755 protein-coding genes, 11 tRNA genes, 1 rRNA gene and 2 riboswitches are annotated in these 836,601 nt (G+C 62.4%); of the genes, 330 read left to right on the top strand and 437 right to left on the bottom strand.

The window, feature by feature from the left end:
• Window positions 1-259: 259 nt before the first annotated feature.
• The 6 genes from DFO48_RS08505 to cysS all read right to left on the bottom strand — a co-directional run bounded on the left by DFO48_RS08505 (window position 260) and on the right by cysS (window position 6,214).
• Window positions 260-352: transfer RNA gene (locus DFO48_RS08505), tRNA-Ser, on the bottom strand.
• A 54-nt stretch (window positions 353-406) separates the two neighbouring features.
• Window positions 407-1,672: an aspartate kinase gene (locus tag DFO48_RS08500; RefSeq protein WP_003057587.1), complete on the bottom strand. Its 1,266-nt coding sequence runs from the start codon at window positions 1,670-1,672 to the stop codon at window positions 407-409.
• Window positions 1,673-1,765: 93 nt separating this feature from the next.
• The gene (gene tilS / locus DFO48_RS08495; protein ID WP_199406964.1) at window positions 1,766-2,770 is read right to left on the bottom strand and encodes a tRNA lysidine(34) synthetase TilS; all 1,005 of its coding nucleotides are present in this window, start codon (window positions 2,768-2,770) and stop codon (window positions 1,766-1,768) included.
• Window positions 2,771-2,915: 145 nt separating this feature from the next.
• Entirely contained in the window at window positions 2,916-3,893 is a 978-nt protein-coding gene (locus DFO48_RS08490; protein ID WP_003076249.1) for an acetyl-CoA carboxylase carboxyltransferase subunit alpha, read from the bottom strand.
• Window positions 3,894-3,953: 60 nt separating this feature from the next.
• Entirely contained in the window at window positions 3,954-4,778 is an 825-nt protein-coding gene (locus DFO48_RS08485; protein WP_003076255.1) for a DNA-3-methyladenine glycosylase, read from the bottom strand.
• Window positions 4,779-4,828: 50 nt separating this feature from the next.
• Complete coding sequence (gene cysS, locus DFO48_RS08480) at window positions 4,829-6,214, bottom strand: cysteine--tRNA ligase (RefSeq protein ID WP_003076258.1); 1,386 nt, start codon at window positions 6,212-6,214, stop codon at window positions 4,829-4,831.
• A gap of 222 nt (window positions 6,215-6,436) precedes the next feature.
• Between cysS and DFO48_RS08475 the strand changes: the two genes are divergently transcribed.
• The 4 genes from DFO48_RS08475 (at window position 6,437) to DFO48_RS08460 (ending at window position 9,487) form a co-directional block, all read left to right on the top strand.
• Complete coding sequence (locus tag DFO48_RS08475; RefSeq protein WP_114863095.1) at window positions 6,437-7,000, top strand: tetratricopeptide repeat protein; 564 nt, start codon at window positions 6,437-6,439, stop codon at window positions 6,998-7,000.
• Window positions 7,001-7,131: 131 nt separating this feature from the next.
• Complete coding sequence (locus DFO48_RS08470; RefSeq protein ID WP_003076263.1) at window positions 7,132-7,716, top strand: peptidylprolyl isomerase; 585 nt, start codon at window positions 7,132-7,134, stop codon at window positions 7,714-7,716.
• A 69-nt stretch (window positions 7,717-7,785) separates the two neighbouring features.
• The gene (locus DFO48_RS08465) at window positions 7,786-8,313 is read left to right on the top strand and encodes a peptidylprolyl isomerase (RefSeq protein ID WP_003076264.1); all 528 of its coding nucleotides are present in this window, start codon (window positions 7,786-7,788) and stop codon (window positions 8,311-8,313) included.
• A 376-nt stretch (window positions 8,314-8,689) separates the two neighbouring features.
• Window positions 8,690-9,487 carry a UDP-2,3-diacylglucosamine diphosphatase gene (locus tag DFO48_RS08460; protein ID WP_114863094.1) on the top strand — a complete coding sequence of 266 codons (798 nt, stop codon included), beginning with the start codon at window positions 8,690-8,692 and terminating at the stop codon, window positions 9,485-9,487.
• Between the two features lie 191 nt (window positions 9,488-9,678).
• Here DFO48_RS08460 and DFO48_RS08455 read toward each other — a convergent pair whose 3' ends face one another.
• Window positions 9,679-11,325, bottom strand: coding sequence for an acyl-CoA synthetase (locus DFO48_RS08455; RefSeq protein ID WP_114863093.1), 1,647 nt, complete (start codon window positions 11,323-11,325; stop codon window positions 9,679-9,681).
• 592 nt (window positions 11,326-11,917) lie between these two features.
• Here DFO48_RS08455 and dnaG point away from each other — a divergent pair.
• From dnaG to DFO48_RS08425, 6 genes are all read left to right on the top strand, one after another.
• Window positions 11,918-13,903 (top strand): DNA primase, encoded by a 1,986-nt coding sequence (gene dnaG / locus DFO48_RS08450; RefSeq protein ID WP_114863092.1) that lies wholly within the window; start codon window positions 11,918-11,920, stop codon window positions 13,901-13,903.
• A gap of 275 nt (window positions 13,904-14,178) precedes the next feature.
• Window positions 14,179-16,626: an RNA polymerase sigma factor RpoD gene (rpoD, locus tag DFO48_RS08445; protein ID WP_003076272.1), complete on the top strand. Its 2,448-nt coding sequence runs from the start codon at window positions 14,179-14,181 to the stop codon at window positions 16,624-16,626.
• Between the two features lie 147 nt (window positions 16,627-16,773).
• Entirely contained in the window at window positions 16,774-17,766 is a 993-nt protein-coding gene (locus DFO48_RS08440; RefSeq protein ID WP_114863091.1) for a tripartite tricarboxylate transporter substrate binding protein, read from the top strand.
• Between the two features lie 21 nt (window positions 17,767-17,787).
• Window positions 17,788-18,732 (top strand): ketopantoate reductase family protein, encoded by a 945-nt coding sequence (locus tag DFO48_RS08435; RefSeq protein ID WP_114863090.1) that lies wholly within the window; start codon window positions 17,788-17,790, stop codon window positions 18,730-18,732.
• Between the two features lie 356 nt (window positions 18,733-19,088).
• Entirely contained in the window at window positions 19,089-19,394 is a 306-nt protein-coding gene (locus DFO48_RS08430; protein WP_003057624.1) for a helix-turn-helix domain-containing protein, read from the top strand.
• 129 nt (window positions 19,395-19,523) lie between these two features.
• The gene (locus tag DFO48_RS08425) at window positions 19,524-19,877 is read left to right on the top strand and encodes an FKBP-type peptidyl-prolyl cis-trans isomerase (protein ID WP_003076278.1); all 354 of its coding nucleotides are present in this window, start codon (window positions 19,524-19,526) and stop codon (window positions 19,875-19,877) included.
• Between the two features lie 77 nt (window positions 19,878-19,954).
• On the opposite strand, the gene DFO48_RS08420 is transcribed toward DFO48_RS08425, so the two are convergent.
• The 4 genes from DFO48_RS08420 to ppsA all read right to left on the bottom strand — a co-directional run bounded on the left by DFO48_RS08420 (window position 19,955) and on the right by ppsA (window position 25,531).
• A complete protein-coding gene (locus tag DFO48_RS08420; protein WP_003076280.1) occupies window positions 19,955-20,461 on the bottom strand; it encodes a hypothetical protein in 507 nt (168 codons plus the stop codon).
• 197 nt (window positions 20,462-20,658) lie between these two features.
• A complete protein-coding gene (locus DFO48_RS08415) occupies window positions 20,659-22,743 on the bottom strand; it encodes a VC_2705 family sodium/solute symporter (protein WP_003076283.1) in 2,085 nt (694 codons plus the stop codon).
• Window positions 22,736-23,125, bottom strand: coding sequence for a DUF4212 domain-containing protein (locus DFO48_RS08410; RefSeq protein ID WP_034349047.1), 390 nt, complete (start codon window positions 23,123-23,125; stop codon window positions 22,736-22,738). Before DFO48_RS08410 ends, DFO48_RS08415 begins: the two co-directional genes overlap by 8 nt.
• A 15-nt stretch (window positions 23,126-23,140) precedes the next feature.
• A complete protein-coding gene (gene ppsA, locus DFO48_RS08405) occupies window positions 23,141-25,531 on the bottom strand; it encodes a phosphoenolpyruvate synthase (protein ID WP_003076285.1) in 2,391 nt (796 codons plus the stop codon).
• Window positions 25,532-25,783: 252 nt separating this feature from the next.
• Here ppsA and DFO48_RS08400 point away from each other — a divergent pair, with 252 nt between their 5' ends.
• On the top strand, window positions 25,784-26,605 hold the full coding sequence (locus tag DFO48_RS08400; protein WP_003057637.1) for a pyruvate, water dikinase regulatory protein: 822 nt from the start codon (window positions 25,784-25,786) through the stop codon (window positions 26,603-26,605).
• 69 nt (window positions 26,606-26,674) lie between these two features.
• Here DFO48_RS08400 and DFO48_RS08395 read toward each other — a convergent pair whose 3' ends face one another.
• Together DFO48_RS08395 and DFO48_RS08390 are read right to left on the bottom strand one after the other, a co-directional pair.
• Window positions 26,675-26,875 carry a DUF2892 domain-containing protein gene (locus DFO48_RS08395; protein ID WP_114863133.1) on the bottom strand — a complete coding sequence of 67 codons (201 nt, stop codon included), beginning with the start codon at window positions 26,873-26,875 and terminating at the stop codon, window positions 26,675-26,677.
• A gap of 189 nt (window positions 26,876-27,064) precedes the next feature.
• Window positions 27,065-28,009 carry a LysR family transcriptional regulator gene (locus DFO48_RS08390; protein ID WP_114863089.1) on the bottom strand — a complete coding sequence of 315 codons (945 nt, stop codon included), beginning with the start codon at window positions 28,007-28,009 and terminating at the stop codon, window positions 27,065-27,067.
• 189 nt (window positions 28,010-28,198) lie between these two features.
• On the opposite strand from DFO48_RS08390, the gene DFO48_RS08385 reads away from it, so the two are divergent.
• On the top strand, window positions 28,199-28,471 hold the full coding sequence (locus DFO48_RS08385) for a DUF2798 domain-containing protein (RefSeq protein ID WP_003076290.1): 273 nt from the start codon (window positions 28,199-28,201) through the stop codon (window positions 28,469-28,471).
• An 88-nt stretch (window positions 28,472-28,559) separates the two neighbouring features.
• Here the strand turns inward: DFO48_RS08385 and DFO48_RS08380 are convergent, their stop codons facing one another.
• The 8 genes from DFO48_RS08380 to ahpC all read right to left on the bottom strand — a co-directional run bounded on the left by DFO48_RS08380 (window position 28,560) and on the right by ahpC (window position 37,873).
• A complete protein-coding gene (locus DFO48_RS08380; protein ID WP_114863088.1) occupies window positions 28,560-29,384 on the bottom strand; it encodes a heme ABC transporter ATP-binding protein in 825 nt (274 codons plus the stop codon).
• Complete coding sequence (locus tag DFO48_RS08375; protein WP_003076295.1) at window positions 29,381-30,490, bottom strand: iron ABC transporter permease; 1,110 nt, start codon at window positions 30,488-30,490, stop codon at window positions 29,381-29,383. Before DFO48_RS08375 ends, DFO48_RS08380 begins: the two co-directional genes overlap by 4 nt.
• A gap of 14 nt (window positions 30,491-30,504) precedes the next feature.
• Window positions 30,505-31,395 carry a hemin ABC transporter substrate-binding protein gene (locus DFO48_RS08370; RefSeq protein ID WP_114863087.1) on the bottom strand — a complete coding sequence of 297 codons (891 nt, stop codon included), beginning with the start codon at window positions 31,393-31,395 and terminating at the stop codon, window positions 30,505-30,507.
• Window positions 31,392-32,504, bottom strand: a complete 1,113-nt coding sequence (locus tag DFO48_RS08365) for a hemin-degrading factor (RefSeq protein ID WP_114863086.1) — start codon at window positions 32,502-32,504, stop codon at window positions 31,392-31,394. The genes DFO48_RS08370 and DFO48_RS08365 overlap by 4 nt, the downstream gene beginning before the upstream one ends.
• A complete protein-coding gene (locus DFO48_RS08360; RefSeq protein ID WP_114863085.1) occupies window positions 32,501-32,890 on the bottom strand; it encodes a hypothetical protein in 390 nt (129 codons plus the stop codon). Before DFO48_RS08360 ends, DFO48_RS08365 begins: the two co-directional genes overlap by 4 nt.
• 71 nt (window positions 32,891-32,961) lie before the next feature.
• The gene (locus tag DFO48_RS08355) at window positions 32,962-35,226 is read right to left on the bottom strand and encodes a TonB-dependent hemoglobin/transferrin/lactoferrin family receptor (RefSeq protein ID WP_114863084.1); all 2,265 of its coding nucleotides are present in this window, start codon (window positions 35,224-35,226) and stop codon (window positions 32,962-32,964) included.
• A 339-nt stretch (window positions 35,227-35,565) separates the two neighbouring features.
• Window positions 35,566-37,122: an alkyl hydroperoxide reductase subunit F gene (gene ahpF / locus DFO48_RS08350; protein ID WP_114863083.1), complete on the bottom strand. Its 1,557-nt coding sequence runs from the start codon at window positions 37,120-37,122 to the stop codon at window positions 35,566-35,568.
• A 175-nt stretch (window positions 37,123-37,297) separates the two neighbouring features.
• On the bottom strand, window positions 37,298-37,873 hold the full coding sequence (gene ahpC / locus DFO48_RS08345) for an alkyl hydroperoxide reductase subunit C (RefSeq protein WP_003057651.1): 576 nt from the start codon (window positions 37,871-37,873) through the stop codon (window positions 37,298-37,300).
• Window positions 37,874-38,266: 393 nt separating this feature from the next.
• On the opposite strand from ahpC, the gene bfr reads away from it, so the two are divergent.
• Window positions 38,267-38,743, top strand: a complete 477-nt coding sequence (gene bfr, locus DFO48_RS08340) for a bacterioferritin (protein WP_003057652.1) — start codon at window positions 38,267-38,269, stop codon at window positions 38,741-38,743.
• A gap of 65 nt (window positions 38,744-38,808) precedes the next feature.
• Here bfr and DFO48_RS08335 read toward each other — a convergent pair whose 3' ends face one another.
• From DFO48_RS08335 to DFO48_RS25270, 14 genes are all read right to left on the bottom strand, one after another.
• Window positions 38,809-39,765: an alpha-E domain-containing protein gene (locus DFO48_RS08335; RefSeq protein WP_003057653.1), complete on the bottom strand. Its 957-nt coding sequence runs from the start codon at window positions 39,763-39,765 to the stop codon at window positions 38,809-38,811.
• Window positions 39,759-39,905, bottom strand: coding sequence for an alpha-E domain-containing protein (locus DFO48_RS08330; protein WP_114863082.1), 147 nt, complete (start codon window positions 39,903-39,905; stop codon window positions 39,759-39,761). Before DFO48_RS08330 ends, DFO48_RS08335 begins: the two co-directional genes overlap by 7 nt.
• Window positions 39,899-40,045 carry an alpha-E domain-containing protein gene (locus DFO48_RS08325; protein ID WP_114863081.1) on the bottom strand — a complete coding sequence of 49 codons (147 nt, stop codon included), beginning with the start codon at window positions 40,043-40,045 and terminating at the stop codon, window positions 39,899-39,901. The genes DFO48_RS08330 and DFO48_RS08325 overlap by 7 nt, the downstream gene beginning before the upstream one ends.
• Entirely contained in the window at window positions 40,045-41,505 is a 1,461-nt protein-coding gene (locus DFO48_RS08320; RefSeq protein ID WP_114863080.1) for a circularly permuted type 2 ATP-grasp protein, read from the bottom strand. The genes DFO48_RS08325 and DFO48_RS08320 overlap by 1 nt, the downstream gene beginning before the upstream one ends.
• 160 nt (window positions 41,506-41,665) lie before the next feature.
• Entirely contained in the window at window positions 41,666-43,273 is a 1,608-nt protein-coding gene (locus tag DFO48_RS08315; RefSeq protein ID WP_233506352.1) for a DNA internalization-related competence protein ComEC/Rec2, read from the bottom strand.
• Window positions 43,270-43,881, bottom strand: coding sequence for a recombinase family protein (locus tag DFO48_RS08310; RefSeq protein WP_114863079.1), 612 nt, complete (start codon window positions 43,879-43,881; stop codon window positions 43,270-43,272). Before DFO48_RS08310 ends, DFO48_RS08315 begins: the two co-directional genes overlap by 4 nt.
• A gap of 510 nt (window positions 43,882-44,391) precedes the next feature.
• Entirely contained in the window at window positions 44,392-45,522 is a 1,131-nt protein-coding gene (locus DFO48_RS08305; protein WP_114863078.1) for a zonular occludens toxin domain-containing protein, read from the bottom strand.
• 2 nt (window positions 45,523-45,524) lie between these two features.
• The gene (locus tag DFO48_RS08300) at window positions 45,525-45,794 is read right to left on the bottom strand and encodes a DUF2523 domain-containing protein (protein ID WP_114863077.1); all 270 of its coding nucleotides are present in this window, start codon (window positions 45,792-45,794) and stop codon (window positions 45,525-45,527) included.
• The gene (locus tag DFO48_RS08295) at window positions 45,791-47,116 is read right to left on the bottom strand and encodes a virulence factor TspB C-terminal domain-related protein (RefSeq protein ID WP_158545661.1); all 1,326 of its coding nucleotides are present in this window, start codon (window positions 47,114-47,116) and stop codon (window positions 45,791-45,793) included. Before DFO48_RS08295 ends, DFO48_RS08300 begins: the two co-directional genes overlap by 4 nt.
• A 43-nt stretch (window positions 47,117-47,159) precedes the next feature.
• Window positions 47,160-47,480 carry a hypothetical protein gene (locus DFO48_RS08290; protein ID WP_114863075.1) on the bottom strand — a complete coding sequence of 107 codons (321 nt, stop codon included), beginning with the start codon at window positions 47,478-47,480 and terminating at the stop codon, window positions 47,160-47,162.
• Between the two features lie 9 nt (window positions 47,481-47,489).
• On the bottom strand, window positions 47,490-47,714 hold the full coding sequence (locus tag DFO48_RS08285; RefSeq protein WP_114863074.1) for a hypothetical protein: 225 nt from the start codon (window positions 47,712-47,714) through the stop codon (window positions 47,490-47,492).
• Window positions 47,715-48,018: 304 nt separating this feature from the next.
• Window positions 48,019-48,348, bottom strand: a complete 330-nt coding sequence (locus tag DFO48_RS08275; RefSeq protein WP_114863072.1) for a hypothetical protein — start codon at window positions 48,346-48,348, stop codon at window positions 48,019-48,021.
• 13 nt (window positions 48,349-48,361) lie between these two features.
• Window positions 48,362-49,357 (bottom strand): replication initiation factor domain-containing protein, encoded by a 996-nt coding sequence (locus tag DFO48_RS08270; protein ID WP_233506351.1) that lies wholly within the window; start codon window positions 49,355-49,357, stop codon window positions 48,362-48,364.
• Between the two features lie 728 nt (window positions 49,358-50,085).
• Entirely contained in the window at window positions 50,086-50,238 is a 153-nt protein-coding gene (locus DFO48_RS25270; protein ID WP_158545660.1) for a hypothetical protein, read from the bottom strand.
• A gap of 388 nt (window positions 50,239-50,626) precedes the next feature.
• On the opposite strand from DFO48_RS25270, the gene DFO48_RS25860 reads away from it, so the two are divergent.
• Complete coding sequence (locus DFO48_RS25860; RefSeq protein ID WP_080747123.1) at window positions 50,627-50,923, top strand: YdaS family helix-turn-helix protein; 297 nt, start codon at window positions 50,627-50,629, stop codon at window positions 50,921-50,923.
• Here the strand turns inward: DFO48_RS25860 and DFO48_RS08250 are convergent.
• Window positions 50,865-51,806 (bottom strand): ComEC/Rec2 family competence protein, encoded by a 942-nt coding sequence (locus DFO48_RS08250; protein ID WP_233506350.1) that lies wholly within the window; start codon window positions 51,804-51,806, stop codon window positions 50,865-50,867. The genes DFO48_RS25860 and DFO48_RS08250 overlap by 59 nt on opposite strands.
• A gap of 211 nt (window positions 51,807-52,017) precedes the next feature.
• Between DFO48_RS08250 and DFO48_RS08245 the strand changes: the two genes are divergently transcribed.
• Window positions 52,018-52,476, top strand: coding sequence for a RidA family protein (locus tag DFO48_RS08245; protein WP_034365267.1), 459 nt, complete (start codon window positions 52,018-52,020; stop codon window positions 52,474-52,476).
• 162 nt (window positions 52,477-52,638) lie between these two features.
• A complete protein-coding gene (pdxY, locus tag DFO48_RS08240; protein WP_114863132.1) occupies window positions 52,639-53,532 on the top strand; it encodes a pyridoxal kinase PdxY in 894 nt (297 codons plus the stop codon).
• A 16-nt stretch (window positions 53,533-53,548) separates the two neighbouring features.
• On the opposite strand, the gene DFO48_RS08235 is transcribed toward pdxY, so the two are convergent.
• The 4 genes from DFO48_RS08235 to DFO48_RS08220 all read right to left on the bottom strand — a co-directional run bounded on the left by DFO48_RS08235 (window position 53,549) and on the right by DFO48_RS08220 (window position 60,738).
• Window positions 53,549-55,210, bottom strand: a complete 1,662-nt coding sequence (locus DFO48_RS08235) for a methyl-accepting chemotaxis protein (RefSeq protein WP_114863068.1) — start codon at window positions 55,208-55,210, stop codon at window positions 53,549-53,551.
• 205 nt (window positions 55,211-55,415) lie between these two features.
• Window positions 55,416-57,806 (bottom strand): DNA topoisomerase IV subunit A, encoded by a 2,391-nt coding sequence (gene parC, locus DFO48_RS08230; RefSeq protein ID WP_003076318.1) that lies wholly within the window; start codon window positions 57,804-57,806, stop codon window positions 55,416-55,418.
• A 40-nt stretch (window positions 57,807-57,846) separates the two neighbouring features.
• The gene (locus DFO48_RS08225; RefSeq protein ID WP_034349049.1) at window positions 57,847-58,713 is read right to left on the bottom strand and encodes a lytic transglycosylase domain-containing protein; all 867 of its coding nucleotides are present in this window, start codon (window positions 58,711-58,713) and stop codon (window positions 57,847-57,849) included.
• 54 nt (window positions 58,714-58,767) lie between these two features.
• Window positions 58,768-60,738: a DNA topoisomerase IV subunit B gene (locus DFO48_RS08220; RefSeq protein ID WP_003064589.1), complete on the bottom strand. Its 1,971-nt coding sequence runs from the start codon at window positions 60,736-60,738 to the stop codon at window positions 58,768-58,770.
• 416 nt (window positions 60,739-61,154) lie between these two features.
• Between DFO48_RS08220 and DFO48_RS08215 the strand changes: the two genes are divergently transcribed.
• The 7 genes from DFO48_RS08215 to bamC all read left to right on the top strand — a co-directional run bounded on the left by DFO48_RS08215 (window position 61,155) and on the right by bamC (window position 68,590).
• On the top strand, window positions 61,155-62,351 hold the full coding sequence (locus DFO48_RS08215) for an MFS transporter (protein ID WP_114863067.1): 1,197 nt from the start codon (window positions 61,155-61,157) through the stop codon (window positions 62,349-62,351).
• Window positions 62,352-62,367: 16 nt separating this feature from the next.
• Window positions 62,368-62,499: a hypothetical protein gene (locus DFO48_RS25795; RefSeq protein ID WP_003057673.1), complete on the top strand. Its 132-nt coding sequence runs from the start codon at window positions 62,368-62,370 to the stop codon at window positions 62,497-62,499.
• Window positions 62,500-62,541: 42 nt separating this feature from the next.
• Window positions 62,542-63,354 (top strand): SDR family oxidoreductase, encoded by an 813-nt coding sequence (locus DFO48_RS08210; protein ID WP_114863066.1) that lies wholly within the window; start codon window positions 62,542-62,544, stop codon window positions 63,352-63,354.
• An 81-nt stretch (window positions 63,355-63,435) separates the two neighbouring features.
• Entirely contained in the window at window positions 63,436-64,038 is a 603-nt protein-coding gene (locus DFO48_RS08205; RefSeq protein WP_370449564.1) for a class I SAM-dependent methyltransferase, read from the top strand.
• Window positions 64,039-64,074: 36 nt separating this feature from the next.
• The gene (locus DFO48_RS08200) at window positions 64,075-66,225 is read left to right on the top strand and encodes a hypothetical protein (RefSeq protein ID WP_114863064.1); all 2,151 of its coding nucleotides are present in this window, start codon (window positions 64,075-64,077) and stop codon (window positions 66,223-66,225) included.
• Window positions 66,226-66,517: 292 nt separating this feature from the next.
• Window positions 66,518-67,414: a 4-hydroxy-tetrahydrodipicolinate synthase gene (gene dapA / locus DFO48_RS08195; RefSeq protein WP_003064577.1), complete on the top strand. Its 897-nt coding sequence runs from the start codon at window positions 66,518-66,520 to the stop codon at window positions 67,412-67,414.
• Window positions 67,415-67,477: 63 nt separating this feature from the next.
• Window positions 67,478-68,590, top strand: a complete 1,113-nt coding sequence (gene bamC / locus DFO48_RS08190; RefSeq protein ID WP_114863063.1) for an outer membrane protein assembly factor BamC — start codon at window positions 67,478-67,480, stop codon at window positions 68,588-68,590.
• 316 nt (window positions 68,591-68,906) lie between these two features.
• On the opposite strand, the gene DFO48_RS08185 is transcribed toward bamC, so the two are convergent.
• The 3 genes from DFO48_RS08185 to DFO48_RS08175 form a co-directional block, all read right to left on the bottom strand.
• The gene (locus tag DFO48_RS08185) at window positions 68,907-69,173 is read right to left on the bottom strand and encodes a hypothetical protein (RefSeq protein WP_034359978.1); all 267 of its coding nucleotides are present in this window, start codon (window positions 69,171-69,173) and stop codon (window positions 68,907-68,909) included.
• A gap of 377 nt (window positions 69,174-69,550) precedes the next feature.
• A complete protein-coding gene (locus tag DFO48_RS08180; RefSeq protein ID WP_114863062.1) occupies window positions 69,551-70,675 on the bottom strand; it encodes a JmjC domain-containing protein in 1,125 nt (374 codons plus the stop codon).
• Window positions 70,676-70,746: 71 nt separating this feature from the next.
• Window positions 70,747-71,697: a helix-turn-helix domain-containing protein gene (locus DFO48_RS08175; protein WP_003076335.1), complete on the bottom strand. Its 951-nt coding sequence runs from the start codon at window positions 71,695-71,697 to the stop codon at window positions 70,747-70,749.
• Window positions 71,698-72,052: 355 nt separating this feature from the next.
• On the opposite strand from DFO48_RS08175, the gene DFO48_RS08170 reads away from it, so the two are divergent.
• The 4 genes from DFO48_RS08170 (at window position 72,053) to DFO48_RS08155 (ending at window position 76,100) form a co-directional block, all read left to right on the top strand.
• Window positions 72,053-73,504, top strand: a complete 1,452-nt coding sequence (locus tag DFO48_RS08170; RefSeq protein ID WP_114863131.1) for an aldehyde dehydrogenase — start codon at window positions 72,053-72,055, stop codon at window positions 73,502-73,504.
• Between the two features lie 176 nt (window positions 73,505-73,680).
• The gene (locus DFO48_RS08165) at window positions 73,681-74,001 is read left to right on the top strand and encodes a cytochrome c (RefSeq protein ID WP_114863061.1); all 321 of its coding nucleotides are present in this window, start codon (window positions 73,681-73,683) and stop codon (window positions 73,999-74,001) included.
• A 13-nt stretch (window positions 74,002-74,014) separates the two neighbouring features.
• On the top strand, window positions 74,015-74,530 hold the full coding sequence (locus DFO48_RS08160; protein ID WP_114863060.1) for a hypothetical protein: 516 nt from the start codon (window positions 74,015-74,017) through the stop codon (window positions 74,528-74,530).
• Window positions 74,531-74,549: 19 nt separating this feature from the next.
• Window positions 74,550-76,100 carry an FAD-binding oxidoreductase gene (locus DFO48_RS08155; RefSeq protein ID WP_114863059.1) on the top strand — a complete coding sequence of 517 codons (1,551 nt, stop codon included), beginning with the start codon at window positions 74,550-74,552 and terminating at the stop codon, window positions 76,098-76,100.
• A 253-nt stretch (window positions 76,101-76,353) separates the two neighbouring features.
• Here DFO48_RS08155 and DFO48_RS08145 read toward each other — a convergent pair whose 3' ends face one another.
• Window positions 76,354-77,334: an AraC family transcriptional regulator gene (locus DFO48_RS08145; protein ID WP_003076342.1), complete on the bottom strand. Its 981-nt coding sequence runs from the start codon at window positions 77,332-77,334 to the stop codon at window positions 76,354-76,356.
• A gap of 216 nt (window positions 77,335-77,550) precedes the next feature.
• Here DFO48_RS08145 and DFO48_RS08140 point away from each other — a divergent pair, with 216 nt between their 5' ends.
• The 6 genes from DFO48_RS08140 (at window position 77,551) to DFO48_RS08115 (ending at window position 83,932) form a co-directional block, all read left to right on the top strand.
• Complete coding sequence (locus DFO48_RS08140) at window positions 77,551-78,774, top strand: amino acid ABC transporter substrate-binding protein (RefSeq protein ID WP_114863058.1); 1,224 nt, start codon at window positions 77,551-77,553, stop codon at window positions 78,772-78,774.
• A gap of 227 nt (window positions 78,775-79,001) precedes the next feature.
• Window positions 79,002-79,877 (top strand): branched-chain amino acid ABC transporter permease, encoded by an 876-nt coding sequence (locus DFO48_RS08135; protein WP_034348923.1) that lies wholly within the window; start codon window positions 79,002-79,004, stop codon window positions 79,875-79,877.
• On the top strand, window positions 79,874-80,812 hold the full coding sequence (locus DFO48_RS08130) for a branched-chain amino acid ABC transporter permease (RefSeq protein ID WP_114863057.1): 939 nt from the start codon (window positions 79,874-79,876) through the stop codon (window positions 80,810-80,812). The genes DFO48_RS08135 and DFO48_RS08130 overlap by 4 nt, the downstream gene beginning before the upstream one ends.
• On the top strand, window positions 80,809-81,579 hold the full coding sequence (locus DFO48_RS08125) for an ABC transporter ATP-binding protein (protein ID WP_114863056.1): 771 nt from the start codon (window positions 80,809-80,811) through the stop codon (window positions 81,577-81,579). The genes DFO48_RS08130 and DFO48_RS08125 overlap by 4 nt, the downstream gene beginning before the upstream one ends.
• Entirely contained in the window at window positions 81,572-82,285 is a 714-nt protein-coding gene (locus DFO48_RS08120; RefSeq protein WP_114863055.1) for an ABC transporter ATP-binding protein, read from the top strand. Before DFO48_RS08125 ends, DFO48_RS08120 begins: the two co-directional genes overlap by 8 nt.
• Window positions 82,286-82,480: 195 nt before the next feature.
• On the top strand, window positions 82,481-83,932 hold the full coding sequence (locus tag DFO48_RS08115; protein WP_003076354.1) for an aldehyde dehydrogenase: 1,452 nt from the start codon (window positions 82,481-82,483) through the stop codon (window positions 83,930-83,932).
• A 276-nt stretch (window positions 83,933-84,208) separates the two neighbouring features.
• Here DFO48_RS08115 and DFO48_RS08110 read toward each other — a convergent pair whose 3' ends face one another.
• On the bottom strand, window positions 84,209-85,000 hold the full coding sequence (locus DFO48_RS08110; RefSeq protein WP_114863054.1) for a DUF2076 domain-containing protein: 792 nt from the start codon (window positions 84,998-85,000) through the stop codon (window positions 84,209-84,211).
• A gap of 235 nt (window positions 85,001-85,235) precedes the next feature.
• Here DFO48_RS08110 and DFO48_RS08105 point away from each other — a divergent pair, with 235 nt between their 5' ends.
• Complete coding sequence (locus DFO48_RS08105; protein WP_003076357.1) at window positions 85,236-85,757, top strand: peptidylprolyl isomerase; 522 nt, start codon at window positions 85,236-85,238, stop codon at window positions 85,755-85,757.
• Window positions 85,758-85,950: 193 nt separating this feature from the next.
• Here the strand turns inward: DFO48_RS08105 and DFO48_RS08100 are convergent, their stop codons facing one another.
• Together DFO48_RS08100 and DFO48_RS08095 are read right to left on the bottom strand one after the other, a co-directional pair.
• Window positions 85,951-86,556 (bottom strand): glycine zipper 2TM domain-containing protein, encoded by a 606-nt coding sequence (locus DFO48_RS08100; RefSeq protein ID WP_034349051.1) that lies wholly within the window; start codon window positions 86,554-86,556, stop codon window positions 85,951-85,953.
• 276 nt (window positions 86,557-86,832) lie between these two features.
• Entirely contained in the window at window positions 86,833-87,213 is a 381-nt protein-coding gene (locus DFO48_RS08095) for a PepSY domain-containing protein (protein WP_114863053.1), read from the bottom strand.
• A gap of 281 nt (window positions 87,214-87,494) precedes the next feature.
• On the opposite strand from DFO48_RS08095, the gene DFO48_RS08090 reads away from it, so the two are divergent.
• Genes DFO48_RS08090 through DFO48_RS08080 form a run of 3 tightly spaced genes read left to right on the top strand, consistent with a single transcriptional unit; the run spans window position 87,495 to window position 89,996 of the window.
• Window positions 87,495-87,803 carry a PepSY domain-containing protein gene (locus DFO48_RS08090; protein WP_003057703.1) on the top strand — a complete coding sequence of 103 codons (309 nt, stop codon included), beginning with the start codon at window positions 87,495-87,497 and terminating at the stop codon, window positions 87,801-87,803.
• A 28-nt stretch (window positions 87,804-87,831) separates the two neighbouring features.
• Window positions 87,832-88,503, top strand: a complete 672-nt coding sequence (locus tag DFO48_RS08085) for a response regulator transcription factor (RefSeq protein ID WP_114863052.1) — start codon at window positions 87,832-87,834, stop codon at window positions 88,501-88,503.
• A 5-nt stretch (window positions 88,504-88,508) separates the two neighbouring features.
• The gene (locus DFO48_RS08080; RefSeq protein WP_003076366.1) at window positions 88,509-89,996 is read left to right on the top strand and encodes a sensor histidine kinase; all 1,488 of its coding nucleotides are present in this window, start codon (window positions 88,509-88,511) and stop codon (window positions 89,994-89,996) included.
• A gap of 6 nt (window positions 89,997-90,002) precedes the next feature.
• On the opposite strand, the gene DFO48_RS08075 is transcribed toward DFO48_RS08080, so the two are convergent.
• The 4 genes from DFO48_RS08075 to coaBC all read right to left on the bottom strand — a co-directional run bounded on the left by DFO48_RS08075 (window position 90,003) and on the right by coaBC (window position 93,290).
• Window positions 90,003-90,893, bottom strand: coding sequence for a hypothetical protein (locus DFO48_RS08075; RefSeq protein WP_233506349.1), 891 nt, complete (start codon window positions 90,891-90,893; stop codon window positions 90,003-90,005).
• Between the two features lie 30 nt (window positions 90,894-90,923).
• Complete coding sequence (dut, locus tag DFO48_RS08070) at window positions 90,924-91,373, bottom strand: dUTP diphosphatase (protein ID WP_012837362.1); 450 nt, start codon at window positions 91,371-91,373, stop codon at window positions 90,924-90,926.
• A 148-nt stretch (window positions 91,374-91,521) separates the two neighbouring features.
• Complete coding sequence (locus DFO48_RS08065) at window positions 91,522-92,040, bottom strand: hypothetical protein (protein WP_114863051.1); 519 nt, start codon at window positions 92,038-92,040, stop codon at window positions 91,522-91,524.
• Window positions 92,041-92,063: 23 nt separating this feature from the next.
• Complete coding sequence (gene coaBC / locus DFO48_RS08060) at window positions 92,064-93,290, bottom strand: bifunctional phosphopantothenoylcysteine decarboxylase/phosphopantothenate--cysteine ligase CoaBC (RefSeq protein WP_114863050.1); 1,227 nt, start codon at window positions 93,288-93,290, stop codon at window positions 92,064-92,066.
• Window positions 93,291-93,403: 113 nt separating this feature from the next.
• Between coaBC and DFO48_RS08055 the strand changes: the two genes are divergently transcribed.
• The 5 genes from DFO48_RS08055 to DFO48_RS08035 all read left to right on the top strand — a co-directional run bounded on the left by DFO48_RS08055 (window position 93,404) and on the right by DFO48_RS08035 (window position 98,704).
• Window positions 93,404-95,065, top strand: a complete 1,662-nt coding sequence (locus DFO48_RS08055; protein WP_114863049.1) for a CTP synthase — start codon at window positions 93,404-93,406, stop codon at window positions 95,063-95,065.
• Window positions 95,066-95,215: 150 nt separating this feature from the next.
• On the top strand, window positions 95,216-96,073 hold the full coding sequence (gene kdsA, locus DFO48_RS08050; RefSeq protein WP_003076380.1) for a 3-deoxy-8-phosphooctulonate synthase: 858 nt from the start codon (window positions 95,216-95,218) through the stop codon (window positions 96,071-96,073).
• A 435-nt stretch (window positions 96,074-96,508) separates the two neighbouring features.
• The gene (eno, locus tag DFO48_RS08045) at window positions 96,509-97,795 is read left to right on the top strand and encodes a phosphopyruvate hydratase (RefSeq protein ID WP_003057720.1); all 1,287 of its coding nucleotides are present in this window, start codon (window positions 96,509-96,511) and stop codon (window positions 97,793-97,795) included.
• Between the two features lie 119 nt (window positions 97,796-97,914).
• Window positions 97,915-98,193, top strand: a complete 279-nt coding sequence (locus DFO48_RS08040; RefSeq protein ID WP_003076383.1) for a septum formation initiator family protein — start codon at window positions 97,915-97,917, stop codon at window positions 98,191-98,193.
• 64 nt (window positions 98,194-98,257) lie between these two features.
• Entirely contained in the window at window positions 98,258-98,704 is a 447-nt protein-coding gene (locus DFO48_RS08035; protein ID WP_233506348.1) for a hypothetical protein, read from the top strand.
• Window positions 98,705-98,827: 123 nt separating this feature from the next.
• Here the strand turns inward: DFO48_RS08035 and DFO48_RS08030 are convergent, their stop codons facing one another.
• A complete protein-coding gene (locus DFO48_RS08030; RefSeq protein WP_003076386.1) occupies window positions 98,828-99,835 on the bottom strand; it encodes an Hsp33 family molecular chaperone HslO in 1,008 nt (335 codons plus the stop codon).
• A 30-nt stretch (window positions 99,836-99,865) separates the two neighbouring features.
• The gene (locus DFO48_RS08025) at window positions 99,866-100,390 is read right to left on the bottom strand and encodes a gamma carbonic anhydrase family protein (RefSeq protein WP_114863048.1); all 525 of its coding nucleotides are present in this window, start codon (window positions 100,388-100,390) and stop codon (window positions 99,866-99,868) included.
• 50 nt (window positions 100,391-100,440) lie between these two features.
• Here DFO48_RS08025 and DFO48_RS08020 point away from each other — a divergent pair, with 50 nt between their 5' ends.
• From DFO48_RS08020 to DFO48_RS08010, 3 genes are all read left to right on the top strand, one after another.
• On the top strand, window positions 100,441-101,247 hold the full coding sequence (locus tag DFO48_RS08020) for a ferritin-like domain-containing protein (RefSeq protein WP_114863047.1): 807 nt from the start codon (window positions 100,441-100,443) through the stop codon (window positions 101,245-101,247).
• Between the two features lie 161 nt (window positions 101,248-101,408).
• Window positions 101,409-102,668, top strand: a complete 1,260-nt coding sequence (locus DFO48_RS08015; RefSeq protein WP_114863046.1) for an EAL and HDOD domain-containing protein — start codon at window positions 101,409-101,411, stop codon at window positions 102,666-102,668.
• A 34-nt stretch (window positions 102,669-102,702) separates the two neighbouring features.
• Window positions 102,703-103,986, top strand: a complete 1,284-nt coding sequence (locus tag DFO48_RS08010) for an EAL and HDOD domain-containing protein (protein ID WP_003076394.1) — start codon at window positions 102,703-102,705, stop codon at window positions 103,984-103,986.
• A 108-nt stretch (window positions 103,987-104,094) separates the two neighbouring features.
• Here DFO48_RS08010 and DFO48_RS08005 read toward each other — a convergent pair whose 3' ends face one another.
• Window positions 104,095-105,099, bottom strand: coding sequence for a tripartite tricarboxylate transporter substrate binding protein (locus DFO48_RS08005; protein ID WP_003076395.1), 1,005 nt, complete (start codon window positions 105,097-105,099; stop codon window positions 104,095-104,097).
• Window positions 105,100-105,323: 224 nt separating this feature from the next.
• Between DFO48_RS08005 and DFO48_RS08000 the strand changes: the two genes are divergently transcribed.
• Entirely contained in the window at window positions 105,324-105,974 is a 651-nt protein-coding gene (locus DFO48_RS08000) for a molybdopterin-dependent oxidoreductase (RefSeq protein WP_114863045.1), read from the top strand.
• 6 nt (window positions 105,975-105,980) lie between these two features.
• Here DFO48_RS08000 and xerD read toward each other — a convergent pair whose 3' ends face one another.
• The gene (xerD, locus tag DFO48_RS07995) at window positions 105,981-106,937 is read right to left on the bottom strand and encodes a site-specific tyrosine recombinase XerD (RefSeq protein ID WP_003076399.1); all 957 of its coding nucleotides are present in this window, start codon (window positions 106,935-106,937) and stop codon (window positions 105,981-105,983) included.
• A 163-nt stretch (window positions 106,938-107,100) separates the two neighbouring features.
• Between xerD and DFO48_RS07990 the strand changes: the two genes are divergently transcribed.
• Window positions 107,101-107,346 carry a hypothetical protein gene (locus DFO48_RS07990; protein WP_003076402.1) on the top strand — a complete coding sequence of 82 codons (246 nt, stop codon included), beginning with the start codon at window positions 107,101-107,103 and terminating at the stop codon, window positions 107,344-107,346.
• 69 nt (window positions 107,347-107,415) lie between these two features.
• Here the strand turns inward: DFO48_RS07990 and DFO48_RS07985 are convergent, their stop codons facing one another.
• The 3 genes from DFO48_RS07985 to DFO48_RS07975 form a co-directional block, all read right to left on the bottom strand.
• Window positions 107,416-107,847 (bottom strand): hypothetical protein, encoded by a 432-nt coding sequence (locus tag DFO48_RS07985; RefSeq protein ID WP_114863044.1) that lies wholly within the window; start codon window positions 107,845-107,847, stop codon window positions 107,416-107,418.
• A 193-nt stretch (window positions 107,848-108,040) separates the two neighbouring features.
• Window positions 108,041-108,259, bottom strand: coding sequence for a DUF4287 domain-containing protein (locus DFO48_RS07980; RefSeq protein WP_080569867.1), 219 nt, complete (start codon window positions 108,257-108,259; stop codon window positions 108,041-108,043).
• A 267-nt stretch (window positions 108,260-108,526) separates the two neighbouring features.
• Window positions 108,527-109,507 carry a tripartite tricarboxylate transporter substrate binding protein BugE gene (locus DFO48_RS07975; protein WP_034348933.1) on the bottom strand — a complete coding sequence of 327 codons (981 nt, stop codon included), beginning with the start codon at window positions 109,505-109,507 and terminating at the stop codon, window positions 108,527-108,529.
• Between the two features lie 236 nt (window positions 109,508-109,743).
• Here DFO48_RS07975 and DFO48_RS07970 point away from each other — a divergent pair, with 236 nt between their 5' ends.
• A complete protein-coding gene (locus tag DFO48_RS07970; RefSeq protein WP_114863043.1) occupies window positions 109,744-110,652 on the top strand; it encodes an AEC family transporter in 909 nt (302 codons plus the stop codon).
• Window positions 110,653-110,708: 56 nt separating this feature from the next.
• Here the strand turns inward: DFO48_RS07970 and queG are convergent, their stop codons facing one another.
• The gene (queG, locus tag DFO48_RS07965) at window positions 110,709-111,749 is read right to left on the bottom strand and encodes a tRNA epoxyqueuosine(34) reductase QueG (RefSeq protein ID WP_114863042.1); all 1,041 of its coding nucleotides are present in this window, start codon (window positions 111,747-111,749) and stop codon (window positions 110,709-110,711) included.
• A gap of 12 nt (window positions 111,750-111,761) precedes the next feature.
• Between queG and tsaE the strand changes: the two genes are divergently transcribed.
• The 6 genes from tsaE to DFO48_RS07935 all read left to right on the top strand — a co-directional run bounded on the left by tsaE (window position 111,762) and on the right by DFO48_RS07935 (window position 118,840).
• On the top strand, window positions 111,762-112,283 hold the full coding sequence (gene tsaE / locus DFO48_RS07960) for a tRNA (adenosine(37)-N6)-threonylcarbamoyltransferase complex ATPase subunit type 1 TsaE (RefSeq protein WP_003076413.1): 522 nt from the start codon (window positions 111,762-111,764) through the stop codon (window positions 112,281-112,283).
• Window positions 112,280-113,806: an N-acetylmuramoyl-L-alanine amidase gene (locus tag DFO48_RS07955; protein WP_199406962.1), complete on the top strand. Its 1,527-nt coding sequence runs from the start codon at window positions 112,280-112,282 to the stop codon at window positions 113,804-113,806. Before tsaE ends, DFO48_RS07955 begins: the two co-directional genes overlap by 4 nt.
• A gap of 184 nt (window positions 113,807-113,990) precedes the next feature.
• Window positions 113,991-114,206, top strand: a complete 216-nt coding sequence (locus tag DFO48_RS07950) for a glycine zipper 2TM domain-containing protein (RefSeq protein ID WP_003064466.1) — start codon at window positions 113,991-113,993, stop codon at window positions 114,204-114,206.
• Between the two features lie 799 nt (window positions 114,207-115,005).
• Window positions 115,006-116,007, top strand: coding sequence for a cytochrome-c peroxidase (locus tag DFO48_RS07945; RefSeq protein ID WP_114863041.1), 1,002 nt, complete (start codon window positions 115,006-115,008; stop codon window positions 116,005-116,007).
• A gap of 7 nt (window positions 116,008-116,014) precedes the next feature.
• Entirely contained in the window at window positions 116,015-117,859 is a 1,845-nt protein-coding gene (locus DFO48_RS07940) for a DAHL domain-containing protein (RefSeq protein ID WP_114863040.1), read from the top strand.
• Between the two features lie 39 nt (window positions 117,860-117,898).
• Window positions 117,899-118,840, top strand: a complete 942-nt coding sequence (locus DFO48_RS07935) for a response regulator (protein ID WP_114863039.1) — start codon at window positions 117,899-117,901, stop codon at window positions 118,838-118,840.
• A 76-nt stretch (window positions 118,841-118,916) separates the two neighbouring features.
• Here the strand turns inward: DFO48_RS07935 and DFO48_RS07930 are convergent, their stop codons facing one another.
• Complete coding sequence (locus DFO48_RS07930) at window positions 118,917-119,573, bottom strand: DedA family protein (protein ID WP_114863127.1); 657 nt, start codon at window positions 119,571-119,573, stop codon at window positions 118,917-118,919.
• A 381-nt stretch (window positions 119,574-119,954) separates the two neighbouring features.
• Between DFO48_RS07930 and DFO48_RS07925 the strand changes: the two genes are divergently transcribed.
• The 3 genes from DFO48_RS07925 (at window position 119,955) to DFO48_RS07915 (ending at window position 123,567) form a co-directional block, all read left to right on the top strand.
• Window positions 119,955-120,200 carry a hypothetical protein gene (locus DFO48_RS07925; RefSeq protein ID WP_003057754.1) on the top strand — a complete coding sequence of 82 codons (246 nt, stop codon included), beginning with the start codon at window positions 119,955-119,957 and terminating at the stop codon, window positions 120,198-120,200.
• Between the two features lie 113 nt (window positions 120,201-120,313).
• Window positions 120,314-122,593: a DNA mismatch repair endonuclease MutL gene (gene mutL, locus DFO48_RS07920; RefSeq protein WP_199406961.1), complete on the top strand. Its 2,280-nt coding sequence runs from the start codon at window positions 120,314-120,316 to the stop codon at window positions 122,591-122,593.
• A gap of 98 nt (window positions 122,594-122,691) precedes the next feature.
• Complete coding sequence (locus tag DFO48_RS07915; protein ID WP_114863038.1) at window positions 122,692-123,567, top strand: MurR/RpiR family transcriptional regulator; 876 nt, start codon at window positions 122,692-122,694, stop codon at window positions 123,565-123,567.
• 157 nt (window positions 123,568-123,724) lie between these two features.
• Here DFO48_RS07915 and DFO48_RS07910 read toward each other — a convergent pair whose 3' ends face one another.
• Genes DFO48_RS07910 through DFO48_RS25265 form a run of 3 tightly spaced genes read right to left on the bottom strand, consistent with a single transcriptional unit; the run spans window position 123,725 to window position 126,177 of the window.
• Window positions 123,725-124,429 (bottom strand): aspartate/glutamate racemase family protein, encoded by a 705-nt coding sequence (locus DFO48_RS07910; protein WP_114863037.1) that lies wholly within the window; start codon window positions 124,427-124,429, stop codon window positions 123,725-123,727.
• On the bottom strand, window positions 124,426-125,922 hold the full coding sequence (locus DFO48_RS07905) for an MFS transporter (RefSeq protein WP_003076432.1): 1,497 nt from the start codon (window positions 125,920-125,922) through the stop codon (window positions 124,426-124,428). The genes DFO48_RS07910 and DFO48_RS07905 overlap by 4 nt, the downstream gene beginning before the upstream one ends.
• A 60-nt stretch (window positions 125,923-125,982) precedes the next feature.
• On the bottom strand, window positions 125,983-126,177 hold the full coding sequence (locus DFO48_RS25265; protein ID WP_158545659.1) for a hypothetical protein: 195 nt from the start codon (window positions 126,175-126,177) through the stop codon (window positions 125,983-125,985).
• Between the two features lie 268 nt (window positions 126,178-126,445).
• On the opposite strand from DFO48_RS25265, the gene gdhA reads away from it, so the two are divergent.
• Entirely contained in the window at window positions 126,446-127,792 is a 1,347-nt protein-coding gene (gene gdhA / locus DFO48_RS07895) for an NADP-specific glutamate dehydrogenase (protein WP_003076433.1), read from the top strand.
• A gap of 104 nt (window positions 127,793-127,896) precedes the next feature.
• Here gdhA and DFO48_RS07890 read toward each other — a convergent pair whose 3' ends face one another.
• Window positions 127,897-130,602 carry an HAD-IC family P-type ATPase gene (locus DFO48_RS07890; RefSeq protein ID WP_114863035.1) on the bottom strand — a complete coding sequence of 902 codons (2,706 nt, stop codon included), beginning with the start codon at window positions 130,600-130,602 and terminating at the stop codon, window positions 127,897-127,899.
• A gap of 354 nt (window positions 130,603-130,956) precedes the next feature.
• On the opposite strand from DFO48_RS07890, the gene DFO48_RS07885 reads away from it, so the two are divergent.
• From DFO48_RS07885 to DFO48_RS07875, 3 genes are all read left to right on the top strand, one after another.
• Complete coding sequence (locus DFO48_RS07885) at window positions 130,957-131,949, top strand: tripartite tricarboxylate transporter substrate binding protein (protein WP_034348942.1); 993 nt, start codon at window positions 130,957-130,959, stop codon at window positions 131,947-131,949.
• Window positions 131,950-132,109: 160 nt separating this feature from the next.
• Window positions 132,110-132,562, top strand: a complete 453-nt coding sequence (locus DFO48_RS07880) for a cupin domain-containing protein (RefSeq protein ID WP_114863034.1) — start codon at window positions 132,110-132,112, stop codon at window positions 132,560-132,562.
• 94 nt (window positions 132,563-132,656) lie between these two features.
• The gene (locus DFO48_RS07875) at window positions 132,657-133,022 is read left to right on the top strand and encodes a DUF5329 domain-containing protein (protein WP_114863033.1); all 366 of its coding nucleotides are present in this window, start codon (window positions 132,657-132,659) and stop codon (window positions 133,020-133,022) included.
• A 16-nt stretch (window positions 133,023-133,038) separates the two neighbouring features.
• On the opposite strand, the gene DFO48_RS07870 is transcribed toward DFO48_RS07875, so the two are convergent.
• Complete coding sequence (locus DFO48_RS07870) at window positions 133,039-133,914, bottom strand: methylglyoxal synthase (protein WP_114863032.1); 876 nt, start codon at window positions 133,912-133,914, stop codon at window positions 133,039-133,041.
• A gap of 183 nt (window positions 133,915-134,097) precedes the next feature.
• On the opposite strand from DFO48_RS07870, the gene DFO48_RS07865 reads away from it, so the two are divergent.
• From DFO48_RS07865 to DFO48_RS07825, 9 genes are all read left to right on the top strand, one after another.
• Window positions 134,098-134,961 carry an alpha/beta hydrolase gene (locus DFO48_RS07865; RefSeq protein ID WP_114863031.1) on the top strand — a complete coding sequence of 288 codons (864 nt, stop codon included), beginning with the start codon at window positions 134,098-134,100 and terminating at the stop codon, window positions 134,959-134,961.
• Window positions 134,962-135,119: 158 nt separating this feature from the next.
• The gene (locus tag DFO48_RS07860; protein WP_114863030.1) at window positions 135,120-136,295 is read left to right on the top strand and encodes a multidrug effflux MFS transporter; all 1,176 of its coding nucleotides are present in this window, start codon (window positions 135,120-135,122) and stop codon (window positions 136,293-136,295) included.
• A gap of 117 nt (window positions 136,296-136,412) precedes the next feature.
• Window positions 136,413-137,411: a tripartite tricarboxylate transporter substrate-binding protein gene (locus DFO48_RS07855; RefSeq protein ID WP_003076450.1), complete on the top strand. Its 999-nt coding sequence runs from the start codon at window positions 136,413-136,415 to the stop codon at window positions 137,409-137,411.
• A 16-nt stretch (window positions 137,412-137,427) separates the two neighbouring features.
• A complete protein-coding gene (locus DFO48_RS07850) occupies window positions 137,428-138,750 on the top strand; it encodes a sulfatase (protein WP_114863029.1) in 1,323 nt (440 codons plus the stop codon).
• A 126-nt stretch (window positions 138,751-138,876) separates the two neighbouring features.
• Window positions 138,877-139,884 carry a tRNA (adenosine(37)-N6)-dimethylallyltransferase MiaA gene (gene miaA / locus DFO48_RS07845; RefSeq protein ID WP_034348945.1) on the top strand — a complete coding sequence of 336 codons (1,008 nt, stop codon included), beginning with the start codon at window positions 138,877-138,879 and terminating at the stop codon, window positions 139,882-139,884.
• 38 nt (window positions 139,885-139,922) lie between these two features.
• Window positions 139,923-140,657 carry an ABC transporter ATP-binding protein gene (locus DFO48_RS07840; RefSeq protein ID WP_114863028.1) on the top strand — a complete coding sequence of 245 codons (735 nt, stop codon included), beginning with the start codon at window positions 139,923-139,925 and terminating at the stop codon, window positions 140,655-140,657.
• On the top strand, window positions 140,654-143,302 hold the full coding sequence (locus DFO48_RS07835; protein ID WP_114863027.1) for an FtsX-like permease family protein: 2,649 nt from the start codon (window positions 140,654-140,656) through the stop codon (window positions 143,300-143,302). Before DFO48_RS07840 ends, DFO48_RS07835 begins: the two co-directional genes overlap by 4 nt.
• Window positions 143,303-143,389: 87 nt before the next feature.
• Window positions 143,390-143,830: a VOC family protein gene (locus DFO48_RS07830; protein ID WP_012837327.1), complete on the top strand. Its 441-nt coding sequence runs from the start codon at window positions 143,390-143,392 to the stop codon at window positions 143,828-143,830.
• A gap of 63 nt (window positions 143,831-143,893) precedes the next feature.
• The gene (locus DFO48_RS07825) at window positions 143,894-145,066 is read left to right on the top strand and encodes a lipocalin-like domain-containing protein (RefSeq protein WP_114863026.1); all 1,173 of its coding nucleotides are present in this window, start codon (window positions 143,894-143,896) and stop codon (window positions 145,064-145,066) included.
• A 1-nt stretch (window position 145,067) separates the two neighbouring features.
• Here the strand turns inward: DFO48_RS07825 and DFO48_RS07820 are convergent, their stop codons facing one another.
• The 7 genes from DFO48_RS07820 to DFO48_RS07790 form a co-directional block, all read right to left on the bottom strand.
• Window positions 145,068-145,739: a TetR family transcriptional regulator gene (locus tag DFO48_RS07820; RefSeq protein ID WP_003076464.1), complete on the bottom strand. Its 672-nt coding sequence runs from the start codon at window positions 145,737-145,739 to the stop codon at window positions 145,068-145,070.
• A gap of 176 nt (window positions 145,740-145,915) precedes the next feature.
• Window positions 145,916-148,360 (bottom strand): membrane-bound PQQ-dependent dehydrogenase, glucose/quinate/shikimate family, encoded by a 2,445-nt coding sequence (locus DFO48_RS07815; RefSeq protein WP_114863125.1) that lies wholly within the window; start codon window positions 148,358-148,360, stop codon window positions 145,916-145,918.
• Window positions 148,361-148,581: 221 nt separating this feature from the next.
• Window positions 148,582-149,574, bottom strand: coding sequence for a branched-chain amino acid ABC transporter permease (locus DFO48_RS07810; protein WP_114863025.1), 993 nt, complete (start codon window positions 149,572-149,574; stop codon window positions 148,582-148,584).
• Window positions 149,575-149,586: 12 nt separating this feature from the next.
• Window positions 149,587-150,471 carry a branched-chain amino acid ABC transporter permease gene (locus DFO48_RS07805; RefSeq protein ID WP_003057801.1) on the bottom strand — a complete coding sequence of 295 codons (885 nt, stop codon included), beginning with the start codon at window positions 150,469-150,471 and terminating at the stop codon, window positions 149,587-149,589.
• 48 nt (window positions 150,472-150,519) lie between these two features.
• Window positions 150,520-151,716, bottom strand: a complete 1,197-nt coding sequence (locus tag DFO48_RS07800; protein ID WP_003076472.1) for an ABC transporter substrate-binding protein — start codon at window positions 151,714-151,716, stop codon at window positions 150,520-150,522.
• A gap of 55 nt (window positions 151,717-151,771) precedes the next feature.
• On the bottom strand, window positions 151,772-152,491 hold the full coding sequence (locus tag DFO48_RS07795; RefSeq protein ID WP_003064410.1) for an ABC transporter ATP-binding protein: 720 nt from the start codon (window positions 152,489-152,491) through the stop codon (window positions 151,772-151,774).
• Window positions 152,492-152,610: 119 nt separating this feature from the next.
• The gene (locus DFO48_RS07790) at window positions 152,611-153,381 is read right to left on the bottom strand and encodes an ABC transporter ATP-binding protein (protein WP_114863024.1); all 771 of its coding nucleotides are present in this window, start codon (window positions 153,379-153,381) and stop codon (window positions 152,611-152,613) included.
• Between the two features lie 717 nt (window positions 153,382-154,098).
• On the opposite strand from DFO48_RS07790, the gene DFO48_RS07785 reads away from it, so the two are divergent.
• From DFO48_RS07785 to DFO48_RS07775, 3 genes are read left to right on the top strand one after another with little or no spacing between them, the layout of a single operon-like run.
• Window positions 154,099-154,488 (top strand): hypothetical protein, encoded by a 390-nt coding sequence (locus DFO48_RS07785; RefSeq protein ID WP_003076477.1) that lies wholly within the window; start codon window positions 154,099-154,101, stop codon window positions 154,486-154,488.
• Complete coding sequence (locus tag DFO48_RS07780; RefSeq protein WP_114863023.1) at window positions 154,489-155,016, top strand: RNA polymerase sigma factor; 528 nt, start codon at window positions 154,489-154,491, stop codon at window positions 155,014-155,016.
• A gap of 11 nt (window positions 155,017-155,027) precedes the next feature.
• Window positions 155,028-155,816 (top strand): anti-sigma factor, encoded by a 789-nt coding sequence (locus DFO48_RS07775; protein ID WP_114863124.1) that lies wholly within the window; start codon window positions 155,028-155,030, stop codon window positions 155,814-155,816.
• 45 nt (window positions 155,817-155,861) lie between these two features.
• Here the strand turns inward: DFO48_RS07775 and DFO48_RS07770 are convergent, their stop codons facing one another.
• From DFO48_RS07770 to rpsO, 22 genes are all read right to left on the bottom strand, one after another.
• Entirely contained in the window at window positions 155,862-156,374 is a 513-nt protein-coding gene (locus DFO48_RS07770) for a DUF1178 family protein (RefSeq protein ID WP_003076484.1), read from the bottom strand.
• 8 nt (window positions 156,375-156,382) lie between these two features.
• Window positions 156,383-156,688 (bottom strand): DUF2818 family protein, encoded by a 306-nt coding sequence (locus tag DFO48_RS07765; protein WP_114863022.1) that lies wholly within the window; start codon window positions 156,686-156,688, stop codon window positions 156,383-156,385.
• 56 nt (window positions 156,689-156,744) lie between these two features.
• Window positions 156,745-158,238 carry an NADH-quinone oxidoreductase subunit NuoN gene (nuoN, locus tag DFO48_RS07760; protein WP_003076488.1) on the bottom strand — a complete coding sequence of 498 codons (1,494 nt, stop codon included), beginning with the start codon at window positions 158,236-158,238 and terminating at the stop codon, window positions 156,745-156,747.
• Window positions 158,239-158,262: 24 nt separating this feature from the next.
• Window positions 158,263-159,738, bottom strand: a complete 1,476-nt coding sequence (locus DFO48_RS07755) for an NADH-quinone oxidoreductase subunit M (RefSeq protein WP_114863021.1) — start codon at window positions 159,736-159,738, stop codon at window positions 158,263-158,265.
• A gap of 16 nt (window positions 159,739-159,754) precedes the next feature.
• Complete coding sequence (nuoL, locus tag DFO48_RS07750) at window positions 159,755-161,791, bottom strand: NADH-quinone oxidoreductase subunit L (protein ID WP_199406960.1); 2,037 nt, start codon at window positions 161,789-161,791, stop codon at window positions 159,755-159,757.
• Between the two features lie 30 nt (window positions 161,792-161,821).
• A complete protein-coding gene (gene nuoK / locus DFO48_RS07745; RefSeq protein WP_003057821.1) occupies window positions 161,822-162,130 on the bottom strand; it encodes an NADH-quinone oxidoreductase subunit NuoK in 309 nt (102 codons plus the stop codon).
• A complete protein-coding gene (locus DFO48_RS07740) occupies window positions 162,127-162,807 on the bottom strand; it encodes an NADH-quinone oxidoreductase subunit J (protein WP_003076492.1) in 681 nt (226 codons plus the stop codon). Before DFO48_RS07740 ends, nuoK begins: the two co-directional genes overlap by 4 nt.
• A gap of 34 nt (window positions 162,808-162,841) precedes the next feature.
• Window positions 162,842-163,351: an NADH-quinone oxidoreductase subunit NuoI gene (gene nuoI / locus DFO48_RS07735; protein WP_003057824.1), complete on the bottom strand. Its 510-nt coding sequence runs from the start codon at window positions 163,349-163,351 to the stop codon at window positions 162,842-162,844.
• Window positions 163,352-163,362: 11 nt separating this feature from the next.
• Window positions 163,363-164,439 carry an NADH-quinone oxidoreductase subunit NuoH gene (gene nuoH, locus DFO48_RS07730; protein WP_003057825.1) on the bottom strand — a complete coding sequence of 359 codons (1,077 nt, stop codon included), beginning with the start codon at window positions 164,437-164,439 and terminating at the stop codon, window positions 163,363-163,365.
• A complete protein-coding gene (gene nuoG / locus DFO48_RS07725; RefSeq protein WP_114863019.1) occupies window positions 164,436-166,553 on the bottom strand; it encodes an NADH-quinone oxidoreductase subunit NuoG in 2,118 nt (705 codons plus the stop codon). The genes nuoH and nuoG overlap by 4 nt, the downstream gene beginning before the upstream one ends.
• 23 nt (window positions 166,554-166,576) lie before the next feature.
• Entirely contained in the window at window positions 166,577-167,941 is a 1,365-nt protein-coding gene (nuoF, locus tag DFO48_RS07720; protein WP_114863018.1) for an NADH-quinone oxidoreductase subunit NuoF, read from the bottom strand.
• On the bottom strand, window positions 167,938-168,429 hold the full coding sequence (gene nuoE / locus DFO48_RS07715; RefSeq protein ID WP_003057829.1) for an NADH-quinone oxidoreductase subunit NuoE: 492 nt from the start codon (window positions 168,427-168,429) through the stop codon (window positions 167,938-167,940). Before nuoE ends, nuoF begins: the two co-directional genes overlap by 4 nt.
• Window positions 168,426-169,679 carry an NADH-quinone oxidoreductase subunit D gene (locus tag DFO48_RS07710; RefSeq protein WP_003076498.1) on the bottom strand — a complete coding sequence of 418 codons (1,254 nt, stop codon included), beginning with the start codon at window positions 169,677-169,679 and terminating at the stop codon, window positions 168,426-168,428. Before DFO48_RS07710 ends, nuoE begins: the two co-directional genes overlap by 4 nt.
• A 29-nt stretch (window positions 169,680-169,708) precedes the next feature.
• Window positions 169,709-170,320 carry an NADH-quinone oxidoreductase subunit C gene (locus tag DFO48_RS07705; protein WP_114863017.1) on the bottom strand — a complete coding sequence of 204 codons (612 nt, stop codon included), beginning with the start codon at window positions 170,318-170,320 and terminating at the stop codon, window positions 169,709-169,711.
• A 9-nt stretch (window positions 170,321-170,329) separates the two neighbouring features.
• Window positions 170,330-170,809, bottom strand: a complete 480-nt coding sequence (locus DFO48_RS07700; protein ID WP_003057832.1) for an NADH-quinone oxidoreductase subunit B family protein — start codon at window positions 170,807-170,809, stop codon at window positions 170,330-170,332.
• Window positions 170,810-170,831: 22 nt separating this feature from the next.
• Window positions 170,832-171,191 (bottom strand): NADH-quinone oxidoreductase subunit A, encoded by a 360-nt coding sequence (locus tag DFO48_RS07695; protein WP_003064381.1) that lies wholly within the window; start codon window positions 171,189-171,191, stop codon window positions 170,832-170,834.
• A 74-nt stretch (window positions 171,192-171,265) separates the two neighbouring features.
• Window positions 171,266-171,350: transfer RNA gene (locus DFO48_RS07690), tRNA-Leu, on the bottom strand.
• A 119-nt stretch (window positions 171,351-171,469) separates the two neighbouring features.
• Window positions 171,470-171,853 carry a preprotein translocase subunit SecG gene (secG, locus tag DFO48_RS07685; protein ID WP_114863016.1) on the bottom strand — a complete coding sequence of 128 codons (384 nt, stop codon included), beginning with the start codon at window positions 171,851-171,853 and terminating at the stop codon, window positions 171,470-171,472.
• A gap of 57 nt (window positions 171,854-171,910) precedes the next feature.
• Window positions 171,911-172,657 carry a triose-phosphate isomerase gene (gene tpiA / locus DFO48_RS07680; protein ID WP_114863015.1) on the bottom strand — a complete coding sequence of 249 codons (747 nt, stop codon included), beginning with the start codon at window positions 172,655-172,657 and terminating at the stop codon, window positions 171,911-171,913.
• Window positions 172,654-173,661, bottom strand: a complete 1,008-nt coding sequence (locus DFO48_RS07675; RefSeq protein WP_034349079.1) for an NAD(P)H-quinone oxidoreductase — start codon at window positions 173,659-173,661, stop codon at window positions 172,654-172,656. Before DFO48_RS07675 ends, tpiA begins: the two co-directional genes overlap by 4 nt.
• A gap of 132 nt (window positions 173,662-173,793) precedes the next feature.
• Window positions 173,794-176,046 (bottom strand): polyribonucleotide nucleotidyltransferase, encoded by a 2,253-nt coding sequence (gene pnp / locus DFO48_RS07670; RefSeq protein WP_114863014.1) that lies wholly within the window; start codon window positions 176,044-176,046, stop codon window positions 173,794-173,796.
• Window positions 176,047-176,251: 205 nt separating this feature from the next.
• Window positions 176,252-176,518, bottom strand: a complete 267-nt coding sequence (rpsO, locus tag DFO48_RS07665) for a 30S ribosomal protein S15 (RefSeq protein ID WP_003057844.1) — start codon at window positions 176,516-176,518, stop codon at window positions 176,252-176,254.
• A gap of 597 nt (window positions 176,519-177,115) precedes the next feature.
• Between rpsO and DFO48_RS07655 the strand changes: the two genes are divergently transcribed.
• The 9 genes from DFO48_RS07655 (at window position 177,116) to DFO48_RS07615 (ending at window position 187,701) form a co-directional block, all read left to right on the top strand.
• Window positions 177,116-177,700 (top strand): GspH/FimT family pseudopilin, encoded by a 585-nt coding sequence (locus DFO48_RS07655; RefSeq protein WP_003076513.1) that lies wholly within the window; start codon window positions 177,116-177,118, stop codon window positions 177,698-177,700.
• A 137-nt stretch (window positions 177,701-177,837) separates the two neighbouring features.
• Window positions 177,838-178,341 carry a GspH/FimT family protein gene (locus DFO48_RS07650; protein ID WP_003076514.1) on the top strand — a complete coding sequence of 168 codons (504 nt, stop codon included), beginning with the start codon at window positions 177,838-177,840 and terminating at the stop codon, window positions 178,339-178,341.
• Window positions 178,329-179,021, top strand: a complete 693-nt coding sequence (gene pilV / locus DFO48_RS07645; protein WP_003076516.1) for a type IV pilus modification protein PilV — start codon at window positions 178,329-178,331, stop codon at window positions 179,019-179,021. The genes DFO48_RS07650 and pilV overlap by 13 nt, the downstream gene beginning before the upstream one ends.
• A 9-nt stretch (window positions 179,022-179,030) precedes the next feature.
• Entirely contained in the window at window positions 179,031-179,891 is an 861-nt protein-coding gene (locus DFO48_RS07640; RefSeq protein WP_003076518.1) for a PilW family protein, read from the top strand.
• A gap of 5 nt (window positions 179,892-179,896) precedes the next feature.
• A complete protein-coding gene (locus DFO48_RS07635; protein ID WP_034348957.1) occupies window positions 179,897-180,724 on the top strand; it encodes a PilX N-terminal domain-containing pilus assembly protein in 828 nt (275 codons plus the stop codon).
• A 306-nt stretch (window positions 180,725-181,030) separates the two neighbouring features.
• Entirely contained in the window at window positions 181,031-184,333 is a 3,303-nt protein-coding gene (locus DFO48_RS07630; protein ID WP_233506347.1) for a pilus assembly protein, read from the top strand.
• A 31-nt stretch (window positions 184,334-184,364) separates the two neighbouring features.
• Window positions 184,365-184,805, top strand: a complete 441-nt coding sequence (locus tag DFO48_RS07625) for a type IV pilin protein (RefSeq protein ID WP_114863013.1) — start codon at window positions 184,365-184,367, stop codon at window positions 184,803-184,805.
• 30 nt (window positions 184,806-184,835) lie between these two features.
• A complete protein-coding gene (gene ribD / locus DFO48_RS07620; RefSeq protein ID WP_114863012.1) occupies window positions 184,836-185,945 on the top strand; it encodes a bifunctional diaminohydroxyphosphoribosylaminopyrimidine deaminase/5-amino-6-(5-phosphoribosylamino)uracil reductase RibD in 1,110 nt (369 codons plus the stop codon).
• A gap of 52 nt (window positions 185,946-185,997) precedes the next feature.
• Complete coding sequence (locus DFO48_RS07615; protein ID WP_233506346.1) at window positions 185,998-187,701, top strand: phosphatidylserine/phosphatidylglycerophosphate/cardiolipin synthase family protein; 1,704 nt, start codon at window positions 185,998-186,000, stop codon at window positions 187,699-187,701.
• Here the strand turns inward: DFO48_RS07615 and DFO48_RS07610 are convergent.
• Complete coding sequence (locus tag DFO48_RS07610) at window positions 187,655-188,698, bottom strand: tRNA-dihydrouridine synthase (protein WP_114863011.1); 1,044 nt, start codon at window positions 188,696-188,698, stop codon at window positions 187,655-187,657. The genes DFO48_RS07615 and DFO48_RS07610 overlap by 47 nt on opposite strands.
• Before the next feature lie 172 nt (window positions 188,699-188,870).
• Between DFO48_RS07610 and DFO48_RS07605 the strand changes: the two genes are divergently transcribed.
• A complete protein-coding gene (locus tag DFO48_RS07605) occupies window positions 188,871-189,485 on the top strand; it encodes a hypothetical protein (RefSeq protein WP_114863010.1) in 615 nt (204 codons plus the stop codon).
• Window positions 189,486-189,519: 34 nt separating this feature from the next.
• Here DFO48_RS07605 and DFO48_RS07600 read toward each other — a convergent pair whose 3' ends face one another.
• The 7 genes from DFO48_RS07600 to DFO48_RS07570 form a co-directional block, all read right to left on the bottom strand.
• Window positions 189,520-190,734, bottom strand: coding sequence for a class I SAM-dependent methyltransferase (locus tag DFO48_RS07600; protein ID WP_114863009.1), 1,215 nt, complete (start codon window positions 190,732-190,734; stop codon window positions 189,520-189,522).
• A gap of 33 nt (window positions 190,735-190,767) precedes the next feature.
• Complete coding sequence (locus DFO48_RS07595) at window positions 190,768-191,292, bottom strand: GNAT family N-acetyltransferase (protein WP_034348967.1); 525 nt, start codon at window positions 191,290-191,292, stop codon at window positions 190,768-190,770.
• A 267-nt stretch (window positions 191,293-191,559) separates the two neighbouring features.
• Window positions 191,560-192,999: a coniferyl aldehyde dehydrogenase gene (locus tag DFO48_RS07590; protein ID WP_114863008.1), complete on the bottom strand. Its 1,440-nt coding sequence runs from the start codon at window positions 192,997-192,999 to the stop codon at window positions 191,560-191,562.
• A 75-nt stretch (window positions 193,000-193,074) separates the two neighbouring features.
• Entirely contained in the window at window positions 193,075-193,437 is a 363-nt protein-coding gene (locus tag DFO48_RS07585; RefSeq protein ID WP_003076538.1) for a hypothetical protein, read from the bottom strand.
• Between the two features lie 121 nt (window positions 193,438-193,558).
• Complete coding sequence (locus DFO48_RS07580) at window positions 193,559-193,915, bottom strand: hypothetical protein (protein WP_003057863.1); 357 nt, start codon at window positions 193,913-193,915, stop codon at window positions 193,559-193,561.
• Between the two features lie 29 nt (window positions 193,916-193,944).
• Window positions 193,945-196,557, bottom strand: coding sequence for an ATP-dependent chaperone ClpB (gene clpB / locus DFO48_RS07575; RefSeq protein WP_003064338.1), 2,613 nt, complete (start codon window positions 196,555-196,557; stop codon window positions 193,945-193,947).
• A gap of 130 nt (window positions 196,558-196,687) precedes the next feature.
• Window positions 196,688-197,608 (bottom strand): helix-turn-helix domain-containing protein, encoded by a 921-nt coding sequence (locus DFO48_RS07570; RefSeq protein ID WP_233506345.1) that lies wholly within the window; start codon window positions 197,606-197,608, stop codon window positions 196,688-196,690.
• Window positions 197,609-197,732: 124 nt separating this feature from the next.
• Between DFO48_RS07570 and DFO48_RS07565 the strand changes: the two genes are divergently transcribed.
• Window positions 197,733-198,626 carry a DMT family transporter gene (locus tag DFO48_RS07565; RefSeq protein ID WP_114863006.1) on the top strand — a complete coding sequence of 298 codons (894 nt, stop codon included), beginning with the start codon at window positions 197,733-197,735 and terminating at the stop codon, window positions 198,624-198,626.
• Between the two features lie 88 nt (window positions 198,627-198,714).
• Here DFO48_RS07565 and DFO48_RS07560 read toward each other — a convergent pair whose 3' ends face one another.
• Window positions 198,715-199,173, bottom strand: coding sequence for a molybdenum cofactor biosynthesis protein MoaE (locus tag DFO48_RS07560; RefSeq protein WP_114863120.1), 459 nt, complete (start codon window positions 199,171-199,173; stop codon window positions 198,715-198,717).
• Between the two features lie 53 nt (window positions 199,174-199,226).
• On the opposite strand from DFO48_RS07560, the gene DFO48_RS07555 reads away from it, so the two are divergent.
• Complete coding sequence (locus DFO48_RS07555) at window positions 199,227-199,481, top strand: hypothetical protein (protein ID WP_003057869.1); 255 nt, start codon at window positions 199,227-199,229, stop codon at window positions 199,479-199,481.
• 13 nt (window positions 199,482-199,494) lie between these two features.
• A complete protein-coding gene (locus DFO48_RS07550; protein WP_003064330.1) occupies window positions 199,495-199,821 on the top strand; it encodes a hypothetical protein in 327 nt (108 codons plus the stop codon).
• 85 nt (window positions 199,822-199,906) lie between these two features.
• Here DFO48_RS07550 and DFO48_RS07545 read toward each other — a convergent pair whose 3' ends face one another.
• The 3 genes from DFO48_RS07545 to DFO48_RS07535 all read right to left on the bottom strand — a co-directional run bounded on the left by DFO48_RS07545 (window position 199,907) and on the right by DFO48_RS07535 (window position 201,593).
• A complete protein-coding gene (locus DFO48_RS07545) occupies window positions 199,907-200,494 on the bottom strand; it encodes a hypothetical protein (RefSeq protein WP_114863005.1) in 588 nt (195 codons plus the stop codon).
• A complete protein-coding gene (locus DFO48_RS07540) occupies window positions 200,491-200,850 on the bottom strand; it encodes a GIY-YIG nuclease family protein (protein WP_114863004.1) in 360 nt (119 codons plus the stop codon). Before DFO48_RS07540 ends, DFO48_RS07545 begins: the two co-directional genes overlap by 4 nt.
• 170 nt (window positions 200,851-201,020) lie before the next feature.
• Entirely contained in the window at window positions 201,021-201,593 is a 573-nt protein-coding gene (locus tag DFO48_RS07535) for a TetR/AcrR family transcriptional regulator (protein WP_003076554.1), read from the bottom strand.
• 89 nt (window positions 201,594-201,682) lie between these two features.
• On the opposite strand from DFO48_RS07535, the gene DFO48_RS07530 reads away from it, so the two are divergent.
• Window positions 201,683-202,882 carry an MFS transporter gene (locus tag DFO48_RS07530; RefSeq protein ID WP_233506344.1) on the top strand — a complete coding sequence of 400 codons (1,200 nt, stop codon included), beginning with the start codon at window positions 201,683-201,685 and terminating at the stop codon, window positions 202,880-202,882.
• 136 nt (window positions 202,883-203,018) lie between these two features.
• Here the strand turns inward: DFO48_RS07530 and DFO48_RS07525 are convergent, their stop codons facing one another.
• The 9 genes from DFO48_RS07525 to DFO48_RS07485 all read right to left on the bottom strand — a co-directional run bounded on the left by DFO48_RS07525 (window position 203,019) and on the right by DFO48_RS07485 (window position 212,785).
• Window positions 203,019-203,357: a recombinase family protein gene (locus DFO48_RS07525; RefSeq protein ID WP_114863002.1), complete on the bottom strand. Its 339-nt coding sequence runs from the start codon at window positions 203,355-203,357 to the stop codon at window positions 203,019-203,021.
• The gene (locus DFO48_RS07520) at window positions 203,354-204,781 is read right to left on the bottom strand and encodes a short-chain fatty acid transporter (RefSeq protein WP_114863001.1); all 1,428 of its coding nucleotides are present in this window, start codon (window positions 204,779-204,781) and stop codon (window positions 203,354-203,356) included. Before DFO48_RS07520 ends, DFO48_RS07525 begins: the two co-directional genes overlap by 4 nt.
• A gap of 234 nt (window positions 204,782-205,015) precedes the next feature.
• A complete protein-coding gene (gene moaD / locus DFO48_RS07515; RefSeq protein WP_003076560.1) occupies window positions 205,016-205,270 on the bottom strand; it encodes a molybdopterin converting factor subunit 1 in 255 nt (84 codons plus the stop codon).
• 11 nt (window positions 205,271-205,281) lie between these two features.
• The gene (gene glp / locus DFO48_RS07510) at window positions 205,282-206,538 is read right to left on the bottom strand and encodes a gephyrin-like molybdotransferase Glp (RefSeq protein ID WP_114863000.1); all 1,257 of its coding nucleotides are present in this window, start codon (window positions 206,536-206,538) and stop codon (window positions 205,282-205,284) included.
• A 14-nt stretch (window positions 206,539-206,552) separates the two neighbouring features.
• Window positions 206,553-207,095: a molybdopterin-guanine dinucleotide biosynthesis protein B gene (gene mobB / locus DFO48_RS07505; protein WP_114862999.1), complete on the bottom strand. Its 543-nt coding sequence runs from the start codon at window positions 207,093-207,095 to the stop codon at window positions 206,553-206,555.
• Between the two features lie 129 nt (window positions 207,096-207,224).
• Complete coding sequence (gene thrC, locus DFO48_RS07500) at window positions 207,225-208,649, bottom strand: threonine synthase (protein ID WP_114862998.1); 1,425 nt, start codon at window positions 208,647-208,649, stop codon at window positions 207,225-207,227.
• Window positions 208,650-208,804: 155 nt separating this feature from the next.
• A complete protein-coding gene (locus DFO48_RS07495) occupies window positions 208,805-210,001 on the bottom strand; it encodes a hypothetical protein (RefSeq protein WP_114862997.1) in 1,197 nt (398 codons plus the stop codon).
• A gap of 91 nt (window positions 210,002-210,092) precedes the next feature.
• Window positions 210,093-211,427 carry a homoserine dehydrogenase gene (locus tag DFO48_RS07490; RefSeq protein ID WP_114862996.1) on the bottom strand — a complete coding sequence of 445 codons (1,335 nt, stop codon included), beginning with the start codon at window positions 211,425-211,427 and terminating at the stop codon, window positions 210,093-210,095.
• Window positions 211,428-211,495: 68 nt separating this feature from the next.
• Window positions 211,496-212,785, bottom strand: coding sequence for a pyridoxal phosphate-dependent aminotransferase (locus DFO48_RS07485; RefSeq protein ID WP_003057902.1), 1,290 nt, complete (start codon window positions 212,783-212,785; stop codon window positions 211,496-211,498).
• 166 nt (window positions 212,786-212,951) lie between these two features.
• On the opposite strand from DFO48_RS07485, the gene DFO48_RS07480 reads away from it, so the two are divergent.
• The 4 genes from DFO48_RS07480 (at window position 212,952) to DFO48_RS07465 (ending at window position 216,323) form a co-directional block, all read left to right on the top strand.
• Complete coding sequence (locus DFO48_RS07480) at window positions 212,952-213,320, top strand: Mth938-like domain-containing protein (protein WP_003076571.1); 369 nt, start codon at window positions 212,952-212,954, stop codon at window positions 213,318-213,320.
• 139 nt (window positions 213,321-213,459) lie between these two features.
• Window positions 213,460-213,948, top strand: coding sequence for a peroxiredoxin (locus DFO48_RS07475; protein ID WP_003057908.1), 489 nt, complete (start codon window positions 213,460-213,462; stop codon window positions 213,946-213,948).
• A 221-nt stretch (window positions 213,949-214,169) separates the two neighbouring features.
• A complete protein-coding gene (locus DFO48_RS07470) occupies window positions 214,170-215,918 on the top strand; it encodes a PhoH family protein (RefSeq protein ID WP_114862995.1) in 1,749 nt (582 codons plus the stop codon).
• The gene (locus tag DFO48_RS07465; protein ID WP_003076576.1) at window positions 215,919-216,323 is read left to right on the top strand and encodes a hypothetical protein; all 405 of its coding nucleotides are present in this window, start codon (window positions 215,919-215,921) and stop codon (window positions 216,321-216,323) included.
• A 159-nt stretch (window positions 216,324-216,482) separates the two neighbouring features.
• On the opposite strand, the gene dnaB is transcribed toward DFO48_RS07465, so the two are convergent.
• From dnaB to rpsF, 5 genes are all read right to left on the bottom strand, one after another.
• Entirely contained in the window at window positions 216,483-217,916 is a 1,434-nt protein-coding gene (gene dnaB, locus DFO48_RS07460; protein WP_034348979.1) for a replicative DNA helicase, read from the bottom strand.
• Between the two features lie 150 nt (window positions 217,917-218,066).
• Window positions 218,067-218,519, bottom strand: coding sequence for a 50S ribosomal protein L9 (gene rplI / locus DFO48_RS07455; RefSeq protein WP_003057918.1), 453 nt, complete (start codon window positions 218,517-218,519; stop codon window positions 218,067-218,069).
• An 11-nt stretch (window positions 218,520-218,530) separates the two neighbouring features.
• A complete protein-coding gene (gene rpsR / locus DFO48_RS07450; RefSeq protein ID WP_003057920.1) occupies window positions 218,531-218,812 on the bottom strand; it encodes a 30S ribosomal protein S18 in 282 nt (93 codons plus the stop codon).
• Window positions 218,813-218,830: 18 nt separating this feature from the next.
• Window positions 218,831-219,121, bottom strand: coding sequence for a primosomal replication protein N (gene priB / locus DFO48_RS07445; protein ID WP_003076580.1), 291 nt, complete (start codon window positions 219,119-219,121; stop codon window positions 218,831-218,833).
• Window positions 219,122-219,141: 20 nt separating this feature from the next.
• A complete protein-coding gene (rpsF, locus tag DFO48_RS07440; protein ID WP_003057922.1) occupies window positions 219,142-219,504 on the bottom strand; it encodes a 30S ribosomal protein S6 in 363 nt (120 codons plus the stop codon).
• A gap of 313 nt (window positions 219,505-219,817) precedes the next feature.
• On the opposite strand from rpsF, the gene grpE reads away from it, so the two are divergent.
• The 3 genes from grpE (at window position 219,818) to dnaJ (ending at window position 223,657) form a co-directional block, all read left to right on the top strand.
• Complete coding sequence (gene grpE, locus DFO48_RS07435; protein WP_114862994.1) at window positions 219,818-220,363, top strand: nucleotide exchange factor GrpE; 546 nt, start codon at window positions 219,818-219,820, stop codon at window positions 220,361-220,363.
• A 122-nt stretch (window positions 220,364-220,485) separates the two neighbouring features.
• Window positions 220,486-222,423 (top strand): molecular chaperone DnaK, encoded by a 1,938-nt coding sequence (gene dnaK / locus DFO48_RS07430; RefSeq protein ID WP_114862993.1) that lies wholly within the window; start codon window positions 220,486-220,488, stop codon window positions 222,421-222,423.
• Window positions 222,424-222,523: 100 nt separating this feature from the next.
• The gene (gene dnaJ / locus DFO48_RS07425) at window positions 222,524-223,657 is read left to right on the top strand and encodes a molecular chaperone DnaJ (RefSeq protein ID WP_003076586.1); all 1,134 of its coding nucleotides are present in this window, start codon (window positions 222,524-222,526) and stop codon (window positions 223,655-223,657) included.
• A 65-nt stretch (window positions 223,658-223,722) separates the two neighbouring features.
• Here the strand turns inward: dnaJ and DFO48_RS07420 are convergent, their stop codons facing one another.
• The gene (locus tag DFO48_RS07420; RefSeq protein ID WP_233506343.1) at window positions 223,723-225,027 is read right to left on the bottom strand and encodes a tetratricopeptide repeat protein; all 1,305 of its coding nucleotides are present in this window, start codon (window positions 225,025-225,027) and stop codon (window positions 223,723-223,725) included.
• Window positions 225,028-225,377: 350 nt separating this feature from the next.
• Between DFO48_RS07420 and DFO48_RS07415 the strand changes: the two genes are divergently transcribed.
• The 12 genes from DFO48_RS07415 to accD all read left to right on the top strand — a co-directional run bounded on the left by DFO48_RS07415 (window position 225,378) and on the right by accD (window position 239,529).
• The gene (locus tag DFO48_RS07415) at window positions 225,378-226,346 is read left to right on the top strand and encodes a LysR family transcriptional regulator (protein WP_114862992.1); all 969 of its coding nucleotides are present in this window, start codon (window positions 225,378-225,380) and stop codon (window positions 226,344-226,346) included.
• A 64-nt stretch (window positions 226,347-226,410) separates the two neighbouring features.
• Window positions 226,411-227,832, top strand: coding sequence for a 3-isopropylmalate dehydratase large subunit (gene leuC / locus DFO48_RS07410; protein ID WP_114862991.1), 1,422 nt, complete (start codon window positions 226,411-226,413; stop codon window positions 227,830-227,832).
• Between the two features lie 24 nt (window positions 227,833-227,856).
• Window positions 227,857-227,982, top strand: a complete 126-nt coding sequence (locus tag DFO48_RS07405; protein WP_043007199.1) for an entericidin A/B family lipoprotein — start codon at window positions 227,857-227,859, stop codon at window positions 227,980-227,982.
• A 25-nt stretch (window positions 227,983-228,007) separates the two neighbouring features.
• Window positions 228,008-228,664: a 3-isopropylmalate dehydratase small subunit gene (gene leuD / locus DFO48_RS07400; RefSeq protein WP_114862990.1), complete on the top strand. Its 657-nt coding sequence runs from the start codon at window positions 228,008-228,010 to the stop codon at window positions 228,662-228,664.
• A gap of 218 nt (window positions 228,665-228,882) precedes the next feature.
• On the top strand, window positions 228,883-229,959 hold the full coding sequence (gene leuB / locus DFO48_RS07395) for a 3-isopropylmalate dehydrogenase (protein ID WP_114862989.1): 1,077 nt from the start codon (window positions 228,883-228,885) through the stop codon (window positions 229,957-229,959).
• 373 nt (window positions 229,960-230,332) lie between these two features.
• Window positions 230,333-231,445 (top strand): aspartate-semialdehyde dehydrogenase, encoded by a 1,113-nt coding sequence (asd, locus tag DFO48_RS07390; RefSeq protein ID WP_003076601.1) that lies wholly within the window; start codon window positions 230,333-230,335, stop codon window positions 231,443-231,445.
• Window positions 231,446-231,816: 371 nt separating this feature from the next.
• Window positions 231,817-234,744: a FimV/HubP family polar landmark protein gene (locus tag DFO48_RS07385; protein WP_114862988.1), complete on the top strand. Its 2,928-nt coding sequence runs from the start codon at window positions 231,817-231,819 to the stop codon at window positions 234,742-234,744.
• A gap of 40 nt (window positions 234,745-234,784) precedes the next feature.
• The gene (truA, locus tag DFO48_RS07380) at window positions 234,785-235,615 is read left to right on the top strand and encodes a tRNA pseudouridine(38-40) synthase TruA (protein WP_003076605.1); all 831 of its coding nucleotides are present in this window, start codon (window positions 234,785-234,787) and stop codon (window positions 235,613-235,615) included.
• Between the two features lie 42 nt (window positions 235,616-235,657).
• A complete protein-coding gene (locus tag DFO48_RS07375) occupies window positions 235,658-236,443 on the top strand; it encodes a phosphoribosylanthranilate isomerase (RefSeq protein WP_003076607.1) in 786 nt (261 codons plus the stop codon).
• Window positions 236,368-237,660 (top strand): tryptophan synthase subunit beta, encoded by a 1,293-nt coding sequence (gene trpB / locus DFO48_RS07370; protein WP_114862987.1) that lies wholly within the window; start codon window positions 236,368-236,370, stop codon window positions 237,658-237,660. The genes DFO48_RS07375 and trpB overlap by 76 nt, the downstream gene beginning before the upstream one ends.
• On the top strand, window positions 237,657-238,466 hold the full coding sequence (trpA, locus tag DFO48_RS07365) for a tryptophan synthase subunit alpha (protein WP_003076612.1): 810 nt from the start codon (window positions 237,657-237,659) through the stop codon (window positions 238,464-238,466). The genes trpB and trpA overlap by 4 nt, the downstream gene beginning before the upstream one ends.
• A gap of 187 nt (window positions 238,467-238,653) precedes the next feature.
• Window positions 238,654-239,529, top strand: a complete 876-nt coding sequence (gene accD, locus DFO48_RS07360) for an acetyl-CoA carboxylase, carboxyltransferase subunit beta (RefSeq protein ID WP_003076614.1) — start codon at window positions 238,654-238,656, stop codon at window positions 239,527-239,529.
• Window positions 239,530-239,703: 174 nt separating this feature from the next.
• Here accD and DFO48_RS07355 read toward each other — a convergent pair whose 3' ends face one another.
• Window positions 239,704-240,270, bottom strand: a complete 567-nt coding sequence (locus DFO48_RS07355; protein WP_003076615.1) for a YggT family protein — start codon at window positions 240,268-240,270, stop codon at window positions 239,704-239,706.
• A gap of 60 nt (window positions 240,271-240,330) precedes the next feature.
• On the opposite strand from DFO48_RS07355, the gene DFO48_RS07350 reads away from it, so the two are divergent.
• From DFO48_RS07350 to DFO48_RS07325, 6 genes are all read left to right on the top strand, one after another.
• Window positions 240,331-240,981 (top strand): LON peptidase substrate-binding domain-containing protein, encoded by a 651-nt coding sequence (locus DFO48_RS07350; protein WP_114862986.1) that lies wholly within the window; start codon window positions 240,331-240,333, stop codon window positions 240,979-240,981.
• Between the two features lie 243 nt (window positions 240,982-241,224).
• Entirely contained in the window at window positions 241,225-242,769 is a 1,545-nt protein-coding gene (gene lysS / locus DFO48_RS07345) for a lysine--tRNA ligase (RefSeq protein WP_114862985.1), read from the top strand.
• Window positions 242,770-242,948: 179 nt separating this feature from the next.
• Entirely contained in the window at window positions 242,949-243,785 is an 837-nt protein-coding gene (locus DFO48_RS07340; RefSeq protein ID WP_114862984.1) for a class II glutamine amidotransferase, read from the top strand.
• Window positions 243,786-243,874: 89 nt separating this feature from the next.
• Window positions 243,875-244,903: a hypothetical protein gene (locus DFO48_RS07335; RefSeq protein WP_114862983.1), complete on the top strand. Its 1,029-nt coding sequence runs from the start codon at window positions 243,875-243,877 to the stop codon at window positions 244,901-244,903.
• Between the two features lie 113 nt (window positions 244,904-245,016).
• Window positions 245,017-246,075 carry a diguanylate cyclase domain-containing protein gene (locus DFO48_RS07330; RefSeq protein WP_034348988.1) on the top strand — a complete coding sequence of 353 codons (1,059 nt, stop codon included), beginning with the start codon at window positions 245,017-245,019 and terminating at the stop codon, window positions 246,073-246,075.
• A gap of 145 nt (window positions 246,076-246,220) precedes the next feature.
• The gene (locus DFO48_RS07325; protein ID WP_114862982.1) at window positions 246,221-246,877 is read left to right on the top strand and encodes a mechanosensitive ion channel family protein; all 657 of its coding nucleotides are present in this window, start codon (window positions 246,221-246,223) and stop codon (window positions 246,875-246,877) included.
• Between the two features lie 73 nt (window positions 246,878-246,950).
• Here the strand turns inward: DFO48_RS07325 and purT are convergent, their stop codons facing one another.
• From purT to DFO48_RS07195, 26 genes are all read right to left on the bottom strand, one after another.
• Window positions 246,951-248,168 (bottom strand): formate-dependent phosphoribosylglycinamide formyltransferase, encoded by a 1,218-nt coding sequence (purT, locus tag DFO48_RS07320; RefSeq protein ID WP_114863118.1) that lies wholly within the window; start codon window positions 248,166-248,168, stop codon window positions 246,951-246,953.
• 133 nt (window positions 248,169-248,301) lie between these two features.
• The gene (locus tag DFO48_RS07315; RefSeq protein ID WP_114862981.1) at window positions 248,302-248,655 is read right to left on the bottom strand and encodes a hypothetical protein; all 354 of its coding nucleotides are present in this window, start codon (window positions 248,653-248,655) and stop codon (window positions 248,302-248,304) included.
• Between the two features lie 114 nt (window positions 248,656-248,769).
• The gene (locus DFO48_RS07310; RefSeq protein WP_003076632.1) at window positions 248,770-249,240 is read right to left on the bottom strand and encodes a hypothetical protein; all 471 of its coding nucleotides are present in this window, start codon (window positions 249,238-249,240) and stop codon (window positions 248,770-248,772) included.
• Window positions 249,241-249,294: 54 nt separating this feature from the next.
• Window positions 249,295-250,350, bottom strand: a complete 1,056-nt coding sequence (locus tag DFO48_RS07305; RefSeq protein ID WP_114862980.1) for a 6-phosphofructokinase — start codon at window positions 250,348-250,350, stop codon at window positions 249,295-249,297.
• A gap of 112 nt (window positions 250,351-250,462) precedes the next feature.
• Complete coding sequence (locus DFO48_RS07300; RefSeq protein ID WP_114862979.1) at window positions 250,463-252,244, bottom strand: ABC transporter ATP-binding protein/permease; 1,782 nt, start codon at window positions 252,242-252,244, stop codon at window positions 250,463-250,465.
• 193 nt (window positions 252,245-252,437) lie between these two features.
• Entirely contained in the window at window positions 252,438-253,529 is a 1,092-nt protein-coding gene (gene nagZ / locus DFO48_RS07295) for a beta-N-acetylhexosaminidase (protein WP_003076637.1), read from the bottom strand.
• Between the two features lie 56 nt (window positions 253,530-253,585).
• Window positions 253,586-253,981 carry a holo-ACP synthase gene (gene acpS / locus DFO48_RS07290; RefSeq protein WP_003076639.1) on the bottom strand — a complete coding sequence of 132 codons (396 nt, stop codon included), beginning with the start codon at window positions 253,979-253,981 and terminating at the stop codon, window positions 253,586-253,588.
• 65 nt (window positions 253,982-254,046) lie between these two features.
• On the bottom strand, window positions 254,047-254,820 hold the full coding sequence (locus DFO48_RS07285) for a pyridoxine 5'-phosphate synthase (RefSeq protein WP_114862978.1): 774 nt from the start codon (window positions 254,818-254,820) through the stop codon (window positions 254,047-254,049).
• Complete coding sequence (gene recO, locus DFO48_RS07280; protein WP_114862977.1) at window positions 254,817-255,596, bottom strand: DNA repair protein RecO; 780 nt, start codon at window positions 255,594-255,596, stop codon at window positions 254,817-254,819. The genes DFO48_RS07285 and recO overlap by 4 nt, the downstream gene beginning before the upstream one ends.
• Before the next feature lie 145 nt (window positions 255,597-255,741).
• Window positions 255,742-256,845, bottom strand: a complete 1,104-nt coding sequence (gene era, locus DFO48_RS07275; protein WP_003057966.1) for a GTPase Era — start codon at window positions 256,843-256,845, stop codon at window positions 255,742-255,744.
• On the bottom strand, window positions 256,842-257,525 hold the full coding sequence (gene rnc, locus DFO48_RS07270) for a ribonuclease III (RefSeq protein ID WP_003057967.1): 684 nt from the start codon (window positions 257,523-257,525) through the stop codon (window positions 256,842-256,844). The genes era and rnc overlap by 4 nt, the downstream gene beginning before the upstream one ends.
• Window positions 257,526-257,534: 9 nt before the next feature.
• Window positions 257,535-257,885 carry a DUF4845 domain-containing protein gene (locus tag DFO48_RS07265; protein WP_114862976.1) on the bottom strand — a complete coding sequence of 117 codons (351 nt, stop codon included), beginning with the start codon at window positions 257,883-257,885 and terminating at the stop codon, window positions 257,535-257,537.
• 72 nt (window positions 257,886-257,957) lie between these two features.
• On the bottom strand, window positions 257,958-258,935 hold the full coding sequence (gene lepB, locus DFO48_RS07260) for a signal peptidase I (RefSeq protein ID WP_003076646.1): 978 nt from the start codon (window positions 258,933-258,935) through the stop codon (window positions 257,958-257,960).
• Complete coding sequence (gene lepA, locus DFO48_RS07255; RefSeq protein ID WP_114863117.1) at window positions 258,935-260,743, bottom strand: translation elongation factor 4; 1,809 nt, start codon at window positions 260,741-260,743, stop codon at window positions 258,935-258,937. Before lepA ends, lepB begins: the two co-directional genes overlap by 1 nt.
• 427 nt (window positions 260,744-261,170) lie before the next feature.
• Complete coding sequence (locus tag DFO48_RS07250) at window positions 261,171-262,679, bottom strand: DegQ family serine endoprotease (protein ID WP_114862975.1); 1,509 nt, start codon at window positions 262,677-262,679, stop codon at window positions 261,171-261,173.
• 260 nt (window positions 262,680-262,939) lie between these two features.
• The gene (locus tag DFO48_RS07245; protein ID WP_114862974.1) at window positions 262,940-263,728 is read right to left on the bottom strand and encodes a sigma-E factor negative regulatory protein; all 789 of its coding nucleotides are present in this window, start codon (window positions 263,726-263,728) and stop codon (window positions 262,940-262,942) included.
• Window positions 263,729-263,755: 27 nt separating this feature from the next.
• Window positions 263,756-264,385 carry an RNA polymerase sigma factor RpoE gene (gene rpoE / locus DFO48_RS07240; protein WP_003076654.1) on the bottom strand — a complete coding sequence of 210 codons (630 nt, stop codon included), beginning with the start codon at window positions 264,383-264,385 and terminating at the stop codon, window positions 263,756-263,758.
• 38 nt (window positions 264,386-264,423) lie between these two features.
• A complete protein-coding gene (locus tag DFO48_RS07235) occupies window positions 264,424-264,906 on the bottom strand; it encodes a hypothetical protein (protein ID WP_114862973.1) in 483 nt (160 codons plus the stop codon).
• 124 nt (window positions 264,907-265,030) lie between these two features.
• Window positions 265,031-266,278 carry a beta-ketoacyl-ACP synthase II gene (gene fabF, locus DFO48_RS07230; protein WP_003057981.1) on the bottom strand — a complete coding sequence of 416 codons (1,248 nt, stop codon included), beginning with the start codon at window positions 266,276-266,278 and terminating at the stop codon, window positions 265,031-265,033.
• A 36-nt stretch (window positions 266,279-266,314) separates the two neighbouring features.
• On the bottom strand, window positions 266,315-266,554 hold the full coding sequence (gene acpP / locus DFO48_RS07225; RefSeq protein WP_003058049.1) for an acyl carrier protein: 240 nt from the start codon (window positions 266,552-266,554) through the stop codon (window positions 266,315-266,317).
• Between the two features lie 159 nt (window positions 266,555-266,713).
• On the bottom strand, window positions 266,714-267,457 hold the full coding sequence (gene fabG / locus DFO48_RS07220) for a 3-oxoacyl-ACP reductase FabG (RefSeq protein ID WP_114862972.1): 744 nt from the start codon (window positions 267,455-267,457) through the stop codon (window positions 266,714-266,716).
• Window positions 267,454-268,398, bottom strand: coding sequence for an ACP S-malonyltransferase (gene fabD / locus DFO48_RS07215; protein WP_114862971.1), 945 nt, complete (start codon window positions 268,396-268,398; stop codon window positions 267,454-267,456). Before fabD ends, fabG begins: the two co-directional genes overlap by 4 nt.
• 51 nt (window positions 268,399-268,449) lie before the next feature.
• Window positions 268,450-269,430, bottom strand: a complete 981-nt coding sequence (locus DFO48_RS07210) for a beta-ketoacyl-ACP synthase III (RefSeq protein ID WP_114862970.1) — start codon at window positions 269,428-269,430, stop codon at window positions 268,450-268,452.
• An 8-nt stretch (window positions 269,431-269,438) separates the two neighbouring features.
• On the bottom strand, window positions 269,439-270,479 hold the full coding sequence (gene plsX, locus DFO48_RS07205) for a phosphate acyltransferase PlsX (protein ID WP_034348996.1): 1,041 nt from the start codon (window positions 270,477-270,479) through the stop codon (window positions 269,439-269,441).
• Between the two features lie 197 nt (window positions 270,480-270,676).
• Window positions 270,677-270,859, bottom strand: a complete 183-nt coding sequence (rpmF, locus tag DFO48_RS07200; protein WP_003058062.1) for a 50S ribosomal protein L32 — start codon at window positions 270,857-270,859, stop codon at window positions 270,677-270,679.
• A gap of 239 nt (window positions 270,860-271,098) precedes the next feature.
• On the bottom strand, window positions 271,099-271,653 hold the full coding sequence (locus tag DFO48_RS07195) for a DUF177 domain-containing protein (protein WP_114862969.1): 555 nt from the start codon (window positions 271,651-271,653) through the stop codon (window positions 271,099-271,101).
• A 25-nt stretch (window positions 271,654-271,678) separates the two neighbouring features.
• On the opposite strand from DFO48_RS07195, the gene DFO48_RS07190 reads away from it, so the two are divergent.
• Together DFO48_RS07190 and DFO48_RS07185 are read left to right on the top strand one after the other, a co-directional pair.
• Window positions 271,679-272,287: a Maf family nucleotide pyrophosphatase gene (locus tag DFO48_RS07190; RefSeq protein WP_034349000.1), complete on the top strand. Its 609-nt coding sequence runs from the start codon at window positions 271,679-271,681 to the stop codon at window positions 272,285-272,287.
• Window positions 272,284-273,072: an SAM-dependent methyltransferase gene (locus tag DFO48_RS07185; protein WP_003076667.1), complete on the top strand. Its 789-nt coding sequence runs from the start codon at window positions 272,284-272,286 to the stop codon at window positions 273,070-273,072. The genes DFO48_RS07190 and DFO48_RS07185 overlap by 4 nt, the downstream gene beginning before the upstream one ends.
• A 94-nt stretch (window positions 273,073-273,166) precedes the next feature.
• On the opposite strand, the gene DFO48_RS07180 is transcribed toward DFO48_RS07185, so the two are convergent.
• Genes DFO48_RS07180 through DFO48_RS07165 form a run of 4 tightly spaced genes read right to left on the bottom strand, consistent with a single transcriptional unit; the run spans window position 273,167 to window position 276,292 of the window.
• Window positions 273,167-274,219, bottom strand: coding sequence for a S49 family peptidase (locus tag DFO48_RS07180; protein ID WP_114862968.1), 1,053 nt, complete (start codon window positions 274,217-274,219; stop codon window positions 273,167-273,169).
• Window position 274,220: 1 nt separating this feature from the next.
• Window positions 274,221-274,586 (bottom strand): Rieske 2Fe-2S domain-containing protein, encoded by a 366-nt coding sequence (locus DFO48_RS07175; protein ID WP_003076671.1) that lies wholly within the window; start codon window positions 274,584-274,586, stop codon window positions 274,221-274,223.
• A gap of 8 nt (window positions 274,587-274,594) precedes the next feature.
• Window positions 274,595-275,278: an HAD family hydrolase gene (locus tag DFO48_RS07170; RefSeq protein WP_114862967.1), complete on the bottom strand. Its 684-nt coding sequence runs from the start codon at window positions 275,276-275,278 to the stop codon at window positions 274,595-274,597.
• A 9-nt stretch (window positions 275,279-275,287) separates the two neighbouring features.
• Entirely contained in the window at window positions 275,288-276,292 is a 1,005-nt protein-coding gene (locus DFO48_RS07165) for an RluA family pseudouridine synthase (protein ID WP_169315343.1), read from the bottom strand.
• Window positions 276,293-276,878: 586 nt separating this feature from the next.
• Here DFO48_RS07165 and DFO48_RS07160 point away from each other — a divergent pair.
• The 4 genes from DFO48_RS07160 to queF all read left to right on the top strand — a co-directional run bounded on the left by DFO48_RS07160 (window position 276,879) and on the right by queF (window position 282,627).
• Window positions 276,879-279,854, top strand: a complete 2,976-nt coding sequence (locus DFO48_RS07160; protein ID WP_114862966.1) for an Rne/Rng family ribonuclease — start codon at window positions 276,879-276,881, stop codon at window positions 279,852-279,854.
• Between the two features lie 107 nt (window positions 279,855-279,961).
• Window positions 279,962-280,762: a peroxide stress protein YaaA gene (gene yaaA / locus DFO48_RS07155; protein ID WP_114862965.1), complete on the top strand. Its 801-nt coding sequence runs from the start codon at window positions 279,962-279,964 to the stop codon at window positions 280,760-280,762.
• A gap of 45 nt (window positions 280,763-280,807) precedes the next feature.
• Window positions 280,808-281,707, top strand: coding sequence for a 2OG-Fe(II) oxygenase (locus tag DFO48_RS07150; protein ID WP_114862964.1), 900 nt, complete (start codon window positions 280,808-280,810; stop codon window positions 281,705-281,707).
• A gap of 74 nt (window positions 281,708-281,781) precedes the next feature.
• Window positions 281,782-282,627 (top strand): NADPH-dependent 7-cyano-7-deazaguanine reductase QueF, encoded by an 846-nt coding sequence (queF, locus tag DFO48_RS07145; RefSeq protein WP_003076681.1) that lies wholly within the window; start codon window positions 281,782-281,784, stop codon window positions 282,625-282,627.
• 95 nt (window positions 282,628-282,722) lie between these two features.
• Here queF and DFO48_RS07140 read toward each other — a convergent pair whose 3' ends face one another.
• The 4 genes from DFO48_RS07140 to DFO48_RS07125 all read right to left on the bottom strand — a co-directional run bounded on the left by DFO48_RS07140 (window position 282,723) and on the right by DFO48_RS07125 (window position 289,791).
• Window positions 282,723-285,083: a hypothetical protein gene (locus DFO48_RS07140; RefSeq protein WP_114862963.1), complete on the bottom strand. Its 2,361-nt coding sequence runs from the start codon at window positions 285,081-285,083 to the stop codon at window positions 282,723-282,725.
• A 74-nt stretch (window positions 285,084-285,157) separates the two neighbouring features.
• Entirely contained in the window at window positions 285,158-286,714 is a 1,557-nt protein-coding gene (locus tag DFO48_RS07135; RefSeq protein WP_114862962.1) for a PAS domain-containing methyl-accepting chemotaxis protein, read from the bottom strand.
• A 137-nt stretch (window positions 286,715-286,851) separates the two neighbouring features.
• A complete protein-coding gene (gene dinB / locus DFO48_RS07130; RefSeq protein ID WP_233506355.1) occupies window positions 286,852-288,069 on the bottom strand; it encodes a DNA polymerase IV in 1,218 nt (405 codons plus the stop codon).
• Window positions 288,070-288,270: 201 nt separating this feature from the next.
• A complete protein-coding gene (locus DFO48_RS07125; protein WP_114862961.1) occupies window positions 288,271-289,791 on the bottom strand; it encodes an amino acid permease in 1,521 nt (506 codons plus the stop codon).
• Between the two features lie 543 nt (window positions 289,792-290,334).
• Window positions 290,335-290,434: riboswitch (glycine riboswitch) on the top strand.
• Window positions 290,435-290,605: 171 nt separating this feature from the next.
• Between DFO48_RS07125 and DFO48_RS07120 the strand changes: the two genes are divergently transcribed.
• Window positions 290,606-291,874: a D-amino acid dehydrogenase gene (locus tag DFO48_RS07120; RefSeq protein WP_114862960.1), complete on the top strand. Its 1,269-nt coding sequence runs from the start codon at window positions 290,606-290,608 to the stop codon at window positions 291,872-291,874.
• A gap of 155 nt (window positions 291,875-292,029) precedes the next feature.
• On the opposite strand, the gene DFO48_RS07115 is transcribed toward DFO48_RS07120, so the two are convergent.
• The gene (locus DFO48_RS07115) at window positions 292,030-292,962 is read right to left on the bottom strand and encodes a DMT family transporter (RefSeq protein WP_114862959.1); all 933 of its coding nucleotides are present in this window, start codon (window positions 292,960-292,962) and stop codon (window positions 292,030-292,032) included.
• A 351-nt stretch (window positions 292,963-293,313) separates the two neighbouring features.
• On the opposite strand from DFO48_RS07115, the gene nhaA reads away from it, so the two are divergent.
• The 3 genes from nhaA (at window position 293,314) to DFO48_RS07100 (ending at window position 296,774) form a co-directional block, all read left to right on the top strand.
• Window positions 293,314-294,702, top strand: a complete 1,389-nt coding sequence (nhaA, locus tag DFO48_RS07110; protein WP_114862958.1) for a Na+/H+ antiporter NhaA — start codon at window positions 293,314-293,316, stop codon at window positions 294,700-294,702.
• Window positions 294,703-295,117: 415 nt separating this feature from the next.
• On the top strand, window positions 295,118-295,972 hold the full coding sequence (locus DFO48_RS07105; protein WP_233506342.1) for a tetratricopeptide repeat protein: 855 nt from the start codon (window positions 295,118-295,120) through the stop codon (window positions 295,970-295,972).
• A 43-nt stretch (window positions 295,973-296,015) separates the two neighbouring features.
• Window positions 296,016-296,774: a tetratricopeptide repeat protein gene (locus tag DFO48_RS07100; protein ID WP_114862957.1), complete on the top strand. Its 759-nt coding sequence runs from the start codon at window positions 296,016-296,018 to the stop codon at window positions 296,772-296,774.
• A gap of 55 nt (window positions 296,775-296,829) precedes the next feature.
• Here DFO48_RS07100 and DFO48_RS07095 read toward each other — a convergent pair whose 3' ends face one another.
• Window positions 296,830-298,008 carry an alpha-hydroxy acid oxidase gene (locus DFO48_RS07095; protein WP_034364828.1) on the bottom strand — a complete coding sequence of 393 codons (1,179 nt, stop codon included), beginning with the start codon at window positions 298,006-298,008 and terminating at the stop codon, window positions 296,830-296,832.
• A 198-nt stretch (window positions 298,009-298,206) separates the two neighbouring features.
• Between DFO48_RS07095 and DFO48_RS07090 the strand changes: the two genes are divergently transcribed.
• The 5 genes from DFO48_RS07090 to lldD all read left to right on the top strand — a co-directional run bounded on the left by DFO48_RS07090 (window position 298,207) and on the right by lldD (window position 303,950).
• Window positions 298,207-299,865, top strand: coding sequence for an L-lactate permease (locus tag DFO48_RS07090; protein WP_003076703.1), 1,659 nt, complete (start codon window positions 298,207-298,209; stop codon window positions 299,863-299,865).
• A 280-nt stretch (window positions 299,866-300,145) separates the two neighbouring features.
• On the top strand, window positions 300,146-300,292 hold the full coding sequence (locus DFO48_RS25260) for a hypothetical protein (protein WP_158545658.1): 147 nt from the start codon (window positions 300,146-300,148) through the stop codon (window positions 300,290-300,292).
• A gap of 72 nt (window positions 300,293-300,364) precedes the next feature.
• A complete protein-coding gene (lldP, locus tag DFO48_RS07085) occupies window positions 300,365-302,029 on the top strand; it encodes an L-lactate permease (protein ID WP_114862956.1) in 1,665 nt (554 codons plus the stop codon).
• Window positions 302,030-302,046: 17 nt separating this feature from the next.
• Window positions 302,047-302,817, top strand: coding sequence for a transcriptional regulator LldR (gene lldR, locus DFO48_RS07080; RefSeq protein ID WP_003076706.1), 771 nt, complete (start codon window positions 302,047-302,049; stop codon window positions 302,815-302,817).
• Window positions 302,814-303,950: an FMN-dependent L-lactate dehydrogenase LldD gene (gene lldD, locus DFO48_RS07075; RefSeq protein ID WP_114862955.1), complete on the top strand. Its 1,137-nt coding sequence runs from the start codon at window positions 302,814-302,816 to the stop codon at window positions 303,948-303,950. Before lldR ends, lldD begins: the two co-directional genes overlap by 4 nt.
• Before the next feature lie 39 nt (window positions 303,951-303,989).
• Here the strand turns inward: lldD and DFO48_RS07070 are convergent, their stop codons facing one another.
• Window positions 303,990-304,871 (bottom strand): EamA family transporter, encoded by an 882-nt coding sequence (locus DFO48_RS07070; protein WP_114862954.1) that lies wholly within the window; start codon window positions 304,869-304,871, stop codon window positions 303,990-303,992.
• Complete coding sequence (locus DFO48_RS07065) at window positions 304,868-305,488, bottom strand: nitroreductase family protein (RefSeq protein ID WP_114862953.1); 621 nt, start codon at window positions 305,486-305,488, stop codon at window positions 304,868-304,870. Before DFO48_RS07065 ends, DFO48_RS07070 begins: the two co-directional genes overlap by 4 nt.
• A gap of 80 nt (window positions 305,489-305,568) precedes the next feature.
• Here DFO48_RS07065 and DFO48_RS07060 point away from each other — a divergent pair, with 80 nt between their 5' ends.
• Window positions 305,569-306,462: a LysR family transcriptional regulator gene (locus DFO48_RS07060; protein ID WP_114862952.1), complete on the top strand. Its 894-nt coding sequence runs from the start codon at window positions 305,569-305,571 to the stop codon at window positions 306,460-306,462.
• A gap of 27 nt (window positions 306,463-306,489) precedes the next feature.
• Here DFO48_RS07060 and pbpC read toward each other — a convergent pair whose 3' ends face one another.
• The 11 genes from pbpC to argH form a co-directional block, all read right to left on the bottom strand.
• The gene (pbpC, locus tag DFO48_RS07055) at window positions 306,490-308,868 is read right to left on the bottom strand and encodes a penicillin-binding protein 1C (RefSeq protein ID WP_233506341.1); all 2,379 of its coding nucleotides are present in this window, start codon (window positions 308,866-308,868) and stop codon (window positions 306,490-306,492) included.
• A gap of 162 nt (window positions 308,869-309,030) precedes the next feature.
• Window positions 309,031-309,588 (bottom strand): HdeD family acid-resistance protein, encoded by a 558-nt coding sequence (locus DFO48_RS07050; protein WP_012837236.1) that lies wholly within the window; start codon window positions 309,586-309,588, stop codon window positions 309,031-309,033.
• A 106-nt stretch (window positions 309,589-309,694) separates the two neighbouring features.
• Entirely contained in the window at window positions 309,695-310,570 is an 876-nt protein-coding gene (locus DFO48_RS07045; RefSeq protein WP_114863113.1) for an endonuclease/exonuclease/phosphatase family protein, read from the bottom strand.
• A gap of 66 nt (window positions 310,571-310,636) precedes the next feature.
• On the bottom strand, window positions 310,637-311,023 hold the full coding sequence (locus tag DFO48_RS07040; protein ID WP_114862951.1) for a VOC family protein: 387 nt from the start codon (window positions 311,021-311,023) through the stop codon (window positions 310,637-310,639).
• 34 nt (window positions 311,024-311,057) lie between these two features.
• A complete protein-coding gene (locus DFO48_RS07035) occupies window positions 311,058-311,924 on the bottom strand; it encodes a carbohydrate ABC transporter permease (protein ID WP_003076722.1) in 867 nt (288 codons plus the stop codon).
• A complete protein-coding gene (locus DFO48_RS07030; RefSeq protein ID WP_233506340.1) occupies window positions 311,921-312,877 on the bottom strand; it encodes a carbohydrate ABC transporter permease in 957 nt (318 codons plus the stop codon). Before DFO48_RS07030 ends, DFO48_RS07035 begins: the two co-directional genes overlap by 4 nt.
• Complete coding sequence (locus DFO48_RS07025; RefSeq protein WP_114862950.1) at window positions 312,877-314,166, bottom strand: ABC transporter substrate-binding protein; 1,290 nt, start codon at window positions 314,164-314,166, stop codon at window positions 312,877-312,879. Before DFO48_RS07025 ends, DFO48_RS07030 begins: the two co-directional genes overlap by 1 nt.
• 46 nt (window positions 314,167-314,212) lie before the next feature.
• Window positions 314,213-315,331 (bottom strand): ABC transporter ATP-binding protein, encoded by a 1,119-nt coding sequence (locus tag DFO48_RS07020; protein WP_114862949.1) that lies wholly within the window; start codon window positions 315,329-315,331, stop codon window positions 314,213-314,215.
• Window positions 315,332-315,557: 226 nt separating this feature from the next.
• Window positions 315,558-321,569, bottom strand: coding sequence for an alpha-2-macroglobulin (locus tag DFO48_RS07015; RefSeq protein WP_114862948.1), 6,012 nt, complete (start codon window positions 321,567-321,569; stop codon window positions 315,558-315,560).
• Window positions 321,570-321,723: 154 nt separating this feature from the next.
• Complete coding sequence (locus DFO48_RS07010) at window positions 321,724-322,704, bottom strand: Bug family tripartite tricarboxylate transporter substrate binding protein (protein ID WP_003076732.1); 981 nt, start codon at window positions 322,702-322,704, stop codon at window positions 321,724-321,726.
• 99 nt (window positions 322,705-322,803) lie between these two features.
• Window positions 322,804-324,252 carry an argininosuccinate lyase gene (gene argH, locus DFO48_RS07005; RefSeq protein ID WP_114862947.1) on the bottom strand — a complete coding sequence of 483 codons (1,449 nt, stop codon included), beginning with the start codon at window positions 324,250-324,252 and terminating at the stop codon, window positions 322,804-322,806.
• 339 nt (window positions 324,253-324,591) lie between these two features.
• On the opposite strand from argH, the gene DFO48_RS07000 reads away from it, so the two are divergent.
• The 3 genes from DFO48_RS07000 (at window position 324,592) to DFO48_RS06990 (ending at window position 327,572) form a co-directional block, all read left to right on the top strand.
• Entirely contained in the window at window positions 324,592-325,557 is a 966-nt protein-coding gene (locus DFO48_RS07000; protein WP_114862946.1) for a DMT family transporter, read from the top strand.
• A gap of 190 nt (window positions 325,558-325,747) precedes the next feature.
• Window positions 325,748-326,818, top strand: a complete 1,071-nt coding sequence (locus DFO48_RS06995; protein WP_114863111.1) for a sensor histidine kinase — start codon at window positions 325,748-325,750, stop codon at window positions 326,816-326,818.
• Complete coding sequence (locus tag DFO48_RS06990) at window positions 326,799-327,572, top strand: LytTR family DNA-binding domain-containing protein (RefSeq protein ID WP_114862945.1); 774 nt, start codon at window positions 326,799-326,801, stop codon at window positions 327,570-327,572. Before DFO48_RS06995 ends, DFO48_RS06990 begins: the two co-directional genes overlap by 20 nt.
• Before the next feature lie 99 nt (window positions 327,573-327,671).
• Here the strand turns inward: DFO48_RS06990 and DFO48_RS06985 are convergent, their stop codons facing one another.
• The 5 genes from DFO48_RS06985 to polA form a co-directional block, all read right to left on the bottom strand.
• The gene (locus DFO48_RS06985) at window positions 327,672-328,619 is read right to left on the bottom strand and encodes a ZIP family metal transporter (protein WP_003076742.1); all 948 of its coding nucleotides are present in this window, start codon (window positions 328,617-328,619) and stop codon (window positions 327,672-327,674) included.
• A 200-nt stretch (window positions 328,620-328,819) separates the two neighbouring features.
• Window positions 328,820-329,725: a dienelactone hydrolase family protein gene (locus tag DFO48_RS06980; RefSeq protein ID WP_114862944.1), complete on the bottom strand. Its 906-nt coding sequence runs from the start codon at window positions 329,723-329,725 to the stop codon at window positions 328,820-328,822.
• 92 nt (window positions 329,726-329,817) lie between these two features.
• Complete coding sequence (locus DFO48_RS06975) at window positions 329,818-330,129, bottom strand: AzlD domain-containing protein (RefSeq protein WP_003076747.1); 312 nt, start codon at window positions 330,127-330,129, stop codon at window positions 329,818-329,820.
• On the bottom strand, window positions 330,126-330,788 hold the full coding sequence (locus tag DFO48_RS06970; protein WP_114862943.1) for an AzlC family ABC transporter permease: 663 nt from the start codon (window positions 330,786-330,788) through the stop codon (window positions 330,126-330,128). Before DFO48_RS06970 ends, DFO48_RS06975 begins: the two co-directional genes overlap by 4 nt.
• Window positions 330,789-330,993: 205 nt before the next feature.
• Entirely contained in the window at window positions 330,994-333,807 is a 2,814-nt protein-coding gene (gene polA, locus DFO48_RS06965; protein WP_114862942.1) for a DNA polymerase I, read from the bottom strand.
• A 100-nt stretch (window positions 333,808-333,907) separates the two neighbouring features.
• Here polA and DFO48_RS06960 point away from each other — a divergent pair, with 100 nt between their 5' ends.
• From DFO48_RS06960 to DFO48_RS06945, 4 genes are all read left to right on the top strand, one after another.
• The gene (locus DFO48_RS06960) at window positions 333,908-334,270 is read left to right on the top strand and encodes a hypothetical protein (RefSeq protein WP_003076753.1); all 363 of its coding nucleotides are present in this window, start codon (window positions 333,908-333,910) and stop codon (window positions 334,268-334,270) included.
• A gap of 111 nt (window positions 334,271-334,381) precedes the next feature.
• Window positions 334,382-335,338: a homoserine kinase gene (locus tag DFO48_RS06955; RefSeq protein WP_114862941.1), complete on the top strand. Its 957-nt coding sequence runs from the start codon at window positions 334,382-334,384 to the stop codon at window positions 335,336-335,338.
• Between the two features lie 111 nt (window positions 335,339-335,449).
• Window positions 335,450-336,280 (top strand): BPSS1780 family membrane protein, encoded by an 831-nt coding sequence (locus DFO48_RS06950; protein WP_003067798.1) that lies wholly within the window; start codon window positions 335,450-335,452, stop codon window positions 336,278-336,280.
• Window positions 336,281-336,512: 232 nt separating this feature from the next.
• On the top strand, window positions 336,513-338,468 hold the full coding sequence (locus DFO48_RS06945; protein WP_114862940.1) for a PhoX family phosphatase: 1,956 nt from the start codon (window positions 336,513-336,515) through the stop codon (window positions 338,466-338,468).
• A 69-nt stretch (window positions 338,469-338,537) separates the two neighbouring features.
• Here DFO48_RS06945 and DFO48_RS06940 read toward each other — a convergent pair whose 3' ends face one another.
• From DFO48_RS06940 to DFO48_RS06925, 4 genes are all read right to left on the bottom strand, one after another.
• The gene (locus DFO48_RS06940; protein ID WP_114862939.1) at window positions 338,538-341,021 is read right to left on the bottom strand and encodes a UvrD-helicase domain-containing protein; all 2,484 of its coding nucleotides are present in this window, start codon (window positions 341,019-341,021) and stop codon (window positions 338,538-338,540) included.
• A gap of 182 nt (window positions 341,022-341,203) precedes the next feature.
• Window positions 341,204-342,784, bottom strand: coding sequence for a DHA2 family efflux MFS transporter permease subunit (locus DFO48_RS06935; protein ID WP_003076761.1), 1,581 nt, complete (start codon window positions 342,782-342,784; stop codon window positions 341,204-341,206).
• A gap of 7 nt (window positions 342,785-342,791) precedes the next feature.
• Window positions 342,792-343,964, bottom strand: a complete 1,173-nt coding sequence (locus tag DFO48_RS06930; protein ID WP_003076763.1) for an HlyD family secretion protein — start codon at window positions 343,962-343,964, stop codon at window positions 342,792-342,794.
• 125 nt (window positions 343,965-344,089) lie between these two features.
• The gene (locus tag DFO48_RS06925) at window positions 344,090-345,586 is read right to left on the bottom strand and encodes an efflux transporter outer membrane subunit (protein ID WP_003076765.1); all 1,497 of its coding nucleotides are present in this window, start codon (window positions 345,584-345,586) and stop codon (window positions 344,090-344,092) included.
• A 106-nt stretch (window positions 345,587-345,692) separates the two neighbouring features.
• On the opposite strand from DFO48_RS06925, the gene DFO48_RS06920 reads away from it, so the two are divergent.
• The 8 genes from DFO48_RS06920 to DFO48_RS06885 all read left to right on the top strand — a co-directional run bounded on the left by DFO48_RS06920 (window position 345,693) and on the right by DFO48_RS06885 (window position 350,516).
• Window positions 345,693-346,340: a TetR/AcrR family transcriptional regulator gene (locus tag DFO48_RS06920; RefSeq protein ID WP_114862938.1), complete on the top strand. Its 648-nt coding sequence runs from the start codon at window positions 345,693-345,695 to the stop codon at window positions 346,338-346,340.
• A 199-nt stretch (window positions 346,341-346,539) separates the two neighbouring features.
• Entirely contained in the window at window positions 346,540-347,517 is a 978-nt protein-coding gene (locus DFO48_RS06915; RefSeq protein ID WP_003076768.1) for a GMP reductase, read from the top strand.
• Window positions 347,518-347,715: 198 nt separating this feature from the next.
• The gene (locus tag DFO48_RS06910) at window positions 347,716-348,594 is read left to right on the top strand and encodes an NAD(P)-dependent oxidoreductase (protein WP_114862937.1); all 879 of its coding nucleotides are present in this window, start codon (window positions 347,716-347,718) and stop codon (window positions 348,592-348,594) included.
• A gap of 79 nt (window positions 348,595-348,673) precedes the next feature.
• Window positions 348,674-348,749, top strand: a tRNA-Lys gene (locus DFO48_RS06905).
• A 49-nt stretch (window positions 348,750-348,798) separates the two neighbouring features.
• Window positions 348,799-348,874 (top strand) — tRNA-Lys (locus DFO48_RS06900).
• A gap of 49 nt (window positions 348,875-348,923) precedes the next feature.
• Window positions 348,924-348,999, top strand: a tRNA-Lys gene (locus DFO48_RS06895).
• A gap of 49 nt (window positions 349,000-349,048) precedes the next feature.
• Window positions 349,049-349,124 (top strand) — tRNA-Lys (locus DFO48_RS06890).
• A gap of 159 nt (window positions 349,125-349,283) precedes the next feature.
• The gene (locus DFO48_RS06885) at window positions 349,284-350,516 is read left to right on the top strand and encodes a multidrug effflux MFS transporter (protein ID WP_114862936.1); all 1,233 of its coding nucleotides are present in this window, start codon (window positions 349,284-349,286) and stop codon (window positions 350,514-350,516) included.
• Between the two features lie 180 nt (window positions 350,517-350,696).
• Here DFO48_RS06885 and DFO48_RS06880 read toward each other — a convergent pair whose 3' ends face one another.
• Both DFO48_RS06880 and orn read right to left on the bottom strand, forming a co-directional pair.
• Window positions 350,697-352,811 (bottom strand): DEAD/DEAH box helicase, encoded by a 2,115-nt coding sequence (locus DFO48_RS06880; RefSeq protein ID WP_114862935.1) that lies wholly within the window; start codon window positions 352,809-352,811, stop codon window positions 350,697-350,699.
• A gap of 283 nt (window positions 352,812-353,094) precedes the next feature.
• Window positions 353,095-353,703 (bottom strand): oligoribonuclease, encoded by a 609-nt coding sequence (gene orn / locus DFO48_RS06875; RefSeq protein ID WP_003067823.1) that lies wholly within the window; start codon window positions 353,701-353,703, stop codon window positions 353,095-353,097.
• Window positions 353,704-353,733: 30 nt separating this feature from the next.
• Here orn and DFO48_RS06870 point away from each other — a divergent pair, with 30 nt between their 5' ends.
• The 4 genes from DFO48_RS06870 to DFO48_RS06855 all read left to right on the top strand — a co-directional run bounded on the left by DFO48_RS06870 (window position 353,734) and on the right by DFO48_RS06855 (window position 357,392).
• Entirely contained in the window at window positions 353,734-355,035 is a 1,302-nt protein-coding gene (locus tag DFO48_RS06870) for a M48 family metallopeptidase (protein WP_114862934.1), read from the top strand.
• A gap of 19 nt (window positions 355,036-355,054) precedes the next feature.
• On the top strand, window positions 355,055-355,393 hold the full coding sequence (locus tag DFO48_RS06865; protein WP_003076782.1) for a 4a-hydroxytetrahydrobiopterin dehydratase: 339 nt from the start codon (window positions 355,055-355,057) through the stop codon (window positions 355,391-355,393).
• 5 nt (window positions 355,394-355,398) lie between these two features.
• Window positions 355,399-356,385, top strand: a complete 987-nt coding sequence (gene rsgA / locus DFO48_RS06860) for a ribosome small subunit-dependent GTPase A (RefSeq protein ID WP_003076783.1) — start codon at window positions 355,399-355,401, stop codon at window positions 356,383-356,385.
• A gap of 116 nt (window positions 356,386-356,501) precedes the next feature.
• On the top strand, window positions 356,502-357,392 hold the full coding sequence (locus DFO48_RS06855; RefSeq protein WP_114862933.1) for a lytic transglycosylase domain-containing protein: 891 nt from the start codon (window positions 356,502-356,504) through the stop codon (window positions 357,390-357,392).
• 147 nt (window positions 357,393-357,539) lie between these two features.
• Here the strand turns inward: DFO48_RS06855 and DFO48_RS06850 are convergent, their stop codons facing one another.
• From DFO48_RS06850 to rpsP, 6 genes are all read right to left on the bottom strand, one after another.
• Window positions 357,540-358,523 carry a CobD/CbiB family protein gene (locus DFO48_RS06850; RefSeq protein WP_114862932.1) on the bottom strand — a complete coding sequence of 328 codons (984 nt, stop codon included), beginning with the start codon at window positions 358,521-358,523 and terminating at the stop codon, window positions 357,540-357,542.
• 47 nt (window positions 358,524-358,570) lie between these two features.
• Window positions 358,571-359,269 (bottom strand): CoA pyrophosphatase, encoded by a 699-nt coding sequence (locus DFO48_RS06845; RefSeq protein ID WP_114862931.1) that lies wholly within the window; start codon window positions 359,267-359,269, stop codon window positions 358,571-358,573.
• Between the two features lie 112 nt (window positions 359,270-359,381).
• Window positions 359,382-359,768, bottom strand: coding sequence for a 50S ribosomal protein L19 (rplS, locus tag DFO48_RS06840; RefSeq protein ID WP_003076790.1), 387 nt, complete (start codon window positions 359,766-359,768; stop codon window positions 359,382-359,384).
• Between the two features lie 137 nt (window positions 359,769-359,905).
• Window positions 359,906-360,685 (bottom strand): tRNA (guanosine(37)-N1)-methyltransferase TrmD, encoded by a 780-nt coding sequence (trmD, locus tag DFO48_RS06835; RefSeq protein ID WP_003076791.1) that lies wholly within the window; start codon window positions 360,683-360,685, stop codon window positions 359,906-359,908.
• A gap of 52 nt (window positions 360,686-360,737) precedes the next feature.
• Window positions 360,738-361,307, bottom strand: coding sequence for a ribosome maturation factor RimM (gene rimM, locus DFO48_RS06830; RefSeq protein ID WP_034349024.1), 570 nt, complete (start codon window positions 361,305-361,307; stop codon window positions 360,738-360,740).
• Window positions 361,308-361,409: 102 nt separating this feature from the next.
• Entirely contained in the window at window positions 361,410-361,664 is a 255-nt protein-coding gene (gene rpsP / locus DFO48_RS06825; protein WP_003058210.1) for a 30S ribosomal protein S16, read from the bottom strand.
• A 282-nt stretch (window positions 361,665-361,946) separates the two neighbouring features.
• On the opposite strand from rpsP, the gene DFO48_RS06820 reads away from it, so the two are divergent.
• Both DFO48_RS06820 and DFO48_RS06815 read left to right on the top strand, forming a co-directional pair.
• Window positions 361,947-362,432, top strand: coding sequence for an NINE protein (locus DFO48_RS06820; protein WP_034349141.1), 486 nt, complete (start codon window positions 361,947-361,949; stop codon window positions 362,430-362,432).
• Between the two features lie 218 nt (window positions 362,433-362,650).
• Window positions 362,651-364,432: a bifunctional diguanylate cyclase/phosphodiesterase gene (locus tag DFO48_RS06815; RefSeq protein WP_114862930.1), complete on the top strand. Its 1,782-nt coding sequence runs from the start codon at window positions 362,651-362,653 to the stop codon at window positions 364,430-364,432.
• Between the two features lie 105 nt (window positions 364,433-364,537).
• On the opposite strand, the gene DFO48_RS06810 is transcribed toward DFO48_RS06815, so the two are convergent.
• From DFO48_RS06810 to DFO48_RS06780, 7 genes are all read right to left on the bottom strand, one after another.
• Entirely contained in the window at window positions 364,538-365,548 is a 1,011-nt protein-coding gene (locus tag DFO48_RS06810) for an inorganic phosphate transporter (protein ID WP_087084894.1), read from the bottom strand.
• A gap of 19 nt (window positions 365,549-365,567) precedes the next feature.
• A complete protein-coding gene (locus DFO48_RS06805; RefSeq protein ID WP_003058214.1) occupies window positions 365,568-366,215 on the bottom strand; it encodes a DUF47 domain-containing protein in 648 nt (215 codons plus the stop codon).
• A 501-nt stretch (window positions 366,216-366,716) separates the two neighbouring features.
• Window positions 366,717-367,475 carry an ABC transporter ATP-binding protein gene (locus tag DFO48_RS06800; protein WP_114862929.1) on the bottom strand — a complete coding sequence of 253 codons (759 nt, stop codon included), beginning with the start codon at window positions 367,473-367,475 and terminating at the stop codon, window positions 366,717-366,719.
• Between the two features lie 2 nt (window positions 367,476-367,477).
• Entirely contained in the window at window positions 367,478-368,260 is a 783-nt protein-coding gene (locus DFO48_RS06795; RefSeq protein ID WP_003076802.1) for an ABC transporter ATP-binding protein, read from the bottom strand.
• A 30-nt stretch (window positions 368,261-368,290) separates the two neighbouring features.
• Entirely contained in the window at window positions 368,291-369,370 is a 1,080-nt protein-coding gene (locus DFO48_RS06790; RefSeq protein WP_003076803.1) for an ABC transporter ATP-binding protein, read from the bottom strand.
• A 9-nt stretch (window positions 369,371-369,379) separates the two neighbouring features.
• The gene (locus tag DFO48_RS06785; RefSeq protein ID WP_003067858.1) at window positions 369,380-370,309 is read right to left on the bottom strand and encodes a branched-chain amino acid ABC transporter permease; all 930 of its coding nucleotides are present in this window, start codon (window positions 370,307-370,309) and stop codon (window positions 369,380-369,382) included.
• A gap of 350 nt (window positions 370,310-370,659) precedes the next feature.
• Window positions 370,660-372,000 (bottom strand): replication-associated recombination protein A, encoded by a 1,341-nt coding sequence (locus tag DFO48_RS06780; protein WP_114862928.1) that lies wholly within the window; start codon window positions 371,998-372,000, stop codon window positions 370,660-370,662.
• 399 nt (window positions 372,001-372,399) lie between these two features.
• Between DFO48_RS06780 and brnQ the strand changes: the two genes are divergently transcribed.
• Window positions 372,400-373,728 (top strand): branched-chain amino acid transport system II carrier protein, encoded by a 1,329-nt coding sequence (brnQ, locus tag DFO48_RS06775; RefSeq protein WP_114862927.1) that lies wholly within the window; start codon window positions 372,400-372,402, stop codon window positions 373,726-373,728.
• Between the two features lie 123 nt (window positions 373,729-373,851).
• On the opposite strand, the gene lolA is transcribed toward brnQ, so the two are convergent.
• Window positions 373,852-374,487 (bottom strand): outer membrane lipoprotein chaperone LolA, encoded by a 636-nt coding sequence (gene lolA, locus DFO48_RS06770; RefSeq protein ID WP_114862926.1) that lies wholly within the window; start codon window positions 374,485-374,487, stop codon window positions 373,852-373,854.
• Window positions 374,488-374,507: 20 nt separating this feature from the next.
• Window positions 374,508-376,868 carry a DNA translocase FtsK gene (locus DFO48_RS06765; protein WP_034349032.1) on the bottom strand — a complete coding sequence of 787 codons (2,361 nt, stop codon included), beginning with the start codon at window positions 376,866-376,868 and terminating at the stop codon, window positions 374,508-374,510.
• Window positions 376,869-377,126: 258 nt separating this feature from the next.
• On the opposite strand from DFO48_RS06765, the gene trxB reads away from it, so the two are divergent.
• From trxB to DFO48_RS06745, 4 genes are all read left to right on the top strand, one after another.
• The gene (gene trxB, locus DFO48_RS06760; RefSeq protein ID WP_003076814.1) at window positions 377,127-378,080 is read left to right on the top strand and encodes a thioredoxin-disulfide reductase; all 954 of its coding nucleotides are present in this window, start codon (window positions 377,127-377,129) and stop codon (window positions 378,078-378,080) included.
• Between the two features lie 277 nt (window positions 378,081-378,357).
• A complete protein-coding gene (gene rpmB / locus DFO48_RS06755) occupies window positions 378,358-378,591 on the top strand; it encodes a 50S ribosomal protein L28 (protein WP_003058229.1) in 234 nt (77 codons plus the stop codon).
• 20 nt (window positions 378,592-378,611) lie between these two features.
• Window positions 378,612-378,782, top strand: coding sequence for a 50S ribosomal protein L33 (gene rpmG, locus DFO48_RS06750; RefSeq protein ID WP_003058233.1), 171 nt, complete (start codon window positions 378,612-378,614; stop codon window positions 378,780-378,782).
• A 140-nt stretch (window positions 378,783-378,922) separates the two neighbouring features.
• Entirely contained in the window at window positions 378,923-379,681 is a 759-nt protein-coding gene (locus DFO48_RS06745; protein ID WP_003076816.1) for a hypothetical protein, read from the top strand.
• Between the two features lie 16 nt (window positions 379,682-379,697).
• Here the strand turns inward: DFO48_RS06745 and DFO48_RS06740 are convergent, their stop codons facing one another.
• A complete protein-coding gene (locus DFO48_RS06740; protein WP_199406967.1) occupies window positions 379,698-381,302 on the bottom strand; it encodes a PLP-dependent aminotransferase family protein in 1,605 nt (534 codons plus the stop codon).
• A 119-nt stretch (window positions 381,303-381,421) separates the two neighbouring features.
• On the opposite strand from DFO48_RS06740, the gene DFO48_RS06735 reads away from it, so the two are divergent.
• Window positions 381,422-381,817: a hypothetical protein gene (locus DFO48_RS06735; RefSeq protein ID WP_114862925.1), complete on the top strand. Its 396-nt coding sequence runs from the start codon at window positions 381,422-381,424 to the stop codon at window positions 381,815-381,817.
• Here the strand turns inward: DFO48_RS06735 and DFO48_RS06730 are convergent.
• The 3 genes from DFO48_RS06730 to DFO48_RS06720 form a co-directional block, all read right to left on the bottom strand.
• Window positions 381,792-383,012, bottom strand: a complete 1,221-nt coding sequence (locus DFO48_RS06730; protein WP_114862924.1) for a fatty acid desaturase — start codon at window positions 383,010-383,012, stop codon at window positions 381,792-381,794. The genes DFO48_RS06735 and DFO48_RS06730 overlap by 26 nt on opposite strands.
• 123 nt (window positions 383,013-383,135) lie before the next feature.
• Entirely contained in the window at window positions 383,136-384,467 is a 1,332-nt protein-coding gene (locus DFO48_RS06725; RefSeq protein ID WP_114862923.1) for an RsmB/NOP family class I SAM-dependent RNA methyltransferase, read from the bottom strand.
• 231 nt (window positions 384,468-384,698) lie between these two features.
• A complete protein-coding gene (locus tag DFO48_RS06720) occupies window positions 384,699-386,576 on the bottom strand; it encodes a M48 family metallopeptidase (RefSeq protein WP_114862922.1) in 1,878 nt (625 codons plus the stop codon).
• Window positions 386,577-386,672: 96 nt separating this feature from the next.
• Here DFO48_RS06720 and DFO48_RS06715 point away from each other — a divergent pair, with 96 nt between their 5' ends.
• Window positions 386,673-386,930 (top strand): DUF1653 domain-containing protein, encoded by a 258-nt coding sequence (locus DFO48_RS06715; RefSeq protein ID WP_034349034.1) that lies wholly within the window; start codon window positions 386,673-386,675, stop codon window positions 386,928-386,930.
• Between the two features lie 51 nt (window positions 386,931-386,981).
• Here the strand turns inward: DFO48_RS06715 and purN are convergent, their stop codons facing one another.
• The gene (gene purN, locus DFO48_RS06710; RefSeq protein ID WP_114862921.1) at window positions 386,982-387,560 is read right to left on the bottom strand and encodes a phosphoribosylglycinamide formyltransferase; all 579 of its coding nucleotides are present in this window, start codon (window positions 387,558-387,560) and stop codon (window positions 386,982-386,984) included.
• A gap of 86 nt (window positions 387,561-387,646) precedes the next feature.
• Between purN and DFO48_RS06705 the strand changes: the two genes are divergently transcribed.
• The 4 genes from DFO48_RS06705 to DFO48_RS06690 all read left to right on the top strand — a co-directional run bounded on the left by DFO48_RS06705 (window position 387,647) and on the right by DFO48_RS06690 (window position 391,652).
• A complete protein-coding gene (locus DFO48_RS06705; RefSeq protein WP_114862920.1) occupies window positions 387,647-388,333 on the top strand; it encodes a YceH family protein in 687 nt (228 codons plus the stop codon).
• Window positions 388,334-388,568: 235 nt separating this feature from the next.
• Window positions 388,569-389,750, top strand: a complete 1,182-nt coding sequence (locus DFO48_RS06700; protein ID WP_003076836.1) for an acyl-CoA dehydrogenase family protein — start codon at window positions 388,569-388,571, stop codon at window positions 389,748-389,750.
• Window positions 389,751-389,878: 128 nt separating this feature from the next.
• Window positions 389,879-390,994 (top strand): acyl-CoA dehydrogenase family protein, encoded by a 1,116-nt coding sequence (locus DFO48_RS06695; protein ID WP_114862919.1) that lies wholly within the window; start codon window positions 389,879-389,881, stop codon window positions 390,992-390,994.
• Window positions 390,995-391,157: 163 nt separating this feature from the next.
• Complete coding sequence (locus DFO48_RS06690; RefSeq protein WP_003076841.1) at window positions 391,158-391,652, top strand: nucleoside deaminase; 495 nt, start codon at window positions 391,158-391,160, stop codon at window positions 391,650-391,652.
• Window positions 391,653-391,727: 75 nt separating this feature from the next.
• Here the strand turns inward: DFO48_RS06690 and DFO48_RS06685 are convergent, their stop codons facing one another.
• From DFO48_RS06685 to DFO48_RS06675, 3 genes are all read right to left on the bottom strand, one after another.
• On the bottom strand, window positions 391,728-392,675 hold the full coding sequence (locus DFO48_RS06685; protein WP_046462580.1) for a bestrophin family protein: 948 nt from the start codon (window positions 392,673-392,675) through the stop codon (window positions 391,728-391,730).
• Window positions 392,676-392,897: 222 nt separating this feature from the next.
• A complete protein-coding gene (gene uraD, locus DFO48_RS06680) occupies window positions 392,898-393,449 on the bottom strand; it encodes a 2-oxo-4-hydroxy-4-carboxy-5-ureidoimidazoline decarboxylase (protein ID WP_114862918.1) in 552 nt (183 codons plus the stop codon).
• Window positions 393,450-393,517: 68 nt separating this feature from the next.
• Window positions 393,518-394,450 (bottom strand): LysR family transcriptional regulator, encoded by a 933-nt coding sequence (locus tag DFO48_RS06675; protein WP_114862917.1) that lies wholly within the window; start codon window positions 394,448-394,450, stop codon window positions 393,518-393,520.
• A 130-nt stretch (window positions 394,451-394,580) separates the two neighbouring features.
• On the opposite strand from DFO48_RS06675, the gene DFO48_RS06670 reads away from it, so the two are divergent.
• From DFO48_RS06670 to DFO48_RS06655, 4 genes are read left to right on the top strand one after another with little or no spacing between them, the layout of a single operon-like run.
• Complete coding sequence (locus DFO48_RS06670; RefSeq protein WP_114862916.1) at window positions 394,581-395,918, top strand: MFS transporter; 1,338 nt, start codon at window positions 394,581-394,583, stop codon at window positions 395,916-395,918.
• Between the two features lie 14 nt (window positions 395,919-395,932).
• Window positions 395,933-396,448, top strand: a complete 516-nt coding sequence (locus DFO48_RS06665; protein WP_114862915.1) for a hydroxyisourate hydrolase — start codon at window positions 395,933-395,935, stop codon at window positions 396,446-396,448.
• 43 nt (window positions 396,449-396,491) lie between these two features.
• Window positions 396,492-396,827 (top strand): hydroxyisourate hydrolase, encoded by a 336-nt coding sequence (gene uraH, locus DFO48_RS06660; protein ID WP_003076853.1) that lies wholly within the window; start codon window positions 396,492-396,494, stop codon window positions 396,825-396,827.
• Between the two features lie 24 nt (window positions 396,828-396,851).
• The gene (locus DFO48_RS06655) at window positions 396,852-397,340 is read left to right on the top strand and encodes a nucleoside deaminase (RefSeq protein ID WP_003076855.1); all 489 of its coding nucleotides are present in this window, start codon (window positions 396,852-396,854) and stop codon (window positions 397,338-397,340) included.
• Between the two features lie 58 nt (window positions 397,341-397,398).
• Here the strand turns inward: DFO48_RS06655 and DFO48_RS06650 are convergent, their stop codons facing one another.
• Entirely contained in the window at window positions 397,399-397,956 is a 558-nt protein-coding gene (locus DFO48_RS06650; RefSeq protein WP_003066139.1) for an HNH endonuclease, read from the bottom strand.
• Window positions 397,957-398,138: 182 nt separating this feature from the next.
• Here DFO48_RS06650 and DFO48_RS06645 point away from each other — a divergent pair, with 182 nt between their 5' ends.
• The 5 genes from DFO48_RS06645 to DFO48_RS06625 all read left to right on the top strand — a co-directional run bounded on the left by DFO48_RS06645 (window position 398,139) and on the right by DFO48_RS06625 (window position 405,108).
• Window positions 398,139-399,200, top strand: a complete 1,062-nt coding sequence (locus DFO48_RS06645; RefSeq protein ID WP_114862914.1) for a bifunctional riboflavin kinase/FAD synthetase — start codon at window positions 398,139-398,141, stop codon at window positions 399,198-399,200.
• 105 nt (window positions 399,201-399,305) lie between these two features.
• Window positions 399,306-402,161: an isoleucine--tRNA ligase gene (gene ileS, locus DFO48_RS06640; protein ID WP_114862913.1), complete on the top strand. Its 2,856-nt coding sequence runs from the start codon at window positions 399,306-399,308 to the stop codon at window positions 402,159-402,161.
• A 117-nt stretch (window positions 402,162-402,278) separates the two neighbouring features.
• Window positions 402,279-402,794, top strand: a complete 516-nt coding sequence (gene lspA / locus DFO48_RS06635) for a signal peptidase II (protein WP_114862912.1) — start codon at window positions 402,279-402,281, stop codon at window positions 402,792-402,794.
• Between the two features lie 296 nt (window positions 402,795-403,090).
• Entirely contained in the window at window positions 403,091-403,375 is a 285-nt protein-coding gene (locus tag DFO48_RS25120; RefSeq protein ID WP_147282728.1) for a hypothetical protein, read from the top strand.
• Window positions 403,376-403,443: 68 nt separating this feature from the next.
• Window positions 403,444-405,108: a Na/Pi cotransporter family protein gene (locus DFO48_RS06625; protein ID WP_034349038.1), complete on the top strand. Its 1,665-nt coding sequence runs from the start codon at window positions 403,444-403,446 to the stop codon at window positions 405,106-405,108.
• Window positions 405,109-405,121: 13 nt separating this feature from the next.
• On the opposite strand, the gene DFO48_RS06620 is transcribed toward DFO48_RS06625, so the two are convergent.
• On the bottom strand, window positions 405,122-405,937 hold the full coding sequence (locus DFO48_RS06620) for a DUF4743 domain-containing protein (protein WP_114862910.1): 816 nt from the start codon (window positions 405,935-405,937) through the stop codon (window positions 405,122-405,124).
• A gap of 150 nt (window positions 405,938-406,087) precedes the next feature.
• Between DFO48_RS06620 and DFO48_RS06615 the strand changes: the two genes are divergently transcribed.
• A complete protein-coding gene (locus DFO48_RS06615) occupies window positions 406,088-406,987 on the top strand; it encodes a DMT family transporter (protein ID WP_114862909.1) in 900 nt (299 codons plus the stop codon).
• A 69-nt stretch (window positions 406,988-407,056) separates the two neighbouring features.
• On the opposite strand, the gene DFO48_RS06610 is transcribed toward DFO48_RS06615, so the two are convergent.
• The 9 genes from DFO48_RS06610 to DFO48_RS06570 all read right to left on the bottom strand — a co-directional run bounded on the left by DFO48_RS06610 (window position 407,057) and on the right by DFO48_RS06570 (window position 416,285).
• Window positions 407,057-407,854 (bottom strand): SDR family oxidoreductase, encoded by a 798-nt coding sequence (locus DFO48_RS06610; RefSeq protein WP_034364634.1) that lies wholly within the window; start codon window positions 407,852-407,854, stop codon window positions 407,057-407,059.
• A 106-nt stretch (window positions 407,855-407,960) separates the two neighbouring features.
• The gene (locus DFO48_RS06605) at window positions 407,961-409,268 is read right to left on the bottom strand and encodes a DUF3422 family protein (protein ID WP_034349041.1); all 1,308 of its coding nucleotides are present in this window, start codon (window positions 409,266-409,268) and stop codon (window positions 407,961-407,963) included.
• Between the two features lie 126 nt (window positions 409,269-409,394).
• Entirely contained in the window at window positions 409,395-410,906 is a 1,512-nt protein-coding gene (locus DFO48_RS06600) for a tripartite tricarboxylate transporter permease (protein WP_114862908.1), read from the bottom strand.
• Between the two features lie 15 nt (window positions 410,907-410,921).
• Window positions 410,922-411,410, bottom strand: a complete 489-nt coding sequence (locus tag DFO48_RS06595) for a tripartite tricarboxylate transporter TctB family protein (RefSeq protein WP_114862907.1) — start codon at window positions 411,408-411,410, stop codon at window positions 410,922-410,924.
• A 191-nt stretch (window positions 411,411-411,601) separates the two neighbouring features.
• The gene (locus DFO48_RS06590) at window positions 411,602-413,404 is read right to left on the bottom strand and encodes a GspE/PulE family protein (protein ID WP_114862906.1); all 1,803 of its coding nucleotides are present in this window, start codon (window positions 413,402-413,404) and stop codon (window positions 411,602-411,604) included.
• 113 nt (window positions 413,405-413,517) lie between these two features.
• A complete protein-coding gene (locus DFO48_RS06585; protein ID WP_034349146.1) occupies window positions 413,518-413,880 on the bottom strand; it encodes a FlxA-like family protein in 363 nt (120 codons plus the stop codon).
• Between the two features lie 67 nt (window positions 413,881-413,947).
• Complete coding sequence (locus tag DFO48_RS06580; RefSeq protein WP_114862905.1) at window positions 413,948-414,811, bottom strand: spermidine synthase; 864 nt, start codon at window positions 414,809-414,811, stop codon at window positions 413,948-413,950.
• Between the two features lie 15 nt (window positions 414,812-414,826).
• Entirely contained in the window at window positions 414,827-415,363 is a 537-nt protein-coding gene (locus DFO48_RS06575; RefSeq protein ID WP_114862904.1) for a DNA-deoxyinosine glycosylase, read from the bottom strand.
• A gap of 100 nt (window positions 415,364-415,463) precedes the next feature.
• The gene (locus DFO48_RS06570) at window positions 415,464-416,285 is read right to left on the bottom strand and encodes a TatD family hydrolase (protein WP_233506339.1); all 822 of its coding nucleotides are present in this window, start codon (window positions 416,283-416,285) and stop codon (window positions 415,464-415,466) included.
• A 169-nt stretch (window positions 416,286-416,454) separates the two neighbouring features.
• On the opposite strand from DFO48_RS06570, the gene DFO48_RS06565 reads away from it, so the two are divergent.
• Window positions 416,455-417,879 carry a methyl-accepting chemotaxis protein gene (locus tag DFO48_RS06565; protein WP_114862902.1) on the top strand — a complete coding sequence of 475 codons (1,425 nt, stop codon included), beginning with the start codon at window positions 416,455-416,457 and terminating at the stop codon, window positions 417,877-417,879.
• 88 nt (window positions 417,880-417,967) lie between these two features.
• Here the strand turns inward: DFO48_RS06565 and lolD are convergent, their stop codons facing one another.
• The 3 genes from lolD to DFO48_RS06550 all read right to left on the bottom strand — a co-directional run bounded on the left by lolD (window position 417,968) and on the right by DFO48_RS06550 (window position 420,450).
• On the bottom strand, window positions 417,968-418,657 hold the full coding sequence (lolD, locus tag DFO48_RS06560; protein ID WP_114862901.1) for a lipoprotein-releasing ABC transporter ATP-binding protein LolD: 690 nt from the start codon (window positions 418,655-418,657) through the stop codon (window positions 417,968-417,970).
• Entirely contained in the window at window positions 418,650-419,903 is a 1,254-nt protein-coding gene (locus tag DFO48_RS06555) for a lipoprotein-releasing ABC transporter permease subunit (protein WP_003076911.1), read from the bottom strand. Before DFO48_RS06555 ends, lolD begins: the two co-directional genes overlap by 8 nt.
• Before the next feature lie 76 nt (window positions 419,904-419,979).
• Window positions 419,980-420,450, bottom strand: coding sequence for a MarR family winged helix-turn-helix transcriptional regulator (locus tag DFO48_RS06550; protein ID WP_034349153.1), 471 nt, complete (start codon window positions 420,448-420,450; stop codon window positions 419,980-419,982).
• A 160-nt stretch (window positions 420,451-420,610) separates the two neighbouring features.
• Here DFO48_RS06550 and DFO48_RS06545 point away from each other — a divergent pair, with 160 nt between their 5' ends.
• The 4 genes from DFO48_RS06545 to recJ are packed head-to-tail and all read left to right on the top strand — an operon-like array spanning window position 420,611 to window position 425,742.
• Entirely contained in the window at window positions 420,611-421,612 is a 1,002-nt protein-coding gene (locus DFO48_RS06545; RefSeq protein ID WP_114862900.1) for a tripartite tricarboxylate transporter substrate binding protein, read from the top strand.
• A complete protein-coding gene (locus tag DFO48_RS06540) occupies window positions 421,609-422,982 on the top strand; it encodes a sulfatase (RefSeq protein ID WP_233506338.1) in 1,374 nt (457 codons plus the stop codon). Before DFO48_RS06545 ends, DFO48_RS06540 begins: the two co-directional genes overlap by 4 nt.
• A 52-nt stretch (window positions 422,983-423,034) precedes the next feature.
• Window positions 423,035-424,006, top strand: coding sequence for a phosphoglycerate mutase (locus DFO48_RS06535; protein WP_114862899.1), 972 nt, complete (start codon window positions 423,035-423,037; stop codon window positions 424,004-424,006).
• Window positions 424,003-425,742 (top strand): single-stranded-DNA-specific exonuclease RecJ, encoded by a 1,740-nt coding sequence (recJ, locus tag DFO48_RS06530; RefSeq protein ID WP_114862898.1) that lies wholly within the window; start codon window positions 424,003-424,005, stop codon window positions 425,740-425,742. Before DFO48_RS06535 ends, recJ begins: the two co-directional genes overlap by 4 nt.
• 69 nt (window positions 425,743-425,811) lie before the next feature.
• Here recJ and DFO48_RS06525 read toward each other — a convergent pair whose 3' ends face one another.
• Window positions 425,812-427,530 (bottom strand): methyl-accepting chemotaxis protein, encoded by a 1,719-nt coding sequence (locus DFO48_RS06525; RefSeq protein WP_114862897.1) that lies wholly within the window; start codon window positions 427,528-427,530, stop codon window positions 425,812-425,814.
• Between the two features lie 312 nt (window positions 427,531-427,842).
• Entirely contained in the window at window positions 427,843-429,600 is a 1,758-nt protein-coding gene (locus tag DFO48_RS06520; protein WP_114862896.1) for a methyl-accepting chemotaxis protein, read from the bottom strand.
• Window positions 429,601-429,790: 190 nt separating this feature from the next.
• On the opposite strand from DFO48_RS06520, the gene DFO48_RS06515 reads away from it, so the two are divergent.
• Genes DFO48_RS06515 through DFO48_RS06505 form a run of 3 tightly spaced genes read left to right on the top strand, consistent with a single transcriptional unit; the run spans window position 429,791 to window position 431,653 of the window.
• Entirely contained in the window at window positions 429,791-430,654 is an 864-nt protein-coding gene (locus DFO48_RS06515) for a 3',5'-nucleoside bisphosphate phosphatase (protein WP_114863109.1), read from the top strand.
• Between the two features lie 20 nt (window positions 430,655-430,674).
• The gene (locus DFO48_RS06510) at window positions 430,675-431,319 is read left to right on the top strand and encodes an L-threonylcarbamoyladenylate synthase (RefSeq protein ID WP_114862895.1); all 645 of its coding nucleotides are present in this window, start codon (window positions 430,675-430,677) and stop codon (window positions 431,317-431,319) included.
• A 10-nt stretch (window positions 431,320-431,329) separates the two neighbouring features.
• Complete coding sequence (locus tag DFO48_RS06505; RefSeq protein ID WP_114862894.1) at window positions 431,330-431,653, top strand: hypothetical protein; 324 nt, start codon at window positions 431,330-431,332, stop codon at window positions 431,651-431,653.
• 1 nt (window position 431,654) lies between these two features.
• Here DFO48_RS06505 and DFO48_RS06500 read toward each other — a convergent pair whose 3' ends face one another.
• The gene (locus DFO48_RS06500) at window positions 431,655-432,911 is read right to left on the bottom strand and encodes a methyl-accepting chemotaxis protein (protein WP_114862893.1); all 1,257 of its coding nucleotides are present in this window, start codon (window positions 432,909-432,911) and stop codon (window positions 431,655-431,657) included.
• 227 nt (window positions 432,912-433,138) lie between these two features.
• Between DFO48_RS06500 and DFO48_RS06495 the strand changes: the two genes are divergently transcribed.
• The 5 genes from DFO48_RS06495 to DFO48_RS06475 all read left to right on the top strand — a co-directional run bounded on the left by DFO48_RS06495 (window position 433,139) and on the right by DFO48_RS06475 (window position 440,183).
• On the top strand, window positions 433,139-433,807 hold the full coding sequence (locus DFO48_RS06495) for a site-2 protease family protein (protein WP_003073892.1): 669 nt from the start codon (window positions 433,139-433,141) through the stop codon (window positions 433,805-433,807).
• Between the two features lie 42 nt (window positions 433,808-433,849).
• A complete protein-coding gene (locus DFO48_RS06490) occupies window positions 433,850-435,151 on the top strand; it encodes a tryptophan--tRNA ligase (protein WP_114862892.1) in 1,302 nt (433 codons plus the stop codon).
• Window positions 435,152-435,230: 79 nt separating this feature from the next.
• Window positions 435,231-435,941, top strand: a complete 711-nt coding sequence (locus DFO48_RS06485; RefSeq protein ID WP_003073894.1) for a response regulator transcription factor — start codon at window positions 435,231-435,233, stop codon at window positions 435,939-435,941.
• Window positions 435,942-436,014: 73 nt separating this feature from the next.
• Window positions 436,015-437,721, top strand: coding sequence for a FecR domain-containing protein (locus tag DFO48_RS06480; RefSeq protein WP_114862891.1), 1,707 nt, complete (start codon window positions 436,015-436,017; stop codon window positions 437,719-437,721).
• A gap of 116 nt (window positions 437,722-437,837) precedes the next feature.
• A complete protein-coding gene (locus DFO48_RS06475; protein WP_114862890.1) occupies window positions 437,838-440,183 on the top strand; it encodes a CHASE2 domain-containing protein in 2,346 nt (781 codons plus the stop codon).
• Window positions 440,184-440,236: 53 nt separating this feature from the next.
• Here DFO48_RS06475 and DFO48_RS06470 read toward each other — a convergent pair.
• The 3 genes from DFO48_RS06470 to hrcA all read right to left on the bottom strand — a co-directional run bounded on the left by DFO48_RS06470 (window position 440,237) and on the right by hrcA (window position 441,566).
• Window positions 440,237-440,313, bottom strand: a tRNA-Arg gene (locus DFO48_RS06470).
• A 116-nt stretch (window positions 440,314-440,429) separates the two neighbouring features.
• A tRNA-Ile gene (locus DFO48_RS06465) sits at window positions 440,430-440,506 on the bottom strand.
• A 52-nt stretch (window positions 440,507-440,558) separates the two neighbouring features.
• A complete protein-coding gene (hrcA, locus tag DFO48_RS06460) occupies window positions 440,559-441,566 on the bottom strand; it encodes a heat-inducible transcriptional repressor HrcA (protein WP_003073904.1) in 1,008 nt (335 codons plus the stop codon).
• 29 nt (window positions 441,567-441,595) lie between these two features.
• On the opposite strand from hrcA, the gene DFO48_RS06455 reads away from it, so the two are divergent.
• The 7 genes from DFO48_RS06455 (at window position 441,596) to DFO48_RS06425 (ending at window position 449,166) form a co-directional block, all read left to right on the top strand.
• Window positions 441,596-442,495, top strand: a complete 900-nt coding sequence (locus DFO48_RS06455; RefSeq protein ID WP_003066061.1) for an NAD kinase — start codon at window positions 441,596-441,598, stop codon at window positions 442,493-442,495.
• Between the two features lie 2 nt (window positions 442,496-442,497).
• The gene (recN, locus tag DFO48_RS06450) at window positions 442,498-444,255 is read left to right on the top strand and encodes a DNA repair protein RecN (RefSeq protein ID WP_003073905.1); all 1,758 of its coding nucleotides are present in this window, start codon (window positions 442,498-442,500) and stop codon (window positions 444,253-444,255) included.
• 4 nt (window positions 444,256-444,259) lie between these two features.
• A complete protein-coding gene (gene rapZ / locus DFO48_RS06445) occupies window positions 444,260-445,183 on the top strand; it encodes an RNase adapter RapZ (protein ID WP_003073906.1) in 924 nt (307 codons plus the stop codon).
• Between the two features lie 29 nt (window positions 445,184-445,212).
• Window positions 445,213-445,896: a winged helix-turn-helix domain-containing protein gene (locus DFO48_RS06440; protein WP_003073907.1), complete on the top strand. Its 684-nt coding sequence runs from the start codon at window positions 445,213-445,215 to the stop codon at window positions 445,894-445,896.
• A gap of 5 nt (window positions 445,897-445,901) precedes the next feature.
• Complete coding sequence (gene creC, locus DFO48_RS06435; RefSeq protein ID WP_114862889.1) at window positions 445,902-447,356, top strand: two-component system sensor histidine kinase CreC; 1,455 nt, start codon at window positions 445,902-445,904, stop codon at window positions 447,354-447,356.
• A gap of 107 nt (window positions 447,357-447,463) precedes the next feature.
• Window positions 447,464-448,888: a cell envelope integrity protein CreD gene (gene creD / locus DFO48_RS06430; protein ID WP_003073909.1), complete on the top strand. Its 1,425-nt coding sequence runs from the start codon at window positions 447,464-447,466 to the stop codon at window positions 448,886-448,888.
• Window positions 448,885-449,166: a hypothetical protein gene (locus DFO48_RS06425; RefSeq protein ID WP_003073910.1), complete on the top strand. Its 282-nt coding sequence runs from the start codon at window positions 448,885-448,887 to the stop codon at window positions 449,164-449,166. The genes creD and DFO48_RS06425 overlap by 4 nt, the downstream gene beginning before the upstream one ends.
• A gap of 64 nt (window positions 449,167-449,230) precedes the next feature.
• Here the strand turns inward: DFO48_RS06425 and mutY are convergent, their stop codons facing one another.
• The 3 genes from mutY to mutM all read right to left on the bottom strand — a co-directional run bounded on the left by mutY (window position 449,231) and on the right by mutM (window position 453,407).
• The gene (gene mutY, locus DFO48_RS06420; RefSeq protein WP_034348258.1) at window positions 449,231-450,298 is read right to left on the bottom strand and encodes an A/G-specific adenine glycosylase; all 1,068 of its coding nucleotides are present in this window, start codon (window positions 450,296-450,298) and stop codon (window positions 449,231-449,233) included.
• A gap of 4 nt (window positions 450,299-450,302) precedes the next feature.
• The gene (locus DFO48_RS06415; RefSeq protein ID WP_114862888.1) at window positions 450,303-452,300 is read right to left on the bottom strand and encodes a dynamin family protein; all 1,998 of its coding nucleotides are present in this window, start codon (window positions 452,298-452,300) and stop codon (window positions 450,303-450,305) included.
• Window positions 452,301-452,567: 267 nt separating this feature from the next.
• On the bottom strand, window positions 452,568-453,407 hold the full coding sequence (gene mutM, locus DFO48_RS06410) for a bifunctional DNA-formamidopyrimidine glycosylase/DNA-(apurinic or apyrimidinic site) lyase (protein ID WP_114862887.1): 840 nt from the start codon (window positions 453,405-453,407) through the stop codon (window positions 452,568-452,570).
• A 50-nt stretch (window positions 453,408-453,457) separates the two neighbouring features.
• Between mutM and DFO48_RS06405 the strand changes: the two genes are divergently transcribed.
• The 7 genes from DFO48_RS06405 to pth all read left to right on the top strand — a co-directional run bounded on the left by DFO48_RS06405 (window position 453,458) and on the right by pth (window position 459,344).
• Window positions 453,458-455,245 (top strand): tetratricopeptide repeat protein, encoded by a 1,788-nt coding sequence (locus DFO48_RS06405; RefSeq protein ID WP_003073914.1) that lies wholly within the window; start codon window positions 453,458-453,460, stop codon window positions 455,243-455,245.
• Window positions 455,242-455,763, top strand: a complete 522-nt coding sequence (locus DFO48_RS06400) for a lipoprotein insertase outer membrane protein LolB (RefSeq protein WP_003073915.1) — start codon at window positions 455,242-455,244, stop codon at window positions 455,761-455,763. The genes DFO48_RS06405 and DFO48_RS06400 overlap by 4 nt, the downstream gene beginning before the upstream one ends.
• Window positions 455,764-455,822: 59 nt before the next feature.
• The gene (gene ispE, locus DFO48_RS06395; protein WP_114862886.1) at window positions 455,823-456,686 is read left to right on the top strand and encodes a 4-(cytidine 5'-diphospho)-2-C-methyl-D-erythritol kinase; all 864 of its coding nucleotides are present in this window, start codon (window positions 455,823-455,825) and stop codon (window positions 456,684-456,686) included.
• Between the two features lie 30 nt (window positions 456,687-456,716).
• Window positions 456,717-456,793: transfer RNA gene (locus DFO48_RS06390), tRNA-Gln, on the top strand.
• A 44-nt stretch (window positions 456,794-456,837) separates the two neighbouring features.
• On the top strand, window positions 456,838-457,797 hold the full coding sequence (locus DFO48_RS06385; protein ID WP_003066035.1) for a ribose-phosphate pyrophosphokinase: 960 nt from the start codon (window positions 456,838-456,840) through the stop codon (window positions 457,795-457,797).
• A 156-nt stretch (window positions 457,798-457,953) separates the two neighbouring features.
• Window positions 457,954-458,577 (top strand): 50S ribosomal protein L25/general stress protein Ctc, encoded by a 624-nt coding sequence (locus tag DFO48_RS06380; protein WP_003073917.1) that lies wholly within the window; start codon window positions 457,954-457,956, stop codon window positions 458,575-458,577.
• A 128-nt stretch (window positions 458,578-458,705) separates the two neighbouring features.
• Entirely contained in the window at window positions 458,706-459,344 is a 639-nt protein-coding gene (gene pth / locus DFO48_RS06375; protein WP_114862885.1) for an aminoacyl-tRNA hydrolase, read from the top strand.
• 80 nt (window positions 459,345-459,424) lie between these two features.
• Here the strand turns inward: pth and DFO48_RS06370 are convergent, their stop codons facing one another.
• On the bottom strand, window positions 459,425-459,685 hold the full coding sequence (locus tag DFO48_RS06370; RefSeq protein ID WP_003073919.1) for a YfhL family 4Fe-4S dicluster ferredoxin: 261 nt from the start codon (window positions 459,683-459,685) through the stop codon (window positions 459,425-459,427).
• 175 nt (window positions 459,686-459,860) lie between these two features.
• On the opposite strand from DFO48_RS06370, the gene DFO48_RS06365 reads away from it, so the two are divergent.
• The 5 genes from DFO48_RS06365 (at window position 459,861) to DFO48_RS06345 (ending at window position 465,245) form a co-directional block, all read left to right on the top strand.
• Window positions 459,861-460,823, top strand: a complete 963-nt coding sequence (locus DFO48_RS06365; protein ID WP_114862884.1) for an ABC transporter permease — start codon at window positions 459,861-459,863, stop codon at window positions 460,821-460,823.
• Complete coding sequence (locus DFO48_RS06360) at window positions 460,820-461,725, top strand: ABC transporter permease (protein WP_114862883.1); 906 nt, start codon at window positions 460,820-460,822, stop codon at window positions 461,723-461,725. Before DFO48_RS06365 ends, DFO48_RS06360 begins: the two co-directional genes overlap by 4 nt.
• A gap of 6 nt (window positions 461,726-461,731) precedes the next feature.
• Window positions 461,732-462,760, top strand: a complete 1,029-nt coding sequence (locus tag DFO48_RS06355) for an ABC transporter ATP-binding protein (protein WP_114862882.1) — start codon at window positions 461,732-461,734, stop codon at window positions 462,758-462,760.
• Window positions 462,757-463,587: an ATP-binding cassette domain-containing protein gene (locus tag DFO48_RS06350; protein ID WP_114862881.1), complete on the top strand. Its 831-nt coding sequence runs from the start codon at window positions 462,757-462,759 to the stop codon at window positions 463,585-463,587. Before DFO48_RS06355 ends, DFO48_RS06350 begins: the two co-directional genes overlap by 4 nt.
• Before the next feature lie 170 nt (window positions 463,588-463,757).
• Window positions 463,758-465,245 carry an ABC transporter substrate-binding protein gene (locus DFO48_RS06345; RefSeq protein WP_114862880.1) on the top strand — a complete coding sequence of 496 codons (1,488 nt, stop codon included), beginning with the start codon at window positions 463,758-463,760 and terminating at the stop codon, window positions 465,243-465,245.
• Between the two features lie 182 nt (window positions 465,246-465,427).
• Here the strand turns inward: DFO48_RS06345 and DFO48_RS06340 are convergent, their stop codons facing one another.
• The 16 genes from DFO48_RS06340 to DFO48_RS06265 form a co-directional block, all read right to left on the bottom strand.
• Window positions 465,428-466,075 carry a LysE family translocator gene (locus DFO48_RS06340; RefSeq protein WP_003073928.1) on the bottom strand — a complete coding sequence of 216 codons (648 nt, stop codon included), beginning with the start codon at window positions 466,073-466,075 and terminating at the stop codon, window positions 465,428-465,430.
• Between the two features lie 78 nt (window positions 466,076-466,153).
• Window positions 466,154-467,044: a DMT family transporter gene (locus tag DFO48_RS06335; protein WP_003073930.1), complete on the bottom strand. Its 891-nt coding sequence runs from the start codon at window positions 467,042-467,044 to the stop codon at window positions 466,154-466,156.
• 195 nt (window positions 467,045-467,239) lie between these two features.
• Window positions 467,240-467,962: a GTP cyclohydrolase I gene (folE, locus tag DFO48_RS06330; RefSeq protein ID WP_003073932.1), complete on the bottom strand. Its 723-nt coding sequence runs from the start codon at window positions 467,960-467,962 to the stop codon at window positions 467,240-467,242.
• Between the two features lie 193 nt (window positions 467,963-468,155).
• Window positions 468,156-468,920, bottom strand: a complete 765-nt coding sequence (locus DFO48_RS06325) for an endonuclease/exonuclease/phosphatase family protein (RefSeq protein ID WP_003066010.1) — start codon at window positions 468,918-468,920, stop codon at window positions 468,156-468,158.
• A gap of 14 nt (window positions 468,921-468,934) precedes the next feature.
• Entirely contained in the window at window positions 468,935-469,438 is a 504-nt protein-coding gene (gene nudB, locus DFO48_RS06320; protein WP_003073937.1) for a dihydroneopterin triphosphate diphosphatase, read from the bottom strand.
• Window positions 469,439-469,681: 243 nt separating this feature from the next.
• On the bottom strand, window positions 469,682-471,487 hold the full coding sequence (gene aspS / locus DFO48_RS06315; protein WP_114862879.1) for an aspartate--tRNA ligase: 1,806 nt from the start codon (window positions 471,485-471,487) through the stop codon (window positions 469,682-469,684).
• Window positions 471,488-471,505: 18 nt separating this feature from the next.
• Window positions 471,506-472,150: a DUF502 domain-containing protein gene (locus DFO48_RS06310; protein WP_003058473.1), complete on the bottom strand. Its 645-nt coding sequence runs from the start codon at window positions 472,148-472,150 to the stop codon at window positions 471,506-471,508.
• Window positions 472,151-472,164: 14 nt separating this feature from the next.
• Window positions 472,165-472,449 carry an FmdB family zinc ribbon protein gene (locus DFO48_RS06305; RefSeq protein ID WP_003066005.1) on the bottom strand — a complete coding sequence of 95 codons (285 nt, stop codon included), beginning with the start codon at window positions 472,447-472,449 and terminating at the stop codon, window positions 472,165-472,167.
• Between the two features lie 101 nt (window positions 472,450-472,550).
• Entirely contained in the window at window positions 472,551-474,002 is a 1,452-nt protein-coding gene (locus DFO48_RS06300) for a sodium:solute symporter family protein (protein ID WP_114862878.1), read from the bottom strand.
• A 35-nt stretch (window positions 474,003-474,037) separates the two neighbouring features.
• On the bottom strand, window positions 474,038-475,606 hold the full coding sequence (gene ubiB, locus DFO48_RS06295) for a ubiquinone biosynthesis regulatory protein kinase UbiB (protein ID WP_003073945.1): 1,569 nt from the start codon (window positions 475,604-475,606) through the stop codon (window positions 474,038-474,040).
• Entirely contained in the window at window positions 475,603-476,214 is a 612-nt protein-coding gene (locus DFO48_RS06290; RefSeq protein ID WP_003073946.1) for a hypothetical protein, read from the bottom strand. Before DFO48_RS06290 ends, ubiB begins: the two co-directional genes overlap by 4 nt.
• A 132-nt stretch (window positions 476,215-476,346) precedes the next feature.
• Window positions 476,347-477,348, bottom strand: coding sequence for a Tim44 domain-containing protein (locus DFO48_RS06285; protein ID WP_003073948.1), 1,002 nt, complete (start codon window positions 477,346-477,348; stop codon window positions 476,347-476,349).
• A 51-nt stretch (window positions 477,349-477,399) separates the two neighbouring features.
• The gene (ubiE, locus tag DFO48_RS06280) at window positions 477,400-478,131 is read right to left on the bottom strand and encodes a bifunctional demethylmenaquinone methyltransferase/2-methoxy-6-polyprenyl-1,4-benzoquinol methylase UbiE (protein WP_003065997.1); all 732 of its coding nucleotides are present in this window, start codon (window positions 478,129-478,131) and stop codon (window positions 477,400-477,402) included.
• A 243-nt stretch (window positions 478,132-478,374) separates the two neighbouring features.
• Entirely contained in the window at window positions 478,375-478,794 is a 420-nt protein-coding gene (locus DFO48_RS06275; protein ID WP_003073951.1) for a gamma-butyrobetaine hydroxylase-like domain-containing protein, read from the bottom strand.
• A gap of 74 nt (window positions 478,795-478,868) precedes the next feature.
• On the bottom strand, window positions 478,869-479,306 hold the full coding sequence (locus DFO48_RS06270; protein ID WP_003073954.1) for an HIT family protein: 438 nt from the start codon (window positions 479,304-479,306) through the stop codon (window positions 478,869-478,871).
• Window positions 479,307-479,461: 155 nt separating this feature from the next.
• Complete coding sequence (locus DFO48_RS06265; protein WP_114862877.1) at window positions 479,462-483,379, bottom strand: FAD/FMN-binding oxidoreductase; 3,918 nt, start codon at window positions 483,377-483,379, stop codon at window positions 479,462-479,464.
• A gap of 102 nt (window positions 483,380-483,481) precedes the next feature.
• Here DFO48_RS06265 and DFO48_RS25115 point away from each other — a divergent pair, with 102 nt between their 5' ends.
• The 6 genes from DFO48_RS25115 to ugpQ all read left to right on the top strand — a co-directional run bounded on the left by DFO48_RS25115 (window position 483,482) and on the right by ugpQ (window position 489,080).
• On the top strand, window positions 483,482-483,700 hold the full coding sequence (locus DFO48_RS25115; protein ID WP_147282727.1) for a hypothetical protein: 219 nt from the start codon (window positions 483,482-483,484) through the stop codon (window positions 483,698-483,700).
• 182 nt (window positions 483,701-483,882) lie between these two features.
• The gene (gene ugpB, locus DFO48_RS06260; protein WP_003073957.1) at window positions 483,883-485,196 is read left to right on the top strand and encodes a sn-glycerol-3-phosphate ABC transporter substrate-binding protein UgpB; all 1,314 of its coding nucleotides are present in this window, start codon (window positions 483,883-483,885) and stop codon (window positions 485,194-485,196) included.
• 122 nt (window positions 485,197-485,318) lie between these two features.
• Window positions 485,319-486,200 (top strand): sn-glycerol-3-phosphate ABC transporter permease UgpA, encoded by an 882-nt coding sequence (gene ugpA, locus DFO48_RS06255; protein WP_003065988.1) that lies wholly within the window; start codon window positions 485,319-485,321, stop codon window positions 486,198-486,200.
• A gap of 2 nt (window positions 486,201-486,202) precedes the next feature.
• Window positions 486,203-487,051 (top strand): sn-glycerol-3-phosphate ABC transporter permease UgpE, encoded by an 849-nt coding sequence (ugpE, locus tag DFO48_RS06250; RefSeq protein ID WP_003065986.1) that lies wholly within the window; start codon window positions 486,203-486,205, stop codon window positions 487,049-487,051.
• Window positions 487,052-487,116: 65 nt separating this feature from the next.
• Entirely contained in the window at window positions 487,117-488,124 is a 1,008-nt protein-coding gene (locus DFO48_RS06245) for a sn-glycerol-3-phosphate import ATP-binding protein UgpC (RefSeq protein WP_003073959.1), read from the top strand.
• 179 nt (window positions 488,125-488,303) lie between these two features.
• Window positions 488,304-489,080 carry a glycerophosphodiester phosphodiesterase gene (gene ugpQ, locus DFO48_RS06235; protein ID WP_114862875.1) on the top strand — a complete coding sequence of 259 codons (777 nt, stop codon included), beginning with the start codon at window positions 488,304-488,306 and terminating at the stop codon, window positions 489,078-489,080.
• Between the two features lie 214 nt (window positions 489,081-489,294).
• Here ugpQ and DFO48_RS06230 read toward each other — a convergent pair whose 3' ends face one another.
• The 4 genes from DFO48_RS06230 to DFO48_RS06215 form a co-directional block, all read right to left on the bottom strand.
• Window positions 489,295-490,278, bottom strand: coding sequence for a tripartite tricarboxylate transporter substrate binding protein (locus tag DFO48_RS06230; protein WP_233506337.1), 984 nt, complete (start codon window positions 490,276-490,278; stop codon window positions 489,295-489,297).
• Window positions 490,279-490,460: 182 nt separating this feature from the next.
• Window positions 490,461-492,089: an SEL1-like repeat protein gene (locus DFO48_RS06225; protein ID WP_003073964.1), complete on the bottom strand. Its 1,629-nt coding sequence runs from the start codon at window positions 492,087-492,089 to the stop codon at window positions 490,461-490,463.
• Window positions 492,090-492,278: 189 nt separating this feature from the next.
• Entirely contained in the window at window positions 492,279-493,172 is an 894-nt protein-coding gene (locus tag DFO48_RS06220; RefSeq protein ID WP_114862873.1) for an N-formylglutamate amidohydrolase, read from the bottom strand.
• Window positions 493,173-493,183: 11 nt separating this feature from the next.
• Window positions 493,184-494,173 carry a tripartite tricarboxylate transporter substrate binding protein BugE gene (locus tag DFO48_RS06215; RefSeq protein WP_003058506.1) on the bottom strand — a complete coding sequence of 330 codons (990 nt, stop codon included), beginning with the start codon at window positions 494,171-494,173 and terminating at the stop codon, window positions 493,184-493,186.
• A 158-nt stretch (window positions 494,174-494,331) separates the two neighbouring features.
• Between DFO48_RS06215 and DFO48_RS06210 the strand changes: the two genes are divergently transcribed.
• Window positions 494,332-495,237: a LysR substrate-binding domain-containing protein gene (locus tag DFO48_RS06210; protein ID WP_114862872.1), complete on the top strand. Its 906-nt coding sequence runs from the start codon at window positions 494,332-494,334 to the stop codon at window positions 495,235-495,237.
• 89 nt (window positions 495,238-495,326) lie between these two features.
• Here the strand turns inward: DFO48_RS06210 and DFO48_RS06205 are convergent, their stop codons facing one another.
• Complete coding sequence (locus tag DFO48_RS06205; RefSeq protein WP_114862871.1) at window positions 495,327-495,602, bottom strand: hypothetical protein; 276 nt, start codon at window positions 495,600-495,602, stop codon at window positions 495,327-495,329.
• A gap of 72 nt (window positions 495,603-495,674) precedes the next feature.
• On the opposite strand from DFO48_RS06205, the gene hemA reads away from it, so the two are divergent.
• The 8 genes from hemA to DFO48_RS06165 all read left to right on the top strand — a co-directional run bounded on the left by hemA (window position 495,675) and on the right by DFO48_RS06165 (window position 504,110).
• A complete protein-coding gene (gene hemA, locus DFO48_RS06200; protein WP_003073973.1) occupies window positions 495,675-496,979 on the top strand; it encodes a glutamyl-tRNA reductase in 1,305 nt (434 codons plus the stop codon).
• Window positions 496,980-497,105: 126 nt separating this feature from the next.
• Entirely contained in the window at window positions 497,106-498,185 is a 1,080-nt protein-coding gene (gene prfA, locus DFO48_RS06195) for a peptide chain release factor 1 (RefSeq protein WP_114862870.1), read from the top strand.
• Between the two features lie 98 nt (window positions 498,186-498,283).
• Window positions 498,284-500,260 carry a PEP/pyruvate-binding domain-containing protein gene (locus tag DFO48_RS06190; protein WP_114862869.1) on the top strand — a complete coding sequence of 659 codons (1,977 nt, stop codon included), beginning with the start codon at window positions 498,284-498,286 and terminating at the stop codon, window positions 500,258-500,260.
• Between the two features lie 9 nt (window positions 500,261-500,269).
• Window positions 500,270-500,803 (top strand): SUKH-3 domain-containing protein, encoded by a 534-nt coding sequence (locus DFO48_RS06185; protein ID WP_114862868.1) that lies wholly within the window; start codon window positions 500,270-500,272, stop codon window positions 500,801-500,803.
• Between the two features lie 13 nt (window positions 500,804-500,816).
• Window positions 500,817-501,692 carry a peptide chain release factor N(5)-glutamine methyltransferase gene (gene prmC / locus DFO48_RS06180; RefSeq protein ID WP_114862867.1) on the top strand — a complete coding sequence of 292 codons (876 nt, stop codon included), beginning with the start codon at window positions 500,817-500,819 and terminating at the stop codon, window positions 501,690-501,692.
• 127 nt (window positions 501,693-501,819) lie between these two features.
• Window positions 501,820-502,140, top strand: a complete 321-nt coding sequence (grxD, locus tag DFO48_RS06175; RefSeq protein WP_003058519.1) for a Grx4 family monothiol glutaredoxin — start codon at window positions 501,820-501,822, stop codon at window positions 502,138-502,140.
• Window positions 502,141-502,171: 31 nt separating this feature from the next.
• Complete coding sequence (locus DFO48_RS06170) at window positions 502,172-502,630, top strand: ribonuclease HI family protein (RefSeq protein WP_114862866.1); 459 nt, start codon at window positions 502,172-502,174, stop codon at window positions 502,628-502,630.
• Window positions 502,631-502,727: 97 nt separating this feature from the next.
• The gene (locus tag DFO48_RS06165; RefSeq protein WP_114862865.1) at window positions 502,728-504,110 is read left to right on the top strand and encodes a hemolysin family protein; all 1,383 of its coding nucleotides are present in this window, start codon (window positions 502,728-502,730) and stop codon (window positions 504,108-504,110) included.
• 110 nt (window positions 504,111-504,220) lie between these two features.
• Here the strand turns inward: DFO48_RS06165 and DFO48_RS06160 are convergent, their stop codons facing one another.
• Both DFO48_RS06160 and DFO48_RS06155 read right to left on the bottom strand, forming a co-directional pair.
• Window positions 504,221-504,874 (bottom strand): lytic transglycosylase domain-containing protein, encoded by a 654-nt coding sequence (locus DFO48_RS06160; protein ID WP_003073986.1) that lies wholly within the window; start codon window positions 504,872-504,874, stop codon window positions 504,221-504,223.
• A 12-nt stretch (window positions 504,875-504,886) separates the two neighbouring features.
• Window positions 504,887-506,629, bottom strand: coding sequence for a proline--tRNA ligase (locus DFO48_RS06155; protein ID WP_003073988.1), 1,743 nt, complete (start codon window positions 506,627-506,629; stop codon window positions 504,887-504,889).
• 94 nt (window positions 506,630-506,723) lie between these two features.
• On the opposite strand from DFO48_RS06155, the gene DFO48_RS06150 reads away from it, so the two are divergent.
• Complete coding sequence (locus DFO48_RS06150) at window positions 506,724-507,428, top strand: RNA pyrophosphohydrolase (protein ID WP_003073989.1); 705 nt, start codon at window positions 506,724-506,726, stop codon at window positions 507,426-507,428.
• 52 nt (window positions 507,429-507,480) lie between these two features.
• Here DFO48_RS06150 and proB read toward each other — a convergent pair whose 3' ends face one another.
• The 4 genes from proB to rplU form a co-directional block, all read right to left on the bottom strand.
• Entirely contained in the window at window positions 507,481-508,620 is a 1,140-nt protein-coding gene (gene proB / locus DFO48_RS06145; protein WP_114862864.1) for a glutamate 5-kinase, read from the bottom strand.
• Window positions 508,621-508,730: 110 nt separating this feature from the next.
• Window positions 508,731-509,846 (bottom strand): Obg family GTPase CgtA, encoded by a 1,116-nt coding sequence (gene cgtA, locus DFO48_RS06140; RefSeq protein ID WP_003073993.1) that lies wholly within the window; start codon window positions 509,844-509,846, stop codon window positions 508,731-508,733.
• Window positions 509,847-510,002: 156 nt separating this feature from the next.
• Complete coding sequence (rpmA, locus tag DFO48_RS06135) at window positions 510,003-510,260, bottom strand: 50S ribosomal protein L27 (RefSeq protein ID WP_003058534.1); 258 nt, start codon at window positions 510,258-510,260, stop codon at window positions 510,003-510,005.
• A 16-nt stretch (window positions 510,261-510,276) separates the two neighbouring features.
• The gene (gene rplU, locus DFO48_RS06130; RefSeq protein WP_003058536.1) at window positions 510,277-510,588 is read right to left on the bottom strand and encodes a 50S ribosomal protein L21; all 312 of its coding nucleotides are present in this window, start codon (window positions 510,586-510,588) and stop codon (window positions 510,277-510,279) included.
• Between the two features lie 355 nt (window positions 510,589-510,943).
• On the opposite strand from rplU, the gene DFO48_RS06125 reads away from it, so the two are divergent.
• The 8 genes from DFO48_RS06125 to DFO48_RS06090 all read left to right on the top strand — a co-directional run bounded on the left by DFO48_RS06125 (window position 510,944) and on the right by DFO48_RS06090 (window position 517,771).
• Complete coding sequence (locus tag DFO48_RS06125; protein WP_114863108.1) at window positions 510,944-511,873, top strand: polyprenyl synthetase family protein; 930 nt, start codon at window positions 510,944-510,946, stop codon at window positions 511,871-511,873.
• A 39-nt stretch (window positions 511,874-511,912) separates the two neighbouring features.
• Window positions 511,913-511,989: transfer RNA gene (locus tag DFO48_RS06120), tRNA-Pro, on the top strand.
• 138 nt (window positions 511,990-512,127) lie between these two features.
• Window positions 512,128-513,870 carry a type IV-A pilus assembly ATPase PilB gene (gene pilB / locus DFO48_RS06115; protein WP_114862863.1) on the top strand — a complete coding sequence of 581 codons (1,743 nt, stop codon included), beginning with the start codon at window positions 512,128-512,130 and terminating at the stop codon, window positions 513,868-513,870.
• Between the two features lie 24 nt (window positions 513,871-513,894).
• Window positions 513,895-515,112 carry a type II secretion system F family protein gene (locus tag DFO48_RS06110; RefSeq protein WP_114862862.1) on the top strand — a complete coding sequence of 406 codons (1,218 nt, stop codon included), beginning with the start codon at window positions 513,895-513,897 and terminating at the stop codon, window positions 515,110-515,112.
• Window positions 515,112-515,981, top strand: coding sequence for an A24 family peptidase (locus DFO48_RS06105; protein WP_114862861.1), 870 nt, complete (start codon window positions 515,112-515,114; stop codon window positions 515,979-515,981). Before DFO48_RS06110 ends, DFO48_RS06105 begins: the two co-directional genes overlap by 1 nt.
• 3 nt (window positions 515,982-515,984) lie before the next feature.
• Complete coding sequence (coaE, locus tag DFO48_RS06100) at window positions 515,985-516,611, top strand: dephospho-CoA kinase (protein ID WP_114862860.1); 627 nt, start codon at window positions 515,985-515,987, stop codon at window positions 516,609-516,611.
• Window positions 516,612-516,698: 87 nt separating this feature from the next.
• The gene (gene zapD, locus DFO48_RS06095; protein WP_114862859.1) at window positions 516,699-517,454 is read left to right on the top strand and encodes a cell division protein ZapD; all 756 of its coding nucleotides are present in this window, start codon (window positions 516,699-516,701) and stop codon (window positions 517,452-517,454) included.
• 104 nt (window positions 517,455-517,558) lie between these two features.
• A complete protein-coding gene (locus tag DFO48_RS06090) occupies window positions 517,559-517,771 on the top strand; it encodes a DNA gyrase inhibitor YacG (protein WP_003058551.1) in 213 nt (70 codons plus the stop codon).
• 117 nt (window positions 517,772-517,888) lie between these two features.
• Here the strand turns inward: DFO48_RS06090 and DFO48_RS06085 are convergent, their stop codons facing one another.
• From DFO48_RS06085 to secA, 4 genes are all read right to left on the bottom strand, one after another.
• Entirely contained in the window at window positions 517,889-518,359 is a 471-nt protein-coding gene (locus tag DFO48_RS06085; RefSeq protein WP_114862858.1) for an NUDIX domain-containing protein, read from the bottom strand.
• A gap of 12 nt (window positions 518,360-518,371) precedes the next feature.
• On the bottom strand, window positions 518,372-519,307 hold the full coding sequence (locus tag DFO48_RS06080; protein ID WP_034348267.1) for an ATP-binding protein: 936 nt from the start codon (window positions 519,305-519,307) through the stop codon (window positions 518,372-518,374).
• A gap of 272 nt (window positions 519,308-519,579) precedes the next feature.
• Window positions 519,580-520,809: a bifunctional glutamate N-acetyltransferase/amino-acid acetyltransferase ArgJ gene (gene argJ, locus DFO48_RS06075; RefSeq protein WP_114862857.1), complete on the bottom strand. Its 1,230-nt coding sequence runs from the start codon at window positions 520,807-520,809 to the stop codon at window positions 519,580-519,582.
• Between the two features lie 377 nt (window positions 520,810-521,186).
• Window positions 521,187-523,946 (bottom strand): preprotein translocase subunit SecA, encoded by a 2,760-nt coding sequence (gene secA, locus DFO48_RS06065; RefSeq protein ID WP_114862855.1) that lies wholly within the window; start codon window positions 523,944-523,946, stop codon window positions 521,187-521,189.
• A gap of 315 nt (window positions 523,947-524,261) precedes the next feature.
• On the opposite strand from secA, the gene DFO48_RS06060 reads away from it, so the two are divergent.
• Complete coding sequence (locus DFO48_RS06060; protein ID WP_003074017.1) at window positions 524,262-524,570, top strand: hypothetical protein; 309 nt, start codon at window positions 524,262-524,264, stop codon at window positions 524,568-524,570.
• Window positions 524,571-524,622: 52 nt separating this feature from the next.
• On the opposite strand, the gene DFO48_RS06055 is transcribed toward DFO48_RS06060, so the two are convergent.
• From DFO48_RS06055 to petA, 6 genes are all read right to left on the bottom strand, one after another.
• Window positions 524,623-524,698, bottom strand: a tRNA-Thr gene (locus tag DFO48_RS06055).
• 84 nt (window positions 524,699-524,782) lie between these two features.
• Complete coding sequence (locus DFO48_RS06050) at window positions 524,783-525,301, bottom strand: ClpXP protease specificity-enhancing factor (RefSeq protein WP_034348268.1); 519 nt, start codon at window positions 525,299-525,301, stop codon at window positions 524,783-524,785.
• Window positions 525,302-525,400: 99 nt separating this feature from the next.
• Window positions 525,401-526,012, bottom strand: a complete 612-nt coding sequence (locus DFO48_RS06045; RefSeq protein ID WP_003058564.1) for a glutathione S-transferase N-terminal domain-containing protein — start codon at window positions 526,010-526,012, stop codon at window positions 525,401-525,403.
• A 100-nt stretch (window positions 526,013-526,112) separates the two neighbouring features.
• A complete protein-coding gene (locus tag DFO48_RS06040; protein WP_003074021.1) occupies window positions 526,113-526,868 on the bottom strand; it encodes a cytochrome c1 in 756 nt (251 codons plus the stop codon).
• Window positions 526,869-526,885: 17 nt separating this feature from the next.
• Window positions 526,886-528,301 (bottom strand): cytochrome bc complex cytochrome b subunit, encoded by a 1,416-nt coding sequence (locus tag DFO48_RS06035; protein WP_003074023.1) that lies wholly within the window; start codon window positions 528,299-528,301, stop codon window positions 526,886-526,888.
• Window positions 528,302-528,315: 14 nt separating this feature from the next.
• A complete protein-coding gene (gene petA / locus DFO48_RS06030) occupies window positions 528,316-528,918 on the bottom strand; it encodes a ubiquinol-cytochrome c reductase iron-sulfur subunit (protein WP_114862854.1) in 603 nt (200 codons plus the stop codon).
• A gap of 149 nt (window positions 528,919-529,067) precedes the next feature.
• On the opposite strand from petA, the gene mscL reads away from it, so the two are divergent.
• Window positions 529,068-529,502 (top strand): large conductance mechanosensitive channel protein MscL, encoded by a 435-nt coding sequence (gene mscL / locus DFO48_RS06025; RefSeq protein ID WP_003058572.1) that lies wholly within the window; start codon window positions 529,068-529,070, stop codon window positions 529,500-529,502.
• Between the two features lie 114 nt (window positions 529,503-529,616).
• Here mscL and pdxA read toward each other — a convergent pair whose 3' ends face one another.
• From pdxA to DFO48_RS06010, 3 genes are all read right to left on the bottom strand, one after another.
• A complete protein-coding gene (gene pdxA, locus DFO48_RS06020) occupies window positions 529,617-530,675 on the bottom strand; it encodes a 4-hydroxythreonine-4-phosphate dehydrogenase PdxA (protein ID WP_114862853.1) in 1,059 nt (352 codons plus the stop codon).
• Window positions 530,676-530,756: 81 nt separating this feature from the next.
• The gene (locus DFO48_RS06015; protein ID WP_114862852.1) at window positions 530,757-531,509 is read right to left on the bottom strand and encodes a Nif3-like dinuclear metal center hexameric protein; all 753 of its coding nucleotides are present in this window, start codon (window positions 531,507-531,509) and stop codon (window positions 530,757-530,759) included.
• A gap of 103 nt (window positions 531,510-531,612) precedes the next feature.
• Complete coding sequence (locus tag DFO48_RS06010; RefSeq protein ID WP_114862851.1) at window positions 531,613-532,938, bottom strand: MFS transporter; 1,326 nt, start codon at window positions 532,936-532,938, stop codon at window positions 531,613-531,615.
• A gap of 364 nt (window positions 532,939-533,302) precedes the next feature.
• Between DFO48_RS06010 and DFO48_RS06005 the strand changes: the two genes are divergently transcribed.
• Entirely contained in the window at window positions 533,303-534,463 is a 1,161-nt protein-coding gene (locus tag DFO48_RS06005; RefSeq protein WP_003074040.1) for a Do family serine endopeptidase, read from the top strand.
• Window positions 534,464-534,656: 193 nt separating this feature from the next.
• On the opposite strand, the gene tatC is transcribed toward DFO48_RS06005, so the two are convergent.
• From tatC to hisF, 9 genes are all read right to left on the bottom strand, one after another.
• A complete protein-coding gene (gene tatC / locus DFO48_RS06000) occupies window positions 534,657-535,469 on the bottom strand; it encodes a twin-arginine translocase subunit TatC (protein ID WP_034348270.1) in 813 nt (270 codons plus the stop codon).
• A gap of 156 nt (window positions 535,470-535,625) precedes the next feature.
• On the bottom strand, window positions 535,626-536,147 hold the full coding sequence (tatB, locus tag DFO48_RS05995) for a Sec-independent protein translocase protein TatB (RefSeq protein ID WP_003062149.1): 522 nt from the start codon (window positions 536,145-536,147) through the stop codon (window positions 535,626-535,628).
• A 22-nt stretch (window positions 536,148-536,169) separates the two neighbouring features.
• Window positions 536,170-536,406, bottom strand: a complete 237-nt coding sequence (tatA, locus tag DFO48_RS05990; RefSeq protein WP_003058595.1) for a Sec-independent protein translocase subunit TatA — start codon at window positions 536,404-536,406, stop codon at window positions 536,170-536,172.
• A gap of 120 nt (window positions 536,407-536,526) precedes the next feature.
• The gene (locus tag DFO48_RS05985) at window positions 536,527-536,907 is read right to left on the bottom strand and encodes a histidine triad nucleotide-binding protein (RefSeq protein ID WP_114862850.1); all 381 of its coding nucleotides are present in this window, start codon (window positions 536,905-536,907) and stop codon (window positions 536,527-536,529) included.
• 98 nt (window positions 536,908-537,005) lie between these two features.
• Window positions 537,006-538,049, bottom strand: a complete 1,044-nt coding sequence (locus DFO48_RS05980) for a patatin-like phospholipase family protein (protein ID WP_114862849.1) — start codon at window positions 538,047-538,049, stop codon at window positions 537,006-537,008.
• Window positions 538,050-538,293: 244 nt separating this feature from the next.
• Window positions 538,294-538,692 (bottom strand): hypothetical protein, encoded by a 399-nt coding sequence (locus tag DFO48_RS05975; RefSeq protein WP_114862848.1) that lies wholly within the window; start codon window positions 538,690-538,692, stop codon window positions 538,294-538,296.
• 11 nt (window positions 538,693-538,703) lie between these two features.
• Window positions 538,704-539,102: a phosphoribosyl-ATP diphosphatase gene (locus tag DFO48_RS05970; RefSeq protein WP_003062137.1), complete on the bottom strand. Its 399-nt coding sequence runs from the start codon at window positions 539,100-539,102 to the stop codon at window positions 538,704-538,706.
• 4 nt (window positions 539,103-539,106) lie between these two features.
• Complete coding sequence (gene hisI, locus DFO48_RS05965; RefSeq protein ID WP_255413073.1) at window positions 539,107-539,538, bottom strand: phosphoribosyl-AMP cyclohydrolase; 432 nt, start codon at window positions 539,536-539,538, stop codon at window positions 539,107-539,109.
• Between the two features lie 66 nt (window positions 539,539-539,604).
• Entirely contained in the window at window positions 539,605-540,405 is an 801-nt protein-coding gene (gene hisF, locus DFO48_RS05960) for an imidazole glycerol phosphate synthase subunit HisF (protein WP_003058607.1), read from the bottom strand.
• 786 nt (window positions 540,406-541,191) lie between these two features.
• On the opposite strand from hisF, the gene glmM reads away from it, so the two are divergent.
• The 7 genes from glmM to DFO48_RS05925 all read left to right on the top strand — a co-directional run bounded on the left by glmM (window position 541,192) and on the right by DFO48_RS05925 (window position 551,850).
• Complete coding sequence (glmM, locus tag DFO48_RS05955; protein ID WP_114863107.1) at window positions 541,192-542,526, top strand: phosphoglucosamine mutase; 1,335 nt, start codon at window positions 541,192-541,194, stop codon at window positions 542,524-542,526.
• 162 nt (window positions 542,527-542,688) lie between these two features.
• Window positions 542,689-543,870 carry a non-hydrolyzing UDP-N-acetylglucosamine 2-epimerase gene (gene wecB, locus DFO48_RS05950; protein WP_114862847.1) on the top strand — a complete coding sequence of 394 codons (1,182 nt, stop codon included), beginning with the start codon at window positions 542,689-542,691 and terminating at the stop codon, window positions 543,868-543,870.
• Window positions 543,857-546,079: a cyclic di-3',5'-guanylate-activated glycosyltransferase NrfB gene (gene nrfB, locus DFO48_RS05945; protein WP_114862846.1), complete on the top strand. Its 2,223-nt coding sequence runs from the start codon at window positions 543,857-543,859 to the stop codon at window positions 546,077-546,079. Before wecB ends, nrfB begins: the two co-directional genes overlap by 14 nt.
• A gap of 10 nt (window positions 546,080-546,089) precedes the next feature.
• Complete coding sequence (locus DFO48_RS05940) at window positions 546,090-548,840, top strand: tetratricopeptide repeat protein (protein WP_114862845.1); 2,751 nt, start codon at window positions 546,090-546,092, stop codon at window positions 548,838-548,840.
• A 102-nt stretch (window positions 548,841-548,942) separates the two neighbouring features.
• Window positions 548,943-549,260 (top strand): hypothetical protein, encoded by a 318-nt coding sequence (locus DFO48_RS05935; RefSeq protein ID WP_114862844.1) that lies wholly within the window; start codon window positions 548,943-548,945, stop codon window positions 549,258-549,260.
• A gap of 38 nt (window positions 549,261-549,298) precedes the next feature.
• Window positions 549,299-550,933: a DUF2334 domain-containing protein gene (locus DFO48_RS05930; RefSeq protein ID WP_114862843.1), complete on the top strand. Its 1,635-nt coding sequence runs from the start codon at window positions 549,299-549,301 to the stop codon at window positions 550,931-550,933.
• Window positions 550,934-550,980: 47 nt separating this feature from the next.
• Complete coding sequence (locus tag DFO48_RS05925; RefSeq protein WP_003074062.1) at window positions 550,981-551,850, top strand: hypothetical protein; 870 nt, start codon at window positions 550,981-550,983, stop codon at window positions 551,848-551,850.
• A 134-nt stretch (window positions 551,851-551,984) separates the two neighbouring features.
• Here DFO48_RS05925 and DFO48_RS05920 read toward each other — a convergent pair whose 3' ends face one another.
• The 8 genes from DFO48_RS05920 to DFO48_RS05890 form a co-directional block, all read right to left on the bottom strand.
• The gene (locus DFO48_RS05920; RefSeq protein ID WP_114862841.1) at window positions 551,985-552,851 is read right to left on the bottom strand and encodes a D-hexose-6-phosphate mutarotase; all 867 of its coding nucleotides are present in this window, start codon (window positions 552,849-552,851) and stop codon (window positions 551,985-551,987) included.
• Entirely contained in the window at window positions 552,844-553,587 is a 744-nt protein-coding gene (hisA, locus tag DFO48_RS05915; RefSeq protein WP_003058631.1) for a 1-(5-phosphoribosyl)-5-[(5-phosphoribosylamino)methylideneamino]imidazole-4-carboxamide isomerase, read from the bottom strand. The genes DFO48_RS05920 and hisA overlap by 8 nt, the downstream gene beginning before the upstream one ends.
• A 216-nt stretch (window positions 553,588-553,803) precedes the next feature.
• A complete protein-coding gene (gene hisH / locus DFO48_RS05910; RefSeq protein ID WP_114862840.1) occupies window positions 553,804-554,472 on the bottom strand; it encodes an imidazole glycerol phosphate synthase subunit HisH in 669 nt (222 codons plus the stop codon).
• A gap of 81 nt (window positions 554,473-554,553) precedes the next feature.
• Window positions 554,554-555,177, bottom strand: a complete 624-nt coding sequence (hisB, locus tag DFO48_RS05905; protein ID WP_003058637.1) for an imidazoleglycerol-phosphate dehydratase HisB — start codon at window positions 555,175-555,177, stop codon at window positions 554,554-554,556.
• A complete protein-coding gene (hisC, locus tag DFO48_RS05900; protein ID WP_114862839.1) occupies window positions 555,174-556,292 on the bottom strand; it encodes a histidinol-phosphate transaminase in 1,119 nt (372 codons plus the stop codon). Before hisC ends, hisB begins: the two co-directional genes overlap by 4 nt.
• A 69-nt stretch (window positions 556,293-556,361) precedes the next feature.
• On the bottom strand, window positions 556,362-556,802 hold the full coding sequence (locus DFO48_RS25410; RefSeq protein WP_034348273.1) for a PIN domain-containing protein: 441 nt from the start codon (window positions 556,800-556,802) through the stop codon (window positions 556,362-556,364).
• Window positions 556,799-557,071, bottom strand: a complete 273-nt coding sequence (locus tag DFO48_RS25405; protein ID WP_199406957.1) for a hypothetical protein — start codon at window positions 557,069-557,071, stop codon at window positions 556,799-556,801. The genes DFO48_RS25410 and DFO48_RS25405 overlap by 4 nt, the downstream gene beginning before the upstream one ends.
• A gap of 52 nt (window positions 557,072-557,123) precedes the next feature.
• Window positions 557,124-558,560, bottom strand: coding sequence for a PLP-dependent aminotransferase family protein (locus tag DFO48_RS05890; protein ID WP_114862838.1), 1,437 nt, complete (start codon window positions 558,558-558,560; stop codon window positions 557,124-557,126).
• Between the two features lie 152 nt (window positions 558,561-558,712).
• Between DFO48_RS05890 and DFO48_RS05885 the strand changes: the two genes are divergently transcribed.
• Entirely contained in the window at window positions 558,713-559,027 is a 315-nt protein-coding gene (locus DFO48_RS05885) for a DUF2917 domain-containing protein (RefSeq protein WP_114862837.1), read from the top strand.
• Window positions 559,028-559,084: 57 nt separating this feature from the next.
• Here DFO48_RS05885 and DFO48_RS05880 read toward each other — a convergent pair whose 3' ends face one another.
• The 17 genes from DFO48_RS05880 to DFO48_RS05800 form a co-directional block, all read right to left on the bottom strand.
• Window positions 559,085-559,924, bottom strand: a complete 840-nt coding sequence (locus DFO48_RS05880) for a hypothetical protein (RefSeq protein ID WP_199406956.1) — start codon at window positions 559,922-559,924, stop codon at window positions 559,085-559,087.
• Between the two features lie 196 nt (window positions 559,925-560,120).
• Window positions 560,121-561,437: a histidinol dehydrogenase gene (gene hisD / locus DFO48_RS05875; RefSeq protein ID WP_114862835.1), complete on the bottom strand. Its 1,317-nt coding sequence runs from the start codon at window positions 561,435-561,437 to the stop codon at window positions 560,121-560,123.
• Between the two features lie 17 nt (window positions 561,438-561,454).
• The gene (locus DFO48_RS05870; RefSeq protein ID WP_003074079.1) at window positions 561,455-562,120 is read right to left on the bottom strand and encodes a DUF6348 family protein; all 666 of its coding nucleotides are present in this window, start codon (window positions 562,118-562,120) and stop codon (window positions 561,455-561,457) included.
• Window positions 562,104-562,766: an ATP phosphoribosyltransferase gene (gene hisG / locus DFO48_RS05865; protein WP_003074081.1), complete on the bottom strand. Its 663-nt coding sequence runs from the start codon at window positions 562,764-562,766 to the stop codon at window positions 562,104-562,106. Before hisG ends, DFO48_RS05870 begins: the two co-directional genes overlap by 17 nt.
• Window positions 562,763-564,034 carry a UDP-N-acetylglucosamine 1-carboxyvinyltransferase gene (gene murA, locus DFO48_RS05860; RefSeq protein WP_003074082.1) on the bottom strand — a complete coding sequence of 424 codons (1,272 nt, stop codon included), beginning with the start codon at window positions 564,032-564,034 and terminating at the stop codon, window positions 562,763-562,765. The genes hisG and murA overlap by 4 nt, the downstream gene beginning before the upstream one ends.
• A gap of 91 nt (window positions 564,035-564,125) precedes the next feature.
• Window positions 564,126-564,368, bottom strand: coding sequence for a BolA family protein (locus tag DFO48_RS05855; RefSeq protein WP_003058653.1), 243 nt, complete (start codon window positions 564,366-564,368; stop codon window positions 564,126-564,128).
• A gap of 72 nt (window positions 564,369-564,440) precedes the next feature.
• Window positions 564,441-565,196, bottom strand: a complete 756-nt coding sequence (locus tag DFO48_RS05850) for an ABC transporter permease (RefSeq protein ID WP_003074084.1) — start codon at window positions 565,194-565,196, stop codon at window positions 564,441-564,443.
• Entirely contained in the window at window positions 565,193-566,128 is a 936-nt protein-coding gene (locus DFO48_RS05845) for an ABC transporter ATP-binding protein (protein ID WP_034348309.1), read from the bottom strand. Before DFO48_RS05845 ends, DFO48_RS05850 begins: the two co-directional genes overlap by 4 nt.
• 74 nt (window positions 566,129-566,202) lie before the next feature.
• Window positions 566,203-566,529 carry a lipid asymmetry maintenance protein MlaB gene (locus DFO48_RS05840; RefSeq protein ID WP_003074086.1) on the bottom strand — a complete coding sequence of 109 codons (327 nt, stop codon included), beginning with the start codon at window positions 566,527-566,529 and terminating at the stop codon, window positions 566,203-566,205.
• Between the two features lie 19 nt (window positions 566,530-566,548).
• Window positions 566,549-567,181 (bottom strand): phospholipid-binding protein MlaC, encoded by a 633-nt coding sequence (locus tag DFO48_RS05835; protein ID WP_034348276.1) that lies wholly within the window; start codon window positions 567,179-567,181, stop codon window positions 566,549-566,551.
• Between the two features lie 80 nt (window positions 567,182-567,261).
• The gene (locus DFO48_RS05830; RefSeq protein ID WP_114862834.1) at window positions 567,262-568,062 is read right to left on the bottom strand and encodes a VacJ family lipoprotein; all 801 of its coding nucleotides are present in this window, start codon (window positions 568,060-568,062) and stop codon (window positions 567,262-567,264) included.
• Window positions 568,059-568,568 (bottom strand): outer membrane lipid asymmetry maintenance protein MlaD, encoded by a 510-nt coding sequence (mlaD, locus tag DFO48_RS05825; protein WP_114862833.1) that lies wholly within the window; start codon window positions 568,566-568,568, stop codon window positions 568,059-568,061. Before mlaD ends, DFO48_RS05830 begins: the two co-directional genes overlap by 4 nt.
• 29 nt (window positions 568,569-568,597) lie before the next feature.
• Window positions 568,598-569,374, bottom strand: a complete 777-nt coding sequence (gene mlaE / locus DFO48_RS05820) for a lipid asymmetry maintenance ABC transporter permease subunit MlaE (RefSeq protein WP_003062071.1) — start codon at window positions 569,372-569,374, stop codon at window positions 568,598-568,600.
• The gene (locus tag DFO48_RS05815; protein ID WP_114862832.1) at window positions 569,371-570,183 is read right to left on the bottom strand and encodes an ABC transporter ATP-binding protein; all 813 of its coding nucleotides are present in this window, start codon (window positions 570,181-570,183) and stop codon (window positions 569,371-569,373) included. The genes mlaE and DFO48_RS05815 overlap by 4 nt, the downstream gene beginning before the upstream one ends.
• A 221-nt stretch (window positions 570,184-570,404) precedes the next feature.
• Window positions 570,405-571,181, bottom strand: coding sequence for an amino acid ABC transporter ATP-binding protein (locus DFO48_RS05810; RefSeq protein ID WP_003062063.1), 777 nt, complete (start codon window positions 571,179-571,181; stop codon window positions 570,405-570,407).
• A complete protein-coding gene (locus DFO48_RS05805) occupies window positions 571,162-571,815 on the bottom strand; it encodes an amino acid ABC transporter permease (RefSeq protein ID WP_003058677.1) in 654 nt (217 codons plus the stop codon). Before DFO48_RS05805 ends, DFO48_RS05810 begins: the two co-directional genes overlap by 20 nt.
• Before the next feature lie 142 nt (window positions 571,816-571,957).
• Entirely contained in the window at window positions 571,958-572,767 is an 810-nt protein-coding gene (locus DFO48_RS05800) for an amino acid ABC transporter substrate-binding protein (RefSeq protein WP_003074097.1), read from the bottom strand.
• A 269-nt stretch (window positions 572,768-573,036) separates the two neighbouring features.
• Here DFO48_RS05800 and DFO48_RS05795 point away from each other — a divergent pair, with 269 nt between their 5' ends.
• Complete coding sequence (locus DFO48_RS05795) at window positions 573,037-573,486, top strand: DUF3293 domain-containing protein (protein WP_114862831.1); 450 nt, start codon at window positions 573,037-573,039, stop codon at window positions 573,484-573,486.
• A gap of 145 nt (window positions 573,487-573,631) precedes the next feature.
• On the opposite strand, the gene DFO48_RS05790 is transcribed toward DFO48_RS05795, so the two are convergent.
• From DFO48_RS05790 to DFO48_RS05775, 4 genes are all read right to left on the bottom strand, one after another.
• Window positions 573,632-575,107, bottom strand: a complete 1,476-nt coding sequence (locus DFO48_RS05790) for a glutamate synthase subunit beta (RefSeq protein WP_012837053.1) — start codon at window positions 575,105-575,107, stop codon at window positions 573,632-573,634.
• Between the two features lie 73 nt (window positions 575,108-575,180).
• The gene (locus tag DFO48_RS05785) at window positions 575,181-579,917 is read right to left on the bottom strand and encodes a glutamate synthase-related protein (protein ID WP_114862830.1); all 4,737 of its coding nucleotides are present in this window, start codon (window positions 579,915-579,917) and stop codon (window positions 575,181-575,183) included.
• Window positions 579,918-580,100: 183 nt separating this feature from the next.
• Window positions 580,101-580,808, bottom strand: a complete 708-nt coding sequence (locus DFO48_RS05780; protein ID WP_003062049.1) for a transposase — start codon at window positions 580,806-580,808, stop codon at window positions 580,101-580,103.
• A gap of 87 nt (window positions 580,809-580,895) precedes the next feature.
• Window positions 580,896-581,732 (bottom strand): IclR family transcriptional regulator, encoded by an 837-nt coding sequence (locus DFO48_RS05775; RefSeq protein WP_114863106.1) that lies wholly within the window; start codon window positions 581,730-581,732, stop codon window positions 580,896-580,898.
• A gap of 103 nt (window positions 581,733-581,835) precedes the next feature.
• On the opposite strand from DFO48_RS05775, the gene DFO48_RS05770 reads away from it, so the two are divergent.
• From DFO48_RS05770 to catC, 10 genes are all read left to right on the top strand, one after another.
• Window positions 581,836-582,537: a 3-oxoacid CoA-transferase subunit A gene (locus DFO48_RS05770; RefSeq protein ID WP_003058692.1), complete on the top strand. Its 702-nt coding sequence runs from the start codon at window positions 581,836-581,838 to the stop codon at window positions 582,535-582,537.
• 31 nt (window positions 582,538-582,568) lie between these two features.
• Window positions 582,569-583,210, top strand: coding sequence for a 3-oxoacid CoA-transferase subunit B (locus DFO48_RS05765; RefSeq protein ID WP_003058693.1), 642 nt, complete (start codon window positions 582,569-582,571; stop codon window positions 583,208-583,210).
• Window positions 583,211-583,290: 80 nt separating this feature from the next.
• Complete coding sequence (pcaF, locus tag DFO48_RS05760) at window positions 583,291-584,502, top strand: 3-oxoadipyl-CoA thiolase (RefSeq protein WP_114862829.1); 1,212 nt, start codon at window positions 583,291-583,293, stop codon at window positions 584,500-584,502.
• 165 nt (window positions 584,503-584,667) lie between these two features.
• Window positions 584,668-585,663: a tripartite tricarboxylate transporter substrate binding protein gene (locus DFO48_RS05755; RefSeq protein ID WP_114862828.1), complete on the top strand. Its 996-nt coding sequence runs from the start codon at window positions 584,668-584,670 to the stop codon at window positions 585,661-585,663.
• 181 nt (window positions 585,664-585,844) lie between these two features.
• Window positions 585,845-586,642, top strand: coding sequence for a 3-oxoadipate enol-lactonase (gene pcaD / locus DFO48_RS05750; RefSeq protein ID WP_114862827.1), 798 nt, complete (start codon window positions 585,845-585,847; stop codon window positions 586,640-586,642).
• Between the two features lie 68 nt (window positions 586,643-586,710).
• The gene (locus DFO48_RS05745) at window positions 586,711-587,772 is read left to right on the top strand and encodes a cyclase family protein (protein ID WP_114862826.1); all 1,062 of its coding nucleotides are present in this window, start codon (window positions 586,711-586,713) and stop codon (window positions 587,770-587,772) included.
• 19 nt (window positions 587,773-587,791) lie between these two features.
• Window positions 587,792-588,100: a YciI family protein gene (locus DFO48_RS05740; protein ID WP_114862825.1), complete on the top strand. Its 309-nt coding sequence runs from the start codon at window positions 587,792-587,794 to the stop codon at window positions 588,098-588,100.
• 52 nt (window positions 588,101-588,152) lie between these two features.
• Complete coding sequence (locus DFO48_RS05735; protein ID WP_003062025.1) at window positions 588,153-588,890, top strand: SDR family oxidoreductase; 738 nt, start codon at window positions 588,153-588,155, stop codon at window positions 588,888-588,890.
• A 217-nt stretch (window positions 588,891-589,107) separates the two neighbouring features.
• On the top strand, window positions 589,108-590,445 hold the full coding sequence (locus tag DFO48_RS05730) for a short-chain fatty acid transporter (RefSeq protein WP_003074121.1): 1,338 nt from the start codon (window positions 589,108-589,110) through the stop codon (window positions 590,443-590,445).
• Between the two features lie 50 nt (window positions 590,446-590,495).
• Window positions 590,496-590,780, top strand: coding sequence for a muconolactone Delta-isomerase (gene catC, locus DFO48_RS05725; RefSeq protein ID WP_003074122.1), 285 nt, complete (start codon window positions 590,496-590,498; stop codon window positions 590,778-590,780).
• Window positions 590,781-591,002: 222 nt separating this feature from the next.
• Here catC and DFO48_RS05720 read toward each other — a convergent pair whose 3' ends face one another.
• Window positions 591,003-591,848, bottom strand: a complete 846-nt coding sequence (locus DFO48_RS05720; RefSeq protein WP_003058703.1) for an SIS domain-containing protein — start codon at window positions 591,846-591,848, stop codon at window positions 591,003-591,005.
• A gap of 244 nt (window positions 591,849-592,092) precedes the next feature.
• On the opposite strand from DFO48_RS05720, the gene tal reads away from it, so the two are divergent.
• Window positions 592,093-593,055: a transaldolase gene (gene tal / locus DFO48_RS05715; RefSeq protein ID WP_114863105.1), complete on the top strand. Its 963-nt coding sequence runs from the start codon at window positions 592,093-592,095 to the stop codon at window positions 593,053-593,055.
• Window positions 593,056-593,071: 16 nt separating this feature from the next.
• Window positions 593,072-594,676 (top strand): glucose-6-phosphate isomerase, encoded by a 1,605-nt coding sequence (gene pgi / locus DFO48_RS05710; RefSeq protein WP_114862824.1) that lies wholly within the window; start codon window positions 593,072-593,074, stop codon window positions 594,674-594,676.
• Window positions 594,677-594,719: 43 nt separating this feature from the next.
• Here pgi and DFO48_RS05705 read toward each other — a convergent pair whose 3' ends face one another.
• The 10 genes from DFO48_RS05705 to DFO48_RS05660 form a co-directional block, all read right to left on the bottom strand.
• Window positions 594,720-595,625, bottom strand: coding sequence for an SAM-dependent methyltransferase (locus DFO48_RS05705; RefSeq protein WP_114862823.1), 906 nt, complete (start codon window positions 595,623-595,625; stop codon window positions 594,720-594,722).
• Entirely contained in the window at window positions 595,625-596,242 is a 618-nt protein-coding gene (locus DFO48_RS05700) for a DUF1415 domain-containing protein (protein WP_003062011.1), read from the bottom strand. The genes DFO48_RS05705 and DFO48_RS05700 overlap by 1 nt, the downstream gene beginning before the upstream one ends.
• 155 nt (window positions 596,243-596,397) lie before the next feature.
• Window positions 596,398-597,576 carry a deoxyguanosinetriphosphate triphosphohydrolase gene (locus DFO48_RS05695; protein WP_114862822.1) on the bottom strand — a complete coding sequence of 393 codons (1,179 nt, stop codon included), beginning with the start codon at window positions 597,574-597,576 and terminating at the stop codon, window positions 596,398-596,400.
• A gap of 86 nt (window positions 597,577-597,662) precedes the next feature.
• On the bottom strand, window positions 597,663-598,760 hold the full coding sequence (aroB, locus tag DFO48_RS05690; protein WP_003074134.1) for a 3-dehydroquinate synthase: 1,098 nt from the start codon (window positions 598,758-598,760) through the stop codon (window positions 597,663-597,665).
• Between the two features lie 64 nt (window positions 598,761-598,824).
• Window positions 598,825-599,361: a shikimate kinase gene (locus tag DFO48_RS05685; protein ID WP_114862821.1), complete on the bottom strand. Its 537-nt coding sequence runs from the start codon at window positions 599,359-599,361 to the stop codon at window positions 598,825-598,827.
• A gap of 114 nt (window positions 599,362-599,475) precedes the next feature.
• Window positions 599,476-601,590 carry a type IV pilus secretin PilQ gene (gene pilQ, locus DFO48_RS05680; protein WP_114862820.1) on the bottom strand — a complete coding sequence of 705 codons (2,115 nt, stop codon included), beginning with the start codon at window positions 601,588-601,590 and terminating at the stop codon, window positions 599,476-599,478.
• Window positions 601,587-602,138 carry a pilus assembly protein PilP gene (locus DFO48_RS05675; protein WP_114862819.1) on the bottom strand — a complete coding sequence of 184 codons (552 nt, stop codon included), beginning with the start codon at window positions 602,136-602,138 and terminating at the stop codon, window positions 601,587-601,589. The genes pilQ and DFO48_RS05675 overlap by 4 nt, the downstream gene beginning before the upstream one ends.
• Window positions 602,135-602,809, bottom strand: a complete 675-nt coding sequence (locus DFO48_RS05670; RefSeq protein ID WP_114862818.1) for a type 4a pilus biogenesis protein PilO — start codon at window positions 602,807-602,809, stop codon at window positions 602,135-602,137. Before DFO48_RS05670 ends, DFO48_RS05675 begins: the two co-directional genes overlap by 4 nt.
• Window positions 602,809-603,420, bottom strand: a complete 612-nt coding sequence (locus tag DFO48_RS05665) for a PilN domain-containing protein (protein ID WP_034348279.1) — start codon at window positions 603,418-603,420, stop codon at window positions 602,809-602,811. The genes DFO48_RS05670 and DFO48_RS05665 overlap by 1 nt, the downstream gene beginning before the upstream one ends.
• Entirely contained in the window at window positions 603,417-604,499 is a 1,083-nt protein-coding gene (locus tag DFO48_RS05660) for a pilus assembly protein PilM (RefSeq protein ID WP_370449556.1), read from the bottom strand. The genes DFO48_RS05665 and DFO48_RS05660 overlap by 4 nt, the downstream gene beginning before the upstream one ends.
• A gap of 349 nt (window positions 604,500-604,848) precedes the next feature.
• Here DFO48_RS05660 and DFO48_RS05655 point away from each other — a divergent pair, with 349 nt between their 5' ends.
• Window positions 604,849-607,188: a penicillin-binding protein 1A gene (locus DFO48_RS05655; RefSeq protein WP_003074149.1), complete on the top strand. Its 2,340-nt coding sequence runs from the start codon at window positions 604,849-604,851 to the stop codon at window positions 607,186-607,188.
• A 67-nt stretch (window positions 607,189-607,255) separates the two neighbouring features.
• Here the strand turns inward: DFO48_RS05655 and cyaY are convergent, their stop codons facing one another.
• Window positions 607,256-607,597 (bottom strand): iron donor protein CyaY, encoded by a 342-nt coding sequence (gene cyaY, locus DFO48_RS05650; protein ID WP_003061987.1) that lies wholly within the window; start codon window positions 607,595-607,597, stop codon window positions 607,256-607,258.
• Between the two features lie 12 nt (window positions 607,598-607,609).
• On the opposite strand from cyaY, the gene DFO48_RS05645 reads away from it, so the two are divergent.
• Both DFO48_RS05645 and DFO48_RS05640 read left to right on the top strand, forming a co-directional pair.
• Window positions 607,610-607,864: a lipoprotein gene (locus DFO48_RS05645; RefSeq protein WP_003074151.1), complete on the top strand. Its 255-nt coding sequence runs from the start codon at window positions 607,610-607,612 to the stop codon at window positions 607,862-607,864.
• 74 nt (window positions 607,865-607,938) lie between these two features.
• A complete protein-coding gene (locus tag DFO48_RS05640) occupies window positions 607,939-608,766 on the top strand; it encodes an MBL fold metallo-hydrolase (RefSeq protein ID WP_114862817.1) in 828 nt (275 codons plus the stop codon).
• On the opposite strand, the gene DFO48_RS05635 is transcribed toward DFO48_RS05640, so the two are convergent.
• The 5 genes from DFO48_RS05635 to DFO48_RS05615 all read right to left on the bottom strand — a co-directional run bounded on the left by DFO48_RS05635 (window position 608,730) and on the right by DFO48_RS05615 (window position 614,812).
• A complete protein-coding gene (locus DFO48_RS05635) occupies window positions 608,730-609,362 on the bottom strand; it encodes a sulfite oxidase heme-binding subunit YedZ (RefSeq protein ID WP_114862816.1) in 633 nt (210 codons plus the stop codon). The two genes, DFO48_RS05640 and DFO48_RS05635, sit on opposite strands and share 37 nt — an antisense overlap.
• Entirely contained in the window at window positions 609,362-610,354 is a 993-nt protein-coding gene (msrP, locus tag DFO48_RS05630; protein WP_003074158.1) for a protein-methionine-sulfoxide reductase catalytic subunit MsrP, read from the bottom strand. The genes DFO48_RS05635 and msrP overlap by 1 nt, the downstream gene beginning before the upstream one ends.
• 195 nt (window positions 610,355-610,549) lie before the next feature.
• On the bottom strand, window positions 610,550-611,884 hold the full coding sequence (gene ccsB / locus DFO48_RS05625; protein WP_003058739.1) for a c-type cytochrome biogenesis protein CcsB: 1,335 nt from the start codon (window positions 611,882-611,884) through the stop codon (window positions 610,550-610,552).
• Entirely contained in the window at window positions 611,881-614,058 is a 2,178-nt protein-coding gene (locus DFO48_RS05620) for a cytochrome c biogenesis protein ResB (protein WP_034348280.1), read from the bottom strand. Before DFO48_RS05620 ends, ccsB begins: the two co-directional genes overlap by 4 nt.
• Before the next feature lie 130 nt (window positions 614,059-614,188).
• On the bottom strand, window positions 614,189-614,812 hold the full coding sequence (locus DFO48_RS05615) for a c-type cytochrome (RefSeq protein ID WP_114862815.1): 624 nt from the start codon (window positions 614,810-614,812) through the stop codon (window positions 614,189-614,191).
• A 77-nt stretch (window positions 614,813-614,889) separates the two neighbouring features.
• On the opposite strand from DFO48_RS05615, the gene yihA reads away from it, so the two are divergent.
• Complete coding sequence (yihA, locus tag DFO48_RS05610; RefSeq protein WP_042437473.1) at window positions 614,890-615,660, top strand: ribosome biogenesis GTP-binding protein YihA/YsxC; 771 nt, start codon at window positions 614,890-614,892, stop codon at window positions 615,658-615,660.
• A 44-nt stretch (window positions 615,661-615,704) separates the two neighbouring features.
• Window positions 615,705-616,622 carry an alpha/beta fold hydrolase gene (locus DFO48_RS05605; RefSeq protein WP_114862814.1) on the top strand — a complete coding sequence of 306 codons (918 nt, stop codon included), beginning with the start codon at window positions 615,705-615,707 and terminating at the stop codon, window positions 616,620-616,622.
• Between the two features lie 52 nt (window positions 616,623-616,674).
• Here the strand turns inward: DFO48_RS05605 and DFO48_RS05600 are convergent, their stop codons facing one another.
• Both DFO48_RS05600 and DFO48_RS05595 read right to left on the bottom strand, forming a co-directional pair.
• Window positions 616,675-617,556, bottom strand: coding sequence for a lysophospholipid acyltransferase family protein (locus DFO48_RS05600; RefSeq protein ID WP_003058749.1), 882 nt, complete (start codon window positions 617,554-617,556; stop codon window positions 616,675-616,677).
• The gene (locus tag DFO48_RS05595; RefSeq protein WP_114862813.1) at window positions 617,553-618,404 is read right to left on the bottom strand and encodes a lysophospholipid acyltransferase family protein; all 852 of its coding nucleotides are present in this window, start codon (window positions 618,402-618,404) and stop codon (window positions 617,553-617,555) included. The genes DFO48_RS05600 and DFO48_RS05595 overlap by 4 nt, the downstream gene beginning before the upstream one ends.
• Window positions 618,405-618,530: 126 nt before the next feature.
• Between DFO48_RS05595 and metK the strand changes: the two genes are divergently transcribed.
• Together metK and DFO48_RS05585 are read left to right on the top strand one after the other, a co-directional pair.
• Window positions 618,531-619,718: a methionine adenosyltransferase gene (metK, locus tag DFO48_RS05590; RefSeq protein WP_003058753.1), complete on the top strand. Its 1,188-nt coding sequence runs from the start codon at window positions 618,531-618,533 to the stop codon at window positions 619,716-619,718.
• 195 nt (window positions 619,719-619,913) lie between these two features.
• Window positions 619,914-620,087 (top strand): DUF1328 domain-containing protein, encoded by a 174-nt coding sequence (locus DFO48_RS05585; protein ID WP_003058756.1) that lies wholly within the window; start codon window positions 619,914-619,916, stop codon window positions 620,085-620,087.
• 71 nt (window positions 620,088-620,158) lie between these two features.
• On the opposite strand, the gene DFO48_RS05580 is transcribed toward DFO48_RS05585, so the two are convergent.
• A complete protein-coding gene (locus DFO48_RS05580) occupies window positions 620,159-620,842 on the bottom strand; it encodes an NUDIX domain-containing protein (RefSeq protein ID WP_114862812.1) in 684 nt (227 codons plus the stop codon).
• Window positions 620,843-620,964: 122 nt separating this feature from the next.
• On the opposite strand from DFO48_RS05580, the gene DFO48_RS05575 reads away from it, so the two are divergent.
• The 6 genes from DFO48_RS05575 (at window position 620,965) to DFO48_RS05550 (ending at window position 627,264) form a co-directional block, all read left to right on the top strand.
• A complete protein-coding gene (locus DFO48_RS05575; RefSeq protein ID WP_114862811.1) occupies window positions 620,965-621,813 on the top strand; it encodes a cysteine hydrolase in 849 nt (282 codons plus the stop codon).
• 67 nt (window positions 621,814-621,880) lie between these two features.
• Window positions 621,881-623,086 (top strand): nicotinate phosphoribosyltransferase, encoded by a 1,206-nt coding sequence (gene pncB, locus DFO48_RS05570; protein ID WP_003058765.1) that lies wholly within the window; start codon window positions 621,881-621,883, stop codon window positions 623,084-623,086.
• Window positions 623,087-623,102: 16 nt separating this feature from the next.
• The gene (locus DFO48_RS05565; RefSeq protein ID WP_114862810.1) at window positions 623,103-624,806 is read left to right on the top strand and encodes an NAD+ synthase; all 1,704 of its coding nucleotides are present in this window, start codon (window positions 623,103-623,105) and stop codon (window positions 624,804-624,806) included.
• A 209-nt stretch (window positions 624,807-625,015) separates the two neighbouring features.
• A complete protein-coding gene (locus DFO48_RS05560) occupies window positions 625,016-626,176 on the top strand; it encodes a bifunctional nicotinamide-nucleotide adenylyltransferase/Nudix hydroxylase (protein WP_114862809.1) in 1,161 nt (386 codons plus the stop codon).
• Window positions 626,177-626,242: 66 nt separating this feature from the next.
• On the top strand, window positions 626,243-626,731 hold the full coding sequence (locus DFO48_RS05555) for a GNAT family N-acetyltransferase (RefSeq protein ID WP_003058773.1): 489 nt from the start codon (window positions 626,243-626,245) through the stop codon (window positions 626,729-626,731).
• A gap of 194 nt (window positions 626,732-626,925) precedes the next feature.
• Window positions 626,926-627,264 (top strand): H-NS family nucleoid-associated regulatory protein, encoded by a 339-nt coding sequence (locus tag DFO48_RS05550; RefSeq protein WP_114862808.1) that lies wholly within the window; start codon window positions 626,926-626,928, stop codon window positions 627,262-627,264.
• A gap of 13 nt (window positions 627,265-627,277) precedes the next feature.
• Here the strand turns inward: DFO48_RS05550 and DFO48_RS05545 are convergent, their stop codons facing one another.
• Complete coding sequence (locus DFO48_RS05545; protein WP_233506336.1) at window positions 627,278-629,920, bottom strand: chemotaxis protein CheW; 2,643 nt, start codon at window positions 629,918-629,920, stop codon at window positions 627,278-627,280.
• A 246-nt stretch (window positions 629,921-630,166) separates the two neighbouring features.
• Between DFO48_RS05545 and groES the strand changes: the two genes are divergently transcribed.
• Window positions 630,167-630,457: a co-chaperone GroES gene (gene groES / locus DFO48_RS05540; RefSeq protein WP_003058782.1), complete on the top strand. Its 291-nt coding sequence runs from the start codon at window positions 630,167-630,169 to the stop codon at window positions 630,455-630,457.
• 93 nt (window positions 630,458-630,550) lie between these two features.
• Entirely contained in the window at window positions 630,551-632,194 is a 1,644-nt protein-coding gene (gene groL / locus DFO48_RS05535; protein ID WP_003074184.1) for a chaperonin GroEL, read from the top strand.
• Between the two features lie 166 nt (window positions 632,195-632,360).
• Here the strand turns inward: groL and DFO48_RS05530 are convergent, their stop codons facing one another.
• Entirely contained in the window at window positions 632,361-633,527 is a 1,167-nt protein-coding gene (locus DFO48_RS05530) for a porin (RefSeq protein ID WP_114862806.1), read from the bottom strand.
• Between the two features lie 230 nt (window positions 633,528-633,757).
• Window positions 633,758-634,852, bottom strand: a complete 1,095-nt coding sequence (locus DFO48_RS05525; RefSeq protein ID WP_114862805.1) for a porin — start codon at window positions 634,850-634,852, stop codon at window positions 633,758-633,760.
• A gap of 330 nt (window positions 634,853-635,182) precedes the next feature.
• Here DFO48_RS05525 and coq7 point away from each other — a divergent pair, with 330 nt between their 5' ends.
• Complete coding sequence (gene coq7, locus DFO48_RS05520) at window positions 635,183-635,800, top strand: 2-polyprenyl-3-methyl-6-methoxy-1,4-benzoquinone monooxygenase (protein WP_114862804.1); 618 nt, start codon at window positions 635,183-635,185, stop codon at window positions 635,798-635,800.
• 59 nt (window positions 635,801-635,859) lie between these two features.
• Here the strand turns inward: coq7 and DFO48_RS05515 are convergent, their stop codons facing one another.
• Window positions 635,860-636,312: an OsmC family protein gene (locus DFO48_RS05515; RefSeq protein ID WP_034348285.1), complete on the bottom strand. Its 453-nt coding sequence runs from the start codon at window positions 636,310-636,312 to the stop codon at window positions 635,860-635,862.
• A 383-nt stretch (window positions 636,313-636,695) separates the two neighbouring features.
• Between DFO48_RS05515 and ilvA the strand changes: the two genes are divergently transcribed.
• From ilvA to DFO48_RS05500, 3 genes are all read left to right on the top strand, one after another.
• The gene (ilvA, locus tag DFO48_RS05510; RefSeq protein WP_003074194.1) at window positions 636,696-638,249 is read left to right on the top strand and encodes a threonine ammonia-lyase, biosynthetic; all 1,554 of its coding nucleotides are present in this window, start codon (window positions 636,696-636,698) and stop codon (window positions 638,247-638,249) included.
• Window positions 638,250-638,355: 106 nt separating this feature from the next.
• The gene (locus tag DFO48_RS05505; RefSeq protein WP_114862803.1) at window positions 638,356-639,189 is read left to right on the top strand and encodes an adenosylcobinamide-GDP ribazoletransferase; all 834 of its coding nucleotides are present in this window, start codon (window positions 638,356-638,358) and stop codon (window positions 639,187-639,189) included.
• Window positions 639,186-639,749 carry a histidine phosphatase family protein gene (locus tag DFO48_RS05500; RefSeq protein WP_114862802.1) on the top strand — a complete coding sequence of 188 codons (564 nt, stop codon included), beginning with the start codon at window positions 639,186-639,188 and terminating at the stop codon, window positions 639,747-639,749. The genes DFO48_RS05505 and DFO48_RS05500 overlap by 4 nt, the downstream gene beginning before the upstream one ends.
• On the opposite strand, the gene DFO48_RS05495 is transcribed toward DFO48_RS05500, so the two are convergent.
• Window positions 639,742-640,212 carry a general secretion pathway protein C gene (locus DFO48_RS05495; protein WP_114862801.1) on the bottom strand — a complete coding sequence of 157 codons (471 nt, stop codon included), beginning with the start codon at window positions 640,210-640,212 and terminating at the stop codon, window positions 639,742-639,744. The genes DFO48_RS05500 and DFO48_RS05495 overlap by 8 nt on opposite strands.
• 46 nt (window positions 640,213-640,258) lie before the next feature.
• Between DFO48_RS05495 and gspG the strand changes: the two genes are divergently transcribed.
• From gspG to DFO48_RS05445, 10 genes are all read left to right on the top strand, one after another.
• Entirely contained in the window at window positions 640,259-640,711 is a 453-nt protein-coding gene (gene gspG / locus DFO48_RS05490) for a type II secretion system major pseudopilin GspG (protein ID WP_043003586.1), read from the top strand.
• Window positions 640,712-640,881: 170 nt separating this feature from the next.
• The gene (locus DFO48_RS05485) at window positions 640,882-641,322 is read left to right on the top strand and encodes a prepilin-type N-terminal cleavage/methylation domain-containing protein (RefSeq protein ID WP_003058808.1); all 441 of its coding nucleotides are present in this window, start codon (window positions 640,882-640,884) and stop codon (window positions 641,320-641,322) included.
• Window positions 641,319-641,684: a type II secretion system minor pseudopilin GspI gene (gene gspI / locus DFO48_RS05480; protein WP_003058812.1), complete on the top strand. Its 366-nt coding sequence runs from the start codon at window positions 641,319-641,321 to the stop codon at window positions 641,682-641,684. Before DFO48_RS05485 ends, gspI begins: the two co-directional genes overlap by 4 nt.
• Window positions 641,685-641,687: 3 nt before the next feature.
• Entirely contained in the window at window positions 641,688-642,380 is a 693-nt protein-coding gene (locus DFO48_RS05475) for a type II secretion system protein J (RefSeq protein WP_114862800.1), read from the top strand.
• Window positions 642,377-643,447 (top strand): type II secretion system minor pseudopilin GspK, encoded by a 1,071-nt coding sequence (gene gspK, locus DFO48_RS05470; RefSeq protein WP_233506335.1) that lies wholly within the window; start codon window positions 642,377-642,379, stop codon window positions 643,445-643,447. The genes DFO48_RS05475 and gspK overlap by 4 nt, the downstream gene beginning before the upstream one ends.
• A 45-nt stretch (window positions 643,448-643,492) precedes the next feature.
• Window positions 643,493-644,719: a type II secretion system protein GspL gene (gene gspL, locus DFO48_RS05465; RefSeq protein WP_114862798.1), complete on the top strand. Its 1,227-nt coding sequence runs from the start codon at window positions 643,493-643,495 to the stop codon at window positions 644,717-644,719.
• Window positions 644,716-645,258, top strand: coding sequence for a type II secretion system protein GspM (gene gspM, locus DFO48_RS05460; protein ID WP_114862797.1), 543 nt, complete (start codon window positions 644,716-644,718; stop codon window positions 645,256-645,258). The genes gspL and gspM overlap by 4 nt, the downstream gene beginning before the upstream one ends.
• A gap of 8 nt (window positions 645,259-645,266) precedes the next feature.
• Window positions 645,267-646,097, top strand: coding sequence for a type II secretion system protein N (gspN, locus tag DFO48_RS05455; protein WP_114862796.1), 831 nt, complete (start codon window positions 645,267-645,269; stop codon window positions 646,095-646,097).
• 3 nt (window positions 646,098-646,100) lie between these two features.
• Entirely contained in the window at window positions 646,101-648,482 is a 2,382-nt protein-coding gene (gene gspD / locus DFO48_RS05450; RefSeq protein WP_034348288.1) for a type II secretion system secretin GspD, read from the top strand.
• A 13-nt stretch (window positions 648,483-648,495) separates the two neighbouring features.
• The gene (locus tag DFO48_RS05445) at window positions 648,496-649,857 is read left to right on the top strand and encodes a GspE/PulE family protein (protein WP_003058821.1); all 1,362 of its coding nucleotides are present in this window, start codon (window positions 648,496-648,498) and stop codon (window positions 649,855-649,857) included.
• A 12-nt stretch (window positions 649,858-649,869) separates the two neighbouring features.
• On the opposite strand, the gene DFO48_RS05440 is transcribed toward DFO48_RS05445, so the two are convergent.
• Window positions 649,870-651,048 carry a helix-turn-helix transcriptional regulator gene (locus DFO48_RS05440; RefSeq protein ID WP_003074212.1) on the bottom strand — a complete coding sequence of 393 codons (1,179 nt, stop codon included), beginning with the start codon at window positions 651,046-651,048 and terminating at the stop codon, window positions 649,870-649,872.
• Between the two features lie 172 nt (window positions 651,049-651,220).
• Between DFO48_RS05440 and DFO48_RS05435 the strand changes: the two genes are divergently transcribed.
• From DFO48_RS05435 to DFO48_RS05415, 5 genes are all read left to right on the top strand, one after another.
• Complete coding sequence (locus DFO48_RS05435) at window positions 651,221-653,173, top strand: hypothetical protein (protein WP_114862795.1); 1,953 nt, start codon at window positions 651,221-651,223, stop codon at window positions 653,171-653,173.
• 96 nt (window positions 653,174-653,269) lie between these two features.
• Window positions 653,270-653,554 (top strand): hypothetical protein, encoded by a 285-nt coding sequence (locus DFO48_RS05430; protein ID WP_003058824.1) that lies wholly within the window; start codon window positions 653,270-653,272, stop codon window positions 653,552-653,554.
• A 45-nt stretch (window positions 653,555-653,599) separates the two neighbouring features.
• Window positions 653,600-654,607: an LLM class flavin-dependent oxidoreductase gene (locus tag DFO48_RS05425; protein WP_114862794.1), complete on the top strand. Its 1,008-nt coding sequence runs from the start codon at window positions 653,600-653,602 to the stop codon at window positions 654,605-654,607.
• Window positions 654,608-654,732: 125 nt separating this feature from the next.
• Window positions 654,733-655,422 (top strand): YafY family protein, encoded by a 690-nt coding sequence (locus DFO48_RS05420; RefSeq protein WP_003058826.1) that lies wholly within the window; start codon window positions 654,733-654,735, stop codon window positions 655,420-655,422.
• Window positions 655,423-655,515: 93 nt separating this feature from the next.
• Window positions 655,516-656,172: a glutathione S-transferase family protein gene (locus DFO48_RS05415; protein ID WP_003058827.1), complete on the top strand. Its 657-nt coding sequence runs from the start codon at window positions 655,516-655,518 to the stop codon at window positions 656,170-656,172.
• A gap of 72 nt (window positions 656,173-656,244) precedes the next feature.
• Here DFO48_RS05415 and DFO48_RS05410 read toward each other — a convergent pair whose 3' ends face one another.
• Window positions 656,245-656,994: an SDR family NAD(P)-dependent oxidoreductase gene (locus tag DFO48_RS05410; RefSeq protein WP_003074221.1), complete on the bottom strand. Its 750-nt coding sequence runs from the start codon at window positions 656,992-656,994 to the stop codon at window positions 656,245-656,247.
• A gap of 175 nt (window positions 656,995-657,169) precedes the next feature.
• On the opposite strand from DFO48_RS05410, the gene gspF reads away from it, so the two are divergent.
• The 4 genes from gspF (at window position 657,170) to DFO48_RS05390 (ending at window position 661,245) form a co-directional block, all read left to right on the top strand.
• Complete coding sequence (gene gspF / locus DFO48_RS05405) at window positions 657,170-658,393, top strand: type II secretion system inner membrane protein GspF (RefSeq protein ID WP_114862793.1); 1,224 nt, start codon at window positions 657,170-657,172, stop codon at window positions 658,391-658,393.
• A gap of 131 nt (window positions 658,394-658,524) precedes the next feature.
• Window positions 658,525-659,727, top strand: coding sequence for an ammonium transporter (locus DFO48_RS05400; protein ID WP_003058831.1), 1,203 nt, complete (start codon window positions 658,525-658,527; stop codon window positions 659,725-659,727).
• Window positions 659,728-659,788: 61 nt separating this feature from the next.
• Window positions 659,789-660,706, top strand: coding sequence for a 5'-nucleotidase (locus tag DFO48_RS05395; protein WP_003074223.1), 918 nt, complete (start codon window positions 659,789-659,791; stop codon window positions 660,704-660,706).
• Between the two features lie 71 nt (window positions 660,707-660,777).
• On the top strand, window positions 660,778-661,245 hold the full coding sequence (locus tag DFO48_RS05390; protein ID WP_114862792.1) for an EF-hand domain-containing protein: 468 nt from the start codon (window positions 660,778-660,780) through the stop codon (window positions 661,243-661,245).
• 66 nt (window positions 661,246-661,311) lie between these two features.
• Here DFO48_RS05390 and DFO48_RS05385 read toward each other — a convergent pair whose 3' ends face one another.
• The 3 genes from DFO48_RS05385 to DFO48_RS05375 all read right to left on the bottom strand — a co-directional run bounded on the left by DFO48_RS05385 (window position 661,312) and on the right by DFO48_RS05375 (window position 664,741).
• Window positions 661,312-661,749, bottom strand: a complete 438-nt coding sequence (locus tag DFO48_RS05385) for a hypothetical protein (RefSeq protein ID WP_003058834.1) — start codon at window positions 661,747-661,749, stop codon at window positions 661,312-661,314.
• Between the two features lie 206 nt (window positions 661,750-661,955).
• On the bottom strand, window positions 661,956-662,447 hold the full coding sequence (locus DFO48_RS05380; RefSeq protein ID WP_003058835.1) for a DUF1854 domain-containing protein: 492 nt from the start codon (window positions 662,445-662,447) through the stop codon (window positions 661,956-661,958).
• Complete coding sequence (locus tag DFO48_RS05375; protein WP_003058836.1) at window positions 662,444-664,741, bottom strand: ABC transporter ATP-binding protein; 2,298 nt, start codon at window positions 664,739-664,741, stop codon at window positions 662,444-662,446. The genes DFO48_RS05380 and DFO48_RS05375 overlap by 4 nt, the downstream gene beginning before the upstream one ends.
• A 224-nt stretch (window positions 664,742-664,965) precedes the next feature.
• Between DFO48_RS05375 and cphA (DFO48_RS05370) the strand changes: the two genes are divergently transcribed.
• The 4 genes from cphA (DFO48_RS05370) (at window position 664,966) to DFO48_RS05355 (ending at window position 672,901) form a co-directional block, all read left to right on the top strand.
• A complete protein-coding gene (cphA, locus tag DFO48_RS05370) occupies window positions 664,966-667,146 on the top strand; it encodes a cyanophycin synthetase (RefSeq protein WP_003074234.1) in 2,181 nt (726 codons plus the stop codon).
• Window positions 667,147-667,241: 95 nt separating this feature from the next.
• A complete protein-coding gene (gene cphA, locus DFO48_RS05365; RefSeq protein WP_003074236.1) occupies window positions 667,242-669,812 on the top strand; it encodes a cyanophycin synthetase in 2,571 nt (856 codons plus the stop codon).
• Window positions 669,813-670,126: 314 nt separating this feature from the next.
• Window positions 670,127-670,501: a hypothetical protein gene (locus tag DFO48_RS05360; protein WP_199406966.1), complete on the top strand. Its 375-nt coding sequence runs from the start codon at window positions 670,127-670,129 to the stop codon at window positions 670,499-670,501.
• Window positions 670,502-670,585: 84 nt separating this feature from the next.
• Entirely contained in the window at window positions 670,586-672,901 is a 2,316-nt protein-coding gene (locus DFO48_RS05355) for a TonB-dependent receptor (RefSeq protein ID WP_114862790.1), read from the top strand.
• Window positions 672,902-672,913: 12 nt separating this feature from the next.
• On the opposite strand, the gene DFO48_RS05350 is transcribed toward DFO48_RS05355, so the two are convergent.
• Window positions 672,914-674,113, bottom strand: coding sequence for an MFS transporter (locus DFO48_RS05350; RefSeq protein ID WP_114862789.1), 1,200 nt, complete (start codon window positions 674,111-674,113; stop codon window positions 672,914-672,916).
• Window positions 674,114-674,386: 273 nt separating this feature from the next.
• Here DFO48_RS05350 and DFO48_RS05345 point away from each other — a divergent pair, with 273 nt between their 5' ends.
• Window positions 674,387-674,887: a CreA family protein gene (locus DFO48_RS05345; RefSeq protein WP_003058846.1), complete on the top strand. Its 501-nt coding sequence runs from the start codon at window positions 674,387-674,389 to the stop codon at window positions 674,885-674,887.
• Window positions 674,888-674,956: 69 nt separating this feature from the next.
• Here the strand turns inward: DFO48_RS05345 and DFO48_RS05340 are convergent, their stop codons facing one another.
• Complete coding sequence (locus DFO48_RS05340; protein WP_003058848.1) at window positions 674,957-675,178, bottom strand: hypothetical protein; 222 nt, start codon at window positions 675,176-675,178, stop codon at window positions 674,957-674,959.
• Between the two features lie 139 nt (window positions 675,179-675,317).
• Window positions 675,318-676,262 (bottom strand): LysR family transcriptional regulator, encoded by a 945-nt coding sequence (locus DFO48_RS05335; protein WP_003074243.1) that lies wholly within the window; start codon window positions 676,260-676,262, stop codon window positions 675,318-675,320.
• 264 nt (window positions 676,263-676,526) lie between these two features.
• Between DFO48_RS05335 and DFO48_RS05330 the strand changes: the two genes are divergently transcribed.
• From DFO48_RS05330 to DFO48_RS05320, 3 genes are all read left to right on the top strand, one after another.
• Window positions 676,527-677,615, top strand: coding sequence for a YeiH family protein (locus DFO48_RS05330; protein WP_034348290.1), 1,089 nt, complete (start codon window positions 676,527-676,529; stop codon window positions 677,613-677,615).
• A gap of 180 nt (window positions 677,616-677,795) precedes the next feature.
• On the top strand, window positions 677,796-678,287 hold the full coding sequence (locus DFO48_RS05325; protein ID WP_114862788.1) for a MarR family winged helix-turn-helix transcriptional regulator: 492 nt from the start codon (window positions 677,796-677,798) through the stop codon (window positions 678,285-678,287).
• Window positions 678,284-680,278, top strand: a complete 1,995-nt coding sequence (locus tag DFO48_RS05320; RefSeq protein WP_114862787.1) for an FUSC family protein — start codon at window positions 678,284-678,286, stop codon at window positions 680,276-680,278. Before DFO48_RS05325 ends, DFO48_RS05320 begins: the two co-directional genes overlap by 4 nt.
• A gap of 5 nt (window positions 680,279-680,283) precedes the next feature.
• On the opposite strand, the gene DFO48_RS05315 is transcribed toward DFO48_RS05320, so the two are convergent.
• The 11 genes from DFO48_RS05315 to nirB all read right to left on the bottom strand — a co-directional run bounded on the left by DFO48_RS05315 (window position 680,284) and on the right by nirB (window position 695,440).
• A complete protein-coding gene (locus tag DFO48_RS05315; protein WP_114862786.1) occupies window positions 680,284-681,039 on the bottom strand; it encodes an ABC transporter ATP-binding protein in 756 nt (251 codons plus the stop codon).
• Entirely contained in the window at window positions 681,039-682,079 is a 1,041-nt protein-coding gene (locus DFO48_RS05310; protein WP_114863104.1) for an iron ABC transporter permease, read from the bottom strand. The genes DFO48_RS05315 and DFO48_RS05310 overlap by 1 nt, the downstream gene beginning before the upstream one ends.
• Window positions 682,080-682,157: 78 nt before the next feature.
• The gene (locus tag DFO48_RS05305) at window positions 682,158-683,210 is read right to left on the bottom strand and encodes an iron ABC transporter substrate-binding protein (protein WP_003074253.1); all 1,053 of its coding nucleotides are present in this window, start codon (window positions 683,208-683,210) and stop codon (window positions 682,158-682,160) included.
• Complete coding sequence (locus DFO48_RS05300; RefSeq protein ID WP_003074256.1) at window positions 683,204-683,740, bottom strand: DUF2478 domain-containing protein; 537 nt, start codon at window positions 683,738-683,740, stop codon at window positions 683,204-683,206. The genes DFO48_RS05305 and DFO48_RS05300 overlap by 7 nt, the downstream gene beginning before the upstream one ends.
• A 25-nt stretch (window positions 683,741-683,765) precedes the next feature.
• The gene (locus tag DFO48_RS05295) at window positions 683,766-684,662 is read right to left on the bottom strand and encodes a substrate-binding domain-containing protein (RefSeq protein ID WP_199406955.1); all 897 of its coding nucleotides are present in this window, start codon (window positions 684,660-684,662) and stop codon (window positions 683,766-683,768) included.
• Window positions 684,663-684,667: 5 nt separating this feature from the next.
• Window positions 684,668-686,722: a TonB-dependent receptor plug domain-containing protein gene (locus DFO48_RS05290; protein WP_370449555.1), complete on the bottom strand. Its 2,055-nt coding sequence runs from the start codon at window positions 686,720-686,722 to the stop codon at window positions 684,668-684,670.
• Window positions 686,723-686,887: 165 nt separating this feature from the next.
• Window positions 686,888-688,330 carry an NAD-dependent succinate-semialdehyde dehydrogenase gene (locus DFO48_RS05285; protein ID WP_003074262.1) on the bottom strand — a complete coding sequence of 481 codons (1,443 nt, stop codon included), beginning with the start codon at window positions 688,328-688,330 and terminating at the stop codon, window positions 686,888-686,890.
• A gap of 146 nt (window positions 688,331-688,476) precedes the next feature.
• A complete protein-coding gene (gene cobA, locus DFO48_RS05280) occupies window positions 688,477-689,301 on the bottom strand; it encodes a uroporphyrinogen-III C-methyltransferase (RefSeq protein ID WP_114862784.1) in 825 nt (274 codons plus the stop codon).
• Window positions 689,302-689,337: 36 nt separating this feature from the next.
• Entirely contained in the window at window positions 689,338-692,199 is a 2,862-nt protein-coding gene (locus DFO48_RS05275) for a nitrate reductase (protein WP_114862783.1), read from the bottom strand.
• 204 nt (window positions 692,200-692,403) lie between these two features.
• Window positions 692,404-692,802 (bottom strand): nitrite reductase small subunit NirD, encoded by a 399-nt coding sequence (gene nirD, locus DFO48_RS05270; protein WP_114862782.1) that lies wholly within the window; start codon window positions 692,800-692,802, stop codon window positions 692,404-692,406.
• A 163-nt stretch (window positions 692,803-692,965) separates the two neighbouring features.
• Window positions 692,966-695,440 (bottom strand): nitrite reductase large subunit NirB, encoded by a 2,475-nt coding sequence (gene nirB, locus DFO48_RS05265; protein WP_233506334.1) that lies wholly within the window; start codon window positions 695,438-695,440, stop codon window positions 692,966-692,968.
• A 128-nt stretch (window positions 695,441-695,568) separates the two neighbouring features.
• Here nirB and DFO48_RS05260 point away from each other — a divergent pair, with 128 nt between their 5' ends.
• Complete coding sequence (locus DFO48_RS05260; RefSeq protein ID WP_034348293.1) at window positions 695,569-695,757, top strand: hypothetical protein; 189 nt, start codon at window positions 695,569-695,571, stop codon at window positions 695,755-695,757.
• Here DFO48_RS05260 and DFO48_RS05255 read toward each other — a convergent pair.
• The 7 genes from DFO48_RS05255 to DFO48_RS05225 form a co-directional block, all read right to left on the bottom strand.
• A complete protein-coding gene (locus tag DFO48_RS05255) occupies window positions 695,730-696,542 on the bottom strand; it encodes an ABC transporter ATP-binding protein (RefSeq protein WP_003074273.1) in 813 nt (270 codons plus the stop codon). The two genes, DFO48_RS05260 and DFO48_RS05255, sit on opposite strands and share 28 nt — an antisense overlap.
• A gap of 109 nt (window positions 696,543-696,651) precedes the next feature.
• Complete coding sequence (gene ntrB / locus DFO48_RS05250; RefSeq protein ID WP_114862780.1) at window positions 696,652-697,644, bottom strand: nitrate ABC transporter permease; 993 nt, start codon at window positions 697,642-697,644, stop codon at window positions 696,652-696,654.
• A gap of 26 nt (window positions 697,645-697,670) precedes the next feature.
• The gene (locus DFO48_RS05245; protein WP_114862779.1) at window positions 697,671-698,942 is read right to left on the bottom strand and encodes a CmpA/NrtA family ABC transporter substrate-binding protein; all 1,272 of its coding nucleotides are present in this window, start codon (window positions 698,940-698,942) and stop codon (window positions 697,671-697,673) included.
• 260 nt (window positions 698,943-699,202) lie between these two features.
• On the bottom strand, window positions 699,203-700,477 hold the full coding sequence (locus tag DFO48_RS05240; protein ID WP_114862778.1) for a nitrate regulatory protein: 1,275 nt from the start codon (window positions 700,475-700,477) through the stop codon (window positions 699,203-699,205).
• 57 nt (window positions 700,478-700,534) lie between these two features.
• Entirely contained in the window at window positions 700,535-700,960 is a 426-nt protein-coding gene (locus tag DFO48_RS05235; protein ID WP_114862777.1) for a DUF2809 domain-containing protein, read from the bottom strand.
• 12 nt (window positions 700,961-700,972) lie between these two features.
• Window positions 700,973-702,001 carry a tripartite tricarboxylate transporter substrate binding protein gene (locus DFO48_RS05230; protein WP_114863102.1) on the bottom strand — a complete coding sequence of 343 codons (1,029 nt, stop codon included), beginning with the start codon at window positions 701,999-702,001 and terminating at the stop codon, window positions 700,973-700,975.
• A 194-nt stretch (window positions 702,002-702,195) separates the two neighbouring features.
• Complete coding sequence (locus tag DFO48_RS05225; RefSeq protein ID WP_114862776.1) at window positions 702,196-705,057, bottom strand: Hsp70 family protein; 2,862 nt, start codon at window positions 705,055-705,057, stop codon at window positions 702,196-702,198.
• Window positions 705,058-705,253: 196 nt separating this feature from the next.
• Here DFO48_RS05225 and DFO48_RS05220 point away from each other — a divergent pair, with 196 nt between their 5' ends.
• On the top strand, window positions 705,254-706,285 hold the full coding sequence (locus DFO48_RS05220; protein WP_034348296.1) for a porin: 1,032 nt from the start codon (window positions 705,254-705,256) through the stop codon (window positions 706,283-706,285).
• A 356-nt stretch (window positions 706,286-706,641) separates the two neighbouring features.
• Here the strand turns inward: DFO48_RS05220 and DFO48_RS05215 are convergent, their stop codons facing one another.
• Both DFO48_RS05215 and DFO48_RS05210 read right to left on the bottom strand, forming a co-directional pair.
• Window positions 706,642-708,618, bottom strand: a complete 1,977-nt coding sequence (locus tag DFO48_RS05215) for an Hsp70 family protein (RefSeq protein WP_114862775.1) — start codon at window positions 708,616-708,618, stop codon at window positions 706,642-706,644.
• Between the two features lie 3 nt (window positions 708,619-708,621).
• The gene (locus DFO48_RS05210; RefSeq protein ID WP_003074288.1) at window positions 708,622-709,311 is read right to left on the bottom strand and encodes a DUF2760 domain-containing protein; all 690 of its coding nucleotides are present in this window, start codon (window positions 709,309-709,311) and stop codon (window positions 708,622-708,624) included.
• Window positions 709,312-709,776: 465 nt separating this feature from the next.
• On the opposite strand from DFO48_RS05210, the gene DFO48_RS05205 reads away from it, so the two are divergent.
• Window positions 709,777-710,688 (top strand): transporter substrate-binding domain-containing protein, encoded by a 912-nt coding sequence (locus DFO48_RS05205; protein WP_003074290.1) that lies wholly within the window; start codon window positions 709,777-709,779, stop codon window positions 710,686-710,688.
• A gap of 123 nt (window positions 710,689-710,811) precedes the next feature.
• On the opposite strand, the gene DFO48_RS05200 is transcribed toward DFO48_RS05205, so the two are convergent.
• Window positions 710,812-711,732 (bottom strand): LysR family transcriptional regulator, encoded by a 921-nt coding sequence (locus tag DFO48_RS05200; protein ID WP_114862774.1) that lies wholly within the window; start codon window positions 711,730-711,732, stop codon window positions 710,812-710,814.
• A 170-nt stretch (window positions 711,733-711,902) separates the two neighbouring features.
• Between DFO48_RS05200 and DFO48_RS05195 the strand changes: the two genes are divergently transcribed.
• The 5 genes from DFO48_RS05195 (at window position 711,903) to DFO48_RS05175 (ending at window position 716,632) form a co-directional block, all read left to right on the top strand.
• Window positions 711,903-713,327 (top strand): VOC family protein, encoded by a 1,425-nt coding sequence (locus DFO48_RS05195; RefSeq protein WP_003074294.1) that lies wholly within the window; start codon window positions 711,903-711,905, stop codon window positions 713,325-713,327.
• Window positions 713,324-714,565: a PLP-dependent aminotransferase family protein gene (locus DFO48_RS05190; RefSeq protein WP_114862773.1), complete on the top strand. Its 1,242-nt coding sequence runs from the start codon at window positions 713,324-713,326 to the stop codon at window positions 714,563-714,565. The genes DFO48_RS05195 and DFO48_RS05190 overlap by 4 nt, the downstream gene beginning before the upstream one ends.
• A gap of 61 nt (window positions 714,566-714,626) precedes the next feature.
• Window positions 714,627-714,818 carry a hypothetical protein gene (locus tag DFO48_RS05185; RefSeq protein WP_233506332.1) on the top strand — a complete coding sequence of 64 codons (192 nt, stop codon included), beginning with the start codon at window positions 714,627-714,629 and terminating at the stop codon, window positions 714,816-714,818.
• A 137-nt stretch (window positions 714,819-714,955) separates the two neighbouring features.
• Window positions 714,956-715,831, top strand: a complete 876-nt coding sequence (locus DFO48_RS05180; RefSeq protein ID WP_114862772.1) for a hypothetical protein — start codon at window positions 714,956-714,958, stop codon at window positions 715,829-715,831.
• Between the two features lie 93 nt (window positions 715,832-715,924).
• Window positions 715,925-716,632 (top strand): riboflavin synthase, encoded by a 708-nt coding sequence (locus DFO48_RS05175; protein ID WP_003074301.1) that lies wholly within the window; start codon window positions 715,925-715,927, stop codon window positions 716,630-716,632.
• A gap of 57 nt (window positions 716,633-716,689) precedes the next feature.
• Here DFO48_RS05175 and DFO48_RS05170 read toward each other — a convergent pair whose 3' ends face one another.
• The 4 genes from DFO48_RS05170 to DFO48_RS05155 form a co-directional block, all read right to left on the bottom strand.
• Window positions 716,690-719,173, bottom strand: a complete 2,484-nt coding sequence (locus tag DFO48_RS05170; RefSeq protein ID WP_114862771.1) for a heavy metal translocating P-type ATPase — start codon at window positions 719,171-719,173, stop codon at window positions 716,690-716,692.
• Window positions 719,174-719,278: 105 nt separating this feature from the next.
• Window positions 719,279-720,229, bottom strand: coding sequence for a 2-hydroxyacid dehydrogenase (locus tag DFO48_RS05165; protein WP_114862770.1), 951 nt, complete (start codon window positions 720,227-720,229; stop codon window positions 719,279-719,281).
• A gap of 69 nt (window positions 720,230-720,298) precedes the next feature.
• Entirely contained in the window at window positions 720,299-721,069 is a 771-nt protein-coding gene (locus tag DFO48_RS05160) for a class II aldolase/adducin family protein (protein WP_003074307.1), read from the bottom strand.
• Window positions 721,051-721,932, bottom strand: coding sequence for a TauD/TfdA family dioxygenase (locus DFO48_RS05155; RefSeq protein WP_114862769.1), 882 nt, complete (start codon window positions 721,930-721,932; stop codon window positions 721,051-721,053). Before DFO48_RS05155 ends, DFO48_RS05160 begins: the two co-directional genes overlap by 19 nt.
• A gap of 244 nt (window positions 721,933-722,176) precedes the next feature.
• On the opposite strand from DFO48_RS05155, the gene DFO48_RS05150 reads away from it, so the two are divergent.
• A complete protein-coding gene (locus DFO48_RS05150) occupies window positions 722,177-722,830 on the top strand; it encodes a TetR/AcrR family transcriptional regulator (RefSeq protein WP_003074311.1) in 654 nt (217 codons plus the stop codon).
• Window positions 722,831-722,880: 50 nt separating this feature from the next.
• Here DFO48_RS05150 and DFO48_RS05145 read toward each other — a convergent pair whose 3' ends face one another.
• From DFO48_RS05145 to DFO48_RS05120, 6 genes are all read right to left on the bottom strand, one after another.
• A complete protein-coding gene (locus tag DFO48_RS05145; RefSeq protein WP_114863100.1) occupies window positions 722,881-724,605 on the bottom strand; it encodes a biotin carboxylase N-terminal domain-containing protein in 1,725 nt (574 codons plus the stop codon).
• Between the two features lie 145 nt (window positions 724,606-724,750).
• Window positions 724,751-726,376 carry an urea amidolyase family protein gene (locus tag DFO48_RS05140; protein ID WP_114863099.1) on the bottom strand — a complete coding sequence of 542 codons (1,626 nt, stop codon included), beginning with the start codon at window positions 726,374-726,376 and terminating at the stop codon, window positions 724,751-724,753.
• A gap of 5 nt (window positions 726,377-726,381) precedes the next feature.
• Window positions 726,382-727,149 carry a LamB/YcsF family protein gene (locus DFO48_RS05135; protein WP_003074316.1) on the bottom strand — a complete coding sequence of 256 codons (768 nt, stop codon included), beginning with the start codon at window positions 727,147-727,149 and terminating at the stop codon, window positions 726,382-726,384.
• A 20-nt stretch (window positions 727,150-727,169) separates the two neighbouring features.
• Entirely contained in the window at window positions 727,170-727,832 is a 663-nt protein-coding gene (gene pcp, locus DFO48_RS05130) for a pyroglutamyl-peptidase I (RefSeq protein ID WP_003074318.1), read from the bottom strand.
• A gap of 12 nt (window positions 727,833-727,844) precedes the next feature.
• The gene (locus tag DFO48_RS05125) at window positions 727,845-728,798 is read right to left on the bottom strand and encodes a DUF979 domain-containing protein (protein WP_114862768.1); all 954 of its coding nucleotides are present in this window, start codon (window positions 728,796-728,798) and stop codon (window positions 727,845-727,847) included.
• Window positions 728,795-729,514 (bottom strand): DUF969 domain-containing protein, encoded by a 720-nt coding sequence (locus DFO48_RS05120; protein ID WP_114862767.1) that lies wholly within the window; start codon window positions 729,512-729,514, stop codon window positions 728,795-728,797. Before DFO48_RS05120 ends, DFO48_RS05125 begins: the two co-directional genes overlap by 4 nt.
• A 293-nt stretch (window positions 729,515-729,807) precedes the next feature.
• On the opposite strand from DFO48_RS05120, the gene DFO48_RS05115 reads away from it, so the two are divergent.
• The 4 genes from DFO48_RS05115 (at window position 729,808) to DFO48_RS05100 (ending at window position 733,512) form a co-directional block, all read left to right on the top strand.
• Window positions 729,808-730,485 carry a GntR family transcriptional regulator gene (locus DFO48_RS05115; protein WP_003074324.1) on the top strand — a complete coding sequence of 226 codons (678 nt, stop codon included), beginning with the start codon at window positions 729,808-729,810 and terminating at the stop codon, window positions 730,483-730,485.
• 171 nt (window positions 730,486-730,656) lie between these two features.
• Window positions 730,657-731,640 (top strand): TRAP transporter substrate-binding protein, encoded by a 984-nt coding sequence (locus DFO48_RS05110; protein WP_114862766.1) that lies wholly within the window; start codon window positions 730,657-730,659, stop codon window positions 731,638-731,640.
• 77 nt (window positions 731,641-731,717) lie between these two features.
• Entirely contained in the window at window positions 731,718-732,224 is a 507-nt protein-coding gene (locus tag DFO48_RS05105) for a TRAP transporter small permease (protein ID WP_114862765.1), read from the top strand.
• Window positions 732,217-733,512: a TRAP transporter large permease gene (locus DFO48_RS05100; RefSeq protein WP_114862764.1), complete on the top strand. Its 1,296-nt coding sequence runs from the start codon at window positions 732,217-732,219 to the stop codon at window positions 733,510-733,512. Before DFO48_RS05105 ends, DFO48_RS05100 begins: the two co-directional genes overlap by 8 nt.
• 398 nt (window positions 733,513-733,910) lie before the next feature.
• On the opposite strand, the gene glmS is transcribed toward DFO48_RS05100, so the two are convergent.
• Window positions 733,911-735,827, bottom strand: coding sequence for a glutamine--fructose-6-phosphate transaminase (isomerizing) (gene glmS / locus DFO48_RS05095; RefSeq protein ID WP_003073006.1), 1,917 nt, complete (start codon window positions 735,825-735,827; stop codon window positions 733,911-733,913).
• A gap of 136 nt (window positions 735,828-735,963) precedes the next feature.
• Between glmS and DFO48_RS05090 the strand changes: the two genes are divergently transcribed.
• A complete protein-coding gene (locus DFO48_RS05090; RefSeq protein ID WP_003073008.1) occupies window positions 735,964-736,464 on the top strand; it encodes an Lrp/AsnC family transcriptional regulator in 501 nt (166 codons plus the stop codon).
• A gap of 127 nt (window positions 736,465-736,591) precedes the next feature.
• Window positions 736,592-737,725 carry a diguanylate cyclase AdrA gene (locus DFO48_RS05085; RefSeq protein ID WP_034348140.1) on the top strand — a complete coding sequence of 378 codons (1,134 nt, stop codon included), beginning with the start codon at window positions 736,592-736,594 and terminating at the stop codon, window positions 737,723-737,725.
• 4 nt (window positions 737,726-737,729) lie between these two features.
• Here the strand turns inward: DFO48_RS05085 and DFO48_RS05080 are convergent, their stop codons facing one another.
• Both DFO48_RS05080 and glmU read right to left on the bottom strand, forming a co-directional pair.
• On the bottom strand, window positions 737,730-738,527 hold the full coding sequence (locus tag DFO48_RS05080; RefSeq protein WP_114862763.1) for an ATP-binding protein: 798 nt from the start codon (window positions 738,525-738,527) through the stop codon (window positions 737,730-737,732).
• On the bottom strand, window positions 738,527-739,966 hold the full coding sequence (gene glmU / locus DFO48_RS05075) for a bifunctional UDP-N-acetylglucosamine diphosphorylase/glucosamine-1-phosphate N-acetyltransferase GlmU (RefSeq protein ID WP_114862762.1): 1,440 nt from the start codon (window positions 739,964-739,966) through the stop codon (window positions 738,527-738,529). The genes DFO48_RS05080 and glmU overlap by 1 nt, the downstream gene beginning before the upstream one ends.
• Window positions 739,967-740,070: 104 nt before the next feature.
• On the opposite strand from glmU, the gene DFO48_RS05070 reads away from it, so the two are divergent.
• Complete coding sequence (locus tag DFO48_RS05070; protein ID WP_034348161.1) at window positions 740,071-741,051, top strand: LysR substrate-binding domain-containing protein; 981 nt, start codon at window positions 740,071-740,073, stop codon at window positions 741,049-741,051.
• A gap of 187 nt (window positions 741,052-741,238) precedes the next feature.
• Here the strand turns inward: DFO48_RS05070 and tyrS are convergent, their stop codons facing one another.
• Window positions 741,239-742,471: a tyrosine--tRNA ligase gene (gene tyrS / locus DFO48_RS05065; protein ID WP_003073020.1), complete on the bottom strand. Its 1,233-nt coding sequence runs from the start codon at window positions 742,469-742,471 to the stop codon at window positions 741,239-741,241.
• A 191-nt stretch (window positions 742,472-742,662) separates the two neighbouring features.
• On the opposite strand from tyrS, the gene DFO48_RS05060 reads away from it, so the two are divergent.
• Together DFO48_RS05060 and DFO48_RS05055 are read left to right on the top strand one after the other, a co-directional pair.
• Window positions 742,663-744,021: a M23 family metallopeptidase gene (locus tag DFO48_RS05060; protein WP_114862761.1), complete on the top strand. Its 1,359-nt coding sequence runs from the start codon at window positions 742,663-742,665 to the stop codon at window positions 744,019-744,021.
• 142 nt (window positions 744,022-744,163) lie between these two features.
• The gene (locus tag DFO48_RS05055) at window positions 744,164-745,303 is read left to right on the top strand and encodes an anhydro-N-acetylmuramic acid kinase (RefSeq protein ID WP_114862760.1); all 1,140 of its coding nucleotides are present in this window, start codon (window positions 744,164-744,166) and stop codon (window positions 745,301-745,303) included.
• A gap of 27 nt (window positions 745,304-745,330) precedes the next feature.
• Here the strand turns inward: DFO48_RS05055 and DFO48_RS05050 are convergent, their stop codons facing one another.
• The 11 genes from DFO48_RS05050 to rplM all read right to left on the bottom strand — a co-directional run bounded on the left by DFO48_RS05050 (window position 745,331) and on the right by rplM (window position 758,455).
• The gene (locus DFO48_RS05050; protein WP_114862759.1) at window positions 745,331-746,683 is read right to left on the bottom strand and encodes an LLM class flavin-dependent oxidoreductase; all 1,353 of its coding nucleotides are present in this window, start codon (window positions 746,681-746,683) and stop codon (window positions 745,331-745,333) included.
• A 12-nt stretch (window positions 746,684-746,695) separates the two neighbouring features.
• Window positions 746,696-747,421, bottom strand: coding sequence for an ABC transporter ATP-binding protein (locus tag DFO48_RS05045; RefSeq protein ID WP_114862758.1), 726 nt, complete (start codon window positions 747,419-747,421; stop codon window positions 746,696-746,698).
• Window positions 747,418-748,275: an ABC transporter permease gene (locus DFO48_RS05040; protein WP_114862757.1), complete on the bottom strand. Its 858-nt coding sequence runs from the start codon at window positions 748,273-748,275 to the stop codon at window positions 747,418-747,420. Before DFO48_RS05040 ends, DFO48_RS05045 begins: the two co-directional genes overlap by 4 nt.
• Before the next feature lie 12 nt (window positions 748,276-748,287).
• Window positions 748,288-749,277, bottom strand: coding sequence for an ABC transporter substrate-binding protein (locus DFO48_RS05035; RefSeq protein WP_199406954.1), 990 nt, complete (start codon window positions 749,275-749,277; stop codon window positions 748,288-748,290).
• Between the two features lie 417 nt (window positions 749,278-749,694).
• Complete coding sequence (locus tag DFO48_RS05030; RefSeq protein WP_003058992.1) at window positions 749,695-750,996, bottom strand: NCS2 family permease; 1,302 nt, start codon at window positions 750,994-750,996, stop codon at window positions 749,695-749,697.
• 162 nt (window positions 750,997-751,158) lie between these two features.
• A complete protein-coding gene (gene xdhB, locus DFO48_RS05025) occupies window positions 751,159-753,585 on the bottom strand; it encodes a xanthine dehydrogenase molybdopterin binding subunit (RefSeq protein WP_034379261.1) in 2,427 nt (808 codons plus the stop codon).
• 1 nt (window position 753,586) lies between these two features.
• Window positions 753,587-755,191: a xanthine dehydrogenase small subunit gene (xdhA, locus tag DFO48_RS05020; protein ID WP_003073039.1), complete on the bottom strand. Its 1,605-nt coding sequence runs from the start codon at window positions 755,189-755,191 to the stop codon at window positions 753,587-753,589.
• Between the two features lie 318 nt (window positions 755,192-755,509).
• Window positions 755,510-756,982 carry a multidrug transporter subunit MdtD gene (mdtD, locus tag DFO48_RS05015; RefSeq protein WP_114862756.1) on the bottom strand — a complete coding sequence of 491 codons (1,473 nt, stop codon included), beginning with the start codon at window positions 756,980-756,982 and terminating at the stop codon, window positions 755,510-755,512.
• A 64-nt stretch (window positions 756,983-757,046) separates the two neighbouring features.
• Complete coding sequence (gene erpA, locus DFO48_RS05010; protein ID WP_003059000.1) at window positions 757,047-757,412, bottom strand: iron-sulfur cluster insertion protein ErpA; 366 nt, start codon at window positions 757,410-757,412, stop codon at window positions 757,047-757,049.
• Between the two features lie 211 nt (window positions 757,413-757,623).
• Entirely contained in the window at window positions 757,624-758,016 is a 393-nt protein-coding gene (gene rpsI, locus DFO48_RS05005) for a 30S ribosomal protein S9 (protein ID WP_003059002.1), read from the bottom strand.
• Window positions 758,017-758,026: 10 nt separating this feature from the next.
• Window positions 758,027-758,455 carry a 50S ribosomal protein L13 gene (gene rplM, locus DFO48_RS05000; RefSeq protein ID WP_003059004.1) on the bottom strand — a complete coding sequence of 143 codons (429 nt, stop codon included), beginning with the start codon at window positions 758,453-758,455 and terminating at the stop codon, window positions 758,027-758,029.
• A gap of 332 nt (window positions 758,456-758,787) precedes the next feature.
• Between rplM and DFO48_RS04995 the strand changes: the two genes are divergently transcribed.
• Entirely contained in the window at window positions 758,788-759,654 is an 867-nt protein-coding gene (locus DFO48_RS04995) for a 23S rRNA (adenine(2030)-N(6))-methyltransferase RlmJ (RefSeq protein ID WP_114862755.1), read from the top strand.
• Window positions 759,655-759,760: 106 nt separating this feature from the next.
• Here DFO48_RS04995 and DFO48_RS04990 read toward each other — a convergent pair whose 3' ends face one another.
• From DFO48_RS04990 to DFO48_RS04935, 12 genes are all read right to left on the bottom strand, one after another.
• Complete coding sequence (locus DFO48_RS04990; protein ID WP_003073047.1) at window positions 759,761-760,438, bottom strand: septal ring lytic transglycosylase RlpA family protein; 678 nt, start codon at window positions 760,436-760,438, stop codon at window positions 759,761-759,763.
• Window positions 760,439-760,577: 139 nt separating this feature from the next.
• Window positions 760,578-761,405, bottom strand: coding sequence for a methylenetetrahydrofolate reductase [NAD(P)H] (gene metF / locus DFO48_RS04985; RefSeq protein WP_003073048.1), 828 nt, complete (start codon window positions 761,403-761,405; stop codon window positions 760,578-760,580).
• A gap of 78 nt (window positions 761,406-761,483) precedes the next feature.
• The gene (locus DFO48_RS04980) at window positions 761,484-762,680 is read right to left on the bottom strand and encodes a TlyA family RNA methyltransferase (protein WP_114863098.1); all 1,197 of its coding nucleotides are present in this window, start codon (window positions 762,678-762,680) and stop codon (window positions 761,484-761,486) included.
• A gap of 305 nt (window positions 762,681-762,985) precedes the next feature.
• On the bottom strand, window positions 762,986-764,416 hold the full coding sequence (gene ahcY / locus DFO48_RS04975; RefSeq protein WP_114862754.1) for an adenosylhomocysteinase: 1,431 nt from the start codon (window positions 764,414-764,416) through the stop codon (window positions 762,986-762,988).
• 75 nt (window positions 764,417-764,491) lie between these two features.
• Window positions 764,492-764,589: riboswitch (S-adenosyl-L-homocysteine riboswitch) on the bottom strand.
• Between the two features lie 18 nt (window positions 764,590-764,607).
• The gene (locus DFO48_RS04970; RefSeq protein WP_003073053.1) at window positions 764,608-765,315 is read right to left on the bottom strand and encodes a response regulator; all 708 of its coding nucleotides are present in this window, start codon (window positions 765,313-765,315) and stop codon (window positions 764,608-764,610) included.
• Between the two features lie 35 nt (window positions 765,316-765,350).
• Window positions 765,351-768,044, bottom strand: coding sequence for a sensor histidine kinase KdpD (locus DFO48_RS04965; protein ID WP_114862753.1), 2,694 nt, complete (start codon window positions 768,042-768,044; stop codon window positions 765,351-765,353).
• A 29-nt stretch (window positions 768,045-768,073) separates the two neighbouring features.
• Window positions 768,074-768,961 (bottom strand): TorF family putative porin, encoded by an 888-nt coding sequence (locus DFO48_RS04960; RefSeq protein WP_114862752.1) that lies wholly within the window; start codon window positions 768,959-768,961, stop codon window positions 768,074-768,076.
• An 87-nt stretch (window positions 768,962-769,048) separates the two neighbouring features.
• On the bottom strand, window positions 769,049-771,139 hold the full coding sequence (gene kdpB, locus DFO48_RS04955) for a potassium-transporting ATPase subunit KdpB (protein ID WP_114862751.1): 2,091 nt from the start codon (window positions 771,137-771,139) through the stop codon (window positions 769,049-769,051).
• A gap of 3 nt (window positions 771,140-771,142) precedes the next feature.
• Complete coding sequence (kdpC, locus tag DFO48_RS04950) at window positions 771,143-771,856, bottom strand: K(+)-transporting ATPase subunit C (protein WP_114862750.1); 714 nt, start codon at window positions 771,854-771,856, stop codon at window positions 771,143-771,145.
• Window positions 771,857-771,920: 64 nt separating this feature from the next.
• Window positions 771,921-773,627 carry a potassium-transporting ATPase subunit KdpA gene (gene kdpA / locus DFO48_RS04945; RefSeq protein WP_114862749.1) on the bottom strand — a complete coding sequence of 569 codons (1,707 nt, stop codon included), beginning with the start codon at window positions 773,625-773,627 and terminating at the stop codon, window positions 771,921-771,923.
• Window positions 773,628-773,742: 115 nt separating this feature from the next.
• Entirely contained in the window at window positions 773,743-773,838 is a 96-nt protein-coding gene (gene kdpF, locus DFO48_RS04940; RefSeq protein WP_003061706.1) for a K(+)-transporting ATPase subunit F, read from the bottom strand.
• A 108-nt stretch (window positions 773,839-773,946) separates the two neighbouring features.
• On the bottom strand, window positions 773,947-775,221 hold the full coding sequence (locus DFO48_RS04935; protein ID WP_114862748.1) for an MFS transporter: 1,275 nt from the start codon (window positions 775,219-775,221) through the stop codon (window positions 773,947-773,949).
• A 265-nt stretch (window positions 775,222-775,486) separates the two neighbouring features.
• On the opposite strand from DFO48_RS04935, the gene DFO48_RS04930 reads away from it, so the two are divergent.
• The 5 genes from DFO48_RS04930 (at window position 775,487) to DFO48_RS04910 (ending at window position 781,476) form a co-directional block, all read left to right on the top strand.
• The gene (locus DFO48_RS04930) at window positions 775,487-777,115 is read left to right on the top strand and encodes a peptide chain release factor 3 (protein ID WP_003073068.1); all 1,629 of its coding nucleotides are present in this window, start codon (window positions 775,487-775,489) and stop codon (window positions 777,113-777,115) included.
• A 162-nt stretch (window positions 777,116-777,277) separates the two neighbouring features.
• Window positions 777,278-778,078, top strand: coding sequence for an HAD-IIB family hydrolase (locus DFO48_RS04925; protein WP_114862747.1), 801 nt, complete (start codon window positions 777,278-777,280; stop codon window positions 778,076-778,078).
• 251 nt (window positions 778,079-778,329) lie between these two features.
• Complete coding sequence (locus tag DFO48_RS04920) at window positions 778,330-779,316, top strand: TRAP transporter substrate-binding protein (RefSeq protein WP_003073071.1); 987 nt, start codon at window positions 778,330-778,332, stop codon at window positions 779,314-779,316.
• Window positions 779,317-779,516: 200 nt separating this feature from the next.
• A complete protein-coding gene (locus DFO48_RS04915) occupies window positions 779,517-780,032 on the top strand; it encodes a TRAP transporter small permease (protein ID WP_034348152.1) in 516 nt (171 codons plus the stop codon).
• 157 nt (window positions 780,033-780,189) lie between these two features.
• Window positions 780,190-781,476, top strand: coding sequence for a TRAP transporter large permease (locus DFO48_RS04910; RefSeq protein WP_114862746.1), 1,287 nt, complete (start codon window positions 780,190-780,192; stop codon window positions 781,474-781,476).
• Window positions 781,477-781,669: 193 nt separating this feature from the next.
• Here DFO48_RS04910 and DFO48_RS04905 read toward each other — a convergent pair whose 3' ends face one another.
• The 5 genes from DFO48_RS04905 to DFO48_RS04890 form a co-directional block, all read right to left on the bottom strand.
• The gene (locus DFO48_RS04905) at window positions 781,670-782,431 is read right to left on the bottom strand and encodes a hypothetical protein (RefSeq protein WP_114862745.1); all 762 of its coding nucleotides are present in this window, start codon (window positions 782,429-782,431) and stop codon (window positions 781,670-781,672) included.
• Between the two features lie 15 nt (window positions 782,432-782,446).
• Window positions 782,447-788,383, bottom strand: a complete 5,937-nt coding sequence (gene uvrA / locus DFO48_RS04900) for an excinuclease ABC subunit UvrA (RefSeq protein ID WP_114862744.1) — start codon at window positions 788,381-788,383, stop codon at window positions 782,447-782,449.
• Window positions 788,384-788,531: 148 nt separating this feature from the next.
• Window positions 788,532-788,669, bottom strand: coding sequence for a hypothetical protein (locus DFO48_RS25400; protein WP_003059044.1), 138 nt, complete (start codon window positions 788,667-788,669; stop codon window positions 788,532-788,534).
• Between the two features lie 220 nt (window positions 788,670-788,889).
• A complete protein-coding gene (locus DFO48_RS04895; RefSeq protein ID WP_114862743.1) occupies window positions 788,890-789,924 on the bottom strand; it encodes a porin in 1,035 nt (344 codons plus the stop codon).
• Window positions 789,925-790,183: 259 nt separating this feature from the next.
• Window positions 790,184-791,866: an MFS transporter gene (locus DFO48_RS04890; RefSeq protein ID WP_114862742.1), complete on the bottom strand. Its 1,683-nt coding sequence runs from the start codon at window positions 791,864-791,866 to the stop codon at window positions 790,184-790,186.
• 292 nt (window positions 791,867-792,158) lie between these two features.
• On the opposite strand from DFO48_RS04890, the gene DFO48_RS04885 reads away from it, so the two are divergent.
• A complete protein-coding gene (locus DFO48_RS04885) occupies window positions 792,159-792,467 on the top strand; it encodes a DUF485 domain-containing protein (protein ID WP_003061686.1) in 309 nt (102 codons plus the stop codon).
• Entirely contained in the window at window positions 792,464-794,197 is a 1,734-nt protein-coding gene (locus tag DFO48_RS04880) for a cation acetate symporter (protein WP_003073085.1), read from the top strand. The genes DFO48_RS04885 and DFO48_RS04880 overlap by 4 nt, the downstream gene beginning before the upstream one ends.
• Before the next feature lie 93 nt (window positions 794,198-794,290).
• Here DFO48_RS04880 and DFO48_RS04875 read toward each other — a convergent pair whose 3' ends face one another.
• Complete coding sequence (locus DFO48_RS04875) at window positions 794,291-795,211, bottom strand: LysR family transcriptional regulator (protein WP_003073087.1); 921 nt, start codon at window positions 795,209-795,211, stop codon at window positions 794,291-794,293.
• A 355-nt stretch (window positions 795,212-795,566) separates the two neighbouring features.
• Here DFO48_RS04875 and DFO48_RS04870 point away from each other — a divergent pair, with 355 nt between their 5' ends.
• A complete protein-coding gene (locus tag DFO48_RS04870) occupies window positions 795,567-796,685 on the top strand; it encodes an NADH:flavin oxidoreductase/NADH oxidase (protein ID WP_114862741.1) in 1,119 nt (372 codons plus the stop codon).
• 128 nt (window positions 796,686-796,813) lie between these two features.
• On the opposite strand, the gene DFO48_RS04865 is transcribed toward DFO48_RS04870, so the two are convergent.
• The 3 genes from DFO48_RS04865 to DFO48_RS04855 form a co-directional block, all read right to left on the bottom strand.
• A complete protein-coding gene (locus DFO48_RS04865) occupies window positions 796,814-797,737 on the bottom strand; it encodes an NAD(P)-dependent oxidoreductase (RefSeq protein ID WP_114862740.1) in 924 nt (307 codons plus the stop codon).
• Entirely contained in the window at window positions 797,734-798,420 is a 687-nt protein-coding gene (locus DFO48_RS04860; RefSeq protein WP_114862739.1) for an RraA family protein, read from the bottom strand. Before DFO48_RS04860 ends, DFO48_RS04865 begins: the two co-directional genes overlap by 4 nt.
• Window positions 798,421-798,613: 193 nt before the next feature.
• Window positions 798,614-799,606, bottom strand: a complete 993-nt coding sequence (locus DFO48_RS04855) for a tripartite tricarboxylate transporter substrate binding protein (RefSeq protein ID WP_114862738.1) — start codon at window positions 799,604-799,606, stop codon at window positions 798,614-798,616.
• Window positions 799,607-799,738: 132 nt separating this feature from the next.
• Between DFO48_RS04855 and DFO48_RS04850 the strand changes: the two genes are divergently transcribed.
• Window positions 799,739-800,497 (top strand): IclR family transcriptional regulator, encoded by a 759-nt coding sequence (locus DFO48_RS04850; protein ID WP_003073099.1) that lies wholly within the window; start codon window positions 799,739-799,741, stop codon window positions 800,495-800,497.
• 167 nt (window positions 800,498-800,664) lie between these two features.
• Here DFO48_RS04850 and DFO48_RS04845 read toward each other — a convergent pair whose 3' ends face one another.
• The 13 genes from DFO48_RS04845 to DFO48_RS04785 all read right to left on the bottom strand — a co-directional run bounded on the left by DFO48_RS04845 (window position 800,665) and on the right by DFO48_RS04785 (window position 813,071).
• Window positions 800,665-801,438: a glucose 1-dehydrogenase gene (locus tag DFO48_RS04845; protein WP_114862737.1), complete on the bottom strand. Its 774-nt coding sequence runs from the start codon at window positions 801,436-801,438 to the stop codon at window positions 800,665-800,667.
• A gap of 160 nt (window positions 801,439-801,598) precedes the next feature.
• Window positions 801,599-802,234: a DsbA family protein gene (locus tag DFO48_RS04840; protein WP_114862736.1), complete on the bottom strand. Its 636-nt coding sequence runs from the start codon at window positions 802,232-802,234 to the stop codon at window positions 801,599-801,601.
• A 22-nt stretch (window positions 802,235-802,256) separates the two neighbouring features.
• Complete coding sequence (locus tag DFO48_RS04835; RefSeq protein WP_114862735.1) at window positions 802,257-802,556, bottom strand: DUF1289 domain-containing protein; 300 nt, start codon at window positions 802,554-802,556, stop codon at window positions 802,257-802,259.
• Entirely contained in the window at window positions 802,553-803,050 is a 498-nt protein-coding gene (locus tag DFO48_RS04830) for a YbaK/EbsC family protein (protein ID WP_003073107.1), read from the bottom strand. The genes DFO48_RS04835 and DFO48_RS04830 overlap by 4 nt, the downstream gene beginning before the upstream one ends.
• Window positions 803,051-803,090: 40 nt before the next feature.
• Window positions 803,091-804,155 (bottom strand): hypothetical protein, encoded by a 1,065-nt coding sequence (locus DFO48_RS04825; protein WP_114862734.1) that lies wholly within the window; start codon window positions 804,153-804,155, stop codon window positions 803,091-803,093.
• Between the two features lie 12 nt (window positions 804,156-804,167).
• A complete protein-coding gene (locus DFO48_RS04820; protein ID WP_199406953.1) occupies window positions 804,168-804,722 on the bottom strand; it encodes a DUF2799 domain-containing protein in 555 nt (184 codons plus the stop codon).
• A 67-nt stretch (window positions 804,723-804,789) separates the two neighbouring features.
• Window positions 804,790-805,698 carry a hydroxymethylglutaryl-CoA lyase gene (locus tag DFO48_RS04815; protein ID WP_114862733.1) on the bottom strand — a complete coding sequence of 303 codons (909 nt, stop codon included), beginning with the start codon at window positions 805,696-805,698 and terminating at the stop codon, window positions 804,790-804,792.
• Between the two features lie 16 nt (window positions 805,699-805,714).
• Window positions 805,715-806,638 carry a glyoxylate/hydroxypyruvate reductase A gene (locus DFO48_RS04810; protein ID WP_114862732.1) on the bottom strand — a complete coding sequence of 308 codons (924 nt, stop codon included), beginning with the start codon at window positions 806,636-806,638 and terminating at the stop codon, window positions 805,715-805,717.
• 178 nt (window positions 806,639-806,816) lie between these two features.
• On the bottom strand, window positions 806,817-808,853 hold the full coding sequence (locus DFO48_RS04805; RefSeq protein WP_114862731.1) for an acetyl/propionyl/methylcrotonyl-CoA carboxylase subunit alpha: 2,037 nt from the start codon (window positions 808,851-808,853) through the stop codon (window positions 806,817-806,819).
• A gap of 58 nt (window positions 808,854-808,911) precedes the next feature.
• A complete protein-coding gene (locus DFO48_RS04800; protein WP_114862730.1) occupies window positions 808,912-809,664 on the bottom strand; it encodes a DUF4126 domain-containing protein in 753 nt (250 codons plus the stop codon).
• Between the two features lie 61 nt (window positions 809,665-809,725).
• Window positions 809,726-810,508, bottom strand: coding sequence for an enoyl-CoA hydratase/isomerase family protein (locus DFO48_RS04795; protein WP_003059063.1), 783 nt, complete (start codon window positions 810,506-810,508; stop codon window positions 809,726-809,728).
• Entirely contained in the window at window positions 810,505-811,443 is a 939-nt protein-coding gene (locus tag DFO48_RS04790; protein ID WP_003073122.1) for a S9 family peptidase, read from the bottom strand. The genes DFO48_RS04795 and DFO48_RS04790 overlap by 4 nt, the downstream gene beginning before the upstream one ends.
• A 20-nt stretch (window positions 811,444-811,463) precedes the next feature.
• The gene (locus tag DFO48_RS04785; RefSeq protein WP_114862729.1) at window positions 811,464-813,071 is read right to left on the bottom strand and encodes a carboxyl transferase domain-containing protein; all 1,608 of its coding nucleotides are present in this window, start codon (window positions 813,069-813,071) and stop codon (window positions 811,464-811,466) included.
• 221 nt (window positions 813,072-813,292) lie between these two features.
• On the opposite strand from DFO48_RS04785, the gene DFO48_RS04780 reads away from it, so the two are divergent.
• A complete protein-coding gene (locus tag DFO48_RS04780; RefSeq protein WP_114862728.1) occupies window positions 813,293-815,023 on the top strand; it encodes a Na+/H+ antiporter in 1,731 nt (576 codons plus the stop codon).
• Window positions 815,024-815,127: 104 nt separating this feature from the next.
• Here DFO48_RS04780 and DFO48_RS04775 read toward each other — a convergent pair whose 3' ends face one another.
• Complete coding sequence (locus DFO48_RS04775) at window positions 815,128-816,876, bottom strand: AMP-binding protein (RefSeq protein ID WP_114862727.1); 1,749 nt, start codon at window positions 816,874-816,876, stop codon at window positions 815,128-815,130.
• 135 nt (window positions 816,877-817,011) lie between these two features.
• On the opposite strand from DFO48_RS04775, the gene DFO48_RS04770 reads away from it, so the two are divergent.
• A complete protein-coding gene (locus DFO48_RS04770; RefSeq protein ID WP_003073133.1) occupies window positions 817,012-818,088 on the top strand; it encodes an AraC family transcriptional regulator in 1,077 nt (358 codons plus the stop codon).
• Between the two features lie 15 nt (window positions 818,089-818,103).
• Complete coding sequence (locus DFO48_RS04765; protein ID WP_114862726.1) at window positions 818,104-818,799, top strand: DUF4336 domain-containing protein; 696 nt, start codon at window positions 818,104-818,106, stop codon at window positions 818,797-818,799.
• A 3-nt stretch (window positions 818,800-818,802) separates the two neighbouring features.
• Here the strand turns inward: DFO48_RS04765 and DFO48_RS04760 are convergent, their stop codons facing one another.
• Entirely contained in the window at window positions 818,803-819,528 is a 726-nt protein-coding gene (locus tag DFO48_RS04760; protein ID WP_114862725.1) for an HAD family phosphatase, read from the bottom strand.
• Between the two features lie 101 nt (window positions 819,529-819,629).
• Window positions 819,630-820,688, bottom strand: coding sequence for a hypothetical protein (locus DFO48_RS04755; RefSeq protein ID WP_034348157.1), 1,059 nt, complete (start codon window positions 820,686-820,688; stop codon window positions 819,630-819,632).
• Between the two features lie 156 nt (window positions 820,689-820,844).
• Here DFO48_RS04755 and DFO48_RS04750 point away from each other — a divergent pair, with 156 nt between their 5' ends.
• Window positions 820,845-821,540 carry a response regulator transcription factor gene (locus DFO48_RS04750; RefSeq protein ID WP_003073141.1) on the top strand — a complete coding sequence of 232 codons (696 nt, stop codon included), beginning with the start codon at window positions 820,845-820,847 and terminating at the stop codon, window positions 821,538-821,540.
• Here the strand turns inward: DFO48_RS04750 and DFO48_RS04745 are convergent.
• A complete protein-coding gene (locus DFO48_RS04745; protein WP_114862724.1) occupies window positions 821,537-823,366 on the bottom strand; it encodes a hybrid sensor histidine kinase/response regulator in 1,830 nt (609 codons plus the stop codon). The genes DFO48_RS04750 and DFO48_RS04745 overlap by 4 nt on opposite strands.
• Window positions 823,350-823,763 carry a YchJ family protein gene (locus DFO48_RS04740; protein WP_199406952.1) on the bottom strand — a complete coding sequence of 138 codons (414 nt, stop codon included), beginning with the start codon at window positions 823,761-823,763 and terminating at the stop codon, window positions 823,350-823,352. The genes DFO48_RS04745 and DFO48_RS04740 overlap by 17 nt, the downstream gene beginning before the upstream one ends.
• Window positions 823,764-823,893: 130 nt before the next feature.
• On the opposite strand from DFO48_RS04740, the gene DFO48_RS04735 reads away from it, so the two are divergent.
• Window positions 823,894-824,385 carry a DUF421 domain-containing protein gene (locus tag DFO48_RS04735; protein WP_003073147.1) on the top strand — a complete coding sequence of 164 codons (492 nt, stop codon included), beginning with the start codon at window positions 823,894-823,896 and terminating at the stop codon, window positions 824,383-824,385.
• A gap of 24 nt (window positions 824,386-824,409) precedes the next feature.
• Here the strand turns inward: DFO48_RS04735 and DFO48_RS04730 are convergent, their stop codons facing one another.
• The 11 genes from DFO48_RS04730 to DFO48_RS04680 form a co-directional block, all read right to left on the bottom strand.
• Complete coding sequence (locus DFO48_RS04730; protein WP_003073149.1) at window positions 824,410-825,201, bottom strand: alpha/beta fold hydrolase; 792 nt, start codon at window positions 825,199-825,201, stop codon at window positions 824,410-824,412.
• A gap of 161 nt (window positions 825,202-825,362) precedes the next feature.
• Window positions 825,363-826,493 carry an acyl-CoA dehydrogenase family protein gene (locus DFO48_RS04725; protein WP_114862722.1) on the bottom strand — a complete coding sequence of 377 codons (1,131 nt, stop codon included), beginning with the start codon at window positions 826,491-826,493 and terminating at the stop codon, window positions 825,363-825,365.
• 45 nt (window positions 826,494-826,538) lie between these two features.
• Window positions 826,539-827,210 carry an SDR family oxidoreductase gene (locus DFO48_RS04720; protein ID WP_114862721.1) on the bottom strand — a complete coding sequence of 224 codons (672 nt, stop codon included), beginning with the start codon at window positions 827,208-827,210 and terminating at the stop codon, window positions 826,539-826,541.
• 77 nt (window positions 827,211-827,287) lie between these two features.
• Window positions 827,288-827,917, bottom strand: coding sequence for an MSMEG_1061 family FMN-dependent PPOX-type flavoprotein (locus DFO48_RS04715; protein ID WP_114862720.1), 630 nt, complete (start codon window positions 827,915-827,917; stop codon window positions 827,288-827,290).
• The gene (locus tag DFO48_RS04710) at window positions 827,914-829,026 is read right to left on the bottom strand and encodes a hypothetical protein (protein WP_114862719.1); all 1,113 of its coding nucleotides are present in this window, start codon (window positions 829,024-829,026) and stop codon (window positions 827,914-827,916) included. The genes DFO48_RS04715 and DFO48_RS04710 overlap by 4 nt, the downstream gene beginning before the upstream one ends.
• Window positions 829,027-829,133: 107 nt before the next feature.
• Entirely contained in the window at window positions 829,134-830,318 is a 1,185-nt protein-coding gene (locus DFO48_RS04705; protein WP_003073161.1) for an acetyl-CoA C-acyltransferase, read from the bottom strand.
• Window positions 830,319-830,359: 41 nt separating this feature from the next.
• On the bottom strand, window positions 830,360-832,207 hold the full coding sequence (gene aceK, locus DFO48_RS04700; protein WP_114862718.1) for a bifunctional isocitrate dehydrogenase kinase/phosphatase: 1,848 nt from the start codon (window positions 832,205-832,207) through the stop codon (window positions 830,360-830,362).
• 102 nt (window positions 832,208-832,309) lie between these two features.
• Window positions 832,310-832,972 (bottom strand): carbonate dehydratase, encoded by a 663-nt coding sequence (gene can, locus DFO48_RS04695; RefSeq protein WP_003059108.1) that lies wholly within the window; start codon window positions 832,970-832,972, stop codon window positions 832,310-832,312.
• A 50-nt stretch (window positions 832,973-833,022) separates the two neighbouring features.
• The gene (locus DFO48_RS04690; RefSeq protein WP_003073164.1) at window positions 833,023-834,210 is read right to left on the bottom strand and encodes an isovaleryl-CoA dehydrogenase; all 1,188 of its coding nucleotides are present in this window, start codon (window positions 834,208-834,210) and stop codon (window positions 833,023-833,025) included.
• Between the two features lie 39 nt (window positions 834,211-834,249).
• A complete protein-coding gene (locus DFO48_RS04685) occupies window positions 834,250-834,708 on the bottom strand; it encodes a PaaI family thioesterase (RefSeq protein ID WP_003073166.1) in 459 nt (152 codons plus the stop codon).
• 48 nt (window positions 834,709-834,756) lie between these two features.
• Window positions 834,757-835,158 carry a MerR family DNA-binding transcriptional regulator gene (locus DFO48_RS04680; RefSeq protein ID WP_003061601.1) on the bottom strand — a complete coding sequence of 134 codons (402 nt, stop codon included), beginning with the start codon at window positions 835,156-835,158 and terminating at the stop codon, window positions 834,757-834,759.
• A 121-nt stretch (window positions 835,159-835,279) separates the two neighbouring features.
• On the opposite strand from DFO48_RS04680, the gene DFO48_RS04675 reads away from it, so the two are divergent.
• Complete coding sequence (locus tag DFO48_RS04675) at window positions 835,280-836,365, top strand: MBL fold metallo-hydrolase (protein ID WP_114862717.1); 1,086 nt, start codon at window positions 835,280-835,282, stop codon at window positions 836,363-836,365.
• 147 nt (window positions 836,366-836,512) lie between these two features.
• Here the strand turns inward: DFO48_RS04675 and rrf are convergent.
• Window positions 836,513-836,601: ribosomal RNA gene (gene rrf, locus DFO48_RS04670) — 5S ribosomal RNA — on the bottom strand; the annotation flags it as partial.

The raw sequence follows: 836,601 nt of genomic DNA, 5'->3' as shown, positions 1-836,601 counted from the left end.
GAGCGCTTGATAACTCCGAAGAGTTTGTTCCGAAGAACTGGCTGCTTGCCCTCAAACGCCCACGCTTATCGGCTGTATTTTTTTAAGGAACCGAGTGCAAAATCAGAAGAACCGATCTTGAATCTCGTTGCTTGCTGCGATCAGCGAAGCCTTGCATTGTAGCCTGTTTTCACCAGACTCAAATCAAAGTTTGAAACTTTTTGTCAAGACCCAGAAGGTCTTGACAAAAAGAAAAAGCCTTTCGGCTTTTTCTTTGATTTGGCGGAAACGGAGGGATTCGAACCCTCGATGAGGCTCTACACCCCATACTCCCTTAGCAGGGGAGCACCTTCGGCCACTCGGTCACGTTTCCGGAATGACGCTATTGTAAACAGCTTTTTTGTTCGTTTTTGGAAAGTTGCGAAAATTATTCGCTTTTGTCCAAACCGAAGGCGGTGTGCAGGGAGCGCACAGCCAACTCCAGGTACTTCTCGTCGATCACGACCGAAGTCTTGATCTCTGAAGTCGAGATCATCTGGATGTTCACGCCTTCCTTGCTCAGAGCACGGAACATGGTGGAGGCCACGCCCACATGGCTGCGCATGCCGATGCCGACGATGCTGACCTTGGCGATATTGGGATTGCCCACCACTTCGGAAGCACCCAGTGCAGGAACAACGCTTTCACGCAGCAGCTCCATGGCGCGCTGGTAGTCGCCCTGGCTCACGGTGAAGCTGAAGTCGGTCTTACCGTCCTTGGAGATGTTCTGGATGATCACATCGACTTCGATGTTGGCATCGGCCACGGGACCGAGGATGGCAGCAGCCACACCGGGGGTATCAGGCACGCCCAGCACGGAGATCTTGGCCTCGCCACGGTTGAAAGCGATGCCGGATACGACAGCCTTTTCCATTTTTTCGTCTTCCTCAAAAGTAATCAGCGTGCCGGACTTGGCTTCTTCTTCCAGATCGATATCCCAGGGCGTGAAGCTGGACAGCACACGCATGGGCACCTTGTACTTGCCTGCAAACTCCACGGAGCGGATCTGCAGCACCTTGGAGCCCAGGCTGGCCATTTCCAGCATTTCCTCGAAGCTCACCGTACCCAGGCGCTTGGCAGCAGGCACCACACGGGGATCGGTTGTGTAGACGCCATCCACATCGGTATAGATCAGGCATTCGGCAGCCTTCAGGGCGGCAGCAACGGCCACGGCAGAAGTATCTGAACCGCCACGACCCAGCGTGGTGATATTGCCTTCAGGATCGATCCCCTGGAAGCCGGTCACGATCACGACACGACCTGCCTCGAGGTCGGCGCGCACACGCTTGTCGTCGATGGACTCGATGCGAGCCTTGGTGTAGCTGCTATCGGTGCGCACGGGCACTTGCCAGCCCGCATAGCTGACGGACTCCATGCCTTCAGCCTGCAGCGCAATGGCCAGCAGCGCCGAGGATGCCTGCTCGCCAGTGGCGGCCAGCATATCGAGCTCACGATAGTACGAACTCTTGGCGTGGCTGGGAGCCAGTTCGCTGGCCAGACCCAGCAAACGGTTGGTTTCGCCACTCATGGCGCTGGGCACAACCACCAACTGGTGACCTGCCCGAGCCCATTTGGCCACACGCTTGGCGACGTTGCGGATGCGCTCTGTCGAGCCCATCGAGGTGCCGCCGTATTTATGAACGATCAGTGCCATTGGATACTAAAGGGTGACGAAACAGCAGCCACGGCGCAGGTCACAAAGGTTTTGGCGCGCCGGCGGTTTTCGTACAGGTAAAAAAACCAAAACCTAGGAATTGTACCAACCGAGACTTGCCCCCTGGCGCTCCACAAAACCCCGCCCCACCTTGATGTGGATGCGGTGCCCTCGCGTAGTGCAAACGCCGAGCTGCGCCATGAGCTGCGCAAGCTGGGCCGCAGTCGGCGTTGTGCCATGTTCGGTGCGCAGCCAATAACGCAGAACATTGCCCAGACGTGCCTCACTCAAACTCTGCAGCGCCTTGATGGCGGGCGGCGCCCCCACCAACTGCAGATCTGCCGCAGCCTGCTGATCCAGCAGTTCGGACGCCTGGGCACAATGGGCACTGCTGCGCGCAAAGGTGCTGCGAAACTGCGGAAAGACCTGCTCCAGCACTGGCAGCAGCTGAGCCCGGATGCGGTTGCGCGTGTAGCCTGGATCGGCATTCGTCGGGTCCTCGACCCAGCTCAAATCCCTGAGCTGCAACCAGTCGCGCAGCGCCTGGCCCGGCACTGCCAGCAAGGGCCGGAACCACTCCAGCCCCGCTCTTTGCCAATGGCCGGGCATGGCTGCCAGACCGGCCACACCTGCGCCGCGCGAGAGCGCCAGCAGCAAGGTCTCGACCTGATCGTCGGCATGCTGGGCCAGCGCCATGGAGCGTACTGCATCCAGCGGCACACCATCTGCAGCCAGCCAGGGCTGGCCGGCCGCCTGAATCAAGGCCGCATAGCGCCCCTGGCGCGCCGCATCTTCGGGGCTTTGCCCCTGCACGTTGCGCGCATCGATGGCGCAGACCTTGAGGACAATGCCGTGGCTGGCGCATAGCTGCTCGCAGTGCTGCTGAAAACCATCAGCTGCAGCCTGCAAACCATGGTGCACATGAATCGCCCTCACCTGCCCCGGCCAGCGCGCATGGCAGGCCAGCAGCAGAGCCGACGAATCGGCTCCGCCACTGAAGGCCACGACCAGCGGCAGCGGCGGCTTGAATGCAGCGATGGCCGCATCCACCCGAGCCGCCGAAGCCCCCAACAGCTCAGCATCTGACTGGGCTTGCATGAACAACAAACTCCCTCTTTCCAACTCAATAGCGCCCAACGCTTACTTGGCAAAGGCTTAAGGCGTATTTCGCTCATAAACTCTCGACAAAAACAAATGGCTCCCGAAGGAGCCATTGTGCGCAAGCGGCATCAAGCCCGCTGGATCAGCGGTTGTCAGCCTTGGTGTCGGCAAACTTGCCATAGCTCTGAATGCGCTCGTAGCGACGATCCTGCAGCTCCTTGGGCTTGAGATCGGTCAGCTGGCGATAGGCGTCACCCAGTGCACGCTTGAGGAAGGCCCCCATTTGCTTGTGATCGCGGTGAGCACCGCCCACAGGCTCGTTGACGATCTTGTCCACCAGCCCCAGCGCCTTGAGGCGGTGGGCGGTGATGCCCATGGCATCCGCTGCTTCCTGGGCTTTTTCGCCGGTCTTCCAAAGAATGGAGGCGCAGCCCTCGGGGCTGATCACCGAGTACACGGAATATTGCAGCATCAGCACCTGGTCGGCCACGGCAATGGCCAGCGCACCGCCCGAGCCACCTTCACCGATGATGGTGGTGATGATGGGGGTCTGCAACTGAGCCATTTCGTAGATGTTGCGACCGATGGCCTCGGACTGACCACGCTCCTCAGCATCGATACCGGGGAAGGCGCCGGGCGTGTCCACAAACGTGAACACGGGCAGCTTGAACTTCTCGGCCGTCTTCATCAGACGCAAGGCCTTGCGATAGCCTTCGGGACGCGTCATACCGAAGTTGCGCAGTGTGCGCTCCTTGGTATCGCGGCCCTTTTGATGACCGATCACCATGCAGGGCTGACCGTTGAAGCGCGCCAGGCCACCGATGATGGACTGGTCATCGGCAAAGTGGCGGTCGCCGTGCATTTCGACAAAGTCGGTAAAGCACTCGCGCACATAGTCGAGCGTATAGGGGCGCTCGGTATGACGGGCAATCTTGGTGATCTGCCAGGGGGTCAGGTCGCTGTAGATGTCCTTGGTCAGCTGCAGGCTTTTCTTGCTGAGCTGGTCGATCTCTTCCGAGATATCTACTGCGCTTTCAGTCTGCACATAGCGCAGTTCTTCGATTTTGGATTCGAGTTCTGCAATGGGCTGCTCAAAATCCAGAAAGTTCTTTTTCGCCAACGTATTTCTCCTTGTGCCAGCCTGTTGCAATCCTTGCAATCGGCCAGTGGACAGATGTCATCAAGCCACAGGCTGCGCCTCGAGCGAGCGCCAAATATACCAAGTTGCAACCGTGCACCACGGTTTCCAAGCCTCGGCAACTTCACGGGCATCGCTGCGACTGACAGGATCGCCCGAAAAATGATTGAGAGAGATGCCCTGTATCAAACCGGCATCGTCCAGAGGCAGCACATTGGGCCGCCCCAGGCAGTAAATCAGAAAATTCTCGGCCGTCCAGCGGCTGAGACCGCGTATGGACATCAGCTCGGCAATGATGACTTCATCGCTCATCTGAGCCCATTCATCCATATGCAGGCGATGCTCGGTGAAGTGCAGGGCCAGATCGACCAGATAGTCCACCTTGCGAGCCGACAGCCCCGCGCCACGCATATCATCCACCTTGAGCCTGAGCACCTGCTCGGGCTGCATGGCAGCAGGTAGCCTGGCGAACTTGTTCCACAGGGTCTTGGCCGACTTTGCAGAGATCTGCTGCCCGATGATGGAGCGGGCCAATGTGGCAAAGGCCTGCTCCTGCCCGCAAGGCTGCAGCGCCTGGCTGCCGAGTTGCGGAATCAGGCGCTTGAGCACGCGATCGCGGCGCATGAGCTGACGGCAGGCCTCGGCCCAATAGGCAGGCACGCCATCGGGCAGATCCAGATGGATCTTGGGCGCAGCCACTTTGGGCGCGACTGCCTGCTTTGCAGTTGTACCCGCTGGCTGAGCAATGGCTGCCGCCCCCAAAGGCGCTACAGGCAAAGGCGCAGCCGGCCCCATCGGCACGGGCAGATCAGCCACCAGCGGCAGCTGCTCGAACTCCATGGTGTCCAGATGCTTGACCGCACTCATGCGCGACTCTCCGCACTGCTCACACAGTTGATGGAATATTGCATGCAGCCTCAGCCCTTTGCGGCCGCTTCCCAGCTCGTGCCCGCAGCCGAGTCCTTGAGGACGATGCCCTGCTCGAGCAGTTCCTTGCGGATGCGGTCTGCCTCGGCCCAGTTCTTGGCTGCCTTGGCGGCTGTGCGGGCGGCGATCTGCGCTTCGATGGCAGCAGCATCCACGCCTTCAGCGCCAGCTTGCAAGAACTTCTGGGGCTCGGTCTGCAGCAGACCCAGGCTTGCTCCCAGCACCTTGAGCAGGCCCGCCACTTCAGGCGACTTGCTGCGGTTGACCTCTGCGGCCAGCTCGAACAACACGGCCACGGCTTCGGGTGTGCCAAAGTCCTCATCCATCGCAGCCTTGAAGCGGGCGGCGTAGGAATTGCTCCAGTCGATCTGCACCTCGGCGGGGGCCACCAGATCCAGGGCGGTATAGAGGCGCTTGAGCGCACCACGCGCATCATCGAGATGCACGTTGGAATAGTTCAGCGGGCTGCGGTAGTGGCTGCGCACGACGAAGAACCGGATGGTCTCGGCGTCGTATTCCTTGAGCACATCGCGGATGGTGAAAAAGTTGCCCAGCGACTTGGACATCTTCTCGTTGTCCACATTGATGAAGCCGTTGTGCATCCAGGTACGGGCAAACGGCTTTCCGGTCGCGCCTTCGCTCTGGGCAATCTCGTTCTCGTGGTGAGGGAACTGCAGATCGGCACCACCTCCGTGGATATCAAAGCTCTCGCCCAGCAGCTCGCAACCCATGGCCGAGCATTCGATATGCCAGCCGGGTCGGCCCTCACCAAACGGGCTCTGCCATTTCACATCGGCCGGCTCGTCGGCCTTGGACGACTTCCACAGCACAAAGTCCAGCGGATCATGCTTGCCGTCAGCCACGGCAACACGCTCACCGGCGTTGAGTTCGTCCAGCGTCTTGCCCGAAAGCTTGCCGTAGCCAGGGAACTTGCGCACGGCGTAGTTCACATCGCCATTGCCGGCCTGATAGGCCAGACCCTTGGTCTGCAGCTGGGCGATCATGCTCAGCATCTGCGGCACGTATTCGGTGGCGCGCGGCTCCAGCGTGGGGCGCTCGATACCCAGCGCATCCGCATCCTGGTGCAGCGCATCGATCATGCGATCGGTGAGGCTGCGGATGGTCTCGCCGTTTTCCACCGCGCGCCTGATGATCTTGTCGTCGATGTCGGTGATGTTGCGCACATAGGTCACCTTGTAGCCGCTGGCACGCAGCCAGCGCTGCACCACGTCGAAAGCCACCATGGAGCGCGCGTGGCCCAGGTGGCACAGGTCATAGACCGTCATGCCACAGACGTACATACGCACATGGCCCGGCTCCAGCGGCGAAAACGATTCCAGTGCACGCGACAGCGTGTTGTAGATACGCAAACTCATGAATCTTGAAATTGGGAGAGAGGGTGGCGACCAGCAGCACTAGTCATGCCTGCGATGCATAAACCGTGCCTGCCATTCCCTGAGGCTGAAAAATGCGCACTAGCATCCAGACACATCCCGGTCCGGCCAGACGCCTAAGCGCCGCACACCCCTCAGCTACAATTCCCCCCAGTATAAGCTCCCGCCGCAGCGCAGTTCTTGCGGCGCCATGAAAGCACCTACATGCCTGTACGCAACTTGTTCAGTACCGCAGCGCGTGCGGCAGCCCTGGCTGCCTTGCTCGCTGCAGGTAGCGCCCACGCCGACGATTACACGGATGTTGCCCAGTTGCTCAAAAGCGGCAAGACGCAGCAGGCGCTGCAAAAAGCGGACACCTATTTGGCCAAAAATGCGCGCGACCCACAGATGCGCTTTCTGCGCGGCATTGCGCTGAGCAATGACGGCAAGACCGAGGACGCGATTGCGGCTTTTCGCCAGCTGACCGAGGACTATCCCGAGCTGCCCGAGCCCTATAACAACCTGGCCGTGATCTATGCACGCCAGGGAGACCTGGATCGCGCTCGCTCCGCACTTGAAGCTGCCGTGCGCAACAATCCGAACTATGCCGTGGCACATGAGAACCTGGGCGATATCTATGCCCGCCTGGCCTATCAGTCCTATGCGCAGTCCCTGGCCAAGGGCGGCCGCCCAGCAGCGCTAAACCCCAAGCTCAAGCAGCTCAAGGACCTGCTGCAGCCTGCGGCCTCCCTCACAACGCCAGCCCCTGCCCAGCCTGCTCAGCGCTGAAGCGGTTTTTTGCCATCGCCGCCCTTCTCCTTCTTGTGAAGCAGGCCGGCGCCCTCAGCTGCCTCAAGCCTGTTTTCGCAGCCGCTATCCCAGCGGCCCTGCCCAAGGCCCACTTACCCAGGAATATGACCATGCTGAATTTCCGTCGAAACAGCCTCAAAGCTCTGTCCGCCATTGCGCTGACAGCCACTGTTTTTGCAATCCCCGGCCTGGCCCAGGCGCAATCCAAGGTGCAGCTCAAGACCAGCATGGGCGATATCGTGCTGGAACTGAACGATGCCAAGGCGCCCAAGAGCGCCGCCAATTTTCTGCAATATGTGCGCGACAAGCACTATGACGGCACGGTGTTCCACCGCGTGATTGACGGCTTCATGATCCAGGGTGGCGGCATGGACGCCAATCTGAATGAAAAGCCCACACGCGCCCCGATTCCGCTGGAAGCCAGCAACGGCCTCAAGAACGACCGCGGCACGATTGCCATGGCGCGCACCGGCAACCCCAACTCTGCCACCTCGCAGTTCTTCATCAATGTGGTGAACAACGACATGCTCAACGCCCCCAAGCCCGACGGCCATGGCTATGCCGTCTTCGGCAAGGTCGTCAAGGGCATGGATGTGGTGGACAAAATCCGCGCCGTGGCTACGGGCAACCGTGGCATGCACCAGAATGTGCCCACGACGCCGGTAACAATCCTCTCTGCCACCGAAATCAAGTAAACAACCCGGCGGCGCTGCACCTGCCGGGCTGCACCCGCCTCTTTACTCCTTCCTCTAGAAAGCACAGACATGAGCAATCCCCAAGTCGAACTGCACGTGACCATCAACGTGGCTGACACCGCAACCCAGGGCGTGATCACCCTGGAACTGGACGCCGTGAACGCGCCCAAGTCCACCGAGAACTTCCTGAGCTACGTGAACCAGGGCTTCTACAACGGCACTATCTTCCACCGCGTGATCAAGAACTTCATGATCCAGGGTGGCGGCTTTGCAGCCGACATGAAGCAAAAGGAAACTGCTGCTCCCATCGAGAACGAAGCCAAGAACGGCCTGAAGAACGACAAGTACACGATTGCCATGGCTCGCACCAGCGATCCTCACAGTGCAACCGCCCAGTTCTTCATCAACACCGTGGACAACGGCTTCCTGAACCACACCGCTCCCACCGGCCAGGGCTGGGGCTATGCCGTGTTCGGCAAGGTCGTCAAGGGTGAAGAAGTCGTGGACGCCATCAAGAAGGTGCGCACCACCCGCAAGGGCTTCCACGACGACGTGCCTTTCGACGCCGTGGTGATCGACAAGGCCGTGGCCCTGTAATTTGATCCCCCTGAGCCGCTTTGCGGCTTCCCCCTGAGGGGGACGACGGCCTCGCTGCGGGGCGGCCCTTGCTTGCCGTCTCTCGCACGAGGCCGTTGTTGTTTTAGAAGCCGCTTACTTCACGACTTACGCAAAACGGGTTCTGGCAGGATGACTGCCTCTGGAAGCAGGCTGTTGTTGCATTCTTGTTTGCGCAAGTCCTCACTTGTTCAAATGACTGAATCCATCATTCATTCAGATCCCCGCACGACTGCGCCTCAGGTGACGCAGCTGCAAGGCGCCCCCGGCAGGGACGACGGCCTCGCTGCGAGGCGGCTCTTGCTTGCCGTCTCTCGCTCTGAGCCGTTATTGTTTTCAGGCTGCGTAATATCATCACATGACTGATTCTTCAGATCCCCGCACGACTGCTCCTCAGGTGGCGCAGCTGCAAGGCGCACCCGACTGGCGAGCTATCGACTTTATTTCCGATCTGCACCTGCAGCCATCCGAGCCGCAGACGGTCGAAGCCTGGCGCAGCTATCTGGCACGCAGCACGGCCGATGCCATCTTTATCCTCGGCGATCTGTTTGAAGTCTGGGTCGGTGACGATGCACTCGATGAGCCCGGCAGCTTCGAAGCCGACTGCGCAGCCGTGCTGCGCGAGGCGGCACAGCAGCGCCCGCTGTTCTTCATGGTCGGCAACCGCGACTTTCTGGCCGGTGACGAATTTCTGCGCCGAAGCGGCATGACTGGCCTTTCCGACCCCACGGTGCTGCGGTGGGCAGGCACCAGCATCCTGCTCAGCCATGGCGATGCGCTATGCCTTGACGATGTGGATTACCAGCAATTCCGGGCTGTTTCGCGCTCTGCCGCCTGGCAGCAACAACTGCTGGCCCAGCCCCTGGCCGTGCGCCGCGCGATCGGCAAATCGGCACGCAGCGAAAGCGAACAACGCAAGCAAAGCGGCGCTCCCTACGCGGATGCCGACGCGCAGATGAGCAGCTCCTGGATGCAGGCCGCGCAAGCGCCCTGGCTGATTCACGGCCATACCCATCAGCCAGCCGACCACGCACTGGGCAATGACCAATGGCGCATCGTGCTCAGCGACTGGCATATCGATGCCGATACACGTCGCGCCGAGGTGCTGCGCGTGACGCCCGAAGGCTGGCAGCGCATACCGCCCGATCTGGCCTGACGCGCTGCCCGGCTGCAGCTACCTTATTGAGAGCTTTTTGCGCAGGCCATTCATAGATTTCAGATTGAAAACTACCCAAGTTCTATGAATAGCAGGCGCTAACAGCTATCAAATTTACCGAACCGACAAACGCAAAAAAGCCCGCTGCCCGCATAGCCAAGGCACCGGGCTTCGGGGTTGGCGGCCGGATCTCAGACCGAGATGGCGGAAGCCGAGCCTGCCTGCTTGCGCAGCTCGAACTTCTGGATCTTGCCCGTGCTGGTCTTGGGCAGCTCGCCAAACACCACGGCGCGCGGCACCTTGTAGCCGGCCAGGTGCTTCTTGCAGTGGGCAATGATGTCTTGCTCCGTGGTCTCGGCTCCGGCCTTGAGCTCAATGAAGGCGCAGGGCGTCTCGCCCCATTTGGGGTCGGGCTTGGCCACCACGGCTGCAGCCAGCACAGCAGGGTGGCGATAGAGCACATCCTCCACTTCGATCGAGGAGATGTTCTCGCCTCCCGAGATGATGATGTCCTTGCTGCGGTCCTTGATCTGGATATAGCCGTCGGGATGCTGCACGGCCAGGTCGCCGCTATGGAACCAGCCGCCGCGGAAAGCCTCCTGCGTCGCCTGCGGGTTCTTGAGATAGCCCTTCATGGCGATATTGCCCTGGAACATGATCTCCCCCATGGTCTGGCCGTCGCGCGGCACGGGCTGCATGGTTTCGGGATCCAGCACGGCCGCAGAGCGCTGCAGGTGATAGCGCACGCCCTGGCGCGAGTTCAGGCGGGCGCGCTCACCGATATCGAGCGCATTCCAGCTCTCATGCTTGGCGCAGACCGTGGCCGGCCCATAGGTTTCGGTCAGACCGTAGACGTGGGTGATGTCAAAGCCCATGGCTTCCATGCCTTCGATCATCGATGCGGGCGGCGCGGCCCCTGCCACCATGGCCTTGACGCCTGCGGGCACGCCCTGCTTCATGGCGGCCGGCGCATTCACCAGCAGGCTGTGCACAATGGGCGCGCCGCAGTAATGGGTCACGCCATGGTTGAGGATGGCTTCAAACACCGCCTGCGCATCCACCCGGCGCAGGCAGACGTTGACCGCCGCGCGCGCTGCCACCGTCCAGGGAAAACACCAGCCGTTGCAGTGGAACATGGGCAGCGTCCACAGGTAGACGGCGTGCTTGGGCATGTCCCACTCCAGCACATTGCTGATGGCATTGTTGTGCGCGCCGCGATGGTGGTAGACCACGCCCTTGGGGTTGCCTGTGGTGCCGCTGGTGTAGTTCAGCGCAATCGCATCCCATTCGTCGCCGGGCCACTGCCAGTCGAAGCCGGCATCGCCCTGGGCCACAAAGCTCTCGTAGTCGATGACACCGATCTGCTCGGCCGCCTCGCCATAGACGCTGTCCTCGACCTGGATCACATGGATGGGTTCTGTGCCCTTGCGCAATTTGAGTGCCCTGGCCATCAAGGCCGCAAACTCGGGGTCCACGATCAGGGCCTTGGCTTCGCCGTGATCCAGCATGAATGCCAGGGTCTCGGCATCGAGCCGGGTGTTGAGCGTGTTGAGCACGGCACCGGCCATGGGCACGCCAAAGTGCGCCTCCACCATGGGCGGCGTATTGGGCAGCATCACGGCCACGGTGTCGTTCTTGCCAATGCCGATTTTCTGCAGGCTGCTGGCCAGCTGACGACAACGCGCATAGGTTTGTGCCCAGCTCTGGCGCAAGTCGCCATGAACAATGGCCAGGCGCTCGGGATAGACCTCGGCCGTGCGGGCAATAAAGCCCAGCGGCGTCAGCGCGGCATGGTTGGCGGTATTCGGTGCGAGGTTCAGATCGAAAGAACTTGTCATGTTTGTCTCCTGAGCGTTTTGTACCCCAGCATGGGTCACGCCAGGCTTACAACCGAGCGCCATACAGGCCTGTTGTGATCGGCATCAAGCAGTTGCTCCCGAAATGGCCGCACCGCGCCGGCAAACCGGCATGTGACATGCACAGACAAACCAGAGCAATGCAAAAGGTCATTCAGCAAGACAGTACTTTCAACAGCTTCTGAAAATCGATAAATTCATTTGAAATCAACCACATGGAACCCCATTGAAAAACGCCCTCATTCCCCAAGCAGGGCCAACTCATGCAAGTCATCTATAAGACATCATTTATCTGACAGACCAATCACCAGGACTTCGAATCGCTCTTAGAATGCGCACATGTTTTGAGGGCATGACTGCCTGTACTGGCGGTACAAGACCGGCATCTCTGCCCGCACGGAGCCGGTCGCAAGCCTCAAGACTGTGTGGCGGAGGAGACGTTTTAGAGGAGAGCCTGGCAATGATCCAGGCATCAGGAGACCTGAGCCTGCACCCATCGGTGCAGGCTTTTTTTTGCCCGCCTGCACATTCCTGCCCCGCCATCGGCGTTTGCCGAAAAAGGCAAAATACGCGGGTGGCCATTCCCCAATCATTCATCCAAGAGTTGCTCTCCCGCGTCGACGTGGTCGACATCGTGGGCCGCTATGTGCAGCTCAAAAAGGGCGGCGCCAACTTCATGGGCCTATGCCCTTTCCATAGCGAGAAGTCGCCCTCTTTCACGGTCAGCCCCAGCAAGCAGTTCTTTCACTGCTTTGGCTGCGGCAAGAACGGCAATGCCATCGGCTTTCTGATGGAGCATGCCGGCATGGGCTTTGTCGAAGCCGTGCAGGAGCTTGCCAACCAATGCGGTTTGCAAGTGCCGCAGGACGACATCAGTCCTGCCGAGCGCCAGCGCCAGGCTCAACAAAAGCAAAAAGCCGAGACCCTGAGCGACCTTCTGGAAAAAGCTGGCGAGTCCTATCGCAAACAGCTCAAGGCCGCACCCAAGGCCATCGAGTATCTGAAAAAGCGCGGCGTCTCGGGCGAAGTCTCCAAGCGCTTCGGCCTAGGCTATGCACCTGCAGGCTGGCATGGCCTTGCCAGCGTGTTCGCCGAGTACGACAACCCGCAGCTTGAAGAATGCGGGCTGGTCATCGTGGGTGAGGACGACAGCCGCCGCTACGACCGCTTTCGCGACCGGCTGATGTTCCCGATTCGCAATGTCAAAGGCGAATGCATAGGCTTTGGCGGACGGGTGTTTGGCGATGAAAAGCCCAAATACCTGAACTCCCCCGAAACCCCGGTCTTCCACAAGGGCCGCGAACTCTACGGCCTCTACGAGGCCCGGCAGGCCCTGCGCGACATGGGCTACGCGCTGGTCACCGAGGGCTACATGGACGTGGTGGCGCTCGCCCAGCTGGGCTTTGCCAATGCCGTGGCCACGCTGGGAACGGCCTGCACGCCCGAGCATGTGCAAAAGCTGTTCCGCTTTACCGATGCCGTGGTCTTCAGCTTCGACGGCGACGGCGCGGGCCGACGCGCCGCGCGCAAGGCGCTGGATGCGGCACTGCCGCTGGCGACGGACACGCGCTCCATCAAATTCCTGTTCCTGCCTTCGGAACATGACCCCGACAGCTTCATCCGCGAATTCGGCCCCGAGGCCTTCTCGCGTTATGTAGGCGACGCCACACCGCTGAGCCGTTTCCTCATCGAATCGGCCAGCGAAGGCTGCGACCTGGGCCAGACAGAAGGCCGCGCCCACATGGCCAGCAACGCCCGGCCGCTGTGGTCGCTGCTGCCCGACGGAGCCCTCAAGCGCCAGCTGCTCTCAGAAATCGCAGCCCTGGCCCAGCTGGACTCGCGCGACCTCTCCGATATCTGGGCGCAGGAAGCCGCACGCACCGCCCCCATTGCCCGCCGCGCGCCTGCGCCCTCCGGCCCTCAGGCACCGGAATGGGATGCACCCCCAGCCAACTGGGAAAGCGCCCCCGACTGGGCCGATGCTGCAGCACCGGCCCCCTCATACCCAAGCCAGGGCAGCGGTGGCAACTGGTCGAGCCGCAAGGAATTCGGCCGATCGCGCAAGCCCTGGGGCAAGAAGGGCGAGGACTGGAACCCGCCGCAGCTGGGCCCGCGCCCCACGCCGGTCAGCCGCGAAGACCAGGCCGCACGCCTGCTGATGTGTCACATGGAGTTCATGGAAGAGATGACCCATGAGGATTTCGATGCCCTGGCTCGCTGCAACCAAAGCCATGCCCCCTTGTTTCGCTGGCTGGAGGCCCAGTTCACCGAGTCCGGGCCGCGCTCCTGGGCAGTGCTGCGCGAGCAATTGCAAGGCACGCCTTGCGAGCCACTGGCCCAAAAGCTCATGAGCGGCGCCCATGCCAACCCCGAAGGCGAGGTGGACGAGTTGCGCAAGGAATTGCGCGGCACGCTCAATCTGATCCTCGTGGATCACCTCAAGCGCGAGGAGGCCCGGGCGCTCAAGGAGATCGCCACCGACCCCACCGCGGCAAGGCGTTACATAGAGTTTCAACAGCGGCGAAAAAATTTATCTGTAATTATTAGCCCCGACTCTTGACAACTTTAAAAAAGGTATAATTTAGAGGATATAGGCAAGAGCGACAGCAACACCTCCGACCCGGGCACCGTGAAGAAATCACGTGATGGCAGCAACTGCATGGCCCATTTCTCGCAAGGATTGCATACCAAATGATCGCCCCAACATCTTGCCATGGAGTCTTTGTGCTCCGCCGGACAGGCTAGGCCTGTTCTTGCGCCAGCTTTCATGGCGTTTGTTTGCATTTTCCGTTTTCCTTTGTGTGTTTGTGTGTGTTCGTACCGTGAGAGGTGTTCATGCCCGTTTCAAAGTCCGTGAAGTCCAAGCAGGCCCCAGAAGCTTCCGCGAAGCCCAAGACCTCTAAAACTTCCACTTCCGCAGCAGAGCCCGCGAAAAAGGCCAGTGCCAGCAAGCCTGCTGTGAAGAAGAGTGCTGCATCTGCAGCCGAAGCAAAGAAAGACACCACCGTGGTTACCAAGTCACAAGCCGAACTCAAAGCCATGGCCGATGCGCTGCTGGCGCAGGCAACTCCCAAGCGCGGCCGCAAAAAGGCCGAAGAAGACGACGACACAGCGGCCGCTCCTGCCGCCAAGAAGACTGTCGCCAAAAAGGCCCCAGCCGCCAAGAAGGCAGCCGCCGTCAAGGCCCCTGCTGCCAGCGCCGATGCCGACAAGGCTCCCGCCAAGCGCGGTCGCAAGCCCAAGGCCAAGGAAGCCGACGAGGACATGGATGATGCAGACCTGTCGGATATCGACAGCGATCTGGAAGGTGAAGTCGAAGAGGAGGCATCGACCGAAGCGTCTGCTGCTCCTGCCGAAAAGGCCAAGCCTCTGCGCATGAAGATCAGCAAGGCGAAGGAACGCGCCTTGATGAAGGAATTCGGCCTGGACGAGACCGTTCTGACCGAAGAGGAAATGAACACCCGCCGTCAGCGTCTGAAGATGCTGATCAAGCTGGGCAAGACCCGCGGCTACCTGACCCACGCCGAAATCAACGACCACCTGCCCGACAAGCTGGTCGATGCCGAAACGCTGGAAGTCGTGATCTCCATGTTGAACGACATGGGCGTGGCCGTGTACGAGCAGACTCCCGATGCGGAAACCCTGCTGCTGAACAACACCGGCCAGTCGGCGACCACCGAAGAGGAAGCGGAAGAAGAGGCCGAAGCGGCTCTGTCCACCGTGGACTCCGAATTCGGTCGCACCACCGACCCCGTGCGCATGTACATGCGTGAAATGGGCACCGTCGAACTGCTGACACGCGAAGGCGAAATCGAAATCGCCAAGCGCATCGAAGGCGGTCTGATGGACATGATGGAAGCCATCTCGGCCTCCCCCGCGACCATCGCCGAAATCCTCAACATGGCCGAGGAGATCCGCGAAGGCAAGGTTGTCATCTCCACCGTGGTGGACGGTTTCGTCAATGCCAACGAGAACGACGACTATGTGGCCGAGGAAGACTTCGACGAATACGACGAAGAAGACGATGACGACGGCAAGGGCGGCTCCAAGGCCCTGACCAAGAAGCTCGAAGAGCTCAAGAACGAAGCCCTGGGTCGCTTTGACTCCATGCGCGAGCTCTTCGACAAGATGCACAAGGTGTATGACAAGGAAGGCTACGGCACCGAGGCATACATGAAGGTGCAAAAGGCCATCACCGAAGAGCTGATGACCATTCGCTTCACGGCCAAGACGATCGAGAAGCTGTGCGACCTGGTGCGCGCCCAGGTGGACGACGTGCGCAAGAAGGAACGCGAGCTGCGCAAGATCATCGTGGACAAGTGCGGCATGCCGCAGGAGCAGTTCATCAAGGACTTCCCGCCCAACCTGCTGAACCTGGACTGGGTCATCAAGCAAGTGGCGGCAGGCAAGAACTACAGCGCCGTGCTGGAGCGCAACATCCCGCCCGTGCAGGAGCTGCAGCAGAACCTGATCGACCTGCAGGCCCGCGTGGTTGTGCCCCTGGAAGAGCTCAAGCACATCAACAAGCGCATGAACAGCGGCGAGCGCGCCAGCCGTGACGCCAAGAAGGAAATGATCGAGGCCAACCTGCGTCTCGTGATCTCCATCGCCAAGAAGTACACCAACCGCGGTCTGCAATTCCTGGATCTGATCCAGGAAGGCAATATCGGCCTGATGAAGGCCGTGGACAAGTTCGAATACCGTCGCGGCTACAAGTTCTCGACCTATGCGACCTGGTGGATTCGTCAGGCCATCACGCGCTCCATCGCCGACCAGGCCCGCACGATCCGCATCCCGGTGCACATGATCGAGACCATCAACAAGATGAACCGCATCTCGCGCCAGCACTTGCAAGAGTTTGGTTTCGAGCCCGATGCGTCCATCCTGGCAGCCAAGATGGAGATCCCCGAGGACAAGATCCGCAAGATCATGAAGATCGCCAAGGAGCCGATCTCGATGGAAACCCCCATCGGCGACGACGACGACTCCCACCTGGGCGATTTCATCGAAGACGGCAACAACACGGCGCCTATCGATGCCGCCATGCAGGCCGGTCTGCGCGATGTGGTCAAGGACATCCTCGACGGCCTGACGCCTCGCGAAGCCAAGGTGCTGCGCATGCGCTTCGGCATCGAAATGTCCACCGACCATACACTGGAAGAAGTCGGCAAGCAGTTTGACGTGACGCGCGAGCGCATCCGTCAGATCGAAGCCAAGGCGCTGCGCAAGCTCAAGCACCCTTCGCGCTCCGACAAGCTGCGCAGCTTCATCGACTCACTGTAAAGTCAGTCCAAGGAGCCGGCTCGCCAGCTCCCTGCTACTCAAAGCCCCGATCTGTCTCAGGTCGGGGCTTTTTCGTATGCACCCCAGGTCAGCAAGCCTTTGCTTTCGGCCAAACACACCAAAAGACACATAACAACGGAGACAGACATGAACACAATCCAAGCAAACCGCTTTCCGACACGGCGCCAGTGGCTGGGCTATTCCGCTGCCTTGCTGTCTACACCTTTTGCTGCCATCGCCAATCCGCCCCAGCGCCTTGGCACGCAACTGCGTATCGTGATCCCCGCCAACCCCGGCGGCGGCTGGGACCAGACCGGCCGCGCCCTCGGCGCAGCGCTGACCAGCAGCGGCACGGTGGACAAGATCATTTATGAAAACATTGGCGGCAAGGGCGGCACCATCGGCTTGGCCGAGTACACCAAACGCTATGGCAGCGACCCCAACAGCCTGCTGATCGGCGGCATGGTCATGGTCGGTGCCCTGGCGCTGAACAAGAAGTCGGCAGAGCTGCATCAGGTGCAGCCCCTGGCGCGCCTGACCAGCGACTATCTGGTGGTGGCCGTGCCCACCGACTCGCCGCTTGCCAACCCCAAGGCTCTGGCCAAGGCCATGCGCGAGAACCTGCCTGCACTGACCATTGCCGGAGGCTCTGCAGGCGGTGTGGACCATATGTACGCGGGCATGCTGGCCCGCCTGGCCAAGGCCAATGCGGAGCAGCTGCAATACAAACCCTTTGCCGGCGGCAACGATGTGCTCCAGGCCCTGCTGCAAAAGCAGGTGCAGGTTGGAATCTCGGGTTACAGCGAGTTCAGAGAAGCCTTGCAGGCGGGCAAACTGCGCGCCCTCGGTGTTTCGTCACGCCGTGCCATGTTCGGCATTGCCTCCATGCGCGACCAGGGTCTGGATGCTGAAATGTCCAACTGGCGTGCCGTCTTTACAGGCAAGAATCTGCCGGCAGAACGCGCCCAGCAACTGCTGGCGGCTATCGACCACGCGAGCAACCAGGACAGCTGGAAGCAAGCCCTGGTCGGCAATAATTGGAACTCTTCTTGGCAGACCGGCAAGGCACTGCATGAATTTCTGGAGGTCGAAACCTCCACTGCCCAGTTGATGACCTATCTGCTCAAGCTCAAGAGCTGAGCCTCTTTGCGAGATAGCCGCATGAACATGCTCAACCACTGCGCTGCATCCCCCTGCCTGTCCATTGCCGTCATGGGTGCGGGCTCAGTGGGCTGCTACTTTGGTGCTCTGCTGGCACGCGCCGGCCACTCGGTCACGCTGATCGGCAGAGCATCGCATATGCAGGCCATCAGCCAGCACGGGCTGCGACTGCAGACTGCGACAGAAGATCTGAACATTCCCGTCACCACCAGCACCGAAGCCAGTGCCGTAGCAGGCACCGATGTAGTGCTGTTCTGCGTGAAATCCACCGACACCGAAGCAGCGGCTGCACAGATCAAACCCCACCTGGCAGCGCACACCCAGGTACTGAGCTTGCAAAACGGCGTGGACAACGACCAGCGCCTGCGCCAGGTGCTGGGTCAGCAGCCGGTGGCAGCGGCCGTGGTCTATGTGGCCACCGCCATGGCAGGCCCAGGCCATGTGCGTCACTTTGGGCGGGGCGAGCTGGTCATCGCGCCCTGTCTGCAAGGCGACGCGATCGCGGCCCAGTTCAGCGCCGCCGGCATTCCCACGCAGGTCTCGGATGGTGTGCTGGCCGCACTCTGGCAAAAACTCATCATCAACTGCGTTTACAACGCACTCTCCGCCCTCACCCAGCAGCCCTATGGCTGGCTGGTCGCGCAGCAGGGCGTACCCGCAGTGATGCAGGATATCGCCGCCGAATGCAAGGCCGTGGCTCTGGCCGACGGCGTGCAGTTGCCGACCTCCGTGGACGAGGCTGTAGCTGCCATAGCGCGCACCATGCCCCGGCAGCTCTCTTCCACGGCCCAGGATCTGGCGCGCAGCAAGCCCACGGAAATCGACCATCTCAACGGCTATGTGGTGCAACGCGGTCAGGCGCTGGGCATTGCCACACCGAGCAACCGTCTGCTGCTGGTGCTGGTGCAACTCAAGCAAATACCGACACCAAAGCAGGAACTATGATTTCCATAGCTGCATGCTCTGACAAATCAATGGCTAGAGTCAATTTTTACACCTGGAAACACCTAAGCCAGCACTAACACTTCCGGCGTAGCTCGCCAACCCGTCCCGAGGGCTGCACCAGCCCTGCCCCTATTGCTACAAACCCTGAAGCAAGCGAGTCTTCTCCCTGATTCGTGGCTGACCCGCAACACTTGCGCGCTGTTTGTGGCCTTTATCACTTCAAGGCGTTGCAGTCGAAGATTTGAAGCTACTAAACTTGTAGCAAAATAAATTAACCGCTATAGTCCATTGGACATGGCACTGAAAGCGCCTAGTGCGCCCAGCTCGACAACATCATTGCGCAAGGAGAAGCGTCCATGAGCTCCAAGGAAAACGCCGCCATCAACCAGCTGTTCGAGAAGCTCGAATGCCGCTATGCGCTGCGCGTGCTGTGGGCTTTGCGGGATGGCCATCCCCAGACCTTCCGACTGCTGCAAGACAGCGTGGGCGGTATCACTCCCAACACCTTGAACACCCGTATCAAGGAACTGCGTGAGTGCGGCCTGCTCGAGCATGGCAGCGACGGCTACACCGTCACCCTGACCGGGCAGGATCTGCTCAAGCGCCTGTCCGATGTACAAGCCTTTGCCAATCGCTGGGTTGCAGCGCGCGCCAAGAAGTAAACCTTGGCGCTGTTGCGGCCGGGGACCTGGCGGCAAGCGCGCACAACTATCATCCAAGGGCCCCAAGCATGCTTGGCCGGCCCTTTTTTCCATCGCCTTTTTCTGCTTTGCGCTGAAAGGAAATCCATCATGGCATTCAACACTACTGCCTCCGGCCTGCAATACGAAGACACCGTCGTAGGTGAAGGCAACGAAGCCAAAGCCGGTCAGAGCGTGACCGTGCACTACACCGGCTGGCTCTACAACAACGGCGTTCAAGGCGCCAAGTTCGACTCCAGCAAGGACCGCAACGATCCTTTCGTCTTTCCCCTGGGCGCCGGCATGGTCATCAAGGGCTGGGACGAAGGCGTGCAGGGCATGAAGGTGGGCGGTCAGCGCACGCTGCTGATTCCCGCTGCCCTGGGTTATGGTGCACGCGGCGCCGGTGGCGTGATCCCTCCCAACGCCACGCTGAAGTTTGACGTGGAACTGCTGGCCGTCTGAAAAACCGGCCGGTTCATGAAAAAAGCGGCTCTTCTAGGCCGCTTTTTTCTTTGCAAGAGGCTCGGCACAGATGGTGCTTATGTCTCATCCGCCTCAAACAGCACCCTGTGCAACGACGTATAGGCCTTGTCACCCGCAGCATCACGTATGCGCGGAGCCAGCGCTGCCAGCTGCTCATAACCCATGGCCGCCTCCACCGCCAGATTCAGCCTGAAGCCCTTGAGCCCCAGAGCCCCCGTGATGGACACCGCTATCGGATAGGCTCTCTGGTAGCGCCTCTGGGTGCTGCCAGGGTCGACGTCAGCAACTGCCAACGACGCCGAACTACTCTTTGAGAGCGAAGATGCATGGGCCTGTGCTGCTGCATCAGCCACAACGGACGACTCTCTTGTGGCCAGCCAGCCCTTGCCGACCAGCGCCAGAATATCGTCCTTGTTCACCCCCAGCGCCGAAGTTGCCTCCAGCACCTGCATGAGGCTGCGACGACCGTCAAACAGCAAAAAGGCCGAGCGCAGCCGCTGGCTCAGATCGGCATGGCGCTCCTTGAAGGCCAGCTGACCCTCGGGTGTTTTGACTAGATACATCGACCCTGCCCTCTGTGCATTGAATTGCTTTCAGCCCTGCAGGGTGGCAGTTATGGCAGCAGGTGAAAAGCGGGTTTTCCTGCAAGCAAGGTTCGCGCATGCTCCAGATCAGCCATCAGCTCACGGCGGATCCTCAGCAGGAAACCGCCTCGAGCCCGATCCCAAAAAACGCCGAAGGCCATCACATCAAGAGTTATTCAAACTCTCGCCCGCCGCTGCTCCCACCAGCTCACGAGCAATGTAGTGGCCAAGCCCACCGGCACTCCAAACACTCCGGCCGAGATGGGCTGAATGCCCCACCAGAGTGCCTCGCCACGAAGGACCGACGGCAGAACCCCTTGCAGGCCAGGAACGTGAGAGACCATGTAGTAAAGCGTCACGGCCAGGCCCAGCAGCATGCCGGCCACCGCACCACGGCGCGTTGTGCCGCGCCAGAAGATGCCCAGCACCATGGCCGGCACAAAAGCCGAGCCTGCCAGAGAGAAGGAGGCCGAGACCATGGGAAGAATGTCCGAAGAGCGCCGCGCCGCCACAAACGCCGCCGACAGGGCCACCAGCAGCAATGCGAATTTGGAAAGAATCACGCGCTGTTCGGGCGACATGCGGCGCTTGCGCGTATCCAGGCGCTGGCGCTCCTGGAAATAGAGATCCCGCACCAGGGCATTGCTGATGGTCAGCAGCAGTCCGTCGGCCGTGGACAGGGCCGCCGCCAGCCCGCCAGCAGCCACCAGCCCGGAGAGCACATAAGGCATGCCGCCGAGTTCTGGAGTGGCCAGCATGATGAGGTCGGCCCCCATGCGGATTTCGGCAAACTGCAAAATGCCATCGCCGTTGATGTCCTCCACCGACAGCAGCGAGGCGTCCACCCTTGACCACTGCGCTATCCAGTTCGGCAAGGCATCGAAATGCGTGCCAACGAGATTGCTCATGACCTCGTACTTCACCAGCACAGCCAAGGCTGGCGCCCCCAGATACAGCAACCCGATGAAGAACAGCGACCAGGCCACCGAGGTACGCGCCGCAGACACCGAGGGAACCGTGAAATAGCGCGTGAGCAAGTGCGGCAGCCCGGCAGTGCCGACCATCAAGCAAAACATCAGCGCCAGAAAATTGCGCCGACTTTCCTCATAGGCCTGCTGCTCGGCCGGCGAGCCATGTGGATCCCCCGCGAAAGGCTGGCTTTGCAGCGGCATGCCGCCCAGCGGCTTGGCCCGCTCATAGGCCTCGTGCAGCTCGCGGCTCCAGAGCTCGCGTGCCGCCGCCTCGTCCTTGGGCATGGCGGCCAGTTCCCGGCTGGCGGCCATGATGGCGCCGATATTGCCGCTGCTGGTGCGCAGCTCGCGAATATGCTCGCTCAGTGCCTGACGTTCAGCCGCCAGCACATTGGGTACATCGCGCAGCTTGGCCTGCAGCACCTGAGCGCGCGTGCGGTAGGCCTCCAGCACAGACTGCTCGGCCTCTGAGGCCAGCAACTGCTGCTCCATGGCGCCAATCTTGCCCAATTGCTGACTATAGGCCAGCTGCGCCCATGGGTTGCCCAGCTGTTTGTAGGCCAGCCAGGAGACCGGCAGCATGAAGGCCAGCAAGATGACCACATATTGCGCCACCTGGGTCCAGGTGATTGCCCGCATTCCGCCGAGGAAGGAGCACAGCAGCACGCCGCCCAGCCCCAGCATGATGCCTATCTCGAACTGAACACCGGTCAGCCGCGCGGCAATCAGGCCCACACCATAGATCTGCGCCACCACATAGGTGAAGGAACAGGTGATGGCCGCCAGCGCAGCGATGATGCGCGGCCAGCGTCCGCCATAGCGCGCCTGAAAGAAATCCGGCACGGTATAGAGATTCATGGCCCGCAGATAAGGGGCAATCAGCATGCCGACCAGGCAAAACCCGCCCGTCCATCCCAGGACATAGGCCAGCCCGCCAGGCTGCGTACCGGTTCCCGAAAAGCCTTGCAGATAAAGCGCGCCGGAGAGGCTGATGAACGAGGCTGCGCTCATCCAGTCAGCAGCGGCCGCCATGCCGTTGTAGAAAGGCGGAATGCGCCGGCCGGCGACGAAATACTCCTCGGCATCGCTGGTGCGCGAATACACGCCGATGGCCGCGTACACCATCACTGTGGAGAACAGAAAGATGGGCCCTATCCAGTGCCGCGACAGCCCGCGCTCCTCGGCCCAGAGCATGGCCAGCAAAAAGCCCGCCGTTCCCAGCACATAGAGAAAAAGAATGCGATGCAGCCGCCAGTGGTAGGCACGGCTCAGAACGGGCCGCTCAGGCATGAAGATCTGAAGCGGCAGAGGAGGCGTCGTGAGCCTCAGCCGCTTTGCGCGCCTCGTCACGCGCCTGTTGGCGTTCAAAATAATCCATGGCTACACAATAGACCACGATGATGAGCAGGAACATCAGGACCGCCCCTTGGGCCGCCATCCAGTAGGCCACGGGCCAGTCGGGCACCAGCGCCTGGATATCCCGCGCAAAGTAGCAGATGCCAAATGAAAATACCACCCAGACCGTCAGCAACAAGGCCTTGAGTCTCAGGTGGTAGGTATCGTGCAGATCCGGCGGGAAGGTGACTTCCACCGGATTGCCCAAAGCATCGAATGCCTGCCGCGGAGCATCCGACACAGCATCGTCATGCACGGGCGCGTGATGCGTCTGCATGCCGATGCGCAAGGCTTACTCAGCCAGCTTCTGCCAGGTGGAGACCACGCTGTCAGGGTTCAGAGAGATGGACGAAATGCCTTCGTCGGCCAGCCACTTGGCAAAGTCAGGGTGGTCCGAAGGGCCTTGGCCGCAGATGCCCACATACTTGTTCTGGTCGCGGCAGGCCTTGATGGCACGAGCCAGCAGCTTCTTGACGGCGGGGTCGCGCTCGTCGAAGTCGGCGGCCAGCAGCTCCAGACCGGAGTCACGGTCCAGGCCCAGGGTCAGCTGGGTCAGGTCGTTGGAGCCCACGGAGAAGCCGTCGAAGTATTCGAGGAACTCTTCGGCCAGCACGGCGTTGGAGGGCACTTCGCACATCATGATCAGCTGCAGGCCATTTTCGCCGCGCTTGAGGCCGTTTTCGGCCAGCAGCTCAGTCACACGCTTGGCCTGGCCCAGGGTACGCACGAAGGGGATCATGATCTTGACGTTGGTCAAGCCCATGTCCTCGCGCACGCGGAGCAGGGCTTCGCATTCCATCTTGAAGGCTTCGCCGAACTCGGCCGAGATGTAGCGCGCAGCGCCGCGGAAGCCCAGCATGGGGTTCTCTTCCTCGGGCTCGTAACGGCTGCCGCCGATCAGCTTGCGATATTCGTTGGACTTGAAGTCGGACATGCGCACGATCACGGGCTTGGGCCAGAAGGCAGCGGCAATCGTTGCCACGCCTTCAGTCACCTTGTCCACGTAGAACGCGCGGGGAGATGCATGGCCGCGGGCCACGGACTCGACAGCCTTCTTCAGATCGGCGTCAACGGCGGGGTAGTCCAGGATGGCCTTGGGGTGCACGCCGATGTTGTTGTTGATGATGAATTCCAGGCGGGCCAGACCCACGCCCTCATTGGGCAGCTGGGCAAAGTCGAAAGCCAGCTGGGGATTGCCCACGTTCATCATGATCTTGGTGGAGATGCTGGGCATCTCGCCACGCTTGACCTCGGTCACTTCGGTTTCCAGCAGACCGTCATAGATCTTGCCGGTATCGCCTTCCGCGCAGGACACGGTGACCAGTGTTTCGGCCTTGAGCAGATCGGTCGCATTGCCGCAGCCCACGACGGCAGGGATGCCCAGCTCGCGAGCAATGATGGCTGCGTGGCAGGTACGGCCGCCGCGGTTGGTGACGATGGCCGAAGCCTTCTTCATGACGGGCTCCCAGTTGGGGTCGGTCATGTCGGTCACCAGCACGTCGCCGGCCTGCACCTGGTCCATCTGCGAGATGTCGGACACCAGGCGCACGGGGCCGGTGCCGATCTTCTGGCCGATGGCGCGGCCTTCGGCCAGCACGGTGCCCGTGCCCTTGAGCTTGTAGCGCAGCTCGGCCTGGCCCTTGGCCTGGCTCTTCACGGTTTCGGGACGTGCCTGCAGGATGTAGAGCTGGCCGTCGGTGCCGTCCTTGCCCCATTCGATATCCATGGGGCGGCCGTAATGCTGCTCGATCACCAGTGCGTAATGCGCCAGTTGCTGCACTTCCTCGTCAGTCAGCGAATAGCGGTTGCGCAGCTCATGGGCCACATCCACCGTCTTGACCAACTTGCCGTCGGCAGCCTTTTCCTCGGGCGTGGCAAAGATCATCTGGATCAGCTTGGAGCCCAGATTGCGGCGGATCAGTGCCTTGTTGCCAGCCTTGAGCATGGGCTTGTGCACATAGAACTCGTCGGGGTTCACGGCACCCTGCACCACGGTCTCGCCCAGGCCGTAGCTGGAAGTGATGAAGACCACTTCCTCGAAACCGGATTCGGTGTCGATGGTGAACATCACGCCGGCAGCGCCCTTGTCGGAGCGCACCATGCGCTGCACGCCGGCGGACAGTGCCACCACATCGTGCTCGAAGCCCTTGTGCACGCGGTAGGAGATGGCGCGGTCGTTGTAGAGCGACGCGAACACTTCCTTCATCTTGTGCAGCACGTCTTCGATGCCCACCACGTTCAGGAAGGTTTCCTGCTGGCCGGCAAACGATGCATCGGGCAGGTCTTCTGCGGTGGCGGAAGAGCGCACGGCAAACGATGCCTCGGCATTGCCGCCTTGCAGACGGACAAATTCCTCACGGATGGCCTGCTCCAGATCGGCTGGGAAAGGCTGGCTTTCCACCATGGCACGAATCTCCGCGCCGACAGCGGCCAGGGCGCGGACATCGTCCACATCCAGAGAGGCCAGCTTGGCGGAAATCTTGCCGGCCAGACCTTCAAAGGCCAGGAACTCGCGGAATGCATGAGCCGTGGTGGCAAAGCCGGTAGGCACGCGCACGCCCTGGGGCAGTTGCGAGATCATCTCGCCGAGCGAGGCGTTCTTGCCGCCGACCGACTCGACGTCGGTCATGCGCAGTTTTTCGAACGGAACGACTAAAGCGGTCGCTTCGAAGAGTTGAGACATGGGAAAGCTCCAAAGGTAAAAAACCGGCACGCTTGCGGCGACTGGGCTGAATGGCCAGGGCACGCGAACCCACGCTGCATCGATGCAGTGCTTTGCTGTTCTGGATGTTGACCGTCAACGAGCATGGGTGGAATTTGGGAATAATGGGCGCAATTGTAGGCCTAGCCATGAACCCTGGCGCGGCTCAAACCTGTTTCAGACTTCAGGGCATGGCATTGCCAGCCCCGCCTCCACCTAATCACTGCGCGCACCATGCATACCCATACGATTTTTGTCATTTCTGACGGCACAGGCATCACGGCCGAGACCTTCGGCACGGCCATCATGGCCCAGTTCGAGAGCAAGCCGAGGCTGATTCGCATCCCCTTTGTGGACTCGATGGACAAGATTCATCAGGCCGTGCGCCAGATCAACCATGTGGCCGAGGTGGAGAAGAGAAAGCCCATCATCTTCACCACCCTGGTCAATCAGGAGATGCTGGAATTCCTTGAAGCCAACTGCAAGGGCAAGCTGTTCGACATGTTCGGCACCTTTGTGCGCCCGCTGGAGGTGGAACTGGGCCAGAAGTCGCTGCACCGCGTGGGCCGCTTTGCCGACATCAGCGAGAGCAAGGAATATCTGGAGCGCATGGAGGCCATCAACTACACGCTGGCTCACGATGACGGCCAGACCCATGCCGACCTGAGCGGCGCCGACGTGATTCTGGTGGGCGTGAGCCGCTCGGGCAAGACGCCAACCAGTCTGTACCTGGCCATGCAGTTTGGCCTCAAGGTGGCCAACTATCCACTGATTCCCGAAGACTTCGAGCGCAAGCAGTTGCCGCCCGCGCTGGAGCCCTACCGCAAAAAGCTGTTTGGCCTGACGATTCAGCCCGAGCGCCTGTCCAGCATCCGCAACGAACGCCGCCCCGACTCCAAGTACGCCAGCCTGCCCAACTGCCGCTACGAGGTGGCCGAGGCCGAGGCCATGATGCGCAGAAGCGGCATCGAGTGGCTGTCCAGCACCACCAAGTCGATCGAAGAGATTGCCACCACCATCTTGCAGGAAGTGCTGCCGCAGCATCTGGGCCACTGAGGGTTGACGTCACCCGCAAAGGCCCGGCTTATTCGTCCGGGCCTTTGGGCGGGGCGAGCGAGCGGCGGCCTATTTTTTTCGCGTATCCAGCGGGCAGGTGTTCAAGCCCGCCAGCGAGTACAGCGGGCAAAAGCGCAGCAAGCCGGTGGCCAGGGGAATCACCCCAAGCCATCCCCACCAGCCAATGATGCCCATCGCCGCCAGAACGATGAGGATCAGGCCCAAAGCGATACGAAGCATGCGGTCCAGACCGCCGACATTGAATTTCATGCTGACTCCCTGCGTTGCAGGCATCCGGAGTGAACGCCTGATTCAATATATTAATAGATAGTATATTTTTTTATATATTGATATCAAGAGCCTCTGGTACTGCAGCACACAACTAACACTGCTTTCTTGCGCCAACGCAAATAGCTTGGACCGCAAGAACCGGCCGGCCCCAGGTGCACTTGCACCACATCAGTCTGGCAAGGGCCAGTTCAGTTGTGCCTGCTGCGGCAGCACCTGCAGCAGATAGTCCACCAGCGCGCGGACCTTGGCAGGCACATATTTGCGATCCTTGAAGCAGGCGAAGAAGTCCAGCGGAGCATCCTCGAACTGCAACTGGCCCTTGCGCGCCGGCTTGAGTGCCAGCGGCACCAGCCGCCCCCTGCGCAGCTCCTCATGAACGATGAAGCTGCCGGCCCAGGCAATGCCGCCACCGGCAGCGGCGAACTCCACCAGGGCATCGATATCGCTGCCTATGGCCGCAATCTTCTGCTGCGGATCGGTGCGCTGGCCATCGCGCAGAAAGGGCCAGCGCATGAGCCTGCCGTCGCGCTCGCGCCGGTACAGCAAACAGGGGTGTTCGAGCAGCTCCTGCGCCGTCTGCGGTCTGCCGTGCTGCTGCAGGTACAGGGGCGAGGCACACAGAATGCGCGGCACCGAGGCCAGCAGCCGTACCGACATGCCGGGCTCCAGCACATCGCGGTAGCGCACGCTGATGTCCACATCTTCCTTGAGCACGTCCACATGCCGGTCCGTGATCAACAGCTCCAGCTCCAGCCGCGGATGCAGCGCGGTAAACGCCGGCAGTAGCGGCGCCAGCACATGGCGGCCGAAGGCGGCCATGCAGGCAATGCGCAATCTGCCTTGCAGCTCTCCATGAATCAGCGAGAGATCGGACTGGGCTTTTTCGAGCTCATCGAGCACCGGAGCGACGCGCGCCAGATAGCGCTCGCCGGCCTCGGTCAAGGCCATGGACCGGGTGGTGCGGGTGATCAGGCGCGTGCCCAGTTCGCGCTCCAGCCGTGCGATGTTCTGACTGGCTGCGGCGGGCGAAATGCCCAGCTGGCGCGCGGCCGAGGCGATGGAGCCGCCCTCCAGCGCTTTGACAAAGGTTTCTATGGCTCGCAGATTCGGCATGACTGCGAATGTATCCTCAATTGGATTCGAAAGTTCTGCTTATGAGTGCAACAAGCCCCGGACCTCTACCGCCGACTGCCGGTGATGCTTACAGTTCAACCCTGTTTTCCATCCATGCATTCGGCCCGAACCGCTGGCAGACCCTACTCCCGCCGCGACGACGCGCAATGCATTTCCGGCATCGCTTTCATGAATTCTTCCAACAGCTCTTCCCCATCCAGACTCTCGACGCTCAAGCTTCACCGACGCTACACGCCGTTTGTCTTTGCGTTTTTCATGGCCGGCATCATGGCCTTCCTGATGTGCTGCACCATCGTGGCCGCCAATACCGGCTTTGATACCGGCTACGTCCGTCGCGTGTTCAGTGCCTATGCGCTGGCCATGCCGGTGGCGTTCTTCTGCGTGATGATGGTGCGGCCGCTGGTGCTCAAGCTGGTCGCGCTGACGGTGCATACGCATTGACAGCCAGTGACAGCTAGTGCAGTAGCTATTGAATCTGAAGCAGCCTGCGCATGACTGGCTTCAAAATTCGATGCAATCTTCTGAAATTTCAAGCAGATAAAGCGGTATCAGCTACAAAAATATATTGCAGCGCGCCGTCGCTGCTGCGCACCGGATCGCACTGCATGCCCCAGACCTGGCGCACCAGAGCAGGCTGCAGCACATCCAGCACCGCGCCGTGATGCACTCCAGCATCACCGCCCAGCACCAGCACATCGTCGGCATAGCGCAAAGCCAGATTCAGATCGTGAATCACCGCCACCACGCCCGCGCCCTGCTGCCCCGCCCACTGGCGCAGCAGGCGCATGGCATGGTGCTGATGGGCCAGATCGAGAGCGGCGGTGGGCTCGTCCAGCAGCAGCCAGCGCGCCGCGCCGTCGGTCGGTGGCAGCCAGATCTGTGCCAGTGCCCTGGCCAGATGCGTGCGGGCCCGCTCGCCGCCCGACAGCGTATTGATGCTGCGCTGCGCCAGATGATCGACCCCGGTCAACGCCATGGCCTGCTCCGGAATCTGCGCCTCCCCGGTGCCGGGCTGGTGACGATGCGGATAACGCCCCAGCTCTACCACCTCCTGGGCCGTGAAGTCAAAGGCCACGCTGCAATCCTGGGGCATGACGGAGCGCCTGCGCGCCAGGCCCTCCATCGCATGCGCGGAAAGCGCCTGCCCGTCAAGCAGGACCTTCCCCGACTGCGGCGCGCGCTCGCCCACCAGCATGGACATCAGCGTGGACTTGCCGGCGCCGTTGGGGCCGAGGATGGCGGTAAAGCGCCCGGCCGGAATCCGTACATCCACCGTCGCCAGGCGCGGCCCCTTGGCCACGCCGACGCCCAGATTGCGGCATTCGAGGCTGGACAACCCTTGGTACGCACTCATACCTTGCTCCTGAACTGGCGCAGCATGGCCAGAAAAAGCGGCACGCCGATAAACGCGGTGAGCACGCCCAGCGGCAGCTCGGCCGGCTTGACGATGGTGCGCGCCACGGCATCGGCGCTGACCACCAGCGCCGCGCCCAGCAGGGCCGAGCCCGGCAGCACCACGCGATGGTCAGGCCCTGCCATCAGCCGCACCCAGTGCGGCGCGACCAGGCCGATGAAGCCGATGATGCCCGTGGTCGCGGTCACGGCGCCCACAGCCAGCGCAGCCACCATCACGGCGCGGCGCTTGGTTTTCTCCACGGCCACGCCCAGCAGATTGGCCTGGGCCTCGCCGAGAGCGATTGCATTCAGCGGCCTGGCCAGCGCCAGCGCCGCAGCCGCGCTGACGGCCACGGCCGCCGACACCAGGGCTACCGCGCTCCAGCGGGAGGCACCCAGACTGCCCAGCAGCCACATCTGCAGATTGCGCAGTTGCTCGTCCGTGGACACAAAACTCAGAAAGCCCAGGCCGGCACCGGCCAGCGCATTGATGGCAATGCCGGCCAGCAGCATCAGGCCGATGCGGGTCGTGCCCTGAACCTGGCCCAGCACATAGACCACGGCAGTCACGGCCAGACCGCCGCCAAAAGCCATGGCCACCAGGGCCCAGCTGCCCAGATGACGCGGCAGCCAGGGCAGATACAGGCCGCCCAGCACGATGGTGATGCCCGCAGCCAGGGCCGCTCCGCTGCTCACGCCAATCAGCCCGGGATCAGCCAGCGGATTGCGAAACAGCCCCTGCATCAACGCGCCGGCCAGCCCCAGCCCCGCCCCTGCCGCCACGCCCATGAGCAGGCGCGGCAGGCGGATATTGAGAAAGACCAGATGCTCGGGCCCGGTTTGCACATCGCCACCCCAAAGGCTGCGAATGCCGTCCCAGACGATGCCGGGCAGTTGCGCAGGCGCAATCGCATAGGCACCGCTGGCCGCGCCCCAGACCATGGTCAGCAGCACCAGCGCCAGGCCCAGCAGCAGCGTGGCACTGCGGCTGAGCCGGCCGGCCGGCGTGCGCCAGCGCGATGCGACAGGCTGCTCGACTGCTGGCTTTCGCGCCACGCTTCCCATGCTTGCGCTCATGCTCAGGCCACCCACTGCAGGGCGCGCATATGCAAAGCCTGCACGGCACTGGGCAGGCGCGGGCCAAAGCCCAGCAAATGGCTGGCTTCCAGTGTCACCAGCGCCTTCTTGGCGTAGGCGGGCGTCAGTGCCAGCTCGGGCCGCTTCCAGAAGGCGGCCTCGCCACCCAGTGCTTCGATGCCCTGGGTGGTGTTGATGATGACCTCGGGCGCCGCGCTGGCCATGGCTTCAGCAGTCAAGGGCTTGTAGCCGTCGAACTGGTCGATGGCATTGACGCAGCCCGCGTACTGGATCAGCGCATTGGCTGCCGTGCCCTTGCCCGCCACTTGCGGACTGCCGCTGTGCGAGAGCACAAACAGCACGCGTGGCTTGCGCTGGGCCTTGGCCACCTGGGCCTGCACGCTGCTCCACTGCGCATCGAGCTGGGCCAGCAGCTTGTCGGCCTCGGCCAAGCGGCCGGTTTCGCGGCCCACGACCTTGACCTTTTCCTGCACCTCGGCCCAGTTGTGCCTGGCCGCAACCAGCGATACGCGCACGCCTGCCTGACGGATCTGATCGAGCACCACGGGCGGACCGGCCTCGCTGGTTGCGATCACCGCATCGGGCTTGAGCGAGAGCAGGCCTTCGGCCGAGAGCTGGCGCACATAGCCGACCTTGGCAGTTTTTTGCGCCGCCTCGGGGAACAGGCTGGTGGTGTCGGTACCCACCAGCAGGCTCTGGGCATTGAGCAGATAGACCACCTCGGTCAGTGCGCCGCTGAGCGACACCAGTCGCTTGGCTCCGGGTGCGGCAGTTGCAGAAGCGGCCTGCACCAGCCCCGGCAGGGCCGTGCCCGCCACGGCCGCACCCAGCCACAGCAGGCCCTGGCGTCGGGAAATGCTGGCCGTGCTCATGCAGCCTCCGCCACTGCCGCCTTGCGCGGCAGGCCGGCCACCAGATCGCGCCAGCCTTGCAGCTCGGGCTGGCCGGGCTTGCGCTCGCCGAAGAACATGGCCATGTTGTTGCCTTCGGCATCAAAGGCCTCGACCGAGGTCACCACTCCATCGCTGGTGGGCTTTTGCACCACCCAGACATTGGCGATCAGGTCGGTGCGCAGATGCAGGTTGAAGCCCTTGTCCAGCACATTGATCCAGCGCACGCCGTCCTTGCCGTCCATGGGCTGGATATTGCTCACGGGGCCGGTATGGATCTGAATGCAGCCGCTGCTGCCCACAAACACCATGATGGATACGCCGTCCACCGCCGCATCGCCCAACAGCTGCACGACCGCGTCGGTGTTCAGGCGCTCGCAGTACTGAGGCACCAGTCGGAAGGCCTGCTGGCGCTCGGCACCGAACCTGCGCAGCATCTCGAAGAACTCATGTGTGTCCTTCATATCGGTCCAGGCCTGGCTCAGCGCGGGCACGTCGATCTCGGCGTCGGCCTTGATCGCGGGCTTGGCCGCAGGCTCGCGGAACACATAGCCTGCGGAGGGCTCGGCAAAGCGCTCGACCAGCGCATTCCAGGCCGCCATGTCCGTGGCCTCGCGTGCAAATACCTTGTGCACGGCGCGGCCGGCGGCGTCATAGAACTGCAGGCTGCGCATGGCGGGGCGGTTGCCGTTGGCGGACTCCTCGGTCACGGCAAAGCCGGCATGCCAGTGCATGAAGAACAGGCGCAGATCGATCTCGCGGCTCAGCGCCAGGCCGACCGGGCCCTGGGCCGAAACGTTCTGGTAGATGCCGTCTTTTTCATGCACGGTGGATTCGTTGCGCGTGAGCGCCATCACGGTGCCGCAGGCTTCCAGGCCTTTAAGAATGTCCAGCCATTCGGCGCGCAGTGGCAAAGCCTTGAGCGTGCGTTCATGCTCGCCGCCATGGGCGGCGACGACCGCGCCTTCGCTCAGTTGCAGCGCCTCGGCCGCATCCTTGGCACGCAGGCCTTGCTCGCGCTTTTGCGCGAATTGCTCACGGATTTGCACCGCAGTCATGGTCTGGATTTCAGGGGATGTGATGGCGTTCATTGCAGGGTCTCCGGGCTGTGATGCCAGTGTGGTTGTGGATTGGAAAATTCGTCGTCAAAGCGGGGAGCGGAAGCCTGGGCTTCGGGCTCTTGTTCAGGCTGGGCCAGCACCTGCGCCACAGAGGCCCAGCGCTGCTCCAGCTTTTGCAGAAAGTGGCGCATGTCCTCAGAGCGCTCACAGCCGTCCAGGCCTTCGGCCATGCGTGCCAGTTGCGTCGATACCCTCTGAGCCATGGGCGCGCGGTGCGCCGCACAGCAGCCCTGGCTGAAACCGGTCATCAACGCCAGCACCGTGGCGAGCTGGGCTTCGCCCTCGGTCAGCAGATATTCCTCATCGCGGCTGCCAGAGGCACTCTGGGCATTGGCGGCGTTCTCGAAAGCAGACATGGCACACTCCCGCAGTTTTTGAGTCAAACAGATCTCAAGCGCTTATCAATAAAGCGCTTTCAGCTACAAAATCAGAAATCCTGAACCAGGGACACGCGCACATTGCGGCCCGGCTGGGTATAGGCATCGGCAATCTGCGTCGTGCGGCTCAAGCCACGCACATCCGCCCAGCGCGAATACTTTTTGTCGGTCAGGTTGTAGATACCCACGTTCAGACGCGTGCCGGGGCGGATACGCCATTGCGCACTCAAATCCAGCACCGTCGCTGATGGGCTGAGGAAGGGGCGACCCGAGGAAAGATCGGGCGCATCCTTGTCTTTTTTGCCCGCCCAGTGCGAGGCGCTGAGCTGCACGCCAACGGTGGATCTGTCATAGCGCACGCCCAGCACCAACTGCTGTGGCGAAATGGTGTCCACCGGCTTGTTGGTGCTCTTGTCCGTGCCCTTGGTATAGCCATAGGCAGCGTTGGTGCGCCAGTTGCCTCCCGCAAAGCGGCCCCAGTCGTAGTCGGCCTTGAGCTCGAAGCCGCTGATATGCACGCGATTCAGGTTGACGGACTGGAAAGTGGCCGGATTATTACGATCGCCGTATTCGCCCGCCACCTGCACCTGGTCCTGGATGAAGTCCTTGTAGCGACCCGTGAAGACTGCAGCATCGAGACGCAAGGCATTCATGCGGCCGCGCAGACCCAGCTCGAAGGTATTGCTCTTCTCAGGCTTGAGGTCGGGGTTGGGAATGCTCTTGTAGAACATGAACGGGTTCTCGAAGAAGGCATTGATCTGCCCTGCATTCGGCGCTCTGAAGCCGGCGGCATAGTTGCCGTAGACCGACCAGGCATCGTTCATCTGGAACATGGCGCCCAGCTTGGGCGAGATGGCCGAGTCGGAGTTGCTGACCGCCGTGCCGCCAAAGCCCTGCTGCTTGGGCTTGATGCTGTAGTGCTCGGCACGCACGCCGGGCGTCAGGCTGAACGCGCCATAGTGCAGCTCGGCCTGGGCAAACAGCGCCGTCGAAGTTTCCGTGGTGTCAGGGAAGCGCTTGAGTGGGAAGCTCTCGCCGGCAGGCGGCGTGATGCCGTTTTGCTCGTTGACCACCTTGCCGCGCAGATAGTCCATGCCATAGCTGAACTTGCCGCTAAGGCCATTGCTCCAGCGCAGCGTCTTGCCGGCCTGGGCATGCAGTTGCAGCGCGTCCTCGTCATAGGTCACATCACGCTCACGATAGGCCAGAGGCGGAGTACGTGTTTCGGTCACGAACTCACGCGAGTCCGAACTCTGGTAGCTGGCCATCAGCTTGATTTCATCAGCCAGTGTCGTATTCAGCTCACGCCACTCACCTTGCCAGCTGGCACGCCAGCGCTTCATGGTGGTTTGTGCCCGCGAATCCGTCACCGTGGCCGTGCGTGCGCTGAGCAAATCGTAGTCCGCGCGCTTGTCCACGTTTTCCAGCGTGAACACATGCTTTTGCACGGCAGACGGCGTATAGACCAGACGACCCAGCAGCGAATGGCTCTTGTCCTTTTCAGGATTGGGCGTGGTGCGCAACGCACCCACCACATTGTTGCTGCCCATGCTTTCCAGAGCGCTGGAGCGGCCTATGCCAGCAGACACCAGCCAGCTCCACTCGGGGCTGGCGCGCCCTGCAATCGTCGCTCCCACGCGTTTGCCATTGTCCGAGCCGTCATAGCTGGCCGAGACACGGCCGCCAATGCTCTTGCCGTCCTTGAGCAGATCATCGGGCTGTACGGTGATGAAGTTGACCAGGCCACCCATGCCGTCCGAGCCATAGAGCGCAGGCACTGCGCCGCGCAGAATCTCCACGCGTTGCACCAGACCCAGGTCCAGATAGTCGCGGCCAAAGGAGTTGGCGCTGAAGGTATAGCTGCGCGGCAGGCGCACGCCATCGACCAGCATCAGCACGCGGTTGCCTTCCATGCCACGGATATTGAAGCCGCTGTTCTGGTCACGCCCCGTGGGTGAACCGGCCAGTGTGAAACGCGCCGGACTGCGCGGCACGGTCACATTGGGCAGCTTGGCTGCAAGCTCGCGGATGTCGCCGATCTGCTCCTCCTCCATCTGCTTGGCATCAATGACGTCCACCGTCATGGGCAGGCTGTCGGCGTCCTGCTCGTCGCGCGAGGCACTGATGACCACATCGCGCAGCACGGGCGTGCTGCGGTCGGCACGGGCCGCCGCGACCTGGACGGATTCGGAGGATTGCTGCTGGGCCTGGGCCGAGATAGCGGCGCAGGCCAGTGCGCAGGCCAGCGCCAGCGGACGGAGATTGGAGCGTGGCGCCAGCGAGGCGCGGGCGTGCAAAGCGGTGGCGGAAGCCATACCAGAAACCCTCTTTATTCATAGAAATGGACAAGAGCTGGCTTCTGATAGGTACGTCAATGGCCACAGGTCGAAACGTCAGAGGCTTCGCGGCCTGTAGCTGGCACGGCATTGGCTGGCTGAATGGCGCTCAGTATATGCGAATAATTCTCAACTGCAAATAACTTCGTTACAAAACGGGAATTGCGCCCCGACGCAAGGCTGCGATGTCCCCAAATCCGGTGCATTGAACGCCAAAGCCCCTGACGACCCCGGCGGCCGTTCAAAAGCAAAAAGGACTGCCTGGGCAGTCCTTTTTTGATAGCTTTCATCGCTTACCCTGCAAGCGATGAAGGCCGTTCAGTTGCGGATCAGATGGTCGAAGGCCGACAGCGCTGCGGTAGCGCCGGCGCCGGCTGCGATCACGATCTGCTTGTAAGGCACCGTGGTGCAGTCACCTGCGGCGAACACCCCGGGAAGATTGGTCTGACCCTTGGCATCCACAATGATTTCGCCGAACTTGCTCAGCTCCAGCGTGCCCTTGAGCCATTCGGTGTTCGGCACCAGGCCGATCTGCACAAACACACCTTCGAGCTCCACATGGTGCTCGACACCGCTTGTACGATCCTTGTAGCTCAGACCGTTGACCTTGCCGTTGGCACCCGTGATCTCGGTGGTCTGGGCGTTGGTGATAACGGTCACATTGGGCAGGCTGTGCAGCTTCTTGACCAGCACGGCATCGGCCTTGAGCTGATCGGCAAACTCCACCACCGTCACATGGGCCACCAGACCCGCCAGGTCAATCGCAGCTTCGATACCTGAGTTGCCGCCGCCGATCACCGACACGCGCTTGCCCTTGAACAGCGGACCGTCGCAATGCGGGCAGTAGGCCACGCCCTTGTTCTTGTACTCGGCTTCGCCGGGCACGTTCACATTGCGCCAGCGCGCACCCGTGGACAGGATCACGGTCTTGGCCTTGAGCGAGCCACCGTTGGCCAGTTGCACTTCCACCAGGCCGCCGGGGTGCGCAGCGGGAATCAGCTTCTCGGCGCGCTGCAGGTTCATGATGTCCACGTCATAGGCACGGGTGTGGGCTTCCAGGGCTGCGGCGAACTTGGGTCCGTCGGTCTCCAGCACGGAGATGTAGTTCTCGATCGCCAGCGTGTCGTTGACCTGACCGCCAAAGCGCTCGGCTGCCACGCCGGTGCGAATGCCCTTGCGAGCAGCGTACACGGCGGCTGCCGCGCCGGCAGGACCGCCGCCGATGATCAGCACGTCAAAGGCTTCCTTGGCCGACAGCTTGGCGGCGTCACGCGAGGCTGCACCGGTGTCCAGCTTGGCCACGATTTCTTCGATGGTCATGCGGCCGGAGCCGAACACGCTGCCGTTCATGAACACCATGGGCACGGCCATGATTTCGCGCTCGGTCACTTCCTTCTGGAAAGCGCCGCCTTCGATCACCGTGGTCTTGACCTTGGGATTGAGAATGGCCATCAGCGACAGCGCCTGAACCACGTCGGGGCAGTTGTGGCAGCTCAGGCTCATGTAGACCTCGAAGTTGAAGTCGCCGTCCAGTGCCTTGATCTGCTCGATCACGTCCTGCTCCACCTTGGGTGGATGACCGCCCGTCCACAGCAGGGCCAGCACCAGCGAGGTGAATTCATGACCCAGAGGCAGACCGGCAAAACGCAGCTGGGTGGCTGCGCCCTGGCGCTGCAGCGTGAACGAGGGCTTGCGGGCATCGCTGCCGTCGGTGCGCAGGGAAATCTTGTCGCTGCGCAGGGACTGGATGGTTTTCAGCAGATCGTGCATCTGTGCACTGGTCTCGCTGCCATCCAGAGAAGCCACCAGCTCAAACGGCTGCTGCACGCGTTCCAGGTAGGCTGCGAGTTGGGCTTTGAGTTGATCGTCAAGCATGGTGGATTCCTTTGAATTTAGAGTTGTTGATGCAATGCAGCAAAGTGCTTTTGAGGCCTTTGCCCGCCCATGAAAGCAAAAACTGGGCGAAAAAAAGCCGGACGGACGGGCAGAACTCGCCTGAACGTCGTCCGGCTCTCAGAGCGCTTGCACGCTCAGCCGATAGGTATCAGGCTTAGATCTTGCCGACCAGATCCAGCGAAGGAGTGATCGTGCTGGCACCTTCCTTCCACTTGGCGGGGCACACCTGGCCGGGGTTGGCAGCGGTGAACTGGGCAGCCTTGAGCTTGCGCAGGGTTTCAGACACGTCACGAGCGATTTCGTTGGAATGCACTTCCATGGTCTTGATCACGCCTTCGGGGTTGATCACGAAGGTACCGCGCAGAGCCAGGCCTTCTTCGGGGATGTGCACGCCGAAAGCGTTGGTCAGCTGGTGTGTGGGATCGCCAACCAGGGGGAACTTGGCCTTGCCCACAGCGTCGGAAGTTTCGTGCCACACCTTGTGCGAGAAGTGGGTGTCGGTGGTCACGATGTAGACCTCGGCACCGGCCTTCTGGAACTCGGCGTAGTTGTTGGCTGCGTCTTCGATTTCGGTGGGGCAGTTGAAGGTGAAGGCGGCGGGCATGAAGATCACCACAGACCACTTGCCCTTCAGGCTCTCTTCAGTCACGGTGATGAATTCACCCTTGCCGTTGCGGTTCACATAGGCTTCGGTCTTGAAAGGTTGAACTTGAGTGTTGATCAGAGACATTTGCTGTTTCCTTGTGGTTAGTGTTTGAAGACAGGATGAAGTTTAGAGCGACCCGCTTAATAAAACCAATCGATTGATTTCATTAAATTGATTTAAAAAACCTATCAAACAAGATTCCCGGCTTCTGAAGTCAAGCCGCACCGCTGTGCAGCTCAGCTTTCTATTGTGGGCCGAAACCAGGTAGTTCAAGCCAATAGTCCTTCAATCACGCTCATAGCTTTTGTTGTCATCACTGAGTCAAACCTCGCGAGGAAGGTCCGTCCGGCAGCACGTAAGCTAAACGAGAACGCGCATCAGATGCAGCCAATTCGCGCGGGCATGGGCTTTGTTTGATTTGCCTCATAAAGCATGGACAATCGACGCGAACAACAACTGCCCGAGAAGGAGTCCCCCATGAAAGGTGATGCACAAGTCATTTCCTGGCTGCAAGCCCAGCTCAAGAACGAACTGACCGCCATCAATCAGTACTTTGTGCACTACCGCATGTACAAACACTGGGGCTTCGACAAGCTGGCCAAGAAGGAATATGAGGAATCCATCGGCGAGATGAAGCATGCCGACGCACTGATGGACCGTATCTTCATGCTCGACGGCCTGCCCAATCTGCAGGACCTGGGAAAGCTGCAGATCGGCGAGGACGTGCCGGAAGCTCTGGCCTGCGACCTGCGCCTGGAGCAAGCGGCGCAACAGACCATCAAGGACGGCATCGCTCACTGCGAATCCGTGCGTGACTATGTTTCGCGCGATCTGCTGCAGAAGATCCTGGACGACACCGAAGAGCACATCGACTTCCTCGAAACCCAGCTCGACCTGATCGACAAGGTCGGCACGCAGAACTATCTGCAGTCCCTGATGGGCGAGATCGAGTAAGTTCGGCTTCGCGTCGAAAAACAAAAGCGGCCTCAGGGCCGCTTTTGTTTTGAGCGCCGCCTGTCTCAGGTCGGCATCAGGAAGTCCCGGCTGATGCCGGAGCCCAGATCGTTGACGCGGTCGAGAAACTGCGTCAGATAGGCATGCAGGCCGGTGGTCAGGATCTCGTCGATGCGGCCGTATTGCAGGTCGGCCAGCAGGCGCCCGGCCTTGCGCGTGGTTTCCTGCGAATGGTCGTTGGCCACGCGCTCCAGGTTCTTGACCACCTCATGCATGCTGGCCAGCAGCGAGCGCGGCATGTCGGCGCGCAGCATCAGCAGCTCGGCTACGCGTTCGGGCGTGATCACATCGCGGTAGACCTTGCGGTAGACCTCGAAGGCCGAGACGCTGCGCAGCAAGGCACTCCAGTGATAGAAGTCGAAGTTCATCAGGGCGCGACCGCGCGGCATGCCGTGGTAGTCACGCTCTATGGAATGGAACTTCACATCGAGCAAGCGCGCCGTGTTGTCGGCCCGCTCGACAAAGGTGCCCAGGCGCACAAAGTGCAGCGCCTCGTCCTTGAGCATGGTGCCCAGCGACACGCCACGCCAAAGGTGCGAGCGGTATTTGACCCATTCGAAGAACTGCGCTGGGTCCTTCTTCCAGGCATCCTTGCCGAAGTGGCGCTGCAGCGCCAGCCAGGTCTGATTCTGCGTTTCCCAGGATTCCGTGGTCAGCGCTCCGCGCACGGCACGCGCGTTTTCGCGCGCAGCCTTCAGACAGGCAAAGATGGAGGACGGGTTGGCCTCGTCCGACACCATGAACTGCAGCACCGACTCGCGATCCACCACCGGAAATTGCGCCTTGAAGGCCGGTATCAGCTCGCTGATGGACAGCACGCTCTGCCAGCCACGGTGCGCATCATGAATGGCCTGCGGCAACATGGCGGTTTCATAGGCCACGCTGAGCATGCGCGCGGTGTTCTCTGCCCGCTCGGTGTAGCGTGACATCCAGTACAGATGATCGGCGGTGCGGCTCAGCATAGGCCCTCCTTGGGCAGAGAACCCCGCACGCGCTGAACGCGCGCGCCGTATTCTGGTGAAAAAATGCTTGCAGCCTTTTTTTCTGCCCGCTCGGTGTAGCGGGACATCCAGTAAAGATGATCGGCGGTACGGCTCAGCATAGGCCCTCCTTGGGCAGAGAACCCCGCACGCGCTGAACGCGCGCGCCGTATTCTGGTGAAAAAATGCTTGCAGCCTTTTTTTCCGCCCGCCCGGTGTAGCGTGACATCCGGTACAGATGATCGGCAGTACGTGACAGCATCAATGGCCTCCCTCTTGATCTTCCAGCACCCAGGTGTCCTTGGTTCCCCCGCCCTGGGATGAATTCACCACCAGCGAGCCCTGCTTGAGCGCCACACGCGTCAGTCCACCGGCCACCATATTGACTTCGGTGCCCGTGAGCACAAAGGGCCGCAGGTCGATGTGGCGCGGCGCTATGCCTTTTTCCACCATGGTCGGGCAGGTGGACAGGGAAAGCGTAGGCTGGGCGATATAGCCCGAAGGGTTGCCGACCAGCACGCGGCGGAAGGCTTCGATCTCGGCCTTGGTGGCTGCCGGGCCGATCAGCATGCCGTAGCCGCCGGCACCGTGCACCTCCTTGACGACCAGCTCATGCAGGTGATCGAGCACGTATTTGAGGTCGTCCTCCTTTCGGCACAGCCAGGTCGGCACGTTCTGCAGGATGGGCTCCTCACCCAGATAGAAGCGGATCATCTCCGGCACATAGGGGTACACCGATTTGTCATCGGCCAGGCCCGTGCCCACGGCATTGCAGATATTGACGTTGCCTGCACGGTAGGCCCGCATCAGGCCCTTGCAGCCCAGCGTCGATGTGGGCCTGAAGACTTCGGGGTCGAGGAAATCATCGTCCACGCGGCGGTAGATCACGTCCACACGCTGCAGACCCTGGGTGGTGCGCATGTAGACCACGTCTTTCTCGACCACCAGATCCTGGCCTTCGACCAGCTCCACCCCCATTTGCTGGGCCAGGAAGGCATGCTCGAAATAGGCACTGTTGTACATGCCAGGCGTCAGTACCACCACCGTGGGCTCCAGCACGCCCGAGGGCGCGCTGGCTCGCAGGGTGTCGAGCAGCATGTCGGGATAGTGGGCCACGGGCGCCACGGCGTGCTTGCCGAACAGCTCGGGAAACAGGCGCATGGTCATGCGGCGGTTTTCCAGCATGTAGGAAACGCCCGATGGCACGCGCAGATTGTCTTCGAGCACATAGTAGACGCCGTTGCCCTGCTCATCGGGGGCGCGCACGATGTCGATGCCGGCGATATTGGCGTAGACATCGTTGGGCACCTGTATCCCTTCCATCTCGGGCCGGTACTGGCTGTTGCCGCGCACCAGCTCCGTCGGAATCAGACCGGCACGCACCATGTCCTGCCCGTGGTAGGCATCGCGGATAAAGCAGTTGAGCGCCTTCACGCGCTGGGCCAGACCGGCCTGCATGCGAGCCCACTCATGGGCCGGAATGATGCGGGGAATCAGATCGAACGGAATCAGGCGCTCCGTACCGGCGCCGCTCTCGTCCTTGTCGCCATAGACGGCAAAGGTGATGCCCACGCGGCGAAAGACGATTTCCGCCTCGGCACTGCGCGCTCGCAGATATTCCTGCGATTGTTTGCCCAGCCACTGCGCATAGTCCCGATAGTGGTCTCGCACCGCACCACCTTCGGCGGGCAAGCTCAGATACATCTCATCGAATGTGCGCATCCTGTCCTCTCTATTTTTGCCGCAGCTCACGCATGCAAGCCACGGATCTCAGTTTAGCGACGCCGCACCGGACAAGCAGCCAGGCAACGAGCGTGCAACCATGCATATCTGCATCCGCCTGAAGGCGGTACAGCATCAATGCAAGCCTCATGCCAGTTTCTCAGGGCTGCGCCTTTGAAACAGCATGGACATCCCAATAATGCGCCCGAATCAAGCGCTCGCATTCCAATTTTTCCGGTTGAGCAGAGCTCCAGTAGGCTGCGCCGCAGCGATCCTGAGCCACCAGCTGGCTGCCCGCCGCCTCATAGCGCTGCACCACCGCTGTCACCGGGTGCCCAAAACGATTCCGATAACCCGCCTGCACCACCGCCCAGCGCGGGCGCAGCGTGCTGACCCAGGACTCGGTCGATGAAGTCTTGCTGCCATGGTGAGGCACCAGCAGCCAGTCCACCGGCTCGTCCAGACTGGTTTGCAGCAGTTGCCGCTCCTGCGCTGCCTCGATATCTCCGGCCAGCAGGGCCACGCGCCCGCTGGCCGAGCGCAGGCGCAGCACGCAACTGCCAAAGTTCGGCTTGGCCTTGCGACCATTGAGCCAGGCCTCTGCGGCGGGCGGGTGCAGCACTTCAAACGTCACGCCATCCCATTGCCAGTGCTGCCCCTGGATACAGCGCTGAACCGGAGCCAGGCCAGCCAGTTGCGCAGCTTGAATCACCGAGTCCGAACCCCAGACTTTCGCGCGAGGCTGAGCCGCCTTGACGGCCAAAGCCCCGCCGGTGTGATCCTTGTCGCTATGACTGAGCATCATGGCATCAATGTGCATGCCATTCGCGGCCATCAGCGGCAAGAGCACACGCTCACCGGCATCGCTCTGGCGGCTGTACTGCGGCCCCGCGTCATAAAGCAGACGGTGCCTGGCTGTGCTGATGATGACGGCATTGCCCTGGCCGATATCCGCCGCCAGCAGTTCGAACTCGCCGACACGCGGCCGTGCCTGAGGCCAGAACAAGGCAGGCAGCGCCAACAGCGCAGCCACCAGCCGCAGCCGGCCCGGCAAAGGCGCAATCACCAGCAGCCCGGCGGCTATCGCCAGCACGCTGGCCCACCAGGCAGGCTGCGGCAAGGCCCATACGGCCCCAGGCAGTGCAGCCAGCCACTGCAGCAGGCTCATCAAGGGCAGCATGGCGACGGCGGCAGCGCTTGCCGCCATGGGCAGCACCGCCGCCAGCAAGGCCAGCGGCGTGACCACCAATGTCACCCAGGGAATGGCCAGCAGATTGGCCAGCAGGCCCACGACGGACACCTGGCCAAACAGCAGCAGCCCCAGTGGCGCCAGGGCCAGGGAGATCAGCCATTGTTCACGCCACAGGGCATGCAGCTTTGCCACCCATCGGCCCGCAGCGCTTTTGCCCTTCGCGCCGACAGCGCCCGAGCCCGAAGCCAGCAATACGCCGACCGCGACGAAACTGAGCCAGAACCCCGCCTGCCACAACGCCCAGGGGTCGGCCACCACAATCACCGCCAGTGCCAGCAGCCATACACAGGCCCAGGGCCAGCGCACGCCCAGCCATTGAAGCAGCGCCATGACGGCCAGCATGCAGATCGTGCGCTGTGCGGGCAGACCCCAGCCGCTGAACAATGCATAGGCCGCCGCCAGCACCACGCCCACAGCCAGGGCCGCGCGCGGGGCAGGCACCCAGCGACAGGCGGGCGCACTAAGCCTCCATACACGGCCCACGATCAAGACTGCCAGCCAGGCAAACATGGTCACATGTGAGCCGAATCATCATCAAGGTACTGACCCAGTACGGGCATCTTCTTTCGAGCAGATCGACCAGTAATCAGACGCTTAGCAGTGGACGCATGGACGCCAAAAACCTTTGCTATAGCCGGGTAGGTATATTCCCCAGTAGCGTATAGCTCTCGCATCTTTTCCACCGTTTCAGGAGGGGTAGCATGCTTACGGCGACCAAGCGGCACCCCACGCCGATAGGCAGCCAACTGACCCGCAACAGTTCTTTCACGGATGATTGAACGCTCAAGCTGCGCCACTGCACCAAGAACTTGCACCATAAAGATGCCAACCGGCACAGAAGTATCCAAAGGCTCAGTCAGCGAGCGAATATTTGCACCAACAGCTTGCACACGCTCCAAGATAGAGAGCAAGTCCTTCAAGGAACGCGCAATGCGATCCATCTTGTAGACAACAAGACAATCCCCCTTAGAAAGTGAAGCAAGCAGCTTCTGAAGTTCAGGCCGCGACCCTACAGAGCTGGTTTTCTCCTGATAGATGACCTCTACGCCAGCCTTATTTAGCGCGTCTATCTGCAGGTAGGTTTCCTGCTCCCTTGTCGAGACACGAGCATATCCAATCAGCACTTTTTCTCTCCCTTGTTTTGATAGTTGGAATGCTATTCAGAGTGGAAAATATCTAAGCTGTGATTAGCTTTAAAGCTTCATTTTTCATAGCGTAAATGCGCTACTAAAAAGTGAGCACAATCACTTGCTGAAGTTAGAGCGCCTTCGGCGATTGTTTTTCAGGCGAGAGTGGCGACCGGTGTTTTTGAATGAGGGGTTCGCCCTCCGTCGATCTGAGTGCCATGCGAGAGCTGCGGCGCGCTCCTGGTGCAGTGCGCTGGGTTCTGCCTGATCAACGGGTGAACATCAGGGGCAAGCCCCCGATACCCCCGGATACACTCCGGCCATGCCCGCTTCAAAAACCATATTCCTAAGCCTAGTTGCCCTAGCCCTAGTTTTCTGGCTTGTGGCGCGGCGCAGGTCCCGTAAAAAGCCGAAGCCGTACCTAGAGCTACGGTCCAAAAAAGAACAGCAGGCATTCAACCCGCTGTCGACCACATACAACCCAAAGCCGTACCGACAGAAACGCCGCTAAAGCGTGCCGAGCTCGTTGAGCCGTCCAGTTCGCGCAGCCCTAGTAACTTCATTGATAGTGACCTCTCCAGGCCGCTTAGCAGGAGCAGCAGGCATAGGAACGCTTTGTGGCCCATCCTCCTGCTTGACCTGCTGTACAGGATTTGAAGGCTGCAGCGGAGGCGGTGAAGGCACCGTATAGGGATCAAATGGGCGCTTCTCCATCCAGTCTTTGCACTCCTGATGCGTCAGACCTGCATGGGTTCCCTGTTGCGTAAAGCACGTACATTCCCCACGCTTGCAGAGGCCACCCGCGACCACAGCCATCACGACCACCTTGCGGATCTCGTCATAGGCCGGGGACGTTTCAGGCCTGCTGCTCACACGAGGAATGAACTCACCAAAGTCATAGACCTTGGGAGCTGGCGAAGTTTGACCAGGCACAGCAGCAGAACCCGCCGCCCCAGAAACATTCTGCGAATGTTCCAGCGTCGGCAGCTTCTTAGCTTCGGGCGCAGGCTTGTAGAACGCAGAAAAAAGCATGTAGGCACAGATCAACGCCGCGCCAACGGCCAGGAAGAGTACCGGGGGAATTTTTCGGGGGGCCTTGGTGTGCTCATTCGCTGATTTGTAGAAATCAAAGACCCGCTTGGGCAGCTTATATCTACGCTTGTTTTCGCACTTCTTCCAGTTCAGTTCCGTATTGCATTCAGTCCACTCATACCACCAGCGCCCCATCCAGCCTTTGTCACGGATGTGTACATGACGACCAAAGAGAGCACGCAGATTCGAATCGACAAGGCGCGGGCCTTGTGTGGTCATGAAAACGTCGATACCAGCGTGCCGGTGCGTCTCAAAGGCTTGGACAGCCTTTGGCACTGCTGACCCCGATCCGCGCGGCCTGAAAGGCCCCTGAGCCTCATCAATCAGCAGTACCGCACCATCAGGGACTTCATCAAACCAGTTGCGGGCATTGCAACGGGTATGCGGAATCTTGAGCGATTCAGCCAGGAGGGTTTGTTCAGGCCTTATCCGTTCAGCCTCATCGAAGTGCACGAAGACAGGACGATTGCCCAGCTCACGCATGACCAAGTCAATCATTGAGGCCGTTTTGCCTGCGCCGGGATTACCGGTAAACAACGTCATCATGGTCAGCCTCCCAGCAGCGCTACACGCTTGATGAACTGCAGAGACATACGCGCAGTCAAAGCACCTGTGAGGATGCCCAGAACCTCAGGAACACCCGCGAGCGCCAACAGGTTGAGCACTTCAACAGGCATCGTGTTGTAGCCGGCCTTCAAATACGCAATCGCGTTATTGATGGCCGTCATCACAGCGGTATAGGAGATGATGCCGAAGCCGAGACTGATCAGAAATCTGATCAGGGCGAACTTGATGATTAAGCTGATGAGAGTGCTCATTCCTGGCGCGCTCCAAGCATGATGAATGCAGCAGACAACCAAGCCATTGCAAGCATGAAAGGCCTGATCATGTCCAATGAGTTGCAGAAGGGTTGCCAGCTAATACTGATCACGTTCCCGTGAATGTTGACAGTCGTCGGAGCTGGGCAGGACGCGGAACCTGCAAAGCCAGATTCAGGCTGAAAATTGAACTCAACTTCCTTCACTGGAAGCTTTCCGGGATCCTCAGGTTCATCCAGCTTCTGGCAGGCAAGGATGTCCGGGTACTTGTCGCACAAGCCCCGATCATCCTCACGTGGCTTGTCATCTTTTCCCGTCTCTGGAGTGTCCACAGATGGCTCAGCATTCGGCGTCGGTGAATCGACCGGACGGTTCACTGGCTCAAGATTTACTTGCCAAGGCGCATTAGCAGCTGGTGCAGGACTGACACGCACACCCGGCTGCGCATAAGGCTGGTTGTTCGGCGAGACTGGGGCAGAGGGATCGTAGTTTGGGTTCTTTACCGGGTTCCCTGTTGGAATGAAGACCGGATCAAAGAACGGCACTTCAACCGGCAGGGGCGACGGTATGTACTGCGGAACGTTATCGGGAAGCGGACTCCCTCCAAGTTGCCGCACAAAATCTTCCTCAGTAATGGGTTGCCCCGGCCTCTTCTGAACACATCCTGCGGGTGTCACATACCAACCGGAAGGACATGCCGACTGGTTTCCGGTCTTATAGGCAATTGCATTAATCGACCACGACGTCAAATCCATGCGATACGTGACGCTGTAGCTGTTCTCCCCAATCTTGGTGCAGCCACGAAAACCGCCATAACCAGGTCCGATATCCAGCATGCAAACGTCGTAGGGCGTAAGGCGGTCAGGGTAATAGCCGGGGGCCGTGGAAGCGTTCCAGAAATAGCCGTCTGAGACTTGAGGCTCATTGTTCGGATCAGCCTGCTGGAAACCAGAAGCGGGGTCATAGGTGATGTTCTTGGAAGCGATCCAAGCTGCCAGGGCAAGCGCCCCAGCACCCGCCATGATGTATGGATTGCCAAAAGCTACACGAGCCGCAATCTGAGGCGCATTCGCCGCAAGACGCATGGCAACGGGAACCTGCACAGCACGGCCTGCGACGTTCAAGGCAGCATTCGTGCGGACAGTTGACTGGGCAACATTGGCTGCATTTGCAGCAGCGGGGAAATTGAACGTGCCACCTGCACCAGACGACAGGCCCCCGCCAGCCCCCCAGGCAGGAGGAGGAGACAGCTGAGCATAGCCAGCATGTACAGAGCCACAAAGAAGGGAGGCCGCGAGTATCAGCGCTGCACGATGATCCATACGGCCCCCAAGATGGAAACGATTGATATCCAGAATCCGGGCGTCATGTGTCATCCTTTGCGCGCAGCAGCGACATGATGAGATAGATAGAGATCCAACCCGCAGCGATGGCCCAGCCGATGGCCTGACCGTCTCCCATGGTCAGGAGGTTGCAGGGCATAGGTTCCTGAGGAACCTGTGCAATGACCGGAGTACCGCCAGCCAGAGGATTCAAGGAGTACTGGACACCGTCCTCAGCAACAGCAGTGACTGTGACAACGTAGGCGGCCCCGCCCTGCTGCACAACAGCCCCGGATTGCTCCGATGCTTTTGCTTGCAGAGCTTGGGTTTTCGTGTCGTAGCACGTACCGCCTACTTGCCACATATCAGCCCCTTACTTCGAGCGCCAGAGCAGCTTGATGCACCAGATCACGAACAGGCCGGTAACGACCGCAACGGCGATCTTTTCACCGTCAGACATGCCAGCAGTAACGCTGGTGACGATGCCTGCACCAGTGGTGGACTGTGCGAAAGCACCGACCGAAGCCATCGCAGCGGCAGGAGCCGCGACCAGACGTGCGCCGTATTTACGGGCCATGGAACGAGTCTTTTGGAACATGATTTTTCCTTCAGTTGGTTGATAAATTGGCACTGAGACAGCACCCATAAGCACCGCGCGCGATGCTTACAGTTCCGATCTCAGGAGTAGTCGTTTGCAGTCCCCAGGCGGTCTAAATCGACCACTTGCGGAAAGTCATCTGGCTCGCAGTAGTCACCGACGAGCTGAGCGATGCGCTCCATGTCATCAGTGACGCCCCCACCTGCTTGCTGCAGCAGAGACACCCAAAGGGGTTCGCCCCCTTCAGGGTCTGCCGTTAGGAAACGGCCAGTTGTGGCCGACTGGATGACATAGCGCGGCATGATCAGGAGGCCGCAGCGGCCTTGGATTGGGGGGCAGGCTGGATGGCCAGGAGCGTGAGCTTCACGCCGTCGCTGGACGCAACGACATCAAACTCGCAGTTGCATGGAACTGGCTTACCTGTAGACAGGTGCGACGTCAGGTTGACCCACTTTTCAATCTCGGTGGAATCACCGAACTTGAAGGGGCGCGTCACGACGCCGATGGTCTTGCCGTTGGACTTGGTGCCCATGTCCACCGACAGGTGGAACTTGGTGGAGTCATAGGCAGTGCCTTGGAATTCACCCTTGCTGGATTCGATACCGAACAACAGGGCTTGAGATTGCATCTTCATGGGAGCCGCTCCTTTAGTGGGCTAGTCCGATAGAACGGACCTTGGGTTGAAAAACTTGGGCGTGCAGCGACGCACAGGCGGCGCTGATTTCTGAGTCGGAAAACTTGGCAAGACGGCCTGGCTTTTTGCGGCCGGTGACGATCTCCATAAAGTCGTCTTCACCGAGGAATTCAAAGGCCAGCGCTACGCTTGCACCTGCGGTGTTTGTCAGCCAACGAACGGCACGAGTGACCTCGGCCTTGACGGTCTGAATAGCCTGTTTTGAGCGCACTTTGACGCCCACGCCTTCGGCGTATTTGCCGTGCTCTGCCAGCATCTTTTGATGCCAGTCGGAGGCACCTGCAAAGAAGTCATCAGCGCGGCGCAGCATGTCCACTGGCAGGTCGCGCAACTTGTTGCCATAGCGCAGCTCGACACGCTCCCAATGCGTTGCATCCAGCTCGCCGAAGAGCTGCACGCCCTTCTCATAGACGTTGGTTTGCTTGCCCGCCTCCTTGCTACCGAAGTAGAAGGAGCGACCGCGACCGCCATCAACCCATGGGCCAACGGTGTTGGCCTTGGGCCTGCGCCCGTTCACATCCATCAGGCCGGCGTGCCAGTCATCGCGAATACGCTCAAGACCGCCCCTGATGCCGTCAAAGAAGTCCAGGGCGTAATCGATGCGGGTGATTTTTCCGTTGACCTCTTCAATGAGGTTTGCCATACGGTGACGCCAGTCACCACGGGCAAAGGTGCAGGCAGAGCCGTAGACATTGGCGTGAATGGTCTTGGCCTGGGCCTGCTGGCGCGGGCTCTCGCCCGAGGCCAGGAAGCCCACCCACGCGCATTCAGCGTCATTGCGGACGATTGACCACCGGAAACGGTAGAAGTCATGGCCCTTTTTGACTTCGGGCTCAATGCTGAAATCTGGGCCGAGGGCCTTGCACACCTTTTGCGCCAAGGCATGCGCCTGGGCACTGGCTGCGAAGTCCTGGTCTGGCATGTCGCGCAGGATGCGCAGCAGCTTCATGCGACGGTACTGCTCTATCTCAAGCTCAGCGATGCTGCGCGGGTTCAGTAGCGAGTCCTGCACCGGCGTGGGGAACAGCACTTCCAGCGTGGGGATCGGTGCGTGCTTGAGGTCTGTGGTGAAGCGCAGCCAATCGATATGCACAGCGCCGGAGGACTTCGTGCGATCAGCCTGCAAGCGCAGCTTGACCTCATTGCCATCAAGAACGAGTGAGGGACGAGTCATTGATTCACCTCGGCCGGCTTGAGTGATTCACGCGATCGCAGCGCTTCAATGATCAGCAGCCGCATTGCAGATTCGAAAGATCGGGATTCAAACCTTGCGACTGCGTTAACACGCTCAGCAAGGGAGGGAGTAAGACCGACTGATCGGCGGACAGTGAAGCGCTTTTTCACAAGCTCACTCCCTTGGCAACGATCTCCCCGTGATTACCAACGGGGAGGACTTGGGACGCGCCCTGCGCGGCGCTTGCGGCTTGCGCCGCACCCGCCACGCTGGCCGCTACAGAACGCTGACGCGCTTGCAGCACGAGGCGAATGTTTTGACGGGCCAAAAAGTCAGCAATCGACATCCATTGGGTGTGATTCCTGCTCATACGATCACCCCAGCCAGAAACCAAAGGCCCACTAGGACAAAGCCAAAAAAAAGCACAGGAAGCATTACGCGAGGCTCCAACAAGACCATCACGAACACAGTCACTAGCACCAAGAAAACAAGGATCTGCATGCTCATGAACTAGACCCCTTGCGTGCCTTAAAGCGCTGAACCGCTTCAACGACACCACCAAGAACCAGAAGCACGAACATGACCAAGCCGAAAAACAAAACGATGAGGGCTTGAGCGCGAAAGGCCCATTCAGCGAAGAAGAGGAATGTGCTCATGCGCGACGCTCCGTCATCGCCTTCAAGAAGTCGGCAGTCAGAGACAGAGCGCTCTGCACTTCCTTGAGCTGGTCTTGGAAAACAATCTGATCAAAAGCATCAGCTGCCGCAATCTGCCGACGAAGCACGAAACGTCGGTGCTGCAGGAATCGCTGAAAGTCTTGGAGAGTGGTGCCCCCAGCGCCGACACGACCGGGAGCGGCCAGGCTATCGGCAGTGCCTTTTGTGGCGCTGGGGACGTTATGCGGGGATGAGTGTTGAGACATTTGGCCGCTCCTGCTTAAAATCAGCAAAGAATGCTGTACAGCAATTTTTGCTGTTGGCCGAAATGTACAGCAGTTTGTGCTGTTAAAGCAAATTGTGTTGTATTTTGTACCGGAGAAAAAACATGTCCCTCAGATCACTTATCGATCAAGCAATCGAGAAAGCAGGAAGTCAAATCAAGCTCGCAGAGCTAATGAACGTCCAGCAGCAAGTGATCAGCGCGTGGAGAACCGGTCGACGCACATGCACAACACCCCACCGCATTGAGCTATGCAGGATCGCGGGTTACGACCTAAAAACCGCACTGCTTGAGCAGGTTGTAGAGGGTTTAAACAGCCAAGATGAGATACAGGCAGAAGCCGCTAAAACGCTGAACGCGTTACTTGCCGCATTCCCCAAAAACGGGGAGCGCATATCGTGATGTGCAGGCCCGATATGCTCATCAGATGCGCCACGCCTGTCTGGCGAAACAGCGTCCAGTCCTTGCGGTCAATCGCCTGCTGATCACCCACGGCCAGCGCTGCCACCACGCCCAGAGCGGCCTGAGCATGCTCTGCGCCACCACCTGGCCACCAGCGCTGCAAGCGCAATGCCTCGCCCTGAATACGATCGCGCAAGCCCTGTCGCCAGCGCTGCAGCGGATATTGGTTTGTCACGGCCAGGAGTTCGGGCGCGGGCTGCTGGCGCACATAGCCCGTGGCCTGAACCCCTTGCTCCCAGGCCAGCAGTTCGTAGTCAAAGCCGTGCGGATTGCGCGAGCCATGCGGGCGCTTGATGCGTACCGTGAAACGCCAGCGCTGGCCGGGGCTCAGCGCCACGCCTTTGGACCAGTCAGGCACGAGAGGCTGGCTGGCATCCCGCACCTGCCCGAACGGGCCATACCAGGACAGCTCCAGCTGCCTTGGCACGCCGGCATCCGAGCTATCGACCACAAAACGCCAGCGCTGGCCGTTGGCCTGGTTCTGCAGCATGGAAGCAATGCGGCCTTCCACCTGCAGATCCACGGCCTCCAGCGCCTGTGGCAGGGTCTGCTCCAGATAGGCATGGGCGCGCCACCCCGTCAGCCCCGCCGCACAGCAGGCTGCACCCAACAGCATCAGCCACCAGCTCTGCCAGGGTCTGCCACACCATCTGCCTGCAAACAGCATTGTCAGCAAACCCCAAGCCAGCAAGATCTGGTAGAGCGACAGATGCCACAGCCTGGCCTGAGTCACCTGCCAGGCAGCACCCAGCACACAGCCCCACAGCGGCGCCAGCCACGACAGGCGGTGACGCTGGGAGCTTGGAGTCTGATGGAGCGGCATGCTGCCATGCTAGGAGGGAGCGCCCAGCCACAGCATTGCGACTATCCCTGCCCTGTATCGAACACCAAAAACAGCATCAAACACTTGCTCTCATTGTGCGAGCAGCTATCAATTCAAAAGCTATGGCCGCTGTGCCAAGGCAATCAATGCCCGGGTCCGCTGCTGTGTCAAACTTGTCGATCCCTTAGCCTCGCACTTTTTGGAGCCCGTCATGAGCGTCTACGAAAAACTCAAAGCACTGAACATCGCCCTGCCTGAAGTGGCCATGCCCGCGGCCGCCTACCTGCCCTATATGCAGACCGGCAATCTGGTGTTCCTCAGCGGCCATATCGCCAAGCAAAACGGCCAGCCCTGGGTCGGCAAGCTGGGCGAGAACATGACGACCGAAGAAGGCAAGCAGGCAGCCCGCGCCGTGGCCGTGGATCTGATGGGCACGCTGCAGCATGCCTGCGGCGGCGATCTGAATCGCGTCAAGCGCATCGTCAAGGTCATGAGCCTGGTCAACTCCAGCACCAGCTATACCGAGCAGCATCTGGTCACCAACGGCTGCAGCGAACTGCTGGGCGAAGTCTTCGGCGAAGCCGGCAAGCACGCCCGCAGCGCCTTCGGCGTGGCCCAGATCCCCCTGGGCTGCTGCGTGGAAATCGAGCTGATGGCCGAGCTGGGCTAAGACTTCGGCTCACTCACATAAAGTGAGCTAATACCGCTTGCTATTCATAGATTTCAGATACAAAACAATCTGAACTTCTTGATAGATAAGCGCAAGCAGCTCACTTTATCTTTGCAGCGCGATGCTTGCCGCAAGCATCCCAACCACTCACGAAAGAGCCCCATGCCCGGCACGCAGGCACCCCCGCTGGTTCTCAGCATTCAATCCCATGTCGCCTACGGCCATGTGGGCAACGACGCGGCCATGCTGCCGCTGCAGCTGCTGGGCATAGAGCCCGTGGCCGTGCATACGGTGCAGTTCTCCAATCACACCGGCTACGGCGAGTTCAAGGGCCAGGTCTTCACGCCCGCCCATGTAGAGGATGTGCTGGACGGCCTGCGCGCCCGCGGCGTGCTGGCGCGCTGCACGGCAGTGCTCTCGGGCTATCTGGGCGATGCCGGCGTGGGCGAAGCCATTCTGGCCGCCGTGCAGGAGGTGCGCGCCGCCCAGCCCGGAGCCCACTATCTGTGCGACCCGGTCATGGGCGATGTGGGGCGCGGCGTGTTCGTGCGCCCCGGCATCCCGGACTTTCTGCGCAAGCGTGCGCTGTCCCAGGCCAGCGTCATCACGCCCAACCACTACGAGTTCGAGCTGCTGTGCGGCGGCCAGCCTCTGAGCACCGTGGAGGCGGCCACCCGGGCGGCCCGAGCCATGCTCACGCAGCTGCATCACAGCCCGTCGGCCCTGATCGTCATCACCAGCCTGCGCACCGACGATCTGCCATCCGACCAGCTGGCCACGCTGGCCGTGACGGCCGACCAATCCTGGCTGGTACAGACGCCCTATATCGACCTGCACCCCCTGCCCAACGGCATGGGCGATGTGTTCTCGGCCGTGCTGCTGGGCCATCTGATTCAAGGGCGCGCCGTGCCCGATGCCGTGTCCAGGGCCGTGAGCACCTTGTATGCACTGGTCTCGCGCACCGAATCGGGGCAGCGCGACCTGCCCCTGGTCGCCAGCCGCGAGCAGATCATGGCACCGGCGCACCTCTTTGACGCCGTGCCGGTCATCGGCTGAAGCGGCGCGACCCGATTCACTCCTGGTGCGCCAGCGCCGGCTGGCGCGCGGCGCCGGACGGGCGTGGCCGGACCGTCGAGGCGGGCCCTTTTGCTACCGACTCAATAGCATCCTTGGCATGTACGCGGCTGCTTCTGAGATCGTCCATGCGGAACATGCTGATCGTCTGTGTCAGCTGCTCGGCCTGCTCCCGCAGGCTTTGCGCGGCAGCGGCCGATTCTTCGACCAGGGCCGCATTCTGCTGTGTCATCTGATCGAGCTGGCTGATGGCCTGGTTGACCTGGGTCACGCCTGCACTTTGCTGGACCGAGGCTTCGCTCACCTCGGAAATCATGGTGCTGGCGTTCTGCACCGATTTGACGATATCGTCCATGGATTCGCCCACGCTCTGCACCAAACTGATGCCGTTTTGCACGCGCGCCTCCGAGGTGCCGATCAGGGTACGGATTTCCTTGGCCGCGTCGCCGCTGCGCTGGGCCAGGGAGCGCACCTCGCTGGCCACCACGGCAAAACCGCGCCCTTGCTCGCCGGCGCGCGCCGCCTCCACCGCCGCATTGAGCGCGAGGATATTGGTCTGGAAGGCAATACCGTCGATGACGCCGATGATGTCGCCAATCTTCTGGCTGCTCTGGCGAATCTCGTCCATGGTCACCACCATGGAAGCCACGACCTCGCCGCCGCGCTGGGCCAGGGCGGCCGCGCCCGATGCCGTGCTGCGCGCCTGCTCTGCGCTGCTGGCGCTGTTCTGGATGGTGCTGGTGAACTCCTCCATGGCAGCAGCGGTTTGCTGCAGATTGCTGGAAGTCTGCTCGGTGCGCGCCGACAGGTCCTGGTTGCCGCCAGCGATCTCGGCGCTGGCCGTGGCAATGCTGTCGGCACTGTGGCGCACCTGGGCCACCATATCGTTGAGCGCCCGGCACATGTCCTGCTGGGTGCGCAGCAGCGCGCCGAATTCGTCATGGCGCTGCACGGTTTCGCCCAACCGCAGATCGCCGCCGGCAATGCGCTCGGCCATGACCTGGGCGGCCAGCAGCGGCGACTGTATGCTGCGGATCAGAAAGAAGGCACCGGCGGCAATGCCCAGCACCACAAACAGCACGACCACACCGGCTATCTTCACGGTCGCCATGCGCAACTCGGCCATCTGCAGCAGGCTGTCGGCAGCGGCCTTTTTCTGCAGGTCGACAAACGCCTGCAGCGATTGCAGATAGGCTGCAATCGCGGGCTTGAAGCTTTGCTCGGCCAGCGCGAGAGCCCGGACCGCCTCCCCCTGGTCCTTGAGCTGGGCAATCTGCTGGCGCAGCGTCAGCACCTGCTGGCGCGCTGCGGACACGCGCTCCATCTGGGCCTTATCCTCGGCAGACACCGCCAGTGCCTGCAGCGCCTTTTGCACCCTGGAAATACGGTCCGAGGTCTCGGCCATCGCGGGCTTGAAGCTCGCCTCCACCGACGCCTCGCTGCTCAGCGCCAATGCCAACGTGCGCACGGCGTTGGCTTCGGTCAGGCCCATCCACTCGATCGCCAGCTCGGTGCGTGAGCGCATTTGCTGCGCCGTCTGGTCCGACGCCTGCTGCGTGACCGAGGAGCGGTAGCCCGCGAACCCGATCACCGCAATCAACACCGCCACGATGAGTAACACTGCCGCCCAGAGCTTGTGGGCCATCTTGAGTCGCTGCATAAAATATCCTGCCAACAAAGCTGCACAAGGCCTGTGCGCAGACATCGCCGCGCATTGAGACAAAATGTATCCATGCTGAACCCATGTCAGCAGCAGGAATTTCCCTTTGTAGTGCGCTGCCCCAAGCCCATGCTTGCACCGCAGAAAACAAAAAGCCGCCCGGGACCTGCCTGGTGCGGCTTTTTGACAGGCGGCACAAGCCCGCTTATTCCACGCGCGTCACCGCCTGGGGCTTGAAGCCCAGGTCGGCAGCCTTGCCCTTGCGCCCACGATTGCCGCGGGCATTGTTGAGGCTGCGGATCTCCAGCGTCTCGGTACGTGCCTTGCCGCCGCGCCCCACGCCATCCAGGCGAATGCTGCGCGTATAGGCGGCAGCGCCAGCCAGCTGGTCCTTGTCTTCCAGGCTGATCAGCATCAGTCCGCGCCCGCCCTTGGGCATGGCCTTGAGCTCGGCGATCTCGAAGGTCAAAATGCGGCCGCCCACCGAGGCGCAGATCACATGACTGGCGGGGTTGAGCAAACCGGCCCCCTGCTCGCCGCCTTCGACATATTCGGCACGCGCATTCATGGGCACGCCATGCACCACCGACGGTGCGCACAGGGTCTCACCCTCGCCCAGCGTGACAAAGGCCTTGCCGGCCTTCTGGCGCGAGACCATATCGCCCACGCTCGCCGTGAAGCCGTAGGCACCCGAGCCCGAGAGCAGCAGCTGCGTGCTTTCGCTGCCGGCAAAGTAGTACAGCAGCTGGGTGCCGGCTTCGAGCTCGATCAGCGTCGTCACGGGCTGGCCGTCGCCGCGTCCGCCCGGCAGGGCCGATACCGGCACCGAATAGACCCGGCCGTTGCTGCCAAAGGCCAGCAGCTGATCGACCGTGCGGCACTCGAACGTGCCATAGAGACTATCGCCTGCCTTGAAGCTCAGCGTGGCAGCGTCCACACCGTGGCCTTGGCGCGTGCGCACCCAGCCCTTTTCGGAAATGATCACGGTCGTGGGCTCATCCACCACCTTGACCTCGGCCACCACCTTTTTCTCCTCATGGATCAGGGTGCGACGGGCATCGCCAAAGGTCTTGGCATCGGCCTCGATTTCCTTGCAGATCAGGCGGCGCATGGTCGCCTCGCTGCCCAGGATGTCTTCGAGCTTGCCCTGCTCGCTGCGCAGCTCCTTGAGCTCCTGCTCAATCTTGATGGCCTCCAGGCGCGCCAATTGGCGCAGACGGATTTCAAGAATGTCCTCGGCCTGACGCTCGGAGAGATTGAAGGCATCGATCAGGGCCTGCTTGGGTTCATCGCTGGCGCGGATGATGGCAATGACCTTGTCGATATTGAGCAGCACGGCCTGACGGCCTTCGAGGATGTGGATGCGATCGAGCACCTTCTCCAGCCGGTGCCGGCTGCGTCGCGTCACGGTCTGGAAGCGGAAGGCGATCCACTCCTCCAGCATCTGGCGCAGCGACTTCTGCACCGGGCGGCCATCGAGGCCGATGCTGGTCAGATTGATCGAGCTCGAAGACTCCAGGCTGGTGTGGGCCAGCAGCGCCGTGATCAGCTCCGACTGGGGAATCTTGCCGGTCTTGGGTTCGAACACGATGCGCACCGGCGCATCCTTGCTCGACTCGTCGCGCACGCAGTCCAGCACAGCCAGCATGCTGGCCTTGAGCTGGGTCTGCTCCTGGCTCAGCGCCTTCTTGCCGGTCTTGACCTTGGGGTTGGTGATGTCCTCGATCTCTTCGAGCACCTTCTGTGCCGACACGCCGGGCGGCAGCTCGGTCACCACCAGCTGCCACTGGCCGCGTGCCAGCTCTTCGATCTTCCAGCGTGCGCGCACCTTGAGACTGCCGCGGCCCGTGCGGTAGGCGTCGGCAATATCGCTGCTCGATGAAATGATCTGGCCGCCGCCCGGATAGTCTGGGCCGGGAATCAGCGCCAGCAGCTCCTCCTCGGGCAGTTGCGGCTTCTTGATCAGGGCCACGCAGGCCGCCGCCACCTCGGGCAGATTGTGGCTGGGGATTTCCGTTGCCAGCCCCACGGCAATGCCGCTGGCACCATTGAGCAGCGAGAACGGCAGACGGGCCGGCAGCTGCTTGGGCTCCTGGGTGCTGCCGTCGTAGTTGGGCACAAAGTCCACCGTGCCCATATCGATTTCATCGAGCAGCAGGCCGGTGATCTTGGACAGGCGCGCCTCGGTGTAACGCATGGCAGCTGCGCCGTCTCCGTCGCGGCTGCCGAAGTTGCCCTGGCCGTCGACCAGCGGGTAGCGCTGGTTGAAATCCTGCGCCATGCGCACCAGTGCGTCATAGGCCGACTGGTCGCCATGCGGGTGAAAGCGGCCCAGCACGTCACCGACGACGCGGGCGCTCTTGACCGGCTTGGCGGCCGTATTGCCGTTCGGGCCGCTATAGCTCAGCCCCATGCGCTCCATGGCATAGAGAATGCGGCGCTGCACGGGCTTCAAGCCATCGCTGACATCCGGCAGGGCACGGCCCTTGACCACCGATAAAGCGTATTCGAGATAGGCGCGCTGTGCGTATTGACCCAGGTCCAGTGCATCGCCAGCGGCTTGTTGAGACAAATCCAGTGTGGTTTGATCGCTCATGAATTCTTTGTGATTTTCCAAATTGCGCCGATCCGGCGACTCAAGGTATTTGCGCGTCCGCAGCCGCAGAGGCTGCGCCCGGCAGAGTCATGCGTATGCGGGAGCCGCTGCGGCCAGCCGAGCCGGCCGCAGCCAGCCGGCCACTCAGGGGCCTGGCTGCCTGCAGCTGCTCGTAAATGCCCGTGACGGCCTTGACGTAATTCATTGTTTCCTTGTAGGGCGGAATCGCCTTGCCGAATTTCTGCACCGCACCTTCGCCCGCGTTATAGGCGGCCAGCACCAGATCGAGCCGGCCCGGGAACAAGTCCATCAGATAGCTCAGATAGCGCGCGCCGGCAGGCACGTTCACGGCCGGGTCGGCCAGCTGCTGCTGCATGCTGCGCTTTTTGCTGGCCGACACGCCAAAGCGCTCGGCCGTGGCCGGCATCAGCTGCATCAGACCGACAGCCCCCTTGGGCGAGACGGCCTGGGCATCGAAGCCGGACTCCACGGCGATCACGGCCTTGATCAGGTCGTAGTCCACGCCGGTTCTCTCGGCCGCCTTCTGCAGATGCGGCCTCACGCTCTTGTAGCGCGGCGAGACCTCGAAAAAGCTCTGCATACGGGTGCGGGCGTTGAGCCCCTCGGCCGCCGAGTCCTGCTTGAGCTGCAGGCCCGGCTGGCTGCTGTCGTAGAGCTCGCCCTTGAAGAACAGCTTGTAGCGCTCGTCCAGCGCCTCGGCCGCAAAGTGCGTGACGCCGAATTCGTCGACATAGGCCCAGAGATCGGCATGTGCCGCCGGCGCCATGGCCAGCCAGCCCGAGCCCGCCAGCAAGGCAGCCGCCACCGCACGTCGCAAACGCACAGACGCGAACCCGCCGCGCGCAGGCAGCTGGCTGGTTGAGACATCGAACATTGGCTTGTGCATGGCTGGCTCCATCGGCCGGTAGTGACCGCTAGTGCAGGCGTTGGCAACGCCCGCCTAGATATCGACCTCCACGGCATCGCCATGCAGCTCCATCAGCTCGCGGCGAGCGGCGGCTTCGCCCTTGCCCATGAGCTTGGTGACCACGGCTTCCGACTGTGCAAAGTCCAGATTCATGAACTGCACCGGCAGCAGACGACGCGTATCGGGGTTCAGCGTGGTTTCCCACAGCTGTTCGGCATTCATCTCGCCCAGGCCCTTGAAGCGGCTGACCTGGCATTTCTCACGCGGCACGCCGTCCTTGGCGCATTTTTCGATGATGGCATCGAGCTCGCCCGCATCCAGGGCATAGACCTTGATGGCCGGCTTCTTGCCGCGTGCAGGCACGTCCACACGGAACAGCGGCGGCAGCGCCACATGGATGTGACCGGCTTCGATGAGCTTGGGGAAATGCTTGAAGAACAGCGTCAGCAGCAGCACCTGGATGTGCGAGCCGTCCACGTCCGCATCCGAGAGAATGCAGATCTTGCCGTAGCGCAGGCCGGACAGGTCTGGCTCGTCATTGGGGCCATGCGGGTCCACGCCGATCGCCACCGAGATATCGTGGATTTCGTTGTTGGCGAACAGCCGGTCGCGGTCCACCTCCCAGGTGTTGAGCACCTTGCCGCGCAGAGGCAGGATGGCCTGGGTTTCCTTGTCGCGGCCCATCTTGGCGCTGCCGCCGGCAGAGTCGCCCTCGACCAGAAACACCTCGTTGACGGCTATGTCCTTGCTCTCGCAATCGGTCAGCTTGCCGGGCAGCACGGCCACGCCGCTGCCCTTGCGCTTTTCCACCTTCTGGCCGGCCTTCTGGCGGGTCTGGGCGGCCTTGATGGCGATCTCGGCCAGCTTCTTGCCCCAGTCCACATGCTCGTTGAGCCACAGCTCCAGCGCCGGGCGCACAAAGCCCGAGACCAGACGCACGGCATCGCGCGAGTTCAGGCGCTCCTTGATCTGGCCCTGGAACTGCGGGTCCAGCACCTTGGCATTGAGCACATAGCTGGCGCGCGCAAACACGTCGTCGGGCATGAGCTTGACGCCTTTGGGCAGCAGCGAGTGCATGTCGATGAAGGCCTTGACGGCCTGGAACAGGCCGTCGCGCAGGCCGCTGTCATGCGTGCCGCCAGCGGTGGTGGGAATCAGGTTGACATAGCTTTCGCGCAGCGGCGCACCGTCTTCGGTGAAGGCCACGCACCAGGCCGCGCCCTCGCCTTCGGCAAAGCTGTCGTTGTTCTTGTCGGCAAAGCCCTCGCCTTCGAACAGGGGGATGACGGGCTCGCCATGCAGGCTCTGCGCCAGATAGTCGCGCAGACCGCCCTTGAACTGCCAGCTCTGGGTGTCACGCGATTTTTCGTTGATCAGCGAAACGGCCACCCCGGGCATGAGCACGGCCTTGCTGCGCAGCAGATGCACCAGCTCGCCCATGGGCAGGGCCGAGGATTCGAAGTATTTGGCATCGGGCCAGGCACGTACCGTCGTGCCCTGCTTGCGCTCGCCAGCCTGCAAAGGGCGCACCTTCAGCGGCTCGATCACATCGCCGCCCGAGAACACCAGCGTGGCCACCTGGCCGTCGCGGTGCACCTGCACCTCCAGACGCGTGGCCAGCGCGTTCGTCACCGACACGCCCACGCCATGCAGACCGCCCGAGAAGCTGTAGGCGCCGCCATTGCCCTTGTCGAACTTGCCGCCCGCATGCAAACGCGTGAAGACCAGCTCCACCACGGGCGCCTTCTCCTCGGGATGCAGGCCAAAGGGAATGCCGCGCCCGTCGTCCTCCACGCTGTAGGAGCCGTCGGCATGCATGGTGAACTTGATTTTCTTGCCGTAGCCGGCAAGCGCCTCGTCGGCCGCGTTGTCGATCACCTCCTGCAGGATGTGCAGGGGGTTGTCGGTACGCGTATACATGCCGGGACGCTGTTTGACAGGCTCCAGACCCTTGAGAACGCGGATCGAGCCTTCGGAATATTCGTTGGACGGTTTGACTGCCATGGGGGCGGATTGTAGTAGCCTCTCCAGATGAGAGCTGGATAAATTCACAGTTGTTTACTCCCAATACTCTTGCACAAAGCCCGAACATCTGTCTTGGCAACGTGTTTTTACCGGATCTTTATCGTAGAGAAGACTATTAAAAAGATAGCTTGTACTGCATGCAATTCATAGATTTCATATAGTTTTTTACCTACATCATTTATTAATCCTACGTAAGACGCTCACTTTTTTATTTTTCTGATTCGCTGCGCATTCACGCAACCCAGCACTGCCATCGCATTCTGGCAGGCCGGACTGCCACGCATGTGACGAGCTGTGCAGGCGCAAAACAGCGGGTTTCGTTACAGTGGTGTGCTGACCGCCCCCAAGCCCTTTTTCGCACACACGGCATGACTACAAAGACAACTCCAGCCCCCATGTCCATGGCGCAGATTCTTCTGTGCGGTGGCGCCATCGTCACGCTCTCCATGGGCATACGCCACGGCTTCGGCCTGTGGCTGCAGCCCATCACCCAGGAGATGGGCTGGACGCGCGAGAACTTTTCCCTGGCCATTGCCGTGCAGAACCTGTCCTGGGGCATCCTGGGCATCTTCGTCGGCATGCTGGCCGACCGCATCGGCGCCTTCAAGGTGCTGATCGGCGGCTCCGTCCTCTACGCCCTGGGTCTGGTCGGGATGGCGCTGTCTCCCACTTCCACGGTGTTTTTGCTGACCGCCGGCGTGCTGATCGGCGCGGCCCAGGCCGGCACTACCTATGCCGTGATCTACGGCGTGCTGGGCCGCCAGATTCCGGTGGCGCGGCGCAGCTGGGCCATGGGTGTGGCCGCAGCGGCAGGATCGTTCGGCCAGTTCTTCATGGTGCCCGTGGAGGGCAAGCTGATCGCGCAGTTCGGCTGGTCCAATGCCTTGCTGATACTGGCGCTGTTCGCGCTGCTGATTGCCGCGCTAGCCTTCGGCCTGCGCGAGCCGGGCTTTGGCGGCAGCACGCCCATCAAGCGCGAGCAGACCGTGGGCCAGGCACTCAGGGAAGCCTGGACCTACCCCAGCTTTCTGCTGTTGATGGCGGGCTACTTTGTCTGCGGCTTCCAGGTCATGTTCATCGGCGTGCACATGCCCAGCTATCTGAAGGACTTCGGCATGGCGCCCCATGTGGCCAGCTATTCGCTGGCCCTGGTCGGCCTGTTCAATATCTTCGGCACCTATCTGGCCGGCAATCTGGGCCAGAAGCTGCCCAAGCGCTATCTGCTGTCGGGCATCTACGGTCTGCGTTCGGTGGCCACCGTGGCCTTTTTGCTGGCCCCGCTCTCGCCCTGGTCGGTCTATGCCTTCTGCGCCGCCATGGGCTTTCTGTGGCTGTCCACCGTGCCGCTGACCAATGCCACCATCGCCCAGATCTTCGGCGTGCAGCATCTGTCCATGCTGGGCGGCTTTGTCTTCTTCAGCCACCAGATCGGCAGCTTCCTGGGCGTATGGCTGGGCGGCTATCTCTACGACATCAACGGCAACTACGACATGGTCTGGTACATCTCGATTGCCCTGGGCATTTTTGCCGCCGTCGTCAACCTGCCCGTGCGCGAGACAGCCATTGTGCGACGCGCGCCCAGCGCCGCCTGATACCGGAGACACCACCATGCAGCTCAAACTCTGGCAACGCATCTCCATCTGGTGTGCCGTGCTCGTGCTGCTGCTGGCGGTGTTTGCCCTGTATCTGCAACCGGAATTCATGCTCACACTGGCAGACCAGGTCTGGGCCTGCTTCTGAGCTCTTGGGCAACCGGCCCAGGCGGCATGGCCGGGAGAGAGCATGGCCCGCATCATCATCACCGGAGCCTCGGACGGCATAGGCGCCGAAATGGCCCGCCAACTGGCACAAACTCATGGCAGCCGGCTGCAGCTGACGCTGGCCGCGCGCAATGCCGGCAATCTGCTAGCCGTGGCAGAGCAATGCCGGGCCCTGGGGACGCAGGTGCTGGAAGTTCCCACCGATGTGAGCGAAGAGGCCCAGTGCCGCGCGCTGATCGACGCCGCCGTGCAGCAGTTTGGCGGGCTGGACGCTCTGATCAACAACGCCGGAGTCTCTGCCCATGCGCTGTTCGAGCAGGTCAGCGCACAGGACCTGGGCTGGTATGAGAGGTTGATGCGCATCAACCTCTGGGGCAGCGTCTGGTGCACCCATGCGGCGCTGCCGCACCTCAAGGCCAGCCAGGGCTCCATCGTCGCAGTGTCTTCGCTGGCCGGGCTGATCGGCGTGCCGGGCCGCACGGCCTATAGCGCCAGCAAGTTCGCCATGGCAGGCTTCTTCGAAGCCCTGCGCATCGAGCTCAAACCCGCCGGCGTGAGCGTGACCACCGCCTACCCCGGCGTGGTGGATACGCGCATCCGCTACCACGGCTACAACGCCAGAGGCGAAGCCGCAGGCGTCAGCGGCCTCAGGGAAGACGGCGCGATGACGGTGGCCGAATGCGCGCGCCTCATACTCGACGGCCTGAAGCGCCGCCAGCGCGAGGTGGTGATGACAGGCAAGGGCAAGCTGGGCCGCTTCATCAAGCTGATCGCCCCGGGCATGGTGGAAGACATGGCACTGGCCGCGCTCAAGGACGATGTGAAGCCGCACTGAGCCGGCGCGAGCTGCTGCCGACGCAGCGACGCACAAGGCATGCAAGGATTTGGCTGCGGGCACTGCTATAGTTTTCGCAAGATGACCAGCCACTCCCTGCCTCCCGCACCCGCCCCCATTCCTGCTACGACCGCCAGCCACTGCGCGCCGGCGCCCTCTGCCTGGATTGCCCGCTTCGCCCATCTGGTACGCCCGCAGGGATCGGTGCTGGACCTGGCCTGCGGCATGGGCCGCCATACCCGTTTCTTCTCGGCCTTGAATCACGCGTTGACCAGCGTGGACAGGGCGCCGGAGGCGACCCGGTCCGTGGCGGATATCGCCGAGACGATTACCGCCGACATCGAAAACAACGCCTGGCCGCTGACGGGCCGCAGCTTTGATGGCGTGGTCGTCACCAACTATCTGTGGCGTCCGCTGTTGCCGCAGATTCTGGACAGCGTCAAGCCCGGCGGCGTGCTGCTCTACGAAACCTTCGCCCAGGGCAACGAGGCCTATGGCAAGCCCTCGCGCCAGGACTTCCTGCTCGCCCCCGGCGAGCTGCTGCAAGTCTGTGCCGGCTGGAGCATCGTCGCCTACGAGCACGGTCTGCTTGAGCAGCCCGCGCGCGTGGTGCAGCGCATTGCCGCCATCCGGCCCGATGGCGCGGCCGCACCTGCCGCACCAGCAGCACTTGTGCAAGCCTGACGCCCCCTCTTGCCCACCCCGATCTGCCCGACTGCCATGCCCGCCTACGCCCTGCTGCTTGCCCACAACGAACACCCCAGTGCCTCGACAGAATGGCCTGCAGAGCCCGGCGGCAGCTGCGACGGCTGGGCCGAATGGTTCAGCAGCACGCCGCTGCTGTTCAGCGTGTTGCTGGGCGATGCACGGCATCTGCCCGAACTGGTTCCCTGCAGCGCCTACCAGGACAAGCAAAGCCTCTCGGCACTGGCCGCACCCATGGAGCAGGTCCGGGCCCGCTGGCAATGGCTGAGGAGCGTGATTGAGCCACTGCCCGCAAAAAGCCCTGCGCATTGGCCCGACTCCGTCAAGAAGCAATGGCAGCAAATCGATCACACCATCAGCACCAGCACGCGCCAATGGCTGCTGCTGGACTGCGCCACGCTATGTCCGCATGACTTTGATGAAGCAGAGTTCACGACCTTTTTGCAGGCCCAGCGCGAGCTATGCCGGCAATGGAGCTGCAGCGGCGACGAGCTGCCCGAATCCCTGCAGGCCTTGAAGCGGGCGCCGCAATCCCATCTGGGATGGTGGAGCGATTCTGTCATTGCCCGCACCGAGGTCATCGAGCAGGAAAGCGAAGAAGACTGGCCCGCCTGGCTGGCCGATCACTACGAGCCGCGCCACCATGGCGCCTGGGACGAAGCGACCGAAAGCTATTACGTCATGCCCAGGCTGCACCCGCGCACGGGCCTGAAGCCACAAAGCGAGGCCGAGCGCGACCACTGGCCTGTGGGCATGGTCACGCCCTATGGCCGCTGGCTGCAGCGTCCCTTGGAAGGCGCGAGCATGACCTTTGTCTCTGGCGAGCACCTGAGCGTGCATTACCCCGAGACCACGCCGGGCGAAGGTGCGAAGTCCGGCATCAAGGATTTGAACGGCATCTGGCTGGTATCGCCCTCCGAGGGCTATCGCGACGCCTATGCCGTCACACCCCAGGTCATGGCCTGCCGATCACCGGGGCAGGAAAACATGCAGGAGCTGCGCAGCCTGCCCAGCCTCGCGCTGCTGCACGAAGGGCTCAGCAGCATCGACTACAACGAGGAACAGGACGAATTCATCCGCGCCGAAAAAGGCCCGTACGGCAACTCGTGCCAGTTGCTGCTCAAGGCCGACGGCCAGCCGCTGTTTGATGCGGGCCGCTATGAACACATCAACGACTTCAGCGCCAAGACAGAGCTGGCCGTCGCCTGCGTCCGGGAGCCCTTTGTCAACGAGCAGGGCGAACAGGAGCACCGTATCCTCGAAGGCGTGATCGACATCCGCGGCCAGGAAATCATCCCCTGTCAGTTCAAGACCATAGAGCGCGGCTTCAGCAGCTCGCCCCCCAAGGTATTTCCCGGCCGCAAGCTTCTGGCCATCACCGAAAAAGGCGAGCCCCGCATCTTCAACACCAAAGGCAAGCTGCTGGCCGCCCCTGATATCTGGTGCCCTCCGCTGAACTGCAGTCCGAAGAAAAATGAACTGCTCACCTTCATGGGCGAAGGGCCGGAGGCCCAACTGGTCATGTTCTCCATCCAGGATTTCAGCATCACCCGCACCGGAGAAACCTGGGAGGACTACCGCAATGCGCTGCGCGGCATGTTCAAGGGCCTGGGTGGCGACACCCCCGAAACCACGACCATGACCCGCGCGGAACTGATGGAGGCAGAGGATGAAGACTGGATGCGAGCTATGTCGCGCATTCTCTGCCTGAATGACGAAAGCCGGGCCGCAGACCTGCTGCAGCAATGGCGCGACTGCGTGGCGGCACCTGATCCTGACGACATGGGCTGGGATGAAGATGACGAGATCGACCCCGATGTCATGCATCTGCCCGCTGGAGAAAACGCGCTGACCCTGTACTGGGGGCATCTGCTTGCCATTGCCGATCAGTTCGCCCGCTTTGACTGGAAGGATGCCGAGGGCATTGCCGCCACGCACTGGCTTCCCGGCACCGATGACTGGCAGTGGGACACGCCCGCTGACGGTGTTGAATCGGGCCTGGAGCATATGGCCGAACATCTGGCTGGCCGCCAGCTGGCCCTGATCAAGCTGGCCACCGATGACGACAGCCTGCGCGTGACCGTGGTGCGCTCGGCAGATGCCGAGGACTTCATGGAGCGGCTGGCGCAGGCCCATATCAGCGCCTGGAACTACAGCGCGAACTGATGGCGACACCGGGCCACAGCGGTGCTCGCCGGCCTGATCCTGGGACGAAAGCAAAGCCCGCAGCAGTATCTTCAGCAACGGCAAAGCCGTGCAAAGGCCTTCATGCTGTCTAAAACAGACCCGGCTTCAACAAACAATATGACGCACAAATTTTAAATATTTCGTCATTTCGTCATTTATCAACAACACTTCGACAAAAACAGAGTTTTGCTAGACACTGTTGACAGCAAACCACTGCTTGCACCCTGTCCCTGTTTGTAGAATTCATTTTTACCGTTTTCTGATTGCGGATATGACATCACCCTCCGTTGCTCTCACTGGCAGCATTGTTGCCCTCATTACGCCCATGCTCGAAGACGGTAGCGTCGACTACCCGTCGCTGCGCAAACTCATCGACTGGCATGTGGCCGAAGGCACCAACTGCATCGGTGTGGTCGGCACCACCGGTGAATCGCCCACCGTGAATGTCGAAGAGCATTGCGAAATCATTCGTGTCGCCGTGGAGCAGGCCGCCGGCCGCGTCTCCATCATGGCCGGCTGCGGCGCCAACAGCACGCACGAAGCCATCGAGCTGGCCAAGTACGCCAAGAAGGTGGGCGCCGACAGCCAGCTGCAGGTCGTTCCCTACTACAACAAGCCCACACAGGAAGGCCAGTACCAGCACTTCAAGGCCATCGCCGAAGCCACTGGAGACCTGCCCGTGGTTCTGTACAACGTGCCCGGCCGCTCGGTTGCGGACATGCAGCATGACACCGTGCTGCGTCTGGCCCAGATCCCCGGCATCATCGGCATCAAGGAAGCCACCGGCAACATCGAGCGTGCTCAATGGCTGATCCGCGACGTGCCTGCCGGCTTCGGCGTCTACTCCGGTGACGACCCCACCGCAGTGGCACTGATGCTGTGCGGCGGCCACGGCAATATCAGCGTGACGGCCAACGTCGCTCCCCGTCTGATGAGCGAGCTGTGCAAGGCTGCCATGGCCGGCGATACCAAGCGCGCCATGGAAATCCAGTTCAAGCTCATGCCCCTGCACAAGAGCCTGTTTGTCGAAGCCAATCCCATTCCCGTGAAATGGGCAGCGGCCCGCATGGGTTTGTGCGGCCCCGCCATGCGCCTGCCCATGACGCCGCTGAGCGAGCAATGCGAAGCAGTTGTTGAGGATGCTCTGCGTAAAGTTGGCGTACTCTGATCGAGTTGCGCTAAGCTAGCGGTTTTTCGCACATAGCTTGAACGCTACCCAAGGACAATCCGCGTGAAACAACAAACAGCACGTTTGAGCCTGCTCAGCATCGCGCTGGGCCTGTCTGCCTGCACGACCACGTTCCAAGAGACCAAGATCGACTACAAGAGCGCGGGCAAGAATCAGGCCCCCTCTCTTGAAGTCCCTCCGGATCTGACGCAGCTGTCGCAAGACTCGCGCTATACCGTCCCTGGTGGCGTGGTATCCGCTGCTGCCATGCAGGCCAATGCCAAGGCAGCCAAGCCGACCGACAACAACACTGCAGCCAACAAGATTGGCGACGTCCGCATCGAGCGTGACGGTGCCGAGCATTGGCTCGTGGTTGATCGTGCAGCCGACAAGCTCTGGGAACCCACTCGCGACTTCTGGCTGGAAAACGGCTTCATCTACTCGATGGAAGACCGCCAGTTGGGCATTCTCGAGACCGACTGGGCCGAAAACCGCGCCAAGCTGCCTCAGGACATCATCCGCAGAAGCCTGGGCAAGGTGTTCGATTCGCTCTACTCCACCAGCGAGCGCGACAAATTCCGCACCCGCCTGGAGCGCGAGCCCGATGGCAAGACCCGCATCTATGTCACCCACCGTGGCATGCAGGAGGTCTACACCAGCGAGCGCAAGGACAACACCATCTGGCAGCCGCGTCCTCGCGACCCCGAACTGGAAACCGAGTTCCTGCGCCGCATCATGGTCAAGCTGGGTGTGAGCGAAGAGCAGGCCTCTGCCGTTGCCAAGGCGGACAAGTCTGCGGCCACTACCTCGACCGGCGCACGCATGGACACCATCAACGGCGTGCCCACTCTGCAGCTGGAAGAAGGCTTTGAGCGCGCATGGCGCCGCGTTGGCGTGGCGCTGGACCGCACCGGCTTTACCGTGGAAGATCGCGACCGCAGCCGCGGCCTCTACTACGTGCGCTACGTGGACCCGAACGCCAAGCCCGAGTCCAAGGGCTTCTTCAGCAAGATCTTCAGCCAGGGCAAGGAAGCTGCTGCGCCTCAGAAGTATCAGATCCAGGTCAAGGGTGACGGCAACAAGTCCCAGGTCAGCGTGCTCAATGAGCAAGGCCAGCCGGACAGCTCCACCAATGGCCAGCGTATCGTGCGCATCATCACGGATGATCTGAAGTAAAGAGCGCTGCGCCCCTTAAAAAAGCCACCGGACTGCGCTCTGGTGGCTTTTTTCATGCCCGAACGAATCGAGCCTGGGCCTGGGGCTGCAATGCTCATGGCGCGCGCTTGCCCGCCAAAATCCACCCAAGTGCAGATACAGGTGCAGATACAGGTGCAGATACAGGTGCAGATACAGGTCCAGACGCAGACCTTGCATGCCAAGCATGCATCCGCAGCTCGAAAATCCGCTGCAAAACCCAGACGCAAAAAAACCGCACCTGGGTGCGGTTTTTTCATGCTCGAGGCCTGGGCCTCAAGCTGGCTGATGCAGCGAATTACTTGGCAGCAGGAGCTTCAGCGGCGGGAGCAGCAGGAGCGTCAGCGGCAGGAGCAGCAGGAGCGTCAGCGGCGGGGGCAGCAGGAGCGTCAGCAGCAGGAGCAGCAGCGTCAGCGGCGGGAGCAGCAGGAGCTTCAGCAGCAGGAGCGGGAGCAGCAGGAGCTTCCACAGCAGGAGCGGGAGCAGCAGGAGCTTCTTCCTTCTTGCCGCAAGCAGCCAGAGCAGCAGCAGCGATCACGGTAGCCAGAATCAGAGAGTTCTTCATGACAGTTTCCTAAATGGTAGGTTCAGCAGACGGTATGCAGATTGCCATTACGGTCAGCCTTTTGCAGCTATTGATCGCTATGGCATATCAGGTCAAACGATAAATTCGACTCAGCCCGCATTATAGGTAGTTTTGCCCATTGCTGACTAACACTGACAGCAACTAAACAATTCTGCACAAATCGGTGCGTTCTCATTTACCGGGCAAGCCCACGCTTGCCTTGAGTCACACTGTGGAGCATAAATTTATTCCTGTCAAATCCCTGACAGAGCTTTGACGAAGATTTACATAACCTATACAAAGCCCGCCGAATCGACAAAAGCCACAGAGGACAAACCCGTAAGTTAGCACGATCGCTGTTACAAGTCCACCCTGTTTCAGTCGCCTGAGCGAACCCAGCCCGCATCGAACCACGACGACAGCAACTCCAGCGCATCATCGCTGGCCGTTGCCAGATCCTTGCGCGACAGGGCCCTGGTGTCAGCCAGCTTGCGCATCAAGGTGGCATCGCGGCCGCCCGCCAGATAGCTTTCGCCATTGATGAAGATGTGCTTGGCGTCATACATCATGCGCGTTCGGCGATCCAGCACCACGCTCTCGAACATGCCGTTTTCATCGCCATGCTCGAACCAGACATTGGGCTTGGGGTCGCTCAAGTATTCGCCCAGCGCGCGCTCCAGCGCCAGCGGCTCAGCCATGGCCTTCTTCAGTGCTTCGCGGGCAAAGTCATACATGCCTTCAGGAATCAGCGCCGGGTTGCTCACGGCTTCCTGCTTGGGGTCGCGATAAATGACCGGAGCCTCGGGCTCATCGGGCTCATCCGACATGCGCAGCAGCAATTCACGGCCCAGCTCGCTGCGATCGGGGGAGCGAAAGCCTATCGAATATGTCATGCATTCGCCTTCTGCCACTCCGTCATGCGCCCATTTGGGCGGCAGATACAGCATGTCGCCGGGCTCCAGAACGAACTCTTCCTCGGGCTCGAAATTGGAGAGGATTTTCAGTGGCTTGCCCTGCTGCAAAGACAGGTCTTTTTGACGACCGATGCGCCAGCGGCGCCTGCCCTGGGCCTGCAGCAGAAACACGTCATAGCTGTCGAAATGCGGGCCTACGCCGCCCTGATCGGTGGCAAAGCTGATCATCAGATCGTCAAGGCGCGCCTCGGGCACAAAACGGAATTGCTGCAGCAACTCATGCGCCTTGGCGTCATGCATGTCCACGCCCTGCACCAGCACGGTCCAGCCCGGCTTGGTCAATGCAGGCAGACTGCGACGGGACAGCGGACCATGGCTGAGCTTCCAGTTGTCACCTTCGAGCTGTTGAATCAGGCGCGACTCCACGCCATCCTCGCCCGCCATGGCCAGCAGGCGAGCACGCGGAATCGGGGCCTTGAAGCCGGGGATGGCCTGGCGCACCAGCAAGGGCTTTTTGTGCCAGTGGCGGCGCATGAATTGAGAGGCTGTGAGCCCACCCAGCAGGGTGAGCGGCGTATTGATGTCCATGAATACAGTCCTGCTTTCTAAGCAACGGACTGCATTGTCCTATAGGCCTCGAAAACGCTGGTCAGCACAGATCAATGACCAAGCGCTCTGAACTCGGACGGCGACATGCCGGCATAGGCCTTGAAGGCACGGCTGAAGTGCGCGCTGTTGCCAAAACCGCAGCCCATGGCAATTTCTGTAATGGTGCGGTGCGCGAGCGCCGGGGAATGCAGCTCCCGCATGCACAGCTCCAGCCGGCTTTGCTGGATGAAGCCGCCCAGCGACTGGTCTCGCCCCGCAAAGGCATTGTGCAGATGCCGACGGCTGCAATTGAGTGCTTCGGCCACCTGATCGACCGACAACCCGGGGTCGCGCACATGGCAGGCCACATGCTCGCAGATGCGGTCGTACAGGGCCTGCTTTTGCGTCACCGCCGTGGCCTGCCCGCCAAGTGCCTGCAGGGACAGATGCACCATGTCCACCAGCAACTCCCCGGCGCGGCGCGCCAGCGGGGCCGCCATATTGTCCAGTTCCTGGTAAGTGCTGCGCATGGTCTGCAGAGCAATGCGCGCAATGCCGGCGCTGCCTCCCACCGAGCGTCCCATGAGGTTTTCCAGACGCAGGCCTCGCTCGGCAATGCTCTGTTTGGGCACCATCATGATCAGGTGCTCCGTGTGCTGGGGATTGGCCACCACATAGGGCTGCGAGGTGTCATAGATGGCCCAGCTGCCATTGCTCACGCAGGCCTTGCTGCCGTGCTGCTCCACCTCGGCATGGCCGCTCCAGGGGGCCACGATCTTGAGATAGGCCGCTTCGCTGTCGCGCAGACGGTGGCTGTCGCGTATGACGCGGTGGCGCCCGGCATCCAGCTTGGTGAGCATCACATCGCCTGCGTATGCCACGCTCAGATGCCCGTCAAAACAGGTGTCGCCATACAGATCCGTATCCAGACCCGAGAACAGCTGCGCCATCCAGTCCTGCCAGGCTGGTGCAGTTTCCTTCTCGGGAAGACCATCGGTACTCAGTACCACGGGCGCGGTCATGGGCCTTGACTCCTCGTTGTATCTATCTCTGCCTGTGCCGACAAAGTACTGCAATTATCGGTAAGTGAGCACTTTCGCGCTCAGGCCGGCAAGAATCTCCCACGCTGTATTAAAACTAGTGCAAACCCTAGGCTGCGTGCACGATTCGTCAAACGGTTTGTGCACATTGCGCACAGCATCTTGCCAAGGCTTTTCCTACGATCACTCACACGCCAGTCTCAGGCGAAACACCACAAAAGGTGGAGACAAGCCCGGTGACGCAAGCCTTGCGCAACGACACCAGCTCCCACTTTTTCAACGTGCATCAACAAGCAGTGACCGAGGTCACGCGCCCTTGGTAGTGAAGGAAGCGAAGATGATTGAACAAAGCATGCTCATCGGCGGTCAGACCGCACAGGCCAGCAATGGTGCCACTTTCGAGCGCAGGAACCCTCTGGACGGATCGGTCGCCACGCGTGCCCCGGCCGCCACAACAGCCGATGCAGTGCGTGCTGTGGAAGCCGCTCAAGCGGCCTTCCCGGCCTGGGCAGCCCTGGGGCCCACAGAACGCAGGCTGATGCTGATGAAGGCCTCCCAGGCCCTGGAAGCAAAGGCCGAGGCCTTTGCCGCAGCCATGGCGGCAGAAACCGGTGCCTCCGGCATCTGGGCCGGCTTCAATGTGCATCTGGCGGCCAACATGTTTCTCGAAGCTGCATCGCTGACCACCCAGATCAACGGTCAGCTGATTCCTTCGGACATTCCCGGCAGCATGGCCATGGCCGTGCGCCAGCCTGCCGGCGTGGTGCTCGGCATCGCCCCCTGGAATGCCCCCATCATCTTGGCCGTGCGCGCCATTGCCACGCCCCTGGCCTGCGGCAATACCGTGATCCTCAAGGGCTCTGAGCTGTGCCCTGCCACGCACGGCCTGATCATCGAAGCGCTGCAGGAAGGCGGCTTGCCGCCAGGCGTGGTGAACTTTGTGACCAATGCGCCCGAAGATGCCGGCGCCGTGGTCGAGGCCATGGTGGCTCACCCCGCCGTGCGCCGCGTGAACTTCACGGGCTCGACGCGCGTGGGCCGCATCATCGGCCAGACCTGCGCCAAATACCTCAAGCCGGTCATTCTGGAGCTGGGCGGCAAGGCCCCGTTCCTGGTCCTGGACGATGCCGACATCGACGCCGCCGTGGCCGGCTGCACCTTTGGCGCTTTCGCCAACTCGGGCCAGATATGCATGTCCACCGAACGCATCATCGTGGACGAGGCCGTGGCTGAGGAATTCATCGGAAGACTGGTGGCCCGCGCCACAACCCTGCCTCTGGGCGACCCCCGCAAAGGCCCTGTGGTGCTGGGCTCCGTCGTGGACATGAACACCGTGCAGCGTGTCAACGAACTCATTGACGATGCCGTGAGCAAGGGCGCCAGGATTCTGTGCGGTGGCAAGGCCAGCGACACCCTGATGGCCGCCACGCTGATCGACGGTGTGACTCCCGAGATGCGAATCTTCCGTGAAGAGACCTTTGCCCCGGTAAAAGCCATCGTGCGCGTGCGTGGCGAAGAGCAGGCCATCTCCATGGCCAACGACAACGAGTTCGGCCTGTCTTCCGCCGTCTACACCAGGGACACAGCGCGCGGCTGGCGCGTGGCCGGCCGCATCGAGGCGGGCATCTGCCATGTCAACGGTCCCACCGTGCACGACGAAGCACAGATGCCTTTCGGCGGCGTGAAGAACTCGGGCTACGGTCACTTTGGCGGCCAGGCCGGTATCGATGCCTTCACAGACACCCGCTGGATCACCATGCAGACCACCGCACGTCACTACCCCTTCTAAAGCACCCAGGACAGCAGTCATAGCCGGCAGGCGTGACTGCGGTCTTCGCTTGAAACCTCCATCGCGGGCACTGGGCCATGAGGCAAAGACCTCAGGTGCAGCGCCCGCATGGGCAAGGCGCGAACCCCAACCCGCGCCTTGTGTCTGCCGACCCACAGAACCACCGGAGACCCACGTTGAAACATGCCTCCCAACTGGCCCTGGCAGCCCTGCTGTCCGGCCTCAGCCTCGCTGCCTCGGCTGCGGACTCTCACGGCACTGGCCCCGGCCAGCGCTTTTACGAAAAGACCTGCGCCAAATGCCATGAAGCCGGCATAGGCCCCGTCATCAAGGGGCGCGGCTTTCCGCCCGCGACTTACATGATCATTGCGCGCAACGGCATGAACGCCATGCCGTCCTTTCGCGTGACCGATATCGACGATGCCACGCTGGAAGACTTGGCAAACTACCTGTCCAAGACAGAGGCCCCCAAGGCTGTCGAGCCAGCCAAGAAATAAGAAGGACGATGTAATGCAATCCGATCGTCGCTCCCTTCTCAAAGCTCTGACCGCAACAGGTCTGGCTGTCTCCGGCATAGGCTGGGCACAGGCTGCCACCTCCGCCGCAGGTCGCACCGCCAGCGCAGCCACGCGCTCTGCCGAGGTGCTGGCCGTGACATCCTCCATGCACGCCAGCGCACTGGACAAGGCCTTTGTGGCCGGTGTTCAGAGCACATCCCGCAATGCGCTGCACACCGGCCTTCAAGGCCTGGACAGCGCCGCATTCAACCAACTGGGCGAGCTGCTGACCGACAGTCAGGAAACCCTGTTGGTGGGTCTGCTCGACGACGCCTCGGCCACGCTGGTGCTGGATCTGGTTCGCTCCAGCGGTGGCCGCGTGCTGACCGTGGAACACCATCGCGTGGACGGCGCCGCCGCCGACTGGGCCCAGGCGCTGGGTCGGTCGCTGGCGTCCAGTCAAGTCATGAACACCACCACGGCGGCAGCAGGCAAGGAAGCCCGCGTGTCCTTTAGCTGCGTAATCTAAGAAACAAGGAAAGCAGAGCATGACAAGCAAATACATGGCCCTGCCCAAGGGCATGAGCGAGAGCAGCTTTGATGCGGCCATCGCCCAGTTCAAGAAAGCCCTGGGTGAAGACAATGTGATGATCAAGGACGAGCTGGTTCGTCCCTACACCAAGGTGATGATGGCTGTGCCTACCGAAGAGCACACACCTTCCGCCGTGGTGACGGCCACCACCGTGGAGCAGGTGCAAGAGGTGGTCAAGATCTGCAACTCGCACAAGGTGCCCGTGTGGACCATCTCCACCGGCCGCAACTTCGGCTACGGCTCGGCCGCACCGGGCCAGCGCGGCCAGGTGGTGCTGGACCTGCGCAAGATGAACAAGATCATCCACGTGGACCCCGAACTGTGCACGGCCCTGGTCGAGCCTGGCGTGACCTACCAGATGCTGTACGACTACCTCGAAGAGAACAAGATTCCCTTGATGCTGTCGTTCTCGGCACCTTCTGCCATTGCCGGTCCTCTGGGCAACACCATGGACCGCGGCGTAGGCTACACCCCCTATGGCGAACACTTCATGATGCAGTGCGGCATGGAAGTGGTGATGGCCAACGGCGATGTGCTGCGCACCGGCATGGGAGGCGTCAAGGGCGACAAGGCCTGGCAGGTTTTCAAGTGGGGCTACGGCCCGACGCTGGACGGCATGTTCACCCAGTCCAACTATGGCATCTGCACCAAGATGGGTTTCTGGCTGATGCCCAAGCCCCCGGTCTTCAAGCCGCTGGAAATCCAGTTCGACGAAGACAGCGATATCTCCGAGATCGTGGAATTCATCCGCCCCCTGCGCATCGCCCAGGTCATCCCCAATTCGGTGGTGATTGCCGGCGTGCTGTGGGAAGCGTCCACCTGCAACACCCGTCGCTCGGACTACACCACCGAGCCCGGCCATACGCCTGACGCCATCCTCAAGCAGATCCAGAAAGACAAGCATCTGGGCGCCTGGAATGTCTACGCTGCGCTGTACGGCACCAGGGAGCAGGTCGACGTCAACTTCAAGATCGTGCAGGACGCGCTCAGGAAACTGGGCAAGGGCCGCCTGATCACCGAGGAGATGGCCGGAGACACCCAGCCCTTCAAGTACCGTGCCCAGCTCATGTCAGGCGTGCCAAACCTGCAGGAATTCGGCCTCTACAACTGGCGCGGAGGTGGCGGCTCGATGTGGTTTGCCCCTGTGTCGCAGGCACGCGGCAGCGAGTGCGACAAGCAAAAGTCGCTGGCCAAGAAGATCCTCAACAAGCATGGCCTGGACTATGTGGGCGAGTTCATCGTCGGCTGGCGCGATATGCACCATGTCATCGACGTGCTGTACGACCGCAGCAACGAAGAGGAAACCAAGCGTGCCAACGCCTGCTTTGCCGAGCTGCTGGACGAGTTCGAAAAGGAAGGCTATGCCGTGTACCGCGTGAACACCGCCTTCCAGGAGCGCGTGGCGCAGAGCTACGGTCCGGTCAAGCGCGATATCGAGCGCAAGATCAAGCGTGCTCTGGACCCCAACGGCATTCTGGCTCCGGGAAAGTGCGGGATTGATATCTGAGGCTCCCCCTGAGCGGCTTTGCCGCTTCCCCCTCTCTCGCTGCGCGGGAGGGGGACAATACCTTCGCTGCGGGGCGGCCCTTGCTCGGTATTACTGAGTCAGAGCATGCTCAATCCAACGCTCTTGGTCGCAGCCAAGCACGCAAAAAAGCCACCCGATTTGAAAACGCCGGGTGGCTTTTTTGTTTTTGGATTGCTACCTTATTGATAGCTTACAGCGTATTTAGTATCTGGACCTGAGGCTTGTTTAACTCTTAATTGAGCAATTTGGAGCCAAACATGCCTGCTCTGAACTGCGCCGGCGTCTGCCCCGTATGCTGCTTGAACAGGCGGCTCAGATGCGCGCCGCTGGCAAAGCCGCTGGCCAGCGCCAGCTCCGTCAAGGTGCAGTGGCGATTGGCAGGACTGAGCAGTTCGCGCTGGAACAGGGCCACGCGCTCGGCCCAGATATGCTGGCTGATGGACAGCCGCTCATCGGCAAAGGCGTTGTAGAGATGCCGCTTGCTGCAGTTGAGCGCTGCGGCCACGGCATCCACGCTCAGGGCCGGATCGCGCAGGTGCTGGCGCACATAGGCCTTGATGCGGCCCAGCAGCAGCTCGCTGGCGCTCAGCGAGGCCGCACGGCCGCAGGCATCGAGCAGGGACAGCTGGATCAGCTGCAGCAGCGAATCCGTCACATGCTGGGCCAGTCCCTGGCCCATGGCCCGGCATTCGGCAAAGGTGCCGCGCATCATGTCCAGCGCAATGCGGGACACGCCTTCGCCGCCGCCCACATAGCGTCCCATGAGGGCATCGATGGCGCGGCCATGGTCTTCGAAACGGCTTTTGGGCAAGGTGATGATCAGATGCTCGCACCACTCGGGGTTGAGCACCTCGTACTCCTGCGTGGTGTCGTAGATCAGCCACTGGCCGCTGCGCGCCACGGCTTCGCGCCCGTTCTGGCAGACGCGGGCCTCGCCATGCCAGGGGGCCACGATCTTGAGAAAGTCGGTGCTGCGGCGCGCCATGCTGGCCGAAGTGCGTCGCACGCGATGGCGGCTGGCCTCGATCCGGGTCATGCCCACAGGTCCCAGCTCGAAGGTGCCCAGTCGCGCCGAGAAATGCTGGTCGCCATAGACATCGCTCTCCAGTCCATAGAGCGTGGACATCCAGTGCTGCCAGGCGCCCACGGCTTGAGCGCCTTGCATCTCGGTCATCTTCTCGGTCACTTGGTAGGCAGGAATGTCTGGCCGCATCTGGGCTCCTGAAGAAGTAACAGGATGCTTCATTATCCATAGCGACCCAGACCCGGAGCCGGGCAAAACCGGCACCTCGCAGGGAAATCAGTGTTTACCCACAGACACTTGCATGCACAGACAAGACGCAGTGCACGCCCAGACAAGCCCCTTGCGCCGCGATTTCCTACGATGGCCGAAGAACCCGGACACCCGTCCATCAAAAAGGAGACAAGCATGACATTCGCCGACAAGCGTTTTGTTCTCAAGAGTCTGGTCGCAGCCACCGCCCTGGCGGGTCTGTGCGGCCAGGCCCTGGCCCAGGAAGCGCCAAAGTCCATCCGCATCGGCTGGGCCATTGCCAAGACCGGGGTCAATGCGGGCGGCACCTCCGTGACCACGGCGCCCAACTACAAGCTCTGGGTCAAGGAGATCAACGACGCCGGCGGCATCATGCTCAAGACCTACAACAAGCGCGTGCCCATCGAGGTCATCGAATACGACGACCGCTCCAGCACCGAAGAGGCCGTGCGCGCCACCGAGCGCCTGATCACCCAGGACAAGGTCGACTTCGTGCTGCCGCCCTGGGGCACGGGCTCCAACCTGGCTGTGGGGCCAACCTACGAAAAGCACAAATACCCGCTGCTGGCCGCCACCTCGGTGACCGACAAGGCCCCGGATCTGGCCAAGCGCTGGAAGCATGCCTTCTTCCTCCTGGGCACGGGCGGCGAATATGCCGAGGGCCTGGTCGCCATGCTGGAAAAGGCCAAGAAGGACGGCAAGATCAACAACAAGATCGCCATGATCAACATCGCCGACGGCTTCGGCGTGGAGCTGGCCAATGCCACGCGCAAGGCCGCCAAGCAGCATGGCTTCGAGCTGGTCTACGACAAGAGCTATCCGATCGGCACGCAGGACATGACACCCATCATCAACGAGGCCAAGGGCAAGGGTGCCGACACCTTCGTGGCCTACTCCTACCCGCCCGACACCATGCTGATCAACGAGCAGGCCAGGACGCTGGGCCTGACTTCCAAGGTGCTGTTCACCGGTGTGGGAACGCAATTCCCCATGTTCAAGGGCAAGTTCGGCGCAGCGGCTGAAGGCGTGATGGCGCCGGGCGGCATCGATGCCGGCAACCCGCAGATGCAGGCCTATCTGAAGCGCTTCAAGGAGGTGACCGGCCAGGAATCGGACCGCTTTGCCAGCCCCATCGTCTACACCTCGCTGCAGATGCTGCAGCAGGCCATCGAGCGTGTGGGCAAGATCGACCGCGCCGCCGTAACCCAGGAGCTCAAGAGCGGCAGCTTCGAGACCGTGCTCGGCCCCGTCAAACTCGAAGGCCAGATGCTGACCAAGCTCTGGCATGTGGGCCAGTGGCAGAACGGCGAGTTCAATGCGATTGCGCCGACTACGCGGGCGGGCGTCAAACCGGCGGTGATTCCTAGAAGCACCCCCTGAGCGGCTTTGCCGCCTCCCCCCTCTCTCGCTTTGCTTCGCAATGCGGGAGGGGGACGACAGCCTCGCTGCGAGACGGCTCTTGCTCGCTGTCTCTTTGCTGGGGAATGCCTGTTCAAACACTGCGCATAGCTTTTAGAACTATCAAAACAAGAGCTGGTTGCGCATGTCTTGCTTTCACTTTGCATTGATTTCATAACAAGAACAATGAATCACCAGCGGTATACGCTATGAATTTAATAGACATCCTTCTCGCTGGCGCCATGCTGGGCGGGCTCTATGGCCTGGTGGCCATGGGGCTGACGCTGCAGTATGGCGTGGCGCGCATCATGAATCTCTCGTATGGGGAGTTTCTGATTGCACCGGCCTTCCTGGCCTTTTTTGCGGTCAGCAGCTGGGGTATTTCACCGCTGCTTCTGGTGCTGCTGGTGGTGCCGCTGGGCTTTGCCATCCAGTGGCTGATCTATCAGCTGCTGCTGACGCCGCTGGTGCGCCGCGCCAAGGGCGGACCGGCGCTGGAGGTGGATTCGATTCTGGCCACCTTTGGCATGCTTTTCGTCGTCCAGGGCGTCATGCTGGTGATGTTCGGCGGCGACTATCACAGCTACAGCTATCTGTCCGAACCCGTGGAGATCCTGGGCAGCAAGGTCGCGGCCAACCGTCTGCTGGTGCTGGGCTTTGCGGTCGTGCTGGGCGGCGGCCTGTACCTGCTGCTGACGCGCACCCGCGCCGGCGCCGTAGTGCGCGCCGTGTCCGTGGCACCGCAGTTCGCACATCTGGTCGGCATCAATGTGCGCAGCACGGCGGCACTGGCCTATGGTCTGGGCGGTGCGCTGGTGGCGATCTGTGGCGTGCTGGTCAGCATGTTTCTGCCCTTCTCGGCCGGCATGGGCACCATGTTTGCCATGAAGGCGCTGATCGTCGTCATCATGGGCGGCGTGGGCAATCTCATGGGCTGCCTGGTCGCCGGCATGCTTCTGGGCTTTGCCGAAACGCTGGTCGCCTCCTTTGTCGACCCCGGCCTGACGCTGGCCGTCAATTACGCGGTGTTCCTGCTGGTGCTGCTGTTCAAGCCCACCGGTTTGTTCGGGAGGACTGCACGATGAATCCGATCCATCGCAAAGAAATTCTGATCTGGGCCATCTGCGCCATCGCCACCGCAGGTCTGGCCCTGCTGCCGCGCTGGCTGACGGACGAGTACTACCTCTCGCTCATGATCAGCATCCTGATGTACTGCGTGCTGGCCACGGCCTGGGCGCTGTTCTCTGGGCCCACACGCTATATCTCGCTGGCCACCGTCGCCTTCTTCGGCATGGGCGCCTATGTCACCGCCGTGTTCGGCGAGTCCCTGCCCTGGGCCGCCGTGCTGGGCATTGCGGCCGGCGTGGGCCTGGTCATGGCCTTGATCGTGGGGCTGTCCACGCTGCGGCTGTCGGGCGTGTACTTTGTGATCTTCAGCTTCGGCCTGGCCGAGCTGGTCAAGCAGCTCGTCACCTGGTGGGAGGTCAACATCACCAAGGATCTGGGTCGCTATGTGTTCGTGGAAATCACCCAGCTCGATATCTACTGGCAGTTGCTGGCCATGCTGGCCCTGGTGCTGGCGCTGCGCGCCCTCATCAACCGCTCGCGCCTGGGTCTGGCGCTGCGCGTGATCGGCGAGGACGAGACCGTGGCCACCCATGTGGGCATCAACACCACCACGGCCAAGCTGCTGCTGTTCGCCGTCAGCGCCGTGTTCATCACCGTCACCGGCGCCATCATGGCTCCGCGCTGGACCTATATCGACCCCAGCATTGCCTTTGCTCCCGCCGTCTCGTTCCAGACCCTGATCATGGCCCTGCTCGGCGGAGCTGGCGCGCTGTTCGGCCCGATTCTGGGGGCCGTGCCGCTGGTGCTGCTGTTCGAGTACCTGGCTGCCAACTTCCCCAACCATTTCTCGATTCTGCTGGGCCTGGTGTTCATCGTGATCGTGTACTTCATTCCCCAGGGCCTGTCTGGCGTGCTGGCCAAGTTGTTCCACAAAAAGGGAGGCCAGCCATGAAGACCGCCACCCTGCTTTCCGTGCGCGGCGCCACCAAGCGCTTCGGCGGCCTGGTGGCCGTCAACGAACTGAGCTTTGACGTCTACCCGGGCGAGGTCGTGGGTCTGCTCGGCCCCAATGGCTCGGGCAAGACCACGGCCATGAATCTGATCTCGGGCGCCCTGCCCGTCAACGGCGGCGAGATCGTATTCAACGGCAAGCCCATCCACCCACTCAAAAGCCACCAGATTGCCCGCCTGGGCGTGGCGCGCACCTTCCAGCTGGTCAAGGTGCTGGGCTCCATGAGCTGCACCGACAACGTCATTGCCGGCATGGCCTTCAAGCCCCGACCACTGTTTGGCAAACCTGCCGCTGCGCGTGCCCTGCAACTGCTGGAGCAGGTGGGTCTGGCCGAATTTGCGAATACTCCCGCAGGCGAGCTCACCTATATCAACCAGAAGCGCCTGGAGCTGGCCCGCGCGCTGGCGCTGGAGCCGCAGATCCTGCTGCTCGACGAATGGCTGGCAGGCCTGAACCCCACGGAGCTGCAGCAGGGCATTGCACTGATCCGGCAGTTGCAGGCCACGGGGCTGACGATTCTCATGGTCGAACATGTGATGGACGCCGTGCACGCGCTGTGCAGCCGCTGCGTGGTGATGAACGCGGGCACAAAAATAGCCGACGGCCCCACGGCCCAGGTGCTCAAGGAGCCCGAGGTGGTGCGTGCCTATCTGGGGGAAGAAGTGAGTGCAGATGAAGACCGGTCAGCGGAGGCCAGCCATGCTTGAAGTGCGCAATATCTCAGTGAGCTACGGCAAGCATGAGGCGCTGCACCAGGTCAGCCTCCAGGTGCAGCCCGGCGAGCTGGTCGTCATGCTGGGCGCCAACGGAGCGGGCAAGTCCAGCCTGCTCAAGGCGCTGGGCGGCATGGTCACGCCGCAGGCTGGTGCCAGCGCGCAACTGGCCGGGCAGGAGCTGATGCAGCTGCCGCCGCATGCCATCGTGCAATCGGGCCTGGCCCTGGTGCCCGAGGGGCGCGGCGTGTTCGGCGATCTCAGCGTCAAGGAAAACCTGCTGCTGGGTGCACAGCCCCGGCGCGCACGCGCCAACGAAGTCCGGAATCTGGAGCAGGTCTTCGCCCTCTTTCCCAAGCTGCGTGATCGCCTGCCGCAAGTCGTTCGCACCATGAGCGGCGGCGAGCAGCAGATGGTGGCCGTGGGCCGCGCGCTGATGAGCCAGCCCGACATCCTGCTGCTGGACGAGCCTTCGCTGGGCCTGTCGCCGCTGATGTGCAAAGAGCTGTTCGCAGCCCTGGCGCGCATCAAGACACTGGGCATGGGCGTGCTGCTGGTGGAGCAGAACGCGCGCCAAAGCCTGGCCATTGCCGACCGTGGCTACTTGCTGGAAACCGGGCGCATCGTGGGCGAAGGCTCGGCACAAGAACTTAGCAGCAGTGCTGCTGTCAGACGCGCCTACTTGGGCGGCGAACATTGAGATGACTCCCCCTGAGCGGCTTCGCCGCTTCCCCCGGAGGGGGACGGTGCCATCGCTGGGGCAGCCCATCGCTGCGGGGCGGCGGGGCCGCCTAGGCCCTTGCTCGACACCTCTGTGCCGGGCCGCGTCTAATTTCAACGATATGAACAACAGGCAGCTTTGATGACTGCTTTCACGTCAAAAAGGAGATGAAAAATGATCGAACAAAAAATGCTGATCGCCGGCCAGGAATGTGCAGCCGGCAATGGCGCAACGTTTGAGCGCAAGAATCCGCTGGATGGATCCGTCGCCACACGCGCCCCGGCAGCCACGACCGAGGATGCGATTCGCGCCTGCGACGCTGCTGCTGCCGCCTTCCCCGCCTGGTCGCAACTGGGGCCGAACGCCCGCCGCGCCATGCTGATGAAGGCCTCGCAGGCACTGGAAGCCAAGGGCGAAGCGATTGCTGCGGCCATGGCTGCCGAGACCGGCGCCTCGGGCATCTGGGCCGGCTTCAACGTGCATCTGGCCGCCAGCATGCTGCTGGAGGCGGCTTCGCTGACCACTCAGATCAATGGCGAGATCATTCCCTCCGACGTACCCGGCAGCGTAGCCATGGCCGTGCGCCAGCCCGCCGGCGTGGTGCTCGGTATCGCGCCCTGGAATGCTCCCGTGATCCTGGCCGTGCGCAGCATCTCCACGGCCCTGGCCTGCGGCAACACCGTGATTCTCAAGGGCTCGGAACTCTGCCCCGCCACCCACGGCCTGATCATCGAGGCACTGCAGGACGCAGGCCTGCCCGCCGGCGTGGTGAACTTTGTGACCAATGCGCCCGCCGATGCGGGCAGCGTGGTCGAAGCCATCGTGGCCCACCCGGCCGTGCGCCGCGTGAGCTTTACCGGCTCCACCAAGGTAGGCCGCATCATCGGCCAGACCTGCGCCAGGCACTTGAAGCCTGCGCTGCTGGAGCTTGGCGGCAAGGCCCCCTTCCTGGTGCTCGACGATGCCGATATCGATGCGGCCGTGAACGCCGCCACCTTTGGCGCGTTTGCCAACTCGGGCCAGATCTGCATGTCTACCGAGCGCTTTGTGGTGGATAACAAGGTGGCCGACGAGTTCATCGCCAAGTTTGCCGCCAAGGCCAGCAGCCTGCCGCTGGGCGACCCGCGCAAGGGCCCCGTGGTGCTGGGCTCGGTCGTCGATCTGGCTACGGTGGAGCGCTGCAATGCCATGATCGACGACGCGCTGGCCAAGGGCGCAAAAATCGTCTGCGGCGGCAAGGCCGAGAGCACGCTGATGCCCGCCACGCTGATCGACCATGTGACGCCGGCGATGCGCATATTCCACGAGGAGACCTTTGGCCCGGTCAAAGGCATCGTGCGCGTGAACGGCGAGGAAGAAGCCATTGCCACGGCCAATGACAACGAGTTCGGTCTGTCCTCCGCAGTCTTCACCCGGGACACGGCCCGCGGCTGGCGTGTGGCGGCACGCATCGAGGCCGGCATCTGCCACATCAACGGCCCCACGGTGCATGACGAAGCCCAGATGCCGTTTGGTGGCGTCAAGGCCTCGGGCTATGGCCATTTCGGGGGCCAGCAGGGCATCAATGCCTTTACCGAAACCCGCTGGGTGACCATGCAGACCGCAGAACGCCACTATCCGTTCTAAAGACCCCCTGAGCGGCTTTGCCTAGGCGGCCCCGCCGCTTCCCCCTCTCTGCTACGCAGAGGGGGACGACAGCTTTGCTGCGCGGCGGCGCTTGCTTGCTGTCCCACACTTAGGTCGCGCCCTAGTTAAAGCTCGCGCCCATCGCTACTGAAATTAAAAAAGCCACCTGATTTGAAAACGCCAGGTGGCTTTCTTTTTTCCTTCTCACTATCTAATCCATAGCTGCTAGCGTTTGATGGAAAAGGGCTTGAGCCTCAAAAATCTCAAAGCATGTAATCAGGCAAAGTCATCGTCAAAGAAGCCACCGCCATCGTCCCAACTGCCGCTGTCAAAGCTGGCTGAGTTGTCTATGCTGCCAAGGCCCGCGTCGTTGGCAAGGCTGGCGGTATTGCCGCTGTCGCCATGCAGGCCCTGGCTGCTGCTGTCCTGCGCCAGCGACTTGCTTTCGCTGCCCCCGCTCTGGCTGCCCGAGCTAGCGTGATGGCCGCCCATCAGATTCTCCAGTCCGTTGAACAGAAACATGCCGCCCGCCACGCCGGCCGCAGCCGCTGCGGCATTGCCCAGGAAGCTGCTGCCAGTCGGGGCAGCTGGCTGGCCGTAGGCCTGCGGCGCTGCAGCGCGCGGCGCCGAGCCACCGCCAAAGAAACGGTCGCGCCAGCTGGAGGGCTGAGGCGCGGCTTGCGGCTGGTTCTGCGGCTGGTATTGGGGCTGATACTGGGGCTGATAGGGAGGCTGGGCATTGGCAGCGTAGCCGCCGTCCTCGGCATAACGCTCGGGAGCGCGACCGAAGTGCGTGCCCAGGCCTCCCGAGAGAAAGCTGCCTGCGCCCTGGCTCTGGCTTTGCTGGGCCTGCTTCACCTGCTGCTGCAGCTCGCCGATCTGCTGCTGGGCCTGCTCAATGGCTTGCTCCAGCATCAAGGTGCGCTGGGCCAGCCAGTAGACCGCATCGGGCGCGGTGCTCAATCCGCGGCGCAGCTCGGCATCGGCCTGCGCGTCCTTGGGCTGGCCCTGGGTCAGCGTCAGCCTGGCGCACAGGTCTTGCAGCAGTTGTTGTTCCTGAGGGGTCATGGTGCCTTCCTTTAAGCCCGCAATTTACTTGCAGCAGAGATGGGGTCAGTATGCAGGCCTGCAAGAGCGCCAATGTGAAGGCCGTGCAAGTGCTTTTTGCAGGGTGTAACAAAAGGCCTGTGCTGCAGTTCCGGGCAGCGCGTGGGACAATGCCTGCCATTGCGCCACGGTCGTGGCGGCGTTTCAATTTCGGCTGCGGGACTGGCCCGCGGCCCACCAACTGCATACACACACCATGGAAGTTACCCAACAATGCGTGGTCGCCCTGACCTGGACACTGAAAGACACCCTGGGCGAGGAGCTGGACGTGCTGGACGAGCCCGTGGAATTTCTCGTCGGCGGCGATGACCTGTTCAAGCGTATCGAAGAGGCTCTGCAAGGCCACGGCGTAGGCACCACGCTGGACCTGCACCTGGAGCCCGAAGAGGCATTCGGCGACTATGACGAGAGCCTGATCTTCCTGGAAAAGCGCGAGCTGTTTCCCGAAGAGATCGAGGAAGGCATGAGCTTCGAGAGCAGCGCCATGCCCAAGGGCACCAACCCCGTGCCTGCCGATCTGCTCTACACGGTCACCGAAATCTATCCCGAGCATGTGGTGCTGGACGGCAACCACCCGCTGGCCGGAATCGCCATCCGCCTGCACCTCAAGATCGAAGCCGTGCGCGAGGCTACCGAGGAAGAAATCGGTCGCGGCACGGCCGGTACGGGTTTTTTCCGTATCGAGCCCATGGCCCCGGGCAATGAAACACTGCATTGACACCGCCTGAGGCGCTTTGCGCCTTCCCCCAATGAGGGACGACAGCTTCGCTGCGAGGCGGCGGGGCCGCCCGGGCTCTTGCTTGCTGTCACTGAGTGATACTGCGCCACAGGTTCAAGCATTACTCATCGCTTCAGGCAAAGAAATAAAAAGGGACTCCTCGGAGTCCCTTTTGTCATGCGCGCTTGTCTGCTCAGCGACGGAAGATCTGGTTGCCTTCCACACGCACGTATTCGCCGATGCTCAGCTGCGGAGGCTGCTGGTAGTCCAGAGCACGCACGCTGCCGTCCTGCAGCTGCACGGTGACGCGGTAGATATCGCGCACGCTGCCGCCGCCCATGTTGTTTTGCACGGCGTTGCCGGCGAAAGCGCCTGCAGCCACACCGGCGATGGTTGCCAGCGTACGGCCGGAGCCCTTGCCCACCTGGTTGCCCAGCACGCCGCCGATCACGCCACCGGCAATCGCGCCGCCCGCGCCAATGCCGCTGCCGTCCTGCACGCGCACGGTCTCGATATTCATCACACGGCCCTGCTGGGCGTATTGCTGGGGCTGCTGCGAGTAGCAGTTGGGGTTGTTGTAGCCGCAGTTATTGGCGGGATAGGTCTGGACCTGGTTGTTGCCCACGGGGTAGGCCTGTGTGCTGCCAGGGTAGCCAGAGCCCGAATAAGCACCCTGGGAGTAGCCTCCCTGGTAGCCGCCGCTCTGGTAGCCACCCTGGGGATAGGCCGCGCAGGCCGACAGAGCCGCAACGATTGCGCTCACCATGGCCAACCGGCCCCAGCGTTGATTGATTTGCATGGAAATCTCCTGATTGGCGCATGCACATTCCATGCGCCGCAGTCCCTGTTATGAGTTGCTCTGCAAACCTTGCTCGGTCTGCCTTTCCATTGCAACGCAGCACCGGCTCGCCAGGACGACAGGTTTCACATTTGCTCACAATACTTTGAGCAAAGCACAGCCGTTTACAACTCTTCAAACCATAGCGCCTTGCCCTGTCCAGCACTCATTTTCGATACAGATATCATTTGAAACCGCCATCACAAAGCGCTGGAAGCTATCAAACATATAGCAATCTCAGCCTTTGGTGCGTACGCGCAGCACTTCGCCGCTGCGGCCGTCGACATAGAGCTTCACAAAGCGCCCATCGCTGGCCGTGGCCTTGACCTTGTAGAGGCCGTCGTCCCATTCCACTTCCTGAAATTCGCGATAGCCGGCCTTCTCCAGCCGGTCGCAGACATCGCGGATGGACAGGGTAGGCCCGAGCGCCATGCCGCGCACGGCGGCCACCGAGGCCGAGGCACGGTCCGCCAGGGAGTTTTCTGCGGCCAGGCAGGTGCACGCGGACAGCAGCGCGGCGCCCCCAAGCAGGGCAATGCCGCCGCCGCGCTGCATGGACCGGTATAGCGACAGGGCGCGAGCGGACATAGCAAAGACGGGGGTTTGGAGACGAGACATGAAAACTCCTGAGGTCGGTTGGTGAACGATGGGTACAAGAAGACGGCCCGCCGGGCGAGAGGTGCTCTGTTACGGGTTGCAGCCAATTGTTCGCGTTCCCTTCTGAACCGTTTCTGAAGCCGCCATTCAGCTTTCGTTCATCGATGCAGGCCTATAACCTTGGCTGCAGCACGCAACCAGACCTCATCACCTCCCACTCCAGCCCGCTCGCCATGTCTTTTTTCAACGCTTCGAATGACCCGCAATCTGCGCACCGCCCACGCCGGCGCGCCCTTCATGCCGTGCTGGCCATGCTGCTGGCAACGGCAGGCTTTGCCGCGCTGAGCCTGTGGCCCGCCACCTCGGATGCCGGCGACAACGATCACGAACTCGCCCGCCAGGCCTTGCGCCAGGGGCAGGTGCTGCCGCTGCGCACCGTTCTGGATCAGGTCGAGCAGCAATACCAGGGCCAGGTCATCAAGGTGGAGTTCGACCGCGAGGACGGCCGCTTTGTCTACGAGATCCGGCTGCTGCAAAGCGATGGCAAGGTGGTCAAGCTGGAGATCGATGCCAGCAACGGCAGCCTCATCAGCATGAAGCGCAAGAAGTGAATCCCGGCACTCAGGAAGGCTGTAGAGCATGCGAATTCTGCTGATTGAAGACGAACCCACGCTGCGTGAGCAGTTGCATCAGGCCCTGCTGCAGGCCGGCCACACCGTGGAGACGGCCGCCGATGGCGAGACGGCGCAATACCTGGGCGAGGTGGAGAGCTTCGACGCCGCGGTGCTGGACCTGGGCCTGCCGATGCGCGACGGGCTGAGCGTGCTGCGCGCCTGGCGCGCTCAGGGCCGCTCCATGCCGGTGCTGATCCTTACCGCCAGAGTCGCCTGGCATGAAAAAGTCGCAGGCATGGATGCCGGAGCCGACGACTATCTGGCCAAACCCTTCCACATGGAAGAGTTGCTGGCGCGTCTGCGCGCCCTGCTGCGACGTCTGAGCCCGCATGCCAGCGCGCTGTGGCAATGCGGCTCCATCACCCTGGACTCGCGCCAGGCCCGTGTCACCGTCGAAGGTCAGGCGCTGACGCTGACCAGCCATGAATTCAAGGTACTGACCATGCTGATGCAGCGCATGGGCGCCGTGGTCTCGCGCACCGAGCTGTCCGAGCATATCTATCCGCAGGACAGCGACCGCGACTCCAACACCATCGAGGTCTTTGTCGGGCGGCTGCGGAAAAAACTGCCTGCAGGCTCGATCGAAACCGTGCGCGGCCTGGGCTATCGCCTGGTTGCGCCATCCAACCAAGAATAAAACCTATGTCCGAGCACACCCTGAACTCCCCCATGACCCAGCAGCCGCCACCGCTGAGCGCGGGCTCCTGGAAGAACTCGCTGCGCCTGCGACTGCTGGCGGGCGCCCTGATATGGGTGCTGGCAGCACTGCTGCTCACGGGATGGGGCCTGCGCACGCTGTTTGCCGAGCATCTGACCCAGCAACTGCGCGGCCAGCTGGTGGCCAAGCTCGACCGCCTCAGCGGCGCCGTCAACTATCAGCCGGATCAGGCCGTCCCGGTCACGGTCTCCCCCTTCTCCGGCGACCCCTTGCTGCAGCAGCCGCTGTCGGGCATGTACTGGCAGGTGGACCAGCTTGACGCTGCCGGCCAACAGACCGTGCAGGCCGGCATCCAGCGTTCGCGCTCGCTCTGGGATCAGACCCTGGACTGGCCCTTCTTCAAGGCCGACAAGGTCTGGGAGCCCACCCTGCCCCTGCATGCACCGGCAAGCTACGGCCATATGTCGGACGGCAATGGCAACACCCTGGTGATCGTGACGCGTACCGTACAGCTGCCCGAGGCCGATGCCCCGCCGCTGCGCCTGATGATTGCCGCCGACGCGGCCATGCTGGCCACGCCGCTGCAGCGCTTTACCAAGATGCTGGTGGCCGCGCTGTGCATGCTGGCAGCGGGGCTGATCGCCGCCGTGGTCGTGCAGCTGCAGCTGGCACTGGCTCCGCTGGCCGCCCTGCGCCGTCAGCTGGCCTCCGTGAGCCAGGGCGAAGCTTCTGAAATCAGGGGGGAACACCCGGCCGAAATCATGCCCCTGGTTCAGGAGTTCAACCATGTGCTGCGCATGAATGCCGAGATGGTGGAGCGGGCCCGCACCCAGGCGGGCAATCTGGCCCATGCAGTCAACACCCCGCTGAGCATCATGGGCAACGCGGCGGCGCAGCAGGACAGCCCGCTGGCGACCCTGGTGCGCGAGCAGGTCGCCAGTGCCAGCCGCCAGGTCGAATATCACCTGGCCCGTGCCCGTGCCGCCGCAGCAGCGGCGCAGCAGGGTCATGGCCTGCGCACCGCGCTGGCCGGCCCGCTGCACTCCCTGGTGCACACCATGGACAAGCTGCATGCGGCGCGCAGCATACGCTTTGAGCTGCAGGGGGATGCCACCCAATGGGACTTCAAGGGTGACTCCCAGGACCTGATGGAGATGCTGGGCAATCTGCTGGACAACGCCGGCAAATGGGCCAGATCGAAGGTTGTGCTCAAGGTTCAGCCGGCAAGCGAGGACAGCCAGCGCCTGACGCTATGCATAGACGACGATGGCCCGGGCATTGCACCCGAGTTGCGCGAGCGCATCTTTGCGCGCGGCGAGCGGCTTGACGAACAGCGACCCGGCGCCGGCCTGGGCCTGGACATCGTGCGCGATCTGGTTCAGACCTATGGCGGCAGCATCCAGGCGCTGCCGTCGCCGCTGGGCGGGCTGCGCATGCAACTGCAACTGCCTGGCGCCAGGCACCAGGACTGAAGTCGATCAAAGACTGCGCAGCACCTGCGCCAGGGTATCGGCCTGGGGAAACAGCCAATCGGCGAGCAGCCCCAGCGCCACGGCCGCGACCAGGGCGCCCAGCACGGGCTTCCAGCTGATGCGCAAGGCTGCCAGCAGCCAGCCTTCGCGCTCCACCACATAGAGGGTTCGGGTCATCAGCAGCGCAAACGCCACCTCTACCGCCACGGTCAGAAACAGATCAGCACCGAACACCAGCCACACCAGCGAGCCCATACCCGTGACCGCCACCAGCAGGACGGCAAAAACCAGCAGTACCGGCACAAGCACCACGGCGCCTTCGTCGAGTCCGTCCAGCCCCGACACATCGACATCGGGCAGCTCCAGGCCCGATGACGCAGGCGCGATATCAGGCACGGCCGCGCCATCGTCCCAGTGACCGCCCGCACCGCCGCCGCCGTAGGAGCCTCCCTGCCCGCTTTCAAGGCCCGCAGTATTCGCAGTATCGGCACCGCCTGATTTGCCACTGGAGCCGGTGACATCGGACCCTGCATCGCCCGTATCCCAGTCGCGGCGCAGCATGCAGCCGGCCCACAGGCGCACCAGCAACAGATAAAGCAGATAGCCGCAGGCCAGCGCCAGCCCATAGCGCAGCCCCATGCTGTGCACACCGGCATGCAGCAGGCACAGACTGATCAGGGACATGGCAGCCAGACTCAGGCCGCCGGTCAAAGCGGCATGGAGATGCAGCCAGTGGCGTTTTTGCAGGCGCCGCCGCATGTGCTGGTCGCGGCCCAGCTGCACCTGGGTCCAGGAGGCAGAGCGACGGCGGCTCTGACGGCTCTGACGGCTCTGACGGCTCTGACGGCTCTGACGGCTCTGACGGCTCTGACGGCTCTGGCGGCTCTGGCGACTCATGGGGCGCGAGGTACGGGCCTTTGGACAGGCTTACTGCTTGCCGGTGGAGCCGTAGCCGCCTTCGCCACGCTCGCTGGCATCGGCAAAGTCATCCACCAGATTGAACTGTGCCTGCACCACGGGCACGATGACCAACTGGGCCAGACGGTCCATGGGCTGCAGCGTGAAGGCGGTCTGCGAACGGTTCCAGGCGCTGACCATGAGCTGGCCCTGGTAGTCGGAGTCGATCAGGCCGACCAGATTGCCCAGCACGATGCCGTGCTTGTGGCCCATGCCCGAGCGCGGCAAGATGAGCGCCGCGTAATGGGGATCCTTGAGGTGCATGGCCATGCCAGTGGGGATCAGCTGCCACTGGCCGGGCTCCAGCGTCACGGGGGCATCGATGCAGGCGCGCAGGTCCAGGCCGGCGCTGCCGGCAGTGGCGTAGGCGGGCAGGTTGTCGCGCAGGCGCGCATCGAGAATCTTTACATCAACGTTCATAAGTATCTGGCCAGTCTTGTCTGTATTGAAACAAGGCCCGTGAGCCGGGCCTTGCATTCATTGCGGCAGCTGCCGTGCAGCCGCCAGCGGTTTTCCTGAAGGGCGCCATTGTGCCCTGTGCAGGGCAAGCGTCGGCGCCTGGCGCCTGTCAGCGGCCTTGCAGGCGCTTGAGCACGCCTCCCACCAGCGACATCAGGCCCATGATGGCGAGCAGCACGCCAAAGCCCTGGATGAACTGGGAGAGGATCATCCCGCCCACGATCAGCGCCAGCGATCCCGGAGACACCCAGGGCTTGCGACCGTTCTGGGCCTTCTGTCCCTCGATCTCGCGCTCCATGGCCTTGAAGCGCTGCTGCGCCTCCTGCTTGGTCACGGCCGTATTGGGGCGCCGTGCAGCGGCCGTGCGCTGGGCCGCTTGACCGGCCGCCGTGGTTCGCGCTCCCGGCCCCTGCTGCGCCTGCTCGGCCATGTCGCGCGCCTTCTGCAAGGTGCTGCGCAGTTGCGACATGGGTGAGGCGGCTTGCGAGCCGGGCGTGACGACCGCGGTCTGAATCGCTCCGTCGATGCTGCGCAGCGTGCGGCGGTACTCGGGACTGGCTCGCATCAGCTGATCCACATACGCCACATAGTCGCCATTGCGCGGGCCTTCATAGCTGGAGAGATTCATGTTCGGACTCCTGGGATCACGGGTCAGGGACGCTTGGCGCTCAGGCGCTGCGCAATTTCATCGACCAGCTGGCGCGCCAGCACGTCCTTGCTGGCATGGGGCAGCTCCTTGGAGCCCTGATCGTCGATCAGCAGCAGGGCATTGTCGTCCTTGCCGAAGGTGGCGGGGCCGATATTGCCCACCAGCAGCGGCACGCTCTTGCGCAGGCGCTTGGCACTGGCGTGCTTGAGCAGATCATGACTTTCGGCAGCAAAGCCCACGCAATACAGCTTGCCGGACCGGGCCTGGTCGGACTGGGCCACGCCGGCAAGAATGTCGGGGTTCTCGACAAAGTCCATGGCCGGTACATCGCCCGAGCCATCCTTCTTGATCTTCTGATCGGAAAACTCGGCCGGGCGCCAGTCGGCAACGGCAGCCGTGGCAATGAAGATCGAGGCCCCTGCCACCAGGGACTGCACGGCAGTCTGCATCTGGCGTGCCGACTGCACGTCGACACGGGTCACTCCGCGCGGCGTGGGCAGATGCACCGGGCCGGCCACCAGCGTGACCTGGGCACCGGCCTCGCGCGCCGCACGGGCAATCGCGAAGCCCATCTTGCCGCTCGAAAGATTGGTGATGCCGCGCACCGGATCGATCGCCTCGAAGGTCGGGCCTGCCGTCACCAGCAGATGCTGACCCTGCAGGCTCTTGGCCGTGAAGTGCGCCGCCAGCTCCTCCATGATTTCCTCGGGCTCCAGCATGCGCCCGTCGCCGGTCTCGCCGCAGGCCTGGCTGCCGTTGCCCACGCCCAGCACCTGGGCTCCGTCGGCCTGCACCTGGGCCAGATTGCGCTGGGTCGCGGGGTGGGCCCACATCTCGCGGTTCATGGCCGGGGCCAGCAGCAGGGGAACGCTGTCCATGGGGCGGGCCAGGCACATCAGGCTGAGCAGCTCGTCCGAGCGACCCTGCACCAGGCGCGCGATGAAGTCAGCGCTGCAGGGCGCGATGAGGATGGCATCGGCTTCTCGGCTCAGATTGATGTGGGGCATGTTGTTGGGTTCGCGCACATCCCACTGGGAGGTGTAGACTGCGCGCCCAGAAAGCGCCTGCATGGTGACGGCCGTCATGAACTGCTCGGCAGCCTCCGTCATGACCACTTGCACCGTGGCACCGGCCTGGACCAGCAAGCGGCACAGCATGGCGGATTTGTAACAAGCCACGCCTCCGGAGAGACCCAGCACCAGATGTTTGCCTGCGAACACGTCATTCATGCTGCGCAATTTATCAGACCTGAGCGGCTTTGCCGCCGCACAAGCATCCCTGTACGCCACGCCGAAATTCGTGGCGAACCTATAATCCTGTTTTACCACCACCAAAAAAAGACATGACCAAGTTCGTCTTCGTCACCGGCGGTGTGGTGTCTTCCCTCGGTAAGGGAATCGCCTCAGCCTCCCTTGCAGCGATCCTCGAGTCGCGCGGTCTCAAAGTCACCCTCATCAAGCTCGATCCCTACATCAACGTGGACCCGGGCACCATGTCGCCCTTCCAGCACGGTGAAGTGTTTGTGACCGATGACGGAGCCGAGACCGATCTGGACCTGGGCCACTATGAGCGTTTCATCGAAACGCGCATGCGTCAGAGCAACAACTTCACCACGGGCCGCATCTATCAGTCCGTGCTGGAAAAGGAACGCCGTGGCGACTATCTGGGCAAGACCGTGCAGGTCATCCCCCATGTCACCAACGAAATTCAGGAATACATCAAGCGCGGCGCGGGCCTGGGCACCGACCACGAAGTGGATGTGGCCATCTGCGAAGTCGGCGGCACCGTGGGCGACATCGAGTCCCTGCCCTTCCTGGAAGCTGCGCGTCAGCTGGCTCTCAAGCTCGGCCCCAACAACTCCGCCTTTGTGCACCTGACCTACCTGCCGTTCATCGAGACGGCCGGCGAGCTCAAGACCAAGCCCACCCAGCACACCGTGCAGAAGCTGCGCGAAATCGGCATCCAGCCCGATGCGCTGCTGTGCCGCGCCAAGCACCAGGTGCCTGAAGAGGAAAAGAGCAAGATCTCCCTCTTCACCAATGTGCCCGAGTGGGGTGTGATCTCCATGTGGGACGTGGACACCATCTACAAGGTGCCGCGCATGCTGCACGAGCAGGGTCTGGACGGCCTGATCTGCGACAAGCTGCGCCTGAACACGCCTCCCACCAATCTCAAGCGCTGGGACGATCTGGTCTATGAGACCGAGCATCCCCAGGGCGAAGTCAAGATTGCCATGGTGGGCAAGTACGTGGAACTGTCCGACGCCTACAAGTCGGTCAACGAAGCGCTCAAGCACGCCGGCATGCGCAACCATGTGCGCGTGAAGATCACGCATGTGGACTCGGAAACCATCCACGACGCGGATGCCACCAAGCTGCTCAAGGACTACGACGGCATTCTGGTGCCCGGCGGCTTCGGCTCGCGCGGCGTGGAAGGCAAGATCTCTACGGCCAAGTTTGCCCGCGAGAACAAGGTGCCCTACCTGGGCATCTGCCTGGGCATGCAGGTCGCCACCATCGAGTACGCCCGCCATGTGGCAGGCCTGGCTGGCGCCAACTCCACCGAGTTCGATTCGGCCACCCCCAACCCCGTGATCGCCCTGATCACCGAGTGGAAGGATGCGGACGGCACGATCAAGACCCGTGACGAGAACTCCGACCTGGGCGGCACCATGCGTCTGGGCGCACAGTCTTCCGACGTGCAAAAGGGCACGCTGGCGCACAGCATCTACGGTGACATGGTGACCGAGCGTCACCGCCACCGCTATGAAGCCAACACCCAGTATCTGGACCAGCTGCGCGAAGCCGGCCTGGTGATCTCGGCCCTGACCCAGCGCGAACAGCTGACCGAAATCGTCGAGCTGCCCGCCAAGGTCCACCCCTGGTACATCGGTGTGCAGTTCCACCCCGAGTTCAAGTCCACCCCCTGGGATGGTCACCCGCTGTTCAACGCCTTCATCAAGGCGGCCATGGACAACAAGGCCCAGTCGGGCAAGAAGGCCTGATTCCCTTCCTTCGGAATCAATCCTGAAATAGGAGCTGCCAGCGCTTGAAAATCAATGACTTCAGCATCAAATGATGTTGAAACCATTCAATGTAGAGCGCTGGCAGCTTCAGTTTTTGAAGCATGCGCGGCGTGCAAAAAGGAACCCACCATGAAACTCTGCGGCTTTGATATTGGTCTGGACAAGCGCTTCTTTCTGATCGCCGGCCCTTGTGTGGTCGAATCCGAACAGCTGCAGATGGACGTGGCCGGGCAACTCAAGGAAATTACCGCCTCTCTGGGCATCCACTTCATCTTCAAGAGCAGCTTCGACAAGGCCAACCGCTCCTCGGGCACCAGCTTTCGCGGCCCCGGCATGGAAAAAGGCCTGGAGATCCTTGCCAAGGTGAAGAAGGAATTGAACGTGCCCATCCTCACCGATGTGCACACCGAAGCCGAAGTGCCTTACGTGGCGTCTGTCGTCGACATGCTGCAAACCCCCGCCTTCCTGTGCCGCCAGACGGACTTCATCCGCGCCGTGGCCCAGTCGGGCAAGCCCGTGAACATCAAGAAGGGCCAGTTCCTGGCCCCGCATGACATGAAGAATGTCATCGACAAGGCCCGTGCTGCAGCGGTGGAAGCGGGCCTGCCCGCAGACAGCTTCACGGCCTGCGAACGCGGCGCCAGCTTTGGCTACAACAACCTGGTCAGCGACATGCGCTCGCTGGCCATCATGCGCGAGACCGGCGCCCCTGTCGTGTTCGACGCCACCCACAGCGTGCAGCTGCCCGGCGGCAACGGCACATCCAGCGGCGGCATGCGCGAGATGGTGCCCGTGCTCTCGCGTGCGGCCGTGGCCGTGGGCGTGGCAGGCCTGTTCATGGAAACCCACCCCGATCCCTGCAACGCCCTGTCGGACGGCCCCAATGCCGTGCCGCTCAAGCACATGAAGGCACTGCTCGAAACCCTGGTGGCGCTGGACGATGTGACCAAACGCAACGGCTTCCTGGAAGACCACTTCCAGGCCTGAGCATGCATACACAGCGCATCAGCAGCGACATGACGGCCTTGCAGCAGGCCTGCACGTCCATGCACCCCGGCCGCCCCAGGACGGGCACCGGCGCCTGAGCAGATGATGCACCCCGGCATGACCGACACGATAAAGCGTGGCGTCATGCCTTTTTTGTATCCGCTTTTGTGTCCGAATGCTTGCACAGAAACGTCTTGCGCAAGAAATTCGACTGCTGCAACACGTCAAGGCAAAAGCGGCCCACCAAATTTGTGCACAATAGCCGCCGCAGCCTCTTCCATACTCGTCGCGTGCACGGCGCGCGCGCAGCATGTGGAGAAGAGTCGGCTTCACAATTTTGATAGCAGCTTGCGCTTAATGCACAAGCGCTTGGGCGTGATTTCATGAAAGAAGTCAGCCTGCACGTACCGATTTCAGAAACCCAAAGGAAATGCAATGAGTGCCATTGTTGACATCGTAGGCCGCGAAGTGCTGGACAGCCGCGGCAACCCCACCGTTGAGTGCGACGTGCTGCTGGAATCCGGCGTGATGGGCCGTGCCGCCGTGCCCTCGGGCGCATCCACCGGCTCGCGCGAAGCCATTGAACTGCGTGATGGCGACAAGAGCCGTTACCTGGGCAAGGGTGTCCTGAAGGCTGTTGAGCACATCAACACCGAAATCTCCGAAGCCGTGCTGGGCCTGGACGCTTCCGAGCAGGCTTTCCTGGACAAGACCCTGATCGACCTGGACGGCACCGACAACAAGAGCCGCCTGGGCGCCAACGCCATGCTGGCTGTCTCCATGGCCGTGGCCCGCGCCGCTGCCGAAGAAGCCGGCCTGCCCCTGTACCGCTACTTCGGCGGCATGGGCGGCGTGCAGCTGCCCGTGCCCATGATGAACGTGATCAACGGCGGCGCCCACGCGAACAACTCGCTGGACCTGCAAGAGTTCATGATCATCCCCGTGGGTGCCCCCACCTTCCGTGAAGCCGTGCGCTGGGGCGCCGAAGTCTTCCACGCGCTGAAGGCCATCATCCACCACAATGGCATGTCCACCGCCGTGGGCGACGAAGGCGGTTTCGCACCCTCCGTGGAAAACCACGAAGCCGCGATCCAGCTGATCATCGAAGCCATCGAAAAGGCCGGCTACAAGCCCGGCGAGCAAATCGCCCTGGGCCTGGACTGCGCAGCATCCGAGTTCTACAAGGACGGCATGTACGTGCTGGCCGGCGAAGGCAATATGACGCTGACTTCGACCCAGTGGACCGACATGCTGGCCGGCTGGTGCGACAAGTACCCCATCATCTCCATCGAAGACGGCATGCACGAAGGCGACTGGGATGGCTGGAAGATCCTGACCGAGCGCCTGGGCGCCAAGGTTCAGCTGGTGGGTGACGACCTGTTCGTGACCAACACCAAGATCCTCAAGGAAGGCATCGAAAAGCGCATCGCCAACTCGATCCTGATCAAGATCAACCAGATCGGCACCCTGACCGAGACCTTCGCCGCCATCGAGATGGCCAAGCGCGCCGGCTACACCGCCGTGATCTCGCACCGCTCTGGCGAAACCGAAGACAGCACCATTGCCGACATCGCCGTGGGCCTGAATGCTGGTCAAATCAAGACCGGCTCCATGAGCCGTTCCGACCGTATCGCCAAGTACAACCAGCTGCTGCGCATCGAGGAAGACCTGGGCGATGTCGCCGAGTACCCCGGCCGCGCTGCCTTCTACAACCTGCGCTAAACAAGAGCCCCCCTGAGCCGCTTCGCACCTTCCCCCCTTAGGGGGGACGACACCCTTGCTGCGGGGCGGCCCTTGCCCGGTGTCTCTTGCTAACAAGCTACTTTTAAGCCACCTTTTCTATGGTCAACCGCGTCGTCTGCGTCACTTTGCTGGTCTTGCTGACCGCCATTCATGCCCAGCTCTGGCTGGGCAATGGCAGCATGGCCTATGTGCACGAGCTGCAGCAGCAGATCAATGATCAGTACGCGGCCAACGCCCTCGAAAAATCGGAAAACGACAGACTGCAGTCCGAGGTCAACGACCTCAAGGACGGCCTGTCCACCGTGGAAGAAAAGGCCCGTTACGAGCTGGGCATGGTCAAACCCAATGAAATCTATATTCAGGTTTCCAAGCGCTGAGCCGGCGCCCGCTCTGCCTCAAAGCCAGCCCCGAGCTGGCTTTGCTGTTCCTGCACCCACTCTGGTGCTGCTGGGTGCACCTCATGCCCTGGCACGCGGCATGGCGCATGGCCTGCTGCAGGCCCGCCTGGATGCGGGTCATGTCACGCCCTGGCAATGCAGTGCACCTGCAGCCGGCGACGAATGGCCGGCCCATGCCCTGGTCTATGTGCTGGGCCAGGACTGGCGCGATGCCGACCCGGACCCCGCCATCGCTGAGCAGATCAGCCGATGGCGTGCGCTGCTGCAAGCACGCTCGCAGAGCTATGTGATGCTGTACGGCAGACCTTCTGCCCAATGGCAGCAACTGGCTGCCTCTTTGAAATTCATAGAACCGGCCGCAGACTGGGACTGGATTTCAAGCCAGAACCCCTGGAGTTCCAGCCAGAAAATACGCCGCAAAGCCTGCGAGCAATGCGGCGACCCCGAGTGCGAACTGGCGCTGTTCGAGGCCTTGAAAAGCGCCCCTTGAGGCGCCTCGCGCCCTATCACCTATCTCTTCTGAGCTGGAAGACAGCTGCGCTGCCCCGGCCTGAGTCCTTGCTGGGTGTCTCCACCACAATCGCAGATCAATAGCCGCAAGCACAATGTCCAGTTACTGCACCGAGCTGGAGCTGGGCGGCTGCTTTTGCACTTCGGTGAACAGACGCGCCGCATCGATGGCGTCGAACTGGTATTGCTGACCGCAGAAGTCGCAGCCCACTTCGATCTTGCCGCGCTCGGCCACGATGGAGTCCACCTCCTCCTCGCCCAGCGACGTCAGCATGGCGGCCACTCGGTCACGGCTGCAGGTGCAGGCGAAACGCGGGGCCTGCTCGTCGGCCTGAGGAGCAAAGCGCAGCAGCTTCTCCTCCCAGAACAGGCGCCGCAAGATGGTCTCCACATCCAGCGTCAACAGCTCTTGCTGCGTCAGGCTGGAGGCCAGCGTGGCAACGCGGTTGTATTCCTCGTTCAGGCCCTGGGCATCGTGCTCGGCCTCGCCGCTTTCGGTGGCTGCAGCCAGATTCGCCTCGCCCTTCACAGGCATGCGCTGCAGCATCAGGCCGGCAGCGATCTGGTCATTGGCGGCAAGCACCATCACGGTGTCGAGCTGCTCGGACTGCATCATGTAGAACTGCAGCGCATCCGACAGGCGCTCGAAGCGGCCGCCGGCTCCATCGTTGAGCGGCACCACGCCCTGATAGGGGTTCTGGCCGGGCTGGCGGTCCTTGGGGTCCAGCGTGACGGCACAGCGGCCCGCGCCATGGGCATTGACCAGCTCCGCCAGCGGGGCCAGCTGGCCGCGCAGGGGCAGATTGGCCTCTCCCACCAGCGTTGCCGTGGCACGCAGGCTCAGATCCGACTGCACTTCTGCCACGGCCAGTTTGACCGGGCCGTCACCCATGACCTGAAACACCAGCGCGCCATTGAACTTGATGTTGGACTGCATGAGCACGCCAGCCGCCGTCATCTCGCCGAGCAAGGTGCTGACGGCCTCGGGGTAGGCGCCGGTATCCTTGTTGCCGGCACGGCGCTGCAGGATTTCCTGCCAGGAGTCAGTCAGGCGAACAATGGCACCACGCACGGGCAGGCCGTCAAAAATGAATTTATGCAGTTCAGACACGCTAATCGATTCCGGTAAAAAGCTGGGCCCTCAGCCCAGCTTGCGCAAGCCGCGCTTGAAGCGGCGAGCATTTTCAACATAGTTCCTGGCGCTCTGGCGCAGACCTTCGATCTGCTCGGGCGAGAGCTGGCGCACGACCTTGGCGGGGCTGCCGAGGATCATGGAGCCGTCGGGGAATTCCTTGCCCTCGGTCACCAGCGAGCCTGCGCCCACCAGGCAGTTCCTGCCTATCCTGGCGCCGTTGAGCACCACAGCACCGATGCCGATAAGCGAGCCATCGCCAATCGAGCAGCCATGCAGCATTACTTGGTGGCCAACCGTCACATTGCAACCCACCGTCAGCGGTTTGCCGAAATCGGCATGCAGCACGCTGGCATCCTGGATGTTGGAGCCCGCGCCGATGCTGATGTTTTCGGTGTCCCCGCGGATGACGACTCCGAACCAGACGCTGGCGTCCTTGTCCAGCTTGACGCGGCCCATGACCTCGGCGCTGTCGGCCACCCAGGCGCTCTCGTCGATCTGCGGCGCAACGCCGTCGAGTTCGTAAATTGCCATCTGCTTGTCTCCCTGTGGGTTGCCTCTTTATAGAACCTAGAATTGTAGGGATGGAGTTACGTCATCGCGCGCTAGAGGTCTTGTGCCTTGCAGACCCAGAGGAAAAAGCTGCTGCAGCCATTGATCTGCATGCACAAAAAGCTCTCTATTCGATAGCAGAAACAGCACCGACACTGCGCATCCCCGAATCCGAGCTTCCCGGCCGACCGACCCGGCCCGAGCTCAAGCACCACACGGCCGTGGCGCGCCGCTCGCCTGCCACCCTCGAAGGCCGGGCCGTGCTCATCCATGCCATTGCGCATATCGAGTTCAATGCCATCAACCTCGCACTGGACGCCGTCTGGCGCTTCGACGGCATGCCCGGGCAGTACTACCACGACTGGCTGCAGGTGGCCGCCGAGGAAGCCAAGCATTTCCGCCTGCTGCGCGACCACCTGCGCCAGCACCATGGACAGGACTATGGCGACCACCCGGCCCACCAGGGCCTTTGGACCATGTGTGAAAAAACGGCAGGCGACATCGTGGCCCGCATGGCTCTGGTTCCAAGAACGCTGGAGGCGCGCGGCTTGGACGCCACGCCACAAATCCAGAACAAGCTGCGCAACACCCATGCGCCCGATGCGCTGGCGGCCTGCGACATTCTGGACATCATCCTGCGCGAAGAAGTGGGCCATGTGGCCATAGGCAATCACTGGTATCGCTGGCTGTGCGAGAAGAACAGCCTGGAGCCCGAGTCGTTGTACCTGGAGCTGACAAAGCGCCATGAAGCGCCACGCCTGCGCCCGCCCTTCAATGAGAAGGCACGCCGAGCCGCAGGCTTCACCGCAACCGAGATCGCCTGGCTGCAACAGATCTAGGTATTTTTTCTTGACTCGAATCAAGAACCATCGGCAAGCAAGACCCGCGAGCCGAAGTTGTTGGCACAAACGATCTGAACGCACGAAGCTGACACTATGATCGGCTCGTTCTTACAATAACCGGCACAGCCAACCATTTCTCACACAGACGTCATGCAGCAATGAGTGAACAAACCATAGAGGACACGGCATTCGCCTCGCCGCGCAACCTGTCCAAAGGCATGATTGCACGCCAGCCCATCGTCAACGGGCTGCAGCAAATCATTGGTTACGAGCTGTTCAACCGCTCGCGCTCGCCTTATGGTCACACCATGGCCTCAGACGCGACGCTGATCTTTGCGGCCCTCACGCATGCAGGAGAGGAAGATCTGGTCGGCACCAAGCTCATGTTCGTGAATTGCACTCACGAAGGCCTGACCGGCGAGCACCTGGAGCTGCTGCCGGCCGACAAGGTAGTGCTGGAGATCCCCCCTCTGGGCCATGCCGCCGTGCATGAGGTGGCAACCCGCCTGCCCACGCTGCTGGCACTCAAGGACCAGGGCTTTCATCTGGCCTTCAACCACACGGTGCTGGAGTCTGTGTATTCGGCCTGGCTGCCGCTGGCCGACTACATCAAGCTCGATCTTTCCACGCTGGCACCGGACCAGCTCACGGTGCTGGTCAAGTTTGCCAACCGCCACACCCGCGCCGAGCTGATTGCCGAAAAAGTCGAAAGTGCCCACCAGCATGAGCTGGGGCAGCGCCTGGGCATCGAGCTTTTCCAGGGTTTCTGGTTTGCCCGCCCCACGGTGATGCAGACCCGCCTTCTGACCCCGACGCAGCAAAGCATCATCCAGTTGCTGACGCTGGTGCGCGAGCAGGCCAGCACCGATGCGATCGAGGAAGTTCTCAAGAAGGACGCCGCCCTGGCCTTCAACCTGCTGCGCCTCATCAATTCGGCCAGCTTTGGCGCCCATCGCAAGATCACCTCGTTCAAGCAGGCCGTGATGCTGCTCGGCCTGAACAAGCTGTTCCGCTGGGCGGCCATGCTGCTGACGGCGGCCCGTGAAGGCGGCCCGCCACCAGCCGTGGGCCAGACCGCCGTGATTCGCGGTCGTCTGATGGAGCTGCTGGCCAAGCACTCGCTGACGGAAACCGACGCCGATCTGGCCTTTATCTGCGGCATGTTCTCCATGCTGGACCGCATGCTGGGCATGCCTTTGCCTGCAGCGCTGGCGCTGATACCGGTGTCCGAATCGGTCTCTGCCGCGCTGCTGCATCATGAAGGCATTCTGGGCGAGCTGCTGATGCTCACCAAGGCCTGCGAGAGTCATGACCAGGAACAATTCGACCGCAGCGCCTGCAGCCTGGAGCTGGAGCACGGGGACATCAATCACGCTCATCTGCAGGCTCTGAGATGGACGGAGTGTCTGTCCGACTGACAGCGCTTTTGCCCCACACCCAAGCGATAACTACATGGATACCTCTGACACCAACTCTTCTTCGCCGACCGCCAGCCCCGTTGCAGACAAGGACGAGGCCAATATGGCCAGCATTGCGCGCCAGGCAATCGTCGATGAAAAACGGGATGTGTATGGCTACGAGCTGTTTGACCGCTCGGTTGCACATAACGCACACACCGCTGCATCTGACGCGGCGCTGCTGTTCAATGCCCTGTCCTATGCCGGTGCCGAAGCGCTGGTGGGCAAAAAGACGGTTTTCATCAACTGCACCCATGACAGCCTGAGCGGCGGCCACCTGGAGCTGATTCACCCCGACCGCGTGGTACTGGAGGTCCCGGCCCTGCCCGCCGATGCCACCCAGGAAAACATCGAAGCCTGCCTGCCCACATTTGCGACCCTGCGCCAGCGTGGCTTTCGTCTGGCTTTTGACCAGAACCTGCTGCGCCGCAACTATGCGTCATGGCTGCCCATGGCCTCCTTCGTCAAGCTGGACATGCAGAGCTTCGGCATCGAGCATGCCGAAAAGCTTGTGAAGTTTGCCCAGACCTACACACGCGCCCAGATAGTGGCCGAGAAGGTTGAAACGGCCGAGCAGTTCGAGCATATGCGGAGCCTTGGCGTGAAACTGTTCCAAGGCTACTGGTTCGCCCAGCCCCAGCTTGTGCAGGCGCGTACCATTCGCCCCACCCAGACCACCATCATCCAGCTCATCAACCTGGTGCGCCAGCAGGCCAGCACGGAGGAGATCGAAGAGCTGCTCAAGAAGGACCCCACGCTGTCCTTCAACCTGCTGCGCTTCATCAACAGCTCGGGCTTTGGTCTGTCCTGCGAGATCACCTCCTTCCGCCATGCAGTGATGATTCTGGGACTCAAGAAGCTGTTCCGCTGGGCGGCCCTGCTGCTGACCACCTCACGCGCCGGCGGCACACCGCCGGCTGTGGGCCAGACGGCCGTGGTGCGCGGCCGCCTGATGGAGCTGCTGACCGCCGAGCTGCTGCCGCCCGAGGAATGCGACCACGCTTTCGTCGTGGGCGTTTTCTCGCTGCTCGATGTGATGCTGGGCCTGCCCATGGCCAAGGCCCTTGAATCCGTGGCGCTGCCCCAGTCCGTGGTCGATGCACTGGTACACAACCAGGGAGTTTTTGCGCCCTTCCTGGATCTGACGCGCGCCTGCGAGTCGGGCGACGAAGCGGCTTTTGCCCGCGCTGCCAATGCGCTGCAGCTGTCCAACCACCAGGTCAACTGGGCTCACCTGCAGGCACTGAGCTGGGCAGACAACCTGGCCAGCGAAGTGTGATCTGAACCAATCCGCTTCGCGAGAAGTCAGTGCGCTTGCTGCGCACAACGAAAAAGGGCTTGCGGCCGATGTGACCGCAAGCCCTTTTTTCATGCGAGACAGTCCCGATCAGTTGGTCTGGATGCCTGCAGCCTTGATGATCTGGGCGTTGGACCTGGACTCGGCCTCGATCTGCCTGGCGAAGTCCGCAGCCTTGCCGCCGGTAGGCACATTGTCCGTGGCTTCCAGGCGCTGACGGATCTCGGGCAGCGCCAGCGCCTTGTTCACCTCGGCATTGAGGCGAGCCAGCACGGGGGCAGGCACACCGGCGGGAGCAAAGATGCCGAAGACCGATGTGGTGTTGGCGTTCTTGTAACCCAGCTCGGCCAGCGTAGGCACCTGGGGCAGCGAATCCAGACGCGCCGGAGCACCCACGGCCAGGGCCTTGAACTTGCCGGCCTTGATGTGCTGCATCACGGCGGGGCCGGCATTCGTGGACAACACCTCGAACTGTGCACTCAGGCCGTCATTGAGCTGCTGGCCGCCGCCCTTGTAGGGCACATGGGTGATCTGAACCTTGCCCTGGTCGGCAATCTGCTCGAGCATGATGTGGCCCAGCGACGCCAGACCGGCCGTGGCCCAGCGCACATCGCCGGGGTGGGCCTTGGCCTGGGTCATCAGCTCGGGAAAGCTCTTGGCAGTCAGGCGGGTCGTGCCCAGCAGCAGCACGGGCGAGTACATCACGCTGACCACGGGAACGATATCCTTGTGCGGGTCGAACAGCGGCTTGCCCAGATGGGGGCTCAGCGTCAGCGGGCTGATGGACGAAAAGCCCAGCGTATAGCCATCGGGGTTGGACTTGGCGACCTGGTCCAGGCCAATCGCGCCACCCGCGCCGGCCTTGTTGTCGATCACCACCGACTGACCCAGCGACTGCGACAGCTTTTCACCCAGCGCACGGGCCACCACATCGCTCACACCGCCGGCGGGGTAGGACACCACCAGACGAATGGGACGGCTGGGCCAGCCAGCCGCGTCGGCTTTGTCGGCCGCCTGGACATTCAGGGACAAGGTGGCAGGCAGCACGGCTGCCAGGGCACAGGTCAGCATGCTGCGACGCAGAAAGTTAGTCATCACTCGAAATCCAAAAATCAAGACCTGCATTTTTGACCAAAGTGAATTCCCAGGTTGATTTGAACGACGATTCGTCAATTCATTGGACAGAAAACATCAAAATAAAACTTCAAACACTCAAATAGACCAACACTCCAGTCGGCCAGCGCCTTCATCGACGTATCGCAATGACGCCCTCAAGGCTTGCCGCTAGACTGCAGCAATCTCCACAAAGAAAGCGCCCCATGGCAGAAAAACAATCTCTATCGCGTCGCGCCATGCTGCTGCAAGGCGGTGCTGCGGGCGCTGCACTGGGTGCCATGTCCCTGCCCGCCGCTGCCGCGCGCAAGGCCTCCCGCACCTGCGTGCTCGATGGTCTGCAACCCGCAGTGCTCACCATCAGCGGCCCCGGTGTGCAGGCCAATCGCGGTAAGCCGCAGGCCGTGGCGGACCGCATGCTGATCATCCATGGCTATCTGTTCGATGCAGCCTGGTCCTGCGGCATGGATGCGCTCAACAGCCTGGAGCAGCAGACGCTCAGGACCACGCTTGAATACGACGAAGCCGAGCACAGCCTGCAAGGCCCGCTGCTGGAGCAGGTGCTGCAGGCCGCCGGCGTGGATGTAGGCCAGGCCATGGCGCGCGGCCTGCAACTGACCTTGCAGGGCATAGACGGCTACCGCAGCCAGATACCGCTGGCCCAGGCCGTGCGCTGGCGCATGCTGATCGCCACCCAGCTGGACGGCGTGCCGTTGGCCATGGGCGGCGTGGGCCCGCTCTGGGCCATTGTTGCAGCCCATCAGATTCCGGAGCTCAGCCAGTTGCCCGTCAAGCAACGCTTTGCCGCCGCCGTCTGGGGGCTCTACCACCTGCAGTTGGGCAGCCCGGCTGCCTAGACCTCCTCAGCCTCGCGGGTGATGCTCGGCATGCAGGGCCTTGAGCCGCTCGCGCGCCACATGGGTGTAGATGGTGGTGGTGGAGATATCGGCATGCCCCAGCAGCATCTGCACCACGCGCAGATCGGCGCCATGATTGAGCAAATGGGTGGCAAACGCATGGCGCAGCGTATGTGGCGACAGCGGCGAGTTCACACCAGCAATCTGCGCGCATTTCTTGACGATGACCCAGAACATCACGCGACTCATGCCCGCGCCGCGCTGGGTCACGAACACTTCCTCGGTCTGCTGTCCTCCCAGAATCGCGGCACGCGCATGCTTCAGATAGCGCTCCAGCCAGTGCTGCGCCTCCTGGCCGAACGGTACCAGCCGCTCCTTGCGCCCCTTGCCGGTCACGCGCAGCACGCCCGAGCGCAAGTCCAGCTCATGCATGCGCACGCTCACCAGTTCGCTGACGCGCAGACCGCTGGCATACATGAGCTCCAGCATGGCGCGATCGCGCAAACCCAGTGCAGTGTCCACATCTGGCGCATCGAGCAGGGCCTCTACCTGCTCCTGGGTCAGGGTCTTGGGCATGCGCGGCGGCTGCTTGGCTGCCAGCATGCGCACCGTGGGATCGGCAGCGATGCGCTTTTCACGCAGCGCCCAGTGAAAGTAGCGACGCAATACCGTCAGCCTACGGTTAGAGGATGTGGCCTTTGTACCCTCCACACGGGCCGTGAAATAGCCCTGCAGATCGGCTTCCAGCGCAGCATCCAGCGCCTTGGGCGGCTGCAGCCGCGCCAGCCAGCGCGCAGTCGCCGTCAGGTCGCGCCGGTAAGCGGACAAGGTATTTCGCGAAAGCCCGTCCTCCAGCAGCAGGGCATCGATGAACTGATCGAGCGCATCCTGACTCTGCGGCAAAGGCTGCGGCCAGTCATCGGGAATCTGCGGTTTGCGGGAGTTTTGAGGAGTGTCGGACATGGGGCTAGCGTACACGCTGGTGAAGGGTCCGCAGGTTTGAAACCGAGCCCGTAGCGATACGGAGCTACCGGTCAGATCGCGGGTTCGAGGCAAGCCATGTTTGAAGTTCGCCGTGGAGTAAGCTCAGGCAGGACAAGCTCTGACTGAAGACGGATCGGAAGACATGGGACGAGAGTACAAAATCAAATGTGTCGTACCAGACAATTACGACCCCACTGCGCTGCTTAGAAGGTTGCCAAATCCGAGCAATCCAGAAGTGCTGGGCGAGGTCTACAACTACGCGATAGAGCCGGACGGTTTCTATTTCATCGACCACCTAGCGGATCGCACTGTCGCGGCCGTAGCGTTGCAAAGCCTTCTTGATGAGGCGCTTCGGTTCAACGATGCGGTCGAGCTCATCCAGCTTTAGCCCATCCACTCCGCCTGCCGTGGCGCAAGCGGCCATGAGCCGCCGCCTGAGCCGACCAGAACCGGGGACTCAATGTTCAAGCCGAGCCACAAGCGACAGCTTGCCGATGTGAACCTGCTTGAGAGACTGCCTGGATCCCGACCGGGTCTCTAGTTCACGCCTATATGCGCGCAGCATCTGACGTGGGTAGTGACTGCCGCTGGCGAACAGGCTCTCCTGGTACTTCTGGCGCAGATACCTCATATCGAGATCCGATTTTGCAATCCAGCCTCGGCCCGCTTTGAAGCTCGTGACCGCATCTTTGTGCAAGGCGCAGAAGAGCGCCCAGACCATCAACTGATGCGCCTCACTCCAAGCCTGGGCATGAGCTTGTGCAACCTCCAGCTGTCCGGACAGTTGCGGAAACAGACCTCCGCCACCAGCCACGAGCTTCCCATCGGAAATCGCTATCCGTGATGGCCAGAACCGCAACGCTTCACGCAGAACCTTCTTGAATTTCATTGCTCAGATGGATATGGAAATCTCATGCCATGCAGACGGCAGCGGTACTCAGTCCGCATCAGGCGCGTGCAGTCCAGATGGGCACCCAAAGTAACGGCAGACAGGGCTGGAAGCCCGGTTTTCGGTATATGCACTGCAATATGCACTGCATGGCCATACGACACGCCAATGAAGCGGCATCGGCCTGAATCATCTAACAAGCGCCGGGCTGTGCCCTATGGTATGCAACAAGCGCGTTCGCATGTCCATGACCGATGCCGTGCTCGAGCTTGAGATGTGCGACCTGCTCCATATGTTTTTTATCGTGCAGCTCATCGAGGATCTTGAGCCAGTGCGCGATCGGCTTTCCATAGGCCTTCTCGATTGAAGGGAAGTAGGACGCGGGTCCTTTGATCTTTTGTTCACTTGCCATGCACACCTCCGATGAATGGATAAAGGATCTGACGCAAAGCATCCGACAAACCTTGCTCAACGCCTTGGACAATGAGCACATTGACGCTTCTTGGGTTGACTTCCCCTCGGCCGGCCCTGTTTTTGTGTATCGATTGGCTGCTCAGGGCCGAAATCAGCCCACCTCATCGCCCTGTCCCGGACCTCGCATATAAAAAAAAGCCCGAATGGCCTCAAAGGCAATTCGGGCTTGCGGTATCCGCTACTGCATCGGCAGCAGATCAGCAGCTTAGTCCAGTGTCAGCTTCTGCTTGGCCACGACCTGCTTGTAGGTTTCGTACTCTTCCTTCAGTTCCTTGGCGAATTCCTGAGGAGAGTTGCCCACCACCAGCGAGCCGGTGTCTTCGATGCGCTTCTTGACCGCTGGGTCCTGCAGCACCTTCTTCACAGCGGCATTGATCTTGTCGACCATGGCCTTGTCCATGCCCTTGGGACCCAGAATGCCGTAGGAAGCCATGCGATTGACCTGGGGCAGACCCACTTCCTTGAAGGTGGGCACGTCAGGCAGCACGGCCAGACGCTGGGGAGCGGCCACGGCGATGGCCTTGAGGCGGTTGTCCTTGATGAAGGGCAGTGCCGAAGGCAGGTTGTCCAGAATCATGGGGATCTGGCCGGCAACCGCGTCGTTCAGCGCCGGGCCCGCGCCGCGGTAAGGCACGTGGGTCATCTGGATGCCGGTCAGCGACTTGTACAGCTCCATCAGCATGTGCTGGATGCCGCCCGTGCCGGACGAGCCATAGGAGTACTTGCCGGGATTGGCCTTGAGCTCAGCCTCGAAAGCCTTGTAGCTGGCCGCGCCGGGGAACTTGGGGTTCACGGCGATCACATTGGGCGTGGCCGCAATGTTGATGATGGGCGTGAAGTCCGTCAGCGGGTTGTAGGGAGTCTTGGGGTTGATGGCCGGATTGGTGGCCATGGTCGACAGGGTGGAAATACCCAGGTTGTAGCCATCGGGCTTCTGACGCGCGGTTTCCTGCGCACCGATGACGCCGCCACCGCCGCCCTTGTTGTCCACCACCACGGACTGACCCAGCTCCCGGCTCAGCGGCTCGGCGATCACACGCGCAATGATGTCGGTCGTGCCGCCTGCGGCAAAGGGCACCAGCAGCTTGATGGGCTTGGTGGGGTAGTTGGCCTCTGCCAACACACCAGTCGAGAAACCTACAGTTGCCAGAGCCATTGTCAGGCCCACGCACATACGACGATTCATGAAGGGGTCTCCTTATGAGTTCTGAAATTAACGGCTGATGGTACGTGCCGCAAAAAACCCGACACATTCTTGTTAGCCCTGATTTCTCAGTAATTACCCTAGATTCACACCATTTCCTTGAAGCGCATCAACGTTCAGCGCGAATGAACCGAGCGACGCCAGTAAGTACTACTACATAGAAACTTGGCGACAGCTTTCTCTCAGCAAACCGATGACCGGCCCTATGCTTACAGGCCGTGAACTATCTAGAACTGCTTTTCCCCGATTTCGCGCTCATCGTGCTGGGCTATGTACTGTGCCGTTTCACGCCCATCAACCGCAGCGTCTGGCAAGCAGTGGAGCAGCTCGTCTACTACCTGCTGTTTCCGGTGCTGCTGTTTCACTCCATCACGCGCAACCCGATCCAGTGGGGCGATGCCAGCCAGTTGCTGGCCGCCGGTGTGCTGGGAGGGCTGCTGGGCATTGCGCTGACCTACAGCCTTCCGCACCTGCCTCTTCTGGGCCGGCGCATCGATGCACGCAGCTATGCGGGGGCAGCGCAAGTGGCGTTTCGCTTCAATTCCTTTATCGCGCTGGCGCTGGTTTCGCGTCTGGCTGGGCCGGACGGGCTGCTCTATGTCTCGGTGCTGATTGGCGTGTCCGTGCCGCTATTCAATGTGGCCGCGGTCTGGCCCATGACGCGTGGCAGTGACCAGCATTTTGTCGGGCATCTGATGCGCAACCCGCTGATCATCGCCACCGTCAGCGCCCTGCTTTTCAATGCCGCCGGACTGAAGATTCCTGCCCTGCTGGAAGCTCCCGTGGCCCGTATCGGCGCTGCCTCGATCGCACTGGGCCTGATGGCCGCTGGCGCCGGCCTCAAGCTCAGTGCACTGGCCACCAACAAGCTGCTGGCCAGCGAGCTGCTGCTGATACGCCATGCCATCCAGCCGCTGATCGCCTTTGCCATGGTTCAGCTGTTCCACCTCAACCAGCCGCAGGCGATTGCGCTGATGGCGTTCTCCAGCCTGCCTACTGCCTCGTCCTGCTATGTGCTGGCTGTGCGCATGGGCTATGAGGGCTCGTTTGTGGCCAGTCTGGTGTCGCTGTCCACGATGCTTGGCGTGCTCAGCCTGCCCTTCGGGCTCTGGCTGATCGGTATTTGAATTTGATAGCTTCTTGCGCTTACTTGGTAAGCGATAGAGGCCAATTTCACTCAAAATCAGGCGCGCTGCGCCAGCGCCCAGGCCACATGCTCGGCCACCACAGGGTCGGGATGATCGGCCCGGCTCTGCAGCGCGGCCCTGAGTTCGGGCCTTCCGGTTTCGCGCCAGGCATTGCCCAGGGCCACAGCCACATTGCGCAGCCAGCGCGCATGTCCGATGCGGCGAATGGGGCTACCCTCGGTCACGCGCAAAAACGTGGCTTCGTCCCAGGCCAGGAAATGCACCAGTTGCGTGCCCGCCAGTGCGGCGCGGGCGTCGAAGTCCGGCAAGACGCTGGGCTGGGCAAACTTGTTCCAGGGGCAGGCCAGCTGGCAGTCATCGCAGCCATAGATGCGGTTGGCCATCAAGGGCCGCAGTTCCTCGGGAATGCTGCCCGCATGCTCGATGGTCAGATAGGAGATGCAGCGCCGCGCATCGACCTTGTGCGGCGCGATGATGGCGCCCGTGGGGCAGGCGTCGATGCAGGACGAGCAGCTGCCGCAGTGCGCCGTGACTGCTGCGGTGGGCTCGAGTGCAAAGTCCACATAGATTTCACCCAGAAAGAACATTGATCCGGCCTCGCGGCTCAGCACCAGGGTGTGCTTGCCGCGCCAGCCCTGGCCGCTGCGGCTGGCCAGCTCGGCCTCCAGCACCGGTGCGGAGTCGGTAAAGGCACGGTGGCCGAACGGACCTATTTCCTGTGCAATGCGCTCGGCCAGCTTCTGCAGGCGGTTGCGCAGCACCTTGTGATAGTCGCGGCCTCTGGCGTAGATGGAGACGATGCCCTCCTCCGGACGCTTGAGCCGATCCCATTCCACGGCCTGCCAGCCGTCCTCGGTCGTGCGCGGCAGATAATCCATGCGTGCGGTAATCACGCTCACCGTGCCGGGAACTAATTCTGCTGGCCGGGCTCGTTTCAAACCATGGGCCTGCATGTAATGCATCTCGCCATGGAACCCTTGCGCCAACCATTGCAGCAAACCGGGTTCTGCCGAGGACAAATCCACGCCCGCCACGCCGATTTGGGAAAATCCCAGCTCGCGAGCCCAGGCTTGCATCAAAGGAACCAATTGACTGCTGCTCAACATACACCCCGAATTGTAGGAAGCGAGCCCGCATCGGCGCTGGCGCAGCGCCAGATACTCTGGCAAAGCGAACAAGATACCGAGCGCTTTGCCCGGCAACTGGCCGCCCTGCCACAGCTGCGCAACGCCTATGTGACCCTGCATGGCGACCTGGGTGCGGGCAAGACCACGCTGGTGCGTCACTGGCTGCGCGCCCTGGGCGTGCAGGGCCGCATCAAGAGCCCTACCTATGCAGTGGTGGAGCCGCATGAGGCCGGCGATCTCTCGATCTGGCACTTTGACTTCTACCGCTTCGACGACCCGCGTGAATGGGAAGATGCAGGTTTTCGTGACATTTTTGCCAGCGCCGGACTCAAGCTGGCAGAATGGCCCGAAAAGGCTGCAGCGGTTACACCTGTTGCGGATATAGCTATCCATATCGAAGCAATTGACGATGTGCAGCGACAGGTGACGCTCAAGGCTGGCACCCCCGCAGGCTGCACCGTGCTTGAAGCATTGACGGCATGAGCAAAACAACTTCCTCCACGGCTTTTCCGGACCTGCCCCAACCGGGCCCTTCCCTGCCGGGTCTTTCCCGACTGGGTCTTTCCCGCCGCAATCTGCTGCAGGCAGGCGGCGTGGTTCTGCTGCTGGGCCGCCAGCATATTGCGCAGGGCGCGAGCATCGTGGCCGTGCGCGTCTGGCCCGCACCCGACTACTCGCGCGTCACGCTGGAATCCGATATTCCGCTGACGGCCAAGCCGGTCTTCGTGCCCAGCCCACCGCGCCTGGCCGTCGACATCGAGGGCCTGGATCTGAACCCGGCGCTCAAGGAACTGGTGGCCAAGGTCCGCTCCGACGACCCCAATATCGCCAGCATCCGCGTCGGCCAGTTTGCGCCCGGCGTGGTGCGCCTGGTGATCGACCTCAAGCAGGAAGCCAGGCCCCAGGTCTTTACGCTGGCCCCGATTGCTCCCTACAAGCACCGGCTGGTGCTGGACCTCTACCCCGCCAAGGCCGTCGATCCGCTGGAAGCCCTGATCAGCGAACGCCTGCGCGATGCCGGCAGCACGGCTGCTGCCCCGGCACCGCACAATCCCGTGATCACGACCCCGCCCCCTGCGGCGATTGCGACAGCGCCCCAGGCCGACCCTCTGGGGGACCTGATTGCCCAGCGCAACCAGCGGCCCAGCGCGCAAGCACCGGCTCCCGCGGTAATTGCCCAGGCTCCGGCACCGGCTCCCGTGCCTCCGCCACCGGCTCCCGCGCCACGCCCGGCTCCAGCACCCAGGCCTGCACCCAATATTGCCACCTCGCAAAGCACGGACCGCATCATCATCGTGGCGCTGGACCCCGGCCATGGCGGCGAGGACCCTGGTGCTACCGGTCCCAGCGGCCTGCGTGAAAAAGACGTGGTGCTCAAGGTCGCCCATCTGCTGCGCGAACGCATCAACAACTCGCGCATCGGCGGCAGCCCCATGCGGGCCTTCATGACGCGCGATGCCGACTTCTTCGTGCCCCTGGCCACACGCGTGGAAAAAGCCCGCCGCGTCCAGGCCGACCTGTTCATCAGCATCCATGCCGATGCCTTCACCACCCCGGCAGCGCGTGGTGCCAGCGTGTTTGCGCTCAGCGAACGCGGGGCATCGAGCACGGCCGCACGCTGGCTGGCCAACAAGGAAAATCAGGCCGACCTGGTGGGGGGCCTGAACGTGGGCGGACTGCAGGACCAGCATGTGCAGCGCATGCTGCTGGATATGAGCACCACAGCCCAGATCAAGGACAGCCTCAAACTGGGTACTTCGCTGCTGGGCGAGATTGGCAGCATGGCCAAGCTGCACAAGGCCCGTGTGGAGCAGGCCGGCTTTGCCGTGCTGAAGGCGCCCGACATTCCCAGCGTGCTGGTGGAAACGGCCTTCATCAGCAACCCCGAGGAGGAAGCCAAGCTGGCCTCTGCCGCCTATCGCGAGCAACTGGCCGATGCCCTGATGACGGGCATACGCAAGTACTTCGCGCACAACCCGCCCCTGGCACGCAGCCGATCGGTTTAAGTGCGCGCTTGCACAAAACCGCCGCATTGGCTGTCAGCCGGCAAGCCGGTTTGATGACAGTCGCCAAGCCTGAATGACACAGGCTTGGCCCTCTCTCCTACCTGAAAGCCAGGGCAAAAGGTTCAAGATCAAGACGTGTTCTTATGAAAGCTGGCCTCTATGGCAGCTGTACAGGAGAGACCTCATGAAACTGCGAACTCTTGCCATCACCGTGTCTGCAGCCTTCACGCTTGCCATGGCAGGCTGCTCCACCTCGCCCACCAATGCCCAGATCGGCACCGGTGTCGGCGCCGTCGCCGGCGGCGTGGTCGGTGATGCACTGTTTGGTTCCACTTTGGGCACCGTAGGCGGCGCTGCAGCAGGAGCGCTGATCGGTAACGAGGTAGGCAAGCGCAAATAAGCACCTCGATCCGATCTGAATGTCCAACGAGAAAGCCCCGGCATAGTCGAACGGATCTCACTTGCTCATGCTGCTGAGCTTAGGCAATGCCTTTGGCAGTTCACGAGATTTTTCAGACAGTTCTGATTTATCCCGGGCAATTTCTTATGGATACTCAAATTCAGCAGGCAAGTGAACCGCAGCAACGTTGATTTCTGACCTTTGCCAGAAGCGCTAGCTGCGTGTTTCTACGGTGATCCTTCGGACTTTACCGAGTCCTTGAAAACTCGCGCTTTAGGAATACAGGCGCGGGCTTGGCCGAGCTGCGACAGGAGCCCTTCGTGGGCACGGGGTGTGAGCAGAAGGCATAACCACATCTACTAAGAAATGGGTAAATGCAGATCGCTCTGCGGGCACACAGATACAACAACATGCAAAACAGTTAAGCCAAGACGAAAAAATAGCAAACAGCATCATTTTTTGCCACAAATGACCACTCATTTGATTTGGCGTGAACAAACCCCAAAGAGTGTGTGCCCACCCTCAAATGAGCGACCTTTGCCACACGCATCGGCATCGCTCAAAAGTGCGCTGACCACTACCCAACAGCGCAAGAAAAAATCAAAAGGGGGTATCCAACCCTGATGGCGCAGCAACTGTGCCGTCTGGTCACAGGCCAGTGCACCCCCACTATTTGTCCATTACCAATCCGGTACCTCCTGCTCTGCTTGTCCTCGTGCGCCAGCGCTGCCGCTGCTGCATCTGGCACTCGCATATGTCATGCATGGGAGCCGGTTGGCGCACCGGAGAGTCAGGAAAGATGGAGCACCAATCCACCACCATCAGCCTTCACCGCCAAATTCAATTCCTCGGTATGCTTGCAGCCTTGGCCACATGTGGCTGGGCTACTGCCCAGGAGCCGATTACCCCGATTCCGGCCGGTACGCAGGAAAACCCGCTCAAGGTGGATCTGGGACGCAAGCTGTTCAACGATACAAGGCTGTCATCCGACAACTCCATCTCCTGCGCTAGCTGCCACGAGGTGAAAAAGGGCGGAGCTGATCGTCAGGCGCTGTCCAGCGGCGTACAGGGACGGCAGGGCAAGGTCAACACGCCCACCGTGCTCAACAGCCGCTACAACTTTCGTCAGTTCTGGGACGGCCGCGCCGCGTCACTCGAAGAACAGGTGAAAGGCCCTCTGCATGACCCCAACGAAATGAACACCACCTGGGCGCAGGTGCTGGGCAAATTGTCCGCTGACGCTGCACTGAGCGCCGAGTTCAAGGTGCTCTACCCGAACACCGGCATCAATGCCAGCAACATCGCCGATGCGCTGGCCAGCTACCAAAGGGCACTCATCACTCCCAACGCGCGCTTTGACCGCCACCTGCGCGGCGACAAGAACGTACTCAGCCAGGACGAGTTGCGTGGCTACCAACTGTTCAAGTCCTATGGCTGCGTGGCCTGCCACCAGGGCGTCAATGTCGGCGGCAACATGTTCCAGACCTTTGGCGTCATGGGTGACTATTTCAGCCAGAGAGGCCAGCCGAGCGACGCTGACCTCGGGCGCTACAACGTCACCAAAAACCCGGATGACAAGCATGTGTTCAAGGTCCCCAGCCTGCGCAATGTGGCCTTGACGGCCCCCTACTTCCATGACGGCTCGGCCAAGACGCTTGAAGACGCAGTCGATGTGATGTTCCGCTACCAGCTCGGCCGCAGTGCCCCTGAGCTGGACAAGAAATACATCATCAAGTTTCTTCACACCTTGACTGGCGAGCTCGATGGCCAGCCGCTGGAGCATTGGGCTCAGGAACCCTGAACACGCCATGACAACAAAATCGATACCCAGGCGTGGTTCGCTGCGCTGGGCCTATGCACTGGTCGCACTCCTGCTCATTGCCGTACTGGTGTTCCTGGTGCTGCAGACCCGCGCCATCAACCTCAACGCCAGCAATGAAATCATTAGCACGCTGCGTAACCTCAAACAGGTAGACGCGGATTGGAACGTGGACGTGCTACGCGCCAAGACCGGCCTGAGCACCAACTACGATCAGGTGGCAAGCCCTTTGCCGCTGATCGCACAGCTGGAAAAGCAGTTGAGCGAAACCACCGCCGAATACTGGCTGGGCAGGCATGAGAGCGTCTCCCGCATGCGTCCGCTGCTCGATCACTTCAGCGAGCTGATGGAGCAAAAAATTGCGTCGATCGAGCACTTCAAATCGCAAAACGCGATCTTGCAGAACTCATCACGCTTTCTCCCCCAGGCTGCCACCGAGCTGGCGCAGGCGCTGCGCAATAACTCGCAGGCCCCGGGCCAGCGACAGCACGCCGAAGAGCTGCTCAACCAGATACTGGCCAGCTCCATGAGCTACGCCCAAACGCCCGATCCGGAGCTGCGCGAGTTGATCAGCGACAACGCCACCGCCCTGCAAGCCCTGGCCCAAAGCCTGGATCTGCAGACACTGGCCGACACCTTTGTCGCACATGTCCACACCATGCTGCGCCAGCAAGAACGTGGCAACCAATTGCTTCAGACGCTGGCAAACCTGCCGACCGCGAAGGCTATCGACGATCTGTCCGACACCCACACGCAAGAAAACGACCAATTGCTCACAGGCCTGCAAGGCTACCAGCGCGCGCTGGCCATTTACTCGACCTTGCTGTTGCTGCTGCTGGCTTTTGCAGGCTGGAAACTGTTTCGCAACTATCAGTTGCTCAACCAGACCAACAACACGCTGGCCCAGGCCAATACCGCGCTGGAACGCAGCCACCAGGAGCTCAAGGAATCGCAGGTCCAGCTGGTGCAATCCGAAAAGATGTCTGCCCTGGGCCAGATGGTGGCCGGCATCGCCCACGAGATCAACACGCCGCTGGCCTATGTCAAAAGCACTTTCAGCATCGTGCGCGACCAGCTGGGTCCCTTGGACGAGTTGAGCCAGCACAGCAAGGCCTTTACCCAGGCCATGCGAGCGCCGCAGCGCGACCAACGGTTGCTCAACCAGTATTTCCAGCGCATCGAGCAGTTGGCTGCCGACCTCAGCGACCAGCAGGTGATGTTTGAAATGAATAAGCTGCTCGGTGATGGCGTGCACGGCATCGAACAGATTTCCGAGATCGTGCTGAATCTCAAAAACTTCAGCCGTCTGGACCGAGAACGCATCACCAATTTCTCGGTCGAAGCCGGCCTGGAAAGCACTTTGCTGCTGGCGCGCAACCTGCTCAAGAACCGTATCGAGATCCGCAGAGACTACGGCCAGGTCCCCGAGATCTCGGGCTCGCCGTCCCAGGTCAACCAGGTCTTCCTGAACCTGATCACCAATGCAGCCCATGCCATGCCCGAGCGCGATACGCCCAACGTCATCACGCTGCGCACCAGCGTAGCGCCCGAAGAGCATATGGTGCTGATCGAGATTCAGGACAACGGCAGCGGCATTCCCGAGGAGGTGCTGCCCCGCGTCTTCGACCCGTTCTATACCACCAAGCCCATTGGCCAAGGCTCGGGCATGGGCCTGCCCATTTCCTTCAAGATCATTCAAGAGCACGGTGGTCGCATCTTGATAGACACCGTCAAGGATGTCGGCACCGTCTTCACCATCTTGCTCCCCCTGAGCAATGCCGCCACAACACCCGAAAAGGCAGCAAACAGTGCTGACGCATTGTTTTCAGACTGAGCGCGGCCCCAAGGAACCGAACCCAAGAGGAAATCCACTATGGACATGCGTCCCTGCATTCTTTTTGTGGACGACGAGGAGCGCGTAGTTAACCAGCTACGCATGATCTTTCGTCAGGACTACGAAGTCCACACAGCCACCTCAGGTGCCGCAGGTCTCCAGATCCTGCAGAGCACGCAGATCGATGTGGTCGTCAGCGATCAGCGCATGCCGGGTATGACTGGCATCGAGTTTCTGGCCCAGGTGCGAAGGCTGCAGCCGTCGGCCATGCGCTTGCTGCTTACCGGCTACTCGGACCTGGCGGCGATTGTCGGCTCGGTCAACGAGGGAGAGGTCTTTCGCTTTATCAACAAGCCCTGGGACCATGCGGAAATCCAGGCGATCATCGCCTCTGCCGTCCAGGCCGGCAGCGCGGCGCGAGTGGCTGCCGTCCCGACCGATCAGGCCGTGCAGGATTTCATGGCACAGGCTGCGCAACGCCCGCAGGTACTGATCATCGACGACCAGCGCTCGGATCTCGACGCCATAGCCCATTTGCTGCGCGAGGACCACGCCTGTCTGACGGCCGAATCGGTGAAAGAGGCCATCGACCTGCTGTCCAGCCACGATGTGGGAGTGCTCGTCACCGAGGCACGCGTCGGCAATAGCGACGTGGGCCACTTTCTGCATCTGCTCAAGCGCCACTACCCGCTGATCAATACCGTCATGCTCACCCGCGCTAGCGATGCCGATCTGGTGATCCGTCTCATCAACACGAGCCAGATCTTTCGCTTTGCCACCAAGCCACTGCGCAAGAGCGTTCTGCAACTGGCCGTGTCTGCGGCGATGAAGGAGCACGGACGCTTTCGCATATCCCCCGAACTGGCCCACCGTCACCTTGTGGCCGAGGACAAGGAGGCCAGCAGCGACAGCGTGCTCCTTGGCAGCATCGTGCAAAGCCTCAAAAGCCTGCGCAAGCGCGTCACAAGCCTGTGGAAGTGAGCGACTGAGCTGTCAGGCAAAGGAACAAAAAAAGGGGCGACTGCCGCGCCCCTTTGCTCCATGTCCGATCATTGACTCAGGCAGGCTTGCCAGTCTTTTCCTGCCTGCCGGCGCGCCAGGCACCGAAGATGGCGATCAAACCGGGCACCAGGATCAGGCCCCAGATGATTTTCTCGAGATTGTTCTTCACCCACTCCATATTGCCGAAGAAGTAGCCTGCGGCGCTGATGCCCACCACCCACAGCACGGCCCCCACGACATTGAACAGGCTGAACTTGGCACGGCTCATATGAGCCACACCGGCCACGAAAGGTGCAAAGGTGCGGATGAAAGGCATGAAGCGCGCCAAGATGATGGTCACGCCACCATAGCGCTCATAGAAGTTGTGAGCCTGGTCAAAAGCCTTGCGGTTGAACCAGCGCGAATCCTCCCACTGGAACACCTTGGGCCCCAGGTAGCGGCCTATCGTGTAATTGCTCTGGTCGCCCAGGATGGCTGCTGCCAGCAGCACCACCACTGCCAGCGGGTAACTCATGTAGCCGGCACCGCACAGCGCGCCGACGATGAACATCAGCGAGTCACCGGGCAGGAAAGGCATGACCACCACACCGGTTTCGACAAACACGATGATGAACAGCAGGGCATACACCCAGGGCCCATAGTTCACGACAAAGGCTTCCAGATGCTTGTCGATATGCAGGATGAAGTCGATCAGAAACTGAATGATTTCCAAAACACGGTCCTCAAAAATGGATTGGCATACCGGCGTATGCCGGCCAGTAATGTACTGCGCCCCCAAAGCCCGCAGACGCTCCACCCCTTGCTCGAGCGCCATGTTTTTGAGAGCAAACTCACAGCTGCTTGCAGACTGCAACAAGGCCGGCCTTTTCAAGGTAGTTTGTTACAAGTTTTGATAAAACTAAACGTCAACAATACGTCAGCTTGCCATTTCTGCTGGCACAGTAGAGATGTGTCGCCGCAAGCCGTGCATTGCAAATCACGACATCGGCCCCCCGGCCAACAAAGTCCGACGTCTCCAGCCTCCCGCATGTGCAGGAGTGGGCACAGAGACCAGACCGCTTTCCATAACTAGCACGACGAGAGGAATACGAACATGAAGACATTCACCATGCGCTATGGCAAGGCCCTGACTCTGGCAGCCGCACTGACTGGCGCCCTGGCACTGGGCGGCTGCGCCCATGGCCCCAGCCGTCAGCAAGTCGGTATCGGCGCAGGTGCCGTAGCCGGCGGTGCCGTGGGCAACGTGCTGTTTGGCGGCCCTGTGGGCACCATCGGCGGTGCAGCCGCCGGTGCGCTGATCGGTAACGAACTGACCAAGGGCGGCTACCGCCGCCGCTAAGCCCTGCGAGCGCTGCGGGCTGAACGAAGAGCTGCCAGAATTATTCCGGCAGCTCTTTGTGTTTTCGCTCCCCAAAAAACTCATTTGCCGGCCGGTTTGTACAGCCGCCTAGAATGGTTGCCGTGAACGCAACCAGCACCGAACTCTCCCCCTCCCCTACCGAAACCGCCGACCAGGCTGCCCCCGTGCGCCGGCCGATTCGCGACCTGCCCGACGAGCTGATCAGCCAGATCGCTGCCGGCGAGGTGGTCGAGCGCCCCGCCTCCGTGGTGCGCGAGCTGGTGGACAACGCTCTGGACTCGGGCGCCGGCCAGATCACCGTGCGCCTGCTGGCCGGCGGTGTGCGCCTGATCGCGGTGGAAGACGACGGCTGCGGCATTCCGCGCGACGAGCTTCCCGTAGCCCTGCGCCGCCATGCCACCAGCAAGATCAGCGATCTGCACGATCTGGAAACCGTGGCCACCATGGGCTTTCGCGGCGAGGCACTGGCCGCCATTGCCTCGGTATCGGAAACCTCCATCTTCTCGCGCCCCGCAGGTCAGGATTCGGCCTATCTGCTGGACGCCCGCAGCGGCGAGCTGCGCCCCGCCGCACGCAACCAGGGCACGACCGTGGAGGTCAAGGAGCTGTTCTTCTCCACGCCCGCGCGCCGCAAATTCCTCAAGACCGATGCCACCGAGCTCGCGCATTGCATAGAGTCCGTGCGTCGCCATGCGCTGGCCCGGCCCGATGTGAGCTTTGCCATCTGGCATGAAGGCAAGCTGGTCGAGCAATGGCGCGCTGCCGGCAACACGCCCGACGAAGCCCTGTCGCGCCGCCTGGCCGATGTGCTCAACGACAAGTTCGTCGACAACTCGGTCGCCGTCGATCACTGGGCCGGACCCGTCCACGTCACGGGCCGCGCCGGCATCCCAGACGCGGCGCGCTCGCGTCCCGACCAGCAGTTCTGCTACGTCAACGGCCGCTTTGTGCGCGACAAGGTATTGACGCATGCGGCCCGCTCTGCTTACGAGGACGTGCTGCATGGCAACAAGCAGCCGGTCTACGCGCTCTACATAGAGATCGACCCCGCGCGCGTGGATGTGAACGTGCACCCCACCAAGATCGAGGTGCGCTTTCGCGACAGCCGTGAAGTCCACCAGGCGGTGCGCCACGCGATCGAGAACGCGCTGGCCACGCCGCGCGCTGCGGCCGTGGTCGAGGCGGCGGCACAGGAAGCCGCCCGCCAGCCCGGCCTGATCGACGACGGCGCTGCCACGCCTGTGGCAGCCAAATCGGCGAACAAGCCAGCAGCAGCCCCGGCCTGGCCGCAAACCCGCATGAGCTTTGGCGAACCCGCCGTCGGCAACCCCGTGCGCGACCTGGCCAAGCTCTGGGAGCCCATGCGCGAAGCCACTGCGCAAGCAGAGCCCGCGCCCCAGATGGCGACTGCGGCAGCAGCCCCGGCGAGTGCTGCAGCTGCCACGCCTGCGTCAACGCCTGTGTCAACGCCTGCGACATCCGCCACACCTGATTTGGCCACCGGCGCGACCACGATCACCAACACCACAGCCATGCCAAGCCCCGTGCCTCAGCCCGAGGACGAAGGCATCAGGCTGCGCCCTTCTGGCCAGTCCAGCTACTTTCAGCGCAAAGCGCCTGCTCCCCTGATGCAGGAAGCGCCAGCCGCTACGCAGATCGCTGCCAAGGCTGCAGCTGCAGCCCCGCTCGAGCCGGCTGCGGCCATGCAAGCTGCCGAACATGCCGCAGCGCCGGCAACTCAGCCACCCGTAACGGCTGCGGCAGACAACACCCCGGTCTGGCCGCTGGGCCGGGCCGTGGCTCAGCTGCACGGCGTCTTTATCCTGGCCGAAAACAGCCAGGGCATGGTCATCGTGGACATGCATGCCGCCCACGAGCGCATCGTCTATGAGCAGCTCAAGAACGCCGTGAATACGGAAAATGGCGACCAGCAGATTCCCAGCCAGCCGCTGCTGATTCCCGCCACCTTTGCCGCAACGCCCGAGGAAGTCGCCACGGCCGAAGCCCATGTCGAGACCTTGCTGGCCCTGGGCATGGAGGTCTCTCCCTTCTCGCCCAAGACCCTGGCCGTGCGCGCCGTGCCGGCCACGCTGGCCCAGGGCGATGCCGTGGAGCTGGCGCGCAGCGTGCTGGCCGAACTGGCCCAGCATGACGCCAGCACCGTGGTGCAGCGCGCGCGCAACGAGATTCTGGCCACCATGGCCTGCCACGGCGCGGTGCGCGCCAACCGCAAACTCACGCTGGACGAGATGAATGCACTGCTGCGTCAGATGGAGGTGACCGAGCGCTCCGACCAGTGCAATCACGGCCGCCCCACCTGGCGCCAGCTGAGCATGAAGGAGCTGGATGCGCTGTTTCTGCGCGGGCGCTGATGGCAGGGCTGCAATAGCCGCTAAATAGCCGCTACATTGCCGTTATCGACCAAAACAGCGGGCCGGCAGATCAGCGGGCCCACCTGCCATTCGCAGTCATGAACCCCAGCTCCTGCCCCCCGGAACCCGCCGAAACCCATTCCTTCATCGCCCGTGTGCGTGCGGCCCTGCCGCAGCTGCCGCCGTCGGAGCGGCGGCTGGCAGAATTCCTGCTGGACTTTCCCGGCAATCTGTCGAGCTACGCGGCGGCCGAGATGGCCAAGCTCACAGGGGTCTCGAATGCCACGGTCACGCGCTTCATACAGCGGCTGGGCTATGAGGGCTACGAGGATGCACGCCGCCATGCCCGCGCTCAGGGCGACAACGGCTCGCCACTGTTTCTGGCTGCCGCATCGGCCCAGGGCCGGCCCACGGCGGATGTGATCGCCACACATCTGCGCCAGGCCTCGGAGAATCTGGCCGTCACCATCGGACAGATCTCGGCAGATCAGCTCGATGCCATCGCCATGGCCCTGATCGGAGCGCGCCAGCTGTTCTTTGTCGGCTATCGCCAGAACCGCAACTTTGCCGCCTATCTGCGCTGGCAGCTGATGCAGGCACTGGAGATGCCCAGCCAGGTCATCCCCGGCGCTGGCGAGACCTTGGGTGAATATGCGGCCCAGATCGGCGAAAACGATGTGGTGGTGATCTTTGCCCTGCGCCGCAGCGTGCGCGTAGTCAGCGAGTTCGCGCGCCAGGCCAGACTGCTGGGCGCCCGCCTGATCTGCATCACCGACCATGCCAGCCCGGCCCCCGAGGCGGACTGGCTGCTGCGCGTGCAGACCTCGGCACCGGGACCGCTGGACAATCACACGGCGCTTTTCATGCTCTGTCACCTGATTGCCACGGCCACCTTGCAGCAAAGCGGGCAGCCGGGGCGCAGACATATGGCGGCCATCGAGACCAGCCACGATGCGCTGGACGAGATGCTATGAAATAGGAAGCTTATTACGCTTGTTATTCATAGATTTCAGATACTTTTCTATCTGAAATCCATGAATTACTTGCGATAAAAGCTCTTTAATCAATAGCAACCAATAGCAACCAACCAATAGCAACCAAGCAATAACAATCAACAGCAACCAACAGCAATCAGTGGGCGGCGGCGAGCGCCAGGCCGGCCAGCGCCGCCTGCATCGCTGCCACCACGGGCGACAGCACCGGCACCTCAAAGCGCGGCGCCAGCCACAGCGCAGCTTCGGACAGCGGGCCGCCACCGATCACCACGGCCTGCGCGCCATCGTGCTGCACGCATTGGGCCACGGCATCGCCCAGGCGCTCGCACTGCAAGGCCGGATCGGCCGCCAGCGCCAGCGGCTCACCGACAGCAATGCGCGTGCCGCAGAACCAGGGAGTCAGGCCCAGCGCTGCGACCGAGGCGGCAATCGAAGCCTCCAGCCCTGGCGTGGTCGTCGCAATACCGAAGCGGCGCGGCAGGCCCTGCTCGTCCCGCGCGGCCTGCCGCATGGCGGCTTCGCCGATGCCAAAGGCGGCAACTCCGGCCGGCAGGGCCGCTCTCAACAACTCCAGCCCCGGATTGCCGAACGCGGCCACGATGATGGCCCGCCCAGCTTGGCTGTCATCTCCCCGGGCAAAGGCCAGGCCCAGGCGCAGCACTTCCTGCTCGGCGATCTTCAGCCCCGCCTCGTCGGTAATCATGGCCGCCCCCCGCTCGGCCGTCGCGCCGTGCAGCAGCGCGCCGGGCGGCAGACAGGCCCGCGCCTGTCTGAGCATCAGCGCCGTGGTCTGCTGCGAGGTATTGGGGTTGATCAGCAAAATATGCATGCCAGTCTTCATGCCGTGCGCTCCTGAGCGCTTGAAGGTACGCCTGCAGCAGCGGCAGACTCCTGCCCGGCATGGGATTCCTCCCCCGCGCCTTCCTCGATGGAGCGGCCGAAGGTCTCGGGGGCAAACTGCACGGCAATCGCAAAGATGAAATACATGGCCGCGATCATGCCGAACATTCCGGAGACGCCGTGCAGATCGAACATCTTGCCCGCCAGCACCTGGGACATGGCTCCGCCGATCGTGCCCAGCGCCAGCAGGAAGGAGGTGCCCAGCGCACGAATGCGCGTGGGGTACAGCTCTGGCGCAAAGATCCAGATGGAGGTGTTGAGCGTCAGCACGCAAAACTGGAACAGCGCACCGCAGACCAGGATCATGGCCACGCTATCGGTGAAGTTGCCGAACGCCAGGCCTGCCAGACAGGCAGCAATCGCCCCTACCGTCAGCACCCGCTTGCGCGGAAAGTAATAACCCATGGTCGATGCAGCGATCGCGCCGGCCAGGCTGCCCATCTGCATGACGATGGTGAAGCTGAAGCTCTTGGTGATGGAGTAGCCCTGGGCGACCAGAATCGTCGGCATCAGCGTGAGCACCGAGAGCTGCGCGCCAAACGTCATCCACGAAGCCACACCCACGGCAATCGTGCGCCGCGCATAGCCGCCCCTGAAGATGTCGGTGAAAGAGCTGCGCTGCACGGTCTGCGTGGCAGCCGTCTGCGCCTGTGCGCTGCCTGGGCTGATGAACTCGCGCAGCTCATACTGCGCATTGGCCAGCTTGCCCGCCGCCAGCATGCTCAGCACCTGGTTGGCTTCCTCGACCCGTCCCTTGGAGAGCAGAAAGCGCGGCGTCTCCGGCACAAAGCGGCGGTAGAACACGATGAAGATGGCCGGCATGACCAGACAGCCGAACAGCCAGCGCCAGGAATCATCGCCCGGGAACAGCGTGAACACGCCCAGCGCGAAGGCCGGCGCCAGCATATTGCCCAGACCGCCGCCGCCCACATTGATGAGACCGACTGCCGTGCCGCGAAAGCGCGCCGAGCAGAACTCGGCCAGCATGGTCACGGCCGTGGTGATTTCTCCGCCCAGACCAAAGCCCACGATGGCACGCGCCACGGCGAGGAAAGCGTAGTCGGGCGCCAGTGCGCAGCCGACGGCACCCAGCGTGAACAGCGCCAGGTTCACATTGAGCATGAAGCGCCGTCCCATGCGGTCGGCCAGGTAGCCCGACAGCAAGCGCCCCATGGCGGCGGCAAAGAAGGTGATGGTGTTCAGAAAGGCAATGTCCGTCGCGTCCAGCCCCCATTGCTGGCGCAGCAGGGGGCCGACCAGGCCGACTGCGTTCTGTTCGAACACATCGAAGAGCACACCGCAGACCACCAGAAAGATGATGCTTTTGTGCGAGCGCGTCACACCGATCTGGTTGAGCGCATTTTCCAGCTGCTGCATCTGCGCCGCACTGGCCTTGCCTGACGCCGAGGGCGTCACGGGGATCTCACCTGCCATATCCACCTCCTGTGTGCTGATGACCGCCCAGGCACTGGGCCGGCAAATCGAATTTGAAATTTATTTTTCATATTTGAAGTTATGAAAATATTTTTTCAAATACATGTTTACCCAGCCCCGTTGATTGGTGAAAGAGGCCATCCCCAGGCTCATGTGACGGCCTTGATGAAAAAACAATTTCACAACAGCAGATTGCGTGCCTGAAATCCCATGCACCACATCGGTGCTATCACAGAACGATGTCAGCGCAGGCATCGCGCCGTTTTTTCTGTTGGACAACGCTGTGCCAAGCGGCTTCCGGACCATTTTTGCGACAGGACAATGAAAAATCCTTTACTTCAAATGCACCATCCAAGTGCCTGAAAACTAAGAATAAATATGGGATCAGTGTTCCAAATTCGGGCATCTACGCACCAGAATTGCGCCTTCATGCACCGAATCTATGCATGACGGCATAACTTTTTGGCATAATTTTGGTTTCGCGAGTTTCAGCGCATTCCCTGTCCCTGTCAGAAAGTTCTCTATGAAGTACGAGTCCGTAGGCCAATTCCTGGAAGAAGTGGCACAACGCAACCCCGGTCAGCCCGAATTCCTGCAAGCCGTCACCGAAGTGATGGAAAGCCTGTGGCCCTTCATCGAGAAGAATCCCAAGTACGCCGAACACGCTCTGCTGGAGCGCCTGGTCGAGCCCGAGCGCATCATCCAGTTCCGCGTGAGCTGGACTGACGACAAGGGCCAGGTGCAGGTAAACCGCGGCTTCCGCATCCAGCACAGCATGGCCATCGGCCCCTTCAAGGGCGGTCTGCGCTTCCACCCCTCGGTCAACCAGTCCGTGCTGAAGTTCCTGGCTTTCGAGCAGACCTTCAAGAACGCACTGACCACGCTGCCCATGGGCGGCGGCAAGGGCGGCTCCGACTTCGACCCCAAGGGCAAGAGCCCTGCCGAAGTCATGCGCTTTTGCCAGGCTTTCGTGTCCGAGCTGTTCCGCCACGTGGGTCCCGACACCGATGTGCCCGCAGGTGACATCGGCGTGGGCGGCCGTGAAGTGGGCTACATGGCCGGCATGTACAAGAAGCTGTCGAACACTGCAGCTTCCGTGTTCACGGGCAAGGGCCTGTCCTTCGGCGGCTCGCTGATTCGCCCCGAAGCCACTGGCTACGGCACTGTGTATTTCGCCCGTGAAATGCTGGCCACTCGCGGCCAGTCCTTTGAAGGCAAGACCGTGTCCGTGTCCGGTTCCGGCAACGTGGCTCAGTACGCCGTGGAAAAGGCCATGGAGCTGGGCGCCAAGGTCGTGACCGTGTCCGACTCCTCGGGCACCGTGTATGACGCCGCTGGTTTCACCACCGAAAAGCTGGCCATCCTGATGGATGTGAAGAACCACAAGTACGGCCGCGTCAGCGACTACGCCAAGCTGGTTTCCGGCGTGGAATTCCTGGCCGGCAAGAGCCCCTGGTCCATCAAGGTGGACGTGGCCCTGCCTTGCGCCACCCAGAACGAGCTGGACGAAGCCGATGCCAAGACCCTGATCGCCAACGGCGTGCTTTGCGTGGCTGAAGGCGCCAACATGCCCTCCACCAACGAAGCCGCCCGCGCCTTCGAAGCTGCCGGCGTGCTGTACGCACCCGGCAAGGCATCCAACGCCGGTGGCGTGGCTACTTCGGGTCTGGAAATGTCGCAAAACTCGGCCCGCCTGTCCTGGCCTGCCGAAGAAGTGGATGCACGTCTGCTGCAAATCATGCAAAGCATCCACGCAGCTTGCGTGAAGCACGGCAAGCGCGAAGACGGCACCATCAGCTACATCGACGGCGCCAACATCGCCGGCTTTGTGAAGGTGGCCGACGCCATGCTGGCACAAGGCGTGATCTAAGCGCCAAGCGCTCAGCACTCGCAAGAAAGGCCCTTCGGGGCCTTTTTTCATGCCCTCGGCCAGGCGGTGAAACGACGGCTTGAATGCCTTGCGTGCACAGCGCTCTAGGCCCTCACTCCCAGTCTCATCCAGCGTATCAGGAGCTTTTCGACCTCCAGCAACAGCAGCAGGGCAACCCCCAGCCCTATCGCCAGCAGTCCGGCCGCCAGGTCGACAGGACGGCTGTCGAACAGCGCCTGCATGGGCGAGGTGTAGGTGAACAGCAGTTGCACCAGGGTGACGCCGGCCACGCCAAGCAGCACGGCCGGGGTGCCCAGGACGCCACGCAGGCTCAGCGAGGTTCCTTGCGTATAGCGCACACTGAACAGATAGAAGATCTCCATGATCACCAGCGCATTGACCACGATGGTGCGAGCCAGTTCGACCGAGTCGCCGCGGCGCAGCGACCACTCGAACATGCCGAAGCAACCCAAGGCAAACAGCACCGAGACCAGGGCGACACGCCACAGCAGGTAGGGCTGCAGCAGTTGCTCGTCCGGCGAGCGCGGCTTGCGCTGCATCAGCGTGGCCTCGGGTGGTTCGAAGGCCAGCGTCAGACCCAGGGCCACGGCAGTGACCAGATTGACCCAGAGAATCTGCACCGGAGTGACGGGCAGGGACAGGCCCAGCAGAATCGCCGCGACGATGACAATGGCCTGGCCACCGTTGGTCGGCAAGGTCCAGGCAATGACCTTGCGCAGGTTTTCGTAGACAGTGCGCCCTTCCTTGACGGCGGCGACGATGGTGGCGAAGTTGTCGTCGGCCAGCACCATGCCCGCAGCCTCCTTGGCGGCAGCCGTGCCGGTAATGCCCATGGCCACGCCGATATCGGCCCGCTTGAGCGCCGGCGCGTCGTTGACGCCGTCACCGGTCATGGCGATGACGCTGCGATCCGCCTGCAGGGCCTGCACCAGGCGCAGCTTGTGTTCCGGGCTGGTTCGGGCGAATACCGTGGAGGCACGGGCCACATCGATCAGCTGGGCATCGTTGAGTCCGTCCAGTTCATGGCCCGAAGTGACGCGGATGGTGTCGGCCAGCGCCAGCTCCCTGGCAATGGCGGCCGCCGTGGCGGCATGGTCGCCGGTGATCATCTTCACGGCAATGCCGGCGCTGCGGCATTCGCGTACGGCCTCCTTTGCCGATTCTCGCGGCGGATCTATCATGCCCAGCACGCCAAGCAGGGTCAGGTCCTTGACGTCGGCCATGTCCACGCTGCCCTTGGCATCCTCGGGCGCGAAGCTGGCCAGACCCAGCACGCGATAGCCTTTGGCCGCCAGGGCATCGACCTGCTCCAGCCAATAGGCGGCATCCAGCGCCTGCACGCCGTCGGCACCCTGCTGGTCGCGGCACATGGCAAGAATCTGCTCCGGAGCCCCTTTGACGAAAACCACGGCTGGAGCATCAACCGGGCGGTGCAGAGTGGCCATGTAGCGGTGGACGGCATCAAAGGGAACTTCGTCGAGTCGGCGCCAGTCCTGGCGCAACTGCTCCACATCGAGACCGGCGCGCGCCGCGAGCGTCACCAGAGCTCCCTCCATGGGGTCGCCCTCGACCACCCAGACCTTGCCTTCGGCATGTCTTACATGGGCGTCGTTGCAAAGTGCCGCGCCTGTGGCGAAGTGCAGCAACTGCGGATGCAGTGCAGGATCAATCTCCTCGCCCGCCAGGGTGAAACGCCCTTGGGGGGCATAACCTTCGCCCTCTATGTCGAAGCTGGCACCGGGCAGCACCACGGCGCGCACGCTCATTTCGTTGCGTGTCAATGTGCCGGTCTTGTCGGAGCAGATGACCGAGACGGCGCCCAGTGTTTCAACCGCCGGCAGACTGCGCACGATGGCATAGCGTGCGGCCATGCGCTGCACGCCGATGGCCAGCGCAATCGTCATGACCACGGGCAGGCCTTCGGGGATAGCCGATACGGCAATGCCCACCACGGCGATGAAGGCGTCGGCTGTGTCGTAATCGCGCACCCATAGCGCGAAGCAGAACATCAGCACGGACAGGCTCAGGATGGTGATGGTGAGCTGGCGCGCGAAACGATCCATCAGCCGCGTCAGCGGGGTGGCCAGTGTCTGCACCGAACCCAGCATGGTGCTGATCAGGCCCAACTCGGTACGAGGGCCTGTGGCCACCACCACGCCCAGGCCTTGCCCCGCGGCAACCAGCGTGCCGGAGTAGGCCATGGAAAAGCGGTCGCCGAGAGCGGCATCGGCGGCCACCGGATCGGCCGACTTGTCGACGGCAACCGATTCCCCGGTCAGCATGGCCTCGTCCAGCTTCAGGCTGCTGGCGCGCAGCAGGCGCAGATCGGCCGGGACGCGATCGCCAGCCTCGAGCAGCACACAGTCGCCGGCAACCAGTTCCTCAGCAGGCACCGCCATGCGCAATCCGTCGCGCAGCACATTGGCGCGGCTGGAAACCATGGCCTTCACGGCGTCCAGCGCCTTCTCGGCACGGCCTTCCTGCACGAATCCGAAGACCGCATTGATCAGCACCACCGCGAGGATCACCCCCGTATCGACCCAATGCTGCAGCAAGGCGGTGACCACCGCCGAGCCCAGCAGCACATAGATCAGCAAATTGTTGAACTGCGACAGAAAGCGGGCCGGCATGCTGCGTGAAGCGGCGGCTGGCAGAGCGTTGGGGCCCTGCTGCTGCAAGCGCTCGCGGGCCTCGCCGGAGCTCAGCCCGGCGGCAGTCGATTGCAATTGAGCGAGTACGGCATCGGTCGACAACGCGTGCCAGGCGGCAACGCGACTCTGTTCCTGCATCTGAGACTCCCTGACGATTCAACTGAAACGCTTGTGAGCCGGATCTGTGCCCGGTTGGCTGGCTACCGCGGAGAAGGCGCCGTTGCATGGTATGCGCTCGGCAGGCCTTGCCACTGACTATAAGCAGGAATATCGATCATTGATTGACCGCTGCGGGCTGATTGCCTGCGCCAGCCAACGCTACCGCTGGTTCAGCCCGCTCTAGCTGCGCGCGGCACTGCCTAAAAATCAGTTGAACTGCTGGTTTCCATGGATTCCTTCTCCCATGGAATTTCATGACAATCAATTGAGTTTTGTTGAGCAATTCAACGCCAATCACTGAATCAACCTTCACCACAAATAATTGTGGGACTTATGAATCCAGACCGCGCCACTCTTTCCCGCCGACTTTGCATCGCCTGTGCCATGACCAGCCTGTTCGCAGGCGCTGTGCAGGCACAGGATGCCTATCCCAGCAAGCCCATCCGCATCGTGATTGGCTATGCCCCGGGCGGCTCCGTCGATATGGTCGGCCGCGTGGTCGGGGACATACTGGCCAGGCAGTTGAACGCCACCGTCGTGGTCGAGAACGTGCCGGGCGCCGCAGGCGTGGTGGGAGCACAGCGCGTGGTATCGGCCAAGCCCGACGGCTACACCTTGCTGGCAGGCTCCAGCAACGAAATGGCGGGCACCAAGTTTGTGAATGCCGCGCAGAAGTACGATCCGGCTGTGGATCTGACCCCGGTGAGCCTGACCGCCCTGGCCCCCAATCTGTGGGTGGCCGGAGCGCATGTTCCTGCCAAAACCGTGGATGACTTCGTCAAACTGGCCAAGGCCAACCCTGGCAAATACAGCTACGGCAGCCCCGGCATTGGCTCGACACCGCATTTTTCGGGAGAGCTGATCAAGAAGACTGCGGGTGTCTACCTCGTGCACATCCCCTACAAGGGCTCTCCGGCCATGACCAGCGATCTGGGCGGCGGCAACCTGGACTTCGCCATCCTCTCGCCGATGGCCGCAGCGCCGCTGGCGCAGTCAGGAAAGATCAGGATTCTGGGCGCCACCACGGCCACCCGCATCGCCACGCTCAAGGAGGTTCCTGCGCTGGCGGAACATCCCGCGCTCAAGGGCTATGCCCTGAGCGGCTGGTTTGCCCTCGCGGCTCCCAAGGGCCTGCCCCCGGAAGTGCTGGCCAAGCTGCAAAAAGCGATACAGACAGGCCTTGCCGACCCGGCCATCCGCCAGAAGCTGGAAGCAGCTGGAACCCCGCCCGCCAAGGGCAATGAAAGCCTTGCCCAGGTGATGCGCACAGACATGGACAAATACGCCGAGCTGGTGAAGTTCGCCCGGATCACGGCCGACAACTAAGGCAGCGGCCTGCAGCGCCATATCTCTTCTGCCCGCAGGGCCTTGCATCACCGCGCCCGGCGGTGTTCTCCGCGCCCCTGCGACTAGGGCTGCCCCCATGGCATGCCCGCGCTCCTTCCCGGTACAAGTGACAGGTTTCACACATCCGGAGGGATATCTGATGATCTTGATTCGCCGCGCCAGCTTTTCGAGCCTGCTTTGCAGCAGCGCCTTCGTGCTGTTCAGCCAGAATGCCCTGGCTCAGGCTGCATCACCCCAGCCGGGTGCGGCCCAGCCGGGTGCGGCCCAAACCGGAGGCCTGTCCCGGACCATGGTCGGCAAGGCTGATGTTTCGGTACCGGGTCGCGAAGCCGTGGTGGCCAAGGTGGAGGTCGCCCCAGGCTCGCGCGCGGGTCGCCACACCCACCCTGGCGACGAGATCAGCTATATCAGCGAGGGTGAGGTTGATCTGCTGATCGACGGCCAGCCGCCGCGCACGCTCAAGGCCGGCGAGACCTTTGTCGTGCCCGCGGGTGTGATTCATGACGCACACAACGCCAGCAATGGCACGGTCAAGCTGATTGGTGTGTATGTCGTGGAGAAGGGCAAGCCTCTGGCCACACCGGCCCCTTGAGTACCGCACAGCTTCGACCGACCAAGACAAGGCCGCAGTCCATCGCTGCGGCCTTTGTTCCTTGCTCGGCTCTTCTTCTGTAGGATCAACCCACATGAAGCACACCGTTACCGCCTTGCTGCTGGGTGCAGCCTGCAGCTTGAGCCTTGCCGCATCGCCCGCACCTGCGGCGACTCAGGAGATCGAGTACCTGATCGGCCATCTCAAAGCCTCGGGCTGCGAGTTTGAGCGCAATGGCAGCTGGCATGACAGCGCCAAGGCCGCCGAGCATCTGCGCGGCAAATACGACTATCTGCTCAAAAAGGGCTGGGTGGAGACGGCCGAGGACTTCATTGCCCGCGCAGGCACGCAAAGCAGCATCAGCCAAAAGCCCTATCTGGTGCGCTGCAGCGGCAAGGAGGCTGAATCCAGCGCCAGCTGGCTGCAGGCAGAACTCAAGCGCTACCGCAGCCGCCAGTAGCGCTCAGCAGCTGGCTTCAGCCCGCGCGTTTGACGGCCGCATCGCACCAGCGCTGCGCCACCTGGGGCGAGGTACTGCAGACGGCATCGTGCGTCACCGTGGTCACGGCGCGCTCCAGCAGCTGGATATCGGCTTCGTGCTGGCGTGCCACATGCGGGTCTTCGAAGAAGATGGCGCGGTGGCAGCGCTTTTCCAGCACCAGATCTGCAATCTGCGCATCGCCGCCCAGCGGCCCGCTGTTGTAGCGATCCACCCAGGGCTTGTCGGCAGGCCAGCCCTTGCTCCAGGCCATCTCGTTGAGCTTCTGACCCGTGGTGCCCGTGCCCACGCGGCGGCGGTAGCGGCTGAGCAGCTCGAAGTTGCGCGCAGCAAAGTCCAGCATGGTGGGCTTCATGGCATCGTGGGCGATCAGCGCCAGCGTCTGGTTCTCATAGTCGTGAAAGCGGTCGGCATTGCGGTCACGTACCAGACCGGCGTGAATGCGCTCCATCTCGATCCAGTCGCGCGTGGAGGCGACCGTGGAAAGAAAAGGCTTGCCATGAATCACGCACTGGCGCTTCAAGGCCAGGGCTTCAGGGAAGATGGACGAGGGGTCCACCGGGTCCATCAGGTAGATGGCGCCATCGAGAGTGCGCTCGTCACCCTCCATGCCCACCACCTCGGCCACCAGCCTCATGAGACCGCCCTCGCGGCCATAGGGATAGCGAACCAGGCCTCTGTAGCCCTGGAGCATGCTGGCCGCCGTGATGGCGTCATAGGTGCGGCCCACGGTATGAAAGCCCAGCTTGAGCTCGCGAATTCCGGCCTCGCAGGCGCGCAGCAAGGCAAACAGCGCGGCGTCCTCGGTTTGGTGGTGGAGTTTGTTGGCGGCAAGACCCAGGCAGATCGACATAGTGAACTAATCCTTCAAACAGGCTTCAAACGCTCGCAAACTCTGCGCAACCAGCTATGCATTTGCGGTTTGAAACACCCGCAAGAATATCGCCAATTCATGCACTCCAGATGACTGGGGCCGGGTCAGACAGCCATACTTGCACAGCACTTGACAGTCGCCCTCTTCCGCCGCACTCCTTCCATGCCCAAGACCTCACGCTTCTGCAGCCCCCGCCGCCTCGCGGCAGCACTCGGTCTGGCCTTGCTGCTGGCGCTCGCGATCTGGGGCATGCGCGAGATCGATGCCCGGCAGCGGGTCTGGATTTTTCAGCCCAGCGACCGCAGTTGGCCTGGAGCCAACACAGCCGGCATGCAGGAGCAATGGATAGACTTTCGCAGCCGCGACGGCAGCGCCGCCAGGCTGCACGCCCTGTGGATGCCATCCGGCGATGCACGTGCCCCGCTGCTGCTGTTTCTGCATGGAGCGCGCTGGAATGTGACGGGCTCCTCACCACGCATACGGCGCCTGCAGGCCATGGGCTTTTCGGTGCTGGCCGTGGACTACCGCGGCTTTGGCAAGAGCAGCCCGGCCCTGCCCTCGCAGACCTCGGCCGCCGAGGATGCCCGCGCTGCATGGGACTGGCTGGGCCGCAAGGCCGCAGGCAGGCCGCGCTATATCTTCGGCCACTCACTGGGCGGCGCCGTCGCCATCGACCTGGCCAGCTCCGTCAAGGATGAAAGCGGGGTGCTGGTCGAGTCCACCTTCACCAGCATTCCCGACGTGTTCGACTCCATGCGCTGGGGCTGGTTGCCCGTGAACTGGTTGATCACGCAGCGTTTCAACTCGGTCGACACCGTGGCGGGCATCGGCTCGCCGCTACTGGTGGTGCACGGGACGGCCGACCCGCTGATTCCGGCCCGGCTGGGCCAGCAGCTGTTCGATGCAGCGCGCGAGCCCAAGCGCCTGATCCTGGTCGAAGGTGCCAGCCACCACAACACCCAGTCCAGGGCCCTGGTGCAATATCGCCAGGCACTGCATGAGCTGTTCGGCCTGAATCCGCGCTGAGCGACATCGCCACATACTGTCTCGTCAGCATACGGATCAATGGACAGGTTCTGATAGGCTGTCCGGCTATGTCTGCGCCGCCTGCTCTGAACTCAAAGCCGAATCCCGCTCAATCTCTTGATGAGCAAGCGAAGAGTGCTCCTGAATCTGCAGTCTTCGTGATTCTCACGCTGGGGCTGCTGCTGGGTCTTCAGCCGCTGGCAACCGACCTCTATCTGCCCGCCCTACCCCAGCTGCAGCAAGGCTTTGGCGCCCACGTCTCGCAGGCCCAGCTGACGCTGACCGGCTTTTTGCTGGCCTTTGGCTGCTCGCAGATTCTCTGGGGCCCGCTGTCTGACCGGCTGGGCCGCCGCCCGGTCTTGCTGCTGGGCATCAGCGGCTATGTGATCGCCGCTCTGGGCTGCGCCAGCGCACAGAGCATGGAAGCCTTGATTGCCTGGCGCAGCCTGCAAGGCGCAGCCCTGGGCGCCGGCGTGATGTGCGCGCGAGCGGTGGTCCGCGATCTCTATGCCCCGCATATGGGCGCGCAGGTCATGTCCAAGGCGCTGACGGGCCTGGGAGTGCTGGCTTTTCTGGCGCCCATCAGCGGCAGCTTGCTCGTGGGTTGGCTGGGCTGGCGCTCCACCATGCTGGCCCAGGCCTTCATGGGCTGTCTGGCCTGGCTGCTGGTGGTGCTGCGCTTCAGGGAGTCGATTCCCCAGCGCAACCCGCAGGCGCTGCAAGCGGGCAATCTGCTGCGCACCTGGTCGCGCATTGTGCGCAACCCCATGTTCCAGGCCTACAACCTGCTGACCTGCTTCAGCTATGCAGGCCTGTTCACCAATCTGGCGGCCTCTTCGTTCACCTACATCAACGTGCTACATATGGAGCGTACGCAATACGGACTGATGCTGGGCGGCAACGCGTTGTGCTACATCGCAGGCACCTTTGCCTGCCGCCGTCTGCTGCGCAGCATGAGTGTGCGGCGCGCCGTGGCCGTGGCGGGAGTGCTGTCGCTGACGGCCGGCTCCATCATGGGCCTGGCGGCCCTGGCCGATCTGCGCAGCATCTGGGCCTATGCCCTGCCTTTTTGCCTCTACCAGATCGCCCACGGCATTCACATGCCCTGCGGACAAAGCAATGCCATCGCGCCCTTCCCCCAGGCTGCGGGCACGGCCTCGGCCATCAACGGCCTGGTGATGATGCTCATGGCTTTTGCCATGGGGCATTGGCTGGGACTGAATCTGGATGCAGATTCCACCATGCCGCTGGCCTTCGGCATCTGGTTCTGGTCGGCCTGCACAGCGATCACGGCATGGACGCTGGTACAGCGTTTTGGCATCAGCAAATCATGATTTGAAATAAGATGATTTAGCTATTTAAAAACCAATTTTTATTATTTTTCTTTTTATAGAGATTTTTTAAGAATGCCTGGACTGGCCAACGCGCCGCACTTTTTGTGATCTCCAGCCATGCATTCCCGCCGCTCATTTCTGCAGCAATCGCTGCTCGCCGCCAGCTCTGCCGGCTTCTCATTAAGCTCCCTGGCCAAAGCCGCCGAGATCTCTGCCGTGCCTCAGGCCAGTCGCATCCTGGTGGGCTTTGGCGCAGGCGGAGGCATCGATCTGCTGGCACGCGTGCTGGCCGAAAGCATCGCAGCACAACTGGGCAAGAGCCACTATGTGGTGGTGGACAACAAGCCCGGCGCCAACGGCCAGATTGCCGCACAGACCCTGCTCAACGCCCCCAGCGACGGCAGCACCTATCTGATCGCGCCGCTGATCACCCCGGTGCTATCGCAGATCGTCTACAAAAAGCCCGGCTACGATCCTGCACGCGACTTCTCTCCGGTAGGTCTGCTCGCGCATTTCCAGTTCGGCCTGGCCGTCCCCGCCAGGCACCCGGCGCGCAATATTCAGGAATATGTGGCCTGGCTCAAGGCCAACCCCGACAAAGCCAACTTCGGCAGCCCCGCCGTGGGCAGCCTGCCGCATTTCTTCGGACTGCTGCTGGGCGAAGCTGCGGGCGTCAACATCGTGCATGTGCCCTACAAGGGCGGCCCGGCCATGATGACGGATCTGATCAGCGGCCAGCTGGCCTCTGCCATCCAGACCACCAGCGAGCTCGCTCCGCTGCACAAGGAAGGCAAGGTGCGCATTCTGGGCACCTTCGGCAGCCAGCGCGGCCGCGAGCTGCCCGATGTGCCGACCTTTGCCGAAGCCGGCTACCCCAAGGCCACAGGCAGCGGCTGGTACAGCCTGTGGGCACGCAAAGGCACTTCGCCCGAAGCCATTGCCGCGGTCAACCGCGCCGTCAACCATGCGCTGCTGGACCCCAAGCTGCAACCCAAATGGGCGGAGCTGTCCCTGCAGCCCGACCCGCGCACGCCGCAGGCGCTGGAGCAGTTGCGCGTGGCCGAAGTCGCCAAGTGGCGTCCCGTGATCACCAACTCCGGCTTTGCCATCGAATAAGCAGAACAACCTACTCATGACCGCACCGAATATCGTTTTCATTCTGGCCGACGATCTCGGCTGGGCCGACCTGGGCGTCTATGGCGCCACCGATTTCAAGACCCCGCACCTGGACCGCCTCGCCACCCAGGGCGTGCGCTTCAATCAGGCCTATGCCAACTCGGCCGTCTGCTCGGCCACCCGCATTGCGCTGATCACCGGGCGCTATCAGTACCGGCTGCAGGCCGGGCTCGAAGAGCCGCTGGCCCGCCATGGTGCGCAACTCGGCCTGCCTGCCGATCACCCCACGCTGCCATCGCTGCTCAAGCAAGCCGGCTACGACACGGCACTGATCGGCAAATGGCATCTGGGCAAGCCGCCCGCCTACGGCCCACAGATCAGCGGCTACGACTACTTCTTCGGCAACCACAGCGGTGCCATCGACTACTTCACGCACAAGCCCGGCGTGGGCGAACAGTTCAGCTCCGACCTCTGGCAAGGCAACGAGCCCGTGCAGCGCACGGGCTACTACACCTACATCCTGGGGGATGAGGCCACGCGCTATGTGCATGAGCGCAAGGGTCAGGACAAGCCTTTTTTCCTGTCACTGCATTTCACTGCGCCGCACTGGCCCTGGGAAGGGCCCGACGACGAGCATGTCGCGCACAGCATCAAGGATCTGTTCCACTACGACGGCGGCAGTCTGAAGAAATACGGCGAAATCGTCGAGGCCCTGGACAAGGCCGTAGGCCAGGTACTGCAGGCGCTCGATGACAGCGGCCAGGCTGACAACACCATTGTCATCTTCACCAGCGACAACGGCGGCGAGCGCTTTTCCAAGACCTGGCCCTTCACGGGCCAGAAGACCGAGCTGCTCGAAGGCGGCATCCGCGTGCCCACGCTGCTGCGCTGGAGCGCCCGCATCCAACCCCAGGTCCAGGAGCAGGTCACGGCCAGCTTTGACTGGCTGCCCACGCTGCTGGCTGCTGCCGGAGCCAGACAACACCCGGATTTCCCGAGTGACGGCCAGAACATCCTGCCCATACTGGAAGGCCACGCGGCCCAAACGGAGCGCAGCCTGTTCTGGCGCTACAAATCCCAGGCCCAGCGTGCCGTGCGCCAGGGTCCCTGGAAATACCTCAAGATCAACGACAACGAGTTCTTGTTCAATGTGGAGGAGGACGCCCGCGAGCGCGCCAATCTCAAGGTGCATCAGCCCGAGATCTTTGCCGAACTGCGCAGGCAATGGGAGCAGTGGAACGAGCAGTTGCTGCCCATCACGGCAGAAAACTACAGCCACGGCCTCTCGCCCGATATTCAGGCCGACCGCTATGTGCCGGAACGACTGAGCCAGGGCTAGGCCGGGCAGGTCACTAAATCCCGCCGCTGCCGCAAGGCGGCAGGCTGCGTTATCCTTCACAACCAGCAAGAACCAATGGCCGACGGTCATTGGTTCTTGTGCTTTGACCTGTACGGATTTCGCCCCATGACTGCTGCCCACGCCCTGCCCTGTATCGCCATTGCCGGCCCCACTGCCTCGGGCAAGACTGCGGCAGCGCTGGCATTGGCCGAGCGGCTGGCGCAACGCGGTCAGAAGGCCGAGATCATCAGCGTGGATTCGGCCCTGGTCTACAAAGGCATGGACATCGGCACGGCCAAGCCCACGGCGGCAGAGCTGGCCGCCGTCCCGCATCACCTCATCGACATCATCGATCCGTTGCAGGCCTACAGCGCGGCCGAGTTCGTGCGCGACACGCAGAAGCTGGTCGATGAAATCCGCGCCCGCCAGGCCATACCTCTGCTGGTGGGCGGCACCATGCTGTATTTCAAGGCGCTGATGGACGGGCTCGACGATATGCCCGCAGCCAACCCCGACGTGCGCGCCATGCTGGACGCGCAGGCCGCCGAGCTGGGCTGGCCCGCCATGCATGCAAGACTGGCCCAGGTGGACCCCGTCACCGCCGCACGCCTGGCCCCCGGCGACAGCCAGCGCATCCAGCGCGCACTCGAGGTCTGGCAGGTCTCGGGCAAACCGCTTTCGAGCTTTCACACGACCAGAAGCAAGACAGGCCCTGCAGAACAGATGGGACTTGCAATGCTTTTCTCGCTGGAGCCTGCAGAGCGAGCCTGGCTGCACCAGCGCATTGCGCTGCGCTTTGACCTGATGCTGGAGCAGGGCTTCCTCGACGAAGTGCGCAGCCTGCGCGCGCGCGGCGATCTGCATCTGAACCTGCCCTCGATGCGCTGCGTGGGCTATCGCCAGGCCTGGGAAGTGCTGGACGCGCTGGAGGCCGATCCCGGCAAACCGCTGGACATGGCAGGCCTGCGCGAGCGCGGCATCGCTTCCACGCGCCAGTTGGCCAAGCGCCAGATCACCTGGCTGCGCTCCATGCCCCAGCGCCATGCCATTGCCTGCGATGCGCCGGGCGCCCAGCAGCAACTGCTGGATGCGGCCATGGCGGCCATTGACGCAGCACAGCAGGCCGCAAGCTAAGGACCTTTCGCAGCAGCGTCCCTCGTTAAGATCGCTGCATGGCTGCCACCGACTCACCCCACGCCCATCCGCTGCTGCAGGTCAGCGACCTTGCCAAACTCTATGGCGAGGGCGAGGCCCAGACCACGGTCTTTGCGCAGGTGAGCTGCGAGATCGCCGCCGGCGAATTTGTCGCCATCGTCGGCAACTCCGGCGTGGGCAAATCCACCTTCCTCAACTGCCTGGCCGGGCTGGACAGCTGGCAGCAAGGCCGGGTTCTGCACAACGGCACGGATCTGTCCACGCTCGATGAAGCCCGGCGCGCCATCTGGCGGCGCGCGCATCTGGGCTTTGTGTTCCAGGCCTTTCATGTGCTGCCCCATCTCGATGTGGCGCAGAACATTGCCCTGCCGCTGATGCTGCTGAGCCGCATGGACGGCCAGGGTCAGCAGCGCGTGCAGCAGGTGCTGCAAGCCGTGGGACTCGCGGGTCTGGGCCAGCGCCTGCCCCAGCAGCTCAGCGGTGGCCAGTTGCAGCGCGTGGCCATTGCGCGTGCCCTGGTGCATTCACCGCCTCTGCTGCTGGCCGATGAGCCCACGGGCAATCTCGACCCGTCCACTGCCCAGCAGATCATGGATTTGCTGCTGCAGCAAACCCGCGACAACGGCACGGCGCTGGTACTGGTCACCCATTCCGCAGAAGCTGCCAGGCGCGCCGACCGCGTGCTGCGCCTGACGGCAGACGGCATGCAGGCCGAGCTCTCGACATCGCAGCAAAGCGCGCTAGGCCTGTGACTTCACACCCCCCGCTTCTTCTGCTGCTGACCAGCTTTTCCTGGCAGGAGCTGCGCCAGCACCCCTGGCGCACGGCCACGGCGCTGATTGCCATCATGCTGGGAGTGGCGCTGGGCTTTGCCGTCCATGTGATCAACCAGTCGGCGCTGGACGAATTCTCCAGGGCCGTGCGCAGCGTCAACGGCCAGCCCGATCTGCAGCTGCACGCCATGCAGGGTGGCCTGCCGCTGGCCCTCTACCCCCAGGTCGCACAGGCCCAAGGCGTCGCCAGCGCCGTGCCCTGGGTCGAAACCACGGTGTTGCTGCCCGCCAGCAGCGCAGATCCGCAGACGCGCGGCACACAAGGAGCGGCGCAAGGCGTGAGCTTGCGCGTGCTCGGCAGCGATGCCCTCAAGCTCGCCCCTGTCGCCCCGGCATTGATGCCACGCCTGTTTGAGGGCGGCAACCGGCTCGATCTGTTTGCTCCCGACGCCGTGTTTCTCAATGCTGCAGCCTTGCAGGCCCTGCGACTGAGTCCTGAGCAAGCCGTCAACGCCCCCATGCAATGGCTGCTCAACGGCCAGGCCCAGCAACTTCGCATTGCGGGCACGGTCGCCGCCAGCGGCGCACCGGTCGTAGTCATGGACATTGCCGCACTGCAGCAGAAGCTAGGCCTGTTTGAGCGCATCGACCGGCTGGACCTATTGCTCACCGACAGCGCCAGCCGCAGCCAGGTGGCCACCGCCCTGCACGCCCTGGCAGCCTGGCAAGACCAGATACTGATCCAGCAGCCCAGCGACGATCAGCAGCGCGTGGGCGAGATGTCGCGCGCCTACCGCGTCAACCTCACGGTGCTGGCACTGGTGGCCTTGTTCACGGGAGCGTTTCTGGTGTTCTCCGTGCTGGCGCTCAGCGTGGCCCAGCGCGCGCCGCAGTTTGCACTGCTGGCCGTGCTCGGAGCCACGCCACGCCAGCGCATGGCACTGGTGCTGCTGGAAGCGCTGGCGCTGGGGACTCTGGGCAGCCTGGCCGGCATCGCGCTGGGTACGGGGCTGGCCTGGCTGGCGCTGCAGGTGCTGGGCGGGGATCTGGGCGGCGGATTCTTTGCCGGCGTGCAGCCTGCCCTTCACTGGAGCCCTGTGGCGGCGCTGGTCTTCGGTCTGCTGGGCCTTGCCGCCACGCTGGCTGGGGCCTGGTGGCCGGCACGCGCTGCCATGGATCTGCCGCCAGCGGCCACGCTCAAGGGACTGGGCAGCACGCATGAGAGAGCGCCGCGCCTGTGGCCAGCTGTGGCGCTGCTTGCAGCCAGCCTGGTGCTGGCCTTTATGCCGCCGGTCGCAGGTGTCCCGCTGGCCGCCTATATGGCCGTGGGCCTGCTGTTGCTGGGCGGCATGGCAGCCCTGCCCTGGCTGCTGGGGGCTGTGCTGGCACTGGTGCCCAACGCCTTCTCGCGCCAACCGCTGGCCATGCTGGCGCTGGAGCGCGCGCGGCGCATGCGCCACGCCACTACCGTGGCCGTGGGCGGTGTGGTGGCCAGCCTGAGCCTGGCCGTGGCCCTGACGGTGATGGTCACCAGCTTTCGCGGCAGCATGATGGAGTGGCTGGACGCCGTGTTGCCCGCCCCCATGTATGTGCGCGCGGCCGGCGGCTCCAGCCGTGTCGATGCAGCCCTGCTGCCGGCCGATGCGGCGCAGCGCCTGGAGCAGCTACCCGGCATAGAACGAGCCCAGGCCATGCGCAGCAGCCAGTTGGTACTCAGCCCCGAACGCCCGGCCCTGAGTCTGCTGATTCGCCCGCTTCAAGGTGAGCAGGCCATGCAGCTTCCCTGGGTGGAGGGGCCACTGCGCCAGCCCCGCGCGGGCATTGCCGTGCACATCAGCGAAGCCGTGGCTCAGCTCTATGGCTTGAAGCCCGGCGACAGCTGGCCCCTGCTCTCCAAGGCTTTCAGTCTTCAAACTCAGGGCCATCAAGCGCCAGCAACTTCTTTTTACATAGCATCCGTATGGCGCGACTATGTGCGTCAGTTCGGTGCCGTGGCAATGGACTGGAAGGACTACCTGGCGCTGGTGGGTCATGCAGGCAATGCAGCACAGATCAGCGAGATCGCCGTCTGGCCAGAGTCCCAAAGCCAGCTGTCAGGCACCGATCTGCAAGCAGCGATAGAGCAGGCCCTCGGCACGCCGGGGCAGCCACCTCCGGCGCTGGAGTTTGTCAGCAGCCAGGCGCTGCGCGAGCGCTCCTTGCGCATTTTCGATCGCAGCTTTGCCGTCACCTACTGGCTGCAGGCTGTGGCCATAGGCATAGGCCTGTTCGGCATTGCCGCCAGCTTCAGCGCCCAGGTGCTGGCCAGGCGCAAGGAGTTCGGGCTGCTGGCCCATCTGGGCCTGACACGGCGCAATGTGCTGAGCGTGGTCGCCGCCGAGGGTCTGGCCTGGACCCTGCTGGGCACCATCGCGGGCACGCTGCTGGGGCTGGGCGTAGCCGTGATTCTGGTGCATGTGGTCAACCCGCAGAGCTTTCACTGGACCATGGAGCTGCGCCTGCCTCTGCTGCGCCTGCTGGCACTGGGCGCTGCCGTGGTGCTGGCAGGCGTCATCACCGCGTGGCTGGCCGGGCGCCGGGCCGCCAGTGCCGACGCGGTGCTGGCCGTCAAGGAGGACTGGTAGCTATACCAGCACCCCTGTCAGCGTTTTTCACATGATTGCGCCATGGCGCGGCGCACAATGAAACCTCAACCCCTGCGAGGAGTCCGTATGCAAATCCAGCCCTATCTCTTTTTCGACGGTCGCTGCGAAGAGGCCCTGGATTTCTACCAGGCCGCTCTGGGGGCCGAGATCACCATGCTGATGCGCTACAAGGATGCTCCGCCGCAACCCGAGTCATCGAGCCAGCAAGGCTGCGGCCCGGGCCAGATGGATCCCGAAAAAATCATGCACGCCAATGTCCAGATTGGCGAGACGCAGATCATGGCATCTGACGGCATGAATGGCGGCAAGCCCGACTTCAAAGGCTTTTCTCTGTCCATCACCGCGCCCAGCGAGAATGAGGCCGACCGCATCTTCGCCGCCATCGGCCAGGGCGGCAAGGTACAGATGGCGCTGGACACCACGTTTTTTGCGCGTCGTTTTGGCGTGGTGACCGACCGCTTCGGGGTCAGCTGGATGGTGATCGTTCCCCTGGTCGATATCGGCTGAGGCAGCGCAAAGCAGCACCTCGGGATCATGGCATTGCGCTGATCGGCTCGGCGACAATGGGCCATGCCTTATCAGCCCACGCCCTCCCAGCTTCGACAACCGGCACTGCAGGCCCTGTCACGCAGGCAGTCCTTGCAGACGCTGGCTGCTGCCGCTCTGGGCTGGGCGACTCTGGGCCTGCCTCTGCCAGGCATGGCTTTGCCGTCCAGAACCTTGCAGTTTCCGCGCGACTTCGGCAGCCACCCTGATCTGCAGACGGAGTGGTGGTACATCACCGGGCAGTTGCAGGCCGGCGGCAAGCCCTGGGGCTTTCAGCTGACTTTCTTTCGCTCGCGCATCGAAGCCGCGCAAGGCCTGCAATCGGCGCTCGCGGCCAAGCAGCTGATCTTTGCCCATGCTGCCCTGTGCGATGTCGAGGGCCAAAAGCTGCGCCACGACCAGCGCATGGCGCGCGCGGGGCTGGGCCTGGCCGGAGCCGGCGAAAACGATACCGATGTGCATATCGGAGACTGGTATCTGCAGCGTCGCCCCGTACCGGGACAAGCCGCCAGCCAAGCCAGCCACTACCGCGCCCTGCTCCAGGCCAAGGACTTCACTCTGGATCTAGCATTCAACAGCACGCAGCCCCTGCTGCTGCAGGGCTTGAATGGTCTTTCACGCAAAGGACCGCGTGAGGAACAGGCCAGCTACTACTACAGCCAGCCTCAGCTTGAGGTCGGCGGCTCCATCACCGTGGGCGGGCAGCAACTGCCTGTGCAAGCCAGCGCACGCAACCGCGCCTGGCTGGACCATGAATGCAGCGCGGCCATCATGGACCCGGAGGCTCAGGGCTGGGACTGGATAGGCATGAACCTCGATGACGGCAGCGCCCTCACGGCCTTTCATCTTCGCCGCCGCAATGGCTCGGCACTCTGGGCCGGCGGCTCATTCCGCGTACCGAACCAGAGCGCTCAAATCTTTGCCGCCGATCAGGTGCGGTTTGAGCCCCTGCGCCACTGGAGCAGCCCGCACAGCAAAGCAAGTTACCCTGTGGCCTGGAGCGTGCAGACACCGGCGGGCCGTTTCGAGGTTCATGCGCTGGTGGACGACCAGGAACTGGACAGCCGCGCCAGCACCGGCGCCATTTACTGGGAAGGTCTGTGCGAGCTGCGCAGCATCGGCGCCGATGGCAAAAGCGTCCGCGTAGGCAGCGGCTACCTGGAAATGACCGGCTATGCGAATGCGCTAAGGCTTTAGATCAGCCCTGCTCCTTGCAAACCAGAGCGCCGAGCTGATCGAGCAGCAGCTGCAGATGGCGCGCGCGCAGGTTCTCGCCCAAGAGATCGACCTGCAGCAGGCTGTGCCAGGTCGCAGCATGGTCCACGCGGAAGCCGGACAGGGCCGAAATCAGATAGTGGACATCGACCGCGCTCAGCTGGTCCTTGAACAGGCCCTGCGCCACGCCGCGCTGCAGGATGCGCTCGATAGGCTCCAGCGCCGCCTTGCGCAACAGCTCGGTCTTGGAGATCTGGCCCAGCATCTCGCCACCCTGGAAATTCTCCTGCAGCACCAGACGCGTGAACTCCCGGTTCTGCTCGTGATACTCGAAGCTCCTTTGCGCCAGCGCATGCAGCGCCTGCAAGGGCTCCAGCGCATCGAGATTGAGCTGCTCCTCCGACTCGCGAATATCCGAGTAGCTCTGCTCGATGACCGCGAGGTACACATCTTTCTTGTTGCCGAAGTAGTAGTAGAGCATGCGCTTGGCGCAGCCCGCCTTGGCGGCAATGCGCTCGAGCCTCGCTCCGTCATAGCCGTAATTGGCAAACTCGGTCTTGCCCGCGTCCAGCAGGGCTCGGCGCATATCGGCCGATGCCGCGTCTGCCGAAGGCTGCTGGCTCAGTGAAGTTTCAAGACCTTGCTGCTCGCTCACGACCACATCTCCATTGATTCGGGCGCGCCAGCGTACCACGCAGCGCAGGCATGAAAAATGCCCCCACGCTTGCCACTGCGTGTGGTCGGGGGCGCTTTTCATCCTGGGGCGGCCCGGCAATGAAAAAAGCCATGGCTCTGCCGAGCCATGGCTGTTCGGTTCAATGCCTGCGTCGCCTATTTCCCGCTATCGGGCAATGCGTAGGCAATCACATAGTCACCGCGGTCGGGCGACTGGCGGGCGCCGCCGGCCGAGATCACCACATACTGCTTGCCGGTTCTTGGCGACTTGTAGGTCATGGGGCCGCCCTGGCTGCCAACTGGCAGGCGGCCCTTCCAGATTTCCTTGCCGGTGGCGCTATCCCAGGCGCGCAGATAGTAATCCTGCGTGCCGGCAAAGAACACCAGACCGCCCTGGGTCGCCAGAGTGCCGCCCAGTGTGGGCAGGCCCACAGGCATGGGCATGCGCATCTTGATGCCCATGGGGCCCTGATCCTGCACCGTGCCCACGGGCACCTGCCAGACCACTTGCTGGGTCTTCATGTCGATGGCCGTGAGCGTACCGAACGGAGGCTTCTGGCAAGGAATGCCCAGAGGCGACATAAAACGATCCTTGATCACCGCATAGGGAGTGCCTCCCAGCGGCACCTGACCCATGCCGGTGTTGGGCGCTTCACCGCCGTCGGACAGCTTGTCCTTTTTCTGCTGCGGCATCATCTGCACCCACAGGCCCAGACGCATGTCGTTCACAAAGATCAGATTGTTGCCGGGATCCGCAGACAGGCCGCCCCAGTTCATGCCGCCCAGCGAACCCGGGAAGCTCAGCGACACATCGGTACCAGGCGCCGTGAACAGGCCTTCATAGCGCATGGACTTGAACTTGATGCGGCAGATCAGTTGATCCACCGGCGTCGCGCCCCACATGTCGGCTTCGGTCAAGGTCTTGGTGCCGATCTGCGGCATGCCCACGGACAAAGGCTGGGTCGGGGCGTACTTTTCGCCGGGAATATGACCAGGCTTGACGGCAATGTCTTCCACCTTGGTCAGCGGCTTGCCGCTGTGGCGGTCCAGCACAAAGATCTGACCGGCCTTGGTACCGACCACCAGCGCTGGGGTCGTCTTGCCACCCTGCTGGGGGAAATCGATCAGCGTGGGAGCCATGGGAAGGTCGAAGTCCCACAAGTCGTTGTGCACCGTCTGGTACACCCATTTCTCCTTGCCTGTGGCGGCATCCAGCGCGAGGATGGAAGCACCGTACTTCAGGTCCGCTGCAGAGCGCGTGGCGCCATACAGGTCCACCGAAGCCGATCCCATGGGCAGGTACACAGTATTGGAGCTCGGGTCGTAGGTCGTTCCCGCCCAGACATTGGCCGATGAGCGGGTGTAGGTCTGGCCGGGCTTGAGCACTTCATTGGGCGTGGCTGAGCCGGAGTCGAATGCCCAGCGCTGTGCGCCAGTCATTACATCGAAGCCGCGAATCACGCCACCGGGCATGTCCACCTGCACGTTGTCGGCCACGCGGCCGCCGACCACCACCGTGGTGCCGGCCACCGTGGGGGCCGATGTCAGGGTGTAGAAGGCGGGATTGGAGACATTGCCAATGCCCTGCTTGAGGTCGACCACGCCGTGATCGCCAAACTCGCCGCACAGCTCGCCGTTGTCTGCGTTGATCGCAAACAGACGTGCATCGATGGTGTTCATCAGAATGCGGCGTTTGCAGGTGGCGCCAGCAGGCAGGCTCACCGCCTGCACAGGAGTCGATCCCGGCACGCTGGGCTGAGCCAGTGCGGCATCCGCATCAAAGTAGGCAAGGCCTCGGCAGCGCTCCCACACACCGCCCACATGGGAGTTGGTGTCATGGCGCCACAGTTGCTTGCCGGTGTCGGCGTCCAGCGCAATCACGTTGTTGCTGGGCGTGCAGACAAACACCTTGTCGCCCACCTGCAGCGGTGTGGTCTGGTCTTCAGCGCCGGCCCCCGTGGACTTGGGTACGTCGCCAGTGTGAAAAGTCCAGGCCACCTGCAGCTGGTTGACGTTGTCCACGTTGATCTGATCCAGCGCGGCAAAGCGGTCATTATTGCTGCTGTTGCCGTAATGGCTCCAGTCCTTTTGCTCGCTGGCCGCATCCACTGGCTTGCGTGCCACGGCAGACTGGGCCTGCACCTCGGGGTGAATCTGGAACATGGACACAAATGCCGCCAGGCCAGCGACCAGCATGACCGCCGCTGCAGCAAATGGCGCCTTGCTGGACGACGCCTTGCCCGGCTCACCAGCCTTACGCAGCAGGGGCATGCTGGCCAGCACCACCACGGCAGCAAAGGTCAAGGCCAGCAGACGCGAAATCAGGCTCCAGTAATCCAGACCGACTTCGGCCAGCGCCCATAGCACGGTCGCGCCGAAAGTGCTCAGGTAAAGCCATGCACCGCTCACTCGGCGGCGAACCAGTTGCACGCCGGACAGCAGCAGCCCCAGGCCAGCGAGCAAAAAGTACCAGCTGCCGCCCAGGCTGATGAGCTTGCCGCCGCCTATCAAGAAGAACAGGCCGGCAAGCGCCAGCGCCGCCCCCAGAACCCAGAGCCAGATGCGCGCGGCCAAGGGCTGCGCCTGCTCCCGATGTGTCATATCGAACCTCGAACTGTATGCGCCTGCACGCGCACCGGCATCCGGCTGCACTCAGGCATTTTTGAAATGAGAAAAAAAGTCCATTGTTGTGAGAAATAAAGTCCATCGCTTGCAAACGTGTACCAGAAATTTCAGAAATCTCTGAAATTTCCATCTTTACGAGGGATTCAGGGCAACAAAAAAGGCCGCAGATGCGGCCTTTGGAGAGAGGACGAAACGCCTTATTTGCGACGTTGCAGCCAGGCGATCAGCTCGCCCATGATGCCCTTGCGGAACAGCAGCACACAGAGCACAAAGATCAGGCCGGTGACGATGGTGACCGACTCGCCCAGCGTGCTGAACCATTCCACGCCGGTTGCATGGGCCAGGAAGCCGCCGAACTCACCAATCTTGTTTTCCAGCGCCACGACGACCGCCGAACCCAGCAGCGGACCCGACAGCGTGCCCAGCCCCCCCATCAGCGTCATCAGAATCACATGACCGGAGGTGGTCCAGTGCACATCGGACAAGGTGGCAAAGCCCAGCACCAGGGTCTTGAGGGAACCGGCCAGACCCGTCAGGGCCGCAGAGATGACAAAGGCCAGCAGCTTGAAGCGGTTGACGTCATAACCCAGCGAGATGGCACGCGGCTCGTTCTCCTTGATGGCCTTGAGCACCTGCCCGAACGGCGAGTGGATGGTGCGCACGATGAGTAGAAAAGCCGCTGCCACAATGATCAGCGCCACGTAGTACATGACCATATCGCTGCTCAGATCGATCACGCCGAACAGCTTGCCACGCGGCACGCCCTGCAGGCCGTCTTCGCCGCCTGTGAACTTGGCCTGCAGCGCGACAAAGAACAGCATCTGTGCCAGCGCCAGCGTGATCATGGAGAAATAAATGCCCTGGCGACGGATGGCCAGCCAGCCAAAGATCAGGCCCAGCAGACCGCCGACCACCGTACCCAGCAACATGCCGACTTCGGGCGTAAAGCCCCAGGCCTTGATGGTGTAGCCCGCCACATAGGCCGCACCGCCCAGAAACGCGGCGTGGCCGAAGGACAGCAGACCCGTATAGCCCAGCAAGAGATTGAAGGCCGAAGCAAACAGTGCAAAGCACATCAGCTTCATGACAAAAACCGGATAGGCACCGAGGAAGGGCGCGACGATCAGGCCCAGCAGCAGCAGGCCATAGCCCACGGGGGCAATGCGTTGAACAAGCGTCTTGGATTTCATGTCGTGCCCCTCTTATTTTTCTTTACCGAACAAGCCAGCGGGGCGAATCAGCAAAACAATGACCATGATGAAAAACACGACGGTGGACGATGCTTCAGGCCAGAAAACCTTGGTCAGCCCTTCGATGACACCCAGCGCCAGACCGGTGAGGATGGAGCCCATGATGGAGCCCATGCCGCCGATCACCACCACGGCAAACACCACGATGATCAGGTTCTGCCCCATCAGCGGCGTGACCTGGTAGACGGGAGCGGCCAGCACGCCGGCAAAAGCCGCCAGCGCTGCACCGAAGGCATAGGTCAGCGTGATCATCACGGGCACGTTGACGCCGAAAGCCTCGACCAGGCGCGGGTTTTCGGTGCCGGCACGCAGATAGGCACCGATGCGCGTCTTCTCGATCACAAACCAGGTTGCCACGCACACCACGATGGAAGCCACAACCACCCAGGCGCGGTAATTGGGCAGGATCATGAAGCCCAGATTGGTCGCGCCTTCGAGCAGCTCGGGCGTGTCATAGCCCAGGCCCGAGACGCCATAGACGGAGCGAAACACCCCCTCGATCAGCAGCGACAGCCCCAGCGTCAGCAGCAGGCCGTAGAGATGATCGAGCTTGTAGATCCAGCGCAGCAAAAAGCGCTCGATCAACACCCCCAGAATCCCCACCAGCACCGGCGACAGGATCAGCATCACCCAGTAGTTGATGCCGAAATAGCTCATGGCCATCCAGGTGCACATGGCCCCCAGCATGAACAGGGCGCCATGCGCAAAGTTGATGACATTGAGCAGGCCGAAGATCACGGCCAGGCCCAGACTCAGAATTGCGTAGAACGAACCGTTGACCAGCCCCAGAAGGAGCTGGCTCATCAGGCCGGGCAATGAAACGCCGAAGATTTCCATGAGAGATACGCTGGTGAGGGTGAGGTGTGCATCAAACCGGTAGCGCCATTACTTCCAGAGCGCGCACTTGGTTTCGGCCTTGGTGGTCCAGACCGTATCGGCAGGCAACTTGGTCAGCACCTTGAGGTAATCCCAGGGCTTGGTGGATTCGCTGGGCTTCTTGGCCTCGACCAGATACATGTCGTGGGCGAAAGTGCCGTCGGGACGGATCACGCCCTTGCCGTAGAAGTCGTTGATGGGCGTGCTCTTGAGGTGGGCCATCACCTTGTCGGCATTGGTGGTCTTCACCGCTTCCACGGCCTTCAGATAGTTCATCACGGCCGAGTAGTCGGCGGCCTGCACATCGGTAGGCATGCGCTTGGTCTTGGCAAAGAACTTGTTGGCGAACTTGCGCGATTCGTCGTTCATGTCCCAGTACCAGCTGGTGGTGTGCAGCAGGCCTTCGGTGTTCTTCAGGCCCAGGCTGTGGATGTCGGTCAGGAAGACCAGCAGACCGGCGGTCTTCATGGTCTTGTTGATGCCGAACTCCTTGGCCGCCTTGATGGCATTGATGGTGTCGCCGCCCGCATTGGCCAGACCCAGGATATGGGCCTTGGAGCTTTGCGCCTGCAGCAGGAAAGACGAAAAGTCCGAGGCGTTGAGCGGGTGCTTGACCGAGCCCAGCACCTTGCCGCCCTTGGCGTTGATGACCTTGGTGGTGTCGGCCTCCAGCGCCTGGCCGAACGCATAGTCGGCCGTCAGGAAGAACCAGTCCTTGCCGCCGCGATCCACCACGGCACCGCCCGTACCCTTGGCCAGGGCCACGGTGTCGTAGGCGTAGTGCACGGTATAGGGGTTGCACTGCTCGTTGGTCAGCGCAGAAGAGCCCGCGCCGCTGTTGAAGTGAACGCGCTTTTTCTCGTTGGCGATCTGGGACACCGCCAGTGCCGTGCCGGAATTGGTGCCGCTGAAGACCATGGAGATGCCCTGCGTATCAATCCATTCGCGCACCTTGGAGGCAGCGATGTCGGCCTTGTTCTGATGGTCTGCGCTGACCAGCTCGATGGGCTGGCCCAGGGCCTTGCCGCCGAAGTCGTCAATCGCCATCTGCATGGCGACCGCACCGTTCTTGCCCTCCACATCGGCATACAGGCTGGACATATCGGTGACGAAACCGATCTTCACCTTTTCCTGGGCCTGGGCCAGAGGGCTGGACAGGCCGGCCACAGCCAGCATGCACGAGAGAACGCTCAGTTTTGCTTTCATCTTTATCTCCACGGGTTGGTTCTTTGTTATGAACGAATGGGAATTGCTTGCAGGCTCAGACGCCCAGCAGTTCGTTGAGTACGGACATCTTCTCGTCCAGTTCGCTGGCTCCGAAGCGCAAGGCGACATGGCCGTGCTCGACCACATAGAAGCGGTCGGCCAGCGGCGCGGCAAAGCGGAAGTTCTGCTCCACCATCACCACGGTGTAGCCCTTTTCGCGCAGCGTGGTGATCATCCGGGCCAGGGTCTGGACGATGACGGGTGCCAGGCCTTCGGAAATCTCGTCGAGCAACAACAGGCGCGCGCCCGTGCGCAGAATCCGCGCCACGGCCAGCATCTGCTGCTCGCCGCCCGACAGGCGCGTGCCCTGGCTGTTCCTGCGCTCATAGAGATTGGGGAACATCTGGTAGATCTCGTCGATGCTCATCCCCGGCTCGCCGGTCTTGAGCGGCGGCGGCAGCATCAGATTCTCTTCACAGGACAGGCTGGAGAAAATGCCGCGCTCCTCGGGGCAGTAACCCACGCCCAGGTGGGCGATCTTGTGCGTGGGCATGTGAATGGTTTCCACGCCATTGATCCTGATCGAGCCCTTGCGCGAGCCGGTCAGCCCCATGATGGCGCGCAGCGTGGAAGTGCGCCCCGCGCCATTGCGGCCGAGCAAGGTCACCACCTCGCCGGGATTGACCACCAGATCCATGCCATGCAGCACATGGGATTCGCCATACCAGGCATTGAGCCCCGAAATTTCCAGCGCCGGAGTACTTGTCTTATTCATTGTTCATCTGATCTCAAAACTGGCACGAACCCAAGTCAGAAACACCAAGCAAAGGCCGCCCTGCGGCGAAGCTGCCGTCCCCCTCAGGGGGAAGCCGCAAAGCGGCACAGGGGGAGCCATCAGTGCGCCCCCTGAAGCTGCCCGTCAGTGGTCCCCATATAGGCTTCCATCACCTGCGGATTGCGCGAAACCTCTTCGTAGCGCCCTTCGGCCAGAACGGCGCCGCGCTGCAGCACGGTGATGCGATCGGCGATGGTGGCGATCACCTTCATGTTGTGCTCCACCATGAGAATGGTGCGGCCGGCAGAGACCTTCTTAATGAGCTGCGTCACGCGGTCCACATCCTCATGGCCCATGCCCTGTGTGGGCTCGTCCAGCAGCATCAGCTCGGGCTCCATGGCCAGCGTGGTGGCGATCTCCAGGGCGCGCTTGCGACCATAGGGCAGGTTCACGGTCACCTCGTCGGCCAGATCCTGCAGACCGACTTCGGTCAGCAATTCCATGGCGCGGTCGTTGAGCTGATTGAGCGTCTTCTCGCTGGTCCAGAACTGGTAGGCCGTGCCCAGCTTGCGCTGCAGGCCTATGCGCACGTTCTCCAGCAAGGTGCAGTGCGGAAATACGGCGGAAATCTGAAACGAGCGAATCACGCCGCGCCGCGCAATCTGCGCCGGCGCCTCGCGGGTAATGTCCAGCCCGTTGAAGTGGATGCTCCCGGAAGTGGGCTCCAGAAACTTGGTCAGCAGATTGAAGCAAGTGGTCTTGCCCGCGCCATTGGGTCCGATCAGCGCGTGAATGGAGCCACGCTGCACGGCCAGATCCACCTTGCTGACGGCGGTAAAGCCTTTGAACTCTTTGGTGAGTTGCCTGGTTTCGAGAATAAGGTCGCTCATGCGCTGGCCGTCAGTCCTGAATGCTGCAAAACAAAGAGGGGAGCAACTTGCTGTGCTTCCTCTGCCTGAGCGGCATCTTGGTCTTTCATGCTGCAGTGCCGCAGCGGGAAACTCCTAGGAATGAAGAGCCGTCGGACTTATGCTTTCCCTAATCCTCCATAAAACAAATAGCAACAACAGAAGTAACTGCAAACTTCAAACTCATCGCAACTGCAAGTCACGCCAGAGCCAGCGGCATCCACAGGAATGTCAGCATCCACTTCGAACTCTCTAAAAAGCTTATGCCTTATATATATTGCGCTATCAATATTAATAAGACCGGGCGAAATACGTCCCCATGGCACAGCGCTCCCCAGATTGGCCCTGATGCCGTAAACCCTGAGTCGCTCAATTCCCACTGAAGTAACCAGGTTACTAGCCCAATGCCCGCAAATATGCTTGCTATTTGTCGCCCTGAAAAACCTGGGGCGACAAAGATCAACCGTATCGCTATTAATTTGAAAGCTTCTTACGCTTTACCTATATGAATTTCATATCCTTTTATCTTTGAAAACAATACCTATTGGTCGATAGAAGCTATCAAAATGTTTGGCCACCGGCGTAGAAAGCCATGCCCAAGATACCGGCTGCACTGCTCTTGAGTTCCTGCGTGAAAACGCATGGAATAAAACCCCGTGCAGAACTGTTTACTGCAGGTCAACCACAAGGAGAGACCTCATGTTTCGCATCGCTTCTCTGACGCTAGTTTCCGCCGCCCTGCTGGCGGCCTGCTCGACCGGCCCGGCCGCCCCGGCCAAGTCTCCTGCCACCACCCTCAACGGTGTGCTGGTAGGACCGACCCAGATGACTCTGTACGTCTTTGACAAGGATGCCGCAGGCTCCGGCAAAAGCGCCTGCAACGGCGGCTGCGCAACCAACTGGCCGCCTTTGATGGCCCCCGCGAATGCTGCGCCGATCGGCGACTGGAGCGTGGTGATGCGCGACGACGGCAGCAAGCAATGGGCTTACAAGGGCCGCCCCCTCTATCACTGGGTCAAGGATGCCAAGCCCGGCGACATGACGGGTGACGGCTTCCTCAACAATAGCTGGCATGTCGCCAAGCCTTGAGTGAAGGTCGACGCCGCCCTGGTCCATATTCCCCGCCTGCGCCGCTATGCGCGTGCGCTGGCGGGCGATGCCGCACTGGCAGACGATCTGGTGCAGGACACCCTGGAGCGCGCCTGCCAGAAGTGGGAGTTGTGGCAGCCGCCGGCCACCGCCTCGGTCGAGCAGGTGCAAAAGGCCTTGCTCAGCTGGCTGCTGACCTTGATGCACAACCTCTACGCCAATCAGTGGCAGCAGTCGTCACGGCATCGCATGGTGGTGCTTGACGAGGCGCAGGACACGCCTCACGACCCCATGCCCAGACTGACGCTGCAGCTGGATCTGGAGCGGGCCCTGTCCCATCTCACGCCGCAGGCACGCGAGGTGCTGCTGCTGATCGGCATGGAGCAGTTCAGTTATGGCGAAGCCGCGCAGATGCTGGGCGTTCCCGTGGGAACGGTGATGTCCCGCCTCTCGCGCGCCCGCGAGCAGCTCAGGCGCCTCATGGAAGGAGAAAGACCCGCGACGACCGTGTTGAGGGCTGTCAAATGAAGGAAAGTGCAATGACACCCCAGCGCCCCGATGAAACCACGCTGCATGCCTGGGTGGATGGAGAGTTGCAGCCCGATGCCGCTGCGGCCGTGGCGCAATGGCTGGCCGAACATCCCGAAGAGGCAGCGCGCATGGCCGCCATCCAGGCCCAGAACGCAGGCCTGCAGGCTCTGCATGCGCAATTGCTCGAAGAGCCGGTCCCGCCCCAGCTCATACGTACTCTGCAAAGGCCGGCGCTGCAGTGGCGCTGGCAACATGCGCTGGCCGCCGGCATCATGCTCAGCGTGGGCCTGGGACTGGGCTATGGCGCGGGCCGGCAGACCTCGGTTTCGCAGCCTGCCGCGACACTTGCGCAGCTGCCGGGATTTGTACGCGAGGCAGCGGCTGCCCATGCCGTCTATGTGCCTGAGCAGCGCCACCCCGTCGAGGTCGCGGTGCAACAGCAGGCGCATCTGGTGCAGTGGCTGTCCAAGCGGCTGGGCGTTGCGCTCAAGCCCCCGGTGCTGGAGGCCCAGGGCTTTCAACTCATGGGCGGGCGGCTGCTGCCCGGAGAGAGCGGCCAGGCCCGCGCCCAGTTCATGTACGAGGATCAGGCAGGCCAGCGCGTCACCCTGTATGTCTCGGTACTCAATCCCGAGACGGCAGCCGCTTCCGCCCCCGCCTCCTTTGAATGGAGCAGCGACGGCGCAAGCCATGGTTTCTACTGGATCGACGGCCAGCAAGGCTATGCCTTGAGCGCTTCCTTGCCGCGCGAGCGCCTGCAAACTCTGGCCAACGCGATCTATCAGCAACTGAGCTGAAGCGACAGCCCCAAGCGTCGAGCAAGGGAGAGTGAGGGTCTGGGCTTATTGCAGGCTGCCGCTGCCGCCCTCGCCGCTGGCCGACTCGGGCAAGGCCAGGGGCAGAACGCCAATGCCCTCTTCCAGCAGCTCCATGGCCTCCCGGGCACTGGTCTGGCCGCGAATGGCGCGCTCCTCGGTTTCGCCGTAGTGAATGCGGCGCGCCTCTTCGGCAAATTTCTTGCCAACATCCTCACTGCTTTGCGCGACCTTGCGCGACCACTGCATCCAGGCAGCCTGCATGGACTGCAGATGCGCGCGCGCTTCAGCACTGATTTCAGGGCTCGTGGCGGCAAGTGCCGGCGCTGCGGCAGGGGCCGACTGCAAGGTTTGGGAAGTTTTTGGCGGCTGTGCGCCCAGGTTGATGCGGGGGGCACTCAAGCGCTTGGTCACATCGCTGTCGCCACAGACAGGACACTCCACCAGCTGGCGCTGCAGCTGATTCTGAAAATCATCTTCCGAAGCAAACCAGCCTTCGAAGACATGGCCTGCTGGGCAGTGAAGATCAAGCACTTTCATGGCGCCACTCAACCCTTGCGGTGAACCAGATAGCGATAAACAAAGCCGGGAAATGCCAGCGTCAGGAACAGCGTAGCAGTGATGGCATAAAACTCCCAGCCTTGGGGAGATATCTGGCCGGCGCGGCGCTCCAGCAGCAAGCCCAGGCCACCCACCAGCAGATACAGGGCAATCATTTCCAGCAGACGCACCCACAGCGGCTTACGACCGGCCATGACGGGGCCGATGACGCCCAGACGCTGGTTGATAAAAGGCAAATTGGCTGCCACAAGGGCAGCCAAGATGATGAGCCAGATAGAGGCGGTTATAGACACAAAGCCATTCCTAGAAAAAGCGATGAGGGCATCGAGCCCTCATCACGTTCGTCTTATCAGGAAGCCAGGGCACGCACAACGGCGTCAGCGCACAAGGCCATCAGACCGCCGGGCAAGATACCCAGCAGCAGAACCAGCGCACCGTTGATCGTCAGCACAACGCGCACATCCAGAGGAGCAGACACGCTGGTAGCAGTGATTGGAGCATCAAAGTACATGACCTTGACCACGCGCAGGTAATAGAAGGCGCCGATCAGCGACATGATCACGGCATACACGGCCAGGCCGATGTACAGGCTGCTGCCCGAAGCGACCAGTGCCTGCAGCACGGACAGCTTGGCGTAGAAGCCGACCAGCGGAGGGATACCGGCCATGGAGAACAGGCAGATCGCCATCACGCCGGCGTACAGCGGGCTGCGCTGGTTCAGGCCGGCCAGATCGGCGATCTCTTCGCTTTCAAAGCCTTCACGGGCCAGCAGCAGGATCACGCCGAAGGAAGCCAGGGCGGTCAGCACATAGGTCACGATGTAGAACATCGCCGAGCTGTAGGCGTTTTCGACAGTGGCAGGATCGACCTTGCCGTCCACCACACCCGACATCAGACCCAGCAGCACAAAGCCCATCTGGGAAATCGTCGAGTAAGCCAACATGCGCTTGAGGCTGGTCTGCTGCAGACCGGCCAGGTTACCGATGAGCAGCGAGCAGACGGCCAGAACCATCAGCATCTGCTGCCAGTCGATGGCCAGCGGCAGCAGGCCGTCCACCAGCAGGCGGATGGTCATGGCAAAGGCAGCCAGCTTGGGCGCGCCGCCGATCAAGGCGGTGATGGCAGTAGGTGCACCCTGGTAAACGTCGGGCACCCACATGTGGAAGGGAACCACACCCAGCTTGAAGGCCAGACCGGCAACCACGAAGACCAGACCGAAGACCAGCACCTGGTGCTTGATTTCACCGGAATTGATGGCCTTGAAGACTTGTCCGATATCCAGCGAACCGGTGGCGCCGTAGAGCATGGACATCCCATACAGCAGGAAGCCGGAAGCCATGGCACCCAGAACGAAGTACTTCATGGCGGCTTCGACGGACACGGTGTGGTCGCGGCGCAGGGCCACCAGCGCATAGCTGGACAGGGTCAGCAACTCCAGGCCCAGATACAGGACCAGGAAGTTGTTGCCGCTGATCATGATGAACATGCCCAGCAGGGCCAGCATGGACAGCGTGAAGAACTCACCGCCACGCAGCATGTCGCGCTCGGCCGCATAAGGGCGACCGTAGACCATGGTAATCATCACGGCGATGGTGGCAAAGCACTTGAGCCAGTTGCCCATGGCGTCCGAGACAACCATGTTGCCCCAGCCGTAGAAGGTATTGCCGCTTGCGGCGTACATGCCTTGCATCACCGCCACGACAAGCAGGGTGAGCATGGTCAGAACATAGGTGCCGGTGCGACGGGCACTATTGATGCCCAGGTCCACCAAGGCAATGACGCAGGCCATGACCAGGAGTGTGATCTCCGGGTAGATCGCCAGCCAGCTGATGTTGTCAATCATCTCGTGTCTCTCGTTTCAGTCTGGTCAGTTGAGCTTGCTCACAGCCACATGCTTGATGAGCTCTGCCACAGACACATCCATCACATCGGTGAAGGGCTTGGGATACAGACCCATGACCAGCACGGCCGCGGCCAGCAGGCCCAGCACCAGGAATTCGCGGCAGTTGATGTCCTTGAGCTCAGCCACATGGTCGTTGGCCACATCACCCAGGTACACGCGCTTGTACATCCACAGGGTGTAGGCAGCGCCGAAGATCAGAGCAGTTGCAGCGCCCAGACCAATCCAGAAGTTGTATTGCACGGCACCCAGGATCACCATCCACTCGCCGACGAAACCGGCAGTTGCAGGAAGACCGCAGTTGGCCATGGCGAACAGCAGGGCAAAGGCAGCGAACTTGGGCATGGTGTTGACCACACCGCCGTAAGCGGCGATTTCGCGCGAGTGAACGCGGTCGTACAGCACGCCGATGCACAGGAACATGGCGCCGGACACGAAACCGTGGGCAATCATCTGCACCAGGCCACCGGAGATGCCCAGGTTGTTGAACATGAAGAAGCCCAGGGTCACAAAGCCCATGTGAGCCACGGACGAATAAGCCACCAGCTTCTTCATGTCCTTTTGCACCAGGGCCACGACGCCCACGTAGATCACGGCAATCAGCGACAGCGTGATCATCAGGCCCGACCACTCATGCGCCGCATCGGGGGCAATGGGCAGAGAGAAGCGCAGGAAACCATAGGCACCGAGCTTCAGCATGATGGCGGCCAGCACGGCGGAGCCGCCGGTAGGGGCTTCAACGTGAACGTCGGGCAACCAGGTGTGGACCGGGAACATGGGCACCTTCACCGCAAAAGCGGCGAAGAAGGCGAAGAAGATCAGCGTCTGTGCGGTACCGGACAGAGGCAGCTTGTGCCAGTCCAGGATCTCGAAGCTGCCGCCCGACTGGGTGTACAGATAGATCAGAGCGACCAGCGTGAGCAGCGAGCCCATCAAGGTGTACAGGAAGAACTTGAAGGCTGCGTAGATCTTGTTCGGACCACCCCAGATACCAATGATCAGATACATCGGGATCAGAGTCGCTTCGAAGAATACGTAGAACAGCATGCCGTCCAGAGACGCGAACACACCGATCATCAGACCCGACAGGATCAGGAAAGCGGCCATGTACTGGTTGACGCGCTCGGTGATGTTGGTCCAGGAGGCGATCACCACGATGACGGTGATGAAGGCCGTCAGCGGCACAAACCACATGGAGATGCCATCCACGCCCAGGTGGTAGTGGATATTGAAGCGCTCAATCCAGAGCGCGTTCTCCACAAACTGCATATTGGCAGTCGTGGTGTCGAAGCCGGTGACCAGAGGAATGGTCACCGCAAAACCGATCAGCGCACCGATCAGTGCCAGCCAGCGCACCGCGTTGGCCTGCCCTTCTTTGCTGAAGGCCAGCAGGAGGGCGCCAAAAGCAATCGGCACCCAGATAGAAAGACTCAACAAACCCATTTTTGTTCTTCCCCTACTACTTGTTGAGCCACACGAAGTACGTCATGAGGGCAACGATACCCAGCAGCATGACCAACGCGTAGTGATAGAGATAGCCTGTTTGCAGGCCGCGCACCCACTGGCCGAACTTGGCCATGAGCTTCCAGGAGCCGTTCACGATGGCGCCATCGATGATGGCCTGATCGCCGGCCTTCCAGAAGAAGGTACCGAAGGCACGGGAGCCGCGGGCGAAGATGTTCTCGTACACCCAGTCCACGCCGTACTTGCCTTCCAGAACCTGGTAGAGACCAATCTTCTTGGAGAAAGCCATGATGGCAGCAGGAATCTCGGGCTTGACCATGTAGAACACATAGGACACCACCACACCGGCCAGAGCCAGCCAGAACGGTGCGGCCGTGAAGCCGTGCAGCGCCATGGGCACCCAGCCGTGGATCTTCTCGGCCAGTTCGGCCATGGCGCCATGCTTGGAGCCATCGACGTGGATCACGCCCTTGAAGAAGTCGCCAAACAGCATGGGCATCAACGCAATCGCACCGATCACCACCGAAGGAATGGCCAGCAGCACCAGAGGACCGGTCACCACCAGAGGCGACTCGTGGGGCTTGGCATCATGGCCATGGCCGTGGTCGTCATGACCGTGGTGGTCATCATGGTGGGCATCGGGGTTCTGGTCGTAGCGCTCCTTGCCGTGGAAGACGATGAAGTACAGACGGAAGGAGTAGAAAGCCGTGATGAACACACCAGCCAGCACTGCAAAATTGGCAAAGCCGGCAGCAGGCAGGTTGGAAGCATGAACCGCCTCGATGATCGCATCCTTGGAGTAGAAGCCCGAGAAGAACGGCGTGCCGATCAGCGCGAGGTTACCCAGCAGGAAGGTGATCCAGGTGATGGGCATGTACTTGCGCACGCCGCCCATCCAGCGGATGTCCTGATTGTGGTGCATGCCCATGATGACGGAGCCGGCACCGAGGAACAGCAGCGCCTTGAAGAAGGCGTGGGTCATCAGGTGGAACACAGACACCGAGTAGGCCGACACACCCAGAGCGATGGTCATATAGCCCAGCTGGGACAGCGTGGAGTACGCGATCACGCGCTTGATGTCGTTCTGGATGATGCCCAGGATACCCATGAACAGCGCTGTGATGGAGCCGATCACCAGGATGAAGTTCAGCGCAACATCCGACAGCTCATACAGAGGAGACATGCGCGACACCATGAAGATACCGGCCGTCACCATGGTCGCCGCGTGAATCAGCGCGGAGATAGGTGTAGGGCCTTCCATGGAGTCCGGCAGCCAGGCGTGCAGCGGGAACTGGGCCGACTTGCCCATCGCGCCGATGAACAGGCAGATGGCAGTCACGGTCACCAGCAACCAGCCCGTACCGGGCAGCTGGGTGTTCTGGATCTCGGGCAGCTTGGCGAAGATTTCAGAGTAGTTCAGAGTGCCGGTGTAGGCAGCGATCAGGCCGATACCCAGAATGAAGCCGAAGTCACCCACGCGGTTGACCAGGAAGGCCTTCAGGTTCGCGAAGATGGCCGTGGGCTTCTTGTAGTAAAAGCCGATCAGCAGATAGGACACCAGACCCACGGCTTCCCAGCCGAAGAACAGCTGCAGCAGGTTGTTGCTCATCACGAGCATCAACATGGAGAAGGTGAACAGCGAGATATAGGAGAAGAAACGGTTGTAGCCGTCATCCTCTTCCATGTAGCCCATGGTGTAGATGTGAACCATCAGCGACACAAAGGTCACCACGCACATCATCATGGCCGTGATGGAGTCGATCAGGAAACCGACTTCCATCTTCAGGCCACCGACAACCATCCAGGTGTAGATGGTTTCGTTGAACTTTGCGCCGTCGAAAACGACAGCCTGGAACGTGAGGGCCGACAGAACGAAGGCCAGGAGCACGCTCAGAATCGTCAGGGAACTGCTGCCGGTGCGACCAATCTTGTTGCCGCCAAAGGCCGTGCCCCAGATACCCGCGAGTGCGGAGCCGACCAGCGGTGCCAAAGGCACCGCAAGCAGCATGGATGCAGAAAGGGTTTGACTCATTTCTTGAGAACCTTGCAAGTTACGGCGGACTCAACCCTTGAGGGCGTTGAGATCTTCCGCATCGATGCTTGTCTTGTTACGGAACAGCAGCACCAAGATCGCCAGACCGATGGCCGACTCAGCAGCAGCCACTGTCAGGATGAAAAACACGAACACCTGGCCGTGCATGTCGCCCAGATAGCTGGAAAACGCGACAAAGTTCATGTTCACAGCCAGCAGCATCAGCTCGATGGCCATGAGCAAGACGATCAGGTTCTTGCGGTTCAGAAAGATGCCAACCACGGAGAGTGCAAACAGCATGGCACCCAGCGTCAGGAAGTGGCCCAAAGTCAGCGTCATGCTTTTGTCTCCACAGCAGGCGCTGCAGCCGCGGCTTCAGCGTCAGGTTTTTGTGCAGGCTTGGTGCTGTCGACCTTGACCAGCTTGATGCGGTCAGAGGCGCGTACACGAATTTGATCTGCAGGGTTCATGGCCTTGCTGTCCTTGCGCTTGCGCAGCGTCAGGGCAATGGCGGCAATCATGGCCACCAGCAGGATCACGGCCGCGATTTCCACGGGATACAGATATTCCGTGTACAGCAGCTTGCCCAGAGCCTGTGTGTTCGAGTAAGGAACGGTCTGGCCGGCGGCATTGACCATGGTCGCACCAACAGCCTTGGCGTCTTCGACGTCGCCGAAACCGCCCATCAGCACCATGCCCATTTCAAAGGCGATCAGCACACCGATCAGGGCGGCGAACGGGAAATGCTTCCAGAAGCCGCGGCGCATGGAGTCGATACGGATATCGAGCATCATCACCACGAACAGGAACAGCACCATCACAGCGCCCAGATAGACCAGCACCAGAGCGATGCCGAGGAATTCAGCCTTGAGCAGCAGCCAGATGGCAGCTGCTTGCGAGAAGGCCAGAATCAGATTGAGCACGGCGTGCACAGGGTTGCGAGCCGTGACAACCCGGAAGGCTGCAAACAGCAGCACGACCGAGAACAGATAGAAAAAACCAGTTTTGGCGTCCATGGATCGAATCTTTTCAAGTGATCAAGGAGCCGCTTCAGCGGTACTTGGCATCTGCCGCCTTGTTGGCAGCGATCTCGGCTTCATAACGGTCACCCACTGCCAGGAGCATGTCCTTGGTGAAGTAGAGATCACCGCGCTTTTCGCCGTGGTATTCGAAGATGTGCGTCTCCACGATGGAGTCCACCGGGCAGCTTTCTTCGCAGAAGCCACAGAAGATGCACTTGGTCAGATCGATGTCGTAGCGCGTGGTACGGCGCGAGCCGTCGTCACGCACATCGGACTCGATGGTGATGGCCATGGCAGGGCACACGGCTTCGCAAAGCTTGCAGGCAATGCAGCGCTCTTCGCCGTTTTCGTAACGGCGCAGGGCGTGCAGACCACGGAAGCGTGGCGACTGAGGTGTTTTTTCCTCAGGGAACTGCACCGTGATCTTGCGACGGAAGGTGTAGCGGCCAGTCAGGGCCATGCCCTTGGCCAGTTCCCAGAGCATGAAGCTCTTGAGGAAATCCTTGAAGGAGAAAGGTGTTGCAGCTACTGCAGACATACGTACTCCGCTTATTTCCAGATGTTCCAGGGCGAGTACAGCCAAGCACCCACAACCACCAGCCACACCAGGGTGACGGGAATGAAGATCTTCCAACCCAGACGCATGATCTGGTCATAACGGAAGCGCGGGAAGGTAGCGCGAATCCAGATGAAGCACGACACCACCAGGAAGGTCTTGATCGCCAGCCAGATCCAACCGGGGATGAAACCCAGGAAGTCGAACGGAGGCAACCAGCCGCCCAGGAACATGATCACGGCCAGGATGGAGACCAGCCACATGCTCGCGTATTCGGCCAGGAAGAAGACCGCAAAGCCCATGCCCGAGTACTCGACCATGTGACCGGCCACGATTTCGGCTTCGCCTTCGACCACGTCAAACGGGTGACGGTTGGTTTCGGCAACGACCGAGATCAGGTAGACGATGAAGATGGGCAGCAGCGGCAGCCAGTTCCAGGACAGGATGCTCATGCCCATGGATGCGAACTGGCCTTGACCCTGGCTCATCACGATGGCGGAGAGGTTCATGCTGCCCGTGACCATGATGACCACCAGGAAACAGAAGCCCAACGCGATTTCGTAGCTCACCATCTGAGCGGAGGCACGCAGTGCGCCCAGGAAGGCGTACTTGGAGTTGGAAGCCCAGCCCGCAATGATCACGCCATAGACTTCGATGGAAGTGATGGCCATCAGCAGCAGCAGACCCGCGTTCACGTTGGCCAGGGCCACATCGGGGGCAAAGGGAATCACCACCCAGGCTGCCAGGGCCGGCATGATGGCCATGACGGGACCCACATAGAACAGGCCCTTGGCAGCTGCCGTGGGCTGAATCAGTTCCTTGGTCAGCAGCTTCAGGCCGTCAGCCAGAGGCTGCAGCAGACCCGAGGGGCCCACGCGGTTGGGGCCCAGACGGATTTGCATGAACCCCAGCAGCTTGCGTTCCCACAGTGTGAGGTAGGCCACGGCACCCATCAGGGGAGCCACGATGGCCACGATGCCGAGCAGAATCCAGATGACAGGCCAGGCCACATCGGTCCAGAAAGGAGCGGCGGACAGGCCCGCGCCCCAGGCTTTCAATGCGTCGATCATGCGGCGCCTCCCTCACGAACCTGACGAGCGTCAGCCGTCAATTGCAGCGACGTAGCGCGGCGCACGATGCTGTCGAGCTGGTAAATGCTGGCGACTGCAGGCGCAGTCACATTGCCGGCGGGCACTGCACTCACGGCCCGAGCCGCGTTGCTCAGCACATTGGCGGGCACTTGGGCAGCGCCGCCAGTGGCCTCAGCCAGCACGTCTTGCGACGTTTCATAGTCCACGCCCTGAACACCCATCAGATTGGCCAGCACGCGCAGCACCTTCCATGCGGGACGCGTGTCGGCCAGAGGCTTGACCACGGCATGGAAGCTCTGCAGACGGCCTTCGGCGTTGACGAAGCTGCCCGAGGTTTCCGTGAACGGAGCAATGGGCAACAGCACATCGCTGAATTCCAGGTTGGCCTTGAAGGGGCTCAGTGTCACCACCATCTCGGCCTTGTTCAGACCGGCGATGGCGGCCTTGCCGGCAGCGCTGTCGAACTCGGGCTCGTTGTTCAGCAAGATGGCAGCCTTCAGGCCACCATCAATCATCTGAGCAGCATTCAGACCGTTGCCAGCAGGCATGGCCTTGACCCATTGCGCGCCCACGGTGTTGGCGGCTTCGGTCAGATAGCCCACGGCGGCGCCAGTCTGCTCGGCAACCCAGCTGGCCAGAGCCAGCAGTGCGGAAGCCTGAGCATGGTGCGCTGCGGCATTGCCCAGCAGTACGGCCTTTTGCTCGCCGGCCAGCAGGGCAGCGGCAATCGCCTTGGCTTCGTCATGGACCTGACCTGCCACGGGGGCCGAGACACCCTTGGCTTCGGCTACGGCGGCGGCCACATCGGCCAGGGCCTGAGCCCAGTCGCCGGCAGCGACCACCGATGCGTTGACGGGCAAGGCCCAGTCATAGACGCGATCGTTGATGGCGAAGACCTTGCAGCCCTTCTTGGCGGCCTGGCGAATGCGCTGCGCGAACAGCGGATGATCCTTGCGCAGGTTGGAGCCCACGATCAGAGCCGACTGCAGATTGCTCATTGCAGCAATGGGCAGACCCAGCCACTGCACGCCTTGCGTGGCAGCGAACTCGGCATTGCGCAGACGGTAGTCAATGTTCTCGCTGCCGATGCCGCGCACCAGCTTGCCGGCCAGGAACAGCTCTTCCACCGTGCTGTGCGGGCTGACCAGAGCACCGATGGCGCTGGCGCCATGGTTGTTCTTGATCTGCTGCAGGCCGTTGGCCACATATTCCAGAGCGGTCTGCCAGTCGACTTCCTTCCACTCGCCGCCCTGCTTGAGCATGGGCTTGGTGAGGCGTTCGTCGCTGTTCAGCGCTTCGTAGGAGAAGCGGTCGCGGTCGGCAATCCAGCATTCGTTGACTTCTTCGTTCTCGAAGGGCACAACGCGCATGACCTTGTGGTTCTTGACCTGAACGATCAGGTTGGAACCTGTGGAGTCGTGCGGAGCCACCGACTTGCGGCGCGACAGCTCCCAGGTACGGGCGCTGTAGCGGAAGGGCTTGCTGGTCAACGCGCCCACGGGGCAGATGTCGATCATATTGCCCGACAGCTCGGAGTCCACGCTATCACCCACCACGGTGGTGATCTCGGAATGCTCGCCGCGATGAATCATGCCCAGTTCCATGACGCCGGCCACTTCCTGGCCAAAGCGCACGCAACGTGTGCAGTGAATGCAGCGGCTCATTTCCTCCATGGAAATCAGCGGCCCCACGTTCTTGTGGAACACCACGCGCTTTTCTTCTTCGTAGCGCGAAGAGCTGCTGCCATAACCCACTGCCAGATCCTGGAGCTGGCATTCGCCGCCCTGGTCGCAGATGGGGCAGTCCAGCGGGTGATTGATGAGCAGGAACTCCATCACCGACTGTTGTGCCTTGATGGCCTTTTCGCTCTTGGTGCGCACGATCATGCCCTGCGTCACTGGCGTGGCGCAGGCGGGCATGGGCTTGGGAGCCTTTTCCACATCCACAAGGCACATGCGGCAGTTGGCCGCAATGGATAGCTTCTTGTGGTAGCAGAAGTGAGGAATATAGGTGCCGGCCTTCTCGGCTGCATGCATGACCATGCTGCCTTCCGTCACCTCGACCTTTTTTCCGTCCAGTTCAATTTCAACCATATGCTTGTCTCGCGATCAGGCGCTTATGCTGCCTGTTTGGAAGCGTTCTGGATCTTCGCTTCGAACTCGTGGCGGAAGTGCTTGATCATGGCGCGAACCGGCATGGCTGCCGCGTCGCCGAGCGCACAGATCGTGCGGCCCATGATGTTCACGGATACCGAGTCCAACAGCTCGATATCTTCCGGACGGCCTTCGCCGTGCTGAATACGGTTCACCACGCGCCACAGCCAGCCCGTGCCTTCACGGCATGGCGTGCACTGGCCGCAGGACTCGTGCGAATAGAAGTACGACAGACGCAGCAGGCACTCGACCATGTCGCGCGAATCATCCATCACGATCACGGCACCCGAGCCCAGCATGGAGCCGGCCTTGGAGATGGAGTCATAGTCCATCGTGCAGTCCATGATGATGTCGGCAGGCAGCACGGGCGACGAAGAGCCGCCGGGGATCACAGCCTTGAGCTTGCGACCGGTGCGCACACCGCCCGCCAGTTCCAGCAGCTTGCTGAAAGGCGTGCCCATGGGAACTTCGTAGTTGCCTGGCAGGTTCACGTCGCCGCTGACTGAGAAGATCTTGGTGCCGCCGTTGTTGGGCTTGCCGCATTCCAGGTAGGCCTGACCACCGTTGCGGATGATCCAGGGAACGGCCGCAAAAGTCTCGGTGTTGTTGATGGTCGTGGGCTTGCCGTACAGACCGAAGCTGGCGGGGAATGGCGGCTTGAAGCGGGGCTGGCCCTTCTTGCCTTCCAGCGATTCCAGCAGCGCGGTTTCTTCTCCGCAGATATAGGCACCAAAGCCATGGTGGGCATGCAGCTGGAAGCTGAAGCTGCTGCCCAGGATGTTGTCACCCAGGTAGCCGGCAGCGCGGGCCTCTTCCAGGGCCGCCTCGAAGCGATCATAGACTTCGAAGATTTCACCGTGGATGTAGTTGTAGCCGATGCTGATGCCCATCGCGAAAGCGGCAATGATCATGCCTTCGATCACGATGTGCGGGTTGAACATCAGGATGTCGCGGTCCTTGCAGGTACCAGGCTCGCCCTCGTCGGAGTTGCAGACCAGGTGCTTCTGACCGGGGAACTGGCGGGGCATGAAGCTCCACTTCAGACCCGTGGGGAAGCCCGCACCACCACGGCCACGCAGGCCGGATTCCTTGAGCGTTGCGATGACCTGATCTTGCGTCAGACCTTCGCTGCCGTCCTTGCCCAGCAGCTTGCGCAGAGCCTGATAGCCGCCGCGTGCTTCGTAGTCCTTGATGGACCAGTTGCTGCCGTTCAGATCCGCATAGATCTGGGGGTTGATGTGACGGTCGTGGAAGCAGGTCTCGTTGCCGGTCGATGCGAACTTGGCCAGCACGGCATTGGCGGCAGGATTGTTCAGAATCGTGCTCATGCCTTGCCCTCCGCTGCGCGCAGGCCGTCGACCAGCTCGTCGAGCTTTTCATTGCTCATGAAGCTGCACATGCAACGGTCGTTGACCAGCATCACGGGCGAATCGGCGCAGGCGCCCAGGCACTCGGACTGCTGCAGCGTGAACAGGCCGTCCTTGGTGGTCTCGCCCATCTTGATGCCCAGCTTGTGCTCCAGGTGGTGCAAGGCCTTGTAGCCATCGCGCAGCTGGCATGGCAGATTGGTGCAGACATTGAGCTTGTACTTACCAACGGGTTGCTGGTTGTACATGTTGTAGAAAGTGGTGACTTCGTGCACCGCAATCTCGGCCATGCCCAGGACTTCGGCAATCACTGCCTCGCTTTCCTGGCTGACCCAGCCCTGCTCCTGCTGCACGATAGACAGGCAAGCCATGACGGCAGACTGCTTCTGGTCAGCCGGATACTTTGCCACCTCACGCGCAAAGCGTTCTCTGGTCGCTTCGGTAATCATCGGTCAACGTCTCCAAACACGATGTCCAGGGTACTGAGCACCATCACGGCGTCAGCCAGCATATGGCCACGGCTCAGTTCATCGAGAGCAGCCATGTGCGCAAATCCTGGTGGACGAATCTTCAGTCGATAGGGCTTGTTGGCACCATCGCTGATCAAATAAATGCCGAACTCACCCTTGGGATGCTCGACGGAAGCATAAGCCTCGCCTTCGGGAACCTTGAAGCCTTCGGTAAAGAGCTTGAAGTGGTGAATCAGCTCTTCCATGTTGGACTTCATGGCTTCACGGCTGGCGGGCGCAACCTTGTGATTGTCCGTGATCACCGGGCCGGGATTGACACGCAGCCAGTCCACGCATTGCTTGATGATCTTGTTGGACTCGCGCATCTCAGCCATGCGAACCAGATAGCGGTCGTAGCAGTCGCCCGTGGCACCCACCGGAATATCGAAGTCCAGCTTGTCGTAGACCTCGTAGGGCTGGGTCTTGCGCATGTCCCAGGGTAGGCCCGAGGCACGCAGCATGGGACCGGTCAGACCCAGATTGATGGCGCGCTCTGCAGACACCACACCGATGCCGACGTTACGCTGCTTCCAGATACGGTTGTCGGTCAGCAGGGTTTCGTACTCGTCCGCGCACTTGGGGAAGCGCTGCGTGAAAGCGTCGATGAAGTCCAGCAGCGAGCCCTTGCGGTCTTCGTTCATGGCCTCCATGGAGCGCACATTGCGCACCTTGCTGGCCTTGTACTGAGGCATGCTGTCGGGCAGATCGCGGTACACGCCACCGGGACGGAAGTAGGCCGCGTGCATGCGCGCACCCGAGACGGCTTCGTACATGTCCATCAGCGCTTCACGCTCGCGGAAGCTGTAGATCAGGATGGTCGAGCTGCCGGCATCGTTGCCCGAGGAACCCAGCCACATCAGGTGATTCATGATGCGGGTGATTTCCGAGAACATCACGCGGATGTACTGGGCGCGGATGGGCACTTCGATGCCCATCAGTTTTTCAATGGCCAGGCAGTAAGCGTGCTCGTTGCTCATCATCGAGCAGTAATCCAGGCGGTCCATATAGGGCAGCGACTGGATATAGGTCTTGCTTTCGGCCAGTTTTTCGGTCGCGCGGTGCAGCAGACCGATGTGCGGGTCGGCGCGCTGCACCACTTCGCCATCGAGCTCCAACACCAGACGCAGCACACCGTGCGCTGCCGGGTGCTGCGGACCAAAGTTCAGGGAATAGTTCTTGATTTCAGCCATGGTCTTCCGTCAAAAGGCGACGTGCGCCTTTAGTGCAGGCCTCCGCCGTAGTTTTCTTCACGAATGATGCGCGGCGTGATTTCGCGCGGCTCGATCGTGACGGGCTGGTACACCACACGTTGCTGTTCGGCGTCGTAGCGCATTTCCACGTGGCCGGACAGAGGGAAATCCTTGCGGAACGGATGGCCGATGAAGCCATAGTCGGTCAGGATGCGACGCAGGTCTTCGTGACCTTCGAACACAATGCCGAACAGATCGAAGGCTTCGCGCTCGAACCAGTTGGCCGAGTTCCAGATGGGGTTGATCGAGGCCACCACGGGGAAGTCGTCATCCGCGCAGTACACACGCACACGCAGGCGCTGGTTCAGCGTCAGGGACATCAGGTGGGATACAACGGCAAAACGCGGACCGTCCTTGCCGACTTCCGCATAAGTGGAGTAGTCCACGCCGCACAGATCCAGCAGCATCTCGAACTGGCAATCCGGACCATTGCGCAGAATCTGCATCACGTCCAGATACTTGTCAGCGGATACCTCCACCGTCACTTCGCCATAGGCCAGAGTGACAGAGCGCACCTTGTCACCCAAGGCAGCAGTAACCACATCCCGAAGCTTTTCGGGGTGAATAGCAATTGCAGTCATCTCAGCCCTTTAAACGCGAGCGATGGTGTGGGTACGACGAATCTTCTGCTGCAGCTGGATGATGCCGTAGATCAGCGCTTCCGCTGTCGGAGGGCAACCAGGCACATAGACGTCGACGGGAACAATGCGATCGCAACCGCGCACCACCGAGTAGCTGTAGTGATAATAACCACCACCATTGGCACAGGAGCCCATGGAGATGACCCAGCGCGGCTCGGACATCTGGTCATAGACCTTGCGCATCGCGGGAGCCATCTTGTTGCACAGCGTACCGGCAACAATCATCAGGTCAGAGTGGCGGGGGCTGGCACGGAACACTTCGGAGCCGAAGCGACCGATGTCATAGCGGGCAGCAGCTGCGTGCATCATCTCCACCGCACAGCAGGCCAGGCCAAACGTCATGGGCCAGATCGACCCTGTCTTGGCCCAGTTCACCACCGTGTCATAACTGGTGGTGACGAAGCCTTCCTTCATCACGCCTTCGATCATCGTGTTTCCTCAGAAAAGCTGCTTATTCCCAATCCAGGGCGCCTTTTTTCCACTCGTAGGCAAAGCCCACGACCAGAATGGCCAGGAAAATCAGGACAGCAACAAAACCCACGCCGCCGACATCTTTGAGTGCGACAGCCCAGGGCAGCAGAAATGCGATTTCCAAGTCGAACAGAATGAACAGGATGGCGACCAGGTAGTAGCGCACATCAAACTTCATTCGAGCGTCTTCAAACGCCTCGAAACCGCATTCGTAGGGGGAGTTCTTGGCAGCATCAGGGCGGTTTGGACCCAGCACGTAGCCGAGCACCAGGGGTACAACACCCACAGCCATGCCAATAAGAATGAACAGAAGAACGGGAAGGTACTGATCGATGTTCATCGAGTGGGCCTTGTTATGAAAACATGCCTCACCGATCACTGCCTGATCAGCAGGGCAGGTTTTTAGTTATGTGTTGGTGCCGTCGGCGAGACTCGAACTCGCACAGCTTTCGCCACTACCCCCTCAAGATAGCGTGTCTACCAATTCCACCACGACGGCTTCGTCTCAAAGTCCGGCAATCTCTGGAACCTTCATTGCAAAGATTCTGATCCCCAGACAATCCCTAGATTCTAGCCTGAAAAACCCCACTCTTCGGGGTTCTTCAGGATTTTCTCAAATTATTTTGTTGGGATCTGGGCTGCACCCTCTGCAGGAGCAGCAGGAGGCACGGCGGCATCACCAGTAGTTGCAGGCGGCACGGAGGCAGCAGGCGCAGGAGCCGACACAGGAGCGCCCTCAAGCACGCTGCCCGAGCTCACCGGACGGGCATTGCCCAGATAAGCCAGTGCCAATGTCGCAACAAAGAACACCGTGGCCAGAGCCGCCGTGGAACGCGACAGGAAGTTGGCACTGCCCGAGGCGCCAAACAGGCTGCCCGACGAACCACTGCCAAAGGAAGCCCCCATATCGGCACCCTTGCCGTGCTGCATGAGGATGAGGCCGATCATGCCCAGAGCGGCCAGCATCTGGACCGCGAGAATGACGCTGGAAAAGACGTTCATATCAAAACCTAAAAGTCTGAATCATTGCGCACCGCACCGAAGTGCGGCGCAGACGAATTATTGCGCTGCCGCAATAATGGTGAGGAAATCCGGAGCCTTGAGAGCCGCGCCACCGATCAGGCCGCCGTCAATATCGGCCTGAGCCAGCAGCTGCGCCGCATTGCCTGCATTCATGCTGCCGCCATAAAGCAGGGGCACGCGATCAGCCTTGTCGCTGGCCGCCGCCAGCTGCGCCCGCAGCACGGCATGCACCTGCTGGGCCTGCTCGGGAGTGGCAGTCTTGCCGGTGCCTATGGCCCAGACAGGCTCATAGGCAACGACCAGCTCGCTCACACAGTGGCCGACCTGATGAATCACGGCTGCCAGCTGACGCTTGACCACCGCCTCGGTCTGACCTGCCTCACGCTCCGCCAGGGTCTCGCCCACGCAGACTATGGGCGTGATGCCCTTGGCCAGCGCGGCCTGAGCCTTGCCAGCCACCACGGCATCGGTCTCGCCATGATACTGACGACGCTCGGAGTGACCGACCAGCGCATAGCGCACGCCGAACTCCTTGAGCATGGCGGCCGAAACCTCGCCCGTGAATGCACCCTGCTCGTGCTGGGACACATCCTGCGCGCCCACACCAATGGCGGCACCCGCAAGTTCCGCCTGGACCTGAGCCAGATAGGGCGCAGGAGCAGCCACAGCCACAGCCGCCTTGTTGTCAGCAGGCAAGCCCTGCTTGATGGCCTGCAGCAAAGCGGCATTGGCAGCCAGGCTGCCGTTCATCTTCCAGTTGCCAACAATGAGTTTTTGCTTCATGTTTCCCAAGTCAAAACGATTTTTCCGGTGTGCTGGCTGGATTCCATCAGCGCATGAGCCTGCGCCGCATCAGCAGCATCGAATTCACGATAGATGGCCGGGCGCACCTTGCCGGACTCCAGCAGAGGCCAGACATTGCGCTTGAGCGCCTCGGCGATCGCCGCCTTGAAGGCCACGGAGCGCGGGCGCAACGTGGAGCCGGTCACGGTCAGTCGCTTGCGCAGCACCAGACCGGCATCGAACTCGGCCTTGACGCCGCCCTGCACCGCGATGATGACCAGACGGCCATCAGGAGCCAGGCATTGGACTTCGCGCGCCACATAGCTGCCGGCGACCATGTCGAGGATGACGTTGACGCCCTCGCCCGCCGTGATGCGCTGCACTTCTGCCGCAAAATCCTGCGTCTTGTAGTTGATGGCGTGATCGGCACCGAGCTTGAGGCAGTCATCACACTTGGCATCACTGCCTGCCGTGACAATGACCGTCGCGCCCCAGGCCTTGGCCAGCTGAATCGCCGTCACGCCAATGCCGCTGCTGCCGCCCTGCACCAGCAAGGTTTCGCCGGGCTGCAGAGCCCCCCGGTCAAACACATTGCTCCAGACCGTGAAAAAGGTCTCGGGCAAGGCAGCCGCCTGCACGTCGCTGAAGCCCGCAGGCACCGGCAGGCACTGGTCCACGGGCGCAGCGCAGAAGCTCGCATAGCCGCCACCGGCCACCAGCGCGCAGACGCGGTCGCCAAGCTTGAAGCCCGCCTTGGCCATGGCCGCCTCGTCGCCCGCCACGATCACACCCGCCACCTCCAGCCCCGGAAGATCGGAGGCTCCGGCAGGCGGTGCGTAATGACCTTTGCGCTGCAGCACATCAGGGCGATTGATGCCGCTTGCGGCAACGCGAATCAGCACCTCCCCCTCGGCCGCCACCGGCATGGGACGTACACCCATGCGCAGCACGTCTGGCGCACCATAGCTGGTGATTTCCACCGCTCGCATTGTGTTGGCTTCCATAGTCAGGCTTTGCTTCATCTAAGAAATCAGGCTCAAGCGCTTACGAAAAAAAACGCTGGCAGCTACAAAATCAGGATCAACCAGCAAACGACAAAACAGGAGACCGCCTCACGGCGGACTCCTGCTCAGCCATTACTGCTGCTGTTGCTGCTGCTCGTCAGCGGCTGCGCGGCTTTCGCGCGGCTCGCGGTTCTCGCGGGGTTCGCGATTCTGACGGGGAGCACGTTCGCGGTACTCGCGATCGCCACGGGGTTCACGCGGCTCGCGGGGCTCGCGCTCGGGCATGCCGGCGGGACGCTCGGTCAGCGCCTTCATGGACAGCTTGACACGACCCTTGTCGTCGGTCTCCAGAACCTTGACCTTCACCACTTGACCTTCTTGCAGATAGTCGGTGACCTTTTCCACGCGCTCGTGAGCGATCTGGCTGATGTGCAGCAGACCGTCCTTGCCGGGCAGCAGATTGACCAGGGCACCGAATTCCAGGATCTTGACGATGGGACCTTCGTAGATCTTGCCGATCTCGACTTCGGCCGTGATCTGCTCGATGCGCAGCTTGGCGGCTTCGGCCTTGGCGCCGTCGGTGGCGGCGATGGTGATGGTGCCGTCTTCCTCGATGTTGATCTGGGTGCCGGTCTCTTCGGTCAGCGCACGGATGGTGGCACCGCCCTTGCCGATCACGTCACGGATCTTCTCGGGGTTGATCTTCATGGTGTAGAGCTTGGGCGCGAAGCTGGAGACTTCAGTCTTGGCTTCGCCCATGGCTTCCTGCATCTTGCCCAGGATGTGCATGCGCGCTTCCTTGGCCTGAGCCAGGGCGACTTGCATGATTTCCTTAGTGATGCCCTGGATCTTGATGTCCATCTGCAGGGCAGTGATACCGTTGGTGGTACCGGCCACCTTGAAGTCCATGTCACCCAGGTGATCTTCGTCACCCAGGATGTCGGTCAGCACGGCGAACTTGTTGTCTTCCTTGATCAGACCCATGGCGATACCGGCCACATGCGCCTTCATGGGCACGCCGGCGTCCATCATGGACAGGCAGCCGCCGCAGACCGAAGCCATGGATGAGGAACCGTTGGACTCGGTGATTTCCGACACCACGCGGATGGTGTAGGGGAACTCTTCCTTGGTCGGCAGGCAAGCGGCCAGAGCGCGCTTGGCCAGACGGCCGTGGCCGATTTCACGGCGCTTGGTCGAACCCATGCGGCCCACTTCGCCGGTGGCAAAGGGAGGCATGTTGTAGTGGAACAGGAAGCGGTCTTCGAACTCGCCAGCCAGCGCGTCGATCTTCTGAGCGTCGCGCTCGGTACCCAGAGTGGAGATCACCAGGGCCTGGGTTTCACCACGCGTGAACAGCGCGGAGCCGTGAGTGCGGGGCAGCACGGAGTTGCGGATCTCGATGGGACGCACGGTACGGGTGTCGCGGCCGTCGATACGGGGCTCTCCCGCCAGGATCTGCGAACGCACGATGCCGGCTTCGATATCGAACAGCATGCCTTCAACCTTGACGCCGTCGAACGCCACGCCTTGCTCGGTCAAGGCAGCCTTGACGTCGGCGTAGGCTGTGCGGCAAGCCAGGGTACGCACCTGCTTGTTGCGCTCCTGGTAAGCGGCGCGCAGCTTGGCTTCGCCCAGCTCGACCACCTTGGCGATCAGCGCTTCGTCCTTGGCAGGAGCAGTCCAGTCCCATGCGGGCTTGCCGCCTTCACGCACCAGGTCATGGATGGCGTCAATAGCGATCTTGCCTTGCTCGTGGCCGAACACCACGGCGCCCAGCATCACTTCTTCAGGCAGTTGCAGGGCTTCGGATTCCACCATCAGCACGGCGGATTCGGTACCGGCAACGACCAGATCCATCTGCGAATCCTTGCGCAGGGTCTGACCGGGGTTCAGCACGTATTCGCCATTGATGTAACCCACACGGGCTGCACCGATAGGGCCGTTGAAAGGCAGGCCCGACACTGCCAGGGCAGCGGAGACAGCAATCATGGCAGCGATGTCGGCGTCGACTTCGGGGTTCAGCGAAATGGTGTGGATGACCACATGCACGTCGTTGTAGAAGCCTTCGGGGAACAGGGGACGGATGGGACGGTCGATCAGACGCGAGGTCAGAGTCTCCAGCTCGGAAGGTTTGGCTTCGCGCTTGAAGAAGCTGCCGGGGATCTTGCCGGCGGCATAGGTCTTCTCGATGTAGTCAACGGTCAGAGGGAAGAAGTCCTGGCCGGCCTTGGCGATCTTGGAACCCACGACAGTGGCCAGCACCACGGTGTCGTCGATGTTGACCAGCACGGCGCCGGAGGCCTGGCGGGCGATTTCGCCGGTTTCCATGGTGACCGTATGCTGGCCCCACTGGAAAGTCTTGGTAACTTTGTTGAACATGGTCATATTGACTCCTTTATGAATAGCTGGATGCGCTCATCCAGCCTTGATTTGGAGTGCAAACAGAACACGATGCCATTCCAGTGCTGCGCTACGTGCTACAAATAGTGCAGCACTGGAATGACACAGCTTCGCTCTGTTTTGCGAACTCCGAAGTAAAAAACGCCTGAGCTAGGCAATCTAACTCAGGCGTTTCGATCTTTCACTGTGCTTACTTGCGCAGGCCCAGCTTGGCGATCAGTGCTGTGTAGCGGTCAGCGTCCTTGGACTTCAGGTAGTCCAGCAGCTTGCGGCGACGGCTCACCATGCGCAGCAGACCGCGACGACCGTGGTGGTCCTTGGCGTTAGCCTTGAAGTGGGGAGTCAGTTCGTTGATGCGAGCTGTCAGCAGAGCCACTTGCACTTCGGGGCTACCAGTGTCGTTTTCGGAACGAGCATTGGCCTTGACAACTTCAGCCTTCTTATCGGCAGCGATCATTTTGTTTTCCTTAGGATTTGGCACTCAGCGGGGAGCACCTTGGTTACTTGCGCCAAGACTGGAAAGGCCTCAGCGTGCGTCTTGCACCATGCAAAACCCGGCGATTATATCAAGAGGCGATTTATCCCCCATGCAATAGCACGACTAGGCACAAGACCAAGGCTGGCAAACCCGCTTGCCCGCTCCTGAGCAAGGCTCGGACAATGCGCCCATCACCTCCAGCCAGGGATCTGAAATGACCAGCTTTCCTCGACGCTATTCATTTGCCAGCCTCTGCACTGCGGCCCTCATGGTCTTCGCACTCGCAGATCAGCCAGCACTCGCAGCCAATGCAGGCCAACGCAAGCCCAAAGCAGCCAAGAAGCAAAGCAGCAAGGTCAAGATCCAGAACACCCGGAGCAGCTCGGAAGAAACTACAGCCGAACGCGATAGACGGCTGTATCGGGAATGCCAGGGAAGACCCAACTCCGGGGCATGCGCCGGGTATGCCTACCCACCTTCCGGCCGCCGCCGCTGAAAACAACCACCGATCTCCCCATCAAGACCACTCATCCAGTCACAAAGCATTCGGCACGCAACGAAACGTAATATGCCAGCATGCTCAACCTGCCCCTCATTCGTCGCCATTTTTCCAGAGGCTTCACCGCCATTGAACTCATGGTCACGGTTGCCATTCTGGCCGTTTTGGCCGGCATTGCCGCACCCAGCTTCAATCCAATCATTGAACGCTGGCGAGTGCGCCAGGCATCCGAGGAGTTGCAGTCCACGTTTTACTTTGCGCGCTCCGAAGCCATCAAGCGCGGCGGCAATGTGACTATTTTACGCAGCGGTGATGGCGGAGGCTGCACAGCAGTGGGCACAGACACCAGCCTCTGGAGCTGCGGCTGGATTGTGTTTGCCGACTTGAACAGTAACGGCGCGCAGGATAACAACGAAGACACATTGCAGACCGCGCCTGCCCCTAACAAGGTAAGCGTGCAGTTCACCAATACCAGCGATGCCAAGCTGACCGACCCGATCAAGGTTGACCGCTGGGGAAGATTCTCAAGCACGAATGCTGCCATCGATTTCGCTTTTCGACTGACCCCCAAGAATGGCAGTGCTGCCAACGCATCCTCAATCTGCATCAACAGCAGCGGGCGTATCAAGCGACTCGAATCTGCAACCGGCTCATGCAGTTAACCAAGCGAACAGGATCATTGGGCTGTGGCACAGGCCCGCCCTCAACGAGGAGTCTGCATGTACCCCTGCTTCAACAACGCCCCGCATCTCGCCACCCCGTCTTGAGCAGTTACGGATTCACTTCCATTGAGCTGATAGTGACCGTTGCCATAGCCGCAGTCCTCAGCGCCATTGCAGTGCCCAGCTTCAACTTTATTTTTGAGCGCTGGCGCGTCATGGAGGCCGTGGAGATCATGAAATCCAGCCTGATGTTCGCCCGCTCAGAAGCTATCAAGCGCGGCGGCAACGTATATCTGGAAAAGCTTCCCCGAACCACTGTTGGCTGCGTCACCGACGGAACCACCCAGGACTGGGATTGCGGCTGGGTCGTCTTCGTGGACAGCAATGGCAACAGGCGCTGGAACAGTGGAGAGGAAATCCAGCGCTATGAACCCCCAACCAAAGTAACCGTCACCAGAACCAAATCAGGCGCCACCATCCGTGTCGACCGCTGGGGAATGATGGATGGTGCCAATTTGATCGGCTTCACGATAGCACCTCAGCCTGCCGGAATAGCCTCTGCCGCCACCAAAGGCATTTGCATGTCTTCGGGCGGACGAATTCGAGTCATTGAACAAAAAGACGTGCCATGCACCAACTGAATCACACTCGCCAAATCGGCAAACAGCGAGGCATCACTTTGCTGGAATCGTTGATTGCCATCGTCGTTGCCGCACTGGGCATCCTCGGCATCCTCGGCGTACAAATGCGCACGCTGACCGACACCCAGACCAGCATGCGCCGCGCTCAGGCCATCCGTTTGATTGAAGACCTCAGCGAGCGCATGAAGGTAAATCCCAATGCACTGAGCGGCATCAACACCTACGTCACGGGCTGGACCGCCACACCGCCAACCACTGCGGCGACCAAAAAATGTGTTGGCAGCACTACCTGCACTCAGGCTGAGTTGGCCGAGTACGACCTCAAGGAATGGAAACGTTTGGTGGAGCGCTCGCTCCCGCTTGGCAATGCAGCCACCTTCCTGGCCCTTGCTGACGGTGACGCCAACAGCATCACCAACCGTCGGCAATTGGGCGTGCTCATACGCTGGCGGGAAAACGAGCGCGAGGACTTTGCAAGCGACGCTGCCCAAAAGGCCTACAAGGACGCCATCAACACCGGAGCCAGCATCAAGGGTGACGGCAGCATTGGCACCAAAGACCCCACCTCCTGCCCCGCCAACTTCACTTGCCATCTTCAATACATACCGGTCAGTGCACGCTGCGCACCTGACTTTCGTGCAGGCAATAGTGCACCTTTGTTTTTCTGCCCCGGAACCTGACGTATCCCTATGAAAGTCTCCAGCATCGCGAGAAGCCAGCCCCAGCGCGGCGTGACTCTGATTGAACTACTCGTCGGCATCGTCATCGGACTTCTGACGATAGCCGTCGCCATGGGTGCGCTGATGGTCTCAAGAGGCGTTACCGGCACGGTCAGCGATAGCAGCATGCTGCAGCAACAAGCGGCATACGCCTTTCGCGTCATCGGGCAACAGCTCCGCCAGGCCGGTTCCTTGAAACTGAATCTAGCCTCACAGAAGTCAGAAGGAGCCGATATCGATATGTCGGATCCGGTAGCCTTTGAGACCAAAGCCACAGATTTCGATCCCGCTGTCAATACCATCAGCGGTATGGACAGCCCCGGCACCAATGAATACAAGCTCACCTTGGGTTATCGCAACTATAAAGAGCCGGTATATACATCGACAAATCCTGCATCCATGCTGCGCGATTGTCTCGGCCAATCACCCAATGAAAATTTGATTCAAAGCCGGTTCTCGCTCAATTCCACAAATAATGAATTGCGCTGCGTGGGCGCATCAGGAAACTCACAGCCCATTATTCAGAATGTCGCTAATTTTCAAGTGCGATATTTGCTGCAGACATCGGCATCCAGTGGATCCCCGCAGATCAGCTATGTCGATGCAGCTACTGTGGCAAGCGCTTGGCCGCAAGTTGTCGGCGTGGAAATATGTCTGGTGCTTTATGGCAATGAAGCCATTGATATGCCGGACAACACCACCTACCTGGACTGCGACAACACTACATCCGTCACCATGAATACATTGGCTGCCCCGCGTACGCGGCGAGCACATATGGTTTTTCGCAACATCTACCAGCTGCGTAGCCAGGGGCTGGCTACCGTCAGCTGAATATCATGAATACATTCAAAATTCCCCGACAAAGAAAACAACGAGGTATATCACTATTCATTGTGATCATCTTTGTCATGCTCTCCATGTTGCTGGCCCTGTGGGCATCTCGCACATCGCTGTTCAATGAGTTGATCGTCGGCAATGATGCCGATTACCAGCGAGCCTTCGAGGCGGCACAGGCCATCTTGCAAGATGCCGAACTCGATATTCGTGGAGAAAATGCAGACGGCAGCTTTTGCACACCCAATGACAGCGACGGAAATATATGCCGACGCACGACTGCACAAAAGATCCCGCTAGAAGCACAAGAGGTTGGCGCTCTTCTGGCGGACCTCGCAGACCCCACCAAGATTGCCAGCACGGCGCCGAAATGCAAAAACGGGATTTGCATCAAGCGCGCCGATCGTCCTGACATCAAAGACAAGCAGGACTTCTGGAACAACACAGATTCGACCAAGGGCATTACCCTGACACAAATGACCGACGTACAGACAGGCACCACCACGCCTGTCGGCGCACGCTATGGTCAATTCACAGGCGCCGCAATCGGAGATGATGATAGTCCGGCAAGCGCCATATTGCGAGACAGAAGTGCCGCCAACCAAGGGGCCTGGTACTGGATCGAAATTCTCCCCTATGACGATAGCAGCAAGAATTCCGGCGTTCTTGTGAATAGCACAGGCACTGGCGCCATAAACCCCAACAATATTCTTGCGCTTAACTTAACACCCAATATTGTCTACAGAATTACGGCGCTTGCTTATGGCCGCAAACCTACCACCATGGTTGTATTGCAGCAAACATATGCACGCCAGAAGCTAAAAGACTAACTCATTCAAAGAACTTTCGCGATTACCTAAAAGGTGAAAGCCGTGCAAAATAATATTCCTCATCATTTTCGAAAAAAAATAGTTCCCGCAGCCATCGGATTGGTCATTGCACATCAGACAGCATTCGCTGTTGACTTGGTTCAAGCGCCACCGGGCACGCTGCAGCCTTATGTCATGCCGAATGTCATTATTTCGATTGATGACTCTGGCAGCATGAACTATCGCCTGGACCGAGAAAGCTCATCAGGAGCAACCAATGGCACAACCCCGAGTTCTGATGGTTCCTGGCCAAGCACAAGCCGCCGAATGAATGTGCTGAAGTATTCGCTTCAGTCCATTTTCGACCCCACTCACATCAAATACGACAGCACTTTGCTGCCGGACCGAAAAATACGCCTGGCATGGCAAACCATGAATGCGAACAACGGCACCCCCAGCTCGCTTCCAGGCTCGTCAAACACCGCCCCTACACTGGCAACCAACTCCATGCAGGTGCTGGCCGGCAACCACCGAACAGACTTCCTGACCTTTATCGACAGACTCTACCCCAGCAGCGGAACACCATCCCACAGGATGTTCAGCCAGGCTGATGAATACATGCGGGCGAGTCTGAACAAAAACGGGCCCTGGGCATCGGACCCTGGAGAAACGGCGGCGCCTTATCTGGGCTGTCGCCGCAACTACCATATCTTCATGACCGATGGACGCTGGAATGGAACGGCATCGGGCGGCTCGCAGGACGACAACACAAAGGACATCACACTTCCCGACGGCACGGTCTACGGAAGCAGAACTGCAAGTCTCAGACCAAAAAATCAGCTGTACGCGGACACCTATAGCAATACGCTGGCAGACTGGTCGTTCAAGAGCTGGGGCACCCGACTGCAGACAGCCACCGACCCCAATGGGGTCAATGGATTGAAAGGCACGATACAACCGACGACCGATTACGACAAAGCCACCCAGACAGAAAACTTCGGCAAAGACTCTGCGAACAAGAATGCCATTCTGGAGCGCTTCTGGAATCCACGCTACAACCCGGCCACCTGGCCACATATGGTGACCTACACCATCGGCTTCAGTGCCATGTCCTACACGTGGAATGCCGACATTCAAACCCCCACCAACATGGTCCCCTTTGGCTATGACGGTGATTTTCCGGCTTTGGTGACAGGCACCAAATCATGGCCGCAGCTGACTTCCAATACGGAAAGCAATAACGCGCTTGATTTGTGGCATTCCGCCCTGAATGGTCGCGGCCGCTTTTACGCGGTTGAAAAGGGTGAAGACCTGACAAAGGCCTTTCGCGAGATTTTCCAGCAGATCAATACCCAGACCGACCCTGATTTGACATCCACCGCCACCAGCGGGTCCAACAACACCCGCTATGACGTGGGCAAATACACCGGCAACTACGAACCCAAAAACGGCTGGAAGGGCTTCATCAAGGCCGACACCATCAGAACCGATGGAACTGCGGTCGCGAATCCGGGATGGTCTGGTCAAAATACAGCAGACAAGTTGGATGCCATGACCGTGAGCGACCGGGTCGTCCTCAGCTGGAGTGATAAATGGGAAAGCACCAACAACTACAAGGGAGGCGTGTTTTTCAAATGGGCAGGCGATGAAACCTATCTGAGTACCTCGCAAAAGCTATGGCTGCAGAAAAAATCTGACGGGAGCGGAACCGACGAGGGGGCGACAAAAGGGCAGCAACGCCTGAACTTCCTGCGCGGTGATCGCTCTCTCGAAGGCTCGGAAACCACAGGCTATACGACGGCAAGACCGTTTCGCGAACGCAGGAGCATTCAGGGCGACATCGTCAATTCCATCATCTGGTTCACCGGTATTCCCTCCAGCAACTACCCCTTGAAGGGCTATGCAGACTTCACTCGTGCCAAAGCAAACCGGACCGCGATGATTTACGCCGGAGGTAACGACGGCATGCTGCATGGCTTTACCGCAGGGACTGGCGCCGAGAAGATTGCCTATGTTCCTCAAGGCGTGATTCCCAGCCTGGGACGCCTGACCGACCCCACCTACAACCAAAAGCACCGTCACTTTGTGGACGGCTCTCCCATGACCGGCGACGTAGACCTAGGCACCAGCACCACGCCCAACTGGCGCACCTTGCTGGTCGGGGCTCTAGGCGCCGGAGGCAAGGGCTATTTCGTGCTGGACGTGACAGATCCAGCCGATTTTGCCACTACCACCGCCCCTAGCCTGGTCAAGCTGGACCGTACGCGAAGCACTGATTCCGCCATGGGCGCCAGCATACCCAACTGCGCATTGACGGGCATCAGCGCCACAGAAGCAACAGCCTGCGTGGCGGCAGTGGCCGAAGACAGAGATATCGGCAATATCACCGCCCCCCCGGTTGCTGACGAGAACAATCCCATGCGCACCACACAGATCACGCGCATGAACAACAACCGCTGGGCAGTCGTGCTTGGGAATGGCTACAACAGCAGCAATCAGCGCCCCGTGCTGCTGATTCAGTATCTGGATGGTGCCATGGAGCTCAAGCGCATCCCCGTCACCGCCGAAGCAGCTGGCACAGGCAAGGCCAACGACAACGGCTTGAGCGCTCCACGCCTCGTGGACATCAACGGAGACGGCTTGCCGGATGTCGCCTACGCAGGAGACAACCAGGGCAATATGTGGAAGTTTGATCTGACCAGCGCAGACGCCAGCAACTGGGGAGTTGCGCTTGCAGGCTTGCCACTGTTCACGGCAACTGGTCCGGCGTCCCTCAACAGCGCCCGAACTATTGCCCAGCCTATCACCGCCCCGCCTACGGTTCGCGCCAACGACAGAAAGATGACCATCGGTTCAGGCACCGACAGGAAGACCGTGGCGATTGGCGGCATGATGGTAGCCTTCGGGACCGGCCGCAATGTCACCAAGGCCGACGAAACCGATAGAACAGTGCAGACCATCTACTCCGTGCTGGACAACACCCGCTACAACCTTGTCAGCACCAGCCTCGGCCCACGCCTGCAGGTCAACAGTGGCAGCTCTACTTGCACGACGCCCAACGGCAGTTGCATTCCCGTTCCCAGAGCCCTTGGAACCGGTGTCGTGACTGCTCAGCTGGCACAGCAAACCATTACGGAGCTCGACAACGGCCAGTTTGGAACCGTGGGCGCCAGCAATGACGACAACAAACTCAGCGCCAGCACCTGGGCGAACTACAACGGCTGGTATCTGGATTTGCCTGCAGTCGGCGAGCGTCAGCTCAAGCCCATGGAGTTTTATGACGGCAGTAATATCCTGGCCATTTACTCTCAGGTTCCAGCCAAGGGCACAGACGTCGATCCCAACGTCGAAAGTTGCGACTCCAGCACCGTGGATGAAGAGCGCCAGTACCGCACCTTCATCAACATCATGGATGGGCTTCGTCCGTCGGTTCAGATCGTTGATAAAAACAACGACGGTCTCTACAACTCGCTGGATCTGAATGTGTCGCGCGTCAAGGTAAGCAAAGGCTCCCACACGCTAATCACCCAGAAAAACAAGATCGCAGACTTCGATGCCAAGACCAACAAGGAAATGCTGGCCCGCATGCCTGAGCAGTCGCTGCGCCCCAGCTGGCGTCAGCTGCGTTGATGACTGCGCGCTTCACGAGGAGAAACTGATAATGCAGAAGAACCAGCAAAAAGGCTTCACGCTGATCGAGCTGATGATTGTGGTGGCAGTCGTTGGCGTTCTCAGTGCCATTGCCTATCCCAGCTATACCGAATATGTTCGCCGCGGCCACAGAGCCGACGCACGCGCCGGCCTGCTACAAGCCCAGCTATGGATGGAGCGCGCAGCCACGGCAACCGGGGCATATCCAACCAATGCAGACCTCACCAAGGTGCTACCCGCCAACCTGTCCTGGTCCGCCGACTCCAGCAAGCGCTACCAGATCGAAATGAAAGCCAGCTCCACTGCCGCCTACACTTTGATCGCCAAACGCAAAAACCCGGGAGCTCAGGCAACGGACAAGTGCGGAGACTTCACGCTCAGCAACACAGGGGTCAAGAGTGCTGACAATGTGGCAAGCAGCACCACAGCCTCGGACTGCTGGACCAAGTAAGCCTGGCACCTCTGCATTACCATCCTGGGCATGACACCCTCTGCCCACTTCATGAACAAAGCGCTTGAGCAGGCTGCTCAGGCGCTTTTTCTTTCTTCACCCAACCCGCGCGTTGGCTGCGTGATCGTCGATGCCTCGGAGCGCATCATCGGCCAGGGCTTTACCCAGCAGGCCGGCGGCCCGCACGCCGAGGTGATGGCTTTGCGCGATGCTGCAGCCAAAGGCAACGATGTGCGTGGAGCCACGGCCTATGTGACGCTGGAGCCCTGCTCGCACCATGGCCGCACCGGCCCCTGCTGCGACGCCTTGATCTCAGCCGGCATCGGCAAGGTGGTGGGCGCGCTGACGGATCCCAATCCGCAGGTGGCCGGCCAGGGTTTCGAGCGGCTGCGCGCCGCGGGTGTCGATGTAGAGATAGGCCCCGGCGGAGCTGAATCACGCGAACTCAATATCGGCTTTTTCAGCCGCATGATTCGCAGCACGCCCTGGGTGCGCATGAAGGCTGCCAGCTCGCTGGATGGCGTCACGGCCTTGCACAACGGCCAAAGCCAATGGATCACCTCGGCGGCCGCCCGGGCCGACGGACATGTCTGGCGTGCCCGTGCCTGCACGATTCTGACCGGCATAGGCACGGTGCTTGAAGACAATCCGCGCCTGAATGTGCGGGATGTAGACACGCCACGCCAGCCACGCATTGCCGTGGTGGACAGCAAGCTGGACATCCCGCTGGATGCTCATGTTTTGAAAGCATCTAGCGGTTGCTTTATATACACCTGCAGCACAAATCAATCCAAGATCGAGCAACTGCAAGCGCTAGGCGCTACGGTTATTGCTATGCCGAATGCAGCGGGCAAGGTCGATCTGGCGGCCATGCTGCGGGATCTGGCCCAGCGCGGCACGAATGAGCTGCATGTGGAAGCGGGCTTCAAACTCAACGGCTCCCTGATTCGCGAAGGCCTGGTCGATGAGTTCCTCTTCTATCAGGCCCCAAAACTGCTGGGCACGGGAGCCATGGGTATTGCCAACTTCGGCCCGCTCGACAGCCTGGACCAAGGTCTGCCACTGGTGCTCCATGATGTCGCTCGCCTGGGACCGGACCTGCGCATTGTTGCCAGAGTCCAGGGCCGAGAGCAGTTCTAGCGCAGTCTGTGTCCGACATGTGCACTCAGTCATCATGGGTTACAAAGCAGCAATGACGGCTTCTATCTCCACATCGTCACGACTGCAGCCGTTGCGGCGGCCAAAGTGTCTGACACTGCTTGCCGGCGCTTTTATCGCGTTGCTGCTCACGGGTTGCGCAGCGTCGCTACCCAAGGATGTGGAGCGCCCCGTCAGCACCGCACTGAGCCAGCCCCAAAGCACCGAGCTGGGCCTGTTCGTCTCTCAGGCTCGCCCGGCCAGGGCAAAGCCAGATGCCTCGGCTTTTGCCTTGATCTCCGGCCCCAGGCATGCCCTCAGCAGCCGCATGGCGCTGGTGGAAAACGCACAGAAGACGCTGGATCTGCAGTACTACGCCATCCATGCAGACCAAAGCACCGGGCGACTGCTGCGCGCGGTCGTGCAGGCGGCCCGGCGCGGCGTGCGCGTACGCGTACTGCTGGACGACTTCCACAGCACGGGGCCGGACGCGCAGGTCATGCGCCTGGCTTTTGTGCCCAATGTGGAGATGCGCATGTTCAATCCGCTGGCCGGCTCGCGTGCCTCCACCATCGGCCGGGCATGGACGCTGCTGACCGACTTTCAGCGCGCCCAGCAGCGCATGCACAACAAGCTGTTCGTGGCCGACAACACCCTGGCCGTGATTGGCGGACGCAATCTGGGCGACGCCTACTTTGACGCCTCCAATGTGGGCAATTTTGTCGACCTCGATGTTCTGGCCGCCGGCCCCATCGTCAAAGACCTGTCGCTCAGCTTTGACCGCTACTGGAACAATGTGCGCGCCTACCCCGTGCAGTCGCTGATCAGTGAGCCGGACTTGCTCAAGCTCAAGACGCAGTTTGACCAGGAAGACGCCAGCGGCAAAGCCGAACCAGCCCAAGGCGCCGCTGACCCCGAGAACGGCTCCCTAAATCTGAACCAGATCCCGTGGATCTGGGCCCAGGCCATGGTGCTGGCGGACAGCCCGACCAAGATCCCCGTCGAAGGAGCAGAACGATCCGCCGCCAGCGAGCCCGCCGGGGCAGCCGTGCTCAAGGCAGACGAAGCCTCCAGTCCACCCCCCTCCGCCGCACCGGCGCTGAATGCCGACTCGGTGGTCGATGGTCTGCTGGCTCTGATCCGCTCCGCCAAGCAGGACTTGCTGGTGGTTTCGCCCTACTTCGTGCCGGGGCAGGAGATCATGGACGCCTTTCGCACCGCGCGCAGCAAAGGTGTCCGCATCCGGATACTGACCAATTCGCTGGCCTCCAACGATGCACCGCTGGCCCATGCCGGCTATGCGCGTCACCGCAAGGCTCTGCTGGAGATGGGCATAGAGCTGCATGAGATGCGCAGCGAAGCGGCCAATGTACGCTCGGCATTGCGCGCAGGCACCACAGGCTCCAGCGGGGGCAGCGCCGGGGCTTCGCGGGCCATGCTGCACACCAAGCTGCTGGTCATCGACGGGCGTCTGGTCGCCGTGGGCTCCATGAATCTGGATATGCGCTCACGCCTGCAGAACACCGAGATCGCCGTGCTCATCGCCAGCCGCCGCTTCAGCCAGCTGGCTGGCGACAGCATCGATGAAAGCCTGCCCGAAAACAGCTGGCGGGTGGACCTGGATCCCAAGGGACAACTGGTCTGGCGTGCGCCTCAGGACAGCGGGCTGGCGGACTCCTACTCGGAGCCCGATGCCAGCCTGGGTCTGCGGCTTATGCTGCAGTTGCTCGGGCCTCTGGCTCCGGACAGTCTGCTTTAGATGTGGTTTGCGGCCAGGCCCATTCCTGCTGCAGATCGCGCAGTGGCAGCGCCTGCACCCAGTCGCTGATGGCGCGCTGATCGGTCTGGGTGCGCACTTCCTGATAAGCCAGCTCGGCCTCGGGAAAGCGCCTGCGCATGAGATTGAGCCACTGCTTGAGGCGGCCCGCACGCTGGCGCGGCTCCAGATCCTCGCACACCATATGCCAAAAACGCTGCAGCTGGGGCACCAGCGCCAGCCAGTCAATGCCAGCGGCCGCCGCGCCACTGCCCTGCCCCACGGCGCGGCGCACAGCCAGTGCCAGACCCGGGTCAGCCACAATGCCGCGCCCCAGCATCAGATCCTCGCAGCCTGAAACTTCGCGGCAGCGCAAGGCCTCTTCCACAGTCCAGATCTCGCCATTGGCCACCACATTCACACCCACCGCCTCACGGATGCGCGGAATCTCTTCCCAGTAGGCAGGGGGGCGATAGCCGTCCAGCTTGGTGCGCGCATGAACAACGATCTCACAGGCACCACCCTGCTCCATGGCCTGGGCGCACTCGGTCATCAGCGCACGGTCGTTGAAACCCAGCCGCATCTTGGCCGATACCGGCAGCTGCGCCGGGACCGCCTTGCGCACGGCTTCGACCACGCGGGCAATCTGCATGGGGTCCTGCAGTAGCGATGCGCCACCGCCATGGCGGTTGACCACCTTGGCCGGGCAGCCGAAATTCAGATCGATGCCCTCGGGTCCCAGACGCGCCAGATTGGCCGCATTCTCGGCCATGCTAACGGGGTCGGAACCCAGCAGTTGCGCCCGCACCGGCACGCCGGCCAGCGTCCTGCTGCCGTTGCGCAGCTCGGGCATGGTACGCAGATAGACCTTGTCCGGCAGCAGCGAGCCGCTGATGCGAATGAATTCGGACACGCAGCGATCCGCGCCGCCCACCCGGGTCAGCACATCGCGCAGCACAAAATCCAGCAGCCCTTCCATGGGCGCGAGCAGCAGTCTCATTTCAGATTCAAATCAGATTGACCTGTAGCGCTTATTCAGAAAACGCCAGCAGCTATTAATTCAGAAGCAATTGGCAAGCTTGGGCAGTAATGACTGGCCGATCCACTGCGAATTGGCGCAGATTCACACCACTGTCATCGTCAACTCATGCAATAGCGCATCCGCACTTGTAATGCGCCAGACAGAACCAGCCATGATTTTGCAGAAAACCGCCAAGGCCCAGGAGGAACTTCAGCCCGGATCACGCCAGCTGCCGCAGCGCGCACGCTCCCTGCTGTTGCTGGCCGGCGGCAAGAGCATGGAAGAACTTTCCGCCATGCTGGGCAGCGATCATGCCGCACTGGCCCAGCAATTGGTGGAGCAGGGATATCTCCAGCTGGTGACTTCATCCAGCGCCCCCAGGGAGCGCGGCATGGCCCTTCACCCTGCGGCGGCTCTCGCCACCCTCGGCCAAAGCCCTGCCGCACCGGCCCTGGCGCCAGCCGAGCAAACCGCCAGCGCGTTGCCGGCCATCAATATGGCGGGCACGCGCATGTATCTATTCGATATGTGCGAGCGCCTGTTTGCCAACCGCCACGAGGCCCTGGCCCAGACATTGCGCACCCAGCTGCGCGAGGCCAGAGACCTGAACAGTCTGCGCAGCGCCGGCATCAGCCTGTTGGCGGCAGTACAGGAATATGCTGGCGAAGAGCGCGCCCAGTCGCTGCGCGAGAGGCTGGCTGCCCTGCTGGCGCATGGCGAAACCGCCGATCCATCCAATCAGGAACTGCAAGGCGCACCGGCCTAGCTTTCTGGTAGGCCAGCAGCCGTCGATACGGCGATCAGCCGGCAGCAGCCAGACGCCAGAGCGAGGTCACTTCGGCCGCGCGCGCAGTGTGCAAGGGGTCCTCGCGGTCCTGTACCTTGCCATGGTGCGGGCGGACATCCTCGCGCCCCAGCACCTTGAGGCCGGCCGCTTCAATCCAGCCCAGCAGCTCGTCACGCGTGCGCAGCTTCAGATGCTCGGCCAGGTCCGACAGGATGAGCCAGCCTTCGCCGCCTGGCAGCAGGTGCGCTGCCAGCCCTTGCAGAAAGCCGCGCAGCATGCGGCTGTCTTCGTCATAAATGGCCTGATCGAGCACCGATGCTGCCTTGCCCGGCAGCCACGGCGGGTTGCAGACGATCAGGCCGGCCTGCCCTTGCGCAAACAGATCGGCACGCTGCAGCTCCACTCGGGAAGCATGACCCAGACGCTGCAGATTCTCGGCGGCACAGGCCAGCGCACGCTCGCTGGTATCGGTGGCGACCACCGACTTCACGCCACGCTTGAGCAGCAATGCCGAGAGCACGCCCGTGCCGACACCAATATCCCAGGCCTGCTGAAGACCGGCAGCGGGAATGCTCGCACGCGCCACCAGATCGAGATACTCACCGCGCACGGGCGAGAAAACACCGTAGTGCGCATGAATGCGGGCGCCATCCAGGGCGGGAATCTCCACCCCCTTCTTGCGCCATTCATGGGCGCCGACCACACCCAGCAGATCGCGCAGCGGCACCAGTACGGACTGCGCATGTGCTTCGGCCGAAACGGCACCCCAGGCCTCAGAGCAGGCCAGGCTCCAGTCCGGAGCCCGGCGCAAGGCGCAATGCCATTGCATATCCAGCTCGATCAGAATGCTGCCCAGCATGCGTGCACGCTGTGCCTGGGACTGGCGATACAGATGAAAAGCGTGGGGAAAGCCTGATGCAGCAGTGCTCTTTGCCGGGCTCTTGCGACGCGACTTCTTGTCCAGCCGACGACCCAGCGCCAGCAACAGCTGACGCGCATTCTGAAAATCACCGCGCCACAGCAGCGACGCACCTTCGCTGATATGGCGAAACGCCGTATCAGCGGGCATGGTGTCATCGGCAACTTCGATGCGGCGTGGCTTGGGCAAGCTGCTTTCGCTGCGCCACAAAGCCGTATGGGCCTGGGCTTGCTCCTGCCATTGCAGCAGGTCGAAAGCAGATGCGGGAGCGCAGACTGAGGCCGCGAGCTTGCTGTTGGGAGACGTCACGGCCTGTCTTTCAGTGAGTGTTGAACGCTGTGATCAGCCGTTCAGAGGACGCTTGACGCGCACTTCTTCAATCTTGATGCTGCCGATCACAGCCGTCTTGGCCGTGGACATTTCACGCTTGAAGCCTGCCATTTCATGGAAACGCAGGGCACGCTCATTGCGCAGCGGAATCCAGGCGGTCACATTGGTGCAACCTTCTTCCAGCAGACCATCACGGGCGGCGTCCCACAGGGCGACGCCAACACCTTGATTCCAGTGGGAAGGGGCAGCATAGATGGCCCAGATCTCGCCGGTGGTCTGGCGGGATTTTTCATCGCGGGAGCGGTCAAAGCCGACAAAGCCAACGATCTTGTCGCCGTCGATGGCGACCTGGACCTGTGGCTCACAGTATTCAATAGCTTCGCGCCAGTAAGCCTGGCGCTTTTCAACCGAGGACATGGCCTTCAGTTGATCATCGGGAACCAGACCTCGATAAGCCTCCAGTGCGGAAGCAGTATGGATCTGGGCAATCGCTTTTGCATCGCGAAGAGTAGCGGGACGGACCTGGATACTAGACATGGAAAAACCGGGGCGGAAACATGTAAGAATAGAAGGGCGTAATTGTCTACAGATTCAGAGTTTTGGCACGCGGTGCAGTGGTTAGCCATTTGCTCAACTGCGGCTGTTCGCAATTTCTTGCTATGGCGCAATCTATGTGCTATGCGCTCCACTAAGCAGAGCAGCAAGCCCGCAACCATCAATGGTTTGCGTCACATTTGATGACAATCTGGCAAGCGCTCACGACAGCACCGAAGCGCTCAATCCCTGTGCGACGGCCAAGAAATTTCAGAGCCAGCGTCGCATTAGGTCCATCACCCGATCGAATTTTTCCCCGAACGGCGGGTACAGCAGGGAAGTCGCCGCCCAGCGCGACTGCACGAAAACCGCCTTCTGGTGCACAAAGCGCAAAAAGCCCTGCTCTGCGTGATAGGCACCCCAGCCGCTGTCGCCGACACCGCCGAACGGCAAGTTCTCATGTGCCACATGCAGCAAGGTGTCGTTCACGCAGACGCCTCCGCTGACGGTGCGCATCAACACCGCATTGCGCTCGGCCTCGTCGTTGCCAAACCAGTACAGCGCCAGCGGGCGCGGGCTGGCGTTGATGGCATTGATCACGTCTTCGATATGCTCGTAGGAAATCACAGGCAGGATGGGGCCGAAGATCTCTTCCTGCATCAGCTGCATCTCGCCCGTGGCGCCGAACACCAGAGCCGGAGCGAACTGCCGCTCCACGGCCTCGCCCCAGGCCGTGGTGTCGCCGTCCGCTGCGGGGGCAGCCGCTTCATGCATCCAGTGCACCTGCGCTCCCAGGCTTTGCGCCTGGCGCAGCATCTGCTTGAGCCGTGCCAGATGGCGCTTGCTGATGATGGCCGTGTAATCCGGGTTGCCCGAGATGCGCGGGTACAGTTGCTGCACCGCCGCCTGATAGGCCTCGGCAAACTCCTGCTCCTTGCCGCGCGGCAGCAGCACATAGTCGGGAGCGATGCAGGTCTGCCCGGCATTGACCAGCTTGCCATAGGCCACCTTGAGCGCAGCGGCCTGCATATCGCAGTCCTGCGCAATGATGCAGGGCGACTTGCCCCCGAGCTCCAGCGTGGTCGGCGTCAGGTGCACGGCTGCGGCTTGCGCCACACGCCGCCCCACGGCCGTGGAGCCGGTGAACAGCAGATGGTCGAATTGCAGTCCCGAGAACTGCGTGGCCACGGCCACGTCCCCCTCGATCACGCAGAACTCTTCGGGTGCAAAGAACTGGGCGACCAGCTCGCCAATTTTTGCCGAGGTATGCGGCGTCAGCTCGCTGGGCTTGAGCATCACGCGGTTGCCCGCCGCCAAAGCCGTGATGGCCGGCGCCAGCGATAGCTGCAGCGGATAGTTCCAGGGCGAGATGATGCCCACCACACCCAGAGGCTGGCGCTCCACCCAGGCCTTGCCTGGCTGCAGCATCAGCGGCGTGCGCACGCGCTGACGCTTGCACCACTTGGGCAGATGCTTGAGCGTGTGCCGGAGCATATTGCGCACCAGCATCAGATCCAGCATTTCGGTCCAGCGCTCGGAGCGCACACCAAAGTCCTGCTGCACTGCGGCACAAAGCTGCTCGCCATTCTCATCCAGCATCTTCTGCAGGCGCAGCAAACGCTCGCGGCGCACCAGCACAGGTACATCAACCTGCGCGCGGCTGGCTTGGTATTGCAAGTCAAAAATGCGATGCAAGTCCATGTAGTTCATGCCTGTCTTCAAAACCTCTGCTCACTCGTTTTCATTCTTACCCAAGCCAGCACCTGTAATCGGACCAGCTTCCCCTCATACAGACATCTCCAGCGGCATGCCATCTGCACCAAATGCAATGCCGCGCTCTTCCAGCCTGGCACGCGCGGCATGGTGCACCACGCCACGCTTGGGAAGGCTGGATTCCAGCAGGCGGCGCAGCGTGGCTTCGCCGACATTGGCGTGGCGAACGACTTCCATGCGCACGCCCCAGAACTTGTCATCTGCAAAGCGGTCAAGAATCTCTGCATCCGCATCTGGATTCATCGCGGCAGTCGCCCGGATGGCTTGATTGGGGTCCGTCAGGAAAGGCTCCAGCTCTTGCACGTTGGCAGCGCCGCAGGCTGCAATGTAGCGGCGCTCCTCGGCAGCTTTTTGCTCAGGTGTCTTTTTTGCCATTGTGCCCTCGAAGAATTTGAATTCGTCCTTACTTCAGCGCAAGCGAGGTAAGTACCGCGTAAAAAAAGAGCCTGACACATACAAGCGCAGGCTCTTTGTTGGCGATCAGCTCGCAGCTCTATCAGGACTCATGGACCTCGCGCGGCTGCACATCGGTCACATCGCCGGTACCGGGCAGAACGCCGCGGCGCCCGCGGGTTTCACGCCCATCCTTTTTGGCATCGGCATTGCCCGACGATTGCGCCATCCACTCGGCCCCCGAGCGGTACACCGTCTGCCAGCCGGCAAAAGGACTCATGGCGCCCATGCTCATGGGCACCACGGGCTGGCCCGTGAGCCTGGCCCACAGGGCGCGCACGCCCCAGGCCAGGGCGATGAGGCAGGCCACGGCCATCAGGCACAGGAAGAACACCAGGCCCACCAGCATCAGCATGATGCGGACGGCCCAACGGGTTGCAGTGGCGGCGAAATCGTTCAAAGCAATACCTCTTTCTAGGGTTCGGGGCCTCAGGCAGTGCCTGCGGACTCGAACCGGAACACCCCGGGATCATTCACCGGGTCGACTGTCACAGCTATCGTACTCTTGGGCGGGAACTTTCCCTCAAGTAACAACTTGGACAGCGGGTTTTCAATACGCTGCTGGATGGCGCGCTTGAGCGGACGGGCACCGAACACGGGATCGAAGCCCACCTTGGCCAGCTCGGCCAGGGCTTGCTCGGACACCTGCATGCTCAGCTCCATCTTCTGCAGACGGCTTTCCAGCAACTTCAGCTGAATCCTGGCAATCGCCTCGATGTTCTTGGCATCCAGGGCATGGAAAACCACGGTTTCATCGATGCGGTTCAAGAATTCGGGTCGGAAATGGTTTTTAAGTTCCCCCCAGACCGCTTCCTTCACATCATCGGCATCCTCGCCAACCATAGCCTGTATCAAATGCGAGCCGATATTGCTGGTCATCACGATCACGGTGTTCTTGAAGTCCACCGTGCGACCCTGGCCGTCGGTCAATCGACCATCGTCCAGAACCTGCAGCAACACATTGAAGACATCGGGGTGGGCTTTTTCCACCTCGTCCAGGAGCAGCACGCTATAGGGCTTGCGGCGCACGGCTTCCGTCAGGTAGCCGCCCTCTTCATAGCCCACATAGCCGGGAGGCGCACCTATCAAGCGTGCCACAGAGTGCTTTTCCATGAACTCACTCATGTCAATGCGCACCAGATGGTCCTCGCTGTCGAACAGGAATCCTGCCAGCGCCTTGCACAGCTCGGTCTTGCCCACGCCCGTGGGGCCGAGGAACAGGAAGGAGCCGGTGGGCCGGTTGGGATCGGACAGGCCCGAGCGCGAGCGGCGGATGGCATTGGCCACGGCGCTGATCGCCTCCTCCTGACCCACCACACGCTCGTGCAGCTTGCCCTCCATGTGCAGCAGCTTGTCTTTTTCACCCTGCATCATCTTGGCCACGGGGATGCCAGTGGCACGGCTGACCACCTCGGCAATCTCTTCGGCTCCGACCTGGGTGCGCAGCAGCTTGTTGGCCGTTGCGCCGTCCTGGCCCTCCTCCTTGGCCTGAGCTTCATGCAGCTGCTTTTCGAGTGCGGGCAGCTTGCCGTACTGCAGCTCGGCAACCTTGTTGAAATCGCCCTTGCGCTTGAACTCCTCGATCTGGATGCGCAACTGGTCCACTTCCTTGCGGATCTGCTCCGAGCCCAGAGCGCTGGCTTTCTCGGCCTTCCAGATTTCCTCGAGATCGGCGTACTCGCGCTCAAGGCTTTCGAGCTCTTCCTCGATCAACTGCAGGCGCTTTTGCGAAGCCTCGTCCTTTTCGCGCTTCATGGCTTCGCGCTCGATCTTGAGCTGAATCATGCGGCGCTCGAGCTTGTCCATCACCTCGGGCTTGGAGTCCATTTCGATTTTGATCTTGGCCGCAGCCTCATCGATCAGGTCGATGGCCTTGTCAGGCAGAAAACGGTCGGTGATGTAGCGATGGCTCAGCTCCGCAGCGGCAACGATGGCGGGGTCGGTGATATCGACGTTGTGATGCGCCTCGTACTTCACCTGCAAGCCGCGCAGAATGGCAATCGTGTCCTCCACCGAAGGCTCGTCCACGATGACCTTCTGGAAGCGGCGCTCCAGAGCGGCATCCTTTTCGATGTATTTGCGGTATTCATCGAGTGTGGTCGCACCCACGCAATGCAGCTCGCCACGCGCCAGTGCGGGCTTGAGCATATTGCCGGCGTCCATGGCGCCATCGGCCTTGCCGGCGCCCACCATGGTGTGGATTTCGTCGATGAAAAGAATGATGCGGCCTTCGTCCTGTGCAATTTCCTTGAGCACGGATTTGAGGCGCTCCTCGAAGTCGCCGCGGTACTTGGCACCAGCCAGCAGGCCCGCCATGTCCAGCGACAGCACGCGCTTGTTCTGCAGGCTCTCGGGCACCTCGCCGGCCACGATGCGCTGGGCCAGACCTTCAACAATGGCGGTCTTGCCCACACCAGGCTCGCCGATGAGCACGGGGTTGTTCTTGCTGCGGCGCTGCAGCACCTGGATGGCGCGGCGGATTTCATCGTCGCGGCCAATCACCGGGTCCAGCTTGCCGCTGCGGGCACGCTCGGTCAGGTCCAGTGTGTATTTTTTTAGCGCTTCGCGCTGGCCTTCGGCTTCTGCACTGTCCACGTTCTGACCTCCTCGCACGGCATTGATGGCAGCCTCCAGGCTGGACTTGCTCACGCCGCTTTGCTTGAGCAAAGCACCGGCACGCGTGGCCGAGCCTGCGGCATCGGCCAGCGCCAGCAGAAACAGCTCGCTGGCGATGAACTGGTCACCGCGCTTGAGCGCTTCCTTCTCCGAGGCCTGCAGCAGCCGAGCCAGCTCCGAGCCGACCTGCACATCGCCTTGCTGCTGCACGCGCGGCAGATCAGCCATGGCCTGTTCGGCCAGGTTCTTGAGTTGTTGCACATTGCCGCCGGCGCGCTGCAGCAGCGCGCGCGGGCCGTCGTCCTGGCGCAGCATGGCTACCAGCAGGTGCAGTGGGTCGATGGTGGATTGATCAGCACCGAGCGCCAGGGACTGCGCGTCGGCCAAGGCTTCTTGGAATTTGGTCGTCAGTTTGTCAATTCGCATGGTTTGTCGCTTTCGCTCCAATCAGATTCATTGCCATTTATCTGATAGTCAAACAGGGGGTTTCAAGACCCTAATGCGCAAAAAACAGCAAAAGGCAGATCCACAACCACCCTGCTTGCGGTATATCAAGTCAAGCATCGCGCCAGCAGCGGGCCAGTTGCGTAGGAGTAAGCCCATAGTGCTTGCGAAAGCTGCGCAGCAAATGGCTGGCATTGGCAAACCCCGTTTCGGCGGCCAGCCATGCCAGCTGCGGCGTGCGCCCCCTCGCACTGCCTGTGCAGCCCTGCAGGCGGACACAGACCTGCTGCAGACGCCGCTGCATGACCCAGTCATGCACGGTGCAACCCATGCTTTGATGGAACATACGGGCAAAGTGATATTCGGACAAGGCCACGACCTGCGCCAGCGCGGGCAAGCTCAGGGCTTTGCTGTCGGCCAGATGGGCATCCACATAGTCAAGCACCTTGCGCCGGGCCGTGGATGACAGGCCACCCAGTGGTTTCAGCAGCTTGTGCCGCTGCCAGGGCGCCGCCGATTGCAGCACCAGCCGGTCCAGCACTTGCTGGCTCAGGCAGTCCGCCTGCCATATGTCGTGAGCCCCACTCCAGTCCAGTCGCCACAGCGCCTGTGCCCATTGCGCATAGATTGGGTCTTGGGAATAAATCTGTGGTGTCAGCGTAATGCTGCGCGGCTCGGAATCCAGCAGGCGCACCACACGGTCGGCCCAGGCAATATCCGAGACATACAGGTGCAGAAACTGCACGGGCTCGCGCACCAGCCAGCGCGATTCATGCTCGGCCGGGAGAACGCAAAAGCGCCCTGCTTCGCCTCGGGCCAGTGCATCGTCCTTGAGTTGCGATCCCCGACCTCCGGCCAGATAGACAGACAACGTGTGATGCCCTTGCTGGCGGTAGTGCACCTCATCATCGTGATTGGCCCAGATTGCCAATTCCAGCGACTGGCTCAAACCCGCTCTGCGCCTGATCTGGGCACGTGACCGAGCCAGTACATGACTCAGATGCGAAGGGGCGGATACAACGCTGGCGGGCATGCCTGCATTGTGGCGCCAGCCATCTGGCCGCGCTTGCTGCAGCGCCACAAAACCGCAGGAATGTGCAATGCAGAGCCAATCCAGGCGCGCAAGATCTTGGTTCTTCCAAGCACCAAGACTTGCCATGCTTTTACCTCTTTATGCCCTGGTCGTGCTGATCTGGGGCTCCACCTGGATCGCTCTCAAGATGCAACTGGGCAGCGTACCCGTAGAGCTGTCCATCGCCTACCGCTTTGGTCTTGCCTCCCTGGTGCTTTTTGCCTGGCTGCTGCTGACCCGCCAGTGGCGTGTCCCCCGCGGCGCAGCCATTCCACGCGTGCTGGGCCAGGGACTATGCCTGTTCAGCCTGAACTTTGTCTGCTTCATGCACGCCAGCGAGACCCTGACCAGCGGTCTGGCTGCCGTGGTGTTTTCCAGTGCCAGCATCTGGAATGCATTTCTGGCGCGAGTCATCCATGGTCGCAGGCTTGCGCCCAATGTGCTCGCAGGCAGCGCTCTGGGCCTGACGGGCCTGGTGATTCTGTTCTGGCCGGAGCTGCAGCAAGGTCAGCACGCCAGCTGGCAAGGTCTGTTGTGGGCGCTGGGTGGAACGCTGTGCTTTTCCTGCGGGAACATGCTTTCTGCATCGCTGCAGAGCCTGGGCTACAGGCCGCTGCACACCAATGCCTGGGGTATGCTGGCCGGCACGCTGCTGCTGGTAGCGTATGCGCTGATTGCCGGTCTGCCCTGGCACTTTGATACCAGCCTGCAATATACAGGCGCGCTGCTGTATCTGGCCATTCCCGGCTCGGTGATTGCCTTTACCGCCTACCTCACACTGGTGGGCCGACTGGGACCCGAAAAAGCCGCCTATGCCACAGTGCTGTTTCCCATTGTGGCGCTCAATATCTCGGCTCTGTTCGAAGGCTACCAGTGGACTGCTGCCGGCATGCTGGGCCTGATCCTGGTGATGGCTGGCAATGTACTGGTCTTCAAGCCACCCCGCTGGCTGCAGCGGAACAATCTACAAAAAGCATAGCATCCACCTCTCTTTCGTATTGCGTTTCAGATGATTTTTCAATTGAAACTCAATGGGTAAATGCGTAAGCAGCTATCAATTCATAGAATCACTGCCATCGCGCCAATGCCTGCTCATCGCTGACACGCGCATCCACCCAGCGGGCGCCTTGCTCGGTCTGCTCTTTTTTCCAGAACGGCGCTTCGGACTTCAGATAGTCCATGATGTATTCGCAGGCCTCGAAGGATTTGCCGCGGTGGGCGCTGGTCACGGCCACCAACACGATCTGGTCCATGGGCTGCAGCAGGCCGATACGGTGAATCACACGCGCGCCATAGATGCCAAAGCGCGCCACGGCCTTGTCGATGATGGCTTCGATCGACTTTTCGGTCATACCGGGGTAATGCTCGAGCTCCATGCTGGAGACGGCATCGCCCTCGTTGCGGTCGCGCACCGTGCCGACAAAGCTGCAGACCGCGCCCACGCGTGCATCGCCGGTGCGCAAAGCGGCAATCTCGGCCGAGAGGTCAAAGTCCTGGGTCTGAATGGATACACGTGCAGCAGTCATAGCCGCATTGTCGCAGGCCAGCATGGGCATGTCCGGCGCATTAGCATTGCGCCATGGCCACACAAACCATCAATCTGCCGGAGTACACGCTGTACCCCTCTCCGCGCAACGAGCACCGGATGATTTTCGAGTTCCAGCTCTTTGTGCCCTATCCCTATGAGCTGATCCATCTGCCCGACTACAACTTCAAGGGCAAGGCCACGCTGTTTGCCGCCCACCGCAAGCGCGACAACAAATCGGGCCAGCTCATTACCTGCGAGCTGGCCGTGGACATCGAGCGTTTCGAGCGCCTGTTCGAACCGAGCTAAAGGTCAAGGCTCTATGGACGATACCAGCCAGATTCAGCCGCCGCCCAGCTTTGCCGAGCTGTTTCGCACGCGCAGCGGCAAGCTGTCCGCCCCGATTGCCGAGGTCGTCGCACGCTATGAGCTGTGCGAAGACCTGGCAAGCCATCTGACCGAGCAGGCGCAGACGCTCTATCACTCGGGCAACTCCTCCGAAGAGCAGGTGCTGCTGGGCATGCATGCGGGCTTGGCCGCGGAGGGCTCGGTCGTCACGGCACTTGAAGCGGGCTGGATCGTGCAACGCCTGGCCGAGCTGCTGGAATGGCGTGCACCGCAGTTTCCCACTCCTGCAGACCCGGCCTGAAAGCCCGGACGGAACCGGTTTTCAGCGCTTTCAGACCAGCATTTTTCGCTTCAGATTTCAGGAACCTCTTCCACTCGAGAGCAGATCAGAAGGCTCCGGCAGGCGCATTGAGACGCTGCCAGGCCAAGGCCCGCCAGGCAGGCGTTCCGTAGGCGGCGACCAGATCTCGCCCTATGGCGGCCCAGGCCGGGTCGGCCGGTTTCAAGCCCAAGGCCTCGATGAACGGCGCTTGCACGATGAAGCACTGGCGCCGATAAGGCAGCAAAAAACCATCCGCCTGCTGTGCAAGCACGCTGCGCGCCTGTGCATACTCGCTGAACCAGATGTGCAGAAGAATGCCGCTACGCGGCACATGCCAGAAGCTGCCCATGTCATCTCCCGGTGCCGCCAGCGCTCCCAGCACTCGACGCGCCTGCTCCCAGTCGGCAAAGCCGACCTCGCGCGCCGCCTGATGCAGGTGATCGCGCAAGCTGGTCGAGCCCGCCGCCCCATCGCGCCGTGCACGGCTCAAGCGCACGCGGGCGCGCACCTTGATCTCGTCGACCAGGGCCTGCGGCGGCAGAAATCCGGAAACAGCACTTGCCCCCATGGCCGGACCCGACGGGTCAATGGCTACAGCACCAGCGGGCAGCGCTTGGCCTGAACTCATGACATTCACGGATGCGCCGCTCATGACTGCACCTCTTGCACCTTTTGCAGCTCTTGCTGCCACAGCGACAGCAGGGCCTGAAGTTCACCGTCATAGTCGAACAAAGGGTCGTCGCGTTCCTTGACGCGGTCCAGTACTTCGAAACGGAATGCCTGTGCGCCATGGCGGGCCCAGGCCTGGGCCATTGCCAGATCGCGCCGGGAGCCATGGCTCAGCTCGAACCGCAGGCGGTTGAGTATTGCATCCACATTGCGGCTGGCACCCAGGCGCAACAAGCCGGCAGCATCGCAGCGCACCGCGTAGATACCCATGGCGGGAAACGCCTGTTTGTAGTCCCGCGTCAGCGCGCGCCGCGCCTGGGGAAGGAGAGATGAAGTCATGACAGTGCTCCAGGTTGCATAGGAGCCTCCCGCGCTGGGCCCTTAGAACAACCATGGTCTGACAGAACATCGAATCGAGCGTGAACACGCTGCCGAAAGCAAGGGTGAGAGCCTCTTGTGCGGGCAGGCGCCCCTTAGCACCTGTGAGTCGCGATTCTAGTACAAGCGCCTCAGGCCTGCTTGGGCGTCAGGTGCTCGACCAGCTTGCGCCCGAAAGCCACATCAGGCTGCAGACCATAGAGAATGCGATAGACGATGGGTGCCACCAGTTGATCCAGCATGGTGTCCACATCGGGACCCGACTCGCCACGCGCCCGGGCCCGGCTCAGCACAATGCCGAGCTGGTCGCGAATGATGTCCACGCAGGCGCAAGTCACCTGATCCTCCTGGGTCGCCACCAAGGTATCGCGCAGCAAGGTGCGCCCCAGAGGCGAGCCCATTTCCTCGATGTATTGCTCGGTCCAGGCCTGCAGATCGCCATGCAGGCTGCCCGTGTCCGCCGGCTCGGCAATGGGACGGATGCGCTCCAGCGCCACATCGGCCAGCAATTGCGGCAGATCGCCCCAGCGGCGGTACAGCGTGGAAGGCGTCACGCCGGCTTCGGTGGCGATCAGGGGAAAGGTCAGCTCCTCGCGCGGCATGCGCTCCAGCAGTTTCCTCACCGCCTGATGCACGCTGGCCTGTACACGGGAGCTGCGCCCGCCAGGTCGGGATTGGACTGGGTCTTTTGCAATCATGGTCATTAAAGCTAAATATTTGCGTTAACAAAGAATTAACGCAGAATACGCAAACGCAAAAATTTTGCTTTTATGGTAGCGGAGCCTGCTTTCCCATGCCCACATCCTCTATATCCCTGACTGCGGCGTCCAGCACCCGCAATATGGCTGCTGTCGCCCTGACCCTGGCCAGTTTTCTGGCTGCGTCCAGCGCTCCCACGCCCTTGTATCGCCTCTACCAGCAGGCCTGGGGCTTTTCGTCGGGCATGCTGACCCTGATCTTCGCGGTCTATGCCTTCAGCCTGCTCGTCGCCCTGCTCACCATGGGCGCACTGTCCGATTACCTGGGCCGGCGCCCCGTCATTCTTGCCGCCCTGGGACTGGAGGCTGTCTCCATGCTGATGTTCGCCCATGCACAGGATGCGCAAGCCCTGCTCTGGTCGCGCGTGGTGCAGGGCTTTGCCACCGGCATGGCCAGTGCAGCCCTGGGCGCTGCCCTGCTCGACATGGACCGCGAACGCGGTGCGCTGATCAATACACTGTCTCCCATGATCGGCATGGCAGCCGGCGTGTTCGGTGCCAACCAGTTGGCCAGCCACGGCCATGACGGACTGCACCAGATCTACTGGTGGCTGCTGCTGGTATTTGCGGCATCGGCCTGGGCCATTGCCGTGATGCCTGAAACCGTCAGCCGCCGCAGCGGGGCCCTGGCCTCCATGCGGCCTCGCATCCGCCTTCCCGCGCATATCCGCCCGGCCTTCCTGCGCATGGCGCCGCTGGATATCGCCGCCTGGGCGCTGGCGGGCTTTTATCTGTCGCTGGGCCCCACCCTGCTGCGCGTGATCACCGGCTCCACCCTGATGGCAGGCCTGGCCGTGTGCATCAACACCCTGAGCGCGGCTGCGGCCATCTGGCTGCTGCGCCACTGGACAGCCCAGCGCATGCTGCGCTTTGGCGGCTCGGTGCTGCCGCTGGGCATCGTGATACTGCTGCTGGGCGTGGCCAGTCACAGCCTGACGCTTATGGTGGCCGCCTCCGTCATTGCCGGTGCGGGCTTTGGCGTGGGCTTTCAGGGGGCGCTGCGCAGCGTGCTGCCGCTGGCCGAGCCGCATGAGCGCGGCGGCCTGCTGTCCACCATCTATGTGCTGAGCTATCTGGCCTTCAGCCTGCCCGCCATCGCGGCAGGCCTGCTGACCCAGAGCCTGGGGCTGGTGCCCACCACCTATGGCTATGGCCTGATGCTGATCGTGCTGGGCTTGCTGGCACTGGCAGCCACAAGGCAGAAGCCCGCGACGTGCATGGCAGACAGGCGCTGAATCACGGCCTTGCGCTGTACTGCATGGCTCATTCGCTCCAGGCCAATGCTCACCAATTACCCTGCGCCATCAAAAAAGCCGTGCGGCAGAAGCTGCACGGCTTGAGATGCGGTGGCTATCCTCGGACCTAGGCCGACTAGGCAGCCTTCCAGTCCGCATAGCGGTTCAGAATGCGCTGCACCTGACCATGGGTCCACTCACCGCCCTTGGCGGCCGCAATGCCCCGCGCATTGAGTTCGGCCGCCATGGCGCGGTGGGTCAGGCCTTGCTGCTGCAATTCGGCGAATAGCGCTTCGTGCTGCCTGGCAAAGGCATCGGCCGCCGATTTTCGTTTTTCCACCGTGGCGCGGATATTGTCCGCACCGGCCGTACCCAGCTTGACTCCGCGCTCGCGCGCTTCAGCCAGAGCCCTGCGGGTGCGGGCACTGATCTCGGGGTTGACTTCGGGAGTGGACAAATCGGCGGTTTCGATCATGGAATTACAGGAGGGATATAGCTCAGAGTCTGACCCAGGAACCATAGCAGGAACAGCACCAACGGTGTGTGAACCAGCAATTGCACAAAGCTGAAACCGATCAGGTCGCGCGCCTTGAGGCCCAGCACGCCCAACAGCGGCAGCATGTAGAAGGGGTTGATCAGATTGGGCAGTGCTTCGGCGGCGTTGTAGATCTGTACCGCCCACCCCAGGTGGTAGTGCAGTTCATTGGCCACCTGCATCACATAGGGCGCTTCGATGATCCACTTGCCACCGCCCGAGGGCAGGAAAAAGCCCAGCACGGCCGAGTATGTACCCATCAGCAGCGCATAGGTGTCATGTGTAGCGAAGTGGGTGAAAAAGGTGGAGATATGGTGGGCAATCGAGGCACCATCCGCACCCTTTACTTCCGTCATGATGGCGGCGATGGCGCCATACAGCGGGAACTGAATCAGCACACCCGTGGTGGTAGGTACGGCGCGGGCCACAGCATCCAGAAAGCTGCGCGGACGCCAGTGCAGCAATGCACCTGCCATCAGAAATATCAGGTTGTAGGTGTTCAGACCCGAGATCGCCTGAATGAAGGGTTTGCTGGAGAACTCTTCCACCATCCAGCCCACGGTCAGTGCCACCAGCATGATGATGAGAATGGGGCTGTATTCCAGCCACTCGCCGGGACGGCTGGGCCTAGCCACAGCCTTCACCGTTTCGGCCTTGATATCGACCTCGCACTGGGCCGCATCACGCGCAGCCTTGTCGCTGGGCGCCGTCACATAGGCCACGACGATGGAGACCAGCATCAGCACGGCCAGCATCACGCCAGACTGCCACATGAAGATCGTCTGTGTGAAAGGAATCACGCCCGTGATGGCCAGAATGCCCGCAGGCAGGCTGGCTGCATTGGCTTGCAGCTGTGCGGCCGACGAAGAAATGCCCAGCGCCCACACGGCCCCCAGGCCCAGATAGGCAGCGGCACCGGCGGCGCGGTAATCCATCCTGATATCGCTGCGTCGAGCCAATGCCTTGACCAGCAGGCCGCCGAACACCAGGCTCAGGCCCCAATTCAGCAACGATGCCGTCATGGACACGAATGCCACCCAGGCCACGGCCTGACGACCTGTCTTTGGCACTCGCGCCAGTGTCTCGATCAGGCGTGAAGCCGGAGCCGAGCTGGCCACCACATAACCGCCAATCACCACAAAAGCCATTTGCATGGTGAAGGGGATCAGACTCCAGAAGCCTTTGCCAAAGGCCTTGCTGGTTTCCTGCGCGGGCACGCCGATCGCAAACGCGGCCAGCACCACGATGAAGATGCCGACCACGGCAAACACCCAGGAATCCGGGAACCACTTCTCCGCCCAGCTGGCGCAGCGCATGGCAAAGCGCGCAGAGCGGGTCTCCTCCATATTGACGTGAGTTGTCATGAGTAAGTGCTTTCTGTCTTTCTTGTAGAAAGCGCGGATTCTCCAAAATGAATCTCGTCAGATTCATGAAAACAGCCCCCTGGAAAACCCTAGTAAGCAATCTCACGATCAAAGCTGGCACCTGGAAACCGGCAAACAGCAAAAAGGCCTGTGCATGCGGTTTGCACAGGCCTTCTGTGGGCTTCAGGCTTCTTCAGAGCCCTTTCGAGAGGCTCACAAGCACTCAGAGACTCATCAGCCCCCGGTCACTGGCGGAAAAAACGCCACTTCGTCGCCATTGCTGAGCACGGCATCGGCATCACAGATATCCTGGTTCAGCGCCATGCGCACGGCCTTGCTGGCTGCCAGCACCTGGGCAGCCGCATCGCTGCGGCTCATCAGTTGCTCGCGCAATGCCCCCACGGTAGTGGCCGGGGTCTGCAGGCTTTCGCTGCCCGTACCCAAGGCTTCCCGGATAGAGGCGAAATATCGAATCGTAACGGTCTTCATCTCCAACTCCATCAGGCCATGAGCTCGGCAAATGGGATAAAGCGCACGCTGTCTCCCATGGCAATCGTGGTGCCGGCAGGGTTGTCCACCACGCCGTCGCCCCAGGCCGTGGAAGTCAGCACGCCCGAGCTCTGGTTTCTGAACAGCTCCAGCCCACCGCTTTCGTTGTAGCGCACCCGCAGAAACTCTCTGCGCTTGTCGCCCTTTGGCCAGACGAAATCGGCGCGCGCCTCTATGGCTCGCGGCAGCACATGCTGCACGCCCTGCAGACGCAACAGGAACGGGCGCACCAGCACCTGGAAGGTGACAAAGCTCGAGACCGGGTTGCCCGGCAGGCCGATGAAGTGCGCAAAGCCCGTGCCGGACTCGCGATTGACGCGGCCATAGGCAAAAGGCTTGCCGGGCTTGATGTTGATCTGCCAAAGATCCAGCTGTCCCAGCTCCTGCACCGCGGGCTTGATATGGTCTTCCTCACCCACGGAGACGCCGCCGCTGGTGACGATCACGTCGTGGTCCATGGCGGCGTCGGCCAGTGCGGCAATCGTGGCCTCGCGGTCGTCGGGAACAATGCCCAGATCCGTCACCTCGCAGCCCATGCGCAACAGCAATGCACGCAGGAAGAAGCGGTTGCTGTTGTAGATGCTGCCCGCTGGCATGTCCTGCGGAGCGACGGTGCCGGGCATGACCAGTTCATCGCCGGTGGAAAAAAGGGCCACTCGCGGCTTGCGGGCCACCTGCAGGCTGGCGAAACCCATGCTGGCAGCCAAACCAAGGTGGGCTGGCGTGAGGCGGGTGCCGGCCTCGATCACGGTCGCTCCCTGCGTGATGTCCTCGCCCGCGCGGCGAATCCACTGACCGCCCCGTGGCTCGACCTTGATGCGCACGCGGCCGTCCTCGAGCAATTCGCAGTCCTCCTGCATGACGACGGCATCGGCCCCGGCCGGCACGGGTGCGCCCGTGAAGATGCGGGCGACGGAGCCTGCAGCCAGGGCCTCAGGTGAGGTGCCGGCGGGAATGCGCTGCGACACCGGCAGCACCGCCGTGCCGCCCACGCATTCGGCGGCGCGCACTGCATAGCCGTCCATGGACGAGTTGTCCTGAGGCGGCACCTGCAGCGGCGAGACGGCGGCCTGCAGCAACACGCGGCCATCGGCATCGAAGGTATCCACCAGCTGTGCGCCGGCCTGGTGCCGGGCCTGGGCCAGCAGCTCCTGCAGGGCCTCGTCCAGAGGCTTGAGCGGCTTGCGGGGCGTCTGTGATGCTTGCATTGCTGTGTCTTTCCTTAGTTCTTGTATTGCAGAGAGTCCGAATGAGCCAGCAGCCATTGCAGCACAAGCTGGGGCTGGTTCAGATCCAGTACAGGCTGGACAGGCGCTTGCGGCAGGTCATGGGCAGCGTCGGTGGCCACGGCCAGCACCCGGGAGTCCTGGGCAAACAGCGGCTCCAGGCTCTTGCCCTTGTCCAGCCTGTCCTGCTGCAACCGCCAGACCTCGATCTTGGGCAGCTCGCCATGCTTGAAGCCTTCAACCAGCACCCAGTCCACGCTGGGGTCCAGCTGCGCCAGCATGTCGTGCACGCTGGGCTGCGCAGGCTGCTCGTATTCGCGCATCAACGCCATGCGCCTGTCGGATGCGAGCAGCACCTCGTAGGCACCGGCCTTGCGGTGGCGCCAGCTGTCCTTGCCCTCGCGATCCACATCAAAGTCATGGTGGGCATGCTTGATGACCGAGACCCGCAGCCCGCGCTGCTTCATCAGCATCACCAGCGCCTCGACCAGGGCGGTCTTGCCCGCGCCCGAATATCCGGCAAAGCCTATGACCTTCATCTTGATTTCAATATGTTTTTGATAGCTACCAACGCTCTATGGAAAAGCTCAAAATACCAATTTTATCCAAAGAAAAAAAGCACCTGTCGCCAAGCCACAGGTGCTTTTCAAGCTTAGCGCCGCAGGACTTTATCTGCAGTTTGCGGCGATAAAGGCCTTGACCTTGTCCACGTCGGAAGCCATGACGACCACGCGCTTGGGCAGGTCTTCGATGCCGTTGAACTTGGCGGGACGGTCGGGCTGGCGGCCCAGCGCTTCTTCGATCGTTGCGGCAAACTTGATGGGCAGAGCGGTTTCCAGCACCAGCATGGGCTCGGCACCCAGATGCTCGCGCGCCACCTTCACGCCGTCGGCGGTATGGGTGTCGATCATCTGGTCAAAGCGCTCGAAGGTGTCCTTGATGGTGGCCAGGCGGTCGGCGTGCGTGCTCTTGCCGCTCACAAAACCGTACTTGCCGGCCGCATCCTTGAAGGCGGGATCTGTGCTCAGATCGAACTTGCCCGCCTTGGCCACGCCTTCAGCGAACAGTTGCCTGGTGCGCACGCCGTCGCGCCCCACCAGGTCGAACACAAAGCGCTCGAAATTGCTGGCCTTGGAGATGTCCATCGAGGGGCTCGATGTCTCGTAGGTATTGGCCGAGCCTCGCACCTGGTAGACGCCGGTGCGGAAGAACTCGTCGAGCACATCGTTTTCGTTGGTGGCTACCACCAGCTTGGCAATGGGCAGACCCATCTGGCGCGCCACATGACCTGCGCAGATATTGCCGAAGTTGCCGGAAGGCACTGTGAAGCTCACCTTCTGATCATTGGATCGGGTGGCTTGCAGATAACCGGCAAAGTAGTAGACCACCTGGGCCAGCAGACGTGCCCAGTTGATGGAGTTGACCGTGCCGATCTTGTACTGGGCCTTGAAGGCGTGGTCGTTGGAGACGGCCTTGACGATGTCCTGGCAGTCGTCGAACACGCCTTCGATGGCGATGTTGTGGATGTTCTCGTCCTGCAGGCTGAACATCTGCGCCTGCTGGAAGGGGCTCATGCGGCCGTGGGGGCTGGTCATGAAGACGCGCACACCCTTCTTGCCGCGCATGGCATACTCGGCCGCGCTGCCGGTATCCCCGCTGGTGGCACCCAGGATATTCAGTTCCTCGTTGCGGCGGGCCAGTTCGTACTCGAACAGATTGCCCAGCAGCTGCATGGCCATGTCCTTGAAGGCCAGCGTGGGGCCGTTGGACAGGGCTTCGATGTGCAGCACGCCGTCGAGCTGACGCACGGGCACGATGGCGTCGCTGCCAAAGACTTCCCTGGTATAGGTCTTGGCACACAGGGCGCGCAGATCCTCGGCCGGAATGTCGTCGATATAAAGCGACAGAATCTCGAAGGCCAGGGCCGCATAGCCCTTGTTGGCCAGCGTCTCGCGCAGCTGGCTCAGCTTGGCATCGTCAATCTGGGGATACTCGACGGGCAGGTACAGGCCGCCATCGGGAGCCAGGCCTTCGAGCAAAATGTCGCAAAAACGCTTGCGGTCAGCATGGCCGCGGGTGGACAGATACAGCATCTCAAACTCGCCAAAAACTAAAATTCGGAACGGACAGCCAAACGGACAGAAGTCATGCCGCCAAGCCGACCATTATCGGTCAGCAAGCCCGATTTGACTGTGCGCGAATGCAGAGACCGGCCAACGCCATTGCCTCATATCGCGCCGGATGGGGCTCAGGGCTGGAAATAGCGTTGCGCCCCCGGCTTGATATAGGGCTTCAGCTCCTTGAACGGGACACTGACGCCGCTGCCCAGGCACACTCCCATGGCGTGACCTATGCCTGAGATCACAAAACTCATCTTGTCGGGCTTATCGAACATCAGCGCCATGTACTGGGGCAGCAGCTCGGTGCACTCCTTGTCATCCTCGGAATGCCGGTTCACGGCCTTGCTCAGAAAACGCGACAACCGATCACCGTATTCCAGCTTGTACTCGCCATATTTCACGTCCTTGAGCAGGCGGGTGAAGTCCATATAGCCGCCCCGCAGCAAATCCAGCACAAAGGGGTCGTAATGATTGTTGGGGTGCGCGCCACCGCAACCGGTTGAACCGGACTCCACCACACTCATCAAGGCACTTGAGAGGTAGGTCACCTTGATCGACTCGTTATTAAAGTCCCCCAGTGAGCCTGCCGCCGGACCAGCGTTCTGGTAAATCGAGCCCACACAGGCCAGCGCCTCCAGACTCATGCCCCAGTGGCGCTGCTCCAGAACGGTATTGGTCTGCGCCAGAATTTTGCTATCCGGGTGACGCGTGAGGCGCGGATACCAGAACTGGGTACGCGCATCGCGCACCGGCCTCCAGGCCAGAGTGGGGCTGACCACCACTTCCTTGCCCTGCTCCAGCTTTTGCTCGGCCACTTTCAGATAGTCGTAGGGCGTGGCCTGTGCCGAGATGGCAACGCCCGATGCAATACCGCTGCCCGCACCTTGCACAATCGCCAACGTCACGGCCTCCACACCGAATGGCGCTATCTTTTCAGGGTCGTACTGCGCAATATGGGTAAGGGCTAGCGGCAGTTTCTTGCCGTGAATATCATCCACCCATTCACCTGCCAAAGCACTGCCTTGCTGGCGCAGTTGCCAAACGATGCGGCGCTGTTGGGAGTCGGTCAACACAGGAGGCTCGCCACCGCTTTCACGCGCCCAGTCGTTATTCAAAGGACGTGCTTCAGACAGCGCACTCAGCGCGCCCCGGAGTGGAATATCCACTCCATGGCGCAGATAGAAATAGCGCCCCTGGCGTTCGCCACCCTCACCCGGCTTGCCCAGCGCCATCACCACCGCCGAGCCGCCCAGCGTGCCACGATAGACATCGACGGGCGCCGCTTGCGCACCCGCTGCCACTAAAAACAAAAAGGCTGACGCCATAACGCGCCAGCCTTTGAAGGAGTTTGCAATACCGACACCGCACTGAACAGGGAATAAACCGGTTTGAGTGCGACGGTACATGCTCAAGTCCTTAGTTCAGCTCTTCCTTGCGGATGCGGGTGATGGGAGCCAGCACCGTGGGCAGGCCCTGGATTTCCGCCAGAGCCTTGTCCATATCCCCTTCGCGCGTGTCGTGCGTGAGGATGATCAGGTCGGTCTGGGTCGAGCCTTCGCCACCCACTTCGTCGGCTTCGCGCTGCAGCACGGCATCGATGCTGATGCCGGCATTCGCAAGCAGGCCGGTGATCTTGGCCAGCACTCCGGCTTCGTCGGCCACGCGGATGCGCAGGTAGTAGCTGGTCACGACCTCGGCCATGGGCAGCACGGGCAGCTCGCTGCCGGCGGCAGCCAGGCTGCTGCTCTGGAAGGCCAGGGCAGGTACGCGGTGGGCAGGATCAGAGCCGTCCATGCGGGCGATATCCACCAGGTCGGCCACCACGGCGGAAGCGGTGGGCTCGGACCCGGCGCCCTTGCCGTAGTACAGCGTGGTGCCCACGGCATCGCCGTTCACCACCACGGCGTTCATCGCGCCTTCCACATTGGCAATCAGACGCTTGGAAGGCACCAGCGAGGGGTGCACGCGCAGCTCGATGCCCTTGTCCGTGCGCTTGGTGATGCCCAGCAGCTTGATGCGGTAGCCCAGTTGCTCAGCGTAACGGATATCGGCACCGGCCAGCTTGGTGATGCCTTCTACATAGGCCTTGTCGAACTGCACGGGAATGCCGAAGGCAATCGCGCTCATCAGCGTAGCCTTGTGGGCCGCATCCACACCCTCGATGTCGAAGGTGGGGTCGGCTTCGGCATAACCCAGACGCTGCGCTTCCTTGAGCACCACGTCGAAGTCCAGGCCCTTGTCGCGCATTTCGGACAGGATGAAGTTGGTCGTGCCGTTGATGATGCCGGCCACCCACTGGATGGAGTTGGCAGTCAGGCCTTCGCGCAGTGCCTTGATGATGGGAATGCCACCGGCCACGGCAGCTTCATAGGCCACCATCACGCCCTTCTCGGCTGCGGCCTTGAAGATTTCCGTACCGTGCACGGCCAGCAGGGCCTTGTTGGCGGTCACGACATGCTTGCCGGCCGCGATGGCTTCCAGCACCAGGGCCTTGGCAATGCCGTAGCCGCCGATCAGCTCGACCACCACATCGATATCGGGGTTGGCGATGACTTCACGTGCGTCGCCGACCACCTTGACCTTGTCACCCACCACGCTCTTGGCGCGTTCGGTATCCAAGTCGGCGACCATGGTAATTTCAATGCCACGACCCGCACGACGGCGAATCTCGTCTTGGTTGCGTTCCAGCACATTGAAAGTACCGCTGCCTACGGTGCCAATGCCCAACAGGCCTACTTGGATGGGTTTCATAAGTTCTAAGGTCAAAAAAGCGCTGAAGCGCTTGAAAATCAAGCGCCACCAGCTATCAAAAAGATGAGTTACGCGGCTTTCTCAGCCTTGGCAGGCTTGAGTGCCTTTTCTGCCGGCACTGCCTTGGGCTTGTCCGTGCCATGGCGCTTGCGGTACTTCTCGAGGAAGGCTGCCAGCCGGTTGATGGCCTCGCGCAGATCTGCCTCATGCGGCAGGAACACGATGCGGAAGTGATCAGGCTCGGGCCAGTTGAAGCCCGTGCCCTGCACCAGCATGACCTTGGTTTCCTGCAGCACTTCAAGGAAGAATTCCTGGTCGTCCTGGATGGGGTAGACGGCGGGATCAAGGCGCGGGAACATGTACAGCGCGCCCTGGGGCTTGACGCAGCTCACGCCGGGAATGGCGTTGATCAGCTCCCAGGCGAGATCGCGCTGCACGCGCAGGCGACCGCCCTCCTGCACCAGGGCATCGATGCTCTGATGACCGCCCAGTGCCGTCTGCACCGCCCATTGGCCGGGCACATTGGCGCACAGGCGCATGTTGGAGAGCATGTTCAGGCCCTCGATGTAATCCTTGGCGGGCTTTTTGTCGCCCGAAATCACCATCCAGCCAGCACGGTAGCCGCAGGAGCGGTAGGCCTTGGAGAGGGAATTGAAGGTAATGGTCAGCACATCGATGGACAGGCTGCCCAGCGGCGTGTGCTTGGCATCCTCGTACAGCACCTTGTCGTAGACCTCGTCCGCGAAAATGACCAGGCCATGCTCGCGCGCCAGCTCCACGATCTGCAGCAGCAGCTCCCTCGAGTACAGGGCACCCGTGGGGTTGTTGGGGTTGATGACGACGATGCCCTTGGTGCGCGGCGTGATCTTGGCGCGGATGTCGTCCATGTTGGGCATCCAGCCATTGGACTCGTCGCACATGTAATGCACGGGCGTGCCGCCGGACAGGCTGGTGGCAGCCGTCCACAGCGGATAGTCGGGCGCAGGCAGCAGCATCTCGTCGCCGTTGTCCAGCAGCGCGTTGGTGGCCAGGCTGATCAGCTCCGAAGCACCGTTGCCCAGATAGATATCGTCCAGCGTCACGCCCTTGATGCCCTGGCGCTGGGTTTCGTGCATCACGGCCTTGCGCGCCGCGAAGATGCCCTTGCTGTCGGAGTAGCCTGCCGAGTTGGGCAGGTTGCGGATCATGTCCTGCTGCACTTCCTCCGGAGCATCGAAGCCGAACACGGCCAGATTGCCGATATTGAGCTTGATGATCTTCTGGCCGTCGTCCTCCATCTTCTTCGCCGCGTCCATGATCGGCCCGCGGATGTCGTAACAGACGTTTGCTAATTTGGCGGATTTTTGAACGGTTTTCATGCGAATCAATACAAAAGGATTTCAGGCACGCCAGGGCGCATTAAGTGCCATGGTGAAACCTATAATTTAAGCACAGTTCCGCGCTGCAGCAATGTCCCCACCCTCTCTGTATGGAGACAGCAGCCATCGCACCCGTCCAGCGCGCCGATTGCGCACACTCTCCATCATGAAATTTCAGGCAGACAAATCCGATGCGCAAACCATCACCGGCTATGGCCCGGGCTGGATCGCCGTTGACAAGCAAAACCACGAAACCAGTCTGCTGGTCGGAGCCCGCGGCCTGCTGACCGAGTGGAACTGCACCCGCTTCGAAGACCTGACGGCCGAGCATTTCGAGGAGCTTGCCAAGCTGGATGCGGAAGTCGTGCTCTTCGGCAGCGGCAGCAAGAACCGCTTTCCGCCTGTGGCCTGGCTCAAACCGCTGATCGCCAAACGCATTGGACTGGAGAGCATGGACACCGCATCGGCCTGCCGCACCTATAACGTTCTGGCCAGCGAAGGCCGCAATGTAGTCGCAGCCCTGCTGCTAGCATAGACTTCTGAGCTTACATTGAGAGAAATACGTATTTCAGGGTAAAATCGCAGGTTGCGGTTGGGGGCGATCGATTGATAAAAACAAAAATACCACCGACGTCCTCGGCATTTCAACGAACACACCCGAGAGATACAAGCGCATGGCGATCGTTGTCAACAAACCACTCCCAGAATTTGAAGCCAACGCCACCGGCGGCGTCAAGGTGTCCAACACCTCGCACAACGGCCAGATTCTGATCCTGTATTTCTACCCCAAGGACAACACGCCGGGTTGTACCACGGAAGCAATGCAATTCCGCGATAAGTACAAGGATTTCGTGAAGGCTGGCGCCACCGTGTTCGGCGTGTCGCGCGACAACATGAACTCGCACAACGACTTCAAGGAAAAGCTGGAACTGCCGTTCGAGCTGATTGCCGACACCGAAGAGAAGATGTGCCACATGTTTGGCGTGGTCAAGAACAAGATCATGTACGGCAAGAAGGTCAAGGGCATCGAGCGCTCCACCTTCCTGATCGGCGCTGACGGCATCCTGATGCAGGAATGGCGCGGCCTGAAGGTTCCCGGCCACGTGGACGAAGTACTCAAGGCCGTCAAAAGCCTGAAGACTCAGGACAAGAAGGTGGCCTGAACCCCGCCCGGGACCGAAAACCTTGCAATTATCTACACGCAAAGTATTTCAAAGTCTTTAAACAAGGCAAAACAGGAAATACTGCTTCAGGCCCTCGCAGCCTATGCATAATGGGGCATGCCTCAGTGCTACGCAGTATTCTCTGTTCACCCCACCAAAGCCGCCTCGGTTTCCAGGCGGCTTTGTGCTTTTTGAATCTTGTTGAGAACGGTTCGTCCACTATGCCCCTGCCCCCCGCACCCGGCCACCGCGCCGCAAAGCTCTCCGCAGAAGCCTTTTCGTCCATCCGCAAGACTGCCAGGCAGACTGCAGAACTTGACGAGGATCTGAACCCCTCCAACGGAGCCGCCCCGAATGTGACTCCAGAGACCGCCCCAGCGGTCACCAAGCCGCGCCGCAGCACCAGCAAGCCCGCCGCCTCGACCACTGCGACCGCCAGGCCGCGCAAGACCGTCACAACAACTGCTGCCGCAGCAACGGCCTCTGCAGCAAAGACAGGGTCAGCTGCCGCAGCACCTGCCAAAACCGCCGACGCAGCTGCCAAGCCTGCCCGCCGCGCCCGCAATACGCGCACCGGCCCGACCACGCTGTTCGTGCTGGACACCAATGTGCTGCTGCACGACCCCAGCAGCCTGTTCCGCTTTGAAGAGCACGACATCTTCCTGCCCATGGTGGTGCTGGAAGAGCTGGACAATCACAAGAAGGGCATGACCGAGGTGGCGCGCAACGGCCGCCAGGTCAGCCGCACGCTGGACTCCCTGGTTGCCTCCCAGCCCGCCGACGGCCTGGAAAAAGGCCTGCCGCTCAATGCCACAGGTCAGCGCAGCGCCACTGGCACGCTGTACTTCCAGACCAACCCTCTGAATGCCGCTCTGCCGGACAGCCTGCCACAGGGCAAGGCCGACAATCAGATTCTGGGCGTGGTCGCAGCCCTGCGCGAGCAGCACAAGGATCGCGAAGTCGTGCTGGTGTCCAAGGACATCAATATGCGCGTCAAGGCACGCGCCCTGGGCCTGGCTGCCGAGGACTATCAGAACGACAAGGTGCTGGAAGACGGCGATCTGCTGTACTCGGGCGCCCTGGCCCTGCCCCACGACTTCTGGGCCAAGGCAGGCAAGAATGTGGAGAGCTGGCAGGAAGGCGCGATCACCTACTACCGCGTCAGCGGCGCCATCGTCGACCAGCTGATGATCAACCAGTTCGTCTATTACGAAGCACCGGGTGAGCCCAGCCTCTACATGCGCGTGACCGAAATCCGCGACAAGACGGCCGTGCTCAAGACGCTGCGCGACTTCGGCAATCCCAAGAATGCCGTCTGGGGCGTGTCCACGCGCAATCGCGAGCAGAACTTCGCGATGAACCTGCTGGTCAACCCCGAAGTCGACTTTGTCACGCTGACAGGCACAGCAGGCACCGGCAAGACCCTGCTGGCCCTGGCCGCCGGCCTGGCGCAGGTGCTGGACGAGCGCCGCTACACCGAGATCATCATGACCCGCGCCACGGTGAGCGTGGGCGAGGATATCGGCTTCCTGCCCGGCACCGAAGAGGAAAAGATGGGCCCCTGGATGGGCGCCCTGGACGACAACCTGGAGTTCCTGGCCAAGGGCGACGGCGGCAATGCCGGCGAATGGGGGCGCGCCGCCACCAATGAGCTGATCCGCAGCCGCATCAAGATCAAGAGCATGAACTTCATGCGCGGTCGCACCTTCCTGAACAAATACGTCATCATCGACGAGGCCCAGAATCTGACGCCCAAGCAGATGAAGACCCTGATCACCCGTGCCGGCCCCGGCACCAAGATCATCTGCATGGGCAATCTGGCCCAGATCGACACGCCCTACCTGACCGAAGGCAGCTCGGGCCTGACCTATGTGGTGGACCGCTTCAAGGGCTGGCCCCATAGCGGCCACATCACCCTGGCGCGCGGCGAACGCTCGCGCCTGGCGGACTTCGCCAGCGAGGTGCTGTAAGTGGCCAGCTGGATCGCGGCGCTCAAGCTCGTGCCCTGGGGCGAGGTCATCAAGGCCACGCCCCAGGTGGTGAAGGCCGCCCAGGGCATGCTCAAGAAGAAAGAGGCTCAGGCCGAAGCGCGCGAGCAGGACGCCAGCGCGCAAAGCGCTGCGCAGCGCATTTCGCCGCCAGCCTCCGCCGGCGAGCAGGCGCTGCTGCTGATCCAGCAGCAGGAGGAGCGCATCGCCCAGCTGGAGCAGTCACAGCGCCAGTCGCTGGAGATCATCGAGAAGCTGGCCCAGCAAAATGCCCAGATCGTCGCGACCGTGGGTGCGCTGCGCATAGGCGCACAACGCCTTGCCTGGGCCTGCGGCGCGCTGGGACTGTGCGTGATCGGCCTTGGCGTCTACCTGTTCAGCCGCTAGCGCTGCAGCCACTCAAAAACAAAGCCCGCAAGGTATGCGCCTTGCGGGCTTTTCTTATGTTCACATTCAATTTGATAGCTGTCAGCGCCCGTTATTCATAGATTTCATATTTATAGAGTTCTGAAATCCATGTTCTAAAAGCGCTATCAGCTATGCTTTTTAGTATTCATCCGTGCCGTAGCCCTGCGCCAGGTTCTCAAAACGCGTCTGGTTCTTCTGGAAGAAGAGCTTCACCGTCCCCGTCGGCCCGTTACGCTGCTTGCCGATGATGACCTCGGCAATATTGGGCTCCTTGCTCTCTTTGTTGTAGTAGTCGTCGCGGTAGATGAACATGATGATGTCCGCATCCTGCTCGATGGCGCCCGATTCACGCAGGTCGGACATCATGGGGCGCTTGTCGGTCCGCTGCTCCACAGAGCGGTTGAGCTGGGACAGCGCGATCACCGGACATTGCAGCTCCTTGGCCAGCATCTTCAAGCCCCGCGAGATTTCGCCCAGTTCGGTGGCACGGTTGTCGGAGCTGGCGGCCGATCCCGAGCCACTCATCAGCTGCAGGTAGTCGACCACGATCAGACCCAGCTTGCCGCACTGACGCGCCAGACGACGCGCATTGGCACGCAGCTCGGTCGGTGACAGGCCAGGGGTTTCGTCGATATGCAGCGACACGGTGCGCAATCGCTCGATGGCCTCGGTCAGACGCGGCCACTCGTCGTCGCTGAGCTTGCCGGTACGCAGATTGCCCTGATTGACGCGGCCGATGGAGCCGACGATACGAACCGCCAGCTGGGCCGCGCCCATTTCCATGGAGAAGATGGCAACCGGCAAGCCTTCATTGAGCGCCACATGCTCGGCAATATTCACGGCAAACGAAGTCTTGCCCATGGACGGACGCGCCGCCAGCACCACCATGTCGCCGGCCTGCAGACCCGAGGTCATGCGATCCAGATCGACAAAGCCTGTGGGCACGCCGGTGACATCCATGGGGTTGTCGGCCATCTCCTGGACCTGGTCCAGCAGATCCACCACCAGCGTGTCCAGCGACTGGAAGCCCTGCTTGTTGCGAGCCCCCTCCTCGCCGATCGCCATGATCTTCTGCTCGGCCTCGTCGAGGATGCGCTCGACGGTCTTGCCCTGCGGATTGAAGGCATTGGTCGCGATGTCGTCGCTGGCCGTGACCAGCTTGCGCAAGATGGCGCGCTCACGCACGATTTCCGCATAGCGACGGATATTGCTGGCACTGGGCACATATTGCGCCAGCTGGTTCAAGTACATCAGGCCGCCGATTTCCTCGGCCTTGCCCATGCCCTGCAGATGCTCGTAGACCGTGATCACGTCGGCCGGCTTGCTGGCATTGATCAGCTTGCCGATGGCTTCGTAGATCAGCTTGTGCTCGTGCCGATAGAAGTCGCCGTCGCCAAGCAGATCGCCAACGCGCTCCCAGGCATTGTTGTCCAGCAGCAGACCGCCGAGCACCGAAGATTCCGACTCCATGGAGTGCGGCGGCACACGCAGTTGCGCCACCTGCTGATCAGCAGTGGGAACCGGGGCGAATGCATCATCTTGCAGATCAAGCGGGGGCATTACTGACGACATGAGACTCCTAGAGACAAGTCCTCCATCGTAGCGGGAGGCGGTGGCGACGTCACGGCGGGTGACGATAAAAACGCTGGCGAGACAAACAATTACCAGAAAACAAAAAACCGCCCGAAGGCGGCTTTTTGCCAATTCAGAACAGAGCCTGAATTAGGAGTGGTCGCCGTACACGGAGACAGCAACTTCTGCAGCCACGTCGGTGTGCAGAGCCACCACCACAGTGGCGTCACCAACGGTCTTGATGGGACCGTTGGGCATGCGCACTTGCGACTTGTTCACTGCGAAGCCGGCCTTGACCAGTTCTTCAGCGATGTCGGCGTTGGTGATGGAGCCGAACAGACGACCGTCAACGCCGGCCTTCTGAGTGATCTTCACGTTGGCGCCGTTGAGCTTTTCGCTCAGTTCTTGAGCGGCAGCCAGCTTCTCGGCAGCAGCCTTTTCCAGCTCAGCGCGCTTGGCTTCGAATTCAGCCTTGGCAGCAGCTGTTGCACGACGTGCAGCGCCGGAGGGGATCAGGAAGTTACGAGCGTAACCGTCCTTGACCTTGACGATATCGCCCAGGTTACCCAGGTTCACAACCTTTTCGAGCAGAATGATTTGCATTGTCGTGCTCCTTAGATCTTGTGCTGGTCAGAGTAGGGCAGCATAGCCAGGAAGCGAGCGCGCTTGATGGCTGTGTTCAGCTGACGCTGATAGATGGCGCGCGTGCCGGTCAGGCGTGCGGGCACGATCTTGCCGTTTTCGGCGATGAAGTCACGCAGGGTGTCGACATCCTTGTAGTCGATTTCTTCGACGCCGGCGACTGTGAAGCGGCAGAAACGCTTGCGCTTGAACAGCAGCGACTGGGTGTTGCGCTTAGGACGCTTGTCCTTGTTGAATTTCTTGAACGTGGCCATTGCTGGACCTCTTGAAAATTAATTTTGTTGAATATCCTGAATGTGTAAAACCAGCATCTTGCTATTGCGCGGCGTGGCCAGAAAACCTTGAAAGGTCCATTGGCTACCGGGTGCTTGGCGGGCCAGCTTTTCAGCCAGGGCGCCAAAGGCAACAGCCTTGACAGATGCATTCACGTTGCGCGCACTGCCCAGCTCTTGTTGCTGCGAACTGTGTTCAATTCGCAAATCTAGGGCCGGCAATCCGGCGGGCGTGTAGCGCAAAGCGGCTTGCTCTGCGAGAAGGCCCGTCAATACAACGCGGTTTTCCACTCCTTCAGTGTCTGATGCTATTAAGCGTGCTCAGCCTGGTTGGCCTTGCGGGCTTCTTCGCGCTCAACGCTCTTCATCATGGCGGAAGCAGCTGTATCAGCCTTCTTCTTCTGCACAGTCAGGTGACGCAGCACGGCATCGTTGAACTTGAAGGCGTGTTCCAGTTCAGCCATCACAGCCTGGTCGGCTTCGATGTTCAGGCACAGGTAGTGAGCCTTAGCGAGCTTGTTGATCATGTAAGCCAGCTGACGACGGCCCCAATCTTCTTCGCGATGCACCTTGCCGCCACCAGCAGCAATCATGCCCTTGTAGCGCTCCAGCATCGCGGGAACTTGTTCGCTTTGATCCGGATGGATCAACAAAATGATTTCGTAATGACGCATAACGACTCCTTTTGGGTAAACGCCGCCCACTGCGTCTGTAGCGGTGCGGCAAGGCAAAACGTGAGATTCTAGCCGAGTAGCAGACTATCTGTACACTCTGGGGCCTATAAACCTGCGATTAGCATCGGTCAATCAAGGCGAGAGGTCCTGAAATCACAAGCACTTACTCTCCTAGAATGCTCCGCAAATCCTGCAGGATCGCTTCAGCCGCTGCGCCCCTCGCCCTTGTCGGGCCGCACAGGTCTTGAAATAGACCTGCCGGAGCGCATCTGGAAGACAGATTGTCTTAAGTTTTGAGAAACCTTCACCAACTATGACCGAGAACCAAAACCCCAACACCATCAACGACGCCAGCCCCGAGGAACTGGAAGCGGCCCTGGCAGCCAATGCGTCGGACGAACTGGGTCGTCTGCAGGCCGAGCTGGAAGAACTCAAGGCCAAGAGCGCGGAACTGGCCGACCAATACCTGCGTGCCAAGGCCGACGCCGAGAACATGCGCCGCCGCGCCGAAGAAGAGGTCGCCAAGGCACGCAAGTTCGGCATCGAGAGCTTTGCCGAAAGCCTGCTGCCCGTGATCGACAGCCTGGACGCGGCCCTGGCCATCCAGAACGCGACACCCGAGCAACTGCGCGAAGGCTCGGACGCTACGCTGCGCCAGCTGAATTCGGCCCTGGAGCGCAACAAGGTGCTGGCCATCAATCCCGCTGCAGGCGAGAAGTTCGACCCTCACCACCACCAGGCCATCTCCATGGTTCCCGCCGACCAGCCCGCCAACACCGTGGTGGCCGTGCTGCAAAAGGGCTATGTGATCGCCGATCGCATCCTGCGCCCCGCGCTGGTGACCGTGGCCCAGGGCTGAGCCCGCAAGACATAAGAAAACCCACCGTCAGGGCAAAAATTGTGAGTGACGGCTCTTGAAGCCGGCCACTACGCCCACAAGTGACGAATCAAGCAAACATTCAACAGATTACGGAGAGAATTATGGGAAAAATCATCGGTATTGACCTGGGCACCACCAACAGCTGCGTCGCCATCATGGAGGGCAACAACACCCGCGTGATCGAGAACAGCGAAGGTGCCCGCACCACCCCCTCTATCGTTGCCTATCAAGAAGACGGCGAAATCCTGGTCGGCGCATCCGCCAAGCGCCAGGCCGTCACCAACCCCAAGAACACCATCTACGCTGCCAAGCGCCTGATCGGCCGCAAGTTTGCCGAAGCCGAGGTGCAAAAGGACATCGACCTGATGCCCTTCCAGATCGTCAAGGCCGACAACGGCGACGCCTGGGTGCAAGTGCGCGACCAGAAGCTGGCGCCTCCCCAGATCAGCGCCGAAGTGCTGCGCAAGATGAAGAAGACCGCCGAGGACTTCCTGGGCGAAGCCGTGACCGAGGCCGTCATCACCGTGCCCGCCTACTTCAACGACGCACAGCGCCAGGCCACCAAGGACGCCGGCCGCATCGCGGGTCTGGAAGTCAAGCGCATCATCAACGAACCTACCGCTGCTGCCCTGGCCTTCGGCCTGGACAAGGTGGGCAAGGGCGACCGCAAGGTGGCCGTGTATGACCTGGGTGGCGGCACTTTCGACGTCTCCATCATCGAAATCGCCGACGTGGACGGCGAAAAGCAGTTCGAAGTGCTGTCGACCAACGGCGACACCTTCCTGGGCGGCGAAGACTTCGACCAGCGCATCATCAACTACATCATCGACGAGTTCAAGAAGGAACAAGGCGTCGACCTGTCCAAGGACGTGCTGGCACTGCAGCGCCTGAAGGAAGCTGCTGAAAAGGCCAAGATCGAGCTGTCGAACTCCGCCCAGACCGACATCAACCTGCCCTACATCACCGCCGATGCCACAGGCCCCAAGCACCTGAACATCAAGCTGACCCGCGCCAAGCTGGAATCGCTGGTGGACGATCTGATCGAGCGCACGATTGCGCCTTGCCGCACCGCCATCAAGGATGCCGGCATCTCGGTCTCCGACATCCACGACGTGATCCTGGTCGGCGGTATGAGCCGCATGCCCAAGGTGCAGGAAAAGGTCAAGGAATTCTTCGGCAAGGATCCCCGCAAGGATGTGAACCCCGACGAAGCCGTGGCCGTGGGCGCTGCCGTGCAGGGCCAGGTGCTGGGTGGCGAGCGTTCCGACGTGCTGCTGCTGGACGTGACTCCCCTGTCTCTGGGTATCGAAACCCTGGGCGGCGTCATGACCAAGATGATCAGCAAGAACACGACCATCCCCACCAAGTTCGCGCAGACCTTCTCCACGGCTGAAGACAACCAGCCTGCCGTGACCATCAAGGTGTTCCAGGGCGAGCGCGAGATCGCCAGCGCCAACAAGATGCTGGGCGAGTTCAACCTGGAAGGCATCCCACCCGCATCGCGTGGCACGCCCCAGATTGAAGTGACCTTCGACATCGACGCCAACGGCATCTTGAACGTGTCGGCCAAGGACAAGGCTTCCGGCAAGGAAAACAAGATCACCATCAAGGCGAACTCTGGCCTGTCGGAAGAAGAAATCCAGAACATGGTCAAGGATGCTGAGCTGAACGCAGCCGACGACAAGAAGAAGCTGGAGCTGGTGACCGCCAAGAACCAGGGCGAAGCCGCTGTTCACAGCGTCAACAAGAGCCTGGCCGAGCATGGCGACAAGCTCGATGCCGCCGAAAAGAGCACCATCGAAACCGCCGTCAAGGAGCTGGAAGAGGCGCTCAAGGGCGAGGACAAGGACGCCATCGACGCCAAGACCACGGCCCTGATGACGGCCAGCCAGAAGCTGGGCGAGAAGATGTACTCCGATGCACAGGCCGCAGGCGGTGCCGAAGCCGCTGCTGCCGCAGCAGGTGCCTCCGCCGGCGCATCGGCTGCCGCTGACGACAACGTGGTTGACGCCGAAGTCAAGGAAGTCAAGAAGGACTAAGCGCGGGCAGGTCCTGGCCTCAAACCATTGACCGCTTGCCGCCGCGCCGGGCTCCCAGGAGCTGGCGCGGCGTTCCTGTTCTATCCGACCGAAAACTCACATGTCCAAACGTGACTACTATGAAGTTCTGGGCGTTGCCAAAAGCGCCTCGGACGATGACATCAAGAAGGCCTATCGCAAGCTGGCGATGAAGTTCCACCCTGACCGCAATCAGGGCGACAAGGCCAAGGAAGCCGAGGAAAAATTCAAGGAGGTCAAAGAGGCCTACGAGATGCTTTCCGATAGCCAGAAACGCGCGGCCTACGACCAGTACGGCCATGCCGGCGTGGATCCCAATCGCGGCATGGGCGGCGGCGAGGGCTTTGGCGGCTTTGCCGAGGCCTTTGGCGACATCTTTGGCGACATGTTCAATGGCGGCGGCGGCCGCGGCGGTCGCGGCGGCCGTCAGGTCTACCGCGGCAACGACCTCAGCTACTCCATGGAAATCACCCTGGAAGAGGCCGCCAAGGGCAAGGATGCCCAGATCCGCATTCCGAGCTGGGACAGCTGCGACACCTGCAGCGGCAGCGGCGCCAAGCCCGGCACCAGCACCAAGACCTGCACCACCTGCAACGGCATGGGCACGGTGCAGATGCGCCAGGGCTTTTTCAGCGTGCAGCAGACCTGCCCGCACTGCCGTGGCACGGGAAAGATCATCCCCGAGCCCTGCACATCCTGCGGCGGCCAGGGCAAGGTCAAGCGCCAGAAGACGCTGGAAGTGAAGATTCCAGCCGGCATCGACGACGGCATGCGCATCCGCTCGGCCGGCAATGGCGAGCCCGGCACCAATGGCGGGCCGGCAGGCGACCTCTATATCGAGATTCGCGTCAAGGACCATGACATCTTCGAGCGCGACGGCGACGATCTGCACTGCAACGTGCCCGTGAGCTTCATCACCGCCGCCCTGGGTGGCGAAATCGAAGTACCTACGCTGCAAGGCAAGGCTGCGATCGACATTCCCGAAGGCACGCAAGCCGGCAAGCAGTTCCGCCTGCGCGGCAAGGGCATCAAGGGCATTCGCTCGAGCTACCCAGGCGATCTGTACTGCCACATCGTGGTGGAGACTCCGGTCAAGCTCACCGAGTACCAGCGCAAGCTGCTCAAGGATCTGGACGAATCGCTCAAGAAAGGCGGCTCCAAGCATTCGCCCAGCGGCGAAAGCTGGACGGACCGCCTGAAGAGCTTCTTCAGCTAAGCCCCCTGTGCCCCAACAAAAAGCCCATCGGCAATGCCTGATGGGCTTTTTTCATGGCGCGTCGATCACTCCTTGCCGGGCTTCCAGTTGCGCACCTCGCGCTGCACCTTCAGCCGCTCTGCGGGGCTCAATGTCTGCTCGGCCGTCTGCATGCGGCTTTGCAGCGAGGGATCCTTGGCATGAGCGATAGCCAGCCAGAAATAGGCCTTGCCCATGTCTTTTTGCACGCCCTGACCACTGACATACATGGCTGCCAGATTCGACTGCGCCAGGGTGTAGCCCTGCTTGGCTGCACGATCGAACCAGCGCGCCGCCTGGCCTGCATCCTGCGGCACGCCCTGGCCGTTGGCATACAGGAAACCCAAAGACGACTGGGCCGCCGCATTGCCCTGACCGGCCGACTTCTCCAGCCACCGCGCCGCGCGCGTCAGATCCTGCGGCACCAGCGCACCTACGGCATAGATCATGCCGGTGTTGTACTGGGCGTCGGCATGGCCTTTCTCGGCCGCCTGTTCAAACCATTGCAGGGCAGCCCGACCGTCCTCCTTGACGCCCCGGCCGCTGGAGAGCATCACCCCCAGGCTGTACTGACCTGCAGCCTCGCCGCTTTTGGCCGAACGCTCGAACCATTGCACAGCCTGTGCATCATCGGCCGCCACGCCTCGACCCTCGGCATACATCAGACCCAGGTTGTTCTGGGCGATGCCGTCGCCCTGCTCTGCCGCCTTGCGGTACCAGTTCACAGCCTGCGCCTCGTCCAGAGTCACGCCCCTCCCATTGGCATAGAGCACTCCCAGGTCGGACTGCGCAGGCGCATAGCCCTGGTCAGCCGACTGGCGATACCAGTGCACAGCCTGTGCCAGGTCCTGATTCACACCTTTGCCAAAACGGTAGCGCGAGCCCAGCAGATACTGGGCCTTGGCGTCGCCCGCCTGTGCTGCTGCACGTATGGCTGCCAGCTCCTTGGCATCTTCGGCCTGATTGTTCCTGGCCTCCGGCGTCCAATGCTCACGGCCCAGCGGAGCGGCCGCTGCCGCACCTGCTGCCGCAGCACCAGCGACCGCTGCATTGCGGCCGGTGCGCCCTTTTTTACCGGCCTTGCCGGTGGACTTGGCCGATGAAGATTTGGCAGCACCTGCAGTCGTGCTCTTGGCGGACTTGGACGATTTGGCTGGCGCGGCCGCACTGGATTTGGCCGGGGTCTTGCCCTTGGCCACAGCTGGCAAGGCAGTGCCGCCCAGCGCCAGTGCAGCTGCCAGCAGGCAGGCATGGCTCCAGCAACGGCTGCGGTGCAAGAGGGGCGCCCCCGAAGCCATAGCTGGCAACTCGGAAGGCTCACTGTCGGACATCGGATGGTTGGGAACTCTCATGACTCACATTTTTGCAGCGAATAGCGTCGATTCCTGGCTGCTTTACTGACGATTTACTTTGTAAAAAAATGCCGGAACTCAGGCACCAGAAAGACTTCCGCACCTCAGCCCGGATCAGGCTTGAACGATTCTGGCATCTAGAGTCTTCGCTATGAAAATGCAAGTGCGCAAGACTGACAAATGCAACATCGCATTCTCAGGTCTTGCCAAGTCATCGCAAAGCAAGAATTCACCCATCTCCAAAATTTACCCATCGCCAAGCAAGACATCTCATTCAAAGATGGATACAGCTAGATTAATCGGTAAAAATGCTGAAAACTTCTCGAAACGAGAAGACTTGAGCCTACCCCATGAAGAATTCAGAGCGCAGTTTTGCGCGCCGCATCGACCTCACCTCGCTTCAGCTGTTCGTCGCCGTGTGCGAACTGGGCAGCATTGGCCGCGCCGCTGAACGCGAGTTCATTGCGGCCTCGGCCGTCAGCAAGCGCCTGTCCGACCTGGAAGCGACGGTGGATACCGCCCTGCTCTATCGCCACAGCCGCGGCGTGACCCTGACGCCGGCCGGCGAGAGCCTGCTGCACCATGCGCGCAATGTGCTCTACGGGCTGGAGCGCATGCAAGGCGAGCTCTCCGAATATGCCGACGGCGTGCGCGGCCATGTGCGCATGCACGCCAACATGTCGGCCATCGTGCAGTTTCTACCCGAAGACCTGGGAGCCTTTGCGCGCGAACACAGCCAGATCAAGATCGATCTGCAGGAGCACCTGAGCCCCGACGTGCTGAGCGCCGTGGCCGAGGGCACGGCCGATATCGGCATCTGCACGCTGGGCAATATCAGGAGCAACGAAGGCAATCAGGCCACCGTTCAGCTGACCCAGGGCAATGTGCCGCTGCAGTACCGAAGCTATCGCAACGACCGATTGGTCGTCGTCGTGCCCGAGCGCCACGCCCTGGCCGAGCGCGAAAACGTCGCCTTCACCGAAGTGCTGGAATGGGACATCGTCAGCCTGCATGCGGGCTCCTCGATCAGTCTGGCCATGCGTGCTGCCGCGGCCCAGGCCGGTCATCCGCTGCACCAGCGCATCCAGGTCACCAGCCTGGACGCCATGTGCCGCATGATCGACAACGGCCTGGGACTGGGCTTGCTGCCCGACCGCGCATTCGAGCTGATGCATGGCGTGGGCCATCTGCGCGCCGTGCAGCTCACCGACGACTGGGCACACCGCGAACTCTGCGTGGTGGCCCGCGACTTTGAAGCGCTGCCGGTGACCACCCGCCTGCTGGTCGATCACCTCTGCCCCGCCAGCGCCAAGGCTTGAAGCACTGCTCAGGCCCGCCACAGAACACAGAATCCTCCCAACAAACCAACCTCACGAGACCACCATGGGACGCACCCTCTACGACAAGATTTTTGACGAGCACGTCGTTCACACCGAGGAAGACGGCACCTCTGTCCTCTATATCGACCGCCATCTGGTGCATGAAGTCACCAGCCCCCAGGCCTTTGAAGGCCTGCGCATGGCCGGGCGCAAGCTGTGGCGCGTCAGCTCGGTCGTGGCCACTGCCGACCACAACACGCCCACCGACGGCTGGGAGCGCGGCTATGACGGCATTGCCGACCCCATCAGCAAGGAACAGATCACCACGCTGAACAGCAATATTGCCGAGTTCGGCTCGGCGGCCTTCTTTCCCTTCATGGACAAGGGCCAGGGCATTGTTCACGTCATGGGCCCCGAGCAAGGCGCGACCCTGCCCGGCATGACCGTGGTCTGCGGCGACAGCCACACCTCCACCCATGGCGCTTTCGGCGCGCTGGCCCACGGCATCGGCACCTCCGAGGTCGAGCATGTGATGGCCACCCAGACACTGCTGGCCAAGAAGGCCAAGAACATGCTGGTGCAGGTCAACGGCAAGGTCGCGCCCGGCATCACCGCCAAGGACATCGTGCTGGCCATCATCGGCAAGATCGGCACCGCCGGCGGCACGGGCTACACCATCGAGTTTGCTGGCGAAGCCATCCGCGACCTGAGCGTGGAAGGCCGCATGACGGTCTGCAACATGGCCATCGAAGGCGGCGCCCGTGCAGGTCTCGTGGCCGTGGACGACAAGACCATCAACTACATCAAGGGCCGCCCCCTGGCGCCCACGGGCGGCGAATGGGATGCCGCCGTCGGCTACTGGAAGACACTGCATTCCGACGCCGATGCGAAGTTCGACCGCGTGGTGGAGCTGAACGCCGCCGACATCGTGCCCCAGGTGACCTGGGGCACCAGCCCCGAGATGGTGCTGGGCATCGATGCCGTCGTTCCCGATCCCGACAAGGAAAAGGACTCGAACAAGCGCGGCGCCATCGAACGTGCGCTGACCTATATGGCGCTGGAGCCCGGCAAGCCCATCAACGACATCTTTATCGACAAGGTGTTCATCGGCTCCTGCACCAACAGCCGCATCGAAGACATGCGCGAAGCCGCAGCCGTGGTCAAGAACCTGGGCCAGAAGGTCGCCAAGAACATCAAGCTGGCCATGGTGGTGCCCGGCTCCGGTCTGGTCAAGGAACAGGCCGAGCGTGAAGGCCTGGACCAGATCTTCAAGGCCGCCGGCTTTGAATGGCGCGAACCCGGCTGCTCCATGTGCCTGGCCATGAACGCCGACCGCCTGGAGCCCGGCGAGCGCTGCGCGTCGACCTCGAACCGCAACTTCGAAGGCCGTCAGGGCGCCGGTGGCCGCACCCACCTCGTCAGCCCCGCCATGGCCGCTGCGGCAGCCATCCACGGCCACTTTGTCGACATCCGCAAGTTCTCCTAAACCATTTCTTCAGCGAGACAGAGCATGAAGCCTTCCGTCACGATTCTCTTGATCGGCCTGGCCTTCACCATGGCCGCCTGCAACACCGTCAAGGGCCTGGGCCAGGACGTGCAAAGTGCCGGCAGCGCCATCGAACGTGCCGCTCGCTGAACCCTTGATCCCTGGAATTCACGCCATGCAAAAATTCACCGTGCACAAGGGCCTTGTCGCCCCCATGGACCGCGAGAACGTCGACACCGACGCCATCATTCCCAAGCAGTTCCTGAAGTCCATCAAGAAGACCGGCTTCGGCCCCAACCTGTTTGACGAGTGGCGCTATCTGGACCAGCCCGGCCAGCCCGGCGTGCCCGAAGCCGACCGCAAGCCCAACCCCGAGTTCGTGCTCAACCAGCCCCGCTTCAAGGGCGCCAGCATCCTGATCGCGCGCAAGAACTTCGGCTGCGGCTCCAGCCGCGAGCACGCGCCCTGGGCCCTGGACCAGTACGGTTTCCGCGCCATCCTGGCCCCCAGCTTTGCCGACATCTTCTTCAACAACAGTTTCAAGAACGGTCTGCTGCCCATCGTGCTGCCCGAGGCCACGATCGACCAGCTGTTCAACGACGTCGCGGCCTTCCCCGGCTACGAGCTGACCATTGACCTGGAGCGCCAGGTGATCCTGAGGCCCCAGGGCGAAGAGATCGCCTTCGACGTCATCGCCTTTCGCAAGTACTGTCTGCTCAACGGCTTCGACGATATCGGCCTGACCATGCGCCATGCCGACAAGATCAAGGCCTTCGAAGCCGAGCGCCTGGCGCAAAAGCCCTGGCTGGCGCATACGTTGATTCAGAAGTAACCCCCTGAGCCGCTTTGCGGCCTCCCCCAAGGGGGACGACATCCTCGCGGCGGGGCTGCCCTTGCTCGATGTCTCTCACTTTGGGGCATGCCTGATTCAAGTTCAACTATCAATAAATGAGCTGCTTGCGCTTGCTATCAATAGATTTTGATAGATATTCAATCTGAAATCTATGAATAACAAGCGCAAGCAGCTATCAAATTAATCAAAGGAACATCATGAAGATTGCAGTTTTGCCCGGTGATGGCATCGGTCCCGAAATCGTCGCGGAAGCCGTCAAGGTGCTCGAGGCCCTGAATCTGGGCCTGGAGATGGAAACCGCTCCCGTGGGCGGCGCCGGCTACGAAGCTGCCGGCCACCCCCTGCCTCCCGCCACGCTGAAGCTGGCCCAGGAAGCCGACGCGATTCTGTTCGGTGCGGTGGGCGACTGGAAGTACGACACACTGGCCCGCCCCCTGCGCCCCGAGCAGGCCATTCTGGGCCTGCGCAAGGCCCTGGGCCTGTTCGCCAACTTCCGTCCCGCCATCTGCTACAAGGAACTGACCCACGCCTCCAGCCTCAAGCCCGAGCTGGTTGCGGGCCTCGATATCCTCATCATCCGCGAGCTGACCGGCGACATCTACTTCGGCCAGCCGCGCGGCCGCCGTGTGGCTCCCGATGGTCACTTCCCCGGTGCCGAGGAAGCCTTCGACACCATGCGCTACACGCGCCCTGAGATCGAGCGCATCGCCCATGTCGCCTTCCAGGCTGCCCAGAAGCGCGACAAGCGCGTGACCAGCGTGGACAAGGCCAATGTGCTGGAAACCTTCCAGCTGTGGAAAGACGTGGTCACCGAAGTCGCCAAGCAGTACCCCGACGTGGCGCTGGACCACATGTACGTGGACAACGCCGCCATGCAGCTGGTCAAGGAGCCCAAGCGCTTCGACGTGGTGGTGACCGGCAATATGTTCGGCGACATCCTCTCCGACGAAGCCTCCATGCTGACCGGCTCCATCGGCATGCTGCCCAGCGCCAGCCTCAACGACAAGAAGCAAGGCCTGTACGAACCCAGCCACGGCTCGGCTCCCGACATTGCCGGCAAGGGCATCGCCAACCCCCTGGCCACCATTCTGTCGGCCGCCATGATGCTGCGCTTCAGCCTGGGCCAGGAAGCAGCCGCCCTGAAGATCGAAGCCGCCGTGCAAAAGGTGCTGGCCGACGGCCTGCGCACTGCCGACATCTACAGCGAAGGCACGACCAAGGTCAGCACCCGTGAAATGGGTGATGCCGTGGTCAAGGCGCTGGCCAGCGTCTGAGGCACCGAAACCGCTGAAGCCCGGCCGCCGCCGTAAGCGGCGGCTTTGGGTTTGACGCAAATTTCGGCGCCAAATAAAACAAAACGTCAAAAATAAATCATTTATTTCGACGTTTTGACTAGAGTTTCAAGCACTTTTAGTTCTTCAAGCTTTTTCTCTAGTCGCTAGAATGACAACTCTTATGTTTGCCGCACGCACCTTCGCTCCCGAAATCGTCACACCCGCAAAGCTTGCCGGTGTGAATGCGCGCGCAATCACCATTAAGACGATTACAGGCTGACCCAGCCCGGTTCGTCGCGCGCCCCTTCCGGCCCTGACGAGCCGGCCGAAGCAGTCTCAAGCTACTGTTTTCAAAACTGAAAGGGCGTTTCAAATGAGCAAGCAATTGGTAGGTTTGGTGGGCTGGCGCGGCATGGTAGGCTCCGTGCTGATGGACCGTATGCAGGCCGAAGGCGACTTCGCGCTGATCGAGCCCGTGTTCTTCTCCACCTCCAATGCCGGCGGCAAGGCCCCGGCCATGGCCACCGTGCACACCGAGCTGAAGGACGCCAACGACATCACCGAGCTGTCCAAGTGCGACATCATCATCACCTGCCAGGGTGGCGACTACACCAAGGAAGTCTTCCCCAAGATCCGCGCCGCCGGCTGGAGTGGCCACTGGATTGACGCCGCCTCTTCGCTGCGCATGGAGGGCGACGCCGTCATCGTGCTGGACCCCGTCAACGACGATCTGATCCAGCAAAAGCTGGCCGCCGGCGGCAAGAACTGGATCGGCGGCAACTGCACCAACTCCATCCTGCTGATGGGCCTGGGCGGTCTGTTCAAGGCTGGTCTGGTGGAATGGGTCTCCTCCATGACCTACCAGGCCGCATCGGGCGGTGGCGCCAACCACATGCGCGAACTGCTCAAGGGCATGGGCGTGGTGCACGCCGCCGTCGCCGACGAGCTGGCGACCCCTGCTTCGGCGATTCTGGAAATCGACCGCAAGGTGGCCCAGACCATCCGTGACGATGTGCCCACCGAATTCTTCGGAGCACCTCTGGCCGGCGGCCTGATCCCCTGGATCGATGTGCAGTTGCCCAACGGCCAGTCCAAGGAAGAATGGAAGGGCCAGGCCGAGGTCAACAAGATCCTGGGCACCGAAGCCACGATCCCCGTGGACGGCCTGTGCGTGCGCATCGGCGCCATGCGCTGCCACTCTCTGGCCCTGACCCTGAAGCTCAAGAAGGATCTGCCCCTCGAAGAGATCGAAGCCCTGATCAAGGGCGGCAATCCCTGGGTCAAGTTCGTGGCCAACGACCGCGCCCTGACCGTCAAGGAACTGACTCCCGCAGCGACCACCGGCGGCCTGGAAGTGGCCGTGGGCCGCGTGCGCAAGCTCAATATGGGCCCTGAGTACGTTTCGGCCTTCGTGATCGGTGACCAGCTGCTGTGGGGCGCTGCCGAGCCGCTGCGCCGCATGCTGCGCATTCTGCTGGCCGCCTGATCTGCGCCGCCATCAAGCCCGCAGCGGGCTTGATCCAGCACAGCAAAGCGCCAGTCATCCTAGTGATGACTGGCGCTTTTTTCATGTCCAAGCTCTGGGCTTGGGTGACAATTGTTCGTCTATTCGGGCGAATGCAAACCGTCAGCAAACCTACATTAGGTTTCATCTCGTTGCCAATCGACAACAATTGAGAGCCTTGCCGACCCAGCTTTTGCTCACATTGCAATAGCGTCGTTGACAATGCAAACTATGTCCGCCGGGCCGAGAGACCTTTGCCGCCTGCTGGAATTTCCAATTTTTATGTGCACCGCAGCCACAAACCCGACCAAGAACAAGAGGGCTGTAGGCTGCACGAATCAAGTCTGAGCCCTATGCAACGCTGGAAACTTTCTGCGCTCGCCGCAGCCACCCTCGCACTGTCAAGCCTGCCGGCCACCGATGCATGGGCATTGGCACTGGGCCGCATCACGGTGCAGTCGGCTCTGGGCGAGCCCTTGCGTGCCGAGGTCGAGATCCCTCAGCTCAGCGCTGCCGAGGCCGACAGCCTCCAGGCCGCTATCGCATCGCCAGCGGCATTCCGCGCCCAGGGCATGGAATTCACGGGTACGGCCAACTCGGTGCGTGTGCAGGTGCAAAAACGCGCCAACGGCTCGGCCGTGCTCAAGCTCAGCAGCTTTCAGCCGGTCAACGATCCCTTTGTCGACCTGGTGATCGATGCCAACTGGGCATCGGGCAAGCTGCAGCGCAACTACACCTTGCTGCTCGACCCCCCTGCAACGCGCCGCCCGGCCCCGACGCCCACGACCGCTGCGCAGGCCACGCCTGCCGCGGCGCCTGCGCCTGTGCGTCCCGCCGTGACTGCACGCCCGGCGCCCAGCCCTGTCAACGCGGCCGGTCGGGATCTGCGCAATGACCGCGATCTAGACGAAACGGCAACCAAGCCGCAGCAAAAACGCCAGGCTGGCACTGCGGCACCTGCTGGCAGCGGTGATGAAGTTCGCGTCAGGACAGGAGACACCGCAGGTCGCATTGCTGCAGCGCACAAGCCAGCAGGCGTATCGCTCGATCAGATGCTGGTCGCCATGCTGCGCAGCAACCCGCAGGCCTTTGTCAAGGGCAACATCAACCGCATGCGCAGCGGCGCGGTAATCCAGCTGCCCGATCAGGCAGCCGCTCAGGCCACCTCGGCCAAGGAAGCCCGCCAGATCATGGCGGCCCAGTCTCAGGATTTCAACCAGTTCCGCCGTCAACTGGCTGGCGTGGCACCTGTGGCACCTGTGGAAGCAGCATCGCGCAGCGCTTCCGGCCAGGTTCAGGCCCACGTCGCAGATGCCAAGGCCGCCACCGCAGCCCCCGACAAGCTGACCCTGTCCAAGGGCTCCGTCAAGGGCGTGGCCGCCGATGAGCAAGTGGCCCAGCAAAAACAGGCCGCAGACCAATCTGCGCGCGCCGATGAGCTCAAACGCAATATGGCCGAGCTAAGCCAGATTGCGGCAGCCACCAAGCCCGCAGGTACGGCGGCAGCTCCCGCAGCAGGTACCCCGGCTGCAGCTGCGCCAGCGGCAAGCCCCACAGTCACCGTGCCCGCGGCCAGCACCGCCAATGCAGCAGCGCCCGCCCCCGCCCCCGCTCCAGCTGCTGATGCGCCTGCAACGCCTGCTACCCCTGCCCCAGCCGCACCCGAGGCTGCAGCAGCCGATGCCGGCAAGCCAGGCGACACCATGCCCGCACCAGCTCCGGCCGAAGGCGAACCGGCACAAGCCGCAGCCGAGCCTGCAGCGCCTGCACCGGCACCGGTTGCACCTCCCAAGCCTGTGGCGGCACCGGCCCCCATTCCCGAGGAGCCCAGCTTTATCGACAGTCTGATGGAAGACCCGACCATTCCGCTGGCTGGAGCAGCACTGCTGGCCCTGCTTCTGGGCTATGGCGGCTACCGTGTGTCTCAGCGTCGCAAAGCCGCTGCGGCAGGCGCGGACAGCACGCTGGGCGACAGCCAGCTGTCGGCGGACTCCTTCTTCGGCGCCAGTGGCGGCCAGCGCGTGGACACCACGACCAGCAGCAGCCAGATGTCGGGCCAGTCCATGCAGTACTCTCCCAGCCAGCTCGACGCCGGCGATGTGGACCCGCTGGCCGAAGCCGATGTGTACCTGGCCTACGGCCGCGACCTGCAGGCCGAGGAAATCCTCAAGGAAGCGCTGCGCACCGACCCCAACCGTCTGGTGCTGCACCAGAAGCTGGCTGAAATCTATGCCAAGCGCCATGACCGCATGGCCTACGCATCAGTTGCCAACAACGTCTTTGCCCTGACCCAGGGCAAGGGCCCCGAATGGCAGCGACTGGCCGATCAGGGCCGCATCCTGGATCCTGAAAACCTGACCTACCAGCTGGGCGGCGCCCCCCAGTCCCAGGCAGGCGCAGCGGCTGCGCCCAACGCCTTCAACCCCACCGCTCCATCGACCGCCTTGCAAGGCGGCGTGGCCGCCGCCGTGGGCTTCGGCTCGGCATTGGCTGCGGCACAGGCAGCCGAAGCCGCGGCCAGCCGCGAAGGCCCTCCCACAGAGCCCGCCGGCATGGACTTCGACATGGATCTGGAACTGCCAGCAGGCCTGCCCGACACTGCGGCCAGCGCAGCGCCTGTGCCCTCCGAGCCCGTTTCCTTGCCCAACGAACAGGACTTCGCAGCACTGGCACAGTGGGACACTCCTTCTGCCCCCTCCGCAGAGCCGGCAGTTGCAACCGCAGACAATGGCCTGAACCTGGATCTCGATGATCTGGCCTCGTTCAGCCTGCCCGCCACGGCATCTCAAGCTCCGGCCCCTGTCGCAGCTCCCGCGCCCGCCGAGCAAAGCTCTCTGAATGCACTCGAGTTCGACCTCGACAGTTTCACCCTGCCTTTGCAGACACAGCCCGAGCCAGACGGCGGACAGGAAACAGCTCCGCTGAACCTATCCTCCAGCCTGGAGAAACTGGACGAAGTGCAAGGTGCCGAAGCCCTGAGCTTGCAGCCGGCCGAGGAGAGCGACAGCCTCGCCGCCGCCGCTCCTGCACAACCCGAGGTGACTTTCGACCTCAGCGGCCTGTCGCTGGATCTGGGCACAGCCGATATCGCCGCGCCAGTCGACGCCGTGCCAGCGCCCTCCGAACCCGAAGACCCTCTGGCCACCAAGCTGGCCCTGGCCGAAGAGTTCAATGCCATCGGCGACAGCGACGGAGCGCGTACACTGATTGAGGAAGTGATCGCCGAGGCACATGGCGATCTCAAGGCCAAGGCTCACAGCCTTCTCTCTCAGATTGGTTGATTGATTTGATGCATTCAGACCCCGCGCCGGGAGCCATGCCATGCGCATAGCTCTTGGCGTCAGCTACAACGGTCAGGCCTATCGCGGCTGGCAAAGCCAGCCCGACGGAAACACCGTACAAGACAAACTCGAAGCGGCCCTGGGCCGCTTTGCTGCTCAAGAAGTCTCCACCATCTGCGCCGGTCGCACCGATTCCGGTGTGCACGGGCTGATGCAGGTCGTGCACTTTGACACCGAGTTGCAGCGCGCGCCCAACTCCTGGGTACGAGGCACCAACACCTTCCTGCCCAAGGACATCGCCGTGCAATGGGCGGCCGAGGTCGCCGACGGCCCGAATGGCTTCCATTCCCGGGCCTGCGCCACCGCACGCCGCTATGCCTATGTGCTGCTGCAGTCCCCCGTGCGCCCCAGCGTTGACCAGGGCCGGGTGGGCTGGGTGTTTCAGACTCTGGATGCGCAGCGCATGCGCGCAGCCGCCGATCTGTTGCTGGGCGAGCATGATTTTTCGTCCTTTCGCGCGGCAGGCTGCCAGGCCAAGAGCCCGGTCAAGACCCTGCGCCGCATCGACATCCACTACCGCCCCGCAGGCCAGGCACCCATGCGCGACGGACAGATGGAATGCGGCTACTGGCGTTTCGAATTCGAGGGCAGCGCTTTTCTGCACCACATGATCCGCAACATCATGGGCTGCCTGATCTATGTGGGCCAGGGCTCCAAGCCCGTGCAATGGATGCAGCAAGTGCTGGAGGCACGCTCGCGCGAGGTGGCCGCCCCCACCTTCTCCCCTGACGGGCTGTACTTTCTCGGCCCCATTTACGATACACGCTGGGGCCTGCCTGTAGACACTCCCCCGTTTGCCTGGCTGCCCTGAGCGGCCAAGCGCCATCGATTGCTGCAACGCCTGGGACTTGTCATGTCTTCCATTGCCCCCCGCACCCGCATCAAGATCTGCGGCCTGACCCGCGAGCAGGATGTCGACGCTGCAGTGGCCGCCGGAGCCGATGCCGTCGGCTTTGTGCTCTATGCACCAAGCCCGCGCGCCGTGACGCTGCAACGAGCGGCCGAGCTGGCCCGGCGACTGCCGCCCTTTGTCACACCTGTTTTGCTCTTTGTGAATGAAACAGCTACCAATGTGATAGCTGCCTGCGACCTAATACCCAACGCCTGCGTGCAGTTTCATGGTGATGAAACGGCCGCGGATTGCGAGGCATCCACCCGGGGCGTCCAGCCCTGGTTGCGCGCGGCGCGCATACCCCTTGGAGACGATGCGGCCCAGTTTGACCTCGTAGAATATGCCCAACGTTATTCAAAGGCCCAAGCCATCCTGCTCGACGCCCATGTCGATGGTTATGGTGGCGGCGGCAAGGCATTCAATTGGTCACTTCTGCCAACAAGCGTCGACTCTCACCTCGTTTTGTCTGGTGGACTCACGCCTGCAAACGTGACCGATGGCATCTTGCAAGTGCGCCCTCGCGGGTTGTCTCTGGCCGTTGATGTGAGCTCTGGTGTCGAGGCCGAAGGTCCCGACGGCAAGCCTCTCAAAGGCATCAAGGATGCCCACAAGATTCATCGCTTCATTGCTGCCGTACGCGCAGCTGATGCCCAAATTTTGCAGACTGACACATGTTTGAATACCAGTATCCCGACGTCCACGGCCATTTCGGCCGCTACGGCGGCAGCTTCGCCAGCGAAACCCTGACCCACGCCCTCACCGAGCTGCGTGAGGCCTACGCAAAGTATCAGAACGACCCCGAATTCATCGCCGAATTCCAGTCCGAGCTGGCCCACTATGTAGGCCGTCCCTCGCCCGTCTATCACGCCTCGCGCATGAGCCGTGAAATGGGCGGTGCGCAGATCTATCTGAAGCGCGAGGACCTCAACCACACGGGCGCGCACAAGATAAACAATGTGATCGGCCAGGCCATGCTCGCCAAGCGCATGGGCAAGCCGCGCATCATTGCCGAGACAGGTGCCGGCCAGCACGGCGTGGCCACGGCCACCATCTGCGCGCGTTACGGCCTCGAGTGCATCGTCTACATGGGTGCCGAGGACGTGAAGCGCCAAAGCCCCAATGTCTACCGCATGAAGCTGCTGGGCGCGACCGTGGTGCCTGTCGAGTCCGGCAGCAAGACCCTGAAGGACGCGCTCAACGAAGCCATGCGCGACTGGGTGGCCAATGTGGACAACACCTTCTACATCATCGGTACCGTGGCGGGTCCCCACCCCTACCCCATGATGGTGCGCGACTTCCAGAAGGTCATCGGCGACGAGTGCCTGACGCAGATGCCCGAGTTTCTGGGCGCCGACAAGCAGCCCGACGCGGTGGTTGCCTGCGTTGGAGGCGGCAGCAATGCCATGGGCATCTTCTACCCCTATATCCCCTACGAAGACACCAAGCTGTTCGGCGTGGAAGCGGCCGGCGAAGGCCTGGAATCCGGCAAGCACTCGGCCTCGCTGCAAAAGGGCAGCTCGGGCGTGCTGCATGGCAACCGCACCTTCATCCTGCAGGATGAAAACGGCCAGATCACAGAGACTCACTCGGTGAGCGCCGGCCTGGATTACCCCGGTGTGGGCCCCGAACATGCCTGGCTGCAGGAGATCGGTCGTGCCCAGTATGTGGGCATCACCGATCAGGAGGCGCTGGACGCCTTCCACTATCTGTGCCGCGCCGAAGGCATCATCCCGGCTCTGGAGTCAAGCCACGCCGTGGCCTATGCCATGAAGCTGGCCAAGACCATGCGCACCGACCAGTCGATTCTCGTGAGCCTGTCGGGCCGTGGCGACAAGGACATCGGCACCGTGGCCGACCTCTCGGGTGCCGAATACTTCGACCGCCCCTCCATGCGCGGTCTTACCGTCAAGGGCGCTCCCGGACATGATGCAGCCAAGGCTGCCGCAGGGGGCAACAAGTTATGAGCCGAATTACCGCCACCTTCAACAAGCTCAAGGAAGAAGGCCGCAAGGCCCTGATTCCCTATGTGACTGCAGGCTTCCCGTTCGCCGCCATCACCCCGCCCCTCATGCACGGCATGGTGGAAGCAGGTGCCGACGTGATCGAGCTGGGCGTGCCCTTCTCGGACCCCATGGCCGACGGCCCCACCATCCAGCGCGCAGGCGACAAGGCCATCGCCAACGGCGTGGGCCTGAGCCAGGTGCTGGCCTATGTGGCCGAGTTCCGTAAAAAGGACCACACCACACCCGTGGTGCTCATGGGCTATGCCAACCCCGTGGAGCGCTACGACCAGATCCATGGCGAAGATGCCTTCGTCAACCATGCCGCCGCTGCCGGCGTCGATGGCGTGCTGATCGTTGACTATCCGCCCGAGGAATGCGAGGAGTTTGCCGCCAAGCTCAAGGCCCGCGACATGGACCTGATCTTCCTGCTGGCGCCCACCAGCACGGACGAGCGCATGCAACAGGTGGCCCGCGTGGCCAGCGGCTATGTCTACTATGTCTCGCTCAAGGGCGTGACCGGTTCGGGCGCTCTGGACACCTCGGCCGTGGAGGCCATGCTGCCGCGCATTCGCCAGCATGTCAGCGTGCCCGTGGGCGTGGGTTTCGGCATTCGCGATGCCCAGACCGCACAGACCGTGGGCCAGGTGGCCGACGCCGTCATCATCGGCAGCCGCATCATTGACCTGCTCGACAACCAGCCCCACGAGAAGATCGTGCCTCTGGCAATAGACTTTCTGCGTGGTGTGCGAAAGGCTCTCGACGCATAATGCTGCCCTGAAATCAGCCTCCCCCTGAGCGGCTTTGCCGCTTCCCCCTTGAAGGGGGACGACAGCCTCGCAGCGGGGCGGCCCTTGCTCGCTGTCCCTGACCGGGATTGCGCCAGTGCCTGCGCCGCGCCGCTCTCATGGGTTGCGGGTGGCGCGCAGTGCAGTGGAAACTGAAAAGGAAATAACCATGTCCTGGCTTGAAAAACTTCTGCCTGCAAAAATCCAGCAGACCAATCCGACGGAACGCCACCAGCAGATTCCCGAAGGTCTGTGGATCAAGTGCCCCAGCTGCGAAACCGTTCTCTACAAGACCGATCTGGAAAAGAACCAGAACGTCTGCCCGACCTGCGGCCACCACCACCGCATCGGTGCACGCGCGCGTCTGAACCATTTCCTCGATGCGGAAGGCCGCTATGAGCTGGCCCAGGAAGTCATTCCTGTCGACCCGCTGAAATTCAAGGACAGCCGCAAGTACCCCGAGCGTCTGAAGGAAGCGCTGGAGAACACCGGCGAGACCGACGCACTGATCGTCATGGGCGGCTCCGTCAAGAGCATCAATGTGGTCGTGGCCTGCTTCGAGTTCGACTTCATGGGCGGCTCCATGGGCTCGGTGGTCGGCGAACGCTTTGTGCGCGGCGTGGAAACCGCCATCGAGCAGAAAGTGCCTTTCATCTGCTTCACCGCCACCGGTGGTGCCCGCATGCAGGAAGGTCTGCTGTCGCTGATGCAAATGGCCAAGACCAATGCTGCGCTGACACGTCTGGCCAAGAAGGGTCTGCCCTATATCTCCGTGCTGACCGACCCCACCATGGGCGGTGTGTCCGCCGGCTTCGCCTTCGTGGGCGACATCGTGATCGCCGAGCCCAAGGCCCTGATCGGCTTTGCCGGCCCCCGCGTGATCGAAACCACCGTGCGCGTGAAGCTGCCCGAAGGCTTCCAGCGCGCCGAGTTCCTGCAGGACAAGGGTGCCGTGGACATGATCGTGGATCGCCGCGAGCTGCGTGATCGCATCTCCAGCTCTCTGGCCATGCTGCAACGTCTGCCTGCGGACGCCGTGGAATAAGCACCGGACGAGCAAAAAGCAAAACGGCTGACGCAGCATTCATCTGCGTCAGCCGTTTTTTTGTCGGTTTATCGCCTCGGGACATTCACAGAGCACCTCAGAGCAGCCTTGGAACTGACGAGGTTTCATCCGCAAGCCTCAAGGCGATGCGGCGTTCTTGGCCCGGACAGCCCCCTAGCGCACCCCGGCAATCATGGACAGGCCGCCAGCCTGCACATAGTTGAGCACCATCAGCAGCACCTGCAGGCCAATCAGGGCAATCAGCGCCGAAAAGTCCACATTGCCGATCAGGGGCACCACCTTGCGGATCGGGGCCACCAGCGGATCGGCCAGACGCTGCAGCACGCCGTAGATGGGCGAATAGGGCTGCACCCAGGACAGGATGGCGTAGATCAGCAAGATGCCCATCATGCCGGACAGAATGACCTTGATCAGCCCGCACAGCGCCAGCCATGGCAGCGCCAGAACCGAGCCCTTGGCACCCAGTAGCAGCCAGATCAGCAGCACCTGCGCCAGTTGCAGCAGCAAGGCAGCAATCAGGCTGGATTTGTCCCAGCGGCCCTTGGCGGGAACGACCTTGCGCAGCGGCATGACGATCCAGTCGCTCAGCGCAAAGACCAGTTGCCCCACGGGGTTGCCAAACGGCACACGCTGTGCCTGCATATACATGCGCAGCAGACAGGCTCCGGTGATCAAGCCGACGACGACATCCAGCAGGAACAGAACGATTTCAAACAGCATGTGACCCAATTCAGAAAACAGTGAGCAACTCACCCATTCGTGGGATGATAGCCGGGCACCATGACCGATACGCAAAGTCTGCATTCCCTGCCCCTGTTCCCGCTGAACACGGTGCTGTTTCCCGAAGGCCTGCTGAGCCTGCAGGTCTTCGAAGTGCGTTATCTGGACATGATCCGCAAATGCCAGCATGCCGACGCCCCTTTCGGCGTGGTGGCGCTGCAGGCGGGACAGGAAGTGCGCAAGGCCGGCGCCCAGACCGAGCGCCTGCACTCCGAAGGCGTGCTGGCCCGTATTGCCCGGCTCGATTCACCCCAGCCCGGGCTGATGCATCTGCAATGCCGGGGCGCCCAGCGCTTTCACATCCAGCGCTGCTGGCAACTGCCACATGGCCTGTGGGTGGCCGATGTCACCATGCTGCCCGACGACCCCAAGGTCACTGTCCCCAAGCATTTGCTGAGCACCTCCCACGCGCTGGCTCAGGCCTTGCTGAACCTGCACGACCACGACCCCGATCACGCACAACTGCCTACGCCGGCGCAGATGCACGACTGTGCCTGGGTTGCCAATCGCTGGGCCGAGATGCTGCCCCTGCCGGTGCGGATCAAGCAGCAGCTGATGACGCTGGATGCCCCGCTGCTGCGACTGGAGCTGATCGCCGATGTACTGGAGCAAAGCGGCATTACCGGTTCGCCCCCGCAGGACGATGCCTGAAATCGCCTAAGCCCCTTTTCTGGCGGCTGACAAAAGCTACCTATTCGATAGCATAAAGCTGACTTCTGAGACTGCAGCCTGAGCCATGGAGGCCGCATACCGCAGCTCCCGTCAGCGCTTTGCCCGGTCGCCTACCGCTGCTTCGGCAAAAAACTTAAAATCACCGGTTTCGGGCAGCGGCTATCCTTGCCGCGCCCTCATTCCTGGCCTCCAACCGGCGCTTGTCGCTGGCGCTCTCTTTTCATGACTGAACAAAACATCTCTTCTGCGGCAGAAAACACCGCCCCTCAGGACGAAAACAAACTCATCGCCGAGCGCCGCGAAAAACTCAAAGCCCTGCGCGAGTCCTCCAAGGCCAACGGCGGCGTTGCCTTTCCCAACGACTTCAAGCCCGAGCATCGTGCAGCTGCCCTGATCGCCGAACACAGCGACAAGGATGCCGAAGCTCTGGACGCCGCAGCCATTGCCGTCAGCGTGGCGGGCCGCATGATGCTCAAGCGCGTGATGGGCAAGGCCAGCTTTGCCACCGTGCAGGACGCCACGGGCCGCATCCAGGCCTATGTCACCCGCGATGCCGTGGGTGAAGAGGTGTATGCCGACTTCAAGAAGTGGGATCTGGGCGACATCATTGCCGTCGAAGGTCAGCTGATGAAGACCAAGACCGGCGAGCTGTCGATCAAGGCCACGAAGATCCGCCTGCTCACCAAGAGCCTGCGCCCCATGCCCGACAAGTTCCACGGCATGGCCGACCTGGAGCAGAAGGTGCGCCAGCGCTATGTGGACCTGATGACCGACGAAGAAGCCCGCAAGCGCTTCGTGGCCCGCAGCAAGGCCGTGGCCGGCATCCGCGACTTCATGGTCGAGCACGGCTTCCTGGAAGTCGAGACCCCCATGCTGCACCCCATCCCCGGCGGTGCCAATGCCAAGCCCTTCATCACCCACCACAATGCGCTGGACCAGGAGATGTACCTGCGCATCGCGCCTGAGCTGTATCTCAAGCGCCTGATCGTCGGTGGCTTCGAGCGCGTGTTCGAGATCAACCGCAACTTCCGCAACGAAGGTATCTCGGTGCGCCACAACCCCGAGTTCACCATGATGGAGTTCTACGCGGCCTACTGGAACTACCAGGACCTGATGGACTACACCGAAAAGCTGATCCGCGACGCAGCCATCAAGGCCGTGGGAACGCTGGAGTTGAGCTACGGCGGCAAGCCTGTGGATCTGGCCAAGCCCTTCGAGCGCCTGACCATCCCCGAAGCCATCGTCAAATACACCGAAGCCGGCGACAACGTGGCCAACCGCGAATGGCTGACCAATGCCCTGAAGAAGCTGGGCATGAAGGAAGACAAGGACAAGCTGTCCACCCGCACCCTGGCCAGCCTGCAGGTGCTGTACTTCGAAGAGGTGGTGGAAGAGAAGCTGTGGAACCCCACCTTCATCATGGAACACCCCACCGAGATCTCGCCTCTGGCGCGTTCCAACGACGAGCGTCCCGAAGTGACCGAGCGCTTCGAGCTCTACATCACCGGCCGCGAATTCGGCAACGGCTTCTCCGAGCTCAATGACGCAGAAGATCAGGCTGCCCGCTTCAATGCCCAGGTGGAAGCCAAGGACGGCGGCGACGACGAAGCCATGTACTTCGACCACGACTTTGTGCGCGCCCTCGAGTACGGCATGCCCCCCACCGGCGGCTGCGGCATCGGTATCGACCGCTTCATGATGCTGCTGACCGACAGCGCCAGCATCCGTGACGTGATCCTGTTCCCCGCCCTGCGCCGCGAACAGTAAGTCTGAAATTGATAGCTTTTAGCGCTTGACTGTCTTGGTTTTCAGATATCTTTATTGCTGAAATCCAAGAATAGCAGGCGCTACCTGCTATTAAATATTCAGCAAAATACAGGCCCTGCCCGGCGGACACCTGGAACCGATAGGATGAATCATCGGTTCCATGTCTCAAGGAGAGCGCCATGTGTCGCTGGCTGGCCTATAAGGGCAATCCTGTTTCCCTGGAAACAATGCTGTTCCACGCGCGCCATTCGTTGATCGACCAAAGCCTGCATTCGAGATTCGGAGCGACGACGACCAATGGCGATGGCTTCGGACTGGGCTGGTACCAGCACCCGCACGATATGCCTTTTCGCTATCGCAGCATCCAGCCGGCCTGGCACGATCACAACCTGCGCGAGCTGTCGCGCGCCGTGTCGGCGCCCATGTTTCTTGCGCATGTTCGCGCGGCAACGCATACGCCGGTGCAGGAGACCAACTGCCATCCCTTCCGCCACCGGCGCTGGATGTTCATGCACAACGGCATGATCGAGGACTTTCCCCTGGTACGGCGCGATCTGCTCATGGCCATCGATCCGCAGTTCTTCAACTCGCAGGAAGGCTCGACGGACTCGGAGACCATGTTCCTTCTGGCCATGAGTTTCGGGCTGGAGCACAGCCCTGTGCCGGCCATCGCGCGCATGGCGGGCTTTGTCGAGGCCACGGCGCGCAGCCACGGGGTAGCACACCCGCTGAGCATGACCGTGTGTGCCAGCGATGGCGAGCAACTGGTGGCCGTGCGCTACGCGAGCGAGGGCCAGTCGCCGCGCTCGCTCTATCACAGCACCTCCTTCAAGCATCTTCACGCGCTCTACCCCGACGACCCGCGCATCGCGGCCGTTGGTGACGATGCGTATTTGATCGTGTCCGAACCGCTGGTTGATCTGCCGCAGGCCTGGGCACAGGTTCCCGAGTCGACGGCGATCGTCGTGCGCGACACCCAGATCGATTACCTGCCGTTCGCGCCCATTCGATCCTGAGGGTCAAAGCCCAGCGCCAGCTCATCCAATCGCTGTCGGCCATCTGGCCAGCGACTGTGGCATCGGCCCCATAGCTATACTGGCCCACCATGCATATCCCTCAATACTGGGCGCAAGCGCGGCTGCGCCATGCAACCGGCCAACGCCACGGCGCGACCGTCCAGCGTTGGGGCTGGTCAGACCACAGCCAGCAGGAAGCCCAGAACCATGCGCAGCAACGAGCCCAGCAAGCGCTGGACGCCGTGCTGGCCGCTCCCACGCAACGCCAGCTCGACGCAGGGTTCGAGCGCATGGAGTGGCGCACCGAATACGGGCTGGAAGGCGGCACGCCCATTCGCGAAGAAGTGCTGGAGCGACGTGACGAATCCGTCATGACCCGCAACAGCTATGGCGCACATTGCCTGAACACAGAGAACGTGGCCATTGCCGACATCGACTTTCCGCGGCAGAAAAAGCCTGCCCGCTTCCCTGTCATCTCGTCGCTGCTGCTGGCTCTGGCCCTGCCCTGGCTGTGGGTGACCCCGCTGACCTGGAATCTGGGTGCCGCGATATTGATGCTGCTGCTGGCCAGCATCGGCCTGGTCTTCTGGTCGGGCCTCAAGCAATGGTTGCATGCCCGCCATGCGCGGCGCGCCGAAGCCCTGCAGCCACCGCCCATCGATGCCGCGCTGGCAAAAGTTCAGGCTTTTGCGGCCGGACACCCGGATTGGGGCCTGCGCGTCTACGAAACGCCCAAAGGATTGCGCGTCATTGTCACTCACGCCGCATTCAGCCCCTCTTCCCCCGAGGTTCAGGCGCTGTTCCAGCAACTGGAGGTTGACCCGCTGTATGCCATGCTGTGCCATCAGCAGCAGTGCTTTCGCGCCCGAGTCAGCGGCAAGCCATGGCGCATGGGCTTGAATGGCCTGTCCACCCTGGAAAGACGCTGGCCCCAGCCTGAGGCCTCCCGGGCTGCACGCCAGCAATGGGTGTCGGACTATGAGGCCAGATCGGCACAGTTCGCAGCCTGTCGGTATATCGATCAGCTGGGCGCGACGACGCTGTGCTCAGCGGCACAGACTTTTGTGCTCTGGCACGATGAAAGCAGCAAGGCGCACTCCGCCCTGGCATTGGCCTGAGTATCTCCGTGACCATTCGCAAAGCCTGTTGCTTGAAACCGGCGTATAAAGTAACAATATATTTCCCGGCACATGCCTGAACTACAGATGCGTCCGACCCTGATCTTCCTCCCATGACAGCTCTGCCATCTTCTGCATCAGCTTTGTCTGCCATCGAATCAAGCGGGGCACGGTTCTCGTCGCCTGATTCCGCGACGCCGTTCTCCGTGCTGGTTGTCGAGGATCAGGCCGTCATGCGCGCTGCCCTGGTGACCGAACTGCGCCAGGCCGGTGTGACGCACGTGCTGGAAGCCGAAAACGGCCGCTCCGCGCTGGCACTGTTTCGCAGCGAAAGACCCGATCTGGTGCTGCTGGACATCCGCCTCCCCGGCGAGGACGGCTATTGGGTCGCGCGTCAGCTGCGCGAGGCCGAGCCCGGCGAGTGGACACCCATCATCTTTCTCTCCGGCCTGGACAACGATCTGGACGTCTGGCGCGGTATTGAGGCGGGGGGCGACGACTACCTGGTCAAACCCGTCAAACCCATTGTGCTGGTCGCCAAGCTGCGCGCCATGCGCCGCCTGCTGGACATGCGCCGCCGCCTGGTCACGGTCTCTGCAGAGCTGCATCTGGCGAATCAAAAGCTCAATGAAATGGTGGAGCTCGATGCGCTTACGGGTCTGGTCAATCGCCGAGGGCTGGACCGCATGCTGCATGCCGAAATTGCGGCGGCAAGACGCGAGAGCAGGCCGCTGACGCTGATGCTTTGCGACCTCGATCACTTCAAGCACTTCAACGATACCTATGGGCATGTCCAGGGGGACGAATGCCTCAAGCAGGTCGGGCGCCTGCTGCGCGAAGTCTGTGTGCGCCCGCGCGACATCGCCGCACGTTATGGCGGTGAAGAATTTGCCCTGATCCTGCCCAACACCCCGCGTTCCGGCTCGATGACATTCGCCCGTGCTCTCGGCCAGATGCTCAAGTTCCTCAAGATTCGCCCACCAGGAACCGCCGAGGATATTCCGCTGACCCTCTCCGGCGGCATCACCACCTGCATTCCCGACGAGCACACCAGCGCCGAATCCATGCTGATGCGAGCCGACGAAGCCCTGTACGCCGCCAAGACGCAAGGGCGCAACCGCTTCTTCAGCTTCGAGATGCAGATGGACACCATAGAGCAAAGGCAGATCTAGCAGTCCACCTGGCCGCATTGCGGCTCTTGGCCGGCCTGCAAGGTCGGCACTTGTCAGCTCTGCTCTCAAGAGACGCTAGGATTGACGCATTGTCCTGTCAGACCCCTCGGGTCTGACCTCTGCCGTTTTTCTCGAGTGACTGGTTATGCGTCGTCTTCAAATGCACCTGCCCGATTGGATGCAGGACTGGCTTGAAATCCTGATTCCCGGGATTCAGATCTTTCTCATCATCCTGGTGGCCTGGCTGATCAACTGGCTCATCAAGCGCATCATCTCGCGCGCAGGCAAGGCCTACGACCTGCCTCATGAGCTGCTCATGCCGCTGCGCGGCGTGTTTCGCTGGATCATCATCGCCGCCGCCGTGCTGGCGATTCTCGAGCGCATGGGCATGTCGGCCACCGTGCTCTGGACGGCCTTCACCGGCTTTGCCACCGTGGGCGCCGTTGCCTTCTTCGCAGCCTGGAGCGTTCTCTCCAACCTGTTCTGTGCGTTATTGATCGTCACCGTCGGCCCATTCAGGCTGGGCGACTATATCGAGGTGCTCGACACTGCCGAGAAGCCTGGAGCCAAGGGCCGCGTGATCGACCTCAATATGCTCTACATCACCTTGCAGGATGACAGCGCACCGGCGGGCATGCCCAATCTGCTGCAGATTCCCAACTCGCTGATCTTCCAGCGCGTCATTCGCCGCTGGAAAGGCGGCATGCCGGTGGTGACGGAAAACACTCCAGCCACCAGCCAGGAGGAAGCTTGCGCCGTGGCCATCACCACTCCTGGCGGCAGCGCCGCTGCCTCGGGCTGAGACCGGCCGATACCCGGCCTCCATGCAAAAGGGCTTCCTGAGAAGCCCTTTTTTGATTCCCTGACGGGTCACCTCAAGGCAGGCGCGGCTTGACCTTGCTGGCGGCCAGCTTGGCATTCACGCGGGCCTGCTCCACATCGCCAGCGCGCGCCAGGGCCACGCCCATGCGACGCTTGACGAAACTCTCGGGCTTGCCGAAGAGGCGCAGATCGGTACCGGGCACAGCCAGGGCTTGCTCCACGCCATCAAACACCAGACCTTCGGCATCCTGACCGCCGTAAATCACGGCACTGGCACCGGGGTTGCGCAGGCTGGCATCCACAGGCAGACCCAGAATCGCGCGGGCATGCAACTCGAACTCGCTTTGCCACTGCGTGCACAGCGTCACCAGACCCGTGTCATGAGGACGCGGCGAGACTTCGCTGAACCAGACCTGCTCACCCTTGACAAACAGTTCCACGCCGAACAGGCCCAGGCCGCCCAGGTCGTCGGTGACCGCCTTGGCAATCTGGCGCGATTTCTCGAGCGCGGCAGGATGCATGGGGTGAGGCTGCCAGCTTTCCACATAGTCGCCGGCCTGCTGGATATGGCCCACGGGGTCGCAAAAATGGGTTTCGATCCGGCCATCCGCACCCTTGGCGCGCACGGTCAGTTGGGTGATTTCGTAGTCGAAGTCGATAAAGCCTTCGACGATCACGCGGCCCTTGGCAACACGACCGCCGGCCATGGCGTAATCCCAGGCCTTGGCCACATCGGCAGGGCCGTCAATCTTGCTCTGGCCCTTGCCCGAGCTGCTCATCACGGGCTTGACCACGCAGGGGTAGCCGATGGCGGGCTGGCCGTCGCTGCCGTCGATCGCGGCTTGCAACTCGGCCAGAGAATCGCAGAAACGGTAGGGGCTGGTGGGCAAACCCAGGGTTTCAGCGGCCAGACGGCGAATACCTTCACGGTCCATGGTCAGACGTGCGGCGCGGGCCGTGGGAATGCAGGTGATGACGCCTGCGGCCTCCAGCTCTTCCAGCATGGGCGTGGCAATGGCTTCAATCTCGGGCACGACCAGATCGGGCTTGACCTCTTCGATCAGCGCCTTGAGCTGGGCTGGATCGCTCATGGTGATGGTGCGCGCATGGTGGGCCACCTGCTGGCCAGGCGCATTTTCATAGCGGTCCACGGCAATGGTTTCCACGCCCAGGCGCTGCAGGGCAATCAGCACTTCCTTGCCCAGCTCGCCGCTGCCCAGCAGCATGACTTTGGTGGCATTGGGGGAGAGAGGGGTTCCTAGGGTGGTCATGGTTGCATCCTGCATATAAGGGGGCCGAGCCCCCGATCATAGGCGAGCAGGCAAGCCTCTCTTGGCTGCTGCTTGGCAATTCGGTCGCTTTCAGCGCCGACCAATGAAGCGCATGGCGCGGCTGATCGGAGATTCAGTGCGGCATCGGCGAGTAATGCTCGATGCGGCAGGCGCCGCGATTCTTGCATTGCCCGTCCAGATAGCGGTAGCGTACCGTCACGGCAGCACCGGGACTGGGCCACTGCTTGCGCGGCAGCTCGCTTTGATAGTCCGCCGTTTCGGGCCTGAAGCTCAGCGCCGTGCCTGGCTGCGGACATTCGGCATCACCGCTGGCCTTGGCTTCGAGCACGCGGGTCTGCAGCGCGCGGCCACCGCTTTGCTTTTCTCGCACCTGCACCTTGAGATCGCAAATCTGCCAGTCAGCAGCCTGGGCAAAAGCGGCGCAGGCGGTCAAAGCCGCCGCGATCAGCATTCGGAAAAGAGTCATCTGCCTACCTGCAAGTGAGTGGTGTTCATGGGCCCGCATCTCTATCAAATCGATAGCATCTATCGCTTTAAGGCAAAGGATTGAGGCCGATTTCATGGAAATTTCCGGTGAGCATCAATGCGTCAGGCCGACAGCCTTGCCGCCACGCTGCGGAATGCTTCCCGCGTCGAATCGCATCTCGGAAGTCCAGACCGCATCGTCCCAGACCCAGGGGCTGCTGGCCTGCTCCAGGCCCAGCACATGCACGCCACTCAAGTCCTTGACGCGCTCCTTGAGCCAGTCGATCTGATCGCTGCGCACAAACACCAGGCAGGCAATCTCCCAGTCGGGCTGCGTGATGCCCAGGCCGTGCAGCTGCGACAGCAGCGGGGCATACCATTTCTCGATCCGCTCGTTGAGACGGTTGACCAGCGCCAGCGGATAGCCGGAAGCCGATACCTCGACCACATAGACCTGGCGACGAGCCGGGCGCAATGCCACGAAAGCCGGACATTGCCAGCCATCGGCCACCTCGTACTTGGGGGCCACAAAAGTCTCACCGTTGGCCGTGAGCAGCTGCATCACGGCTTCTTCATGTCGGTCCATGCTGAATTTCTCCGGCGCGCCGAAAGTGCGCGCAGGCTCACACCTTAGCGCAGCTCAGGCCTCGCCAAAGCAAATTCCGATATCGCGCGCCATGGTCAGCAGCGGGCTGTCCAGCGGCACCGTGCGCTGGGTATTGGCCACATCGGCAATCGCCACACTGCCGATGCGGCCGTTCTGCAGCGTGACCATATGGCCCAGCTGGCCGCCCAGCACCAGTTGCGCCGCGTGGTGGCCGAACTGCGTGGCCAGTACCCGGTCAAACGGCGTCGGATCGCCGCCGCGCTGCACATGCCCAAGGACCGTGGTGCGCACCTCGCTCTGGAGATGGGATTGCAGGCGCTCGCGCAGCACATGGCCGACGCCGCCAAGACGCACAGGGTCGGGACTGTGCGCAACCCGCTCGCGCACCGTCAGGCTCTGGCCGCTTTCCTTGGCCCCCTCGCCGATGCAGATGATGGTGTAGCGCTGACGCCGCTCGCGCTCCTGACAGACCTTGATGATGGACTGCAGGTCGTAATCGATCTCGGGCAACAAAATGATGTCGGCAGCACCGGCGATGCCGGACTCCAGCGCCAGCCAGCCCGCATGGCGGCCCATGGTCTCCACGATCATCACCCGGTGGTGGCTCATGGCCGTGCTCTCGATGCGGCGCAGGCTTTCGGTCACCGTGGCCACGGCCGTATCGAAGCCGAAGCTGCGCTCGCAGTTGGCAATGTCGTTATCGATGGTCTTGGGCACGCCTACGCATTGCAGTCCCACCTGCGCCAGGCCATGGGCCAGACTCATGGTGCCGTCACCGCCGATGGCGACCACCACATCCAGTGCCAGCGCCTTGACATTGCGCCCCACCTGGGCCAGCGTGGCCGCATCGCGCAATGGATTGGCGCTGTTGCTGGTGCCCAGGATGGTGCCGCCGATATGCAAAATGCCGCTGACTTCGTCCCAGCTCAGCGCTCTGACGCGCGGGCTTGCATCCATCAGCCCTTCAAAGCCGTCGGCAATGCCCAGTACCTCGCACTGGCCATGGTTGATCAGGGACTTGGTGACCGCACGGATCACCGCATTGAGGCCGGGGCAATCGCCGCCACCGGTCAGCACACCAACGCGCATGGGCTCGCTCTCCAAAGATTCTCGAATGCACATCATCCCACGAGAAAGCCGCTGCCAAAGCCTCCCTGGCCTGTACTGCGGTTGAGACTGCTTGTCCTCGAACCTGCCTGCTTCAGCAGCGCCCTAAAGGGCCGGCCTCCCGGATCCCTTGCTGCGGCGAAAGCAGCCAGCAGGCCGTGTGGAACTCCGTCACGCTGTCGCGGTGAGCGACCGAAACCAGTGCCCCGCCTCGGCCCTGAACCAGCTGCACCAGCCGGCTGTAGATCTGCGCTTCGGCGGCATTGTCCAGCGCGCTCGTGGCCTCGTCCGCAAACACCCAGGCCGGACGCTTGAGCAAGACCCGCGCCACGGACAGCCGCTGCTGCTCGCCTCCCGACAGGCTGCTGTTCCAGGCCGCCTGGCTGTCCAGCCGCTCCTGCAACTGCGGCAGCTGCGCTTCGCGCAAGACCTGTTTGAGCTCGGCATCGCTGTAGCTTGCCGCCGGCTCCGGATAGGCCAGGGCATCGCGCAGGCTGCCGTCGGGAAAATAAGGGCGCTGAGGAATGAACATTGCGTCCAGAGGCCGCTCCACCTGACCTCGCGCATAGGGCCAGATGCCGGCAAACGCCCGCAGCAAGGTGGACTTGCCACTACCCGAAGGCCCACTGATCAGCAACCTCTGGCCCGGTCGTATCTGAAGCTCGGCGTCAGCCACGATCGGGCTTCCTGCGGGCAGGGATACATCGAGATTTCGGGTCTGCAACTGGGTCGACGCTGCAAGCTGCACCCCGACCGGATGTTCCTCCTGCTCGCGCAAACTCTCGTCAAAACCGGCCAGACGCAAGGTCGTGGCCCGCCAGGCGGCGATATCGGAGTAGTTGTTGACGATCCAGCTCAGCGAGTCCTGCACCTGATTGAAGGCCGAGCCTATTTGCATGAGCTGACCCAGCTGGATGGCACCGCTGAAAAAACGCGGTGCGGCAATGATGAAGGGAAAGACCACGGCCGCCTGGCCGAAGAAATTGGTAAACCAGCCCAGGCTCTTTTGCTTCTTGATCAGGTTCAGGTAGTTGCCCAGGGCATCGCCAAAACGCAGGCCGATCTGCGCCCCCTCGACGCGCTCGCCACCGTCCAGGGCAATGGCTTCGGCATGCTCGCGCACGCGGATCAGGTGATGGCGGAAATTGGCCTCCAGCTGCTGCTGGCGGCTGTTGAGCCAGACCTGGGGTTTGCCGATCCAGAAGGTGATCGCACTGCCGACCAGGCAATACAGCACCGCCATCCAGACCATGAAGCCGGAAACCTGCAGCTGCCCGCCGCCGAACAAGGCCGGCAGAGCTATATCGACGACGGAACTCAGGCCCCACAGAATGCCGACGAAGCTCACAAAGGTGACGGCCGCATTCAGCAGCCCCATGGACAGCGACACGGTATAGGTGGTGAAGAGATTCAGGTCCTCCTGAATCCGCTGGTCCGGGTTGTCAGGCGCCTTGGCATTGCCGTCCACGCCATAGCGCCCCAACTCCAGGCGGTAGAACGCCTTGGCCGATAGCCAGCGCTGCAACATGTGATCAGTCAGCCAGCGCCGCCAGTTGAGCTGCAGCAACTGCGTCAGATAGAACTTGTAGACCGCAATGACGATATACACCAGGGCCAGCCAGAGAAAGCGCCAGAGCTGCTGCCAGAACACCTCGGCCTGCTTGTTCTGCAATGCGTCATAGAACACCCGGTTCCATTCATTGATCTGCACCAGCATGAACACTGCGGCGAGATTAAGGCCCACGATGGCGGCCAGCAGCCCCCGGGCTCGCCATTTATCTTCGGACTGGAAATAGGGCCGGGTCAGCGAAAAGGCCTGGCGCAGCACGCCCAGCCGGTGTTTGCGGAACTCAGGTCCCTGGCTCTTGGAATTCATGCAGGCTTTCAGTGATTCATGAACAACTGGCGCCGCGGCGATGCCGCTGCCAGGCTCCTGAACTCACCCTAAGCCGGTTAACTGAGGCCAGACTTAAATGCTGGCAGCCGCCCTGCCCGGCCTTCGAAAGGCATAAAAAAACCGCTGCCCTTGCGTCAAAGGCAGCGGATGGCAGGGTCGGCTCAGTGCCGCGCTAGGGCAGCAGATCCAGTGCCTGCAGATAGGCAGGCTGGCGCATCAGATCGTCCCAGGCCTGGGGTTCAGTATCGGGCAGCAGCGAGACACGGCGCGATTCGGAGTCGATATCGGGCACCCAGCGGCCATCGCGCAGCGCGGCATCCATGCCGTCCAGCAACTCATCCACATGCTCGCCCAGACCCAGGCTCTGGTTGCACAGCAACACCATGTCGCAGCCCGCATTCAGGGCCGTCAACGCGGCATCGGTGTAGCTGATGAGTGCGCCGTCGATGCGGCGCGCGCCCTCCATACTGAGGTCGTCGCTGAAAATGGCTCCGTCATAGCGCAAACGGGCGCGCAGGATGTCCTTGAGCCACTTCTCGCTGAAGCCTGCCGGGCGCTTGTCCACCTTGGGATAGATCACATGGGCGGGCATGACGGCGGTAAGCACGCTGGACAGCCAGGGATACGGTGCGGCGTCTTCGTCGAGAATGGCCGTCAGGCTGCGCTTGTCAACGGGAATGTCCACGTGCGAGTCGGCCTTCACAAAGCCGTGACCGGGGAAATGCTTGCCGCAGTTGCCCATGCCGGCCTGCAACAGGCCGTGCATCAGGCTCTTGGCCAGGGCCGCCACCACGCGCGGGTCGCGGTGAAAGCTGCGGTCACCGATGACCGAGGATTCGCCATAGTCCAGATCCAGCACGGGCGTGAAGCTGAAATCCACACCGCAGGCACGCAGCTCCGTGCCCAGCACATAACCGGCGGCGGTGGCGGCGTTCATGGCCCGCATGGCACCGCCGCCTTCGCGGTGCTTTTTGCCCTTACCGTCATCCATCCACATCTCGCCAAAGGCGCGCATCGGCGGAATATGCGTGAAGCCGTCGGTGCGAAAGCGCTGCACGCGGCCGCCCTCGTGGTCCACGCTGATCAGCAGATCGGGCTTGACGGCCTTGATATCGGCGCACAGCTGGACCAGTGCGCTGCGGTCCTCCCAGTTGCGCTTGAAGAGAATGATGCCGCCCACCAGCGGATGGGAAAGGCGCGCGCGGTCCACATCAGTCAGCGATGTGCCGGCAATATCAATGATCAAAGGTGCATGCATGCTCATGATTTAATAATTTCTATAGCTGCCAGCGCCTATATATCAAGCACCAGAGGCTAATTTCACTCTTTTCTTTCGACGACACAAAAGCTGGCTGCGTAGTCGGATTCATCGGTGACGGACAGGTGCGCCGTCAGATTGTTCTTCTCAAACCACTCCTTGAGTTCGCCATGCAGGCGAATCGCAGGCTGGCCGCTGGGCAGCTTGATGACTTCGCAATGGCGCCAGGTCATGGGCATGACCATGCCCATTCCCACGGCCTTGCTGAAGGCCTCCTTGGCCGAAAAGCGCGTGGCCACATAACGGATGCCGCGCTCGGGCCAGCGCTCGCTGCGCGCCTTCCAGGTCGCCAGTTCGCCATCGGCCAGAACCTTGCGGGCAAAGCGCTCGCCATGCTTTTCCAGGCTTGCGCGTATGCGGCGCACATCGCAGATATCGGTGCCGATGCCGTAAATCATGCGGGGCTCCTTTTGAGTCAAATCAGGCTCTGGCGCTTGCCAGTCAAGCGCCAGCAGCTATGGTTTCAGGATTTTTTGGCAGCCATACCGGCATCGATGCAAGCCTGATAGGCCTTCACGGTCTCGGCATAGCCCAGCTCCAGCGCATCGGCGATCAGCGCATGGCCGATGGAGACTTCGGCGAGACCCGGCACCCGGGCCACGAAGGCGGCCAGATTGTCGCGATTGAGGTCATGGCCGGCATTGATGCCCAGGCCCGCATCCAGCGCGGCCTGCGCGGCCCTGGCATAGGTTTGCAGTTGCTGCTCCTGCTCGGACTTGCCCCAGTTGGCGGCAAAAGGCTCGGTGTAGAGCTCCACGCGGTCGGCGCCGACCGCCTTGGCAGCCGCCATCTGCTCGGGGATAGGGTCCATGAACAGGCTCACACGCACGCCCAGCGCCTTGCATTCGGCAATCAAGGGCTTGAGGCGTTCGGCATCCTGAGGAAAGCTCCAGCCATGATCGCTGGTGAACTGGTCTTCGCTGTCGGGCACGAAAGTGGCCTGATGCGGACGCGTCTGGCGGATGAAATCCATCAGGTTCTGCGTGGGATTGCCTTCGATATTGAATTCGGCGCCAGGCCAGCTCTTGAGCAGCTCGTGCAGCTCGAACACATCCTGCGCACGGATGTGGCGCTCATCAGGACGCGGGTGAATGGTGATGCCCTGCGCTCCCGCTTCAAGGCAGATCTGCGCCGCACGCGTCACCGATGGAATGCCCAGATGGCGGGTATTGCGCAGCAGCGCCACCTTGTTGACGTTGACCGAAAGCGCGGTGCGTGGGGAGGCAGAGGTATTCATAGCGATTGCAGATCCATCATCAGCTGGCGGGTGCGCAGCATGGTTGAGCCGCAATGGTATTGCAGAAGATGGCGCAATTGCGGCTTCAGGGCCTGGGCTACTTCGGGCTCGGACAGCGCATTCAGGGTTCTCGGAAACGGCTGCTCGGCCTGCAGCGCCAGCTCTATGCTCTGCCACTGCAGGCCGCTCAGCGCCGCGCGCTCGTAGCCCGAAGCCTGGCGCAACCCCCCATCGGCCACCAGCGTGTAGCGCAAAACACTGTTGACCTGGCTGAGCGTGGCGCTTTCCTGCCTCAGATCGGGCAGATGACCGAGTTCGCGCAGCAGCACCAGCTCGAAGGCGCGCAGCACGGGCTCGATGGCCTCGGTCGTGCCGCCATGCTGGCCAGCCAGCACGCGCACCACACCGGCATAGATATCGAACAGCGCCGTATAAGGATCATCGCGCGCCAGCAGGCGCAGCAGCAGCTCGTTCAGGTACATGCCCGACCACAGCGCATCGCCCTGGGGCATGACATGGCCGCCCACCCATTCCGCCCCCTTCAGGCTATGAATCTCAGCATTGCCCTCTGCTCCCAGCGTGTAGCTGAGCTTGAGCGGCTGCAGCGGCAGCAGCACAGGGCGAAAGTTGGAGGTATGGCGCTTGACGCCCTTGGCCGCGAGCGCCACCCGCCCGCGATGGCGCGTGAACACCTCCAGGATCAGGCTGGATTCACTCCAGTCGTACTGGTGCAGGATATATGCGGGTTCGTCGCCGACGCGTTTGGCGCTAGCCATGACTTGCTCCGTACCACAACAAAAATGTGAAGGGGGCGGTTTTGCCGCCGGGCCGCCCCAAGGCAAAACCCGGCCTAAGCCGGGTCAGGACCCCCTCGGGGGGCAGCGGGCACGCGCAGTGAGCGAGCGTGGGGGTCAAAAAGTTTTACTCGTAGCCGAAGGATTTGACCCGGGCCTCGTCATCAGCCCAGCCGGACTTGACCTTGACCCAGACTTCCAGGAACACCTTGGCGTTGAGCAGCTTTTCCAGCTCCTGACGGGTTTCGGTGGAGATGCGCTTGAGGCGCTCGCCGCCCTGGCCGATCACCATGGCCTTATGGCCGTCGCGCTCGACCACGATGGTGGCTGCAACGCGCATGAAGCGACCGAACTTGGGGCTGGGCTCCTCCTCGAACTTGTCGATGACCACGGTGGAGGTATAGGGCAACTCGTCGCCCGTGAAGCGGAACAGCTTCTCGCGCAGGGTCTCGGAAGCCAGGAACTTCTCGCTGCGGTCGGTCAGTTCGTCCTCACCGTAGAACCAGGGCTGCTGCGGCAGGTATTTGGCGCAGATGCCATACATGCGCTCGATATCCTTTTTGTTCTTGGCCGACATGGGCACGAACTCGGCAAAAGGATGGCGCTCCTGCATATCGCGCAGCCAGGGTGCGATCTCGGCGCGGCGACCCACGGTGTCGAGCTTGTTGGCGATCAAGAGCGTGGGAATGCCGGGCTTGAACAGGCTCAGCACCTTGGCATCGGCCAGTGTGAAGCTGCCCGCCTCCACCACGAACAGGATCAGGTCCACATCGCCGATCGCGCCCATCACGGTCTTGTTGAGCGACTTGTTCAGGGCAGTGGAATGCTTGGTCTGGAAACCGGGGGTATCCACAAAGACGAACTGGGTCTCGTCCTTTGTGCGGATGCCGGTGATGCGGTGACGCGTGGTCTGGGCCTTGCGCGAGGTGATGGAGATCTTCTGGCCCACCAGCGCGTTCATCAGGGTGGACTTGCCCACATTTGGCTTGCCGACGATGGCGATCAGACCGCAGCGCTGCTCTTCGGGCGCGTAGACGCGAGCCGGAGCCTCTTCCTCCTGGTCGCGGATGGCGGTCGGCGTGCTACCGGGCTTGGCAGCGGCCAGCATGGCGCTGATGTAGTCCAGGCTGGGGTCGCTGATATCGGTAGTCACAGACTTGGGGCCTTTTTGGCCCTTGGCTTTTTCTGCACCTGCGGTGCCCGCTATCTTTTTCTTAGCAGCATCGGTCATGGATTTTTGGCTTTCACTTTTTCCAGCAAGGCAGCGGCGGCTGCCTGCTCGCCCATGCGACGGGATGCTCCCGAGCCCTGGGCGCTGATATTCCATTCGGCAATCGTGCACTCGACCTTGAAGGTCTGCTTGTGCGCCGCGCCACTGATTTCCACCACATGGTATTGCGGCAGCTTCATGCGCTTGCCCTGTAGCAATTCCTGCAGTGCGGTCTTGGGGTCTTTGTCGGCCGCACGCATATGGGGGTTGATGTCCACCCCCTCGAAGAGGTGGTGAACGACTTTCTCGCCTGCGGCAAAGCCGGCGTCGAGGTAGACGGCGCCGATCAGCGCCTCCACGGCATCGGCCAGGATGGACGGGCGCTGCTTGCCACCGGACTTGGCCTCGCCCTCGCCCAGACGCAGCAGGTCAGGCAGCTGCAGCTTCAACGCAATCTTGTGCAGCGTGCCTTCCTTGACGAGATTGGCCCGAACGCGCGAGAGATCGCCTTCGGGCATGGAGGCCAGCTTGGCATAGAGCAAGCTGGAGATGGCCAGACTGAGCACCGAGTCGCCCAGAAACTCCAGTCGCTCGTTGTTGTCGGCCGAAAAGCTGCGGTGCGTGATGGCACGCTGCAGCAGCGCCGGGTTGGCAAATTGATGTTGCAGCCTTTGCTGCAGAGCGACTAGAGCAGGTTCCACCTGAAAGGTCTATTTCTTGAAACGGTAAACAAGGTAGGCAGGGCCTGCCAGATGAATCTCACGGGAATACTCGAAGCCCACGACGATCTTGTCGTTGACCTTGGTCACGTTCAGATCGTTGCCAGAGATGGACTTGAAATCATCAATGGAGGCCGAACGATCGAAGCTGGCCTTGACTTCGGCAACGGTACTGCCTTCAGCGGCGGCCTTGTTGGCCGCCTTGGTGATGGCCTGGTACTCCAGGAAGACGGGCACCGATTGTGCGCCAATTGCGGCAACCGCCACGATGATGGCCACGAGAAACACCAGACCGATGAAGGACAGACCACGCTGCCTGGAGCGCAATGCCAGATTGTTCATGCTTTTCCCCTCTCAAGCCGGGCATGTTCCTGCCCGTGTATCCCAGAAAAATGACGAAACGATTGCCGGTGCTCAGTGGAAACGGCCGATACGGCTGAGATCACCGAAGTTCATCCAGACAAAAAAGGCCTTGCCCACGATGTTCTGGTCCGGCACAAAGCCCCAGTAGCGCGAGTCCAGCGAGTTGTCGCGGTTGTCGCCCATCATGAAGTAATAGCCTTCGGGTACCTTGCAGGTCACGCCTTCAACGCTGTAGCGGCAGTTTTCCTTGTACTCGAAGTTGCTCGCCCCCTGGATGAAGGCCGGCACATCGTTGTTGACGATGGCACGGTGCGGCTGCTCACCCAGGGTTTCCTCGAACTGCTTGAAGTAGCGCATCACGTCACGGTCCAGAAAGTCCGGCAGTTCGCGGGTAGGCAACTCCTTGCCGTTGATGCTCAGACGCTTGTTGATATAGGCCACTTCATCGCCGGGCACGCCCACCACACGCTTGATGTAGTCCAGCGTGGGCTGGGGCGGGTAGCGGAACACCATCACATCGCCACGCTGGGGCTTGTTGCCTTCGGTGATCTTCTTGTTGATCACGGGCAGGCGGATGCCGTAGGTGAATTTGTTGACCAGGATCAGGTCACCCACCATCAGCGTCGGAATCATGGAGCCCGAGGGAATCTTGAACGGCTCGAACAGGAAGGAGCGCAGCACGAAGACTATGGCGATCACCGGGAACAGACCGGCGGTCCAGTCCAGCCACCAGGGCTGCATGAGGATGCGGCCTTTGGCATCGTCGGAGACTTCGATGTCGGTCTTGGCAATACCCATGCGGTCCAGCTCGGCGCGGCGCTCGACCGCTGCCTGCTCCAGCGCTGCCGCAGCCGCGCGGCGTCGAGGCCAGAAGTAAAAGCGCTCGGCCAGCCAGTACACGCCGGTCACCACGGTTGCCAGAAACAGCAGCAGCGCGAAGTTGCCTTCGATGGAGCCGGTGTACCAGGCCGCGATATAGCCTACAAAGGCCGCTAGGATGGCGGCCGTGATCCACTGCATGACTTGCATCAATCCTCCACTTGCAGAATGGCCAGGAAGGCTTCCTGCGGCACTTCTACCGAACCGATCTGCTTCATACGCTTCTTGCCGGCCTTCTGCTTTTCGAGCAGCTTGCGCTTACGCGTGATGTCGCCGCCATAGCACTTGGCCAGCACGTTCTTGCGCATGGCCTTGACGGTTTCGCGCGCAATGATGTTGGCGCCGATCGCTGCCTGGATGGCCACATCGAACATCTGGCGGCTGATGATCTCGCGCATCTTGGCAACCACGGCGCGGCCGCGATACACGGACTGCGAGCGGTGCACGATGATGGACAGTGCATCGACCTTCTCGCCGTTGAGCAAGATATCGACCTTCACCACGTCGGACGCGCGATATTCCTTGAACTCATAGTCCATGGAGGCATAGCCGCGCGAGACGCTCTTGAGCTTGTCGAAGAAGTCCAGCACGATTTCGCCCAGAGGCATCTCGTAGGTCAGCATGACCTGACGGCCGTGGTATTGCATATTCATCTGCACGCCACGCTTCTGGTTGGCCAGCGTCATCACCGGGCCCACATAGTCTTGCGGCATGTAGAGGTGCACGGTCACGATGGGCTCGCGAATCTCCTGGATGCGGCCGATATCGGGCATCTTGGAGGGGTTTTCCACGTCGATCAGCTCGCCATCGCCCTTGATCACCTGGTAGACCACGCTGGGGGCCGTGGTGATCAGATCCTGGTCGAATTCGCGCTCCAGTCGCTCCTGCACGATTTCCATGTGCAGCAGGCCCAGGAAGCCGCAGCGGAAGCCAAAGCCCAGCGCCTGCGAGACTTCGGGTTCGAACTGCAGCGCCGCATCGTTGAGCTGCAGCTTTTCCAGCGCATCACGCAACTGGTCGTATTCAGAGGCTTCGGTGGGGTACAGACCCGCGAAAACCTGGGGCTTGACTTCCTTGAAGCCCGGCAGGGGCTTGTCGGCAGGACCCAGGTTGTTGGGTAGCTTTTTTTCCAGCGTGATGGTGTCACCGACCTTGGCGGCCTTCAGCTCCTTGATGCCGGCGATGATGTAACCCACCTCACCGGCCTTGAGCGCGTCGCGCGGCTGGTTGGCCGGGGTGAACACACCGATGTTGTTGGCTTCATAGGCAGCACCGCTGGCCATCATCTTGAAGCGCTCATTCTTCTTGAGCTCGCCATCCACCACGCGCACCAGCATCACGACGCCCACATAGGGGTCGAACCAGCTGTCCACGATCATGGCACGCAGCGGTCCGTCGGGATTGCCCTTGGGAGCCGGCACCTTGGCCACGATGGCTTCCAGAATCTCGTCGATGCCCATGCCGGTCTTGGCCGAACAGGGAATGGCGTCGCTGGCATCGATACCGATCACGTCCTCGATCTCGGCCTTGGCATTCTCGGGGTCGGCCTGAGGCAGGTCCATCTTGTTGAGGACGGCGAACACCTCCACGCCCAGGTCCAGCGCGGTGTAGCAATTGGCCACGGTCTGGGCTTCCACGCCCTGAGAGGCATCGACCACCAGCAGACCGCCTTCGCAGGCCGACAGCGAGCGCGAGACTTCGTAGGAGAAGTCCACGTGGCCGGGGGTGTCGATCAGATTCAGGTTGTAGACCTGGCCGTCCTTGGCCTTGTATTGCAGGGCCGCGGTCTGGGCCTTGATGGTGATGCCGCGCTCTTTCTCGATGTCCATCGAGTCCAGCACCTGGGCTTCCATATCGCGGTCGGCGAGGCCTCCGCAGCGCTGGATCAGGCGGTCCGCCAGAGTGGACTTGCCATGGTCAATGTGCGCAATGATGGAGAAATTACGGATGTGATTCATCAACGAGAAAGACAGCTTGGAATTGAAAAAAGTGGCCTGCAGCAGCAAGAAAAAAGGGCGCGTCCCTCAAGCGGCGCGCCCTTAACCAACAATCTCTGGCAACTGCGATAGTTGGGACTTTATTGTAGGCAAAACTGGCCGCAAGCCAAGACCCAGCAAGGCTTGACAAGTTTCGGTTTGTGATCTTCGAATTCATTTATCAACAAATTATCCACAAACCAGAAAACACCGTTTAGCCATCAGCAGCCGGAGATTGCAAAGGCTTTTGCACCGCTTGAAAACCGCTTGTCAGCGTGATTTTTTGCGTCCAACCACCATGCATTTGCGTGGGATTCTACCCAATGGCATAGGGGCACTGACAGGCTGAGGGCTTGTTGTCATTTCAGATCACGAAATGGCAACAAGCCCATGCTGGCTTTCAGCTCAGTTATTTGGCAGGGCGAATCAACACATACTGCGCCCAGTCACCACGGCGCACCAGCACATTGACGGGTTTGGACTTGTCAGCCTTGGCCCAGGCAGCCTCGAAGCTCTTGAGATCGGAGACTTCCGCATTCGCCAGTTGCAGGATCACATCGCCTTCACGCAGGCCGGCACGGGCTGCGGCATCCACCGCAGCCGACACGCGCACGCCGCCCTTGATGGCCAGCTCCTTCTTCTGCGCCGCCGTCAGTTCGCTCAGCGTCAGGCCCAGAGCCTTGTTCTCCAGCGTGCCGGCGGAAGGCGTCTTGCCTGCCCCACCGCTGCCGGCCTTGGTCTTGGCAGATTCGTCAGAAGGCACTTCGGCAATCACCATGCTCAACTCCTTGAGCTTGCCGCGGCGCAGCACGGTAATGGAGCTCTTGGTGCCTGGCTTGGTATTTCCTACGAGACGCGGCAGATCGGAGACCTTCTCGATGGCCTTGCCATCGAACTTGGTGATCACGTCGCCCGCCTCCACACCGGCCTTGGCCGCAGGAGAGTCCGGCTCGACGGCCGAGACCAGAGCGCCTTCTGGCTTGCCAAGGCCTATGGACTCGGCCACATCCTTGGTCACGGGGCCGATCTGCACGCCGATACGGCCGCGCGTGACCTTGCCGGTGGCACGCAGCTGATCGCTGACACGGATCGCTTCATCCACGGGAATTGCAAAGCTGATCCCCATGAAGCCGCCCGAACGCGAGTAGATCTGGCTGTTGATTCCCACCACCTCACCACGCATATTGATCAGCGGGCCACCCGAGTTGCCGGGATTGATGGCCACATCGGTCTGGATAAAGGGCAGATAGTCGCCAGTATCGCGCTGCTTGGCCGAGACAATGCCGGCAGTCACCGAGTTTTCGAGCCCGAAGGGCGAGCCTATCGCCATGACCCACTCGCCCACGCGCAGCTTGCTCACATCGCCGATCTTGACCGCAGGAAGTCCCTTGGCATCGATCTTGACCACCGCGACATCGGTACGCTTGTCTGCGCCGACTATTTTTGCCTTGAACTCTCGCTTGTCGGTCAGCGTGACAATGACTTCATCTGCGCCGTCGACCACATGGGCATTGGTCATCACATAGCCATCAGCCGTAAGGACGAAGCCAGAGCCCACGCCACGTGGCTGCTCTTCCTCTGATTGACCGCCCTTGGGCGAGCGCTGACGCGGCACATTGGGCACTGGAAGGCCGAAGCGGCGAAAGAACTCCAGCATATCTTCATCCATGCCCAGAGCTTCGGCGCTGTTGTTGGAGACTTTCTCCAGCGTTCGAATGTTGACAACCGAAGGTCCCACCTGATCGACCAGATCCGTAAAGTCCGGCAGGCCGCGTGCCGTAGCAGCACTTTGGGCATGAGCAGCAGTAACCGGCAGCATGCCTCCTGCGGCCAGAGCAGCGATCGCCATCGCACTGGCAATGGCAATGGCTGTAGCCGAAACACGGGATTTGAGCGTCATCCGGGCTGGTGTGCGCATCGTTTTTATTCCTTGTTCGAGTCGTCTGACAGAACGGGTCGTCAAATCAGACCCATGAGAGAAAACAGGTGAGAGCATTGAAGCGCATTCTGGCAAAAGCCGCCATCAACTGAAAGCACTCAGGCTCTTCAAATTGCGCGCAGATAAAACAGCATCTGCACCCAACTGATCCTAAATCAATAGCTGCGTTCGCAAGCCGGGAAAAAGCCTAGACCTGACAACCATGCATTTCAGGCCTAAGACTGCTGTGTGAAGAAGCATCAATGGCGGGTAGCCGTGGCAAAGCTTGCATTGCGCAAAAAGCTGGCAGGCATCTGCAGATTGGGCGCGCTGCTTTGCTGAGGGTGAGAAGCCAGCAACTCGTCCAGACGCGGGTCACGCAGCATCACGGTCTGGCCGTTGGGACCAGCAACTGCCACCACCGTGGAAGACTGGGCTTCCGAACCCAAGGGCATGGCCGCCTCTTCAGCACCCGAAACGGGCTGGCTCAAGCCCAGCGATGCGGCAGGCGCAGCGGCCACTACGGCATTCGGGCTGAGAGCGGCGAGCTGCGCCCCACCCTGGCGGCCGTACAGCCCCCCCGAACCTGCGAGCATGACCCCCCAGCCCACGGCGGCCACAGCAGCAACCGAAGCAAAGCCGGCCGCCATCTTCCAGCGAAAGACCGATGCATTGGCCGCCTGACGGGCAGGCAGGCTGACCACGGCTGCGCCGTTGCCCTGAGCCTGCACGCGCTCCTCGGCTGCAGTGATCTGCTCCAGACCGCCCAAACCGAGGGAACTGGCCGCATCTGCGGTCACACCGGGCAGATGAATGCCGCGAATCGGCTCGCGCTCCATATGAGCGCGCACGCCGCTCAGAATATCGTGCTGACTGTGATGGGCCAGCTCGGGAGAACGCAGCACATCGCCAATCAGGTGATACATGGCCCAGGACTGCTGGCCTTCGTCGCTTTCCGCATAGGAAAGCACGGCCTGCATCTGGACCGAGGAAGCCTCGCCATCCACCAAGGCCGACAACTGTTCCTGCTTGATCAGATCGTCATTCATGAAGTTCACCTGCTCGTCTTGCCTGTACTACCAACGCTTTCCGCCCTGGCGCTCCAGCAGGGGCTTGACCCTGGCCGAAATCGCCTCGCGTGCCCGAAAGATGCGCGAGCGCACCGTGCCTATGGGACAGTCCATCGCCTGCGCGATTTCCTCATAGCTGAGCCCCTCGATTTCGCGCAGCGTGACCGCCTGGCGCAAATCCTCGGGCAAAGCCTCCATGGCAGCATTGACGGCTTCGGCGATTTCACGCGCCGCCAACACTGTTTCCGGGGTTTCCTGAGTTGTTAGTTCCTGTCTGTGAACAGAAGTTTCATCCTCATCGTCCCCAGTGTGTAACGCGCTCTCGGTCATCACCGGCGAGCGATGCATTTCCATCAAGGCCTTCTTGGCGGTGTTGACTGCGATGCGGTACAGCCAGGTGTAGAACTGGGCCTCGCCGCGAAACTGGTGCAAGGCCTTGTAGGCGCGAATGAAGGTTTCCTGCGCGATGTCAGGCACCAGATCGACATCGCGCACCATGCGGCCCACCAGACGTTCGATGCGACGCTGGTACTTGATGACCAGAAGCTCAAAAGCCCGTGTGTCGCCAGCATTGGCTCGTTCGACCAGAGCCAGATCGCTGTCGGCAGAGGGAGTGGGAAAATCGGGTGGTGTCATGAAAGGCCAAGCAGCGTGCTGCCATAACCGGCGAAGGCCTAGCCTTGCTCTGCCAGCGGCACGATGGAGGAATATACCGCACGCCGCAAGTCTCCCCATTGCTCGGGGCTGTGTCGTTGAGACAGGAAAATCCATAGCACCCTGCGCCTGCCGCCCTTGGACCTGAACACCAGAACTTCCGAAACGCTGAGCCAAAGCCAGTGGCCACCATCAAGCCCCAGCGCCAGCCGCACAGGCAGTGACCGAGCTGTTGACAGGTTTTCGGCCTCCAGCAGCCAATGCTCGCCATTCCAGAGCAGACGTCCTTGCGGCCAGTTGCGCCACTGTCCGCAAAGCAGCACTGCGGCCAGGATCAGGGCCGGTAAAGCCAGCAGCACCTGCAACCAGCCCGATTGAACTTGCAGGCACCAGACCAGCAGAGCCATCAGCAAGACCATCCCGATCAGCACCAGCCCCCCTCCGGCCCAGCCAGGCCGGACAAAGACATAGGCAACAGCTGGAGCATGGTAGCGAGCACTCATGAGCCGACCATGTGCGAAAACCCGGCTGCAGCAAAGCTAGGGAAAGCACGATCAAGCCGCACATAGAACAAAGCCCGCAAGGCCTGGGCCTGTGCGGGCTTGTGCAGAAGCGGCTCGACGCGACTTAGACGCGCTTGAAGACCAGCGTGCCGTTGGTGCCTCCGAAACCGAAGTTGTTCTTCACGGCAACTTCCAGCTTGGCGTCACGCGCCGTATTGGCGCAATAGTCCAGATCGCACTCGGGATCCTGGTTGATCAGGTTGATGGTCGGAGGAATCTTCTGGTCGTGCAGCGCCATCACGGTGAAAACGCTCTCGATGCCACCAGCACCACCCAGCAGGTGACCCGTCATGGACTTGGTCGAGCTGACCACCAGATTCTTCTTCGCAAACTCGCCCATGGCCGCCTTGATGGCATTGGATTCGTTCGCATCGCCCAGCGGCGTGGACGTGCCGTGCGCATTCAGGTAATTGACCTGATCCTGGTTCACACCGGCATTGCGCAAAGCATTGAGCATGGCGCGGCGGGGGCCGTCCATGTTGGGAGCCGTCATGTGACCGGCATCGGCACTCATGCCAAAGCCTGCCAGCTCCGCGTAAATCTTGGCGCCACGGGCCTTGGCGTGTTCGTACTCTTCGAGCACCAGCACACCGGCACCTTCGCCGAGGACAAAGCCGTCACGGTCCTTGTCCCAGGGGCGCGAGGCAGCCTTGGGGTCGTCGTTGCGCGTGGACAGCGCACGCATGGCAGCAAAGCCGCCGACACCCAGAGGCGAGACAGTGGCTTCCGTGCCACCGGCCACGACGATGTCTGCATCGCCGTATTCGATCATGCGTCCGGCTTCGCCGATGCAGTGCAGGCCTGTGGTGCAGGCTGTCACTATCGACAGATTCGGCCCCTTGAAGCCAAATCGCATGGACACATGCCCTGCCACCATATTGATGATGGAAGCAGGCACGAAGAACGGCGTGATGCGGCGAGGACCGCGGGCAGCCAGTTCTGCGTGAGTGTTCTCGATCAGCGGCAGGCCGCCAATGCCCGAGCCGATCACGCAGGCAATGCGTGTGGCCAGGTCTTCGGACAGGGCTTCACCTGTGGGCAGGCCTGCGTCCAGAACGGCTTGCTCCGCAGCCGCGATGCCGTAATGAATGAAGGTATCCATGGAGCGCGCATCTTTGGCGCTCATGTACTTCTCCACATCAAATCCCTTGACCTCACCCGCAATCTTGCAGGAGAAGTTCGATGCATCGAACTTGGTGATGAGGTCAATACCGGACTGGCCGGCCAAAAGATTGGCCCAGGCTTCGCCCACCGTGTTACCCACGGGGGAGATGCAGCCCAGACCGGTCACGACAACGCGACGACGGCTCATGCGTTCAAACCTTTAACTGATCGCTGAAAAAAGACCTTAGGCCTTTTGGTGGGTATTGGCGTAGTCGATGGCGTTTTGCACCGTCGTGATCTTCTCTGCGTCTTCGTCAGGGATCTCGATGCCGAATTCATCTTCCAGGGCCATCACCAGTTCCACTGTGTCCAGGGAGTCAGCGCCCAGGTCAGCCACAAAGGCCTTTTCGTTGGTCACTTGGGACTCTTCAACGCCGAGTTGTTCGGCAATGATTTTTTTGACACGTGCTTCGATATCGCTCATGGTTTCCCTCAGGGGGTTGTGAATGAACCCGCGATTCTAGCCGTTTCGGGAGAAGCCCCTTGGCGGCAGGCCGTCGCGAGGACACGGCCACTGAACTTGCAAAAGTGTTCAGCTTCTGGCAGCAAGTACGGCAAACACCGCGCAAACTGCCGAAATTTCTTACATGTACATGCCGCCGTTGACGTGCAGTTCCTGCCCCGTCACATAGCCGGCACCGGCAGAGGCCAGATAGGCCACCGCATGTGCGATGTCGCTGGGTTGACCCAGATCACCCATGGCGATCTGTGCCTTGAGCGCAGCCTTTTGCGCCTCTGGCAGGTCTGCTGTCATATCCGTGGCGATGAAGCCGGGAGCCACACAGTTCACGGTGATGCCGCGACTGCCCAGCTCTTTGGCCAGGGCACGGGTCATGCCAGCCACGCCAGCCTTGGCTGCGGCGTAGTTGGCCTGACCGGCATTGCCCGAGGCACCCACCACGCTGGTGATGCTGATGATGCGGCCGAAACGCTGCTTCATCATGGGACGAATAGCCGCACGGCTGACTCGGAAAACAGCCTTCAGATTGGTGTCGGTGACGGCATCCCAGTCGTCATCCTTCATGCGCATCGCCAGGGTATCGCGGGTAATGCCGGCGTTGTTGACCAGCACATGCAGACCGCCGTCATTCTTGACGATGGAATCGATCAGGGCATCCACGGCAGCGCCGTCGGTCACGTTCAGCGTGACGCCACGGCCACCGAAGGCGGACAGCGCCTGGTTGATCTTTTCAGCACCGGCATCCGAGGTGGCCGTGCCAATCACTTGATAGCCCTTGGAGGCCAGCTCCTGCGCGATGGCGGCACCAATGCCACGGGTGGCACCGGTGACCAGGGCAACCTGGGGCTTGGTCTGGTTATCAGTCATGCGAGCAATTCTTTCACGTCAGCCAGTGTGGCTGCATCAAACAGGGGAACACCCGTCAGGTCGGCGTCAATACGCTTGACCATGCCGGCCAGCACCTTGCCGGGTCCACATTCCACGATATGGGTCACGCCGCGAGCCTTGATGGCCTGCACGCATTCCACCCAGCGCACCGGACCAAAGGCCTGACGATACAGGGCATCACGAATCGCATCAGCGTCCGTCTGGACGGTGACGTCGATATTGTTGATGACGGGAATCTGAGGCGCTGCCAGCGTCAGCTCGGCCAGTGCGGCCTTGAGCTTTTCAGCAGCAGGTTTCATCAGGCTGGAGTGAAAAGGTGCGGAGACCGGCAGAGGCAGGGCGCGCTTGGCACCGGCCGCCTTGACCGCTTCGCAGGCCTTTTCCACGGCCAGCTTGCTGCCGGCAATCACGGTCTGGCCCGGGTCGTTGAAATTCACGGCTTCCACCACTTCAACGCCACCCAACTGGGCCGTCACTTCGGCACAGACTGCCTTGACCTTTTCGGCATCCAGCGCCAGCACGGCCGCCATGCCGCCCGTGCCCACAGGCACGGCATCCTGCATGGCAGCGGCGCGCAGACGCACCAGGGGTGCGGCCTGAGCCAGCGTCAGCACGCCGGACGCAACCAGCGCGGAGTATTCACCCAGGGAGTGACCGGCCACGGCATCGGGCAGCGCACCGCCTTCGGCCTGCCATACGCGCCAGGCCGCCACGCCGGCCACCAGCATCACGGGCTGGGTATTGGTGGTCAGCGCCAGCGCTTCCTTGGGGCCTTGCTTGATCAGCAGACCCACATCCTCACCCAGAGCCTCTGAGGCTTCGGCCACGGTCTGAGCCACGACGGGATGATCACCCCAGCCATCCAGCATGCCTACGGACTGAGAGCCCTGGCCAGGAAATACAAATGCGAATTTCTTCATATTTCTTCGTATAAAAACTGCCTTAAACGCTTATCCAGATTGCGCTTACAGCTACATTTTGAGGAGCACAGCACCCCAGGTGAAGCCGCCGCCCACGCCTTCGAGCAGCACGGTCTGGCCTTTTTTGACCTGGCCGCTGCGCACGCCATGGTCTAGCGCCAGGGGAATCGAGGCCGCCGAGGTGTTGCCATGCTGATCGACGGTCACCACCACCTTGTCCATGGACAGCTTGAGCTTTCGCGCCGTGCTTTGCATGATGCGGATATTGGCCTGGTGCGGAATCAGCCAATCGATGTCGGCATCCGTCAGACCTGCCTTTTCCAGCGCGGAGCGAGCAGCCTTGTCCAGCACGCTCACAGCCAGCTTGAACACGGCCTGACCGTCCATCTTGAGCAGGGGGTCACCCAGCACATTGCCGCCGGAGACATTGCCCGGCACGCAAAGAATGCCGACATGGCTGCCATCGGCGTGCAACTCGGTGGACAGGATACCGGGCTCGTCGGACGCCTCCAGCACCACGGCACCCGCGCCATCGCCAAACAGCACGCAGGTCGTGCGGTCGTTGAAATCCAGGATGCGGCTGAAGACTTCGGAGCCCACCACCAGCACGCGCTTGGCAGCGCCGGTCTGGATCATGGAATCGGCCACCGTCAGTGCATAGACGAAACCGCTGCACACCGCCTGCACATCAAAGGCAGGGCAACCGTTGCTGATGCCCAGCTTGTGCTGAAGGATGGCGGCCGTCGAGGGAAACACCATGTCCGGAGTGGACGTAGCGACAATGATCAGATCGATATCCGAAGCCTCTATGCCTGCAGCCTCGATGGCCTTGCGACTGGCTTCCAGAGCCAGGTCGCTGCTGGTCACATCGGGCTCGGCAAAGTGGCGGGCACGAATGCCGGTGCGCTCGACGATCCACTCGTCCGAGGTTTCCAGGCCGCGCTGAGCCAGCTCGGCTGCGAGGTCGTTATTGGTCAGGCGGCGGGGCGGCAGGTAACTGCCGGTGCCAATGATGCGTGCGTAGCGTCTCATGTCTTCTATCAGGGCGCCGAAGTTCCAGATTCCGTCTGCGCTGCCAGCAGCAATGGTGCGGCAGCAGCAATACGGCTGCGGACACGGTCAAGCAGGTTGTTGCGTGCCGCATCATACGCGCGGTTCAAAGCATGCTCGAATGCCATTGCATCGGCCGAGCCATGGCTTTTGAAGACCAGCCCGCGCAGACCCAGCAATGCAGCGCCGTTGTAACGACGGTGATCAACGCGCTTCATCAGCGCAGATAGCACCGGATAGGCAATGATGGCAGCAATCTTGGTGAAGATGTTGCGCTTGAACTCTTCCTTGAGAATCCCCGAGATCATCGAAGCGACCCCCTCGGTGGTCTTGAGCGCGACGTTACCAACGAAACCATCGCACACGACAATGTCCACCACGCCCTTGAAGGTGTCGTTGCCTTCTACATTGCCGTAGAAGTTGAGGTTGCCCGCATCGCCTGCTGCGCGCAGCAGCTCTCCTGCACGCTTGATGACTTCGCTGCCCTTGATCAGCTCTTCACCGATATTGAGCAGGCCGACGCTGGGCGCCTCCGTGTTCTTGAGCGCCGACACCAGGGCCGAGCCCATGACCGCAAACTGCAGCAGATGCTCCGCCGTGCAGTCCACATTGGCCCCCAGGTCCAGCATGGTGGTGTCGCTACCCTTGGCGTTGGGCAAACCAAAGGCAATGGCAGGACGGTCAATTCCATCCAGCGTCTTGAGCAGATAACGCGAGATCGCCATCAGCGCCCCGGTATTGCCCGCCGACACTGCAGCCTGAGCCGCACCATTCTTTACCTGCTGTACGGCCACGCGCATGGACGAATCCTTTTTCTTGCGCAGAGCTATTTCCACAGGGTCATCCATGCTCACCACTTCCGTGGCGGGAACGACGGTCACGCGCTCATGCTTGAAGCCGGCCAACTCCTCGGCCTTGCCGACCAGCAGCAGATGCGCATCGGGGTGTGAATTCAAAAACTGACGGCACGCGGCCAGCGTGACGCGGGGGCCATGGTCGCCCCCCATGCAGTCAACAGCCAAATTAATCATGGGCGACTGACAGGTCCAATCGGGTTTGGGGTAATGAACTGAATGGTCCAGGGACCACCACAGGAGTTATCTGCAAAACCAGCCCTGGAATTGTGCAGCAAGGCCAGTCAAGGTTAATTTTGCAAATATCTCCCATAAAAACAAAAGCCTGCTGCTACAAAAAATGTAGCAACAGGCTTTGCGAATGCAGTCGTCGCTTAGGCTTCGGACTTGTTCTTCAGCACTTGACGGCCACGGTACACGCCGTTGGGGCTGATGTGGTGGCGCAGATGTGTTTCGCCGGTAGTGGCTTCAACAGCAATGCCAGGCACATTCAGTGCATTGTGCGAACGGTGCATGCCGCGCTTGGAGGGAGACTTCTTGTTTTGCTGAACAGCCATGATGGCTCCTGTGTATCTTGAAAGGGTTGGTAACACGACCCACACAGCAAGACCGGGCAAAAAACTCTGCCTTTCGACGCACCCACCGAGAGTAAGTGCGCCCTTGTCTGTGCAAGTCCTAAAAAAACGCGATCAGCCCATTAAAGACACGAGGGGGTTTCGCGCGAAGCTCACGATTATAGCGCAAACGCTTTTCGCGGCCTACGCAAAATCAAATCCCCACCGTGCTCCGGGCTGGATCAGTCGGCAGACTTGCCTACATTGAGAGATTGCAGCACGGCAAAAGGGTTCTCCTTTTGCTCATTGGCCTGCTCGAAGGCGTCATCGCTGACCTCCAGCTTGACGGGGACCGGGCAGACCTCATGGCGAGGCACCACCGGCACTTCCATCAGCAGCTCGTCCTCGATCAGCTCCAGCAGATTGAACTCGCTGCTCAGTGCCAGCACATCCTCATCGCTGTCGTCATCTTCCAGTTCTGCCGTCGCCTCGTCCGGAACGAAGCGAAATGACCGATCCACATAAAGGGGAATATCGGCCTCGGTCAGGCAGCGCTGGCAGGTCAGCGGCAAATCCACCTCGGCACTCAGGTGCAGCCACACATGGCCGCTGCCGCCCTTTTGCTCAACCAGCTCGCCTTCGGCCTCCCAGCGTACCAGGGGCTGCTCGCCAGTAATCGCCAGCGCATCGGCCGCCAGACGCTTGAAGTCCGACAATGGTGCCTGACCATGCAGATGACCTGCGGCCTGCGCGAAAGCACGCACGTCCAGCCGGGTCGCAGAAAAATCCTTGCTCATGCAGCCAGTGTAAGAGAATCCCGCAATGCCCGACTTATTGATTGCCGGACGACTTGAGCGTCCATTGATTCTTGGCTCCACCTCGCGCTACCGCCGCGAGCTGCTCAGCCGCCTGCAACTGCCGTTCGAGACGGTTTCTCCCGAAGTGGATGAAACCCCGCACAGCGGCGAAACACCCTACGAGCTGAGCCTGCGTCTGGCCGTGGCCAAGGCACAAGCCGTGGCCCAGCTACACCCCGGCGCCATCGTGATCGGCTCCGACCAGGTGCCCGAACTCGACGGCCAGCCCCTGTCCAAGCCTGGCACCCACGAGCGCGCCACCGAGCAGTTGCGCCAGATGAGCGGCCGCCAGATGAATTTCCACACCGGCGTCTGCGTGAGCTGTGCCGAAACCGGCTTTATAGAGTCCAGCGTGGTCACGGTGCAAGTGCGCTTTCGCGAACTGAACGACCTCGAGATCGAGCGCTATCTGCGTGCCGAGCAGCCTTATGACTGCGCAGGATCAGCCAAAAGCGAAGGCCTGGGCATCGCTCTGCTGGATGCCATCGTCAGCGACGACCCCACGGCACTGATAGGCCTGCCGCTGATTCGCACCTGCCAGTTGCTGCGTGCCGCGGGAGTGGTTCTGCCATGAGCGACACATCCAAAGGCAAGGCAGGCACTCTTTATCTGGTGCCGGCTCCACTCGACTTCGGCTGCGAAAGCCAGACCGCACTGACCGAGGTGCTGCCCGAGGGCACGCTGCGTCGCGCTGCCTCTCTGACTCACTGGATCAGCGAAAACGCCAAGACGGCCCGCGCCTACCTAAAGCGCATCGACGCCCTGTTCCCGCTGGCTGCTCCGCTGCAGGCCCAGAACATTGCCGAGCTGCCACGCGAAGCCCACAAAAAAGGCGACCATGGCAATAAGGGCGGCGCCGTCTTCGACCCCAAGCCCCTGTTGGCACCGGCGTTGGCCGGGCAGGACATGGGCTTGATCAGCGAGGCGGGCATGCCCGCCGTGGCCGACCCGGGCAGCTCCATCGTGCGCGCCGCCCATGATCTGGGCATTCGCGTCGTACCGCTGACGGGACCGGTCTCGCTGCTGCTGGGCCTGGCTGCCAGCGGCCTCAACGGCCAGAACTTCGCCTTTGTCGGCTATGTGCCTCAGGATGGCGCCGAGCGCACGGCCCGCATCAAGGAGTTGGAGAGCCTGGCCCTGCGCCAAGGCCAAACCCAGCAGTTCATCGAGACGCCTTACCGCAATGCCGCCCTCTGGCAGGCGCTGCTGCAAACCCTGCAACCCAATACCAGACTGGCCCTGGCCAGCGGATTGACACTGGAGACAGCACGCATTGAAAGCCATCTGGTGCGCGAATGGCGCCAGCGCAACGCCCCACCCGACAATCGCACGCCGGTGGTGTTTGCCATAGGCCGCTGAGAGCCAGGAAACAAAAAAGCCTGCGGCTAAACCGCAGGCTTTTTGATAGCTACCGGTGCTATCCAGAAAGGGTTGGCGCCTCTCTGACGCTCGATCAGCGAATGCTGGGCACCAGCCCGCGCATGGCTTTTACCGATCCCTCGCCGATGGCCGCGCCAAACCGCTTGGCCAGACGTTCGGCCACATTGTCGCGGCGGGTGTAGTCGATGACTTCCTCGGCCTTGACCACTTCACGCGCCACAAAGTCGAGGCTGCCCAGCTTGTCGGCCAGACCCAGCTCCACAGCCTGCTGGCCGGTCCAGAACAGTCCACTGAACATTTCAGGGGTTTCATGCAGACGGTCGCCACGGCCGGCCTTGACCACGCCGATGAACTGCTGGTGAATCTGCTCCAGCATCTGCAGCGCAAATTCCTTTTGCTGCGCAGACATGGGGCTGAACGGATCGAGAAAGCCCTTGTTCTCTCCAGCCGTCAGCAGACGGCGTTCCACACCCACCTTGTCCATCACACCTGTGAAGCCGAAGCCATCCATGAGCACGCCGATGCTGCCCACGATGCTGGCCTTGTCGACGAAGATCTCGTCGGCCGCCGCCGCGATGTAGTAGGCCGCCGAGGCGCAGGACTCTTCGACCACCGCATACAGAGGCTTGTTGTACTTGGCCTTGAGACGCGTCATCTCGTCGTTGATGATGCCCGCCTGCACGGGGCTGCCGCCGGGCGAGTTGATCAGCAGCACCACGGCGCGCGAGCCCGAATCCTCAAAGGCGCTGCGCATGGCCGCCACCACGAACTCAGCACTGGCATCCGCTCCCGAGGCGATCTCGCCCTTGATCTCCACCACCGCTGTATGGGGTGAGGTACTGGTCTTGGTGGCCGTATCCTTGAAGAACACCGCCCACAGCACCAGCAGCACCACTACGGACCACAGCAGACGGCTGAAAAAACGCCAACGCCGTGCTGCTCGCTGCTCCTTGATGGAAGCAAACACCAGCTTTTCCAGCACATCGCGCTCCCAGCCCCCATCCCCGGAGACCTTGGCTGTGGCCGGCGCCTCGGCGGATGCGGCAGAAGCCTTGGACCACAGGTCCGCGCCCGGCGTCACATGCGGCTGGGAATCATGGTTATCAGGGGTGTTTGGGGAACTCATCTCAAAACTCTGGAGGTTTCAGTTGTGGCCCAGTATGCCAGCGCACTACGCCATCGCTTTCGCTCAAGGCGATTTTTACCAGCCCGCCACGGCAAGGACCGCCTGCACAGGCACCGCTGTCAGGTTCGTAGGCAGCTCCGTGGGTAGAACACAACAGCCAGCGACCGGAATCGTCAAAAAACTGACCTTCCTGGTAGTCCATTTCCATGGGGATATGGCTGCAGCGATTCAGATAGGCATAGACCTGCCCCTGGTAGCGAATCGCAAAAGCGCGGCTGCCTTGACCGGCATACTGCACGTCAAAGCCCACAGCCCGACCGCCGTCGACCAGATCGGCACTGGCGCACAACTCCACGGTCTGCGTCATGGCAGCCTTCACGCGTTGGCCAGAAGCCAGGCCCGCAGTTGCGCTGCGGAGTCGGCCACGAACAGCGGATCGAACTGGGCAAAGCCGTCGGGGGCATGGGCACCATAGGACACCCCTACACAGGCACAGCCAGCATTCTGCGCCATCTGCAAGTCGTGCGTGGTGTCGCCGATCATCAGCGTGCGCTCGGGCTCCACACCAAATTCGGCCATCAACTCGTGCAACATCAGCGGACTGGGCTTGCCGGCGGTCTCGTCGGCCGTGCGCGAACCGTCGAACAATCCCTTGAGCTGCGCATCCTGCAGCGCATGGTTGAGCCCCATGCGGCTCTTGCCCGTGGCCACGGTCAGCCAGTGGCCGCGCTCGCGCAGCTCGGCCAGCAGCGGCAGGATGCCGTCAAACACGCAGATATCGTCCTGATGCTTGAAGAAGTGAAAGCGATAGCGATTGGCCAACTCCGGGTATTTCTCGGGCGGCACATCGGGTGCCGCGCGCGCCAGGGCCGGCATCAGCGCCATGCCGATCACATAGGCTGCCTGCTCGTCACTGGGCATGGTGCCGCCCACATCACGCACCGCCTCCTGGATGCTGCGGCTGATGATGGCCGTGGAGTCCGCCACGGTCCCATCCCAGTCAAATGCAATCAGATCGAAGCGGCGTGGTCGCCGGGGGCTATGGTTTTCAGTAGTCATGAAGCCTGGTCAGTTCACAAAGTCCGCCAGCTCCGGCGGCAGTTCGGCGCGCAGCTCGACACGCTCGCCGCTGGCGGGATGATTGAACTGTAGCCGCCAGGCGTGCAGAAACATGCGTTTGAGGCCCTGCTTTTGCACACGACGGTTGAGATCAAAATCACCATATTTGTCGTCACCGACGATGGGATGCCCCTGCGATGACAGATGCACGCGAATCTGGTGGGTACGACCCGTCTTGATGGTCACCTCAAGCAGGCTCATGGCAGGCAGTCCCTGCAGGGGGCGCGGCTCGATCAGCTTTCTGACCTTGACCAGGGTGATGGAGCGCATTCCGTCAGGGTCATCGGCCGTGGTCACGCGCACGCGGCGCTCGCCGTCTGCCTGCAGATACTTGTGCAGCGGCAGATCGATCACCTTCTTGTTGGCCGGCCAAGCCCCCTGCACCAGTGCCAGATAGGTCTTGCCGGTCTCACGTTCGCGAAACTGGTCCTGCAGATTGATGAGTGCGGAGCGCTTTTTGGCGACCAGCAAAATGCCCGAGGTCTCGCGATCCAGCCGGTGCACCAGCTCGAGGAACTTGGCATCGGGACGCGCCTGGCGCAGTTGCTCGATGACGCCGAAGCTCACGCCCGAGCCTCCATGCACGGCCACACCGGCAGGCTTTGACAAAGCGATCATGTGCTCGTCATCCAACAGTGCGGGAAAGTCCTTAGCCGGCGCCGGGCGTTCCGCTTTTTCAGCCACTTTGTCGGAGATCCGGACCGGGGGAAGACGCACCACATCGCCGGGCTGAACCCGGGTCTCTGCACTCACGCGCCCCTTGTTGATCCGTACTTCACCACTACGGATGATGCGGTAGACATGGGTCTTGGGCACCCCCTTGAGGTGGCGCATGAGAAAGTTGTCGAGTCGCTGTCCGGCGGAGTCTTCATCGACCTCGATCAGCCGTACCGAGGCCGTGGCCGTATTCTGGGACCGGTCCTGTGCCGGTTTGCCCTCTATAATGTGTTTCACCTGTGCCGAGCTTAGTTGTAAGTGATTGATTCGCATGGAGTTTAGTCCAAACAATCATTTCCCACCGCACAGGCAGGTCGATGCCCGCCAGTTTTGCACACGCAAATTGCAGTCAAGATGAGCTGCAGCAGCCTGTGAAAGCCTGGCAAAGGCTGACGAATTGAAACACTGATACGGAATCTCATACCGTGCAGTTGTCCAGGCAAAAGCAGCCTGCAACTGCCGGTTCTCTCAACGAGCATGTGGATCTTTTGGACATTGCTGATCAACCTCTGGGGCAAGGCACGGCCGGCCCCCGGGACGAGCCATGTCTCAAAGAAACCACCCACCTCCCTAGCACGCGCGTCGGCTTCTTTTGTACCTCGTCTGCATGCGCGTCCTCTCCCGCTCGTCCCCCGGCCTGTACCTCCGCTACTGACTTGAGATCAGGCCAGTAGCGCCGTCCTGTACCGCCCCCAGATTCCTCATCCGTTTCAACTCGTTCGTCTGGCATCACGGCTCCTGTTGAGCCTGTCTTTGATTACCAGTCAAAGGTGCGTTGGTCTGTGACCAGCGTGCCCCATAAAACGAATAAAGGAAGCGCATCATGAAACGGATGCTGATTAACGCGACGCAGTCTGAAGAACGCCGCCTGGCCATTGTGGACGGCCAGAAGCTGCTGGACTACGAGATCGAGATCGAAGGTCGCGAACAACGCAAGGGCAATATCTACAAGGCCGTCGTGACTCGCGTCGAGCCATCTCTTGAAGCCTGCTTTGTGGACTATGGCGAAGACCGCCATGGCTTTCTGCCCTTCAAGGAAATCTCCAAGCAATACTTTGCCGAAGGCGTTTCGCCCAGCCAGGCCCGCATCAACGACGTGATCCGCGAGGGTCAGGAGCTGATCGTCCAGGTCGAAAAGGAAGAGCGCGGCAACAAGGGCGCAGCCCTGACCACCTTCATCTCGCTGGCCGGCCGCTATGTGGTGCTGATGCCCAACAACCCCCGTGGCGGTGGTGTTTCGCGCCGCATCGAGGGCGAGGACCGCGCCGAGCTCAAGGAGGCCATGGACCAGCTCGAGTACCCCAAGGGCATGTCCATCATTGCGCGCACCGCCGGCATCGGCCGCTCGGCTCCCGAGCTGCAGTGGGACCTGAACTACCTGCTCAAGCTGTGGAGCGCCATCGACGGTGCCGCCAAGGCCTCCAAGGGCGCCTTCCTGATCTATCAGGAATCCAGCCTGGTCATCCGCGCCATCCGTGACTATTTCAACAACGACATCGGCGACATCCTGATCGACACCGATGACATCTACGAACAGGCCCAGCAGTTCATGGCACATGTGATGCCTGAGCATGCTGCCCGCGTCAAGCGCTACCGCGACGACGCGCCCCTGTTCTCTCGCTTCCAGATCGAGCACCAGATCGAGTCCGCCTATTCGCGCACCGTGACCCTGCCCTCGGGCGGTGCCATCGTGATCGACCATACCGAAGCCCTGGTCTCCGTGGACGTGAACTCGGCCCGCGCCATCAAGGGCGGCGATATCGAGGAAACCGCGACCCGCACCAACCTCGAGGCAGCCGACGAAGTGGCGCGCCAGATGCGCCTGCGCGACCTGGGCGGCCTGATCGTGATCGACTTCATCGACATGGAAGAGGCCAAGAACCGCCGCGAAGTGGAAAACCGCCTGCGCGATGCCCTGCGCCAGGACCGCGCCCGCGTGCAGTTCGGCACCATCAGCAAGTTCGGCCTGATGGAAATGAGCCGCCAGCGCCTCAAGCCCGCCTTGTCCGAGGGCGCCCACATCAACTGCCCGCGCTGCGGCGGCTCCGGCCACATCCGCGACACTGAAAGCTCGGCGCTGCAGATTCTGCGCATCATCCAGGAAGAGTCCATGAAGGACAACACGGCCGCCGTGCACTGCCAGGTGCCCGTGGAAGTGGCCTCCTTCCTGCTCAACGAGAAGCGCAGCGAAATCACCAAGATCGAGCTCAAGCAGCGCGTCAACGTGATCATGGTGCCCAACAAGTCCATGGACACGCCGCACTACAAGCTCGAGCGCCTCAAGCACGACGACTCGCGCCTGGAATCCATGGAAGCCAGCTACAAGCTGGCCGACGAGCCCGAAGAAGTGACCACCGTCACTCGCCGCTCGCAGGAGCCGACCAACAAGCAGACTCCCGTCATCAAGGGCGTGCTGCCCGATGCTCCCGCGCCGATTGCCGAGCCTCGTCCACCCCGCCAGCCTCGCACTGCAGCTGCGACGCCCGCTCCCGTAGCGGCCCGCCCCGTGGTGCGCGAGCAAGGCTTCTTTGCCTGGCTCAAGAATCTGTTCGGTTTTGGCGCACCGGCTCCCGTGGCAGCGCCCGCGCCAGTGGTCGAAGCACCCGCCCCGGCCGCCCGTGAAGGCAGCCGCGACGGGCGCCGAGGCGAAGGCCGTGGCGGTGACCGCAACCGCCGCGGCGGTGACCGCAACGAACGTGGCGACCGCAACAGCGCGGAGCGCACTGGCAGCGAACGCGCGGACCGCAACAACCGCCGCAATGCCCAGGGCCGTGATGAGCAGCAACGCAACGAGCGTCCCGAGCAGCAACAGCGCCAGGACCGCCCCGAGCGCGGCAGTCGCCGCGGTGGCGAACGCAACGAGCGCCGCGACGACCGCCAGCCCCAGGTGGCAGAAGCCGCGCTGAATGGCGAAGAGTTCAACGCAGCTCCCAAGCCCGAGCGCAACCGCCAGGAGCGCGGTGAGCGTGCGGAACGCAATGAGCGCAGCGAACGCGGTGAAGGCCGCCGCGAGCGCCAGAATCGCAACGCCGATGCCCAGCCCGCCATGCAGGCCGTGGCCGACGAAGCGGTGCTGAACACCGCCCAAGCTGAAGGCTCTGACGCTCAGGTGCAGGATGGCGCACAAGGCGGCGAGGCTCGCGAACCCCGCCAGCGCCGTTCGCGTGACCGCTATGGCCGTGACCGCCGCGACCGTGCACCGCGCGATGCCCAGGCAGAAGAGCAGTCTGCCGAGCAGACAGCCGAAGCCCAGGCTCCGGTCGAAGTGCCTGCCGCAGACGCTGGCGAGCAGCCGGCACGCCGCAGCTACTTTGATGCTGTTGCACCTCAGGCTCAGGCAGAGCAAGCGCCTGTTGCTGCACAAGTGCAGGCACCCGTGGCAGCAGAAGCCGTGGTAGCAGTTGTCGCTCCTGCGGCAGAGCCCGCCCAGCCCGTGCAGGCAGCGCCTGCGGCGGCTGCAGAGCCTCAGGCTGCCGCAGCCGAGCCTGTGGCTGAAACCGTGGCTCCTGCCCCCGCTGTCACAGCGCCCAAGGCACAGAGCTATGCGCTGCCGATTGCCGAACTGCAAGCCCTCGCAGCCGCATCGGGTCTGGAATGGATCAACTCCGATGCAGAAAAGATCGCCGCCGTCCAGGCTGCGATTGCCGCCGAGCCCAAGCCCGTGCGCATTCCTCGCGAGCGCCCGCCCGTGGTGGTACTCGACGAAGGCCCGCTAATTCTGGTCGAGACCCGCAAGGATCTGAGCCTGATGCAGCTGCCGTTCGAGAAGGAAGAACAGGCTGCAGGCGCCAACGCTTAAGCAGACTGCCTTCCGGCACCACAGGGCCAAGGGGACTGTCCACTTCGGTGGATGGGGCCTTGGCCCTTTTTCATGCGCCCTTTCTTTGATTGAGTGAACGTCAAGCCATGTTGTTTCTGATCTCTCCGGCCAAATCGCTGGACTATGAAAGCCCTATTTCCGCCGAGCTGCCGCACACGCTGCCGGTGTTCAAAAAGCAGCCCCTGGAACTGATTGAGGTGCTGCGCGAGAAGTCGCCCCAGCAGATTTCCGAGCTCATGAGCATCAGCGACAAGCTGGCCGTACTCAATGTGAGCCGCTACGAAGCGTTCAGTGCCAGGTTCACCGCAAAGAACTCGCGCCAGGCCGTGCTGGCCTTCAATGGCGATGTCTACGAAGGTCTGAATGCAGCCAGCCTCAAGCCCAGGGAGCTGGACTGGGCCCAGGAGCATGTCGTGATCTTGAGTGGCCTCTATGGCGTGCTGCGCCCGCTGGACCTGCTGCAGCCCTATCGCCTGGAGATGGGCACCCGGCTGGAAAACGCCAAGGGCAGCAACCTCTATCAGTTCTGGGGAACCCAGATTGCCGACTATCTGAACGAGCGCAGTAGTGCGCAAGCCGAGCACGGTGACGCCCATGCCGAGCGCATCGTCGTCAACCTGGCGTCTCAGGAATACTTCAAGGCCGTGGATCTCAAGGCACTCAAGGCCCCCGTAGTCGAGTGCGTTTTCGAGGACTTCAAGGGCGGCAAGTACAAGATCATCAGCTTCCATGCCAAGCGCGCGCGCGGGCTGATGGTGCGCTGGGCCGTGCAGCACAAGGCCAGGAAGGTGGCAGACCTGCGCAAGTTCGACCTGGAAGGCTATGCACTGGCCGAGCAGGCCAGCACGCCCGGCAAGCTGGTGTTCCGCCGCAAGCAGCAAGACTGACGCTGCGCATTGAAATCGGCATCAGTGCACACTAGCATTGTCGACATGAGCACCTCCACCCAAGACGAGTTCGTCACACCTCCCGGCCTGACACCCGAGCTGATGCAATGGGTGCGAACACAAAGCGCCTCTGGCGTGCCGCTGCCATCGCTGCTGCAATCCATGCGCAAGGCAGGCTGGGCCGAGCATCTGGCGCGCCGCGCGCTGGCTCTGCCCGAAGAGGGTGAACTGCCCTTGCCTTTCGCAGCAGCCCGGCCCGAAGTCGAAGTAGCAGTGCAGGTCCATGAGTCAGGCGTTCCCGAGCCTGATCTGCTGACCGATCCCTGCTGCGTCCATGCCGGCGATCGCGATGTCCATGTGCTGATGAGCGTGCGCCACCCGCGCGTGGTGGTGTTCGGCAACCTGCTCTCCAACGAGGAATGCGATGCCATCATCGCAGCTGCCCGCCCGCGCATGCAGCGCTCGCTGACCGTGGACAACCAGAGCGGCGGCGAGGCCGTCAATGACGACCGCACCAGCAATGGCATGTTCTTCCAGCGGGGCGAGAACGATCTCATCAGCCGTGTGGAGCAGCGCATCGCACGCCTGCTGAACTGGCCGCTGGAAAACGGCGAAGGCATGCAGGTGCTGCACTACCGGCCAGGCGCCGAATACAAGCCGCATTACGACTACTTTGCCCCCAACGAGCCCGGCACGCCAACCATACTCAAGCGTGGCGGCCAGCGCGTGGGAACCCTGGTCATGTATCTCAACGAGCCTGCACGCGGCGGCGCAACCACCTTTCCCGATGTAGGGCTGCAGGTCGTGCCGCGCCGTGGCAATGCCGTATTCTTCAGCTACAACCGGCCCGAGCCGGCGACCAAGACCCTGCACGGCGGCGCTCCCGTGCTGGAGGGCGAAAAATGGATTGCAACCAAGTGGCTGCGCGAGCGAGAGTTCAAGTAAAAACAGGCTCTATCCATTACCCATAAAGCGCCAGCAGCTATCTTTTTTACTGCTGGCCATTTTGTTTTTGAATCATGCACACCCCTGAACAATCGCAGCTGGGCAAAAGCTCCGCCTATGTGGACCAGTACGACGCGTCCCTGCTCTTTCCCCTGCCACGCCTCGCCAAGCGCGAGGAAATCGGCGCCGCCGTCAACCCGCCGTTCTTTGGCGCCGATCTGTGGACCGCATTCGAAGTTTCCTGGCTCAATCTGCGCGGCAAGCCTCAGGTGGCGCTGGCGCATTTCACCATTCCCTGCGAAACGCCCAACCTGATCGAAAGCAAGTCCTTCAAGCTGTATCTGAACAGCTTCAACAACACCCGCTTTGCCGACGCCAGCGAGGTGCTGGCGCGACTGCGCAGCGATCTGTCCGAAGCCACCTGGCGCGGCAGCCAAACCCAGGGCAGCGTGGGCGTGCGGCTGCTGGAAGCGGATCAGTTCGATGCCCAGCAAGTGCATGAGCTCGATGGTCTGCTGCTGGACCGCCTCGATGTGGAGTGCACCCGGTACACGCCGGCTCCCGAGCTGCTGCGTGCCAACCACGACGAAGCACCCGTCAGCGAGACCCTGGTCAGCAACCTGCTCAAGAGCAACTGCCTGGTCACCGGCCAGCCCGACTGGGGCAGCGTGCAGATTCAATACAGCGGTGCGCAGATCGAGCAGGAGGGTCTGCTGCAGTACCTGGTGAGCTTTCGCAACCACAACGAATTCCATGAGCAATGCGTGGAGCGCATCTTCATGGACATCTGGAGCCGCTGCAAACCCATCAAGCTGGCCGTCTACGCGCGCTACACGCGCCGCGGCGGTCTGGACATCAACCCCTTCCGCACCAGCCACCCGGGCGCCCTGCCCGCCAATGTGCGTACGGCACGCCAGTAGCACCGGCACGACCCCATCAAGGGCAGCAAGCAAGGGGCGGCCCGCTGCAAGGCTGCCGCCCCCTCAGGGGGAAGCCGCGAAGCGGCTCATGGGGATCAATTCTTCCATGGGCAGTCATCCTGCCCCAGCAACGCCTCTGCATAGCGCAGATCCTGAATGCGCAGCCACAGCCCGTTCATGCCCTGGCGCAGAGGCTCGACGGCAGCACGCGGCCAGGTCTGTGCCACCACCAGCTGACGCGCCGCTGCGGGCTCCGACTGGGGCTTGTGAACCGCGCTGGCCTCGCCCTGCAGCGCCGCCTCGTCAGGCAAGGGCAGATCCTGCCAATGCAGGCCCTGGGCATCCCAGCCCTGCAGCACCGGCATGCGCGCCTTGAGCGTCAGCGTGCGCACTTCCTTTTCCACCGGGTTGAGCCAGTGCAGTTGCCATTGACCCAGTTCGCCATAGCGTGTCTCCACCGGCTCCAGCAAGGCCCAGCCTTCGCCTGAAGGATGGGGACAGGCGCAGGGCCCGACACCGCAGAACGCCAGGCCGCTGCGCGTCATGATCACGCCGTCCTTGCGAGGCTCATCATGCTGCCAATAGTGGTTGACGCGCTCGTTCACACCGCCCCACCACCAGACGGTGTCGCCGCGCACATCATCGCGCCAGACATAGTCGCCGTCGGCGCAGGGATGCTGAATCTGCCTCACCTCGCGCCAGCGCGGCAGCAACTGCCAGCGCCCTTGCGCATCGGGCGCCAGTTCACGCTCGGAGTAAAGCGGGCGCCAGTCGGGTCTTGCCAGATGGCTGGCCGATACGGACTGCAAAGGCCAGCGCCAGGATGCGGTCGAGGGGTCCCAGTCCTTGTCCGCCAGACTGGCCGTCAGCGCTAGCACGCGCAGGCGAGCGGCCATGCCGCCCTTGACCGACGGCACAGCGGCCAGCCGCACCACGGGCCAGGGCAGGTCCACGCTTTGCAGGCGCTCCCCGTCCCAGACTTGCAGGCTGCCGCTACCACCGCGAATCGGTGCACGGCCGTGCGGCATGAGAATCGCCCAGCGCCCCTGCACGATCACGTGTTCCAGTGCCCAGGTGCCGGGCAGATGGCGTTCGCCCCATTGCAGGTTGTAGGCCGCCGTTTCGCCCAGCTCCTCTCTGGCGGGCTTGGACAGGGTCCAGATCAGGCGCTGCCCCTTGAGCGGCTCGCTCTGCGCGCGCCACAGTGCGGGCTGCGCCGGATCACGCAGCCAGTCGAAGCACAAGGGAAGCGAGGGTTTGAGGATGGGCAGGCCATCGCGCTGATGGGCAGCGCAGACATCCACCTCGCTCATGGCGCAGCTGATGCTGGTGCCGTCGTGCAGGCGCTCGGTCTCGGGCGTATCGAGCTGCACCCTCTGCAGCAGCAGGTCATTGAGCCAGCTCAGCGGCAAAACCGCTGGCGCTTGCGGCTCGCTCGGCGGCTCAAGATCCGGCAGGCCCAGGGCCCAGGGCTTGCGATCCTCTGGCATCAACTCCGGCCATTGTTGCCAGCCTCGCTCCATGGTCCAGACGGCCAGCCGCAGGCTGGCCTGGCTGGCATCGCCCTGGGTGGGGTAGGCATAGAGCGCAAAGGCCTGGGCATCGGCACGCCAGACCATGCTGTGGCTCTCATCCAGCCCCCAGGGCTGGGCGGACTCACCCAGCATCAGCTGCCAGTGCGGATTCTGCAGCGGAGCCATGGGGTAGCGCAGCTTGCGCAGCGAAGCCGGCCAGTGGCGCTGCAGCAGCACCGGCGGCACCGGGCTGGGCTGAGCCGGTTGCGGCAGAGTCGGCATGGGCCGGGCGACTTCGGCCGGCAGGCAGTCTGCCGGCACCCAGAGATCCACCACCTGAAGCAGGGGCTGTGGCTGCGCAGCCATATGCTCGCCCAGCCAGGCCTCGAAGCTGGCATCGGACATGATCACATGCGCATCATCGGCAATGCCGCTTTCGTTGATGCTCTCGCCGCTCCAGCGCGGCATGCGCCAGTGGATGGCATCCAGCAGCTCACCTTCGGGCTTGCTGATCACCCAGCTGCGACGTGATTTGCGGTCGACCAGATGCGCAGCCTCGCTGTCATAAAAGCCCGTGCGCAGCCAGCGCCCGTCATAGGAGGTGTGCATGTCCATCTCCCAGACATGGGGCAGGTAGACGCCGTCCGCACACAGCACATCGCCATAGATGGGGCCGCCCATGCCGCGCTCGCCCTGAGGACGAAAATTCACATCCCTGCTGGCCTCTGACGCCGTATCCGCCTGCGCCGCAAGCTCTTGATCGGAGAGTGTCTGCGCCGCAACCTCCGATGCAGCTCTGGCCTGGGCCATGGACGGCTCGGCCTCCTGCCCGGCAGTTGCAGACGACGCGGGTCTGGCGTCAGCGCGCAAACGCGATATCAGCCAGATCAGCACACACAGGGCCAGCGCCGCAATGGCGATCAGGGTCAGCACAACACTCATGCCGCAATCCTACCGAAAGCCGATGTGAAAAAGGCAGCTCCACGGCTGCCTTTTCAGAGCAAGACCACAAAAGCCTAGAGATGGAACACGTCCACCGAACGCTCCAGTGTCTTGGCACTCTGGCGCAGCGATTGCGCGGCGCTGGTCGACTGCTCCACCAGGGCCGCATTCTGCTGGGTCACAGAGTCCAACTGGGCCACGGCCTCGTTGACCTGGGAGATGCCTATCGACTGCTCGCGTGTGGCAATGCTGATCTGGTGCACCAGGGAGCCGACCTTGTCCACGGCCTGCACCATGCCGTCTATGGTCTGGCCTGCGGCACGCATGCGCGCATTGCCGTCGTTGATGCCGTCGACCGTGCGGTTGATGAGCACGCTGATCTCCTTGGCCGCTTCGGCGCTGCGCTGGGCCAGTGCCCGCACCTCGCCCGCCACCACGGCAAAGCCACGGCCCTGCTCGCCAGCCCGCGCTGCTTCCACAGCCGCGTTCAGCGCCAGCAGATTGGTCTGGAAGGCAATGCTCTCGATCACACCAATGATCTCGCTCATGCGGGTGGAAGAGCCGCGGATATGTTCCATGGCCAGTCCCACTTCACTGATGGCTGCGCCGCTGCGGCTGGCCACCTTGCTGCTCTCGTCGCTGGCACCGGCCATGAACTGTGCCGTATCGGCCGTCTGCGACACGGTGCCCGAAATTTCCTCCATCGAGGCCGCCGTCTGCTGCAGGCTGGTGGCCTGCGACTCGGTACGCCCTGCAAGATCGAAACTGCTCTGGGCAATTTCATGGGCGGTCTGGGCAAAGCCTTGCACCTCGGTACGCACATCCCCCACCACGGCGCGCAGATTGATCTGGATCTGCTGCAGTCTCAGCATCAGCGCCCCCACGGCGCCGCTGTAGCTCTGGTTGCATTCGGTGCTCAGATTGCAGGCCGCCACATCGGCCGCAAAGCGGCTGGCCTCCTCCAGTCCCGCCACGCAGCGCCGTTGAAAGCGCCACAGCACGAATGCGCCGCCGGCCACCAGACTGGCAGCACGCCAGCCCCAGGTCGCCGCGCCCTGCCAGCCCAGCATATCGGGCAGCATGGTGATCAAGGCCACGATGGCCAGCAGCCAGGCCATGCGCGCCACCAGGCCCACATCCTTGCGACCGTCCCACCAGCCCATCAGGCCCAGGCGGCGCACCGCGCCTGCGCGCAGGCGGAAGCTGGCCTGTGCCTGCTTTTCCTCGTTGCTCATGCGCGCGTACAGCGCTTCGGCTTCGGCCACCTCCCTGGCCGAAGGCTTGGTACGCACTGACAGATAGCCGCTTGGCTTGCCGCCTTCCATGATGGGCGTGACATTGGCGCGCACCCAGTAGTGGTCGCCGTTCTTTCGGCGGTTCTTGACCAGTGCCGTCCAGGGATAGCCATGAGCAATGGTGCGCCACATATCCTTGAAGGCAGCAGCCGGCATGTCGGGATGGCGAATCAGATTGTGCGGCTGGCCGATCAGCTCTTCGTAGGCGTAGCCGCTGACGCGCACGAAGGCCGGGTTGCAATGGGTGATCTCGCCCTTGGTGTTGGTGCTGGAGACCAGCAGCTCGTCACCCGGAAAGTCGTAGTTTTGTTGAGATACCGGCAGGTTCAGGCGCATGCTTTGCACTCCTCCAATAGGCCTATGTAGTTTTTGTTCGAGAGTGAGCGATCAGGCATCCCGTAGTCAGCTGGTTAACCAGATACACAAATTCACACTTGAATCATCGCACAGCGATGATTCCCGTGGCCCCAAGCTCAGAACAGAGATGCGGTATAGGGATCAGAATGCTTGACCGAGGTCAAACCATGAGGTCTGAGCAGCAGCTCTCTTGCCACCGGATCGTGGGCGCTGGCCTGCCAGAGCTGCTCGGCAATCAGGCCCGAGACCTTGACCCCCAGCAGCCTGATGCGTTTGCCAAGCGGTACGCGCTTGAGGCATTGGCCTGCGGCCAGGCGGATGGCGGCCGCATCCTGTATCGGCAGGTTCAGGGTCTGGTCCCGCGTGGCGATTCTGAAGTCGTCATAGCGCAGCTTGATGCCCACGGTGCGCCCCACATAGCCCTTGCGCCGCAGATCCTCGGCCAGCCGCTCGCACAGGTCCGTGAAGATGGCACCCAGCTCGGCCTTGTCGCGCACGGCATGCAGATCGCGCTCGAAGGTGGTCTCGCGGCTCATGGACACCGGTTCGCTCTCGATCACCACGGCGCGCTCGTCCCGCCCCCAGGCCGACTCGTGCAGCCAGTGGCCATAGCTTTTGCCAAACCAGTGCAGCAGCTGCGGCAGGCTTTGCGAGGCCAGGTCGCCGATGGTTTCTATGCCCAGGCTCTTGAGCTTGGCATCGGCCTTGGGGCCTATGCCGTTGACCTTGCGGCAGGCCAGCGGCCAGATCCGGCTTTGCAGGTCTTCGGGCTGGACGATGGAGATGCCGTTGGGCTTGTTGAACTCGCTGGCCATCTTGGCCAGCAGCTTGTTGGGCGCCACGCCGACCGAGCAGGTCAGGCCCGTGGCGTCGAAGATGGATTTCTGGATCAGTCGGGCCAGCACGCGTCCGCCTTCGCGCTGGCCGCCCGGCACGTCGGTGAAGTCGATATAGACCTCGTCCACGCCGCGGTTCTCCATGAGCGGCGCAATCGACACGATGATCTCTTTGAAGGCCCGCGAAAAGCGCCGGTACTCGGCAAAGTCCACGGGCAGAAGAATCGCCTGCGGGCACAGCCTGGCGGCCTTCATCATGCCCATGGCCGAGCCCACGCCGAACTGCCGCGCCGCATAGGTGGCCGTGGTGATCACGCCGCGCCCCGTGTAATCGCGCAGCAGCGGAAAGTCCGCCACCGGGATCTCGGACAGCGGCCGCCCCGCGTGCCGCGCCAGCAGCTCCTCGTCAAAGCTGCGCCGCCCGCCGCCGATCACCACCGGCAGCCCCTTGAGCTGCGGGTAGCGCAGCAGCTCCACGGAGGCGTAGAACGCATCCATGTCCAGATGCGCTATGCGCCTGGATCTGGGCTCGGGGCTGGTGGGAAGATCGCTCACAGTGCCGATTTTGCCTGCGCTGGCAAGAGACGGCATCCATGCATTAAACAAGCACACACGCACCTGAAAACAGCAAGCAGCAGCGTGACCTCAGCCCTGCTGCCTTCAGCCTCCCGCACAGAAAAGAGGAAGGCTCAGACGGTCTCAGGACGAAACCTTGCCCTGCTTGATGTCTTCGAGCTCGTCAAAGCGCATATCGGCATAGCTGATCCAGGTCTTGCGCTTGACCAGCCAGTAACCCAGCCAGAACAGCAGAAACAGCGGAATGCCCAGATAGGTCGAGACCACCCCGCCCCAATCGATGCGTTCTTCCAGGAATGCTTGGTAGTTCTGGCCCAGCGTCACCACCAGACACAGCACGAAGGCAAAGATGGGGCCGAAGGGGAAGGCGCCGGCCTTGTAGGGCAGCAGGCCCACATCGTGACCATGCATGACATAGCCGCGACGGAAACGGTAGTGGCTGACGGCAATGCCCAGCCAGACGATGAACTCCGTCATGCCGGCCAGATTCAGCAGCCAGATATAGACGGCCTGCGGGCTGTAGAGCGAGGAAAACAGGCACAGGCTGGCAACCAGCGTGCTGCCGATCAAGGCTACCAGCGGCACGCCGTTCTGGGTCAACCGGGAGAAGATGCGCGGCGCATTGCCCTCGGTCGCCATGTTGTAGAGCATGCGCGTGGCCGCATACATGCCCGAGTTGCCGGCCGACAGGACCGAGGTCAGGATCACCGCATTCATCACCGTGGCCGCCGACAGCAGGCCTGCGTGCTGGAACACCAGCGTGAACGGGCTCACGGCGATATCGGCCACATCGGTGCGCAGCAGTTGCGGATCGGTATAGGGAATCAGAAAGCCGATGACGACAATCGCCAGCACATAGAACAGCAGGATGCGCCAGAACACCTGGCGAATCGCACGCGGCACGTTCTCGCGCGGGTTCTCGGATTCTCCTGCCGCCACGCCCACCAGCTCTGTGCCCTGGAAGGAATAGGCCACGATCATGGCCACGCCCACAAAGGTCGCGAAATTGCCGACGAATGGCGCATCGCCCGTGGTCCAGTTCTCGAAACCGGGCACATGGCCGTTGCTGATGATGCCGAACAGAATCAGCACGCCGGTGATCAGAAAGGCCACCACGGCCAGCACCTTGATCAGCGCGAACCAATATTCGGCCTCGGCAAAGCCGCGCGCGGAAAACGCGTTCAGCCCCACCATCAGCAGCAGGAACAGGCCGCTCCATAGGATGCCTGGCACATTGGGAAACCAGTAGGCCATGACCAGTTGCGAGGCCACCAGGTCCACCGCCACCACCACAGCCCAGCTGAACCAGAAGTTCCAGCCCAGCGCAAAGCCGAAGCCGCGATCCACATAGCGCGAGGCATAGGTCGAGAAGGAACCGGCCACCGGCATGAAGGCAGCCAGCTCGCCCAGGCTGGTCATGATGTAGTACACCATGATGCCGATGAGCAGATAGGTGAGCACGGCTCCGCCCGGGCCGATCTGGGCAATGGCCGAGCCGGAGGCCACGAACAGGCCCGTGCCGATGGCGCCGCCAATGGCGATCATGCTCAGGTGGCGCTGCTTGAGCACCCGGTGCAAGCGGGGCTGCTTATCGTCACCATCGCCAGTCGGCGCGAGCTGCTGGCTTGAGTTGGGTTGGGACATAAATGTCTTGTTGTAATGGTTTGCGCCCATCCAGACAAAACACCCAACCATCCCGCAGGCGCTGCGACAGGCAACGCAAAAAGGCGACCATGACGGTCGCGGTCAACAAGGACAAAGGAACGAAGCCATGACAGCAGAACGCCATGGCGGATAGGCCAGTTGCATCCTGAATCGGCAGCCACCCCAGTCGGGCGCTTCAATGGCAAAGCGGTGATATCGCCGGGCCAATTGACAGGCAAAGACGATATTTTGCCCAAATACACCAACCTCCATAAGCCGCTGTGCCAATGCAGGGGCTGACTCTGGGGCTGCTCGGGCGTACTTGACAGAGCTTATTGCTATGAACTTAGAAGCACATTGCTATTGAATACATTCATTTTCAAAGGCAAAAAATCAATATTTCATTGAAGGATAAGCGGTAAGTGCTATCAAATATCGCAGACCCGACATGATCAGCCATGGCCGCCCCCTGACGCAGAACTCTAGTAAACCCGTATATCCAGGCGCCGCCGTTCTTCCTACATTTGCCCACAGGCTCTCAGCCCGGTGATGCCGAGAGAGACTGCAGCGCAAACTTGGCGCATGCAGCGCCGAAGGAGCAACCGCCCCGGAAACTCTCAGGCCAAAGGATCGGCATCGCTTTCACACACTCTGAAGAATGTCCGGACGTCATCGTCCGCCGGGCATACCGAAGGAGCAAGCGAGCAGCGCCGCAAGGCCCTGCCTCGTGAATCTCTCAGGTCCAGAACAGAGGGGGCGTCCGCTGCGCATGTTGCGCACGGGCTCCACCCTTGACGCATCTGGAATCTGAATCATGAAGACAATCGCCGTCATCGGCGGTGGCATCACGGGCGTGACCACCGCCTACGCCCTCGCACGCCGCGGATTTTCCGTCACCCTGTTCGAGAAGCAGCGCTATGCCGCCATGGAGACCTCGTTCGCCAATGGCGGCCAGCTCTCGGCCTCGAACGCCGAGGTCTGGACCCATTGGTCCACCATCGTCAAGGGCCTCAAGTGGATGCTCAAGAGCGATGCTCCGCTGCTGCTCAACCCCAAGCCCAGCTGGCACAAGATTTCCTGGTTCTGCCAGTTTCTCGCTGCCATCCCCCATTACGAGAAAAACACCGTGGAGACCGCCAGGCTGGCGATTGCGGCACGCGAGCACCTGTTTGACTGGGCAGCCAGCGAAGGCATTGACTTCGATCTGAAGCAAAAAGGCATCTTGCATATCTACCGCGACCGAGCAGGCTTTGAGCATGCGGGCAAGGTTTCCCAGTTGCTGGCCAAAGGCGGGCTGGAGCGCCGCGCCGTCACGCCCGATGAAATGAAGGCCATCGAGCCGACCCTGTCCGGAACCTTCTATGGCGGCTACTTCACCGAGAGCGACTCCACCGGCGACATCCACAAGTTCACCAGCGGCCTTGCCGCCGCCTGCGAGCGACTGGGCGTGCAATGCCGCTACGGTCAGGAAATCGTGTCGGTGGACAGCAATGGCAAGCAGGCCAGCGTGACCGTGCGCCAGGGTCTGGAAACCGAAACGTCGACCTTCGACGCCATGGTGGTCTGCGCAGGCACGGCCAGCCGCGCGCTGGCCGCCCAGCTCGGCGACAGCGTCAACATCTACCCGGTCAAGGGCTATTCCATCACGGTCAATCTGCCGGACGAAGCCAGCCGCGCCGCAGCTCCCTTGGTGAGCCTGCTGGACGACGAGACCAAGCTGGTCACCAGCCGCCTCGGCGAAGAGCGCTTCCGAGTTGCCGGTACGGCGGAGTTCAACGGCTACAACAAGGACATCCGCGCCGACCGCATCCGCCCGCTCATCGAATGGGTGCAGCAGTGCTTCCCGGGCGTCAGCACGCGCAGCGTCGTGCCCTGGGCGGGCCTGCGCCCCATGATGCCGGACATGCTGCCGCGCGTGGGCCCTGGCAACAAGCCCGGCGTGTTCTACAACACCGGCCACGGCCATCTGGGCTGGACCTTGTCGGCCGTCACCGCCGACATGGTCGGCGATGTCGTGCTGCAGTCCATGGGCAGCGCCAGCAGGCAGTCCCGGCCGGCCACGCTGACCACCGCCAGCGCCTGATAGCTAATTCAAGGAACTGCACCAACAAGCACGGCATCGCGCATCGTCGCTGCAGAAAGCTATTGATTCAGAAGCTTCTTGCGCTTTCTCATGTTTGATTTCAAAGACTTTTAGCTTTGAAAATGAGCACAGACAAGCGCAGGTAGCTCTTGAAATCAGAGCTGCAGACAGATCAGCACCAGGCCCAGCATCATCAGCGCCATGCCCAGCTTTTCCGTCAATGAGAGCTTCTCGCTGAACACCTTGCGCGAGACGATATAGCTGAACACCACCTCCACCATGCCCAGGGTGCGCACGGCAGCGGCCCCCTGCATGGCATAGGCGGTGAACCAGGCCAGCGATGCCGCAGCGCCCATGCTGCCGGCCAGCAGCGAGATGCGCCAGGCCTTGAAGATGGGACGCAGGCCCTGTTCATGGGTTCTGGCAATCCAGGCGCTCATGACGACAGACTGCATGGTCTGCGCGATCAGCACGCCCAAGGCCCCGGACAGCCAGGGCGAGCTCACGCCCAGTGTTGCGATCTCGACCGCGCCGCCGCGAAAGCCCACCGTGGCCAGCGCAAAACAGGCGCCGCAGATCAGCCCGTAGACCGAAGATTTGCTGGTCCAGGCCGAGAGCGTGAACAGTTGCCCGCGCGGCGGCAGCGACAGCATCAGCACGCCCACCGTGGCAAGCACCATGGCCAGCAGCGCCAGCCGGGTCGGCAACTCGTGCAGGAACATGGCGGCAAACAGTGCCACCTGCAGCACCTCGGTCTTGGACAGCGTGACCGCCACGGCAAAGTTGCGCTCCTTCATGGCCATGAGCAAGGCGACCGTGGCTGCGACCTGAAAGAGCGCACCAAGCGCAATCCAGCCCAGATAGGCGGCGCTGAACTTCGGCAGCACCAGGGAAGGATCGCCCAGCGCATACAGCGCCAGCAGATAGACGGCGGCGAACGGCAGGCCGTATAGAAAGCGCACCAGCGTGGCCGGCAGCGTACCGACCTGCGCCGTCAGCGAGCGCTGGGCTGTGTTGCGCACCGTCTGCGCCGCCGCCGCAAACAGCACCACTCCCACCCACAAATATTCCATTCCTATGCCCGACATGACACGCCTTCTCTTTCGTTAGCGCGCCAGCATAGCGCCGGCTGCCGGGCGGCGCTGACGTGATTCGTGCAGTGCACCCGCTTGAGCCAAGGCGACGCGAAGCGCGAGAGGCAACCGTCCTGATGGCGAGGCCTGCTTCCCCGCAAATAAACCACATATCCAGACCATTGCTGCATCTTTAGCTACAATTTCAGCCGGGTGCCCGCCGCACAAGGTGGCGATGGCAGGTGAATGTTCATGCGCAGGTCGGGCCGCCAGCGCGCCAGTCGTCTAGCAATGCAGACGGCACCAGCAGGCATTGCCTCAGGTGCAGCACGCCTTCAGAGCACGACTTCAGACACCTACCAACTCATGGACCCACAAACACTTGTGCAGGCCCCTGCGCCTTCTGCATCCCAGAATTCACCCCGCATCCCCGCGCTGCAATCCGCCACCGAGCGCGTGCAGGCGCAGATCTCGCACCTGCTGCATATCGAATCCTTTGCCGGCATGGTGCTCATGCTGGCCGCTGCAGCAGCCCTTGTCTGGGCCAACTCCGCTGCGGCTCCAAGCTACTTTGCACTGTGGCATGCCCCCGTCGCGCTGACGCTGGGCCCATGGAGCTTCAGCACCGATCTGCATTTCATCGTCAACGACGTGCTGATGACGGTGTTCTTTCTGGTCGTGGGCATGGAGATCCGTCGCGAGCTGCACAACGGCGCGCTGGCCAGCCTGCGCCAGGCCAGTCTGCCCCTGATCGCAGCCATCGGCGGCGTGGCCGTACCCGCACTCATCTACGTGGCCCTGGCAGGCAACGACAGGACGCTGCTCAACGGCTGGGCAATTCCGACGGCGACCGACATCGCGTTTGCCGTGGGCGTGCTGGCCTTGCTGGGCCGCAATATCCCGGGTGCACTGCGTATCTTCCTGCTGGCCCTGGCCATCATCGACGACATCGTTGCCGTGCTCATCATTGCTTTCTTCTACTCCGGCGGCCTGCAGGCCATGGGCTTTGTGGTTGCCGCAGCCGGCGTGCTGCTGGTGCTGCTGTTCAACCGCATGGGCATTGCCGCCGCGCCCCTGTATGTGCTGCCCGGCGCCATTCTCTGGTTCGGCCTGCTCAAGACCGGCGCACACCCCACCCTGGCAGGCGTGGTGCTGGGCCTGATGACGCCCGTGTTTGCCCGCCCTGCCCCCATGCCGCTGCTGATCACGGCACAGACGGCCATGCGCAAGGCTGGCGAGCAGGTGCTCAGCGGCCGGCCCGATCCTCAGCACCTGCTGCAGGAGCTGCGCACCGCCCAGCTCGCACAGCGCGACCTGTTGCCGCCCGCTCTGCGCCTGCCCATGATTCTTCATCCCTGGGTGGCTTTTTGCATCATGCCCATCTTTGCGCTGGCCAACGCCGGCGTGCAGTTCTCGGACATAGACCTGAGCGCTGCCGCACCGCAGACCACGGCCATGGCCGTGCTGCTGGCCCTGGTGCTGGGCAAGCCCCTGGGCGTCTTCATCTGCACCTGGATGGCCGTCAAGAGCGGGCTGTGCAGCCTGCCCGAGGGCCTGAACTGGCGCGGTGTGCTGCTGGTGGGTCTGCTGGCCGGCATAGGCTTTACCATGTCCATCTTTGTCGGGGGCCTGGCCTTTGCAGATGCGAAGCTGCTGGGCGCGGCCAAGCTGGGCATTCTCGCAGGCTCGGCCATGGCAGCCTTGCTGGGGCTGGGCTATGGATTTGCCATGCGCAAGCGCCTGCAGCACGCATAAGCACTTCTCGATCACAATGCCCGGCCGGGCTCGGGGCTGACAAGCGCCCCTGATCAACAAGCTGCAGCCGCCAGACGCGATGAGCGACTGGCGGCTGCAGTTCGTTAGGTGACTAGAATGCCTCCTCGCTCTGGCCCGCAATTCCGGACATCTGAATGCCTGCGCCATGAAGGGCGCCGACTGATGCTCCAGAAGTTCCAGGCCCATAACTGGCGTGAATCAACGATGGCCCGATGGTCGGCGCTCTCACCGTGCCGCTTCGCGGAACGCCCACGCTCTGCCGACTGCTGAACCGTGGGTCCGCCCGGGCATTCAGGGCAAGACATCAGGGCAGTCTCAAATCAAGGTCCGCCTTGCTGTTGCAGGCGGGGCACAGCATATCTACCGCAAAACATCAGAAGAAATGCACAAAAAAATGGCTCACCTTTACTCCGCTGCCGCATTGTTGCTCGCCAGCACCTTGGCAATGGCTCAGCCAGCGGACCTGCTGCACAAAGCGCAAGCGGGGGATGCACAGGCACAGCTGGATCTTGGCCAGATATACGTGGAAGGCCGTGGCGTGGCGCAAAGCGACGAGAGAGCCGCTCATTGGTTTGGTCTTGCGGCAGCACAAGGCAATGCATTGAGCCAGAGCAATCTCGGCCTGATGTATGACCGAGGCCGTGGCGTGAAGCAAAGCGACCAGGAGGCCGTCAAGTGGTATCGCCTCTCGGCAGCGCAGGGCGAGGCCAACGGCCAGTTCAATCTGGGCGTCATGTACGAAGACGGCCGCGGGGTGGAGCAAAGCGATCAGGAAGCCGTCAAGTGGTATCGGCTTGCAGCCGCGCAGAACCTTCTCGATGCCCAGTACAACCTGGGGCTGATGTATGTCAGCGGCCGGGGGGTGGAGCAAAGCGATCAGGAAGCCGCCAAATGGTTTGGCATAACGGCCGCCAAGGGCCACGACTCGGGCCAGGCCAACCTCGCCGTGATGTATGCCACCGGTCGCGGCGTGCCGCGCGACGAGAAGGAGGCAGCCAGACTGCTGGGCCTGGCCGCGGAACAGGGCAATGCGACGGCCCAGGTCAACCTCGGAACGATGTTTGAGGAAGGCCGGGGCGTCAAGCGCAGCCTGTCTCAGGCCTATTTCTGGTATTGCCTGGCGGCCGCCCAGGGCCTGGAGGACACGGTGTCGCTGCGCGATGCAGTCGCACGAAAGCTCAAGCCTGCAGAGCGCGCCACCCTGGACAAGAAAATCAGTGCCTGGAAACCCAAGACGACAAATCGCTGAATTTGCGCGTTCGAAACAACAACTCCCTATCGACAGGCGATCCATGAAAAAGCAATTCAGCCATCTTCTTTGCGCAGCCGCCCTGCTGCTCTCCGGCCCTCTGGCCATCGCGCAATCGGACGACCTGCTGCAAAAAGCCCAGGCGGGCGATGTCCAGGCGCAGTTCAAGCTCGCGGCGGTCTATCTCACGGGCCGCGGTGGACCCAAGAATGATGACGAAGCTGCCAAGTGGTTCATGCTGGCCGCAAAGCAGGGCCACGCCGAAAGCCAGGCCAATATGGGCCTTTTGTACGGCCGCGGACGCGGCGTGCCGCAAAGCGATGAAGAGGCCGTCAAGTGGTATCGCCTGGCGGCAGAACAAGGCGATGCCGATGGCCTGTTCAACCTCGCCGTGATGTATGACGACGGTCGCGGCGTGGCTGAGAACCCGGAAGAAGCCGTCAGGCTGTATCGCCTTGCCGTGGCACAAAACCATGTCTCTAGCCAGAGCAATCTCGGCTATATGTACGACCATGGCCGTGGCGTGGCGCAAGACAGCAAGGAGGCCTTCAAGTGGTACATGATTGCGGCAGAGCAAGGAGATGCCAATAGCCAGTTCAACGTGGGCTCCATGTATGCCTTGGGCCGCGGTGTCAGCCAAAGCTGGCCCCAGGCCTATTTCTGGGCGCTGTTGGCAGCCAAGGACGGCGAGAAGGATTCGGCCAGGCAGCAGGAAATCATTGCCAAGAAATTGAAGCCGGCGCAACGGGCCAAGATCCAGCAGCAGGTGCAGGAGTGGAAGCCCAGGGCCGGCAACTCCTGACCTCCGGCCAGTGGTCGCGGCGGCTTGCAGCGCAGCAAGCCGCTGACAACACGGATCAGATCACTGCAAACGGCTTGGGATAGGTGCCTGGCAACAGAATCTCTTTGCCGACATGGTTGATATTGGTGTGCCCGCAGAAGGCCATCGTGGTGTCGAGCTCCTTGTGGATGATCTGCAGTGCCTTGCTCACGCCGGCCTGGCCATAAGCGCCCAGACCATAGAGGAAGCTGCGACCTATCATCGTGCCTTGCGCACCCAGTGCGCGGGCCTTGAGCACGTCCTGACCACTGCGAATGCCGCCATCCATCCAGACTTCGATGTCCTTGCCCGCAGCCTCTGCAATCGACGGCAAGGCTGCAATCGAAGAAGGCGCCCCGTCAAGCTGACGGCCGCCATGGTTGCTGACCACCAGCGCGTCGGCACCACTTTGTGCCGCCAGTCGCGCATCCTCGGCATCCATCACGCCCTTGAGAATGATCTTGCCGCCCCAGAGCTTCTTGATCCATTCCACATCGCTCCAGTTCAGTGACGGATCGAACTGATCGGCCGTCCAGGACGACAGCGAGGACACATCGCCCACACCATCCACATGGCCGACGATATTGCCGAAGCTGCGGCGCTTGGTACCCAGCATTCCCAGGCACCAGTGCGGTTTGGTCGCCAGATTGATGAGGTTTGCCAGCGTGGGCTTGGGCGGGGTGGACAGGCCGTTCTTGATGTCCTTGTGGCGTTGCCCAAGGATCTGCAGGTCCAGCGTCACCACCAGCGCCGAGCAGTTGGCCGCCTTGGCACGATTGATCAGGCGCTCCATGAAGGCCTTGTCGCGCATCACATAAAGCTGAAACCAGAACGGATGACGATCGGTGTGCTCGGCTATGTCCTCCAGCGAACAGATGCTCATGGTGGACAGCGTGAACGGCACGCCAAAGGCCTTCGCGGCCTTGGCTCCAAGAATCTCGCCATCGGCATGCTGCATGCCCGTCAGGCCCGTGGGCGCAATCGCCACCGGCATGGCGACCTCCTCGCCGATCATGGTGGTGCGCGTGCTGCGCCCTTCCATGTTCACGGCCACACGCTGACGCAGCTTGATGGACTGGAACTCGTCTTCGTTGGCCCGGTACGTGCCCTGGGTGTAAGAGCCCGAATCGGCGTAGTCATAGAACATGCGCGGCACACGACGCTTGGCCACCACGCGCAGGTCTTCGATACAGGTGATTTTGGAAAGATCGCTCACGACTTCTAGCCTTGTAATTGGAATTGAACCCGATGGTAGCCCTCATCGCCGCTATCGGCGTTGCACTATGGTTTGAAGTGATTTATGCCGGTTTTGAAATTTTCTTCAGCGAGGGAAAATCAAGGGCTAATGCTAGGTATGCAAGCCTATTCGCACCGCCACCATCCTTGTCACCACCACAAACAGGAGACAACAGAGATGGTTTGGCAACAGGTCTACGACCCCCTATCGAATATGTGGCTATCCACATTGCTTGCGGCCATTCCGGTCGTGGTGATGCTGGTGGGCCTGGGCTTTCTGCACATGAAGGCCCACCTGGCCGCAGGCGCGGGCCTGATTGCAGCGCTGCTGATCGCAGTCTTTGTCTACAACATGCCCGGCGAAATGGCGGGGCGTGCCGCCTTGTTCGGCGGCTTCACCGGCCTGCTGCCCATTGGCTGGATCGTGCTGAACATCATCTTCCTGCATCAGCTGACCGAGCAGAACGGCAGCTTCAAGGTGCTGCAGGATTCGCTTTCCGGCATCACCGAAGACCGCCGCATCCAGCTGCTGCTGATTGCCTTTTCTTTCGGTGCCTTTTTCGAAGGCGCTGCCGGCTTCGGCACGCCCGTGGCCGTGACGGCCGCCATTCTGATCGGCCTGGGCTTTTCGCCGCTGGCGGCATCCGGTCTGTCGCTGATCGCCAACACCGCTCCCGTGGCCTTTGGCGCCCTGGGCACGCCCGTAATCACGCTGGCCAAGGTCCATGGCTACGATCTGATGGAAGTGACCGCCATGATCGGCCGCCAGCTGCCTTTCTTCTCAGTGCTGGTGCCGTTCTGGCTGATCTGGGCCTTTGCCGGTCGCAAGGGCATGATGGAGATCTGGCCCGCGATTCTGGTCACCGGCCTGTCGTTTGCCATTCCCCAGTACCTGGTCTCCAACTTCATCGGCCCAGAGCTGGTGGACATCATCGCGGCCATTGTTTCCATGGCCAGCCTGATCCTGTTCCTGCGCGTCTGGCAGCCCAAGAAGATCTGGACCTCGGCCTCGCTGCGCGGCAAGGATGTCAGCGCCTCCGAAGTCAAGCCGCCCCAGCCCGTAGCCAAGCACAGCAGGAGCGCGCTGATCGCCGCCTGGACACCCTGGATCATTCTCTCGGTGTTTGTGTTCATCTGGGGCCTGCCTCCGGTCAAGGCCTGGCTCAACAGCCTGTTTGCCCCCGCCTTCCCCATGACGGGCCTGCACAACCTGATCGAAAAAATGCCGCCCGTGGTGCCCCAGCCGACCAAGGAAGGCGCGGTCTACACGCTGAACCTGCTGTCGGCCACCGGAACAGCCATTTTGCTGTCTGCCATCGTCAGCGCCTTCGTCATGAAGTACAACCCAGTGACCATAGTGCGCACCTTCTTCAAGACCACCTGGCTGGTGCGCTACTCGCTGCTGACCATCGTGCTGATGCTGGCCCTGGGCACGCTGACACGCTACTCGGGCACAGACACCACCCTGGGCCTGGCCTTTGCCAACACCGGTGTGTTCTACCCCTTCTTCGGCACGCTGATGGGCTGGCTGGGCGTGGCGCTCACGGGCTCGGACACGGCATCCAACGTACTGTTCGGCGGCATGCAGAAGGTCGCCGCCGACCAGTTGGGCCTGTCCCCCAACCTCATGGGTGCCGCCAACAGCTCTGGCGGCGTGATGGGCAAGATGATCGATGCGCAATCCATTGTCGTGGCTTCGACCGCCACACGCTGGTTCAACCGCGAGGGCGACATCCTGCGCTATGTGTTCTTCCACTCGATTGCCCTGGCCTGCCTGATGGGTCTGTTCGTCACCATGCAGGCCTATGTCTGGCCGTTCAAGCTGATGGTGAATTGACGCGCCCCCTGAGCCGCTTTGCGGCTTCCCCCCAGGGGACGGCAACGTCGGCTAGGCACCCCCGCCGCGAGGCGGCGGGGCCGCCCAGGCTCTTGCTCGTTGCCCCTGGGTTACGCCGTGGCGGTTTAAAGCACCGCGCTCAAAACCCGCCCTCAAGCCGGTAATGAGCTTGTCCATAAAAGCCGCAGCGCCCAAGGCCTGCGGCTTTTTTATGTTCCAAGAATTCCATACTTCTCCTTAATTGGTATTACCAATTAATTTCAAAAATCAAGGGAAAACCATGAAATTCAAGACTTATTTCGCTCCATACAATCCACTCCACTTGAAATCGACCGATATTGGTAATACCAATTTAGCAGGCAAGACTGGAATAGCTCAAGCCAGCCTATGGCGCGGCACAGCCGGCTTTGCGCACGGTCATTTTTGAAAATTTGACGGGGAAGACTTCTGGACAGTCAGGAGGGTTGCCCTCCCCGCGCATATCCAGGAGATCAAGGCAATGCAAGAAATCTGGTCGCAGAACTACGACCCCGCAGGCAATGTGTGGGTGTCGGCGCTGGTGGCGCTGATACCCATCATCTTTTTCTTTCTCGCGCTGACCAAGCTGCGCCTGAAGGGCTATGTGGCGGGCACCATCACGGTGGCACTGTCTCTGGCCGTGGCGCTGCTCTTTTATCGCATGCCGGTCGCCAACGCGCTGGCCGCAGGCGTCTACGGCTTCTTCTACGGTCTGTGGCCGATTGCCTGGATCATTGTCGCGGCGGTCTTTCTCTACAAGATCTCGGTCAAGACCGGGCAGTTCGACATCATCCGCTCGTCGATTCTGTCGGTCACCGAAGACCAGCGCCTGCAGCTGATCCTGGTGGGCTTTTGCTTCGGTGCCTTCCTTGAGGGAGCTGCCGGTTTCGGCGCCCCCGTGGCCATCACGGCGGCGCTGCTGGTGGGCCTGGGCTTCAGGCCTCTGTATGCAGCCGGCCTGTGCCTGATCGGCAATACCGCCCCCGTGGCCTTCGGCGCCATGGGCATTCCCGTCATCGTGGCCGGTCAGGTCTCGGGCGTCGATGTCATGGCCATCAGCCAGATGGCCGGCCGCCAGTTGCCGTTCATGACCATCATCGTGCTGTTCTGGCTCATGGCCATCATGGACGGCTGGCGCGGCGTCAAGGAAACCTGGCCTGCGGTACTGGTGGGCGGCGGCAGCTTTGCACTCGGACAGTTTCTGACGGCCAACTACATCGGCCCCGAACTGCCGGACATCACTTCGGCAATCTTCGCTCTGGTGACACTGACCACTTTCCTCAAGTTCTGGCAGCCCAAGCGCATCTTCCGCTTCGACACCGAGCCGGGCGCAGCCAAGATCCAGACGACGGCCCCTGCCAAGCTGACGACCGGCATGGTGATCAAGGCCTGGTCGCCCTTCATCATCCTCACGGCCATGGTGACCATCTGGAGCCTCAAGCCCTTCAAGGCGCTGTTCGCCTCTGGCGGCGCACTGTCCGGCACGGTCTTCAGCATTCCCGTGCCCATGCTGCACAATCTGGTGCAGAAAATGGCTCCCGTCGTTGCCACCCCCACGCCCTATGGCGCGGTCTACTCCTTCAACTGGCTGTCGGCCACGGGAACCGCGATCCTGATCGCTGCCGTGCTCGCCATTCTTTTGCTGCGCCTCAAGCCTGCCGTGGCAGTCCGGACCCTGGGCGAGACCTTCAAGGAACTGGCACTGCCCATCTACTCCATCGGCATGGTGCTGGCCTTCGCCTTCATCGCCAACTACTCCGGCCTGTCCACCACGCTGGCCATGGCGCTGGCTCATACAGGCAAGGCCTTTGCGTTCTTCTCGCCCTTCCTGGGCTGGGTCGGCGTGTTCCTCACGGGATCCGACACCTCGGCCAATGCGCTGTTCGGCGCGCTGCAGGCCACGACGGCAGCGCAGCTGGGACTGCCCGAGGTTCTGGCCGTGACGGCCAACACCACCGGCGGCGTGACCGGCAAGATGATCTCGCCCCAGTCCATCGCCATTGCCTGCGCAGCCGTCGGCCTGGCCGGCAAGGAATCGGACCTGTTCCGCTTTACCGTCAAGCACAGCCTGGCCTTCCTGGTGCTGATCGGCATCATCTGCACGCTGCAGGCTTATGTGTTTCCGTGGATGATTCCCACCACCTGAAACTCCTGCCAAACCCCATGCCCGCCATCCGCCTGTCCGACCGCGTTGCCCAGCAGTTGCTGGAGCTGATCCAGAGCACCCAGCTCCAGAGCGGCGCCAAGCTGCCGACCGAACGGGCGCTGGCCGAGCAGTTGGGGGTTTCGCGCACGGCGCTGCGCGAGGCCATACAGAAACTTGCCAGCCGAGGTGTGCTCGAAAGCCGCGTGGGTGCCGGCACATTTGTCGGCTCGCGCGTGCCCCTGTGGCACGAACAAGCCGTCGCACCGCTGGAATCCTTGCTGCGCGACGACCCCCAATACCGCTACGACGTGCTGGAAGCACGCCAAGCTCTGGAGCTCAGCACTGCCTGGTACGCGGCCCAGCGTGCCACCGACAAGGACAGGGACCGCATCCGCCGCTGCTTTGACGACATGCTGCGCCACCAGCAGGCGCGCGATGCCGCCAGTGCGGCCCGCTCAGATGCGCAGTTCCATCTGGCGATTGCCGAGGCTTCGCACAACGCCGTGCTGGTTCAGCTCATGGGCAGCCTCTTCGAGCTGGTGCTGGGCACCGTGGCCCAGAACCGGCGCCTGATGTTCGTGCATGATGATCTCTCGACGCTGGAGCACCTGACTGCGCAGCACCGCAATCTCATGCAGGCCATTGTCGACGGCGAGCCGGAGCAGGCCAGAAGCGCCATCGGCCAGCACCTGGCCTATGTTCACGAAAAGCTGTCCGAGTCGGATGCCGAAGCGGCCCGACGCAAGCGGCTGGATCGTTTCTCCTCTTCCTCCGCCATTTTTTCATGATCATCTCCTCCACCACCGACTACCGCGCGGCTGCGCAAAAGCGCCTGCCGCCCTTTCTGTTCCACTACCTCGACGGCGGCGCCTATGCCGAGAAGACGCTGGCGCGCAATGTCGACGACCTGGCCGACGTAGCCCTGCGCCAGCGCGTGCTCAAGGACATGAGTCAGCTCGATACCAGCATCGAGCTGTTCGGCGAAAAGTTCTCGATTCCCGTGGCGCTGGCTCCCGTGGGGCTGACCGGCATGTTCGCCCGCCGCGGCGAAGTGCAGGCCGCCATGGCCGCCGACAAGAAGGGCATCCCCTTCACCATGTCCAGCGTCTCGGTCTGCCCCATCGAGGAAGTCGCGCCCAGGCTGGGCCGACCGATGTGGTTCCAGCTCTATGTGCTCAAGGACCGGGGCTTCATGAAGAACGCGCTGGAGCGCGCTCAGGCAGCGGGCGTCTCCACCCTGGTCTTCACCGTGGACATGCCGGTGCCCGGCGCCCGCTACCGCGACGCGCACTCGGGCATGAGCGGCCCCAACGCCGCCATGCGCCGCTATCTGCAGGCCGTGACCCATCCGCACTGGGCCCTGGACGTGGGCCTGATGGGCCGCCCGCACACGCTGGGCAATATCTCCACCTACAAGGGCCAGAACGTCTCCCTCGAAGACTATATGGGCTATCTGGGCGCGAACTTCGACCCCTCGATCTCGTGGTCGGACCTGGAGTGGATCCGCGACTTCTGGAAGGGTCCCATGCTGATCAAAGGCATCCTCGACCCCGAGGACGCCAGGGATGCCGTGCGCTTCGGCGCCGACGGCATCATCGTCTCCAACCATGGCGGGCGCCAACTCGACGGCGTGCTCTCGTCGGCACGCGCCCTGCCTGCCATCGCCGATGCCGTCAAGGGCCAGATCAAGATCCTGGCCGACTCGGGCGTGCGCAACGGCCTGGACATCGTGCGCCTGCTGGCCCTGGGCGCGGACTGCACCATGATAGGCCGCGCCTTCGTCTACGCGCTGGCCGCCGAGGGCGAGGCCGGTGTGAGCAATCTGCTGAACCTGCTCGAGAAGGAAATGCGCGTGGCCATGACGCTGACCAGCGTCAAGAAGGTCTCGGAGATCACGGGCGATCTGTTGGTAAGGGACTGATCCGTGCAGGCCCCGGCCCTCGGCCGGGCCTTGCGGCGATCATCGCGCCGCGCCCCGCTGTCCCAGCCAGATGCCGCCCAGGACCAGGGCCACGCCAGCCATCTGCACGGCCGTCAGCGTCTGATCCAGGAATGCCCAGCCCAGCAAAATCGCCGTCAGCGGACTCAGAAAACCCAGTGGCGCCGCCATGTTCGGCTCCAGCCGGGCAATGCCGCGAAACCACAGCACATAGGTCAACGCCGCGCCTACCAGACCCAGCCAGGCCAGTCCGATCAGATGGCCCGGTGTGGGCGCCGGAAAATCCGGTCCGGCCCACAGCGCCACCGGCAGCAGCAACAGCCCGCCGGCCGTGAGCTGCCAGGCGGTGAAGGTCAACAGCGGTACGGGAGCGCGCCACTTGCGCGTGAGCACCGTGCCACAGGCCATGGAAACCGCTGCTGCCAGGCCCGCCGCAATCCCCGTTGCATCCAGCCTCACACCAGGCGTGAGCACCAGCAAGGCCACACCCGCCAGACCGGCCAGGGCTCCCAGCACCGAGGCCGGCCGCAGCGCGCTGCCCAGCACCCAGGCCGCAAGAAACACCACCACCAGCGGCTGCACAGCCCCGACAGTGGCGGCCGCCCCTCCCGGCAGGCGGTAGGCCGAGACGAACAGCATGCTCCAGAACACCGAGAAATTGAGCGCTCCCAGAATGAACACCCGCAGCCACCACACGCCCTGCGGCAGGCGCCGTGCAAATGCCAGCAACAACAGGCCGGCGGGCAACGCGCGCAGCAATGCCACGGTCATCGCGGGCACCTGCGGCAGCAGCTGCGTGGTGACGATGTAGCTGCTGCCCCAGATGGCGGGTGCCAGCGCCGTCAGCAGCAGATCGCGCGCCTGGGTCCGCCTGAACGCAAGCGCAGATTGGCCGGCGCTCATGCGAACTCCAGCACCTGATCCAGCGGCCGGCGTGGCTTCTGCGGCCAGTTGCCGGGCGCAGCACGGCCCACGGTGACGAGCATGACCGGCACCTCCTCGCTCGCCAGACCGAAGCTCGCCGCCACGCCTTCGGCGTCGAAGCCGGTCATCGCACAGGACGCCAGGCCCAGCGCCTGCGCCGCGTGCATCAGCGTCATGGCGCCGAAGCTGGCCGAACGCAAGGCCTCGTCGCGCACCGCCTGCGCGCTGGCGTACTGCTGCTGCGCGGCCTGCAGCCATCCCTGCGCCATGGCGGAAGGCATGAAGCCCGCGTCCACAGAGGGCTGCAGCCGTTCGGCAAGCGCCTCGGGGTCGGCCAGCACGCCGCAGACGATGAAGCAGACGGCCGCCTCCTGGACCTTGGCCTGGTCCTGCGCCACGGCGCGCAACCTGGCCTTGGCCCCAGGCGTGCGCACGGCGATGAAGCGCCAGTTCTGAAGGTTGTAGGCCGTAGGTGCGCGCGTAGCCAGCTGCACCAGCCTTGATATGTCGGCATCCGCCAGATGGTGGGAGGTATCGAAGCGGTTGGCCGAGATGCGCTGCTCGATGAGGGTGAGCGTGGGATGAAGTGTCGTCATGGCACGACTGTAGATAATTCACCCCGAATTGATAATTAGCGATTATCAAAATAAACCATTCACTATCAGAGAAGAATCGCATGGACCGATTGACCGCCTTGCAAGTCTTTCATCGCGTCGCGCAGCGGGGCAGCTTTGCCGAAGCCGGCCGCAGCATGGGCCTGTCGCCGGCCGCGATCAGCAAGAACATCGCCGAGCTGGAGGCCCATGTGGGCACACGCCTGATCCAGCGCACCACGCGGCGCATGGCGCTGACGGAGGAAGGCCGCCTGTATCTCGAGCATGTCACGCGGGCGCTCGATGCGCTGGCCGATGCAGACTCAGCGCTATGCCCGTTCAAGGCCGCGCCCAGCGGCCTGCTCAAGGTCAGCGCGCCCATGACATTCACGCTGACGCAGATCTCTTGCGCGCTCCCCGCCTTCCTGGAGCGCTACCCCGGGCTACAACTGGACCTGCACCTGGACGACAGACGCGTCGATATCGTGCGCGAAGGCTTCGATCTGGCCATACGCGGCAGTGACCGGCTCGAGGATTCCTCGCTGATTGCGCGACCGCTGACAACCATGTCGCATGTACTGTGCGCCGCGCCCGGCTATTTCGAGAAGCGCGGCCGCCCGCACACGCCTGCCGACCTCAACGGCCTGGAGCACATACGCTTTAGCCTCTCGGGCCATGCAGATGTCTGGGAATTTGAGCAAGGCGGACGCATGGAGCGCGTGGCGGTCAATGCGCGCTACTCGGTGTCCTCAAGCCTGGCGGTGCGCGATGCATTGCGCGCGGGCTTTGGCGTCAGCCTGATCCCGCTGCCCTATGTCGAGGAAGACCTGCGCACGGGCCGGTTGCAGGCAGCCCTGGAAGACTGGAGCACGGTGAAGACCGCGCTCTATGCCATTTATCCGTCGCGCCAGCATATGACGCCCAAGCTGCGGGCGCTGCTGGACTTTCTGGTAGCGCAGTTCGATTCTGGCAACTGAGCGCCTGGCCGGTTGACCGGTCGGCATTCAGCGCCGGCGCTGGCTCTGGATCTGCTCCGGCCCGGCCACCAGAGCACCGGCGCCGCGCACTTCCAGCGCGATGCTGTCCAGCACCTTGCCGGAGGCATCGAGCAGCTCCAGCCTGTGGCGCCCCGGCCAGGGCAGCCAGCCCAGCTGACTGCCACGCCCCAGCTCGCGCTGCACTTCCCGCATCACGGGTTGCGCATTCTTGTCGCCAGCCGCAGGCGGGCCGTATTGCCGGGTCACCAGCCGCCAGCGCAGGCTGCCGTCACGCCAGTCCTGCTCGGCCGCCATGCCGGCCTGGCGCGCCACCAGTTGCACGCGCTGGCTGTCAGGCGGAATATCGGGGTCCAGCGCCAAAATGGTGCCATTGGCCGGACGCGAGATACGCACAGCGGCCGCAGCCGCAGCGCTGCCGGACTTGCTGCCTTTTTGCCTGACCAGGCTTTTCTGCTCTGCACTGCCAGCCACGTGATCCATGGCAAACAGTGATTGCTCGGTCCCCGCCACAAACCATTCCTCGCGTGCGCTTTCGATAGGCATGGCGCCGCTTGTCAAAGCACCGAACTGCACTTGCTGCTGCTGCACGCCAGCGGGTGGCCGGGGTGCATGACTGGACACATTGCGATGCAAAAAGCCCATGATATCGGCCCAGATGGGTGCTGCCCCGCTGGTGCCGCTGACCGAATGCATGGCCTCGCCACCCGCATTGCCCACCCACACGCCCACGGTGTAACGCTCGGACCAGCCTACGGCCCAGTTGTCGCGCATATCCTTGCTGGTGCCGGTTTTCACGGCCGTCCAGAAGCGCGTGGCCAGCACGCTGTCCGTGCCGAAGGTCGGAGCCCGCGCCATATTGTCGGAGAGAATGTCGCCCACGATAAAGGCTGCCCGCGCATCCAGTGCCTGCACCGCGTCGTCGCCGGTTTTGCCGCCGGCCTTGCGGCTTTCAGTCTGAGGCAAGGCCCAGCTCACGGGACGATATTGACCGCCATTGCCCAGTGCCCGATAGGCATTGGTCAGATTGAGCAGCGCGACCTCGCTGCTGCCCAGCGCCAGGCTGAAGCCGTAGTAGCCCCCGCTTTCGCGCAGCGGCAGGCCCAGTTTCTTGAGCTGCTCGAAGAAAGCGTCGGGCGTGATCATGACCAGCGTGCGCACCGCAGGCACATTGAGCGAGGACGCCAGCGCCGTGCGCGCCGACACCCAGCCCTTGAAGCGCCGGTCGTAGTTCTGCGGAATATAGAGGCCGTTCTGCGTGGGAATATGGGCCGATGAATCCTCGATCAGCGAGGCGGCCGTGATGCGCTTTTCGGCAATCGCCTGGGCATAGAGAAAAGGCTTGAGCGTGGAGCCGGGCTGACGCAGCGCAGTAACGCCATCGACCTCGGACGCCTGGCTCAGCGTTCCTGAGGAGCCCACCCAGGCCAGGATCTCGCCGCTGCGATTGTCCAGCACCACGGCCGCACCATCTTCCACATTGCGGCCCTGCAGCTCGCGCAGATGCTGCTGCAGGCTGGCCACGGCAAAGCGCTGCAAGGGTGCGTTCAAGGTTGATCGCACCTGCTCCTGCCCCCTGTTCTGGGGCAGCGCCAGCCAGCGCCGCGCGAAATGCGGGGCCACGCCCTCGCTGGACAGCCATTGGCGCCGCTGCAGCACGCTGGAGGTATAGAGCTGCATGGCCGAGCAATCCTTGGCCGCCACATCATCGGGCACCATCACCTGCAGCACACCGCAGGCACGCTGGGCCACACGCTCGACCGAGGCATTGGGCGCACGCACCAGGGCTGCGGCAATGGCGGCCTCGCGAGCATCCAGCCCATGAGCTGCCTTACCGTACAGGCTTTGCGACAGCGCAGCTATACCCACGATCTCGCCGCGAAACGGCACCAGGTTCAGATAGGCCTCGAGAATCTGGTCCTTGCGCCAGCGCCTGTCCAGCACCTGGGCCGCCACGGCCTGACCCACCTTCTGCACCACGCTGCGCCCGCCCGGTCCCTGACGCCAGTCGCCATCGAGCAGACCGGCGAGCTGCATGGTGATGGTGCTTGCGCCGCGCGTGCGCGTGTTCCAGAGATTGCCCCAGGCGGCCGCAGTGACGGCAGCCCAGTCCACACCGCTGTGCTCGTAGAAGCGCTTGTCCTCGCTGAGCACCAGGGCCGTGCGCAGTGCCGGCGAGACATCGGCCAATGCCACCCAGGGACCGCGGCGCACCGTGCTGTCGGTTCGCAGGCGCTGCAGCACCTCGCCCTCACGCGAAAGCAGCAGGGTCTCCGACGAGCGATGGTGGCTGCGCACCTCGTCATAGCTGGGCACCGCATGGCTGCTGGCGGCCAGACCCAGCCATAAAGCGGCCGTCATGCCGACGGCCCGCCAGGACTGCTTCATTCTCGGGGGCTGGAAATACCGCTGCATGCCTTGTTCCATGTCTTTGTGCGCTGTTGGAAGTCAGCAGGCATTGTCCCAAAGATGGCCCGGCAAACAGACTGCTCAGACAAGCGGCAACAACAAAGCGGCTTCTGCGAGCCGCTTTTTCGAGATCAATGCCCTTCAAGCCGTGAACTTCTTGATCTTGAACGCCAGTATCACCATCAGCACACCGAAGATGACGGCATAGGTCGCCAGCACCCACAGCATGGCCATCATGCCCGCGCCGGGTTGCATCAGCACGAAGATGCCGAACAGCACCGAGAGCAGCCCCCCGAGCACCAGCACCCATTCGCCTTGAATTTCCTTGCGCAGACGCAGCGCCGCGACGATCTGCAGCACGCCGGTCATCAGAGCCCAGACACCGATATAGATGGTCAGCACCAATGCGGTGATCGCAGGGTTGATGACCGTGAGCACCCCCACCACCACACCCGTCAGCCCCCACAGCAAAACCACCCACCAGTGGCGCGACTGCTGGCGGCTCTTGATGGCGGTGTAGATGCCCAGCAGGCCGTCGACAAACACATAGGCGCCAAACACCAGCACCAGCGCGGCGGCAGATGCTGCGGGCTGCATCCAGGTCAGCACGCCGAAGATGATGGCGGCGGCGCCGCGCAACAACAGCACCCACCAGCTACGGTGCAGCATGATGGACATGGACGGAATTTCTACAGGCATGAAGACTCCTCTCTTTTAGAACGTGTTTACGTTCTCAGGGTTTCACAACAGTGCGACTTGTGCAGCCACTCGTCTCTCGACTCCAGCTCCGACCCTAGCAAGAAGCTCAGCCCAGCGTCAACATCACCGGCTGGTGGTCGGACGCCTGTGTGGCGCTGTCCACACGCCAGGCCTGCACATGCTGGCACAGGCTGTCGCTCACCCACAGCAGATCGCAGGCCCCGGGCTCTGCTCCCCAGGTCCGGTCCACCAGTCTGAAGGTAGGGGGCTGCGGCTGGCCGGGGTGCAGCACATCCCAGCTATTGCGCCACTGCCCGGCCTGCAGACAGCCTTCCTCACCGGCAGCCCAAGGAGTGGACAGAACGGCATATTCGGGTTCGTGCGGCTCGAAGTTGAAATCCCCGCAAAGCACTGCATGGCGTGTATGCGGCTTGGTTTGATAGGGCGAGCCATCGCTGGCCGGCTGCGGCGGGGCATCGGCCAGCGCACAGGCCTGCATCTGCAGGGCACGCAGTGCGCCGGCCTGCGCCATGCGCTGACGCGACGAAAAATATTCGAGATGCGTGGTCATGATGCGTACCGGCCCCAGCGCCGCGTCGTCGACCGTGACCACAGAGCACATGCGCTGCATGCAGCGCATATCGGCCTCTGCCGGCATGGGCAGCAGATAGTGCTGAACCAGCCGCACCGGCAGCCGCGTGGCAATCAGATTGCCAAAACGCTGATGGCCACTGGACGTGAACTCATCGACCGATGCGCCAAAGAAGATCTGCCAGCCCGGCAACAGCGCCTTCAGCTCGGCCGGCTGGTCACCGGGCCGGCCCTGCAGATCGGGGTAGTTGACGGCGATTTCCTGCAGGCACAGCACATCCAGTCCGCCGGCCTGCTCGCCCATTTGCAGCGCGTGACGCACGATGCGTTCCACACTGACCAGTCCATCCATGCCGCAGCACCATTGCACATTCCAGGTCAGGATATTCATCTTGTCGCGTCTTTCCAGATTGAAAATGGCTGAAGCCCTGGCAGCCACTATTTTTTCAGCTGCTGATCAGACCAAGGTCTCGCGCAACTGGAACACATTGCCTTCCCTGTCCATGGCATTGCAGGCCGCAAAGCCAGGACCTTGCCAACGCTCGTCAAACACCTGTCCACCCAGCGCCTGCGCAGCACTTTGGGCCTCGGCAATCGCCGGCACGGTGATGAAGAACTTGAGCGCCACATCGGCACGGCGCTGCGGTGGCGTGCCGATCCTGACCCGCGCCGCAATCTCGGCAGGCAGGGCGTGAATCACCAACTGCAACGCGGCGGACTCCAGCACGATGACGTGCTCGTCCTCATGCAGCCGCTGCATGCCCAGAACCTGCTCATAGAAACTTGCCAGACTCTGGAAATCCTTGGCATAAATCAGAACACCAGCAGCAGCGGGACCAGGCATTGTCAACTCCTCAAATGGTTTGACTGTATCCCAGTCACTTGATGCCCGCGCGCATGAAGCTTTGCACGAACTGGCGCTGGAACAGCAGGAATGCAATCAGCAGCGGCCCTGAAGTCATCAGGGTGGCGGCGCAGATGGTCGACCATTCCACGCCCGACTCCACGCTGGAGAAAACCTGCAGCCCTACGGTGAGCGGACGAGCCTGCACGCTGTTGGTGATGATCAGCGGCCAGAGAAAATTATTCCAGTGAAAGCTCACCGAAACCAGCGCAAACGCGGTGTAGACCGGCCTGGCCAGCGGTACGTAGACACGCCAGAGAATCTGCAGCGTGCTGGCACCTTCCACGCGCGCGGCTTCGTCCAGCTCGCGGGGTATGCCCATAAAGGTCTGGCGCAGCAAAAAGATGGCAAAGGCCGAGGCGAAATACGGCAGACCTATGCCCACCAGAGTATCGACCGCTCCCAGCCCGGACATGGTCTGATAGTTCGCCACCAGCAGGATGTCCGGCATGATCATCAGCTGTATCAGCACCAGCGCAAACGCCACATTGCTGCCGCGAAAGCGCAAGCGTGCAAAGGCAAATGCAGCCAGCGTGGACAGCAGCAGTTGCACCGCCAAAATCATGGCCACCAGCAAGATGGTGTTGAGAAAATAGCGCGCAAACGGTGCGGCCTCCCAGGCATGGCGGAAGTTCTGCAGCGTCCAGGGCGCCGACAGATCCAGGCGCGTGGACGCATCGGAGGGGTGAAACGCCGTCCAGACCGCATAGGCCAGCGGCAGCAGCCACAGCAGCGCCAGCGTCCAGGCGGCCAGGGTGTCCAGCCATGAAGCGCCATAAAAGCTCACGCCCTGGCTTGCCCGGGCGCTCCTGCGCCCTGACAGAAATGAAGCAGCGGTCATTGATAGTGCACCTTTTTGTCCAGCACGAAGAACTGGAACAGCGCCACGGCAGCCAGCACCACGACCAGCACCACGGTGATGGCCGCTGCATAGCCGGTATCCCAGAACTTGAAGCCCACTTCGTAGAGGTGATAGAGCAGCAGCGTGGAGGCATTGTCCGGCCCGCCGCGCGTGAGAACGAACACATGGTCCACCAGCCGGAAGGCATTGATCACGGCGTTGACCAGAATGAACAATGTGGTCGGCATGAGCAGCGGCCACTGCACGCGGCGCAGGAAATACCAGCGCGATGCGCCTTCGATGACCGCCGCCTCCTTGAGGCTGGGATTGAGCGTCTGCAGCGCGGCCAGATAGAAGATCATGAAAAAGCCGGCCTCCTTCCACACTGCCACCGCCGTGATGCAGGCCAGGGCCGTGGATGGATCGCCCAGCCAGTTGTGCGCGCCCAGACCCAGTGCGCCGCGCACCTGCTCCAGCAGTCCGTACTGAGGCGTGTAGAAGAACAGCCAGATATTGGCCACTGCAATCATGGGCAGCACCGTGGGCGTGAAATACGCCATGCGCAGCAAGGCCCGCCCCGCGAGCTTCTCGTTGACCCACAGCGCCATCAGCAAGGCCAGCCCCATGGACAGTGGAATGGTGGCAGCGGCAAACCAGAGGTTATTGCGCACGGCCTGCCAGAACACGGGGTCATCGACCATGAGCGCATAGTTTTCAAGCCCCACCCATTCGCCGGACTGGCCGCCACGACCCGTGGCATGCAGGCTGTCGATCAACGTGGACAAGGCCGGCCAGTGCGTAAAGCCCAGCAGCAGCACCAGTGCTGGCATGAGCAGCAGCCAGGCATGCACGGCCTGCTTTCGCGCTGCGGCCTGCGCCAGCCTGCGGACGGCCCCGGATGACAAGGGCGCCGCCATGGTGCCCTTGCCGGTTTCAAGCGCCGGACTACTCATTACTTGTAGCGACGCAGAATGCGCTCGGATTCCTTTTGCGCGTCGTCCATGGCCTGGGCTGCGGTCTTGGTGCCGCTCAGGGCCGCCTGAATCGCATCATTGAGCACCTTGGTCACACGCTGGTTCTCATGGGTGGAATACTCGGCCACCGACACGGGCAGTTGATCGCGCGCAACCAATGCCTGGGGAAATTCCTGGCCGTACTTCTTGAGTACGGGCGTCTCGTAGGCTGCAGGCGAGACAGCCACATAGCCGCTGTCCATGCTCCACTGCGCGGCACGCTCTGGCTGGGTCACCCATTTTGCAAACTCGAACGCAGCCTGCTGCTGCTCCCTAGGCGCATTCTTGAAGATGTAGAAATTGCCCCCACCCGTGGGCGAGCCCTTGCGGACATTGCCGGCGATCTGGCCCACGCCGAAGTCGAACTTGGCATTGGCGCGGATATTGGTGAGATTGCCCGTGGTCGTCACGATGATGGCGGCCTTCTTTTCCATGAAGTCCCTGGGCGTCGTACCCCACTCCACCACACCTGCAGGGTGCACGCCTTCCTTGACCAGGCTGACCCAGAAGTTCAGCGCCTCCACCACCTTGGGGTGGTTGAGCATGACGCGGGTGCCGGACTCATTGGCCAGCAGCACATCATTGGGCGTGGTCAGGGTCTGCAGCATCCAGTAGCCAAAGCCGGTGGACGGAATCTGGATGCCGTATTGCACGACCTTGCCGCTGGCGTCCTTCCTGGTCAGCTTGTGGGCGGCCTCCCTGAGCTCCTTCCAGTTCTGGGGCGCCTTGTCGGGGTTCAGGCCGGCCTCCTTGAATGCTTCCTTGTTGTAGTACATCACCACGGTGGAGCGCTGAAAGGGCACGCCCCATGTCTTGCCTCCGGTCTGGCTGTTGGCCATGAAGGCCGGGTAAAAGCCCTTGAGCCAGGCCTTATCGGCATCGGTCTTCACGAAGTCGTCAATGGGCGCAATCGCGCCCTCGTCCATCAGCGTGAACATATCGGTGGACAGCAGCACCGAGGTCGCTGGCGCCTTGCCGGCCTTGTGCGCCGTCAGCGCCTTGACGATGGTTTCCTGATAGGTGCCCGCATAGATGGGCGTGAGCTTGTATTGCGGATGCGCCTTGTTGAAGTCCGCCGCATAACCGTCTATCACCTTGGTGATGGGGCCGCCCACGGCCACGGGGTAATAGAAAGGCACTTCCAGCGGGGACTGCGCAAGAGCAGTGCCCGCCAGGCCAAGGCCGGCGACAGCGGCGAACAGGCCGTGAACAAAGGTTTGACGACGCATGGGAATCTCTCCTCGGGATTGGCAGACAATGGAAAATGCCGGCGGCTCAGGCTGCGGCCAGCAAGGAGCGGGCGGATTCAACCGCCTGCCCGCAAACATGAATGCGCCCGCCCTGCGCATCGAACCAATGCGCAGCTTGCTGCGGCCAGTACAGGACCACGCCTTGTCCGGACCGCAGATCGGCATGGGCATGGCCGGGCACACGCGCCGTCAGCAACTCACTGCCCACCTGGCAGCGCAGCACCAGATCGGCACCCAGATATTCAAAGCCCTGTACGGTGGCCGGAATACCGTTGCCCAGCCCCTCGTTGCCGCTGGCATCACCTGCCACGGCAATCACCTCGGGCCGCACGCCCAGCGCCTGCGGATAGGCGCTGCCAGTCACCAGATCCGGTGCCACGACCACATCGCTGCCGGCAATCCGGTTGCCTTGCAGGGCAACGATGTTCATGGCGGGCGTGCCGATAAAGCGAGCGGCAAACGTGGTTGCGGGCCGGGCATAGATCTCGCGCGGCCCGGCGGCCTGCTCCACCAGGCCCTTGTTGAGCAGCACCACCTGATCGGCCATGCTCATGGCCTCGGCCTGATCGTGGGTCACATAGACCACCGTGAGACCCAGACGCTGCTGCAGCTCGCGCAGCTCGGCGCGCATTTCCTGGCGCAGCTGAGCGTCGAGATTGGACAGCGGCTCGTCCATCAGACAGACCCTGGCCTGCGCCACCAGCGCACGGCCCAGTGCCACGCGTTGCTGCTGGCCGCCCGAGAGTTGCCCGGGCCGGCGCTCCAGCAGCGCCGTCAACCCCAGCAGCTCGGCCGTCTGCTCAAGACGCTGCTCGCGCTCGGCCCTGGCAAGCTTGCGCACCTGCAGACCGAACTGGATGTTGTCGGCCACGCTCAGGTGCGGGAACAGCGCATAGTTCTGAAACACCATGGCAATGCCGCGCTGCGCGGGCGGCAGATGGGTGACGTCGCGGCCATCGATGCGCACCGACCCCGAGCTAGGCGTGTCCAGCCCGGCGATCATGCGCAAGGTGGTGGATTTGCCGCAGCCCGAAGGGCCGAGCAGGACGCAAAACGAGCCTGGTTCAATGCGCAGATTCACGGCATGCAGGGCCGTGGCGTCACCCCAGGATTTGGCGACGTTCTCCAGCTCGATCAAAGACATCGCGCCAGTCTAGAAAGACTGGATGACAGCCGCGTGTCAACCCTCGGCGGTATCAAAAACAGGAGCTACCTTCGATCGATATTCATAGATTTCAGATTGAAATACCTTTGAATCAACCTGTTCAAAGGCGTAAACAGCTTCTCTATTAATAGCGCCCATGCATGAAAAAGCCCCGGCTGCTGGCGCAGACCGGGGCTTGGCGTAGGGCCTAGAAACCGCTCGGGGCTTACTTGGGCATCACCACCTTGAGCTTGGCGTTGGGAATCTCGCCAAACATCTCGGGCGCATACAGCGCTTCGGCACGCGTGGGCGGCAGGGCGAATTCACCGGCATTGTTCAGGCGCACGGTGTATTCGACCTTGGTCGTCCCTGCGGGCAGGTACTGATAGTAGGCACGGTAGGACTCGAAGCTGCGCTCTTCATAGGCCAGCCAGCCGGCGCCCTCCTGCTTCTCGCCCTTGGACGCGATCTCCGAATCACGGCCCAGGCCGCCGCCCAGAATGGTCGCCCCTGTGGGAACGGGATCGGTGATCGCCACCCAGGTCATATCGGTCTTGGCCTGCACTTCCAGCGTCACGCGCAGCACATCGCCGCGTGTGTACTGGCCGCCACCAAACAGACCCTTGTCGGCCTGCTCCACAGGCGTGACGGTCTTCTTGATGGTGTAGCCGGCGCTGAACGGGGCCTTGAGGGCCACGGCCGCCACCGACTGCACGGTCAGCCAGGGCTTGCCCGTGCCTTGCTGCGTCACGCTGAGCTGCCCCTTGCCAGCCTTGGCCCAGGGCATGAACATGGTGTTGTTCATCAGGCCGCCGGCGCGCACGGGCTCGCCGAAGACGCTGTTGGAATGGGCCGTGCCCTGCGCATCCTCGGACGTGGCACGCCTGACATCGGCCCAGTTCACCTTGGCTTCGTTGCCGTTCATGCTGGCCACGGTGCTGCCGGCCACGGGCTCGGACTCGAACTTCTGCGAGAAGCGACGCAGCGCCAGAGCTCCCCAGAGGTTGGCCGTGGTCGTGTTCCAGGCACCGGACTGCTGACGCGCGATAAAGCCGCTGACCAGACGCGGCATGTCTTCGGCCCATGCGGGGTCGTTGATGGTCGCCAGAATCAGGCGTGCCAGATTCACGTCCGGGCCCTGCATCAGCCACCACCAGCTATCGTCCTGATCGGTCGAGAAGCCGGCACGCGTGCCGTTGTAGGTCAGGCGGGCGCGCAGGATCTGCATGGCCTGTGCCAGGCGCTCGTCGCGCTGCGGCGCATCGCTCATGCGCTGCAGCAGCATCACCCAGTCGATGACCGTGTGCGTGGGCCACTGGTTGGGCGTGGCATTGATGCTGTCAAGCATGCGCGGCGTGGCCTTGCCCGACAGTGCCAGCGCGGCAATCGCCGCCAGCTTGCGCATTTCCAGATCCTTGCGCGGACTCCAGAAGTTGCGCTGGATGCGGCCTTCCACAAACGCAATCAGGCCATCCTCCATGCGCGCGCGTTCGGCGCCGGGGATCACGAAGCGCTTGTCAACGCCCTGCGCCATGGCCGACAGGTTAAGCAGATGCGCAGTCAGCGTATCGCTGCCGCGGCTGACCGATCCGTCCTGGGGCGGGAAGTAGTTGGCCAGGCCGTCACCGTCCAGATAGTTGGGCAGCTGGGCCATGGTGCTGCCCCACAGCTCGGCGTTGTTCATGCCGACGGCCTTGCTGGTGGTCTGCTCCAGGCAGGAGTAGGGATAGCGGGCCCACCAGTCGCGCACGCCGGGCAGACCTTCGGTCAGCTTGGGCACCAGCGACATCTGCACTCCGCCACGGCCTGGCAGGGCATCTGCGGGCGGATTCACGGGCACGCTATAGCTGCCGTTGACCTGCACCAGCGTGGCCTGCTGCACCGACAGCGGCACGGCGGGCACGATGCGCTGACTGATCTTGAGCGCATCCTGCGCCGCATCGGCACCGCCAGCGGTGTCGCGCGCGGAAATCTCCCAGATCAGCGCCTCGGCACGCGTTCCGGAGAGCTGGGCCGGAGCCTTCACATCCCAGGCCACTTCACGCGCCTCGCCTGCGGGAATCTCCACGTTCTGGGCCTTGAGCTCCAGCATGGTGGCACGCGGCGTGACCTCCACCTTCATGGCCTTGGCCGAGGTGTTGCGCAGCGTGATCTGAGCGCGGAACTGATCGTCCTCGCGCACCAGCGGCGGCAGGCCGCTGATGATCTGCAGATCCTGCGTGGTACGGATCGCCGCCTGGCCAGTGCCGAACAGGCTCACGCCCGCATCGGCCACGGCCACCACCTGGAAGGTGGTCAGGGCGTCGTTGAGCGGCACCTCGATCAGCGCCATGCCGTTGCCGTCCAGCACCACATCGGGTTTCCACAGCAGCAGGGTGTCTAGCAGTTCGCGCGTGGGGCTGCGGCCACCGCCACCACCTGCAGGCACGGCCTTCTTGCCGTAGTGGCGCCGGCCGATCACCTCCATCTGGGCCGTTGCCGTCTGCACGCCCCATTCGCGGCGTGTCAGCATGGCATCGAGCAGATTCCAGCTGCTGTTGGGCATCAGCTCCAGCAAGGCCTGGTCCACGGCCGCCAGTGCCACATGGGCACCTGCAGCGGGCTTGCCATCGGGCAGCGTGGCCTTGATGGTGACCTTGGCCGTGCCGCGCACCTTGTAGCTGGACTTGTCCGAGGACACCTTGACGTCCAGCGTATTGCTCTTCAGGCCCACGCGAATTTCGGACATGCCGAAACGGAAGGCAGGCTTGGAGAGGTCCACCATGGAAGTCGGCGCGATGAATTCCTTGCCGTCATTCCAGAAGGCACGCCACCACTCCATGGGCGACTTGAAGCCCCAGGTGAAGAAGCTGTACCAGGGCACTTCCATCAGGCGGCCGCGCAGCGCCAGCACGCTGACATAGGCGTTGGGGCCCCAGTTATCCTCGATCTTGACGTCCACTGTGGGGTTGTCACCCGCCAGCTCCACCACCTGGGTGCTGACGACGCCTTCGCGCTCCACGGCTACCAGCGCCGTGGCGCGGCGGAAGGGCATGCGCACCTGAAAGCGCGCCGTCTCGCCGGGCTCATAGCTCTTGCGCTCGGACAGCACGTCCATGCGGTCGTGGTCTTCGCCACCGAACCAGAGCTCGCCCTGGCCCGTGACCCACACCGAGGTCGCAGCCTGGCTGCTGCGGCCTTCCTTGTCGGCAGCCTTGACGATCAGCTCCACCTCGCCGGGCTGGGACAGCTGGGCCTCGCATTGCACCAGGCCATGGCTGTCGCTGGTGCCCGAGCACACGGTGCCCAGATTCTTGAGCGTGGTCTGGTTGTCGTAGCTGTAGAAGCCGCCCACCAACCGCTTGCGGCTGGAGGTGGTGATGCGCGCCACGGCCTCGACCTTGACGGGCACGCCGGCCTGGGCCTTGCCGGCCGTATCCAGCGTCAGCGCCTGAAAGCGCAGCTTGCGATCCACCGAGATCCAGTTCTCGGAGCGCACGCCTGCCACCACGGCAGCCGGCCAGATGGTGCGCGTGCTGCGCAGGGTCTGCACCTCGCCGTTCGGGTCGGCATAGGTCGCTTCCATCAGCAGCTCGCGCGGCTCGCCGGACTTGGGCAGCTTGTCGATGGCGACCTTGCCCAGACCATTCTTGTCCAGTGTCACGGGCAGCTTGTCGGCCACGACCTTGGTGTCGTCAGCCGCTGTGCTTTCCTCGTCGTCGCTGCTGCCCACGTCCTGGGCGCTGCGCGGCGGGTTGAAGCTGAAGCCATCCCAGCCCGCGAAGTCCAGTGATTTGGAGCGCAGCAGAGCCGACACCTTGACCGGCAGATTGGCGGCAGCGCCGCCCGAGACATAGTTGATCTGCACTTCGGCAGGCACGCTGCTGACAGCGTAGAGCTGCTCCTTGCCGGCCGGGCCCACACGCCCCTCCATCACCGGAAGGCGGAACTCCTCGACACGGAAGATGCCGGTGCTGAAGCTGGAGCGGCGGCCGCTGCCATTGGTATAGCCCAGCTCCACCGCATATTCGCCGAGCTTGGCGGCCTTGGAGATGGGGAACTCGCTGCTCGCGCTGCCATTGGCATTCCAGCTCAGGGCCTGGGTAAAGCGCTGGCCACTGCCCAGATGGGTGATGGTCAGGCGGTCAGGCTTGTCCTGGGTCTGTTCAAAGCCCGTGGAGTTCTTGCCGGGGCCCGTCAGAGCACGCAGAAAGTGCTTCATGGACACGGTTTCGCCGGCACGGAACAGCATACGGTCAAACACCGTATGCGCCACTTCGTCGCGCTTGCTGCTGGAGCTGGTCGGCACATTGAAGCGCCAGGACTCTATGCCCTTGTTCCAGTTGCTCCAGACAAAAGCCAGCTCCTCGCCAGCCTCGGTCTTGGCCCGAGCACTCACGAAATAGGAGTTGCTGCGGTAGTAGCCGTCTTCGTTGCTGCAGGAAGGCGGATTGGGGTTGAGGCCGTTGAAGGTCACCAGACCTTGGGCATCACTGACGGCCGAAGCAATCGCCTGACCATTGCAGTCCGAAACCTGCACCGTGGCGCCCGGCACCACCTTGCCCTTGTCCAGCGTCGTCACCCAGGCCACCGAGTTTTCGCGACCAAGCTTGAAGTGCACGGCCAGATTGGTCACCAGCACCGAGGTACGCACATACATGGTGCGGCCCGCGCCATAGCCTTCGTCGAGCAGCGACTGGCCCAGCATGGGCGAGGCGATCTCCACCACCTGGAAGCCCGGATTCAGCGGAATACCGACGACCTCGAAGGGGCGCGGATCGCTCTTGGCCGCCTTGGGCAGCTCCAGCGTCTGGGTCTGGCTCTGGCCGTCCAGCAGCGACAGCATGCGGGTCTGCACCCAGTGCTTGTCGTCGTTGATGACCGGAGGCAGCACCTTCACATCGCGTGCAGCGCGCTTGCGCTCCACGCTGTAGCTGTCATAGCGCTCGACCTTCTTGAGCCAGGCGATGATGTCGGCATCCGAGCCGCCCTTCTTGGTACGCACCACGCTGGCGTCCAGCGACTTGCCCAGGAGCTGCGGCTCTACATTGCGCAGCGTCACGGGCAGCAGCGCCGGTCCCTTGGGGCCTTCGGCAAAACGCTCGACGATGCCGAAGGGCGCCGCGGCAAACTTCACCAGCGGCGGCATATTGCCCGTGGCCGTGGCCAACGGGAACAGATTGGCATTGCTCAGCGTGCGACCTGCGGCATCCTTGAACTGCGGCGGCAGCTCCACCACATACTTGGAGTTCGGCTGCATGGTGGCGGGAAAGCTCACGCTGTCCACCAGCGAATCCTCGGCCAGCTTTTCGCCGTTCTGCTCGATGATGGGTGCCACGGCCGAGGCACCGCTCTTGAGGCGTATGCCTTCGATCAGCTTGCGCGGCACCGGCGCGCTGAAGGACAGGCGCATGGGGCGGATCGGCAGGCAGGCGGCATTGGCGTTCTCGCGCTCGCAGCTGAAGTCGGCGCTGAAGGGCTGGCGCACCTGGTACTCGTAGCGCTGTTCGTCCTTGCTGACCAGGCCGTTGGCCATGGCCACGCCCTTGCCATAGACCAGGGTCATCTTGCTGCCCGAGGTCAGGCGGCGGTTACACGCCAGCACCGCGAAGTTCTGCGGGTTCTTGGCGGCATCCTTGTCCCAGTGGCGCTGCTTGAGCACGGCCTCGCGGTCCTTGCCCTCGATCAGTTGCACGGGGATGCGCTCACCCACGCCTTCGGAGGTACACCAGACGCGCTGCTTGAGGCTGTCGACAGATGCCGCGCCCGTCAGGCGCAGGGCAAAGTACTGCTGCTCGTCCACCTCTTCATAGGTGTCGGGCGCAATGCTGGCCACCTGCGGACCGCCGGTCTGAAATTGATAGCTGGCTGCGCCCGTCACAGCTGTACCCGTGACGGTCTTGAACTGAGGGTTGAGCTGTGCCGTGCAACGCACGCCAGCGGGCAGGTTCTGGGCAAAATCGAATACCCATTCCTTTTCGCTGTTCCAGCGTCCCGTTCCCTTGGCGGCCTGGGCATCGCTGCACTGCAGATTGACCGGCGCGGCGGCCTTGGGGTCGCCAAAGCGCACGGCTGCCCCATCGAACTGCACCACGACCTGGCCCACCTTGCTCACATCTCCCTGCGGGCTGAACTGGCGCACCCCCACGGCATGGGCCGCCGTGGCCGCCAGGCCCCACAACAGACCTGCATTCAGCAGCTTGCGCCAGTGCGGCGCGATCTGCTCCCTCTTCCTTCCCTCTGCATAAGGCACAGTCATACAGTCACTTTCTTTTCGGGCAGGCATGGCGCCGGCCCTGGCTGTTTGAGTCTGAAGTCTGGAATCAGCGACGCAGCAGTGCAGGACGGCAGAAGGCAAAAAGCCCCGCCTCACAAGTGAAGCAGGGCCTTGAGCAGGTGCCGCACGCGCGAAACTACTGCGGCTGGAAACCGCTGCGCTGAATGATACCGGCCCAAACCCTGGAATAGGCGGCCTCACGCTCCCCCAACTGGCGGGGATTCATGTATCCAACTGTAAGCCCCAATGCCGTCAGCTGCGCGTAAACGTCACGCTGCTTGAGCACATTGCCAACGGCTGCAGAAAAGCGCTCGACAAAGGCCTGGGGCACGCCCTTGGGCGCAAAAATGCCGTAGTAAGGCATGTCCTCGAAGCCCTTGATGCCCTGCTCCAGCAAGGTCGGCACTTCGGGCATGGAGGCCTGACGCTTGGCGCCCAGCACGCCGATCACGCGCAGCTTGCCAGCCTTCTGGTTCTCCATGAAGTCGGGCACCGAGGCAATGCCGGCAGGAATCTGATTGCCCAGCATATCGGCCAGCAAGGGAGCGCTGCCGCGATACGGTGCGGCCACCAGATCGAGCTTGTAGTGGTCGGCCAGGATCTTGACAAGAAATTCGGGCGTCGATGCCGGAGCCGGAATGCCGATGGTGCCGTTCTTGGCACTGCCCCTGGCCCAGGCCGCGTACTCGGCCAGATTCCTCACCGGCGTGTTGCTGGAGACGGCCAGCGCATTCACGAAAGTGGCGACCCCCGCCACGGGAATGAAGTCCTGCTGCGGATCGAAGCCCGGCTTTTTCACGACCTTGGGCAGGATGGAGATGGTGTGGTCATGCGTGAGAAACAGCGTATGGCCATCGGCAGGCGAGGCCTTGAGCAGTTGCGCTGCAATCTGGCCGCCGGCCCCGGGGCGATTCTCCACCAGCACCGTCACGCCGCCAAGCTCGTCCTTGAGCTTGTCAGCCAGCAGGCGCGCAATCGCATCCGAGCCACCGCCGGGTGGAAAGCCCACCAGAATGCGGATGGGCTGGCCCGACGAGGCCCAGGCCACCGAGCCCAGGGCAGACGCGGCAGCCGCTCCCACTCCGGCCTTCAGCCATTGACGACGAGTTTGCGTCATGTGTTTTCTCCTTATGCTTTTTCCAGACTAACCAAAACAAAAGCGCCCGGCAAAGGGCGCTTTCAAGGCGTGAACGTTACGCCACAGTGCTTGAGTCCATCAGGCCAGACGAGCGTGGTGCTTGGCCAGTTGCGCACGCACCTGAGCCGGGGCCGTACCGCCCAGCGTGTTGCGGGCGTTGAGCGAGCCTTCCAGGCTCAGGGCCTCGAACACATCGGCCTCGATATTGGGATTGAAGGCCTGCAGCTCGGCCAGTGGCAGCTCGGTCAGGTCCACGCCCTTCATGGTGGCCAGCTTCACGGCGTGAGCCACGGTTTCGTGGGCGTCGCGGAAGGGCAGACCCTTCTTGACCAGATAGTCGGCCAGGTCGGTGGCCGTGGCATAGCCCTTCAGGGCAGCAGCGCGCATGTTCTCGGCATTCACGGTGATGCCGCCTTCCTTGATGCCGCTGGCGGGGTTGAGCTGACCGCCGATCATCTCGGCGAAGATGCGCAGCGTGTCCTTCAGGGTGTCCACCGTGTCGAACAGCGGCTCCTTGTCTTCCTGGTTGTCCTTGTTGTAGGCCAGGGGCTGGCCCTTCATCAGCGTGATCAGGCCCATCAGGTGACCGACCACGCGGCCGGTCTTGCCGCGTGCCAGCTCGGGCACGTCGGGGTTCTTCTTCTGGGGCATGATGGACGAGCCGGTGGTGAAGCGGTCGGCGATCTTGATGAAGCCGAAGTTCTGGCTCATCCAGATGATCAGCTCTTCCGACAGGCGGCTCACGTGCACCATGCACAGCGAGGCAGCAGCGGTGAACTCGATGGCGAAGTCACGGTCGGACACGCCGTCCAGCGAGTTCTGGCTCACGCCTTCCATGCCCAGGGTCTTGGCCACGCGCTCGCGGTCCAGCGGGTAGGTGGTGCCGGCCAGGGCGGCAGAGCCCAGGGGCAGCACATTGACGCGCTTGCGCACGTCCAGCATGCGCTCGGCATCGCGCTTGAACATTTCCACATAGGCCAGCATATGGTGGCCGAAGCTCACGGGCTGGGCCACCTGCAGATGGGTGAAGCCCGGCAGGATCACATCCACGTTCTTGGCAGCCACGTCGACCAGCGAGCGCTGCAGCTCCTTGAGCAGGCCTTCGATCAGGTCGATCTCGCTGCGCAGCCACAGGCGCACGTCGGTGGCCACCTGGTCGTTGCGGCTGCGGCCGGTGTGCAGACGCTTGCCGGCATCGCCGACCAGCTGGGTCAGGCGCGCCTCGATGTTCAGGTGCACGTCTTCCAGATCCAGCTTCCACTCGAAAGTGCCGGCCTCGATCTCGGCCGTGATCTGCGCCATGCCCTTCTGGATGGAGGCGAAATCTTCGGCTGCAATGATCTTCTGGGCCGACAGCATTTCGGCATGCGCCAAAGAGCCCTGGATGTCGGCCTGCCACATGCGCTTGTCAAAGAACACGCTGGAGGTGTAGCGCTTGACCAGGTCGCTCATGGGTTCGGAGAACAGGGCAGACCAGGCTTCGGCCTTGGAATCGAGCTGGTTGTGCGAAGGAGCAGATGTAGACATGTGAGGGCAACAATCCCGTAAAACCACAGGCCGCCCAATGCAGAAGTTTGGCGTGACGGCTGTGCAAAGCAGAAACAGGGATTTTATCGGCCTGACCCGACGCCGGCGCCAGAGCGCCCCAGAGCCATTGCCGGCCACTGCGACAAAGCGGTACTCACACGCGCATCGCTCATTAATCGATAGCTTTCTATGCTTTATGGAAAAGGCTTGCAAGGCTTTCCATGCAAATCAGATAAATCCGGTTGCAACCACCCGGTTTCTGGCTTGCGCGGACAATCTCGGCGTCTTCGCTCACCTTCCTCACAGGCCGCGGCCCAAGCGGCTGACGTGCCGCCTGGCATGAATTCCCGCTCTACCCTGATTTCCGGCCTCGGTTTTGCCCTGGCCGCCTGTGCGCTCTGGGGTGCGATTTTTCTCGTGCCTGCCATGCTGCCGGAGTTCTCGCCGCTGCAGATCACCTTCGGCCGCTTCGTGCTCTATGGCGTGGTGGCCTTGTGCGTTTTTCTGCCTCGGGCCACCAGGCTGCTGCCCAGGCTGCAAGCGGCCGATATCCGGCATCTGGTCTGGCTGGCTCTGACGGGCAATGTGGTGTACTTTGCCCTGGTCGCCACGGCCGTGCAATGGATAGGAATGGCCGTGACCTCGCTGATCGTGGGCCTGGTTCCCGTCACCGTACCGCTGCTGGGCCGCAACACCCATGGTGCGCTTCCGCTGCGCCGAATGCTGGCGCCCATGGCGCTGATTCTGGCCGGCATTGTGCTCGTCAACGCCCATGCGCTGACCACAGGGCCCGCAGGCAGCCAGGGGCGCTATCTGCTGGGCGTGCTGATGGCCCTGCTGGCCATGCTCTGCTGGAGCCGCTACGCGCTGGACAACACCCGCTATCTGGCACAAAGCCGCTTCAACGGCACGGAATGGTCCACGCTCTGGGGCCTGGTCGTCGGACTGATCAGCGCCTTGCTCTGGGCGCTGCTCTGGCTGGTATCGCCGGAGGCCAGCGGCGTCGGCAGCCCCGACATTCCAGCCCAGCGCTGGCAGCTGTTCTGGCTGCTGAATCTGGCCGTGGCCATCCTCTCGTCCTGGCTGGGAAACTGGATGTGGAATGCCGCCAGCCAGCGCCTGCCCATCACCTTCGTGGGCCAGTTGCTGGTGTTCGAGACCCTGTTCGCCCTGGCCTACCACTTCCTCTATGAACAGCGCCTGCCCCAGCTCGCCGAGCTGGCACCCATGCTGCTAATTCTCGCGGGCGTGGTCTGGTCGCTCAGACGCTTTCAGGCCGCTGGCCGGGCTGCGGCCTCGGTTTGAGTCAGCACAAACGCTGATGCATCCAGCCGACAGATGCCGCAGGAATTGCAGTTGCAGCGCAGCTGCGGGCCAATAATCACAGCACCTGCGCAAATTCGGATCGGGCATGTCGATGGAGACGCTCTTTGCGCATGATTGGCTGCCCAGCTCTTGCATCCAAATCACCACCCTGCACCAGACCAGACCGCCCGTGCCTATTTCACCGCTCATCGCCGCTACCCCCAACCCGGCCCGCAAGGTCCTGGTGTTCGACGCCTGCAATGCCGGCGTGGTGCTGCGCGCCGTGCTGTTCGTACAGGTGGTGGTGAGCACGGCCGCCCTCTATGGCGCGGACTCGCTCTGGGAGTGGTTTTCCAGCGCGGCCCTGCTCACCGGGGCCTGCCTGCCCGGCACCCTGGTCTGGCTGATCGCAGCCTGCAGCCTCAAGCATCAATTGCAGCGCCTGGGCACGCGCGGCCAGTATCTGGCCGGCGTGCTGCTGGGCGCCCTCGCGGGGCTTTACGCCTGCGGCATGCTGTTCTTCATAGGCGTGCCCAAAGCCCCCTGGCTGGCCAGTGCCGTCACGGGAGGCCTGCTGGCCGCCCTGCTGGTGACAGCGCTGGTACTGCGCGCACGCGGCAACACGCCGGCGCAGACCCAGGCCCGCCTCACCGAGCTGCAGTCACGCATCAGACCACACTTTCTGTTCAACACCCTCAACAGCGCGATTGCGCTGGTGCGCGCCGAGCCTGCCAAGGCCGAGGCCTTGCTCGAGGACCTCAGCGATCTGTTTCGCTATGCGCTGGCAGAACCCCATCTGACCACCACGCTGGCCCAGGAGATAGAGCTGGCCCAGCGCTATCTGTCCATAGAGCAGGTACGCTTTGGCGAGCGTCTGCAAATGCAGTGGCAGCTCGATGAAAGCGTGCATGGCGCGCTGCTGCCGCCGCTGCTGCTGCAGCCGCTGGTGGAGAACGCCATACGCCACGGCGTGGAGCCCAATGCACGCGGCGGCAAGCTGCAGGTCCGCACCGAAAGGCGCGGCAACGCGGCGCAGATCCAGATCATCAACACCTTGCCGCCCGCCAGCGCCGAGCATCAAAGCACCGGCCATGGCATGGCGCTGGACAATGTCAAGGCCAGGCTGTCGCTGCTGCATGATCTGCAAGGCAGCTTCAGCGCCAAGGTGCGCGACGGGCTGTATGTGGTGCGCCTGAGCGTGCCTTTGCAGCAGAGCGAGTCAAAACCGGGACAATCCCGCCATGCACATTCTGATCGTTGATGACGAAGCTCTGGCCCGCGCCAGACTGCGCACTTTGCTCGGCGACTGCGCACATGGCCCGCACCATATCCAGGAAGCCGCCGATGGCGAACAAGCCCTGCAGATACTGCAGGCCGCACGGCCCACACCAGTCCAGCTGGTGCTGCTGGACATCCACATGCCGGGCCGCAACGGGCTGCAGCTGGCAGCGGAACTGGCGGAACTGACCAACCCGCCCGCCATCGTGTTCGTGACGGCGCATGCCAGCCATGCGGTACAGGCTTTCGAGCTCGACGCCGTGGACTATCTGACCAAGCCCGTGCGCCTGGAGCGCCTGCAGCAATCGCTGCAAAAGGCCGAACGCGCACTGAGCACGCGCAGCGTCGTCGACAGCAGCCCCGTGCTGCTGATCCAAGAGCGCGGCGGCACGCTGCGGCTGCCACTGTCCGAGGTGCGCTTTCTCAAGGCCGAGCAGAAATACATCACCGTGCGCACCGTGCAGCGCAACTACGTCCTCGACGGAGCGCTGGCCGATCTCGAAAGCCGCCATGGCGAACATCTGCTGCGCATACACCGCAACGCCCTGGTGCTGCGTTCGGCCTTGCGCGGCCTCGAGAGATATGACGACCCGCAGGAAGGCGAAGGCTGGGGCCTGCGCCTGCAGGGCGTGCCCGAGCTGCTGCCGGTCTCGCGCCGCCAGTTGGCAGCGGTCAAGACCGAGCTCAAAGATACAGGACTTACGCAAACAAGAGTGCTGCAACGGCCTGCCTCCTGAGTCAGTCGTCCGGCCGGAACCCGCTTTGCGTAAGTCGTGAGATATTTCCTGAATGAAAAAACCGGCTGAAAGCCGGTTTTTTATCGACTGCAGTCGCAATCAATGCTCATGCTTGTGCGCCGCTTCATGGCTGGCAGCGGGCGCGGGCTCGTGCGCATGCCCGACCTCGGCGCCATGGTCGTGATCATGCTCATGTCCATGGTTGTGCGCCGCGCCGCTCATCACCGTCACGACGACAATGCCCAGCAGCAGCCAGAAGACCTGGGCTGCGGTTTCCTTGGCGCTCAGGCGCTTTTGCAGCTGAGGAATCAGGTCGGCCAGGGCCACATAGATAAAGCTGCTCGACGCAATGACCAGGAAATATGGCAGCAGCTCGTGCAACTGTCCGATCAGGAAATAACCGGCCACCCCGCCCAGCGTGGTCACGGCTCCTGCCATGGACACCTTGATCAGCGCCACGCGGCGATTGCTGCTGGACTGGCGCAGCACCACGATATCGCCCATGTGGTGAGGCACCTCGTGCGCCAGCACCGACAGGGCAGCAATCAAGCCCAGACGGATGTCGGCCACGAAAGCCGATGCAATCAGCACGCCATCGCCAAAGCAATGCACGCTGTCGCCGGTCAGGATGGCCCAGCCGCCCTTGCCATGGCTGTGACCATGCGCGTGATCGCCATGATCATGGTGGGCGTGACCATGCTGATGATCGTGGCCATGACCGTGGTGCACAGGAACATGCTGGTGGGCATCTCCATGCGAATGCTCATGGCCGTGGTGCCAGAGCTCGGCCTTGGACAGCAGAAAGAAAAACACCAGCCCGATCAGCAGCACCACGAACAGATCATGGGATTTGCCGTGGCTCTCGAACGCTTCGGGCAGCAAATGCATGAAGGCCGTGGCGAGCAAGGCTCCCGCAGCCAGGCTCAGCAGACGCTGGGGCATCAGCCCTGGCGTGCGTCCCCCTCCCAGACTCATCAACAACGCGGCCACCCAGACACTGCCGATACCAGCAGCCAGGGTGGCCAGAATAATTGCTACCAATGTCATAGCTTTATATGGCTTAACCGCAACCTTTTACAGGCGAATCTTGAGGATTTTCGCAGAATGCGCCGCCCAACGCGGCCCGCTTGCGACTATCCCCATACCGTCAGCCCCGGATGCGCATGACATGCATGGCACGCCGGGACTTCTTTCACCTTAGCAAAGCTGTCAAGCCCCCCGAGCCGAAAATTTCAGCGCATGAGGCATCAGGCCACGCCATGCTGGTTGAACCAGGTCAGCATGCGCGTCCAGCCGTCCTGCGCGGCATGCTCGCGGTAGCTGGGGCGGTAGTCGGCATGGAAGGCATGGGGCGCCTCAGGGAAGATCACGAACTCCGAGGCCCTGGCCGCCGCAGAGCCGGTCTTGAGCGCGGCCTTCATGGCTTCGACCGACTCCAGCGGAATGCCCGTGTCCTTGCCGCCGTACAGGCCCAGCACCGGCGCCTTGAGCTGCCCCACCAGATCCAGCGGATAGCTCGGCTGCAGATCGTTCTTGTTGCCCTGCAGGCGCCCATACCAGGCCACGCCGGCCTTGAGCGGGGCATGTGCGGCATACAACCAGGTGATGCGCCCGCCCCAGCAAAAGCCGGTGATGGCGAGCTTCTTGACGTCGCCGCCCTGGGTGCCGGCCCATTGCACGGCAGCGTCCAGATCGCCCATGGCCTGGGCATCGGGCACCTTGGCGATCACCTCGCTCATGAGCTTGGCCATCTCGGCATAGGCCATGGGATCGCCCTGGCGCACGAACAGATCGGGCGCTATCGCCAGATAGCCGGCACGAGCCAGGCGGCGGCAGGTGTCGGCAATGTATTCGTGCACGCCGAAGATTTCGGAGATCACCAGCACCACGGGCAGATTCTGCCTGCCCGCGGGCATGGCCCGGTAGGCCGGAAGCTTGAAGCCTTTGACATCGATGCTGACCTCACCCGCCGTCAGGCCGTCGACCGGGGTCTTGATGGCCGTCTGTGCCATGACCGGGCCGGCGGCGCAGGCATAGCCCACACCCAGACCTGCTCCCAGGGCTGCGCGCAAGGCCGTGCGGCGGCTGGGCTGGGCATCGGCGCGACCGCCGAGCAGTCCCTGCATATCCTGAGCGATGTCTTCGTACTTCATGGATCCTCCTTGGGTTGATGGAATTTCAGAACGTGTTGACGATCTCAAGCCTGGCTAGCCATGCAGTCTAAGGCCAGTGCGTTGCAGGCACCTCAGGCCAGCCAGCGCAGCAGCGCCGCAGCCACGGCCCCCAGAATCACCACCAGCAAGAATGGTGCCCGCAGCCACAGGGCCAGCGCCGCCACCAGCAAGGCGCCCAGGCGCGCATCCAGGCTGATGCGCGTGCCGCTGGCCAGGGTGTTCATCACCGTCAGTGAAGCCAGCAGCGCCACCGTCAGACAGGCCGCGATCTGGGCCATGCGCGGGCTGCGCATCCAGCGCTCGGGCAGGCTGTAGCCGAGCAGCTTGGTCACAAAGGCCAGCGCACAGGCCAGCAAGATCCATTGCCACAGGGACAGTGTCATTGCTCGGCCTCCGAAGGGCGCACCCAGCCCCAGAAGGCGCCCAGGGCTGCGGCCAGCAGAATCGGCACACCTGCAGGCACCCAGGGTATGGCCAGAGCCGTGACCAGGCCGCAGCCCAGCGCCAGCGCCACCGGCTCGCGCGCATTCAGACGCGGCCAGAGCAGGCCGAGAAAGGCCGCCACGGCAGCCCCGTCAAGACCGAAGCGGCGCGTGTCGCCCAGCGCATTGCCCATCAGCGCGCCCAGCAAGGTGAACAGATTCCAGAGCAGGAACACGCCCGCCCCGGCGACCCAGAAGCCGCGCCGCTGCTCGGCCAGCTCCTGCTGCCCCGATGCCGTGGCCGCAGATTCGTCGATGGTCCAGTGCGCGGCCAACCAGCGCTGCAGCCCTTTGACGCCCAGCAGGCGGCTCATCTGCATGCCGTAGATGGCATTGCGCACGCCCAGCAGCGAGGCCGCGCTCACGGCCGCCATGCCGCTGCCGCCGCCCGCAACCACGCCGATGAAGGCGAACTGCGAACCGCCGGTGAACATAAGCGCGCTCAGCGCCATGGTCTGCCAGAGATTGAGGCCGGCCGCCACGGACAGCGCGCCGAAGGAGATGCCGTACAACCCCGTTGCCACAGAAATCGACAGCCCCATGCGCACGGCAGGCGTCATTGGAAAGCCTTTGAACAAGATATTTCCTGGATCAAGCTAGAACAATTCAGGAGCTGGCAGCGCTTGCAAGCAAAGCACTTCAGATCAAAAACAACCTGAAGTGCTTTTTCAGTAAGCGCAAGCAGCTCTCTTTTTTAAGGAGCCGCCATGACGAGACAAAGGCCCCTGGGACGACAGCGTATCAGCGCGCCTTTTGGTGAAAAGCTCAATGCGCTTTTTCCCAGTTGCTGCCAAAGCCGATCTCGGCCAGCAGCGGCACGGACAGATCGGCCACGCCGGCCATGATGGCCGGGATCTCGGCCTGCACCCAGTCCCTGGCGGACTCGGGCAGCTCGAACACCAGTTCGTCATGCACCTGCATGATGACCAGCACCTCGGGCTTTTCGGCGTCCAGCCTGGCCTGCACGGCCACCATGGCCTTCTTGATCAGATCGGCCGCCGTGCCCTGCATGGGGGCATTGATGGCGGCGCGCTCGGCCGCTTTCTTGCGCGGGCCGTTGCCGCCGTTGATCTCGGGCAGCACCAGGCGGCGACCGAAGACGGTCTCCACATAGCCCTGGGCGTGGGCCAGCTCCACGGTCTGGTCCATATAGCGTTTCACGCCGGGATAGCGCTGGAAGTATTTGTCGATATAGGCAGCCGCTGCCTTGGTTTCAATGCCCAGGTTCTTGGCCAGGCCGAAGCTGCTCATGCCGTAGATCAGGCCGAAGTTGATCACCTTGGCATAGCGGCGCTGCTCGCTGCTGACCTCGTCCACACTCACGCCGAAGACTTCGGCCGCCGTGGCACGGTGCACGTCCAGGCCGTTCTTGAAGGCGCTCAGCAGCGCCTCGTCCCCCGACAGATGGGCCATGATGCGCAGCTCGATCTGCGAATAGTCGGCGCTGGCAATCAGCTTGCCCTCGGGTGCCACAAAGGCTTCGCGCACGCGACGGCCTTCGGGCGTGCGCACGGGAATGTTCTGCAGATTGGGGTCGTTGCTGGACAGGCGCCCCGTCACCGCCACGGCCTGGGCGTAGTGGGTGTGCACGCGGCCGTCGCTGGGCAAGGCCATCTGGGCCAGCTTGTCGGTGTAGGTGCCCTTGAGCTTGGACAGCGAGCGGTGCTCAAGCAGCTTGGCGGGCAGCGGATAGTCCTCGGCCAGCTTTTCCAGCACTTCCTCGTCCGTGCTGCGCGCGCCGGTGGCGGTCTTCTTCACGACGGGCATGCCCAGCTTGTCGAAGAAGATCTCGCCCAGCTGTTTGGGCGAGGACAGATTGAAGGGCTGGCCCGCAATCTCGTAAGCCTCTTGCTCGAGCTTGAGGATGCGCGCGCCCAGATCGTTGCTCTGGCGTGCCAGCTCGCCCGCATCGATGCTCACGCCATTGCGCTCGATGCGAAACAGCGCTTCGCTGGTCTGCATTTCCAGCTCGTAGATATGCAGCAGACCGGCATGGGCCTGGATGCGCGGCCACAAGGTGTGGTGCACGTCCAGCGTCTGGTCGGAATCCTCGCAGCTGTATGCAGCGGCCTTGTCCACAGGCACCTGGGCAAACGGAATCTGGCTCTTGCCCTTGCCGCACAGGTCTTCGTAGCTGATGCCGCTGCGGCTCACATGGCGCAGCGCCAGGCTGGTCAGATTGTGCGGGCGGTCGGCTTCGAGCACATAGGACTGCAGCATGGTGTCGTGCGCATAGCCGCGCACGGTGATGCCGTGGTTGGCAAACACATGCTGGTCATATTTGACATGCTGGCCCAGCTTCTTCTTGCCGGCGTCTTCCAGCCAGGGCTTGAGCCTGGCCAGCACCCTGTCCATGTCCAGTTGCTCGGGCACGTCCATGCCCTCGTGGCGCAGCGGAATATAGGCGGCCTCGCCCACGGCCACGCTGAAGGAGATGCCGACGATGCGCGCCACCATCTCGTCCAGCGAATCGGTCTCGGTATCCAGCGCCGTCAGCTCGGCGGCCTCGATCTTGGCCAGCCATTCATCGAGCTGCGCCTCGCTCAGAATCGTGGTGTAGACCACATCGCGCTGCTGGGCCGCAACGGCGACTTCGGTAGTCGCTGCGTCATCGGCATCGAACAGGCCGCCCTGGGCACTGTCTGCCTTGGCAGCCTTGCCTGGCTTGGCCGCCTTGGCTTCGGGCGCTGCAGCGCCCAGCGTGCGCACCAGACCCTTGAAGCCGTATTTCTCGTAGAAGGGAGCAAGCGCTGCGCTATCGGGCTCGGCCAGCGTGATGGCATCGAGCTGCGGCAAACCGCCGATGTAGGCGGACAGATCGCAATCGGTCTTCATGGTCACCAGCTGACGGCTCAGCGCCAGCTGACCGCTGGCAATCGCATCGCGCAGGTTCTGACCGGCAACGCCCTTGATATCTGCGGCGCGGGCGATCAGATTGTCCAGCGAACCATGCTCCTCCAGCCACTTGGCGGCAGTCTTGGGGCCGACCTTGGTCACGCCTGGCACGTTGTCCACGGTGTCTCCCACCAGCGCCTGGTAGTCGATCATCAACGCCGGCGGCACGCCGAACTCGGCCGTCACCCCGGCCACGTCGCGCTTTTTGCCATTCATGGTGTCGATGATGGTCACATGCTCGTCCACCAGCTGGCTCAAGTCCTTGTCGCCGCTGGAGACGATCACGTTGATGCCCTGGGCCGCCGCGGTCTGGGCCAGCGTCGCGATCACGTCGTCGGCTTCCACGCCGGGCACGGCCACCACTTTCCAGCCCAGCAGCTGAACCACCTCGTGGATGGGCTCGATCTGGCTGCGCAGGTCGTCGGGCATGGGCGAGCGTGTGGCCTTGTACTCGGAGTACATCTCGTCGCGGAAGGTCGGGCCCGAGGCATCGAACACGCAGACGGCGTAATCGGCCTGCACATCCTTCCTCAGCGCCTGCATCATGTTCACCATGCCGCGGATGGCACCCGTGGCCGGGCTGGCCGGGTCGCCTGGAATCGCCCGCAGATCGGGCATGGCATGGTAGGCGCGGTAGAGGTAGCTGGAGCCGTCCACCAGCACCAGGGTCTTGGAATTGCTCATACCCCGGATTGTGCACGCGTGCCCGGCTCCTGCGGTCTGCAGCCCAAAGACAGGCTGCGCCTGGTGGGACAATTCGAAGTCGCCCTACAATCTATGCATCATGCGCGCTGCACCACTTTTCATCATCCTGAGCCTGGCTGCCGGATCCGTTCTGGCCCAGTCCCCCACCCCTGCTCCGGCCAATGCCGTGGTCGCTCCTGCGCCCCAGGGTCAGCAGGACAACGCGGCGGCGACCGGCAAGCACAACCAGCGGATCGAACATATCCGTGTGGAAGACGCCGGCAGCCGTGTGGATGAAACCCGCGTCGGCGGCCAGACCCAGAGCATCACCGTGCAACCCAAGGTCGGCTCCATGCCCGAGTACGAGGTGCAGTCCAACGACGGTGCCCGCGCAGCCCGCAACCGCGACAACAACAGCGGCGACACCACGGGCACCCGCGTCTGGAATTTCATCAAATTCTGAAGCGCGGCGCGCTTTCCCCATTCATGACAGGGCAGTGCTTCACTGCCCTGTTGCATATAGACACCTTCTCCCCGCTAGTTCGGTCGGTCGCCTCAGACCGGCGTATTCACCATGGCTGTTTTCACCGAAGTTTCCGATAAAGATGCGCGCGAGCTGCTGCGCCGCATGTCCCTAGGCTCGTTCAAGGAATTGCGCGGCATTCAAGGCGGCATTGAAAACACCAACTACTTTCTGACGACCGACCAGGGTGAGTGGGTACTGACACTGTTCGAGCGCCTGAGTGCCGAGCAGCTGCCTTTCTACCTCTACCTGATGAAGCATCTGGCCCGGGCCGGGATTCCCGTGCCGGACCCGCAGGGCGAGACACGCAGCGGCGACATCCTGCTCAAGGTCTGTGGCAAGCCCGCATCCATCGTCAATCGCCTGGCCGGCAAAAGCCAGCTGGCCCCGACTGCCGTGCACTGCGCTGCCGTGGGCGAGATGCTGGCGCGCATGCATCTGGCCGGTCAGGACTACGACCGCCAGCAGCCCAATCTGCGCGGCCTGCCCTGGTGGAATGAAACCGTGCCCGTGGTCCTGCCCCATCTGGGCGAGGAAACCGCCGCCATGCTGCGCGCCGAGCTGGCCTACCAGAACCATATCGCAGCCTCGGCCAGCTATGCAGCCCTGCCGCGCGGCCCCATCCATGCCGACCTGTTCCGCGACAACGTGATGTTCGAGGGCGACCGGCTGACCGGCTTTTTCGACTTCTATTTCGCTGGCGTGGACACCTGGCTGTTCGATCTTGCAGTCTGCCTCAACGATTGGTGTATCGATCACGCAACAGGTGCCCATGATGCCGAGCGCGCCAAAGCCATGCTTGCGGCCTACCAGGCCGTGCGTCCGCTGACCGGGCCTGAGCGCGAGTTGCTCAACGCCCAGCTGCGTGCCGGCGCCCTGCGCTTCTGGATCTCCCGCCTCTGGGACTTCCATCTGCCGCGTGAAGCCGCACTGCTGCAGCCCCACGACCCCACCCACTTCGAGCGTGTGCTGAACCAGCGCATCGCGCATCCGCTGACGCTGGACTGAGTACCAAGCAGCTGATTGCTCCGGGGCTTTTGATGGCCCCGCCCAGCCGTCTCGGGTACAGTGCAAGAAGCGACTTTTGCACGCTCTCGCAAAAGTATTTCAGCCTCTTCCATGAAACTTCAAATCGTTCCACCCGGCACCGGTCTGCAATGGGTGCTGCAGGGTCTGCGCACCTTCAAAAGCCAGCCCCTGGCCCTGGCCGCCCTGTTCTTTCTGGGCATGGCCAGCATGTCTCTGATCTCGGCCCTGCCGCTGATCGGTCCCGTCATTGCTCTGGCACTGCTGCCCTGCATCTCGCTGACCATGATGGTCGCGGCATCCGAAGCCGCCCACGGCCGCAAGCCCACACCGGCGCTGCTGCTGGTGGCTTTCCGCTCCGGCAGCCAGCATCTGCACTCCATGCTGATGCTGGGCGGCCTCTATGCCGCCGGCTTTCTGCTCATCATCGGTGCCTCCAGCCTTGTGGACGGCGGCACTTTTGCCAGCGTCTACCTGGGCCAGACTCCCATGACCCGCGAACTGGCCGAAGAGCCTGAGTTCCAGTCCGCCATGTGGCTGAGCATGTTTCTCTACCTGCCGCTGTCGCTGGCCTTCTGGCATGCTCCGGCGCTCATCCACTGGCATGGAATCAGCCCCGTCAAATCGCTGTTCTTCAGCTTTGTCGGCTGCATTCGCAATATCGGTGCCTATCTGGTGTTCGGTGTCTGCTGGATAGGCGTGTTCATCGTCTCCGGCATGGCCCTGGCCATCGTGACCGGCATCCTGGCCATGCTCATCGGCAGCATTGCCGGTGGCCTGATGGTGGCAACGGCACTGATGCTGGCCGCCATCTTTTTTACCTCGATTGTGTTTACCTTCCGTGACAGCTTCAGCCCGCCCGATGACGATCAGACCCTGATCGACTCCTCGTCGGGCACAGCGCCGCCATCATCGGATTCGTAAGCTCTAGCAATATCCAGCACCAGCCCCGGCCTCAGGTCGGGGCTTTTTTATGGGCCGAGCACAGGCCCGCGCCAGCAGATCATTCATCCCGGCGTCATCAAGCCGCCACGGCACTGTCATATTCGTTTCCTAGGATTCGCAGGACTGACCAAGACATGCATCTCATGTCCTGGCATTCATCCAATTCAGCGCGGCCCCAAGTCTGCGCTTCACCCCACACTGCGAAACTCTCATGGCACAAAATCTGCTCAGCCGTCGTAAGGCCCTGCAACTCTTTTCTGGCGCTCCTCTGCTCCCACTGGGTTCGGTCGTGTCCGCATCCAGCCTGCTGGCCGCATGTGGTGGTGGTGACGATAACAACACAACGCCTCCTGTCACAAAGAACTATGTTTCCGCCACCTTCACCAGCATGGCCGCGCCTACGCTGAGCACGCCTGCCAATATGGCGACAATGTATGTGGCGTCCCAGCTCAAGGTCACTTTCGACGACAAGAGCGAGCAGATCTACGACCTGGGCTATGAGCCCTATTTCGTGACCGGCGACATGGTTGCCGACGGCAAGGGTGGCAAGATTCTCGCTGGTGGCTACTACGACATCAACAACCAGCCCATCATGGACAAAAGTGTGGCTGGCAAAGAGCGTCACTTTTTCTCCGACTGCCCAGATGGCTCTTCACTGATTCATCTTGATAACGCCAAAGTTGACGGCGTCAAAGGCAAACCCGTGTTTGCAGTGGTGCAGTTTGAGTACGCCAGCAAAGACCAATCCGGCGCAAGCGCCTACGGCACCCTGCCCTCGCCCATTGCCGTGCTGACTCTGGATCAAGATCAATCCAACGGCAAGCTCAGCCTGGTCAAATACCACAATGTGGACATGTCCAAGGCTCACGGCCTCTGGATCACTTGCGGCGCCAGCCTCTCGCCCTGGAACACTCACCTGTCCAGCGAGGAATACGAGCCAGATGCTTTCAGTGCCAGCAGCTCGTCCATGTTCAAGGCCTTTAGCAAGAACGTGTTTGGCGATGAAACCAAGGCCAACCCATACCATTACGGCCACCTACCTGAAATTACCGTCAACCCCGACGGCACCGGCACGGTCAAGAAGCATTACTGCCTGGGCCGCATCTCGCACGAGTTGATCCATGTCATGCCCGACAATCGCACAGCCTTGATGGGGGACGACTACACCAACGGCGGTCTGTTTATGTTTGTGGCAGACAAGGAGAAAGATCTCTCCGCAGGCACGCTGTATGTGGCGCATTACACAGAATCGCTGACCGATATTTCCACCGCCAAGATGGAGTGGATCAACCTCGGCCACGCGACCAGCGCTGAGATCGAAACTCTGGCCAACAGCACCAAGCCCACCGACATCATGGAGTCGCTCACAGCCGACCCCAACGACACAAGCTACACCAAGGTCTTTCTGGACGGCACTGCCGCCTGGCTCAAGCTCAAGCCCGGCATGGAGAAGGCTGCAGCCTTCCTGGAAACCCACCGCTACGCCAATTTGATGGGCGGCAGCATGGCGTTCACCAAAATGGAAGGCACAACGCTCAACATCAAGGACAAGGTTGCCTACTCGGCGCTGGCTAATATTCAGGCTTCTATGATCCAGAACGACAAGTCCTGGAACAGCAAACACAATGTCAACTTCCCCAAGACAGTCAAGGCTGGCGGCATTCTTGAGCACAAGCTGGGCGGCAGCATCAAGGACACCAAGGGCGCGGCCATCAACAGCGAATGGGTCCCCACAAGTTCGCACATGCTTATGATGGGTGAAGACATTGCCGCAGACGCTCTGGGCAACACCGCCAACCCGGACAAAATTGCCAGCCCTGACAACCTCAAGTTCTCGGAAAAGATGCGTACGCTCTTTATTGGCGAGGACAGCGGCAACCACGTCAACAACTTCCTTTGGACCTACAACGTTGATACCAAGACCATGTCGCGTGTTTTGTCCACACCTGCAGGTGCCGAATCTACTGGCTTGCATGCCGTGGACGAAATCAACGGCTGGACCTATATCCAGAGCAACTTCCAGCACCCAGGCGACTGGGGTAGCCTGCACGCGAAGATCAAGAATCAGCTCGACAGCTTGATCAACGCCAACTACAAGGACAAGTTTGGCGCAGCCGTGGGTTACATGACAGCCAAGCCCACCCAGATGAAGCTCAGCGCCAAATAAGCACCAGCACCTCATAAAAAAGCCGCCTTCTACAAAGGCGGCTTTTTTACTGGGCAAAGGCGCTATGCCTCAATCCACAATCGTCAGCTTGGCAATCGCCAGCGCCAGCCACTTGGTGCCATGGCGACCGAAGCTGACCTGGGCGCGCGCATCGTCACCCGTGCCCTCCACTGCCAGCACCTTGCCCTCGCCGAACTTGTTGTGAAACACCGCGATACCGGCCTTGATGCCATGCGCAGGCTCGGCCTTTTGCTGTGGCACCGGCGGGCTGGCAAAGACCTCGGCCTGCTTGCCGCCCCAGCCCGAGCCCGAGCCGTATTGACCTCCAGCCCTTGATCCCCAGGCACCACCGGCGCCTGAAGAAGGCGCAAAACTGCCAAAGCCGCTTTGCCTGGGCGTGATCCACTTGAGCGCCTCTTCGGGCAGCTCGTCAAAGAAGCGGCTCTTGACGTTGTAGCGCGTCTGGCCGTGCAGCATGCGCGTCTGCGAATGGCTCAGATACAGACGCTTGCGCGCACGCGTGATGGCCACGTAGGCCAGGCGTCGCTCCTCCTCCAGACCGCCACGATCCATCATGGCGTTCTCGTGCGGGAACAGGCCTTCCTCGACGCCGCCAATGAACACGGCATCAAACTCCAGACCCTTGGAGGCATGCACGGTCATCAGTTGCACCGCGTCCTGGCCGGCCTGTGCCTGGTTGTCGCCTGCTTCCAGCGCCGCATGCACGAGAAAGGCCTGCAGCGGCGACAGCGTCTCGCCGGTGTCGGCATTGACCATGGAGGCTGCCGTACCGGCCGGCGCCTTGAGCGTCTCGTCCAGCAGCGGCTGATTCGGATCCAGCCCCTGGCTGACAGGTGACTGGCTCAGCTGCGGTGCATTCTGCTGCTCGTCCAGCGGCATGGCCACGGCATCGCGGCCAAAACCTTCCTGGGTCACAAAGCTCTCGGCAGCCGTGACCAGTTCCTGCAAGTTCTCGATGCGGTCCGCGCCTTCCTTCTCGTTGCGGTAATGCTCGATCAGCCCGCTTTGCTCTTCCACGGTCTCGATGATTTCACGCAGCGTGCGCCCTTGCGTCTGCTCGCGCAGCACATCGATCTGGGCCACAAAACCCTGCAGCTTGGTGCCTGCCGCGCCGCCCACGGCGGTGACAGCGTCGCTCAGCGAAGTGCCGCTGCTGCGCGCCGTGTCCTGCAGGACTTCGATCGTGCGCGCGCCGATGCCGCGTGCGGGGAAGTTCACCACGCGCAGGAAACTGGTGTCGTCGTGCGGATTCTCCAGCAGGCGCAGATAGGCCAGGGCGTGCTTGATTTCGGCACGCTCGAAAAAGCGCAGGCCGCCGTAGACGCGATAGGGAATTTTGGAATTGAACAGCGCCGACTCGATCACCCGGCTTTGCGCATTGCTGCGGTAGAGCACGGCGATTTCCTGGCGCGTGAAACCGTCGTTTCTAACCAGCTGCTTGATCTCGTCGACCATCCACGCAGCCTCGGCCAGATCGCTGGGCGCCTCGTAGATTCGCACCGGCTCGCCCGGGCCCAGGCTGGTGCGCAGGTTCTTGCCCAGACGGTTGCTGTTGTGGCTGATCAGCGCATTGGCGCAGTCGAGGATGTTGCTGAAGGAGCGGTAGTTCTGCTCCAGCTTGATCTGGTTTTTGACGTCGAACTCGCGGATGAAGTCCGCCATATTGCCCACGCGTGCGCCGCGAAAGGCATAGATGCTCTGGTCGTCGTCACCCACGGCAATCACGCTGGCGGCCGACTCGTAGCGCCCGCCCACATCGTCGCCCGCCAGTTGCTTGAGCCACTGGTACTGCAGCTTGTTGGTGTCCTGGAACTCGTCCACCAGGATGTGCTGAAAGCGGCGCTGATAGTGATGGCGCAGATGGGCATCGTCACGCAGCAGCTCGTAGCTGCGCAGCATCAGCTCGCCGAAATCGACCACGCCTTCGCGCTGGCATTGCTCTTCGTAGAGCTGGTACAGCTCCACTTTCTTGCGAGTGTCGGGGTCGGTCGCCACCACATCGCCAGGGCGCATGCCCTCTTCCTTGCAGCCCGCAATGAAGTACATCAGCTGCTTGGGCGGAAAGCGCTCGTCATCCACATTGAACTGCTTGCACAGACGCTTGATGGCCGAGAGCTGGTCTTGCGTATCCAGAATCTGAAACGCCTGCGGCAGCTTGGCCACCTGGTAATGGGCGCGCAGCAGACGGTTGCACAGGCCGTGGAACGTGCCTATCCACATGCCGCGCACGTTGTAGGGCAGCATGGCCGACAGGCGCGTGAGCATCTCCTTGGCGGCCTTGTTGGTGAAGGTCACAGCCATGATGGAGCCAGGCGTGGCCTGCCCGGTCTGCAGCAGCCAGGCGATGCGCGTGGTCAGCACGCGCGTCTTGCCCGAGCCGGCACCCGCCAGAATCAGCGCATGGCCCGCAGGCAGGGTCACCGCGGCCAGCTGCTCATCGTTGAGGCCGGTCAGCAGGGGCGAGTGAGAGGCGAGGTTGGCGCCGGAATTTGCACCGTCTGGCGCGGAGTCAAGCAGGTCGATCGGGAACATAGCCCCCCATTGTAGAAATGCTGGCGACTCCCTGCGATTTGCTGCTGCTTTCGCGGCATCATGCTCCTGAAAGAAAAGCTGCCTGCGCTTGATGCATATTGATTCCAGATACTTTCATATCTGAAATTCATGGATATCAAGCGCAAGCAGCTATCAATTCATTCAAGCCACGGTACTCACACTCAGTGGCCGCCCGCACCGGGCTCGACCACGCGGCTCGGCCTCGGTGCCAGCCAGATCGCGCAGGCCGCCAGCACAAAGCCGCCCGCAATGATGAACATGATCTGATTGGTGGCCAGCATCACGCTCTGGCTGGTGATGAGCTGATCGAGGGCCGACAGCGCCGCATCGGCACTCATGCCCGACTGCTGCAGCCCGTGCAGAACCTCGCCGCTGGCATCGCTCAAACCCACCAGATCCGCATGCTTGCGCGTCGTGCCGTTCTCCCAGGCCGTGTTGACCACGGAGACCGCGGCCGCGCCCGACAGGGTGCGCAGAAAGTTCATCAGACCGGCCGCGTTGTCCATCTCCTGCGGCTCCACACTGGCCAGCGCCAGCCCGGTGGTCGGTATGAAGAAGAACGGCAGACCCAGCCCCATGAACATCAGCGGCAGGGCGATGTCCCAATAGCCCATGTCCGTGGTCGCAAACGCGCGCCAGCAGGTGATCACCCCCATCCAGAACACGCCGCCAAAGATCAGCCGGCGCGGATCCACCCGGGCCGCCAGCCCCGCGGCGGCCGGCGCCACGAACAGCGCGAACAGCCCCGTCCATGCCGTGACCAGACCCGCCAGCGTGGCCGTGTAGCCCATGAAGCTCTGCAGCCACAGCGGCGTGAGCACATTGACGGCGAAGAAGGCCGCAAACGCCAGACTGATGGTCAGCACGGCCATGGAAAAGCCGCGGTGCCTGAAGACGCGCAGATCCACGATCGGGTGCTCGGCATGCAGCTCCCAGATCATGAAGGCCGCAAAGCCCACCACGGCCACCGCAGCCAGCGCCACGATCATGGGAGAGGCAAACCAGTCCAGATTCTTGCCTTCGTCCAGCATCAGCTGCAGCGAACCCACCCAGACGATGAGCAGAATCAGGCCCACGGTGTCTATGGGGTTCTTGAGCAGCGGCTGCTCGTAGCGCCTGACCAGATGCCAGACCGCAAACGCGCAGACCAGGGCCACCGGGATGTTGATCAGAAAGATCCAGTGCCAGGTGTACTCGTCGCAGATCCAGCCGCCCACGATGGGGCCCAGCACGGGGGCGATCAGCGTGGTCATGGACCACAGGCCGATGGCCGCAGGCGCCATGCGCGGCGGGAAGATGCGCAGCAGCAGCGACTGGGACAGCGGCATCAGCGGGCCGCCGGCCAGACCCTGCAAGATGCGCGCAAACACCAGCATGCCCAGTGAATTAGCCAGGCCGCACAGCAGCGATGCCAGACCGAACAAGCCCATGGCCGTGGCAAACACGCGCACCGCGCCAAAGCGCGCTGCCAGCCAGCCGGTCAGCGGCACGGTGATGGCCTCGGCCACCGCATAGCTGGTGATGACCCAGGTGCCCTGGCTGGTGGTCGCGCCCAGATTGCCGGCGATGCTGGGCACGGAGACATTGGCCACCGTCATGTCCAGCACGGCCATGAAATTGGCCGCGGCCAGCACCAGGGCCGCCAGCCACAGCGTGCCCCCCGTCAGCGGCACCATGCCGGCTGCCATGGGTACGGCCGGCGCATCGGCCGCTGCGGCCGCACTTGCGTTGTGATCGCTCATGAGGCACTCACTGCGCGGCCGTGGTCGCCACGCCAGCTGCGTCGGCAGGGCCGCTGCGGGTGTCCACCGTCACCTGCATGGACAGGCCCACGCGCAGCGGGTTCCTGGCCAGCTCGGCGGCATCGAGCTGAATGCGCACCGGCAGGCGCTGCACCACCTTGATCCAGTTGCCCGTGGCGTTCTGCGCGGGAATGGCCGCAAACGCCGAGCCGGAGCCGCCGCTGAAGCCCACCACAGTGCCGCTGTACTTCACATCGCTGCCGTACAGATCGGACTGCAGCTGCACGCGCTGGCCCACACGCACCTTGCCCAGCTGGCCCTCCTTGAAGTTGGCATCCACATAGATCCGCTGCACCGGCACCACCGTCATCAAGGGCGCACCAGCCTGCACGCGCTGCCCGATCTGCACGCTGCGCTTGGCCACCACTCCATCGACGGGAGCGCGCACCGTGCTGCGATCCAGATCGACCTGTGCCTGGTCGCGACGCGCCTGCGCCAGCTGCACCTCGGGATTGGTCTGGGCATCCGCACCCTCGATCAAGGTGGCGTTAACCTGCTTGGCGCCAATGGCGGCCTCGCGGTTGGCCCTGGCCTGGGCCTGCGCGGCCACGGCCGATGCCAGCTGCGCCTTGGCTGCGGCAAAAGCGTTCTGCGCCTGCGTCAGTTCCTCGCCTGAGACCGAACCGCTCTTGGCCAGGGCCTGGCGGCGCTGCAAATCGATGGTGGCACGCTCCATATCGGCCTCGGCCGCCAGCAGCTGCGCGGCCGCGCGCTTTTCATCGGCCTCGCGCGCCGTCACCTGGGCCTTGAGGCCGCCATCATTGGCCACATAGCCCTTGACGCGGCGCATGGCGCGGGCCAGCTCGGCCTCGGCCTGGGCCAGTGCCAGCCTGGCGTCCGTGGGATCGATGCGCACCAGCACATCGCCTTGCTTGACGGCCTGGGTGTCCCTGACCAGCACCTCCAGCACCGTGCCGCCTATGGACGGCGTGACCTGTGCCACCTCGGCCGCCGCATAGGCGTTGTCGGTGGAGACGAAATGGGAGGCATGCAGCCACCAATAGGCGCCGGCGGCCGCACCGGCAAGCAGCACCACGCCTGCCAGCCCGGCCAGCAGCCGGTTGCGGCGCTGTTCGCGCACAGCAGGATTGGCGCTCACGGAAGAAGCGTTTTCAGTCATACAAAAACCTCGGAAATATTCATGGGAGTCACGCAAACAAGACTGCAATCACGGCCTGCCTGCTGAGGCAGTCGTCTTGCCCGAACCTGTTTTGCGTAAGTCGTGATTCAGTTCTGGAAAGAGGCTCAGGCCTCTGGCACGGTCGCATCAGAGGCGCCGGCGGACTCGCTCCAGCCGCCGCCCAGTGCGCGGTGCAGACCGATATCGAGCGTCAGGGCGCGCGACTGCACATCGACCAGCTGGCGCACGCTGGCGAGCAGCTGGTCTTCCGCCGACAGCACATCGAGATAGCGCGCCAGACCGCCCTCATAGCGGTTGCGCGCCACACGATGCGCCTCGGTGGCGGCCGTCACGGCCTGCTGCATGGCCGTCAGCTGCTGCTGCAGTGCTCGCTGGCTGACGGCGTTGTCCGCCACCTCCTGCAAGGCCCGGTTGAGCGTGCTGCGGTACTGGGCCACGGCCTCGTCATAACGGGCACGCGCGGCACCCAGCTGCGAGCGCAAGCGGCCGCCATTGAAGATCGGCAGGCTGATGGCCGGGCCCACGCTGGCGATGCCGGAGCCGCTTCGGGTCAGCATGTCCAGGCCCAGCGACTGCACGCCGACAAAGGCGCTGAGGTTCACATCGGGATAGAACTCGGCCTGCTGCGATGCCACGCGCGACTCCTGCGCCTGTGCCTGCAGACGGGCGGCCACCACATCGGGGCGACGGCCCAGCAGATTCGCCGGCAACTGCTGCGGCAAGGCCCACTGCTGCTGCCACGGTGATTGCAGGCGCCTGGCATCGAGCACGATGGCCGCACCACGATCGGGAGCAGCTCCCATCAGCGCAGCAATGCTGTTGCGCTGCAGGGCGACCTGTTCCTGCATCTGTGCCAGCTCGGCCTGCGCGGCTGCCAGACGCGCCCTGGCGCTATGCACGCTGCCCTGGTTTTCCAGCCCGTTGGCATAGCGCTGCTCAAACAACTCGGCCGTGGTCCGGCGCACCTGCACCGATTGCTCCAGCGTCTGCGCATTGGTGGCCAGGCGCAGCAGCTGTGCATAGGCCAGGGCCACATTGCTGGACAGCACGAGACGCGCCTGGGCTGCATCGGCCTCGCGCGCTGCCAGCTCGCCGGCAGCGGCGGCCACGGCGGCGCGCTGCCTGCCCCACAGGTCCAGCGACCAGCTCAGGTCCAGCGTGGCGCGGCCATAGTCATTCATGCCGCGCGGCGCGAAAGCCTCTGGCGTCAGATGGTTGTAGCTGAGCTTGTCCTCGCTGACCGAGGCGCGGGCGGAAAGCTGCGGCGCAGAGGCCGCCTCGCTCACTCCCAGCATGGCCCTGGCCTGCTGCACGCGGGCTGCGGCGGCCGCCATATCGGGAGCGCCCTCCAGGGCCTGGGCGATCAGCTGATCGAGCTGTGCATCGCCATAGCGCTGCCACCATTGCTGGGTGGGCCAGTCCATGGGCGGAGCATGTTTTGCAGCCTGCAGAGTCTCGGGCACGGGCTGCGCCAATACGGCCTTGCCCTCCCATTCGGGAACCTGGGCGCAGGCTGCCAGTAGCGCAGGCAAGCCCAGAACCCACCAGCCATGGCGCCCACGCCGGATCCTCTGCGGCGCGGCGGCTATGCATTGAGTCATGAAATACTTTAATAATGAACTGTACGGTACAGTATATGTTTCCAGCGTTTGAGATCGCAAGCGCTACACTGAAAGACATCACAACCGCCCCAGGACATTTCGCCCCATGCGCACCAAAACGGAAGAAAAGCGACAGGCCATCATTGACGTTGCAGCGGCCACCTTTGGCGAACTGGGCTTTGAGCGCACTTCCATGTCCGAGATCTGCACCAGACTGGGCGGCTCCAAGGCCACGCTCTACAACTACTTTCCGTCCAAGGAAGCGCTGTTTCTGGAGGTGATGTTTCAGGCCTCCGAGGCCGACTTCCAGAACACCATGCTGGCGCTGCAGGCCGGCAATGACGATGCGGCGCAGACGCTGCGCAACTTCGGCCAGCGTTTCCTGGGCCTGCTGTATTCGCCGGAGGTGATGGCCGTGCGCCGCCTGCTGGTCTCCGAAGGCGGGCGCGCCAATATCGGCCAGCGCTGCTGGGACATGGGGCCGGCGCGCGGCAACGTCGCCATCAATGCCTTTTTGCAGCAGGGCATAGAGCGCCGCCTGCTGCGCGATGCCGACACCGAGGTCATGCGCCATCATCTGCTGGCGCTGCTGGAAGCCGAGTTGCTGCCGCGCTTCATGTTCCAGCACCTGCCCGCCCCTACTGCGCAGGAGATTGCCCTGTGCACCGAGCGCGCCGTGGATGCCTTCATGCGGGCCTATGGCACACCCGGTGAGACGCAGGACAAGAGCGACTCTATAAGAAAATCCTTATAACCCTCATAACGATGTCGGAACATACGATTTGCGCCGTCGCCGTATAGAATCAATCACCGGGCCCAAGTTTTTTGAGGTCCGGTTTTTTTTGCCTGCTGCATGCCGGCACTGCCAGAAACCGGGCTCCAAGCCAAGCGCCTATCCTTGAAAATTGAGGTGGGTGAGATTCCCGCCGTGACCTTTTCCGGAGCTTGGAACCATGGAAATCTTCGACTACGACAACATTCTTCTGCTTCCCCGCATGTGCCGCGTGGAAAGCCGTTCGGAATGTGACACCAGCGTCGTGCTGGGCAACCGCAGCTTCAAGCTGCCTGTAGTGCCCGCCAACATGAAGACGGTGGTGGACGAGAAGATCTGCACTTATCTGGCACAAAACGGTTTCTTCTATGTGATGCACCGTTTTGACATCGACAACGTGGCCTTCACCAAGGACATGCAGTCCAAGGGACTGTTTGCCTCCATCTCTCTGGGTGTCAAGCAGCCGGACTACGAGACGGTGGACCGCTTCGTGGCCGACGGCATCTGCCCCGAATACATCACCATCGACATTGCCCACGGCCATGCCGAGAGCGTGAAGAACATGATTGCCTACATCAAGGCCAAGATCCCTGCGGCCTTCGTGATTGCCGGCAACGTCGCCACGCCCGAGGCCGTGATCGACCTGGAAAACTGGGGTGCAGACGCCACCAAGGTCGGCGTGGGCCCCGGCAAGGTTTGCATCACCAAGCTCAAGACCGGCTTCGGCACAGGCGGCTGGCAGCTGTCGGCGCTCAAGTGGTGCGCCCGCGTGGCGACCAAGCCCATCATTGCCGACGGCGGCATCCGCAGCCACGGCGACATCGCCAAGAGCGTACGCTTTGGCGCCACCATGGTGATGATCGGCTCCCTGTTTGCGGGCCATGAAGAATCGCCCGGCAAGACCGTGGAAGTGGACGGCCAGCTGTTCAAGGAATACTACGGCTCGGCCTCCGACTTCAACAAGGGCGAGTACAAGCATGTCGAAGGCAAGCGCATTCTGGAGCCCGTCAAGGGCCCGCTGATGAACACGCTGGTCGAAATGCAGCAGGACGTGCAGTCCTCCATCAGCTACTCAGGCGGCACCAAGCTCATGGACATCCGCAAGGTCAACTACGTCATCCTCGGTGGCGACAACGCCGGCGAGCATCTGCTGATGTAGGCCGCCAGGCGCGACTCACCAGCGCGAAGGTGAACCTCCAAAAAAAGCATCAAGGGCAGCTCAGGCTGCCCTTGTTGTTTCTGGTTTTCCTTTTTCTGCATCCCGCGCGCACAACTGATCTGTGATCATGGCCGCGATTGCGGCCTTCGTCAGGGCTTAGCATGTCGTCATTCATAAAAGCTCCAGGGAAACAACGCCATGAACACTTTGAAGATCGCAGTTCTGGGCACGGGCATGATGGGCCTGCCCATGGCCCGCCGCCTGGCCCAGGCCGGCCACGAGGTCCATGTCTGGAACCGCACCCGCGCCAAGGCCGAGCCGCTGGCTGCCGATGGCGTGAGCATCCACGACAGCGCGGCAGATGCCGTGCGCGGCGTGGACTTTGCCGTGAGCCTGCTGGAGAGCGGCGCCATTGTGGGCGAAGTGCTGTTCGGGCTGGGCGTGGCCGATGCCCTGCCCAAGGGCTCGCTGTTCATCGACATGGCCTCCATCCAGCCGCGCGAGGCGCGTGAGCATGCCGGCAAGCTTGCCGCGCTGGGCGTGCGGCATCTGGATGCCCCCGTCTCGGGCGGCACGCTGGGTGCACAAGCCGGCACACTGGCCATCATGGCCGGTGGCGAAGCGGCGGATTTCGAGCATGCCCTGCCCGTCTTTGCGGCGCTGGGCCGTGCCACCCATGTGGGCCCGCATGGCGCAGGCCAGCTGGCAAAACTGGCCAACCAGATGATCGTGGGTATCACCATCGGTGCCGTGGCCGAAGCCCTGCTGCTGGCCGAACGCGGCGGCGCCGACCCGGCCAAGGTGCGTGAAGCCATCTCCGGCGGCTTTGCCGACAGCCGCATCCTGCAAGTGCATGGCGAACGCATGGTCAAGCACGACTTTGCGCCACGCGGGCGCATGACGGTGCAGCTCAAGGACATGCGCAACGCCATCGCCACGGCCGAGGAGATCGGCTTTGACGCGCCCATCACCGGCCTGCTGGAGCAGCTCTATGCCGAGGGCGTGAAAAACGGCCTGGGCGATCTGGACCAGGCGGGCCTGTTCGTGGAATTGCAACGCCGCAACGCACTGGATTAAAAAAACCTGCGGGTTTTCCTGCAAGCCCTCCAGAATTAGCGCATAATTGCGGTCTCGCTTGCAGCGCAGGCGTTGTGTGGGGCTCTTAGCTCAGCTGGTAGAGCAGCGGACTCTTAATCCGTTGGTCGAGTGTTCGAATCACTCAGGGCCCACCAAATTTCTTCAGTCTGATTCTTCAGATTGATCCTCCGGATTTACTCCGGCGGGCTCTTAGCTCAGTTGGTAGAGCAGCGGACTCTTAATCCGTTGGTCGAGTGTTCGAATCACTCAGGGCCCACCAAAAATTTCTTCAGTCTGATTCTTCAGGTTGATCCTCCGGTTTATCCGGCGGGCTCTTAGCTCAGTTGGTAGAGCAGCGGACTCTTAATCCGTTGGTCGAGTGTTCGAATCACTCAGGGCCCACCAAAATTTTCTTCGATCTGATTCTTCAGATTGATCCTCCGGTTTATCCGGCGGGCTCTTAGCTCAGTTGGTAGAGCAGCGGACTCTTAATCCGTTGGTCGAGTGTTCGAATCACTCAGGGCCCACCAAAATTCAAAAGCCAAAGTTCTCAGGAACTTTGGCTTTTTTTCTTGGCCGTGCCTGGGCGCCGCCGAATCTGCAAAAGCATGGGCGCCGACATCGAAGTCGCGCCATATCAGGCATCATGCAGATATCCCCGGGCAGTATTTGCCCACCCAAGACTCACTATGCAAAACGACCTCTCCACGTTCTGGCGCGGACCGCGTTGGACTCTGGCCATGCTGCTTGCCATCCTCGGCATGCTGGGCCCGTTCTCGGTTGACACCTATATTCCAGCCTTCTCGGGCATTGCCAAGGCATTGGGTGCAACTCCCGTAGAAATGCAGCAGACCCTGTCTGCCTACCTGCTGGGCTTTGCCTTCATGAACCTGTTTCATGGCGCCCTGGCCGACAGCTTCGGACGTCGCCCCGTCATCCTCTGGGGGCTGGTGATGTTCACCATCGCCTCGGCCGGCTGCGCGCTGTCGCAGAACATCACCCAGCTGGTGATCTTCCGCACGCTGCAGGGCCTGTCCACCGGTGCCGGCATCGTAGTCTCGCGCGCCATCGTGCGCGACATCTTTCCGCCGACTCAGGCCCAGGGCGTGATGGCACAGATCACCATCTTCTTCGGTGTGGCGCCGGCACTGGCTCCGGTGATCGGCGGCTGGCTGTTCGTGCACCTGAGCTGGCAAGCCGTGTTCTGGTTCCTGACCATCGTGGGCGTGCTGCTCTGGCTCATCAACGTCAAGTTTCTGCCCGAATCGCTGCCGCCGCAAAAACGCCAGCCCTTCCAGTTCAGACCGCTGATGCAGGGCTATGGCATCTTGCTCACCGATCCGCGCTTTCTGCTGCTGGCCCTGGCCAGCGGCATTCCGTTCAACGGCATGTTTCTCTATCTGCTGTCGGCGCCGGCTTTTCTGGGCGATATCCTGCAGCTGGAGCCCACGCAGTTCTTCTGGTTCTTCATCGCCACCATCGGCGGCATCATGGCCGGCAGCTGGACCAGCGGTCGCATGGCCGGACGCATCCCGCCCAAGCGCCAGATCCGCCACGGCTTTCTGGTGATGTGTGTGACCTCCATCATCAATCTGGTGGCCAATCTGATCTGGCCTGCCCATGTGAGCTGGGCCTTGATTCCCATCAGCCTGTTCGCCTACGGCTGGGCGCTGATGGTGCCCGTGGTGACGCTGCTGGTGCTGGACATCCACCCTGCGCGGCGCGGCCTGGCCTCTTCGCTACAGGCCGTGGTGGGCTCGGTGGCCAACGGCTTTGTGGCCGGCGTGATTGCGCCGCTGGTCATGCATTCGGCCGCACTGCTGGCCACGGGCTCGATTCTGATGATGCTGATCGGCCTGGTCGCCTGGATCTATCTGCACCACCACTGGCCGGACATCGGCCGCCATGCCTCAGAGCATTAAAAAAAGGAGCATCTACCGCACGTAATTCATAGATTTCAGATTGAAAAGCATCTGAAATCTATGAATAGCACGCGCTATCCGCTCACTTTTTAATCAAGATTCCAGCCCTGTACAGGCAACAAAAAGCCGGCTTCAAGAGCCGGCTTTTTTCATGCTTCGGGCCGCAGCCCGAATCAGCGATCAACGCTCGTCGCGACGCGGTGCACGGGGCTTGCGCTCGAAGCTGCGCTCGCCACCACGTTCGCCATGGGGCTGGTAAGGCTTGCCGGCACCCTGACCAAAGGCAGGACGACGATCGCCGCCGCCGAAGCCGCGCGATTCGCCACCACGGAAGCCGCCTTCGCGGGGAGCGCCTTCACGGCCACCACCAAAGCTCTTGCGGCCGAAATCGCCGCCTTCACGGCGCTGGCCACCGCCGAAGCCGCCACGCGATTCGCCGCCGCCAAAGCCGCGCGATTCACCGCCGCGGAAGCCGCCGCGCTGCTCGCCACGATCGCCGCCGCCGAAGCTGCCGCGGTCATCACGACGCTCGAAGCTGCGCTCCTGGCGTTGTTCGCCACCGAAGCCGGGACGACCGCCGCCGAAGCCGCGATCCGCACCACGCTCGCCACGATCGCCAAAGCGATCACCGCGAGGAGCGCCGCCAAAACCGGCGCGATCGCCACCGAAGCGGTCACCGCCACGGTCGCCACCGAAACCACCGCGATCATTGCCACGGCCGCCGCCGAAGCTGCCGAAGCCGGACTTGCGGCCATAGCCTTCGCCATCACGGCGACCACCGAAGCCACCGCGACCACCGGCGCCGCCGCCACGGCGACCGTCACGCTCGCCCGCTGCCGGGAAGCGCTGCTGGGGTTCCATGCCGGGAATGGTCTCGGCCTTGAACTGCTGACGGGTATAGCCTTCGATATCGAACACGCGGCGACGGTCGCGGAATTCCGCAAAAGTCACAGCCACGCCTTCGCGGCCGGCACGACCGGTACGGCCGATACGGTGGGTGTAGTCCTCGGCCTTCATGGGCAGGCCGTAGTTGAAGACGTGGGTGATGGTGGGCACGTCGATACCGCGAGCCGCCACATCGGTAGCCACCAGGATCTGGACCTGACCGTTGCGCAGCGCCATCAGGCGGCGATTGCGCAGACCCTGGCTCAGAGCACCGTGCAGGGCCACGGCAGAGAAGCCGTCCTGCTGCAGATCGTTGGCCAGACCGTCACATTCCACCTGGGTGGACGCAAACACGATGGCCTGATTGATGCTGCTGTCACGCAGCCAGTGGTCGAGCAGCTTGCGCTTGTGCTGCATGTTGTCAGCCCAGAACAGCGCCTGCTTGATGTTGGCGTGCTTTTCCTGAGGCGTATCAACAGTCACCTTCTTCACGCCGGAGCCGTTGTCGTGCATCACGCGCATGGCCAGCTGCTGCACGCGGGGTGCAAACGTGGCGCTGAACATCATGGTCTGCTTGCGCTGGGCAGTCATCTGATTGACTTCAGCCAGATCGTCGGAGAAGCCCAGATCCAGCATGCGGTCGGCTTCGTCGACCACCAGGAACTGCACCTTGTCCAGCTTGATCTGCATGGAACGCTGCAGGTCCAGCAGACGGCCGGGAGTGGCCACCACCAGATCGGCGTTCTGCAGCTTGGCGATCTGCAGCTGGTAAGGAATGCCGCCCACCACGTTGGCAATGCGAATGCCGCGGCAGTGCTTGACCAGTTCGATGGCGTCATGCGCCACCTGCTGGGCCAGCTCACGCGTGGGGCACAGCACCAGGGCGCCGGGTACGGCAGCCTTGAAGTTGCGGGAGTTGGTAGGGTCCTTGCGCTTGTTGCGCTTGGGCAGAGGCTCGCCCTTGGCAGTGGCTTCTGCGCACAGACGCTCGAACTCGGCCTTGGCTTCGGCATCGGCTTGAGCGCGTTGCTGAATCAGGGTGTGCAGCACGGGCAGCAGGAAGGCGGCAGTCTTGCCCGAGCCGGTCTGGCTGGACACCATCAGGTCGATGAAACCGCTGGCATCAGCGGCTTCGCCCATGGCCAGAGGGATGGCCTTTTGCTGCACTTGTGTGGGCTGGGTGTAGCCCAGGTCGGCCACAGCCTGAACCAGCTCTGGGGCCAGGCCCAGTTCAACGAAGCCATTAGGGACTTCTTCAGCAGCAGTTTCTTCTGCGGTGTTTTCTTCAGCAGCAGCGTCTTCTGCGTCCATGTCAGCCAACATGGCGTCCAGACGGGAATCGATTTCAGGCGAAGACAAAGCAATATCAGCAGCGGCCACTTGGCCCTGCTCCAGGGAGTTTTCTGTCATGAATAGCTCACGCAAAAAGCGACGCAGTCAGCGTGCTGCTCGCTTCTTTGACGGTTGGTTATCAACATCCACCGTCAGACTTTGACTGGCCCGTTCGCAAAACGGGGCAGATGGGCGTTATGGCTTGTCGTGTCGGCTGTATGCAGGCCGTTGCACGCAAGTAAGAACCCGGTGTGTGATGGAGATGCGCAAAAATTACCCATTGATCGGGTAAGCACTGCATTGTCGCATGTACCGGGTTTTCCCGCAAGTGGCAGGGCTATACCACCCCGCCACCGCGTCATCAGACACTGAGCAGCTGCTGACGGTAATGCTGCAGCTCGTCGATCGACTCATGCACATCGGCCAGGGCCGTGTGGCGCTGCGCCTTCTTGAAGGAGGTATAGGCCTCAGGCTTCCAGCGCTTGGCCAGCTCCTTGAGCGTGCTCACGTCGATATTGCGATAGTGAAAGAAATTGTTGAGCTTGGGCATGTAGCGCTCCATGAAGCGCCGGTCCTGGCCAATGCTGTTGCCGCACAGCGGCGTCTTGCCCTTGGGCACGTACTTGCCCAGAAAGGCAATCAGCGCGGCTTCCGCCTCGGCCTCGCTGATGGTCGAGGCCTTGACCTTGTCGATCAGGCCGCTTTTGCCATGCGTGCCCTTGTTCCAGGCATCCATGCCGCCCAGCAGCTCGTCGGACTGATGAATGGCGAATACCGGGCCTTCGACGCGAATCTGCAGATCGGAGCTGCTGACCACCACGGCAATCTCGATGATGCGGTCGCGGTCGGGGTTCAACCCCGTCATTTCGCAGTCCAGCCACACCATATTGAGATCGGATTTGGGCAGAACCGGTGGGGTAGCGGCCACGGGTGCGGCGCTGACGGAATTCGTACAGGAAGCTTCAGACATGGCGCAAATTGTCGCCTACACTGCCAATACATGGCTTCCCAACTAGATTTCACATTGGCACTTTCGCTGCTCTTTGCGACGGCCGTGGCCCTGCAATGGCTGCTGCGTGTGTGGCTTGTTTCACGCCAGGTGCGCCATGTGGCCACCCACCGCGGCGCCGTGCCGCCGGCATTCGCCCATCGGATCAGCCTGGCGGCCCACCAGAAGGCGGCCGACTACACGCTGGCCAAGGCCAAGGTGTCGCTGATCGACATCACGCTGTCGGCCGCCGTGCTGCTGTGCTGGACGCTGCTGGGCGGGCTGGACTGGCTCAACCGCTGGCTGCTGGAGTTCATCAGCCCCGGCCTGTGGCAGCAACTGGCGCTGCTGGCCGGCTTTGCCGTGATCTCTGCCCTGATCGAGCTGCCTTTGTCGCTCTATCAGACCTTCAGGCTGGAGCAGCGCTTCGGCTTCAACCAGATGACGCCAGGCCTGTGGCTGGGCGATCTGCTCAAGTCGACGCTGGTGGCAGCCATCATCGGCCTGCCGCTGGCGGCCCTGATTCTCTGGCTCATGGGCGGGGCCGGGCCGCTGTGGTGGCTCTGGGCCTGGGGTGCCTGGACGGCTTTCAATCTGCTGCTGATGTGGATTTTCCCCAGCTTTATTGCACCGCTGTTCAACAAGTTCGAGCCACTGGCCGATGAAAGCCTCAAGAGCCGCGTGACCCGGCTGATGGAGCGCTGCGGCTTTGCGGCCAAAGGACTGTTCGTGATGGACGGCAGCCGCCGCTCGGCGCATGCCAACGCCTATTTCACGGGTTTCGGCAATTCCAAGCGCGTGGTCTTCTTTGATACCCTGCTCAGGCAGCTCAGCCCCGGCGAAGTCGAAGCCGTGCTGGCTCACGAGCTGGGCCACTTCAAGCACAAGCACATCAGCAAGCGCATGGTCCTGATGTTTGGCGCCTCGCTGCTGGGCTTTGCGCTGCTGGGCTGGCTCAGCCAGCAGCTCTGGTTCTACACGGGACTCGGAGTCTCGGTGCTGCTGGGTCCGAACATCGACGTGGCTGCCGAAAACAATGCGCTGGCACTGCTGCTGTTCATGCTGGCCGTGCCGGTCTTCAGCTTCTTCGTCACGCCGCTGATGTCGGCCATGTCGCGCCGCGACGAGTTCGAGGCCGATGCCTATGCCATGCAGCAGGCCGACGGTGCACAGCTCGCTTCTGCACTGCTCAAGCTTTACGAGGACAATGCCTCCACACTCACGCCAGATCCATGGTATGTGAGCTTTTACTACTCACACCCTCCTGCCGTGGATCGCCTGGCGCGCATGCCGGCTCCCGCAGGCAGCTTGTAACACCACAACGGTTTCAGACATGAGCACACCCACACTGCAACACAAAGACTGGTCCCAACTCAAGCGCAGCGCCTTGAGCACAGAGCAAGTGCAAGAGCAACTGGCAGCCCTTGAGGGCTGGGAGCTGTCGGCCGGCCCTGCGGCCATCAGCAAGACCTTCCGTTTCGTGAACTTCTACGAGACCATGGCCTTTGTGAACGCGCTGGCCCTGATTGCCCATCAGCAGGACCACCACCCCGATCTGGAAGTCGGCTACAACCGCTGCAAGGTCAGCCTCAACACCCATGATGTGGGCGGCATCTCCGAGACCGACATCGACTGCGCACGCCGCATCGAAGCACTGCTGAATCCGGCCTGATCCTTATGGCAAAACAAGGACGGCGCCCAGGCGCCCAAGCAACAGGCGGTACCCAGACAGGCCTGGTGGTCGCCAGTTATGGCCGCCACTGCGTGGTCGAGACCCCGGACGGCGAGCGCCGCATCTGCCATCCGCGCGGCAAGAAAAGCCAGGCCGTGGTGGGCGACCATGTGCAGTGGCTCGCTCCCCCACCCGGCCAGGGCGATGAAGGCACGATCGAGAAAATCGTGGAGCGCCGCAACGTCTTCTACCGCCAGGACGACATCCGCACCAAGACCTTTGCTGCCAACCTGGACCAGCTCCTGATTCTGATAGCCGCCGAGCCGGTATTCAGCGAAGTGCAGCTCGCCCGTGCGCTGATCGCCGCCGAGGCCGCGCACATCAAGCCCATCATTGCGCTCAACAAGATGGACCTGGAAGAGCCCTTCCTGCGAGCCTGGCAGCGGCTGGAGCCTTACCGGACCATGCGCGATACAGCGGACACCACGCCGCACTATATGGTGCTGCCGCTGTCGCTGGAAGATGCGGACGATGAAGATCGCGACGCCATCATCGGCCTGCTGCAAGGCAAGACCACACTGGTTCTCGGTCCTTCGGGCGTAGGCAAGAGCACCTTGATCAACTTGCTGCTGCCCGATGCCAAGGTGGCGACCAACGAAATTTCGCAAGCGCTGAACACCGGCAAGCACACCACCACCAGCACCACCTTGTACTGGGTGGATGAGGCACGCACCACCGCCATCATCGACTCGCCTGGATTTCAGGAGTTCGGCCTCTATCACATTGCCGCCACGCAACTGGCCGCCTGCATGCCCGACATCGGGGCGCTGGCAGACCAGTGCAAGTTCTACAACTGCACCCATCTGCATGAGCCTGGCTGCGCCGTCATGGCCCAGGTCGAAGCGCAGGACAGCCCTCACGCCATCAGCGCCAACCGCTACCGGATCTATGGCGAGCTGTTCGAGGAACTGAGTCAGGAACCGCGCTACTGAGCGCAATGCTGCGCTCTTTGAGAGCTATTCAGTGTTTGCCACGCCGGCCATCCCAAGCCCGATGCGCGCCCGCCGCCGCCTGGCTTGGCTGCCGGCCACAACCCGGTGTTCACGTCATGAAGCCCAGAATTTTTCAGCCCTGCCTGCTCGCCGCCATCGCCTTAGTGATGTCTGCAGGCATGGGCCTGACCTGGGCCCAGGGCACGGAGTCCGCCCCCAGCTGGGAAGACGAGCCGCCCACGCTGTCTCGCTGGATCGAAGAAGGCTACAAGGCCGAGCAGAGCCGGCAGCCATGGCGCGCAGCGCAGCGCTATTGCGCGGCAGCACGCTATGGCAGCCTCGAGGCCCAATACCGGCTGGGCCGGCTGCTGTTGCTGGGCCGAGGCATGACGCCCGACCCTGCCACAGGCACGACGCTGCTGGCTCTGGCCGCCCAGCGCGGACATGAAAAAGCCCAGCTGCTGCTGGCCGGCAAGCTGCCCGGCGACCGGCTGCCCGACTGCCTGACCCAGGGGGATGCACCGCCGCAGGAGTTTACCGACTCCGGCCAGGAGGCCGTGCCCCACGAAGTGGTGGCCAGCTATGTGAGCAGTCTGCCCAGGGAGAAGCGGCGCATGGCCGAGCTGGTGCAACGCCTCGCGCCACGCTTCTCGATTGATCCGCGGCTGGCACTGGCCATCGTGCGCTCGGAGTCGAATTTCGAGGCACAGGCGCTGTCGCCGCGCAACGCTCAGGGCCTCATGCAACTCATTCCCGAGACTGCCGAGCGTTTTGGCGTGCGCGATGCCTGGAATCCCGAGCAGAATGTGCGTGGCGGCCTGGCCTACCTGCGCTGGCTGCTGGAGCGCTTCGAGGGCGATGTGGCACTGGTATCGGCCGCCTACAACGCGGGCGAGAGAACCGTGCAGCAGTATGGCGGCGTGCCTCCTTATGCGGAGACGCGTGAATATGTGCGGCGCATACTGAGCTTCTATCGCGCCAAGCGCCACGAGCGCCCTGCTCGCTGATGGCACCTTGAACAGCGCCCGGCATGCCGGTCGCACCAGAGCCACCTTCGCATATGGCACTGCCCAGCACAGGACTTCGGTGACCCGCTGCTGCTGGAGCGCTCATGCCGTCAAGCTGCTGCCACGCAGAAGGCAATGTCCGGGTGCTCAACCGAGCAGACGGGCAAATGTCAGCAAGGCCAGCAGCAGAAGCCAGACCACAACCGAACGCCAGACCAGCCCCACCACACTGCGAAGATGGGCCATTTCCGGCTCTCGCCCCGGAGTGACATCGCTGCCCGTCCACTGTGCATCGTCGCCCTCTTCACCGTCAGCCGCATCGCGGCGGCGCAAGGCCTCGCCCCCCAGGCGTACATTGATTGCACCCGCAGTGGCTGCCAGAATCACGCCATCGTTGTCATTGGGAAAGCGCTGGGCATAGACGCGCCAGTTGTCTATGGCCTCCTCAAAGCTGCCCACCATGGCAAAGGACAGTGCCGTCAGCCTCGCCGGCAGCCAATCGATCACATACCAGGCCTTGGCTGCGGCGGACTGCAAACGCTCGCTGGTCGGTGCCCGAAGGCCTTCCGCCCCCTTGCGCGACCAGGCACGCGACAGATATTCGGCCATGCGGTAGAGGATGGCCCCCAACGGCCCCAACCCCAGAGCCGAGAGAATCGAAAACCAGAACAGCACGCCAAACACATGGCGGTGTGCGGCCAGCACCGAGTACTCAATGACATGTCGCACTACTTCGCTGCGTGGCACCTCGCTGGCATCGACCTGCTGCCAGTCGGCCAGGGCCTGACGGGCGGCAAATTCATCACCGGCATCGAGCGCATCGCGAATCCGCGTGAAATGGTGGCTGAACTGGCGAAAGCCCAGCGTGACATAGAGCACGGCGACGTTCCACAGCATGGCTGCAGGCCAGCCTATGAACTCCATCAGCGCCCAGAATATGCCCAGCACGATAAGACTGGGCAGCAGCACGGCCATGGCCCAGGCCAGCCAGCCGTGATGGGGCTTGCCCGCATCGAAGTTGCTGCGTACGGTCACTGTCCAGGCGCGGTAACCGGCCTGCACCAGATTGGAGCGGGCCAGCGGGCGCGCCTGTTCCAGCAGCAGTGCGATCAGGATGGCAAAAAAGCTCATTGCTTCATCATAGCGGCGCTGTTTGTCGGCTCGTTACAACTGCTGTCTCAAGCCGCCAAAAAACGGTAAAGATTGCGCAACATGCCCGCTGTCGCCCCCCAGATATAACGTTGCTGCTCACCATCCTGATAGGGCATGGCAAACCATTCGCGATCCACCCCCTGCCACAGCATGGCGTGACGCTCATGATGTGCGGGATTGAGCAGATACGACAGGGGAACCTCAAACAGATCAGCCACCTCTCCAGGATTGGGGAAATAACTGGCCTGCGGATGAACCAGCGCCACCACAGGGGTGATGTGAAACGCCGTCCCCGTCACGTAAATTGGCAAGCGACCCAGCACCTCGACATTCCTGGGAGCCAGTCCCACTTCCTCATGCGCCTCGCGCACCGCAGTGGCCTCGGCCGAGACATCCTGCGGGTCGCGCTTGCCGCCGGGAAATGCCACCTGGCCCGAGTGCGTGGACAGCCCGGCCGAACGCACGGTCAGCAACACGGTGGGCTGCTCGCGCATGACGATGGGCACGAGCACGGCCGCGTCAGAAGGCGGCCTGGCAGTGATGCGCTTTTCCTGCATGGCCTCGGGCAGCCACAGCGGCGGCTGGGCAAAGCGCGTGCGCAAGGCCTGAGGCGTCTGTGCAGCCAGCGGCACGGCCGGCAACTGGCTATCGATGCCCAGAAGGCGAGCCTTGCGCGGATCAACAATGCCCACCACGGGGAGCGAAGAATTATCAGTTGCAGGCATGTAGGTGTTCAGCCAAAAACCAGAAGCAAGAATCACAAAGCCAAGGCCGGCATAAAAAAAGCCGCCACAGCGAACTGTAGCGGCTTTTACGGAATCGCTTCCGATACGCGTATTACACGGCTGCAGCAGCAGTCTTGTTAACGCGCTGGGGCAGCTTTTCCTTGATACGAGCAGACTTGCCGCTGCGCTCACGCAGGTAGTACAGCTTGGCACGACGCACATCACCGCGACGCTTGACTTCGATCTTGGCGATCAGGGGAGAGTAGGTCTGGAACGTACGTTCCACGCCTTCGCCGCTGGAGATCTTGCGCACTGTGAAGCCGCTGTTCAGGCCGCGATTACGCTTGGCAATCACCACGCCTTCGTAAGCCTGCACGCGCTTACGGCTACCTTCCACCACGTTCACGCTCACGATGACGGTGTCACCGGGGGCGAATTCGGGGATGGTCTTGTTCAGGCGAGCGATTTCTTCTTGCTCGAGGGTCTGGATCAGATTCATGATTTAGTCCACCTTGATCTTGTCCGCGCCAGAATTGGCAAGCACCGGGATTGGTGCTATTGCTGCATTAAGCGAGCTGCCGAAGCGGCTCCGCCATTTCCTTGCAGCGGCCGGATAGAGGATCAAAGAGCCTGCAATTATAGCTTGGACGCTGTTTTTGCCAAAAAACCCTCATCTTTGGCATTGAGCAGCCCCTGCTTGCGGGCCTGCTCTATCAGCTCTGGCCTATGCTCGGCCGTAATGCGCAGGCGCTGATCGCGACGCCAGCGCTCGATATTGGAGTGGTGACCGGAGAGCAGCGCGGCCGGCACCTCCTGCTCATTCCAGACTTCGGGGCGAGTGTAGTGGGGGCAGTCCAGCAAGCCGTCAAGCGCAGGATTGAAACTGTCCTGCTGAAAGCTGCCTTCATCGTTGAGCACACCGGGCTGCAGACGCGCCAAAGAGTCCAGCAGCACCATGGCTGCCAGCTCGCCGCCCGAAAGCACAAAGTCACCCAGACTCAGTTGATGAGTGACATTTCTATCAATAAAACGCTGGTCAATGCCCTCATAGCGGCCGCAGAGCAGCACCGCCCCCCGGCTTTCGGCCCAATCGGCCACCACAGCATGCTTGAGAGTCGTACCTATGGGTGAGAACAGCACTACAGGCGCAGGCTCGGCCTGCTCCTGGGCATCGGCCTCGGTGCGTGCCGAGCGAATCGCTTCAAGGCAGCGCTGCAGCGGCTCGGCCATCATCACCATGCCGGGGCCGCCGCCAAACGGTCGATCATCCACACGGCGGTAATTGCCTTCAGCCCAGTCACGCGGATTCCACAGATGCACTGCCACCTGGCCCGAACTGTAGGCACGACGCGTCACCCCGCTCTCAAGAAATGGAGCGAACAGTTCAGGGAACAGCGTAATAATGTCGAAGCGCATTGATATAAAAGCGATTTCAGCTACAAACTAAATAGCAAAAAAGCTTTCTAGCTCAATAATCGGGCTGCCAGTCGGCCACGATCTTCTTGCCGGCCAGATCCACCGAATCCACATAGGCATCGACAAAGGGTATCAGACGCTCCTGCTCCTTGCCGTCCTGTTCATAGCCCAGCACCAGCACGGTCTGCGGGCCGGTGGCCATCAAGTCCTTGATCACCCCCAGGGCCACACCTTCGCGGTTGACCACGTTCAGTCCCATCAGATCCACCCAGTAGAACTCACCATCCTCGGTCTTGGGAAAATGCTCGCGCGCCACAAAGACGCGGGCACCGCGCAAAGCCTCGGCAGCGTTGCGGTCAGCGACCTCAAGCGAGGTGGCCACAATGGTGTCGGCATGGAAACGGGCCTGCTTGACGGGCAGCACCACGGTGCCCGTGAAATGCTTGGCGCCTTTCTCGGCAGGCTGCAAAAACCAGTCCTTGGCGGCAAACAGGGCCTCCGGGGCGCTGCTGAAGGCATGAACCTTGAACCAGCCCTTGATTCCCCAGGCATCGGCAATGCGACCGACTTCAATGGCATCAGCAGGCAAGCTCGTGGCTTGAAGAACAGGCATGTGACTCATGGGATCAGCAGAAAAATGCAGAATTTCAATAAAAAACGGGTCCCGTCAGGCAAGCCAACGGAACCCGCTTTGGTAAAGGTGCCTAGAGAGCGACCGCCTAAATTAGGCAGCAACCTTCTTTGCAGCTTCCTTGATCAGGCGTTCAGCCGTATCGGAAGTTTGAGCACCAACGCTCTTCCAGTAGTTCACGCGGTCCAGAGCCAGACGCAGGCCTTCTTCGGCGCCACGAGCGCTAGGGTTGTAGAAACCCAGACGTTCGATGAAAGCACCGTCGCGACGCACGCGCTTGTCAGCTGCAACGATGTTGTAGAAGGGACGAGCCTTAGAGCCGCCGCGGGAGAGACGAATAACAACCATGATGTTTCCTTCGGGTGGTTACAGCCAGTGCCATCAAAAATTTGACCAGCTGCGCAGGTTTTCTTACAGCGTTTGAGACACGCGACATGACCACCCGGCCAGCGACACGCCGTAAAACCGGAAATTATATCGAGTTCTGTCAAAGCTGCCTATAGCAACGATAAATGGGCATAGCCGGCAAAGAGGACTCCCTGAAAGTGAACCGCAATTGCCCTGAGCCCCGCATTTCGCGCGAAGGCAATAATGGACGGGTTCTTTCGTTTTCTGCCTGCGCACCAGACCATGAACCAACTTGTTCCCGCCTCCACCCCGGCCCCTCGCCCCAAAAACAAGACGATGGCCGCCTGGCTGGCCTTGATCGGCGGGCCTCTGGGGCTGCATCGCTTTTACCTGCACGGCCTTGGGGACTGGCTGGGCTGGCTGCTGCCCATTCCCACGGCACTCGGCATCTACGGCATCGAGCGCGTGCAGCAACTGGGGCAGGACGACAGGCTGAGCTGGCTGCTGATCCCCCTTCTCGGCTTCACCATCGCGGGCTGTGCCCTGCGCGCCATTCTCTATGGCCTGATGGAGCAAGGAAACTGGAACCGGCTCTTCAATCCCTCTATAGAGGCCGACGCACCTGCCGGACGCACCCAATGGGCCACGATTTTTGCCGTAAGCCTGTCCCTGATGCTGGGGGCCACCGTGCTGATGGCCAGCATCGCCTACAGCTTCCAGCACTACTTCGAATATCAGGTTGAAGAGGCGCGAAAGATTTCTCAGTAGCTGCAGCACTCTGCACCAGGGGTTCTCGCCCACGCCGAAGCGGCTTCGGCCTTGCCGCTTTTGTAAGCAAAAGTCTAATTTTTCAGCTGCTGGACGCAAAGCGCAGCCTGCCGATTCCACAGAACTCACAATGCCCAACTGACGAACATCTTGCAAAGGCTGCATCCAAGCAGTTTTCGCACTACGACGGCTTTGCTGCACCAGTCCGAAGAGGTCTTATGTCTGCAACCAACGAAAAGTCTGCCAGATCCGAAGTGCATGGGCAAAACTCCTTTCCAGCTGCCACCAGTCTGGTGGGCGTGTACGGAGAACAGCTTTTCCGCATTCTCGAACAGACCAGCAGCGGCTATGTGCTGCTGGATGCCCAGAACCGGGCCCAGCGCTGGAATGATGGTTACCTGCAGCTATTTCCCTGGCTGGCCGCCACCCTCAAGGTCGGCATACCTCTGCAAGCCGCTTTGCAAGCTGCCGCAACCGCAGCTCCGGCAAGCGCTGCACCGGCTCTGAGCCATATCGCTGGGAGTCATCAAGCCCTGATTGCGCGCCAGCAGGTCAATGCCCAGTTTCAGTTGCCCGATGGACGCAAGCTCAATCTGTCAGCTCACGCCCTATCGGCCAATTACACCGTGCTGGCCTGCAAGGAACTGCTGCCTCATGGCAACGAGGCAGAAAGCCTTTCCTTCTTCGATGTGCTGACCAATCTGCCCAACCGGCGCCTGCTGCTGGACAGACTGTCCCAGGCCATGATTCAGTCCGAGCGCACGGGCTGGCGCGGGGCCTTGCTGACCATAGACATGGGGCCGGTGGCGGGCTCGTCCGCCGGCACAGGCGAGAGCCCGCCCGGCCTGGCACAGAACATCGCACAGCGCCTGCTAGCCTGCGTACGCTCTTGCGATACCGTGGCCAGACTCGATGCCAAGCATTTCGTCATCATGGTTTCGGATCTATCCCCGGATATCGAAGTGACCACGGTGCTGGTGGAGCGCTTGGGAGAGCGTCTGCAGGAAAGCCTGAACGGCAGCTACCAACTCGGCAACAAACGCGCGATGCTGGAGGCCAATATCGGCGCCACTTTGTTCGGCCCCCACTCCCGCTCCGCCACCGAGTTGCTGCAGCAGGCAGAGAGCGCCATGTACCGTCTGCGCGACGAGGAAGCCCGCGGCCTGCACTTCTTCAGCCCCGAACAGCGCATCCTGGCCGATGATCGCCACTGCATGGAGCAAGAGCTGCGCGAAGCCCTGCGCCTCGGCCAGTTCGAGCTGCATTACCAGGCGCAATATTCCGCCAGCGGCGACGTCAACGGCTTGGAGGCCCTGCTGCGCTGGCGCCATCCCAGACGCGGACTCGTACCACCGAGCATCTTCCTTTCGGTGGCAGAGGAGACCGACATCATCGTTCCGCTGGGCCGCTGGAGCATTCAAGCCGCCTGCGAGCAATTGGCCCGATGGAAAGCCGAGCAGCAATTGGGCAGGCTGCCCATCTGCGTCAACATCAGCGCCAGGCAGCTCAGGCAAGCCGATCTGGCCGAGCAGGTGCAGGGCATCATCAGCCAGACAGGGGTCGACCCAGCCTTGCTGCTGCTGGAGCTTTCCACCCAAGCCCTGAGTCCTTCGTACGCGGATATAGTGCCCACACTCACCCGCCTGCGCACCATGGGAGTACGGCTGTCACTCGACGATTTTGGTGGCGGCTCCAATATGCTGGAAGCACTGCAGCAGCTCCCCCTGAACCAGCTCAAGCTCTCGCATTCTCTGGTGCAACGCCTGGGCCCCAACAATGCCGCCGAGGCCGCCGTGCAGGCGGCCATCGCTCTGGCCGCCCGCCATCGGATGACGATAGTCGGCGCCGGGGTGGAGACCCTGGAGCAGCGTGCCCTGCTGGCGCAATATGGCTGCGAACATTTCATGGGCTATCTGCTCAGTCCCCCGGCACCGGTCGGCCAACTCAGATCGCTGCTGCAGCGGCAGGCCATATCCAGTCTGCAGGAAGCTGCAGCTTGACACCGTGTTTCAGCCATAAAAAAGGGCTTCGCTAAGCGAAGCCCTTTTTCCGTTCACCCCCTGATCGACAAGCGTCAACAGCTATCAATCAAGGAGTACGCAAGCTCAATACAGTTGCAGGCTGACCCAGTAGGCAATGGATGCCACAAAGGCGCTGGCGGGGATCGTCAGAATCCATGCCCAGACGATATTGCCTGCCACGCCCCAGCGCACGGCACTCGCGCGCTGCGTGGAACCCACGCCCACGATGGCACCGGTAATGGTGTGCGTGGTCGAGACGGGAACTCCCAGGAAGGTGGCAAAGAACAATGTCAGAGCACCACCGGATTCGGCGCAGAAACCTCCGACGGGCTTGAGCTTGGTGATCTTCTGACCCATGGTCTTGACGATGCGCCAGCCGCCAAACATGGTGCCCAGGCCGATGGCCAGATAGCAGCTCACGATGGTCCACAGGGGAGGCTCGGCATCACCGGCATTGGCATAGCCCGTGGCAATCAGCAGCAGCCAGATGATGCCGATGGTCTTTTGCGCATCGTTACCACCGTGACCCAGGCTGTAGGCACCGGCAGACACCAGTTGCAGACGGCGGAACCACTTGTCCACGCGATTGGGGCTGGCGCGGCGGAAAATCCAGGCCACCAGCACCATCATCAGCGAGCCCAGCAGAAAGCCCAGCACGGGAGAGACGAAGATGAAGGCAACGGTCTTCCAGATGCCGCTGGCGATCAGCGCGCCCGCGCCGGCCTTGGCAATCACCGCACCCACGATGCCGCCAATCAGGGCATGCGAGGAACTGCTGGGAATGCCGTAGACCCAGGTGATGACGTTCCAGGTGATGGCACCCACCAGAGCGCCGAACACGACATGCGTGTCAACGATGCCCGGCTGAACAATACCCTTGCCCACGGTTGCCGCCACACTGAGGTGGAAGACGAAAACCGCAACAACGTTGAAGAACGCGGCAAATGCCACGGCCTGAGTAGGCTTGAGAACCCCCGTGGAAACCACGGTGGCAATCGAATTGGCAGCGTCGTGAAAGCCGTTCATGAAATCGAACAGCAAGGCGAGCACCACCAGCAAAATCACAACCCAGAGGGCTGCCTGTACTGGCTCCATGATCGGGCTCCAGCGAGAATCAGGAATTCTCGAGGACGATGCCCTCGATCAGGTTCGCCACGTCTTCGCAGCGGTCCGTGATGGTTTCCAGCAGCTCATAGATCGCCTTGAGCTTGATCACTTCACGCACATCGGGCTCTTCACGGAACAGCTTGCTCATGGCCGCACGCATCACGCGGTCGGCATCGCCTTCCAGGCGGTCGATCTCGTCGCAGGTCTTGCTGGCGGCATCCACGATCGTGGGGTCCGAGAGACGGTCCAGCAGCTTGACGGCATCACGCACACGTTCGCAGCAGCGCACGCACAGATCGGTCAGACGAGTGATTTCGTCTGTCATGTGACGCACGTCATACAGGGCCATGGTCTCGGCCGAGTCCTGAATCAGGTCGGCCACGTCGTCCATGGTGTTGATCAGCGAATGGATATGTTCGCGATCCAGGGGCGTGATGAAGGTCTTGTGCAGCAGCTTGGTGACGTCATGGGTCACACGGTCGGCTGCGCGCTCGGCGTTGTCCACATCGGCGTTGTATTTTTCGCGCAGATGGGGATCGTTGTAATTTGCAACGAGTTGCGAGAAGGCATGAGCTGCTTCAACGATGCGGTCCGCATGTTGATTGAACATCTCGAAAAAATTGCCTTCGCGCGGCAATAGCTTGCCAAACAGCATGAATGCTCCTTACCGGGGAAAAGAAACCAGGCGACTCACTGCAAAAAAAAGTGCATGGTTCCCGGCTTAAACGGGGCGGAGTTTACTCTTGAGTCATTGTGCGTTTCAGCGCGTCTTCAAGACACCCCTTCTGGCACCACGAAAAATAAAATACAAGCTCTTCGCCATGCTAGGCACTGTCACAAAGCCTGTGATTCCTCCAGACAACACCGAAGAGCAGCAATCCACCCGCCCAAAGCGCCGACTCCTTGAGCATGTCACTGAGCCACGCGAAAGCGTTCCAAATACTTCTTTTTGTAATAAGCAAATTCTATTCAATGACAAAAAAGAATTAAAAGGAACTAAAAAGAAATGAATAAAACAATCAAAGAACCGTGAAAAACGTCATTTTTTTGTCATTTTCTTGAATTTAAGGGGAATTAGGGTTCACCCTTGACTGCAGGAGAGCGTCACGGCGGGATAGCGCACCACGATCGAAAGCGCCAACCGTCTCGTCGAGACTTACTCTCCCAGGTAGGCCGCACGCACGCGCGGATCACTCAGCAAGGTCTGGCCCGGCCCCGTCATGGTGATGATGCCGGACTCCATGACATAACCCCGATCGGCCAGCGCCAGCGCGCGACTGGCGTTCTGCTCCACCAGCACCATGGTCACGCCCAGCGCATAGACATCGCTGACCACCTCGAAGATCTTGTCCACCATGATGGGCGACAAACCCATGGACGGCTCGTCCAGCAGCAGCACCTTGGGCTGACTCATGAGCGCGCGGGCCATGGCCAGCATCTGCTGCTCGCCCCCGGACATGGTGCCCGCCAGCTGATCCTTGCGCTCCTTCAAACGCGGAAAGATGCCGAACATGCGCTCGATATCCGCCTGGATGCCGGCCTTGTCCTTGCGCGTGTAGGCACCCATGAGCAGATTTTCGGTAATCGTCATGCGGGCGAACACGCCGCGCCCCTCGGGCACCATGACCAGGCCTTCGGCCACCAGATCCCAGGCGCCCTTGTCCTTGATGCTCTTGCCCAGGTAGAGAATTTCGCCATCGGCAATCGGCAACCCTCGCGTGACAGCCTTCATGGTCGTGGTTTTGCCCGCGCCGTTGGAGCCGATCAGCGACACCAGCTCGCCCTGATGCACCTGAAAGTCCACGCCCTTGACAGCCTGAATGCCGCCATAGCCCACCTTCAGGCCCTTGACCTGCAGCAACACCGGGGCCGTGGACTTGGAGGCCTGCGCCTGTTCCAGCACTTGATCCTGCATCTTCAATGGCCTCCCGTGCCCAGATAGGCTTCAATCACTTTTTCATTCTTCTGCACTTCGGCAGGCGTGCCTTCGGCAATCGGCTTGCCATAGTCCAGCACCGTCACGCGGTCGCACAGACCCATGACCAGCTTCACATCGTGCTCGATGAGCAAGATGGTGCGGTGGTCGTTGCGAATGCGGTCGATCAGCTCACGCAACTGCAGCTTCTCGGTCGCGTTCATGCCGGCAGCCGGCTCATCCAGCGCAATCAGCTGCGGGTCCGTCGCCAATGCTCGAGCAATCTCCAGGCGACGCTGGTCGCCATAGGACAGGGTGCGCGCCTTGAAGTCCGCATATTTGCCGATGCCGACATAGTCGAGCAGCTCGCGCGAGCGGGCGCGGATCGCGGCTTCCTCGGCCTTGAAGCCCTTGGTGCGAAACACCGCTCCGAGCAGGCCGGAATGCGTGCGCACATGGCGCCCGACCATGACGTTTTCCAGTGCCGTCATCTCGGCAAACAGGCGGATGTTCTGGAAGGTCCGTGCAATGCCGGCCCTGGCCACCTTGTGCACCGCCGTCGGCTCATAGGGCTTTCCGGCCAGCTCGAACTTGCCGGTATCGGGCGTATAGAGGCCGGTAATCACATTGAAGAAAGTCGTCTTGCCTGCGCCATTCGGGCCGATCAGGCCATAGACCTGGCCTCTATCAATCTTCATGCTCACACCGGACAGTGCCTGCAAACCGCCAAAGCGCTTGGAGATGTCCGAGACGTGGAGGACCGTGGAAGTCGTGCTCTCTGCCATATCAATTCACATTCCTTGTCTTCGCTGTCATCAGGACGGATGGTCCAGGCTTTTGGCATGCTCTGGCGTGGGCCACAGGCCGCGCGGACGCATCAGCATGATGACGATCATGGCCAGCGCAATCAGCAACTGGCGCAGGATGGAGGCATCCAGCCGCCCCCCCGTCATCTCCTGCAGCGGGCCAGCCACATAGCGCAGCGCCTCGGGCAAAGCGGACAGCAGCACCGCCCCCAGAATCACGCCGGGAATATGACCCAGACCGCCCAGCACCACCATGGCCACGATCATGACGGACTCCATCAGGCTGAACGACTCTGGCGAGACGAAGCCCTGAAAGGCGCCGAACATGGAGCCGGCCACACCGCCAAACGATGCCCCCATGCCAAAGGCCAGCAGCTTCATATTGCGCACATTGATGCCCATGGCCTTGGCGGCGATTTCGTCTTCCCGTATCGCCATCCAGGCACGGCCTATGCGCGAGTCCTGCAGGCGGTAGCAGATCAATATCGTGAACAGCACCAGCACCAGGAACAGGTAGTAGTACAGCGTGACGGAGGATATGTCGTAGCCGAAGATTTCATGCCGCTTGGCCAGATCGAAGCCGAAGATCTTGACCGAGTCGATCTGGCCAATGCCTTTGGGGCCGTTGGTGATGTTGACGGGCTGATCCAGATTGTTCAGGAAGATGCGGATGATCTCGCCGAAGCCCAGCGTCACGATGGCCAGATAGTCCCCGCGCAGCCGCAGTACGGGAAGCCCAAGCAGCACTCCCGCACAAGCCGCTATCAGCATGCCCAGCGGAATCACCAGCCAGATCGAGGTGTGCAGTCCGTTGGGAAACATGGCCACAAAACCTTCGAAGGTCTCGGCCAGATGCGGCGATGCCATGAGCGCAAACATATACGCGCCCACGGCATAGAAGGCCACATAGCCCAGATCCAGCAGGCCGGCGTAGCCCACCACAATGTTCAGACCCAGCGCCAGCATCACATAGAGCAGTGCCAGATCGGCGATGCGCACCCAGGCGTTGCCGAAATACTGCAGGATCAGCGGGAGCACCAGCAGGCCTATGCCGCCCACAATCCAGTGGAGTGTCTTGTTGTTCTTCATGGGCACTCCTCAGGCACGGTCCGCCACACGCTCACCCAGCAGGCCCGAAGGGCGCAGAGTCAGGATGATGATGAGCACGATGAAGGCAAAGATGTCGGTGTACTGGCTGCCCAGCACGCCCCCCGTCAGGTCACCGATATAGCCCGAGCCTATGGACTCGATCAACCCCAGCAGCAGCCCCCCCACCACGGCCCCGGCCAGATTGCCGATGCCGCCGAACACGGCCGCTGTAAAGGCCTTGAGACCCGGCAGAAAGCCCATGGTGTGATGAGCCGTTCCGTAGTTGGAGGCGTACATGATGCCGGCAATCGCCGCCAGCACGGCACCGATGATGAAGGTGGCGGAAATCACCATATCGGGCTTGACGCCCATCAGAGCCGCCACACGCGGGTTCTCGGCCGTGGCCCGCATGGCGCGCCCCAGTCTGGTGTAGTTGACCAGATACATCAGCGTGGCCAGCGCAATCGCCGTGACCACCAGCACCAGAATCTGTGTCGGTGTGATCACAGCCGTGCCGATTTCATAGGGCGTGGACGACAGCAACGTGGGATAAGCCTTGTAATTGGGCTTCCAGATGATCATGGCCAGGGTCTGCAGCAGGATGGAAACGCCGATGGCCGTGATCAGCGGTGCCAGACGCGGGCTGTTGCGCAGCGGCCGGTAGGCCACCTTCTCGATCACGAAGTTCAGCGATGCGGCCACCACGCAGGCGATGATGGCGGCAATCAAAAGCATGAGCCAGCCCGGCAGATAAGGCATGGCCTCCTGCATCAGACCGATGCAGCTCCAGCTGGTCAAAGCCCCCACCATCAGCACCTCGCCATGCGCGAAGTTGATCAGCTGAATGATGCCGTACACCATGGTGTAGCCCAGGGCTATCAAGGCGTACATGCTGCCTAACACCAGACCATTGATGATCTGCTGCAGCAAGATATCCATAAGCGCGCTCCCCTTCCCTCGATCCAAGACGGAGACACTGCGAGCCTCTCATCCCGAACGACGGAGCCAGCGATGCCATGGTTCCCCTTCTGCAGTCCGCCGCTTTGTGGGCCGCTTGTCGCAAAAGAGTGAATCGATTCTAGGGAGCTGTTTTCAGGACTCAGGGCCGGGGTTTCCCGTGCGCAGGCCCAAAATGCTGCAGCGCAATAATTTCATCGACAGCGCAAGCCCAATAAATACAGGCACTTAGTCATGGGCTGATACTCAATCTAGCGAAAAACCCTGAAAACACCGCAAAAAATGCAGCATTCAACTAGTGCCAGTTGTGCAACACCTGGGCAACTCGCTCTTTACAAGCCTGCCGGCTCGTCATCTGCCGCACGAGCAGCGTCGTTGAGCGCCTTGAGCTCGGCCAGCTTCTGGCCGATCTTGATTTCCAGCCCGCGCGCCACGGGTTGGTAGAAGCCGGGGTCTTCCATTCCGTCAGGCAGATAGCGCTCGCCCGCCGCAAAGCCGCCCTCCTCGCTGTGGGCATAACGGTAGTCCCGCCCATAGTCCAGTTGCTTCATCAGCTTGGTGGGTGCATTGCGCAGATGCAGCGGCACAGGCCTTGTCGTGTCGCCCTTCACAAAGGCCTTGGCCTTGTTGTAGGCCATGTAGCCGGCATTGCTCTTGGGCGCCACGGCCAGGTAGATCACGGCCTGGGCCAGCGCCAGCTCGCCCTCGGGGCTGCCCAGGCGTTCATAGGTCGCAGCGGCATCGTTGCACATCTGCATGGCACGCGGGTCGGCAAGTCCTATGTCTTCCCAGGCCATGCGCACGATGCGACGCGCCAGATAGCGCGGATCGGCCCCGCCATCCAGCATGCGGCAAAACCAGTAAAGCGCCGCATCGGGGTCCGAGCCGCGCACGGACTTATGCAGTGCGCTGATGGTGTCGTAGAACTGCTCGCCCCCTTTGTCATAGCGGCGCATGCGCTCGCCCAGTACCTTGAGCAGCCAGCCATCGGTAATGCTTTCCACTCCGGCCTGCTCGGCCGTGATGGACAGGGTCTCCAGCGTATTCAGCAAGCGGCGCGCATCGCCGTCAGCGTAGGCAATCAAGCGATCCAGCGCTTCATCTTCAATAGCTGGAATCGCTTTGATGGCCTGTGCTCTAGCCACAATCTGCCCTAAATCGTCGGTCGTCAGGCTTTGCAGCACATAGACGGCCGCTCGCGAAAGCAGGGCCGAGTTGACCTCGAACGACGGGTTCTCCGTCGTCGCGCCTATGAAGGTGAACAACCCGCTTTCCACGTGGGGCAAAAAGGCGTCTTGCTGGCTTTTGTTGAAGCGATGCACCTCGTCCACAAACACAATGGTGCGCTGCTGCAACAGTCCGCTTCGCGCCGCTTGCGCCTGTTCCACGGCCTCGCGGATGTCCTTGACGCCGCCCAGCACGGCGCTGATGGAGATGAACTGCGCATCAAAGGCATCGGCCATCAGGCGCGCAATCGTGGTCTTTCCAACCCCCGGCGGGCCCCAGAGTATGCAGCTATGCGGGCGACCCGACTCAAAGGCCAGGCGCAGCGGCATGCCCTCTCCCAGTACATGCTGCTGGCCGATGACTTCGGCCAGAGTGTGCGGCCGCAGGCGCTCGGCCAGGGGCTGATGGGGAACGGCTGGGGAATGGGAGTTGATGTGCGTGACCATGACCCCTCAAGTATCCAATGCTCCGGGCAGTTGCGCATTCAAATGGGTTGGGGCTGCTTGCACACCGAAGGCAGGCAATACTTATCCACCTTAACCCCTGCATCTTTATCAGAATTTTTCATAAGAGAAAATAGCGTTTTAACGGATTAAATCTCTCCATTAACGAGGCCACCCCTCGCCCCATGGAGGCACTGCCCCCATCCGGCCTGCCAAAAACCAGGCCAGCCAGGCCCGGCAGCACGCTTAGATTCATTGCTGGCCGCCTCATCTGCGCCGCGCAATGCCTGTGCCTGATAGGGCTACCGCCATCAGCCAGAAATCAATCGAAAGCATCCGCAACTTTCCTTGGTTCCACATTGCTCCAAGACGTGCCAGCGCTGCACGCCTGAGCCTAAGCGTATGAAAAAACTCAAGACCTGGGACATTTTTGCCCTCGGTTTCATGACCTTCGCCCTGTTCCTCGGGGCCGGCAACATCATCTTCCCTCCCATGGTGGGCCTGGCTGCTGGTGAAAACCTGTTCGGCGCCTCAATCGGCTTTCTGCTGACGGGTGTCGGTCTGCCCCTTCTCGGCGTAGTCGCTCTCGCACGCGTGGGTGGCGGTCTGGACACTTTGACCAGCCCCATAGGCCGCATTGCCGGCCTGGTGCTGGCCGTGGCCATCTATCTGACCATCGGCCCTCTGTTTGCAACGCCGCGCACGGCCACCGTATCCTTCGAGATGGGACTGGCGCCCTTTGTCGGCAACACACCAGCGATGCTGCTGGCCTTCACCATCGCTTACTTTGTGGCGGTGGCGCTGCTGTCGCTCTTCCCCGGCAAGCTCATGGACAACGTGGGCAAGATCATCACGCCCGTGCTGATTCTGGCTCTTGCCGTGCTCGGCGGCTCCGCCGTGCTGGCTCCTGTGGATGGCTACAGTCTCAGCACCGAGGCCTATGCCTCGCAGGCGGCAGCCTTCTCCGAAGGCTTTTTGCAGGGCTATCAGACCATGGACGCCCTGGCCTCGCTGATCTTCGGCATCGTCATCGTCAACGCGATCAAGGCGGCTGGAGTGAGCGACAGCAAGCTTCACACCCGCTACTGCATCTATGCCGGCATCATTGCTGCGACCTGCCTGGGTCTGGTCTATGTCTCGCTGATGTATCTGGGCGCCACCAACAGCCAGCTGGCTGCCAACGCCTCCACCGGCGTGCAGATTCTCACAGCCTTTGTACAGCAGACCTTCGGCCCCGCAGGCCTGTGGCTGCTGGCCACCGTCATCATGCTGGCCTGCCTGACTACCGGCGTAGGCCTGATCACGGCCTGCAGCAGCTTCTTCAGCGAGCTGACCGGCATCTCCTACCGCACCATGGTCATCGGCCTGTCGGTCTTCAGTGCAGCCGTTGCCAACCAGGGCCTGGCGCAGCTGATTGCCGTCGCCGTGCCAGTGCTCGTGGGGCTGTACCCCGTGGCCATCGCCCTGATCGCCCTGAGCCTGCTGCACCGCTGGAATCAGCCGGCGCGCGTCTACATCCCCGTGATGAGCACCTCCCTGGTCTTCGGCCTGTTTGACGCCGCCAAGGCGGCCAAGCTCGACTTCCTGGTGCCCGCCTGGCTGGACATGCTGCCCGGCGCCGCCCTGGGCATGGGCTGGGTCACCCCGGTAGTCTGCGTGCTGGTGATTGCAGGCCTGCTGGACTTCGCCATCGGCAACAAGCAAAGTGCCGCAAACGCCACACGCGCCTGATCACAGCGCCTGCCAAAGCGCAACTGGCTGCGCTCTGCTCACAGGGGCTTAAACCCGACTCCTGCATAAAAAAGGCCTGCGGACACAATCCGCAGGCCTTTTTGCTGATGCATGCCGCGATCTTTACTGCTTGAGCACATCGGCCCCCTTGGGCACCTTGAAGTGGAAGGTTGATGCCGGCAGCGAAGCCTGGGTTTGCAGGCCCTTGAACTGCATCAGCGAACGCTGGCCAAAGCTGTCCTCGATATCCAGCGCCGCCAGCTTGCCCTCGGGTGTGAAGCCTATGCGCACGCTCTTGAGCTGACCGCCTTTCTGCCTGGGGCTGGCCAGCACCCATTCCAGACCGTCTGCGTCAGGCTGGTTGCCCAACTCGAAATCCGCCTTCAAGGCCTTGAGGTCTGTGGCCGATGTCAGGATGGCCGCCGGTGTGCTGCCCAGCACCTGGGCCTGGGCGCGCTCCGTCACCTGATTCAGATCGGCGTCGTACAGCCACAACGTCTTGCCGTCAGCCACGATGAGCTGCTCGAAAGGCTTGGTGTAGTTGAAGCGGAACTTGCCGGGCCGCTGGAACTCGAAGCTGCCGCTGGAGACCTTGGTGCGCGCCTCCTGCCCGGACTTGGGCGGCGAAGTCACGGACTGGGTGAAGTCGGCCTTGCCCGCCTGAGCGTTCTTCATGAAGGACTCAAGGCTTTTCAGGCCATCGGCCATTGCAGCACCTGCGCTGCCAGCTATCAAAATTGCAGTCAAAAGACGTTTCATGACTCTCCCTCTTGCGCGGCTCACTCGCTGCGAGCCGGAACTAGAACATCGCGCTGCCCACTGGATGTAAGCGAGCTGACCAGACCGGCCCTTTCCATCTGCTCGAGCAGATTGGCCGAGCGGTTGTAGCCGATGCGCAGTTTGCGCTGAACATAGGAAATGCTGGCCTTGCGGTCTTTCAGCACGATTTCGACGGCCTGATCGTAGAGTTCGTCCTTTTCGCCGCCGCCCTCGCCATCGTCATCGCCACCCTCTCCGTCGACAGAGCCGCCTTCCAGGATGCCTTCGATGTAGTCGGGATCACCCTGCTCCTTGAGATAGCTGACCACACGGTGCACCTCGTCGTCGGAGACAAAAGCGCCATGCACGCGGATCGGCAGACCGGTGCCGCTGGCCATGTACAGCATGTCGCCCATGCCCAGCAGTGTCTCGGCCCCCATCTGGTCCAGCACGGTGCGGCTGTCGATCTTGCTGGAGACCTGGAAGGCGATACGGGTAGGGATATTGGCCTTGATCAGGCCGGTGATCACGTCCACGCTGGGGCGCTGAGTCGCAAGAATCAGATGAATGCCGGCCGCGCGCGCCTTTTGTGCAAGGCGTGCGATGAGCTCTTCGATCTTCTTGCCCACCACCATCATCAGATCGGCCAGCTCGTCGATCACGATGACGATGTGCGGCAGGCGCTGCAGCGGCTCGGGCTCCTCGGGCGTCAGGCTGAAGGGGTTGGGAATCGACTCCTCGCGCGCCTTGGCCTCGTCGATCTTGCTGTTGTAGCCGGCCAGATTGCGCACACCGAGCTTGCTCATGAGCTTGTAGCGGCGCTCCATCTCGGCCACGCACCAGTTCAGGCCGTTGGCCGCCTGCTTCATGTCGGTGACCACAGGGCACAGCAGATGGGGAATGCCTTCATAGACCGACATTTCCAGCATCTTGGGGTCGATCATGAGCAGACGCACATCGCGCGCCTCTGCCTTGTAGAGCAGAGACAGAATCATGGCGTTGATGCCCACGGACTTGCCCGAGCCGGTCGTGCCGGCCACCAGCACGTGGGGCATCTTGGCCAGATCGGCGACCACGGGATTGCCCACGATATCCTTGCCCAGTCCCATGGTCAGCAGGCTCTTGGCATCGTGGTAGACCTGCGAGCCCAGCACCTCGGACAAACGGATCGACTGGCGCTTGGCGTTGGGCAGCTCCAGCGCCATGAAGTTCTTGCCGGGAATGGTCTCGATCACACGAATCGACACCAGAGACAGCGAACGCGCCAGGTCCTTGGCCAGATTGACGATCTGCGAGCCCTTGACGCCCGTGGCAGGCTCGATCTCGTAACGTGTGATCACAGGGCCTGGCATGGCCGCAACCACACGCACTTCCACGCCAAAGTCCTTGAGGCGCTTTTCAATCAGCCGGCTGGTCATCTCCAGCGTCTCGGCAGACACCAGCTCCTGGCGCTGCTGGGCCTGATCCAGCAGGTCCACCTGAGGCAGCTTGCTGTCCGGATGATCGGTGAACAGCGGCTTCTGGCGCTCCTTCACCACCCGGGCGCTGGGCTGGCTTGCCTCCTGCAGCACGGGCTCGATGATCTGCACAGGCTGATGCACCGGGGCCGCGATTGCACCTTCGGTGCGGTCAAACACCACTTCCTCGCGTTCGCGGGCCGCTCTCTTGCCGACAGAGACGTCCTTGGCAATTTCACGACGCTCACGGCCAAACTGCACCATTCCATCCAGGCGCGCGCCCAGGCCTTCAGCCAGCGTGCCCCAGGAAAAGCCGAACACCATGGCTGCGCCCAGCACGAACAGGCAGATCCCGATCAGGCCCGAGCCCGCAAAGCCCAGCCATTTGAGGGCGTTGAAGCCCATCATGTAACCAAACACGCCACCGGCAGGGCCGGGCAGCAGGTTCTCGAAACGGTACAGACGCGTCCATTCCAGCGCGCAGCTGGCAACCATCAGAATGCCCAGACCGCCCCAGAACAGAAAGCGGCGGCGCCACAGCGGCATCAGCGCCAGAGGGCTGCCGTCCTTGTTCACCCCGCCGCGCATCCAGCGCACCAGCGATGTCACCCAGGTCTGCACGGCGGCCAGCACCAGCCACCAGATGGACATGCCGAAGCCGAAGTAGCAGGCATCGGCCAGCCAGGCACCCACACGGCCCATCCAGTTATGCACAAACGGCCTCTGCCCGGCGCCTGAGGTGGACCAGGCTGCGTCTTGCGGCGAGTAGGTGAACATGGCCGTGAGCCAGAACACCAGTGCCAGCAGGCCGATCAACAGCAAAACCTCCTGGCTGAAGCGAATCACTCCATAGCGCGGAGTCGCAGCGCGGGATTTCGATTTGCTGGAAGAAGACGCGTTCGAAGCGTTCAATGTATATGTCATACGCAGGCGCAAGCTTACCTTAGGCCCTTATCCAAGCGGTACATTCGGCCAAGACGATCGCTCAGCGTAATGCAAGCACATGCAACAAAACTGCCATACGGTAGCCTGATTCGCTTCATCACTATCATTTTTAACAATTCCGGTGATTAAAAACAGCTGCACGCGCAGACCTTGATCAGGAGCGATACTCCCACATCTTTCCAATGTTTTCATGACCGCGCGCCGGCTGTCGGCCTGCTTTTTTCAGAGTTCCGCTCCATGTCCTCTACCAAACACGCACAAGTTCTCATCCTCGGCTCCGGCCCTGCCGGCTATACCGCAGCCGTATACGCGGCCCGTGCCAACCTCAAGCCCCTGCTGATTACCGGCATGGCCCAGGGTGGCCAGTTGATGACCACCACCGAAGTGGACAACTGGCCTGCCGACGTCATGGGCGTGCAGGGCCCCGAGCTGATGCAGCGGTTTCAGGAACATGCCGAGCGCTTCAAGACCGAAATCGTTTTCGACCACATCAACCAGGTTGACCTCTCCAAGCGCCCCTTCACCCTGAGCGGCGACAGCGGCGTCTATACCTGCGACTCGCTGATCATCGCCACCGGCGCATCGGCCAAGTACCTGGGCCTGCCCTCCGAGGAGGCCTTCATGGGTCGCGGCGTATCCGCTTGCGCCACCTGCGACGGCTTTTTCTATCGCGAGCAGCCCGTCTGCGTGATCGGCGGCGGCAACACGGCCGTGGAAGAAGCCCTCTACCTGTCCAACATCGCCAGCAAGGTCACCCTCGTGCACCGCCGCGACAAATTCAAGGCCGAGCCCATCCTCGTGGACAAGCTGATGGAAAAGGTCGAGGAAGGCAAGATCGAGCTCAAGACCCATTTCACGCTGGATGAAGTGCTGGGCGACCAAAGCGGCGTGACCGGCATCCGCATCAAGAGCACGCAGGACGGCCACACCGAAGAGGTCAAGCTGCAAGGCGCCTTCATCGCCATCGGCCACCACCCCAACACCGACATCTTCCAGGGTCAGCTGGAGCTGGAAAACGGCTACATCATCACCCAGGGCGGCCTCAAGGGCTTTGCCACCCAGACCAGCGTGCCAGGCGTGTTTGCCGCCGGCGACTGCCAGGATCATGTCTACCGCCAGGCCATCACCAGCGCCGGCACCGGCTGCATGGCGGCCCTGGACGCCCAGCGCTTCCTGGAACAGGAATCCTGATGACGCCAGGACGCTTCGGCGTCTGAGCGGCTGTTAGCGCATGTTCGGCGCAAAAGCCCTTGGGTTTGGCCAGTTTTGGCCGGCACCAGGGGCTTTTTTGCGAGAACGCTATAATCGCAGACTTTGCTGAATTCCAGGTTCGCGCTTTACCGTGCTTCGGGACTTCCGCAATCGGGCTACCGCCACCCATTACAAACTGGCGAGGTGAGGTTGTCGGCACCTCCTGCTCCTGCAGGATTCCAGAGCCGGCGGCCGATTCAACTATCGGAGTGTCCCAATGGCACGCGTATGTGAAGTTACGGGCAAGAAGCCCATGGTGGGCAACAATGTTTCCCACGCCAACAACAAGACCAAGCGTCGTTTCCTCCCCAACCTGCAATACCGCCGCTTCTGGGTGGAGAGCGAAAACCGTTGGGTGCGCCTGCGCGTTTCCAGCGCTGCTCTGCGCCTGATCGACAAGAACGGTATCGACTCCGTGCTCGCAGACATGCGCGCTCGTGGCCAAGCTTAATTTCCTGAAGGAGAAACACCATGGCTGCTAAAGGCGGACGCGAAAAGATCAAGCTGGCTTCCACTGCTGGTACCGGTCACTTCTACACAACGACCAAGAACAAGAAGACGATGCCTGAAAAGATGTCGATCATCAAGTTCGACCCCAAGGCTCGCAAGCACGTCGAGTACAAGGAAACCAAGCTGAAGTAATTCGGCCTGTTTCTTGAAAAACCGCCTCACGCAAGTGCAGGCGGTTTTTTTCATGCCTTCGCGATGCATGTCGCGGCGCGAGAGCTGACGCAGCGCCCCTCCCTATACTTGGCACTTTGCAACGAACAGGGATTGATCACATGAATCACCGGACGCTGAGCACATTGCTTTTTTCGCTTGCCGTGTCGCCCGCCGTCTTCGGCCAGACATTCATCTGCCCCACGGGCCCCGGCCCCGGCCAGCGCCAGGTCGGCATGACCGGCGGCTCGCCAGGTCTGGCCTCCGTGCCCGTCTGCGAGCAGTTCAGCTCCGCGCCAGCCGCCACCCAGCGTGCCGAGCCTTCTCCTGCCGACGCCCTGGGCGGCCTCGCACGCGGCCAGCTGGAGCTGCTGCGCGAAGGGCAGGAGCTGATCAAGGAAGGACAGAAAATTGCACAAGACCCGCAGTACCAGAAGCTGCGCAAGGGCTACTGGATGTTCTCGCATGACGAGAAAAACCCGCGCTCGGGTCTTGGATGCGCGGCGATTTTTGGCAGCATGTCCGGTGCCGTTCAGCTTTCGGGCCCCACGGCCAAGCACAACGGTGCCCTGCTGACCTTTCTGGGCATGGACATTCCCCAGCCCGCCAGCCCGCGCAAGATCCAAACCACGCTGACCCAGAACCAGGACCGCCCCCAGGAGGTTGGCGCCATCAACTACACCATGTCCAATGGCAAATGGGGCGCCATCGTCTACGCGCTGGGCGGAGCCGAAGCATTGATCAAGGAGCTGGGTGAAGAGGAAGAAGCCCGCTTCAAGGTCTCCGTGGAAGGCAAGGAAGTCATCAGCACCTTCTACAAGGAGGGCGGCAAGGCCCGTGACTTCCTGCGCCAGTGCATGGCCGGTCAGCCTACCAAATAAAGGACCTTGGTCAGCGCTAGCTGCGCGGATTCTGTCCCAGTTGCCGGCAAGCCATCGCCCCCAGATCCTGCATCGCCCTCTCCATGAGTTCGTCGACCGGATGGGTGCAGGCCAGCCGCATGCAGTGCTCATACCGACCGGAATTGGAGAACATGCTGCCCGGCGCAATGCGTATGCCGCCCGCCAGGGCTGCCGTGAACAAGTCCGACGTGGACAGCTGCGCTGGAAACTCCAGCCACAGACACAGGCCGCCGCTTGGCAGACTCATGCGCGTGCCCAGCGGAAAATGGCGTGCCACCAGTCTGGCCATGGCCTCGCGCTGCCGCTTGAGTTGCTGCCTGAGCTTTTCCAGGCTGCGCTGATGGGTGGGTGAGCCCAGCACCTCGGCCACGACCAGCTGCCCCAGCGTCTGGGTATTGCGGCTTTGTGCAAATTTCAGCATCTGGATACGGCCGTGCCATTGGCCGCCATTCATCCAGCCCTGACGCAGACCCGGCGCCAGACTTTTGTTGAAGGCCTGGCAATAGATCACATGCCCGGAGACACTGTCCCAGGCCTTGAGCGGCTTCACCGGCAGCCCTTCAACAAACAGGCCGTAGGAGTCATCCTCGATCAGTGCCGCCCCATGGGCTGCGCACAGGGCCACGAGTCTGGCCTTGTTCTCGTCCGGCATGCGTGCGCCCACAGGCATCTGCAGATCCGGCACCACCACCACGGCCTTCAGGCGCGGCTGGGTCTGAAAGGCCAGCTCCAGCGCCTCGATGGACATGCCGGTGCGTGGGCTGCAGGGAATCTCCAGCGTTTTCAGCTGCAGGGACTCCACCACCTGCAGCAGGCCGTAATAGGTTGGCGATTCGACGGCCACCATATCCCCGGGGGATGCCACGGCGGCAAGCGCCAGACTCACGGCTTCGGAATTGCCGGTGGTTGCCAGCACATCGGCAGGCGCCACACGGATACCGGAGGCCAGCGCCCGTCTGGCCATGGCCTGCTGAAACAGCGGGTGGTTGCCCTGATTGGCCAGCAGTGAGCGCCCCTGAGAGAGCAGCGTCGGATGCTCGCGCAGCAGCCGGGTGACGGTCTTGTTCAGATAGTGATGATCGAACAGGGACGCAGGCGGCGTGCAGCCACCGATGTCCATATAGACCTCGGCCTGACGGCCGCGCTCGAGCAGCAGAGAAATATGCTCGTTGATGCCCACGAAATGCGCATGCGCGCCGGGAGACAGCGGCTGGCTCAGGTCCGGCTCGCTGGTCAGAGGAATATCACCCGCCTTCGTCGCGCACACAAAGTAGCCCACGCGGGGCCTGGCCTCCAGACAGCCCTGCGCCTCCAGAAAGCGCAACACCTGCAAGGCAGTCGAGAGGCTGATGTCATGCCGCGCCATCAGCTCGCGCACCGACGGCATGCGCTCCCCGGGTTTCAGACTCCCCAGCTCTATGGCTGCGCTGTAGTGCGCGGCCAACCGTTGGTACAGCGGCAGCAGCACATCGTTTGCCGCATCATTGACAGGCTGTGATTCGGAGGTGGTGGAAGTCAGCATGATGACAAAAAGCAGGGCCGAGCAGGCATCATGCCAGCAAGCCCTGTTCTGCAACAGATACAGATTGTCAGCAAACAGGTCAGAACAGATGCACCGAAATCCGCGCTGCTACGCCTGAGCAGAACGCTTGCTGTGCCTGTTCTGCCAAGCCGTGTTTCCCTACGCTTGAGGGCCTGAATCACAGACCTCCAGCCACCATGTCACAGCCGGACTTCACCCCGAAAACACATAGTCTCAACAGCGGCCAGGCCGCATCGCTGCTGTTTGAACCAGGCAGCGAGCTATTTTGCCAGCAAGGGCCGCTGCGTCTGGCCATCGGGCCGCTGAGCTTTACCGACAATCACTTCGGCCAGGTCATGGTGCTGCAAACCGGGCAAAGCTGGCGTTGCCCCAGCCGCACCTGGGTGCAGCTGAGCACGCCGGCGGGCGCGGCCTGGATTCAATATCCTGCCGCCCGGATACAGCAAAGCCGCCCCCACCCAAGCAGGGCAGCGAAGCGGCTTGAAGAAGGAAAAGGCCTGAGCTTCGCGCTTGCCAGGATCTGGCAGCAGCTTGGCAAGCTCGGCCTCAGACGTGGGCAGCGCGCAGCTTGACGGAGAAATCCTTGAGTGCCGCAATGCCGCTGGCTTCGGCCCTCTGGCACCAGGCCTGCAACTGACCGGTCAGCTGCTCGCGGCTCAGGCTGGTGTTGAGCCACAGCTGACGCAGCTCTTCGCGCATGACCAGCATCTGGTCAATCACCGGATGCGCAGCGCGCGCCTGCGCCAGCTGGCCCTGGGCACGCTCGGGCACCTTGTCGGCATCGCGGTGCAGCCAGCGCTGCACACCCTTGAGCAGGGAAACATCCGACTTCTGCGCCTGTTTCTGCTTGAGCAGATCCAGCTCATGCTGAACCGCCGTGCGAACGCCGCGCGCATAACGGGCCATGACCTCGTAGCGATTGGCAATGACAGCTTCCAGCGTCAGCTCGTCAGCCACGGGCTTGACGGCGCCCATGCGCAGGCGCGGCGGGGTCTTCTTGACCTTGGCCCAGCCCAGCTTCTGCATGATGCTGATATAGACCCAGCCGATATCGAACTCGTAGGGCTTGACGGAGAACTTGGCCGAGGTGGGGAAGGTATGGTGGTTGTTGTGCAGTTCTTCGCCGCCGATGATGAGGCCCCAGGGCACCAGATTGGTGGAGGCATCCGTCGCCTCATAGTTGCGATAGCCCCAGAAATGCCCCACGCCGTTGACCACGCCCGCAGCCCAGAATGGAATCCAGACCATCTGCACGGCCCAGATCGACAGACCGATCACGCCGAACAGCGCCACATTCAGGATGAGCATCAGCGAGGGACCCATCACCGAATGGCGGTAGATGTTGCGCTCCATCCAGTCGTCGGGCGTGCCGTGACCGTATTTCCTGAGCGTTTCCTCGTTCCTGGCCTCTGCGCGGTACAGCTCGGCACCTTCGCGCATCACCTTGGCCAGGCCGCGCGTCTGCGGGCTGTGCGGGTCATCTGCGGTCTCGCATTTGGCGTGGTGCTTGCGGTGGATGGCAACCCATTCCTTGGTCACCATGCCCGTGCCCAGCCAGAGCCAGAAGCGGAAGAAATGCGAGGGAATGGGTCCCAGATCCAGCGCCCGGTGCGCCTGACTGCGGTGCAGAAAGATCGTGACGCCCGCAATCGTGAAATGAGTGGTGATCAGGGTGTAGAGCAGCAACTGCCACCACGACAGATCCCACAGGCCATTGGCCATCCAATCCACGACGGCATTCCAGATCAAGCCGATATCCAGCGACATAAATAACAAAGCCTTTGGCAAAAAACCGCGCCCACCCGATAAGCACGGTCGTGCCATTTTAGGTGAGCCGCCGACCGGTCTGCTGTCGATTCCCCGACAGCAGATACCGGATTTGCACCGAAGTTACGCCTTTTTCACCCAAACAGCCGCGAAAAACCCGTCTGTCTCGTGTTGATGCGGCCACAGACGCAGATAGCGCCGGCCCTCGTCACCACCGCTGCAAAGCTTGTCGCCGTCGGCAATCTTGAGCTGCTGCAGCACCTCGCCCGCGTCCAGCGGCACGAACTCGGGGTGAGCGGCGCTGAAGGCTTCGGCAATGGCCTCGTTTTCCTCCGGCAGGATGGAGCAGGTGGCATAGATCAGACGGCCGCCGGCCTTGACCAGACGGGCGCTGCTCTCCAGGATGGATGCCTGCTTCTGTGTCAGCTCCTGCACCGCCTTGGCGCTCTGGCGCCACTTGAGGTCGGGGTTGCGACGCAGCGTGCCCAGACCCGAGCAGGGAGCATCGACCAGCACGCGATCGATCTTGCCGGCCAGGCGCTTGACGCGCTCATCGCGCTCATGGGCGATGGCTGCGGGGTGCACATTGGACAGGCCCGAACGCGCCAGACGCGGCTTGAGCGCATCGAGACGGTGACCCGATACGTCAAAGGCATACAGACGACCGGTATTGCGCATGGCCGCACCAATGGCCAGGGTCTTGCCGCCGGCACCGGCGCAAAAGTCCACCACCATCTCGCCGCGCTTGGCATCCAGCATCAGTGCCAGCAGTTGCGAGCCTTCATCCTGCACCTCGATGGCGCCACGGTTGAAGGCATCGACCTTGGCCAGCGCGGGTTTGCCGTCCACACGCAGACCGATGGGCGAGAACGGTGTGGGCTCGGCCTTGATGCCGGCTTTTTCCAGTTCCTTGCGCAGATCGGAGCGCTTGTCGTTGAGCGTGTTGACGCGCAGATCCAGCGGAGCGGCCTTCTCCATGCTCTCGGCCAAAGCCCAGAACTCATCACCGACCTGCGCCTTGAGCGGCTCGACCAGCCATTCGGGCAGATTGTGGCGGTGCGCCTCCATCAGCTCTTCGGGCTTGATGCCGTCGCAGGCAGCCAGCCATTTGAGTTCCTGGGGCGTCAGCGCCGCCTTGATGAAGGTCTCGCTGTCCTGGCCTTCCTTGTTCTTGACTTTGCCTTCCTTCTTGGCCTGCTCGCGCAGGACGGCGGCAAAGCCGAGGATGGCCAGACGGCGCTCGCGTGCGCCGCTGCCCGAATGCGCCAGGCCTTCAAACAGCAGCTTTTTGCGCAGTACGGTGTAAGTGGTTTCAGCCAGGGTGGCGCGTTCGCGCGGGCCGAGGTAACGGTTTTCGCGGAAGAAATAGGACACCACGGAATCGGCCGGGTGTTCAAATGTCAGGGCGCGCTTGACGAGTTCAGAGCAAGCGTCGAGAAGGGCTTTGGGATGCATGGGCGCAATTGTCCCACTGCCCGCATATCCATATGACGCCCTCTGGCTGCCGACCGCTTCACTATGAAAATCATAGCTTATATCGCAAGTAATTCATTGATATTGAATTAAAAACACATTGAAAATCAATCAAGGCAAGCGGTAGAAGCTATGAATTTAGCAAAACTCAGGTCAACCAGGATGCGCCTGGGAGTGAGTCTCTTGCTTGAACCTGCTTTGCGCAAGCCATGTCTAGCCAGCAAAGGCGCGCAGATACACGGGTCTGACGCCCTGGCGTGCCATATCGTCGCGCGTAGCAGCCTGCTGCACCCGCATGACGTAGAGCTTGCCGGGCAGCTCCAGACCGTCGTGAATCTGCGCCCCCAGCGCGTCGCCTTCCTCCTCTCCCAGCCCGTCCATCTCGGCCAGCAGCAAAAAGACGGGCCGGCTGCGAATGGTGTTCAGCTGCTTGCGCACCAGCCAGGCCTGGGATACCGCTCGGAAATTGCGCAGCTCGGCCGCGACCTCTGAAATCTCGAAATCCGTCAGTCCATGTGGCAGCAGAGCATTCAGCAAAGGCGTCTGCATCAGCTCTTCGGAAAACCTGTCTTCCAGCTCGCTGGTCTGTCTGACCCGCTCGCGCCACAGCTTGAGCGCCTGGACCGACTCGCCCTCCACCCCTATCTGCTGACGGGACTCCAGCAGTTCCACCGCAAAATTGGCGGCCCACCAGCGATATTCCACATGCAGATCGAACAGGCGCTCCAGCATGTCGAGCTGCACATCGCCCATGTCCGGCGGCAACACGTCAACCATGCCTGCAAGCGCCTTGGCGTTGTCGGGTTCGCGGCGCAGCACCTTCTGATACAGCGCTCTGACTTCGGCATGGGGGTCCAGCCTCAGCATGAGCTTCACGCGCAGCAGCAGGTCGGCCACGGACTGGTGGCCCTCGCCACCGAGCTGAGCCAGCATGCGCTCGCTGCGCGCCAGGCGGGCGTGATGCTCCTTCCAGGCGCTGGCGTTTTCCAGGCACCACTGCTTGTCAAAGCTCTTGAGCCATTCGCCGAGCTTGCGCGGGTTGAGCAAGGCCAGCGCACCGCCCGCCGACCATTGCTGCGGCAGTTGCGGGCGCTCGCCTATCAGCGCATCCACGCGCTCCCTGAGCACCGGGTGGGTATCTTCCAGGCCGGACTTGAGGCGCAGGCTGGCCTTGAGCGCCTGGCGCGCAAACGCCGGCTTGACGGGCTGCGCCAGCCAGTACTTCATGGCGCTGTACGGCCCCATGGGCACTGCCTGCTTGCGAGCCGAGCGCCAGTGCAGCGGCCAGAATTTCTGCTGAAACCATTGCTGGCGCAGGTCGATCTCCACCAGCGCATCGGCCATGACGGCCTGGCCCAGCAGGCCGGCTGCGGCCTTGTCGGCCTCGTATTCGTCCTGGCGCGCCATCGCAAAGGTCCTGGCCAGAAAGCGCGGGAAATACCAGTGCAGGAACCTGCGCGTGGCAAACGAGGCCACGCCGGAGTCACCCTGCATGCCTTCGTACAGCCGGGTCCAGCTCAGCCGCGTGCGGTAGACCCATGCGCCGAACTTGCCATGCCCGCCGCGCAGATGGCCGTATTCATGGGCCAGCACGGCCAGCAAACGGTTTCTGTCCTGCGCCATCATCAGCGGCAAGCCCAGACTCAGCTCATTGCACACGCCACCCACCACACCCCAGCGCGGCACCTGGCGAATGCCGGCATTGAAGTCCCGGGTCAGATAAACGGCATCGATCCCGGGGCCTGCCATCTTGCGGCGAATGCGCTCCAGTGCCTCGAACAGGGCCGGGGCGTCCTCGGGCATCAGAACAATGCCCTCGGCCTTGTCCACCTTGAACCACAGCGCGCGCAGGCTGTTCCAGAACAGGCTCAGGCTGGCAATGGCCGTCATGATCCAGACAAAGCGCCACTGCCCGGCCAGCAGATGCGAGCCGGCCCAGAACAGCAGGCACAGCGCCAGAGCCAGACAACCCAGCACCCAGGCATAGCCCAGTGCGGCAAACAAGGCCACGCTGCGCCTATATGCATGACTGTTTTCGGCGCTGGCAAGCTCGCTGACGCGAACCAGATGCACATAATCTGCCTGTTCCATGGCGCAGCCCTGCCTCCCCGATTGAATACTTTGGCAGGATTTTCACACGCCGCCAGGCTCCAACCCCTTCACAGCCCTCACCGTTTCAGCATCTTCATGAGCAACTCCGAACTTCCCCCGTTGATCACCACCACGCCCGGTCTGTACGAGCATTACAAAGGCATGCGCTACGAGGTGGTGGGCACCGTGCGCCACAGCGAAACACTGGAGCCCATGACGCTGTACCGCGCCCTGTACGGCGAACACGGTCTGTGGGTGCGCCCTGCCGCCATGTTCAACGAGACCGTGGTGATTGATGGCGTGGAGCAGCCACGCTTTCGCCGCTTGCCCGCAGAGCAGCAGAAATCCGAATGAAAACAGGCTGCAGCGCTTATGCATCAAGCGCTGACAGCGATCAAACCAGCATCAACCCTTGAGCAGATTGAGCACCGCGCGCGGGTAAATGATGTGCTCCTGCACCAGCACCCGTGCCGCCAGCAGCTCGGCCGTATCACCAGGCAGCACGGGCACGGCAGCCTGATCGAGGATGGGGCCCACGTCGAGCTCGGCCGTCACGCGGTGCACGGTGCAGCCCGCAAACTTGCAGCCCGCATCGATCGCTCGCTGATGGGTGTGCAGGCCGGTGAAGGCCGGCAGCAGCGAGGGATGGATGTTGATCAGCCGGCCCTCATAGTGCGCAACAAATCCCGGCGTGAGAATGCGCATGAAACCGGCCAGCACCACCAGATCGGGCGCATGGCGATCGATGACCTGCGCCAGCTCGGCATCAAAGGCCCCGCGGCTGTCGAACCGCTTGTGATCCAGAACCTCGGTGGCAATGCCGTTGTCCCGCGCGAACACCAGGCCCTTGGCCTCGGCCTTGTTGCTCACCACGGCGCTCACGCGGGCGTTGTACTGCTTTGCCCAGTTCTGCTGCTGGGATGCACGCACAATGGCAGCCATGTTCGAGCCGCCGCCCGAGATGAGGATCACGATGTTTTTCATGGGCGGCGATTGTCGCATTGACGGACAAACCCTATCGGGTTTGCACCAGTTCCTGTGCGCAGCCCTAAGACTTTAGAGGAGATCCCATGCCGTTTGACCCACGCAATACCCCTTTGAGCGCCATCGAAGCCCGCGTTCTGGCCACGCTGATGGAAAAGGCCCGCACCGTGCCCGACAGCTATCCGCTCACGCTCAACAGCCTGGTCACGGGCTGCAACCAGAAGTCCAGCCGCGATCCGGTGATGGAGGTCAGCGAGGGTGAAGCCCAGGAGGCTCTGGACAGCCTGCGCCTCAAGACCCTGTCGGTGCAGATCAGCAGCGTGCGCTCCACGCGCTGGGAGCACAACTTCCCGCGCGGCATCGGCGTGCCTGACCAATCTGCAGTGCTGCTGGCCCTGCTGATGCTGCGCGGCCCTCAGACCGCTGGCGAACTGCGCATCAACTCCGAGCGCTGGCACCGCTTTGCCGATATCTCCTCGGTCGAAGCCTTTCTCGACGAACTGCGCGAACGCAGCGAGGAAAAAGGCGGCCCGCTGGTCGTGCAGCTGCCGCGCGCACCCGGTGCCCGTGAACAGCGCTGGGCCCACCTGCTTTGCGGCCCGGTGGATGTCAACGCCCTGGCAAGCACCGGCAGCGCCAGCACAGGCGGCAATGCATCGGCCCTGCAGCAGCGTGTGGATGCGCTCGAAGCCGAAGTCGCCCAACTGCGCGCCACCGTGCAGATGCTGTGCGAATCGCTGGGCGTGGAGCCGCCTGCTGCCCAGGCTGAATAAATCCCAACAGAAACTGATAGCTGCCGGCGTTTATCCAATAAGCGCTGGCGGCCTGTTTCACGACAAACGACCCGCCAGTACCCAAAACTGGCGCACACCAAGCAAGGGAAAGCAGGCAGGCGCAGCCTGCTCAGGGGATGCTCATCCCTGGGGTTTCCCACCATTTGTCGCAACCCGGACAGCCAGAAAAAGAACGTGCGTGCTACAAATCTCCAGCATTTGCAGGAGACAACGCATGGACTTGGCATTCACACCTGAAGAACAGGCTTTTCGCGAAGAGATCCGCAGCTGGGTGCGGGCAAATCTGCCTGAGGATATTGCGCACAAGGTGCGCAATGATCTGCACCTGACGCGCGACGACATGCAGCGCTGGGCCAAGATTCTGGGCAAAAAAGGCTGGCTCGGCTACGGCTGGCCCAAGGAATTCGGCGGCCCCGGCTGGAGCGCCGTACAAAAGCATCTGTTCGAGGAAGAATGCGCGCTTGCCGGCACGCCGCGCATCGTGCCCTTCGGCCCCGTGATGGTGGCGCCGGTGATCATGGCCTATGGCACGCCGGAACAGCACCGGCGCTTTCTGCCCGGCATCGCCAGCGGCGAAGTCTGGTGGAGCCAGGGCTATTCCGAACCAGGCTCGGGCTCGGACCTGGCCAGCGTCAAGACCCGCGCCGAACGCGTGGGTGACAAATACATCGTCAACGGCCAGAAGACCTGGACCACGCTAGGCCAGTACGGCGAGTGGATCTTCTGCCTGGTGCGCACCAGCAACGAGGGCAAGCCCCAGACCGGCATCAGCTTCCTGCTGGTCGACATGAAGTCGCCCGGCGTGACCGTGCGCCCCATCAAGCTGCTGGACGGCTCGCACGAGGTCAACGAGGTCTTTTTCGACAATGTGCAAGTGCCTGCCGACCAGCTGATTGGAGAGGAAAACAAGGGCTGGACCTATGCCAAGCATCTGCTCAGCCACGAGCGCACGAATATCGCCGATGTGAACCGTGCCAAACGCGAGCTGGAGCGCCTCAAGCGCATCGCCAAGACTGAAGGCGTCTGGGAAGACCAGCGCTTCCGTGATCAGATCGCCCTGCTGGAGATCGATGTGATCGCGCTGGAAATGCTGGTGCTGCGCGTGCTCTCGGCCATGAAATCGGGCAAGAACCCGCTGGACATCGCCGGCCTGCTCAAGATCAAGGGCAGCGAGATCCAGCAGCGCTACTCCGAACTGATGATGCTGGCCGCAGGCCCCTATGCCCTGCCCTATATCCAGGAAGCCATGGAAGCCGGCTACCAGGGCGACTTTCCCGGCGACGTGCTGGGCAATGCGCCGCTGGCCGCGACCTACTTCAATATGCGCAAGACCACCATCTATGGCGGCTCCAACGAGGTGCAGCGAAACATCGTCGCGCAGACGGTGCTGGGCTAAAGCCCAGCACCGTCTGCATTTTGCACGTACGGCTCCCCCGTGCCCCCTCCGGGAGGGGGTTCTTGCTAGAGCTTCGCTGAATGTGATGGTGCGCAAAGCGCACTCGCTTCGGCAGCAGGAGACTTTTTATGGATTTCGATTTTTCCGACGATCAGCAGCAACTGCGCGATGCCGTGGCCCGCTGGGTGGACAAGGGCTATACCTTCGAGCGACGCCAGAGCATTGCCAAACAAGGCGGCTTCTCGCGCGAGGTCTGGAACGAGCTGGCCGAGCTGGGCCTGACGGCCCTCACTGTGCCCGAGCAATATGGCGGCCTGGGCCAGGGCGCGGTCGATGTGATGGTGGTCATGGAGGAGCTGGGCCGCGGTCTGGTGATGGAGCCGCTGACCCAGGCCTTCGTGGCCTCCGCCCTGCTCGAACAGTTCGGCGACGAGGCCGTCAAGCAAGCCTGGCTGCCCCGTATCGCCAGCGGTGAAAAGCTGGTGGTGCTTGCATCGCAGGAGCGCAAGGCGCGCTACCAGATTGATGTTTGCGCGGCACAAGCCTCTAAATCCGGCGATGGCTATACGGTAGATGCCAGGAAAAACATTGTTCCTGCAGGCGACCAGGCCGACGCCTTCATCGTGCCGGCCCAGCTCGACGGCAAGATTGCACTCTTCCTCGTCGAGAACGGCCGCGAGGGCGTGAGCAGCAAACCCTATGCCACCCAGGACGAAGGGCGCGCGGCCGACCTGGTCTGCCATGCCGCATCGGCCACCCTGATCACCACCAATGGTGTGGCTGCTCTCACCCTGGCACAGGATGTGGCCAATGCCGCTCTTTGCGCCGAAGGCGTGGGCGTGATGGAGCAGGCGCTCAAGCTCACCACCGAGTACATGAACCAGCGCAAGCAGTTCGGCGTGGTGATCTCCAGCTTCCAGGCCCTGCGTCACCGCGTAGCCGATATGAAGATGCAGCTGGAGCTGGCACGCTCCATGAGCTACTACGGCACGCTCAAGCTGGTGGCGCCTGCCGAGGAGCGCCATGTTGCCATCGCGCGCGCCAAGGTGCAGCTGGGTCAGTCCATGCGCTATGTGGGGCAGCAGGCCGTACAGCTGCATGGCGGCATCGGCGTGACGGACGAATATGTGGGCAGCCACTATTTCAAGCGCCTGACCCAGATGGAGATGACGGGTGGCGACACCTTGCACCACCTGGGCACGGTATCGACCCATATGCAGGACAGCGCCGGCGTCTTTGCCTGAAAGCCTGCTTCAACATTCCTCACGATCACGGCAACTGCATTCAACCCAAAACTAAAAGTCAACAGCACGCTTCGGCGTGCTGTTTTGCTTCCTGCATGCACTATGGGCCCTGTCGGTCTTCCTATGATCTTTGCGCCATTCACAAGAATCAAAGGAGACATGCATGAGCAAGCAAGACAGCGAAAAGTATCTGCTGGAGTCCATCCGCCTGGCCATGGGCAATGTCAAGGGCCGCGAATCCGCGACCTGGCCCTTCGGCGCCGTGCTGGTGCGTGACGGCAAGGTCCTGGCGCGCGCCGTCAACCAGGTCGATGATCTGTGCGATCCCACGGCCCACGCCGAGATGCAGGCCCTGCGCATTGCCGCCAAGGCCCTGGGCAGCACGGATCTGTCCGGCTCGGTCATGTATGCCAGCGGCTATCCCTGCTCCATGTGCCACACCGCCATGCTGCTGGCCGGCGTGAAACAGGTGTACTTCGCCTACTCCAATGAAGACGGCGAGCCCTACGATCTGTCGGCTGCGCGCGGCTATGAAGAACTGGCCCGCCCCGCAGGCCGGCGCGAGCTGGCCGTCGTCGGCCACCGCGTGCGCGATGCCGGCGAGGACCTGTACCAGGCCTGGCAAAAGGCCGTGGACGAAGATCGCGCCACGGTCTAGCCAGCACTGGTGTCTGCCGCCATCAAGAACAAAGCCCTGAATGAGGAGTTCAGGGCTTTCGCATTGTGGAGAGCCTCAGGTCAGCAGATAGTCCACCGGCTTGAGCGGCGCTGGAACCTGGGGGTCGCCCAGCGACTGGCTGAGGCTGATCTCTATGCTGCGGCAGATGCTGTCCAGCGCCAGGTCGTTGCTTTCCATGCCGAATGGCTCTTCCAGCTCGTCACCCAGCACATCGAGGCCATAGAAGGTATAGGCCACGATGGCCACGACAAACGGCGTCATGAAGCCCGTGATGTCCACCAGGCCGAACGGCAGCAAAAAGCAGTACAGATGGGCCGTGCGGTGCAGCAGCAAGGTGTAGGAAAACGGAATCGGCGTATTGCGGATGCGCTCGCAGGAGGCAGCGGCCGTCGTGAAGCCATTGAGGGTGCGGTCCAGCTCCACGGCCAGACAGGGGTCTATGCGCTGCTCGCGCACGCACTGGCCCAGATCCTTGCCCATGGCCAGCATCAGCGCATCGGTGCGCTGATTCAGCGGCAGCAGCTGCAGGCGCTGCCACTCGGCATGGGTCAGCCATTGCTGGGCAGCCACATCGTCCTTGAGGCCGCGCAGCTGGGCCCGCAGCACATGAGAAAAAGCCACGGCCCGATGCACCATGCGCACCCGCACATCGTTGGCCCGCTGGCGCGGGTCTACGGGGTGATCGAGCTCGATCAGGCTCAGGCACTGGCGCGCCAGCGTGCGTGCATAGATCACGATCTCGCCCCAGAGCTTGCGTCCCTCCCAGTAGCGCGCATATGCGGTGTTGTTGCGAAAGCCCAGAAAAATCGCCAGCGGCAGGCCGATCAGGGTGAACGGAATCGGCGTGATGGGGATCTTGGTGTGGAACAGCGTGCCATGCGCCACGGTGACGATGATGGCCAGCACGATATTGACGGCAAGCACACCTTTGATGCGTTGCAGCACCGAGCCCCGGACAATCCACAGCAGCTTGAAGCCCGACGGGCGATCTCTGACGATCATGAAAACGAGAAATGAGGTCTAAACCCGAATTCAATCACAAGCATGCGGGGATTTCAGCCGGCGCCGAGAACTCCCACTGCGGCAGTAGGCAGCCCGTGCCGCGCCAGCACGGCACATGCGGCATCTGCTGCACATGGGCAGCGAACCCCGACAGACGGTGCCAGGCGGCCGGCCAGCATAAGAAAAGCCCCGCATTGCAAGGCTTGGACCGCGCTGGAGGGCTCAGGCTGCTTGCAGGCTGGCGGCGCTCACGCGCTGCGCCAGGCGCAGTCGGCTGATGAAACCGATCTGGCGCAGGGCTTCGGCGAACTCCTGCTCGGTGCCGCGCTCGGCGCGCGAGGCCAGCTCGGCAAACAGGCCGGCGCGCGTGTAGTGGCGCACGCAGGCGATGAAGGGAAAGCCATGGCGCTTGCGATAGGTGTCGTTGAGCAAGGCCAGGCGCTCGCCCTGAGCCTGCTCCAGATCACCCAGTCCCGCGCTTTGCTGCTCCTGCTGGGAGTCAACGGTCAGCGTGCCGGAGCGCACGGCACTGGCCGACAGCTCGGGGTGGCCACAGAGAAAGCGCAGGGTCTGCTCGCGCGGGCTGTCATGCACGGCCGCCAGCATGGCCTGGTGCAGTGCATCCAGGCTGGCGAAGGGGCGCTGCTGCGCGGCCGCCTCGGCCACCCAGGGGGCGTATTCGAAAACCTCGCCGAGTGCGGCCGCAAAGGCCGCCTGCGTCATGGTGTTGAGCTCGTCGAGCGTGGGGATGGAGGAGGTAGTGGTGCTGGTCATGCGGCCAGTGTAGGAAGCGCATTTGCCGCCTCACAGTGCTGGCTTGTTATAGCCCGTATAGCAGCCGGCTACGTCGATGTCGTCAGCACCTGCGAGGCCTGATTGAGCAGAGCCCGCAGCCAGATATGGGAGGCATCCCGGTGCCGGGACGAATGCCAGAGCTGGTAGAAGCGCATGACACGGTTGCCCATAGGCAGAGGCACCATGGCCAGCGGCAGCCGCCTGGCGTGATAGGCCGCGAAATGGCGGCTGGTGGTCAGCAGCAGGTCGGTGCCCACCAGCAGGTCCGGCGCCATCGAGAAATGCGAGCATTGCACGCGGCCGTCACGGCTCACCCGCATGGTGCCCAGACTGCTCTCCACCACGCCGCGCTGATCGGGCGAGTAAGGCGTGAACACCACATGCGCAGCCTGCAGATAGTGCTCGGCCGTCAGTCGGCCCGGCCCGGCCAAGGCATGCTTTTCATCGAGCAGGCAGACCACCTCGTCCTCTAGCAGCGTGGACATGTGCAAATGCTCGGGCGGGCTCGGCCAGTTGCCGATGACGATATCCACCTCGCCGCTTTGCAGGGCCTGCTCGTAGTCGAAGTTCTGGCCCAGCGGCAGCAGGACCAGCCTCGCGCCCGGCGCCTGAGCACGCATGAGCTGGACCACGCGCGCCATGAAGGGCGGTGCCAGGTAGTCGGGCATGGCGATGGTGAAGCGCAGCTGGGTGGTCTCGGCCACAAATTCCTTGCCGACGCTCAGCAGACCGTCGATCAGCCCCAGCGCCGCACGTGCCTGCTCCACCGCCTGAAGCGCGCGCGCCGTCGGCACCATGCGGTTCTTGTCCCGCACCAGCAGCGGGTCGTTGAAGATGGCCCGCAAACGCCTCAGCGCCGCGCTGATGGCCGGCTGTGACTGATTGAGGCGTATTGCCGCGCGCGACACGCTTTTCTCGCTGATCAAGGTGCACAGCACGCGCAGCAAATAGGTATCGAACGGTTCTTCGCTGCGAGACACGTGTTTTCCCTAGAGATATGCATTTTGCTATGCGGCTCATAGCAGGCGCTTAGTTTCGCATATCGCCACAAGTCGCGACCATGCAAGTGTCCGCAAACCCAACAACAAATTTCCGAGACAAGGACTTGCCATGAGTGCTCATCATGTGCCGATCAGCGGCACCGGTGCTTCCGTCGATCAGGTCGACGCCACCTATTCCAAGATTTCCTGGCGCCTGCTGCCCTTTCTGGGCGTGCTGTGGGTGCTGGCCTGGCTGGACCGCGTCAACATCGGCTTCGCCAAGCTGCAGATGCTCGACGACCTGAAATTCAGCGAAGCCGTCTACGGCCTGGGCGCCGGCATCTTCTTCATCGGCTACTTCCTGTTCGAAGTGCCGTCCAACATGCTGCTGCAGAAGATAGGCGCCAAGAAGACGGTGATGCGCATCACCATAGGCTGGGGGCTGATCTGCATCTTTCAGGCCTGGGTGACGACACCGACCCAGTTCTATATCCTGCGCTTTCTGATGGGCGTTTTCGAGGCCGGTTTCTACCCCGGCATCATCCTCTACCTGACCTACTGGTATCCGTCCAAGCGCCGCGCCAAGGCCTTCGGCACCTTCATGTCGGCCTCGGCCATCGCCGGCGTCATCGGCGGCCCGCTGGCCGGCGGCATCATGACCTGGGCCGCAGGCGCGCACGGCATGCACGGCTGGCAGTGGCTGTTCATCATCGAAGGCATCCCCTCGGTGCTGGCCGGCATCTTTGCCTACTTCTACATGACCGACCGTCCCGAGCAAGCCAAGTGGCTCACCGACACGGACCGCGCCGTCGTGCGCCAGCAGCTCGAGATCGACCAGAAGGCCCAGGGCGAGCGCCACAGCGACTGGCGCACCCTGTTCGGCAACCCCATGGTGTGGCTGCTGATCGCCGTGTTCTTCTGCCTGCTGTGCGCCAATTCCACGCTGACCTTCTGGATTCCCACGGTGATTCGCGAAGCGGGCTTCACCTCGCCCATGCAGGTGGGCTGGATCGCCGGTGCCGCCTATCTGCTGGGCGCGGCCGGCATGATCATCAACGGTCGCCACTCCGACCACCGTGGCGAGGTGCGCTGGCACTTCGCGGGCTCGACCCTGCTGGGCGCCGTGGGCATGCTGGCCCTGGCCGTCACCATGGGCATGGACAGCATCCCCGTGATCGTGGCGCTGACTGCCATGGTCCTGGCACTGGTGGGCACCATGAGCGCGATTCCCGTCTTCTGGCAGATGCCCAATATGCTGCTCAGCGGCGGCGCCGCTGCCGTGGGCGTGGCGCTGATCAACTCGGTGGCCAATCTGGCCGGCTTCGGCGCCCCTTATCTGATGGGCGTGATCAAGGCCACCACCGGCAAGGTCGCTCCGGGCCTGTACCTGGTAGCCATCGTGGAAGCGCTGGCAGCCGTTCTCGCCATCGCCTTCGTCGCCCGCATCCAGCGCCGCAAGAACGCCTGAAGGAGTCACCCCGCATGCATCCCACACCCACACTGACCCCGTCGCGCCGGCAGTTCGCGCTCTCGGGCCTCATGCTCGGCGCCTCGGCCCTGACGGGCACGCACGGCGCACTGGCCGCCGACACGCCCCTAGCAGCGCCGGCACAGGCCACCGGCCCCATCGTGCTGCATGGTGTCAGCCCGCGCCTGACCATGCATGCCGTGGACACCTTCCATGGTTCTGCGGCCACGGGCTTGCGCATCGACTTTTCGCGCTTCGACGGCGAAACCTATGTGCCGATACGCAGCTTTGTCGTGAACGCCAACGGCCGCGCCGACGAGCCGCTGCTGATCGACGACAGCTACCGCAGCGGCCGCTACGAACTGCTGCTGCACGTGGACGAGTACTTTGCTGCCAAGGGCGCCAGACTGCCGCGCCCGGCCTTTCTGTCCAAGGTGCCGGTGCGCTTGCAGATCGTGAACACGGCAGAGCGCATCCACTTGCCCATTCAGTTCGGCCCCTGGAGCTACACCTATTCGCGCGGCAGCTGAGCCTGCCTATCTGCGCTCTATCGCAACCCATCGAAAGACCACCATGGCAGGCATCAGCACCCATGTACTCAACCTCACCAACGGCCGCCCCATCGCCGGCATGCGGGTGGAACTCTACGACGTGGCGCAGACCCCCGCGCAGCGTCTGAACAGCACCCGCACCAATGCCGACGGCCGCACCGACGCCCCCATGCTGCCCGCCGCCGCGGCCCGCACCGGTGACTTCGAACTGCGCTTTTACACAGGCGAGCATTTCAAGGAGCCCACGGCGCTTTCGGAAGAAGTGCTGGTGCGCTTTTCCATCTTCGACGCGGCCCAGCACTACCACGTGCCCATGCTGTGCTCGCCGTGGTTCTTCAACACCTACCGCGGCAGCTGATTTTTTACCAAGGAGAACGACTCGATGAACAACGAAAACGACAGCGGAAAATACCTGCTTGAATCCATCCGCCTGGCCATGGGCAATGTCAAGGGCCGCCAGCAGCCCACCTGGCCCTTCGGCGCCGTGCTGGTCAGGGACGGTCAGGTACTGGCCCGCGCCGTCAATCAGGTCGATGAGCTCTGCGACCCTTCGGCCCACGCCGAGATGCAGGCTCTGCGCATAGGCGCCAAGGCCCAGGGCAGCACCGATCTGTCGGGGGCCGTCATGTATGCCAGCGGCTACCCCTGCTCCATGTGCTACACGGCCATGCTGCTGGCCGGCGTGAAGCAGGTGTACTTCGCCTACTCCAACGAGGACGGCGAGCCTTACGACCTATCGGCCGCGCGCGGCTATGTGGAACTGGCCAAGCCCGAAGACCAGCGCGAGATGGCCCTGATCGGTCAGCGCGTGCGCGACACGGGCGAAGACCTCTACGAGGCCTGGCAAAAGGCCGTCTCCGCCACCGTCTGAACGCGTTTCCGTCCTCTTGCTCCTGCCCCGCGGCGCCAGCCCGGGGCTTTTTTTCGTCCTAGCTGCGCCAGCGTGATCCACGCGGCACATGGGCCACGAGAAACTCCATCTGATCTGCCAGAATGCGGCGGTTTCTCAGGATGAAATCCTCCCACAGCGTAGGCGTGTAGGGCGTATAGAGCAAAGGCATGCGGGCCTGCTCCGGCGTTCTGGCCCCCTTTCGGTGGTTGCAGGCGCGGCAGGCAGTGACCAGATTCATCCAGCTGTGCTGCCCGCCAGTGCTCACGGGGACGATGTGCTCGCGCGTGAGATCGCTCTCATGGAACCGCCGCCCGCAATAGGCGCAGACGCAGCGGTCACGAGCAAAGAGCTTGCCATTGGTCAGACCTGGCAGCAGCTCATGCGGGTTGATGTTCGGCATGCCCTTGGTGCCGATGATGGAGTTGATGTGAATGACTGACTGCTTGCCGGTCACCGCATTGTGGCCACCGCGAAAGCAGGCGATTTCGACACCGGCTTCCCAGCGCACATCTTCTGCTGCGTAGTGCAGCGCCGCCTGCTCCAGCGTTACCCAGGACTGCGGCAGCCCCTGGGCTGTCAGCTTCAAGACTTTCACAACCAGCCTCCATACAGTCAAACATCGACCACGGAAAACGGACAAGCGTCTTGGCGCTTTTGAGCACAATCGTGCAGCCTGCACAGCTGCCTGATTTGAAGCAATATACTCTGAAACTATGTCAAATTGACGGCTTGTGTCGCATGCATCGGCGCCAGTTGCTACAAATAACAAAGCAGCCCATGAAGATTTTTCGCGGTATCAATCATCCCGGCCTGGCTCCGGCCTGCGCTGTGACTATTGGCAATTTTGATGGTGTACACCGGGGACATCAAGCCATGCTGGGCCTGCTCAAGGCCGAGGCGGCCCAGCGCGGCATTCCCAGCTGCGCCATGACCTTCGAGCCGCACCCGCGCGACTACTTTGCCAAGAAGCTGGGCAAGCCCGAGATGGCCCCGGCCCGCGTGGGCACGCTGCGCGACAAGCTCAGCCAGCTCGAAGTCTGCGGTGTCGATCAGGTCGTGATCCTGCCCTTCAACCAGGCTCTGGCCAGCCAGAGCCCCGAAGATTTCATTCAGGATGTGCTGATCTCGGGTCTGGGTGCCAAGTACGTGCTGGTGGGCGATGACTTCCGCTTTGGTGCCAAGCGCGCGGGCGACTACGCCATGCTGGACAACGCCGGCCAGGCGCTGGGCTTTGATGTGGCCCGCATGAATAGCTATGAAGTCCATGGCCTGCGCGTTTCCAGCACGGCCGTGCGCGAGGCGCTGGCTGCCGGCGACATGCAGCAGGCCGCCAAGCTGCTGGGCCACCCCTACCGCATCTCGGGTCATGTGGTTCATGGCCGCAAGCTGGGCCGCAAGCTGGCCGAATCCCAAAGCGGAGCCGAGGACGGCTTTCGCACGCTGAATCTGCGCTTCGACCACTGGAAGCCTGCCGCCAGCGGCATCTTTGCCGTGCTGGTGCACGGGCTGACGGACCAACCGCTGCAAGGCGTGGCCAACCTGGGCGTGCGCCCCTCGCTGGACCCCAGCGACATCAACGGCGGCCGGGTGCTGCTGGAGACCCACTGTTTCGATTGGCCCGCCCGGCTGGGTGGAGAAGGTGCCTACGGTAAAATCATCCGCGTGGAACTTCTGCACAAACTGCACGACGAGCTGAAGTATGACAGTCTCGATGCCCTGACGGTCGGCATCGCCAAGGACTGCGATGACGCGCGCGCGTTTTTCGCCTCGGCCCACATACCGTCTCACACCTCGTCGCACACAGAGACCCGTCGCCAGACCACGCGCGACCGAATTTGAAGCTCGCTGCTCGCACGTCCCAGGCGCAGCAGCGCACTGGCGCTCACCTCACCATTCACGCCCAGGCAGAACTGCCCGGGCATTGCATTGCTTTCAAGGTTTCCCATGTCTGATTCGAAGTCCAACAAGCCCGAAGCGTCCGCCTACCGCGCCACGCTGAACATGCCCGACACCCCCTTCCCCATGCGCGGCGACCTGCCCAAGCGCGAGCCCGCCTGGGCCAAGGAATGGGACGACAAGGGCATCTACAAGAAGCTGCGCGACGCCCGCAGCGGAGCGCCCAAGTTCATCTTGCACGACGGCCCTCCGTACGCCAACGGCAAGCTGCACATCGGCCATGCGGTGAACAAGATCCTCAAGGACATGATCGTCAAGAGCCGCCAGCTCGAAGGCTTCGACGCGCTCTACGCACCGGGCTGGGACTGCCACGGCCTGCCCATCGAGAACGCCATCGAGAAGCTGCATGGCCGCAATCTGCCGCGCGACGAGATGCAGGCCAAGAGCCGCGCCTTTGCCGCCGAGCAGATCGAGCAGCAGATGGTGGACTTCAAGCGCCTGGGCGTTCTCGGCGACTGGGATCACCCCTACAAGACCATGAACTACGCCAACGAGGCCGCCGAGCTGCGCGCCTTGAAGAAGGTGATGGAGCGTGGCTTTGTCTACCGCGGCCTCAAGCCCGTGTACTGGTGCTTTGACTGCGCCTCCTCGCTGGCCGAGTTCGAGATCGAATACGCCGACAAGCAAAGCCAGACGCTGGACGTGATGTTCCCCGCAGCCGAGCCGGCCAAACTGGCCGCGGCATTCGGCCTGGACAAGCTCGACAAGGAAGCCTTCATCGTCATCTGGACGACGACGGCCTGGACGATTCCCGCCAACCAGGCGCTCAACGTCAACCCCGACCTGGAATACAGCCTGGTGGAGACCGAGCGCGGCCTGCTGATCGTGGCCTCCGCCCTGGTCGAGAAATGCCTGGAGCGCTGGAAGCTGGAGGGCCGCGTGCTCGCCACTGCCAAGGGCGAAAAGCTCGACCACATGCCCTTCAAGCACCCGCTGGCCCATGTGGACAAGGGCTTTGACCGCATCTCGCCCGTGTACCTGGCCGAATACGCCACCGCCGACGACGGCACCGGCATCGTGCACTCGGCCCCTGCCTATGGCGTGGACGACTTCAACAGCTGCATGTCCAACGGCATGGACTACAAGCAGATCCTGAATCCCGTGCAGGGCAACGGCGTGTACGCGGCCGATCTGCCCATGTTCGGCGGCCAGCATATCTGGAAGGCCGTGCCTGTCATCCTCGACGCCCTGAAGGTCGCGGGCCGCCTGATGGATACCACCACCATCAGCCACAGCTATCCGCACTGCTGGCGCCACAAGACGCCCGTCATCTACCGCGCTGCCGCCCAGTGGTTCATCCGCATGGACGAAGGCGAAGGCGTGTTCACCGACCCCGCGCAAAAGCCCGAGAAGACCCTGCGCCAGATCGCGCTGGACGCCATCGAGCAGACCAACTTCTACCCGCAAAACGGGCAGGACCGCCTGCGCGCCATGATCGCCGGTCGTCCCGACTGGTGCATCTCGCGTCAGCGCAGCTGGGGCGTGCCCATCCCCTTCTTCCTGCATGTGGACACGGGCGCTCTGCACCCTCACACCATGGAGATCATCGACCAGGCAGCGGCCATGATCGAGCAAGGCGGCATCGAGGCCTGGAGCCGCGTGAGCACCGAAGAGATCCTGGGTGCCGAGGAAGCCAAGCACTACACCAAGAGCACCGACATTCTGGAAGTCTGGTTCGACTCGGGCTCGACCTTCTGGCATGTGCTGCGCGGCACCCATCCCGAGCACCACCACGACAAGGGCCCCGAGGCCGATCTGTACCTGGAAGGCCACGACCAGCACCGCGGCTGGTTCCACAGCTCGCTGCTGCTGGCATCGGCCATCTTCGGCCGCGCGCCCTACCGCGGCCTGCTGACCCACGGCTTCACCGTGGACGGCCAGGGCAAGAAGATGTCCAAGTCGCTGGGCAACACCGTGGCCCCGCAGGATGTGTCGAGCAAGATGGGCGCGGAAATCATCCGCCTGTGGGTGGCCTCGACCGACTACTCGGGCGACCTGGGCATCGACGACAAGATCCTGGCCCGCGTGGTGGACGCCTATCGCCGCATCCGCAACACGCTGCGCTTCCTGCTGGCCAACACCAGCGACTTCGATGCGAGCAAGGACGCCGTGGCCTACGGCGAGATGCTGGAGATCGACCAGTTCGCGCTGGCCCGCTCGGCCCAGCTGCAGCAGGAGATCCTGGCCCACTACAAGGTCTACGAGTTCCACCCCGTGGTCGCCAAGATCCAGCTGTTCTGCTCCGAAGACCTGGGCGGCTTCTACCTGGACGTGCTCAAGGATCGTCTCTACACCAGCGCCCCCAAGAGCCTGGCACGCCGCTCGGCCCAGACCGCGCTCTACCAGATCACCCAGGCGCTGCTGCGCTGGATGTCGCCCTTCCTGTCCTTCACGGCCGAGGAAGCCTGGAAGATCGTGGGTCACAGCGAATCTATCTTCCTGGAGAAGTTCACCGAGCTGCCCGCCGGCGACGAAGGCCTGCTGGCCAAGTGGACGCGCCTGTGCGAGATCCGCAACCTGGTCAACAAGGACATCGAAGTGGTGCGTACCACCGGCGCTGTGGGTTCCTCCCTGCAGGCCGAAGTCACGCTCACGGCAGAGCCCGAAGACCTGGCCCTGCTGCAAAGCCTCAAGGACGACCTGAAGTTCGTCTTCATCACCTCGGCAGCGACTGCCGTGGCCGGCGATGCCCTGACCACTACCGTGAAGGCCAGCGAGCACGCCAAGTGCGAGCGCTGCTGGCACTACCGTGAAGACGTGGGCGTGACCCCCGAGCACCCCTCGATCTGCGGCCGCTGCGACAGCAATCTGCACGGCACGGGCGAGGTTCGCACCAAGGCTTGATTCATCAAAAAGTGAGCTGCCAGCGCATGCTGGCAGCCATTTTCAGCATTAAATATTGCTGAAATCCTTTTGAACCAAGCGCTAACCGCTATCAAAAAACCTTAGCAAAGAGCTGCCATGAGCAACACCCAGACCTCCTCCGCAGGCCTTGGCCGTATCTGGCCCTGGCTGCTGTGGGCGCTTGTCATCATCGGCGTGGATCAGATCACCAAGCAGATGATTCTGAGCCACTACCAGTATGGGGACTGGACTCCCATCACCAGCTTCTTCAACATCGTGCGCGCGCACAACACGGGCGCTGCCTTCTCCTTTCTTGCGGGAGGCAGCGGCTGGCAGCGCTGGCTGTTCGTGGCCATCGGCGCGATTGCCACCGTGCTCATCGTCTGGCAGCTGCGCAAGCACCCCGGCGAAAAGATGTTCTGCCTGTCGCTGTCCAGCATTCTGGGCGGGGCCATCGGCAATGTGGTGGACCGCCTGCAGCACGGCTATGTGGTGGACTTTCTGGACTTCTACTGGGGCAGCAGCCATTTTCCGGCCTTCAACGTGGCCGACATGGGCATCACGCTGGGCGCCATACTGCTGATCCTGGATGAGCTCTTGCGCGCAAAACGCGCCAAGAACCAGAGCGTGTAAGCGCCAGCCGCTTTTCATCGGCAAGGCCCGCTGTCTCTCTAGCAGACAGCGGGCCTTGCTCATTGCGCCCCGCTGTGGCCGGATTCGGCCGACTCGTCGGGGGCTCGGCAGCACTTTCAGTGCATATCGCGCTGAATATGGTTGCCCGTGTAGACAAGGTGATGTGGCCCCGGACCACGGGCGAGCCAGCGTGATATGCGTCAGCGGCTCTTGCTCGGCCATCTGCTGCGCCTGCCGCTAGTCGCTAGTCGCTCCACGCAATCTGCGCCGGCCCCGGCAGCGTTGAGATGGGCGGTATGGACAGCAATACCACCACCCATTGCCAGATGCGCAGCGGCGGCCTGGGCTGGCCGCTCCGCAAATGCCACAGCCGCCAAGGCTGGCAGCAGCATCAAAAGGAAGCCCACCGCAGCGGCGCCGGGCATGGCAGGAATCATGAACCCGCCTTTTCAATAGCATCGAACGCAATACAGATATACGAAAAACTCGGTCATCTCCGAAATCTCATCCGTAGAAACGATGTTTCTAATAATTCGTTTTTGTTCTATTGTGTTCCTTATTTCGCACTTATTTGTGCGTGAAGAGTGAGTCATCCAGGCAGACCGACCTCACTCAGGGGTATATTAGGTCGCTCCTTCGCGGGCAGAACATGAAGCATTTATTGAATCTTTTAGCAGCCATTGCCCTGTTGATCTGGGGCTCTCAGATGGTTCGCACCGGCGTTCTGCAGGTCTTCGGCGCAAACCTGCGCAATATTCTTGCCCGCAGCATGAGCAACCGCTTGTCTGCGGCGCTTTCCGGCATGGGCGTCACAGCCCTGGTTCAGTCCAGCACTGCCACCTCGCTGATGACCTCGTCCTTTGTGGGACAGGGTCTGATCACCCTGCCCTCGGCCCTTGCCGTGATGCGCGGTGCCGATGTGGGAACGGCCTTGATGGCCGTGCTTTTCTCCACCGACCTCTCCTGGCTGTCGCCGCTGTTCATCTTTGTCGGGGTGGTGCTCTATATCTCGCGCAAGGATTCCAAGCCCGGCCGTATCGGCCGCGTGCTCATCGGCCTGGGCCTGATGCTGCTGGCCCTGCGCCTGGTGGTGGAAGCCACCGAGCCCCTGCTGCAGGCCCCTGCCGTGCGCACCCTGCTGGCCTCGGTCAGCAGCGATCTGTTCATGGAGCTGCTGCTGGGCGCGGTACTGGCCGTGCTGGCCTACTCCAGCCTGGCCGTGGTGCTGCTGATTGCGGCCATGGCCAGCTCCGGTGCCATTCCGCTGGATGTGGCTCTGGGCCTGACCCTGGGCGCCAACCTGGGCAGCGGCCTGGTCGCGGCGCTCACCACCGCCAAATCGGCGGTGGAGGAGCGCCAGGTCACGATAGGCAATCTGCTGTTCAAGATCATGGGCGTGGCCATCGTCGCCCCCTTTATCGGACTGTGGTCGCAGTACGCCCAGCCGTATCTGCCCAACGCCGGCCAGAACGTGGTGATGTTCCATCTGGCGTTCAATGTCTTCAACAGCCTGTGCTTTATCGGTCTGACCCAGCTCGTGGCCCGCTGGGTGACGGCAATGCTGCCCAAGCCCGAGGAAGAAAGCGCGGCCAAGCTGCTGCGCCCACGTCACCTGGATCCCTCGGCCCTGTCCACTCCTTCGCTGGCCATCACCTGTGCCGTGCGCGAGTCACTGCATCAGGCCGACGTGGTGGAGTCCATGCTGATCGGCCTGCAAAAAGTGGCCGAAACCGACGATGCCAAGCTCTCCGAGGAAGTGCGTCACCTGGAATCCACGGTGGACGACCTGTACTCAGCCATCAAGTACTACATGACCAAGATCTCGCGCGCCGAACTCGACGAGCGAGAAGGTCAGCGCTGGACGGAAATCATCAGCTTCACCATCAATATGGAGCAGATCGGCGACATCATCGAGCGCGTGCTGCTGGATCTGGAAGACAAGAAGATCAAGAAGGGCCGCCAGTTCTCGGCCGCCGGCAAGCTGGAGATTCACGAGCTGACCCAGCATCTGCTGGACAATCTGCGCCTGGCCATGAGCGTCTTTCTCAACGGCAATGTGCGCGAGGCGCAAAAGCTGCTCGAGGAAAAAGCGCGCTTTCGCGATCTGGAACTGGCCTATTCGGCCACCCACCTGGAGCGCCTGTCCCAGCACACGGTCTCCAGCATAGAGACCAGCTCTTTGCATATCGACATGATCAGCGACCTCAAGCGCATCAACTCGCTGCTGTGCTCGGTGGCCTACCCGATTCTGGAACAGGCCGGAGCCCTGGCGCCCAGCCGGCTCAAGCCCACCGCACTGGAGAGCCAGCGCTAACTGCTCTGCCGCCCTACCAGCCCATGTAGGCGGCAAGCACCAGGGAGGCCTCGGGGGTGAAACGGCCCTGCAGCATCCAGCCCTGGACCTCGGTCAGCTCCAGCCGCTCGAAGCGCTGCACCTCGCCATCCTGATTCACAGGCTGCAGTGCATCGGGCACCAGGGCCGAGAACCAGTCTATGCGCTCGACCATATAACCCTGCCCCTCTGCCTCGTCGCTGGGTCTTGCAAAAATCACATTTCCGCCGTGCCGAAGCTCGCCGAGTTCCGCCACATGCAGACCGGCCTCCTCCCAGGTTTCACGCGCCAGCGCCTCGGCCAGACCATCTGCCGCCGAGACCATGCCGCCCATCAAGGTATCCCACATGCCGGGGTTGTTGGCCTTGTCCTGCGAGCGCTGCTGCACCCAGATCGCGCCATCCGCGCAGGCACCCACCAGATGCACGGCTCTGGTAGCGATGCCCAGTGGCCGCACGGCACCACGCTCGACGGTTGCCAGTTGCTGGCCTTGTGCATTGCAGACCGCCAGCTGTTCATTGCGCCACGCCCCTGCAAGGCCGGCACTGCGCATGGCCAGGGCCAGCCGGTTCAGATTCTCGGTCGCCCCGCCCTCTCCCGTCAGAAGCCATTGCCCTGCAACCGACTGCAAGTTGACCTCATGCACCGCCAGCAGTTCCCCCCCCAGCTTGCTAGCGAAGTCTTCCTCGATACTGCCGATCTGCTGATCATCAATGCACAGCGGCTGGCGCGGGCGCAGAGGCTGCCTGCTGGCCATGGCATGCTGTGCCTGCAGCCATTGCTGCTGGAGCGACGTGGTTTGCTGCTTCATGAAAAATCTCCCATGCACTGCATTGTGCTCAGCTTCTCAAAACGGGAAGGCTTGCATCACTATTGAGGATCGCCGGTTTGTCGGCAACAGCCGCGGCCCCAGGGTGCTGCAGGCCCAGAGGCCAGTTGCCGCGCGTTACAGTGACAACCCATGAATTCCCCCCTGAAACCCGCCACGGTCGCCATGCTCAGCCTGGCTCCGGCACTTTGGGCCGGCAATGCCATCGTGGGTCGCCTCGCTCATGATCTGATCTCGCCCTTTGCACTCAACTTCCTGCGCTGGTGCATCGCCTTTGTGCTGCTGCTGCCGCTGGCGTGGCGGGTGCTGCGCAAAGACAGTCCGATCTGGCCGCTGTGGCGGCAGTACATGCTGCTGGGACTACTGGGCATAGGCTGCTACAACGCCTTGCTGTACCTGGCACTCAAGACCTCGACCCCGCTGAATGTGACGCTGGTGAGCTCCAGCATGCCCGTTTGGATGCTGGCCATAGGCCGGCTGTGCTGGGGCATTCGCGTCAGCCGCCGGCAGATGGGCGGAGCCCTGCTGTCCGTGCTGGGCGTGGCGGTAGTGATGTCGCGCGGCGACTGGCAGACGCTGCTTGCCCTGCGCTTTGTGCCCGGCGACCTTTTCATGGTGCTGGCCACCATCGCCTGGGCCTTCTACACCTGGCTGCTGTCGCGCAGCAGCGGCCCTCAGGAAGTGAAATCGCACTGGGCCAGCTTCTTGCTCGCACAGATCGTTTTCGGTCTGCTGTGGTCCGGCCTTTTCACGGGCGGAGAAGCCTTGCTGGGCGAATTCCGCCTGGTGCCGGGCTGGCCGCTGCTCGGCAGCCTGCTGTTCATCGCCGTGGGCCCGGCCATTCTGGCCTACCGCTTCTGGGGCATGGGCGTGCAGCGCGCCACGCCCGCCATTGCGGGCTTCTTCGGCAATCTGATTCCGCTGTTCACGGCCCTGCTGTCGATTCCTGTGCTCGGCGAAACCCCACACCTCTATCACGCGCTTGCGTTTGCGCTGATCGTGACCGGCATCGTCGTGTCGTCCCGCAAATAAACGGCTGCCCCCTCCCGAGAAAAAAGCCCCGCATTGCGGGGCTTTGTCGTTTCAGCACTCGATCACGGATCAGTAAGTGCCGGGATACAGGCCGCCGTCGGGCAGGATGTTCTGTCCCGTCATATAGCCGGCCTGGCGGCTGCACAGGAAGGCACAGATGGCACCGAACTCTTCGGCCGTGCCAAAGCGCTTGGCAGGGATCTGGGCGGCCTGAGCCTGGCGCACGGCATCCAGGTCCTGACCGGTCTTGTTGGCCGCCGCCTGATGGGTTGCCACCAGACGGTCGGTGTCGAACTTGCCGGGCAGGATACTGTTGATGGTGACGCCCTTGGCGGCAATTCCCGAACGCGCCAGACCGGCCACAAAGCCCGTCAGACCGCTGCGCGCGCCGTTGGACAGGCCCAGAATGTCGATGGGTGCCTTGACCGCGCTGGAGGTGATGTTGACGATGCGACCGAAGCCACGCGCAGCCATGCCATCCACCGTGGCCTTGATCAGCTCGATAGGGGTCAGCATATTGGCGTCCACTGCCTTGATCCAGGCCTCACGATCCCAGGTGCGGAAGTCGCCGGGAGGCGGGCCGCCAGCGTTGGTCACGACGATGTCGTAGTCCTTGCCCGGGCCGCCGGCGGCTTCGAACACTGCCGTGCGACCTTCTGGCGTGGTGATGTCTGCAGCGACACCGATGACCTTGATCTGAGGAGCAATGGCTTGCAGCTTCTGCACGGCCAGCTGCAATGCCTCGGCGTTTCTGGCGTTGATGACCAGATTCACCCCCTCTTCGGCCAGGGCCTTGGCGCAGCCAAAACCCAAACCCTTGCTGGCGCCGCAGACCAGAGCCCAGCGCCCGGAGATACCAAAGTCCATGTCAGTGTCCTTTCACACAGTTTCCAAGCCGGGCAAACTGCCCGACACTATCAAAATCCATAGCTGCAAGCGTTTTTTGTTCAGGCACCAGCAGTCAATTCAATGCTCAATGACTGCGACCATGAAACAGCTTGTGGTGCAGCCTGCGCAGCGACCACCAGACGCCCAGTGCCACGACAGGAATGGCCACGGCCGCCGTCGACTCGGGCGACCAGGGCCAGCCCAGCTTTTGCCCGCCCTTGGCCAGATAGCTGATCAAGCCGGTGATGTAGTAGGTGATGGCCGCCACCGACAGGCCTTCCACCGTGGACTGCAGCTTGAGCTGGGTGCCCTGCCGGTCGTTCATCGTGCCCAGCAGTTGCTGGCTGCTTTGCTGCTGCTCGATCTCGACACGCGTGCGCAACAGGCTGCTGACACGGGAGACCCGCTCGGACAGCGCATTCTGACGGCGTGTCGCCCATTCGCAGGTGGCACGCGCAGGCGTGAGTCGCCGGTCCATGAATTCACGGATGGTCTGGATACCGTCCACCCGCGTCTCCTGAATTTCCTGAATGCGCCTGTCCACCAGCTCGAAATAGGCGGAGCTGGCCGAGAAGCGCGAATGCGTGGCCGCATATTCGCTCTCCACCTGGCCGGCCAGCCGGGTCAGGCGGTCCAGCAGCGCCGGTTCGGTGTCGCGGTCGGCCGCGCGAATGGCATTGGCCAGCTCGGCCAGTTCACGCTCGGCCGTGGCCAGCACGGCTGCTGCCTTGCGTGCGGCGGGCAGGCCCAGCAGCGCCGCCATGCGATAGGTCTCGATCTCCAGCACGCGCTGCACCAGACGACCCAGGCGGCGCGGAGACAGGTCGGCGCCCGCCAGCAGCAGCATGCGCGAGAAACCATCGGGGTGAATCGCAAAGTCGGTATAGATGGCCCCCGCACCGCCGGAGACGCGCGAGCCGACCAAAGTATCGGCTTGCAGCATGTGGCGCATCAGATATTGCGGGTCCACATCCTGCTCGTTCAGCGCCCACAGATGCAGACTGCTCAGGCACTGCCCCGGCAGGGCGGCCAGCCAGTCGCGCGGCACGGCGTCGATGGCCGTCTCGGGCTCGCGCACATCAGCCACACCGGCCTGCGCCATGGGCGTGGTGAAGGTCCAGGCCACGAACTCGGTGTGCTGCTCCCAACGCAGACGAAATGCACCCAGGTCGATCAGCACATGGGTGGTTGCCGCATCGGGCAAAGGGCGATGGTGGTTGCGCAGCAGGGCGGCCACATGCTCGCGGCTGGCTTCACGCTGGGCCGCATCGGTGAGCATCACGATATGGGTGATGGCCAGAGGGGCCTGCATGATTTCCGCAGGACGGGCATGAATTTCGTTGTGCAGCAAGACCCGCTGAGGGTGCTGCGCGGGCAATAAAGACAAGGCCATGCAATCTTTCGAATAACTGCAGCTATTTTGCCGCCCTAATCCATAGTCCCCGAAACAAAGGTCCTCATATAAAAAAAGCGGCCCCATAAGGGCCGCTTTAACGATGATCAGCGATCAGGTTGACGATCAGTCTTCCACGAAAGCTTCTTCACGCTTGTTCTTCACTGCAGGCATCAGCACGATCACCAGCAGCACCACGGCGGCAGCCAACAGGCAGGCGGAGATGGGACGCGTCACGAAGACCGACCAGTCACCACGCGACAGCAGCAGAGCACGGCGCAGATTTTCTTCCATCATCGGGCCCAGAATGAAGCCCAGCAGCAAAGGAGCAGGCTCGGTACCCAGCTTGTGGAACACATAGCCGATGAAACCGAAGATACCGACCATCCACACGTCCCATGCGTTGTTGTTGGTACCGTACACGCCGATCGCGCAGAACAGCACGATGGACGGGAACAGCCAGCGGTAAGGCACGGTCAGCAGCTTGATCCAGACGCCGATCAGCGGCAGGTTCAAGATGATCAGCATCAGGTTACCAATCCACATGGAGGCGATCAGACCCCAGAACAGTTCGGGGTTGCTGGTCATCACCTGAGGACCGGGCTGGATGTTGTGGATCGTCATGGCACCCACCATCAGCGCCATCACGGCGTTGGGGGGGATGCCCAGAGTCAGCAGAGGAATGAACGATGTCTGAGAGCCGGCGTTGTTGGCAGATTCAGGAGCGCACACACCACGGATATTGCCTTGACCGAAAGGAACTTCGCCGGGCTTCAGCTTGGTCTTCTTTTCGATGGTGTAGGCAGCGAAGGCCGACAGCATGGCACCGCCACCGGGCAGGATACCCAGGGCCGAACCCAGGGCCGTGCCGCGCAGCATGGCAGGAAGCATGCGCTTGAAGTCTTCGCCAGTAGGCAGCAGACCGGTCACCTTGGCGGCGAACACTTCGCGCTCGTCTTCAGGCTTGGACAGGTTGGCAATGATTTCACCATAGCCGAACACGCCCATGGCGATCACGACGAAGTCGATGCCGTCGGTCAGCTCGGGAATATCGAAGCTGTAACGGGCCACGCCGGAGTTCACGTCGGTACCGACCATGCCCAGCAGCAGACCCAGCACGATCATCGCGATCGCCTTGAGCAGCGAGCCGGAAGCCAGCACCACGGCACCGATCAGACCCAGGGTCATCAGCGAGAAGTACTCGGCGGGGCCGAACTTGAAAGCGACTTCGGTCAGAGGAGGAGCGAAGGCAGCCAGGATGACGGTACCCACGCAACCAGCGAAGAAGGAGCCGATACCGGCCGCAGCCAACGCGGGGCCTGCTCGACCTTTTCGCGCCATCTGGTAGCCGTCGATCACGGTCACCACCGACGAGGATTCACCAGGCAGGTTCACCAAAATGGCAGTAGTGGAGCCGCCGTACTGGGCACCGTAGTAAATACCGGCCAGCATGATCAGCGCTGCCACGGGGGGCAGTGCGTAAGTGGCGGGCAGCAACATGGCGATGGTCGCCACAGGGCCGATACCTGGCAGCACACCGATCAGCGTACCGAGCAGACAGCCCACAAAGCAGTAGATCAGGTTCTGGAACGTGAAAGCCACGCCAAAACCCGTCGACAAGTTCTGAATCAGATCCATGGACGATGCTCCTGATTAGCCAGCGATGAAGCTAGGCCACACGGGGAACTGCAGATTCAGCGCCCACACGAAAGCGAAATAGCTGCCGACCGCCAAAATGGTGGACAGGATGGCTGTTTCCTTGAGATTGAAGGTCTGACCGGCCATGCTGGCAATGAAGACCAGAGCGTAGATCGCAATGATCAGGCCGAACTGGGGGATACCCAGAGCCGGCACACCCACCAACAGAATGCCGAAGGCAAAGTTGGCAGCCAGGATGAAGAACACCTGCTTCCAGGCCCACTTGCCGATCTTGTCACCACCTTCGGGGCCCTTGGTCAGGCCGCCGATGCAGATGGCTGCACCCAGGATGGCCATGAGGACACCCAGAATCAGAGGGAAGTAACCTGGACCCATGCGGGCACCGGTGCCAATGGTGTAGTTGGATGCGCCGATCGCAAATGCGAGACCGACGACCAAGAACATCAGACCGGAGAAAAAGTCTTTTTGGCTCTTGATTTTCACAAAACGTCTCCTTACGGAAATCACGACTTGGCGATTCTCGTTTCATAGATATGCCAAATTGATGTGGATTCCACCTACAAAGGGCATACCCTAATGCCGACGTTTTGTACACATTTACCGCATTCAGTCCAGACCAGTACCGCCCTTTTTCTACTACGCAAAAAAAGAAGCAAGCACTTGCACCTTTACTTTCAGATTTCGCTCATCAGCGGCGTGCAGGCCAGCACTTCAGGCAAGGTGGTCACACCTTCTGCCACCCGCAAAGCCCCTGCCAGACGCAGAGGACGCATGCCGTCCTGCACTGCCTGACGGCGCAGAACGTCCATGGATGGAGCATCGTGAATCTGCTTCTTGAGGGCCTCGGTCACCATCAGCAGCTCGTACAGACCCATGCGGCCGCGGTAGCCTGTCATGCGGCAGTCCTCACAACCCATGGGTTTGTAGGGCTGGTAACTGCCGGTCAGCTTCCAGGGCCTGACCGACTCGGCCAGATCCTCGGGCTTTGCGTCTTCATCGCGCACCTTGCAGCTGGAGCACAGCGTGCGCACCAGACGCTGGGCCAGCACGCCCAGCAAGGTGGCGTTGATCAGATAGGAGGGCACGCCCAGCTCCATCAGGCGGCTGACGGCGCTGGGTGCATCGTTGGTATGCAGCGTGGAGAAAACCAGGTGGCCGGTCAGTGCAGCCTGCACAGCCATCTCGGCAGTGGCCAGATCGCGAATCTCGCCCACCATGATGATGTCCGGGTCCTGACGCATCAGCGCACGCAGGCCTTCGGTGAAGCCGAAGTCGAGCTGGGGCTGAACCTGGGTCTGATTGAAGCTGGGTTCGATCATTTCGATGGGGTCTTCCACCGTGCTGACATTGACCTCCTCGGTCGCCACACGCTTGAGCGTGGAGTACAGCGTGGTGGTCTTGCCCGATCCCGTGGGGCCGGTGACCAGAATGATGCCGTGCGGACGCTTGACCAGATCCTCCCAGCGCTGAGCGTCATGGGCACTGAAGCCCAGCGCATCCAGGTTCTTGACCGTGTTCTCCGGATCGAAGATGCGCATCACCATCTTCTCGCCAAAGGCCGTGGGCAAGGTGGACAAACGCATTTCCACCTCCTCGCCGCGCGGGTTGCGCGTCTTGATGCGGCCGTCCAGCGGGCGGCGCTTTTCCACCACATCCATGCGCCCCAGCAGCTTGACGCGCGCCACCATGGCGTTCAGCACCCCCATAGGCATCTGGTAGACCGGATGCAGCACGCCGTCGATGCGAAAGCGGATAACGCCCTGCTCGCGCCTGGGCTCCAGATGGATATCGCTGGCCCTCTGGTCGAAAGCATACTGCCACAGCCAGTCCACCACGCGCACCACACCCTGGTCGTTGGCATCGAGCTGCTTGTTGCTCTTGCCCAGCTCCACCAACTGCTCGAAGCTCGCGCCGCCGGTCGCACCACCGGCTTTCTCTGCCGCACGCACGGACTTGGCCAGGGCAAAGAACTCTGCCGTATAGCGCTTGATATCCTGCGGATTGGCCACCACGCAGCGCACGCTGCGGCGCGCCTGCCGCTCCACCTCGCTCACCCAGTCGCTGATGAAGGGCTCGGCCGTGGCAATCACCACCTCCTTGGCGGTCACCTGCACGGGCAGTACCTTGTGACGCTCGGCATAGCTGGCGCTCATGACCTCGCCCACCCGGCCCACATCCACGCGCAACGGATCGATGCGCAGATAGGCCAGACCGCTGCGCTGTGCCAGGTACTGGGTCAGGGTCTCCAGATCCAGCGGCTGACGCGTTTGTGCGCTGACAACACCCACATTGGCGAGCCGCACCAGCGGCAGCTGCGCGCTCTCTGCGGCCGAGCAGCGCGCGACCGTGCGCTCGGCCTCCTGCGCCGTGATCACAGCGTCTTCCTGCAGCCACTGCACCAGCTTGCGCCAGTCCAGCGGACCCTGGTATTGAGCAGGCTTGATGGACTGGGGCAGAAGGAATTCAGTCAATGACATGGGCGGCAATGGCAACAAAACTGCCTTGACTGTACCGCCATCGGCCCATGCACCCGATCAGGACGGTGCATAAGAGAGCGGTGAAGGCCTTTTATCCCTTTGTCTGATGCAGCTCAGGCGTATTCGTCCAGCAGACCGCCCAGCCCGCCCTGACCCGGATTGCTGCGACTTCTGCTCTGCACCGCTTCCTCCTGCTTTGGCTGGACGGCTTCGGTCCCACGCTGAGCAGCCTGCTGGGCTTGCTGCGCCTGCTGATTCTGCAAGGCCTCGATCTGTGCCTGCAGCATCTGGATCTTGGTCTGCAGCAACTGCGCCCGCTGCTCCTTGGTCTTGGCATCAGCGTCGCTGTTGGCAACTTCTTTGAGTTCGTTGGTGGCATCCTTGATCTGCCTTTGCAGCTGCTGGATACGCGATGCCGCGCCGGCCCCCGAAGAGGCTGAGCCGGCAGAACTGGAGGAGATGGCACTGATCGTCATGACCATATCATCGGCAGAAAACCGCCGCCCTTAAGGCCGACACCATCAATTTGCTCAGGCTTTGCAATCATTCGGCTGTACCCCGGCCGATTCGGACAACCTTGGCTTTAGCCGTCTTGCTGCCGGCCTCGGCATCACGGGCCGGCACGAACACCTTGGCCCAACGCGTGGTGTTCAGGTCCCAGCGGGCCTGCACCTGGTCACAGGCCAGATCCAGCTCAGCGCCCTGCAGAACACGCGGTGTGCGCTGTGCCAGCACCACGGTATTGCCTTCGCGTGTGGGGCGGAAGGCCCAGAGCGCGTCCTCGCCAAAGGCCTGGGCCATCTGGTCCAGGCTTTTGTCAAAGCTTGAGGAGCGGCCAAAGAGGTTGACGGTCATGATGCCGTCCTCGGTCAGAAGATTGCGGCAATCGGCATAGAACTCTGCGCTGTCGAGAACGGGAGCAGCCGCCTCATGGTCATAGAGGTCGACTGCCAGTGCGTCAACCGTGCCCTGCCATTCGGTCTTTTTGATCTCCTTGGCTGCATCGGCCAGCACCACCTGCAGCGTGCTGCTGTCGGGAGGCAGCTTGAACCAGCTTCGGCACACGGCCAGCACCTGAGGGTTGAGCTCGACCGCCGTGGTCTTCATGCGCAGCTTCTTGTGGCAGAACTTGGTGATGGCGGCAGCCCCCAGACCCAGTTGCATGGCGTGCATCCGGGGTACTTCGGCAGGCTCGGCAAACAGCAGCCAGCCCATCATGCGCTGCACATACTCCAGGTCGATATCAAAAGGGTCGCGAATGCGCATGGAGCCCTGCACCCAGGGCGTACCCAGATGCAGATAGCGGATATCTCCATCGTCGGAGACGCTGACTTCGGGCAGCTCCTGCACGCTGGCCACATTCTTGTCTTGCGCGGATTTGGCACCGCCACGGGTTTTACGGATCACGTTTCACACCAATCTTCAAAGCAGGCCATTGGCCGCTAGCGCATGGTGCCAGGCCTGCAGTTTTTTATCGAAAGACCAGCTGGCATTGGCCGGGCTGGTCGATGGCAGCTTGAGCGCCGTCAGCCCCAACGCCTCGGTTTGGCGGGCATGCTTGTAGCTCTCGCCGCCGTTGTGCAATGCCAGCTGCAGATCAGGACAGCGCTGGCGCAGCCCGGCAAAGTCGTTGACCTGGGCGCAGCGAATGGCGCTGTCCAGACTGCCCTCGCGCTCGCAGCTTGCATACACATCCCACAGGCCCAGGCCACGCTCCAGCAACCACTCGCAGCGGCCCGCGTAGTCGGTGCGCGGCGGCTGCGCATACTGAGGCCACAAGGCCTGCAGCAAAGGCCAGAACTGGTTTTGCGGATGGGCATAGTACTGCGCCAGCTGCAGCGATTTCAGGCCCGGAAAACTGCCCAGCACCAGTGCCCGCGTGCGCGCATCGGCCACCGCCGCCAGCCCCTGCCAGCGCGGGCCTGTCTCTGTCACGGTGGCAGAAGAATCCTCGGTCATGCCCTATTGTCGCCCAGCCATGCTTGGCATGGCCCTTGGGCTGATATTCGAAAAAATGAGCAACCGCCACTTGCCCTTCAACGGCCAGCTGCTGTTTTGCCTACAAGAATGCCGGCAGGCCTGAGAGCGCTGCGCGTGCATTGGCCGTGCTGGCCTGCGCCAGCTGCTCAATGCCCATGCCGCGCAGCTGCGCAATCTCCGCGGCAATGCGCGGCAGCTCGGCGGAGCTGTTGCGCCCCTGAGGCTTGCCGGCCGCGCGCTGCTCGGCCGTGGAGTAGAGCCAGTGCGGCGGAATATCGGGAGCATCGGTTTCCAGCACCAGCGCCTCCAGCGGCAGGCAGGCCGCCAGCTCGCGCAGCTTGAGCGCGCGCTCATAGGTGATGGCGCCGCCAAAGCCCAGCTTGAAGCCCAGATCGATAAAGGCCTGCGCCTGCTGGGCGCTGCCGTTGAAAGCATGAGCTATGCCACCCGCAACCCGGTGCTGGCGCAAGGTCTTGAGCAGACGATCGCTGCTCTTGCGCACATGCAGGATGACGGGCAGCTCGAACTCGCGTGCCAGCCGGATCTGCTGCTCGTAAAACCAGATCTGGCGCTGCTCGTCGAGTCCGGGGACAAAGAAGTCGAGTCCTATCTCGCCCACCGCCACCAGATGCGGGTCGCTGCGCTGCTGGCTCAGCAACTCGCGCAGGGCCGCGATATCGGACTCCTGCGCGCCGGGCGTGTAGAGCGGATGAATGCCCAGCGCATAGCTGTCGCCATGGCGATGGGCAAGCGCAATCACGTCCTGCCAGTGGCTGCGCTGCACGGCAGGAATAACCAGATGCGTAACGCCTGCGGCCTGCGCAGCAGCGCGCACGGCATCTCTATCAGGTGCGAACTCGGGCGCATCCAGATGGCAATGGGTATCTATCCAGGTTGGCATCCACACATCATGCATCGGCTGGGCAGCTTGCGCAGTCCGGACTCGGCCAATGACACGTCAAGTGACTACAGACAGTTTCCAGTCTTGTCCTACGATTCACACATTGAAACAAATAAAACATTAAGCAACTTTACCCACTGCCCTGCGCTATCGGCCAAAGGAGCAAGTTATGACGGGACTTCTGCAAAGCACGCTCTGGCAACGCCTGAGCCAAAGTCATCAGCGCGCCGATATGCAGGGCAAACTGGCCGCGCTGGATCAGGTGCAGGCCGTGATCGAGTTTGATCTGCAAGGTCACGTGCTGACGGCCAATGACAACTTTCTGCGCACCATGGGCTATAGCGCCGAGGAGATCATCGGCCAGCATCACCGCATGTTTGTAGACGAGGAGACCCGAGCCTCTGCCGAGTACGCCCAGTTCTGGCAGCGCCTGGCAGCAGGCCTGCATGACAGCGGACGCTACCGCCGCATCAACAGCCAGGGCGAGGATGTGTGGCTGCAGGCCAGCTACAACCCGATCTTCGACAGCCAGGGCCAGCCGCGCAAAGTCATCAAGTACGCAACCGACATCACCGAGCAGCAGCAGCATGAAGACGATGCCCGCGGCCAGCTCAAAGCCATTGCCAAAGTGCAGGCCATCATCGAGTTCGATCTGAACGGCAACATCCTCACAGCCAACGATCTGTTCCTGCAGACCATGGGCTACTCCCTCGCCGAAGTCGTGGGCAGACACCACAGCATGTTCGTCCAGCCGCACGAGCGCCAATCCCCGGCCTATCAGCATTTCTGGCACAAGCTGGCCCTGGGCCATCACGATGCCGGCCAGTATCTGCGCATAGGCAAAGCCGGCCGCCAGGTCTGGATCGAAGCCAGCTACAACCCCATACTCGACGCCGAAGGCCGGCCCTTCAAGGTCGTCAAGTTCGCCACCAACATCACACGCCGCGTGACCGCAGCACAAACCCTGCGCGCCACGGTGGAAGGTCTGACCGAAAGCGCCAACCATGCTCGCCAGGCCAACGAGCTGGCCCAGGAAGCCTGCAGCGTGGCCGAGGCCGGCGGCCGCACCGTACAGGATGTGGTGAGCACCATGGAATCGATCAGCGCCAGCTCGCGCAAGATCAGCGACATCATCGGCATGATGGACTCCATCGCCTTCCAGACCAATCTGCTGGCGCTCAACGCTGCAGTGGAAGCGGCCCGCGCCGGCGACCAGGGACGCGGCTTTGCCGTGGTGGCCAATGAGGTGCGCCAACTGGCCCAGCACAGCGCCGAAGCCGCCAAGGAGATCAAGCAGCTGATCCAGACCTCAGTCACCCAGGTCACCCAGGGGGTGAGCCAGGTGCGCGAAGCCGGCACCACCATGGCAGAGATCGTGAACTCCTCGCGCCAGGTCACACAGATCATGGGCGAGGTGGTGCAGACCTCGCTGGCCCAGTCCGCCAGGCTGCGCGAGGTCACCGACGATCTGACGGCGCAGGATGTTTCGGCCAACCATGGCTCGGTCAAGCCGCGCCCTGCCGTGCCGCTGCAGGCTTCGGCCCGAGAGCAGGCCACGATCGCCATCCGGAACGCGGCGGTCGGCGCTTATTGAAAAGGGAAAAGCGCCCCAGGCACTTCATGAAAAAGGCCCGGCGCTGCACAGGCAGCGACCGGGCCTTTGCCCGTCTGCAGGCAGTAGGTCAGGCCAGTTGCCCCTGCCCCAGCCTGACCATGCGATCGCAACGCGCCGCCAGGCCCTCGTCATGCGTGACCATCACAAAGGCCGTGCCATGGCTGCGCGCCAGCTCCAGCATCAGCGCAAACACCGTATCGGCCGTGCCGCGGTCCAGATTGCCCGTGGGCTCGTCGGCCAGCACACAGGCCGGACGCGTGACCAGGGCGCGCGCAATCGCCACGCGCTGACGCTCCCCGCCCGAGAGCTCGGCTGGGCGATGCGCCATGCGCTGGCCCAGACCCACGGCACGCAGCATCTCGGCCGCACGGTCCATGCAGTCCTCCCTGGCGTCGCGGCGAATGCGCAGCGGCATGGCCACGTTCTCCTGGGCCGAGAACTCGGCCAGCAGATGGTGGAACTGGTAGATGAAGCCCAGATGCCGGTTGCGCAGCGCGCCCTGCTTTTGCGCACTGAGCTGGTGCAGGGGCTGGCCCATGAGGCTGACGCTGCCGGTGGTGGGCGCATCAAGCCCGCCGAGCAAATGCAGCAAGGTGGACTTGCCCGAGCCCGAGGCGCCGACAATCGCCAGCGTCTCGCCCGCCTGAACCTGCAGATCCACTCCCTGCAGCACGGTCACATCCAGCTTGCCTTCGGCAAAGCGCTTGGTCAGGCCGCGTGCTTCCAGCACGCTCCGGTCTATCACAACATCATTCATAACGCAGTGCCTCCGCAGGGTTCACGCGGCTGGCACGCCAGCTGGGGTAGATCGTGGCCACAAAAGAAAGAATCAGGGAAATCACGGCAATCGGCACGATGTCCGTAGACTGCGGCTCGCTGGGCATCTTGCTGATCAGGTAGATGTCCTTGGGCAGGAAGTTGGCATGCAGCGCCTGCTCTATGGCCGGCACGATGACATCGATATTGAAGGCAATCGCCAGCCCCAGCGCCAGGCCGGCCAAGGTGCCGATGACGCCGACCATGGCGCCCTGCACCATGAAGATACCCATGATGGACGAGGGCGAGGCCCCCAGGGTGCGCAGGATGGCAATGTCGGCACGCTTGTCCTGCACGCTCATCACCAGGGTGGACACCAGATTGAAAGCCGCCACGGCCACGATCAGGGTCAGGATGATGAACATCATGCGTTTTTCAAGCTGCACGGCGGCAAACCAGGTCTTGTTCTGCTGCGTCCAGTCACGGATGAACAAGCGATCCGTCAAGGTGTCCGCCAGTTCATGCGCCACGCGCGGCGCCTCGTGCAGATCCTTGAGCTTGAGGCGAATGCCGGTCGGCCCTTCCAGGCGGAAGATGCGCTGCGCATCCTCGTAATGCATCATCACCAGCGCCGAGTCATATTCGTAGTGGCCGGAATCGAAGGTGCCGGCCACCGTCATCTGCTTCATGCGCGGCAGCACGCCGGCCGGAGTGACCTGTCCGCTGGGCGCGATCAGCGTGATCACATCGCCCTCGCTCACACCGAGACTGCGCGCCAGCTCGATGCCGAGCACCACCTTGAACTCGCCGGGCACCAGACGCTTGAGCACCTCGCCGCTGGTGGCCGCCAGATCGGTCACCTCGCCCTCACGCGCCGGATCGATACCGCGCACCAGGGCGCCTTTCATATCCTCGCCGCGCGCCAGCAATGCCTGAGCCGCCACAAAAGGCGCGGCCCCCACCACATCGGGGTTGGCTCTGGCCTCGCGCATGGTGCGCTCCACATCAGGCAAAGGTGCACCCTGCGGGGCGTAGATTTCCACATGGGAGACGACGCTGAGCATGCGATCACGCACTTCCTTCTGGAAGCCGTTCATCACGCTCAGCACAATGATCAGCGCCGCCACGCCAAGCGCAATGCCAAGCATGGAGACACCCGAGATAAAGGAGATGAAGCCATTGCGGCGTGTGGCGCGCCCTGCTCGGGTATAGCGCCAGCCCACGGCCAGTTCGTAGGGAAATTGCATGTTGCCAGCATTGTGGCATTGCCGGTAATGCCCTGTCGGCGGCGCCAGCCTTATGCGATCTGACTGCCCGCCCCCTCTATCGGGGCGGCCTGCTGCGCCCTATGCGCGGCAGATCCGCGTATTGCTCCTGCTGCTCCAGCGTCACCGCATGGGACTGGAGCTTGGCCAGCAGACCGTCAAACAAGGCCAGCTCTTCATCGCTGAGGACAGACACGATGTCGGCATGAATCTTGACCATTTCGGGAAGGATCACACCGTACATGCGCCGTCCCTCATCGGTCAGATACATGGCCACGCGCCGGCGGTCTCCGTCCAGAGGTTTGCGCAGCACCCAGCCTTTTTCTTCCAGGCCACTGAGCGCCCGCGAGGTGCGCGCCCTGTCCAGTTGCACCTTCTGCGCCAGCTCGGAGGACAGCAGACCCTCCTCCGTCGCCAGCGTCGCCATCACTCCCCATTCACGACGCGTGAGGCCGAAGCGGGCCTCGCACATGCGCATGGCCATGCCGCCCGCCACACCGAAGAAGCGGCTGATGCGAAACAGCAGCATCTGCTGAATGGAGGTGGGCTGTCGGGTATTCACGGGGATGAGTTGATTAGATCAATTGTGGAAGTCACTTCTACAGTGGGCATTCCCAATACAGAGACAAAAGGGAGTGCTGGGGATTTTCGCAAATGCCGGCTCTTCCCTCAGACAAGAGAGTGATTCCATGGCTCGCCTGACTGCACCCCGCCGCCTTCTCCAAACCAGCCTGGCTCTGCTGCTGGGCTGCTCCACCTTCGCCTCTATGGCCCAATCTGCCGATGGCGCCGCCGTCGCCGCCTGGCCTCACAAGCCAGTTCGGCTGATAGCAGCCTTCGCTCCCGGAGGGGCTGTGGACATACTGGCACGCGGTGTCGGAGAAGTGCTTCAGCGCGAAACCAAGCAGCCCTTCGTTGTTGAAAACCGTACCGGCGCTGGCGGCAATATAGGAGCCGATTACGTCGCCAAGGCTGCCGCCGACGGATACACCATGCTGATCGGCCTGGACACGAGCTTCACGGTCAACCCGCTGATCTACAAAAGCATGCCGTTCAAGAATGGCGACCTGCGTCCCGTCATGGTGTTCGCCTCGCAAGGCATGCTGATGGCTGTCAGCCCCAAAACCAATATCAAGACGCTGGAGCAGTTCATCGCCCGCGGCAAGGACAAGGGCCTGACCCTGGGGTCCGCCGGCTATGGAACCCCCGGCCATCTGGCCTCCAGCATCCTGACTTACGCCACCGGGGCCAAGGTCAACCATGTGCCCTACAAAGGCAATGCACCTGCCACGCTGGCGATGCTCTCGGGCGAGGTGGACGGCGGCGTCATCAGCTCCACCGCCATGCTGCCCCATGTGAACACTGGAAAGATCACGGCGCTGGCCGTGACCACGGCCCAGCGCAACCCCTTGCTGCCGGAAGTCCCGTCGGTGACCGAACTGGGACACAAGGAGCTGCAGCAGGAAGTGCTTTTCGCTGCCTGGGTACCCAGCAGCACACCTGAGCCGCTGGTGCAGAAAATCCAGGCACACCTCGAGAAGGCCATAAAGGACGGCACATTGCGTGAACGCATGCGTGTCAACGACATGGTCTACGAAGGGCTGACAGGCGATGCGGCCGTCAAGCGCATTCAAGCCCTGGCCGACCGCTACCGGGTACTGGCCCAGGCCACCGGCATGAAGATGGAATGAGCGCTTGCGCCAGCCATCAGCCCCATGACAACGACCCGTATTTCATGACTCGTCCCAACATCATCTTTATCGTCGCCGACGATCTCGGCTATGCCGATCTGGGCTGCTACGGCGGCCGCGATGCCGAGTTCGGTCCGGTATCCCCGGTGCTCGACCGCCTGGCCGCCAACGGCCTCAGGCTCACCCAGGGCTATGCCAATTCACCCGTGTGCTCGCCCACGCGTTTTGCCTTGGCCACGGCCCGCTATCAATACCGCTTGCGCGGTGCGGCCGAGGAGCCCATCAACAGCAAGACGCGCGGCACCCCGCTGGGCGCCAGGCTGGGTCTTCCGCCCGAGGTCCCCACCGTCGCCTCGCTGCTCAAGGGCGCGGGCTACCGCACGGCACTGATAGGCAAATGGCATCTGGGCTACCCTCCCCACTTCGGTCCGCTGCGCTCGGGCTATGAGGAATACTTCGGCCCCATGTCGGGCGGCGTGGATTACTTCACCCATCTGAGCAGCTCGGGCCAGCACGATCTGTGGGTGGGCGAAGAGGAGCACCACGACGAAGGCTATCTGACCGACCTGCTATCCCAGCGCAGCGTGGACTTCGTCAACCGCATGAGCGAAGGCAACTCCCCCTTCTTCTTGAGCCTTCACTACACGGCGCCGCACTGGCCCTGGGAAACCCGTGATGACCGCGAGACTGCCGAGCAGTTGGGGGCGGGCATCACGCATCTGGCGGGAGGCAATATTCACCAGTACCGCCGCATGATTCATCACATGGATGAGGGCATAGGCTGGATCGTCGAAGCACTGCGCAAGAACGGCCAGCTCGACAACACGCTGATCGTCTTCACCAGCGACAACGGCGGCGAGCGCTTTTCGGACAGCTGGCCTCTCGTGGGCGGCAAGATGGACCTGACCGAAGGCGGCATCCGCGTGCCCTGGATCGCCCACTGGCCTGCCGTGATCGAGGCCCATCGCAGCAGCACCCAGCCATGCATGACCATGGACTGGTCGGCCACGGTGCTGGATGCAGCCGGTGTGAGCGCCGATCCTGACTACCCGCTGGACGGCGTCTCCCTGCTGCCCGTGCTGCGCACCGACGGAGCGGAGTTTGCCCGGCCGCTGTACTGGCGCATGCTCTACCGCAACCAGCGCGCTCTGCGCGAAGGCGAATGGAAATACCTGCGCGTGGAAGACAACGAATACCTGTTCAATCTGGCACAGGACGAGCGCGAGCGTGCCAATCTGGCCGGACAGCAGCCCGAGCGCCTGCAAGCCATGCGCCAGCGCTGGGACGACTGGAATGCCGGCATGCCCGCCATCGCCGAGGATGCGAGCTATAGCCTGGTCTACACCCTGAAAAATATGCCCGCGAGGTGACAAAGCCCCCCGCACCATGCCCAGGCGACGGCCATGCCCGACAATAGCGCCCATGTCTTTGACCGCGCCTTTGCTGCCTGCCGCCCAAGCCCTGGGCACAGGCGCCTCCGAAATCATTGTTGCCTATGCCAGCGGCCCTGCCGACATTCCCCAGGCATGGGACGGTTTGCAACTCCCTCACCTGCAGGCCTTGCTGGCAACGCTGACGCCGACCACGCTGGTGCAGGGCGACGAGATGGACTTCTCTCCTCCGCATGAGCGCGCCCTGGCCCGTGGCATGCAACTGCCCGATACACCCGGGCTGATTCCCTGGGCTGCGCTGGCGGCTGGAGACAGCAGCCAGGCCTGCGCCTTCATCACTCCCTGCCACTGGCATATCACCCCGGACCAGGTCCATCAGACCGACCCGGCCGGAGCACCACTGGACGAAGACGAATCCCGCCAGTTGCTGGCGCTGATCGCACCCTGGTTCAGCGACGACGGCATCACGCTGGAATATCTGCGCGCCGACCTCTGGCTGGCACGCGGTGCGGCCTTCAAGGGCCTGGCCACCGCATCGATGGACCGTGCGCTGGGCCGCGACGTGCGCCCCTGGATGCCCGACCCGATTCAGGGAGCCATCATTCAGCGTCTGCAGACCGAGCTGCAGATGCTGCTCTACACCCATATCTTCAACGACCGACGTGGCGAACGCGGCCTGCCGCCCATCAACTCCTTCTGGGTGCATGGCACGGGAGACCTCGCCAGCCTGCCTGCGGCGAACTCCCGGACCGTGTGCGTGGATGATCTGCGCCACACTGCGCTGCAAGGCAATGTGCAAGGCTGGCAGAAGGTCTGGCAGGCACTGGACAGCAGCCTGATCGCCGAGCTGCAGCAGCGGGCTGCCCGCGGAGAACCGGTCAAGCTCACGCTCTGCGGCGAGCGCAATGCCGTGCAATGGCAAAGCCAGCCACGCGGCCTGATGGACAGGATAAAGAGTGTTTTTGCCACGAAACGCTTGCCTGATCTGCGGGGAATGCTATGAAGATAATCCCCAGATCCATCCCCAACGACAGTGTCTCTGCACTGCTGCAGGCCAAGATTCATCCCTTGCTGGCCCAGCTCTATGCGGCGCGAGGTGTCTGCTCGGCCGACGAGCTGGACGATGCGCCGGCCCGGCTGCTGCCGCCCTCGGGCCTGCGCGGCATCGATGCCGCCGTGCAACTGCTGGCCGATGCCATAGACGCGCAAAAGCGCCTGTGCATCGTCGCCGACTATGACTGCGATGGCGCAACCGCCTGCTCCGTGGGCCTGCGCGGCCTGCGCATGCTGGGCGCGGCCCATGCCGACTACCTCGTGCCCGACCGCGTGGTCGACGGCTACGGCCTCACCGCCCCCATCTCGCGCCGCGTCAAGGAGACCGGAGCCGACATGCTGATCACCGTGGACAACGGCATTGCCAGCGTTGAAGGCGTGGCCGTGGCCAAGGAGCTGGGCATGTCGGTCGTCGTGACCGACCACCATCTGCCGGGCGACCACCTGCCGCCAGCCGATGCCATCGTCAACCCCAACCAGCCGGGCTGCGAGTTCACCAGCAAGTCCATGGCCGGCGTGGGTGTCATGTTCTATGTGCTGCTGGCCCTGCGCACCGAGCTGCGCAACCGCGGCCGCTTTGACCGCCACAACCAGCCCCGTCTTGAACAGTTGCTGCCCCTGGTCGCGCTGGGCACGGTGGCCGATGTGGTCAAGCTTGACGCCAATAACCGCCGCCTGGTGGCACTGGGCCTCAAGCAGATTCGCAAAGGCAGCATGCAGCCCGGCATACGCGCGCTGTTCGAGGCATCGGGCCGCCGCTTTGACATGGCCTCCACCATCGACTTCGGCTTTGCCCTGGGCCCGCGCATCAACGCGGCCGGTCGTCTTGCCGACATGACCATAGGCATCGAGTGCCTGACCACGGAAGATGTCAGCCGCGCCGACAATCTGGCGCGCATGCTGGACAGCATCAACCGCGAGCGCCGCGAGATCGAGGTCAGCATGCGTGAGCACGCCCTGCTCATGGCCGAAGGCCTGTGCGAGGACGGAATGACACCGCCACCGGCCATCAGCGTGTTCGACCCCGACTTTCACGAAGGCGTGGTCGGCGTGGTGGCCTCGCGCATCAAGGACAAGCTGCACCGGCCCACGTTTGTGTTTGCAGCCAGCGGCGCCCCGGGCAAGGAGCATGAGCTCAAGGGCTCTGGCCGCTCCATTCCAGGCTTTCATCTGCGCGATGCGCTGGACCTTGTCAGCAAGCGCCACCCCGGTCTGATACTGCGGTTTGGCGGCCACGCCATGGCGGCAGGCTGCACCATCACGGAAGCGCACTTTGACGAGTTCGAAAAGGCTTTTGCCCAGGTCGCCAGGGAATGGCTGGATGCCGCCACGCTGACGCGCAGATTGGAGACCGACGGACCGCTTTCGCCCCAGTGGCTGGACACCGGCCTGATCGAACAAATGCAGCTGGCCGTCTGGGGCCAGGGCTTTGCCGCGCCGACTTTCAGCGAAGAGCTGGAAATCACCTCGCAGCGCCTGGTCGGCGAAAAGCATCTGAAGCTGGAGCTGCTGCACCATGGCTCCAAGATCGACGGCATCTGGTTCAACCACACCGCCCCACTGCCCGCGCGCACCACCCTGGCCTATCGCCTGGACATCAACGAATGGCGCGGCGAGCGCAAGGTGCAGTTTCTCGTGGAAGCCGCGCAGGACTTCGAGGGTGGTGCCGGCAACATGGGCTTCTGATCACCGCCCCGGCCTGGGAAGCCGCCACCGGGAACGTGGCGGCTGTACTCTGCGCGCCGAGCCCGATACTTAGAACTGCTCCCAGCTCTCGTCATCTGCGGTGCTTGCGACCGACCGGGTCCTGGGCCTGGCCTCCGTCAGCCTGGGGAGGGCTGCAACAGGCTGAGCCGCGCGCTTGATCGCCTTGATCGTCGCTGGCACTTTCGCAAGCGATATGGGCGTGGCTGCAAAAGCCTCGGTATCGAGCCCCAGCTTGAAGACTGAAACCACTTCGGCCAGGCGACGTGCCTGCTCCTGCATGGACAGCGCCGCCGCGCTGGACTCCTCCACCAGCGCCGCATTCTGCTGCGTCATCTGGTCCAGATTGCTCACCGCCTGATTGACCTGATTGATGCCGTCGCGCTGCTCGGTGGACGAGGCCGTGATCTCGCCAATCAGGTCGCTGACGCGGCGCACGCTGGCCACGATCTCGCTCATGCTCTGGCCCGCCAGCTCCACCTGCTGCGAGCCCGACTGCACGTTGTCCACGCTGGTGGTGATGAGCTGCTTGATCTCCTTGGCGGCTTCGGCGCTGCGCTGCGCCAGGCTGCGCACCTCGCCCGCCACCACGGCAAAACCACGGCCCTGCTCGCCGGCACGTGCCGCCTCGACGGCTGCATTCAGGGCCAGGATATTGGTCTGGAAGGCAATGGAGTCGATCACGCCGATGATGTCGGCGATCTTGCGGCTGCTGTCGGTGATCTGGCCCATGCTCTGCACCACCTGCTGCACCACCCGGCCGCCTTGCTCGGCCGCCTGGGCGGCGGTCGAGGCCAGCTGATTGGCCTGACGTGCAGTGTCGGCAGACTGGGTGACGGTCGCCGTCAGCTCTTCCATGCTGGCTGCGGTTTCCTCGAGATTGGCCGCCGTCTGCTCGGTGCGTGCCGACAGATCCTGGTTGCCCGTGGCAATCTGGCCCGAAGCCGAGGAGACGGATTCCACGCCCGAGCGCACCTGGCCAACGACGGAGCGCAGACGCTCGGCCATGGCATTCAATGACTGGTGCAGATGGCCCAGTTCGTCTTCGCTGCCATGCCCGGTTCTGAAGCTCAGATCGCCCTCGGCGATCGCATCTGCCAGCTCCACGGCCTTGACAAGAGGCCGGGTGATGGAGCGCATGATGAGCAGGCCAGTCACCAATCCCAAAAGCATGATGACGCCACAAGCGATGGCTATCACCACATAGGCTTTGGAGCGACTGGACTCACCCTGCTCCAGCGCCTGCGCCCGGTAGAGGTCCTGCAGTTGCACATAGGCATCCAGGGCCGCGTAGTACTTTTGCGCCATGGGATTGAGCCGCTCTTCGATCAGCTTTTGCGAACGCTCGAAATCCTTGGATTGACGAGCCTGATCCACCTCTTTGTTCACCGCAAACAAGGCATCTCTATGCGTGTTCACATCGGCCATCAGGCTCTTGGCCTCTTGGGTATGAACCTGTGCGAGCACTTTGTCACGCAACTCGTTGATGTTGGCGATCAGGCCGGCCATGGCCTTGTACTGGTGCTCGACCAGATTCTCTTCCGTGGACATGGCAGCTGCCGTGAAGCGATCCATGCTCATCTGGGTCAGGATGCGCCACTCCTTGGCCTGTGCAGCAGCAGTCTGTGCCTCCACCACCGCCGCAAGAACGTCCTCGTTGACACGTTTGGAATAAGCCAGGCTGCCTGCCACCAGCAACAACATCCCCGCCAAAAGACCGATCACCAATGCCCACAGCTTCCGGGCCACGGTGAATTGAAACAACTTCATGAACCAACCAATCCAGACAAAAGAACCCACACACACAGGCACGTCCGCATCGTGAACTCCGGGCTGGCTTGTGCATGACTCTGGCGGTCAATTCCTGGCCCCTGACGTCCTCCCTCCACCTCTTCGAGATGCTCTCCCAGAGGTTGCATCAATATATTAATAATTGTTACAACTGCTTTGCGCATTGCGCACAACTGATGTTCTCAGTACTTTCCCGCTTTTCGATACGGCTGGAGTTGGCGAGCCAGAATGAAAAAGCCCGCCGCCTCCTGTCAGAAGCGGCGGGCCTGCAAGCGGGTGTCAGCCTGCGGTTTAGAACGTTTCCCAGTCCCCATCGTCGGAGTCCGCAGCAGGCTTGGCCTTGCTGGTACTCAGTGCAGTGGGAGCCGCAGCAGCGGGCGCTTTCTTGATCGCGGGTCTGACTGCAGCAGCAGTCTGCTTCACTGGTGCCATGGCTGGCATGGCACGGCTGGTCGAACGCTGGGGTGCTGCAGCCTTGACACGGCCGGTTTCATAGCCGGGTTCATGACCGAGCTTGAAGACTGAAACCACTTCGGCCAGGCGACGTGCCTGCTCCTGCATGGACAGCGCTGCCGCACTGGACTCCTCCACCAGCGCCGCGTTCTGCTGCGTCATCTGGTCCAGATTGCTCACCGCCTGATTGACCTGATTGATGCCGTCACGCTGCTCGGTGGACGAGGCCGTGATCTCGCCAATCAGGTCGCTGACGCGGCGCACGCTGGCCACGATCTCGCTCATGCTCTGGCCCGCCAGCTCCACCTGCTGCGAGCCCGACTGCACATTGTCCACGCTGGTGGTGATGAGCTGCTTGATCTCCTTGGCGGCTTCGGCGCTGCGCTGCGCCAGGCTGCGCACCTCGCCCGCCACCACCGCAAAACCACGGCCCTGCTCGCCGGCACGTGCCGCCTCGACGGCCGCATTCAGGGCCAGGATATTGGTCTGGAAGGCAATGGAGTCAATCACGCCGATGATGTCGGCAATCTTGCGGCTGCTGTCGGTGATCTGGCCCATGCTCTGCACCACCTGCTGCACCACCCGGCCGCCTTGCTCGGCCGCCTGGGCGGCGGTCGAGGCCAGCTGATTGGCCTGACGCGCAGTGTCGGCAGACTGGGTGACGGTCGCCGTCAGCTCTTCCATGCTGGCTGCGGTTTCCTCGAGGTTGGCCGCCGTCTGCTCGGTGCGGGCCGACAGGTCCTGGTTGCCCGTGGCAATCTGGCCCGAAGCCGAGGAGACGGATTCCACGCCCGAGCGCACCTGGCCAACGACGGAGCGCAGACGCTCAGCCATGGTATTCAGGGACTTGAGCAGACGACCCAGTTCGTCATGACGGTCATTGCGTACCGTTGCCGTCAAATCGCCGGCAGCGATGGAGTCGGCCAGAGTTACCGCCTCATTTAACGGAGCGATGATCGAGCGCAGGATCAGAGCCGCCATCGCCAGGCCCAGCAGAACGATCAGGCCGCAGACCAGACCGATAGCCACATAGGCCTGAGACTGGCGTGCTTCGCCATCGGCAATCGCGCGCTGGCTGCGTTGCTCCTGCAACTGCACAAACTTGCGCTGCGCATCCACGTATACCTTGGCGTTGGGACGCAGCTGCTTCTCAACCAAATCGAAGGCCGCCGCAAAATCATTGTCCTTGCGCGCGGCCTGCACGGCGGCATTGCTCTCCAGCGTCGCGCGCCTGCGCTCGGCGACCTCGTCCAGCACCTTGCGTGATTCATCGTCAGTGACCAGCTCGTTGAGCTTTTTCTGCAGTTCGGTGATATGCGCAATCCCGTCACTCATCAGCTTGCGCTGCTGCTCCACCAGGTTTTCCTCGGAGGAAATGGCCGCGACGATGGAGCGATCCACGCTTTGCTCGGTCAGATGACGCCACTCGCTGGCAATGTTGGCAGCCATTCGGGTACGTGTGGCCTCCTTGGAGATGCTCACGTACACGCGATCCAGATAGATCAGACTGCCTGCAGACACCAGCAACAAACCCGCCAGCAAGCCAATCACCAAAGCCCACAGCTTTTGTGACACAGAGAACTGATTCAATTTCATTTTTTTATCCATCTCAATAGATCAAGCAACACCGTGGCAGCCTTAACGAATTCAGAAACTCACAAGCGCTGTAGCCAATCCTTAATCGGCATCCTGGCGAGAGATTTAAGCTTTGTTACAAGCTACGACCGCAACAGCGCTCGTGCCATGACACAAATCATGATTGCGTACAGCCGCCTACAATCAAGCCGTGCCCAAAACCTATCTGAACGCCGATCTGCACTGCCACTCCGTCGTCTCCGACGGCACTCTGACGCCCGAGCAACTGGCTCTGCGTGCTGCCGAGCGAGGGGTGGAGCTCTGGGCGCTGACCGATCATGACGAAGTCGGTGGCCAGCACCGGGCAGCAGCCGCAGCCAGGTCAGCGGGGCTGGACTATCTGACAGGCACTGAAATTTCCGTCAGCTTCTCGGGCAGCGGCGTACATATCGTGGGCCTGGGCTTTGACGCCGATAACGCAGCTCTGACCCAAGGCCTGTACGACACGCGCAACGGCCGCGGCCCACGCGCCCGCGAAATGGCCAGGCAGCTGGAACTGGCTGGCATTCCCGGCGCCTATGAAGGAGCGCTGCGCCATGCAGGCAACCCCGAGCTGATCTCGCGCACCCACTTTGCACGCTTTCTCGTGGAGAGCAGAGTCTGCAGCGACACCTATGAAGTCTTCAAACGCTATCTGACAGAAGGCAAGCCCGGTTATGTCGCCCATGTCTGGGCGAATCTGGAGGATGCCGTGCGCTGGATCGTGGATGCAGGCGGCGTCGCCGTGATTGCTCACCCAGCACGTTACGACTTGAGCCGCAACGAGGAATATGCACTGTTTTCCAAGTTCAAGGAACTCGGCGGCCAGGGCGTGGAGGTCGTGACCGGCAGCCATCGCCCACACGAATATGCGATCTATGCCGATCTGGCCCTGGAGTTCGGACTGGCCGCATCGCGCGGCAGCGACTTTCACAGCCCCGATGAATCGCAGATAGACCTGGGGCAGCTGCCCTATCTGCCCAGCCAGCTCAAACCCGTCTGGGAGCTGCTGCAGGACCGCATACAGCGTGCATAAATCACAGAGAGAGAGATTGCATGACCATCGTTTTTGAAGTCTACCCAGAGAACCCGCAACCGCGCATCATCAAGCAGGCGGCAGACATGCTGCGCAAGGGTGCCATTCTTGCAGTACCCACCGACTCCAGCTATGCCCTGGTCTGCCACCTGGATGACAAGAACGCCGTGGACCGCATGCGCCGCATCCGGCAGATCAACGACAAGCACCACCTCACGCTGCTGTGCCGCGACCTGTCCGAGTTGGCCAACTATGCCCGCGTGGACAACCGCCAGTACCGCTTGCTCAAGCTGGCCACGCCAGGCCCCTACACCTTTATTCTTGAAGCCAGCAAGGAAGTGCCCAAGCGCCTGAGCCATCCTTCGCGCAAGACCATCGGCCTGCGGGTGCCGGATCGCAAGGGTCTGCAGTTGCTGCTGGAAGAACTGGGCGAGCCCTTGCTGGCCACCACCTTGATTGCGCCCGGTGAGACCGAGCCGCTCAATGATGCCGAGTCGATTCTGGAGCGCTTCCCCCATGAGCTGGACGCAGTGGTCGACTCCGGTGCCTGTCCGCAGCAACCCACCACGGTGCTGGACCTCACACCCATGGCCTTGAACAATTCGCCCGTCGTGGTGCGCCAGGGCATGGGCAACCTGAAAGACATAGGCCTTCAGCCCGAATAAGCGCGGCCTCATGCAGGAAAAGCAGCTGCCGCAAGACTTTGTCCAGCGCCACTGGCCCTGGCTCATCGGCTTTTTGTGCGCGTACTCGGTGATGGTGGCTGTGCTGTTCTGGCAGGCGTCTCAGTCATGGCTGATCTATGCCCTGGCCACCCTCTGGACGGCGTGGGCAATCAGAGCCTATGGCAAAGACCAATCATTCCATGTCTCTCCAGGACTGTCGGCACATGAGGATGACGCCATGCTGCGCCGCAGAGTCCTGCTGGGAACAGCTATCTGCCTCCATTTCGGCTTTACCGTCGTAGCCATTTACGGCTATCTGCACGAAATTCGCTGAATCAAAGCTCTTCATAGGCCAGCTCGCGGGCACGAGCCGGGCGCGCCTGCGTGGCCACAGCTGCGCGCGGAGCTGGCATGGCCGCAGGAGCCAGACCAGGCGACTCATCGTCATCGAGTTTGAAGGCACCCACCGCCTGCTGCAGATCCTGCGTGCGCGCATTGAGCGCAGCAGCGGCTTGCGTGGCCTGCATGACCAGGGCGGCATTTTCCTGATTGGTGCTGTCCATGTGAGCCACGGCCGTATTCACATGGGCGATGCCCTCGCTTTGCTGCTGCAGTGCACCGGAGATTTCGCTCAGCAGGCCTGTGACCTGGCCCACGGACTGCATGATTTCCTTCATGGTGCTACCTGCCTGGCCCACCAGGCCAGAGCCGCTTTCAACCTGAGTCACGCTGGCCGTGATCAGCTCCTTGATCTGCTTGGCCGCTTCGGCACTGCGCTGCGCCAGCGAGCGCACCTCACTGGCCACCACGGCAAAGCCACGTCCCTGCTCTCCGGCACGCGCCGCTTCCACGGCCGCATTGAGGGCCAGGATATTGGTCTGGAAGGCGATACCTTCAATGACCTGAATGATGTCCACAATCTTGCGCGAGCTGCCGCTGATGGCATCCATGGTGTGAACGACCTGGTCCACCACATCACCGCCACGCCCGGCCGTGGCCGATGCTGTGACCGCTAGAGAACTGGCCGAATGAGCACGCTCTGCGTTCTGGCGCACGGTGACGGTGAGCTGCTCCATGCTGGCTGCGGTTTCGGTCAGCGCGCTGACCTGCTGCTCGGTACGGCTGGAGAGGTTGGTGTTGCCTGCATCAATCTCGTAGGCCGAAACGGCCAGCGAATCAGTGGACTGCTTGATACGGCCCACCAGCTCGGTCAGCGTGTCTTCCATGGTGCTCAGTGCCGTCAGCAAACGTCCGAACTCGCCTTCGGCATTGGAAGAGAACTCCTTGCTCAGATCACCTGCCGCCACGGTCTCGGCAATCAGGATGGCTTCCTGCAGGGGCGCGACGATGCGGCGGCGCAGGCTGACCCACGACCAGGCGCAGGAAATGCAGACCCAGGCCCCCAGTGCCAGCAGCCACCAGCGCGAACGCTCCACCTCGGCCATCAGGCTCTCGGACTGCTGCGCCGTCAGCGATCCCGCCTTGAGCACCTCCAGCACATCGGACATTGCTGACCATGCAATTCCCATCAAAGCCAGCACAAAAACGCTGATGCTGACAAACGCGATCACCAGTCGCTTGCTTACCGTCATATCGATCCCCTTGCCCTGTCCTGCCGAACGCCGTGTTATGTATTGATTTCATCAACCCACACAAAACCTGTTCCGCCTTGCAGGCAGCAACCGCGGATTTGCGCGAGTTGCATTTTGCAACATCTGGTTTACCACACAACTATGTGCAACCCGTATTTCTGCAACAGCAAACCGGCTTGTCCCGGCACAAGACAGCAGCTTGGCGCGTCGTCTGAGACAATCAACACGTGGAACTCACCGAACTCATACAAACCGTACTGATTTACGCACTGCCCGTGCTGTTCGCCATCACCATTCATGAGGCGGCGCACGGCTATGCTGCGCGTCACTTTGGCGACAACACAGCAGCCATGATGGGGCGCATCACGCTCAACCCCATCAAGCATATCGATCCCATCGGCACCATCTTGATGCCGCTACTGCTGTATTTCGCTACCTCGGGCGCGTTTCTTTTCGGCTACGCCAAGCCCGTGCCCGTGCGCTTTGACCATCTGCGCCACCCCAAGCGCGACATGATCTGGGTAGCGCTGGCCGGTCCCGCCTCCAATTTCGTGCAGGCCGTGTTCTGGGGTCTGCTGCTGATCGTCTTGGTAGGTTCAGGTCTGCACGAGCGCTTTTTCCTGGAGATGTGCCGCGCCGGCATTCTGGTCAATCTGGTGATGTGGGCGTTCAATCTCTTTCCGTTGCCGCCTCTGGACGGCGGCCGCATTCTGGTCGGTCTGCTGCCCTGGAAACAGGCGCAACTGGTGGCGCGTGTCGAACCCTATGGCTTTTTCATCGTCATGGCACTGGTGATTGCCGGCGTGGTCGGCAGCTACTGGCTGCGCCCGTTGATGAGCCTGGGCTACTCGGCCATCGATCTGATCCTCTACCCCTTCATGGCCTTGCTGCGCTGAACCCCGCGCCTGGTCTGCTACTGATATCTGTTGTTGATCCCTATGAGCACTACCCGTTTTCTGACCGGCATCACCCCCAGCGGTACCCCACACCTGGGCAACTACGCAGGCATGATGCGCCCCGCCATCGAAGCCAGTCGCGACAAGAATGTGGAGAACTTCTACTTTCTGGCCGACTACCACGCGCTCATCAAGTGTCAGGACCCCGAGCGCGTGCAGCGCTCGACCATCGAAATCGCCGCCAGTTGGCTGGCCGCCGGTCTCGACCCCGAGCATGTGACCTTCTACCGCCAGTCGGACATCCCCGAGATTCCGGAGCTGACCTGGTTCCTGACCTGCGTGACCGGCAAGGGCCTGCTTAACCGCGCCCACGCCTACAAGGCGGCGGTGGACAAGAACAATGCATCCGGCAGTGAACCTGACGACGGGGTGACCGCCGGTCTTTTCATGTACCCCGTGCTCATGGGTGCCGACATTCTGATCTTCAACGCCAACAAGGTTCCTGTGGGCCGCGATCAGGTGCAGCATCTGGAGATGGCGCGCGACATGGCGTCGAGCTTCAACCACATCTACGGCAGCGAGTACTTCACGCTGCCTGAGGCCGTGGTGGAGGAGTCTGTCGCCACCCTGCCCGGCCTTGACGGCCGCAAGATGAGCAAGAGCTACAACAACACGATTCCGCTGTTTGCGCCGCGTGAACAGCTCAGAAAGCTCATCAACAGCATCACCACCGACTCGCGCGCCCCCGGCGAGGCCAAGGAAGTCGAAGGCTCGGCCCTGTTCCAGATCTATCAGGGCTTTGCCAGCGAAGAGGAAAGCGCCGCCCTGCGCCAGCAATATGCCGAAGGCATTGCCTGGGGCGATGCCAAGCAGATCCTGTTCGAGCGCATCGACCGTGAAATCGCCCCCATGCGCGAGCGCTATGAATACCTGATTGCCCACCCCGCAGAGCTGGAAGAGATTCTTCAGGCCGGTGCCGTCAAGGCACGCAAGCTGGCGACGCCTTTGCTGCAGCAGCTGCGCGGCGCCGTGGGCATCCGCAATCTGGCACAGGCCAGCAAAGCCAAGACCAAGGCCGCCAAGACTGCACTGCCCCAGTTCAAGCAGTATCGCGAATCCGATGGCCAGTTCTACTTCAAGCTGGTGGCCGCTGACGGTCAGCTGCTGCTGCAAAGCCTGGGCTTTGCAGCCCCCAAGGAAGCGGGGCAGAACATTGCCCAGTTGCAGCGCGAAGGCGCGACGGCTCTGGCCGCCATCAAGCCGCGCCTGCAGACACTGGATGGTGTCAGCGATGACCTGGTGATCCAGGCTCTGGAACAACTGCGTGAGGCGGCCGAGCAATAGCTCCTCGCTGCCCGATGGACGCTGCCTCTGCATTCAAAGGACAGCGTGGATGCAATCCTTCGCACTAAAGGAACTACCGATGCGTATTGCTGCTCTGGATGACGATCCACTACAACTGGAACTGTTGCAACAAGTCGCGACGGAAGCCGGGCACAGCTGTCACTCCTACCTCAAAGGGGCAGCCCTGCAGCAAGCCCTGCGCCGCGAAAGCTTCGATTTGCTGCTGATTGACTGGGAGCTGCCCGATGTCAAGGGGCCCGATATCGTGCGCTGGGTGCGCGAGCAGATCAGCAAGGAAGTGCCGGTCATCTTTGTGACCCACCGCAGCGAAGAGGCCGACATTGTCGAAGGCCTGGCCTGTGGTGCCGATGACTTCATGATCAAGCCCGTACGTGCGGGCGAGCTGCGTGCTCGCATCTCCGCCCTGCTGCGCCGCGCCTATCCGCTGACAGCACAAAGCGTGCTGGACTTCGGTCCCTACCGCTTTCTCACCACCACCAATGGCATAGAGATGGACGGCCAGCCCGTGGAGGTCACGCACCGCGAATACACGCTGGCACTGACGCTGTTCCAGAACCAGGGCCGTTTGCTCTCGCGCGATCATCTGCGCGAAGTCGTCTGGGGCCATAACGCCGAGGTGCAGTCACGCTCGCTGGACACCCATGTCTCGCGCCTGCGCAATCTGCTGAACTTGCGCGCCGGTCAGCCCTATGCCATTTCAGCCGTTTATGGCTATGGTTACCGCCTGGATGCCCCCGAAGCTGCGCAGCCCGCAGCCCCAGCTGCCTGAGTTCGGCAGCCCCCATAACCCGCCTTTAAAGATGCCTGATTTACGTCAAAACCTCTTTTCCGTCCACTCCCCCATGCCTATTCTGGGTGCAGGCATGCTGTGGGTGGCGTTTGGAGGGATGACGGCAACAGGTCTGGCTCATGCCCAGATCACGCCCCGCGGCAACGATGTCATTGCCCACCGCGTGGTGACTGGAGATACGCTGGAGACGCTCGCAGCACGCTACCTGGGCGACCACATGCGCTGGACAGCACTGCAAAGCCACAACAAAGTGGAAGACCCCTTGCGCCTGCGCCCAGGTTCGGTGCTGGAAATTCCCACGCGCCTGTTGCGCGCCGCGATGGCTTCGGTGGTGTTTGTGCAGGGCGATGTGCAAAGCACACGCTCTGTGAGCCATCTCGCAGACTCCGTCAACGCGCCGCCGCAGCCTGTGCAAAAAGGCCAGCTGCTACAGGAGGGCGATTCGCTGCAGGTTCCCGCCAACGCCTTTGTCTCTGTGCGCCTGGCAGATGGCTCACTGGTGCGCGTGCAGTCCGAATCCGATGTCGAGCTGCGCCAGATGCGCCGCAAAGGCCGAGCCGGCACTCTGCAGTCCGTCATCGATCTGCGCGAAGGCGCGATTGAAGCAAAAGTGTCCAGACAGACCAATGGCGAGCGCCGCTTCGAAGTGCGCACCCCGGCGGCCTCGACCAGCGTGCGCGGCACCCAGTTTCTGGTAATGAGCGATGACGAGGGCCGCACGGCTGCTGCCGTCGACGAAGGCTCGGTCGCCGTACAGACGGGCCAGCCCTCAGCCTTGCTGAGGCCAGGTCAAGGTCTGTCCGTTTCCGCCAACGGCCAGATCGGCAGACCCACCGCCATGCTGGAGGCTCCCGATATTGCGGCCTGGCCCTCTCTTGTCGAAGACGCCAGCTGGGTCAGCCTGCCCCTGCCTGCCATGGCTGGTGCCGTGCGTTACCAAGTGCTGCTGGCTCAGGACAGGGAGCTGACCCAGATCGTGCGCGGCGGCATGTTCACCCGGTCACCTGCACGCCTGACGGGAGTGGAAGACGGCAGCTACATTGCGGCCATTCGCGCCATTGACGCCAACGGCATTCCTGGCAAGCGCAGCCTGCAGGCATTGCGCATCAAAGCTCATCCGGTGCCGCCACTCTATGAGTCTCCAGCACCTGAAGCCACCATCGGACAGGGCCAGCAAGGCCTGCAATGCACCCAGGTGGCGGAGGCCTCGGCCTACCGCATCCAGGTAGCTGCCGCCGACGGCAGCTTTGCCCAGCCGCTCATCGACGCCAACGACCTCAAGGACTGCGCCCTGCCTGCCGAGGCGCTGGCCAGGCTGCCTGTCGGCGAGTACCTGTGGCGCGTGGGCAGCATCCGCACGCTGGGCAACGGCCAGCCGGATGCGGGCCCCTTTGCCCCCCCTCAAAAGATGAAACTGGCCCTGGCACCCAAATCGCCCGAGCTGCAGATCGGCGGCGCGCCCGGCGAAGGCAGCAGCCATATTCACTGGGCAGGTGAAGAGGGTCAACGCTACCGCATCGTGGTGGCCAGCGACGCCGGTTTTACGGCACCCCTGATCGACATCTGGGTGACCCAGCCTCAGTGGAGCACGCAGGACCTGCCTCCTGGCACCTACTATCTGCAGATGCAGGTTGAGGACGCCAACGGCCTGCGCAGCAATCTCTCTGCCGCGCGCCAATTCCAGACCGGCAACTGGGTGACCTCGTCCGAGGGGCAGACGATGACTTCCGGCGACGGTTCACGCCTGATGCGCCAGTAAAAACAATAGCTGCCAGCGCTTGAATTCCATGAAACTTCATAGGATTCATATCTTGATCGCTTATATAGCAGGCGCTGGTAGCTATGGTTTTATGTGCTTCTCACCGAATCGCCCATATGGTTGAAGCACCCAACCTGCGCAAAAGCCGCTTGCAGAACCTGCGCCTGAGCTGGCTGCTGCTCAGCACTTTCCTGCTCGGCATGACCTGGTGGCTCAGCGGCCCGGGGCAGCTGGCACGTCTCAACGGCATTATTCAGGACACCTCGGCCTGGCTGCACCAGCGTCCTGCCTCGCCCGATGTTGTCATCGTGGCCATCGACGATGACAGTATCGACAGCATAGGCCGCTGGCCCTGGCGGCGTGCACTGCACGCCGCCGTGCTGGAGCGCATCACCCAAGGCCAGCCTCGCGCCATCGGCATGGATGTGGTCTTCAGCGAGGAAGACTGGGATTACCCCGGAGACGATCTGCTGCTGCAACGAGCATTGCAAAAAAGCGGCAATGTAGTGCTGCCCGTCACGCGCGCCGCGCAAAGCGCTGCCACCACTCCTTTACAGAGCCTTGCCAGCGAGGCTGCTGCTCTGGGCCACACCCAGATGCCTGTGGATGCCGACGGTGTGGTGCGACGCTTTTATGCGCAGGAAGGCAAGGCCGGCCAGCTCTGGTGGCATATGGCGCTGAGCCTGTACTGCGTGGGCCAGACCACCCGCCCCTGCCAGCCATCTGCCCCATCTCCAGCAGAGCCGGTTGCAGCCAACTCCTGGCAAAGGCTGCAGCCCCAGTTCATCGCTTTTGCCCGAGCTTCGCGGGACCGCCAGAACAGCCTGGGCTCGCCGTTCACCACCTACTCCTATATCGACATCCTGCGCGGCAATATCCCAGCGGTCGCTTTTCGCGGCAAATACGTGCTGATTGGAGCCACTGCCGCAGGTCTTGGCGAAAAATTCACAGCCCCCATCGGCTTTGATGCGCGCCTGATCTCGAATGTGGAAATGCTGGGCCATGTGCTCAACGGCATCCTTCAGGACACACATCTGGAGCCAGCCTCTGCCACGCTCAACCGCAGCCTCAATCTGTTGCCCGTGCTGCTGGGCCTGCTGGCTCTGGCCTGGCTCGGCCCTTCTGGCGGGCTGATTTCCAGCATCCTGCTGGCCTTGCTCAGTCTGTCGATAGCCGGTTTGGCACCACGTTGGGGCCATGTGCAGACAGCCCCCGCTGCGGCACTGCTGAGCCTGTCGCTTGCCTACCCGCTCTGGAGCTGGCTGCGCCTGCGCGCCGCCACACGCTTTCTGGCTCTGGAGCTGCGCGATCTGCAAGGCCAGGTCCTGCCCGCGCCCTCGCTCAAGAGCGATGCATTCGATCAGCGGATCGACGCTGTGGAGCAAGCCTCGCGCCAGCTGCGCGCATTGCATCATTTCGTCAGCGAAAGCCTGCGCCAGCTTCCCTCGGCCACTTTTGTCTGCGACCGCGAAGGACTGCTGCTGCTTGCCAACACGGCCGCGCACCGCTATATCGAAAGCCTGGGGCACAAACTCCAGCAGGGCGACGATCTGGTCGCCCTGCTCCACGGCCTGAACAGCGCCAGCAGCGACGGCGGCCGCGCTGCCAGCAGCACACCACTGCTCACGCACAGTGCATTGCAGCAAGCCACTCTGTCACGCCAGAGCGAAGGACGCGACACCCAGGGCCGCCACTTGATGTTGCTGAGCCAGAGCTTCGAGGCGCCGCCCACCACGGGCTGGCTCATCACCCTGGTCGACATCAGCGACCTGCGCAGTGCACAGGCCCAGCGCGACCAGGCCATGCAGTTCATCTCCCACGATATCCGTGCCCCGATAGGCTCCATCATCACATTGCTGGAGATGCAGCGCACAGGCAAGCGCATCGAGTCGCAAGATGCACTGCTTGACCGCATTGAGGGCTATGCCCAGTCGTCTCTTGAGCTGGCAGACGATTTCGTGCATCTGGCCAGAGCCCAGCAACAGCAATACCGCAGCGAGGTCCTGGATCTGGGTCTGCTGGCGGATCAGGCCGTCTCGGATTGCTGGACCCTTGCCCAGCAGCAGAACATGCAACTGGCGTTCGAGCTGCCGGATGCCGAAGCCTGCGTGCATGGCGACCCCGGTCTGCTGCACCGCGCCGTCATCAATTTGCTGACCAATGCCATCAAGTACGGCAAGCCGCAAGATACCGATGCCAGCGCCCTTGTGGAAATCCGTATTGCTGAGCAAGGCAGCCGATGGGGCATTGCAGTGCGCGATCACGGCCCCGGCATGGATGAGGAGTCGCTGACCAGGCTCAGCCAGCCCTTCGAGCGCCTGCAGCAGCACCAGCGCATGGATGGCGTGGGCCTGGGCCTGGCCTTCACGCGCACCGTGGCACAGCGTCATGGCGGCAGCCTGCAGATAAGCAGCCAGCTGGGCCAAGGCAGCAGCTTCACATTGCTGATACCCAAAGCCTGAGCCCAGAAACGAAAAAGCCTCAGAACTTTTCAGTTCTGAGGCTTGACGTTTTTTGGTGCGGCTGGCAGGAATCGAACCCACGACCCCTTGGTTCGTAGCCAAGTACTCTATCCAGCTGAGCTACAGCCGCAACAGGGTTGTATTCTAGCAGTGCAAAAACGGCTCTCTGACCAAATCGACAACTTTTTCGCGTTCATACAAAGAAAAAGCCTGCCATCGATGAAGACGGCAGGCTTTCATGCAGCTTGGTAGGGCGTGGCGGACTTGAACCGACGACCAAAGGATTATGAGTCCTCTGCTCTAACCAACTGAGCTAACGCCCCAACACTGACAACAGCCGTGGCTGCCACCAGAAAAACTTCGCCATTGTAGGGCCTAACGCTTGTGGCTCAGAGCATTGCTCACCAGTTTGGATGTGATATCGACAATCTGGATCATCTTGTCGTAGTGCATGCGCGTGGGGCCGATGACCCCCAAGGTACCGACCACCTTGCCGTCGAGTTCATAGGGAGCACTCACTACGGACAGATCTTCAAACGGTACGGTCTGGCTCTCGCCGCCGATATAGATGCGCACGCCATCGGCCTGATTGGAGAAGTCCAGCAACCTGAGGATTTGCGTTTTCTGCTCGAACAGGTCGAAAGCGCGGCGCAGATTGCCCATGTCGCTGGAAAAATCGCTCACGGACAGCAGATTGCGCTCGCCGGCGATCACCACATCCTCGCGATCATGGTTGCTCATGACCTCAGTGCCTACATTCACCGCCGCCTGCATGAGGCTGGCAACCTGACCCCGCAATTGCTCCACCTCGGTTTGCAGCCGCGAGCGCACCTCCTCCATTGTCAAACCGGCGTAATGGTGATTGAGGAAATTCGAGGCTTCTATCAGTTGCGAGGACTCGTAATCCACATCCGTGAAGATCACACGGTTTTGCACATCGCCTTCGGGCGAGACGATGATGACCAGAAAGCGCCGCTCCGACAGGCGCACGAACTCGATATGCTTGAAGACGGAGCTGCGACGCGGCACCATGACCACACCCACGAACTGGGAGAGGTTGGATAGCAGATTGGCCGCATTGGCAATCACCTTCTGCGGCTGTTCAGGCATCAGGCCGGGCGTTACAAGATCGCTGCGATCCACTGTCAGCATGGTGTCGACAAACAGGCGGTATCCCCTGGCTGTCGGCACGCGGCCTGCCGATGTGTGAGGGCTGATGATCAGACCCATCTCTTCCAGGTCGGCCATCACATTGCGTATGGTGGCAGGCGACAATTCAAGCCCGGATGCACGTGAAAGAGTGCGCGAGCCGACTGGTTGACCGTCAGCGATGTAACGCTCGATCAGCGCTTTGAGCAATAACTTGGCACGTTCGTCGAGCATGATTTCATTTTAATGATGTAATTTCCCAGATGACATCCACGTTCCACCATATTGCCCTGATCGGCAAGTACCACACACCCGCAGCAGGCGTTCCGTCCGATGCAGCCAGCGAAGCGCTGCAACGGATTGCCGGTTACGTGCGCAGCCTGGGTTGTGAGGTGATTCTGGATACCCAGTCCGCCATCTACGCGGGCCTGCCCGATTACCCGAGCATGGACGTGGACGGCCTGGGAAGGCATTGCGACCTCGGCCTGGTGGTGGGCGGCGACGGCACCATGCTGGGCGTGTGCCGCCATCTGGCGCGCTATGGCACGCCGCTGGTCGGCATCAACCAGGGGCGCCTGGGTTTTGTCACCGATATCGCCCTGGATGAATTCGAAGCCTCCATCACGCCCATACTGCAGGGCGAGTACGAGGAAGACGAACGCACCCTGATGAATGCTCGCGTCATGCGCGACGGCCAGTGCGTGTTTGAAGCCCAGGCCATGAATGATGTGGTGGTCAACCGTGGCTCGACCTCGGGCATGGTGGAGCTGCGCATTGAGGTCGGCGGCAGCTTTGTCTCCAACCAGCGCGCGGACGGCTTGATCGTAGCCACCCCCACGGGCTCCACCGCCTATGCGCTATCGGCCGGCGGCCCCATGCTGCACCCTTCGATTCCGGCCTGGGTGATGGTGCCCATAGCGCCGCACAACCTCTCCAATCGCCCCATCGTGCTCTCCGACGCCCAGGAAGTGACTATCGAGGTGGTGGGCGGCCGAGGCGACGCCAGCGCGAACTTTGACATGCAGTCACTGAAATCGCTGCAGCATGGCGACCGCATCCTGGTGACGCGCGCCGATCACAGCGTGCACTTTCTGCACCCCAAGGGCTGGAATTACTTCGACACCCTGCGCAAAAAGCTGGGCTGGAACGAGGGAGGCGTCTGACCATGGCCTTGAAGCGCATCGTCCTGCGGGACTTTGTGATTGTCCAGTCACTCGATCTGGACTGGCAGACCGGCTTCACGGTGCTGACCGGCGAAACCGGGGCCGGCAAATCCATCATGCTCGACGCTCTGCAACTGGTGCTGGGCGCACGAGCCGATGCACAGGTGGTGCGCGAAGGCTGCCCTCAGGCCGATATTTGCGCAGAGTTCGATTGCCCACCCCATCTTCATGAGTGGCTGGAAGAGTCGGGTTTTGCGCAGGAACAGGATTTGCTGCTGCGCCGCGTCATTGACAGCCTGGGCCGCAGCCGTGCCTGGATCAACGGATCGCCCGCCACGGCCACGCAGCTGCGCCATCTGGGCGATCAGCTGATCGACATTCACGGCCAGCATGCCTGGCAAAGCCTGACCCGCCCGGACGCAGCACGCGCCATGCTGGATACCTACGGCGGCATTGAAACGACCCAGCTCAAATCGCTTTGGCAGGACTGGCGCCAGAATCATCAGGCTCTGGAGCAGGCGCTCTCGGCCCAGGACAATCTGCAGCGCGAACGAGAGCGCCTGCAATGGCAGATTTCCGAACTGGACAAGCTGTCGCCGCACGCCGAAGAGTGGGATGAGCTCAATGCCCAGCACACACGTCTGTCACACGCGCAGACCCTGATGGACTCGGCCCAGTCCTGCCTGCAACTGCTGGAGGATGACGATGCGGGAGCGGCCACCCCCTTGGGCAGGGCCCACCACATGCTGCAGGACCAGGAGCACCTTGAGCCCGAGTTTCAGAGCATTGCCGACGTACTGGGCTCCTGTGTGGCCCAGTTGCACGATGCCCGTCACTCGCTGCAGGCCTATCTGCGCCGCGCCGATCTGGACCCCGAGCTGCTGGCCGATCTCGATGAACGTCTGTCGCTGTGGATGCAGCTGGCGCGCCGCTACAAGCGCACGCCCGAGGACTTGCCCGCCCTGCTCGAAGGCTGGAGACAGGAGCTGCACCAACTGGATGCTGCCGTCGATGTGGAGGGGCTGCGCGCCAAAGAGCAGGCCGCCCACCTCAGATATCAGGCCGAGGCGCGCAAAATCTCGCAGCAGCGCACCCTGGCAGCACCACGCCTGTCGCGCGCCATCACCCAGTCCATGCAAAGTCTGGGCATGAAGGGCGGCCGTTTTGAGGTGCAGCTGGAGCATGCCGATGCAGCCAGTCCCGCCGGCATGGACAGCATCACTTTTCTGGTTGCAGGCCATACCGGCGCCACGCCCAAACCCGTTGCCAAGGTGGCATCGGGCGGCGAGTTGTCACGTATCTCGCTGGCCATTGCCGTGACCACCAGCGAACTGGGCCAGGCCGGAACCCTGATCTTTGACGAGGTGGACTCCGGCGTGGGTGGAGCGGTGGCCGAAACCGTGGGCCGCCTCATGCACTCGCTCGGCGATTCGCGCCAAGTGCTGGCCGTCACTCACCTGCCCCAGGTCGCTGCCTATGCAGACCAGCACTACCGGGTGACCAAGCGCCCCAAGTCAAACACCACCATCAGCAGCGTGGACCCGCTGGCGGGCGAGGAGCGCGAGATGGAGATGGCCCGCATGCTGGGCGGCGAGCACCTGTCCGAAGCAACCATGGCCCATGCCAGAGAAATGCTGGCCATGGCAAGATTGCCTGCAAAGCAGGTCGCAAGCATCGCCCTGCGCCCATCGGGCACCCAGGCCCGAAATGCCAAGGCCAGCACTACAGCACGCAAAAGCGGCAAAGTCAGAGGAGTTTGAAATCATGTCCATGGAGATTGTTCTGATCAGCGGCATGTCCGGATCGGGCAAATCCGTTGCGCTGCATGCGCTGGAGGATGCTGGCTACTACTGCGTCGACAACCTGCCCCCGGAACTGCTGCAATCCTTTGTGGAGCTCAAGCTCAACCATCAGGACGAGAAAGTGGCCATCGCCATGGATGCACGCAGCGCCAAGGGCCTGCCTCAGCTGCCTGACCAGCTGCGTCGCCTGAAAAAGCAGGGGCTGATGCCACGCATGATTTTTCTCGATGCCGACAGCAGTACTCTGATCAGGCGCTTTTCGGAAACCCGCAGACGCCACCCTCTGTCTCCGGGCTCCCAGACGAACGAGCGCCAGGCACTGGAGCTCGATATTGAAAAGGAGCGCGAGCTGCTGGGCCTGCTGCGCGACCGCTCCATCGTCATCGACACAGGCGACCTCAAGTCGGCGCAGCTGCAAAGCTATATCAAGCAGATCATCGAAGCACCCACAGGGCAGATGACGCTGATGTTCCAGTCCTTTGGGTTCAAGCACAGCATGCCCACAGACTCTGACTATGTGTTTGACGTGCGCATGCTGCCCAATCCCTTCTACGACAATGAACTGCGTGCCTTGACGGGCCTGGACAAGCCGGTTGCCGACTATCTGGGCGCCTTGCCCGAGGTGCAGCAGATGCAACTGGATATACAGCAGTTCCTCGAACGCTGGCTGCCGCTGCTGGCCAGAGATCACCGCAGCTATGTCACCGTGGGCATAGGCTGCACGGGCGGGCAGCACCGCTCGGTCTTTCTCGTCGAAGCCCTGGCCAAGCATTTCGAGAAGCACTGGCCCACCGTGCGCCGCCACCGATCACTGGATTTTCGTGACAAATTCATCCAGGTCTCGCAGCAGTTTCTGGCCCCGGACGCCATCCAGCCGATCAGCTGAACCGCATGCTCAGCCCTCAGACGTCAGCCATGCAGGTGCTGCTGCTCGAAGACGACCCGGCCATTGCAAGAACGATTTGCTACGCTCTGGAGCGCGAGGGCATAGCCGTCACCCACAGCCTGCTGATTGCCGATGCGCGTCAGCAGTGGAGCAGGACAGCGTTTGATGTACTGCTCATGGATGTGGGCCTGCCCGACGGCAACGGCCTGGACTGGTGCCGCGAGCTGCGCTCTGCCGGCTCCATTGTTCCGGTACTGGTGCTCAGTGCCAGAGGCGAGGAGATGGACAAGGTTCTGGGCCTGGAACTGGGCGCGGACGACTATCTGACCAAGCCCTTCAGCCCCCGCGAGCTGCTGGCGCGCACCCGAGCCCTGCTGCGTCGCTCCAGGCAATTTCAGCCTGCAGCGACCGCCCAGCTTGCGAAAGCACTGCAAATAGATGAGCAAGGACAACGAGCTCTGATCCACAGCAAGGCGCTGGATCTGACCAGGCGCGAATATCAGCTGCTGCAGAGCCTGGTCAACGCGGCAGGCCGTATCCTGAGCCGCGACGCCTTGCTGGAGCAAATCTGGGGGCTGGACAGCGAGAGCACGGACCGCACGGTGGATACCCACATCAAGACCCTGCGCGCCAAACTGCGCGAGCGTTTGCCCGATCAGGAGCTCATCGTCACCCACCGCGGTCTGGGCTATAGCCTGAACCAGCCCGGATAGCCGGTATGCGTCTGGGCCTGCGCCTCTTCTTTGCCTTCTTCCTGATCAACGGTCTGGCCGCCTTTTTCGTGCTGCGCGTCTTCATGGTGGAGATCAAGCCCAGCGTGCGCAAGGTGACCGAGGACACGCTGGTGGAGACCGCCTATGCGCTTGCCACACTGGCCAGTGCCGACATGGAAAAAGGTCGGCTGCAAGCCGGTGCGGACAGCACGTTTGCTGCTCAGCTTCAGGGCTACACACAAAAGCCGATACAGGCCTGGATCTGGGACACACGCAAGACCACGCTGGATCTGCGCATCACCGTCACCGACGCCCGGGGTATGGTGCTGTTCGACTCCCAGGGCAGGGACCAGGGCGCCGACTACTCGCGCTGGCGCGATGTCTATCTGACGCTGCGCGGTGAATATGGCGCACGCACCACGCGCGCCGTCAAGGAGGACGAATCCAGCAGCGTCATGTATGTCTCCGCGCCCATCATGGTGGACGGCCAGATTGCCGGGGTGCTGACCGCCTCCAAGCCCTCCAGCTCGGTACAGAAAATCGTCGACGGCGCGGAGCAGAAGATTCTGCGCGGCGGCCTGCTGTTTGTGCTGTTGTCCGCCGGTGTGGGCTGTGCCGTGACCTGGTGGTTCGTGCTTCACGTGCGCCGGCTGCGCAACTATGCGCAGCATGTACAGGCCCCCACCCTCAACGAGTCTGCCCATCCCGCACAGGCCTCTGCTCCTGCGGCCATACCCGACATGCCCGGCGAGCTCGGCGAGCTGGCCCAGGCCATGGACAATATGCGCAAGCGCCTGGAAGGGCGCGACTATATCGAGGGCTATGTACGCGCCCTGACCCACGAACTCAAAAGCCCGGTGGCCGCCATACGCGGCGCGGGCGAGTTGCTGCAGGAAGAGCTGCCGCCCCAGGACCGGGCCATGTTTGCCAGACAGGTGGTGGAGCAGAGCCTGCGCCTGCAGAACCTGATCGACCAGCTGCTGCAGCTCAGCCGTCTGGAGCAGCGCCAGCAACTGGACACCAGCCATGACTGCAGCCTGATGGAATGTGCCCGGCAAGCCATGGCCTCCCTGCAAAGCCATGCAGAGCAACGCGGCATGACCATGCGCCTGAGTGGCGTGGACAGCAGCGGCCCCTGGGAGCCCGGCCTGGTCACCCTGGCCATCAGCAATCTGCTGCAGAACGCCCTGGATTTCTCTGCAGAGAACAGCGTGATCGAGCTTGAGCTGGCTCCGCACCGCATCACCGTCAGTGATCAGGGCCCAGGTGTTGCCGAGCCCTTGCTGGCCCGCCTGGGCGAGCGCTTCTTCACGACCCCCAGACCCAACGGAGAGCGTAGCGGCACCGGGCTGGGCCTGTCCATCGTCACCCGCATCATGCATCTTCATGGCGGCAGCATGCAGGTACGCAATCGTCACCCCGGCCTTGTCGTGACACTGGATTTCGCTCCCCAAAGCTGAGCAACCAAGGCTTTCGGCCAGGACTTCACACCCGCTTCACAGACTTCATTGCGTCCACACAGTCGCTGCCGACACTGCGTCCTGAAACCCCTCATTCAGGAGCACGCATGAAAAACCGACTGCTGTTCAAGACAGTCTCACTGCTGATCGTTCTGGCCTTGCTCATGGCCGGCCTGTCCATGATTCAGGATGTGGTGAAAGACCGCATCCGCAACCGCGACTACGCCGTGCAAAGCGTGGTCTCCAGCCTGGCCGGCACGCAGACGCTGATTGGTCCTGCCCTGGTGCAGAACTGCACGGAGACAACCAGCACGACCAACGGCAAGAAAATCGAATACAGCACCCGGGAATTCCAGCGCATGCTGCTGCCCGACACGCTCAACCACGACGCCAATGCCAAGATGGAAGAGCGCTCGCGCGGCCTGCACCATATCAACACCTATGTGCTGCACGACCAGATATCAGCCGGTTTTGCCAACGCCGCGCAGTATGCGGAGCTGCCCAAGCCCAGCGAGCCCAACGCCGTGGTGCGCTGCAAGAAGGTCCTTGTGGCATTTGCGCTCAGCGACCCCCGTGGCATCCGCAGCGCGACGCTGCAGGCCAACGGCCAGGATCTGGCGGTCGAATCCGGCACGCCGCTGGAGCGCTACGGTAAAGGCATTCAGGCAGAGATTGACGCCAGCCTGCTGAAAAAAGGCCAAGCCCTGAACCTGGACCTCAAGCTGCAACTGCTGGGCACCGAGCAGCTCGCCTTCAGCCCCATCGCCACGGAAAGCAAGGTCACGCTGACAGCTGACTGGCCCCACCCCTCGTTTGGCGGCAGCTTTCTACCCAGCCGACGCGAGGTGACGGACAGCGGCTTCACCGCCAGCTGGGAGCTGTCCTCGCTGGCCACCTCTGCCAGCACGGCCTTCACCCGCCAGCAACGTCTTTGCAGCCCCGGCTACTGGGGCAGCTCGGAAACCTATGCCGCCTCTGCAGCCCGTGGCCATGACGACAGCGGCCCCTGCCTCGAAACCATGGACACGGAGTTCGTCAACCCCGTCAATGTCTACTCGCTGAGCGAGCGCGCCACCAAATACGGCATTCTTTTTGTGATCCTGACCTTTGTCGCGGTCGGCCTGTTCGAAGTCATGAAAAAGCTGCGCGTTCACCCCGTGCAGTACCTGCTGGTCGGCTCGGCCTTGTGCAGCTTCTTCCTGCTGCTCATCAGCCTGTCCGAACACCTGGGCTTTGCCACGGCCTATGCGATAGCTGCCAGTTCCTGCGTGGCTCTGCTGGCCTTCTATGCCAGCCACATTCTGGGCAGCATCAGGCGCGGCCTGCCGTTCGCGATTGCCATTTCGGCCCTGTACGGCCTGCTGTATGTGCTGCTGCAGCTGGAGCAGACCGCTCTGGTCGTCGGCTCCATCGCCCTGTTCGGCGTGCTGGCCCTGGTCATGGTCTGCACCCGTCATGTGGACTGGTATGCCTTTGGGCGCAGCGAGAGCGAAGCGCCAAGCAAGTCTTCGAAACAAGAGGAGGCCGCATGAACCAGTCACGGCACACCCCGCAGGCCCAGGCCTTGCTGAACACCTCGTCGCGCCATCTGCTCGGCCAGCCTTGCCAGCTCAGCGTGCAGCAGTACCAGCAACTCTGGCTGAGTGCACAAAGTCAGGGCGACCGCAGCGCGCAGCAAGTCCTGCGCCAGCAGGTGGTGGCCGCCGGCCGGCAATTGCAGGCACAGCGCAGCAACCCGCAGGCCAGGGCCCTGTGGCTGGCCTTGATGGGGCTGCGCTGCTCCATGCTGATACCCAGATTGCGCTTCTGAAATCTGCAGCCATGAAAAAAGGTGACGCCGGCCGTCACCTTTTTTTCATTCATGCGGCAGGCGCTCAGGCCAGCTCGGCATCGAGCAGCTTGCGGATGGGAGCCGGCAGACCCAGCTCGGCCCAGGCCGCTGCATCCGCCCAGCACGATTCATCGACCTCTGACACCAGGGCTGCATGCGCCTGATCGACGGGCACCAGAACCGGATGCAGGTGCAGATCCTTGTGGGTCAGCACATGCAGAAAGCCTGGAAGATCCTGCCAGCCCCGGGTCCCGTCCTGAGACCAAGCGGCCTGCGCATGGCTTTGCAGTGCCGCGTAGTCTTCAAAGACCGGCGGGCTGTAAAGCCCGGCCCAGATACCGGCTTGCGGACGCTTTTGCAGCCATACGCGGCGCTGTGCATCCACCGCCAGCAGCAGCCACCAGGACTCGGAGCTGCGCTTGATCTTGCGCGTGCGCACGGGATAGTTCTCTGGGTTGCCGGCGCGGGCCGCCCGGCATTCGGAGTGCAAGGGGCACACCAGGCAAGTGGGCTTGCGCGATGTGCAGACGCTGGCGCCCAGGTCCATCATGCCTTGGGTGTAGCGCGGCATGGCTTCGTGCAGATTCTCGGTGGGGCACAGTTGCTGGGCGTGTTCCCAGAGCTGCTTTTCATTTCTGGACTGCGCCAGGTCCGCATCGAACGCCAGCACCCGTGTGAGAACACGTCGCACATTGGCATCAAGAATCGGCACCCGCTCGGAAAAGCAGAACGACGAAATGGCGCCGGCCGTGGAACGGCCAATGCCTGGCAGGGTCGCCAGTTCTTCGGCCGTTTGCGGAAAAGCCCCGCCCCATTGCTCCATCACGGTCTGCGCGCATTTATGCAGATTGCGCGCACGGCTGTAGTAGCCCAGGCCGCTCCACAGCGCCAGCACGGCATCCTGCGGAGCAGCAGCCAGGCTGGCCACATCCGGAAAAGCATCCAGGAAGCGCTGGTAGTAGCCCAGCACGGTACTGACCTGGGTCTGCTGCAGCATGATTTCAGACAGCCAGACGCGGTAAGGGTCACGGGTTTGCTGCCAGGGCAGATGATTGCGGCCATGGCTGGCCTGCCACTGCACTACGGCTGTGGCAATCGAAGGGAGAGTCAAGATTTCAAGCTACCAGGTTGATGTCCAACGGCATGGACACGGCCTGCGGCCGTTCGGCCGCAATCGGATCCAGCAGTTGTGCCGATGCGCTGATCAGCTGCGTCTGCAGCATTCCCAGGCGGGCTTGCGCATTTTCCATCTCGGCAATGCGCTCCTCCAGCTCAGTGGCTGCACCGCTGATCCGGTCCACGGCCTCCAGGCGGCGCGTGTAACTGCGTTTACGTTCGCGCAATTGTGCATCGACCGGCGCAGTCAGTGATTTGCTCCACATATCCACATCGTTCGATGCCGCTTCAAACACCGTGCGCAGACGCAGCGCCAGCGCCTTGATCAGGCGCTGCGAAAAGTCGGCACTGCCGAGCCTGATGACACTGCTGAGCCCCAGATACTGGGTGTAACTGCCCTCGATGCTGCGCAAGTCGTCCTTGAGCTCGGACAGCACCAGCTGCGGCGGCGTCTGCAGGGAGAAGCCGAACTCCGCATTGAGCTCCTTGAACGAGGCACTCATCATGGTCTGGATTTCATCGGCCTGGACCTGCACCCTGGCAGCCACGGCATGCAGACGCCCGAAGGTCTGCTCATAGACGTTGCGCAGGCCCAGTTTGAGCCCGCGCTGACCCAGGGTCTCTTTGAGCTGCGACAGTTCGGCCTTCAAGGTTCTCGAGCTCAGAAGCCGGAACAGCTCCTTGAGCATGCGCAGATGGATGCTGCGCATGGCCTGGATGCGGCCGGCACTCTGGTCGAACTCCTTGTGCTCGGCCTCGATGCGGGAACGCATGCCGGCAATCACCGTCGCATTCTTTCCGCGCAGGCCGCAGAGCTCGGCCAGCTGGTCGTCGAGATCGCCGCGGCGCATATTGATGACGCGCTCCACCTGCGATCGCAGTTGTTGCACATTGGTGCGCACTGCGGCCTGCAGCACTTTCTGGCGCTGCCCCATGATGCCATTGGCCAGAAGGTCTTCAAAAGCGGGCAGACCGCTGGCCTGAAGCAGACTGTCGTTACGCCCCACCTTGGCGACCAGCCCCTTCTGGGCGGAGATGGGCAGCACGCGCTCCAGCGCCACCCCCAGCAACTGGGCCGAGTCCTGCTGCTGACGGCGCAACTGGGCATGCACCTGCGCGCCAGAACTCAGACTGTCCCACAGCGTATCCACCTTGTTGAGCACCACCAGACGCGACGCAGCCAGGGCGTCATCGCCCCCCACCTTGCCGGCTCCTGCCGGCAGCACATGGTCGCGCCAGATGGCAAGGTCGGACTTGGTCACGCCGGTATCGGCGCCCAGCACAAAGACCACGGCATGTGCCTGGGGTATCAGATTGACGGTCAGCTCCGGCTCGGCCCCCACTGCATTCAGGCCAGGCGTGTCGAGAATCACCAGTCCCTGCTTGAGCAGAGGATGGGGCATATTGATCAAGGCATGGCGCCACATCGGCACCTCAACCCAGCCGTCGGCATCGACCATGGGGTTGTCGGCAGCCTCGTCGTCATGCCAAAAGCCCCAGGCCCTGGCCTGATCGATGGAGACCTTGCGCACCTCCGCCACCTTGGCCAGCGTGTCGGATATCTGCTGCGCGTCGGCGATATCCAGCGGCTGCTGCACCCAGGCGTCGGGGCGCATGCGCCACTGGCCCAGGCTCTCCGGCGACTCTCTGGTATCGATGGGCAGCAGACGCAGGCAGGGTGGCAGCTCCGGCTCCCAGCCCAGCTCCGCTGGACACATGGTGGTGCGGCCTGCACTGGCCGGCATCAGCCGGCGGCCGTAATGGGCAAAGAAGACAGCGTTGATCAACTCGGATTTGCCGCGCGAGAACTCAGCCACGAAGGCCACCATGACCTTGTCCGAGCGCACCTGCTCTTCCAGTCTCTGCAAGCGCTCCTGCACCGAGGCGTCCAGCAGATCCTGGGCAATCAACCATTCACGCAGCTCCTGCAGTTGGGTGGCAAAGCCCCGTCGCCATGCACCATACTGACCAAACTGCTCGTTGAATGAAGCTGACACATCTACCCCTCTTGTTTGTCTGAGTCGCCGTGTCAGCCATGGCTGACAGCCTGATCAATATATAGCATTGCCCCTTGACAGCATCTACGGCTCTTCCAGAGGCTGGCCTGATATATCTAGTCGCAAAGTACCTGCGCACAACGACGCAGAACAGCGCCAGTGCCTGGACATTGGCAACGCCCCTGAGGCATATCAAGCATCAAAATGAAATTGTGACGTCAAAACATGCCTGAACGCATACTCAAACTGCGGTATTAGCTATCAAATTCAGAGAGTTTTCGCGGCTTTCTGGCAGCGGGCGCAGTAATAGGTGCTGCGCTGCCCCTGGCGCATGAGCTGGATGGCGGCGCCGCAATGCGAGCAAGGCTGGCCATCGCGGCCATAGACCTGGGCCTCCAGCTGAAAGTGCCCTTCCATGCCGTTGGCTGCGGAAAAGTCGCGCAAGGTCGTTCCGCCTTTCTCCACCGCCAAGGCCAGCACGGTGCGAATGGCCTCATACAAAACCTTGACCTTGCGCCTGCCCACATCGCGCGCCGGTGTTGCCGGGTGAATCCGCGACAGAAACAACACCTCGGAAGCATAGATATTGCCGACACCGACCACCACGCTGCCGCTGAGCAGCAACTGCTTGATAGGCGAGCGACTGGCGGCCAGCCCGGCCTGAAAGGCATCCAGCGTGAATCCCTCGCTCAGCGGCTCCATGCCCAGATGGTCAAGCAGCTTGCGCGCCAGGGCATCACCCTCATCCGGGACATAGATCACGGCACCGAAGCGGCGCGGATCATGCAGGCGCAGCAAACCGCGCGATGTCTGCAGATCGAAGTGATCATGCGCACCGCCAGTGCCCAGCGGCTCCTCGTCGCGGCCCGCAAAGCGCAGGCTACCCGACATGCCCAGGTGCATGAGCAGCAGACCTTCGCTCAGGTCCAGCAGCAGATACTTGCCGCGCCTGCGCACCCCCAGCACGACTCTGCCGGCCAGTGCCTGTGGCAACAGTCCCAGAGGCCAGCGCAGGGGCTTTCCCAAGGTGGCTTTCTCAATCTGCGCACCCGCAATGCGGTCAGCAAAAGAGCGGCGCGTAACCTCGACTTCGGGCAACTCAGGCATGCAATCTCTTCTTCGCCAAGTGTTCAACAAGCTTGGATTATTATGGGCCGATGGTTCATCCTCTACGTTTTCAGGGACTCGCCGTGGCCGCCGTTGTGGCCATGGGATCGGCAATCGCATCCGCCCAGACCGTCGACCCGCCATCCCGGCAGGACAAGATCGAGCAAAGCACCGATCTCGAACAGGCCGCAGAGCGTGAGAATGAGCAAGCAGCTCTGTCTGCCGAGCTGTTCTACGAAATCCTGGTCGGAGAGATGGCCGCTCAGGAAGGTGCTCTGACGGACGCTCAGGCCCTGATGATGGAGGCCGCGCGCAGCAGCAACAACGAAAAGCTCTATCGCCGCGCCACCGAACTTGCCATTCAGTCCCGCTCGGGCGACCGCGCACTGCGCAATGCCCGCGCCTGGCTGGAGGCCTACCCCGAATCACGCGATGCCAACCGCGCGGTGCTGCGCATTCTGGTGGTGATGAACCGCATTGCAGACTCGGGCAGTTATCTGCGTCGAGAGGTCGAGCTGACCCCGCAAGCCAATCGCAGCGCCACTTTTCTGGCCATCACCCAGCTCTACAACAATGCCTCGGACAAGCCCCTGGCCGCCGATGTGGTCGAGCAAGCGCTGGAAATCGATTTCAAGGACCCGAAGAACGGCCCCATGGCCTGGGCCGCCATAGGCCATATGCGCCTGATCGCCGGCCAGAAGCCCGCCGCCCTGCAGGCCTTGCAGAACGGCGCCAAGCTGGGTCCCGAGTCGGGTGCCGTCGCCTTGCTGGCCATGGAGCTGCTGGAATCGGGTTCCGCCGAAGTGGAGCCGCTGGTCAAGCGCTATCTTGAAAAGAATCATTCGCCCCAACTGCGCCTGACCTATGCCCGCGTGCTGCTGGGACAAAAGCGCAATGCCGATGCCAAGACCCAGCTGCAGCTCATAACGCGCGAGGCACCCGAATTTCCGGAAGCCTGGGTCATGCTCGCCAATTTGCAATTGCAGGATGGCGAGCTCGATGCTGCCGACGTTTCCCTGACACAGTTCAGCGCTCTGCTGCCCAAGCTGCCTGAGGGTGTGGGCCGCGCTGCTGGCGAATCCCAGCTCTATCTGCTCAGGGCCGATCTGGCCGAGAAGCGCCAGCGCTACGACGAAGCCGACATCTATCTACAGCGCATTCCCGATGCCGCCAACCTGCTCAGCGTGCAGGCCCGGCGCGCCGATCTGCTGGCTCGCCAGGGCAAGGTGAAGGAAGCTCGCGCCCTGATCCAGGCCATTCCTGCAAACGGCCCCAACCAGAAGCGCCTCAAGCAGATTGCCGAGGTGCAGCTGCTGCGCGACGCCGGCCTGAACAAGGAAGCCTATGCGCTGCAAGCCCAGCTGCTGAGCCAGGCACCCGATGATGTGGAGCTGGCCTATGACACAGCCTTGCTCGCGGAAAGAGCCGGAAATTTCAGTGAGATGGAGCGCCTGCTGCGCGACATCATCAAGCGCAAACCCGACTTCAAGCATGCGTACAACGCACTGGGGTACTCCTACGCGGATCGCGGTATCAAGCTGGAAGAAGCGCAGACCTTGATCCAGACCGCTCTGGACATGCAGCCCGGTGATCCATTCATCACCGACAGCCTGGCCTGGGTGCATTTCCGCCGCGGCAATCTGGACGAAGCCGAAAAACTGCTGGAGCAGGCCTATGCCACGCGTCAGGATGCAGAAATTGCCGCCCACCTCGGGGAAGTCCTCTGGGCCCAGGGCAAGCAGGACCGCGCCCAGCTCATCTGGCGCCAGGGCATGAAGGCAGACAGCAGCAATGACACTTTGCTGGAAACGCTCAAACGCCTCAAAGTGACGCCATGAAGCGCAGCCCGACTTTCTTGAAAATTCTTCCAGCCCTCGGACTGGCTCTGGCAGCGGCCATGCTCGGCGGCTGCGCACAACCTGCACGGCAGTTGCAGCCCGATGTGGCGGCCAGCCACCACTGGTCCGGCCGCATGGCGCTGCAGGTCCAGGATGCCCAGCAGCAATCCTTCAGCGCCGGTTTTGAGCTGCAAGGTCAGCCCGAGAGCGGCACGCTGCTGGTCTTCAACCCGTTGGGATCCATCATGGCCCGCCTGCAGTGGACGCGTGCCGGTGCCACCTTGCAGCAAGGCGATCAGATCACCCAGTCAGACTCCCTGCCTGAACTCATCACCCGCATGACCGGCAGCGATATTCCCGTCGCCGCACTGTTCGACTGGCTGCAAGGCAAGGACACGGCCGTGACCGGCTGGCAGACAGATCTTTCGCGCATCAGCGATGGTCGCCTGCGTGCCGACCGCATCAGCCCGCCACCCGAGGCCTCTTTGCGCATCGTTCTCGATCAGGACGCTCGCTGACTGGCCGGCAACCCGGTGCTATCGTTGCACCGTTTTTCTCCTACTGATACATACACGCCATGCACTCGCTTTATGACGTGCCGGCCCCGGCCAAGCTCAATCTTTTTTTGCATATTACCGGCCGCAGGCCTGACGGCTATCACCTGCTGGAGTCCGTCTTCATGCTCGTCGACTGGCATGATGTGCTGCATTTCGAGCGTACGGTCAGCAGCCAGATCAGCCGTGAAGACCTCAACGGCGTTGCCCTGCCTGCCGATGACCTGATCACACGCGCGGCCCGCGCCCTGCAGCAAGCCACAGGCTGCACGCAAGGCGTGCGCATAGGGATTGAAAAGCACCTGCCCGCCCAGGCCGGCATGGGGGGCGGCTCATCCGATGCGGCCAGCACGCTGATGGCGCTGAACCGCCTCTGGAATCTGAACCTCTCGCGTCAGGAGCTGCAAAGCATAGGCTTGAAGCTCGGCGCCGATGTTCCCTTTTTCCTCTGCGGTCACTCGGCCTGGGTCAGCGGCATCGGCGAAATCATCACCCCGCTGACAGGCCGCAATGCCTTGCCGGAGCAGCAGTTCCTGGTGGTCAAGCCCGAACAGGGCTTGGAAACTGGCAAGATTTTTTCCAGCGAGCTCCTGAAACGCGACACAAAGCCTGCTATAGTTGCGGACTTCGCTGCAAATCACTTCGGCTTTGGCCGAAACGACCTGCAGCCGGTCGCTGAAGGTTTGCAGCCCGAGGTGATGAAAGTCAGAAGCTGGCTCGAATCGCTCAAATTGCATGCTAGAATGACGGGCTCTGGAAGTGCGGTATTTGCACCGATAGCGCAAAGCATTGATTTGAGCTGTGCTCCTAGCACATGGCAGATCAAGGTTTGCAGAAATCTGGAAAAACACCCACTTAATAGCTGGATTCCAGAGAACAAGTTATAAGGCTGTTTGTCTTCGACAAAAGGCCTGTGTAGGGGAGTCGCCAAGTTGGTTAAGGCACCGGATTTTGATTCCGGCATGCGAAGGTTCGAATCCTTCTTCCCCTGCCAAACATCTTCTTGCGTCATAGCAACCCACAGCACTGGGACGCACAATGCATTCACATCACTCTGATTTCATGGTCTTCACAGGCAATGCCAATGCTGGCATGGCCGAAGAGATTGTTAAGCACCTCGGCACCTCTCTTGGTGCTGCTGACGTTGGCCGTTTCTCCGATGGGGAAGTCGCGGTCGAGATCAAGCAGAACGTTCGCGCCCGCGACGTTTTCGTGGTTCAGTCCACCTGCGCTCCGACCAACGACAACCTGATGGAGTTGCTGGTCATGGTCGATGCCCTCAAGCGTGCATCGGCCGAGCGCATCTGCGCCGTGATCCCCTACTTCGGCTATGCCCGTCAGGATCGCCGCCCCCGCTCCAGCCGCGTGCCCATCACCGCCAAGGTGGTGGCCAACATGCTGCAGGCCGTTGGCGTCGAGCGCGTCCTGACGATGGACCTGCACGCCGACCAGATCCAGGGCTTCTTCGACATTCCCGTGGACAACATCTACGCAACCCCTGTGCTGCTGGGTGATCTGCGTCAGAAAAACTACGAAGACCTGATCGTCGTCTCCCCCGACGTTGGCGGTGTGGTGCGTGCTCGCGCCCTGGCCAAGGAACTGGGCTGCGATCTGGCCATCATCGACAAGCGTCGCCCCAAGGCGAACGTGTCCGAAGTCATGCACGTGATCGGCGATATCGACGGCCGCAACTGCGTGATCATGGACGACATGATCGACACCGCCGGCACGCTGGTGAAGGCTGCCGAAGTGCTCAAGCAGCGCGGCGCGAAGAACGTGTACGCCTACTGCTCGCACCCCATCTTCTCGGGCCCGGCCCTGGAACGCATCGGCAACGGCAGCGCTCTGGACGAAGTGGTTGTGACCAACACCATTCCTCTGAGCCCCGCAGCCCAGCAGTGCGGCAAGATTCGCCAGCTGTCCGTGGCCGGCCTGTTTGCCGAGACAATTCACCGCATTTCCACAGGTGATTCGGTGAGCAGTCTGTTTACCGCTTAAAATCTCTGGTTTTTCGGCTTCGAGCCCAGGCAAACCTCCTTCGGGAGGTTTGAGCGTTTCGAGGCCACCGCAAGAATCCACGGCCTTGCCGCAAGGTGCAGATTCTTTTATCAATCGGGCGAGACTGGTCGCGGTCCGTCCATCTAGGAGTTAGTTATGCAATTCGTCGCTACTGAGCGCGCCAAGCAAGGTACGGGTGCGAGCCGCCGTCTGCGTCTGTCGGGCAAGACCCCCGGTATCGTCTACGGTGCTGGTGAAGCCCAACTGATCGAAATCGATCACAACGCCCTGTGGCACGCTGTGCACAAGGAAGCTTTCCACTCCAGCATCCTGGACATGGATATCAACGGTCAAGTGACCAAGGTCGTGCTGCGCGACGTGCAGTTCCACCCCTACAAGAAGCTGGTGCAACACATCGACTTCCAGCGCGTTGACGGCAACACCAAGCTGCACATGAACGTGCCCCTGCACTTCGAAGGCGCTGCTGAATCCCCCGCCGTGAAGGGCGAGAACTGCACCGTGACTCCTCTGATGCACGAACTGCAAGTGATCTGCGAACCCGCAAACCTGCCCGAGTTCATCAAGGTGGACCTGAGCGCTCTGACTTCCAAGTCCGTGCTGGGCCTGCAAGCTCTGAAGCTGCCCAACGGCGTGAAGGCTGTGGTGCGTGGCGCCAACAAGAACCCTTCGCTGATCTCCATCAAGCTGCCCGAAGTGGCTCCTGCCGAAGGCGCCGCACCTGCTCCCGCAGCTGCTCCCGCCAAGAAGGGCAAGAAGTAATTCTTGTGTCTTCGGTACAGCGGCTGCCGCTGTACTCCAAGAAAAGGCCCACCTCGGTGGGCTTTTTCTTTGGGCCACGCAGAACCAGCGTGCCAGCCCAGCTTTGCTAGCAAGAAGATAATCCAGCAATGATCAAACTGTTTGTCGGCCTCGGCAATCCCGGCCCTGAATATGAAGACACCCGGCACAACGCCGGCTTCTGGTGGATTGATGCGCTGGCGCGCGAACTCAAGGTCAGTCTGGTTCCCGAACGTAGCTACTGGGGACTGATGGCCCGCACCAGCATCCACGGCCAGACCGTCTGGCTGCTGGAGCCGCAGACCTTCATGAATCTCTCGGGCAAGTCGGTAGGCGCGCTGGCACGCTTCTTCAAGATCCAGCCAGAGGAAATCCTGGTCGTGCATGACGAGCTGGACTTCGAGCCCGGCGTGGTCAAGCTCAAGCTCGGCGGCAGCCATGGCGGCCACAACGGTTTGCGCGATATCCATGCCCAGCTGGGTTCGCCCAATTACTGGCGTCTGCGCGTGGGCATAGGCCACCCCGGCCACAAGGGCGAGGTCGCCAGCTGGGTGCTCAAAAAGCCGGCCCCCGACCAGCTCAAGCTGATCGAAGACGCCATCGCACATTCGCTCAAGGCCTGGCCCGAGATGGTGGCCGGCCAGATGGACAAGGCCACTCTGGCCATCCACACCACCAAGACGCCCCGCCCCAAGCCGCCCCGCAAGCCTGCGCCCGATGCCGCCCAGCCCGCAGCTGGCGAGGCCTGAACCTGAGGCAGAATGAAAAATAGCTCCTGAATAAGGAGCTATTTGCGCTTGATATACAAGGAATTCAGACTCAAAAAGCCTTAACTTTCTTTCTTGGCCTGCGTAAGCTGCTCATATTTCTTGAACAGCACCTCACGGCTTTCGATGTACTCTGGGTTCACCGGTATGCAGGCCACAGGGCAGATCTGCACGCACTGCGGCTCGTCAAAATGGCCTACGCACTCGGTGCACTTGTGCGGATCGATTTCGTAGAACTCCTCACCCATATAGATGGCATCGTTGGGGCACTCGGGCTCGCACACATCGCAGTTGATGCATTCATCGGTAATCATCAATGCCATATGCCAGCTCCTGTGCAGTTCTCGGTATCGGCCCACATTATCCCAAGCTCCCCAAGACATGGCAGCACCCGGGACAAAGCCGCCCCCTCCCGGACGCGGCACAATTGCCGCTATGCTGCGCAGCACGCAAACACCGTGCCTGAGCCCACTTCACGATGAAACAACGCCCCACGCCATGAGCATCTTCTTGCTCAAACGCCTGCTCACGCTGACCGCCACATTGCTCGGCGCCTCCATCGTGGTTTTTGCCGTGCTGGAAGTCCTGCCTGGCGATGCAGCCCAGATGCTCATGGGCCCCGACGCCGAGCCCGAGGCCGTGGCGGCCATGGTTCAGCAACTGGGCCTGGACCAGCCTGCGCTGACGCGCTACTGGCAGTGGATAGCCGGCCTGCTGCACGGCAACATGGGCGACAGCTACGTCTATGGCTCGCCCGTGGCCGAGCTGGTCTGGGAACGCCTTGCGGTCACCGTGCCGCTGGCCATCATGGCCATGTGCATCACCGCCGTACTGGCCATTGCTGCGGGAGTGTTTGCAGCGGCCAACCACAAGCGCTGGGGCGATGTGGGCCTGATGGGCCTGGCCCAGATCGGCATTGCCATCCCCAACTTCTGGTTTGCGATTCTTTTGATCCTGCTGTTCTCGGTGAAGCTGCAATGGTTCTCGGCCGGCGGCTTTCCGGGCTGGAGCGAGGAGGCCGGCGGCGGCTTCTGGCCTGCGCTGCAGGCACTGCTGCTGCCGGCCATTGCGCTGGCCGTGGTGCAGGCCGCCATCCTGGCGCGCATCACCCGCTCTGCGGTGCTGGAAGTGCTGCGCGAGGACTTTGTACGCACGGCCCGCGCCAAGGGGCTGTCACGCGGCGCGGCGCTCTGGCGTCATGTGCTGCGCAACGCCATGATTCCCGTCGTCACCGTCATGGGCCTGCAGTTCGCCAACCTGCTGGCCGGCACCATCGTGGTGGAGAACGTGTTCTATCTGCCGGGTCTGGGCCGGCTGATCTTTCAATCCATCTCCAACCGCGACGTGATCGTGGTGCGCAACTGCGTGCTGCTGCTGGCCGCCATGGTGGTGGTGGTGAATTTTGTCGTCGACGTGCTTTATGCCGCCATCGACCCCCGCATCAAGGCCGGCGATATATGAGCAGGCAGACCGATACTCGCGCCAGCGCGGCCAACTACCCGACACGCGCCTTCACGCGTGCACAGCCTCAAGGCTTTGGCCGACGCGCCCTGCAGCACCGCAGCTTTGTGCTCGGCGCCCTGCTGACGACCTTGCTGATTGCCGCCGCGCTGCTGTCTTTTGTCTGGACGCCCGGCTCGGCCCATGAAGTGGACATGGACGCCGCCCTGCAGGCCAGCAGCAGCCGGCACTGGCTGGGCACCGACGCCTTCGGGCGCGACACGGCCTCGCAGATTCTGGTCGGTGCGCGCGCCTCGATTGCCGTGGGCCTGATCGCCGTGGGCATAGGACTGGCGCTGGGCGTGGTGCTGGGCCTGGTCGCCGCTGCACGCCGTGGCTGGGTGGAAGAAATCATCATGCGACTGGCGGACTTCACCTTTGCCTTTCCAGCCCTGCTCTCGGCCATCATGCTCACGGCCGTGTTTGGGGCCGGCATGGTCAATGCCATCATTGCCATCGGCATCTTCAACATCCCCACCTTTGCGCGCATCACCCGCGCCTCGGCCAATGCCATCTGGGCCCGCGACTATGTGCTGGCCGCCAGAGCCTGCGGCAAGAGCCGCACGGCCATCACGCTGCAGCATGTGCTGCCCAATATTGCGGCAGTGCTGGTCGTGCAAGCTACCATTCAGTTTGCGCTGGCCATTCTGGCCGAGGCCGCCCTCTCCTATCTGGGGCTTGGCACGCAGCCGCCCCAGCCATCCTGGGGGCGCATGCTCAGCGAAGCCCAGACCCTGATGTTCCAGGCGCCGCTGCTGGCCGTCTGGCCCGGCCTGGCAATTGCCTTGTCGGTGCTGGGCCTGAACCTGCTGGGCGACGGTTTGCGCGACCTGCTGGACCCCCGACTGACACGCGAGCGTTGAATCACCATGGCTTTGCTTGAAGTCTCCAGCCTCACCATCAATCTGCATACCCATCGCGGCCGGGCTCAGGCCGTGCGCGATGTGAGCTTTACGCTGGAGCGCGGTGCCACGCTGGGCCTGATCGGCGAATCAGGCTGCGGCAAATCGCTGACGGCATTGGCACTGATGGGCCTGCTGCCCGAACATGCACAGGTGGACGGCAGCATCCAGCTGGACGGCCAGGAGCTGCTGGGCCTGAGCGAGCGCCAGCTCTGCGCCCTGCGCGGCAACCGCATGGCCATGGTGTTTCAGGAGCCCATGAGCGCCCTCAACCCCGTGCACAGCATCGGCCGCCAGGTGGCAGAGCCGCTGCGGCTTCATCTGGGAATGAGCCGCGCCCAGGCTCGCGCCCGCGCCACCGAGCTGCTGGAGAGGGTGGGCATTGCGCAGGCTGCGCAGCGGCTCGATGAATATCCGCACCAGTTCTCCGGCGGCCAGCGCCAGCGCATCATGATTGCCATGGCTCTGGCCTGCGGTCCCGATCTGCTGGTGGCCGACGAGCCCACCACGGCCCTGGATGTGACGGTTCAGCAGCGCATTCTGGATCTGCTGCAGGAGCTGGTGGCCGAGCATTCCATGGCGCTGGTTCTCATCAGCCATGATCTGGGCGTGATTGCCCAGAATGCGGAGCAGCTGCTGGTCATGTATGGCGGCACCGTAGTGGAATCCGGCATGACGGAAGCGGTGTTCGCCAGGCGCGCCCACCCCTATACACGCGGCCTGTTTGCTGCACGCCCTCAACTCCACGCCGCAGAAGGTACAGTCCGTCTGCCCACCATTGCCGGAGCCGTGCCAGAGCTCGTGGATCTGCCCGCAGGCTGCCCGTTTGCGGGCCGCTGCGCCCACACCCAGGACGAGTGCTATGTGCAGCGCCCCCAGCCTCGCACGCTGCACCAACCCAGCATGGCGGCACCAGCCTCTCTTTCCTCCTGGCGCCAGCCCCATGTGGCGCGCTGCCTGTATGAACAGGTGCTGACGGCAGGAGCCAGGACATGATCAAGCCGGCCGAATCTTCTGAAACAGGAACCAGCAGCGCAATCTTGCTCAGGGTTAGCGGCCTGAAACGCGCATATTCGCGCCCCCGTACATCGCTGTGGCACAAGCCCGAGCCGCTGCAGGCACTGCGCGGCGTGAGCTTTGAACTGCAAGCGGGACAGAGCCTGGGCGTGGTCGGCGAATCGGGTTCCGGCAAGTCCACACTGGCGCGCCTGGTCATGGCGCTGGACCAGCCCAGCGAAGGCAGGGTGGAACTGCTGGGCCGCAATCTGCACCGTCTCTGCGAACAGGAACTGCGAGCCGCACGGCGCGACTTCCAGATGGTGTTTCAGGATCCCTATGGATCGCTGGACCCGCGCATGACAGTAGAAGCCATCGTCAGCGAGCCTTTGGGAACGACTCATGAAAAGCTCAGTCGCCCTGCCAGGCGTCAGCAGGTGCTGAGCGTGCTTGACCAGGTGGGTCTGCGCGTACAGGACGCCGACAAGTATCCGCACGAGTTCTCCGGCGGCCAACGCCAGCGCATTGCCATTGCCCGCGCTCTGATTACCCGCCCCCGCCTGATCGTGGCCGATGAGCCGGTCAGCGCGCTCGACGTCTCGGTACAGGCCCAGGTGCTCAATCTCATGCAGGACCTGCAGCGCGAGCTGGGCCTGTCCTATCTGTTCATCAGTCATGACCTGGCCGTGGTCCAGCATGTCTGCGATCAGGTCATCGTGCTCCATCAGGGTGAAGTGGTGGAGCGCGGCACACCGCGCAAGCTGTTCTCAGCCCCCGAGCACCCCTATACCCAGGCCTTGGTCAAGGCCGCACCGCGAGTCATCTGAACCGGGCCGCCAAACAGTTGCTCACACTCGCAGCAGCGATATGCCTGCGACCACAGCAAAGACTGCTCCGACTGGTGTAAAAACGCATATGAAACAAGTCCGCTCCCCGCGATGACTTGCAGCGCTTTTGATGGCCCCATGCGGCCAGCCCCCCATCGGAGACTTTGTTGATGCTCAATCGCCGCTCCTTGCTGGCCAGCTCGGCTGCCAGCTTGCCCTTGTTCGCTGCCTGGCCTGCCATGGCCCAGGCCAAGAAAGACAGCGTCACGCTGGCCATGACGCTGGAGCCGCCAGGACTGGACCCCACAGCCGGGGCTGCTTCCTCGATTGCCGAAGTCGTGCTCTACAACGTGTTTGAGACGCTGACCAAGATCAACTCCGACGGCAGCGTCTCGCCTCTGCTGGCCGAGAGCTGGGAAGTCTCGTCCGATCTCAAGACCTATACCTTTCGCCTGCGCAAGGATGTGAAGTTCCAGAACGGCGAGCCCTTCAACGCTGCCGCCGTCAAGTTCTCGTTCGACCGCGCGGCCGCCGACAAAAGCACCAACAAGGACAAGCGCACCTTTGCCAATCTGAGCACCAAGGTCGCCGACGAGCATACGGTGGTGCTGACCAACCAGGAGATCGATCCCGACTTTCTGTTCATGATGGGTCAGGCCACGTCCATCATCGTCGAGCCCAAGAGCGCCACCACCAACGCCAGCAAACCCGTGGGCACCGGCCCCTACAAGCTTGCGGCCTGGGCCAAGGGTGCATCGGTCACGCTGACCGCCTGGCCCGACTATCGCTCGGCACAGAGCATTCGCATCAAGCGCGCCGTGTTCCGCTTCATTCCCGACCCCGCAGCACAGGTTGCCGCCCTGCTGGCCGGCGATGTCGATGCCTTCCCGCGCGTCTCGCCGCGCAGCGTGCCTCAGTTCAAAGCCAATGCCCGCTTTCAGGTGGTGGTGAGCAACTCGCGCGCCAAGACCATTCTGGCCATCAACAATGCGCGAAAACCTATCAGCGACATCCGCGTGCGCCGTGCCATTGCCGCCGCCATCGATCGCAAGGCCGTGATTGCCGGTGCCGCCGACGGCTATGGCGTGCCCATCGGCAGCTACTATGTGCCCACAGCCTTTGGCTATGTGGACACCACAGGTGTCAATCCCTTTGACCTGGAAAAGGCCAAGGCCCTGATGGCTGAAGCAGGCATCAAGACCCCGCTGACGCTGACCATGACGCTGCCGCCAGCGCCCTATGCGCGCCAGGGCGGTGAGCTGATTGCAGCCCAGTTGGCCAAGATCGGCATCCAGCTCAAGCTGCAGAATGTGGAATGGGCACAGTGGCTGTCGGGCACCTACACCAACAAGAACTACGACCTGACCATCATTTCGCATGTGGAGCCGTTTGATCTGGGCAACTTTGCCAAGGCCGATTACTACTGGGGCTACCAGTCCCAGGAATTCAACGAGCTTTTCGACAAGATCAAGCACACACCGCGCCCTGCCGACCGCGCACGCCTGCTTGGTGATGCACAGCGCCTGCTGGCGCATGATTCGGTACACGGCTTTCTCTACACCCCGCAGTGGGTGACCGTGGCGAACAAGAAGCTGCGCGGGCTGTGGAAGGACATGCCGGTGTTTGTCAATGACTTGTCTGCTCTAACCTGGGGATAGAGCATCACCGCCTGAGGCGCTACGCGCCTTCCCCCTGGCCGGGCGCCCCTCTCTCTATGTGCTTCGCACTATGGGAGGGGACGGAGGGGGACGATAGCCTCGCGGCGGGGCGGTGCGGCCGGCACAGGCCCTTGCCCGCTGCCCCCTGTGCTGGGGCGCGCCAGTTTTAAGAGTGTTTGCCTCTAGCGTTGCACCATCACAAGACGAAGTGCGAGCGCGCCGAAAACGGTGGCAGCGATGCGGTTAAGCCAGCGCTGGGCGCGCACGGAGCGCTGCAGGATCTGGCCAAACAGCCCCGAGAAACAGGCGATAGAGCCAAAGACCAGCCAAGCGGCTGCCATGAAGACGCTGCCCAGCACCATGATCTGCACTGGCACGCTGCCACGAGCGGGGTCGGTGAACTGGGGCAAAAAGGCCAGAAAGAAAATCAGCACCTTGGGGTTGGTCAGGTTCATGACCACGCCTTTGCCCACCCAGCCCATGGCGGAGCGCAGAGTCAGCACATCGCGCTGCTCCTGCGCCCTGGCACTTTCTTCGACGCTGACCGGCGCATGCCATGCGCCCCAGGCCAGATAGGCCAGATAGGCGGCGCCGCAGAGCTTGAGCGCGGTGAACAGCATGGGCGATGTCGCCACCACGGCCGCCAGCCCCAGCGCCACGGCGGCCGTATGTCCGACAAGGCCCAGACACAGGCCCAACACTACGCACAGCCCCACGCGCCAGCCGCGCTGGGCCGACTGCACCAGCACAAACAGATTGTCAGGGCCGGGGCTCAGACCCAGCAGCAGGGCTACACCAAAGAATGTGATCAGGACTTCCCAGGTCGGCATTTTCAGATCTCTTCAAAAACAATAGCCACTTGCGATGCATCGACAATGGCTGCAGGCCTTTTTGACAAACGACTCACTTCAACCCAGGCCCAGCGCCGTCACGCCCAGGGCAATCATCACGGCCCCCGCAATGCGCAGGGCCCGGTCGCCCTCGCCCAGCAGCCTGCCGCCGATCAGGGCCGCGAACAGCATGGACACCTCGCGCGCGGGAGCGACGTGAGAGATAGGCGCGCTTTGCACCGCATACAGCACCAGCACATAGGCAATGGGGCTGAAGAAGGCCACCACGGCCGCATAGCGCCACTGCAGACGCCACAGGCGCTTGGTCTCGGGCCAATCCCGGACGGCCAGCGGCGCCAGAATCACCAGCCGGATCAAGTTGCCCACATAGTCCACCAAAATCGGCGACATCAGCAGCATCTTGACGGCATAGCTGTCCACCACCGTGTAGCTGGCAATGAACAGCCCCGTCAGCAGGCCGTAGTAGAGACCGGAGAGCACGCGCTGGCGCGCCTCCAGATCCTGCCCCTCTCGAATGGCCACAATCATGCGCGGGCCGCCCGCGATCAGGAACACGCCCAGCACCACGCCCGCAATGCCGGCAGCCCCCAGCGTTGAAATCTGTTCCCCCAAAAACATCACCGCCACCAGCGAGGAGATCAGCGGCCCGCTGCCGCGCGCCAGCGGATAGACCACCGTCAGGTCAGCCACGCGGTAGCCGCGCAGCAGCACCACGAAATAAGCCACATGCAGCACGGCGCTGGCGGTGACGAACGCCCACTCCATCCAGCCCCAGCCCGGCACCACATCCTTGCCCAGCCACCAGCCCAGCGGCAGCCAGATGACGGCATTGCAGATGGCGGTGTAGAGCGAAAAACGGGCATCTCCACCCGCCTTCTTGGCCACGATATTCCAGCCCGAATGAATCAGGCCGGCCAAAATGATGAGAGTGAACGCTTGCAGTGACATGGGAGCCAGAAATGCAAAAGGCCGCGCGACGCGCAGCCTTTTGAAAAGAAAAATTCAGTACTTCATCTGACCGAACACGGCCAGTGCGTGATGAGACTGGCGCAGCACATGTGAGGGACGCCAAGCAAGGGCCGCCCCGCAGCGAAGGCGTCGTCCCCCCTTGGGGGAAGGCGCGAAGCGCCACAGGGGGATCATTTACTTTCGTGCCGCAATGAGCGACAGGAATTCGCGGCGCAGTTCGGAGTTGGTGAGGAACGCTCCACGCATGACGGAGTTCAGCATCTTGGAGTCCATCTCGCGCACGCCACGCCAGGACATGCAGAAATGCGAGGCTTCCATGACCACGGCCAAGCCGTCGGGTCGGGTCTTGTCCATGATCAGGTCGGCCAGCTGGATGATGGCCTCTTCCTGGATCTGCGGACGACCCATGATCCAGTCCACCAGACGCGCGTACTTGGACAGACCGATCACATTGGTGTTCTTGTTGGGCAGCACGCCGATCCAGATCTTGCCGATCACGGGGCACAGGTGGTGGCTGCAGGCGCTGCGCACGGTGATCGGGCCGACGATCATCAGCTCGTTCAGATGCTCTGCGTTGGGAAATTCGGTGATGGCCGGCTGATGCACATAACGGCCGCGGAACACTTCGTTCACATACATCTTGGCCACACGGCGTGCCGTGGCGCGCGTGTTGTGGTCGTGCACGGTGTCGATGACCATGGAGTCGAGCACGCCCTGCATCTTCTCCTGCACCTCGTCCAGCAGCTTCTCCAGCTCGCCGGGCTCGATGAATTCGGCAATGTTGTCGTTGGCGTGGAAACGTTTCTTAGCTGCCTGCAGCCGCTCGCGGATCTTGACCGAAACGGGTGTTCCTTCGGCTGAGTTGTCTTTTTTCATGTCGGCGAGATCTCTGAACATCCAAGAATGGTACCAGTGAATCAACTTCCCGAAGCTACAAAGGATTTGCCGTCCAGATGCATGTTTACAAGGCCTTGGAAGCTATGGTTTCAGGAGCAATCCCCCAATCGGACTGCGCCCGGCGCCGAAGATGGCGAGCCAGTGCCGCCGCGCAGCGAGAAGGAAGAAGGCGCGGGGGCCGGGCTCAGGGCTGCTACAGCTTGAACTCCGCGATCAGCGGCAGATGATCCGACATGCGCCACCAGATGCGCCCCTTGGGCACCTGCAGCCCCAGAGGGGTCAGGCCGCGCACATAGATATGGTCGAGCTGCGCAATCGGCAGCCGCGAGGGATAGGTCAGAATGCCCTGCGTTTCCTCGTACTCGAACAGGCCGAAGCCCGCCAGCATGCGCTTGATCTGGTTGCCCCAGTCATTGAAGTCGCCCGCCACCACCAGCGGCGCATTGGGCGGTACCTCGCGCTCGATGAAACGCTGCAGCAGTGCAATCTGGCGAATGCGGCTGCCCGGAATCAGGCCCAGGTGCACGACGATGGAATGCACGCGCTTGCCGTGGATGTCCAGCTCCACATGCAGCAGGCCGCGCTGCTCGAAGCGATGGTCCGAGATGTCCTCGTGCTGGTAGCCGATCACCGGCCAGCGGCTGAGCAGCGCATTGCCGTGCTCGCCGTCCCGGGTGTAGGCATTGGTCAGATAGACGGACTCGTAGCCTTCGGGAGCCAGGTACTCGGCCTGCGGCACATTGGGCCAGCGGTCGAAGTACTGCTCCTCCTTGCGGTTCATCTTGCGCACTTCCTGCAGGCAGACGATGTCCGCATCGAGCTGCTCCACCGCAAGTCCCAGATTGTGAATCTCCAGCCTCCTGGCAGGACCCAGGCCCTGCACACCCTTGTGAATGTTGTAGGTGGCCACGCGCAGGATCTGCGGCTCTGGCGGCGTAAACAACTGAACTTCAGACATAGGCACTGATGGTTTCAAGGCTGTTGCCTGCAGCGGCGCTCGACCAGCGCCGGCTCGAAGCGCGGCAACAGCAAAATAGCTTCTGCGTTGGAAGAAGAAAAGCAGCGCTGGGCTGCCTCACGCCAATCATGCCAATCATGTGCGGTGTGCTCCCTGGGATTCAAGTGCACGGTCAGGTGAGATGGCACACGAAGGCCGAAGACACGCTCCTGGTTATGGCTGACGCCCGGCGCGTAACGATGCAGCCACTGTGGATAGATGGCGTAGACGTTCTCGAGTTCCCAGTCTGTCAGGCAACAGTCCGGCGCATGCGCGTCGATGCCGGTTTCCTCCTGCACCTCGCGCACGGCGGTTTCATGCCAGTCCTCGTCCAGGCTGTCCTTGCTGCCCGTGACGGATTGCCAGAAAGGCTCGCCCTCGGGCGCCGCAATGCTGCGACGCAGCAGCAACACCTTCCCGTCTTCACGGTAGATCACGACCAGCACGGACTGCGGAATCTTGTAGGGCCTGACTTCCATCGCAGCATATTAGCGCGCTCAGGATGACAGCAGGCTGAGTCGCCCTGCTGCTTGATAGCCATCAATATTCATAGCTGCAACCGCTTGCTATTCATTGAATTCAGAGTGAAAACCATCTGAATTCCAAGATTGACAGGCGCAAGCAGCTCCCGATTTCAAAGCAACAAAAAAGCGCCAGCCGCTTTCGCGAACTGGCGCCTGGGTGTGAACAGCGACCGGCGCTGTTCACGGGGAGCTTGGCAATCAAGCCTCAGTGGTCGTCACGGCCACGTTGCGCAGCTTGATATGCAGCTCGCGCAGCTGCTTCTCGTCCACGGGCGAGGGAGCCTGGGTCAGCAGATCCTGGGCGCGCTGTGTCTTGGGGAAGGCGATCACGTCACGGATGGAGTCGGAGCCCGTCATCAGCGTGATCAGACGATCCAGGCCGAAGGCCAGGCCGCCGTGGGGAGGCGCACCGTACTGCAACGCATCCAGCAGGTAGCCGAACTTGGCGCGTTGCTGCTCGGGCGTGATGTTCAGGGCTTCGAACACCTTGGCCTGCACGTCGGCGCGGTGGATACGCACCGAGCCGCCGCCCAGTTCCCAGCCGTTCAAGACCATGTCGTAGGCCTTGGCAATGCACTTGCCGGGGTCGGTCACCATCAGTTCTTCGTGGCCATCCTTGGGCGAGGTGAAGGGGTGGTGCACAGCTGCCCAGCGGTCGTTTTCCTCGTCATGCTCGAACATGGGGAAGTCCACCACCCACAGCGGTGCCCACTTGTCTTCGAACAGGCCGTTCTTCTTGCCGAATTCGCTGTGGCCGACCTTCAGGCGCAGAGCGCCGATGGAGTCGTTGACGATCTTTTCCTTGTCGGCACCGAAGAACAGCAAGTCGCCATCCTGTGCACCGGTGCGCTTGAGGATTTCAGCGATCGCTGCGTCGTGCAGGTTCTTGACGATGGGCGACTGCAGGCCATCACGGCCCTTGGCCACTTCGTTGACCTTGATCCAGGCCAGACCCTTGGCGCCATAGATCTTGACGAACTCGGTGTAGCCGTCGATCTCGCCGCGCGAGATGGCAGCGCCGCCGGGCACGCGCAGGGCCACGACACGACCGCCCTTGGTGGTGGCGGGGGTGGAGAAGACCTTGAAGTCCACGTCGCCCATGCAGTCGGTCAGTTCGGTGAATTCGAGCTTGACGCGCAGGTCGGGCTTGTCCGAGCCGAAGCGGAAGGCCGCATCCTGGTAGGTCATGATGGGGAACTCGCCCAGATCCACGTTCAGCTGGGTCTGGAACACTTCCTTGATCATGCGCTGGAAGATGGCGCGGATTTCTTCTTCGTTCAGGAAGGAGGTTTCGCAGTCGATCTGCGTGAATTCGGGCTGACGGTCAGCGCGCAGGTCTTCGTCGCGGAAGCACTTGGTGATCTGGTAGTAGCGGTCGAAACCCGAGACCATCAGCATCTGCTTGTACAGCTGAGGCGACTGGGGCAGAGCGAAGAATTCACCGTCATGCACACGCGAGGGCACCAGGTAGTCACGGGCGCCTTCGGGCGTGGACTTGCCCAGCATGGGGGTCTCGATGTCGATGAAGCCTTCCTTGTCGAGGAAGTTGCGCACCTGGATGGCGGTCTTGTAACGCAGCATCATGTTGCGCTGCATCACGGGACGGCGCAGATCCATCACGCGATTCGTGAGGCGCACGGTTTCCGACAGGTTGTCGTCGTCCAGCTGGAAAGGAGGCGTGACGGAAGCGTTGAGCACGTTGAGCTCATGGCACAGCACTTCGATCTGGCCGCTCTTGAGCTTGTCGTTGGTGGTGCCGGCGGGACGCGCACGCACCACACCCTTGACCTGCACGCAGAACTCGTTGCGCACGTCTTCGGCCACCTTGAACATCTCGGCGCGGTCGGGGTCGCAGACCACCTGCACATAGCCTTCGCGGTCGCGCAGGTCGATGAAGATCACGCCACCATGGTCACGGCGGCGGTTCACCCAGCCGCACAGGGTCACGGTTTCGCCCATTTGGGCTTCGGTCACCAGACCGCAGTATTGAGAACGCATTGCCATGAAAATTCTTCCTGCACCTTAGGGGTGCGACAAGGTTGTTTGTTTGGATTCTTCGATCAGTGCGAGGTCTGGCGGAGCCACCACGCCCATCGAAACAATGTATTTGAGCGCCGCATCCACACTCATTTCCAGCTCGATGCATTCGCTCTTGCGCACCAGCACGAAGTAACCCCCGGTGGGGTTGGGCGTGGTGGGCACGAAGACGCTCACATATTCATCGCGCAGCAACGCCGCCACTTCACCGCTGGGCTGGCCTGTGACGAAAGCCACGGTCCATACGCCCTCGCGCGGCCACTGCACCAGCACTGCCGTGCGAAAAGCGTTGCCGCTGTCGGAGAACACGGTGTCCGAGACCTGCTTGACGCTGGAATAGATGGAGCGCACCACGGGAATGCGGCGCACCAGCGCATCACCCCAGCCCACCAGCTTGCGGCCGATGAAATTGCTGGCAATGCCGCCAACGAGCAGCAAAATCAGCAAGGTCAGAATAACGCCAAAGCCCGGAATATGCATGCCCAGCAATCTGTCGGGCTGCCAGGCCTCCGGAAGAATGGCCAGCGTCTGATCCAGCGTTCCGATGATCCAGTTGAGCACGCCCAGCGTGATCACCAGGGGAACGATGACCAGCAAACCGGCAATCAGCCACTTGCGCAATGCAGACATAGTGTGGGTAAGCCTCAGGAATTGGCGGGCGCAGGGGCAGGGGCTGCAGCAGCTGCGGGTGCAGGGGCTGCGGCACTGTCACTGGATGAAGAGGTGCTTGCAGCCGGCTTGCTGCCGCTGTTCTTGAAGTCCGTGGCATACCAGCCAGAACCCTTGAGCTGAAAGCCCGGAGCGGTGAGCTGCTTGGAAAAGGCCTCGGCCCCGCAAGCTGGGCACACGGTCAGCGGCGCGTCCGAGATTTTCTGCAGCACATCCTTGGCGTGACCGCAGGAGCCACACTTGTATGCATAGATAGGCATAGCGCTAAAAACGGGGGAAGTGCAAAAACCCTCAATTATAGGCGCCGCCCCTGGTTTTGCTGCGCTGCGCAAGCAAGCCCCGGTGCGGCCGGTTTGCACTCTCAAGCCTTGATCTCGGCAAAGGACTCTATTTCACGGTGATGGTTGCTGATCCACTGCGGCAGCAGCGAGCCTGCCAGCATGCCGGCAACCGCAGCCAAAAGACCAGCCAGCTGCTGTGGAAAAGCCTGGTTGAGCGCAGGCGTGACCATGAAGATGAGCCACACACCGATGCCCAACGCCACGGCGCTGATGGCGCCCTGGGTGGTGGCCCTCTTCCAGTACAGGCCGAACACCAGCGGCACGAAGGCCCCCACCAGCGGCACCTGATAGGCACTGGCGACCAGCTCATAGATGGGTGTGCCTTCCATGATGATCGAATAGGCCAGCACGCAGGCCGCAAACACCAGCACGCTGATGCGCATGGTCCTGAGGTTTTCCTTGTCCGTGGTGTAGGGGCGGAACTGGCGCCAGATGTTCTCGGTGAAGGTCACGCTGGGGGCCAGCAAGGTGGCCGACGCGCAGGACTTGATGGCCGAGAGCAGCGCGCCGAAGAACAGCACCTGCATGGCAAACGGCATCTTGTCCATCACCAGGGTGGGCAGCACCTTCTGCGGATCATCGGCCAGCAGGGCCGTCGCTTCGGTGGGCATGATGATGAGCGCACTGGCCACCAGGAACATGGGCACGAAGGCAAAGATCACATAGCAGGCACCGCCGATGATGGTGCCGCGCACGGCCGATTTTTCGGTGTCTGCCGACATCACGCGCTGGAAGATGTCCTGCTGCGGAATCGAGCCCAGCATCATGGTCACGGCAGCGCCTATGAAGAAAACGATTTCATGCAGCGAGGGCTCTGGCAGAAACTTGAAGAGATCGCGGCTGGTGGCCAGATCGACCACCTTGCCCGCGCCGCCCGCCATGTCACCGGCAAAAAAGGCCAGTATCAGCAGGCCTGCGACCAGGATGATCATCTGCACGAAATCCGTCACGGCCACTGACCACATGCCGCCGAACAGGGTGTAGACCAGCACCGAGAGCACGCCTATCGTCATGCCCATGGGAATACTGACGACACCGCCCGAGAGCAGGTTGAACACCAGGCCCAGCGCCGTGACCTGGGCCGAGACCCAGCCCAGATAGCTGAGCATGATGATCAGCGAGCAGATCACCTCGATAGTCCGGCCATAGCGCGAGCGGTAATAGTCGCTGATGGTCAGCAGATTCATGCGGTAGAGCTTGGCCGCGAAAAAGCACCCGACCAGAATCAGGCACATGCCCGCGCCAAACGGATCCTCTACCAGCGCATGCAGACCGCCTTCGATGAACTTGGCTGGCACGCCCAGCACCAGCTCGGACCCGAACCAAGTCGCAAAGGTGGTGGTGATGATCATGTAGAGCGGCAGATGACGGCCGGCAATGGCGAAGTCCGCCGTGTTCTTCACGCGTCTGGCAGCCCACAGGCCGATGCCGATGGTCACAAGCAGGTAGACGATCACCAATGAGAGCAGCACGCTGGCACTCCTCGAACTCTAAAGAAAAGGAAAGCTCAGAAGCGGATGCGCAGCAGAACCTGCAGCACCACCAGACCGATGACGAAACCGATGCCGCCGCAGAGGATGGCCTGCAGCAGACGGTTGGTCGTTTTCTGCTGCTGCAGCAGCTCTTTGAGCAGGGTCTCGCTGTCATTGCCGGCTCCGTGCCTGGACAGATACTGGTGCAGCACGCGCGGAATGTCGGGCAGGATCTTGGCGTAGCGCGGCGCCTGTGCCTGCAGCTCATGCCATAGGCGCTGCGGCCCCATCTGGTCCAGCATCCATTTCTCGAGGAATGGCTTGGCCGTGCTCCACAGATCGAGGTTGGGGTCAAGCTGGCGCCCTAGACCCTCGATATTGAGCAGCGTCTTTTGCAGCAGCACCAGCTGGGGCTGGATCTCGACCTGGAAACGGCGCGAGGTCTGGAACAGGCGCATCAGCACCATGCCCAGCGAGATTTCGGCCAGCGGCCGGTCAAAATAGGGCTCGCAGACGGCGCGGATGGCCGCCTCCAGCTCCTCGACGCGCGTCGTGGCCGGTACCCAGCCGCTTTCCACATGCAAGGCGGCAACGCGCTTGTAGTCGCGGCGGAAGAAGGCCAGGAAGTTCTGCGCCAGATATTCCTTGTCGAACTCAGTCAGCGTGCCGACGATGCCGAAGTCCAGCGAGATATAGCGCCCGAAGGTATCGGGCTCCAGGCTGACCATGATGTTGCCCGGGTGCATGTCGGCATGAAAGAAGCCGTCACGGAACACCTGGGTAAAGAAGATGGTCACGCCATCGCGCGCCAGCTTGGGGATATCCACGCCGGCTTCGCGCAGGCGCTCGACCTGGCTGATGGGCACGCCCTTCATGCGCTCCATCACCATCACATCCGTGTGGCAGTAATCCCAGTGGATCTCGGGGATCAGCACCAGATCCAGCCCATCCATATTGCGGCGCAGTTGCGCGGCATTGGAGGCTTCGCGGATCAGGTCCAGCTCGTCATGCAGGTAATTGTCGAACTCGGCAACCACTTCCCTGGGCTTGAGCCGCTTGCCATCATGGGAGAGCCTTTCCAGCCAGCTCGCCATCATGTGCATCAGCGCCAGATCCTTGTCGATCACGGACTTCATGCCCGGGCGCAGCACCTTGACGGCGACATCGTGCTCGACGCCGGCCTTGTCGCGAACCCTGGCAAAGTGCACCTGGGCGATGGACGCGCTGGCCACGGGCTCACGCTCGAAGCTGATGAAGATCTGCTCCAGCGGCTTGCGAAAGGAACGCTCGATGGTGTCCACCGCGATCTGGGAATCGAACGGCGGCACGCGATCCTGCAGCTTGGCCAGTTCCTCGGCCACATCGGGCGGCATCAGGTCGCTGCGGGTGGACAGAACCTGACCGAACTTCACGAAGATGGGCCCCAGCTCCTCCAGCGCTTCGCGCAGGCGCACGCCACGTGGCTTGTCCAGCTTGCGACCGAAGGTCAGCACGCCGCGCAAGCTGCGCAGGCGCGGATGCGGAATCCCGGAGAGCACCAGCTCGTCGAGTCCATAACGAAACACCACCCAGAGGATGGCCCAGCCTCGCAGAAAGCGGCTCATGGCTGTGTGTAATCGGCTCCGGGCATGGCTGCCACGGGTGCCGTGCCGGCAGGATTGGCCACATCGGCAGCAGAGGCAGACTTGCTGCCCATGCGTGCGCCGACGAACTGACGCAGCCCCTGTGCGGCCGTGCGTGCAACCTTGCCAATGGTGTGGGCCGGCACATCGCCAATCAGGCGAGCCAGATCCTCCTCCACATCCCACTTGACGTTATCCACCAGCCAATTGATCTCGGCGGCAAACTGCACATCGCCTTCAATGCGAATGCTGGGCTTGTCGCCACGCAAGGCCGTCTGAGCCAGCGACAGAGGTGAGGTCTCGGTGACTTCCAGCATCAGATCGGGGGCTGCCTCGGCAGGAGCCACGTCGAACAGGCCTGCAGGAGTGACCAGCAAGGCGACCGAATACTGGCGCCATTGCACACGCGCAATACGCCCCTTCTGGCGCACGAGGCGATCCGTGGCCTCTTTTTCCTGCATCAGCACATGATTGAGGAAAAGCACCAGACGCTGGTGCATTTCACTCACCAGCCATTCAGGAGCTTGGGGACCGGCCATCACGCGTTCGACGAGACCGCCCAGAAAAGAAAAAGGGGACTGTGTTGCCATAGTCCCCGATTATTCATGAAATTGATTCCCCCCTGTGGCGCTTTGCGCCTTCCCCCTGAGGGGGACGGCAGCTTCGCTGCGCGGCGGCGCTTGCTTGCTGCCTCTGGCATAGGGTGCGCCAGACAGTAGGGCTTATTGCAGCGCCTGCACGCCCGCCACCAGCCAGCCGCTGGTGCCACTCTTGGGCTTGGTCATGTTCCAGACTTCACGGAAGGGGCTGGGGCCTGCCGATGCCTCCTCGCGGATCATGCCGGAGAACTCGACGCTGGCCATATAGCCATTGCCCAGGTCTTCGATGCCCAGCAGTTGCGCATCGATCATCAACACATCGGTGTGGTTGGGCTCGCCCGCGCGCTGCGTCTCGCGCTCGGACAGCTGGCCGCGGATTTCCGTGAGCATCTCGTCGGTCATCATGGAGCGCAAAGTGGTGATGTCGGAACGATCCCAGGCCGACTGCAGCGTCACGAAGTTGCGCTTGGCTGCAGTGAGAAAGCCTTCGGCATCGAAGTCTGCAGGCACGCCCCAGTTCTGCGAACCCGACAGGGCAGAGCCGATCATGGAGCCGCCAGCTGCAGCTGCGGCTTCAGGAATATGGTTCTGTTCCCAAGGACGAGCCGACGCATCATTGCCCACTTTTTCGGGGTTGTACTGACGTGCCTGAGGTGCATTCACATCACCGCCCAGATTGCCTGCGCCCTGAAAGGCGAATGGACTGCTAGCGCTTTGCACGGCAGGCGCTGCCTTGCGACGGCGCATGATCATGCCGACCACCACCATGATCACCATGGCCAGCAGACCGAACATCAGCATATTGGCAAAGGCTTCGCCCATGCCCAGCGAGTTGGCCAGCCAGGCCAGGCCCAGGCCTGCGGCCAGGCCGCCCAGCATGGCGCCCCATGGCTTCTTGGGTGCAGCGGCCGGAGCCGCTGCAGGTGGAGCAGCACGGTTTTGCTGCGCCGCATTCTGCTGCCCAGCCTGCTGGGCATTCTGAGCGGGAGCACGAGACGCTTCGCGTTGAGTGACGTTGCCCGACTGCTTGCCCAACGATGAGCCACCGCCCATGCGTTTTGCATCGGCCTGACCATGTGCCACCACCAGCATTGCCACCAAGGCGATTGACCAAAGTTTCTTCATCTCATCTCCCTTCTTATAGAAAGTCGCTACAAATCTGCGCACAGGGCGCACTTAACACTTGATTCCCACATGCAAGGCACAGACGCCTCCTGTCATGTTGTGATAGTCCACATGGCCAAAGCCGCATTGCTGCATCAGGGCCTTGAGCTCCTTCTGGCCCGGGTGCATGCGGATGGACTCAGCCAGATAGCGATAGCTTTCGGCATCGCCTGCAATCATCTTGCCCATGGTCGGCAAAATCTTGAACGAGTACCAGTCATAGACCTTCTCCAGCGGTTTGGCCACCTTGGAGAACTCCAACACCAGCAGCTTGCCGCCGGGGCGCAGCACGCGGTTCATTTCCTTGAGCGCTGCATCCTTGTGCGTCATATTGCGCAGGCCGAAGGCCACGCTGACCAGATCGAAATAGTTGTCTGGGAAGGGCAGCTTTTCAGCATCGCAGACCAGCGTGGGCAGGATCACACCCTTGTCGGTCAGACGGTCACGCCCCACGCGCAGCATGGCTTCATTGATGTCGGTGTGCACCACCTGACCGCTGGCCCCCACCTTCTTGGAAAAAGCCAGGGACAGATCCCCTGTGCCGCCCGCGATGTCCAGCGCCTTGTCGCCTTCCTTGAGGTTGGCCACCATCAGCGTGTAAGCCTTCCAGGCGCGGTGCAGTCCACCCGACATCACGTCGTTCATGACGTCGTACTTGGACGCCACAGAGTCGAACACACCGCGTACGCGCGATGCCTTCTCGCTTTCATCAACAGTCTGGAATCCGAAGTGTGTGGAGCTCATAACAAAGAATGCTAAGCAGGCAGTGCTTGCGCGTACAGCGACAACCCCGTATGGCTACAGGCTTTGAAGCACTATGGTTTTTTGAAAGAATTCGCCTTGAGCGCTTATTTCACGAGCGCTTAAAGCTATTGGAAATATAGCACCAGCCTCAATAACCCTGTGCCGTACGCATGGGCTATGTGGCGTGTACGGGACGTTGCTGCCGGCTTTTGAGCCGACATGCAAGCCCCTGACAGTCAAAGCTCAATGCACGCTGCAGCCATGACCGCCGGCGCCCTTCTCGGGCATGGGCGTATCGCGATCCATCCCGGCTTCTTCAAGGCGCTGCAGATATTGCTGCCACAGAGCATCCTGCTGGCTGCCCAGCTGGTAGAGGTATTCCCAGGTGTACAGGCCGCTTTCGTGCCCATCGCTGAAGAACGGCTTGATGGCGTAGTTGCCCACCGGCTCTATGGTGTTGATGCCCACATCGCGCTTGCCGGTCTGCAGCACTTCCTGGCCCGGGCCATGACCTTGCACCTCGGCCGAGGGCGAGTACACGCGCAGCAACTCGAACGGGATGCGGAAAGTCTTGCCGTCCGAATAAGAGACCTCCAGCACGCGCGATGCACCATGCACGGTCAGCGACTGGGGGGTGGGAGTGTTGGCTTGCAGTCCTGCCATGGCTTTCTCCTAATCAATGCATAAAAGGGCAGCCTCAAGCTGCCCTTTGAATCTCCCGACGGAGACGAAAAACATCACGCGGCCCAGAGGGTCAACGCCTTTTGCAGCACTTCATCCACCTGCGGCAGCTGGCGGGCAATCTCAGCTTCGCGCTCTTCATTGCGCTCGCGCTGGGCCGCAGCCCAGACCGAAGCGGGAAAGTGGCTGTCCCAGTCATAGCGCGCAATCACATGCCAGTGCAGATGCGCCACCATGTTACCGAGAGCCGCCAGGTTGATCTTGGTCGGGGCCAGCTGCTCGCGCAGCACGCGCTCCACCAGGGCCACGGCATCCATGCAGACAATGCGATCCGTCGCGCTCAGATCCGAGAACTCGGCCGCATGATCATTCCAGACCACGCGATAGAAGGCCGGAAAGCCCTGCTCGGCGGCCCGGATCACACGCAGCTTGTCGCCGCGCCAGACCAGCGCACCGCCGTCGGCAGTGCACAGAGGACAATTTTCAACCAACATCTGAAATCTCCATTGCAATGCGTCTTACCCACATCACTGCGATGTGACCCCTGCGCAGGCCACAGACACCGAGCAAGGGCCTATGCCGGCCCCGCCGCCCCGCGCCGAGGGTGTCGCCCTCCTTTGGGAGAAGGCGCGAAGCGACTCAGGGGGCATCACACCAGCACGCGCTCGATACCGCCCTGGTTGGCGCGATTGACATACTCGGCCATCCAGTTCTCGCCCAGAATGTCGCGCGCCATCTCGACCACGATGTAGTCGGCTTCGAGCAGCCCGTTGTTCAGGTCGTTGCCATAGCGGCTCAGGCCCTGCAGGCAGCTGGGGCAGCTGGTCAGGATCTTGACGTTGTCCTGAGCGCCCAGCTGACCGTTGTCGCGCAGCGCGGCCTCGCCCTTGCGGATTTCCTCGGTCTTGCGGAAGCGGATCTGCGTGGAGATGTCGGGACGCGTCACGCCCAGCGTGCCGGACTCGCCGCAGCAGCGCTCGCTCTTGAGCACGTTGTCACCCATCAAGGCCTTGACGGTCTTCATCGGGTCCTGCTGCTTCATGGGCGTATGGCAGGGGTCGTGGTACAGGTACGAGCCCTTGTTCTGCAGCGTGATGCCCTTTTCGAGCAGATATTCGTGGATGTCGATGATGCGGCAGCCGGGGAAGATCTTGTCGAACTGGTAGCCCTGCAGCTGGTCATAGCAGGTACCGCAGCTCACCACCACGGTCTTGATGTCCAGATAGTTGAGCGTGGTCGCCACACGGTGGAAGAGCACACGGTTGTCCGTGATCATCTTCTCGGCCTTGTCGAACTGGCCCGAGCCGCGCTGAGGATAGCCGCAGCACAGATAGCCGGGCGGCAGCACGGTCTGCACGCCGGCATGCCAGAGCATGGCCTGCGTGGCCAGACCCACCTGACTGAACAGGCGCTCGGAGCCGCAACCGGGGAAGTAGAACACCGCCTCGGTATCCGACTTGGTGGCCTGCGGGTCGCGGATGATGGGCACGTAATCCTTGTCTTCGATATCCAGCAAGGCGCGCGCCGTCTTGGTGGGCAGACCACCGGGCAGCTTCTTGTTGATGAAGTGGATCACCTGCTCCTTGATGGGAGCCGTACCCACCGATGCGGGCGGATGCGCGGTCTGCTTCTTGGCAACAGCCCCCAGCACGTCGGCCGCCAGGCGCTGGGCCTTGAAGCCCACGCCCACCATGGCCGTGCGCATGAACTTGATGGTGTCGGGGTTGGTGGCATTGAGCATGGCCATGGCCAGCTTGTTGCCGGGACGGAAGCTCTTCTTGTCCATCTTGCGCAGCAGATTGCGCATATTCATGGTCACGTCGCCGAAGTCGATCTTGACCGGGCAGGGGTTGAAGCACTTGTGGCAGACCGTGCAGTGGTCGGCCACATCTTCGAATTCCTGCCAGTGCTTGATGGACACGCCACGGCGTGTCTGCTCCTCGTAGAGGAAGGCCTCCACCAGCAGCGAGGTGGCCAGGATCTTGTTGCGCGGTGAGTACAGCAGATTGGCGCGCGGCACATGGGTGGCACACACGGGCTTGCACTTGCCGCAGCGCAGGCAGTCCTTGACGGAGTTGGCGATGGCGCCGATGTCCGACTGCTGCATGATGATGGACTCATAACCCATCAGGCCGAAGCTGGGCGTGTAGGCGTTGGTCAGGTCGGCGAACATCAGCGACTCGCGCGGCGAACGGCCGTCGTGACTCTGGTGCGCCAGGGCATCCCACTCTTCGTTGCGGATCAGCTTGCCCTTGTTGAAGCGACCTTCGGGGTCCACACGCTTCTTGTAATCGGCAAACGGTGCCAGCTCGGCATCCGAGAGGAATTCCAGCTTGGTGATGCCGATGCCGTGCTCACCCGAGATCACGCCGTCAAGACTGCGCGCCAGCTCCATGATGCGGGCCACGGCTTCGTGCGCGGTCTGCAGCATTTCATAGTCGTCGGAGTTGACAGGAATGTTGGTGTGCACATTGCCGTCACCGGCGTGCATGTGCAGCGCCACCCAGACACGGCCCTTGAGCACCTTCTGGTGAATCTCGTTGACGGACTCGCGCAGCGGCTGGAAGGCAGCGCCCGCGAAAATCTTGGACAGCGGCTCCTTGAGCTGGGTCTTCCAGCTCGCACGAAGGCGGTGATCCTGCAGCTCGGGGAACAGCGTGGCCACGCCGTCCAGCCAGCCCTGCCAGAGCTCGCGCACCTCGGCCACCAGCGCCAGGGCCTGCTGCACGCGGTCTTCCAGCAACTCGGCGCTGGGGATGTCGCCGGCATCGTCGCTCTTGCCCAGAGGCAGGTCGGAGTGCCTGAAGAAACCGCTCAGCTCGTCGCAGAGCTTGAGCTTGTTGCGCAGCGACAGCTCGATATTGATGCGCTCGATGCCATCGGTGTACTCGGCCATGCGCGGCAGAGGAATCACCACGTCTTCGTTGATCTTGAAGGCGTTGGTATGGCGCGAGATCGCGGCCGTGCGCTTGCGGTCCAGCCAGAACTTCTTGCGCGCCTCGGCGCTGACGGCGGTAAAGCCTTCGCCGTTGCGCGAATTGGCAATGCGCACCACCTCGGCCGCCACGCGGGCCACTTCGTCGGCGTCGTCACCGGCGATATCGCCCAGCAACACCATCTTGGGCAGATGGCCGTTGCCCTTCTTGCTCTTGGTCGCGTAGCCCACAGCCTTGAGGTAGCGGTCGTCCAGGTGTTCGAGACCGGCCAGCAGCACGCCCGAGCGCTTTTGCTCGGCGAACATGTAGTCCTTGATCTCGACGATGGAGGGCACGGCATCCTTGGCATTGCCGAAGAATTCCATGCACACGGTACGCGTATGCGCCGGCATGCGGTGCACCACCCAGCGCGCACTGGTGATCAGGCCGTCCGTGCCTTCCTTCTGGATGCCGGGCAGACCCGAGAGGAATTTGTCGGTCACGTCCTTGCCCAGGCCTTCCTTGCGGAAGGTGTGGCCGGGAATGTCCAGGCGCTCGGTGCGCACATGGGTCTTGCCGTCCGCCTCGAAGTACTGCAGCTCGAAGCAGGCCATCTCGGCATCGTGAATCTTGCCGAGGTTGTGATCCAGACGCGTGACTTCCAGCCACTGCGCATCGGGCGTGACCATGCGCCAGGACACCAGATTGTCCAGGGCCGTGCCCCAGAGCACGGCCTTTTTGCCGCCCGCGTTCATGGCGATGTTGCCGCCGATGCAGGAGGCCTCGATGGAGGTCGGATCCACGGCAAACACAAAGCCGCCGCGCTCGGCCGCATCGGCCACGCGCTGTGTCACCACACCGGCTTCGGAGTAGATGGTGGGCACTTCGTGATCCACGCCGGGAATCATGCGCATCTCGACTTCGCTCAGCGCTTCCAGCTTCTCGGTGTTGATGACCACCGAGCGCCAGGTCAAAGGAATGGCGCCACCCGTATAGCCGGTACCGCCTCCGCGCGGAATGATGGTCAGACCGAGTTCGATACAGCCCTTGACCAGACCGGCCATCTCGGCTTCGGTATCGGGCGTCAGCACGACAAACGGGTACTCGACGCGCCAGTCGGTCGCATCGGTCACATGGGCCACGCGCGACAGACCGTCGAACTTGATGTTGTCCTTGGCGGTGTATCGACGCAGCGTCTTCTGCGCACGGCGGCGCAGCTGCTCTGCCTCGACAAAAGTGGCGTTGAATTCATGCACGGCGCGGTGGGCCGCTTCCACCAGCTGGCCCACCAGCTGATCGCGCAGCGCATCCTCATTTGGCTCGCGACGCTTGTCGATCTCGGCCAGGCGATGCTCCAGCGCCTCGACCAGCGACTTGCGGCGGTCGGGGTTGTGGATCAGATCGTCCTGAAGATAGGGATTGCGCTGCACAACCCAGATATCCCCCAGCACTTCGTAGAGCATGCGGGCAGATCGGCCGGTTCGGCGTTCCTGACGCAGCTGATTGAGCACATCCCACATGGATGAGCCCAGCAGACGAATCACAATCTCACGGTCAGAGAACGATGTGTAGTTATAGGGAATCTCGCGCAGTCGTGCGGGTTCGGCAGCCTGGGCCTGGAGGGCGGCAGCCAACGCAATCGGTACATTCATGGGGGTAGACCGTGTCGGGCGCCCTCTGTGTGGCACCCCTAAGCCAGTGGGATGACGATTTTAAGCGACGGCGGCTCAGCCATGCTTTGCTATGGGTTCTGAGTGGCCAGCCCTGCTATCGCCAAAGCAGCAAGCCCCTCCGGCATTCCCCAGGCGATTCGCCGCATGACAGTGCACAAAGGCGCTGCGAACCCGTTCACCGCTGCATGCAGCCCAATGGTAGATGAATCTTCCATAGGCTATTTAGACAAAAATCATACATTTCCGAATCAAAAACAACTCAATACGAAAGACTACCAACAACAAACGAAATGCCGTTGACCTAGAATGGCGCAGCTTCGCGCACCATCAGATGTCACCGGATCGTCATACAAAGGCTTGTGACTGCGGGTTCTGCCCATGGTGCGGCGCGTTGCCCATGCAAACAATGACATCCATATGTCATACGGATGACTTAGTGTGCATCACCGCATATTTCGTCAACGATCGTTAGAGGAGCCTTCATGCAATTCAAGCAACTGGCCATGGCCGCCGCCGTCGCCGCTACTACTTTCTCGGCACAAGCCGTCACCGAAATCCAATGGTGGCACTCGATGACTGCCGTGAATAACGAGTGGGTCAATGACCTGGCCAAGCAGTTCAACGAAAGCCAGAAGGATTACAAGGTCGTGCCCACGTTCAAGGGCGTGTACGACGAATCCATGACAGCCGCGATTGCAGCCTTCCGCTCGGGCAACGCCCCTCACATCCTGCAGGTGTTTGAAGTGGGTACCGCCACCATGATGGCCTCCAAGGGCGCGACCGTGCCCGTGGGCAAGGTGATGCAGGACGCCGGCGTCGCTTTCGACCCCAAGGCCTATATCCCCGCCGTGGCCGGTTACTACACGGCCCCCAACGGCCAGATGCTGAGCTTCCCCTTCAACAGCTCGACAACCATCTTCTACTACAACAAGGACGCCTTCAAGAAGGCCGGCCTGAACCCCGACGTCGCCCCCAAGACCTGGCCCGAAGTCTTTGCTGCCGCCAAGAAGCTCAAGGAAAGCGGCCACAGCTGCCCCATGACCCTGGCATGGCAAGGCTGGACCCAGCTGGAGTCCTTCTCCACCTGGCACAACGTGGAATTCGCCACCGAGCACAACGGTCTGAGCGCCAACGGCTACAAGGCGCGCATGAAGATCAACTCGCCTTTGCACGTCAAGCACATCGACAACCTGGCCGCAGCGGCCAAGGCTGGCGAGTTTGTCTACAAGGGTCGCGCCTCCACTTCCCAGGCTTCGTTCACCGCGGGTGAATGCGCCATGATCCAGACTTCGTCCGGCTTCTACGGCGATGTGGCCAAGAACGCCAAGTTCAACTACGCCCTGGCTCCCCTGCCCTACTATCCCGATGTCAAGGGCGCTCCCCAGAACACCGTGATCGGCGGCGCTTCGCTGTGGGTCATGGCCGGCAAGAAGGCCGAAGAGTACAAGGGCGTGGCCAAGTTCTTCGAATTCCTGTCGCAGACCAAGGTGCAGGCCGCTTCGCACCAGCGCACCGGCTACCTGCCCGTGACCATGGCGGCCTATGACCTGACCGAAAAGTCCGGTTTCTACGCCAAGCATCCCGGCACCGACACCGCCGTGACGCAGATGATCCGCAAGGTGACCGACAACTCGCGCGGCATCCGTCTGGGCAACTACGTGCAGATCCGTACCATCGAGGATGAAGAACTCGAACAGGTGTGGGCTGGCAAGAAGACCGGCAAGCAGGCGCTGGACTCCATCGTGAGCCGTGGCAACGAACTGCTGGCTCGCTTCGAGCGCTCCTACAAACAGTAAACCCTCCAGGCACCCGCAAGGGTGCCGCCAAGGCCTGCGGGGCCTTCAAACAAGGCTCTGCACCCCCAAATACCCCGTTGACTGCACCCAGGCTCCGGCGGTTTTTTTATTTGTAACTCCTCATGGAAAAACGCGTTCTTTTCCGATCCAAGTGGCTTCCCTGGGTGCTGATCGCCCCCCAGCTACTGATCATCGGCATCTTCTTCTTCTGGCCCGCCGGTCAGGCTGTGCTCCAGTCATTCCAGATGGAAGACGCGTTCGGCATGAGTACCGAATGGGTTGGCCTGGACAACTTCCGCCAGTTGTTCGCCGACCCCACCTATCTGAATTCCTTCAAACGCACGGCACTGTTCTCCGTGCTGGTGGCCGGCGTCGGCATTGCCGTTTCGCTGGCTCTGGCCATCTTTGCGGATCGCATCATCCGCTTTGCCATGGTCTACAAGACCTTGCTGATCATCCCCTACGCAGTGGCTCCCGTGATTGCGGGCGTGCTGTGGGTCTTCATGTTCTCGCCCTCCATCGGTGTGGTGACCCATTACATGGGCAAGCTGGGCTATGAATGGAACCATCTGATGAACGAAAACCAGGCCATGGCCCTGATCGTCATCACCTCGGTGTGGAAACAGATTTCCTACAACTTCCTGTTCTTCCTCGCCGGGCTGCAGTCCATTCCCAAGGCACTGATCGAAGCCGCGTCCATCGACGGTGCCGGCCCATGGCGCCGCTTCTGGAACATCCAACTGCCGCTGCTCTCGCCCACCACCTTCTTCCTGCTGGTGATCAACGTCGTCTACGCCTTCTTCGACACCTTCGGCATCATTGATGCAGCCACGCAGGGCGGCCCCGGCCAGTCGACATCGATTCTGGTCTACAAGGTCTACCAGGACGGTTTCAAGGCGCTGGACCTGGGCGGCTCCGCAGCCCAGTCCGTGATCCTGATGCTGATTGTTGTCGTGCTGACTGTGATCCAGTTCCGCTATGTTGAAAAGAAAGTGCAGTACTGATCATGGTCGATCGTAATCCCTGGCTTGCCTTCATCTCCCACGCCGTGCTGCTGCTGGGTGTGGCCATCGTGGCCTTCCCGCTGTATCTGGCGCTGGTCGCATCCACCCATACGGCGGACGCCATCGTGCAGTCCCCCATGCCGCTGCTGCCCGGCTCGCACATGTGGGAAAACTACCGCGAAGCCCTGCTCGGCTCGGGCAAGCTCGGCTCCAACACCAATGTCGTACAGATGATGTGGGTGAGCTTTGTCGTGGCCATGGTCATCACCGTGGGCAAGATCGCCATCTCGCTGCTGTCGGCCTTTGCCATCGTCTACTTCCGCTTCCCGTTCAAGATGGTCTGCTTCTGGGCGATTTTCCTGACCCTGATGCTGCCCGTGGAAGTGCGTATCCTGCCCACCTACAAGGTCGTGGCCGAGCTGGGCATGCTCAACAGCTACGCCGGCCTGACCCTGCCGCTGATTGCTTCGGCAACCGCCACCTTCCTGTTCCGTCAGTTCTTCCTGACCGTGCCGGACGAGCTGGTGGAAGCTGCCCGCATCGACGGCGCCGGCGCCATGCGTTTTTTCAAGGACATTCTGGTGCCCTTGTCCAAGACCTCGATTGCCGCGCTGTTCGTGATCCAGTTCATCTACGGCTGGAACCAGTACCTGTGGCCGCTGCTGATGACCACCTCGGAGGACATGTACCCCGTGGTGATCGGCATCAAGCGCATGCTGGCCGGCGGCGAAGCCGCTGTGGACTGGAACATTGTGATGGCGACCGCCATTCTGGCCATGCTGCCCCCGACAGCCGTGGTGATGCTGATGCAAAAGTGGTTCGTCAAAGGCCTGGTGGATACCGAGAAATAAAGCTCGCCCCCACTGCCTCCACCACCTTCTTTTGACCCATTGAACGAATACCTGGAATACCTCTCATGGCATCCATCTCCCTGAAGAACATCGTCAAGCGCTACGGCACCGGCAAGTCCGCCGTACCCGTCATCCACGGCATCAACGTCGAGATCAACGACGGCGAATTCATCGTGCTGGTCGGCCCCTCGGGCTGCGGCAAGTCCACCCTGCTGCGCATGATCGCGGGCCTGGAAGAAATCACCGACGGCGACCTGCTGATCGGCAGCAACAAGGTCAACGACCTGGAACCTGCCAAGCGCAATATCGCCATGGTGTTCCAGAACTACGCGCTCTACCCCCACATGAGCAACTACGAGAACATGGCCTACGGCCTGAAGCTCGCCAAGGTGCCCGAGGACGAGATCAAGCGCCGCGTGGACAAGGCCGCCAAGATTCTGGAGCTGAGCCACCTGCTGGACCGCAAGCCCCGCCAACTCTCTGGCGGCCAGCGCCAGCGCGTGGCCATGGGCCGCGCCATCGTGCGTCAGCCCCAGGTGTTCCTGTTCGACGAACCCCTGTCCAATCTGGACGCCAAGCTGCGCGGCCAGACCCGCCTGGAAATCCAGAAGCTGCACGCCGAGCTGGGCATCACCAGCCTGTTCGTGACCCATGACCAGGTCGAGGCCATGACCCTGGCCCAGCGCATGGTGGTGATGAACGGCGGCAATGTGGAGCAGTTCGGCACGCCCGAAGAGGTCTATCACACACCCGCCTCCACCTTTGTGGCGGGCTTCATCGGTTCGCCTCCCATGAACCTGCTCAAGCACTCGCCCAACGGCAAGCCCGGCATGATTCTTGGCATCCGTCCCGAGCATATCGACCTGGTGGAAGCCGGCGGCGTGGAGTTCAAGGTCCAGACCGTGGAACTGCTGGGCGCCGAACGCCTGCTCTACGGCAAGGTGGGCGACGAAGACGTCACCGTCCGTGTGGAAGAAGGCAAGCCCTATCCCAAGCCCGGTGACACAGCCCGCATCTCGGCGCGCGAAGACCGCCTGCACTGGTTCAATGCCGAAACCGGCAAACGCGCCTAAATCGAAACTCCCCCTGAGCGGCTGCGCCGCTTCCCCCTCTCTCGCTACGCGGGAGGGGGACGACACCTTCGCCGCAAGGCGGCTCTTGCTCGGTGTCTCTGAGATGGGTTGCGCCAGTTCTCATCGACGCGCCCAAAGCTACCCTGAAGTATGAAGCCGCAAACTTTGTTGGACTCACTATGACGAATGCTTTGAAACCCTGGCCCTATCCCCGTTGGGTGGCCCACCGCGGCGCCGGCAAGCTGGCACCGGAGAACACCATGAGCGCCTTCCGTCTGGGCGCGCAACATGGCTACCGCTTCTTTGAATGCGATGCCAAGCTCAGCCAGGACGGCGTGCTGTTTCTGATGCATGACGCCACGCTGGAGCGCACCACCAACGGCCACGGCATTGGCGGCGAACTCAGCATGGGCGAGATCGCCCAGCTCGACGCCGGCAGCTGGCACTCACGCGCCTATGCAGGCGAAGCCCTGCCCACGCTGGAAGCCCTGGCGCGCTGGTGCCTGGCCAACCATCTGCACCTGAATGTGGAAATCAAGCCGACCCCGGGCCAGGAGCTGGAAACTGGCCGCGCCTGCGGTGAGCTGATGCAGCGTATCTGGCCGCAAGCCGAGGTGCAGCCGCTGTTCACCTCGTTCAAGTCCGAATCGCTCAAGGGCGCCCGCGAGACCGCACCGCATATCCCGCGCGGCCTGCTGGTGGACAAGCTGGCCGACGCCAGCGGCGACGCCGACCTGAAGCTGGCCCTGGAGCTGGACTGCAGCGCCATGGTGCTCAACCATGCGCTGTGGACGCCCGAGCTGGTGGCCAAGGTACATGGCGCAGGCCTCTACTGCAGCAGCTACACCGTCAACGACCCATGGGCGGCACAGCGCCTGATCGACCTGGGCACGGACGGCATCATCACCGACCGCGTGGACCTTTTCAGCCCCGCGCAGACAGGCGAGCAGCTGTAAAACAGTAGCTGCTTACGCATATCCACTAAAAAATTCAGCATCAATCAATGCTGAATTCCTTTCAAATAAAGCGCAAGAAGCTTCTATATTCATAGCAAAACAAAAGCCCGGCCACCCAAAGTGGCCGGGCTTTTTTGCGTTCACCACCTCCAATACTGGCGCTGGCAAATCAGGGCAGCCGCGCAAGGGCCTAGGCACAGCGCCTCAGGGGGTGTCAATCCAGCTTCGTGCCGGAGGCCTTGACGGCGGCCGCCCAGCGCGGAGTCTCGCTGGCCAGGAACTTGCCGAAGGCCTCGGAGCCCAGGAAGGCCGGATCGGCGCCCTGCTCCACCATGCGGCTCTTCACATCGGGCAGGTTCATGACCTGCTGGAAGGCGTTGCTGAGCTTGGCCGTCACATCCTTTGGCAGGCCTGCAGGGGCGAGAAAGCCATAGAAGCCCACCACCTCGAAGCCCTTGAGGCCGGACTCTATGGCGGTCGGCACCTCCGGCAGTGCGGGGTTGCGCTCCTTGCTGGTCACGGCCAGAGCGCGCACCTTGCCCTGCTTGTGATAGGCCGCAGCCTGGGGAATGCTCTCGGCCATGAACTGCACCTGGCCACCGATCAGATCGGTGAACGCAGGCGCGCTGCCCTTGTAGGGGATGTGCACCAGATCCACGCCTGCGGCGCTCTTGAACATCTCGGGCACCAGATGGCTGATGCCGCCATTGCCGGCCGAGCCGAAGTTGATCTTGCCGGGGTTGGCCTTGGCATAGGTCATGAACTCGGTCAGCGTCTTGGCCGGCACCTTGTTGTTGACCAGCAGCGCCAGCGGCTGCATGGCGGTGCGGGCAATCGGCGTGAAGTCCTTGAGCGTGTTGTAGGGCAGCTTGCTGTAGAGCGCAGGGTTGATGACCATCACGCCGGTATTGGCCAGCATCAGCGTGTAGCCGTCGGCGGGCGAGCGCATCACGTCCTGCGCCCCCACGGAGCCGCCCGCTCCTGGCTTGTAATCCACCACCAGCGGCTGACCGAGCACGCCCTGCAGCTTGTCGGTCAGCAAACGGGCATGCTGGTCCAGCGGGCCGCCGGCGGGAAAGCCCAGCACGATGCGAATCGGCTTGGTCGGAAAGGCATCCTGAGCCTGTGCGCCTGCGGACAAAAGCAGGCCTGCGCCGGCCATCAGGCCGGCCAGTATGTTCATTGAAGTCTTGTTCATTGTTGTCTCCTTGGTTTTAGAAATCACCGGCCGCACAAAGCGCTGTCCGGGCAGTCTGATCGGTAGCCAGCCTGCGCTCGATAGCGGCATTCGAGCCATGATTTGAACCATGGCGGGAGCCGGCCGGCATAAAAAAGCGCTTCTCGAGGGAAGCGCTTGGGTGCCTGAGTGCAAAGCGGCAATCAGCGCTTGGGTTGCCAGGCCAGCGCCTTGTTCTGCTGCTCGGCCACCTGGGCAATGCTGAGCTTGTTGGCCGCTTCATCGCGGCGCTTGGCGGCATCACCACCCAGCTCCATGGCCGCCAGGTTGTACCAGAAGTAGGCCCTGGCATTGTCACGCGCCACGCCCTGGCCCTGTGCATAGACCATGCCCAGGTTGTACTGGGCAGCGGCATCGCCCTGCTCGGCCGCACGCTGATACCACTGCACGGCCTTGCCGTAATCGCGCGCAGCGCCCTGGCCTTCGGCGTACATCACGCCCAGGCGGTTCTGCGCACCGGAATGGCCTTGCTCGGCTGCCGCGGCATACCACTTCATCGCCTGAGCAGGGCTGGCTGCACTGCCCTGGCCGTCGGCATACAGACGCGCCAGGTTGAACTGAGCCGAGGCATCGCCCTTGTCGGCCGCGCGGCGGAACCACTGCATGGCCGTCGCATAGTTCTGCGCAACGCCACGGCCTTCGGCGTACAAGGTGCCCACGTTGTTGATGGCCGCTGCATGGCCTTGCTCGGCCGCCTTCTGATACCACTGCAGGGCCGTGCCGTAGTTCTGGGGTGTGCCCAGACCTTCGGCATAGATGGTGCCCAGGTTGTACTGGGCATCGGCGTGATTCTGGTCGGCCGCGCGCTGGAACCATTGCGCCGCATAGGCAGGGCTTTGCTCCACACCCAGACCGTAGAGATACAGACGGCCCAGATGGTTCTGACCGTCGGCATTCCACTGCTCGGCGCTCTTCTGGAACCAGGAAGCCGCCAGCTTGTAGTCACGCGGTACACCCACGCCATCCATGTACATGCGGCCCAGGCTGTTCTGGGCCCTGGCATCGCCCTGCTCGGCAGCGCGCTGCAGCCACTGGGCGGCCTGAACGGGATCCAGCTTCACGCCCACGCCGTCGGACAGCATGGAGCCCAGCTGGTTCTGCGCTTCCGCATGACCTTGATCGGCGGCTTTCTTGAACCAGTCTGCAGCCGTCATGTAGTTCACGGCCACGCCATTGCCCTTGATGTAGCGCTGGCCCAGCTCGAACTGGGCCGTCACATGACCTTGTGCGGCGGACTTCTCCAGCCACTGGGCAGCGGTGCTGAAGCTCTGGGGAACGCCCAGGCCTTCCTGATAGAGGTGGGACAGGTTGTACTGCGCCACGGCATTGTTCTGCTGCGCCGCGCGGCCGTACCACTGGGCAGCCTCGCGGTAGTTCTGCGGCAGACCCTGGCCGTTGGCGTACAACGCACCCAGGCTGTTCTGGGCGCCCGCATGTCCCTGGGCCGCGGCCTTGCGGAACCACTGGGCAGCGGTGGCTGCATTCTGGGGCACACCCTGGCCGTGCACATACATCTCGCCCAGCTGGTTCTGCGCCTTGGCATCGCCGCGCTCGGCAGCCTGCAGCGGACCGGCCGTGGAGGCCACACGCGCGCCTGCAATCGGCAGCGGGCCGTATTGCAGACGGCTGAATTCAAACTGGGGGCCCGATGTGGCGGCTCTGGAATCGCGCAAAAAATTCATGCGACCTTCCGCACCGGTTTGCGCGGATGCGCTCTGGGCAAAGGCCGCCAGACTCGACATGACCAGCGCTGCGATGGGAGTGAACTTCATTCCGGTACGATTCCTAGACGCTTGTTGTTACATCAGACATACGATGACACCAACCTGCGAGCGTAACTGATTCTGATAGCAGCTTCGATAAGGAATCCCTCAATCGCGGCATCCTAGCCACAGTTTTTTGACATTTGGCCGTGACATGAAAAAGCCCGGCAAAGCCGGGCCTGGAGCGATGGACAGGTTTCAGCCTCTGCTCATCTGCTGGCGCACATAGTCCGCCAGAACCTGCATGAGCTGGGCAAAATGCATGCGCAGCGGCTCGAAGCCCGCATTCGGCTCGCGCGTGTCCTCATCCATATAGACGGGGCGACGGATCTCGATCTGCATCGAGTGGCGATTGAGCTGCGGCTGGCCTATGCGCCCGATCAGCTCCACGCCCTTGTAGGGCTCGTTATAGGCCACGCTGTAGCCGAAGCCCTTGAGCGTATCGCCCACCAGATGGATGAACTCGGGCGCACAGGTCGTGCCGTCGCGGTCGCCCAGCACGAAGTCGGCCAGCGGCGGTGCATCGCTGCGTCCCAGTCGCTGATACACATCATTGGGCATGGAGTGCAGATTCAGATGCCACACAGCCCCGAAGCGGGCCACGCTGTCGTCGATGGCCTGCGCCAGCGCCGCGTGATAGGGGCGCCAGTAGCGCTCGATACGGTGCTGCACCTCGGCCGCGGTGCGCTTGCGCTCATACAGGGGAGTGGCCACGCCGGCCTTGCTGATGCGCTGCCAGATCAGGCCCAGCCCCTGCTGGGTCTTGATGCTGGGCGACAGCGGCACCGGCCACTCGCCTTCGATCTGCGCGGGGTCCAGGTCGGACTCGTTGCGGTTCGGATCGACATAGGTACGCGGAAAAGTCGCTTCCAGCAAAGTGGCCCCGAACTCGGGCCAGCGCTCCCAGAGCGCGGCCACATGCGTGTCCTCGCCACGGCGCAGCAGACTCATGGGCACGACGGCACCGAAATCCTCGGGATAGGCCGTGCCGCTGTGCGGCGAGTCGCAGACTATGGGCAGAACCTCGCCCCGGGCCGGATGCACCAGCACCGGCTCGGCCGGTCTGGCTTGCAGAAAATCAGGCAAAGACATTGATGCCTTCATCAGTCCAGCTTGATATTGGCGCGCTTGGCCACGGCCGTGTAGCGCTCGATCGCAGTCTTGATCTGCTTGGCAAACTGCTCGGGCGTGTTGCCCATGGACTCGCCGGAGATGGACTTCTGCTTTTCCAGGTAGTCGGGTGAAGCCATGACCTTGTGGGCCGCAGCATTGAGCTTGTCGATGATGGGCTTGGGTGTGCCCGCAGGCGCCACCAGGCCGAACCAGCCGCCGTCGCCCATCTGGGGGTAGCCCAGCTCGGTATAGGTGGGCACATCGGGCAGCACATCGCTGCGCTTGAGGGCCAGCACGGCCAGGGGACGCAGCTGGCCGGCCTTGATATGCGGCAGGGTCGAAGGCAGGTTGTCCGTCATGGCATTGACCTGTCCGCCCAGTGCATCGGTAATGGCCTGGCCCGCACCCTTGTAAGGAATGTGCAGCAGCTGGATGCCCGCGAGGTTCATGAAGTTCTCGATATTGGCATGACCGAGCGATCCCGTGCCCGGCGAGGCAAAGGTGTACTTGTCGGGGTTGGCCTTGGCCAGCGCGATGAACTCCTTCATGGTCTTGGCAGGCACGCTGGCGTTCACCACGAAGACGCTGGGCACGCTCATCACATTGGTGATGGGAGCAAAGTCCTTGATCGCGTCATAGGGCAGCTTGCGGAAGATGGCCGGGTTGGAGCCATGGGTGGACACCGTGGCCATGCCGATGGTGTAGCCGTCGGGAGCGGCCTTGGCGATTTCCGAAGCACCGATGGAGCCGCCGGCTCCGCCGCGGTTGTCCACCACCACGGCCTTGCCCAGTATCTGGCCCATCTTGTCGGCCAGCAGACGCGCCACCATATCGGTGGAGCCGCCCGCGCCAAAGGGCACGATCAGGCGGATGGGGCGATTGGGGTAGTCCGCTGCTGCATTGGCAGCGAACGCGGGGGACAGCGCGGCGGCCGCTGCGCAGGCGGCAATGGACGACAGAACGGTACGACGAATGGCCATGCGGCTTCTCCTTGGATCTCGTGAAAGACTGGTTATGGGTCGGCTCGGAGCGCTTCACCGAACGCTCCGACCTTTGTTTCATTCTGTGCCGCAGGCCGCGGCACGAAAAGCGACAAGACGGCACGCAAGTATTACCAACCGTCATAATTCAAGCCGTCATGCGCATGCACTCTCCGTCCCTGTCCGAACTTCACGCCTTTGCCGCGGCCGCCCGCCTGGGCAGTTACTCGCTCGCCGCGCAGGAGCTGTATGTGACGCAGGGCGGCATCAGCCGGGCCATTGCCAGGCTTGAGGAGCATCTGGGTTTTGCCCTGTTCGAGCGTCTGGGCAGACGCAACGCGCTCACTGCGGCAGGACAGGACTATCTGCAGGCGATAGAGCCTGCCGTGATGGCGATCGAGGCCGCATCAGCCGCCGCGCGCAGGCGCCGCCACGGGCCCCAGCTGCGTCTGTCGGTCATTCCCACGCTGTTCAGCCACTGGCTGATTCCGCGCCTGCCCGACTTCAACCGCCGTCATCCGCAAATCATGCTCTCCTTCGCGCCCTACCGGCGCGACGATCCGCTCAATGCGCCGGAGATCGATGCCTGGATTCGCGTCGGCAGCCAGCACTGGCCGGCAGGCGTGGAGGCCGAATATGTGATCGGCCGCGACCTGATACCCATCTGCCACCCGCGCGAGCTGCAGGGGCCGAACCCCATCCGCAGCGAGCAGGATTTGCTGAACCGCCCGCTGCTGTTCCACACCAACTACCCGGGCAACTGGGCCAGCTGGATGCAGGCCCGGGGCCTGAGCCAGCCCTGCCCCGCCCCGATCGCAGACTTTGAGACCGTGGCCCTGCTGGTGCAGGCCGTGGCAGCCGGCATGGGCACAGCCATGGTTCAGCGCTGCCTGGTGGAAGAAGATCTGGCATCGGGGCGCGTGGCTCTGGCGCTGGATGCCCCGGTGCATATCGAGCGCGGCTACTTTCTATGCCAGCAAGGCAGCCGCCCTCCGACGGAGGCCTTAAAGCAGTTTCGCCGCTGGATACTGGAGCAGGCCGGTCCCGGCGCCGTCAGCGACTGAGGCCCGGCCGGACACTGGCGCGAATACAACAGACACTCTTGAGTCAGATCAAGATTTCACGCAAAACTGCTTTCCAGCCAATGCGCCAATCAGCGCCAGGCTCTGGAAAGCACCCACTGGCAACAGGCACTTGTGCAGACCAGTGCGGCATAGCCGAGCATCTTGCCATCGCGTGAAAACAGACAGAGACTGGCCAGCAAAACCGCCGCACCCAATATGAAATTGATAGCTACCTGCACAATGAAGGATTGAGCCCCAGCCTTGTTTTGCTTGAATAATCGAGCGCAGACCGCCAGGCCCAGCGCGAGAAAAAAAGCCGGGGCGACGAAGTTGAGTAAATGATTCACGCTCGCAACAAAATCCATGGCAACAATCGATTCCAAGGCTTTGAGACCGGGGGGTGCCCAATCCGGTTCTAAATTTTATAATCCCCTGTTATGGCAGTCTGGGCTTTAGGTATCAATCACCACACGGCGCCGCTCGATATGCGGGGCCGTTTTGCGTTCGCGCTCGATCAGATCGCGCCGACGCTGCAAGGCCTGCGCGCATCCCTGTCCCACGCGGGCCGGGCTCACAGTGCCGTGGAAACCGCCATCCTCTCCACCTGCAACCGCACCGAGATCTACTGCGCTGCCGACGCCCCCGCCATGGATCACACCATGCACTGGCTGGCCAGCAGCGGCGGCGTAGCGCCTGAATTGCTGCGCCAGCACTCGTATCTGCTGCAGGACGGCTCGGTCGCCCGTCACGCCTTCCGCGTGGCCTCGGGCCTGGACTCCATGGTGCTGGGCGAGGCCCAGATCCTTGGCCAGATGAAGAACGCCGTGCGCGCTGCCGAGACCGCAGGTGCCCTGGGCACCACGCTCAACCAGCTGTTCCAACGCAGCTTTGCCGTGGCCAAGGAAGTGCGCAGCTCTACCGAGATCGGCGCGCACAGCATCTCCATGGCTGCCGCTGCCGTGCGTCTGGCCGGCCAGCTGTTCGAAGACCTGAGCAAGATCCGCGTGCTGTTCGTGGGCGCGGGCGAGATGATCGAGCTGGTCTCCACCCACTTTGCCGCCCGCAACCCCAGGCAGATCACCATCGCCAACCGCACCATGGAGCGTGGCGAAAAGCTGGCGGCCCAGTTCGGCGCCGGCACCATGCGCCTGGCCGACCTGCCCGAGCATCTGCACGAGTACGACGCCATCATCAGCTGCACGGCATCCACCCTGCCCATCATCGGCCTGGGTGCCGTGGAGTCCGCTCTCAAGAAGCGCAAGCGCCGCCCCATCTTCATGGTGGACCTGGCCGTGCCGCGCGATATCGAATCCGAGGTCAAGAACCTCAACGACGTCTATCTCTATACCGTGGACGATCTGGCAACCGTCGTGCGCACCGGTCAGGCCCAGCGCCAGGCCGCCGTGCAGCAGGCCGAGGTCATCATCGACACCGGCGTGCAGAGCTTTATGCAATGGATGGACCAGCGCAACCCCGTGGGCGGCGCGGTCTCGCTGATCCAGCAGGTCAATGCCCAGGCCGACGAATGGCGTGCGCTGGAAATTGCCCGTGCCAAAAAGCTGCTGGCCAAGGGCGAAGACATTGACACCGTGCTGGAAGCGCTCTCGCGCGGCCTCACACAGAAAATGCTGCACGGCACCATGGCCGAGCTGCACAAGGGCGACGCCGAAGAGCGCGCCCAGACAGCGGACACCGTCTCCCGTCTGTTCCTGCGCGCCAGCCGCAACCCCAGCAAGCTTTAGCGGCGCTCGCCCGCTTCGGCGCTGCCGTCCTCGCGCAGCGCATGGCCCGGCCGTGGCCTGCCCTCCCTCCTTCCTGACTCCACAAAGGTGAGCACCCTCACCTTTCCCATGCCCTAGGTACCCCCTATGCAAGACTTTTTGCGCAACCAGCTCGAACGCTACGCCCAACGCCTGCAGGAGCTGGATTTCCTGCTCTCGCGCGAAGACATCATGGGCGACATGAAGCAGTACCGCACCATCTCGCGCGAACATGCCGATGTGACGGCCATTGCCAGCCGCTACACGCGCTACCTGCAGACCGAAGCCGACATCGCCGCCGCGCGTGAAATGCTGGACGACCCCGACATGGCCGAAATGGCGCAGGAAGAGATCGACAGCGGCGAGGCCGAGCTGATCAAGCTCGAGGACGAGCTGCAGCGCCTGCTGCTGCCCAAGGATCCCGACGATGCCCGCCCCGCCTTTGTCGAAATCCGCGCCGGCACGGGTGGCGACGAGTCGGCCCTGTTTGCCGGCGACCTGACCCGCATGTACACCCGCTACGCCGCCAATGTGGGCTGGAAGGTGGAAGTGATGAGCGCCAGCGAAAACGAAATCGGCGGCTACAAGGAAGTCGTGCTGCGCATCGAGGGCGACAATGTGTACGGCGCGCTGCGCTTCGAGTCGGGCGGCCACCGGGTGCAGCGCGTGCCCGCCACCGAAACCCAGGGACGCATCCACACCAGCGCATGCACCGTGGCCGTGATGCCGGAGCCCGACGAGGCCGAGGCCATCACGCTCAATCCTGCCGATCTACGCATCGACACCTTTCGCGCCAGCGGTGCCGGTGGCCAGCACATCAACAAGACCGACTCCGCCGTGCGCGTGGTCCACCTGCCCACAGGCATCGTGGCCGAATGCCAGGACGGCCGCAGCCAGCACAGCAACAAGGCCAAGGCTCTGCAGGTGCTGCAGGCCCGCATCCAGGAAAAGGAACGCAGCGAGCGGGCCGCAAAGGAAGCGGCCATGCGCAAGGGCCTGATCGGCTCGGGCGACCGCAGCGACCGCATCCGCACCTACAACTTCCCCCAGGGCCGCCTCACCGACCACCGCATCAACCTCACGCTGTACAAGCTGCTGGCCGTGATGGAAGGCGATCTGGGCGATGTGATCCAGGCCCTGCAACATGCACGCGAGGCCGAGCTGCTGGCAGAGCTGGCCGCATCCTGAGGCCACAGGCATTGCCCTGCAACAGGGGGCAGCCAGGCTGCAGCCGGCTCGAACCCGGCCCACTCGAACGACTCGCCAGAAATGGGGACACTTACAAGATGACACAGCGCTTTTTGCCGGTTCTGGTTTCTGCTCTGCTATCGGGCCTGTTGTTCGCATCGACCGCCGCCCAGGCTCAGGCCTTGCGCAAGCCATCGGCCTATGACTCGGGTGCGGGCAGCCCGGTCGACGCCAGCGGCAGCCGCAACGCTCCTGCCAGCCTTCCGGCGCTGGCCAGCCGCGCCGATTTCGACCGCGTGGCCCGCATCTTCGACCCAGCCAGCGCCATGCCCCATGTGCTGTTTGTGATCGACCGCCAAAGCAAAAGCACGCCGCTGCATTTCATCAACACGCCGCGCTATGCGTTTCACGAAGATTTTCTGCGCGCCAAAGGCCTGCTGCAGGGCGGCAAGCCTGCGCTCAACCGCAATTACCGCGAACCGGGCCGCCGCTTCATTCTCGGCACTCTGAGCTGGCAGCCCGCGCTCAAGGACTACAGCTACGAGTTCTGGGAGGGCGACCAGCTCACGCCCGAGCTGCTGCAGACCACGGCGGCTGCACTGAAAACCGGCTTCTTCGCCCCTGTGCGCTTCAAGGCCAACTCCACTCAGCAGGAAGCCGTGGCCCAGCAGGCCGGTGTTGCAGCAGTCACCCAGGCCCAGTTGCTGGGTGCCCAGACCTATCTGCCGCTGAATCAGGGCCAGGCCGTGGGCCGGTTGCGCATCCTGAACCAGGCCGAAGAGGTGAATGATCTTGAGCCCAGGGACATCGTGCTGCTGCGCGAAGTGCCCATCAGCCTGCCGCCCGTGGCCGGCGTGGTGACGGAAAGGCCGTCAACCGTGCTGTCTCATGTGAATTTGCTGGCGCGCGGCTGGGGCGTACCCAATGCCTATGTGCAAAAAGCTGCCGAGCAATACGCTGCCTTCAACGGCCGCTGGGTGCATATCGACGTACAGCCCGCCGGCTTTGCGCTGCGCGCCGCCACGGCCGCCGAACAGCAGAGCGCCGAAAAGCAGGCCCTGCACCAGCCCGCCAAGGGACGCAAGGTCTTGCTTCAGCCCGATCTGCGCCGCAGCGAGCTGGTTCCTCTGGCCGCCCTGCGCAGCGCGGATCGCCGCCGCTGCGGTGCCAAGGCCGCCAATCTGGGCGAGATCCAGTCCGCTCGCCTGACGGACGTCAGCGTGCCCGATGGCTTTTGCATTCCGTTTGCTGCCTACGCCGACTTCATGCGCGCCAACGGCCTGGCCGAGCGCATTGCCCGCATGCGCCAGCAGCCCGGTTTTGCGACGGATGCAGGCCTTAGAAAGCAAGCTCTTTCCGCGCTGCAGGCCGAAATCGAGCAATGGCCCGTCAGCCCGGCCGTGGCCGATGCCTGGACCCAGCGCTGGTCCGGCCAGTTGGGCAGCCAGGGCGTGTTCGTACGCAGCTCTTCCAGCTCCGAGGACCTGCCCAACTTCAGCGGAGCAGGCCTCTACACCACCGTGCCCAATGTGCGCAGCGGCACGGATCTGGCCGCCGCGGTGCGCAAGGTCTGGGCCTCGGTCTACAACTTCGAGGCCTGGGAAGCCAGACAGGCAGCGGGCATCGACGACGCGCAGGTGATGATGTCGGTGTTTGTGCAAAAAGCCGTGGACTCCTCCGCATCGGGCGTGATGATCACCCGCGACCCCTTCGATGCCTCGCACCGCTACATGAGCTATATCGCCGCCAAGCGCGGCATAGGCATCCGCGTGGTCGAGGGCCGGCGGGTTGCAGAGCAGATCCTCTACTCCAGCCGTAGCAAGGCCGTGCAGGTGCTCAACCGCTCCCAGGACGATGTGGCGCTGCAGCTGGATGCCAGGGGCGGCGTGCGTGAAGTGGCGGTTGCGCCAGGCCGCGCCGTGCTCAGCGACGCGCTGGTGCAGCGACTGGCCCGCGCCGGAGCCGGTATCAAGCAGTGCTTTGGCGGCAAGGACCAGGACATCGAGTGGGCCGTGCAGGGCGATCAGCTCATCATCCTGCAGGCGCGCCCCTTCATCTCGGCGCCCGGACGTTAAGAGTTCGCCATGCTGAAATTCGACTCACCTATCGTGGTTGAGCTGCTGCAAGCCCAGGGCTGGACCCCGCAGCGAGAGGTCGCCATACCCGCGCTTGTCCGAAGTGCTCTGAACCAACAGCCCACTCTGGCCTGCCACCCCGCCGTGGTTGCACTGCAGAACCTGGCGGGCCTGCACATAGGCCAGGTGGGCAAGGGCCGGGAATGCGCCAGCAGCGATATAGAGTTTGACTGGCTCGAAGCGCATTTCAGCGGCGAAGATGCGGACGACACCCTGCTCTCTTGGGAACAGCGCCTGAACACCCGGCTGATACCACTTGCCGAAGTTCACCATGCGCACGGCCAGCTGCTGATGGCGGGCGATGGACGCTGCTTTTCCTGGTCCTTTGTAGGCATGAGCTTCGAGGGCGAGAATCTTCAGCAGGCGCTGGAGCATCTGTTGCTGGGCATACGTTCGCGCCCCATGCTGGAGCCCGGCCAGCCATCGACCCAGTTGTACGGCACGCTCTACAAGGCGGACGCCCCCGAGATATACCCTTACTGAATTTCCGAAGAAGATGGCCGCCGGCCAAGCCATGACCGAATTCTCGCCCCCCTCTTTCTCCGTCGCTCAAGCCCTGCAGCAAGCTGCCAGCCAGGGTCTGGCGCGTGTCGATGCACAGATGCTGCTGCTGCACTTGATGCAGCAGCCAGCGCATGCCCGCGCCTGGCTCATCACCCATGACGGCGATCTACTGAACGCAGAGCAACAGGCCCGCTGGAGCCAGCTGTGCGCCCTGCGCCAGCAAGGCACGCCAGTCGCCTATCTGACGGGAAGCAAGGAGTTCTACGGCCTGGATCTGGCCGTGGACAGCAGGGTGCTGGACCCGCGCCCCGACACCGAAACCCTGGTGGACTGGGCACTGGAGCTCATGCCCCAAGGGCAGCCCGCTCGCGTCGTAGATCTGGGCACGGGCAGCGGCGCCATCGCCCTGGCCCTGCAAAGCCAGCGCCCCGCAGCCCGGGTCATCGCCGTGGATGCCAGCGCCGATGCCCTGGCCGTGGCCCGCAGCAACGCCGCCCGGCTCCAACTGCCCGTGCAGTTCGCCCATGGCAGCTGGCTGGAGCCCTTGAACGGGCATGAACCTGTCGATCTGATCGTCAGCAATCCGCCCTATATCCGCGCCGACGACCCACACCTGGCGGCGCTGACCCACGAACCGCTGTCGGCCCTAGCCAGCGGCGCCGACGGGCTGGAGGACATACGCAGCATCATCGACCAGGCCCCGGCACACCTGAAGGTCGGCGGCTGGCTGCTCTTCGAGCATGGCTGGGATCAGGCCGAAGACGTGGCGCGGCTGATGCAGGCGGCCGGCTTCGAGCAGGTGCAGCACCGCCAAGACCTGGCCGGCATTGCGCGCTGCACAGGCGGCTGCCGCCCTGGCAAGGCTTGATTTCCAGACCTTAGCCCCCAAATATCCAGGCAGCAAGATTTCCTCACAGCATCGCATTGCTTGCGGTCGGTGAAATAATTGCAGACATCGCGGCTGGTACCGCCATTTCCAAAATCCGGAGCCCACTATGAGCAACACTCAACAACGCATCGACGACCTGGTCAAGAACAACGACATCCTGCTGTTCATGAAGGGCAACGCCAGCTTCCCTCAGTGCGGCTTCTCCGGCCGTGCCATCCAGATACTCAAGGCCTGCGGCGTGGATGCCAAGTCCATCGCCACCGTGAACGTGCTGGAAGACCAGGAAATCCGCCAGGGCATCAAGGACTACAGCCAGTGGCCCACCATCCCCCAGCTCTACATCAAGGGCGAATTCATCGGTGGCTCGGACATCATGATGGAGATGTACGAATCGGGCGAGCTGCAGCAAGTGCTGGCCGCCAAGTAAGCCCAAGCTGTCTGCAAGCCACCGGCCCCCGGTGGCTTTTTTCATGCCGCCCCCCAAACCCGCGCCTGCCCATCACTGCTGCATCCATATCGATGGCAGCGCCCTGCCCAACCCCGGCCCCATGAGCCTGGGCGTGTTGCTGCAGCTGCCCGACGGCAGCCGCCATACGCTGTCGCAGGATCTGCACCGCAGCGGCTGCAACAACGAAGCCGAGTTGCGGGCCCTGATGGCGGCCCTGACGCTGGCACGCGATCTCGGCGCGCGCAGCCTGACCGTGCGCACCGACTCCCTGGTGCTGCTGGAGCAGCTCGGCCCGCCGATGGCCAAGCCGGCGCGGCCGATTGTGCGGCTCAGCCAGCTGTTCGAAGCCGCCCGTGCACAGATGCTGGGCTTTGACGAGCTGGTGCTGCAATGGGTGCCCAGACACCGCAATACCGAGGCCGATGCGCTGGCACGCATGGCCCATTCAGCAGCCGCGCTTCATCCCTGAAGCCAGTACAGCTGCCTGCCACAGGCTTTATGTGGTCGAATAGAGACTCCTTGATAACCGGCCGCAGGCACGTCGACGTGCCGCAGCAGCCCTGCCTATGAGTGTGTCCCAAAGCCTTGCGGTGATTGTTCTGCTGATTGTGCTCAGCGCCTTTTTCTCTGTGGCGGAGATTTCTCTTGCCGCCTCGCGCCGCCTGCGCCTGCGCCAGATGGCCGACGACGGCAACGAGGGAGCCGAGCATGCCCTGCGCGTACAGGAGCAGCCGGGCGAATATTTCACCGTGGTGCAAGTGGGACAGAATGCCGTCGCCATACTCGGCGGCATCGTCGGCGAGGGTGCGTTCAGCCCCGCGCTGACCGAGTTCTTTTCGATATGGTTCTCGCCCAGCCTCTCGACGACCCTCGGCTTCCTGCTCTCGTTTTTCATAGTCACCTCGGCCTTCATCCTGCTGGCCGACCTGTTGCCGCGCCGCATCAGCATGAACGAGCCCGAGCGCTATGTGGTGCGCGTGCTCGCGCCCATGCGCTGGTTTGTGGTGATCTTCAAGCCCGTCATCTGGTTCTACAACCTGGCGACCGACACCCTGTTTCGCCTGCTGGGCCTGCCTGCCACGCGCGACGAGCGCATCACCAGCGACGACATCCTGGCCATGACCGAAGCGGGCACCAAGGCCGGCGTGCTGGCCGCCCGCGAGCAGCAGGTGATCGCCAATGTGTTCGAGCTGGACTCGCGCACCGTGGCCTCGGCCATGACCCAGCGCGACAGCGTGGCCTTTTTCTACCGCGACGACAGCGACGCCATCATCCGCGCCCGCATTGCCGAGGAGCCCTTCTCCACCTATCCGGTCTGCGACGGCGATATCGACCATGTGATCGGCTATGTGGATGCCAAGGACCTGTTCCAGCGCGCGCTCAACAACCAGCCGCTATCGCTCACCGACGACAGCCTGATCCGCAAGGTGCTCATCGTGCCCGACCGCCTGACGCTGGCCGAGGTGCTGGAGCAGTTCCGCATGGTGCACGAGGACTTTGCCGTCATCGTCAACGAATACAGCCTGGTCGTGGGCGTGGTGACGCTCAACGACGTGATGAGCACGGTGATGGGCGATCTGGTCGGCCCGACCGACGAGGAGCAGATCATCCGCCGCGACGAGCATTCCTGGTTGATCGACGGCATCACGCCCATCGAGGACGTGATGCGCGTGCTGCATCTGGACGACATGCCGCATGACGACGAGTACGAAACGCTGGCCGGCTTTCTCATGGTCATGCTGCGCCGCGTGCCGCGCCGCACCGATACCGTTACCTGGGGCGGCTTCAAGTTCGAGGTGCTGGACGTGGACAGCTACCGCATCGACCAGGTCATGGTGACCCAGCTGCCCGAGCCCGCGGCCGAATCTGCCGCACCTTCGGCGGCCGCTGCGGCCAAGGTACAGGGCAGTGCTGCCCAGGCCCAGGCTGGCAAAAGTAGCCACTCCTGAATCAGGAGCTTCTTGCGCTTACCCCAAAAGGACTTCAGGTTCTTTTCTTGCTGAAACCAATAAAAAGAGAGCGCTAGGCGCTCTCTTTTTTTCTGTATATCGCCACGGTATCAGGCCGACTGGGGCTCTTCCACCAGCCAACGCCGCTGGGCGCCGAACACGGCATTCGGATACTGGGGCTGGCCCCGGCTGCCGTTGTAGCGGCCCAGTGCCATATAGGCATCGCCCTTTTCGCGATCCATGTAGTGGCGCAGGATCACGCAGCCGAAGCGCAGATTGGTCTGCATGTGGAACAGCTTGCCGATATCGCCGTCACCGATCAGCCGCATCCAGAACGGCATGATCTGCATATAGCCTCGCGCACCCACACTGGAGATGGCGTATTTGCGATAGCCGCTCTCCACCTGAATCAGGCCCATGACCATGGACACATCGAGGCCCGCGCGCTTGGACTCATACCAGACGGTCTGCAAGAACTCGCGCCGGGCCTGAGGATCAGGCTTGCGCTTGGCCAGCTTGTCGCTGCAAGCCACCAGCCAGCGCAGATAGCTCATGCGCGCCTCGGTGGAGGTGAATTCCAGCTCGGGCGGAGCCCCTGAGCCAGCCACCGCTGCACTCAGAGCCGTACGTACCGAATCCGCCAGCGGCTCCTCGAGCTGCCCGCCGGCCCATGCCGTTTGCGGCAGCAGCCAGCTTGCCGACGGAACGGCAAACGAGGCTGCGGCAGTCAGGCAGGAGCGACGGTTGAGAAGGGCTGCTGGCATTGATACGGCAGCTTACAGGCCCAGGCGGCTCTTGAGGTGGCTCAGCACCTCATTCGTCGCCAGCTTTGTGGCTTCCGTGTCGCGGCGCTGCTGGTACTCGACCACGCCTTCCTTCAGGCCACGGTCGCCCAGCACCACGCGGTGGGGCACGCCGATCAGCTCCCAGTCGGCCAGCATGGCACCTGGGCGCTCGTCGCGGTCGTCGAGGATCACGTCCACGCCCAGTGCCAGCAGCTCGCCATAGAGCTTCTCGGCCTCGGTCTTCACGGCCTCGCTGCGCCCCATGCCGATGGGGCAGATCACCACGGTGAACGGCGCAATCGCATCGGGCCAGATCATGCCGCGCTCGTCGTGGTTCTGCTCCACGGCAGCAGCGGGCAGGCGGGTCACGCCAATGCCGTAGCAACCCATCTCGAAGTGCTGGGGCTTGCCGTTGTCGCCCAGGAAAGTGGCGTCCATGGCCTTGGAGTACTTGGTGCCCAGGTAGAACACATGGCCGATTTCAATGCCGCGCTCGATCGCCAGCTCGCCCGCGCCGTCGGGCGAGCGGTCGCCAGCCACCACATTGCGCAGATCCGCCACCACGGCGGGCTCGGGCAGGTCGCGGCCGAAGTTCACGCCGGTGATGTGGAAGTCTTCCTCGTTGGCACCGCAGACCCAGTCGGCCATCACGGCCACATCGCGGTCCACCACGATGTTCACGGGCTTCTTCAGACCGATGGGGCCCAGATAGCCGGGCTTGGTGCCGAAATGCTCCTCGATCTCGCCCACGGTCGCGAAACGGAAGCCCGCCAGGCCTTCGACCTTGCCGACCTTGATCTCGTTCATCTCGTGGTCGCCGCGCAGCAGCAGCAGCCACACCTGTGTCTTGACGATCAGACCCTTGTCGTCCAGCTCGTCCGTGGCCAGCACCAGCGACTTCACGGTCTGCGTCAGGGGCAGACCCAGCTGCTCGGCCACGGCTTCGCAGGTGCTGTTGCCGGGTGTGGCGACCTTTTGCAGGGCCTGGGCGGCGGCAGGACGGACCTGGGCGGGCGCCAGGCTCTCGGCCTTCTCGATATTGGCTGCGTAGTCGCTGTTCGGGCAGTAGACGATGGCGTCCTCGCCCGTGGAAGCGATGACCTGGAACTCTTCGCTCAGATCGCCGCCGATGGCGCCCGAATCGGCACGCACGGCGCGGTACTGCAAGCCGAAGCGGTCGAAGATGCGCTTATAGGCTTCGCGCATGGTCTGGTAGCTGATCTGGGCAGCATCGCGATCCTTGTCGAAGGAATAGGCGTCCTTCATGATGAACTCGCGACCGCGCATCAGGCCGAAGCGCGGACGACGCTCATCGCGGAACTTGGTCTGGATCTGGTAGAGGTTCTTGGGCAGCTGCTTGTAGCTCTTGAACTCCTGGCGCGCAATATCGGTGACCACCTCCTCGGAAGTGGGCTGGATCACGAAATCACGGCCATGGCGATCCTGGATGCGCAGCAGCTCGGGGCCCATCTTCTCGAAACGGCCGGTTTCCTGCCACAGCTCGGCAGGCTGCACCACGGGCATGGTGGTTTCGATGGCGCCGGCGCGGTTCATTTCCTCGCGCACGATGGCCTCGACCTTGCGGATCACGCGCAGGCCCATGGGCATGTAGTTGTAAATGCCAGCACCCAGCTTTTTGATCATGCCAGCCCGCATCATGAGCTTGTGGCTGACCACTTCGGCGTCGGCCGGAGCTTCTTTCAGGGTGGAGATGAGAAATTGGGAGGCTTTCATGGAACTGGCAATTCAGTGGAAATAGGCATGGCCCGCTTGTCGATCACAAGGGGCCATGCATAATGAACACAATTCAAAAATTTGGGGTTTGATTATGCTTGACCGGGACGGATTTCGCCCGAACGTCGGCATCATCCTGCTCAACCAAAGAAACCAGGTGTTCTGGGGAAAACGCATTCGCACCCACAGCTGGCAGTTTCCGCAAGGTGGCATTGATCGGGGTGAGACACCCGAGCAAGCCATGTTCCGCGAGCTGCACGAGGAAGTGGGGCTGAAGCCCAATCACGTTCGCGTGGTTGCCCGCACCAGGGACTGGTTGCGCTACGAGGTGCCAGACAGGTACATCCGCCGCGACGCGCGCGGGCATTACAAAGGCCAGAAGCAGATATGGTTTTTGCTTCAACTGGTCGGGCATGACTGGGACTTGAACCTGCGTGCCACCGACCACCCTGAGTTTGATGCCTGGCGCTGGAATGACTACTGGGTTCCTCTGGATGTGGTGGTCGAATTCAAACGCGGCGTCTATGAAATGGCGTTGACCGAGCTGGCGCGCTTTCTGCCGCGCGGCGAGCAGCAGCGCAACCGCTATCTGCGCAGCGGCATGCGGCCGCGCGAGCAGGAGGCAGGACAGAGCACCGGCGGCACTGCCCATCCGGGGCAGCACCATCAGGTCATGTACCCTGCCCGTACAGGGAGCTTTCGCATCAACCCCGGCATAGAGCTGCCGCCTGGTGCCAGTTTTGACCCGGACCCGCAGACCGGCATAGACAATCCACCCGATCACAAGCCTCTGCAATGAACAAAGCCGTAATGCCTCGCAGCATTACGGCTTTTTTGTCGGCGGCCTAGGCTCAGTGTCCGGCCACCACCATATTGTCGCGGTGCATCATTTCGGGACCGGCCGAGTAGCCCAGCAGCGCTTCGATCTCCGAGGAGCTCTTGCGGCACAGCAGCCGCGCCTCGGCGCTGGCATAGCTGGCCAGACCACGGGCGATCTCGGCGCCGTTCTCATCACGCACTGCAATCACTTCACCACGCGAGAAATCGCCTTCCACGGTGATCATGCCTATGGGCAGCAGGCTCTTGCCTTCATCACGCAGCTTGGAGACGGCACCTGCATCCACGGTCACCGAACCACGCAGTTGCAGATGGTCGGCAATCCACTGCTTGCGCGCCTGCATCTTGTGCGTGTTGGCAACCAGCAGCGTGCCAATGGACTCGCCACGCATCAAGCGCAGCAGCACGTCTTTCTCACGCCCCCAGGCAATCACGGTGGAAGCACCGGAGCCCGCCGCACGCTTGGCCGCCAGGATCTTGGTGATCATGCCGCCGGTGCCGATGGACAGACCCGCTCCGCCGGCCATGGCTTCCAGCTCGGGGTTGCCGGCTTCGGCCACGTCGATGAACCTGGCATCGGGGTTCTTGCGCGGATCGGCGCTGTACAGGCCTCGCTGATCGGTCAGGATGACCAGTGCATCGGCCTCGACCAGATTGGCCACCAGCGCGCCCAGGGTGTCGTTGTCGCCAAAGCGGATCTCGTCGATCACCACCGTGTCGTTTTCGTTGATGACGGGCACCACGCCCAGCTGCAGCAGCGTCAGCAGCGTGGTGCGGGCGTTCAGATAGCGCTCGCGATCGGCCAGATCCGCATGGGTCAGCAGCACCTGGGCACTGGGCACGCCTTCGCCGCGCAGCTTGGTCTCGTACATCTGGGCCAGCCCCATCTGACCGACGGCAGCAGCGGCCTGCAACTCATGCACCTCGGTCGGACGCGTGGCCCAGCCCAGTCGCTTCATGCCTTCGGCAATGGCGCCGCTGGAGACCATAATGACTTCGCGCTTGACGCCGTCTTCACCATTCACCAAGGCCGCCAGCTGGCGACTCCACTCTTCAATGGCGGCCTCATCCAGACCACGACCTTCATTCGTAACCAGGCTGGAGCCGACTTTGACGACGATGCGACGGGCATCACGCAGCACATTGGAAGACATGAGAATTTACAGTGTTTTAAGCCTCTAATGCTTATGGGCAAAGCGCAAGAAGCTATTAAATTCAAAGCAAAACAGCGCACCAAGTGCGCTGCTGGGTTATACCCTCTAGCTTATTCCGGATCGTAAGAGGCGAAACGCGGATCGGTCATATCCAGACCAGAATCCTCACCTCCCGCAAAACGAGGATCGATCTCCTTGGGAGCCTGCTCGGCCAGCTGCTGGTTGTGCACATGCTCGTAGATCTTGCGGATCAGCGGTTCGCAGCCTTCGCGGGTCAGCGCCGAGATCTCGTAGACCGGGCCCTTCCACTTGAAGCGCTTGACGAAGTCCTTGACCTTGGCGGCACGCTCTTCCACGGGAACCATGTCCAGCTTGTTGAGCACCAGCCAGCGCGGCTTGTCGTAGAGCTCGGCGTCGTACTTCTTGAGCTCGGCCACGATGGCCCTGGCCTGCTCGACCGGGTCCACGCCCTCGTCGAACGGTGCAATGTCCACGATATGCAGCAACAGTCGGGTGCGCTGCAGATGGCGCAGGAACTGGTGACCCAGGCCCGCACCTTCGGAGGCGCCCTCGATCAGACCCGGGATGTCGGCCACCACAAAGCTCTGCTCGGCAGCCACGCGCACCACGCCCAGATTGGGATGCAAGGTGGTGAAGGGATAGTCGGCAATCTTGGGACGGGCGTTGGAGACAGCCGTGATGAAGGTGGACTTGCCCGCATTCGGCATGCCCAGCAGGCCCACATCGGCCAGCACCTTGAGCTCCAGCTTCAGGTTGCGGCGCTCGCCGGGATAGCCGGGAGTCTTCTGGCGCGGCGCACGGTTGATGGCGCTCTTGAAACGCAGATTGCCGAAACCGCCGTCACCGCCTTTGGCAATGGTGATGACCTGGCCGGGCTCGAGCAGCTCGAACAGCACCTCACCGGTATCCGCATCGCTGATGATGGTGCCCACAGGCATGTTCAGTGTGATGTCGTCGCCGGCTGCGCCGAACATGTCGGAGCCCATGCCGTGCTGGCCGCGCTTGGCCTCGTGGCGACGCGAATAGCGGTAATCCACCAGCGTGTTCAGGTTCACATCGGCCACAGCGTACACATGGCCGCCACGGCCGCCGTCACCACCGTCGGGGCCGCCAAATTCCTTGTATTTCTCGTGCCGGAAAGACACGCAACCATTACCGCCATCACCGGCCGCAATGTCGATAAAAGCTTCGTCAACGAACTTCATGAGGCATCCAGTCTACAAAATCGGTGCGCCCCAGAAGCCCCGGGCCACACTTGAGTGCTCTATTACCATGCCCCATCTGCCAGAAATCTGCTGCCTGGAGCCTTTTCAAACAACAAAGCCCCGACAAGTCGGGGCTTTGTTGGAGTCACAGACGACTTATGCAGCCGTGATGTTGACTGTTTGCTTGGACAGAGCGCCCTTCACACCGAACGACACGTGGCCGTCAACCAGTGCAAACAGGGTGTGATCCTTGCCCACGCCAACGTTCTCACCGGGGTGGAACTTGGTGCCGCGCTGACGCACGATGATGGAACCAGCTGTCACCAGCTCGCCACCAAAGGCCTTCACGCCCAGCATTTTTGGCTTGGAATCACGTCCGTTACGCGTAGAGCCGCCGCCTTTTTTCTGTGCCATGACTTAGCTCCTAAAATTAAGCAGCGATTGCCACGATTTGCAGTTCGGTGAACTGCTGACGATGGCCTTGGCGCTTTTGATAGTGCTTACGACGGCGCATCTTGAAGATGTGCACCTTGTCGTGCTTGCCGTGAGCAACCACAGTTGCCTTTACAGATGCACCGGACACCAGGGGGGCACCAACCTTGATTTCAGCGCCGTTGCCGACGGCCAAAACTTGGTCGATCACGATTTCCTGGCCTACGTCCGCAGCAATCTGTTCTACCTTGATCTTTTCGCCAGCTGCAACGCGATACTGCTTGCCGCCGGTTTTTATGACTGCGTACATTGAAAACCTCTAAAGTCTGAGAGTTCCATGAAATGATTTCCACGGAGCCGGCAATTCTAGCACGCATGCATTTTCTCTGCTGCCATACCCCCAGGAAGCGCTTCAGGATCTCCGCAAGCGCGACCGTGGCAGCGCACAACGGGATGCCAGGCGCAAGCACGCGGCAAGGCCTGCTCCTTGCCAGCGACTGCAATGCCACAGACCGCCCGCAAAGCCTCTGTTCACTTGAACGGGCTCTGAGGACACCACGCAAAACCCTGTTGCATCTTCCTATAATCGTGAGTCCACTTGGCGGTTCATCACCTTGACTACAGAAATTTCCACATCCAATCCGCTTGCCTTGATCACAGATGACATGCGCGAAGTGGATATCGTCATTGCTCAGCGACTGACAACCAGCGTCCCCCTGATCGCACAGATCTCCCAATACATCATTGCCGCCGGCGGCAAGCGCCTGCGTCCGGCGCTGCTGCTGCTGATCGCCGGTGCCCTGGGCCACCAGGCCAAGAGCAAATACATCCTGGCCGCCGTGGTGGAGCTGATTCACACCGCGACCTTGCTGCACGACGATGTGGTGGACGAATCCACGCTGCGTCGTGGCAGGGCCACGGCCAACGAGACCTTCGGCAACCCTGCCAGCGTTCTGGTCGGAGACTTTCTGCACACCCGCTCCTTCCAGATGATGGTGGAAGTGGGCAGCATGCGTGTGCTGCAGATTCTGTCCGACGCCACCAACGTGATCGCAGAAGGCGAAGTCCAGCAGCTCATCAACACTCATGATGCTTCGCTGAATGAAGCCGGCTATCTGCACGTCATCCGCTCCAAGACCGCCCAGCTATTCGAGGCCAGCGCACAACTGGCAGCCGTGCTGGCCGATGCCACGCCTGAAGTGGAGCAAGCCTGTGCAGCCTATGGCCAGGCACTTGGAACGGCATTCCAGATCATTGACGATGTGCTCGACTACACCGGCAACGCTCAGGAAATGGGCAAGAACCTGGGCGATGACCTGCGCGAAGGCAAATGCACCCTGCCCCTGATCGCTGCCATGCAACGCGGCAACGCCGAGCAGGCCGCTATCGTGCGCAACGCCATCGAACAAGGCTCTACGGATCAGCTGGATGCCGTGGTGGAAATCGTGCGCAGCACCGGCGCCCTGGACGTTGCCCGAGCCGCCGCGCACGCGGAAGCCCAGCGCGCCATTGATGCCTTGGCCGCGCTACCAAGCAATGCATACACCGCAAGTTTGCTACAATTGGCTTCTCAGCTTTTGGAGCGCCGCACCTGAATCGCCAGGTGCACCACGGTGCTCGGCAAATAAAGCCTGCGGGGTGTAGCTTAGCCTGGTAGAGCGCTACGTTCGGGACGTAGAGGCCGGAGGTTCGAATCCTCTCACCCCGACCAATTTCATTTTTTTCACAGTTTCTTGCGCCATGTTCAATGACGCGGCATTGGCGCATGCCTGCGCCTCTGGCGAGCTGCCGTTTGTCACAACAAGAATGGTAGGATAGGTCCTCTCCCACCTCTCCCAGACTTGGATACATGGCCGCTGCCGACAATCTGCAAAAGAACGCCCCTGCGCCCATCGCCATCCCAGGTTTAGGCAGAGCCCTGATTTCTGCAGGAAAGGTTTCGCAGCAAGCCGCCGAGAACGCCGCCAAGAAAGCCGCCACAGGCAAGACCCCGTTCATTACCGAGCTCAGCCAGTCTGGCGAAATCAGCGCACTGGAAATTGCCGAAACCATTTCCATGATGTTCAGCACTCCGCTGCTGGACCTCAACGCCATCGACGTCCAGCAACTTCCGCGCGAACTGCTGGACCCGAAGATCAGCAACGCCTATCGCGTGCTGGCACTCAGCAAGCGCGGCAATCGGCTCACCATCGCCACGGCAGACCCCACTCAGCAGGAAGCTGCCGAACAGATCAAATTCACGACCCAGTTGCTGGTGGACTGGGTGGTTGTCGAGGCCGACAAGCTGCAAAAGCTCGTCGAGCAGACCAGCAAGGGCGTCAGCGAATCCCTGGACTCCTATTCCAGCTCCGGGGACTTTGACTTTGACGACGTCAAGATCGAGGATGCCCCCGAGGAAAAAGACAATGCCGTCGGCGCCGAGGTCGAGGATGCGCCGGTCGTCAAGTTTCTGCACAAGATGCTGCTGGACGCCTTCAATATGCGCGCGTCCGACTTGCACTTCGAGCCCTACGAACACAATTACCGCGTGCGCTTTCGCATCGACGGCGAGCTGCGCGAGATTGCCTCTCCCCCAATTGCGATCAAGGACAAGCTGGCTTCGCGCATCAAGGTGATCTCGCGCCTGGACATCTCGGAGAAACGCGTTCCGCAGGACGGCCGCATGAAGCTCAAGGTCGGCCCCGACCGCGTCATCGACTTTCGTGTCAGCACCTTGCCTACGCTTTTTGGCGAGAAGATCGTGATCCGTATCCTGGATCCGAGCTCGGCCAAGATGGGCATCGACGCCCTGGGATACGAGCCCGAGGAAAAAGAGCGCCTGCTCAAGGCCATCAACCGCCCCTACGGCATGATTCTGGTCACCGGCCCCACGGGCTCGGGCAAGACCGTGTCGCTCTACACCTGCCTGAACCTGCTCAACCAGCCGGGCGTGAACATTGCCACCGCCGAAGACCCCTCCGAAATCAACATGCCTGGCGTCAACCAGGTCAATGTGAACGAGAAGGCAGGCCTGACCTTTGCCGCTGCGCTCAAATCCTTTCTGCGCCAGGACCCGGACATCATCATGGTCGGCGAAATCCGCGACCTGGAAACCGCCGACATCTCGATCAAGGCTGCCCAGACCGGGCACCTGGTGCTGTCCACGCTGCACACCAATGACGCTCCGACCACGCTGACGCGCATGCGCAACATGGGCATCGCCCCTTTCAATATTGCCTCCAGCGTGATTTTGATCACCGCCCAGCGCCTGGCGCGACGCCTGTGCGCGCAGTGCAAGGAGCCTGCCGACATACCGCATGACGCCCTGATCGAGGCGGGCTACGATGAAGCCGAACTCGACGGCAGCTGGGTCAGCTACAAGCCTGTCGGCTGCCCGGCCTGCAACAACGGTTACAAGGGACGTGTCGGTATCTATCAGGTGATGCCCATCAGCGAAGAAATTCAACGCATCATCTTGCGTGACGGCAGCGCCCTGGAGATTGCCGAACAGGCCAAGGCCGAAGGAGTACGCTCTTTGCGCGGCTCGGGCCTGCATAAAGTCAAGCTGGGTCTGACCTCACTCGAAGAAGTGCTGGCGGTCACCAACGAATAAAACCAGTATCAGTGAGGGAACGCCATGGCAAGCGCAGCGTCCAAGGGAATCAAGGAATTTCTCTTCGAGTGGGAAGGCAAGGACCGCAACGGCAAGATCGTTCGCGGCGAGACTCGTGCCGGTGGAGAAAACCAGATCCAGGCCATGCTGCGCCGCCAGGGCGTGACTCCGTCCAAGATCAAGAAGCGCAGGACCCGCGGCGGCAAGAAGATCAAGCCCAAGGACATTGCGCTGTTCACGCGCCAGCTGGCCACCATGATGAAGGCCGGCGTGCCGCTGCTGCAGTCTTTCGACATCGTGGGCCGGGGCAACACCAACCCCAATGTCACCAAGCTGCTCAACGACATCCGCTCAGACGTGGAAACCGGCACCTCGCTGAGCGCGGCCTTTCGCAAGTTTCCGCTCTATTTCAACAGCCTCTACTGCAACCTGGTGGAGGCCGGCGAGGCCGCAGGTATTCTGGAATCGCTGCTGGACCGTCTTGCCACCTATATGGAAAAGACGGAGGCCATCAAGTCCAAGATCAAGTCGGCGCTGATGTACCCCACGTCGGTCATGATCGTGGCCTTTATCGTGGTGACCGTGATCATGATCTTCGTGATCCCGGCCTTCAAGGAGGTCTTCACCTCCTTTGGCGCCGACCTGCCCGCGCCCACGCTGCTGGTGATGGGCATCAGCGATTACTTTGTCCAGTACTGGTGGCTGATCTTCGGCGTGCTGGGTGGCGGCATCTATTTCTTCATGCAGGCCTGGAAGCGCAACGAGCGCGTGCAGCAGTTCATGGACCGCACCATACTCAAGCTGCCCGTATTCGGCGTGCTGATTGAAAAGTCCTGCGTGGCCCGCTGGACACGTACGCTGTCCACCATGTTTGCCGCCGGCGTGCCGCTGGTCGAGGCGCTGGACTCCGTGGGAGGCGCCTCGGGCAACTACCTCTACAAAAACGCCACCGACAGGATTCAGTCGGAAGTCTCCACGGGCACCAGCCTCACGGTTGCCATGGCCAATGCCAATATCTTCCCTTCCATGGTGCTGCAGATGTGTGCCATCGGCGAGGAGTCGGGTGCCATCGACCACATGCTGGGCAAGGCCGCCGATTTCTATGAGAGCGAAGTCGACGAAATGGTGGCGGGTCTGTCCAGCCTGATGGAGCCCATCATCATCGTCTTCCTTGGCACCTTGATCGGCGGCATCGTGGTGTCCATGTATCTGCCTATCTTCAAGTTGGGTCAAGTGGTCTGATGATTTCCGAACTGGTGTTGAATGCCGCTGCCGGCGGCGTCCTGGGCTTGCTGATCGGCAGCTTTCTGAATGTGGTGATCCACCGCCTGCCGCTGATGATGGAGCAGGAATGGCATGCCGAAGGCGCGCAATGGGCCGAGGAACAAAAGGACAAGGGCGCCAGGATCGAGCTGCCGCCGGCCAAGCCTGCTGTCACGCTGAGCCAGCCTCGTTCGCGCTGCCCGCATTGCGGCCATCAGATTGCCTGGTACGAGAACATTCCCGTGCTGAGCTATCTGTTCCTGCGCGGGCGCTGTGCCGAGTGCAAAAAGCCCATCAGCCTGCGCTACCCTGCGGTTGAACTGGTCTGCGCCGCGCTGTTTGCCTTCTGTCTGGGCCGCGACGGCCTGAGCCCCACCGGCTTTGCCTGGTGCGGCTTCAGCGCGGCGCTGCTGGCACTTGCACTGATTGACTGGGACACCACGTTCTTGCCGGACTCCATCACTCTGCCCCTGCTCTGGGCCGGCCTGATCGCCTCCGCACTGCAATGGACCAGCGTGCCTCTGCAGCAATCGCTGTGGGGCGCCGTCGCAGGTTATATGTCGCTATGGCTTATCTTCTGGGCCTTCAAGCTGGCAACGGGCAAGGAAGGCATGGGCTACGGCGACTTCAAGCTGTTTGCCGCACTCGGTGCCTGGTTTGGTTGGCAGGCACTGGTACCCATCATTCTCATGGCATCGGTCGTGGGCGCCGTCATCGGCATTGCGCTCAAGATCAACAGCAAGCTGCGCGAAGGTGGCTATGTGCCCTTCGGCCCCTTCCTCGCCGGCGGCGGTTTCGTCAGCCTGATTTGGGGCCCGCAAGCGGTGCTCAGCTTTGCAGGCCTGTAAGCCATGAAAGCCGCACCTGAGCGCTCACCATTCAGACTGGGGCTGACGGGCGGCATCGGCAGCGGCAAAAGCACGGTAGCAGCCAGGCTGCAGGCATGCGGCGCAACGCTGATTGATGCCGACCATATCTCGCGCAGCCTGACGGCAAGCGGCGGCATCGCCCTGCCCCTTATCGCCCAGGCTTTTGGTGCCGATCTGATCGGCGCGCAGGGCGCCCTCAACCGCGCCCGCATGCGCGAGCTGGTCTTCGCCGATCCGTCCGCGCGGCAACGTCTGGAAGCCATACTCCACCCCCTGATCGCCGATCAGACCCGGCAGCAGCATGAAGCGGCCGTTGCGGCCGGCGGCAAGCTCGTCGTGCACGACATTCCGCTGCTGGTCGAGTCCGGCCACTGGCGAACACGCCTGGATGGCGTGCTGGTCGTGGACTGCCGCGAGAGCACGCAGACAGAGCGCGTCATGGCGCGCAGCGCTCTCACACACGAGTCCGTGCAGGCCATCATCGACGCCCAGGCCACGCGCGCGCAGCGTCTGGCAGCGGCCGACTGGGTCATCTATAACGATGACGGGGTCACAATCGAAACTCTCCACGCATATACCGATCAAATCGCTGCATGGTTCGGGCTATGATGCAGGCCATGGCTTGGCCTGTGCGTGTGATCGCCGCATGTGCACGTTGACCGCTGATTCCTGTGCACCCCGAGGAGCCCAGCAAACGTGATCCTGTACGAATATCCTTTTAACGAGCGTCTGAGAACTTATCTGCGCCTTGAGCAGCTGTATCGCCGTCTGCGCGAGCTGCTGACCCGCGCGCATTCGGTCGATCATCATTTCGCCCTGATCACCATCTTCGAGATCATGGACGTGGCCTCGCGCAGCGATCTGCGAGCCGACATCATCAAGGATCTGGAGCGCCAGAAGCACCTGCTGGACGTGTTGCGCGACAACCCCGATATTTCCCAGCACATGCTGCATCAGGTGGCGCGCCAGGTGGAAGGCTGCTTTGCCACCATCAATGCACAGACCGGCAAGACCGGCCAGGCGCTGACCGAGAACGAATGGCTGATGTCCATACGCAGCCGTGTGGGCATACCCGGCGGCACCTGCAGCTTTGACCTGCCGGCCTATCACGCCTGGCAGAACCTCGATCCGCGCTATCGCCAGCGCGACCTCGAAGACTGGGCCGGCGAACTGACCCCGCTGGGTCAGGCGCTTGAGCTGATCCTTCAGTTGCTGCGCGAAACCGGCAATCCCCAGCGCGTGGTGGCCGAACAAGGCGTGTTCCAGCAAGCCATGCCGGCCGGCCGCAGCTTCCAGCTGCTGCGCCTGCGCATAGACCCGCATCTGAATCTGGTGCCGGAGATCAGCGGCAACCGCCTGCTGGTATCGGTGCGCCTGCTCAAGCTGGCCCATGGCAGCAAGCCCCAGCCCAGCAATGACGCCGCCACTTTTGAGCTTACGCTCTGCGCATAAGCAAGTCCCCGACAGTCTTCTCGCCCCCGATTGAGCCGCACATTGCGGCTCAATGGCTTTCAGGGTCGGCCACCCGTGTTTTCCAGCTGTGATACATCTACGCCATGAGCACTGACAAGCAATCCCCCACCATGGTGAAATGCCCGACCTGCGGCGGCCCCAGCGTTTTTTTGCCCAGCAACAAATTCCGCCCCTTCTGCAGCGAGCGCTGCCGCAATATCGATCTGGGCGCCTGGGGCAATGAAGAGTTCCGCGTTCCGGCTCAGACGCCTCCCGAAGATGCGCCGTTTGGTGATCCACGCACCGAAAACCAATAGTCTCTAACAGAAAAACAAGAGCGCCTTCCACCCGTCACTTCTTGATTTCAGCTTGTTTATCCAAGCAAATCGAGACTCAACAGGCGCAAGGCGCTCTCCATTCAGGAGCGTAACGCTTCAATTCTCAGGCTGCTGCGCCTCGTAATGGCTTTGATCAAAGACCAGGCCGCGCTCCTCGCTCAGCCATTGCAGCACGGGATAGGCGCCCGGCAGGACGGGGTACACATCAAGCGGCAACTGCTGCCAGGCCATCTGCTGGCCCTCGCGCATCTCGAACTCGCCCGTCCACTGCGTCACCTTGCACCAGTGCAGACGCACCAGCGCATGCGGGTAGTCATGCTCCGTCACCTTCCAGGCATGGGCCTGGCCAATGGTCACGCCCAGCTCTTCGATCAGCTCGCGGCGCAAAGCCTGCTCCACGCTCTCGCCGGCCTCCAGCTTGCCACCAGGAAACTCCCAGTAGCCCGCATAAGGCTTGCCTGCAGGGCGGCTTGAAATCAGCAGCGCCCCATCGGATTCGCGCAACAGCACGCCCACGGCCACTTCCGTGTGCTTGCGCTGCGCCTGTGTTTCAGCAGTCACTTCCACAAGGCTCTTTCTTCATTCCAGATCTGCTTCTTCAGCCAGACCGTCCACATCTTCAATGCGCTTCTTGACCGTCACGGGACGCTCGTTGCGGCCCGCATAGTCGCGCGCGAACTGGTGGGCCACACGGCCGCTGCGCGAGCCGCGTTCCAGCGCCCAGACCAGGGCTTCGGGCCTGGCCGCCTCGATGGTGGCCTGGTCCATGCCCAGCGCGGACAGCCACTGCGCCACCACGCGCAGGTATTCGTCCTGGCTGAAGGGGTAGAAGCTCACCCAGAGACCGAAGCGCTCGGACAGGGAGATTTTCTCCTCCACCACCTCGCCGGGGTGGATCTCGCCGTTCTCGCTTTTTTGCTGCGCAAGGTTGTCCGTCATGTACTCGGGCAGCAGATGGCGGCGGTTGCTGGTGGCATAGACCAGCACATTGGGCGTGGCCGCGGAAACCGAGCCGTCCAGCATGGATTTCATGGCCTTGTAGCCGGGCTCGCCCTCTTCAAAGCTCAGATCGTCGCAATAGATGATGAATTTCTCGCTCCGGCCGGCGACCACGTCGACGATGTCGGGCAGATCGGTCAGATCGGCCTTGTCCACCTCGATCAGACGCAGACCCTGGGGCGCATAGCTGTGCAGGCAGGCACGGATCAGCGAGGACTTGCCCGTGCCGCGCGCGCCCGTCAGCAGCACGTTGTTGGCCGTGCGACCGCTGACGAACTGCTCGGTATTGCGCGCAATCTTTTCCTTTTGCACGTCAATGTTCTGCAGATCGGACAGCTGCATGGCGCCCACATGGCGCACCGGCTCCAGCACGCCGCAGCCGTTCGCGCGCTTGCGGTAGCGCCAGGCAATCGCCGCATCCCAGTCGGCAGGTGCCTGCAGGGGCTGGGGCAGCACGGACTCGATGCGCTGCATCAATTGCTCGGCCCGCTCGACCAGGCGCTCCAAAGGGTTCATCACATCTTGCACGACCAAATCTCCATCTGTTTTTATAGCTGCTAGCGCTTGATGGATATTGATTTCAGATTAAAAGCAATCAAAACTCAATATAGACAAGCGAAAACAGCTCCTGAAATTGAAGCACCCAAATAGGGGCGCTCACCAGCAAGGGACAGCGAGCAAGAGCCGCCGCGCAGCGAGGCTGTCGTCCCCCTCCCATAGCGCGCAGCGCGTAGAGAGAGGGGGAAGCGGCGGGGCCACCCAGGCGCCGCCGCTCAGGGGGTGCTCAATTACGACCGGTAATCCGCATTGATGGTCACATATTCGTGACTCAGATCGCAGGTCCACACCGTCTGCGCGGCATCGCCACGGCCCAGCAGCACGCGCACCACGATCTCCTGCTGCTTCATCACGCGCTGACCGTCTTCTTCCTTGTAGGAAGGATTGCGGCCGCCGTCGACCACCACATGCACATCGTCCAGATACAGATCGATCTTGGTCTGATCCAGATCGGCAATGCCGGCATAGCCCACAGCGGCCAGGATACGACCCAGGTTGGGGTCGGAAGCAAAAAAGGCCGTCTTGACCAAGGGTGAGTGGGCAATGGAGTAAGCGACCAGGCGACACTCATCCTCATTCTTGCCACCCTCGACCTTGACGCTAATGAACTTGGTGGCGCCCTCGCCATCGCGAACAATGGCCTGCGCGAGCTTTTGCGCCACTTCCAGCAATGCTGCCTTGAGCTGCTCGCCCTCGGCGCTGGAGAGCGCCGTGATCTGGGCGTTGCCTGCCTTGTGGGTGGCGATCAGCACGAACGAGTCATTGGTGGAGGTGTCGCCATCAATGGTCACGCGGTTGAAGGAGCCGTCTGCCAGCTCCTTGACCAGGGGCTGCAGCAGCTCGGGTGCGATCGCCGCATCGGTAGCCAGAAAGCCCAGCATGGTCGCCATATTGGGACGGATCATGCCCGCCCCCTTGCTGATGCCGGTGATGGAGACCGTCTTGCCGCCAATGCTGACGCTGCGGCTGAAAGCCTTGGGCAAGGTGTCGGTGGTCATGATGCCCTCGGCAGCCGTGGCCCAGTTATCAGCCTTGGCGGCAGCAATGGCCTTGGGCATGCCCGCCACGATGCGGTCCACGGGCAGCTCTTCCATGATCACGCCGGTGGAAAAAGGCAGGATCTGGCCCGCGCTCAGGTCCAGCTCCTTGGCCAGAGCCGCGCAGGTGGCACGGGCATTGGCCAGACCGGCTGCGCCGGTGCCGGCATTGGCATTGCCGGTGTTGATGACCATGGCGCGGATGCCGGTGCCGGCCGCCAGATGCTCGCGGCAGATCTGCACGGGAGCAGCGCAGAAACGGTTCTGGGTGAACACGCCGGCCACCGAGGCGCCTTCGTCGAGCAGGAACACCGTCAGGTCCTTGCGATTGGCCTTGCGCACGCCGGCTTCGGTAACACCAATGCGAACGCCATTGATCGCCAGCAGATCAGCGGCGACGGGAGCGGAAAGATTCACGGACATTTCTGTATGTTCCTAGAAAAGTAGAAGACACCCCCTGAGCCGCTGCGCGGCTTCCCCCTCTCTCGCCTGGCGGGAGGGGGACGACATCCTCGCTGCGGGGCGGCCCTTGCTCGATGTCTCTCGCCTGGAGCACGCCACTGATTCACAGTCCGCGGGGCAAGTTCGGACTGCAAGCAAAACGTTGCCCATTATCGGAACAAACAGAGGCCTGATCGGGCTTGCCGGATTTTGTTGCGCAAAAAGCTGCACCCCAATGCAAACACGGGCCGCAGCCCGTGTTGTTCGATAACGCATGCTCCAAGCCAGAGACGGCCAGCAAGAGACGCCCCACAGCAATGAGCCCCCTTCAAGGGGAAGGCGCCCAGCGCCTCAGGGAGTCAGGACAGCTTGCCGTGGCAAAGCTTGAACTTCTTGCCGCTGCCGCAGGGGCAAGGGTCGTTGCGGCCCACATGCACGCCTTCGGGCATGGCCAGAGGCTCGGCCAGCATCACGTCGTCTTCGATGCTCATGCCTTCGGTTTCCGAGGGCGAGGCATAGCTCATGTGCTCCAGGCTCTGCGCGCCGCGCTCGTTCATGGCAACGGCGGCTTCGTCCATCTCTTCGCGAGAGCGGACCTGCACCGTCATCAGCACGCGGGTGACTTCGGTCTTGACCTGATCGATCAGCTGGCGGAACAGCTCGAAAGCCTCGCGCTTGTATTCCTGCTTGGGCTGCTTCTGGGCATAGCCGCGCAGGTGAATGCCCTGGCGCAGATAGTCCAGCGCAGCCAGGTGGTCGCGCCAGTTCGTGTCAAAGCTCTGCAGCAGCACGGCACGCTGGAATTGCGTGAAGTTCTCCTGACCGATCAAGGCCACCTTGGCGTCGAACAGATCGTGGGCTGCCTTGACGACCTTTTCCAGAATGTCTTCGTCGGTGATGGATTCCGAACCCGCCACGTCCTGCTGCAAGGAAAGATCGATCTGCCACTCGCTGGCCAGAGCCTTCTCCAGGCCGGGCACATCCCACTGCTCTTCCATGGAATCGGCCGGCACGTACTGGCGCACCAGGTCGGTGATCACGTCCTCACGCATGGCGGCCAGCATGCCGCCCAGATCGGTCGAATCCAGAATGTCGTTGCGCTGCTGGTAGATCACCTTGCGCTGGTCGTTGGCCACGTCGTCGTATTCGAGCAACTGCTTGCGCATGTCGAAGTTGCGTGCTTCGACCTTGCGCTGCGCCGACTCGATGGAGCGGGTCACGATGCCTGCCTCGATGGCTTCGCCTTCGGGCATCTTCAGGCGGTCCATGATGGCCTTGACTCGGTCGCCCGCGAAGATGCGCATCAGCTGGTCGTCCAGGCTCAGATAGAAGCGCGAGGAACCGGGATCGCCCTGGCGGCCCGAGCGGCCACGCAGCTGGTTGTCGATACGGCGCGACTCATGACGCTCGGTAGCGATGATGCGCAGACCGCCCAGCGCCACGATCTTGTCGTGGGCCACTTGCCAGTCGGCACGCAGCTGCTCGATCTGCTGCTGGCGCTCGGTCTCGCTGAGTGCCTCGTTGCTCTCGATGGCCTTGAGCTGCTTGTCGATATTGCCGCCCAGCACGATGTCGGTACCACGACCGGCCATATTGGTGGCGATGGTGATCATGCCTTCGCTGCCCGCCTGGGCAATGATGTCGGCCTCGCGCTCATGCTGCTTGGCGTTGAGCACCTGATGAGGCAGCTTTTCGCGGGTCAGCAACTGGTCGATGATTTCAGAGTTCTCGATCGAGGTCGTGCCGACCAGCACGGGCTGGCCGCGCTCGTAGCACTCGCGGATGTCCTTGATTGCCGCGTCGTACTTTTCCTTGGTGGTCTTGTAGACGCGATCGAGCTGGTCCTGGCGCTTGCTGGGCTTGTTGGGCGGCACCACCACGGTTTCCAGGCCATAGATTTCCTGGAATTCGTAGGCTTCTGTGTCGGCCGTACCGGTCATGCCCGACAGCTTCTTGTACAGACGGAAGTAGTTCTGGAAGGTGATCGAGGCCATGGTCTGGTTCTCGGCCTGAATGGCCACACCTTCCTTGGCTTCCACGGCCTGGTGCAGGCCATCGCTCCAGCGGCGGCCTGCCATCAGACGGCCGGTGAACTCGTCCACGATCACGATTTCGTCGTTCTGCACCACATAGTGCTGATCGCGGAAATACAGCTGGTTGGCACGCAGCGCGGCGTACAGATGGTGCACCAGAGAGATATTGGAGGGGTCGTACAGGGACGAGCCTTCGGCGATCAGGCCGGCATGGGCCAGCAGGCGCTCGGCCGCTTCATAGCCTTGATCGGTCAGGTAAACCTGATGGGATTTCTCATCGACCGTGAAGTCGCCGGGCTTGGTCACGCCTTCACCCGTGCGGGGATCGGCTTCGCCCTCCTGGCGCACCAGATTCGGCACGATCTGGTTCATGGCCACGTACATGGCCGTGTGATCCTCGGCCGGGCCGGAGATGATCAGCGGAGTACGCGCCTCGTCGATCAGGATGGAGTCCACCTCGTCGACGATGGCGTAGTTCAGCACGCGCTGCACGCGGTCGCCGGGCTCGTACACCATGTTGTCACGCAGGTAGTCGAAGCCGTATTCGTTGTTCGTGCCGTAGGTGATGTCGGAGTTGTAAGCCTGCTGCTTTTGCTCGCGCGACAGATTGGGCAGATTGATGCCCACCGACAGACCGAGGAAGTTGTACAGGCGAGCCATGGTCATGGCATCGCGATTGGCCAGGTAATCGTTGACGGTCACGACATGCACGCCCTCGCCCGACAGGGCATTGAGGTACACGGGCAGCGTCGCGGTCAGCGTCTTGCCTTCACCGGTGCGCATTTCGGCAATCTTGCCATCATGCAGCGCCATGGCGCCCAGCATCTGTACATCGAAGTGACGCATCTTCATGACGCGCTTGGAGCCTTCACGCACTACGGCAAAGGCTTCGGGCAACAACTCGTCCAGCGCCTCGCCCTTGGCAACGCGGTCCTTGAACTCCTGCGTCTTGGCGCGCAATGCCTCATCGCTGAGCTTTTCGTACTCAGGCTCCATCGCATTGATGCGAGCGACTGTTTTACGGTATTGCTTGAGCAGCCGGTCATTGCGGCTGCCGAACAGTTTGGTGAGGAAATTGGTGGCCATGCGTGCGAAGGCACATTGCTTTTTTGCATGTTGCGCAAAGCAATGTGTCCAGAATCCCTTGATTGTTGGTCTTCAGATGGGGCCGTCCCTGCGGCAGTCAAGAGCCACACCCGAAATGGGTGAAAAAACCTCCTGACGCACCCCAAACAGGGACAGGACCAAAAAATGATTCTAACCGCGCAAGCCGGCCTTGGCTTTTCGCTACTCCAGAGCACGTATGGGATTGCACTGCACGCGCAAATAGCCAGCACTTCGGCGTTCATTCCCGGCTGAGCTAAGCTCGGGCTTGCCCTTGCCCAACTGTTTGCCGCTCGCATGACCATTGTTCGCCGCCATCACGCCGTAACTGCCATCAATGCCATGGAGTCTTCTCCCACATTGGCGCGCCTGGCAGCACTGACTCAGGACTCCAGCAACCGGCTCAAAGCCGTTTTGCCCCTGGTTCCGCCCATGCTGCGCGCCAGCTTGCAGGCTGGCCCCATCGATGAAGACGGCTGGTGCCTGATCGTGAAAAACAACGCAGCGGCAGCCAAAGTGCGCCAACTGCTGCCAGCCATGGCGGCTCATCTGCGCACCAAGGGATGGGCTGTCACCAGCATCCGCATCAAAGTTCAGGCCCGATAAGGCTTTTTAGGCACTAAAAAACAAAAAAGGCCTCCGAAGAGACCTATTTGTTTGGTGCCGGTTGTCGGATTCGAACTGACGACCTACCGCTTACAAGGCGGGTGCTCTACCAACTGAGCTAAACCGGCGAAGACTGAATTCTAACGTAGAAATTCAGCCCCAAAAGAAGAATCCTGAAATTTCCCGATCTACCGGCAAAAACACTGGCCGGACTACTTCACACGCTTGAGCGCCGGACGGCCGCCTGCGGGTGGCGGCGTACGAGGCGCATCATCTTCGTCGGAAGCTTCTGCTTCCGCCTTGACAGGAACCAGTTGCACCACGCGCTCGGCCGAGGACTCCTCTTCCGACTCCATATCGGGCTCGACATCCTCCATCGATGGCGCATCGCCATCCTCGGGGACTTCGTTCTCCTCGGGCGGGAAGGCCATGCCCTGGCCGGTCTCGCGGGCATAGATGGCCATGACGTTCGCCACAGGCACCATGATTTCCCGGGGCTGGCCGCCAAAGCGCGCCTTGAATTCAACATATTCATTGCCGATCAGCAGGCCGCTGGTCGCGTCATAGCTGATGTTGAGCACGATCTGACCATCACGCACAAACTCCATGGGCACCTGGGTGCTGCGATCCACACGCACGGCGATATGCGGCGTCAAACCATTATCGGTACACCATTCAAACAGAGCCCGCAGCAGATACGGACGGGTTGAAGTCGTTTCAGGGGCTGTCATCTCGTTTCCTGACGAATCAAATCCAGAAGATTGCAAAGACAAAAAAGCGGGCAGATGAAGGAAATCCCTTCAGCATGCCCGCTCTGCGCTCATGTGCAATTACTTGCGCATGACCTTTTCCGAAGGCGTCAGCGCTTCAATGTAAGCGGGACGCGAGAAGATGCGCTCGGCATACTTGAGCAAAGGAGCGGCATTCTTGGACAGCTCGATGCCGTAGTAGTCCAGGCGCCACAGCAGCGGAGCAATGGCCACATCCAGCATGGAGAAGTTCTCGCCCATGATGTACTTGTTCTTCAGGAAGATGGGGGCCATCTGGGTCAGGCGGTCACGGATATGGGCACGAGCCTTTTCCAGAGCCTTTTCATTGCCCTTGACGTTGCGCTCTTCCAGAGCGCTCACGTGCACGAACAGTTCCTTTTCGAAGTTCAGCAGGAACAGGCGCACACGGGCACGGTCCACAGGGTCGCCAGGCATCAGCTGAGGATGGGGAAAGCGCTCGTCGATGTACTCGTTGATGATGTTGGACTCGTACAGAATCAGGTCGCGCTCGACCAGGATTGGCACTTGACCATAGGGGTTCATCACGGCGATTTCTTCGGGCTTGCTGAACAAGTCCACATCGCGGATCTCGAAATCCATGCCTTTTTCAAACAGCACAAAGCGGCAGCGGTGTGAGAAGGGGCAAGTCGTTCCCGAATAAAGCACCATCATGGTGGAGACTCCTAAAAATCAAAAAGAGTGGGTTGCCCACGGCACCCCACTCTGCACTAACACGGTTTGGCTGCAGACAACTTCTGCACGGCGGCAAAGCTTATTTCACGTCTTTCCAGAACGCGGCATTCAGGCGCCAAGCGATAAAGATGAAGAAGGCCAGGAAAATCAACACGCCCACCCCGATACGGGTTCGGGTGTTCTGAGCCGGCTCCCCCATCCATTGCAGGTAATTCACCAGATCGCCAACTGCCTGATCGTACTGCACTGCGCTCATCTTGCCAGGAGACACCTGCTCCCAACCCTTGAAGACCTGGGTCTTAGTTCCATGGTCGTCATGTTCTTCGAAGATGGCGCGACGCTCGCCCTGCAGCTCCCACAGCGCATGCGGCATGCCTACGCTGGGAAAGGCGAGATTATTCCAGCCTGTGGCCTTGGTGTCATCCCTGTAGAAAGTACGCAAGAAGGTATACAGGTAATCAGCTCCCGAGCCGCCCGAGCCGGCGCGCGAGCGCGCGATCACGGTCAAATCGGGAGGGTTGGCACCGAACCACTCCTTGGCTTCCTTGGGATTGATGGCTGCCTTCATGGTCTCGCCCACCTTGTCGGTGGAGAACAACAGGTTGTCCTTGATGTCCTGATCGGTCAGACCGATGTCCTTCAGGCGGTTGAAACGCATGAAGGCAGCGGAGTGGCAGCTCAGGCAGTAGTTGACAAAGATCTTGGCACCGTTTTGCAGGGATGCCGTGTCGCTGGTGTTGACCGGCGCCTTATCCCAGTGGATGCCGCCTTCGGAGGCTTGCGCGGCACCGGCAATACCCAGGGCCGCAACCAGGGTCAGAATCAGTTTCTTCATTCTTGTTCTCTCCTGCTTCAGTGAGGCTTGAAGGTCACACGCTCGGGCACGGGCTTGGTCTCGCCCAAGCGACTCCACCAGGGCATGAGCAGGAAGAAGCCGAAGTAGAACAGCGTGCCGACCTGAGACACCTTCTCGCCAATCGGCGATGGAGGCTGCACACCCAGATAGGCCAGGACGACGAAATTCACCACAAACACTGCATACACATATTTGTGCCAGCTGGGACGATAGCGGATCGACTTGACCGGGCTGCAATCGAGCCAGGGCAGGGCAAACAGGATGATGACCGCACCACCCATGACGACCACGCCCCAGAACTTGGCGTCGATGGACAGCATCATGGCGATGGCACCCAGCGCCACGATGGCCACAGCCCCCTTGGCAAAACCGGGCAGGCGCGACTTCAGAATGCCGTAGCCGGCACCCAGCACCACGCAGGCGATCAGCACATACATCATCTCGCCGGTGATGGCACGCAGCATCGAATAGAAGGGCGTGAAGTACCAGACAGGGGCAATGTGATTGGGCGTCTTGAGCGGGTCGGCAGGGATGAAGTTGTTGTACTCCAGGAAGTAGCCGCCGAACTCGGGCGCAAAGAACACCACGGCCGAGAACAGGAACAGGAACACCGTCACGCCAAAGATGTCATGCACCGTGTAGTAAGGGTGGAAGGGAACACCATCCAGAGGGCGACCCTTTTCATCCTTGGGCGCATTCGGACCCTTGATCTCGATACCATCGGGATTGTTGGAGCCCACATCGTGCAGCGCCAGCAAATGCGCCACGACCAGACCCAGCAGCACCAGGGGCACGGCGATCACGTGGAAGCTGAAGAAGCGGTTCAGCGTCGCATCGCCCACCACATAGTCGCCGCGAATCAGCAAGGCCAGATCGGGACCGACAAAGGGAATGGCGGAGAACAGGTTCACGATCACCTGGGCGCCCCAGTACGACATCTGGCCCCAGGGCAGCAGATAGCCCATGAAGGCTTCGGCCATCAGCACCAGGAAGATGGCGCAGCCGAAGATCCAGACCAACTCACGCGGTTTGCGGTAAGAGCCGTACAGAAGACCGCGGAACATATGCAGATAGACCACCACAAAGAACGCCGAGGCGCCCGTGGAGTGCATGTAGCGGATCAGCCAGCCCCAGGGCACATCACGCATGATGTATTCCACGGAAGCAAACGCCTTTTCGGCGTCGGGCTTGTAGTGCATCACCAGGAAGATGCCGGTGACGATCTGGATCACCAGCACCAGCAGCGCCAGCGAGCCGAAGATGTACCAGAAGTTGAAGTTCTTGGGAGCGTAGTACTCCGACATATGGACGCGGTACGCATCGAATGCCGTCGGAAACCGGTTCTCCAGCCAGTTCATGGCCTTCGCTCCGGTCGTGGAGTTCGGGTCGATTTGCTTGAATTCGTGGGCCATTGTTCTTGTCTCCCTCAGGCTGCCTTGGTGTCTTCACCAATCAGCAGCTTGGTGTCGGACAGATACATATGTGGCGGCACCTGCAGGTTGTCCGGCGCTGGCTTGTTCTTGAACACCCGGCCGGCCATGTCAAAGGTGGAGCCATGGCATGGGCACAGGAAACCGCCCTTCCAGTCTGCGGGCAGCGAAGGCTGAGGCCCGGCAATGAACTTGTCGGTGGGCGAGCAGCCAAGGTGGGTGCAGATGCCCACGACTACCAGGATTTCAGGCTTGATGGAGCGCGCTTCATTTTGCGCATAGGGAGGCGTGAACTCTTCGGGATGACGCACCGATTTCGGGTCCGCCAGTTCGCCATCGAGGCCAGGCAAGTCCTTGAGCTGCTCGGGTGTGCGCTTGATGATCCACACCGGCTTGCCACGCCACTCGACGGTGAGCTTCTCACCATCCTTGAGATTGGAGATATCCACCTCTACCGCAGCACCTGCTGCTTTGGCTTTTTCAGAAGGCTGGAAGGAGCTCACAAAAGGGACGGCCGTTGCCATACCGCCCACGGCACCAGCACATGCTGACGTGATGATCCACGTGCGCTTGCTGGAGTCGACTGGAGAGTCACTCATGGATTTCCTCGAAGTACATCGCTTGATTTGGGGTCAACTGCAAATTCTAGCGGTGGGGTTATGGTTATTCCAGCCCCAGTCCGACGTTGACAACCGCCAAAGTCACGCAATACTGCGCTATCTCAAACTCTTAGTGACTGGAACTGCTTATGGGCATGATGCAAGAATTCCGTGAGTTCGCAATCAAGGGAAACGTCATGGATCTGGCCGTGGGCGTGATCATCGGCGGCGCGTTCGGGAAAATCGTTGATTCCGTGGTCAACGACCTCATCATGCCTCTGGTGGGCCTGTTCTTTGGCAAGCTGGATTTCTCCAACCTGTTCGTCGTTCTGGGCACCATGCCCGAGGGAGTTCCTCGTACTCTTGATGCACTGAAAAAAGCCGGCATTCCTGTGTTTGCCTACGGCAACTTCATCACGGTTGCAGTGAATTTCGTGATTCTGGCCTTCATCATTTTCATGATGGTCAAGCAGATCAACCGCCTCAAGCGCGAGGCACCTGCGGCACCGGAGCAAGCACCCGCTACCCCTGAAGACATTCAGCTGCTGCGCGAGATCCGTGACAGCCTCAATCGCAAGGCCTGAGATCCTTCAGGTCCAATGACTGCAAGCCTGCCGGCCCGGCAGGCTTTTTTCATGGAAGCGCATGCCGTGCATGCATCCGGACGGCCAACGCACTGAGCCGCCACTGAGCAAGCGTCAGCTCGCCAGACTGCGGGCCATGTGCACGGCTTCGAGCAGGCTGGCCTCGTCGGCCACGCCCAGGCCGGCAATGTCAAAGGCCGTGCCATGGTCGGGACTGGTGCGCACCAGCGGCAAACCCAGGGTCACGTTGACGCCTTTTTCCACACCCAAATATTTGACTGGGATCAACCCTTGGTCGTGGTACATCGCCAACACCGCATCGAATTCACCCGGGTGATCTGGCGTATTTCGCGCCCGCATGAAGACCGTGTCCGGCGCAAACGGCCCCTGCACATCCATGCCTTCGGCCTGCGCTGCCGCGATCGCTGGGGCAATGATCTCGATTTCCTCACGACCGAAGATGCCGCCCTCGCCCGCATGCGGATTGAGCCCTGCCACGGCAATGCGTGGCACGCGCCCCAGACTCCTGCTCAGCGCCTGATGCGTGATGCGCAAGGTCTGCTGGATCTGCGGCCCGGTCACAGCCTCGATGGCCTCGCGCAGCGAGACATGGATGCTGACCAGCACGGTGCGCAGCTCGTCGTTCGCCAGCATCATGCGCACCGGCATCTGCTCGAGCGAAACGCCCGCATGGGCAGCCGCCTCGGCCTGCAGGAGTTCCGTGTGCCCGGGGAAAGTCACGCCTGCCAGATGCAGCGCCTCCTTATGCAAGGGCGCCGTGACCAGGGCGGCAATCTCGCCACGCAAAGCTGCTTGCGCGGCCCAGACCACGCATTGCGCAGCGGCCTGCCCGGCCGCTGCGCAAATCTGGCCATAGGGCTGAGGCCCCGCCAGCCCCGGCAGGTTCAGCAGCGCGATAGCACCTTCCGGAACAGACCAGGCTTCGCCCGGCTCATCGATCACCACCACGGGCTGGGCGATGGCCTGATCGCCGTCGGCGGCCCGGGCTGCCAGCGCTGTCGCCCGGCGCAGAGTCTGCAACTCGCCCACTACAAAGCAGCCGCGCATGGCCTGTGGTGCAGCCCGAAAAGCCTTGGCGATGATTTCAGGCCCTATGCCTGCGCAGTCGCCCTGGGTGATGGCGATGGTTTGGGTTGAAGCAATGACGGACATAGGCATCCAAATCGCCGCAAGCTCCTCGGTTCCCAAGTGCTTGCAGCCATCAAAAGTGAGAGACGAAGGTCCGGGAACTGATCAGGCCGGGTTGTCGATATCGATGAAGCAGTGCTCCAGCCCGCACTCCCGGGCCACATGGGCCGCCACGGCAGGCGCGCCGTAGCGCTCAGTGGCGTGATGGCCGGCAGCGATAAAGCTCACGCCCATCTCTCGCGCCAGATGCATCTGGGGCTCGGAGATCTCGCCAGTGATATAGGCATCGGCGCCGGCGGCAATCGCGGACTCGAAAAAGCCTTGAGCACCTCCGGTACACCAGGCCAGCTTGCGAATCGGCCTGCGCTCTTGCGCACCGGCCAGCGTCACCTTGCGCCCCAGCACGCCTTGCACATGTTCGGCCAGAGCAGCGGCATCGGCAAAGTCCACATCGGCCAGCCAGCCCAGATTCTGATCGCCGAATGCGGCCTGTCCCTGCACGCCGAGCCTGGCACCCAGTTGCGCGTTATTGCCCAGTTCGGCATGGGCATCCAGCGGCAGATGATAGGCAAACAGATTGATGTCATGCGCCAGCAGCAGGCGGATGCGCTCCTTGAGCCAGCCCGTGATGCGCCCATCCATGCCACGCCAGAACAGGCCGTGATGCACGAAGATGGCATCGGCCCCGGCCTCGATCGCAGCTTCGATCAGGGCGCGACTGGCCGTCACACCACTGACGATGCGACGAATCTCGCTCTTGCCTTCGACCTGCAGGCCGTTGGGTCCGTAGTCCTTGAAGCGTTCGGGCTGCAGCAGCCCATTGAAAACGGATAACAGGGTGTTTCGCTCAATGCTCATGCTGCGATTGTGCCCAAGCCCGCACACAGACCCAGCAAGCAAGGCTTTGGCAGACGTAAAAAAGGGCAGCCCAGAGCTGCCCTTCTTATCAGAACAAGTGGCTTCAAGCCTTCTTAGCTTGCCAGCCCTTGCAGGCCAGCGGCCAGAAGCCCATGGCCATGCCCAGCACGCCCATGGCCGCCACATAGTGGGCAGGAGCCATCACATCCACCTGCTGCCACACGGACACCAGCATCGGGGTCAGGCCGCCAAACACGGCATAGGCCATGTTGTAGGAGAAGGACAGACCGGTGAAGCGCACTTCAGGCGGGAAGGCCCGCACGCCCACCACAGGCAGCAGCGAGATGGAGCCCACGAAGAAGCCCACGGTCGCATAGTTGCAGATCAGCGATGCCTCGTTGCCGGGCAGGTTCAGATAGAACAGATAGGCAGTGGCCGTCATGCCGCCCCAGCCGATGAGCATGGTCAGCTTGGTGCCGATCTTGTCGGACAGCCAGCCCCAGAACACGCAGCCGATGGTCAGCGTCACGGTCGCCACGGCATTGGCCTTCAGGGCCATGGCAGGCTCGATGTGGAACACCTTTTGCAGATAGGCCGGCGTGAACAGGATCACCACCACGATCGCCGTGGACAGCACCCAGGTCATCAGCGCCACGACAACACAGGCTTCGCGGTGGTCGCGCAAGATGGTCTTGATCGGCAGTTCGCGATCAGCGGCCTTGCGGGCCTGCAACTCCTGGAAGATGGGGGTCTCGTGCAGGAACTTGCGCAGATACACCGACACCAGACCGAAGACACCGCCCAGAATGAAGGGCAGACGCCAGGCCCAGTCGTGGATCTCGCCCTGGCTGTAGGTGCTGTTGAGCCAGACCCCGATGATGGAGCCCAGGAAAATGCCGCCGGTAATGCCGGAGGTCAGTGCGCCGATCGCAAAGCCGTAACGCTTCTGAGGAGCATGCTCGGCCACGAACACCCAGGCACCGGGCATTTCACCGCCGATAGCAGCACCTTGCATCACGCGCATCAGCAGCAGCAGGATGGGAGCGGCCAGGCCGATGGTTTCATAAGTCGGCAGCAGGCCGATGACCAGGGTGGGCACGGCCATCAGGAACACCGACAGCGTGAACATCTTCTTGCGGCCCAGGATGTCGCCGAAGTGGGCAATCAAGATGCCGCCGATGGGGCGCGCCAGATAGCCGGCCGCAAAAATGCCCAGAGTCTGCAGCTGGCGCATCCACTCCGGCAGCGAAGCAGGAAAGAACAGACTGCCAATCACATTGGCAAAAAAGACGAACACCACGAAGTCATAAAACTCCAGCGTTCCGCCCAGGGCCGATAAGCCCAGGGTCTTATAGTCCTCCCGGTTCAGGAGACGATTCGTCGCTGCAGCCGGCGCGTCAGCCGATGCAGCGTGGTCAAGCGTAGTCATGGTGTTTCCTAGATCGAACAGCAGGACAGCGCGGATAAGGCCGCTGATCACGGGTCAACGTGCAGTGGCAGACCGATTGCGGCGGGCTTCAGATACAAAGCCACACCAGACCGAATATGAGCACCTTGTGGGCAGTCACTTCAGTAACGGCGGCGTAAGCGCAGTCGAAAAAACATTCTAGGGTTTTCACTCATGGCTCCTGGCCGCGCAAAACTACAGATGCCTGCAGTCCTATAGCCATCGCTCCTGCAATCTGCAAAGCTTTGCGTTAAGCAATTGCGTGCAAGCAAATGTTCGCTTCGACGCCCGGTGCAGCCATGCTTCACAATGTGGGCTTGTTCCCCTCACTACCTATACGCATTACATGAAACGCACCTGGTTGCTGTTTTCGCAGGTCGTCACCGTACTGGTGGCTATCTATTTTGTAGTGGCTACCCTACAGCCCACATGGCTTCAGCGCGGAAACATCCGTAGCAGTGCCGGTGTTTCGCTGCTGCAGGCTCCATCCACTCCGGCTGGTGAAGTCGCTCCCGGCAGCTTTGCGCCTGCCGCGCGCAAGGCTTCGCCCGCCGTGGTCAGCATCAACACCAGCAAGGCGGTTCGCCACCCGCGCGCCAACGATCCCTGGTTCCAGTTCTTCTTTGGCGATCAGGGTCCGCAAGAGCAATCTGGTTTGGGTAGCGGCGTCATCATCAGTCAAGATGGCTACATCCTCACCAACAACCATGTGGTGGAAGGCGCCGACGATATCGAGGTCACGCTGACCGATAGTCGTCAGGCCAAGGCCAAGATCATAGGCACAGACCCAGAGACCGATCTGGCCATTCTCAAGATCGAGCTCGACAAGTTGCCCGTCATCGTGCTGGGCAACTCCGATCAGGTCGCCGTGGGCGACCGCGTGCTGGCCATCGGCAACCCCTTCGGCGTGGGCCAGACCGTGACCAGCGGCATCATCAGCGCTCTGGGCCGCAGCCAGCTGGGCATCAACACCTTCGAGAACTTCATCCAGACCGACGCTGCCATCAACCCGGGCAACTCCGGCGGGGCGCTGGTGGATGCCAACGGCAATCTGCTGGGCATCAACACGGCCATCTACTCGCGCTCGGGCGGCAGCATGGGCATCGGTTTCGCGATTCCCGTCTCCACAGCCAAGATGGTGCTGGACGGCATCGTCAAGGACGGCAAGGTCACGCGCGGCTGGATCGGCGTGGAACCCAACGAGCTCTCGCCCGAGCTGGCCGAGACCTTTGGCGTCAAGGCCGATGCCGGCGTCATCATCACCGGCGTGCTGCAGGCCGGCCCCGCCGCCCAGGCCGGCATGCGCCCTGGCGACGTGATCGTCAAGGTGGGCGAGACTGCGACCCGCAATGTCTCCGAACTGCTGACGGCCGTGGCCTCGCTCAAGCCCGGCGAAGCCGCCAAGTTCGATGTGCGCCGCGGCGACAGCGAAGTGGTGCTGAACATCACTCCGGGTGCCCGCCCTGCAGCCAGCACCCTGCAGCAGCAGAGCCGCCCACGACGCTGATTGCAGCGTCATTGAGCCCACAAGCCAGCGCTAGTCGCTGGCTTTTTTCATGCTCCGGCCGGGCCAGACACCACTTCTCCAACAGGACTCGTCAAGAAAAATGGCTAAAGCGCCGATGGAAAAAGCACCGGCAGCCATCAAAACAAAAGCCCTTGAATTGGTTCAAGGGCTTTGCAGGAGGTCGGGGCGAAGATCAGTGGCCGTCCGTGGATTTCTCCACTTCCGTGCCTGTGCCTTCCTCGGCATCGGGCGCACGCGATACCCGGCTGAACCAGCCGGCTCCCAGAATGCCGATCTCGTAGAGCAGGCACATGGGCAAGGCCAGGGCCAGCTGGGAAATCACATCGGGCGGCGTGATGACAGCAGCAATCACAAAGGCCAGCACCACGAAATAGCCGCGGAAGGCCTTGAGCTTCTCGATCTCCACCAGACCAAAGCGCACCAGCAGCATCACCACGATGGGCACCTGAAAGGCCGCCGCAAAAGCGATGTAGAGCGACAGAATCGCTTCCACATACGAGGCGATGTCGGGCGTGGCCGCCACGCTGGCCGGCGTGAAGTGCTGGATGAACTTGAACATATTGCCCAGCACAAAGAACTGCACGAAGGCAATGCCGGCATAGGCCAGCAGGCTGCCGAACATGATCAGCGGCAGGGCGAACTTCTTCTCGTGGCTGTACAGGCCCGGCGCCACAAAGGCCCAGATCTGGTACATGATCCAGGGCAGCGCCAGCAGCACAGCCACCATCATCAACACCTTGAGCGGCACGAAGAAGGGCGAGAAAACGCCCACCGCAATCAGCTTGGCGCCGGGCGGCATATGCTCCTTGATGGGCAGGGCGATGAAGTCGATCAGGCCATCAGGGCCCGGCCAGAACATCAGCAGCCCGACGCCGATCAAAACGCCATACAGGCTGTAGAGCAGGCGATCACGCAGCTCCATCAGGTGCTGGACAAACGGCTGCTCCGTGCCGGCGAGTTCGTCTTCTTTAGAGGGTTCGGACATGGTGCAAAACCGCGTCGGAGCCCGATCGGCTCCACACGCTTGAGAAACAACAACGCCCGCGGATCACGGGCAAAGAGCGACATGCGGGCAACCAAACCGCCCCCCTGGGGCCGGCCATGGCCGACCTTGCGGCCGGCAGGCTGCTGAGCTGCATGTTCAATGGAACTTCTTGGGGCGAAAGCGCGCCACGCGTGCCGCGCCCGACTGGACCTTGCTGCGTACCCCCGCACGGGCCTTGTACCACTGGGGCACGGCACCGCGCTTGACGCGCCAGTTCTTGCGCGGATGGCGATAGCTGGGCACCACGCTGCTGTGCGTATCCAGACCGGTGTAGCCACCTTCCGCGTCATAGGAGCCGAAGGACGAAGCCGAAGTCATGTTCGAGTCGTCGCGCAGGTCCTTGGTCGCATCGCTCCAGTCCTTTTCAAGATCGGAGGCCTGATTGCGCATGCTGGACTCCACGTCCCGCGCGGCGGTCTCGACCGTGTCCTTCATCTTGCGCAGCTCATCGAGCTCCATGGAGCGGTTGACCTCGGCCTTGACGTCGGACACATAGCGCTGTGCCCTGCCAAGCAAGGTGCCCACCATGCGGGCCACGCGCGGCAGCTTCTCGGGACCGATGACCACCAGGGCCACGGCACCGATCAGCGCCATTTTGGACAGGCCAATATCAAACATCTAAATGTCAGTCCTGCCGCGATCAGCTCTTTTGCTTGGCTTCCACGTCGATAGTGGCCTTTTCGGCGGCCTGCTGGTTGGCCACTTGGCCGGTTGCAGCGTTGGCGTCGGCGTCAGTCGCGCCGTCCTTCATGCCGTCCTTGAAGCCCTTGACGGCACCGCCCAGGTCGGAGCCGATGTTCTTGAGCTTCTTGGTGCCGAACACCAGAACCACGATGAGCAGCACGATCGCCCAGTGCCAGATAGAAAACGAGCCCATGAGAATCTCCTAGAAATTGCAAACCATTTTAGACGGGGCTTGTGACAGATACGAATCAATCACCCAAAAAGCCTGCAACGCACGGCTCTATCGCCGTGTGCAGCCCTCGCCTGCGCCTGATCAGCCCTTGAGCCAGGGGCGCGGGCCGCCCATGACGTGCAGGTGCAGATGGTGCACTTCCTGGCCGCCTTCGCTGCCGGTATTGACCACGATGCGGAAACCGCCATCGGGATAAGGGTTGCAGCCCTGCTCCATCGCCAGTTTTGGCGCCAGCGCCATCATGCGGCCCAGCAGGGGCGCATCCTCGGCGCCAACCTGGGCCATGGAGCGGATGTGCTTCTTGGGAATCACCAGGAAGTGCACGGGCGCACCCGGGTGAATGTCATGAAAGGCGAACAGCTCCTCGTCCTCATAGACCTTGCGCGAAGGAATCTCCCCCTTGGCGATGCGGCAGAAAATGCAATTGGCGTCGTGATCGTGGTCGTGGTCGTGGTCGTGCATGGTCTCTTGTATCTCTACGGTTCGGTACTCCGGGCGCCCTGCCCTGCCCATGACCCGGGAAGCCAGAAAGCAGGCAATGGCGTCGCCCCCTGCGGAGGCTACGCCCTATTCTCGTTGAATCGCAGCGTCTGCTTGACGCCAAGGTGCTCGCGGTTGAGCTGCAGCCATTGCTGGCCGCGCTCGCGCCCCAGCTCGAACAGCTTGCGCACCATGCCCATGTCTGCGCGCACCTTGCTCGAGGCGCCAAAGGGCTTGAGCACCGAGCCGCCATCGATGCGGTGCATCAGCACATGCTTGTAGCGCTCAGGATCCAGGCGCTTTTGCTCCAGCAGCTTGACCACGAACTCGATGGCCCGCAGCTCGGCCAGCAAGCTGGCGTTGAAGGTGATTTCGTTCATGCGGTCCATGATCTCGCGTGCCGTATCGGGCGAGACATCGGACTCCTTGGGATTGATCTGCACCAGCAGGATGTCCCGGCTCCTGGTCTCGTAGATCAGCGGATACAGGGCTGGATTGCCCGAAAACCCGCCGTCCCAGTAGCACTCTCCGTCAATCTCCACCGCCTTGAACAGCTGCGGCAGGCAGGCCGAAGCCATGATGGCGTCTGCCGTCACCTGCTCGCCCTTGAAGATCTTGCCGGCGCCCGTGCGCACATTGGTGGCGCAGATGAAAAGTTTGGGCACCACGCTGGGGTGCTCGGGATGCGCCAGCATCTCGAAGTCCACCACCCGGGTGAGCAACTGGCGCAGCGGGTTGATATTGAGTGGATTGGTCTGATAGGGCGACAGAAACTGGTTGAGCACGCCCATGAACTGCTTGCTGCCCGGCAACGGCGCGGCCCAGAACATCTTGCCCACGCTGCCCATGGTGCCCACGCCCTCCCACAGCTCGCGCAGAGACTGGCGCGCCAGCTGCCGCCCCAGGTAACGGGCATCGTCCACCTTTTTTTCCTGCGCGGCCGCCTGCGCGAAGCCATGGGCCAGCGCCACGGCATTCATGGCACCGGCGCTGGTGCCGCTGATGCCTTCGAAGATCAGGCCGTCATCGTCGAGCAATGCATCCAGCACGCCCCAGGTCAGCGCACCATGCGATCCCCCACCTTGCAGGGCCAGGTTGAGGGTATGGGAAGTCTCTGCAGCCATGGCACGATCCTGTGAAGGTTGAGGAACCAGGTAAGGGGCTTGGAACTGTCGCTATGAACGCACAGCGGACATATCCAGCGAATCTGCGCAATTTCCGCAGCTTATCCAGCACCGCGAGCATTGCACAGGCCCGGGCCCCGTGTCAGCCTGCCGACGCGAATCTGTTGCAGTGCAGCAAAACCGCTTGCAAAAACAAAAAAGCCCCGGCAGTAAAGCTGGGGCTTGGGTGTCTGGCAAGTTCTGCTCAGGGCTGGATCGCACGATTCTTGTTCATGGCGATCATGCCGCTGACGATGCGGTAGAGGAACCAGATGGAGATCAGCACCCAGGCGGGGTTGAAGATCAAGAGACCCAGCAGGAAGAACGGGAAGGTCACGGCATAGAGCACGATGGCCCAGAGCACGCTGCGCAGGCGCCAGGAGAAATGGCTCTCCTGCCAGGTGCCGCGCGCATCGTCGCGCTTGACCAGATCGATGACGACTGCAATCAGCAACAGCAGCACACTGACCTGCGCGCCCGGCAGCACTGCGGCCACGGCCACGATCAGGTGCAGCAGATAGCTGACCCAGCCCCAGGCCTTCAGGCCCTCGACCTCGGCAGAGCTGCTGCTGTTTACATCGATGATGTCGCGATCGTCATTCATGCGCTTCCTCCTTATTGCTTGGCCGCCCCTTCCTGAGCAGCGCGTTCCTGGGCCTTGCGCAGGGCTTTTTCCTCCAGACCACTGGTGCCCTCGCGGCGCTCCAGCTCGGCAACCACCTCTGCGGGTGTCAATCCGTAGTGCGACAACGCAATCATGGAGTGAAACCACAGATCCGCCACTTCATAGAGGATCTTGCCCTTGTCCGCGCCATGATCGACATCCTTGGCGGCCATGACCACTTCGGTTGCCTCTTCGCCGATCTTCTTCAGAAAGGCGTCGGGCCCCTTGTGCAGCAGGCGCGCGACATAGCTTTTTTCGGGATCGCCACCGTTGGCGACCTTGCGGCTTTCGATCACGGCAGCCAGACGGGCCAGTGCGCCCTCGACCGACGCGGTGTTTTGTTCAGACATGACTTTATTTATAGATGGAAGCAGGATCTTTCAAGACCGGATCGACAGCAAGCCACTGTCCGTCCTTGAAAACGCTGTAGAAGCAGGAGTGGCGACCGGTATGGCAGGCAATACCGGGATCATGCCCCTCTTGCGTGATCTTGAGCAAAACCACGTCGTTGTCGCAGTCGATGCGCATCTCATGCACGGTCTGCACATGGCCGGACTCCTCGCCCTTGAACCACAGCTTGTTGCGCGAGCGGCTGAAGTAGACGGCACGCCCCAGCTCAGCGGTCTTCTCCAGTGCCTCACGGTTCATCCAGGCGAACATGACCACGTCGCCGCTGCTTTGCTCCTGTGCAATCACGGGCACCAGCCCCTGCGCATCCCATTTGACTTGATCGAGCCAGCTCATTGCAGACCTTTGTTTTGTATAGCTGCCAGCGCAGGCTGACAAACAATTTCAACCACAAAACATACGGAAAGCCGCTTGTAGCCTGCGCAAGCTGCTCTCAAAATAATCTTATAAACGCACGGGAATGCCACGTGCGCGCATGCATTCCTTGGCCTGCTGCACGGTGTATTCACCGTAGTGGAAGATGCTGGCGGCCAGCACGGCATCGGCGCCGCCAATGGTCACGCCATCGGCCAGATCTTCCAGATTGCCGACACCGCCCGATGCGATCACGGGCACGGCCACGGCATCGGCCACGGCACGCGTGAGCTTCAGATCGAAGCCGCTCTTGGTGCCGTCCTTGTCCATGCTGGTCAGCAGGATCTCGCCGGCACCACGCCTGGCCATCTCCTCGGCCCAGCGCACCACGTCCAGCCCCACGTTCTTGCGCCCGCCATGGCTGTACACATCCCAGCCCGGCCCCATGGGTGTGCCGCCAGGGCCGATGCGCTGCTCGTCCTCTGGCGTGCGGCGTTTGGCGTCGATGGCCACCACGATGCATTGCGCGCCGTACTTGTCGCTGCAGGCATTGATGGTGTCCGGGTTGGCAATGGCGGCGGAGTTGAAGCTGGTCTTGTCGGCTCCGGCATTGAGCAGGCGACGCACATCTTCGACGCTGCGCACGCCACCGCCCACGGTCAGCGGAATGAAGACCTGAGAAGCCACGGCCTCGATGATGGGCAGGATCAGGTCACGGCCATCGCTGGTGGCCGTGATGTCCAGAAAAGTCAGCTCATCCGCACCCTGGGCGTTGTAGCGTGCGGCAATTTCCACCGGGTCGCCCGCATCGCGCAGCTCCAGAAAATTGACGCCCTTGACCACGCGGCCGCCGGTCACGTCAAGGCAGGGAATGATGCGTTTGGCAAGCATGGACCAGTCTCGGAATATCTACGAACAAGGAGGCCAAAGATACCACGGCATCGCCGCTGCCCAGGGCATCTGCCGACGGCGCCCCCTTGCCGCTGCCATGGCATTGCCACCCGGCTTCAGCGGCACGCAGCCCGGCCAAAGCCATCGCATCGCGAGTCAAACCTGCTCGATTTGAAACGTTTCAACTGAGCAGCAGCCCCTATACATAAAGCGGCACAAAATCCCTGCGCTCCCAATTGAATAACAGCAAACACAGAGCCGGCCTCAGGATTTATTGTTTTCAGCCGCAATTCCTTCCTTGATCAATATTCCGGCTGCGATTAATGGGCGCACATAGGACCATCGCCCACTCCTGAGCAGGCATGCCACTGGCGATCCCAAAGTAAAGGCACTGATATTCTCAATGCGCGGCCTCCACACCTGCGAGAAGCTGCACTGCCGAGAGCGGCACACGTCTGAATGACAAGCAAAGCTATTGCAGACTGGGCTTCGGCAAGCTGCCTGATGTCAGGGTTGACAGCAATGCAAAGCAGTCTCGCCCGGGAAGCGAAATACCTTAAATATTGTGTATAAAACCCCAATTCAGCATCCAGATATTCATAGCGTAAAAAGATGTTTCTTTTTACGCTGCTTTCTTGTTCGGATTGTTTTTGCTAGTGAAACTATGAAAAAAATAAATCAATAGTTTTTAATACTGTGACAGTGTTGCATCCCTAAATAACTGACCGAACCCGGAAACCCATCCCGTTCGATGACTGTATTGAGGCACAGGTGATCATCATGGATATGAGACGCCAATATTTCGGTACCGACGGAATCCGTGGGCGGGCTGGGTATTTCCCCATCACGCCGGACTTCGCTCTGCATCTCGCCCATGTCGTCGGACGAATGCTTCATCGCAACGAAGAGCGCCCGACGGTGCTGATCGGCAAGGACACGCGCATCTCGGGGCATATGCTCGAAAGCGCCCTGGTGTCGGGCTTCAATTCCTCTGGCGCGGATGTGGTGCTGCTTGGGACGCTGCCTACACCGGGGGTGGCCTATCTCACGCGGGCCTTGCGGGCCAGCCTGGGAGTGGTCATCAGCGCCAGCCACAACACCTTCGAGGACAACGGCATCAAATTCTTCAGTGCCAAAGGCACCAAGCTGCCCTACGTCTGGGAGGTAGCAGTCGAGCAAATGCTGCTCGATGAGCCGCATTGGGTCCCTGCGATCGCACTCGGAAAGACCCAGCTCCTGGATGACGCCGCCGGTCGCTATATCGAGTTTTGCAAGAGCACTTGCGACCATGCATTCACCTTGCGAGGACTGAAGATCGTGGTCGATGCCGGCCATGGTGCGGCCTATCAGATAGCGCCCATGGTCTTGCATGAACTCGGGGCCGAAGTGGTGGCCATAGGCTGCGCTCCCGATGGCATGAATATCAACCAGGGGGCCGGAGCCGCACATCCGGAGCTCCTGGCCACGACAGTTTCCGGTTGCGGTGCGGATTTCGGCATTGCCCTGGATGGCGATGCGGATCGCCTGCTGGTCGTCGATGCCGCCGGGCGGCTCTATAACGGGGACGAGTTGCTGTACCTGATCGTCGCCGACCGCCTGGAGCATGACGAGAGCATTGCGGGCGCCGTGGGCACGCTGATGACGAATATGGCGGTGGAGCGGGCATTCGGGGTGCTGGATGTGGACTTCATGCGCACCAAGGTCGGCGACCGCTACGTGCTTGAGGAACTCAGCCGCAGGGGCTGGACCTTCGGCGGCGAGGGGTCAGGCCATCTGCTGATACTGGATCGGCACAGCACGGGCGACGGTCTGGTGAATGCCCTGCAGATATTGCAGGCCTGTGTGCGCACCGGCCGCACGCTGTCGCAATGGCTGCTGCCGGTGCAGCTCTACCCCCAGGCCTTGCTCAATGTGCACTGGTCGCCAGACCGGGATTGGCGCAGCAATGCCTTGCTGGCACGAGTGCAGGCACAGGTCGAGGCCGAGCTGGGTTCCACCGGGCGTGTGCTGGTTCGTCACAGCGGCACGGAGCCGCTGCTGCATGTGATGGTGGAAGCGCAGGATGGCGATCAGGCCAGTCGCTGTGCCGAGCGACTGGTCACGGCTGCCAGAGACGGTTAGCCCGTTGATGCGGTCGCGCCGCTCATGCAACAGACAAAGCCGGCACCGATGGCGACCAGCATGAGGAGCTGGCTGACATACCCGAAGCAGCGCGTGAAAGATGATTTTGAGCAGGTACGAATGAAGAACGTCTGATACCAATTGACTCAAAGGGAGAACGCAATGAATCAGGACTCCGAGGCTCTTCACGCCAAGCCAGACATCGTGCAGTTGCTCATCGTGTCCGGGACCAGGCCCGAAATCATCAAGCTGGCCCCTGTCTATCACGCACTGAAACAGACGCACTGGGCCCGCCCCATCTGGCTGCACACCGGCCAGCATGGCGACATGGCCGCGCAAATGCTGGATTGCTTTCATATCCAGCCCGATCACGTACTGCAAAGGCAAGGAAGCTCACTGCTGGAATTCGCTACAGGCTGCCGGACTCAGCTGGAGTCCGTGCTCACGGATACGGGCTGTGAGGCAGTGATCGTGCAGGGCGACACAGAAAGCGCGTTTCAGGGTGCATTGGCCGGCTTCTACCTCAAGGTGCCCGTCGTCCATGTCGAGGCCGGCCTGCGCACCTACAACCTGCACCGACCTTTTCCGGAAGAAGGCCTGCGGCAGATGATAGGGCGCATCGCCAGCCTGCATCTGGCCCCCACCCTCAGAGCCCAGCAGGCACTGGAGCGCGAGAACGTGGGCAAGGAAAAGATCGAGCTCACCGGCAACACCGTCGTCGACGCCCAGCTCTGGGCCAGCCAGCATCACCACATCCATCGCCGCATGCAGGGCCGAGGCCATATCCTGGTGACCATGCACAGGCGAGAGAACTGGGGCCCCGATGTGGACCATGTGTGCGAAGCCATTGCCGATATCGCGCGCGAGTTTCCCCAGATGCCGGTGCTGTTTCCGGTCCACCTCAATCCGGTGGTCAAGGAGCCCGTATACCGGCTGCTGGGCGGACTGCCCAATGTCAAGCTGACAGAACCGCTGGATTACCTGGCCATGCAGCAGGCCCTGGCCGATGCCTGGCTGGTGCTGACCGATTCCGGCGGACTGCAGGAGGAGGCCCCGACCTTCAAGGTACCGGTGCTGGTCTTGCGCGACGAGACCGAGCGTCCCGAGGTTCTGGAAGCCGGTTGCGCCGCCTTGGTTGGGGCTGACAGAAGCAGGATCGTTCAGTCCGTGCGCCACCTGATGCATGACGATGCTGCCTACCGGAGCATGCAGGCCAGCAGCAACCCGTTTGGTGACGGGACTGCAGCACAGCGCACCGTAAAAAGACTGCACCAGATGCTGAGGCCTGATCAAGCTGACCTGGCACAGAAAGCCGCAGAAAGGACGCCTCATGTCCTGGCTTGACCTGTTCACCGGATACCTCTATGTCCTCAAGAGCATCGCCATCGTCATCGCGGTAGTGATCTTCATCAGCGGACTGGACGATCTGTTCATCGACCTCTTTTACTGGGGACGGCGCACCTGGCGTGCACTGACGGTGTACTCGCGCCATGAGCAGATGAATCACAAGGCCTTGCTCGGGGTGGACGAGAAGCCGCTGGCCATCATGGTGCCCGCCTGGCAGGAGCATGGCGTGATCGGCAAGATGGCGCAGCTGGCGGCAACCACGCTGGACTATGAGAACTACCACATCTTCATCGGCACCTACCCCAACGACCCCCAGACCCACGCCGATGTGGAGCAGGTTAGAGCCCATTTCCCGAATGTGCACAGTGTGGTCTGCGCACGCCCCGGGCCGACCAGCAAGGCCGACTGCCTCAACAACGTGCTCGATGCCATCTTCCAGTTCGAGCAGCGCTCGGGCATCGAGTTTGCAGGCTTCATCCTTCACGACTCGGAAGACGTGCTGTCCAGGTTGGAGCTGAGACTGTTCAACTTTCTCGTGGATCGCAAGGATCTGATCCAGCTGCCGGTCTACCCCCTGGAGCGGCCGCTGCGCGAATTCACCGGCGGGCATTATCTGGACGAGTTTGCCGAGCTACATGCCAAGGACATCGTGGTGCGCGAGGCCCTGGTGGGTCAGGTGCCCAGCGCCGGGGTTGGCACCTGCTTCAGCCGCCGCGCCATCACGGCGCTGCTGGAGATGGGCGACGGCGTGGCCTTCGACACCCAGAGCCTGACCGAGGACTACGACATCGGTTTCCGGCTCAAGCAGCTGGGTATGCGCGAGATCTTCGTGCGCTTTCCCGTGCACGATGCGGACCAGCCGGCCGACCCCGACCAGCCACGCCGACCCGGGCGCAGCGCGCGCGAAGCCAGCGTCATCTGCGTGCGGGAGTTCTTCCCCGATACGCTGAATGCGGCGGTGCGACAGAAGTCCCGCTGGATCACGGGCATCGTGATCCAGGGCTTCAAGACCCTGCGCTGGACCAAGAGCGGCGTGCTGAACTATTTTCTCTGGCGCGACCGCAAGGGTGCGCTCACCAATTTCGCCAGCTTCCTGGCCATGCTGCTGGCGATGCAGCTGATTGCCATCTGGCTCTACCAGCGCCTGGTACCGGACAGCTACCGGTTTCTCTCCATCTTCCAGGGTGACTGGTGGCTGTATGCGCTGCTGGCCGCGAACTTCGTGCTGATGCTCAACCGCATTGCCCAGCGCATGTTCTTCGTCACCAGCTACTACGGCGTCGTCCAGGGATTGATGTCGCTTCCGCGCCTGCTATGGGGCAATTTAGTGAACTTTCTGGCCAACTGGCGGGCCATCGCCCAGGCGCTGCAGGCCAAGGATATCCGGCGCATGGCCTGGGCCAAGACCGACCATGACTTCCCCATGCTGGGAGAGGGACCCCGACTGCGCCAGCCCCTCGGGCAGATACTGATCGCGCAAGGCGCCTTGACCGAGAGCCAGTTGCAGGAAGCGCTGCTGCGCCCCACTCCGGGCCTGCGCCTGGGCAGTGCGCTGGTGCACAGGGACCTGATCAGCACCGCACAGCTGGCCGCTGCAGTGGCCCAGCAAGCTGGCGTTTCCTGGGAGTTTCTGGGAGAGCGTCTGATCCCCGACGAGATCGCGGCGCTGCTGCCGCCACATCTGGCACTGCATTACAGCGTGGTGCCGCTGCGCGAGGAGGGAAAGACGCTGGTCCTGGCCAGCGAGTCGGTCATAGACCCGGTCTCGCACGCGGCCCTGGAGCGCAAGCTGGAGAGGCCTGTGCGCTACCTCATTGCCCCCAAGGGAGAGGTCACGGTCGAGCTGCGGCGTCTGTATGCAAGACAGCATGGGGAGCCGGCTCGCGAACTGCTGGCCTGGGCCGTGGAGCGCAAACGCGTATCCGCCGAACAGGCGAAAGAGCTGTGGAAATTCTATGTGTCGCGGCAGCTGATGCTGGGCGAAGTGCTTCAGGCCCTGGGCCGCATCGACACGGCCGTGCTGAATGCCTTGCTGCTCAGACATGAGCAAAGCGATGACAGCCTGGGCCTGTTCCTGGTGAACCAGGGGGCGTTGACACAGGCAACGCTGGATGAAGCACTGCGACTGCAGCAACAGCTGCAGGTCACCATGGCGCAACTTTTGCGCCGCCTTGATGCCGCCCCGATCGTGTCTGTTGCTGCTTAGGTGCCAATATATGAAGCTTTCTCGTCCTATTCTGGTTCTTTCCCTGGCATGCGCCACCCCATACGATGGTCTGGCGCAGACGGTGGATCTAGGTCCGGATATCACTCCCAGACAGCGCTTTCAGGTCTACCCCCGGATCGACAAGGCGTATGAGGCCATGGCGCGCGGCGATGGCCAGCGCGCCATCTCCGAGCTGCAGCAGGCTCAGCGTCTGGCACCGGACAACACCGAGATCGCCTTGCAGCTGGCGGCAGCCCATCGCCGCTTTGGCCAACCCGCACAGGCCGAAGCCGTATTGAAAGCCCAGCTTCAGCGCCACCCTGGCGATGCGCGTCTGGCCCAGGCTCTGCGCGACATGCATCAGGGAGCCGTTCCAGCCAGACAGCCCGAGTCTCAAGCTCTGCCCGCTCCTGCGGCCAAGGAACCGCCGAAGACGCCAGGCACGGCCACGCCTTCAGCAGCGACAACACAGGAGCCGGCAAAGGCGGCAGCATCGACAGCGGACACCACACCGCGCCCGCGCAAGAGCCCGGCTGCACAGGCAATGCCTGCTGGTTACGCCAAGGCCAGCCAGGCCTATGCCGCCACCGAGCGGCGCGACTTCGCCACGGCCTTGCCTCTGGCAAGGCAGGCCGTAGCTGCGGCCCCCGGGCGTCTGGACTACCAGCGCCTGCTGGTCTATCTGCTGGTGGAGAACGGGCGCTTCGACGAGGCTGAGGCCCGTGCAGCAAGACTGGACAACGTGAAACAGCTGCAGTCAGACGCCGATTGGCAGATGCTGCGTACCTCCATACGCCAGCGCCAGGCCCTGCGCCCTTTCGAGCAAGCCTTGCAGGCCCGCGAGCAAGGCGACATGGCCAAGGCCCTGCGCCATGCCGAGTCCAGCGTGCGTCTGGCACCACAGGCGCTGGCGCCGCGCCTGCAATGGCTGGGCCTGCTGCTTCAGGATGGGCAGGCGGCCCAGGCACAGCGTGTGGCAGAGCAAGGGCTGGCGCTGCAGCATGATCCTGCACTGCAGGTACTGCAGGGCGTGGCCCTGCATCTCCAAGGTCGCGGCATGGCCTCCGAACAGGCTTTCGACGCAGCGCTTGCCGCCCCCCATCTGTCGCGGTCGGAGCGGCAGAACTACGGCGTGATAGCCCTGGATGCAGCGCTGGCCGCCGGCCAGACAGAACGAGCCCAACGGCTGGTGCAGGCGCTGGAGGCGGACAGCAATGCCGACGTCAACAGGCGCCGGGAACAGCTCAAGACGCTGCGCTCCTCAACCATGTCACGCAACTACGAGCTGCCGCTGCCCCTGGTCAACTGTTTCAGCGCCGGCGATGTGCCCGGCTGCGAAATCTGGCCCGGTCAGCAAGCGCCGGACCCGGCATACAAAGTCGCACATGAAGCCTATCAAGCCTACAGCGATGGGCAATATGCCTTGGCGGCAGACAAGGCCGCTGCTGCCATACAACTCAACCCCGGACAACTGCCCTATCGCCAGTTGCGCCTGCAGGCATTGCTGGCTGCAGGCCAGAAGGCACAGGCACTTGAGGAGGCCGATCAAACACTGCAGCTTCAGCCCGATGCAGTCGAAGTGCTGGCCTTGCGCAGTCGTCTGCGTCGCGAGCAGGGTATGACCGAGGCTGCCAACGCCGACGCACAGACGGCCTTGCAGATGGGCGGCCTGTCCCTGTCCAGCGAGGTGGATCTGCTGCTTCAGCTAGGGCGGCGAGACGAGGCGGCAGCACGCTTTGCCCAGGCCACCGGGGAGCCCGAGATGCAGCAAAGCGCCGACCCCAATCTGGCCTATCTGGCCGTCCGCGTGGGGGACGATCGCAGTGCCTTGTCCATCTTCAACCGCGCACGTGACCAGAGCCGCCTGCCTGACACGGCACTGCGCGATGGAGCCTACGCGGCCAGCAGGCTGGCCGAGAACGATCAGTCCATCGACTACTTCAAGCAGGCCATCGCCGCAGCACATGACGGCAGACTCGCCATGACGCCGCAGCAGCTGTATGAGACGCGGCGTGAAGTTGCCGACCGGGACCGCTCCTGGGGCATCAACACATTGCTCGGCTATCGGGGCATTTCCCTGGGGGCTGCGGGCGCCCAGCCCGGCCTCTATGGCGACGTGGCCCAGCTCGTCAGCGAGGTGTACTGGCGCCCGCAGAAGTTCGGCGACGGCCGCTTCTGGGAGGTGTACGGAGGCGCTGCACAAACGGTCTACAGCCGCCACGATGTGCCCACGGGCGGAGAGACCACCCAGGGTGCCATCGGTATTCGAGCCAAGCCGCTGAGCGATCACAACCTCATACTCGCGGCCGAACGGCGCGTGCGCATCGGCTCGCTGTCCAGCAACGACTGGTTGCTGCGTATGGGATATTCGGGCGGCATGGGCACCGACCTGCGCGTGGATGTGCCCAGCTGGAACACGTTCAATATGTACGCCGAAGTGGGCCGTTTCATTCATCGCAAGCAGAACTACGCGACGTTCGAAGCCCAAGCAGGGCGCAGTTTCCGAATGGGGGGGGGCGACTCAAGACTGGTGCTGTTTCCGCATGCAGTCCTGGGCGCTGATTACAACTCTGAACGCACAGCCTCGGGCAAGCAAAGCTCGGTTGGCGCTGGCGTTGGTGTGAGCATGCGTTTCTGGTTCCGCGAGGACCGTGACCATGCGCCCCGCTCCTACCTCGACCTCTCCCTGCAGTATCGCGCCCGGCTTGCCGGGGACGACAGAGGGAAAGGCGTGTTTCTACGTGCCGCCTTGGTGTTTTGAGATGGCACGCCTTTAAGGCCCGAACCCATCGCCATTTTTAGAGTTTATGGAGATGGTGTTGTTCGACACTTTTTCTTTCTGCACTCCAGAAAGGAGACTCTCATGCACTCCCATGATCAAAGGCAGGCCACGCGCGCGCTGCTCGCGCTGGCGCTGCTGACCTGGGCCAGCTGGACCCTGGCCTCCAACGTCATGCCGCCGCCATTGCCACCTGGGGCCTCCCAGATCCGCATGGATGTCGGTGCGTCCCCCGTAGAGCGCAAGCGCAACGAACGCGCGCACCACCACAAAGGACATTTCAAGAAGGATTTCACACGGGATGACACGCTGGACGAGCCGCCTGTCAAACCTGGCAACCCCTCCCCCGGCAATCCGCCGAAAGGCAAGCCCAATCCGGGCAGTCCATTCCGTGACCAGTAGCAATAAGCCTCACCGTGTAATGATCTCAGGAGAGTCTCATGAAAACCCTAGGACGCCTTCTTGGGGCATGGCTGCTGGCCATGCTCTTTGCGAGCCCTGGCGCCTTTGCGCAAACAGGTCCCCGCACACTGATCCTTTATGACGCGCCGCCCAATACGGCCTACACCAAGCTCGGCATGGGCTATGCCATCATGCTGCGCAATCTGCTGGGACATTTCGACAGCAAGGTCGATATGGTCGCGGTGCAGAACTACACGGCAGGGCAGCTCAGCGGCTACGACGCCACGTTCTATCTGGGCGCGTATTACGACAACCCGGTTCCTGCCGCCTTCATGACCGATGCTGCCAACTCGAGCAAGACCATCGTCTGGTTCAAGTACAACCTCTGGCAGTTTGCCTGGGATCCGGCCTACGGCTTCCAGTCCCGCTATGGCTTCAACCTGACGGCACTGCGCGGACTCAATGCCGCTCCGACATCAAGCAACACCACACCGGGGTTCTTCGACACCATCAGCTACAAAAACCTGCCCTTTGTCAAATACTACGCATACGACAGCAGCACTGGCGCCGTGAATGCGGATCCCGATGTGGGGCTGACGGCCATCACCGATACCACCAAGGCACAGAACCTGGTCTCCATGTCCAATCCAAAGACCGGCGAGCAGGCGCCCTATGTGGTGAGGTCGGGCAACTTCTGGTATGTGGCGGATCTGCCCTTCAGCTATATCGGACCACGCGATCGCTATCTGGTGCTCGCCGACATCCTGCATGACATGCTGGGGGTGAACCATGCCGAAAGCCACAAGGCCATGGTCCGTCTTGAAGATGTGAGCGCCTTGGTCAGTGTGACGGCAATGAGATCACTGACGGACTACCTCTACCAGCAACGGATACCGTTTTCGATTGCGACCATTCCGTACTACAAGGATCCTCTTGGCGTCTACAACTCGGGAGTGCCGATGCAGGTGCCCATGTCACTGGCGACCAATCTGAAGAGAGCTCTCAACTACGCACTGGTGCGCGGCGGCGAAATCGTGATGCATGGCTACACACACCAGTACAGCAATGTGCGCAATCGCTATACGGCCGTGAGTGGCGATGACTACGAGTTCTGGGACATTGTCAACAACAAGCCCTTGCCGGAAGACTCGACATCCTGGGCGTTGGGACGTTATCGAGCCGGCCTGCTGGAGCTGTCTCTCAATGGATATCGCGCGACAGCCTGGGAAACCCCGCACTACCAGGGCTCGGCGCTGGCATCCAAGGCCAGTACGCAGGTCTTCCCCAAGACTTATCAACGCGTGGTGTACTACACCGCAGACAAGCCCAATTTCACTGCATCGGTGGAGAAGGATTTTGCTGTGGGCCAGATCTTCCCCTACCCCATCCAGACCGACTACTACGGGCAGAAAGTGTTGCCGGAAAGCCTGGGTAACATCGAATACGACATTCATCAGATCGACCCGACTTCCTCCTTCAACTACACATGGCAGGACATTCTCACCAATGCCCAGTATGTGAAGACGGTACGTGACGGCTATGCCTCGTTCTTCTTCCACCCGTTCTGGCTGGAGCCGCAGGTTGGAACCCCTGGCCTGGCGGACTTCAAGAGCCTTGTCAGCGGCATCTCCAATCTGGGCTTCACCTGGACGGTTCCGAGTCAGCTGCCATGAAAGAAAAGCGCTTTCTCCGAAAGGAGAGAGCGGCTCGATCCATAGATATGACGATGGAACAATGCACCAGACGCGAGGCACTGGGCCTGGCCTGGGCGCTGACCTGCAGCCTGCCCGAGGCACAGGCCAAACCCGGCCTGCGTCTGCCTGGCATGGTCTGGCAGCCCAGTGCCGGCACGCTACGCCCTCAAGGCACATGGCAGCGCCTGGGCATCCGCCGCCTGCTGGTGCAATGGACGGCCGTGGACAATCTGAGCCTGGTGCCCGGCACTTACCTGCCCTCCATGAGCCGCAATCTCCCGGACTGGGAGCGCATCGCGGCCGAGCCCTGGGCGCAGGAGCTGATTCTCGGCCTGGCCGGCATGCATGACGAGGCCAAGGCCCGCGCCAGTCTCGCGGATCTGGCAATGCAGTCCTATGCCTTGAAGGCAGCGATCACAGCGCTGCCACTGCGGGTTGCCGGCTGGTACTTCCCGGTCGAAGTCGATCCGACCTGGGCTGCGCCCAGTCTTCTCACCGAGGTTCTCAACAAGCTGCCGCGTCCGCTGTGGATCAGCGCCTATGACAATGCCAACATGGGTCCCCAGGCGCTGGTTGACTGGATCATGCGCTGGATACCTGAAGATGTGGGCGTGTTTTTCCAGGATGGAGTCGGCGTGCACGCGCGCACTCCCAGCGTGGCACGCGAATACCTGCAGATGCTGACCGCCCATCTGGGCCTGGCGCGGGTGCGGGTGATTGCCGAAGCCTTCCGGCCTGCGCCGGGCGGCGGCTTTCGCAGCGCCATGGCAGAGGAGTTTCTGCCGCAGCTGACGGCCTATCAGGGCTGGACGGTCTTCGCCTTCGACGGCCCGCATTATCTGAACCCGCCTCTGGTCGATGCCTTGGCGGATGCCCTGGGCAGCAAACCCCGCTGAGCCGCCTTCCGCCCTGCTACTGCGGCTTGGGCCCATGGAGCCAGCGACAGGATTGAACAGGCTGGCGGCCTGCAGGTCTGCGCACGTGTACCGATCCAGGCTCGGGGCGGCATCGCCCCTGCCCGTTCAGTGCTTCAAAAGCATTCGAAGGTCTGCGCCGCCTGCCAACGCTGGTCGGCTGCAAGAACCACAGGCGCATCAATGGCCGCAGCCTCCACGCACAGCATCTGCTGCCAGCTGTCGGCCTCCATGTCCTTGAGCGTGGCGCACAGAGCAGGGCCTGGATTCCAGACCACGGTTTCGCTCCAGGGCATATCCTGGGCAAGCTGCAGCCAGGGCTGGCCCGAGCTTTGCAACTGCAGGGCTGCCGCCGCACGGGGATAGACGCGATCGGTCTCCGCGCCGAAGCTGACGCTGCCCGTCTGCGTGACATTGGTGTCCGGCAAGGCCGCAGCCGCGTCCCAGTAGCTCAGCCCTTCAAGACCGTGCAGGCTGGCCTGCTCGACCTGAGCCACGCGCAGATAGCCGTGCAAGGCGGCGGTAAAGGACAGGTCCTGCCGGCCACGGTTATGCACGGCCAGCTCGACACCCAACGCGCCGGGCCTGAGCTGAATTGTGAGCACTGCTTCAAAGGCGTGCGGCCAGACGGCGCGCGATGCTTCGCTGTCCGTCAGGCACAAGGAGATCTGCACACCATCCTCGCCCAATGGGCGCGCAGCATCGGCCAGCCAGTGGCTGATGCGCGCAAAGCCATGCTTGACCAGGGGGCCACGCTGATTGAACTGGGGAAAACAGACCGGAATGCCGCCGCGAATGGCGCTCTGGCCGTCATGGGCTGCCCTGGGACTGAGGAACAGGCGCTCCTGCCCCAGGCCGATCCAGGACAGCACCTGGGCGCCCTGCTGGCAGATCAGCACCGAATCCCCCTGGCCCAGCTTCAAAGCAATGGCAGGGAGTCCTTTCCAGTCAACGGCCTGGGCCTGAAACGTCAAATCACTCACCCGTGAGTTCGTCCGCACGCTCCTGGCCGGCGGCGAAGTCCAGATCGCCGGTATAGATGGCGCGACCACAGATCACGCCTTCCACGCCCTCGTCCTGCACCTTGCACAGCGCTTCGATGTCGGCCATGCCGGCCAGACCGCCCGAGGCGATGACCGGAATCTTCAGCGACTGGGCCAGCTTGACGGTGGCGTCGATGTTGATGCCGCTGAGCATGCCGTCACGACCGATGTCGGTATAGATGATGGATTCCACACCCCAGTCCTCGAAGCGCTTGGCGGTTTCGATCACGTCCTGGCCGGTGAGCTTGCTCCAGCCGTCGATCGCCACCTTGCCGTCCTTGGCGTCCAGGCCCACGATGATGTGGCCGGGAAAGGCGCTGCAGGCATCCTGCAGGAAACCGGGATTCTTCACGGCGGCGGTGCCGATGATCAGGTACTCGATGCCCAGATCGATGTAGCGCTCGATGGTGTCCAGATCACGGATGCCGCCGCCCAGCTGCACGGGAATCTCGCCATCGACTTCCTTGAGGATGCTCTTGATGGCCGACAGGTTCTTGGGCTGGCCCGCAAAGGCGCCGTTCAGGTCTACCAGGTGCAGGCGACGGGCGCCCGCATCCAGCCATTTGGCGGCCATGGCTGCGGGGTCTTCACCGAAAGTGGTGGACTGGTCCATATCACCCTGAATCAGGCGAACGCAGTGGCCGTCCTTGAGGTCGATAGCGGGGATGAGCAACATGATGGTGATCTGCTAGCAAGTTTGGCCGTCAGAAATGGCCGGTTAAAAAAACTCGGGTTAACAGTGAATAAGTCCTGCGATGCAGCGGGCACTGGATTGGGATGGGCTGCGAGGCGCAAACCACAGCCGGGCTGATCGCCCGGCGAGGATTTGCAACGCTGCAGACCGCCCAAGCCAGGGATGCGATGCGCGCAAAGACTTGTTCAATGTTGACCTTTAGGGCTTCCAGCTCAGGAAGTTGCGGAACAGCGCCAGTCCCTGGTCCGAGCTTTTCTCGGGGTGGAACTGGGTTGCGAAAATATTATCGCGTGCGACGGCACATGCAAAGAGGCCGCCGTAATCGGTCTCGGCCGCGCAATGCGCGCTTTGTTGCACCTGCGCATAAAAGCTGTGCACAAAGTAGTAGAAGCTGCCGTCTGGAATGCCGGCCCACAGCGCATGGGGCTTGCCGCCCTGCTGCGTCTGCTGCACCTGGTTCCAGCCCATCTGCGGCACCTTGAAGCGGCTGCCGTCAGCCTGCGTCCTGCCTTCCAGGTCGAACTTGCGCACGTTGCCGGGAATCAGCCCCAGGCCCGGTACATCGCCTTCGTCGCTGTGGTCGAGCAGCATCTGCATGCCCACGCAGACGCCGAACAGCGGCTTGTTGGCAGCCGCATCGAGCACGGCCTGCTGCAGGCCCGATTCGCGCAGCTCGCGCATGCAGTCGGGCATGGCGCCCTGACCGGGCAGGACCACGCGGTTGGCCGCATGGACCACATCGGGATCGGCCGTGACGACCACGTCCCAGCCAGCATCGGCCGCAGCCGTGCGCACCGCCTGCGAGACCGAGCGCAGATTGCCCATGCCGTAATCGACCACGGCCACGGTGTTGTTCTTCAAACTCATAGCAGCTACCGCTTGTAGAGATTGGCTTTTATACTCAAAAAGCTTTGAAATACTGTGTAATCAGCCGCATGCAGCTCCTGATTACAGAGCACCCTTGGTCGAGGGAATCACACCCGCCATGCGCTCATCATGCTCCAGCGCAAAGCGCATGGCACGCGCAAAGGCCTTGAAGATGGTTTCGCACTGGTGGTGGGCGTTGAAGCCCTTGAGGTTGTCGATGTGCAGCGTCACGCCGGCGTGGTTGACAAAGCCCTGGAAGAACTCGAAGACCAGCTGCGTATCGAGCTGACCGATGCTGCCGGCGGTGAACTTCACATCCATGTGCAGACCGGGGCGGCCCGAGAAGTCGATGACGACGCGGCTCAGGGCTTCGTCCAGCGGCACATAGGCATGACCGTAGCGGCGAATGCCTTTCTTGTCGCCGATGGCCTTGGCAAAGGCCTGGCCCAGGGTGATGCCGATGTCCTCCACCGTGTGGTGGCCATCGATGTGCAGATCGCCCGCGCATTCGATGTCCATGTCGATCAGACCGTGGCGCGCGATCTGGTCCAGCATGTGGTCGAGAAAACCGATGCCGGAGTTCAGGCTGGCCTTGCCCGTGCCGTCGAGGTTGACGCGCACGGCGACGCGGGTCTCGGCCGTGTTGCGCTGCACTTCGGCAATGCGCGGCAGGTTCTGGGCGATGGAGGGGACGATATTGCTCATAGGCTTTCTTTCAGTGCCGCCAGCATCTGGGCGTTTTCTTCGCGGGTGCCCACGGTCAGGCGCAGGCAGTTGTGCAGCAAGGGGTGCATGGCCGATACGTTCTTGACCAGCACGCCGCGCTGCTTCATCTCGATCTGGGCCTTGCCGGCATCGCGCACGCGCAGCAACACCATATTGGCTTCGGAAGGCCAGACTTTTTGCACGCCGTCCAGCAGGGTCAGGGCATCGATCAGCGGCTGGCGTTCGGCGCGGATGGCTGCCGCCTGCTCGGCATACAGGGACTCGTGCTGCAGCGCAAAAATCGCCGTCTCGCAGTTGAGCACGCTGATGTTGTAGGGCGGGCGCACCTTGTCGATCTCGTTGACGATGGCCGATGGGCCGATCAGATAGCCCAGGCGCGCACCGGCCAGACCGAACTTGGACAGCGTGCGCATCAGCAGCACATGGGCATTGCGCGCGGGGTCGGCCTTCATGCGGGTGATCCAGCTGCGGCTGGCAAACGGTTGGTAGGCCTCGTCCATCACGACCAGACCACCGATCTTGGCCACGGCATCGATCACGGCCTGCACCTTGTCCTCGGCCCACAGCGTGGCGGTGGGATTGTTGGGATAGGCGATATAGGTGATGGCAGGCTGGTGCTCGGCGATGGAGGCCTGCATGGCCGGCACATCCAGGTCGAAGTCGCTCGTCAGATTCACGCCCACGAAATCCAGGCCCTGCAGCTTGGCAGACAGCGGATACATCACAAAGCCCGGCATGGGCGCCAGCATCTTGGCGCGGGCATTGTTGCAAGGCTGGGCCGTGGCCAGCGCCAGCAGGGTAATGATTTCGTCCGAGCCATTGCCCAGCAGCACCGATGTGCCGGCGGGAGAGCCAGCGTAGTCGGCCAGCATCTGCTTGAGCACTTCCTGACGCTCGCCGGGGTAGCGGTTGATTTCCAGGCCACCCAGATGCTCGCCCAGCTTCTGCTGCAGCTCGGGCGGCAGGCGGTAGGGGTTCTCCATCGTGTCCATCTTGAGCAAGCCTTGCGCGGGCTGCACATGGTAGCCCTGCATGGCGCGCACATCGGCGCGGATGCGTTGCAGGGCTTTGGTCTGGATGTCTTGAGCAGTCATGGGTTCACTCCTTCACACGAGGCTTGCGTTGGCCAATGCAGTCGATACCGGTCGCTGCGATTCTGGCGCTCAAGCCTCAAGATTCTGCGTGGCGGCTTGCTCCAGCGGGTGCACCACGGTTACGCCGCCAAACTCCGCCCCGTGGGGCAGATGCAGGCTCAGCATGTGGTTGCAGCCGCTGTGCTGGGCGCAGGCCACGGCCAGGCAGTCGCCAAAATCCAGCGCGTGGCGGGCCTGTACGGCCCAGGCCGTCTCCAGCGTGGCGGCGTCGGTCTTCCAGGGCGTCCAGGTCTGGTAGCGGCGGATGGCGGCGCGGGCATCGCCCTGAGGCAGAGGCAAGGCGGCCGTGGTCGCCTGGTCATAGAACTCCACCAGCGCCTGGTTGCTGGTGCGGCCGCTGCGGCTGCGCCACAGCAGATCCAGCCATTGCAGCGTGGCCGCATACAGCGCACCGCCGGCCGCATCTTCTGCGGCGATCAGCACCGAGGTGTCGACAAACACGGGGTTCACTTGGCCACCTCGGTCTCGGCATTTCTTTGAACTGCGCCACGCTTGCTGCTGGCACTGCGCGCCAGGGATTTTGCCGACTGACCGGCAGCTTGCCAGGTGCGCTCATCCGTGCGCCAGGCCAGGTAGGCTCGCTCGTAGGCATCCTCGCGCTGCATCAGCTCGGCCATGAAGTCACCCAGCATGCGCGAGACGCTGCTGCCGCGCCTGGCCGCTTCAATGCGCGCCCAGTCAAGCACGCTGTCTTCGACGGTGATGGTGACGTTCTTCATGAGCCGAATAGTACACGAAATTCGTGTTACACGAAATTCGTGGAGATCAACATCACATCGCACTCAGCATGGAACAGGCAACTTCCCCCACCTGCCGCAAAGCCTGCAGATGCTGCGGCGTCCAGTCGCCGCCCAGACCTACACGGACTCCCTGCCTGAAGCGGCCTGCGGCGCCAAACAGCGCACCAGGAGCGATCAGGATCTGCCGGGACAGACAGGCTTCATGCAAGGCCACGGCATCCAGTGGCGCCGGCAACTCCAGCCACAGCAGCAGCCCCCCCGGCGGATCGCTGACCCGCGTGCCTGGAGGAAAGCTCTGTGCGATCACTTGCCTGGCCTGCTCGACCCGAGCGGCAATGGCAGCACGCAACTGGCGCATGGCGGCATGGTGACCTGCCTGCGAGATCAGGTCCGCCAGCGCCAGCTCCAGCACCGCCGATTGACCACCAGCCTGCATCTCCTTGATGTGGCGTACCTTGCCCGTCCAGCGGCCGGCCTCCAGCCAACCCAGGCGCAGGCCCGGCGCCAGCGTTTTGGAAAAGGAATGGCACAGCATCACCTGGCCCGAGCCGTCATAGGACTTGAGGCTGCGCCGGGCAGCATCGCCTTCGGCCAGATCGGCATAGATGGCGTCCTCGATCACCGGCAGTTCATGCTGAACAGCGAGCTGCACCAGCTTTTTGCGCTCGGCCTGGGGCATGCAGCTGCCCAGTGGGTTGCTGAGCGTGGGCACCAGGAGCAAGGCTTTGACAGGCTGGGTTTCCAGTGCCAGTTGCAGCGCATCCAGCGACAGGCCATGGCGTGGGTGACAGGGAATCTCCAGAGCCTTCAGCTGCAAGGCCTGCAGCACCTCCAGAAACGAAAAGTGCGTGGGCGACTCCAGTGCCACTACATCGCCAGGCTGGGTCACGGCACGCAGACACAGGGCAACGCTGTCCATGCAGCCGCCGGTGACGAGAATGCGCTCCGGGTCCAGACTGCAGCCCAGCCCCACTGCATAGCGCGCCAGCGCACGGCGTGCCTCTTCATGACCGTCCGAGCCTGGATAGGTGCACAGCAGATGGCGGTGCTTTTGCACGGCACGGGTCAGCGCGCGGCGCACGCGGTCGGGGTTGAGCAGGTCGATGCCCGGCGTACCGCTGCTGAACGACACCATGCCTTCGGGCTGTTCCCGTCCCAGAACGCGCTGCCCCAGCCAGTCCAGCGATACGGTGCGAGGGCGGCGCATGGGCCGGGAAATCTTGGGTTCGGGCAATTGCACGGCACGTGGCGCCACAAAAAAACCCGAACGCGGGCGTGCCGTGATCTGCCGTGCATCCTCCAGCCAGTGATAGGCCTGCACCACCGTGGTCTGCGCCACACCGTACTGCCGAGCCAGCATGCGCACCGAGGGTAGTTTTTGCCCATGGGCCAGCGCTCCCTGACGTATGGCCTGACTCAGTTGCCCAGCGATCTGCAGATATAGCGGTGTCGACGCATCAAAATCCATGACGGGATTCTGTACTGGCGCAGGCGAGCACATACAGCACAGATGAGTGGCAGAACGGGCAGTACAGATGCAAGGCTGTAGTCATCTGTACTCATCCAGATCGGCTGCCGCTGTGACTGGCAGTACAGATCTGCGTTTTGCACAGTCGGAGCATGAACTCAGTTCTCACTTATCCCTTGTGGAAAACCATGACCCTGCAGGCCGCTGCATCGGTGCAGACCATGCACCTGAGCGCCGGTCAAAGCCTCTGGCTGCAGACACAGAGCGGCATTGTCTGGCTGACCTGCGAGGGGCAGCCCAGGGACTACTTTGTGCGAGCCGGTGAATCGCTGCACTTCGACGGACCGGCCCGGCTGCATCTTGGTACGCAAGGCTCACAGCCGGCGACCCTGCGCTGGAGCAACGCCTGCGAGCGCCCCTCAGCAGCCCCGGCTTCACCAGCAATGCCAGCAACCGCTACGGCCTGAAGCAGTGCATAAAAAAAGGCCCTGCAGAGCCGGGCCTTTGACAGGAAAGAAACGGTCTCAGCGCCGATACTGCGGCGGCGGCGCATACTGCCGGCCATCCGCCGGGAAGGCACTGGGGTCACGAGGATCGCCCGATTCAACCGCAGGCGCAGGGCGGCGAGGCAGATCCGGGTCACGCTCGTCCAGGCGCACGTCAAACAGCGCCGTACCGATCACCCCCACATTGCGCGCATCGCCTGCGGGCGTATTGTTGGCATAGGCCCTGCCCTTGTCAGAAAAGCGAAATGCCGCAACCTCGCGGTCGTTTTTGCGAAAGCCGTCAATCACCAGCCGCTCGCCCGGGCGCAGCAGATAACCACTACTCTTGACGCTGCCCGGCTGACCGCTGAGCACATCCAGTCCATCGACAGTCGCCACCACTTCATAGAAGCGATTGCTGCGGTTGGTGTAGACCAGTTCATAGCGTTCGCCATGGCGGCCCGCGACATGGAAGTCCCTGGCTCCGCGTGTGGAGAAAATGCGCAGCACCGACCCGCTTCCGTTGAGCACCTGCAACTCCACATCTCCATCGGCCAGCAGCGCATTGGTCTGCCGCTCGGCGGAGTTGCCAAGCGCACGCAGAATGCTGTGTTCGTCCGAATAGCGCAGCTGGCCCACATCGCGTGGACGCTCCGGCGTCAGGCGAGAGGCTCGCACCACCTTGGTGGCGGACTCGCGCCCCTCACCCCATTGCGTGCCCAGTGTGGACTCGACCCTGGGCGTGCGCGGCGCTGCCGATGCACTCTCTGCGACCTGCGCCGAAGGCGGTGCACCGCAGGCGGCCAGCCCCGCGACCAGCAGCAATCCGCCCAGCAGCCGCCAGCCGCCTCGGTGCCAGAAACTCACGACTTGACTCATCTTCACGCTCCCTTGTTGTGATTGGCTATTGAATGCTTTGCTGACACGCAGCCCGCCGAGTGTCACAGCAAATCCGCTCTTTCCCGCGCCAGGAAACATCTGGAGATGATTTGCCCCGGTATCGGGGGGCATGCGCGAAAATGAAAAAGCCGTGGACGGGCCACGGCTGATAGGGACAGGCAAGCGCCGGCGGGATTTACTTCAGGCGCATTTCGGCAGCCCTGGCGTGGCCCTGCAGGCCTTCGCCATAGGCCAGCACGGCAGCGGTCTTGCCCAGGATCTGGGCGCCGGCCTCGCTGACCTCGATGATGGAGCTGCGCTTCTGGAAGTCGTACACCCCCAGCGGCGAGGAAAAGCGCGCCGTGCCGCTGGTGGGCAGCACGTGATTCGGGCCGGCGCAGTAGTCGCCCAGGCTCTCCGACGTATATGCGCCCAGGAAGATGGCGCCGGCGTGCCTGAGCAGAGGCTCCCAGCGGTGCGGGTCGCGGCTGGAGACTTCCAGGTGCTCGGGCGCAATGCGGTTGCTGATCGCGCAAGCCTCTTCCATGTCCTTGGTCAAAATCAGCGCGCCGCGGTCGCTCAGGCTCTTGGCAATGATGGCCTTGCGCGGCATCTCGGGCAGCAGGCGGTCGATCGCAGCCTGGACGGCATCGAGATAGGCCGCATCGGGGCACAGCAGGATGGACTGTGCCAGCTCGTCGTGCTCGGCCTGGCTGAACAGATCCATGGCCACCCAGTCGGGTGGAGTCGTGCCGTCGGCCAGCACCAGAATTTCAGAAGGACCGGCAATCATGTCGATGCCCACGATGCCGAACACGCGCTTCTTGGCGCTGGCTACATAGGCATTGCCGGGGCCTGTGATCTTGTCCACCTTGGGCACGGTGGCCGTGCCGTAGGCCAGCGCCGCCACGGCCTGGGCGCCGCCGACGGTGAAGGCGCGATGCACGCCCGCCACATAGGCAGCGGCCAGCACCAGCGGGTTCTTCTGACCCTGGGGCGTGGGCACGACCATGATGATGTCCTGCACACCGGCCACATGGGCGGGAATGGCGTTCATCAGCACGCTGGACGGATAGGCCGCCTTGCCGCCGGGCACGTAGATGCCCACACGGTCCAGCGGCGTGACCTTCTGGCCCAGCAGCGTGCCGTCTTCGTCGCGGTAGCTCCAGCTTTCGCCATTGGCCTTCTTCTGCGCCTCGTGATAGCTGCGCACACGGCGCGCCGCCGACTCCAGCGCTTCGCGCTCGGCTGCCGGCAGGCTGTCGAAGGCGGCTTTCAGCTCCTGCTTGGTCAGCTCCAGAGCCGCCATGGAATCGGCCTGCAGGCCGTCAAAGCGTGCCGTGTACTCGAGCACGGCGGCATCGCCACGCTGCTGCACATCGGCCAGGATGTCGGCCACGCGCTGCTCGATGGCCGCATCCGTGTCGGCCGACCAATGCAGGCGTTGCGCAAAATCGTGTTCGAAGTTGGCGTCCGCAGTCGACAGGCGGGCAGGGGCAGCTACATATTCCATTGTGGTTTCCTTGGGGTCTAGCAGGCCGTCTCGCAGCCGTGCTTCAGTATCAAGAACAGGCGCGCGCCGTAGTAGCCGTCGCGCAGGGGCCAGTCCTGGTCGCGCAGCAGGGCTTCAGCTATAGGCCACTTCTCATTATCCTTGAGCGCTTCAATGGTGAAATCACCATTCCTCTGCCCGACAAAGAAGCGGAACCAGTGCAGGTCCTTGTCCAGCGCCTCGGCCTCAATCAAGGCCCGCAGGCGCTCTGTGATGCCTTCGGTCAGCGGGGCATCGTTGCGAAGATGCCAGGGGCCCGGATAGGCCTGCCAGTGCCTGCCCTGGACCTGCCAAGCCTCGGCTGGCACCGCATCCTCATCGCGCGCCGTCCACAGGGCGGAGAGCATCACATGCAGATCGCTGACAGCGAAGTTGCCGAATGCGTCGTGCATTCCCTGCAGGCCTTCGCCCAGGCCCGTGAAATTCTCGATGATCTCGCGCCGGTCCGGCAGGCGGACCACCACGGCCAGGGAACCGACCAGGGGATGGTTGAGGTAGGCACCACGCCAATCGGCAAGCACGCCCGGTGCCTGGCCGCCAGGCAGCAGCCAGCCGTTGTATTCCTCGCAGGGCAGGCCATGCGCGGCGAAACACAGCGCAAGCGCCTCCTTCGCCGGATCGCCGGACTCAGCCCCTGGGGCCATTTACCGCCTCGGCGAAGGCATCGATGATGTGGCGCAGCGGAGCCTGCTTGAGCTTGAGCGACGCCTGGTTGACGACCAGACGCGAGCTGATGTCCATGATGGGCTCGACCTCGACCAGATCGTTGGCCTTGAGCGTGTTGCCGGTGGACACCAGATCGACGATGGCATCGGCCATGCCGGTCAGCGGCGCCAGCTCCATGGAGCCGTAGAGCTTGACCATGTCCACGTGCACGCCCTTCTTGGCAAAGAAGTTGCGGGCAATCTCGGGGTATTTGGTGGCAATGCGCAGACGTGCGCCCTGCTTGACGGCCAGTTGATAGTCAAAGCCGTTGCGCACGGCCACGCTGACGCGGCACTTGGCAATCTGCAGATCCAGCGGCTGGTACAGACCCTGGCCGCCATGCTCGATCAGCGAGTCCAGGCCCGATACGCCCAGATCCGCGCCGCCGTATTGCACATAGACGGGCACGTCCGAAGCGCGCACCAGCACCACGCGCACATCGGGACGGTTGGTGTCGAAAATCAGCTTGCGCGACTTTTCCACATCCTCTGTCACCTCGATGCCGGCGGCGGCCAACAGGGGCACGGTTTCTTCAAAAATGCGGCCCTTGGACAGGGCGATGGTCACAGGCGTTGCGGTGCTCATGCGGAAATTCTCTCGATATCGGCGCCCAGGGCGCGCAGCTTGTCTTCCATGCGGTCGTAGCCACGATCCAGGTGGTAGATGCGATCGACGATGGTCTCGCCCTCGGCCACCAGACCGGCAATCACCAGGCTGGCCGAAGCGCGCAGATCGGTCGCCATCACGGTGGCACCGGACAGGCGCTTGCCGCCTTCGATGGTCGCCACGCGGCCGTCGGTGGTGATGCGCGCACCCAGGCGCACCATCTCGTTGACATGCATGAAGCGGTTCTCGAAGATGGTCTCGGTCACCATGCTGGTGCCTTCGGCCACCAGGTTCAGCGCCATGAACTGGGCCTGCATATCGGTGGGAAAGCCCGGATATTCGGTGGTGCGAAAGCCCTGCGCCTTGAGCTTGCCGGAGGAGGCCACCTTCAGGCCGCCATCCACGCACTCCACGCTCACGCCCGCATCCTTGAGCTTGTCGATCACGGCGCCCAGATGGTCGGCACGCGCGTGGTGCAGCAAAGCTTCACCGCTGGTGGCCGCCACAGCGCAGAGGAAGGTGCCGGCCTCGATACGGTCGGCCACCACCTGATGCTCGCAGCCATGCAGCTTGTCCACGCCCTGAATCACGATATGGCTGGTGCCGTGACCGGTGATCCTGGCCCCCATCTTGATCAGCATCTCGGCCAGATCGGTGATTTCGGGTTCCATGGCGGCGTTTTCCAGCACCGTCTCGCCTTCGGCCAGCGCAGCGGCCATCAGGAAGTTCTCGGTGCCGGTCACGGTCACCATGTCGGTGGTGATGCGTGCGCCCTTCAGGCGCTTCCAGCCTTCGGGCAGGCTGGCATGCATATAGCCGTTTTCCACGGTGATGATGGCACCCATGGCCTGCAGGCCCTTGATGTGCTGATCCACGGGGCGCGAGCCGATCGCGCAGCCGCCGGGCAGCGACACCTTGGCGCGGCCGAAACGGGCCAGCAGCGGGCCCAGGGCCAGCACCGAGGCGCGCATGGTCTTGACCAGTTCGTAAGGCGCTTCGGGCACCAGGCTGTCGGGCGCCACAAAGCTCATGCCGCCGCGTTCGCCATGGGTTTCGGTCTGCACACCCATATTGGCCAGCAGCTTGCGCATGGTGGCCACATCGTGCAGACGCGGCACATTGTGCAGGTGCACGGGCTCGGCCGTGAGCAGTGCGGCACACATTTCAGGCAGAGCGGCGTTTTTGGCGCCGGAAATGATTACTTCGCCCTTGAGGGGACGACCACCGTGGATCTTGAGTTTGTCCATGGCTTCAAGCCTTGAATGTTATGTATAAAAAATGTGCTCAGCGCTTATTTATCAAGCGCTGACAGCTATCAATCTTGCGTCTCGACTCGCATCAGGCCTGGGCAGCCGTCCATTCTGCCGGGGTGTAGGTCTTCATGGACAGGGCATGGACTTCATCGGTGGCCATGCGATTGCCCAGCGTGGCATAGACCAGGCGCTGGCGGCCCAGCAGACGCTGGCCTTCAAACTGTGCAGAAACAATGGTGGCAAACCAATGTCGGCCGTCGCCTTCCAGCGCAATATGCTCGCAGGGCAGGCCGGCGGCGATCAGGTCTTTGAGTTGGTCTGCAGTCATGGGGAACCTTTAAGCGCAAAGCTGGCGAAACCGGTCATTGTCTCGCAAGCAGCCCCGCGTCAATTCTAAAAATCAGTTACGAATCTTGTAGCCGATACGCAGCAGGTGCACGGCCAGCGCGCTCACAGCCAGCCAGGCAGCGCCCACGATGGCAAAGCTGAGCCAGGGCGAGACATCGCTCTGGCCGAAGAAGCCATAGCGGAAGCCGTCGATCATGTAGAAGAACGGGTTGACATGGCTGACCGCCTGCCAGAAGCCGGGCAGCGAGTGCACGGAATAGAACACGCCGGACAGAAAGGTCAGGGGCATGATCAGAAAGTTCTGGAAAGCCGCCATCTGGTCGAACTTCTCGGCCCAGAGACCGGCGATCAGACCCAGCGTGCCCATCAGGGCGCAGCCCAGAAAGCCGAACACCAGAATCCACAGCGGCGCGGCAAAGTCGGGCACGGCAAAGTACAGCGTGACCACAAACACGCCCAGACCGACCAGCAGGCCGCGCAAAATGGCCGCTCCCACATAGGCGCTGAACCAGGCCCAGTGCGACAGCGGCGTGAGCAGCACGAACACCAGCGAGCCCATGATCTTGCTCTGCACCAGGCTGGATGAGCTGTTGGCAAATGCGTTTTGCAACATGCTCATCATCACCAGACCGGGAATCAGGAACGCGGTATAGGGGATGCGGTCGTAGACCATGACCCGGCCTTCGAGCACATGACCGAAAACCAGCAGATACAGCACGGCCGTGAGCACCGGTGCGGCCACGGTCTGAAAGCTCACCTTCCAGAAGCGCAGCACTTCCTTTTTGAGCAGGGTCTGCCAGCCGTTCATTGGACACCTCCTGCAGGAGCCTGTGTCCTGGAGCCTTCATTCATGATGTGGATGAACACATCCTCCAAATCCGCGCGGCGGATTTCCACATCCTCGGGGGTCACGCCCGCTTCGCGCAAAGCGGCCAGCAGCTGCTCCACATCGACGGCATGGGCGGCGGGAATCTGCACGATTCGACCGGTTACACGCGCTCTGTCGGCCACGGCCTTGGGCAGGGCGCTATCGGTCTTGAACTGCAACACATTGCTGGAAGCCGACTTGAGCAGCTCGCTCATGGGCGAGAGCTTGATGATCTCGCCGCGCTTGAGCATGGCCACGCGGCTGCACAGCGCCTCGGCCTCTTCCAGATAGTGAGTGGTCAGCAGAACCGTGTGGCCCTGTTTGTTGAGCTTGGCAATGAAATGCCACAGCGTCTGGCGCAGCTCCACGTCGACACCGGCCGTGGGTTCGTCCAGCACGATGATCGGCGGCTTGTGCACCAGAGCCTGGGCCACCAGCACGCGGCGCTTCATGCCGCCCGAGAGCTGGCGCATATTGTTGTGTGCCTTGTCCGTCAGGCCCAGGCTGTCGAGCAGCTCGTCAATCCAGTCGTCGTTGTTCTTGACGCCGAAATACCCGGACTGGAACTTCAAGGCCTCGCGCACATTGAAGAAGGGGTCGAACACCAGCTCCTGCGGCACGATGCCCAGCTTGCGGCGTGCATCGGCGTAGTTCGCCTGCACATCGCTGCCCTGCACCAGCACGCGCCCGCCCGTGGCTTGCGCCAGTCCGGCAAGGATGCTGATCATCGTGGTCTTGCCGGCGCCGTTGGGGCCTAGCAGACCGAAGAACTCGCCTTCCTCGATATCCAGGCTCACCGATTTGAGGGCCTGAAAATCCCCCTTGGGGGTGCGGTAGGTCTTGGAGACGGATTGGAATGAGACTGCGGACATGGAGCCCATGATTCTAGGGCTTGCCCACAGCCTCTGCCTTGGCGGGGCTTAGCCGGACACAGTGATTCGTCAGCCTAGCCCTGCTGAGCGGTGGCGGCCGCATCGGGCACAGGAGCTGGCATCAGCAAGCCGTCCACGCCATACAGCGCGGCCATGGACTGCAGCCCCTTGGGCAGACCTTCGACGATGAGCTGCTTGCCCACCTCCTGCGCCGCGCGCCGGCAGGCCAGCAGCACGGCCAGGGCCGCCGAGTCGAACACCTTGACAGCACTGGCATCCACCACCACCTGGGCATCCGCATGGCCTGTGACCAGCGGACGCAGACGCAGCAGACAGTCGCGCCCCTGACGATAAGTCAGTTCCTTGGGCAGTTGCAGAGGGTTGCTAGCTGAGCGGGCCATGACGTCTGAAGCGCTTTGCTTACTTGGTGGCCGTGGCCGGCATGGAGCTGCGCGAGGCCAGGGTCTTGATCAGACCATCGATGCCGTTGGCATTGATTTCCTGCGCAAACTGATTGCGATAGGTTTCAACCAGCCACACACCGAGCACGTTGAAGTTGTAGAGCTTCCAGCCCGTGGCCTGCTTTTCCAGACGGAAATCCAGCTGCACGGGGTCGCCACGGCCGTTGACCTGGGTACGTACCAGCACGTCGGTGTCGCCGGCGGCCATGCGCACAGGCTTGACGGTAATGGTCTGATCGCCGACCTGGGACAGGGCCCCCGCATAGGTGCGAATCAGCAGGGCCTTGAACTCATCCTGCAGCTTCTGGCGCTGCTCGGGCGTGGCCTGACGCCAGGCCGGACCGACCGCGGCCGATGTCATGCGGCGAAAGTCCACATAGGGCATGACCTTCTCGTTGACCAGCGCATTGATCTTGCTGGAATCGCCGTTGCGCAGCGATGCATCCTTCTTGATGGTCTCCAGCACATCGGCAGAGACGCGCTTGACCAGTGCATCGGGCGCTTCCTCAGCAGCCTGGGCTGCGGGCAGGCCCAGATTCAGAGCGAGCACGGCACCTGCTGCCATGCCCCACATGCGACGAGTAATCTTCATTGCGTTCTTTCTCCTAGGCCCGCAAGTGTCACCGCACTCACGCAGCCTGTGCATCATGTTTGTAACCAAGCTCTACCGGCTCACTGGCCTTCTGGGGGCAGCTTGCCGGCGTTGTCGTCATCATAGTTTTCGAGACGACCATCGCCGCCGGACGCCGCGCCGCCAATGCGTGAGCGCAGATAGACATCGCGCACCAGGCTGTATTTGTCGAGCGCAACGGAGTCCAGCACATCGCCGGCCTTGAGCAGATTGGCACGGTTGTTGACCATGCGCAGGCCGAACAGGCTGTTGCGCCAGCGCACATCATCCATGGTGTTGGCAGGATAGCCGAAGGCATCGACCACCAGGCCGGCCGAATCCCGCACCGTGGACGGCCCCCAGAAGGGCAGCACCACATACGGCCCCGTGGGCATGCCCCAGCGACCCAGAGTCTGGCCAAAGTCCTGCTTGCGGCGTTCGATGCCAGCCTCGCTGGCGATGTCGAACAGACCGCCGATGCCCAGCACCGTGTTCACGCTGAAGCGCACCATGGAGTTGTAGGCACCCTGGCCCTGACCCTGCAGCACATTGTTGACGAAGGACCAGGCATCGCCGAGGTTGTCGAAGAAGTTGGTCACACCCTGACGCGCCACGCGCGGCGTCACGGTCTGGTAGGCCGTGGCCACGGGCTTGAAGATCGCCTCGTCCACGCCTTCGTTGAAGGAGTAGATGCTGCGGTTCATGGACTCCAGCGGGTCGGCAGGGTTGGCAGGGCCCGCGGTGGTGGTGGCGCAGCCGGACAGCAGTGCGGCTACGCAAACACTGGAAGCCAGCGCAACGCGCCTGAGCGCCTGGTTCTTATCTGACGTCAATTTCGTCTGTGGGCTTGTTGTAGTCATCATTCTTTCGCTCCCCCGTTGGCTCCGTTGGCTGCGCCAGCACCGGAATCACCACCCTGCTCCGCCTTGCTGTAGAGAAACTGACCTATCAGATTCTCCAGCACCACGGCAGACTGGGTGGCCGTCACGCGGTCGCCGGCCTTGAGGTTCTCTTCGCTGGCGCCCGCCTCAATACCAATGTACTGATCGCCCAGCAGACCGCTTGTCAGAATTTTCAGCGAACTATCCTTGGGAAAGGCGTAACGGGTTTCCATGCTCATGGCCACGTCGGCCTGGAAGGTCTGGTCGTTGAAGGTGATGGACTCGATGCGGCCCACAACCACGCCGGCGCTCTTGACCGCGGCCTTGGGCTTGAGCCCGCCGATATTGTCGAAGCGGGCGCTAATCGTATAGGTCTTCTGGAAGTTCAGGCTCAGCAGATTGGCCGACTGCAAGGCCAGGAACACCAGGGCCAGAGCACCGATCAGCACAAACAGGCCAACCCAGAGATCACTTTTCTTTTGCTGCATGATTTTCTACCTTTATCTGCTGTGCAGCCTCAAATGCTGAACATGGTTGCGGTGAGCAGGAAGTCCAGACCCAGCACCGCCAGCGAAGCCACGACCACGGTACGTGTGGTGGCCCGGGAAACCCCTTCGGGCGTAGGCTTGGCGGCATAGCCCTCAAGCAGGGCCACAAAGGTCACGGCCAGGCCGAAGACAAAGCTCTTGAGCACGCCATTGCCCAGATCGCTCCACCAGTCCACCCCCTGCTGCATCTGCCCCCAGAAAGCACCGCTGTCGACGCCGATCATCACCACACCCACCAGCCAGCCGCCCAGCACGCCGACGGCACTGAAGACCGCAGCCAGCAAGGGCATGGTGATCAGACCGGCCCAGAAGCGCGGCGCCAGGATGCGTTTGACGGGGTCAACCGCCATCATCTCCATGGCCGACAGCTGCTCGCCGGCCTTCATCAGGCCGATTTCGGCAGTCAGGGCCGTGCCGGCACGACCCGCGAACAGCAAGGCCGTGACCACAGGTCCCAGCTCGCGCAGCAGGCTCAGGGCCACCATCATGCCCAGCGCTTCGGCCGAGCCATAGCGCTGCAGGATGTAATAGCCCTGCAGACCCAGCACAAAGCCCACGAACAGTCCGGAGACGCCGATGATGGCCAGCGAATAATTGCCCAGAAAGTGAATCTGGTCGCCGATCAGGCGCGGACGCCTGAGCGCCGGCCCCATCAAGCCCAGCAGGCGCCACAGCAGGCGCGCGCCAATCCCCATGTTGACCAGCTGACAGCGCACTGCCAGGCCAATGCGTGCGAGAAAGTTCATGCACGCCTCCTGCTGCCGAAGTCCTCGTCGGCGCTGACCCCGGGATAGTGGAATGGCACAGGCCCCGTGGGTCTGGCATGGATGAACTGCTGCACCAGCGGGTCGGTGCTGGCGCGCACCTCATCGGGTGTGCCCTGAGCGGCAACGCCTCCGGCCCCCAGAATCACCACATGGTCGGCCACGCGGAAGGTTTCTTCCAGGTCGTGGGAAACCAGAATCGAAGTCAGGCCCATGGCATCGTTGAGCTGACGGATCAGCTGCGCCGAGGTACCCAGTGAAATAGGGTCCAGGCCCGCGAAAGGCTCGTCATACATGATGAGTTCGGGATCCAGCGCAATCGCGCGGGCCAGTGCCACGCGGCGGGCCATGCCGCCCGAGACCTGGGAAGGCATCAGATCGCGCGCACCGCGCAGGCCCACGGCGTGCAGCTTCATGAGCACGATGTCGCGGATCAGCTCTTCGGGCAGATCGGTGTGCTCGCGCAGCGGAAAGGCCACGTTGTCGAACACGCTCATGTCGGTGAACAGCGCACCGAACTGGAACAGCATTCCCATGCGGCGACGCGCGGCGTAGAGCTGCTGCGCATCCATGGTGGTCACATCCTGGCCGTCAAACAGCACCTGCCCCTGCTGGGCGTGGTTCTGCCCGCCGATCAGACGCAGCACCGTGGTCTTGCCTCCGCCCGATGCGCCCATCAGCGCCGTGACCTTGCCGCGCGGCACATGCAGGGACAGATCGCGCAGGATGACGCGGTCACCATAGCCAAAGGTGACATTGCGCAGTTCCACAAAGGGGGCGTTGGGTGACATGCGTGAATAGCCGCTCAAGAGAAAGCAAACTGGTATTGTGCCGACAAGCTCAGCAAAAAGCTCGGGTTAGCCCCAAGTAAACATACATTCGTGAATGTTTCTTCAAGCCTTGGCCTGGGTCATGGAGTCTTCACTCCTGTTTCAGGAGCTGCCAGCGCTTGTTGTGCATGCGCAAACTGCCTTTTTTGCGATATGAAATCTCATCGGCAGCTGCGACTTATTTACAACATATTCTGCAGAAATGCCTTGGTGCGCTCGTGCTGAGGCGCCACAAAGAATGCTTCGGACGGGCCTTGCTCGACGATGTAGCCACCGTCCATGAAGATGACGCGGTTGGCCACCTCTCGCGCAAAACCCATCTCGTGGGTCACGACCAGCATGGTCATGTGCTCCTCGGCCAGCTCGCGCATGGTGCGCAGCACCTCGCCGGTCAGCTCGGGGTCCAGTGCCGAGGTGGGCTCGTCGAACAGCAGAATGTCCGGCTCCATGGCCAGCGCACGGGCAATCGCCACGCGCTGCTTCTGGCCGCCTGAGAGATGGTTGGGATAGGCATCGCGCTTGGCCGCCAGCCCCACCTTGGCAAGCAGAGCCTCGGCCTTGGGAATGATGTCTTCACGCTTCATGCCCTTGACGATGACGGGCGCCTCGATGATGTTTTCCAGCACCGTGAGATGGGGAAACAGATTGAAGGACTGAAACACCATGCCCATCTTGCGGCCGATCTTGCGGATCTCGGCATCGCTCACATACTGAGCCCTGGCCTCACCCTCGGAGCGGGCCAGCACCTCGCCTTCGATGCTGATGGTGCCGCGGTCAATCGTCTCCAGGTGGTTGAGGCAGCGCAAAAAGGTGCTCTTGCCCGAGCCGGACGGGCCGATCACGGCGACCACCTCGCCGCGCAGCAGCTCCAGAGAGACACCGCGCAGCACTTCGTTGCTGCCAAAGGCCTTGTGGATGCCCTGGGCGGAAATCATCACGTCAGGCGTCGTACTTGGCATATTTTTTCTCAAGATATTGGAAGCCCCAGGTCAGCACCAGGGTCATGATGAGATAGAAGGCCGCAGCCACGATGAAGGGCGTGAAGCTGAAGTCGCGCTGCACCACGCCGCGCGCCACGCGCAGCAGATCGTTGAGTGCCAGCACATAGATCAGCGAGGTGTCCTTGACCAGGGTAATGGTCTCGTTGCTGACGGGCGGCAGGATGCGGGCCCACATCTGGGGCAGCACGATGCGGCGCATGGTCTGTGCATAGGTCATGCCCAGCACCTTGGCGCCCTCGTACTGGCCGCGGTCCACGGACTTGATGCCGGCGCGGAAGATCTCCGCAAAGTAGGCCGCGTAGTTCAGCGCAAAGGCCACCACGGCGGCAGGAAAGTCGGGCAGGCGCACACCGATGTAGGGCACAAAGGGCAGCGCGAAGTACACGAACAGCAGCTGCAGCATCAGCGGCGTGCCGCGCATCAGCCAGATATAGGCGCCCACGGCGCTGCTCAGCGGCTTGATGCTGGAGATGCGCATCAGCGCCAGCGCCAGGCCCATGGGAATGGACAGCGCCAGCGTGATGAAGAACAGCTTGAGTGTGACAAGGGCACCAGCCGACATGGGCCCCAGGAGCGAGATTACATAGTCCATCAAATGGCCTTCAGGTGGCGCTGCAGCTATCGAAAGCCCGCCACAGGCACGGGCGTGCGCAGGAGGAAGTGTTTGCACGCATTGTCGTCGCAAAAAAAACCGGCAATGCCAGGCATTGCCGGTGCAGTACGTCAAAAGGGGATCAGTGCTTGATGACGTCGGCGCCGAACCACTTCTGGGCGATTTCAGCGGCCTTGCCGTCCTTCTTCATTTCGGTCAGCACGTCGTTGACCTTGTTGCGAGTGGCTTCGTCGTCCTTGCGGAAGCCCACGCCGTAGTCTTCGGTACCGAAGTCCTCGGCCAGCACCACGTAGTTGTCGGGCTTCTTGTTGACGTAGTAGCGACCCACCACTTCATCCACCACCACCACGTCCAGACGGCCGGCTTCCAGGTCCATCATGGCAGCGATGTTGTCGCCGAAGAGCTTGGTTTCCTTGAACTTGTCCGACAGTTCCTTGTCCTTGGTCAGGGCCGTCACGGCGCTGGAGCCTTCCTGGGCGCCCACGATCTTGCCGACCATGTCAGCCTTGCCCTTGATGGGCGAGCCGGCCTTCACGATGATGATCTGCTTGTTCACCATGTAGGGATCGGAGAACAGGATCTTTTCCTTGCGCTCTTCCAGAATCGTCAGGCCGTTCCACAGAGCATCCACGCGCTTGCCCAGCAGCTCGGCTTCCTTGGCGTTCCAGTCGATGGGCTTGAACTGCACTTCGATATTGGCGCGCTTGGCCACTTCACGGGCCATGTCGATGTCGAAACCGACCAGCTCGTTCTTTTCGTCACGGAAACCCATGGGCGGGAAGTTGTCGTCCAGGCCCACCACCAGCTTGGCGGCAACCGCCGCAGGAGCGGGCGCAGGAGCTGCAGCGGTGTTGCTTGCGGGCTCGTTCTTGCCGCAGGCAGCCAAAATTGCAGTCAGGGCCACCGAGGCCAGCAGGGTACGTTTTTTCATGGCGTCAAAATTTGAAGTGGAAAAAGCGGAGACAGCAGGCTTTGTCTCCCGTCCGGGGCCACCGCAGCCGCTCCGAAGCCGGGCTGCCGCCAGCGCCGAATCCGCTATTGTCGCGCAGACGGGACAGAACGTCACTCGCCGGTCGCAAAACCATCACGACTTAGGCAAAACAGGTTCAGGCAAGACGGCTGCCTCAGGAGGCTGACCGTTGTTGCATTCTTGTTTGCACAAGTCCTCATCATGAGCAAGCTTGCAAAACTCTCCAGACCATGTCACCACCGTCACCAGACACCAGTCAGCTCCCGCCCGCCTTGCAGCATGCCTATCGCAACGCGCTCTACCAGGTCGACACCACCAAGAGCGCTGTCGCACAGACGCTACGTGTGGGCGAGCGCAATGACTGGCTCGGACGGCAACTGGGAGGGCAGCCCATCCAGGCCGCCTGCTATCTCACGGCCTGCAATCCCTGGGGACAGATCCTGGAGCCGACTGAAAACGCGCGCCGCATGCGCGCCCTGCGCCATGCGCTGGACAGCGAGGGCTGGCAGTATCTGGACGGCTTCGGCCAGGACCCCCTGGGCCAGTGGCCTGCGGAGGACAGCGTGCTGATCTGGGGCATGGACGCCGAAACGGCCCGGCAATGGGGCCGGCACTGGCAGCAGAACGCCGTGCTGTGGAGCGATGCCGACGCCCGCCCCCGGCTTCTGTGGCTGCGCTGATTTATTTTGATAGCAGCTTGCGCTTTACAGCAATCAAAAACCTATTGAAAGCTATCTGAATTCCATTCAAGGCAAGCGCTTGTAGCTATGAAAAACAAAAGGCATTCCGGAGAATGCCTTTTGTATGATGACCCGCTGCGAATGATCAGCGAGGCAGTTCGCTGGCGCCCATCAGGAACTCGTCCACGGCACGCGCGGCCTGGCGGCCTTCGCGAATCGCCCACACGACCAGCGACTGGCCACGGCGGATGTCGCCGGCAGCGAACACCTTGGGCACGCTGGTGGCATAGCCGCCGATGAAGTCGGTGCTGGCCTTGGCGTTGCCGCGTGCATCCTTGTCGACGCCAAAGGCTTCGAGCACGGTGGCAACCGGGTTCACAAAGCCCATGGCCAGCAGCACCAGATCGGCGGGCCAGACCTTTTCCGTGCCGGGCACTTCGCTCAGCTTGCCGTCCTTGAACTCGACCTGAACGGTGGTCAGGCTCTTGACCTTGCCCTTTTCGCCACCGAATTCCTTGGTGGAGATGGCGAACTCGCGCACCACGCCTTCGTCATGGCTGGACGAGGTACGCAGCTTGATCGGCCAGTAAGGCCAGACCAGGGGCTTGTTCTCCTGCTCGGGCGGCATGGGCATGACCTCGAACTGGGTCACGCTCTTGGCGCCATGGCGGTTGGAGGTGCCCACGCAGTCGGAGCCGGTGTCGCCACCGCCGATGACGATGACATGCTTGCCGTCGGCTCGGATCTGACCCTTGAGCTTGTCGCCCGCGTTGACCTTGTTCTGCTGGGGCAGGAACTCCATCGCGAAGTGCACGCCTTCCAGATCGCGGCCGGGCACGGGCAGATCACGCGACTGCTCGGAGCCGCCGGTCAGCAGCACGGCATCGAACTCGGCGTTGAGCTGCTCAGGGCTGATGGTTTCCTTGGCCCAGTTGGTGACCTTGGAATCCTTGCCCAGACCGTCCTTGCCGGCAATCAGCACGCCGGTGCGGATCTTCAGGCCTTCGGCCACCATCTGCTCGACACGGCGGTCGATCAGACCCTTGTCCAGCTTGAAGTCGGGAATGCCGTAGCGCAGCAGGCCGCCGACGCGGTCGTTCTTCTCGAACAGGGTCACGTCGTGGCCGGCGCGCACCAGTTGCTGGGCCGCTGCCATGCCTGCAGGGCCGGCACCGACCACGGCCACCTTCTTGCCGGTCTTGTGCTTGGGCAGCAGGGGCTTGACCCAGCCTTCGCTCCAGGCACGGTCGATGATGGAGTGCTCGATGGACTTGATGCCGATGGCGTCGCCATTGATATTGGCCACACAGGCAGCTTCGCAGGGCGCGGGGCAGATGCGGCCCGTGAACTCGGGGAAGTTGTTGGTGCTGTGCAGCGTGGTGATGGCGTTCTTCCAGTCACCCTGGTACACGAGGTCGTTGAAGTCCGGAATGATGTTGTTGACCGGGCAGCCGTTGTTGCAGAACGGCGTGCCGCAGTCCATGCAGCGTGCAGCCTGCACCTTGGCCTGATCGGTGGTCAGGCCGATGACGAATTCCTTGTAGTGCTTGAGACGTTCCGCAACGGGGGCATAGCCCTCTTCGATGCGCTCGTATTCCATGAAGCCGGTGGTCTTTCCCATGATCTTTAATCCTTGAAATCTGTGTTCGCTTGCAGTGCGGTGGCCGCCTGGCCGCCACCGCTTGGAGCCGTGCTTACTTGGCGGCTACTGCTTCTTTCTGAGGAGCTGCTGGCGCTTTCGCAGCTTGCTTTTCCTTCTGTTTGCGTTCAAAGATCTCGCCCAGGGCTCGCTGGTACTCGGTCGGGAACACCTTGACAAACTTGGCACGCGCTGCGGCCCAGTTGTCCAGCAGATCACGGGCACGCTTGGAACCCGTCCAGCGGCTGTGAGCCTCCACCATATTGCGCAGCTGCTGATCGTCGCTCTGGCCGCGGTGCCAGATGCCGGGATCGACACGCGAGACAAACTCGTCGTGCGGCAGCACCTTCTCCAGCTTCACCGAAGCGGTGTTGCAACGCTCAGCAAACTTGCCGTCCTCGTCGTAGACATAGGCCACGCCGCCGCTCATGCCGGCCGCGAAGTTGCGGCCGGTCTTGCCCAGCACGACCACGGTCCCGCCGGTCATGTATTCGCAGCCGTGGTCACCCACGCCTTCGACCACGGCCGTGGCGCCGGACAGACGCACGGCAAAGCGCTCGCCGGCCACGCCGCTGAAGAAGGCTTCACCGCTGGTGGCGCCGAACATCACGGTATTGCCCACGATGGTGTTGGTGGTGGTCGCGCCACGGAACTCATGGCTGGGATGCACCACCACACGGCCACCGGACAGGCCCTTGCCGGTGTAGTCGTTGGCTTCGCCGCTGAGGTTCAGCGTGATGCCGTTGCACAGGAAGGCACCGAAGGACTGGCCGCCCGTACCTTCAAAGTGGATACGGATGGTGTCGTCAGGCAGGCCTTCGGCGTGATGCTTGGTCACCGCGCCCGAAAGCATGGCACCGACGGAGCGGTTGACGTTGCGCGCCACTTCCATGATGCGCACCTTCTCGCCGTTTTCGATGGCGGGCTTGCAGCGCTCGATGAGCTTGACGTCCAGCGCCTTGTCCAGCAGGTGATCCTGGCTTTCCACGTGATAGCGGGCCACGTCGGCAGGCACTTCGGGCTGGGCGAACAGACGGCTGAAGTCCAGGCCCTGAGCCTTCCAGTGTTCGATGCCCTTGCGGGTGTCGAGCAGGTCGGAGCGGCCGATCAGGTCGTCGAACTTGGCGATACCCAGCTGGGCCATGATCTGGCGAACTTCTTCGGCGATGAAGAAGAAATAGTTCACCACATGCTCGGGCTTGCCGGTGAACTTGGCACGCAGCACGGGGTCTTGCGTGGCCACGCCCACGGGGCAGGTGTTGAGGTGGCACTTGCGCATCATGATGCAGCCTTCCACCACCAGCGGAGCCGTGGCGAAGCCGAACTCGTCGGCACCCAGCAGGGCGCCGATGATCACGTCGCGGCCGGTCTTCATCTGGCCGTCGGCCTGCACACGCACACGGCCGCGCAGACGGTTCAGCACCAAGGTCTGCTGGGTCTCGGCCAGGCCGATTTCCCAGGGACCGCCCGCATGCTTGATGGAGGACCAGGGCGAAGCGCCGGTGCCGCCGTCGTGCCCTGCGATCACCAGGTGGTCGCTCTTGCACTTGGTCACGCCTGCGGCGATCGTGCCCACACCGACTTCGGACACCAGCTTGGTGCTGATGCTGGCGTGCGGAGCGACGTTCTTCAGATCGTGGATCAGCTGTGCCAGGTCTTCGATCGAGTAGATGTCGTGGTGAGGAGGAGGCGAGATCAGGCCCACACCGGGCACCGAGTGACGCAGTGCACCGATGTAGTCGGAGACCTTGCCGCCGGGCAACTGACCGCCTTCACCGGGCTTGGCGCCCTGAGCCATCTTGATCTGGATCTGGTCCGAAGAAGCCAGATATTCGGCAGTCACACCGAAACGACCGGACGCGACCTGCTTGATCTTGGAGCGCAGCGAGTCGCCGGCCTGCAGTTCGATATCGGACTCGACCTTGTCCTTGCCGATGATGGAAGCCAGGGTTTCACCCTTGCTGATGGGGATGCCCTTGAGCTCGTTGCGATAGCGCTTGGGATCTTCGCCGCCTTCGCCGGTGTTGCTCTTGCCGCCGATGCGGTTCATGGCCACGGCCAGCGTGGCATGGGCTTCGGTGGAGATGGAGCCCAGCGACATGGCACCCGTGGCAAAGCGCTTGACGATTTCCTTGGCCGACTCGACCTGGTCCACGGGAATCGCCTTGGCGGGATCGAACTTGAACTCGAACAGGCCGCGCAGCGTCATGTGGCGCTTGGTCTGGTCGTTGATCAGCTGGGCGTATTCCTTGTAGGTGCTGAAGTTGTTGGCACGTGTGGAGTGCTGCAGCTTGGCGATCACGTCAGGCGTCCACATATGCTCTTCGCCACGGGCACGCCAGGCGTACTCGCCGCCGGCATCCAGCATGGTTTCCAGCACGGGGTCGTCGCTGAAAGCAGCCTCGTGGTTGCGGATGGTTTCCTCGGCAATCTCGAAGACGCCGATACCTTCCACACGGCTGGCCGTGCCCGTGAAGTACTTGTCCACGGTCTCGCTGTTCAGGCCCACGGCTTCGAACAGCTGGGCGCCGCAGTAGGACATATAGGTGGACACGCCCATCTTGGACATGATCTTGGACAGACCCTTGCCGATGGCCTTCACATAGTGATAGATGGCCTTGTCGGCAGTGATGGGCGCAGCTTCGCGGCTGAAGATGTCGACCAGGGTCTCCATCGCCAGATAGGGATGCACGGCTTCCGCGCCGTAGCCGGCCAGCACGGCGAAGTGATGCACTTCGCGGGCCGTGCCGGTCTCAACCACCAGACCGGCGGTGGTGCGCAGACCTTCACGCACCAGATGCTGGTGGATGGCGGACAGCGCCAGCAGCGCGGGGATGGCCACTTGCGTGGCGCTCATGTTGCGGTCGCTGATGATCAGGATGTTGGCACCGCCCTTGATCTCGTCCACGGCGTGGGCGCACAGCGAAGCCAGCTTGGCTTCCACACCCTGCTTGCCCCAGGACAGCGGGTAGGTGATGTCGATCGTCGAGCTCTTGAACTTGCCGTTGGTGCGCTTTTCGATATCCCGCAGCCTGGCCATGCCCTCGAAGTCGAGCACGGGCTGCTGCAGCTCCAGGCGCATGGGTGGGTTGACCTGGTTGATGTCCAGCAGGTTGGGCTTGGGACCCACGAACGACACCAGCGACATCACGATCGCTTCGCGGATCGGGTCGATGGGGGGGTTCGTCACCTGGGCGAACATCTGACGGAAGTAGTTGTACAGCGGCTTGTTCTTGTCGGACAGCACGGCCAGCGGGCTGTCGTTGCCCATGGAGCCAATGCCTTCCTCGCCCTTTTCGGCCATGGGGGTCAGCAGGAACTTGATGTCTTCCTGCGTGAAGCCGAAGGCTTGCTGGCGGTCCAGCAGGGACAGCTCGGTCTTGGCTGCAGGCGCCTTGAAGTCGGCGGGGATTTCCACCTCATCGAGCTTGATGCGCAGGTTCTCGATCCACTGCTTGTAGGGCTTGGTGTTGACGACGTTGGCCTTGAGCTCTTCGTCTTCGATCATGCGACCTTGCTCCAGGTCGATCAGCAGCATCTTGCCGGGCTGCAGGCGCCACTTGCGCACGATCTTGCTATCGGGCACGGGCAGCACGCCGGCTTCGGAAGCCAGGATCACCATATCGTCATCGGTGATGCAGTAGCGCGAGGGACGCAGACCGTTGCGGTCCAGCGTGGCGCCGATCTGGCGGCCATCGGTGAACACGATGGAGGCGGGGCCGTCCCAGGGCTCGATCATCGCAGCGTGGTATTCATAGAAGGCGCGGCGGCGCTCATCCATGGCTTCGTGCTGCTCCCAGGGCTCGGGAATCATCATCATCACGGCCTGGCTGATGGGGTAGCCGGCCATGGTCAGCAGTTCCAGGCAGTTGTCGAAGGTGGCGGTGTCGGACTGGCCGGCAAAGCTGATCGGATAGAGCTTTTGCAGGTCTTCGCCCAGCACGGGAGAGGCCATCACGCCTTCGCGCGCCAGCATCCAGTTGTAGTTGCCGCGCACGGTGTTGATTTCACCGTTGTGGGCCACATAGCGGTAGGGGTGAGCCAGAGGCCACTCGGGGAAGGTGTTGGTGGAGAAACGCTGGTGCACCAGGCCGATGGCCGAGACGCAGCGCTCGTCGGCCAGATCGCGGTAGTACACGCCCACCTGATCGGCCAGCAGCAGGCCCTTGTAGACCACGGTGCGGCTGCTCATGCTGGGAACGTAGTATTCCTTGCTGTGCTTGAGGCCCAGGTTCTGGATGGCGGCCGAGGCCGTCTTGCGGATCACGTACAGCTTGCGCTCCAGCGCGTCCTGCACGATGACATCGGCGCCACGGCCGATGAAGACCTGGCGCAGGATGGGTTCCTTTTCCTGCACGGTGGGCGACATGGGCATGTCGCGGTTCACCGGCACATCGCGCCAGCCCAGCAGCACCTGACCTTCGGCCTTGATGGCGCGCTCCATCTCCTGCTGGCAAGCCAGACGAGAGGCATGCTCCTTGGGTAGGAAGATCATGCCCACGCCATATTCGCCGGCAGGGGGCAGTGCCACGCCCTGCTTGGCCATTTCTTCGCGGTAGAGCTGATCCGGGATCTGGATCAGGATACCGGCGCCGTCGCCCATCAGTGGGTCCGCGCCCACCGCACCGCGATGGTCGATGTTTTCGAGGATCTTCAGTGCCCCCAGCACGATGTCATGGCGCTTCTGACCCTTGATATGGGCCACAAAGCCCAGACCACAGGCATCGTGTTCGTTGCTCTTGGAGTACAGACCGTGGTCCTGGAGATACTTGATCTCGGCAGCAGTCGTCATGGGGGAATCCTCTTATATCAATCGCGGGGAACGCAAGATTACGACAGGACATGAAGTTATGCAATAAGTTTTAATTGGGGTCAGATTCCAATTAATTCCCAACTTTTTTTATTTGCATTTAATTAGGGACATATAAAAACAAAGCAAAACAACCCAATAAAAACAAGGGGTTGGAGGAACCCCCTAGTCCTCGTGCACCGAAGCTGTGCGTGCTGCAGGCCTTCCAGCCTTCTGCCGCTTCACGCGCCGCTCGGTTTTCTGTTGCAAATTTTCAATGAAATCGGGCTCGCCCAGAGCCCAGCCACGCAGTGCCGCATGGCTGATCTGCGCCTGGGTATCGGCATCCAGACCGGCCTCCACGGCCCTGACATAAGCGGCATCACGGGCAAACGGCGTGTTGCCCAGAGCCCAGAAAAGCGCGTGCGGGCTGATGAGCGCATCGCTTTGCAGGCCTGCGTTGTGCGCATAGCTGGACCAAGGCCAGTCCACCGCGCGCTGCACCAGCCCGTCGCGCACCGGATTGAGATCCATGGAGACCATGGTGGCCATCAGCCATTGCTCGGCCTGCAGCACGGTGCAGCGGTAGCGCCCCTCCCAGAGGGTGCCGGTACGGCCGTGCCGGTTGTTGAAGTAGCGCACATAGCTGCGCCCCACGGCCTGCATGAACTGGGGCACGCCCTGCTCCGTCCTGGGCGTCAGCAGCAGATGGAAGTGATTGGGCATGAGCACATAGGCATGCACATCGACCTCGAAGCGCCGCGCCATCTCGCGCATCAGATCCAGCATGACCAGGCGGTCCTGCGCATCCACAAAGATCTCGCCGCTGTTGTTGCCACGCTGGATGATGTGGTGCGGCATGTTTGCCAGCGTGAGACGGGGAAGACGGGCCATGGAGCGGACTTGTTCAGGGCGAGGGGGAAGGCGTTCGGTCATTATGAAGCGTCGCGCCAGGGCCGACGCCTCCTCAGGCGCCAGACATCACAGATGCATGCGGCCCGAAGCACTCAGCAACTGGCTGATGTGGCGCGTAGCGGCCAGCAGTTGAGGCAGCAGCCGCTCGCGCATCATCTGCTCGCTGGTGCGGTTGGCCTGGCCACTGATATTGAGCGCCGCCACGGTCTGGCCGCGCGCATTGCGTATGGGGGCGGCAATCGAGATCAGGCCCTCCTCCAGCTCCTGGTTGAGCAGGGCCCAGCCCTGCTCGCGCACGCGGGCAATCTCGGCATGCAGCTCGTCGTCGCCGGTCAGCGTGTGACGCGTGAAGGCGCGCTTCTCGCGCCGGGCCATCAGCGCCCGCAGTTCATCGGGGGGCAGTGCCGCCAGCAGCACCCGGCCCATGGATGTCCAGAAGGCGGGCAGTCGCGAGCCCACGCCCAGATTGGTGCTCATGATCTTGTGCGTGTGCACGCGAAGCACATAGACCACGTCCAGGCCTTCGAGTACGGCGGCCGAGCATGACTCCTTGACCTCGTCCACCAGCGCCTCCATGGCCGGCTCGGCCAGATTCCACAGCGGCGTGGAGCTCAGATAGGCAAAGCCCAGATCCAGGATGCGCGGCGTGAGTGCGTAGTACTTGCCGTCGCTGCGCACATAGCCCAGCGTCTGCAGCGTCAGCAGGATGCGCCTTGCACCGGCTCGCGTCAGACCCGTGGCGGCAGCCACCTCGCTGAGCGTCTGCTCCGGCGCCCTGGCGCTGAACGAGCGTATGACCTCCAGCCCCCGGGCAAAGGACTGCACATAGCTGTCGCCGGGCTTGAGCGGGGCCGCATCAGCCTCCCCAGGGGTTTTCCCTGATGTGGTTTTTACAGTCTCCATTTTCTTCATCCTTTCCTACAATTCTTTTAGCGAACAAATGTTCTATATGCGAACATTTTAGCGCCAATGGCGCAAGTCTTTGTATTGAAAATTGGAGACACCCATGATCAACAAGATCGCCGACTCGGTCGCTCAGGCCCTGTCAGGCATTCAAGATGGCTCCACCGTGCTCATCGGCGGCTTCGGCACCTCGGGCATCCCCGGCGAGCTGATCGACGGCCTGATCGCACAGGGTGCACGCGAGCTTACCGTGGTCAACAACAATGCAGGCAATGGCGACACCGGTCTGGCCGCCCTGCTCAAGACCGGCCAGGTACGCAAGATCATCTGCAGCTTCCCGCGCCAGGTGGACAGCTGGGTCTTCGACGAGCTGTACCGCAGCGGCAAGATCGAGCTCGAGCTGGTGGCCCAGGGCAATCTGGCCGAGCGCATGCGCGCCGCCGCCGCAGGCATAGGCGCTTTCTTCTGCCCCACGGCCTATGGCACCGAGCTCGCAAAGGGCAAGGAAACGCGCGAGATCAACGGCAAGCACTATGTGCTGGAGTACCCGATCCATGGCGATGTGGCGCTGATCAAGGCGGAAAAAGGCGACCGCTGGGGCAATCTGACCTACCGCATGTCGGCGCGCAACTTCGGACCCGTGATGGCTTCGGCCGCCAAGTTCACCGTGGCCACCGTGCATGACATCGTGGAGCTCGGCCAGCTTGACCCCGAATCCGTGGTCACCCCGGGCATCTATGTGAGCCAGGTAGTGAAGATCGAGCGCGTGGCCACCCAGGCCGGCGGCTTCAAGAAGGCGGCCTGAGCCAGCCAAGGTCCAGCAAGGAGATACAAGCGTGAGCTATCAAAAACGAAGCAAGGACGAACTGGCCCTGCGCGTGGCCCAGGACATTCATGACGGTGCCTATGTGAATCTGGGCATAGGCCAGCCCACCCTGGTGGCCAACCACATTCCCGCAGGACGCGAAATCGTGCTGCAAAGCGAGAACGGCATTCTGGGCATGGGCCCGGCACCGGCTGCCGGCTCCGAAGACTACGACCTGACCAATGCCGGCAAGCAGCCTGTGACCCTGCTGCCCGGCGGCAGCTATTTCCACCACGCCGACAGCTTCGCCATGATGCGCGGCGGCCACCTGGACATCTGCGTGCTCGGAGCCTTCCAGGTTTCAGCCACGGGCGACCTGGCCAACTGGAGCACGGGCGAGCCTGGCGCCATTCCCGCCGTGGGCGGAGCCATGGACCTGGCCATTGGCGCCAAGCAGACTTGGGTGATGATGGATCTGCTCACCAAAAAGGGCGAGAGCAAGGTCGTGGCGCAGTGCAGCTACCCGCTGACTGGCCTGGGCTGCGTCAAACGCATCTACACCGATCTGTGCACCCTGGCATGCACACCCGAGGGGCTGCGCCTGATCGACAAGGTCGAAGGCCTGGAGCACGCCGAACTCGAGCGCATCGTCGGCCTGCCCATTGCGGCCTGAGCGGCCCGAACGGCCCGCTGACGGCCTTCAGGTCAATCCGGTCTGCACCAGAAGTTCAATTTTCATAACGGAGACATGCCATGAGCAACCAGAACCAAGCCTTTATCTGCGACGCCATCCGCACCCCCTTCGGTCGCTACGGCGGAGCGCTGTCCAGCGTGCGCACCGATGATCTGGGCGCACTGCCCATCAAGGCGCTGATGCAGCGCAACCCCGACGTGGACTGGACCGCCGTGGCCGATGTGCTCTATGGCTGCGCCAACCAGGCTGGCGAGGACAACCGCAACGTGGCCCGCATGTCGGCGCTGCTGGCCGGCCTGCCCATCGACGTGCCCGGAGCCACCATCAACCGCCTGTGCGGCTCGGGCCTTGACGCTGTCGGCACCGCCGCGCGTGCCATCAAGTCCGGCGAAGCCCGCCTGATGATTGCCGGCGGCGTGGAAAGCATGAGCCGCGCCCCCTTCGTCATGCCCAAGGCCGAGTCCGCCTTCAGCCGCAGCAATGCTGTCTACGACACCACCATCGGCTGGCGCTTTGTCAACAAGCTGATGAAAGCCCAGTTCGGCGTGGACTCCATGCCCGAGACCGCCGAAAACGTGGCCGACGATTTCGGGATCGAACGCGAAGCCCAGGACCGCATGGCCCTGGCCAGCCAGGAAAAGGCAGCGGCCGCAATTGCCGCCGGCCATCTGGCGCGCGAGATCGTGCCCGTGTCCATCGCCCAGAAGAAGGGCGACCCCATTGTCGTGAGCCAGGACGAACACCCCCGAGCCACCACCATCGAGGCACTGGCCAAGCTCAAGGGCGTGGTACGCCCAGATGGCACGGTCACGGCCGGCAACGCCAGCGGCGTCAACGACGGTGCCTGCGCACTGCTGCTGGCCAACGAGGAGGCAGCCAAACAGTACGGCCTGGTGCCGCGCGCCCGTGTGGTCGGCATGGCCGTGGCCGGTGTCGCGCCGCGCATCATGGGCTTCGGCCCCGCTCCCGCCGTGCGCAAGGTGCTGGCCCAGACCGGCCTGACTCTTGAGCAAATGGATGTCATCGAGCTCAACGAAGCCTTTGCCGCACAAGGCCTGGCCGTGCTGCGCGACCTGGGCATTGCCGACGACGACCGCCGTGTCAACCAGTGGGGCGGCGCCATCGCCCTGGGTCACCCCCTGGGCGCATCGGGCGCCCGCCTGGCCACCACGGCCGTGAACCAGTTGCATGCCTTTGGCGGGCGCTATGCGCTGTGCACCATGTGCATCGGCGTGGGCCAGGGCATTGCCGTGGTGCTCGAACGCGTCTGATTCCGACTGCGGCAGGGCCGGATCAGTCCGGCCTGCTGCCGCCCCCTTGCCTCTTACACCAAAACAACGACCGCTGACGTGCACCTCCTCTCTGAGGTGTGCCACCGCGGCAGCCCGCGCCCCGGCCATTGGCCGGCGGTGTCTTGCCTTTTTCCGGAGACCTAGATGTTCAATTCCCTTTCCCTCTCGCGCCGCCGCAGCCTGCAGACCCTGGCAGCAACCGCCCTGTTCGCTCTTGGCGCTGCTCCCGCCATGGCCCAGGCGTCCTATCCCAGCAAGCCCATCACCATGGTCGTGCCCTTCTCGGCCGGCGGCACGACCGACATCCTGGCGCGCGTGGTGGGCCAGGCCCTGAGCACCGAACTGGGCCAGAGCATCATCATCGACAACCGCCCCGGCGCAGGCGGCAATATCGGCGGCCAGGCCGCAGCCCGTGCGGCCGGCGACGGCTACACCCTGTTCATGGGAACGGTGGGCACGCACGCCATCAACGAAGCCCTGTACAAGAAGATGCCCTTCGACCCGGTCAAGGACTTCGCTCCGCTGACTCGCGTCGCCAATGTGCCCAATCTACTGGTGGCCCACCCCAGCCAGCCATTCAAGACCGTCAAGGAAATGATGGCCTACGCCAAGGCCAATCCCGGCAAGCTGAATTTCGGCTCCTCGGGCTCGGGCAGCTCCATCCATCTATCGGGCGAACTGTTCAAGTCCATGACCCGCCTGGACATGGTGCATGTGCCCTACAAGGGCAGCGCGCCGGCCATCACCGACCTGCTGGGCAACCAGATCGCCATCATGTTCGACAACATGCCCTCGGCCATCCAGCATGTGCGCTCGGGCAAGCTGCGCCCCATCGCCGTGACCACGGCCAAGCGCTCGCCCGAGCTGCCCGATGTGCCCACCGTGGCCGAAGCCGGCGTGCCCGGCTATGAGGCCACCTCCTGGTTCGGTCTGTTCGTGCCTGTCAAGACACCGGCCGACATCCAGCAAAAACTGCATGCCGCCATTGCCAAGGTGCTCAAGGATCCCGCCGTGATCAAGAAGATCAACGACCAGGGCGGCGAAGTCGTGATCGACACCCAGGACGGCTTTGCCAAGTTCATCGATGCCGAAGCCAAGAAGTGGGGCAAGGTCGTCAAGGACTCCGGCGCCAGCGTTTGAGATCCAACACACCCCCTGAGCCGCTGCGCGGCTTCCCCCGTGGCACGGCGCCCTCTCCTTCGGGAGGGGGACACAGCCCGCGCTGCGGAGCGGCGCGGCCGACAAGGCCCTTGCTCGGTTGCCCCCTGACCCAGGCCGCACCACTGCGGCGCGCTTCTTTCCACGCCTTTTACGAGCCTGTATGACCACCTCCCTGCTCTCCACCGCCAGCGGCGATTTCCGCATTGATCTGCAAGGCCCTGCCGACGCCCCCGTGCTGGTGCTGTCCAACTCCCTGGGCACCACGCTGGAGATGTGGGATGCACAGGCAGCTGCCCTGCGCAGCGAATTTCGCGTGCTGCGCTACGACACGCGCGGCCATGGCGCCAGCGTCTGCAACGACGGCCCCTACAGCTTTGACCAGTTGGGCCGCGATGTGCTGGCCATCCTCGACGCGCTGCAGGTACAGCAGGCGCATTTCTGCGGCATCTCCATGGGCGGCCTGACCGGCCTGTGGCTGGGTGTCAATGCCGGCCAGCGCCTGCGCAGCCTCACCGTGGCCAACAGCGCCGCCAGAATCGGCGTGGAGTCGGCCTGGCTGGAGCGTGCCGCCCAGGTGCGCGCCAACGGCGCAGCCGGCATGCATGCCTTGGCCGAATCGTCGCCGGGCCGCTGGTTCACGCCCGGTTTTGCAGCTGCCCAGCCGGCCGTGGTGCAACGCGCCCAGGCCTGGATCGCCAGCATCGCCCCCGAAGGCTATGCCAGCTGCTGTGAAGCACTGGCCCGCGAGGACCTGCGCGCAGCGATTGCCGCCATCGCCACGCCCACGCTGCTGGTGGCCGGCGCGCATGACCCCGTGACCACGGTGGCCGATGCCCAGGCCATGCAGGCCGCCATCGCCGGCTCGCAGCTGATCGAGCTGCAGGCCTCGCACCTGTCCAATCTGGAGGCGCCCGAGGCCTTCGAACAAGCCCTGGCCGGCTTTGCACGCCAGCACTGACCGACGCCGCGACGACCGGCTGCCCTTCTGTGGCAGCGGCCGCCACGGCCTGTGACACGGAGACCGCCATGCCCACACTCTCCCGCCGCTGGAGACACCGCCCCGAAGGCTCGACCTGGGGCGATTTCGGTGAAGACGACCAGCTCGGCCGCCTGAACCTGCTGACCCCCGAAAAAGTCCGCCAAGGCGTGGCCGAAGTGCAGACCGGCCAGCGCTTTGCGCTGAGCCTGCCGCTGGACTACCCGGGCGGCAGCGCCCTCAATCCCAACCGCAAGCCCCCGGTGCTGCGTCCGCTGCAGCGCAAGGGCCGCGTCAATTTCAACTGCCTGCTGCAGGAGCTTGAGCCGGGCCGCACCGACGTGCTCTCGGACGATATGGTCATCCTGTCGCTGCAGTACTCCACGCAGTGGGACGGCCTGGCCCATGTGGGCGCCCTGTTCGATGCCAACGGCGACGGCCTGCCCGAGCCGCTGTACTACAACGGCTTTGCCGCGGGTACCGACATCGTGGGCCCGGCCGACGTGAGCGGCACCGGCATTCCTGCGCGCCTGGACGACAACGCCAGCACCAGCTGTGCCAAGGCCCTGGGCATTGAAGGCATGGCCCGCAACGGGGTGCAGGGCCGCGGGGTGATGGTGGACCTGCGCGCCCACTTCGGCGACGCCCGCACCGTGGTCGGCTACGAGCAGCTGATGCAGGCCATCGCCGCCGACGGCGTGCAGATCGAGCCCGGCGACATGCTGTGCCTGCACACAGGCTTTGCCCAGCGGGTGCTGGACATGCACAAAAACCCCGACCCCGAGGTGCTGGAACACGCCTGCGCCGTGCTCGACGGGCGCGATGCGCGCCTGCTGCAGTGGATCACCGACAGCCAGATCGCCGTCATCGCCACCGACAACTACGCGGTCGAGGCCTTCCCCGCGCGCCCCGGCGCTGCCTGCTGCGCGGCCCTGCCGCTGCACGAGCATTGCCTGTTCAAGCTGGGCGTGCACCTGGGCGAGTTGTGGCACCTGACGCCGCTGGCGCACTGGCTGCGCGAGCGCGGCCGCCACCGCTTCCTGCTCACGGCACCGCCGCTGAACCTGCCGGGTGCCATCGCCTCGCCGGTCACGCCCGTCGCCACGGTCTGAGCCCAACACCGGAGCCTTTATGCCCTTCATCATCGAAACTTTCGACAAGCCCGGTCACCAGGCCGTGCGCCAGGCCCATCGCCCCGCGCACCTGCGCTTTCTGGACACCCACAAGCACCTGCTGCTGGCCTGCGGCGCCAAGCTGGCCGACGACGGCAGCGACCTCGGCGGCGGCCTGTACGTGGTGGAACTGGACACGCGCGAAGCAGCCCAGTCCTTCATAGAGTCCGACCCCTTCTTCGCTGCCGGCCTGTTCGAGCGCGTGTCCATCACCCGCTGGCGCAAAGCCTATGTCGCCGGCGCCAGCCACCTGCCTGCGGCGGCCTAGCGCAAGTCCGACAGCCCAGCCCTTTCCCCGCACTCCGTCCGAAAGTATTGCCATGTCTTCCCAGAACGCTTCCCTTCCGCTCCGCCCCCGTGTGCTGATCACCGGCGGCGGAGCCGGCATCGGCGCCGCCGCTGCACAGCGCTGCCGCGCCGACGGCTACGAACCCATCATCATCGACCGTGTGGTCGACCATGTGCCCGGCGGCATCCAGGCCGACCTCAGCAATACCGAGGACACGGCGCGCGCCCTGCGTCAGGCCCTGGAAGGCGGCCCCATCACACGCCTGGTCAACAACGTGGGCGTGGTCGTGCCCAATGACGCCGCGTCCCAGACCCTGGCCGAGTTCGACCTGGCCGTCTCGCTGAACCTGCGCTGCGCCTTCCAGTGCATGCAGGCTCTGCTGCCCGGCATGAAGGAGGCGGGCTTCGGGCGCATCGTCAACATGTCCTCGCGCGCCGCGCTGGGCAAGGACTTGCGCACCGCCTACGCTGCCACCAAGGCCGGCCTGATCGGCATGACGCGCGTCTGGGCGCTGGAGCTGGGACAGTGGGGCATCACGGCCAACGCCATAGGCCCCGGCCCCATCCGCACCGAGCTGTTCGACAAGGCCAATCCGCCCGATGCACCGCGCACGCAGAAGATCATCCAGTCCGTCCCCGTCAAGCGGGTGGGCACTCCCGAGGATGTGGCCCATGCCGTGTCCTACATGCTCGACGAGCGCAGTGGCTTTGTGACCGGACAGGTTCTCTATGTCTGCGGCGGGATGACCGTCGGCGTGGCGTCCGTATGAACGCCTCCTGAGCCGCGCTGCGGCTTGCCTGCATGCACGGCAACCTCTCTCGCTGCGCAGGAGGGGACGACGCCCACGCTGCGGGACGGCCCAGGCTCGGCGTCTCTGACGCGAGCCCTGCCAGCCACTTGCGCAAAGCCACGTTCCAGCCCTGCGCCCCCCGGCGCAGGCGCCTTCTTCTCCCCATAAATCATTCCAACCCCGGAGACCGGCATCCATGTCGAAAATCACCGCCTTCTTCACCGAGCTGATGCGCAAGTATCTGCCCGACCCCTTCGTCTTCGCCATCTTGCTGACCCTGTTGACCATGGTCCTGGCCTTTGCCGTGGAAAGCCGGCCCGTCAACCTCGTGGTCGAGGACTGGGGCAAGGGCTTCTGGAGCCTGCTGGCCTTCACCACCCAGATGGCCGTGATCCTGGTCATGGGCTATGTGCTGGCGGCCGCGCCCCTGGTCAACCGTTTCCTGGACCGCATCGCCAGCCACGTGCACACACCACGCCAGGCCATCATCGTGGCCACCATCGTGGGCTGCGTGGGCAGCTACCTGAACTGGGGCTTCGGCCTGGTGATCGGCGGCATCATGGCGCGCAAGCTGGCGCTCAAGGTCAAGGGCGTTCACTATCCGCTGATCATCGCCTCGGCCTATACCGGCTTCACCATGTACAGCCTGGGCTTCTCGGCCACGATTCCGGTGCTGATCTCGACCAAGGGCCACACCTTCGAGAGCAGCATGGGCCTGATCCCTCTGACGCAGACCATCTTCTCCGCCCCCATGCTGCTGACCAGTCTGGCCGTGCTCATTGCCCTGCCGCTGCTCAATGCCGCCATGCACCCCAAGGCCGGCGAGAAGATCGTGGAGCTGGACCCCGCCGTGGCCGCCGACGAAGGCAAGAGCGCAGCGGGTCACGACCTGCTGGGCGACCAGAAGACCCTGGCCTACCGCCTGAACAACAGCCGCGTGCTCAATCTGCTGATCGGCCTGTGCGGCATGGCCTATGTGGTGCTGCATTTCGTCAAGGGCGGCAACCTCGACCTGAACATGATCAACTTCTTCATCCTGTTCCTGGGCGTGCTGCTCCTCAAGACGCCCATGCTCTATGTGGAAAAGGTCAATGAGGGCGTCAAGACCATCGGCGGCATCATCCTGCAGTTCCCCTTCTACGCGGGCATCATGGCCATCATGCATGGCTCTGGCCTGGTGGAGTCCATCGCCCACATCTTCGTGAGCATCGCCAGCGAGCACACGCTGCCGCTGTGGGGCCTGGTCAGCTCCTTCGTGATCAACTTCTTCGCGCCCTCGGGCGGCGGCCACTGGGTGCTGCAGGGCCCGTTCATGATTGACGCGGCCAAGACTCTGGGGGCCTCGCAGGCCCAGACCGCCATGTCGGTGATGCTGGGCAATGGCTGGAACGACCTGGTCCAGCCATTCTGGATCCTGCCGGCCCTGGCGCTGTCCAAGCTCAAGCTCAAGGACATCATGGGCTATACCGTGGTTTCCATGATGCTGGTCGGCGTCATCTACGCGACCACCATGCTGATCTGGCCTCATCTGTAACAGAGCGCCAGCGTACTTTTTCCGCTCACATCCTCACCTAGGAGAACCCCATGCTGTACATGGTCGAAATGATTGTCCAGATCCCCCACTCGCTGGACCCCGCCCTGGTCGCGCAGATCAAGCAGGACGAGAAGGAATACTCGCAAAAGCTGCAGCGCGAAGGCAAGTGGCGCCATATCTGGCGCGTGGTGGGCGAATACGCCAACGTCAGCATCTTCGACGTCCAGAGCAATGACGAACTGCACAGCCTGCTCAGCGGCCTGCCGCTGTTCCCCTATATGCAGATCAAGGTAACGCCCCTGGCCAACCACCCCTCCTCCATCGTGCAGGAGTAAGCACGACAACGGCGGGCAAGCGCCCGCCCGCAACAAAGCCCATGCAGGTTTTGCCCGCATGGGCTTTTTTGATAGCTGTTACCGTCTATTCACAAAGGATTTCAATATGTTTTGCATCTGAAATCTTTATCAATCAAGCGATAGAAGCTCCTATAAAAAGAGCAAAAAAAGAGCACTCGCACCTTCGCTGCTGCCCGCCCCAGGCCGCGTCTTTGCAGGCTTTCAGGTATAGCGCTTGGCGCGCAGATTGTTCTTCATCTGCTCCAGCGCCGGCTGCAGTGCTGGCCCGATGCGCAGGGCCACGCAGGTCGCCAGCACGTCGATGATGAGCAGGTGCAGCAGCCGCGAGACCATGGGACTGTAGCGGTCGTAGCCTTCGGGGTGATCGGCAGCCAGATGCACCTGGCAGGCCGAGGCCAGAGGCGAGCCGCTGGCCGTGATGGCTATTGTGGTGGCCCCGTTCTTGCGGGCAATATCTGCGGCGTCCATCAGATCCCGCGTGCGGCCGGAGTTCGAGATGATGACCACGCAGTCGCCCGGCCCCAGCAAGGTGGCGCTCATGACCTGCATATGGCCATCGCTGGTGGCCAGACTGGTCACACCGAGGCGGAAAAACTTGTGCTGGGCATCCAGCGCCACGATGCCCGAGTTCCCGGCGCCGTAAAACTCGATGCGCTTGCCCGTCTGCCAGGTCGCGGCAATCGCCTGCGCAGCCTGCTCTATGGCCGCTGTGCTGGCCGCATTGCGATACTGCAGAAAAGCGGCAACCGCGTTGTCCACCACCTTGACCATGACATCGCTGGTCTTGTCATCGCTGTCCACGCTGCGATGGATGAAGGGCACGCCTTCGCTGACGCTGCCCGCAAGCTTGAGCTTGAAGTCCGCCAGGCCGTCATAGCCCATGCTGCGGCAAAAGCGCACCACCGTGGGTTTGCTGACATGCGCCCGCACCGCCAGCTCTCGCACCGGCAGATGCGCGAAGGCCCGCGGATCGGCCAGTACCAGGCGTGCAACACGCTGCTCTGCAGGCGCCAGGGACGGAAGGGAGGCAGTAATCCGATCAAGCATATTGGCGCAGATGAGGTGGAGGCAATGAATGCGTGCAGAAAAAGGCGAGCATAAGACCGAAGCGCCTCACGCCTCGCAAAATGGCCGCAAAACTTGAATATTTCCGCAAATAAATAGGCGAGCGCGCATATTCAGCAGGGTTTGCCTTGATGCATCAACAAACGGAGTGTCTGCAGGCTCATTCTCAATAAGGGATTCCCGCTCTACACTTGCTGGTTAGTTTGAAACACAGCAAAGGATGGACATGAATCAGTTGGAGGCGCTCAAGCAATTCACGACCGTGGTCGCGGACACCGGTGATTTTCATCAACTGGCGCAGTTTCAACCGCAAGATGCCACCACCAATCCATCCCTGATTCTCAAAGCGGTTCAAAAGACCGAATATGCACCGCTGATGCGCGCCACCGTGGCGCAATTCAAAGACAGAGGACTGGACGAAATCATGGACCGAACGCTGGTGCGCTTCGGCTGTGAGATTCTGAACACCATACCCGGCCGCGTCTCTACCGAGGTCGATGCCCGCCTGTCTTTCGACACCGTGGCCACGGTCACGCGCGCCGAGCGACTGATCGAGCTGTATCAGGCCGCAGGCATCCACACCGGGCGCGTGCTCATCAAGATCGCCGCCACCTGGGAAGGGATTGAGGCGGCCCGCATTCTCGAGCAGCGCGGCATTCACACCAATCTGACGCTGCTGTTCTCCTTCTGTCAGGCCGTTGCCTGCGGCCAGGCCAAGGTCCAGCTGATCTCGCCCTTTGTGGGCCGCATCTACGACTGGTACAAAAAGCAGGCCGGCGCGCAATGGGATGAGGCCACCATGGCTGGCGCCAACGACCCCGGAGTGCGCTCGGTACAGAAAATTTACGACTACTACAAGCACTTCGATGTTTCCACCGAGGTCATGGGTGCAAGCTTTCGTAATACTGGCCAGATTCTGGCTCTGGCGGGCTGCGATCTGCTTACCATTGCACCTGAGCTGCTGGCCCAGCTCCGCGCACAGCAGGACGAGGCCACGCCTGTCACCCGCGCCCTTGACCCGGACAAGGCCAAAGCCCAGCCGCAGGAGCGCATTCTGTATGACCAGGCCTCGTTTCGCTTTGCGCTGAACGAAGATGCCATGGCCACCGAAAAGCTGGCCGAGGGCATTCGCGCTTTCACCGCAGACACACTGAAGCTGGAAGCATTGATGCAGCAAGCGGCTGCATGATTGACTGGAATTTCCTTTGACGCCTCTTTGTCACGAGCTGCCTGCCTGGCAGGCTTTGCAAACCCATTACCGGTCGCAGATCCAGCATCTGGATTTGCGCCAGGCCTTTGCACAAGACCCGCAACGTCTTGACGCCCTGAGCATGCAGGCGCCACATGTCTTCGCCGATCTATCGAAAAACCTCTTGACTAGCGAGACCGAGGCCTTGCTGAGGGAGCTTGCAGCCGAGAGCCAGCTCGCTCGCAAGCGCGATGCCATGCTGGCCGGCGCAGCCATCAATACCAGCGAGCAGCGCAGCGCGATGCACTGGCTGCTGCGCACTCCTGCAGACGGCGGGCAGCTCGCCCAGTCACCTGTGCTTCGGTCCTGGCCTCAGGACATGCACTCGGCGCTGCGTGAAGTTCACGACACGCTGGATCGAATGCTCGCCCTGGCCGATCAGATCAGGGGCAGCCAACAGATCACCGATATCGTCAATATCGGCATCGGCGGCTCGCACCTGGGTCCGGAAGTCGTGGTCAATGCCCTTGAGGACTGGATAGACCAGGACAAGAACTTTCACTTTGTCTCCAATGTGGACGGCCACGAGCTGGGACATGTGCTGCGCCGGGTCAAACCGGAAAGCACGCTGTTCCTGATTGCTTCCAAATCCTTCACCACGGCCGAGACCATGCTGAATGCACGCTCGGCCAGACAGTGGTTTCTCGATCATGGCGGCAGCGAAGATCCGCAGGCTCCATGCTCTATCGACCAGCACTTCGTGGCCCTGACCACCAATACACAGGCTGCGGCAGAATTCGGCATACAGCGCACACTGGGTTTCTGGGACTGGGTGGGCGGACGCTTTTCGCTGTGGTCCGCCATTGGGCTACCCATTGCCATCGCCATAGGCTCGGAGCAGTTCAGGGCGCTACTGGACGGCGCTCATGCGATGGACGCTCACTTTTTCACGGCGCCCATGGAGAGCAATCTCCCAGTGCGCCTGGGACTGCTGGACGTCTGGTATCGCAATTTCTGCCAGTTTTCCAGCCGCTGCATTGCCCCATACAGCCACGGCCTGCGCCGCCTGACGGCCTATCTGCAGCAGCTGGAGATGGAAAGCAATGGCAAAAGCATCAACAAGAATGGCGCTCGGCTCTCAGCTCCCACGGCACCGGTGATCTGGGGCGAGCCCGGCACCAATGGGCAGCATGCCTTTTTCCAGATGCTGCATCAGGGACCAGATGTCATACCGGTCGAGTTCATCGCCCTGCGCGACGGAGGCAAATATCTGGGCGAGCACCACCAAAGCCTGGTAGTCAACGCCATTGCCCAGGCCCAGGCGCTGATGGTGGGGCGCTGCGGAGAGGGTCCGGAAAAAGACTGTCCCGGCAATCGCCCCAGCAGTTTCCTGATGCTTGAAAGCCTGGATCCTGCCTCTCTGGGCGCCTTGATTGCGCTGTATGAACATCGCATCTTTGTCTCAGGCGCCATCTGGGACATCAACAGCTTCGACCAGTGGGGTGTGGAGCTGGGCAAGAAGCTGGCAAAGCAGTTGCATGCCCGCCAGAGCCACAATGACTGGGCAGGAGTGGACGCGTCGACGCAGGAGTTGATGAAGCGCCTGATGCAAAGTCGCTGAGCATCAAAAGCAGAGGCCCGACAGGGCCATGCTTTGAGGCTGCTCAGACCGCGCTGGTTTGCGGCAAATGGGGATAGCGCACACCGGCCAGACCGTCCAGTCCAAACTCGGCGAGCAGTTGGTGCAGGCGTTGCGCCGCACTGCGCTTCTTCTGCCCTGTGTAACGAGCCACAATCAGCTCGTTCTTCATGCTGTGCTCCCAGCCCACCAGCTCGGTGACCGTGACCTGGTAGCCGCAAGCCTCCAGATACAGACAGCGCAGCACATTGGTAATCTGACTGCCCATCTCGCGAGTGTGGATCGGGTGACGCCACAACTCGGCCAGCGGAGTGCGCGCCAGACTCATGGCCTTGGTCTGACGCAGGCATGCAGCCACCTCTGCCTGACAGCAAGGCACCAGCACCATGGCCTTGGCCTGTTTTTCCAGCCCGAAGGCTATCGCATCATCAGTCGCCGTATCGCAGGCGTGCAAGGCCGTGACCACATCGAACTGCGAAGGCATGAAGTCTGCTCGCGTGGACTCGGCCACCGACATATTGAGAAACTCCATGCGATCGAAGCCAAGTTCAGTCGCCAACTTCTGAGACGCCTCTACCAGCGGTGCACGCGTCTCGATACCGAAAATCCGGCCCTGAGCCAAGGCCTTGAAATACAGGTCGTAAAGAATGAACCCCAGATAGGACTTGCCCGCACCATGGTCAGCCAGTGTCACGGCATGCCCATCCTTGGACAGCTCGGTCAGCAAAGGCTCGATGAACTGATAGAGGTGATAGACCTGCTTGAGCTTGCGGCGCGAATCCTGATTGAGCTTGCCCTCGCGCGTGAGGATATGCAGAGCCTTGAGCAGCTCAAGGCTCTGACCGGGCTTGAGCCCCAGCTGCTCGGCGATATCAAGTGCCCCTGCTTTGGCGGGCTTTTGCGGGCTCTGCTTTTTATCGGTCTTGCCCATCACTTCTCTGCCTTCGTCTGACCATGTCCAGTCACAGGGCAGCGAGCCCCGACATCCAGGTCCAGCCAGCCCTCGATGCCGATCTTTTCCAGCGTTTCCATATTGCGCTCGTAAATCGTTTCGGCTTCCGGAAACACCTCCACCGCCTTGTCGATGCTGTCTTCGCGCAGCAAGTGCAATATGGGATAGGGAGCACGATTGGTGCAGTTGGTAACGTCGTCCACATCCGTGCCCTCAAACTGAAATTGAGGATGAAACGAGGCGACCTGCAAAATACCCCCCAGATCCAGCTCCTCGATCATGGCATCCGCCACTTCAAGAAAGTCATTGAAATCCAGAAAATCCTGAAGGGCATGGGGCAGTATCAGCAGTGTGGTGTCGCGCTTTTCTGCGTTGGCTTCGGCCAGGGCCTCAAGCTCGCGATGCAGAGCCTCGGCAACAGCCTCCGCATCGGTCGCATCGCTGACGGCATAGTGGATCTGAGCCTTGACATGCACGCCTTTGGCGAAAGGGCACAGGTTGAGACCTATCACGGCCTTTTCCAGCCAGCGCACGGTATCCGCAATCACAAGCTCTGGCGGGAAAGCCTGATCGGCGATGGTTGAAGTTTCGGTCATGACAGGGCCCTCCAAAATGCAAACGGGGGCCATCGCCCCCAAAGAATGCGCACTGGGCGGGAAATATTCCGGCTCTAGATACACAGAAGCATTATTTTAGCGATCCGGCCTGTGCAATGCTCGCCAATGCCCGCAAGACCGTTGGCGAGCGTCCCTCAGGCCTCGCCCAGCAGCCTAAGCCCAGTGATGCGCTCATGCTCGCGCGCTGCATAGCGATCTGTCATGCCCGCAATAAAGTCTGCCACCACTCGCGCACGTTCATGCAGGGTAGTGACGATATGGGCACGCTGAACAAAGCGCGGCTTCATGCGTTCAGGCTCCACCATATAAGCGGCAAACAGCTCTTTCACAACTTGCTGGGCACTGTTCATGGTCTGCATGACTTGAGGGTGCCGATAGAGCTGCCTGAACAAGAACTGCTTTAGCACCAGGGACTGCGCTTTCATCTCTTCGCTGAAACCGATCAGCGTCCGGCCGTGCTGACGAACCTCCTGCACCGAGCGCACAGCCGCCTGCTCAATACCGACCTGTGAGTGATGGATGACGTCATAGACCTGGTCACTGAGCATGCGGCGAATGCTCTCATAGAGCAGCTTGCGCTGGGCATCCGGCAGAGCCAGATCGGGCCACTGCGCCAAAGTGGCCGCATGGTAGCGAGCAAACAAAGGCACGGCATCGCGTAGTTGGGCCATGGTGATCAAACCCGACCGAACGCCATCGTCGACATCATGGGCGTTATAGGCAATCGCATCCGCCAGATTGCATAGCTGAGCCTCCAGAGAAGGCTGAGTGCCGTCCAGAAAACGCTGAGCCACGCCGCTGGGCTCCCGTGCATTCAGCAATTGCGCATTGCTGAGCGAGCAATGCTTGAGAATTCCCTCGCGCGTTTCAAAAGTCAGGTTCAGACCGTCAAAGGCAGGATAGCGCTCCTCCAACCTATCCACTACACGCAGACTTTGCAGATTGTGCTCAAAACCGCCATGGGGCTTCATGCACTCATTGAGCGCATCTTGCCCCGCATGTCCAAAAGGTGTGTGCCCCAGATCATGCGCCAGACAGATGGCTTCAACCAGGTCTTCATCCAGCCGCAAGGAACGCGCGATGGAGCGCCCCAGTTGCGCCACTTCCAGAGAATGCGTGAGCCGGGTTCGGAACAGATCGCCCTCATGGTTCACAAAAACCTGGGTCTTGTAGACCAGCCTTCTGAAGGCCGAGGAGTGAACAATGCGATCCCGATCGCGCTGAAAGTCGCTGCGCGTGGGAGCCGGGGGCTCAGCAAAGCGACGCCCGCGGCTTTGCTGGGGATGGCAGGCGTAGGAAGCCAGAGCGGTCATGCAAATTGCCTCAACAACTCAATGCAATGACTCTAACAGCTATGGGCTTGCGTCCCCCCAAGGGTCTGCTCACATAGCGCCATCCATCAAGCGCAGCAACTCTCTATCACTTCACGCACCAGCGCGTCGGGCGCCGACCTCATCACCGCCTTGCCGGGACCATCGATCAGCACAAAGCGGATTTCACCGGCTTCGGATTTCTTGTCGACCCGCATCAGCTCCAGATAGCGACCCGCATTGTCCTGGGCATCAATGACCGCCGCGCGCACCGGCAAGCCTGCTCGCTCAATCAGCTTGCGCAGACGCGAGACAAAGCTCGCCTCCACCAGGCCCAGACGCTGGGACAGCTCCGCTGCCATCACCATGCCTGCCGCCACACCCTCACCGTGCAGCCAGTTGCCGTAGCCCATGCCGGCCTCGATCGCATGACCGAAGGTATGACCAAAATTGAGAATCGCGCGAAGACCCGCTTCCTTCTCGTCCTGCCCCACGACCCAGGCCTTGATCTCCACACTTCGCTTGACGGCATGGGCGAGCAAGTCGCGATCGCGGCGCAGCAGGCCATCCATGTTCTGCTCAAGCCAGTCGAAGAACTGCATATCGGCAATAGGGCCGTATTTGATGATTTCCCCCAGACCTGCGCTCAACTCGCGCTCGGGCAGGGTATCGAGCGTAGCAAGATCGCAGAGCACCAGTTGCGGCTGATAGAAAGCCCCAATCATGTTCTTGCCCAGCGGGTGGTTGATGGCAGTCTTGCCCCCCACCGAGGAATCGACCTGGGACAGCAGCGTGGTCGGCACCTGCACAAAAGGCACGCCACGCATATAGCTGGCGGCAGCAAAGCCCGTCATGTCCCCCACCACACCGCCACCCAGTGCAAACAGCACCGTCTTGCGGTCGCAACCATGCTGCAGCAGGGCATCAAAAATCAGGTTCAGAGTCTGCCAGTCTTTATGCGCTTCACCATCGGGCAACACCACCTCGTGAACCTGGGCGTATTGGCCACTCAAGGCCTGCTTGAGCGCAGACAGATAAAGCGGGGCCACGACATCATTCGTCACGACCAGAGCCGCCGCCGCCTTGGGCAATGCCTGCCAAGTGGAGCTCTGGGCCAGCAAACCCTCTGCAATCACGATGGGATAGCTGCGCTCTCCCAGATCAATATGCACCGTTTCCACGTTCAACCTCTCTCAAAATACATAGCAGGAACCCCACGCAGTGTATTGACCAACAAGCTTTTATGCGCAATCAGGAATGCTGACCGAGTTCAATCTGCATGGCCACTCGCTGAGCCACCTGCGCGGCGGACAGGCCGCTGCCCGCCACCACAAAATCCGCCACTTCCTTGTAGAGCGGATCTCTGATGGCATGCAAATCCAGCAAGCGCTGCAAAGGATTGTCCACTTGCAGCAAGGGACGCTGAGTATCCCGCTGCAGGCGCTTGGCAATTTCATGCGGTGATGCACTCAGATAGACCACCTGTGCATGCCCGGCCAGCTCTTGCCTGTTTTCAGCCTTCAGCACGGCACCGCCACCTGTGGCAATCACCGTTTTCTCAGGTCGCGCCAGCAGCGCTGCCAGCACCTGCTGCTCTACATCCCTGAATCTGGCCTCGCCTTCCTTGGCAAAAAAATCGCGAATCGTGCAGCCGATATGCTCTTCGATGGCCACGTCCACATCCACAAAAGGCATAGACCAACGCTTGGCCAAATAGCGTCCGATGGTGGATTTGCCGGAGCCTGGCAAGCCCACAAGGGCAATATGAAATTTCTTTAGAACAGTCATCGCGTTACCGTCATCCGCCAATCTGGCCAGCCCATGATTCTCGCAGCCCGCAGATATTACAAATGAAAAGGCCCGCATCAACTCGTGCGGGCCCTATGCAAAAACTGATAACAGTTATTTGCTGGTGCTGCGCACCTGGCTCAGCATCTTGGGAGTGATGAAAACCAGCATTTCGCGCTTGCTCGAAGCCTTGGTGTTGCTGCGGAACAAATGCCCCAAAACAGGCAGATCTCCGAACAGCGGCACCTTGTTGAGCTGGTTGGTCTCCTCCAGCTCAAAGATACCGCCAATCACCACGGTGCCACCATTTTCGACCAGCACCTGGGTCTTGACATGCTTGGTATCAATGGCGACGCCCTGAGTCGTGGTCTCACCGCGGCTGTCCTTGTTCACATCCAGATCCAGAATGATGTCGCCTTCAGGGGTGATCTGCGGAGTCACCTCCAGCTTCAGCACTGCCTTCTTAAACGAGATCGTCGTGGCGCCATTCGGTGCCGTCACGGAGTATGGGTATTCCGTGCCTTGCTCGATCAATGCCTTGTTCTGGTCTGCTGTCACCAGACGGGGGTTGGAGATGATCTTGCCGTCACCTTCTGCTTCCAGAGCGGACAGCTCCAGCGACAGGAAACGCGTCATCGAGCTATTGAACACAGAGAATGCGACCTGACCCACAGTGTTGATTCCCGAAACACTGGCTGGCAAGTTGACGAAATTGCCGCTGGGGAACTTGGAGCTTGATCCCGATCCGCTATCAGGCAGGAACTGAGATGAGGTCATGGAGGCATTGCTGCCGACAGCCCCTCCGCCAAACTTCACACCCAGCGAACGGCCAAAGGTATCGCGTGCCTCCACAATGCGGGCCTCGATCATGACCTGGCGTACCGGCACATCCAGCGTTGCCAGCAAAGCCTTCATTTCTTCCAGCTTGGTCGGCGTATCCGTCACAAACAGCTGATTGGTTCGTGGCTCGGAAATGGCGGAGCCGCGCGACGACAGAAAGCGCGTGCTGGACCCTGTACTGCCTGCACCACCGCCGCCTGTCGAAGTCGTGATCTGCTGCAGAATGTCCGCCGCCTTCGCATAGTTGAGCTGGAAGCCTTGCGTGCGCAGAGGCTCCAGCTTCTGGATTTCCATGGCAGCTTCGTAATCACGCTTAGTACGTGCGTCAATCTCGTCCTTGGGAGCGATCCAGAGCACGGAGCCGGACTTGCGCATACCCAGCCCCTTGGCATCCATGATGATCTGAAGAGCCTGATCCCAAGGGACATCCTTCAGACGCAGAGTCAAGGCACCTGTCACCGTATCCGAAGTGACGATATTGAAGTTGGTGAAGTCCGCGATGACCTGCAGCAAAGAGCGCACTTCAATATTCTGGAAATTGAGCGACAGCTTTTCGCCGCTGTAGCCCGGGCCTTGCGTCAACTTGCTGGTGTCGACCTTTTTCTGGCGCACTTCCACCACGAACTGATTGTCGCTCTGGTATGCGCTGTGTTCCCAATCACCCACGGGGTCAATGCGCATCCGAACACGATCACCTTGCTGAGTGGTCGAGATCGTTTGCACAGGCGTACCGAAATCTCCCACATCGAGCTTCTTGCGCAAATTTTCGGGCAGGGCTGTACGCAGGAAGTCCACTGTCAGGCCCTTGCCCTCCTGCCGCAGATCCACCCCCACCTGGCTGCTGCCAAGGCTGACTACAACCCGGCCGGAGCCATCGCTACCACGGCGAAAGTCGATACCGCGAATCGGAGCTGCATCAGAGGCTGCCGTCTTGTTCTCAAACACCGGAGCCATGACAGGAGCCGCAGCTGCAGCGGTTGTCGCAGCACCTGCGGGATCAAGCAAGATCAGCAAAGATTTGTCCTGGCGCTGCAGCCGATAGGTGGTAGCCGTCTTCAGATTCAACACCAGACGTGAGCGACCCGATGCTTCCACCAGATTTGCCGAACGCAGATTGCCCTGATTGAATTCAAGCAACGACTTGCCTGAGCCATTGCTCACACCCGGAAAATCCAGAGCGATACGCGCCGGAGACTGAACCACGAATCCGGTCGGGTCGGCAGCCAGCGGTTCGGACAGCTCAACACGGACGACCTCGGCGCCTGACTGCAAAGCACCTGTAACAGCCTCAATGCGGGCTTGCGCCCAGGCTGCCGAAGAAAGCAAAAGGCCGCTCAGGGTCAGACCCCAACGGGCCTTCGCCATAGTGCTGCGATTAATACCCATCATTTGCCAACCTCCTGCAACTCCAAAGTGCTTGTTCTTTCAATCCAGTCACCACCGCCATCCTGGACAATTTCTCTTAGCTGGATGGAGTTTTCCGTAATCTTGGTGATCTTTCCGTAGTTCTGCCCCAGATAGTTGCCGACACGTACCTGGTAGAGCAGACCGCCGACGTTGACCAAGGCCGTGGGCACGTTCTTTTTATCGAGACTGCCCACCATGGTCATCGTGTCCAGCGGCTCGGCCTCCAGCGGCTCCTTGCGGCGACTCAGCTCAGGCGTGAGCAACGCCGTGCTGATGTTGGATTGCGCAGACTCCTTGCGCAGCACCTGGATCAGCTTGAGCGAATTGAAGGGCTCCATGCCATCAGCCCCTGTATAGGCCTGGGGTTTGAAAGGCTTGGGCTCCTCCAGAGGAGTCACGCGAGGCCTGGCATTGGCCCGCTCCTGGGCCATCCACTCACGCAGTTGATCCTCCTCGGAGGAGGTGCAGCCCGCCAGCAAAGCACTGCTCATCAGGACCAGCCAGACAGGGCTCAAGAATGCTCTGCTCATTTCTTCCCCTTGGCCGCGTCACGCTGCGCCCTGACTTCGTCCGCATCCAGATATCGGAATGTCCGTGCCGTGGCATCCATGGACAGCACATCCGTGTCCTTGCCGCCCGGGACGATGGACAGATTGTTCAAGGTCACGATACGGGACAGGAAAGCGATATCCGAGGCAAAAGCACCGATGTCGTGATAGCGCCCCGTCACCTTCAGGGTGATTGGCAGCTCGGCGTAGTACTCCTTGGTCACCATGGCGCCAGGGCGGAATACTTCAAACTGCAGACTGCGTCCCAAGCCTGCCTGGTTGATATCGGAGAGCAGAGCAGCCATCTCCGCCTTGCTGGGCAGTTGCTTTTCCAGCTGCATCACATACTGCTGCACCTGCTCGCGCTGCTTCTTCAAGCCCTCCAGACTCACCGCCTTGATCATTTTCCTGGAGTAGTCTTCGCGCAGAGTCACCTCGGTCGCACGCTCGGCGTCCAGCTCTGCCTCGTAATCTTTCAGGATGACGAACCACAGCAAGGCAGCGACAGCGACTGCAACAGCCACATACAGCAGTGCCTTGGGCAAGGCAGGCCAGACCGAAGGATCATTGGGATCCAGATTCCGGAATTGACGCTGAACTCTCTCTTGCAGTGCAGCGAAGTCTATGTCCAGAGATTTCTTCTTTTTTGCCATTACTGCGCCTTCACAGAGGAGCTTGCAGCAAGCAGGTTTTTCTCCGCATCGCTGGTCCTGGTCAGATTGAAGCGCAATGTGAATGCAGCTGCACGGCGCTTATCCTTGGCAGTCACATCAACCGTCTTGGCCACAATTTCCATCAGCTCCGGCTTGGAGAACCAGGGCGAGCCATCCGAAAGATTGCGCAGCATCTCGGAAATACGCTCATTCGACTGCGCAGTTCCCTGCATGGTCACCGACAGGCCTTCTTGCTTGATGCTGCTGATGTAGACACCGTCCGGCAGTTGCTTGACCAGCTCATTGAGCATGTACACCGGCAGATTGCGGTCGGACTGGAGATCCTCCACCGCCTTCTGTCGTGCACGCAGAGCGGTGATTTCAGCCTCAAGCCCCTCGATTTCCTTGATCTGTGTCTCCAGGACCTTGATTTCGGAGCGCAGCAGATTGTTCTTGTTCTGCTGGCCCTCGATCATCATCTGGAAGTACCAGTAAATCAGTGCTGCGATCAGCAGTCCACCCAGTGCGCCCAGCACCATATTGACCTGAAACGCTTCTTTACGGCGCTTCTTGGCAGCTTCTCGGTGCGGTAAAAGGTTAATCAGTATCACTCTTGAAACCTCCGCATGGCCAAACCGCAAGAGGTCAGATAGGACGGTGCTTCACGCGCCATCCTCTTCAGACGCACGCCGCTGCCAATTTCCATGCCTTCGAAAGGATTGGCAAGACTGCAGGCACACCCAGTCTGCTGGCTGACGGCATCCACCAGCCCCGGCAAGGACGACGACCCACCTGCCAGCAAAACATGATCGACGCGGTTATAGGGAGTACTCGTGAAGAAGAACTGCAGCGCTCGCGCCACTTCCTGGGTCAGGCTTTGCACGAAGGGCTTGAGCACACCAGCCGCATAGTCGTCCGGCAATTCGCCGCTGCGCTTCTTGGCTTCTGCCTCTTCCGGAGAAAAACCGTACTGGCGCGCAATCAGCTGGGTGAGCTGTGCACCGCCAAAGGCCTGATCCCGCTCATACAGCACCTCGTCATTGCGAAGCACCTGCATGCTGGTAGTCATTGCCCCCACCTCGAATAGCGCCACGACAGCGTCACGCCCGGCATTGGGCAAACGCGACACCAGGCGCGTTGCCGCCATTCGGGCCGCGTAGGGCTCGATGTCGATCACTATGGGCTTGAGACCGGCAGCCTCGGCCAGGCCCTGACGGTCCTGCACTTTTTCCTTGCGCGATGCAGCGATCAGCACATCCAAATCGCCAGGCGACGCCACCGACGGGCCTATGACACAGAAATCCAGGCTCACCTCATCGAGCGAGAACGGAATGTATTGATTGGCTTCGGACTCGACCTGAACTTCCATCTCCAGCTCGGTCAAGCCGGCTGGCAAGGTGATCTTCTTGGTAATCACAGCAGAGGCTGGCAGCGCCATGGCCACCTGCTTTGTACGCGTTCCGCTTTTCTTGACCAGACGGCGCACTGCCTCCGCTACCTCATCAAATTTCTCAATATTGCCGTCGGTGATCCAGCCTTTTTCAAGAGGCTCAATCGCACAACGCTCCAGTTGCCACTCGCCGGATTTGCTTTTGGCCAGCTCGACCAGCTTCACGCTGGAGGAGCTGACATCAATGCCAAGCAAAGGTGCAGGCTGACGGCTGAATAAAGAACTCAGAGCAATCAACATGCCCCCCCAAGTTTGTAAGAATGGAAACAAAAGCCAGCAATACCCCGGGATCCTAGCAGCAAGCTATAGCAGCACATGCTTTGCTGCAGCGCTTTGCACCGTATTTCGTGGTCAAAAAAACACAAACTTGTGTAACGTCAAACCGCAAGAACCTCAGCCCTTGCACATACTAGTGCTTACCCTGTGATTTAGGATCCAATCAAAGCGCGGCCTCTGTCCTGCCGCCACGATGCTTTTCCGGGCGGCATTTCTATAATGCCCCACCCCTTGCCAATACTGCGAAATGCCGCCATCAGAACATTCTGCTCACCAGGCACCTGCGCCTGGGTCTCAAACTCCCAAAAAACGCATGCACTGGCTGCCGCGTTCCATTTTCTGGCTGATCGGACTTGCCGTCGCCGCTGCCCTGGCCGTTTTGCTGGCCGTGGCCGTAGCGCTTGCCATGGCGTACCCCAATCTTCCAGACGTCTCCGAGCTTGCAGACTACCGTCCCAAGCTACCGCTGCGGGTGTACTCCAGCGAAGGCGCTCTGCTGGGCGAATTTGGGGAGGAACGTCGTACCCTCACGCCCATCAACGAGATCCCCAAGGTCATGACGGATGCGGTGCTGGCCATCGAAGACACCCGCTTCTTCGAGCATGGCGGCGTGGACTACAAGGGCATGCTGCGTGCTGCGCTGGCCAACCTGGGCAAGGTCAAGAGCCAGGGTGCCTCCACCATCACCATGCAGGTCGCGCGCAATGTCTACCTCTCCTCCGAGAAGACCTATACACGCAAGATCTACGAAATACTGCTGACCTTCAAGCTTGAGCACCTGCTCACCAAGGAGCAGATCCTCGAGATCTACATGAACCAAATTTTCCTTGGCAACCGTGCCTATGGCTTTGCAGCAGCCTGTGAAGCCTATTTCGGCCATCCGCTCAAGGACATCACGGTGGCCGAAGCCGCCATGCTGGCCGGCCTGCCCAAGGCTCCATCGGCCTACAACCCGATCAGCAACCCCAAGCGCGCTCGCATCCGTCAGCTCTACATCATCGAGCGCATGGAGGAAAACGGCTTCATCACCGCAGAGCAGGCCAAACAGGCCCGCGAAGAGCCGCTCAAGCTGCGTACTGCCGCCAATTCGACCCGCGTACATGCGGAGTACGTGGCTGAAATGGCCCGTCAACTGATCTTTGCCCAATACGGAAGCGACGCCTATACCCGCGGCCTGAACGTCTACACCACCCTCAATGCCGGTGAACAAGAGGCTGCCTACAAGGCATTGCGCGAAGGCATCATGAACTACGAACGCCGCCAGAAGTACCGCGGCCCCGAGAAGTTCATCACTTTGCCCAGCAACGCTCAGGAGCTGGAAGACGCCATCGACGATGCCCTGGCCAATCATCCCGACAACGGCGATGTGGTTGCGGCCGTGGTGCTGGAAGCATCGCCTCGCAAGATCGTCGCGGCCCGTGCGGACGGTACCCATTTCGAGATCACGGGCGACAACCTCAAGCCCGCCGAATCCGGCCTCAGCCCCAAGGCACCGCCCAATATCAAGATTCGCCCCGGTGCCGTGATCCGCGCCATCAAGAACGCCAAGGGTGCCTGGGAAATCACACAGCTGCCCGAAGTCGAAGGCGCTTTTGTGGCCATGTCCACGCAAACTGGTGCCATCCGCGCGCTGATCGGTGGTTTCGACTTCGAAAAGAACAAGTTCAACCACGTGACCCAGGCCTGGCGCCAGCCGGGCTCCAGCTTCAAGCCCTTCATCTACTCGGCGGCGCTGGAGCACGGTTTCTCGCCTTCCACCATGATCAACGATGCGCCGATCTTCTTCAGTGCAGCAACCACCGGTGGTCAGCCCTGGGAGCCCAAGAACTACGACGGCCGCTACGACGGCCCCATGACCATGCGCACGGGCTTGAACAAGTCCAAGAACATGATCTCCATCCGGTTGCTTCAGGCCATCGGTCCGAAGACCGGACAGGAATGGGCGACGCGCTTTGGCTTTGACGCCGCCAAACAGCCCGCCTACCTGACAATGGCCCTGGGCGCCGGCTCCGTCACGCCGCTGCAGATGGCGGGAGCCTATTCGGTGTTTGCCAACGGCGGCCACCGCATCAACCCCTGGCTGATTGCCCGCGTGACAGACCACAAGGGTCGCATCCTCTCCGAGTTCACTCCACCCGCGGTCAAGGAGCTGCCCCAGGCCATCCCCGAGCGCAATGCCTTCCTCACCGGCACCCTGCTCAATGATGTGGCGCGCGTGGGTACGGCTGCACGTGCCCAGGCCACACTCAAGCGCCCCGACCTTTATGGCAAGACCGGCACTACCAATGACTCGGTGGACGCCTGGTTTGCCGGCTACCAGCCCAGCATTGCCGCTGTCTCCTGGATTGGCTACGACACCCCGCGCAACCTTGGTTCGCGCGAAACCGGTGGCGGCCTGAGCCTGCCCATCTGGATCAATTTCATGCAGCACGCACTCAAGGGTGTGCCGGTGGCCGAAGTACAAACCCCGCCTGGCGTGGTCAATATGGGCGGCGACTGGTATTACGAAGAAAACGCCCGCAACGGCGGCGTCTCCAGCCTCGGCATGGAAGGCGCCTCCGACCCGAATGCAGGCGGCAGTGCCGGCCCGGGGGCCACCCAACCGCCGGCCGCAGAGGAGCGCAGCCGCATTCTGGACCTGTTCAGAAACTAAGCCCTCACAAAGCAAAAAGCCTGCCTCTCGTCGAGGCAGGCTTTTTTTATTCCAGCACCACGAATGCTCAGGCCAGAGCCTTGAACTCCAGAGCCATGCCCGACTGCTCGCTCGCATATTGCGTCAGATTGGCAAAGAACTCGCCAGCACCCTTGGTGTCCAGCCAGACCTTCTTGTCTTCGTCAAAGCGATAGTGAAAGCCGCCAGCCTTGGCCGCCAGCCAGATTTCATGCAGGGGCTTTTGCTGGTTGATGACAATCTGGCTGCGATTGGCAAACACCAATGTCACCATGCCGCCCACGCGCTGGGCATCAAGGTCGGCATCGGTTTCGTCATTGATGCGATCACAGCATTGCTCCACAGCCAGCAGAAGTTGGTCGGCGCGGTCCAGATATTCAAGGTCAGTCATTACAATTTGCCCATGTTGAAAGCCAACCAAATTTTAGTCAGGAGCATTGCCCTTGCGGCTTGTGCGGCGTCCCTGGCAGCACTTTCCGCCTGCGGGCAAAAAGGCCCGCTCTATCTGCCTACAGATCCTGCGGCGCAGGGTCGCGCCACGCTGCCTGAAACACTGGGCATTTCCACCAAGCCTTCCAGCGCGGCAACACCCGCAACGAAAGCCATGCCGACAGAGGCGGACGAGATACCCCAGACCGATGCCAAGCCCAAGCCCTGAGGCTTGATGCACGTCAACATGGAGCCCGGACTTACTCTCTAGAGTGATGGCATCTTGTCCTTTGACAAACTGCCATGTCCATTGAGCTCTATCGCGACAAAAACCACATCTGTCTGATGTTCACCGACCTCATCGAGGAGGACGGCCAGGCCATTCAGGCCAACCAGTTCCTGATTGTGGACCACGGCACGGGTGCCATCATTGATCCCGGTGGCAACCTGGCTTTCAATGAGCTGTTCATGGGCATGTCGCGGCATTTCCCTCCGCAGAAGCTCGCCTATCTGATTGCCTCGCATGCCGACCCGGACATCATCGCCTCGCTGGATCGCTGGATGAGCAGCACCCGCGCACAACTGGTCATCTCGCGCATCTGGGAACGCTTTGCACCGCACTTTACCAAAGTGGGCAAGACGGAAAACCGCGTCATTGGCGTACCTGACTCGGGTGGGCGCCTGCCCTTGGGCAATACCGAGCTGGTGCTGCTGCCGGCGCATTTCCTGCATGCAGAGGGCAACTTCCACTTCTACGACCCGATCAGCAAGATTCTGTTCACGGGCGACCTGGGCGTCTCCCTGACCACCGGCGCAGAAGCCCAGAAGCCCGTCACCGACCTCGGACCGCATATTGCACGCATGGAAGGCTTTCACCGCCGCTACATGGTCTCCAACAAGATTCTGCGGCTGTGGGTACGGATGGCGCGCCAGCTATCCATAGACATGATCGTGCCCCAGCATGGCGCCCCCATCATGGGCAAGCAGGCGATTGCCGACCTGTTCAACTGGCTCGAAGGCCTGCAATGCGGCATCGACCTCTTCGACCAGCACGCCTACCAGCTTCCTTCAGCAGAGATCGACCCGGTTTCGCGTCAGATACGTCCGCCGCTGCGCGCTGTGGCCGGTTGATTTCCTCTGAGTGCACGCAGCACTCGCCAGCCCAGCAAGGCTCCGAGAATGGCCGCATAGACGGCCACCTCGGCAAAATTGTTCTTGCCGGCGCGCATCCAGAAAAAATGCAGCAAGGCCAGTGGCGCCGCCACATAGACCGCGCGGTGCAGCCACTGCCAGCGCTTGCCGCCCAGGGCCCTGAGCATGAACTTTGGCGAGGTGACCGCCAGCACCAGCAGCAGCAGCCAGGTGCTGAAACCCACCAAGATGAACGGGCGCTTGGGGATATCGGCCACGATATCGCCCCAGTCCAGCCCCATGTCGAACCAGGCATAGCAAAGCAGGTGCAGACAGGCGTAGAAGAACACATACAGACCCAGCATGCGCCGGTAACGCACCAGCAGATTCCAGCCGCTGATCTGGCGCAGCGGCGTCACCGCCAGAACGATGCAGAGAAAACGCAGAGTCCAGTCGCCCGTGCTGCGCAGCAGGGCTTCAGCCGGATTGGCCCCCAGCGCATCGGTAAACGCCGCATAGAGCAGCCATGCGCAAGGCAGCAGACACAGCGTGAAGACCAGCGGCTTGGCCCAGGGCTTGAGCAACCAGGCCTGCATCAGTAGAACTTCTTCAGGTCCATGCCCGCATACAGCGACGCCACCTGATCGCCATAGCCGTTGAACAGCAGAGTCTTGCGGCGCTTGGCGAACAGCCCGCCCTCACCGATGCGCCGCTCGGTGGCCTGGCTCCAGCGCGGATGATCGACCTCGGGATTCACATTCGAATAAAAGCCGTACTCGTTGCGTGCCGCCTTGTTCCAGGCCGTGCCGGGCTCCTTGTCGGTCAGGCGGATTGCCACCAGCGACTTGGCGCTCTTGAAACCATATTTCCAGGGCACGACCAGGCGCAGCGGCGCACCATTCTGGTTGGGCAGGACCTCGCCGTACATGCCGAAGGCCAGCAGCGTCAACGGGTGCATGGCTTCATCCAGTCTCAGGCCTTCGGTATAGGGCCAGTCCAGCACGCCGCTTCTGAGTCCTGGCATCTGGGCCTTGTCGGCCAGGGTGACGAATTCCACATACTTGGCGCCGGACAGCGGCTGCACTTTCCTCAGCAGTTCGGACAGCGAATAGCCGACCCAGGGGATGACCATGGACCAGCCTTCCACGCAGCGCAGGCGGTAGATGCGCTCTTCCATGGGCGCGAGCTTGAGCAGGCTGTCGATGTCCAGGGTCTGGGGCTTCTGCACCAGGCCTTCGATACGCACCGTCCAGGGCCGGGTCTTGAGCGTGCCGGCATGACGCGCCGGGTCGTCCTTGTCCAGACCGAACTCGTAGAAATTGTTGTAGCCCGTGGCGTCCTTGTAGGCCGTGGCGGCCTCCACCGTCATCGCTCCGGCAAGCTTGCTGGGCTGGCCCTTGAGGGGCGGCAGGCCGCCGCGTTCGGTCGCCGCCCATGCATCGCGGCCGGCCCAGCCTGCCAAGGTGGCGCCCGCAGCGCCCATGGCCAGGGTCTGCAGAAAATCCCGGCGCTGCAGGTATTGGGTCTGAGGCGTGATCTCGCTGCCCAGTGGATGTTCAAAGCCTTGGTTGCGGTGACGTATCAGCATAGGAATGCTCCCAAACGACGATCAAGATTAGTGCGATTTGGAAGCCCTCTGCGTCAGCAAAGTTCCTCCGAATTTCTTAATAAAAAAGGAGCTGCTTGCGCTTGATGATCAAAGATTTCAGACTGTTTTCAATCTGAAATCCTTATTCAGTCAGCGCAAGCAGCTCCTGTTTTTTTGGAGTGCCTGATGCGAGGCCTACAGCTCGCCGTAGCTGTGCAGGCCCGACAGAAACATGTTCACGCCCAGGAAGGCAAAGGTGGTGACGGCCAGACCCGCCAGCGCCCACCAGGCAGACACCGTGCCGCGCAGGCCCTTCATCAGGCGCATATGCAGCCAGGCCGCATAGTTGAGCCAGACGATCAGCGCCCAGGTTTCCTTGGGGTCCCAGCTCCAGTAGCCGCCCCAGGCCTCGGCCGCCCACAGAGCACCGAGCACGGTGGCGATGGTGAAGAAGGCAAAGCCCACGGCGATGGCCTTGTACATCACGTCGTCCAGAATCTCGAACGAGGGCAGACGGGCCGCAATGCGCTTGCGCGAGAGCAGGATGCCGGCCACGATCAGGGCCGAGATGCCGAAATACACCATCCAGTAGCTGCCGCCGTTCTCGGTCGCGCCCTTGCGAAAGACGATGGGCTCGAAGCACAGCACCACGCCCAGCAGCCACAGCGGCGCAAGTTTGTACCACTTGGTCTCGGTGGCCTGCTGCTTGATCAGATAGGCAAACGCCACCATGGCCGACAGCGCAAACGTGCCGTAGCCGATGAAGTTGGCGGGCACATGCAGCTTCATCCACCAGCTCTTGAGGGCTGGCACCAAGGGCTGAATCTCATGGGCCTGGCGTACCAGCGTGTACCAGAGCAGAAAGCCCACGGCCGCGCTGACCACCAGCATCACAAAGCCACCCAGGGCACGCGTGTCGTAATGCTGCTCGTAGTACAGATAGAAGATGGCCGTCATCCAGCAGAACATGACGAACACTTCGTAGAGATTGCTGACGGGGATATGGCCGATGTCCGGGCCCAGCAGATAGCTTTCGTACCAGCGCACCATGGTGCCGATCAGCGCCATGGCGACGGCCAGCCAGGCCAGGCGCGAGCCCAGCAGCGACATGACCGAGCGCTCGCCCTTGGCGAACACGCCTATCCAGTAGAAAGCCGTGCTGATGAAGAACACCATGCTCATCCACAGGATGGCGGACTGGCTGGAGAGGAAGTACTTCAGCCCGAAGACGGTCTCCGACCGTGCCAGTTCGCCGCCATCTCCTCCCTGGTACAGGCCGATGGCCATCAGCGAGAAGCCGGCCACGGTCAGCATCAGCACTGCCAGCGGGCGCCAGAACCAGCCCATCCAGATCATGGCCGGGATGGTCGCCAGCAAAATGCCCTTCTCATACACATCCATGTAGGCGGCATAGCGCTGCAGCGCATAGCCCAGGCCCACGGCCACCACGACCGCGAACAACCAGTCAAACCAGTTGCGGCGGGCGAAATAGCCTTCGTTCAAAGTCAATGTCGTGGTTGCGGTGTTCATACAGAACCTCCGGGAGTCTTCTTTTGTAAGGGCTTGGCCCCGATCAGCTTGTCAGCCAGCATGGCGAACTCGCGGTCGCCATCCATGGTCTTGCGGTTGGTGGACAAGGCCATGTTCGCATGGCTGCCGCCATTCGCGGGGGTCAGCCAGATCCAGATGCGGCGGTCACGCACGTACAGCATGGCAAAAACGCCGATGATCAGGAAGAGGCAACCCAGGTAAACAATGTTTTTACCGGGAGCTCGCGCCACCTGGAACACGCTGGCCTGCACCTGCTTGAAGTCCTGCAGCATGAAGACAACGGGTGCCGGATAGAACTGCGCGTCGCTGAGCGAGAACACCGATTGCGTCATGAAGGCCTGGGTCTTCTCGTCGTTGTCGAAAGGCTTGAGTCCTGCCTGCTGGCGCACCTGCTGGGCCAGCTCGAACAGAACGCCGTTGAGAATCCGCACCAGCACCTCGCCAGCGCGCTCGCGCTCGGCCTCGGGCACATTGCTGTCCATGAAGTCCGATATCGCCTGCAGACCACCGAGCTGGCGGCCATCGGGACCCTTGAGCTTGCTGTCCTGACCGGCAAACAGCTCCAGCGCCTTGAGAGCGGACTGCGTCAGCGGCTCGGCCAGCTCGGGCTTGGAGACATCAACCGCCCGCTGCACATAGGCACGCGCCGCCTTCTCGGCCTGGGCCTTGTTCTGCATGGCCTGGCGCAGCTGCATGAAGGTGTTCATCGTGCCTTCAGGATCGGCAGGCACGCGCAGATAGCGCATCTGGTCAGCCTGGTTCTCACGCACTCCAAGCAGGAAGACGGGCTGGCCCTCGCCCGTGTCCACGGGCAGCATGTAGTTCTGGAACTCGCGCGCCTGACCCGAGGCATCGCGCAGCTTGTAGCCCACGCTGGGGCCGATATTGCGCAAATCCTTTTTGTCCGTGGTCTTGTGGGCCGCGCCCAGGCGCTCGTCGATGGCCTGCCTCAGATCGACCTTGCGCACATCGGTGCCTGCGCCCTTGTCCTGGCCGCCGAAGTTCTCCACATTGATGGTGCGCAGCGCCGTGTACTCCAGCGTCACCTTGTCCTGCTGCCCATCGGCCAGCTTGCGCACAAACTCGGTGGAGTTGCCGATCACGCCCTCCACGTCGAAGGGTTGGGAGACGCCATCCATGGGCACGGCATGGAGCTTGACGCTGGAGCCGCCGTCATCGAAGCTGCTCTGATAGATCTCGATGCCCTTGTAGCTGGCCGGATGGTTCACTTCCACGCGCTTTTCCAGCTTCTCACCCGTGGCGCGGTCGTGGATGACAATATCGCTGGCAAACAGCTTGGGCATGCCGGTGGAGTAGTACTCCACGATGAACTTCTTGAGTTCCACCGAAAATGGCAGATCTTGCAGCAAGATGCCATCCGATTGATTCAGGATGGCAGTGCCGGACTGCGTCCCCTCGGACACCATGAGGTTGCCTCGGAAGGTCGGATTCTTGATCGACAGACGATGCTCTGGTGCCACATCCGAGATCATGCCGCCGCCGGTATAAGGCGTTTTGCCGCCCAGCAGCATCTGGGCCCGCACGATGAGGTCGCCGTCAAACAGCCCGCCGATACAGATCAGTACGATCGCACAGTGCGCGGCGATATAGCCCAGCTTGTTGGCCGCACCGGCCTTGGCTGCCAGCATCCAACCGGTACCGGGCCCGGCCGCCGTGTCACGCTGCTGCATCTTGACCTTCCAGCCGCCAGAGGCAAGTTGCTGGCCGATGCGCTTGGCCGCCTCCTCGGTGCTGCCCGCCACATCGGCCTCGGCGCGATGGTGGAAAGCCTTGAGGCTTTGTTCGCGGAGGTTTTCCTTGTAGTTGCGGATGTCGGCCAGATATTTGGGGGCATGGCGGCTCACGCACAGCGAGGTGCTGATGACCAGGAAGGCCAGAATCAGCAAAAACCACCAGGCGCTGTAGACCGCATTGAGCTTCAGCGCCAGAAACAGCTGCGCCCAGAAGGGGCCGAACTGGTTGACATAGTTGACCAGCGGTTCATGTTGCTTGAGCACCGTGCCGATGACCGATGCGATGCAGATCACCGTGAGCAGTGAAATCGCAAAGCGCATGGAGGCCAGCAACTCCAGAGTCGCGCGCACTGCCTGTGAGCGAGAGGAGTCACGATCGCGAAGTGGAAGGTCTGACATGAGGATGAGATAGAGCCGAACGCAAAAAGGCGGGCCATCTGCTGAACTAGCCGATGGGCCCGCCTGACTTGGGGGGTGCCAGATGCCTGAAAGTTCCCGAAGTCACCCGCGCATCTGGTAAAAAGGATTTTTAACGCAAGCCAGCTATATAGTCTGCCACGGCCTTGATTTCGCGATCATTAAGCTTGGCAGCAACCTGGGCCATGGGAATGCTATTGCTGCGCTTGCCGTCGCGGAAGTCCGTCAACGACTTCACGGTGTAATCCGCATGCTGCCCCGACAGACGCGGGTACTGGGCCGGGATGCCGGAGCCGTTGGGGCTGTGGCAGCCCGCGCAGGCGGCAATCTGGCGCTCCTGGATGCCGCCGCGGTAAATGCGCTCGCCCAGGGCGATGGAGTCCTTGTCCTTGGAGAAGCCGCTCTTGGGTGCCTGGGTATGCAGCCAGGCCGCAATGTTCTGCATGTCACCATCGCTGAGCGTGGAGGCAAAGCCCTTCATCACCGGGTCGTTGCGCTTGCCATCCTTGAACTCGCGCAGCTGCTTGACCAGATACTCGGGGTGCTGGCCTGCCAGCTTGGGCTGCAGGGGAATGGTGGAATTGCCGTCTGCGGCATGACAGGCGGCGCAAACCGCCCCATAACTGGCTTGCCCTTTGGCAGCATCCGCCTTCACAGGTGTTTCTCCCGCCGAAAATGCGGGGAAGGCAGGTGCTGCGAAAATGGCAGCAGTCAGCAAAGAGGCAAGCAACTTCATATCAAGGGGCTGGGTCTATTGTTGAGAGCGCGAATCCGTCAAATTCTACAATGGGCCTCCCTGAAATAGTTACCGTCATGACCCATGCTTCCCCGGATACCACTGCCGGAAAAACACTTTCTTTGATCGACAGCAAGCTTGCGATGGGCTGGATGCACACCGCACGTTTTTTCACGACCGCGGCCCAGCTCAACCAGTTGCCCAAAGTCGACGTTCCCGAGATTGCCTTCGTCGGCCGCTCCAACGCCGGCAAATCCACCGCCATCAATACGCTGACCCAGCAAAAGCAGCTGGCTTTCGCCTCCAAGAAGCCCGGCCGCACCCAGCACATCAACCTGTTTGCACTGGGCAAGCAGGGCGTGACCGATGCTGTGCTGGCCGACTTGCCCGGCTATGGCTACGCGGCCGTCTCCCGCACCGACAAGGAGCGCTGGCAGCGCGTCATGCTCAACTATCTGATGAGCCGTGAAAGCCTGTCCGCCGTGGTGCTGCTGTGCGACCCGCGCCTTGGCCTGACCGAGCTTGACGAAGCCCTGCTGGACGCTATCCGTCCGCGCGTGGAGCAAGGTCTGAAGTTTCTCATCGTGCTGACCAAGGCCGACAAGCTGACCCGCGCCGAGCAGGCCAAGATCCTGTCCATCACCAAGCTCAATGCGGGCGGTGGTGAGGTGCGTCTGTTCTCCGCCCTCAAAAAGCAGGGGGTGGACGATGTGGCCCAACTGCTGTGGCACTGGTGCCACCCCGAGGGATTGCCCCAGGCAGGTTTGCCCCAGGCGGGAATGCCCCAGGCTGCTCCCGTCACCCAAGCGACGCCCGCGGACGAGACACCTGCACAAAATCAGCCATAGGCGCTTATCTTGCAAGCGCCAGGAGCTACAAAAAGGAGAGCTTCATGGTCACGACTTGCATGCATACCCTGTCCACAGGGGTTGAACTGGAATGCCGCACCAGCGGCCAGCCGGGTCAGCCCCTGTTGCTGTTTCTGCACGGCTTTCCCGAAGGAGCCTTCATCTGGGATGGGCTGCTTGAGCAGTTTGGCGGCCACTATCGCTGCGTGGCGCCCAACCTGCGCGGCTATGGCCGCTCCAGCCAGCCCACGGCCATCAGCGACTACCGTGCCAAATACCTGGTGGAGGATCTTGCCGCCCTGATTGCGCTGGAAAGCCCTGCCAAGCGTGCTGCCTGCGTGATTGCCCATGACTGGGGCGGCGCCGTGGCCTGGGGCCTGGCCAACCGCTACCCCCTGCAGCTTGAACGGCTGCTCATACTCAACTCCCCGCATCCCGGCAGCTTCTTGCGCGAACTTCAGTCCAACCCCGTGCAGCAGTCCGCCAGCCAGTACATGCATTTTCTGCGCCGGCCCGATGCGCCCGAGCTGCTGGCCGAAAACGGCTGGCAGCGCATGCTGGGATTCTTTCAGAACCCCGACGGCAGCACGCCCGCATGGCTGACGCCCGAGCGTCAGCAGCAATACCGCGAGCATTGGAATCTGGGCGTACACGGCGCCTGCATGTTCTACGCTGCCAGCCCGCTGGTGCCGCCCCGACCCGGCGGTAGCGCCGATGAGCTGCAGGACATTCGCGAGCTCAGCCTGCCCGATGAGATGCTGCACATCCCTGTGCCGGTGCGCATTCTCTGGGGGGACAGCGACCTGGCACTGCAACCCGCTTTGCTGCATGGGCTGGAGCATTGGGTGCCGCAGCTGGAGATAGAGCATCTCCAAGGCTGCAGCCACTGGGTGGTCCATGAGAGGCCCGAGGCCGTAAAGCGCGCCCTGACCGAGTTTCTTCTGACGCCAGGTCGCTCCTGAACAAGAAAGCAGCCGGCTTCTTTCCACCTGGGCTTTCAAGCCGCTTTGATGTTTAGTCTTTGGAATACAGCGATGGCTCGCCATCGGGACGCGTCTTGAAGCGCTTGTGCACCCAGTAATACTGCGGAACCATGGTCATGATGGCGGCCTGCAGCTCGCGATTCATGCGGGCGGTGTCGGCCACATGGTCGTCAGTCGGGAAGTTCTCCCAGGCCGGCGTCAGCTCGGCCACATAGCCCTCAGGCGTCATGCGGTTGTAGAGCGCCACCACCTTGGCCTTGCCCAGGCGCGCAAAGCGCGAAAGCGAGGGAATCGTCGCCGTGTTCTGCACTGCAAAAAAGGGCACAAACACCGAATCGTTCTTGCCATAGTCCATATCGGGCAGCAGATACAGCAGCCCGCCCTTGCGCAGGCACTGGATGATGGGTTTGACGCCATCGGCCCGGTTGAGCATCTTCACATTGCCGAAGCGCTGGCGGCCATTCATGAACCAGGCATCCAGGTCCGGATCGGGATTGGTGGCAAAGATGGAGGTGAACTCGCGCTCGGTATTGAGCGGCAGGGCCAGTCCACCGGCATCCATGCTGTAGAAATGCGGCGCGAAGACGATGGTCGGCGTATCGCCCTCCAGCTCATGCGTGGCCCCGACCAGCTTGACACGGCTGCGCACCAGGTCCTCGGAGCCGAACCACAGCCAGCTTCTGTCGAGAAAAGTCTGGCAAAAGACCTCAAAAGACTCTTTCGCCCAGGCTTTGCGCTGCGCCACAGGTACATCGGGAAAGCACAGCTCGAAATTGCGCAGCGCGATGCGTCGGCGCTGGCCCGCCACCACAAACAGCACACGCCCCACAAACTTGCCCAGGCCACGCAGCACGGGCAGCGGCAGCTTGGCCAGCACATGCATGCCGGCAATGGCAATTTTGCTGGCGCTCATGCCTTCTCCCCAGAGAGTTGCTTGTCTTCACGTGGCTGCTTGTAGCGGCCGTAGCCCCACAGATATTGCTGCGGAGACTGGCGAATGGTGGTTTCCATGGCGTGATTGATAAGCGCCACGGTGGCTTCCAGCGCTTGAGATTCGGGCACAGGCAATTCCTCTAGATACAGCGTGTAGCCCCGCCCCCAGGACTTGCGCTCGCACCGGGCCACGATCACCGTGGCCCCGGTCTGCAGCACCAGGCGTGCCGCCAATGTCATCGTATACGCATCGCGACCGAAAAAAGGCGACCAGATGCCCAGACCATTGGGCGGCACCTGATCGGGCAGCAACCCCACGGCCGCGCCCTGACGAAGCGCCTTGATCATCTGACGCACGCCCGCCAGGGTGGTGGGAACGGCCTGAACGCCAGGACGATTGCGCGCGGTTTCCAGAATTTCGGCCAGCCAGCCCTGGCGTGCGGGGCGGTAGAGCACGGTGATTGCGCCATGCCGATCCGACCAGCGCCGCGCTGCGGCCTGCACCGACATCTCGAAGCAACCCAGGTGGGGCGTAAGAAAGACGATACCCTTGCCCTTGGCATATGCCTGTTCGGCGCATTCGCCATTGACGATGTCGCAGTCCGGCAACTGGCCCAGCCAGATGCGCGGCATCTCGAACACCATGCGCCCCGCATGCCCCACCGCTGACCTGACCTGGGCAAATGCATAGCCGGCCTGCGCGGCATTGGCTGTAAATCGGCGCCGATAGGTGGGAGATAGCGCCCAGGTCATCCAACCCATGGCAGCGCCAAGGCCATGCAATAGCCATAAAGGCAGTGCAGCAAACAGTCGAAACAGGGAAGGCATTAGAATAGCGGGGTCGCTGAGTTAAAGAGCAACTTGCAGGGCGACGTAAAAACAAAACTGCTAAAGCGTTCGCCAGACTTCGAAGCTCGGGCAACGCAATTGCCCAAGCTACAAGGAGTTATATCAATGGCGAACAGCGATTTTCTGTTTACCTCGGAATCGGTTTCTGAAGGCCACCCCGACAAGGTTGCCGACCAGATCTCTGACGCGATTCTGGACGCTATTTTCACCCAAGACCCGCACAGCCGCGTGGCTGCCGAGACACTGACCAACACCGGTCTGGTGGTATTGGCTGGTGAAATCACCACCGGTGCGAATGTGGACTACATCCAGGTCGCACGCGACACCATCAAGCGTATCGGCTACGACAATACCGAATACGGCATCGACTACAAGGGTTGCTCGGTACTCGTCGCCTACGACAAGCAAAGCCAGGACATCGCCCAGGGCGTGGACAAGGCAAGCGATGACGAGCTGAATACCGGCGCTGGCGACCAGGGCCTGATGTTCGGCTACGCCTGCGACGAAACGCCCGAGCTGATGCCCGCGCCCATCTATTACGCACACCGCCTGATGGAACGCCAGGCCCAGTTGCGCAAGGATGGCCGTCTGCCTTTCCTGCGCCCAGACGCCAAGAGCCAGGTGACCCTGCGCTATGTGGACGGCAAGCCCCACAGCATCGACACCGTAGTGCTGTCCACCCAGCACAGCCCCGATCAGTCGGAAACGGCAACCAAGATGAAGGCATCGTTCACCGAAGCCATCATCGAAGAGATCATCAAGCCCGTGCTGCCCTCCGAGTGGCTGCAGGACACCAAGTACCTGATCAACCCCACGGGCCGCTTCGTCGTGGGCGGTCCTCAGGGCGACTGCGGCCTGACCGGCCGCAAGATCATTGTGGACACCTACGGCGGCGCCTGCCCCCATGGCGGCGGTGCGTTCTCCGGCAAGGATCCAACCAAGGTGGACCGCTCGGCCGCCTATGCTGCCCGCTATGTGGCCAAGAACGTGGTGGCAGCCGGTCTGGCGCGCCAGTGCCAGGTGCAGGTTGCTTACGCCATCGGCGTCGCCCGCCCCATGAACATCACCGTGTACACCGAAGGCACGGGCGTGATTCCCGATGCGGAAATCGCCAAGCTGGTGGCGGCGCATTTCGACCTGCGCCCCAAGGGCATCATCCAGATGCTGGATCTGCTGCGCCCCATCTACAGCAAGACTGCGGCTTACGGTCACTTCGGCCGCGAAGAGCCCGAGTTCACCTGGGAACGCACCGACAAGGCGGCTTTGCTGCGCGCCGCTGCCGGTCTGAAGTGATTTGCCCCCCCGCAAAAGCGGGTCTGAGGATATGAGGGCTTGAGCCCTCAAACCTCGTCAAGAAGCCACCGCTACACATTGCGGTGGCTTTTTTTGTTGTCGGATCAAGCCGACAAGGATTTCCCCCAAATGAGCACCATGGGTCCGCGCCTGGCGACTTAGTCTCTAGATATCGCTTAAGACAAAGGAGTTCCGATGCTCAAGTGGGCCATTATTTTTGCCATCATTTCCCTGGTGGCCGGTGTTTTCGGCTTCACCGGCGTAGCTGCAGGCGCAGCCGGCATAGCCAAGATCCTGTTCTTCATTTTCATTGCCGTTGCTGTGATCTTCGTGGTTCTTGCCCTGCTGGGCATTGGCGCAGTCAGCTAGTCGACGCAGCCCGGCCCGAAGCACCAGCCCGAATGCCTGCCTTGTGCAGGCATTTTTCATGCAGAGCGGCCTCAAAGCCCCCGGGCAGTCAGCGCCAGCGTCTGGCTGAAGCCGGGCTTGGCGCGGTAAAGCTGAGCGGGCCGGTGCGCCCCGCCACCCTGCATGGCCCCAGGCACGGGCTCCAGCCAGTCCATCTCGTCCATCTTGCGCCTGAAGCTGACCTTGTTCAGCGGCTCGCCCAGAATGTTTTCATAGACCTGCTGCAGCTGCGGCAGTGTGAAGGTTTCGCCGCACAGGTGAACGGGCAAGGAGGAATACAGGCTTTTGCTGCGAACGCGCTCCAGGGCAGCGTCCAGGATGGCACGGTGATCGAACGGCAGCTGCGGCACGGCCGAGAGCGGCACCACGCTGAGGTCGGCGCGATCGGGCGGCAGGTTCTGCACAGGCAGCAGCGCGCAATAGGCGATTGCCACCGACCAGCCGCGCGGATCGCGCGCCGGGCCGCTGAAAGTGGCCAACTGCTCAAGATACGCACCCTCTATGCCCACCTTGGTTCTGAGCACGCGCGCCGCACTGGCCTTGGCGTCCGCATCCTCATCGGTATGAATAAAGCCGCCGGGCAAGGCCCACACCCCGGCAAAAGGCGCAGCCTGACGACGCAGCAGCACAGCATGCAGCTGCTGCTCCACCAGGGTCAGCAACACCACATCCACACTGACCTGCACCGCTTCCCTGTGCTCATCGCTTTGCTTCATTTTTTTACCAACTTCGTTTTTCTTGCCTGATTATTTCACACAGTCCCAAAAATACTTAGTTGCAAAAATATTTTAAGTAATTTAGACTGCAGACATCGCATCTCGCAGGAAAGCTGAACACCATGAGTCATCCACAAACCCAGCTGCTCATCATTGACCCGCAAAACGACTTCTGCGATCTGCCTGCCGACTGGTGCCCCCGCTCGCCAGACACTCATCAGCTGATAGCACCCAGCCTTCCGGTGACGGGCGCTCATGCCGATATGCAGCGCCTGAGCACCTGGATGGCAGCCCAGGCAGACAAGCTGGACCAGATCACCATCACTCTGGACTCGCACCAGGCTTATGACATTGCCCATCCCGCCTTCTGGCAGCAGCGCGACGGCCGTGCCGTCCTGCCATTCACCCCGATCACGGCAGCGCAGGTCCGTGCCGGCGACTATGCGCCGCGCAACGCTGCCGAACGCGAACGCACGCTGCAATACCTGGATCAGCTGGAGGCCCAGGGCAGCTACAGCCTCATGGTCTGGCCGCTGCACTGCGAGATCGGCAGCTGGGGCCATGGCATGCATGCCAGCGTGCTCTCAGCCTGCCGCCAGTGGCAGGAGTTGCAGCACCGTGCCACCCGCCATGTCTTCAAGGGCATGAACCCCTGGACCGAGCACTACAGCGCCATTCGTGCCGAGGTTCCCGACCCGCAGGATGGCGAGACCGGCCTGAACACCGCCTTGCTGGCCCAGTTACGCCAGAGCAGCACCCTGGTGATCGCGGGCGAGGCCAGCAGCCACTGCGTGCGCGCCACCACCGAGCACATCGTGGAGCACTGGGGCGGCAACGACTACTCGCGCATCGTGCTGCTGACGGACTGCATGAGCCCGGTCGCCGGATTCGAGGCCGCGCACTGCGACTTCCTGCAACGCATGCGTGCAACCGGTGTACGCTGCGAAACCAGCGCCAGCTTTGGCTTATGAGACAAATCAGCCTCTAGCACTTATAGATAAAGCGCTAGCAGCTCATATTTTTGAAAAGAAGAACGGCATGAAGCCCATCATCACCAGCCTGCTGGACACCGACCTCTACAAGTTCACCATGTGGCAGGCCATGCTGCACCGCCACCCCCAGACCGAGGCTGAGTACGAATTTGTCTGCCGCACGCCCACGGCCTTCCCGCTGGCCGAGTTGCTGCCCGAGGTGGAACGCGAGCTGGACGCCCTGTGCAGTCTGCGCTTTGACCAGGGCGAGCTGGACTATCTGGCCAGTCTGCGCTTCATGAAGAGCGACTTCATCGATTTTCTGCGCATCTTCCAGTTCCAGCGTGCCTTCATCCGCGCCTGGGCCGAGGGCGACCGGCTCCATATCGTGGCCAAGGGCCCGCAAGTCCATGTGATGGGCTTCGAGATCTATGTGCTGGCCATCGTCAACGAGCTGTATTTCCGCCGCTTCGATGCCGAGGCGGCCCTGGTCGAGGGCCGCAAGCGCCTGCAGGTCAAGCTGGCCCAGCTCAAGCACCTGGCTGTCGAGGCCAAGCTGCACAACCCCTTCGAGCTGTTTGACTTCGGCGTGCGCCGCCGCTTCTCGGGAGCCTGGCAGCGCGAGGTGGTGCAGGCCTTTGCCCAGGAGACCGCGCAGTGGTTCAAGGGCACCTCCAATGTGCTGCTGGCGCGCGACCTGAACCTGGTGCCCATCGGCACCATGGCCCATGAGTATCTGCAGACCTATCAGGCCCTGGGCGTGCGTCTGCGCGACTTCCAGGTCGCCGCCCTCGAGGACTGGGTGCAGGAATACCGGGGCGACCTGGGTATTGCCCTGACCGATACCGTGGGCATGGACGCCTTTCTGGCCGACTTCGACATGTACTTCGCCAAGCTCTTCGACGGCCTGCGCCATGACTCCGGCGATCCATTCGAGTGGGGCGAGAAGGCCATAGCCCACTATGACAAGCTGCGCATTGCGCCGCAGAGCAAGCGTCTGGTGTTCTCGGACGGACTGGATCTGGACACGGCCCTGGCGCTCTACCACCGCTTTGCCGATCGCATCCAGTGCGGCTTCGGCATAGGCACGCGATTGACCAATGACATGGGGCTGACCACGATCAATATCGTGATGAAGCTCACCCATGCCAATGGCCAGCCCGTAGCCAAGATTTCGGACTCGCCCGGCAAGACGCTGTGCAACGACGAGACCTATCTGGCCTATCTGCGCCAGGTCTTCAACATCCCTGAGCCTGCTGCCAAGGCAGCCTGAATCTTCGGAGGCAACCATGCTGAAAGTCACCCTCGCCCAGCTCAACTACATGGTGGGCGACATCAGCGGCAATATCCGCCGCATGAGAGAGGCCGCAACCAGGGCCGCCGCCGAGCAGGCCGATCTGGTGGTGTTTTCGGAACTGTCGCTGTGCGGCTACTACCCTGGCGACCTGCTGGACGAGCCCAGCTTTCTGCAAAGACTGGATGCAGGTCTGCAGGAGCTGCTGCAGGCCACGCGCCAGTTTCCCGATCTGCACTGGGTCGTGGGCGCACCCACGCGCCACGATGGCCCCGGCAAACCGCTGCACAACAGCCTGCTGGTACTCAAGAACGGACAGATTCGCCTGCAGTACGACAAGCAACTGCTGCCCACCTACAACATCTTCGACGAGCGCCGCCACTTCGAGCCCGGAGCCGACACGGCCAAGGTGCTGCGCGTGGGCAACTGCCAGGTGGGCTTTCTGGTCTGCGAGGACGGCTGGAACGACCAGGGCGCCGACTACGCCACCAACCCCTTTGTACGCATGGGCGATGCGGCCCCCGATCTGGTCATCAGCATCAACGCCAGCCCCAGCCACCTGGGCAAGCGCGAGCAGCGCCACGAGGTCTTCACCCAGGCAGCGGCACGCCACAAGCTGGCCATCCTCTACATCAACCAGATCGGCGGCCAGGATCAGATCGTGTTCGACGGCGCCTCGTTTGCCGTGGAGCCCGAGGCGGGGCTGGTGTTTGAAGCCAGGCGCTTCGAGGAAGATGTCTGCACGCTGGAGCTGAATGCGCAGGGCCGGTTTCAGGCCTGCGACGGCCAGACCTTGCCTGCCGTGCCGGCGCAAGGCCTGGCCACCATGGAGTTCTACCGCCAGCAGATCGTGCTGGGCCTGCGCGACTATGCGCGCCGCTGCGGTTTCCAGCAGGTGGTAGTCGGCAGCTCGGGCGGCATCGATTCGGCATTGACGCTGGCCCTGGCCGTCGATGCGCTGGGGGCGGAGAATGTGGTCGGCATCACCATGCCGTCCAGCTATTCCTCGGCGGGCTCGGTCGACGACTCGGTGCTGCTGTGCCGCAATCTGGGCATCAGACTGTACGAGCACCCCATCAAGGAGCTGGTCACCACCTATGCACGCCAGTTCGAGGCCAGCTTTGGCGAACCGCTCAAGGGCCTGGCGCTGGAGAATCTGCAGGCCCGCGCACGCGGCACCACGCTGATGGAGTTCTCCAACGCCTTCGGCCATCTGCTGCTGACCACAGGTAACAAGTCCGAAGTCTCGGTGGGCTACTGCACCCTGTATGGCGACACCAACGGAGGTCTGGGCCTGCTCGGCGATCTGTACAAGACCGAGGTCTTCGAGCTGTCGCGCCATATCAACCAACATGCGGGCCGCGAGCTGATCCCCCAGGCCATCATCGACAAGCCGCCCTCGGCCGAGCTGGCTCCCGGCCAGAAGGACGAGGACAGCCTGCCGCCCTATGCCGTGCTCGACGAGATTCTCAAATGGCATATCGAGGGCCAGCATCTGTCCAGCAAGGAATATGCGCAGGCCGCCGCCTTTGTGACCAGGCTGCGCGCCGAAGCAGGCGGGCCCGAGACCATTGCCCGCGTACAGAAGCTGGTGTTCCGCAGCGAATACAAGCGCCGCCAGGCTCCGCCCATGCTCAGAGTACGCCCACGGGCCTTTGGCACGGGCCGGCAGATGCCGATTGCGGCACACTACGAGTAGCAATGTCCGGCACCTGCTCGATATCTGACGGCAAAGCCCGGCCGCTGCGCTGATGCCGCCAGGGCCTTTGCTGCGCCGACTTCGCTGTGCCAGGACGGATTAGCCATTCAAAAAAAGTGAGCTTATTGTGCTTACCTGGTAAGCGATCAGCTCAGTCTTTATCCAAATTTGCCCTTGCGGGCGCTGATTTCTGTACGGGTTTCGCTCTCATGCCTCAAGCCAGTCCCAACACCTCCAGCAAGCGTGTCATCGCCGCCGCACCCGAGACTCTGCCCACCTCCGTGCCCCTGCATACTGCCGTGCTGATCGGTCGCTTCCAGCCTCTGCACAACGGCCATATGGCCTTGCTGCATGCCGCACTGCAGCGGGCTCGCCAGGTCGTGGTGGTGCTGGGCAGCGCCTGGCAGGCACCCAATCCCAAAAACCCGTTCAGCTGGCCGGAGCGAGCGCAGATGCTGCGCAATGCGCTATCGAAAGAGGATGCTGAGCGCGTACGCTGCGTTCCCGTGCGCGACTATTACAACGAGCCACTGTGGGTGCATGCCGTGCGCGAAGCCGTGCAAGCGCATGTGCCCGAAGGCGCGAGCGTGGCCCTGGTCGGGCATTTCAAGGACTCAAGCAGCAGCTATCTGGCCCGCTTTCCTGGCTGGGAGCTGATCAGCCTGCCGCGCCTGGGTCAGTTCGACGCCACTCCGCTGCGCGAAATCTTCTTTGGCGAAGGCGGCGCCTCGCCTGAAGCCAGGGATGCCGCCCTGGCCAGGCTTTCCTCCCAGATGCCCGAGAGCACACTGGACTTTTTGCGCCGCTGGACGCAGACCCCGCTGTATCTGCGCCTGCAAAAGGAATGGCATATGCTGCAGGACTACAAGCGGGCCTGGGCCAAGGCGCCCTATGCCCCGGTGTTCGTCACAGTAGATGCGCTGCTGCGCTGCCGTGCCAAGGGCCAGGACCAGGTACTGCTGATCCAGCGCGGCCATGCGCCGGGTCAGGGCCTCTGGGCGCTACCCGGCGGCTTTCTCGAGCAGCGTGACAGCCTCTGGCAATCCTGCATGCGCGAGCTGCGTGAAGAGACCTGCTCCTCCATCAGCGAGGCCGATCTGCTGGCGGCCCTGCAGGCCGTGCAGGTCTTCGATCACCCGGACCGCAGCCTGCGTGGGCGTACCATCACCCATGTGCACTATCTGGATCTGGGCGTGCAGCCCAGCCTGCCTCCGGTACAGGGCGCGGACGACGCCGCCCTTGCCCGCTGGGTGCCGATTGCCGATCTGCCCCGCATGGAGGCCGAGTTCTTCGAGGATCATTTCCAAATCCTGTGCCAGTTCCTGCCCGTGACTCTGGCTCAGAGCGAGCCCGAGCTCCAGGTCGCCTGATACAACAAAACCATAGCTCCAGGCGCTTGACCATCAGGCGCTGGAGCTACTTTTTCCTGCAATTCCATGAGCCAGCTCCATATTCGCCCCGCCACCGAGCAAGACATCGACCTGATCCTGCACTTTGTGCGTGAACTCGCCATCTATGAAAAGGCCGAGCATGAGGTCAAGGCCACGCCCGACCATGTGCGTCGCACGCTGTTCTGTGCCAACCCCGCCGTTTTCGGCCTGATCTGCGAGATCGAGGGCAAGGCCGTGGGCTTTGCCGTGTACTTTTTCAACTATTCCACCTGGCAGGGCCAGCATGGCCTGTATCTGGAAGACCTGTACATCACGCCTGACGCACGCGGCCACGGCGCCGGCAAGACCCTGCTCCAGCATCTGGCCCGGATTGCACTGGAAAAGGACTGCGGCCGCTTTGAATGGAGCTGCCTGGACTGGAACACCCCCTCCATCAAGTTCTATGACAGCCTGGGAGCCCTGCCGCAGACCGAGTGGATCCGCTATCGCATGACCGGCACCGCCTTGCAGGCCATGGCCGCCGGCGACAAATAGGCCTGAGCTGCAGGCCGGATCATCCAGAGTGATGTGTGCAGCCCTTCGAAGTGATGTGCACCCCTTTGCAGATTGAGTGTACGCAACATCAACAATGCGGCGCATTCGCGCTTGCGCCAAAATGAATGGTTTTGCAAAACAATAACAAAGGCGGCAATCAGTGCTGACCTTTCACACTATCTCTGGAATCCAGAATGCCAAGCTATCAAGAACTCATCGCTCAGAAAAATGCGCTGGACAAGCGCATCGAAGAAGCGCGCAGCACCGAAGCCAAGGAAGCCCTGGCCACCGTCAAGCAACTGATCGCCACATTCGGCTTTACCTCTCAGCAGGTCTTCCCCTGGAGGCCTGAAGAAAAGAAAAAGGTCGAGGCCAGGTACTACGACCCCGAAAGCGGCGCGACCTGGACCGGCCGTGGCAAGCCTCCGAAGTGGATCGAGAGCAAGGACCGCAGCCAGTACGAGATCAAGACCACGCCCAGCGTGGACTTCAGCGCGCCGCGCGACGAAAAAAACCCCTTCCCGGTTCAATAAGCTACCGGGCCGCTCAGCCGCCAGCGCCCTGCTCCGCCGGCTGAGGTGTCTTGAGCATGCACACCAGGGCCGCCACGTTCAGGCACTGGATGAGCAGATCGCCGTCATTGGCCCGGATCAAGCGGTCCACCAGTTGATCCGCCGCACCCGCCATTGCAGGAGCCAGTCGCAACTGCCCGCTCTCGAATCGCACCACTCCTTCGAGATCGCTGACCAGCACGCCCAGCTTGAGCCCCTGGTGCTCCAGCACTATCACCTGGCTTTGCGCCGTCCTGGTCACGGGCTTGCCAAAAAGCAGCGCCCCCAGATCGAAGACCCAGACATAGCCGGCCACAGCCCCCTGGCTGCGCCGCGCCAACGTGCCCACGCAATGCGGCAAGCGTCCGGCCGAAACAGGAGCGATGGCCGAGGCACTCTGGGCCTCGAGCACGCAGGCCGCGTCCACGGCGAGCACGCTGCGCCCCACAAAAAAGGTCGCCATCTCCATGCCGGCTGCACTGTCCTGGCTGGCCGCCGCCAGGCTTTGCACCCTGGTGTTGCGGCGCGAGACTGCCGCCAGCGCATCGTCCTGCACGGCGCCAAACGCCTGCACGGACAAGGCCAGTACCTCTTCGCGATAGCCATCACTGCGCTTGAACTCCCTGTAACCGCTGCCCGCCGTGATCGCCACCACGCAATACTGGCCCTGATACACCATGGCGCGAGCCATGCTCTGGCCTGATGCCAGGGCCAGCATCTGTGGCGGCAGATCCAGCCGCATGCCCGGCTGCAGCTGCACATCCGAGGAAGACATGACCAGGCCCGAGCGGTTCAGGTAGGCCACCCGCCTGCCGCCTGCACCTGCTGCCTGAACGCCGGTCACGCCCTCGAGCATGGCCTTGAATTCACGCTGTGCATGGAACACCAGGCCGATCCCGCCCAGCACCACGCCATCGGCGTTGCGTATGGCCGCGTGATAGACATAGGTCGGGCCGTCACCCTCGTGCTGCACACAGGGCCGCCATGGCGACACGTGATAGGCCTGGGACCCTTCCAGTGCCAGGACCTCGTGCAGGCTGTCAGCCTCTATATGGCTGCCCTGCAGTTCCCGGCCCTCTGCCTGCCCTCTCTGGCTGACGGCCACGACTTTGCCGCGGGCGTCATAGACCATGATTTGCTGGTAGACCGTATAGAGGTCGTGAATGCTGGTGAGCAACTCACACGCCTCACTCACTCGATCCCCAGCCCTTTCCCCCAGGGCCAGGGCCTCCAGCAATTCAGACAGCTGCGGCGTCAGTGCCCACCAGCGGCAGTCATTGGCGCGTTCGTAGAGATTGCGATCGAGCAGATCCACCAGCAGACTGGTCAACAGGCTGTTGTCCCGCAGTGCGGTATTGAGCACCGTGCCATAGAGCGCATCAATGGATTGAGAGAACACCTCGTTGGTCCGCGCCCCCGTCTCGCCAATCTGCTCCAGCACGGCTTGCAGCCGCGTGTTGTCCATCTGCTTGCCTGCCGTCATCACCCGCCCGTTCCAGACCACACGGCGTATGGTGTCCGCCGCGCTGTGGATCGCGTGCAGGGGCGGGCAGAAACGGTGCGCGTGCGCCAGCAGGCCCTGGGTCACCGCAGCATCCAGCCCATCCAGGCCTGCCTGCGACTGGAGGCCAAAGGCCAGCTCCAGTGGCGTCATGATCTGCGCCCGCCAGCCTTGGGGGCCCATATAGCCCTGATAGCCTGCCGATGCCGCAGACTGCACCAGATAGGTGCGTCCTCCATGCACATACAGCGCGCTCGCACCATCACGGTGAGGCCGCACATTCGCACCCACACCAATCCAGTGCAGATCGCTGCTGGCCAGCACCTGACCCCGCTCATCAAGCAGCAGGGCGATGCTGGTCTGCGCCTCAGGTACGCCACTGCCGTCAGCCTGGTCTCGTCCGCTCCAGATGCCTTGCATCTCGCCATCAAAGTCAAAGCACAGGCACAGCACGCCCATGGCTTGCCGGTTGATAGGGTGCAGCATGCGATGCGCATAGATCAAGCCACTGTCGTGGCCCGGCAGCAGGTCGGTGGCACCGAAGCTCTGCACAAAGCCCTGGCTTTGCAGAGCGCGGGCAATCAACGCATCCCGGCATGGCTGATCTGCGGCCTGACTCCCCTCGCGAGCACTCGCTCGCACCTGGCCTTCGGCATCCAGCAGCAAAATGTCCGCGTAGACCGTGTACTTGCTGCGGTAGGCACGCAGACGCTGGGTGATGGCCGCCTCGTCGCCATCCGCTGCGGCCATGAACTGGCACAGCATGGCGTCGGTCGCCAGAAACCCCACGTCGGCCGTGCGCTCGTAGAGATTGCGCACCAGGGTATCGATCAGATGCTGTGCCTGACTGGCCAGCCCCACCGTCACTCCCGTCACGGCCTGCATCACCATGGACTGCACCAGGTCCTGCTCCAGCCGCTCGAAGCCGCCACGCGTGGCGGCCATCATGGGCAGCAAGGCCTGCGCTTCCTGAGGGCAATTCATCTTGGCGGAGGACTCTATGAGCCGCCACATCAGATTCAGCTCCCTGAGCGAACTCTCGCAGCGCCCGACCTGGCGCATATGAGGAATGAAGACTTCTGTCTGCAGCAGATCCTGGGCGCGCTGCGCCGGGGCAGTCATGGTTTCTAGAGGCATGTTCTGCCAGAGCAAAAGCCAGGCCTATTTGTAAAAACACGTTACACATGACTAAGAACAAACCCTGTTTCCTCACAGATTTGTCCTGCGAACGGCCGGGGAGAGGTCTTGAAAGCTCAGGAAATTGCCTTATTATTAGCACTCAATGGGGTTGAGTGCTAACAGCTTGACCCTAGATATTCCGAATGTCGGCCAGGATGGCTGGCAAGTCTTGTTTCAACTTTGTTGATGTATTTAGGAGTTGGTATGAACCTGCGTCCCCTGCACGATCGCGTGATCGTCAAGCGCCTCGAAAACGAAACCAAGACAGCCTCGGGCATCGTGCTCCCTGATGCTGCCACCGAGAAGCCTGACCAGGGCGAAGTGCTGGCTGTGGGTCCCGGCAAGCGCAATGACAAGGGCGAACTGATCGCCCTGAACGTGAAGGTCGGCGACCGCGTTCTGTTCGGCAAGTACTCTGGCCAGACCGTGAAGATCCACGGCGACGAGCTGCTGGTCATGAAGGAAGACGACCTGTTCGCAGTCGTCGAGAAGTAATCCTTCCCGAACACATCCCCCTCTTCATGGCTGTCGGCGACTGATTGACAAGCGCTGGCAGCCCAATTGAACCCCATTCTTTAGGAGCCAAAAATGGCAGCAAAAGACGTAGTTTTCGGTGGTGAAGCCCGTGCACGCATGGTTGAAGGCGTGAACATCCTGGCTAACGCAGTCAAGGTTACCCTGGGCCCCAAGGGTCGCAACGTGGTGCTGGAGCGCTCTTTCGGCGCCCCTACCGTGACCAAGGACGGTGTGTCCGTGGCCAAGGAAATCGAACTCAAGGACAAGCTGCAGAACATGGGCGCACAGCTCGTGAAGGAAGTGGCCTCCAAGACCAACGATATCGCTGGTGACGGCACGACCACCGCTACCGTGCTGGCCCAAGCCATTGTGCGCGAAGGCTCCAAGTACGTGGCCGCCGGCCTGAACCCCATGGACCTGAAGCGCGGCATCGACAAGGCTGTCGCCGCCCTGGTGGAAGAGCTGAAGAAGCAATCCAAGGCCACCACCACTTCCAAGGAAATCGCTCAAGTTGGCTCCATCTCCGCCAACTCCGACGAATCCATCGGCCAGATCATCGCTGACGCGATGGACAAGGTCGGCAAGGAAGGCGTGATCACGGTTGAAGAAGGCAAGTCGCTGGATAACGAACTCGACGTCGTCGAAGGCATGCAGTTCGACCGCGGTTACCTGTCGCCCTACTTCATCAACAATCCCGAAAAGCAAGCCGCTGTTCTGGACAACCCCTTCGTTCTGCTGTTCGACAAGAAGATCAGCAACATCCGCGACCTGCTGCCCACACTGGAAGCTGTGGCCAAGGCCGGCCGCCCCCTGCTGATCATTGCCGAAGACGTCGAAGGCGAAGCCCTGGCGACTCTGGTGGTCAACACCATCCGCGGCATCCTGAAGGTTGTGGCTGTGAAGGCACCTGGTTTCGGCGACCGCCGCAAGGCCATGCTGGAAGACATCGCCATCCTGACCGGCGGCAAGGTCATCGCTGAAGAAGTGGGCCTGTCGCTGGACAAGGTGACCCTGGAAGACCTGGGCCAGGCCCAACGCGTCGAAATCGGCAAGGAAAACACCACCATCATCGACGGTGCTGGCCAAGCTGCTGAGATCGAAGCCCGCGTCAAGCAAATCCGCGCCCAGATCGAAGAAGCCACTTCCGACTATGACCGTGAAAAGCTGCAAGAGCGCGTGGCCAAGCTGGCCGGCGGTGTTGCCGTGATCAAGGTTGGCGCTGCCACCGAAGTCGAAATGAAGGAAAAGAAGGCCCGCGTGGAAGACGCCCTGCACGCTACCCGCGCTGCAGTGGAAGAAGGCATCGTGGCCGGCGGTGGCGTGGCCCTGCTGCGCGCCAAGCAAGCCGTTGGCGCCCTGGCTACCGGCAATGCCGAACAAGACGCCGGCATCAAGCTGGTTCTGAAGGCCATCGAAGCCCCTCTGCGCGAAATCGTGGCCAACGCCGGTGGCGAGCCCTCGGTGGTCGTGAACGCCGTGCTGAACGGTTCCGGCAACTACGGCTTCAACGCTGCCAACGACACCTACGGCGACATGCTGGAAATGGGCATTCTGGACCCCACCAAGGTGACTCGCACTGCTCTGCAGAACGCCGCTTCCGTGGCTTCCCTGCTGCTGACCACCGAGTGCATGATCGCCGAAGCCCCCAAGGCTGACGCAGCTCCTGCCATGCCCGACATGGGCGGCATGGGCGGCATGGGTGGCATGGGCATGTAATTGCTCTGCTGCTGACCGGGTGGTTTGCTCCACCTGGTTTGCTCACAACAAAAAGGCCGCATCTGCGGCCTTTTTTTACATCCACTTGATATGCACGCGCGCTTCCGCCAATAAAAAGCCAGCCAATATATTTGGCTGGCTTTGCGTTCAGATGAGTTGATGACAATTAGAAGCGGTGGCGCAGACCAACAGTGATACCGGTACGTTTAGTAGCCTGATTGGTCCCATCCAGAACGACACCTGCTCCTCCCTTGGTTTTCGTGTAATCAACAGCAAAATAAGCATCGGTTCGCTTGGAGAATGCATAGTCCGCTACGGCAATGATGAAATCGGCCTTACCGTTATACATGCCGCCATTGGAGCCACTTTGCTTGGCATGATAGTAATGCACCCCTGCATTCAATTGAGGGGTGACTTGATAACCGAAGCCAACCTTGATCATTTCTCGCTTATTTGCCGCATTCAAAGGTGAAGTTCCCGCAACAAATCCACCATTGGAACTACCCGTCCAGAAGTTATTAAGCACAGCAATATCAGTTGCTTGGTATGCGATAGGCGCACCGCTATTGTCCTTGCGCTTATTCTGGGCATAGCCCGTCATCAGGTACAAGTTACCCATTCTGTAAGAGCCCCCTAAAGTCCATGCATCGACCTTGGTTCCGCCTGGCAACGTTGTGCTCAAATAACCGAGGCCAGCAGATATTCCGTTTTGTGAATAACGCAAATAGCCGCCCGCAGTCTTTAGGCCTGTACTAAGACCTGGTGCAAAGACACCTTTTTTAGCAAAGGTATCTCCCTCATCAAAAGAATATTGAATACTGCCACGAACAGGCCCGAACTCTGCCGTGTACTTCAGCATATTATTCGCACGCGCCCCCATTGCCATACCAATTTCGGGCTTGTATGCATCCATATATGGAGAATATGGAAATGACGCATATGTTGACGTCACCAAGTCAAACAACATGTTGTATTGACGACCCAAGGTCAACTGCCCAAAGCTACTGCTGCGCAGACCAACCCATGATTGAGCAAAATATGGTTGAGCCGTGCTTGAAGAACCGGAGTCCGTCCAAAAGCGATTTTCCAAATTGGCAATCGCAGTCAAACCTCCACCCAGATCCTCCCTGACATTGATACCCCAGCGGCTCTCCGACATGCCGCCACCAATCATTTTTGTCAGACCGCTTTTATTCGGCCCCTCATTAGTCGTATGACGAATCGCTGCATCCACAATGCCATACAGTTGCACGCTGCTTTGTGCATATGCCATGGACCCTAAGCCGCCCAGAATCGCTACAGCTATAGTTTTTTTCACAAACGAAGTTGTCATTGTGTTGCCTCTCTCTTAGTTCAATTCGCAAACAGTTGGTGGAAAATTCATTCTAGAAATGCTTTCCTCAACCGCGCGCGCATTGGCACAAGCGCAACACAGGCCTTTCCCTTTGGGGACAAACCTCTCAGCAAACACCCTTTCAGGTTTAACCCCAGAAATAAAAAAAGGCCTGTCTTTCGACAGGCCTTTTGGCTTTTAAGCAGTTACTGGCTTATGCCAGCAATTGATTAGAAAGCGTGGCGGATACCAACTTGCACGCCAGTCTGGTTGCGGGCAGCACCGCTGTCCTTCAGACCGATTTGGTTGCTAACGCCCTTGGCGTTCAGAGCCATGAAAGAGCCGTCCTTGTTCTTCAGGTAAGCCACGGTACCGTACAGAGCAGTGCGCTTGGACAGGTTGTGGACATAGCCCAGGGACAGTTGGTGAGCCTTGGTGTCATCAGCCTTTTGATCGTACATAGCGTACTGCAGCTTCACTTCGCCAACGCCACCCACAGGAGCGGACACGCCCAACAGGTAGTTGTTGAACTTAGCGCTGGAACCTTGCTCAGGCTTGTACTTGATCTGCTGAACGTTACCCACAACCTTGGCCACGCCAAAGTTGTAAGAAGCGCCGATGGACATTTCGTCACGATCACCAGCTTGACCGTAGCTCAAAGTACCGTAGGCAGCAGTCACGCTCAGAGGACCGTTGTCATAGCCAACGTTACCACCGACGTAACGGCCAACTTTTCCGCCCAGAGTGATCTGGTCAGGAGTACCTGCGTAGATGGTTGCACCCTTCTTTTCATCAAACGCATAGCTGATGTTGGCGGTGAAACCGCTGAAGTTAGGCGAAGAGTAGGACAGCATGTTGTCCTTACGGATCGTGTTGCCGTCAGCAATACCAGTGCCAGCCCAGTCAGCATAGCCCATGTTCTGACCGATACCGGTAGCACCGAACAGGTCATACTTCAGACCAGCGCGGAAAGTGGGAGTTGTTTCACGACCCAGGCGAACTTCACCGAAGTTGCCAGACAGACGCACGGTAGATTCACGACGGAAATTAAAACCACCCAGAGCAGCATTGCCGTCGTCAGTACCCAGTTCGCCTTCCAGCCAGAAGCCAGCCTTCAGACCGCCACCCAGGTCTTCAGTACCGCGCAGGCCCAGACGGCTTGTAGCGTTGCCGCTGCTGTGCACGCCGTACTTGGCGTTGTTGCCGACAGCGTTGTCGACGTAAGACACGCCAGTATCAACGATACCAAACAGGGTCACGGAAGATTGAGCCATTGCGGCGCCGGAAGCGGCCAGCACTGCCAGGGCGATCAGAGATTTTTTCATTACGAGTTACTCCAAGGTTTAGAAGGGCGCCGGTTCTATGGGAGAGAGACTTGAGCCTCGAGCTCCACCGGTTTCCCGCGCCAACCTCCTGGTGGGGAAGTTGGGTCTATTGCACCAGACCCCCGAGCCCAGCGCAAAGGAATTCACCCAAAACTGCTCGATTCGGCGCGTTTTCGTTGCACCACCGCAACAAACACCAAGCCGCACTAGCGGGCACACCCTTAAGGGTTTCGGCCTAGGATTGCCCCAGCGCAAGTTGCGGATGAGCCACTCTGGTGTACCTTATGTGCATTGACGCCAGACAGGCGCCGCACTGAGTTCTTTTTAGCCATGGACAAGTTTCTGACCGCTGCCGATGCAGCTCTTCGCACTCTGTTTGCCGACCCGGTGGCCGCAGAGCGCTCGCCTGCAGCAGGGATCGCCGAAGCCGATCTGAGCGATGAGCAGCGCAAGCTCTCTGCAGCCTTGATGCGCGTCAACCATGTGGGCGAGGTCTGCGCTCAGGCGCTGTACAACGCCCAGGCCATGGTGACCAAGGACATGAAGTTGCGCGAGCATCTGCTGCATGCCGCTCGCGAGGAAATGGACCACCTGGCCTGGACCCGCGAGCGCCTGCATGCTCTGGGTGACAGGCCCTCGTTGCTGAACCCGCTGTGGTTTGCTGGCGCTTTTGCCATCGGTACGATTGCCGCCAAATTCAGCGATGCCGCCAGCCTGGGTTTTGTGGTCGAGACAGAAAATCAGGTTTCTGCCCACCTGGCAAGCCATCTGGGTCGCCTGCCCGAGGAAGACGAGGCTTCGCGTGCCGTGGTCGAGCGCATGAAGGATGACGAAGAGCGTCATGCCGCAGCAGCGATCGACGAAGGTGCGATGCAGCTGCCCCCGATTGCCCAGGGGCTGATGCGTGTGGCGGCCAAAGTCATGACGTTTACGGCGCATCGCATCTGATTAGCGTCTGTTCAACAAAAACGGGCCGTTGAGGCCCGTTTTTCGATCAAACGTCCAGTTCAGGCTTCGACGATGTCGAAACCCGTAGTGATTTCGGCCGTCTTGCCCAGCATGATGGTCGCCGAGCAGTATTTGTCGTGACTCATGGCAATGGCGCGTTCGACGGCACCGGCCGGCAGGCTCTTGCCGCTGACCGTGAACTGCATGTGAATCTTGGTGAACACCTTGGGGTCGGTCTCGGCGCGCTCGGAAGTCAGCTGCACGCTGCAGCCCTTCACATCGTGGCGGCCACGCTTGAGGATGAGCACCACGTCGTAGGCCGTGCAGCCGCCGGCGCCGGCCAGCAGCATCTCCATGGGGCGCGGTGCCTGGTTGCGACCGCCGTTGGCCGGGTTCTTTTCGTCCGGCGCGCCATCCATATTGACCACATGGCCGCTGCCGGTCTCTGCCACAAAACCCATGCCCGAGCGCGTTCCGGTGGCCGCGCCTGTCCAACTAACCGTGCATTCCATTGTTTTCCCTCTCGAAACTGTTGCAATTTTGCATCAAATACATAAAAACCCGAATCTTTTGATGCACAGAAAACACAAGACCCATACAATACAACCCAAGCGTTACCTGTGAGGTCAAACCCGCAGGCAGACTGCAGATTACTGGTTAATCCTTATCTGTATCGCACCCTTTGTCTCCTCCACCTCCTCTAATGGTGGATTCAGCCCCTAGCTCCTGAGCTAGGGGCTTTTTTTCGTGCCTGCGCATCCTGCTTCTCAGAGCAGCAGCATGCACCTCTTGAGCGAGTACTGCAGCGCAGCAAGCAAGCGCCTATCATGGTCGGCTTCCATGCACCCGGCAGGCTGATTACCCTGACTCTGGTGCTCTGCTTTCGATTTGCACCATGACTCAAGCCCTGACCCCTGCCGATTATCTGACTCGCATCCTCAATGCACGCGTCTATGACGTGGCCGTGGAGTCGGATCTGGACATTGCCAAGAACCTCAGCCGACGCCTGCACAACAAAGTGCTTCTGAAGCGCGAGGACCAGCAGCCCGTGTTCAGCTTCAAGTTGCGCGGCGCCTATAACAAGATGGCCAATCTGACGGCCGAGCAGCTGCAAAAGGGCGTGATCTGCGCCAGCGCGGGCAACCATGCCCAGGGCACGGCGATGAGCGCCAAGAAGCTGGGCTGCCGCGCCGTGATCGTGATGCCCACCACCACACCCCAGGTGAAGATCGATGCCGTGATCGCCCTGGGCGGTGAGGCGGTGCTGGCCGGAGAAAGTTACTCGGACGCCTACAAGCATGCCGTCAAGCTGCAAAAGTCCGAGGGTCTGACCTTTGTCCACCCCTTTGACGACCCCGATGTGATTGCCGGCCAGGGCACCATCGCCATGGAGCTGCTGCGCCAGCTGCAAAAACTGGGCAGCCAGCGTCTGGATGCCATCTTCGTGCCCATCGGCGGCGGCGGCCTGATTGCCGGCATTGCCAACTACATCAAGGCCGTGCGCCCCGAGGTGAAGGTGATCGGCGTGCATACCAAGGACTCGAACGCCATGATGCAGTCCGTGCAGGCGGGCGAGCGCGTGGAACTGGCCGATGTGGGTCTGTTCGCCGACGGCACGGCCGTGAAGCTGGTGGGGGCGGAAACCTTCCGTGTCACCCAGGGCCTGGTGGATGACTATGTGACCGTGGACACCGATGCCGTCTGCGCCGCCATCAAGGACATCTTCACCGACACCCGCTCCATCGTCGAGCCATCGGGCGCCCTGGGCGTGGCGGCCATCAAGCAGTACGTGGCCAGGCACAAGACCAAGGGCGAAACCTACGCGGCCATACTGAGCGGCGCCAATATGAACTTCGATCGCCTGCGCTTTGTGGCCGAGCGCGCCGAAGTCGGCGAGGAGCGCGAAGCCCTGTTCGCCGTCACCATCCCCGAAGAGCGCGGCAGCTTCAAGCATTTTTGCGAGGTGGTGGGCAAGCTGCCCGGCGGCCCACGCAACGTGACCGAGTTCAACTACCGCATCAGCCACGACAGCAAGGCCCATGTGTTTGTGGGTCTGACCACGCCAACCAAGGGCGAGAGCGAGAAGATCTGCAAGAACTTCCAGAAGAACGGCTTCGAGGCGCTGGATCTGACCTTTGACGAGATGGCCAAGGAGCATCTGCGCCATATGGTGGGCGGCCACTCGCCGCTGGCACAGGACGAGCGTCTGCTGCGCTTTGTCTTCCCCGAGCGCCCCGGTGCGCTGTTCAAGTTCCTGAGCCTGATGGCGCCGACCTGGAATATCTCGCTGTTCCACTACCGCAACCAGGGCGCCGACTACGGCCGCATTCTGGTGGGCATGCAGGTGCCGGCCAAGGACCACAAGAAGTTCGACAGCTTCCTCAAGAACCTCGGCTATCCCTGGGTGGAGGAAACCGACAATCCTGCCTACCAACTGTTCTTGAAGTAATAAAAATAGGAGCTACCACCACGCTTCCTGTATCGATTTCAGATAGAAAAGACCCTGAAATAAATGAACACAAAGCGCAAGTAGCTCCTTTTTTATTCGCAACACCATGCAAGCCCTGCGCCACTATCTGCTGGCCGTCCAGTTCTTCAGCCGCATCCCCGTGGCCGGGCGTCTGGCGGCCTGGGTGGGCTGGAGCCCGGAGATGCAGCGCGCCAGCGCCGCGCATCTGCCGGGCGTGGGCTGGCTGGTGGGTCTATGGGCAGCGCTGCTGCTGGCAGCCCTGCTCTGGCTGCTGCCGGCAAGCCCCTGGTCGCCGCTGGCGGCGGCGCTCATCAGTACCGCCGGCACCTTGTGGCTGACCGGCGGTTTCCATGAAGACGGCCTGGCCGACGTTGCCGACGGGCTCGGCGGCCTGGTGCCAGCCGAGCGTGCGCTGGAGATCATGAAGGACTCGCGCATCGGCGCCTATGGCGTGATGGCCCTGCTCATGGCCCTGCTGACCAAGGTCGTGCTGATCGCCCTGCTGCTGTCCGTCATGCAGCCGTTCTGGGGACCGGTGCCGGTGCTCATACTCGTGTGCTGCATTCATGTACTGTCACGCTTTGCACCGCTGGTGTTGATGCACAGCCTGCCCCATGTCGGCCTCGCCGCGAGCAGCAAGACCCTGCATATCGCGGGCAGGCAACTGGGCTGGCAAGGCCTGCTGACTGGCGGCCTCTGGTGCCTGCCAGCACTGGGGCTGCTGGGCTGGCTCGGCGTCTGGAGCTTTGTTCCCAGCCTGCTGGCGGCCATGCTGGTTACCACCTGGCTGCTGCAGCGCTGGCTGCGTAAGCGTCTGGGCGGCATGACGGGCGACTGCCTGGGCGCCTGCCAGCAACTCAATGAACTGGCGCTGCTGCTGACCAGCTGCATCTATCTGCGCCAGTTGCTTCAGGCATGAAAACACTATGGCTGGTGCGCCACGCGCGCCCCTTGATCGACACCGAGCGCTGTTACGGCCGCCTCGATATCGCCGCCGATGCAGAGGCCACCCGGCAAGCCGCTCAGGCCTTGCAGCAATCTTTGCAGCCCCTGCATGGCCAGTTGCAGATCCGCCATTCGCCGCTAAAGAGATGCAGACAGCTGGCGTTGGATCTGCAGGCACTGGAGCCCGATTTCGTTTCCACCGCCGATGGCAGATTGCTGGAGATGGATTTCGGCCATTGGGAAGGCATGCGCTGGAATGACATCGGCGAAGCCGCCATCGGCGCCTGGGCGCAGGATCTGGCGCTGCATGCGCCCGGTGACGGCGAATCCCTGGCAGACATGCTGCAGCGCATTCACGAAGCGCTACAAGACGCAGCCGCCGGCGACAGCGCACATATGGTTTGGATCTGCCACGCAGGCGTGGCGCGCTGCGCGCAATGGCTGCTGCAGCATGGCCGCCAGCTGCCGCAAAGCCATGAATGGACCTTGCCGGCGCCCGCCTATGGGCAGTGGCTGCGGCTCGAGCTCAGTTGAATGACGCCATGGGCGGCCTGGGCAATTGCAGCACCGTGCTGGCCGGCCCGTTGGCGGGACCCAGTCGCGCTTCGCGCGCCGCCAGAGATTGCAGAATCACGCCCTCCTCCACGGCTTCACCCACGCGCACGGCCCTGCTGCCCTTGCCTTCCACGGCAATCACGGCGGCACCGCCACCGGTTTCGTGCCCGGCCAGAACCCCGAGCAGCGCATAGCGGCTGGCCACTGGTGCAGCCACGGCGGCGACAGGCGCGGCGACCGCCCCCAAAGCCTTGGCCATGGCCTGGGCATTGGCCTGCACCGGCTGCGCAGGCAGGACCGAGGGTAACTGCTCACTGGCGCTGCCAACGAACCGGAGTGTCCAGAACACCACCACCGCAGCGGCAATCGCCCACAGCAGCAGGGTAGTGAGCTTGACCTGCATCGGGATGCCTTGACCTGGATTGAAAGATTGCGTTCGCATTCGACGATTATGATGGTGCAATACTGCATTTTTCCTACAGTTCCCAATGAGCACCAACTGCCGCCATCCGCTGTCTGCTATTCGCCACGCCGCATCGCGCGGCTTTACCCTGATCGAATTGATGGTGGTGCTGGTCATCATCGGCGTGCTGGCTGCCCTCATCGTGCCCAATGTGCTGGACCGTGCCGACGATGCCCGCGTGACCGCGGCCAAGACCGATATCGCCAATATCAACCAGGCGCTCAAGCTCTACCGTCTGGACAATCAGCGCTATCCCACGGCCGAACAGGGTCTGCAGGCGCTCGTGGTCAAGCCCACCACCGGCCCTGCTCCGCAGAACTGGAAACCCTATCTGGAAAAGCTGCCCAACGATCCCTGGGGCAATCCCTATCAATACCTGAACCCCGGCGTGAAGGGCCCCATCGACATCATGTCCCTGGGCGCTGACGGCAAGGCCGGCGGCGAAGGCAAGGATGCAGATATCGGCTCCTGGCAATGAGCGTTAGAGCCCCCACGAGAGCATCGACCCCACGCTCCCTCACTGCGTGTGGCCGCTGCCCCCAAGGGGCCCTGACCGGCTAAAGCCGAGTTTCGCCTTGGGGCTGCCCGGCAGCGAAACGCCCTCCGTCTAACCCGCTTCACATCAGCAATTCGGCCGCTCACTCCTTCATGGCTCAACTCAAACACGCCGGATTTACCTTGCTGGAGTTGCTGGTGGTGATTTCCATCATGGCGCTGGCAACGGCCGGCGTGAGCCTGGCCATAAGAGACAGCGGCGAGCAGCAACTCGAACGCGAAGCCCAGCGCCTGGCCACGCTGCTGGAGTCGGCACGCGCCCAGGCCCGCACCAATGGCGCCCTGGTTATCTGGCGCCCGATGCCGCAGGGCTTCCGGTTTGAAGGCCTGCCGCCCAACGTCAAGATGCCCACGCAATGGCTGCAGACCCCAGTGCTGGTGCAGCCCAATACGCCACTGGTGCTGGGGCCTGAGCCGCTGATTCCAAGGCAGAGCATTACCTTGTCGCTGCCTGGCAGCAGTTCGGCGCCGCTGCGGCTGGCCACCGACGGGCTGCGCCCGTTCAGCATTCAAAGCCAGCAGGTGGTGCCATGAAACCCGCCCTGCAGCAGCGCGGCTTCACGCTGATCGAGGTGCTGGTCGCGGTCGGAATCGTCGGCGTCACCCTGCTGGCAGGACTTCAGGCCAGCAGCGCCCTGACGCGCAATGCCCAGCGCCAGTCCGACGTCATTCTGGCCCAGCTCTGCGCACAGAACGAGCTGGTGCGACTGCGCCTGTTCAATCAGATGCCTGCCGTCGGCGACACCACCATCCAGTGCCAGCAGGCCGGCAGACAGATGCAGGTACAGCTCAGCGTGCGCCCCACGCCCAACCCCAGCTTCAGACGCGTGGATGCCCAGGTGTTTTCCGAAGCGGCTGCGGTGCTACGCGTCTCCACCATCGTCGGCCGCTACTGAATCATGAGCAGCATGCACAACAGAAACAAAGGCTTCACGCTGATCGAGTTGCTGGTCGCTCTGGCCGCCATGGCCTTGCTGGCCATCATGAGCTGGCGCGGCATCGACGGCATGCTGCGCGCGCAGGAGGTGACGCGCGAGCAGGGCGAGCAGCACGCCGTCATGCAGACCGTTCTGGCTCAGTGGAATGCCGACCTCAACGCGCTGATGCCGCTGCAGGGCCGGCAGGTGCTGGACTGGGACGGTCAGGTGCTGCGCCTGACGCGCAAGACCAGTGCCGCCGTCGACAGCGGAGCGCTCATCGTGGCCTGGAGCCGTCGCAATGTGGACGGCCGCTCCCAATGGGTGCGTTGGCAATCGCTGCCCGCGCGCACGGTCAGCGAATGGAACGATGCCTGGAACCAGGCGGCCCAATGGGGCCGCAATCCCTCCAGCGACCAGATGCGCCGCGAAACCGTGCTGATACCTCTGGACCTCTGGCGTGTCTACTACTACCGCAGCAACGCCTGGACCAACCCGCAGTCCAGCGATCAGGGCGACGATGACGGCAGCAGCGTCGGCAGCGATGGCAATCCCGTGCTGCCCAACGTGCCCGACGGCATACGCATCGAACTGACACTGCCCCCTGGCCGTGCGCTCAACGGCGTGATGACGGTGGACTGGGTCAACCCGCTGCGCTCAAACTCCAGATCATGAAATCCCCCCTGAGTCGCTTCGCGCCTTCCCCCCAGGGGGACAACCCCATCGCTGCGGGGCGGCCCTGGCTCGGGGTTTCCGGCTTGGGGCGCACCAGTTTCAGAGGCACGCGCCAGCGCGGTGCGGCGCTGCTGGCGGCCATGCTGACGGTGGTGCTGGTTGCCACCCTGGCCTCGGCCGCGCTCTGGCAGCAATGGCGCGATGTGGAAATCGAGACCGCCGAACGCAATCGCGTGCAGGCCAACTGGCTGCTGCTGGGCGCGCTGGACTGGTCGCGCGTGGTGCTGCAGGAGGACTCGCGCGCCAACCGCAGCAACCCCGTCGATCATCTGGGCGAGCCCTGGGCGGTGCCACTGAAGGAGGCTCGCCTGTCAACATTCCTGGCCGCCAAGAACAATGTCAGCCAGGTCGATGACGGCCTTGCCGACATGCAGGACGCTTTTCTTTCGGGCGAGATCGTGGATCTGCAGTCGCGCCTGAATCTGCGCAATCTGCTCAGCGGAGCCGATTCGAGCGTGAAGGAGGAAAACCTCAAGCCTTTTCTGCGTCTGTTCGAGCGCCTGGGCCTGCCCGGCAGCTCCGTCATGCAGATCGCCACGGCCATGCAGCAAGCCATGCGCGGCAAGAGCCAGACTGCGTCGCTGATGCCTCGCACCGTCGGGCAACTGGGCTGGCTGGGCGTCGATCCTCGCCTCATCGCGCGCATCGAACCCTATGTCTCGCTGCTGCCCGAGCGCACCACGGTCAATCTCAACACGGCCAGCGCCGAGGTCATCTGGGCCAGTACCGAGGATCTGGACTGGGCCCGCGCCAACCAGCTGGTGCAGTTGCGCGATGCCTCGCCCTTCAAGTCCCTGAATGCAGCGGCTGCGGCCATAGGTCTGAGCGGCGTGTTCAACAGTGCCGCTCACTCCGTGACCACCAGCTATTTCGAAGCCCGCGGTCGCCTGCGCCTCGGGGACAACGTCTTGAGCCAGCGTTCACTGATTCAGCGCAAGAACATGAGCGTGACTACCCTGTGGCAGGAGCATGCCGACTGGGGTATGCCCGCGGTTGCCAGACCCTGACACCCTGATGTCACATTGCCCCCATAGAATGCTGCATCTTCCCTCATGAGCACATTGCTAATACAGCTGTCGGCGAAGCCCGCCAACTCCGCCACGGAATATCTCTACGTCCTCAGCGACGATGGCCAAAGCATTCAGCGCAGCGGCCAGGCTGCGGCGTCCCTGCTGCCGGCCACGGGCCGCACGGCCCAGGTCACCGCCGTCATCCCTGCCGCTCAGCTGTCCTGGCATACCGTCACCCTGCCTTTGGGACTGAATTTGCAAAGCCGGCGCCAACAGCGTCTGCGCGCCGTGCTTGAGGGTTTGCTGGAAGAAAAGCTGCTCGATGAGCCAGCCGCCATGCACCTGGCACTGGACGCTGGCTCGGCGGCAGGTCAGATCTGCTGGGTCGCCGCCTGCGACAAGGGCTGGCTGCGATCCCATCTGCAGGCCCTGGAACAGCATGGTCATGCCGCCAGCCGCCTGGTGCCCGAACAATGGCCCAGCAGCAAGGCCCAACTGCTTCTGTCGGGCGACAGCACCCAGCCCCAGCTGAGTGCCACCGGGCTGGATGCTCAGGCCTGCCTCATCGTCCTGCCCCAGCATTCCGATGCCGGTCTGCTGCAGTCACTGCTGGCTCGCCTGCCTGAGGATCTGCCGGTGCTGGCCGAACCCCACCTGGCACGCAGCGCGGAGACACTGCAGCGCCCGGTCAGCATCTTCACCGCCGCCCAGCGACTGCTGCAAAGCCATGGCTACGCAGGCGACCTGGCCCAGTTCGATCTGGACCTGGGCGGCAGCACCCGCGCCAAGCGCCGCCTGCTCGATGCCTGGCATGGTTTTGCCAAGGCTCCGCAATGGCGTGCTGCGCGCTGGGCGGCAGGCATTGCCGTCGTCGCCCAGCTGGCCGGACTCAACGCCTGGGCCTTCAGGGAAAACCGTGCCATCGAACTGCGCCAGCAGCAGGCCAAGCAGGTACTTCAGACCACCTTCCCGCACGTGCCCGTCATCATCGATGCTCCGGTACAGATGCAACGCGAACTGGATCTGCTGCGCAGCAACTCCGGCGCCCTGTCCGCCAGCGACCTTGAAGCCCTGCTGGCCGCCAGTGCCGGCATTCAGGGCGTGCAAAATGCCAAGAGCCTGCAATACCAGGACAAGCAGCTGCGCATCTCGGGCCTGGACCTGAGCCCCGAAGCACTGGGCGACGCACAGCAAAGCCTGCAGGCCAATGGCTATATGCTGCAACGCGAAGGAACAGAACTGGTGCTGAGTGCAAAGGCGAGGCCATGAAACAGAAAAACGCCTTGAAAACCGCGCTGGCTCCGCTGCGCCTGCGCTGGAGCACCCTGGCCCAGCGCGAACAGAATCTGTTGCTGATCGCCGCCAGCGTCGTCCTGCTGGCCCTGCTCTGGTGGGTGGCGCTGGCACCGGCCCTGCACAGCCTGCGTACGGCCCCCGCACGCCATGCGGCAGCGGAGCGCCAGCTGCAGACCATGCTGCAGATGCAGGCCCAGGCCGAGCTGCTGCTCCAGCAGCCGCAGGGCAATAGCGCCGATGCGAGCACTCAGCTGGAGCAGTCGCTCAAGACCGAACTCGGCAGCAGCGCACAGTTGCAGTGGCTGGGCAACCGTGCCCAGGTCAGCCTGAGCAATGCCGCCGCTCCCGCCCTGGCCCGCTGGCTGGCACAGGTGCGCGACAACAGCCATGCCTCGGTGGCCGAGATGAAGCTCAACCGCAATCCCGGAGAAAGCGTCGACGGCGCTGCCGTTACACGCTGGAGCGGCAATCTGCTGCTCGATTTGCCCGGCAACGCAGGTGCACAGAATTAGCCGCGACCATGAGCCTGAGCACTTCACGCCCCACCAGCAAAGCCTCGCGCAGACCGCGTGAGCCAGGCGAGCCGCGTTCGCCGCGCAGCTGGGCTGTTGGCGGAGCCTTGCTCGGCGGCCTGCTGGCGCTGCTCATCCATGCCCCGGCGGCCTGGCTGGCCACAGGCGTGCAATCGATCACAGCCGACCAGGTACAGCTGCAGGAGCCGCGCGGCACGCTCTGGCGCGGCTCGGCCAGACTGGTGCTGACCGGCGGCAAGGACAGCCAGGACCAGAGCAGCTTGCCCACGCGCCTGAACTGGACACTGCGACCCAGCCTGAGCGGCGCCAGCATCAGCCTGCAAAGCGATTGCTGCACCAGCACCCCGATGCTGGCGCAGCTGCAGCCGGGCTGGAACGCCATGACGGTGCGCTTCAAGGACAGCATGCTGCAACTGCCCGCCGACATGCTGGCCGGACTGGGCACGCCCTGGAACACCGTGGCCCTGCAAGGTCAGTTGCGCCTGTCCACGGTCGGGCTGACACTGCAGTATCGCGCCGGCCGGGCCACCAACCAGGGGCTGACACGGCTGGAAGCATTGGCCGTATCGTCCAGACTGTCGTCGCTCAGGCCCCTTGGCAGCTACCGCCTCGATATACAGGGCGGAGACAATGCCCAGCTGAATCTGACCACGCTGGGCGGCGACCTGCAGCTCAGCGGCCAGGGCCAATGGGTGGGCTCGCGCCTGCACTTCAGGGGCGAAGCCTCTGCCAGCCCCGAGCGCGAAGCCGCTCTGTCGAACTTGCTTAATATCTTGGGGCGCCGCCAGGGTGCGCGCTCCATCATCACCTTTGGTTGACCCATGACTCAGCATTCACGCACCGCCTGGCAAAACACACTGCATTCGATAGCTGTTGCCTCGCTTGCCGTCTGCATTTCAGCACCTATTCATGCTCAAACCCAGAGCGGACAAGCGAATGCCACTCCTAGTTTGCGACCAGGCGAGCCCGTCACGCTGAACTTCACCAATGCCGATATCGAGGCCGTGTCGCGCGCCATGGCCGCCATCACCAATCGCAACGTAGTGGTGGATCCGCGCGTCAAGGGCCAGATCACGCTGCTGACCGACAAGGCCGTCTCGCCTGCCACGGCCTATCAGCAGTACCTGGCGGCACTGCGCATGCAGGGCTTCACGGTGACGGAGTCGGCGGGCCTGTTCAAGGTGATTCCCGAAGCCGATGCCAAGCTGCAGTCCAGCGAGGTCTCCGTCGGCCAGGGCGGACGCGGCAGTCAGGCCGGCGGCGGACAGATCGTCACGCAGATCTTCAAGCTCAACTACGAGAACGCCAACAATCTGGTGCCCGTGCTGCGGCCGCTGATCAGCCCCAACAACACCATCAACGTCAACCCCGGCAACAACTCGCTGATCATCACCGACTACGCCGACAATCTGCAGCGCATCTCGCGCATCATCGCCAGCACCGATGTCTCCAACGCCACCGACGTGGAAGTCATCGCGCTGCGCCATGCCGTTGCCGCCGATATGGTGGCCCTGGTCAATCGCCTGATGGAAGGCGGCTCTGCCACCGCAGGCGGCGTGGTCCAGGCCGGAGCCGGTGCGGCAGCAGGCCAGGCAGACACCAGCTTCCGCACCTCGATACTGGCCGAGCCGCGCAGCAACTCGGTGCTGATCCGTGCGGCCAACCCGGCCAAGCTGTCGCAGATCCGCTCGCTGATCGCGCGTCTGGACCAGCCGGCCATGACTGGCAACGGTGACGACGGCAACATCCATGTGGTGTATCTCAAGAACGCCGACGCAGTGTCTCTGGCCGCCACGCTGCGTGCCGCCATCAACGCCCAGACCAGCGCCAGCACCGCCCTGGGTGGCCAGCCGGGCATGACGGCGGCCGCCGGCTCGACCACCAATGCAGCAAGCTCCCAGCCCGTGATCTCGCGCGGCACGGACGGCAGCGCCACCGTAGGCCTGGGCGGCGGCAACAGCGGCCCCAGCTCCCGCTTCGGCACTGCCCAGCAGCCCTCCACGGGCGGCATGATCCAGGCCGACCCCACGACCAACTCGCTGATCATCACGGCTCCTGGCCCTCTGTACCGCCAGTTGCGCACCGTCATCGACAAGCTCGACGGCCGCCGTGCCCAGGTGCTGATCGAAGCCCTGATTGTCGAAGTCTCCGCCGACAAGGCAGCCCAGCTGGGCGTGCAGTGGAGTTCGGTGATCCGCAACAACGGCCGCGTGCTGGGCGTGCTCGGCAACGGCACCTCCATCAGCGGCATCTCCAACATCTTCGGCCTGTCGGGGGCCGTTGGCAATCTGGTCAACGGCACGCCCCTGACCGACAGCCAGGCCTCGGCGATCGGCGGCATGAAGGGCATGAACCTGGGCTTCACCCAGAACGTCAACGGCAACACCAGCCTGGGTGCCCTGGTCAACCTGATGCAGGGCGACGGCGACACCAACATTCTCTCCACACCCAATCTGATGACGCTGGACAACGAGGAAGCCAGCATCATGGTCGGCGAGAACGTGCCCTTCCCCACAGGCTCCTATACCAACACCGCCGGCACCTCGGGCTCCGTCAATCCCTTCACCACCTATGAGCGCAAGGACGTGGGTACGCTGCTCAAGATTCGTCCGCAGATCAACGAAAACGGCACCATCAAGATGGCCGTCTATCAGGAGAACTCGGCAGTCAAGCAGGGCACAGCCAACGCCCAGTCCGGCGCAACCACCACCAAGCGCTCCATCGAGTCGAATGTGCTGGTCGAGGACGGTGCCATCGTGGTGCTGGGCGGCTTGATTGCCGACGAATACAGCCAGAGCCAGGAACGCGTGCCGCTGCTGGGCGATATTCCACTGCTGGGCAATCTGTTTCGCAACACCAGCCGCGAGCGCAAGAAAACCAATCTGATGGTGTTTCTGCGCCCCACCGTGCTGCGTGACGCCAGCTCCACCAGCCAGCTCTCGCAGGACCGCTATGAGTCCATTCGCGGCATGCAGCAAACCGTGCAGCCCGACCCCAATCTGCTGATGCGCAATGTCAATGCCGCGCCCTTGCTGCCCGCATCCAGCGGCGCTGCACCGGCAAGCGTGCCCAATGTGGCCATCGTTCCTGGAGCCAAGCCCGAGATCGTGGACTTCACGCGCCCAGGCCAGCCCACGGTGGACGGCCAGCCCGTGACCGTGACGCCTGTGACGCCCGCCACCCTGCCCCCGGGCACCCTGTAAGCGAAAGCCACGCATGCGCTACCCCCTGCCCTATGGCTTTGCCCGCAGCAGCCAGTTGCTGATCGAAGATGACGGCCAGGAGCCCGTGCTCTGGCATGGTCCGCATCCCGACTGGTCGGCCATCTCCGAAGTGCAGCGCAAGCATGCGGTGCAGCGTTGGCAGCTGCTGGACAGCGGCGCGCTGGCCCATCGCATCAGCGCGGCCTATGCGCAAAGCGACTCCAGCGCGGCCATGGTGGTCAGCGAGGTAGAGTCCGATGCCGATCTGACGCGCATGATGCAGGAGCTGCCAGCCGTGGAGGACTTGCTGGAGACCGCGGACGACGCCCCCATCATCCGCATGCTCAACGCCCTGCTCACGCAGGCGGCACGCGACGGTGCTTCGGATATCCATATCGAGCCCTACGAGCGCCATTCCAGCGTGCGCTTTCGCGTGGACGGCGATCTGCGCGAGGTGGTGCAACCCAACCGGGCCCTGCACGCCGCCCTGATCAGTCGCCTGAAGATCATGGCCGACCTGGACATTGCCGAGAAACGCCTGCCCCAGGACGGGCGCATCAGCCTGCGCCTGGGCACGCGAGCCATTGACGTGCGCGTCTCCACCCTGCCCAGTGCCCACGGCGAGCGCGCCGTGCTGCGTCTGCTGGACAAGAGCGAGAGCAAGCTCAGTCTGGAAGCCGTTGGCATGGGCGGCGAGACGCTCAGGCGCTTTACCCATCTCACGGCGCAGCCCCACGGCATCGTGCTGGTCACCGGCCCCACGGGCTCGGGCAAAACCACCACGCTCTACGCCGCGCTGCAGCGCATGGATGCCAGCCACAGCAACATCATGACGGTGGAAGACCCCATCGAATATGAGCTGGCCGGCGTGGGTCAGACCCAGGTCAACGCCAAGATCGAGCTGACCTTTGCCAAGGCCTTGCGCGCCCTGCTGCGCCAGGACCCGGACGTGATCATGATCGGCGAAATCCGCGACTTCGAAACCGCGCAGATCGCCATCCAGGCTTCGCTCACCGGCCACCTGGTGCTGGCCACGCTGCACACCAATGACGCGCCCAGCGCCGTCACCCGCCTGATCGACATGGGGGTCGAACCCTTTTTGCTGTCGTCCTCACTGCTGGGAGTGCTGGCACAGCGCCTGGTGCGCAAGGTCGACCAGAGCGAGCCCAGCGGCTACCGGGGCCGCACCGGCATCTTCGAGCTGCTGGCGGTGGACGACGCCATTCGCGCCCAGATCCATCGCGGCGCCAGCGAGGCAGAGATTCGCGAGACCGCCATGGCGGCAGGCATGCAGCTGATGCGCGAGGACGGCGAACGCCTGGTGCGCGAAGGCATCACCACCCAGGCCGAGGTCATGCGCGTCACGCGCGACTGAGAGGCCACGGGCTCACTCGCGCCAGCGCAGCATGGCCGGGCCCGTGAGCAGCACGCGCACGAAATCGGCCTGCCGCCCCACCCCCACCTTGACCGCCGCCGATTTGAACTGCGAACGCGCGGTATGGATGGACAGGCCTTGTCTCTCGGCGAACTCCTGCAGGGTCCAGCCATTGATCAGCGCCTGGGCCAGCTGAGCCTCTGCCAGCGTGAGCCGGTACAGATTGCGCAGCAACTCCTGCAACGAGGGAATGCTCAGCGCCGGATCGCTGATCAGCAGCATGGCGGCACTGCGCTCGCCATAGGGACTGCTATGTAGGGGCAAGGGCGACACCATGACCTGTAGCTGCTGTCCAGCCAGCCCTGTGAAGCGGCTGGCCCGGCCGTGGTGCTGCCCCTTGCCCAGCCCTGTGGCAACACAGTCCCGCATGGCTTTCTGCAGCCAGCGCTGGTCTGCGGCATTGGTGGCCTGCAGGCTCTCGTCAGCTGCGCGATATATCAGCTGGCTTTGCTCCATCAGGCGCAAGGCCCGGCTGCTGGCATGCATCACGGCAGCACGTTCGTCCAGAAGAACCACGCCCACCGGCAGATCCTCCAGCACGGACAGCGATGCGTTGAGCAATGCCTGGGTGCGGTACAGGCGTCGGTGCATCGCAAACGCGGTCTGCAGATGCGGCATGAGCTGCTGCACCAGGCCCAGCTCTTCGGCGCTGTAGGCGCCCACCGCATGCGGCCTGACAACCGTGATGTTGAACGAGCGGTCATGCTGGTTGTCGACCACGGCCGCGCAGGAATAGAACAGATCCTGGGGCTGCAGCCAGTCGCCATACCATTCGGTACCCGGCAGGCTCTGGTCGGGAAACAGGGTGGAGGAATTCACCACCGTGCCCGGTCTATGCAGGCTCTGGTCCTGCAGCCAGACATTGCACTGACAGTAGTGCGCGGCAAAGCTTTCGAGTTCGGCGGTGGCAAAGCCCTGGCTGGCGCCGAAAGTGCCGAAGCCCCCGTCCAGATCCACCGTCCGCTGCGCGAAGTCGTTGGCCCAGATCACGCTGGCCGGCGAACGCAGTGCCGAACCGAACAGGGCCAGAAAGCCCTGCCAGCGCACCGGCTCCAGCGCCGACTCGTAGATGGCCGCTATCAATGCAGGAACCCGTTCCTGCAACACCAAAGGCAGATGCGCTACCGCCATAGAGCCCCCTTCCAAGGCTCGCCACAGCAAGCGCCTGATGGCCCTTCGCCGGGGATTTATTTCATTTACTCACACTTTGAAATCGCTGCAAACCCTTCGCCCATTTTGGTGATGTTTTCGCGACAACAAGTACTTACAAACAAGGCAGCCACTCTCTCAACCAAAGGCCGCCATGTCACAAGCCCCCGCCACCACACCATTCATCCGCCGCTCAGTGTCCCTGGGCACCCTGATCCTGATTGCCTCCATTGCCGGCTGCGGCGGCGGCAGCGACAGCACGTCTCCCGCTCCGTCGCCCGCCCCGGCTCCGGCCACAAAATCGATCTCCACCACCGTGATCGACGGCGCCTTGCAGAACGTCAAAGTCTGCCTGGACAGAAATGACAACGGCAGCTGTGACAGTGAAGAGCCCAGTGCCGTCACCAATGCCTCCGGCCAGGCCAGCCTGGAAGTGCCCGAGGCCGATGTGGGCAAGTTCCCGATTCTGGCCCTGGTCACCAAGGACTCCGTCGATGCCGACACTGGAGCCGTTCCCGTGGCCTTCATGCTCCGAGCGCCCGCCGATCAGCCTGGCGTCGTCAGCCCGCTGAGCACCCTGGTGCAGGCGCACAGCCGGGCCACGGGCAGCAGCACCAGCGATGCGGCAGCAGCCATCCAGAGCCAGCTGGGCCTGGGCGCTTCGGCGCTGGCGGATTTCACCCAGGACGGCAGCAACGCCGGCAAGCTGGCCGCCACCATGGCGCGCCTGATCGTGGTGACCACCCAGACCCAGCTCACCAACACGGCGGGCGCCACAGGCGTCGACGGCGCACCGCTGACTTCGGTGCAGCTCAATGCCGCCGTCAACAGCGTGCTGCTGCAGCAGTTGCAAACCCTGGCCACGGCCGTGCTGGACAACCCCGCCCTCAGCGACACCAGCACCTCCATGAAGGACAAGCAATCCGCCATGGAGACCGCCGCCCAGCAGGTGGCCAGCGCCTCGGGCGTCACGGCCGGCAATGTGGGCCTGATCGCAGCCATGCAGTCGCAATCCAGCAGCCCCGAGGCCGGCGCCCCCGCGCCGAGCACGCAGCTGCGCTGGCTCAGCTTTAGCGACACCAGCAACTACTACATCCGGGCTTTCGAAGCCACGGCCGAGCAGAACACGCCCGATGCCAACGGCAAACGCTATTTCACGGAATTCCGCGAGCGCGTGGCTGGCGGCCTGGAGCAGCCCTGGACCCGGCCGCAGGTCTATTGGACCGGCAGCGAATGGTTTGCCTGTCCCACCGATTTCGTGCAGCAGGTCACCAGCCTTGCCAGCGGCGAGACCGAATCCCTGTACTGCAAGAGCCTGGCCAGCAGAGCCAAGCAAAGCGTGCGCAATATCACCGGCCTGAAGATGCGCGATATCGTCACCGAGATCCGCTCCGCACCGTGGCAGGACGCGGCCGACGGCAGCTTTGCCAGCTGGGGCCCCAGGCCCGATCAGGTTCCCGCCGAAACGACCTTCCCCAGCGGCTCCACGCTCAGCTATCGCACCGTCACCGATCTGGGCGGCAGCGACTACTACCTGAGCAACAACGCCAACCGCGCCACCATTGCCCGTGCCGACGCCCCGAACAACCCTGACACCAGCACCTGGCGCAGCGCCACGCTTGCGGAATTCATCGCGTGGAACGCCGGCGACTTCGCGCCCAATGTCTCGGCCGCCGAAGTGCACGGCAACAACTCGCGCGTGCTGGTCGGCCGCCGCGACTATCTCAAGCCCGATGGCAGTGCTGCCTACAAGCGCTATATGGTGGGTTTCGAGAACGGCGGCGAGCAGCGCGCACGCTTTTATGAATGTGAGGGCGATATGAGCACCTTGCCCAACAACCGGACCCTGTTCATCAACGGAGTGTCCACCTGCAAGACGATCCTGGTCAGCAACTACAGCATCGCCACCCAGGCAGATGCCAAGGTGCTGCGCTTCACGCAGGAGCCCACCCAGCTCAATGTCAGCAACTTCCAGAACTACCGCCTGTTCGTCGAACGGGGCGGCATCACCTATGTCGGCTATCGGGACAAGCAGATGGTCAGCAATCAGCAGCGGCTCAATGGCACTGCAGCCGATGCGCTGCTTGCCGCCCTCGGCCTGAACTGACTCCCCGCCTCGCTGCACAGCCCACCTCATGGTGGGCTTTTTTCATGCATGGCCTCAGTCAGCAGCGGTCATTGAGCCTTTGCCAGAATCGTTGCCATGCTTGAAAACCTTCGCACTTCCGTCCAGCCCTATGGCGGCGATCTGTTTCTGCTGCTGATCGCCCTGGCTGTCATCAGCCTCGCCGTGCTGTTCAACCTCAAGGCCCGCCTGCCCGTGGACCAGTTGCGCCGCGTGATCCGCATGGCGGCGCTGGTGGCCTTGCTGGGCTCGGTATTCGCCATGCAAGCCGGCAGCACCTACTACGCCATGGCCGCCGTGCTGCTGGCCTGGGGTGTGCTGGTCGGCATTGTTTTTGGACGTGAGATCGGCCGTAAACGCTGACCCCAAAAACGCTGCAAGCTATCAAAACCATATAGATCAATCGCCATGAAATCCCTGAACAACGTCAAGCTGTCCATGCTGGACCTGGTCGCCGTGCGCGAAGGCGCAACGGTGGCCGATGCTCTGCAGATTGCCGTGCGCACCGCGCAGCAGGCCGAGAAGCTGGGCTTCACCCGCTACTGGCTGGCCGAGCACCACAATATGCCGGGCATTGCGAGTTCGGCCACAGCCGTGCTGATCGGCCACATCGCAGGTGCCACGCAGAAGATTCGTGTAGGCTCGGGCGGCATCATGCTGCCCAACCATGCACCGCTGGTGGTGGCCGAGGCCTTCGGCACGCTGGCCGAGCTCTACCCGGGCCGCATCGACCTGGGTCTGGGCCGCGCGCCGGGCACTGACGCAGCGACCATGCGCGCCCTGCGCCGCGACCGCGTGGAGACCGAGGAGGACTTCCCACGCGACGTACAGGAGCTGCAGCGCCTGCTGGGCGATCACCAGGATGGAGCACGCATCATCGCCATGCCGGGCGCGGGCACGCATGTCCCGATCTGGCTGCTGGGCTCCAGCCTGTTCTCGGCCCAGCTGGCTGCACACATGGGCCTGCCCTATGCCTTTGCCTCGCACTTTGCGCCGCGCATGCTGCACCAGGCCCTGGCCCTGTACCGCCAGATGTTCAAGCCCAGTGCCACACTGGCCAAGCCTTACGCGATTGTCGGCGTGCCCGTGATTGCAGCCCCTAGCTATGAAGAGGCCCGGTTTCTGGCCAGCAGCACCTATCAGCGCGTGCTCGGCATCCTGACCGGCAACCGCACCCGTCTCATGCCCCCGATACCGGACTTCTGGGAGCAGTTGGACGGGCGCGCCCAGGCGGCGATTGCCGATTTTCTGGCCGTGGGCGTCATCGGCGGCCCGGATACCGTGCGCCAGGGCCTGCAAAAGCTGGCCGACGAGACCCAGGCCGATGAATTCATGATCGTCAGCGATGTCTATGACGCCGAGCTGCGCCTGCGCAGTCTGGAGATCACGGCTGGCGCCATGAACACCGCCGCCTGAGCGATCATGGCAGCGCCCTCCTCTCTCGCTGTGCGGCAGGAGGAAGCTCAGGGATAGCGACAGACCGGCGTCCCGGCATGAGAGCATGCCAAACTCCTGCGTCGTTCACCTCTCGAATTTCGCCCATGAGCCGTTCCGCCCGTCTGCTGCAATTGCTGGATACGCTGCGCCGCGCCCGTCAGCCGCAGACCGGGCCCGAGCTGGCCCAGGCGCTGGGCGTCAGCCTGCGCACGCTGTACCGCGACATCGCAACCTTGCGCACTCAGGGTGCCGACATTCTGGGCGACCCCGGCATAGGCTTCGAGATGCGGCCCGGCTTTTTGCTGCCGCCCCTGATGTTCAACGCCGACGAGCTGGAGGCGCTGCTGCTGGGCGCACGCTGGGCCAGCCTGCAGGCCGATCCGCAACTGGCCCAGGCTGCCACCGCCGCCATGGACCGCATCCGTTCGGCACTGCCACTGGAGCTGCGCATCGCCGTCGACACCAGCGGCCTGCTGGTTCCCAATATGCAGAACGACCCGCCGGCCGAGCCGTGGCAGGCGGCGCTGCGCCGCGCCATCCGTGCCGAACACAAGGTCGTGCTGCACTACCGTGACCAACATGGCGTGCCGAGCCAGCGCCGGATCTGGCCGTTTGCCATGGCCTACTTCGAGCGCAGCCGCGTGGTATCGGCATGGTGCGAATTGCGCCAGGCCTTTCGTCACTTTCGCGCCGACCGCGTGGATTCGCTGGAGGATCTGGGCGAACGCTATCCGCAAAGGCGCCAGGCACTGATACAGCGCTGGCTGGACGAAACCGGCTATACGCTGGATTGAACGGCGCTGCTGACAGAAACTGTCAGCCCCCGCTCCTACATTGGCTGCATGGCGTTTTTGCCATGTCACAACAGCCCGTCAAGGAGAGCCGCAATGTCCACATCTCACCAGCCCAAGCTGCGCTTTTTCAGCAACCCCAGATCACGCGCCCGCATGGTGCGCTGGATGCTGGAGGAATGCGGTGCCGACTATGAAACCGTTGAGCTGGAATTCGGACCTGAGATGAAGTCGCCCGAGTACCTGTCCATCAACCCCATGGGCAAGGTACCGGCGCTGCAGCATGGCGATGCCGTGATCACCGAGACCGGAGCCATCCTCGCCTATCTGGCCGAGCTTTTCCCCGAGAAACGACTGGCCCCGGTGATGGGCAGCCCGGAACGGGCCAGCTACTTTCGCTGGCTGTTCTTTGTCGCCGGGCCGGTGGAGGCCGTCACAACCGCCCGCAACGAAGGCTGGCTGCAATCGCAAACGCATCAGCAGGCCATGAGCGCAGGCTTTGGCCGCTTTGACGATGTGCTGAACACCTTGCTGCATGCGGTGGCCGGAAAACGCTATGTCTGCGGCGACCACTTCACGGCCGCCGATCTGTATCTGGCCAGCTACATCGGATGGAGCATGATGGACGGCAGCTTGCCCAAGCGGCCCGAATTCGAGGCCTATGCCACGCCGCTGCTGCAGCGTGCAGCCTCGGTGCGCGCCGACGAGATCGACGGCGATATGCAAGCCGCCGCCATGGCGCCGGTCGTTTAAAGGTTTTGGCCTGCAGCGATCGCCAGTCAGGCGCAGGGTCATCAAAACCTATAGCAAGCCGCTGCAGAGCACTCAGCGTGCCAGGTAGCCGCCGTCGACCGGGTAATAAGCGCCCGTCACAAACGACGCGCGGTCGCTGGCCAGCCAGGCCACCAGCTCGGCGATCTCCTCGGGCTGGCCCAGGCGTCCCATGGGGTGGGCCGCCACCAGCGCCGCATGCGTAGCCGGGTCCTGCTCCAGACCGCTGATCATAGGAGTGTGGATAAAGCCCGGCCCCACGGCATTGACGCGCACGCCCCTGGCCGAATATTCGAGCGCGGCGGCCTTGGTCAGGCCCAGCACGCCATGCTTGGCGGCCGTATAAGCTGCAGAGTTGGCAAAGCCCACGGCGCCGAGTATGGACGCCATGTTGATGATGGAGCCGCCACCGCCCTGCAGCATGGCGGCGATCTGGTATTTGCAGGCATAGAAGACGCCCGAGAGATTGACGCGCAGCACCTGCTCCCAGGCATCGAGTGGATAGTCGGCCGTGGGTGCACTGGCTCCGCCGATGCCGGCGTTGTTGCAGGCCACATCCAGGCGGCCGAAGTGGCGCATGGTCAAGGCCACCAGTGCTTCGTGATCCGCCGCGCTGCCGGCGTCGGCGCGCAGATACAGTGCCTCGGCGCCCAGCTCGCGCACCAGGGCTGCGCTCTCATGGCCCTGCTCCTCGTTGAGGTCGGCCAGCACCACGCGCGCGCCTTCCCTGGCCCATGTCAGCGCCACACAGCGGCCTATGCCGGACGCAGCTCCCGTCACCAATGCAACCTTGTCCTTGAGCATCGAAACCTCGCATTCTTGAATCGGCAGGCCATTGTGCCGACCCAGCCTGCGCCCGTCATGACCTGCCTCAAGTCTGCTGCGCGCTCTCCAATGCCGATGTGCTGACATCATTAGTCGCTACCATCCTGAGAACGTGTTTACGTTCTAACCCCTCACCTCTCAGATCGATTCGCGCATGCCCGCCTTTACCTTTGAAGCCCTGGATGCCCAGGGCCAGACCCGCAAGGGCACCCTGGAAGCCGACAACGCCCGTGCCGCGCGCAGCCAGCTGCGCAGCCAGGCCCTGGTGCCGCTGCAGGTCGAGCCCGTCGCCGCAGGCAAGGGCCAGGACCGCACCGGCGCTTCCGGATGGTTCACGCGCCCGGTCTTCAACTCCACCAGTCTGGCGGTATGGACGCGCCAGCTCTCGGGGCTGGTCAGCTCGGGCCTGCCCATAGAGCGCGCGCTGGCCGCGCTGGCCGAGGAAGCCGAGGACGAACGCCAGCATCAACTGGTTGCAGCGCTGAGGGCCGAAGTCAATGCCGGCTCCAGCTTTGCCAGGGCACTGGAGCAGCACCCACGCGAGTTTTCCGACATCTTCTGCGCCGTGATCGGTGCCGGCGAATCCAGCGGCAGCCTGGGCCCGGTGCTGGAAAACCTGGCCGACGACCTGGAGGCGCGCCAGGCCTTGCAGTCCAAGCTCATCGGCGCCTCGCTGTATCCGGCCATCGTGACTCTGGTGGCCATCGTCATCGTGGTCTTTCTGGTCAGCTATGTGGTGCCGCAGGTGGCCGGCGTGTTTGCCGGCACCAAGCGTGCGCTGCCGTTTCTCACCGTGGTCATGCTCGGCATCAGCGACTTTGTGCGCCACTACGGCTGGTTCATGCTGGCCGTGGTGCTGCTGGCTGCCGTGGGCCTTCGGCTGGCGCTCAGGAACGAGGCCTTTCGCGAGCGCTTCGATGCCCAGTGGCTGCGTCTGCCGCTCATAGGCCGGCTCTCGCGCAGCTATAACGCGGCGCGCTTTGCCGGCACGCTGGCCATGCTGGCCGGAGCGGGCGTACCCATTCTCAAGGCCCTGCAGGCCGCCGCCGAGACGCTGAACAACCGCGCCCTGCGCGCCGATGCCATGGATGCGCTGGTGCTGGTGCGCGAAGGTGCGCCACTGGCCTCGGCCCTGGCTCAGAAGAAGCGCTTTCCGGGCCTGGTTGCCATGTTCGCGCGGCTGGGCGAGCAGACGGGCCAGCTGTCGCTGATGCTGCAGCGTGCCGCCACCCAGCTGTCCACCGAGGTCCAGCGCCGTGCCATGCACCTGGCCACGATTCTGGAGCCCCTGCTGATCGTCGTCATGGGGCTGGTGGTCATGCTCATCGTGCTGGCCGTGCTCATGCCCATCATCCAGCTCAACCAGTTCGTCAAATAGGCCGGCCGCGCCCGCAACGGTGCGGAAGCGCCCACTCCAGCTTGGCGCAATTCTTGCTTTCTTTTAGTGCATTGCGGATTTTTTCCGCAATTTCGCACCAATAAATAGCAAATTTCAGCTGGAGCGTTTTCATGCAAGCACTAAAACAGGGCGCGGATGCCCTGTTCATTCTGATGGGCGCCGTCATGGTCCTGGCCATGCACGCCGGTTTCGCCTTCCTGGAACTGGGCACCGTGCGCCGCAAGAACCAGGTCAATGCCCTGGTCAAGATCCTGGTCGACTTCTCGGTCTCCACCGTGGTCTATTTCGCTCTCGGCTATGGCGTGGCCTACGGCACGCACTTTTTCGTGGGCGCCGAGCAGCTGGCGGCACTCAACGGCTACGGCCTGGTCAAGTTCTTCTTTCTGCTGACCTTTGCCGCTGCCATTCCCGCCATCATCTCGGGCGGCATTGCCGAGCGCGCCAAGTTCTGGCCCCAGCTGATCGCAACCGCCATGATCGTGGGCCTGATCTACCCCTTCTTCGAGGGCATTGCCTGGAACCAGCATTTCGGCGTGCAGGCCTGGATCAAGGCGCTGACCGGCGCCGAATTCCATGACTTTGCCGGCAGCGTGGTCGTGCACGCCGTGGGCGGCTGGATCGCCCTGGGAGCCGTGCTGCTGCTGGGCCCGCGCCGCAACCGTTACCGCCAGGGCGGAGCGATTGCCGCCACACCGCCCTCCAGCATCCCCTTTCTGGCCCTGGGCGCCTGGATTCTGATCGTGGGCTGGTTCGGCTTCAATGTGATGAGTGCCCAGAGTCTGGACAAGATCTCGGGTCTGGTTGCCGTGAACTCGCTGATGGCCATGGTGGGCGGCACGCTGGCCGCCCTGGCCGTGGGCAAAAACGACCCGGGTTTTGTGCACAACGGCCCGCTGGCCGGCCTGGTCGCGGTCTGCGCGGGCTCGGATCTGATGCATCCTCTGGGGGCACTGGTCGTGGGGGCTGCCGCCGGCGCCATCTTTGTATTCATGTTCACGCTGACGCAGAACAAATGGAAGATCGACGATGTGCTGGGCGTGTGGCCGCTGCACGGTCTGTGCGGCGCCTGGGGCGGCATTGCGGCCGGCATCTTCGGCACGCAGGCACTGGGCGGGCTTGGCGGCGTGCATCCGCTGGCCCAGCTCATAGGCACGCTGATGGGCGTGGCCTGGGCCGCGCTGGGCGGCCTGCTGGTCTATGGCCTGCTCAAGAAAACCATGGGACTGCGTCTGAGCCAGGAGCAGGAATTCGACGGCGCCGATCTGTCCATCCACCACATCAGTGCCACGCCCGAGCGCGAAGCCAACTGGTGAGGGAGCTTCGGCCTGCGTATCATCGGACCTTGTCTGCACATCCGCTCAAAGCCGTACCGCCATGGCCATGACCCTGAACGACAAGCTCGTCGTTGCCATCTCCTCGCGAGCCCTGTTCGATTTCGAGGAGGAAAACCGCCTCTTCGAAGACAGCGACCCCGCGAGCTATCTGCGCCTGCAGCGCGAGCGGCTGGACGTGCCTGCCGCACCGGGCGTGGCCTTCTCGCTGGTCAAGAAGCTGCTGGCCTTCAACACCGAGGGACAGCAGCATGTGGAGGTGGTGCTGCTCTCGCGCAACGACCCCGTCAGCGGCATGCGCGTCTTCCGCTCGGCCAAGGCCCACGGCCTGCACTCCATACAGCGCGGCGTGTTCACCCAGGGGCGCGACCCCTTCGGCTATCTGCGCCCGCTGGGAGCCCAGCTGTTTCTGTCTGCGAATGCCGATGACGTGACCCAGGCACTGCAGCTGGGCTACCCGGCCGCCCACGTGTTCACCGACTCCATGCGTGCCAGCAGCAGCCATCCGCGCGAGGTGCGCATCGCTTTCGACGGAGATGCCGTGCTGTTCTCCGACGAGGCCGAACGCATCTTCCAGGCCCAGGGCCTGGAGGCATTCCAGCAGCATGAGCTCGAAAAAGCCGCCCAGCCGCTGCCCGAAGGCCCGTTCAAGCCCCTGCTGGCCGCCCTGCACCGGCTGCAGCAGGCCGATGTGGCCGGCATGCGCGTGCGCACGGCCTTGGTCACGGCGCGCAGCGCCCCGGCCCATGAGCGCGCGCTCAATACGCTGATGGACTGGAAGATCGATGTCGATGAGGCCATGTTCCTCGGCGGACTGGCCAAGGGCGGTTTTCTGCGCGAGTTCGAGCCCGACTTCTTCTTCGACGACCAGACCGGCCATGTGCGCAATGCGGCCGGACATGTTCCCTCGGGCCATGTGCGCAGCGGCATTGCCCATGACAAGGCGGCGCTGCCTACGTAAAGCTTGGCAAAGTCCGGCAAGCGAATGCAAAACTTTGAAAGTGCTGCGGGCCGGAGCTTGAGAATGCCGTCATGGCCCTCATCTATATCGCTATGTCAAAAGCCAAGAACCACCCCATCGTCGCGCGCAGCAGCTCGGTCATGAAGACCGCCATGGGCGTGCTGCTGACCAGCGCCGTACTGCTGCTGCCCACGGTGCGCGCCGAGGAAACCGCCGGCGACAAGATGGGGGAAAGACAGGGAACCCAGCTCTCCAAGGGCGAGATCAAGGCCCAGCAACAGTTCAAGATGCTGGACTTCAATCAGGATGGCAAGCTCAGTCGCAAGGAAGTGGCCATCATCCCCAAGCTGGCCGCCGCCTTTGACGAAACCGACACCAACAAGGACGGCTTCGTCACCTATGAGGAAGTGCGCGCCTTTGCCGTCAAATACCGGGCAGCGCGTGAAAAGGCCAAGGCCGCCGAAGCCGTGGCGGCTGCGCCGGCCAAGGACGACACTTACAAATCAGAAGCAGATAGCGCTGACCCTGAAAGCAAATAAGGTATAAAGATAGCTGAATCGCTTGAATATCAAGCGTAATCAGCTATCAAAATCAAAGCAATCGCCTTACTTGGCGTTGCCGCTGCGCTTGACCCTGGGCTCGGAATAAGTCAGCGGCTCATTGCGCGCCGTCTGCTTGTTCTGCAGCAGATCTTCCGACTTGCTGGTTTCCTGCGCCTGCTCCACCGCCTGGGCGCTGGCGCGCCACATGGACTGGATGAACTCAATCAGCTGCTTGGAGATGGGCTCCTTGGGCGGCTCCTCGACCTCTTCCTTTTGCTTGACCTCCTCGGCCAGCGTCCAGTCGCGGTTCTCGGTATCGGGAGCCGAGGGCTTCTCGGGTTCGCGCACCGTGCGGCCCTCGCCGATCTTGTCAACCGACTCTGGGGCATTCACCGCATTCACGGGACGCACCGGTGCGGCGCCAGAGGCGCCTGTGGAATACAAATCAGCCCCCTGGGTACGCCAGGGCGTCTGTGTCCGGTCTAGAGGTGGAATTTGCATGGCTTGGCCCTCGGCAGTAAAAAGGTGCAGGCGGAAAATCAGCTATCTCGCCCTGTTATCGGCCACGCTTGAGAAAACTGTAGGATTATTTTCAATCCTGTTTTGATAGCTATTAGCCTATATATATCAAGCGTCACCCTGCAATTTGATACAAAAAAAGGGCCTCGCAATTATGCGAGGCCCTTGAGATCGTTGCGCTGCGCGGCTTACAGAAAGCGCTCCAGCAGCTTGCGCGAATGCCGGTCCAGCTTGCTGCTGTCGGGAATCCGGTACTGCACGCCATCCTGGCCGGTGATCTGCAGTCGGGTGCGACCGGCCAGCTTGCGGATGTCTTCCTCGGCCTTGAGCACCATCTGCGTCAGGCCGCGGTCCGTCTGCAGCTCCCAGGTGCTGGGGGTGGAAAAGCTGGAGACCTTGAGGATGCGCTCGATGGTCGGCACAAACTCCCGCACTGCCAGGTCCTGCTCGATCAGCTGACGATGCTCGGGCTGCAGGTCTGCCATGCGGGCCACCCACAACGCTTCCTTGCCATCGGCGGCGATCAGCGACAGCCCTTCGGCAGGCGCCGCGATGGGAAATGCACGCACGGGAACGACCGCTTCGTAGACCAGGCCGTTGCCCAGCGTCAGCACCAGACGGCCATGGGCGTTGCGCACCAGCTGCATGCCGTTCAGATTGGATTGGGGAGCTTCGATCATTGGGGTTCCTTGGTCTGCAACTTCAGGCCGGCCGCTTGCGCATCCTCTTCGGCACGGCGCGCCTGCGCGTCGTACAGACGGAAGTAATGGCCCTTGAGGTCCATCAGCTCATCGTGCGGGCCCACTTCGACGATCTCGCCACGATCCATGACCACCAGACGGTCGGCCTTGCGCAAGGTGGACAGACGGTGGGCAATGGCGATCGTGGTGCGACCCTGGACCAGATTGTCCAGCGCCTTCTGGATTTCCTTTTCGGTCTCGGTATCCACGGCCGAGGTGGCTTCGTCGAGGATCAGGATGCGCGGATCGATCAGCAGCGCACGCGCGATGGAGATGCGCTGGCGCTCGCCACCCGACAGGCCCTGGCCGCGCTCGCCGACCAGGGAGTCATAGCCGTGAGGCAGGCGCAGGATGAACTCGTGGGCATGGGCGGCACGTGCAGCAGCCACGATTTCCTCGCGCGTGGCGTCGGGCTTGCCGTAGGCGATGTTCTCGGCGATCGTGCCGAAGAACAAAAAGGGCTCCTGCAGCACCAGGCCGATATTGCTGCGGTAGTCGGACACGGACATGCGGCGCACATCCACACCGTCGAGCTGGATGGAGCCCTCGGAGACGTCGTAGAAACGGCAGATCAGATTGACCAGGGTGCTCTTGCCCGAGCCGCTGTGACCGACCAGGCCGATCATCTCGCCGGGCTTGATCTGCAGGTTCAGATGCTTGATGACGGCACGGCTGCCGTAGCGAAAGCCCACATCCTCCATGGTGATGGCGCCCTTGGCCTTGCCGGGCAGCTTCACGGGGTTGCTGGGCTCGGGCACATTGCTCACATGGTCGAGGATGTCGAAGATGCGCTTGGCACCGGCAGCAGCCTTCTGCGTGACCGAGACAATGCGGCTCATCGAATCCAGGCGGGTATAGAAACGGCCGATATAGGCGATGAATGCGGTCAGCACACCGACCGTGATGGAGCCGCCGGCCACCAGATAGATGCCGAAGCCCCAGACCACCAGAATGCCGACCTCGGTCAGCAGCGTCACCGTGGGAGTGAACAGCGACCAGGTCTTGTTGACCTTGTCGTTGGCCTGCAGATTGATCAGGTTGGCGTCGGCAAAGCGGTCTGCTTCACGCTTTTCCTGGGCGAAGGCCTTGACCACGCGGATACCGGGAATGGTGTCGGCCAGCACATTGGTCACCTCGGACCAGACGCGGTCTATCTTCTCGAAGCCGGTGCGCAGGCGGTCGCGCACGGTATGGATCATCCAGGCGATGAAAGGCAGCGGCACCAGCGTGACCAGCGCCAGCCAGGGGTTGATGGAGAACAAGATGGCCGATGTCATCACGATCATCAGCACATCGGTTGCAAAATCAAGTGCGTTGAGCGACAGAAACAGATTGATGCGATCGGTTTCGGCACCGATACGCGCCATCAGATCTCCCGTGCGCTTGCTGCCGTAGTAATCCACCGACAGGTTCAGCAAATGGTTGTAGGTGGTGGTGCGCAGATTGGAGCCTATGCGCTCGGACACCTTGGCCAGCACGAAAGTACGTCCCCAGCCCAATGCCCAGGCCAGCAGCGCCGACAGCAGCAGCATGCCCAGATAGAAGAAGACGAGATCCCGGTCGATTTTTTCACCGTTCTGGAACGGGATCAGGATCTTGTCCATCAGCGGGATGGTCAGATAAGGTGCCACCAACTGGGCCGCCGTGGTGGCCAGGGTCAGCAGGAAACCCAGCAGCAGCTGGCCCTGATAGGGCTTGGCAAAACGCCACAGGCGCAGCAGCACCCAGGTGGAGGTCTGGGGCGCCTGCTGGCGTGCGCAGGCAGGGCATTCTTCGGTATCGGGCGGCAGCACCGAGTGGCAGACCGGGCAATGCGCCACATCCTCTTCGCTGACCGCGCTGTAGACCTCCTGACGGGCAATACGCTCGCGCTGGCGGTCGAACTGCTGCATCAGCTGCAGCATGGCAGTCTGGTGCTTCAGGGTGATGAGCCAGTGCGCCAGACGCTCGCGAGGGTCATGCAGCTCCAGATTGCCCACACCGCCATGGTCCTGCAGGCGCAGGCTTTGATCTACCGCCAGGGACCATTCACGCCACTGCTGGGTCTTGGGATCGCAGGCCAGCAGACGCTCCTGGGTCAGGGCCAGCAGGCCGCTGCCGAACTGCAAATCCGCACTCAGGTCAACCGGGACGACGGCTAATACGTTTTCATGTTCAGCGAGTCTTGCTCGCAGCTCGCCCCCCAGGGGGCCGGCGAAGACTGCCGAGGCGTCCACAGTATGGTGATGTTGCATGTTGAGTTATTTTTCTCCGCCGATGGCGGCTCCAAGAGTCATGCGGGCAACCGTATCGCATGGTGAATATGGCTGCGCCTGACGTCCGATACACCCTGGTTAACGCGCGAACCTGCATTTAGGCTGACAAGCTTCACAATGCAGATTCTGGGCGCACAATGCCAACCTATCAGGGGCAGGAGTTTAAGAAAACCTGCTCTCCTCATTCCTATCCGCTGATCAACATGGCGAAATTCAACGACATCCAACTCTTGCGCACAACTTTCCTGCGTGGCCCCAGTGTCTGGACCTACCGCCCGGTACTGGAGGTCTGGCTGGATCTGGGAGAGCTGGAGGACTATCCGTCCAACAAGATTCCCGGCCTCAACGAGCGCCTGACCAGCTGGCTACCCGACCTGATCGAGCACACCTGTGGCGTCGGCGAGCGCGGTGGCTTCATCCAGCGCCTGGAAGGCGGCACCTGGATGGGCCATGTGATGGAGCATGTCATCATCGAGCTGCTGAACCTGGCCGGCATGCCCGCCGAGTTCGGTCAGACCCGCGAAATTTCCAGGCGCGGCGTGTACCGCATGGTGTTCCGCTGCCCCGAAGAGGCCGTGGCCCGCGTGGCGCTGGAATACGGGCACAAGCTGCTGATGGCGGCCATCAATGACGAGCCGTTCGACCTCAAGCCCGCCGTGCATGCCATCAAGACGGCCATCAACGACCGTTACCTGGGCCCCTCGACCGGCTGCATCGTCGATGCCGCCAGCGAGCGCCGCATCCCCCATATCCGCCTGAACGACGGCAATCTGGTGCAGCTCGGTTATGGCGCGGCACAGCGCCGCATCTGGACGGCAGAGTCCGACCAGACCAGCGCCATCGCCGAAGGCATTGCCCAGGACAAGGACTTCACCAAGCGCCTGCTGGCCGCCTGCGGCGTGCCCGTGCCCGAAGGCCAGATCGTGGCATCGCCCGAAGAAGCCTGGGAAGTGGCGCAGGACATCGGCTTTCCCGTGACCGTCAAGCCCTCGGACGGCAACCATGCCCGTGGCGTGACCCTGGAGCTGTCCAAGGAAGCGGACATCAAGGCCGCGTTTGCACTGGCGCAGCCCGAAGGCTCGGACGTGATCGTCGAAAAATTCATCGACGGCGTGGAGCACCGCCTGCTGGTCGTGGGCGGCAAGGTGGTGGCAGCCACCAAGGGCGAGACGGTTTCCGTCTATGGCAACGGCAATGCCACGCTGCGCGAGCTGGTGGAAGTGCTGAACCAGGACCCGCGCCGCGGTCCCGAGCAGGAATACCCACTGGACTGGATCAATCTGGAAGCCGGCGCCGTCAAGCTGGAACTCAATCGCCAGCATGTGACGCCCGACAGCGTGATTCCCCAGGGCCAGAGCGTGCTGCTGCAGCGCAACGGCAATATGGCCATCGACTGCCTGGACGACGTGCACCCCGACGTGGCTTACTACGCCGTGCTGGCCGCCAAGATCGTCGGCCTGGACATTGCCGGCATGGACATGATCCTCAAGGATGTCTCCAAGCCCATGCAGGGCCAGGGCGCGATTCTGGAAGTCAACGCCGGCCCCGGCCTGCTGATGCATCTCAAGCCCACCAGCGGCGCGCCGCGCCCCGTGGGCATGGCCATTGCCGACCATCTCTTCCCCCGCGAAGACGGTGCCGGCGCCGGTCGCATCCCCGTGGTCGGCATTGTGGGCACACGCAACAACGCCTTCATCTCGCGCCTGGTCGGCTGGCTGCTGCAGCTGTCGGGCAAGCTGACCGGTGTGGCCAGCGGCGAAGGCATGTTTCTCGCCAATCGCCAGACACAAAAAACCAATACCGCCAACTGGGCCGGCGCCCATCGCCTGCTGACCAACCGCCTGGCCGAAGCCGCCGTCATCCAGACCACGGCCCGTTCCATTCTGGAAGAAGGCCTGGCCTATGACCGCTGCCTGGTCGGCGTGGTCACCGACATGGACGGCTACGAGCAACTGGCCGATCACGATGTGCTGGAGCCCGGCCAGATGCGCCGCGTGATGCGCACCCAGATCGACGTGGTGCTGGACGAAGGTGCGGGCGTGCTCAACGCCGACCTGCCCGAAGTGGCCGATCTGGCCGAGCTGTGCGACGGCGAAGTCATTCTCTACGCCACCGGCGCCGACAATGAATTTGTCGCCGCCCACCGCGCCAACACCGAAGCCCGTCACGAAGGCGGCCGCGCCGTCTTCATCAAGGGCAGCAACGTGGTGCTGGCCACCGGCACCCAGGAACGCGTGCTGGGCACGCTGCAAGCGCTGTCCCTGGCCGGCGGCAAGCGCCCCGACACCAGCGCGCTGCTGGCTGCGATCGCCACCGCCTGGGCCCTGGACATCACGCCCGAGCTGATCGGCGCCGGCATCAAGACCTTTGAATACCAGGCCTGATTGCCTCATAAACGCTTCAACAGATATAGCTGCTGACGCTTATCAGATAAGCGTCAAACCAAGAAATAGCTTGAAATCCAGCTGAAAGAAACACTATGCAGATCACTCGCACCCGAGCCTTGCGCGGCCCCAACCTCTGGACCCGCAGCACCGCCATCGAAGCCATCGTGCACTGCGAAGACAGCGAGCTGCTGTACACGGCCATGCCCGGCTTTGAAGAAAAGCTGCGTGCGCGTTTCCCCACCATCGGTACGCTGCAGCCGCATGGCGCAGACCAGCGCCTGTCGCTGGCCCATGTGCTGGAAGTTGCCGCCCTATCGCTGCAGGCCCAGGCGGGCTGCCCCGTCACCTTCAGCCGCACCCATGAAACCGTGGAGCAAGGCACCTTCCAGGTGGTGGTCGAGTACACCGAGGAATCCGTGGGCAAGCTGGCCATGGAGCGCGCCGAAGCCCTGATTCAGGCCGCACTGAACGACACGCCCTTCGACGCCGACGCAACGATTGCCGAGTTGCGCGAGCTGGACGAGGACGACCGTATCGGCCCCTCGACCGGCGCCATCGTCGATGCCGCCGTAGCGCGCGGCATTCCCTTCCGTCGCCTGACCACCGGCTCTCTGGTACAGCTGGGCTGGGGCTCTCGCGCCCGCCGTTTTCAGGCCGCCGAACTGGACTCCACCAGCGCCGTGGCCGAATCCATTGCGCAGGACAAGGACCTGACCAAGCGCCTGCTGCATGCAGCCGGCGTGCCCGTGCCCATGGGCCGCCCCGTCACCGACGTGGAAGACGCCTGGGCCGTGGCCCAGGAAGTGGGACTGCCCGTGGTGGTCAAACCCCAGGACGGCAACCAGGGCAAGGGCGTGGTGGTGAACATCACCACCCGCGAAGGTCTGGAAGCCGCTTACAAGACCGCCAGCGAGTTTGGCGACGAGATCCTCGTCGAGCGCTTTTTGCCCGGCCATGACTTCCGCATGCTGGTCGTCGGCGGCCAGCTGGTCGCTGCCGCCCGCCGCGAGCCTCCCCAGGTGCTGGGCGACGGCCAGCACACCATCCGCGAGCTGGTGAACATCGTCAACCAGGACCCGCGCCGCGGCTCCGGCCACGGCACGGCATTGACCAAAGTGCGTCTGGACGATATCGCCATCGCCCGCATTGCCAGCGAAGGCCTGACGCCTGACAGCGTGCCCGCCCAGGGACAGCGCGTGGTGCTGCGCAACAACGCCAATCTGTCCACCGGCGGCAGCGCCACCGATGTAACCGATGACGTGCATCCCGAAATCGCCGCCCGCGCCATCGAGGCCGCACAGACCATCGGCCTGCATATCTGCGGCGTGGACGTGGTCTGCGAAACCATGCTCAAGCCCCTGGAAGAGCAAAGCGGTGGCATTGTGGAAGTCAACGCCGCCCCTGGCCTGCGCATGCACCTGGCGCCCTCCTTCGGCCGCCCCCGCAATGTGGGCGTTCCCATGGTGGACGAGCTGTTCGCGCCCGGCGACGACGGTCGCATCCCCCTGGTTGCCGTCACCGGCACCAATGGCAAGACCACGACCACGCGCGTGATCGCCCATCTGTTCACCTCGCATGGCTGGCGCACCGCCATGACCAACACCGATGGCGTGTATGTCAACGGTCGCCAGATCGACAGCGGCGACTGCTCCGGCCCCAAGAGTGCGCGCAACGCCCTGGCCCATCCCGAAACCGATGCGGCCGTGCTGGAATGCGCACGCGGCGGCATCTTGCGCGAAGGCCTGGGCTTTGACCGCTGCCAGGTCGCCGTGGTCACCAACGTGGGCGAAGGCGACCACCTGGGCCTGAACTTCATCACCACCAAGGAAGATGTCGGCGTGCTCAAGCGCGTCATCGTGCAGAACGTGGCGCCTACGGGCTATGCCGTGCTCAACGCCGCCGACCCGCTGGTCGCGGCCATGGCCCATGTCTGCCCGGGCAAGGTCATCTTCTTCGCCGCCGACCGCCACCACCCCGTCATGGCTACGCACCGTGCCCAGGGCAGCCGCGTGGTCTATGTCGATGGCGACGCCATCGTGGCCGCTGAAGGATCCTGGCGCGAGAGCATCGCGCTGCGTGACATTCCGCTGACCCGCAACGGCACCATCACCTTCCAGGTGGAGAACGTCATGGCCTCTATCGGCGCCGCCTGGGCGGCCGGCCTGCCCTGGCAGACCATCCGCCGCGGTCTGGCCGGCTTCCTCAACGACAGCGACAACGCCCCTGCCCGCTTCAATGTGATGGATTACAAGGGCGCCACCATCATTGCCGACTACGGCCACAACCCGGACGCCATTCGCGCGCTGTCCCAGGCCGTGGAAGCCATGCCTGCCAAGCGCCGCAGCGTGGTGATCTCGGGCGCCGGTGACCGCCGCGACCAGGACATCACCGAACAGACCCAGATTCTGGGCAAGGTGTTCGACGAAGTGGTGCTCTATCAGGACGCCTGCCAGCGTGGCCGCGTGGATGGCGAAGTGCTGGCCCTGCTGAAAAAGGGCCTGGAAGGCGCGCCGCGCACCAGCTACAGCACCGAGATCCATGGCGAGTTTCTCGCCATCGACCACGCACTGGAGCGCCTGCAGCCCGGCGACCTGTGCCTGGTGCTGGTGGACCAGGTGGAAGAAGCTCTGGAGCACCTGCGCAAACACGTTGCAGGGCAGTAACCCCATAACAGCCCCCCTGAGGCGCTGACGCGCCTTCCCCCTCACGAGGGGGACGACAACCTCGCTGGGGCAGCCCTTGCTGGGGCAGCCCTCGCTGGGGCAGCCCTCGCTGCGCGGCGGCGGGGCCGCCCAGGCGCTTGCTTGCTATCTCTCACATAGGGCGTGACAGTTTTTCGGACCCGGCCTTGCGCCGGGTTTTGTCTTTGAAGTCACAGCACTTTGCACCTGCAGCAGGGCTTGTGCGGCGGTTTTCACGCATGGTCTGAGACGGCAGACGACGTATGATGCGCACGCATATCAGCACCGTCCGCCCCATGACCTTGCAACCGCTTCACCGCATAGCCACCTGCCTGCTGGGCCGGTGCGTGATGGCATGGCTGGCACTGTCCATGGGGGTCGCGGCTGCCGCGCCGCTGATTCAGTCTCAGGGGTTTGAGCTGATCTGCACCAGCACCGGCGCGGTCAAGCTGATCGTCAAGGGCGAAGACGGCGGCAGCGTTCTGGGCGCGGGTCACCTCGACTGCCCCATGTGCCTGCCCCATGCCGCCCCCCCTCCGACCGCGCTGCAGCTGCCGCCCCCTACCGAGTCACCGCTGTGGCATGCGCTGCAGCCCGTGGAGCGGGCGCGCATCGCCGCCATCACCGCCGCACCTCTGCCTGCGCGCGGGCCGCCTCCCGCTTACCTCTGAAGCATTTCGGGCTCTAGCGCAGTTCTGATCTGCGCTGGCCGCTATCAGATTCATAGGGACAACCACGTCCCAAGGTAAGCATTCATGAAACAGATTTTTCTGCCACTGGTGGTCAGTGGTATCGCATGGCCGTGCCTGGCCCAGACTTCAACCGACTCCACGGACCTGCCTGAGCGCTCCAAGACCCTGGGCGTGGTCACCGTCAACGGCGGCCAGCCCAGCTCGCTGCCCACGCAGATTCCAACCACCATCGAAGGCATCACGCGCGAGGAGATCGAGACCCGCATCAATGCCACCGACAGCGAGGACGCGCTCAAATATCTGCCCAGCCTGCTGGTGCGCAAGCGCTATATAGGCGACTACAACCACGCCATCCTCTCCACGCGGGCTTCGGGCACGGGCAATAGCGCGCGCTCGGCGGTCTATGCCGACGGCATTTTGCTGTCCAACTATCTGGGCAATGGCATTGCCAACGGCAGCAACTATGCGCCGCGCTGGGGCCTGGTGACGCCCGAGGAGATCGAGCGTGTCGATGTCATGTACGGTCCGTTCTCTGCCGCCTACCCGGGCAACTCCGCCGGTGCCGTGGTGGACTATGTGACGCGCATGCCCGACAAGCTCGAAGCCCATGTGGCGGCCGGCTATGCCCGCCAGAGCGCCGACGTGCTGGGCAGCAGCGGCCATTACCGCAGCTGGAACACCAGCGCTTCCATAGGCAGCAGAAGCGGGGACTGGTCGTACTGGATCAACCTGAGCCGCAGCGACAGCCAGGGCCAGCCCATGACATTCCCCACCGTGCTGCAGTCCGCCGGCGTGGCAGGCGGTGCCGGCACGCCCGTGACCGGTGCGATTGCCGGACTCAACACCACCAATCAGCCCTGGTACATCCTGGGCGCGGGCACGCAGTACCGCACCAGGCAGGATCACGCCAAGATCAAGCTGGCCTATGACATCACGCCCACGCTGCGCGCCAGCTACACGCTGGGCTGGTGGCAGAACAGCGCCAGAGGCAGCTCCGAGACCTATCTGCGCGGGCCGGACGGCCAGCCGGTCTACAGCGGCAACATCAATATCAACGGCAAGACCTACAAGCTGGCCGACACCGCATTTGGACTGAGCCAGGACCGACAGACCCACACCATGCATGGCGTCTCGCTCAAAAGCCATACGCAGGGCGAGTTTGACTGGGAGCTCAGCGCCAGCCTGTATGACTACGGCAAGGATCAGCAGCGCGTGCCCACCGTAGCCCAGCCGGCTGCCAATCTGGGCGGCAAGGGCACGCTGCAGGATCAGGACGGCACGGGCTGGAACACGCTGGCCGCCAAGGGCACATGGCGACAGAACGACATACTGGGCCTGCAGGGCGCCCATATCGTGGACTTCGGCTTGGGCCGCGATGCCTACAAGCTCAACATCAGCAAATACAACGTGGTTGGCGACTGGCAGTCCGGCAGGGCCAACGAGCAGTCGGTCGTCAGCCAGGTCGGCGGCAGGGCCGAGACCCGCTATGCCTGGGCACAGGACAGCTGGCAGCTGGCCAAGGACTGGAAGGCCGTGCTGGGCCTGCGCTGGGAGGACTGGACGGCCAGCCAGGGCCATACCGCCACGACCAGCAGCCAGCTGAGTTACGCCCAGCGCAGCGAATCGCATTTCTCGCCCAAGGCCGCGCTGGCTTATCAGTTGGCCCGCAGCACCACGCTCAAGGCCTCGCTGGGCCGCTCCGTGCGCTTTCCCACAGTGGGCGAGCTGTATGGCGCGACCTCTGGCGGGGCGCTGTCGTTCATCAACGACCCGAATCTGAAACCCGAAAAGTCCTGGACGGGCGAGCTGACGGCCGAGCAGGATCTGGGCAATGGCCTGCTACGCGCCACCTGGTTCCATGAACGCACGCGCGATGCGCTCTACAGCCAGCTGATTGCCGGCACCACCATCTCTGCGGTGCAGAACGTGGATCAGGTCAGGACCTCGGGGCTGGAGCTGGCTTACTCGGCGCAGTCGGTGTGGATTCGCGGACTGGACCTGGGCGGCAGCCTGACCTGGGCCAACTCGCGCATCACGGCCAATGCCGCCAACCCGGCCAGCGTGGGCAAATGGCAGCCGCGCGTACCACGCTGGCGTGCCACGGCCTGGGCCACCTACAAGCCCGATGAACGCTGGGCCTTGACCGTGGCGGCGCGCTACAGCGGGCGCCAGTACTCGAATCTGGACAACAGCGATGTCCATGCCGACACCTATATGGGTGCCAGCCAGTACTTCAGCGTCGATCTGCGGGCCCGTTATCAGATCGACAGACAGCTGTCGGCCGCCTTTGGCATAGACAACGCCAACAATGCCAGGTACTGGAACTTCCACCCCTATCCGCAGAGAACCTTTAGCGCCTCCCTGCGCTGGGATCTTTAGACACGGGCGGCTTTAGGCCAGCCCGGCCACCAGGCCATGGGTCTTGCGCATCCTGAAAGTGCCCAGGCAGGCCAGCAACGCCAGGGCCAGGCCCAACACGCAGGCACCTTGCCAGCCGTCGATGCCCCAGGCGAGAGTTCCCAGGGCCGAGCCCGCCGCCGCGCCCGTGAAATAGCCCGTCATATAGACCGCATTCATGCGGCCGCGCGCTGCGGGCAGCAACTGGGCCACCGTGGCCTGGTTCGTGATGTTCAGGCATTGCAGTCCCAGATCGATCACCACCATGCCCAGCACAAACCAGCCCAGATGCGCTCCGCCAACCCACAGCAGGGGCCAGGACAGCAGCAGGGCCAGTGCCCCGATGGCACAGCTCACGCGGCCAAGGCCCTTGTCCACCAGTCGCCCCGCCTGAGTGGCCACCAGGGCTCCCGCCGCGCCGGCCAGACCGATCAAGCCGATCTGCCCGTCATCCAGGCCCAGAGGGCCGCTGGACAACTGCAGCGCCATGGTCGAGAACAGCACGCTGACCGAGGCGAACGCCAGCGCGCTGACCAGGGTGCGCTGGCGCAGACCCGGCTGGCTGCGCAGCAGATGCCACATGCTTCTGAGCACCTGTGGATAACTGACAGGACTGGGGTTGCGCGATGCCGGCAGCGCCTTCCACAGCCACAGCGCCACCACGGCCATCACCAGCGCAGCGCCCTGGTAGACGGCTTGCCAGCCCCATGCCTCCGAGACCATGCCGGCCACGCTGCGCGCCAGCAGGATGCCCAGCAGCAGACCGCTCATCACCCAGCCCACGGCCCGCCCGCTTTGCCCCGGCTGGGCCAGGGCCGCAGCCATGGGCACCAGCACCTGGGCCGCAACCGAGAACAGACCTGCCATCAGCGTGCCCAGCAGAAACAGATCGAACTGGCCCGCCAGGCCGCACAGCGCCTGCCCCAGGGCTGCCAGCAGCATCAGGCTCACGGCCAGGCCGCGGCGCTGCAGCTTGTCGCCCAGCGGCGCCAGCAGCAAAAGACCTGCCGCATAGGCCACCTGGGCCAGCGTCACGCTGGTTGCGGCCGCTGATTCGCTGACCGAGAAATGAGAGGCAATCGAGTGCAGCAGCGGCTGGTTGAAATAATTGCCGCCCGCACACAGTCCACAGGCCAGTGCCATCAACAACAGGGAGGAAGCGCTCAGACCGGGCGCGGAAACGTTCACCGACATAGATAACGGCCACATCCGGCGGATGCGGCACTTGCATGGAGCCACCGCCCGAGGGCCGTCGCAGATCAAAGAGGGAGTTAGGAAGTCCGGCATGCGCTGTGTCATGCCTGTGGCAGCATCTCAGCTGCCGGCGCCCGCCAGCAGGCCGGGGCAAACCGTGATGCAATACAGAAAGCTCTGCAGCAGCCGGTATTGTCCTAAGGCCGGCTGCCAATCCCTTGCCCGGGGCACAATGCCCTGTCAAAAGACAAGGGTTAACCCGTAACTCACTGTATGCGCACCACCATGAAATTGCTCTCCGCCGCTCTGGCCGTTGCGGCCGCCACCGTAGGAACCATGGCCTTTGTCGGCATGAGCCATGCCGAGCAGATCGGTGCCGTGGACACCGTCTTCAAGTGGATTGGCCCAGATCACAAGATCGTGGTCGATGCCTATGACGACCCCAAGGTGCCGGGCGTGACCTGCTATGTCTCGCGTGCCAAGACCGGCGGCATCAAGGGCGGCCTGGGCCTGGCCGAGGATCGCTCGGAAGCGTCTATCGCCTGCCAGGCCACGGGCAATATCCAGTTCCCCGCGCCGCTCAGGCAACAGGAAGAAGTGTTTACCGAGCGCACCTCGCTGCTTTTCAAGCGCCTGCGTGTGGTGCGCATGGTGGATGCCAAGCGCAACGCCCTGATCTATATGACCTACTCGGACCGGGTGATCGAGGGCTCGCCCCAGAACAGCGTCACCGCCGTGGCCGTGCCGCAGGCAACGACGATTCCGCTGAAGTGAAACCAGAGCAGGCTGCGATTGTGCAGCCTGCGTTGGAGGCAGCTTTAGCCCAAAGCCAAGCCTCGCGACCTACTGACTGAAAGTCAGACCGCCGGCGTCCAGCGCCGGCGGACGCAGCAAATCCTCGTTCACGCCCATGGCCTGGCTGGCACGCTCCACGGCCTGCCAGAGTCCGGCAGGCATCTGCAAAATGGCCTCGGGGGACTGCGCATCGTCGATCCAGTGGCTGATCTGCAGATGCTGTTCATGAGTGAGCAGGTCCAGGTGCAGCATTTCATCGATGGTTTTCATGGTGTTCCTCCCTGCTTGTGGAAGCCGGCGCTGTGCAACCCGCGCCCGACTTGTCTATCCAATATAGGGGCAAAAACCGCCGCCGCAAGCAAAATTATTGTCAAGAAAACCATAGCTGCCTGCGACTGTCATTCACGCACTACAGCATGTTTGGCGCTTGGGCTGCGGACGGCTCGAGCGGCGACTGCTCGCCGGCCTTGCAGGCATCGACAAAGGCCTGCAGCGCGGGCGAGCGGCGCTTTCCGGCGCGCTGCACCAGAGAGAAGTTGCGCCACATGCGCGGCAGGGTGGTGGGCAGAATCTCCAGCGCCCGGGCCTGCAGCTGTGACTGCACCAGCACGCGCGACAGACAGCTGATGCCCAGCCCCTGCTCGACACAACGTGCAATCGCCTCGGAGCTGCCCAGCGTGGCAGCCGCAGGCAGCTGGTGCAGATGCGGCAGCAGCGCATGCTCGACCATCTCGCGCGTGCCCGATCCCGCCTCGCGCAGCAGCCATGCCGCCTTGCGCAGCGCTGACACGCCCAGCGGCTTGTTGCGCGCCAGCTCAGCCAGCGGGTCCTGCGGTGATGCCACGATGACCAGTTCATCGCGCAGCCAGGGCTCGACCTCCAGCCCCTGCCAGTGGCTGCTGCCCTCGATCAGGCCCATGTCGACCTCCATGGCCAGCACGGCTTCGCCCACTTCCTGGGTGTTGGCGATCTGCAGGTCCACGCGCACCAGCGGATGCGAGCGTGCCAGCCGCGCCAGCACTTCGGGCAGCGCATAGGTGCCGATGGTGGTACTGGCCGCCACGCGCAGGCGCACCGGCATATTGGCCGCACGCGCGGAAAACGTCTGCTCTATGCCTCTTGCCTGCTCCAGCACGCTCAGGGCCTGGGGCAGCAACGCGCGGCCGGCATCGTTGAGCACCAGACGCTTGCCCACGCGCTCGAACAGCTGCACGCCCAGACCTTGCTCCAGCTGCTGCAGCGCGGCACTGGTGGCTGACTGCGAAAGCGCCACGGCCTCTGCGGCAGCCACCGTGGTCCCGCTCTGGGCCACGGCGCAGAAGATCTCGAACTGACGCAAGGTAAGGTGCAGCATGACGATGATTCGTATATTCGTATCGATGACAACAGGCTCGCCAGCAGCCCCTGCCTACCCGCAGAAAACGGGCAGCCCGGCCTCGCCAGCATCGGCTCATCCAGTCAAGATTGACTCGAATCGCAGGAGCCAGAAAGCCCAATCTACCTGTTTTATAGGTTGATCTTACAAAAACTATTAGTTATACAAATATAACCAAGAAATCTAAAGTGACCTCCATGCCGGCAATCAGACCTGTTGTCTTGCCTGCTGCGAAAGGTCACGATGAACACTACAACACTGAAAAACTCCGCACCCTCGCAAGGCTGGATGCACAAAACCGGCGGGGTGATTGCCGGCCTGCTGCTGGCAGGCGCCATCGCTGCCGTGGCCACCTGGGCCGCGCAGTTTCCGGCCATCAAGAACAACGGCCTGAGCGCGCTGACGCTGGCCATCATCATCGGTCTGCTGGTTGGCAACACCGTCTACCCAGCCATTGCCAGCCAGTGCGCCAGCGGCATCGCATTCACCAAGGCCCGCCTGCTGCGCACCGGCATCGTGCTCTACGGTCTGCGCCTGACCTTCCAGGACATCGGCCAGGTCGGCATGGCCGGCGTGGTGATCGATGCGCTGGTGCTGTCCAGCACCTTTTTGCTGGCGCAGTGGATAGGCCAGAAGCTGCTGGGCATGGACAAGCGCACCACCATGCTGGTGGGGGCCGGCGCCTCCATCTGCGGCGCCGCCGCCGTGCTGGCCACCGAACCCGTGGTCAAGGGCCGCGCAGAGGACGTGGCCGTGGCAGTGGCGACCGTGGTGGTGTTCGGCACCATCGGCACCTTTCTCTACCCGGCGCTGTTCCACTGGAATGCCGAGTACGGCTGGATAGACACCAGCATGCAGCAGTACGGCGTTTTCGTCGGCTCCACCGTGCATGAGGTGGCCCAGGTCGTGGCCGCCGGCGAAGCCATCGGCAGCCAGGCTGCGGATACGGCCGTGATCGCCAAGATGGTGCGCGTGATGATGCTGGCGCCCTTCCTGCTGGTGCTGTCCATGTGGCTGACACGCAGCGAACGGGCCCTGGGTGTGAACAACGGCCAGCCCGCCAACCGGATCACCATTCCCTGGTTTGCCGTGGGCTTCGTGGCCATGGCCGGCGTCAACTCCCTGGGCGTGCTGCCCAAGGAAGTGGTCAGCGTCGGCATTCAACTCGACAACGCGCTGCTGGCCCTGGCCATGGCTGCCCTGGGCCTGACCACCCATATCCGCGCCGTGCGCGCTGCAGGCACCAGGCCGCTGATTCTGGCCCTGGCTCTGTTTGCCTGGCTGCTGGTCGCCGGCCTGGTATTGAATCTCTGGATTCCAACACTGTTTTGATAGCAGCTAGCGCCTTACTGGATTAGAACTAGAACATCTACAGGTCTGAAACCCTTTGAAAGAGAGCGCTTTGCGCTCTCTTTTTTATGCCGCATACAAACAAGGGAATACCCTATATATCAATGCAGGATCAATTAGTTTGAATTGCAAATTAATTGCAAAGACATCAAAATTTCATCCATGTCTTTTGCCGATGCTCCATCCCGCGACCGCCTGGGCTTTCTCATGGTCACCCTGACCCGCCAATGGCGGCGCTTTGTCGAAGAACAGCTGGCCGTCAGCGGCCTGACCGACGCCACCTGGACGCCGCTGCTGCACCTACGCGCCTGGGGTGACGGCGTGACGCAAAAGGAACTGGCCGAGCGCGTGGGGCTCGATGGCTCCAGTCTGGTGCGCCTGCTGGACATTCTCGAGGGCAAGGGCTGGGTGGAACGCCGCGCCGATGCGGCCGACCGCCGCAGCAAGCGCATCTTCCTCACTGCCGCAGGCAATGGTGCCGTGGACAGCATCCGCGCCACCATGCTCGAGGCCGAGCTCAGTCTGCTGCAGGACCTGGAGGACTCCGAGGTCGAAGCCATGCTGGACGGCGTCAACAAGATTCGCGCCCGCATCGAGCAGATGCATGAGCAGCGCTCAGCCCAAGTCCATCCCGGCACCGAGGAGCGCGCATGAGCGTGGCTGCCTACGACCGCCTGCTGGAGAGCGCCACGCGATGGGGCTTTGACAGCGCCCGCCTGCGCCAGCATCTGCGCACGGCTTTTGCAGCCTGTATTGCCGTGTTCGCCGCCTGGGCCCTGGGGCTGGAACATCCGCAATGGGCGGGCATGACGGTCTGGGCCGCTTCCCAGCCACTGCGCGGCCAGCTGCTGGAGAAAAGCTTTTTCCGTACCACGGGCACGCTGGTCGGCACGGCCGCCGGCGTGGTGCTGGTGCTGGTGGCCAATGGCGATCTGCTCTGGCTGATCACGGGACTGGCGGTGTGGATAGGCATCTGCGCGGGCCTGGGCAATCTGCAGCGCAGCTTTGCCTCCTACGGCACCATGCTGGCCGGCTATTCGGCCTCGATGGTTGCCTTGCTGGACAACGGCAACCCCGCCCATGTCTACGCGCTGGGCTGGGATCGCCTGTTCACCGCACTGACCGGCGTGGCCGCCGCCCTTGTCGTGGGCTGGCTGTTCACGCCCGTGGGCGCCGAAATCCCCGGTGACGGCCGGGTGCGCCGACTCTGCGCCCGTCTGCTGCGCGACATCGCCGATGCCGCACAGGCCACAGCCAGCGGGCACAGCGCCCTCAGCCCCAGGGACCTGGCCGAGCGACTGGCCGTGATGGCAGCCATCGAGGAAGGGCTGGACCCACATGCCGCGGGCTCGCAGCGTTCGCGCCGCGCCGTCCGGGCGCTGCGCCGCCTGATCAATACCCAGATCTCGGCTCTGCTCTGGCTGCGCGACAGCACGGGCAAGACCATCACCCCGGCATTCACGCCTGCGCAGGCCCAGGCCATGACGGCCGCGCTGGAGCAGGCCGCCATGCTGCTCGAAACCCAGCCCGCACCGCTGGCCGCCATCGACGCCATCGCCACGGCCCGCAGCGCCGCCGCCGGCTGGGGCCATGCCGAGGAAATCCTGGGCAATATCGGCCTGGCCCTGCAGGCCCACTTTGTAGCTGCCAGCGACATGACTCTGCCGGCCCACCATCGCGCACGCCAGTTGCCCGTGGTCCTGCACAGCGACTGGGTGGGCGCGCGCCGGGCCATGCTGCGGGCCTTCAGCTCCATCTTTCTGGTCGGCCTGATCTGGGTGGTCACCGGCTGGCATGGCGGCGCCTATATGTTGCTGGGCCTGTCGGTGATGATCACCGTGTTCTCCTCGTTCGAGAACCCGGCCTTCACCATGCGCTTTGTGATTCTGGGCCAGGCCATGGGCGCGGGCGTGGCGCTGGTCTGCCAGTGGTTTGCCTGGCCGTTTGCCAACAGCCAGTTGCAGATGGTGCTGATGATGCTGCCCTTCATCTTCCTTGGCGCCCTGCTGCTCAGCCACCGCCGCACCACGCTGTACGGCTTTGACTGCAATATGGTGATCCTGCTGGCTCTGTCGCCGCATTTCCCGTACCAGCTCGATGTGGGCCACTCGCTGTCCATGGCGTTTGCCATCGTCACCGGCCCGCTGGCCGGCTGGGCAGCCTATCGCTTCATCCTGCCCGTCACCGCGCAAGGCAGGCTCAACGGTCTGCGCGCCATGATGGTTCATGAGCTGCAGGACATGGCCTCCGCCCCGGCACATGCCAGAGACGTGCGCGTGTGGCGCGCCCGCCTCTACCACCGCCTGCTGCGCCTGGTGCGCGCCTCCGAAAAAGTCAGCGCCCCTGCCGTGCAGGACGCGGCCGACTGCGGTCTGGCCGCGCTGCGGGTAGGCAAGGCCGTTCTGATCCTGCACCAGCTGCAAGCGGATGTCCTCCTGTCCGAAAGCACCTTGCGCGGTGTGCGCAGCGCACTGCAGAGACTGCAGCAATTGCCCAGCGCTCCAGACAGGGCCACGCCGCTGCTGCAAGGCCTGGCCCGGCGCATACAGCAGCGCCAGCCCGAGCAGGCGCTGCAACTGCGGCTGGCCGCCCAGGACATCCGCGAGCATCCAGCCTTCTTTGCCTCCAGCGCCGCTTTGCGCTGAGCGCTTCAGCAGCCGCCCGATAGATGAGCGGCAATCGCCGCCTCGCTGACGCCATAGAGCTCAGCCAGCGCTGCGGGCGCGGCCACTGCGCGCGGCTCGCCCACACCCAGCAGCCGCCCATGGCCCAGCAGAGCGATCCGGTTGGCCACACGCAAACCGTGCTCGGGCTGGTGGGTGGACAACAGCACGGCCATGCCCTGGGCGCTCAGCGCCTCGATCTGCTCCAGCACGCGGATCTGGTTGCCGAAGTCCAGGCTGGCCGTGGGCTCGTCCATGACCAGCAGCGCCGGTTCCTGCGCCAGTGCGCGTGCAATCAGCACCAGTTGCCGCTCGCCGCCGCTGAGCTCCGTGTAGCGGCGTGCGGCCAGATGGGCGATCTGCAGCCGCTCCATGCAGGCCAGTGCCATGGCACGGTCCGCGCCGCAGGGCCTGGCCAGCAGGGGCAGGCGCGCGGCGCGGCCCATGAGGACCATGTCCAGCGCCTCGAAGGCAAACACCCCGGCCTGGGCCTGGGGCACATAGCCGACGCGGCGCGCGAACTCCGCACGCGACCAGCTCTGCACCGGTTGGCCCTGCACCAGCACCCGGCCCGCCAGCGGCGCCAACAGGCCCAGAACCGTGCGAAACAGCGTGGTCTTGCCACAGCCGTTGGGGCCCAGCAGACACAGCACCTCGCCGGCGGCAATCGACAGATCCACCGCTTCGCTGACCACGCGGCGACCGTGGCCGGTGCTCAGGCCCTGCAAGTCCAGCACCGTCATCAGGCATCTCCCTCGCGGCGGCCCGTGCGAGCCAGCAGATACAGAAAAAACGGTGCACCGACCAGGGCCGTCAGAATGCCCAGCGGCAGCTCGATACGCGCCATGGTGCGGGCCAACGTATCGGCAGCCACCACAAAGCCCGCGCCCAGCAGGGCCGAAGCCGGCAGCAGGCGCACGAAATCAGGGCCGACCAGCAGGCGCGCCACATGCGGCACCACCAGTCCGACCCAGCCGATGATGCCGGCCAGCGACACCGCCGCCGCCGTGCCCAGCGTGGCGCAAACCACCAGCACCAGGCGCAGCCACGCGACCGGCACGCCCAGAGCCCGCGCTTCCTCATCGGGCAGGGCCAGCAGATTGATGCGCCAGCGCAGCAGCAGCAAGGGCAGCAGGGACGCCAGCATCACGGGTGCCGTGGCGACCACTTCCTGCAGCGTCACGGCCGACAGGCCGCCCATGAGCCAGAAGGTGATGGACGGCAGCTGGGTGTTCGGGTCGGCCAGGGTCTTGATCAGGGCAATGCCGGCACCCAGCAGGGCACCCAGCGCCATTCCTGCCAACACCAGCACCAGCACCGGGTCGTGCCTGCGCACACAGGTGCTGATGAGCACCACGACAGCCACGGCGACCAGTCCGCCGCCAAAGGCCAGCCATTGAACAGCAAACATCGACAGGCCCAGATAGATGGCGACGACGGCGCCCAGGCCGGCACCGGCCGAAACGCCCAGAATGTCAGGCGAGACCAGCGGGTTGCGAAACATGCCCTGGTAGGCCGCACCGGCTGCAGCGAGCATCGCGCCGACCGCCATGCCGGCTGCGATGCGCGGCAGCCTGATGTTCCAGAGCACGGTTTCAGCCGCTGGCGCCAACGGCGACGCAGCCCCCGTGGCCCGTGCCCAAAGCGCTTCGGCCAGCTGTGCCGGTGCCAGTGCAAACTGCCCCGAGCCCAGCGCCCACAGCAGCACCAGAGCCAGCAAGACCAGGGCCGGCCACCAACCCAGGTTCCTGCGCACCCGGCCGCGCCGGCGGCACTGACTCATGTCCGCCCTCGAAGCATCACTTTCGCTGCGCTCATCGCCAGGTCTGGAATCAAAGGACTTCATGCAGTTCCGACGCCTTCAACGCGCGGCGTCCAGCAGCGCTCGCAACTGCATCGGCGACAGCTGGAGGCCATAGAACAGCGCATAAAACTCGCGCACCGCCTGCTCCAGGGCTTTGACATCTTGCTGGGCGAAGCGGCCCGGATGCAGCTTCTCAAGCAGCCAGCGCACGCCGATCAGCCGGTTCACGCTGGGCGGGCCGTCCAGCCAGCCGAAAGGCAGCACCGGCGCACAGTGCACTCTGCCACTGCGCACGGCGCTGACGCCGCGCCACAAGGGGTCCTGGCGCACGCGCTCGGCAAAGCCCGCCTCCTGGGTCAGTATGACTTCGGGGTCCCAGGCCAGTATCTGCTCCATCGAGACGCGCGTGAGTCCGCCCCTGCCGGCCTGGGCCGCCACATTGCGACCGCCCGCATACTCGATCACCTCGACATTGATGGAGCCGGCCAGCCCGGTTTCCAGACCGTTGGCGCCGCGCCCCAGATAGACACGCGGCCGGGCCTGCTCACCAAGGCCGGCAGTCACGGCGCGCACCAGAGCCGCGACCTCGTCGGCATGGCGGGCCAGGGTCTCTGCGCGCCCTGCTGCCCCCAGCAAAGCGCCCACCTCGCGCAGCTGGCGCGCATGTTCGGGCAGGCTGCCTTGCACCAGCACGCAGGCCAGGCCCGTCTGGCGCGCCAGGCGCTCGGCGGCAGAGACATGGGTGGCGTCGGAGGTCCCGGAGTCCAGCACCAGATCGGGTTGCAGCGCCAGCAGCTTTTCGAGCGGCAGGGTGCTGCCACGGCCCGACAGGCGCCCGAGATAGGGCAAAGTCTGCAGTGGCGCTCCCAGATGGGCGCGCGCCGCATCGCCAAGCTGCATGGGCCAGCCCAGCAACTGCTGCGGTGCCAGCGCGGCCAGCAGCACGCCTGCCGGCGGCCCCGACGCGAACACGCGGCCAGGCCGTGCAGGCAGCGCCCCAAAGCGGGCGGCAATGACCGAGCCGCCATCCTGCGCCCAGACCCCACCCTGATACAGGTTCGAGGCCAGCGTCGCAGCACCGGCCTGCAGCCATTGGCGCCGCGTCAGCATGACCGGTCTCCCTGGTCTTCGCGCTGCAGCTGCTGGCAGCACCAGTGCAGCAGTGCCTGTTCGTCAACCGGCAGACGCACGAAGGCGCCGCCGGTAAAGCTCTGCCAGCCGGCCTCGTGGCGGGCCGCCACGGCCGTGACCACGGGAATGCCAGCCTCGACAAAAGCGGCGATCTCCTGGACAAAACCGCCACCGGCGGCTTCGAGCTGGCCGAAGCAGTTGACGACGGCCAGCTCCACGCCATCGGCCAGTGCCTGGCGCAGCACCACACTGGCCTGGGCCAGTGCCTGCGGGTTCAAGCTGCAGGCCTTTGAGCTGACACCCAGGTCCTCGGTCATCTCGAACTGCAGGCCGCTGCGCAGATCCAGCAGACGCATGCACTTGTTGCCGTTGGCATAGCGGCTCTGGCGATGCACCAGCCCACCCACCTGCCGGCCCGACTGTTGCAGCCGCCGTGCCACGCCCTCCAGCAAGTCCTCGATATCGTGCCGCTCATCGGGGTATATCAATGCCGCCAGCGGCGGCGTCATAGCAGTGCTCATACTGCTCCTTCGCTCAAGTCTGTCCATCGACACCGGCACTCATGCCGGCGGGCACGCTATCGCGCGCAAACACCCAAGGGCCGCCCGCGCCGCTGGCCGCTTCCAGCGCATGCTGGCCGGCCGCAGACAGCAGGTACTCGGCCAGCAGGCCCGCCGCCTGGCGCTGCTGCGCCGTGGCCGGATGGCGCGGGCCGGGCGTGAGCAGCACATAGGGTCTGCGCATCAGCGGATCGCCATGCAGCAACCGCTCTATGCCAGGCGCGCTCATCTTGCCGAAGGCCAGGGGAATATGGCCGACCACGGCATAGGCCTGCTCGCGCGCCGCCAGCTCCAGCACTGCCTGTGGTCGCGGGCCGGTGTCGGCGCGCAGCCAGCGCGCATCGGGGCGTATGCCGCCGCGCCGCCACAGACGCTGCACCACGGTATAGCTGCCGGGATCGCGCAGCGCGATCAAGGGCGAGCCGGTTTCGGCAATGCGCCGCAGCGCCTGCGTGCCGTCAGCGACCGAACGTACGCCGGCGGGGTCATGAGCGGGGCCGGCAATGACATGCTCGTTCCAGCCCCAGACACGCGCGGCGGAAGCCATGCCGCTGGCCTCCAGTGCCATGGCTTCGTCGCTGGCGTGAATCAGCAGCATCTGCGCCTGGCCGCGCGCGAAGGCGGGCACCACGCCCTCCTTGGGTGCAGCCGCCACGGTGGTGACCGGCATGGTCAGGGCGTGGCTGGCCTGCTCGGCCACGCGCGGCCACACGCCGCACAGCACCAGCCCGCCCACGGCAGCCACCTGTACGCCGGTGCCCGAAGCGGGTTGTGCTCCCGCCGCCAGAGCCGGGCCACCGGCCATGCCCAGGACAGCCAGCCTCCGCAGCCAGTCACGCCTTGCCAGCGATGTCAGAAGCAGGTTTTGCATGACCTTCAGAACCGGTAGCCCAGATTTACATACCAGCTGCGCCCCGGCATGGGCAGACCGTCGGCCAGCTGATACCACTTGTCGCCCAGATTGGCCACGCCGAAGTCCAGCGTGGTGTCCGGACGCGGCAGATAGCGCGCCCGCAGATTGGCCACGCCGTAGCCGGCCATCTGATAGACCTGGGCCTGGCCGCTGGCCGACAGCGGCACCTTGCGGCCCTGTTCTGCCTCCAGCTCGGCGCGCAGCTGCCACTGGGCCTGCGGATTCCATTGCAGGGCCGCCGTCAGGCGCTGGCGCGGCGTGTCCGTCAGCGTGATGCTGCGGTCGCTGAGATTGGTACGGCTCAGATAGGTGTAGCCCGCATGCACAGCCCACTGGGCCGACAGTTGCTGCGCCAGCGACAGCTCAAGACCGACATTGCGCGTGCGCCCTACGTTCTGCGCCTGGTTGCAGGTCTTGCCGCCACAGGCAGTGGAGTCCACGACCATGGTCTGGATCTGGTCGCGCACCCTGCTGTAGAACAAGGCCGCCTGCCCCTTGCCGCCCTGCCAGGGCTTGCCGCTCAGGCCCAGCTCCAGATGGTTGGCCACCTCGGGCTTGAGGTCGGGGTTGGCCAGGGCCGTTCCCATGCGCGCCGAATAGCGGTCCTTGATGGTCGCAAAGCGGCTCTTGTGCGAGGCAATCAGATAGACCTCGTCGCCCTGGGCCGTGAGCGCATAGCTCAGTCGTGCCAGGCCGTTGGTGGCACTGGTGGAGCCCGTGGGCCACTGGTAGACCTGCTTGGCATCGCGCTGATCATGGCTCAGGCCCAGCGTCAGGCGCCAGCGCTCGGCCAGGGCGATGTGATCCTCGAGCACCAGTGAGGTGGTCACATCGCGGTAGTGCTTCTGCGGGTCCTTGCCCGAGGCCGCGTCGGTGTGCTCGTCCTCCTTGTAGTGGAAGGCCGCATGCAGCTCATGACCGGAGAAGGCGTAGTTGACCCACTCCACGCTGGCACCCTTGCTCACGTCCTTGTAGCTGCTGGTCGGATCGTGGGCCGTGTAGCTGGCGTCCTTGTACATGTCGAGACCGTTTTTGTAGGTGTCGTGGTAGAGGCGCGTCTTGAGCACATTGCTGCCGTTCAGACGGGTGGTGCTCAGGAAATACAGGCTGTCCTTGTCCCAGTAGGGCCAGCGCCAGTAGCGCACGGCATTCTTCTGCGTGGACTGGCCGGTGTAGACGGGATTGCCCTTCTCGCCTTCCTGGTGCACATAGCCGATGGCGTATTCGTCCGTGGCATTGGGCGTGAGTCCGAGCTTGAAGGACAGGCGCTTGTCGGTGCGGTCCGCGTTCTCGCGATTGCTGCCGGTATCGGTGGGCTGCTTTTTGTAATCCCTGAAGCCCCGGGGCAGAGGAAAGCTGTCGGCCTCCAGGTAGGAGGCGCCCAGCTGGTAGTACCAGTTGCCCTGGTTGCCCCCCAGGTTGAAGCTCGCCCTGCGCTCGCCGCCGCTGCCCACACCCAGGCGCACGTCGCCCTCGAAGGGCTTGACCGGTTTGCGCGTGACCAGATTGACGGCGCCGCCCAGCGTATTGGGACCGTACAGCAGCGAGGCACCGGCCTTGGCCACGTTGATCTCGGCCAGGTCGAAGGTGGTGAAACGGCCCAGATCCACATAGCCGTCGTAGGGCACATACAGAGGCACGCCGTCCACAAAGATGGGCACCTGGCGCGAATCGAAGCCGCGCAGATTGATCATTTCCTCGTTGCGGCTGTTGCGCGAGAGGCTCACGCCAGGAAGATTGCGCACGGCATCGGCCACGGTGCTGGCGTTGCTGCGCTCCATTTCGGCACTGGATACACGCTGCATGTCGCCGGCCCCGAGCTCCTCGGCCTCGCGCCGCGCGCTGACTTCCACCGTACCCAGCGTGAAGGTCTGGCTCGCGGCTTCGGTTGCGCCCGCAGCTGCCACCTGCGCCCAGGCCGTGCCCATGGGCACGATGGCCAGCGCGCCCCACAACCAGCTGTGGCGAAGAACATAACTCGGAGGATGGAGAGAGGAAACCGTGGAGTGCAATGACATGGCGCGGGCTGGAATTTGTTGTCGAATGTAAAAAACCGTCGATTCTAGCCACCGCTATTCATTTTTGGAATAACGATCGACAAACAGTCCCCATAAGCCGCACGGCATACACGTCCCATGAAAAAGGCCACCCGAGGGTGGCCTTGCATCAGATGCCTTGCAGATTCAAACGCAGCTGATAGCCACGGCCTTGGCCACCAGATAGGCCTCCAGCGCTTCCGGGCCGCCTTCGGAGCCGTAGCCCGAATCCTTGATGCCGCCAAAGGGCAGCTCGGCCGATGGCAGTGCCGGCTGGTTGATCCACAGCATGCCGGCTTCCACATCCTGCGACAGCTGGTGCGTTGTCTTGAGCGATCGCGTGAAGGCATAGGCCGCCAGGCCATAGGAGAGGCGATTGGCCTCCTGAATGGCATCCTCGATCTTGTCGAAGCCGCGAATCGCCGCCACGGGACCGAAGGGCTCCTGGTTGAAGATATCGGCCGTCAAAGGCACGTCGGCCAGCACCGTGGGCGCAAAGAAGTTGCCCGCAGAACCAAAGGATGCGCCGCCCGTCATCAGCTTGGCGCCGCTTTGCTCGGCGTTCTGGATCAGCTGGGTCAGCGCGGTCACGCGACGCGGATTGGCCAGCGGCCCCATCTGCGTGCCCTGCTCCAGGCCGTTGCCGACCTTCAATGCCTCGGCATGGGCGACCATCGCGCGCGTGAACTCCTCGCGCACGCTGTTGTGCACCAGAAAGCGCGTGGGCGAGATGCAGACCTGGCCCGCGTTGCGGAACTTGGCCGCGCCTGCGGCCTTGACGGCCAGTTGCACGTCGGCATCCTCGGCCACGATCACGGGGGCATGGCCGCCGAGCTCCATGGTGGAGCGCTTCATGTGCAGGCCGGCCAGCGCTGCCAGTTGCTTGCCCACGGCCGTAGAGCCCGTGAAGGTCACCTTGCGGATCACCGGGTGGGCAATCAGATATTCGGAAATCTGTGCGGGGTTGCCATAGACCAGGCCCACGACACCTGCAGGAATGCCGGCATCGACGAAACACTTGAGCAGCGCTGCGGGCGAGGCCGGTGTTTCTTCGGGCGCCTTGACCAGGAAGGAGCAGCCCGAAGCCAGGGCCGCGCCGATCTTGCGCACGATCTGGTTGACGGGGAAGTTCCAGGGCGTGAAGGCGGCGACCGGGCCCACGGGCTCCTTGATCACCAGTTGCTGCTGCTCGGGGCGACGCGAAGGCACGATGCGGCCATAGACACGCAGAGCCTCGTCGGCAAACCATTCGATGATGCCGGCGCCGGCAATGATTTCCACCTTGGCCTCGGCCAGCGGCTTGCCCTGCTCCTGCGTCAGCAGCGCGGCGATCTCGTCGGCACGCTCCTTGAGCAGGGCTGCGGCACGGCGCATGATGGCACCGCGCTCGTGGGCAGACACCTTGCGCCAGACCTGAAAGCCCTTGTCTGCCGCCGCCAGGGCGCGGTCCAGGTCGGCAATATCGGCATGGGCCACACGGCCAATCACCTCGCCGCTTGCCGGGTTGCGCACATCAATTTTCTTGCCGCTGGCAGCGTCCTGCCACTGACCGTCGATCAAAAGCTGGGTATCAGGATATGCAGTGCTCATCGCATGACTCATAGGTGTCGGCCGCCGCTATCCCCCTGCAGACTGACGAGGCCGGGTGTGACAAATGTTCAGGGGTTACCGGACAAATTCTAGTCATGCAGGCTCGGCACTCAGACAAAAGGGAGACAGCTGTCAGCAATCGGGCTTCACGCACCCACGGCGCGGCGCAACTGCACCTGCTCAAGCAGGCCGTCAAGGCCGGCTGCCGACGATGCGGCCAGGCCGACCACCTCGCCCACCACGAACACGCAGGGACTGCCCAGTCCGCTGGCTGCCAGCGCCTGCGTCATCTGCCCCAGATCGGTCAGTATCTGCTGCTGTGCAGGCAGGCTGGCGCTCTGGACCAGAGCCACTGGCGTAGAAGCTGGCAGTCCGCCGGCCAGCAGTTGCTGCTGGATGACGGAGGCAGTTGCAACGCCCATGTAGATCACCAGCGTCAGCCCCAGCATCCGGGCCGTGCAGGCCAGCAGCTGCCAGTCATGGCCGGCGCTGCCCGGCTTGGCATGGCCGGTGATGAACACCACGCCATGGGCATGGTCGCGATGGGTCAGCGGCACGCCCAGGCTGGTGGCGGCCGCCAGCCCTGCGGTGATGCCGTTGACCACTTCCACGGCGATTCCGGCCCGGCGCAGATGCTCGACCTCCTCGCCGCCACGGCCGAAGATGAAGGGATCGCCGCCCTTGAGGCGCACCACCAGCTCGCCCTGGCGCGCCGCCAGGATCATGAGCTTTTCGATGAATTCCTGTGAGGTGCTTTCGCGCCCGCCGCGCTTGCCCACATGGACGACGCGGGCGCTAGCGCTGGCAAGCTTCACGATGTCGGCAGACACCAGGTCGTCGGCCAGCAGCAGCGTGGCGGACTGGATCAGCCTCAGCGCCTTGAGCGTGAGCAGCTCCGGATCGCCGGGGCCGGCACCGACCAGATAGCAGCGGCCCACGGGCGGCAGGGAAGTGGCATGGCTGTTTGTCATGGCTGGCCTTTCATATGCATTGCCGGACATCGAAATCTAGGCAGCAACCGGAAGGGCTGCCGACTGCGGCGCAGGCGTCGCATGCACCAGTTGTTTGATCCTGGGAATGCAGGAGCCGCAGCGCGTGCCGCAACCCAGGGAAGACTTGAGCTGGGCGAGTCGCTCGTCGGCGGAGCCCTCGCACGCAGTCAGTGCCGAGCTGATGCTGGCCTCATCCACATTCATGCAGGCACATATCTGTGGCGACCGGGCCGGCATGGCGGCGGGCGGCTTGGCACCCGAGGACAGCAGCAGACGCCCATAGCTTTGCACCGATTGCTCGTCGCGCAGTACCGGCCCCAGCCAGCGGCCGGCGCTGGCATCGCCGCAAAGCAAAAAAGCATCGAGCCTGGGCTCCTCGGTCTGCCGGCCTATCGCCATGGCCCGGCTGCATTGGCGACGCGCATCGGCATAGCGCATGGCCTGCGGGCCATCGAGCTGCAGCAGACTGTGCAGCCGCGCCAGCACCTCGGCGCCGGGCTGCGCATAGGCCGCCGCGCGGAACTGCACGCCGGTGCGACCCTGATCCGCTTTTTCAAGCGGCACGGCGCGCCCGAACAGCACGCAGCTGGCGAAGTCGAACTCGGCCATCAGTTCGGTCAAAGCCTGGCGAACCGAATGCACCTGCCGTTCATCCAGCCAGGCCATGCCCAGACAAGTCCAGGGCAGCTCGGCCTTGAGCAGCTTGACGGCCACATGCTTGAGTTCTGGCTGCTTGGAGCGCGGGCAGCGCTCGGGCGTGGTCAAGGCGTTGACACCCGCAAGCCGCTGCCCCTTGGAGCCCAGACCACTCAGATACATGCTGCCCCAGTGCATGGGCAGATACAGCTGTGCGGGCTGCAGGCCCCCTTCCGCCTGCACGGGCAGCACGATGGCGCCATAGCGGTTGGACAGGTGGACAAGATCGCCCTCCTGCAGCTGCAGGCGCTGCATGTCCTGAGGACTGACCTGCAGCTGCGGTTCGCTGACATGGGCGAACAGGCGCCCCAGCTGGCCGGTGCGCGTCATGCCATGCCATTGATCGCGCAGGCGACCGGTGTTGAGACTGAACGGATGCCGCGCATCGCGCGGCACGGCCGGCGCCTGCCAGGCCTGGACATCGAAGCGTGCGCGCCCGTCCGCCGTCGCAAACACCGCATCGCCATACAGACGCTGGCGGCCCTGGCTGGCGCCTTGCGGCATGGGCCATTGCTGGGGTCCCTTGACCTCCAGCACCGCCCAGCTCAGACCCGTGATATCCAGATCGCGCCCATGTGTGGATTCGCGATGCTCGTTCCAGATGGCTTCTGCACCCGCGTCGGCATTCGCGGTGTCATAGGGAAACAAGCTTGGCAGCGAGGGCCGCAGATGCTCTTCCAGACGCTGCGCCAGTTGCACGCCTATCAGCCAGTCATGGCGTGCCGCCCCCGGTGCGACCACGGCAGCGCGTACCCGCGAGATGCGTCGCTCGCTGTTCGTGACGGTGCCCAGCTTCTCGCCCCAGGTGGAGGCTGGCAGCAACCAGTCGGCATAGGCCGTGGTCTCGGTCGCGGCAAAAGCCTCCTGCACCACCACCAGCTCGGCACGCTCCAGCGCCCTGCGCACCATGGCCTGTTCGGGCATGCTCTGCGCGGGGTTGGTACAGGCAATCCACAAGGCCTTGATCTGGCCGTCGGCAGCGGCCTCGAACATCTCCAGCGCGGATTTGCCGGGCTGCTGCGGAATCGACTCCACTCCCCATAGCCGCGCCACTTCGGCCCTGTGCGCTGCGTTGGAAAGATCACGATGCGCGCTGAGCAGATTCGACAGTCCGCCCACCTCGCGCCCGCCCATGGCATTGGGCTGGCCCGTCAGCGACAGCGGGCCTGCGCCTGGCTTGCCGATCTGGCCGGTGGCCAGATGCAGATTGATCAGCGCCGCATTATTGGCCGTGCCGCTGCGGCTCTGGTTCAGGCCCTGGCAGTACAGGCTGAGCGTGGGACGACGCACATCCGTCGGCTCCTGGGCACCGCCCAGCGCCATCCAGCGCGCCGCCTGGTACAGGTCCGCCACGGGCAGGCCGCAGATGGCAGCGACCTTCTCGGGCGTGGCTTCGCGCACCAGTTCCTTGAGCTGTGCAAAGCCGCTGGTGTGCTGCGTGATGAAGGCGCTGTCCGTCCAGCCCTCCCACAGCATGATGTGCAGCAGACCGTGAAACAGCATCACATCGCTGCCTGGCTGCAGCGGCAGATAGAGATCGGCCAGCTCTGCGGTCTCGGTACGGCGCGGGTCGGCCACGATGATCCTGAGCTGCGGATTGCGCGCCCTGGCCTCTTCCACACGCCGGAACAGAATGGGATGCGCCCAGGCCATATTGCTGCCCGTGATGAACATGCAGCCGGCCAGATCTATGTCCTCATAGCAGGCCGGTGGTGCATCGGCGCCCAGCGTGGCCTTGTAGCCGGCCACGGCGCTGCTCATGCACAGGCGCGAATTGGTGTCGAGATTGTTGGTGCCTAGCAGGCCTTTGACCAGCTTGTTGAAGACGTAGTAGTCCTCGGTCAGCAACTGGCCACTGAGATAGAAACCCAGTGCATCGGGTCCATGTTCGGCGCGGATGCCGGCGATACGCGCCGCCAGCTCGTCCAGGGCCTGATCCCAGCTCACGGCCTGCGGTGCGGATGTCCGCTCCAGCCTGCGCATGGGCTGCAGCAGGCGTGCCTGCTGGGCATAGGCCGGCGCGGCCGTCAGATGCAGGGTGCTGCCCTTGGTGCACAGACGTCCGAAGTTGGCAGGATGCTCGGGATCGCCGCGCACGCCGGTAATCTGCAGGCCATCGGACTCGATGATCACGCCGCAGCCGACACCGCAATAGGGGCAAGTGGATTTGGTTTCTTTCATGGCGTCACCGAAGAGAGGCTGCGGCGCCCATGTTCACTCCTGCGCGGGCCGCCGCAACGCGGACCGCCGAAGGCGAGTCCGCAGCCCACGCCGCAGCAGGGACAGGTGGATCGGGTCTCATGCATGGCAGACTTTCAGTGAAATCATGCTGTAACGCCTTCTGAGTAGGCGCATGCAGCTATTCATTTCATCTCAACAGAGACACTAGGCCGTAGCGCAGCCGGATTTGCCCGCGCAGTGCGCAGGACCTGCATGCGGGCGGGTCTGCTCCAGTGCTCGGCTGGCCAGTTCGTCGGCACGCAGTTGCACCGCACCGTCCTGCACACGCACGCTGAAATAAGGCGTGCAGCCCTCGTCGGGCGCAGCCGCCTCGCCGGAGCTCAGCGCAATCGTCCAGTTGTGCAGCGGGCAGGCCACGCTGCGCCCGAACACAATGCCTTGCGACAGCGGACCGCCCTTGTGCGGGCAGCGGTCCAGCAGCGCAAACACCTCGTCGTCGGCATTGCGGAACACGGCCACATCCAGCCCTTGTGCACGCGCTACGCGGCGTGCTCCCAGCACGGGGATGTCGTCCATCGTGCAGATAGAAATCCATTCGTTCATTTACATCTCCTAAGCTCCCCCTGAGCCGCTTTGCGGCTTCCCCCTCTCTCGCTTCGCGGGAGGGGGACGACGGCCTCACTACAGGGCGGCCCTTGCTCGCCGTCCCTTGGCTATGCCGCGCCAGGTTCGTAAATTGCTGAAAAATTGAAAGAGGTTCTCGGTTTCAGGCAATAACTGACACATCAGCAGGCAGAGCCTGAAACTGGCGCGCATCCACGGCGGCCTTGTCGGCTTCGAACCAGGGATCGGGCTCGCCGTCCAGTGCAAACTGCAGCTGCTCCCACAGTGCCCTGCGGCCCTCTGCATCATCGAGAATGCGTCGCTTGACATGGTCCAGACCCACGCGGTTGATGTAGTGCACCGTGCGCTCCAGATACCAGCCTTCCAGGCGGTACAGCTGCATGAAGGCGCCCGTGTACTCCATCACCTCTTCGGCGGTCTTGAGCTTGGTGAAGAAATGCGCGACCTCGGTCTTGATGCCGCCGTTGCCGCCCACATACATCTCCCAGCCCGAGTCCACGCCGATGATTCCCACATCCTTGATGCCGGACTCCGCGCAGTTGCGCGGGCAGCCGCTGACCGCGAACTTCACCTTGTGCGGTGCGTACATGCGCCACATGGCGCGCTCCAGGTCCTTGCCCATCTGGGTGCTGTCCTGCGTGCCCATGCGGCACCATTCGCTGCCCACGCAGGTCTTGACCGTGCGCAACGCCTTGGCATAGGCATGGCCACAGGGCATGCCGATATCGTTCCAGACGGCCTGCAGATCCTCCTTCTTCACGCCCAGCAGATCGATGCGCTGGCCGCCCGTGACCTTCACGGTGGGGATCTGGTACTTGTCCACCACATCGGCAATGCGGCGCAGCTCGGAGGCCGTGGTCTCGCCGCCCCACATGCGCGGAATCACGCTATAGGTTCCGTCCTTCTGGATATTGGCATGGCTGCGTTCGTTGATGAAGCGGCTTTGCGGGTCGTCCCTGGCTTCCTTGGGCCAGGTGCTGATCAGGTAGTAGTTGACGGCCGGGCGACAGGAGGCACAGCCATTGGGCGTGCGCCACTCCATGAAGCGGAACACCGCATCCGTGCTCAGCAGCTTGTGCTCGCGGATCGCATCGCGCACGACCTGGTGGCCGTGGTCGGTGCAGCCGCACATGGCCTTGGTCTTGGGGGCGGCCGAGTAGTCACCGCCGGCCGTGAACATGATGATCTGCTCCACCAGCCCGGTGCAGGAACCGCAGCTGGCACTGGCCTTGGTGTGCTTGCGCACATCGTCGAGTGTGAACAGGCCCTTGTCCTTGATGGCCTTGCAGATCGCGCCCTTGGTCACGCCGTTGCAGCCGCAGACCTCGTCGCCGTCGGCCATGGCCGCGGCCTTGCTCTGGCCCTGGTGGCCGGTATCGCCGAGATTGGATTCACCGAACATCAGCTTGTCGCGGATATCGGCCACGCTGCGTCCCTCGCGCAGCAGCTTGAAGTACCAGCTGCCGTCCACCGTGTCGCCGTACAGGCAGGCACCGACCAGCTTGTCATCCTTGATGACCAGCTTCTTGTAGACCCCCGCATAGGGGTCGCTCATGAGGATTTCCTCGGTATCGCCACCGCCCTGGAAATCGCCTGCAGAGAACAGATCGATGCCCGTGACCTTGAGCTTGGTCGAGGTCAGCGAACCCAGATAGCGACCGATGCCGAACTCCGCAAGATGGTTGGCCAGCACCTTGCCCTGCTCGAACAGGGGCGCCACCAGTCCGTAGGCAATGCCTCGGTGTGCCGCGCATTCGCCCACGGCATAGATGCGTGGATCGGTCACGGTCTGCAGCGTGTCGCTGACCACGATGCCGCGACTCACATGCAGATGCATGGACTCCGCCAGTTCGGTGCTGGGGCGAATGCCCACGGCCATCACCACCAGTTCGGCCGGGATCTCGCTGCCGTCCTTGAAACGCACGGCGCGCACGCGACCACTGCGCCCGCCGTCTTCATCGCCCAGCAGCTCCTGCGTCTGTGCCTGCATGCGGAACTGCATGCCGCGTTCGGCCAGCGATTTCTGCAGCATCCGGCCCGCTTGATCGTCGAGCTGACGCTCCATCAGCCAGTCGCCGACATGCACCACGGTGACCTGCATGCCGCGCTTCATGAGGCCGTTGGCCGCTTCCAGTCCCAGCAGGCCACCACCTATCACCACTGCATGCTTGAGTGTCTTTGCCGCTTCGATCATGGCCTCGGTGTCGGCAATGTCGCGGTAGGCCAGCACGCCCTCCAGGTCCTTGCCGGGGATGGGCAGGATGAAGGGCTTGGAGCCCGTCGCCATGATCAGGCGGTCGTACTCGGCGCTGGCACTCTCGCCCAGAGCATTGACCGCATGCACCGTGCGCCGGGCCCGGTCGACGGCCGTCACGGTATAGCCGGCGTGCAGCAAGATATGGTGGTCCTGGTACCAGGACCAGTCGTTGAGCACGATATCGCCGAGCGTCTGCTCGCCGGCGAGCACGGGCGACAGCAGAATGCGGTTGTAGTTGGGATGCGGCTCGGCGCCGAAGACCGTGATGTCGTACAGATCGGGGGCAATGGCCAGCAGCTCTTCCAGCGCGCGCACGCCTGCCATTCCGTTACCAATCATGACCAGTTTGGATTTTTTCATCTGAGTCCCCGTGGGCATTTGCAAAGCCAAAAAAAAGACGTCTGCGCGCTTCATGACTTGCATGAACGCGTAGACGTCTTTGTCTGTGGGTTCTGGTCCAGCCTTGCACCATCCCCCGGTGACCCACCTTGGCCACGCTGAACAACACGCAATTGCTGTGCCAGCTTTTCTCAGCCTGCAGAGACTATTCCATCCCGCTGCATGCACTGCTTTTGTGCATGGCCGCTTTATTGCTGTGCAAAACAAACATGGCGCCCCAAGGCGCCATGCAGCTTGAAATCAAAAAGGCTCAGGCCGCCTTCTCCACATGGCCCTGACGCGTGTAGAGGAAGTCGATCACCGCCTTGCGGTAGCTTTGATACTGGGCATCCTCAGCCAGCTCCACCCGGCTGCGCGGGCGTGGCAGCTCTACATGCAGCACCTCGCCAATCGTGGCAGCGGGACCGTTGGTCATCATCACGATCTTGTCGGACAGCAGCACGGCCTCGTCCACATCGTGCGTGACCATGACCACGGTGCTCTGGGTGCGTGCCACGATCTCCAGCAACTCGTCCTGCAGCTTGGCACGCGTCAGGGCGTCGAGAGCGCCGAAGGGCTCGTCCATGAGCAGCACCTGGGGCTCCATGGACAGGGCGCGGGCAATGCCCACGCGCTGCTTCATGCCGCCCGAGATTTCGCCAGGGCGCTTTTGCGCCGCATGACTGAGGCCCACCATGGCCAGCGCCGCATCGGTGCGCTGCGCCAGCTGTGCCTTGCTTTCGCGCTTGCCGAAGACACGCTCCACGGCCAGGTGCACATTGCCCCAGCAGCTCAGCCAGGGCAGCAGCGAATGATTCTGGAAGACCACCGCACGCTCGGGGCCGGGGCCCTTGATTTCCTTGTTGGCGCACAGCAATGCACCGCCCGAGGGAATGGTCAGGCCGGCAATCAGATTGAGCAGCGTCGACTTGCCGCAGCCCGAATGCCCGATGAGACTGACGAACTCGCCCTTGGCAATGTTCAGGTTGATGTCGCGCAGTGCGGGAAACAGACCCTTGGCGGTCTTGAAGGTCTGCTCCACCCCGTGGATCTCGATGTACTTGGTGCTGAGAGATGTATGCATGAGGTACTCCTTGCTTTTTTCCGAGGCCACCGTGGCGCCGGCTTTGCCGAGCCATCGGTGGTGCCCCCTTGAGGGGGTGACGCGCCCGAGGGCGCGGCTCAGGGGTGGGTTAAGTCTTCACCTCTTCAAACGTAAAGGCCGAAGCCAGCTTGACCAGGGCCCACTCCAGCACCAGGCCCACGATGCCGATCACGAAGATGGCGATGATGATGTTCTTGACGTTGAGGTTGTTCCATTCGTCCCAGACCCAGAAGCCTATGCCCACGCCGCCCGTCAGCATCTCGGCGGCCACGATCACCAGCCAGGCCGTGCCCACGGCCAGGCGCACGCCGGTCAGCATATAGGGCAGCACGGCAGGAAACAGAATGGTGGTGGCGATCTTCCACTCCGACAGATTGAGCACGCGCGCCACATTCATATAGTCCTGGGGCACACGCTGCACGCCCACGGCGGTGTTGATGACCATGGGCCATATCGAGCAGATGAAGATGGTCCAGATGGCTGCCGGATTGGCGCCCTTGAACACCAGCAGGCCGATCGGCAGCCAGGCCAGCGGCGACACCGGACGCAGCAGGCTGATCAAGGGGTTGAACATGCGCGACAGAAAGCTGAAGCGCCCGATCACGAAGCCCAAAGGAATGCCGACCAGCGCCGCCAGACCGAAACCCAGGGCCACGCGCTGCAGCGAGGACAGCACGTTCCAGCCCACGCCCTGGTCATTGGGGCCGTTGCGGTAGAAGGGATCGCTGAACACCTGCAAGGCCTGCTCCCAGGTCTCGGCCGGGGTCGGAATGCTCTTGCCGGTGCTGCTAGAGACCAGCGACCACAGCCCGACCAGCAGCGCCAGCCCCAGCAGCGGCGGCAGAGCCTGACCAAATAGCTGTTCAGCCCATTGGCGCAAGCGGCCGGGTGCCACCACAACCGGAGCCGTGACTATCGCTTTGGGTTTGATATCTTTTTGCACTTCAGCCTTTACAAGTTGTGCGCCAGCAGCTATCTCTTTTGAAGTTTCGAGCAGCGCATCATTGGCCGCCTGGGCTGCCAGTTGCGGATCGTGCGGGGGATCGAGTTCGAGCGGTGAGTGAAGTACGGCACTGACCATGGTGGTTCTCCTGTCGGGTGGCGGCCTCAGGCCTTGATCTTGAAGCTGTCGGCATACTGGGCAGGGTTCTTGCCGTCCCACACCACGCCGTCAATCAGCTTGCTGGTGCGCAGTACATCCTTGGGCACGCTGACCTTGAGCTGGCTTGCCGCCTGCTGGTAGAGGTCGATGCGGTTGATCTGCTTGGCCACGGCCAGATAGTCGGGATGGGCCTTGAGCAGACCCCAGCGCTTGTGCTGGGTGAGGAACCACATGCCGTCCGACAGATAGGGGAAGTTCACGGCACCGTCGTTGAAGAACTTCATGTGGTTGGGGTCGTCCCAGGTCTTGCCCAGGCCATTCTGGTAGCGGCCCAGAATGCGCTGGTTGATGGCGTCCACACTGGTATTGATATAGGACTTCTGGGCCACGGTTTCGGCCATCTTCGTCTTGTTCTGCAGGCTGGCGTCGATCCAGCGGCCGGCCTCCAGAATCGCCATCATCACGGCGCGGCACGTGTTGGGATTTTTCTGCGCGAACTCGCCCGTGGCGCCCAGCACCTTCTCGGGGTGATCCTTCCAGATGTCCTGTGTGGTGTTGGCCGTAATGCCGATGCCATCCATGATGGCGCGATGGTTCCAGGGTTCGCCCACACAGAAGCCATCCATATTGCCCACGCGCATATTGGCCACCATCTGGGGCGGCGGCACGGTGATCAGCTTGGCCTCGGATAAAGGGTTGATACCCGCAGCCGCCAGCCAGTAATGCATCCACATGGCGTGGGTGCCAGTGGGGAAGGTGCCGGCGAAGGTGTATTCGCGCTTTTCCCTGGCCATGACCTTGGCCAGACTGGCTCCGTCGACCGCGCCCTTGTCGGCAAGGGCCTTGGACAGCGTGATCGCCTGGCCGTTGTTGTTCAGCCCCATGAGCACGGCCATGTCCTTCTTGGGGCCACCCACGCCCAGGTGCAGGCCGTAGACCAGGCCGTAGAGCACATGGGCGAAGTCCAGCTCGCCGTTGACCAGCTTGTCGCGCACGCCGGCCCAGCTCGCCTCCTTGCTGAGAACGATCTTCACGCCGTACTTCTGATCGAAGCCCAGCACAGAGGCCATGACCACGCTGGCGCAATCGGTCAGCGGGATGAAGCCGATCTTGACCTCTTTCTTCTCCGGCGCGTCGGAGCCTGCGGCCCAGGCGCCATGGTGGCCCAGCGTGCCATAGAGGGCGGCAGCGCCGGCCACGCGCAGAAACTCACGCCGGCCACCGGCAGATACGGGCTCGGGAGCAGGAGCAGTAGACGAAGGAAGGCGCTGGCTCATGAGAAAACTCCATCAAGAATCGTGGTGAAGGCGATCCGGAAAACAAAAAGGCGCCCTTCCCTCCTCGGGTGTGAGGAGAAAAGGACGCCGTTGTCCCAGGTCACTCGTAATAACGCTTTAAGCGCGACCGCCTTTGGTCTGCTTGACATCAACAGTCATGCACAAACCATGCCAGACCTTGATCAGAGGCGGAGCATGCTTTGCGCTTCCGGTTTTGGCCCATATTTGGTGCAGCGCAACAAACACCGAGCTGCCAAGCGCTATGAATTGGTGCTGCCCGGCAGCAGGTCCACCGTGGCCAGAATCGCTTCGGCCACATCCAGCATGCGCCGGTTCTGGTTCATGGCCGTCTGGCGGATCAGCTTGTAGGCATCGCCCTCGCTGAGCTGGCGGTAGTTCATGAGCACGCCCTTGGCCCGCTCTATGGTCTTGCGCTCCTTGAGCGTGGCACGTGCCTTGTCGATTTCGGTCTGCATGTCCTGCAGCCGCATGGATTGCTCCTGCACCAGCAAGACGATGCTTTTCTCGAGCTGCAACCCGTACGCACCCTCGGCAGGCAAGGAGGCAGTTGACTGCGTGCCCCCCAGAAAGGCCGCAGCCGCTTCGGCGCGAGTCCCGGGCTGCGGCTGCATCTCCAGCAGCGCCAGTTGCTGGCTCAGCGCCGCACCGGCCTGCTCCAGCTTGCGCAGACACTGGGTCTGCAGCTCCTCGGCCAGGAATGCCTCAATCTGGTGCATGGCATCGAGCCGGCTGGAGCAGGCTTCGAACCAGGGTGCGCTCAGGCCGCGGTCCAGCGGCAGGCCGTCACCGGCCGTGCAACCCATACGACGCAGCCGCTCGATCACCGTCATATCGGGGCAGGCCCCGCATTGCTGCTGCCAGCGCTCCATCCCCGAGGGGCTTGCGAAATCCGCAAACACCTGAAAGCAGCGCTCCTGCGACTCGATCAGATGCAGCCAATGGCGCTGACGCTCCGTCCTGCCGACCCCTGCGGTAAACGCCGCAACTCCCGTGGCGCGCTCCTGGCCCGCCAGCTCCTTGCCCTGCATGAAATGAAACAGCGCCACCAGCAATTTCGCGATATCGGGATCGCAAGCGCTGTCCGCCGCCTCGAACACCACGGTCAGGCAGGCCGCAATCATGCGGATCAGTGCCTGTGTGCAATCCTCGGCACTGAGCTGCAGCGCATCGCGCCGGCGGCGCAGCAGCGGCAGGGCTTCAAAGCCTTGCAGCGCATTGGCGATCGCATTGAACAAGCGAGCGCCATGCGCGCCCGGCGCCCGCGCGCCCAGCTCTTCAAGCGCAAGGCAGACCCGCTCCATGACCCGGTCCACATGAAGGCCATGGTCGAGCAGGCTCTGCTGCGCCTGTGCTCCGCCGCTGACCAGAAAGATATTCGAGAGCCCGCGCTCTTTCTGCAGCGCATGGACGAGCTCGGACATGCTCGCCACCAGGCTGCTGGCGCGGCTGATCTGCTCCAGCTCGGCAATCTCGCTTTGCCTTGCAGCCACCAGATAGTGCAGAGGCGTTTTCATGGGGTAGTGCTTGTCGTCATGTTGATGCCATGGACGATCAGCACATTTCATGCCATCTCAGGCAAGGCGACGCTGCCGCCTCTCCCAGAACCAGTCCACCATGACGCCCACACCGATTCCCACGACATAGGCCAGCAGATCCAGGGGGTCGAAGCCGTTGCCCAGCACCAGATAGGCCAGCTTGTTGGCACGCAGGGCCTGCATCCAGGGGGCCTGATAGAGCTGCAGGAACTCGATGGCAAAGGCGATGACCAGTGACCATGCCATGAGCTTGCCGCGCGTGATGGCCGGCCGCAGCCAGGCCACGCACAGCAGCACCACCCAGGCCCAGAGCGCATCGCCCGGATAGTTGCCCAGCACGGCGGGAAAGGGTATGTAGCCCCGGCGCGAGGCCAGCCCGATGGCAATGACCACCGCAATGAGCAGGGTCAACCCCGCCCGTGAGCGACGAAAGGGCCCGGCAGCGGCCAGATGTATCAACAAGCTGCGTCCCCTTTAGTCGATATGCGCGCCGGAGTCCTTGACCACCTGCTTCCAGTACGCCAGCTCGGCCGGCAGCATGGCCTTGAAGCTTTGCGGCGTGGACTCCACGCGCTCGGCGCCCAGAGTCTTGAGGCGCTCGGCCATCTCGGGCCTGGCCAGCACCGTCTTCACGGCCTGATAGAGCTTGTCCACCACCGGCTGCGGCGTACCGGCCGGTGCGAACAAGCCGTACCAGCTGGTCACGGCCAGGCCCTTGCCCAGCACGGGTATCTCGGGCGCCAGCGAGGTCGGCCTGTCTGACGCCACGCCCAGCACGCGCAGCTTGCCGCTGCTGACAAAAGGCATCACGCCGGGAAAGCTGCCAAAGGTCACCGGCAACTGGCCGGCCACCACATCGGTGGCGGCAGCCGACGCCCCCTTGTAAGGCACATGCAGCAGGCTCACGTTCTTCTGCTTCTTCAGCATCTCGCCCAGCAGATGGTTGAGCGTGCCGTTGCCGGCAGAAGCGTATTCCACCTTGCCCGGATGCGCCTTGGCGTAGGCCACCAGCTCGTCCAGATTTTTGGCCGGAAAGTTCGGGTTCACCACCAGCAGATAAGGCGCGACGGCCAGCTGCATTACGGGGGTGAAATCCTTGATGGGATCGAACGGCACCCTGGAATAAAGCGCCGGATTGATGGTGTAGGCGCTTTGCGCCGTCACGAGAAAGGTGTAGCCGTCGGCCGCGCTGCGCGCCACTTGGCCCGTGCCCAGATTGCCGTTGGCACCGGCGCGGTTTTCCACGATGACAGGTTGGCCCAGCGAATTCTCCAGCCCCTGCGCCACGGCTCGCGCAATCACATCGTTGGCACCGCCCGGTGCCTGGGGCACGACAAAAGTAATCGGCTTGGCAGGCCAGTTACCGCCCTGCGCCAATGTTTGCGTCAGAGGAGCCGCCACCACGGCAGCCACCGCCGCCAGCAGTAGCGGGCGGCGTTGGTTTGCAGAGATAGACATAGCGTTTCGCGCCATCTCGGTGCGCGCAGCTTCTTCAAACTTCATGGCAATCATTTCCTGTGGTGGTGGACATGGATGCTGCCAGCCCTCCATGCTGGCCTGCCGTCCATGCAACAGACCATTCTTGCATCGCTCGCGGGGCGGCCTGAACAGCACTCACTGTTCGGCCATCGTGTTTGGCAGGGGCTGCCTCCTGCAAATGCAGTGACTCCAAGCCTGGCTGCGGCGGCACGGCCTCGTCACAGCAGCACCAGACCCGGCGGCAGGCTGTCGCCCAGGCTGCGCTTCTGGTCCTCGGCTTCCATCTGCACCACCTGCTCGACCATAATCAGCCAGCGCTCAGGCGCACCGCTGCTGCGCATCTTCTCCAGCACCTGCGCTCTGATGGCATCGGGCAGGTCGCGCGCGCGGTCGCCCGTCATGCGGGCCATCTGCACGGCAGCAAACATCGCGGTTTCGTTCTTGCGCCAGTCCTGGGCCAACGTGGCGTTCAGGAACTCCAGCGCCGCCTCGGGCGGCATCACCAGATGGGCGTTGGCGGCCAGCGATTGGCGTGCCGCCAGGCGGCCTATGGCCCACCAGGTCTGCACGGTTTCATCCTCGCGCCTGAGACGCTGCAGCATCCACTGCCCCATTTCCTGGCGGTACTGCCAGGGCACTGCCTCCATGGCCGCGAACAGGCGCAGCATGTCGTCATAGCTGCCATGGCTGGATTTGCCGCGCGTATTCTGCTGCACGGCTTTTTGCATCTGAGCGGCCACGTCTTCGAGCAGCTCCATCTGCCGGGCCTCGTTCAGACCCGCAGCCACGCGGCGCCAGAACACCCACCACTCCGTCCAGTTGGCAGCCTCTTTGGCATGACCCAGGCCCTGGCCATACAGGGCCCAGACCTGGTCTATGCGCCAGCCATCGAGCTGCGCCCCCACGCCGGGACGCAGACACCAGCCGGCAAGGTTGAACCAGACGCGCTCGTGGTCGGCCGTGCGGCGGCGGCGCCTGGAACGGGCCAGCAGTGCATCGAACAAGGCACGCAGCAGGTCCAGCTCCCAGCCCTCGCGCGGGCCGAGGACTCTCTCGAGCGACTGGCGCAGCTGGCGCACTTCCCGGGCCGTCACCTCCTGCGCCTGCGTGCCGAAGATACGGTCCAACAGTGACACGGCTTCGGGCAGCCTGGCTGCCAAAGAATCAGACTGTTTTTGGCCTTCAGCGCTTTGCCCACCCGCACTGCCAGCTATGGGCTCCGAAGCCGAAGCACCGCGTACAGCAAAGGGCAGCAGCCAGGACTGGCCCGCATCCTGCACGGCGACGCAGCGCACTTCCAGCGTGCCGACCTCGCTCATGCAGGCTTGCAGTTGCACCTCGACCTGGGCCGCAGAGCTGCCTTCGGGCGCTGGCAGAACGGTGGCCAGTGGCGGCAGCTCTACCCAGCCATCGCCGGTCAAGGGTGCAATCTGTCCGGCCTGCACGGGCGCGTGGCTCTGGCTGTTGGCCAGCAAATTGAAGCGCACGGCCTGGCCCAGCTTGAGCGCAAAACGCCGGCCAGAGAGCACCATGCGCACGCCCTCTTCCGTGCCACGCGGCAGCAGGCACAGGCCTTGCGGAGCCTCGCCCCTCTTGCCCGGCAGCAGCAGCCAGTAGCTGCGCGCCGAACCGCCGCCAATGCGCGGCACCATGGGCTTGATCGCTGCCGACGCTTGCCCGGCGCGTGCTGCCGGCTGATTGGGCGCAGCAATCTGCGCCACCGCCAGCTCTGCCTGATGGCGGGCCAGTCCGTAGGCCGCAGCACCGCGCGCCACGGCCCAGTCCGGGTGCGGGTTGTGCAGCACGCGCACCGGGCTGCCGCGCCACCGGTCAAGCAATTGCGTCAGACGCTGCACCATGGCATGGGCATGGAACACGCCGCCGTTGAGCAGCACGGTATCGGGCAAACCTTCACTTGCATGCTGGGCAAGAAAATGCGCCAGATGACGACTGATGGCCGCATCGGCCGGATAGGGCAGACCAAAGCCGCGCAGCGCGCCCTGCCGCCTGGCGGGCATATCGCTCATCTGCACAACCGGCAAAAAGCCGTCGACCACCGACTGCCGCACCTGCTCGCGGGTCAGCGTGACGCTTTGGGTAGCGGCCAGCAGTTTGCTGCCGCCCCCCAGCAAGGTGATGCCGATCTGCTCTGGGGCGTTCTGCGCCAGCAACTGCTCCTTGGCCATGCGGCAGCGCTGGACCAGTTGGGCAAAGCGCTGTGCAGGGAGCTTCTGCCCTTCGCCAGCAAATGCAGATTCGAGTTGGTGAGCCAGCGCCAAATCCATGTTGTCGCCGCCCAGCATCAGGTGCTCGCCGACGGCCGTACGCGTCAGCGTGGGCAGGCTGCCGTCAGCCGATGCATCCACGCGAATCAGCGTCAGATCGGTAGTTCCCCCGCCCACGTCCACCACCAGCACCAGCCGGCTGTCCGCCAGTTGCGCGGCCAGCTCATTGCCCTGCAGCACCAGCCAGTCGTGAAACGCGGCCTTGGGCTCCTCCAGTAGCTGCACGCGCGGCAGACCCGCCATCTGCGCGGCCTCCAGCGTCAGCGCACGTGCACCTTCGTCGAACGAAGCTGGTACCGTCAGCACCACGCTTTGCTGGTGCAGTGGCGCTTCGGGATGGGCTTTGTCCCATGCTGCTCTCACATGGGCCAGGTAGGAGCTCGACGCCGCCAGCGGCGATACCTTGGCCACGTCCTCGCCAGCCCCCCAGGGCAGGATGGCGGCCGTGCGATCCACGCCGGTGTGCGAGAGCCAGCTTTTGGCACTGGCCACCAGCCGTCCCGGCACGGCAGCCCCCAGATCTCGCGCCCAGCGGCCTATGACGGCAGGCGCCGCTTCATCCGCGCCCTGCGGCGGCCAGGGCTGCTGCCAGGCCTCGCCCAGCTCGCCCTTTGCAGCCTGATAACGCACCGAAGGCAGCAGAGACTGAGCCACGACCTCGCCAGCCGTGTTGCGCTGCGGAATATCGAGCAGTGCGATATCGCCAGTCGCACCGTCCAGCGCAACGCTTGCCACGACCGTGTGGCTGGTGCCCAGGTCAATGCCGACGGCGTAGGTGGGGCGAGATGGATGCATGGGATGAGGCGAGGACACGTAAAACTGTGTCGCCGATCGTAACAAGAGCCGGATGCCCGAACCGCCTGCCGGGATGAGCTGCTGCCGCGACAACAACTGTCCAAAGCAGTGCACGGTGGCTGGCACGGGATTTGCCTTGTAACAAGCGCGCAGGTTCGCGCAAGTTTCATAGCAAAGATCGAAGGCTAGTCGCTACATGCCAGTCAAAACAACAACTGTGTCTCGTGTCCTCCTCGCCGCTCTGGCCACCGCCGGAGCTTCCGTCGCGCTCGCACAAAGCAGCGTGCAGATCTATGGCCGTCTCAATACCTCGGTCGAGCATCAGAAGGTCGGAGGCAGCAGCCTGACCGGGCTCTTCAACAACAACTCGCGCTTTGGCTTTGTGGGCAGCGAAGACCTGGGCGGCGGCCTCAAGGCCGGCTTCCAGCTCGAATCCGGCTTCGAATCCGATACCGGCGCCGGTACCGGCAGCACCGGCGCCCTGGCCTTTCAGCGCCAGAGCGAAGTCAACCTCTCTGGCAGTCTGGGCAAGCTGCGTCTGGGCCGTTTTGGTGCTGCCACCTATTTCGGCATTGCCGACTATGGTGCGCTGGATGAGCCCAACCACGACACCGGCTCTATCGCCGATGCGCTCTACGACTACGTGATGCGCAACACCAACAAGATCGCCTACCGCAGCCCTGTGATGGCCGGACTGACCTTGGAAGCTCAGGCATCGCTACACGAAAAGACGACAGGCGCCGTGCAGAAGAACGGCTACGACCTCTATGCCAACTGGGAACGCGGCCCGTTGGCCCTGGGTGCGGGCTTTACCCAGCTGGGTGACGACAAGCAGTTTGCCCTGCGCGGCCACTACATCTGGAATGCGCTGCAGGTCGGTGCCTACTACCAGCGCTCGGACAACGGCTCGGGCTCGCTGTGCAGCAATGGCGGTGCCGGTTGCGGCACGCGTGACGCTGCGCGCGTGACTGCGGCCTACCGGGCCGGTGCTTCGGAGCTTGCCCTGGGTTATGGCTGGGCGAGCCGATGGAGCCATGTGCCCGGCAGCAGCGCGCGCCAGTGGATTCTTGGCTACAACCACCACCTGAGCAAACGCACCAAGCTCTATGCCGCCTACACGCGTATCGACAACGGATCCGGCGTGGCCTATGGCTATAACTTCAAGGGTGGCGTGGGCTACGGGCAGGATGCCAGCAGCCTGAGCATCGGTCTGCGCCACGCGTTCTAGACCTCTGCTTGAGCGGCGGGCGCGTGCCATGTTGCTGGTGGGCGTGGCGCGCGCCCTGCTTCCTCAAAAAATGAGCTGATCACGCTTTCCGTGATTGATCCAGAGGCAGATCTGGCTTGAAGTCCCTGCATCAGATCGCTTCTGCCACTGGCTTGCTTGGGCGACATGCTTTGATCACGAGCAGACATGCAACCGCAAACCCCGGTGGGACTTACGCAAACAAGAATGCAACAAGGGCCTGCCTGCAAAAGCAGTCGCCTTGCCTGAACCCGTTCTGCGCAAGTCGTGTCCAGAACAAAAAAAAGCCCGCCAACCAATCGGCCAGCGGGCTTTCGCCGTCAAGCAACTCAGCGGCCTTACTCGGCAGCCTCCGCTGAGGTTTCCGCGCGCACATCGAATTCCACCTTCCAGCGCTCGCTTCCACCCACGGGCACGGCATTGAGCTCCAGGGTGCCGATATCGGTCACGCGCGCCTCCAGGGTCACGGGCACCACCTCGCCGGCCGCACGGCCGGCGGCGGGCAGATTCAGCTCGATCTCCTGCAGCTCCACCAGCTCTTCGGGCGACCAGAAGTCCAGCATGGTGCCGACCTGATCGGCGCGGCGCACGGACGAGCCGAAGAAGCGCAGACGCACGGGCTCGCCCACGACCAGGCCGAACTCTTCGTCAGGCAGCGCGATTTCGGTGCCCTCTTCCATGCCGAACGGTGCCAGACACAGAGCGGACAGGGGCGGCTCCATGCCTGGGATGGCGGGCATATTGCTCTCCACGCCCACGTAGTAGGACTGGGCCGTGCCGCCGCGAATGCGCACGCCGCGGCCGCTGGTGGCGATATGGCCGTAATAGGCCGCACCGCGCGCCACGGCCAGATCGAGGTTGGCACCGTCCAGCAGTCGCGCAGGCTCGCAGGCCTCGTCATCCAGCCAGCCGTTGATGACTTCCAGAATGCGCTGCTCGATCTGGGGTGCCTTGAGCACGCCGCCGTTGAACAAAATGGCCGTGGGGTGCAGAAAGGTCGAGCCTTCGATCTGCTCACCGTTCAGACCGTCAATCTCGGCCAGCGCATTGACCTGGCGGCTCAGAAAGGCCGCCAGATGGCGCGTGACGGCCGCATCCTGCGCATAGGGCAGGCCCAGCTGCGTGAGCGCGCCGCGCGCACGGGTCTTGGGCTTGTCGCTGACGGCCACCTTGGGGAAAAAGCCCTCGACCAGCATGGCCAGAACTTCGTCACGCGTGACTTCGGTGCGGATACTGCCACCGATGAGCTTGCTGCCTCGGCTGGGCACAACCACAGGCACAGCCTGCAGATTGGCGTCGGCCAGCAATTGCTCCTTGGCTGCGCGGCAGCCATGGGCCAGCGCCCGGGTTTGCCAGGCATCGAGCTGCTTGCCCTCGGCCGCCAGCTTGCGCGCCACGCCATAGGCCAGGGCCAGATCCATGTTGTCGCCGCCCAGCAAAATGTGCTCGCCCACGGCAATGCGCTGCAGCTCCAGATTGCCTTCGCGCTCCAGCACGGCGATCAGCGAGAGGTCGGTGGTGCCGCCGCCCACGTCCACGACGAGGATGATGTCGCCATGCTTGACCTGCTTGCGCCACTGGCCGCCGCTGGCCTGGATCCAGCTGTACAGCGCGGCCTGAGGTTCTTCGAGCAGCGCCAGCCTGGCAAAGCCCGCGGCCTTGCAGGCCTCGGCCGTCAGCTCGCGCGCAGCGGGGTCGAACGATGCCGGGATGGTGACGGTAATGTCCTGCTGGTCAAACGGGGCCTCGGGGTGGGCCTGCTCCCAGGCGCGGCGCAGATGCTCGAGATAACGGGTGGAGGCAGTCAGCGGCGAAATGCGGCTGACTTCCTCCGGTGCATCCGCGGGGAGAATGCCGGCGCGGCGATCGACGCCGGGGTGGCAGAGCCAGCTCTTGGCGCTGCTGACCAGACGGATGGGCGTGGCCGCGCCACGGCTGCGGGCGAATTCGCCGGTGATGAAGTCGCCGGGCGCGCCGGGCAGACTGCGCTCGGCTTCGGTCAGTTCGCTCTCGTGCGGCAGATAGAGAAAGGACGGCAGCAGGGGCCTGGCCTCGACACTGCCGGGAGCCGTGAGCTGGGGAATGTCCAGCACGCCCTGCACCACCTTCTCGCCATCGCTGGCGATCTTGTTCACATAGGACAGCGCGCAGTGGGTGGTGCCCAGATCGATGCCGATGCTGTAGCTAGCGCCGGCAGATGGAGCATCGGCCTGGCCAGCAGCGCTTTGCGGCTGAGCGACAGCAGCCACGGAGTCAGCCACGGGCGCGGCCTGGGCGGCCGCACCCGATGCGGCGATGGAAGCAAACATATTCATGGTTTACAGCTCCACTTCGGCCTGGGCGATGACCTTGGCGGCCTGAATGTCGGTGAGCTGGGGGAGCTTGACCTCCGTCACCAGCCAGCCGCGGTGGGACAGCGTGCCGGTAAACGGCGGCTGGCCGACCACATTGCCCGTCAGTCGCACGGCAGCAGCGTCAAAACCGGCCTGCAACGTAATGCGCGAGCCTTCGGCTTCGCTGCACACGGGGGAGAGCGTGAAATGCTCGCGCAGCACCTTGCGGCAGCCTTCATGCACCACGCGCGCAGCCGCGCCGATCTCGGCATCGGTATAGGGCGCGACATCTTCCTGAATGAAGTCCACAAAACGGGCCTCGCGCTGCATCAGGCCCAGCAGTTGCAGGGCGGCGCTGTCGGTGGCGACGAGCTTTTCCACCTCGACGGTTTTTTCGATCAGCTTCTCGACCGGAACCTCGACGCGTTTTTCGACCGAAACCTCAACGGTCTTTTCCACGATTTTTTCGACCGGCACTTCGACGCGAACCTCGACGATCTTCTCGACCGGCACTTCCACGCGCACTTCCCTGGGGGCGACGTCGGCGGCAAAAGCCTCACCGGCGCGCACACGGGTCACGTCAGCAGCCAGGCGACCGTTACCGAGAATGGCAAAGAAACTGCCGATCGCGATGGCGATGCGGCTCAGGAATGAGGGGGGGGTATTGGCAGTCATGGAGTCTGTCTCAAAACGGGTTCACGCATGCAGAGTCATTCTGTGGCGCCCTTGCGAGCTGCGCTGCGCGAACCGAAAACGGAGCCGGACCAGGCGGCAGCGACACGACCGGCCCTGGCGGCACAAGGCTGGACGCGCCGCAAACGATGCGCGCGGGCCTGTGCAACAGGCGCAGATATTACCCAAAAAGCCCGATCTGCCCTCCCGCTATGGCTTTGCCGCACCGGCTGCCGCGCCTGGAAGCGCGCTGCAGGGTCATACGCCGCAAGCATGACCTTCTTCCGTTTCATCGTTATGAAGCGGCCGCTATTTGCCCGATAGTTGATGCAGTATCTTGACAAACAGGCAGCCCCGGAATCGGGCCTTGCCAATTCATGGGCTGCAGGCAATGCGCGGCACCATGGACGACCGCACAACAACTGCATTGCGTTTTCGAGACGCCCACTTCCCGAGGAGACTTCCCCCATGCGCCTGATGACCGCGAACATAACGCTGGCATGTACCGCCCTTGTAGCCGCCATGGCCGCCTCCGGCGTCCATGCCCAGACCGCCCCTGGCAGCACGCTGGAGAAGCTGCAAAAGACCGGCAAGGTGGTCATAGGCGTGCGCGAAAGCTCGGCCCCCATGGCCTATGCCATAGGCGCCAACCACCGCTTCACCGGCTACCACGTGGAGTTGTGCGAGAAGGTGCTGGCCCAGATCGCGCCCAGCGCCAAGATCGAATACATGGCCATCACCGCGCAGAACACCATGCCGCTGGTGCAGAACGGCACGGTGGATCTGGGCTGCGGCCCCACCACCAACAACCTCAGCCGCCAAAAGCAGGTCTCGTTTGCCGTCACCACCTATGTCAGCCAGGTGCGCATGGCCGTGCGTGCGGACTCGCCCGTGACCTCGTTCAAGCAGCTGGACGGCAAGACCGTGGCTGCTTCGGCAGGCACCACCGCCGTGCAGCTGCTGCGCAAATACAGCCATGACAACAATGTGAAGCTGCCGACCCAGCTGGGCAAGGACCATTTCGAGAGCTTTCTGATGCTGGAGTCCGGCCGCGCTGACGCTTTTGTGCTTGACGACAATCTGCTGGCCGGCGTGATCGCCAACTCCAAGGACCCCAAGGGTTACAAGATCGTGGGCGAGGCGCTGGGATCGGAGCCCATCGCGCTGCTGATGCGCAAGGACGATCCCGGCTTCAAGAAGGCCGTGGACGATGCCCTGGTGCGCATGATGAAGTCCGGCGAAGTGGCGAAGATCTACGACAAATGGTTTATGCAGCCCATTCCGCCCAAGGAGATGCCGCTGAACCTGCCCATGAGCGAGACGCTCAAGCAACTGCTGCAAGCGCCCAACGACAAGCCGCTGGAAGCCTACAACAGCTGAAGCGACCGCTAGACTGCGCCTGGAGTCCTGCTTTATTGATAGCTTGTTACGCTTTCCAAGCAAGCATTTCAGACATATTCATAGCTGAATCCATTGAAGGAGCTGCGCTGGCAGCTCCTTTTTTCATTCCAGCTGCGCAGAACAGGCAAACTCCTGGGCGACCTGCTTGAGCCAGCCCTGGAAAGCCTGCAGCGGCGGATAGGCCGAGCGGCTGGTCGGCCAGGCCAGGTAGTAGCGTTCGGCGCTTTCCACCTCTGGCAGCTGCGGCAGGGCCTGGACCAGATCGCCGGTCTGCAGCTCGCGCTGGATCAGAAACTTGGGCAGCAGCGCCACGCCCACGCCGGCAATCGCCGCCTGCGCCGCCGTGGCGAACTGGTCGAACAGCATGCCCTGCATATCGCCGCCCTGGCAGCCCTGGCTGCCGAACCAGCGCTGCCAGGCGTCGGGACGCGAAGCCAGATGCAGCAGGGGTGCGCGCAGCAGATCCTCGGGCCGGGCAAAGCCATGGCGGGCCGCCACATCGGGGCTGCAGGCCGGCACCACGGTCTCGCTCATGAGGAACTCCAGCTCCGCGCCCGGCCAGTTCGGCAAGCCGAAATGAATGGCCGCATCCACGGCCTCGAGCTGGAAATCGAACTGCGACAGCCGCGTTGTCAGGTTGATGGTGATGCCCGGATGGGCGCTGAAGAACTGCGGCAGCCGCGGCGCCAGCCAGCGCGTGCCGAAGGTCGGCAGGATGGCCAGGTTCAGGCTGCCGCCCTGCGGGTTAGTGCGAAAGCCCAGCGTGGCATTGGAGATGCGCGCCAGGGCTGCGCGTATCTCCTGCGCATAGGCCTGACCCGCAGCGCTCAGGCGCACGGTCTGGCGCTCGCGCACGAACAGCTCGGTACCCAGCCGCTCCTCCAGCGCACGGATCTGGCGGCTGACGGCGCTTTGCGTCAGATGCAGCTCGGCAGCCGCCGCGGTAAAGCTCTGGTGCCGCGCCGAGGCCTCGAAGGCGCAGAGCAGGGACATGGGGGGCAGAAAGCGACGGGATAGCTGCATAGAAGGAACTGGTAAATGGGGGCCGTCAGCAGGTTCATTCCATTTATGTATGACCTGAAGGCGTGATTATCGTTTGACCAAAGTCATGGCGACGCACAACATCCTGCATATTCCTGCGGCCACGCCAGCGGCGCGGCCATCCCACGACCCCAAGACCCTTCTGTTTTGTCATGAGCGCCACGCCCCACGCCTCCTCCACCGCTGCCCGATTTGTCTCCTCCAACGAGATCCGCACGCGCTTCTCGCGCGCCATGTCCGAGATGTACCGCAAGGAAGTGCCGCAGTACGGCACGCTGATCGACCTGGTGGCCGATGTCAACGCCGTGGCGCTGCAGGCCGATCCCGAGCTGCGCCAGCGCATGAGCAAAAGCGGCGAGCTTGAGCGCCTGGATGTGGAGCGCCATGGCGCCATCCGCGTGGGCTCGGCCGAGGAACTGGCCACGCTGCGCCGCCTGTTCGCCGTGATGGGCATGGAGCCCGTGGGTTATTACGACCTCTCGGTGGCCGGTGTTCCCGTGCACTCCACGGCCTTCCGCCCCGTGCACGACGAGGCGCTGCTGGCCAACCCGTTTCGCGTCTTCACCTCGCTGCTGCGCCTGGAGCTGATTGCCGATGAGGCGCTGCGCGCGCAGGCCGCCGAGATCCTCCAGCGCCGTCGCATCTTCACGCCGCGCGCGCTGGAGCTCATTGCCCAGGCCGAGCGCGATGGCGGCCTGGACAGCGGCGACGCCGACACCTTTGTGCAGCAGGCCCTGGAGACCTTCCGCTGGCACAGCGATGCCACCGTGGACGCCGCCACCTACAACGCCCTGCAGAAAGCCCACCGCCTGGTGGCCGATGTGGTGTGCTTCAAGGGCCCGCACATCAACCATCTGACGCCACGCACGCTGGACATCGACCTGGCCCAGGCCGATATGCCCACGCGCGGCATGGATGCCAAGGACGTGGTCGAAGGCCCGCCACAGCGCGCCTGCCCTATCTTGCTGCGCCAGACCAGCTTCAAGGCGCTCAAGGAGGCCGTGCGCTTTACCGATGCCGATGCCAATGCCAATGCGGACAGTGCCGGCGCCCATACGGCCCGCTTTGGCGAGATCGAGCAGCGCGGCGTCGCGCTGACACGCAAGGGCCGCGCCCTGTACGACGAGCTGCTGGGTCTGGTGCGCGGCATCGACAGCGCGGGCAGCGCCGCGCCCGACTATGCACACCGCCTGCAACAGGTCTTCACGCAGTTTCCCGACACGCACGAGCAACTGCGCCGCCAGGGCCTGGCTTTCTACCGCTACCGTCTGTCCGAACAGGCTCAGGCTCAGTTGCCCCGGGGCGCTGCCGAGGCAGACCTGGAAGCGCTGATCGACAAGGGTCTGGTGCAGGCCGAGCCGATTACCTATGAGGATTTCCTGCCCGTGAGCGCAGCCGGCATCTTCCAGTCCAACCTCGGCGGCGAGGAACAAAAGCAATACCAGGCCCATGCCGCACAGCAGGTCTTCGAGGGCGCACTGGGCGCAAGCGTGCATGACGAAATCGCCTTGTACGAGGCCTCCGAGCAGCAATCCAGGGCCCAGGTTCTCGCGCTGCTGTCGGGAGTTGCGGCATGAGTCAGGACAGTGCACTGGCCCCCTTTGCCGCCGTGTTTGCCGAGCCTGCCGGGTCGCCGATACGCGAGCTGTTTCCCTATCTCTCGCGCCCCGGCATGATCTCTCTGGCAGGCGGCTATCCATCGCCCAGCCTCTTCGATGCCGAGGGCCTGGCCCAGGCCGCCCAGCAGGCCATGGCCCAGGGCCCGGGCGCGCTGCAATACGGCGCCACCGAAGGCCTGAGCGAGCTGCGCGAAGCCCTGGCGCAGCAGGCGCGCGAGCGCGGCATGCAGGCGACGGCCGCCGACATCCTCGTGACCACAGGATCGCAGCAGGCCTTTGACCTGCTGGTGCGCGTGCTCGTCGAGCCCGGCGACACGGTGCTGGTCGAGGTGCCTGCCTATCCCGCCACGCTGCAGGCCCTGCGTCTGGCGCAGGCGCGCATCCTGCCCATTCCCATGGACGAGCAAGGCCTGCAGACAGAAGCCCTGGCCGATCTGCTGGCCGCACTGCCCGCAGACCAGCGCCCCAAGCTGCTCTACACCGTGCCGAATTTCTCCAACCCGCGCGGCACGCTGCTAGCGGCCGAGCGCCGCGAGGCTCTGGTGCAACTGGCCAGGCAGCACGGCTTCTGGGTGGTCGAGGACGATCCCTATGGCGAGCTGCGCTTTGACGAGCCCGGCGGTGTCCCCCAGGCCATGCCCGGCACCGTGCGCACCGCGGGCGAGCGGCTGGCTGCAGGCGGCTCCAACCCCGTCGTCTATCTGTCCAGCCTGTCCAAGACCGTGGCCCCCGCGCTGCGCGTGGGCTGGATGCTGGCCGACGCGCCGCTGCTGCGCCGCTGCACGGTGGCCAAGCAGACCGCCGATCTGTGCACCTCGCCGCTGACGCAGTCGGTCGCCGCCTGCTACCTGGCCAGCGGGCGCTACCCGGCCACCGTTCAGCGCGCACGTCAGGAATACCAGCGCCGCATGCAGGCCCTGGTCCAGGGCTTGAACGCGGCACCCGACAGCGGCATACGCTGCTCGCGTCCCGCGGGCGGCATGTTCGTCTGGGCCGAGCTGGACCGCCGCATCGACCCGCAAAAGCTCTTCGACGCCGCCGTGGCCCAGGGCGTGGTCTATGTGCCAGGCAAGGCCTTCTATCCGGCCGACCCCGACCTGCACACGCTGCGCATGTCGTTTGCCGCGCCCGAGGTGCCGCAGATCGCGCAGGCCGTGGAGCGCCTGTGCCAGGCCATGCACAGCGCCATGAAATAACGGACAAGCAGGGGGTCATCTGCATCAGACCGGGCCGCGCGGCATAATTGGCGCTTCTTTCATGCCCCACACCATGGCCTGCCTGCACCTGTCCACCGCCGCCCGCCTGCGCCGCTCTGCCCTTGCCGCAGCGCTGCCCGCGCGTGCCTGCGTGCTGCGTGCGCTGCACACCCGCCGCCATGGCATTCCCACCGCATTCGTGAGCCTGAGCGGTGTCACGGCCATGCTTTCCGCCGCCGTGCGGATGGCTTGAAGCACACAGCTCACATCCTCCGCACGGCCTTCCCAAACAGCATTTCCCAGGTGCCTGGGAGAGGTACGTCCACGTCTAAGGCGTCCGTACCGTCACGCGCACCGCATCTTGCTCAAAGGACGATCAGGAGGTCAGCCATGGACATGGAACTCACTCAAAATTTCTTGCGCGGCAAAAATCCCTGTGCCATGGGTTATCGCTGGTTTGTGCGCAACAACCTAGCCGGTGGCGACTACCAGGCCGCCATGGACACCCAGGTGGCCGCAGGCCGCGTGGAAGATGCGCGCTGGCTGCTGGAGAACTTCGGCTCCACCAACAGCGTGCTGGAGCTCGAGCACCTGGAGGCCGACAACTTCGTCTATGCCGGCACCCTGATCGTGCACGGCGATGTGCGCGTCACCGGCCAGTTGCTGGTGGGCCGCAGCCTGCAGGCGGGCGGCGGCATACGCGCCGGCAAGCTCGAAGCGGGCGAAGAGATTCAATGCGGCGGCGCCATCTTCGCGGCTGAGCTGCTGCAGGCCGGCGGCAGCATCAAGGCGGCCTGGAGCGTGGAAGTCGAAGGCGAGCTGCGCGCCGAAGACCTGCGCTGCGGCTGGGAGCTGAGCGTCGGCGGCCATGTGAAGCTCAAGGGCAATGCCCATATCGGCCAGGAAGTGCAGGTGCAAGGCGATATGCACTGCGGCAAGGGCCTGAAGGCAGGCGGCGCCATCGAGGTGCAGGGTCTGCTCGATGTAGGTCATGGCATTGCCGGCAACGACGGCATTCTGTGCGGCAACCATATCCAGGCCGGCTGGGGCATCAAGGCCCAGGGCGATATCCGCGCGGCCTGCAGCATCCGCAGCGGCGAGACCCTGCAGGCTGATGGCGAAATCGCGGCCGGCCCGGGCTATGGCGTGTTTGCCGGCATGAATGTGCAGATGCAGGCCTGGCCCGACTGCGCCTGGGTGCGTGCGCTGAAAAAGCCCGAGGCGCTGATCAGCGGCTTCTGGGAAGGCCGGCCGGCCTTCGCCTAGACGTTGGTCGGGTTAAGGGGCAAACAGGCAAAATAGCTTTTTTGACCCAAGGTCGGCGCCCGGCGTCCGCCTGTTGATAAGAGAGTCTGCCCCGTGTTTACCGGCATCATTCAGGCCGTGGCAAAGATTGCCGCGCTGCGCGACCAAGACGGCCTGCGCACCTTCATCATGGAGTTCCCCGAAGGCTTCTGCCAGGACCTGGCCATTGGTGCCAGCGTCTCGCACGACGGTGTCTGCCTGACGGTGACCGAGAACCTCTCGCCCACCAGCGCCAGCTTTGATGTGATGCTGCAAAGCCTGAACATCACCACGCTGGGCAGCTACAAGGCCGGCGACACGCTCAATGTGGAGCGCGCCGCCAGGGATGGTGCCGAGATTGGCGGCCACCCGCTGTCGGGTCATGTGGACTTCACGGCGCCGCTGCTGGAGGTGATGCAGACCGAGACCAACCACAAGATCCGCTTCGGCATTCCCGAGGCCTTCCGCCCCTATGTGTTTGCCAAGGGCTATATCGCCGTCAACGGCGCCAGCCTGACGGTGGCCGAGGTGAATCGCAAGGAGGGCTGGTTCGAGGTCTGGCTGATTCCCGAAACCCTGCGCATGACGGTGTTCGGCGACAAGAAGGTCGGCGATCTGGTCAATATAGAGATTGAGCGCAGCACCCAGGTGGTGGTCGATACCGTGCGCGAAACCGTGGAAGCCAGCCTGGGCCGGCTCAAGCCCGTGCTCGAAGCCCTGCTGCAGGAAAAAGGCCTGAGCCTCGACGATTTTGTGGATGTACCGCAACTGCCCAAGCCATAACCCCGGATGCGGGGCAAGCGCCGGAACATCTTCCGGCGCCCACCCCATGCCCTGCTTTCAGAGGACGGGCTTGAAGCGCTTGAGCCGCAGCGCGTTGGAGAGCACGAAGACGCTGGACAGCGCCATGGCCCCAGCGGCAAACACGGGCGACAGCAGCATGCCGTTGAACGGGTAGAGCAGACCCGCCGCCACCGGTATCAGCGCCACGTTGTAGGCGAAGGCCCAGAACAGGTTCTCGCCAATGTTCTTCATCGTGGCCTTGGACAGCGCAATCGCATTCGACACTCCCGAGAGGTCACCCGACATCAGCACCACATCGGCAGCCTCGATCGCGATATCGGTGCCCGTGCCGATGGCAATGCCCACATCGGCCTCGGCCAGGGCCGGCGCATCATTGATACCGTCGCCCACATAGGCCAGAGTCCCATGCTCGGCCTTGAGACGCTTTACGGTTTCGACCTTGCCGCCCGGCAGGACCTCGGCCACCACCTCGTCAATGCCCAGCTGTCTGGCAATCGCCTCGGCCGTGTGGCGGTTGTCGCCGGTAATCATGGCCACCTTCAGGCCCAGCGCATGCAAGGCATCGATCGCCGGCTTGGTGGTGGGCTTGATGGGATCGGCCACGGCAATCATCGCCGCCACCTTGCCGCCGATGGCGGCATACAGAGGCGTCTTGCCTTCGCTGCCCAGGCGCTCGGCCTCGGCCGCAAAGCCGTCAACGCTCAGGCCAAGTTCGCGCATGAAGCGGTCGGCACCAATCTCCACCTGGTCGCCCAGCACAACGGCACGCACGCCGAAACCGGTCACCGATGCGAAGTCGCTGATGGATGGAATCTCCAGTCCCTCCGACTTGGCAGCATCGACAATGGCGCGCGCAATCGGGTGCTCGCTGCGGTCTTCCACGGCGGCTACCTGCGCCAGAACGACGGCACGTTCAAACCCCTCGGCCAGCACCAGATCGGTGAGCTCGGGGCGACCACGGGTCAGCGTGCCGGTCTTGTCCACAGCCACTACCCTGGCATCCTTGAGCTGCTGCAGTGCCTCGCCCTTGCGCAGCAACACTCCCATTTGCGCGGCGCGGCCGGTTCCCACCATGATGGAAGTCGGCGTGGCCAGCCCCATGGCACAGGGGCAGGCAATGATCAGCACGGCCACCGCATTGACCAGGGCAAAGCTCAGCGCGGGATCGGGACCCCAGATCAGCCAGACCACAAAGGTCAGCAGGGCCGCAGCCATGACGGCCGGCACAAACCACATGGTGATCTTGTCCACCAGCGCCTGGATCGGCAGCTTGCTGCCCTGGGCCTGCTCCACCATGCGGATGATCTGCGCCAGCAGCGTGTCTGCCCCGACCTTTGTAGCGCTGAAAGCCAGCGCGCCATTCTGATTGACCGTGCCTCCCACCACTTCGGCGCCCTCGGCCTTCTCGACCGGCACGGGCTCGCCGCTGATCATGGATTCGTCGACAAAGCTGTGGCCTTCGATGACCAGACCATCGACGGGAATGCGCTCGCCGGGGCGCACTTCGATCACATCGCCGGCACGCACCTGGGCAATGTCGATTTCCTGCACCACGCCGCCCTTGCGCACGCGCGCAGTCTTGGCCTGCAGCTGCACCAGGCGGCGAATGGCCTCCGAGGTATTGCCCTTGGCACGCGCCTCCAGAAAGCGGCCCAGCAAGATCAGCGCGACGATGACGGCCGCGGCTTCGAAGTACACATTCACCGTGCCTGCGGGCAGCCATTGCGGCACAAAGGTCGCGACCACCGAATAGGCGAATGCCGCCGAGGTGCCCACCGCGACCAGCGAATTCATATCGGGCGCTGCGCGCAGCAGCGCGGGCACGCCCTTCTCGAAAAAGCGCCGACCCGGCCCGAACAGCACCACGGCCGTCAGCACGAACTGGATGTACCAGCTGTTCTGGGTGCCGATGCTGCCCGCAATCCAGTGATGGAAGGCCGGCACCATGTGACCGCCCATTTCCAGCACAAACACAGGCAGTGCGAACACGGTCGCAAAGATCAGCGAACGCTTGAGCGACTCGCGCTCCTGCGCCTGGCGCTGAGCTGCGGCGTCCTCGCCAGTGGCAGCAGCGTCGTGCTGCACGGGTTGCGCTTCATAGCCGGCCTTTTCGATCGCCGCAATCAAGCTGCTCACATCCACGCTGCCCTGCAGTTGCACGCTGGCACGCTCGGTCGCAAGATTCACCACGGCGTTCTGGACACCGGGCACTTTCTTGAGCGCACGCTCCACGCGGCCCACACAGGACGCACAGGTCATGCCGCCCACCTGCAAGTCCACGCTTTGCGCGGGCACCGCGTAGCCTGCTTTTTCAATCGCCGCCACGGCCTGAGGCAGGATGGCCGCAGCCTGCGCCGGATCGGCCACGGTGAGGCTGGCTTTCTCCGTGGCCAGATTGACCACGGCCTCCTGCACACCTGGTACTTTCTTGAGCGCCCGCTCCACCCGGCCCACGCAGGAAGCGCAGGTCATTCCTTCCACAGACAGCTCAAAGGCTCCGCTTTTGGTCAGTGCATTCATCGCGTTCTCCATTCACGTTGAAGGCAACTGTAGAGATTGACATCATGTAAAGGTCAAGCCCTCGGCAAAAAACCTCTACTGGCAGGGTGCAAAACCTGTGGCGGTTCAATCTGTGATTTCGGGCAGTCCGAAGTGCTGCAGCAGGCATGCCTCGGCCTGTGCAAGCATGGCCTGCAGGCCTTGCCGTGTGGAGCTGGCCATGTGCGGCGTCAGTACCGCATTGGGCAGGTCGATCAAGGCCTCGGGCACTTGCGGCTCATGTGCAAACACATCAAGTGCCGCCGCCGCAATCGTGCGTTCCTGCAGAGCCTGCTGCAATGCCGCTTCATCGACGATGGAGCCGCGCCCCACGTTCACCAGCACGCCCTGCGGCCCCAGGGCCTGCAGCACGCGGGCATCGATCAGTCCCCGGGTTGCAGGCCCGCCGCTGGCGCAGACCACGAGAAAATCCACCTCGGCGGCCAGCTCCAGCACGCTGTCAGACCAGCGGTACGGCACATCGTTCTTGGGAGCGCGTCCCGTATAGGCAATCGACATATCAAAGGCCTGCGAGCGCCTGGCCACGGCACGGCCAATGCGCCCCAGGCCGACGATGCCCATGCGTTGCCCCGAAAAGCGCAGGGTGGGCGGATACCGCCCTTGCAGCCAGCGCCCCTGCCGCACAAACTCATGGGCCTGCACGATCTGCCGCGTGGCCGCCAGCAGCAGGGCCAGCGTGTGATCGGCGATGTCTTCGGCACAGACGTCGGGCGCCTTGCTCACCTTGATGCCCAGTTCTGCGGCTGCATCGAGATCGATGCCGTCCCGGCCCACGCCGATGACGACGATCAGCTCCAGCGCCGGCCACTGCCGCATCTGCTCTCTGCTGACGATGGACTGGGCATTGCACAGCATGGCTCGCACCTGAGCGCACAGCTCGCTGCGCCGGGCGCTGCCGATCCCGGCTGCCTCAAGCAGCTCGAACTGCCGCTGCAGTCTCTCGTGCATGGCTGGCGCCAGCGCCGTGTGAAGCAGCAGCAGGGGACGCTGCGGATTCGGTGATTCATGGATGGACATGGGAGGGCTTCCGGTTGATCGATGCAGTCTTCGCTTCCCGCCAGCAGCGGGCGCAAAGCAAAAGCGGGCCTACTCCAGCACGCCGGGATCGCGGCGGATTTCCTCGCGGCACATGGCCTCCCAGAGGAAGGGAAAGCCGTTGAGGTCGGTGCGCGCTCCGGTCGCCTGGATCACTGCATCGCTCAAGGGGGTGCCACCACCGAGCGCCTGCACCCGCCAGGCCAGGCGGCAGCGCCACTCCAGCGTGATGGCACGCAGATGCGCCTGTCGAATGCTCTCGCCCACCACCAGCGCACCATGATTGGCCAGCAACGCCCATTTGCTCTGGCCCAATGCGCTGGCCACGGCATTGCCCAGCTCGCGCTGCTCCACCGTGCCCCGGTATTCGTCATAGACCACGGGGTCGGTATCGACCAGGGCCGAGGTCTGGTCATACACCGGCGGCACCTTGCCCGTGGCCGACCAGACCGAGCTCCATTCGGGATGGTTGTGGATGACCACGCGCACATCGTGGCGCTTTTCATGCACGTCCATGTGCAGCCGGATGGCCGGAGTGATGTTCCAGTCGCCCTCGATCACCTGGCCTTGCGCATCCAGCCTCAGGATGTCCGAGGCCGTCAGCTCGCTCCAGGTCAGCTCCCAGGGATTGGCAAGATAGCTGCCGTCATCCAGGCGCAGCGTGATGTGGCCCGCGATATGGTCGTTATAGCCTTCGCGCGAGAGCACGCGGCACAACAGCGCAAGCTGCTGGCGATCACCGAGCGCTGGCAGCAGCGGCTTGCGGCCCGGACGCGGCGCGTATCTGGACAGCAGCTCCTGGTTTATTCCGTCGTGGCGCATGCTGCCTCCTGTTCGTGGTGCTTCTGGGCGGCAACGCCCTGGCGTGCAAACACTGATGCCCGGTGCATGCGACGCTGGTTCGGCGCATAGTCCATGATGGCGTTGTGCACCACGCTGCGGTTGTCCCAGATCACCATATCGCCCAGCGCCCAGCGGTGCTTGAACAGGAACTCCACCTGCATGCAGTGCGCATGCAGATAGGCCAGGATGGCACGGCTTTCGGCCTGTGGCAGACCATCTATATGCGTGACATAGGTGGGGCTGACGTAGAGCGCCTTGCGCCCCGTGAGCGGATGCACTCGCACCATGGGGTGCAACTGGCGACGGTTTTGCGCGACCACTTCCACATAGCGCTCATGCGTGCAGATGCCATGCTGCAGCGCCGCCGTCATGGGGCTGTTCATGTCATGCCAGGCACTCAGACCATCGAGGTACTGCTTCATCTGCGGCGACAGCGCATCGTAGGCACTGGTCATGCTGATCCAGCAGGTATCACCTCCCGTTGGCGGCAGGATGCGCGCATGGGTCATGGTGACGATGGGCGGACTGGGCAGAAAGCTCTCGTCGTGGTGCCACATATCGGCGCGGTCGCCGAGCTTGGAGTCTATGACTGTGATCTGCTCATAGCCCTGGCCCAGATTGGGATAGAAGGTATGGACTTCGGCCTCGCCAAAATGACGGGCAATCGCCAGATGCTGGTCGGGCGTCATATCGGGCACATGCAGCACCAGTGCTTCATGTCTGAGCAGGGCGGCTTCCAACTCCTGCAAGGTTTGCGCAGACAACGGGTCTGCCAGGTCCAGCTTCAGCACTTCGGCACCGATGCGCGGGCCGAGAATCCGAACCGAGATGGGGGATGACATGGGCTTTCTCCTCTATGCAATGTCTTGCCCGAGTGCAGTGCTTCTGTCTCCTCCACTGCGTCTGCCTCAGGCTCTGTCGGGCCGCTCCTTAGCGCTAGGATGGTGAGCAGCCTGGTACAAAGTCTAGGCAGAGGGAGTGCGTTTTTCCACTCGCATTCCGGCCCCCTCAAAGACGTCGCAAGTCATTGATGGAAAAAGAAAAAATCAGCACCAACAGATAAACCGAGGACAGGACTTGCATTTCATGGACGCGCCCACCACCCCACGCCCAAAGGACCAGTTGCCGCAACCGCGCAAACAGCCTGTACAGGCACGCTCCAGAGCGCTGGTCGATGCCATTGCCGAAGCCTGTTTGCGCCTTCTCGAAAAAGAGGGAGAGGACGCTCTCACGGTCAATCGCATTGCAGAAGTTTCGGGTGCTGCCGTGGGCTCCATCTATCAATACTTTCCCAACAAGGAGTCCATGATTGCGGCAGTGTATGAACGCCTGCTCAATCAGGAATCCGAGCAGCTTTTCCAGATGCGCGAGCAGTTGCAGGGTCTGCCGCTCGAAGCCATATTGCGCCAGATCTTTGCGAACATGATTCGGGTCGAGCAGCGCCTGCATCAGCTCAGCCATGCTTTCCATGCGCGCTATCGCACGGCATTGCATCTGGGCCTGTGGCATGCACCGCAGGCCAGCCGGGAGGAATTCATCAACACCACCTGGCTGCCACTGCTGCAGATGCATGGCTCGCAGGTACAGACCGACAACCTGCCACTGGCTGCCTATCTGCTGGGCCAGGGCCTGCGCGAGATCATTCACAGCGCCGTGCACGATGTGCCGCAGCAGGCCCGCTCACCCGAGTTTCTCGACGCACTGGTGGCCATGGCCATGAGCTGCGTGAAACGAGGCTAGAAAAACAAAGCGCGACACAGAGGTCGCGCTTCGAGCGGGGCTGGCTATGTCTATCGGATATGCGCGATCACGGCGCTCAAGGTCTGCGCAGAGCCGGCCTGCGCGGCCAATGTGACACGACCGCTCTTGTGGGCCGAGACCTGCATTTCCATTTTCATGGCCTCCATCACGGCGATCACATCGCCTTCCTTGACCTCATCGCCATCGGCAACCTTCCAGGCATGCAGATTGCCGGCAATCGGCGAGATGACCGCGTCAGGGTCCACGCTTTGCTGCGCGGCGGCCTGAGCCACGCCCGTCGTCGGCGCAGACAGACCTTGCAGCAGCATGGCGGGCAGGCCCAGCTGGACGCGGCGGCCGTCGATCTCGATGGCGGTGCGCAGCAGGCTTGTGTCGGCCACAGGTTCGGCGCGGGCTGCCTCTGCCAGCGGCTCGGCAAACTCGGTCTCGATCCAGCGGGTGTGGACATTGAAGCCCATCGTCCCCACGAAGTCGGCCTGATTCAGCACGGCCTTGTGGAAGGGCAGCACCGAAGCCACGCCCTCGATGCGGAACTCGGCCAGCGCGCGGCGCGCACGGGCCAGGGCCTGCTCGCGCGTGGCCCCGGTGACGATGAGCTTGGCCATCATGGAGTCAAACGTTCCGGGGATCACCGAGCCGGTTTCGACGCCCGAATCGAGTCGCACGCCCGGCCCCGAAGGTGGGGCAAAACGCGTGATCAGACCCGGGGTAGGCAAAAAGCCGCGCCCCACATCTTCGGCATTGATGCGGAACTCGATGGAGTGGGCGCGCGGCGGCGGAGTCTGCGTGAATGACAGTGGCAAGCCATCGGCCACGCGCAGCTGTTCCTGCACCAGATCGATGCCCGTGGTTTCCTCGGTCACGGTGTGCTCGACCTGCAAGCGGGTATTGACCTCGAGGAAGGAGATGGCGCCATTGCCGCTGAGCAGGAATTCCACGGTTCCGGCGCTGATATAGCCTGCCTGCACACAGATAGCCTTCGCCGCACTGTGAATGCGTTCACGCTGCGCCTCGGTGATGAAGGGTGCCGGCGCTTCTTCCACCAGCTTCTGGTTGCGGCGCTGCAGCGAACAGTCGCGCGTGCCCAGCACCACCACATTGCCGTGCGTGTCGGCAATCACCTGCGCCTCAATGTGGCGCGGCTTGTCGAGGAACTGCTCCACAAAGCATTCGCCGCGGCCGAAAGCCGTCACGGCCTCGCGCACGGCAGAGGCATACAGCTCGGCCACTTCGTCCATGCGCCAGGCGATCTTCATGCCACGGCCACCGCCGCCAAAAGCGGCCTTGATGATGATGGGCAGACCATGCTGCTGGGCAAAGGCCAGCACTTCGTCGGCATCCTTGACGGGATCGGGCGTGCCGGCCACCAGCGGCGCTCCGACCTGCAGCGCAATCTTGCGCGCCTCGACCTTGTCGCCCAGCTTGGCAATGGTGTCGGGGCGCGGGCCGATCCAGATCAGACCCGCATCCAGCACGGCCTGCGCAAAGGCTTCGCTCTCGGACAGAAAGCCATAGCCGGGATGAACGGCGTCAGCGCCCGAACGCTTTGCAATCGCAATCAGCTTGGCGATGTTCAGGTAGGTGTCGGCGCTCTTGTCGCCATCCAGGCCGTAGGCTTCATCGGCACGGCGCACATGCAGGGCATCGATATCGGCATCGGCATAGACGGCGACGGACTTCACGCCATAGTCGGCGCAGGCTCGCGCGATGCGCACGGCGATCTCGCCACGGTTGGCAATCAGAACTTTGTTAATCATGGTTGCCACCTCAGGAAGCACAAGACAAGGATGCGAGACCGCCGCTGCCTGCTGCGCAGGCCCGGCAATCTGGTGAAACCGCTGCTGCGCAGCAGTTTTCGCCACGGTTGGCAATCAGAACTTTGGTAATCATGGAAGGTCCTCACAAAGTGGGTGTGAGTTCTTCAAAAGAACGAACAGGGTTAAAACGAATCCAGGCACCTACGGGAATCTGCCCCGCAAGGTCCAGGTGATGGGGTGCCACGCAGCCGATGACGGGATAGCCGCCAGTCAAGGGGTGGTCGGCCAGAAACAGCACGGGCTGGCCGCTGGCAGGGACCTGGATGGCGCCCAGCGGAGTGCCTTCGCTGGGCAGCTCGCTGCTCACGGCGCGCGTCAGCGCCTGCTCGCCGGCAAGGCGCAAGCCCACGCGATTGGACTGGGGCGTGACCTGCCAGCGCTGGGCCGCCAGCAAGGCCACGGCCTCGGGCGTGAACCAGTCGGTGCGCGGGCCCAGCTCCACATCCAGCACCACCTCGCCGTCCGGGGCCGGCAGGTCCTGCGCGGGCAGAGCCAGCTCGGCCACCACGGCATGGCGTGCCGTCTGCACCGCCAGCAACTGGCCGCTGTGCAGGGCGGGCGGGCCGACATGGGCCAGGGTGTCCGTCGAAGCGCTGCCCAGCACGGGCGCCACCTCATAGCCGCCGCGCACCGCCACATAGCAGCGGGCACCGGCCACGGGCTGGGCAAGGCTCAGCGTGTCTCCATCGGCCAGCGCAATCGCGGCATAGCGCGGCGCAGACCAGCGGCGTCCGTCGGCCGTGATGATGCTAAGAGGCGCCTCTGCACCGGTCACGGCCACTACGTTCTCGCCCACGCTTTGCAGCGACAAGCCACCGCCTACCGTCTCCAGCACTGGTAGCTGGCTGGCATTGCCGACCAGCCGGTTGGCCGTCTTGAACGCCGCCTGATCCATGGCTCCGGAGGCCGAAACGCCCTGCCCGGCCTGGCCGTGGCGCCCCATATCCTGGAACAGCGTGAGCAGACCCGTGGCGCGCACACGCAAGGCCCCGGCATTCGCCTCAAGATTCGTAGCTGCTTGCGCATGCTCCTTATTGATTTCAGATACTTTTCTAGCTGAAATCGAATTAAATAGAGCGCTAGAAGCTCCCTTTTGCATAGCAATATCGACAAACTGCACGCGGTAGCCGGGCTGCAGCAAAGCCGGCAGATCACGCGCCAGATCCCACATGGCGGCGTCGGTGACGCCAATGATCTGCCAGCCGCCCGGGCTGGCCTGTGGATAGACCGCGCTGAAGCTGCCGGCCAGCGCCACCGCACCGGCCGGAACCTTGGTTCGCGGCGTGGCACGGCGTGGCACGTTGAAGATGGGATCCCCGCCGCTCAGGTAGGCAAAGCCCGGCGCGAAGCCGGTAAAGGCCACCGACCATTCGCTGCCGGTGTGGCGGCGCACCACTTCTTCGGCCGTGATGCCCAGTATCTGGGCGACTTCGGCGAGATCCTCGCCGTCATAGCGCACGGGAATCTGCACCAGCACGTCCGAGCGCTGCACGCTGCCGCTGAGGTCGCACTCGGCAATGCGCCGCACCAGTTGCGCCGCGCCGATGATATGGGGCGCAAACTGCACAAGAATGGTACGCGCGGCAGGCACCAGCTCCTGCACGCCTTCTATGGGCTGTGCCTGCAAGGCGCCCAGCAGCACCAGCGTCTGCTGCAGGTCGGCCAGCTCCACCAGGATGGCGTGGCGATTGACGGGCAAAAAGCGCATGGCACTCATGGCGCGGTGTCCACAAAGGAGGTGATCTGCACGCCCTCTTGCTCGAAGCGCTGGCGGATGTTGCGCGCAATGGCCACGGCACCGGGGCTGTCGCCGTGCACGCAGATGGAATCGGCCTGCACACGCACCAGAGAGCCGTCCACGGCCTCGATCACACCATCACGCACCAGCGTCAGCATGCGCTGGGCAATCAGGTTTTCGTCGTGCAGCACGGCACCAGGCTCGCGGCGCGAGACCAGGGCGCCGTCCGGCGTATAGCCGCGATCGGCAAAGGCCTCGGCCACTACGTTCAGGCCCGCCTCGCGGGCCCAGTCGATCAGGGGCGCACCTGCCAGCGCCATCAGCACCAGCCTGGGATCGATGGCCTTGATGGCATTGATCACATCCATGGCCTGGCGCTTGTCCTGGGCAATGGTGTTGTAGAGCGCGCCGTGCGGCTTGACATACTGGACGCTGGTGCCGGCCGCCTGCGCCAGACCTTGCAGGGCGCCGATCTGGTAGATCACGTCGGCCACCAGATCGCCGCTGGCCACATCCATGTTGCGACGCCCGAAACCCGACAGGTCGCGGTAGGCCACATGTGCGCCGATAACCACGCCGCGCGCCTTGGCAGCCCTGAGCGTGGTCAGCATCCCGGCCGGGTCGCCAGCATGAAAGCCGCAAGCCACATTGGCGCTGCTGACGATGTCCAGCATGGCCGCATCGTCGCCCATGCGCCAGGCGCCGAAGCTCTCGCCCAGATCGCTGTTCAAATCCATTTTCATCATTCGTCTCCCGGTCGGCATCAATGCAGCTGACCTGCGTGTTCCTGCAGATCCTGCTGCACCGTCATGGCCGTATGAATGGCTGTGCGTATGCCCTGAATCTGTGTCTCCAGCGCCATGCTGGCCATGCCTGGCTGGCGCGCGGCCTGCTGCGGCAGCGCGGGTATGTGAATAAAGCCGCCGCGCACGCCGGGGCCCGCACGGCGCGACAGCCTGTGCATCAGGGCATAGAACACATGGTTGCAGACAAAAGTGCCCGCCGTGTTCGATACAGAAGCCGGAATGCCCGCGTCCCGCAGATGGCGCACCATGGCCTTGATCGGCAGGGTCGAGAAATAGGCTGCGGGCGCATCGCGCACCACGCACTGATCGACGGGCTGATGGCCCGCGTTGTCCGGAATGCGGGCATCGTCGATATTGATGGCCACGCGCTCCGGCGTGATTTCCGAGCGCCCACCGGCCAGCCCCAGGCTGATGATGAGCGCGGGCTGCAGCCGCGCCAGCGCCTCATCCAGCGTCGCCATGGCCGCGCCAAACACGCAGGGCAGTTGCACGGCATGCACCACGCCATCCGCGATCAGCTCGCCGTCCAGCGCGCGCGCCACTTCCCACGATGGGTTGACGCTATCTTTATCGAAGGGCTCAAAGCCGGTCAGCAGGATTCGCTTGGCAGCGGCAGTCATGGCAACTCTCTCTTATCGGAACATCAGGAAGTTGAGCAGGAACACATTGACGATCAGCAGCGTGATGGCCGTGGGAACCTGCGCACGGATGACGGCATTTTTGTCAATTTCCAGCAGTGCTGCGGGCACCAGGTTGAAGTTGGCCGCCATGGGCGTCAGCAAGGTGCCGCAGTAGCCCGACAGCATGCCGACCGCAGCCATCACGGCCGGGTCACCATGGTAGACGCCAACCAGCACGGGCACGCCCACACCGCCCGTCATCACCGGAAAGGCCGCAAAGCCATTGCCCATGATGACGGTGAACAGCGCCATGCCGATCACATACACGGCCACGGCCACAAAGCGCACATCCATGTTGATGTAGGTAGTGGTCACATAGGCCACTGCCTTGCCCACGCCGGCATCCGAGAACACCAGGCCCAGCATGCCCAGCATCTGCGGCAGTACCAGGGCCCAGCCCAGTGCGTCGATCAGGCGGCGCGACTCGCGCAGGCCCTGCACGGGGGTCTCGCGTGTCATCTTGCAGGCCAGCACCAGCGCGATCACGCAGCCGATGCCCAGACTGACCAGCGTGCTGTTCTTGGGGTCGATCAGGGGAGTGCCGCCAAAGACCAGATGCTTGGCAGACAGCGTGCCTACCATGGTGATCAGCGGGATGGCCAGCGCCGGCACGAACAGCTTGTTGCCCAGGCGCTTGGCGCTTTCCAGGTACTGCGCATCGGTGCGCGGCTGGTGCTTGCCGCCCATCACGCCGCCGAAGCCGGCAATCAGGGCCATGACGACCGCGACCGCTCCCACCCATACGGGCGGCAGCAGATCACCGACGAGGAACACCAGCGCGTACAGCGCCCAGAACAGGCCCGCCGAGAAACGGCGCGGGTTGCTGCCGTCGCGCAGCGTCATCACGGCCGTCACCGCCAGCACCAGGCCGACGAGGTAGTACAGGTATTGAATGGTGATGGTCATGCCTGTTCTCCCTGGGCAACTTTCTTTTCCGCAGCAATTTCACGCGCCAGTTGCTTGTCCAGGCGATGCAGGCGCAAGGCATGGATGGCAAATGCCGAGATGGCCGTGGGAATGCCCCACAGCGCGACATGGATCGGCTCGACCTCGATGCCCGCCTCCTTCAGGAAGGTGGTCATCAGCACGATCGCACCGAAGGCCACGAAGATGTCCTCACCAAAGAACAGACCCACGTTGTCCGTGGCAGCCGACATGGCACGCAGCTTCTCGCGCACCTTGCCCGACAGCTTGCCGTAGCGGTTTTCCGTCGCGCCTTCGGCCATGGGGGCCAGCAGCGGACGCACCATCTGGGGATGCCCGCCGAGGCTGGTCAGGCCGATGGCTGCCGTGAGCTGACGCGCTGCCAGGTAGACGATCAGCAGACGGCCGGCTGTGGCCGACTTGATGGAGCTGATCCAGTTCTGCGCGTGCTGACGCAGGCCATGGCGCTCCAGCAGGCCGATCACGGCCAGCGGCAGCAAGATGATGAGCGGCAGGTTGCGGGTCTTGATGAAGCCGGTCCCGATGGCGGCCAGAACCTTGTCCAGCGGAAAGCCCGCGGCAAAGGCTGTACCGATGGCGGTCACGATGACCACCAGCATGGGGTTAAAGCGCAGCGCGAAGCCGGCAATGATGATGAGCACGCCGATCAGCGGCCACAGGTTTACGTCTACAGGCATGGAAGCCTCCGGAAATCACGCCCTGATCCGCTGCGCGGCGGGCTCTACCAAAGACGGGAACGCTATCGGCAACCCCGCCCAGCTCTTTTGAGGAAGGCTGGGCAGCTCTGTTTCAGACCTGCTTCATTCCCCAAATTGTTGAACAATCCATTTAGATTGATTCCACAAATGAAATTGTTTGCAGAACAAATAGACTTTGTAATAGAGCAAACCCTAGGTCGCGCCACTCTTTTGGATTTCTCTGAGCCAACAGAACGATGGCTACACTCTGGCGACAGCCAAAAGGGAACGCCATGAAAGTCGCCGCAGAGGTTCAGAACCTGACCGAACGCATCGCCGAAGAAATACGCAGCCAGCTGGTCAAGGGCGTGCTGAGCCCGGGCCAGCGACTGTCCGAAGCGGCACTCAGCGAAGCGCTGGATATTTCGCGCAACACCTTGCGCGAGGTGTTCCGCATGCTGACCAAGGAAGGTCTGCTGGTACACGAGCCCAACAAGGGCGTATCGGTGGCCGTGCCCAGCATGGCCTCCATCATCGACATCTATCGCGTGCGGCGCATGATCGAGTGCCAGGCCCTTGCACAGGCTTACCCCATGCACCCGGCGCTGACGCGGATGCGCGAGGCCGTGGAAAGCGGCCAGCGACACAGCGAGGCCGAAGACTGGTCCGAGGTGGGCACCGCCAATATGGCGTTTCACAAAGCCATCGTGGCCCTGGCCGACAGCGAACGCCTCAACGAGATGTTCTCGCATCTGCTGGCGGAGCTGCGCCTGGCCTTCGGCCTGCTGCGCGACCCGCATTTCCTGCATGCCCCCTATGTAGGCATGAACCTGAAGATCCTGCAGATCTTCGAAGCCGGCAGGCCCGCAGAGGCGGCGCAGGAACTCAGTGCCTATCTGGTGCACTCGGAGCGCATCATTCTGGCCGCCTATGCCCGGCGTCTGGCAGAGGCGGGCATCAAGGCTCCCTGAAATTTTTTGTTCAACAATCACAACCAACTCAATGGAGACAAGAAAGAAAACGCCCTACGCTTTATAAAAACTCGTTGAAATCCCTCATGGATGTTTGTTGAGACAAATGCTACTTTTGGCACAACTCTTGCCTGAGTTCATTCGTCCGCATCTCTTATCCAAGGAGTTTTCATGAAGCGTCGCCTTTTCTGCGCCACCGCCACCTTGCTCGCCGGCATCGGCATTGCCGGTCATGCCATGGCACAAACCAAGTGGGATTTCGCCACCGCATACGGGCCTGGAAACTTTCACTCCAAGAACAACGAACTGTTTGTGAAGGATGTGGATGCCGCCACGGGCGGCAAGCTCAAGATCACGCCGCACTTTGGTGCATCGCTGTTCAAGATGCCCGAAATCAAGCGTGCCGTGCAAACCGGCAATGCACAGATGGGCGAGTTCTTTCTGGTGAGCTTTCAGAACGAGTCGCAGATCTTCGGCACCGACGGACTCCCGTTCCTGGTGAGCAACTATGAGGATGCCTACAAGCTCTACCAGGCTCAGAAACCCGCGCTGCAAAAGCTGCTGGACAAGCAGGGGCAGGTGCTGCTGTATTCCGTGGCCTGGCCGCCCCAGGGCATCTACACCAAAAAGCCCGTCAGCTCCGCAGCCGATCTCAAGGGCATGAAGTGGCGCGTCTACTCGCCGACCACGGCCCGCATTGGCGAGCTGATCGGCGCCCAGCCCGTGACCGTGCAGGAGGCAGAGCTGTCCCAGGCTCTGGCTACCGGCGTGGTGGATGGCCTGATCACTTCCAGCGCGACCGGCGCCGACAACAAGCTGTTTGAAAGCCTGAAGTACTACTACAACGTGCAGGCCTGGATTCCCAAGAATGCCGTGACCGTGAGCAAGAAAGCCTTTGGCGCACTGGACAAGAGCACGCAGGAAGCCGTGCTCAAGGCCGCTGCTGCCGCCGAGCAGCGCGGCTGGAAAGAGTCCAGGGAAGTGGATGCGCGCTCGATAGCCGCCCTCAAGCAAGGCGGCATGCAGGTCGAGCAGCCCTCCGCCCAGCTCAAGGCCGACCTGGGCAAGATCGGTGCGACCGTGATCAAGGAATGGACGGACAAGGCCGGTGCTGACGGCCAGGCCATTCTCGACGGCTACAAGGCTGGCAAGTAAGGCGCAGGTCGCGTCCGCCCGTCCAGTTCCGGCATCGGGCTGGCGGCGGATGGCCTCATCCGTTCAGGAAGACAAGCATGCGCAAGTTACTCAATGGTTTATATGAAGGCAGTGCCTGGCTTGCAGGCATCGCCATGATCGGCGTGCTGGCGATGGTGCTGCTGACCATCACCAGCCGACTCTTTGGCTTCAGTGCCCCGGGCACCGATGCCTACGCAGGCTACGCCATGGCGGGCGCCGGCTTCATGGCCCTGGCCAGCACCTTGAAGAAAGGTGAACATATCCGCGTCACCCTGCTTCTGGGCGCGCTCAAGGGCAAGGCCTACAAGGCGCTGGAATTGACCGCCCTTGGCGTCGCCACCATTCTTTCGGCCTTTCTGGCTTTCTATTCCGCGCGTCTGGTGTGGCAGTCCTGGGAGATCGAAGACATCTCCGTGGGCATAGACGCCACACCGCTGTGGATTCCGCAGATTTTCATGGCTCTGGGAACGATTGTTTTCTTCATCGCGTTCTGCGACGAGCTGGTGCTGGAGCTGCTGGGCAAACGCAAGGCGGTAGAGAAGGAGGGAACCCCTCATGAATGAAATCACCGCAAGCATTGCACTGATTGTGGTGCTGCTGATCCTGCTTGGCGGCGGTGTCTGGGTCGGACTGACGCTGGCAGGCGTAGCCTGGTTCGGCATGGAGTTCTTCACCGCGCGCGCTGCGGGCGATGCCATGGCCATGACCATCTGGGGCTCGGCCAGCAGCTGGACCTTGACGGCTCTGCCGCTGTTTGTCTGGATGGGCGAGATTCTCTACCGCACCAATCTGTCCGAGAGCATGTTTCGCGGTCTGGCACCCTGGGTCAATGCGCTGCCGGGCCGCCTGCTGCACACCAATGTCATCGGCTGCACGATTTTTGCGGCAGTGTCCGGCTCCTCGGCCGCCACCTGCGCCACCGTGGGCAAGATGAATGTGCCCGAGCTGCGCAAACGCGGCTATCCCGAGAACATGGTGATCGGCTCGCTGGGCGGCCCCGCCACACTGGGTCTGCTGATCCCGCCCTCCATTATCTTGATCGTCTATGGCGTGTCGGCCGAGCTGTCGATCTCCAAGCTCTTCATGGCGGGCGTGCTGCCAGGCATCATGCTGGCCCTGATGTTCAGCGGCTGGATCGTGGTCTGGGCCTTGATGAACCCGGACAAGGTGCCCAAGGCCGACAACTCCATGAGCTTCAGGCAAAAAGTCTACGAGTCGCGCCACCTGATCCCCGTCGTACTGCTGATCTCGGGCGTGATTGCCAGCATCTACAGCGGCATTGCCACGGCGACCGAAGCGGCCGGCATAGGCGTGATGGGAGCACTGATTCTGTCGGCCCTGCAAGGAGCTCTGACCTGGAAAAACTTCAGGGAATCGCTGTTCGGCGCCACCCGTCTGTACTGCATGATTGCGCTGATCCTCGCCGGTGCAGCCTTCATGACCTTGTCCATGGGCTATATCGGTCTGCCACGCCAGCTGGCCGAATACGTGGGCAGCCTGAACCTGTCGCCTGCCATGCTGATTGCGGTGCTGGGCCTGTTCTACATTCTCATCGGCTGCTTTCTGGACGGCATCTCCACCATTGTGCTGACCTCCAGCGTGGTTCTGCCCATCATCCAGGCCGCAGGCATCGACCCCCTGTGGTTCGGCATCTTCCTCGTGATCACTGTGGAGACCGCCCAGATCACGCCACCGGTGGGCTTCAACCTGTTCGTGCTCCAGGGCATGACGGGCAAGCAGATCACCTATCTGGCCCGCGTCTGCGCACCATACTTCCTGCTGATGGTGCTGGCACTGGTCATCCTGTGGTTCTTCCCGCAGATCGTGACCGTGCTGCCCAATAATATGTAAGCAATATCGTTGTGCACAAACGCCCCGAAAGGGGCGTTTGTCATAGGTGCGCCAGGATGGCTGCATGCATGCCAGAACATGCAGGCTTCAGCGCCGGAATGTGGATGCCGAATCCCTCTGACAGGGTGTTACGAAAAATGCACACTACGCTGTTAGATTAGTTGGGTTAGCCATCCAGACACATCGCAATGAAAGAAAAAATCAACTTCATTGAGAGGGAGCGCCTCTACCGACATGAACTCAAACGCCGCCGCGTTAAATTTCTGCCCATGCAGGTACTGCGCCGGGTCTTCAAGGCAGCAGGAGTCTAGCCAGCGCTGAAGCCAGCCATCCACCTGCCACGCCCAAACCAAAAAGCGCTCCCTTGGAGCGCTTTTTTGTGGCACGAAGCAATAGGCTTATTCCACCGTGACCGACTTGGCCAGGTTGCGCGGCTTGTCCACATCGGTGCCGCGTGCCACCGCCGTGTGATAGGCCAGCAGCTGCAGCGGCACCACGTGCAGGATGGGGCTCAGGGCACCATAGTTCTCGGGCATGCGAATCACATGCATGCCTTCGCTGCTTTCGATATTGGTCTTGGCATCGGCCAGCACATAGAGAACACCGCCGCGGGCACGCACTTCCTGCATATTGCTCTTGAGCTTTTCCAGCAGTTCGTCGTTGGGCGCCACGGTGACCACAGGCATCTGGCTGTCCACCAGTGCCAGCGGGCCATGCTTGAGCTCACCGGCGGGATAGGCCTCGGCGTGGATGTAGCTGATTTCCTTGAGCTTGAGCGCACCTTCCAGTGCAATGGGGTAGTGAATGCCGCGACCCAGGAACAGCGCATTTTCCTTTTTGGCGAAGTCTTCAGCCCAGCTGATGATTTGCGGCTCCAGCGCCAGCACGGATTGCAGTGCAACGGGAAGGTGGCGCATGGCAGTCAGATATTGCTGCTCCTTCTCTTCGGTGAGACGACCCTTGGACTGAGCCAGCGCCAGCGTCAGCAGGAACAGACCTGCAAGCTGTGTCGTGAAGGCCTTGGTCGATGCCACGCCGATTTCCACGCCGGCGCGCGTGATATAGGCCAGCTCGCACTCGCGCACCATGGCGCTGGTGGCCACATTGCAGATGGTCAGGCTGTGCTTCATGCCCAGGCTCTGGGCATGGCGCAGGGCCGCCAGCGTGTCGGCCGTCTCGCCCGACTGGCTGATGGTCACGATCAGCGTCTTGGGATCGGGCACGCTGGTGCGGTAGCGGTACTCGCTGGCCACTTCCACATTGCAGGGAATACCGGCAATCGCCTCTATCCAGTACTTGGCCGTGCAGCCGCTGTAATAGCTGGTGCCGCAGGCCAGAATCAGGACCCGGTCAATCTCCTTGAATACTCGCCAGGCCGCCGCGCCGGTCTTGCCTTCCGAAGTGACCCCGTCAAACAGCTCGGGGGCAATGTTCTTGAGGCCTTCCAGCGTATCGCCCAAAGCGCGCGGCTGCTCGAAGATTTCCTTCTGCATATAGTGGCGATAAGGGCCCAGTTCGGCTGCGCCGCTGTGTGCCATCACGGTTCTGACCGGCCGCTGCTGCTCTGTCAGGCGCTCGCCGCTCTTGCTGATGACCCAGTAGCGTCCCGGCTGCAGATCGATCAGATCGCCCTCTTCCAGGTACACGATCTGGTCGGTCACACCCGCCAGCGCCATTGCATCGCTGGCCAGGAAGTGTTCTGCGCCGTCCTTGCCCACACCCAGAATCAGCGGCGAGCCGGCACGAGCACCCACCACACGGCGAGGCTCATCCCGGTGCATCACGCCAATCGCATAGGCGCCATGCAGGCGAGCCGTGGCGGCCTGCACCGCTTCGAAAAGATCCCCGTTGTAGAGGCTGTCCACCAGATGGGCAATGACCTCGGTGTCGGTCTGGCTGGCAAATACATAGCCCTTGGCCTGCAACTCGGCACGCAGGGCTTCGTAGTTCTCGATGATGCCGTTGTGCACCAGTGCCACCCGTGCCGGCGCATCGGCATCGGCCACGGGCGAGATGCCGGGGCCATGGCTGAAGTGGGGGTGGGCATTGCGCACCGCAGGCTCGCCGTGAGTCGCCCAGCGGGTATGGGCAATGCCGGTGAAACCTTCCACATGCTCGGTCTTGACCTGCTCCATCAGCTCGGCCACGCGGGCTGTGGAGCGCGCACGCTGCAAGCCCTGGCTCAAGCCATTGGCATCTGCTGCCTGTACAGCCACACCACAGGAGTCATAACCGCGATACTCAAGTCGCTGCAGACCCTGGACCAGAACCGGAACGATATTGCGATGAGACACCGCAGCAACAATGCCACACATAGAGGTACACCTTAGGTTGTTTGAGCGAGCATGCTAACGGTTGCGATAAGAAATTTTCAATCAATAAGAACAACGTAATGACTGAAAATTTCATCAAATCATAATATTGAATATTTATTCAATAAAATTCATTTAAATGAATGAAAATTCCATCAACCTGGACGACATCGACTTGCAACTGCTACGGCAATTGCAGCTGGATGCCAGCCTGAGCAACCAGGCCCTGGCCCGGCATCTCGACCTGTCTGCCCCTACCTGCCTGCGCCGGGTCAAGCGCCTGCAGGAGCTGGGCCTGATTGAGAAACAGGTCGCCATCCTCAGCAGCGAACACATCGCCCGCCTCACCGGTCATGGCCTGCAGGCCATTGTGGAAGTCTCGCTGGACCGGCAGGACAGCAGCTCACTGCTGCAATTCGAGCACAAGGCCGTGGCCGAGCCCGGCGTGCAGCAATGCTGGCGCGTCTCTCCCGGCCCCGACTTCATCCTCGTCATTGCCAGCATCGATATGCCAGCCTACCTGGCATTGAGCCAGAAGCTGTTCACGCAGGATGCCAATGTGCGCAATGTCAAAGCCTTCTTCAGCATCAAGCGGGCCAAATTCACTACCGCACTGCCCTTGCCCGTCCCCAATCACTAGTGACTTGCACGCCTTTATTTTTGAGCTGCCATGTGTGGTGCGGATGCCGCGCAAGCTCCTCAATAATTGATACAAATTGTATTAATTAGATTATTCTCGCAACCTTGACTTAAGCCAATTCCACCAGATGCCCTTGCATCGAGATATTCACCGCCGGACCTACCCTCTGCGCGCCTCTTATATGGCACTGGGCGGAGCAGTGGTGGCTGCAAGCCTGTCATATCTCCCGACCAATCTCGCCTGGTGGGCATTCACGGCGGTCAGTGCGCTGCTATGGCCGCATATTGCTTTTTTGCATTCAAGCCGGCAACAGGATCAGTTCCATGCGGAGTATTTCAATTCTCTGATAGATGCGCTGATCGTCGGCTGCTGGATTTCTCTGATGCACTGGAGCCTGCTGCCCAGCATCTGCATTCTGGCCATCGGCGTGGCCGACCGCTTCTATACCGGTTTGAAGCGCCGCTGGCTGCCTTCCTTGATCGCGCTGCTGTGCGGCATGCTGTTCATGAGCATCGCCATAACGCCCACCCCGCAATGGGACGCACCACTGGCGGTGCAGCTCAGCCTGCTGCCGCTGATCATTTTGCACAGCGCCTATGCAAGCTGGTCCAACAGCCGAATGCTCAAGACTCTGGCCAGGCAGAACCTGCAGCTCAAGTTACTGGGGCGCATTGATCCGCTGACCACGGTATACAGCCGCGATTACTGGTGGAAAAAAGCCCGTGCCGCGCTGCACCAGCACCGCACCGTCAAGGAGCAGACCTGCCTGCTGGTGATTGACATTGACCGTTTCAAAAGCGTGAATGATCTGTACGGCCATATTGTGGGCGACGAAGTTTTGAAAATGATCGGGCTGGCGATTAGAAACAGCCTGCGCAGCAACGATATTGCAGGGCGCTACGGCGGCGATGAATTCACCGTGCTTTGCAAACACACCACGGCCAAGGAGGCATATTCGGTCGCCATGCGTATTTGCGAAAAAATTGCGCAGATACGCATTCGCGAATATCCACAGCTGCACATCAGCGCAAGCATCGGCGTTGCCGCAGCCGATGACAGTTTTGGCTCGGTGACCGAATGGATCAAAGCGGCCGACAGCGCGCTCTACAGCGCCAAGAGCGGCGGGCGCGACCAGGTGATGGATGCCACGCAGCAACCCGAGCGGCAGCACAGTCCCTCGACCATGCCCATGCGACCGGAATCCACGCGAATCAGCCCGGCGAGTTCCGGACAGGAAAGCCTGGACCGCGACGTGGTCTGACCACTCAGGGCAGGCAGGTGGGCCAGTGCATCTGCAACTGGCATCCCGCATTGAGCTGAGCCTGGATTTCCGCCTCGCCGCCATGGCGACGACAGACGTCGCGCACCAGCGCCAGGCCGATGCCCAGACCCTCGAACTCGGCTTCGCGATGCATGCGCTGAAAGACGCCAAACAGCTTGCCCGCGCGCGCCTGCTCGAAGCCGACTCCGTTGTCCGTCACCGAGACGCAGCAACCGCCTTGCCCGTCACGCTGCACATCGACCTGAATGCGTGCCAGCGGCATGGCGCGCGTGAACTTGACGGCATTGGCGAGAGCTGCGCTCAAAGCCTGCTCCAGCAGATGAGGATCTGCCAGCAACATGGGCGCTGCAGCAGGCAGACACCACTCGATGCTTCGGCCTTGCGAGTCCGCCTGCAAACGCTGCCCAATACCGAGCAGCAAGGCCTGCAAGTCCACGGGCTGCGGCTGCAGCACATGGCGCTGGGCCCGTGCCAGCTGCAGCAAACCGTCGAACATGGCCGCCATGCGCTGGGCGGACTGGTCCATGGTCTGCAAAAAGCTGCGCGCCTCTTCCAGGTCCTCGACACCAGGGCTGGGGGACTGCAGCAATTCCGCAATCAACGGGTTGAAAGCCAGCAGATGGCGCAGCGGGGCCCGCAGATCATGCGAAACCGCATGCACCCATTCCTGCTGGGCCGAGCGCAAGGCAGCCAGCTCGGCCTCGCGCCTCGCAAGCAGCGCCAGCGCCTCGTCCAAAGTCCGAGGCACCTTGCTTTCAACCACTGGCTGCATGGGTTCCATCAGGCTTTGGGCAGCTTCTCGGGGCGCTTCCAGTTGCGGATGCTGACCTGCCTGCCGCGTCCTACCGTCAACGCTCCTGCCTCGGTGTTCTTGGTCACGGTGGAGCCACCGCCCACCGTGCCGCCGGCGGCAATCGTCACGGGAGCCACCAGCACGCAGTTGCTGCCGATATGCACATCGGCCTCGATCACGGTGCGGTGCTTGTTCACACCGTCATAGTTGGCGGTGATGCTGCCTGCACCATAGTTCACGCGCTCGCCCACCGTGGCATCGCCCAGATAGGCCAGGTGATTGGCCTTGGCACCGTCGGCCAGGACGGAGTTCTTCACTTCCACGAAGTTGCCGATATGCACTTCGCGGCCCAGCCTGGCGCCGGGGCGCAGGCGGGCAAACGGGCCGACCAGCGCGCCCTGGCCCACTTCCACACCGGCCTTCTCGCCATCGATGTGGGTGAAGGGGTGGATCACGGCATCGTCGGCAATGCTCACATTGCTGAGGTGGCAGTTGGCGCCGATCCTGGCGCCGGCACCAATCGTCACCTTGCCGGCAAAGATGCAGTTCACGTCGATTTCCACATCCTGGCCGCAGCTCAGGCTGGCCTTGGTGCCGCGAGCATCGTCACGCAGGTCGAAGCGCGCAGGATCGGCCATGCGCACGCCCTGCTCCATCAGCCCACGCGCCTGGCGCAGCTGGTGAGCCCGCTCCAGCTCTGCCAGTTGCAGCGGACTGTTGACGCCCGCCACCTGCAGCGCATCGGCGATGCGGTGGCCCACCACGGGCACGCCGTCGGCCACGGCCATGGCGACGATATCGGTCAGGTAGTACTCGCCCTGGGCATTGTTGTTGTCGAGCTTGGCCAGCCATGCCGTCAGATGCCTGGCGGGCACGGCCATGATGCCGCTGTAGATCTCGGTGATGGCGCGCTCGGCTTCACTGGCATCCTTTTGCTCGACGATGCGCTGCACCGTGCCGGCATCGTTTCGCACGATGCGGCCGTAGCCCGTGGGATCGGCCATGGTCACGGTCAGCAGCGCCATCTTGTCGCTGCCCGCAGCATCGAGCAGACCTTGCAGCGTGTCGGCCTGGGTCAGCGGCACATCACCCGACAGCACCACGACCAGGCCATCGTCCTTGAGCGCAGGCACGGCCTGCTGCACGGCATGGCCGGTGCCCAGCTGGGGCTCCTGGCGCACAAACTTCAGGTCCATTGCACCATGGGCGCCACTCGCGCCATTGGCAGCGGCGATGGCCGCTTCCACTTCCGCAGCACCATGGCCCGTCACCACCACGGCCGAGCGAGCCTTGAGCTGAGCAGCGGTATCCAGCACATGCTGCAACAGGGCGCGACCAGCCAGCTTTTGCAGCACCTTGGGATGGCGGCTTTTCATGCGGGTGCCTTTGCCGGCAGCCATGACGACAATGTCCAGAGGTGCAGTCATATTGATTTGTGGGATGAAAACCGCCTGATTATCGACCCATAGCCGTGCTCGGCAACTGCAAGCGCAGGCAACAGTGGCCGCAAACGCCTTATGCTTTGCCTGCCATGCCTCATGCAACCACCAGCCCCACTCCGCTGCTTCGCACCCGCGCCGTCGGCGCCGGCCATCTGCGCGCCTTTGTGGCCGTAGCCCGACACCTGAACTTTCGTGCCGCAGCCGACGAGCTGGCACTGACCCAGTCTGCCGTCAGCCGCCAGATCCAGTCGCTGGAAGACGAGGTGGGCATCCCGCTGTTCCTGCGCCATTCGCGCGCCGTGGAGCTGACGGGTGCCGGTGCCCAGCTGCTGCATGCCGTGCAACCTGCATTGGAGTCGATCGACGCCACCGTGCGCCAGATCCGCCAGACCGTGGGCCGCAAGAGCGTGGCCATCACCACCTGGGCCAGCTTTGCCGCCATGTGGCTGATTCCGCGCCTGGAGGCTTTCCAGCGCGCCTATCCCGATATCGACATTCGCATAGACACGGGCGACGCCGTGGTGGATCTGGATACCACCGATGTGGACCTGGCCATACGCTACAGCGCCGGAGTCTCCGATGCCGCGGCAAAGGCCCTGTTTGGCGAAGAGCTGGTGCTGGTCGCAAGCCCTGCCCTGCTCAGAAGCGGCCCCGCCGTGCGCAGCCCCGCCGATGCGGCCCGCTACACCTTGATTGAAACCGGCGACGTGCACCGCATGCCCCAGCTGGAGTGGCTGAGCTGGCAGCGCTGGTTTGCCGCCAACGGCTGCGACCAGTTGCAGCCGCCGCGCTGGCTGTACTTCAACTACGCCCACCAGATCGTGCAGGCCGCGCTGGCCGGCCAGGGCCTGGCCATCGCGCGCCTGCCGCTGGTGGCCGATGCGCTGGCGGCCGGCACCTTGATCGAGGTATTGCCAGAGCATCGCCTGGCATCGCCGCTGTCGTACTGGCTGCTGCAAGGCCCGCGCAGCAGCGAGCGGCCCGAAGTGCAGGCCTTCTGTCAGTGGCTGATGAACGAAGCCCTGCAGACCCGCAACGCCATGCAGGGTGCGAGCCAGCAGGCTCAATAAAAAAGAGAGCTACTCACGCATGATCTGCAATGATTTCAAATACAAAGTGATTTGAAACGTAGATGTATCAAGCGTAAACAGCTCTCATTTTTACTACCCCCACTTTGGGCCACGCCACAGCGGCAAAAGTCTTGCCCTGTGGCGCTCAGCACAAAAGAGGCGAACGAGGCGAGGCGCCCCTGGGCGCTCAGCTCAGCGTGACGCGTGCAAACTTGCGCTTGCCCACCTGCAGCACAAAAGTGCCGGCATCCAGCTTCAGTGCGCGGTCGCTGATGACGTTGCCGTCAACGCGCACACCTCCGCCATCGATCAGACGGTTGGCTTCGCCGGTCGATGCAGCCAGATTGGCCTGCTTGACCAGCGCACCGATGCCCAGCGGAGCGCCGGGCAGGCTGATTTCAGGGATGTCATCGGGGATGCCGCCCTTGGAGCGATTGATGAAATCCTGCTCGGCCGCATCGGCGGCTTCGGCACTGTGAAAGCGCGCGGTGATCTCCTTGGCCAGAGCCACCTTGGCATGCTTGGGGTTGCCGCCGGCCTCGATCTCGGCCCTGAGCGCGGCGATCTCGGCCAGGCTCTTGAAGGACAGCAGCGTGTACCAGTCCCACATCAGCTCGTCCGAGATCGACAGCACCTTGGCGAACATGGTGTTGGCGTCCTCGGTGATGCCGATGTAGTTGTTCTTGGACTTGGACATCTTGTGCACGCCGTCCAGGCCCACCAACAGCGGCATTGTGAGCACACACTGCTGCTCCTGACCGTACTCAGCCTGCAGATGCCTGCCCATCATCAGGTTGAACTTCTGATCGGTGCCGCCCAGCTCCAGGTCGGACTTGAGCGCCACCGAGTCATAGCCCTGCAGCAGCGGGTAGAGAAACTCGTGCAGGCTGATGGAGCTGCCGTCGGTGAAACGCGTATGGAAGTCGTTGCGCTCCATCATGCGCGCCACCGTGTACTTGGCCGACAGCTGGATCATGCCGCGCGCGCCCAGCTGGTCGCACCACTCGCTGTTGTAGCGCACCTCGGTCCTGGCCGGGTCCAGCACCTTGGCGGCCTGGGTGTAATAGGTCTCGGCGTTCACCTTGATCTGCTCGGCCGTCAGCGGCGGGCGCGTGGAGTTGCGGCCCGAAGGGTCGCCGATCAGCGTGGTGAAGTCGCCGATCAGGAAGATCACCTGATGGCCCAGATCCTGCAGCTGGCGCATCTTGTTGAGCACCACGGTATGGCCCAGGTGAATGTCGGGAGCTGTCGGATCCAGACCCAGCTTGATGCGCAGGGGCACGCCGGTGGCTTCGGACCTGGCCAGCTTCTGGACCCACTCGTCCTTGGGCAGCAGCTCATCGACTCCACGCAGAGTGACTTCCAGCGCCTGGTTCACTCTGTCGGTCACGGGAAAACTTGTAACAGCAGATTGATTCATAAGGGTTTTTCGGCAGGCGAGGTAGGACGCGGCCGATATACTTGGAGGTTTGGTGTTACGGTCAATTCTAGACTGCTCCCTCATAAAGACCTCTTTGGATGGACTTATGGCACGGTAGAGCTGCTGGAGACGTGTCAGTCGTAACAAATACCAACTCCACCGACACGCTTTCCCAAGGATTTGATGTTTTGATGACTGGCTTGAAAAATGCCGGCGGTGCTCTGCTTGCGCGGCTGACATCGGCTCTGCAAAAACACCCCAAGCGCGCCACGGCGGCGCTGGCGACTGTTTTGCTGACCGGTGGCAGCGGCGCCTTCGCAGTGGCCAGCCTGGGCCCCGACCCCGCCGACCTCCCCGTACGCACACTGACCGAACCCGTCACCTCCCTGGCCGCCGGCCAGGATCTGGCCGATCTGACGGATCTGCAGTCCTTCTCCCTGTACCGCTCCGAATACACCCGCAGCAACGACACCACCGAGTCGCTGCTGCAGCGCCTTGGCATTGCCGACCCGCAGGCTGCAGCCTTCATGCGCAGCAACGAAGCCGTGCGCCAGAACGTGCTGGGCCGCGCCGGCCGACTGGTGTCAGCGGAGACCACGCCCGACCAGCAGCTGAGCCAGCTGACCGTGCGCTGGGCTCCTGGCGAAGACGGCAGCTTTCAGCGCCTGACCGTGGAACGCGTGGACGGCAAGCTGCAGTCCAAGATCGAGACCGGCAAGCTCACGGCCAGCCCCCGCCTCGCGGGTGGCGTGATTCGCTCCTCCTTCTTTGCCGCCACGGATGCCTCCGACATTCCCGACAGTGTCTCCATGCAGATGGCCGACATCTTCCAGGGCGAGCTGGACTTCCGCCGCGGCCTGCGCAAGGGCGACCGTTTTGCCGTGGTCTATGAATCGCTGGAAGCCGACGGCGAGCCACTGCGCGCCGGCCGCGTGCTGAGCACCGAGTTCTACAACAATGGCAAATCGCATCAGGCCATGTGGTTCCAGGAAGCCGGCAAGAAAGGCGCCTACTACACGCTGGACGGCAAGAGCCTGCGCCAAGCCTATCTGAACTACCCCGTGGAGTTCTCGCGCATCAGCAGCGGTTTTTCCATGCGCGTCCACCCCATCCAGAAAACCTGGCGCGCTCATCTGGGCACCGACTTCGCTGCCCCCACGGGCACCAAGGTGCGCACCGTGGGCGACGGCGTCGTGTCCTTTGCCGGCGTACAAAACGGTTACGGCAATGTGATCTTTGTCGATCACGCCAACCAGCACACCACCGTGTACGCCCACCTGAGCCGCATCGACGTCAAGCACGGTCAACGCGTGGACCAGGGCGACATCATCGGCGCCGTGGGCTCGACAGGCTGGGCCACCGGCCCTCACCTGCACTTCGAGTTCCGCGACAAGGGCGAGCAGCGCGACCCGCTGACCATTGCCCAGATCACCGATGCGGCCCAGCCCATCTCCAAGGCCGCCCGCCCGGCCTTCGAGCAGCAGGCAGCGCAGATGCGCATCGAACTCAACGCCGGCACACAGTCGTTCGCCGTGGCCAGCGTACGCTGATCCACTGCCGCGAAACAACCTGAGGGCTGCAAATTGCAGCCCTTTTTCATTGGCGCATCAGGATCGTTTGCAGCGACCGCCAGGAAAGCCGCAACCGCTACAGCTAAGATAGTAAACCGCACGCCAACCCGTCTTATCTGCCATGCCCAATGCCATTGAACAAGCCGCTCAAAGCTCCCTCTATATCGGCCTGATGTCCGGTACATCGCTGGACGGCGTCGACGGGGTTCTTGTGGACTTCAGCCAGGGCACGCGAGTGCTGCAACATGCCAGCTGCGGCTTCGACGCGGCGTTGCGCGCCGAGTTGCTGGCCCTCAACACCGCTGGCGGCCAGGACGAGCTGCATCGCGCCGCCCTGGCCGCCAATGCACTGGTGCGCCACTATGCACAGGTGGTGCAGCAACTGCTGACTGCAGCCGGCGTCCAGGCCAGGCAGATCGCAGCCATAGGTGCTCACGGACAAACCGTGCGCCACCGCCCCCAGATGTTCGATGGCACGGGCTATACGCTGCAGCTCAACAGTCCCGCCCTGCTGGCCGAGCTGACCCGCATCACCGTCGTCGCGGACCTGCGCAGCCGCGATGTGGCGGCGGGTGGCCAGGGTGCGCCGCTGGTGCCGGCATTTCATCAAAGCGCGTTTGGCAAGCCCGGGGAAACAGCCCTGGTGCTCAATATCGGCGGCATTGCCAATCTCAGCGTGCTGGGTGCCGACGGCTCGGTGCTGGGCTTCGATACCGGCACCGGCAATGCGCTGATGGACGGCTGGTGCCTGCGCCATACCGGCAAGAGCTATGACGAGAGCGGCCGGTGGGCCGCCAGCGGCAAGGTCCTGCCCGATCTGCTGGCCGCCATGCTGGGCGATCCCTATCTGGCCCAGGAGCCGCCCAAGAGCACGGGGCGCGATCTGTTTCACGCCGACTGGCTGCAGCGGCATCTGCAGCAGCATCCGGCGCAGGCCGCCGCGGTCGATGTACAGGCGACCCTGACCGAATTCACGGCCGCCAGCTGCGCCCATGCCGTGCAGCGTTTCGGCAGAGGCGGCACCGAGCTGCTGGTATGCGGCGGCGGTGCACTGAACACCTATCTGATGCAACGCCTGGCCGCCCTGCTGCCGGGCGTGAAGGTGAGTTCCACGGCAGAGCACGGCCTGCCCCCGCTGGAAGTGGAAGCCGCCGCCTTTGCCTGGCTGGCACGCCAATGCCTGCTGGGCCTGCCGGGCAATCTGGCCAGCGTGACGGGCGCCAGCGGTCCGCGCATTCTGGGCGCCATCCACCCCGCTTGAAGCGCAGACACCAGCCCGCCTGCAGGCTCAGGCCGCTACTGCGGCATCCGCCTGCGCCTTGTGCTGCACGGCCGGCAGATCGGGCAAGCCGAAATGACCGCGCAGCGTGCTGCTCTGGTAGTCGCTGCGAAACAGCCCGCGCTTGCGCAAGATGGGCACGACCTCGCTGGCAAACAGCTCCAGCTGCTGCGTGATCACCGGTGGCATCACATTGAAGCCATCGGCGGCGCCAGTGCGGAACCAGTCTTCGATCGTGTCCGCCACCTGCTCGGGCGTGCCGGCAATCGCCAGATGCCCGCGCGCCCCTGCCAGTCGCTTGAGCAGCTGGCGCAGTGTGAGCCCGTCGCGCAGCGTGGTCTCCACATAGCCCATGGCGCGGCTCCTGGAAGCCTCCACCTGCGCGGGGTCCGGAAAGTCGTCGCGCGTCAGGCGGCGGTCCAGCGGCAGGCCGCTGAAATCATGGCCGCCAAAGCGGGCCGACAGACGCCCCAGCCCCACGTCGATGCTGGTCAGGCTGTCGAGCTCCTCCCACACCTGACGGGCTTCGTACTCCGTGGAGCCGATCGCGGCGCTGATGCCCGGCAGGATCACGATGCCCTCGGCACTGCGCCCCAGCGCCCTCGCCTGTCCCTTGATATCGGCATAAAAGCCTTGCGCCGACTCCTTGCTGCCATGCGCCGTGAAAATGGCCTCGGCCCATTGCGCGGCAAAGGCCCGGCCGGTTTCGGACTGCCCGGCCTGCACCAGCACCGGACGGCCCTGAGGGCTGCCCGGCACATTCAGCGGTCCGCGCGTACGGATATGCGTGCCCGCATAGTTGACGGGGCGCACCTGACCGATGTCCAGGTACTGACCCGATGCGGCATCGTCCACCACCGCAGCGCCCGGAAAGCTGCGCCACAGCGCATCCACTGCGGCCACGAATTCCTCGGCGATGCGGTAGCGCTCGGCATGCTCCACGTTCTCTTGCAGTCCGTAGTTTTCGCCGGCCCGGGGCAGCCAGGAGGTCACGATATTCCATCCTGCCCGGCCCTTGGACAGGTGGTCCAGCGTGGCGAACTGCCGCGCCAGCGTATAGGGCAGGCTGTAGGTGGTGGAAGCCGTCCCGATCAGCCCGATACGCTCGGTATGCTGCGCCAGCGCCGCCAGCAGCAGCAGCGGCTCGAGCTGGCCCGAAGAGGCCATCTGCCCGCTGTCGGGCCCGACCAGCCCGTCGGCCAGAAACACGGCATCGAACTTGGCCGCCTCGGCAATGCGGGCAGCATCCACATACAGTTGCAGATCGGTCAGCGCCTTGGGATTGGCGCCGGGGTGACGCCAGGCACCTTCATGGTGGCCTCGCGTCATCAGAAACAGGTTCAGGTGTAGTTGTCGCGTCATGGCAAGCTTCTTTCAGGCAAATTCGGCTTCCACACCCAGACTGCGCAGCAAGGTCGCGCGCAGCTGCATGAAAGCGGGGTGGTCGGGGCGCCGCGGATGGGCCAGATCCAGCGCATGGTCTTCGGCGATCTTTCCGTCCCTGAGCACCAGAATCCGGTCTGCCAGCAGCAGGGACTCGTCCACATCGTGGGTGACCAGGATCACCGTCGGGCGTACGCGCTCCACCATGCGCCGCAGCAGGCCCTGCATGCGCATGCGGGTCAGGGCATCCAGGGCACCAAAAGGCTCGTCGGCCAGCAGCACATGGGGCTCGCGCAGCAAGGAGCGAGCCAGTGCCGCGCGCTGCTTTTGCCCGCCCGACAAGCTGGCGGGCCAAGCCGCTGCCTTGTCTTCCAGCCCCACCTCGCGCAGCAACTGAGCTGCGGCAGGCCGGGCAGCCTGCGCGTCCAGGCCCAGCGTCAGGTTGTCCAGCACCGTCAGCCAGGGCAGCAGGCGCGAGTCCTGGAACAGCACGGAGACCTTGCCATGTGCAACCGCCGTCCCCGAACTCCGAGCCTCCAGATCAAGACCGGCCAATGCGCGCAACAGCGTGGTCTTGCCGGAGCCCGACTCTCCCAGCAGCGCCACGAACTGCCCCGGCGCAATATCAAGTTCGAGGTCGTCGAGCACCTGCTTGCCATGAAAGCTGCGGCTGAAGCCATGCAGGTGCACGGCACCTGCCAATGATGGGCGGTTCATGATCCCAGCGACCTCCGGTAGGACAGCACATGCGCCTCCAGACGACGCACCGCGGCGTCGGAGAGCAGACCCAGCAGCGCGTAGATCAGAATGCCCACCACGATCACATCGGTCTGCCCCCAGTCGCGCGCACGGTTCATCAAGTAACCGATGCCGGTCTGCGTGTTGATCAGCTCCAGCACCACCAGCGCCGTCCAGCACAGCGAGACCGCCATGCGCAGGCCGACAAAAAAGCCTGGCAAGGCTCCCGGCAGGGCCACCTTGCGAATGAACTCGGCACGCGACAGTCCCAGCGTCTGCGCCAGCTCCACATGACCGATGTCTATGCTGCGCAGCGCTGCATGGGTGTTGATATAGATGGGAATCAGCACGGCGGTGAAGATAAGGAAGACCTTCATCGCCTCGCCTATGCCCAGCCAGATGATGGCCAGCGGAATCAGCGCCAGCGTGGGAACGGCCCGCTTGATCTGCACCAGCCCATCGATCAGGGCCTCGCCGGTGCGGCTCAGCCCGGCGGCCAGCGCCAGCAGCACGCCCACCACAATGCCCAGAAACAGCCCTGTGTAGGCGCGTCCGGCCGAAGCCAGCAGATGCGGCAGCAGGCTTCCGTCGAGGGCCATTTCATAGCCTGTGCGCAGGGCCTGCGACGGTGCGGTCAGCGTCTCGGGCGAGAGATAGCCCAGGCGCGCCGCCGCCTCCCATACCAGCAGCAGCAGAGCCGGCCCGGCCAGCAGCATGCCGGGCGACAGGCGGGCAGGCACCAGCGCCGGGGCTTTGCGGTGTGGCGCGGCGAGCGGCGATCCAGTCTGAGACTGCCAGCCGGCCAAGCGTGCTTCCAGAGGAATCGGTGTCATCACGGCAACTCCTCAGCGATTGGCGACGATCACGCCGTCATAGCTCGCCACAAAGGAGTCCCTGGCATCCAGACGCTGGGGCAGACTGCCTGCGCTGTGCAGGATGTCGATGAGCTTCTGGTGGTGAGGCTGAGCCTGTGCAGCGGTCTGGAACTCGAGCGGAGCCTGCGCAGCCTGGATGGCAGCCGCACTCTCGGCATCGAGACGCTGGAAGTTGCGCAGGTAATGCTGCTCCCATTCCTTGCGATGGGTATTGCTCCAGCGTCCCGCGCGCACGAAGGAGGCCAGGAATTCGCGGATGGCCTCGGCCTTCTGCGGATCGGCCAGCACCTCCGGACGGGCATAGATATAGGAAGTGGAAGGCAGCAGCTGACGCTCCAGTGGATCAGGCACCACACGCGCACCGATCTGCCTGGACAGCCGCGTGACATGCGGCTCGGCAATGGTGGCGACATCCACGGCCCGGGCGCGCAAGGCATCGTTGAGCTCGGCCACGCGCAGATGCACCAGCGTGACATCCTTGAGCGTCAGGCCCGCCCGATTCAGCGCCTCGATCAGAAAAACCTGGCGCCCCGAGCCTTCCACATAGCTCACGCGCTTGCCACGCAGATCACTCAGGCGCTCCACCCCCGCGCCGGCATGCTGGAGCAAACGATATTCAGCTCTGGCCCGGGTGAAAGTCGCGATGATGGGCAGGTTCACGCCTGCGGCCCGCGCCTGAATGGGGGGCGTGTCACCGACATAAGCCATGTCCAGCGCCCCGGCTCGGATGGCCTCGAAGATGGCCGGCCCGCCGGCAAAATTGGGCAGCTCCAGCTGAAAGCCGGTCTTCTTGCGTTCGCCGCTTGCATCCAGCAGATGGCGAATCAGCTCGCTCTGGTCAGCGACGACCAGCCTGGTCTTGGCGTCCACCGCAGCATGCGCAGCACCGGTGATGCCGGCTGCCGCCATTGCCAGCCATGAAGGCCCGGCCAGCAGAAATCGACGCTTGTCCACTTTCATCTCCCATGAATGCAATGGGGCAGATGCTAGGGAGCCGTCGATCGATTCAAAAATATTGATTTCAAATTTGGAAACAACCAACTCATCCGAGCGCCGGTGCCGGTCCAGCGGACGCACATGGATTTCGCTGTGCTGTCAGGCACTTAAGACGGCAGGCGTCCATCGAGGCCAGGCGCACGAACGCACAACAAGCTTTGATTCAGCAATATGCTCATGAAATCAATGTTGTTGAGGCCCGGGGAAATGACTGACCATCCGGGCGTCTACCCATCAAGGCACAGGCCATCGGCAGGCCTGATGCTCGCAATGCAAAAAAGCAGCCCGCCCCACCAGTAGCCGGACTGCTTTTTCGCATCTTGGATGTCCTGCCCGGCTGGCTCCTTCGAGCCATGCCGGGTTCGATCAGCGCCTGAAGACTCAGTGACCGCCGACGTAGATGAACTTGAACAGGAACAGGGCAGCAATCACCCACATGATCCAGTGCACCTCCTTGACCTTGCCCGTGAACAGCTTGAGCACGGCATAGGTGATGAAGCCGAAGGCCAGACCGTTGGCGATGGAGTAGGTGAAAGGCATCATCAGCGCGGTGACGACTGCCGGTATGGCTTCGGTGGTTTCATCCCACTGCACTTCCGTCAGATCACGCAGCATCAGGCAGGCCACGAACAGCAGCGCAGGTGCGGTGGCATAGCCGGGCACCACACCGGCCAGCGGCGCGATGAACAGACAGGCCAGGAACAGCATGGCAACCGTAAGAGCCGTCAGGCCCGTACGACCGCCAGCCTGCACACCGGCAGCGCTTTCCACATAGGCGGTGGTGCTGGAAGTACCCAGGATGGAGCCCACGAAAATCGCGCCCGAATCGGCCAGCAGCGAGCGGTTGAAACGCCCCATGCGCTCAGGCACCAGCAGGCCGGCGCGGCGCGCCACGCCCATCAGCGTGCCGGTGGCGTCAAACAGCTCCACCAGGAAGAACACCAGCACCACGTTGAGAAAGCCCGTGGTCAGCGCCGTCTTGATGTCAAGCTTCATGAAGGTGGGCTCGATGGAGGGAGGCGCCGAGAAGATGCCGTGGAAGGTGTTGCCGCCAAAGAAGAACGAGGCCACGGTCACGGCCAGGATACCGATCAGCAATGCGCCCGGCACCTTGAGGCGGTCCAGCACCACGATCAGCAAAAAGCCCAGCAGCGCCATGATGACCTCGGGCTTGTGCAGATCGCCCAGCGTCACATAGGTGTTCTGGTCGGCAGCAACCACCCCGGCGGTCTTGAGCGCGATCAGCGCCAGGAACAGTCCCAGCCCGACGGTGATGGACACACGTATGGACTGCGGTATGCCCTTGATGATGAGCTCACGCAGGCCCAGCATCGTGCAGATCAGGAACAGACATCCCGAGACGAACACCGCACCCAGGGCAGCCTCCCACGTATAGCCCATCTTGAGCACCACCACGTAGGCAAAATAGGCGTTCAGCCCCATGCCCGGCGCCAGCGCAATCGGGTAGTTGGCATACAGCGCCATGATGGTCGAGCCCAGCGCTGCGATCAGGCAGGTGGCGACAAAGACCGAGCCCTTTGGCATGCCCGCATCCCCCAGAATGGAGGGGTTGACGAACATGATGTAGGCCATTGAAAGAAAGGTCGTCAGCCCTGCGACCAGTTCCGTGCGCACATTGGTGTTGTGCTCCCTGAGTTTGAATATCCGCTCTGTCCAGTTCATTGCATAGTCTCCGTGTTGTTTTGCATGCGAGGCGCAACGCGAGGAACGCGCCCGGTCCTGCGCCGCCAAATGAGCGGCGCAGCACATGGCCTTGCCCCGCGGCAAACAGCCATGACTCAAATGGCTGCCGCCCCGCAAGGCGACAACACCTGTGAGGAAAAACTAGCCAGTGTGCCCTTGAACGGCTTCCACTGCGCGCAGGATGGCTTCTGACGTGGCAGGCGCCTGCAGTGGAGGGTTCATGCGGTGCTCTCCGGCGGCCGACACCGCATCGCGAATCGCGAAGAACACCGAGAACGGCAGCAGCAGCGGCGGCTCGCCAACGGCCTTGCTGCGGTGGATGGAGTCTTCATAGTTGTCACCCTCGAACAGGCGCACATTGAAGACCGGCGGGCAGTCATTGGCAGTAGGAATCTTGTAGGTACTGGGCGCGTGGGTCGTGAGCTTTCCGGTTTGCGGATGCCAGACCAGCTCTTCGGTGGTCAGCCAGCCCATGCCCTGAATGAAGGCACCCTCCACCTGGCCCACATCGACGGCCGGGTTCAGCGAGCGGCCCACGTCATGCAGCACATCGGCGCGCAACAGCTTCCATTCCCCCGTCAACGTATCGATGACCACTTCGCTGACGGCCGCGCCATAGGCAAAGTAGAAGAAGGGGTGGCCCTTCATGCGCTTGCCGTCCCAGTGCAGACCGGGCGTCGCATAGAAGCCATCCGACCACAGCTGCACACGCTGCAGATAGGCGGCGCGCACCAGCTCGGCAAACGGCACATTCTGGCCGTTGACCTGCACCGCATTGTTGGCAAAGCGCACGTCATGGGCATCGCCGCCATGCAGGCGCGCGGCGCATTCGGCCAGACGCTCGCGCAGCTGGCGTGCGGCATCCTGTGCGGCCTTGCCGTTGAGGTCGGCCCCCGTCGAGGCCGCCGTGGCCGAGGTGTTGGCCACCTTGCTCGTATCGGTGGCCGTCACGCGCACATTCTCGAAGGCCACGCCCAGCTCATGCGCCACCACCTGCGCCACTTTGGTGTTCAGGCCCTGGCCCATTTCGGTGCCGCCATGGTTGACGAGAATCGAGCCATCGGTATAGATATGGACCAGTGCGCCGGCCTGGTTGAAGTGGGCCACATTGAAGGAGATGCCGAACTTCAGCGGCGTCAGCGCCAGGCCGCGCTTGAGCACGGCACTGCCGGCGTTGAAGGCATTCACGGCCGCTCGGCGCGCACGGTAGTCGCTGGACTCCTCCAGCTCGGCCACCAGCTCGTGAATCACGTTATCAGTCACGACCTGCTCATAGGGCGTGATGTTGCGCTCACCCTTGCCGTAGAAGTTGACGCGCCGCACATCAAGCGGATCGCGCCCCAGGCTTCGGGCCACCGTATCCAGAATGTTCTCGATGGCAATCGCGCCCTGAGGTCCGCCAAAGCCACGGAAAGCCGTATTGCTCTGGGTGTTGGTCTTGCCCATATAGCCGTGCATGAGCACATCGGGCAGCCAGTAGGTATTGTCGAAATGGCACAGCGCACGCGTCATCACCGGCGCCGACAGATCGGCAGAGTGACCGGCGCGCGAGACCATGGAGATCTCGGCTCCCAGCACGCGGCCTTCATCGTCATAGCCCACTTCGTACTCATACCAGAAGCAGTGACGGCGACCGGTGATCATGAAGTCGTCGTCGCGGTCCAGGCGCAGCTTGACCGGCTTTTGCAGCCGGGTGGCCGCCACGGCCGCCACGCAGGCGAACAGCGCCGACTGCGATTCCTTGCCGCCGAAGCCGCCGCCCATGCGCCGGCATTCCACATGCACGCTGTGCGAAGCCACGCCCAGGGCATGTGCCACCAGATGCTGCATCTCGCTGGGATGCTGGGTGGAGCAGTGAATATGCACGGCCCCGTCTTCCTTGGGCGTGGCGTAGCTGATCTGTCCTTCCAGATAGAACTGCTCCTGCCCGCCCACATCGAAGGAGCCCTTGAGGCGGTGCGGCGCAGCATCCATGGCGGCGCGCGCGCCGCCTTCGCGGGTGCTGCGCTCCAGGTGCATGGGCGGCATCACATACTGCCCCAGCTCATGGGCCTTGCGCGGCGTCAGCACGGGCGCCAGCTCGCTGATGGTGGCCGCAGCCTTGGCCAGGGCGGCCGCACGTCTTGCCGCATCCCGCGAGCGGGCAATCACGGCGAACAGGGGCTGGCCTACATAGCGGATCTCACCGTCGCACAGAATCGGGTCGTCATGAATGATGGAGCCGCAGTCGTTGACACCGGGGATGTCGGCTGCCGTGATCACGTCCACCACTTCGGGCATGGCACGCACAGCCTCCAGCGCCAGCGCCGTCAAACGGCCGTGGGCCACGGGAGAGAGGCCCAGGGCGCAATGCAGCGTGCCTTCCAGCTCGGGCAGGTCGTCGATATAGGCGGCCTCGCCGGCCACATGCAGGTGTGCGGACTCATGCTTGCGGCTGACACCCACGCGCGCGCCCTGATCGTGAGCCTTGGCCTCGGTCACTTCGTCGATGCGATAGGCCTGATTCTTGCGGTAATCGGCAAAGGCTTCCGCCACCAACTCATTCGTCAATTCGAGGGGGTTGTTCATTTCAGACTCCTTGCTCCACGGCGGCGGGAACGACATGGGGCATCACGCTCCAGACACTGGTTGCATCAGTGCCCTGCGGCTGATCGGCGCGGGTTTCCAGCCACAGACGCTGGATCAGGTTCTGCGCCACCTTGAGGCGGTAATCGGCGCTGGCGCGCATATCGCTCATGGGCTTGAAATCCTGGGCCAGTGCGGCCTGCGCGGCCTTCACGTTTTCAAGGCTCCAAGGCTTGCCCAGCAGGGCCGATTCGGCGGCCGCCGCTCTTTTGACCGTGGCGGCCATGCCGCCAAACGCCAGTCGGATGGATTGCACGATCTCGCCATCGAGCTCGATGGCAAAGCCGGCGCACAGGGCCGAGATATCGCAGTCGAAGCGCTTGCTGATCTTGTAGCCGCGCACCTGGCGCTGCATGGCCGCCAGCGGCACCGCCAGGGCCTGCACGAACTCGCCTGCCTCCAGCTGGTTCTTCATATAGTCCAGATAGAACTCCGTCAGCGGCATGCGGCGCACACGCTCGCCCTTGCGCAGCTCGATCTGGGCATCCAGCGCCATCAGCACCGGCGGCGAATCGCCGATCGGCGAGCCGTTGGCCACATTGCCGCCCATGGTCCCCGCGTGGCGGATGGGCGTGGAGGCAAAGCGCAGCCAGACATCGGTCAGACTGGGCCAGCGCTGCACCAGCGCGCTCCAGGCCGATTCCAGCGAAGCCCCGGCGCCGATATACAGCTCGCCGCCCTCGGCGTCGGGCCGCACTTCGATGCGCTTCATCTCGGCCACGTCGCCGACGTAAATCATGTCGCCCAGATCGCGGAACTGCTTGTTGACCCAGAGCCCCACATCGGTGGAGCCTGCCACGATGCGCGCCTTGGGCTTGGCCTCGCACAGGCTGGCCAGATCCGCCAGCGTGCGCGGAGCATGGAAGAAGTCGGTGCGCAGGCCCTGGGGCGCCGCATAGTTCAGCCCTGCATTGCCGGCCTGCAGGCCTTGCAGTGCAGCCACCACGGGCGCCGTATCCAGACGCACGGCAGGCAGATCGAACATGCGCTGACCGGCATCGAGAATCGGGCGGTAGCCCGTGCAGCGGCACAGATTTCCCGAGAGCTCGTCGGCCAGCTGCTGACGCGTGGGCTCGCTGCCCTGCTGCTGGTGATGCTCATAGGCCGACCACAGCGTCATCACGATGCCGGGCGTGCAGAAGCCGCATTGCGAACCATGGCACTCCACCATGGCCTGCTGTACCGGATGCAGGCTTTGCGGGCCTGCGGGCTTGCCGGCGCAGGCAGACTTGCCCGCGCACTGGCTCTTGAGGTCTTCCACCGTGAACAAGGCCTTGCCATGCAGGCTGGGCAGAAACTGAATGCAGGCATTGACGGTCTGCAGGCGCAGGCCGTTGACGGCCTCGGTATCGCCGGCTTCGGCCAGCTCGCCGATGACTACCGTGCAGGCACCGCAGTCGCCTTCGTTGCAGCCTTCCTTGGTGCCGGTGCAATGGGCATCCTCGCGCAGCCATTGGAGCACGGAGCGTGTGGGGTGCGGGCCTTGCACTTCCACCACCTCGCCGCGGTGGAAGAAGCGTATCGGTTGAGAGTTCTGACTGGTGCTCATGATCGTGGGACTGGGTGAGATTGAATGCCTGCATGCAAGATGCATTCCAAACGCAGCATTCGTCAAGATCGAAGGCTACGCCTGCAGGGGCAGCTTCTCATACAGACGCGCTCATAGGGGCTATGTAGCGCGTCATATATCCGTGACCAAAATCAAGGGAGAACCCGTACAAAACCCGGCTCCCTACGGGTAAGTCCCAGGAAGCGGGAGCCGAGTCGTGCTACTTAATCAATAGCTAATAGCGCCTTCCAATAAACAATTTCATAAATAAAACTATCTGAAATCGTTTATTGACAATCGCTATAAGCTATCAAATTTTCAGGCGTCGCCACCATCCGGAGCCGGGCGCACAGGCTCGTCGGCATCGAGCTGGCTGAACACCAGTGTTGCCGCCAGCGTCATCAGCGCCACCGTCACAAAGGTGGCGCGAATGGCCTGCATGCGCTCGTCGCTGTGCGCCGGCCACATATCGCTGAAGCCCGTCAGCAAGGCGCCGGCCAGGGCCACGCCCATGCTCATGGCCAGCATCTGCACCATGGACAGCAGGCTGTTGCCGCTGCTGGCAGACTCGCCCTCCATATCCTTGAGCGTGACCGAATTCATGGCCGAGAACTGCATGGAGTTGAAGCCGCCGAAGATGAACAGCTGCACCAGAAGCAACCAGACCGGCGTTCCCGGCACCACCAGCCCGAAGGAAGCCAGCATCACCGCCAGCATCACCGAGTTGACCTGCAGCACGCGCTTGTAGCCAAAGCGCTGCACCGTGCGCACGGCAATGCGCTTGACCAGCATGCTGCCGGTGACGGTGGCCAGCATCATCAGACCCGCGTTCATGGGCGACATCTTGAGGCCGACCTGCAGCATCAGCGGGATCAGGAACGGCGCGGCGCCGCTGCCGAAGCGGGTGAACAGATTGCCCAGCAGACCCACTCGCAGCGAGCGCACCTTGAACAGGCCTGGCGGGAACAGCGGCTCATCCACGCGCAGCGCATGCATCCAGTAGCTGGCCAGGCTGGCCAGGCCGAACACCATGAGCACCACCACCAGCGCCATGCCCAGCCCCATGCCGGACAGGCCGTCCAGCGCGATGGAAATCGCCACCATGCCGAAGGCCAGCATGGCATAGCCCGTGCCGTCAAAGCGGTGCACGGCCACGGGCGCGCTGCGCGGGAACCAGCGCCAGGTCGCCCACAGGCCGATCAGGCCCACGGGCACATTGATCCAGAAGATCCAGTGCCAGCTGGCGTACTCCACCATCCAGCCGCCCAGGGTAGGCCCCAGCAGCGGGCCGACCTGACCCGGAATGGCAATAAAGCTCATGGCGCGGATGAACTCGCCACGCGGATAGGTGCGCAGCACGGCCAGCCGCCCCACGGGCAGCATCATGGCCCCGCCCACGCCCTGCACCACGCGTGCCGCGATCAGAAACGGCAGGCTGGGCGAGAGCGCGCACAGCACCGAACCCAGCACAAACAGGCCGATCGCCCAGCCGTAGACGCGCCGCGTGCCAAAGCGGTCGGCCACCCAGCCCGTGGCCGGGATCAGCATGGCCGTGGTCAGCGCATAGGCCACGATGACGGACTGCATCTTCATCGGGCTCTCGCCCAGCTCGGTCGCCATCGCCGGCAAGGCCGTGTTGAGAATGGTCGCGTCCAGCGACTGCATGAAAAAGCCTATGGCCACCAGCCACAGCAGTCTTTCTTTGTGGGGGGCACTATGGTGCGCGGCGGGCATCTCACCCATGGGCAGCTCCGGAACGAGGCGGCAAGGCAACAAAAAAGCCGCTGACAAGCAGCGGCTTAAGCAATATGCAAACGCCAGACCACAGCGGCCGGCGCGCAGACAATCATCTCACTCAGACCGAGAAGCTGGAGCCACAGCCGCAGGTGGTCGAGGCATTGGGGTTCTTGATCACGAACTGAGCGCCTTGCAGGTCTTCCTTGTAGTCGATCTCGGCGCCCACCAGGTATTGATAGCTCATGGAGTCGATCAGCAGCGAGACACCGTTCTTGGTCATGGTGGTGTCGTCATCGTTGGTGATCTCGTCGAAGGTGAAACCGTACTGGAAACCGGAGCAGCCACCACCTTGCACAAAAACGCGCAGCTTCAGATCGGGATTGCCTTCTTCGGCAATCAGGTCGGCCACCTTGGCAGCAGCGCTGTCGGTGAAGACGATGGGGGAAGGCATTTCGGTGGTCGTGGTTTCAGCAACGGCGCTCATGGCATTACTCCGTAGTTTCTTGATTGCCTGAAATGGTACAGCAAGGGGCTCGGGAATACCGGCCGTATCTCTTTGTCGCCAGTGCAAGTGGGGGCTTTGCGCAAGCGCTGGACAAGGCGCATGCCGCCCATGAAAAAACCGCCAGGAATTTGCATTCGAGGCGGCCTTTCTTGAAAAGACTCCGCAGAGTCTTTCCTGCAGGGGACGCGGATTAACGCTTCGAGAACTGCTTGGCGCGGCGTGCGGAGTGCAGACCGACCTTCTTACGTTCGACTTCACGAGCGTCGCGAGTCACGAAGCCGGCTTGGCTCAGTGCAGGCTTCAGAGCTGCGTCATAGTCGATCAGGGCACGAGTGATGCCGTGACGGGTTGCACCGGCTTGACCGGATTCGCCGCCGCCATGGACGTTCACTTGAATGTCGAAAGTCTCCAGGTTCTCAGTCAGAACCAGGGGTTGCTTTGCGATCATGATGGAGGTTTCGCGACCGAAGTACTGCTGAATGTCCTTGCCATTCACAGTAATCTTGCCGGAGCCCTTCTTCAGAAACACGCGAGCGACGCTGGACTTGCGACGGCCTGTGCCATTGTTCCAATCACCAATCATCTAGGTCTCCTTAGATTTCCAGAGCCTTAGGCTGCTGTGCGGTATGGGGGTGCTCAGCACCGCCGTAAACCTTCAGCTTCTTGATCATGGCGTAGCCCAGAGGACCCTTGGGCAGCATGCCCTTGACGGCCTTCTCGAGAGCACGGCCAGGGAACTTGGCTTGCAGGTCGCGGAAGTTGGTAGCAGTGATGCCACCGGGGAAACCGGAGTGACGGTAGTACACCTTGTCCAGGTTCTTGGTACCAGTGACCTTGAGCTTGGAGGCGTTGATGATGACGATGTAGTCACCGGTGTCAACGTGAGGTGTGTAAATGGCCTTGTGCTTGCCGCGCAGACGGAGTGCCACTTCGCTGGCGACACGTCCGAGCACCTTATCGGTGGCGTCAATCACAAACCACTCGTGTTGCACCTCAGCGGGCTTTGCGCTGAATGTAGACATGAGTTTTCTCTTTCAAGAAGGTTTGGCGGTCCCTTTTCCGCGGTCGGTGCTTCTTCTTGAAAAAGACAGGTCTTTTAAAGGAAGCCTCTTAGGCGGGGTTACTCGGGCCAATTTAAACTTGGCCCAAGCCTTCGCCGCGGGAACCATAAAATCGCTGCGAAGCCCGCCATTATACAAAAACGCCAGAATCTGCGTGTTTTCGTGCAGCAGCCTGTTGTGAAACAGCCCCTAGCGCCTGTTTCTCCCTCTGCACCCAGGCGCCGACAGCCTTTAAAGACCACAGGGTAAAAAGTGCTGTTCCCCTCTTGCCCTGCTGGTTACCATCCATCTCTATGTTCAGTTACCGCCACGCCTTCCATGCAGGCAATCACGCCGATGTGCTCAAGCACACTGTTCTGATTGCCACCGTGCAATACCTCACGCAAAAAGAGGCTGCGCTGACGGTGCTCGACACCCACGGCGGAGCCGGCCTGTACCGCCTGGACGGCGACTACGCCAGCAAGAGCGGCGAGGCCGAAGAAGGCGTGCTGCGCCTGGCCGCCACCAAGGAGGCCGAGCTGGCCCCGGTGCTGCAGGACTATCTGCAGATGGTGCGCCGCTTCAACCAGGGCAATGCCATCCGCAACTATCCCGGCTCGCCCTTCATCACCCAGGCACTGCTGCGCGGTCATGACCGTCTCAAGGCCTTCGAGCTGCACCCCACGGACATGCGCTCGCTGACCGGCAACATGGCCCAGCTGGAAGTCAGGCGTCAGGTCGCCATCCTGCACGAGGATGGCTTTGAAGGCGTGAAGAAATTCCTGCCTCCACCATCGCGCCGTGCCTTGCTGCTGTGCGATCCGAGCTACGAATTGAAGACCGACTACGGCCGCGTGCTGGACATGGCGGCGGACGGCCTCAAGCGCTTTCCCACGGGCACTTACGCTGTCTGGTACCCCATCATCCCGCGCCCCGAAGCCCATGATCTGCCCAAGCGTCTCAAGACCATGGCCACCAAGGCCGGCAAGAGCTGGCTGCATGCCACGCTCACGGTCAAGAGCAACAAGACCTCGGAACGCGGTGGTCTGCCCGCCAGCGGCATGTTCCTGATCAACCCGCCGTTCAATCTCAAGGATCAGCTCAAGCCCGCCATGCCGCAGCTGGTCAAGCTGCTGGGTCAGGACAGCAATGCAGGATTCACGCTGGAGTCTGGCGGCTGACTGCGCGGCTGCGGGTCGGCTCTTGCCGACCTTTTTTGCCGGCCCTCTGCAGTCCGGGCGCACCGGCTTTGCAGGCGGCGCGTCGCCTTCAACCAGCAATAAAGATTCAGCGCTTGCGCTTGGCGGTCTGGGAGACCTTGCGCGCGGGCTGATTCGCGGACGCCGCGCGCGTCTTGGCGGCTGCAGCGCCCTGCGCCACACTGGGGTGACGCTTTCGGCTTGACGCATTGAGCGTGGCCGGGCACTCGTCTTCGTCGGCGTCCAGCTGCCACAGCTCCACGGGCTTGATGCCCAGGCCGAGCATGCCCAGCTCCTGGGCCGCGGCCTTGCTCAGGTCGATGACGCGACCGGGCGCGAAGGGGCCTCGGTCATTGATACGCACCACCACGCTCTTGCCGGTCACGGAGCTACGCACGCAAACGCGCGTCCCGAAAGGCAGGGTCTTGTGCGCTGCCGTCATGTCCATGCTGTCAAAGCGCTCGCCGCTGGCCGTCTTGCGGCCGTGGAACTGCTCGCCATACCAGGAGGCCAGGCCCGCCTGGTCGCTTTCACGCGGGGGGCTCAGTTCGTACTTGCTGCTGTCTTCGGGCAGGTCTGCCTTGTCGGCATCCGCAGGCTTGTTGGCCTTGACGCCCAGGCCTTTATCACGATAGTTGCTGCGCGCATAGGCGTCGGGCAGCAGGGGGGCGGAGACACTGGGCTGCGCGCCCTTTTTTCGGGGCTGGCTCTGAACGACGGGAGGCTGCTCCTCGGGCTTTTCCTGCAGTGGAGCACAACCGGCCATGGTCGCGGTGACGACGGCAAGACCTATCCACTGACAACAACGCAAGCGCCAAAATTTCGGTTGCACGGGCGCAATCTCCTTGAAAGCTCAAGTGAGAGCCGCCCAAGACCGGCCGCCTCGCGGCCGGCAAGCTTTTGGCTTACAGACCCAGACGATCGCAGATCTCCAGAGTGGCGACGCTCTGGTTCATCGTATAGAAGTGCAGCCCGGGAGCACCCTGGCTGCGCAACTGCTCGCATAGATGAGTCACGACATCCAGACCGAACGCACGAATGGAAGCGGTGTCATCTCCGAACGCCTGCAGACGCAGACGAATCCAGCGCGGAATCTCGGCACCACATGCATCCGAGAAGCGCATCAGCTGTGTAGAGCTGGTAATAGGCATGATTCCTGGCACGACCGGCACGTCGAGCCCCAGAGCCCTCACCTCATCGACAAAGCGCATGTATGCGTCGGCATTGTAGAAGTATTGCGTGATGGCGGAATCTGCACCAGCGCGCACTTTAGCAACAAATGCGTCCAGATCGCTGCGAGGGGACTTTGCTTGAGGGTGAGTTTCGGGATAGGCGGCCACTTCGATGTGAAACCAGTCGCCGAACCCCTGACGCACGAAAGCCACCAGATCGCTGGCGTACTGGAACTCGCCGCCCAGGCCGTAGCCGCTGGGCAGGTCGCCGCGCAAGGCGACGATGCGCTTGACGCCCATGGCCTTGAGTTCGTTCAGCTCGGCGCGCACTTTTTCATGCGTGGCGCCGATGCAGGAGAAGTGCGAGGCCGCGCCCACACCCTCGTTCTGAATGTCGCGCACCATGGTGAAGGTGCCGGCCTGGGTGGAGCCGCCCGCGCCATAGGTCACGGAGCAGAACTCGGGCTTGCGCGCATACAGGGCCTGGCGCACGCCCACATGCTTGGCAGCGCCTTCGGGCGTCTTGGTGGGGAAAAACTCGAAGCTGACGGGAAAGCTCATGGCGGTCTATGTCTCTGAATCCTGGGTCATGGGCGGGCTCCGAAGGCTCGGCACCCGCCACGCTTTTTTACGCAACGCTCAACGTTCGTTGCGTTTTTTCTGCTTGCTGCGGCCCGGGCCGGGCTGACCGAAGCTGGCCACCTCGGGGTCTTCATACAGCTCCTGCTTGGCGCGCTGGGCCTTGATGTCGGCGCGCGAAGGGCGCTTGGCTGCCGCCTTGACAGCCGGCCTGGCCGCAGCCGATTCGTCTGCAACAGCCGGGGCCGGAGCCTTGACTTCAGCGCCCTGCTGGGCCCAGACAAAGAATTCGTGATTGCCGTCGCCGCCTTCAATGGACGAGTCCAGCCACTGCTTGACGCTCAGCCCCAGATCGCCGAGGCAGTCGCGAATGCGCTTTTCGACCTCGGCGTACAAGGCCGGGTCACGCACGATGCCGCCCTTGCCGATCTGGCCGGGCTGCAGCTCGAACTGGGGCTTGACCAGCATCAGCAACTGGCCGTGGGGCTTGAGCAGCTGCACCACGGCAGGCAGCACCAGAGTCAGCGAGATGAAGGACAGATCGCCGGTCACGAAATCAAATGCCGGGGTGATGTCGATATTTTCGGTGCCTGGCTTGCGGCGCAACTCCACCGGAGCCAGACCTTCGGCCCGTGCCTTGGCCTTGGCGGCGCGCTCGGCCTTGAAGCTCTCGACATCCTGCTCCTTGGCATCGTCGCTGTCGTCATAGTCCTCATCGACCTGACCGCCGTTGCGCATCCAGGCATAGGGGGCGACAGGCTGGGTGTCGTTGTCCTCTTCTTCCTCGATGACTTCGCACAGCGCTTCATCGCAGGCCTTTTCCAGCAGCTCGGGCGTCAGCGCGCGGGCATTGAAGCCCTCGACGCAGACCACTCGCTCGTCATTCTTCAGGCGCTCGTGCAGCTGGCCATGACCCACGTCGATGCCGATGACCTGGGTCGCACCGGCCTGCAGCAGGCAATCGGTGAAGCCGCCCGTGCTCTGGCCCACGTCCAGACAGCGCAAGCCCTTGACGCTCAGGCCGGTCGCGGCCAGCGCGCCCTCGAGCTTGAGTCCACCGCGCGAGATGTATTTGGCCTCGGCGGCGTCCAGCAGCTGCAGCTCGGCACCAGCAGGAATCTCGTCGCCGTTCTTGGCCACCTTCTTCCATGGCGCCAACGGCGTCAGGCGCCACTCCACACCCGAGGCGATCAGGCGCTGGGCCTGGGAACGGGTGGCAGCATGACCTGCTTCAACCAAAAAAACATCTGCGCGCATAGCGTCGCTTCCTTTGAAATAAACCAGCGCCAGGCGCTGCACAAAGGTGCAGCGGGCAAAAGAAATCTTTTTAGATAGCTGCATTCGCTTGATACAGCTTGATTTCAGATAAATATCCATCTGAAATCAATACATAACGTGCGCAAGCAGCTATCAAATAAAACCACGACGACCTCGATACTGGCGCTATCCACACCAGTAACAGCGAGCAAGCGCCGCCGCGCAGCAAAGCTGTCGTCCCCCTCCCCTGGCGCGCAGCGCGTAGAGAGAGAGGGGGAAGGCGCAAAGCGCCTCAGGGGGTGCTATTAATAGCGATAAGTTTCAGGCTTGTAAGGGCCTTGCTTGCTCACGCCGATATAGGCAGCTTGCTCGTCGCTCAGCTCGGTCAGCATGGCGCCGACCTTCTTCAGGTGCAGGCGTGCGACCTTCTCGTCCAGCACCTTGGGCAGCACATAGACCTTGCCCACTTCGTAGGCGTCGGGGCGGGTGAACAGCTCGATCTGCGCCAGGGTCTGGTTGGCAAACGAGTTGGACATCACGAAGCTGGGGTGGCCGGTGGCGCAACCCAGGTTCACCAGACGGCCCTTGGCCAGCAGGATGATCTTCTTGCCGTCGGGGAAGGTGATGTGGTCGACCTGGGGCTTGATCTCTTCCCACTCGTACTTCTCGATCGAAGCCACATCGATTTCGTTGTCGAAGTGACCGATGTTGCAGACGATGGCCTCATCCTTCATGGCAACCATGTGCTCGTGGCGGATGATGTCCTTGTTGCCGGTGGTGGTCACGAAGATGTCGCACTTGTCGGCGGCATATTCCATGGTCACTACACGATAGCCTTCCATGGCGGCCTGCAGTGCATTGATGGGGTCGATCTCGGTCACCCACACTTGAGCGCGCAGCGCAGACAGCGCCTGGGCGCAGCCCTTGCCTACGTCGCCGTAACCGGCGACCACGGCAACCTTGCCGGCGATCATCACGTCGGTGGCGCGCTTGATGCCGTCCACCAGCGATTCGCGGCAGCCGTACAGGTTGTCGAACTTGGACTTGGTCACCGAGTCATTCACATTGATCGCGCGGAACAGCAGGCTGCCGTTGGCAGACATTTCGTTCAGGCGGTGCACGCCAGTGGTGGTTTCTTCGGTCACGCCCAGGATCTGGGCCGACTTGCGGCTGTACCAGGTGGGGTCCACGGCCAGCTTGGCCTTGATGGCGGCGAAGACGATGCGCTCTTCTTCCGAGCCGGGGTTGGCCAGCACGGACAGGTCCTTCTCGGCGCGCTTGCCCAGGTGCATGAGCATGGTGGCATCGCCGCCGTCGTCCAGGATCATGTTGGGGCCTTCGCCTTCGGTGCCGGCGGCGCCGAATTCAAAGATGGAGTGGGTGTAGTTCCAGTAGTCTTCCAGCGACTCGCCCTTGATGGCGTAGACAGGCACGCCGGTTTCGGCGATGGCAGCTGCTGCGTGGTCCTGGGTCGAGAAGATGTTGCACGAAGCCCAGCGCACTTGTGCGCCCAGAGCCGTCAGCGTCTCGATCAGCACGGCTGTCTGGATGGTCATGTGCAGCGAGCCCGTGATACGCGCGCCCTTCAGGGGCTGGGCAGCAGCGAACTCTTCACGCACAGCCATCAGACCAGGCATTTCGGTTTCGGCGATCCTGATTTCCTTGCGGCCCCAGGCAGCCAGGGAAATATCGGTAATGGCCGAATCAGCGGGGTTGAAGCGCACGGCAGCGTTCATGGTTTTCTCCAAATCTTGAATGAAAAACCACGTTCTGCAGCAGAGGGGGAATGAACCGGCTCACCGCACAGAAAGCGTGGGCGAGCGTCGTTGCGGGATGAAATCCGAGCCTCACGCCCCGCGCAGACCAGCTCATGGCTGGCCGGGGGAACGCTGCAACGCTCCTCGGATGGACGGCGATTATAAAGGAATCAGCCTTCCAGGCCCACCAAGCGATAACCGACTTGCAACTCGGTTACCAGATGCCGGGGCTGGGCCGGATCGCTCTCCAGCTTCTGGCGCAGATTGGCCATGTGCACGCGCAGATAGTGAGGGCGGTCCAGATATTCTGCCCCCCATACCTGCAGCAGCAGCTGGCGATGCGTCAGCACCTTGCCATGGCCGGCAATCAGGGCCGCCAGCAGACGAAACTCTATGGGTGTGAGGTGCACGGCCACACCGTCACGCCTGACATCGTGCGTCGCCAGATCCACCACCAGAGCACCGAAACGCGCACAACTGCCGGGCTTGTCTGACGCCGACGCCTGCTGGCGGCGGCGCAGCATCACGCGCAGCCTGGCCAGCAGCTCTGGCACGCCAAAGGGCTTGGTCAGGTAGTCATCAGCCCCGGCATCCAGCGCCGCCACCTTTTCCTCTTCCCGCTCGCGCGCGGACAGGATCAGAATCGGCAGCTGGCTCCAGCTGCGCAGCTCGGCAATCACGGTCTTGCCATCCGCATCGGGTAGGCCCAGATCCAGCACCACGGCATCGGGCTGGCGGCTGGCGGCCTCGATCAGGCCGCGCCTGGCGGTTTCTGACTCGAATACCTGCCAGCCTTCGTCCTCCAGTGCCAGGCGCACAAAGCGGCGGATGCTGGCGTCGTCTTCAATCAGCAAGATGCGGGGTGCGGCGCTTGTCATGTTCGGATTTGCATGTGATGCACGGGATTGTCGGCTCATTCGTCCATGGCCGGCTGCTCCGGCACGGGCAGGTGTACGCTGAAAATGGTGCCCGGCCCGGGGTCTGCCGCCGCCACCCGCAATCTGCCGCCATGGGCCTGCACGATGCGCTGAGCCAGAGCCAGTCCGAGCCCCATGCCGAACACGGCACTCTCCGCCTGCCCGCGGGTAAAGGGTTCGAACAACTGCTCGGGCGAAAGATGCACTGGCAGGCCCGGCCCCGCGTCCTGCACGCTCAGCACACAGTCGCCATCGGCCACGCTCGCTGTCACGGTGATCGTCGTGCCTTCGGGCGTGTACTTGATGGCGTTGTCCAGCAGATTGACCAGCACACGCTCCATGAGCACGGCATCGAGCTGCAGCAAGGGCAGATCGGCCGGCAGCGCGGTCTGCAGCGCATGAGCGGCCAGTCGCTCGCGCATCTGCGCCAGCGCGCTGCCCACCAGCTCGTCCACCGGCAGCCATTCGCGCTTGAGCTGCACGCCGCCTTGCTGCAGGCGCGCCATGGCCAGCAGGTTGTCCACCAGTTGCTGCAGCGCCTGCGCCTGATTGCGGATCTGCACCAGCATGTGATGCGCCGGCCCCTGGGGCGCATGAGGCAAGGCCGCCTGGGCCGCGCCCAGAATGCCCGTCAGCGGCGTGCGCAGATCGTGCGAGACGGCCGAGAGCAAGGTGTTGCGCATGCGCTCGCCCTCCATGGCAATCTGGGTCTGCTGCGCCACCTCCACAAAATGCACACGCTCCAAGGCCAGGGCGATCTGGCTGGCACAGGCATCGAGCAGGCGGCGCTCCTCAGGCACCCGCAACTTCTGCGGCGCACGCAGCTGCAGCACCAGCACGCCGCGCGAGCGCACGGGCGCCATCAGCGGCACATAAAGCGCCGGCGCGGCGGCCAGGGTATCAGTGCCGTGGCCGGCCATCTGGCCATGCTCCATGCTCCAGCGGCCCACGCTGGTGTCGATCTGACCTTCGCTGCCCTGCGCCAGCTGCAAGCGCTCATCGGCATCGGGCACCAGCAGCCCGGTCTGGGCATCAAAAACGCCTGAAATCGTAGCCAGCGCGATCTGCGTGACCTGCTCCTGCGTCAGCGCACCCGACAGGTCACGCGCCAGCCTGGCCAGCGCGCCGGCCCGCCTTTCGCGCTCTGCGGCCACGCGCGCCTCGTGGCGCAGCCGCGCCGTCAGCTGGCCGCAGACCAGGGCCACACCCAGCATCAGGCTGAAGGTGAACAGGTATTGCGTATCGTTGACGCTGAAAGAGTTGCGCGGCGGCACAAAGTAGAAATCGAACAGCAGCACCGACAGCAGGGCCGCCCATGCGCCGGGTCCGCGCCCCCAGCGCACGGCGGACAGCACCACCACCAGCAGGAAAAGCATGACCACATTGGCCGGGTCGAACACCCGCAGCAGCAGCTCCGCCACCGCTGTAGCGGCCAGGCATGCCAGGGTCACGCCTGCATAGCCCTTCCACGGAATGGCCTTTTCACGCGCCACCGGCAATCGCAAGGTGCTGTCGTTCTTGCTTTGCTTGACCGACAGCAGCAGCACGTCCAGGCCGGGATCCAGCGCCGCAATCTGTTCGGACAGGCTGGGAGCACGCCAGCGTAGCCAGCGGCCCAAAGGTTCATGCACACGCGCCAGCACCAGATGACTGGCATTGCGCTCGCGCGCAAAGTCCACCAGAGCCTGGGCCACATGGGCACCGGGAATGGTTGCCGTTTCCGCGCCCAGACGCGCAGCCAGCGCCAGGGTCTTGAGTACGGCCTCCTGCGCTGCCCGAGGCCGATGCTGGCGTTCCGGCGCATCCACATAGACCACCACCCAGTCAGCCTCCAGCCGCCTTGCCAGGCGTGCCACCTGGCGCACCAGGGCATCATCACCGGCGCGGCCGCCCACGCCCACCAGCAAGCGCTCGCGCGTGGGCCAGACATCGCCGATGGAGCGCTCGCGGCGGTAGTCGCGCATGTCTTCATCGACACGATCGGCCGTGCGGCGCAAGGCCAACTCGCGCAGCGCCAGCAAATTGCCCTGGCGAAAGAAATTGCGCGAGGCCCGCTCGGCCTGCTCCAGCGGATAGACCTTGCCCGACTTGAGGCGCTTGAGCAGCTCCTCGGGCGGGATATCGACGACGATGACCTCGTCGGCATCGTCAAAGATATGGTCGGGCACGGTCTCATGGACCTGTATGCCCACAATGCCGCCCACCACATCGTTGAGGCTTTCCAGGTGCTGAACGTTGAGCGTGGTCCACACCTCGATACCCGCCTCCAGCAACTCCTGCACATCCTGCCAGCGCTTGGGGTGGCGTGAGCCGCTCACATTGCTGTGTGCCAGCTCGTCGAGCAGCAGCACCTCCGGGCGGCGCTCCAGAGCTGCATCGAGGTCGAACTCGTCCAGCTGCCTACCCTGGTAGGCCAGCGTGCGCCGCGGCAGCAGCTCCAGGTCATGCAGTTGCTGCTCGGTCTCGGCACGGCCATGCGTCTCCACCAGCCCCACCAGAACCTTGCGCCCGGCCTGCCGCTCGCGCTGCGCGGCCGCCAGCATGGAGTAGGTCTTGCCCACTCCGGCATTGGAGCCAAAGTAGATGCGCAGCTTGCCGAGATGAGCGCGCTGCCGATCTGCCTGCAGTTGAGCGACCAGCGCATCGGGGTCGGGGCGCTGCGCGGCGGATGAGGGTGTGGATGAAGGCATCAGGCGATCAGCGTATCACTCAAGTGCGGTCAGAACCCGGCACTCAGGCCCAGCAGCCAGCCGCTGCGTGCCAGATCCCGCCATTGGCCACGGCTGTTGACGGCGCTGTAGTACCTGGCATCGGCCGAGGTACCCGCGTAGGCAAGCGATGCGGTCCATGGACCCCAGGCCCTGGATAGCGAGATGCGCCAGTCGGCATAGGAAACATCGCTGTAGTTGCGCACCCAGGTATAGCCGCCATGCAGGCCCAAGGTGGCGAGATCGCCCAGCGGATGCTGATAGTTCAGATCCAGATACTGGCTGCCGCGGCTGCTGCCTGCTGGTCGCAGCGCAGTGGCGAACGCCGAGTCGGCGGTACTCTCGCCCAGTCCGAAATAAGGCGTCAGTGCCACAGACCATTTGAGGCTCAGGCCACCATGGGTCGCCCCCAGATAGAGCTCGGTGGTGTCAAAGCGTTTGCTGCTGCCATCGCTTGCGCCCAGGCGGGCGCCGGGATAGCGGTACTGCAAGAGCCCGGCATCCAGCAGCCAGTCAGGCACAAGCTCGCCGCGCCAGCCACCATAGATATCGTGCTCCAGTCCCTGGCCCCGGCCGTAGCTGTTGGTAGAGACATTGGACAGCGACGTGCCCACATAAAAGCCCTTGGGCAAGGCCAGCTCCACTGCACCCTGAACTGCCGCACCTTGCCAGGTCTGAGAGATGCCGCGAAAGCGGTAGTCACTGATCAGGCTCAGCGAGCCGGTCAGGGAAGACTTGCTGTCGGCCGGCACAGCAGCTGTGGTTTCAGAAGCAGATTGCGCTTTTGCCTCCTCGGCAGCAGAAGAATTGGCACCGCTCAAAGCTGTCATCAACAACGCAGAGCTGATGACCCAGGAACGCGATGCGTGGAATGTTTTTTGGGGGAAAGAGAGACGCATGATGATGAGGCGAACAAATCAGACTTGCCGCGCCCACTGGGAACGCGGACAAGCCACAGAAACGAGAAAGCAAGGCCTGGATAGGACTTAGACGAGGCCCAGCACGGTCAGCAGCATGTCGATGAGCTTGATGCCAACAAACGGCACGATCAGCCCGCCCAGGCCATAGATCAGCAGGTTTCGGCGCAGCAGCAGGGCCGCACCCACGGCGCGATACTGCACACCACGCAAGGCCAGCGGCACCAGGGCGATGATGATCAGTGCATTGAAGATCACGGCGCTCAGGATGGCGGAATCTGCGCTGTGCAGCTGCATCACGTTGAGCGCAGCCAGTTGCGGATAAGTGCCCACAAAGGCGGCAGGAATGATGGCGAAGTACTTGGCCACATCATTGGCAATGCTGAAGGTAGTCAACGCGCCGCGCGTCATCAGCATCTGCTTGCCGGTTTCCACCACCTCGATCAGCTTGGTGGGGTTGGAGTCCAGATCCACCATGTTGCCGGCCTCTTTGGCAGCCTGGGTTCCGCTGTTCATGGCCACGGCCACATCGGCCTGGGCCAGGGCCGGAGCATCGTTGGTGCCGTCCCCCGTCATGGCTACCAGGCGGCCCGCCGCCTGGTGCGAGCGGATCAGCTGCAACTTGTCTTCGGGCCGGGCCTCGGCCAGGTAATCATCCACCCCTGCCTCGGCGGCAATGGCGGCTGCCGTCAGCGGGTTGTCGCCCGTCACCATCACCGTCTTTATGCCCATGCGGCGCAGTTCGGCAAAGCGCTCGCGCATGCCTGGCTTGACGATGTCCTTGAGCTCAATCACGCCCAGCACCTTGGCGCCATCGGCCACCACCAAAGGCGTGCTGCCCTTGCGCGAGACGTTGTCCACGGACAGTTGCACCTGAGCCGGGAAGCTGCCTCCCAGCGCCTCGACATGCCGGCGCACGGCATCGGCGGCGCCCTTGCGCAAGCTGCGCAAGCCTTGCGGGCTCTGCAGGTCCACCCCACTCATACGCGTCTGTGCCGTAAAGGGTACGAACTCGCCCGGGAAATCCGCACTGCTGCGATCGGGCAGGCCATGGCGCTCCCTGGCCAGAGCCACCACGCTGCGGCCTTCAGGTGTCTCATCTGCCAGAGACGACAGCTGTGCGGCTTCGGCCAGCTGCGCGGCGCTCACTCCGGGGGCCGGCAGAAACTCGCTGGCCTGGCGGTTGCCCAGGGTGATGGTGCCGGTCTTGTCCAGCAGCAGCACGTCCACATCACCGGCAGCCTCCACGGCCCGGCCCGAAGTGGCGATGACATTGGCCTGCATCATGCGACTCATGCCGGCCACACCGATGGCCGACAGCAGGCCGCCAATCGTGGTCGGAATCAGGCAGACCAGCAGCGCAATCAGCGCGGCAATACCGACCACCGAGCCCGTTCCAGCCTGTGACACCGCAAAGGCCGAGAAGGGCCACAGCGTGACAATGACCAGCAGGAAGACCAGCGTCAGCCCCACGAGCAAAATCGTCAACGCCATCTCGTTCGGAGTCTTCTGGCGCTTGGCCGACTCGACCATGGAGATCATGCGATCCAGGAACGACTCGCCGGGGTTGACCGTGACTTCCACCACCAGCCAGTCCGACAGCACGCGCGTGCCGCCGGTCACTGACGAGAAGTCGCCTCCGGCCTCGCGGATCACGGGCGCGGATTCGCCGGTGATCGCGCTTTCGTCCACCGAGGCAACGCCCTCGATCACCGTGCCGTCAAGCGCAATCGTGTCGCCGGCTTCCACAAAGATGACCACGCCCTTGCGCAGTTCGCTGGCGCGCATGGGAATCCATGAACTGCCGAAATGCGGTTGCTGCAGCAGCTTGGCCACGGTATCGCGCTTCATGCCGCGCAGGCTGGCGGCCTGGGCGCGGCTGCGGCCCTCGGCCAATGCTTCGGCAAAGTTGGCAAACAGCACGGTGAACCACAGCCACAGCGCAATCGCCAGAACAAAGCCGCTGTTCTCGCTGCCCGGCTCCATCAGGCTCTGCCACCACAACAGACTGCTCAGGATCGCACCCAGATACACCACAAACATCACTGGGTTGGCCCACTGCGTACGCGGCGAGAGTTTGCGCACCGCATCCCACAGCGCCGACTTCACCAGCCTGGCATCGAGCAGGCTGCGGCCCGCCGTCATTTTCTTTGTGCTCATGGCTTACTCCTTCACTGCGCTGGTGGCGGGCTGCAAGGCGTCCAGCGCCAGATTGAGCTGCAGCACATTCACACGCGGCTCGCCCAGCAAGCCCAGCGTGCGCTGCTCTGTTTCCTGCGCCAGCAATGGCTGCACCTGGTCTGGCGAGAGCCCTCGCGCCTTCGCCACACGCGGCAGTTGCAGCAGCGCATTGGCCATCGAGATATGCGGATCCAGGCCAGATGCCGACGCAGTGACCGCATCCACCGGCACCGCCTGGTCTGCGGCCAGACCGTTATCGGCACGGTACTGCGTGACACGCTGCGCCACGGCTTCGGACAAGTCCTTGTGCGTTGCCCCCTGGTTGCTGGCACCAGACAGGCCGGCGTTGTAGGGCGCAGCAATGTTTGCCCCTTCCTGGCTCGGGTCGGGAGCGACTGTGGCGCTGGGACGGCCATGGAAGTACTGCGGCCCGGTGAATTGCTGGCCGATCAGTGCAGAGCCCACGATCCGGCCCTGGCGTTCGATCAGGCTGCCATTGGCTGCATGGGCAAACAGTGCCTGCGCCACGCCCGTGGTCAGCAAGGGATAGGCAATGCCCGAGACCACCATCACCAGCAGGGCGGCGCGCACGCTGGAGCCCAGCAGGCGTGACCAGGAGGCGGATTGCGCCTCGGGCTGCGCTTGTGCATGGCTTGGCAGCACTGAAGCGCAAAGAGTTTGAGTCGATGTTTTCATTATTTGCTCCCTGGTCTGCAGCCGTGCATGGGCTGCAGAGCATTGGCATCAATTGGATAGAACGTTAGGCGTACAGCTGAGCCACCAGCATTTGCAGGTGTTCGATCACGGGCCCCAGGGCCAGCGCCGGCAAAAAGGTCAGACCGCCCACCACCAGCACGACAAACACCAGCAGCCCCATGAACAGCGGTGTGGCCGTGGGGAAGGTTCCCGGGCCTGCGGGCACGGTGGCCTTGGCAGCCAGGCTGCCGGCCACGGCCAGCATGGGCACAAGCGTCAGAAAGCGTCCCGCCAGCATGGCCAGGCCCGTGGTGGTGTTGAAGAAGGGCGTGTTGGCATTCAGCCCAGCAAAGGCGGAGCCGTTGTTGGCCGTGGCCGAGGCATAGGCGTAGAGAATCTCCGAGAAGCCATGCGGGCCGCGGTTGTTGAGACTGGCTGCGGCATCCGGCCAGAGCGCGGCCAGGGCCGTGAAGCCCAGAATGCAGGCCGGCGGCACCAGCACCGCAAGCATGACCAGCTTGATCTCGCGCACCTCGATCTTCTTGCCCAGGAATTCAGGGGTACGACCAATCATCATGCCAGCCAGAAACACCGTGAGGATGGCGTACTGAATCAGGTTGATCAGTCCCACGCCGTCGCCGCCGAAGACGCAGTTGAGCATCATCTGCGCCAGCGGCGTGATGGAGCCCAGCGGGGTCAACGAATCATGCATGGCATTGACCGAGCCCGTGGTGGCAGCCGTGGTGGTGGCCACGAACAAGGCCGTATCGGCAATGCCGAAGCGCAGCTCCTTGCCCTCCATATTGCCGCCGCTCTGGGTCAGGCTGTATTGCTGATCGGCTCCGGCGCGCGCCAGCAACTGGCTGCCGTTTTGCTCGGCCACGAAAACCAGGCTCAGAAAGCCGACGAACATCACCATGCAGGCCGCAAACATCACCCAGCCCTGCTTGCGGCGCAGCAGCATGGAGCCAAAGGCATAGGTCATGCCGGCCGGGATCAGCAGCATCGAGAGGATGTGCAGCAGGTTGGTCAGCGGCGTCGGATTCTCGAACGGATGTGCCGCATTCATGCCGAAGAAGCCGCCGCCATTCGTGCCCAGATGCTTGATGCTCTCCAGGCTGGCCACGGGCCCCATCAGCAGCTGCTGCCGGCCTCCTTCGAGCGTCGTCGCCACGGCTTCGGCGTGCAGGGTCTGCGGGATGCCCTGCCAGACATAGACCAGGGCCATGATGAAGGAAAGCGGCAGCAGCACGCGCCAGAAAACGCGCACGAAGTCGACCCAGAAGTTGCCGATATCCTGGGCGCTAGACCGCGCCAGACCGCGCACAAAACCAGCGCCTGTGGCGACACCGGTGGTGGCACCGGCAAACATCAGGAAGGTGATGACCACCATCTGCGTCGCATTGCTCAGGCTGTTCTCACCCGCGTAGGCCTGCCAGTTGGTATTGGTGATGAAGGAGGCTGCGGTATTGAAGGCCAGGTCGGGCGCCTGCGCCGCAATCTCCAGCGGGTTCAGCGGCAGGGCGCCCTGCAGGCGCAGCAGCAGATAACCCAGCAGCATCATCAGCGCATTGCTCAGCACCAGAGCGGCGCCATAGCGCCTCCAGCCCATGCGCTCCTGCGGATTCACGCCCATGACCCGGTAGCTCAGGCGCTCCAGCCAGCCATGGCGCTCGCTGGTAAAGCAGCGCGCCAGCCATTGGCCCATGGGAATCGTCAGCAAGGTTGCCGCAGTCAGTACGGCGGCAAATTCCATCCAGGGTAACCACATGATGTACCCCTTTCACAGACGCGCCAGGGCGCGCACAAAGCCCAGCAGTCCGACAAAGCAGACCACCGTCAGGCTCACAAAAATCAGGTCTTGCAGCACTTGCATGGCGCCCCCTTCAGAATTTCTCGGGGCGCAGCAGCGCATAGCCCAAATAGGCAAACAGCCCCAGCGCCGTCAGGGCGGCCAGGGCTTCAATCCAGGTGATGGTCATTTCATTCCTCCCGCAAGCCGTTCACGCGGCTTGATTGCGATGGAGGAACTGTAGAAATTCGCCCGTCAAGAACGGGTAGAGATTGGACGTGTCGGTATCAAGACGGCATCAAGAAGCGGCCCGATTCGCGGCCGCAGCCTTGGCCAGCCACTGAACGCGCCAGGCCAGCATGCTGACCAGCGCCAGCACAGCCAGGGCCACGGAGCCCACGCCCGTCCAGCCCCAGCGCGACCAGAACCAGCCCGCCCCGGCCCCCAGTACGCTGGAGCCCATGTAGTAGCCCCAGAGGTATAGCGACGATGCGTGCCCCTTGGACTGCGTGGCCAGCCGCCCCACCCAGCCGCTGGCCACCGAATGCGCGACAAAGAAGCCAGCCGTCAGCAGGACCATGCCGACCACGATGGCGGCCAGGGGCTGCAGCAGGGTCAGAACCACGCCGGCGGCCATCAGCAAAGTGCCAGCGACCAGCACCGGGCCGCGACCCAGCCTGTCGGCCAGCCCCCCGGCAATCGGCGACGCCGCCGTGCCCAGCAGATAGGCATAGAAGATATGGCTGATCTGCAGCTGGCTCAGACCATAGGGAGATGCGCTGAGCAGAAAGCCGGCATAGTTGTAGATGCTGACAAACACGCCCATCAGGCCGAAGGCGATCAGGAACAGCAGCGGCAGGCCCGGGTGGCGCAGATGCCGGCCCCAGGCCTGCAGGTGGTACCGGGCACCCAGCCCGGTCTTCTTGATGAAGTTGCGCGAGTTGGGCAGCAGCCAGACAAAGCCCAGGGCCGCCAACAGGTCAAGCACCGAAAGCGCAGCCATGGCGTGGCGCCAGCCCCAGAACTCGGTCATGGCGCTCATGCCGACCCGGCCCAGCATTCCGCCCAGCGCCGTGCCGCCCACATACAGGCCCATGGCAAAGCCCAGGCCGGGCGGATCGATCTCTTCGGACAGATAGGCCATGGCCACGGCGGGCACGCCGCCCAGCAGCAAGCCCTCCAGCGCGCGTGCGGCCAGCAGCGCATGCCACTGCGGCATGAACGAAGCCAGCAGATTGCACAGCGCTGCCAGGGCCATGGAGATGAACATCAGCTTGCGCCGCCCCAGCCCCTCGGACAAGGCCCCTGCCAGCACGATGGAGCCGGCCAGGCAGGCCGTGGAGACCGACAGCGCCAGCGCGCTCTGGGCCGGACTGACGGCAAAGCTGTGGGCCAGCTCGGGCAGCAGCGGCTGCACGCAGTACAGCAGGGAGAAGGTGGCAAACCCCGCCAGGAACAGCGCCACGCTGACCCGCCAGTACTCGGGCGTGCCGCGTTTGATCCATACCGGGGCGGCAGAAGCTGGAGGCTGGGCGGGTAAGGATGTGTTCACATCCTGCGGGGCGCTGTTCATGAGGGAAAGATGAGAGCCGGAGACTAGGCCCCTATTGTGCTGCGCATCTGCCAGTTTCCGGGGCCAGCGGCCTTGGGCAATGACGTCGCCCGGCCCGCATTTCCGCAGCATCTCCAAGAATTGGCCCTGCCGTTAAAATAAGCGCCCTCAAGACTTATTCACAGGTCTGCCCTGCATGGGTGCGGGCCTGGTGCGGCAAACGAACCGCCGCACCTTTTGTTGTCACAGCCGGCGTTCTCCGGCTGTATTTACAGCTCTCAATACTGTGTCATACGCCCCAGAAACCCGGCGCCGTCGTACGTTCGCCATCATCTCCCACCCGGACGCGGGTAAGACCACGCTGACCGAAAAGCTGCTGCTGTTCTCGGGCGCGATCCAGATTGCCGGCGCCGTCAAGGGCCGCAAGGCTTCGCGCCACGCCACCTCCGACTGGATGGAAATCGAGAAGCAGCGCGGCATCTCGGTGGCCTCGTCGGTGATGCAGATGAGCTACCGCGACCACGTGATCAACCTGCTCGATACTCCCGGCCACAAGGACTTCTCGGAAGATACCTACCGCGTGCTGACGGCCGTGGACTCGGCGCTGATGGTGATCGACGCGGCCAACGGCGTGGAATCGCAGACCCGCCGCCTGATCGAGGTCTGCCGCCAGCGCAACACCCCCATCATCTCCTTCGTCAACAAGTTCGACCGGGAAGTGCGCGACCCGCTGGACATCATGGACGAAGTCGAGCGCGAACTGGGCATGCCCTGCTGCCCCATCACCTGGCCCGTGGGTCAGGGCAAGAGCTTCGGCGGCATCATCAATCTGCGCACGCAGAGCATGACGGTGTTCACGCCCGGCAGCGACCGCGGCCCCAAGGACTTTGAAGTCATTCCGCTGAGCGAAGGCGACAAGCTGCGCGCGCGCTTTGGCAAGGCTTTCGATGATGCCCTGGAATCCATGGAACTGGCTGTTGGCGCCTCGGCCGAATGGGACCATGAGGCCTTCCTGGCAGGCAAGCTGACCCCCGTGTTCTTCGGCTCCGGTGTGAACAACTTCGGTGTGATGGAAGTGCTGGATGCCGTGGTCGACATGTCTCCCCCGCCCGGCCCGCGCGTTGCCTTCACCGAAGTGAACCGCCAGCGCGCAGAAGTCACCATCAATCCCGAAGACAAGACCTTTGCAGGCGTGGTGTTCAAGGTGCAGGCCAATATGGACAGCAACCACCGCGACCGCATTGCGTTCGTGCGCGTGGCGTCCGGCAAGTACACCCCCGGCATGAAGATGAAGGTGCAGCGCACCGGCAAGGAGCTGCGCCCCACATCCGTGGTGACCTTCATGAGCCAGCGCCGCGAGGCCGTCGACGAAGCCTATGCGGGCGACATCATCGGCTTCACGATTCACGGCGGCGTGCAGCTGGGCGACTCCATCACCGACGGCCCCAATCTGCAGTTCACCGGCCTGCCCTTCTTCGCACCCGAAATGTTCATGACCGTGGTGCTCAAGAACCCGCTGCGTACCAAGCAGCTGCAGCAAGGCCTGATGCAGCTGGGTGAGGAAGGCGCGATCCAGGTCTTCAAGCCCGATGTCGGCGGCAACATGCTGCTGGGTGCCGTGGGTCAGCTGCAGTTCGAAGTGGTGCAGCACCGCCTCAAGACCGAGTACGACTGCGACGTCCGCCTGGAAGGCTGCCAGTACACCGGCGCGCGCTGGATCACGGCCGACTCGCCCGCCGAGCTGCGCGAGTTCGAGAACGCCTACCCCATGCGCCTGGCGCATGATGCGGCCGACACCCTGGCCTATCTGTGCACCAGCCCCTATGACGTGCGCCTGGCGCAGGAGCGTTTCCCCAAGATCCATTTCCACCCGCTGCGCGAGCATGCGGGATTGGCACTGGGCTCAGCGAACTGAGCCTCACCCCCTGAGGCGCTTCGCCTAGGCGGCCCCGCGCCTTCCCCCTCTCTGGCTTCGCCGGAGGGGGACGACATCCTCGCTGCGAGGCGGCTCTTGCTCGATGTCTCTGAGTTGGACCGCGCTAGCTTCAGGCGAGGATCAACATCGAGAGAGTTTGTTGTGAGCCAAGAATTTCTGCGTCCTTTGTCTGAACTGCAGACACCTGCCAAGCTGCTGGGCGTGCTGACCGATATCGACGACACGCTGACCACCGACGGCGTGGTGCCCGAACATGTGGTGGCCGCTATTGCGCGCCTCAAGGATGCGGGTCTGAAAGTGGTGCCCATCACCGGCCGTCCCGTGGGCTGGAGCGTGCCGTTTGCATCGGCCTGGCCCGTGGACGCCATCGTGGCCGAGAACGGTGCCGTGGCCCTGCGCCGCAACGCCCAGGGCGGCCTGGACAAGCTCTACCAGCAATCTGCCGATGAGCGCGCCCGCAACTTTGCCCGTATGCAGCAGGTACTCGAGCAGATCGAGGCCACCGTGCCCGGCGCCAAACGCGCCACGGATTCGGCCGGCCGCGAATGCGATATCGCCGTGGATCACAGCGAGTTCACGAACATGCCCCAGGCACAGATCGATGAATGCGTGGCCATCATGAAGGCGGCCGGCATGAATGCCACCGTCAGCTCCATCCACATCAACGGCTGGTTCGGCGAGCACAACAAGCTCGAAGGTGCGCGCTGGATCACACGCGAGCTGTTCGACATCGATCTGGACGCCACGCTGGCGCGCTGGGTGTATATCGGCGACTCGACCAACGACCAGCAGATGTTCGAGCACATGCCCCACAGCGTGGGCGTGGCCAATATCGCGCGCTTCGTGCCCCAGCTCAGGCATCTGCCGCGCCATGTGACCACGGCCGAGCGCGGCGACGGCTTTGTGCAGCTTGCCGATCAACTGCTGGCTCAGCAAAAATAGTAGCTTCAGCCGCTTATTGGTTAATGATTTCAATATCAAAACAATCTGAAATCATTTGAGAACAAGCGCAAGCAGCTCTCATTTTCAAAGGCCTCCGTGCTTGCCGGCACAGAGGCCTTTTTTGACGCCCATCCATCGCCAAACACGATGCACCCACCCGTACAAGACGACCCCCGGATGCGTAAAAACCCACGGTTGGCACTCACTACAATTTTTGATTCATTTCAAAACATTTCTGAGAGACCAACACCATGCGCATGATTCGCCGCACCTTCGTCGCCACGGCCGTGGCAGCAACAGCCGCCCTGACCGCAGGCACTGCATTTGCCCAGGGCAAGGAAGTCAAGATCGGCTATGCGCTGGCCGTCAACTCCCATTACGGCGCTGCCGCCAACGCCTGGGCCGAAGGCGTGGAAAAAGGCACCAACGGTGCCTACAAGTTCAAGCAGTTCCCCGCCTCCGCCCTGGGTGGCGAGCGCGAGCTGATCGAAGGCCTGCAGCTGGGCACCGTGGAAGCTGCCATCGTCTCCACCGGCGCCCTGAGCAACTTCGTGCCCGATGTGGGCGTGGTGGACATCCCCTTCCTGTTCCGCGACACCCAGCACGCACGTGCCGTGATGGACGGTGCCTTCGGTCAGGACCTGCTGGCCAAGTTCCAGAAGCGCGGCCTGATCGCGCTGGCCTGGGGCGAGCAGGGCTTTCGCCATCTGAGCAACAACAAGCATGCTGTCAATGGCGTGCCCGACCTCAAGGGCCTGAAGATCCGCGTGACCGAGAACCCCGTGCACATCACGGCCTTCCGTACCCTGGGTGCCTCGCCCACCCCCATGTCCTGGCCCGAAGTCATCGGTGCGCTGCAGCAAGGCACGATCGACGGCCAGGAGAACCCCATCTCCGTGCTGGTGTCCGCCAAGCTGTGGCAAGTGCAAAAGCACCTGACCCTGACCTCCCACGTCTATGCCCCCATGGCCCTGATCGTGTCGCCCTCGTTCTGGGGATCGCTGAACGCCGCCCAGAAGACCGCCTTCACCGAAGCCGCCAAGAAGGGCGCGCTGGCCTCGCGCGCCTTTGTGGACAACGTGGAGAAAAAGGGCGTTGAAGAAGCCAAGGCCAACGGCATGAAGGTCGTGGAGAAGGTCGACCAGACCGCCTTCCGCACCGCGCTGGAGCCCGCGTACAAGGAATACGCCAAGAAGTTCGGCCAGAAGACGCTGGACTCCATCACCGCCGTCAAGTAAGCACTGCCAACATGGGCCTGCCTCCGCGGAGGCAGGCCCGTGCATTTTCTCCCTCCTGGGCAAGGCAGATCCTTGCCCGGCTGCGGTCAGCACGAATGGACTTGCGCCAATTCCTGCCGATGATGATGCAGCTCTCAACTTTGTGATGCAGCCAGCTCCTGCGGCGTTCCGTGCCGCTGCCTCTGCTCACCCCCACTCTTATGCTTGATCGTATCGAACGCATTCTCGTGGCCGGCAATCGCTGGCTGCTGATCTTGCTGCTGCTGGCCATGGCCTGCATCGTCTTTGCCAACGTGGTGCTGCGCTACACCACGGGCGACTCCATCGTCTGGGCCGAAGAAGTGGCCCGCCACATGATGATCTGGGTCACTTTCCTGGGCGCAGGCCTGGTGCTGCGCTTTGGCGGCCATGTGGCCATCGACAATCTGCACCGCAGCGTGAGCGCCCGCAAGGCACAGGCCATGCGCGGCTTTGTCGTGCTCATTCTGGCGATCTTCTTTGCCGTGATGACCGTGACCTCGTCGCAGTATGTGTACGCCACGCGCTTTCAGACCACGGCGGCCACGGACATTCCGATCTCCTATATCTACGGCGCCATGCCCGTGGGCTTTGTGCTGATGCTGATCCATCTGCTGTTCATCGCACGCGGCTACATCACCGCTGGCAACTTCGCCGAGTCCGATGAAATGGATGCGGATGCTGCAGCGTCTATATGAAGCACCCCCTGAGTCGCTGCGCGCCTTCCCCCTGGAAGGGGGACGACAGCCTAGCTGTGGGGCGGCGCGGCCGGCATAGGCCCTTGCTCGCTGTCCCTGGCTTGGGTCAGCCCAGTTTTATGCGTTGCGCCACGAATCACTGATCGATTGAAACATCATGGGTATCACTTTATTTGTTGCCATCATCGCCCTGCTCACGCTGGGCTTTCCGGTGGCGTTTGCGCTGGCCATCTCGGCAGCCCTGGCGGTCTTTGTCGGCGGACGTTATCCACAGCTGATCGTCTTCAAGGAAATGTTCACGGGCATCGACAGCTTTCCGCTGATGGCCGTGCCCTTCTTCATCCTGGCCGCAGAGCTGATGTCGGGCGGTGCGCTCACGGCCGTGCTGCTGCGCTTTGCCGCCCAGTTCGTCGGCCATCTGCGCGGCGGCCTGGGCTATGCCAATGTGCTGTCGCTGACCATGTTCTCGGGCATCTCTGGCTCGGCCCTGGCCGATGCGGCCGGACCCGGCTCCATGATGGTCAAGATGATGGACAAGGCCGGCTACAGCCGGCCCTATGCAGCCGCGCTGACGGCTAGCACAGCCATCGTCGGCCCCATCATTCCGCCATCGGTCAGCATGATCATCTATGCGCTGCAGGATGAGAACGTGTCCGTGGGCGGCCTGTTCATGGCCGGCTTCATTCCCGGCATTCTGATCGCGCTGGCCATGGCGGCCGTCAACTGGTGGGTCTGCAAGAAGCGCGACTACCGCAGCACCGAGCCGCGCCCCTCGGCGCGCGAGATGTGGAGCACCAGCTTCAAGGCCATCCCCGCGCTGATGCTCATCGTGCTCATCGTGGTCGGTATCCGCTTCGGCATCTTCACGCCCACTGAAGCCTCCGTCGTGGCCGTGTTCTATGCGCTGGTCTGCGGCAAATGGGTCTACCGCACGCTCAAGTGGTCGGCCCTGCCCGGCATCCTGGCGCGCTCGGCCATGCTCACGGCCTCGGTGCTGCTGGTGATGGCGACCTCGGCAGCCTTTGCCTGGGTGCTCACGGTGGAAGGCATTCCGCAGTATCTGTCCGAGCTGATCGTGAGCTGGGAACTCTCGCCCGTCATGTTCCTGATTGCCGTGAACATTCTGCTGCTGGTCTTCGGCATCTTCATGGAGCCACTGCCCGGCGTGATGATTCTGGTGCCCATTCTCGCGCCCATCGCCTTCAGCCTGGGCATCGATCCCACGCACTTCGCCATGGTGGTGATCGTCAACCTCACGCTGGGCATGATCACGCCGCCGGTCGGCGGCCTGCTGTTCGTGACCGCCGTGTCCACGCGCGTGTCCATCACCGATCTGACGCGCGAGATGCCGCTGTTCCTGCTGGCCCACTTCGTCGTGCTGTGCCTGCTGACCTTTATCCCCGAGCTGTCGACCTGGCTGCCGCATACGCTGGGCTTCCAGTAAAGCGGACTGTGCTGGACCACAAGGCCTGGGTGCATCACGTGGGCCTTTTTTTCGATCAAATAATCGGTGCTGCGGCTCCATGAACACCATGCACCTGCCTATGCTGAAATGGCGCGGGTGATGCGCGATGATGGTGGGGGCTGTTTTGGAAGGACGCGCTGTATGCACCATATCGGCCGCCCTTGCGTGCGCGCTACAAGCGACGTTCGCTCACTTCCACGCGCGCCCCCAGCCCCCCGAAATGCTGCACCAGGCGGTCCTTTTGCAAGACGCTGACGCTATCGTCGAGCAACGTCAGCGGCAGCCGGGTCTTGAGTTTCAGCAGCTCCTGCGCAGACAGCGTCGTGAAGATTTTCCTGAGCGCCAGCATGACCCTGGCCGGATCGGGCCCCAGCTCCAGCAGGCGCACGGTGTAGAAGATGGTGGAAGAGTGCGTTTCGCGCGGCACCAGTGGCGCTTTGGCTGCCTTGGCCTGCACATGCGCCATCAACTCCTCGAGCGAGGCGAACAATGGCCTGGCCGCGCGGTGCGGCTCGTCATGCCACTTCCACAGCACAGGCACTTCGGGCCGGCTCATGTCACCGATCAGCGGGTCGCCATCCAGACCATGGGTCAGCACCAGCCAGTGCGGGCTCCAGCCATCCGCCACCGCACCATCGATCCAGCGCAGATCACCGGGCGTGCTGGCCTTGAGGTCCAGGCCGAAGCGGTACTCACCAGTCTGAGACCACAGCCCTTCCGCATCGGTGGCACGCTGCATAGCGAGCCAGTTGCCTGCGCCTTCACGCCATGCAGGAAGCTGCAACCACGGCAGCGCATCCCTGCAGCCACGCGCCCAGGTCATCCAGGTCTGCACCGCCGGCGGCAGCGGTGGGCGCGCGATCTGCGCCATCCACGCGACACGCGAGGCCGCCAGCTCAGCCGGTGCAGGAAAGTTGCTACGCGAGAAGGACATGGTGCGCGCCGCCTCTTACCGCGCCAGCACCGGCGCCAGCGCCTTGCCGGTATGGGTGCCGATCTTCACCAGCTCCTCGGGAGTTCCCGTGGCCACGATGCGCCCGCCGTCCTTGCCGCCTTCGGGGCCCAGATCGATGATCCAGTCCGCCTCGGCAATCACGTCGAGGTCATGCTCGATGACCACCACGCTGTGGCCGCCGTCGACAAGGCGGTGCAGCACATGGATGAGCTTGTCCACATCGGCCATGTGCAGGCCCACGGTGGGCTCGTCCAGCACGTACAGCGTGTGCGGAGCCTTCTGCCCGCGGCGGCCGATATCATCGCGCACCTTGGTCAGCTCGGTCACCAGCTTGATGCGCTGGGCCTCGCCGCCCGACAGCGTGGGCGATGGCTGGCCCAGGGTGAGATAGCCCAGGCCCACGTCTTTCAGCAACTGCAGCGGATGGGCAATCGAGGGCATGGAGGCGAAGAACTCCACGGCCTCGTCGACCTCCATCTTCAGCACATCGCCAATGCTCTTGCCCCGCCAGCTCACGGCCAGGGTTTCGGGGTTGAAGCGCGCACCGTGGCAGACCTCACAAGGCACTTTCACATCGGGCAGAAAGCTCATCTCGATGGTGCGCACGCCCTGGCCTTCGCAGGCCGGGCAACGGCCTTCGCCGGTGTTGAACGAGAAGCGGCCGGCCGCATAACCCCGGGCCTTGGCTTCCAGGGTCTCGGCAAACAGCTTGCGAATCGTGTCCCAGAAGCCGATATAGGTCGCAGGGCAGGAGCGCGGCGTCTTGCCGATCGGTGTCTGATCGACCTCGAGCACGCGATCGATGGTCTCGAAGCCCTTGAGCCCCTTGCAGCCCACGAGCGCCGGCGACTTGCCGTCATCCATGGCATCGCGGCCGGCCTTGGTCGAGCGCTGCTGCACCCAGGCCGCCACATTGCTCAGCAGCACATCGCGCGCCAGCGTGGACTTGCCCGAGCCGGAAACTCCGGTGACGGCTACCAGCCGCTTAAGCGGAACCCGGGCCTCCACGCTCTGCAGATTGTGCAGATTCGCGCCCAGCACCGTCAGCCAGTGCAGTGCGTCGCTGTCCTGCTGCACCACATTTTCAGTAGCAGCTACCGCTTTCTTTTTCTTGGCTTTGGATGGTTTCGTACCTGAAACCGCCTTATCACCGGCGCCAGAAGCTTCTGTATTAATAGCATCTGGCTGCACCGGTGGCTCGCCCTCGCCCACCCACAGACGCGGCTTGAAAGGGTGGCGCATGGCGTGCAGCAGATAGCGTCCGGTGACCGAGTCCTTGGCCGCCATGATGTCATCCACCGTGCCCTCGGCCACCAGACGGCCGCCGCGAATGCCGGCGCTGGGGCCGATGTCGATCACGTGGTCGGCGCGGCGAATCGTGTCTTCGTCGTGCTCCACCACCACCAGCGTGTTGCCCTTGTCGCCTAGCTTGTGCAAGGCATTGAGCAGGATCTGGTTGTCGCGCGCATGCAGGCCGATGGTGGGTTCGTCCAGCACATAGCAGACGCCTTGCAGATTGCTGCCCAGCTGCGCAGCCAGACGGATGCGCTGGGCCTCGCCCCCGCTCAGCGTGGGTGCTCCGCGGTCCAGCGTCAGATAGTTGAGACCGACTTCTTCCAGGAATTCGAGACGGCTCTGGATCTCGGGAACCAGATCGCGTGCAATATCGGCTTCGCGGCCCGTAAGCTCCAGGCCCTGTATCCATTGGCGCACATCGCTGACTGACAGCTGGGCAATATCGGTGATCGCCTCGTCGTGAAACTTCACGGCTCGCGCCACAGGGTTCAGACGTGTGCCGCGGCACTTGGGGCATTCCACCTCGGCCAGATCTTCCACCTCCTGGCCCTCGAACTTCACCTCCCGGCCACGGTTGTCGTCGGCCAGCAAGGTGTCGTCATAGACCTTGCGCTGGTCCTTGGTCAGCTTCACGCCCGTGCCCACGCAATCAGGGCACCAGCCATGCTTGCTGTTGTAGGAGAACAGACGCGGGTCCAGCTCGGCATAGCTGGTGGCGCAGACCGGGCAAGCACGCTGGGTGGAGAACACCTGCAGCGCGCCGATGCCTGCCGTGCTCTGGCCGCCCTGCATGGCATCAGCCAGATTCTCGATGCCGGACAGCACATGCAGCACGCCCTTGCCGATTTCCAGCGCCTGGCGCAGATGGCCGCGCAGCTCCTTCTCGTTGGCCGCGGTCACCGTCACGCTGGCCACGGGCAGCTCGATGGTGTGTTCCTTGAAGCGGTCAATACGCGGAAAGCCCGTGGTCGGCAGAAACTCGCCGTCCACGCGCAGATGCGTGTAGCCCTTGGGTCTGGCCCAGTCGGCCAGCTCGGTATAGACGCCCTTGCGGTTGACGACCAGCGGACTCAAGAGGCCTATGGTCTGGCCACGGAAATTCGTCATCAGCTGCGCGGCAATGCTTTCCTCGGTCTGCGGCTGCACGATGGCATCGTCATGGATGCAGTGCTGCACGCCCAGCTTCACATAGAGCAGGCGCAGAAAATGCCAGACCTCGGTGGTCGTTCCCACCGTGGACTTGCGACCGCCACGCGACAGGCGCTGCTCGATGGCCACCGTGGGCGGTATGCCATAGACCGCATCGACCTCGGGACGGCCCGCAGGCTGCACGATGGAGCGCGCATAGGCATTGAGCGATTCGAGATAGCGGCGCTGGCCTTCGTTGAACAGAATGTCGAAAGCCAGCGTGGACTTGCCCGAGCCAGACACCCCGGTCACCACATTGAACTTGCCGCGCGGCACATCCACGCTCAGGGACTTGAGGTTGTGCTCCTTGGCATTGACGATCTCGATCGCGTTCTTGGCCTGCGGCGCCTTTTCGGCCTGTGCCTTGCGCTGGGGCTTGTAGAGCATGGGAGCGACTTCGCGCACCGCCTCGCCGCCCACACCCATGGCCAGGTCGTATTCGCGCAGGGCCTGGGCCGTGTGCGATTCCTTCACATGGCGCACCTCCTCGGGCGTGCCCTCGGCGACGATCAGACCACCGCCATCACCGCCTTCAGGGCCCAGATCGATCAGCCAGTCGCTGGCGCGAATCACGTCCAGGTTGTGCTCGATGACGATCAGCGAATGGCCAGCCTCCAGCAGCTTGCGCAATGCGCGCATGAGCTTGGCAATATCCTCGAAATGCAGGCCAGTCGTGGGCTCGTCGAACAGGAAAAGCGTGCCTTTCCTGGCCAGCGACTGCCTGGATTTGGACTGCGCCTTGGCCGCCTCGGCCAGGAAGCCTGCCAGTTTCAAGCGCTGCGCTTCACCGCCCGACAGCGTGGGCACCGGCTGGCCGAGCTTCACATATTCCAGGCCCACATCGACGATGGGCTGCAGCGCGCGGATCACATCGCGGTCCTGCGCAAACAGCAGCGCGGCTTCAGCCACCGTGAGCTCCAGCACATCGGCCACATTCAGCGGCTGGCCGTTGCGCTCGATTTTCACTTCCAGAATCTCGGGGCGATAACGCGTGCCGTTGCAGTCCGGGCAGCGCAGATAGACGTCCGAGAGGAACTGCATCTCCACATGCTCGAAGCCCGAGCCGCCGCAGGTCGGGCAGCGGCCGTCGCCGCTGTTGAAGCTGAACTTGGCAGCGGTGTAGCCGCGCTGGCGCGACAGTGGAGCCACGGCGAACAGCTCGCGGATCGCATCCCAGGCGCCCACATAGCTGACCGGGTTGGAGCGCGCCGTCTTGCCGATCGGCGACTGATCCACGAACATCACATCGGCCAGATGGTCCGCGCCCAGCAGGCGCTCGAACGCGCCCGCCGCATCGGTGGGCTTGCCGAAGTGACGCATCAGCGCAGGCACCAGCACATCCTGGATCAGCGTGGATTTGCCCGAGCCCGAAACACCGGTGATGGTGACCAGGCGCTGCAGCGGAAAGTCCACGCTGATATCACGCAGATTGTGCTCGCGCGCGCCTTCGAGAACCAGGCGCGGCGTGCTCTCAGTCACCATGCGCTTGAGCCCGAAACCCACCTGCTTGCGGCCGCCCAGATAGGCGCCGGTCAGGGTATCGGCTTGGCGCAGATCCTCGGGTGTGCCGTCGAACACGATCTGGCCGCCGCGTGCACCAGGGCCAGGGCCCATGTCGATCATGCGGTCGGCGGCAAACATCACGGCCGGGTCATGCTCCACCACCACCAGCGTATTGCCCGCATCGCGCAGGCGCTGCATGGCCTCGGTGATGCGCTCCATATCGCGCGGGTGCAGACCTATCGAAGGCTCGTCAAGCACAAACAAGGTGTTGACCAGCGAAGTGCCCAACGCGGTGGTCAGGTTGATTCGCTGCACCTCGCCGCCGCTCAGCGTGCGGCTCTGGCGGTCCAGCGTGAGGTAGCCTATGCCCACATCGCACAGATACTGCAGCCGCGTCATGACTTCTGCATGCAGCATCTTCAATGCCTGGGCTTCGCCATCATTTTTGACGGCATCGTTGTCTGGCGCCAGCTGCGCAAAGAAGTCGCGCAGGCGCGTGATCGGCAGACGCATCAGATCATGCAGACACAGGCCCGGCAGGCTGTCGAGCTGCTCACGGCTCCAGCCCACCGCCTGCGGCATGAAGCGCTGGTATCGCCCGCCTTCATCGCCGGGCGGCAGCACGGCATCCGCTGCCTGCTTGCCGCCAATACGCCAGAGCAGGCTTTCGGTCTTGAGGCGGGCGCCTCCGCATGTCGGGCATTCGGTGTAGCTGCGGTACTTGGACAGCAGCACCCGGATATGCATCTTGTAGGCCTTGCTTTCGAGGTACTCGAAAAAGCGGCGAATGCCATACCAGGTCTGGCTCCACTTGCCGTTCCAGTTGGGCGAGCCTTCGATCACCCAGTCCTTCTGCTCCCGGGTCAGCTTGGACCAGGCCGTATCGCGCGGAATGCCTTCGGCCTCGGAATGGCGCATCAGGTCGTCCTGAATCTCCTTCCAGGCCGGCGTCTGAATCGGCTTGATGACACCGGTGCGCAAGGTGAGCTTTTCATTGGGAATCACCAGACCCCAGTCGACCCCGATGACGCGGCCGAAACCACGGCAGGCATCGCAGGCGCCCACCGCGGAGTTGAACGAAAACAGCGAGGGAATCGGCTCCTGATAGGTCAGATTGCTTTCGGGGCAATGCAGACCCAGCGAGAACTTCCACAGCTCGGGCTCAGTCGCCTCGGCCGCACTCTCGGGCAGCACATAGACCGTGAGCCTGCCGCTGCCGCGCTTGAGGCCCACCTCGATCGCCTCCATGGCGCGGGCGCGCTCGGCCTTGCCGAGGCGAAAGCGGTCGGCAATCACATCCAGCACCTTGATCTTCTCGGGGGCTGGCTTGGTTTTTTTCTTGCCCTTGGCGGCCTCGTCAGCTGCTGGGTGAGCGCGCTCCACTTCGCGCTCGGCCTGCACCTTGGTGAAACCGCTGGCAGACAGCCATTGCTCCACCTCTTCGGCCGAGGTATTGGCCGGCAGCTCCACCGGGAAGGTGATGGCAATGCGCGGGTCGCCCGCCGCCTCGCAGCGCTGGGCCAGTTCAGCGTAAATGCTGTCCGCCGTGTCGTGGCGCACCGGCAGGGCCATCCTGCTGTCGAACAACTGGGCCGCGCGCGCAAACAGCAGCTTGAGGTGATCGTTGATCTCCGTCATCGTGCCCACGGTGGAGCGCGAGTTGCGCACCGGGTTGGTCTGATCGATGGCAATCGCTGGTGGCACACCCTCGACCTTGTCCACGGCCGGCTTGTCCATGCGATCGAGAAACTGGCGCGCATAGGCGGAGAAGGTCTCGACATAGCGGCGCTGACCTTCGGCGTACAGCGTGTCGAACACCAGACTGGACTTGCCCGAGCCGCTGGGGCCGGTGACTACGGTCAGCTCACCGGTACGGATATCGATGTCCAGATTGCGAAGATTGTGCTGGCGAGCACCACGGATACGGATCAGGCCCTGCGTCATGTTCTGCGGTCTTTTCTATGGAGGCCAAACATTCTAGGCAGTCCTGGCATGAGCCTTGGGTGCGCATGTGCATTACCGTTTCAGCGTGCAGCCAGGGCCGCCACAAAAAAGCCCCGGCTGGCGGGGCTTTGATCGAGTGCTGCTGCCTTCATTTGGATTCTGCCGGTGCATGAATCGCATCCGCACCATGCTTTTCTCCACTCATATCCACCTTGTCACCCGCCTTCATGATGACAAACAGCGCCACGGCAGCAAACACCACAAAACCAATCGCCAGCTTCCACATATCAGTCTCCAGAGTGTTATGAATAAGCAGCTGGTGCAGCCGCTCGTGCCACGCCAGTCAGCACGACCATTGAGCCTGAGCGAGTTTGCGCGTGGCTTACTGCCAGACAGGCTGCACATAAGAAAAAACCCCATGCCTTGCGGCATGGGGTATGAACTTGGAGTAATGGTCTGCATTATCAGCTGCAGCTGCTGGAGACACCGCTTGCGCGGTGCACAAATTAGAAGTTGTGACGCACGCCCAGAGCGAAGGAGCTGAAGTTATCGCCAGCATTGCTCACGCTGTAAGCTGCGCCCTTGCCGTTGTTCACACGAGTGTAGTAGCCATACACCTTGGTGCGCTTGCTCAGGTTGTAGTTGTAGCCCAGAGTCCACTGAGTCGCGGCCGAATCGTCCACATTGCTCCACTTGTTGGCACGTCCAACGTTTGCGTGAAACTCAGAAGCGCCCAAAGCGTACATGGCAGAGAGACGGAAGTTATTGCGGTTACCTGCAGCAGTCTTACCTGGCAGTGCAAATCCAACGTGGCTGCGCTGATAGTAACCACCAAAAGTGAATTGACCCAGCGTGTACAGGCCACTCAGTGCAGCTTGCCAGTTATCACCAACCTTGCTGTAGCCGGCACCCAGATGCAGAGGACCAGTGTTGTAATTTGCAGCCAGGTCATAGCCATTCTTGTTCTTCTGGAACAGGGCCGCATCCTTCTCGGCCAGAGAAACCGAGGCATCAACCGTAAAACCACCCATTACTGGAGTGCGATAGCCAACCTTGTTGCGTGTGCTCAGACCACCGCCTTTGACGCCACCAAACCAGACGGGATCATCGTAGAGAGCATCAGAAGAAGAGCCTGTATCGTGGTTATGCAAGCTGACATAGTCAGCTGTTGCGTAGTACGACTCAGGAACAAAGTTACCCAAGCGGATCATGCCGAAGTTACCCGACAGATTCACTTCGCTTTGACGAGCAAACGACATACCTGTAGTGGGGTGGGTCCAGCCAGAGCCTGAACCGTCATCAGAGTTAAAACCCGACTCCAGCACGAAACCAGCCTTCAAACCGCCACCCAGATCTTCTGTGCCACGAATGCCAAAACGCGATGCATTGTTGAACATACCAGTCTTAGATACATCGCCATCTTTCTGGCGTTCGACGGTGGTATTGATACGGCCGTACAGCGTCACGCTGCTCTGTGCCATTGCGGTGGTTGCGCCCATCACAGCCAGTGCGGCCAGTGCGATGCGAGTCATCTTGGTCATTCAGTGCTCCTATGTCCTGGGATAGTGTTTTTTGCACCGCATTGGCTTGTAGGTTGTTGGCCCTCTCGCGGCTAGGTGTGATTCTAGGTTGGCCCCTCTCAAAAGCATGATTTCCATCGCAAAAAAGTAACGCAATGATGCTTTGTTGCCACACTGCTGTAACCCACTAGTGCTGAGACAAATAAAAAAGATCTGCAAAGCACAAGCCTTGCAGATCTTTGATTCGATGCTGCATAAATTGCAGCATCAGCGCCTGCCATCAGTCTTCGGCGTAGATGTCGCGATCCTTGGTTTCGGGCACGAACAGCGTGCCGATCACGGCCGTCACACCAGCGATGATGATGGGGTACCAGAGACCGTTGTACATATTGCCGGTCTGCGCCACGATGGCGAAGGACATGGTGGGCAGCAGACCGCCAAACCAGCCGTTGCCGATGTGATAGGGCAAGCTCATCGAGGTGTAGCGGATGCGTGTCGGGAACAGCTCCACCAGCATGGCCGCGATGGGGCCGTAGACCATGGTCACCAGCAGCACCAGATAGGTCAGGATCACGACCATCATGACCTTGTTCATCTTGGCGGGGTCAGCCTTGGTGGGATAGCCATCCTTGGCCAGTTCTGCCGCCACAGTCTTCTTGAACGCACCGTCCTTGGCCTTGGCGTCTTCAGGGCTCAGACCCTTGAGCGAGAACGAGGGGATCTCGGTCGCCCCGATACGGATCATGGCCTGCGTGCCTGCAGCCGCATTTTCGGTTTCATAGCTCACGGAACCCGCAGCCAGCACCTGCTTGGCCACGTCGCAGGAGCTGGTGAACTTGGTCGTACCTGTGGGGTTGAACTGGAAGGAGCACTCCGCAGGATCGGCCACGATGACCACCTTGTTCTTGGCCTGAGCCGCAGCCAGATCCGGGTTGGCAGCTTCGGTCAGCGCCTTGAAGGCAGGGAAGTAGGTCAATACGGCCAAAATGCAGCCCAGCATGATGATGGGCTTGCGGCCGATCTTGTCGGACAGCGTGCCGAAGATCACAAAGAAAGGCGTGCCGATCAGCAGTGCGGCGGCGATCATCAGATTGGCCGTCACGGCATCGACCTTGAGCTGCTGCGTCAGAAAGAACAGCGCATAGAACTGGCCGGTATACCAGACCACAGCCTGGCCGGCGGTCAGGCCGACCAGCGCCAGAATCACGATCTTGAGGTTCTTCCACTGACCGAACGACTCAGTCAGAGGCGCCTTGGACACCTTGCCCTCTGCCTTCATCTTCTGGAAGGCAGGAGACTCGGACAGCGTCATGCGAATCCAGACAGAGATGGCCAGCAGCAAAATGGAGACCAGGAATGGAATGCGCCAGCCCCAGTCGGCGAACTTCTCTTCGCCCATCGTGGTACGCACGCCCAGAATCACCAGCAGCGACAGGAACAGACCCAGCGTTGCCGTGGTCTGGATCCACGAGGTGTAGGCACCGCGCTTGCCATGCGGCGCATGCTCTGCGACATAGGTGGCAGCGCCGCCGTACTCACCGCCCAGGGCCAGACCTTGCAGCATGCGCAGCGCGATCAGGATGACGGGGGCGGCCACGCCGATGCTGGCGTAGTTGGGCAAGATGCCGACGATGAAGGTGGACAGGCCCATGATCAGGATCGTCACCAGGAAGGTGTACTTGCGCCCGATCATGTCGCCCAGACGGCCGAACACCAGCGCGCCGAAGGGGCGCACGATGAAGCCTGCCGCAAAGGCCAGCAACGCGAAGATGAAGGCCGATCCTGCATCCAGACCGCTGAAGAACTGCTTGGCGATGATGGCTGCCAGAGATCCGTACAGATAGAAGTCATACCACTCGAAAACGGTTCCGAGTGAAGACGCAAAGATGACTTTGCGCTCTTCCGGGCTCATCGGCCTTGGGGCCGATTTACCTCCCATATGTGCTGTCGCATTGATGGCCATGTTTGTCTCCTAGGTTTTGGAATTTCAGGCGCTGCCAACTCACCTGTTTGCCCAATATCAAAGCGACAACTGACCGCTAACTTACAAAAAAAAGCTTCTCAAAATTTCAAGACTGGGCATTACCCGACCCTCTCCGCACTTACCCGGATTCGTTTTTTTTTGATGTGAAAAACTGGGGGCAAACACCGATATCGTAAGTAAGGAGGCGGTCAGACGGGCTTCTCAGAATGCATCGCAAGCAAGCCACCGTGCACCGGATGGCAGGCTGGAAAACTTCAAAGGAGACAACGCTGTGCGAGACCCGGTGATAGAGACAATCCAAAGCAACCCCGCCTACCAGCAACTGCGCCGCAAGCGCAACCGCCTGGGCCTGGCGCTGACCGTTCTGATGCTGATCGTGTACTACGGCTATGTCGCGCTGATCGCATTCGACAAGGAATTCCTGGCCCGGCCCATCGGCGCCGGAGTGACCACGCTGGGCATTCCCATCGGCATGGGCGTCATCATTTTTTCCGTGATCATTACCGGCCTCTATGTGCGCCGCGCCAACAACGAGTTTGATCAGCTCACCCGCGACATCCTCAAAGGCATCAAGCAATGAAGCAGCGCATCTCTTCCCAATGGCTGGCGGGCGCTGTGGCGCTGGCCGCAACAGCTCCTGTGCTGGCCGCCGGCGGCGACGTCGGCAACGCCGCCAAGCAGGCCACCAACTGGACGGCCATCATCATGTTCACCGCCTTTGTGGTGGCAACCCTGTGGATCACCAAATGGGCTGCGGGCCGCACCAAGTCGGCCTCCGACTTCTACACCGCAGGCGGCGGCATCACCGGCTTTCAGAACGGTCTGGCGATTGCGGGCGACTATATGTCCGCCGCTTCCTTCCTCGGTATCTCTGCCTCCGTCATGGCCAGCGGCTATGACGGCCTGATCTACTCCATCGGCTTTCTGGTCGGCTGGCCGATTCTGACTTTTCTGCTGGCGGAACGCCTGCGCAATCTGGGCCGCTTCACCTTTGCCGATGTGGCCGGCTACCGTTTCGAGCAAAAGCCCTTCCGGATTTTTGCCTCCTGCGGCACGCTGGTGGTGGTGGCCTTCTACCTGATTGCCCAGATGGTCGGCGCCGGCCAGCTCATCAAGCTGCTGTTCGGTCTGGACTACTGGATCGCGGTGGTGCTGGTGGGCGCGCTGATGATGATCTATGTGCTGTTCGGCGGCATGACGGCCACCACCTGGGTGCAGATCATCAAGGCCTGCCTGCTGCTGGCTGGCGTGACCTTCATGGGCTTCATGGTGTTGTCCAAATACGGCTTCAGCCCCGAGGCACTGTTTGCCGAAGGCGTGAAGGTACGCACCCAGATCGCCGCGAACGGCGGCGCAGAGCCTTCCGTGGCGGAAAAGCTCGGCCTGGCCATCATGGGACCGGGCGGCTTCATCAAGGACCCGATCTCCGCCATCAGCTTCGGCATGGCGCTGATGTTCGGCACCCTGGGCCTGCCCCACATCCTGATGCGCTTCTTCACCGTGCCTGATGCCAAGGAAGCGCGCAAGAGCGTGTTCTGGGCCACGACCTGGATCGGCTACTTCTATGTGCTGATCTTCATCATCGGCTTCGGCGCCATCACCCTGGTGCTCACCAACCCCGAAATGGCGGACACGGCCAAGGGCGTGATCCACGGCGGCGCGGGCACGGCCAATATGGCAGCCGTTCTGGTGGCCAAGAGCGTGGGCGGCGATGTGTTCTACGGCTTCATCTCGGCCGTAGCCTTTGCCACGATTCTGGCTGTGGTCGCAGGTCTGACCCTGTCCGGCGCATCGGCCGTCTCGCACGATCTGTACGCCACCGTGATCAAGAAGGGCAAGGCCGACAGCGCCTCCGAACTGCGGGTTTCGCGCATCACCACGCTGTGCCTGGGCTTTGTCGCCGTGCTGCTGGGCATTGTGTTCGAGAAGCAGAACATCGCCTTCATGGTTTCGCTGGCCTTTGCCGTGGCGGCTTCGGCCAACTTCCCGCCGCTGCTGCTGTCCGTGCTGTGGAAAGACTGCACCACCAAGGGCGCCGTCATCGGCGGCTTCATGGGCCTGGTCTCCTCCGTGGGCCTGACCATTGTGTCGCCCTCGGTATGGGAAGGCACCTTGGGCAACCCGGCCGGCTCGGCATGGTTCCCATACGCCTCGCCTGCACTGTTCTCCATGGCGATCGGCTTCTTTGGCGTGTGGCTGTTCTCCGTGCTCGACAAGAGCGCCCAGGCTGCCAAGGAGCGCTCCGTGTTCCCTGCGCAGCAAGTGCGTTCGGAAACCGGTCTGGGTGCTGCAGGCGCATCCGGCCACTGATGATCTGAATGGCCCGGCGTCATGCCGGGCCCTGGCAGGAATCTGCCCTCACCTCGGCCCGCTGAGACCGCCACGGTTTCTTGCGGGCCTTGTTCATTCCACGTCCAGCCCGCCGGCCTGCGCCAGCTCGAACAGCAGCTCACGCGCCCACTGGTGTCCGGGAGAGCGATGGGTGCGCGCATGCCAGGCAGCCGTCTTGGTGAAGCCCGGAATCTCCAGCGGCGGCTCCAGTACCACCAGTCCCGAGTCGGGCTTGACCAGCCGCCGCGGCACGACGGCAATCAGATCGCAGCTGCGCAGGATTTCGGGCAGCACCAGAAAGCTGGTCACGGACAGCGCCACGCGCCGGCGCAGCCCCAGGCGCTCCAGCGCCTCGTCCGTCACACCATGGAAACTGCCTCCGTCATAGGACACCAGCGCATGATCCAGCGCGCAGAAGCGCTCCAGTGACAGGCCACGCCGGCGCGCATCGGGATGGCCCTGGCGCATCACGCAGACATAGCGTTCGTCGAACAGCCGGCGCGCATGCAGATCGGGAGCCGTGCGCTCCGGCGTGACCAGCGCCAGATCGATATCGCCGCGCTCCAGCCGCTCGTGCAGCGGCAGATGCTGGGCAGGCACCACAGCCACACACAGACCGGGCGCGCGCTGGCGCAACACGGCCAGAAACGGCAACACCACCGCCTGCAGCGCGTAATCCGTGGCGGCAATGCGCAGCGTCATATGCGCCGTGGCCGGATCAAAGGCCTGGGGACGCAGCAGCGCTTCGGCATTGCACAGCAATTCCTTGAGCGGCCCTGCCAGTGCGAGCGCGCGCAACGTGGGAGCGATGCCGCGCTGCGTGCGCACGAACAGGGGATCGTCGAAGCTCTCGCGCAGCCGCGTAAGCATGCCGCTGACCGCGGGCTGGGTCAGCGCCAGACGCTCGGCAGCGCGCGTCACGCTGCGCTCGTCCAGCAGCGCATCCAGGGCCTTGAGCAGATTCAGATCCAGGCTCTTGATATCAGTCGGCATGATTTCACAAATCAGAAATATCGATTGGATTTATTTCAACACAGACCCCATCATTTCCCCATTCCCTTCGACAGAAGCCCTGCATGCACAGCATTCAATGGCCCGCCGACTACATGCCGGGCACCACCGAACACTTCGTCTCCAGCGAGCTCATTGCCCAGGGCCTGTATTCACCGCTTTCCGAGCCTCGCTGCCCTTGATTTTTTGATAGCTGCCAGCACTTTCATTCATTGAATTTCAGATGACTTTCATACTGAAGACGAGCAATGAAAAGCGATAGGCGCTATCAAACTATTTGCATCCTGCCCTGCCGCAGGACTGCCGACTTCTTCCATTCGCACCACCGATACTCCGCATGTCTGCACTCTTTACCCCTTTCACTCTCAAAAGCCTGACCCTGCGCAACCGCATCGCCATTCCGCCGATGTGCCAGTACAGCGCCGTGGACGGTCTCACCAATGACTGGCACCAGGTCCACTACGCCTCCATGGCGCGCGGCGGCGCGGGGCTGGTGATCGTCGAAGCCACGGGCGTGTCGCCCGAGGGCCGCATCTCGCCCGACTGCACAGGCCTGTGGAACGACGCCCAGATCGACGGCATGTCGCGCATTGCCTCCGGCATCAAGGCTGCAGGCGCCGTGCCCGGCATCCAGATCGGCCATGCCGGACGCAAGGCCAGCGCCAACAACCCCTGGGAAGGCGACGACCATATTGCCGAAGGCGATGCCCGCGGCTGGCAGCCGATTGCGCCATCGGCCATCGCCTTTGGCGGCGGTCTGCCGCGCGTGCCCCGCGCCATGACGCTTGCGGACATCGCCCGCGTGCAGGCCGACTTTGTCGCGGCGGCCCGCCGCGCGCTTGCTGCCGGCTTTGAATGGCTGGAGCTGCACTTTGCCCACGGCTATCTGGCACAGAGCTTTTTCTCGCCCCACAGCAACCAGCGCGACGATGCCTATGGCGGCAGCTTCAGCAACCGCGCCCGCTTTCTGCTGGAGACCGTGGCCAAGGTGCGCGAGGTCTGGCCCGAGCATCTGCCGCTGACAGCGCGTTTCGGCGTCATCGAGTACGACGGCCGCGACGAGGAAACCCTGGAGGAATCCATCGCCGTCACGCGCCAGATGCGCGAGCGCGGCCTGGACCTGCTCAATGTCAGCGTCAACTTCGTGATTCCCGATGTGAAGATCCCCTGGGGCACGCCCGCCTTCCTCGCTCCCATTGCCCAGCGCGTGAGCCGCAGCGCCGGCCTGCCCGTGGCATCGAGCTGGGGCATGGATGATCCACAGATTGCCGAGCGCATCGTGGCCGACGGCCAGGTCGATCTGGTGATGATCGGCCGCGCCCATCTGGCCAATCCGCACTACGCCTACCAGCTGGCGCAAAGCCTGGGCGTTGCCCGTCCCGACTGGACCCTGCCCGCTCCCTATGCCCACTGGCTGGAGCGCTATCGCGGCGCCGCCAAGCAGGCCGCAGCCTGAGTCGGCCGTCGCCCCCTCAACGCGCCAAAGATCTCGATCGCAAGGAGGCCCGGCTGCCTGCGCTCCTGCGCCATGCAGCCGGGCACGGTTTTCACCGGCGGGCCCGCCCTTGCGTGACAGGTGCCGGCTCAGGAGACGCTGGCGCGCTCCAGCACCGCCAGCACGTTGCGCGCCGCTCCCACGCCCATGTTCACATAGGCATCCGAGGTCACGCCGCCGATGTGCGGGCTGAGGATGAAACCCGGCTGGTGCAGGAACGGGTGGCCGGCCGCCATGGGCTCGACGGCGAAGCTGTCCAGGCCTGCGGCGCTGACCTGGCCTTGCTGCACGGCGGCCAGCAGCGCGGCCTCGTCGATGAGACCGCCGCGCGCGGTGTTGACCACAATCACGCCGCGCCTGCAGCACGCCAGGGTTGCGGCGTTGAGCAGGTTGCGGTTGTCGTCGGTCAGCGGGCAGTGCAGCGAGATCGCATCGCTTTCGCGCCACAGCGTATCCAGGTCCACGGCCTGCACGTAGCTGGGCAGCTGGCCCGCAAAGGGATCGAAGCCGATCACGCGCATGCCCAGTGCATCGGCCATCTTCGCAAAGCGCAGGCCTATGGCCCCCAGGCCGACCAGACCCACTGTGCGCCCGGCCAGCTCCAGGCTTTTGTGCGTGGGCTTGTCCCAATGGCCGGAGTGCATGCGCGAGTCCAGCTGCACCACCGACTTGGCGCAGGCCAGCAGCAGGGCCAGAGCCTGCTCGGCCACGGCCGCCGCGTTGGCCCCGACCGCCGCCACGACCTCGATGCCGCGCTGCGCGGCCGCGGCCTTGTCTATGGTGTCCGTGCCGCTGCCGTGCTTGGAGATCACCTTGAGCGAAGGTCCGGCGTCCATGACCGCAGCCCCCACCTTGCCGTAGCGCACGATGATGGCGACGGGATCATGCCGGAGGCACAGGGCCACCAGATCTTGCTCGGTGGGCGTCTTGCCCGCGTAGACGATGTCGTAGCCTTGCAGCAGATCCAGGGCCTGCTGCGCCAGGTCAGCGCCCGTGACGATGATGGTGCTCACAGCGTCTCTCCTTCCTTGAGCACGCCGGCCGCGCGCAGTGCGGCGGGCAGCCACTTCGAGGCCGTGTCGCCACGGGCGATGGCCTCGATGCGCGCGGCCTCGTCGGCCACTTTCCTGTCGGCCAGCGCCAGCATGGCGGGCGCCTTGGCGCGCTCGATCACGACCACGCCGTCGGCGTCGCCCACCACCAGGTCGCCCGGGTTCACCATCGCACCACCGCAGGAGATGGGGTGATTGATGCGGCCGGGCACGAACTTGGTCGGTCCTGCGGGATTGAAGCCGGCGCTGAACACCGCAAAGCCCAGCTCCAGCAGCTCCAGCTTGTCGCGGATCGCGCCATCCACGATCACGCCGCCAAGGCCTTTCTTCTTGCAGGCGCTGAGCATCAGCGTACCCATCAGGGCCGCAGTCTGGTCTCCCTTGCCGTCGATGACCAGGATATCGCCGGGCTTCGCGAGGGCGATGGCGGCGTGGATCATCAGGTTGTCTCCGGGGCGCACCTCGACGGTGAAGGCCGGGCCGGCGAGCTTCATGTCCTGGTGCACGGGTGCCACGCGTGCGTTCATGGTGCCGCGGCGGCCTGCCACGTCGGCCAGGATGGCGGCCTGAAAGCTCAAGGCCTTCTGGACGACCTCGGCGCTGACGCGCTCGAAGTCACGGATGATTTCTGAAAGTTGGCTCATGATGGTTAGGTCCGCGGTTTGGTCCGGTTGCAGAGGTGAAAGTGACGAAGGAGCACGAGTGGCAGGGCGCACCGCGTCCTGCCCGCAAGGGCACATGCCAGGGATGTGCGTCAGACATATGCGCCAGGCATGGCGCGGCAGGTGTGCTGGGTGGGTGGTTTGTCGGCGCGGTGGCGCGGTGGAGTGATCGGCCTCAGTCCAGGCTGGCGCCCGAGTCCTTGACGATGCGGCCCCAGCGCGGCACCTCGGTGCGCAGCAACTGGGCAAAGGCCTGAGGCGTGCCGCCCAGCACGTCGCCGCCCTCGGAGCGCAGCTTCTCGGCCACATCGGGCTGCTTCAGGGCCAGGTTGATGGCCTTGTTGAGCTGCTGCACGATGGCCTCGGGCGTGCCCGCGGGCGCCAGCACGCCGTACCAGGAGCTGGCCTCGAAGTCCTTGTAGCCGAGCTCGGCCAGCGTGGGCGTGTCGGGCAGCTGGCTGGAGCGCGCCAGCGAGGTCACGACAATGGGCCGCAGCTTGCCGTTGCGCACCTGGCCCAGCAGTGTGGGAATGGCGGACATGTACAGGTCGATCTGTCCGCCCACCAGGTCCGTCATGGCCTGGCCTGCTCCCTTGTAGGGCACATGGCGCAGGCTCATGCCCGAGATCTTCTGGGCCTGCTCGCCCGCCAGATGGGCCACGGTGCCGTTACCCGAATAGCCCAGGGTGATGCCGTCGGGCCTGGCCTTGGCCGCCGTCACCAGCTCGGCAAAGGTCTTGTAGGGCGTGTTGGCAGGAGCGGCCATGACGATGGGCGCAGAGGACACCAGGACCACGGGCGCCAGGCTCCTGATCGGGTCGTAGGGCAGCTTGGCGTAGAGCCAGGGGTTGATGGCGAGATTGCTGGTCTGGCCCATGACCAGGGTGTAGCCATCGGGCGCGGCCTTGGCCGCAGCGTCCACGCCCAGGTTGCCGCCGGCGCCGGGGCGGTTGTCCACCACCACGCTCCACTTGTTCTGCTCGGCCATCTTCTGGGCCACGGTGCGCGCAATCATGTCCGTGCCGCCGCCGGGCGGGAACGGCACGATCAGGCGGATCGGCTTGGCCGGATAGGCGGGCTGCGCCAGCGCGCCAGCGAAGGGGGTGACTACGGCCACGAAGCCGAGCACGGCAGCATGCAGGGCGCGCGAAAGCGGGCGAAAGTTCATCTGTTGTCTCCTGTTGGTCGCTTTGAAGCGTGTTCTGATGCGTGCGGCCGGAATCCCCAACCGCTGGAGGCGACTTTAGGCAAACGTTTCAGCCCATACAATGCTGTTTCGCACAATGAAACGCATTGCACCATGAGCAACCCCACCCAATCCGCACAGAAGACCGGCGACGGCGTCATTGCCGTCACCCGCGCACTGCAGCTGCTCGAGGCCTTTGCGCTGGGCGAATCGCATCTTTCTCTGGCCGAACTCAGCCGGCGCTGCGGCCTGCACAAGACCACGGTGCTGCGGCTGGCGCGCACGCTGGCCCGGTCGGGCTACATGGTGCAGCGCGAGGACGGGGAATGGCGGCTGGGCCCTTCCTCGGGCTGGCTGGGCGCGCGCTACCAGGCGGGCTTCGATGTGCAGAACGTGCTGGAGCCCGCGCTGCGCGAGCTCACCCAGCTCAGCGGCGAAAGCGCCGCCTTCTACGTGCGCGAGGGCCATGTGCGTACCTGCCTGGTACGCGTGGAAGGGCCGCAGGCCCTGCGCCACCATGCGCGCATGGGCGAGGGCTTGCCTCTGGACAAGGGCTCGCCGGGCCGCGTCATCCTGGCGTTCTCGGGCGAGCCCGGCGAGATCTACGAGCAGATCCGCCAAAAAGGCTACCACTGCTCCATCGGCGAGCGCGAGCTGGGTGTGGCTACGGTCTCGGCGCCAGTGTTCGGCATGCACTGGCGGCTCATGGGATCGGTCTGCATCTCGGGCCCTGCATCGCGCCTGCCCGAGGCCAGACTCGAAGCCCTGGCCCGGACCGTGATCGCCGCAGCCAACAAGCTGTCCTATGCGCTGGCCGGCAACTCCGCCACGCCGGCCGCCAGCCCTGTGCGCGCCACGCAGTGGCATCCCTGAAGGCAGAAAACCGGCCCCGAGAGGATTCATTCTTGTCGGAATGAAGATTCAAAAACAATAGCTTTTACCGCTTATTGGAATTGAATTTCAGATATTTTTATATCTGAGTTACTTATCCATCAATCGATAGAAGCTATCTTTTTATGCAATGGATGCGCTCGGTGAGCTCAGCGCGCCCAGGCGCAGCCGCCGTCCACAACCAGGGTGGAGCCCACCACATAGTCGCCGGCGCGCGAGGCCAGGAAGATGGCGGCGCCGGCCATATCCTCGGGCTCGCCGATACGGCCCAGAGGCACGCGCCCCGCGGCCTCGTCCGCATGGTCGCGCGCGTCCTTGTTCATCTCCGAGGCGAACGGACCGGGCGCGATGGCGCTGACCACGATGCGCTCAGGCGCCAGGCGCAGGGCCATGCGCTTGGTCAGGTGGATCAGGCCGGCCTTGCTGGCCGCGTAGGAGTAGGTCTCCCAGGGGTTGACCGAGACGCCGTCAATGGAGGCAATGTTGATGACCTTGGCCAGCTGCGCGCCCGCGGCCGACTTGCGCAGCATGGGCGTGAGCGCCTGGGTCAGGAAGAAGGGCGACTTCATGTTCAGGTCCACGACCTTGTCCCAGCCGCTTTCGGGAAATTCGTCATAGGGCGCGCCCCAGGCCGCGCCCGCGTTGTTGACGAGGATGCCCAGCTCGCCTTCGTGCGCCGCATAGGCATCGACCAGCGACTTCACGCCGTCCGTGGTGGACACGTCGGCGGGCAGCGAAACGCAGTGGCCCAGCTGCGACAGCTCGCGCGCCGTCTGGTCGCAGGCCTCGGCCTTGCGCGCCGAGATGTACACGCGCGCACCCTGGCGCACAAAGCCTTCGGCGATCATGCGGCCGATGCCGCGCGAACCACCGGTGACAAGAGCCGTGCGGCCCTTGAGCGAAAACATCTGCTGGGTATCCATGGTGCGGTCTCCTTGATGGCCATAAAAAACCGCTCCAGCTTATGCAAGGCCTGCCACGCCCGGCGTCGCCTAGGCGCCATGGCCGATGCCAGGGAGAAAGCACCGTCCTGCGTGTCGATCCCGGCTCCGGCTCCACACCTGCCGCCCTACACCTGCCGCCCTACTCCAGCCCCGAGGGCACGCCGGCCGCGGCCTCCCACTGCTGCGCAAACCAGTCGTCGCCACGCAGATAGGCCTGCAGCATGGGCAGGCCGTCCAGGCCCCAGAACACATGGCCGTCCACCACCCAGGCCGGCACGCCGAATACGCCGGCCTGCTGCGCCTGCTCCGTATTGCTGCGCAGCCATTGCTTGACCTCGGCACCGTCCTCCTCATGGCGCAGCTGCTCCTTCAACTTCTCGCGCAGCTCCTGCAGGCGCTGCGCATCATTGGCCTCATGGCCGCCCTGCCAGACATGCTGCATCACCGCCTGCGCCACAAAGCGGTTGATGCTGCCTTCACGTCCATGGGCCAGCGCCAGCCGCAGCAGCGGCAACGGCTTGAACGGATGCCGGGCCGGCATCTGCAACTCCACGCCCAGCGCATGGCCGAGCCAGCTCACATGTCTGTAGGTCCACAGTCTCTTGGCCGGAATCCCGGCCGGTCCGGGGTTGGCATTGCCTTGCAGCAAGGCCCCCAGCAGCACCGGGCGGTAATCCACGTGATAGCTGAGCCCTTGCAGCGCCTTGGGCATCTGCTCCAGCGCCAGCCATGCATAGGGCGACACAAAGTCCAGATAACAGGTGATGTGCTTCATGTCGACTCTCCTCAAAGGGTGATCAGATCTCGGCTTTGCGCGGGTCCTCGAGACCTGCACGCTGCAGCAGCTGGCTCCAGATCTGCAGACGCAGCTCGGCATCGCCCTTGGACCAGGCGCGAATCTCGTCAATGGTTCTGAAGCAGCCCTGGCAATGGCTGCGGTCCTGCGTCATGCGGCAGACGTTGATGCAGGGCGAAGCCACGGGCTGGTCGGCCTCGGCCCAGACCAGGGCCACCTCGGCCTTGGCAGCCAGTTGCGCCAGCTGCTGAGCCTGCTGAGCCTGCTGAGCCTGCTGTTCCTGAAGAAGTTCGGTACTCATGCCTGCTCCACCACGTCCGACCAGGGGGCGGCAGTCAGCGCCTGCAGCTGTGCAGGCGATGCGGGAAACACACCGTGCGGATGGCCTGCTGCGGCCCACACGGTCTCGAAGCGTTGCAGCTCGGCATCCATCAAGGTGACGACCTTGGTGGCATGGGCCACGGGGCTGACGCCGCCGATCGAAAAGCCGGTGCTGGACTTGACGAAATCCGCGTCGGCGCGGCCGACCTTGCCCACCAGTTGCGTCACTTTCGTTTCATCGACCCGCTTGTCGCCCGAGGTCACGACCAGCACGGCCGCGCCATCGCTCCTGCGCTTGAAGATGATGCTCTTGGCCACCTGCCCGACCAGAATGCTGAGCTGATCGGCCGCCTCCTGTGCAGTGCGGGCCGCGCCATCCAGCATCTGCGGCGCATGCGGATGACCGGCATCCTGCAAAAAGCGGCTGACGCGCTGCACGCCTTCAGGCAGCGCGTGAAGTTCTGATCCACACATACAAACTCTCGAAGAAAGAGCGCCCACCGCGCCCCGTGCATCAAGTGTACTGAGTGATGAAGGCGCTGCACGCGCAAGGCGTACAGGCAAAGCCGTAAAGCATGCCGCCGCTGCCCCAGTAATGAGCGTCCGCACCATCAGCCTGCGGAATCTGAGAATCCAGCTGCAGCACAAAGCGCATGCTCTGGCCGCAGCAGGTGCACAGCGGCTGCCAGGGCGATTGAATCCACGCAGGCTCGCCCCCCACGCGGTACAGATTCTCGCGGCCGTTGGACTGGCCCCAATCCTGGCGCTGCCAGCGTGCGGGCGTTTCTGCCAGTGCCACCTCGGTAGCGCGCAAAGGCCCGTACTCCCAGTCCGGCTCCTGCAGCTGACCATCTGCGGCCGCGTTCAGGCAATGCGCCTGGCCTGCTTCATCGTGGCGGTAATGCAGCTCGCCCACGCCGCTTTCCATGCAGGACAGGCATAGCTGCAGATGCACGGTTTGGTCAGCAGGCTGATCGCTGCCAAATACCTTGCCGGCCAGCAAGCTGATCAGGTGCTGCAGCGGCTCGCCGCAATGCTGGCAGTTGCCTGCGCCCGCGCCGCCAAAGCGATAGCGTTCAGGGCTGTGCTGCAGATTCCAGCTGGGGTGCCAGTGCCGGGGAATCCAGGCAATTGCGTGATCCAGATAGCGCGCAGGGAATATCAAATGCATAGCTGCTTGCACACTCTGCACCTGAGCTTCAGCCTCAAACCGCTCGACATCGCAATCCAGCTCTGCAAGGGGCGCGATCAAAGGCTTGATGAGTTCGGGCTGTTGATAGCTGGCGGCTTCCAGCACCGTGCGCTCTGCCTCGCTCATGCTGCCGCGCGCCTGGGCCGATTGCAGGGCTGCGGCCACCAGCGCCGGCCAGTCGTCGTCGGCCAGCCAGGACAACGTGTCGTGCAGAGTCACATGCCAGCGCGTATTACCCGCCAGCAGCGCCTGCGCCAGTTGCTTGACCTCGGCCGCTGGCGCCCGCTGCAGCCAGGGCATGAGTGCGCGCGAGATCGGCTCCAGCTGCACGGCCTTGACGGATTCGTCGACATCCAGTGCCGCAATGAAATCTGCTGCTGTCTGCATCTGCGGCTGCGCTTACTTGGGCGGCATCTGCGCGAGCTTGAAGCGCAGTTGCAGCAACTCGATATTCAGATCACGCAAGTCTTTCTCCACATAAGCAATATGACTGGAGCTGTTCTTGGCACTGCGTGCTTCGCGCAGCTCTTTTTTCTTCATGTCGATGCGTCGCAGCAACTGGGCCATTTCTTCCTGCATGTCCAGCCGCTCGCGCACCGGGCCATAGCCCTGCAAAAAGGCAGGCTCCACCTGCGCTGGGCAGTAGCCATACTGGTATTTGCGGCCCGTCTCGGCAAAAGCCTTGCCGCTTTCAGCCGTGCAAAAACCCCGCAGTCCCTGCTGCCAGCCCTGCTGATAGGCCCGCACATCCATCTGCACGCCGTTGTCCTTGCAGGTACGGAAATGGCGCTTGGCCCGGGTGGTGATGTCCTGCTTGCCATCCATGGCGTCCAACTGGCCCAGATAGGCCCAGTCCGTATCCTTGCACTCCTGGGCATCCATGCCGGCGCAGCCGCCCAGCAGGGCAACTGCCGCCAGACACAGGGCCAGCGAAAAACGTGATCTTGCTTGCATGGCGGCGATGGTAACAACGCCCGTGCCTGCCCTGCCCGTTCCGGGCCGGGTTTGGCCAGGCCCGGCCTCAACCCGCGCGCTTGGTCAGCAAGGCCTTGGCCACGCGCGACTGCGTGGGGCGGCCCAGGTGCTCGCTGATGAACTGGCCCGCGTCGATCAGCTTGTCGAGGTCGATGCCGGTCTCTATGCCCATGCCCTGCAACAGATAGACCACGTCTTCGGTGGCCACATTGCCCGTGGCGCCCTTGGCATAGGGGCAGCCGCCCAGACCCGCAACCGAGGACTGGAAGTTCCAGACCCCCAGATCCAGCGCCGCCAGCGTGTTGCTCAGGGCCTGGCCGTAGGTATCGTGGAAATGGCCGGACACCTGGTCGAGATCGAAGTGCGCCAGCGTGGCTTCCAGCGCCTTTTGCACCTTGACGGGCGTGCCCACGCCGATGGTGTCGGCCACGTCCACGCGCTGCACGCCGATGTTCTTCATCAGCCCGGCCAGGTAGCCCACCTTCTCGGGCGCGATCTCGCCTTCGTAGGGGCAGCCCACTGTGCAGCTCATGGCGCCGCGCACGGCAATGCCGGCCTCAAGCGCCGCCTGCACCACGGGCGCAAAGCGCTCAATGCTCTCGGCAATCGAGCAGTTGATGTTGCGCTGGCTGAAAGCCTCGCTGGCCGCGCCGAACACCACGATCTCGTCAGGCTTGCGGGCCAGCGCGGCTTCAAAGCCCTTGAGATTCGGCGTGAGCACCGAATACAGCACCCCGGCTTTGCGCGCGATGCCCGCCATCACCTCGGCGTTGTCTGCCATCTGCGGCACCCATTTGGGCGACACATAGCTGGTGACCTCGATTTCCTTGAGGCCGGCGTCCTGCAGGCGCTGCACCAGCTCGATCTTGACGGCGGCAGGCACAGGCTGCTTTTCGTTCTGCAGGCCGTCGCGCGGGCCCACATCGATGATCTTGACGCGTGCGGGGTATTTCATTCTTGTCTCCTTGCTATCAATAACCCTTACTCAGATCGACTCGACCTGTGACGGGCTCGCCCCGGCTCATGGCGGCGACCTTGCCCACGATCTGGGCAATGCTGTCCGCCGCCAACGTACGGGCCGAGGTATGGGGGGTGAGGATGATTCTGGACTGCTTCCAGAACGGGTGATTCTCGGGCAGCGGCTCCTCGCGGAACACGTCCAGCATGGCGCCGCTGACATGGCCGGACTCAATCTGCGCAATCAGGTCGGCATCGACCACATGGCCGCCGCGCCCCACGTTGATCACATAGGCGCCGGGCTGCAGCAGCGCCAGCGTGCGGGCGTTGATGATGTCGCGGGTTTCGTCGTGCAGAGGCAGCAGATTGACCAGAATGCGCGTCTCGGACAGAAAGCGGTCCAGACTGTCCATGCCGCTGAAGCATTTGACGCCCTGCAGCTCGCGCGGCGAGCGGCTCCAGCCATTGACCTTGAAATCAAACACCGTCAGCGCCCTGGCCACGCGCTCGCCCATCTTGCCCAGGCCCATCACGCCCACGGGATAGTCCACCCGCCTGGGGTTGCGCTGGTGCTGCCACAGGCCTTGCGCCATATCGGCCTCGTACTGATCAAGGCCACGAAAGAAGCGGATCACGGCCTGGGCCACATACTCGGCCATCTGCACGGCCATGCCCGCATCTTCGAGGCGGTAGACGGGCAGCGCGGCGGGAATGCGCAGCGGCAGCAAGGCATCCACGCCCGCGCCGATGTTGAACATGGCCTTCAGGCCGGCCGCCTGCTCGTCGAGGAACTGCTGGGGCGGCGCCCAGACCAGTGCGTAGTCGGCCTGGGGCGCGCCCGGCTCCCAGATGGCAATCTCCGCGCCCGGCAGCGCGTCATGCAAACCTTTGAGCCAGGGTTCCGGCCGCGTATCGTCACAGCAAAATAAGACTTTCATGGATGCCAAGCCTAACGCTTTGCCATGCCCGCTGCAGACGCGAATGGCAAATGGACCGCTATCAAAAAAGAAGCTTCTTGCGCCTTACCTGTCTTGATTTCATCATTGAAAGTTACTGAATTCATGGATGGTCGGGCGCAAGCCGCTCATTTTGTTAAACAGTTCAACCCTGGCCGGATCAGGCGGCCACCTCGATGCGCAGCAGCTCGGCGCCTTCGCTGACCTGGTCGCCAGGCACATACAGCAGCTCCAGCACCACGCCATCACCGGGGGCGGCAATCGTGTGCTCCATCTTCATGGCTTCCATCACCGCCAGCGGCTGGCCCTTGCTGACCTTGTCGCCGGCCTTGACCGTGAACGACACCACCTTGCCCGGCATGGGCGCCGTCAGGCGGCCGCCTTCATGGCCGGTATCGCCGGCGTGCGCCAGCTGGTCGACCACGGTGATCTGGGTGCTGCCCGCCTCGGTGAAGATGGACAGCTGGTCGCCCTGTGCATGGACCACGACCACCGTGCGCTTGCCGTCCAGACCCAGTTCCAGCCGCCCGTCGGCCAATGCGCGCCACTGCAGCGCGGCATCGCTGCGGCTCTCGCCCTCGCCAATGCCGAGCTGATAGGTCTGCGCCGCCTGCGTGCCGCGGCCATAGGCCAGGCCGGCCGTGAAGTCCTCGCCGCGGTAGGCAAAGCCGAAGGAGCGCACATAGCGACCCGACATGCGCCAGCCGTCGCGGCGGCTGAAGGGGTCGACGCCCTGGCCTGCCTGCTCGCCCTGCAGTTGCCAGGCCATGGCGGCGGCAACGGCGAGGTCGCGACCCACGAAATCCTTGCCGAACAAGGCCTCGCGCTCGCGCTCGATCAGCGCGGTATCAAGCAGGGCATTGGAGAAAGCCTGGCTCTTCACCACCTGGCGCAGAAACTGCACATTGGTCGTCAGGCCCACGATATGGGTCTGGGCCAGCGCCGCGTCCAGACGCGCCAGCGCCTGGGCGCGGTCCTCGCCATGGACGATGAGCTTGGCGATCATGGAGTCGTAGAAGGGGCTGATCGCATCCCCCTCGCGCACGCCGTCGTCCACGCGCACGTCGCTGATCTCGAAGCTGCTGCACACGGGCTTGCGATAGACGGCCAGATGGCCGGTAGCAGGCAGGAAGTTGTTCTCGGGGTTCTCGGCGCAGATGCGCGCCTCGATGGCATGCCCCAGAATACGGAGCTCCGACTGCGCCTTGGGCAAAGGCAGCCCCGAAGCCACCAGCAGCTGCCACCGCACCAGATCCTCGCCGGTGATGGCTTCGGTCACGGGGTGCTCCACCTGCAACCGGGTGTTCATTTCCATGAAGTAGAACTTCATGGCTTCGGGCTGGTCGTAGCCGCCGGGCTGCTCGACGATGAATTCCACCGTGCCCGCGCCCACATAGTTCACGGCCTTGGCGGCGGCCACGGCGGCCTCGCCCATCTTCTGGCGCAGCGCGGCAGTCATGCCCGGCGCCGGCGCTTCCTCGAGCACCTTCTGGTGGCGGCGCTGCACCGAGCAGTCGCGCTCGAACAGATAGACGCAGTTGCCCTGTGTATCGCCAAACACCTGAATCTCGATATGGCGCGGGCGCAGCACGTACTTCTCGATCAGCACGGCATCGTTGCCGAAGCTGTTGATGGCCTCGCGCTTGCAGGACTCCAGCGAGGCTGCAAAGTCCTCGCTCTTTTCCACCAGGCGCATGCCCTTGCCGCCGCCGCCCGCGCTGGCCTTGATGAGCACGGGATAGCCGATGCGATCGGCCTCCTTGTGCAGCATGGCAGGGTCCTGTCCTGCGCCGTGGTAGCCGGGCACCAGCGGCACGCCGGCCTTTTCCATCAGCTGCTTGGACTCGGCCTTGAGACCCATGGCGCGAATCGCGCTGGCGGGCGGGCCGATGAAGACCAGGCCGGCCGCTGCGCAGGCGTTGGCAAAGTCCTCGTTCTCGGAGAGAAAGCCATAGCCGGGGTGAATGGCTTCGGCCCCCGTGGCCTGGGCGGCCTCCAGAATGCGCTCCCAGCGCAGATAGCTGTCCTTGGGCGCGCTGCCGCCGATGTGCACGGCCTCGTCGCAGGCCGCGACATGCTTGGCCCGAGCATCGGCATCGGAATACACAGCCACGGTCTTCACACCCATGCGACGGGCGGTGGCGGCCACACGGCAGGCGATTTCACCGCGATTGGCAATCAGAATTTTCTTGAACATATCGTCTCCGTTTATCGGTCAAATCACCACTCAGCGCATATCCATCAAACGCAAGCAGCTATGTTTTTTGCAATGGATCCTGCGCATCGCCAGTGCCGCGCAGGCGTCGAAAAATCGCCTTGAGAAAGCGCCAAAGCGCCCAGATCACCAGCCACATCGCAATCACCACGACCAGCAGCACGGCGGCAAACACCAGCGGGTTGGTCAGCGCCAGCCAGATGGCGCCCAGCGACACCGTGTCCTCAGCCAGACTGGCTCCCACGTTGGAGAACGGTTCGGGCGAGGTGTTGATGAGGGCACGCGTGGTGGTCTTGGCCGCCTGGCTGGTCGCGGCCAGCGTTCCGCCCATCAAGGCGGCAGCCATGGCCATGGTGGTGCTGTCGGCAGCAAAGACCGAGGCCGCCAGCGCCGCCCCGGCGGGAATGCGCAGCACGCTCTGGAACAGGTCCCAGACCGAATCGACCACGGGAATCTTGTCGGCAAAGAACTCCACGAACAGCAGACCGCCGCTGATGACCAGCACCATGGGGTGCTGCAGCACATGCAGACCACCGGGCAGCGGCATCAGACCACTTGCACCCAGCAGGCCCACGGCGAACACCACGGCATACAGGCGAAAGCCGCTGGCCCAGCCCAGAGCCGCGGCCAGCGCAAGCATCGAGGCCATGTCCATCTGCCCCACGGCCTGCCCGGCCCTGGCGGCCACATCCCCGACCTGGCCAGCAGCATCGCCCACGGCCCTGGCCGTTTCGGGGTCGATATGCAGGCCGATGCGGTGCAGCCAGTCGATGATGGTTTGCCAGATATCCATGGTGTTCATTCCCTATGTCTCGCCCGGACTCTAAAGCGCCCCGGACACAAGGTTTGTCATCTCATCCGGGCAGCCAGTTGGGTTTGCGCTTGTTGAGAAAAGCCTGCACGCCTTCCTTGCCTTCGCTGCTGGCGCGGATGGTGGCAATGGACTCCACGGTCGCCGCAATCAGCTGCTCGCTGATCTCGCGCTCGGCCATGTCCAGGACCAGGCGCTTGCAGGCCCGCACAGCGGCGGGGCCAGCGCTCAGCAAATGCTTGAGCCAGCCGTCGACCACAGCATCCAGCCCGTCGGCATCGACCACCTCATGCACATAGCCGATGCGATGCGCCTCCTGCGCCGAAAAGCGCTCGCCCGTGAGAAAGTAGCGGTGCGCGGCCCTGGCACCCATGGCGCGGATCACATAGGGGCTGATGGTGGCGGGAATCAGGCCGATCTTGACCTCGCTGAGGCAAAAGCCCGCCGTGTCGGCCGCCACCGCCATATCGCAGCAGGCCACCAGGCCCATGCCGCCCGCATAGACATCGCCCTGCACACGCGCAATCGTGGGTTTGGGGCATTCGTAGATGACGCGCAGCATCTCGGCCAGCAGGCCCGCATCGACGCGGTTTTCGTCGCGCGAGTAATCAGCCATGCGGCGCATCCAGTTCAGGTCCGCGCCCGCGCAGAATGCGGGTCCTTCGGCGGCCAGCACCACGGCGCGCACATCGGCACGCTCGCCGACCTGGAGGAAGGCGGCGGTGATCTCGGCAATCGCCGCATCGCTGAAGGCGTTGCGAATGGCGGGCTGAGCCAGCGTGACGCGGGCGATGCCGCCGTCCACGGTCAAAGTCAAAGCAGTCATGGCTTGTCTCCCAGTGAGTTAGGGCTTTGCAGTTGCGCAGCCGCCGTACCCGGCAGCTGCAGCATCAGGAATTCACGGACCTGCGGCAACCATTGCCCGATATTGGCGGCCCGGTCAAAGAACTGGTGTCCCTCCGCGCCGCTGGATGGAGCAAACACCAGTTTCAGGTTCTGGCCTGCGGCCAGATAGCTTTGCGCCATCTTGCGCACCAGCGGCGGGCGAAAGTAGCTATCGTTCTCGGCATAGATCCACAGCTGGGGCACACGACTGGTGGCCGCAAAGCCGGCCACGGTCTTGAGCAGTTGCGCCTCGCCGCAAACCGCGGCTTTCTCGCGCATCTGCGGCTGTGAGCCCCGGCCGCCAGCAAAGTTGACGACGCCGCGCAAGCCCGCGGGCTGCTGCGCCGCCAGAGCCAGCGACGCAAAGCCGCCGGCAGACTTGCCCAGCAGCAGCACATGCGAGCCATCGACATAGGGCAGCTTTTGCCCGTAAGTCATGATGGCCGCCACATCGCGCGCTGCTTCCTGGGCCGCATGGGCGTAATCGGGGGCATCACAGCTGCCGTAGCGATCGGCCAGAGGGCCGTCCGATGCGCCATAGCCGCGGCGCAAGCCCGTCACCACCACATAGCCCAGCTCGGCCAGAGCGCGTGCCTGAGGACCGTAGCGATCGGTCATGGTTTCGCGCGCCTCTTTGCCGCTGGGTGTGCCATGGCTGAGCACGATCAGCCCCCAAGGACCCTGCCCATGAGGACGATAGACATGGCCTGCCAACTCGGCACTGTGCGCGGGCGAATCGCCGCTCGCTGGCACCCAGACCGGAATGCGCGCATCGAACTGCTGCACTTCGGCCCTGGCCTGCTCCATCATGGGCATGGCCAGCGCAGCCGACAGCAGGACTGGCGGCAAGCAGGTGAGGAAATGGCGACGCGACATGATTGGCAGCCTCTGCCCGCTTACATGCGGAATACGCCGAAGCGCGTGTCTTCAATCGGCGCATTGCGCGCGGCAGCCAGGCCCAGGGCCAGCACGCGGCGTGTGTCGGCGGGATCGATCACGCCGTCGTCCCACAGACGCGCCGTCGCGTAATAGGGATGGCCCTGGTCTTCATATTGCTGGCGGATGGGCGCCTTGAAGCGCTCCTCTTCTTCGGCACTCCAGCTGCCTCCCTTGGCTTCGATGCCGTCGCGCTTGACGGTGGCCAGCACGCTGGCCGCCTGCTCGCCGCCCATGACGCTGATGCGCGCGTTGGGCCACATCCAGAGGAAACGGGGCGAATAGGCGCGGCCGCACATGCCGTAGTTGCCCGCGCCAAAGCTGCCGCCGATGATGATGGTGAACTTGGGCACCGCTGCCGTGGCCACGGCCGTGACCAGCTTGGCGCCGTGGCGGGCAATGCCTTCGTTCTCGTATTTGCGGCCCACCATAAAGCCCGTGATGTTCTGCAGGAACACCAACGGAGTCTTGCGCTGGCAGCACAGCTCGATGAAGTGTGCGCCCTTGACGGCCGACTCGGAAAACAGAATGCCGTTGTTGGCGATGATGCCGACCTGCATGCCCTCGATGCGCGCAAAGCCGCAGACCAGGGTGTTGCCGAAGCGGGCCTTGAACTCGTCGAACTGGCTGCCGTCCACGATGCGGGCAATGATCTCGCGCACATCGAAAGGCTTGCGCGTATCGACGGGAATCACGCCATACAGCTCTTCGCTCTCGAAGAGAGGTGCGGCCGGCGCATGGTCGGTCAGCGACTGGGGCTTGCCCTTGTTCAGGTTCGCCACCGCCTGGCGTGCCAGCGCCAGCGCATGCAGATCGTTCTCGGCCAGATGGTCGGCCACGCCCGACAGGCGCGTGTGCACATCGCCGCCGCCCAGATCCTCGGCACTGACCACCTCGCCGGTGGCAGCCTTAACCAGAGGAGGGCCGCCCAGAAAGATGGTGCCCTGGTTCTTGACGATGATGGACTCGTCGCTCATGGCCGGCACATAAGCGCCGCCTGCCGTGCACGAACCCATGACCACGGCAATCTGGGCAATGCCCTGCGCGCTCATATTGGCCTGGTTGTAGAAGATGCGGCCGAAGTGCTCGCGGTCGGGGAAGACCTCGTCCTGATTGGGCAGGTTGGCACCGCCCGAGTCCACCAGATAGATGCAGGGCAGACGGTTCTGTGCGGCCACTTCCTGGGCGCGCAGATGCTTTTTCACCGTCATCGGGTAGTAGGTTCCGCCCTTCACGGTGGCGTCGTTGCAGACGATCATGCAGTCCACGCCGCTGACGCGGCCCACGCCGACAATCACGCCGGCGCCGGGCGCATCGTTGTTGTACATATTGAGCGCGGCCAGCGGCGACAGTTCCAGAAACGGCGTGCCGGGGTCCAGCAGCCGCTGCACGCGCTCTCGCGGCAGCAGCTTGCCGCGCGCCACATGCTTGGCGCGTGCCGCCTCATTGCCGCCCAGTGCGTTCTGATCGCAGCGTGCGTGCAGCTCATTGACCAGCGCCTGCATGGCGGCAGCGTTGGCCAGGAAATCTGCCGAACGCGGATTCAGTTGTGTACCCAGAATGCTCATCGCTTGCCCTTAAAAAATGATTGCCCCTGAGCGGCTGCGCCGCTTCCCCCTAGGGGGACGACGGCCTCGCGTCGGGGCGGCCCTTGCCGGCCGTCCCGTGCTTGGCACACGCCTGTTTCATGGGTTGCGGCTCGTACTTTGCCGCTTGATAACTGATGTGAGAACTTGGTTTTTTTCTTGCTCGGACACGACACTGCCACGGCAGTTGAAGAAAATGCCTCATGCACGCTGTTGAAACCGTTTTGCTTGTCTTGCTGCTGGGAGCGCTGACAGGCATTGTGGCCCGCTATATCCGGGCCATCCCCCTGCCTCTGATTCAGATCGCGCTGGGTGCGCTGATTGCCTGGCCGCAAGCCGGTCTGCACATCGCGTTCGACCCGGAGCTGTTCCTGCTGCTCTTCATTCCGCCACTGCTGTTCGCCGACGGCTGGCGCATCCCCAAGCGTGAATTCTTTGCATTGGCCAAGCCGATCTTGCTGCTGGCCCTGGGCCTGGTGCTGTTCACCGTGCTGGGCCTGGGCTATCTCATCCACTGGATGATTCCCGAGATTCCGCTGACCGTGGCCTTTGCCCTGGCCGCCGTGATCTCGCCCACCGATGCCGTGGCCGTTTCGGCCATCACGCGCAATCTGGGCATGCCCGAGAAGACCATGCATGTGCTGGAGGGCGAGTCGCTGCTCAACGACGCATCGGGCCTGGTGGCGCTGAAGTTTGCGATTGCAGCCACGCTGACTGGCATGTTCTCCTGGGGCGAAGTCGCCAAGGAATTCACCTGGATGGCCGTCGGCGGCCTGGGTGTGGGGGCGCTGATAGGCTGGGGCTTCAGCCATGCGCGAGGCACCATCACGCGCCGTCTGGGTGACGTAGCCGCCACGCAAATGGTGTTGCTGCTGGTGCTGCTGCCCTTTGCCGCCTATATCGTGGGTGAAAAAATCGGTGTCTCCGGCATTCTGGCTGCCGTGGCCGCCGGCATCGCCACCAATTTTGCAGACCTGGAGCGCAGCAGCTACATCAGCGAACGCCTGCAGACCGAAGGCACCTGGAGCATGGTGGAAGCTGCCTTCAACGGCGCCATCTTCCTGCTGCTGGGCTTGCAGTTGCCATCCATCATCGGCGTGCCGTTGCATCAGGCCGGCCATGACTGGTGGATTCTGGTCGGCTATGTGGCCGCGATTTCGTTTGCGCTGCTGCTGATGCGCTGGATCTGGCTGGTACTGGGTGTGCATGGCTCGCTGCTGCGCGCCCACCGCCAGGGCAAGATGTCCGAACGCCCCTCCAAGCTGCTGAACCTGGCCACCACGCTGGCCGGCATTCGCGGCGCGGTCACGCTGGCCGGCGCGCTGTCCGTGCCCATGCTGCTGAACAACGGCCAGCCCTTCCCGGGCCGCGACATGCTGGTCTTTCTTGCCACGGGCACCATTTTGTTCACGCTGGTGATCGGTGCCGTGGGCCTGCCCATCGTGCTGCGCCACCTGCCCCCGCACGAGGAGTCGCCCACCGTGCGCGAGGAGCGCCTGGCCCGCGAACAGGCCTGCATGGCAGCCATGGCCAAGCTCACGCTGAGCGAGGAGGAAATGCAGCGCCGCGACCCCGAATGGGTGGCGATGCGCCAGGAGGTCAACGGCCATCTGACCCAGGAGTACCGCAACCGCATCCAGTTGCTCGACGACGGCAGCGGCGCTGCTCAGAGCATAGAGCTGCTGCGCGAAGCACCCGAAGTCGTGCGCCAGCGCAAGCTGCGCTATGTGATGGAGATCGAAACCCGCATCGAGTGCATTCATGCCGAGCGGGACTTTTACTACGCCGAAAGACAGGCCCATCGCATCAACGACGAATCGCTGCGCAGCCTGGTCAGCGAGCTGGACATGCAGGAAATCGCCATGCGCAAGCGCCTTGCAGTCGCGCGCCGCGCCGCCGGTCTGCCCATGGCCAGCACGCACGCCAATCACTGAGTCAGAGACGCCCGGCAAGAGCCGCCTCGCGGCACGGGCGTCGTCCCCCTTGGGGGGCACCCGGCGCAGGGAAGGTGCGAAGCAGCTCAGGGGGTAGCGCATATTCAGGCCGTCTTGATCACGCGCAGATCCAGCAACTCGATCATCTCGTCGCGAATCCTGAACTTCTGGATCTTGCCCGTCACCGTCATCGGAAAGGCCTGGACAAAGCGGATATAGCGCGGCACCTTGTAGTGCGCAATCTGCCCCTTGCAGAAGTCGCGCACCTCATCCTCGCCGAGTTCCTGGCCGGGCTTGACAATGATCCACGCACACAGCTCCTCGCCATAGCGCACATCGGGCACGCCCACCACCTGCACGTCCTGCACCTTGGGGTGGCGATAGAGGAATTCCTCGATTTCACGCGGGTAGATGTTCTCGCCGCCACGGATCACCATGTCCTTGATGCGGCCCACGATATTCACATAGCCCTCGGCGTCCATGGTGGCCAGATCGCCGGTATGCATCCACTGCTCGGCATCGATGGCCTCGCGGGTCCTGGCCTCGTCTTCCCAGTAGCCGTGCATGACGGAATAGCCGCGCGTGCACAGCTCGCCCGACTGACCCGGCGGCATGATCTCGCCCGTGGACGGATCCACAATCTTCACCTCCAGATGCGGCTGCACCTTGCCCACGGTGGCAACACGTTTTTCCAGAGGCGTATCGGCATCGCTCTGGCAACTCACGGGACTGGTTTCGGTCATGCCGTAGGCGATGGTGATCTCGCTCAGATGCATGTCGCGCACCACACGCTTCATCACCTCGATGGGACAGGGCGAGCCTGCCATGATGCCGGTGCGCAGCGTGGACAGATCGAACTCGGCAAAGCGCGGATGATCGAGCTCGGCAATGAACATGGTGGGCACGCCATGCAGACCCGTGCATTTCTCGGCCTGCACCGCTTCCAGCACCGTGAGGGGGTCAAAGCCGTCATTGGGATAGACGATGGTCGAGCCATGGGTGAAGCAGGCCAGATTGCCCAGCACCATGCCGAAGCAGTGATACAGCGGCACGGGAATGCAAAGCCGGTCCTCGGGCGTGAGGCGCATGCATTCGCCAATGAAGAAGCCGTTGTTGAGGATGTTTCGGTGCGTCAGCGTCGCCCCCTTGGGAAAGCCCGTGGTGCCGCTGGTGAACTGGATATTGATGGGATCGTGGTTGCTGAGCGTGGCCGCAATGGCATCGATGCGCTCATCCGCACTGGTTCCTTGCGCCATCAGCTGCGAAAAACGCAGCATGCCGGGCTGCTCGGCGTCCAGATCCGCCGCACCTGAGCCGGTCGCACCTGAGCCGGGAGCATCAATCCACACCACGGTGCGCAAGGCAGGCAGGCGCTTGGATTGCAGCTGGCCTGGCGCGCAGCTCGCCAGCTCTGGCGCCAGCTCGCGCAGCATGCCCAGATAGTCGCTGGTCTTGAAGCGCGGCATGGACACCAGCGCCTTGCAACCCACCTTGTTGAGTGCATATTCGACTTCGGCGGTGCGATAGGCAGGGTTGATATTGACCAGCACCAGGCCCACCTGAGCCGTGGCCAGCTGCATCAGCACCCACTCGGCGTTGTTATGGCTCCAGATACCCACCCGGTCGCCCCTGACCAGCCCTTGCGACAGCAGTGCGCTGGCCAGCTGGCGCGCAGCCATATGCAGCTGGGCATAGCTGTAGCGCAGACCCTGATGACGGCTGACCAGCGCGTCACGCGCGCCCTGGCGCTGCGCCATTGCAGCAAAAAAATCGCCAATCGTCTGCTCGATCAGCGGCACATCCGTGCCCCCCTTGGCATAGCTGGCGGTCAGCGCGTTCACTTGCGATGGCATGGTCTTATGTCTCCTTGCGTGCCGGCAGCCACCTGCGAACTGGCTGCACGGCGTCCATTCAGCACCGTTTTCTGCGCCTCAGAATAAGGGCAAGCCCTGTCCAGAAGAGGTCACAAAGGTTGCAATAATTGCCAAATGCTCACCCCCTCTCTGGTCAAGACTCCACTGCCACACCATGCCAGCTCCGTGCTCAAATCGCACCCGGCAATTACCCCCATGGCGTTTGTTCAAGCCATTGTCCGCGCCTATGAAGCAAGGCAGATGTCAGCGCTAGGCGCCCTGGAAAAGGCACAAATCCCGCCAAATCTGATTGACGATGCCGACGAGCGCATCACGGCCCTGCAGATGGAGGCACTATCCGACGCAGCCATGCGCGAGCTGGACGATGAAGCCCTGGGCTGGTTCGAGCACCGCCTGCCCTGGGGCAGCTACGGCATGCTGGCGCGTGCCAGCATCAGCGCACCACAACTTGGCCTGGCGCTGGCGCGCTGGTGCCGCCATCACGGGCTGATTGCGCAGGACATACAGCTGCAGCTCAGCGAGCAGGCCGGCATTGCCACCCTTACCCTGCATGAAAGCCGCCCACTGGGCGCCATGCGCGAGTTCTGCATGGTATCGGTGCTGCGCAATATCCACGGCTTTGCAAGCTGGCTGATCAACGAACCGATCAGCCTGCTGCATGCCAGCTTTCCGTTTGCCGAGCCCGCGCATGCCGATGTCTACAAGGTGCTGTTCGCACCGGGCAGCATCGCTTTTGATGCCCCCGTCGCCAGTCTGCAGTTTGAAGCACGCTGGCTGCAGGCACCGCTGGCGCGCGACGAGGCGGCCCTCAACCGGATGCTGCAGCGCGCCTTGCCGATCCAGGTGCGCCCCTACCAGCGCGAGAAGACTCTGGTGCAGCGCGTGCGTCATCTGCTGGCCGCCAGCGGGGAGGAACAGCAGACGGCTGAAACGCTGTCCCGCCAGTTGCATCTGTCGCAGCGCAGCCTGCACCGCCAACTCAAGGAAGAAGGTATTTCGCTGCAGGCCCTCAAGGACGATATCCGGCGTGAACGCGCGATTGCGCTGCTGCTGCGCACCAGCCGCCCCATCAAGCGTGTGGCCCAGGCCTGCGGCTTTCTCAACGACAAGAGCTTTATCCGCGCCTTTCGCCTCTGGACAGGGCTGTCCCCTTCGGAATTTCGCAAAACCGCCGGCCAGCGTGCCGTCTGACGCAAGGAACTCTCCATGCAGGAATCCTCAGAAAACTGGCAGGCAATCGCTGATGGGGTATGGGCACTCAGCTATCACTTCAGCAATGCGGGACTCAAGGTCAGCACCCGCATGACGGTGATCCGGCTGGCGGACGGCAGCCTGTTCTCGCACTCTGCCGTGCCGCTGACGCAAGTGCAGAAAGCGGCGCTTGACGCCCTGGGACCGCTGCAGCACATCGTCGCACCCAGCGCCATGCATCACTTGTTCGTGGGCAAACTGGCAAGGCTCTATCCACAGGCCCGGATCTATGGCACACAGGGCGTGCTGAGCAAGCGCCCGGACCTGCCGCTTCTGGAGCCCTTGCCACCGGACTCCGAAGCCCCTTGGACAGGCGAGCTGCAATGCCTGCCACTGGACGGCCTTCCCATGCTCGACGAGACGCTGTGGTTCCATCCGGCCAGCGGCAGCCTCATCGCCACCGACGTGCTGCAATGCTGGCAGGGCCCCCTGAGCCTGCCGGTACGCATGTATCTGGGCCTGACGGGCGGGCATGAGCGCCTGACCGTGCCGCGCACCGTGCGTCTGCTGGTCAGGGACAGGGCCGCCGTGCGCAGCTGGGTGAAGCGGGTCGAAAGCTGGCCCGTGCAGCGCGTGATCCTGCTGCACAACAGCGTGATCGACGATCAGCCCATGAAGCACCTGCGCGAGGCGCTGTCGATCTGGGACTGAGCTTTAGCGCAGGTCGTGCTCGTCGTCATCGCCGGCCGAAGCGCTGGCGGCACTCCTGCGCACGGCCTCGAACATGGCGGGCAGATCGCCCATGTCGCCGAACACGCAGGCGGCGCCAGCCTCAAGCAACTGCTCTGCCGAGGCATGGCCCTGATCGGCCGGGAAATAGCCCCAGACGGTGGCACCGGCGGCCACGCCGGCCTGCACGCCGGTCATGGTGTCCTCGATCACCAGGCATTTGGCAGGATCGGCCTTCAGCGCCTTTGCCGCTGCCAGATAGACATCCGGAAAGGGCTTGCTGCGCGGCATTTCATGGCCGCTGTAGACATGACCTTCGAAATAGGGTGCCATGCCCACCTTGGCGAGCTGCATCTCCACCTTGGCACGGTCCGCACCCGAGGCGCAGGCAATGCGACCGTTGCACAGCGCGTGAATCTGCATGACCGCTTGCTGCGCGCCATCGATGGCCACCAGCTCGGCACGCAGCGCGGCATTGCGGCGCTCGTAGAACTCGGCCATCCAGGCATCGGTCAGCGGCTTGCCGGTATGGGCCTCGATAACGGCCGCCTGGCTGCGCACCGTCTTGCCGATGAAGTCGCGCGTGCACTGCTCCTGGCTGATGGCCCATCCGGATTCGTTGAGCATGGTGCACAGCACGCGATTGGTGATCGATTCGCTGTCCACCAGCACACCATCACAGTCGAAAAGCACAGCGTCAAAAGCAGTCATGGAAACATTACCAGCGCATCAGGGGATGCAAAAAAGGCGCCCAACGGCGCCTAGTATCAAGAAACAGAGGGCGTGATTATGCGCTCACGCCCTTTTTTAGTTCAGGGGAAGGTCACTCCGGCCAGCGGATTGATCATCCACGCACTGTTCTTGACGTAGATGGTGCTGGTCTTGCCGTCTGCAGTCATGATGCCGCTGAAGTAGAAGAAGCCCTTGGCCGCATTGGCATTCATATTGTTCAGCTGGGTCGTGAGCGAGTCACTGCTTGCCGAGGCCTCGACCAGATACTCGATGGCACCATTCTGTGCGGAGCTTTTCTCGAAGACATCCACATAGTTCATGTTCATCGGGTCGCTGCCCAGCCCCTGCGTGCCGCGGATGAACCAGCCATCGGCGCCCTTTGGTGCCAGACGGGTTCTCATCGCTGCAGCATCGGCGGCCGAGAATGAACTGCCGAGCTTGTCGACCTGATAGGTATAGGTGACGCTGTCGTTGCGCTTGGCATACAGGCTGAACAGCTCGTTGTTGATGATCTGGGGACCCAGATAGCGATAGCCTGCGGCCCCTTGCCCGTTGAGCTCCGCGGCAAAGTCTTCGGCGGTCTTGGCCACCGGCGTCACTGTCCGGTAGCTGAACTGGTCGCTGCGGCTGTTGTCCTTGACATAGACGCTGCGGATGTCGCTGACATCGCTGAACACGGCGTCGGACTTGTACATATAGCCGCTGCTGCCCTGCTGGTTCAGCTGAGCCAGAAAAGCGATGCGCGTTGGCTGCGCTGCGGGATTGACATAGCTGAACTTGCGCCCTGCATGCGCGGTATCCGTGAGATAGAAATCGCCGATCTCCGTACTGGTCGGGCTGATCGAGCCTGCCAGGGAGCTGAACAGTGCATAGCCGTCGGCCCCCATGCTGTTGGCGGCATTCAGCATCTGCGCATGGCTGGCGGCGGTCTGGCCGCCCAGCTTATAGGTTCCCGTGACGGCCTGATTGCCGGTGCCGCCACCATTGCCGCCTCCGGTATTGCCTCCGCCGCCTTCGGAGCCACCTCCTCCGCCATTGCTGCCACCGCTGCCGCCATCTCCACCGCCGCCACAGGCGGCCAGGGTGGAAATCAGCAGCAAGGCTGCAGTTCTACGGGTGATTTGCATAAGTGATGGCACGGGCCTGCTCCTCGGTCTTGATGTTGGTTGAAAATGTCCATATCCCGACACTGAGATAAAAAGCAGCGTCGTCTTACAGACATTGTCAGAAGGCTTGCGAGCAGACCACTCCCTACCGAGGAGGGGTCTTTGTTACCAAGCCCCAAAGGAAGGCTCATGCCCGATCTACTGCAAATCCTGAGCACCACTCAACAGGGCGCACAGCCCTATGCGCTGGTGGTGGATGATCACCCGCTGGTCGCGGAAGGTGCAGCCCATGTGCTGATGACCAGCGCCGGTGTGCAGCGGGTGCGCTGTGCGGCACACGGCAATGAGGCTCTGGCCATGATTGCTGCGCTGGGCGAGCCCGTCATCACCGTGATGGACTTCTGGCTGGAGGACGGCGCATCTCTGGAGTTTGTGCACAGCATCCTGGCCTTGGCTCCTGGCACACGCATTCTGGTGACCAGCGGCGACAAGCACCCGGCCATCGCCAGCAAGGCCGCAGCCGCAGGTGTGCATGGCTTTGTGCACAAAAGCAGCCCGTCTCACGAATTTCAGGCGGCAGTGCAAGCCCTGCTGAGCGGCCGCACCTGGTTTGAGGCCCTGCCTCCCATCCCGACCGCCCCACCGGCACCAACCGCGGGCAGCATCCTGCATATGAGCGCCAGAGAGCTCGGCATCACTGCGCGCCAGGCACAGGTGCTGAGCCTGTTGTTACAGGGCAAGCCCAATCGCGCCATTGCACAGGCACTGAACCTGTCCGAATACACGGTCAAGGAACATGTCACCGCCCTGCTTCAGCGCCTGGGCGCCAACAACCGCGTGGCGCTGATCACGCGTATGCGAGGCATAGAGGTCGACTTGGACTAAGGCTGGCGAATCGCCATGCAGCGCGCCAGCACCGCATGCAGCTGGTCGGGCTGCAACGGCGTCGCCAGGGCCAGATAGCCCTGATCCTGCACCTGCTCCAGCAGCTCCTCATCGCCGCTCATCAAAGCACCGCTGGCTTGCGGACGCTGATCCAGAAGCAGCATCAGACACTCCAGCCCGCTTGCGCCATCCTTCAATCGCTGGTCGCACAACACAAAGTCTGGCCACAATCCATCGGCCAGCAGTTGCTGCGCCTCAACCAAGCTGCGCGCTCTTTGCACCTGCACACCCCAGCTCTGCAAGATCTGCACCAGCACCGGGGCCAACTGCGCATCGTTTTCCACGACCAGGCAGTGCCCCTGCAGGGGAGCGAGCCACTGCGGCTCAGTCAATATCGGCGGTGCCGGCAGCACGGACGATGCCTGCCACTGCTCGGCATCCTTTGGCCAGCGCAGCCAGAAACATGACCCCTTGCCAGGCAGCGACTGAACCCCGCATTCCACACCCAGCCGCTGCGCCGCCAGTGCCACCACGGACAGGCCCAGGCCACGCCCGCGCAATGGCGCCGGCACGCCATCCCTGGCATCGCGCTGCTGGCGTGCAGGGCTGCGATAGTGACGCATGAAGACCTGTGCGCATTCCTGCTCGCTCATGCCACACCCGCTGTCCCACACCTGTAAAAGCCAACGTCCCTGCCTGTGCCTCAGCGCCAGCAGCACTCCGCCCTGGTCGGTGTAGCGCAGCGCGTTTTGCAGCAGATTGAAAACCATCTGCCGCAGCAGTACCGCATCCGTGCACAGTGCCGGCATATGAGCTGGCTGCCTCACGCGCAGACGCAAACCGCGCTGCGCTGCCTCGCGCGCAAACAGGCGCCGGGCTTCGTCCAGCACCGCACTCATGGATACCGCCTGCCATTGCGGTGCGAAGCTGTCGCCCTCAAGTCGCGACAGATCCATCAGGTCGTTGAACATGGAGCCCAGATCGCGCGTGCAGGCCTGCATTTCCTGCAGCAGCTGCGCCAGCTCGTCATCCTGATTGCGCTGATGAGCGGCTTGCAGCATCAGGCCCATGGCATGCAGGGGTTGCCGCAGATCGTGGCTGGCGGCGGAGATAAACCAGTTCTTTTCGGCCAGCGCATTCTCTGCCTGCTCCTTGGCTTCGCGGTAGCGCTCCGCCAGTGCCTGACGCTCCAGCTCGTGCGCCATCTGCTGCTGCACGAAACGCCGCGCCCCCCAGGCGTGGCGAGCAAGTATGGCGCCGTACAGCAGCAGCAGCGGCAACAGATAAGGGCCTTTGTGCGGAAAGTAATGCAGCGTGCACAGCAACATCGGCAAGTAGATGCCCGCCATGAAGGCCGCGAACACCTGCGGCACCGGCGCCAGAAAAGTGGCGGCCGATGCCATCACGCCCAGCAGCACCAGATAGATCAGCAGGCGCAGCTCACTATGGCTGCCACTCCAGGTAAAGGCCAGCACGCTGACCCAGAGCAGGCCGTTGATCAACGCGGCCAGCGCCAGCTGTCGCTGCCAGGCTGTCAATGCCGCCTGCAGTCGCGATGGCTCCCAGTCGCGCACAGACCGCCACTGGCGATGCAGGCTGCGGCGAAACAGCAAAAAGCCCAGCGCCATGACGATCATCAGCCCCCACCACCAGGCCAGCCCAGCGCTGACGGCTGGGCTGTTGCGGGTACTGACCCACAGCAGCAGGGCCGGAATCAGCAATGCGGCGATTTCGGAGGAGCCACGCGAAGCCAGTGACTGCAGCAGGCGCAGACCGGCCTGCAGCCGGGTCGACTGCGCCGAATCGACTTCAGAATTGGTCGCCATCGACGTAGAACCAGCGCCCACCCTCGAGCACAAAGCGGCTGCGCTCATGCAGGCGCACGGCACGACCCGCCAGACGATAGCGGGCGACGAATTCAACCTCTGCAGAAGCATCGCCGGTCGACTGAAACTGCTTCACATCCAGCCCCAGCCATTTGGTGGCAGCATCGAAATCAAGCTGTGACGGGCGCTGGCTGGCATGCCAGGTGGCTTGCAAATATTCCTGGTTCTCAGACACGAAGGCCGTATAGCGCGAGCGCATCAGCGCCTCGGCATCGGGAGCGGGCCGGGCATCCCAGTGATCGATATAGCGGCCGCAGCAATCGGCATAGGCCAGCAGCCGCCCCTTGGCATTCTTGCGTCCACAGGGACAGTCCCGCTTGTTCTCGGCTTCTTTCACAACTTTGGCAGTCTTGATTGGCAATGCTGCATTGTCGACCAAGTCGAACAACGAGCAAGCCGGCTTGCGCAGTCGGTTGCCTCAGAGCACAGTAGCGGCAGTTCAAAGCTCGCTGCTCAAAGGTTTGCCTATGTTCTCCATGGCTGCTCCCTGGTGGGAGTTCGTGATTCGCGGTGTTAGCGTCTACCTGTTTCTGCTGGTGTTTCTGCGTCTGACCGGCAGGCGCCAGACCGGCCAGTACGCACCTTTCGACCTGGTGCTGCTGCTGATTCTTTCCAACGCAGTACAGAACTCCATGAATGCGGGCGACAACTCGCTGATCGGCGGCCTGATCAGTGCCACCACCTTGCTGGCCTGCCATGCACTGCTCTCCCACCTGAGCTACCGCTTTGCCGGGCTGCGCAAACTGGTCAATGGCAAACCCAAGGTCCTGATTCACCAGGGCATTGTGCAACCCAGTCTGATGACGCAGGAGCAGATCACTGCCGAAGACCTGGCGGCAGCCCTGCGCTCCAATGGCTGCCTTAACGCGCATGAGGTGGAGCGCGCCACGATCGAGACCAACGGCCAGATCACCGTGGTGCTGCGCAAGCGCAGCATGGCCGAACTCGGAGAGGCCTGAGAGCCTCAGAACGTATTTACGTTCTCAGTGCAGGCCATCCAGAAACTGCCTGATGGCCGCATTCACGGGTTCCGGGTGCGTGAGATTGGCCGCATGGCCTGCGCCTGCCACATCCACCCACTGGGCCTGGGGCAGGCCCTTGAACATGGCCCGCGCACGCTCCACACCGATGGCCGCATCCTTGTCGCCATGAATCACCAGCGCAGGCACCTTGATTTCGGCCAGGCGCGGGCTGATGTCATCGCGCAGCGCCAGCGTCGCAAAGCTCTGCCCCAGGTTGATCGGCGAGGCCTGCTTCCATTTGGCGCGCCACTGCGCAGCCCCGGGCCAGCCCTGGCCCAGAATCGTGTGTTCCACGATGGTGGCCATGTCATCTGACAGACCATGCTCCATCCAGGCCTTGAGCAGCGCCTCGTGGTGGGGCATCTGCTCGGGGTCTTCCAGCATGGCCTGGGTGTCTATCAGCACCAGCGCGCCCACGACATCGGGGTGAATCAGCGCGCAGCGCAGCGACAGATAGCCGCCTTGCGACATGCCCACCAGCACCGCTTTTTCCACACCCAGATATTTGAGCAAAGCCGCCAGATCGTCGGCCGAGTCATAGTAGCTGAACGCTTCGCAATGCTCGGGATCGGCCGTCTGCCCATGGCCCCGCTCGTCCCAGCTGATGCAGCGATACTGCCCCTGCAAAGCCTGAATCTGCGGCTCGAACATGGTGTGGTCCATGAGCAGGCCGTGCGAGAACACAATGGCCGGGCCACGCCCTCCCGTGTCCTCGTAGTAGATATTCTGACCATTGACCTGGGCAAAAGGCATGCCGGACTCCTGCTGCAAATGGTTGAAACCCCTGGGGGAACTCCCCACACTGAGCACATCCTAAGCAGGCCTTGTGACATCGGCAACCGGCCCGTCCCCTGATGTGCCACAGCCTCGTGCGCAGCAGTTGACAACGGCGGGCTTTTGCCGCCAGGTGCAGATCAGGCCAGCGCCCGCTGGATCAATATCTTCTGCACATCGCTGGTGCCTTCGTAGATCTGGCACACGCGCACATCGCGATAGATGCGCTCCACGGGAAAGTCGCTCACCACGCCATAGCCGCCCAGGGTCTGGATGGCGGCGCTGCATACGCGCTCGGCCATCTCGCTGGCAAAGAGCTTGGCCATGGCGGCTTCCTTGAGGCAGGGAAGACCCGCATCACGCAGGCTGGCGGCATGCCATATCAGTTGCCGGGCTGCTTCGATCTGCGTGGCGCATTCGGCGAGCCTGAAGCCCACGGCCTGATGGTTGAAGATAGGCTGGCCAAAGCTCTCGCGCTCCTTGCTGTATTGCAGCGCGCATTCAAAGGCCGCACGCGCCATGCCCACGCTTTGCGCGGCAATGCCGATGCGCCCGCCTTCTAGGGCGGACAGCGCAATCCTGTAGCCCTCGCCCTCGGCCCCGATCAGGTTCGCGGCGGGAATGCGGCAGTTCTCGAAATTGATCTGCGCCGTATCGCTGCTGTGCTGGCCCAGCTTGTCCTCCAGGCGTGCCACCTGGTAGCCGGGATTGCTGGTGGGCACGACGAAGGCACTCATGCCTTTTTTACCCGCAGCCTTGTCGGTGACGGCGATGACGATGGCGACATCGCCATTCTTGCCGCTGGTGATGAACTGCTTGACGCCGTTAATGACGTAGTCCTCGCCGTCGCGCACGGCCGTCGTACGCAGCGCCGAGGCATCGCTGCCCACATGGGGCTCGGTCAGGCAGAAGGCTCCCAGCATCTGGCCCTGCGCCAGCGGACGCAGCCATTGCTCCTGCTGGCCGGCATTGCCGTACTTCATGAGGATGGCATTGACCGGGCAATTGGTCACGCTGATGACGGTACTGGTGCCGCCATCGCCAGCGGCAATTTCCTCGAGCACCAGCGCCAGGCTCACATAGTCCAGGCCCGCACCGCCGAGTTCCTCGGGCACGCAGATGCCATAGGCACCGAGCGCGGCCAGCCCCTGGTGCACGCCCTTGGGGAACTCGTGCTCCTTGTCCCAGCGCGCGGCGTGGGGTGTGATCTGCTCGCGCACAAAATCGCGCAAAGCGTCGCGGATCATTTCCTGGTCCTGATTCAGCAGCATGTTGTCTCCGATATTTATAGCTATATGCCCTTTGTTCAGCCTGGGCTAGGCGTCTAGAAGCTTGATGTATCTGCCGTCGTGGCGCAGCAGCTGACCACGGTCTTCGGGCTTGACCTGCGCCAGGGAATGCATCAGCCCCTGCACGCTTTGAGCGACCGACAGAGGGGCCGCAGCGCCGCCCATCTCGGTCTGCACCCAGCCCGGGTCCAGCGCCAGCAGCGTCAGGCCCGGCCATTGGCGGCAGGCCGAGACCACCGCCATATTGAGCGCAGCCTTGCTGACACGGTAAAGCCAGGCGCTCTCGTCCGCATCGGCCAGCAGGGACATGCCGCTGGAGAAGGCGCCGATCACGCCACCAGCCTCCTGCACCATGGGCGCAATCTGCGGCAGAGCCTGCATGAAGCCCAGCACATTGCTGTGCATCACCAGGTCGAACTGCTGCTGGGTAGGCGGCACGCCTGCGTCATGACCGTCCCAGACACCGGCCACGTACAGCGCGATATCGATGCTGGCCCCGTCGAGCTGCCAGGCCAGGCCGCTGACGCTGGCAGGATCTGCCAGATCGACCTGCAGCACCCGGGCGCCCCTTGCCTGCAGCTCGACCATGTCTTCAGCCTTGCGCACGGTGGCAATCACCTGGTGGCCCTGTGCCAGATAGGCCTCGGCCAGGGCTCGCCCAATGCCGCGTGATGCACCTAGAATCAGTATCAAAGCCATAGCTGTTTGCGCCTATAGGTGTTGGGTTTCAGAACGTTTTTCATCGAGAATCCTTTCATGACAAGCGCTGTCAGCTATCAACTTTTCTTGATCTGCTCGGCGGCAATCATGGCGCCATAGCGGGCCACCATGCTTTCCTGCGACTCTGGCTGGGCGGTCAGTCCCATCTGCGCATGGATGATCTGATTGAGCGTTGGCATGACGTTGCGCGCCACCCTGGCCTCCTCGCTCCACAGGCGAGAGCGCATCAGCGCCTTGGCGCAGTGCAGATAGGCTTCCTGCACACGGACTTCGATCACCAGCTTGGGGCGGAAATGATCGCTGGCAAACAAGGCCGTGTAATGCGCCTCGTCACGCAGCTGGGCCGTGCCGTTGACACGCAGGGTTTCATCGAAGCCCGGTACAAGGAACAGCAGGCCCAGGCGCGGGTCGTCGAGCAGATTGCTCAGGCTGTCCAGCCGGTTGTTGCCGCCCGCATCGGGAATGAGCAAGGTGTTGGCGTCCGGTGCCTTGACGAAGCCAGGCTTGCCGCCTCGTGGCGAGGCATCGAACAAGGTGCCGCCCGCACCGCCCGTGGCCATGACCAGAAACGGCGACAGCGCGATAAAGCGCAGGCAGTGCCGATCCAGCTCCCACTGCTGCTTGAGCAGCGCCCGCTCGGCAGGAGGGTCGTACAACTGCAGCAGTTGTTCGCGCGAAGTGATCATGAAGCCAGGACCTCTTTGGGACGGTCGTTGCGATGAATGGCGGCGTACAGAGACAGGAATTCGTTCCAGGAAGGGTCGAAGGTCACGCTGAGCTCGCCCTCCAGCTCCGGCACATGCTGTCTGCCCAGCTGTCCGGCCAGCTGCACCGCATGGGCAGGGTCTTCCACATAGTAGGTGGCAACGCGGGCACTCATGTTTTCCACGCGCGAGAAGGCCAGAATTCCGCGCTGCTCGCGGCTGAGCTGCTCATCCAGCGCATCCTGGGCGTCACGCACGCCGTCCAGCTCCTGCTGGCTGGAGAAGCTGAAGCGCCACTCCATGAAGTGCGACAGATCGGCGCGCGTGGCCACGGCATTGGCACCGTCGTGGAAGGTCAGGATGTCGGGCGGCGCATCCTCGTCGGCATCCTGTGCGCGCACTTCCAGCGACAGCCAGCGGTCGCTGTCCTCCTTGGGGAATTCATAGCTGCGGCCCAGTTGCTGGCGGATGAAGCCATCGAACAGCGGCGGGAACTCCGACAGCAGCGCGGAGCCGTAGACATCGGCCGCTGCCTCGGAGGCAAACTCGACCGGGCCCACGCGCACCGAAAAATCCCACTCGCCCAGTACATGGTCCAGCATGATGAAAGCCATGTGCTGCGCATGCTCGGCCATGTCCCTGGCAATGGGCTTCTCGAACGAGAGCTTGAGGCCGATGATGCCTCCCGCATCGTAATAGCCCACGCGGATATCGGAGCAGGCCAGCTCGAAGCCGTCCATGCGCATGCCGAAGTTGCTGCCCAGCGCACGGCTGCGAAACGCCTGCACGCTGTAATGCTCAAAACGCGGCGCCTGGCGCACCAGTGCCTGGGCATTCTCGAACTGCGCCGTGTTGCCATGGGCCGAGATCACCAGACGGGAGCCGGCCTCCCCGAGCTTGCCTTCCAGCTCCAGACTCAGGCCCGGCGCATATTGGTGCAGCAGCTCATTGGAGCTTTCCACAAACTCCTGGCGATCGAGCTCCTCCAGCTGGCTCAGCTGGTTGGAAAAATCGCCCCAGAAAGCATCAATCTGCTGCGGCTCCAGCGGCTTGATGGTCTCGCTCTCGTCGTGGTGAATGTCTGCGCTCATGAATGATTTCCGCAATGTGAGCTGCACACATTCAGCGCGAATGCGTGCAATCCGTTGAACATGCGTTCACTGTAGAGCAAACTGGTGACGATTCTGAGCAAATAGCGTCAGATCAGCTCAACGGCCATGGCCGTGGCCTCGCCGCCGCCGATGCACAGCGTGGCCAGGCCCTTCTTCTTGCCGCGTGTCTTCAGTGCGTGCAGCAGGGTGACCAGAATGCGCGCGCCGCTGGCGCCAATCGGGTGTCCGAGAGCACAGGCGCCGCCGTTCACGTTGACCTTGTCATGCGAAACCTTGAGATCGGCCATCAGCGCCATGGGCACCACGGCAAAGGCTTCGTTGATTTCCCACAGATCCACATCCTCCACGGCCCAGCCGGCCTTCTTGAGTGCCTTTTCGGTGGCGCCCACGGGTGCGGTAGTAAACCACTCGGGAGCCTGTGCAAAGGTCGCGTGCGAGACGATGCGCGCCAGCGGCTTGCAGCCCAGCTGCTTGGCCGTGGACTCGCGCATCAGCACCATGGCGGCGGCGCCGTCGTTGATGCTGGAGCTGGAAGCGGCAGTGATGGTGCCGTCCTTCTTGAAGGCGGGCTTGAGGCTGGAGATTTTGTCCAGCTTGGCCTTGGCCGGGCCTTCATCAACGCTGACGGTCACGTCGCCCTTGCGGGTCTTGACGGTGACGGGCGTGATTTCGGCGTCAAAAGCACCGCTTTGCGCGGCGGCCTGGGCGCGCTGCACGCTGGCAATGGCAAACGCGTCCTGCGCTTCACGCGTGAACTGGTATTTGGCGGCGCAGTCCTCACCGAAGGTGCCCATGGAGCGGCCGGCCTCATAGGCGTCCTCCAGACCGTCGAGCATCATGTGATCGAAGATCTTGTCGTGTCCCATGCGATAGCCGCCACGCCCCTTCTTGAGCAGATAAGGCGCGTTGGTCATGCTCTCCATGCCGCCGGCAATCATCACATCGCGGCTGCCGGCGATGAGCTGGTCGTGCGCCAGGATGGTGGCTTCCATGCCGGCGCCGCACATCTTGGACAGGGTCACGGCGCCTGTGCTTTGCGGCAGGCCGCCCTTGAAGCCGGCCTGGCGAGCCGGAGCCTGGCCCTGGCCGGCCATCAGGCAGTTGCCGAACAGCACTTCCTCCACCAGCTCGGGCCGGATGCCGGCACGCTCGACTGCGGCCTTGATGGCTGCGCCACCCAGGTCATGGGCGGCCAGATCGGAAAAATCGCCCTGGAACGCGCCCATGGGGGTGCGGGCGGCGCTGACGATGACTACGGGATCCTGATGCATGGTTTGTCTCCTTCAGAAATGGATGGGTGTGATCTGCCTCTTCAAGCGAGGCTATTGGCGGGAATATCGAAACGCTGCGTGTCCAGTCCTGCGTCGCCGGCATGCAGAAAGCGGCTGCGCTCGTAGGGGAACACGTCCAGGAAATGACCGTCACGGATACGGCTCTGGTGACCGCGCCAGAACTCGGCCTCCAGCAGATCGGCGTGATGGCGCATGAAGATGTCGCGCACGGCCGGATGGCCCAGCAGAAAAGGCCCGAAGGTCTCGGGAAAGACATCCCTGGGGCCGACCGAATACCAGATATCGCCCGACATCTCCTCTTCCTCGGTTCGCGGCTGCGGCACCTCGCGGAAGTTGCAGTCGGTCAGGTATTCGATCTCGTCATAGTCGTAGAACACCACCTTGCCGCCACGCGTGACGCCAAAGTTCTTCCACAGCATGTCGCCAGGAAAGATATTGGTGGCGACCAGGTCCTTGATGGCATTGCCGTACTCGAGAATCGCCCTCTCCATGGCGGCGCGGCGCTCCGGCTTGGTATCAGCCTCGGCCAGGCACTCCATCAGGAACAGGTTCAGCGGCACCAGGCGGCGCTCGATGTAGAGGTGGCTGATGATGACTTCCATCTGCCCGTCGCCGTCGCGGTCGCTGATCTCGATCTGCTCGGGAGCCTGGGCGTGCAGCTCGGCCAGCAGTTCATCGCTGAAACGGTCTCTGGGGAAAGCCACCAGGCTGTACTCCATGGTGTCCGCCATGCGACCGCCACGGTCATGCTTCTTGACCAGCTGGTACTTGGCCTTGACCTGGGGACGTGAGACATCCTTGCTGCTGGCGATACGGTCCTTGATGAGCTTGAAAACATAGGGGAAGCTGGGCAGGTCGAACACCAGCATGACCAGGCCCTTGATGCCGGGCGCAATGCGCAGCTGATCGCTGGAATGACGCAGATGATGCAGAAAGTCGCGGTAGAACAGCGTCTTGCCCTGCTTGGCCAGACCCAGAGCGTTATAGATTTCCGCCTTGGGTTTGCGCGGCATGAGACTGCGCAGAAAGCTCACATAGGCGCTGGGCACTTCCATATCCACCATGAAGTAGGCGCGCGCAAAGCTGAACAGCGCATGCAGGTCGTCCTCGCCGAACAGGGCCGCATGCAGTATGAGCTGCTCCTGCTCTCCATGCAGTATGGGAATCGCCAGCGGCAGCTCGGTATAGCCGGTGATGATCTTGCCGACCAGGTAGGCCCCCTTGTTGCGGTAGAACAGGCTGGACAGCACCTGAAGCTGGAAGTTGGCCCTGAGCGTCAGGCCCGCCAGCCTCTCGCGTATGCGCTCGGCCAGCAGATGCACGTCGCGCTGCAGGTCTTCAAAGCGGCATTGCAGCTGCAACTGCTCGAACAGGGTCTGCAGCGTGCCTTCAAGCTGGGCAAGGTTGCCGGGGTAGTAGGCCCGGTAGATGGGTACGGCACCCGGCGCGGTGTTTTCCAGGTATTCGGTGCTGACGGCCGCACGTACGAAGATGAAGTCGTTCTGGAAATGGGTGCGGTGCAAAATCTTGGTCGTGACCGAGTTGAAGAAGGTCTCGGCCAGCTCCGGCTGCAGATGATCGACCATCAGGCCGATGTAATGCAGCTTGACCTGCTGCCAGACAGCCATGCTCTGCAGGCTGGCGGCATACTCCTCTTCCAGCCTCTGGATGCAGGCCCGCACCTGCCGGTCGTAGAACTCTATGCGTTCACGCTGAGCCTGCTGCTGGCCCGGCCAGTCCATGGTCTCGAAGCGCTGCTTGGCTCGGGCAGCTTCCGCACTGAACATGCGGTAATGCTGGTTGTAGCCATGCATCAGGGCCTGCGCAATGGCATAGGCCTCGGGGGCGTCCAGTCGTTGCGGAAACATGGCGGGCCAGTCGCTCCAGGTAAGTGAGCAGCACTCTCAGGCGGACAAGCGGCAAAGGCCTTGGATCCGCTTGAGGGCACTGCAACTGCGCAGCGGCAGCGATCAGTCGCGCTTACGCGCTGCGACCTTCTCGACAGCCTTGTTGTAGACATCCTCCAGGCCGCCCACACCAGGCACGGTCATTTCGAGGTTGGTGATGTGGCCGTTGTTGAGGCTGTAGCACCAGCCGTGCAGAGTCACCTTCTGGCCACGGGCCCAGGCATCCTGCATCACGGTGGACTGGGCCACGTTGACCACCTGCTCGATGGCGTTGAGCTCGCACAGCACATCGTGGCGGAACTGGGTGGAGATTCCTTCCAGCAGCTTGATGTGCTTGTCGCGCACGTCGCGCACGTGGCGGGTCCAGTTGTCCACCAAGCCCAGGCGCAGATTGTTCAGCGCCGCATACACGCCGCCGCAGCCATAGTGACCCACCACCATCAGATGCTCGATCTTCAGATGGTCGACCGAGTACTGGATGGTGGACAGGCAGTTCAGATCGCTGGGCACCACCACGTTGGCCACGTTGCGGTGCACGAACACCTCGCCAGGCTCCAGACCCGTGATCTGGTTGGCTGGCACGCGGCTGTCCGAGCAGCCGATCCACATGTATTTGGGTTTTTGCTGCGCCATCAGTCCGGTAAAGAAACCAGGACGATCACGCTCCATCTGGTCTGCCCATTCGCGGTTGTGGACAAACAGTTCTTCGATGGAGGTCGTTGTCATGAAGCTATCCTTCTTTTTGTGGTTGAAAGAACGGCGCAGCTCCTGCTTTTTCAGCAGGTTTCAGCAAACAGCTCGCGGCCTATGAGCATGCGGCGAATTTCGCTGGTGCCAGCGCCAATCTCATAGAGTTTCGCATCTCGCCACAGACGACCAAGCGGATACTCGTTGATATACCCATTGCCGCCATAGATTTGCACGCCCTCGCCGGCCATCCAGGTGGCCTTCTCGGCGCACCACAAGATCACGCTGGCGCAGTCCTTGCGAACCTGGCGCACATGATCGGTTCCCAGAAGATCCAGGTTTTTAGCGACCGTATAGGCAAAAGAGCGGCCTGCTTGCAGCACGGTGTACATGTCTGCCACCTTGCCCTGAACCAGCTGAAACTCGCCAATGCTCTGGCCGAACTGCTTGCGGTCGTGGATATAGGGGACGACATTGTCCATGACGGACTGCATGATGCCCAGCGGACCGCCGGTCAGCACCGCACGCTCATAGTCCAGGCCGCTCATCAATACCTTGGCGCCCATGTTCAGGCCGCCAAGAATATTTTCAGCCGGCACCTCCACGTCCTGGAACACCAGCTCGCCCGTATGGCTGCCGCGCATGCCCAGCTTGTCGAGCTTTTGCGCGATCGAGAAGCCCTTCATGCCCTTCTCGATCAGAAAGGCCGTCACGCCGCGCGCACCCATCTCCGGCTCGGTCTTGGCATAGACCACCAGGGTGTCGGCATCGGGCCCGTTGGTGATCCACATCTTGCTGCCATTGAGCAGGTAGTAGCCGCCCTTGTCCTCGGCCTTGAGCTTCATGCTGATGACGTCCGAGCCGGCACCGGGCTCGCTCATGGCCAGCGCGCCCACATGCTCGCCAGTGATGAGCTTGGGCAGGTATTTGGCCTTCTGCGCCTCGCTGCCGTTGCGATTGATCTGATTCACGCACAGATTGCTGTGCGCGCCATAGGACAGGCCCACCGAGGCACTGGCGCGCGAGATTTCCTCCATGGCCACCATATGCGCCAGATAGCCCATGTCGGCGCCGCCGTACTGCTCGGATACGGTGATGCCGAGCACGCCCAGTTCGCCAAACTTGCGCCACACGTCCATAGGGAACTGGTCGCTGCGGTCGATCTCTGCAGCACGCGGAGCAATCTCGCTCTGGGCAAATTCACGCACCGCGTCGCGCAGCGCATCGATGTCTTCACCGAGCTGGAAGTTCAGTCCTGGCAGATTGGCAAGGCTCATGGTTGTCTCCTGTAGATATGGGTCTGATGAATCGTCTTGTCAGTGCTGTATGCCTTCACGGTTCTGCACACACATCAAAGTGCAGCCCATTGTGGCAATCAGTTTCTCTTTTCCCTGGTCAATGGCAAATGCCTTGCCTTCGGATACGGTGATGGTGCGCCCGGGCTTGATGACCCGGCCCTCCATGCGAAAGCGCTGGCCCTTGGCCGGGGCGAGCAGGTTGATTTTGAATTCGATGGTGAGCACTGCCGCATCGGCCGGCATCAGCGTCAGCCCCGCATAGCCACAGGCCGAGTCGAGAGCAGTGGAGACCATGCCCGCGTGCAAAAAACCATGCTGCTGCGTCAGGCCCGGAGCCCAGTCCAGACAGATATCGACAACGCCTGGCTCCACCAGGGTCAGCTCCGCGCCAATCGTGGCCATGGCGCCTTGCTTCGCAAAGCTCTGCTTCACCCGATGAACAAAATCCAGAGACTCGGCGGCACCAGCAACAGACATGGCAACTCTCCAGCAAAGCTTTGCAATTGACGTTTACGTAAACGTCAATTATGCGCCATTTTTGCTCTCGCTCCTCTTCAATAGCGTGCGGGCCTCTTTTTCCTGCTCTCGCACCTCATCCAGAGTCACCTGCAGATCGGCCATCTGCGCTTCGAGCTGCTTGCGGTGGATAGCCAGCACATCGAGAAACTTGCGCAACTGCACGCCCGTATCGCGCGGGCTGTCATACATGTCGATGATTTCCTTGGCCTCCGACAACGACAGTCCCAGGCGCTTGGCCCGCAGCGTCAGGCGCAGACGTGCGCGGTCTCTCGATGAATACACGCGATTGCGACCGCCTGCGCCGGAGCGCTCCGGCTGCAGCAAGCCCATGTCTTCATAAAAACGGATGGCCCGGGTCGTGAGATCGAACTCTTTGGCAAGGTCACTGATGGTGTAGATGGTCGACATGATTCTGTGGGGTTGTAAGTCTTGCATCTCACAGGTGACTGCACGAGGCAGGCCGGTCTCTAAAATGCTTTGACAAAACTGACGTTTACGTTAACGTCAATGCTAAACGAAATACCGCCTCATGACCTCAAGCCAAGAATCCGCACTTCATTACCCTCTCGGCGATACCTTGCCCGGTCCCGCCCAGACTCTGGAAGTGGCACCCGGCCTCAAGTGGATCCGCATGACCCTGCCGTTTGCCCTCGATCACATCAACCTCTGGCTGCTGCGTGATCGCCAGACCGATCGGCATGGCCTGGTACGCGAGGGCTGGACCGTCATCGACTGCTGCGTCAATCGCACCGAGGCGCGCGAGCAATGGGAACAGATCTTCGCCTCTGCGCTTGAAGGCCTGCCTATTTTGCGTGTCATCGTCACCCATATGCACCCCGACCATATCGGTTTGGCCGGCTGGCTCTGCCATCAGTGGAATGCGCCCTTGTGGATCAGTGCCACCGATTACAACGTCGCCCGCGTCGCCATGAAAGACAGAGACGGCTTTGGCGGCGAATCCGGTGCGGACTTCTACAGCCTGCACGGACAAAGAGATGAGGAATTTCTGCTCCATGTGCGCGGCCGCGGCAGCTACTACTCTTCCCTGGTAGCCCCCATCCCCGACATCTATCACCGCATCATGGATGGCGACGAGATAGACATCAACGGCCGCACATGGCAATGCATTGCCGGCTATGGTCACGCGCCGGAGCACATGGCGCTTTACTGCCCCGAGCTCGAGACACTGATCAGCGGCGACATGGTGCTGCCCCGTATTTCCGCCAATGTCAGCGTGCATTCTTCCGAGCCCGAAGCCAACCCGCTGCAGCTGTTTCTCACATCTCTGAAGCGCTACTTCGCTCTACCCCAGAACACCTTTGTTCTGCCCTCGCATGGCAAACCATTCACAGGATTGCATGCCCGTGTCCAGCAACTGCTGGACCATCATCATGAACGCCTGAACGACATCATGCAGGCCTCCCGGCAACAGGGGCTGAGCGCTGCAGACATCCTTCCCATCCTCTTCAAACGCCAGCTGGACACCCACCAGATGACTTTTGCAATGGGCGAAGCTCTGGCCCATCTGCATTACCTCTGGTTCAGCCGGCAACTGACGCGGCGGCTGGATGAAAACGGTATCCTGCGCTTCTACGCTCCCAATATGCAGAAATAAAAAGAGAGCGCCTGGCGCCCTCTTTTTATGGGTTTCCGGTATTTTTGCAGCCGCAATGCTTTGACAACGTACGACAGGCGCTCCTCGTTTTGAAGCGCCCAATAAAAAACCCCGTAATCTTTCGACTACGGGGTTTTCACTGTAAGAGCCTGACGATGACCTACTTTCACACGGGAACCCGCACTATCATCGGCGCAAAGTCGTTTCACTGTCCTGTTCGGGATGGGAAGGAGTGG

This window comes from Comamonas sp. AG1104 (assembly GCF_003350425.1).
Classification (GTDB): Bacteria; Pseudomonadota; Gammaproteobacteria; order Burkholderiales; family Burkholderiaceae_C; genus Comamonas; species Comamonas testosteroni.
This window is presented reverse-complemented; position numbering and strand designations above follow the sequence as displayed.

Excerpts from the sequence above, each read along its gene's own strand:
- DFO48_RS08500 (WP_003057587.1), bottom strand. The coding sequence starts at position 1,672 with ATGGCACTGATCGTTCATAAATACGGCGGCACCTCGATGGGCTCGACA.
- tilS (WP_199406964.1), bottom strand. The coding sequence starts at position 2,770 with ATGCAAGCCCAGTCAGATGCTGAGCTGTTGGGGGCTTCGGCGGCTCGG.
- DFO48_RS08485 (WP_003076255.1), bottom strand. The coding sequence starts at position 4,778 with ATGAGTGCGGTCAAGCATCTGGACACCATGGAGTTCGAGCAGCTGCCG.
- cysS (WP_003076258.1), bottom strand. The coding sequence starts at position 6,214 with ATGAGTTTGCGTATCTACAACACGCTGTCGCGTGCACTGGAATCGTTT.
- DFO48_RS08475 (WP_114863095.1), top strand. The coding sequence starts at position 6,437 with ATGCCTGTACGCAACTTGTTCAGTACCGCAGCGCGTGCGGCAGCCCTG.
- DFO48_RS08470 (WP_003076263.1), top strand. The coding sequence starts at position 7,132 with ATGCTGAATTTCCGTCGAAACAGCCTCAAAGCTCTGTCCGCCATTGCG.
- DFO48_RS08465 (WP_003076264.1), top strand. The coding sequence starts at position 7,786 with ATGAGCAATCCCCAAGTCGAACTGCACGTGACCATCAACGTGGCTGAC.
- DFO48_RS08460 (WP_114863094.1), top strand. The coding sequence starts at position 8,690 with ATGACTGATTCTTCAGATCCCCGCACGACTGCTCCTCAGGTGGCGCAG.
- DFO48_RS08455 (WP_114863093.1), bottom strand. The coding sequence starts at position 11,325 with ATGACAAGTTCTTTCGATCTGAACCTCGCACCGAATACCGCCAACCAT.
- rpoD (WP_003076272.1), top strand. The coding sequence starts at position 14,179 with ATGCCCGTTTCAAAGTCCGTGAAGTCCAAGCAGGCCCCAGAAGCTTCC.
- DFO48_RS08440 (WP_114863091.1), top strand. The coding sequence starts at position 16,774 with ATGAACACAATCCAAGCAAACCGCTTTCCGACACGGCGCCAGTGGCTG.
- DFO48_RS08435 (WP_114863090.1), top strand. The coding sequence starts at position 17,788 with ATGAACATGCTCAACCACTGCGCTGCATCCCCCTGCCTGTCCATTGCC.
- DFO48_RS08430 (WP_003057624.1), top strand. The coding sequence starts at position 19,089 with ATGAGCTCCAAGGAAAACGCCGCCATCAACCAGCTGTTCGAGAAGCTC.
- DFO48_RS08425 (WP_003076278.1), top strand. The coding sequence starts at position 19,524 with ATGGCATTCAACACTACTGCCTCCGGCCTGCAATACGAAGACACCGTC.
- DFO48_RS08420 (WP_003076280.1), bottom strand. The coding sequence starts at position 20,461 with ATGTATCTAGTCAAAACACCCGAGGGTCAGCTGGCCTTCAAGGAGCGC.
- DFO48_RS08415 (WP_003076283.1), bottom strand. The coding sequence starts at position 22,743 with ATGCCTGAGCGGCCCGTTCTGAGCCGTGCCTACCACTGGCGGCTGCAT.
- DFO48_RS08410 (WP_034349047.1), bottom strand. The coding sequence starts at position 23,125 with ATGCAGACGCATCACGCGCCCGTGCATGACGATGCTGTGTCGGATGCT.
- ppsA (WP_003076285.1), bottom strand. The coding sequence starts at position 25,531 with ATGTCTCAACTCTTCGAAGCGACCGCTTTAGTCGTTCCGTTCGAAAAA.
- DFO48_RS08400 (WP_003057637.1), top strand. The coding sequence starts at position 25,784 with ATGCATACCCATACGATTTTTGTCATTTCTGACGGCACAGGCATCACG.
- DFO48_RS08395 (WP_114863133.1), bottom strand. The coding sequence starts at position 26,875 with ATGAAATTCAATGTCGGCGGTCTGGACCGCATGCTTCGTATCGCTTTG.
- DFO48_RS08390 (WP_114863089.1), bottom strand. The coding sequence starts at position 28,009 with ATGCCGAATCTGCGAGCCATAGAAACCTTTGTCAAAGCGCTGGAGGGC.
- DFO48_RS08385 (WP_003076290.1), top strand. The coding sequence starts at position 28,199 with ATGAATTCTTCCAACAGCTCTTCCCCATCCAGACTCTCGACGCTCAAG.
- DFO48_RS08380 (WP_114863088.1), bottom strand. The coding sequence starts at position 29,384 with ATGAGTGCGTACCAAGGGTTGTCCAGCCTCGAATGCCGCAATCTGGGC.
- DFO48_RS08375 (WP_003076295.1), bottom strand. The coding sequence starts at position 30,490 with ATGGGAAGCGTGGCGCGAAAGCCAGCAGTCGAGCAGCCTGTCGCATCG.
- DFO48_RS08370 (WP_114863087.1), bottom strand. The coding sequence starts at position 31,395 with ATGAGCACGGCCAGCATTTCCCGACGCCAGGGCCTGCTGTGGCTGGGT.
- DFO48_RS08365 (WP_114863086.1), bottom strand. The coding sequence starts at position 32,504 with ATGAACGCCATCACATCCCCTGAAATCCAGACCATGACTGCGGTGCAA.
- DFO48_RS08360 (WP_114863085.1), bottom strand. The coding sequence starts at position 32,890 with ATGTCTGCTTTCGAGAACGCCGCCAATGCCCAGAGTGCCTCTGGCAGC.
- DFO48_RS08355 (WP_114863084.1), bottom strand. The coding sequence starts at position 35,226 with ATGGCTTCCGCCACCGCTTTGCACGCCCGCGCCTCGCTGGCGCCACGC.
- ahpF (WP_114863083.1), bottom strand. The coding sequence starts at position 37,122 with ATGCTTGACGATCAACTCAAAGCCCAACTCGCAGCCTACCTGGAACGC.
- ahpC (WP_003057651.1), bottom strand. The coding sequence starts at position 37,873 with ATGTCTCTGATCAACACTCAAGTTCAACCTTTCAAGACCGAAGCCTAT.
- bfr (WP_003057652.1), top strand. The coding sequence starts at position 38,267 with ATGAAAGGTGATGCACAAGTCATTTCCTGGCTGCAAGCCCAGCTCAAG.
- DFO48_RS08335 (WP_003057653.1), bottom strand. The coding sequence starts at position 39,765 with ATGCTGAGCCGCACCGCCGATCATCTGTACTGGATGTCACGCTACACC.
- DFO48_RS08330 (WP_114863082.1), bottom strand. The coding sequence starts at position 39,905 with ATGCTGAGCCGTACCGCCGATCATCTTTACTGGATGTCCCGCTACACC.
- DFO48_RS08325 (WP_114863081.1), bottom strand. The coding sequence starts at position 40,045 with ATGCTGTCACGTACTGCCGATCATCTGTACCGGATGTCACGCTACACC.
- DFO48_RS08320 (WP_114863080.1), bottom strand. The coding sequence starts at position 41,505 with ATGCGCACATTCGATGAGATGTATCTGAGCTTGCCCGCCGAAGGTGGT.
- DFO48_RS08305 (WP_114863078.1), bottom strand. The coding sequence starts at position 45,522 with ATGATGACGTTGTTTACCGGTAATCCCGGCGCAGGCAAAACGGCCTCA.
- DFO48_RS08300 (WP_114863077.1), bottom strand. The coding sequence starts at position 45,794 with ATGAGCACTCTCATCAGCTTAATCATCAAGTTCGCCCTGATCAGATTT.
- DFO48_RS08295 (WP_158545661.1), bottom strand. The coding sequence starts at position 47,116 with ATGGATCATCGTGCAGCGCTGATACTCGCGGCCTCCCTTCTTTGTGGC.
- DFO48_RS08290 (WP_114863075.1), bottom strand. The coding sequence starts at position 47,480 with ATGTGGCAAGTAGGCGGTACGTGCTACGACACGAAAACCCAAGCTCTG.
- DFO48_RS08285 (WP_114863074.1), bottom strand. The coding sequence starts at position 47,714 with ATGTTCCAAAAGACTCGTTCCATGGCCCGTAAATACGGCGCACGTCTG.
- DFO48_RS08275 (WP_114863072.1), bottom strand. The coding sequence starts at position 48,348 with ATGAAGATGCAATCTCAAGCCCTGTTGTTCGGTATCGAATCCAGCAAG.
- DFO48_RS08270 (WP_233506351.1), bottom strand. The coding sequence starts at position 49,357 with ATGAAGCTGCTGCGCATCCTGCGCGACATGCCAGACCAGGACTTCGCA.
- DFO48_RS25270 (WP_158545660.1), bottom strand. The coding sequence starts at position 50,238 with ATGAGCACATTCCTCTTCTTCGCTGAATGGGCCTTTCGCGCTCAAGCC.
- DFO48_RS25860 (WP_080747123.1), top strand. The coding sequence starts at position 50,627 with ATGTCCCTCAGATCACTTATCGATCAAGCAATCGAGAAAGCAGGAAGT.
- DFO48_RS08250 (WP_233506350.1), bottom strand. The coding sequence starts at position 51,806 with ATGCCGCTCCATCAGACTCCAAGCTCCCAGCGTCACCGCCTGTCGTGG.
- DFO48_RS08245 (WP_034365267.1), top strand. The coding sequence starts at position 52,018 with ATGAGCGTCTACGAAAAACTCAAAGCACTGAACATCGCCCTGCCTGAA.
- pdxY (WP_114863132.1), top strand. The coding sequence starts at position 52,639 with ATGCCCGGCACGCAGGCACCCCCGCTGGTTCTCAGCATTCAATCCCAT.
- DFO48_RS08235 (WP_114863068.1), bottom strand. The coding sequence starts at position 55,210 with ATGCAGCGACTCAAGATGGCCCACAAGCTCTGGGCGGCAGTGTTACTC.
- parC (WP_003076318.1), bottom strand. The coding sequence starts at position 57,806 with ATGAGCGATCAAACCACACTGGATTTGTCTCAACAAGCCGCTGGCGAT.
- DFO48_RS08225 (WP_034349049.1), bottom strand. The coding sequence starts at position 58,713 with ATGCACAAGCCAATGTTCGATGTCTCAACCAGCCAGCTGCCTGCGCGC.
- DFO48_RS08220 (WP_003064589.1), bottom strand. The coding sequence starts at position 60,738 with ATGGCAGTCAAACCGTCCAACGAATATTCCGAAGGCTCGATCCGCGTT.
- DFO48_RS08215 (WP_114863067.1), top strand. The coding sequence starts at position 61,155 with ATGTCCATGGCGCAGATTCTTCTGTGCGGTGGCGCCATCGTCACGCTC.
- DFO48_RS25795 (WP_003057673.1), top strand. The coding sequence starts at position 62,368 with ATGCAGCTCAAACTCTGGCAACGCATCTCCATCTGGTGTGCCGTGCTC.
- DFO48_RS08210 (WP_114863066.1), top strand. The coding sequence starts at position 62,542 with ATGGCCCGCATCATCATCACCGGAGCCTCGGACGGCATAGGCGCCGAA.
- DFO48_RS08205 (WP_370449564.1), top strand. The coding sequence starts at position 63,436 with ATGACCAGCCACTCCCTGCCTCCCGCACCCGCCCCCATTCCTGCTACG.
- DFO48_RS08200 (WP_114863064.1), top strand. The coding sequence starts at position 64,075 with ATGCCCGCCTACGCCCTGCTGCTTGCCCACAACGAACACCCCAGTGCC.
- dapA (WP_003064577.1), top strand. The coding sequence starts at position 66,518 with ATGACATCACCCTCCGTTGCTCTCACTGGCAGCATTGTTGCCCTCATT.
- DFO48_RS08185 (WP_034359978.1), bottom strand. The coding sequence starts at position 69,173 with ATGAAGAACTCTCTGATTCTGGCTACCGTGATCGCTGCTGCTGCTCTG.
- DFO48_RS08180 (WP_114863062.1), bottom strand. The coding sequence starts at position 70,675 with ATGGACATCAATACGCCGCTCACCCTGCTGGGTGGGCTCACAGCCTCT.
- DFO48_RS08175 (WP_003076335.1), bottom strand. The coding sequence starts at position 71,697 with ATGACCGCGCCCGTGGTACTGAGTACCGATGGTCTTCCCGAGAAGGAA.
- DFO48_RS08170 (WP_114863131.1), top strand. The coding sequence starts at position 72,053 with ATGATTGAACAAAGCATGCTCATCGGCGGTCAGACCGCACAGGCCAGC.
- DFO48_RS08160 (WP_114863060.1), top strand. The coding sequence starts at position 74,015 with ATGCAATCCGATCGTCGCTCCCTTCTCAAAGCTCTGACCGCAACAGGT.
- DFO48_RS08155 (WP_114863059.1), top strand. The coding sequence starts at position 74,550 with ATGACAAGCAAATACATGGCCCTGCCCAAGGGCATGAGCGAGAGCAGC.
- DFO48_RS08145 (WP_003076342.1), bottom strand. The coding sequence starts at position 77,334 with ATGCGGCCAGACATTCCTGCCTACCAAGTGACCGAGAAGATGACCGAG.
- DFO48_RS08140 (WP_114863058.1), top strand. The coding sequence starts at position 77,551 with ATGACATTCGCCGACAAGCGTTTTGTTCTCAAGAGTCTGGTCGCAGCC.
- DFO48_RS08135 (WP_034348923.1), top strand. The coding sequence starts at position 79,002 with ATGAATTTAATAGACATCCTTCTCGCTGGCGCCATGCTGGGCGGGCTC.
- DFO48_RS08130 (WP_114863057.1), top strand. The coding sequence starts at position 79,874 with ATGAATCCGATCCATCGCAAAGAAATTCTGATCTGGGCCATCTGCGCC.
- DFO48_RS08125 (WP_114863056.1), top strand. The coding sequence starts at position 80,809 with ATGAAGACCGCCACCCTGCTTTCCGTGCGCGGCGCCACCAAGCGCTTC.
- DFO48_RS08120 (WP_114863055.1), top strand. The coding sequence starts at position 81,572 with ATGCTTGAAGTGCGCAATATCTCAGTGAGCTACGGCAAGCATGAGGCG.
- DFO48_RS08115 (WP_003076354.1), top strand. The coding sequence starts at position 82,481 with ATGATCGAACAAAAAATGCTGATCGCCGGCCAGGAATGTGCAGCCGGC.
- DFO48_RS08110 (WP_114863054.1), bottom strand. The coding sequence starts at position 85,000 with ATGACCCCTCAGGAACAACAACTGCTGCAAGACCTGTGCGCCAGGCTG.
- DFO48_RS08105 (WP_003076357.1), top strand. The coding sequence starts at position 85,236 with ATGGAAGTTACCCAACAATGCGTGGTCGCCCTGACCTGGACACTGAAA.
- DFO48_RS08100 (WP_034349051.1), bottom strand. The coding sequence starts at position 86,556 with ATGCAAATCAATCAACGCTGGGGCCGGTTGGCCATGGTGAGCGCAATC.
- DFO48_RS08095 (WP_114863053.1), bottom strand. The coding sequence starts at position 87,213 with ATGTCTCGTCTCCAAACCCCCGTCTTTGCTATGTCCGCTCGCGCCCTG.
- DFO48_RS08085 (WP_114863052.1), top strand. The coding sequence starts at position 87,832 with ATGCGAATTCTGCTGATTGAAGACGAACCCACGCTGCGTGAGCAGTTG.
- DFO48_RS08080 (WP_003076366.1), top strand. The coding sequence starts at position 88,509 with ATGTCCGAGCACACCCTGAACTCCCCCATGACCCAGCAGCCGCCACCG.
- DFO48_RS08075 (WP_233506349.1), bottom strand. The coding sequence starts at position 90,893 with ATGAGTCGCCAGAGCCGCCAGAGCCGTCAGAGCCGTCAGAGCCGTCAG.
- dut (WP_012837362.1), bottom strand. The coding sequence starts at position 91,373 with ATGAACGTTGATGTAAAGATTCTCGATGCGCGCCTGCGCGACAACCTG.
- DFO48_RS08065 (WP_114863051.1), bottom strand. The coding sequence starts at position 92,040 with ATGAATCTCTCCAGCTATGAAGGCCCGCGCAATGGCGACTATGTGGCG.
- coaBC (WP_114863050.1), bottom strand. The coding sequence starts at position 93,290 with ATGAATGACGTGTTCGCAGGCAAACATCTGGTGCTGGGTCTCTCCGGA.
- DFO48_RS08055 (WP_114863049.1), top strand. The coding sequence starts at position 93,404 with ATGACCAAGTTCGTCTTCGTCACCGGCGGTGTGGTGTCTTCCCTCGGT.
- kdsA (WP_003076380.1), top strand. The coding sequence starts at position 95,216 with ATGAAACTCTGCGGCTTTGATATTGGTCTGGACAAGCGCTTCTTTCTG.
- eno (WP_003057720.1), top strand. The coding sequence starts at position 96,509 with ATGAGTGCCATTGTTGACATCGTAGGCCGCGAAGTGCTGGACAGCCGC.
- DFO48_RS08040 (WP_003076383.1), top strand. The coding sequence starts at position 97,915 with ATGGTCAACCGCGTCGTCTGCGTCACTTTGCTGGTCTTGCTGACCGCC.
- DFO48_RS08025 (WP_114863048.1), bottom strand. The coding sequence starts at position 100,390 with ATGGCAATTTACGAACTCGACGGCGTTGCGCCGCAGATCGACGAGAGC.
- DFO48_RS08020 (WP_114863047.1), top strand. The coding sequence starts at position 100,441 with ATGGAGTTACGTCATCGCGCGCTAGAGGTCTTGTGCCTTGCAGACCCA.
- DFO48_RS08015 (WP_114863046.1), top strand. The coding sequence starts at position 101,409 with ATGAGTGAACAAACCATAGAGGACACGGCATTCGCCTCGCCGCGCAAC.
- DFO48_RS08010 (WP_003076394.1), top strand. The coding sequence starts at position 102,703 with ATGGATACCTCTGACACCAACTCTTCTTCGCCGACCGCCAGCCCCGTT.
- DFO48_RS08005 (WP_003076395.1), bottom strand. The coding sequence starts at position 105,099 with ATGACTAACTTTCTGCGTCGCAGCATGCTGACCTGTGCCCTGGCAGCC.
- DFO48_RS08000 (WP_114863045.1), top strand. The coding sequence starts at position 105,324 with ATGGCAGAAAAACAATCTCTATCGCGTCGCGCCATGCTGCTGCAAGGC.
- xerD (WP_003076399.1), bottom strand. The coding sequence starts at position 106,937 with ATGTCCGACACTCCTCAAAACTCCCGCAAACCGCAGATTCCCGATGAC.
- DFO48_RS07990 (WP_003076402.1), top strand. The coding sequence starts at position 107,101 with ATGGGACGAGAGTACAAAATCAAATGTGTCGTACCAGACAATTACGAC.
- DFO48_RS07985 (WP_114863044.1), bottom strand. The coding sequence starts at position 107,847 with ATGAAATTCAAGAAGGTTCTGCGTGAAGCGTTGCGGTTCTGGCCATCA.
- DFO48_RS07980 (WP_080569867.1), bottom strand. The coding sequence starts at position 108,259 with ATGGCAAGTGAACAAAAGATCAAAGGACCCGCGTCCTACTTCCCTTCA.
- DFO48_RS07975 (WP_034348933.1), bottom strand. The coding sequence starts at position 109,507 with ATGAATCGTCGTATGTGCGTGGGCCTGACAATGGCTCTGGCAACTGTA.
- queG (WP_114863042.1), bottom strand. The coding sequence starts at position 111,749 with ATGCAAGCCTGGGCTCGCGAGCTGGGATTTTCCCAAATCGGCGTGGCG.
- DFO48_RS07955 (WP_199406962.1), top strand. The coding sequence starts at position 112,280 with ATGAGCAAAACAACTTCCTCCACGGCTTTTCCGGACCTGCCCCAACCG.
- DFO48_RS07950 (WP_003064466.1), top strand. The coding sequence starts at position 113,991 with ATGAAACTGCGAACTCTTGCCATCACCGTGTCTGCAGCCTTCACGCTT.
- DFO48_RS07945 (WP_114863041.1), top strand. The coding sequence starts at position 115,006 with ATGGAGCACCAATCCACCACCATCAGCCTTCACCGCCAAATTCAATTC.
- DFO48_RS07940 (WP_114863040.1), top strand. The coding sequence starts at position 116,015 with ATGACAACAAAATCGATACCCAGGCGTGGTTCGCTGCGCTGGGCCTAT.
- DFO48_RS07935 (WP_114863039.1), top strand. The coding sequence starts at position 117,899 with ATGGACATGCGTCCCTGCATTCTTTTTGTGGACGACGAGGAGCGCGTA.
- DFO48_RS07925 (WP_003057754.1), top strand. The coding sequence starts at position 119,955 with ATGAAGACATTCACCATGCGCTATGGCAAGGCCCTGACTCTGGCAGCC.
- mutL (WP_199406961.1), top strand. The coding sequence starts at position 120,314 with ATGGTTGCCGTGAACGCAACCAGCACCGAACTCTCCCCCTCCCCTACC.
- DFO48_RS07915 (WP_114863038.1), top strand. The coding sequence starts at position 122,692 with ATGAACCCCAGCTCCTGCCCCCCGGAACCCGCCGAAACCCATTCCTTC.
- DFO48_RS07910 (WP_114863037.1), bottom strand. The coding sequence starts at position 124,429 with ATGAAGACTGGCATGCATATTTTGCTGATCAACCCCAATACCTCGCAG.
- DFO48_RS07905 (WP_003076432.1), bottom strand. The coding sequence starts at position 125,922 with ATGGCAGGTGAGATCCCCGTGACGCCCTCGGCGTCAGGCAAGGCCAGT.
- DFO48_RS25265 (WP_158545659.1), bottom strand. The coding sequence starts at position 126,177 with ATGCCTGCGCTGACATCGTTCTGTGATAGCACCGATGTGGTGCATGGG.
- gdhA (WP_003076433.1), top strand. The coding sequence starts at position 126,446 with ATGAAGTACGAGTCCGTAGGCCAATTCCTGGAAGAAGTGGCACAACGC.
- DFO48_RS07890 (WP_114863035.1), bottom strand. The coding sequence starts at position 130,602 with ATGCAGGAACAGAGTCGCGTTGCCGCCTGGCACGCGTTGTCGACCGAT.
- DFO48_RS07885 (WP_034348942.1), top strand. The coding sequence starts at position 130,957 with ATGAATCCAGACCGCGCCACTCTTTCCCGCCGACTTTGCATCGCCTGT.
- DFO48_RS07880 (WP_114863034.1), top strand. The coding sequence starts at position 132,110 with ATGATCTTGATTCGCCGCGCCAGCTTTTCGAGCCTGCTTTGCAGCAGC.
- DFO48_RS07875 (WP_114863033.1), top strand. The coding sequence starts at position 132,657 with ATGAAGCACACCGTTACCGCCTTGCTGCTGGGTGCAGCCTGCAGCTTG.
- DFO48_RS07870 (WP_114863032.1), bottom strand. The coding sequence starts at position 133,914 with ATGTCGATCTGCCTGGGTCTTGCCGCCAACAAACTCCACCACCAAACC.
- DFO48_RS07865 (WP_114863031.1), top strand. The coding sequence starts at position 134,098 with ATGCCCAAGACCTCACGCTTCTGCAGCCCCCGCCGCCTCGCGGCAGCA.
- DFO48_RS07855 (WP_003076450.1), top strand. The coding sequence starts at position 136,413 with ATGCATTCCCGCCGCTCATTTCTGCAGCAATCGCTGCTCGCCGCCAGC.
- DFO48_RS07850 (WP_114863029.1), top strand. The coding sequence starts at position 137,428 with ATGACCGCACCGAATATCGTTTTCATTCTGGCCGACGATCTCGGCTGG.
- miaA (WP_034348945.1), top strand. The coding sequence starts at position 138,877 with ATGACTGCTGCCCACGCCCTGCCCTGTATCGCCATTGCCGGCCCCACT.
- DFO48_RS07840 (WP_114863028.1), top strand. The coding sequence starts at position 139,923 with ATGGCTGCCACCGACTCACCCCACGCCCATCCGCTGCTGCAGGTCAGC.
- DFO48_RS07830 (WP_012837327.1), top strand. The coding sequence starts at position 143,390 with ATGCAAATCCAGCCCTATCTCTTTTTCGACGGTCGCTGCGAAGAGGCC.
- DFO48_RS07825 (WP_114863026.1), top strand. The coding sequence starts at position 143,894 with ATGCCTTATCAGCCCACGCCCTCCCAGCTTCGACAACCGGCACTGCAG.
- DFO48_RS07815 (WP_114863125.1), bottom strand. The coding sequence starts at position 148,360 with ATGACACATCGGGAGCAGGCGCAGCCCTTGGCCGCGCGCATCTGGCTC.
- DFO48_RS07810 (WP_114863025.1), bottom strand. The coding sequence starts at position 149,574 with ATGAAATCCAAGACGCTTGTTCAACGCATTGCCCCCGTGGGCTATGGC.
- DFO48_RS07805 (WP_003057801.1), bottom strand. The coding sequence starts at position 150,471 with ATGGAAATCTTCGGCGTTTCATTGCCCGGCCTGATGAGCCAGCTCCTT.
- DFO48_RS07800 (WP_003076472.1), bottom strand. The coding sequence starts at position 151,716 with ATGAAAGCAAAACTGAGCGTTCTCTCGTGCATGCTGGCTGTGGCCGGC.
- DFO48_RS07795 (WP_003064410.1), bottom strand. The coding sequence starts at position 152,491 with ATGAATAAGACAAGTACTCCGGCGCTGGAAATTTCGGGGCTCAATGCC.
- DFO48_RS07790 (WP_114863024.1), bottom strand. The coding sequence starts at position 153,381 with ATGAGCGACCTTATTCTCGAAACCAGGCAACTCACCAAAGAGTTCAAA.
- DFO48_RS07785 (WP_003076477.1), top strand. The coding sequence starts at position 154,099 with ATGTTTCGCATCGCTTCTCTGACGCTAGTTTCCGCCGCCCTGCTGGCG.
- DFO48_RS07775 (WP_114863124.1), top strand. The coding sequence starts at position 155,028 with ATGACACCCCAGCGCCCCGATGAAACCACGCTGCATGCCTGGGTGGAT.
- DFO48_RS07770 (WP_003076484.1), bottom strand. The coding sequence starts at position 156,374 with ATGAAAGTGCTTGATCTTCACTGCCCAGCAGGCCATGTCTTCGAAGGC.
- nuoN (WP_003076488.1), bottom strand. The coding sequence starts at position 158,238 with ATGATTGACAACATCAGCTGGCTGGCGATCTACCCGGAGATCACACTC.
- DFO48_RS07755 (WP_114863021.1), bottom strand. The coding sequence starts at position 159,738 with ATGGGTTTGTTGAGTCTTTCTATCTGGGTGCCGATTGCTTTTGGCGCC.
- nuoL (WP_199406960.1), bottom strand. The coding sequence starts at position 161,791 with ATGAGTCAAACCCTTTCTGCATCCATGCTGCTTGCGGTGCCTTTGGCA.
- nuoK (WP_003057821.1), bottom strand. The coding sequence starts at position 162,130 with ATGACGCTGACTTTGGGCCACTTCCTGACGCTGGGTGCCATGCTGTTT.
- DFO48_RS07740 (WP_003076492.1), bottom strand. The coding sequence starts at position 162,807 with ATGGACGCCAAAACTGGTTTTTTCTATCTGTTCTCGGTCGTGCTGCTG.
- nuoI (WP_003057824.1), bottom strand. The coding sequence starts at position 163,351 with ATGTCTGCAGTAGCTGCAACACCTTTCTCCTTCAAGGATTTCCTCAAG.
- nuoH (WP_003057825.1), bottom strand. The coding sequence starts at position 164,439 with ATGATCGACGCATTGAAAGCCTGGGGCGCGGGCCTGTCCGCCGCTCCT.
- nuoG (WP_114863019.1), bottom strand. The coding sequence starts at position 166,553 with ATGGTTGAAATTGAACTGGACGGAAAAAAGGTCGAGGTGACGGAAGGC.
- nuoF (WP_114863018.1), bottom strand. The coding sequence starts at position 167,941 with ATGAGCACGATTCTGAACAATCCTGCCGCCAATGCCGTGCTGGCCAAG.
- nuoE (WP_003057829.1), bottom strand. The coding sequence starts at position 168,429 with ATGATTACCGAAGCGACCAGAGAACGCTTTGCGCGTGAGGTGGCAAAG.
- DFO48_RS07710 (WP_003076498.1), bottom strand. The coding sequence starts at position 169,679 with ATGGCTGAAATCAAGAACTATTCCCTGAACTTTGGTCCGCAGCACCCG.
- DFO48_RS07705 (WP_114863017.1), bottom strand. The coding sequence starts at position 170,320 with ATGACTGCAATTGCTATTCACCCCGAAAAGCTTCGGGATGTGGTTACT.
- DFO48_RS07700 (WP_003057832.1), bottom strand. The coding sequence starts at position 170,809 with ATGATCGAAGGCGTGATGAAGGAAGGCTTCGTCACCACCAGTTATGAC.
- DFO48_RS07695 (WP_003064381.1), bottom strand. The coding sequence starts at position 171,191 with ATGAACATCGATCAGTACCTTCCCGTTCTTCTGTTCATTCTTATTGGC.
- secG (WP_114863016.1), bottom strand. The coding sequence starts at position 171,853 with ATGAACGTCTTTTCCAGCGTCATTCTCGCGGTCCAGATGCTGGCCGCT.
- tpiA (WP_114863015.1), bottom strand. The coding sequence starts at position 172,657 with ATGAAGCAAAAACTCATTGTTGGCAACTGGAAGATGAACGGCAGCCTG.
- DFO48_RS07675 (WP_034349079.1), bottom strand. The coding sequence starts at position 173,661 with ATGGAAGCCAACACAATGCGAGCGGTGGAAATCACCAGCTATGGTGCG.
- pnp (WP_114863014.1), bottom strand. The coding sequence starts at position 176,046 with ATGACCATGTTCAACAAAGTTACCAAGACTTTCCAGTGGGGCCAGCAT.
- rpsO (WP_003057844.1), bottom strand. The coding sequence starts at position 176,518 with ATGATCGCTGCCGATAAGAAGGCTGAAGTTGTCAAGGCCAATGCTCGT.
- DFO48_RS07655 (WP_003076513.1), top strand. The coding sequence starts at position 177,116 with ATGCTCAACCTGCCCCTCATTCGTCGCCATTTTTCCAGAGGCTTCACC.
- pilV (WP_003076516.1), top strand. The coding sequence starts at position 178,329 with ATGCACCAACTGAATCACACTCGCCAAATCGGCAAACAGCGAGGCATC.
- DFO48_RS07640 (WP_003076518.1), top strand. The coding sequence starts at position 179,031 with ATGAAAGTCTCCAGCATCGCGAGAAGCCAGCCCCAGCGCGGCGTGACT.
- DFO48_RS07635 (WP_034348957.1), top strand. The coding sequence starts at position 179,897 with ATGAATACATTCAAAATTCCCCGACAAAGAAAACAACGAGGTATATCA.
- DFO48_RS07630 (WP_233506347.1), top strand. The coding sequence starts at position 181,031 with ATGAATGTGCTGAAGTATTCGCTTCAGTCCATTTTCGACCCCACTCAC.
- DFO48_RS07625 (WP_114863013.1), top strand. The coding sequence starts at position 184,365 with ATGCAGAAGAACCAGCAAAAAGGCTTCACGCTGATCGAGCTGATGATT.
- ribD (WP_114863012.1), top strand. The coding sequence starts at position 184,836 with ATGACACCCTCTGCCCACTTCATGAACAAAGCGCTTGAGCAGGCTGCT.
- DFO48_RS07615 (WP_233506346.1), top strand. The coding sequence starts at position 185,998 with ATGACGGCTTCTATCTCCACATCGTCACGACTGCAGCCGTTGCGGCGG.
- DFO48_RS07610 (WP_114863011.1), bottom strand. The coding sequence starts at position 188,698 with ATGAGACTGCTGCTCGCGCCCATGGAAGGGCTGCTGGATTTTGTGCTG.
- DFO48_RS07605 (WP_114863010.1), top strand. The coding sequence starts at position 188,871 with ATGCGCCAGACAGAACCAGCCATGATTTTGCAGAAAACCGCCAAGGCC.
- DFO48_RS07595 (WP_034348967.1), bottom strand. The coding sequence starts at position 191,292 with ATGTCTAGTATCCAGGTCCGTCCCGCTACTCTTCGCGATGCAAAAGCG.
- DFO48_RS07590 (WP_114863008.1), bottom strand. The coding sequence starts at position 192,999 with ATGAACTACATGGACTTGCATCGCATTTTTGACTTGCAATACCAAGCC.
- DFO48_RS07585 (WP_003076538.1), bottom strand. The coding sequence starts at position 193,437 with ATGGCAAAAAAGACACCTGAGCAAAAAGCTGCCGAGGAGCGCCGCTAC.
- clpB (WP_003064338.1), bottom strand. The coding sequence starts at position 196,557 with ATGCGAATTGACAAACTGACGACCAAATTCCAAGAAGCCTTGGCCGAC.
- DFO48_RS07570 (WP_233506345.1), bottom strand. The coding sequence starts at position 197,608 with ATGCCCGCCAGCGTTGTATCCGCCCCTTCGCATCTGAGTCATGTACTG.
- DFO48_RS07565 (WP_114863006.1), top strand. The coding sequence starts at position 197,733 with ATGCTTTTACCTCTTTATGCCCTGGTCGTGCTGATCTGGGGCTCCACC.
- DFO48_RS07560 (WP_114863120.1), bottom strand. The coding sequence starts at position 199,173 with ATGACTGCTGCACGTGTATCCATTCAGACCCAGGACTTTGACCTCTCG.
- DFO48_RS07555 (WP_003057869.1), top strand. The coding sequence starts at position 199,227 with ATGGCCACACAAACCATCAATCTGCCGGAGTACACGCTGTACCCCTCT.
- DFO48_RS07550 (WP_003064330.1), top strand. The coding sequence starts at position 199,495 with ATGGACGATACCAGCCAGATTCAGCCGCCGCCCAGCTTTGCCGAGCTG.
- DFO48_RS07545 (WP_114863005.1), bottom strand. The coding sequence starts at position 200,494 with ATGAGCGGCGCATCCGTGAATGTCATGAGTTCAGGCCAAGCGCTGCCC.
- DFO48_RS07540 (WP_114863004.1), bottom strand. The coding sequence starts at position 200,850 with ATGACTTCATCTCTCCTTCCCCAGGCGCGGCGCGCGCTGACGCGGGAC.
- DFO48_RS07535 (WP_003076554.1), bottom strand. The coding sequence starts at position 201,593 with ATGACCATGATTGCAAAAGACCCAGTCCAATCCCGACCTGGCGGGCGC.
- DFO48_RS07530 (WP_233506344.1), top strand. The coding sequence starts at position 201,683 with ATGCCCACATCCTCTATATCCCTGACTGCGGCGTCCAGCACCCGCAAT.
- DFO48_RS07525 (WP_114863002.1), bottom strand. The coding sequence starts at position 203,357 with ATGATCGAAACCGCCGATTTGTCCACTCCCGAAGTCAACCCCGAGATC.
- DFO48_RS07520 (WP_114863001.1), bottom strand. The coding sequence starts at position 204,781 with ATGACAACTCACGTCAATATGGAGGAGACCCGCTCTGCGCGCTTTGCC.
- moaD (WP_003076560.1), bottom strand. The coding sequence starts at position 205,270 with ATGAAGACCGTTACGATTCGATATTTCGCCTCTATCCGGGAAGCCTTG.
- glp (WP_114863000.1), bottom strand. The coding sequence starts at position 206,538 with ATGCAAGCATCACAGACGCCCCGCAAGCCGCTCAAGCCTCTGGACGAG.
- mobB (WP_114862999.1), bottom strand. The coding sequence starts at position 207,095 with ATGAAGGTCATAGGCTTTGCCGGATATTCGGGCGCGGGCAAGACCGCC.
- thrC (WP_114862998.1), bottom strand. The coding sequence starts at position 208,649 with ATGCTGTATCTGTCCACCCGCGGCCATGCTGACCGCAAGCGTTTTTGC.
- DFO48_RS07495 (WP_114862997.1), bottom strand. The coding sequence starts at position 210,001 with ATGGCGTCAGCCTTTTTGTTTTTAGTGGCAGCGGGTGCGCAAGCGGCG.
- DFO48_RS07490 (WP_114862996.1), bottom strand. The coding sequence starts at position 211,427 with ATGAAACCCATCCAAGTAGGCCTGTTGGGCATTGGCACCGTAGGCAGC.
- DFO48_RS07485 (WP_003057902.1), bottom strand. The coding sequence starts at position 212,785 with ATGAAAACCGTTCAAAAATCCGCCAAATTAGCAAACGTCTGTTACGAC.
- DFO48_RS07480 (WP_003076571.1), top strand. The coding sequence starts at position 212,952 with ATGAAATTTCAGGCAGACAAATCCGATGCGCAAACCATCACCGGCTAT.
- DFO48_RS07475 (WP_003057908.1), top strand. The coding sequence starts at position 213,460 with ATGGCGATCGTTGTCAACAAACCACTCCCAGAATTTGAAGCCAACGCC.
- DFO48_RS07470 (WP_114862995.1), top strand. The coding sequence starts at position 214,170 with ATGCCCCTGCCCCCCGCACCCGGCCACCGCGCCGCAAAGCTCTCCGCA.
- dnaB (WP_034348979.1), bottom strand. The coding sequence starts at position 217,916 with ATGTCGTCAGTAATGCCCCCGCTTGATCTGCAAGATGATGCATTCGCC.
- rplI (WP_003057918.1), bottom strand. The coding sequence starts at position 218,519 with ATGCAAATCATTCTGCTCGAAAAGGTTGTGAACCTGGGTAACCTGGGC.
- rpsR (WP_003057920.1), bottom strand. The coding sequence starts at position 218,812 with ATGGCCACGTTCAAGAAATTCAACAAGGACAAGCGTCCTAAGCGCAAC.
- rpsF (WP_003057922.1), bottom strand. The coding sequence starts at position 219,504 with ATGCGTCATTACGAAATCATTTTGTTGATCCATCCGGATCAAAGCGAA.
- grpE (WP_114862994.1), top strand. The coding sequence starts at position 219,818 with ATGACCGAGAACCAAAACCCCAACACCATCAACGACGCCAGCCCCGAG.
- dnaK (WP_114862993.1), top strand. The coding sequence starts at position 220,486 with ATGGGAAAAATCATCGGTATTGACCTGGGCACCACCAACAGCTGCGTC.
- dnaJ (WP_003076586.1), top strand. The coding sequence starts at position 222,524 with ATGTCCAAACGTGACTACTATGAAGTTCTGGGCGTTGCCAAAAGCGCC.
- DFO48_RS07420 (WP_233506343.1), bottom strand. The coding sequence starts at position 225,027 with ATGAGAGTTCCCAACCATCCGATGTCCGACAGTGAGCCTTCCGAGTTG.
- DFO48_RS07415 (WP_114862992.1), top strand. The coding sequence starts at position 225,378 with ATGAAGAATTCAGAGCGCAGTTTTGCGCGCCGCATCGACCTCACCTCG.
- leuC (WP_114862991.1), top strand. The coding sequence starts at position 226,411 with ATGGGACGCACCCTCTACGACAAGATTTTTGACGAGCACGTCGTTCAC.
- DFO48_RS07405 (WP_043007199.1), top strand. The coding sequence starts at position 227,857 with ATGAAGCCTTCCGTCACGATTCTCTTGATCGGCCTGGCCTTCACCATG.
- leuD (WP_114862990.1), top strand. The coding sequence starts at position 228,008 with ATGCAAAAATTCACCGTGCACAAGGGCCTTGTCGCCCCCATGGACCGC.
- leuB (WP_114862989.1), top strand. The coding sequence starts at position 228,883 with ATGAAGATTGCAGTTTTGCCCGGTGATGGCATCGGTCCCGAAATCGTC.
- asd (WP_003076601.1), top strand. The coding sequence starts at position 230,333 with ATGAGCAAGCAATTGGTAGGTTTGGTGGGCTGGCGCGGCATGGTAGGC.
- DFO48_RS07385 (WP_114862988.1), top strand. The coding sequence starts at position 231,817 with ATGCAACGCTGGAAACTTTCTGCGCTCGCCGCAGCCACCCTCGCACTG.
- truA (WP_003076605.1), top strand. The coding sequence starts at position 234,785 with ATGCGCATAGCTCTTGGCGTCAGCTACAACGGTCAGGCCTATCGCGGC.
- DFO48_RS07375 (WP_003076607.1), top strand. The coding sequence starts at position 235,658 with ATGTCTTCCATTGCCCCCCGCACCCGCATCAAGATCTGCGGCCTGACC.
- trpB (WP_114862987.1), top strand. The coding sequence starts at position 236,368 with ATGTTTGAATACCAGTATCCCGACGTCCACGGCCATTTCGGCCGCTAC.
- trpA (WP_003076612.1), top strand. The coding sequence starts at position 237,657 with ATGAGCCGAATTACCGCCACCTTCAACAAGCTCAAGGAAGAAGGCCGC.
- accD (WP_003076614.1), top strand. The coding sequence starts at position 238,654 with ATGTCCTGGCTTGAAAAACTTCTGCCTGCAAAAATCCAGCAGACCAAT.
- DFO48_RS07355 (WP_003076615.1), bottom strand. The coding sequence starts at position 240,270 with ATGCTGTTTGAAATCGTTCTGTTCCTGCTGGATGTCGTCGTCGGCTTG.
- DFO48_RS07350 (WP_114862986.1), top strand. The coding sequence starts at position 240,331 with ATGACCGATACGCAAAGTCTGCATTCCCTGCCCCTGTTCCCGCTGAAC.
- lysS (WP_114862985.1), top strand. The coding sequence starts at position 241,225 with ATGACTGAACAAAACATCTCTTCTGCGGCAGAAAACACCGCCCCTCAG.
- DFO48_RS07340 (WP_114862984.1), top strand. The coding sequence starts at position 242,949 with ATGTGTCGCTGGCTGGCCTATAAGGGCAATCCTGTTTCCCTGGAAACA.
- DFO48_RS07335 (WP_114862983.1), top strand. The coding sequence starts at position 243,875 with ATGCATATCCCTCAATACTGGGCGCAAGCGCGGCTGCGCCATGCAACC.
- DFO48_RS07330 (WP_034348988.1), top strand. The coding sequence starts at position 245,017 with ATGACAGCTCTGCCATCTTCTGCATCAGCTTTGTCTGCCATCGAATCA.
- DFO48_RS07325 (WP_114862982.1), top strand. The coding sequence starts at position 246,221 with ATGCGTCGTCTTCAAATGCACCTGCCCGATTGGATGCAGGACTGGCTT.
- purT (WP_114863118.1), bottom strand. The coding sequence starts at position 248,168 with ATGACCACCCTAGGAACCCCTCTCTCCCCCAATGCCACCAAAGTCATG.
- DFO48_RS07315 (WP_114862981.1), bottom strand. The coding sequence starts at position 248,655 with ATGACTCTTTTCCGAATGCTGATCGCGGCGGCTTTGACCGCCTGCGCC.
- DFO48_RS07310 (WP_003076632.1), bottom strand. The coding sequence starts at position 249,240 with ATGGACCGACATGAAGAAGCCGTGATGCAGCTGCTCACGGCCAACGGT.
- DFO48_RS07305 (WP_114862980.1), bottom strand. The coding sequence starts at position 250,350 with ATGCGCGTTGGTGTGCTGACCGGTGGCGGCGATTGCCCCGGCCTCAAT.
- DFO48_RS07300 (WP_114862979.1), bottom strand. The coding sequence starts at position 252,244 with ATGAATTCCAAGAGCCAGGGACCTGAGTTCCGCAAACACCGGCTGGGC.
- nagZ (WP_003076637.1), bottom strand. The coding sequence starts at position 253,529 with ATGAGCATGCATGCACCTTTGATCATTGATATTGCCGGCACATCGCTG.
- acpS (WP_003076639.1), bottom strand. The coding sequence starts at position 253,981 with ATGATTTACGGCATCGGCACCGATATCTGCGATGTGCGCCGCATACGC.
- DFO48_RS07285 (WP_114862978.1), bottom strand. The coding sequence starts at position 254,820 with ATGAATACCTCTGCCTCCCCACGCACCGCGCTTTCGGTCAACGTCAAC.
- recO (WP_114862977.1), bottom strand. The coding sequence starts at position 255,596 with ATGGCTAGCGCCAAACGCGTCGGCGACGAACCCGCATATATCCTGCAC.
- era (WP_003057966.1), bottom strand. The coding sequence starts at position 256,845 with ATGACCGATGCTGCTAAGAAAAAGATAGCGGGCACCGCAGGTGCAGAA.
- DFO48_RS07265 (WP_114862976.1), bottom strand. The coding sequence starts at position 257,885 with ATGAACAATCTGGCATTGCGCTCCAGGCAGCGTGGTCTGTCCTTCATC.
- lepB (WP_003076646.1), bottom strand. The coding sequence starts at position 258,935 with ATGCAAGTCATGCAGTGGATCACGGCCGCCATCCTAGCGGCCTTTGTA.
- lepA (WP_114863117.1), bottom strand. The coding sequence starts at position 260,743 with ATGAATCACATCCGTAATTTCTCCATCATTGCGCACATTGACCATGGC.
- DFO48_RS07250 (WP_114862975.1), bottom strand. The coding sequence starts at position 262,679 with ATGCGCACACCAGCCCGGATGACGCTCAAATCCCGTGTTTCGGCTACA.
- DFO48_RS07245 (WP_114862974.1), bottom strand. The coding sequence starts at position 263,728 with ATGAATGACGATCTGATCAAGCAGGAACAGTTGTCGGCCTTGGTGGAT.
- rpoE (WP_003076654.1), bottom strand. The coding sequence starts at position 264,385 with ATGACACCACCCGATTTTCCCACTCCCTCTGCCGACAGCGATCTGGCT.
- DFO48_RS07235 (WP_114862973.1), bottom strand. The coding sequence starts at position 264,906 with ATGAGTGCTCGCTACCATGCTCCAGCTGTTGCCTATGTCTTTGTCCGG.
- fabF (WP_003057981.1), bottom strand. The coding sequence starts at position 266,278 with ATGAGCCGTCGTCGCGTTGTCGTGACCGGTCTGGGCTGCATCTCCCCC.
- acpP (WP_003058049.1), bottom strand. The coding sequence starts at position 266,554 with ATGAGCGATATCGAAGCACGTGTCAAAAAAATCATTGCCGAACAACTC.
- fabG (WP_114862972.1), bottom strand. The coding sequence starts at position 267,457 with ATGACTGATAACCAGACCAAGCCCCAGGTTGCCCTGGTCACCGGTGCC.
- fabD (WP_114862971.1), bottom strand. The coding sequence starts at position 268,398 with ATGAAGAAATTCGCATTTGTATTTCCTGGCCAGGGCTCTCAGTCCGTA.
- DFO48_RS07210 (WP_114862970.1), bottom strand. The coding sequence starts at position 269,430 with ATGAGACGCTACGCACGCATCATTGGCACCGGCAGTTACCTGCCGCCC.
- plsX (WP_034348996.1), bottom strand. The coding sequence starts at position 270,479 with ATGATTAATTTGGCTGTTGACTGCATGGGGGGCGACCATGGCCCCCGC.
- rpmF (WP_003058062.1), bottom strand. The coding sequence starts at position 270,859 with ATGGCTGTTCAGCAAAACAAGAAGTCTCCCTCCAAGCGCGGCATGCAC.
- DFO48_RS07195 (WP_114862969.1), bottom strand. The coding sequence starts at position 271,653 with ATGAGCAAGGATTTTTCTGCGACCCGGCTGGACGTGCGTGCTTTCGCG.
- DFO48_RS07190 (WP_034349000.1), top strand. The coding sequence starts at position 271,679 with ATGCCCGACTTATTGATTGCCGGACGACTTGAGCGTCCATTGATTCTT.
- DFO48_RS07185 (WP_003076667.1), top strand. The coding sequence starts at position 272,284 with ATGAGCGACACATCCAAAGGCAAGGCAGGCACTCTTTATCTGGTGCCG.
- DFO48_RS07180 (WP_114862968.1), bottom strand. The coding sequence starts at position 274,219 with ATGAGTTCCCCAAACACCCCTGATAACCATGATTCCCAGCCGCATGTG.
- DFO48_RS07175 (WP_003076671.1), bottom strand. The coding sequence starts at position 274,586 with ATGACGCAGACCGTGGAGTTGTGCGCCAGTGCCGATCTGGTCGACGGC.
- DFO48_RS07170 (WP_114862967.1), bottom strand. The coding sequence starts at position 275,278 with ATGACTACTGAAAACCATAGCCCCCGGCGACCACGCCGCTTCGATCTG.
- DFO48_RS07160 (WP_114862966.1), top strand. The coding sequence starts at position 276,879 with ATGAAACGGATGCTGATTAACGCGACGCAGTCTGAAGAACGCCGCCTG.
- yaaA (WP_114862965.1), top strand. The coding sequence starts at position 279,962 with ATGTTGTTTCTGATCTCTCCGGCCAAATCGCTGGACTATGAAAGCCCT.
- DFO48_RS07150 (WP_114862964.1), top strand. The coding sequence starts at position 280,808 with ATGAGCACCTCCACCCAAGACGAGTTCGTCACACCTCCCGGCCTGACA.
- queF (WP_003076681.1), top strand. The coding sequence starts at position 281,782 with ATGCACACCCCTGAACAATCGCAGCTGGGCAAAAGCTCCGCCTATGTG.
- DFO48_RS07140 (WP_114862963.1), bottom strand. The coding sequence starts at position 285,083 with ATGAGTGTTGTGCTGACCCTGATCGCCATTGCGGCGCTGGCCCTGTGT.
- DFO48_RS07135 (WP_114862962.1), bottom strand. The coding sequence starts at position 286,714 with ATGCGCCTGAACCTGCCGGTATCTCAACAAAACTACGACTTTCCGGGT.
- dinB (WP_233506355.1), bottom strand. The coding sequence starts at position 288,069 with ATGGATGCGTTCTACGCCTCCGTGGAGCTGCTGCGCTACCCGCAGCTC.
- DFO48_RS07125 (WP_114862961.1), bottom strand. The coding sequence starts at position 289,791 with ATGTCCCAACCCAACTCAAGCCAGCAGCTCGCGCCGACTGGCGATGGT.
- DFO48_RS07120 (WP_114862960.1), top strand. The coding sequence starts at position 290,606 with ATGAAGACAATCGCCGTCATCGGCGGTGGCATCACGGGCGTGACCACC.
- DFO48_RS07115 (WP_114862959.1), bottom strand. The coding sequence starts at position 292,962 with ATGTCGGGCATAGGAATGGAATATTTGTGGGTGGGAGTGGTGCTGTTT.
- nhaA (WP_114862958.1), top strand. The coding sequence starts at position 293,314 with ATGGACCCACAAACACTTGTGCAGGCCCCTGCGCCTTCTGCATCCCAG.
- DFO48_RS07105 (WP_233506342.1), top strand. The coding sequence starts at position 295,118 with ATGGCTCACCTTTACTCCGCTGCCGCATTGTTGCTCGCCAGCACCTTG.
- DFO48_RS07100 (WP_114862957.1), top strand. The coding sequence starts at position 296,016 with ATGAAAAAGCAATTCAGCCATCTTCTTTGCGCAGCCGCCCTGCTGCTC.
- DFO48_RS07090 (WP_003076703.1), top strand. The coding sequence starts at position 298,207 with ATGGTTTGGCAACAGGTCTACGACCCCCTATCGAATATGTGGCTATCC.
- DFO48_RS25260 (WP_158545658.1), top strand. The coding sequence starts at position 300,146 with ATGAAATTCAAGACTTATTTCGCTCCATACAATCCACTCCACTTGAAA.
- lldP (WP_114862956.1), top strand. The coding sequence starts at position 300,365 with ATGCAAGAAATCTGGTCGCAGAACTACGACCCCGCAGGCAATGTGTGG.
- lldR (WP_003076706.1), top strand. The coding sequence starts at position 302,047 with ATGCCCGCCATCCGCCTGTCCGACCGCGTTGCCCAGCAGTTGCTGGAG.
- lldD (WP_114862955.1), top strand. The coding sequence starts at position 302,814 with ATGATCATCTCCTCCACCACCGACTACCGCGCGGCTGCGCAAAAGCGC.
- DFO48_RS07070 (WP_114862954.1), bottom strand. The coding sequence starts at position 304,871 with ATGAGCGCCGGCCAATCTGCGCTTGCGTTCAGGCGGACCCAGGCGCGC.
- DFO48_RS07065 (WP_114862953.1), bottom strand. The coding sequence starts at position 305,488 with ATGACGACACTTCATCCCACGCTCACCCTCATCGAGCAGCGCATCTCG.
- DFO48_RS07060 (WP_114862952.1), top strand. The coding sequence starts at position 305,569 with ATGGACCGATTGACCGCCTTGCAAGTCTTTCATCGCGTCGCGCAGCGG.
- pbpC (WP_233506341.1), bottom strand. The coding sequence starts at position 308,868 with ATGAAGCAGTCCTGGCGGGCCGTCGGCATGACGGCCGCTTTATGGCTG.
- DFO48_RS07050 (WP_012837236.1), bottom strand. The coding sequence starts at position 309,588 with ATGCCTGTAGAAATTCCGTCCATGTCCATCATGCTGCACCGTAGCTGG.
- DFO48_RS07045 (WP_114863113.1), bottom strand. The coding sequence starts at position 310,570 with ATGAATATCCTGACCTGGAATGTGCAATGGTGCTGCGGCATGGATGGA.
- DFO48_RS07040 (WP_114862951.1), bottom strand. The coding sequence starts at position 311,023 with ATGCCTGGTCCCGCTGCTGCTGGTGTTCTGATTTATGCCAAGGATTTC.
- DFO48_RS07035 (WP_003076722.1), bottom strand. The coding sequence starts at position 311,924 with ATGACCGCTGCTTCATTTCTGTCAGGGCGCAGGAGCGCCCGGGCAAGC.
- DFO48_RS07030 (WP_233506340.1), bottom strand. The coding sequence starts at position 312,877 with ATGAGTAGTCCGGCGCTTGAAACCGGCAAGGGCACCATGGCGGCGCCC.
- DFO48_RS07025 (WP_114862950.1), bottom strand. The coding sequence starts at position 314,166 with ATGCGTCGTCAAACCTTTGTTCACGGCCTGTTCGCCGCTGTCGCCGGC.
- DFO48_RS07020 (WP_114862949.1), bottom strand. The coding sequence starts at position 315,331 with ATGTCTTTGATCGAGCTGGAGAACGTCGCCAAATCCTGGGGTGACGCC.
- DFO48_RS07015 (WP_114862948.1), bottom strand. The coding sequence starts at position 321,569 with ATGACTGTGCCTTATGCAGAGGGAAGGAAGAGGGAGCAGATCGCGCCG.
- DFO48_RS07010 (WP_003076732.1), bottom strand. The coding sequence starts at position 322,704 with ATGACGCAAACTCGTCGTCAATGGCTGAAGGCCGGAGTGGGAGCGGCT.
- argH (WP_114862947.1), bottom strand. The coding sequence starts at position 324,252 with ATGTCTACATCTGCTCCTTCGCACAACCAGCTCGATTCCAAGGCCGAA.
- DFO48_RS07000 (WP_114862946.1), top strand. The coding sequence starts at position 324,592 with ATGAATTCCCGCTCTACCCTGATTTCCGGCCTCGGTTTTGCCCTGGCC.
- DFO48_RS06990 (WP_114862945.1), top strand. The coding sequence starts at position 326,799 with ATGCACATTCTGATCGTTGATGACGAAGCTCTGGCCCGCGCCAGACTG.
- DFO48_RS06985 (WP_003076742.1), bottom strand. The coding sequence starts at position 328,619 with ATGACATTGGTAGCAATTATTCTGGCCACCCTGGCTGCTGGTATCGGC.
- DFO48_RS06980 (WP_114862944.1), bottom strand. The coding sequence starts at position 329,725 with ATGAAGTACGAAGACATCGCTCAGGATATGCAGGGACTGCTCGGCGGT.
- DFO48_RS06975 (WP_003076747.1), bottom strand. The coding sequence starts at position 330,129 with ATGACACTGTCCCTGTGGCAATGGATCTTGCTGGCCTGTGCGCTGGCC.
- DFO48_RS06970 (WP_114862943.1), bottom strand. The coding sequence starts at position 330,788 with ATGACGCCTGCCGTGCGCATGGGGCTGTCGATTTCTGTGGCAACGGGG.
- polA (WP_114862942.1), bottom strand. The coding sequence starts at position 333,807 with ATGAGCAATTCCAAGACCCTGGTGCTGGTGGACGGCTCCAGCTACCTC.
- DFO48_RS06960 (WP_003076753.1), top strand. The coding sequence starts at position 333,908 with ATGCGCGCTGCACCACTTTTCATCATCCTGAGCCTGGCTGCCGGATCC.
- DFO48_RS06955 (WP_114862941.1), top strand. The coding sequence starts at position 334,382 with ATGGCTGTTTTCACCGAAGTTTCCGATAAAGATGCGCGCGAGCTGCTG.
- DFO48_RS06950 (WP_003067798.1), top strand. The coding sequence starts at position 335,450 with ATGAAACTTCAAATCGTTCCACCCGGCACCGGTCTGCAATGGGTGCTG.
- DFO48_RS06945 (WP_114862940.1), top strand. The coding sequence starts at position 336,513 with ATGGCACAAAATCTGCTCAGCCGTCGTAAGGCCCTGCAACTCTTTTCT.
- DFO48_RS06940 (WP_114862939.1), bottom strand. The coding sequence starts at position 341,021 with ATGTTCCCGATCGACCTGCTTGACTCCGCGCCAGACGGTGCAAATTCC.
- DFO48_RS06935 (WP_003076761.1), bottom strand. The coding sequence starts at position 342,784 with ATGAGCGATCACAACGCAAGTGCGGCCGCAGCGGCCGATGCGCCGGCC.
- DFO48_RS06930 (WP_003076763.1), bottom strand. The coding sequence starts at position 343,964 with ATGACTGAAAACGCTTCTTCCGTGAGCGCCAATCCTGCTGTGCGCGAA.
- DFO48_RS06925 (WP_003076765.1), bottom strand. The coding sequence starts at position 345,586 with ATGACTCAATGCATAGCCGCCGCGCCGCAGAGGATCCGGCGTGGGCGC.
- DFO48_RS06920 (WP_114862938.1), top strand. The coding sequence starts at position 345,693 with ATGCGCACCAAAACGGAAGAAAAGCGACAGGCCATCATTGACGTTGCA.
- DFO48_RS06915 (WP_003076768.1), top strand. The coding sequence starts at position 346,540 with ATGGAAATCTTCGACTACGACAACATTCTTCTGCTTCCCCGCATGTGC.
- DFO48_RS06910 (WP_114862937.1), top strand. The coding sequence starts at position 347,716 with ATGAACACTTTGAAGATCGCAGTTCTGGGCACGGGCATGATGGGCCTG.
- DFO48_RS06885 (WP_114862936.1), top strand. The coding sequence starts at position 349,284 with ATGCAAAACGACCTCTCCACGTTCTGGCGCGGACCGCGTTGGACTCTG.
- DFO48_RS06880 (WP_114862935.1), bottom strand. The coding sequence starts at position 352,811 with ATGACAGAAAACTCCCTGGAGCAGGGCCAAGTGGCCGCTGCTGATATT.
- orn (WP_003067823.1), bottom strand. The coding sequence starts at position 353,703 with ATGTCTGAAGCTTCCTGTACGAATTCCGTCAGCGCCGCACCCGTGGCC.
- DFO48_RS06870 (WP_114862934.1), top strand. The coding sequence starts at position 353,734 with ATGGCTTCCCAACTAGATTTCACATTGGCACTTTCGCTGCTCTTTGCG.
- DFO48_RS06865 (WP_003076782.1), top strand. The coding sequence starts at position 355,055 with ATGAGCACACCCACACTGCAACACAAAGACTGGTCCCAACTCAAGCGC.
- rsgA (WP_003076783.1), top strand. The coding sequence starts at position 355,399 with ATGGCAAAACAAGGACGGCGCCCAGGCGCCCAAGCAACAGGCGGTACC.
- DFO48_RS06855 (WP_114862933.1), top strand. The coding sequence starts at position 356,502 with ATGAAGCCCAGAATTTTTCAGCCCTGCCTGCTCGCCGCCATCGCCTTA.
- DFO48_RS06850 (WP_114862932.1), bottom strand. The coding sequence starts at position 358,523 with ATGAGCTTTTTTGCCATCCTGATCGCACTGCTGCTGGAACAGGCGCGC.
- DFO48_RS06845 (WP_114862931.1), bottom strand. The coding sequence starts at position 359,269 with ATGCCTGCAACTGATAATTCTTCGCTCCCCGTGGTGGGCATTGTTGAT.
- rplS (WP_003076790.1), bottom strand. The coding sequence starts at position 359,768 with ATGAATCTGATCCAGACCCTCGAGCAAGAAGAAATCGCTCGCCTGAAC.
- trmD (WP_003076791.1), bottom strand. The coding sequence starts at position 360,685 with ATGCGCTTCGACATTATTACGCTGTTCCCTGAACTGTTCGCTCCATTT.
- rimM (WP_034349024.1), bottom strand. The coding sequence starts at position 361,307 with ATGAGTCACATGCCTGTTCTTCAAGCCACGAGCTTGCCTGCTGATGCC.
- rpsP (WP_003058210.1), bottom strand. The coding sequence starts at position 361,664 with ATGGTTGTTATTCGTCTCTCCCGCGGCGGCTCTAAGGCTCGTCCCTTC.
- DFO48_RS06820 (WP_034349141.1), top strand. The coding sequence starts at position 361,947 with ATGAACCAACTTGTTCCCGCCTCCACCCCGGCCCCTCGCCCCAAAAAC.
- DFO48_RS06815 (WP_114862930.1), top strand. The coding sequence starts at position 362,651 with ATGTCTGCAACCAACGAAAAGTCTGCCAGATCCGAAGTGCATGGGCAA.
- DFO48_RS06810 (WP_087084894.1), bottom strand. The coding sequence starts at position 365,548 with ATGGAGCCAGTACAGGCAGCCCTCTGGGTTGTGATTTTGCTGGTGGTG.
- DFO48_RS06805 (WP_003058214.1), bottom strand. The coding sequence starts at position 366,215 with ATGCTGTTTGGCAAGCTATTGCCGCGCGAAGGCAATTTTTTCGAGATG.
- DFO48_RS06800 (WP_114862929.1), bottom strand. The coding sequence starts at position 367,475 with ATGCAGGATCAAGTGCTGGAACAGGCGCAGGCCTCCAAGTCCACGGCC.
- DFO48_RS06795 (WP_003076802.1), bottom strand. The coding sequence starts at position 368,260 with ATGGCAGAGAGCACGACTTCCACGGTCCTCCACGTCTCGGACATCTCC.
- DFO48_RS06790 (WP_003076803.1), bottom strand. The coding sequence starts at position 369,370 with ATGAAGAACAACAAGACACTCCACTGGATTGTGGGCGGCATAGGCCTG.
- DFO48_RS06785 (WP_003067858.1), bottom strand. The coding sequence starts at position 370,309 with ATGGATATCTTGCTGCAGCAGATCATCAATGGTCTGGTGTTAGGCAGC.
- DFO48_RS06780 (WP_114862928.1), bottom strand. The coding sequence starts at position 372,000 with ATGGTCACGCACATCAACTCCCATTCCCCAGCCGTTCCCCATCAGCCC.
- brnQ (WP_114862927.1), top strand. The coding sequence starts at position 372,400 with ATGAAAAAACTCAAGACCTGGGACATTTTTGCCCTCGGTTTCATGACC.
- lolA (WP_114862926.1), bottom strand. The coding sequence starts at position 374,487 with ATGAAACGTCTTTTGACTGCAATTTTGATAGCTGGCAGCGCAGGTGCT.
- DFO48_RS06765 (WP_034349032.1), bottom strand. The coding sequence starts at position 376,868 with ATGACATATACATTGAACGCTTCGAACGCGTCTTCTTCCAGCAAATCG.
- trxB (WP_003076814.1), top strand. The coding sequence starts at position 377,127 with ATGTCCTCTACCAAACACGCACAAGTTCTCATCCTCGGCTCCGGCCCT.
- rpmB (WP_003058229.1), top strand. The coding sequence starts at position 378,358 with ATGGCACGCGTATGTGAAGTTACGGGCAAGAAGCCCATGGTGGGCAAC.
- rpmG (WP_003058233.1), top strand. The coding sequence starts at position 378,612 with ATGGCTGCTAAAGGCGGACGCGAAAAGATCAAGCTGGCTTCCACTGCT.
- DFO48_RS06745 (WP_003076816.1), top strand. The coding sequence starts at position 378,923 with ATGAATCACCGGACGCTGAGCACATTGCTTTTTTCGCTTGCCGTGTCG.
- DFO48_RS06735 (WP_114862925.1), top strand. The coding sequence starts at position 381,422 with ATGTCACAGCCGGACTTCACCCCGAAAACACATAGTCTCAACAGCGGC.
- DFO48_RS06730 (WP_114862924.1), bottom strand. The coding sequence starts at position 383,012 with ATGTCGCTGGATATCGGCTTGATCTGGAATGCCGTCGTGGATTGGATG.
- DFO48_RS06725 (WP_114862923.1), bottom strand. The coding sequence starts at position 384,467 with ATGCATCCCAAAGCCCTTCTCGACGCTTGCTCTGAACTCGTCAAGCGC.
- DFO48_RS06720 (WP_114862922.1), bottom strand. The coding sequence starts at position 386,576 with ATGGAACAGGCAGATTATGTGCATCTGGTTCGCGTCAGCGAGCTTGCC.
- DFO48_RS06715 (WP_034349034.1), top strand. The coding sequence starts at position 386,673 with ATGAGCAACTCCGAACTTCCCCCGTTGATCACCACCACGCCCGGTCTG.
- purN (WP_114862921.1), bottom strand. The coding sequence starts at position 387,560 with ATGAAAAACATCGTGATCCTCATCTCGGGCGGCGGCTCGAACATGGCT.
- DFO48_RS06705 (WP_114862920.1), top strand. The coding sequence starts at position 387,647 with ATGCCGTTTGACCCACGCAATACCCCTTTGAGCGCCATCGAAGCCCGC.
- DFO48_RS06700 (WP_003076836.1), top strand. The coding sequence starts at position 388,569 with ATGGACTTGGCATTCACACCTGAAGAACAGGCTTTTCGCGAAGAGATC.
- DFO48_RS06695 (WP_114862919.1), top strand. The coding sequence starts at position 389,879 with ATGGATTTCGATTTTTCCGACGATCAGCAGCAACTGCGCGATGCCGTG.
- DFO48_RS06690 (WP_003076841.1), top strand. The coding sequence starts at position 391,158 with ATGAGCAAGCAAGACAGCGAAAAGTATCTGCTGGAGTCCATCCGCCTG.
- DFO48_RS06685 (WP_046462580.1), bottom strand. The coding sequence starts at position 392,675 with ATGATCGTCAGAGATCGCCCGTCGGGCTTCAAGCTGCTGTGGATTGTC.
- uraD (WP_114862918.1), bottom strand. The coding sequence starts at position 393,449 with ATGACCAGCACCACTACCTCCTCCATCCCCACGCTCGACGAGCTCAAC.
- DFO48_RS06670 (WP_114862916.1), top strand. The coding sequence starts at position 394,581 with ATGAGTGCTCATCATGTGCCGATCAGCGGCACCGGTGCTTCCGTCGAT.
- DFO48_RS06665 (WP_114862915.1), top strand. The coding sequence starts at position 395,933 with ATGCATCCCACACCCACACTGACCCCGTCGCGCCGGCAGTTCGCGCTC.
- uraH (WP_003076853.1), top strand. The coding sequence starts at position 396,492 with ATGGCAGGCATCAGCACCCATGTACTCAACCTCACCAACGGCCGCCCC.
- DFO48_RS06655 (WP_003076855.1), top strand. The coding sequence starts at position 396,852 with ATGAACAACGAAAACGACAGCGGAAAATACCTGCTTGAATCCATCCGC.
- DFO48_RS06645 (WP_114862914.1), top strand. The coding sequence starts at position 398,139 with ATGAAGATTTTTCGCGGTATCAATCATCCCGGCCTGGCTCCGGCCTGC.
- ileS (WP_114862913.1), top strand. The coding sequence starts at position 399,306 with ATGTCTGATTCGAAGTCCAACAAGCCCGAAGCGTCCGCCTACCGCGCC.
- lspA (WP_114862912.1), top strand. The coding sequence starts at position 402,279 with ATGAGCAACACCCAGACCTCCTCCGCAGGCCTTGGCCGTATCTGGCCC.
- DFO48_RS25120 (WP_147282728.1), top strand. The coding sequence starts at position 403,091 with ATGGACAGCAATACCACCACCCATTGCCAGATGCGCAGCGGCGGCCTG.
- DFO48_RS06625 (WP_034349038.1), top strand. The coding sequence starts at position 403,444 with ATGAAGCATTTATTGAATCTTTTAGCAGCCATTGCCCTGTTGATCTGG.
- DFO48_RS06620 (WP_114862910.1), bottom strand. The coding sequence starts at position 405,937 with ATGAAGCAGCAAACCACGTCGCTCCAGCAGCAATGGCTGCAGGCACAG.
- DFO48_RS06615 (WP_114862909.1), top strand. The coding sequence starts at position 406,088 with ATGAATTCCCCCCTGAAACCCGCCACGGTCGCCATGCTCAGCCTGGCT.
- DFO48_RS06610 (WP_034364634.1), bottom strand. The coding sequence starts at position 407,854 with ATGGACTTTGGTATCTCCGGGCGCTGGGCTCTGGTCTGCGGCGCCAGC.
- DFO48_RS06605 (WP_034349041.1), bottom strand. The coding sequence starts at position 409,268 with ATGGCCTTGTCTTTATTGCCCGCGCAGCACCCTCAGCGGGTCTTGCTG.
- DFO48_RS06600 (WP_114862908.1), bottom strand. The coding sequence starts at position 410,906 with ATGGATCTGATTCAGAACTTGTCGACGGGTTTTGGCGTGGCTTTCACG.
- DFO48_RS06590 (WP_114862906.1), bottom strand. The coding sequence starts at position 413,404 with ATGTCATTGACTGAATTCCTTCTGCCCCAGTCCATCAAGCCTGCTCAA.
- DFO48_RS06585 (WP_034349146.1), bottom strand. The coding sequence starts at position 413,880 with ATGACGATCAGTGCCATCTCCTCCAGTTCTGCCGGCTCAGCCTCTTCG.
- DFO48_RS06575 (WP_114862904.1), bottom strand. The coding sequence starts at position 415,363 with ATGACCGAGGATTCTTCTGCCACCGTGACAGAGACAGGCCCGCGCTGG.
- DFO48_RS06570 (WP_233506339.1), bottom strand. The coding sequence starts at position 416,285 with ATGCCAACCTGGATAGATACCCATTGCCATCTGGATGCGCCCGAGTTC.
- DFO48_RS06565 (WP_114862902.1), top strand. The coding sequence starts at position 416,455 with ATGACGGGACTTCTGCAAAGCACGCTCTGGCAACGCCTGAGCCAAAGT.
- lolD (WP_114862901.1), bottom strand. The coding sequence starts at position 418,657 with ATGAATGATGTTGTGATAGACCGGAGCGTGCTGGAAGCACGCGGCCTG.
- DFO48_RS06555 (WP_003076911.1), bottom strand. The coding sequence starts at position 419,903 with ATGCAATTTCCCTACGAACTGGCCGTGGGCTGGCGCTATACCCGAGCA.
- DFO48_RS06550 (WP_034349153.1), bottom strand. The coding sequence starts at position 420,450 with ATGCTGCTGTTTCGCATCAGCCGCTTCTTCGGTGTGGCGGGCGGCATG.
- DFO48_RS06545 (WP_114862900.1), top strand. The coding sequence starts at position 420,611 with ATGGCTCGCCTGACTGCACCCCGCCGCCTTCTCCAAACCAGCCTGGCT.
- DFO48_RS06540 (WP_233506338.1), top strand. The coding sequence starts at position 421,609 with ATGAGCGCTTGCGCCAGCCATCAGCCCCATGACAACGACCCGTATTTC.
- DFO48_RS06535 (WP_114862899.1), top strand. The coding sequence starts at position 423,035 with ATGTCTTTGACCGCGCCTTTGCTGCCTGCCGCCCAAGCCCTGGGCACA.
- recJ (WP_114862898.1), top strand. The coding sequence starts at position 424,003 with ATGAAGATAATCCCCAGATCCATCCCCAACGACAGTGTCTCTGCACTG.
- DFO48_RS06525 (WP_114862897.1), bottom strand. The coding sequence starts at position 427,530 with ATGAAGTTGTTTCAATTCACCGTGGCCCGGAAGCTGTGGGCATTGGTG.
- DFO48_RS06520 (WP_114862896.1), bottom strand. The coding sequence starts at position 429,600 with ATGAAATTGAATCAGTTCTCTGTGTCACAAAAGCTGTGGGCTTTGGTG.
- DFO48_RS06510 (WP_114862895.1), top strand. The coding sequence starts at position 430,675 with ATGACCATCGTTTTTGAAGTCTACCCAGAGAACCCGCAACCGCGCATC.
- DFO48_RS06505 (WP_114862894.1), top strand. The coding sequence starts at position 431,330 with ATGCAGGAAAAGCAGCTGCCGCAAGACTTTGTCCAGCGCCACTGGCCC.
- DFO48_RS06500 (WP_114862893.1), bottom strand. The coding sequence starts at position 432,911 with ATGACGGTAAGCAAGCGACTGGTGATCGCGTTTGTCAGCATCAGCGTT.
- DFO48_RS06490 (WP_114862892.1), top strand. The coding sequence starts at position 433,850 with ATGAGCACTACCCGTTTTCTGACCGGCATCACCCCCAGCGGTACCCCA.
- DFO48_RS06485 (WP_003073894.1), top strand. The coding sequence starts at position 435,231 with ATGCGTATTGCTGCTCTGGATGACGATCCACTACAACTGGAACTGTTG.
- DFO48_RS06480 (WP_114862891.1), top strand. The coding sequence starts at position 436,015 with ATGCCTATTCTGGGTGCAGGCATGCTGTGGGTGGCGTTTGGAGGGATG.
- DFO48_RS06475 (WP_114862890.1), top strand. The coding sequence starts at position 437,838 with ATGGTTGAAGCACCCAACCTGCGCAAAAGCCGCTTGCAGAACCTGCGC.
- hrcA (WP_003073904.1), bottom strand. The coding sequence starts at position 441,566 with ATGCTCGACGAACGTGCCAAGTTATTGCTCAAAGCGCTGATCGAGCGT.
- DFO48_RS06455 (WP_003066061.1), top strand. The coding sequence starts at position 441,596 with ATGACATCCACGTTCCACCATATTGCCCTGATCGGCAAGTACCACACA.
- recN (WP_003073905.1), top strand. The coding sequence starts at position 442,498 with ATGGCCTTGAAGCGCATCGTCCTGCGGGACTTTGTGATTGTCCAGTCA.
- rapZ (WP_003073906.1), top strand. The coding sequence starts at position 444,260 with ATGTCCATGGAGATTGTTCTGATCAGCGGCATGTCCGGATCGGGCAAA.
- DFO48_RS06440 (WP_003073907.1), top strand. The coding sequence starts at position 445,213 with ATGCAGGTGCTGCTGCTCGAAGACGACCCGGCCATTGCAAGAACGATT.
- creC (WP_114862889.1), top strand. The coding sequence starts at position 445,902 with ATGCGTCTGGGCCTGCGCCTCTTCTTTGCCTTCTTCCTGATCAACGGT.
- creD (WP_003073909.1), top strand. The coding sequence starts at position 447,464 with ATGAAAAACCGACTGCTGTTCAAGACAGTCTCACTGCTGATCGTTCTG.
- DFO48_RS06425 (WP_003073910.1), top strand. The coding sequence starts at position 448,885 with ATGAACCAGTCACGGCACACCCCGCAGGCCCAGGCCTTGCTGAACACC.
- mutM (WP_114862887.1), bottom strand. The coding sequence starts at position 453,407 with ATGCCTGAGTTGCCCGAAGTCGAGGTTACGCGCCGCTCTTTTGCTGAC.
- DFO48_RS06405 (WP_003073914.1), top strand. The coding sequence starts at position 453,458 with ATGGTTCATCCTCTACGTTTTCAGGGACTCGCCGTGGCCGCCGTTGTG.
- DFO48_RS06400 (WP_003073915.1), top strand. The coding sequence starts at position 455,242 with ATGAAGCGCAGCCCGACTTTCTTGAAAATTCTTCCAGCCCTCGGACTG.
- ispE (WP_114862886.1), top strand. The coding sequence starts at position 455,823 with ATGCACTCGCTTTATGACGTGCCGGCCCCGGCCAAGCTCAATCTTTTT.
- DFO48_RS06385 (WP_003066035.1), top strand. The coding sequence starts at position 456,838 with ATGCATTCACATCACTCTGATTTCATGGTCTTCACAGGCAATGCCAAT.
- DFO48_RS06380 (WP_003073917.1), top strand. The coding sequence starts at position 457,954 with ATGCAATTCGTCGCTACTGAGCGCGCCAAGCAAGGTACGGGTGCGAGC.
- pth (WP_114862885.1), top strand. The coding sequence starts at position 458,706 with ATGATCAAACTGTTTGTCGGCCTCGGCAATCCCGGCCCTGAATATGAA.
- DFO48_RS06370 (WP_003073919.1), bottom strand. The coding sequence starts at position 459,685 with ATGGCATTGATGATTACCGATGAATGCATCAACTGCGATGTGTGCGAG.
- DFO48_RS06365 (WP_114862884.1), top strand. The coding sequence starts at position 459,861 with ATGAGCATCTTCTTGCTCAAACGCCTGCTCACGCTGACCGCCACATTG.
- DFO48_RS06360 (WP_114862883.1), top strand. The coding sequence starts at position 460,820 with ATGAGCAGGCAGACCGATACTCGCGCCAGCGCGGCCAACTACCCGACA.
- DFO48_RS06355 (WP_114862882.1), top strand. The coding sequence starts at position 461,732 with ATGGCTTTGCTTGAAGTCTCCAGCCTCACCATCAATCTGCATACCCAT.
- DFO48_RS06350 (WP_114862881.1), top strand. The coding sequence starts at position 462,757 with ATGATCAAGCCGGCCGAATCTTCTGAAACAGGAACCAGCAGCGCAATC.
- DFO48_RS06345 (WP_114862880.1), top strand. The coding sequence starts at position 463,758 with ATGCTCAATCGCCGCTCCTTGCTGGCCAGCTCGGCTGCCAGCTTGCCC.
- DFO48_RS06340 (WP_003073928.1), bottom strand. The coding sequence starts at position 466,075 with ATGCCGACCTGGGAAGTCCTGATCACATTCTTTGGTGTAGCCCTGCTG.
- DFO48_RS06335 (WP_003073930.1), bottom strand. The coding sequence starts at position 467,044 with ATGTCACTGCAAGCGTTCACTCTCATCATTTTGGCCGGCCTGATTCAT.
- folE (WP_003073932.1), bottom strand. The coding sequence starts at position 467,962 with ATGTTCAGAGATCTCGCCGACATGAAAAAAGACAACTCAGCCGAAGGA.
- DFO48_RS06325 (WP_003066010.1), bottom strand. The coding sequence starts at position 468,920 with ATGTCTGAAGTTCAGTTGTTTACGCCGCCAGAGCCGCAGATCCTGCGC.
- nudB (WP_003073937.1), bottom strand. The coding sequence starts at position 469,438 with ATGGAAGTCAGGCCCTACAAGATTCCGCAGTCCGTGCTGGTCGTGATC.
- aspS (WP_114862879.1), bottom strand. The coding sequence starts at position 471,487 with ATGGCAATGCGTTCTCAATACTGCGGTCTGGTGACCGAAGCCCAAATG.
- DFO48_RS06310 (WP_003058473.1), bottom strand. The coding sequence starts at position 472,150 with ATGTCTGCATTGCGCAAGTGGCTGATTGCCGGTTTGCTGGTCATCGTT.
- DFO48_RS06305 (WP_003066005.1), bottom strand. The coding sequence starts at position 472,449 with ATGCCTATCTATGCATACAAGTGTGGCTCCTGCGGTCACGCCAAGGAT.
- ubiB (WP_003073945.1), bottom strand. The coding sequence starts at position 475,606 with ATGAGCCGCTTTCTGCGAGGCTGGGCCATCCTCTGGGTGGTGTTTCGT.
- DFO48_RS06290 (WP_003073946.1), bottom strand. The coding sequence starts at position 476,214 with ATGGCAACACAGTCCCCTTTTTCTTTTCTGGGCGGTCTCGTCGAACGC.
- DFO48_RS06285 (WP_003073948.1), bottom strand. The coding sequence starts at position 477,348 with ATGAAGAAACTTTGGTCAATCGCCTTGGTGGCAATGCTGGTGGTGGCA.
- ubiE (WP_003065997.1), bottom strand. The coding sequence starts at position 478,131 with ATGAGCTCCACACACTTCGGATTCCAGACTGTTGATGAAAGCGAGAAG.
- DFO48_RS06275 (WP_003073951.1), bottom strand. The coding sequence starts at position 478,794 with ATGGCAGGACTGCAAGCCAACACTCCCACCCCCCAGTCGCTGACCGTG.
- DFO48_RS06270 (WP_003073954.1), bottom strand. The coding sequence starts at position 479,306 with ATGTTGGTTGAAAATTGTCCTCTGTGCACTGCCGACGGCGGTGCGCTG.
- DFO48_RS06265 (WP_114862877.1), bottom strand. The coding sequence starts at position 483,379 with ATGAATGTACCGATTGCGTTGGCTGCCGCCCTCCAGGCCCAGGCTGCC.
- ugpB (WP_003073957.1), top strand. The coding sequence starts at position 483,883 with ATGCAATTCAAGCAACTGGCCATGGCCGCCGCCGTCGCCGCTACTACT.
- ugpA (WP_003065988.1), top strand. The coding sequence starts at position 485,319 with ATGGAAAAACGCGTTCTTTTCCGATCCAAGTGGCTTCCCTGGGTGCTG.
- ugpE (WP_003065986.1), top strand. The coding sequence starts at position 486,203 with ATGGTCGATCGTAATCCCTGGCTTGCCTTCATCTCCCACGCCGTGCTG.
- DFO48_RS06245 (WP_003073959.1), top strand. The coding sequence starts at position 487,117 with ATGGCATCCATCTCCCTGAAGAACATCGTCAAGCGCTACGGCACCGGC.
- ugpQ (WP_114862875.1), top strand. The coding sequence starts at position 488,304 with ATGACGAATGCTTTGAAACCCTGGCCCTATCCCCGTTGGGTGGCCCAC.
- DFO48_RS06230 (WP_233506337.1), bottom strand. The coding sequence starts at position 490,278 with ATGAACAAGACTTCAATGAACATACTGGCCGGCCTGATGGCCGGCGCA.
- DFO48_RS06225 (WP_003073964.1), bottom strand. The coding sequence starts at position 492,089 with ATGAAGTTCACTCCCATCGCAGCGCTGGTCATGTCGAGTCTGGCGGCC.
- DFO48_RS06220 (WP_114862873.1), bottom strand. The coding sequence starts at position 493,172 with ATGTCTTTGCCTGATTTTCTGCAAGCCAGACCGGCCGAGCCGGTGCTG.
- DFO48_RS06215 (WP_003058506.1), bottom strand. The coding sequence starts at position 494,173 with ATGGCCATTCGTCGTACCGTTCTGTCGTCCATTGCCGCCTGCGCAGCG.
- DFO48_RS06210 (WP_114862872.1), top strand. The coding sequence starts at position 494,332 with ATGCGCATGCACTCTCCGTCCCTGTCCGAACTTCACGCCTTTGCCGCG.
- DFO48_RS06205 (WP_114862871.1), bottom strand. The coding sequence starts at position 495,602 with ATGGATTTTGTTGCGAGCGTGAATCATTTACTCAACTTCGTCGCCCCG.
- hemA (WP_003073973.1), top strand. The coding sequence starts at position 495,675 with ATGGCAGTCTGGGCTTTAGGTATCAATCACCACACGGCGCCGCTCGAT.
- prfA (WP_114862870.1), top strand. The coding sequence starts at position 497,106 with ATGCAAGACTTTTTGCGCAACCAGCTCGAACGCTACGCCCAACGCCTG.
- DFO48_RS06190 (WP_114862869.1), top strand. The coding sequence starts at position 498,284 with ATGACACAGCGCTTTTTGCCGGTTCTGGTTTCTGCTCTGCTATCGGGC.
- DFO48_RS06185 (WP_114862868.1), top strand. The coding sequence starts at position 500,270 with ATGCTGAAATTCGACTCACCTATCGTGGTTGAGCTGCTGCAAGCCCAG.
- prmC (WP_114862867.1), top strand. The coding sequence starts at position 500,817 with ATGGCCGCCGGCCAAGCCATGACCGAATTCTCGCCCCCCTCTTTCTCC.
- grxD (WP_003058519.1), top strand. The coding sequence starts at position 501,820 with ATGAGCAACACTCAACAACGCATCGACGACCTGGTCAAGAACAACGAC.
- DFO48_RS06165 (WP_114862865.1), top strand. The coding sequence starts at position 502,728 with ATGAGTGTGTCCCAAAGCCTTGCGGTGATTGTTCTGCTGATTGTGCTC.
- DFO48_RS06160 (WP_003073986.1), bottom strand. The coding sequence starts at position 504,874 with ATGCCAGCAGCCCTTCTCAACCGTCGCTCCTGCCTGACTGCCGCAGCC.
- DFO48_RS06155 (WP_003073988.1), bottom strand. The coding sequence starts at position 506,629 with ATGAAAGCCTCCCAATTTCTCATCTCCACCCTGAAAGAAGCTCCGGCC.
- DFO48_RS06150 (WP_003073989.1), top strand. The coding sequence starts at position 506,724 with ATGCTTGACCGGGACGGATTTCGCCCGAACGTCGGCATCATCCTGCTC.
- proB (WP_114862864.1), bottom strand. The coding sequence starts at position 508,620 with ATGTCTTCCAATGTGCTGCGTGATGCCCGTCGCATCGTCGTCAAAGTC.
- cgtA (WP_003073993.1), bottom strand. The coding sequence starts at position 509,846 with ATGAAGTTCGTTGACGAAGCTTTTATCGACATTGCGGCCGGTGATGGC.
- rpmA (WP_003058534.1), bottom strand. The coding sequence starts at position 510,260 with ATGGCACAGAAAAAAGGCGGCGGCTCTACGCGTAACGGACGTGATTCC.
- rplU (WP_003058536.1), bottom strand. The coding sequence starts at position 510,588 with ATGTACGCAGTCATAAAAACCGGCGGCAAGCAGTATCGCGTTGCAGCT.
- DFO48_RS06125 (WP_114863108.1), top strand. The coding sequence starts at position 510,944 with ATGCGCGAAGTGGATATCGTCATTGCTCAGCGACTGACAACCAGCGTC.
- pilB (WP_114862863.1), top strand. The coding sequence starts at position 512,128 with ATGGCCGCTGCCGACAATCTGCAAAAGAACGCCCCTGCGCCCATCGCC.
- DFO48_RS06110 (WP_114862862.1), top strand. The coding sequence starts at position 513,895 with ATGGCAAGCGCAGCGTCCAAGGGAATCAAGGAATTTCTCTTCGAGTGG.
- DFO48_RS06105 (WP_114862861.1), top strand. The coding sequence starts at position 515,112 with ATGATTTCCGAACTGGTGTTGAATGCCGCTGCCGGCGGCGTCCTGGGC.
- coaE (WP_114862860.1), top strand. The coding sequence starts at position 515,985 with ATGAAAGCCGCACCTGAGCGCTCACCATTCAGACTGGGGCTGACGGGC.
- DFO48_RS06090 (WP_003058551.1), top strand. The coding sequence starts at position 517,559 with ATGAGCACTGACAAGCAATCCCCCACCATGGTGAAATGCCCGACCTGC.
- DFO48_RS06080 (WP_034348267.1), bottom strand. The coding sequence starts at position 519,307 with ATGAACCCTTTGGAGCGCCTGGTCGAGCGGGCCGAGCAATTGATGCAG.
- argJ (WP_114862857.1), bottom strand. The coding sequence starts at position 520,809 with ATGTCCGTGAATCTTTCCGCTCCCGTCGCCGCTGATCTGCTGGCGATC.
- secA (WP_114862855.1), bottom strand. The coding sequence starts at position 523,946 with ATGGCCACCAATTTCCTCACCAAACTGTTCGGCAGCCGCAATGACCGG.
- DFO48_RS06060 (WP_003074017.1), top strand. The coding sequence starts at position 524,262 with ATGACCATTGTTCGCCGCCATCACGCCGTAACTGCCATCAATGCCATG.
- DFO48_RS06050 (WP_034348268.1), bottom strand. The coding sequence starts at position 525,301 with ATGACAGCCCCTGAAACGACTTCAACCCGTCCGTATCTGCTGCGGGCT.
- DFO48_RS06045 (WP_003058564.1), bottom strand. The coding sequence starts at position 526,012 with ATGATGGTGCTTTATTCGGGAACGACTTGCCCCTTCTCACACCGCTGC.
- DFO48_RS06040 (WP_003074021.1), bottom strand. The coding sequence starts at position 526,868 with ATGAAGAAACTGATTCTGACCCTGGTTGCGGCCCTGGGTATTGCCGGT.
- DFO48_RS06035 (WP_003074023.1), bottom strand. The coding sequence starts at position 528,301 with ATGGCCCACGAATTCAAGCAAATCGACCCGAACTCCACGACCGGAGCG.
- petA (WP_114862854.1), bottom strand. The coding sequence starts at position 528,918 with ATGAGTGACTCTCCAGTCGACTCCAGCAAGCGCACGTGGATCATCACG.
- mscL (WP_003058572.1), top strand. The coding sequence starts at position 529,068 with ATGGGCATGATGCAAGAATTCCGTGAGTTCGCAATCAAGGGAAACGTC.
- pdxA (WP_114862853.1), bottom strand. The coding sequence starts at position 530,675 with ATGTCCGTCATTGCTTCAACCCAAACCATCGCCATCACCCAGGGCGAC.
- DFO48_RS06015 (WP_114862852.1), bottom strand. The coding sequence starts at position 531,509 with ATGAGCATTGAGCGAAACACCCTGTTATCCGTTTTCAATGGGCTGCTG.
- DFO48_RS06010 (WP_114862851.1), bottom strand. The coding sequence starts at position 532,938 with ATGACTACGCTTGACCACGCTGCATCGGCTGACGCGCCGGCTGCAGCG.
- DFO48_RS06005 (WP_003074040.1), top strand. The coding sequence starts at position 533,303 with ATGAAACGCACCTGGTTGCTGTTTTCGCAGGTCGTCACCGTACTGGTG.
- tatC (WP_034348270.1), bottom strand. The coding sequence starts at position 535,469 with ATGTCCGAACCCTCTAAAGAAGACGAACTCGCCGGCACGGAGCAGCCG.
- tatB (WP_003062149.1), bottom strand. The coding sequence starts at position 536,147 with ATGTTTGATATTGGCCTGTCCAAAATGGCGCTGATCGGTGCCGTGGCC.
- tatA (WP_003058595.1), bottom strand. The coding sequence starts at position 536,406 with ATGGGCTCGTTTTCTATCTGGCACTGGGCGATCGTGCTGCTCATCGTG.
- DFO48_RS05985 (WP_114862850.1), bottom strand. The coding sequence starts at position 536,907 with ATGCACGACCACGACCACGACCACGATCACGACGCCAATTGCATTTTC.
- DFO48_RS05980 (WP_114862849.1), bottom strand. The coding sequence starts at position 538,049 with ATGGCTGCAGAGACTTCCCATACCCTCAACCTGGCCCTGCAAGGTGGG.
- DFO48_RS05975 (WP_114862848.1), bottom strand. The coding sequence starts at position 538,692 with ATGAATGACGATCGCGACATCATCGATGTAAACAGCAGCAGCTCTGCC.
- DFO48_RS05970 (WP_003062137.1), bottom strand. The coding sequence starts at position 539,102 with ATGTCTGAACAAAACACCGCGTCGGTCGAGGGCGCACTGGCCCGTCTG.
- hisF (WP_003058607.1), bottom strand. The coding sequence starts at position 540,405 with ATGCTTGCCAAACGCATCATTCCCTGCCTTGACGTGACCGGCGGCCGC.
- glmM (WP_114863107.1), top strand. The coding sequence starts at position 541,192 with ATGAGACGCCAATATTTCGGTACCGACGGAATCCGTGGGCGGGCTGGG.
- wecB (WP_114862847.1), top strand. The coding sequence starts at position 542,689 with ATGAATCAGGACTCCGAGGCTCTTCACGCCAAGCCAGACATCGTGCAG.
- nrfB (WP_114862846.1), top strand. The coding sequence starts at position 543,857 with ATGTCCTGGCTTGACCTGTTCACCGGATACCTCTATGTCCTCAAGAGC.
- DFO48_RS05940 (WP_114862845.1), top strand. The coding sequence starts at position 546,090 with ATGAAGCTTTCTCGTCCTATTCTGGTTCTTTCCCTGGCATGCGCCACC.
- DFO48_RS05935 (WP_114862844.1), top strand. The coding sequence starts at position 548,943 with ATGCACTCCCATGATCAAAGGCAGGCCACGCGCGCGCTGCTCGCGCTG.
- DFO48_RS05930 (WP_114862843.1), top strand. The coding sequence starts at position 549,299 with ATGAAAACCCTAGGACGCCTTCTTGGGGCATGGCTGCTGGCCATGCTC.
- DFO48_RS05925 (WP_003074062.1), top strand. The coding sequence starts at position 550,981 with ATGACGATGGAACAATGCACCAGACGCGAGGCACTGGGCCTGGCCTGG.
- hisA (WP_003058631.1), bottom strand. The coding sequence starts at position 553,587 with ATGTTGCTCATCCCCGCTATCGACCTCAAGGACGGCCACTGCGTTCGC.
- hisH (WP_114862840.1), bottom strand. The coding sequence starts at position 554,472 with ATGAGTTTGAAGAACAACACCGTGGCCGTGGTCGATTACGGCATGGGC.
- hisB (WP_003058637.1), bottom strand. The coding sequence starts at position 555,177 with ATGAGCAATATCGTCCCCTCCATCGCCCAGAACCTGCCGCGCATTGCC.
- hisC (WP_114862839.1), bottom strand. The coding sequence starts at position 556,292 with ATGACTGCTCAAGACATCCAGACCAAAGCCCTGCAACGCATCCGCGCC.
- DFO48_RS25405 (WP_199406957.1), bottom strand. The coding sequence starts at position 557,071 with ATGAAGAACGTCACCATCACCGTCGAAGACAGCGTGCTTGACTGGGCG.
- DFO48_RS05890 (WP_114862838.1), bottom strand. The coding sequence starts at position 558,560 with ATGGATTTTGATGCGTCGACACCGCTATATCTGCAGATCGCTGGGCAA.
- DFO48_RS05885 (WP_114862837.1), top strand. The coding sequence starts at position 558,713 with ATGAACTCAGTTCTCACTTATCCCTTGTGGAAAACCATGACCCTGCAG.
- DFO48_RS05880 (WP_199406956.1), bottom strand. The coding sequence starts at position 559,924 with ATGAGTCAAGTCGTGAGTTTCTGGCACCGAGGCGGCTGGCGGCTGCTG.
- hisD (WP_114862835.1), bottom strand. The coding sequence starts at position 561,437 with ATGGAATATGTAGCTGCCCCTGCCCGCCTGTCGACTGCGGACGCCAAC.
- DFO48_RS05870 (WP_003074079.1), bottom strand. The coding sequence starts at position 562,120 with ATGGCCCCAGGGGCTGAGTCCGGCGATCCGGCGAAGGAGGCGCTTGCG.
- hisG (WP_003074081.1), bottom strand. The coding sequence starts at position 562,766 with ATGAGCACCGCAACGCCTGTGACCATCGCCCTGTCCAAGGGCCGCATT.
- murA (WP_003074082.1), bottom strand. The coding sequence starts at position 564,034 with ATGGACAAACTCAAGATCCACGGTGGTCGTCCCCTCAAGGGCGAAGTA.
- DFO48_RS05855 (WP_003058653.1), bottom strand. The coding sequence starts at position 564,368 with ATGACTGCAGACCAACTCAAAGACCTGATCGCCGCCGGCCTGCCCTGC.
- DFO48_RS05850 (WP_003074084.1), bottom strand. The coding sequence starts at position 565,196 with ATGAACGGCTGGCAGACCCTGCTCAAAAAGGAAGTGCTGCGCTTCTGG.
- DFO48_RS05845 (WP_034348309.1), bottom strand. The coding sequence starts at position 566,128 with ATGTCCGCAGTCTCATTCCAATCCGTCTCCAAGACCTACCGCACCCCC.
- DFO48_RS05840 (WP_003074086.1), bottom strand. The coding sequence starts at position 566,529 with ATGGCCCGCTCAGCTAGCAACCCTCTGCAACTGCCCAAGGAACTGACT.
- DFO48_RS05835 (WP_034348276.1), bottom strand. The coding sequence starts at position 567,181 with ATGAAGATTACTCGTCGCATGTGGGGCATGGCAGCAGGTGCCGTGCTC.
- DFO48_RS05830 (WP_114862834.1), bottom strand. The coding sequence starts at position 568,062 with ATGATGACTACAACAAGCCCACAGACGAAATTGACGTCAGATAAGAAC.
- mlaD (WP_114862833.1), bottom strand. The coding sequence starts at position 568,568 with ATGCAGCAAAAGAAAAGTGATCTCTGGGTTGGCCTGTTTGTGCTGATC.
- mlaE (WP_003062071.1), bottom strand. The coding sequence starts at position 569,374 with ATGAACTTTCTCGCACGCATTGGCCTGGCAGTGCGCTGTCAGCTGGTC.
- DFO48_RS05815 (WP_114862832.1), bottom strand. The coding sequence starts at position 570,183 with ATGTCACCCAACGCCCCCTTTGTGGAACTGCGCAATGTCACCTTTGGC.
- DFO48_RS05810 (WP_003062063.1), bottom strand. The coding sequence starts at position 571,181 with ATGCCAAGTACGACGCCTGACGTGATGATTTCCGCCCAGGGCATCCAC.
- DFO48_RS05805 (WP_003058677.1), bottom strand. The coding sequence starts at position 571,815 with ATGGACTATGTAATCTCGCTCCTGGGGCCCATGTCGGCTGGTGCCCTT.
- DFO48_RS05800 (WP_003074097.1), bottom strand. The coding sequence starts at position 572,767 with ATGAAAAAACGTACCCTGCTGGCCTCGGTGGCCCTGACTGCAATTTTG.
- DFO48_RS05795 (WP_114862831.1), top strand. The coding sequence starts at position 573,037 with ATGTCACCACCGTCACCAGACACCAGTCAGCTCCCGCCCGCCTTGCAG.
- DFO48_RS05790 (WP_012837053.1), bottom strand. The coding sequence starts at position 575,107 with ATGGGAAAGACCACCGGCTTCATGGAATACGAGCGCATCGAAGAGGGC.
- DFO48_RS05785 (WP_114862830.1), bottom strand. The coding sequence starts at position 579,917 with ATGACGACTGCTGCCGAGATCAAGTATCTCCAGGACCACGGTCTGTAC.
- DFO48_RS05780 (WP_003062049.1), bottom strand. The coding sequence starts at position 580,808 with ATGGCCCGTCTTCCCCGTCTCACGCTGGCAAACATGCCGCACCACATC.
- DFO48_RS05775 (WP_114863106.1), bottom strand. The coding sequence starts at position 581,732 with ATGGAGACTGTAAAAACCACATCAGGGAAAACCCCTGGGGAGGCTGAT.
- DFO48_RS05770 (WP_003058692.1), top strand. The coding sequence starts at position 581,836 with ATGATCAACAAGATCGCCGACTCGGTCGCTCAGGCCCTGTCAGGCATT.
- pcaF (WP_114862829.1), top strand. The coding sequence starts at position 583,291 with ATGAGCAACCAGAACCAAGCCTTTATCTGCGACGCCATCCGCACCCCC.
- DFO48_RS05755 (WP_114862828.1), top strand. The coding sequence starts at position 584,668 with ATGTTCAATTCCCTTTCCCTCTCGCGCCGCCGCAGCCTGCAGACCCTG.
- pcaD (WP_114862827.1), top strand. The coding sequence starts at position 585,845 with ATGACCACCTCCCTGCTCTCCACCGCCAGCGGCGATTTCCGCATTGAT.
- DFO48_RS05745 (WP_114862826.1), top strand. The coding sequence starts at position 586,711 with ATGCCCACACTCTCCCGCCGCTGGAGACACCGCCCCGAAGGCTCGACC.
- DFO48_RS05740 (WP_114862825.1), top strand. The coding sequence starts at position 587,792 with ATGCCCTTCATCATCGAAACTTTCGACAAGCCCGGTCACCAGGCCGTG.
- DFO48_RS05735 (WP_003062025.1), top strand. The coding sequence starts at position 588,153 with ATGTCTTCCCAGAACGCTTCCCTTCCGCTCCGCCCCCGTGTGCTGATC.
- DFO48_RS05730 (WP_003074121.1), top strand. The coding sequence starts at position 589,108 with ATGTCGAAAATCACCGCCTTCTTCACCGAGCTGATGCGCAAGTATCTG.
- catC (WP_003074122.1), top strand. The coding sequence starts at position 590,496 with ATGCTGTACATGGTCGAAATGATTGTCCAGATCCCCCACTCGCTGGAC.
- DFO48_RS05720 (WP_003058703.1), bottom strand. The coding sequence starts at position 591,848 with ATGCTTGATCGGATTACTGCCTCCCTTCCGTCCCTGGCGCCTGCAGAG.
- tal (WP_114863105.1), top strand. The coding sequence starts at position 592,093 with ATGAATCAGTTGGAGGCGCTCAAGCAATTCACGACCGTGGTCGCGGAC.
- DFO48_RS05705 (WP_114862823.1), bottom strand. The coding sequence starts at position 595,625 with ATGGGCAAGACCGATAAAAAGCAGAGCCCGCAAAAGCCCGCCAAAGCA.
- DFO48_RS05700 (WP_003062011.1), bottom strand. The coding sequence starts at position 596,242 with ATGACCGAAACTTCAACCATCGCCGATCAGGCTTTCCCGCCAGAGCTT.
- DFO48_RS05695 (WP_114862822.1), bottom strand. The coding sequence starts at position 597,576 with ATGACCGCTCTGGCTTCCTACGCCTGCCATCCCCAGCAAAGCCGCGGG.
- DFO48_RS05685 (WP_114862821.1), bottom strand. The coding sequence starts at position 599,361 with ATGACTGTTCTAAAGAAATTTCATATTGCCCTTGTGGGCTTGCCAGGC.
- pilQ (WP_114862820.1), bottom strand. The coding sequence starts at position 601,590 with ATGATGGGTATTAATCGCAGCACTATGGCGAAGGCCCGTTGGGGTCTG.
- DFO48_RS05675 (WP_114862819.1), bottom strand. The coding sequence starts at position 602,138 with ATGAGCAGAGCATTCTTGAGCCCTGTCTGGCTGGTCCTGATGAGCAGT.
- DFO48_RS05670 (WP_114862818.1), bottom strand. The coding sequence starts at position 602,809 with ATGGCAAAAAAGAAGAAATCTCTGGACATAGACTTCGCTGCACTGCAA.
- DFO48_RS05660 (WP_370449556.1), bottom strand. The coding sequence starts at position 604,499 with ATGTTGATTGCTCTGAGTTCTTTATTCAGCCGTCAGCCTGCACCTTTG.
- DFO48_RS05655 (WP_003074149.1), top strand. The coding sequence starts at position 604,849 with ATGCACTGGCTGCCGCGTTCCATTTTCTGGCTGATCGGACTTGCCGTC.
- cyaY (WP_003061987.1), bottom strand. The coding sequence starts at position 607,597 with ATGACTGACCTTGAATATCTGGACCGCGCCGACCAACTTCTGCTGGCT.
- DFO48_RS05645 (WP_003074151.1), top strand. The coding sequence starts at position 607,610 with ATGTTGAAAGCCAACCAAATTTTAGTCAGGAGCATTGCCCTTGCGGCT.
- DFO48_RS05640 (WP_114862817.1), top strand. The coding sequence starts at position 607,939 with ATGTCCATTGAGCTCTATCGCGACAAAAACCACATCTGTCTGATGTTC.
- DFO48_RS05635 (WP_114862816.1), bottom strand. The coding sequence starts at position 609,362 with ATGCAGGCCTGGTTGCTCAAGCCCTGGGCCAAGCCGCTGGTCTTCACG.
- msrP (WP_003074158.1), bottom strand. The coding sequence starts at position 610,354 with ATGCTGATACGTCACCGCAACCAAGGCTTTGAACATCCACTGGGCAGC.
- ccsB (WP_003058739.1), bottom strand. The coding sequence starts at position 611,884 with ATGAACACCGCAACCACGACATTGACTTTGAACGAAGGCTATTTCGCC.
- DFO48_RS05620 (WP_034348280.1), bottom strand. The coding sequence starts at position 614,058 with ATGTCAGACCTTCCACTTCGCGATCGTGACTCCTCTCGCTCACAGGCA.
- DFO48_RS05615 (WP_114862815.1), bottom strand. The coding sequence starts at position 614,812 with ATGAAGTTGCTTGCCTCTTTGCTGACTGCTGCCATTTTCGCAGCACCT.
- yihA (WP_042437473.1), top strand. The coding sequence starts at position 614,890 with ATGACCCATGCTTCCCCGGATACCACTGCCGGAAAAACACTTTCTTTG.
- DFO48_RS05605 (WP_114862814.1), top strand. The coding sequence starts at position 615,705 with ATGGTCACGACTTGCATGCATACCCTGTCCACAGGGGTTGAACTGGAA.
- DFO48_RS05600 (WP_003058749.1), bottom strand. The coding sequence starts at position 617,556 with ATGAGCGCCAGCAAAATTGCCATTGCCGGCATGCATGTGCTGGCCAAG.
- DFO48_RS05595 (WP_114862813.1), bottom strand. The coding sequence starts at position 618,404 with ATGCCTTCCCTGTTTCGACTGTTTGCTGCACTGCCTTTATGGCTATTG.
- metK (WP_003058753.1), top strand. The coding sequence starts at position 618,531 with ATGGCGAACAGCGATTTTCTGTTTACCTCGGAATCGGTTTCTGAAGGC.
- DFO48_RS05585 (WP_003058756.1), top strand. The coding sequence starts at position 619,914 with ATGCTCAAGTGGGCCATTATTTTTGCCATCATTTCCCTGGTGGCCGGT.
- DFO48_RS05580 (WP_114862812.1), bottom strand. The coding sequence starts at position 620,842 with ATGAAGCAAAGCGATGAGCACAGGGAAGCGGTGCAGGTCAGTGTGGAT.
- DFO48_RS05575 (WP_114862811.1), top strand. The coding sequence starts at position 620,965 with ATGAGTCATCCACAAACCCAGCTGCTCATCATTGACCCGCAAAACGAC.
- pncB (WP_003058765.1), top strand. The coding sequence starts at position 621,881 with ATGAAGCCCATCATCACCAGCCTGCTGGACACCGACCTCTACAAGTTC.
- DFO48_RS05565 (WP_114862810.1), top strand. The coding sequence starts at position 623,103 with ATGCTGAAAGTCACCCTCGCCCAGCTCAACTACATGGTGGGCGACATC.
- DFO48_RS05560 (WP_114862809.1), top strand. The coding sequence starts at position 625,016 with ATGCCTCAAGCCAGTCCCAACACCTCCAGCAAGCGTGTCATCGCCGCC.
- DFO48_RS05555 (WP_003058773.1), top strand. The coding sequence starts at position 626,243 with ATGAGCCAGCTCCATATTCGCCCCGCCACCGAGCAAGACATCGACCTG.
- DFO48_RS05550 (WP_114862808.1), top strand. The coding sequence starts at position 626,926 with ATGCCAAGCTATCAAGAACTCATCGCTCAGAAAAATGCGCTGGACAAG.
- DFO48_RS05545 (WP_233506336.1), bottom strand. The coding sequence starts at position 629,920 with ATGCCTCTAGAAACCATGACTGCCCCGGCGCAGCGCGCCCAGGATCTG.
- groES (WP_003058782.1), top strand. The coding sequence starts at position 630,167 with ATGAACCTGCGTCCCCTGCACGATCGCGTGATCGTCAAGCGCCTCGAA.
- groL (WP_003074184.1), top strand. The coding sequence starts at position 630,551 with ATGGCAGCAAAAGACGTAGTTTTCGGTGGTGAAGCCCGTGCACGCATG.
- DFO48_RS05530 (WP_114862806.1), bottom strand. The coding sequence starts at position 633,527 with ATGACAACTTCGTTTGTGAAAAAAACTATAGCTGTAGCGATTCTGGGC.
- DFO48_RS05525 (WP_114862805.1), bottom strand. The coding sequence starts at position 634,852 with ATGAAAAAATCTCTGATCGCCCTGGCAGTGCTGGCCGCTTCCGGCGCC.
- coq7 (WP_114862804.1), top strand. The coding sequence starts at position 635,183 with ATGGACAAGTTTCTGACCGCTGCCGATGCAGCTCTTCGCACTCTGTTT.
- DFO48_RS05515 (WP_034348285.1), bottom strand. The coding sequence starts at position 636,312 with ATGGAATGCACGGTTAGTTGGACAGGCGCGGCCACCGGAACGCGCTCG.
- ilvA (WP_003074194.1), top strand. The coding sequence starts at position 636,696 with ATGACTCAAGCCCTGACCCCTGCCGATTATCTGACTCGCATCCTCAAT.
- DFO48_RS05505 (WP_114862803.1), top strand. The coding sequence starts at position 638,356 with ATGCAAGCCCTGCGCCACTATCTGCTGGCCGTCCAGTTCTTCAGCCGC.
- DFO48_RS05500 (WP_114862802.1), top strand. The coding sequence starts at position 639,186 with ATGAAAACACTATGGCTGGTGCGCCACGCGCGCCCCTTGATCGACACC.
- DFO48_RS05495 (WP_114862801.1), bottom strand. The coding sequence starts at position 640,212 with ATGCGAACGCAATCTTTCAATCCAGGTCAAGGCATCCCGATGCAGGTC.
- gspG (WP_043003586.1), top strand. The coding sequence starts at position 640,259 with ATGAGCACCAACTGCCGCCATCCGCTGTCTGCTATTCGCCACGCCGCA.
- DFO48_RS05485 (WP_003058808.1), top strand. The coding sequence starts at position 640,882 with ATGGCTCAACTCAAACACGCCGGATTTACCTTGCTGGAGTTGCTGGTG.
- gspI (WP_003058812.1), top strand. The coding sequence starts at position 641,319 with ATGAAACCCGCCCTGCAGCAGCGCGGCTTCACGCTGATCGAGGTGCTG.
- DFO48_RS05475 (WP_114862800.1), top strand. The coding sequence starts at position 641,688 with ATGAGCAGCATGCACAACAGAAACAAAGGCTTCACGCTGATCGAGTTG.
- gspK (WP_233506335.1), top strand. The coding sequence starts at position 642,377 with ATGAAATCCCCCCTGAGTCGCTTCGCGCCTTCCCCCCAGGGGGACAAC.
- gspL (WP_114862798.1), top strand. The coding sequence starts at position 643,493 with ATGAGCACATTGCTAATACAGCTGTCGGCGAAGCCCGCCAACTCCGCC.
- gspM (WP_114862797.1), top strand. The coding sequence starts at position 644,716 with ATGAAACAGAAAAACGCCTTGAAAACCGCGCTGGCTCCGCTGCGCCTG.
- gspN (WP_114862796.1), top strand. The coding sequence starts at position 645,267 with ATGAGCCTGAGCACTTCACGCCCCACCAGCAAAGCCTCGCGCAGACCG.
- gspD (WP_034348288.1), top strand. The coding sequence starts at position 646,101 with ATGACTCAGCATTCACGCACCGCCTGGCAAAACACACTGCATTCGATA.
- DFO48_RS05445 (WP_003058821.1), top strand. The coding sequence starts at position 648,496 with ATGCGCTACCCCCTGCCCTATGGCTTTGCCCGCAGCAGCCAGTTGCTG.
- DFO48_RS05440 (WP_003074212.1), bottom strand. The coding sequence starts at position 651,048 with ATGGCGGTAGCGCATCTGCCTTTGGTGTTGCAGGAACGGGTTCCTGCA.
- DFO48_RS05435 (WP_114862795.1), top strand. The coding sequence starts at position 651,221 with ATGTCACAAGCCCCCGCCACCACACCATTCATCCGCCGCTCAGTGTCC.
- DFO48_RS05430 (WP_003058824.1), top strand. The coding sequence starts at position 653,270 with ATGCTTGAAAACCTTCGCACTTCCGTCCAGCCCTATGGCGGCGATCTG.
- DFO48_RS05425 (WP_114862794.1), top strand. The coding sequence starts at position 653,600 with ATGAAATCCCTGAACAACGTCAAGCTGTCCATGCTGGACCTGGTCGCC.
- DFO48_RS05420 (WP_003058826.1), top strand. The coding sequence starts at position 654,733 with ATGAGCCGTTCCGCCCGTCTGCTGCAATTGCTGGATACGCTGCGCCGC.
- DFO48_RS05415 (WP_003058827.1), top strand. The coding sequence starts at position 655,516 with ATGTCCACATCTCACCAGCCCAAGCTGCGCTTTTTCAGCAACCCCAGA.
- DFO48_RS05410 (WP_003074221.1), bottom strand. The coding sequence starts at position 656,994 with ATGCTCAAGGACAAGGTTGCATTGGTGACGGGAGCTGCGTCCGGCATA.
- gspF (WP_114862793.1), top strand. The coding sequence starts at position 657,170 with ATGCCCGCCTTTACCTTTGAAGCCCTGGATGCCCAGGGCCAGACCCGC.
- DFO48_RS05400 (WP_003058831.1), top strand. The coding sequence starts at position 658,525 with ATGCAAGCACTAAAACAGGGCGCGGATGCCCTGTTCATTCTGATGGGC.
- DFO48_RS05395 (WP_003074223.1), top strand. The coding sequence starts at position 659,789 with ATGGCCATGACCCTGAACGACAAGCTCGTCGTTGCCATCTCCTCGCGA.
- DFO48_RS05390 (WP_114862792.1), top strand. The coding sequence starts at position 660,778 with ATGGCCCTCATCTATATCGCTATGTCAAAAGCCAAGAACCACCCCATC.
- DFO48_RS05385 (WP_003058834.1), bottom strand. The coding sequence starts at position 661,749 with ATGCAAATTCCACCTCTAGACCGGACACAGACGCCCTGGCGTACCCAG.
- DFO48_RS05380 (WP_003058835.1), bottom strand. The coding sequence starts at position 662,447 with ATGATCGAAGCTCCCCAATCCAATCTGAACGGCATGCAGCTGGTGCGC.
- DFO48_RS05375 (WP_003058836.1), bottom strand. The coding sequence starts at position 664,741 with ATGCAACATCACCATACTGTGGACGCCTCGGCAGTCTTCGCCGGCCCC.
- cphA (WP_003074234.1), top strand. The coding sequence starts at position 664,966 with ATGGCGAAATTCAACGACATCCAACTCTTGCGCACAACTTTCCTGCGT.
- cphA (WP_003074236.1), top strand. The coding sequence starts at position 667,242 with ATGCAGATCACTCGCACCCGAGCCTTGCGCGGCCCCAACCTCTGGACC.
- DFO48_RS05360 (WP_199406966.1), top strand. The coding sequence starts at position 670,127 with ATGACCTTGCAACCGCTTCACCGCATAGCCACCTGCCTGCTGGGCCGG.
- DFO48_RS05355 (WP_114862790.1), top strand. The coding sequence starts at position 670,586 with ATGAAACAGATTTTTCTGCCACTGGTGGTCAGTGGTATCGCATGGCCG.
- DFO48_RS05350 (WP_114862789.1), bottom strand. The coding sequence starts at position 674,113 with ATGTCGGTGAACGTTTCCGCGCCCGGTCTGAGCGCTTCCTCCCTGTTG.
- DFO48_RS05345 (WP_003058846.1), top strand. The coding sequence starts at position 674,387 with ATGCGCACCACCATGAAATTGCTCTCCGCCGCTCTGGCCGTTGCGGCC.
- DFO48_RS05340 (WP_003058848.1), bottom strand. The coding sequence starts at position 675,178 with ATGAAAACCATCGATGAAATGCTGCACCTGGACCTGCTCACTCATGAA.
- DFO48_RS05335 (WP_003074243.1), bottom strand. The coding sequence starts at position 676,262 with ATGCTGCACCTTACCTTGCGTCAGTTCGAGATCTTCTGCGCCGTGGCC.
- DFO48_RS05330 (WP_034348290.1), top strand. The coding sequence starts at position 676,527 with ATGAACACTACAACACTGAAAAACTCCGCACCCTCGCAAGGCTGGATG.
- DFO48_RS05325 (WP_114862788.1), top strand. The coding sequence starts at position 677,796 with ATGTCTTTTGCCGATGCTCCATCCCGCGACCGCCTGGGCTTTCTCATG.
- DFO48_RS05320 (WP_114862787.1), top strand. The coding sequence starts at position 678,284 with ATGAGCGTGGCTGCCTACGACCGCCTGCTGGAGAGCGCCACGCGATGG.
- DFO48_RS05315 (WP_114862786.1), bottom strand. The coding sequence starts at position 681,039 with ATGACGGTGCTGGACTTGCAGGGCCTGAGCACCGGCCACGGTCGCCGC.
- DFO48_RS05310 (WP_114863104.1), bottom strand. The coding sequence starts at position 682,079 with ATGAGTCAGTGCCGCCGGCGCGGCCGGGTGCGCAGGAACCTGGGTTGG.
- DFO48_RS05305 (WP_003074253.1), bottom strand. The coding sequence starts at position 683,210 with ATGCTGACGCGGCGCCAATGGCTGCAGGCCGGTGCTGCGACGCTGGCC.
- DFO48_RS05300 (WP_003074256.1), bottom strand. The coding sequence starts at position 683,740 with ATGACGCCGCCGCTGGCGGCATTGATATACCCCGATGAGCGGCACGAT.
- DFO48_RS05295 (WP_199406955.1), bottom strand. The coding sequence starts at position 684,662 with ATGCAAAACCTGCTTCTGACATCGCTGGCAAGGCGTGACTGGCTGCGG.
- DFO48_RS05290 (WP_370449555.1), bottom strand. The coding sequence starts at position 686,722 with ATGTCATTGCACTCCACGGTTTCCTCTCTCCATCCTCCGAGTTATGTT.
- DFO48_RS05285 (WP_003074262.1), bottom strand. The coding sequence starts at position 688,330 with ATGAGCACTGCATATCCTGATACCCAGCTTTTGATCGACGGTCAGTGG.
- cobA (WP_114862784.1), bottom strand. The coding sequence starts at position 689,301 with ATGACAAACAGCCATGCCACTTCCCTGCCGCCCGTGGGCCGCTGCTAT.
- DFO48_RS05275 (WP_114862783.1), bottom strand. The coding sequence starts at position 692,199 with ATGAAAGAAACCAAATCCACTTGCCCCTATTGCGGTGTCGGCTGCGGC.
- nirD (WP_114862782.1), bottom strand. The coding sequence starts at position 692,802 with ATGAACGAATGGATTTCTATCTGCACGATGGACGACATCCCCGTGCTG.
- nirB (WP_233506334.1), bottom strand. The coding sequence starts at position 695,440 with ATGAAAAAATCCAAACTGGTCATGATTGGTAACGGAATGGCAGGCGTG.
- DFO48_RS05255 (WP_003074273.1), bottom strand. The coding sequence starts at position 696,542 with ATGCATACATCTCTCAGCACCAAGTACATCGAGATCCACGGGGTGGAG.
- ntrB (WP_114862780.1), bottom strand. The coding sequence starts at position 697,644 with ATGGTCAGTGCCGTACTTCACTCACCGCTCGAACTCGATCCCCCGCAC.
- DFO48_RS05245 (WP_114862779.1), bottom strand. The coding sequence starts at position 698,942 with ATGAGCCAGCGCCTTCCTTCGTCTACTGCTCCTGCTCCCGAGCCCGTA.
- DFO48_RS05240 (WP_114862778.1), bottom strand. The coding sequence starts at position 700,477 with ATGAAAACGCCTCTGCACTATCTGGTGGCTGCAAGGCAAAGCGAGATT.
- DFO48_RS05230 (WP_114863102.1), bottom strand. The coding sequence starts at position 702,001 with ATGAAGTTTGAAGAAGCTGCGCGCACCGAGATGGCGCGAAACGCTATG.
- DFO48_RS05225 (WP_114862776.1), bottom strand. The coding sequence starts at position 705,057 with ATGCATCCATCTCGCCCCACCTACGCCGTCGGCATTGACCTGGGCACC.
- DFO48_RS05220 (WP_034348296.1), top strand. The coding sequence starts at position 705,254 with ATGCCAGTCAAAACAACAACTGTGTCTCGTGTCCTCCTCGCCGCTCTG.
- DFO48_RS05215 (WP_114862775.1), bottom strand. The coding sequence starts at position 708,618 with ATGAATATGTTTGCTTCCATCGCCGCATCGGGTGCGGCCGCCCAGGCC.
- DFO48_RS05210 (WP_003074288.1), bottom strand. The coding sequence starts at position 709,311 with ATGACTGCCAATACCCCCCCCTCATTCCTGAGCCGCATCGCCATCGCG.
- DFO48_RS05205 (WP_003074290.1), top strand. The coding sequence starts at position 709,777 with ATGCGCCTGATGACCGCGAACATAACGCTGGCATGTACCGCCCTTGTA.
- DFO48_RS05200 (WP_114862774.1), bottom strand. The coding sequence starts at position 711,732 with ATGCAGCTATCCCGTCGCTTTCTGCCCCCCATGTCCCTGCTCTGCGCC.
- DFO48_RS05195 (WP_003074294.1), top strand. The coding sequence starts at position 711,903 with ATGAGCGCCACGCCCCACGCCTCCTCCACCGCTGCCCGATTTGTCTCC.
- DFO48_RS05190 (WP_114862773.1), top strand. The coding sequence starts at position 713,324 with ATGAGTCAGGACAGTGCACTGGCCCCCTTTGCCGCCGTGTTTGCCGAG.
- DFO48_RS05185 (WP_233506332.1), top strand. The coding sequence starts at position 714,627 with ATGCCCCACACCATGGCCTGCCTGCACCTGTCCACCGCCGCCCGCCTG.
- DFO48_RS05180 (WP_114862772.1), top strand. The coding sequence starts at position 714,956 with ATGGACATGGAACTCACTCAAAATTTCTTGCGCGGCAAAAATCCCTGT.
- DFO48_RS05170 (WP_114862771.1), bottom strand. The coding sequence starts at position 719,173 with ATGAATGCACTGACCAAAAGCGGAGCCTTTGAGCTGTCTGTGGAAGGA.
- DFO48_RS05165 (WP_114862770.1), bottom strand. The coding sequence starts at position 720,229 with ATGTCCATCCATGAATCACCGAATCCGCAGCGTCCCCTGCTGCTGCTT.
- DFO48_RS05160 (WP_003074307.1), bottom strand. The coding sequence starts at position 721,069 with ATGCGCCACGACGGAATAAACCAGGAGCTGCTGTCCAGATACGCGCCG.
- DFO48_RS05155 (WP_114862769.1), bottom strand. The coding sequence starts at position 721,932 with ATGTCATCCCCCATCTCGGTTCGGATTCTCGGCCCGCGCATCGGTGCC.
- DFO48_RS05150 (WP_003074311.1), top strand. The coding sequence starts at position 722,177 with ATGGACGCGCCCACCACCCCACGCCCAAAGGACCAGTTGCCGCAACCG.
- DFO48_RS05140 (WP_114863099.1), bottom strand. The coding sequence starts at position 726,376 with ATGCGCTTTTTGCCCGTCAATCGCCACGCCATCCTGGTGGAGCTGGCC.
- DFO48_RS05135 (WP_003074316.1), bottom strand. The coding sequence starts at position 727,149 with ATGAAAATGGATTTGAACAGCGATCTGGGCGAGAGCTTCGGCGCCTGG.
- pcp (WP_003074318.1), bottom strand. The coding sequence starts at position 727,832 with ATGACTGCCGCTGCCAAGCGAATCCTGCTGACCGGCTTTGAGCCCTTC.
- DFO48_RS05125 (WP_114862768.1), bottom strand. The coding sequence starts at position 728,798 with ATGACCATCACCATTCAATACCTGTACTACCTCGTCGGCCTGGTGCTG.
- DFO48_RS05120 (WP_114862767.1), bottom strand. The coding sequence starts at position 729,514 with ATGCCTGTAGACGTAAACCTGTGGCCGCTGATCGGCGTGCTCATCATC.
- DFO48_RS05115 (WP_003074324.1), top strand. The coding sequence starts at position 729,808 with ATGAAAGTCGCCGCAGAGGTTCAGAACCTGACCGAACGCATCGCCGAA.
- DFO48_RS05110 (WP_114862766.1), top strand. The coding sequence starts at position 730,657 with ATGAAGCGTCGCCTTTTCTGCGCCACCGCCACCTTGCTCGCCGGCATC.
- DFO48_RS05105 (WP_114862765.1), top strand. The coding sequence starts at position 731,718 with ATGCGCAAGTTACTCAATGGTTTATATGAAGGCAGTGCCTGGCTTGCA.
- DFO48_RS05100 (WP_114862764.1), top strand. The coding sequence starts at position 732,217 with ATGAATGAAATCACCGCAAGCATTGCACTGATTGTGGTGCTGCTGATC.
- glmS (WP_003073006.1), bottom strand. The coding sequence starts at position 735,827 with ATGTGTGGCATTGTTGCTGCGGTGTCTCATCGCAATATCGTTCCGGTT.
- DFO48_RS05090 (WP_003073008.1), top strand. The coding sequence starts at position 735,964 with ATGAATGAAAATTCCATCAACCTGGACGACATCGACTTGCAACTGCTA.
- DFO48_RS05085 (WP_034348140.1), top strand. The coding sequence starts at position 736,592 with ATGCCCTTGCATCGAGATATTCACCGCCGGACCTACCCTCTGCGCGCC.
- DFO48_RS05080 (WP_114862763.1), bottom strand. The coding sequence starts at position 738,527 with ATGGAACCCATGCAGCCAGTGGTTGAAAGCAAGGTGCCTCGGACTTTG.
- glmU (WP_114862762.1), bottom strand. The coding sequence starts at position 739,966 with ATGACTGCACCTCTGGACATTGTCGTCATGGCTGCCGGCAAAGGCACC.
- DFO48_RS05070 (WP_034348161.1), top strand. The coding sequence starts at position 740,071 with ATGCCTCATGCAACCACCAGCCCCACTCCGCTGCTTCGCACCCGCGCC.
- tyrS (WP_003073020.1), bottom strand. The coding sequence starts at position 742,471 with ATGAATCAATCTGCTGTTACAAGTTTTCCCGTGACCGACAGAGTGAAC.
- DFO48_RS05060 (WP_114862761.1), top strand. The coding sequence starts at position 742,663 with ATGACTGGCTTGAAAAATGCCGGCGGTGCTCTGCTTGCGCGGCTGACA.
- DFO48_RS05055 (WP_114862760.1), top strand. The coding sequence starts at position 744,164 with ATGCCCAATGCCATTGAACAAGCCGCTCAAAGCTCCCTCTATATCGGC.
- DFO48_RS05050 (WP_114862759.1), bottom strand. The coding sequence starts at position 746,683 with ATGACGCGACAACTACACCTGAACCTGTTTCTGATGACGCGAGGCCAC.
- DFO48_RS05045 (WP_114862758.1), bottom strand. The coding sequence starts at position 747,421 with ATGAACCGCCCATCATTGGCAGGTGCCGTGCACCTGCATGGCTTCAGC.
- DFO48_RS05040 (WP_114862757.1), bottom strand. The coding sequence starts at position 748,275 with ATGACACCGATTCCTCTGGAAGCACGCTTGGCCGGCTGGCAGTCTCAG.
- DFO48_RS05035 (WP_199406954.1), bottom strand. The coding sequence starts at position 749,277 with ATGAAAGTGGACAAGCGTCGATTTCTGCTGGCCGGGCCTTCATGGCTG.
- DFO48_RS05030 (WP_003058992.1), bottom strand. The coding sequence starts at position 750,996 with ATGAACTGGACAGAGCGGATATTCAAACTCAGGGAGCACAACACCAAT.
- xdhB (WP_034379261.1), bottom strand. The coding sequence starts at position 753,585 with ATGAACAACCCCCTCGAATTGACGAATGAGTTGGTGGCGGAAGCCTTT.
- xdhA (WP_003073039.1), bottom strand. The coding sequence starts at position 755,191 with ATGAGCACCAGTCAGAACTCTCAACCGATACGCTTCTTCCACCGCGGC.
- erpA (WP_003059000.1), bottom strand. The coding sequence starts at position 757,412 with ATGAGCGCCGTTGCTGAAACCACGACCACCGAAATGCCTTCCCCCATC.
- rpsI (WP_003059002.1), bottom strand. The coding sequence starts at position 758,016 with ATGATTGGTGATTGGAACAATGGCACAGGCCGTCGCAAGTCCAGCGTC.
- rplM (WP_003059004.1), bottom strand. The coding sequence starts at position 758,455 with ATGTCTACATTCAGCGCAAAGCCCGCTGAGGTGCAACACGAGTGGTTT.
- DFO48_RS04995 (WP_114862755.1), top strand. The coding sequence starts at position 758,788 with ATGTTCAGTTACCGCCACGCCTTCCATGCAGGCAATCACGCCGATGTG.
- DFO48_RS04990 (WP_003073047.1), bottom strand. The coding sequence starts at position 760,438 with ATGGCCGGTTGTGCTCCACTGCAGGAAAAGCCCGAGGAGCAGCCTCCC.
- metF (WP_003073048.1), bottom strand. The coding sequence starts at position 761,405 with ATGAGCTTTCCCGTCAGCTTCGAGTTTTTCCCCACCAAGACGCCCGAA.
- DFO48_RS04980 (WP_114863098.1), bottom strand. The coding sequence starts at position 762,680 with ATGCGCGCAGATGTTTTTTTGGTTGAAGCAGGTCATGCTGCCACCCGT.
- ahcY (WP_114862754.1), bottom strand. The coding sequence starts at position 764,416 with ATGAACGCTGCCGTGCGCTTCAACCCCGCTGATTCGGCCATTACCGAT.
- DFO48_RS04970 (WP_003073053.1), bottom strand. The coding sequence starts at position 765,315 with ATGACAAGCGCCGCACCCCGCATCTTGCTGATTGAAGACGACGCCAGC.
- DFO48_RS04965 (WP_114862753.1), bottom strand. The coding sequence starts at position 768,044 with ATGCCTTCATCCACACCCTCATCCGCCGCGCAGCGCCCCGACCCCGAT.
- DFO48_RS04960 (WP_114862752.1), bottom strand. The coding sequence starts at position 768,961 with ATGCGTCTCTCTTTCCCCCAAAAAACATTCCACGCATCGCGTTCCTGG.
- kdpB (WP_114862751.1), bottom strand. The coding sequence starts at position 771,139 with ATGAGCACAAAGAAAATGACGGCGGGCCGCAGCCTGCTCGATGCCAGG.
- kdpC (WP_114862750.1), bottom strand. The coding sequence starts at position 771,856 with ATGAAAACATCGACTCAAACTCTTTGCGCTTCAGTGCTGCCAAGCCAT.
- kdpA (WP_114862749.1), bottom strand. The coding sequence starts at position 773,627 with ATGTGGTTACCCTGGATGGAATTTGCCGCCGTACTGACTGCGGCAACC.
- kdpF (WP_003061706.1), bottom strand. The coding sequence starts at position 773,838 with ATGACCATCACCTGGATTGAAGCCCTGGCCGCCCTGACGGCGCTGGGG.
- DFO48_RS04935 (WP_114862748.1), bottom strand. The coding sequence starts at position 775,221 with ATGAACAGCGCCCCGCAGGATGTGAACACATCCTTACCCGCCCAGCCT.
- DFO48_RS04920 (WP_003073071.1), top strand. The coding sequence starts at position 778,330 with ATGCGCATGATTCGCCGCACCTTCGTCGCCACGGCCGTGGCAGCAACA.
- DFO48_RS04915 (WP_034348152.1), top strand. The coding sequence starts at position 779,517 with ATGCTTGATCGTATCGAACGCATTCTCGTGGCCGGCAATCGCTGGCTG.
- DFO48_RS04910 (WP_114862746.1), top strand. The coding sequence starts at position 780,190 with ATGGGTATCACTTTATTTGTTGCCATCATCGCCCTGCTCACGCTGGGC.
- DFO48_RS04905 (WP_114862745.1), bottom strand. The coding sequence starts at position 782,431 with ATGTCCTTCTCGCGTAGCAACTTTCCTGCACCGGCTGAGCTGGCGGCC.
- uvrA (WP_114862744.1), bottom strand. The coding sequence starts at position 788,383 with ATGACGCAGGGCCTGATCCGTATCCGTGGTGCTCGCCAGCACAATCTT.
- DFO48_RS25400 (WP_003059044.1), bottom strand. The coding sequence starts at position 788,669 with ATGTGGAAGCTGGCGATTGGTTTTGTGGTGTTTGCTGCCGTGGCGCTG.
- DFO48_RS04895 (WP_114862743.1), bottom strand. The coding sequence starts at position 789,924 with ATGACCAAGATGACTCGCATCGCACTGGCCGCACTGGCTGTGATGGGC.
- DFO48_RS04890 (WP_114862742.1), bottom strand. The coding sequence starts at position 791,866 with ATGGCCATCAATGCGACAGCACATATGGGAGGTAAATCGGCCCCAAGG.
- DFO48_RS04880 (WP_003073085.1), top strand. The coding sequence starts at position 792,464 with ATGAAGCAGCGCATCTCTTCCCAATGGCTGGCGGGCGCTGTGGCGCTG.
- DFO48_RS04875 (WP_003073087.1), bottom strand. The coding sequence starts at position 795,211 with ATGCCGACTGATATCAAGAGCCTGGATCTGAATCTGCTCAAGGCCCTG.
- DFO48_RS04870 (WP_114862741.1), top strand. The coding sequence starts at position 795,567 with ATGTCTGCACTCTTTACCCCTTTCACTCTCAAAAGCCTGACCCTGCGC.
- DFO48_RS04860 (WP_114862739.1), bottom strand. The coding sequence starts at position 798,420 with ATGAGCCAACTTTCAGAAATCATCCGTGACTTCGAGCGCGTCAGCGCC.
- DFO48_RS04855 (WP_114862738.1), bottom strand. The coding sequence starts at position 799,606 with ATGAACTTTCGCCCGCTTTCGCGCGCCCTGCATGCTGCCGTGCTCGGC.
- DFO48_RS04850 (WP_003073099.1), top strand. The coding sequence starts at position 799,739 with ATGAGCAACCCCACCCAATCCGCACAGAAGACCGGCGACGGCGTCATT.
- DFO48_RS04845 (WP_114862737.1), bottom strand. The coding sequence starts at position 801,438 with ATGGATACCCAGCAGATGTTTTCGCTCAAGGGCCGCACGGCTCTTGTC.
- DFO48_RS04840 (WP_114862736.1), bottom strand. The coding sequence starts at position 802,234 with ATGAAGCACATCACCTGTTATCTGGACTTTGTGTCGCCCTATGCATGG.
- DFO48_RS04835 (WP_114862735.1), bottom strand. The coding sequence starts at position 802,556 with ATGAGTACCGAACTTCTTCAGGAACAGCAGGCTCAGCAGGCTCAGCAG.
- DFO48_RS04830 (WP_003073107.1), bottom strand. The coding sequence starts at position 803,050 with ATGTGTGGATCAGAACTTCACGCGCTGCCTGAAGGCGTGCAGCGCGTC.
- DFO48_RS04825 (WP_114862734.1), bottom strand. The coding sequence starts at position 804,155 with ATGCAGACAGCAGCAGATTTCATTGCGGCACTGGATGTCGACGAATCC.
- DFO48_RS04820 (WP_199406953.1), bottom strand. The coding sequence starts at position 804,722 with ATGCAAGCAAGATCACGTTTTTCGCTGGCCCTGTGTCTGGCGGCAGTT.
- DFO48_RS04815 (WP_114862733.1), bottom strand. The coding sequence starts at position 805,698 with ATGAAATACCCCGCACGCGTCAAGATCATCGATGTGGGCCCGCGCGAC.
- DFO48_RS04810 (WP_114862732.1), bottom strand. The coding sequence starts at position 806,638 with ATGAAAGTCTTATTTTGCTGTGACGATACGCGGCCGGAACCCTGGCTC.
- DFO48_RS04805 (WP_114862731.1), bottom strand. The coding sequence starts at position 808,853 with ATGTTCAAGAAAATTCTGATTGCCAATCGCGGTGAAATCGCCTGCCGT.
- DFO48_RS04800 (WP_114862730.1), bottom strand. The coding sequence starts at position 809,664 with ATGGATATCTGGCAAACCATCATCGACTGGCTGCACCGCATCGGCCTG.
- DFO48_RS04795 (WP_003059063.1), bottom strand. The coding sequence starts at position 810,508 with ATGACTGCTTTGACTTTGACCGTGGACGGCGGCATCGCCCGCGTCACG.
- DFO48_RS04790 (WP_003073122.1), bottom strand. The coding sequence starts at position 811,443 with ATGTCGCGTCGCCATTTCCTCACCTGCTTGCCGCCAGTCCTGCTGTCG.
- DFO48_RS04785 (WP_114862729.1), bottom strand. The coding sequence starts at position 813,071 with ATGAGCATTCTGGGTACACAACTGAATCCGCGTTCGGCAGATTTCCTG.
- DFO48_RS04780 (WP_114862728.1), top strand. The coding sequence starts at position 813,293 with ATGCACGCTGTTGAAACCGTTTTGCTTGTCTTGCTGCTGGGAGCGCTG.
- DFO48_RS04775 (WP_114862727.1), bottom strand. The coding sequence starts at position 816,876 with ATGCCATCGCAAGTGAACGCGCTGACCGCCAGCTATGCCAAGGGGGGC.
- DFO48_RS04770 (WP_003073133.1), top strand. The coding sequence starts at position 817,012 with ATGCTCACCCCCTCTCTGGTCAAGACTCCACTGCCACACCATGCCAGC.
- DFO48_RS04765 (WP_114862726.1), top strand. The coding sequence starts at position 818,104 with ATGCAGGAATCCTCAGAAAACTGGCAGGCAATCGCTGATGGGGTATGG.
- DFO48_RS04760 (WP_114862725.1), bottom strand. The coding sequence starts at position 819,528 with ATGACTGCTTTTGACGCTGTGCTTTTCGACTGTGATGGTGTGCTGGTG.
- DFO48_RS04750 (WP_003073141.1), top strand. The coding sequence starts at position 820,845 with ATGCCCGATCTACTGCAAATCCTGAGCACCACTCAACAGGGCGCACAG.
- DFO48_RS04745 (WP_114862724.1), bottom strand. The coding sequence starts at position 823,366 with ATGGCGACCAATTCTGAAGTCGATTCGGCGCAGTCGACCCGGCTGCAG.
- DFO48_RS04735 (WP_003073147.1), top strand. The coding sequence starts at position 823,894 with ATGTTCTCCATGGCTGCTCCCTGGTGGGAGTTCGTGATTCGCGGTGTT.
- DFO48_RS04730 (WP_003073149.1), bottom strand. The coding sequence starts at position 825,201 with ATGCCTTTTGCCCAGGTCAATGGTCAGAATATCTACTACGAGGACACG.
- DFO48_RS04725 (WP_114862722.1), bottom strand. The coding sequence starts at position 826,493 with ATGCTGCTGAATCAGGACCAGGAAATGATCCGCGACGCTTTGCGCGAT.
- DFO48_RS04720 (WP_114862721.1), bottom strand. The coding sequence starts at position 827,210 with ATGGCTTTGATACTGATTCTAGGTGCATCACGCGGCATTGGGCGAGCC.
- DFO48_RS04715 (WP_114862720.1), bottom strand. The coding sequence starts at position 827,917 with ATGATCACTTCGCGCGAACAACTGCTGCAGTTGTACGACCCTCCTGCC.
- DFO48_RS04710 (WP_114862719.1), bottom strand. The coding sequence starts at position 829,026 with ATGAGCGCAGACATTCACCACGACGAGAGCGAGACCATCAAGCCGCTG.
- DFO48_RS04705 (WP_003073161.1), bottom strand. The coding sequence starts at position 830,318 with ATGCATCAGGATCCCGTAGTCATCGTCAGCGCCGCCCGCACCCCCATG.
- aceK (WP_114862718.1), bottom strand. The coding sequence starts at position 832,207 with ATGTTTCCGCAACGACTGGACGCCCCCGAGGCCTATGCCATTGCGCAG.
- can (WP_003059108.1), bottom strand. The coding sequence starts at position 832,972 with ATGACAACGACCTCCATCGAAGAACTGTTTGTCCACAACCGCGAATGG.
- DFO48_RS04690 (WP_003073164.1), bottom strand. The coding sequence starts at position 834,210 with ATGAGCCTTGCCAATCTGCCAGGACTGAACTTCCAGCTCGGTGAAGAC.
- DFO48_RS04685 (WP_003073166.1), bottom strand. The coding sequence starts at position 834,708 with ATGTCTGTTGCTGGTGCCGCCGAGTCTCTGGATTTTGTTCATCGGGTG.
- DFO48_RS04680 (WP_003061601.1), bottom strand. The coding sequence starts at position 835,158 with ATGTCGACCATCTACACCATCAGTGACCTTGCCAAAGAGTTCGATCTC.
- DFO48_RS04675 (WP_114862717.1), top strand. The coding sequence starts at position 835,280 with ATGACCTCAAGCCAAGAATCCGCACTTCATTACCCTCTCGGCGATACC.